The organism is Streptomyces sp. Sge12 (assembly GCF_002080455.1).
Lineage (GTDB): Bacteria > Actinomycetota > Actinomycetes > Streptomycetales > Streptomycetaceae > Streptomyces.
The window spans coordinates 1-907,360 of record NZ_CP020555.1 but is presented as its reverse complement, the minus strand read 5'-3'; the positions used below and the strand labels follow the sequence as shown (position 1 = coordinate 907,360).

Here is a 907,360-nt window from a genome sequence, read left to right as displayed (position 1 = left end):
GCGCCTTCCGGTTCTGCCGGTGGACGGCCTGGAACGCGGCCGCGCACGCCAGGGCCACATTCAGCGTGGCACTCACGTTCTGCGAGGACTGCACCATGGTCGGCGTCGATATCAGGAACCGGGGAACGGCCGCCCCCGAGGGAACGCAGACCGCGCTGCCCACCGGCATGGCCCCGGCGAACCGATCGCGGATCGCCCGCTGCACGCGCACCTGGATGCCGGAACCGAGATAGCGCTTGATGACGGCGTCGACCCCACCGTCCATCCGGCCCCGGGAGTTCGTCGGGGTGACCCAGGCATCGACGTCCTCGTCGAGGATCGAGCCCCGGCGGATCTCGATGCCGGGGGTGTCCGCGAACGCGGCCCGCCACGCCTGCACCACGTGCTCGTTGACGTCTGTCAGCACCACCCTGAGCGCAGTCGGAGCACTGCTCTCGGTCATCGTCCACTCCTGTCGGAAAACGGCTCGTTCAACACCTCGAACGTAACCGCCACCACTGACAGTTGCGGCCGAGCCTGATGCGGGCGAACCGGGGTGCACGGGCGGCGGCAGGCGTGTCGTGGCCGGTGCCGGCGGGGACTGTGCGCAAGCTGGGAGCTGCCCGGACCGTCCGGGCGGCCGTCCTCGGCCGGGCCGCATGTCCGGTCGGTTCGAGGGCACTCGGCAGGGCGGGGGACGATCGAGCAGGAGGGAACAGAGCGATGCCATCCGCCGCCTCTTCGCCGGAGGACTCCGTGCCGGCCACCACGGGCACGGTCACCACGGCCGTACCGGCCCGTCTCGACCGGCTGCCGTGGTCCCGATGGCACTGGATGATCGTGATCGGCCTCGGCACCGTCTGGATCCTCGACGGGCTCGAGGTCACCATCGTCGGCAATGTCGCCGGCCGTCTCGCCGAGGAGGGCAGCGGCCTCGACATCACCGCCGCCCAGGTCACCGGTGTCGCCGCCGCCCTCTACGTGGCGGGTGCCTGCTCCGGGGCACTGTTCTTCGGCTGGCTGACCGACCGCTACGGCCGCAAGAAGCTCTTCATGGTGACCCTGGTCGTCTATCTGGGTGCGACCGCCATGACCGCGCTGTCTTTCGAGTCCTGGTGGTTCTTCCTCTTCCGCTTCCTCACCGGCTTCGGTATCGGCGGCGAGTACGCGGCCATCAACTCGGCGATCGACGAGCTGATTCCGTCCCTCTACCGGGGCCGGGTCGACCTCATCATCAACGGCAGCTACTGGCTGGGCGCGATCGGCGGGGCCCTGCTGTCCGTGGTGATGCTCGACACCGACATCTTTCCCCAGAACCTCGGCTGGCGGCTCAGCTTCGCTCTCGGGGTCGTCCTCGGCCTGGTGATCCTGCTCGTCCGCCGGCACGTTCCGGAGAGTCCACGCTGGCAGTTCATCCACGGCAGGGCGGAGGACGCCGAGGAGCTGGTGTCGTCCGTGGAGCAGCAGATCGAGGAGGAGAAGGGCGAGCACCTCCCGCCGCCGGCCGGTGAGATCACCATCCACCAGCGCAAGAGCGTCGGCTTCGGCCTGATCGCCAGGACGGTCTTCGGCCGCTACCCGCGCCGCGCGATCCTCGGCCTGTCGCTCTTCATCGGTCAGGCGTTCCTCTACAACGCCATCACCTTCGGATTCGGCACGATCCTCACGACGTTCTTCGACGTGCCGACGGGTGTTACCGGCTACTACTTCGCCGTGATCGCAGCGGGCAACTTCCTCGGCCCCCTGCTGCTCGGGAAGCTGTTCGACACGGTCGGGCGCCGGATCATGATCTCCTCCACGTACCTGCTCTCGGGTGTGCTCCTGTTCGGGACGGCCTGGCTGTTCGACCGGGGTTCGCTCACGGCGACGACGATGACGGCCTGCTGGTGCGTGGTGCTGTTCTTCGCGTCGGCGGGCGCCTCCAGCGCGTACCTGACCGTCTCGGAGGTGTTCCCCATGGAGACCCGGGCCATGGCCATCGCCTTCTTCTACGCCCTCGGTACCGCGGCGGGCGGCATCAGCGGCCCGCTGATCTTCGCCGACCTCACCGAGTCGGGCGTGGTCGGCGACACGGCGCTCGCCTTCCGGATCGGTGCCGCACTGATGTGCGCCGCCGGCCTCGTGGCCGTCTTCCTCGCGGTCAAGGCCGAGCGGCGCTCGCTGGAGGACATCGCCGAGCCCCTGTCGGTGGCGAAGCCGGCCGCGTCCTCCGGCTCCGGCTGATCGCCGTCCCCGCCCCCGACCGTCCCCGCCCCCGACCGTCCCCGTCCCCGACCGGCCGCGGGGGCGGCCGGTCGGGGACAGTCCGGGGGGTGCGCGGTGTGTCTGCGCGGCCGGTGGAGCCGTGGTCCCCTTCAATGGCGCGGCATGACCTTCTCCGCACTGCACCAGCCGTCGGCGCGCGCCGCGGCCCCGTACACCCGCCGGTCGATCCTCACGGGAGTCCTCGGCCTGGCCGCCGGCGCGGCACTGCCGCTCGCCGCGGCGGGGCGGGCGTACTCCGCGGCCACCCCGGACATCATCGGCTGCGCCGCCTGGGGAGCGCGGCCCGCGTCCGAACCCGTCGTCGTCCTGGACAACGGCCCGGAGCGGATCGTCGTCCACCACACGGCGACGGCGAACGTGACGGACTACTCCAAGCAGCGCGCCTTCGCCCTCGCCCGCGCGATCCAGACGTACCACATGGACGCGCAGGGCTGGATCGACACGGGGCAGCACTTCACCGTCAGCCGTGGGGCGTTCGTGCTGGAGGGACGCCACAGCAGCCTGGCGGAGCTGCGCACCGGCGCCCGACAGGTGCGGGCGGCGCACTGCGTCGGCCAGAACACGGTGTCGATCGGCATCGAGAACGAGGGCACCTACACCTCGGAGGTCCCGCCCGCGGCGCAGTACGCGGCGCTGGCCGATCTGTGCGCGCACATCTGCGACCAGTACGGCCTGCCCGCTTCGGAGATCTACGGCCACCGCGACTTCAACGCCACCTCCTGCCCCGGTGACCGCCTCTACGCCCTGCTCCCGACCCTCCGCAAGGATGTCGCCGCCCGCCTCGGCACGCCCGCCCCGGAGCCGGCGGAGGCCGCCGATCCCATCGGGGACCTGGTCCGCCAGGCCACCGGCCGGCCGGCCTCGGCGTACGCGGAGTACCTCCCGGCGCATCTCCTGCCCTGACGATCCGACGCCCGGGCCGCAGGCTGCCTGTCCGTCAAACGAACACGTGCGGTCCTTCGTTTCCGAGGCTGTGCGCCGCCCCGGGCCCCGATAGCCTCGGGCCCGGGTGGTCGCCGACGCAGGCCCACCCTTGGACCGACGGGAGGACCGAGATGAACCCGCTGGCCGACCGTGGTCCGCACACCGTCACGGTCGCCGCGCGCGTCGACTGCAGCGTGGTCACCGTCACCGGTGACCTCGACCTCGACCGTGTCGATACGTTGAACAGCGCACTCCTGGGGGCGTGCTCCGATCCCGGCGCACCGGACCGGGTGGTCATCGATCTCACACGGCTCGCGTTCTGCGACTCCGCGGGTCTCAACGCCCTGCTGCGCGCACGTCTGTTGTGCGAGTCGAACGGGCGCACCCTGATCCTCGCCAACCCGGGCCCGCAGGTCATGCGCCTGCTGTCCATCACGGGTGCCGATCTGCTGTTCAACCTCAGCTTCCCCGAGGCGGGCGAGGGGCCGGCGCACCGGGCATCCTGACCGCGGACGGTTCGTGTCAGCGGGTTCCGCCGGGTCTGTCGGTTCCGCCGGGTCTGCCGGTCCCGAGGGTGACCGAGGGCGCCACGCCGTACGCCTGGCGGTAGGCGGCGGCGAAACGCCCCTGGTGGGCGAAGCCCCACCGTCCGGCGACGGCGGCGACGGTCGTGGCGCCGGAGTGTTCGGCGGCGCGGAGTTCGTCGTGGGCGCGGGCCAGCCGGACGCGGCGGAGGTGGCCGAGCGGTGTGGTGCCGGCGTGGCGGGTGAAGGCGTACTGGACCGCACGCGGTGTGACCGGGACGGACGCGGCGATCTCGGCGAGGGTGATGTCCCGGTGGGCGTTGGCCTCGATGAACGCGACGGCGCGGCGCAGGGTGTCGCTGTGTGCGTCGCGGGTGTCCCGCCGGGCGGTCCTGTCGGTCCGGGCGGTGTGCGGCAGGGTCTTGAGCACGGTGGCCGCCAGGTGCTGGACGGCTGTGGACACCAGCAGTCCGTCGTCGTCGGTGCTCGCGGCGGATTCGTCGAGGACGTGGTCGCGGAGGTAGGCGATGGCGGCGCCGAGCCGCCTGTTCCCGTCCGGACCGACCGGGCGGGCCCCGGTGATCCGCACGTCCTTGCCGCTCGGCACGGAGGCGACGTGGTTCAGCAGGTGGGGGTCGAACATCGTGATCGTGTACCGGGCCGCGCGGACCTGCCCCTCGTAGGGCCGGTCGTGCGGGGCGAGGAGGAAGGTCTCACCCGGGCCGAAGACTTCCTCGCGGCCGTCGGTGGTGTCCACGATGCTGCCGCTGTGCATCGTGACCAGGCACACCTTGCCCAGGCAGTCCGCGTCGTAGCGCATCGTGTAGCCGAACGACAGACGGTCCACGCTGAGACCGCCCATCTCGGTACGGGAGATCTGCGCCCGGGTGTCGCCGGGGCGTCCGGTGATCTGCATGGGGGTGTAGGCCGCGGACAGGAACGCCTCCGTGGCTTCGAGGTCCCCGCTGTCGAAGAAGAGCTGCGCCATCCGAGGCCCCCTCACCGGTCTGCTCGGCGCGGCCCGCCGACGTCATCCGCTGCTCAGTATGCCGTGGCCCGGGCAGGAGGAGTGGGCGGGGCTACAACCGCCAGTACGTACCGGTGCGGGAATCGACGTGCACCACGTGGCGGCCGAGGCGCACCACGTGGTGGTCCGGGCCGGACCAGGAGCCGCAGGTGCCGTCCTCGTCGGTTCCGGGCAGCGGGGTCCAGATCTCCAGGAAGGTGGAACCGTCCGCGTTGGTGCCCCGCTCGACGAGGTTCCCACCCTCCCACCGGAAGGTGCCGGCGTCCTCGCCGGGCTCGCCCGTGAGGTGGTGGAAGTGCACCTGGGAGCCGTCGAAGGAGGTCGTGCCGGCGAAGCCCCGGCTGTCGGCGTAGTACGACCCGGCCTGCAGCCACACCACTTCGCGGTCCTCGACGAGGGGTCCGCCGTTGCGGCTGATGCCGCGCCGCAGCCAGGCGCCGCGCTCCGGCACCGGGACGCCGGGGCCGGCCCGGCCGGGCTCAGGCGAGGTCATCGGCGGCGGGCCCGTCCACGGCGAGGAGGGTCAGCGGTACGTTGCCGCGCACGGCCTGCGAGTACGGGCAGACCGCGTCCGCGCGGTGCAGCAGGGGTTGCAGGTCCGCCGCCCGCCACCCGGGCAGGCCGACGGTGAGCGTCACCGCGAGGCCGTAGCCCGCGGGCGTGTCCGTGGTGCCGAGCTGCACCTCGCAGGCCACGCGTGCGGCGGAGGCGTCCGCCCCGAACTCGGCGGCGACCTCCGCGAGGGCGGAGGTGAAGCAGGCGGCGAAACCGGCCGCGAACAGCTGCTCGGGGTTGGTGGTGCCGGGCACCTTCTTGCGGGGCGGGGCGAGGCGGACGTCCAGGCGTCCGTCGTCCGTGCGGACGGATCCGGTGCGGCCGCCGGCGGCGTGCGCGGTCGTCCGGTACAGGCTGCGGGTGAGTGGCACGGTCATGGCGGTCGGCCCATCTTGCTCGACGAGGGCGCTGCCCGGGTGCGGACAGCGGTCGGCGCTGCTCGTGCAGCACCTCGCGCGTCGTCGTGCATAACCGGGTACGGCGCATCTCGTCCGGGGCCGGGGACCGGCCGCCGGACAATCTAGCAACGCGATCCGTCGTCCGGGGACACCCCCGCGGTGAACTTCCTCACCCGTGACTTCCTCACCCGCAGCCGGGCCGGCCGGGCCGGTCGGGTCGTACGCGCGCCCGTACGTGCGCCCGCGCGCCTCCGCACGCCCCCGCACGAGGGATGACCGCGAGCCGCCGCCGCACGACCATGACCGTCATCACCACGATCCGGAACACCACACGTCACGGGGGAACGATGGGACGACGCTGGCTGGTCACGGGCTGCTCCTCCGGCCTCGGGCACGCGCTGGCCACGGCCGCGGCCCGGGCCGGGGACGAACTGGCGGTCACCGCCCGCAAGACCGCCGACCTGGAGGACCTCGCCGCCGCCTGGCCCGGCCGCATCGTGCCGATCCCGCTCGAACTGCGCGACGCCGCCTCCTGCGAGGAGGCCGTCCGCAGCGCCGCCGAGCGTCTCGGCGGCATCGACGTGCTCGTCAACAACGCGGGGATCGGGCTGTTCGGTGCGGTCGAGGAGGTCTCGGACGCCGAGCTGCGCGACCAGTTGGAGACCCTGGTCGTGGGCCCGTGGCGGCTCACCCGGCTCGTCCTGCCGCTGATGCGGGCCCAGGGGCACGGCCACATCGTCAACATCTCCTCCGTGGTCGGCCGGATCGCATTCCCGGGTCTGGCCGCCTACACCGCCGGCAAGCACGCCCTGGAGGGCATGAGCCAGGCGCTGGCCGTCGAGGCCGCCCCGCACGGCATCCGCGTCACGGTGGTGGAGCCGGGCATGTTCGCCACGCGCTACGGCACGTCCATGGCCCAGACGCAGCGCCGGATTCCGGCCTACGACGTGACCAACCGCGAGATGCTGGAGGGCGCCCGCGGGCTGGCGGAGAACCCCGAGACCGGGCGCCCCGAGGACTTCGCCGCGCGGGTCCTCGACATCGTGGCGGCCGAGGGCCCCACACCGCTGCGGATCCCGGTCGGCGAGGACGCGTACGGCTACCTGGACCTCGCCGAGCAGGCCTCCCGCGAGGAGCTGGCCGCGGCCAGGGTCCTCACGCAGGGCCCGCCCCCGCCGCCGGCCTGACGGCCGGGCGCGCAGCCGCGGTCCGCCCGGGGCGGCCGCGGCCGGCGCGGCCCGCGGTCACCGCGCGTGGTGCTGGATGCCCCGCTGGCCGGGAATCCCGGTCGACCGGGCAGCGCCCGAGCGGCGGTGGTCGGCTCGCTGCCGGCGGCCCGGGAAGGGGTTGCGCCGTACGCTGGCGCTGGGAGCCGCGATCAGCAGTCCGACGAGGACGAGGACCGCGACGAGGATGAGCACGGTAACGAGGGTCATGTTCCTGCCTTCCGTCCGGTATTGACTGCCTGTCACTACGTCTTGTTACCGAATTTCCGGCAGTTAAACACGGAGGGTGACCGCAGGTGTCGCCGGCGGCCGTCCGTGCCGCGCGAAGTGTTCGGCGCGGGCGCTCGGCGTCGCAGCTCATGGCAGGTTCAACTCGGCCTGTATCAAGTGGACTTACCCCCAGGCGGCCGCCGCGCGGGCAATATTGCGCGGAGTCCGCCCGGCGCCACCGAGTAGCATCCCGGGATGCTGAAGACGATCAAGTCGCTGACCCCGGAAGCCGGGCGGACCGACACCGCGGGCCTGCGCGGGTACGACGCCGACGCCCTCGCGACGTGCGTGGCCGACTCGGCGCAGCCGTGGTGGCGCCGCCGGGCCTGCGCGGAGGCGTTGGCCGGACGGGTGCCGGAGCGGCGCGTGGCCGAGCTGATCGCGCGTGTCCAGGACACCGGTGATGTGGGCGAAGTGCGCATCGCGCTGCTGAAACTGCTCGCGGACCGCCCCGAGCTGCTGCCCTGGCTGCGGCACGAGGACCGCCGGCAGGACAACGCGTACGGCATGGCCGAGGCGGTCCTGGGGGCCCGCGGCACGCTCGGCGACCTCACGGCGGCCGGGGACCTGGCGACGCTCGCCTTCGGCCCGTGGCGTCACCGGCGGGAGATCGGCGAGGCCGGACTCGACCGGCTGACCGCACGGTACGGGGCCGAAGCGGTGCTGGCCGAACTCGACGGGGCCCGGCCCGAACACCGCTCCACCGCCGTCCGCATGCGCCACCACTCCGGCGAGGACATCACCGATGCGCTCGCGGACCCCGACCCGGGAGTGGCGTACCGGGCCCAGGAGTTCCTGACCGACCCCGAGCGGCTGCGCGGCTACCTCGCCGGGGCGCCGACCGAAGAGGCCGCCACGTGGGCCGTGTACGCGCTGCACCGCCTGACCGATGACGTCGCCGAGACCCGGCGGCTGTACGAGCAGTGGGGACGGCCCCGCGTCGAGGTGACCGGCCTGGACGAGGAGGTGCGCGCGGCGATCGTCCACGAGTACGGGCGCGGGTGCGAGGAGCGCAGCGACCCGCGGTGGCGGATCGAGGCCCTGTGCGCGGAGCCGCCGCCGGCCTGCGACCCCGCCGAGCGGCTGCTGCGGGCCACCGCTGCGCTCACCGCGGCGGGCCTGGCGACGAAGCCGCCGGTCTCCTGCGGAGAGGCCCACCACCAGGGGGACGGCACGTACGACGTGATCGGCTACGGCGCGGTCGGCCGCGAGGTGCACATCAGCACGCTCGGCCCGTTCGCCGCCGACTGGAACGAGGATCCGGGCGTGCGCCGCGCCCTCGAATCGGCCGGCTTCCGCTGGATCGACGACGCCGTCGGCTCGATCCGGGTCACCGGCCTCGGGGTCTACTACTTCGGCAGCCGCGACCCGTTGGACGTCCGCACCCTGCTGTTCTACTGGCAGGACTAGGCCGTCGCCGGGTACGCGCCCTGCCGCAACGGTCGCGTTCCGCTCTATGATCGCTACTCCGCGTACGAGGGGGGCCGGTATGGGGGCAGGCGGGGCGGTATCGCAGCGGGCGCAGGACGCACGACGGCAGGAGCGGTTACTCCGGGAGCAGTGGCAGGCCGCCCGCCGGCAGGCCCTGCGGTGGGACACGGTCGGCGAGGGCGAGCGGCGGGTCCTCGCCCAGCTGTTGGTACTGACCGCGCGCGGGTGGCGGCTGCTCGTCGACCGGCAGTGGTCCGGGACCCGGACCGCCGACGCGGACATGCTCCTGGTGGGACCCGGCGGCGTCTTCGTCATCCACGTCACGGCCGGAGGCGGGCCGGGGGAAGGGCGGGCGACCGGGCTGCTCGCCGCCACGAAGGCGGCCGAGCGCGCGGTGGCGTCCCTCGGAATGTCGCCGGTGGCGGTCCAGCCGCTGATGGTGTTCGCAGGGCAGCGCCGCGACGCGAACCTCGGCCGGATACGGCTGCTGGGCGAACACGAGATCGGCCCCGTGCTGCTGTCGCAACGGCACAGGCTGCGGGTGGAGTCGGTCCGGGCGATCGCCGATCATCTGGAGCGGGTGCTCCCGGACCACGCGGGGGCCGCGGTCGACCTGCAGACGGTGGCGGCGGCGGCGTCGGCGACAGCGACAGCGACGGAGTGCGAGGGCCACCGACCGAGCCCCTCCGACGGGTTGTTCGACCTGGAAGGGCTGCGCGAGGCGGCTCTGAAGGGGGCCATGCAGGCGCCGATCGAGCAGTGGATGACCTTCCTCCACCCCGATCAAGTGGCACTGGTGCGCCGCAATTGGTCCGGCCCGGCACGCATCAGCGGCCCGGCGGGCACCGGCAAGACGGTCGTCGCCCTGCACCGCGCGGCCCACCTCGCCCGGCGGACGACCGGCCGCATCCTGTACGTCACCTTCGCCAACAACCTGCCCCGGGTGCAGAGCACCTTCCTCAGGACCATGGCCCCGGCCGTCGCCGACCGGGTGGACTTCCGCAGCCTCCACTCCTGGGCACAGGAATTCCTTCAGGAGCGCGGCATACCGGTACGGCTGCACGGGGACAAGGCCGAGACCGCCTTCAGCCTCGCGTGGAAGAACGTCGGCCGCGCGAGCCGACTGGCCGAGCTCGACCCCGCCCCCACCTACTGGCACGAAGAGATCGACTACGTCATCAAGGGGCGCGGCCTCACCCGCTTCGAGGAATACGCGACCCTCCCCAGGCGGCGCCGGAAAGCGAGCCTCCACCGTGCGCACCGGCAGTCGGTGTGGGCGCTGTACGAGGCGTACGAAGCACTGCGCGCCGAGCGCGGCGTCCACGACTTCAACGACGTCCTCTCCCTCGCCCTGGCCGAGGCGTCACGCCGGCGCGAGCAGCCTCCGTACGCGGCCGTCATCGTGGACGAGGTGCAGGACCTCACACTCGTCGGCGTGCGCCTCCTGCACGCGCTCGTCGGTGATGCGCCCAACGGTCTGCTGCTCGTCGGCGACGGCCAGCAGACCGTGTACCCGGGCGGCTTCCGCCTGACCGACGCGGGCATCGACATCCGCGGCGACCGCGGTCAGGTGCTGCGCACCAACTACCGCAACAGCAAGCAGATCCTGGACGCCGCCCTCACCGTCGTGGCCGACGACGCCTTCGAGGACCTCGACGGCGAGCGCACCCCGGGCCGCCGCGACGTCGACCTCACCTACCACGACGGGGACGTCGTGCGCGTCACCGGGCCCACGGTGGAGGCACACGACCGGCAGCTCCTGGACGCCCTGCGCGCCCTGCCCGAGGGCGCGCTCGCCGACACCGCGCTGCTGTGTCCCTCCATGCGGGCCATCGGTCACTACCAGCGGTTGCTCACCCAGGCGGGGCTCGCGGTGTGCCAGTTGGAGCACTACGACGGCCGTGCGGTCGACGCGGTGAAGCTCGGTACGTATCGCCGGGCCAAGGGGCTGGAGTTCAAGAACGTCTTCCTGCCCCAGCACGACACGGTGTTCGCCAACGGGACCCCGGCCGAGACGCCGGGTGGCACGAGGGGCGGTACGAGGGGTGGTACGGAGACGCCGCAGACGGCCCGGGAGCGTGAGGAACTGCGCCGCAGCCAGCTCTTCGTGGCGATGACCCGGGCCCGTGACCTGCTCTGGCTCGGCAGCGTCACCACCGGGCGGGGGACCGGGCAGGACGCCCCGTAGGGGGCGCGGCGGCGTGTTGCCAGGGTGTGCTGCGTCCTGGTTGGCCGGCCGCGGCCCGCGCAGACTCGGTCGGGCGGAGTCATCCGCTTCGAACGAGGAGCAGAGCAGGGTATGAGGAACGAAGCCAAGGTCGTGGCCATTACCGGAGCCAGCAGCGGGATCGGGGAGGAGACGGCTCGCCGGCTCGCTGCCGACGGTCACCGGTTGCTGCTGGGCGCGCGGCGCACCGATCGGCTCGAGGCGCTCGGCCGGGAGATCAACGCGGCAGGCGGTACCGCGGCCTTCCAGCGGCTGGACGTCACCGACGCCGCCGATGTACGGGCCTTCGTGGCCGCCGCCCGGGAGCACTACGGCCGCCTGGACGTGATGGTCAACAACGCCGGGGTGATGCCGCTCTCGCCGCTGGGCGCGCTGAAGGTCGACGAGTGGGACCGGATGATCGACGTGAACGTACGGGGCGTGCTGCACGGGATCGCCGCCGCCCTGCCCGTGATGCGTGCCCAGGGCGCCGGACACATCGTGAACGTGGCCTCGGTCGGCGCGTACGAGGTGTCGCCCACCGCGGCCGTCTACTGCGCCACCAAGTTCGCCGTCCGAGCCATCACCGAAGGACTGCGCCAGGAGTCGGACGGCTCCCTCCGGGTCACTCTGGTCTCGCCGGGTGTGACCGAGTCCGAACTGGCCGAAGGGATCTCCGATCCTGCGGCGCGAGAGGCCATGAAGGCGTACCGCGCCGTGGCACTGCCGGCGTCCGCCATCGCCGGGGCCGTTGCGTATGCCGTCGCCCAGCCCGCCGGGGTCGACGTCAACGAGATCGTCGTACGTCCTGCCGCGAGCGCGCAGTGACCGGCGCGACCGACGAGGACCTGCTGCGCCGCCTGCGGGTCCTGGAGGACAAGGAAGCACTGCGGCAGCTGATGATCCGCGGTTGGCGGGCACTGGACCGCAAGGACTGGCGGACCTGGATCGAGTGCTGGGCCGAGGACGCGGTGCTGGACTTCGGGCCGTGGGGAGAGATCCAGGGGAGGGACGCGGTCCGGGCGAAGGTGGAGGCGGCGGAGGCGCACTTCCCGAGCATGCAGCACCACATCCTGAACATGGACTTCCAGGTGGAGGGCGACCGGGCCACGGGCATCGGCTACATGTGGTTCGTCGCCGTGACCGGGAACGGGCAGACCTCTTCGCCCTACTCCATGGGCGGCCCGTACGACTGGGACTTCCGCCGGGGCCCCGAGGGCGGCTGGCGCCTGACCCGCCAGAGGCTGGGCGTCTGGTGGACCGACGGCGAGGACACGCCGCCGAGCCTCGGCCAGAGCCCGGCCTAGGGCAGCCCCGCCCCGCCCGCCCTGGCCCCACCGGAGGGAAGTCCGCCGGTGGGGCTCGGGGTGTCACGGCGTCAGGGTGTTGCCGATCGGGCGTTGCGGGCATCGCCGAAGTCCCACAGACAGACCACGGAACGGTCCCCGCCCGTGGACCGGACCGGGACGTTGACCCCGGACCGCGCGCCGAGGCGGCCCGGACCACCACCGGCCCGAGGCCGGCGCTCCCGTGAGCGCAGGGTCTGTGGTGAGTCCACCGTCACCGTGGTCGCCGGCGGCGGGGGCTGCGGTCCGCGGCGCTCCGCCGAGAGGGCGCAGCGGCGGGCTCGCGGCGCGCACGCATGACGGCCCGTCCCCGGGACAGACGCGTCCCGTGCTCAAGACAACACTGGTCGTCCTGTCCGCGTTCCTCGCAGCCGGCGCCGTCCTCGCCGCCCTGCTGCTGTCGCCCTGGTGGTGGGCCGCCGCCGGCCCGCTCCTGCTGCTCGCACTGACGGCCGTCCACGACCTCGCCCAGCGCCGCCACTCCCTCCTGCGGAACTACCCGCTCGCCGGGCACCTGCGCTACGCGCTCGAAGCGCTCCGGCCGGAGCTCCAGCAGTACTTCGTCGAGCGGAACACCGACGGCCGCCCCTTCGACCGCGACACCCGCAGCATCGTCTACGAACGGGCCAAGGGCACCGACTCCGCGGAGCCGTTCGGCACCGAACAGGACCTCTACCTGCCCGGGAGCGAGTACCTCACGCCCTCCATGTCCCCCCGCCCGGCGCCCAGCGACCCGCCCCGCGTCCGCATCGGCGGGCCGCACTGCTCGCAGCCGTACGACATGGCCCTGCTCAACGTCTCGGCGATGAGCTTCGGCTCCCTCTCCGGCAACGCCGTCCTCGCCCTCAACACCGGTGCCCGGCTCGGCGGTTTCGCCCACGACACGGGGGAGGGCGGCCTGTCCGAGTACCACCTGGGCCCCGGCGGGGACCTCGTCTGGGAGATAGGCACCGGATACTTCGGGTGCCGCACCGAGGACGGGGGCTTCGACGAGCGGCAGTTCGCCGAGAAGGCCGCTCTCCCGCAGGTCAAGTGCGTGTCCCTGAAGATCAGCCAGGGCGCCAAGCCCGGCATCGGCGGCGTGCTGCCGGGGGCCAAGGTCAACGCCGAGATCGCACAGGTGCGCGGGGTGCCACAGGGCGAGACGGTCGTGTCCCCGTCCCACCACCGCGTGTACTCCACACCGCGCGAGCTCGTCCGCTTCCTCGCCCGGCTGCGGGAGCTCTCGGCGGGCAAGCCCGTCGGGTTCAAGCTGTGCGTCGGTTCCCGACGCGAGTTCCTCGCCGTGTGCAAGGCCATGCTGGAGGAGGGCACCGCCCCCGACTTCATCGTGGTCGACGGTGCGGAGGGCGGTACCGGTGCGGCGCCGCTGGAGTTCGCCGACCTCGTCGGCCTCCCCCTGGGCGAGGGGCTCATGACCGTGCACAACGCGCTCGTCGGCACCGGGCTGCGCGAGCGCGTCACCATCGGGGCCTCCGGCAAGGTCGCCACCGGCGGAGACCTCGTACGGCGGCTCGTCCAGGGAGCGGACTTCACCAACTCGGCCCGCGCGATGATGTTCGCGCTCGGCTGCATCCAGGCCCAGCGCTGCCACACCAACACCTGCCCCGTCGGCGTCGCCACCCAGGACGCGCGCCGCGCCCGCGCCCTCGACGTCGGGGACAAGTCCCAGCGCGTCCGCCGCTACCAGGAGGCCACGGTCGCGAGCGCCCAGCAGATCATGGCGGCCATGGGCGTGGCGCACCCGGGCGAGCTGCGCCCCCACATGCTGCTCCAACGGGTGGACCCGCACACCGTCCGCTCCTACGCGCAGCTCCACGAATGGCTCGCTCCCGGAGAACTGCTCGCATCACCCCCCGAAGGCTGGGCAGGCGACTGGCAGGCGGCCGATCCCGACCGCTTCACCCGCTGAGACCGGACCGAGGGGTACTCCTGTGGCTCGCACCGTCGCCCATGTGATCGTCAACGCACTCGAGGAGCTGGGCGTCCAGCACGTCTTCGGTGTCGTCGGGGACGCCCTGAACCCGCTGACCGACGCCATCCGCACCTCGGCCACCCTGACCTGGGTGGGCTGCCGGCACGAGGAGGCCGCGGCCTTCGCGGCCGGCGCCCAGGCGCAGCTCTCCGGCACCCTCGGGGTGTGCATGGGCACGGTGGGCCCCGGTTCCGTGCACCTGCTCAACGGCCTCTACGACGCGGCCAAGACCCGTGCGCCGGTCCTCGCCGTCTGCGGCCAGGTCCCGCTCGCCGAGATCGGCAGCGACTACTTCCAGGAGGTCGACAACGACCTCCTCTTCCGCGACGTCGCCGTCCACCGGGCCACCGTCACCTCCCCGGACCAGATGCCGCGCATGATGGAGACCGCCGTACGGGCCGCCGTCACGCAGGGCGGGGTGGCCGTCCTGACCGTTCCCGGCGACCTCGGCGACCAGGAGCTGAGCGAGGACCGGCCCGCGCGCTTCGCGCTGGACCGTCCCGTAACCCGCCCCGACGACCCGGCCCTCGCCGATGCCGCCGCCCTGCTGAACACCGCCTCCCGGGTGACCCTGCTGGTCGGCGCCGGGGCCCGCGACGCCCGCACCGAGGTCATGCGGACCGCCGAACTGCTCGCCGCGCCCATGGTGCTCACGCTGAAGGCCAAGGAGGGCTTCGAGGACGACAACGCCTTCCAGGTCGGCCAGACCGGCCTCATCGGCAACCCCGCCGCGGCCCACGCACTGGACAGCGGGGACGTGCTCCTCATGCTCGGCACGGACTTCCCCTACCGGGAGTGGTACCCGAAGGACGTCAAGGTCGTCCAGATCGACAGCCGCGAGGACCACCTGGGCCGCCGGACCCCCGTGGACGTCGGCCTGGCCGGCGACGTCGGCGCCACCCTGCGCGCCCTGCTGCCGCTGCTGGAGCAGGTCCCCGACCGCGCGCACCTGGACGACGCCCGGGAACGGTTCATCCAGTGGCAGGAGGGCCAGCAGCGGCTGGCCGACCCCGCGCACGACCGGAGCGGTACGGGCCGGGTCCGGGCCGCCCTCGACAACCGCGACCACATGATCCGGCCCGAGGCGCTGGCCGCGGCCGTGGACGCCCACGCCGCCGACGACGCCGTGTTCACCTCCGACACAGGTATGGCCACCGTCTGGCTCTCCCGCCTCGTCACCATGCGCGGCACCCGCCGGCTGATCGGCTCGTACAACCTCGGGTCGATGGCCAACGCGATGCCCCAGGCCATCGGGGCCCAGCTGTGGTCCCCCGAACGCCAGACCGTCGCCTTCTGCGGCGACGGGGGACTGAGCATGCTGCTCGGCGACCTGATGACGATCAAGACGTACGACCTGCCGGTCAAGCTCGTCGTCTTCGACAACCAGCGCCTGGGCATGGTCAAGCTGGAACAGGAGCAGGTGGGCCTGCCCGAGTTCGGCACCGAACTCGACAACCCGGACTTCGCCGCCGTCGCCAGGGCCCTCGGTATCGAGGGCATCCGGGTCACCGACCCGGCGGATCTGGACGACGCCGTACGCCACGCCTTCGCGACACCGGGGCCGGTCCTGCTGGACGTGCTGACGAACCCCGAGGAGGTGGCCGTTCCCGGCAGGCCGACCCTCGCGCAGGGCTGGGGCTTCGCCGTCGCCAAGATCAAGGAGATGCTCTGACCGCGCGCCGCGCCTGTTCCGTGGACGCGGCCCGCGCCCCCTGTCCGTCACCCGTCCGCCACGTCCGGCGATGCACGGGGTGCGCACCCGTGGGACGGTGCGGTGGGAGCCGACGACGATGACGGACATCCCGTACACAGGACCCGGCCGGTGCCCGTAGTCACACCGGCCGGGTCCTGTCACGCGGGTCCGGGTCGGAGCGGTCCGCAAGCGTCCGCCCGACCTCACCCCCGGGAGCCCCGATGGCCAGAGCGATCACCTTCTCCGAGTACGGCGCGCCCGAGGTGCTGCGCCTGTCCGAGGTCACCCCGCCGGAGCCCGGACCGGGCCAGGTCCGGATCCGGGTGCGCGCCGCTTCCGTGAACCCGTTCGACATGAAGGTCCGTTCCGGTCGGATGGCCGATGCCGTCCCGGCCCGGTTTCCCATGATCCTCGGCCTGGACGCGGCCGGGGTGGTCGATGCCGTGGGCGGGACGGCCGGTGCGGCCGTCGGCGACGAGGTGCTCGGCGCCGCCGTCGGCGGCAGCTACAGCGAGTACGCGCTGCTCGACCGGCCGGTGGCCAAGCCCGGTGCCCTGTCGTGGGAGGCGGCGGCCTCGCTGGTCACGGTCGGCCGGACCGCGTTCCGTGTCCTGGCGGAGCTGGGAGTGCAGGCGGGGCAGACCCTGCTCGTCCACGGCGCCGCGGGCGGCGTGGGTACGGTCGCCGCCCAGCTGGCCGTCGCGAGGGGCATCACCGTCGTGGGAACGGCCGGCGAGCACGATCTCGAACGGGTGACCGCGCTGGGAGCCACGGCCGTCCGCTACGGCGACGGCTGGCCGGAGCGGGTGAGGGCCGCCGCCCCCCAGGGGGTGGACTTCGTCCTCGACACCTCCGGCGCCGGAGTGCTGGCCGAATCCGTCGCGCTGACCGGTGACAGCGCGCGCGTCCTGACCATCGCCGACATGTCGGCGGCGCAGCACGGTGTGGTCTTCAGCACCGGAAGCGCCGACCGGACCGGGGAGTCCCTGCCGGAGCTGGTACGGCTGGCCGCGGAGGGCAAGGTCTCGGTACCGGTCTGGCGGACCTATCCCCTGGCGGAAGCCGCGCAGGCCCACGCCGACCTGGAGGCCCGCCGCAACCGGGGCAAGGCCGTCCTGCTGCCCTGAGAGCCGGGCGTGGGGCCGCCTGCCGCCTGCCGCCTGCGCCGCCCCTGCCGCCTGCGCCGCCCCTGCCCGTCCACGGCGCGGGGCCGCGCCGTGGACGCCCCGGCTCGTGGCCCGTCCCTCACCCCGCGACCCGGTTCACGGCCTCCTGGTTGCGGCGGAGGGCATCGCGCAGCCGAGCGGCCTGGGTGACCAGCCGGGACCGGCCGGGGCGCATCGCGGTCTCGGCGAGCCCGGCGGGGTGCGGTGCGCAGGCCCCGGACTGCTCCGCGCACTCTGCGGCCGTCTCCAGCAGTTCCCCCGTACCGCGCGGGTCGGCGGACCCGGTGAGCAGCGCGGGCAGGACCGCGCCGAGGACGGCCCAGGTCGTGGCATGGGCGCCGGTCGCGGCCGCGGTGCGCAGCGAGTCTGCGAGCCGGCTGGGCTTGACCGTGCCCAGGCCCACCAGTTCGGTGAGGTCGGCGCCCAGGCGTCCGGTGTCCAGCTCGGCGCGGCCCGCGAGGATGAGCAGCGCGTCGACCGCCTGGAGCCGGTCTTCGGCGTGCCGGGCACCCAGCCCCGTCGCGACGGCGAGGTGGAGGGCCGGTCCGGCGGGGCCGCCGGCGGCGGCGAGCCCCGGCAGGAGGTCGGTTCCGCCGCGTTCGTCGTCGAGGGCACAGGAGGTGACGGCGGCCAGCGACCACGCGGCCAGGGTCTCCCGGTCCTCGGGCAGGAGCGCTATCAGGGTGTCGGTGTCCCCACCGTCCCAGCAGCGTCCGGACACCGCGCGGGCGCGGCCCAGGGCACGGAACCCCTCGGGGAACTCCGCGACCACGGTGGCCCGTTCACCGCTTTCCAGCACGAGACGGTCGGGGTTTCCTCCGTAGCGGTGGTACGCGGCCGGGGTGGTGCGGCGGGTGACGGCCGCCGGACGGCCGCCCTCGCCGAGCCAGGCCGCCAGCCGGGCCCCCTCGGGCGTGCCCAGAGCGGCCGCCTCCGGCAGGACACGGGCGTCGCGGCGGACACGGAGCAGGGCCTGCGCGAAGTCCGCCGGGGCGGGGCGCTCGCCGAGGCGGGCGTACTCGGCGAGCCGTGCGACGAGCGTGCGCGCGTCCACGGTGCCGGAGCTCAGGGTGGGCGTGGACAGGAGGAACGGCAGGGGCCGGGTCCTGACGGCCCGGGCGACCTCGGCCACGCGGGCGTGGCGCGCCGCGGCGGCGTCGGAGTGGTGGCAGTCGCTGCGCCAGCTCACGAGCGCCTGCGCGGGCCGCCCGGTGGGGCCGACGTCCAACACGGCGGCCGCCACGTGCTCCAGGCCGGGCAGGTCTCCCGTGTACAGGTGACGGCGTTCCGGGTCGAGCCAATAGCGGTCGGCGAGCGCCGGCCGCAGGGCCGCGGCCAGGGCGGCGCGGTCCTGGTGGGCGTGGCGGACCAGGCCGTCCAGGGCGCGTTCGTACTCCTCCACGTCCTCGGTACGGGAGTTCACGACGGCGGCGACCAGTTCCACGGTCTCCGCCACGGTCGCCGGGGCCGGGCCGAGCGCCAGGGGCAGCGGGGGCGGCGGCAGGAGCTCCCGGTAGGGTCCGCCGTCCTCCTCGGGGGCCGCGTCCGCGCCGAGGACCTCCACGGCACGGGCGCGGTGGACCGGGCTCAGCAGGTGGGCACGGTCGGCGAGTTCGGCGCGCAGGGCCTCGTCGTCGCCGAGGTGTGCGGCCGCCAGCTTCAGGGCCCGTCCCTGGATGTCGGTGTCCGTGTGGCCGAAGGCCTCGCCGAGCACCGGCAGCAGCTCGGGCGCGGCGGCCGGATCGCGGGTGAGGTGCCTGCCGAGCAGCACGAGCTGGGCCCGTACGAGCTTCTTCTCGGGGCGGAAGAGCACGGCGGCGGACATCTCGGCCAGCCGTTCGGCCGTGACATGGCCCGCGGCGGCGAGCTTCGCCAGCACCTGCTGCGCGTACCCGGCCACCGGGGAGGGCGCGTCGGCGGTGAGCGCGATCCAGTCGGCGGTCCGTTCCCGCTCTTCCTCCTCCGTGGGCCGAAGGGCCTCCAGGACGGCCCGGTACGGCTTCAGTTGGATGGCCGTACCGCCACGCAGCAGGCGGGCGGTGCAGCTGTCGAGGAGCGCGCCGCGGTCGAGTAGTCCCTCCCCGGCCAGGGTGGCCAGCGCGGCGGGCCAGTGGTGGGGATCGTCCGGCTCGCACTGCCAGGCGAGGGCGGCGACCGGTTCGGGGGTCTCGAACAGGCGCGGGACGAAAGCGGTGAGGTGGGGGTCGGCGCGCAGCGCCCCGGCGAGCGGGGCGCGGGCGGTCCGCACGGCCATCGCCCAGCCCTCGACGCAGCCGTCGCTGGTGGGCATCGGGCAGCCGGCCCGGTCGACGAGCGTGCGGATCAGCCCGTAGTCCTCCTGGGCGGTGGAGGGCCGCGCGGCCAGCCGGTGGGCGAGGTCGCCGAGCCATTTCGGTTCCCGGTCCGCGAGCACGTCGAGGAGGGCGCCCTCGGGCAGGCGCCGCCAGCGGCGCATGTCGCGGCCGCCGATCCAGGAGGCCGCGGCGGCGGCTCCGGTCTGGCAGGCGGCGCCGGCGACCAGCAGCGCCGGGCTCATGAGGTCCCGTTCCTCCCAACGGTCCCAGCCGGCTGCCCGCAGTTCGCCGCGCAGCTCCTTCAGCCCGGCCAGCAGGCCCCGGCGCCCGTCCCGGTCCAGCGGCTTCAACAGGTCGGGCAGCAGGCGGGTGTGGCCCGCCCGGACGGCGGCGAGGATGTCGAGCGGGGTGGTCATCGGACGTCTCCGGCGGTGGCGGTGGCGGTGGTTGCGTCGGCGTCGGCGTCGGCGGTCGGGGTGCCGGTCGCCGCGGAGCGGCGGGCCATGCGGGTCGCGAGGGCGTGCTTGCAGGGGCCGCGGCGGCCGCGGTAGTCGGCCCACCACTGGCAGGTGCAGCCGAGGGCGCCGCCTGAATCGCGCACCGTGTACCGGCGTTCGCCGGAGGCGACGAGCGCGGTGAGCGGGCCGTCGAGGGTGACGGCGCCCTGCTCCAGGAGGGTGCGGGCGGCGACGAGGCGCGGGTTGTGGCGCTCGGCGCGCCGGGCGTCGTAGGGCAGTTCGCGGTGGAAGTACGCGGCCTCGGCGAGGTCGTAGCCGACCCGGCCGGCCGTACCGAGGCGGGTGAGGGCGGCCCGGACCCGCTCCACCGGGAGGCCCGACTGCTCGGCGAGATCGGCCGGGTCGATGCGCGGCTCCCAGGCGAGCAGGACGGAGACCAACTCGGCGTCCCCGGCCGCCGTATCGGTGGCGAGGGACTCCAGGACGCTGCCCTCGCCGGAGAACCCGCGGTCGGCCTCGGGGGAGAGGGTGAGCGTGAGGCGCATGCCGGGCAGGGCGGCCTCCCAGGCGGAGGCGGTGGGGCCGGCGTGGTCGCCCGCCGGCCCGTACACGCGCAGGCCGGTCGCCTGTCGCAGGACGCGCTGGAAGGCGGCGAGCCGTTCGGGGCCGGGCAGGCAGACCGCGCCCGGCATGGGGCGGGTGGTGGGGCGCAGCGTCCGGCCCGCGGGCACCACCCACAGCGCGCGGCTCGCGGCTCCGCCGCCGGGGCCGCTGCGCGGGAGCGACCGCAGGAAGCGTACGGTCTCGGCGGCGGACAGCTCCGCGCGGAGGTCGAACCCGGCGGTGATCGCCTGGGACTCGGCGAAGCCGCGCAGCCAACGGTCGGGCAGCGGCACCTTCTTCTCGACGACCGGCCCGTCGAGGGTGGTCACCGCCATCTCGTCGGGGCCGACCCGCAGGTGCAGCGGGTCGTCGCCGGTGAGCCGCGACAGGGCCTCGCGCAGGGGGTTGTTGACGTCCACGTTGGTGGTGCCGTGGCCGGTGTCGGCCCCGCGCAGGCCCTCGGGCAGGACGTCGAGGCGGGCGTAGACCCCGCAGCAGCCGGAGAAGGACTCGAAGCGCAGCCGGTCGCCGTTGCCCGTGACCACGGGGTCGAGCGAAGCCCGCTGGGTCCGCCGGAAGTACCGGGCCGCGGCCACGTCCGCGACGGCCAGCAGGGCTCGGGCGGCGGCCTGGGGCTCGCTCAGGAAGCCCGCGAAGAACTGGGGGTGGGCCTCGGCCCCGGCCGGGGTCAGGCCGCCCGCCGTCTCCAGGCCGAGGGTGCGGTTCCTGCCGGTGCCGGTCAGCGCGGAGGGTCCCGCGTAGGCGAAGGTGTGTGCGGTTCGCGTCATGTGCAAAACGCTACGAGGAGCCACTGACAACGGCGTTCGCGGACGCCGTCGATCCGTGCACCGCCTCCCGGTAGGGTCCGGCCATGGCCACGCACGAACGTGAGATCGCCGCTCCCGTCGACCTGTGCCGTACCGACGGAAGGATCGACCCGGCCGCGATCGGCTGGTCGCGCAGGCCTCTGCACCGCTGCCGGATACCCGGCTGGGGGCGGACGAAGCGGTGGGAGTACTGGTGCGTGACCACACCGACCCACCTGGTGGCCCTGACCGTGAGCGACCTCGACTACCTGGCCCTCAACTCGATCTACGTCCTCGAATTCGGTCCGTCGGTGCGGGAGTTCGAGCGCACCGCGCTCGTGCCCGGCGGATTCGGCGTGCGCCTGCCCGACACGATCGCCGGAGCTCCGGAACCGGGGTCTGCTTCGCTCGTGGCCGGACCGCCCCGGCCGACCGGGGGCCGGATACGGATCGAGATCCACGGCGAGGGCTCCGCCACCCGCCTGCGGGCGCGCTGCAGGGGTCCGCAGGGCCTCCCCGTGGAGGTGGACCTGCTCGTCGGGATGCCCGCCGGGCACGAGACCCTCTCGGTGGTGGTGCCGTGGGACGCACGCCGCTTCCAGTACACCTCCAAGCACACGGCCCGGCCCGCGTCCGGCACGGTGCGCATCGGCGGCGACGTGCTGGCGTTCGGCGACGACGCCTGGGGCACCCTCGACCACGGACGGGGCCGCTGGCCCCGCTCGGTGGCGTGGAACTGGGGCGCCGCCTCCGGGCGTACGGACGGCCGCACCGTCGGGCTGCAGTTCGGCGGCCGCTGGACCCGGGGCACCGGCGCGACGGAGAACGCGGTGTGCGTGGACGGCCGGATCAGCAAGATCGGCCAGGAGCTGGAATGGCACTGGTCCCGCGCCGACCACATGGCGCCGTGGTCGATCCGCACCCCTGAATCGGTCGGCACCCCTGAATCGGACCGGGTGGACCTGGTGTTCACGCCGTTCCACAACCGGTCCACCCGCACGGACATCGGCCTCGTCGCCAACCGCACGGACCAGTGCTTCGGCCACTACACGGGATCGATCCGCACGGACGACGGCGAGCGGATCGTGGTGGACCGGCTGTTGGGCTGGGCCGAGGACGTCCGCATGCGCTGGTAGCCCCGTTCGCGCGCACCCACGGCACTCGGCCGTCCGACCGGAGCCGCGGACGCCCCCGTGATCTCGGCGGACCGGATGTCACGGGGCGTCATCGGACGGGCCGGCCGCTACCGGCTGAGCGACCTGAGGGCCGCCGCGTCGTACGGCTTCAGCTCGTCGAAGCGGTTGCCGAGGACCTTCGCCGCCCACTGCGGGTCCTGGAGCAGCGCCCGGCCGACCGCGACCATGTCGAACTCGTCGCGTTCCATGCGGTCCAGGAGGTTGTCGATGTCGCCCAGTGCCGCACCCTCGCCGGCGAAGGCGCGGATGAAGTCGCCGTCGAGGCCGACCGAGCCGACGGTGATGGCCGGCCGGCCGGTGAGCTTCTTGGTCCAGCCCGCGAGGTTCAGGTCCGAGCCCTCGAACTCCGGGATCCAGTAGCGCCGGGTGGAGGCGTGGAACGCGTCGACGCCCGCGGCCGCCAGCGGTGCCAGGATCGCCTCCAGTTCCTGCGGGGTCCGGGCGAGCCGTGCGTCGTAGGCCTCCTGCTTCCACTGCGAGTAGCGGAAGATCACCGGGAAGTCGGCCGGGACGCGCTCGCGGACCGCGGCCACGATCTCCGCGGCGAACTTCGTACGGGCCACCGCGTCGCCGCCGTAGGCGTCGGTGCGGCGGTTGGTCCGCTCCCACAGGAACTGGTCGAGCAGGTAGCCGTGGGCGCCGTGCAGCTCGACGCCGTCGAAGCCGATGCGCTCCGCCTCCGCGGCGGCGTCGGCGAACGCGCCGATGACGTCGTCGAGGTCGGCGCGGGTCATCACCCTGCCGGTCCCCTCGGTGCCGTCGACGCGGATGCCGGAGGGGCCGACGGCCGGGGCGTCGGCGTACGGTGCCTCGCCCTGCTTGCGCACCATGCCTATGTGCCAGAGCTGGGGCACGATCGTGCCGCCCGCCTCGTGCACGGCAGCGGCGACCTTCGCCCACCCCGCCAGCTGGTCCTCGCCGTGGAACCGCGGCACCCGGTCGCTCTGGCCGGCGGAGTCGTGACCGACGTAGGTGCCCTCGGTGACGATCAGGCCCACACCCGCGGCGGCCCGGCTCGCGTAGTACGCCTGCACGTCCTCGCCGGGCACGCCGCCGGGGGAGAACATCCGCGTCATCGGCGCCATCGCGATGCGGTTGGGGACGGTCAGGCCGTTCAGTTCGACGGGCCGGGACAGGATCTCGGCCGCGCGGGAGGCGGTGGACGTGGTGACGGTCATGCGGGTCCTCCGGATGGGGGCGGTGGCTCGTCGGACGGCAACGAGAAGTGCATAGTACACATGTTGTGTATCATGCATATTGCAGGTCTCCGGTGGTCGTGCGGCGCCGCCCGCGGGCCGAGCCGTACAGGGGTCCGCCGGTCCCCGGCTCCACGGGTCCGCGGGTCCGCGATAATGGAGCGCTGGAAGGATCGGGAGGCGCAGTGCTGGAGAAACTGGAGCGGGAGCTGATGCTGCTCTCGCGGCACCAGGTGCTGGCCCGGCGCGAGCGCGACCCCGAACGCCTGGAGCGGTCGGCGTACCTGCTGCTCAGCCGGATCGACACACAAGGCCCCATGTCCATCGGCCAGTTGGCGGGAGCCTTCGGACTCGATACCTCGACCGTGAACCGGCAGACGGCCGCGCTGCTGCGCTGCGGGCTGGCCGAGCGCGTCGCGGACCCGGACGGCGGCATGGCCCGCAAGCTGCGCATCACCGCCCAGGGCGGGCGCCGGCTCGCCGAGGACCGCGAGGTCAACCGGTCCTGCCTGGCCCGGGTGGTCGCCGACTGGTCCCCCGAGGAAGTGCGGGAGCTGGCGGACGTCCTGGTCCGGCTCAACCGCAGCGCCGAGGCCCTCGAAGGACGGTACTGGCCGCGCGCGGAGGACGACGACACCCCTGCCGGATGCCACCCGCCGGTCCCGCACGCATCCCCGACTCCCGCTCCGTAGGCACCTGCGGCCCTTGTCCGCCCGGCCCGGATCGGCGAGGCTGGGGTCGGTGATCTTCCCCCTCACCGTTGATCGGATCCTCGCCGACCGGTCCCGCGCCGAGTGCGGCCGCTCCGTCATCACCGTCCCGGCACCCGGCGGTGCGCACGTCGTCCTCGGCGGCCACGATTTCGCCGGCTCGGGGGACGGCCACCCGATCGGCCTCTACGCCGCCGCTCCGCTTCCGGAAGGCGAAACCGAAGCCCCGGACCCCTCCGCCGACGCCCCGGCCCTGTACTGGCTTCGAACCCGTTGGCCGCTTCGGGCCGCGGCCTTCCATCCCACCCGGCCGTTGCTCGCCCTCGGTACCGGTTCGTACGACGGCGGCTACTTCTTCGAGGGTGAACTCGTACTCGTCGACCTCGCCACGGGGGAGCACCGGTATCTCTTCGCGGACGACTGTCGGCGGGAGGTCCGCTCGCTGGAGTGGACGGACGCGCACACCCTGCGGCTGCTCCTCGCCCCGCCCGACGACTGGCAGGACCGGGCCGCCCGGTCCGAGGGACATCGCGTGGACCTCGTGCGCCCCGACTGGCGGACCGTCCCGGCGCGGTCCGTCCGGCACGCGGACCTGGCCGGTCCCCGCGTACCGGCACCCCTGCCCGAGCCCACCCCGCCCGTCGCCGGGCCGGACCGGGACGGGCCTCGCCCCGGCGAGATCCGCTCCCTGACGGTTCTGCCGGGCGGGGACATCCTCCTCACCGCGGACCACGCTCTGCTGGAGCGGTGGTCGGCGGAGGGCGACCGCCGCTGGTCACTGCCCGCCGGACCGGACCTGGGAGGGGGCCGGACCACGGCCGTCCTCGCCGACGGGGCCTCCGCCTGGGTGGAAGCCCTCGGCCCCCGGCACGGGGACGGCGGGGCGTTCCTTCGGATCGGCCTGGCCGGCGGAACCGAACTCGCACGGCACACCACCCCCGGCGCGGCCGCACTCGTCACGACCTCCGAAGGCCCCCTGCTGGTGCCGATGCCCGGGGGGTACGGAGAACGGGCCCGGAGCCGGTTCCGGCACGGCCCCCACGCGACCTTCCGGGACGTACCCCGGCCCCCCTGCACGTGTGACTGCCCCTGGGACGACGACGGGGACTGCGACTGCCACTGCACCTGCCCGGAGTGCGCCGTCGGCGGCGAGGAGGAGGAGGTGTGGCTGACGACGGTCGAGGCCTCTCCCGTCGGCGACGGGACGGATCTCGCGTTCCCCGCCGCGGAACGCTGCCGACGCCGCTTCCCCTGGTCCTGGGAGCCCGGCGAGACCCACTTCGGCGGCCCCGGCGTGTGGGTGGGGGAGACGGACCTCGTCATGGCCACCGTCCGCTACGACGGCCGGGTGGGCGTACCGAAGCAGGGCTTCGTGGTGCGCCGTCCGATCGGCGAGGCCGCCACCGGCACCCCTGCGTGGGTGTTCCCCGTCGACCGCACGCCGACCGCGCTCGATATCGACCCGTCGACCGACACCGTCCTCGTCGCCCTGAGCAGCGGCGAACTGATCGCCCTGGACGCGGCGACCGGCACGCCCCGCGCCCGGGGCCACGTTCACGTGCGTGGTGTCCCCGTCGTCCCCACCGCCCTCACCGTCACCGGCCCCGGCCGTCTCCTCCTGGGCACCGGAGACGCCCGCGTTCTGCTCTGCCGGCTGGCGGCCGGCTCGGAGCGGGACGGGGGTGCCTGATGGCCGGAGGCGGGCCGGGTGTGCGAGGATCGCGTTGCTGAACGCGTTCAAATGCCTTGGGGGTGGGGTGGCATGGGGTCGAGACTTCACCGCGGTCTGGCCGTCGGGATCGTACTCGCGTGGGCATCCGTCGCGTGTGCCGCGGGGGGTGACGAGGCGTCGATGGACCGGACGGCGCTCGTGGGCACCTGGACCAGCGAGACGGGCGCCCGGCTCACCCTCGGAGCCGACCGGCGAGCGACGGGAACCGATCTGCGCAAGGCCCTGCTGGGAGGTTCTACCTGCACGGATTCGGCAAGCGGGGAATGGAGCTTCTACACGGCCCCCGACAAGGCGGGTTCCATGTATGTCGACGACTCCCTGACGAGTGGTCAGCAGATCGCCATCGGAGGCGACGGCATGATCGGCAATTGCCTGCTGTCGGCACTTGTCCGGAAGGACGAGCGGGGATTCAATCTGTGTCTCGTCGTGGACCCCGATTCCGCCTGCTCGGCCAAAGAGCTGCTGCGCCGTGATCAGGAATCTGCGCGAAGCGAGTAGCCCGAGGCGGCAGGGGAGGGTGTCATGAGCGGCGCGGGGTCGGCCGACAGCGGGTGGAAGCTGAGCGACGCGGAGGGCGGGGCACCTTCGCTCGACATGCAGCACAACCGGTTCTACGCGAAGACCCCGCAGACCATGGTCGTGGCGAAGGCGACGGCCGACCTCAACGGCGTTCCGCTCCCGCTGCGGGAGTTCTCGGCACAGTTCCGCACCAGGTGGCTGACCCGCCGGTTCACCTGGGGAATCCGGGCGGCAGTAGCACCCCTGACGCCAGGCCAGTACGTGCTGGAGATCAAGGCGACAGCCCACAACGGCTTCTGCGTCGACACGACATACCACCTCGAGGCCACGGCGCCCTGACGGCTGTCCACGCTCTTGGTTCAGGGATCCTGCGCCTTCGTGGTTGCCCTGAGCCGGCTCAGCATCTGGTCGAGGAGGTGGAGTGCCCGGCCCGTGAGGGGTGCCGACCGTGCAGTCGGACTCCAGTTCCGGCTGGTGAGGGCCTCGACCGCGGCGAGGACGTTCTCCCGCGTGCCGAACGCGAGGGTCCCCGCCAGCCGCACGTAGTCCCCGGGCAGGCCCCGGCCCGGATACCGGCCCGCCAGTCCCCGCAGTCCGGGCAACAGGCCCTGGGAGGCGTCGGCCGACGGGAAAGCCGCCGCGATCGCCGCCAGGGCGATGCGGACGGTGACGCACTCCGTCTCCCACCGCGCCAGGAGCTGCGGAAGGACCGCCTCGACGGATGCCCGAGCGCGTTCCTCACCAGCCGGATTCGCTCGGGGATGCGCCTGGGGCCGGCATGCGGCCTCGTGCCGCTCGCTCATGCGCTGACGGCGCCCGCTCGGTGGTTCTTGGGCCTGGTGCGGCCGGAGCGGGTGGCGGGTGGTCCCGTCACCGCCCGCAACGGCAGTTGCCCACCGGCCGGAACTGCGCCGGCCCCCGGTCAGCGAGGGCTGAGGAGGCAGAACTCGTTGCCCTCCGGGTCGGCCAGAATCGTCCAGGAGATGGAGGACTGGTCGATACCGGGGTCGGTGGCACCCAGGGAGCGCAGCCGGGCCTCTTCGGCTTTCACGTCGTCGTCCGGGTAGGGGCAGACGTCGAGGTGGACGCGGTTCCATACGGTCTTGGTGTCGGGGGTGCGCAAGAACTCCAGGTAGGGGCCGACACCTTGGGCGGAACGCATGGACGCCTGCTCGTCGGTGACCCCGTGGAGCGTCCAGTCCATCGCCTCGTCCCAGAACCGGGCCATCGCTCGAGGGTCGGTACAGTCGACCACCACCGCGGCGATCGGCCCGGTGTCCCGGTAGATCGGACGGGGTTCCAGGACGCAGAACTCATTGCCCTCCGGATCGGCCATGACCGTCCACGGGACGTCGCCCTGACCCACGTCGGCGAGCGTCGCGCCCAGATCCATCAGGCGCGCGACCAACTGCGCCTGATGGGCGGTCGAGGTGGTGGCCAGATCGAGGTGCACCCGGTTCTTGACCGATTTGGGTTCCGGGCGGGCGATGATGTCGATGCAGACGGCGACGGGGTCCGGGTAGGCGAAGCCCACGGGTTCGAGGTTCGTCACGCCGGATCCCTCGCTGTCGACACCCCACCCGAGTGCCTCCGCCCAGAACCGCCCGAGCGCGGAGTCGTCCTTGGCCTTCATATTGATCTGTACGAGTCGTGTTGCCATGCCGGTGATCCTAGGAGCAGCCGTCCCGGGAACTGACGCCGGATCGGGGGCAGTCGCAGCAGGCGGGTATGCGACAACCGGCCGCTCAGGAGCCCTGGTGGAAGGGGATGGGGATGGCGTGGGCCTTCAGCGCCGTTGTGCAGCGAGCCAGTAGTCCATCGAGGCCGGCGAGGAGGAGGGCGGCCGCCTCGCGGGCCTCGCCGAGGTCGCCCCGGTCGCAGGATTCGACGATCTCGGCGACATCGGCACGGATGATCGAGAGGGAATCGCCCTGGATCAGCACGCCCGGGAAATCGCGCCGGGGCAGTCGGACGACCGCGTCGTTGCCCGGGTCCGTGAACAGCTCGGCCTCAATGCGCTCCATCCGGTCATTCAATCTCACGCGGCGCCTCCCACCCAGGCATTTCCATCACGGGGCAGCGCGGGCGCGATCCGGCGGACGCCCGGGGCATCGGTTGCGCCCTTCTATATCCAATCTGTGTTGTTCCTAGAATGGGCGGGTGAAGGATATCGATGCGATCGCGGTCTTGCAGGATCCGGTGCGGCGCCGCCTGTACGAGTACGTGGTGGCCCAGGCGCGTGAGGTCGGCCGCAATGAAGCCGCCGAGGCGGCCGGGGTGGCGCGCACGCTCGCCGCGCACCATCTGGACAAACTGACGCAGGTCGGGCTCTTGGAGAGCGGGAGCCGCCGCCTGACGGGCCGCTCCGGTCCGGGGGCCGGCCGTCCCGCCAAGGTGTACACGCGGGCCCGCGTCGAGCGGTCGGTGTCGCTGCCCGCCCGGGACTACCGGACCGCCGCCGAGCTGCTCGCCGAGGCCGCCGACGAGGCCGGGCTGGACGCCGTCCTGTGCGCCTCCGCACGCCGCCGCGGAGAGGCCCTGCGCGGCTCGGCGGCGCCCTGTGGCGGCCTTGCGGAGGCCATGGAGGTGCTGGCCGCCCGCGGCTACGAACCCCACCTGGAAGGCGCCGAGGGCGAAGGCGGCACCGAGGGCGGGGCCGCGCCCGTCGTCCGGATGCGCAACTGCCCGTTCCATGTCGTGGCCGAACGCTTCCCGCCGCTCGTCTGCGGCATGAATCTCGCACTGCTGGAGGGGCTGCTCGGTGCGGACGGCCCCGTCCGCGCCCGCATGGACGCCCGGCCCGGGGAGTGCTGCGTGGTGGTGGAGACTTCTAAAAACAATAATGATTGACATAGAAAACGGCGCTGTGCTGGGATGAGGCCATGACCGCATCCCCGCCTGCCACCCACCACCTCGCCCAGCTCAACGTCGCCACGCTCCGTCACCCCATCGACGACCCCCGCATCGCGCCGTTCGTCGAGATGCTCGATCCGGTCAACGCCACCGCCGACGGCGCGCCCGGCTTCGTATGGCGGCTCGTGGAGGACGGGGCGGCCGACGCCACCGGCCTGCGCCCGGCGGGCGAGGACGTCATCGTCAACCTTTCGGTCTGGGAGACCCGTGAGGCGCTGTGGGACTTCGCCTACCGCAGCGGGCACCTGGAGTCGATGCGACGGCGCCGCGAATGGTTCGAGCGGCATGTCCAGGCGCACCTGGTCCTCTGGTGGGTACCCGCCGGGCACCTCCCGACCGTCGCTGAGGCCCTGGAACGGCTGGCGGACCTGCGGACGCACGGGCCGACCCCGCGCGCCTTCACCTTCACCTCCTCCCACACCGCCGACGAGGCCCCGGACGCGGCGCCGGTGCATTAGGCCGTCTCGGCCGCAGTCCCCCCGGATGGTTTCCGTCGCGGCGATGAGTTTGCGGGCGCCCGCGGGTCTATCTCTTGACGGAGACACACACGACTCACCGGGAGTACGCCATGGGCCTCATCCACCTCGAGCTGTTCGCGACCCTCGACCTCGTCGGGCAGGCGCCCGGCGGCCCCGACGAGGACCCGGTGGGGTTCCCGTTCGGGGGCTGGCAGGCACCCCTGCTGGACGAGGTCTCCGGGGCACAGGTCGGTGCCGCGTACGAGGGCACGGACGCCCTCCTGCTCGGCCGGCGGACGTACGACATCTTCGCCGCGTTCTGGCCCCACCAGAAGGGCGGCGAGGACGCCGAGATCGCCACGCTCTTCAACGGCATTCCGAAGTACGTGGCCTCCCGCGGCCGGCCCGACCTCTCCTGGGCCGGGTCCACACAGCTCGGCCCGGACCTCGCCCACGCGGTCCGCGAGGTCCGAGAGCGGCACCAGAACGTGAAGGTCGTCGGGAGCCTGAACCTCGTGCAGACCCTCCTGCGCGAGAAGCTCTTCGACCGCATCGACCTCTGGCTGCACCCGGTCATGCTCGGCGTCGGGAAGAAGGTGTTCGACGACGGCGTGGTGCCCGCCAACCTCACGCTCCTCGCACCGCCGGAAGCCGGCCCGAAGGGCGCCGTCCACCTGCGCTACGGGCTCGCCGACGGCGTTCCCGCTACGGGAGACATGAGCGCCCCCGACCGCGGTCTCGGCAGCGACGGCTGAAGCCGCCCAGCCCGGCCCCACGGCCCGTGGCTTACCCCGCAAGCCGCCTGCTGCGGGGCACGGCGTCGGTCCGCTCGGCGGGACGGTGCCGTGGGCCCGGCATACGCTGGTTCGGGGGGCCGAGATCCGGGCGGCGACGCATGCCGGAAGGGACGCCCTGATGGACGAGTACCCGCTGATCGAGAACCACGGCCTGATAGGTGATCTGCAGACCGCGGCGCTGGTCACCTCCGACGGAGTGGTCGACTGGTTCTGCTGCCCGCGTTTCGATTCGCCCAGCGTGTTCGGGGCCCTGCTGGACAAGGGCAAGGGCGGCCACTGCACGGTCCGGCCGGCCCACGCGACGTACGCGACCAAACAGTTGTACCTGCCCGACACCGCGGTCCTGGTGACCCGCTTCATGACCGAGGCCGGTGCCGGCGAGGTGGTCGACTTCATGCCGCTGACCGGCACCACGGTCACGGACCGGCACCGGCTGGTCCGCATGGTCCGCTGCGTGCGCGGCAGCATGACCTTCGACGTCGACATCGCGCCCCGGTTCGACTACGGGCGCAAGACGCACGAGCTGCACCTCACCGAGAACGGGGCGGTGTTCACCGCCGACGGTACGAACGTGACCGTGCACACCATCCGGGAACCGGACGACGAGCGGCTGGGCCACCTCCTCACCGGCGGTGAGCGCGACGTGCACCTCACCCTGCGCCTCCAGGCGGGGCAGCAGCGCGGGCTGATGCTGGAGTCCGCCGCCGACGGCCCGCCCCGGCAGATCCGACTCGCCGAGTACGAGGAGATCTTCCGGGCCACCATCGGCTTCTGGCGGTCCTGGCTGAGCACCTCCCGCTACACCGGCCGCTGGCGCGAGGCGGTGGAGCGGTCCGCCGTGACCCTGAAGCTGATGACGTACGCCCCCACCGGCGCCGTGATCGCCGCCCCCACCACCGGGCTGCCCGAACAGCTCGGCGGCGAACGCAACTGGGACTACCGCTACACGTGGATCCGGGACGCCTCGTTCTCCGTGTACGCCCTGCTCGGCATGGGGTTCACGGAGGAGGCGAAGGCGTTCATCGGGTGGCTCGGCGACCGGATCGAGGAACGGGCGGGCGCGGAGGGGGACACCGGGCCGCTGAACATCATGTACGCGGTCGACGGCTCCTCCGAGCTGAAGGAGGAGACCCTGGACCACTGGGAGGGATACGAACGCTCGGCGCCCGTCCGCATCGGCAACGGAGCCGCCACCCAGCTCCAGATGGACATCTACGGCGAGGCGCTGGACAGCATCTCGTTCGCGCAGAGGCACGGCATCCACCTCGGGTACCGGGGATGGACCGGCCTGATCCACGTGTTGGAGTGGCTGGCTGACCACTGGGACTCGGCCGACGAAGGGCTGTGGGAGACCCGTGGCGGAGCCAAGGACTTCACCTACGGCCGGGTGATGTCCTGGGTGGCGTTCGACCGTGCGCTGCGGCACGCCGAATTCAGCGGCCGCCCCGCTCCGGTACAGCACTGGAGCGCCACCCGCGACCGGATCTTCGAACAGGTCATGGCCAAGGGGTGGAGCGCGGAGCGCGGCGCCTTCGTCCAGCACTACGGCAGCGGGGTCCTGGACTCGTCGCTGCTGCGCATGCCCACCGTCGGGTTCCTCACCCCCCAGGACCCGATGTGGGCCTCCACGCTCGACGCGATGGAGCAGGAACTCGTCAGCGACAGCCTGGTCTACCGCTACAACCCCGAGGCGTCACCGGACGGCCTGCGCGGCTCCGAGGGCACCTTCTCCCTGTGCACCTTCATGTACGTCGACGCACTCGCCCGGGCCGGGCGGATCGACCAGGCGCGGCTCGTCCTGGAGAAGATGCTGGGCTACGCCAACCATCTGGGCCTGTACTCCGAGGAGATCGACCTGACCGGACGCCAACTGGGCAACTTTCCGCAGGCGTTCACCCACCTCGCCCTCATCGACGCGGCGATCACCCTCGACGCTGCCCTGAACCGCGGCTCCGCGCCGTAGGGGAGTAGGGGATCCCCGCGTCCGGCCGGAGCCCGTCCCCGTCCTCACGGCCGGGGCGCGGCCTTCTCCAGGTCGTCGACGGTGCCCGCCATGACGGTCCGGATGTGTTCCGTCAGGTGGGCCGGCGGCCAGTCCCACCAGGCGATCGACAGCAGCCGCGCGATGTCCTCGTCGCTGTGGCGGGTGCGGATGAGCCGGGCCGGGTTGCCCCCGACGATGCCGTAGTCGGGGACGTCGTCGACCACGACGGCACCGGAGGCGATGACGGCGCCGTGCCCGATGCGCACTCCCGGCATGACCGTCGTGCTGTGGCCGAACCAGACGTCGTGGCCGACGACGGTGTCCCCCCTGGTCGGCAGGTCGGTGAGCAGGTCGAAGTGCTCGGCCCAGGAGCCTCCCATGATGGGGAAGGGGAACGTGGAGGGGCCGTCCATACGGTGGTTGGCGCCGTTCATGATGAACCGGACCCCGGTGCCCAGCGCGCAGAACTTCCCGATGACCAGCCTCTCCGGCCCGTAGTGGTAGAGGACGTTCCTGCTCTCGAACGCGGTCGGGTCATCCGGGTCGTCGTAGTACGAGTACTCCCCGGCCTCGATCAGCGGTGACGTCAGCAACGGCTTGAGCAGCACCACGCGCGGCTGGTCCGGAATGGGGTGGAGCACGGTCGGGTCCGCGGGAAGACGATCCATGGCAGTCCCCTTCGATACGGCGGCATTGATCGGCGAAAGCTCATTCTGCGCCTGCCGTACCGTGCTCCGGCGATCCGCCCCGGGGGCGCGGACCCGCGGCCCGTCAGCCCTCGGGCTCCGGGCCGCCGCGGCGCAGGTCGGCGTCGCCGAGGGGTTCCAGGTCGCCGCGGGTGTCGAGCCGGTACAGGAAGGCCACCGCGGGGAAGACCAGGATCGCGGCAACGAGCGTCACGATGAGCAGCCAGTGCAGCGTGCTGGGCGCCCCCGCCGCCTCGGCCACCGTCAGCCGGCCGGGGATGAGGTACGGGCGCTGCGCCACGCCCCATGCGATCACGGCCGAGGCCATGACACCGACGGCCGCCGGCCGGGACCAGGCCCCGGAGGTGCGCAGCAGCAGCCAGGCCGTGACGAGGGTGGACACCACGGCCACGATGAGGAAGAAGAGCCCCGCGCCGTGGGTGAGGCCGTGCCACAGGTGGGGCGCGTCGCTGTGGGCGACGGTCAGCGTGACCGCCCCCAGCACGGCGAAGACGGTGAGGGCGGCCAGCGCCCGCCGCCTGAAGTAGGCGTGCAGGTCGGGGGCTTCGTAGCGGACGGAGTCCGCAGCCAGGAAGACCGCCCCGAGCAGCGCCGTGCCGACGACGGCCAGCAGGCCGAAGAAGATGGAGGTCGGGTTGGACCAGGCGTGCGCGGTGGGCTCGATGCCCGGTGCCACCCGCCCCGAGGCGATCCCGCCCGCCGCGGCACCGAGGAAGAACGGGGTGAGCAGCGAGGAGATCGCGAACACGGCGCCGTAGACGCGCCGTCCGGCGATCCGCTGGGTGGGCTTGCGCAGTGCGAAGCCGGCGCCGCGCAGCACGATGCCGATGGCGGCCAGGGCCAGCGGCAGCCACATCGCGGAGAACACGGTCTGGAAGAACACCGGGAACCCGGTCCACATGATGACCAGGACGAAGATCAGCCAGACGTTGTTGACCTCCCAGACCGGGGCCATGGCGTGGTCGATGAGCCATCGGGGCCGCTTGCCGCGTTCCGCGCCGCCCGCGGTCAGGTCCCAGAAGCCCGCGCCGTAGTCGGTGCCGCCGGCGCAGGTGTAGGCGGCCACCGCGAGGAGCAGGACGGCGGCGACCACACCGGCGGCGGTCACGGCCTGCCGTCCTCGGTCGGTGCCGGGCCGTCGCCGCTTCCCGGGGCGGGGGCGTCGCCGGCGGCGACGGCGGCCCGGGGGCCGTAGGGGGTGCCGGTCTCCGGTGTCACCATCGTGCCTGCCTCAAGGCTTCGTTCGTCGTCCTGGCGCCATCGGGTGCGCATCTTCAGGAGCACGGCCAGGAAGGAGCCGAAAATCAGCACGTACACGACGACGACCAGCCCGAACATGGTCCACAAGGTGCTGGAGCGGGCCCCGGTCACCGCTTCGGCGACCCGCATGTTCTCGTAGACGATCCAGGGCTGGCGGCCGACCTCGGTGGTGATCCAGCCGCACTCGACGGCGATGACGCTCGCCACGCCGGCGCAGGCGGCGCTGCGGTAGAACCACGGCGAGGCGGGCAGCCGGCGGCGTCGCCACCAGACGAACGCGTACCAGATGACCAGCAGCAGGAGCACCGAGCCGATGCCCACCATGATGTCGAAGGTCCAGTGGATGAGGGTGGCCTGGGCCACGGTGGGCCGGTCCGCCGCGGGTACGTCCGACAGGCCGTGCACCTCGGTGTCGGGGCTGAAACCGGCGAGGATGGAGTCCAGTTGGGGGATCTTGATGCCGCCGGTGACGGTCCCGTCGGGGTGGAGGCGGCCGAAGAGGTACTCCGGGACGTGCGTGTCGGTGTTCCAGACGATCTCCATCGCCGCGAACTTCACCGGCTGCTTCTGGAACACCGCCCGGGCGATGGCGTCGCCCAGCATGAACTGGACGGGAGTGAACACGGCCGCGACGGTGAACGGGACGGTGAAGCCGAGCCGGTGGTAGCGGTCGCGGCGGCCGCGCAGCCAGCCGACGGCATAGACGCCGGCCACCACGAACCCGGCGGTGACCAGCATCGCCACGACGAAGTGCCAGTACTGCGGACCGAACATCGGCGTGAAGATCGCCTTGCGGACGTCCACGTCGACGGGGTTGCCCTCGGAGTCGAGGGAGAAGCCCTGCGGGGTGTTCATCCAGGAGTTGGCCGCCAGGATGCCGAAGGCGCCCAGCAGGGCCGTTGCCGGCAGGGGCAGTCCGAGCAGGAAGTGGGTACGGGCGGGCAGTCGGCGCCACCCGTAGAGGTAGATGGCGATGAGGACGGCCTCCAGGAAGAAGGCCCATGCCTCGACGCCGAAGCCGATCCCGAACACGTCGCCCCACCGGCCCATCAGCCCCGGCCACAGCAGACCGAACTCGAAGGACAGGACGGTGCCCGTGACGACACCGATGGCGAACTGCACCGCCATGACCGCCGACCAGCGGCGCGCCAGCAGCAGGGCGGTCGCGTCGCCGCGCCGCAGCCCGTAGCCGTGCATGATCAGGGTGATCAGCGGAAGCGCCACGCCCATGGGCACCAGGATGATGTGCGAGGCGAGGGTGAAGGCCATGAGCGAGCGGGCCGGCAGCATCTGAGGCGGTGCCTCCGCCAGCAGGTGGAGCGTGGTGTGCATGCGTCCCTCCCCGGGGCCGAAGCGGTTGGAGGTCAGCCGCCGGTGGCGAAGCCCGGGAAGAGGGTCATTCCGCCGTCCACGTACAGCGTGGCGCCCACGACGTAGTCCATGAGGTCGGAGGCGAGACCGACGGCCGCGTGCGCGATGTCGTCCGGGTCGCCGACCCGGCCGTACGGGATCAGCTTGAGCAGGTCCTGCTCGGCCTGCTCGGTGTCCCAGGCGCTGCGGTTGATGGGCGTCCGGATCGCGCCGGGGGCGATCGCGTTGACGCGGATCTTCTGCGGGGCGAGCTCCTGGGCGAGGGTCTCCATCATCATGTGCACGCCGCCCTTGGAGGAGGCATAGTTCACGTGCCCCGCCCAGGGGATGATCTGGTGCACGGAACTCATGCAGATGATCTTGCCCGCGGAGTTGGACACCTCCGGGACGACCCCGCGCCGCAGGAACTCCTTCGTCGCCTCACGGGCGCACAGGAACTGTCCGGTCAGGTTGACGTCGATGACCTTCTGCCACTGGGCGAGCGTCATCTCGGTGAAGGCGGAGTCCCGTTGGAGGCCGGCGTTGGCGACGAGGATGTCGATGGTCCCGAACTCCTCGACCATGCGGTTCGTCATGGCCACGACTTGGGCCTCGTCGGACACGTCCGCCTCGTACGCCGCCGCGCGCACCCCGAAGGAGGCGATCTCCTCGACGACCTTCTCGGCCTCCTCCCGTCCGGCCACGTAGTTCACGACCACGTCCGCCCCGGCCCGGCCCATGCCGATCGCCGTGGCCTTGCCGATCCCCGAGTTCGCACCCGTCACCAGTGCCTTCTGGCCCCGGAGCAGGTGCGCGGGGATCACACCCCGGGGTACGCCCTCGGTGGAACTCACGACGGACTGCCTCCTTCGCACCGCCACCCCGCGCCGTCGGGGTGACGGCGCCGCTGGCAGGTCCGGCGTCACCCAATCACCGCGCCCGAGGTGCCGCGGCCCGCCGCGATCCGCGTTGCGCCACCCGGCGCAGGATCTTCGCCCGGTCGGCGGTGTCGGTGTCGGCGTCCGACCGGACGGACAGGCGGCCGGACGGCTCAGCCCATCCGCTCCAGGAGGTGGTCGCCGACCCGCAGGGCGTTCGCGATGGCCGTCAGGGACGGGTTGACCGCGCCGATGCTCGGGAAGAAACTCGTGTCGACCACGTACAGGTTGTCCAGTTCGTGCGCCTTGCAGTCGAGGTCGAGGGCCGAGGACGCCGGGTCGGTGCCGAAGCGTACGGTGCCGGCCTGGTGCGCGGTGGCACCGATCGGCATGCCCTTGTGCAGGTAGAGGCTGTGGTCCAGCAGGTGGTGCTCGTGCATGCCGAGGCGGCCCAGCATGCTCTGGAGCTTGTGCCGCAGCCGCTTGAGCCCGGCCGTGTTGTGGTTCTCGTCGAGCGCGAGGTGGATGCGCCCGTCGCCGTCCAGGGTGACGCGGTTGTCGGCCAGCGGCAGGTCCTCCCCGCACAGCCAGAAGTCCACCGCATGGTGGGCCATCACCTCGAACGGCATGTCGGGGGTTACCGCGCCGGCCCAGCGGGGGGCCTCGCCGTGGATCTGCTCGGCATCCGACTTGCCGAGCATCTGGATCCCGCCGAGGGGGTAGTCCCAGTCGTCGGAGCCCAGGTACCAGTCGTGCAGGGCGAGGGTCTTCTGGAACTGCGTGTCGTTCGGCTCCCGGGAGACGGCCATCAGGGCCAGGTTGTTGTGGCGCATGTAGAACCGCCCGACGACGCCCGAACCGTTCGCGAGGCCCTGCGGGTGCCGGTCGTTCGCCGAAGCGAGCAGCAGGGCCGCGGAGTTGACGGCGCCACAGGCCACGACCACCAGATCGGCGGAGAACCGGGCCTCCTCGCCGCCGTCGAGACGGGCGACGACCGAGCTGACCGTGCGCCCCGTCGGGTCGGTCTCGAGCCGTAGCACGTGGGCGTGGGTGATCAGTTCGACGCCCGGATGCTCCAGCGCCGGCTCCACACAGATCACTTGCGCATCGGACTTCCCGCGTACCAGGCACGGGAAGCCGTCGACCCGGTTGCAGCGGATGCAGACGCTGGACGGGGTCGCCCGGCCGGCCGCGTCCTGGTCCAGGTCCACCCCGATGGGCAGGTGGAAGGGGTGCAGGCCCTGCTTCTCCAGATCGTCGCTCAACTGCTGGATCCGCGGCTCGTGTTCCACCGGCGGGTGCGCGTACTGGGCACTCGCCGGACCCTCCGTGGGGTCCTCGCCGTGCCGGCCGTGCACCCGGTAGAGGTGCTCCGCCTGGGTGTAGTACGGCTCCAGGTCCTCGTAACGGAGCGGCCAGGCGGGCGAGATCCCGTCGTGGTGGCGCAGCTCCCCGAAGTCCTCGGGGCGCAGCCGGAACAGCGCCGCGCCGTAGAACTTGGTGTTGCCGCCGACGTAGTAGTTGACCTCGGGAGGGAACTCGCGGCCGTGCCGGTCGAACCAGAACTCGGGCGCGCGGTACTTGCCCTTGACGAACACGGCCGTCGAATCCCAGTTGTCGCGTTCGCGGGGGAGGAAGCCGCCGCGTTCGAGGATCAGCACCCGCTTCCCGGACGGGGCGAGCCGGTGGGCGAGCGTACCGCCGCCCGCCCCCGTTCCGATGACGATGACATCGTAGTGCGGAGCGTCGTTCAACCGGATCACCGTCCTCGGGTTGCGGTGCCGCCGCCCGGCGGGCCCGGCGGGCGGCTCGCGGCAGGATCCCCCTTCGAACGTATACGCAGCCTGGCCGTGCGGCACCCGGGGGCGTACGGGGCCGCTGTCCGCCGTCGGCGGCGGGCGCGGGTCACAGGACCGCGATCGGGTTCACCGGGGAGCCGGTGGCCCCGGGCAGCCGCAGCGGCGCCACCGTGCACAGGAACCGCCAGCGCCCGAGCTCCGCGCACGCGTCGGCCAGTTCGTCCAGGTCCAGGTAGTCCATGAGGTGCATGCCCAGGGCGTGCAGGGCCAGGACGTGCACGGGGAAGGGCACGCCGGACACCGGGCTCGGGGCCGTGTCGTTGTTGCCGTCCGAGCCGAGGACGGCGACCTGCCGTTCGGCCAGCAGCCGCATGCACGCCGGATGCAGGCCCGCCCGGGAGTGCGCCGCGTCCCAGGCGCCGGTCTCCCGGCGCCGACGGCGGTGTCCGACCCGTACGAGCAGCAGGTCGCCCGGACCGATCCGGACGCCCTGGGCCTCCTCGGCCGCCGTCAGTTCCTCGACGGTCACGAAGTCCCCGGGCTCCAGCCAGGCGACCCCGCGCAGCCGCGGGACGTCCAGCAGGACCCCGGGGCCGACGATCCCGTCGCGCACCAGGTCGAGGGTGATCCGACGGGCGCCGCCCGCCGCCAGGCGGCTCTCCGGGACGCCGCCGTGGAGCTCGCCGTCGAACACGACGTGGCACAGCGCGTCGAGATGGCTGTGGGCGTCCCCGTGCACGTTCATCGCGAACCGGTCCAGGGCGAAATGCACCCCCGGGGTGCCGGTCTCCGGCCCGGTCGGCGCGGTCAGGCGGTAGACGGCGGGCTGCGGATCGTCCGGGCCCGGCTGCGTCTCGATGGGGGCCGCCAGCGACAGGGTGCGCCCGTGGCGCACGGCGGTCGCGGCCGCGACCACGCGCTCGGGGGTCAGGTGGGCGAGAGCTCCGTGCCGGTGCTCCGCGCCGGTGGGTGCCCGCCGGAGCAGCTCGGCGTGCAGGGAGCGGAACGCGTCCTCCGTCATGAAGGGCGAAGTCGTCGGGTGGGGTGTCGGTCTCGGTGTCGGGCCGTCGTCCATCACGTGGGTCCTCCCGGTCTGCCGCAGGCCCCGCCTCCACTGTCCGCCGCCGCCGCGTCCCGCGCATCCCGGCGGCGGTTTCGTCCGGGCGCCGCGCAACGGCCCGCCCGGGGCAGGATGGTCCCATGCAGATTCGGATCGAGGCCGTCGACCTTCCCGGGCGCCACTGTCCCCCCGCTCCCGACTTCCCCGGCCGGAGCAACATCCACGTCGCCGTCCAGCGCCGCGACCGTCCGGGCGAGTTGCTCGGGCTGTACCCCGGCGACGCCGCCTCGGCGACGTGGACCCTGGAATGCACGGCGACCCCGACCGATGCCGGGATCGACCTGAAGGGGCCGTACGTCCAGGGCCGGCCCGCCGGCCGGTTCGTCTATCTGTCGTGGGGGAGCGTGGACGACGCCGGCGGTTTCACCATGTTCCGCCGCGCCAAACTGATGCTCGACGCGGTCGCGCCGGAGACGGCGGCCGCCGCGCTGAGCTCCGGCCGGCTGGTGGGACGGCTCGGGCTCACCGATGCCAAGGGCCGGCCGCTCTGTGCCGCCGTACGGCCACCGCGCATCGACTGGTCGGCCGACGCCGCGCAGTGACGGCCGGGCACGCCGCCCCCCGCCTCCTCCGGCGTCCCGTCCGGGCCGCGGCGTACGGCATCCTCAGGGGCGGTGTCCAAGGACGGACCGGTACGCGACGGGGAAGTCGAAGTACGTGTCGGGGAACAGTTCGGGTTTGTACGTGAAGTGCCACCACTCCTCGGGCAGGTTGACGAACCCCTCGGCTGCCAGCGCCGACTTCAGCCGGTCCCGGTTCGCGCGCTGCACCCCCTGGATGCGCGGGTCGTCGGTGTGCGACAGCGTGTCGAAGCAGTCGAAACCCGTGCCCATGTCCACCGAGTTGTCCGGGTACCGCTCCGACCGGGGCGCGTAGCAGGGCACCGATTCCGGCCCCGGCCGCGGGCGGGGCACCGGAAGGGCCGGCAGCCGCACGATCGTCACGTCCATGGTGCTGCCCCGGCTGTGTCCCGACTTCTCGGCGATGTAGCCGTCCTCGAACAGCCGGGACTTCTCGACGCGCGGATAGAACTCCGCCTTGCGCCGCTCGTCGCCGAGGTCCTTCGCCCACCGTACGAAGTGGTCGACGGCCCGCTGCGGCCGGTAGCAGTCGTACACCTTGAGCGAGTACCCCTGGCGCAGCAGGCGGACCTGGGCCCGGTGCAGGGCCTCGGCGGCCGGGCGGGTCAGGATGCAGACGGGCTGGCGGTAGCCGTCGACCGGCTCGCCGACGAAGTTGTGCGGACGTACGTACCGCATCTCCTGGAGGATCGTCGGGTCGACCGAGCCCAGTGCCGTGAATGCGGCCGGAGCCTTCGCCTCCGGTGGCGGTGCGCTCGCCGCGGCGGGGACGGCCCCGGTCAGCGTGAGAGCGGTGACGGCGGCCGTCAGGGCCACGGCGAGGCGTGCCCTCATCGGCGGCAAGGACGCGGAACCGGTCATCCAATCCTCCATCGGCGGTGTTGCGGGGGACGTGATCGGGCCCCATGCTGCCCGACACCGGGCCCGCCCCGTCCGGGACCGGCCGAAATCGGCCACCCCTGCCACACCGGTCCGCCGGCCGGACGCCCGGACTGCGCCCACCGCGACGCGGACCTACGCTGATCAGGTGACCGGCTGCCCCCGAGGAGCGGTGCTGCACGCGCCGTCCGGAAGCAGCCCGAGGGAGGTAATGCCCGATGACCGCATACCGGGCCACCGCGGTCCGCTGCGCGACCGCCGGAGCCGCCTGCCTGCTGGTCCTCGCTGGCGGGGGCGCCGCCGGGGCCGACGACAACGGCATCGCCGACGAGAGCGCCCAGGCCATCGCCCAGGCCTCGCGCGAGGCCATGGCCGGCGTCACCTCGATGCGACTGGTGGGCAAGGTGACCAATACGTCGGGCACCACCGCCCTCGATCTCCGCTTCGACGAGCAGGGCAACTGCGTCGGTAGCGTCACGCCGGCCGGCGACATGGGCCGGGCCGACATCATCAAACGCGGCAACGATGTCTGGATGAAGCTCGACGACGCCCTGCTGAAGGCCCAGGTACCGGGTGCCGGGGGTGACGACACGGTCGCGCTGGTCAACGGCCGATACCTGCACGGCACCACGAACAGCCCGATGTTGAGCGAATTCGCCCAGATCTGCGACCTGGACTTCTTCAAGAAGGAATTCTCCTCGAAGCCGGCGAGCGAACAGCTGGTCAAGGGCGCCCGGAGCACCGTCGACGGTCGGCCCGCGATCACGGTCGACAGCCGGAGCGAGGGCAGGACCGGCACCTACCAGGTCTCCACCGAGGGCGAGCCGTACCTGCTCCGGGTCCAGGGCACCGAGAAGTCCGGTGACGCGGTGACAGCGACCTTCTCCGCCTTCGACGAGCCCGTCGAGGCCCGGCCCCCGGCGCCGGCCGACTCGGTCGACCTGTCCCGGCTCCAGTAGCGGGACCGTGCCCCGGGGGAGGGGATCCCCGGGGCACGGTGGTCAGTGCTGTGATCAGCGCCGAGCGGTCAGCGGTCGGTCTCGGAGCCGTCCAGGGCGCTGTCGGGGATCCAGGAGCCGTGGATGCCGGCGGTGACGCGGCGCGGCAGGTGGACGGTGGCCACCCGGCCGAGGTCGGAGGCGTCCAGGACCAGGAGCTGCGAGGCGTCCTGCTTGAGGTCGGAGACGACGGTGAGCAGGTAGCCGTCGTCCTCTCGGGTGGCGCCGGCGGCGGGGACGAACACGGCCTCGCCGGGCAGGCGGGCGTCGCCTACCTCCTTGATGTCACGGGAGCCGGTGGTGCGGTCGTACTTGACGATGCCGTAGCCGCCCTGGCCGTCCTGGTCGGGGAAGGAGATCGCGTACTGGTAGCGGTGCTCGGACCCGAGGAACTCCTCGTTGAGCGTGGGGAATTCGATCGCGAGATCGTCGGTGGTCTGCTCGTCGACGCTGCCCGCGGCCAGGTCGATGACCCATCGGCGGTTGTAGGAAAGGGCATTGGGCTCGGTGCCGCGGCCCGGGGCGCCGACCCACCAGTTCCACGAGAGCCGGAAGCCCTCCCGGTCGACGGTCGGGCCCTCCAGCACGATGCGGCCGGCGGCGTCCTCGTACGCGTTGGCGGCGTGCAGCATGCTGCCCGGCTCGATGGGGAACCAGCGGATCAGCCCGGCGCCCCGGGGCCCGCGGGGCATGACGCCGATCCTGGCCGGCTGCGCGTCGTTCCAGCCGTAGGGGATACCGGAGTGCTCGGCGGGATCGAAGGTGACGGTGCCCTCGATGAAGACCACGTAGTGGCGGGTGATGGCGAAGTCGTGCTTGAGGGCGGCGCTCGCCCCCGGGACCTCGGCGCTGTGGGTGATGTGGCCGTTGGCGTCGGCGACGTAGTACATGAGGTGGGGCGGGAAGGGCGAGGAGCCGAAGAAGTGCAGCTCGCCGGTGACCGGGTCCGTCTTGGGGTGCGCGGTCATGGCGCTGCGCAGCTTGCCGCCGAAGTCGTGGGCGCCGACCGTCTCCAGCTCGGGGGTGAGTTCGAAGGGGAGGTTCGCCTCGCACAGGGCGAGGAGGCGTCCGGCGTGTTCGATGACGTGGGTGCCGGCGGTGCTGGCGGCCAGGTCGGGGCCGTGCTCGGTCATGTAGGGGGCGCCGTCCAGGGCGGGGGTGTGCACCCAGCGGTTGCGGTACCACTCGGCGCGGCCCTCGCGCAGCCGGATCCCGTGGACCATGCCGCTGCCCTTGAACCAGTGGGCGGGGGTGACGCCGGCCTTGGGGTTGTGGCTGTTGCGGATCAGCCGCCCGGTCAGCTCCGGCGGCAGGGAGCCCTCGACGGTCAGTTCGGTGGCGGTGGTCTCGTCGACGGCCGGGGCGTAGTGGCCGGTCAGGTAGGGCTTGTCGGCGGTCATGGCAGGAACCTCGCTCAGTGTGTGGGTACGTGGAGGGTGGGTGTGCGGGCGGTGCGTGCGGGCGGTAGATGCGGGGGTGGCCGCGGAGCTACCGGTACGGGGCCTCAGCAGGCCTGCTCGGCACGGGCCTTGAGGCCGCTGAGCCAGGCGGTCAGCGAGTCGTGCAGGGCCGCTTTGAGCTCGTCGGCCGCGGCGTCGACGGGGGCGCCGCTCCACGACTCCTCGGTACGGACCCGCACCCGGCTCCCGGCCCGCTCGAAGGTCCACACGTGGACCCCGTCGATACCGCCGGCCGGGCCGCCCCAGACCACCCGCTCACCGGGGACGACCTCCAGGACGGTGGAGGTGATGTCCAGGCCGTGCGCCTTCCAGCCGAAGGAGCTGCCCGGTGCCAGCGGGCCGTCGAGCACGGCCCGGTCGATGTCGGCGTTCCAGCTCGGCCAGTCGTCGATCCGGGTGTGCAGCTCCCAGACCCGCTCCAGCGGGGCGTCGATCATGAGGGACAGGCGGACGATGACGGGTGCGGTCTCGTCGATGGTGAACATGCGCGTTCTTCCTCTCGGTCGGGTGGACGTGCGGTGGTTACGGGCGCGGGGCCGCGGCGGCAGGAACGGCCGCGGGGCGACGGGTGCCCGTACGGATGAGGAGCAGGGTGAGGACGGCGGTGGCCGCGAGGACGGCGGAGGAGATGCCGAAGGCGGTGCGGTAGCCGGCGGTGAGCGCTTCGAGGTGCGGCTGGTGCGCCGCCGCGTGGGCGGTGGTCGTACCGGCGAGGGTGGCCAGGACGGCGAGTCCGATCGCGCCGCCGACCTGCCGGGTGGTGTTCACCAGGCCGCCGGCGAGCCCGGCGTCCTGCCCGGGGACGCCCTCCACGGACAGGGCGGTGAGCTGGACGAAGGCGATGCTCAGGCCCAGGCCGATCAGGGTGCTCGGGCCGAGTACGTCGGTGAGGTAGCTGCCGTGGGCGCTGATCCGGGTCAGCCACAGCAGCCCGGCCGCCTCGGTCAGCAGGGCGGTGGTCACCGTCGCGGTGGCGCCGATCCGGCGGGAGATCCGCGGAGCGAGGGTGGAGCCCAGCATGTTGGCCGCGGCCAGCGGGAGTTGGCCCAGTCCTGCGGCCAGCGGGCTGGAGCCGAGGACCTGCTGCTGGTAGAGCGGAAGGAAGAAGAACAGGGCGATCCACACCGAGCCCAGCAGGGCCATCAGCAGATTGCCGGCGGTGACGCGACCGGTGCGGAACAGGCGTGGCGGCAGCAGCGGGTTCGGGTGGTGGCGTTCGACCAGGACGAACGCGCCCGCCAGCACCGCGGTGAGGGCGAAGGCTCCGAGGACGGAGGTGTCCGTCCAGCCCGACCGGCGGGCCGTGGTCAGGCCCCACACCAGGGAGGTCAGCGCGAGGGTGACCGTGATGCTGCCGGGCAGGTCGAACCGGCCGCCGCCGGTGACGGGGGTCCGCGGCACGCTCACGGCGACGCCGGCCAGGACCGGGAGGGTGCCGATGGCGACGGCGTGGAAGATCCACTGCCAGCCCCACGCCTCGGTGAGGACGCCGCCGAGGAGGACTCCGGCCGCGCCGCCCGCGCCGGACACGGCGCCCCACACTCCCAGGGCCCTGCCCCGTCCGGGGCCCGGCGGGAACAGGTCCATCACCAGGGCCAGCGCTGCGGGGGCGATCGCCGCCGCGCCCAGTCCCTGGACCGCGCGGGCCGCGATCAGGACCGGGGAGGAGGTGGCCAGCCCCGCCGCCAGGGACGCGGCGCCGAACAGCGCGATCCCCGCGAGCAGCACCCGGCGCCGGCCGATGAGGTCGGCCGCCCTGCCACCGGCCAGCAGCAGCGCGCCGAAGGCCAGGCCGTAGGCGTTGACCACCCACGTGGTGCCGTTGTCCGACAGCCCGACGCCGTCGCGGATCTGCGGCAGGGCCACGTTCACGATCGAGGTGGCGAGCATGACGGTGAACTGCGCTCCCGCCAGGGCGGCGAGTGCCGCTCCGGGGCGGCGGGTGGGGGCGGTGTGCACGGCAAATCCTCTCTGAGTGGTTGACCACTCACTCTTTATGTCGAAGAAAAGGCGGAGCCGTGTGCCCCGCCGCCGGTCGGACGTCGGTCGTGCCCCGTCAGACGTGCTTGATGCCCGCGGACAGGGTCCGGGTCCAGGGCGCGTCGACCTCGTCGGCCCCCATCGAGACGATGAGGTGGCACAGCATGCCCCGCGCGAAGAACTCCTGGACCTGCCCCTCGGTGCCGCCCGAGGCGCCGCGGACGTACTCCACCAGCCGGGCGTAGCCCTGCCGGACCGCCTCGCGGACGGCCGGCTCGGAGACGGCCGCGGCCTGGGCGTGCAGCTGGATCAGCATCAGGTCGTTATCGCTGATCAGCAGTGCGTACTCGTCTCCCATGGCCCCCAGTACCGCCTCGGGGGAGCTGCCCTTCACCTCGGTCGCCGCCCGCTCCAGGCTGGCCCGCACCTGGACGAAGCAGTGCTCGACCACGGCCGTGAACAGCAGTTCCTTGTTCGGGAACAGGCGGTAGACGTACGCCTGCGAGATGCCGGCCGCCTTGGCCACCTCGGACGTGGTGGTGCCCCAGTAGCCGCGCGCCGCGAAGGCGCCGATGGCGGTGCGCAGCACCGTCTCGCGGCGCTCCTCGGCGGTGGACAGCTGGCGGGGTCGTTCGCTCTTCATGTGAGTACTCAACCACTCACACTTTCGTCTGTCAACGCAGTTGCCGTCGGACCAAGCCGTGGAAGAGGCCCGTCGCGTCGGCGAGCAGCTCGGCCGGCGGCCCCTGCTGCACGATCCGGCCGTCCGCCATGACGATCACGCGATCGGCGTCCATGACGGTGGACAGGCGGTGGGCGATCACGAGGCGGGTGGTCCGCAGGGCGCGGGTGGATTCGATGACCACCCGCTGGGCCTCGTTGTCCAGCGCGCTGGTGGCCTCGTCGAGGAACAGGACGCGTGGCTTGCGGATGAGTGCCTGGGCGATCATCAGCCGCTGGCGCTGACCGCCCGAGACCGTGCCGCCGCCGTCGGACAGGATGGTGTGCATGCCCATCGGCATGGCCTTGATGTCCTGCGCCAGACCCGCCATGGCCGCCGCCTCCCACGCCTCCTCGAGCGAGAACGTCCCGGCGCCGCAGATGCAGTCGAGGATCGACCCGGAGAGGGGCTGGGCGTTCTGCAGCACGACGCCGCACTGGCGGCGTACGGCAGCCCGGTCGAGCGCCGCCAGGTCCTGGCCGTCGTAGAGCACGCTCCCCGCGAGGGGTTTGTCGAAACCGATGAGCATCCGCAGCAGGGTCGACTTGCCGCAGCCGCTGGCCCCGACGATCGCGACGAACTCGCCCGGTCCGACCCGCAGGTCGATGCCGTCGAGTACGAGCGGGCCGTCCTCGGTGTAGCGGTAGGACAGGTTCCTGGCCTCGATGGCACCGGTCAGCTCCCCCGGGCGGGTACTGGAGCGGTCCACTTCGGGCGTCTCCCGCAGGAGCGGCCGGATCTGCTCGAACATCGGCAGTACCGCCGCCGCCGAGACGAGCGCCCCGGTCACCTGCGTGACCGACGACAGCAGCATCGTCAGCGCCGTGCTGAAGGTGAGGAACTCACTGGCCGACAGGGTGCCGCGGGCCGGGCCGGCCAGCAGCACGAACATCACGAGCGTGCACAGCGGCAGGTGGACGGCGCCGAGGACCGTGCTGACGTTCTGGGTCCGGCCGATGCGCTGCTGGAGGTCCCGGGTACGGGCGAACTCCCTCGCCCAGGCGGCGTACGCGAAGCTCTCGGCCGCCGCGACCCGCAGCTTGGGCAGGCCGCGCAGGGTCTGGAAGGCCTGGTTGCCCAGCCGGTGGCCGAGCGTGTTCAGCCGGCGCTCGTACCGCAGCTGCCACAGCCCCAGGCACAGGAACACCCCCGCGACGAGGACCAGCATGGCCAGCGCCGCCATCGCCAGCGGCACGCTGTGGACGAGCAGCAGCACGAAGCTGACCGAGCCGACCGCGCCCGCCTGTACGCAGACCGGGCCGATACCGGACAGCACCCGGCGGATGGTGCTGATGCCCATCGCCGCGCCGGCCAGTTCGCCGGTCGAGCGACCGGTGAAGAACGTCGCCGGCAGCCGCAGCAGCCGGTCCCACACGGCCGGTTGCAGCGTGGCCTCGATGCGGCCCTCCATGCGCAGCAGCGAGGTGTTCTGGAGCAGCATGAAGACGGCCGAGACCACGGCGGTCGCGATCAGCGCCACCCCGGTCTGCACGATGAGGCCGGTCTCGCCCTGCGGCACGTACCGGCCGAGGACCTGGCCGGTGGCGATCGGCACCAGGGCGCCCAGGACCACCGCGACCAGCCCGCCCAGCATCAGGCTGCGCAGCTCGGGCAGGGTGCCGCGGACGCTGAAGCGGAGCAGCGCCGGCAGGCTCACCCGCCCGTCGGGCAGGGGGCGGTACAGCATGACGGCGCGCGGTTCCAAGGCGGCCCCGTCGGCCCTCCCCACGCGCTCGCGCGTGCCGGTGGCGGGATCGACCGCCTCGTAGCCGCCGCGCCGCCACAGCAGGGCGACCGGTGCGCCGTCCTTCTCGCGCCGGCCCACCAGCGGACCGCTGTTCTCCCGCCACCAGCGCCCGTCGAGCCTGACCACACGGGTGCGGATCCGCGAGGCGAGCGCGATGCGTTCGACGGGATCCAGCTGCTCGGACGCGGCGTCGGCCCCGACGGGCGCGGTCAGGGAGATGCGGGCCGCGTCGGCGACGACACGGCACGCGGCGAGGGTCGCATCGACGCCCGCACTCCGGTGGGGATGCCGGCCGCCGGCCCGGACGATGGACGCCAGCAGCGTCCGGTCCGCCTGGGTACGCGCTGCCCGGCCCGCCTCGATCCCCGCCGCCGTACGGTCCTCGTGCGCACGCTCCAGCTGCTCGATCCAGTCGTCCAGGGCGTACAGCAGTCGGTACTGCTGGTCGACCATGCCCTGCCACATCGCCGCGTCGACGAGGAGGGTGCCCACCGCCTCCGCCTCGTACACGGCGCCGTACTGCACGCTGCCCGGGCTGATCCGCATCCACAGGATGTCCTCGTCGGCGCCGCCCTGCCCGGTGGTGGCGGTGCCGTCCAGCGGTGCCTGGTAGAGCACGCGCAGACCGCGGCCGATGCCGCGCGCGAAGGCGTCCTCGAGGGGGCTCGGCAGCGCCGCGGCCGCGGCGCCGTACGGCCCTTCGTCGGCGTACCCCGTGTACTGCGGGTATTCCGGGTACTGCGGGCATTCCGGCCGGTACAGCTCCCGCAGTGCGATCCGGCGCAGCCGGCACCCCGGCAGGGGCCGGCCGACCAGGGTGTGGTCGGGGCCCTCGGCGGGGCCGAGCAGCAGCGTGCCCGCCTCCAGCCGGCCCAGGAAGTGCCAGTGCCCGCCCTGCGCGGCGTCCACCGCGAACAGGTCCAGCTCGCCCTCGACGACCAGCCACAGGACGAGCGGGCCTTCCAGGGACAGGCTGCGCATCCCCGCGCAGTCCACCGGCGCACCCAGCGCACCCAGAGCCGCGACGACCGGGTCGGGGACCCCGCCCGTCGGGACCGCGCCGACGCCGGCGCCGGCGGCCGTGTGCTGTGCGTACGTCACCTCAGTGCTCCTTGACCAGTGCGGCGTACGGGCCCTGCGCGGCGACCAGTTGTTCGTGGCGCCCGCGTTCCACGACCGTGCCCCGGTCGAGCACGACGATCTCGTCGCTGTCGCGCACGGTGCTCAGCCGGTGGGCGATGACCACACAGGCGCAACCCCGACGGCGCAGGTTCTCGATGATGACCTGCTCGGTGACGGCGTCCAGGGCGCTGGTGACCTCGTCGAGCACCATGACGCTGGGGCGGCGCACCAGCGCCCGCGCGATCTCCAGGCGCTGGCGCTGGCCGCCGGAGAAGTTGCGTCCGTCCTGCTCGACGCGGCTGTGGATGCCGCCGGGCCGGCGGGCGACCACCTCGTGCACGGCGGCGTCCTCCAGGGCGGCGATCACGGCCTCGTCGGTGATGGAGGGGTCCCACAGGGTGACGTTGTCGCGGACGGTGCCCTCGAAGAGGAAGACGTCCTGGTCGACGAAGGAGACGGAAGCGGCCAGCGCGCCGCGCGGGATGTCCTCCAGCCGCATGCCGTCGATGCGGATGGCCCCGGCCCAGGGGACGTGGAGGCCGGAGACCAGCCGGGAGACGGTGGACTTGCCGCTGCCGGAGCCGCCGACGAGCGCGACCTGCTGCCCGGGCCCGACCGTGAGCGAGAAGTCCTTGAGCAGCGGGGCGTCCAGCGGGTTGTAGCCGAAGGTGATGCCGTCCAGCTCCACGTGGCCCTTGAGGCGCCGGGTGGAGGCGGCGGGTTCGCGCCGTGAGTACACCCGGTCGACCGGGAAGTTCTCGACGTCCCTCAGCCGGGCGACGTCGGCCGCGAAGTCCTGGATCCGGCCGGCGACCCCGCCCAGCCGGGAGATCGGGGCGGTGAAGCTGGTCACCAGGGCCTGGAAGGCGACGAGCAGGCCCACGGTGAGGTGGCCCTCCACCGCCCGCAGGCCGCCGATCGTCAGGATCAGCGCGCTGTTGAACGCCGCCAGGGTGGGCGCGACGATCGCCAGCCACGCGCTGGGCACGCCGAGCCGCTGCTGCACGTCGAGGGTGACCGCGTGCTGTCCGGCCCAGCGGCGGAAGAAGCCGTTCTCGCCGCCCGTGGCCTTCATCGTCTCGATGAGCTGGAGGCCGCTGTACGAGGTGTTGGTCAGCCGGGCGCTCTCGGCGCGCAGCTTGTGGGTACCGGTGGCCCTCAGCCGGATCGCGATCCGCAGGGCGACCACGTTGAGCAGCGCCACGGCCACCCCGACGAGGGTGAGCTGCGGATCGTAGGTCCACAGCAGCACCGCGTAGAGCAGGACCACCACGGCGTCCACACCGGCGGCGGACAGGTCCCGGGCGAGGGTCTCGGCGACCGCGTCGTTGGACTGCAGCCGCTGGACCAGGTCGGCCGGGTTGCGCTGGGAGAAGAAGGTGACCGGGAGCCTGAGCAGGTGCCGGAAGAAGCGGGCACTGCCCAGGGTCGAGGAGATGATCCGCCCGCGCAGCAGGTTGGCCTGCAGCAGGGCGGTGAGGGCCGCGGTGAGGACGAGGGCGACGGCCATCGCGGCGAACAGCACTCCCAGCAGGGAGGTCTGCTCGCCGATGAGGAACATGTCGATGTACGTACGGCTCAGGGCCGGTACCGCCGCACCGACGACCACCAGGAGGAGGCTGGCGGCCACGGCGGCGGCCATGGTGCCCGACGTGCCCCGCAGCCGGGCCGGAACCGTCCCCAGGACGCCGGGCCGGCGGCCGCCGCGGTGGAAGTCGTCGCCGGGTTCGAAAGTGAGGACGACGCCGGTGAAGCTGGTGTCGAACTCCTCCATGGGGACGAACCGGCGGCCCTTGGCGGGGTCGTTGACGTACACGCCCCGGCGGCCCAGCCGCCGCGCCGTGCCGTCGTAGACCACGTAGTGGTTGAACTCCCAGAAGAGGACGGCCGGGGCGCTCACTTCGGCGAGCGCGGCCAGGTCCATCTGCATGCCCCTGGCCTTCAGCCCGTACCCACGGGCGGCCTTGAGGAGGTTGCTGGCGCGGGAGCCGTCGCGCGAGACGCCGCACGCGATGCGCAGTTCCTCGAGCGGGACGAAGCGGCCGTAGTGGCCGAGCACCATGGCCAGGGCGGCGGCGCCGCACTCCACCGCCTCCATCTGCAGCACGGTGGGGGTGCGTACGGGGCGGGGCGTCCTGCCCCGGGGTGCGGGTGGGGCCGCGGCCCTGCGTCGGGCGCCGCCCTTGGCATCGGGGCGGTGGCGCCGGCGCCCGGCGGGCGGCAGGTGCCGCGTCGGCGCGGTCACGGCAGCAGCCAGTCGACCGGGCGCCGCGCGGAGAGGTGGACGGCGCCGGTGACGGGCGTCCTGGAGTCGACGGCGTACGGGGGACCGCCCGGGGAGGACCAGCGGTAGCCGGACGGGGTGGAGGAGGAGCGTTCGAGCGCGACGACCACGGCCACCGGGTTGCCGCGGCGCGAGAACTCCTCGGCGAGCGCACCGTCCCCGAGGAAACCGCCGATCTGCGCCTGCGTCAGGGGTGCGCGGCCGACCGCCTCGACGCGGCCGCGCAGCATGCCGAACTGCTGCCGCGGGACGGACTGGAGGCTCAGGTCGACCGGGGCGCCCACGGGGATCGCCGAACCGCTGCCGCCGGGCACGTACAGCACGGCCACCAGCGGGTCCTGCGGATCCTTCACGCGTTCCACGGTCGCCACGTCCGCACCGGTCGCGATGACCGCGCCCACCTTGGCCACGAGCGTCGTCACGCGGCCGCCGGTCACCAGGCGCACGGGGCGTTCCCCCTGCTCCGTACGGACGTTGAGCAGGGGCGCACCGGCGGCGAGGAGCTGGCCCTCCTCGGCGAGGACCTCCGTCACCTGGCCCGCGATCGGGGTCTGCAACACGTAGCTGCCCTCGGCCCGGGTGAGGATTCCGGCTGCGCTCAGCCTGGACGACACGGTGCCGGTGAAGGCCCAGTACGTCGCGGCCGCCATGACGACGAGGGTGACGGCCAGCACGAGCCGCCCCTGTGGGCGGGCGAAGCGAACGGGCAGATCGAGTTCTTCGGGCGATTGCAGCTTGGAAAGAGCCTTTTGGCGAAACTGCACGGACTGTTCCTTCAACTGCATTCGTATCTGCGGGCGGGCACGCGGACGGCCGAGAACCCCGGAGCCGTGGGGGACGCTCCGGGGTTCACGGAATTTCCGATCAGAGACCGGCGCGACCGGCGTTCACCGAAACGCCGGTGAGGCCCGTGACGAGGCCGGGGACGTGAGACACGATGCCCTGCGCGGCCTGGACGGTGTGGAGCGAGCCCACGACGCCCACGACGTTGCTGACATCGCTGGTCACGGCGCCGCCCAGGCCGCCGGACACGCTGATGATGCCGCCGGAGACGGCGTCCAGCTCGGTGTCGTCGATCTCACGGGTCTCAAGGTCGTTACGCATGGCGCGCACCTTTCATTGGGGGGAGGAATTCACCGCTGCGCGGCCGGCGGCACACAACTCTGCCGCCGTTCCTGACTGCTGCGATGGGCAAGATGAAAGCACGCGAACGGGCCGCCCACCCAATTCCGTTGACTTCCCGTCACGGGCGGAAGTCCACCTCTGTAGACGGACGTGCAGCTTGATTCACGAAATGGTGGCCACTTCTTCACAGGATCGAGTAACAGATTGAGGCTACGCGCTGCTTACATGGAACGGAACATGGTAAATCGTCTTAAATCGGACGGGACATATCCGGCAAATCGCCGCGTGGGGGAGGGTGGCTGTCGAGATCGCGAACGCGATGTGCAGGTTTCCGGAGGGTGCAGGGGGTGACGAGCGTGTTACGCCGGGTGCGCTCTCGCGGGCGTGCGGGCCACCCCCTGCCCCACGGCTACGGGAGCAGGCCGTCCACGAGTTCCGCCAGCGCCGCCGCCAGCGCGACGAGCCCCGGCCCGGCCGGACCGCCCGGCTCGGACATGTAGACGTCCCGGCGTATCTCGACCATCAGGGCGCCGACCCGCCGGTCCTTGCCGTAGTACTCCAGCGGCACGTACGTACCGGCGAAGGGGCTGTCGAGCCCCGTGCCGCCGAAGCCCGTGAAGGCCTTCTCGGCCGCTGCGAGGAGGCCGGGGGAGGTGTGGAAGGGGTCCGTGCCCAGGCAGATCGGCGGCCGGCGGCCGGCGCCGTGCAGTTCGTACGGGAGCGGCTGCGTCGGGTACGAGTGCACGTCGATGATCACGGCTCGTCCTACGGCATCCAGGCGCTCGCCCACGGCCCGCGCCATCGCGTCCGCGTACGGGTGGAAGTACCGGTCGACCAGCGGACGGCCGTCGAAGCCGTCCGCGCGCAGGCGCTTCCGGTGGCTGGTGCGCGTGTACACCGCTCCCATCCCCACGGCCAGCATCTCCTCGCGCTCGTCGGGGAAGCGCTCGGGGTCGATGACGAGACGCGAGAGCCCGTTGACGAACTGCCACGGTGTGACGGCGGACGCGGCGGCGGCCGCCGCCGCGATCTCCGCGGTGTGGGAGTCGGTGATGTGGTCCAACTCCTGCTCCAGCTCCCGGTCGTCCAGCACGATGCCGCCGCGGACGGACTCCGGTACGGCGCGCGAGGAGTGCGGTACGTGCAGGATCACCGGCGACCCGCCGGCGCCGGGCAGGAGCCGGAAGGACTCGGGCTCATGGTTCATGTGGATCCCTCGGTGGGCGGGTCCCGCGCGCAGGCGGGCACCCGTGGGGGCAGGACGGACCCATCCTCCCCGCACGGACCCGGACGCCACCGCGCACATGCTGCGCACATCCCGCGCACATCCCGCACCGCGCGGCACCGGGTCACCGGGTGTCGGGCACCGGCTCCAGGGCCTTCTTGAGGTTGTGCAGGGTGGTGGCGATGTTCCTGCGCTGGAAGTCGGCGAAGGTGTGTCCCCGCGTCGCGATCCGGTCGAAGGCGTGGGCCACGAAGTCCGGCCACGAGCGGCGGTCATCGGTCCACGTCTCGGTCACCCGGGTGCCCTCGGGGACCGGCTCGAACCGGTACTCCCAGGTGGCGATGGGGCCGGGCACCCGCGGACGCCGGACGCCGATGGCGTGCACCCGGAACCGGAACAGCCGGTCCTGCTCGACCGCCGTCACGGTGCACCGGGTGGTCCAGCGGAAGGACCCGCGCTTGTTCCGCCCGTCGAAGACCGTCCCGACGCGGGTCTCCCCGGAGTCCCCGTGCACGGTGGCGCCGAGGTTCTCCGGGCTCCAGTCGCCCATCCGGGCGGGATCGGAAACGTGCCGGTAGACATCGGCGGGACTGACGTGGACGACGATGCTGTCGGACACCGTGAACGTACGAGGCATGGCTCTCCCCTCCAGGTGGCCGACGCTACCGTCCCACCCGACCCCGTGGCTACCCCTCGGTAACTTCGGGGACGGGGAGCGGCCCGCAGCGGCTACTGCCAGTCGTCGTCCCAGGGCGGCGGAGCCATCTCGTCCGGGTCGAACGGCGGCTCGTCGGCGTCCGGCGCCGCCGGGCGCGCCGCAGTGACGGGCCCGGACCCGGACCCGGCCGCGGGCGTGGGCGTGGGCGTGGCGGCCGCAGGGGGCGAATCCGGTGCACCGCACTCCGCCAGGGTGGCGAGGACGCCCTCGGCGTACTTCGCGAGCTTGGCCTCGCCGACGCCGCCGATGGTGCCCAGCTCCTCCGTCGTGGTGGGCAGCTGCGTCGCGATCTCCCGCAGCGTCGCGTCGTGGAAGACGACGTACGCCGGTACGCCCTGCTCCCGCGCCGTCTCGGCGCGCCAGGCGCGCAGGGCCAGGAAGACCGGTTCGGCGGCGGCCGGCAGGTCGACGGGCACGCGGGCGCCCTTGCCCGAGCGCGATCCGGACTCCTTGTGGGCCGGTCCCGCGGGCGCCTTCTCCTTCCGCATCGAGACGCTGCGGCGCCCGCCCAGCACCTCGCCGCTGTCCTCGGTCAGCACCAGCGTCCCGTAGTCGCCCTCCACCGCCAGCAGCCGCTGGGCCAGCAGCTGGCGTACGACGCCGCGCCACTCCGCGGTGCCCAGGTCCGCCCCGACACCGAACACCGAGAGCGCGTCGTGGTCGAACTGGATGACCTTGGCCGTCTTCTTGCCCTGGAGGATGTCGATGACCTGGCCGGCGCCGAACTTCTGCCGCCGTTCGTTCGCGAGCCGCCACACGGTCGACAGCAGCTTCTGCGAGGCGACCGTCGCGTCCCAGGACTCGGCCGGCGTCAGGCACGTGTCGCAGTTGCCGCACGGGGCGCCCGACTGCCCGAAGTACTCCAGCAGCCGCACCCGGCGGCAGTCGACCGTCTCGCACAGCGCGAGCATGGCGTCCAGGTGCATGCCCAGGGACCGGCGGTGCGTCTCGTCGCCCTCGGAACCCTCGATGAGCTTGCGCTGCTGCACCACGTCCTGGAGGCCGTACGCCAGCCACGCCGTGGCCGGCTCGCCGTCGCGCCCGGCCCGGCCGGTCTCCTGGTAGTAGCCCTCGACCGACTTCGGGAGGTCGAGGTGCGCCACGAACCGCACGTCCGGCTTGTCGATGCCCATGCCGAACGCGATCGTGGCCACCACCACGACCCCCTCGTCCCGCAGGAAACGCGCCTGGTTCGCCGCGCGCGTCCGGGCGTCCATGCCGGCGTGGTACGCCACGGCGTCGATGCCCTGCTCCACCAGGAAGGCCGCGGTCTTCTCCACCGAGGCCCGGGAGAGGCAGTAGACGACTCCGGCGTCACCGGCGTGCTCGGTCCGGATCAGCTCCAGCACCTGCTTGAGCGGGTTGTTCTTCGGGGCGATCCGGTACTGGATGTTCGGCCGGTCGAAGCTGGCGACGAAGTGCCGGGCGTCCTCCAGGCCGAGCCTCGCCACGATCTCGGCATGGGTGGCCTCGGTGGCCGTCGCGGTCAGCGCGATCCGCGGCACCTTCGGCCAGCGCTCGTGGAGCATCGACAGCGCGAGGTAGTCGGGCCGGAAGTCGTGGCCCCACTGGGCGACGCAGTGCGCCTCGTCGATCGCGAAGAGGGAGACGGTGCCGCGGTCGAGCAGCCGCTGGGTGCTCTCGCTGCGCAGGCGCTCGGGGGCCAGGTAGAGCAGGTCCAGCTCACCCGCGAGGAACGCCTGCTCGACGGCCTGCCGCTCGTACGGGTCCTGCGTCGAATTCAGGAATCCGGCCCGCACCCCGAGGGCGGTCAGCGCATTCACCTGGTCCTGCATCAGCGCGATCAGCGGGGAGATCACGATGCCCGTGCCCGCTCTGACCAGCGCCGGGATCTGGTAGCAGAGCGACTTGCCGCCGCCGGTCGGCATCAGTACGAGGGCGTCGCCGCCGCCGACGACCTGCTCGATGATCTCCCCCTGCTCGCCGCGGAAGGAGCTGTATCCGAACACGCGGTGCAGTACCTGCAGAGCGTCGGAGGTCTCGGGGGAAGTGTCCGGAAGTGCCATCCGTGAAGCCTATCGGCCCCCACCGACACGCGGTCCCGGTCCACCCGAACCGGGACCGCGGAGGCAGCGGCCCGGCAGGATCCGAACGGGCCGGCCCGGGCGCGGCATCGCGGTGCAGGGCGACAATGGTCACGTCGGCAAACCGATCCCTGACCCCGGCCACCTGCTCATCGGCGGTGCCGGCGCAGAAGTGGGGAGAGAGACCATGCCGCTCTACCTGTCCAGGTTCAGCTACACGCCGCAGACGTGGGCCCGGCTCATCAGCCACCCCGAGGACCGCGCGAAGGCCGCCCAGGCGTACATCGAGTCCGTCGGCGGGCGGCTCCACGGCTTCTGGTACGCCTTCGGCACGCACGACGGCTACAACCTGTGGGAGGCGCCGGACAACGTCTCCATGGCGGCCGTGGCGCTGGCGATCAGCGGGGGCGGCGCGCTCAGCTCCTTCGAGACGACCGTTCTCCTGACCGTCGACGAAACGCTGGACGCCCTGCGCAGGGTCGAGCAGGTCCAGTACCGGGCTCCCGGCGTGACGCAGTGAGCCGCGCCCGCGCGGGCCGCGGACAGGAGACGAGCCGGCCGCCGGCGTCGGCCTCCTAGCGCATTTCCGTCCGCGACACCACTTCCGCACGGCGCGATACGGCCATCCGCGACGCCGGCACGCGTACGGGTTTCTCCGCCCGGCACCGGGTGGCAAGCCGTTCACCTGTGCTTACGTCGGCCCGTGCCGCGGACGCGCGCCCAGGATCGCCGGAATTCGCCCCCGGTGATGGCGCATAACTGTTCCTTCGGTCCGATGAACTCCAACGAAAGCGCCCGTGCGGGCAGTTGGGCGTAGTTATGCTCCCGCCCACCGGTCCAAAGGTCGCCCTTTTCGATAATTCGAGGACACAGATGGAGCAAAAAGACATTCCTCCCGAGTCGGTCCGCTCGGAGGAGGGGAGAGGTACCGTGCTCGCCACGCTCGGCGCCGTCGCCGCCGCCTGTCTGGTCGGGGCGCTCCTCACCTCCTCGGAACCGGTCGGCACCGCCCTGATCACCGTGGGCGCCGCCTGCACCACCGCGGTGTTCGTCGAAGCCCTGCGGCGCGGCCGCTCGCTCACCGCGGAGCGCGCCCAGGTGGCGGCACTGCGGCACGCCCTGTCCCGGCAGGAGGCCGAGGCGATCCGCCTGTCCGCCGTGGTGCTGCCCGAGGCCATCGACCGCCTGCGCAGGGGCGAGCTGCCCGAGGAGGTGCTGAAGTCCCTGGGCGGGCGCGGCGGAGGCGGGAACCGCTGGGGCAACGACGCCGCCCTGACCCCGCGCTTCAGAGCCGCCCTGCAAGCCGTACTGGCCCATTCCGTCGACGCGGTCGACAACGAGGAGAGCCTTCGCGACTCGGCCCAGCGGGCCTTCGTGAACGTGGCCCGCCGCGTGCAGGCGATCGTCCACCAGCAGGCCCACGAGATGCGCGAGATGGAGGACCGGCACGGCACCAACCCGGACGTCTTCGGCGACCTCCTGCGGCTCGACCACGGCACCGCCCTGATCGGCAGGCTCGCCGACTCCATCTCGGTCCTCGGCGGCGCGCGCCCCGGCCGGCAGTGGAGCAGGGCCGTCACGCTCTACAGCGTGATGCGCGGCGCGATGTCGCGGATCATCGACTACCAGCGGGTGGAACTCCACTCGGTCACCGAGGTCGCCGTCATCGGCCCGATCGTGGAACCACTGATCCACACCCTCGCGGAGCTGCTGGACAACGCCACCCGGTACTCGCCCCCGCACACCCGGGTCCACCTCACCGCCGTCGAGGTGCAGTCGGGCATCGCCGTGGAGATCGAGGACGGCGGCCTGAGCATGAGCGAGGAGGCGCGCGCACGCGCCGAGAAGATGCTCGCACAGGCGCAGTCCGGCATCGACCTCAACGACCTGGGCGAGACGCCCCGGCTGGGCCTGGCGGTGGTGGGCCGGCTGGCGCAGGCGTACGGCTTCCAGGTCTCCCTGCGCTCGTCCGCGTACGGGGGCGTCCGCGCCGTGGTCATCGTGCCGCAGCACCTGATCACCACGGCCTCCGCGGCCACCGGCCTCGCCCACGGCATCGGCTCCTCCTCGGGACCCAGGGCCGTGGCCGCCACACCGCGCGAGCACCCCGCCCACCACCCGTCGGCCGGCGTGTCCGCGCCGCGGCCGGCCCGCGTTCCGGCGCCCGGGCCGGCGCCTGTCAGCGGCGGGCCGACCGCCGACCGTACCGCGACCGGTCTGCCGCAGCGACGCCGGAAGGACCGTGTCACCACCTACGACACCCGGCCGGCCGCGAGGCCGCAGCAGGCGGACGACAACGGCCCCGGAATGTGGCTGGAGGCGTTCCACAGCGGACTGTCCGGTGAGCCCGGCCAGGACGCGCAGGGCGCCGAGGACGCGTCGGGTTCAGCGACCAAAGGGGCGTAAGCAGTGATGACTCAGCGAAGCAGTATGGACTGGATGCTCAAGGACCTGGCTGCCGGAGTCCCGCAGACGCGGCACGTGATCGTGCTGTCCGCGGACGGGCTCTGCGTGGCGCAGTACGGGGCCGAGACGGACACGGCCGACCGCCTGGCGGCCGCGTGCGCGGGTCTGCAGAGCCTCGCCGGAGCGGTGGCCGCGGAACTGCCCAACTCCCAGGGCAGGATGCGGCTGGTCGTGATCGAGATGGACGGCGGGTTCTTCTACCTGATGGCCGCCGGAGACGGCTCCTACCTCGCGGTGCTGGCCGACGAGGGTGTCGACGCGGGCCTGATGGGCGCGCAGATGCGCGCCCTGGTGTCCCGGATGGGGGACCACCTGAGCAGCCCGCCGCGGCACGACGGGCAGCCCGCGTGAAAGAGCCGCCCTCAAGCTGGGAGGAGAGCAGTCCCGAAAGGCTCTACGTCATCACCGGCGGACGCAGTGGACCCTCCACCGCCGTCCACCTGGACCTTGTGACCTTAGTGGTGGCCAAAGGGCCTCCCCGGCCCGAGATGCAGCCCGAGCAGGCCGACATCCTGCGGATGTGCCAGGCGCCGCTCTCGGTCGCCGAGATCGCCGCGTACGTCGGCCTGCCCGTGAGCGTCGTCACCGTGCTGGTCGGAGACCTGATGGCCGCCAAGCGCGTGCGCGTCCGCCCGCCCGTTCCCGCCGCGCAGCTACCCGACCTTGTTCTGATCGAGGCAGTGATCGATGGACTCCAGAAGCTCTGACGCGCCTGTCGGGCCGCTCCCCGCGGACATACTCCCGGAGACGGCCGCGGCCGCAGTGAAAGTCGTCATCGTCGGCGGCTTCGGCGTGGGCAAGACGACGATGGTCGGTGCGGTCAGCGAGATCAAGCCGCTGACGACCGAGGAGACGATGACCCGGGCAGGCGTCGGTGTCGACGACACCTGGGGCGTCTCCCGCAAGATCACCACCACCGTGGCCATGGACTTCGGCCGCATCAGCATCAATGACGAACTCGTGCTGTACCTGTTCGGCACCCCCGGCCAGGAGCGCTTCTGGTTCCTGTGGCGGGGGCTCTTCGAGGGCGCCCTCGGCGCGGTCGTCATCCTCGACACCCGCCGGCTGGAGATCAGCTTCGACGTGATCGGACGGCTGGAGGAGCGCGGCGTCCCCTTCGTCGTGGCCGTCAACTCCTTCCCCGGCGCGCCCGACCACCCGCTGGAGGAACTGCGCGAGGCCCTCGACCTGCCCGACACCGTCCCGATCCTCGTCTGCGATGCCAGACGGCGGGACTCGTCCCGCGATGTCCTGCTGACCCTCATGCGCTACCTGCACTCCCAGGCAGCCACCCAGGAGGCAATGTGAGCACCACCCCCACCCCACCCCCCGGGTGCCCCGCCCACGCGGCGGCCACCGCAGGGGGTCTGTACCGGCTCCACGGAGCGGAGGCCCAGGCCGATCCCCTCGCACTGTACGAGAAGCTGCGGGCCGAACACGGCCCGGTGGCCCCCGTCCTGGTGAGCGGCGACCTCCCGGCCTGGCTGGTCCTCGGCCACCGGGAGAACCTGGACGTGGCGCGCACGTCCTCGCGCTTCGCCCGCGACCCCCGCGGATGGCGCGACATGCGAGAGGGCCGCGTACCGGCCGACACCCCGCTCGGCCCCATGGTGTCCTGGGTGCCGGTGTGCAACTTCACCGACGGTCCCGTCCACGAGCGGCTGCGCGGGGCCGTGGTGGAGTCCCTGGAGCGCTTCGACAAGCGCGGTATCCGGCGCTATGTGACGCGCTTCGCGAACCAGCTCGTCGACCAGATCGCGGGCGAGGGCTACGCCGACCTGGTGTCCGCCTTCTCCGACCAGCTCCCGATGCTGGTGATGACCCAACTCCTCGGGGCGCCCGACGAACACGGCCCGCTGCTCGTCAACGCGGCGCGCGACATGCTCCAGGGGACCGAGACCGCCCTCCAGAGCGACCGCTACGTCACCACCACGCTGGAGAACCTGGTGGCGGAGCGCAAGGTCGAACCCGCCCGCGACCTCGCCTCCTGGCTGATCGAGCACCCCGCGAACCTGACGGACACCGAGGTGCTCATGCACCTGCGCGTCGTGCTGATCGCCGCCTACGAGACCACCGCCAACCTGATCGCCAACACCCTGCGGACGGTGCTGACCGACCCGCGTTTTCGCGCGAGCCTCTCCGGCGGCCACATGACCCTGCCCGACGCGCTGGAGCAGGTCCTGTGGGACGACCCGCCGATCAACACGATCATCGGACGCTGGGCCACCGGGGACACCCTGCTGGGCGGGCAGCCGGTCAAGGCCGGCGACATGATCCTGCTCGGCCTGGCCGCCGGGAACGCCGACCCGCAGATCCGCCCGGATCCCAACGTCTCCGTCCACGGAAACCGTTCCCACCTCGCCTTCAGCAGCGGACCGCACGAGTGCCCGGGCCAGGACATCGGACGCGCCATCGCCGACACCGGCATCGAGGTCCTGCTGGACCGGCTGCCCGACCTCCAGCTGGCGGTCGACGCGAGCGAACTCCGGTGGCGCGGCACCCTCATGTCCCGCCACCTGCTGTCCCTGCCGGTACGGTTCGCCCCGCGCTCGGCGCCGGTCCCGCAGCTCGAACCGGAGCAGCCGGCCGGGCACCCCGTGCACGCGGTGATCCCGCCGCAGCCGACGGCGCCACCGGCGCCACCGGCGCGGCCGGCGGCCGGCGGTCGCCGCCGGCGCGGCGTCAGCTGGTGGCGCCGCCTGCTCGGCCGCACCTGACGGCTCTCCGCGGCGAGGGGCCCCGTATACCGAAGCCCCGTACCGACGGCCTGTACCGACGGCCTGTACCGACGGCCTGTACCGACGGCCTGTACCGACGGCCCGTACCGACGGCCCGTACCGAAGGCCCCGGCCGCACCGGCCGGGGCCTTCGGCGCGCCGTTCAGCCGCGGACCAGCCGCCACCAGGACGCGAGCGCCGGCAGGTCCGGCGCTCCGGTTCCCGTGACGCTGGGCGCGTCGGCGAACCGGATCGCGAACACCGCGTCCGCCCGCGGCAGTTCGTACCGGTTGCGCGGACTGGCGTACCGGGGCGCGCGGGTCTGCCACCCGATGGAGCCGGCCACGTAGTGCCCCAACGCCGCCAGATGGCTGTGCAGTTCCTCGTCGGCGCCGTCCTCCAGCTGCGCCCGCAGCCGGAGGAAGAGGACCATCACCCGGTCGCGCAGCGCCACCGCGAGCGGCACCGCCTCGGCCGGTGAGCAGTCCTCCTGATGGGCCAGGACGTTGACGAGATTCACCTCGCGCGGCTCCAGGTGGTCGTCCTTGTCGTAGGAGAACAGGTCGTTGTCCGCGCTGACGATGAAGCCGGCCGCGTCCGTCAGCGCCGTCAGGGCGGGGGAGTACAGGACGTCCGCCGGCAGCCGGACCCCGCGCGCGACGTCCGACCAGGTCAGTGAGAACCGCGTACCGTTCGCGAGCGGCCCCATGGCGACGAAGTCGTTCAGGCCCGGCATGGTCCGGGCCTCGGCCCGGGCGGCCCGCCAGGCCGCACCGAGCAGCCAGTCCCGTGTCCCCTCGGCGAACCTGCGGAGCTCGTGGGGCGAGAGCATGGCGTGCGTACGGCTCACCAGGTCCGTCAGCGCCGCGGTCATCGTGCCCGCGGGCAGTACGGACGCTCCCGGGTCCTCGATGGTCCGCAGCAGCCGTGCCCCGTGCTCGATCACGGCGGCCGTTCCCACCTCCTCGGAACCGGAGTCCTGCCAGTCGTCGACGGCGTTGGCCCAGTAGTTCCACTGGGTGAACAGGAGGACGGCCTCCACGTTCCCGTCGGGGACGATGCGACAGGAGAAGTCGGCGCTGTGGGTGGCCAGACCCCACGCGCGCTCGACGGGATCGGGGTACAGGCCGAAGGCGTCCAGCCACTCGACGGCCCGGGCCTCCACCTGCTTCGCCTCGGGGTGGACGAGGTCGCGGGGGAGGGGGCAGTAGAAGGGCGGCAGGAGCGGACCGAGGAGGGAGGGGCGCGGCGACGCGGTCATCTGCCGCCTCCCATCCGGAAGCGCAGCAGCCGGGTCTGCACCGCGTGGTCGCGCCAGAGGCGGAAGAACCTGCTGTGCGCGATCGTCGACTGTTCGAGCCGTTCGCCGGTCCACGCCCCGGGGGCACCGCCGGCGCCCGTTCGGAGCCGGTCGAGTTCGGCGGTGTTCCACGCCATGGACTGCACCCAGAACTCCGTCACCGCGTCCGTCACGTCCTCGTCCTGCACCAGTTCGAAGCCGGCCGCCTCGGCCGCGGCCAGGTACTCCCCGCGGCGTCCGAGCCGGGTTCTGTAGTAGCCGTCGATGAACTCGCGCCAGTCGGACGGGCCGACGAAGTGCTCCTGGATCCCGAACCACCCACCAGGCACCAGTGCCTTGGCCACGACCTCGAAGAGGCGGGTCCGGTCGGTGTACCCGCTGCTCTCGTTGGCGTAGACGGCGTCGTACGCCCGGGTCTCGTCGAGCTGGTGCACATCCGCCAGGCGCGGATCCACCTGTTCGTCGACCCCGGCGAGACGGGCGAACTGCCGCACGATCGGCACGTGTTCGCGGGCGACAGTGAGGCTGGTGACCGATGCCCCGTGCTCCTGCGCCCAGTAGAGCGAGGTGCCGCCAAGGCCGCAGCCGATGTCCAGCAGCCGCCGCGGAGGCTGCTCGTACGCGCCCCAGGACCGGGCCGCGTGCTCGACTATCCGCTCCTGTGCGTCGAGCAGGCGCTGCTTGAGGGTGTGTTGGGGGACCGTGGTGTCCGGTGGCCCGTCGGGATACAGCCCCACGTGGAAGTGGACGCGGGGCCCCGGGCCGTACTTCTGGAGTATTTCCTTGGTCTTGCGGCTGTAGTAGAGCCGTACGGGATCGTCCGCGGCCGAGCCCTGGTCGCTGCCTAAGGACGATACGGGAGGTGTCACGCGCATGGATGTCCGCCCTTTCGTGGGGTAGGGCCGTTCTTTCGGGACGCACTGCGGCCGCCTTCACCGCGTCCCGACCGTGCACTGGCGAAGCACGGATCATCGTGGCACTCCGGGAGCCGCACGTCAGCCCACCGGGCCATGTCGAACCCCATTGATTCCCCTACGCACAGGGCGGGTTGACGACCGCTTTCGCGGTCGTCCCCGGATGTCCGGCGGGGCGCTACGAGGTGCCGGCGCCGGCCACGTCCTGCGCGGCCGCGGTCCGCGCCGCGGTGGCACCTTCCCACGGAGGCGGTGTCCGCGACTCGGTCCACGCGGCCAGGTCGTCGCCGTCGATGCAGACGATGTCGCAGGCGGCGGCGTACTCCGCGGCCGGTGCGGTGAAGGCGCTGGTGGTCACGACGACGGCCACGTCGGCCTCGTGGACGGCGAAGCAGGTCCCGCCGAAGCGCTGGAGATCCTGCGAGCCGACCCGGTTGCCCTCGCCGTAGTGCTTGCACTGGATGACCACGCGCAGGCCGTCCGCCGTGGTGGCAATGACATCCGCTCCCAAGTCGCCCGCGCCGCCCACCACTTCCACCTGGGGGCAGCCGTCCCGCGCACACAGCGCGGCCACCGCGTGTTCAAAACCGTCGGCGTCCACCGCGGAGTGGTCCAGTGCGTCGGCTCCCACCTCGTGCACCACCGCAGCCTCCGGGAGTCCGACGGGCTGTGCGGCGACCGCGTACGGGTCCGGCGGGCCGAGCAGGGCCGGCCCGCGTACGGGCGAGCGGTCCGGGCGCGCCGTGACGCACCACCGCATGAGCGCCGCTCCGGCCACCAGGACGAGCACGATGGCGATCGGCGTCACGGGTATCCCACCGCCGGTCGTGGAAGCGGCCGTTCGGACGAAGACCACCGCCCCGCCGAGGCAGATCCCCACCAACCCCACCGCCAGCACGACGTCACGTCCCACCGATGCGCGGCCTTCGTCCCCACCGCGCCGACGTCCTCCCGATGCCGTCACACGGGCCCCCTCTCACTCGCCGGCCTCCTACGGCCGATCCTCCCGCCGGGTACGACGGACCCGGCACACCTCTCTCCGTCTGATCCGGATCATGAGATTCAAACCGGCCCGGAGCGCGGGGACTTCGCTGCTCAGCGGTGGCGGACGGCCGCCGTCGCCGTGCACCGAAACGTTTCTGGTGTGAAGTGCGGCGGCCGGACGGGTGAGCGGGGCGGTCATCGGGCCGGACGCGGTACTACGAACCGCTACAAACGGCCCATGCACGCGTACCTGCTCCGCCTCGTCCCGGCCGTGGCCGTGGCCCTGGCCGTCTGCGCGGCCCCGGCCGCCGCCCGTCCCCTCGCGGCCCCCCATGCACCTGCCGAACCCGACCCCGTGGTCTTCGTACACGGCTGGAACAGCAACGGTTCGGTCTGGAACACCTTCGCCGAGCGGCTCCGGGCGGACGGCCGCCCCGCCGACCACCTCTACCGGTGGACGTACCCCACCTCCCAGTCCAACGCCACGACCGCCTCGCAACTCGCCTCCGCCGTCGACGGCGTCCTGGCGGCGACCGGAGCGGCCAAGGTGGACCTCGTCACCCACTCCATGGGCGCCCTGCCGTCGCGCTACTACCTCAAGAACCTCGGCGGCGACGCCAAGGTCGACGCATGGGTCTCCTTGGCGGGCCCCAACCACGGCACGGACACCGCCCACCTCTGCGGGCAGGCCTCGTGCGTCGAGATGCGCCCCGGCTCCGCCTTCCTCCACGCACTCAACGCGGTCGACGAAACGCCCGGCTCCACGCGCTACGCCACCTGGTGGTCCCCCTGCGACCTGCTCATCAACCCCGACAGCACGGTGGCCCTCTCCGGCGCGGTGAACACCCGGACCCCGTGCCTGCTGCATTCCGCCTTCCTCACCGATGCAGGGGTCTACGCGCAGGTACGGGACCACATCGGCTGACCGCCGCCCCCGCCGTGCGATCGCGGCCGCCCGCCGAACCCGACCCGCCCCGGCACGCATCATCGGGCCGGGACGGGTCAGACGGCCCCCATGAAGAGAAGACGCGGCCCCGCCGCTCGCGGGGCCCGGCCGCTGCTGCTCCTGCTCCTGCCCGTCCAGGCGGCCCTGATGATCGGCGTGGGCCGGCTGGTCACCGGGCCGGCCGCGCACCACTGGCCGCTCGAGGCGGAGGACGGGGCCCCGCGCGCCCTGGCGGAACACCGCGATGCGCCCGTCCTCACCGCCGTGTCCGAGTGGCTCTCCGCGCTCGGGAGCACGCAGGTCGTCGTCGGCCTGACCATCGTCGCGCTGCTCGCCCTGCTCGGGCTTCCCCGGATCGGGCTGCTCGGGCTCCCCCGGACCGCGCTGCGCCGCGAGGCGCTCTTCCTCGCCGTCGCGGTCGCCGCGCAGTCGGCGGTGTTCGTACTGGTCACGGCGTTCGTGGAACGGCCGCGCCCGGACCTGCCCCGGCTCGACGCCGCCCCGCCCACCTCCAGCTTCCCCTCCGGCCACGTCGGAGCCTCGTTGGCGCTCTACGGAGGACTCGCCGTCATCGCGGCCCTGCGACTGCGCGGCCCCTGGCGCCCCGCCGTGACGGCCGCCCTCCTGCTGGTACCGCCCGCGGTCGGCCTGGCCCGGGTCTACCGCGGCATGCACTTTCCCAGCGACGTCGCCGGCGGCCTCCTCAACGGCGCAGCCACCCTCCTGATCGTGTCGGCGGTCTTCCTCCACGGCCACCGCTCCGCGCCGCGGCCGGACCGGGGCCGCCTTCCCGACGGCCCCCACCTGCCCGCCCCCGCCCCGGCGCCGGCCGCCGATTCCCCCGGCGGGCGGACGGTGCTCGTCGTGCGGCACCCGTTCGGCTGCCCGGACGACCTCGCCGAGCGGCTGCGCACCGTGCTCGACGGCCACGGCCACACCCACCGCGAGCAGCGCTGGATCCGCACCACCGCCGAGCGGCCCGCGGGCGCCCTCGCCGAGGAGCTCGCCGCGCGCCGCCCCGCCCTGGTGGTGGCCTGCGGCGGCGACGGCACCCTGCGCGCCTGCGCCGAGGTGCTGGCCGGCACCGGGATCCCGCTGGCCGTGGTGCCCTGCGGCACCGGCAACCTCCTCGCCCGCAACCTGGGCCTCCCGCTGGACCCGGAAGCCGCCCTCGAAGCGTCCCTGGCCGGCGACAGCCACCCGATCGACGTCGGCCGGGTCCGGGGCGACGGCCTCGCGCCCACCCGGTTCACCGTCATGGCCGGCATCGGGTTCGACGCCGCGATGGTCAAGGACGCCTCACCCCGCCTCAAGTCCCGGCTGGGCTGGGCTGCGTACGTCCTGTCGGCCCTGCGCCACCTGCGCGATCCGAGCGTACGGCTGACGATCCGCATGGACGGGGTCCGTCCGCGGCGGCGCCGGGCCCGCATGGTCGTCATCGGGAACGTGGGCACCCTCCAGGGCGGGCTGCCGCTGCTGCCGGGCGCCCGGCCCGACAGCGGACACCTGGACGTGGTGCTGTTCGACCCCCGCGGCCCGGGCGGATGGCTCGCGGCCGCCGCACACCTCCTCTCCCGCGTCATGCGCCGCCACCCGACCACCCCGGCCGGCGCCGCGGGAACGGAGGCCGGGGGAGCACTGGAGTACTTCACCGCCACCCGCGTCGACGTCCGCTGCGCCCGACCCCAGCCCCGCGAACTCGACGGGGACCCGGCCGCCGACGGCACCCGCCTCACCGCCTGGGTGGAACCGGGCGCACTGCGCGTCCAGCTGCCCCGGACCACCGCCGTACGAGAGGGAGAGGAGGAGGAACAGCATGGGAACAGCCCGACGCGTACCGCCGCGCCACAGCGTGCACGGTGACGAACTCTCCGGTGACGAGGCGTGGACCGCGCTGCGCCGCTACGGAAGCTGGCGCCTGGCCCGCGACTCCTTCGTCCGCTTCCGCTACGCCGACGGGTTCAGCCACGCCCGCGCACTCGCGCTGCAGACCGTCCTGTGCCTGGTCCCGCTCGCCATCGCCGCCGTCGGCCTGTCCAGTGTCCTGCACACCGAGGACGCCGGCCGGGTGATCGAGCTGACCATCCGCGGCCTCACCCCCAGCGGCCCCGGCCAGGCCATGGTGGACGACGTGCTCAGCGGCAGCCGCCGCCGGGCCGGCGACGGCGGCCAACTCGCCCTCTGGCTGGGCCTGCTGTTCGCCGTTTCCAACGTCACCACGGCCCTCTGCCAGGTCGAGCGCGGCGCCAACCGCATATACGGCAACGAACGCGACCGGCCGTTCCTCGCCAAGTACGCCCGCGGCCTGGCGATGGCGGCCCTCGCCGGCTTCCCGCTCGGCCTCAGCTTCGTCCTCACCGTGCTCGGCGCCGACCTCACCCGCGCCCTCGCCGAGGTGTACGAGCTGGCCCCCGGCACCGTGCGGGCCTGGGAGATCCTGCGCTGGCCCGTGGGCGTCCTGCTGGCCGTCCTCGCCACCAGCGCGATCTTCCGGCTCTCCCCGCGGCGCCGGCAACCCGGCTACACGTGGCTGGCCTTCGGCGCCGTCGTGTACCTGGCACTGTGGAACCTCGCCACCTGGGGCCTCAGCCTGTACGTCGGCGCCAGCGGCTCGTTCACCAGCGTCTACGGGCCGCTCAGCGCGATCGTGTCCCTGCTGCTGTGGTCGTACCTCACCTCGATGGCCCTGTTCCTCGGACTGTCCTTCGCCGCCCAGCTGGAAGCCGTACGCGCCGGGGTCCGCGAGCCGGTGCTCCCCGACCCCGGCGTCTGACCGCCACCGACCGCCACCGACCGCCACCGACCGCCACCGACCGCCGCGACCGCCACCGACCGCCGCGACCGCCACCGACCGCCGCGACCGCCACCGACCGCCGCGACCGCCACCGACCGCCGCACACGAGAGGACGCCGCAGGCATGGCACCACCCACCGGAAGCTCCCCCCGCCGCGCGGCCCTGCGCGACCGGCTGCGCCGCCCGCTGCGGCACGCGCAGCGACACCTGCCGGCGCGGTACGGCGGCCCCGACGCCACCTTCGCCGCCCGGCTGCTCCTCACCACGGCCGCCACCGCCGTGGTGTCCGTCCCCTTCGCCGTCGCCCTGGTCCTCGTCGAGTCCGGGTGGCCGCCCCTGCTCCGCCTGGACCGGGCCACGGCCGAACGGCTGCACGCCACGGCCCTGGAACACCCCGGCTGGGTGCGCGTCCTCGACGTCCTCACCGGGGTGGTGTGGGACCCGGTGACCCTGCGCCTCCTGGTGGCCCTGCTGGTCGTCTGGCTGGCCGTGCGCGGGGCCCGGCGGCTGGCGGTCTGGGCCGCCGTCACGGCGGCCGGCGGCGCCCTGATCGGCTACCTCGCCAAGATCGCCGTCGAGCGGGCCCGGCCCCACCTGCCCGACCCGGTCGCCCACGCGCCCGGCTACTCCTTCCCCTCCGGGCACGCCATGACGGCCTTCACGTCCTGCGCGGTGCTGCTCCTGGTCCTGCTGCCGCTCGTCCCGCGCGCCTGGCGCCCGCTGCCCTGGGCGCTGGCCGTGCTCACCGTGGTGGGCGTCAGCTACACCCGGGTGGCGCTGGGCGTGCACTGGGTCAGCGACGTCGTCGGCGGCTGGCTCCTGGGGCTGGCCACGGTCACCGCGACGACCCTGGTCTTCGAGGCCTGGCGGGCGGACACCGGACGGCCCCGGGCCGCCGTCACCGACGGCCTGGAACCCGAGCTCACCGACCCCGACCCCGAGGCCGTGCCTCCGGCCGGGGCACCCACCCGCCACCGATGAGCTCGACCGAACGGACCAGCCGGACGGCCGGACCGTTTTGTCGGAGGCACAGCGGGTAGGCGACCTTTCATCGATACATATCCCGATATGAATGGAGACGTTGTGTCCGTCGTCAAGAACGCCCTCCCGGAAGCCGACCTCAAGGTCGTCGGTGAAGCGCTGCAGGGCGCTCTGGTGGACCTGGTCGACCTCTCGCTCGTGGCCAAGCAGGTGCACTGGAACGTCGTGGGACCCCGCTTCCGGTCCGTGCACCTCCAGCTCGACGAGGTCGTCACCACGGCGCGCACCCACTCGGACGTGGTCGCCGAACGGGCCTCCGCCCTCGGGATCACCCCGGACGGCCGGGCCGCGACGGTGGCCTCGGCCACCGCGATCACCGGCGTGCCGGAGGGGTGGATCAAGGACGCCGAGGCCGTCCGCATCCTCGTCGAGGCCCTCAGCACCGTGATCACCCGCATGCGCGAGCGCATCCGGTCCACGGACGAGCCGGACCCGGTCACCCAGGACCTCCTGATCGCCCTGACCGGCGAACTGGAGAAGCACCACTGGATGTTCGCGGCCGAGCACGCCTGACCGCGCCGGACCGCGCGGCCCCGGACGGTGACAGCCGGCCGGGGCCGCGGTCGGTCAGGGCAGGATCTCGACGTACCCGTCGGTGCCGTGCACACGGATCCGCTGACCGTCCCGGATCAGCCGGGTGGCCCGCTCCACGCCGACGACGGCCGGCAGGCCGTACTCCCGGGCGATCACCGCGCCATGGGTCATCAGGCCGCCCACCTCGGTCACCAGACCCGCGATCCCGACGAACAGCGGCGACCAGCTGGGGTCGGTGAAGGCCGTGACCAGGATGTCGCCCGCTTCGAGATCGGCCTCCGCCATGTCGAGGACGACCCGGGCCCGTCCCTCGACCGTCCCGGCCGAGACCGGTACGCCGACCAGGGCGCCGGCCGGCACGTCGTCGCGCCGGTACGCCCCGGTGAGGGCCTCGCCGTCCGAGGTGAGCACCCGGGGCGGGGTGAGAGCGTGGTACGCCCGGAACGCCTCCTTGCGCTGCGCGAGGAGCGCCCGGTCCTCCAGCCGGTTGGCGCGCACGACCTCGTGGAGTTCCTGGAAGGTGAGGTGGAAGACGTCCTCGGGTTCGGTGATCACGCCCGCCCGGACGAGGCGCCCGGCCTCCTCCATCAGAGCCTGCTTGTAGACGGAGTAGCGGCTGATGATGCCGTACTTCGGGTACTCCCGGTATCCGATGAAGGTGCGGACCCGGTCGATCATCCGCCGGGTCTCGTCGGCCTTGCGGTCCCCGTCCGGCAGGGCGCGCAAGCGGGACAGCACCTCCTGTTCCTTCTGCTGCGCCCTCAGCCGCCCCTCCTCGAAGCGCCGCTCGGCGGCGCCCGGCCCGAAGTTCCGCACGTTGTCGAGGATCACGGGCACCAGCGTGCTCGGGCGCTCGCGCCAACGCGGCCTGGTGATGTCGATCTCGCCGACGCAGCGCATGCCGTACCGGTCGAGGTAGGCCTCGATGGCGTCGCGCGCCTCGGCCCCGCCCGGGAGCTTCGCCAGCCCGTCCAGGAAGCCGTCGTCCTGCACGCCCCGGAGGTGGGCCACCACCTCCGGCAGCGGGCGGATGACGTCCGCGACGTCGAGCAGGGCCAGCCCCATCTCCGACGTGATGTTGTCGGGTGCGGACAGCGTCAGCGTGTCGGCCGCGTTCTTCTCGCCCAGCCACTCCTGCAGCTTGTCGTTCAGCCACCAGGTGGCCTCCATGCCCGCCATGATCGCCTGAATGCTCAGCGGATCGCTGAGCACCCGCTTGTGCTCCTCGAAGGCCTCCAGCAGGAAGTCGAACAGCTCCGGTCCGCTCTTCGTCCGGATGTCGCGCTCCAGGGCGGCGATGGACACCCGGCTGCGCTCGATCAGCGCCGTGACGACGGCCGGATCGGTCTCGATCGGGGCGGGCGCACCCCCGGGCGGCGGCCCGGCGGGAGCCGTCTCCGGGAGCGACGGGACGAAGTCCCCGCGGTCGAGGACGGTCTCCAGAGCGTCCCTGACCAGCGGATCGCCCTTCCCCAGGGCGTCCAGGAGGCCGGCACGGCTCGCGGGCGAGGCCAGCCGCGCCGTGACGTCCACGAACAGCCTTCCGCCGGCCTCGTGCATCGGCACCATGGCCGTCAGCTGCCACATGGAGAACCCCAGCGGCTTCATGGGGTCGGTCATCATCTGCCCGTGGCCGACGGACACGTAGACGTGGTTCTCACGGTCGCCGCTCTCCGGGACGGGGAACAGCGTCGTGATCGGCCGGCTCTGCACGATCCGGAAGCCGTCGTCCACCAGACACCACTCGATGTCCTGCGGGCTGCCGAAGTGCGCCTCGATCCGCCGTCCGAGCTCCACCAGCCGGACGACCTGCGCATCCGTCAGGGCCGGCTGCTCCTGCTGCTGCGCGTCGATCGCCACTTCCCGCGTACCGCCGGCGGGCAGGGCGGTCACGGCACGCTGTTTGGCGGCGATCGCCCGGGTGACGACCTCGCCGTCCCGCACCGCGAAGACGTCCGGGTTCACCAGGCCGGACACCAGCGCCTCGCCGAGGCCGAAGCCGGCGTCCACGGTGGCGACCTTCCGGTTGCCCGTCACGGGGTCGGCCGTGAAGAGGATGCCGGACGCGTGCGGGAAGGCCATCTGCTGCACGACCACGGCCATGTGGACGCTGCGGTCGTCGATGCCGTTGCGCCGTCGGTAGATCACGGCGCGCTCGGTGAAGAGGGAGGCCCAGCACCGGCTGATGTGCCGGAGGACCGCCGCCGGCCCGATGACGTTCAGATACGTGTCCTGCTGGCCGGCGAAGGAGGCCGTCGGCAGGTCCTCCGCCGTCGCGCTGGACCGGACCGCATAGGCGGCCCGCTCGCCGGACCGGGCGAGTGCGCCGGTGATCGCCGCCGCGAGATCGTCCGGGACGGCGATCTCTTCGACGGCGCGGCGGATCTGCGCGCTGAGGGTGCGGATCGCCTCCCGGTCGTCCGCGTCCACGCGCGACAGACGATCGAGCAGACCGTCGACCGGCGGTGCTTGCGCGACGACCCGCCGGAAGGCCTCCGTCGTCACGCAGAATCCCCCCGGCACGCGGACGCCTTCGATCCGCGACAGCGCGCCCAGGTGCGCGCCCTTGCCGCCGACGAGCGCGACCTGCGTCGCGTCCACGTCCTGAAGGTCCCACACGTACTGCTGGTTCACTGCTGTACCTCCGAGGCGGTTGTGGCTTCGGTGGAGGATTCTGCGCCCTGACGGGGGCCTTGCGGCAAGCCCCCCGTCGCGCTATAACTTGAGAGTGGCAAGGAGAGCGTTCTCCTTGCCTTTGTCGTTTTCCGGCCATGCCGGGAGTGGTGACCGACGAGATATCGCCACTCCAACCGTGTGTGCGAACGGTTCGGGTTAGGTTCGGACCATGTCTGTCGAGTTGCCCCTCGCTGCCGTGACCGTGACCGTCCTGACCGAAGGCGTCAGGTTCCTCTACGAGCAGGCGGGCGCGCTGCTCGCGCGCCGCCGCGAGCGCGCCGCCGAGGTCGGCGCCGCCGAGGAGGGCGCCGCCGGGGAGAGTTCGCCCACCCCGCCGGCCGTCGCCGAGCCGCGCGAACTCCCCGCGGCCGACCCGGTCCTGGTGGAGCGCTTCGAAGCGGAACTGCGCGGCCTGCGGGCCGACCTCCACGAATACGCCTCCGGAGTCGATCCCGTGACCACCACCGACCGGGAACTCCTGGGCCGCGTCGACGCCCTGCGCCGGGTCCTGGAGGCCATCCACGGCACGCCGTTGCTCTTCACCGGCGAACCGGCAGCACCGCAGGCACCGACGGTGGTGCGCGGCCGGGTCGACACCGACGAGGTGGCGGGCTACGTCGCCGCCGTACGGGCCGAACGGCCCACCGGCACCATCGAGGGACACGTGCGGGCGAGGCGGGTGGAACAGGGCGGCGAAGCCGTCGGGGTGGACCTCGGCCCCGGCCCGCGGGCACGGTCGTAGCGCCACCATGGACCGTGTCGACCGCTCCTTCGACGACCTCGTCCGCGCCCGGACCGGACCGCACTTCATCGAGCGGCGCTGGCTCCACGAACGGATCGAGCAGGCGCACGGCAGCCATGTCCTGGTGACGGGCGAGCCCGGCGCGGGCAAGACGAGCCTGCTCGCGGGCCTCGCCCGCGCCCACCCCGACTGGCTGCGCTACTTCGCGCGGCGGGACAGCCGCACCGCACTCGCCGGCGGGGACGTGCAGTCCTTCCTCCTGGAGATCGGGCACCAGCTCGCCCGCCGCCGCCCCGGGCTCTTCGAACCGCAGCGCCTTGAAGTGGTGGTCCGCCAGCACATCGACACGGTCCTGCCCGACGGCAGCGTGGTCGGGATCCGGATCGAGGACCTGTCCGTCTCGCCGTTCCACCGGACCGCGAGCCTCTACGTGGACCAGCAGCTCGGCGAGGTCGCCGGAACCGTCCGCGGGATCGAGATCGGCAGCGCGGGTCTGGAACCGCGGCTCCTGGAGCCCGCCAACCTGGCCCACCTGGCGCTGATCGGACCGGCCGAGGTCCTGCTCGCCGAGGATCCCGCGGCGAGGATCGTGATCCTGCTCGACGCCTTGGACGAGTTCGCCGACGGCTCGGCCTCCACCAGCCTGCTGCGGTGGCTGGCCCAGGGGCCCGAACTGCCCCCCAACGTGACGCTGGTCATGACCTCCCGGCCGCACGCCGCCCTGGCGCCCTTGCGTCACCGGACCGCCGAACTGTCGATCGACCCGGACTCCGCGCAGGTCACCGGAGACCTGCTCGCCTACGCGACGCGGGTCCTGGCGACCGCGCCCCTCAGGGCCGCCGCCGAAGCCGCCGGCCTCTACCCGGACGTCCTGCACCGCGACGTCGTACGGCACGCCGCCGGCAACTTCCTCTACCTGTCCACCTACGCCCGCGCCCTGGCCGGGGCCGTCGGGGCCGCGGACGGCCCGCTCACCGCCCGGCTGCTCGACCTGGCCGAACTCCCGCACGGACTGACCGGCCTGTACGCCTTCTTCATCGACACCGCGCGCAGCGACCTCGGCAGTCTCGGCATGCTCGACGTCCGCGAACCCACCGGACCCGCCGACCACTTGACACCCGCCTGGGAGGGCGCCGGCCAGCCCCTCCTCGGGGTCCTCGCCGTCGCCCGCGAGCCGCTGACCGTCGAGCAGCTGACCGTGCTCGCCGGCCTGCGGGTGTGGCCCCGCGCCGTACGCAACCTGCTGACGCGCCTGCGCTGGCTCCTCGACGAACGGGACGGCCGGATCGCGCTGTACCACACGTCGATCGGCGAGTTCCTCACCGCGGACCGGACCTACCGGACACACCCCGACAGCTGGGTCGACGCACTCGAATGGCACGAGCGGATCGTCCGCCACTACCGGGGCGACGCCGCCACATGGGCCGAAGTGCCCTGGAACGACATGGACCGCTACGGGCTGCTCCATGTCGCCGACCACGCGCTGTGCGCCGGGGACGAGATCGCCGCCGAGGCCGTCGGCGGGATCGCCTGCCCCGGACTGCTCCGGGCCCACCGGCAGACCTTCGGCAACCACCGCCACTTCCAGCGCCTGACCGCTCTCCTCGACGACCACGCCGTCGACCGCCTCGCCCCGGAAGCCGCCCTGCCCACCCTGCTCCACCTGGGAGTCGTCCGACGCCAGCTCCTCGTCATCAGCCGCACCGTCGCCCCGCCGGTCCTCGGGCTGCTCGCGCGGCTGGGCCGCACTGATGAGGCACTGGAACACGTAGCGGCCATGGAGCCCTCCTACCAGCAGTTCCGCGGGGCACTGGCGATCCGGGAGCACCTACCGCCCGGTGACGGTGCGCCCGACCGGCGCGACCTGCTGGAGCTGCTGATCCAGGTGGCCTTCACCATCCCGGCGACGACGGATCGTTACGGCAGGGTCTGGCGGTCGACCGCGCCGTTCCGGCAGGCCGCGGTGCTGCTGGCCCCGTACGACCTCGACCGGGCCCTGCGGCTGTGGCAGCACGCATGGGACATCGAATGCGACGACCGGGGCGCGGACGCGCCCGAGTTCCTGAAGCCGCCGGACGCGGTCTACTCCGCGGCCGCGGCGGCCGAGGAGGACACGGCCCGGGCGGCCGCCCTCATCGGCCTGATCGGCGCCGACGCGGCCGGGACCCTCCCGTCGCACGTCGGTACCGCCAACGACCGGCCGAGCGCCTACCTGGACCTGGCGGCCCGTGCCGCGGCCACCGAGGTGCCCGGTCTGCTCCGGCTGGCCGAGCAGGCGCTGGCCTCCGCCCGGCAGACCACCCGGCTGCTCGCCCTCGGCCGGCTGGCGGCTGCCTGGGCCCCGTACGACCTGACGGAGGCGGAGCGGATCCTCACCGCCCTGAGGGACGAGTCGGGCCCGGAGCACCTGACGTCCTTCGGCTTCGCCGGAGGGCTGGTCGACGCGGTGGCCGAGATCGCGGGGCCCTTCCCGGCGACGGCCCGCCACCTGCTGGAACGCATCCTGCGGGATCCCGTGAACGAGGAAACCAGCCGGGTGCGCCTGCACCTGGCCAGGCTGATGGCCGCCTACGGCGATACGGAACGGGCGCGCGACCTCATCGACAGCGTACAAGTGCTCTGGTACGAGGGCGCACGTGCCAGCGCCGCCCTCGCCACCTTCGACCGGGACGGCGCACTGCGGCTGCTGGAGCGCGCCTACGACCGTCTCCCGCCCGCCGACGACCCCGACCAGCACAGCCTGCGCCAGGCCCATCTCCGGAATGTGGTCCTGGAGATGATCGAGCACGACCGGCACCGGGCGGCCCGACTGGCACGCGAACTGACCGACGTCACCTGGGGCGGCTTCGAATACGACCGGTACTCGACCCTGGTCCGCATCGCCCACGCATCCCTGGACCACGGTGACTCCGAGCACGCGCAGGAGCTGCTGGCCGAGTGCCTGCACGCCGTCGAGACCCCCCCGCCGCTGGCCGGCGGCAAGCCGTTCGGCTTCTACCGGCCCGCCACCGGCGCCCCCGCCATGCCGATCGGGGAGACCTACCTCCGCGCGCTGAGTGCCAACTACAACAGCTCCCACGAATGGGCCGCGCGCGCCAACTCCTACTTCCACCGGAATCCCGCCGACGTGCTGCGCGCGGTCTCACTGGGCCCCTACAACTGGGGCCGCACCGCCCGGATCCTCGCCGAGGCCCTCGCCGACCGCGACCTGCCCCGCGCCGTCGCCGTCGTCGACGGACTCACCGATCAGGACGAGCACACGATCGGCCTGGCCGGCCTCCTGCGCTGCGCCGCCCTGGGGGAGCGGCCGGAGGCACAGGCGCTCTCGCTCCGGCTCGACGAGGCACTCGCCGCCCTCCCCGCCTACGAGTGGCTGGCCCCCGGCGACCACGACGACAAGGCCTGGGCCTACGGGCGGCCCGACCACCGCGTACGGTTCGAGGCCGCCGTGCGGATCGCTCCGTTCCGGCCGGAGGCGGCAAAGCTCGTCGAGGGCACCCCGTTCCTGTCGCTCATCCTCCAGCTGACCCACACCACGTGGGCCTCGCAGACCTACGCGGACGGCGTGCTCGGCAGGGGCCGCCACCTGCCCGAGGCCCAGGCCGTCCACGAGCAGACGATCGGTCCCGCCTGGCTGCCGGACAACCACCACCTCCTGATCGACCTGACCCGGGCGGCCGCCGCCTTCCACGAGCACCGGGCCGCCGCCGGCCGGCCCGCCCGCCCCCGCCCTGCACAGCCTCCGATGGTGCTCCAGCAGTCGATCTACGCCGCCGCCGCGGAAGCGGTGACACCGGCCGGCTGCCAGAGTCCGACCCCGGCCGCCTGCGCCAGGATCCGCGACCTGCTCACCGAGGGGCTGGTGGTCGCCGCCGCCCAGCTGACGGCATTCGCCGCGGAGGTCCACCCCGACGCCGGCGGCCAACTGCGCTCCCTGGCCGCGGAAGTGATCGCCGCGACGGCGCGGACCACGCCCATGACCCGCGTCGACGCACTCGCCCGCCTCGCGCTCTCACCGGCCCTCGCCGACCTGGTGGATCCCGCGGACGTGCTCCGCGAGACCACCCGACCCGGCGTGCGGACCACCGGACAGCCGTGGGTGCACGGCCAGGTCCGGCTCCTGTTGTTCCCCGCCCTCCTGACCCGGTCTCCCGCGGTCGCGCTGCGCCAGTTCCATGACGCCCTCGCCGACAGCTGGGAGGACGCCATGGCGCTGCTGGAACACGCCGCCGACGAAATCCTCGACGCCCTCGGCCCCGACGCCGTCACGATCCTGCACACCGCGATCAGGCGGGCCCTGAGCTGCACCTCGCCCGACGGCGCGGCACCCGAGAGCGTGGACGGCCTCCGTCTGGCGACGCGGTGAGCGGCTTACACAGCGGCTGACCGCCGAGCGGCCGCCGCTCAGATGCCGGCCACCGCTCGCCGGGGAAGCGGGGCCGGCCGGTCCTGCTCGAAGGTGCGGAGCAGGTCGGCCGCGACGCTCACCGCGATCGTGGCGGGTTCCTTGCCGGTGATCCCGGCCACCCCGATCGGGGTCTTGATCCGGTCGATGGTCTCGTCGCCGTGGCCGCCCTCGACGGCCAGGCGCTGCCGGAACCGCGCCCATTTCGCGGACGAGCCGATCAGGCCGATCGAGCCCAGGTCCTCGGTTCGCAGGGCGGCGTCGCACAGCGCGGCGTCCTCGGCGTGATCGTGGGTCATGATCAGGACGTGGGCGCCGGGCGGCAGCTCGGCGAGCACCTCCTCCGGAAGCAGCGGCGTGTGGTGCACGTGGATCTGGGCCACGGAGTCCGCGAGGACGCCCAGCCGTTCGTCGGTGAGCATGTCGGGGCGGCTGTCGGTCAGGTGCAGGTCGAGGTTGTGCCGGGCCAGGATGCGGGCCAGCTCCAGTCCGACGTGCCCGACGCCGAAGATCGCCACCGCTTGGACCACCGGGAGCGGTTCGAGCAGCACGGTGACGGCTCCGCCGCAGCACTGCACGCCGTGCCGGCCGGTGACCTTGTCGTTCAGCGCGAAGTCCATCAGTTCCGGCTCGGGATCGGGCGTCGCGGTCAGCTCGCGCGCCCGATCGATGGCGACGGCCTCGATGTTGCCACCGCCGATCGACCCCCACGTCTCGGTGCGACCCACGACGAGTTTGGCACCGGCCCGGCGGGGCGCATGGCCGCGCACGGTCGCGACGGTCACGAGCACCCCGGGTTCCCGGCGTGCCCGCAACCGTGCGACCGCGGCCACCCAGCTCATGTCAGGCATGGCTCAAGGTACTTGCGTCGGCGGGGACCGCGCTGCCGGCGGGCGCCTGCCCGTCGTCCCCGCCCCCACGAGCTGCTTCGATCGCCCAGTACACCGCCTCGGGCGTCGCGGGGGAGGCGAGTTCCACGCCGACCCCGCCGGGCCCGAACGCCGCGGCGGCCTGCCGCAAGGCCTCCCGCACCGAGAAGGCCAGCATCAGCGGAGGCTCACCGACCGCCTTGGAGCCGTAGACCGCGCCCTCCTCCGTGGCGTTCTCCAGCAGCCTGACGTTGAACTCCTCGGGCATCTCCGAGAAGCTCGGCAGCTTGTAGGTGCTCGCCGCCTGGGTCAGCAGCCGGCCCCGGTTCGGCCCGTCACCGGCGTCCCACCGCAGGTCCTCGAGCGTCAACCAGCCCGCGCCCTGCACGAAACCGCCCTCGACCTGACCGATGTCGATCATCGGGGAGAGGCTGTCGCCGACGTCGTGCACGATGTCCACCCGGCGGATCCGGTACGCGCCGGTGAAACCGTCGACCTCCACCTCGGCCGCGGCGGCCCCGTAGGAGAAGTACTTGAACGGCGAGCCCCGGAACACCTTCGCGTCCCAGTGCAGGCCCTCGGTCCGGTAGAAACCGGCGGCGGACAGCTGGACCCGCTGGAAGTACGCGGTGCGCACCAGGTCGTTCCAGGCCAGCTCCTTGTCGCTGCCGAGGACGCGCGCGACGCCGTCGACGATGCGCACGTCCGAGGCGTTCGCACCCAGCTGGGTGCCGGCCACCCCGAGCAGCCGCTCGCGGATCTGCTCGCAGGCGTTCTTGACCGCGGCGCCGTTGAGGTCCGCTCCCGCACTGGCCGCGGTGGCGGAGGTGTTGGGCACCTTGTCCGTGCGGGTCGGGGCCAGCCGCACCTTGTGCAGCGGAATGCCCAGCGTGGTCGCGGCCACCTGGAGCATCTTGGTGTGCAGGCCCTGCCCCATCTCGGTGCCGCCGTGGTTGATCAGGACCGAGCCGTCCTTGTAGACCAGGACCAGGGCGCCGGCCTGGTTGAAGGCGGTCAGGTTGAAGGAGATCCCGAACTTGATCCCGGTGACCGCGAGCGCCCGCTTGGTGTGCGGGTGCGCGGCGTTGAAGGCCTCGATGGCGAGTCTGCGATCGGCGACGGCGGCGTCGTCGTGGACCTGCCGCCAGACGGTCGAGATCCGCTCGGGGTGCAGGACCGGCTGCCCGTACGGCGTGGACTGGCCCTGCCGGTAGAAGTTGCGTTCGCGCAGCTCCGACGGATCCAGGCCGAGCAGCGGCGCGCACCGGCCCAGGATGTCCTCGATGACCAGCATGCCCTGCGGTCCGCCGAAGCCGCGGAAGGCGGTGTTGGAGACCTTGTTGGTCCTGGCGATGCGGCCGGCGATGCGGGCGTTGGGAATCCAGTAGGTGTTGTCGATGTGGCACATCGCCCGCGCCACCACCGGCTCGGACAGGTCCAGGCTCCAGCCGCCGTCCGCGGTCAGGGTCGCGTCCAGGGCCCGGATCCGGCCCTCGGCGTCGAAGCCGATCTTCCAGGTGGCGTGGAACCCGTGGCGCTTGCCGGACATGGTCAGGTCCTGGGTCCGGTTGAGCCGGACCCGCACCGGCCTGCCGGTCAGCCGGGCGCCGAGCGCGGCGACGGCCGCGAACCCGTGCGGCTGCATCTCCTTGCCGCCGAAGCCGCCGCCCATCCTCAGGCACTGCACGGTCACCTCGTGGCTGTGCAGGCCGAGGACGTGCGCGACGATCTCCTGGGTCTCCGACGGATGCTGGGTGCTGCTCTGGACGAACATCTGCCCGTTCTCGTCGACGTGGGCCAGCGCCGCGTGCGTCTCGAGGTAGAAGTGCTCCTGGTCGGAGAACTGGAACTCGCCGGTGAACACGTGCGCGGACTCGCCGAAGCCGGCGTCGACGTCGCCGGTCAGCATCACGGGCCGGGCGCCGTGGAAACTGCCGGCCGCGATGGCTTCCCGCAATGTGATCAGGGAGGGCTTCTCGTCGAGGTCCACCTCGACGGCCGCCGCGCCGAGCCGGGCCGCCTCCAGGGTCTCGCCGAGCACCCAGGCCACGGCGTGGCCGTGGAACATGACCTCGTCGGGGAAGAGCGGCTCGTCGTGCTTCATCCCGGCGTCGTTGACGCCGGGCACGTCGGCACCGGTCAGTACGCGGACCACACCGGGTACGGCGTACGCGGGCCCGGTGCGCAGCGCGGTGATCCTGCCGTGCGCCTTCATGACCTGCACCGGGTGCGCGTGCAGCACGTCCTTGGTGCGGTGGACCAGGTCGTCGGTGTAGAGCGCGGCCCCGGTGACGTGCAGGGTGGCACTCTCGTGCGGCATCGAGACGCCGACGACGGGCTTCTCGGGACGGTCGGACAGGTGGCTCATGCCGATACCGCCTCAGTGGTCCGTGCGTACAGCTTGAGCAGGCTCTGCCCCAGCATCGCGGAGCGGTATCCGGCGCTCGCCCGGTGATCGTCCATCGGGGTGCCTTCGGCCCGGAGCACCCGGGCCGCGGCCGCGGCGGTCTCCGCCGTCCACGGCCGGCCCTCCAGGGCCGCCTCGGCGGCGAGGGCGCGGACGGGGGTGGCGGCCACGCCGCCCAGGCCGATGCGTGCCTTGCGGACGGTCCCGTCCTCGATGTCGAGGGCGAAGGCGACGGCCACGCTGGAGATGTCGTCGAAGCGCCGCTTGGCGATCTTGTGGAAGGCGGTGACCGGCGACAGCGGCAGCGGGATGCGCACCGAGCGGATCAGCTCGCCGGGACGGCGCACGCTCTGCCGGTAGCCGGTGAAGTAGTCGGCGAGGGGGACCTCGCGCTCGCCGTCGGCGTCGGCGAGCACCACCGACGCCTCCAGTGCGAGCAGGACCGGTGGGCTGTCACCGATGGGGGAGCCGGTCCCCAGGTTGCCGCCGAGGGTCGCACTGTTGCGGATGAGCCGGGACGCGAACTGCGGGAAGAGCTCAGCGAGCAGCGGGACCCGGCCGTCGAGCCGGCGTTCGATCTCCGTGAGCGTCTGCGCCGCCCCGATCTCGATGTGGTCGGACTCGACGTGCAGCGCCCGGAGTTCGGGCAGGCGGTCGACCGCGACCACGTACTTCTCGCGGCGCGCGCGGATGTTCACCTCCACACCCCAGTCGGTGCTTCCGGCCACCACTGTCGCGCCGGGTCGCTCGCGCAGCAGGTGCAGCGCTTCGGCGAGGGTGCCCGGCCGCAGGAACGTGCTGTCGCCGTGGGTGTAGGCGGTGGCGACCGGTTCGGGCGGGGACTGCTCGCGCCGCAGCGCCAGGGCGTCGTCCCCGGTGGGCGTACCGACGGCGAAGGCGGCGTCGCGGATCGGGCGGTAGCCGGTGCAGCGGCACAGGTTCCCGCTCAGCGCGTGGAGGTCGAAACCGTTCGGACCGTGCTCGGGATCGGCGCCGTCGGCCGGGTCGGCGTGGGCGCAGCGGTCGGGCCGGTAGTACTCGGCGGCCATGCTGCAGATGAATCCCGGTGTGCAGTACCCGCATTGGGAGCCGCCGCGGACGGCCATCTCCTCCTGTACGGGGTGCAGGGTGGCGGGCGTGCCGGACTCGCCGCCGGTGGCGAGTCCCTCCGAGGTGATGACCTCCTGGCCGTCGAGCGCGGCGACGGGGACCAGGCAGGCGTTGACCGCCACCCAGTCGGTGGGCCTGTTCACTCCGGGGCGGGCGACCATGACCGAGCAGGCGCCGCATTCACCCTCGGCGCAGCCCTCCTTGGTGCCGGTCAGGCCGCGTTCACGGAGGAAGTCCAGCACCGTGGTGTGGGTCGGGGCCGGTGCGATCGGTGTTTCTTTCCCGTTGACCGTGATCCGCGCCGCTACCACGGCAGGTCCTCATTTCGGCGCGCGATCGACATGACTATCCTGGTCGCCATTTCAGGTGCTTTCTCTTACGGCGGTCGCGGCTCGGGATGTCGGAGCGCGACGCAGCGGCACGCCGAGGCGTGCTGCGGGTGGTGACAGGGACGAGAAGGTGCCGGGGCCGCGGACGGGCACGCCGGAAAGGGGCTGCTCAGCAGCCGTGCGCTATACGACCCGGAGCCCAGGCGATCCGGTGTGCGGGGCGAAGCAGTTCGGAGACGGTCGACATCCGGCTTCGCCTCCTTCCGGCAGCTCACGAGTGGGTGCGGTCGAAGTTACGTTGCACCGGGTTCTCCGGTCAAGCGATCGTGGGTGGATTCCACGAAGGCCGGAGGTGCCCCGGGGCCGGTTTTCGTACGGTGCACCAGTGGTGCCCGGGTGCCCCCGCCCGATCCGGGGAGCGGTCCGTCGACGCGGGCACCGCCCTGCCTTGCCCCGTCGATAAGGTCTGGGGCCGGACACGAGGGCCGGGGAGTGGTGGGGTGGGCATGAGGATTCATCGTCCGGGTCGGCCGGAGGACCTTCCGGAGGTGGGTGTGCTGTGGGCACGCTGGGCAGCGCTCGCCGTGGCCACCTGGGATGCCGAGGAGGAGAAGGAGCGCTTCCGGTCGGGGTATTGGGTCGGCGACACCGGCACGGGCACGGGCACGGAGGCGGGGGCGGGCACCGGTACGGGCGCCGATATCGACGGCGACCTGCGCTACGACGACGGGGCGTGCAGCCGGTGGGCGCTGATCCGGTCGGGCGGGGGCCGCGCCGTTCTCTTCGGCCAGGACGACTCCGCCGAGGTCGGGCGGTACCGGCCGCCGATCGATCTTCTCGCCGGGGCGCCCGGCTGGGTGAACCACGAGCTCCTGCGCGACCGTATGGAGCAGGGCAGGGTGGAGTGCGTCTACTGGTTCGAGAACGGTTCCTGGCACCGTGCGCCGTACCCCGACGACCTGCACGACGACGGGCTCGACTGCGGCATCGGGCATCTGACCTCGCGCGACCACGCCGTCGAGGCGATCTGTGCGCTGTTCGAGTTCGACGAGGACTGCGAAGGCGCGGTGGAGGCCTGCGAGCGGTTCTTCGAGCACGCGGAGCGGGGCACCGTCACCGAGCGGGTCGTGCGTTCCTTCGCCGATGAGGTCTTCCGGATCCAGACCGCGTACGAACTGCTCTGGCCGAGACTGCCGGTCGCCCGGTCGCAGGCGGACCTTGCCGCGATGACCGCCCTGGTCCACTGGGGGTGACGCCGTCGGGTGCGGCGCCGAGGTGACCGGGACTGCCGCCCCCCATGCGATGACCGTACGGTCCACCGGTCCACCGGTCCGCCGTGCGCAGGGCGGGGGTCAGGACCTGTCGGCCCCGGCGTGATCTGCCGTCAGGCGCCCCGCGCCGTCGGCGGCCGCCGGACCTCGGCCCGTGCTGTGCGCCTGCGGTCCCGACTGCCTGAGTTCGGCGAGGAGTTCGCTCTGACCCACCAGGAGTTCGGTCAGGATGCGGCGGGCCGCGCGCAGCAGGTCGGCCACGTCGCCGCCGGCCAGTGCGTAACTGACGGTCGCTCCGTCGCGGATGGACACGACGATGCCGGAGCGGCGCAGGACCGCCAGCTGCTGAGAGAGGTTGGACGCCTCGACATCGATCGCGGCGAGGAGGTCGCGTACGGGTACGGGGCCGTTCTGCAGGAGTTCCAGGACGCGGATGCGGACGGGGTGTCCGAGCATGCGGAAGAACTCGGCCTTCGCCTGGTAGAGGGGTACCTGCATTCCCATGAGTGCTCCTGCTGTTGCTTCAAACCGTGTTGGGGGCGCGGGGCTTCCGGTCGGCCGACCTCCCATACGTTCGTACGGACGGGCCCACGCACGCCCGGGTATGACCTGTTTCAGATGTGCCGGATTGAAGAATTCTTCAACTCGTGGGCATGCGTGGGCGCGGAATTTCCGGTGTCAGAGATCCAGGTCGGACTCGATGCGCTTGAGCTGGTGCCGCGCCATGGCCAGGTTCGACTTGGCCTTGTCCAGGACGAGGTACAGGAAGAGGCCGCCGTTCCCGCGGCCCTTGAGGAGCCGGATCAGGTGGTAGTGGCCGCCGAGGGTGATCAGGATGTCCTCGATCTCGTCCTGCAGGCCCAGCATCTCCATGGTGCGCAACTTCGCGCGGATCACATCGGTATTGCCCGCGGCGGCGACCGTGAGGTCGAGGTCCTTCCCACCGCCGAGGGTACCCAGTGCCATACCGCTGGTGTAGTCCACCAGGGCGGCCCCCACCGCGCCTTCGATCGAGGTCATCGTCTCCTTCAAAGAGACCTCAACGTTCGCCATCGTCACTCGCTCCCTTGCCTTTTGCGGTCCCCGTCCGGTGCTCGGTGCTCGCAGGCGCCGGACAGCTGGTGATCCCGAAGCTACCGAGCGTGCGCGGCGATGTGGGGGGAACGGGGGATTGCGTGGAATGTCCATGCAGTCCCGACGGGTGCGGGTCAGCACCCGCGGCGAGGGGTGCGGTGCGGGGCGCACCCACCTGCGAAGTGTGCGTTCACACGCATCTCATTGCAACAGCGGACCTCGGTCGGTCGTTGCGTTCAGCTGCATTTTCATTGCAACGGAGCGCTAGTACCCCTTGTTTTGTAGGCTCAATTGACCTTCTTGATCTTTGGCTGTTCCGTGAACGCAATGTACTGTCGCTGACGTTCAGCAATTGCTGAACGTCATGACGGTGCACAGGGGGTTCGTGATGGGACAGGGACGCGACGGCTTCTCCGAAGCGGGACTGCGCAGGCTGCGCGAGATGCTGACACGGCACGTCGAATCGGGGAGGATCCCCGGGCTCGTCGCCCTCGTCGGCCGGGGCGAAGAGACGCACGTCGAAGCGATCGGGACGATGCGCCACGACGGCGGTGGCGGACCGATGCGCCGGGACACGATCTTCCGCATGGCGTCCACCTCCAAGCCGGTCACGATGGCGGCGGCGATGGTCCTGCTCGACGAGTGCAGGCTGCGCCTCGACGATCCGGTGGACCCGTGGCTGCCCGAACTCGCCGACCGCCGGGTGCTGAAGCGGATCGACGGCCCGCTGGACGACACCGTGCCCGCACGGCGGCCGATCACCGTCCGGGACCTGGTGACCTCCACCTTCGGGCTCGGCATCGACCTGACGGCACTGGGCTCTCCCCTCATGAACGCGATCTTCGAGGGGGGCGTCTTCAGCCAGGGCGCCAAGCCGCTGCCCGAGCCGGATGCGTGGATGCGTGACCTCGGCGCGCTGCCCCTGATGCGGCAGCCGGGCGAGCACTGGCAGTACCACCTCAGCCACGACGTGCTCGGCGTGCTCGTCGCACGGGTCACGGGCCGGCCGTTCGAGACGTTCCTGCGCGAGCGCGTACTCGAACCGCTGGGGATGAAGGACACCGGCTTCCACGTGCCCGCCGACAAGATCGACCGGCTGCCGCCCAGTTACGCGCCCCACCCGCAGACCGGGGAGTTCACCGTGTGGGACGAGGCGGTGGGCGGGCAGTACAGCGCACCTCCGGCGTTCCAGGCGGGCGGCGGCGGACTGGTCTCCACCGCCGACGACTACCACGCCTACTTCCGCATGCTGCTGAACCGGGGCATGCACGGCACGGAACGGATCCTGTCCCGGCCCGCCGTCGAGCTGATGACCACCAACCGCCTCACGCCCGAGCAGGAGGCCCACCGATCCGCCCTTGCCCGCAACGCCGTTCACATCTCGTTCGGCCAGGGGCAGCAGGGCGGCTGGGGGTTGGGGATGGCGGTGCGCACCTACCGCGGGGACTACGCGCCCGTGGGCCAGTTCGGCTGGGACGGTGGAACCGGTACCTCGGCCTACGCCGACCCGGAGAACCGGCTCACCGGAATCCTGCTCACCCAGGTCGGACTGTCCGTCCCGGATCCGGCGCGGCTCGTCCACGACTTCTGGACCACGCTCTACCAGGCGATCGACGACTGATACCGAACCACTCCGCGGCGCCCCTCACCCCCGGTGCGGCGGCACGGGCCTCACCGTCGTGCCCCGCCACCGACCTGTCACCGGGCAGGCGGCACCGCGGGGCGTTCCGTCGGCCGTTCGGCGCCCGCCGGGTCGTACGTGTCCTCCCGCCCGGCCCGGGGCCGGGCCATCAGCCGGGCCAGACGGCTGCGGGCCTCCAGGTCGGCACAGAACTCCGCGGCGCCGGTCGAGGGCGTCCTCATCGTGATGTCGACCTTGCCCGCCATGTCCACCAGACAGGTCGGCTGGCGCCGCAGCCCCATGACCAACAGCGCCGTCCGGCTGCGGCGGCTGCGCGCACGCAGCGAGGAGATGAAGTGGAGAGCGGCCGTGTCCATGAAGCTGACACCGCCCATGTCCACGACGACCGCCGAGTCGGGCGGCAGGGTGTGCAGCAGCAGACTCAGGTCCCGCCGCACCGTCACGTCGATCTCGCCGGCCAGTGTGACGAGGAGGGTGCCGCCACCGAGCGGTACCACGGTCGCCTCGAAGGATTCCATGGCGTCCTCCCTGGGCCGAGTGGCTCGCGCCGCCCCTTTTCCCGGGCACTGCACGCACGGCGACGGAGCCGTGCCGAACGGACAGGGCAGCCGGCCCCGTCCATGTACCTATGTGATAGACCCGGGACCCCGCCGAGCGCAAGCGCACCCGCAGGCCGCTGCCGCGGGTCCCGAGGAGTGAGCGCAGGGGTGGCGGGTAGCCGCCGGGTAGTCGTGCTTGCGCCTGCGCGCCGGGCCGGTCGGCCCGGCGCTTCGGCAGGCGTGGCGGCTTCGAGGAGGTGCGCACCATGTCCGCAGCCAACCCGGCGTCCGCAGCCAACCCGGCTCCCCGCCCGGCGCCCGATCCGGATCCGCGCCGGCGGACCGTACCCGGCAGTCCGGCCGGACGCGCGGTCCCGCCGGGCGAAACCCCGCCCGGGGAGTCGAGCACCGGCTCCGGGGCGGGCCCGTACCGGCCCCTCTCACGCGGCTGGGCCATGGGCCCCCTCGTGCTGATCTGCCTGCTCGCCCTGGTGTGCGCCCTGTTCTTCCTCGCCTACGCCATCGTGCTGGACCTCTGACGGTCCCGGCCGCCCGGCCCGGGCCGGGCGGCCGCAGCGGTGACGCGGGCGGGAGGCGCTGCCGCCCAGGCCGCCGCCTAGGCCGCCGTCTCGGCCGTCGCCGACAGGGCGGCCACGGCCACGGAGGTGGTGGGGTGTACGTCCGGGCTCTGGGTGCCGTCGCCGATTCCGAGGGCGCGGAGGGCTTCCGTGCTCCGAGTGACCACGGCCGCCGTCGTGCCCGCGTCGCGGCAGATGCGGATCGCCCGTGAGACGGTGCTCACCGCCGAGGGGCTCAGTGCGCCGTCGGTCAGTTCGAGCACGACCGGTGAGGACCGGTGGGAGGACAGAAGGCGGTCGATCGCCGACGCGGTCGTGGCGCGCCGGTCTATGTCGAGATCGGCCTGCAGTCGGATGATCAGCACACCTCGGTCGGTCACCTTGACGGGCAGCACGGACACTCCTTCGCTACGTGACGCACACCTGCTGGGTACCGTTCGCCTGCCCGGCCCCGGCGGTTGTATGCGGACGGATGGCGAGGGCGGGCCGGGGGTAATGTGGATCTCGTACCTCTGGGGACAGGGGGATCGCCCCGTCACCCGCCGTGGGTGCGGACGGGGTCCCGCCGATCCGTGTGAGCGCCGTATTTCCGGGGAGTGGCCAGGAGAGCACACGGTGTGAAGGAGGACAGGCCCATGAGCGAGACCAGTGCCCGCGGCGACGACGTCTACCAGCCGCAGCCGGAGGACGAGCCCTCCGAACTGCAGCCCGACATGGACGACAGCCTCGGCGAGCCCGGTACGGACGCCCTGCTCGACCAGGGGTACTCGCCGCCCGAGCGGCCCCACGCGAGGGAACGGGACGACACCACCTGTGAGGGGCAACGGCGGGGGGAGAGCCTCGACGATCGCCTGGCCAGGGAACTGCCCGAGCAGGAAGCCATCACGGGGGACGGCATCGGGGACCTGGCCGACGGCGAGGGCGAACCGGTGGACGCGCAGGCGGGCGGCCCGCGCGCCGGCCGGCTGGCCCCGGTCGCCTCCTCGCCGCACGGGAGCTCCGTCCTCGCCCACGACGTGGGGATCGACGCGGGAGCCGCCTCGGCCGAGGAAGCCGCCATGCACGTCATCGAGGACGTGGAGGAGGACGATTCCTGGGATGTACGTTGACCCGGAATCGAAGAGGGGCGGGCAGATACATGGGCAGTGACCTGCGGCGTGCCGCTGTGGCGGCGCTCGGCGAACTCGGGCGGAGCGACGACTGGCGCGACCGGGCGGATGCCGGTCACGGGCCGGCCGCTTTCGCCGAGATGCCGGAGGCCGTCGGGCCCCTGCTGGAGCTCGTGCTCGGCCCCGGCGACACCTTCGTCACCCGGCGCACCGCCGAGAGCCTGCTCCGGCGGGTGGACCGGTCAGGGCTGTCGATCGTCGCGTCCGCGATGGCGGTGGCCGATGCGAACTGCAGCGATGGGATCCACACCGCGGTCCTCGACGTCTTCGGCATCTTCGCCACCGACCTGGACGAGGCGCTGCGGCTCTGCGAGGAGCTGGCGCAGGACGGCGACGACCGCATCGCCCGGGGGGCCCGTGAGTTGCACGAGGACCTGACGGCGATCGATCCCGTCCTGCGCCCCGTACAGCCCGACCGGGCCGTTTCCCCCTGACGGCTTCCTCCTGACGGCGCCGAGGGCTCGGCTCAGGGGTTGGGATGGCCCTGGTTCGGGTCGTCCTCGGGGGTCTGCCAGGAGCCGCTGCGCGGTTGCGGGGTCGGGCCGACCGGGGAACGGCGGCGGGCGGCGCGTCGGCTGCCCCACCAGAAGGCGGCGACGAGCAGGGCCGCGATCACCACGCCGACGAGGATGAGCAGCAGGGACGGGGTTCCTTCGGCGGCCAGCACAGTTGCGAGGTTCATGGTCGGCGCCTACCCCGGATCGTCCTCTCCGTGCATCGGGAGGGGGCCGGGAATTCCTGCGCATACCAGGGGGGCGTATCCGGCTGTTCTCCTGGCTTCGTCGGCGAAGAACGGCAGGTCGACGTGCGTTGCGGCTCGACTACGCTGGCGGAGCCGTCACACGTGAACGAAGGACGCATATGGCTCGCCCCTACGCCCCCGGACCCAAACAGTTCGTCTTCGCCGTCGGTGATGGCAACGACCAACAGGTCTCCGTGGGCGACCCTCAGGAAGCCTACGTGGCGTTCTCCGCGTTCTTCCGTGGTCGGGAATCCGACACCTACACCATCAATGACGAACCGTCGGGGCAGAGTTTGGTCCTCATGCCCGGGCAAGGTGTGATCTCCCGGATCAAAACCGCGGACCAACCCCGGTCGGAATACCTCCAGGTCGGCAGGGGCAATCGCTATCTTCCGAGCGCGATGCTGTTCTTCGAGAACGGATACGCCGGACTCGACCGCTTCGGCCAGTGGTTCTCCGACCTTGCCGACCTCGACGCGTCACCGGAGACTCGCGGTGCCGCCCGCGCCGCCACGATCACGACGGAAAGAGCGGCGATCGAAGAGGTCGCCCGGATCTGGGCGGATTCGGGATACGTGGACCCGAGCGACCAGTACTACGTCTTCTTCGACTCGCACGGTGCCGACGACGACCGAGCCGAACGGGCCGCACTGCTCAAGCTGATCGAGTTCCTCGGTCTCGAACGAGTCGACGCCCCGGCCGGGGCCGCCGGGGGCGAAGTGTGGGTGCGCACTGACACCCGCCTCGACACCGAATTCGCACGGTGGTCGTGAACGGATGAACGACGTCGTCTTCACGCGCACGAGCGGCTGGATTCCGAGCGTGGTCCGCGAGGACGGCGAGCTGAGGCTGATGCTCGGTGCCGGGGCCGACGCCAACCACGAGCCCCGCACGTTCACGTTCTCGATCAGCGAAGCCCATCTTGCGGTGATCCGGGGGGACCTGGCCAGACACCTGCTGCTGTGGAGTGCGGTCCTGTCGCTGTGCGACGCCGCCGGAACCCGGGGCCGGCTCGACGAGAACGCTGCCGTCGCGCTCCTGGACCCGGCCCTCCTTGCCGCGCCCGCGGACGTCGACGCGCTCTTCCGGCGCATCCGGTGGGACAGGAGCCGGCTCATCGCCCACGGGGCCGACATCGGCCTGCTCGAGCGCGGTCAGGTGTGTGCGGCGATGCGCACGGCGACAGAGACGCCGGACGGGAAACGGGCTCAGGAGTACCGCGCGGACCGCCGTCGCGCCGAGCGCGGAGCGGTACTCGGTCCACTCGACGCCGCAATTCTGAGGTACACGGGCCAGTACCTGCACGGCGCGACCGTTCCGAGGCGGATGCCCGACGCCGTCGACCCCGCGCTGCTGCCCCGGGTCATGCGGGTGATCGCCACTGCGGAGCAGGCGTCCGCCGGGATGCGGATCGGCCGCGATCCGCGAAGGGGGAAGCGCGCCACGGACCGGCGCGACTGGGATCGGATGACGACGGCGGTCGAAGCGGCCGTGCGCCGTGCACACCCCGAGCTCGCCGATGACGCGGTGCGTACCGTGAGCGTCCTGATGTGCTCGGAGGCCGCGGACCGCTCCAGGAACACACCCATGGAGGACGACGAGGAGGCTGCCGGCCACCGCGCCGACCTCGGCGGGAGTGCGCGGAAGACGGCCCTGTCGTTCACCGACGACAAGGGCGTCGAGAAGAAGTGGCTGCGGGACGGTCCCCGCACTGCCGCCGCGGAGTTCTGGGAGTTCGTCGCCGATCGCTCTGCCGGGGACAACGAAGTGTTCACCATCGAGGACGAGGAGATGGGCGAAGGGATCCAGCTCCACTTCTACGCGGACTCCATCGCCCGGGTCACGACGCTGCGCGAGGGTGTGGGCGGGGCGGATCCCGAGTACCGGGTCGAGTACAGCCTGGTCGACGGAATCGGCGGCTACCGGAACCTGGTGAGCGCCTTCGTCCGCGGCGGCTGCGCGGCACTCGAACAGTACGGTCCCTGGATGCCGGATGTCGCCGAGTTCGAGCGCGCGCGCCGCCGACGCAACGCCCGGTAGCACCCCATCGAGCCCCGCGCACGGCGCACCGCACGTGAGCGAGGGCGTTCAGTGGCGGTGCAGGGTGTGCAGGGCTTCGAGGAGGACCTTGGGGTCGTGTGCGCCCTTGTGGACCGGCGGTGGCTGCCGGTCCAGGTGGAGCAGGCGTGCCACGGCGGTCCAGGCGGTCCGTACCGAGTACTCGACGGTGAACACCACGTCGTCGGGGACTTCGGCGTACTGGCCGATGAAGGCCAGGTTGGTGGATCCCGCCGGCACCACCTCGGGGCGGTCTCCGGCCTTGCGGACCAGGAACTGGCTGGTGATGTACGGCATCAGGGCCGGCCGTACGATCGCGGACTCGAGGATCTGCTCGCTCTGCGCGAGCCGCAGGTGTCCGAGCACCTCGGTCAGGATCTCCCGGCCCGTGCACTCGGCCATGGCCTTGCCCACGTGGTCGCCCGTCCGGTCGGGGAACAGGGCGTAGCCCCACCAGACGTAGGTGTCCTCGGGCTGCTCGCGGAAGTGCGGCTGGTGGTTGAGGACGATGGTGAGCAGCCAGCGGGAGTCCTTGAAGGTGATCAGCCCGCCCTTGCCTGCCTCGCTGCCGGAGAACTCCTCCATGGCCTTGAAGAAGGTCGGGTCCTTGGTGGTGACGGTGAAGGATCCCCAGGTGGAGTCCTCCGCGGAGGAGTCGAACACCGAAGGGTTGCCCAACCGGGGGTGCTTGGCCGCCAGGGTGTGCCACAGGCGCCACGAGGCGTCGGGGGCGGAGGTGTCCCGTACGGGGGCCGCGTCGGTCGATCCGAGGGTCGAGTTCGCGGTCATCGAACCGTTGGTGACGAACACCAGGTCCTCGGGCGCGACGGGGATCCGTTCGGTCGCGCCGTCGCGCGTACAGGTGAGGGCGGTCACGGTGATCGCGTCGCCGTCGGCCAACTCGGCGTCCGTGACCGTGGTGTTCAGCTCGAAGGTGACGCCGTTGCCCCGGAGCCAGGCCTGGAGCGGGCGCACGATCGAGTCGTACTGGTTGAAACGCGTCCGGTAGATGCCCGACATGGTGTCGAAGGTCTTGAACAGGTGGACGAACCGGTTGAGGTAGCGCCGGAACTCGATCGCCGAATGCCAGGGCTCGAAGGCGAAGGTCGTGCACCACATGTACCAGAAGTTGGTGGTGAAGAACTCCGGAGCGAAGCAGTCCGAGATGCGCTTGCCGTCCAGCCGGGATTCGGGGGTGGCGACGCACGCGACCAGGTCGAGCCGGTCGCGCTCCGAGAACCCCATGGAACGGGTGTCGACGCGGCGGCCCGACGCGTCGACGAGGCGGGCCTTGTCGTTCCAGGCGAAGTCCTCGTGGAAGGCGAACGTGTCCTGCGTCACCGAAATGTCCGGCGAGTCGAGGGAGGGGACGGAGCGCAGCAGGTCGTAGGTGCACTCGAAGTGCAGCTCGAACATCCGCCCGCCGCGCATGGTGTAGCCGGCCTCCGGGTCGCCCTCCGCGTCCAGGCTCCCGCCGGTGCGGTTCTGGGCTTCCAGGATCCTGATGTCCGCGCCGGCGTACCCGCCCTCCCGGATCAGCAGCGCCGCCGCCGACAGGGAAGCGATGCCCGCACCCACGAGATAGGCCTTGGCCACGATGCGTCTCCGCTCGCCGGGAGCCCCGTCGACCCCGGTCGGCCGCGCGATCACCCCGGCCAGCCCACCACCCCCGGCGGGGCGGCCGCAATCGGGGTGGGCCATTGGGTGCGGCCGGCGGTCGCCCCCTTGACCTTGACACGGTGACAAGGTCTTCACTGCCGTCCAGGAGGTGGTGGCGATGACCACGGCAGAACAGGGCGCCCATCCGGTGCGAGCACTCCGCGAACTGGAGGACAGCCGCGCGTCGGTGCGGCTCCGGGCAGCGATGGCGATCGGTTCGACCCCGGACCCCCGGTCCGTCGAGAAGCTCGTCGAACGGTGCGCGACCGAGACCGATTTCTCCGTACGCGAGATGCTGACATGGGCGCTCACCCGTCACTCGGCGTCCGTCACGGTCCCGCGGCTGATCGACGAGCTGGTGTCCGAGCGGCCGCAGGCACGGAGCCAGGCACTGCACACGTTGTCCAAGATCGGGGAACGGCGGGCGTGGCCGGCGATCACCCGGGCGCTCCTGTCCGACGCCGACGACGAGGTGGCGCGCAGCGCCTGGCGGGCGGCGGTCGTGCTCGTCCCCGAGGGCGAGGAGTCCGCACTGGCCGGAGCCTTGGCGACACAGCTCGGGCGGGGCGGGCGCGAGACGCAGCTGAGCCTCAGCCGGGCGCTGATGGCCCTCGGTGGCACCGCGTCTGCGACCCTGCGGGAGGCGGTGACGGATCTCGATCCCCGTGTGCGTCATCATGCGCTCGCGACGGAACGGCTGATGCGCGACCCGGACATCGGGTTCGAGTTCGCGATCGAGGAGGCGAAGCGCGTCGCGGTCCTGCAGGACGGGCCAGGAGGAGGAGCGTAGGCAGTGTTGATCGGTGATGTGGCCAGGCGGTCCGGGGTCAGCGCCCGCATGCTCCGGCACTACGACTCGCTGGGCCTGGTGCGGCCCACGGGACGCACCGGGTCCGGCTATCGGGAGTACTCCGGCGAGGACATCCGGCGGATCTTCCACGTCGAGAGCCTGCGGTCACTGGGGCTGTCACTGCGTGAGGTGGCGCGCGCCCTGGACGACCCGGGCTTCAGGCCCTCGGAACTCGTCGACGACCTCGTCCGCCAGACACAGGAACGCATCGCCGTCGAGACGGCCCTGCTGACACGGCTGCGCCGGATCGGCGCCGCGGAACCGGCCGAGTGGGAGGACGTACTCCAGATCGTCGCGCTCCTGCACGCGCTGGGCTCGGAGAACCCCGCAAGCCGGCAGCGCGCCGCGCTGTCCTCGGCGGAGGAGGCGGCGGTACCCGTGGAGGCACTGGTCGAGGCGGCGTTGCACGAGGAGGATCCGAACGTTGCCGGCGCCCTCCGGTGGGCCGTGGCGCAGTCGGGCGAGGCCGCGCTGGAACTGCTGGCGGAGGGCCTGGCCTCACCGGTGGCCGAGGTACGGGAGCGGGCCGTCCGGTCCATCGCCGAGATTCCGCACGAGCGCGCGGTCGCCCTGCTGGAGGGAGCGCTGCGGAGCCCCGACAGCATGGTCCGCGGGCATGCGGCCCTCACGCTCGGAGCACAAGCAGCACAAGCAACGGAGGGGGAGTGCGAAGAGCGGGGAGCGGCCGATGTGGTCCCCGCACTGGTCGAGATGATCGTCGAGGGCAGGAACGACGTCGACGCGGCCGACGCGTTGAGCGCCCTGGCGAGGCGCCCCGCGTCGGCCGATCGGATCGCCACCGCACTCGTGGGCCGCCTCGCCGACGGCCCCGACGACCTGCCCGCCCGGCGGCGGCTGACGCAGGCGCTCGCGGACGTCCCCGGCGTCACGGCGGCCCGCGCCCTCGCCGAGCTGGCGCACGACGAGGATCCCGCCGTCGCGCTGACCGCGGCGTACCTTCTCACGCTGCGCGAGGCGCGCGACCCCGACTGAACGTCCTTGCGCTCCGAGGCGGTTGCAGGACGGTGGAGTGGTTGATTCCGAAAGGGTCGGGGGCCCGGCACCGCTGCGATCCGGTCACCCTGGTGGGCCGTTCGGTGAACCGGGCATGGCCGCGACCTGGGCAGCAGGTGGGGGAGCGCCCGTCAGACCGGCCCCCGCACCGCACAGTCGCGCGATGTGATCGTATGAATACCCGGCGTGAGCTGCACGAACACCCGTCTGATCGTCGATATCCGAACCAACTGTCCGTAAAACGACCGCCAATGTGCGGTACACCTTCATCCCTGGCAGGCTCAGCCTCGCATCGGCGCTGCATAAAAGCCGCAGCGCCTCAAACAACCTTTGAATCGAAAGCGAGCCCTGTCATGCGTCACCGCTTAGCCGCCGTCTCCGCCGCCACCCTTCTCTGCCTCGCCGGCGCCACGGGCCTTGCGGAGGCGAGCCCCTCGAGCCCCACGAGCCTGTACGCCCCCTCCGCCATGGTCTTCACCATCACCCAGGGGGACAACGCAGCCACGGGCACCGTCCTGCGGGCGGCCGTCCTGAGCTGTGCCTACACCGCCGAGGGCACGCACCCCGCCCCCCGGGCCGCCTGCGACGCCCTCAACGCCACCGGCGGCGAGTTCAACCGCCTGCTGGCCGCCCCGGACCAGAACCGCGTGTGCCCGCGGCACTACAACCCCGTCACCGTCACCGCGGACGGCGTGTGGCAGGGCAGCCGCGTCGCGTGGAAGCACACCTTCTCCAACGCGTGCATGATGTCCGCGACCCTGGGCAACAACGCCCTCTACGCGTTCTGACGCCGCGCCGCCGGATTCCAGCAGCTCTCAGCGGGTGCCGGCGCGGTCCGCGACCAGTCGGATCGCCGCGATCGTGAGGTCCGGGTCGTGGAGCTGGACGTAGTGGTCGCTGCCGGTCGCCAGCAGGTGCGGGGTCTGCGGACGCAGCCCCACCAGCGCCTGTTGAGCCTTCGGCCAGGCCCGCTCCAGCTCGGCGAGCAGCTCCCTGGACATGGTGGGCGGCGCCGCGAAGGGCGCGGTCTTGCTGAGCACGGCCACCGGGACCGCCGGGAGCGGCCCGCCGCCGTCGATCGCGGTCACCCCGCCGTTGATGTCGACCTGTTCGAAGTCCGGGTCGGCGTCGAAGGGGGTCCCGGGGTGCCGGAGCGCTTCGACGTACTCCGCCCAGCGCGCTCCCATCGCTGGCCGCAGTCCGGGCCCGAGCGCATCGACCAGGACCAGCCCGCGCACCTGCTCCGGGTGCGTCTGCGCGTACCGCAGGGCGAGCATCCCGCCGAAGGAATGCCCCACCAGGAGGTAGGGCCCCGGTACGTGCCCGGCGGACAGCAGCCGCTCCAGGTCCTCGACCATCGCGGTCAGCGGCCGGGTGCCGCTCACGGGGGTGCTGCGCGTGGTGAGCGTCGGCGGCTGCGTGTAGCGGATGGTGCCGGGCCGGTCGTAGGTGCACACCCGGGTGAACGCGGCCACGCCGGGCAGCACCGCCGGGCTCCTCGGCACCGGCGGGGTGGTGTCGGTGAGCGACCACGGGTCGGAGGACTCGTGCAGCCCGGCCAGCAGGACGACGGTGGGGCTGCCGGATCCCGCGCAGTGCAGGTACAGGCTCCGCCCGCCGCCGATCTCCACCTGCCGGCCCGGGTCCCCGGACCCGCCGATCTCCACCTGCCGCCCCGGGTCCCCGGACCCGCCGGGGTCCCCGGCACCCGGGCCCGCGGCGGCCACCAGCAGGACGGCGGCCACCGCGGCTGCCAGCCTGCCGGGCACACGCCAACGCATACCCCCACCCTCCCGCTCCTCCCGCCGCCCCGCCAACCGGCCCCACCGCTCCGACTGCCTGCCCGGGGCCGCGGACCCCGACGGCCTCACCCCGCGCGCCGGCCTCATGCCGCACGGCGGCCTCACGCCGGGCGCCGGTCGTCGCCCGCGGGGTGCCAGGGGATCTCCGCCCACACCTGCTTGCCGCCGCTGAGCGGCACCGAGCCCCAGGCCGTCGCCGTCGCCTCGACGATGAGCAGCCCACGACCGCCCGTCGACTCCCAGCTCACCCAGATCGGTTTGACGGGGCTACGCGGCGAGGCGTCGTTCACGGCGATCCGCAGCCGGTCCGCCGACAGGGTCAGATCCATCCCCACCTCGCCCTGCGTGTGCGCGATCGCATTGGTGACCAGCTCGGACACGACCAGCAGGGCTTCGTCGAGGGCGTCCACCACGCCCCAGGACCGCAGCGTGCGCGCGGTGAACCGGCGTGCGTGCAGGACCGCGTTGGGAAGCCGCCACACCGTCCAGTGGCTCCGCATCGGCCGGCCGCCCGTGCCGTCGTAGCGCAGCAGCAGCAGGGCCACGTCGTCGTCGCGCCGGCCCCCGCCGACGAGCAACTCGTCGGCGACCCCTCCGGCATCGGCCGGGTCGGCCGCGGCGAGCACCTCGCACACCCGCCGCATGCCTTCCTCCATCGGCAGCCTGGCGGACTCGACCAGGCCGTCCGTCAGCAGGAGGAGCAGGGTGCCGGGGAGCAGCCCCACCTCGGTCATGGGGAACTCGGCCTCCGCGAGCACGCCCAAGGGAGGCCCACCCTCGACCACCATCTCCTCGGCGACACCGTCCGGATGGCGCAGGATCGGCGGGAGGTGGCCCGCCCGTACGACTCTGGCGATGCCCTCCTCCATGTCCAGGTCCACATACCCGCAGGTGGCGAACAGATCGGTCTCCATGCCGACGAGCAGGCGGTTGGCGCGCGCGACCACCACATCGGGCGGGTGCCCCTCCACCGCGTACGCCCGCACCGCCGTCCGCATCTGGCCCATGATGGTCGCGGCCCCCGCGCTGTGCCCCTGGACGTCCCCGATCACGAACGCGACATGACCGTCGCGCAGCGGAATGACGTCGTACCAGTCGCCGCCGACCTCCAGACCGGCGGTCGCGGGCAGGTAGCGGGCGACGGCGATCCCGCCCGGGAGCTCCGGGAGCTTCCGGGGCAGCAGGCTGCGCTGGAGCATGGTGGCGAGTTCGTGGCCTGCGTCCAGGGCGTGGGCGCGTACCAGCGCCTGCCCCACCAGCCCCGCCGTCGCGGTCAGCAGCGACCGCTCCTCCGGCCCGAACCGGTGCTCCGCGTCCCACCCCACCAGACACACCCCGACCATCCGGCCGTCGGCGGGCAGCGGTACCACCGCGAGACCACCGGGCCCGACGCCCAGAAGCCCCGGTTCGAGGGCCGCGCCCGGCGGCCACAGACTCAAATGGCCCCCGCGCAGGGCGCTCTGGAGGGTCGGGAGGTCGCTGAGTGACACGTCGGGCCACTCGGAGCGCCACTCCGAGCGCCACACCTCGGGCCAGGCGTCGGGCTCCGGAGGGGCGAGGGCGGTGACGATGAGCCGCTCGCTCTCCAGTTCGCCGACCGCGACCCGGGAGGCGCCCAGCGGTTCGCGCAGCGCGGCGACCGCCAGCCGGCTGACCTCGCGCGTCGTCGCCGCGCCCGCCAGCGTGGCGGACAGCCGCTGGACGAGGGAGACCTCGTCGGCGCTGGGGCGCAGATAGGTGGCATCGGCCACCACGCCCAGGACCCGCCGAGGTGTTCCGCCGGAGTCCACCTCCACGCGGCAGCGCAGCCCCAGCCAGCGCAGCTCGCCGTTCGGGCGGCGGATACGGAACGCCAGCTGCTGTCCGGTGGCTGCCAGCCGGTCCGGCTCCACGATCGCCATCAGCGCGGGCATGTCGTCGGGGACGGCGCAGGCCAGCAGGGTTTCCACCTGCCCGTCGAACTGCTCGGGAGGCAGCCCGATCAGTTCCAGCACGTGCGCGTGGGCCTCCATCCGACCGGTGCCCAGCTCCAGGATGAACGCGCCGCCCTGATCGGGTACGAGGGACTGGCTCAGATGTGCCTGCGGGGCCGGGGGCCTGCGTCCGGTGAAGCGCGCGGCGACCGATTCGAGCCCGGCGGCCACCTGGTCGGCGTAGAGCTCCAGCAGGCTGCGGTCGTCGGCGCTGAAGCCGTCCCCGGCCTGCCCGGCGACGACCAGGCAGCCGAGCTCCTGCGCGCCGTGTCCCAGGGGCAGCGCGCCCAGCGAGATACGGGCCGGCGACTCGGGGGCACCGTCCCGGACCCGGGTGGGGATGTGGTGGGGGTCCTCCTCGATGAACGAGGCGAGCTCCTTGGGGGTCAGCCACAGCGGGCGGCCCGAGCGGAAGGCGTTGGCGGCGGGCGAATGCCCGGCCAGGGCGAGGATCGCGGGCAGCCCGTAGAGGATGCCGCGGTTGCCGGTCAGCTCGGCGAGGTGGAGTTCCCTGCCCTGGTCGGCGACCACGTAGACAGCCGCGAGCTCAGCCCCGCAGAACGCAAAGCGATGACTGGTCACCTTCCGTATCACATCCTCCAGGGCATCCCGCCCGCCTTCCCTCCATGCTGTCGCCCTCGGGGCCGTTCGGGCGACTCGGAACACGCCCTCAGGCCGGACCGCCCGCCTCCCCGCGGTCCTCGTCCTCGTCCTCGTCCTCGCAGCGGTCGACCAGTACGACCGCCACGTCGTCCGCCAGGCGGCTGCCGGTGTGGCGGAGCAAGGCCCGGTGCAGGTCTTCCAGGAACGATGCCCGGGCGTGGCCGCGCATGGCGGCCATGGCCTCGGCCAGGTCGAAGAAGGTGCCGTGCCCGTCGCGGGCCTCGATGACACCGTCGGTGTACAGCAGCAGCCGGTCCCCGGGCGCGAACGGATAGCGCTCCGGCCGCTCGGGAGGACCGCTGATGAACTCCTCCAGACCCAGCGGTGGCAGCGGGGCGGTGGGCGTCAGGGGCCGCACCGTGCCGTCGTGCAGCAGCAGCGGTGGCGGATGCCCCCGGTTGACCACCTCGACGTGCGGGCCGTCCGGGACCTGGGCCACGAGCGCGGTGACGAACCCCTCCAGGAGGAGGGCGTCGTCCCCGCCGGTGGCGCCCGCGGCGACGGCGTCCCGGTGCAGGGCCGCCCCGCACCGGTCGATGACCTCCACCAGGTCCTCCTCGTAGTGCACGGCCTCCCGGAACGCTCGCAGGACGATCGCGGCCGCCCGTACGGCGGGCAGGCCCTTGCCCCGGACGTCACCGACGATCATGCGGACGCCGTAGCGGGTCTGGACCACGTCGTAGAGGTCGCCGCCGATCTGCGCGCCGGTCTCGGCCGCCAGGTACATGCTGGCGGCCCGTACGGGGCCCAGCCGGTCCGGTACCGGCCGCAGCAGGACCTCCTGGGCGGTGGTGGCGATCCGGCGGACCTGGTTGAGCTCGTTCTCCCGGCGCGTGCGTGCGGTGCGGCTCGTCAGGAAGCCCGCGACCGAGACCAGGAAGAGGGCGAGGAAGTTCGTGTAGACCTGCTGGCTGCCCCACGCCCCGTTGTAGGTGGCGGTGGCCACGCTGACCGCGACGGCCGCCCCCGCTGCCGCGAGCACGCCCTTGGGCCCCATCGTCACCGCCGCCAGGGCCGGCGTCGCCACCAGCAGGGGGCCGGTGTACAGGACGTGCAGGGGCGTGAACTCGACGAGGAGCACGAACAGGGCGATCGCGAAGGGCACGCACTCCGCGAACACGAAGAGGGCCTGGTGGTGACCGTCGGCTCGCGGTCCGGGGGGCGAGCGCAAGGGCGCTCTCATGAATCCAGCCTGCCTCGCCGGTGCCCGTGGCCGCCACTGCGGGGCCCGCGGGGCAGAATCGGTGCATGAGCAGGACAGACCGTGGCAGTCGGGTGATCGCGGCTCCACCGGCGGCCGTCTACGCCGCCCTCCTCGACCGGGAGTCCCTGGAGACCTGGCTGCCGCCGGACGGGATGCGCGGGAGCATCGAGCGCTGGGGCCCCCGGCCCGGCGGAGGATTCCGCATGGTCCTGACCCACCTCGATCCGGCCGAGGGCCTGGGCAAGACGTCGGACACGACGGACGTCGTCGAGGTCGTCCTCGCGGACCTGGTGCCCTCGGAACGCGTCGTGCAGCGGGCGGTCTTCGAAGCCGACGACCCCCGCTACGCCGGGACCATGACCATGACCTGGCACCTCGCCGCTGTCGGCGGGGGGACCGGGGTGAGCGTCACGGCCGAGGACGTGCCGCCCGGTATCGACCCGGCCGTGCACGAGGCCGGGATCGCCTCCTCGCTGGCCCACCTGGCCTCCTACGTCGAAGCCGCCGGGCGGGGGACGCAGCCGCCCGGCCGGTGAGCCGCGGCGCCTGCGCCGCCGAGCGCCGGCCTCACCCCTGGTCCGGCGCGACCGGTACCGCGGCGCCTTCGACCGTGGAGACGACCCGCACCAGCGCGGGCGTTGCGGGCGCCGACGCGAATCCGAACCGCACGGGCGGGACCACCGGCGCCAGCGCACCGAGGTCGGTCCCCGCGAAGGACGCGACGGCCGAGGTGATCACCTGGAGGTCGCGGGCCGCGTACCACTGGCGCCACCCGGGCCGCGAGCTGCCCCGGGTCCGTACGCCGACCAGCAGCCGCGCGGGCCCGCTGACCAGCGCGGCCCAACCCGGACGGCGGGCGAGCGGTCGCGGCACGGCCCGCAGCGCGAGGCCGAGCACTCCGCGGCGGCCCACGGTGAAGCGCAGGCGCAGGCTTTCGGCGGCGACGTCCCAGACCGGCCCCCGGCTGTGCACGGCCACCGGTTCCGTCCGCACCTCGTCGAAGTGGTAGACGCCCGCGATGTACTGCGCCGTACGGGCGGTCGGAGCCAGCAGGATGCGGTGCCCGTCGGCGCGCTCCAGCATGACGTCGCTGAACGGGCCGAAGGGCGAACGGGGCCAGTGGCCCACCACCACACGGGTGCCGGACTCCGTTCCGACGGCGGCGATCCAGCCGTCGAAGACCAGGCGTTCGCGCCCCCTTGCGGGGAGCGCCGCGGCTCCCTCGGCGCTCACGGACCCTCCGCCGGAGCCACGACCTGCTCGGTCCAGATGGTCTTCCCGGAAGCGGTGTAGCGCGTCCCCCACCGGTAGGCCATCTGGGCGATCAGGAAGAGGCCGCGGCCGCCCTCCTCGTCGGTGGCGGCGTGGCGCAGGTGCGGTGAGGTGTGGCCGGTGTCGGAGACCTCGCACACGAGGTTCTCGTCACGGATCAGCCGGACCTGGACGGGACCGTCGGTGTAGCGGATGGCGTTGGTGACCAGCTCACTGACGATCAGTTCGGTGACGAACGACAGCTCCTCCAGCCCCCAGGCCTCCAGTTGCCCGGTGACGGCGGCGCGGGCGACCGAGACCATCGCCGGGTCGGACGCCAGCTCCCACTGCGCCACCCGGCGCTCGTCGAGCACCCGGGTACGGACCAGCAGCACGGCCACGTCGTCGTCCACGGGACCGGGCAGCAGTCTCGCCAGCGTGAGGTCGCACAGCTGCTCCAGGGGCCGCCGGTGCTGGGCGAGGGTTTCGGCGAGGCGGCCGAGGGCCACATCGGGGTCATGGCCGACGGCATGGGTCAGACCGTCCGTGAACAGGGCGATGAGGCTGCCGGGCGGCAGCTGGAGTTCGAGGTTCTGGAAGGTCTGGCCCCCCAGGCCCAGGGGCGGGCCCGACGGCAGGTCCGGGAAGGAGACCGCACCGGTGTCCGCCTCGACCACCGCGGGCGGCCAGCCGCCCGCCCGCGCCATGGTGCACCGCCCCGACACCGGGTCGTAGACCACGTACAGGCAGGTCACCGCAGCGACGTCGGGGCCGGTGTCACCGTCGGACCGTGTGCCGTCCCCGTCCGGACCGCCGCCCCCGTCCGGTCGGCCGTTCCTGCCGTTCCTGCCGAGCTCGCGTGCCCACTCCGAAGAGGTCTGCCGGGCCACGTCGTCCAGATGGGACAGGAGCTCGTCCGGAGGAAGGTCCATCCGGGCCAGCACGCGCACGCTGGTACGCAGGAGGCCCATCGCGGCGGCGGCGTGCAGCCCGTGCCCCCGCACATTGCCGACCACCAGGGCGACGCGCGTACTCGACAGCGGAACGAGGTCGAACCAGTCGCCCCCCACTCCGGAGCGGCTGTCGGCCGGCACGTAGCGGCTCGCCGCCTCGACGGCCGTCTGCGGCTCCAGCTTGCGCGGCAGCAGGCTCCGCTGGAGCTTCAGGGCCGCGGTGTGCTCCCGGGTCACGAACAGCATGAGCACGACCCCGATCAGCAGGGCCCCCAGCCCCACCACGGCCACCCCGCCCGTCGGCCCGATCAGCGGCAGGTCGATGGAGGTCGCACCGTAGCGCGGGTCGGCGTAGACGTGGAAACCCGCGTAGCAGAACACCGAGAGCATCGTCAGGCCGCCCAGGCCCGGCAGCAGGCCCTTGCACACGAAGTCCTTCGTGCTGCGCGTGAGCACCCTGCGGTAGTACCAGACGCAGGCGAAGCCGGTCAGGCCGTAGTAGAAGGCGATCGCGAGGCCGACCGACTCGATCGAGTCGGCCAGCACGTCGTGGCTGATCAGCGTCAGCAGGACGTAGAAGGCGATCGAGACCAGACCCATCCCGACCGTCGACCAGGTCGGGGTGAGGTACTTGCGGTGCACCCGGGCGAAACGGGCGGGAACGGCCTTGTGCGCGGCCATCGAGAAGACGGTCCGGGCCAGCGGCAGGATCGTGGTCTGGGTGGAGGCCGCCGCGGAGGTGACCACCATGAAGATCAGCAGCCCGGTCAGGAACACGCCGACGCCCTGATCACCGAAGACCGCCGTCCCCAGATCGGAGAGCACGTCGTCGGCGTTCTCCTGGTTGGCCAGGCCGATGCCCTCGGTCCCGACACCCGCGAAGGCCTGCGCCGAGGTGGCGACCGCGACGTAGATGACCAGCAGCAGGACGGTCGAGATGACCGCGGCGCGCCCGGGGATGTGCGTGCTGTCGGCGGTCTCCTCGTTGACCGTGACGGCGGTGTCCCAGCCCCAGTAGATGAAGACGGCCGCCAGGAGCCCCGCGGTCAACGCCTCGGCGCTCGGCACGTTCAGGGGGTTGAACCAGGAGGCCGACACCGGGATCGCCGTCGCCGGGGGATCCATGTAGACCTTGGCCATGGCGGTGACGGCGAAGACGATCAGTACGACCACCTCGACCGTCAGGAGCCCGCGCTGCAGGGCGGCGGAGATCTCGATGCCCACGTACGAGACGGCGGTCATCACGGCGATCCACAGGACCCCCGCGACGGTCGTCCACAGCCTGCTCTCCGCCAGCGACTCGTATCCGAACAACCGGTAGGTGTAGACACCGGCGATCTCCGCGAGGTTCGCCATGACGATGACGTCGGCGACGATGATCCCCCAGCCGCCCATCCACCCGATGCGCGGGCCGAAGGCCCGGGTCGCCCAGGTGAAGGTGGTCCCGCAGTCCGCGTCGCCGGCGTTGAGCTCCCGGTAGGCGTAGGCGATCAGCAGCATCGGGATGAAGGCGAGCATCGTGATGACCGGGGCCTGCGGGCCGACCCGCGTCACGATGAGGCCGAGCGTGGCCGCGAGGCTATAGGCGGGAGCGGTGGACGCCACGCCGATGGCCACGGAGGAGGCCAGACCCAGGGCACCCGCCTTGAGGCCCTTCTCCCCGGCTCCGGGACCCGCGGCGACCGGAGCCACTTCCCCCACGTCACCACTGGGCGGCGTCACAACCGATTCACCGACTTCCTGAGCGGTCCAGGGTCCCGACACGGCATCTTCCCTCAGCGTGCTGCCGGATCCGACGTGCCGCGCGGCGCGTCCTCGCCGCCGGTCGAGTGGACCTGGCGTCCGATCACGCCGTACGCGCACCGGACCCGCCATAGTGGGTGGTCCGCGTACATACCGGACTCCAAGGATCCCCCGTCGAGGAGCGCTGCTGTGGCACCTGTCGGAGCGGACCGGCCCGGCGGACTCGGCGGGAACCGCGACACGGCGATCCTCGCGCTGCTCTCCTTCGCCATGCTCACGGTCTCCCTCGACCAGTACATCGTCGTCGTCGCACTGCCCGACATCGCCCGCGACCTCGGCTACTCCGCGCAGACCCTGCAGTCCGTGATCAGCGCCTACGCCGTCGCCTCCGCGGGCTTCCTGCTGTTCGGCGGGCGGGCCGCGGACCTCCTCGGCCGGCGCCGGATCCTCGCCGCCGGCCTCGCCCTCTACGCGGCCGCGGCGCTCGTCGGCGGACTGGCGACCGGCCCCGGGACACTGCTGGTGGCGCGCGCGGTCCAGGGGCTCGGCGGCGCGCTCGTCTTCCCCACCACGCTGGCCCTCATCAACGTCACCTTCCGCGAAGGCCGCGCGCGCAACCGGGCGTTGGGGATCTGGGGAGGTGCGGGCGCCGCCGGACTGGTGATCGGCGTACTCCTCGGCGGCCTGCTGACCCACGCCTTCGGCTGGGAGGCCGTGTTCCTCGTCAACGTGGCCCTCGCCGTCCCCGCACTGCTCCTGGCCTTCGTGCTGATCCCCGCGGACCCGCCGCGCGACCGGACCCGCCGATTCGACCTGCCCGGTGCGCTCAGCGTCACCCTCGGGGTCACCCTGATCGTGTTCGCGCTGGTCCAGGGGCCCGGGTCGGGCTGGCTCTCGCCCGCCATCCTGCTCACCGCGGCGGCCGGCCTCCTCCTGCTGGGCACCTTCGCGCTGGTCGAACGGCGCAGCGCCGACCCGCTCGTACCACCGCGGCTGCTGGCCAACCCCAGCCTGGTCACGAGCGTCGTCATCGCGTTCATGTTCATGGCGACCTTCGGCTCGGTGCTGTACTTCCTCTCGCTCCACTTCCAGCAGATCCTCGGCTACGACGCACTGGAGACCGGCGTCGGCTTCATCCTCCCGACCGCCGTGGTCGTCGCGGGGTCGACGACCGCGGGGCAGCTCGCGACGCGGTTCGGCCTGTGGCGCACCCTGCTCGGCGCTCTCGCCGTCGGCGCGCTCGGTGCCGCCCTGCTGGGCACGGCGGCGACCCCCGACGGCTCGTACGCAGCACTCGTACCGGGGCTCGTCGCGCTCAGCGCCGGGGACGGCATCGTCTTCACCGGCATGTTCATCGCCGCCGGAACCGGGGTGCCCGACCGGGACCAGGGCATCGCCTCGGGGATCGCCTCCACCGGCTCCGGCATGGGCGCCGCCGTGGGCCTCGCCCTCCTGGTGCTGGTGGAGACCGCGGGCCTCCACGGACTCACGGGGGAGGAACTGCGCGACGCCACCGCGCAGGGCATCGGCAACGCCCTGTTCGCGGTGGCCGCGGGCATCGCCCTGACCTTCTTCTTCGTCCTGTTCCGGCCCGAGGCGAGGTCCGCGGCACAGCCGGGGCCGCTGCCGCCCTGCCGTGGCCGCCGCTGCTGAGGCCCGCCCTCACTCCCGGCGCCGGTCCGCGCGCCGCCCGGCCCGGGCCGTTCGCGGGCCCGGGTGCTGGCCCGGTCCCGTGGGCGGGCCCAGGGGCGTGGGTGAGAGGTCCGCCGGTTCCTCGCCCGCTTCGAGCAGGGTGTCGGCGGCGCCCACGATCAGCGGGTCGGGCCGGCCGACGGCCGCCTCGTCCTTGCTGGCGTAGTCCACCCGGCACAGCAGGCTGCGTATCGCCTCCAGCCGTCCGCGCCGCTTGTCGTTGCTCTTGACCACCGTCCACGGTGCGTGGTCGGTGTCGGTGGCCCGGAACATCTCGACCTTGGCGGTGGTGTAGGCGTCCCACAGGTCCAGGGAGGCGACATCGGTGGGTGAGAGCTTCCACTGGCGGACCGGGTCGACCTGGCGGATCGCGAAGCGGGTGCGCTGTTCGGCGCGGGAGACCGAGAACCAGAACTTGACCAGCAGGACGCCGTCGTCGACGAGCATCGCCTCGAAGGCCGGACACTGGCCGAGGAACCGCTGGTACTCCTCCTCGGTGCAGAAACCCATGACCTTCTCGACACCGGCGCGGTTGTACCAGGAGCGGTCGAAGAAGACGATCTCCCCGCGGTCGGGCAGGTGCGCGATGTAGCGCTGGAAGTACCACTGGCCGACCTCCCGCTCGGTGGGCCTGTCCAGTGCCACGATGCGAGCGCCGCGTGGGTTGAGCCGTTCGGTGAACCGCTGGATCGTGCCCCCCTTGCCCGCCGCGTCCCGGCCCTCGCAGATCACCACCACCCGGGCCCCGGTGTCCTTCACCCAGCGCTGCAGCTTCAGCAGCTCGATCTGCAGGATCCGCTTCGTCCGCTCGTACTCCGCCCGCCGGATCTTCCGGGTGTAGGGGTAGTTCTGCTGCCAGGTCCGGATCGGTGCTCCGGAGCCGTCCAGCAGCACCGGCTGCTCCGGCCGGGTGGCGTCCACGCTCAGACCCGCGAGCAGTGTCTCCTCGGCCGGCGCCCCGCGCTGTTCTTCATCCATGCCCTGCGTGTACCCCGCACACGGTCTTGATGCGCACGAGGGGCAGGACACCTCTACGGGTGCCACTCGGCCCTACGGGTGCCACTCGGCCAGGAGGATCGTCGCGTCGTCCGTGAGGCGGCCGTGCTGGTGGTCCAGGATGTCGCGGATCAGCCGGCGCAGGGCCTCGGGCGCCGCCTCGCCCGCGGCGGTGGCCCGTACGACGGTGTCGATCAGGCGCTCCTCGCCGAACAGCTCGCCGACGGGGGAGCGGGCATCGGTGACGCCGTCCGTGTGGATGAGGATGCGGTCACCGCGTTCCAGCTGCGCCCGGTGGATGACGCTCGGCGTGTGCGGGGTGTCGCGGCGGCCGATGCCCAGGGGGAGCTGTGCGGGGCGCTGCAGCGCATCGGGTACGACGTGCTGGTGGCGGATGACCAGGGGAGCGGGGTGGCCGCGGTTGACCCAGGTGAGGACGCCCGAGACGAGGTCGAGGTCGGCGAAGACGGCGGTGAGCAGGCGTCCGGGCAGCCAGGTGCCGAGCGCTTCGTCGACGGCCGCGGTGATGTCGGCGAGGTTCCCGCCGTCGCGGCGGGTGGAGCGGCAGCCGGCCAGCGCCACGGCCGCACAGAGGCCGGAGGCCAGGTCGTGCCCCATGGCGTCGATGACCGCCACGTGCAGGGTGTCGGCGGTCAGGGTGTGGTCGAAGGCGTCGCCGCCGATGCGGTAGGCGGGCTCCAGGGCCGCACTGGACGTGGCCTCCCGGGAGCCGATCGTGCGCGGCGGCATGAACGCCCACGCGAGCTCGCCCTGCAGGCTCATCGGCCGGATGCGGGTGCCGCGCAGGATCGTGTCGCTGAAGCCGGACACGGACGCGAGGAACTGACCGGTCAGCGAGGCGAGCGCCTCGCACTGCTCCAGGGCGGCGGGGTCCAGCGCCCGGGCGGCCAGCCGCAGCACTCCGAGCCGCTCCACCCCGTGGGCCAGCGGCAGCCAGACCCCGGGCTCGCTGCCGGTGGTCAGCCGCGGCGACCCGGTCCGGTACGCCCAGCCGGCGAGGGTCCCCTCCACCGGCAGACCGGGCTCGCGGCCGTCGGGCGCCCGGGTCGGCGCAGGCGGCGGCAGCGGGATCAGCCGGGTCTGCTGCACGTCGGCCAGGAAGATCTCCGCGCCGAGCAGCTCCATGGAACGTGCCGCCGCGTCGATCAGCGCCGGCAGGCCGTCCGGGCCGACCCGGTGGGAATCACGGAGCAGTGTGCGCATCAGACGGCCGAAGTCCGCGTCGTCCATGTCGCTCACCGCCCGTCCGCGCAGGGGACCGGAGCGGGACCGCACGCGTCACGGCTGCCTGCTGCCCGCCTGCTGACTCAAGCGTGACACCTTTCCTGCTTCAGGCGCCGTCCGGCGGGGTGTCCGCGGACTCCATGGCCTCCCGGCCCCGCTTCTCCATCTCCTCCGGGGAGACGTCCTCCACGTGGGTGGCGACGTTCCAGCGGTGGCCGTAGGGGTCCTCGAACTGGCCGGTGCGGTCGCCGTAGAACTGGTCCTTGACCGCCGACAGCTCCGTGGCGCCGAGCGAGAGGGCCGTGGCGAAGACGGCGTCGACGTCCTCGACGTACACGTGCAGGGTGACGGGCGTGCCGCCCACCGCCTTCGGCGACCGGAACCCGATCTCCGGGGCCTCGTCGGCGATCATGACGACCGAGTTGCCCAGTTCCAGCTCGGCGTGGCCGATCCTGCCGTCGGGTGCGGGCATCCTCATCCGCTCGGCCGCGCCGAGCACGGCCACGTAGAAGTCGATCGCGGCCGCGGCCCCGTCCACGCAGAGGTAGGGCGTGACGCGCTGGTATCCCTCGGGGATCGGTTGGACGGTCACCGGCTTCGGACCCTTCCGCACAGGGCGATCGCCGCCGATCGCCGTAGGGGTCCACTGATATCCCCACCGCGGGGGAAACCTCCGGGCGCCGCGCGGAACCCGGCGACGGATGCCCCGAAGGGCCCCCTGGCCGGGCGCGGCAGGGCGGGGCGCGACGACACCACTCGTCGCGCCCCGCCCGTTCCTCAGCTGCCGGGGCACCCTCAGCCCGGGCGGCGGACCGGGACCCTCAGTCCCGGCCGTACATGTGGAACCCGCGGCCGGTCTTGCGGCCGAGCAGCCCCGCCTGGACCATCCGCTGAAGCAGCGGGGGCGGGGCGTAGAGGGGTTCCTTGAACTCGTCGTAGAGCGAATCCGCAATGGCCGCGACCGTGTCGAGGCCGATGAGGTCGGCGAGCTTCAGCGGGCCCATGGGGTGGGCGCAGCCGAGCACCATGCCGTCGTCGATGTCGGTGGCCGTGGCGAACCCGGATTCGGCCATCCGGACGGCCGACAGCAGGTAGGGGACGAGCAGGGCGTTGACGACGAAGCCGGCCCGGTCCTGCGAGTGGATGGCGGTCTTGCCGAGCGTGTCCCGTACGAACTCCTGCGCCAGGGACGTGACCTCGGCAGAGGTGTGCAGCGACGTCACGATCTCCACCAGGGGCAGGACCGGTACCGGATTGAAGAAGTGCAGGCCCAGCACCCGGTCGGCGCGGCCGGTGGCCATGCCCAGGCGCATGACGGGGATGGCGGACGTGTTGGTGGCCAGGACGGCCTCGTGGTCCTCGACGATCTTGTCGAGCGCGGTGAAGATCCCGATCTTAGCCTCGGCGTTCTCGACGACGGCCTCGATCACGAGCTGCCGGTCGGCGAGGTCCTCCAGGTCGCCCGTGAACAGGAGCCGGGCCTGCGCGTCCTCGGCGGAGAGCCGGTCCAGCTTGCCGCGCTGGACGGCGCGTTCCAGTGAGACGGCGACGCGTTCGCGGGCGGCTCGGGCAGTGGCGGCGTCCGCCTCGCAGACCACGGTGTCGAGTCCGGCGCGGGCGCACACCTCTGCGATACCGGCGCCCATCTGGCCTCCCCCCACAATGCCGATGCGGCGGATGGACGTGCTCATGAGCGGGTCTCCGTCCGGTGGACGAGGTGGCGGGTGTAGGCGTCGGGGGTGAAGAAGGCGGGCAGGCGCGGCGTGAGCGCGGTGTCCACGAAGAGGTCCCGGGCCTCGGTGGCCAGGGCCTGCGGATCCTCCTCCGCCAGGGCTTCGCACTCGGCGTCGAGGAGCGTGAGCACCGTGGAGCGCTCCACCCGGTCGTGGCGCAGCCACTGCCAGATCTGGACGCGGGCGATCTCGGCGGTCGCGGCGTCCTCCATCAGCCCGTTCAGGGCGACGGCCCCGCGGCCGCGCAGCCAGGCGTCGAAGTAGCGCACGGCCACGGCCACATTGGAGCGGACGCCCTCGGAGGTCGGCGGGGCGGCGATCCGGCGGACCGACAGCAGGTCGGCGGCGGCGACTTCGACGTCCTCGCGCGTGCGCTCGAGCTGGTTCGGCCGTTCTCCCAGGACCCCGTCGAAGACGTCGCGGCAGACGGGGACGAGGCCGGGATGGGCGACCCACGAGCCGTCGAAGCCGTCCTCGGCCTCCCGTTCCTTGTCGAGGCGCACCTTCGCCAGGGCGGCGGTGTTTGCCTCCGCGTCCTTGCTGGGGACGTGGGCGGCCATGCCGCCGATGGCGTGGGTGCCGCGCTTGTGGCAGGTGCGGACGAGGAGTTCGGTGTAGGCCCGCATGAAGGGCGCGGTCATGGTGACCGCGGCCCGGTCGGGCAGCTGGAAGTCGGTGCGGTGGCCGAAGGTCTTGATCAGGCTGAACAGGTAGTCCCAGCGGCCCGCGTTGAGGCCGGCGGAGTGCTCGCGCAGCTCGTAGAGGATCTCCTCCATCTCGAACGCGGCGGTGATGGTCTCGATGAGGACGGTCGCCCGGACGGTGCCCCGCGGAATGCCGAGCAGTTCCTGGGCGAGGCGGAAGATGTCGTTCCACAGGCGTGCCTCGTACCGGTTCTCCAGCTTGGGGAGGTAGAAGTACGGGCCGTGTCCGGCGTCGATCTGGCGCTGGGCGCAGTGGAAGAAGTACAGGCCGAAGTCGACGAGGGACGCGGAGACGGGGCGGCCGTCGATCTCCAGGTGCTCTTCGAGGAGGTGCCAGCCGCGGGGGCGGACCATGATGGTCGCGAGGTCCGGCCCGAGCCGGTACTCCTTGCCCTCCGGGGTGGTGAAGTCGATCCGCCGCTCGATCACGTCGAGCAGGGTCAGCTGGCCGCCGATGACGTTGTCCCAGGTGGGCGAGGTGGCGTCTTCGAGGTCCGCCATCCACACCCGGGCACCCGAGTTGAGGGCGTTCACCGCCATCCGGCGGTCCGGCGGGCCGGTGATCTCCACGCGCCGGTCGGTGAGGCCCGGAGCCGGCGGCGCGACCCGCCAGTCGGGGTCCTGCCGGACGGCGCGGGTGGCGAGGGGGAAGTCGAGGGGGGTGCCGCCGGCCAGGTGGCCCGAGCGGCGGGTCCGTTCCTTGAGGACTTCCAGGCGCCGGGCGGCGAAGGCGTCGTCGAGCCGGGCGATGAAGTCCAGGGCCTCGGGGGTGAGGATCTCTTCGTGGCGGTCGCCCGGTGTCCCGAGGACCTCGACGCGGCGGGTCGGTGCGTGGATGGACATGCGGGTCTCCTCCAGGAGAGGGGAGGGCCGGAGGGAGGTGGTTCTCCGGCCCTCGGGTACACGGGGCGACGGCGGGCGACGGTGCCGGCGGGGTGGTGCGCCGGGCGTCGTGGGCCCGGCAGGATCGGGAAGAGACGGCCTAGTGGAACTGCTCTTCCTCGGTGGAGCCGGACAGCGCGGTGGTGGAGGAGGCCGGGTTCACCGCGGTGGAGACGAGGTCGAAGTAGCCCGTGCCGACCTCGCGCTGGTGCTTGACGGCGGTGAACCCCTGGGCCTGGGCGGCGAACTCCCGCTCCTGGAGGTCGACGTAGGCGGTCATGCCGTGCTCGGCGTAGCCGCGGGCGAGGTCGAACATGCCGTGGTTGAGGGAGTGGAAGCCGGCCAGGGTGATGAACTGGAAGCGGTAGCCCATCGCACCCAGCTCGCGCTGGAACTTGGCGATCTGGTCGTCGTCCAGCGCGGCCTTCCAGTTGAAGGACGGCGAGCAGTTGTAGGCCAGCATCTGGTCGGGGTACTGCGCGTGGATCGCCTCGGCGAACGCGCGGGCCTGCTCCAGGTCCGGGGTGCCGGTCTCCACCCAGATGAGGTCGGCGTACGGGGCGTAGGCGAGGCCGCGGGCGATGACCGGGGCCATGCCGCCCCGGACGTGGTAGAAGCCCTCGGAGGTGCGCTCCCCCGTGCAGAACTCGGCGTCGCGCTCGTCGACGTCACTGGTCAGCAGGGTGGCGGCCAGGGCGTCCGTACGGGCGATGATCAGGGTCGGGGTGTCGGCGATGTCGGCCGCGAGGCGGGCCGCGTTCAGGGTGCGGACGTGCTGGGCGGTCGGCACGAGGACCTTGCCGCCGAGGTGGCCGCACTTCTTCTCGGAGGCCAGCTGGTCCTCGTAGTGGATGCCGGCCGCGCCCGCCGCGATCATCGCCTTGGTCAGCTCGAAGGCGTTCAGCGGGCCGCCGAAGCCGGCCTCGGCGTCCGCGACGATCGGGGCCAGCCAGTCCGTCGTGTCCGTGCCGCCCTCGGCGGTGGCGATCTGGTCGGCCCGCAGCAGCGCGTTGTTGATGCGGCGCACCACCTGCGGCACCGAGTTGACCGGGTACAGGCTCTGGTCGGGGTAGGTGTGCCCGGCCTGGTTCGCGTCGGCGGCCACCTGCCAGCCGGAGAGGTAGATCGCCTGGAGGCCGGCCCGTACCTGCTGGACCGCCTGGCCGCCGGTGAGCGCGCCGAGTGCGTGGATGTAGTCCTGCTCGTGGAGCTGGCGCCACAGCCGCTCGGCGCCCCGTCGGGCCAGCGTGTGCTCCTCGCGGACGCTGCCCGAGAGCCGGACGACGTCCTCGGCGGTGTAGGTGCGCTCGATGCCCGCCCACCGGGGATCCGTCGACCAGCGCTCGGCGAGGGCCGCTGCCGTCGTCTTCGTCGTGTCTGCCATGACCGTCACCGTCTCCATGAGTGCGAAGGGATGGCACGAGGTGCCATCAAGTTGGATCGCGGCCCGCCGTACCGGTGTGGAACGAGCTGAGCAATGTTGCCGAACCACTCGCCAGGACCTGCCGGATCGCCGATATCAGGGCATGATTCGAGCCCGGTTGGTCCTGCCGCTGCCGCCTGTTCCGGCGGGCCGCAGGACGACTCTCGCAGTGACACCCAGTGCCATCAATCGTGGACGCCTGCTAAGTTCTGCGAATCTTTTCGCGCCCGTTTGCCAAGTTTGCGAATCCCTCGGGACCCGGATGTGTGCGTAGGGTTGGGCGCTGGGCGAGTGCGTGGGGGAGTGAGGCGATGGGCAAGACGTACGCGGGCGCGCGGCTGCGGCGGCTGCGCGAGGAGCGCCGGATGAGCCAGGCCGACCTGGCCCGGGTCCTGGCGATCTCGCCGAGCTACCTGAACCAGATGGAGCACGACTCCCGTCCGCTGACCGTGCCCGTCCTGCTGCGGCTCACCGAGGCCTTCGGCGTCGACCCGGGCTTCTTCTCGGAACGCGACACCAGCCGCCTGGTCGCGGACCTGCGCGAGGCGCTGGCCGGCGAGGTCGCCGAGGCCCGGGTCTCGGCCTCGGACCTGGCGGAGCTGGCGTCCCGGATGCCCGCCGTCGCCCGGGTGCTCCTCGACCTCGGCCGGCGCAGCCAGCTCCTCGCCGAGCGGCTGGCCGGAGCGGACGGCGACCGGGAAGGGCTGCCGGGGGCCGGCGGGCCGCGCTCCGCGCACGAGGAGATCCGGGAGTTCTTCTACCGCCGCCAGAACTACCTCCACGAGATCGATCTCGCCGCCGAGGAGTTGGCCCGCGCCATCCGGATCCGGCCCGGGGAGGTCGTCCGCGCCCTGTCGGCGCGCCTGGCCGACCGGCACGGCGTCCGCGTGGCCGCCGACTCCGAGCGGCTCCACCACTACGACGACTCCGCCCGCGTGCTGCACCTGTCGGCCGGGCTGCGGCCGGGCCAGCAGGCGTTCCGGATGGCGACCCAACTCGCGCTCCTGGAGCACGCCGACGAGCTGGACCGGCTCGCGTCGGAGGATTTCGCAGCCGGATCCACCGCCCACGGGCTGGCCCGGATCGGTATCGCCAACTACTTCGCCGCCGCGCTGATCCTCCCGTACACGGCGTTCCACGCTGCCGCGGAGGAATTCCGCTACGACATCGAACGGCTCACCGACCGGTTCGGCCTGGGCTACGAGACGGTCTGCCACCGCCTCAGCACCCTGCAACGTCCCAGGCTGCGCGGGGTCCCCTTCTCGTTCGTCCGGGTGGACCGGGCGGGCAACATGTCCAAGCGGCAGTCCGCCACCGGATTCCACTTCTCGCGTGCCGGTGGCACCTGCCCGCTGTGGAACGTCTATGAGGCGTTCGCCGCCCCCGGCCGCATCCACGTCCAGGTCGCCGCCATGCCCGACGGGCAGCGCCACCTGTGGACCGCCCGCGCCGTCACCCGCCACCGCGGCGGCTGGGGAGCCCCCGGCAAGACCTTCGCCATCGGCCTGGGCTGCGAGATCCGGCACGCCTCCCGGCTCGTCTACTCGGACGGCCTCGACCTGGACAACACGGCGGCCGCCACTCCCATCGGCATGGGCTGCCGCCTCTGCGAACGCCTCGACTGCCCCCAGCGGGCCGTCCCGCCCCTCGGACGCCCGCTGGCCGTGGACGAGAACACCAGCACCTTCGTCCCGTACCAGGTCGCCGACCGCGCACCGTGACCCGATCGGCCGCGCGGCACACCGCGGCCCGCTCTCCTCAACCGAGCCGGAGGGCCTCCGCCGTGGTCACCGGCTCGTCGGCCCGGACCCCGTGCAGGACGTGGGCCAGGACCTCCGCGCCGCGCACGACGCGGGGGCCCGGGCGGTTGAAGTAGGCGGGACCGTCCAGCACCCACACCTCACCGGACCGCACCGCGGGCACGTCCTGCCACCCGGGCAGGGACGTCAGCAGTTCCCGCTCGCGCAGGGTGCGCTCCGGGCCGAACCCGCAGGGCATGACCAGCAGGACGTCCGGGCGGGCGGCCCGGACCGCCTCCCAGTCCATCGGCCGGGTGTGCTCGCCCGGGGCGGCGATCAGCGGCTCACCGCCCGCGCACCCGATCTGCTCCGGCACCCAGTGCCCGGCCGGCCAGAGCGGATCCAGCCACTCGATCGCCACCACGCGCGGTCGCGGCCGCCCCGCGGTGAGCGTGCGTACGGTGTCCAGCCGGGCGGCGAGCGCCTCCCGGCGGGCCCGCGCGTGATCCCGTACGCCGAGCAGCTCGCCCACCGTGACCAGGCAGTCCAGTACGTCGCCCAGGGTCCGCGGCTCCAGGCTGAGCACGCGGGGCCCGCCGTCCAGGACGCGCACCGCCCGGCTGACCCCCGCATAGGAGACGGCGCAGACGTCGCACAGGTCCTGGGTCAGGACGACCTCGGGAGCCAGGGCGCCGAGGGCGTCGGTGTCGAGGGTGTAGAGCGAGGAGCCGCTGTGCGCGGCGCCGCCGACCGCGTCGGAGATCTCCCGGCTGCTCAGGGTGTCCGACGAGAACTCGGCGGAGGTCACCACGGGCACACCGGCCACGTGCTCCGGGGGCCAGTCGCACTCGTGCGTGCGGCCCACCAGGTCGGCGGCCAGGCCGAGCTCCGCCACGATGTCGGTGGCCGCGGGAAGCAGCGAAACGATGCGCATTCCTCGACTGTAGGCCCTGGTCCGGGGGCTTTTCACACGTCCGCGCCACGGCGGGGGTGGACTTACTAGGACGTCCAACTATATCTTCGTCGCAAGCCCGCGGTGCAGGGAAGCCGGTGTGAATCCGGCGCGGTCCCGCCACTGTGACCGGGAAGTGCGTTCTTCAGCAGTACAGGCCACTGACGGAAACCATCCGCCGGGAAGGCCGGAGAGCGCGCGATGATCCGGGAGTCAGGATACCGGCCGTGGGGTGTTCCGTGTTGTCCACGAGGATGGAGCAGACACGCATGGCACCGGTACGTGACCACGGCCCGGGTGATCCGGCGGAGTACCCGAACGGCGGCGCCCTGTCCCCGCGTTCGTGACTCGACGAGGGCGCCCCCAGCCCTCCCCTGTCCCGCGGCCGAGCCCGCGGTGCGCACCCCGATCGGTGCCGCACCGCTCCTGCGCCGCGCCTTCCTCGGATCTCACCTGACGAGAGCAGGCTTCGATGGTCCGCGAACTCACCCATTTCATCGGCGGAAAGCACACGACCGGCACGTCCGGGCTCTTCACCGACGTGTACGACCCCAACACCGGTACGGTCCAGGCCCGGGTCCCCCTGGCGGGCCGCGCCGACACCGAGGCGGCGATCGCCGACGCCGAGGAGGCCCAGCAGGAATGGGGCCAGTGGAACCCGCAGCGGCGCGCCCGCGTCATGCTGCGCTTCCTCCAGCTCGTCGAGGGCGAACGCGACGCTTTGGCCCGGCTGTTGTCCTCCGAGCACGGCAAGACCATCGCCGATGCCCACGGCGACCTGCAACGCGGCCTGGAGGTCGTGGAGTTCGCCGCCGGTGTCCCGCACCTGCTGAAGGGCGAGTTCACCGACAACGCGGGCACCGGGATCGATGTGCACTCGCTGCGCTCGCCGCTGGGCGTGGTCGCCGGGATCACCCCCTTCAACTTCCCCGCGATGATCCCCCTGTGGCAGGCCGCGCCCGCGCTGGCCTGCGGCAACTCCTTCATCCTGAAGCCCTCCGAACGCGACCCCTCCGTACCGCTGCGCCTCGCCGAGCTGTTCCTGGAGGCCGGCCTGCCGCCGGGCGTGCTCAACGTGGTCAACGGGGGCAAGGAGGCCGTCGACACCCTCCTGGAGGACCCGCGCGTGCAGGCCCTCGGTTTCGTCGGATCCACCCCGATCGCCGCGCACATCTACGCCACCGCCGCCGCCCACGGCAAGCGCGCCCAGTGCTTCGGCGGCGCCAAGAACCACATGATCGTGATGCCCGACGCCGACCTCGACCAGGCCGTGGAGGCCCTCATCGGCGCCGGCTACGGCTCCGCGGGCGAGCGCTGCATGGCCATCGCCGTCGCCGTCCCCGTCGGCGAGGAGACCGCGAACGCCCTGGTGGCCAAGTTGACGGCGCGCATCGCCACCCTGCGCGTGGGGCGCTCCGACGACCCCGAGGCCGAGTTCGGGCCGCTGGTCAGCCGGGACGCACTCGACCGGGTGAACCGCTACGTCGGCATCGGAGCCACCGAGGGCGCCGAACTCGTCGTCGACGGGCGCGGGTTCACCCTGCCCGGGCACGAGAACGGCTATTTCGCCGGAGCCACCCTCTTCGACCGGGTGACCCCGCAGATGCGGATCTACCGCGAGGAGATCTTCGGCCCGGTGCTCTGCGTCGTACGGGCCGCCGACTACGAGGAGGCCCTGCGGCTGCCCACCGAGCACCCGTACGGCAACGGCGTGGCCATCTTCACCCGCGACGGGGACACCGCCCGCGACTTCACCCGCCGGGTGGGTGCCGGCATGGTCGGCGTCAACGTGCCGATCCCCGTGCCCGTCGCCTACCACACCTTCGGCGGCTGGAAGCGGTCCGGCTTCGGCGACCTGAACCAGCACGGCCCCGACTCCATCCGCTTCTTCACCCGCACCAAGACCGTCACCTCGCGCTGGCCCTCCGGGGCCAAGGAGGGCGCGAGCTTCACCATCCCGACGATGGGATGAGCGCCGTGACCACCCTCACCGAGGACCAGCTCGCCCTCGCCGAGGTCACCCTCGACTTCGCCCAGGAACACCTCGCACCCCACGCCGTCGCCTGGGACCGCGACAAGCACTTCCCCGTCGACGTGATCCGGCGGGCCGCCGCCCTCGGCCTCGGCGGGGTCTACGTCCGCGAGGAGCACGGAGGTTCCGGACTCGGCCGGGCCGACGGCGTCCTCGTCTTCGAGACCCTCGCCACCGGATGCCCGTCCATTGCCGGGTACCTCTCCATCCACAACATGGTCGCCTGGATGGTCGACCGGTACGGGGACCCGGCCCAGCGCCGCCGCTGGCTGCCCGGCCTGTGCACGGCCGACACGCTCGGCAGCTACTGCCTCACCGAGCCCGGCGCCGGCTCCGACGCGGGCGCCCTGCGCACGCGCGCCGAACGGGATGGCGACCACTACGTCCTGACCGGCGTCAAGCAGTTCATCTCCGGCGCCGGGGCCGCGGGCGTGTACGTCGTCATGGCCCGCACCGCGGAGGTGGGCCCCCGGGGGATCTCCGCGTTCGTCGTCGAGCGGGACGACCCCGGGGTCTCCTTCGGCGCCAACGAGCGGAAGATGGGCTGGAACGCCCAGCCCACCCGCCAGGTCGTCCTCGACGGGGTGCGCCTGCCCGCCGACCGGCGGCTCGGCGCCGAGGGCGACGGCTTCCGCATCGCCATGAACGGCCTCAACGGCGGCCGGCTCGGTATCGCCGCCTGCTCGCTCGGCGGTGCGCGCAGCGCCCTGGACCGCAGCCTCGCGTACCTCGCCGACCGGGAGGCCTTCGGCGCCCGGCTGCTGGACGCCCAGGCCCTGCAATTCCGGCTCGCGGACATGGCCACCGAACTGGCCGCCGCCCGCGCCCTGGTCCGTACGGCCGCCGAGGCCCTCGACGCGGACGGGCCGAAGGCGGCGGAGCTGTGCGCGATGGCCAAGCGGTTCGCCACCGACACCGGTTTCTCCGTGGCCAACGAGGCACTCCAACTCCACGGCGGCTACGGCTATTTGAGCGAATACGGCATCGAGAAGATCGTCCGCGACCTTCGGGTGCACCAGATCCTGGAAGGGACCAACGAGATCATGCGCGTCATCGTCGCCCGCGGCCTGACGGAGGCTCTGCGATGAGCGGGGAAGAGGAGGTCCTCGTCCGTGTCGAGGGCCGGACCGGGCGGCTGGTCCTCAACCGCCCCAAAGCCCTGAACGCCCTCAGCCATCCCATGGTGCTGCGGATCGAGGAAGCCCTGACGGCCTGGCGCGACGACCCGGCGGTGCAGACGGTGGTGATCTCCGGAGCGGGCGAGCGCGGGCTCTGCGCGGGCGGCGACATCCGCGCCATTTACGAGGACGCCCGCACGGGCGGCACCGCCTCGGCGGACTTCTGGCGCGACGAGTACCGCCTCAACGCGCTGATCGCCCGCTATCCGAAGCCGTACGCGGCCCTCATGGACGGCATCGTCATGGGCGGCGGCGTCGGCATCTCGGCGCACGGCTCGGTCCGTATCGTCACCGAGCGCTCCCGGGTCGCCATGCCCGAGACCGGCATCGGGTTCGTCCCCGATGTCGGCGGTACCTACCTCCTCGCCCTGGCCCCCGGCGAACTCGGCACCCACCTGGCCCTGACGGGAGCGCCCGTCGGCGCCGCCGACGCGCTGCTCTGCGGCCTCGCCGACCACTTCGTACCCGCAGAACGGCTCGCAGCGCTGGTCGCGGACCTCGCCCGGGGCCCCGTGCACGACGCCGTCGCCGCCCACGTGGGCCCGGCCCCCGCCGGTGAACTCGCCGCCCAGCGCGCGTGGATCGACCACTGCTACGGGGCCGACACCGTGGAGGAGGTCATCACCCGGCTCCTCGCCGCCGGCGTCCCGGCGGCGAAGGAGGCCGCGGCCACCCTGGCCGCCAAGTCGCCCACCGCCCTGAAGGTCACCCTGGCGGCGCTGCGCCGGGCCCGCGCGCTCGGGCCGCTGGAGCGGGTGTTGGAGCAGGAGTACCGGGTGTCCTGTGCGGCACTGGCCTCGCACGACCTCGTCGAGGGCATCCGGGCCCAGGTCATCGACAAGGACCGCAACCCCCGCTGGTCGCCCGACCGGCTCTCCGAGGTGACGGACGCCGACACGGCCCGCTACTTCGCCCCGCTCGGCGACGACCGCGAACTGGCCCTCACCACCGCCGATTCCCCCCAGGAGGTGCCCTGGTGACCACGGTCATCGCTTTCGTCGGCCTCGGCCGCATGGGCGGCCCGATGGCCGCCCACCTCGTCGCCGCCGGCCACCGCGTCCTCGGCTTCGACCTCGTCCCCGACGCCCTGGCCGCGGCCTCGGCCGCCGGGGTGGAGATCGTGGACTCGGCCCCGGAGGCCGCCGCCCCGGCGGACGTCGTGATCACCATGCTGCCCGCCGGCCGGCACGTCCTGGCCCTCTACCGCGACGAGGGGTTGCTGGCGGCCGCCAGGCCCGGCACCCTCTTCGTCGACTGCTCGACCATCGACGTCGCCGACGCCCGCGCAGCGCATGAACTGGCCGTCGCCGCCGGGCACCGGGCGCTCGACGCGCCCGTCTCGGGCGGAGTGGTCGGCGCCGAGGCGGCGACCCTCACCTTCATGGCGGGCGGCGGCGCGGCGGAGTTCGCCCGGGCCGAACCGCTGCTGGCGGCCATGGGCAGGAAGACGGTGCACTGCGGGGGAGCGGGAGCCGGCCAGGCCGCGAAGATCTGCAACAACATGATCCTCGGCATCTCGATGATCGCCGTCAGCGAGGCCTTCGTCCTCGGCGAGAGCCTGGGCCTCTCCCACCAGGCGCTGTACGACGTCGCCTCCACCGCCTCCGGCCAGTGCTGGGCGCTCACCACCAACTGCCCCGTCCCCGGACCGGTCCCGGCCAGTCCCGCCAACCGCGACTACCGGCCCGGATTCGCGGCCCCGCTCATGGCCAAGGACCTCGGCCTCGCCGCCAACGCCCTGCGGGCCGGCGGGATCGAAGCCGGCCTCGGCCTGCGCGCGGCCGACATGTACGCGGCGTTCGCCGAAGCGAACGGCGCCGCACAGGACTTCTCCGGCATCGTCCACGTCCTGCGGGACGCGGCGGCCGAAGCACCGAAGGGAACCACCACCCCGTGACCGAGACCACCGCCTACGAGACGATCCTCGTCGAGCGCAAGGGCCGTACCGCCCTCCTCACCCTCAACCGGCCGAGGGCGCTCAACGCGCTCAACCTCCGGGTGATGAACGAGGTCGTGGCCGCGACCGAGGCCCTCGACCGCGACCCGGACATCGGCTGCATCGTCCTCACCGGCTCCGCGAAGGCCTTCGCGGCGGGCGCCGACATCAAGGAGATGCAGCCGCAGGGGTACATGGACATGTACCTCACCGACTGGTTCACCGCCTGGGACCGCCTCGGCAACCTGCGCACCCCCACCGTCGCCGCCGTGTCCGGCTACGCGCTGGGCGGCGGCTGTGAACTGGCGATGCTCTGCGACATCACCCTCGCCGCCGACACCGCCGTCTTCGGCCAGCCCGAGATCAAGCTCGGTGTGATCCCCGGCATCGGCGGCTCGCAGCGGCTCACCCGGGCCGTCGGCAAGGCCAAGGCCATGGAACTCTGCCTCACCGGCCGGACCATGGACGCCGTCGAGGCGGAGCGGGCCGGGCTCGTCTCCCGCATCGTCCCGGCGGCCGAGCTGATGGCCGAGGCCCTGGCCGTCGCCGAAACGGTCGCGGGCATGTCGGCGCCCGTTGCGATGATGGCCAAGGAGGCGGTGAACCGTGCCTTCGAGACCACCCTCGCCGAAGGCGTCCGCTTCGAACGCCGCCTCTTCCACGCCGTGTTCGCCACCGCCGACCAGAAGGAGGGCATGAGCGCCTTCGTGGACAAGAGGTCCCCGGACTTCACCCACCGCTGATGCCGCCCCCGAGAGGCTCCTCGTCCCTCCCGGCGCGAGGAGCCGCTCGGGCCTTCGCCGCGCGGACGCATGTGGTGCGTGGCCGCATGCCCGGCCCGAGCCGATGCCGCCGCCGGGTCAGGCCCGGTGGGCGACCGTCGCCAGAGTGTCCTTGACCTCCCGCACCACACGGGCCGCGTCCTCGGGGTTGTGCACGACATCGGTGTGGTTCATGTCGATGACAAGGACCTCGCTGGCCGAGTAGTGCTTGTGCACCCAGTCGTCGTAGCCGGACCACAGGATCCGGTAGTACTCGACGAGGCTCTCGTCCTGTTCGAAGTCACGGCCCCGCAGCCCGATGCGGTGCAGCACCGTCTCGAAGTCCGCCTTCAGATAGACCATGAGATCGGGCGCCTTGCGGTACGGCAGGCCGTCGATCTCGCGCATCATCTCGTTCAGCAGCCCCTCGTACACCTGCATTTCGAGGGAGCTGATCCGCCCCAGGTCGTGATTGACCTTGGCGAAGTACCAGTCCTCGTAGATGGACCGGTCCAGGACGTTGTCGCCCTGCTTGTACGCCTCCTTGATCGCGGCGAACCGCGTCTGCAGGAAGTAGAGCTGGAGCAGGAAGGGGTAGCGCTTGGCCTGGATCTCCTCGGCGCTCGCCTTGTAGAAGAGCGGAAGGATCGGGTTGTCCTCCACGCTCTCGTAGAAGACCTCGCTGCCCAGCTCCTTGGCGATCAGCTCGGCCACACTCGTCTTGCCGATGCCGATCATGCCTCCGACGCAGATCACTGGCATACCTCACTTCTCCCTGGGGGTCTTCTGTTCGCGGGCGGTGGGCCTGGCGCCCCGCACCACTGAGACGCACGCCGGTGGTCAGGCGATTCCCCGGGATCTTCATGATCAGCGTCATTCCGCAGCCGCCGCGCACGGCGGCGGGCCGCAGCCCTGCGGCCGCCTTGAATCTTAAATGACGATCCACCCCCCGCAGGCCAGAGCGCGGGCGGTCACCTCACCCCCGCCCGCGCCCGCGCCCGCGCCCGCGCCCCCGCCACCGCGTCCGCGACCCGGACGGCGTCCGCCGTCGCCCGTACGTCGTGCACCCTGACGGCCCAGGCACCCTGGTGGGCGGCGATGGCCGACAGGGCGGCCGTGGCGCCGTCCCGCCGCTCCGCAGCGGGCGGTGTGCCGCCGGCACCGGCCAGGACCCGGCCGAGGAACCGCTTGCGGGAGCCCGCCACCAGGACGGGCCGCCCCAGCGCACGCAGATCGGCCAGCCCGGCCACCAGGCTCAGGTCGTGCTGCGCCAGCTTGGCGAACCCCAGGCCCGGGTCGATCACGAGCCGCTCGGGCGGGACGCCGGCACTCACCACGGCGTCCATCCGGGCGCGCAGCTCCGCGACGACCTCGCCGACGACGTCCCCGTACACCGCACGGCTGTCCATGGCGTCGCTGAAGCCGCGCCAGTGCATGACGACGAAGGGGACGCCGCCGGCCGCGACGGCCGTCAGCATGTCCGGGTCCGCCAGGCCGCCGCTGACGTCGTTGACGAGGACCGCGCCCGCGTCGATCGCCTGCTCGGCGACGCGGGCGCGCATCGTGTCGACGGACACGAGGACCCCCTCGGCGGCCAGGCCCCGGACGACGGGAATGACGCGCCGCAATTCCTCCTCCTCGTCGACGCGGGCGGCGCCGGGCCGGGTGGACTCGCCGCCGACGTCGACCAGGTCGGCGCCCTCGGCCGCGAGGTTTACGCCGTGCTTGAGGGCGGCGGCCGGATCGAACCAGTGACCGCCGTCGGAGAAGGAATCGGGAGTCACGTTCAGCACTCCCATGACCGCACACCGGCCCCAGTCCGGCAGGCCGGCGACCACGCCGCGCCGGTCGGGGCGGTCCCCGTCGGCTCCGAGGACCCTGACGCGGCCGGCCAGTGGGTGGATGGGCATGGGGTCATCTCCAGGAGAGGCGGGTTCGACGCTTCGACGCTGCGAGTGCAGTCGCGTGCGGCGGGGCCGGGACGGGACACCTCAGGGGCGTCCGTCCCGGCCCCGCCACGGGGTCAGGAGCTGTCGCTCGTGAGGTCCGCGCGGACCTCGTGCGCGGCCGCGACGAGGTTCTCCAGGGAGGCGCGGGTCTCGGTCCAGCCGCGGGTCTTCAGACCGCAGTCCGGGTTGACCCACAGCCGTTCGGCCGGGATGGCCCGGAGCCCCTTGCGCAGCAGCGCGGCCGCCTCCTCGGCACTGGGGACGCGCGGGGAGTGGATGTCCCAGACGCCGGGACCGGCCTCACGCGGGTAGCCGTGCGCGGCGAGCTCGTCCGCGACCTGCATGTGGGACCGGGCGGCCTCCAGGCTGATGACGTCGGCGTCGAGGTCGTCGATGGCCTGGACGATGTCGCCGAACTCCGCGTAGCACATGTGGGTGTGGATCTGGGTGTCCGGCCGGACACCGCCGGTGGTGAGCCGGAAGGACTCGGTGGCCCAGGCGAGGTACTCGGCGTGGTCGGCGGCCCGCAGCGGGAGGGTTTCCCGCAGGGCCGGCTCGTCGACCTGGATGACCGAGGTGCCGGCCGCCTCCAGGTCGCCCACCTCGTCGCGCAGGGCGAGCGCGACCTGTCGGGCGGTGTCTCCGAGGGGCTGGTCGTCGCGTACGAAGGACCAGGCGAGCATCGTGACGGGGCCGGTCAGCATGCCCTTGACCGGCTTGGCCGTCTGCGACTGGGCGTACGAGGTCCAGCGCACGGTCATCGGCTCGGGGCGGGAGATGTCCCCGGCCAGCACCGGCGGGCGGACGTAGCGGGTGCCGTAGGACTGCACCCAGCCGTGCTGGGTGGCGAGGTACCCCGTCAGCTGCTCGGCGAAGTACTGCACCATGTCGTTGCGTTCGGGCTCGCCGTGCACCAGGACGTCGATCCCGGTCTTCTCCTGGAAGGCGAGCACCTCGCGGATCTCGTCCTTGATCCGCTCCTCGTACCCGGCGGAGTCGATGCGACCGGCGCGCAGATCGGCGCGCGCGGTGCGCAGCTCGTTCGTCTGCGGGAACGAGCCGATGGTGGTGGTGGGCAGCAGGGGGAGGCCCAGGTGCGCGCGCTGGGTGACGGTCCGCCGATCGTACGGCTGGGAGCGGCGTCCGTCCGCGTCGGTGACGGCCGCGGTGCGGGCGCGGACGGCCGGGTCGTGGGTGATGGCGGAGCCGGCGCGGGAGGCGAGGTCGGCGCGGTTGGCGGCGAGTTCGGCGGTGATGGCGTCCGTGCCCTGGGCGAGGCCACGGGCGAGGGTGGTGATCTCGGTGGTCTTCTGGCGGGCGAAGGCGAGCCAGCGGCGGATCTGCGGGTCGATGTCGCGTTCGGCGTTGGCGTCCAGCGGGACGTGCAGCAGGGAGCAGGACGCGGCGACGTCCACCCGGTCGGCGAGGCCGAGGAGGGTGCCGAGGGTGGTCAGCGACTTCTGGTAGTCGTTGATCCAGACGTTGCGGCCGTTGACCACTCCGGCGACGAGGCGCTTGCCGGGCAGGCCGCCGACGGCGGCGAGGTCGGCGAGGTTCGCTGAGGCGCCGTCGGTGAAGTCCAGGGCGAGGCCCTCGACGGGGGCGGCGGCGAGCACGTGGAGGGCCTCCCCGAGCCGGTCGAAGTAGGAGGCGACGAGCAGCTTGGGCCGGTCGGTCGCCGCACCGAGCTCCCGGTAGGCGCGGGCGGCGGCCCCCAGGTCGGCCGGGGTACGGTCCTGGACCAGGGCGGGCTCGTCCAGCTGCACCCACTCGGCGCCGGCGGCGCGCAGGTCGGCCAGCACCCGGGCGTAGACGGGCAGCAGCCGGTCGAGCAGGGTCAGCGGCTGGAAGTCGGCGGCCACGCCGGGGGCGGGCTTGGCCAGCAGCAGGTACGTGACGGGCCCGACGAGGACCGGGCGGGCCGTGTGGCCCAGCGCGAGGGCCTCCGTCAGCTCGGCGACCTGCTTGGTGGAGTCGGCGCTGAAGACGGTGTCCGGGCCGAGTTCGGGGACCAGGTAGTGGTAGTTGGTGTCGAACCACTTGGTCATCTCCAGCGGGGCGACGTCCTGGGTGCCCCGGGCCATCGCGAAGAGGCCGTCGAGCGCGTCGGCCCCGACGGCCGCGCGGTGCCGCTCGGGAACAGCGCCGACCATGACACTGGTGTCCAGAACGTGGTCGTAGTACGAGAAGTCACCGGTCGGCACCTCGGTGATGCCGGCGTCGGCCAGCTGCTGCCAGTTCGAACGGCGGAGGTCGGCCGCGGCCCGGCGGAGGGCGTCGGCGGTGACCCGGCCCTTCCAGTAGCCCTCGATGGCCTTCTTCAGTTCGCGGTTCCGGCCCTGGCGGGGGTAGCCGTACACGGTGGCTCGTGCTGCCGCGGCTGCGGGCTTCGCTGTCACGGAACTCTCCTTCGCGAGATGTGTCCTGAACATCCCGGGGACGGGACGCGGACGCGAAGGGAACGACAGAACGGGCGGCCCACGTCGCGGAAGGTGCCGCACGTGCCGCTCGCTGTGTACGCCGACCCGCCCACGAGGTCACCGAAATGGCCGCATGCGAACGGTCGCGTGCGGGCAACGGGCAGGTCTTCGGACTCGCGGGCACGCCTGCCGGTCTCCCGGCGGGCACCTACTGGCCGTCGCTTCCCAGGACCGTTGTCCGGTCCCAGTGCGTATGACGGCGGTCGTGCCCGCTCACCGCTGCGGGGCAGTCCCGGATTCCCACCGGGTTCCCTCTTGCGACGCATCCCGCCTGGCGGACGGGGCGAACCAGCTGCGGAAACCACACTAAGTGGATCGACTTGAGCGTGAGTAAAGCGGTCCACATGCCGGACCACGAAAATGAGACAGCCGACCCCGCCTGATCGGGCCCGTTACGCGCACAGCGCCTTGCGGAGGTGCTCGCCGAACCCGGCGGGGTGGGTCGTCAGGCCCGTGTGTCCGCCGGGGAAGTGCAGGAGCTCCGTGGCGAACCGCTCGGCCAGTGAAGCGGCCGGGCGGTACGGCAGTTCGCCGCGGGAGTCCTCGCCGCAGACCAGCACGAGCCGGTCCGACAGCGCCGCCAGGCGGTCGACGTCGGGGACGTAGGACATGAACGCGGGCACGATCCGCCCGACGAAGTACGGGAGGCCGGCCATCGTCCGCTCGGCCCGTGCCGCGGCCTGCGGCGGCAGCCCTGCCGGGGCCCGGGGCCCGGCGGTTTCGCCGTCCTTCCGCAGGCCGGCGGCGAACTCGGCCATCGCCGGCATGAGTCCCCGGGAGTGCAGCGTCTCCTGCACGCGTGTGAGCAGCTTCCGGTGGGCGGCGGCGTCCGGCAGCACCTCCACCACCGGCGGCTCGTGCGCCACGACACGTTCGATGCGTTCGGGGTGAGCGGCGAGCAGGTGCAGAGCGACGATCGCGCCCGAGCTGGTCCCGAACACCCGGGCGGGTGCATGCGGCGAGAGCAGGTCCAGTATCCGTAGCGCGTCGTCGGCGTGTTCGGCCACGGACTGTGCGGCCCCGGGGTCGTCGAGCGTGCTCGCGGACATGCCACGCGGATCGTAGGTGGCGACGGTGTACTCGGCGGCCAGGTCGTCGGCGATGCCGTCGAACGACGCCGCGCCGCCCGTCCCGCCGGGGATCAGCAGCAGGAGCGGGCCCCGGCCGCGTACCTCGTAGTGCAGGGTCGCGCCGGGCACGCGCAGGCTGCCGGTGGTCGGTTCGGTCATGAGGAGTCTCCGTCTCGATGCGGGGGCCAGTGCTCCAGGAGTGTGTGCAGGGCGTCGAGGGCGCGGCCCCAGGACTCCTCGGGTGAACGCGCGTGCGCGAACCCGCCCGCGGCCTCCAGCGCGACGAACCCGTGGAACGTGCTGCGCAACAACCGGACCGCGTCGGTCAGGTCGGGCTCCGCCAGGCCGTAGCCGCGCAGCATGCCGTAGGTCAGCTCGACCGCGCGCCGCGGTCCGGCCGCCTGCGCGGCCAGTTCGGGGCCGATCCGGATCGCCGTCTGGGTCGCCGCGTAGCGGCCCGGATGCTCATGGGCGTACTCCCGCCAGGCGTCGGCGAACGCGACCAGCGCGTCCCTGCCCGCCCGCCCGGCGGTGGCCTGCGCGATCCGCAGCGTCTTCTCGTCCGCCGCCAGCAGCGCGATCCGTCCGCGCAGGTCTTCCAGGCTGCGCACGTGCGCGTAGAGGCTCGCGTCCTTCACCCCGAGCCGGCGCGCCACCTGCGCCATGGACAGCCGCTCGAGCCCGACCTCGTCCGCCAGTTCGGCGCCCGCGACCGTAACCCGCTCCGCCGTCAGTCCTGCCCGTGCCATGGCCCCTCCCTTCCCCTAGGGGTTCTAGTTTTAACCTAGGGCCCCTAGGTGTGCAAGGTGCGGCGGCCGCTCGGCCCACCGGGAAGCACTGGGCGAACACGCGCCGCGCAGTGACGTCCGCGCCCCGTTCGTGCGCCCGTCCATTGGGCGGCCCATGGCACCCCGTGCAGGTGACTCGTCGGAATGGTGTGCGGATGTCCGTGATGGGGCGTGCGAGGTTCTTCCCCGCACAGGCCGGTCCTCCGGGTGACGGAGGCGGGCACGCACTCGACGGAAGGATGGATATGAGGAAGTTCGCCTGGGCTGCGCGGGGTGTCGCGGCCGCGTCCGGAGCCATGCTCCTGGGGGCACTGGCGGCGCCGGCATCGGCGGCCGCTCAGGGACCGGAACCCGTGGGCAACAAGTGCTCGTCGGTGCGGCAGGTCGCCTCGACCGTGGTCGACTTCCGGCTCAGCGGTCTCTTCGGGACCGTGTTCCGCTCGGCGACCGACCGCCAGGGCCACGCGTTCCTCAACGACAGCCGCAACCCCGGAGTCTGGATCAACCTCGCTCTGCTCCCGGGCGCGCCCACCTGTGTCCACGACACCGCCGTCTCGGTCACCGAGGAGAACCCCGGCCAGCTCTTCATCACGCTGCTCGCGAGCGACGGGGCCCTCCACCAGGCGCAGTGCGCCACCGCCGGCGGGGCGCCGTTCACCCCGTCGACCCTCCCCGCGGCGTGCGGCACCGGCTTCACGGCCATCCCGGGCACCCCGGTATAAGCACCCGGCATGACATCGCGGCCGGTCGCCCGTGCGACCGGCCGCGACGCGCGTTCGACCGCGCGGCTTCGTGAGGGCGGGGTCAGACGATGTCCTCGGCGATCTCCGCCTGCTCGCGGGCGTTGCCGTAGGCCGCCGGGGTGCCGTACGAGCGACGGGCGACGTACCACCAGACGCTGGCCAGGACCAGGACCACCGCCAGGGCGATCACGGCGTAGTTCATCGAGTCGATGGTGACCGGGGACTTCTGCGGCAGGCAGAACAGGACGGTGACCAGCGCCACCCAGACGACGGCGATCCAGCCGATCGGCTTGCTCCAGCGGCCCAGGCTCCAGGGGCCGGGCTCGAAGCGGTTGCCGGCGCGCAGGCGCAGGTAGATCGGGATGGCGTAGGCCGGGGTGATGCCGATGACGTTGATGGCGGTCACGGCCCCGTAGGCGGTGGCCGAGTAAAGCGACGGGAGGGCCAGTACGCCGGCGACGGCGACCGCGAGCCAGACGGCCGGCACCGGCGTCTGGGTCCGGCTGCTGACCTTGCGCCACAGGGCGGAGCCGGGCAGCGCGTTGTCACGGCTGAACGCGAAGACCATCCGGCTCGCGGCGGCGACCTCGGCGTTGCCGCAGAAGAGCTGCGCGACGATGACGACGAGGAGCAGGGCGGTGGCGCCGCCCGAGCCCAGCGCGTCGATGAAGATCTGGGCGGGCGGGACGCCGGTGGCGCTGCCCTGGACGGCCGCGTAGTCCTGGATGGCGAAGGTCAGGCCGGCGAGCAGGGCGAAGCCGGCGACCCAGGAGACCCAGATGGCCCGGACGATGCCCTTGGCGGCGGAGACGGAGGCGTTGGAGGTCTCCTCCGACAGGTGCGCGGAGGCGTCGTAGCCGGAGAAGGTGTACTGGGCGAGCAGGAGTCCGACGGCCGCCACGTAGAACGGGTTGGCCCAGCCGGTGTCATTGACGAACTCGGTGAAGACGAACGAGGCCGACTGGTGGTTGTCGGGTACGAAGGCCAGGGCGCCGACGATCACGGCAACACCGCCCAGGTGCCACCAGACGCTGATGGAGTTGAGCACGCTGACGAGGCGGACGCCGAAGAGGTTGAGCGCGGCGTGCAGCAGCAGGATGCACAGGAAGATCAGGAACGTCGAGCCGGGGGTGGGCACGAACCCGAAGCGGAGGTTGAGGAAGGCGCCGGTGAACAGGGCGGCGCCGTAGTCGATTCCGGCGATGGCGCCGAGCAGGCCGAGGAGGTTCAGCCAGCCGGTGTACCAGCCCCAGCGGCGTCCGCCGAGCCGGTCGGCCATGTAGTAGAGCGCCCCGGAGGTGGGGTAGGCGCTGGTCACCTCGGCCAGGGCGAGGCCCACGCAGAGCACGAAGAGGCCGACGCCGACCCAGCCCCACAGCATCACGGCCGGGCCGCCGGAGCCCATGCCGAAGCCGTAGAGGGTCATGCAGCCGGACAGGACGGATATGACCGAGAAGCTGATGGCGAAGTTGCCGAAGCCGCCCATCCGGCGGGCGAGTACGGGCTGGTAGCCGAGTTCCCTGAGCCGTCTTTCCTCGTCCTGCTGGGGTGGGGCCTTGCGGTCCTGGCGGGCTGCCCATTCGGTTCTGGACACGGCGGTACCTCCGGGGGTCTGTGGAGCACGGGGGACGGTGGAGCCTGGTGGTGCGGTGGAGCGAGCGGCCATGCCGTGGGGAAGGGAGGCGGGGGTCAGTTCCGGCCGGCCAGGCTGCGGGACCTGGCCTGCAGGAACACCTCCTCGGCGAGGGCGCGGTCGGCCGGGTCACGGGTCCGCTGGGCCCATGGCACGGTGGTCCAGTACGGCCCGATGGTGTCGAAGACCCGGGCCGCCTCCTTGAACTGGAGGGCTCCCCACAGGGCGTGGGCGAGCTGGTTCAGATCGAGCGGGGAGGCGCGCGGCAGGTCGGCGTGGTGGAACCAGGCGTCCAGGGCGTCCAGGGCGTGCAGGGCGTCGCGGACGGCGTCCTCGGCGACCCAGTGCAGGTCGAGGGCCCGCTCCTGGCCCCGTTCGCGCCGGTAGCGTTCGACCCGTACGTACAGCGGCAGGACGTGCAGGGCGGAGCCCGGGGGTGCCGAACCGGCCGCCCAGTGCACGAAGTTGGCGGCCTCGGAGAGCGGTCCGGGCGTGCCCGCGTACACGAACTGGAGCATGCGGTGGTAGGCCTCGCGGTTGTGCGGGTCGCGCTTGTCGGCCTCCGCGAGGATGCCCCAGGGGCCGGGGGGCAGCATCGGGCCGGGCGGCGCGATCCGGTGCTCGGCCATCTGCCGGTGCTCGTCGAGGAGCGCGAGGGCGAGCAGGCAGACCCAGGGCACGGGGTCGGCGGGGCTGATGCCGGCGGCTTCCCGGCAGGTCTCCCAGGCCTCCTGCCACAGCTCGCCGGTGCGGGGGTGCCCGGCGCGGTGGGCGCGGACGGCCCGCTCGACGGTGACGCGCGTGTGCATCACGAGTGCGGCGACGCTGTTCGGTTCCTCGGCCCGCCAGGCCTGGACCACGTCGGATCCGGCGGAGATGGCGGCGAGGACCTGGGTGCGCTGGGTCCACAGCCCCCAGCCGTCGGTGCGTTCGAGTAAGCGCGCCATCGACACCCAGCGGCCGGTGCGCAGGTCCTGGGCGGCGGACCGCAGCTCGTTGTCGTGGCCGGCCGGATGGTAGACGGGCCGGAAATCGCTGCCCGCCATCACCTCGTCCCGGTCAACGGGCGGCGACGGCGGCGGCCCGGGCGGGCGTGTGCTGCGGCGGTCGTGATCATCAGTCCTCGGATCGCATGGAAGGTGGGTCGATCCGGTGCTCGGCTGCCGCGCTGCAGCCTTGCCCGGTGCCAGGGATGCGTGAACCATGCGAGAACTGTTCGGCGAACCCCCGCCGTTGACCCACGGTCGATGTCGCTGCCCGTTGATCGGCGATCACTATAGAGCGATCGGGAGCGTTCACAGCCAGAATCTTGTTCGAACGCAAGTATCAAGCCAGAAGCGAGATGTGATTATGCGTCAGTGTCATGGGGTGGTCGTGGGCGGATCTTGACGGGCGACGTCCGCTGGTGAAGGCTTCCGACCGATGTTCGATCACGGTGACACCAGGGACGGAGCGGTGATGACGGGCCCGGTGCTCGCTGTCGATCAAGGTACTTCCGGGACCAAGGCGCTCGTCGTCTGCCCGGTACGCGGGGTCATCGGCTCCGGATCCGCCCCCGTCCGGCCCCGCTACCTGCCGGGCGGCCGGGTCGAGGTCACCCCCGGCGAACTGCTGGACTCGGTCGTCGACGCCGGACGCGCCGCGCTGGCGGCGGCCGGCGAACCCGTGGTGGCGGTCGGCCTCGCCAACCAGGGCGAGACCGTACTCGCCTGGGACCCGGCGACCGGCGAACCGCTGACCGACGCGATCGTCTGGCAGGACCGGCGCGCCGAACACCTCTGCACCGAACTGGCGCCGCGCGCAGCGGCGTTGCTGGAGACCACCGGCCTGCCGCTCGATCCGTACTTCGCCGCCCCCAAGATGGCCTGGATACGCCGCCACCTGACCCGGCGCGGCGTCGTGACGACCAGCGACGTATGGCTCGTGCACCGTCTCACCGGTGCCTTCGTCACCGACGCGGCGACCGCCGGCCGCACCCAGCTGCTCGACCTCGACACCACCCGCTGGTCGGACACGGCACTCGACGCCTACGGCCTCACGGGCGAACGGCTGCCGGAGGTCGTCGACGCGGACACCCGCGTCGGCACCACCACCGCCTTCGGGCCCGAACTGCCCCTGACCGGACTGCTCGTCGACCAGCAGGCCGCCCTGCTCGCCCAGAGCGTCACCGAGCCCGGCACCGCCAAGTGCACCTACGGCACCGGCGCGTTCCTGCTCGCGCAGACCGGCCCGCGCCCCCTGCGCAGCACCTCCGGCCTGGTCGGCTGCGTCGCCTGGCGGCTCGCCGGCCGCACCAGCTACTGCCTGGACGGGCAGGTGTACACGGCCGCCTCCGCCGTGCGCTGGCTCACCGATCTCGGGGTGATCTCCGGCGCCGCGGACATCGACACCGTGGGCGGGAGCGTCCCGGACGCGGGCGGCGTCACCTTCGTCCCCGCGCTCGCCGGGCTCGCCGCTCCGTGGTGGCGCGGCGACCTGCGGGGCTCGGTCACCGGTCTGGGCCTCGACACCACCGCCGGGCACCTGGTGCGCGCCCTGTGCGACGGAGTCGCCGCCCAGGTGGCGGAGCTCGCGGACGCCGTCGCCGCCGACCTCGCCGCCCCGCTCGCCGTCCTGCGCGTCGACGGCGGGCTGACCCGCTCCGCGCTGCTCATGCAGGCCCAGGCCGACCTCCTCGGGATCCCCGTCGAGGTGTCGGCGCTGCCCGACGCCACCGCGCTCGGCGTCGCCGCCGTCGCCCGGCTCGGGCTCGATCCCTCGCTCACCCTCGCCGAGGCCGTCCCGCAGTGGAAGCCGTCCGCCGTCTACGAGCCGCGCGCCGACCCGGCGGACGCGGCCGAGCGCCGTACGCGGTTCCGCGCGGCCGTGTCGGCCCTGCTCGCGGAAGCACCCGCGTGAGCCGTACCGCCACCGCTTCCACCAGCGCCGCCGCCTCCACCACCACCGTCACCACCGGCGGCGCGCTGCCCGGCCGGGAGTACGACGTCACCGTCGTCGGCGCCGGTGTGGTGGGCTCGGCGATCGCCCGCGAACTGTCCCGGCTGCCCCTGCGGATCGCCCTGGTCGACGCTTCCGACGACGTCGGGAACGGCACCTCCAAGGCCAACACCGCCATCCTGCACACCGGTTTCGACGCGGTGCCCGGCTCCCTGGAGTCCCGGCTCGTCCGCGAGGGGCACCGGCTGCTCTCCGCCTACGCCGCCGACAGCGGCATCCCGGTGGAACCGCTCGGCGCGCTCCTCGTCGCCTGGGACGAGGAGCAGCGGGCCGCGCTGCCGGCCCTCGCCGACAAGGCCGTCCGCAACGGGTACCGTGCGGCGCGCATCGCCCCGGCCGAGGAGGTCCGGGCCCGCGAGCCGGAGCTCGGCCCCGGCGTGCTGGGCGCGCTCGACGTACCGGGCGAGTCCATCATCTGCCCCTGGACGACCACCCTCGCGTACGCGACGCAGGCCGTCCGCGCCGGCGTCGCCCTCCACCTCAACTGCCGCGTACAGCACATCACTTCGGGCGACGTGCACACGCTGGGCACGAGCCGCGGCCCGCTGCGCACCCGGTACCTGGTCAATGCGGCCGGCCTGTACGCCGACGAGATCGACCGGCTCCTCGGCCACGCGGACTTCGACGTGACGCCCCGCCGCGGCCAGCTGATCGTCTTCGACGAGCTCGCCCGCGGCCTGGTCCGGCACATCCTGCTCCCCGTACCCGGCGCCCTCGGGAAGGGGGTGCTCGTGTCGCCGACGGTGTACGGGAACGTCATGCTCGGGCCGACCGCCGAGGACCTCGACGACAAGACGGCCACCGGATCGAGTGCCGAAGGGCTCGCGCTGCTGCGGGAGAAGGGCCGGCGGATCCTGCCGGCCCTCCTGGACGAGGAGGTCACCGCCGTGTACGCCGGACTGCGCGCCGCGACCGGCAGTGACGACTACGCCATCCGGGCCCGTCCCGCCCAGCGGTACGTCACCGTGGGCGGGATCCGCTCGACCGGGCTGACGGCCTCCATGGCGATCGCCGCCCACGTGGTGGAACTGCTCGCCGACGCAGGCCTGCCGGTGTCCGGGGCACGGGAGCCGGAGCCGGTCCGGATGCCGAACCTGGGCGAGGCGTTCCCCCGGCCCTACCGCGACGCGGAACTGATCGCGCGGGACCCGGAGTACGGCCGGATCGTCTGCCACTGCGAGCGCGTGACCCGCGGCGAGATCCGCGACGCGCTGGCCCAGGCCGTCCCGCCCGGTTCGATGGACGGCCTGCGCCGGCGCACCCGCGCACGGGGCGGCCGCTGTCAGGGCTTCCACTGCGGGGCGGCCGTCCGCGCGCTGTTCGAGGAGGCCCGCCGGTGAACCGCGACCGCAAGGTCGACGTCCTCGTCGTCGGCGCCGGCCCCGCCGGGCTGGCCCTGGCCGCCCGCCTCGCCACCGCGGGCGCCGGGCACGTGGAGGTCCTGGAGCGCGAGCAGGACGCGGGCGGGGTGCCCCGCCACTGCCACCACGGCGGCTTCGGGGGACCCGTACGCCCCTGGCTCACGGGACCGGTGTACGCACGGCGGGCCGTACGGGCCGCGGTGACGGCCGGGGCCCACGTCCGTACCGGTGTCAGCGCCACCGGCTGGGCCGGCCCGCTGTCCCTGGAGACCACCGGCCCGGCGGGCCTCGAACGGATCACGGCCCGGGCCGTCGTCCTCGCCACGGGGGCCCGGGAGCGCCCCCGCAGCGCCCGCTTGGTGCCGGGCTCCCGGCCGGCCGGTGTGCTGACCACCGGGGAACTCCAGCAGGCGGTGCACCTGTACGGCCAGGACGTCGGCCGGCGGGCGGTGGTGGTGGGCGCCGAGCCGGTGGCCCGCCACGCCGTACGCACGCTGCGCCGGGCGGGAGCGGAGGTGGTGGCCGTGGTCACGGAGCGCCCCCGCGGTGCCGCCGTACCGGGGGTCCCGCTGCTCACGGCCACGACGGTGGCCGAACTGCGCGGCCGCGGCCGCCTGTCGGGCGTGGCCGTGCGGCACGAGGACGGCCGCTCGGGGGTCCTCGCCTGCGACACGGTGGTCTTCACCGGCGACTGGATCCCCGACCACGAGCTGGCGCGCCGCGGCGGCGTCGCCCTGGACCCGGGCACGCGCGGTCCCGCCGTGGACGCGTCCTTCCGTACGCCGGTGCCGGGGGTCTTCGCGGTCGGCAACGCCCTGCACGGAGTCGAACCCGCCGCCACGGCCGCGGCCGCCGGCGCCGCCGCCGCGGTCCCGGTCCTGGCCCGCCTCTCGGGTGCGCCGTGGCCGGAGCCGGGTCCGCCGCTGGCCGTCCGGGCGCCGCTGCTGTGGGTGGCCCCGAACCGGCTCACGGACCTCGCGGGGCGGCCGCTGCTGCTGCGATCGAGGGAGACGCTGACCCACCCGGTGGTGACGGCCGCCCAGGACGGCCGGCTGCTGTGGAGACGGCGCCACCCGGGCCGGGTGCCGCCGTGGCGGTCGCTGCGGCTCGCACCGGGATGGACGTACCGGGTCGACCCGGCGGGCGGTCCGGTCGTGCTGGGCCTCGGCTGAACGGCGGCCCGCCCGGTACGCCCGCCACGCGGCGACGGCCGAGGGGGCAGATGATGGGTGGTGTTCCGACACCGATCACCGATCACCGACACCGCACGCCGGAACCGCACGCCGGAACCGACCGCCGGGACCGAGGTGGGTTGCCGATGCCCCGCAGCACCCCCGACGACGCCGGGCAGCGACGCCGGCGGCCGTTCCTCCTGCGACGACCGCTCGGCACCCGGACGGCCGTGGCGGTCACGGTGGCCGTCCTCGTCGCCGCCAATGCGGCCGTGCACCTCTGGTCGGGCCTGTGGGGCGTACTGACGGCCCTGCTTGTCAGCGGCCTGCTGCTCGGTGTGCTCCGCGCCGCCGGCGGGACCCTCGCCGACGCGGGCCTGGCCCCCGGCACGTACGCCCGCGGTGCCCGGTGGGCGCTGGCCCTGATCGCCCTGGTCGGTGCCGTCTACCTGGCCGGGGCCCTGCTGCCGGCCACCAGGGGGCTGTTCGAGGACCAGCGGTACGCCGGGATGGACGGGGGCGAGGTGTTGCTGCGCGCCTTCGTGCTGGTGCCCCTCGGCACGGTCCTGGTCGAGGAGGTCGCCTTCCGCGGCGTGCTGTACGGGCTGGTGCGCCGCGCCCGCGGGGCGGTGTGGGCGACCGCCGTGTCGAGCCTGCTGTTCGGGTTGTGGCACGTGCTTCCGTCGCTGCACCTGGCGGCCGCGAAGCCGGCCGTGGGCACCGTCGTCGGCCAGTCGGCGACCGGGGCCGTTCTGGCGGTCCTGGGGGCCGTGCTCTTCACCGCGGCCGCGGGCGTCCTCTTCTGCGAACTGCGCCGCCGCAGCGACAGTCTGCTGGCTCCCATGGGCCTGCACTGGGCGGTCAACGCACTCGGCTACCTCGTCGGCTTCCTGCTGCGCTGACCGGCCTGGACTGACCGGGTTCACCGCGGCGGCGAGACGATGTTCCGCAGCCGGTCCAGGTCCTGCGCCGTGAACCCGTCGGGCCGCATCACGGCGTTCCACGCGTCGACGTACGCGGCCTTGTACGTGTGGCCGTGGCCGTCCGGCACGCCCGTGGAGAACGGCAGGTCGGCGGTGACCTGCCAGAAGGTCACGAACGGGATCCACACCATCGCGCCGAGCACGTCCGAGCCGGGCCCCTCCCCGATCCAGTCGGGCTCGGAGAGCGCCAGCCGCGGGCTCCACCAGACGATCGGGTCGGACGGGTGCATGAGGTAGAGGACCCGCGTGCCGTCCCACGGCCGGTCCGCCGGAGGCATCCCGGCGGCCGGGTCATCGGTGAACCGGACGGTCCGGCCGTCCCGGAAGACGGGCTCGATCTCGGGAGAGCCCGCGTCGCGGTGGTCGCTGAACTCGCGGAACAGGGTGTTGAAGTTGGGCGGGCCGGCGAACAGGGTGCCGGCGGTGCGGTTGCGCAGGTCGTACTCCCCGCTGAAGGCCGTCTCGCCGCCGAACGACCCCAGGCTCTCGCCCGCCACGAACAGCCGCGGGCGCCGCTCCTGGGGCAGCTTGGACCACTTGTCGTAGACCGCGTCGAAGAGGTCCCGGCCGGCCTCGCGCGCCTTGGACTGGTCGACGAGGTACGACATCCAGGAGGGCAGGTACGAGTACTGGATCGCCACGCTGGCGGAGTCGCCGTTGCCGAGGTACTCGAACGAGTCCACGGCGGCGGGATCCACCCAGCCGCTGCCCGTGGTGGTCATCACGAGCAGGTTCTCGCGCGCGAAGCCGCCCGCCCGTTCGAGGTCCGCGACGGCCCGGGCGGCCCGGGTCTCCGTACTGTCGGAGGTCTCCAGTCCCGCGTAGGCCCGGACGGGCTCCTGCGCCGTGCGGTGGGTGAAGGCGCCGATCTCCTGGGCCGTCGGACCCTGGCCGGTGAACGCCCGGCCCTCCCTGCCCAGCGAGTCCCACGGCACCAGCGAGCCGGGCCCGCCCGACCGCAGGGACGAGGTGGGCCGGTGCACGCCTTCCGGGGTTTCCGTGTCGCGCAGCGAGAAGGCCTCGTTGGCGGCGTTCACGAACCCGTTCAGCAACAGCCCGGAGAACGCGGCCCACGCCAGCCCCGCCACCAGGAGCCAGCCGACGACCCGCGCCGCCCGCCGGCCGATCCGGCGCCCGAGGAGCTCGGCCGCCCGGCGGTACAGGGCCCGCAGCCCCCGCCCGGCCAGGAGCAGGAGCAGGAACACGAGAGCCGCGACGAACGGGCAGGCGACGGCCGTGAGGACGTTGTGGTCGGTGACCCCCATCAGGCGGCGGATCTCGTGCTGCCAGTACTGGCCGAGCCCGAACGCGACGCCGAAGAGCACGACCGCGCAGACCGCCAGGACCAGCCAGGAACGGCGCGAGGGCGTGCGCGCGTCCCGGTCGGCGAAGGCGCGCCACACGACGGCGGCGACCACGCCCAGCCCGTAGCCGATGGCCGCGCTGATGCCGCACACCAGACCCTGGAGCACACCGCCGCGGGGGAGCAGTGACGGGGTGAAGGACAGGCACGCCAGCAGGAGCGCGCCCCAACAGCCGGGCAGTGTCAGGCGGGGCAACCAGCGGTGCGTGCGCGGAGCCGGCCCGTCCGACGGAGGAACCGGCTGGTCATCGGTCATGGCGGGCCTCCGTGGCCATGGTCCCCCCGCGCGGTCGCCACTGCCATCCGGAGCCGGCGGCCCGGCCGCTCACTCCTCGCCGCCGTCGCGCCGTTCAGGCGGCGCAGCGGGGGAGGACCACTGCGCTCCGGTGCGCTGCCGGAACGCGGAGACGGCTGCCTCCACGGTCGGGAAGAAGTGCCGGGGATCGATGGTCCGGGTGAGTTCGTACCGCTCGATCTTCTGCCGTACCGGGTCCTTGAGCTCGGCGAACACGAGGTGCACCTCCTTCTCGTTGAGCGCCTCGTCGAGTTCCTCCAGGACGTCGGCGGCGGTGGTGTCCACATCGGTCATCGGCTCGGCGGCGACCACGATCCAGCTCGGCGGCGGATCGGCGGCCGCCAGCCGCCGGACCTGGTCCCGGAAGTTCTTGGCGTTGGCGAAGAAGAGCGGGGCGTCGAACCGGTAGATCACCAGGCCCGGCAGCCGCTCGGCCCGCGGGTACGAACGGACGTCGTGGTAGCCCTCCAGCCCCGGCACCCGCCCGAGCACGGTGGCGTAGGGCCACCAGGCGCGCCGGAAGACGTTGAGGACGGACAGGGCCACGGCGATGGCGATCCCGGGCAGTACGCCGAGCAGGGCCACCCCGGCGAAGGCGGCGAAGCACAGCAGGAACTCCGCCCGGCGCTGGTGCCACAGCCGCACGGCCCCCGGGATGTCGGCCAGCGACAGCGACGCGGTGATGACCACGGCGGCCAGGGCCGGCTGGGGGAGATTGCGGAACAGGCCCGGGGCCAGCACGAGCATGAGGACGATGAGCGCCGCCCCCACGACGCCGGTGAGCTGGCTCCTGGCCCCGGCCCGCTCCGCCACCGCCGTCCGGGAGCCGCTGGTGCTGACGGGGAAGCCCTGGAAGAGCGCGGCCGCCAGGTTGGCCGCGCCGACGCCCGCCATCTCCTGGTTGCCGCGGACCTCCTGTCCCGTGCGCGCCGCGAAGGCGGACGCGTTGGAGATCGTGTCGGCCAGGGACACGAGCGCGATGCCCAGCGCACCGCCGAGCAGCGGCACGAGATCGGCCGCCCGTACGTCGGGGATCGTGAACGGCGGGAAGCCCTCGGGCAGTACGCCGACCAGGCCGACGCCGTGCGCGCCGAGGTCGAGGACCGTGGTCGCGGCGATCGCCAGGACCACCATCGCGAGCACCGCGGGGATCTTCGGCAGGAAGCGCTGCAGGACCAGGATCAGGGCGATCCCGCCGAGGCCCACGGCGGCAGCGGCCGGTACCGCAGCCCCGTCGGCGAGTTGCCGCACCAGGCCGACGCACTCGCCGATCAGGCTGTCCGCCTCGACCTTGAAGCCGAGCAGCTTGGGCAGCTGGCCGACGAGAATGGTCAGGGCCAGCCCGTTCATGTAGCCGATCATCGTGGGTTTGGAGATCAGGTCGGCGATGAAGCCGAGCTTCGCCACCGAGGCCAGGATCATGATGGCCGCCACCATGAGCGCGAGCATCGACGCCAGCGCGACGGCCCGGTCGGGATCCCCGTCGGCGGCCACGAGCGGCAGCACGGTCGCGGCGATCATCGGCCCGAGCGAGGAGTCCGGGCCCAGCACCAGGATCCGGGACGGCCCGAACACGGCGTATCCCAGCAGGCACAGGATCGTCGTGTACAGGCCGGTGATCGCCGGCAGGCCCGCCAGCTCCGCGTAGGCCATGCCCTGCGGCACCAGCAGCGTGGTCAGGACGATCCCCGCGACCAGGTCCTTGGGCAGCCACGCGCGCCGGTACGAGGCCGCCGCACGGATCCCCGGAACGGAGCGCAGGCGGGCGAGTGCTCCGCGGCCGTCGGGCCGCCCGGTCCCGAGCCTGGTCACCGACCGGCCCTCCTCAGGCGGCCTTCGACCGGCGGGCCACGAGCTTGCCCAGTTCCCACAGGAGCAGGAGCGCGAGGGCGGCCAGCAGCGCCCAGCCGAACTGCCGCGCGTCGATGTCGGTCGTCCCCAGGATGCGCTGGAAGCCGTCCATCTGGGTCACCAGCACGGCCAGCACCAACTGGGCCAGGGCGACCCAGTTCATCTGCTTGCTGTCGAACGTCGACGTCGTCAGCACGGAATCCGTCTCGCTGCGGCACTCGAAGGCGGCGACGATCAGGCAGAGCGCGAAGGCGGTGAAGGCGATGGAGCGGCCCGTACCGGTGCTGTCGTAGAGGCCCTCGCCGAGCTGGATCAGCCCGAGCAGGAGGATGGTGACCGCCAGTCCGCCCAGCCCGACCGTGACGAGAACGGGCCGCGTCAGCACCGATTCCCCGCGCGGACGCGGTGTGCGCCGCATGAGTCCGGCGCTCTCCCGGTCGAAGCCGAGCGCGAAGCCGAAGGAGGCGTTGACGACGAAGTGGATCCACAGCACCTGCGGCGGGGTGAAGGGCTCACCCGCGGCGATGTTGAAGACGGTGGCGCCGAGGAACGTCAGCACGAAGGTGACCAGCAGGAGCAGCACGAACCGGATGTACTTGGTGAGGTTGTCGTAGATCGTCCGGCCCTGCTCCACGGCGTAGACGATGGTCGCGAAGTTGTCGTCGGAGAGGATCATGCGGCCGGCGTTCTTCGCCACGTCCGTGCCGCTGCCCATGGCGATACCGATGTCGGCGGCCTTGATGGCGGGCGCGTCGTTGACCCCGTCGCCCGTCATCGCCACGACCTCGCCCTTCTTCTTCAGCGTGTTCGCGAGCAGCACCTTGTGCTCCGGGGCGACCCTCCCCACCACCCCGATCCCCTCGATGCGGGCCAGCTGCTCCTCCTCGCTCATGGCGGCGAAGTCCGAACCGAGCACCGCCTCGCCGGGGATGCCGATCTGCCGGGCGATCGCCGCCCCGGTCGTGACGTCGTCACCGGTCACCAGGCGGACCCGGATGTGCGCCGCCTGCGCGTCGGCCACCGCGGCCCGTGCCTCCTCGCGGGGCGGATCGACCATGCCGACGATACTGGTCATCCGCAGCCCGGTGACGTGCGCGAGCAGATCGCCGTCCGGATCGAAGTCCTCCGGGTCCAGGTCGCGCATGGCCGCGGCCATCACCCGGCGCCCCTCGCCACCCATCCGCTCGCTCTCCTCCTCGGCCCGGCGGAGCAGACCGGCGTCCCACGGGACGCTCTCGCCCGCCGCGAGCGCCGTGGTGGCCCGCGCCATCACCGCCGGGCCCGCCCCCTTGACGAAGCAGCGCACGACCGGCCGTCCGGAGGCGTCGACGGCCGAGTGGAAGGTGGCCATCAGCTTGTACTCGGGGTCGAACGGGAGGGTGGCGAGCCGGGGCAGCGCGTTCCTCGTGGCATCGGTGTCCAGGCCGGCCTTGTGCGCGAGCACCAGCAGCGCGCCCTCGGTGGGATCGCCCACCACCGCGCCGTCCACCAGTTTGGCGTCGCTGGCCACCACGTACGGCAGGATCGCGTCCTCGATCCCCGCGGCGGACCCGGCGGCGTGGTGGACCTTGCCCTCCAATCCGTAGCCCGTGCCCGAGACGGTGTACCGGTCGGTCGGGCTGAGCACCTCGACGGCGGTCATCTGGTTCATCGTCAGGGTGCCGGTCTTGTCCGAGTTGATCGCCGAGGTGAACGCCAGGGTCTCCACCGACGGCAGCTCCTTGACGATGGCGTTGCGCTTCGCCAGGTTCAGGCTCCCGACGGACAGGATCGCCTGGGTCACCGTCGGCAGGGCCTCGGGGATCGCCGCGATGGCCAGCGAGACCGCACTGACGAACAGCACGTCCCAGGCCTGGTCCCGCTGGCGCCCCAGGGCGAACATCACGATCATGGTGAGGCCCGCCGCCGCCGTGATCCACAGCGTCAGCCTGTCGAGCTCCCGGGTCAGCGGCGGCACCTCCTTCTCGGTGGCCGACAGCATTCCGGAGATCTTGCCGAGCTCCGTGTCCGCACCGGTCGCGGTGACCACCATGACACCGCTGCCGTGGGTGACCGGGGTGTTCATGAAGGCCGTGTTGGTCCGGTCACCGGGCGACAGCCCCCTGCCCGCCAGGGAGCCGGTCCCCTTCGCGGCCGGCACGCTCTCACCGGTGAGCGCCGACTCGTCGATCTGCAGGGCGCTGGCCTCGACCAGACGTCCGTCCGCCGGCACCTGGTCCCCGGCGGAGACGAGCACGACATCGCCCCCGACGAGCTGTTCGGCGGGGATCTCGGCCTCCGTGCCGTCCCTGCGCACCCGCGCCGTCGCCTTCAGCATCGACTTCAGCGCGTTCATGGCGCTCTCGGCCCTGCCCTCCTGGCGCAGACCCACGACCGCGTTGAGCAGCGTCAGCACGATCAGCAGGATCGCGGTGGTCCACTCCTGGATCACCAGCGAGACGATCGCCGCGGCCACGAGGACGAGCTGCATGTAACTGCGGTACTGCGCGAGGAACCGGCGCCAGGCCGGGGTCCGTTGCTCCTCGGGCAGGGCGTTCGGGCCGTGCGCGGCCAGGAGTTCGGCGGCCCGCGCGGCGGACAGGCCGACCGCGGGATCGACACCGAACGCCGCCAGGACCTCCTCGGGGGAGCGCGCGTACCAGGTGTCCCCGGCAGGCCGGGGCCGGTCCGCCACGGAATCCGACCGCACCGTCATGGTTGTGCCTCCGATCCGGGGCCGCGGACGCATCCGGGCCGGCCGTACGCCGTCCGAGGGCCGTCAGCGACGCTTCTTCCCCGCCCGGCCGCGGCCACTGCGACTGCCACTGCCGTTGCCCTTGGCCCTGCTCTCGTCCCCGTGTCCGCCGGCCCGGGCCCCCGACGGATGCCGGGCGGCGTACGGATCGGCCGGCGCCCCGGCCGGGGCCTCCCGCTCCAGGCCCCGTTTCACGACGAGGAGGTCCTTGCGCGCCTCCTCCGCCACCTCCGGGTACTGCGGATCGATCTCCATCAGGGTGTGCGCGAGGATCGCCGCCGCGGAGATGCGCGCGAACCACTTCCGGTCCGCGGGTACGACGTACCAGGGCGCCCACTTGGTACTCGTGGCCGACAGCATCTCGGAGAAGGCGTCCTGGTAGTCGTCCCACCGGCGCCGCTCCCGGACATCGGCGGCGGAGAACTTCCAGTTCTTCTCCGGCAGGTCGATCCGCTTCAGGAAGCGGGTGCGCTGCTCCTCCTTGGACAGGTTCAGGATGATCTTGACCACTTTGAACCCGTTGTCCGTGAGGTAGTGCTCCCAGCGGTTGATCTCCCGGTAGCGGCGGTCCCAGATGCCCTCCCCGAGTGCGCGCTCCGGCAGCTTCTGGCGCAGGAGGACCTCGGGGTGGACCCGTACGACGAGGACCTCCTCGTAGTGCGAGCGGTTGAAGATGGCGATCTCGCCGCGCGAGGGCAGCCGCCGTGCGTAGCGCCACAGGTAGTCGTGGTCGAGTTCCTCGGCGGAGGGCACCTTGAAGCTGCTGACCCGCACGCCCTGCGGGTTTACGCCGCTCATCACGTGGCGGATCGTCCCGTCCTTGCCGCCCGCGTCGAGCGCCTGGAGGCAGAGCACCACGCCGTACGTGTCCTGGGCGGCCAGCCGCTCCTGGTACTCGGCGAGCAGCGACACCCCGGTCCGCAACAGCTCGACGCCGTCCCGCTTCTTCATGCCGGCCTTGTAGCGGGGGTCGAAGTCCCGGGCCAGCTGCACCTCGGACCCCGGTGGTACCCGCAGCGGCTCGATGAAGTCCGCGATGCGCTCGGCCCTGTGGTCCGACATCAGCCCTCGGCCTCCCCCTCGTGCTCCGGGCCGGGAGCGGCGCGGAAGGCGGCGGAGAGCGCCTTCCGGGACCGGCGTTCGGCGAGGATGGCGACGTAGTTCCTGACCCTGGCCCCTCGGAAGGAGTCGTAGGCGGCCGTGACGGCGGCCTCGACGGCGGCCGGCTCGGCCGAGGGATAGGCCGTCCTCAGCCGCAGGACGGTGTCCCGGACGGACGCGAGTTCCTCCGCGGTGGGCTCCACCTCGGCCGGCGCCGGTTCCGGTGCCGGCTGCGGCACTCCGGGGGCGTCGCGGACCCGCCCGGTACCGGACCGGTCCACGCCCTGGAGCGCTTCAGATGCCATGTCCCACGACCTTCGGGCCGCCGATCCGCACATTCCCGCCGTCGGATGTGTCTCGTGGACATTCTCTGCTCAACCGGACAAGATCGCCCCCTGCCGGACCGGCGGCGGACTCAGCGCGCGGCGAGCCGCTCCATCAGGGCGGCGCTGCGCGCCAGCACCTCGCGCTCCTCGCCGGTGAGCTCGAGCTCGATGGCCTGGGCGAGCCAGCCCGCCCGGCGCCCGCGCTCCGCCTCGAGAGCGGCGTGGCCCGCGGGGGAGAGCTCGACCAGGGACTTGCGGCCGTCGGTGGGGTGCGCCCGGCGGACGACGAGTCCCTGTTCCATGAGCAGGCCGACCGAGCGGGCCATGGACTGGGGCCGGACGCGCTGGTCCGCGGCCAGATCGCTGGTGGTCATGGCCCCGTTGCGGTCGAGGGTGCCGAGCACGGAGGCCTGGCCGAGCGGGATCCGGTCCTCGTGCTTCACGCGCCGCGTGAGCTTGCCCATCGCGGTACGCAGTTCGGTGGCGACGGCGGCGGGTTCCGGGATGGGCGTGGGCATACGGCACTTTAACCGGTGATCAGCAGCGAATCTGTGCAGCCCACCTGCACAGCAGAACTGTGCAGCACAACTGAACAGCGCAACTGAACAGCAGAACTGTGCAGCATTGCTGTAGAGTCGCTCATGTCGCGGCACGCGCCAACGGTGTCGCAGCAGGCCGCGGCGTGCGTCAACGCGAAGGACCTCCCATGGCTTCCCCGGCAGTCGAGCCCACCGTCATCCAGTCCGTCACCGCCCGCAGGGTCCTCGACAGCCGGGGCAACCCGACCGTCGAGGCCGATGTCCGCCTCGCCGACGGCTCCCTCGGCCGCGCCGCCGTCCCCTCCGGTGCCTCCACCGGCGCGCGGGAGGCCGTGGAGCTGCGCGACGGGGACCCCGGGCGCTGGCACGGCCGGGGCGTCGACCGTGCGGTCGCCCACGTCAACGGCGACATCGCGGCCGCGGTCGTCGGGCGTGACGCCGCCGACCAGGCGGGACTCGACGCGGCGCTCGTCGCGCTCGACGGCACGGCCGACAAGTCCCGGCTCGGCGCCAACGCGCTCCTCGGCGTCTCGCTGGCCGCCGCGAAGGCCGCCGCCGCGGCCCACCGCCAGCCGCTCTACCGCTACCTCGGCGGAGCGGACGCCCGCCTCCTCCCGTTGCCGATGATGAACATCGTCAACGGCGGCGCCCATGCCGACAACCCGCTGGACTTCCAGGAGTTCATGATCGCTCCGATCGGTGCGCAGAGCTTCGCGGAGGCCGTCCGGATGGGCTCCGAGGTCTTCCACACGCTCCGCCGCGATCTACTGGCCGCCGGGCATGCCACGGGCGTCGGCGACGAGGGCGGCTTCGCGCCGGAGCTCCGTACCGCCGAGGAGGCGCTCGACTTCGTCATGTCGGCCATCGAGCGCACCGGCTACCGGCCCGGCAGGGACATCGGCCTGGTCATGGACCCGGCCTCCTCGGAGTTCTTCCGGGACGGCCTGTACGTGTACGCGGGCGAGGGGGTGCGCCGTACGCCGACCGAGCACGCCGACTACCTGGCCGAGCTGATCGACGCGTACCCGGTCGTCTCCATCGAGGACCCGATGGCCGAGGACGACCTGGACGGCTGGCGGGAGCTGACCGCCCGCGTCGGCGACCGCTGCCAGCTCACCGGCGACGACGTGTTCTGCACCAACGAGAAGCTGCTGCGCGAGGGCATCCGGACCGGAGTCGGCAACTCCGTCCTGGTCAAGGTCAACCAGATCGGCACCCTGACCGAAGCCCTCGCCACGGTCGCCACCGCCCATCGCGCCGGCTGGACGGTCGTCATGTCGCACCGTTCGGGCGAGACGGAGGACACCACCATCGCGGACCTGGCGGTCGCGACGGGCTGCGGCCAGATCAAGACCGGCTCGCTGTCGCGGTCCGACCGCACGGCCAAGTACAACCAGCTCATCAGGATCGAGGAGGAGCTCGGCGCCGGCGCGCAGTACGCGGGCGGAGCGGTGCTGGTCCGTTCCTGACGAACCGCGTCGGTCACTCCACCCCGTCGGCGGCGTCGCACTCCGCGGCGCCGCCACGGATGGCCTCCGTGCACAGGGAGGCCTCGACCTTGCCCAGGAGGCGGGTCAGCTCGGCGCGTTCGGTGGCGTCCAGGCCGTCCAGGGTCTGGCGTTCCAGCTCGCCCCAGGCCCTGCGGACCTCCACGAGCAGCCCGCAACTGGCATCCGTCGCCTCGACCAGCGAGGCCCGCCGGTCCGCGGGGTCCGGGCGGCGTCGCACGTGGCCGGACTGCTCCAGGCGCTGGAGCATCTTGGTCACCGTCGACGGATCCAGGCCGACCGCCTTGATCAGCTCGGACTGGCGCACGGCGCCGCTGTCCCAGAGGTGCATCATCAGGAACTCCTGCCCCGGGTGCAGTCCCAGGTCCCGCAGGACCCGGCCCGCCGCGATCCGGTGGAGCCGGGCGACCCGGCTGATCGCATGACTCACCGGCCCGTCCAGCACCGAGCCGGGCGCCGCCGCGCACTGCGGGACGGTGCGCGGCTCCTGTACGGATTCCGCGGTCATGGGGGCGCTCCTCCTGGTCGGTCCGTCCGGCAGGTCCGGAGGGGGGTTCTCGATGTGATTCTACCTACCCCGCACATTTAATGTTGGTCGGCCAAGTAATGGGGTACGCTGCACCCCGAAGCCAATCATTGGCCGACCAACTACCTATGTGAGGCAGATATGACCAGCGCTTTCGAACCGGTTCACGTGGCGGGCGCCACCCTCTCCAACCGGATCGCCCTGGCGCCCATGACCCGCAGCCGCGCGGGTGCGGGCGGCATCGCGACCCCTCTCGTCGCCGAGTACTACACCCAGCGCGCGTCCGCCGGTCTGATCATCAGCGAGGGGATCCAGCCCTCCGTCGTCGGACAGGGCTACCCGTTCACCCCCGGCCTGCACAACGCCGAGCAGGTCGCGGCCTGGCGCGAGGTCACCGACTCCGTGCACGCGGCGGGCGGCCGGATCTTCGCCCAGCTGATGCACTCCGGCCGCATCGGCCACCCGACGCTGCTGCCCGACGGCCTCGTCCCCGTGGCCCCCTCCGCGGTGGCCGCCCAGGGACAGCTCTTCACCGGCGACGGCATGAAGGACTTCGTGACCCCCCGCGAACTGACCGGCGCCGAGGTGCGGCAGACCATCGCCGACTTCGCCGAGGCCGCCCGCAACGCCGTGGAGGCCGGCTTCGACGGGGTCGAGCTGCACGGCGCCAACGGATACCTGATCCACCAGTTCCTGGCCCCCGGTTCGAACCTGCGCACCGACGAGTGGGGCGGCCCGGTGGAGAACCGGATCCGCTTCGCCGTGGAGGCGGTCAAGGCGGTGGCCGCGGCGATCGGCGCCGAGCGCACCGCGCTGCGCGTCTCGCCCGGCAACCCGTACAACGACATCTCCGAGCCCGACCCGCAGCCCGCCTACGAGGCGCTGGTCAAGGAGCTCGACGGACTCGGCCTGGCTTACCTCCACGTCCTGGAGTACGGTGCCGACGCGCGCGCGGCCACCCTCGCCCTGCGCAAGCAGTTCTCCGGACCGTTCGTCCTGAACCCGGCCACCGAAGGCCCCACCGACCACCGCGCCCTCACCCTGATCGAGGACGGCGTCGCCGACCTGCTCGCCTTCGGCGCGCTCTTCCTGGCCAACCCCGACCTGCCCGAGCGCCTGCGCACCGAGGGCCCCTACAACACCCCCGACCCCACCACCTTCTTCGGGGGCGACGCCCGCGGCTACACCGACTACCCGACCCGCTAGGCCATTTCCAGGGGGTCCGGCAGGATGACCCCGTGAAGCGCGTACCGGCAGAGCCCGACCGCAGCGTCCTCGTCCGGCCGGCAGCCGCCGCGGCCGCGCTGGTGACCGTGGGCGCGGGCTTGGGTCTGCGGGCCGTGGCCGCGGGGAGCGTGGCGAAGTACGGCGGGGACGCGCTCTACACCGTCCTGCTGCTGACCCTCGTCGTCCTCGCCGCGCCCCGGCTGACGCCCCTGCGGGCGGCCGCGACGGCGCTGGCCGCCAGCTGGGCCGTCGAGTTCCTCCAGCTCACCGGCCTCCCGGCGGACCTTTCCCGGCAGAGCACCTTGGCCCGCCTGGTGCTCGGTTCCACCTTCAACGCACCCGACCTGTTCTGGTACGCCGTCGGCGCGGCGGCGGGCTGGCTCCTCCTTGCGGCACTGCGCCCCTCAGGAGCGCGCGAAGAGCCGGCCGGCGGGCGGGTGGCGGTCGCCGAGGAGGCCGGTTCCGCCTGATTTCCCCGGTGACGCCGTCAGCGGGACAGGAGGGCGTTGAGACGGGCGGCCTGGCGCGTCAGGTGATCGCGCTCGGCCAGGTCGGCAGCCTTCCGGGCCGCTTCCACGTACAGCCGTGCCGCCGTCACGGGGTCGCCGTCGCGCTCGTGGAGGTACGCCGCCACCGCGGCGTGGCGCGGCACGGCCTCGTCCAGCGCCGCGAGCGCCGCCAGCCCGGCGCGCGGGCCGTCCGCCTCCCCGACGGCCACCGCCCGGTTGAGCCGGACGACCGGGCTGTCGGTCAGCCGCGCGAGCTCGTCGTACCACTCGACGATCTGCACCCAGTCGGTCCGGTCGGCACCGGGCGCGTCGGCGTGGAGCGCCGCGATGGCGGCCTGCGCCTGGAACTCGCCCAACCGGTCGCGGGCCAGGGCCCGCTGCAGGATTGCGATCCCCTCGGCGATCGACGCCCTGTCCCACCGGCCGCGGTCCTGCTCGGCCAGCGGCACCAGGCTGCCGTCGGGCGCCGTCCGGGAGGCCCGCCGGGCGTGGTGGAGGAGCATCAGGGCGAGCAGCCCCGCCACCTCGGGGTGGTCGATCGAGGCCGCGAGCTGCCGGGTGAGCCGGATGGCCTCGGCGGCGAGGTCGACGTCGCCGGAGTAGCCCTCGTTGAAGACCAGGTAGAGGACGCGCAGCACGGTGGCGACATCACCGGGCCGGTCGAAGCGCACACCGGAGACGGTGCGCTTGGCCCGGCTGATGCGCTGCGCCATGGTCGCCTCGGGCACCAGGTAGGCCCGGGCGATCTGACGCGTGGTGAGCCCGCCGACGGCGCGCAGCGTGAGCGCGACCGCCGCCGACGGCGTCAGCGACGGATGGGCGCACAGGAAGTAGAGCTGGAGGGTGTCGTCCACCGCGGGCGCGGGCCCGCGCGGCGGTTCCTCCTCGACGAGGTCCTCGCGCCGGCGGCGGGCCGTGTCCGACCGGGTCGCGTCGAGGAACTTGCGCCAGGCCGCGGTGACCAGCCAGCCCTTCGGATCCCGCGGCGGGTCGGCGGGCCAGGTCCGGACCGCCTCGATCAGCGCCTCCTGGAGGGCGTCCTCGGCCGCCGCGAAGTCGGCTCCGCGGCGGACGAGGACGGCGAGGACGCCGGGCGTGAGGCTCCGGAGCAGCGCCTCGTCCATGGACGAGGTCACTCGGTGATGGTGGGATGCGAGCCCAGGAACGGACGCAGTTCGAGCCACTCGTGGATCGGCTTCCCGCCCGCGCCCGGCGCGGCCGACAGCTCCCCGGCCAGCTCGAGCGCGCGGTCGTAGCTGTCCACGTCGATCACCATCCAGCCGGCGATCAGGTCCTTGGTCTCCGCGAAGGGGCCGTCGGTGACCGGCGGGCGCCCCTCGCCGTCGTACCGGACGAAGGTCCCCTCCGGGGAGAGGGCCTGACTGTCGACGTACTCGCCGGTCTCCTCGAGCCGGGCCGCGAAGTCGTTCATGTACTGCACGTGGGCCGAGATCTCCTCGGGCGTCCACTTCTCCATCGGCACGTCGTTGACGGAGGCCGGGGCGCCGCGGTAGTGCTTGAGCATCAGGTACTTGGCCATGATGGTTCTCCTCGGTGCTGGTGCGGCCATTGTGGCCGCCTTCACCCCGGGGACGAAGCCGGCCACGGCTTCTCGACATCCCGCCCGAAGTTTTTCTCCCGTCGGCTCCCGGCTCAGCCGCCGATGTCCCGGCTGTGGAAGTCGGCCAGGGTCTCGCGCCGCATCAGGAGGCGGGCCCGGCCGGCGTCGACCGCGACGACCGGCGGGCGGCCGACCATGTTGTAGCCGGAGGCCATGGACACCTGGTACGCGCCCGCCACCGGTACGGCGAGCAGGTCGCCGGGGTGGACGTCCCCGGGCAGTTCCACGTCGGCGGCCAGGATGTCGCCCGCCTCGCAGTGCCTGCCGACCACCGTCGCCAGGCACGGCTCGGCGGGGGAGCGGCGGCCGACGAGGCGGGGCGCGTAGCGCACCCCGTACAGGGCCGGCCGCGGGTTGTCGCTCATGCCCCCGTCCACGGCGACGAACACGCGGTCGCCGGTGCGCTTCACGGCGAGGACGCGGTACAGGGCGACCCCCGCCGGGCCGGCGACCGCCCGGCCGGGTTCGATCGCGAGCCGCGGGACGGCCAGCCCCGCCGCCGCACAGCTCTCGACCAGCTCGCCGCGGAGCCTGCGGGCCAGCGCGGCGCGGTCCAGCGACGGGTCGCCCGGGCGGTAGGCGATGCCGTGGCCGCCGCCCATGTCCAGCTCGGGCAGGACGATGCCGTGGGCGTCGCGGACGCGCGCCATCAGCCCCACCATGCGGCGCACGGCGGCGGCGTACGGTTTGACCTCGGTGATCTGGGAGCCGATGTGGCAGTGCAGCCCGGTCAGTTCGAGCTGCGGCTGGCCCAGGATCCGGGCGATGGCGTGCTGGGCGGACCCGTCGGACAGGGCCAGGCCGAACTTCTGGCCGTCGGTACCGGTACGGATCTTCTCGTGGCCGCCGGCCATGATGCCCGGCACCACCCGGACCATCACCTTCTGTGAACCGCCCGTGCCCACCGCCGCGGCCAGCCGGGCGATCTCGGACGGGCTGTCGATGACGATCCGGCCCACACCGAGCCGCAGCGCCGCCTCGATGTCGTGCGGGGACTTGGCGTTCCCGTGCAGGACGATGCGGTCGGCCGGGAAGCCCGCGGTGACGGCGAGTTCGAGTTCGCCCGCCGAGCAGACGTCCAGGCCGAGGCCCTCCTCGTCGATCCAGCGGACCATGGCCCGGGACAGGAACGCCTTGGCGGCGTACAGCACGTCGGCGTCCGGGAAGGCGTCCCGGTAGCCGCGGCAGCGGGCCCGTACCTCGCCCTCGTCCAGCACGTACACGGGGGTGTCGAAGCGGTCGGCGATCTCGGCGAGCGACACCCCGCCGACGGCGAGCCCGCCGTGCGGCAGGCAGTGCGCGGAGGCGGGCCAGACGGACAGGTCGTCCGCGCCCGCGGTGACCTCGGACAGAGCTGCAGTGGTCATGGAGTCCCCCTCAGGCGGTGCGGACCGGGAAGCGGTCCGGCCGGTGGTTCGTCGCGGTCGCCGCGGGAGCCGACAGCGTCGGATCGACGGTGATCAGCTCCGCGCCGAGCGGCTCGCACAGCTCGCGCAGCAGGGACTCGGACAGCCGGATGTACCTCTGGCCCCCGCCGAGGGTCGCGGCCAGCCGCTCCGGACGGGTGAAACCGACGGCCGTGCGCACCCCCATCGGGGTACGGAACAGCCGGACCACCGCCCCGGCACCGATTCCCGGCCGGACGGGCACGTACAGCAGCCCGGCCGGGGTCCGTTCTTCGGGCTCGGGGTCGTCTTCGTACTGGAACAGGCACATGGGGCTCTCCCTGGGAAACCGCGGACGATGGGTGAGCCCCGGGCGCGGGGAGGCGGTCCGGGGCACGTGATCGAAGCTATCCCCGCTCACGAGCCCTGCGCGTGGCCTCCTGACGCCACCTTGACGGACATCGGCCGACTCCATACACATCGCTGACGCGGCCGGGCCGCCCGGCCCGCTCCGGTTCCGTCCGGCCCGGGGCGGCCCGCCCGGCCCGCTCCGGGCGATCCGGACGCCGGGACATGCCGAGGGGACGCCCGGTCCGGGCGTCCCCTCGTACGCGGCACCGTCCCCTAGAAGCGGCTCGCCCGGTGGCGCGCGCGGCGGTTGCCGCCGCGGTGGACGAGCAGCAGGGCCAGCAGCATGGGTGCGATCAGGAGGGCCATCGTGGTCATGGAAGTGCACTCCTCTCCTCGTGGTCCGTTGCTCCTACGCGTCTGGCCGCTGAGGGGTGTCCGAAACCCCCGGACCACTCGGATGCGTGCGGAATCAGCCCATCCGGATATCGGCGTCCCGCCGCGTTCCACGGCGCTTCCCGGACACCTGCCGAGGTGGGAGGGCCGCAGGCGCCCCCGGGGTGGCACGGCCGGAGCACCCGGGTCAGGCCACGCGCCCCCGCACGCCTCCCGCGGAGACGTTCCCTCACGGTGGTAGCTGGGCAGCCGCTTGATGCTGATCGATCGTCACGTGAGGGGAAGCCGATGACCAAGGTCCTGGTGCTGCACAACGTGTGCCTGGTGAGGTCCGCACTGGCTGCGTTGCTGAGATCCGAAGGCGACTTCGAAGTCACCTCCTCCGGCTGGCGGGCCGCCGCGCGCCAGGCGGAGTTCTTACGACCCGATGTGGCGGTCGTCGACCTCGACTGTCCGGGGGTCTCGGCCGCCCTCCTCGAGGACGCCGGGGCCACGCGCCTCTTACCCGACTCGGCCGCGCCCCTGCTCGTGCTCGCCCGGGCCGATACGCCCGGCTCGCTGGGGCGCGCCTTCCGCACCCAGGCGCTCGGCTACGTCGACAAGGACGGCTCGCCCGAGCGGCTGGTCCGGGCCATCGGCAAGGTCGCGGCGGGCGAACGCTTCATCGACGCCACACTCGCCTCGGCCTTCATGGAGGCCGACCCCATGCCGCTCAGCCCCCGCGAGCTGAGCGTTCTGGCGCGGGCCGCCGAGGGCGACTCGATCGCGGAGATCGCCCACGCCCTGCACCTCGCCAGTGGGACCGTACGCAACTACATGGCCGCCGTGACCCGCAAGACCGGCGCCCGCAACCGGATCGACGCCATCCGGATATCCCGGCGGGCTGGCTGGGTCTGAGCCCCCGGACCGGGTTCCCCGGATCCTGCCTCACTCCTGCGCGTTCCACACACCCACCAGATCCCGGTACAGGGGCGACCTGGCCGGGAGTTCCGCATGCGTGCCGCACACCGCCCGGGTCCCGTCGAGTACGAGGACCCGGTCGGCCCTGGCGGCGGAGGAGATGCGGTGGGCGACCACCACGAGGGTGCCGGGGCGCTCGGCGAGCGCCCGCTCGGCGCGTTCCTCGGCCCGGGGGTCGAGGTGGCAGGTGGCCTCGTCCAGCAGCAGCAGGGGGGCGGGGGAGAGGTAGGCGGCGGTGAGGGCGAGCTGCTGGCGCTCGCCCAGGGAGAGCCGGCCCGGGTCGAGGGGCGCGTCCAGCCCGCCGAGCCGGGCCACGAGCGCGTCGGCGCCGAGGGCCGCCACCGCCCGCCGCACCTCGCCCCCGGCCACCGGGCCCGGGGACAGGTGGGTCAGGTTCTCGCGGACCGTGCCGGTGAAGACGTACGCCTGCTGGGGCAGCAGCGTCCGGCGGACGTCCGGGCCGCCCCCCGGGGCGCCGAGGGCGGGGGCACCCGCGACCCGTACGGTGCCCCGGCCGGGCGGCAACAGGCCGGCGATCAGCGCCGTGAGGGTGGACTTGCCGATCCCGCTCGGCCCCACCACGGCCAGGTGCTCGCCCGGCCCGACCACCAGGTCGAGGCCGTCGATCACCGGGTGGGCGCGGGGGCCGTAGGCGAAGCGGACCCGATGCAGTTCGACGGCGGGCGCGGGCCGCGCCGGCTGCGCGGGGACCGGGTCCGTTCGCGCAGCTGCCGGACCCGGACCACGCTCCGGCTCCCGTGCCGGCTCCGGGTGCGGCGTCGTCCCCGCGGCCGACAGCGGGGCCGGCTTCGCCGGTTGCGGATCGCAGAACCGGTCCAGCACCACCACCAGCCGGGTGCCCGCCGCGCCCACCGCCGTCATCAGCGCGTCCAGGGCGGGCAGCAGCGACTGCACGAGGTAGGTGAGGGCTCCGGCCACCGCCCCCGTGCTCACCCCGCGCCCGAGCAGCCAGGGCGTGGCAGCCAGCAGCACGACGACCGGCAACCGGCCCGCGACGCCCAGGGCCAGGGTGCGCAGGGCCGTCCACCGAGCGAGGCGCCCGGTCAGCCGTTCCTGCTCGGCGATCAGCACGTCCACCCGGGCACCGGCGCTCGCCCCGCCGCCGCACGCGACGACGTCGCGCAGTCCGGCCGCCAGTTCGCCGGTGCGCGCGGCGAGCGCCTCGTCGGCGTCCAGCGCCGCGCGCTGCACGCGTGCCATCGGGCGCAGCGTGGCCAGGAAGGCGACCGTGCCCAGGAGCAGGGCAGGCACCACGAGGACCAGCAGGACGGGATCCAGCGCGGCCAGCCCCAGCAGCGCGCCCAGGGCGGTGAAGACGAACGACCGGGCGATCAGGACCAGTCCGGCGAAGGAGTCCCGGGCCATCTCGGTCTGTTGCGTGAGCCGGGAGACGGCTCCCGAATCGCCCGCCCGCCCGGGATCGGCGACGGCCCGCCCGATCGCCTGGCGCACGGAGCGCCGCACCAGGCCGTCCCGCAGCGGTTCGACCAGGTCCGCGAGCCCGCCGAACACCCCGCGCAGGGCGAGGGCGCCCAGCAGTGCTCCCGCACCGGCCACGGCCAGCCAGCCGATGCCGGTCGCGGTACGGCCGGCCAGGAAACCGTCGTCGAGGGCGCGGGCCACCGCGTAGCCGCCGAGGAAGGTGTGCGCGGATTCCAGCAGGGACCAGAGCGCGAGCCGGCGCAGCGGCCGGGAGCGCCCGCCGAGGAAACGGCGGCCCTCGCGGGAGACCCGGCGCCAGGCGCCGTCCCCGCTCATCGGACCGCCTCCCGGCCGGGCGGCTCCGTCACCGGCTCGGCCGCCGGCCCGGCGACCGGCCCCGCGGCCGGTTCCGCGGCGGGCTCCCCGGCCGACTCCGGTACGTCACCGAACACGGCCCGGTAGCCAGGGTCCTGCCACAGCTCCGCATGCGTACCGGTCGCCCGCACCCGCCCCGCGTCGAGCCACACGACGAGGTCTGCACGGGCGGCCGAGGAGACACGGTGGGCGACGACGAGACGGGTGCCCGGCCGGACGTCCCGAGCCAGCGCCAGCTCCACCTCCCGGGCGGTGACGGTGTCCAGGCTCGACGTCGCGTCGTCCAGCACGAGCAGCCGCCCGGCACGGCAGAACGCCCTGGCCAGGCCCAGGCGTTGCAGCTCCCCACCGGACATCGGGGCGTTCGCGAGCGCGGTGTCGTACCCCTCGGGCAGGCGGCGGACGAAGGCGTCGGCCCCGGCCGCCCGAGCGGCGGCGCGCACCGCCTCCGGGCCCGGCGCCGCGCCGCCTCCGAAGGCGATGGCGTCGGCGACGCGCTCCCCGAACAGGGCGGGTCGTTCGAAGGCGTGGCCGACCTCGCGGCGCAGCTCCTCCCCCGACAGCTCGTCCAGCGGCACGCCGTCGAGCAGCACGCGGCCCTCGTCGCACGCGGTGAGCCGCCCCGCGACGGCAGCCAGCGTCGACTTGCCGGAGCCGGAGCCGCCCACGACCGCGGCGGTCACCCCGCCGGGGATCCGCAGGTCCACGTCGCGCAGCAGCACCGTGCCCGCGCGGACGACCCGTACCCCGCACAGCTCCAGCGTCCCCGGCCCGGCCTCGGGCAACCGGCCTTCTCCCTGCGGCAGTTCGGGCAGCTCGAAGAGGGCCGCCGTCCGGCGGGCGGCGGCCCGGCCGCGCACCACGGCCGCGAGCCGCCCGGTCACGGCGCCGACGCCGGCCGCGAGGCTCGCGTAGCGGACCGCGGCGAGGAGCCCTCCTACGCCGAGGGCCCCCTCCACGAGGCGGACCCCGCCCACGCCGAGGACGACGTAGAGCAAGAGCGGCATGAGGGCACTGGTCCGGGCCATGGTCGCCCCGTAGATCCGCCACGTCCGGCGCCCTTCGGCGCCGAGCTCCGGCAACCGGTCCAGTACGCGGGCCTGTTCGCGCGCGGCGGTGCCGGCGGCGGCGATGGTACGGGCGCCCCCGAGGGCCTCCACGAGGCGCCCGGCCATGGCGAGCTGCACCTCCTGGTAGCGGCTGACACTGGCGCCCGAGTCGCGGGCGAACGCCCTCAACAGCAGGGCGAGCAGGGGGACTCCGGCGAGGAAGGCCACGGCGGTCCACACGTCGACCAGGATCAGTGCCACGAGTCCGCCGAGCGGGGCGAGCAGGGCCACGGCCGCGCTCACGACGGCCGCCGGTACGGCGCCCGCGGCGGTGGCCTGCGCGGTCAGCCGGGCGGAGGTGTCACCGGGGGAGTGGCGGGCGGCGTGGTGCGGTGCGCTGCGCAGCAGCCGGGCCACTCCCAGCCGCCGCAGCCAGGCGGTGGAGCGGGCGTCGACACCGCCCGCGAGCCGGGCCGTCGCCGCGTCGAACAGCACCTCGGCGGTGATCACCGCCGCGCACCACACGGTCCAGCGGGCGCCGGCGGGGTCCTGCCGCAGGAGCAGGTCGAGGGTGTGGCCGAGGACCGCCGGTTCGGCCAGGGCCGCGCCGGAGGCGGCCACCGAGCAGACGGACGCGGCGGTGAGGCGACCCGCGCTGTGCCGCGCGGCCGCCCGCAGAGCCCGGTCGGCGCCGCGGGCGGCCGCCGCCTCGCCGGTGGGATCGGGCGCAGTCATGGGCGCAGGCTCCAGGGGTGTGGTGCGGGCCCGGGCGGCGAACCGCCCGGGCCCGGGGGACCCGACTAGTTACAGGTCGTGATGCTCAGGCTGCTGTCACCGCAGAGGAGCAGGCTGGCGCGGCTACCGCCACCGCCACCGTGCGCGGCCTCGGTGGTCTCTTCCTTCGGGGTGTCCATCGACTGCAGGTCGAGAAGCGTCATGTCCGTTTCCTCTTCACTGTTGTGTGTTCCGATGGGTCACGGCCCCCACGAGGGGGACCGGCTCTGGGGCCGCCGCGGCCGACCGCGGCGGCGGGAGGAACGGCAGGTGCGCGCGCCCGCCGGGCGCGGCGCTGCCGAGGGCGAGGAGAGCGCCGGCCGTGCCCGTGGACAGGTCCATGGACAGGCGCATCATCTGCTCGCCGGGGAAGGCCAGGAAGCCCCGGTACGGGACCGCGTGGCGGGCCAGGGCCTCCACCTGCCGGGCGATGTCCTCGGGGGCGGAGCCCGGGCCCGGCGTCGTGGTCCGCGCCAGGTGGAGGATCATGCCGGCCGCGCCGCGGAACAGGCCGGGCTGCGCGTAGAAGGTCGCCTGGGCGGCGCGGACGATCTCCGGCCGGGCCCGTTCGAAACGGTCGTCCCGTGCGTGCTCCAGCCAGTCGTCCAGCACCATGCCGATCCCGACGCTGCCGCCGCCGAGGTAGGGCATCGTGCGCCAGCCCTCGTCGACCTGAAGGGTGCCGAAGACGCTGGTCACGCAGCGGTCGAGATCGCGGTGCAGTGCCCGTCCGGCCCGGAGCAGGAACTCCTCTTCGCCGGTGCGTTCGTAGAGCCGCAGGTGGAGCAGCGCGGGTCCGCTGTGCCCGTGCAGCAGACCGGCCCGTTTCGCCCCGGCGGAGCCGGAGCCGGAGGCGGGGGTCGAGGTCGGCGCCGCGGCCTCCGCGAGGAGCTCGGCGCAGCGCCGGGCCGCAGTGTGCAGTTCCCCCTCGCCGGTGGTCTGCCCCAGGGAGTTAAGGGCCAGCCCGATGCCGGCGAGTCCGCCGTGCAGGTCGGGTCCGGCCGACTCCCACGGCTGGGACAGCAGTTGCTCGACGAGGGCGAGCGCCCGGTCCCGGTGCCCCAGCCGCTCCAGGGTCCACGCGAGACCGGCGAGGCCGTCGTAGAAGCCCAGCGGCATACCGGAGGCCGGCTCCTTCGTCCGGGCCAGCAGCCATTCCTCGGCCTCCGGCCACGGGTCGGCGCCGGTCTCGGCGAGCGCGTACAGCACACCGGCCGCTCCGTGGCCGAAACAGGCTCCGCCGCCCGCCGCCGCGAACTGGGCGGGGTCCCCGGGGAAGAGGCGGTCCTCGCGGTCGAAGGTGGCGCTCGCCCGCAGTGCGGCCGTCATCGAGGCACGGGCTGCTTCCCCGTCGCCCGGCTCGACGGGCAGGTAGGGGCGGCGGGCCGCCGGCGTCGCCCGACCTCCGGCACCGGCCCCGGAAAGGGCCCCGGCCCCGGTACCTGCCCCTGCCCCGGAAGCGTCGTCGGCACCGGCGAGGATCTCCCGTACCGCCTCGTCGAGGAACTCACGGGGTACGGGGAACTGCTGGGCGGCGATGTCGGCGAGGTGCGCCGCCTTCGCGCGGTCCATCACCAGCAGGCTGGTCAGCGGCAGGAACAGGGCCAGGCGCAGACAGGCCAGGGCGTACCGGTCGACGGCGAATCCGCGCCGGTCGGCCGGGGCGACGAACGCCGGGTTGGCGACGGTCTGGCGGAGGTTCTCGTCGGCGTGGGCGGCGGCCTCGAAGTCGAGCAGCGCGACCGACGGTTCGCCGGTCTCCTCGTCCTCCGCGACCATGATGTTGAACAGGTGCAGGTCGTTGAAGACGATGCCGCGGGCGTGCACCGCCGCCACGGCCTCCGTCACCCGCCGGTGGACGTCGAGCGCCCACCGCGTGTACTCGGCGAGTTCCGCCGGGTCCGGGTCCGCCTCGATCAACGGGTGCCGGCGTGCGAAGTAGGTGTTGAGGGGCTTGCCCTCCAAGTGCTGCATCACCAGGAAGTGGTGGTCCCCGACGGTGAAGGTGCCGTGCACCGAGGGCACGCAGTCCAGCCCGGCCAGTTGCTCCAGGGCCCTGCGTTCGCGGTGCAGCCGGGTGACGGCGTCCGCCCCGTCGGCGGCCAGCCCCGCGAAGGGGCGCCCCTCCTTGAGGACGACCGGTTCGCCGGTGCGGACGTCCCGGCCGGCGTAGACACCGCCCCCGTTGGAGAAGTGCAGGGCCCGTTCGACCGTGTACGGAAGGCCTTCGAGGGTGACCGCGGCCCGCCGGGCCAGATGGGGGGCCAGGAACGCCGGCAACTCGACCCACTCCGGCGGCTGGAACACCGGGCCGCGCGCGTCCGGCACCAGCCGGCCGCCCGGGGCCTCGATCGCCGGGACCAGTTCGCCGCGGTCGTCGTAGCAGTGCCGCAGGGTGAAGCTGCCGTAACGCAGGTGCACGGGACCGTCGTTCCAGCGAAGGTCGCTCAGGATGTACGGGCCGGGCTCCCCGGCGAGCAGCGCGTCGAGCTCCTCGGCGATCACCCGGCACTGCGCCTCGTCCGCCGGGTACACGGTGAGGAACTTGCCGCTCGCCGCCCGGTCGGCGTATTTCGCGTTGCGCAGGTGCAGCAGGTACCGGCTCGGCACGAACTTGAACGCGATCCGGCGGTCCACGCAGTAGCGGTGGACCCGTTCGAGGACGGACTCGGCGTTGTCCAGGCAGGCCGAGACGTGGATCTTCCAGCCCTGGGAGGGCAGCCGGGCGTCCACGGGCCGCAGCGCCAGCCAGTCCCCGCTGCGGTGTGTCTGCCACCCCGCCGGTACGGGGGCGAGCGCGGCCGGGTAGCTCTGCTCGGCCCGCCGGTACGGCGCGTCGTAGAACCAGCGGTCGGCGTCGCAGAAGGCGGCGTACCCCTTGTTCACTCCTGCTCCCTCGGTCGGTGACGTGACCACGCTGTCACGCGGTGCGAGGGCCGCGACAGTCACGGCTGTCACCGATGGGGTGTGCAGTACGCACGAGTCAACAAGTCCCGTACGGGGGTCGGAGGGTCAGTCCTTGCTCGCCGGCTGCCAGCCCATTCCCCAGCCGTACTCGAGGTCGGCGGCCTGCTGCTTGAGGACGCCGGGCGCCAGCAGGAGGTACTTGGCCTCGCGCCGGACGATCAGCTCCCCGCGCACGTTCTCGATCAGGGCGATCGCGGCCACCGGCGAGGGAACGGTGCACTCGTCGAGGAGCACCTCGATCGGCGGGCCGACGGGCGGGTACAGGGTGGCGACGCCGCGCAGGCCCGCGAAGCTGGTGGCCCCGGAGTAGATGACCACGAACACCAGGAGCCGCTTGATCCTCGCCGCGTGGTCGAGGTTGATCATGAGGTTCTCGCCGGCCTCGCTCGCGCCGGTCCGGTCGTCGTGGTCCAGCTGGACGTACGGCGGCCGGTCGAACGAGCCGAACTGGTTGTTGATGGGGTGGACGATCCCCTTCGTCCCGTCCTGGAGCTCCCAGAGGCAGGAGAGGTCGAGGTCGACGTCCTCCAGCCGGACGGCGTCCCGTCCCTTCCTCATCCAGCCGCGCGGCGGCTGGGCGGCGCTCCACGTGAGGTTGACCCGCATCCGCCCGGTGGTGGCCCCCTGTTTGGTCAGCGAGACCGCGGGCGCCGCCTTCGTCAAAGTGATCTTCGAGAGCTGCACGGGCCGGGACGGGGCGGGCACCACGGGCGCGGGTGCGGCCACCACGGGTGCGGGCGCGGGTGGGGTCACCACGGGTGCGGGTGCGGCCACCACGGGTGCGGGCGGGGCGGGGTCGTCGACCGTGATCCCGAAATCGGTGGCGAGCCCCGCAAGGCCGGAGGCGTATCCCTGACCCACCGCCCGGAACTTCCACGCGCCGCCCCGCCGGTACAGCTCCCCGAGCACCAGCGCGGTCTCCGTGGTGGCACCCGTTGCGTCGAACCGCGCCGTCTCGGCGCCGCTCTGCGCGTCCAGCACGCGTACGAAGAGGCCGGACACCCGGGCGAACGTGCCGTCGGTGGAAGCCGCGAGCACCACGGTCCCGATCTCCTGCTCCACCGCGGTCAGCACCACCCCGATCGTCTCGACCGCTCCGGCGCCGTCCTGGCGCCTCCCCTCGTGGCGCACGGCGCCACTGCGGTGAACGGGCTGGTTGTAGAACACGAAGTCGTCGTCCGACCGCACCTTGCCGGCCGCCGTCAGCAGCAGCGCCGACACGTCCACATCGGGCGCCCCGGGACCGCCCCGCCACCCCAGTTCCACCCGGACCGTGTCACTCGGCACCGGTACGTTGGCGCCCTTCTGCAAGGACATGAGGTTCCCCCTTCCGAGACGTCTCCCACTCCCCGCAGCGTACGAGGGTCGGGCGCGCCCGCCACCGCGAAGGCGGCGATTGGCTCTGTTCCGGGGGAAGTTGCGGGCTCCCGGTCGGGTGCCCCGGGCCGTCGGGCGCCTCAGGCCTCGCGGTCCATGACGCGCCGGGCGGCCTCGGCCTCCGCCGCCGGCGGAGACAGCTCGTCGAGCGTGTCGAGCTCGTCGTCCGAGGCCAGCTCCTGCTCCCAGGCCGCCGCGAGCCGTTCCTGCTCCTCCTGCGGCCGGCCCGTCACGGCCTCCCGCCGGTGCGGCTCCAACGCCGCGAGGAAACGCCCGACCGGATCTGTCGGCATGCCGTACTCCTTCTCGCTGTGGGGAGGGGCAGCGGCGGTGGCGATGCCGTGCCCGGCCCAGGATGGCGAACGGCGCCGGCGGCGGCGGCCCGACACGGCGGGCCGCCTCCCGGACTTCACTCACCCGCCCCCGGTACCGCTGCGCGACCGGGTGGACGGCGGCCCCCGGCTCAGCCCCGGCCGATGAAGGCGAGGCCGGCCGCCCCGGGGCGCAGGTCCGGCGGGAGCGCCAGGTGGGCCTGGCGCAGGGCCTGGGGCAGGGGCACGCCCCGGCGCAGGTGCCGGTCGTAGGTGTCGGCCAGCAGCCGTCCGGCCAGTTCGTCGTCGATGGCCCAGAGCCCGCCGACGACCTGCGAGGCTCCCGCCACCAGGCAGGACAGGGCGGCGGCCGTGGTGTCGGCGCGCTCGGTGGACTTGGCCGACCAGCAGCAGCCGAGGACGACCACCCGGGGCAGCCCGAGCCGCAGCAGCGCGGCCGGCGAGGAGGGGCCGTCGGGAAGCAGCATCCGGTACTCGAAGCCGTCGCTCTGCGTGCCGTGCACGCTGACGGTGAGGATGTCGTACGGGGCCGCCTCCAGCGCGCCGTGGAGCTCGGCCAGCGAGTGCACCCGGGTGAAGCGGATGTGCCCCTGGGCGGCGAGCTGTTCCAGGGCCCGTGCTTCGAGGCGGGAGCCTTCGAGCTCGACCTCGTCGAAGATCCCGATCACCCGGGGCACGACGACCGCCGGGGCGGGCCGGGTCCGCAGCGCCGCGCCCGCGGACATGCTGATCGTCAGTTCGGCGGCGCCCGGCGGCGCGAGTTCGTTCCAGGGCATCGCCCAGGTGACCGAGTCGGGGACCACCAGGATGCGTGCGCCCGTGGCATCGGGATCCACGTCGGCGAAGAACAGGCCGGAGACCCTCCGGACGGCCTCGGCGGGGGCGTCCTCGGAGTCCTCGCCCACGCATTGGGCCAGGGCTTTGCCGTCGGCCGCCGAGACGTGGGTGCGCCGCACGAGCGGCACCGGGTGCGAGGGGCGGAGCGTCACCACGGTGAGGTAGTGCTCGCCGACCTCCGCCCCGGTGACGTTCACCCAGACGAGGTGGCGCCCCGGGAGGCCCTGCACGATCTCGGCCGGGGTCACCGGCGCCGTGGTCCGCGCCAGGAAGTCCACGAGCGTCATGTCCGCGCGGGCGTCGGTGTCGTAGGCGCCGCTGTCCTGGGGGCGGCCGACGGCGGTGCCGCCACGGAACTCGCCGAGGAAGTCGGCGATTTCGGCGACGATTTCCGCTTCGTCGCCCGCCTCGTGGAGGTCGACGGCCCTCATCAGCAGAGCCGTGAGGAGCAGCTCGACGTCGGTGACGGTGCGGGCGGCGAAGAGGTCGTCGGAGCAGAGCCGGGCCAGGCTCTCCCGCAGGGCGGTCGCCGAGGGCAGCAGGCCGCCGTTCACCCGTGCCGCTTCGGCGAACAGCCGCATCGCCGACCTCAGGGGGCTGGCGGGCAGCTCTTCGGCGCTCTGCCCGTACCATCCCGACGCCCCCACGTGGTCGCCCCGGAGGGCGGCCTCGGACGCGCGCGCCATGGCACCGGACCGGGACGCGGTGCTCTCCAGGAGGTGGGCCACCAGCTGATGGGCGTGGTCCTTCGGGCCGATTCCGGCCGCCGCGCGCGTGAACTCCCGCTCCGCGGCCAGCCCCTCCTCGATGCGGCTCCCGGCGATCAGCAGGCGGGACCGGTAGTAGGTGACGAGGGCCCGGTAGCCTGGTGTGTCGGCGGCCACCGACAGCGCCTCCACCGCGCCCCGCAGGCGTTCGACGTTGCCCGTCGAGTGCGCGGCGTAGGCGACGACGCCCAGGATCCGCGCGCGGCGGATCCGCCGGCCGCTGCGGCCGACCTCGTGGAGCAGCGCGCGCAGCACGGCGTCCACGGTGAGGGACCCGAGGACGTACAGCTGCTGCTGGCTGGAGATCGCGGACACCAGGTACAGGATCGTCCGGTCCGGCCCTCCCGGCGCCAGCTCGGCGGCGATCCGGCGGCATTGCTCCGCCTCCTGCGCACGACCCAGCTCCTCGAAGTGCCCACCGGTCTCGTGCAGGAGCGACGCGAGGAGGCGGCGGGTCAGCGGTTTGGGCGAGGCGCGGGCGTAGTGCTGGTCGACGGTCTGCACGACGTGGTCGAGTCCGGCCGAGTAGACCGGCCGTCGGTCCAGCATCTGGTAGAGCCTGGTGACGGCGCGGACATCGGTCGCGTCGACGGCTTCCAGGTCGGTCACCAGGTCCACTTCCAGGTGGCGTCGGACCGCGGTCACGACCAGAGACTCGAAGCGGCTGCGCCAAGTACCCATGGCGAGGCGGTCAGACGGTGTCGGTGTCGGTGGAGGGGTCGCGGACGGGGGTCCGGTCGACGCCCTGCGCGGGAAGGATCGTCCGCTGGAGCAGTCGCTCGATCTCCTCCACGGTGGCCTCCCCGTCGAAGCGGATCTGGCCGTGCGGGCCGATGGCCTCGACGTACATCCGGGCGCGGTCGTCGGGGCGGCCGGCCCGCCGCCGGGACGCGAACGAGCGGATGGCTCCGGCCAGATAGGCGATGGTCTGCGGAGCCTGCAACAGGGCGATGACCGTCGCGGTCCCACCGATGAAGTCCCCGTCGAGCCCCCACTGGGAGCTGCGCCGGCCGCGGGTCTGCGTGGCGTGTCCCTCGGCGACCAGGAGCTCCGCGAGCTCGCCGGGAACGCTCAGCTTGATGGTGTCGCTCATGTACGCCCCTTCATCGAGCGGGCCGTCCGCACCGATCGAGGTCCGGGGCGGATCCGTCGACCGGCTGGTTCCCCGTGCAGTATGGCCCGCCTGCCGTCATGCCATCCGGCGTTCCGGAATTCTCCTTCCGCTCGCCCGGCCCGGCCGCTGCCCGCACCGCACGCGCCGCAGGAGAAAACAGCCTAGGGAGCGGACTTCCAGCCCTTCTCGTGGAGCCGTTCGAATCCGTCGAGCAGGAGGTCCAGCGCGAACTCGAACTCGAACGCGTCGTCGCAGCCCGGGCCGATGACGGACCCGCGGTCGTGGGCCACCGACCGGGCCAGTTCGGTGACGTGGGGGTAGCGCCGGGCCATCTCCTCGTACGCGGCCGCCCGGGCCCGTTCGTCCTGCGGTGCGGTGCTCGCGGGGTCGTCGAACAGCTCCTCGGTGAAGCCCAGCACGCGGCTGCCGAGGGCGTGCATCACGTGATGGGTGAGGTCGAGCGAGAAGCCGCCGGCCCGGAACAGCGCGATCACGGAGTCCAGGTACGCGAGTACGGCCGGGGTGGGGCCGGTCCGCGAACGGATCACCTGGGCGGCCCAGGTGTGCGCGAGGAGGGCGCCGCGCGCGCCGAGGATCCGCCCGCGGACCGCGCTCTTCCAGTCGGATCCGGGCACTTGGCCCCCGATCTCGCCGACGACGGCCTCCACCATGCCGTCCAGCAGCTCTTCCTTGTTGGCCACGTGCTTGTACAGGGCCATCGGCACGACACCCAGCTCCTGGGCGAGCCGGCGCATGCTCAGCGCCTCGATGCCGGAGCCGTCGGCGAAGGCGACGGCGGCGCGCAGCACCCGGTCCCGGCTCAGGGGTGTCCGGCGTGCTTCCTGCGGTTGCTCGGGCATGGGGGCTTCTCCCTCGATCCGTTCCCGGGGCGGTGGCGCGGGCGGGTACCCCGCCTTGACGAGTGTACGGCGTACACCTAGGGTGAGCGCCAACTAGCAGGTGTACGCCGTACACCTTTCGATGGGGGTCTGTTCCGCATGAGCTCAACCAGGAGAACCGCGGTCGTCGCGGGTGTGCTGTTCCTCGTCACCGAAGTCGCCGCGATCGCCGGCCTCGCGCTCTACCGCCCCGTCCTGCACGACGCCGCGTACGTCGTCGGACCCGGCGCCGACACCCGGGTGTTCCTGGGGGCGTTGTGCGAGTTCGTCCTGGTCCTGGCGGTCACGGGCACCGGGGCCGTGTTGTACCCGGTCCTGCGCAGGCGGAACGAGGGGGCCGCCGTCGGCTACGTCTGCGGCCGCCTCCTGGAGGCCGCCGTGATCCTCGTCGGCATCGTCGGCGTGCTGTCGGTCGTGACCCTCAGGAGGCAGGCCGAGGGCGCGGCGGGCGCCGACGGGGCTTCCCTGATCACGGCCGGCAGGGCGCTGGTGGCCGTCCACGACTGGACGTTCCTGTTCGGGCCGAACTTCGTGCTGGGGGCCAACACCCTGGTGCTGGCTGCCCTGATGTACACCGCGCGGCTCGTGCCGCGGCCCGTCGCGGTCCTCGGCCTGGTCGGCGGGGCGATGATCTGCGCCTCGGCGACGGCCGTGCTGTTCGGCATCTACGAGCAGGTCTCGGTGGCCGGGTCGCTGGCCGCACTGCCCGTGTTCGCCTGGGAGGTGACGCTGGCCGTCCGGCTGCTCGGCAAGGGCTTCGACGAGCCCGCTGACGAACGCGTCGGCGAAGGCGATCGCGTCGGCGTCGTCGGCGGCGGCGTCGAGTGAGCGTTCTCAGGACATCCGGTGCACGTTCCACAGCGGCAGGCTCCGGAAGAACCCCACCGCCTCCGCACGCCAGTACGGCGCCCACGACGCGGCCTCGGCGGACGCCTCCTGCGCGTACCGCCGGATCTCCGCCTTGAGCCGCCGGTCCACCCCGGCGCCGCGGGCGATCTCCGCGATCCGGCCGAGGGTGTCGTCCGAGCAGCCGGGATCGCCGAGCGCGGCCTCGACGAGGGCCGCCTCGGGCCCGGTCACGGCGGCCAGCAGCGCGCGGACCGCGTAGGTGCGGCGGCCCGAGCGGATGTCGGCCCCGGTGGACTTCGCCCCGTCCGCCGGATCGTCGTCCGACGGGCCGAAGAGGTCGAGGAAGTCGTCGCGCATCTGCTCGCCGATGCCCACCAGCCTGGCGTACCGGTGCAGTCGGGCACGGTGCGGCGCGGGGTCCTCGCCCGCGGCCAGCAGGCCCATCGTCAGCGGCGCGAGGATCGAGTAGCGCGCGCTCTTGAAGTCGGTGACGGTGTGCAGGAACTCCTCGTCGGGCAGCGCGTGCGCGTCCCGCTCCAGGTCGACGAGCTGCCCGGCGACCGTCTCCGCCGCCGTACGGGTGTGCACGGCGAGCAGTGCCTGGCGCAGCTCGGCGGGAGCCTCGGCCTCCAGCAGGACCTGGGTGGACAGGAAGGCGGCGAGGTCCCCGGCGAGTATCGCGAGCCCGAGGGCCGTGGCGTCGTGGTCGGGGAACTCCCGGCGGTAGGCGTAGTAGGTCGAGGGGCCGCCGCGGCGCAGCGGCGCGTCGTCGATGATGTCGTCGTGGACGAGCCCGTGCGTCTGGAGCAGTTCGATGCTCAGCGCTGCCTCCGCGAGCCCCGGCACCTCGTCGGTGGTGACCAGCCGGGCCGCCTCGTACAGCAGGACGACCCGCAGCCGCTTGCCGCCGCGCATCGAGAACTCCCGCAGCAGCTCCAGGCACCGGGGTACGTACCGGCTCGGCACCGGGACGTCGAAGCGCCCGGCGAGGCCGTCGAAGTACTGCTCGAACCGGGAGTCGAAACGCGTCCGGTGCAGGGCGGCGCGTTCGAGGGCGGCGGTGACGTCGGCATCCATGAAGATCAGTATCCCTACGGCTTCGGGCGGCCGGTCACCGCGGGGACGCGGCGGCCGCGCCCCCGGGCCGTACCGGACCGTCCGGCCACTGCCTGACGGGCCGTAAGCTGCGCCGATGCATGCTGGATTCGGATTACTCGACCGGCTCGGGGGACGGCGGCCGCTGGTCGTCGACTCGCTGCTCGCGCTGGGCTACGTCGGCGCCGGACTGCTGCTCGGGCAGGAGCAGCCGCCGGCGGGCTGGCGGTCCATGGACATGACGGGGGCCGTCCTGACGGCTCTCGTGGGCCTGGTCCTGCTGGCCCGCCGCATCGCGCCCGTCGAGGTGTTCGCCGCCAGCAGCACGCTGTGGGTCGTCTTCATCGCCTGCGGGTACTGGCCGGTGGTCAACTCGATGCCCCCGCTTCTGGGCCTGTACACGGTGGCGGCCACCCGCCGCCGACGGACGTCCTTCTTGTGCACGGGCGTGGTGACCGGAATCTGGGTGTACGCCGGGATCGGCAACATCGACAACAGCTCCATGCCGACCGTCATCGCCCAGGCCGTCCTGTTCCCGGCCGTCGTCCTCGTCGTCGGCCGCGGCTCGGGCGCCCTCGCCGAACGGAACAGGCAGCTCGCCGAACTGACCCTCCGGCTGCGCGAACAGCAGGAGGAGAACGCCCTCCGGGCCCTCACGGAGGAACGCGTGCGCATCGCCCGGGAACTGCACGACGTGGTCGCGCACCACATGTCCGTGGTCGCGCTCCAGGCGGGCATGGCCTCGTACGTGTTCCCCACCGACCCGGCGGCCAGCCGGCGGGCCCTGGACACCATCGCCGAAACCAGCAGGGAAGCACTGGAGGAGATGCGCCGCATGCTCGTCCTGCTGCGCGTCGGCCAGGAAGGACAAGGGGATGCCCCGGCGGCACCGGACAGCGGGCACGACACGGACAGCGGGCACGACACGGACGGCGGGCAGGACACGGGCGGCGCCGCCTACGCCCCGGCCCCCGGGCTCGCTCTGCTCGACGGGCTGCTGGAACGCGTGCGGGGTGCGGGGGTCGAGGTCACCATGGACGTCGCCGGCCCCCCCGCCCGGCTTCCGCAGGGCACGGCCCTGTGCGTGTACCGGGTGGTCCAGGAAGCGCTGACGAACGTGCTCAAGCACGCGGGACCGACCAGGGCGAGCGTGGCCATCCACTACGCACCCCACAGCCTCGTGGTGTGCGTCACGAACGAGCAGGGCGCCGAGTCGGCTCCGGACAAGGGCCTTTCACCCGGTCTCGGCCTGATCGGCATGAGGGAGCGCGCGAAGATATACGGCGGTTCGGTCACCGCCGGCCCCCGAGCGCTCGGCGGGTTCGAGGTCCGGCTCACCCTTCCGGCGCCGACCACGGTGTGAGGCGACCGGCCGGGCACCACAATGGAGGCCGGTGAGCGGGAGGGGTGCGCAATGGCGGACGAGCAGGCCTCGGTGCGGGTGGAGCGGGACGGCCCCGTGTACACGGTGATCCTGAGCAGGCCGGGAGTGCGCAATGCCGTGGACGGTCCGACGGCCGCGCAACTGGCCGACGCGTTTCGGGCGTTCGAGGAGGACGACGACGCGGCCGTCGCCGTCCTCTGGGGCGAAGGAGGCACGTTCTGCGCGGGCGCCGACCTCAAGGCCATCGGCACCGAGCGCGGCAACCGGGTCCGCGCCACCGGCGACGGACCCATGGGGCCGACCCGGATGCGGCTCGGCAAACCGGTGATCGCGGCCGTCGCGGGGCACGCGGTGGCCGGCGGCCTGGAACTGGCGCTCTGGTGCGATCTGCGCGTGGTGGAGGAGGACGCGGTGTTCGGCGTGTTCTGCCGCCGCTGGGGCGTTCCCCTGATCGACGGCGGTACGGTCCGGCTGCCCCGGCTGATCGGCGAGAGCCGCGCCATGGACCTGATCCTGACGGGCCGTCCGGTCGCCGCGGCCGAGGCGCACGCGATCGGGCTGGCCAACCGCCTGGTCCCCACGGGCGGATCGAGGGCGGCGGCGGAGGAACTGGCCCGCGAGATCGCCGGGTTCCCCCGGATCTGCCTGCGCCACGACCGGTTGTCCGTCCTGGAGCAGCACGGCCTGCCCGAGGAACAGGCGCTGGCGGGGGAGTACCGGCACGGCCTGGTACCGCTGGAGGCGGGCGAAACGCAGGCGGGCGCAGGCCGGTTCGCCTCCGGTGCAGGTCGGCACGGCGCGTTCGGAACGTGAGCGGGGCGGCCGCGGCGCCACCCGACATGTGACCCGGATCACCTCCCGGGCAAAACCTGCGGCCCCGGCCCCGCGTCTAGCAGGTGTGAAACGGGTTGGGGCGGCAGCGCCGCAGGAACTGGACGAGGAACGTCTCCTACGACGGGTGGCCCGGGGAGACCGGGCCGCCTTCGAGGAGCTGTACCGGCGCACGTCCCCGTGGCTGGCGGTGCGGCTGCGCCGCCGCTGCGCCGACCAGCAGATCGTCGCCGAGGTCATGCAGGAGACGTACCTCGCGGTGTGGCGGGCCGCCGGCTCCTTCACCGGGACCGGGACCGGGACCGGGGCCGGGACCGGCGGAACGGCCGTCGGCTGGCTGTGGACCATCGCAGCCCGCCGCCTCGTCGACGCGTTCCGGCGCAGGGCCCACCATGCGGAGCCGCCGCCCGCGGCCGCCCCGTACCCCGTCGCGCCCGCGGCCGAGGAGGAGGCGCTGGTGGCCACCGTCGGAGGCGACGTCGGGGACGCGCTGCGGCGCCTCGCGCCGGAGCTCAGGGACGTACTGCAGGCCATGGTGCTCGACGGACTCTCCGTCCGTGAGACCGCGGTCCTGCTCGGACTGCCCGAGGGAACGGTCAAGACCCGCGCCCGCCGGGCCCGGACGGCTATGCGGGAGGCGCTGGCATGAACGTGGAACACGCGTCGGCACGGCTGATCGACGGGTACGCGAGCGGCGGGACGGATCTCGCCGCCGACGAGGTATGGGCCCTGGAGGCCCATCTGGAGGCGTGCCGGATCTGCCGTGACCGGCTCTCGGACGCCGTCACGGCCGGGGCGCCCGCCGTGGCCGCACTGACCGAGGCCGTCTGGTCCGACCTCGAACAGCGCATCGCCGCGACCGCCCCGGCGCCGCCGCGGCGGCTGCGGGCCCGGCTGTCCGCCTGGACGACGCCCGCCATGACCCCGTGGCTGGCCATGGTCCTGGCCGTGACCCTGCTCGCCCTGCTGCTCGATCTGACGGGACGCGGCTCCGGCTCCGGCTCCGGCTCCGGCTCCGGGTTCCGCTTCGGCTCCGGCTCCGGCCAGGTGTCCCTGATGCTGCTGCTCGCCCCGGTCCTGCCCGTGTGCGGAGTGGCGGCCTCGTGGTCGCGCGGCCTGGACCCGGCGTTCGAGCTGACCTCCTCCACACCGAGGGCGGGGCTGCAACTCGTGCTGCGGCGCACCGCCTCCGTACTCGCCGTGGTGATCCCCACGCTGCTGACGGGGGGATGGGCGACGGGCCTGACGGCCGCTCAGTGGCTGGTGCCCTGCCTGGCCTTCACCGCGATGACGCTGGCGCTCGGTGGGGTCATCGGCGTGACCCGCGCCGCCGCCGTACTGGTGGCCGCATGGGCCGCGGTGGTGGTGGCGCCGACCCTGGCCACCAGCCGTACGGCCGTCGCCCTCGGAACGGACGGCCTGCCGGTGTGGGGGCTGCTCCTCGCGCTCGGCGCCGCCGTCGTGATCGTCCGCAGGGGCGCCTACACCGCGCCGGGAGCCCACCGTTGAACCCCTCGAAGACAAGGAACCGCATGAAGCCCACCGTCAGCAGGGCCGACCTCGCACCCACGGCCTACGCCTGGCAGATCCGGGCCACCGGACTGAAGGTCAGAGCCGGCAGGAAGCGGCTGGCCGTCGACGGGCTCGACCTGTCACTGGGCACCGGAGTACACGGTCTGCTCGGCCCCAACGGCGCGGGCAAGACCACCCTGATCCGGGCGCTGGCCACCGTGCTGCGCCCCGCCGCAGGCGAGCTGGAGCTGCTCGGCGAAGCCGTGGGCCCACTCGGCGAGCACCGTGCGCTGCGCCGCAGGATCGGGTACCTGCCGCAGGAGTTCGGCTACTACAAGCGCTTCACCGTACGGGAGTTCATCGAGTACATGGCATGGCTGAAGGAGGTCCCCACGGCCGACATCCCGGGTGCGGTGCAGCGCGCCGTCGAGCGGGTCGGCCTGGCCGACCGGGCCGACGAGCGGATGAAGACCCTGTCGGGCGGGATGGTGCGGCGAGCCGGCATCGCCCAGGCCATCGTCAACGACCCGGCAATCCTGCTCCTCGACGAACCCACGGTCGGCCTGGACCCGGCACAACGCCTGCGGCTGCGCGAACTGCTCCAGGAACTGGGGACGGACACCTGCGTGGTCGTCTCCACCCACCTGGTGGAGGACGTGGCCGCCGCCTGCACCGATGTGGTGCTCTTCGCCGAGGGGCGGCTGGTCTTCCAGGGCTCCCCGGGCGAGCTGGCCGCGGCGGGCGGCCCGGAACACCAGGGCGACAGCCCGCTGGAACGCGGCTACTCGGCGCTGCTGGTCGACCCCGCACGGACGAGGGGCGCCTGGTGAACCTCCGTATCCTCGGCATCGAACTGCGGCGGTCGGTCGCACCCTGGGCCGCCGTCGTGGTCCTCGCGGCCGCGCTCGCCCTCCTGCACCTCGTGTCCGGCCCATGGGCGAAGGGCACCGCGCTGTGGACGGCCCAATGGACCTCCATGGCCCTCTGGACCCGCTACCCGCTGATCTTCCTGTGGCCGCTCGCCGTGGGCCTCGGAGGACTCCAGGGGCTGCGCGACCACCGCTCGAACACGGCCGAACTGCTGATCAGCACCCCGCGGCCGGCCCGGCACCGCGCCGCCGCCCTCGCGGGTACGACGGCCCTCGCCCTGGTCTCGTCGTTCGCCCTCCTGGTCCTGCTGGGCGCGGTGCGGGTGCTCGCCGGCGACGCCACGTACACCCACCTCGGCTGGCTGCCCGTCTCCCTGGTCGGCGCGCTCGCACTGACCGCGGGGTCCGTCCTCGGCATGGGGATCGCGCGGACGGTGCCCTCCGCCCTCACCCCGCCCGCTCTGGCGGTGGGCGCCTTCCTGCTCACCAACCTCCTGCGGCAGACCTCGGACGCCGCGACGCCGACCTCCGCCGTACCGAACCGCCTGTCGCTGCTGTCACCGGCGGTCGCGGAGGTCCGCGAAACGCTGCTCACGCTCTCCGCCCCCGTACACCTCGGGCAGACGATCTGGCTGCTCGGCATGGCCGTGACGGGCTTCGTACTGCTGGCCGCCGCCACCCCGCGCGCCCGGCTGCTCGCCCTCACGCCCCTGCTGGCGGGCGCGGGCGTCGCCCTGCTCCAGTTCCCGGCCGACCCCCGCGCCACGTACGTCCTCGACCGGGAGGCGGCGACGCCCGTGTGCGACGGCCCGGTGTGCGTGACGACGGCCCGGCGGGCGCGGATCGAGGACCTGGCGGCTCCCGGCGCGGAGGCGCTGCGCCTGCTGCACGAGGCACTGGGCGACCGGGCGCCCGCGGGTGTGCGCGAGACCACCGTCCCGCGGGCGCTCGGCGACACCCCGGAACGCTCCCGCGCGTACGTGCTCGTCGATTTCGACGACGCGGTGATCGGCGAGGCCAGGGGCGAGGAACTGACCCGGGCCCTGGTCGCCCAGGGCATCGCCCCGCTGTGCCGCCCGCGCAGCGACACCGAGAGCGGCACGCTGGAGGAGGCCGCCGCCCAGAGCATCGCGGCCGCCTGGGTCCTCGGGGAGCTCCGGCCGCTCGAGAGGACCATGCACGACACGGGCCGACAGGCCGCCGTGGCCGACCCCGTGTGGAAGACGTTCATGGCGCGCACCAGGGCGGAGCAGCGGCAGGGGATCAACGCGCTGCACGACGCCGCCGTCGCCTGCTCGGGCGACCCGCTCGGCGCGCTGACCGGCGGGGCGACCCGGTGAGATGGCTGACGCTGTACGCCCGCTCGCGCCGGGTCCCCGCGTCGCTCGCCGCGGTGCTGATCAGTGCGGTGGCCGTAGCGGCCCTCGGCCGGATCGGCGGTGCCGGCGGGCCGGTGGATCCCCGGCTGTGCACGCTGGCCCTCGCCGCGGGCGCGACGGCCCTCGCGGTCGGACTCGGCGGGCAGGACCTCGCGTTGGACCGCACGGCCGCGATCCGCTGGATGCCCCGCAGGGCGGTGCACGTGCTGCTCTGCGGGGTACTGATCGGCGCGGTGCTGCCGGGGGTGCTGGCGCTGGGCGGGCAGCCGGCCTCCCTCGCCCTCGTCGTGCGCAACAGCGCGGGGCTGATGGGGCTGGTCGCAGTGGGAGCGGCCTGGTGCGGGGGGCCGTACGCGTGGCTCCCGCCGTTCGCGTCGCTGTCGCTCGCCCTCGTCGTCCCGCCGGCGCCGGACCCGGCGACGCAGGTGCTCACCTGGATGCTGCTCCCGCCCGGCACGACGGCCGGCACCTGGACGGCCCTCGTCCTGGCCGTCGCGGGCACCGCGGTCTACGCGGTCGGGGGCCCGAGGCGCTAGGTGTGTTGTCCGGGGTCCACTGAGGGCGAGGTGTGGTGGCTGCCACGGACCGGCCCGGGAACCCGGCCTCCCGCGGCCCCGACTCCTGTACCGGAACGGCAAACGGCCCAAGGGAATCGGAAAGGACCATCGAATGAACCGCAGGAACGTGCTCCGCGCCCCGGTCGTGGTGGGCGCCGCGGCCACCCTGGCGGGGGTGGCCGGGGTGGCGGCCGCGGCGGAACCCCGGACCGCCGCGAGGCCGGCGGGGCCGTTGCAGGTGCACGTCGTGATGTACGAAGGGGTGGAGGAGCTCGACTTCGCCGCGCCCTACGAGGTGTTCTGCGCGGCCCGGTTCTTCACGGACCGGGAGGTCGACGTCCGCTACGTCACGGCCGGCGCCCCGGGTACCGTCCGCGCCGCCTACGGGACGCGGGTGGCCGTCGACGGCGCCTGGGACCCCCGCGCGGCCGACATCCTCCTCGTTCCCGGCGGCGGTTACGCCCGCCCCGACACCCCCGGGGTCCGGGCCGAGATACGCAGCGGCGTCCTGCCCCGGAAGCTGGGCGCCGCGCCCCGCCCGGGGCTCGCGGTCGCCGGCGTCTGTACGGGCACCATGCTGCTGGCCGCCGCCGGGCTGACCGCGAACCGGCCTTGCACCACCCACCACAAGGCCCGCCCCGATCTGGAGAAGCAGGGCGGGCTGCTGAAGAACGCCCGGGTGGTCGACGACGGCGACCTGGTCACCGCCGGCGGCATCACCTCCGGGCTGGACCTCGCGCTGTGGCTCGTACGCCGCGAACTGGGCGCCGACACGGCGACGGGCGTGGAGGCCATGCTCGAGTACGAGGCCCGCGGCACGGTGTGGACCCCGTCCCCGGTTCCTGGGCGGTAGCGCCGGCGCTAGCGGGTGGCCGCTGCTCAGCGGTGCAGTCGCCGGGTCCAGTCCTCGGGGACCCGGTCGGCCGGGCCCGGTGCCGGCTGGTCCGCCGGGTGGTCGCTCGGCGGGGCCAGCCGGGGGCCGGAGTCGTACAGGGCGTCGGTGTCGTAGTTCCAGAACCACTCCTCGCCCGGCTCGAAGCTCTGCACCAGCGGGTGGCCGGTGGACTTCCAGTGGGCGGTGGCGTGCTGGGCGGGGGAGGAGTCGCAGCAGCCGATGTGACCGCACTGGGCGCAGCGCCGCAGGTGGAACCACCATCCGCCGAGTTCGTCGCACTCGACGCAGCCGGTGCCCGTGGGCGGGGTGGTCGGGTCGATTCCGGTGATGTCGGTCATGCGGGCTCCTCGGCGGTCTCGGTCGCGTTTGCGGTCTCGGTCTCGGGGTCGGGGGCGCTCAGCGGCAGCAGGACCTGGAAACGGGTGTCACCCGGGGCGGACTCGACCTGGAGGCTGCCGTGGTGCTTGTTGACGACGATCCGCCAGGAGATGTCGAGGCCGAGCCCGGTGCCCTCGCCGACCGGTTTGGTGGTGAAGAAGGGGTCGAAGATGCGGCTGCGGATGTCCGCCGGGATGCCGGGACCGGTGTCGCGGAACTCGACCAGCAGACGGTCGCCCTCCCGCGCCGTGCGGACCGTCAGCGTGCCCTCGCCGCCCGTGCTCCCGATGGCGAAGACGGCGTTGTCGATGAGGTTGGTCCACACCTGGTTGAGCTCCGCCGGGTAGGCGGGCACGTCCGGCAGGGAGCGGTCGTAGTCCTTGACCACCCGCACCCGGGAGCCGATCTTTCCGGACAGCATCAGCAGGGTGCTGTCGAGGAGTTCGTGGACGTCGACGACCCGGTACGGGGCGCGGTCGAGCTGCGAGTACTGCTTGGCCGCGTCCACCAGGTGCGAGATGCGGGTGGTGGAATCGTCGATCTCGTCCATCAACAGCTCGGTCTCGACCGTGTAGTTGAGCCAGCCGATGGCCGACGGCAGGATCTCCTCGGCCACGGTCGCCGCGACCTGGTCCAGCCAGTCGGTGTCCAGCCCGGCCTGCACGAAGACCGGCGCGATCCGCCAGCCCTCCGCGATGTCGTGGTCGTCGAGCCAGTCGGCCAGCTCGTCCTCCCGGTCGGACGCCTCCAGGGGGCTGAGCGCCGTCGCCTTCGCGACGCGTTCGACGGTGCGCTCCTGGATCTCGATGAGGTCGGCGATCACCTCGCGCGAGTACTGGCCCTGGGAGATGTGGGCCAGCTTGTGCCGCATCTTGCCGACGCGTTCCCGCAGGGTCGCCGTGGCCCGGACGGCCGCCGCCGCCGGGTTGTTGAGCTCGTGCGTCAGACCGGCGGACAGCGATCCGAGCGCCAGCAGCCGCTCACGCTGCCCGATCGCCCGCTGGGTGTTCTTGGAGCCGAAGAACAGTCCCTCCAGCAGGTGCGCCGCCATCGGGAACCACTCCTGCATGATGTCCGCGAACGACTGCGCGGGCAGCACGAAGAACCGGGTCGGCTCGGTGACCCGCATCGAGTTCGTGTACGTCTGCGGCACCTGGTCGCCCAGGTACGCCTGCATGGCTCCCGCGTACACGCCGCGCTGCGAGGTGCGGCTCACCTCGACGTCGTCGCCGCCGACCCGGCGGAACAGGACGACGGTGCCCTCGATCATCACGTAGAAGCAGGTGGCCGGGGAGCCCTCGGTGTAGACGGGGCCGGCCTCGAACCGCTCCACCCGCCCCTCGGCGCACAACCGTCCCAGCTGTTCCGGGGTGAGCTTCTCGAACAGGAACAGCGAGGCGATCTCCTGCGGGCTGCACGGCATGGCCTGCCCGCTCATGACTGCTCCAGATACCGGTGGACGAGCATCACGGCCATGGCTCCCTCTCCGACGGCGGACGCGACGCGCTTGGCGGACTGGGCGCGCGCGTCGCCCGCCACGAACACGCCGGGGATATTGGTCTCCAGGTGGTAGGGGGGCCGGTCCAGTTCCCACTCGGCCGGCGGCCGCCCGTCCGGGGTGAGGTCCGGTCCGGCCAGGATGAATCCGTGCGGGTCGCGCAGGACCGTACCGTCCAGCCAGTCGGTCAGCGGGGCGGCGCCGATGAACACGAACATCCACTGCGCGTCGACGAGTTCGGTGGCACCGCTGCCCACGTCCCGCAGCGTCAGCTGCTCCAGGTGACCGTCGCCGTGCGCGGCCTCGACGACCGTCCCGGTGCGCACCGTGATGTTCGGCATCTCCTGGATCTGCTGGATCAGGTAGTACGACATGGAGGCCGTCAGGGACTCCCCGCGCACCAGCAGCGTCACCGACTTGGCGCCCCGCGCCAGGTACATCGCCGCCTGCCCGGCCGAGTTGGCGCCGCCCACGATGTACACGTCCTGGCCCTGGCAGGAGGCCGCCTCGGTGAGCGAGGAGCCGTAGTACACACCGCAGCCGGTCAGTTGGTCGCAGCCCGGCGCGTGGAGCTGCCGGTACGACACCCCGGTCGCCAGGATGACGCTGTGGGCGGCGATCGTCGAACCGTCCGAGAAGTGGACGATGCGGGCCGCGCCGTTGACCTCCAGCCCGGTGACCTCGCGCGCCGTGAGGATCTCGGCGCCGAACCGGCCGGCCTGCCGGCGGGCGCGCTCGGTGAGCTGGGCGCCCGACACGCCGTCCGGGAAGCCGAGGTAGTTCTCGATGCGGGAGCTCTGGCCGGCCTGACCGCCGGTCGCGGACCGCTCGACCAGTACGGTACGCAGCCCCTCCGAGGCCCCGTACACCGCCGAGCCGAGCCCGGCCGGGCCGCCGCCGATGACCACGAGGTCGTAGAACTCGGCCGTCGGGGTCGTCGCGAGCCCCACGTGGGCGGCCAGCTCGGGCGCCTCCGGCTCGATCAGCGCGGTGCCCTCCGGCGTGATCACCAGGGGCAGCCGCTGCCCGTCCGCCCCGGCAGCCTCCAGCAGCCGCTGCCCCTCCGGTTCGTCGGAGGAGTACCAGCGGTACGGCACCTGGTTGCGGGCCAGGAACTCCCGTACGTCCGAGGAGCGCGCCGACCAGCGGTGCCCGACCACCTTGGTCGCGGGTACCGGCCGGTAGTCGCTGGTGCGCCAGGCCGTGATCAGGTCGTCGAGGACCGGGTAGAGCTTCTCCTCCGGCGGGTCCCACGGCTTGAGCAGGTAGTGGTCGAGGTCGACGACGTTGATCGCGTCGATGGCCGCGTTGGTGTCGGCGTAGGCGGTCAGCAGCACGCGACGCGCACCCGGGTACACCTGGAGGGCCTGTTCGAGGAACTCGATGCCGTTCATCTGCGGCATGCGGTAGTCGGCCAGGATCACCGCCACCAGGTCGCCCCGCAGTTTCAGCTCGCGCAGCGCCTCCATCGCGGAGTCGCCGGACTCGGCGCGCACGATCCGGTACTCGGCGCCGTAGCGGCGCCGCAGGTCACGGGCGATGGCCCGGGAGACTCCCGGGTCGTCGTCCACGGTCAGGATGACGGTCCGCGCCGTGTCGGCGGCCTGTGCCATACGTCGTCTCCACCCCGAGTGCTCTGGGCGGGCGGCACGGCGAGCCGCCCGCGCCGGTTCCCGCCCATCGTATGGTCGATCCCGCGGGACCGCTCCGGGACGACACCGGTGGTGCGCTCCCGGTGCACACCCGGTCGCTCCCGGTCAACGGCCCGCGGCGGCCGGCCGCCGGCTCACGCCCTCATGACCTCATGCCCTCGTGCCGTCGTGCCCGCGCGCCCTCACGCGTCGGGGGTGTCGACGATGCGGCCGTCGCGCAGCTCCACGACCCGGTCGGCGAGTTCGATCAGGTTCGGGTCGTGGGTGGCGACCAGGATGGTGACCGCCTCGCTGCGCACCACCGCGCGCAGCAGTTCCATGACCGAGCGGCCGGTCTCCGAGTCCAGCTGGCCCGTGGGCTCGTCCGCGATGATCAGGTCGGGGTCGTTGGCGAGGGCCCGGGCCACCGCGACGCGCTGCTGCTGGCCGCCGGAGAGCTCACCGGGGCGCTGGTCGGCGTGGTCCGCGAGCCCGACCAGGGCGAGCAGGGTCCGGGCGCGCTCCTCGCGGATCCTGGCGGGGACGCGGCGCAGCCGCATCGGCACGCCGACGTTCTCGGCGGCGGTGAGCACGGGTATCAGGCCGAAGGACTGGAAGACGAAGCCGATGCGGTCGCGGCGCAGGGCGAGCAGGCCCGGCTCGTCGAGGTCGGCCAGGTCGGTGCCGTCGAGGGTGATCCGGCCGCCGGTCGGGGTGTCGAGGCCACCGACGAGGTTCAGCAGGGTGGTCTTGCCGGAGCCCGACCGGCCCCGGAGGGCGGTGAGCTCGCCGCGGCGGACCTCGAAGGACACGCCGCGCAGGGCGTGGACGGCCTGCGGCCCGCTGCCGAAGCTGTGGTGCACGTCGTCCACCACCACGATCGGCGAGCCGCCGCCCTCCCGGACTGCCGTCGCGAGCGTGGCCGGTTCCTGATCCTGGTGGTCCCTCATCGCGTGTGTTCCCCCGTCGCGTTGTCGATGTGGGGCGCCCGGCCCCTCGTCCGGCACACCCTGCCGTTGCAACTTTCTGATCGCATTTGCGCATCTGTCGCACCAATCACGCAAGCCCCTTCCCTCGATCGCTCATTTCTGAAAACATCGTCCGCTATCCGGTACCGAGGGTCCGGACGGGGGAGGAATTCAAGACGTGCTCGGCTTCGTCGTGCGCCGACTGCGCGGGCGATGGCCGCTCGCCGTCGCCGTACTGCTCACCGTACTGATCACCGCGACCACACTGACCGCGCTCACGGCATTCACCCGGGGCGTGGGCGAGGAGGGGCTCCGGCGGGCCCTCACCGGCACCGAACAGCCCCGGACCACGGTCGTGATCACCAGCGGCCATCCCGCCTCCTCCCGCGCCAAGGACGACGAGGCCGTACGGACCTACGCCGACGAGGTGTTCGGCCGGCTGCCGGTGGCCTCCGAGAACGTGGCCCGCAGCCGGTCCTACGGACTGCCCGGCGCCGCCGGCTCCGGGCGCGATGCCGACCTGACCGTACTCGCCGCCTTCGCCCGGGACCACGTACAACTGCTCGCCGGCCAGTGGCCCGGACCGGTCGCCGCACCCACCGGCACCGGCGCCCCCGCGGCACCGACCCAAGTGGCCGTGCCGCGCGCGGCGCTCACCCGGCTCGGCCTCGCCGAATCCGCCCTGCCCGCACCGGTCCGCCTCGACGACCGGTTCGGCGGGCCGCCGCTGACCGTGCTGGTCACCGGCGTGTACCGGGCCGCCGACCCGGACGCCGCGTACTGGCGGCTCGACCCGCTCGGAGGCCGTGAGGTCCAGGCCGACACCTTCGCCATCTACGGCCCGCTCCTGGTGGACGACACCGCCTTCACCACGGGCGGCCTCCTGCAGAACCACCGCCTCACACTGCTGACCCCGGACCTGCGCACGGTCGGCGCCGACGAGGCGGAGGCCGTCCGGGCCGCGACCGAACCCGCCGGCACCGCTCTGGAACGCACCACATCCCTGCGGACCGCCACCGAACTGCCCGCACTGCTGGCCGAACTGCGCGCCGGTACGGTCGTCGCCCGCTCCACCCTGCTGATGGGCGCCCTCCAGCTCGCCGTCCTGTCCACGGCCGCCCTGCTGCTCGTCGCCCACATCCTGACCGTCCGGCAGGAACCGGAACGGGTCCTGCTCACCGCGCGCGGCGCCTCCCGCCGCCGCCTCGGCGCGCTGACCGCGACCGAGTCACTGCTGCTCGCCCTGCCCGCCGCCGTGCTGGCCCCGCTGCTCACCCCGCCCCTGCTGCGGCTGTTCGGCCGGTTCGGCCCGCTCGGACGCGTCCACCTGGAGATACCGGACACCTGGCTGGTCTGGCCGGTCGCCATCGGCTGCGCCCTGGCCTGCGTGCTGCTGACCACCCTGCCCTCCGTCCTGCGCGGCGCCTCCGCCGCCGTACTGCGCCGCGTCGGCAGCCGGCAGGCCCTGGTGACCGGCGCCGCCCGCTCCGGCGTCGACCTGGCCGTCGTCGTCCTCGCCGTCCTCGGCTACCAGCAGCTGACGCAGTACGGCGGTACGGACACCCCCGCACCCGACGACTCCGGCCTCGGCGTCGACCCGGTCCTGGTCGTCGCCCCGGCGCTGGCCCTGTGCGCGGGCACCCTGCTGGTCCTGCGCCTGCTGCCCTTCGCCGCGCGGGCCGGAGGACGGCTGGCGGCGCGCGGCCGGAGCCTGGCCCCCGCCCTGTTCGGCTGGCAGCTCGCCCGACGGCCCGGCCGGGCCACCGGGCCCGTGCTGCTGCTCGTACTCGCCGTCTCCAGCGGGATCCTGGCCCTCGGCCAGCACGCCGCCTGGTCCGCCTCCCAGCGCGACCAGGCCGACTTCGCGACCGCGGGCGGCCTGCGGATCTCCGGCAGCAGCATGTCCCCGATGGGCCAGGGCGGACGCTACGCGGCCCTGCCCGGCGGCGACCGCCTCGTCCCGGTGGTCCGCCGCGAGCAGAAGCTGCCGGACGGCCACTCCGCCGACATCGTCGCGCTGGACGCCGCCGAAGTGGGCGAACGGGTGCCCCTGCGCGCGGACCTGCGCGAAGGGCACACGATGCGCGAGCTCTTCACACCGCTCGCCGCGGGTACGGACAGCGCCCCCGCCGGCCCCGGCGTCGCCCTGCCCGGTTCACCGCGCCGCATCGACCTCGCCGTGTCCGTACGGTCCTCCGGCATCAGTTGGGCGGCCGTCAGCCTGCTGCTGCGCGACCGGTTCGGGGCCACCTACGGGACGGCCTCGGTCACCCTGCCCGCAACCGGCAACACCACCCTGCCCTTCCTCCTGGACGCGCTCACCGGCGCCCCCGTCGGATCCGCCGCCACCCCGCTGACCCTGGCGGGAGTGCGCCTCTCGTACGCCGGGGACGGCGACCACCCGGGCGACGGCAGCCAACTGACCCTGCGCGGGATCGCCGTCTCCGACACCGCGGACGGCGCGGCCGCGAACGTCGCCGCACCCGCGGCCGCCGGCGGCTGGAGCTCCTCGCCCCTCCAGGGGCCGGGCTCCCCCCGCGCCCCCGAACCGACCCCGGTCCCGGCCGGCTCCACCGACGTGCTGCGCCTGCGCTACTGGGGCGGCTTCGGCACCTTGCAGGGCGTCAACACCGTGCTGTTCCCGGCGCCGGCCGCGCCGCCCGCCGCCACCGTCCCGGCCGTCGCCACCACCCGCTACCTGCGCTCCCTGGGCGCCTCCGTGGGTGATACGGTTCCCGTCACGCTGGACGGCACCGACGTCCCGATGCGGATCACCGCCTCCGTGGACTCCCTCCCCGTGGCCGGCCGCTCGGCGCTCGCCGTCGACCTGCACGTACTCGGCCGGTTCCTGCTGGAGTCCACCGGCCGGCAGCCCGCCTCGCCCACCGAATGGTGGCTGCCCGCGGCCTCGGCCGCCGACCCGGTACCGGCCCGCGCCGCGGACCGGCTGCGCGAAGGCGCCCGTATCGAACGGGTGCAACTGCGCGAGGAGATCACCGAGCGGCTGCTCGACGACCCGCTGAGCGCCGGCCCGCAGAGCGCGCTGGCCGCCCTCGCCGCCGCCTGCGCCGTCCTGGCGGCCATCGGCTTCGCGACCTCCACCGCCGCCGAACGGCGGGTGCGCGGCCGGGAGTTCTCGGTCCTGCTCGCCCTCGGCACGCCGCGCCGCTCGCTGGCCCTGGCGTCCGCCGCCGAGGGCGGGGTGCTGATCGCCATCGGGACCGCGGTCGGCACCGGGCTGGGGATCGCCCTCATCCATCTGATGGCGCCTCTGGTCATCCTGACCCCCGCCGCCGGGCGGCCCTTCCCGCCCGTACAGGTGGACATGCCGTTCTGGCAGACCGTGCTGACGGTCGCCGCCATCGCAGCCGTTCCCCTGCTCTCGGCCGCGCTCAGCGGCCCCCGGGGCCGCGACATCGCCGCCCGGCTGCGTCCCGTGGAGGAGATGTGACGACCCCGCCGCCCGCCGGCCCGCCGCCCGTCGGCCCGCCGCGCGTCGGCCCGCCGTCGTCGGCCGCCGCCCCGCCGGTCGCCGCACCGCGGCCCGCGCCCTGGGTCCGGACCCGGCTGCGCGCGGCGCCGCTGGGCACCGTGCTCGGCGCCGCGCTGGCCTTCGTGGCCGTCCTGCTCGCCGCCGCGCTGCCGAGGGCCCAGGACCGGGGCGCCGACCAGGCCCTGCGATCCTTCCTGGAACGCAGCGGCTCGACGAAGACCAGCCTCCAGGTGACCGCACCCGCTCCCGAGACCGGACAGAACGCCCAGGCCCTGGACGCCACCCTGGAGAAGCTCCTCACCCCCACGGGGCCCGGCTCCACCTTCCGCGTGGACCCAGACGAGACCGTCCACGGCACGCGCACCACCAAGCGGCAGCCGCTGGAGAACCCGGAACTGTCCCGCCCGTCCGGCATCCCGCCCGCCATGGACCTCCTGCACGTCCGCCAGGCCGAATCGCACGTCAGGCTCGCCGAGGGGCGCTGGCCGGACAGCACACCCACGACCCCGCCCCCGGGCGCCACCGGGGCCACGGCTCCCCTGCACGTGGCCCTCTCGCAGAAGGCCGCCGCGACCCTCGGCGCCCGCGTCGGATCCGTACTGACCACCGCGCCCCGCGTCGACGGCACACCGTCCGTCGAGGTCGTCGGCCTCTTCACGGTCCTCGACGAGAGCGACGACTTCTGGGTGGACAACCTCGGATGCATCGCCCGCGCCTGCGAGCACTACAGCGGGGAGAGCCTCTCCTGGCACGTCGACGCCCTCGTCGGAACCGGGGACCTCGACCGGATGAGCACCTGGAGCCGCACCGCCGAGGACTTCTGGCGGCTTCCGGTGGACGTCGGCCGGCTGCGGGCCGACCGGCTCGACACCACGCGCAAGGAGGTCGCCTCCTACATCGCCGGGCCCACCGCCGCCGCCCTCGTCCGCGAGACCGGCCGTACCCGGCTCCACACCACCTCGTGGCTGCCCGAGCTGTTCGAACAGGCCCGCGTCCGCACCCAGGCCGCCGCACCGCTCGCCGCCATCGGACCCGCCGGGGTCGGCGGCGTCGCCTTCGTCGTCCTGTGCCTGGCCGGCGCACTCGCCGCCGACCGCCGCGACGCCGAACTGCGGCTGCTGCTCGCCCGCGGCGGCTCACGCGCCGCCATCGTCGGCCGCCTCCTCGGCGAGGGCGCCGTCACCGTGCTCCCGGCAGCCGCGGCCGCCACCGCGCTCGCCGTCCTGCTGCTGCCCACACCCCGGCTCGCCCCCGCCCTGCTCGCGGCCTCGGCCGTCGCCCTGCTCGCACTGCTGGCCTTCCCCGTACGGGCGGCCGTACTGCTGTCCCCGGCCCGCCCGGCCGGGCGCTGGCGCAGGCCCGTGGCCGAACTGCTCGTCCTCGCCGCCACCGCCGCCGCCGTACTGGAGGTCCGCCGCCGCGGCGTCGCCCCGCCCGGCAGCGACCTCGACCCGCTGCTGATCGCGTCCCCCCTGCTGCTCGCCCTGTGCGGGGGACTGCTGCTCGCCCGGATCCAGCCCGTAGTGACCGGCTGGCTCGCCCGCGCCGCCGGCCGCCGCTCCGGACTGGTCGGCTTCCTGGGACTCGCACGGGCCGCCCGCGGCCCGGCATCGACCGGCACCCACGCCCGCGGCCGTACCGGCCCCTCCGTCCTGCCGATGGTCGCGCTGCTCCTCGCCATCACCACCGGGGGATTCGGAGCCGCCGTCCTGGAGTCCGTGGACTCCTCCCGGCTGGGAGTGGCCCGGCTGACCGTCGGGGCCGACGCGGCGATCTCCGCCTACGGGAAGTCCCCGCTCCCGCAGGGGCTCGCGAAGGCCGCGGGCGAGCTGCCAGGCGTACGGACCTCCGTACCGGTGTGGATCGACCACGACTCGTCCGTCCTCGGCACCACCCAGCGGTCCAGCCAGGTCACCGTCGTCCTCGCCGAACCGGGCGCGTACGCGGAGCTGTCCCGGGTCCTCGGCTGCGGCTCCTTCGACCCCGCCCTGCTGGCCACCGGAGGCACCCGGACCGCAGACGCCCCGGTGCCCGCCCTGTTCAGCGCGGGCCTCGCCGGGCAGGCCGTACAGGGCGGCACGTACACGGTGCTGCCCGGCGAGGGCGGCCAGCTCCGGGCACAGGTCGTGGGCGTGATCGACTGCACCCCGGCCCGTCCGGCCCGGGACGCCGCGACCGTGATCCTGCCGGCGGACGCCGCGACGACCGCCCTCATGGGCGGCGCCGACCGCCCCAACCGGTGGTTCGGCCTCGGCCCCGTCGACGGGGACCGGCTGCGCGCCCTGGTCCGCTCCAAGCTCCCGGCGGCGTCCGCGACCCCCGCCCCGCCCCCGGCCCCCATCCCCGGCTCCGGTTCCGCCGCGGGCCCGGCCCCGCTCCCGGCCGACGAGGTGTACCCCGTCAGCACCAGCGCCGAGGCGGTCACCGAGCTCGGTGCCGACCCGCTCCAGCGCTCGGCACAGCGCCTCTTCTGGGCCGCCGTGGCCGGGGCGGCGGGCTTCGCCCTGCTCGCCGTACTCCTGACGCTCATGCGGACCGTCCCGGAACGCGCGGCACTCCTGGCCCGGCTGCGCACCATGGGGCTGCGCCGCAGGCAGGGCGTGGCGCTGATCCTCGCCGAAACCCTGCCGCAGACCCTGGCCGCGACACTGGGCGGAGCGCTGGTGGCGGCGGCCGCGGTGGCCCTGCTGGGTCCGGCGATGGACCTGTCCACGCTGGTCGGCGCGCAGGTGCCGAACGGAGTACGGCTCACGGCGGGGCCCGTGCTGACCCAGGCCCTGGGCCTGGCCGCCCTGGTCGCCGCGGCCGTGTTCGTCGAGGCGGCGACATCCGGGCGACGGCAGATCACCACCGAGTTGAGAGCGGGAGACCAGCGTTGAACACCGACCAGCCGACGTACGAGGAGCTCCGCCGCCGTGCGACGGCCGCCGCGGAGCCCCGCACCCCGGCGGCCGACGCGGCGATCGCCTGCGACCGCCTGGTCCGCATCTTCAGCCAGGACGGCATCGAGGTGCAGGCCCTCCAGGGGCTGGAGCTGACGGTCGACCAGGGCGACCTGATGGCCCTCGTCGGCGCCTCCGGCAGCGGCAAGTCCACCCTGCTGAACATCCTGGCGGGCCTGGACGTCCCGACGGCGGGCAGCGCGGCGGTCGCCGGCTACGACCTGCTGGAACTGTCGGCGCGGGACCGGCTGCGCTACCGGCGCGAGGCGGTCGGCTTCGTCTTCCAGCAGACGGCACGCAACCTGCTGCCCTTCCTGACGGCCGCCCAGAACGTGGCCCTGCCGATGCAGTTGAAGGGCGAGCGGCCCCGCCGCGGCGCGGGCGCCCGCCGGGCCGCCCGGGTCGCGGAGATCCTGGAAGCCCTGGGGATCGGCGACCTCGCCCACCGGCGGCCGGCGGAACTGTCCGGCGGCCAGCAGCAGCGCGTCGCGATCGCCGTGGCCATGGCGAACGACCCCAAGGTGCTGCTCGCCGACGAACCCACCGGCGAACTGGACTCGGAGACGGCCGCGGCGGTCTTCGAGACCTTCCGCACGGTGAACAAGGAACTCGGCGTGACCGTGGTCATCGTGACGCACGACCCGATGGTGGCGGGGGAGGTCCGCCGCACCGTCGCCATCCGCGACGGCCGTACCAGCAGCGAGGTCCTGCGCCGGCTCGTCACCGACGAACACGGCGAGGAATCGATCAGCGAACGGGAGTACGTCGTCCTGGACCGCTCGGGGCGCGTCCAGCTCCCGCCGAAGTTCCTCGAGGCCCTGGGCATGGAGCACCGCGTGGCGGTCGACCTGGCCCCGGACCACATCGAACTGCGCCCGGACCGGAGCCAGTAGGCCGCCTCCGGATCATTGCGGACGGCGGCGGACGGCCCGTGCGATCAGGTCGTGGATCAGGAACTCCCCGGGCCGCCGGTTCTCCTTGAGGCGGTCGAGGTCCTCGGGGCCGAACCAGCCGTGGTCCGAGTGCTTGGACCGTTCCAGCGCGGGACGGCCCAAGTCGCCCTCGACCTCGACGAGGTAGTCGGCCTCGTGGCGGAGTCCGGCGCCGTCGTCCCCCGTCCAGGTGGTGGTGCCGAGGGAGCGCCGCACGTGGCGCAGGCGCCAGCCGGTCTCCTCCTCGACCTCTCGCGCGAGCGCCTCCAGGAGCGTCTCGCCGGCCTCGACATGGCCGCCCACGATGTCCCAGGAGTCGGGAAAGAGGCGGCGGTTCGGACTCCGCTTCTGGGCGAAGGCCTTGCCGTCGGCGTTGAGGATGACGGCGCCGACGGTCCAGACCTCGCCGGGTGCGGGAACGGGCAGCACGATGCGGGGGTCCACGGTGAACGGCGGCTGAGGGATCGGCACGGTCGGCAAGCCTAGGACTTGTTCGGGGGTTGGCCGGGTCCGCGGGGTCCGCCGGGTCCGCCGGGTCCGCTGGGCTCGCGGTGGACACCGGTGGTGGACGGCCGGGTTTCGAGGGCCCAGGTGTGGTGCCGGACGGTGTCGGGCTCCGCGCGGCCGGCGAGGATGTCGCAGAGCAGTTCCGCGCAGGCCCGCCCGTACGCTGCGGGGCGCAGGTCGACCGCCGTCACGGGCGGGTTCGCGCCCCGGTTCGCGACGCCGTCGACGCACGACGCGACCAGCAGGTCGACGCCGACCGTACGGCCGAGGGCGGCCGCGGCGCGCAGGGCTCCGGGGGCCGCACCGTCGGGCGCGCAGAGCACGGCGTCGATTCCGGGGTCGGCCGACAGCAATCGGCGGGTGGCGTGCTCCGCGTCGGCGGCGGTCGCCGCGAACGGCACCGTGCGCAGGGCGACTTCGGTTCCGTACGAGGCCCCCCAGGCGGCCGCCGTCCCGCGCAGGGCCGCCGCCCAGGCGGAGGCGCCCTCGGGGGCCAGGAGGGCGGGGCGGCGGGCGCCGCGGTCGCGGACGTGGTCCAGGAGGGCGGTCAGCGAGGCGGCGTTGTCGCAGACGACCGCGCCGGCGGGGGCGGGGGAGGGGCCGAGGTAGCGCTCACCGGTGACCACCGGGACGCCCGCCTCGAGCAGCCCGGGGACCGCGCTGTCGCCGACCTCCGGGTCGATCACGAGCAACCCGTCGACGCGCGAGGCGAGCGGTCCCGATGCGGCGCCGGCGGGGGCGAGCAGGACCACGTCCAGACCGCCCTCCTGGGCGCGCTCGACGGCCCCGAAGGCCAGGTTCATGTAGTAGTCCAGCCGGGTCGCGGTCTGCGGCAGGTGCAGGCCGATGGCTCCGGTGCTGGCGCGGCGCAGCCGGCGGGCGGCGCTGTTGGGCCGGTAGCCCAGCTCCTGCGCGATCTCGCGGACCCGGTCCCGGGTCGCTTCCGCGACCCGCCCGGAGCCCTGGAGCGCGTCGGAGACGGTGCTCTTGGAGACGCCGGCGGCGCGGGCGACGTCGAGCAGGGTCACGGCAGGCGGGGTCACGCGCCGCATTCTAGACGGTCGCCCCGACCTTGCCGGAACGTTCCGGCAAGGTCTACATTCCTGTCCTGCCGGAACGTTCCGGCAGAGCCCCCTTGACTGATCCTTTCGTCATCCCGCATGCTGACTGAAAATTCAGTCAGCACATGGAGCGGGGCGGTGCGGCCACCGAACCCGCCGCCCCAGCTTCCGCCCGGCTCCCCCTCCTCCTCCCCTCCTCCCCCTCCTCCCCTCCGACTCCCGAAAGCGGCCCGCCCGTGACCTCGTACGCGCTCCTCACCTCCTTCGGATCACCGCTCGGCTCCCCGGGCCGCACTCAGCCCGGCGAACGCGAGCCCCTGCGCGTCGGCCTCGTCCAGATGCGCTGGTACGCCGACCCCGCCGAGCACGACAACCGGCTCCGGGAGGGCGTCGCCCTCGCCGCCGGGCAGGGCGCCACCGTCGTCTGCCTCCCCGAGCTGACCCGCAGCCCCTACTTCTGCAACACCGACGACCCCATGGCCGACGGCGCCGCCCGCCACCTGGAGGACGTGGGGAGCGGCCCCACCGTCGCTCTCGCGGCGGAACTCGCCACCGAGCTCGGCATCACCGTCCACGCCTCCCTCTACGAACGCGCCGAGGACGGCGGCCTCGGCTACAACACCGCCGTGTGCGTGGACTCCGACGGCAAGCTCATCGCCCGGACCCGCAAGAACCACATCCCCGCCTTCCCCGGCTACCGCGAGGACCTGTGCTTCCGCCCCGGCGACAGCGGCTTCCCCGTCGTCGCCCACGAGGGGGCCCGCTTCGGCTTCCCCACGTGCTGGGACGAGTGGTTCCCCGAGCTGGCGCGCGCCTATGCGCTGGCCGGCGCCGAGATCCTCGTCCACCCCACCGCCATCGGCTCCGAGGTGGACCTGCCGGACTTCGACACCCGGCCCATGTGGGAGCACGCCATCAGCGCCAACGGCCTGGCCAACGCCCTCTTCATGATCGTGCCCAACCGTGTCGGCACCGAGGGCCGTTCCACCTTCTACGGCTCCTCCTTCATCTCCGACCCGTACGGCCGCGTCATGCTGCGGGCTCCGCGCGACCGTGAGGCCGTGCTCGTCGCCGACCTCGACCTCGACCAGCGCCGGGACTGGCTGGAGTTCGGCCTCATGCGCACCCGCCGCCCCGAGTTGTACGGCCGCCTCACCGAACGCCTCGACGCCTCCTAGCACCGGCCGCCCCCAAGACGTCCGAAGGCCCCCCGGGCGCGGGGCGGGGAGGGACCTTCGGACCCCGATGGAGTGATCACCGGGGTGTCCGCGTGTCAGGACGCCCCGGCATCGCCAGGATGCGGGGCATGCCTCGCTCCCGCTCCTTCTCCCGCCGCGCCCTGCTCCCGGTCGTCGCCGCCGTCGCCCTGCTGACCACCGCCTCGGCCTCGTTGGCCGATGCGGCCGAGGCGTGCGGATCGGTCATCACCGCGCCGCTCGCCCGCCCCGTCCCCGCCGACGACCCGTGCCCGAGCGCCGACCCCGTCGTCTGCCGCATCCGCGTCCTGCCGATGGACGAGAAGGTCGAGGCCCAGCGGACCCGGATGCGCTACCACGGGCTCCTGGAGGACATGCACCGTACGGAAGCCGCCATGCGCGCGGCGGGGGCCACGGACGAGGAGATCGCCCGGGAATTGGTCGACATGCGCAACCAGGCCAAGGAGATCACCCGGGCGGGCATGACCCCGCAGGAGGTCCGCGTCCTGGAGGAGCGGAACATCGCCAAGTACGGCAACCCGCTCGGCCCCACCGCGGACCAGCTCTACGTCAAGTACGGCTCCTGGCAGCAGGTCACGGCCGCCTCGATGCGCACCAGCTATGCCGTCGACCGCGAACTCAGCCTCGAGTACCGGCCCTGCCCCGTATAGGCCGTCTCGTTCGGGTCAGGACCGTTGGTCCGGGTGCGCCGTTGAGTGGCGTCGCAAGACTCCGGGCGGCGGTCGCACGCCGCGTAGCCCAGTCGCCGGTACAGCGCATGCGCCCGGGGGGTTGCTTTCCTCCACAGCCGGCTCGGCCTGCCGCAGGCCGCGGTTCCTGATCCGCAGTTCTGCGGCTTCGACAAGGAACGTGCCGATCCCGCACGACTGCAACGCGGGGTGGACCGCCAGCTGCCACAACGTGCCGACGCCCTCGTTGACCCGGTGGTTGACGCCGATCATCACACGGCGGCGCGAAGCCGTTCCCTCAGTACCTCCATCGCCCACCCTGTGAGCGCAGGCCGGGATGCCGTGCCCGCACCGGTCGGGCCGGGTCGGGGGCTCACTGGGGTGCGGCGGCTCCGGAGTCCGGTGACTGCTGGAGTCCGGACGCGTCGACCGCCTCGAAGTCCGAGCCCTTGAAGTTCTTGAGTCCGTCGAGCTGGGTGTTGTCCCAACGGGGATTCTCCTCGCCGGTGATGTACCAGGGCGATCCGTTGTCCGCGACGATGGCCCCGTACTTCTTGAGGGCCTCGGCCACCGCCCTGGCCTGCGGGGCCAGCTGCGAGGTGTCCACCGAGCTCTTGAGACGCAGCCGCAGCCCCATCGGGGGCAGCGAGCTGTCCGCCGCCGCGCCCGCCTGGTGCCGTGCGGGCCAGAGGTAGCTCTGGTCGGAACGGGGGACGGTGATGCGGATCGCGTGGTCGATCCGCCCGTCGGCGGCCTCGTCGTAGCGCACCAGGCCGGGGAGGATGGCCAGGCCCGCGGCGTCGGCCGAGGTCCACCCGTCGGGCCGCAGGGCGTTCGACCGCAGGTCGAAGATGGCGCCCGAGCCGGCGTGCCAGGCGTTGCCGCCCTGCCGCTCGGCGTCGAAGAGCTCGTAGGACGTGCACCGGTCCCGGTCCCATACGACGACGTGCCGGTCCCCGTCGCTCGCCGGGCCGTTCTCGATCCTGGCGTTCGGCGGGATCCGGTACCCGGACCTGTCGCTCTCCTCGGGGTAGTCGAAGGTCACCTCGGACTCCGGCGCCGTCGTGTCCGGGACGGTGATGGGGATGCCGAAGGGCTGCCCCTCCACGAGCCCCGATCCGAAGTCCGGGTGGAGGGGCTCTGCGGCGCCGATCGAGGCGACGTACCGGTCGGAGCCCGGGTGCACGGGAAGGCCGTCCACGGGTGCGTGCCAGAAGCTGTCGGCGGGGGCCGTGGGGCACGAGGCCGCCTGCCTGCCCGGATCGGAGGCCCCCGACAGCAGACAGCCGGCGGTCGCCGCCGCGACCGCGGTGATCGCGGGGATGCGGCGGCGCGAGCGCCAGGCCCTGGTGCTGGTGCGCTTCATCGGCATCGATCGTCCTCACGCCGGTCGCGACTCGGTCCACCCGAGTGGGATGCCGATATCCGGAGAAATAGGAGAATCCACCCATTCGGGCTGTTCAGTCCATGCTACGGCTGGGGCGGTCCGGCCGCCCCGGCGTCGCCCCTGCCCCTTCGGCCGCCTCCCGGCGGCGACGGGCCGGTCGGGGGCGTCGAGGTCATCTCGAGCGGTGTGCGATGCGCCACTTGCGGGGGTGGCGGTGCCGGCGGCCGGCGTGGCCGCCGACCCGTCGATGTCGCCCGAACCGGCCGGTGGCCAGCGCAAACGCCCATTCCGGCCGGATTGCCGGGTGTATCCAGCAAACGCGAAAAATAGGGCAGTCTCTGTGCATTTAGAGCACAACTGGCCTTCCAGCCATAAGCGACTTGATGGTGTGTCAGCCGTCAACGTGCGGGACATAATCGGCCCCGGTCGTCTCCGGAAGCAGTGGAGCCATCGGGGCACCGACTGACCCCCTGGCGGAATTCCCGCACCGGACCGACCACCCCCGAGGCGCCGTACATGTCCCTGGCCAGCCGCACCCGACTCGCGGCCCTGCTCGCCGCGTTCTCCGTCGGCGTCGCCGGCGTGACGACCTGGGCCTACGGACAGGGGACCGAGCGGCACCCGGCGGCCCCCGAGGTGGTGCTCAGCCCGAGCGTGACCGAGGGCTCCGCCCTCCAGGTCGTCGCGCACCCCGACGACGACCTGTTCTTCATGAACCCCGACCTGAGCCGCTCCATAGCGACGGGCATCAAGGTCACCACCGTCTATCTGACCTCCGGCGAGTCCGACGGCCGCAACGAGGCCCACAGCCCGCACCTGCAGGACGCCGCCGGCCCCGCCGACCGCGCCGCCTACGCCGAGGCCCGGCAGAACGGCATACGCGCCGCCTACGCGCAGATGGCCACCGGGGACCGCGCGAGCGCCTGGCAGCGCAAGTCCGTACCCACCGCCGGGGGCGGCAGCGCCGAGGTGGACGTCCTGGTCTCCCGGCCCCAGGTCAACCTCGTCTGGATGGAGCTCCGCGAGGCCCGCAGCATCTCCGGGGACAACCCGGACAGCCTGCGCGGCCTGTGGGACGGCCGCATACCCGCCCTGGGCGCCCAGCTCACCTCCGGAACCCCCGTCAAGGACCCGTTCGCGTACACGAAGGACCAGGCCGTGGCGGCCATAGCGGGCGTGTTCGAGGCGTACCGGCCGACGACCATACGCACGCAGGACCCGACCCCCGGCCGGGCCGAGGGCGGCGGCGCCTTCCTCGACCACCAGGACCACATGTACGGGGCCCGTTTCGTGCAGGCTGCCGTCGAGCGCTACGCGAAGACGACGACGGCGGACCGGCCGCACTTCTCGGTGCAGAACTACGTGAGCTACCCGAACAGCTCGCTCCCCCCGACGCTCGACCCGCAGACGGCCGAGGAGAAGCTCGGCTACCTCAAGACCTACGCCTGGATGGACCACCAGGACTGGTGCGGCAGCCCCGCCGGCTGCGGCGACCGCAAGACCGCGACCCGGCCCGCCGGAGCCGGCTGGAGCCAGACCATCCGCTACAGCCGCGGCGACGGCACCTCCTGGATGACCGAGGGGGTCTCCGGACGGCTGTGGGCCTTCGCCGCCCTCGACGGCCGGATGGCGTACTGGTCGCGCAGCGGCCCGCAGGCCCCCTGGCAGGGCCCCGAGTTCCTGACCGGCGACGGCATCGACTCCGGAGCCTCGGCCGTCCGGCTCTGGGACGGCAGGATCGCGGTGTTCGCCACCCGCACCACCCTGGGCGCCACGCCCCAGGACTACGGCCGGGAGATCGTGTACGCCGTCCAGAGCGGGGTCGACGGCGGATTCGGCGCGTGGCAGTCGCTGGGCACCCCGGACACCGTCGACCGGTCCGTTACCTCGGCGATCAGCGGGCCGTCCGTCGCCGTCGATCCGGAGGGCCGGATGACGGTGTACGTACGCGACTCGCGGCGTACGCTTCGCGCCCGCGAGCAGGCGACCCCGGGCGGAGCGTTCGGTGCGTGGCAGGCCCTGGGCGGCGCGGGCCTCCAGGGCGACCCGGTCACCGCGACCGACGCGTCGGGCCGGCGCCACGTGTACGCGGCGACGGCGGGTTCCGTGCTGGCGTGGGTCCGGCCGACGCCGGGCGCCCCGTACGGCGGCCCCTTCGCGACCGGTCTGCCCCAGAGCACGGGGGCGCTCTCGGTGCGTCCGGAGGGTGACGGCGTCCGGTTGTTCTTCCGCCGGCCCGGCCTCGGTACCGTCGCCACGAGCCTGGCCCGCGCGGACGGGGCGGCCGCGCCGGAGTTCTCGCCGGTCGCCGAGGCCGGCGGCCTGGGCGGCTACGGAGCGGTGGGCATCGCGGGCGACCTGCTCGCGGGCCGCGCGGGCGCGGGGACGGTCGGCGTGGCGGGGATCGGCGGTCCGCAGGGCTGGCAGGAGTCCCAGATGCTGTACACGGGCGCCCCGGCGGGCGTCGCCGAGGGGGCCGGAACGGCCGTCGCGGCGGCCCTCGGCCTGGACGCCGATCTGCACGTCATCACGACCGGTGCGGCGGGCGGCTCCGTGCCGCTCGGCACCCGTACCCCCGACCCGTGGCACCGGGCCGTCCAGCCCCGCACGCTCGCCCAGGCCGGACGTCCCGGCTCGGCCGTCGCCGGGGGCCAGCCCCCGCGGTGACCTGCGCCGCCCGGTGGCAGGGCGGATTGGGGCAGGCGAGGATGGCGGTCGGACCACCTCGCGGATCCGGGCCGTACGCACCCGGGTCGACGGACGATCGGGCTTCCATGACCCTTCCCCGCCTTCCGTGCCGTTGCGTGCGCGGGAGATCCACAAGGAACCGTTCCGTGGCCGCCCTGACCTGCGTGGCCGCCCTCGGCGCCCTCACGGCCGGGTGCCGCAACGACACGGCGCCCGCCTGGGAGTACCCGGAGCTCGGCGCGACCCTCAGCTCGCTCTCCCGTGATCTCGACGAGCGCTGCGGCCCCACGGCGACCGCGGCTGGCTGCGCGGAGCATCTCGACGGGCTGACCGCGCCGACGGAGCGGGCCTTCGCCGAGGTCCTGGACCACAAACTGCTCGATGTCCGCACCGTGGCCGCGATGAACGAGCTGGACCGGGCGAGGGAGCAGCGCTCCACCGCCGCGCGCGAGGCCCGGTCCCGGCAGGAGCCGCGCCACCTCACCTTCCGGCGCGCCGTAGCGGCGGAAGAGCTCGCGTACCGGCGCCTGATCACCGAGCTGGAGCGGCTGCGCACCGCTCCGCCGCCGGGCGACGGAACGGATCCGGTCTGAGGGACGCCCCCTGGGGGGTGTCTACGGCGTCGACGGCGGAGCGGGGAGCCGCCAGCCGTCGAGTGCCACCAGGGACAGGACGACGATCGAGTCCGTCCAGGCCAGCGGTGCGACCGACGAGGGCAGGCCCGCCCGGTTCACCTTCTCGGGCAGCTCCCCGAGCGCGTTCCGCTTGGAGAGGACCCAGTCCAGTACGCGTCCGGCCTTCGCCGGCTGCCCCGTGCCGGCCCACGCGAGGGCGAAGAACGCCGTACTGGGCGTCCAGGCGTACTCGCCCCAGGGTGCCGTCGGATCGTTGCCCGGGGTGAGGCCGCCGCTCGGCAGGAGCAGCGCCGCGTACGTGCTGTCGAGCGCCCGGGGCAGATCGGCCGGGGCCGTGTTGAAGGGCGGCGCCATGAAGGCCACCGCGCTGTCCCGCCCGTGCTGTCCGTCGACCGTGCGCTGGTAGCCCAGCGGGGCGAACCTCTTGGAGATCCCGGCCGAGAGGCGCCCGGCGGCGCGGCTCCAGCGGGCCGCTTCCCCCGGCCGGTTCAGCTCGCGGGCGAGGTCCGCGGCGGCGTTGAGCCCGGCCAGCAGGGGCGCGGCCGTACCGATGTTGGTGGTGGTCGTCGTGATCTCCCAGTAGTCCGGGGAGGCCGGAGGCAGACCGTCGGCCCCCAGCGAGGCCGCGGCACGGTCGGCCGCCTTGCGGATCATCGGGTAGAGGCCGGCCAGCCGGGCACCGCGGGTGGGGACGGGCGCCGTGCGGTACCACTGCCAGGTCGCCCACGGGACCCAGCCGTTGGCGTCGAGCTGCCACTTCCGCGCGTCCGGCGGGCCCGATCCGTCGAGCTTCGTCCGGGCCTCCCAGGTGCCGTCCGCGCGCTGGGTCGCGGCGCTGTGGCGCAGGATCCGGTAGGCCTCGGCGTCGTGGCCGGTGTGTGCGAACGCCGCGGAGACGAAGCTGGCGTCGCGCGGCCAGGAGTACATCCAGCCCTGGGACCAGCCCGCCGCCACGGCCCCGTTCGGCCGGAGCAGTCCGCGCATGGCCAGCAGGGCGCGCTCGGCCGCCGCACGCTGCCCGGGCGAGCGGCCCGGTACCCGGCCCGCGGCCAGCCAGGCACGGCTCTCCGCGATCTGCAGCCGGGCGGTCGGATCCTCCGGGGCCGTCACGGTCGACGCCGTCCGGCCGGCGGGGAGGTACATCCACCGGCCGGAGAGCAGCCGCAGTACGTGGCTCCGCTCGACGTACCGCGCGCCCTCGGCGACGGCCGGCGGGACCCCCTCGGCGGCGGTGGCGTTGGCCAGGAGGCCGACGGTGGGGGCGACGAGCATCGACAGCGGCGCGTAGTTCCCCTCCGCCTCGCCAAGGCTGTGGTGTCCGAGGGGCCGGACGAGGAACACCGGCCGCTCCGCGTCCCCGTGGCGGCCGACCGGGCTGCCCGCGACGCACACCGGGAGGGCGACGCTCGCGACGGACGCCGTGACGGCCGCCCATCGCACGAGCCGGGCAGCAGGCATCGCCACTCCTTCTGTCGGGCTTGCGCGCGCACGGGCCCCGGGCTCCCATCGTGGGACAGCGCTGCGGAGCCCGCCATGACACGCCCGCCGCCCGAGTGACCGAGTGACCGAGTGACTGAGTGACCGGGTGACCGAGAGACCGAGAGTGACCGGGCCACCGGGTCGCCGGTGGCCCGGGGGCCGCGGCACGAGCCCGCGTTCCCGCACGGAGTAGTGGAGCAACGGCCCCGGCCGCGGCGAACACCCCGGTGGCGCAGGGACCGAGACGCCGGGGACCCGTTCGGGCGGGGCCCGCGCGGATGCCGACGGACGGCCGGACGTGCACATTGGGGTGACCGGAACGGCCGCGCCTCGCTGCGAAGGACGGGTGAATGAGCACAGCTTCGACCGAGGGCGATCGCCGGCTGCACCGCCGGCTCCTGCCGGTCGCGGGCGGCTGCCTCGCGGCGGCGGCCGGGGCGCTGATCGCCGTCGGCTGCTTCCTCGGGCTCTACGTACGGCCCACCTCGGACGACTGGTGCGCCGCCTGGAAGTCTCGCGACCTGGGCGTCCTCGGCATCACGCACGACTTCTACACGACCCAGAACGGCCGGATCACCAACGCCTTCCTGAGCGGCATCGTCTACGGAGACGGATTCGCCGGGGTGAAGGTCCTGCCGACCGTCATCGTCGTCGCCTTCACCGCCGGTCTGGTCCTGCTCGGGATCCAGCTCTTCCGGCAACTCGGTCGCACGCCCCGCGTGCTGCTCCTCGTCGCCGGCGCGCTGGCCGTGCAGGCGCTCGTCTACTTCGGCGGAACCCGCACCTACCAGGTCCTGCTGTGGGCGCCGGCCACCATCTCCCACACCCTGCCGAGCGTCATCGGGGTGTGGGCGCTCCTGCTGGCCGTGTGGACCGTCCGCCAACCCCGGGCCGGCATACGCGCGTGCGGTTTCGCCGCGGCCTTCCTCATCGGGTTCGCGATCGGCACCCTGAGCGAGTCCTTCGCCCTCGTCAGCGGACTCCTCGCGGGTGTGCTCGCCCTGCTGACCCTGCCCCCCTTCAAACTGGCGCGGACCTGGCACCCGTTCACCTGGTGCCTGCTGTGGTGCGCCGGGCTCGTCTGCGGTCTGACCGTGCTCTACACGTCCCCCGGCGCCCGGTGGCGCCGCGCCCAGCAGCCCGCCCGGGAGTCCATGCTCTCCGCGGGCGAACTCCGCGGCACCTACGAGGACTGGCTGCGCATGTGGGACTCCGTCACCGGCCAGGGGGCCTACCTCGGAGCCGCGGCCGTCGGGATCCTGCTGGGCCTCGCGGCGGGGATCGGCGCGGCCGCGCCCGGGAAGCGGGAGGCGGGCCGCGCCGCCCCGCGGGGGATGCTCGTCGCCCTGCTGCTGCTCCCGGTGCCGGTGGTCGTGCTGGGGTCGTTCGCGGTGGTGCTCGGCCTGCGCAGCGGCTACGGACCGACCGGATGGACGTACGCCCGTACCTGGACGAACTACCTCGTGCCGATGGAACTCGCACTGTGCGCCTACGGGGTCCTGCTGGGCGTGTGGGCGCGGCGGTTCCTGGCGCGCCGGGGCACTGCGGCCGCGGCCGTGCCGGCGGGCGTCGTGGCCGCGACCGCCCTGGCGCTGGCCTCGCTCGCCGTGCTCGTCCCGAACGTCAAACAGCTCACGACGGCCACGGTCACCCGGGCGGTGGCCTGGGACGCCCAGAACTCCCGCATCCGGACCGAGGCCGCGGCCGGTGCCACCGACCTCGGCTACCGGCCCATGCACATCGGAAACCTGGCCGAGCCCTTCTACACCTCCGACTACCGGCGGGACTGGGTCGCGGCCTGCATCTCCGACTGGTACGGCATCGAGCGGATCCACCGCCTCTGAGCGGGACCGCGCGGCGCGCGGGTTCCCCTCGGCGAGCAGGGGCGCGGCCCGCGGGTGGACGGCCGGCCAGGAACAGCCGCCGGGATCGGCCGGCGTCCCCCTCCACGTCGAACGCCGCTAGCGGTCCGCCGAACCATGCGCTGCTCTTGAGCAGGTGATGTTGGAGGTGGCGACAATGCGCATGCGCCGGCGCGGGGGCATGCGCATACTCGGAGGCACCCTGAGGCGCATCCCGGGCCGAACCGGGCCCCGCGCCCCCTACGACGGAGGGATGCCCTCGTGACGGTCGGGACGACGGACGCTGCGGAGGACCGGCGCGTCCACGGGCTGGTGGCGGCGCAGGAGAAGGCCATCGCACTGTTCGCCGAAGTGGAGGCGCGCGGGCTCGTGGTGCCGGGGCGCGGGGAGCGCGAGGTCAGCGACCTGATCCGCGATCTGGCCAACGAGATGTTCGGCACCACCAAGCACTGGCACAAGCGGATCATCCGCTCCGGCCCCAACACCCTGCTGCCGTACCGGGAGACCCCGCCGGACCGGCTCATCGCCCCCGACGACATCGCCTTCGCCGACTTCGGCCCCATCTTCGAGGAGTACGAGGCGGACTTCGGCCGCACCTACGTCTTCGGCGACGACCCGCACAAGCACCGGCTGCTCGCGGACCTGCCGCGCATCTTCGACGCCGGACGGGCCCACTTCGCCGCCCACCCCGGCATCACCGGCCGGCAGCTGTACGCCGAGGTCGAGCGGCTGGCCGCCGAGGCGGGCTGGACCGTCGGCATCTGGCACGCCGGCCACCTCGTCGGCGAGTTCCCCCACGAGACCAACGACGGCGCCAAGGCCGACTCCTACATCACCCCCGAGAACGACACCCCGCTGCGCGGCACCGACCGCGCCGGCCGGACCTGCCACTGGATCCTCGAACTCCATCTCGTGGACCGCGGGCGGGGCTTCGGCGGATTCTACGAGCAACTCCTCGACCTCGCCTGACGATCCCGCACGCGCCTGCCCGGGGCCGCGGGTGGCTCAGCAGCTCACGGCACGGAGGTGCCGGTAGAGCTCCCGGTGGCCCTCGGGGGTGGGGTGCAGCCCGTCGACGAGCAGCCCGCCGTTCCCGCGCAGCGGCTCCCACATGTCGAGGTAGTCGATGTGGTTCGCCTCGCACCAGCTCCGGAGGGACGCGCGCAGGGCCAGTGCGCGCGCCCGGGTGAAGCGCAGGCCCTCGTGTCGCGGGTGCGGTCCGCGTCGAGCCAGGCGGGTCCGGCGACGACGAGGCGAGCGCCGTGCCGCAGGGCGGTGGCGGCCAGCGAGTCGAGGCCGGCGTCGACGTGCGCGGGGTCCGGCCGCACATCGCCGTCGTCGGCGCCGACCGGTACGGCGGAATCGTTGATACCGGCGGCGACCAGCAGGGTGTCGGGCCGGCGGGCGGGCAGCAGCGCGGGGGTCTGCTCGCTGACGTCGGCGAGGGTGCTGCCGGGGATCGCCAGGTTGAACACCCGGCGCCGGACCTCGTTCCCGGCGATGTGTCGGTCAGGTGCAGGACGGCGCCTTCCACCGAGGCGCCGAGCCGGCGCTCCAGGATCAGGTGCACGTCGAGCCCGCTGGCGGCGATCACGGCCGGATCGGTGATCTGCAGGGGCCGGGTGGTGTAACCGGCCAGCGACGCGGGGGAGGTGGGCACGGCCCGGCCGAACAGGGCGGTCTGCACCCGCTCGTCCATCAGTGTGCCGAAGGAGAACAGGGTGTGCGCGGGTGATTCGGTCACAGCGAGCCGCAGGGCCTTTCGTCACGGAGGGTCGCGTTCACCCTGACGGCCGGCGGGGCCGCCTGCCGGAGCACCCGCGCCCGTCAGGACGTCCGGCCGAGTGCGGCCCCCGCCTCCGAGTCCACCCGGCGGACCTGACCGGCACTCAGCCGGCTGAGCTCCCTGATGAGAACGGCCGCGTCGGGCCCGGCGGAGTGCAGGACCGGGACCGGATCGCTCAGCCGGCGACCGCCCTCTGCGACGGGTCCGGCCATGGCGGTCAGATCGCCGACGGGAATCCCCAGCACGATCGCGAAGTCGGCCAGCAGGTGGTGCGTGAGCTCCACGGTTCCGCGCCCGACCCCACCGATCGTGGCCGCGCTCACGTACAGGCCGGCCAGCGTGTGCAAGACCCGGACGGATCCGTTCCAGTTCAGGTTCCGGTTGGCGAGCATCCGAAGGAGCACGCCGCCGAAACCCGGCGGGTACTCCTCGTAGGGCCGTGGGACCGGAACGGGTGCGGTGCGTTCCTCCTGCGGCAACGACCGTACGAGACACAGCACTTCGTCCCTCGCCTCCGGCGGCAGCGACACGAACCGGCGCACCAGGCAGGGGATCGACCGCCCCGCCGCGGCGTCCAGCGGCGCCAGGTCCTCCGGCACCGGCGCTCCGGCAAGGACGAAGAGGTCCCCGGCATGGAGCCCGAGCACGGGCGCGAGCCGCCGCAGCACGTCCGGTTCCCTGCTCGAGCCGCGCAACACGGCCCGCACCTCGTTCTCCTCGGCCTCCGCACGCCGGGCGAGCCCGCCGGGGTCGAGCTCTCGGTGCGCGGCGAGCCGCCCTACCGGCCCGAGGGGGTCCTGTTGTGTCGTCATGAGGGGAACGGTAACTCCCGTCCGCCCGGGCGGCCTCGGGTCATCGGATCCACTCGTCGCAGTACTCGATGCGGATCTCCCGCGCGTTGCCGAGCACGCCTGCGTTGGAGTGGATCTGGGTGTAGTAGCGGGTGTGGTGAGGATGGACGGGGACGTATCCGGGGCCGTTGCGGGCGACCTCGGTGAAATACCGGGCGGTGTCCCGGAACACCCTCGCGCTGCCCGTCATGAACAGGGTCTCGGCGTGGACGTGCTCGTGGAACAGGTCCCGGTTCTCCCGGTGGTGCCGTGAATCCAGGTAGGCCGCGGATTGATCGGAGAGGTCCGGCGCGGGCAGCGGCACCGTTCGGCGCCGCCCCGCGTCGAGGCGGGCGCGGACGTCCTTCCAGCGGGACGGTGCGAACTGCAGCGAGTGGTGCAGGAGCACGAGGTCCAGCTGCCGCGTGCCGGCTTCCGGCGGTTCGTGCGCCGGGGCGGCGTTCCCGCGCACCGGCAAGTGGATCAGCGAGCGCGGGGACGAGGCGGCGAGCGTCCACAGGCCGCCGAGCAGCTTCGCCGCCTGCTGGTCGAGGTAGAGGTCCACATGGCTGTCGTGGTCGACGAGTACGGCGCCGTTCAGGGGCCGGGCCGGTCGGACGACCTTGAACTCCACCGGGCCGAGCCGCGCCCGGTGGAGGGTGACCGGCAGCTTCACGCGCCACGCCGCGTCTTGTTGCTGATCCGGAACCGCCTGCGCGCCCGGTCCACGCCCCTGCCGGCCACTGCGTTCATTGCACCCATTCGAGGATGCTGGCAGATCCGGCCGCCGGGACCCATCGATTTACCGCCCGGTCCGGGTCCGGCTGCCTCCCGGTGTGTCTGCGGCGCTCCCCTCCGGGCGGGCGGTATGGATGGTGGGGCCGGTGTCGGGGACGAGAGTGGGGAGTGGCGCATGGCGGCCATGGTCGGACTGTTCTGGGTCACTCCGGACGCGGTGTACGTGGGCTCGCCGCCCAACGCCATCGGGGTCGGCGTCCGGCTGACCGCCGACGGGCTCGAAGCCCTGGACCCCGATGGATCCCGGGCCTGGGCCTGGGAGGAGCTGAGTTCCGCGGTGGTCCGGGACGTGCCCAGCGAGAGCCCGGCGAGCCGCACGTCGAAGCTCCTCGGGTCGGTGGTCTCGGCCGCGATCGGCACCTTCCTCGGCGAGGGACCCCCTGAGATGAGGCTGCGGATGGAGACGGGCGACAGCACGCAGGAGGTCACCGTGTACTCGGCGGCGGCCGGAGGCTATATCGCCGAGGAGGTCCGGCTCTCGCAGGACCTCCTCGACCGCTTCGTGGCGGGCACCGCCGACCCGCAGGCCGTCGAGGAGTGGGGCAGGAAGTACGCCCTGGACGGCACGCCCGAGCCGAGTGCGCGCCGGGCCCTGCTGCACACCTGGGCACAGGTGTAGCCACGGCCCCTCCTAGGGTGGCGGGGTGACCCGACTGCACGATCCCGACCGGCTGTCCTGGACCTGCTCGACGCCCGGCTGGAGGCGTTGGGGGACGGCGCGAGGTTCCCGTTCCCGCTCCGCGCGCCCGCGGGAGCCGGCGAGCTCGTCCACCGGACCCTGGAGCGGCTGCACCGCATCCCCCGCGAGCCGGCGCACGTCTTCGAGCTCCAGGTGGGCGGCCTGCGCCAGGAGTTCCGCAGCGACCGCTGCCCTCGGAACGCCGCGGCGATACGCCTCCTCGACGACGTCTACGCCTTCGCGGCCACGGGGCCGCGCCGCCACGAGGACCGGGTGCGGCGCGCTCGCCGTCATGACGGAGGAATGGCAGTCGGAGCCCCGCCCGGTGCGCGGCAGGCCGGACCGCGACGCCGTAGAGGTGGGCGTCTTCTGGTCGATCGGGGCGTGCTGACGCGCCTCACCGGGCGGACGAGGACTCCTGGAGGTAGGCGGCTATCAGGGCCAGGTCGTTGGCGATGGACAGCACCTCGGTGGGGTTCGCGCCCGGCGTGGAGGCGCCGTTGACGCCCGCGTAGAAGGTGTCGAAGCGGCCGCCGCCCTTGTCCAGGTAGCCCGCGATCGTGATGGCGCCGACGGCCAGCCGGTCGTTGAGCGCGTCACCGCCGACGGCAGCGCCGGTCTTCGCGAACACCTTCCCCCGGGCCGGACAGCTGCGGCAGTTCTCGGCCAGCAGGCCGTCGACACCCAGCACGGGCAGGGCCTCGCGGAACATCCGCGCCTGCGGGCCGTGCTGCCAGTACGTCAGCATCTGCACCAGCACCTGTGGTGTGGCCCGGTCGGCGGGGTTGCCGCCCCGGCCGTCCATGAGCTGCGCCTGCTCGCGGTCGACGCCCGCCCGGTCGAGGAAGCCGGCGAGCACCGGGAAGCCGGCCGGGCACTGGTCGCTGTCCGCCGTGACGGCCAGCAGGCAGATGCCGAGGTTGGCGCCCAGGTTGTGGCTGACCTTCAGGATCAGCTTGGCGTACTGGGCGTACGGCGGGGAGGTGTACGCGGCCACCCGCGGCTGCCCCTCGTAGTCGCGCGGCAGCCGCGCGACCGGGTTGGGGCCCGAGGGATCGGCCGTGACGTGCACTCCGGCGCGTTCGAGCGCCTCGATCAGAGCGACGCGTCCGAAGGCGGCCGGATCGCCGATGGGGGAGGTGCGCAGCAGCGGCTCGGCGTCCGCCGCGATCGTTCCCGTCAGCCGGATCCGGGTCCCGCCGTCGGTGGCCGTCACAGTGATCGCCGTGGGCTTGCCGGCCGCCACGGTCCGCACCGCCGAGGTCACCTGGTACGGGGCCACCTTCGGCCGCCAGTCCAGCCGGGCGGCGGCGCCGGCCCGGTCCCCGGGGGTGGTCAGGAGGTCGATCAGGTTGTCGTTGACGATCAGGGGCGTCGGGGTGGGGACGAGCTCCGGGTCGGGCCGGAACAGCCTGCTGTCGACGATCACGTCGCCCTCGACGCGGGTGATGCCGGCGGCGCGCACCTGCCGGGCCAGCTGGTCGATCCCGGCGAGGGGGTTCTCCGGGGTGAGGGTCGCGCCGGGGAAGTCGTTGGCGTAGGTGTGGTCGAGGTCGGTGTACGCGACGGTGCCGTCGGGGCGCGTCCGGCCGCCCATGGTGAGGTCGCCCTGGGCGACCAGGTCCAGGTCGCCGGTCAGCGTGGCGCCGTCGCGCTCGCCGACCGCGTGGACGGGGGTCACGAAGCGGTGGTCGGCGCCGAGCGTCGCCCACGGGCCCGAGACACTGAGCAGTTTGGCCGTGGATCCGGGGATGAAGAACTGCTCGGGGAACAGGCTGTGCACCACACGGCCGGTGTCCGGGTCGGTCTGCAACAGCCCCCACTGGGCGTTGCGGTATTCCGGCTTCCGCATGATGGCCGTGATGCGCGGGTCGAGCCCGCCGATGCCCGTGTCGCCGGACGCGGAGGGCGGGGACGGCGGCGTCGCGGAGAACGGGGTCGGGGAGGACGGCGTCGTCGTCGGCGAGGGCGGGTCCGTGCCGGCCGCCGTACCTTGGGCGAGGGCCACGAACAGCAGGCCGGCGCAGGCCGCGGCCGCGGCACGCCGCAGCCGCGCGGGATGGATCGGTCCGCTCACAGCGCGCTCCGTTCGTCGCGGCTGTCTACTCCCGAGGCCAAGGAACAGGGTGGCACGGCCGGAGCGCCGCGGCGCGTCGGGCGGGGTTCACTCCTCGGTGGGCAGCCAGCTGCCGTGCAGACCGAGCGGGACGCGGACGGGGATGCGGGCGCGGGCCACCGGGCCGGAGGCGGGGTCCTCGGCGGGGAGGACCAGGAACCAGCTCGACCCGTCGGTACGGTCGGTGGCGAAGGTCAGCCAGTAGCCGCGCTCCTCGGCCCCGGCGCCGAAGGAGCCGGGCTCGGGGGCGAAGACGGGCTCGCCGACCGAGAGGTTCCCGGCCGACCAGACGCGGGAGGTGCCGGTCTCGTTGTCGTACCAGCGCACGGCGTCGTACTCGCCCGGCAGCAGGTCCGTCCGCCCGGTGTCGGTGGCCAGCGCCGTGTACCGGTGGCGCCGGCCGATGCGCCGGTCGTCGACCCGCGGGAACTCCACCCGGGAGTCGTCCAGCAGGGTGCGCGCCATGCTCCCCGCGACGGGGTCGATGCGCGCCCGTACCAGGCCGCCGCTGAGGGGATCGGTGTCCTCCTGGGGCCCGCCGACCGTCAGCCGGCTCCACTGCACGTAGTCGAGGACCACCGGGGCGTCCGCGCCGGGGCCGTCGTCGTACGCGTTCACCGTGTGCCACACCCAGAACGCCTCGTCGGAAGCCCAGCGCAGCGGCCCGCCGTCGCGCGGGATCAGTGCCACGCGGGTGCCGCGCTCGGGGCGCCAGGACAGGAAGGAACCGCCGGTCATCGCCGCGGCCAGGTCGAAGAAGGCCGGGGCGAGGACGAGGACGGCGTAGCGGTCGGTCAGCGCCATGTCGTGGATCATGATCGGCTCGTCCACCCCGTCGACGGGGGTGGGCCCGCGGCCGACCGTGCCGTGGCGGTCGATGACGGACCAGGTCAGGTAGGGCGGCTCCAGGCCGTAGCAGAAGACGACCATCTCGCCCGTGACCGGGTCGATCTTGGGGTGGGCGGTGATGCCCGCGGGCAGGGCTCCGCCGAACTCCTCGCGGCCGAGCGTCGCCAGCCCGCCGTCCACGCGGAAGGGGCAGGCCGACTCGGCGAGGGCCAGCAGGCGGCCGGCGTGCCGGACCACATTGATGTCGGGCATGTCCCGGAAGGTGCCGGCGAGCTCCGGCCCCACCTCGTCGGCGTCCGGCATGATCATCGATGCGAGACCGCCCCACAGGGCGCGGCCGGCCCGTTCCTCGGCCACCAGCGCGGGGGTGCGTACGAAGCGGTTGCGGTAGCGGGCCCGACCGCCGGAGAGCCACACGCCGTGCAGCATGCCGTCGCCGTCGATCGGGTACAGGTACGAGCCGATCGGGGTGAAGCGCGGATTGGGGCCGTTGCGCAGGTACAGGCCGTCCAGCGTGTCCGGCAGCTCGCCCGTCACCTCCAGGTCCGCGACGTCGACCTCCTCGGACACGGGCGCGAAGCTCCCGAGGAGGTGGGGAACGCGGGTGGGGTCGAAGCGGGGTGGCACGTACGTGTTCACGGGGCCTCCCGGGGTCCGCGGTCCGTCCGTCGGTGTGCTTGCAGGCCACCTCCCAGTGAAACGCGCGCCGGGTGGGCCTGCCAGGCGGCCCGGAGCGGTCCGGAGCGGTCCGGCCGCCGGTTCCGTACCCGACCCGGCGCCCTCCCCGTGCCCCGCCGCGCGCCCGTCCCTGGACGCGTCCCGGAATGCGGCCGGTGGCGGGCGCTCGCAGGATGGGGAACGAGGCGGGTGCCGACCCCGGTACGCAGGTCGCCCCGATCCGTACCGTTGTGGAGGCCCGATGGCTGCTGGGGACCGTACCGATGGCAAGGCCCCGAGCGCCGGCCGCTCCGGCATCTTCCTGGGGTTCGCGCCGTGGATCATCTTCGACGTGGTGGCGGGCCCCAGTACCTGGAAACTGGCCGCACTCACGGCGCTGATCGCCTCACTGGTGCTGAACCTGCCCGACATGCGGCGGGGGAGCCTCAAGGTGCTGGAGATCACCGGGATGCTGTTCTTCGCCGTCATCTCGGTCCTGGCGCTGGTGCTCGACCGGCAGGACCTGCTCTGGCTGGAGACGTACGCCCAGACCCTGGCGAGCACGGTGATCGCGGTCGTGGCGCTCGGGTCGCTGGCCTTCACGCCCTTCACCGAGCAGTACGCCCGCGAATCGGTGCCGCGCGAGCACTGGGACTCGCCGCTGTTCCGCCGGACGAACCGGGTGCTGACGGCCGTGTGGGGCGGGGTGTTCGTGCTCATCGCGCTGTTCGGCCTGTTCGCCGCGCGGACCGGGCACCACGGGGACTGGCTGAACTGGGTCGTCCCCGTCGTCCTACTGGTGCTGGCCGTGAAGTTCACCGCCTGGTACCCCGAACACGTCCGCGCGGGCGCCCGGGACACGGGCCGGGTGGCCTGAACTCCTGGTTCGGGTTCACGTTCAGGCGGGCGTGAACAGCTCCGCGTGCGCGCCGTCCAGGACGAATCCGTTGTCGAAGCGGACGCGGACGGTCACGCGCAGCCCCTGCTGCTGGTGGGCGATCCACGCGGGTTCCAGGGCGGCCACGTTCTCCTGGAGCTGCTTCCTGCTCCCCTCCGGCATCTGATGCCCGAAGGAGTCGAGGAGCGACCTGAGCCGCTCGTACTCGAGGACGTCCTTGCTGCTCTGCTGCTGGTGCTCGTCCACCCGTTCGACGGTGCCCTCGGTGCCGGCCGCGAGGGCCAGGAAGCCGGCGACGGCCTCCCCCTCCGGCGTGACCGGACCGGCCGACAGCATGAGGTCGGCGGCGAGCCGCACCCGGATGCCCACCCGGAGGCCTTCGTTCAGTGTCATCGGTCCTTCATCTCCCCGGTCGGGGCACGAGCCTATCGGTGACCTGTCAGCCGCGGACCGCAAGGTGGTCGGCGACGGCCTCGTGGGTCAGGTGGAGACCCGCCCGCAGGACGGCGTCGTGCCGGGTCGGGTGGGCCGCGCGGTGGGCGAGGTCCAGGCCGCGGGCCCGGTCGAGGTCCGCGGCCACGGCGGCGCTGTCCTCGCCGCGCAGGGCGGCGTCCACGGTCCGGGCGGTGGCCCGGACCAGCGGGGCGAGTTCGCGCAGGGAGGTGTCCGAAACGGGCGGCGCTGCCGCGCCGTCGGTCCGGGCGCGCTCCCGCAGTTCCTGGGTGAAGTACTGGAGGGTGAGGGCGGTCCGCGCGGCGAACCTCAGCCGCTCCTCCAGCCCGTCCGGCGGCCGGCTCGGCGTACGCAGGTACAGCCGGGGGAGCCGGGTGCGTCGAGCGGCCCGCTCGTAGGCCGCGAGTCCGGTCCGCGGCCGCAGCCACAGCTCCGCGTCCCCGGCGGGCCCGCGGGGGGTGGGCGGTCCGCCGGCGCCGAGCCGGGCGGCGACCGCGCCGAGGAGGCCGTCGAGTTCGCCCCGGTACGTGTCGAGCCCGGCCGCGGCCGACCGGTACGGGTCCGGCGGCCACAGCAGCGGCCCCAGCAGGACGACGGTGGCGATGCCGACGGCGCTCTCCGCCAGCCGGGCCCGGGCGTAGCCGGGGAGGGCGGTCGCGTAGATCACCAGCGCGCTGACCAGGACCTGCTGGTTGGGGGCGCCGCCCCGGTACATCAGGTACATGCCGGCGCAGCCGCAGGCCAGTACGACGAGGAAGGACAGCGAGGCGGCCCAGGACACCGAGGTCACCGAGGAGGCCGTGGGCGGCGGCAGCCAGTGCAGCACGAGCGTCGTCAGCGCCACGCCCACGACGACGCCCACGAGCCGGTCCCACCCCCGTCGCGGGGCGTCGTAGACGTCGTCGCGGAGGATCAGTACGGCCGGCAGGGCGGCCGGCACCGGGACCGTGCTCGTACCCCACCACAGGCACAGGAACCAGGGCACGGCGGCGCACACGGCCAGGCGGGTGGCGGAGCGCAGTCGTGCGCGGGGCGGCGGGTCGGGCGGGACGGAGACCGTACCGGGCATGGCGGACATCGTAGGCCTGTGCGGCCGGCCGCGGCCCCATCGACGGGACGGGCGGGCCCGCCTATGATTCCGACGCGCCAAGCACCTCGAACATGCATACCCACAACGGGCGATGGCGGCCTCCGGGACCCGTACCGGAAGCGCCGTCCCGGCCCGACGAGTTCGGAGGTCCTGTTGAGCACATCCACACGCACCCCGCGTACCCCGCGTACCCCGCGCAGACTGGCGGTGCTGGCCGTCGGCCTGACCGCTGTCCTGGCAGCGTCGGTGGGCCCGGCCTTCGCCGCGCCGCACAACTCGACCGGCCCGGCGGCCACGCACACGGCCGCCCCCGCGGCCCCGGCCGTGGTCAACCCGGGCAACCAGGTGTCCCTCCAGTACGACTCCGCGTACTTACCGCTGACCGCCACCGGCGGCGTGGCCCCCTACACCTGGTCGGCGGTCAACCTGCCCGTCGGCGCCTCGATCAACGCCTCGACCGGCCTGATCTCGGGGCTCCTGCGCGGCAGCGGCATCCGTACGGTGACCGTCACCGCCCGGGACGCCACCGGCGCGGCCGCCTCCGCCACCTTCACCTGGCGCGTGATCCGCGACGCCTGCCCCCGCTGCTGATCCGTCGCCCGGCCCCCCTGCCCCGATCGCGGGCGGGGGGCGCCGGGCGGTGTTCCTCGGGCAGGATGGGCGGATGGGTACGAGGGAACCGGTGACGAGGGCGCAGGCGCTGGCCGCCCCGGGCGAGCGGCGCATCCTGGGCATCGCCGGGCCCCCCGGGGCCGGAAAGTCGACCCTGGCCGCCCGGATCGCCGACGCGCTCGGACCGGACCGGGCCGTGGTGGTCCCGATGGACGGCTTCCACCTCGCGCAGGCCGTGCTGGACGACCTGGGCCGCGCCGACCGCAAGGGCGCCCCGGACACCTTCGACGCCGCCGGCTACGTCGCCCTGCTGCGGCGGCTGCGCGCACCGCAGGGGCCCACGGTGTACGCGCCTGCCTTCGACCGCTCCCTGGAGGAGCCGATCGCGGGCAGCATCCCCGTCGCCCCGGACGTACCGCTGGTGATCACCGAGGGGAACTACCTGCTGCACGACGCGGGGGAGTGGTCCGCGGTGCGGCCGCTGCTGGACGAGGTCTGGTACCTCGCCCCCGCCGAGGACCTGCGCCTGGACCGGCTGATCGACCGTCATGTGCGGCACGGCAAGGACCCCGCGCACGCGCGTGCCTGGGTGGCCCGCTCGGACGAGGCCAACGCCCGGCTCGTCGCCCTCGGCCGGCACCGCGCCGACCTCGTCCTCGACACCGGCTGACACCGCCCGGCCGGCCGCACACCCCTTCTCCCTCGACGCCGCGCTCGGCAGCACCCCGTACCCAGTGTGGTGGACGGCCGCCGACCGCGGCTGAGCCTCCGTCACACGGACCGGGCCGGCCGGGCCGCGCTCGGGCCTCAGGGGCTGCGCCACATGTTGGCGTACGCCGCGTTCTCGATGGTCCGCCGCTGGCGCACGGCCTCCAGTTCCATCACCGCGTCGTTGACGACGGCCAGGACGGTCGTCACCGCCTCGTCGCCCGGGCGGGGTTCGGCCTCGGGGTCGTCGCTGCGGAGGCCCACGACCGAGGCGAGGGCGGCGAGGACGGGCTCGTCCTCCTCCTGACGGCCCAGCGCCCGCCGGCGGGCGGGCGTATCGGCCACCTCCATGCGGTCGCTCCCGAAGGGCAGCAGGCCGCGCCGTCCCCGCGTCAGCTCACCGGCCTCCTCCAGGGCGGCCTGGTACGCCGCGGACAGATCGCGGCCGCGGCGCCACAGCCATTCGTCGACCCGCTCGTACGGAGTGTGGCGGGTGAGCGCCGACGCGGCCTCGGACAGCAGCGGGTCGTGCAGCTCCGACGGCTCGCCGGGCACGATGCGGTCGCCGTCCAGGGCGGCGGCCTGCGCGTCGAGGAGGTCGATCAGCTCGGCTCCGGCGAGGGCGAGCGACAGGTCGCCCTGCCCGACGGGACGGTCCGGCGGCGGGTCCATCGCGATGATGAACAGGTCTTTCGCCGTACTCATGAACGGCTCCCCTCGGAGTCATCGGAAGGCGCGGGTAGCGGCGGGGGCCAGCCGGCCGGTGGGACCGGCTGATCACCTTCCCTATGGTCGCACCAACGCCCGCGAGGGCCCCGTGGTTCCCCGATGCACCCGGTAGGCCTACTCCTCGAACAGCGACGAGGCCGGGTGAGCCGCGTCTCACCTGAGCACTGCCGCTTGTCTATGCAACGAGTTGCATAGAAAGATCGGGGCATGGCGCTCGACCACGCGATCCTCGTCTCCCTGCTGGAGAAGCCGGGCTCCGGCTACGAGCTGGCCCGCCGGTTCGACCGGTCCATCGGCTACTTCTGGACCGCCACCCACCAGCAGATCTACCGCGTGCTGGGGCGGATGGAGGGCGACGGGCTGCTCGCCGTCCGCGAGGTGCCGCAGCAGGGCCGGCCGGACAAGAAGGAGTACTCCGTCGCCGGTCCCGGCCGCGCCGCACTCGCCGGGTGGCTGCACGAGCCGATCGAACCCGAGAGCCTGCGCCACGACCTCGCCGTCAAGATCCGCGGCGTGGCCTTCGACGACCCGGCCGCGCTCATCCAGGAGGTCGAGCGGCACCACCGGGCGCACAGCGACCGGCTGGCCCGCTATCTCGCCGGTGAACTGCGCGACTTCACCGGGCCGGACGCCCCCGCGCCGCTCGACGCCGGTCAGGAGCTCCAGCACGTCGTGCTGCGCGGCGGCATCGCGTACGAGCGGATGACGATCGCCTGGCTCGACGACGTCCTCGCCACGCTGCACCGGCTCGGCGGGACCGCATCGACCGCCGCCACCACTGCCACCACTGCCACCACCGCCGCCACCGCCTGAACCGCACGGCCGCACCGCCGTGCGCGCCGCCGCACCCGCCGCCGCGCCCCTCCACGCGCCCGACCCCAACCCCTCGGAAGGTGAACCTCCATGGCAGACGCCCTGCTCTTCAACCCGCACACCTACGACCCGGCGCACTTCGACCCCGAGACCCGCAGGCTGCTGCGCGCCACCGTCGACTGGTTCGAGAGCCGCGGCAAGCGCCGGCTGATCGAGGACTACCGCTCCCGCGCGTGGCTGGCGGACTTCCTCGCGTTCTCCGCGAAGGAGGGGCTCTTCGCGACCTTCCTGACCCCGGCCGCCGCCGCGGGCGAGGGGGAGTCGGACAAGCGCTGGGACACCGCCCGGATCGCGGCCCTGAACGAGATCTTCGGCTTCTACGGCCTCGACTACTGGTACGCCTGGCAGGTCACCATCCTCGGCCTGGGCCCGGTCTGGCAGAGCGACAACGCCGAGGCCCGCGAGCGCGCCGCGCAACTCCTCTCCGAGGGCGAGGTGTTCGCCTTCGGCCTCTCCGAGAAGAGCCACGGCGCCGACATCTACTCCACCGACATGCTGCTGCAGCCCGACAGCGACGGTGCCGGCGGATTCCGCGCGAGCGGCTCCAAGTACTACATCGGCAACGGCAACGCCGCCGGCCTCGTCTCGGTCTTCGGCCGCCGCACCGACATCGAGGGCCCCGACGGCTACGTCTTCTTCGCCGCCGACAGCCGCCACGCGGCGTACCACCTCGTGAAGAACGTCGTCGACTCCTCCAAGTACGTCAGCGAGTTCCGCCTCGACGACTACCCGGTCCGCGCCGAGGACGTCCTGCACACCGGCCGGGCCGCCTTCGACGCCGCCCTGAACACTGTCAACGTCGGCAAGTTCAACCTCTGCACCGCCTCCATCGGCATCTGCGAGCACGCGATGTACGAGGCCGTCACCCACGCGCACAACCGCGTCCTGTACGGCCGCCCCGTCACCGCCTTCCCGCACGTGCGCCGGGAGCTGGCCGACGCGTACGTCCGCCTGGTCGGCATGAAGCTCTTCAGCGACCGCGCCGTCGACTACTTCCGCACCGCCGGCCCGGACGACCGCCGTTACCTGCTCTTCAACCCGATGACGAAGATGAAGGTGACCACCGAGGGCGAGAAGGTCATCGACCTGATGTGGGACGTCATCGCCGCCAAGGGCTTCGAGAAGGACAACTACTTCGCGCAGGCGGCCATCGAGATCCGCGGCCTCCCCAAGCTGGAGGGCACGGTCCACGTCAACCTGGCCCTGATCCTCAAGTTCATGCACAACCACCTGCTGAACCCGGCCGAGTACCCCGAGGTGCCCACCCGTCTCGACGCGGCCGACGACGCCTTCCTGTTCCAGCAGGGACCGGCCCGGGGCCTGGGCTCCGTACGCTTCCACGACTGGCGGACCGCCTACGACGCGTACGCCGCCGTGCCGAACGTGGCGCGGTTCCGCGAGCAGGCCGACGCCCTCTGCGCGTTCGTGGCCACCGTCGCGCCGGACGAGGAGCAGAGCCGTGACCTCGACTTCCTCCTCTCCGTGGGCCAGCTGTTCGCGCTGGTCGTCTACGGGCAGCTGGTCCTGGAGCAGGCCCGCCTGACGGACCTGGACGAGTCCGTGCTCGACGAGCTGTTCTCCGTGCTCGTGCGCGACTTCTCCGGCCACGCCGTCGAGCTGTACGGCAAGGACTCGGCCACCGCTGCCCAGCAGGACTGGGCGCTCGGCGCGGTCCGGCGTCCGGTCGTGGACGAGGCGCGCGCGGCGCGCGTCTGGGCCCGGGTCGAGGCGCTGTCCGGCACGTACGAGATGGCCCCGTAGGCAGCGGCGCGCGGGGGACCGGCACACCGCCGCCGGCGCTGTGCCGGTCCCCCGGCGGTTTTCCGTTCGCCGTCCGCCGTCAGGCCTGTGCTGTGGGGCGAACGACGATGTCACCCACGTCGACACCGTCCGGCTGCTCGATGGCGAAGGCGATGGCGCGGGCCACCGCGTCCGGCGACAGCGCGGTCTCCATCATGCGGTCGATCCGGTCCCGGGCCTCCGGTCCCATGCGCTCCGTGAAGTCCGTACGGACGGCGCCGGGCGACACGACGGTCACGCGCAGGCTGTCCCCGGCCTCCTGGCGCAGGCCCTCGGAGATCGTGCGCACGGCGTTCTTGGTGCCCGCGTACACGGACTGGAGCGGCACGACCCGCAGTCCGGCGGTGGACACGACGTTGACGAAGTGGCCGGAGCCCTGTTCCCGGAAGACGGGGAGCGCCGCGGCGATCCCGTAGAGGACGCCCTTCAAGTTGACGTCGATCATCTCCTCCCAGTCGTCGACGCGCAGTTCGTCGAGCGGGGAGATCAATCCGACCCCGGCATTGCCGACGAGCACGTCGAGCCTGCCGTACCGCTCTCGCGCCAGGTCGACGAGGCCCACCAGGTCGGTGCGCCGCGTCACGTCCGTACGGATCCAGGCGGCCTCGCCGCCGGCCTTCTCGATCCGGGCGGCCAGAGCCTCCAGGCGCTCCGTGCGGCGTGCGCCGAGGACCACCTTCGCGCCCCGCTCGGCGAGCAGGAGGGCGGTGGCCTCGCCGATGCCGCTGCCCGCGCCGGTGACGGCCACGATTTTGCCTTCGATTCCCGACATGGCGGGAGTCCCTTCCGAAGAGGAATGGGGCAGGCCGAGGCCATGCCCTAGAGTGAAAGTGGAGGCGCCGCCACTTCAGCCAGGCTAAGTGGAGGCCCCTCCACTTAGCAAGCGGGTGTCGATGAGGAAGCAGGGGAGGGCCGTTGATGGCCGCAGACGCAGAACGCCCGCTGAGGGCCGACGCACAGCGCAACCGGGACAAGATCCTGGCTGCCGCGGTGCGCGTGTTCACCGAGCAGGGCCTGGAGGCGCACTTCGAGCGCATCGCCAAGGAGGCCGGCGTGGGAACCGGCACCCTCTACCGCAACTTCCCCACCCGCGAAGCCCTGATCGAGGCGGCCTACCGGAACGAGGTCGCCCGCCTGTGCGACTCCGTCCCCACCCTCCTGGCGGCCATGCCGCCGTACGAGGCCCTGCGCGACTGGACGCGCCGCTTCATCGACTACGCCACAGCCAAGATGGGCATGGCCGACGCGATGCGCGCCGTCCTCGCGGCGGGGACCAACCCCTACGCCGACAGCCGCCGGTTGATCCAGGACGCGCTCACCTCCCTGATGGAGGCCTGCACCGCCGCGGATGCGATCAGGTCCGACATCACCTCGACCGACATGTTCGCCGCCCTCGCCGGCATCGCCCTCACCTCGGCCGGCCCCGAACAACGGGCCCAGGCCGAACGCCTCCTCGACCTCACCCTGGACGGCCTCCGAGCCCGACGTGAGTAACCCGGTTGCGGCTGCTCCGGTCGCCTGGACGAAGATGCCTGTATGAGCAGAGAGACCGACGAGGTGGGCGCAGCGATCGCGGGTGAGCTGCGTCTGATGGACCCCGGCGTGCGCACGTCGCAGTCGCTGGTCCGGCAGCTCCTCGACCCGCACTTCGTGGAGGTGGGCGCCTCGGGCCGGCGGTGGACGTATGAGGAAATGCTCGCCGTGCTGCCGGAGATGGACGGTTCTGCGGAGGGCGGCCCGCGCTATGAGCCCTCGGAGATGACCGGTGTCCTGCTGGCACCCGGGCTGGTGCACCTCACCTACGAGACCGTGATCGACGGAAATCGGGCCCGGCGGAGCTCGCTCTGGCGCCGGCACGGCGCGGGAGCCGAGTGGCAGATGTACTACCACCAGGCCACCCCCTGTCCGAGGACTTAGGGCCCCGCCGGGGCCGACGGGCGCCGGCGGTTCAGCGGGGGCGGCGGCGGGCTCGGGGGGCTCGGCGGGCCGCGCGGTCGCGCCAGTGGCAGAAGGTTTCTGCCGGGTCGGTCCAGTACTTCCACGGGAGGGCGCCCACGTAGCCGTCGACCAGACGGAACTGCGCCAGCGCCGCGTCGTACCGCTTCTGCCGGGTCAGGAAGTAGGCCAGCAGGTGACGCACCTCGGCGGCGTTCGGATGGTTCGAGGGGGCCGCGGCGAGGTCGGCCAGAGCGGCATCGACCAGCGAGACCAGGTGCGGTGAGCGGAAGTCGGCGGAACGCGCGTCCGAGTGACGGTGCTCGAACCAGGCGATCAGCGGCAGCACGGTGAGCAGGCTGCCGACCGGCGCCTCGGCCGCCGCCCGCTGCGCGAAGGACATGGCGCGCTCCTCCGAGCCGCGCCACTTCGCGCACCAGTACTGGAGCGCCGCGTAGTGCGCGTCGAAGTGGTACGGGTCGCGGGTGGTGATCTCCTTCCAGATCCGCAGCATGTCCTCTTCGGGGTGGCCGAGGCCCAGCGCCGCCCATATCCCGCAGACATACGGAATCGGGTCGGCCGGGTTCAACTCGGCCGCGCGGGCGCTCTCTTGCGGTACCCGGGCCAGTGTGGCGTGGAATCCGGCGAACTGCTCCGCGCTGGTGTGCTTCGCCCGGGCGCCGCCACGCTGCTGCCAGGCCAGGTTGACCAGCGCCTTCGCCCGTACCACTGCGAGGTCGGCGTCGTCCGGCCCGGCAGCGGCCTCCCACGCGTGCAACCAGCTGTCGGGGCGCGCGGCTCGGTGGGAGCCGAGGGCGGCGGCGCAGGCGGAGCGGCGTGCCCAGTCGCCGCGCTCCCTGGTCTCGGCCATCAACCGTGCGGCCGGCTCCCAACTGCCCCGGGCGGCCGCGGCGGCCGCCCGCTCCAGCTCGGGATCGGGCGCGGCCCGGCCGGTGTGCTGCCTGGACTGCGGAAGGAGCCCCGACTTCCGGGAGGCGCGGGCCGAAGCCCGGTCCGGGACATCGACGGTGGTGCGGCGGTAGTGGACGACCGCCAGGGCGATGACGAGCCCGATGACGACGATGCGTGTGACTTCCACGGTGGGAGCCCCTGGGGGAGGAGTGATCGAAAAGTGGGGACCCGGGAGTATGACGTGGTGGTGCGATCCTCCGCAAATACGTTTCCGCTGGTGGGGCGGCATCATGGCGCCCGCCCCGCAAGGTCTGCCGGTACCTGCCCGGGGCTACCTCCGCTGCCGTTCGGCCCGCGGCGTGCCGTACGCCCCGGCCCGCCGGGGACCCCGCTCCGCCTCGACGAGGCCGAGCGGGGTCCCCGGGCGGCCGTACGGGCCGCCGTCAGGCGAGCGCGTCCGCCAGCAGCTTCGCGGTGCGGGCGATCAGCGTGTTGTCGCGCGGCGCCGTCGGCTCCGGCAGGGTCGAGAGGATGGACAGGACCAGCGGCGGGCGTCCCGGCGGCCAGGCGATGCCCACGTTGTTGTTCGTCCCGTACGATCCGGCGCCCGTCTTGTCCGCGACGGCCCAGTCCTTCGGCAGGCCGGCCCGCAGGCGGTCGGCACTGGTGGTGTTGGACAGCAGCCACCGGTTCAGCTGCTCACGGTCCCCGGAGTCCAGCGCGTCGCCGAGCGCGAGGCGGGCGTACGTCCGCCCGATCGCGCGGGGGCTCGTGGTGTCCGTCACCCGCGAGGGCTCCGCCGAGTTCAGCGCGGGCTCCCACCGGTCGAGCCGGGTCGTACGGTCGCCCAGCGAGCGGCAGAAGCGGGTGACCGCGGTGGGGCCGCCGAGCTCGCGCAGCAGCAGGTTGCCCGCCAAGTTGTCGCTCTGGGCGATGGCGGCGGAGCAGAGTTGCGCCACGGTGAGGCCGCCCGCGATGTTCTCGGGCCGTTCCGTGACCGAGCCGCCGCCCGCGTCGGTGACGTCCTGGAGGGTGTAGTGGATGCGCTTGGCGAGGTGGGCGCCGTCGTGGTCGAGGTCACGCAGCACGGCGGCCACTGCGAGCGTCTTGAACACCGAGCACATGGGGAACAGTTCGTCGGCCCGGTGCGCCACGGTGCGTCCGGTGGCCGTGTCCCGCGCGTACACACCCAGCCGCGCCCCGTACTCGCGCTCCAGTTCGCGCAGTCGCGCCACGACCTCCCCCTCGCCGTGCCGGGACACGGACACGGACGCGGATGCGGATGCGGACGCGGCACGGGCCGCGCCCACCGGCAGCGCGGCGGCCAGAGCCACCCCCGCCCCCGCGGTCAGCAGTGCGCGACGGGACGTTGATGCGCCCTGGGTCTTCACGTCGGGTTCTCCTCTTCCTGGCCGGTCATGTGAGAGCGAAGACATCAAACGTGATCATTTCGGTTCCGCGTGCAAGCGGTCCACGGAGCGTGCGACGCACGCTTTTCAGCCGCTTTTGGGCCGTGTTCGTGAACAAGGCCGAATATCATCCATAACCCCGGCAAACCACCTGCCGGACGAGATCACTGCATCGAGCTAATGCCAACGGTTTTCAGGCTCAAGTGGGCGTACCGGGACGTTACTGTTCCCCCGGATCTGGACGGATTCCCTGATATTCGCCCCCTTTTTCCTCGTTCTCTGGTGACGCGCGTACCCGCGGACCACCGCCCTTACGAAGGAGAGCTCGCCCGATGACCGTTGACACCAGCCCGGAAGCGCAGTTGGAGCCGCCGCGGCAGTCCAGCCTGAGCACGGCCGCCGCCCGCAACCTTGCCAGCACGACCAAGTCCGCCCCGCAGATGCAGGAGATCACCTCCCGCTGGCTGCTGCGGATGCTCCCCTGGGTGGAGACCAAGGGCGGGACCTACCGGGTCAACCGCCGACTGACGTACACCGTCGGCGACGGGACCATCGAGTTCGTCCAGGACGGCGCGAACGTCCGCGTGATCCCGCGCGAGCTCGGCGAACTGGCCCTGCTGCGCGGCTTCGAGGACGACGACGTGCTGACCGCACTCGCCGGCCGCTGCGTCCAGCGCGACTTCCGTGCCGGTGAGGTGATCGTCGAGCGCGGTACCCCCGCCGAGCAGATCCACCTGATCGCCCACGGCCGGATCAGCCAGACCTCCGTCGGCAAGTACGGTGACGACGTCGCCGTCGCCGTCCTCGCGGACGGCGACCGGTTCGGCGAGAACGCCCTGCTGGACGCCGACGCCACCTGGGACTACACGGCCACCGCCGAGACCCCCGGCATCCTGCTCACCCTCTCCCGCGGCGACTTCGCCTCCGTGCTCGCCGCGGCGCCGCAGCTCCAGGCCCACATCGACCGGTTCAGCATGCTCCCGCAGCAGCGCCAGAACAAGCACGGCGAGGCCGAGATCGCGATGTCGGCCGGCCACACCGGCGAGGCGGAGCTGCCCGGCGCCTTCGTGGACTACGAGCTCAAGCCGCGCGAGTACGAACTCTCCATCGCCCAGACCGTGCTGCGCATCCACACCAGGGTCGCCGACCTGTACAACGGGCCGCACAACCAGACCGAGGAGCAGCTCAGGCTGACCATCGAGGCGCTGCGCGAGCGCCAGGAGCACGAGCTGATCAACAACCGGGACTTCGGTCTGCTCCACAACGCCGCCTTCAAGCAGCGGATCCAGACCCACTCCGGCCCGCCCACCCCGGACGACCTCGACGAGCTCCTGTGCCGCCGCCGCGGCTCCAAGTTCTTCCTCGCGCACCCCCGGACGATCGCCGCGATCGGGCGCGAGTTCAACGCCCGCGGGCTCTACCCGGACCACGTCGACGTCGGCGGGCAGCAGGTCCCGGCCTGGCGCGGGGTCCCGATCCTGCCCTGCAACAAGATCCCGATCAGCAAGGAGAACACCAGCTCGGTGCTCGTCATGCGAACGGGCGAGGACAACCAGGGCGTCATCGGCCTGCGCCAGACCGGACTCCCCGAGGAGTACGAGCCGGGCCTGTCGGTCCGCTTCATGGGGATCAGCGAACAGGCGATCATCTCCTACCTGGTCACCACCTACTTCTCCGCCGCCATCCTGGTGCCCGACGCGCTCGGTGTGCTGGAGAACGTGCAGATCGCCCGCAGGCGGGACTAAGAGGACCTGCCCGACGGCCGCGACAGCCAGGACCCGTGCCTGTCCTGGCCCGCCGAGCACGCCCGGGATCCGGGACAAACCACTTACGTCACCAAGGAGTTACGGATGCCCGATCCTGGGCCTTCCCCTCTGCAGTCGAGCCTGCCTGCCGCCGCGGCCTCCTTCGGGGCCCACATCCTCGCCAACGCCCTGGCCGCCGGTGTCGAACCCGCCGCCGGCGCCGGGCCCGTCCGGCCCTCGCCGCCGTCGCCGCCCGCCCTGCCCACCGGTCCCCCCGTACTGACGCCCGCGCCCGCATCCCTACCCGTGGTCGACGAGAGCGCGGCCCCCGCTGCTGCCGCCGCCGCGCCGCGGCCGAACGCCGCCGCCCTGGACCGGATCCTGCGCGGGCCCAGTGGCCTGGGCACGGAGAGCCTGCACTGGGCCCGCAGCGAGGAGGTGGCCGCGGCGGGCGCCGCGACCGGCGCCGCGACCGCCGAGCCGGCGCCGGTCGCGGGCCGTCCGATCCCGGGCCTCTACCACCACCCGGTGCCGGAGCCCGATCCGGTGCGGGTGGAGGAGCTCAGCCGCAGGATCAAGGCCTGGGCGCTGGACGAGGTCTCGTTGTATCCGGACGACTGGGAGGACCAGTTCGACGGATTCTCCGTCGGGCGCTACATGGTCGCCTGCCATCCGGACGCCCCCAGCATCGAGCACCTGATGCTCGCCACCCGCCTGATGGTCGCCGAGAACGCGGTCGACGACTGCTACTGCGAGGACCACGGCGGTTCGCCCATCGGCCTCGGCGGACGGCTGCTGCTGGCCCATACCGCCCTCGATCCGCTCCACACGACGAAGGAGTACGCGCCGCAGTGGGAGGCGTCGCTGCTCTCGGACGCGCCCCGGCGCGCCTACCGCTCCGCCATGGAGTACTTCGTCCAGGCGAGCACCGCCTCCCAGGCCGACCGGTTCCGCCACGACATGGCCCGACTGCACATGGGCTATCTCGCCGAAGGGGCCTGGGCGCAGACGGAGTACGTCCCGGAGGTGTGGGAGTACCTGGCGATGCGGCAGTTCAACAACTTCCGCCCCTGCCCCACCATCACCGACTCGGTCGGCGGGTACGAACTGCCCGCGGACCTCCACGCGCAGCCCGCCATGCAGCGCGTGATCGCGCTCGCCGGGAACGCCACCACGATCGTCAACGACCTGTACTCCTACACCAAGGAACTGGCCAGTCCCGGACGCCACCTGAACCTGCCGGTGGTGATCGCCGAACGCGAGAGGTGCTCCGACCAGGAGGCCTATCTGAAGGCGGTGGAGGTCCACAACGACCTCATGCGCGACTTCGAGGCCGCGGCCGCCGAGCTGGCCCTCGCCTGCCCCGTCCCGAGCGTGCAGCGCTTCCTGCGGGGCGTGGCCGTATGGGTCGACGGCAACCACTACTGGCACCAGACCAACACCTATCGCTACAGCCTGCCCGATTTCTGGTAAAGATGGGAATTGTCCATGACTAGCACCGATCTCACCGCCGCTGCCGGTACCTCCTCCGTGTTCATCCCCGGCCCGGCGACCCCTTATCAGGGTGACATCGCCCGTTACTGGGACCACGAGGCCAGGCCCGTGAACCTCCGGCTCGGCGACGTCGACGGCCTTTACCACCACCACTACGGCATCGGCGACATCGACCACGCCGCTCTCGGTGACCCCGCCGACAGCGCCTATGAGAAGAAGCTGATCGCCGAGCTCCACCGCTTGGAGTCGGCGCAGGCCGAACTGCTCCTCCAGCACCTCGGCGCCATCGAGCGCGACGACACCCTCGTCGACGCCGGCTGCGGCCGCGGCGGCTCCATGGTCATGGCCCACCAGCGCTTCGGGTGCAAGGTGGAGGGTGTCACCCTGTCGGCCAAGCAGGCCGACTTCGCCAACCGGCGCGCCGAGGAACTCGGCATCGAGGACCACGTCCGGGCCCGCGTCTGCAACATGCTCAGCACCCCCTTCGAGACCGGGCAGGCCGCGGGCTCGTGGAACAACGAGTCGAGCATGTACGTGGACCTCCACGACCTGTTCGCCGAGCACTCCCGCGTCCTCGCGGTCGGCGGCCGCTACGTGACCATCACCGGCTGCTGGAACCCGCGGTACGGCCAGCCCTCGAAGTGGGTCTCCCAGATCAACGCGCACTTCGAGTGCAACATCCACTCCCGCCGCGAGTACCTGCGGGCGATGGCCGACAACCGCCTCGTGCCGCAGGCCGTGATCGACCTGACCCCCGAGACGCTGCCGTACTGGGAGCTGCGGGCCACGTCCTCCCTGGTCACCGGCATCGAGGAGGCGTTCATCGAGTCCTACAAGGACGGCTCCTTCCAGTACGTCCTGATCGCGGCCGACCGCGTCTGAGCGGACGCTCACCGAACGCCGGCCGAAGGGGCCGGGGCCGTCGTCCGACGGCCCCGGCCCCTTCGGGGTGCTTCGGGTGCTCCGGGGGGCGGCCCGGCCCCGATCAGCCCACCAGCACCCCGGGGTTGAGGATGCCCCGCGGATCGAGCGCCCCCTTCGCGGCCCGCAGGGCGAGGGCGAAGGGCTCGGGGCGCTGGCGGTCGTAGTCCGGGCGGTGGTCCCGGCCGACGGCGTGGTGGTGGGTGATGGTGGCCCGGTGGCGGTGCAGGACCTCGCTCGCGACGGCTTTCAGTTCGTCCCAGACGGCCACCTCGTCACCGGCCCGGCCGGCCGCGAGGACGGTGAAGTAGGGCGCAGCGCCGTCCGGATACACGTGTGTCAGACGGCAGTTGACGGTCGCGGGGTGTCCGGTGGCCTTGACCGCCGCCGCGCCGACCTCCCTGCGTACCTCGTCGATCAGTGCGGGGATCCGGTCCCAGGTGGCCGCCGTTTCGAAGGTCTCCGCCACCGCCCCCATCCTGACCAGACCGTCACGGAGGTAGGGCATCCGCAGGAAGGCCGAGCGCCACGCTCCGACGGCTGCGTCGCCGCCGGGGGCCCCCTCCCGGTCGCCGTCGGCCCCGTCCGCCGCGTCGTACCGGGCGCCGTGCGAGCGGGCCAGCGCGACGGCCCGTTCGAGGCGGGCGCCCACCGGTTCGTCCGCCGACTCGAATCCCAGCACCAGTACGGAGCTGCCGTCGTGCGCCGCACCCGACAGTGCGGCCTCACCGGAGTCCAGCAGCCGGCAGTTGGCGGGGGAGAGGTCGGACTGTGCGAGGGCGCGCACCGCCCGGAGCGCGTCCTGGAAGTCCGTGAAGGAGACCGCGGCGGAGGCCTTGTGGCGGGGGCGTTCCTGGAGGCGGACCCAGGCTTCGGTGATGACGCCGAGGGCTCCCTCGGAGCCGAGGAACAGGCGGTCGGGGGAGGGCCCGGCCCCGGAGGCGGGCAGCCGCCACGAACTGCTGGTGCCGGCCGGGGTGACGACGCGCAGCGACTGTACGAAGTCGTCGATGTGGGTCCGGCCGGTGGCGTAGTGGCCGCCGGCCCGGGTGGCGAGCCAGCCGCCGAGGGTGGAGAACTCGAAGCTCTGCGGGAAGTGCCGCAGGGTGAGGCCGTGCGGGCGCAGCTGGTCCTCCAGGCTCGGCCCGAGGGTGCCGGCCTGGATGCGGGCCGCCCGGCCCTCGGTGTCGACCTCCAGCACGCGGCCCATCGTGGTCAGGTCGAGGGACATCACGGCCCGGTGGGCGTCGCCGCGGTACTCGACGCCCCCGGTGACCGAGGATCCCCCGCCGTAGGGGACGACGGCGACCTGTCGTTCCCCGGCCCAGTCCAGCAGGTCGGCCACGTCCCGGTCGTCCGTGGGCCGGGCCACGAGGTCGGGGATCCGGCCGGGGCGGCCGCGCAGGGCGCGCGCCACGTCGCGGTAGGCCTTGCCCATGGAGTGGGCGGCGCGGTCCCCGCGATCGGTGCTGACCAGGTGGGCGAGGCTCTGCGGGGGTTCGGCGGCCGGGCCGGCGATCTCCAGGTCGCTCACGCGGGGCACGGGGAGCGGGCGGCCGAGGGTGCCGGGGAGCAGGGCGCCCATCGCGGTGCATTCCGCGTCGTCGGGATGGGCGTCCGTCCAGCCCCAGCCCCACCAGGAGCGGGTGCGGGACGTGGACTGCGGGGTGGTGCCGGCCATGGCGGCGCTCCAGGGGTCGAGGTAATTTACCTAGCGGTAAATTACCTACTGATAATATCGGCTCATGGCAACCCCTTCCTCGAAAGCCGGCACCAAGGGAGTCCCGCGGGAGCACCGCCGCCGGCAGATGCTGGAGGCGGCCACGGAGGAGTTCGGCACCCATGGCTACGCCGCCGCCTCGCTCCCCGCGATCGCCGCACGGGTGGGCGTCACCAAGACGCTGCTGCACCAGTACCTCGGCAGCAAGGAGGACCTGTACGTCGCCTGCCTGGTGCCCGTCGGGGACCGGCTGCTGGAGGCCGTCCGCGAGGCGATGGCCGAGGGCGGGGCCGCGCCGCACACCCCGCTGCGCGTGCTCCACGGCATCTTCACCGCCCTGGAGGGCCGGCGGGAGGCGTGGTTCGTGCTCTACGACACCAGCTTGCCGCCCGGTGGTGAGGCGGCCCGCCGGGCCTCGGAGTACTGGGCGGCCATCGACGGTCTGGCCGCGGGCGGTACCGCGGAACTGCTGCGCGCGGCCGGCTCCACGGACCCGCTGGACGCCGACGCGCTCAAGTACGTCTGGCGGGACCTCGTCGCCACCCTCGTCCGCTGGTGGGTCAAGCACCCGGAGCAGACGCCGGAGGCCATGACCCGCCGCTGCGCCCGCCTCTTCGCGGCCGCCGCCACCATCGCCCCCGACGGCCGGCCCGGCTGAACGGGGGCCCGCGGCGGGCCGGCGGGGTCGGTGAGGTCTACCGGGTGCGCTCCTGTTCGGCCTGTTCGGCCTTCGCGGCCTTGAGCTTGCGCCATACGGTGCCCAGCGCCTCCAGGTCCTGCTCGTCGAGGAGCTCGGTGAAGACCGGGGCCAGGGCCTCCCGCCGGGTCGCGTCGGCCTCGGCGAACACCGTACGTCCCGCCTCCGTGAGGGCCACCTCCACCGACCGCGCGTCGCGCGCCGAGGGCGTACGGGTGACCAGGCCCCGGGTCTGCAGGGCGTCCACCACGCGGGAGACCTGGCTGCGGCTGAGCAGGGTGCTGTTGCCGAGGACGGAAGCGGGCACCGGCTCCGGGCTGGAGGCCAGCCACAGCATGACCTCGAACCAGGACACGGGCAGGTCGTGCGCCTTGACCAGGGCCCGGTCGACGCGGTCGGTCATGACGGTCCCGGCCCACACCAGCCCGTAGAAGGCGTAGTCGGCCGTCGGCATCTCGGCTTCGGTGAGCTTCTTCGGCATGTCGGCAGTCTAGAGCTTGCGTGCGCACGCACATAATTTTATGGTGTGTGTGCACGCACATAAATCACCCCTCATGAAAGGCCCCGCCATGTCCACCCTCCCCACCGCTCCCGGCAGCTCCACCCGCACCGTCCTGATCACCGGCACCTCCTCCGGCATCGGCCTGGCCGCCGCGATCGCCGCCGCTCGCGCCGGCTGGCGGACGGTCGCCACCCTGCGTGACACCGGCCGAGCCGACGCCCTGCGCAAGGCCGCCGTCGAGGCGGGCGTGGAGCTCGACATCCGACAGCTCGACGTCGTCGACGAGGCCTCCGTCGCCGCCGCCGTGGAGGGCGTGATCGCCGACTACGGCCGGCTCGATGCCGTCGTGAACAACGCCGGCGCCGGGCACGTGGGCACTCTGGAGCTGGAAACCGTCGCCGACGTCCGTGAGGTCATGGAGGTCAACTTCTTCGGCGTGCTGAACGTCTCCAAGGCGGCCCTGCCGCACCTGCGGGCCACCGGCGGCCGCCTGATCACGGTCACCAGCGTCGGCGGCGTCGTCGGCCAGCCCTTCAACGAGGCCTACTGCGCCGCCAAGTTCGCCGTCGAGGGGTACATGGAGAGCCTGGCACCCGTCGCGGGCGCCGTCGGGGTGAGCGTCACCGTCATCGAGCCGGGCGCCGTGGCGACCGAGTTCGTGAACAACATCGACCTCGACCTCGAAGCCCGCATCGCCGCGGCCGGCCCCTACTCCGACGCGCTGCGCCACTACGTCGAGCGCACCGTCGGCCAGTTCCTGAACGGCGCGCAGACGCCCGAGGGCGCCGCCGAGTCGGTCATGGAGGCTCTGACCGTGGAGCACCCCGCGTTCCGCATCCAGACCTCCGACTGGGCCCGCGACTTCACCGGGAACAAGCTGGTCGACCAGGACGGCTCGGCGGTCATCGGCATGACCTCGACCTGGGTGGCCTAGAGACGGCCCGGCAGGGGCGGCGCGCCGACCTGTGCCGCGCGCGGAACCGGGTCATCATGGCCGAAGGCGGACGAGTCGCCCGTGCGGTCCCCTCCGGGGCCGCGCGCGGCGGGCCCGTACCGCCCGAGCCGGGAGGTGACTCGTACGCATGGACGAATCGCGCAAGGCCTGGATCATGATCGGCGCCGTCGTCGCCGTCATCCTCCTCGACCTCATGGCCATCATCCTGATGAACGTCCTCTGACGATGACCGTGTGACACACCGCCGCCGCCCCCGGTCGTACCCCGGCCGGCGGCGGTGTTCGTCCATCCGCCCGTCCCTCCGTCCGCGCCATCGCCCCGCCCATCCCTGACATTGCGCCAACTTCCCTTGCGTACACGGCCTTTCCGGCCCAATCGGCATGCAGGGAACGGAGTCCGCCCAGCCCCTTGCCGCGCCACACCGGTTCGCGAATGATGCTCCCGGCGTGTCGGTCGACGGTGCCCCGTCGCGATGCGTCCGCCACCCCTCGCACCCGGTCGGCCAGGAGGCCCGTTTTGCGGACGAAACGTCACATACGGAGATCATTAGTGGTTCTCGGCGCCGCCCTCACGGTGGTCGTCGCCGTCCCCCAGGTGGCCTTCGCGGCGCCGCCCCCGGCGCTCCCGGGCAAGGCCGAGACGATCGAGCTGACCTACCAGCCGGCCTACGACTACGACACCGACGGCTGCTACCCGACACCCGCCATAGGCCCGACCGGAGTGCTGAACAGCGGCCTCAAGCCCACCGGAGCCCTCAACGGCAGCTGCCGGGACGCCTCGGACCTCGCCAACACCAACGGCTACTCCCGCTGGAAGTGCAACAACGGCTGGTGCGCCGTCATCTACGCGCTGTACTTCGAGAAGGACCAGGCCCTGCCCGGCATCGAGCTCGGCGGCCACCGCCACGACTGGGAGCACGTGGTCGTCTGGATCCAGGGCAACGAGGCCAAGTACGTCGCGACCTCGGCCCACGGGGACTTCAACATCCACTCCCGGGACCAGATCCGCTGGGACGGCAACCACCCCAAGATCGTCTACCACAAGGACGGCATCGGCACGCACTGCTTCCGGGCGGCCAACACCAACGACGAGCCGCCCGAGAACCACCGCGGCACCTGGCAGTTCCCCACGCTCGTCGGCTGGTCGGGCTATCCGGCGACCCTGCGGGACAAGCTCACCCAGGCCGACTTCGGCAGCGCGCACTTCGGCCTGAAGGACGGCTCCTTCGCCTCCCACCTGGCGGAGGCCAAGCCGGCGGGCATCGCCTTCGACCCCAACCAGTAGGACGGGCCGCCGGGCACCGGCCCCGCACCGCGCGGGACCGGTGCCCGTACTGCCGTGCCGTCAGCCGGCCCAGATCCTGAGGTACCCCTCGCGGTATCCGGACGGGTCCCAGGACGTGGCGCCGTCGCTGTTCTGCGCGGTGGCGATGTGCACGGGCGCCACGTAGCCGCTGGCGGGCTGCTCGGCGAAGGCGCGGTTGAACTCGTCGACGATCTGCCAGCCCTGCTGGTTGAGCGGCTCGGGGACGGTGGCGGCCTGGAACTGCTCGCTGTTGATCCGCTGGAAGGCGGAGGGGTCCCCGTCACCCGCACCGATGTTGAAGGGCGGCCCGGCCCCCGGTTTCCCGGCCGCCCGCAGGGCCGGAGCCGCGTCGGCGAAGTAGAGGTCGTTGATGGCGACCGAGTACGTCCACTCGTCCTGGAAGCGTGAGAGCAGCGAGGAGACGGCCTGCGCGGTGCGGCTCGCGGCGTCCGGGATGGGGATGTTCTCGTACGAGAGCAGGCGTACGCCGGGACAGGTGGCGAGCTGCTTGCGGATCAGCTGTGACTTGTTCCGGGCGAAGGGGATCGAGTCGTCGGTGAACAGGACGACACCGGCACCGCCCTCGGACCGGGCGATGATCCAATCCGCGCTGATCTTCGCCACGTCCTCCACCTTCGTGGTGACGTTGGTGAACAGCCTGGGGCGCTCGCTCGGGCCGGGGGAGCCCACCGCGTGCCAGCCGATGACCGGGATCCGCGCCGCCTCGGCCCGTGCCATCTGCTGCGAGGTCAGCTGGGGGTCGAAGCCGCCGATGACGATGCCCGAGGGCGCCAGGGTGATGGCCTGGCTGAGCGCCGCCTGGATCCCGGCGGGCGTGCCTTCCCCGTCGATCACCCGGACCTGCCAGCCGATGGCCTTCGCGGCCTCCTCGACGCCCTTCGCGACGCCCGCGACGCCGGGGTTGGTCATGGTCTGCGCGACGTAGACGATCGACTTGCCGGGCACCGCCGCGGGGCCGGTGGTCGGGCCGTGCCAGGAGGTGTCGGCCTTCTCGGCCTGCGCCACGGCCGCCCCGGCGCTCGCCAGGACGGTGGGGCAGCCCGCCGTGGGCGGCGCGGCGCCGGTGGAGGGGCCGCCGCCCCCGCAGCCGGCGACGAGGGCGGCGCTCGCGGTCAGCAGGGCGGCGGTCGTGCGGGTGCTCCGGCGGCCGGTTCTGCGGTGCGGGTCCTTCGGGTACACGGTGCTCCTGACGCGGTGCGCGTACGGACTTTTCTAGGAGGTGCGCAGTCGGCGGCGGGCGGAGTAGCCGGCCAGGCCGACGGCGATGAGCAGGGTGGCGCCGTTGAACAGCGGTGTGGCCCAGAAGTCGGCGCCGAGCTGGCCGATGCCGGCGAGGCCGACGGCGAGGACGGCGACGGCCACGACGGTGCCGAGGGCGTTGACGCGGCCGGGTTTGATCGTGGTGGACCCCAGGAGGGCGCCGACGAAGGCGGGCAGCAGGTAGTCCAGCCCGACGCTCGGGTTCCCGGTCTGCTGCTGGGCGGCGAGGAGGACCCCGGCGAGGCCGGTGACCAGGCCCGATCCGGCGAAGGCGTAGACGGAGTACCGGTGGCTGGGGATGCCGATGATGTCGGCGGTGCGCCGGCTGGAGCCGATGACGTACATGTACCGGCCGAGGGGCAGCCGCTCCAGGACCACCCAGAGCGCGGCCGCGAGGGCGATGACGTAGTAGGCGGGCAGGGGCAGGCCGAGGAACCGGGAGTCGTAGAGGCCGGTGAAGGCGGCGGGCAGGCCGTCCGGGCCGGGGACGATCCGGGAGCCGTCGGTGATCCAGCCGGTGGTGGCGTACATCATGCTGCCGGTGCCGAGGGTGGCGATGAAGGAGTCGATCCGCACGTACTCGACGATGACGCCGTTGAGGACGCCGACCAGTGCCCCGCCGACGATGACGGTCAGACAGGCGAGCGGCCAGGGCCAGCCCGCGTTGACGATCAGCTGGAGCACCATCACGTGGGCCAGGCCGAGGCCGTAGCCCATCGACAGGTCGAACTTTCCGGTGGCGATGGGGATCGTCGCGCCGAGCGCGAGGATGGCGGGGATGGACTGGTTGGAGAGGATCGAGGAGACGTTGTCCCGGGTGGGGAAGGTGTCCGGCAGGACGAGGGAGAAGACCAGGAACAGCAGGGCGGCGAGGATCACCAGGCCGTAGGTGCCCAGGTGGTGGCCACGCAGGTGGTCCAGCAGGGATCGCCGCGAGGACGGGGAAGGGGACGGGGAAGGGGACGGGGGCGAGGGTGAGGGCGGGGGTGAGGTGGTCATCGGTCGGTCGCGGTCCCGGTGATCGCGGGCATCGCCGAGGCGGTGCGGGTGAGTTCGGTGACGGTGAGGGACGCACCGCTCAGCTCGGCGCTCACGCTCCCGCGGACGAACACCAGCGCGCGATGGCACACGGCCGCGACCTCTTCGAAATCGGTGGAGATGAGCAGGACGCCGAGGCCGGAGTCGAGTGCGTCGTCGAGCAGCCGGTGGATGGTGGCCTTGGCGCCGACGTCCACCCCGGCCGTCGGCTCCTCGAGGACGAGCAGGCGCAGGTGCCCCCGGAGCCATCGGCCGACCATCACCTTCTGCTGGTTCCCGCCGGACAGGGTGGCGATCGGCACCTCGCTCCTGCGGGGATGCACCGAGAACCGGTCGATGAGGGCGAGGGCCTCGGCGCGCTCGCGACGGGGGCTGATCCAGTGCGCGGCCGGGGCGCCGGACGCCCGCGGGTTCGCCAGGAAGTTCTCCCGCACGGTCAGGTCGGCGGCGCAGCCCTCCTCCTGACGGTTGGCCGCCACGAAGCCGACACCGGCGTCGAGCGCGGCGTGCACCGAACGCGGCCGGTAGGGCCGCCCGTCCAGCAGCACCCGGCCCTCCAGGATCGGCCGGGCGCCGGCCAGGGCGCGGCCCAGCTCCATGTGACCGGCGCCGGTCAGGCCCACCATGCCGAGGATCTCCCCGGCCCGCAGCTCCAGCCCGACCCGCCCGGTGGACGCGGTCCGCACCCCGTCGAGGCGCAGCCGGGGCGCGGCCGCGGCGGGCGGTGCGGGCGGTGCGGCGGGTACCCGGCCGGCCTGAGCGGAGCCGGCCGGTACGTGGCCCACGATCGCCCGCACCAGACGGTCCGGGCTGTGGCCGGCCAGGGGACCCCGGTCGACCAGCCGGCCGTCGCGCAGGACGGCGAAGGTGTCGGCGACCTCGTACACCTCGTCGAGGCGGTGGCTGACGTAGAGGATGCCGTGCCCGCGGTCGCGCAGGGCGTGCAGGACGTCGAAGAGCCGTGCGCAGTCGGCGGCGGGGAGGGTGGCGGTCGGCTCGTCGAGGACGATGAGCCCGGCCCGGGTGGCGAGGGCGCGGGCGATGGCGACGAGCGAGCGTTCGGCGGGGCCGAGGTCGCGGATCCGGGCGTCGGGGTCCAGGTGGCCGGCGACGATCCGCAGGGCCTCGTCGCAGCGCTGCCGGGTCCGCCGCCAGGAGATCAGTCCGCGGTGGCGGGGATAGCCCGTGCCCAGGGCGATGTTCTCGGCCACCGTCATCCACGGGACCAGGCCGAGGTCCTGGTGGATGAAGGACATGCTGCGGGCCGCGGCGTGGCTGCCGAGCGGATGCCCGTCCACCGTGACGTGGCCCTCGTCGGCGTGGTGGACCCCGGCGAGCACCTTGATGAGGGTGGACTTTCCCGCTCCGTTGGGGCCGAGCAGGGCGAGGACACTGCCGCGGTGGATGTCGAGGTCGACCGAGGCCAGCGCGAGCGTGCCGCCGAACCGCTTGCTCAGGCCGCGCATCCGGACGAGGGGCGCGGCACCGGAGCGCGGGGGTGGGCCCGCCCAGGTGTCGGGAGCGTCATGCACAGACTTCTCCGGGGGTCGGCCTCCGAGTTCTTCCCGACGGTACGGGGCACTCTACGGGGACCTGACGGTCCGTCCCCGGCATGTCGCCGCACCCTGTGACCCCAATGGCGCAGCGGCCGGGGGGTCATGCCGCCGCCAGGGTGCACTCGGCCCAGATGACCTTGCCGTCGGTCGTGTAGCGGGTGCCCCAGGCCTGGGCCAGCTGCGCGACGAGGAACAGGCCGCGCCCGCCCTCGTCGGTGGTGGCCGACTGCCGCATGCGGGGGGCGCTGCTGCTGGCGTCGTGCACCTCGCAGATCAGGTTGCGGTCGTGGATGAGACGGACCCGGATGGGCGCGCTGCCGTACCGGACGGCGTTCGTGACCAGCTCGCTGAGCAGCAGCTCCGTCGCGAAGGCGGACTCCTCCAGCCCCCACCGCTCCAACTGTCTGACGGAGGCGGCGCGGATCTCGGAGACGAGGGCCGGATCGGCGGCCACGTCCCAGGTGGCGATCCGGTCCGCGGGCAGGGCATTGGTGCGGGCGACGAGGAGCGCGATGTCGTCGGCGGGGTGCTCGGGCGCCACGGCGTCCAGGACCGCCCGGCAGGTGTCCTCGGGCGCGCGGTCCGGGTGGGCCAGGGCCCGGTTCAGGGCGTCGAGGGCCACGTCGACGTCGCGGTGGCGGTCCTCGATCAGCCCGTCGGTGTAGAGGACGAGCTGGCTGTGCTCGGGCAGCCGGATCTCGACCGACTCGAAGGGCAGGCCGCCCAGACCGAGCGGGGGACCGGCGGGCAGTTCCAGCAGGGACACGCTGCCGTCGGGCCGGACGAGCGCGGGCGGAGGGTGGCCGGCGCGGGCCATCGTGCACTGCTGGGAGGTGGGGTCGTAGATGGCGTAGAGGCAGGTGGCGCCGACGATGCCGGTGCTTGCGGAGTCGGGGCCGTCGCCGCCCTCCTCCCGGTCGAGGCGCACCATCAGGTTGTCCAGATGGGTGAGGAGCTCGTCGGGGGCCAGTTCCAGCTCGGCGAAGTTGCGGGCGGCGGTGCGCAGCCGGCCCATGGTCGCGGCGGCGTGCAGCCCGTGGCCGACGACGTCGCCTACGAGGAGGGCGACCCGGGTGCCGGACAGCTGGATGACGTCGAACCAGTCACCGCCGACTCCCGACTCGGCGGGCAGGTAGCGGTGGGCCACTTCGACGGCGCTCTGCTCGGGGAGGTCGCGGGGGAGCAGGCTGTGCTGGAGGGACAGGGCGAGGGTGTGTTCGCGGGTGTAGCGGCGGGCGTTGTCGATGCAGAGGGAGGCACGGGCGGCGAGCTCCTGGGCCAGCGAGCGGTCGTCGTCGCCGTAGGGGGCCGGGTCCGTCGAACGGTAGAAGCTCGCCACGCCCAGGATGGCGCCCCGGGCGAGCAGGGGGACGGTGATGAGGGAGTGGATGTTGTGCGCGAGCAGTCTTTCGGCGTGCGCGGGGTCCTGGGCGAGCCAGCCGAAGGCGGCCCTGAGATCGGGTTCCAGCACCGGCTGCCCGGTGGCGATGCAGCGCATGTGGGGCGTGGTGGGCCGCAGGCTGATCTGTGCACCCACCGGATAGAAGGGGCAGTCCTCGCGGATGCCGTGGACCACCGTCCGGTGCATCTCGGTGGTGGGGCGGGGGGACTCCTCGCCCCGCAGCACGGCCTCGGGCAGGTCGATGGTGACGAAATCGGCCAGCCTGGGGACCGCCGTCTCGGCGAGCTCCCGGGCGGTGCGGCTCACGTCGAGGGTGGTGCCGATCCGGTTGCTGGCCTCGGCCAGCAGCTCCAGGCGGCGCCGCGCGGCGACCGCGTACTTGCCCACCTCGGGCTCGCCCACCAGCACCAGCCCCCTGACCCCGCCGCGGGCGCCCGCATCGCCGGCCGGCGCGGGAGCGAGGCCGGTACGGATCCCGGGCGGCGGGGCGGGCGACGCGGGCGACGGGTGGGGCGTGGGGGCGGGGGCGTGCCGTTCCGAATCCTCGGGGAGCAGTGCCTCGACCACGACGCCCTCCACCCCGGAGGCGCTGGTCACGGGGTGGCTGACGAGGGTGACCCACCGGCCGCGGGACAGGGGCACCTCGGCGACGGCCCGGCGGTCCGCGGACATCAGCTCGGTGGCCTTCTCCTTGAGGGTCGTCTGATCGCTCTGCTCCAGCTCGCTCCGGAGGAACTCGGCCATGCCGACCGGGTGCCCGTCGACGCCGTGCTCGCCGGTCCGGGCCAGGCTCGCGGCGTCCAGATAGGCCTGGAGCAGACCGCGCTCGCGCGCCGAACTCTGCTCCATCAGCCGCCGTTCGATGGCCTCGGCGGCCTTGCGCACCACGGGGATCAGCGCCGGGTCGGCCTCGGTGTACGGATACCCGAGGCACAGGACTCCCTCGATGTGCCCGCTGAGCTGGTCGCGCAGCGGGATCGCGGTGCAGGCGCTCGACTGGGACCGCTCGGCGAAGTGCTCGGCGCCGTACACCTGGCACAGGCGGCGCTCCGCGAGGGTGAGACCGATTCCGTTCGTCCCGGCGAACTGCTCGGCGAAGACGAACCCGGGCAGGATCTGGATCGGGGGGAGCTGTTTGACCATGGACTTCTCGCCGAAGCGGCGCGCGAGCACCATGCCGTGGCCGTCGGCGAGGGAGATGTTGGTCCGGCTGCCGGCGAAGATGACCTCGAGCCGGTCGAGCACGGGCACCGCGGCGCGCAGCAGCGCGGCGTCCGGGTCGAAGTCCCCCTTGAAGGGGAGCTCGGACTGGTCGGGCGACAGCCCCAGCAGCCGGCTGCGCTGCCAGGAGCTCAGGATCGGACTTCTCACGCTCCCCTCGACGGACTCGCCCTGCAGGAATCGGTCACGGGAACGCACGGGGCCGATGCGGTCTCCGACGACCCCCATGTGCATCACTTCCCCTCACCGGAGCACCCTCGGTCGCCAGATTTGAGTATATTCCTCACATTTCGGCGATGAGCAGGTGAGTAGAGGTGGGATGAACCGATCAACGGGCCGGGCCGTCACAGGACCGCGACGGGATTGACGGGCGAGCCCGTACCGCCGGGGACGTTCAGCGGAGTCACGACGAGCAGGAACGCGTACCGGCCCGCTTCGGCGCAGGCCGCGGACAGCGGTTCGAGGTCGAGGTTGTCCAGCAGCGGCACCCCCATCGCCGCCACGGCGAGCGTGTGGACGGGGGAGTGCAGCCCCTCGACCGGAGAGGGCCGTACGTCGCTGTCCCCGTCGCCGCCGAGCAGTGCGACGGCGCGCCCGGCCAGCAGCGGCAGGGCGTCCACGTGCCAGCCCGCACTGGCCGCGTCGGGGTTCCAGGGGCCCCGTACCCGGCGCCGGCGGAAGGCGCCGGAGCGCAGCAGCACCGCGTCTCCGTCGCCGACCGTCACACCGAGTGCCTCCTCGGCGGCGAGGAGGTCCAGCGCGTGCACCGCACGGCCCGGTTCGAGCCATTCGATCCCGAGGACGGCGGGCAGGTCGATCAGCACGCCCCGGGTGACCAGGGGGCCGAGCGCCGACACGGCGCCGAAGCGGGCCCCCGCCGCACCGACGGCCTCGCGCGCCGGGCGGCCGTCGTACAGTCGCCCCTCGTAGGCGATGTGTGACAGCGCGTCGAGATGGGTCACCGCCTTGCCGTGGTAGTCCGCGCCGAGGAAGTCCTTGTGCACCGAAGGTTCCGGAGCCTGTACGTCGCCGAGGTCGGACATGAAGTGGAGCGCGGGCCTGGCGTTGTCCGGGCCCGGGCGGGTGTCCCAGGGGCGCCCCATCGGTACGGTCGTCCCCGAGCGGACCGTGGCGGTGGCCCGGCGCACGTGCTCCGCCGTCACCCGGTTCCAGGCGCCGCGGTCGGCCGCGGCCCACCGGTCCCACGTACGGACCGACTCGAACAGCGCGTCGAACTCCTGGCGGGAGACGGCGGGCCCGTTGTCGGGAGCGCCGGTGGGTTGGTTGCCCATGGGGACAGTGTCCGGCCGATCGCGTATCCGCGCTGGCCGGTAGGCGATCACCCGGGCCGGGGGTGTCGGTCGCTCGCGCTAGTGTGCGTGCGTGAGCTTTCAAGTCGTCATAGGTTTTGGACCTGCGGGCGCCGCCACTGCCCGGCTCCTCGCCGAACAGGGCCAGAGCGTACGGGTCGTCACCAGATCGGGCCGAAGCCCGGAAACCGGAATCGAACATATCGCGCTGGACGCGACGGATGCGGCGCGGCTGACGGAGGTCGTGCGGGGCGCGACCGCCCTGTACAGCTGCGCCGCACCGCCCTACCACCGATGGGCGAGCGACTGGCCGCCGCTGGCCGCGTCGCTGTGCGCCGCGGCCGAGGCGACCGGAGCGGCCCTGGTCATGCTCGGGAACCTCTACGCCTACGGCCCGGTGGACGGCCCCCTGACCGAGGAGCTGCCGCTCGCCGCGACCGGCGTCAAGGGGCGGGTGCGCGCCGAGGTCTGGGAACAGGCCCGGATCCTGCACGAGCAGGGCCGCATCAGAGCCGTCGAGGTGCGCGCCTCGGACTTCTTCGGACCCGGCGTCACCGACGGCGGACATCTGGCCGGCCGGGTCCTGCCGCCGCTGCTGCGCGGCAAGCCGGTCACCACACTGGGGGACCCGGACGCCCCGCACAGCTGGACGTACCTCCCCGATGTGGCCCGGACGTTGACCGAGGCCGCGGGCGACGAGCGGGCCTGGGGGCGGGCCTGGCACGTCCCGACGCAGGAAGCGCTTTCGGTCAGGGAGATGGTCGACCGGCTGGCCGCGCAGGCGGGAACGGGGCCGGTCGCCGTGCGCCGGCTCCCGTCGGCCGTGGTCGGCGCGGCCGCCCTCTTCTCCCCGCTGCTCCGCGAACTGAAGGAAGTCCGCTACCAGTTCGACCGCCCGTTCGTCGTCGATTCGAGCGCCTACGAGACCGCCTTCGCGGCGCGGCCCACCCCGGTCGACGAACAGGTCGAGGCGACCGTGGACTGGTGGCGCGACCGACTGGCGATCGACGCATGACCATGGGTGACAGGACGGGGATGGACCACATGGAGGACCCGAGGGGAACGCGGCGCGCGGACATCGCCATCGTGGGCATGGCGTGCCGGTTCCCGGGGGCGCGCGATGTGAACCAGTACTGGCGGCTCCTGACGGCCCCGCAACCGCAGTTCTCGAGGATTCCGGACTCCCGGTGGCGCGCCGCGTCCTTCCTCAGCGACGACTTCCGGGACACCTCCGCGGCCTACACGGACACCATGGCGCTGCTGCCGGACGTGGGTCACTTCGACGCCGCCCACTACGGCATCCCGCCCCGCCGGGCCCGGGCGATGGACCCGCAGGCCCGGCTGCTGATCGACCTCGCCCGTGAAGCGATCCAGGACGCGGGGTGGGAGGCCGACGGCTTCGACCGCGAGGAGACCTCGGTGATCACGGCGCTCACCGAGGGCGGCTACCGCGAACTCAGCACCATGCAGGTCCGCATGCGCCAGCTGGCCGGGGGCGAGTTCGGGGCGCGGGCCGCCCACCCCCGCCTCCTGGAGACGGTCCGGGCGATCGACGGGCTCAACGGCACCTCGGTGGCCGGGCTCCTGCTCAACATGGGGCCGAACACGATCAGTTCCGTCTTCGACCTGCACGGCGAGAGCTACGCCCTGGACTCGGCCTGCTCGGGCGGACTCATGGCCGTGGCCAACGCCGTGCACGCGCTGCGTGCGGGCCGCTCCCGCATCGCCCTCGCGGGCGGCGCCCAACTCGTCCTCACCCCCGACCTGCTGGTGGGACTGTGCCGGATCGGCGCCATCTCGCGCAGCGGCCGCTGCCTGCCCTTCGGGGCGCAGGCCGACGGGTTCGTCCTCGGCGAGGGCGCCGGGGTCCTGGTGCTGCGGCCCCTGGCCGACGCCCTGGCGGCCGGCGACCGGGTCTACGCGGTCATCCGGGGCGTGGGAACGGCCAACGACGGGACCGTGCAGGGCGGGATGCACCCCCAGGCGGCCGGCCAGCTCCGCACGCTGCGCCGGGCCTACCGCGACGCGGGACTGGCCCCGGACTCGGTGGGCTACCTGGAGGCGCACGGCACCGGGACCACGGTCGGCGACCCCGTCGAGCTCGCGGTCCTGCGCGAACTGCGCGGTCACGCGGCGGAACCCGCCCACCTCGGCGCCGTGAAGGCGGTGGTCGGCCACTCGCTGAACTCCGCGGGGATCGCCGGACTCATCAAATCGGTCCTGGCCGTGCAACGGGGCGTGATACCCCCGCAGCCGGAGAGCGAGGGCGGCCCGGCCGATCGCGCCGCACTCGACGCCGCCCGGCTGACCGTCCCGACGGCTCCGACCCCCTGGCCGGAGGGCGCCGGGCCCCGCCGCGCGGGCGTGAGCGCCTTCGGCTTCGGCGGCACCGGTGTCCACCTGGTGGTGGAGCAGTGCACCACCGCCCCCGCGGCCCCCCTGGTACCCGAGGACGGGCCGCACGTACTCGTCCTCAGCGCGCGCGACCGCAACGGGCTGGCCCGCTACGCCCGGGAGCTGGCGCAGACGCTCGCCGCGGACCGGCCCCCGCTGGCCACGGTGGCCGACACGCTCGCCCGCCGCGCGCCCCTCACGGAACACCTCCGTGTGGTGGCGCGGGACACGCCCGACGCCATCGCCCGGCTGACCGAGGCGGGCCGTGCCGAAGGGCTCGCGGAACACCCCGCCACCGGGCCGGCGCCCCGGCCCACGACGGTACGGACGCCCCCGTGCACCCTGCCGCCGAGTCCGCTGGCCCCACGCCGCCACTGGGTCGTGGACGACTCGGCGCGCGACGTGAGCGACCACCCGGCCGGCGCCGCACCCGACGCACGTGTCGCCCGTGTCGCCCGTGTCGCCCGTGTCGCCCGTGTCGCACCCGCCGTGCCGCGGCAGGGCGGCGCGCCCGCGCCCGCCGCTTCCGCCGCAGCAGCCGTGTCCGTGGCCGCCGTGTCCGTAGCCTCCGTCGTGCTCGAAGAGGTCTCCCGGACCGGTGTCTTCCCGCTCTCCGAGCTGCGCGAGCAGATGCTCCTGGTGGACGATCTCGGCTTCGACTCCCTGATGCTCCAGGAGCTCGAGGTCAACATAGGCAAGCGGATACCGGGCGCACGGGCCGAGGAACTGTTCTCCCGCGAACTCACCCTCGGCCGGCTGATCGAAGCCCTCGATCCGGACCACCCGCGGACGGCGGCGGCCCCCGCCGAACCGGCCGTCCGCCCGCCGACCACCGACTGGGACCCCCGGACGGTCGCCGTCGACGCCTTCCCGGAAGTGGGCGAGCTGGAGCAGCGCCTCGGCTGGATCACCGACAGCGGCGCGCAGAACCCGTACTTCCGGGTCCACGAGGGCACCATCCGCGACACGACCGTCATCGGCGGCCGCGCCTGCCTGTCCTTCGGCAGCTACAACTACTTGGGGCTCTCCGGGCATCCGGCGGTCAACGAAGCCGTCCACCGCGCGGTGGACCGGTACGGCACCTCGGTCTCGGCCAGCCGCGTGCTCTCCGGCGAACGGGACCTGACCGTCGCACTGGAACGGGCGCTGGCACAGTTCCTCGGCGTGGGCGACTGCCTGACCCTGGTGAGCGGCCATGCCACCAACGTCACCGCGATCGGACACCTCGTCGGCCCGGGAGACCTGGTCCTGCACGACTCCCTGGCCCACGACAGCATCCTCCAGGGCTGCGCCCTGTCCGGCGCGGCCCGACGCCCCTTCGCCCACAACGACATGGGGCAGCTGGAGCACATGCTGCGGATCAACAGGTCCCGGTTCCGCCGGGTACTGATCGCCGTCGAGGGCGCCTACAGCATGGACGGGGACCTCACCGAGCTGCCCGCCGTGATCGAGCTGAAGAAGCGCTACGGCGCCCTGCTGCTGGTCGACGAGGCGCACAGCATCGGCACCGTGGGCGAACGGGGCCGGGGCGTCGGCGAGTTCTTCGGCGTCGACCGGTCCGACGTGGACCTGTGGATGGGAACCCTGTCCAAGGCCTTCGCCAGCTGCGGCGGTTACCTCGGGGGCTCGGCACGGATGGTGCGCTGGCTGCGCCACACGCTGCCCGGTTTCGTCTACAGCGTCGGTCTGACCCCGGCCAACGCGGCCGCGGCACTGGCCGCCACCGAGCTGATCACCGCGGAGCCGCAGCGGGTGCGCGCGCTCAGGCACAACTCCGAGCTCTTCCTCGGCCTCGCCGCCGAGGCCGGTCTCGCGACGGGCGCCAGCGCCGACACCCCGATCATTCCGTGCATCCTGGGCGACTCGTCGAAGACCCTGCGCGTCGCGGACGAACTCTTCGCCCGGGGCGTGATCGCCGACCCCATCTTCCACCCCGCCGTGGCGGAGGATCTGACGAGGCTGCGCTTCTTCGTCACCAGCGAGCACCACGAGGACGACATCCGACGGGCCGTGTCGATCCTGGCCGAGGAGGTGGCCGCCGCCGGGCGCTAAGAGGTCCACGTCAGATCAGGGTGCGTTCGATGCGGCTGAGCGTGGCGCTCCGGGCGGGATTGCCGTCCTTGCCGGGCTCGGCGGCCGGCTCCGTACCGTGCCGCTGCTCGGCGTCACCCATCCGCTGGGACAGGAGGTAGGCGATGATCTCCGCCTCCTGCTCCTGGACGTCGTCGTAGGTCGCGCGCAGGAGCATGTCGCGTACGAGCTCGGGGTCGAGGTTGGGGAAGAGCAGGCGCGCGGCCGCCTCGTCCAGCCCGCCTGCGCCGCGGTGGCAGCAGATGATGTGGCCCAGCTCGTGCAAGATGATGTGCTCCTGATGCGCGCCGGTGGTGTTGGCGTCGTAGAAGATGAGGTCCTCGTCGCGGGCGGCGACCCACATGCCGCACGGATGCGACGAGGGCATCTGCATCGGGACCAGCGTGATCGGACGGTCGCGCACCTCGCCGAGGTGGCGGCACAGTTCGGCCACGTCGGTCACCTGCGGCAGGTCGAGCTCGGCGATCCGCCGCGCGCCGGCCTTGCGGAGCTTCTTGAGCTGGCTGCGGCGGTCGTGGTCGGCCGACCGCTCCTTGCGGGCGCCCCTCATCCCGACTCGGAGGGGTCGGCGACGGGCGGCAGGCCCTGCATCTGCCGGTACTGGTCCATGATGGCCGTGATGGCCTGGAGGTTCTCCTTCTTCATCCCGGCCGCCCGCATCGCCACGGCGCGGACCCCGGACTGCCGCAACGCCTCGATGGCGGCGAGCTCGCCGAGCACGGACTCGGCGACCTTGTCGTCGAAGAAGTAGGCGACCGAGACGCCGAAGAAGCGGGCCAGGGCCGAGAGCAGGTCCGGCGACGGGTTGGCGCGCTTGCCCGTGCGCAGCTGCGACAGGTACACACCCCCGACCTTGAGCTCGGGGTTGACGCGCTTCAGCTCGTCGGCGACCTCGGCGTTGGTCCAGTGCTTGCCCTTGGGGCGGACCGTCTTGAACAGGTCGTCGAGGCGCTTCGCGAGCAGGGGACGTTCGTCACTCCCGCTCTCGGTGCCGTTGTCGGTCCCGGTCATGGTGAACCTTCCTCCCGTCCCCTCCTCGGTATAGCTCTCAGCTATACGCCAGTTTCACAGATTAGCGGCCAGTTGACAATTGACCAGGACTCGGCGAACGTGGGGTCCGGCCGATAGCTGGCAGCTAACTTGGCTCACGGGGGATGCCAAGTTGGCTGCCGGTGACATCGGACTGGCCCGGCCCTCGGGGGATGGGCCGGGCCAGTCCGGGCGGGAGCCACCCGTCCGGCCGCATGCAACAGCGGGGGAAACGGGGATACCCGCCCGGTTTGACGGGGGATGCAAACCGGGCGGGAGTTCTCAACTCGCCTTGCCGAGCTTACTGTAGGCGGCTGCCACTTGGGTGAGCCATGCGAGCTCTGCCGCGAAGTTGTTCGTATCGCGGTCGTCGAAATCGCCGGCGTCCTTGTTGTCCCGAGGGACGGTGCCGGTCAGTTTTGCCTGCAAGGCCTGCTTGATCTGCGCCGCTTCGGTGAACGCCTGCCGCAGTTCCGCGCTCGCGTCCTTGTCCGGATCGCACCCCCCGTGGGTGGTGCGGTCGATGTACGGACGCAAGTCCCGCCAGCCGTCCCGTATTTCGACCACCCTGCGGTGCAGCCGGTAGTCGAGGTCGGAGACGGAGGCACCCGGCGGCTCCAGGGCGATGTCCGGGGAGGACTCGTACAGGTCCCGCCAGAGCGGGTAGAGCGCCCGGTACGACCGGTAGGTGCGCGCCCACTCCAGGAGCCGGGTCGCCCCGGGCCCCCACGAGGAGTTGGTCAGGCTCAGCGAGAGCATGACGATCCCCGCGGCGCTGAAGACCGAGGCGGCGACCTTCCAGGCGCCGATGTCCACCCCGCTCGCCGCCGTGAGGATGTTGACCGTCCTGGCCAGGCAGTAGAGGAAGAGGACCACCGCGGTCACCGAGAGCAGCCGCAGGGCCTGGCGCAGCGAGGCGTTGTCGGTCATCCGCGCGTACGGGCCGCACTGGAGGTAGATCGTGACGCACGGAATCGCCTGCGACACGATGAAGGCCAGCAGATAGGTGAGGAGCAGCGGCTCGCTGGTGCCGTCGAAGTCCGAGGCCGGCCGGGCGGTGCCGTCGGCGAGGAAGAACAGGGCCGCCAGCAGCACGTCGAGGGTGATGCCGGTGATCAGCCAGTAGCGGGTCTTGCGCACGGCCACCTCGTCCGCCGCGGCCCACCGCAGCAGGATGATCTGCGCGCTGACGCAGAACGCGACCGCCGACAGGTGCATGAGGAGGACGGCGAGGTTGCCGACCCCCAGCAGGGGCCCGCCCCCCATGGCCAGGGCGCCCATGGTGAAGGTGAGGCACTGGAGCAACAGGGTGGCTATGAGCGTGCGGTACGCGCCGTCCCTCCAGCTGCGCCGCGCCTGGCACAACCGGTAGACGAGCGCCGCGTACGAGGAGAGCGCCGCGATGACGAAGCAAAGGGTTCTGGTGGTGTTCACGTCCTGGATTTCTGCCGGTGCCGCGTGGGGGCGGACGGTTCAGTCGGTGTGCTCGGTGAGGGGGACCTCGAGCCCGATGCTCTCGGCCGCCACGGCGATGGCGTAGTCGAAGAACGCGACCTCGTCCCGGACGCTGTCGTGGGTACGGCTGAAGACCTGGAAGACCAGCAGGCCGATCAGGTTGCTCCAGAGCACGATGCCGCGCTCGATGATGTCCGAGAACGGAGCCTCGGGCACGCCGCCGAAGAGCAGCGTGGCCTCCGGCAGGAGCAACGGGGGACCGGGCACCGCCCGCCGCGGCGGCGCGAGTTCGCCGGCCTCCAGCGCCGAGCGCACGATGCCGGCGAGGACCGCGGGGGTGCGCGAGGCCGACGGGACCGTCTCCTGCGGAGCGTGGTAGTCCGGCACGGGCGAACCGTAGATCAGGGTGAACTCGGCGGTGTTGTCGAAGGACCACTGCCGCAGCGCCCGGGTCACCGCGAGGAGCCGGGCACCGCCGGACGCGCCCGCCCCGGCGGCGGCCGCGTCGGCCTGCTCCATCGCCTCGCCCGACGCGTCGTAGGCGTCGATGACCAGGGCGGTCAGCAGGTCGTCGCGGTGCGGGAAGACGGCTTCGACATCGGCGACGGGGATACCGCTGTCACGGGACACGGCCTCCAGGGAGAGCCCCGAGGCACCCAGCTTCACCAGCTGCTGACGGGCGATGTCCTTGATCACCACCGCGGGCGTGATGTCTTCTTCGTCGTTCGAACTGATTGCGGAAACGTCCATGCCGGAACCGTACCCGCCGGCAACTGGGGCCGGGCGTGCGGTCTCTGGAACCCCCGGGTCGGGCGCAGGGATCCGGCCACCGGGCGGGTACGGAACGTTCCGGGCGAATGCGGTCGACGCGAATGCGGTCGACCGGGCGGCGTCAGGTGTCGGACAGCGCGCTGGGCCCTCCCGCGAGCGCGATGTGCAGCCCGTCCGGCCGGACTTCCGCGGAGGTGGCGGCGAGCCCCAGCGGGTACTCCTTCGGCGCGCCCGCCTGCGGTCCCAGACCGCCCTCGCCGATGCCGAGCCGGTCGGTGGGGACGGAGCGGCCGAACAGGGTGAGCCCGTCGACGGCGAGGGTGACCTTGCCGTCGGCGAGTACGGGACGCAGTGCCAGGCGTCCCACACCGCCGGGGCCGACCTCCGCGAGGACCTTGCCCTGAGCCGGGTCGGTGGTGACCCGGCCCACCGCCACGGACGGTACGGCTTCGCGGATCGCGGCGGCGAGGGACTGCGTCGAGACGGCCACCTGCACCCGGGATCCGCCGACCGTGGTCGTGTCGCCGGGACGGACGTCGTCCAGCCGGGCCCGGACGCGGACGTGCGAGAGCCGGCCCACCCGGGCCTCGTCGCTGCTGATGTCCAGCCGGGGGATGCTCCCCTGCGCCAGGTCCCACAGGGCCCAGCCGCCGGCGACGCCGACCGCCACGTCGTCGCCGAGCCCGGGGGCCGCCTTCACGACGCGGTTCTGGATGACGCCGCGCACCGTGTATTCGGCCACGCCCGTACCGACGACCGCCAGCAGGAGCACGGTGGCGGTGACCGTCAGAAGGAGGTGCCGGCGCAGGGCCGCCGCCCAGCTCCACGGCAGGTTGCCCTTCATCGCCGTTCTCCTCTGGCCTCTGCGGGGGCGGGATCCGAAGCCGGCTCCGGTGCGGGACCCGCTGCGGCAGCGGCGTCCGGTCCGGGGGCGGCGGGTCCTTCCGGGTCGAGGTGCGGGAGCAGCCGGTCCAGCCGGCGGGGGAGCCACCAATTGGCGCGCCCGAAGAGGTACATGGACGCCGGTACGAGCAGCAGGCGGACCACGGTGGCGTCGATGATGACGCTGACGCCGAGGCCCAGCGCGAGCATCTTCACGGCGACGTTCGTGGACAGCAGGAAGGCGAGGAAGACGCTCGTCATGATCAGCGCCGCGCAGGTGATGACGCGCGCGGTGGCGGCGAGGCCGGTGGCGACGGCCCGGTGGTTGTCCTCGTACTGCAACCAGGTCTCGCGGATCCGGGAGAGCAGGAAGACCTCGTAGTCCATGGAGAGTCCGAAGACGATCGCGAACATCATCATCGGTACGTAGGACTCGACGGGCACCTTCTCGGTGACGCCGAACAGCGCCCCGCCCCAGCCCCATTGGAAGACCGCGACGACCACGCCGTAGGCGGCGGCGATGGAGAAGAGGTTGAGCACGGCGGCCTTGAGCGCCACCAGCAGGCTGCGGAAGACGGTGAGCAGCAGCAGGAACGCGGCGGCGACCACCACGGCGATGATCAGGGGCAGTTTGGCCGTCAGGGTGTCGGTGAAGGTCTGCGCGGCGGCGGCCGTGCCGGTGAGGTACCCGGTGGCGCCGGTGCCCGACAGGGCCCGCGGCAGCGTCTCGTCCTGCAGCGTGTGGATCAGGTCGGCGGTGGCTCGCTCCTGCGGACCGGTGGCGGGTATCACCGTGGTGACGAGCAGGGCGTGGTCCGGGCTGGGGACCGGGGGAGTGACGGAGGCGACGCCCGGTACGGCGGCCAGTTCCCGGTGGAGCGAGCCGGCGAGTTCCGTGCGCAGGCTCTCGCTCGCGATCCGGCTGCTGTCGAGATGGGTGACGACGGTGAGCGGGCCGTTGGCTCCGGGACCGAATCCCTCGGTGACCAGGTCGTAGGCGCGGCGGTCGGTCCTGGTGGTGGACTGGGCCCCGGCATCGACGTGACCGAGCTGCATGGACGCGACCGGGACCGCGAGGACGCCGAGCACCAGCAGACCGCTGACCAGGAAGAGCCACGGCCGGCGGCTGACCCGGACGGCCCATCGGTGCCAGACGTCCGCCTCGCCCGTGGGCTCGGCGACCGGCTTGCGTACGTGGAGGCGGTCGATCCGGCTGCCGAGCAGACCCAGCAGGGCGGGCGTCAGCGTCACGGACGCGGCGGCGGCCACGACGACCCCGATCCCGGCGGCGACCCCCAGCGCGCCGATGAAGCCCACGCCGGACGCGCAGAGCCCGCCCAGGGCCATGGCCACGGTGGCGGCGGCGACCAGGACGGCGCGGCCGCTGGTGGCGACCGTACGGCCGACCGCCTCGGAGGGATCCGCCCCGGCGTGCAGCAGGGCCCGGTAGCGGGTGGCCAGGAAGAGGGCGTAGTCGATGCCGACCCCGAGGCCCATCATGGCGGCCAGGGTCGGGGCGGCCTGCGCGAAGCCGAAGTGCCCGGCGAGCAGCCCGAGTCCGGCGAGGGTGACGGTCAGGCCGATCACCGCCGTCAGGAGCGGCAGGCCGGTGGCGGCGACGCTGCCGAAGCCGATCAGCAGCACGAGCACGGCGACGGCCAGCCCGATGGCCTCCGAGGCGCGGTCGGCGGACTTGGGCGTGGCCAGCTGCCCGAGCGGGGCCCCGTACTCGACGGTGAGGTCGTCGGCGCGCAGCGGCTCGACGGCGGTGTCGACGCCGGTGAGGTAGGAGGGGTCGAAGCTCGCCGGGTTGCCGTCGAAGCGGACGGTCACCTGGGCGGTCCGCCCGTCCGCCGAGATCGCCCCGGGTGTGCTGAACGGGTCGGCGACCGACAGGACGTCCGGCAGCCTGCCCAGGGTGGCGATGGCCGTGTCGACGGCCGCCCGGTGATCGGTGACCGCGCCCTCGTCGGAGGCGATCACGATGGCGGAGGCCGTGCCGCCGGAGCCGGTGGTGTGGGCCGCCAGCAGGTCGGCACCGGTCTGGGTGCTGGTGCCGGGCAGGGAGAAGCTGTCCGCGAAGGTGCCGCCCCAGGTGTGGTTGGCCAGCCCGAGGCCGACCAGGGCCAGTACCCACAGCGCGACGACCCGCCAGGCGTGCCGGGCGCACCAGCGCCCGCTCCGGTGGAGGAGCCCCGGCCCCTCGGCCGATTCAGTGTTCATGGGGCCAATGTGGTCGGTGGGTGTAAGGGCGGTGTGGGCACATTGTTTGGGGAATGTACGGGCGGGGTCGGCTCGGCCGGCGTGGCTGGCGTGGCCGGGCTGGGATCGACCCGCGTTCCTCAGCCGGCGGCGGGCGCCGGGGGGAGGGTGACGGTGAAACTGGCGCCGCCTTCCGGACCGTGGCCCTCGACGTGTATGACGGCGCCCAGCCGTCCGGTCAGCCGGTGCGCGATGGCCAGCCCGAGGCCGCTGCCGACCGGGCGGGTGCCGCGGTAGCGCTCGTGCAGGGCGCCGTGCTCGAAGGCGATCCGTACGTCGTCCTCGGTGAGGCCGGGCCCGCCGTCGCGGACCTGCAACTCGGCGCCGCCGCCCGGGCCGGCCGCGCGGACCGCGAGGACCAGGGGCGCGCCCTCGGGTGCGACCCGCAGCGCGTTCTGCACCAGGCCGTCGATCAGCTGGCGGACCCGGAAGGCGTCGGTCGCGACGACCACGGGTCCGTCGGGCCGTTCGAGCCGCAGATCGATGCCGTGGCGGGCGCACAGGCCGGTCCAGAACGCGGCGGCCTCCGAGAGGAGCGCCCGCAGATCGGCCGGGGCCACGTCGAGGCGGAAGTCGTCGGCCTCCAGCCGCGCGAGGTCCAGGAGGTCCCCGAGGAAGCGGTCCAGCCGCCGGGTCTCGTCGGCCAGGATGCCGCCGACCTCGGGCACCCGCTCAGGCTCGATCAGGCCGTCCGCGAGCGCCTCGGCGTACCCCTGGAGCGCGGTCAGCGGGGTGCGCAGGTCGTGGGAGACGGACAGCAGGAACTCCCGCTGCCGGTTCTCGCTGCGAGCGAGCGCCTCGTCCAGCACGTTGAGGGCGCGCCCGATGTCCGCGGTCTCGCGGGGGCCGTCGACCGGGGCCGGTACCCCGCGTTCGCCGTCGGCGAGCCGGTGCGCGATCTGCGCGGCCGTCACGAGCGGGCGGGCGATGCGGCGGGCGAGGAGGGCGCCGGCCAGGGCCGCACCGAGCATGCCGAAGACCAGCGGTGCGATCACGTTGCGGCGGATCTGGTTCGTGTTCTCGGTGACCACCGTGTACGGCTCGGTGAGGACGACCGCGCCGCCGCGCACGCCGGGCTGCCCGACGAGCAGGACGTCCCGGCCGCCCAGGATGCCGGTGGTGGAGACCGGCTCCCCCGTCAGCAGAGCCGATTTGGACACCCGGTCGACGGCCGGGCTGGCGGTTCCGCTCACCGTGCCGTCCGGGGCGATGACCGCGAGCTGCACCCCGTTCGGCCCGGCCAGGGCCTGGGCGCCGTTGAAGAGCGCCTCGGACAGGACCGGCAGGCGGCTGAGGACCGTCGCCTGACGCGTCAGCTGGTCGCGCTCGCGCTGCTCGGCGCCGTGTGCGGCGGTCTGCCAGGCGATCAGCCCGGTCAGGGCCACCGCGAGCGCCGCGACCGCCGTGGTCAGCACCACGATCTTGCGTACGAGGGAGCTGCGGCGCGGGCCGTTCGCGGGCCGGGGCGGGTTGATGGTCCGGGACACGTTCACGGGCCGGGGTTCGTGGCGCTGTACCCGACGCCGCGGACCGTACGGATCGGGCTCGCGTCGCCGAGTTTGGCGCGCACCTGCGAGACGAAGACGTCGACCATGCGGGTGTCGCGGTAACCGGCGTACCCCCACACCTGGGAGAGCAGCTGCTCGCGGGTGAAGACCTGCCCCGCGTGCCGCAGCAGGTGGGCGAGCAGGTTGAACTCGGTGGCGGTGAGCTCGACCGGCTCCCCGTCGCGGTGCACCGTGCGGCTGACGGGGTCCACGCTGAGCCGGCCCGTGCTCCCGGGCGGCGGGCCGGGCGGGCCGGCCGCCCGGCGCAGTACGGTCTTGACCCGGGCGACCAGCTCGCGCGGCGAGAAGGGCTTGGTCAGGTAGTCGTCCGCGCCGAGTTCGAGGCCGAGGATCCGGTCGGCCTCCTCGCCCCGCGCGGTGACGAGCAGGACGGGTGTCCAGTCGCCGGCGTCCCGCAGGGCGCGGCAGAAGGCGATGCCGTCCATGCCGGGCAGGCCGATGTCCAGGACGATCGCGACCGGGCGCATGCGCTGCGCGGCGGCGAGTCCCGCGGCCCCGTCGGCTTCGACGTGGACGCCGAAGCCGTCCCGCGACAAGTACAGCCGCTGCACGTCGGAGATGTGGCGCTCGTCCTCGACGATCAGCACGAGGCCCTTGGGCTGCGTCATCACTGCCTCTCACGCGCGGTTGCAGCACCGATGCTAACCGGGCCGGGCGGCCCCTTGGACGGGCGCGCCGCCATCCGTACACGGCCCGAACAATCCGGCCTCGCGGTGTCGGATCACAGGGATTCGCCCGAAGTGTGACCTTGGCCGGTTCTCGCTCTTGCGATCGACCCCTCGCAAGTGCTTGCCACATGCTGAGGGTAGGCTAACCTAACCAGCGTGCAAGCAGCTGAAAAGACCTCCGCGGACACCCGTCCCCACGGTCATGAACTCTCCGCCCGGAACGTCACCGTGGCGTACGACGGCGTCGACGTCGTCCACGACGCCTCCATGACGCTCCGGCCCGGCGAAGTGACCGTCCTGGTGGGGCCGAACGGCAGCGGCAAGTCCACGATGCTGCGCACCGTGGCCCGGCTGCAGCGGCCCCGGACCGGCACCCTCGTCATCGACGGGGACGCCGACGGATTCTCGCTGAGCCCCCGTGAATTCTCCCGCCGCGTCGCCCTCCTGACACAGGGCCGCCCCACGCCGAGCGGGCTGACGGTACGGGACCTCGTCGAATTCGGCCGGTACCCCTACCGCGGACGCTGGGGCAGGGAGGATCCGGGCGGCCGGGCCGCCGTCAACCGCGCGCTCGCGCTCACGGGCGTCGAGGAACTCGCCGACCGCGGCGCCGAGCACCTGTCCGGCGGACAGCTCCAGCGCGTCTGGCTGGCCGGCTGCCTCGCCCAGGAGACGGGCGTGCTGCTCCTCGACGAACCGACGACCTACCTCGACCTGCGCTACCAGGTCGAACTCCTCGACCTCATGCGCGACCTGGCGGACGACCACGGGATCGCCGTGGGCGCCGTCCTGCACGACCTCGACCAGGCAGCCGCCGTGGCCGACCGGATCGTCCTGCTCCACGCCGGACGGGTCATCGCCGACGGCGCGCCCGAGGACGTACTGACCCCCGAGCGGCTGACCGACACCTACGGCATCCGCATCGACGTCGAAACCGACCCCCTCACGGGCCAGTTGCGCACCCGCGCGATAGGCCGACACCACTTGCGTACCGAAAGGCTCAGTACCACCTCATGAGACGATTCCTCCTCACCGCGGCGGCCGCCACCGTCGCGGCCCTCACCCTGACCGCCTGCGGGACCACCGAGCCCGCCGCCGACGACGCGAAGAAGACCGCCGAGCCCATCACCCTCACCGGCGCCTCGGGCGCGAAGGTGGAGCTCGCCGGACCCGCCAAGAAGGTCGTCGGGACCGAGTGGAACGTCGTCGAGAGCCTGATCTCGCTGGGTGTCGAGCCGATCGGCGTCGCCGACGTCAAGGGCTACCAGACCTGGAACACCGCCGTCCCGCTCAAGGGCGAGCCCAAGGACATCGGCACGCGCGGCGAGCCGAGCATGGACACCATCGCCTCGCTCAAGCCCGACCTCGTCATCGCCACCTCCGACCTGCCGCCGGCCGCCCTCCAGCAGCTGCGCAAGGTCGCCCCGGTCCTGGAGGTGCGCCCCGGCGACGCCGCCGACCCGATCGGCCAGATGACCAAGAACCTGGACCTCATCGCCCGGGCCACCGGCACCACCGCGCAGTCCGACAAGCTCAAGCAGGACTTCCAGGCCAAGCTGGACCAGGGCAAGAAGGCGCTCGCCGACGCGGGCAAGGCCGGCGCCCCCTACGCCTTCGCCGACGGCTACGTCGTCTCCAACCAGGTCTCGATCCGGCCCTACACGAGCGGATCGCTCATCGGCGGGGTCAACGAGAAGCTCGGCCTGAAGAACGCCTGGACCGTCCAGGGCGACGAGGCCTACGGCCTGGCCACCAGCGACGTCGAGGGCCTCACCAAGCTCGGTGACGTGGAGTTCGCCTACATCGGCAACGACGGCGACAAGGACAGCAACCCGTTCGCCGGCGTCCTGGCCCAGGACAAGGTGTGGACCTCCCTGCCGTTCGTGCAGAAGGGCAACGTCAACCGGCTGCCCGACGGCATCTGGATGTTCGGCGGCCCCCAGTCCATGAACAAGTACGTCGACTCCGTCGTCGCCGCCCTGACGAAGTAGCACCATGGCCGTCACCGCAACCACCGCCGCCACCCGTCCGTCGTCCCTCACGTCCCGGACGGGCGCGGCCGCGGTGACGGCCGTACTCGTCCTCCTCGTCGCCGCCCTCGCGGCCGTGGACATCACCCAGGGCACCGCCGCCGTCGGCCCGCCGGAGGTGTGGCGGGCGCTCACCGGCCGGGCCGAGCCGGGCGACGCGTCCGTCGTCATCGCCTCCCGGCTGCCGAGGATGGCCGCCGGACTGTTCGTGGGCGCCGTACTGGGCATGGCGGGCGCCGCCCTCCAGGCCGTCAGCCGCAACGTCCTCGCCTCGCCCGACACCCTCGCCGTCAATGCCGGTTCCTACTTCGGCCTCGGCATCCTCGCCGTCTCCGGCCTCTCGCTGCCGCTGCTGGCCTCCTCCGGCGTCGCCTTCGTCGGCGGCCTCGCCGCGGCGGCCGTCGTCCTCGGACTCTCCGGCCTCGGCGCCGGCACCGTCCGGCTCGTCCTCGCCGGCAGCGCCCTCACCCTCGGCCTCTCCGCCGTCACCGAGGGCCTGCTCCTGCTCTTCCCGCAGCAGACCGACGGCATCTTCCGGTGGAACCAGGGCAGCATCGCCCAGCACGGCTTCGGCGGTCTCCTCCAGATGGCACCGATCGGCCTCGTCGCTCTCGTCGGACTGCTGCTCCTCGCGCGTCGCGTCGACGCCCTGGCCCTCGGCGACGACGCCGCCCGCGGCCTCGGCGTCCCCGTCCGGTCCACCCGGGTCACCGCCGTCGTGCTCGCCGCCCTGCTCTCCACGGCCGCCGTCACCCTCGCCGGACCCGTCGGCTTCGTCGGCATGTGCGCCCCCGCCCTCGTGCGTCCGCTCGCCCGCCGATTCCGCGGGTTCACCCGCAACCGTGCGAGCCTGCCGCTCGCCGGGCTCACCGGTGCGGCGCTGGTCCTCGGCTCCGACGTCCTGCTGCGGTCGTTCGTACCGGCGGACGTGGCGGTCGCCGTACCCACCGGTGTCGTCACCAGCCTCGTCGGCGCCGTCTTCCTGATCGTCATGGCCATCCGGGTCAAGGACGCCGCCGGAGCCAATGCCGTCGACCGGCTGCGCATCAGGAGCCGGGGCGTCTTCCTCACCACCACGGCCGTCCTGGTGGCCGCCCTCGTCGGCGTCGTCATCGCCGGTGTGCTGCTCGGGGACAGCAAGCTGCTGCTCGGCGACGTCATGAACTGGACGCAGGGCCGGGCCGGTCGCACCATCACCTTCGTCCTCGACACCCGCGTGCCGCGCGTCCTGGCCGCCCTCCTCGCCGGCGCGGCCCTCGCCCTGGCGGGAACCCTGGTCCAGGCCGTGACCCGCAACCCCCTCGCCGAACCGGGCGTCCTCGGCGTCTCCGGCGGCGCGGCGCTGGGTGCCGTCCTCCTCGTGACGACGGTGCCGATGGCCGGGTCCTGGAGCGTGGCGGCCGCCGCGTTCGCGGGCGCCGCCCTCAGCTCCGTCATCGTCTTCGGGCTCGCCGCCCGCGGCGGGTTCCAGCAGAACCGGCTGGTCCTCGTCGGTTTCGGCGTGGCCACCGCGGCGGCCGCCCTCGTCAGCCTCCTCATCATCCTCACCGACCCGTTCAACGCGACGAAGGCGCTCACCTGGCTGTCCGGCTCCACCTACGGCAGGACCCTGCCGGACGTCGTGCCCCTCGCGATCGTCCTCGTCGTCGGCCTGGTCGTCGCGGTGGACCGGCGCACCGAACTGGACCTCGTGTCCCTCGACGAGGACACCCCGAGGCTCCTCGGACTGGGCCTGGGCCGCGGCCGCTTCGGCTTCCTCCTGGTGGCCGTGCTGCTCAGCGCCACCGCCGTGGCCGCCGCCGGCACGATCGGATTCGTGGGACTCGTGGCCCCGCACGCGGCCCGCGCCCTCGTGGGCCGCCGGCACACCCGGGTGGTTCCGGTCGCGGTGCTGCTGGGCGCCGTCCTCGTCTGCACCGCGGACCTGGTGGGCCGCACCGTGATCGCACCGGCCCAGCTCGGCGCCGGCCTCATGACCGCGGTCATCGGCACGCCGTACTTCCTCCACCTGCTCGTACGCAGCCGGCGCTAGGCCGTCCCTGTCGGGGGACGGTGCGGCCCGCGCGGCTCAGGCGGGCCGCGCCAGTACCTGGGCGAGGCGGTCGGCGAACTGCGTGATCGCCTCGAGCAGCGGGCCGTCGCGCGCCACCCGGAAACCGTGCCGCCGGGCCCGGAACGCGGCCTGCACAGCGTGCAGTTGGGCCCAGCGCCGGACGCGTTCGCGATCCAGTTCCGCGGCCTCGGTGAAGACGTCCAGCATACGGTCGACCGCCCACCCGATCGGCGCCACCCTCCCCGCCACCGTGACCAGGACCGTTCCGTTCGGGGTGGTCGTACGGCTCGCACCGGGCGTCGAGGGCCTGGTCCACCGCAGCGAGCTGCGCGAGGGCACCCTTCGAGAGCGGGGACGAGGTACGGGCCACCCTGCTCGGCATGGACCTCCGGCGCCGCCGCATCAGCCTCGGCCTGGACGGCTGAGCGGCCCGCGCCCCGGGCCGCCGGGCGCCCGCGCCTCCCCCGGACCGGGTGACACGAGTGGTGATCACCACCGATCACCGGTTCAGTGGGGCCTGTGGGCCGATCATCACAGTCCGTGTCCGTACTGCCGCGTGAGCCCCGGTGACCTCCATGGCCCACCGGGCGCCCACCGGTGACCCCATGCTCACGGCCAGGTTCACGCCCCCCGCCGTACCCGAGCTGCTGGTCCACCGGCCCGAGCTGCTGGGGCGCCTGGCGGCCGGGGCGCGCGGACCGCTCACCCTCGTCAACGGACCGGCCGGATCGGGCAAGACGGTGCTCGCCGCCCACTGGGCCGCCGACCGCCGCGCACCGCGTCCCCCCATGTGGCTCACCGTCGAACCCGACGACGCCCCCGGGGCCTTCTGGGCGTACGTCCTGGAGGCCCTGCACCGCGGCGGGGTGACCCTGCCCCCCGAGGTGGGCATGCCCGCCCGGGCCGAGGGGGTCACCCGGTCGTTCCTGGTGCGCCTGGCGGACGGGCTGGCCGCGTCCCCGCAGCCCGCGGTCCTCGTCCTCGACCAGTTCGACACCGCCCGGCCGCCCGCGACGGCCGAGGCGCTGGACTTCGTACTCCGGCACGCGGCCGGGGGCCTGCGCATCGTGCTCACCAGCCGATCGGACCCCCTGCTGCCCCTGCACCGCTACCGGGCGGCGGGCGAGATCGTGGAGATCCGGCACGCCGACCTCAGATTCACCCACGAGGACGCCGAGGCGCTGCTGGGCGAGCACCGGCTCGACATCTCACAGCCCGGAATCCGACGGCTGATGGAGCGCACCGAGGGATGGGCGGCAGGGGTGCGCCTGTGCGCGCTGGCGATGCAGCGCAGCGCCGACCCGGAGGCGTTCCTCCGCCAGTTCGCGGCCGACCGCACGACGATCGCCGGGTATCTGCTGGCCGAGGTGCTCGACGCCCAGCCGCCGCCCACCCAGGACCTGCTGCTGCGGGTCTGCGTGACCGACCGGATCCACCCGGACCTCGCGGATGCGCTGACCGGCCGGGACGACGGGGCACGCACCCTGGCCGGGCTGGCCCGCGACAACGCGTTCCTGGAGCAGGTCGACGCCTCGGCCTGGTACCGGCTGCACCCGCTGTTCGCCGAGGTCCTGCGCGCGCACCTGCGCCAGCGCTGCCCCGGTCTCGAACCCCGGCTGCACGGGCGGGCGGCGCGCTGGCTCGCCGGGACCGGGCGGCTCACGGAGGCCGTGCTGCAGGGCGCGGCCGCCGGGGACTGGCCGTTCGCGGCCGCGCAGCTCGTCGACAACCTGGCCCTCGGCCGTCTCCTCACCGGCATGGAGGCCGACCGGCTGGGCCGGGCGTTCGACGGGATGCCGCCGGGGACGGCGGGGGCGGCGCCCGCACTGGTCGCGGCGGCCTGCCGGACGGCCGCACAGGACCCCGCGGGGTGCGAGGACGCGCTGCGGCGGGCCGACGCCGCCCTGACGGACTCCTCCGGCCCCGCGGCGCGGCTCGGCCGGGCCTTCCTCGGCGTTCTCGCCGGGCGCGCGGCCGGCGACCTTGCGGCCGCCGAACGGGCGGCCGTGGACGCCGACCGGCTGCTGGGGGAGCTGCCGCCGGCCCTGCTCGCCGCGCGCCCCGAACTCCGCGCGCTGCTGTCGGCACATCTGGGCGCCGCCGAGCTCGGCGCCGGACACCTGGAGCGGGCCGGGGCCACGCTGACGGCAGCCGTGGCCGCGTGCGGGCCGCAGGGGGCGCAGCACCCGGGAACGGAGCACCCCGGTACCGAGCACCCCGGTACCGAGCACCCCGGAACCGAGCACCCGCTGTGCGAGGCGCTCGGCTCGCTGGCCCTGGTCGAACTGCTACGGGGCCGGTTGCGGCGGGCTGCCGAGCACGCCCGCGCCTGCCTCGCCGTCGCCGAGCGGTCCGCCCTTCCGCCGGAGCGGCGGGCCGGCGTCGACCACCTCGTCCTCGCGGGTGTGGCCGTCGAGCAGGACGACCTGCCGGCCGCGCGCCACCACCTCGACCTGGCGGCCGCGGCGACGGGCGTGCGCCCGGACCCCGCGACCGCCGCCCGCGCCGCCGTCATCGGCGCCCGGATCGCGCTGGCGGAGGGCGACGCGGACGCGGCCCTCGCCGCACTGCACGCGGTGGCCGTCGCACGCCTGTCCGACCGGGTGGCGGCGGAGCTGGCCGTGGCCGAGTCGGCCGTGCACCTGGGGCGGGGCGACGCCGAGGCGGCCCTCAAGGTCCTGGACGCCGCGGCCGCGGACGGGCCCGAGCGCGCGGTGGCCCGGGCGCGCGCCCTGCTGGCGCTCGGCCGCGGGGCGTGCGCGGCGCAGGCACTGGAAGCCGTACCGGCGGCCGGGGACGACGGCGACGCGCCCGCGACGACGGTACGGGCCCACGCGAGCCTGCTCCGCGCGCAACTGGCCGAGGAGGACGGCGACGCCGAGGAGGCGCGGCGGCGGCTGGCCGAGGCGCTGGCGCTCGCCCGCCCCGAGGAGCTGCGCCGGATGTTCGTCGAGACCGGGCCCTGGATGCGCCGGGTCCTGGACCGGGACCCGGCATCGGCCCGCCTGCACGGCTGGCTGACCCCCGGCGCCCCGGTCCGAACGGCGCGCGCGGCGCGGGCCGACGGGCGGCCGCCGGTGGTGGAGCCGCTGAGTGCGCGCGAGGTCGAGGTGCTGCGCAAGGCCGCGGAGATGCTGTCCACCGAGGAGATGGCGGCCGAGCTGTTCGTCTCGGCCAACACGGTCAAGACCCACCTGAAGAGCATCTACCGCAAGCTCTGCGTCACCCGGCGCAGCGACGCCGTCCACCGGGCGCAGGACCTCGGGATGCTCTGAACCGCGCGCACGGGCGGAAGGCGGGTGGGAGCGTTCTTTCGCCCGTACCGGGCGATGCCGGGCGTCCGGCGGGGACCGACGATGGCGGGTGAAGGCAGCAAGCGGGCCGGGCCCCTTAGCAGCCCGGGCACCCGACGCCTTCGTTCCGAGAGGAGTGAGGGCCCTCATGCGCTACGAATTCCGCATCGCGGGGATCGTGCCGGACACGCTCGCCGCCGGCTTTCCCGAGCTCGACCGGATCCCCGTACCGGAGCAGACGCTCCTGTTCGGCAGCGTGACGGACGAGGCCCACCTGTACGGCCTCCTCACGCGCTTCCAGTCCCTGGGCCTGCGGGTACTGGAAATGCGCCGGCTGCCCGCATGAGGCCGCGACCCGGGTGCGGGCCGGGCCGTACGAAGACCACCCGCTCCGGGTGATCACAGGGACCGGGCCGCCGGACGACACTGCGATGCGGGCGCCGAAGCCTGTGACCGACGAGCCGGAGCAGGACGGTCCTGCGCTGTACCGCCAACTGTGAGGTGAATTCCATGGGCCAGCCGACACCGACCGGGGGAAACTGGAACACCGGCCCTGCGCCGGGCAACACCCCGAGGGTCTCGGGCGACGACAGCGGGAGCACGGGGAACGTGGGCACGATGTTCGCCGCGGTCCTCCTCCTGGTGGTCGGGTGCCTCGCGATCTTCCAGGGCATCGCGGCCATCGCCAAGGACGACGTCTACGCCCGGATCGGAAGCTACGTCTTCGAATTCGACCTGACGGCGTGGGGATGGATCCATCTCATCGTCGGAATCATCGTCGTCCTGACCGGAGTGGGCCTGTTCGCCGGATCGAACGTGGCGAGGGGCGCGGGTATCGCACTCGCCGCGATCAGCGTGATCCTCAACTTCATGTGGCTGCCGTACCAGCCCTGGTGGTCGATCATCATCATCGCGATCGACGTGTGGATCATCTGGGCGCTGTGCACGAGCTGGACGCCCTCCACCGCAGACTGACGCGGGGCAGCGGCCGCGGCACCCGACCCGGCAACGGGTCGGGTGCCGCGGCGCGTCCGATCACCGCCCGGTGCCGGTGCCGGGACCGGTGCCGAGACCGGGACCGCCGGCTCCGGGGCGGGACCTGAATGCTGGCGCTCCTCAACGCCTGCCGCTAGGCTGCGTGTTGCTCATTCGAGAGCCACAAGCACTGGCGACGTGTCCGATGGGGGACAGTGCTTCCATCTCGAGAGGCAATGAGCACGATGAGTCTCTGATCGTCGCAGAGCCTCAGCAGGCCATCCGCAAGCGGTGGTCGAGCTGAGGCTGCCCGCCGACTGGTCGATCACCTTCGTGAAGGGATCGACCGGTGAGGCTCACTTTTCCCGTTCAGGTGCTTCTCGCACTGCTGTCCTTCGTATCGTCGCTGCTGGTAGCGGTCGTGGCGGGAGTGCTTTCGCACGAGGCCGGGGCGCCGGCGGCCGGTGCGGTGCTGTACGGCGGCGGCGCGTTCATGGGCTGGATGACACTCTGCATCGCCGTACTGACGGCACTCGGCCTGCTCGGGCAGCACGGCCGCCCCCGTGAATGAGGGCCACCCGGAAAGATCCGAAAGAGACGGCCTAGTCCTGGATCAGGGCGTGCAGGTGCTGGTCGTGCCAGCCGTCGGCGTGCAGCAGGGCGCTGCGCATGGTGCCTTCGAGGGCGTACCCGGCCTTGTCGGCGACCCGGCAGGAGGCGGTGTTGGTCACCGCGTGGCACAACCGCAGGCGGTGCAGGCCGAGATCGTCGAGCGCCCACCGGGTGACCCGCTCGGTCGCCCCGAGGGCAACGCCCGCGCCGCGGGCCGCGGGCAGCAGCCAGTAGACGATCTCGGCGCTGCCTCCGGCCAGGTCGATGTCGCCCCAGCCGATCAGGCCCGCCGCCTCGCCGCCCGGCCGGGCGATGGCCCACATCGCGCTGAGCTCGGCCCGCCACCGGTGCTGCATGCGCTCGATCCGCTCGGCCGCTTCGGCCGCCGAGTTCACCACCAGGCGGTTCCACAGCCGGATCGCCGGGTCCTGGCTCGCGGCCAGCAGGGCGCCGGCGTCGCCGGGCTGCCAGGGGCGCAGCTCCCATCCGCCGGGCAGTGCGAGTACGGGCTGTTCCGCCCCGGCCATGCGGCCTGCGGGAACGACGGGCGGTATCGGCGCGGGAGTGATCATCTCGGCATCGTGCCACACCCCCGCTCACCCTGCGCCCCGACCCGGCCGCGCACCGGCACTATCCGTGGACCGGGAAGGACGCCTGGTGGGCGAGCCGGCCGTCGGCCCCGCCGCCGATCCGCGCGAGCAGATCGTCGAGCGCGAGGTACGCCTCCCAGCTTTTCGCGCCCGTGGCTTGCGCCAGGCGCGAGCTCAGCAGGTCCTCCAGCTCCGGGACGCGTTTGTTCTTCCAGACCTTGTCGGCCGTGCTCACCAGCAGCTCTTCGAGCGTCGTACCGGGAGCCGACCACGAGCCGTGGGTCCCGGCGAAGCGGGCCAGGTCCGGAACGAACCCGTGGGCCAGCAGCAACTCCCGGCCCGCCTCCTCGTGCAGGGACCCGGGCTCCGACAACTCGGCGGTGTGCACGGTCTTGCCGATGTCGTGGGTCGCCGCACCGAAGAGAACGGCCTCGCGGTCGACGACGATCTCCGGATGCCGGTGCTCCAGCCACTCGACCAGCTGCACCGCCACGTCATGAACGGACCGCAGGTGGGCGGCCAGTCGTGGCGGTGCGTCGAGGGATTCGAGGAGTTCCACCACCGGCGGCGGGAGCGGCCGCAGCGGTGGATCGGCCGGAGCGTGCAGGGCCCGGGACAGGGCGTTCGACGGGGTCACCGGTTCAGACTACCGAGGTGGGGTGACCAGGCCCCGGGGTCAGGACCAGCCCAGCTCCGTATAGCGGCGGCCGCCGCGAATGCCCTCGATCGCCGCCCTGGCGTACGGCACGATCGGCTGCGGCAATGCGTCCGCCGGCCACCAGGCCCAGCCGACGCACTTGTCCGGCTCGCGGACCTCCGCCGTTCCCTCCCATCGGTGTGCGCGGAAGACCAGTTGCATGCGCGGCCGGGAGCCCGGCGGGTCCACCACGTGCACGGTGTGCACGAGTTCGAGGTCCGCCGCCGCGATCCGCAGACCTGCCTCCTCCCGGGCTTCGCGGATCAGGCAGGCGATGGCGGACTCCCGCTCGCAGTGCCCGGCGAGGAAGTGGTGGTGCGACGCGCCGAAGGGCGAGTCGGGATGCCGGAGCCCGAGCAGGACCCGGCCCTCGCGTTCCAGGTAGAGGTGGACCCCGATGACATTGGGGCAGGCCCGGCTGCCGGCGACCGCGGCGGGCGCCGATGTCCCGGCCCGGTGCAGGTCGATGACCTCTTGCGTCCACGAACACATCGTCAGGTGCGCGGTCGTTGCCGCGTCGAACCAGCGCAGCATGATCCCTTCGCCGAGCGGGAGGCCGTCGGCGTCGCCGTCCCAGGCGCCGAGGTACACCTGGATCTGCCCCTTCTCCCTCCCGTCGGGACTGGTGCAGTCGACCACGGTGAACGGCTCCAGCGGCACCGTCAGGCCCGTCTCCTCCTTCAGCTCCCGCACGATCGCCTCGTGCGCGCTCTCGTTCCCCTCGCGGCCGCCGCCCGGGATGCTCCACGTCCCCGGGTCGCAGATCTCCGGCTTGTTCGCGTCGCGCAGGTGCAGCAGGTACTGGCCGCGCGGGTTGACCAGCAGTGCGGCGGTGCCCTTCGGTTCGGTGGAATCGGTGGAATCGGTGGAATTGATGGACATGGGCGGGCTCCCCCTCGTCGCGGCTTGCATACGGGCACATCACGGATATGCATGCCCAAAGAACGCGGTTCTCGCGACCTTGACGGCCGGGATACGGCTTCGTAGGGTCGGCGCGCCCCACACGGCCTGCCCCGCCCCGCGCTGCCGCCCGCTGCCCGCCGCCCGCCGCCGCAAGGAGGAGCCCCCGGATGTCCCTTCGCCGCCCGCGGATCCTGCTCGCGATGTCGCCGGAGCTGCGGCCCCGGCTGCTGGACGCCGCCACCGCCCGTCGACTGTGCGAAGTGGCTTCGCTCGACACGGAGTTGGTCCTCGACGATTTCGAGCGGCCGGGGGGAGCGGTGGTTACCGCCCTGGCGGAGGCTGAGGTTCTGCTCACCTGCTGGGGCGCGCCGGCCGTCGACGCCCGGGTGCTCGCCGCCGCGCCCCGGCTTCGGGCCGTCGTCCATGCCGCCGGATCCGTCAAGCAGCTGATCACCGCTGCCTGTTGGGAGCGCGGCATCGTCGTCTCCTCCGCCGCGGCGGCCAACTCCGCGCCCGTGGCCGAGTACACCGTGGCCATGGTCCTGCTCTCCAACAAGCGGGTGATGCAACTGCGCGAGGAGTACCGCGGCGTGCGCGGCCGCCCGCACGACTGGCACCTGCGCTACGCGCACGCGGGGAACTACCGCCGCACCGTCGGTGTCGTCGGCGCGTCCCGGATCGGCCGCCGGGTGATCGAGCTCCTGCGCCCGTACGATCTCGAACCCGTCCTTTACGACCCGTACGTGAGCGCGGAGGAGGCCGCGGGCCTCGGCGTCCGCGCCGTCGGGCTCGACGAGCTCTGCCGGGTGTCCGACGTCGTCAGCCTCCACGCGCCGGAGCTGCCCCGGACCCGGTCGATGATCGACCGCCGGCGGCTGGGGCTGATGCGCGACGGCGCCACGCTCATCAACACGGCCCGCGGCTCCCTCGTGGACACGGCCGCGCTCACGGACGAGGTGGCCTCCGGCCGGTTGCACGCCGTCATCGACGTCACGGAGCCGGAGGTGCTGCCCGCCGGATCCCCGCTGTACGACCTGCCGAACGTACTGCTCACCCCGCACATCGCGGGCTCCCTCGGCAACGAACTCCGCCGGCTGGCCGATTCCGCGATCCAGGAGATCGCCCGCTACGCCGCCGGCCTGCCCTTCGCGCACCCGGTGCACCGCGAGGACCTCGACCGGACCGCCTGAACGACGCAGTACCGGTCCCGGGGACGGACCGGTCGAACGGGCTGACGCGGATACGTCCATACGGAGCCCGCCGGGCCACCTCTTCGAGCGAACCGGGCGGCTCGACCCAGGCCGAGAGGCCGTCAGCTGCCGAAGAAAGGGCGACGGCCCCGCTCGGGGCCGTGCGGTGCTCCGGCATCGCTGTGCGGTTACAAGGAGAAGTCACGTGTCGCGTGTTCTGAAGAGTGCGGGTCTCGCTCTGGTGCTGGGCCTGGCGGTCATCGGAGGTGCGTCGTCGGCGTCGGCGGACGCCACCGCCGAGGGCATCGCGGCCGGCTCGCCCGGCGTGCTTTCGGGCAACCTGATCCAGATCCCGGTTCACGTCCCGATCAACCTGTGCGGCAACAGCATCAACGTGATCGGCGCGCTGAACCCGGCCGCCGGCAACACCTGCATCAACGCCTGAGTCTCGTGAACCGCGGCTCGTCCCGGCCGGAGGCTCGGCCGGGACGAGCCCGCACGCATCACCGTCCTCGGCGGGCAGCGTGCCGGGCGGCGAGTCGCCGGGTCGCGGCCTGTGCGCCCGATGCCATGAGCGCGGCTTCCGCGCCGAGCGCCGCCTCTCCCGCGCCGGTCAGGCGGTAGTACCGGCGGAGCCGGCCCCGATGGGCCTCCTCGCGGTCCGGCTCGATGACTCCCTCGGCCGCCAGCCGCTCCAGCACTCCGTAGAGCGTCCCGATGCGCAGCTGCACCTGCCCCTCGGACAGGGCCGCGGTCTCCTGGACGATGCCGTAGCCGTGCCGTGGGCCGCCGGCCAGAGCGGTCAGTACGTAGAAGGCCGTACGCGTCATCTCTCGCGGAGCCACGACTCCATCATATCTTGATATTCATCATATATCGGACACAATTCGGTAGGCTGGCCGACCGGTCAAGCTGCCTGCGCCTGCAGAGCCGGGTACCAGACGGCCTGTACCGACTTTCCGGTCCGGTGGGGCCGCACGGTCACGGACGAGGCCAGCTGCTGCACGATGCCCCAGCCGAACCCGCCCCCGTTTTCGGGGTCGCCGGGCCGCGGCGCCGGGAGCGTGCGACTGCTGTCGTGGACCTCCACAACGAGGCCCTCACGCCGGCAGGACATCCGCAGCAGCCAGGCGCCCTCCGTGTGGCGGACCGCATTGCCCAGCAGCTCGCTCACCACGAGCAGCACGTCGTTCACGTCGGCCCACGGACAGCTGGCCTGCAGGAAGCGCCGGGCGGCGCGGCGCGCCAGCGCGGTGTTCGTGCGGGAGGAGTCGAGGACGAGCATGGCAAGGGGCTCCTGCTCAGGAGGGAACGGTGGATGTCGGCCGACGGGCAGTACCACCACCTTCCCAGCCACCGGCCCGTCGGACCATCGGCATTTCGGCTGACCCCGACCCGCGTGCGAGGCTGATCCCCAAACCCGGGAGGAGACCACACAATGCACGCGCCGAGCCGGCCCGAAGACCTCGAACACCCCGAACTGCTGTGGGCCAGGGCGGTGACCATGGCCCTGGTGGACACCGCGTGTTCGACCAGTACCGAGTTCGCCCTCGACGACGACGGCCTGTGGTGCCACTCCACCGGCGCCGGCGGCTGGTGGCGCCTGACCGTACTGGACGCGGGACACGCGGTGTTCTGCGGGCAGGACCCCGACGGCAGCCACACCCACGTCGACGGCAAGCAGATCGACTTCCTCGCGGGCGGCCCCGACTGGCTGCCCTGGGAACTCCTGCGCGACGACGCCGCCGGCAACCTCTTCGGCTTCGTCTACTGGTGGGAGGGCGGCGCCTGGCACCGGATCCCCTACCCGGACGAGGTGCGGGAGGACGGACTGGACGGCGCCGCCGCCTGGGTCGGCGCGGACGAGGAGGAGTACCTCGGACTGACCGTGTCCTCGTTCGACGTTCCGGGCTCGGTGGAACGCAGCCTGACCGAAGCCGTCGCCCGGTTCGGGGCGCTCGCGCGGGAACGCAAGGCCGACGCGGCCGCCGTGGCGGCCCTGCTCGCGGCGGGCCACACCGAAGGCCGGCCGGCACCCCGGCTCGAAGCGGCCCTCGACTTCGCGGCGCGCGCCGGCATCCTCGCGTAGGTACGGCGCCGGGCTGCTGCCGTCGGGACCCGTTGCCCGGGGACGGCGGTACGAGCGCCGGCGCCGAGGGCCCACCGGACGCCCCCGGTGCCCGGCCGGGGGAGGGGCCGGGACACGGGGGGCCGGATGCCGTACGGATCCGGGCGGCAGCCCGTCGTGCGGGCGGGCCTGCCGCATGACGCCGGGGGGAACGACAGCCATGCGGCGGGGCCCGCTCCGGAAGCGCCACCGTGAGGTGCTCGCTTCCGTATTCACGCGTCTGACCCGGTTCCCGTCCCGTAAACGCCTTTTCCCGCACGGAGTTCGGAGAGTCTGAGAAGACGTCAGGCAGAACGCGCTGCGGGCGGTCGGCGGTCGGCGGTCGGCGGTCGGCGGTCGGCGGTAGGCGGTAGGCCGTCGACCGGCCGACGGCCTTCCATCGGGTCTACTGTGGCGAACATGGTCGAACACGATGTCCTCAGCGCCACCCGCGCGGCCTACGACGCCGCTGCCGCCACCTATGCGGAGCTGTTCCGCGACAGCCTGCGGGACAGCCCCCTGGACCGTGCCGTCCTGGGTGTCTTCGCCGAGGCCGTACGCACCGGTGGGGGCGGCCGGGTCGCGGACCTGGGGTGCGGGCCCGGCCATATCACCGCCCATCTGGACGGGCTGGGGCTGGCGGCGTACGGAGTCGACGTCTCTCCCACGATGATCGAGCTGGCTCGACAGGCCTATCCGGGCCTGCAGTTCGACGTGGGCTCCATGGCCGCGTTGAACATCGACGACGGCGGGCTCGGCGGCGTGCTGTCACGCTGGTCCATCATCCACACTCCACCGGAGGAACTCCCCGCCGTCCTCGCCGAGTTCCATCGTGTGCTGGCGCCCGGCGGCCACCTTCTGATCGGCTTCTCGGCGAGCGAGGGCCCCACTCGCCCGACGCAGGTCTACGATCACGCGGTCGCACCCGCCTATCGATGGGCGCCCGACCACCTCGCCGCGATGCTGCGCGCATGCGGGTTGGCCGAGGTGGCCCGGACGATTCGCGCGCCGCAGCCCACCGACCGACGGCAGTTCCAGGAAGTCCAGCTGCTCGCACGCAAAACCCCGGGACAGCCCACCTGAGCCCCCGCCGCGTCCTACTTCTCCTCCGGCTCCCAGGCGCGGAGCAGGTCGAGCAGCCCTGCGTCCCCGTCGACGTGCAACGAGTCGGCCCGGATACGGTCGTACAAGTAGAGGACCAACTCACTGGCCGTGCCGTGGACGGAGGCGCCGGCCGCGTCCGAGGCCTCGCCGGTCGCGGCAGTGGGCGCGGGGATGCGGGTGGAGCGTGCGCCGTCGCCGTCGACCGTGAGACGCCAGGAGCGGCCCTCGGAGGCGTGGAAGTCGAAGGCCGTGGGCTTGTGCGGCCAGGCACTCGGCGTTCCGCAGACGGTGAACAGGAACTCCTCCACACCGTCGAGTGCCAGCTCGACCGGCAGCGGCTGCGGGGCGCCCCCGGTGAGCCGGACGTCGTACGTGTGCACCGCGGTCTCCTGGGCCCGGTGCCGGGCGACAGCGCCGGAGGTCTGCGGTGACTGCGACGCAGGCCACCACGTCCAGCAACCGCCCTCCGAGCCTGCCTCGCGCAGGGCGCTCAGCAGAAGCTGCGTGGACGCGGCCAGCCAGGCCAGCAGGGCCTCACGCTCCCGCGGCACTTCCAGAGCGGCGCGCGCAGCGGCGGCCTCGGCCGGGGGAGCGTCGGCAGGCCCCGCGCCGACGATGGCGGCCCAGAAACGGTCTCCCCCACCCAGGTGCTTCACCAGATCGAACAGCGTCCACTCGGGGCAGGTCGGTACCTGTGCGTCGAGACTGGGCGCGGCGGCGACCGCGGCGCGGAAGGCGATCGACCGTTCATCGATCAGTCGCAGCAGGTCGGGGAACTCAAGATTCTTTTCCACGCCGGATGTCTATCACCATCTTCCGATCATCGGACAGTGATTTTGGCGGTGGGTCGGCCGTCGTGCCCGTGGCCGCTCCGGCTTCGCCGCGCGGCCGGCACCTCGGCGACGCGACGTCCACCCGGTACGCGCGGCCGTGCTGACGCTCTGTGTGATCGACCGCAGGCAAATGCCCCACCGCTCGCCCGAAGCACGGGCATTGGCGCATGCGGCCCGGGGACCCGGGTAGGCGAGGCGCACGTTCACCGAGCGAAGAAGGTGCCATGAGCCCCGATCGACGACCCGACCTGCCGGCCCCCGTCCCGGAGAGCGAGGACCCGGTCACCCCCGACCTGCCCCCGATCGGCGACGGCGCGCCCGATCTGCCCGGGAGCGGCGGCCCGGACGACGCGGACTCCGAAAGCCCCCGCCGGGCGCAGGACGCACCGGAGTCCGCGGATCCGGACGACGACGCCGCCGAGGGCTCGTCCGAGCCCCCGGACTGAGCGGGGCCGTACCGCCGTGAGGTGGGGGTGGCAGGCGGGTTCACCCGGCAGGACGGCCGCGGTTGTCAGCCGACCCGGCCTTCGAGGCCCTTGATCTCCTTGGGGTCGCGGATCATGAGGGGGAGGGTGCCGTCGTCGACGAGGGAGGTGGCGCGATCGATGATCGACTGGTTCGAGGTGTGGAGGTGGAAGCCGAATTTGCCCCACGCGAAGACGCCCGCCGAGTGGACGTGGACCTGGTAGGGAACGGGTGCGAGGCCGCGTCGCAGGAGTTCGCAGTTGAGGGCCTCCTGACCCTCGTTCGCCGCGAACTGGCTCGTGCGGACCCAGCCGATCGGCCGGTCGTTGGGGCCGGGCTGCGGGGCGGCGGCGGTGCTCAGGGAGTCCAGCTGGTCCCGGATCGAGGGGAAGTGGCGGAGCGTCACCGCTTCCGGCAGGGCCGTGTCGAGGCGGGTGGTGAGCTTGTCGAAGTGGTCGGCCCCGAAGAGGAACACGATCGACCGGCCCTTCTGCCCGGCGGGCAGCCGGTTCAGGTGCTCGACGAGCTGCGCAATCACCGTGTCGTCGCGCTTGGTGTCGCCGGAGGCCAGGCCTGCGGTGGATTCCACCACCATGTTGGGCGCGGGCGGGATGGGGCTGATGTCCCGTTCGAGGACGAGCGTGACCTTGGGGTGCGAGGACAGCCGCCGGACGATCTCGTCGCGCCGGTCACTGTCGTACCGCGTGTTGTGGTGGGTCTCCGTCACGAACACCACGAGCCGCTCACCGGCGGGTGCACCGTGCAGGGCGAGCGCGCTCACGTCCTCGATGTCCACCTGGATGATCCAGTTGGTGGGGTGGTCGATCCTCTGCTGGATGGGCATGCCCCTGGGCTCCTGTTCCTCGGATCCGGTGCGTTGCACATGACGCGCCGGGGCCGAGCGGCGCCGCCCCCGTACCCGCCGCCCTCACTGTGCTCCGGCCGGGCCCGTCGTACAAGTGCGGCCGGGGCGGCGGCAGTTGCGCGGAGGGGGCGTGCGGGAACCAAACGATCGGTCGGCAGGGCGAGACGCGCCGCCCTCATGCCCCCGCGCGATCGGACTGGCTCCGCAGGACACAGAACTCGTTGCCCTCGGGGTCGGCGAGGACCGCCCAGCCGGCGCCGCCGGGTTCCCGCCGATCGGCGACCAGGGTGGCTCCGAGACGCAGCAGCCGTTCGACCTCCTCCTCGCGCGAGGTCGTCGGACGCAGGCACAAGTGGATCCGGTTCTTCACGGTCTTCGGCTCCGGCACTTGGTTGAAGTACAGCAGCGGGCCCTCGGGAAGCATCACCTGGGTCTCCCGGTCGCCCGGGCGGGACTCCGGATGAAGCGGGCAACCGGTCGCTTCGCTCCAGAAGCGGGCCAGCCCATAGGCATCCGAACAGTCGATCGCTACGTTCTGCACCACCGAAACCATGCGGCCCAGCCTGCCCCAGCCCCCGCTCGTTGCACCACCGGAAATTCCCTCCGGCCCCCTCCGGCCCCCACCGGCGCGCCCGGCGTGCCGGTGGGGGCCGGGGTGCGGCTACTTGAGCGCCGAGAACGCCCTGGTGAAGGCCAAGGGCTGCTGGAGGATCGAACTGCACGTCGCGTCGGCGTGGTTGACGGCGCCCGCCGCGCACTGCTTGTCGCGCGTGGAGGACCACATGGCCAGTCGGCCGATCCCCTTCGACGCCGCGAACTCCACGAGCTGCGTCGCGTCCGCCACCGTGAAGATCTCGCTCGTGACATCGTTCACACCGATCATCGGTGTGACGGCCACGGCCTTCCACGCCGCCGCGTCGGAGAGCCCGAGCACGCCCTTGATCTGCGCCTGCGTGGCCGTCGCCGCCTGGACGGCGTACTGGCCCATGTCCCCGCTGTACGCCGGGCCGTAGTCCATCGCCATGATGTTGACGGCGTCGACCCGTACGCCGTTCTTCTTGGCGTCGGCCAGCAGCGCCACGCCCGGCTGGGTGAGGCCCTCGGGCATCACGGGCAGGGTGAAGGCGACGTCCAGGCCCGGGTGGGACTTCTGGAGCCGGGCGATGGCCTGTGCGCGGCGGGCGTTGGCCGCGGTGTCCGGCAGGGCGGCGCCCTCGATGTCGAAGTCGACCTTCGTGAGCCGGTACTGGTCGACGACCTTGCCGTACGCGGCGGCGAGCTCGTCCACGGTGGCGCAGTTCAGGGCCAGTTCGTGTCCGGCGGCCCCGCCGAACGACACCCGCACGTCGCCGCCCTTGGCGCGCAGCGCACCGATCTGGGCGGCGACCTTGTCGCTCGCGAGGTCGGTCACGCCGCCCCACAGCGGTGCGCAGCTGCCGCCGGAGGTGATGAAGGCGAGGTGGAACTCCTTCACGCCGGTCTTCGTCGCGGTGTCGAGCAGGTCGTACGCGGGGTACAGCGAGGTGTCCACGTACGGGGCGAAGCGCGCGCCTCCGCCCCCGGGAGCGGGGGTGGGGACCGTGGCCGTGGGGGAGGGCGACGTGGTGCCGGTGGGCGCGGCCGACGTCACGGGCGCGGTCGGCGCCGGGCTCGCGGTGACGGTGGGCCGGGCGGTGGGGCGCCCACTGGGCTGAGCGGTGGCGCCCTGGTCGACCGAGCACTTCACCCCGTCGATCAGGCACCCGGTCGGGTCGCCGAGCGTACCGGTGCCACTTGCGACGAAGCCGACGGTGACGGAAGCCCCGGCGGCCAGCTGCGCGTTCCAGGCGGCGGGCTTGACGGTGACGCGACGCCCGGAAACCGTGTGGGTGCCGTTCCAGAGAGAGTCGATCTTCGTGCCGGCCGGCAGGTCGAACTGGAGGGTCCAGTCCGACCGGGCCTGCCCCGTGCTGTTGGTGATGACGTACTGGCCGGTGTAACCGCCGCTCCACGAGCTGGACTTCGTGTACACGGCGCCGACGGAGGTCGCCTGGGCGGTTCCGGTGAGGGCGAAGGCCGCTCCACCGATCACCGCCGCGGCCACGATCGCGCCCGTGACCTTCGCCGTACGACTCGTCCTGCGCCGGTGCCCGACTGTGCTGCCCATCGCGTGCCTGCCTCTGTGTTACTGGGGAGTTGGGGATCCGGCAGCACGGTATCCGCACCGAAACGGACATTCGTTCGTTTCGGTGCGCCCCCAATGAGTCTTAGGTTCCGCTTAAGGCAGGGGTAAGCAGGGGCTGAGGAAGCGGCGTTGCGGACCCCCGGCTCTCAGCCGTGCGCGGCGTCGATGACGCAGAAGCGGTTGCCCTCGGGGTCGGCCAGCACCACGAAGTCGGGGTCCTGCGGATACGAGTCCCAGTCGACGTGGCGCGCACCGAGCGCCACCAGCCGCGCCACCTCGGCCTCCTGCTCGGCCGCGTCCGCCGCGTACAGGTCGAGGTGAACGCGCGGACGCTCCTGTACGGGCGTGACGCTGCGGCCGAGCGCCAGACCCGGGCCGGCCCCGTCCGCCGGGACCAGGACGGTCCAGTCCTCGTCCACCTCCCCGTCCCGCGGTACGTACCCGAGCGCCCGGCTCCAGAAGTCCGCGGCCCGCCGTACGTCCTCGGCACCCATGACGATCGTTCCTATGGTCAGCATGATCCGATTCTGGCAAACCCCCGGCCCCGGCCGCGGCTACGGACGCACGGGTCGCTCGATCGCCACCATCGCCGCGTCGTCGTCCAGGGTGTTGCCGGCCGCGTGCGCGAGCAGGTCCGCGCACACCCGGTCCAGCAGCGCCTGCGGAGGCAGGCCCGACCACGCGCTCACCCGCTCCGCCAGCGGGTAGAAGGCGCCCGCCCCGTCGCGCGCCTCCAGGACACCGTCCGTGTACAGCAGCAGGAGGTCACCCTCGGCGAACGCGAAGGTCTGCGCGGTGACGGCCGAGGTCACGAGCCCGGCGAGGCCCAGCGGCGGCGACGGCCGGGACACCTCCAGCCGGACGGCGCCGCCGGACCGCCGCACGAGCAGCGGCGGGGGATGGCCGCAGCTGACGAGGTGCACGACCGGCTCGGTGTCGGGGATCTCCAGCACGGCCGCGGTCACGAAGCTTTCGCCCTGGTCCCCGGCGCCGTCCAGGTCCGTGGTGACCGCCGCCTCCAGGTAGTTCACCAGACCCGGCAGCCCGGCCTCCTGGTGCGCGGAGGCCCGGAAGGCGCCGAGTACGAGCGCCGCGTCCCCGACCGCCTCCAGCCCCTTGCCCCGGACGTCACCGATGATCAGCCGGGTGCCCCTGCCCGCGCCCCCGCCCGTACTCCTGCCCGGCCCCGTGCGTGCGGCGGCGTACAGGTCGCCGCCGATCTGGGCCTCGGCCGCGGCGGCCAGGTACACGGAGGCGACGCGCAGCGGTCCGATCCGGTCGGGCAGCGGCCGCAGGACCACCTCCTGGGCGGTCTCCGCCACCGAGCGCAGCTGGATCACTTTCTTCTCGTGCACCTCGCGCAGGTGGGCGAAGAAGGTCACGAACACCGAGATCATCACGAGCGCGATGATCTGGAAGGTGTGGTTCAGGTCGGTCAGGCTGGTGCGCGCCATCGCGACCACCACCTGCGCCAGTACGGCGACCAGCCCGACGAAGCCCGTCATCCACGGCCCCGCGAACGAAGCGGTCACGGCCGGAGCGGCGACGAGGAACGGCCCGAGGTGCACGTCGGGAGGAGCGAGCACGTCGACCAGGGTCACGACGGCGATCAGCGCGAACGGGACCGCCAGCTGTGCGTGGCTCACCTTCGAGGACCGGCGGTGAGGTGGGTGCGACGGCCGGAGTTCCATCCCTCCTGCATACACCGCGCGGCGATCCGGAGCCCGAAGCCAGGCCGTCGGCACCCTGCCGTTGTCGGCCCGGGCGCCCGTTACGGACGGCGGCGGGGCTTGCCGCCCTTGGCGCCCTTGGGGGCGCCGGAACCACCGCGGGCGTTCTTGCCCGCCGGCTTTCCGGACGTCGACCTGCCGGATCCCGCTCTGCCGGATCCCGCCTTGCCGCCCGCTCCCGCACCCGTTTCGGGGCGCTTGCGCTTCGCCTTCGGCTGCGGCGGGGTCGGTGCGCGGCCCCGCGTGCTGTTCACGGTCCGGCCGCGAACGATCCCGATGAACTCCTCCACCAGGTCGGTGGTCTCCTCCTGCGGCCACGACAGCGCGACCCGCGAGGCGGGCGCGTCCGCGACGGGCCGGTACGTCAGGTCCTTGCGGTGGTGCAGACGGGCGAGCGACTGCGGGACGACCAGCACGCCCACCCCGGCGGCCACCAGCTCGATCGCGTCCGCCGTCGTCGCGGGACGCTCGATCGCCGGCTTGCCCGGCAGCTGCTCCCACTCCAGGGTGTCGTCGAGGGGATGGAACACGATCTCGTCGGCGAGATCCTCGAGGGACACCTCTTCCGCCGCGGCCACGAGGTGGTCCTTGGGGACCACCACCACCGTGGTCTCGGTGTAGAGGGGGATCGCGCTGAGGTCCGTACGGTCCACCGGCAGCCGCACGAATCCGGCGTCGGCACCGCCCGCCCGCAGTACGCCGAACGCCTCGGTCGGGGACACCGCGACCAGGGTCAGCGGGACGTCGGGCAGCCGCTCGTTCCAGATACGCACCCACTTGCTGGGTGTCACCCCGGGGACATAAGCGAGCCGGAACGAATGGGGTACTTCCGAGCCTGTCACCCCGCAAGGTTACCGGTCGTGGTCGGAGGTAGCGCACACGCTCGATACTCTTGACACCATGACGTCGCACCAGAACACCCAGACGATGAAGCCCGCGACCGCGGCGAAGAAGCTGGGCGTGTACCTCGAGGCCACCCCCGCAGAGTTCCAGGAGGGTGTCGTCTCGCGCAGCGAATTGAGTGCGCTCCAGGCCGATCCGCCCCAGTGGCTGAAGGATCTGCGCGCCAACGGTCCGCACCCCCGACCGGTGGTGGCGGCCAAGCTCGGCGTGTCCATCGCGGGCCTCGCCCGCGGCGGGGTCACCGAGCCCCTCACCACGGAGCAGATCGAAGCGCTCAAGCAGGAGGCCCCCGAGTGGCTGACGCGTGAGCGCACCACCCAGGCCGAGGTCCGCAAGGAGACCGTCCGCATCAAGGAGAAGAACGCGGAGCGGGCCGAGAAGGCCCGTGGACAGCAGGCCTGACCTGCGGCTTCCACCTCCCGCCAGGCCCGGTTTCCCGATGGGGAGCCGGGCCTGACGCCGTTCCCGCGCCGGTGCGCCGTGCGGGCTGCGCCAATGCCCCGCGCCCGATGCCCCGTGCGCCCGATGGCTCGCGCCCGATGCACGCTGCGACCGATGGCCCGTGCGACCGGTGGCCCGCCGGGTCAGTCGGCGTTCCCGCCGTCCGTCCGGAGCAGCCGCACCGCCCGGTCGAGCCGGGCCCGCCTGGCCTGCGGCGTGAGCGCCTGGAGCAACGGCAGGATCACCTGGTAGCGCCCGGTCCGATCGAGCGCCTCGAACGCCTCCCGGGCCTCCGGGTGCGCATCGAAGGCCGCCGCGAGATCGGGCGGCACCGCCGCGGTCCGCTGCGATTCGTAGGCGTGTGTCCACCGCCCGTCCGCCTGCGCCCTGCGCACCTCGGCGAGCCCGGGCTCGCGCATGCGCCCCGCGGCCGTCAGCTCCGCGACCTTGTCCACGTTCACCTGTGACCACAGGCTCTTGGGCCGGCGCGGCACGTACTTCTGCAGGTAGTACCGCTCGTCCAGGGCGCGCCGCTGTCCGGAGATCCACCCGTAGCACAGCCCGATGTCGACCAGCTCGTCATCGGTGACCGACGCGATGCCCGACTTCTTCTTGGCCAGCTTGATCCACACGCCCTCGTGGCGCGTGTGGTGCTCGGCCAGCCAGCTCTCGAACGCCTCGGCGTCCGCGAAGCCGATGATCTCCACCCCGCCCAGTTCCTCCATACGCGCACGCTACCGCCCGCCGGCCGGGGCGTACTCGGCCGACACGGCCCGGGAAGGGGCCCGGAGTTCACCCGGCGCCCCTCCAACGTGGGCCATCGGCAGCCGAGTTCGAGGGCGCCACCGTCCCGTGTTCGGGACCGTACGCCCGCCCCCGCGGCGGAAGGCGCGGGGGCGGGCGGTTCCGCGGGTGTGCGGGCCGGGGGTGTCGGCACCCATCACCTTCGAGGGTGACTGCCACGTCCACGGGCGCTGCCGAACCGATTCCTCAGGCGGTCACGGTCTCCGGGCGGCTCTCGTCCCGGCGCCCGGGGGAGGCGGCGGAGCGCGAGGAGAACAGCCCGTCCACGGCAAGGGCGCCGGGGCCGGTGAAGACCAGCAGGAGGAAGGCCCAGCAGAACATCGCCGAGGCCTCGCCACCGTTCTGGAGCGGCCACAGGGCTCCGGGCTGGTGCACGGTGAAGTACGCGTACGCCATGGAACCGGAGGCGACGAAGGCGGCCGCCCGCGTGCCGAGGCCCAGCAGGATCAGGGCGCCGGCGACGAGCTGGATGGCGGCGGCGTACCAGCCGGGCCAGGTGCCGGCCGCGACGGTGCCACCGCCGTGCGCACCGCCGAGGACACCGAAGAGGGACGCGGCTCCGTGCGAGGCGAACAGCAGTCCGGTGACGATCCGGAACAGGCCGACGGCGTAGGGCTGGGCATGGTCGAGACGTGCGTTCATGGGGGGAGGCTCCTTCGGTTGGGGACGGGTCCCGAAGTCGTGCCGAGGCCCTCAGCGAGGGCGAGCCATAGGTTAGGTAGCCCTAATCGGACTGACAAGTGCGACTTCAGGCCACCCGCCCGCCCGCTCACCCACTCGCCCGCCCAGCCCCCACCCGTCGAGGGGGCCGTGCCGAGGGCGCGCGCGGAGCCCGGCCGTGCAGTTCGCGCGCCGGTCGGCCCAGTCCGCTGGCGTCCCGCGGACCGGTGGGGTCCGCTGGAGGCGTGAGCATCCTTCCCGGCCGTGACTGGTGGACCGGACTCCCGCCCGCGGCGGGAGCCGCCGTCATGGCGACCGGCATCATCTCCGTGGGCCTGCACCTGACCGGGTACGAGTCGGTGTCACTGGTCGCGCTGGTCGTCGCCGGGGTGCTGTGGCTCGTACTCGCCGCCGACTTCACCTCCCGGCTGCTGAGCGACCGCGGGCGGTTCCGCGCCGAGGCCGACACCCCGGCCGCGCTGACGGCCGTCGCCGCCACCACCGTCATCGGGACCCGGCTCTCGCAGCAGGGCTGGCAGACGGTGGCCGCCGTGCTGCTCGCCGTGGCCGCGCTCCTGTGGCCCGGCCTGCTGTTCAACGTCGTGGGGCACTGGCGGCGGCGCATGCCGGGAGGCGCCTTCCTCGGCTGCGTGGCCACCCAGGGGCTCTCCGTCCTCGCCGCGACCCTCGCCGCCGTCGACCAGCAGGACTGGCTGGCCATGGCTGCGCTGGCCACCTTCTGCCTCGGCCTGCTGCTCTACCTGGCGGCCCTCTTCCACTTCGACCTGCGCGAGGTGGTGGGCGGGGCGGGCGACCACTGGGTGGCGGGCGGTGCGCTCTCCATCTCCGCCCTGGCCGGATCCAAGCTCACGGCATCACCCGTATGGACCGGTTCGGCGCACACCGCCCTGCGTGCTGTCACCCTGGCCCTCCTCGCCCTGTCCCTCGTCTGGTACGTCGTCCTCCTCACCGCCGAACTGCGCCACCCCCGGCCGCGCTACGACATCCGGCGCTGGGCCACCGTCTTCCCGCTCGGCATGACCGCCACCGCCTGCCTCTCGGTGGCGGAGCCGGCCGGGATCGCCTGGCTGCGCCCGCTGGGCGAGGTACTGCTCTGGATCGCCGTGGGCGCCTGGCTGCTGACCTTCGCCGCACTGGTCGCCTCGCACGTCACCGCCGGGCGCGCGGCGCCGGGCCGCTGACCGCACCCCGCGCGCCCGCTGCCCCGCGCCGTGTGGCGGGGGCTCCGACACCTCAGTAGGGTCCCGACATGGCGTACACATTCCAGGTGACCATCGACTCGGCCGACCCGCACACGCTCGCCGACTGGTGGGCGGACGCCCTCGGCTGGGAGGTGGAGCCGAGCGACGAACCGTTCATCCGCGGCCTGATCGAGGCGGGACACGCGACCGAGGACGACACCACCACCCACCGCGGCACCCTCGTCTGGAAGGTGGGCGCCGCGATCCGCCACCCGGAGGGCCTGGAGGGCGCGCCCCGCGTCCTCTTCCAGCTGGTCCCCGAACCCAAGACGGTCAAGAACCGGGTCCACCTCGACGTCCGTACGGGAACCGACGACCCGCAGGCCCTGGTCCAGCGCCTCCTCGCCAAGGGCGCCGAACACCTCCACGAGGGCCGCCAGGGCCCGAGCGTGTGGACGACACTCGCCGACCCCGAGGGCAACGAGCTCTGCGTCTCGCACTAGGGGGTGTGGCCCGCTGCCCGCAGGCCCTAACGTGGGTCCATGATCAAGATGCCTTCACGGGTCGAACTGTGCCCGCTCACCCTCGCCGACCAGGACGAATTCTGCGCACTCGTGCGGGCCAGCGCCGAGTTGCACCGGCCGTGGATGCAGCTCCCCGCGAGCGAGCCGGAGTTCGGGGACTGGATGCGCCGTTTCGACGACGGCGCCAACCAGGGTTTCCTCGTCCGCGTCCGCGAGACCGGCGCAGCCGCCGGCATGGTCAACATCAATTCGATCATCCGGGGCCGGTACCAGGGCGCGTCCCTCGGATATGCGGCCTTCGCCCCGTCCGCGGGGCACGGTTACATGACGGAGGGCCTCACCGCCACCCTCGGGTACGCCTTCACCGACCTGCGGCTCCACCGGCTGGAGGCCAACATCCAGCCGGCCAACAAGGCGTCCCTGGCCCTGGTCCGGCGGCTGGGCTTCCGCTACGAAGGGCTTTCGCCCGAGTACCTCTACATCGACGGCGGCTGGCGCGACCACGAACGCTGGGCCGTCACCGCACCGACCCCGTGGACACCCGATCCGTCCCTTCCCCCTCGGTAGCACCCGGCAGGGGGACCGCGACCGCGGCCCCGGGTGCGACGAGCGGACCGGGGGACCGGGGGACCGGCACCGCACCGGACACCGCCGGCCCCACCTACCGGCCCGATCCGAAGGAAACGGCCTAGGCTGCCCCCGTGAACGTCATCCTCTTCGGCGCGACCGGCATGCTCGGCCGGACCGTCCTGCGCGAGTGCCTGCGCGACGACTCGGTCGAGAGCGTCCTCGCCATCGGCCGCACCCCGCTCGGCGTCAGCCATCCGAAACTGCGCGAGTGCGTCCAGGGCGATCCGGCCGACCTGGTCGCCGCCGGGGTCGACCCGGCCGCGTACGACGCCTGCTTCTTCTGCCTCGGAGTCTCCTCCGTCGGCATGAAGGAGGAGGCGTACCGGCGCGTCACCCACGACCTGACGCTCGCCGTCGCCCGGCCCCTGGCCGCCGCCAATCCCGGTATGACCTTCGTCTACGTGTCCGGCGAGGGCACCGACAGCACCGAGCACGGCCGTTCCATGTGGGCCCGCGTCAAGGGGAAGACCGAGAACGACCTGCTCGAACTCCCCTTCCGCGCCTACATGTTCCGCCCCGGCATCGTCCAGCCGCTGCGCGGCGTGCCCTCCAAGGCCCGGATCTCCCGGATGGCCTACGCGGTCCTCGGCCCCCTCGTTCCGCTCGTGCGGCGGGTCGCGCCGAATCTCGTCATCACCTCCGAGGCCTTCGGCCGCGCCATGATCGCCGTCGCCACCCCCGGTACCGAGGTCCCCGGCCACATCCTGCGGCCCGCCGACATCAACCGCCTGGGTGGTGCCCCGACCAGGCATAATTGACTACCGGGCACACCCTCCCGCGCGCGAGAATGAGCCATCTCAAACCGGGAGGACCCCATGAGCCAGGAGACCCTGACTCTGCATGACCTGCTGCCCGCACAGGCGCTGGCGGACTCGATCGACGCCGGGTACGTGACCCGCAAGTCGCACCCCGAACTGCCGCTGTCCATCTACACCTACACGCGGACGGCCCAGTACGAACGCGTCTGGGACGAGGTCACCACCCGCTGCCGGGGTCTCGTCGCCGATGACAGCACCGGCGCGATCGTCGCGCTGCCGCTGCCCAAGTTCTTCAACGTCGGCGAGCACGAATCGGGTCAGCCGTACGCCCCCGCCCTCCCGGACGAGCCGTTCGAGGTGTACGACAAGGTCGACGGCAGCCTCGCCGTCGTCTTCCACTACGCGGGCCGCTGGCGGGTCGCGTCCAAGGGGTCCTTCATCAGCGCCCAGGCGACCTGGGCGCAGCGCCGGCTCGACGGCCGGGACACCGCGGCCCTGCGCCCCGGTACCACCTACCTCGCGGAGATCCTGTACCCGCAGAACCGCATCGTCGTCGACTACGGCGAGCGCCGGGACCTCGTCCTGCTCGCCGCCTTCGGCCAGGACGGCACGGAGGTGCCGCTCGCCGAGGCCGCGTCGCACTGGGAGGCGATCGGTTCCGTCGTCACGGTGTGGCCCGCCATGCCCATCGACGAGCTGATCGCGCTGACCGAGTCCAACACCCTGCCCGGCGGCGCCACCGCGACCGGCACCCAGGCGGAGGGTTTCGTGCTGCGGTTCGCCTCCGGCGTGCGCGCGAAGGCCAAGCTGTCCGAGTACGTACGCCTCCACCGGGTGCTCACCAAGGTCACCGAACGGGACATCTGGCGCGCCCACGGCATCCAGCGGTTCGCCGGCCTGCCCGCCAAGCAGGTCGCCCAGGGCCTCGGTTCGACGGTCGCGGAGATCGAGGCCTCGGGCGGCAAGCCGCTCGACGCGCTGCTCGACCAGGTGCCCGACGAGTTCGACACGTGGGTGCGCGAGGTCATCGAGCGGATCGAGGCGGAGGCCGCGCTGCGCGAGCGTGCCATCGACGAGGCGTACGCGGGACTCGCGCACCTGGGCGAGGACCGGGGCGCCTTCGCCCGCGCGGTGCAGGCACTGCCCGACCGGGAGGTCCGGGCCGCGATGTTCCTGCGCCTGGACGGCCGGTCCACGGAACTGGTCGTATGGCGCAACGTGCGGCCGGAGACGTCCGACCCCTTCACGAACGACGAGGAGAACTGACCCGTGTCCGAAGAGACACCCACCCACACGGACACGACCGAGGACGCAACCGCAAGGGGAGAAGCGACCGCGACGGCCGCTGTGGCGTCCGCGACCGGGGACGCGGACGCCGCAGCGGCCGTGGCCGCCGCCGAGGAGGCCCCGCTGCCCGTCGTCCACGTGATGACGGGCCTGCCCGCCTCCGGCAAGACCACGGCCGCGCGCGCCCTGCAGGCCGAGGCCGGAGGCCGGATGCGCCGCGTCAACCTCGACGACCTGCGCCTCATGCTCGACCTGCCGGACCCGGAACGCGGCCGCAGCTTCGCGCACGAGCAGACGGTGCTGGCCGTCCAGGACGCTGCGGTCCGCGCCGCGGTCGACGGCGGTTTCGACGTGGTCGTCGACAACACCCATCTGACCAAGCACATCCCCAAGCGGCTCAAGGCGGCCGTCGGCGGTCTCGCGACCTTTGTCGTGCACGACTTCACCGACGTCCCGCTGGAGGAATGCCTGCGCCGGGACGCCGCACGGGAGCGCCAGGTCGGCGAGGAGATCATCCGTATCCTGGCCGACAAGCACCAGAAGGCGCGCAAGGGCGGCTGGCGGCTGACGGCGGAGTGGATGAACGGCGGGGCGAGCGGCGTGGCCGCGCCGCCCGTGACCCAGTACGTGCCCGACCCGGCGCTGCCGGCGGCGGTGATGTGCGACATCGACGGCACGCTGGCGCTGACCGGCGACCGGGGCCCGTACGACTTCTCGCGCTGCGAACGCGACCTGCTCAACGAGTCGGTACGGCACGCGCTCGACGCCTTCCGGCGCGCCGACGGGGACGTGATCGTGCTGCTGTCCGGCCGCGGCGAGGAACACCGCCCGCAGACCGAGGCCTGGCTGCGGCGCCACGAGGTGCCCTACGACGAGCTGTGGATGCGCGCGGCGGGCGACACCCGCCGCGACGACGTGGTGAAGGCGGAACTCTTCGACACGCACGTGCGCCACCGGTACGCGGTCCGGATCTCGCTCGACGACCGGGACCGTGTGGTGGCGATCTGGCGCCGGATGGGCCTGCCCACCTGGCAGGTCAACTACGGCGACTTCTGAGGGGCCGGCGCCGTGGCGAGCGTGCTGATCGTGGATGCCGCGAACGTCGTCGGCTCGGTGCCGGACGGCTGGTGGCGGGACCGGCGGGGCGCGGCCGTCCGGCTGCGCGATCTGCTCGCGGGCCGGGACGGGGACGAGGAGATCATCCTCGTCGTCGAAGGAGCGGCCCGGGGCGTCGAGTCCGTCCCCGGCGTACGGGTGGACCCGGCGCCGGGGAGCGGCGACGACCGGATCGTGGAGCTGGCCGCGGCGTATGCGGAGCGCGGCTGCGTCGTGGTCACGGCCGATCGTGAACTGCGGGAACGGGTCCGGGCGTACGGCGCGGAGTGCGTGGGGCCGCGTGCCGTACGCCCGGTGGACTGACCTCCCGATCAGGTGATCAGCAGGCCTGCTGGCCTGCTGACCCGATCGGGTCAGCGGCAGTACCTCACCTCGGAGAGGTTCTTCACGTAGCGGGCGGCGACCCAGCGCTCCTTGTCGTACGCGACCTTGGGCTGGGCGTCCTGGTTCCAGTCGCTGTTCCGCTCGGCCAGGCGGTACCAGAGGCTGTTGCCGTCGACCTTGTCACCGTGCTTCTTGCAGGAGATCTCGACCCGGCTGTTCGGGTACACGTGGCCGAGGGCCTGCGCGCGGGTGCTCGGCCGGCTGCGGACCGTCAGCGGACCCTTCGACACGACCCGGCCGGTGGCGCGCTCGCCCGGGTACACGACGCCCGGCTGCGACCCGCCGACGACGATCTCACGCGGCGGCTGGTTGTCCGTCGGGCCGTCGTCCGCGACGGCGGCGCCCGCTCCGACCAGACCGAGAACCAGGCTTCCGGTGGCGAGAGCGAGGGTGGTTCTGGTGGGCTTCAGCATGAGCCGGCTCCTCTACGAAGACATCCGCCCGGCCACGACGCGCGGCGCGGGGTGGCAACCGGGTGGTCGCCAGGGACGACTATGACGAGGCCGGGCCGCACAGCCCCGGTGACGCACCGTCGTTTAACCCGATATGACCAATTTGGCCACCTGGAGTGCGCCAGAAGAGTGCGGGGGAGGGGAGAAGGGGCGTCGACCCGTTCAGGGGAGGTCGGAGCCTGTGGCGGCGCCGGCGCCCGCCAGCCGTGCTCCGGCCGCGGCTCGTACCTCGGAGGTCTCCATCGGGTCGTCGCGCAGCACGGCGATGCGTTCCACGACGTGCGGTCGATGGGGTGCCGAGGCGATGCCGAGCAACCGTGCCCGCTCCTCACAGTCCCAGAGCGACTCGGTGTACGCGTCGTCCAGCCCGGTCGGGTCGATCGCGGCAAGTGCGTGCAGGTAGTCGGCCCGTTCGTAGGAATGCGGGGTGTGCAGCCAGTAGGCCCGCAGGAGCGGAACGGCGCCGGCGGCTTCGGCTCCGAAGCGGGCCAGCCGTTTCGCCGTCTCGTCGGGGCCGCACCAGGCGCGCGCCTCCCACTGGTCGGCGAGTTCGGCCACGAGTCCCGGGAGCGCCTCGGGGCCGGGGTGGTCGGCCAGGACGTCCGTGCCCAGCCGGGCCAGCCACTCCCGCTCGTCCTCGGCCCACCCGCGGGCCGCCGGTACGGCGAGAGCTCCCAGACGGCCGACCGCCCGCCTGAGCAGGGGCAGGGGCCTGCGGCCGTCCGCGGTTCCGAGCAGGGGGACGAGCGGCACCAGCGCCTCGGCCGGTTCCCGGCCGGCCAGCGCACGCAATGCGTCGATCTTCGTGTTGAACTCCGTGCCGCCGGCGGCCAGCAGGGCGAGCAGCTCCTCGTCACCCAGCTCGCCGAGCGACGGCCGCGGCGGGAACCGGCGGCCCGGCACCTCGATCCCGAACCGGCTCCACGGCTCGAAGGACCACGGAAGCTCCTCCTCCGCGCCGATCCGGGCACGCGCGACGTCGCCCAGGTCCTCCCACCACTCGGCCGGCCAGCGGTCCGCGACCGACTCCAGTACGCGGGCCCAGCGCTCGCCCTCCCGGACGTATGCCCGAAGCCCCTCCCGGGCCTCTTCCGAACCGGCGACGGCAAGCAGTTCCAGCACGTCGACGGCCCGCGACCACTCCTCCTCGCCCCCTGCCAGCTGCTCGACGACCGGCGTCGGCGACAGCTCCAGGTCCCGGATCAGCCGTGCCTGGTAGAGGTCGCGGGTGTCGGTCTGGCCGTCCCACTTCCAGTCCCGGCGAATCCCGTCGTACACGAACGCGGCGGCCCCGTACGGATCCTGGCCCGCCCGTATCGCGCCCAGGCCGCGCCCCCGCTGCAGCAGGCCCTCGAGGCAGTCGTGGGAGGCGTAGGAAAGGGTGCCGGATGTTTCGTCGTCATGGCTCATCACCCCGCACCCTGCCGGACGGGCGAGCCGGTTGCCATGCAATATCGGGGCCCGGCCGACGCGTTGCCGGCTGCCGACCCCGCCCAGGGCGTGGCCGTTTACGCGATGAGCAGGCGGAGGCCGAGATCTGCCGCGTCAAGGCCGGCGAGGCCGCTGTTGCGCTCGGCCCACCGGCCGGACTCGAGGTCGTCGCCGAGGCTCCGTACCGCCCGCTGCTCGGCCTGCGGCCCGACCCTCGTCCACACCGACATCGCGCGGCGCACGTGGTCCTCCAGATACGCCGCCGGCCGGCGCCAGTACGCCTCGAACAGGCCGTCGGCGCAGTCCCACGGGACGGGCACCGGTTCGGCGCGGGCGCCGATCGCCTCGGCCATCCCGGCCAGCGAGGGGAAGTCCGCGAGGACGGCGGCGAACTCGGGCAGGTAGTCGCGGGTCAGCCAGAACCGGCCCTGCCATCCGGGCTCGTCGGTGTCGAACGTGAGCACCACCACCCGGCGGGCCACTCGCCGCATCTCGCGCAGCCCCGCTATCGGGTCGCCCCAGTGGTGAACGGTGGAGACGGCCATCGCGACGTCGAAGGAGCGGTCCTCGAACGGCAGGCTCTCCGCCGCGGCGGCCACGCACGGCGCCGAGCCGGGAGGCCGCTGCCCTCGCATGACCGCCGATGGCTCCACCGCTGTCACGTCGCGATCGGCGGGCTCGTAGGAGCCGGTGCCGGCCCCGACGTTCAACACCGTCCGCGCGTCCCCGAGCGCACCCCGGATCTGCGCGGCGATCCGCGGATCGGTACTCCGTGTCGCGGTGTAGGCGCCGCCGATCTCGTCGTACAGCCGGGCACCGAGCATCTGCAGTTGCTCCTCCGGTGTCACCCTCAATCCCCTTGCGCGCGCCTCGAGTTCCCTGTCGATGGCCGCCATCATGGCGTCGGCGCGATCACGCTGCTCCAGCAGCAGACCGCGTAGTCGGCGCAGGTGCGCGAGCGCGTCGGTGGAGGGGCCGCCGACCAGTTCGGCAATTTCCCGCAGCCCGAAGCCCAACCGCCGATAGGCCAACACCTCCCGCAGCCGCTCCACGTCGCCCGCGGAATAGGCCCGGTACCCGGCCGGGGTCCGCGCCGACGGCCGGACGAGCCCGATCTCGTCGTAGTGATGCAGCGTGCGAACGCTCACCCCGGCCAGCCCGGCCACGCGCCCCACGGTCCAGTGATCCTCCACGGCACCCACTGTGCGGCCTGACGCCACGTGAGGGTCAAGAGGTCAAGAGGCCCTGCTCACGGACCGCCCTGCGCTCGTCGGCTCGCGCCTGGCAGGTACGGAGGCGTAGGCATTTCAGGTTCGCGGTGCCAGGTAGTGCCGTGCGCCGAACGGTCACGTGATCGGCTGCGAGGTGCCGTCGGGCAGTGCGCAGGTGTAGCCGGCGTAGGGGCGCGAGGTGACCTGTCCGCCCGCGGCCGTGCACTCGTCCCTGGTGATGTTCGGAGACGAGGCGGCCTCCGCACTGACAGCGCCGAGGGCGCTCGTACCGGCAAGGGTCGCCGCGGCCAGGGCGAGGCCCAGGATTCTTCGTATGCGCATGACTCCTCCTCCGCTCAGGCGCCTCCGTTCGGCCTTCGGGAAGGGCACATCTCAGGACGACGGCGCCCTACTACTCAGCATGGGCGCTCCCCATCAGGCCCGCGAGGCGAGGCCGTGCGCGGGGAGCCGCGCCCGGGGGGCCGAACGCGGACGGTGACCAACCCGCCCCGCAGAGGCATACGTCCGGGCCGCGGCCGGGCCGACGGGGACGATCTCCGGCCCGCGGGGCGCGGCTGCGAGGCGAGGGCGGAGCGGGAACCGTCCGGCGGCGTACGCCGCTGGTGACGGCGTGTGCCCGAATCGAGCGCAGAGTGCTGGTCGCGAAGGGGAACCGGCGCTGGCCCCCCGCCCGGGGCGCGAACGGTCCGGTGCGACGGGCGAGCCGGGGCAGCCCGCGCGGTGGCCGCTCACAGGGGTCGGCGGCGGCAGCGCTCAGCCCGGTAGGCGCACCGTCATCTGCACGGTCACTTCGTCGCCCGCCGCCAGCCCCAGCGGCGTTCGGACGGCGTTCTTGACGGGCAGCAGGTAGCCGCCCTCCCTCGGGAAGAGCGACGTCTCGAAGGTGACTTCGCCGATACCCGCCTCGACGGGGACGACCCCCCAGCCGTAGGTGGCCGCCGAGGCCACCTGCCGTACGTCGGCGCACTGTTCTTCGGGTACGGGGACGAAATAGAACGGCGCGGGCCCGCGCCACTCGATCACCTCACTGGTGAAGACCATGCGCATGGGGGCGGCTCTCTCCTGGGAACGGCAGCGGGAAGCGTGGCACTTCCGCTCACCCTATGCGGCCCCGACCGGCGGCGTCGTGGGCCTCGTTCACCATGACGGTCCGTTCGAACCTGTTCCTGAGGGGCAGGGGTGCCGAGTCTGCACGAGGGCCCTCGCGCGGAACCCGTTCCCCCTCGCACACACGTGCGTGACCTGCGTTAGTCTCTCCGGGCGCAGGAACGGACCGTAGACGTCGACGGGGGAGCAGTGTCCTACTCGGAACGCTGGCAGGAGCTGTTCGGACCGGCCGACGGCGGGCCCGCGATGAGGCTCGCCTCGGCAGCCCCCGACCCCGGGACCGGCGGCGGCGGAACCGACGGCCTCACGCACAGCAAAGGCCCCTGGACCAGCGCCTCCGGCACCGCCGGCGACCTGCGCACCAGCACGGAAAAGAGCCGCGCGGCGCTCGGCCCCGGCCACGAGGGCATCGACACGGGAGCCGCCGGCCTGAGCTCCGTCGCCGCCCTCAAGAGCGTGCTGACGTCCTGGGAGGAACGCCTCCGGGCGGTGCGGGACGAGTGCGAGCACCTCAAGGGCAGTCTGCTGACGGTCGCCAAGGAGATGGGCGAGACGGACGCCGCCATCGAGACGTCCTTCAAGGGCGTCGACGGCGCCGCCAAGGCGGACGAGAAGCGATGACCGGAACCCTCACCTGGCAGCGGCTGCGCGACCTCAAGACCTCCGAGTTCACGGAGGCGGGCGACAAGTGGCACGAGGTCTCGGACCGCTCGGACTCCGACCGCGTACGGGTCGACCGCGCGATGTCCGCGAAGCTCCGCGAGACCCAGGACAGCGAGTCGGCCGAGGCGGCCCTCGGCAAGCTCCAGCGCCTCAGCCGCAACTTCCAGTACCTGCACACCGAGTGCGGGCTCGTCCGTACCGCGCTCAACGGGCTCGCCAGCGACCTCGCCGAGCCGCAGAGCCAGTTGAAGCAGGCCCTCGCGGACGCCGCCGCACTGAACTTCACCGTCCACGAGGACGGCTCCGTCAGCTACCCGGCCACCGAGGTCGAGGACCTGACCGGCGCGAAGAAGCCGGCGCCGGGCAGTACGGTCCAGGGCAGCTCCCGCCTCCCCCTGGAACCACCCGGCCTCGGCTCCCACGCCCAGTCACCGCTCTATCCCGGCTACACGGGCTTCAAGCCGCTGAACCCGAACGCGGCCAAGGCGCAGGACGTGGCCGACCGTATCGCCCGTGCCCTGCGGTCCGCGCAGGAGATAGACACCCGCTACGCGAAGACGCTGAGCGGACTGAAGGCGGAGAAGGGCCTCGATGTCACCGAGGCCACGCTGAGGGACGTCTTCCAGGACACCTCCGCCGTCCGTACCACCGCCGGCGGCTACCTCGGCGAGGGCGTCCCCCAGGACAAGAACCCCGCCGAACGCAAGCAGTGGTGGGACGGCCTGACCGACGAGCAGCGCCAGGAGTACCTGGAGATCGCACCCGACCTGATCGGCGGCCTGGACGGCATCCCGGCGGCCTCCCGCGACGAGGCGAACCGGAACTACCTGCCGGTCCTCATCGACGACCTGGCGCGCCGAGGCGGCGACGACGCGGAGACCAAGCTCAACGCCCTCCGCATGATCCAGGACAAGCTGAACGAGCCGAGCCGCCCGCCCATGTTCCTTCTGGGCATCGGAGACGAGGGCAACGGCCGCGCGATCGTCTCGTACGGCAACCCCGACACCGCCAAGAACGTCTCGGCGTACGTCCCCGGCCTCAGCACCAAGCTCAACGACGAGTTCGTCACGGACACGATGAAGCGGGCCCAGGACACGGCCAAGGGCGCCCAGCGCCTGGACCCGTCCAGCGCCTCGATCGTCTGGCTGGGCTACGACGCCCCGCAGAACGTGGACGTGATGTCGAAGGGCGACGCGCAGCGGGGCGCCCCGGCCTACAACCAGTTCATGGCAGGCATCTCGGCAACGAACGAGAACCCCGACCCCCACGTGACGGCCATCGGGCACTCCTACGGCTCGCTCACCGTGGGCACCGCCGCCAAACAGGCCGGCGGGATCCCGGGCGTCGACGATGTCATCCTGCTCGGCAGCCCCGGCGTGGACGCGCAGAAGGCGACGGAGCTCGGCGTGGGCAAGGAACACGTGTTCGTCGGCGCCGCCGACAACGACCCGGTCACCCACCTGCCCACGAAGGGCGAGTCGGCGCTCGGCTGGATGCTCGCGGGCCCGGCGGGGGTCGCGGTCGGACGTGACCTCTTCGACATCGACAACGACGACGTGTACTTCGGCAAGGACCCGGCGAGCAAGGCCTTCGGGGCACAGCGCTTCCTGGTCGACGACGGACCCAGAATGATCCGCGACGGCGGAGGGTTCGACGCCCACTCCCAGTACTTCACTCCGGAGAAGGACCAGACGTCGGCGAACAACATCGCCAGGATCGTCGCCGGGCACTCTGAGAAAATCGTGAGGGAAGAATACCGATGAAGCGCATCACTCGGACCGTTCGCCTGGCCTGCGCGACGGCCCTGGCCGGCGCGCTGCTCGCCGGGTGCGGGCCGTCGGGCGGCACGAAGAACGAACAAGGGGCAGTGGCAGGCATGGACATGCAGGGAGCGGCGGAGCGCGCCGACGCGATGTTCTACGACACGGTCGGGGCGATCAAGCCGGACATCGAATGGGTCCACGACACGACGACGACCGGTAGCTGCGACGTGACGCGCTACTGGACCGTGATGACGGTCGTCTCCCCCGAGCGCCGCGGCAACTTCCTGGGCGTGGTCGAGAAGTTCTGGAAGGCGAACGGCTATCGGATCACCACGGTGAATCCGGACAAGGACATGCCCGAGATCGTCGCCACGTCGCCCGACGGCTTCGGCATCACCGTCCTGTTCGGCTACCAGGGGCAGGCCTTCTTCGAGGTCACCAGTCCCTGCGTGAAGAATTCGAAGGTGGCACCGCCCTCGAAGCCGGCGAACGGCCGCACGTACGAAGGCGAAACCGCCGTTCCCACCCCCAACGTCCGCTCCGACTTCTGGTCCGCCGGAACCCCGGCCCCGGGCCCCACCCCCTCGTCCTGACCACAGGCGCACGGCCCCTGCTCGACGGCGACCCGGACGACACGGGGCGCGGGTCGCGGGGCGCAGGGTGAGCGCCGCGCGGAACGAGACGAGGGCCATGACCCACCCGGCAGCACCCCAGGAGCGCATCGCACCGGATGGGTCGCGGGGTCGGCCACTGTGCCATGCACCGGCGATCACTGCCCGGGGGCGGAAAATTCCGGCCGGTGGGCGCAGCCGGCGGCCGCGCGGAGCGGCGGAAGATCGACTTACCTGACGAGGGCCGTGTCGCGAGACTGGGCAGCAGGAGATTTCCCTTGAGGAAGGCGAGGCGCGTGATGCCGGAATCGGAGGATGCTCTTGCCATCCGCCACGTCACCTAGCGGCTGATGGAGGCGCACCCCCAGCTGGACGTGATGCTGGTGCAGAGCGCGGTACGGACGGCGTACGAGGAGCTCAGGTACGCGCGTGTGCGTACCTGCCTGCCGGTCGAGAACCCCCGGCCTGGAGGGGCTGAGCCGTCTGCGACGTCCCGGCGACGAGGCCTCGCAGCCCGAGCGGGTCGTCGAGCGGCATGCCATGCGTGACTGGATCTGGGACGCGGTGGAGGAACCTCCTCAGCAGATGAGGCTGGTGGTGATGCTGCGCCCGGGCGCGCCCGCTACACGGTCCGGCCGCCGTGCAGGTGGGCCAGGAGGAGGTTGGGGTCCTTCGCCGTGACGTACGCGGCGCTCAGGACGTAGGCGGTATCGCCGCGCAGGGCGATGGAGGTGGGGTTCTGCAGGCCGTCCGCGGCGGTCAGTACGACGGAGTGGGTGCCGTCGGGCTGGACGAGGGCGACCTCGCCGGGGCCGTTGAGGGCGGCCAGGATCTGATCGCCGTGGCCGGTGAAGGCGAAGTCGTCGATCCCGGCCAGGCCGGTGGCCCGGGTCTGGACCGGGCCGGCGCGACCGTCCCGCCGTACGGGTATGCGCAGCACGGTGCCCCGGTCGAGGTTGGTGACCCACAGCGCCCCGTTGCGGATCTTCAGCCCGTTGGCGCCGAGGAATCCGCTGGAGGCCAGTTCGGGCGCGGCGGACCAAGTGCGGGGAGCGCCGCCGGTGGTGGGCACGCTCGTGATGGTGCCGAGGACGGAGTCCGTGACGTAGAGGGTCCGGGTGCGCGGGTCCAGGGCGAGGCCGTTGGGCAGGCCCGCCGCGGGCAGCGCGGCGATGCGCTGCGGCGTGCCGCCGGGGCGCAGGCGCCACAGGCCGGTCAGGTCGTCGGTGCCGGTGGCGTAGAGGAAGTACAGGGTGCCGTCGTGCGCGCGGACGATGCCGGTGGTCAGCGCGAATCCCAGGACCGGGGTGTGGATACCGCCGTCGGCCGGGGCGGGCAGGGTGGCCAGGACCCGGGTGGATCCACCGGGGATGATACGGGCGACCTGGCGGGCGGCGGCGAAAGTGACGTACGCGCTGCCGTCGGGAGCCAGCGCGACGTTCTCGGGGGTCTGGTGCCGGGCCAGGTCGAAGTGCGCGGTGATGCGCGCACAGCTCAGCGGGGCGGAGACGGCCGATGCGATGCCGGGGGTGGCCGCGACGACCGCTGCCGCGGTCAGTACGGCGGCTGCCGCGGCGGTCTTGGACAACGTGTTCCTGAACATGGTTCCTTCACCGTTTTCGGACATGCGGCAGCGGTACGCCGACGCGCGGGGGTTGGGGATGGGGTTGGGGGATGCGATGGGACGGGATGGCTTCGGTCGGAGGCCGCGTGCGTACGGGCGCTCGCGGGCCGGTGATGTGGGCCGGGTCAGCCGAAGCCGGAGCCGGCCCGGATTCCGGGCCGCGCCGGGTCGTGCTGCGGGGTGACCTGGGCGAGCAGGGCCAACGTGGTCCGCGCGGGCGAGTCGGCCTCGGCGGTGGCGACCACGATGTTCTGCCCCTGCCCCTGCCCCTGCCCCTGGCTCAGGGTCTGCTGGGTGACGGTCAGCGGACCGACCAGCGGATGCCGCATCTCGTAGGTCGCGACGGCGCAGGCCGTGACGCGGTGGTCGGCCCACATCGAGGCGAAGTCCGCGCTCTTCGCGCTCAGTTCACCCACCAGCGCGTGGAGCGCGGTGTCGTCCGGATGCAGGCCCGCCACCAGGCGCAGATTCCCCACCACGGCCCTGGCCTTGGCCGGCCAGTCGGCGTACAGGTCACGGGTGTGCGCGTCGAGGAACACCAGCCGGGCCATGTTGGGCCGCCCCGCGGGCCGGTCCGGGGCGCCCGGGTCCAGGTGCCCGGCGAACAGCGCATGGCCCAGCCGGTTCCATGCCAGGACGTCACTGCGGCGGCCGGTCACGATCGCCGGAACGTGGGCCAGCGCCTCCAGCAACTGGCCGGTCGCGTCCGTCACCCGCTCCGGGGCGGGCCGGCGGCCTCGTCCTGGGCCCGTGGCCGACGACCGGGCCAGGTTGTGCAGGTGCAGCCGCTCGGCCTCCTCCAGCCGCAGGGCCCGGGCGATCGCGTCGAGCACCTGCGGTGAGGCGTTCAGGGACTGCCCCTGTTCCAGCCGGGTGTAGTAGGAGACGCTGACACCCGCCAGCGAGGCCAGCTCCTCGCGTCGCAGCCCCGGCACGCGGCGCCGCTCTCCGTAGCCGGGTATTCCGAGATCCTCCGGCTGCAGCTGGGAGCGCCGCGTCTGCAGGAACTCCCCGAGCCGCACTTTTCCGTTCATGGATCCGAGTATGGGACGGGCCCCGGGCCGCAGCCTGCCCCTGACGGGGATAGGCACCAGCGGGTCTGGCTCCCCGGCGGGACCGGTGGTGATGTGGGCGTCGCCGACACGGCACCGACCCATTTGTCCAGGAGGACGCCTTGAACGCCAACACCACCACTGCTACCCCTGTCATTGCCACCGCCGGCGAACACGACCCCTTCGAGGTCGTGGACGCATCGGACTTCACCTTCTCCCGGCGCGCCTGGGTCGATGCCGCGCCCGACCGGGTCTACGACCTGATCAGTGACGTGTCCGCCATCGGGCGCTGGAGCCCCAACGCGAGCGACGTCACCTTCGACCGGGGCGCCGGTCCCCGGGTCGGAGCCTGGTTCAGCGGCCGCAACCACAAGGACGGCAGGCAGTGGACCACCCGCTCCCAGGTCGTACGGGCCGACCCCGGTACCGCCTTCGCCTTCGTGGTCGGCGGCGCCGAGGACGGCATCGTGCAATGGAGCTGGAGCTGCCACCCCCGGGGACGAGGCACCGTCGTCGAGCAGTCCTGGCAACTCCTGCGCCTCGACAGCGTGCTGGGCACCACCCGCGGCGATCTCGACGCGCTGCGCGACTACATGACGGACAGCGTCGAAACCACCCTGCTCTGCCTTGCTCAATGGATCGCCGAACATCCGGCCGTCACCGGGCGGTCCGGTCGCTGAGGGGCTGTTGCGAGGCAGTCGGTGGCGCGAACAGTGCCCGGACGGTTTCGGTGGCAAGGTCGCGCAGCCAGGTATGGGCGCGGTCGTTGTCGTAGCGCCCGTGCCACAGCAGATACAGGGGGACGTCCGGCAGCGGGAGCGGCGGCGCCAGCGTGGCCAGGCCGAGCTGTTCCCGGGCGGTACGGGTGACCGCGTCGGGGACGGTGACGATCAGGTCGGTGTCGAGGGCGACTTGCAGCGCGAAGGCGGCGGTGGGCCCGGCGGCCACGACGCGTCGCTCGAGGCCGCGTGTGGTCAGGGCGTCGTCGATCGGGTCGCGCAGGCTTCCGCGCCGCGAAACGGTGAGGTGTTGGGCGGCTGCGTAGCCCTCGAGGCTCAGCGGGCCTTCGGCGAGCGGGTGGTCCGGCCGGACGGCGACGACCAGCCGGTCCCTGCCGACGAGGCGATGGCGGATGTCGGGGAGCGTCGGAGCGCTGGAGCTCGATGCGAGGTCGACCTCACCCCGGCGCAACTCGGCGTCGTCCGTCCCGGGTTCGGCGGACAGGCGCAGCCGGACGCCGGGCGCCCGATGGTGGACGGCGGTGATCAGGGCGGTGCCGCAGGCCGCGGTCAGGGCATCGTGCCAGCGCACGGTGAACACCCGGTCCAGAGTCGCCAGGTCGAGTTCCTGCTGGGCGGACAGCAGGTGGTGGGCCTGCTGCACGAGGGCATGGACCTCGGCGCGCATGGCCAGCGCCCGGGTGGTGGGGACCATGCTGCGGCCGGTGCGGACCAGGATCTGGTCACCGGTGGCCCTGCGGATGCGGCCCAGGGAGCGGCTCATCGCCGGTGCGGTGACGTGGAGGCGTGCTGCCGCGCCGGCGACGCTGCCCTCCTCCAGCAGTGCGTCCAGGGCGGTGAGCAGATTCAGATCCAATTGCATGGCAGTAACTCTACAAGTGACAAGCATGCACTTGTTGTTAATGATCGGGCGGCCTACCTTCGAAGTGCGGGGGCGAGGCAACCACCCCCCGCTTCCACCACCGATTCGATTCCCCAGGGAGCCCGCCATGAGCACAGCCATGCCTATCGCCATGCCGTTCGACGCCGGTACGACGCTCCTCGCCGACGTGACCGCCGCGGTGAAGACCGCCGGTGCCGTACTGCGCGACCGCTACACCTCGCACGCCCGGGGCGTGAGTCTCGACGAGGTCGTCGGCGAGATCCACGCCAACGACGACGCCGTCCTCGAGGTGCTGCGGGAGCCGCTGCTGCGGGCCCGGCAGGGGTCGCAGTGGGCCGAGGACGAGCTGGCCGGCGGCGCGCTCCCGCCGGGGGAGTGGTGGGTCGTCGACCCCGCCGAGGGCAACATCAACCACGTCCACGGCATGGACGACTGGGCCGTCACCGCGACCCTGGTCCGCGACAACCAGCCGGTACTCACCGTCGTCCACCTGCCGCTGACCGGCGACACCTACACCGCCGTCGCCGGCGGCGGCGCCCGCCTCAACGACCAGCGGCTGAAGGTGTCCGCCAAGACCGACCTGGGCGCCGCCCTCATCGGCACCGGCCAGGCCAAGCCCGGCGAGGACGAGCTCACCTTCCGGCGGATCGGTGACTCCGTCACCGCCATGCTCATCAACGGTCTGGTCGTACGGGTGTCCGTTCCCGCCACCATGCAGCTCATCCACGTTGCCGCAGGACGCATGGACGCGTTCTGGCAGTTCTCCGACGTCCGCTCAGGCCTGGTCGCCGGCGCCCTCCTGGTCTCCGAGGCCGGGGGCACCGTCACCGACCTGGCGGGCGAACCCTGGAACACCGGCAGCCGCGACTTCCTGGCCGGCGCGCCCGGCGTCCACGCCGCCGCCCTCAAGGTCCTCTCGCCGATCGCCTGACCGGCCGTCACCGTTCACCGCTCACCGATCACCCATCACCGCCCAACCACCCTTTACCGCAAGGAGCATCACCGCATGAGCAGCATCGGCATCCTGGGCGCCGGCCGCGTCGGGACCAACCTCGCCGGCAAGCTCGCCGCAGCCGGACACCATGTCACCCTCGGCACCCGCGGCCCCGAAGAGAACGGCCCCCTCGCCACCGGGCCCGCCCCGCGGATCACCTTCGCCGACCAACGGACCACCGCCCGCACCACGGACATCGTGATCAACGCGACGCCGGGTGACAGCTCCCTGGACCGCCTCACCGGCCTGCGCGCCGAACTCGCCGGCAAGATCCTCATCGACGTCTCCAACGCCACCCGCGACGCCCCTGACGGCCTGCCCGGCGACCTGTGCTACCCCGGCAGCAGCCTCGCCGAGAAGCTCCAGGCCGCACTCCCGGACACCCATGTGGTCAAGACCCTCAACACCATGCTGTTCATGGTCATGACCGCCCCCGAAACCCTGGCCACCCCACCGACCGCCTATCTCTCGGGCGACGACGAGACCGCGAAGAAGACCGTCACCGGCCTGCTCGGAGACCTGGGCTGGCAGCCCGAACGCATCGAGGACCTCGGCGACATCAGCACAGCCCGCGCCACCGAGGCCATGATTCTGGTCGTGCCCCACGTCCTGCGCCGACACGGCTTCCGGCCCTTCGCCGTCTCCCTCGCCCGCTGACCCACCACGAGCCCGGCCTCCACCGCCTCCCGTACCGCGGCGTCGGGGTCGGGGTCGGGGTCGGGGTCGTCGAGCAGGGCCTCCGGGACCGGGAGTCGGTTCGAGCGATCCGGTCGTGTGGGCGGGCGGGCGGCTCAGCGCGTGAGGATGACGCGCCGGCGGACCCAGCGCTCGCCGGTTGCAGCGGAAAGCAGGAAGTCGGCCACGTCGGCACGGTTGATCCTCCCGCCGACGCGTCCGCGGGTTCCGTCGAGCGGGATCGTCCTGTAGCCGGCCGTGGTCGGGCCGTTGGCGAACATCACGGGCAGGGCGATGGTCCAGTCGCGGTCGCTGCGGGCGATGGTCTCATCGGCGATGCCCTTGTCGGCCATGAGCGCGCCCATCACGAGCTTCGCCGCCCAGGTCTGGAAGTGGGACTGGCGCCGGGCGGTGTCGCCCGAGCCGAGAGCCGAGAGCCAGACGAGACGTTCCAGTCCGGCGGCGGCCATGGCCTCCAGGACGGGACCGGCGGTGCGGGTGGCGAGAGTGGACTTGTAGTCCTTGCCCGGTCCCAGGGCGCAGATGAGGGCCTGGCTGCCCCGAGCCGCCTCTTCGACGTCCGCGGCGGAGGCGGCGTCGCCGATGACGACGGTGACGCGCTCGTCATCGCGTTGCGGCAGCCGGGCCGCGTCACGGACCAGTGCGGTGACCCGGTGTCCGGCGGTGAGGGCCTGCTGGAGCACTTGCTGGCCGATGGGGCCCGTGGCGCCGAGGACGGTGAGTTGCGTGAGCAGGCCTCTTTTCTCTGTGTACGGGCCGGCTTCCTGGCGGGCGAGGCGTGGCGGGCGTGCCCGATGTCGAACAACACATGCAAATCGTGACTCACTAGCCTGTACCAGGCTGTACCAGGGTGTACCAGGAGGGAACGGTCACGAGAGTAGCCGCGCAGCACTCCGTACATCCATGCGCCCCGCTGCTGTCGGATGTCAGCGTGATGCCTCACCGGCGTGTGCGAAGAGGTTGAGTTCGGCACCGGGGAAGGGCGTCTGCCTGCTTTCCGACAGCAGTCTGCGATGGAAGCCGTCCAGGACGACGCTGGCCGGGGCATGCCGTTCCAGGATCGCGGCGATCTCACGCGGAACGGTTCTGGGCCTCCGACCTGCGATCCACTCCTGGAGGAACGCGTCTGCTTCCATGCCGCCCCGGACGCGGTCGACGAGGTGGTGGATCAGACGACTCGCGGTGTAGTCGCGGTCGTACCCGACATGGTCAGCGAGAAACTGCTGCTCGGTTGCTGACAGCTCGAAACCTGAGCTCAGAGCCAGTCCGAAGTCCGCGAAGTAGATCAACCGGCCGTCGGTCAGGATGTTGTGGAAGTGGGCATCGAAGTGCACGAGTCCGTGAGAGCTCATGAACGCGGTGCCCCGCGCCAGAGCATCCTCCGCCCAGGCAGGAGCGCCGCCGCCAGGGGTCTGCGCGGTCGCCCGATGCTCCTGCAGTAACGCGGCGAGCGTCTGCGGCACGTGTTCCAGGAACAGCACCAGGCTGCGGGAGGACCGGCCGATGGCCTCCAGGCGCTTACGTACCGGCTGAGAGCCTTCCCAGTAGGCGACTGCCTTGTCGATGCCCCCGAACTCGTCGGCGAAGCCGGCAGGAGCGGAGTCGGGCAGGATCCGCCAGTGATACATCAGGGGAAACCCCTCGTACTCCCCTCCAAGAACCCAGTTGGTGGTCATGGCGTGGACGGCCAGCTCGCGCCAGGCCCCGAACCCGGCCGAGCCCACTCCGTACTGGTAGAACATCGGCAGACCGAAGAGGTTGGCCGTGGACCTGACGTTCCCCGGGCGGGCCTCGAGGTCCGTCAGCGGCACCCTTTTGACGAAGACCCTCGTCCCGTCGATTTCCAGCTCCGCCGACCTGCCGCCGATGCCGGATCCGAGCGGAGGAGCGGACGCCACCATCTCGCCGAGGCGTCGGTCGCTCAGCAGGGACAGGCGAGTGGCGACAGTCCCGTACACGGCCAGGCGCGCGTCGTGCTGGGACTCGAAGTGGCGCATCGACGGCTCCTCGTGCCCCCGGAAGAGGGCGTCGGTGATCACTGCACCATCCAGAGTGTTTCCGCCCTCGTCGGTTCCGGCCACGCCGGTTGTTGATGGCGATGCGGGAGAGCGCGATGGCGTGGGTGGGGAATGCACGGCTGACGGCAGGGCCGGAGGACGCCGGCTTCCTGGGGTCGGCCTTCGTACCCGGCGCCCGTGCGACTCCCGATACTTTTCCTCAGGCTGTTCCTCCCAGCGAAGTCGGGCAGCCACGTCCGGCTGCGCGACTTGCAGGACAGGGAGAGGCGGCAGCGATGTCATGCTTTCGCATCGGGCATGCCGCTGGTGACGACGATCGCCGCCACGTGGCCGGTCTTCGTGCGGCCCAACCAGACGACGCCGCCCGACTCGGCCCCGAACGTGACCAGATCGGCTTGCTGCGACTCATCGCGTACCCGTTCGCACCCGTCGGCCAGCTGCTCAGAATCGCGTGGGGCTGGGACCCCGTCTATGAACGTGCGAAACGGTGCGGACAAGGTCGTCCACGCGCCTGCATCGGCGAAGCAGCCGACATTGGCATCGGAGAAGAAGCGGGGCTCCTCGCCCGGCTGAAGCCGGGCGATGTCGTCCTCGACGCTCAGGCCCATCTCCCATCCGACGACAGGGTCGTCGCTGATGCACAGGCGCGTCGCGGCGCACTCAACACCGTCGACGTGCTCGCCCATGAACTCGTACGGGCCTGCCGTCCACGCGGTCTCCACCCGGTAGACGCCCGGGGGAATGCGCACCGCCAGCTCCCGCGGGGGCCTGGTCGGCAGCCCCCTCTGGTACTCCCAGACCTGGTCGTCGTGCCATGGCGCATCGACGACAAGCCGGCCGCTCGGTACGCGGATCGTCGTCAGCTCCTCGATGCCCGTCACGACTACCGGCGTCATCGGATCGTCGTACACCGTCCCAAGGTGAGCGCCGGGCGTGAAAGCCGCCTCCAAGTACCAGGTGGCCTCAGGCCCGGCTGCCAGCCGGGCGTCCCTGACCCACTCCATGTCTCACTCCCTCCTCGCCACCCGGCCGGGCGGTCAACCGAAAGCTACGTGGGCCCGCTGACATCGGCCCTTCTTGCATCGTCGCAATCCGTGATCGCTCCCCAAGATCTGTCCATGGTCCGGCCACTCGTGGAGGGCCAAGGCCCATGCCCGGAAGGCGTAGGCGACAGGCCCCGGGGGCAGTTGGTGTCGCGCCTCGAACTGCGCGATTCGTTCAGCAGCCGGTCGTAGATCCGCTTGACGGTGTGTCGCTGCTTCCGAGGTGCGGTCAGATGCGCCGTGAGTATGGCGTCGATCGCGGGCCTGTAGGGGGCCAGCCGCGTTTCCCGCGGACGCATCTACTTCCGCGGCTCCGGCACCGCCGGGACCAGAGCCCGCTGCACGGTCGCGAAGCCGACGCCGTGCTTCGAAAGGCGCATACGACCTGGTCGCCGCGGATCCCGTACAAGGCGCGGCGGACCGGCTTTGCTTGGCCCGGGTGGGGTGCATGGGCCCGCCCGCTGGCAGGCGTTGCCCCGCTAGTCCGTGCTGCGCGGCGGCAGCCGGCGTGTGATTCGGTCGAACAGCTCCGTCAACGGCTCGCCGACGTCCCGGCCGAACTCGGTCAGTCCGTAGGTGACCTGAGGCGGCGTCGTCGGCTCGACCTCCCGCCAGACCAGACCGTCTTGGACCAGTGCGCGCAGGGTCTGGGCGAGCATTTTCTCGCTGATGCCCTGGATGCTGTCGCGCAGCTCGTAGAACCGGAGGTCGTTGCTCCGCAGGGAGATCAGTACCCACACACCCCACCTGCTGGTCACATGGTCGACCACATCGCGCGCGGCGCACTCGGTGTGAAGCACGTCATACCGCTTCTGCGGGTCGGCCTGGTTGAGCTGCGCGCTTTCGGTCACGTGATGAGCTTACCCACAGGTATGTCCTTACCAGAAGTTAGCCCGGCTCCTAGCGTCAAGTCCACAGACAAGATCCGACAAAGGAGCTGATCATGATCGTGGTGACCGGGGCTACTGGGAACATCGGGCGGCCGCTGACGCAGGCACTGACCGAGGCGGGCCGGCACGTGACGGCTGTGTCACGGCATACGGCGGCGGTGCCGGACGGGGCCCGCCATGTGGTGGCCGACCTGGCCGAGCCGGCCGGCCTCAGGCCCGTACTGGCAGGGGCGGAGGCGCTGTTCCTGCTGCTGTCCGGCGACCTGCACGCCAATGGGGCCGGCTCTGTCGACATCATCGGCGAAGCCGCCGCCGGCGGGGTCCGCCGGGTCGTCCTGCTCTCCACGCTGGGCGTGGTGACCCGGCCCTTCGGCCCGACGCGGATCGCGATGCGCGCGCTGGAGGACACGCTGCGGGAGTCCGGCCTGGAGTGGTCCATCCTGCGGCCGGGCGGCTTCGCCTCCAACGCCCTGTGGTGGGCGGATTCCGTCCGCGCGCGACGGGTGGTCGCGGCCCCCTTCGGCGACGTCGGGGTGCCGATCATCGACCCGGCGGACATCGCCGCAGTCGCGGCGGCCTGCCTGCTGAGTGACCGGCACACCGGCGGCGTCTACGAGTTGACCGGCCCGGAGGTGATCACTCCGCGCCAGCAGGCGGAGGCCATCGCCGCCACGTTGGGCTCGCCGGTCGGATTTCGCGAGCTCAGCCGCGGGGAGGCGAAGGCTGCCATGACCCAGAGCATGCCGGCGGAGCTCGCCGACGACACCCTGGACATCCTTGGTTCCCCGAGCCCGGCCGAACTGCGTGTCAGCCCGGACGTCCAGCAGGTCCTCGGCCGCGCCCCGCGCCCCTTCGCCGACTGGGCCGCCCGTAACGCCGCCGCGTTCCGCTGACACGGATCAGCGCCGACCTCAGGAGCCGCCAGGAGCCGCTTCCGCGCCACGGCCGCCCCGACTTGCGCTGAGCCGGAGCCGGTTTTGGTCCTCGTGGACGACCCGACGGCTTTCGGCGGGGCCAAGTTGCGGGTGCAGGTCAGACGGTCCCCCGCCAGGGCACCGGTCGCTTACTGATCTGGGGCGGGGCGCCGGGTCTCCGGCGTGCGGGTACATTCCGTGCGGGAAGGGACTCTGTCCCCGGGCCCGACCTGTGCCTGTGCCTGTGCCCGTGGGGAGATCGTTCGGCTGAAGCCCTGCAGAGCCCTCGCCGCGAGGGGACCGCCCTTCCCGGCCCCACGCCCTGACCGCTCCGCCCGGCCCCCCCGCCTGTCGGGGCGCGGCCCCGACCAGGCCCTCCCCCCGGGGCCGGTCGGGGTCCTTTCTGCCTCTTGTGCGGGCGGGCGGTGGATGCCTCCCGTACCGCTTGGTGTCCCCTCGGCCGGGGGTGTTGTCAGACGTTGCCGAGGTCCGAACTCACCCACCGCTGCGGACGCATGTGGATCACGACCTGCTCCCCGTGGTCCTTCCAGGCGAAGTCGACATAACCCTCGACCTTCTCCGCCGGCAGGTAGCGGGAGGAGATCTCCACCAGCTGCTCGCGCGTGGCGGGAACCGTGGAGGTGACCGGCCCCTCGACCGACACGTACCGGATCGTGGGCTCCAGACGGTCCACCATCAGGGTGAACCGGCCTGCGGCCCGGATCAGATCGGCCTTGCGCGAGTCCCGTCCGGTCATGATCCAAATGTCGCCGCCGGGTGCGTACTGGTACCAGATGGGGACCGCGAGCGGCGCACGGTCACCTTCCGCTCCCGCGTTCACCGCGAACGCGGCGACGTGGGGCTCGGCGAGGAACTGCTCACGTTCGGTCCGGGACAGGGCCACGGCTCACTCCTTCGACAGACGAATCCCCCTCAAGGGGTCCCTTCCCCGAGAAGCCTGCCCCGCTGCGCGCCCATTCCCCGCCCGGCCCCAATTCGCCCGGCCGGCCCAGTGGGGCGGTCGGCACGTTCCGAACTCGGCGCCCGTCCCTCCTGTGGGCCCGCGCCGGCGCCGATGCGGCAGAGGGCCCGCCGTCAGGTCGCTGCCGAGTCGGGGTACGCCGGTCCGCGTGGCGGCGGCCGCAACCCGCTCCACCGCCACGGCCGGCTGAGCCGCCCAGCGGCAACAGCCGGTATGCGGACTGCCGGACCGGCGGACCGGTGGGCAGATCGGCTCGGCTCTGCGCAGGCGTCGGCTGGGTTGCGGACGCTCAGATGCGGGCTCGGATCTGTTTCACCGGATGGCCCAATCGGGCTCCCAGGGCCGTCAGCTCGTCCTCGCTGAACCAGAGCCGTTCGGGGTTCCAGATGGCGATCTCGAAACGGGCGAAACCGCATGGCCAGTCGTAGTCCAGCACGTCCAGCGTGGTCGATCCGCCACAGCAGGGGACCTTGACGTCGAGCGTGGTGAATGCGTTGTCGCGGCGGGCCTCGAGGTGGTCGCCCCACCACTCCGTGTCGATGGCTGCCTGGCACAGGGGGCAGCCGATTCTCTCCAGGTTTTCCCCGCAGTCGATGGCGGTCACCACGTCGTGCCATGTCACGTCGATCTCCACGTCCACGCCGTCGGCAACTCCGGGAGCCAGGTCCTCGATGAGCTCGACGACGCGATCGACCGCATCGGGATCCGGCTGCCACTGCGGATCGCTCGGAATGATCGACAGGACGTCATCGCTCATAACTTCCCCACCTCGTCAGGCCGCTGGCGCTGACCACTGAAATGTCGTGCCGCGATGTTATCGATCAAACGTTCTCATCCGGCGTCGTCCTGGACTCGACGCACTCGACGCGCTCGACGTACCGGGCGTACCCGACGCGGGCCAGCGGGTGCCCGGGAACCCCCAGCTCTCCGCCTAGGCCCCGTCAGTGCCCGTCCGAGCCGCTTCCGTTGGTCGCTGGCGGCGTCCCGGAAGGCCGCTTCTCGTCCCCTTGACGATATTGGCGAGGGTCGTTATCGTCGCACTGACGAAATAAAGGGGGTCCACCATGGCCGACATCACCCGGCGCCTCGGTTGGCGCCATCTGCGCTCCGCGCCCACCACCCACATCCGCCACCACAAGCGCGGCCGACTCGTCCACGACGGACGGGGGCTCAGTTTCTGGTACCGGTCGCTGTCGGCGGCGCTCTCCGAAGTGCCGGTCGACGACCGGGAGCTGGCCATGGCGTTCCACGCCCGTACGTCCGACTTCCAGGACGTCGCCGTGCAGGCCACCGTCACCTACCGGATCAACGACCCGGCCGAAGCCGCGAACCGGCTGGACTTCTCCGTCGACCCCGACACCGGGAGCTGGCGCGGCGCCCCCTTGGAGCAGATCGCCACCCTTCTCACCGAGACCGCGCAGCAGCACACGCTGGACGTCCTGGCCCGGACTCCGCTGGCCGTTGCCCTGGTGGACGGCGTCGCCTCCGTGCGGGGGAGCGTCGCCGCCGGGCTCGCCGCCGAGCCCAGGCTCCCGGCCACCGGCATCGAAGTGGTGACCGTACGGGTCGTGGCGATCCGCCCCGAGGCCGAGGTGGAGCGCGCGCTGCGCACCCCGGCCCGCGAGCAGATCCAGCAGGAAGCGGACCGGGCGACCTACGAGCGCCGGGCCGTCGCCGTCGAGCGGGAGCGCGCCATCGCCGAGAACGAGCTGGCCAGCCAGATCGAACTGGCCAGGCGCGAGGAACAGCTGATCGACCAGCGCGGCACCAACACCCGCCGCGAGGCCGAGGAGAAGGCGGCCGCGGACGGCATTCGGACCGAGACCGAGGCGGCCCGCAAGGTCCGCCTGGCCCGCGCCGACGCCGAGGCGGCGCGCGAGACGGGCGCGGCGCGCGCCGAGGCGCAGGCCGCCTGGCTGCGCGTGCACGACGAAGCCGACCAGGACACGCTGCACGCCCTGGCGGTGACCCGGCTGGCCGAGAACCTGCCGCGGATCGAGAGCATCACGCTCTCTCCTGACGTCCTCACCGGCCTCCTCGCCAGGCTCGGACGTCCGGAAGGAGACGCGGGCGCGTGAGCCTGGCCCCGCGGGCGGTGATCGTGCACCGCAGGACCGAGTACGAGGAGCTGCTCGCGCGGCACGGGACGCACGGGCAGGCCGCCTTCTTCCTGTCCAGCCGGGGCCGGTCGATCGATGAGGTGGTCCGCCGCCACGAGCGCACGCGGCAGGCGCTGCGGGAGGTGGCGGCGGCGGTACCGCTCACCTGGCGCAACTCCCGGGTGGAGCGGGCGGACCTGGACCGCTTCCTGTTCGCCCCGGAGGACGTGGTCGTCGTGGTCGGCCAGGACGGCCTGGTCGCCAACACCGCGAAGTATCTGCGCGGACAACCGGTGGTGGGCATCGACACCGACCCCGGGCGCAACCCGGGCGTCCTGGTCCGTCACCGCTGCGCCGACGCGGCCGCCCTGCTGCGTGCGGCGACCGCAGCCGGGAGCCGGGCGGAGGAGCTGACCATGGTCGAGGCCGTCGCCGACGACACCCAGCGCCTTCTCGCGCTGAACGAGATCTACCTGGGTTCACCCGGTCACCAGACGGCCCGCTACCGCCTGGGCTCCGACGGCGAGAACGGCCCGGGCGAGGCCCAGGCATCCTCCGGGGTGCTGGTGGGCACCGGCACGGGCGCCACCGGCTGGCTGCGCTCCCTGTGGCTGGAACGCGGCAGCCGCGCGGGTCTGCCCGCACCCTGCGACCGGCGGCTCCTGTGGTTCGTGCGCGAGGCCTGGCCCTCTCCCACGACCGGAACGACGAAGGTCGCCGGCGAGTTGGGGCAGGGGCAGGGGTTGCAGCTGACCGTGGAGTCGGACCGGATGGTGGTCTTCGGCGACGGAATGGAGAGCGACGCCCTGGAGCTGACCTGGGGCCAGAGCGTACGGCTGGGCATCGCGGGAACGTCGCTTCACCTCGTGACGTGACGTGACCGCCCTGCCCGACCGGCAGTTGCGGCCGCGGCCCCGCGGAAGGACGGCGCGAGCCGGTCGCCCGTAGGTACGTCAACGGCTACTCCCGCCACTCCCGAGGGGCGCCCCGGAACGGCCTGCCGCACGGGGGACCGGCGTGCAGCCTCCGGTCATCCCTATCCCTTCGGGTGTCCACGCCCCTGCCGGCCCGGGTGGCTGGGGTGGGTCGCGGCCTCGATGTCGGCGAGTTGAGCGGCGAGGATCTCCTCGAACGCGGCGCGGCGATCCGCCCCGAGCGGGCGGACCTCGCGGGCGAAGTGGGCCAGGGCCGGGAAGCGTTCGGGGTCGGCGCCCAGTACCGCGACGCGGAACAGCTCCATGCCCTGTTCGTGCTCCTCGGGAGTGACGGTGCTGATTCCGGCCTCGGAGGCGATCAGGGCGGCGAGGAGGATCGCGATCCGGTGGTAGCGCCCCGGGATCTCCTCGTCGGGCAGGCCCGACGCGCGCAGGGCCTGGAGGACCTCTTCCATGACCAGCCGGGAGCCGGTGCCGCTCGATGCGTAGCGCCCCCAGATCGCGGCGAGCTGCGGCTGCTGCCCGAAGGCTTCCCGCACGCGCCAGGCCAGTGCGGTGATGCGCTGCTTCCAGTCGCCCTCGGGGCGGTAGCCGTCCATCGCGGCCAGGAGGATCCGGTCGGCGACCGCGCGCAGCAGTTCGGTCTTGCTGCGGAAGTGCCGGTAGAGGCTGGAGGAATCGGTCCCGAGGACCGTGGCCAGCTTGCGCACGCTGAACGAATCCGCGCTGCTCGTACGCAGCAGCTCCGCCGCCGCATCCAGGATCTCTTCGGTCGTCCAGCGCCTTCGGCCTGCCATCTTGCTCCTCTCGCCGGATCTCAGACTACCGGTGCACCCAGTGATGCACGCACCGCGTGCATAATGAGGACATGAGCGTGCCGGGCGGGCCGGCACGCCACTCGTGCCCTGTTGTCCGGGTCGGGCGACCCGCTGCGGAGCTCGCCCCGGGGAAGACGAAAGGACGCATGACGTGAAGAACCCACTGGATTTCGCGGCGCTGGACGCGGCCATCGAAAACGTGCACCGCGCCGGGATGCCGGGCCTGTTCGCCGAGGTGCGCGACGGCGACCGGGTCTGGCGCGGCGCCGCGGGGGTCGCCGATGTCGCCACCGGCCGCCCCGTCTGCGCCGACATGCGCCACCGCGTCGGCAGCATCACCAAGACGTTCACTGCCGCGGCGGTCCTGCAGCAGGTCGAGAGCGGCCGGATCGGCCTCGACGTACCGATCGGCCGGTACCTTCCGAAGCTGGTGCCCGGCGAACGCGGTGCCGCGATCACGGTCCGGATGCTGCTCGACCACACCAGCGGCCTCGCCGAGTACCTCCCGTACGCCTACCCCTCCCTCAAGGCGTTCCCCGCCCTCGCGGACACCGGACCCCAGAGCCTGGACGACCACCGGTTCACGCGGTTCGACCCCACCGAACTGATCGGGATGGGCGTCGCCGCACCTGCCGTCGGCACCCCGGGCGGTCGGCCGGGGGTGTACTCCAACACCAACTACCTGCTCCTCGTCGAACTCCTGGAACAGGTGACCGGCACTACGGCCGAGCAGTACATCACCCGGAACGTCATCGAGCGCGCCGGGCTCCGGGACACCCGACTCCCCGCCGGACCGTACGTCGACGGGCCGCACTCGCAGCTCTACGAGGCGTGGTTCGGCATGATCGACCCGCCGCGCGACTACAGCGTCTACGACATGTCGTGGGTGGGGCCGTCGGCCTCACTGATATCGACCGTCGCGGACCTCAACCGCTTCTACGGCCTGCTGCTGGCCGGGGAGATCGTCGGCCCGTCGTCGCTGGCGCAGATGCAACGCACGGTCCCGGTCGTCTCCCAAGAGGGGAGGACGATCGACTACGGCCTCGGCCTGCACCCGATGGAAGGCCCGGGCCGGAGCACCTACTGGGGGCACGGCGGCACGGTCTGGGGCGGGGGAGCGCTGGCCATGACCCGTGCCGACGGCGCGCGGCAGATGGCAGTCGCGGTGAACCTGCAGAGGTGGAACAGCCTCGACTCTTCCGGTACGCCGCAGCCCCACCCCATCGACGACGCGCTTGCGACGCTGTACCGCCTGGCCATGGACGACTGACGCCGTGTCCGGCTCCGGGGGCGGCGTGGGACCATCGTGACGTCCGGGGGGACGCGCGGCTCTGCACGGCAGACCGCTCCCGGGGCGATCGGGGTCGAGGGGGAGCGGTGTCACGGACGGTCTGGTGGTGGGCGGGGGCGGGCTGGTTGGCGCTCGTGTTGGCATGTGGCGCAGCCACTCTCCACCTCGACGCATCGGGGGATCCCGGTTCGGGGCCGACCCACTGGGAGCGGGCTCCCGCCCCGAGCGGCACGCCGTCAAGCTGCCCCGACCCGACCACAGCGGCCGGGGACATCCCGCGCTCCTGCGCCTACTGGGAACGCGGCTGAAGCCCATGGGCCCTGTCCCCCTGAGCAACGAGGGGCCTGTGCGGTGGAACCGGGGCGGCGTACCTGGATGGGAGTCGGTCCGGACGGCCGCCCCATGGGGCATGCGTTGCTACGGTGCCTCACGCCACCGACGCCCGGAAGGGATCACTGGGAACGATCTCCGCCTCGTCGAAGAGCTGTTCCAACGCTTCATGGCCCTCACGCCTGCGGAACTCGATTTCGGCAGCCGTCACAGGCAAGGCCCACAGGATGCGGGCATGCCCCCCAGGCAGTGGACAGTGTTCGAGGTCGGGCCCGTGAAGATAGGGCAGGCTGATCAGCAGGTGGTCGCAGGCCGAGCCCGGCACCCATGGTTCACCGATCGGCATGCTGTGCTCCAGATCCAGCTGATGCCCTCCGCAGTGGTAGTAGGCGATCATGGCCATGAGGTCGATGAACCGCTGGTCCCGGCAGCGGGCCGTCATGACGAACTCAAGCCCGTGGCCTTCCTCCTCCATCGCGGCCCAGCACCCTGCCGTCACATAGGCCCAACTGTCGCTGCGCGGACCAGGGCTCACCACGAGAATCCGGAGGTCGGGCACGGCCTCGCGCCGGCCCGCGCCCAGATCGCGGACAACGACCTCCACGGAATGTCCTTCGAAATACGCCCGGACATGTGACTCAACGGACTCCGCAGCCGGCACCTTCGCATCGCTCACCGCGCGGTCATGCCAGACCTCGATCATCCGGCCCGGCCCGACCGCTTACCGGCACCAGGACAAGCTGCGCGGTCGCGTACGTCAGCAGCCGAAGCACCGCACGTCATCCGCCGAGGGTGCCGGGGCGGCGTGCGGCGGCCGTGCCCGCCCCCGAACGGGCACGGCCGCGGCGCGGGGCCCCGGGGGGACAGGGCCGGTGCCGGCCGGTGGACCGGCGCAGGAGAATCTACGGGCGTACCGCTCCCGGCCGCGCCCATCCACGGGTTGAGACCGGCCTACCACCCTGGGTGGCGACGCTATACAACCTGGGGGGTACTCAAGGGGGTTGACATGCACGTTGGTACACGTCCCGCAGCGGTCCCGATCCGCACCGGGCTTCCGGTCGCCGGCGGGAACGCGTATGCATCCGGACCGCTGCGGATCCCCGTCGGCATGCTTGCCGACCGGTCGGACCGCACTGCGATCCGGCGAGGTCCGCACGCCGGAACCGCCGGTCAGGGGTTGATCGACATGCGTGAGCGGGCGACGATCTATCAGGCGCCGTCCGTGCCGCGAGGGGGAGGGGATGACGGGAATGCCGTCCGTACTCGTCGTCGATGACCAGTTCCTGATCCGGTCCGGACTGACCGCGCTGCTGAACGCCGCACCGGGCTACGAGGTGGCAGGCGAGGCCGGCGACGGCGAGGAGGCGGTCCGGCTCGCCGCCGAGACCCGCCCGGACGTCGTCCTCATGGACATCCGGATGCCCGGCACGGACGGCATCACCGCCACCGAGCGGATCCTGGCCGCGCACGGCGGACGCGACGAACAGGGTGAGTACTCCGGCGGCGGGCCCAAGGTGCTCGTCCTGACCACCTTCGACTCCGACGAGTACGTCCTGCGCGCCCTGCGGGTCGGCGCCAGCGGCTTCCTCGTCAAGGACACCCCGCCCGAGCGCCTGCTCGCCGCCATCGCCACCGTCCACGCCGGCGAGATGCTGTTCAGCCCCCGGGCCCTGCGGGGACTGATCGACTCCTACGCCGCCCCCGTCGCCCGGACCCCGCACCCGGGACTGGCCGCCCTGACCCCGCGCGAGCGCGAAGTGCTCGCGCTGGTCGGGGCCGGACTGTCCAACGCCGACATCGCCGGGCGGCTCGTCCTCAGCGCCGCCACCGTCAAGACCCACGTCCACCGCTGCATGAGCAAACTGGCCCTGTCCAGCCGCGCCCAGGCCGTGGTCCTCGCATACGAGTTCGGCCTGGCGGCCCGGATGCCCTGATCGCGCGATTCGGGGTGCGCCGGGCGGCGGCGCGCGCCAGAGTGGGTGCCATGGGTATCGATGACTACGGCGGCGGCGCCGGCGCGCACGAGAGCGGCGTCCTCGTCGTGACGACCAACGACGTTCCCGGCTACCGGGTCGAGCGGGTGATCGGAGAGGTCTTCGGCCTCACCGTCCGCTCCCGCCACCTGGGCAGCCAGATCGGCGCGGGACTGAAGTCGATGATCGGCGGCGAGCTGAAGGGGCTCACCAAGACCTTGGTGGAGACCCGCAACCAGGCCATGGACCGCCTCATCGAACAGGCGAAGGCGCGCGGCGGCAACGCCGTGCTCATGATGCGCTTCGACGTCACCGACGCCTCCGACGTGGGCACCGAAGTGTGCGCGTACGGGACGGCCGTGGTCCTCGTCCCGGCCTCCACCTGATCCCCGCCGGGGCGTCTCCGCTCCCCGGGCCGGATGCTGCGCGGCCCGGGGATCCGGCCGGTACGGTGGTGCCCCGGCGACGACGGAGGGGTGGCTCGATGAGTCAACGCAAGTCCGCGGCAGAGGTGTTCGACGAGATGGGCGAGCGCTACGAGGAGGTGTTCGGGCGCGTTCCGGGCCAACTGGCTGCACTGGACTGGCTCACCGCCCGACTGCCCGCCGGAGCAAGGGTCCTGGACGTGGGCAGCGGCACCGGCCGGCCCACCGCGGAGACGCTGGCCCGGGCCGGCTGCGCCGTCACCGGCATCGACGTCTCGGCCGCCATGGTCGAACTGGCCCGCGCCAGAGTCCCGCAGGCCCGTTTCGAGCAGGCCGACGTACGCACCTACACGCCGGAGCGGGCCGATTTCGACGCGGTGTGCTCCTTCTTCCCGCTGCTGGTGATGGACCAGCCGGAGGTCGCCGGGGCACTGGACCGGATGGCGTCCTGGGTCGCGCCCGGCGGGTACTTCGTGATGGCCACGGTGCCGGGGGACATCCGGGGACTGGACATCGAGTGGATGGGCCACGAGGTCACCGTCAGCAGCCTTTCCACCGCGGACCACCTGGCCCGCCTCGCCGACCGGGGCCTGGAGGTGCTGCACCACCACACCGCGCACTTCCAGCCCGCCGACGACCGGGCGGTCCCCGAGGAGCACCTCTTCTGCTACGCCCGCCGGAGCGCGTGACCCGCCGCGGCGTGTGACGGGCCCGGGCGTGTGCTCCGCCGGAGCCCGTGACCGGCCGGATCGGCCGACCGGGACAAGGCCGGTTCACGGGGACACGGGACGCGGCTGCCCGGTCGCTGCGCTGCGACCGCACGCCCGACCGCGGCGTGCGGTCCGGCCAGGCCCCGCCGGGCGGCCGTACCGAGTGGCTGGCGGGCCGGCTCCGCACCGCCACCGCCGACGGCACCCTCCCCGTCGGCAGCAGGCTCCCCGGCACCCGCATCCTCGCCGCCGAACTGCGGGTCTCCCGGGGGCTCGTCACCGAGGCCTACCAGCGACTCGCGGAGACCGGCCAAGTCAGCGGCCGGGTCCGCGGCGGCACGGTGGTCGTCGCCGCCCCGCCCCCGGCGGCCGCGCCGACAGCGGCACCCTCACCGGCAGCGGCGCGCGGCGGCCTCGTCGCCGCCCTGCGCGCCGTACCGTGCCGGATCGACCCCTCGCGCGGCGTCCCCGACCTGACCGCCTTCCCGCGCACGGCCTGGCTGCAGGCCGAGCGCCAAGTGCTCGCGGCGCTCACCCCGCAGGGCGCGCCCGCCCTGCGGGAGGCGGTCGTCGGCCGGCCGGCCCGGAACCGGGGGATCCGCGCCGCCCCCGACGAGGTGGTTCGTCGCGGGCGTCGCCCAGGGGACGGGCTGCCGGAAACCGGTCCGAAAGTTTTTCCGGAACGGCGGCAACCTCCCGGGGGGTCGCGCGTCGTGCGGGGGTGAAGGGCGTGGTCCCGCGCCCTCGACCCGACCGTGGAGATCCACCGTGAAGAACCTGAAGCGTGTCCCCCCGGCCTTCCGACGTACGGCCGTCACCGCTGCCGCCGCCGGGGTGGCCGTCGCCCTCGCCGGTCCCGCCTTCGCCGCGAGCGGCGGCTCGGCCGCGCCTTCCCCGTCGGTCAGCGTGCCCTCCAGCGCCTCGCCCTCCGCGGGCGCGGTCAAGCCCTCCCCGTCGGTGAGCACCCCGCCGAGTGCGGGATCGGACACGAGGAGCGCGTCCCCGAGCGCTGCGCCCAGCGCCAGTCCGTCGGCCCCGGGGTCCGAGGTCAGGCCCAGCGCGTCCCCCTCCGGCCCGGCCGCCGCCCCCGGCGCGCCGGAGCTCGCGCATACTGGCTCCTCGGCGACCACCATCGCCATGGGTGCGGGGGCCACCGGGCTGGTCCTCGCCGGCGCCGGAGCCCTGTACGCCGTGCGGCGCCGCGCGAACAGCTGAGGAATCCCGTGCTCCAACTCGCACCACCCGTCGGCCCCCTCACGCCCGGCTTCGGCCGGGCGTGGCGGGGCCTTTGGTCGTTGCTGCGCCGCGAGCGCCCGGCCCCGCCCACCTTCCCGCGGTCGCACCCGGACCCGTACCGATCCCCGTACGGGTCCTCGTACGGGGACTCGTCCACGTACGACCACACCGGCCACGGTGCGGCACGGCCGCCCACCGTCAGCGAGCTCTACCACGCGCACCGGCTGCGGATGGTCCGGCTGGCGGTGCTGCTCGTCGACGACCTGGCCACCGCCGAGGACGTGGTCCAGGACGCCTTCACCGCCCTGTACCGGCGGCACGGGGAGCAGATCACCGAGGTCGACAACGCGCTGGGCTACCTCCGCACCGCGGTGGTCAACACCTCGCGCTCCGTGCTGCGACGCAGGCGCACCGTCCGCGCCTGGACCCCGCCGGCGGCGGCCGACATCCCGTCCGCCGAGGACCACGTGGTCCTGGACGAGGCGCACCGCGAGGTGCTCGCCGCGCTCGGCCGGCTCACGCCGCGCCGCCGCCAGGTCCTGGTGCTGCGGTACTGGGCCGATCTCAGCGAGGCGGAGATCGCGGCCACCCTCGGGATCAGCCGGGGAGCGGTGAAGTCCAACGCGAGCCGCGGCCTGGACGCCCTGGAGAGGATTCTGGAGGGACGGATATGACGCGTGACGGTGAACACCTCGCCGAACTCGCCGAGCGCCCCGTCGAGCGGCGGCTGCGGCAGGCCCTCGACGCACGCGCGGAGAGCATCGACGTCCGCCGGCTGCGGCCCGCGGACCCGCCGGGTCCGCAGACCGGACGGCTGCGGGCGGTAGCGCTGCGGCGGTTCGCGCTGCCGCTGGCGGGCCTGGCAGCGGCAGCCGCCGCCGGTATCGGCTACCTGGTACTGGCTCCGGATCCGTCGACCGGTCCCGTGCCGCCGGCCACCCCGCCGAGGATCACCGCCCCCGGCCCGTCCTCGGAGCATCCGGCGTCGCCCACACCGCAGCCGTCCCCTTCCGGGGAGCGGAGTCCGGGCGCGGACTCCGCGGGGAGCCCGTCGGCGTCCACGCCCGCCGGCCGGTCGGTGAGCCCCTCGGCCCCGGTCTCGCCCCGGCCGTCGGGCGGCGGGATGTCCCCGTCGGCGACTCCGTCGGCGAGCCCGTCCGGCGCGCGCGGAAGCGTCGTGACCTCCTCGCCGCCGCGCTAGCGAGCGCTCGCCACCGCACTGGCGAGCGCTCAGCGCCGCAGGTTCTCCACCGTCGCGACCAGCGGGGCGAGTTCCGGGTTGAGCGAGGCCTCGTCCAGGGCCTCGCGCAGGGCGGTGTCGTTGGTGGGGCGGGCCGCGGCCAGCAGGGCCAGGCCCGCCTCGCTGACGTCCGTGTAGATGCCGCGCCGGTCGGTGTCGCAGATGTAGCGGTTCAGCAGGCCGCGGTCCTCCAGCCTGCTGACCAGCCGGGTCGTCGCACTCTGGCTGAGCACCACAGAGTCGGCGACCTGGTGCATCCGCAGGTGCCCGCCCGGTCCGCTGTGCTGGCGGCTGAGCACGTCGAGCAGCGAGTACTCGCGCACGCTGAGGCCGTGGCCCGACTGCAGCGCCCGTTCGATGTGCGCCTCGATCCGCCCGTGCAGGAGGGAGAGGGCGCACCAGCCCTGGGAGAGGGCGGTGAGCGCGCTGTCCGTGGCCGTCATGGGCTCCTCCATCGAAGCGTCCCGGGCTGGGATGTGTGACCCCCAGGATAGTCCACACGCGCAATAGCCCGCGCTTGCAAATATCCCGCGTCTGCAATTAATGTGGACGCATGCAATCGGCGGCCGCAATCGGCGTCGCTCCGTCGTGATCCTGTCGCCGTCGCACTCGCTCTCGCCGTCGCAGTCGCCCTTGCATCCGGCACCACCCCCTCCCCTGAAGGACACCTTCCGCCATGCCTCTCGCACTCCTCGCCCTCGCCGTCGGGGCCTTCGGGATCGGCACCACCGAATTCGTCATCATGGGCCTGCTCCCCGAGGTCGCCGGCACGTACGGGGTCTCGATCCCCCTCGCCGGCTTCCTGGTCACCGGCTACGCGCTCGGCGTCGTACTCGGGGCGCCGCTCATGACCGTGCTCGGCACCCGCATTCCCCGCAAGCGCATGCTGATGCTGCTCATGGGCCTCTTCATCGTCGGCAACGTGCTCTCCGCCCTCGCCCCCGCCTTCGGCATCATGCTCGCCGGCCGCGTCGTCGCCTCCCTCGCCCACGGCGCCTTCTTCGGCATCGGCGCGGTCGTCGCCGCCGAACTCGTCGCCCCCGAGAAGAAGGCCGGCGCGATCGCCATGATGTTCACCGGACTGACGGTCGCCAACGTGGTCGGCGTCCCGCTCGGCACCCTCGTCGGGCAGACCGTCGGCTGGCGCGTCACTTTCCTGATCGTCGCCTCGCTCGGCGTCGTGGGCCTGCTGGGCATCGCCCGGCTGGTACCCGAGCTGCCCCGCCCCGAGGGCGGCGTACGGATCCGCCGCGAGCTCGCCGCCTTCCGCAACGTCCAGGTGCTGCTCGCGATGGCGATGACCGTCCTCGGCTTCGGCGGCGTCTTCGCCGCGATCACCTACATCACCCCGATGATGACCAACGTCGCCGGCTTCGCCGACTCCTCCGTCACCTGGCTGCTCGTCCTCTTCGGCCTGGGCATGGTCGCCGGCAACCTCATCGGCGGCCGGTACGCCGACCGCGCCCTCATGCCGATGCTGTACGTGGCCCTGGGCGCCCTGGCCGTCACGCTCGCCGTCTTCACCCTCACCGCCCACACCAAGGCCGGCGCGGCCGTGACCGTCGTGCTGATCGGCGCCCTCGGCTTCGCCACCGTGCCGCCGCTCCAGAAGCGCGTCCTGGACCAGGCCGCCGGGGCGCCCACCCTGGCCTCGGCCGTCAACATCGGCGCCTTCAACCTCGGCAACGCACTCGCCGCCTGGCTCGGCGGGCTCGTGATCGCCGCCGGCCTCGGCTGGACCGCCCCCAACTGGGTCGGCGCGGCACTTGCCGCCTCCGCCCTGGTGCTCGCCCTCGTCTCCGGCGCACTGGAGCGCCGTACGGCGGGACGCGCGGCCCACGGCGACCGGGACGCCGACGCCCTCGCCCCGACCGGAACGGCCGGAGCGCCCCGGGCCTCCGCGGCCGTCCCCGCCCACCACTGACCACTCCCTCCTCCCCGTACGCAGCCTCCGCAGGCACCCCGTACCCCGTACGCAACCCCCGCAAGGAGAACCACCGCATGTCCACCCCCACCCACGCCCCCACCCGCCCCCGCACCGCCGTCGCCCCCCTGACCACGCAGGACGCCGAGCTGCTCGTCGCCACCGCCGCGGCCGCCGCCGAGGCGGCCGGGGTCACGGTCAGCGTCACCGTCCTCGACGCCGGGGGCCACCTGCTCGCCTTCCGCCGCGACGACCGGGCCGTGCTGATCTCCGGCGAGACCAGCACCCGCAAGGCCTTCACGGCGCTCCAGCTGAACGCGCCCACCGCCGACCTGGTCGAGGCCGTCCGGCCCGACGGCCCCTTCCACACGCTGCCCACGGCCCTCGACCGTCCGCTGCTGTTCATCGCGGGCGGGCTGCCCGTCCACCGCGACGGCCGTCTCATCGGCGCCATCGGCGTCGGCGGCGGCGCCCCCGAGCAGGACCACGGCTTCGCCGCGTCCGCCCGGGACGCCCTGCTCTGAACCCGCCGGGTCGCGCGCCCGTGTCCCCCGTGCCACGTTGGTACGGGGGACACGGGCACATGATGACGACACCCAGGCGGCACAAGAGGGTCCACACCATCGCGACGGCCACGGTCGCCGCGCTGGTCACCCTTGCCCTCCCGGGCTGTACGGCCGCCTCGGACGAGGCGCGCGCCCCCGGCGCCCCGGACTCCTCCAGCGCCCCCTCCGCGACGACGGCACGCCCGGCCGAGGCCGCCCCCACCCCCACGCCGACCCCGTCCTACCCGCTGTCCACCGCCCCGCGCACCATCCCGGCCGTACGGGAGCACGAGCCCGCCCGCGGCCCCGGCTGGAAGCCCACTCCCGACGCCCGGGTGGTCGTCGCGCCGGACGACAAGGCCGCGCTGTCCGACGAGGCGAAACTGCTGGCCGGGGAACTGAACATCGGATACGGGGAGTCGGCGGCGCCGCGCGCCGGGGACGTCGAGCTCTCGATGGACGCCGCAGCCGCGGGCGGACCCGAGTCGTACACCCTCGACGTCAAGGACGGCCGCGTCCGCATCAACGGCCCCGACCAGGCCGGAGTGTTCTACGGCACCCGCACCCTCAAACAGGCGGTCAAGAGCGGCGGTTCGGCCCCCGAGGGAACGGTGCGCGACGCCCCCGCCAAACCGCAGCGCGGCCTCAACCTGGACATAGCCCGCAAGTTCTACACCCCGGACTGGATAGAGGACCGGCTGCGCGAGATGGCCGACCTCAAGCTGAACCAGCTGGGCCTGCACTTCTCCGACGACCAGGCCTTCCGCATCCAGTCCGACTCCCATCCCGAGATCGTCTCGACCCCGCACCTCACGAAGGCCCAGGTCCGCGAGATCAACGCGCTCGCCGCCCGGCTGCACATCACGGTCGTTCCCGAGATCGACTCGCCCGGCCACCTCGGCGCGGTCCTGCGGGCCCACCCCGACCTCCAGCTCCGCGACACGCAGGGGCGGGCGGTCAAGGGCGCCGTGGACATATCGAACCCGGCGTCCGCCAAGCTCGTGGACGAGCTGCTGCGCGAGTACATTCCGCTCTTCCCCGGCGGTGCCTGGCACCTGGGCGCCGACGAGTACCAGGCGCTGGTCTACCGCGACCCGCAGGCCTCCTTCCCCCAGCTCGCACGGGCCGCCCAGCAGCGGTACGGGCCCTCGGCGCGGGTCCAGGACCTGGCGACGGGCTGGCTGAACGACCGCGCGGACGTGGTCCGGCCGTCGGGGAAGGCGCTCAAGGCGTGGAACGACGGGTTCTTCGCGGGCGGGGTGACGAGCGCCGCCAAGGACATCCAGGTCGAGTACTGGACCGGCAAGGAGACCGGCGCCCGACCGCCGCTGGAGTACCTGCGCGAGGGCCGCAAGGTCGTCAACCTCAACGACGAGTTCCTCTACTACGTGCTGGGACAGCCCAACCAGTTCACGTACCCCACCGGGCAGCGGATCTACGAACAGTGGACCCCGCTCGTGCTGCGCGGCACCACCCCCGTCCCGGCCTCGTACGGGCCGCAGATCCTGGGCGGGCGCCTCGCCATCTGGAGCGACCTGGCCGGCGCCCAGACCCAGGCCCAGGTGGCCGCGGGCATCCAGGCCCCGCTGGCCGCGCTCTCGCAGAAGGTGTGGGACTCCCGCGCGCCCCAGCTGCCCTGGTCCGACTTCAAGGCCCTCGCCGACCGCCTCTGATGCCGACCGCCTCTGATACCGACCGCCTCTGACCCGCCCGGCCCCCGACCCCGTCCCGCCTCCGACCCCGTCCGGGCGATTCTGCCGGGAACGGGGTCGGAGGCGGTCGGTATCAGAGGCGCTCGGCGCGGCCGGGGCGCTGCCCGCGACGCCGCAGCCACTGGACGGCCGGCGGCAGCGCCAGGATCACCGTCACCGTCCAGACGGCGGCGAAGGCCCAGATCAGGAGCCGTGAGACGGTGACCGACGCCGCCACGAACAGCGTCGCCGCCACCGCACCGAGCAGCCAGGCCGCCACGATGCGGTGACGCCGGTGCGATGTGGACCGCAGGATGCGGTCGAGCGAGCGATCACCCTTGAGTTCGGCCTCGATCGCGGAGAGGGCGCGCTGCTCGCGATCCGAGAGTCCGGCTCCGTCCATCACGACGTACCTCCGCCGGCTGCTGCCGTCGGGCGCGGGTCGCAGCCTCTGGCCTGGGAATACCCGGCCTGACGCACTCCAACCCCGATGGGACGCGGTGATCGCGGGCCACGGTCACCAGATGGAGTTGACCCACTCCGGGTGGTCGATGAACGGGTTGCGGTTGTGCTGGTACACGTCGAATATCACCTGGTTGCGGCGCTGCTCGAAGGCGTCCGGCGGGTCCATCTGGTTCCACTGCTTCAGCAGGCTGATCCGGCCGAAGAGGGGCGCGGAGCCGTTGTTGACCTTGTCGTTCATCTCCAGGTTCGCGAAGCCGTCACCCCCGTCGTAGCGGACGGCCATGTAGAGCAGCATCCGCGCCACGTCGCCCTTGACCGCGTCGCGCGGCTCGAAGGAGTCGGCGTCGGTCAGGCTGCCCGGCGCCTCGCCGACCGGGCTGCCGCCCTTGTCGAAGTCCTTGTTGCCCCGGGTGCTGTTGACGGTGACGTCCTCGGGGCGCAGGTGGTGCAGGTCGGTGCCCGGGCCGGTGGCGGTGCCGAAGTCGCCGTGGCTCTTGGCCCAGACGTGCTCGCGGTTCCAGTCGTTGGCCCCGCCGCCGTTCGTCGACTTGGACTGGGAGCGGCCGGAGTAGATCAGGATGACGTTGTTGGGGTTCGCCGGGTCCTGGTCGGTCACCTTCAGGGCGTTCCACACGCCGTCGTAGGTCACCTTCGACTGGGTCTTGATGATGTTGTGCAGGGCCGTCTTCAGTGCGGCCCCGGTCTTGCCCTGGGCGCTCGCGTAGTAGTCCGCGTACGGGTCCACCGATGCGGCGGCCGTCGGGTTCTCGGGAGCGGTCGTGCGCTGCTGGCCGGCGGTCGCGGCCGCCGGTACGGCGAACAGGGCGGCGGCAGCGAGGGCGGCCGCCCAGGGGGTCAGGCGCGAGATTCTCATCGGGTGGGGGGTACCTCTCCATACGCACCGTCCCCGCCCGGGGAATTGGCGGAGTGTCAGTGGCAGAGCGAGGGTCACATTGTCATGTGCCGAACAGGTGAAAACCACGTGTCGGTAGTGGGGGATCTTCGTGTGTGCCGGCTGTCCGCCGCGGGCAGGGTAGCGGTGGCCCCGGGCGGGGCCGGACCGACCGTGACCAGCCCCATCGGGAGCAGCCCATGGCAGTGAAGATCCTCATCGTGACCGGCGACGCGGCCGAGTCCCTGGAGGTCCTGTATCCGTACCAGCGCCTGCGCGAGGAGGGGTACGAGGTCCACATCGCGGCGCCGCAGGTGAAGAAACTGCGGTTCGTGGTGCACGACTTCGAGGACGGGTTCGACACCTACACCGAGAAGCCCGGCTACACCTGGCCCGCCGATCTGGCCTTCGTGGACGTGGTCACCGAGGACTACGAGGCCCTGGTCGTCCCGGGCGGCCGGGCACCGGAGTACCTGCGCAATGACCCCGAGGTGCGCCGGATCCTGGCCGCCTTCGCGGAGGCCGACAAGCCGATCGCCCAGATCTGCCACGGGCCGCTGATCACCGCCGCGGCCGGCGGGCTGACCGGCCGCCGGGTGACCGCGTATCCCGCGCTCGAACTGGACATGAAGGCGGCCGGCGCCGAGTTCGAGGACTCCGAGACCGTGGTCGACGGCACGCTGGTCTCGGCCAGGGCCTGGCCCGACCACTCGAGCTGGATGCGGGAGTTCCTGACCGTGCTGCGGAGCAAGGCCCCGGTGGTCTGAGCGGCATCGCACCGACGGCCGTGACCCCCTGTGCCAGGGGGTCACGGCCGTCGGGTCGTGCGAGGCGGAGGACGATTTCAAGCCGGTCGGGGAGACCGGATCGCCCCGACCTCGGTGATCGTCAGCCGACGGGGGTGATCGGCGGCGCCGGCTCGTACTTGTAGTTCGAACCGAAGTTCTTCTTCACGGCCGTCTCCCAGGAGCCGTCCGCGACCATCTTCTTCAGCGCGTCGTTGATCTTGCGCTGGAGCTCCTTGTTGCCCTTCTTGACGCCGATGCCGTAGTTCTCGTTGCTCAGGTTCTGGCCGAGCAGCTTGAACTTGTTCTCGTTGCCCTTGCGTGCGGCGTAGCCGGCCAGGATGGCGTTGTCCGTGGTCATGGCGTCGACCCGGCTGTCCTGGAGTGCGACGACGCAGTCCGAGTAGCCGCCGAGCTCCAGCAGGCCGGCCTTGGGGGCGAGGTTCTTGCGGAGGTTCTCGGCCGAGGTGGAGCCGGTGACGGAGCACAGGCTCTTCGAGTTGAGGTCCTCGGGCTTGTTGATCGAGGCGTCATCGGCACGCGTCAGCAGGTCCTGGTGCGCGACGAAGTACGGGCCGGCGAAATCGACCTTCTCCTTGCGCTTCTCGTTTATCGAGTAGCTCGCGACGACGAACTTGACCTCGTTGTACTGGATCAGCAGTTCGCGGTCGTTGCTGTAGACCTGCTTGAATTCGATCTTGTTGGCCTTGTAGCCGAGCTCCTTGGCCACATAGGTGGCGACGTCCACGTCGAAGCCGGTGAACGTGCCGTCGACCTCCCGCATTCCGATGCCGGGCTGGTCGAACTTGATGCCGATGGCGAGGGTTCCGTCCCCCTGGTCCCCGTCGTCACCGATGCACCCGGAGGCGGTCAGTGCGATCGCGATCACTGCGGCGACCGCACCGGCCTGGGGAACCTTCATGCTGCACTCTTTCCTGAGGAACGCGGGGCGCGTCACCGGGATCGCCGGGGGCGTGTGGAACCGCGCGAAAACGGGGAACGTCGGAACGCGTGTACGAGGAAGCTAGGAAGCGGACGGGCGCAGCGTCACTACATTTGAGGAAAACTTGAGGATAACAATCCGGTTCTGTGGCGCATTCTGCGGCTGACCTGGGGCGGAGCGGGAAAAAGGGGGGGCAGGTCGCCTTTTGTTCGCCCCTTGCGCCTGCCCGAATTCGGTACTCGTATATTTGCACCCGGTTTGGGTGATATCCCCTGTGGCGGCCCATTGGGTCGAATCGGCTGGTTTCGCCGAATCGGCCAGTCCTGCCGAACTGGCCGGGAACGAACGGTCGTCCGGAGCGGGCCGGGGGCTCGTGGGATCATGGACGGGCAATGCCCGTGAACGAAGGGGGAGTTCGGTGACCGGTGTACGCAAGGGCCTGGCCAAGGTGGAGTTCGCGCTGCGGTGGGACCCCAGCCCGGCCGGCGCGCCCGCGAACGACCTCGACATAGTCGCCGGGGTCTACGGCGCCGCGGACCCGCACGGGACCCCCGTCCAGCTCGTGCACTTCGGAAGCCGGTCGCCCGACGGGACCATCGCGCTGAACCGGGACAGCCACACCGGTCAGGGCTTCGGCTTCGACGAGGTGATGACCATCGAGCTGAACCGGATGGCGCCGGAGGCGGGCCGGGTGGTGGTCGGCGTGGTCATCCAGAACTCCGACGCGGGCCCCGAGGGCCGTACGAAGACCTTCGCCGACATCGCCGGTACCGGATTCCGGATCCGCGAGGGCCACACGGACCTCGCGGAGGGGGACTTCGCGGCCGTGGCCGCCGCGACCGCCGCCACCGTCGCCGAGTTCACCCGTGACGCGTCCGGCGCCTGGAGCTTCGACCTGTGGGTGCGGGGCTCCGACGCGGACCCGGAGGAATTCGCCCGGACCATGGGCGCCCTCCGCTGAGGTCGCCCTCAGCCGGGGCGTCACTTCGCTGAGGCCGCACTCCGCTGAGGCCGCACTCCGCTGAGGCCGCGCTCCGCTGAGGCGGCGCTCCGCCGGGCCGCATGGATCGGGAGGCCGCACAGATCGGGCGGCGACCACTCCTGGGGTGAGTGGTCGCCGCCCGATCCGGGTGGCGCGCTGCCGCCGTCCCCACGAGGCAGCGCGGGCGGGTCGCCGTCAGGTCATCAGGACGGCGGCCCGCCGGTTCAGGGGGCCCGCTCGGCCGGAGGCCGGGCGGGGTGGGATGGCGCGAGGCCCAGGGACGGGAGCATGACGGCGTCGACGAACCGGACCAGGTAGTCGGCGTCCGCGTACCGCCCTTCCAGCACCGGCCGGATCCGGAGCACGCCCATCAGCTGGGCGGGCAGGAACTCCACCGCCGGGTGGTCCGCGGCGATCTCGCCGCGCGCCACGGCCCGTCCGACCATCTCGGCGAAGGCGGCCAGTTCCGGTTCGACCAGCGCCTCGCGCAGGGCGGCCTGGAGTTCCTCGTCGCTGAGCACGGCATGCCCGAGGGCCTGCGTCAGCCGGGTGTCCCTGCCGGAGGTGCCGGCCGCGATCCGCGCGGCCTCGCGCAGATCGCCCGCCAGCGAGCCCGTGTCCACGGCGACGAGGGTGCCCCGCCGGCCCGCGCGCAGGGCGGCGGCGACGAGCTGGGGCTTGGTCTTCCACTGCCGGTAGAGCGTGGATTTGCCGCAGCTGGCCCGGGCGGCGACGCCCTCCATGGTCAGGGCCTCGTAGCCGTGCTCGCGCAGCTGCTCCAGTACGGCGTCGTAGAACTCCTGCTCACGCTCCGGGGTGATCTTGGAGCGGCGCGCGGGGGTCGGTGGCGACGTCATGGATGCGGCTCTCCTCGGGGGCGCCTCGGCGGCAGGTTCCACTACGGAAGTGTACGGGAACGCAACCGTATCGGTACACCAGCGTATCGATACGCCAATGTATCGATACACTGGCGTGTCGCTGTGCGCGTTAACAGGAAGAGAGACCGGGGGATGAGCTCCCACACCACACCTGCCGAGCCGGCAGCCGCACCGAGAGCCGCGCGCCGCCGCCTCATACGCGAGCTGCTGCTCGTCGCGGGCTTCTTCGCCGCATACAAGGCGGGCCGGCTGCTCTCGACCGACCGCACCGAAGAGGCCTTCCGCAACGCCGGGCGAATATGGGACGCCGAGCGCGCCCTGCACCTACCGGGCGAAGGCCTCCTGCAGCGGTTGCTGCTCCACGGGGACGCCCTCGTCACCACCGCGAACACGTACTACGCGGGAGTCCACTTCCCCGCGACCGCGCTCTTCCTGATCTGGCTCTACGTGCGCCGCCCCGCCCACTACCTGTGGACGCGCCGGGTCCTCGCCGCACTCACCGCAGCCGCCCTCGCCCTGCACCTGGCCTACCCGCTCGCGCCCCCGCGCCTGCTCGGCGCCGCGCAGCTCATCGACACGGCGCAGGTCTACGGGCCCAGCGTCTACCGGGCCGCACCGGCCGAGGACACCCTGGCCAACCAGTTCGCCGCGATGCCCTCCCTGCACTTCGGCTGGGCGCTGATGCTCGCCGTCGGCGTGATCGCCGCCACCTCCTCGCGGTGGCGGTTCCTGTGGCTGCTGCACCCGCTGCTGACCCTGATCGTCATCGTCGGCACCGCCAACCACTACTGGCTCGACGCCGTCGTGGCCGCCGTCCTCCTCGGAGCGGCCCTGCTGCTGGTCCCGAAGCCGCGCGCGAACGGCGAACCCGACGACGAACGCGACGACGATGCGGACGCCGCCGGGCCCGACCCCGGGGCGACCCACGAGAACGACCCGGACGGGTCCGTACGAGGCCTGCCGCGCCCGAGGAGCGCGGACGCGGCCGTAGGAGCAGGACAATGAACGACACCACCCTCGCCGTCGGGCTCTGCCTCGCCTCGGCCGCGGCCTACGCGGCCGGCGCCGTCGCCCAGGAACGGCTCGCACGGGCCGCGGTCGCACGCACCGCCGGGGCCCTGATGGGCTCCGGCGCCTGGTGGTGGTCGGCCGGCCTGAACGCCGCCGCCGCCCTGCTGCACGCGGCGGCCCTGCGGTACGGCCCCCTCACCCTGGTGCAGCCGCTCGGCGCGCTCACCCTGGTCGCCGCCGTCCCGCTGGGTGCGCGCAGGTCCGGCCGCCGGGTGGTGGCCACCGAATGGCGGGGAACCCTGGCCACCGTCGCCGGGCTCGGCCTGCTGCTGCTCCCGGCCTCCGGGCCGGCCCCCGACGACACGCTCACCCTGGTCGAGGCGCTGGCCGTCTCCGGCGCGACCATGGCCGTGATCATGATGCTGACCGCGGACAAGGACCCTCGCTCGGGCCTGCGCCACGCCACCGCGTCGGGCCTGGCCTCCGCGGCCGCCTCCGCCCTGACCCAGACGGTGGCCGTGGCGGCCGGGCGCGGCGGAGCACTGCTCAGCGTCCGGGTCGTCTCCGTGGCCCTGCTCGTCATGGTGTTCGCGGTCGGCGGGATGCTGCTGTCGCAGCGGGCCTACCGCGGCGGACTCGGCGCCCCGCTCGCCGTGGTGAACCTGGCCAACCCGCTGGCCGCGGCCGTCATCGGCATGGTCCTGCTCGGCGAACGGCTGCAGGGCGGACTGGCGGGGGTGCTGCTGGCGGCCACCGGAGCCCTGCTCGCGGCGCGCGGAGTGGTCCTGCTCACCCGGACGCCCTCCGCCCCGGCGGGTCCGGGCGCCGGCGCCGTCGCGAGTGCCGTCGCGGGCGCCGAGCTGCCCGTACCGGTCGGCCGCGTGGCCGTCTGAGCTGCGGAGAACCGTTTCGGCCCAGGTCGCGTCCTCCGAGGAGAACGCCCGAACGACTGAACAACAGAACGACCGGACGACCGAAGCGGAGTGACTGGACATGGGGATCGTCAGCTGGATCATCCTGGGACTGCTGGCCGGAGGCATCGCCAAGGTCCTGCTGCCCGGCCGGGACCCCGGCGGCCTGATCGGCACCACCCTCATCGGTGTCGCCGGAGCCTTCATAGGCGGCTGGCTCTCGGCGAAGGTCCTGGACAAGCCGATCCAGACCGAGTTCTTCGACCTCGCCACTTGGGGCTCCGCCATCGCGGGCTCGCTGGTCCTGCTGATCGGTTACCGCATCCTCTTCGGCAACTCCCGCGACTGACCCGGCCCTCGGGGCCCCGCCCGGCCGAGGCCGCCGGACTCGCCTGCCCGGACATGCTCCTGCCGCCGGTCGCGGCCGGTGTCCCGGCCGCCAGCCCGACGCCGCCCCGGCGAGCGGCCGCCCGGCCGCCCGTCAGGTTCCGGCCGATGTCCGGCTCGCAGTTCCCGCTGCCGGCCGTCCCGGCAGCGGCCTCCCTGCCCTTCCTACTCGGCCCCGGGGATCCCCCCGGCAGCCACCCGGCCGCTCCGCGCGACCGGCCGACTACCCTGGCCGCACCACCGCGATGTACGAGCCCGAGTTCGAGTACGAGCAGCGAGGAAACCGGTACCCGATGAGCGTCACCCCCGTCCCCACCGCCGACCTGTACGACGAGTACGGCGAGTCCCTCGCCATCTGCACCACCGGGTTCCGCCAGTTCGGCGGACGCCGGCTCTTCGCGGGGCCCGTACGGACCGTCCGCTGCCACGAGGACAACGCGCTGCTGCGCACCCTCCTGCACACGCCGGGCGAGGGCGCGGTCCTCGTCGTGGACGGCGGCGGCTCGCCGCGCACCGCCCTCGTCGGCGACCTCATCGCGGGCGCGGCCGAGGCCAACGGCTGGGCCGGACTGATCATCAACGGTTCGGTCCGCGACAGCGTCGCCCTCGGCGGGCTCGACCTCGGCATCAAGGCGCTGGGCACGGTCCCCCGCAAGAGCGGAAAGACCGGCGACGGCGCAGTCGACGAGCCCGTCACCATCGGCGACATCACCTTCCGCGCGGGCGACACCGTCCACGCGGACGACGACGGCGTGGTCGTCCTGCCGCGCTGATCCGCCCCCCGCCGCGTACCGGCGTACCGGCGGACCGGGCGGATCAGAACCGGCCAGGGCCGAAGTCCCGGCCCTGGCACGGCCGTCGCGGGCCGGGTTTCACTGCGGGTCCATGAGACGACGACACCGGATCACCGGCCTGCTCGGCGCCATCGCGCTGACCGCCGCCACCCTGGCCGCCGCGGCACCCGCGCACGCGGCTGCCCCGGCCGCCGACCCGCCGCCCGCGGAGTTCGGGACCGACTGGCACGACCCCCTCACCGCGGCCCCGCCCGTCACCCGCCCCGCGACCCGCTCCTGCCAAGTGACCCTCGCGGAAGCCCGGTTCCGTGACTTCACCCCCTACCGGGCCAGTTACGCACCGCCCACCGGTTGCGGCGCCGACGGCTGGGCCAAGGTGGTCCTGCGCCTGGACGGCAAGGTCAAGGGCCGCCAGTACGACCGCCTCGGCCACCTCTCCCTCGGCGGGGTGGAGATCCTGCGCACCTCCACCCCGCAGCCCTCGCCCGACGGCATCACCTGGGCCGTCGAGAAGGACGTCACCCGCTACCGCGACACCCTCGCCCGCCCGCAGCCCGTCGAAATGCTCATCGGCAACGTCGTCGACGACACCTACACCGGCGTCATCGACGTCCGGGTGACCCTCACCTTCTACGCCGCCGAAGGCCGCACCCGGGCCCCCGACACCCCCGACCGCGTCCTGCCCCTCACCTCCCCGGCGGTCACCACCCCGCGCAACACGGAGCGCCTGCTCGCCGAGGTGTACGCCACCGGCTCGGGCGGCGGCTGCGAGGAGTACTGGTACATGACCACCCCCGACGCGGCCCCGTACTCCTGCAAGGCCGCCGACGGCCCCCACCGCGAGGTCCGCGTCTCCGTCGACGGACAACTCGCGGGCATCGCCGCGCCCTTCCCCACCGTCTGGACCGGCGGCTGGTCCAACCCCTTCCTCTGGTACGTCACCCCGGGTCCGCGCGCCTTCGACGTCCAGCCGATCCGCTACGACCTCACCCCCTACGCCGCGCTCCTCAACGACGGCCGCCCGCACCGGATCGAGGTCTCCGTCGCCGGGGTGCCGGCCGGACAGAGCGGCTGGAGCACACCCACCAATCTGCTGCTCTGGCAGGACGAGGCCCGGGAGGTCGTCACCGGCGCCCTGACCCGGCACGAGCAGAGCGATCCGAGCGGCCACTCCCGCTGGACAGCCGCGACGCCCGGCGCACCGCACCGGCTGGACACCGAGGGCGGACACCGGCTCACTGTCGCCGGACACCTGAACACCTCCCACGGCCGGGTGGCCACCACCGTCACCCGCACCGTGCGGAGCACCTCCGTGCACCGCTGGACCGACGGCGAGAACCAGGACGCGCTCGCCGCCACCTGGACCGACGAGGAGCGCGTGACGCACGGGCAGACCACCACCCGCACCGACCGCACCTACACGATGGACGGCGAGACCACCCTCGGGGACGGCGACCGGCTGCGCACCGTCATCGCCCTCGGCGACCGCGCGGACACCGTCACCGTGCGCGGCGGCCGCACCGTCGACAGCTCGCGGCTCGACGACCGGTACACGGGCGACGCCACCTACACCGCGAACGTCCCGCGCGACCAGCGGCACGCGGTCGCCACCACCTCCGCCCACTACCGCCTGTACGGGTCCGGAGCACCAGGCGGGTGTTACGACCGCACGGTGGCCACCGTCCAGGGAACGCTGACGGTGGACCGCCTGCGCTGCTGATCCCGCCGCCCCCTACGATGAGCGGCCATGGATACGAGTGAGGCCGGCAGACAGCTGATCGACGGCCGTTTCGAGCTGGTCGCACCCCTGGGCAGCGGGGGCATGGGTACGGTGTGGCGCGCCCGCGACATCGCCCTGCACCGCGAGGTCGCACTCAAGGAGGTGCGCCCGCCGGACCCGGCGACCGCCGCCGCCCAACCCGGCCTCACCGACCAGCTGCGCGAACGGGCCGTCCGCGAGGCCCGCGCCCTCGCCCGCCTCGCCCACCCGCACGTGGTGACGATCCACCACATCGTCGAACCGCCCGAGGGCGCGGACGGACACCCGTGGATCGTCATGGAGCTGGTCCAGGGCGGCTCCCTGCACGACCGGCTGGAGTCCGGGCCGATGCCGCCGGCGGACGTACTGCGGCTCGGCCTCGACGTGCTCTCCGCGCTGCGCGCCGCGCACGCCGAAGGGGTGCTCCACCGCGACGTGAAGCCGGCCAACGTGCTGCTGCGCCCCAGCGGGTCGGCGGTGCTCACCGACTTCGGCATCGCGGCCCTGCACGGATCGACCGGGCTCACCTCGACCGGCGTACTGATCGGCTCGCCCGAGTACATCGCGCCCGAACGCGTCCGCGGGGAGGAAGGGCTGGCCGCCTCGGACCTGTGGTCGCTGGGCATGCTGCTCTACGTGGCCGCGGAGGGGGTCCATCCGCTGCGCCGGGCCACCAGCCTGGCCACCGTCGTCGCCGTGCTCGACGAACCGATCCCGGCGCCCGTGCGCTCCGGCCCGCTGGCGCCCGTACTGGAACGGCTGCTCGTACGGGACCCGGCGGCGCGGCCCGACGGGGCGCAGCTGGAACAACTGCTCCGCGACGCGAGCACCGCTCTCGGATCCGGCTACGGGGCAGGTGTGCCCCCGGTCCTTCCCGCACCGCCGCTCACCCCGCCGCCGCCCGCCGCGGCCACGCCGGCCGGCGGCGCGCCGGCCGCCCCCGGCCAGTTCGGCCCGTACGGCGGCCCCTACGGATCGCCCACCCCGCCGCCGTACGGCTCCGGTGCCTCCCCCTACGGGTCCAGCACCACACCCGTCCCGCTGGCGTCCGTCCCGCGCCGGCGCCGCCCGGCCCTGATCGGCGCCGCGCTCACGGCGGTGCTGGCGGCCGCCGTCGTCGCCGTCGTCCAGCTGCTGCCCGACGGGAACGCCGGCGACGACGACGCCGTCGACGCGCGCGCCACCCGGCCCGTCGTCGCCACCCCCGGAGGCGCCGCCTCGACCCCGGCCCCGAAGGCGAGCACGTCCAAGGCCGGGACGGCGGTCCGCGGCAGCATGCTCACCCCGCAGAACATCCGGACCGCCCTGGAGGCGCTCAAGGAGAAGACCGGCACCACGACCTTCGTGGACCTCAAGGTCTACGACGGGTACGTGCTCGCCTCGATCCCCACCGCCCCCGGAGCCGAGACCGTCGACGCCTGGCAGTACCGGGACGGCTCGGCCAAGCGCACCGGGCCGGACGGCACGGTCGAGGAGGGTGAGCCGCTGATCGACATGTCGACCGTCAACTGGGACGCGCTGCCCGGCCTGCTGGAGCAGTCCAAGAAGGAGCTGGGCGTCGAGAAGCCGACCTCGACCTATGTGATCGTCGAGCCGTGGATGATGGACCAGGTCCCCTGCATGCGCCCCTACCTCAGCGACGAGTACGGCCGCGGCGGCTACGTGCTCGCCGGCATCGACGGCAAGGTCAAGAAGGTCGTCGGCTCCTGACATCCTGTAGCCGTACGCACGTACGGTCCGACAGGTCAGGGAGCAGGACCACCATGCCCAGCTGGCGCACCACCCTCACGGCGGCCGGTGTGTCCGGCTCCCGGCTGCGGGACGACTACACGCACGCCGCCCGCCGGGTGCTCCGCCGCGAGCCGGCCCCGTACCTGGCGCTGCGGATGCTCGCCGCGCCGCCGCTGGTGCCCTGCCTCGCCGCGGGGCTCGCCTTCATGAACCTCGTCGACGACGTCGCCGAGACCGGTACCCCGCAGCAACGGGCCGCCGGCCTCGCCGCGTTGTCCGAGCGGGTGGAGGCGGCCCTGAAGTCCGGGGACAGCCCCGACCCGCTGCTGCGGGCCTACGCGCACGCGGTGGACTCCCGCGGTCTGCCGCCGTACTGGGTCTCCCGCTTCCTGGCGGGCGCCGCCACCGCCGAGGCCGGATTCGACGGCTTCGAGGCGGAGGAGGACTTCCAGGCCTACCTGGACGCGTACGCGCTGCCGGGGGTGCTGGTCTTCACCGGGCTCCAGTACCGGGGCGGCCCCGACGAGCAACAGGCGGCGGGCTGGCGGCGGTTCGTCGACGCCGCCCAGCGCGTGGACTTCCTCGCCGACCTCTGCGGGGACCTCGCGGACGGCCGGCTCTGCATCCCCCGCGCCCGTCTCGCCGAACACGGGGTGACCCGCGCCGACCTCGAACAGGCCCGCGACACCCCGGCCGTACGGGCCCTCCTCGCCGCCGAGTGCCGGCGTGCCCGTACGGCTCTGGACGACACCCGCGGCATTCTCGACCTCGCCGAGCCCGGACTGCGTCCCGTGGTCTCGACCATGACGGAGCTGATGGCGCACCAGCTCACTGCCGTGGAGCGCGCGGGGGTCGCCGCCCTGCGCCGGGACATCGGGTACGGCCCGGCGGCGCCCCTGCGGATCCTCGTCCGCGCCGCCCGGCGTCGCCCGGTGTGAACCGGTGCAGGGAGTTTCCTAGTAGGGCCCGTTGACGTTGTCGATCGAGCCGTAGCGCGCCGCCGCGTAGTTGCAGGCGGCGGTGATGTTGGCGACCGGGTCGTAGGAGTCCTGCGAGGTGCCGGGCACGTGGTAGGCGCGGAAGGTGGGGTCGATGACCTGGAGCAGGCCCTTGGACGGGATCCCGTTCTGGGCGTTGATGTCCCAGTTGTTGATCGCCAGCGGGTTGCCGGAGGACTCGCGCATCACATTGCGGTGAATTCCGTTGTAGGAGCCGGGAATACCGTGCTTCGCCATGACGTCGAGGGACTCGCGGATCCACCCGTCGAGATTGTTCGGGTAGGCGGTCGCGGGCTTGGCGGCGGCAGCGGTCTTGGCCGCCGCGGCCGTCTTCGCCTGGGTGCCGATCGTCAGCTTGATGCCGGGCCGGATGACCGACGGGTTGTCACCCACGACGTTCCGGTTCGCCTCGTAGAGCTTCTGCCAGCCGCCGGTGAGGGAATGCTGCGCCGCGATCTGCGAAAGGGTGTCGCCCGCGACCACGGAATAGGTCGTGGGGGCGGCGGCCGTCTCCACCGCACCGGCGGTGGTCGCGCTGATCAGCGGGAGAGTGAGGGCCGCGCCACCTGTGCCGGCGAGGGCCAGCTTGCGGGTGATCCGGTAGTGCTTCGGCCGACGGTGCTTACCCTTTGCAGGCATGGCGGAATTCCTCACGTGGGGGGACGGGAGATCCCGGGCGGGGGCCGTATTCGGCAGCTGACCACCAGGAACGAGGTGACCGTAGGCGAGCGCGCCGCGCCGGAACAAGCCCCGAATTCCCCCGATAGATCGACATCTCGCTTTCGGTCGGGTAAATGACCTTGAAGGCGTCATGGCGCAATAGCCGATTCCCTTTCCGGGAAAAGGGAATCGGCTATTCGCGGGAAATGATGTTGAAGTGTCGGGTGTGGCTCACATCACGGTTTACCGGCCGGGTGGCCAATTCGGGCAAGTCCGCTGTCCGGGTGTCTCATTCGGGCGAGCGGCCCGTAGGTGGCGAATCGCCCATGGGGGACTCTTTCCGGCGGATTGTCGGTAGCTGCGCCGCCTGCTTGCGTCCGATTCGGCGCCGCCCTGTCGGCCCCTCGGGTCACATCGGCCCGTCCAGCCCGTCCAGCCCCTGCAGTGCGGTCGTCACCGCCTTCACCGCCCCCTCCGAGGCCGGCAGCAGGGGCAGCCGGACGTCCGGCGTCGGGATCCGCCCCTGCGCGTGCAGGACGCCCTTGAGCACCGCCGGATTCGGCTCGGCGAAGGCCGCCGCCGACATCCGGGCCAGCGCGTGCCCCAGCGGCCGCGCCCGCGCCACGTCACCGGCCCGCCAGGCCCCGGCGAGCTCGGCGAACCGGCCCGTCGCCAGATGCGCCGAGGCCAGGATCCCGCCCGCCGCACCCAGCGCCAGCAGCGGCGACAGGTACACGTCGTCACCCGCCAGCACCTCGAACCCGTCCGGCAGGTCACCGAGCAGTGCCACCGCGTCCTCGCCGATGCCGCCGCCCGCGTACTTCACCCCGACGACCCCCGGCAGCGATCCGAGCGCCCGCAGCGCGGCCGCGTCCAGCGGCTGCCCGGTGCGGTACGGGACGTGATAGACGATCAGCGGGACGGGGCTCGCAGCAGCCAGCCGCGCGAAGTGCGCCAGCACACCGGCGGCCGCCGGCCGGACGAAGGCCGGCACCGTCACCAGCGCCGCCCCCACCCCGGGCCACCGGGCCAGCCGGGCCAGCGAGGCCTCGGCGGCCCGGGTGCCGCTCGCCCCCGCACCCACGGTCAGCGGCGCGCCCCGCTCCCCGCAGACCCGGGCGCACACCGTGGTGACGAGGTCGCGCTCCGCCTCCTCGAGGCAGGCCGCCTCCGCGGTGGTGCCGAGCGCGACGATCCCGGTGGCGCCGGCGTCGAGCACCTCGTGGGCCAGCGCCTCCAGCGCCTCGGCGGCGACCTCCCCGGTACGGGTGAAGGGCGTGACGAGCGGTACGTGGATCCCCTGCAACGGCCGGGTCGGGAGGGCCGCCGCTGCTGCCGCTACCCCTGCGATGTCTGTGATGCCTGCGATGTCCTGTGCCATACCGACGAGCCTCGCCCGCGGAAAGGATCAAATCCAGTTCGCGTTTCTTACCCGAACCGTAAGCTGAGCCGATGCTCGACGTACGACGCCTGCGCCTGCTGCGCGAACTGGCCTGCCGCGGCACCATCGCCGCCGTCGGCGAGGCCCTCGCCTTCAGCCCTTCGGCGGTCTCCCAGCAACTCACCGTCCTCGAACGCGAAGCCGGCCTGCCGCTGCTGGAGCGCACCGGCCGCCGGGTCCGGCTCACCCCGGCGGGCCAGAACCTGGTCCGGCACGCCGAGGCCGTTCTTGAACGCCTCGAACAGGCCGAGGCCGACCTCGCCGAGGCGCGCGGCGGGCTCTCCGGAGTGCTGCGGATCGGCGCCTTCCCCACCGCGACCCGGGCCATCGTCCCGGCCGCCCTGATCGCCCTCGCCCGGCGGCACCCGGGGCTGGAGCCGATGGTCTCGGAGACCGACCCGGCCGCGGTGGCGCACGCCCTGCGCGCCGGGGACCTGGACGTGGCGCTGGTGCACGAGTACGACTTCGTACCCGCCGAGCCCGAGCCGGGACTGGCCACCGAACCGCTCTACGGCGAGGCGATGTACCTGGCCGCGCCCGCCGACCCGGCCGCCGTACCGCCCGCCGCCCCGCCCGCCGAGCCGGACCCCGGCGCGGCCGCCGCCCCGGACCCCGGCCGGCCCGCCGGCCCGGAACCCGACCAGGGGGCGGCCCTGCGGACGCACGCCCGGGCTCCCTGGATCACCGCCACCCCCGGCACCCTCTGCCACGCCATGACCGTCCGGGCCTGCCAGGCCGCCGGCTTCACCCCGCGCGTCCGCCACCGGGTCGACGAGTTCGCCACCGTGCTCGCGCTGGTCGCTGCGGGCCAGGGCGTGGCCGTCGTACCGCAGCTCGGAGTCACCGGCCCCGCCGATCCGGCCGTACACCTCACGCGCCTGCTCATGCAGCGCCGCACCAAGCTCGCCTTCCGCAGCGGGGCCGGCGCCCACCCCGCCGTGGCGGCCTTCGGCGCCGCACTTCGGGCCGCCGTACCGCCGGATCTGGCCGGGTCGCGCGCCGTGTCGTGACACAACTCCCGTACCGCGTGCCGTCCGTGTACGTTCGGTGATCCAGACCGATTCGATCAGAGCGGGGTACGACGTGACGCATCGCGTACGAGGGGTCATCGCCCGGAGCAAGGGCGCACCGGTGGAGACGACGACGATCCTCGTGCCCGACCCGGGACCCGGCGAGGCGCTCGTCCGGGTGCAGGCCTGCGGGGTCTGCCACACCGACCTGCACTACCGCGAGGGCGGCATCAACGACGAGTACCCCTTCCTGCTCGGCCACGAGGCCGCCGGAATCGTCGAGTCCGTCGGCCCGGACGTCACCTCGGTGGCTCCCGGCGACTTCGTGATCCTCAACTGGCGCGCGGTGTGCGGCACCTGTCGCGCCTGCCGACGCGGCCGCCCCTGGTACTGCTTCGCCACGCACAACGCCACCCAGCCCATGACCCTGGAGGACGGCACCCCGCTCTCCCCGGCCCTGGGGATCGGTGCGTTCGCCGAGAAGACCCTGGTCGCAGCCGGCCAGTGCACCAAGGTCGACCCCGCGGCCGCCCCGGCCGCCGCCGGCCTCCTCGGCTGCGGGGTGATGGCCGGCCTCGGCGCCGCCCTCAACACAGGCAACGTCGGGCGGGGCGACTCCGTCGCCGTCATCGGCTGCGGGGGAGTGGGCAACGCGGCCGTGGCCGGAGCCCGCCTGGCGGGCGCCTCGCGGATCATCGCCGTGGACCTGGACGACCGGAAGCTGGAATGGGCGCGGGGCCTGGGCGCCACGCACACCGTCAACGGACGCACCGACGACGTGGTCAAGGCCATCCAGGGCCTGACCGGGGGCAACGGCGCGGACGTGGTCATCGACGCCGTGGGCCGCCCCGAGACCTACCGTCAGGCCTTCTACGCGCGCGACCTCGCCGGGACGGTGGTCCTGGTGGGCGTGCCGACACCGGAGATGAAGCTCGAACTCCCGCTCCTCGACGTCTTCGGCCGCGGCGGCGCCCTGAAGTCCTCCTGGTACGGGGACTGCCTGCCCGAGCGCGATTTCCCCCTGCTGATCGACCTCTACCTCCAGGGCCGGCTCGACCTGGACGCTTTCGTCTCCGAGACCATCCCGCTCGACGGCGTCGAGGACGCCTTCGCGCGGATGGAACGCGGTGAGGTACTCCGCTCGGTCGTCGAGTTCTGACACCCCGTCCGGCCAGCCGCGGCCGGACCCGGCCCGCCTAGAATCGGGCCACCACCCCCGCGCCCCCGCCGCCACCCGGCCGGGGCGCGGTCCTTCATCACCTCGTACCCCTGGGGGCCGTCCGTGACCATCGCACACAGCTACCGCCAGCCCGGCACGGTCCTCACCGACCACCGGTTCTCCGTCCCCCTGGACCACGCGCGCCCGGACGGGGAGCGGATCGAGCTGTACGCCCGCGAGGTCGTGGCCGCCGGTAAGGACCCCGAGGCGCTGCCGTGGCTGCTCTACCTGGAGGGCGGTCCGGGCTTCGGGGCCCGCCGTTTCATCGGCCGCCAGGCCTGGCTGGAGCGCGCGCTGACCGAGTACCGGGTGCTGCTGCTCGACCAGCGCGGAACGGGCCGCTCCACCCCGGTGAACCGGCAGACCCTGCCCCTGCGGGGCACCCCCGCCCAGCAGGCCGAGTACCTCGGCCACTTCCGCGCCGACTCCATCGTGCGCGACGCCGAGGCCATCCGGCCCGGCCTGACCGGCGGCGCGCCCTGGACCGTGCTCGGCCAGAGCTTCGGCGGCTTCTGCGCGACCCGCTACCTCTCCACCGCGCCCGAGGGCCTCACCGCCGTCCTCATCACCGGTGGCCTGCCGTCCCTGACCGCCGGTGCCGACGAGGTGTACGAGGCCGCGTACCCCCGCATCGAGCGCAAGAACCTGGCCCACTACGCCCGCTACCCGATGGACGTCGAACGCGCCCGCCGGATCGCCGCCCACCTCGCCGAAGCACCGGCCGAACTCCCCGGCGGCCACCGCCTCACCGTCGAGGGCTTCCAGTCCCTCGGCATCCTCCTCGGCGGGGGCGACGGCAGCCACCAGCTCCACTACCTGCTGGAGGACGCCTTCGTCCCGACCCCCGCGGGACCCGCCCTCTCCGACGCCTTCCTGGAAGGCGCCCGCTCCCTGCTGTCCTTCGCCGGTCACCCCCTCTACGCACTGGTCCACGAGGCGATCTACGCCCAGGACCCCGCCACGCCCACCGCCTGGGCCGCCGAGCGCGTGCGTGCCCGCCACCCCCGCTTCGACGCGGACAAGGCCCTCGCGGGCGACGAGCCGATGCTCTTCACCGGCGAGACCATCCACCCCTGGCACTTCACCACCGACCCGGCCCTCGCCCCGCTGCGCGAGACCGCCGAGCTCCTGGCCGCCCGCACCGGCTGGCAGCCGCTCTACGACCCGGCCCGACTGGCCGCCAACGACGTGCCGGTGGCCGCCGCGGTCTACCACGACGACATGTACGTGGACACGGCGCACTCGCTGGAGACGGCCCGCTCCGTGCGGGGTCTGCGGACCTGGGTGACGGACGAGTTCGAGCACGACGGCCTCCGCGCCGGCGGCCCCCGCGTCCTGGACCGCCTGCTGTCCCTCGTCCGCGACGGGGCGTGACACGGGGTCGGTGCGTCTTCGTGCAGGTCATGGATGTGATGGAGGCCCCGATTAATCGTTCCCGAAGAAGTTGATCACACGGTTAGGGTGGGCGCTCGTACCCGAGAACCGACCGATGTGTGGAGCGTGCATGCTGAGAAGGATGTCGAGCGCCGTCTCGCTGGCCCTGGCTGGCGGACTGGCCGTGGCCGGCGTGGTGGCAGGACCGGCGACGGCCGCCGTCGCCGCGCCGGCCGTCAGCGCCGCGGGGGCGGGGGAGACCCCCGTCGGCGCGCAGGCCTGGACGCGCGTGTCCAAGAAGTACCCGAACCGCTCCTACTGGAACGCCGCCGGCGACCTGCGCGTCGGCAATGAGGCCGGCACCGAGGGGCTGTCCCGCGCGTACCTCCGCCTGGACACCACCGCGTTGGCGGGTGCCACGGTCTCCAAGGCGACCTTCCGGATCACCAACACGGGGGCCGCGTCCTGCACGGGCCGTCCGGTGGAGCTGTGGAGCGTCGGCGCCGTCTCGGCGAAGACCACGTGGAACAACCAGCCCGCCAAGGCCGTCCGGCTGGCGACGGTGACGGACGCCAAGGGCCGCGAGGGCTGTGCGGCCGGCGACCTCGAATTCGACGCCACCGCGTTGGTGAAGGAGGCCGCGGCCACGTCCCAGGCCTCCGTCACCGTCGGTCTGTTCGCGGCGAACGAGTCCGACGCCTCGGCCTGGAAGCGCTTCGCCCCGACGACCGCGAAACTGGAGACCACCATCGGCCGCCCCGCGCCGCCGGTGATCAGCTCACCCGAGTTCCCCGACGCCTCGAACGGCGCCCCCGCCGACACCGGCAAGGCCCGCACCCCGGGCACCTTCACGTTCGGCACCGGTGGCGCCACCAACATCGAGAAGATCGTGTACTGGTCGGACTTCGAGCCGCGGGAGGCCACCGTGGCTCCGGGCGGCAGTGCCGTGATCACGCCCACCGGCTCCGGTCCGCACATGATGTACGCGTACAGCGTGGACAAGGCCGGGCGGCGTTCGGACCAGGCCGTGTACCTCTTCTGGGCCCTCGGGAACGGCGGGGTCCGCGACGCCGCCGGTGACCTCAACGGCGACGGTCTGCGCGACCTGTGGACCCTGGACCCCGACGGCAGGCTCCGCTTCTCGGCCGGCCGGGCCGACGGCACCTTCGCCGCACCGGTCGACGGCGGGGCGTCCTTCGCCCCCGGCAGCCGGATCGCCGCCGGCGGGGACTGGGGCGAGGACGGATACAACGACCTGCTGGTGCTCGAGTGGGTCGAAGGGCTGGGAGCCAAGCAGCTCCGGCTCTTCAGCAACAACGGCCTCGGCGGCGTCCGTCCGCACGACGGCATCATCCTGAGTGTCTTCGAGGAGGACCCGGCGCAGGGCAACGATCACTGGTCGGACGCCCAGGACATCGCCGACGCGGGTGACTGGAACGGTGACGGGGAGCCCGACCTGCTGGTCAAGCAGGGTGCGAAGCTCTGGGCGTACACGGGCAGCCGCTCCGGCTACCTCGACATGAACGGCGCCCCGGTCCTCGTCGGTGACGGCGGCTGGGACATCGTCTCGGTCCTCGCCCCGGGCGACACCGACGGCGACGGCGCCGGCGACCTGTGGGTGCGCGACGACGCCTCCGGCGACCTCTTCGCCGTGAAGGGCGCCAAGGACGCCGCCGGGCAACTCGACCCCAGGAGCTGGGGCACGGCGCAGCGCGTGAGGATCGGCTCGGGCTTCGGCCGGACGGCCTACCCGACGCTGGTCTCCGCGGGCGACTTCGACCGCGACGGTCTGGTCGACCTGTCGGCCGTCGGCGCCGACGGCAAGGCCGTCTGGTTCCGGGCGACGGCCACCGGGATCGACGCGACCCCGCGGCCGATCGGCTGATCGGCTGATCCCACGTCGACCGGACGGGCCGGCGCCCCCGTTCAGGGGCGCCGGCCCGCTGTCGTCTCCGGGGGCGGCTCGATGAAGGCGCGGGTCAGGTGTGCGGTGGCGAGAAGGGCGCCGCGCTCCCTCGCCCGGTCCAGCAGGGCCCGGCGGGAGGCGCGGGCGGTGTCCCGGTCGCGCTCGTGGGAGTACGGCACCGCCGGGTCGCCCAGCTGCACCGCGTGGACCAGTACGTCCCCGGTGACCACCACGTCGCGGGCCCCGTCCCCCTGGTCCACCAGCACCGACTGGTGCCCCGGCGTGTGTCCGGGCGTCGGCAGCAGGGTGATGCCGGGCGCCAGCCGGTGGACACCGTCGACCTCGTGCAATCGGCCGCGCGCTCGCAGCGGCGCCACCGTCCAGTCCCACACCGGGTCCGCCCGGTCCAGCGCGGCCACCTCCGCGCGCTGCACCACGTACCGGGCCTCCGGGAAGAACGGTTCCCCGTCGTCCCCCGACGACCATCCCGCGTGGTCCTCGTGAAGGTGGGTCAGCACCACCGCCTCCACATCGGCCGGGGCGATACCGGTCACCGCGAGGGCGTCCGGCAGCCGCCCCGGCACCGGGGCCCAGGCGGCGGCCGGGGACCGGGCCGGCCCGACCCCGGCGTCCACCAGAATCCAGCGGCCGCCGGGCCGGGCGATCGCGAAGCACCGGAAATCCAGCGCCCACGCCCCGTCCGGTCCGAACGCGCCCGGGTCCAGCTCCGCGGCCCGCGCCCACGCCGCCTCGCCGGCCCCCGGAAAGGCGGCGCGGGCGGGCTCGAAGAAGATCCCGGTGGCGTCGAGCAGCGCCACCACCCGTCCCTGTCGATCCATTCGCCTATTGTGCGAGACATGACCGAACAACCTGACCAGCAGGACACTTTGCAGCCCATGCCCACCGACTGGACGCGCGCCCTCGCCGTGGTCGCGCACCCCGACGACCTGGAGTACGGGTGCGCCGCGGCCGTCGCGGACTGGACGGACGGGGGCCGGGAGGTCGTCTACCTCCTCGCCACGCGCGGCGAGGCGGGCATCGACAGCATCGCCCCCGCCGACTGCGGTCCGCTGCGCGAGGCGGAGCAGCGGGCGAGCGCCGCGGTCGTCGGGGTGTCCGAGGTGGAGTTCCTGGACTACCACGACGGGGTCATCGAGTACGGCCTCGGCCTGCGCCGGGACATCGCCGCGGCGATCCGGCGGCACCGCCCCGAGCTGCTCGTCACCCTCAACCACCGAGACACGTGGGGCGGTGCGCAGGGCGGCGGCTACTGGAACACCCCCGACCACAAGGCCGTCGGCCGGGCCGTGCTGGACGCGGCCGGTGACGCCGGCAACCGGTGGATCTTCCCCGAGCTCATCGAGCAGGGACTGCAGCCGTGGGACGGCGTGCGCTGGGTCGCGGTCGCCGGATCCAGCACGCCCACGCACGCGGCCGACGCCGGCCCGGGGCTGGAGCGCTCGGTGAAGTCCCTGATGGAGCACAAGGCGTACATCGAGGTGCTCACCGACCAGGACCCGGAGGAGTACGTACGCACCTTCCTCACCGGGAACGCCCAGCAGGCGGCGGCCCGGTTCGGCGGCCGTCCCGCCGTGCCGTTCGAGGTCTTCCCCCGCTGACCGGCCACCTCTAGTCTGACGACTCGTCAATTGATGAGTCGTCAGACGGCGGGCCGGGGGTGCGGGACACGGTGATCGACACCATCTCCACGGAGATCGCGGAGGGTGCGGAGCGCATCAGGCTGGAGGTCGCGGACGGTCTCGCGGTCCTGACCCTGTGCCGCCCGGAGAAACTCAACGGCTGGAGCTGGGAGTCCACCCGTCAGCTCGGCCTGCTCGCGGACCGGATCCGCTTCGACGCGGATGTCCGGGCGGTGCTGCTGCGGGCCGAGGGCCGGGCCTTCTGCGCGGGCATCGACGTGACCGCCCCGGGCGGCGCCATCACCGGGGGATCCCCGGCGGAGCGCACCCGCAACTACTACGAGGGCATCCGCTGGGTGCACGAGCGGTTCGCGGTCCTCGCCCGACTCCCGCAGCCGGTGGTGGCCGCCGTCCAGGGCTACTGCCTCGGCTTCGGCTTCGAGCTGGCGCTGATGGCCGACGTCCGGGTGGCGGCCGAGGACGCCGTCTTCGCCCTGCCGGAGGCTGGGCTGGGGGTGGCGGTGGACGCGGGCGGTGACCTCCGTATCGCCCGCGAGGCGGGTGCGGGCTGGGCCAAGTACCTGGCCCTGACCGGCCGCCGGATCGACGCGGGGACGGCGCAGCGCCTCAACCTGGTCCAACTGGTCGTCCCCGGCGATGACCTGGACTCCACCGCGTACGCCGTGGCACGGGAGATCGCCGCGAACGCGCCCCTCGCGGTCCAGGGCATCAAGCGGGCGGTCGATGCCTACGCCGATGCCGCCCTGCCCGCGGCCCTGGACCGGGTGGCGATGACCGCGGCCCTGACCCTCACCTCGGAGGACTGCCGCGAGGGCTACGCGGCCAAGGCGGCCCGCCGGCCCCCGCACTTCAGCGGAGGCTGAGCACCGGCCGCGTCGAGAACTCCTCGTACATGCCCACGCCGTCCGGGCCGTACGTGAACTCGGCCGCGTACGGATTGCGGTTGGCGGTGGCCAGCGGCAGCCACCCGAGCAGGTCGCCGTATCCGCCGCAGACGGCCTCGCCGCCGTCACCGCCGTGCACGGCGGTCGGGTCGCCGCTCAGCTCCGTGCCGTAGCTGTCGTAGGCGATGTGCAGCCCGAAGGCGTTCGGTTCGTGCCGGGGGCCGTCGCCGCCCCCGTACGACGGCTGGTCCAGGGGGCACTCGTTCCCCCAGCGGAACAGGGTGCCCGCCCCGGCCCCGCAGGCGTGCTCCCACTCGTCGGCGCCCGGCATCCGCAGCCCGCGCGCCGCGAGGGCTGCCGGCATGTCGTCCGGGCATGCGGTCAGGGCCTCGTCCTCGACGGCCATGAGCACGGTGGCCAGGGTCGCGGTGCGCGGCGGGCTCAGCACATCGGCGAGATACGACGTCAGGTCGGGGCAGCCGTAGCCGTACCCCTCCTCCGCGCTCTCGGCGTAATCGGCGCTCTGCGCGGGCGTCGGGACGAAGGCGTCCGGGTCGAACCCCAGCCGCACCGTCCCGCCGGGTACGAGGGCGAACTCCTGCCCCTCGCGCTCGATGCGTACCCGGTGCAGGGGACCGCCCAGGTGCTCGACGGCGTCGAGCAGCACCACCCGGCCGCCCACCTGCGAGGCGGCCTCGTGTGCGATGCGTGCGGCGGTGGCCGGGTCGAGCGACCGCCAGCGGTCGAGGGTCAGTTCGGCGAGAGACATGCCCCGATCCTCGCACCGGCCACTGACATCGATCGGCCCGGGGGAGGCGGCCCGGGGAGGAGGTCCGGGGGAAGCCCCCGGGGCAGGCTGCTCAGGCCGCGAAGCGGCGGTTGCCGGTGAGCGACCACACGGCGGAGATCCGGCCGTCGGTGACGGCGAACATGTCGATGCCGCTCTTGACGGCGACCTCTCCGTCGCCGTCGGCGTGGCTCTCGGTCCACCGGCAGGCCATCTCGCCGCGCTCGGAGTCGACCAGCGGCGCGGATTCCGCGGCGAAGGTCAGGCCGGTGAGGGCCAGGCTGTTGGCCGAGATGAATGCCGTCAGTTCCTCCTGGCCGAAGGAGTAGGCGGAGCCGGTACCGTCGAAGTCGTCCGCGAAGTGCAGCCGGAAGCCGGGGGCGAGGATCTGTTCGGCGAGGGCGACGTCTCCGTTCCAGAGCGCCGTCCAGCCCTCCACCAGCCGGGTACCGGCCTCCCTGGTCAGCGCTTCGGAAACGAGGGCGGGGGTCGTCGTCACAGACATGGGTGAGGTGCCTTCCATGGTCGGTTCGTGGTCACCCAGACTCCGGGCCCGGGGCGACAGCCCCCTGTCGGTGTTTAGCCCTCCGGGAGGAGGCTCAAGCGAAACCATAGAGTTCGTCGAGTGGGACGAAATCCCGTCCGGCCGTGTCCAGTTCGGACAGGTCCACCGGACGCGGCTCCGCCGTTTCCTCCAGGGCCCGCGCCTCCTGGATGCGGTCGATGCGGAAGTCCCGTACGGCGTCGCGCAGCCGGCACCAGCCGATGAGGTACCAGTGGTCGCCCCCGAGGAGGCCCAGGGGCTCCACGGTGCTCTCGGTGACCTCGCCCCGGGCGTCGCCGTGGCGCAGGTGCAGCAGCCGGCGGTTCGAGAGCGCCACGCGCAGGGTGTGCGGGAGCGCGGACGGCAGAGCGGGATGCGCGGCGAGCCGTACCCGGGCGGCGAGTTCGCGCGCTGCCTGCCGGTCGCGCTGCGGCATGACGGCGAACACCTTGTGCAGCGCCGAGCGGGCATCCGCGGCGAACGGTGTCCCGGACAGCGCGTGCAGGGCGACGCCCAGGGCCGCCGCCTCGGCCGGGGTGATGGTCAGGGGCGGCAGGGTGTGGTCCTTGTCCACCGCGTACCCGCCGCTGCGGCCCGGTTCGGCGTAGAGCGGCACACCGGACTGCTGCAGGGCGCTGAGGTCGCGCTCGATGGTGCGGGTGCTGACGCCGAAGCGATCGGCGAGCCACCGGGCGCTGCGCGGCCGGGGCGAGACCGCGCGTAACTCCTCCACCAGGGCGTACAGACGCTCGGTACGGTTCACAGCCATGGACCGTAGCCGATGCCCGGCAGGATCCGGTAGCCACCCGCTAGGGGGCGAACGGGCCGCGGCCCAGCTGGGTGCGGACCGGGACCACCTCGGGGTTGACCACCGACCGGCGCTGCCAGTTCGCCCCGTCCACCACCAGCGTGTGCCCGGTGATGAACCGGGCGTACGGCGAGGCCAGGAAGGTGGCGGCCCAGCCCAGTTCGCGCGGCGCGCCGACCCGCAGCGCGGGCTGCCGGGCGTCCTTCGCGTCGGGCGCGGCGCGCTCCAGGCCGCCTCGGATGTCCTCGGTCATGTCCGCGTGCGGGAAGAGCCCGGGGACCAGCCCGTTGATCTGGATGCCGTACGGACCCCACTCGACCGCGAGCGTCTCCACCAGGTTCTTCACCCCGGCCTTCGCCGCGGAGCTGTGGGCGAACCCCGGCCCGCCCGTCCAGGCGTACGAGGCGCCGATGTTCACGATCGAGCCGGGGGTGCCCGCGGTGAGGTGCCGGCGGCCGAACTCGCGGGTCATGAACCACGTGCCCGTCAGGGTGATGTCGACCACCGCCCGCCAGGCGTTCGGCGAGAGGTCCTCCGCCGGTGCGGGGAAGTTCGCGGCCGCGTTGTTGACCAGCACGTCCGGCAGGCCGAAGGCCGCCTGCGCCGCGTCGAAGACCTCCGCGACCCGCTCGGGGTCCCGGATGTCGCAGACGGCGGCCGCCACCCGGCCCGCGCCGGGCACGGCCGCCAGCTCCTCGCGCGCCGCCTTGAGCTGCTCGGCGCGCCGGCTCGCTATCACCACGTCGGCGCCGAGCCGGGCGAATTCGGCCGCGATGGCCTTGCCCAGCCCGGTGCCGCCGCCGGTCACGAGGACCACCTGCCCGGTGTAGGTGCCGGGGGGCAGGGCGGCGGCGCCGAGCGCGGGTGGCGCGGGCAGCCCGCGCAGAGGGTTCTCCATGCGCCCATCGATAGCGTGTGGGCGCTCAGATCACCATGCCCGCACGGTGACCGGCCCCGGCGGGCCGGGACGTCCTAACTCCCCGGGTTGTACGCCTGCTTGGTCGCGCAGGTCCAGATCACCGGCTTGAGCTTGCCCTTCGCGTTCACGGCCGCCCCGCCGACCCGGTCGGCGTCGGAGGCCGCATCGGCCATGCTCGCCCCGCCCGCGGCCAGCCGCGGCAGGGCCTTGACCGGGCCGGAACCGGCCCGCAGCAGGGCCTGGTCCGGAACGGTCATCTCGTCCGGGTGGAACTTCGCCGTGCCGACGGCGAGGTTCGTCGTCGCGCTGATCGCCTCGAACGTGGCGTACGGGTGCGAGCCGAGACCCCCGGGAGAGGCGCCGGAACCGCCGACCGGGGGCTCCCAGACCCACGTCCGGTACTCGTGCCACGGTCCGGACCAGTCGTAGCCGACGATCCGGCCGCTCTCGTCGAGGTCTTGGACGTAGCTGTCGTTCATCGTGGGAGCCAGCAGCCGGGCGGCGCCGCCGTCCCCCGGCCACAGCACCGGGTGGGTGCCCTGCAGGTGCGCGCCGGTCTCGGGGACCTCGTAGTCCTGCGTGGCCATGCCGAGGATGTCACCGTGGTTGTTGATGCCGGTGACCATCGTGATGAGGGTCCCCGGGCCGGCGTCGGCCGGGACGGGCAGCTCGCGGACCTTCTGGCCGTCCTTCCAGACGGCACCGGGCCCGCTGTCCGAGCGGGCCACCACGTACCCGGCGTCATTGACGTCGGCCTCGTCGTCGTAGGCGTAGCTGTCCGGCAGCAACGTGATCGCCGCAGCGCCCGCCTGGTAGGTGAACAGGGAGTGGACGCCGGAGCCGTGGAGGACGCCCACCATCAGGCCGTGCGCGTTGACGGCGACCACCCGGCCCGACGCGTTCGGGTCGGTCAGCGGCACCCGGTGCACCGTGGTGCCGGTCCAGTAGGCGGGCTTGTAGCCGGAGGCGCCGACGGCGAGGTTGCCCGCACCGAGGTCGAAGACGCCCTGGCTGCGCTGCATGTCGCGGACGTACGACTCGTCCCCGAGCGTGCCGAGCACCTGGATCTTCGGCGTGCACTTCGCCTCGACGGCCGCGACGGCCCCGACCGCTTCGGCCGCCACGGCCGGGCCGGCCGCGGTGATCAGGCCGGCCAGAACGATTGCGGCTGCGGCCGCGGACATGCTTCTTCTCATGGAGTGGTCCCCCCTGGACAGGTGCTGTTCCCCGTTGAGTCATGACACGTGCACGCCACATATTGCCTGATCTTGAAACGGATGTGGCCTGAATGGCGCGTGTTGTTGCGCTACGGGGGCCCGGCACCCGGCGGATGGTTCCCAGGGAGGCAAGCGACTGCTTAGTATGCCCGCGGAGCGTGGTTCCCCGACGGCGGCTGGAGGCCCCGGATGCAGGCATGGCGAGTACATACCCCCGGCGAACCCCGAGAGGCCCTGCGCCTCGAAGAGATTCCCGAGCCGGTCCCGGGCGAGGGCGAGGTGCGGCTGCAGGTGCTCGCGGCGAACCTCAACTTCCCCGACGCGCTGCTCGTCCGCGGCCAGTACCAGATCCGCCCACCGCTGCCCTTCACCCCCGGCGTCGAGATCTGCGGCCTCACCGACGACGGCCGCCGCGTCATCGCCAACCCGAGCCTGCCCCACGGCGGCTTCGCCGAGTACGTGGTCGCGTCCGAGCGGTCCCTGCTCCCCGCCCCCGAGAGTCTGAACGACGCCGAGGCCGCGGCCCTGCACATCGGATACCAGACCGGCTGGTTCGGCCTGCACCGCCGGGCACGCCTCCAGCCGGGCGAGACCCTCCTCGTGCACGCCGCCGCCGGTGGGGTCGGCAGCGCCGCCGTCCAGCTCGGCAAGGCCGCCGGGGCCACCGTCATCGGGGTGGTCGGGGGCAAGGCCAAGGCGCGCACCGCCGAGGAACTCGGATGCGACCTGGTGATCGACCGTACGACGGAGGACGTCGTCGCCCGGGTCAAGGAGTTCACGGGCGGGCGCGGGGCCGACGTGGTCTACGACCCCGTCGGCGGTGCGTCGTACACCGCCTCCGCCAAGTGCGTGGCCTTCGAGGGCCGGATCGTCGTCGTCGGCTTCGCGAGCGGCGACATCCCCGCCCCCGCCCTCAACCACGCCCTCGTCAAGAACTACGCGATCCTCGGCCTCCACTGGGGCCTCTACGCGGCCAAGGACCCGGGCGCGATCGCCGCCTGCCACGCCGAACTGACCCGCCTCGCCACCGAAGGCACCATCAAGCCCCTGATCAGCGAACTCATCGCACTCCCCGCCGTCGCCGACGCCGTGCAGCGCCTCGCCGACGGCGCCACCACCGGCCGCGTCGTCCTGGCCATGCCCCGGCAGCCGGGTGTGTCCCGATGACCGCGATCACCGCCGAGCACCTGCGCACACGGGTCCGGGGCCTGCTCGCCGCCCACCCGCCCGCCGACACTGCCCGCGCCGACTTCCTGCGCGCCCGCTTCGACGCCGGACTCGCCTGGGTCCACTACCCCGAGGGCCTCGGCGGCCTCGGCGCACCCCGCTCCCTCCAGGCCGCCGTCGACGCCGAACTGGAAGCCGCGGGCGCGCCCGACAACGACCCGCGCCGCATCGGCATCGGCCTCGGCATGGCCGCGCCCACGATCCTCGCCTACGGCACCGAGGAGCAGAAGCAGCGCTTCCTGCGCCCCCTGTGGCTCGGCGAGGAGGTCTGGTGCCAGCTCTTCAGCGAGCCCGGCGCCGGTTCCGACCTCGCCGCGCTCGGCACCCGCGCGGTCCGCGAGACGGACTCCGGCGACTGGATCGTGGACGGCCAGAAGGTGTGGACCTCTAGCGCCCACACCGCCCGCTGGGCCATCCTGATCGCCCGCACCGACCCCGCACTCCCCAAGCACCAGGGCATCACCTACTTCCTCTGCGACATGCACGCCCCCGGCGTCGAGGTCCGGCCGCTGCGCCAGATCACCGGCGAGGCCGAGTTCAACGAGGTCTTCCTCACCGGCGTCCGCATCCCCGACACCCACCGGCTGGGCGCCGTCGGCGAGGGCTGGGCCGTGGCCCGCACCACCCTGATGAACGAGCGGGTCTCCATCGGCGGCATGCGCATCCCGCGCGAGGGCGGCATGATCGCCCCCGTCGCCGCAGCCTGGCGCGACCGCCCCGAGCTGCGCTCCCACGCCCTCCACCAGCGGCTGCTGGAACTGTGGGTCGAGGCCGAGGTCGCCCGCCTCACCGGCGAACGGCTGCGCCAGCAGCTGGTCGCCGGACAGCCCGGCCCCGAAGGATCCGGCATGAAGCTCACCTTCGCCCGGCTCAACCAGGAGATCAGCGCTCTGGAGGTCGAACTCCTCGCCGAGGAAGGCCTCCTGTACGACGACTGGACCATGCGCCGGCCCGACGGCGTCGACTTCACCGGCCGCGAGGCCGGCTACCGCTACCTGCGCGCCAAGGGCAACAGCATCGAGGGCGGCACCAGCGAAATCCTCCTCAACATCGTCGCCGAACGCGTCCTCGGCCTGCCCCCCGAGCCCCGCGACGACAAGGACCTCGCCTGGAAGGACCTGTCCCGATGACACAGCCGACACCGACGGCACCGCAGGCGGCGCCCGCGCCGACGGCAGCAACCGCGCCGACGACGCCGGTGGCCCCCGCGGCGCCGGCCGACCTGCTCTACTCCGGGACCGAGGAGGAGCTCCGCTCCGCCGTGCGCGCGCTCCTGACCGACCGCTGCGACGCGAAGAGCGTCCTCGCCCGGGTCGAGACCGACCGGCCGCACGACCCCGAGCTGTGGCGCACCCTCGCCGTCGGGATCGGCGCGGCCGGCCTCCTCGTACCCGAGAAGCTCGGCGGGCAGGGCGCGAGCCACCGGGAGGCGGCCGTGGTCCTGGAGGAGCTGGGCCGCTCCGTGGCGCCCGTCCCGTACCTGACGAGCGCCGTGCTCGCCACGGAGATCCTGCTCGGCTGCGACAGCGCCGAAGCCACCGCGCTGCTGCGGGAACTGGCCTCCGGCCGCACGGTGTGCGTACCGGCCGTGCCCCTGACCCTCGCCCCGGGCGCGCCCCTGCCGACCCCCGTCCGGGACCTCGGCGACGGGAGCCTGACCGGCACGGTCACCTCCGTGGCGGACGCCGTGGCCGCCGACGTCCTGCTGGTCCTGGCCGACACCGGGCTCTACGCCGTCCCGGCCGCCTCGGCGCGGCTGACCCCGCAGGTCCCGCTCGACCTGACGCGCCCCCTCGCCACCGTCACGCTGGAGGCGGCGGCGGGCACCCGCCTCGCCGATCCGGGAACGGCCCGGGCGGCGGTCGCCGGAGCCCTGCTCTCCGGGGCCGGACTGCTCGCCTCCGAGCAGCTCGGGCTCGCCGAGTGGTGCCTGACGGAGACCGTCGGCCACGTCCGCGGCCGCCACCAGTTCAACCGCCCCATCGGTTCCTTCCAGGCCCTCAAGCACCGCCTCGCCCGCCTCTGGCTCGACGTGGCCTCGGCGCGCGCGGCGGCCAGGGCCGCGGCCGACGCCCTGGCCACCGCGGCCCCCGACGCCCCGCTGACCGTCGCCGTGGCCCAGGCCTACTGTTCGGGCGTGGCCGTCCGCGCCGCCGAGGAGTGCGTACAGCTGCACGGGGGCATCGGCATGACCTGGGAACACCCGGCCCACCTGTACCTCAAGCGGGCCAAGGCCGACTCCCTGGCCCTCGGCACGGCGGGCCACCACCGCGGCCTGGTCGCGGACTTCGCGGAACTCCCCGCGCCGTAGCCCCGGCTCGCCCCCGCCCCGCCCCCGCACCGCCCGGGGCGGGGGCCGGCCGGGGAGACGGCCGAACGGCCGATGCGGGCGCGGCGCCCGGTGCGCCACCGTCGACGGGTCCCCGTACGCCCCGTGAAGGAGGCGTACGCCCCGCCCGTCCCCTGAAGGAGGCGCCGTGCTGCACGCCCTCTACCTCCTCGGCACAGCCGCCGTCGCCGTCTCCGCGGCCCTCGTTTTCGCGCTCCGGATGGCCGCGATCTTCGGCGACCTGCACCTGCCCCGCCTGCGGCGGACCGCCGGCCGATCCCTATCCTCGCCCCATGACGGCCATCATCACCGCGCTCTCGGCGACCGGACTGCGCGCCCACCGCGACGAACTCGCCTCCCTCCTGCTGGCCGTCGTCGACGGCGGCTCGTCCCTCGGCTTCCTCGCCGGCCTCGAGCACCGGGACGCCGCCGCCTGGTGGGACTCGCTGCTGCCCGCCGTCGAGGACGGCTCCCTGGCCCTGTGGGTCTCCCGCACCGGTGACGACGGCCGCATCGACGGCACCGTCAGCTGGTACCGGGAGACCAAGGCGAACGGCCGGCACCGCGCCGAGCTGCGCAAGCTGATGGTGCACCCGGCGGCCCGCGGCCGCGGCACCGCCCGCGCCCTGCTCGCCGAGGCCGAGTCGGCCGCGGCCCGCGCCGGGGTGGTGCTGCTGTTCCTGGACACCGAGACCGGCAGCGGCGCCGAGCGCATCTACCGCTCCGCCGGCTGGACCGAGGCCGGCACCATCCCCGACTACGCCAGCGACCCGGCGGGCCGGCTGCACCCCACCACCCTGTTCTACAAGCAGCTCCGCAGCGCCCACGGGTGACCTCGTCCGCCGCGCGGCGTTAGACCCCGTAGCCGCCGGCCACCGAGTGAGGGAGACCGTATGTCCGCCGCATCGCCCGCCGCACCCCTGACCCGCCGCGCGCTTCTCCGTACGGCGTTCACCGCGGCCGTGCTCGCCGGTACGGGTGCGGCCCTGGCCCCCGTGCTGCGCGCCCGGCGCCCCCGGCAGACCCTCACCCCGGCGCCGCTCGCCGAGGAGGAGACGTACCGCGGCCGCCACATCGCCGTCGACGTTGCCGGGGTCCGCATCGACGGGCGGCCGCTGCACGTCATGCGCCGGGCCGACGGCAGTTACCTCAGCGGGATCAACCACTTCCAGTCGTATCCGACCCCACTGGAACTGGCCAGGGCCGCCGTGGACGAGCTGGGCACGGCGCAACTCGCCCTCGCGGCACCGCACCACGGCTGACAGGCACACGGGAACGGGAGGAACCCCGCATTGCACACCCGGCAGAACCAGAAGAACCTCACCAGCGCCCAGAAGAAGCGCTTCACGGCGGCGGTGCTGGAGCTCAAGCGCAGCGGCGCCTACGACGCGCTGGTGCGTACCCACGACAAGTACTTCGTGCCGGACCGCGACCGCAAGCTGCGCGTCGGGCACATGTCCCCGTCCTTCTTCCCGTGGCACCGGCGCTATCTGCTGGAGTTCGAGCGGCAGTTGCAGGAGATCGACGCGGGCGTCAGCGTCCCGTACTGGGACTGGACCACCGACAGCAGCCCGGCCTCCTCCCTGTGGGCCGACGACTTCCTGGGCGGTACGGGCCGGACGGGCGACCGCAAGGTGATGACCGGGCCGTTCGCCTACGACAAGGGCAACTGGACGGTGACGGTGGGCATCACGGAGTCCGCCTTCCTCACCCGCAACCTCGGCCGGCCGCAGAACCCGATCACCCTGCCCACCGCGGCCGAGCTCCAGTGGGCGATCGACGATCCGACCTACGACGTCGCGCCCTGGGACTCCACGGCCACCGCGGGCGGTTTCCGCAACAAGCTGGAGGGCTGGGCGGCCCCCAAGAGCGAGCGCTGGCGCAACCACAACAAGGTCCACCAGTGGATCGGCGGCCACATGACGGGCGGCACGGCGCCCAACGACCCGGCGTTCTGGCTGCACCACGCCTTCGTCGACCTGATCTGGGACCGCTGGCAGCAGAAGCACCCCGGCTCCGGCTACCTGCCCGCCGCCCCCCTGGCCGTCGGCGACCTCCAGCGCGGCCGGGTGATCGCCCGCGACGAGCCGATGCCGCCGTGGAACATCACCCCTCGCGAGATGTCCGACCACCGGAGCCTGTACCGCTACGAATGACCGTGGCGGCGGGTACGGGAAAGGGCCCCCGCCGTCCGGCGGGGGCCCTTCCGTGGATCAGCCGATCACCCGATCAGGGGATCAGTGGCCGTAGTCGCCACCCTCGGTGTGGTGGTCGCTGCCGCCGCCGGAGGCGTTGACGCAGGTGTTGCCGAACGCCGGGTTCAGCAGAGCGATCACGTTCACGGTGTTGCCGCAGACGTTGACCGGGACGTGCACCGGAACCTGGAGCAGGTTGCCCGAGAGGACACCGGGGGAGCCGACCGCCGCACCGTGCGCTCCGGCATCGGCGACAGCCAGACCCGCACCGGCGACCACGGCGCTGCCGGTGACAGCGGTGATGGCGAATGCCTTCGCGATACGCGACATCAAGATCTCCTCATGAGATATGTGGGGCGCCACAGAATCTGTGGCATTTGACATGGCATACAACGCGGGGGCGGCCAAGGGGTCACGGCCGCTGCGCCTACCCGGTGACAGAAAACCGGACGGAGGCGAAGTACGGCCGCACCTGGCCGACCTCCCCGGGCCGCAGAACCCGCAGCACCCGGCCCGAACACCCGGGGCCCTCGAAGAGCGTCGCCGAGCCCCGGGTCCCGTTGGTGACGGCCCGGGCGCCGCCGCCCTCGGCCTCGACACACCCCTTCGGCGCGGTGAGGCCGTGGACCCGGTCGTCCTGGCCGACGTACTGGAAATCCGGGCCGGCGGCCACGGCCGGGCCGGACAGGAGCGTGGCGCCCGCGAGCAGCACGGCGACGGGCACGGCATGGTGGATACGCAGGAATCGCATGCCCGTCCAACCGGGCCGGACCGGGACCCGGTCACGCCTTGTCACCCCTGGGACGGCTGTGCGACCGTGCGACCGGCCCCGGCACCGCAGGAGGACCAGATGAGCGCAGAGCCCTACGGACACCGCCCGCGCGTCAGGACCGCGGGCGGTGTCGTGGAGGGCCGGACCGGCCCCGGCGGGACCGCCGCCTTCCTGGGCGTCCCGTACGCCGCCCCGCCCGTCGGCGCCCTGCGGTTCGCGGCGCCCGCGCCCCCGGCCGCCTGGGACGGCGTACGCGACGCCGCGGCCTACGGGCCGACCGCCCCCAAGGTGCCGTACCCGGACACGTTCGCCGCGCTGCTCCCCGACCCCGTGATCCCCGGCGACGACTGCCTGAACCTGAACGTGTGGACCCCCGACCCGGCCCCCGGCGCCCGGCTGCCCGTCATGGTGTGGATCCACGGCGGGGCGCACACCCGGGGCTCCTCGGCGGTCCCCGTGTACGACGGCTCCGCCTTCGCCCGCGACGGGGTCGTCCTCGTCTCCTTCAACTTCCGCCTCGGCGTCCTCGGCTACGGGCTCTTCCCCGACGCCCCCGTCAACCGCGGCCTGCTGGACCAGATCGCCGCCCTCACCTGGGTCCGCGACAACATCGGGGCCTTCGGCGGCGACCCCGACCGCGTCACCGTCTTCGGGGAGTCCGCCGGCGCCATCAGCATCGGCTCCCTCCTGGCCGCCCCGCGCGCGTCCGGGCTCTTCTCCCGCGCCGTGCTGCAGAGCGGAGCCCCCGAGGTCCTGCCGCGCGTCAGGGTCCGCGCCATGGTCCGCCGGATGGCCTCGCTGCTCAAGGTGGACGCCACCGCCGCGGCCTTCACGGCCACCGCACTGCCCGACCTGCTCGCCGCCCAGGGGGCCGTCCTGCGCCGATCGGGCCCGCTCCTCGGCGGACCCGCCTTCGGCCTGGTCACCGACCCGGACACGGTCCCCACCGACCCCCTCGACGCCCTCTGCGACCGCGCCGCCTCCACCGGGGTGCCACTGCTCCTGGGCTGGACGAGCGACGAGTACCGGCTGTGGCTCGCCCCCACCGGCGGGATGCGCCTGCTGGACCGGCTGGGCCCTCTCTCGGTGGCGCTGGCCCGGGCCCACGCGGGCAAGGACCGGGCGGCCGTACGGGCGCTGCGCACCGCCCTGCCCGCCGCGACCCCCGCCGAGCTGGCCGGGCAGCTGCTCACCGACCGGCTGCTGCGCGACCCGCTGCGCAGGCTCGCCGGGGCACGGCGGGCGGCGCCGAGCTTCCTGTACGAGTTCGGCTGGCCCTCCGGCCTGCCGGGGCTCGGCGCCTGCCACGCCCTGGAGCTGGGCTTCGTGTTCGACACCCTCGCGGCACCGGAGGCCGCCTGGCTGGCCGGGGCGCAGCCCCCGCAGGCGCTGGCCGACGAGATGCACGCGGCCTGGGTGCGGTTCGCGGTGGAGGGTGATCCGGGGTGGGCGGCCTGGAACGGCGACGGCCCGCCGAAGATGTTCGGCGGGCCGTCGCTCGATCCGGAGCAGGCGCCGGTGATTACTCGACCGGTCCTTCCATGACCTTGCTGATGTACTGGATCGGCCCCTCGCCCATGTTCGGGACGTAGGTCTTGGCGTTGTGCTGGCCGCCCTTGATGACCCTCAACTCGGTGTGGACCGGACCCTTGTTGCCGTAGGTCGCGATGAACTTCTGCACGTCCGGCAGGGTCTTCTTGTTGTTCTCGCTGTCACCGACCTGGAAGGCCAGGTACACGTCCGGCCCCTTGGTGTCGATGAGCTGCTTGGCCAGCAGCTCCGGGTTGTTCTCCGCCTTCTCCTTCTCGTGGCCCTTCCACAGGGAGGAGTCCGGGACGATGTCCGGACCGGAGGCGATCACGGCCTTGAACTTGTCCGGGTGCTTCAGCACGGCCTTCAGGCCCGCGAACCCGCCGGTGGAGGAGCCCATGAAGGCCCAGCCGTCACGGGACTTGACGGTCCGGAAGTTCGCCTTCACCAGGTCCGGCACGTCCTCGGTCAGCCAGGTGCCCATCTTGGGCTGGCCGGGGATGTCGGAGCCGTCCCAGTAGATGCCCTTGTCGTCCGGCGCCGGGTTGAGGACCGGCATGGCCAGGATGAAGGGCTTGCTCTTGCCCTCGGTGTACCACTTGCTGATGCTGGTCTGGAGGCCGAGGTCGGTGCCCATCCAGTAGTTGCTGGGGTAACCGGCACCGCCCGGCAGGGCGATCATGACCGGGAAGCCGCTCTTGGCGAACTTCGGGTCGTTGTACTCCTTGGGGGCCCAGACCCAGACCTTGCCCTTGAAGCCGGACTTCTTGCCGTCGAGCGTGGTGACGGCCACGTGCGTGCCGTCGGGGAGCGTCATCGAGTTCTTGAACTCGGCGGCCGGCCCGGTCGGCATGAGCATCTTGGAGTTGGCCGGCGGCGGAGCGTCGTCCTTCTTGCCGCCTCCCGCAGGCCCCTGCCCGAACGACACCGCGGAGCCCTTGTCCGTGAAGGGGGGTATCTCGTAGTGGTTCAGCACGAGCGCGGCCGTGCCGGCGAGCGCGAGGACGGCGGCGCCGGCTATGAGCCAGCGGCGTCCCTTGCGGCGGCGCGGCGGCTCCTCGGGGTAGAGGTCCTGCGGTCCGTACCGCGCCGTCTGTTCGTACGGGTCCTGCGGTGCGTACTGCGCCTGCTGCCCGTACCGGTCCTGCTGCCCCTGGGGCTGCCGGTGCGGCTGCTGTCCGTACGGCTGGGCGTACGGGTCGCCGTGGGGCGGCTGCGGTATCTGTCCTTCCGGCCGGTACGGCTGGTACTGCTGCCCGTCGGGTGCGTACGACATGTGCGGTGGCTCTCCGGCTGGTGCTGCCCCAGAGGGGCGGGGTGGTCTGACTGCTGGGTCCTTCCGTTCGAAGGATGAACGAAAGCATGTCAGGGTTCCGCACTTTTCCTTCTCTTGGGGTGCCCTGGGGGAGGCCATTGCCCGGCGCCCGCAGGGTCGGTGGAGTTCACGGTCCCGCCCCCGTCCATGCCTGGCCCTTGTGGATCCCGCTGGGTATGGTGCTCCCGCGCCGCCCCCGGAATCCCACCCCGCCCCGGAGTCCTCCCATGACGCTCCAGCGCCGGATCCTGATCCTGGCCACCGCCGTGGCCCTGCTCGCGGCGGTCTGCGTACTGGCCGTCGTACGGGCCTCCTCGCGCGCAGACGAGAAGGACCACGCCCGGGCCGGCGGCCCGCAGATCGCTCCGGGTGCGGTCTCGCTGGCACCGGGCGACGGCGGCCGGCGAATCGTGTTCCGCAACATGGCGTGGGGGCCGCACCGGGACGAGCTCGCCACCGTCGCGGCCGGCGCGCCCGGGGGGACCCGTACCGCGTCCGGGGTGAGCTGCCTGCGCTTCCACGCGGCCGGGGGCACCGGGATCTGCCTCCAGGCGGACCGGAACGGCGTCCAGGAGGGCTATCGGGCGCTCGTCCTCGACGCACGGCTGAAAGAGATCTCCGCACACCCACTGGGCGGGGTCCCCACCCGGGCGCGGGTCTCGCCCGGCGGGCACCTGGCCGCCTGGACCGTCTTCGTCGGCGGGGACTCGTACGCGGGTACGGACTTCTCCACGCGGACCTCGGTGCTCGACCTGCGCACGGGCCGTCTGGAGGCCTCGCTGGAGGAGTTCACGATCCTCAAGGACGGCAGGCCGTACCGCGCCGCCGACGTCAACTTCTGGGGGGTCACCTTCACGGCCGATGAGCGGACCTTCTACGCGACGCTCGCCACCGGCGGCCGCACCCACCTGGTCCGCGGCGACCTGGCCGAACGCAGCGTGACCACCCTGCGCGAGAACGTCGAGTGCCCGTCGCTGTCGCCCGACGGGACCCGGCTGGTCTTCAAGAAGCGGGTGCCGGGCCTGCCGGCCGAGGCGCCCTGGCGGCTGTACGCGCTGGACCTGGCCTCCGGCGCCGAGACCCCGCTGGGTGAGGAGCGGAGCGTGGACGACCAGGTGGTGTGGATCGACGAACGGACCGTCGTCTACGCCCTGCCGGGGGACTTCGGCGCCGACCTGTACGCCCTGCCGGCCGACGGGAGCGGCGCACCCGCCCGGCTCATGGACTCGGCCCTCGCCCCGGCCTTCCTCGGGTGAGGAGGCCGCGGCGAGGGCCGGGGCAGGACCGTTTTTCCGCTCGTGCGGCCGACCCGCCGCCCTACGCGGGGACGAGGGTCTTGCGGCGGCGCTTGCGCTGCGCGCCCGCCGACAGCCTCAGCTCGATGATCGACCGTACGGCCGGCCACTCCTCGTCGAGGATCGAGTAGAAGGCAGTACTGCGGACGGCGCCGTCGAGCCCGCGCGAATGGGCCCGGCGGACCCCCTCGCAGGTGAAGCCCAGACGTTCCATCGCGGCCCGTGACCGGCCGTTGCGCGCATCGGCACGCAGCGAGATGCGCCGCACCCCCCAGGTCTCGAAGGCATGGCGGAGCATGAGCAGCTTCGCCTCGGTGTTGATGCCGGTGCCCTGGGCGCCCGGGGACAGCCAGGTATTGCCGATCTCGGCGGCATCGGGGATCGCCGTCGCCGGATCGCCGAACGGGACGCCGGGCACGGCGGGCCAGACCAGAGGCCCTTGCCAGTAGTCGAGTTCCAGGAACCGGGTCGAACCGACGACCCGCCCGTCGGTGGCTCTGACCACCGCGAACGGGAGCGATCGACCCGCAGCCTGATCGGCGAGGGCACGGTCGATGTACTCGTGGGACGCCTGCACCCCGTGGGGTACGGGAGTGAAGGCGTAAGTCGTACGATCCTCGGCCCCGGCCACGGCCAGAGCCTCGGTGTGGTGGGGGGCGAGGGGCTCGAGCCGCACGGTGCGGCCCGCGAGGTGTACGGGTACGGGCACGGAGCCTTCGGTCCTTCTGGGCGGTGGGGTGGTTGCACAGTCTGCGTCCATGACGTCGCCCCCCGTGCAAAACACGAGTGAAAGGCAACCGGCTGTCAGGTGAACGCGAGTGGCTCAATGTAGCCCCTAAAAGTCCTCTCATGAACCCCCAATTTGGCAATGGCGTGACACCGATTTCCGATGACTTCGGTCCCCGCTTCCGAGCGCCCGTAATCCTGATCAACGGACATCCCTTCCACCGCACGACGCGGGCCCCCCGGACGGCCGCGCCGACCACCGCCGGGAACCGTGCGAGCACCTCTGACCTGCGGATATACAAGGAAAGCCCGAGGGTCCCGGGCAGGGCGCGGCGGGCGGATCCCACGGACGGTCCCGCCGCCACGCCGACCGGTCCGGGCGTCGAACACGTGGTCGTCGGTGGTGTGTCCGTGGACGGTCGGATCGCCGGGGAGGTACGACTGCGCCACCCGGGTCTGCTACGGGCCCCGGCGCCCTGCCACACCCCGCCCGATCCGGGCCCCGAGCCACTGGGATCATTGCGGCCATGGACGACGTACTGCGGCGACTGGCCGCCGTGGGGCCCTTCTTCACCGTCCCGTACGGGACGGAGCCGCCCGGCCCCGGCTTCCGGCCGCTCACGGCCCTCTACGGTGAGCAGCTCGCGCCGTACGTGGCCGAGGTGGGGAGGCGGATCGGCAGCGGCCCCGGCCGGGTGGCCGCCTCGACCGCGCAGTTCGGGATCGTCTCCCGGCTCTGGTCGCTCGGGCTCGGGTCCGCGGCGCTGGGGGGCCGGGTACCGGACCTGTCCGCCGACCGGGTGTGGTGGCGGATGCCGGACGCCGGGTCGCTCCAGCTGTGGCTGCCCGAGCCGGGACCCGGCCTCCTGGCCGAGGAGCTCGGGCGGAACGTCCTGGCCAACCTGGCCGTGCTGGACGCGGCCCTGCGCGAGCGCTACGGGGTCTCCGCGCAGGTCCTGCGCGGCAACGCGGCGTCCGGGCTGGTCGGGGCACTGCGGGTGCTGATCGACCGGGTTCCGGGCGGCGCGGCCGTGGAGCTGGCGGGCGCCCTGCTGGCCGACGGCGGGGCGCTGGCGGGCACCGGCACCTTCATCCACGAGGAGGGGCTCGGGGTGGCCTTCGAACGGCGCAGTTGCTGCCTCTACTACCAGGTGCCCGGCGGCGGGCTCTGCGGGGACTGCGTGCTGCGCACCCGGCGGCGGCCGGACCGGCGGCGGGCCTGACCGCACGGGCCACCGCAGCACGCGTCACCGCCGCACGCGGCCGTTCGGAGCAAGGGAGCGCGCGCCGCACCCCGACCCGCCACGGGCCCGGCGTACGGTCCGCTGCATGACCGCTCGCACCCCCCACCGGCCCGCCGCGCTCACCCGCCGTGCGGCCCTCGCCGGGCTCGCCGCGGGCGCCGGGGCGCTCGCCGCCGGCGGCACTGCCCGCACCGCCGCTGCCGCGCCCAGGCCGTCCACGAAGGCCGTCGATCCCACGCCCGGGGCGATGCAGCTCTTCGACGACCCCGGCTTCAACTTCGCGGGCCTGCTCGCACTCGGCGCCGCCGGGATGCGCGCCTCCGAGGTGGGCGAGGTACTGACCGCGGTCAACGCGATCAACGCGGCCGGCCTGTCCGAGCAGACCTTCAGCGACACCTTCCGTTCCTGGGGCGACCGGCTCGCCGCGCCCCCGGCCGCCGGCCGCCACGGCCACGAGGCCCCCTCCCAGACCCGCCGCTTCCGCTCCCTGCGGGCCGCCCAGTACTACGCGCAGGCGTTGTTCTACGTGCTCGGCACCGACCACCCCGGTGACGAGGAGGCCGTCTACCTGGCCGGGCGCAAGGCCTGGGACACCTTCACCCGGCTGTGCTCACCGGCCGCCGTCCGCGCGAAGGTCCCGTACGGCCGGACGCACCTGCCGGTCTGGTTCTTCCGCCCGGACGGTCCGGCCCGGCCGCGCCCCACCGTGATCCTCACCAACGGCAGCGACGGCCAGAACCTGGACATGTGGACCTACGGCGTGTCCGCCGCCCTCGACCGGGGCTGGAACGCCCTCGTCTACGACGGCCCCGGCCAGGGCCAGCTGCTGTTCGTGGAGGAGATCCCCTTCACCACCCGCTGGGAGAAGGTGGTCGCCCCGATCGTCGACTGGCTGGAGGCCCGACAGGACGTGGACAGCGGCCGGATCGCGATCACCGGCCTGAGCATGGGCGGGAACCTCGTCGCCCGCGCCGCCGCCTTCGAGCACCGGCTCGCGGCCGTCGCCTGCCAGCCGGGATGCGTCAGCCCCTGGCTGGGCTTCGACGCGGAGCTGCGCGCGATCATCACCCCCGACAAGGAGGAGACCAACCGGGTCTGGAACGAGGACGTCGTCCCGGAACTGACCCCGCAGCTCGCCTTCACCGTCAAGAAGCGCTTCGAGATCTTCGACCGGCAGGCACTGCGCCAGGCCCGCGAGGGCGTCGTGCTCACGGACGTCTGGACCCCGGCGCAGGTGGCCATGGGGCTCGACATCACCGAGGTGGTGGGCAGGATCAAGGCCCCGACGCTCGTCCTGGACTACGACTTCGAGCTGTTCTACCCGGGCCAGCCGCAGCAGATGTACGACCTGCTGCGCACGCGGCGCGAGTACGTGAAAATGACGGAGGCCACCGGGGCGCAGTTGCACTGCTCCCCGATGGCCCCGCAACAGCACTGCGACGTCGTCTTCGACTGGCTCGCCGACGTCCTCCGGCGCAGTTAGTACTCCGCCGGAACCTCTAGAAGGTCAGGTTCCAGGAGTCGATCCTGCCGGTGTCGCCGCCGGCGTTGTCGTTGACCCGCAGCTTCCAGGTGCCGTTCGCGACCTCGGAGGAGGCGTTCACGGTGTAGACCTGGTTGATGTTGTCGGTGCTGCCGCCGGCACGGTTGTGCACGGTGTAGACGGTGCCGTCCGGCGCGATCAGGTCGACCTTGAGGTCACCGATGTAGGTGTGCACGACGTTCACGCCCACCTTGAGGGTGGCCGGGGCGTTGCCCGTGACACCGCTGACGGTGATGGGGCTCTCCACGGTGGCGTTGTCGCCGATGGCGAAGTCGCCGGCGTTCTCGAAGTACTTGCCGGGCGGCGGGGTGCTGCCGACGGCCTTCAGCGCGTCGACCTGGCCCTCGCCGAAGAAGCCGTTCTTCGCCGTGGTGCCCTTGCAGCGGCCGTCCGACGGGCAGGCGACGTCGCTGGCCTGGGTGGCCAGCTTGTCGCGCAGCTGCGCCGGGGTGATGCCCGGGTTGGTGCTGGCCAGCAGGGCCGCCACACCGGCGACGTGCGGGGACGCCATCGACGTACCGCTCATGGAGCCGTACTTGCCGCCCGGCAGGGTGCTGTAGATGCCGGTCGCGTCACCGCCGGGCGCCGTCACGTCGACGACGTTCAGGCCGTAGTTGGAGTACGAGGCCTTCGCGGTGGTGCCCATCGCCGAGACCGTGACCACGCCCGGGAGCTCGGTCGGGATGTCCAGGCAGGCGTTGGTGATGGTGCGGGTGACCGGCGTCGAGTCGTTCGGGCTCTCGGTGTCGGTCGTCTTGTTGGCCAGGTCGATGTTGGAGTTGCCGGCCGCCGCGACCTGCAGCGAGCCCTTGCCCTCCGCGTATTCCTGGGCGCGCTTGACGCCCTCGATGATCGCGGCCTGGTCGGCGTTGTCCGGGCAGTTGAACTGCCACGGGTCCGTGTAGTAGCTGTTGTTGGTGACCTTGAAGCCGTGGTCACCGGCCCACATGAAGCCGCAGACCGTGTTCTCGGCGAAGAAGAGCGAGGAGGTCGGCTCGGCGATGCGCACCGAGGAGATCTTCACGCCCGGCGCGACGCCGATGACGCCCTTGCCGTTCTTGGCGGCGGCGACCGTACCGGCCACGTGCGTGCCGTGGGTGCCGACGTCCCGCCAGGCGCCGGAACGGGTGTCCGGCTTGCCGTAGGCGCAGGACGCGGAGTCCGCCGCGTTGAAGTTCGGGGCCAGGTCCTGGTGCTGGTCGTCCACACCGGTGTCCAGGATGCCGACCTTGACGGAGGCGGAACCGGTGGTCACGGCCCAGGCCTGGTCGGCCTTGATCTGGGTCATGTCCGCGCGGACCGGCTCGCCCGAAGGCGTCGTGGACTGCGCCGGGTTGGCGGGCAGCGCCGGGTTGTAGGCGTCCGCCGGCACGTCGGAGGTGCGGGTCGCGCCGACCTGCTGGACCCCGCTCACACCGCGCATGGTGGTGGCGAAGGTACCGGACGCGGAGTGGGCGATGATCACGCCGATCGCGTCGTAGTGGTTGAACACCGTGCCGCCGTTGGCGGTGACGGCGCTGCGCACCGCCGTGGTGTCACCGGGGGCGGTGATGACGAGGTAGGCACGGGTGCCGGCAACCCAGGTCGCACTCTGGGAAGTCGGGGCCGCAGCCTTGGGGGCCGCCGCGGGGGCGGGGGCCGAGGAGCCGTTCGGCGCGACGGGGGCGGTGCCGGCGAGTGCGGCGGGGGCCCCGAAGGCGAGTGCCGCGCCGAGTGTGGCGGCCAGCACGAGGGTACGTCGAGGTCGGCTGGATATGTGGGGTATCAATGCGTCCTCCGAAGACCCGGTGGTCAGGCCGGGTCGAACGAAACAAGTGGTGGACGCAAGATGTCATGCACACAGCCTGTTACGGAAGTACCTTTTACAGCCTGGGGGTTCGGTTATCGGTGGCCGAATACCGACTATGGGTGCAAGTGGGGAGAATGCGGCGGGCCGACCGGGCTGGGCACCGTGGGGGCGAGCCCTGCCCGGTCGGCCCGCGGGGGCGCACCGGCTAGACCGGTACCCCGTCCTTGGGGTTGATCGAGGGCTGCGGTACGGAATTCGGGGTTCCGTCGGATGCGTCGCTCCCGGTGGCCCCGGTGGCCCCGGTGGCCCCGGTGGCTCCGGTGGCTCCGGCGGGCTGCGAGGGTTCGCCCTTCTGCTGTGCCCCGTGCCCGTCGTCGACGAGCGTGCTCTCGTCGAAGGGCAGCCGTCCCGCGAGGACTTCGGAGGCCCGTGCGTGGTCGAACTCCTTCGTCCAGGTCCCGATCAGCACCGTCGCGACCGCGTTGCCCGCGAAGTTCGTCAGGGCCCGGGCCTCGCTCATGAACCGGTCGATGCCCACGATCAGGCCGACGCCGTCCACCAGTTCCGGCCGGTGCGACTGCAGCCCGCCGGCGAGGGTGGCCAGGCCCGCACCGGTCACCCCGGCCGCGCCCTTCGAAGCGATGATCATGAACAGCAGGAGCGAGATCTGCTCGCCCAGCGCGAGCGGCTTGCCCATCGCTTCGGCGACGAACAGCGAGGACATCGTCAGGTAGATGGCGGTCCCGTCCAGGTTGAAGGAGTAGCCCGTCGGCACGGTGATCCCGGTGACCGGCCGCGAGACCCCCAGGTGCTCCATCTTCGCGATCAGCCGCGGCAGCGCCGACTCCGAGGAGGAGGTCGAGAGGATCAGCAGGAACTCCCGGCCGAGATAGCGCAGCAGGGCGAAGACGCTGACCCCGGTGCACACCCTCAGCAGCGTGCCGAGGACCACGAACACGAACAGCAGACAGGTCGTGTAGAAGCCGATCATGATGACGGCGAGGGACTTCAGCGCGTCGATGCCGGTGGCCCCGACCACCGCCGCGATCGCCCCGAAGGCGCCCACCGGCGCCGCCCACATGATCATCGCGAGTACCCGGAACACCAGCTTCTGGATGTGCCCGATGCCCCGCAGCACCGGCTCGCCCGCCGCGCCCATGGCCTGGAGGGCGAACCCGCAGAGCAGTGCCACCAGCAGCGTCTGGAGCACCTCGCCCCCGGTGAACGCCGACACCATCGTGGTCGGGATGATCCCGAGCAGGAACTCCGGCGTGCTCTCCGCCCCGCCCGCCTTGGCCTGCGCCTCACCCGCACTGCGCGCCGCCTCGGTCAGGTGCAGCCCGCTGCCCGGCTCCAGCAGGTTGCCCACCAGCAGACCGATGGCCAGGGCCACCGTGGACATGACCATGAAGTAGCCGAGGGCGAGCCCGCCCACGGCGCCCACCTTGGCGGCCTTGCGCACGGATCCGATGCCCAGCACGATCGTGCAGAAGATCACCGGCGAGATCATCATCTTGATCAGGTTGACGAAGCCGGTGCCCAGCGGTTTGAGCTCCACGGCCACGCCGGGGGCGGCGAAGCCGACGGCGATGCCGAGCAGCACCGCGCCGATCACCGCGATGTAGAGATAGTGCGTTCTGTCGCGTCTGGCGGCCACGATGCCTCCCGGTGGTGATTGCGTTCGGGGAGACCATCGCCCAGGGCTGTGACCCCGGTCACCCTTGCGTTCATTGAGTTCACGACCCGGTGCACACTGAGCGCCATGTTCCGCTTCCCTCGACCCCCGCGCAGCCTCGCCGGCCAGCTCTTCGCCATGCAGGTGCTGCTGGTCGCCGTGGTCGTCGCGGGCTGCGCCGTCTTCGCGTATGCGACCGCCCGGAGCCAGGCCGAGGAAGCCGCCCGCCGCCAGGCCGGGGCGGTGGCCCTCGCGGTCGCCGACTCCCCGTCCGTGCGCGAAGCCGTACGGGCGGCCGTAGGCGGGACCGACCCGTCCGTCGCGCTCCAGCCCTACGCCGAGCAGGTCCGCGTGGACTCCGGCGTGAACTTCGTGACGATCATGTCCCCCGAGGGGCGGCGCTGGACCCACCCCGACCCCCGCCGGATCGGCGAGCCCTTCATGGGCAACACCGCCCGGGCGCTGCGCGGCGAGACCTTCAGCGAGACGTACACCGGCACCCTCGGCCCCTCCATCCGCGTGGTGACCCCGCTGCGGGACGAGGGCCGCACCGTCGGCCTGGTCAGTGCGGGGATCACCGTCCGCACCATCAGCGACCGGCTCGCCACCCAGCTCTCCGCCCTCGTCTGGGTCGCGGGCGGCGCCCTCGCCCTCGGCGGGGTGGGCACGTACGTCGTCAACGCGCGGCTGCGCCGCCACACTCACGGTATGAACGCGGCCGAGCTCAGCCGGATGTACGACTACCACCAGGCGGCCCTGCACGGAGTCCGCGAGGGGCTGCTCATGCTCGACGGGCAGCGCCGGATCACCCTGATCAACGACGCCGGACGCGAGCTGCTGGCCCTGCCGGGCGATGTCACCGGTACCGGGGTCGCCGACCTCGGTCTGCCGGCCCCGCTCACCGGGGCCCTGCTCGCCGACCGGCCCCGCGTGGACGAGGTGCACCTGACCGCCGACCGGGTGCTGGTGGTCAACAGCTCGCCGGTCGCGGGCGGCGGCCGCCGCGGCACCGTCGTCACCCTGCGCGACCACACCGAACTCCAGGCGCTGACCGGCGAGCTGGACCACGAACGGGGATTCACCCAGGCGCTGCGCTCCCAGGCCCACGAGGCCGCGAACCGGCTGCACACCGTGGTCTCGCTCATCGAACTCGGCCGCGCGGACGAGGCGGTGGACTTCGCCACCGCCGAGCTCGAACTCGCCCAGGCGCTCACCGACGAGGTGGTCACGGCGGTGGGCGAGCCGGTGCTGGTGGCGCTGCTGCTGGGCAAGGCCGCCCAGGCGCACGAGCGGGGCGTCGAGCTGGTGGTCACCGCCGACAGCCGCAGCCTCGCCGAAGGGGGCGGGCTGCCGCCGGCCCGGGACCTGGTGACCGTGCTGGGCAACCTCATCGACAACGCGGTCGACGCGCTCACCGCCGTACCGGGCGCGCGGATCGCGGTGACGCTGCGGCCGGAGCCGCAGGGGCTGCTGCTGCGGGTCGCGGACAACGGACCCGGGCTGCCCGAGGGCGTGGACGTCTTCCGCCGGGGCTGGTCCGGCAAGGGGGAGGGCCGCGGCCTCGGTCTCGCACTGGTCCGGCAGGTCGCGGAGCGCTACGGGGGAGCGGTGGTCGCCGCGCCGGGCCCGGGCGGCGGGGCGGAGTTCACCGTCCGCCTGCCGATGGCGCCCGCAGCCGGGGCGGACCCGCGGGACCCGGGCGACGTGGCCGATCCGGCGGACGCGGCCGATCCGACGGACCTGGCCGACCCGGCGGACGCGGCGGACCCGGTGGACGCGGCGGGCTCGCGGTGAGCGCGGGCGAGGTGCGCGTGCTGGTCGTCGAGGACGATCCGGTGGCGGCCGACGCGCACGCGCTGTACGTCGGCCGGGTGCCCGGCTTCACGGCCGTCGGCGCGGTCCACTCGCTCGCCGAGGCCACCCGCTTCCTGGAGCGGACCCGCGTCGACCTGCTCCTGCTCGACCTCGGCCTGCCCGACGGGCACGGCCTGCGCTTCGCGCGCGGGCTGCGGGCCGCAGGTCATCCCGTCGACGTGATCGTGGTGACCTCCGCGCGGGATCTGGCCGTGGTCCGCGAGAGCGTCTCGCTCGGCGTGGTCCAGTACGTACTGAAGCCGTTCGCCTTCCCCACCCTGCGCGAACGGCTGCTGCGCTACGCCGAGTTCCGCCAGGCGGCGGGCGAGGCAGCCGGCCAGGACGACGTGGACCGGGCGATGGCCGCCCTGCGCGCACCCCGCCCGGCCGAGCTCCCCAAGGGGTTGAGCGCGCCCACCCTGGACCGGGTCGCCGCCCTGCTGCGGGCGGCGCCCGAGGGACTGACGTCGGCGGGGACGGCCGAGGCGGCGGGGATCTCCCGGATCACCGCGCGCCGGTACCTGGAGCACCTGGTGGACACCGGCCGCGCGGACCGGACCCCCCGGTACGGCCAGGTCGGCCGCCCCGAACTGCACTACCGCTGGCTGGCCGCGGCCACCGGCTCGGTGTCGAAGGTGTAGAACTTCCGGTGGTCCAGCATGTCCGCCGGGGTCACGTTGTTCCAGGGCCGCATGGTGTCGTTCAGGTCGACGACGTTCTGCGTGCCCGCGCCCGGCAGGTACGTGGACTCGGGGTGCTTGGCCTGCCATTCGGCCCACAGCTTGTCGATGAAGGCGTGGTGCATCCAGAACACCGGGTCGTTGGGGGAGGCCCCGCTGGTCATCTGCCCGCCGACCCACACGTGCACCCGGTTGTGCAGGTTGGCGCCGCGCCAGCCCTCCAGGTGGTTGCGGAAGCCGTTGGAGGAGCTGTTCCAGGGCGCCATGTCGTAGACCGGCATGGCGAGGACGGCGTCCACCTCGGCCCTGGTCGGCAGCTGGGCGACGGAGGCGCCCAGATCGCGGCGCAGGTAGGCGCGCCCGTCCACCCGTACGTTTATGTTCCACTTGCCCGTCGCGTACGCGAACGGGCCGTCCATGACCTGGCCGTCACGGGCCCGGCCGGTGCCGCCGAGGAAGTCGGGGGCCCAGAGGGAGGAGCGGGAGGTGCGGTCCGCCGTCCAGTCCCAGTACGGCAGCGCGAGGCTCGCGTCCACTTTCTGCAGCGCCTCCTCGAACTCCAGGAGGAAGCGCCGGTGCCACGGCAGGAAGGAGGGGGAGCGGTGGCCGACCCGGTCGCCCGAGTCGGTGTCGCTCATGATGAAGCCGTTGTGGGTGGTGACGAAGCGGTCGTAGCTGCCGTTGCGCTTGAGCTCCTGCAGGGCCGAGGTGAAGGCGCGCTTCTCCGCGGGCGTCAGGGTGGCCTGGTTCTTGCGTACGGTCATGCCGCACCTCCGAAGGGAACGAGGGCGGCGCCCTGAAGATCGCGGACCGCGGCACGGGCGAGGAGCTTCGGCTCGGCGAAGGTCTCGTAGTGGTTGATCACGCTGATCCAGGTGCCATCGGCGTTGCGCATGATGTGCAGTTCTCTGCCGTCTATTCGGACGGTGGGTTGGCCCGGGGAGTGGTGGCCACCGTGATGGCCGCCACCGCCCGGGGTGATCTGGATACGACGGCCCTGGTAGACCTCGTCGACCGTGCCCGGGGTGGTGGGCTCGGCGGGGGTCGCGGCGGCGCTCGTGGCGCCCGCGGCGGCGGCGGTCAGACCAAGGGCGGTGAGAGCACCGGCAGTTGCCCCCAGGGCCTGACGGCGAGTGATCTTCTTCATGGCACGAAGAGGTATCAGGGCGGGGGAGGGGCTAGGCCGCTATCCGGACATGGATGGATAAGTTGCCGGTAGAACAAGTTGGATGATCTTCCCGTCCGGAGCGGCTCCGGGGGTCCGAACGGGAAGATCTGCGGGATGAACTCTACTCGACAGTAATTTCTTCTGGTCGAGCGGGGCGCTATGTGCAGGATCACACTACAGAGTCGGCCGGAAGCAGAGCGTCAGAATCAGCCCCGGGATGTGCTATGTGACGACGGGGTGGAGGGTGCCGGGACGTCCGGAAGATCCTTGATGAACACGACCCCGTCCATGGAGGCCAAGTGGGCCGGGTCGAGCGGGGCGTAGCCGAACCAGGGGGAGACCCGGGGCGCGGGCGGCGCACCGTCGAGGACGGCCGCCAGCTGTCGGGCGTCGACGACGCAGGGGTCGTCCGGGAGTGCGTAGAGGAGGCCTTCGACAGTGTCCTGCGGCGGCGCGTCCACGCCCCGGTGCCGGATGGTGCCGAGGGCCGTGGCCACGAAGGCGTACTCCGTGCCGAGCCGGGCGCTCACCAGCGCACCGGCGCTCCACCACTCCAGCAGCCGGCCGCCCATCCGCATCGAGCTCTTCTCCCGCTGGAGGTGGGCGTTGTGGGCGTGGACGAGGACCGGGCCCCGGGCGGCGAGGGCGAGGAGGTTGTCGGCCATCATCCGGCCCCGCAGGCCCACCAGCCGGGTCATGCGGGCCGGTGAGGTGTCGGCCATCCAGCGGTGGTAGCGCAGCAGGTCGGTGGCCGTGCGTCCGTACAGGCGGGCCCGGTCCAGGTCCTCCCGGGAGGTGGTCGCCAGCAAGTGCGGCGTGTGCTCCTCCAGCAGCGCCAGCAGGTCGTCGGCGAGCAGCCGCAGCTCCCGGGCCTCGGCGGAGCTCCCTGTGGACCGGGTCGGGTCCATCATCGCGGCGGGTTCGGTCCACCGGTCGTCGGCGCCGAGCAGGTGGTCGAGCGCATGCGCGGTGCAGGGGAGCAACTCGGCGTCCAGGTGGCGGGCGAGGTGGTCGTGGAGCGCGGTGAGGGCCTGCCGGGGGCTCGCGGCGCCCGCCATCTCCAACGGGCCGTCGATCCCGGCGAAGCGGAGCTGCTCGGGCGCGGGCCGGCCCTCGTTGAACGTCCGCATCCAGCGGACGAGTTCGCGGTTGGCGGCGGAGGCGCCGAACCCGTGGCTGAAGCCGCGCTCCATCACCTCGTCGAGGCTGCCGGTGCCCGAGGTGACGTACGCGTCGACCAGGAGGGCCGCCAGGCAGTCGCTCTCGATCGCGATCGTCCGGTAGCCGCCTTGCGCGACGAGCTGCCGGAAGAGCTCGTTGCGCACTTCGAGCAGGGTGTCCTCGCCGTGGGTGGGCTCACCGAGGGCGAGCAGTCGTGGCCGGGCCGCGAACGGTCCCCGCAGTGCGGCGGCGTCGAGGGCGTGGGCGGTGTCCTTGATGTCGATGGGCATGCCTTCAACGCTATCGCTGAAGCTCCGGTGTAAACTTTTCCGCTCTATCGTGGGATCTGTGAGCCGAAACCTTCAAAGCGGCCGACGGCTGCGGCCGGTCGACCTGGCGCGCGGGCACGGTCTGTCCACGCAGGCGATCAGGAACTACGAGGAGGCCGGCATCCTCCCGGCCGCGGACCGGACCCCCCACGGCTACCGCACCTACACGCTGCTGCACGCACGCGCCCTGGCCGCGTTCCTCGCCCTCGTGCAGGGCCACGGCCACCGGACGGCGGCATCGATCATGCGGGCCGTGAACGAGGGAGCGGCCGACGAGGCCTTCCGTCTCATCGACGGGACCCACGCCCAGCTCCTCGCCGACCGGCGGACCCTCGAAGCCGTGGAGAAGGCCCTGCGCGCGCTGGATCCCGCCGACGCGGCCCGCGAGCCCGACGCCGTGTCCGCCGCGCCGTCCGGTGGCACTTTCATCGGGCCGCTCGCCCGCGAACTCGGTCTGCGGCCCGCGACGCTGCGCGCATGGGAACGCGCCGGGCTGATCCGCCCGCGCCGCGACCCGCTCACCAAGTACCGCGTGTACGACGCGGCAGACGTCCGCGACGCCCGCCTGGCCCACCAACTCCGCCGCGGCGGACACCTACTGGAAGAGATCGCCCCGCTGCTCGCACAGGTCCGCGCGGCCGGCGGCCTGGTGCCCCTCGAGTCCGCCCTGACCGCCTGGCGCGCCCGCCTCTCCGCCCGCGGCCGCGCCCTGCTGGCGGGCGCGGCCGAACTGGACGCCTACCTCCGGGCCCGCGACTGACCGCCCCGACGCCGTGGGCTGCAGCCGGCGGGTCGTCCGTCGTCCGGCGCGAGGCGACCGACGGGCGCCCGCGCCGGGTGCTCCGTACCGACCGGAAAGCCACCGCACTGGACGCCGACGCGGCTACCGTCTACGTCGGGTACGACGACGGCGAGGTGGTCGCACTGGACCTGGGCGACGGCACCGTGCGCCGACGGCAGCGCCTCACCGTCGGCGCGGTCTCCGCCGTGCCGACCGCTCTCACCGTCACGGGCGACGGGCTCTTAAGATCTTCTTAGGGGCGCTTCCTAGTCTCGCCGTCCATGACGACCCGACGACTGTCCGCCGTGTTCGGCGTTCTCCTCGCTACGGCCCTCGCGCACACCGGCCTCGCGCCCGTGACCGCGGCGGCGCCCTCCGGCTCCGGCTGCGGGCACGGGGCCCGGCCCGCCGCCCCGGCCCAGTACCTCTACTCCTCGATCGGGGACTTCGATTCCGAAGTCAAGCCGCTGGCCGACCGGCCCGACATCGCGGGTGTGCAGGTGGTCGTGCCGTGGAAGGCTCTGGAGCCGCAGAAGGACCAGTACGACTTCTCCGCGGTCGAGGAGGCACTCGGCTACCTCCAGGCCCGCCACAAGAAGCTGTTCGTCCAGGTGCAGGACCGCTTCTTCAGCGCTCCGACACGGCTCCCGAACTATCTGCTCACGGACCCGGCGTACGCCGGTGGCGCCGCAGCGACCACGAACGAGAGCGGACTGGGGCCCGGAGAGCCCGGCGCCGTCGCAGCCCAGTGGAACCCCCAGGTGCGCGGACGCTTCCAACGCCTGCTCCAGGCGCTCGCCGACCGCTTCGACGGGCGCCTGGCGGGGGTGAACCTGCCGGAGACCGCCACCCAGGTGGATCTGGACAAGGACCGCAGCGGCTACACCGACGAGTCGTACTTCCGGGCCGAACTCGACAACATGGCCTTCGGCGCCAAGGTCTTCAAGCGGACGCAGTTCATCCAGTACGTGAACTTCTGGCCCGGTGAGTGGAACAACGACCACGGCTACATGGAGAAGACCTTCCAGTTCGCCGAGGCCCACGGTGTGGGCCTGGGCGGGCCCGACGTCCTGCCGAACCGCCAGGCGCAGATGGAGAACTCGTACCCCTTCTTCGAGCGGTACCGCGGGCGGCTCCCCATGGTGGCGATGGCGGTGCAGGAACCGGACTTCGAGTACATCAACCCCGCGACCGGCAAGCCGTACACCAAGGAGGAGTTCGTCGACTTCGGCGGCCGGCGCCTGGGCGCGGACGTGCTGTTCTGGGCGACCGCCGCGCCGTGGCTCCACCGGCCCGCGTCCTGACCGCCGGCTCCTACGGCTCCTGCGGCCCCCGCGGTTACGGGCGGCCCGGGCGGAAGGAACGGACGGCTCGGGCGACCAGGCCGAACCGGCGGGCCCACGTCGCCCCGCCCAGCTGGTCCACGTACCGTCCGGCCTGCGGGTCGACAGCGCGCCGGCCGGTCTCCAACTGGACGGTCAGCGCCAGTCGGTAGAGCTGCTCCAGCACCTGCGTCGCCGGCGCGGCGCCGTCGTCCGGCAGGGGCGCCGAGAGCTCGTACCGGCCCGACCCCCGGTCCAGGGCCAGACGTACGCCGCTTCCCGGATGTCCCACGGCGGTGCCGTCCGCCGGGGCGGCCGTCGGCCCCAGGATCTCGCGGGCCTGCCGCGAGATCCTGTCCCACGTGGCGAGGGCCGCGACCGGACCGGTCGGGGCGACGGACCCGTGGAAGTCGATCGCGTACCGTCCGGGCGGGCGAGCGCTGGCCGGTGCCCCGTCCGGGAGCGCGTCGTCCGACGCGTCGGGCTCGTCCCCGGTCGGGAAGCGACTGCGCAACCACCTTTCGGTGGCCGCCCAATCGCCCTCGTCGGCGCGGCCGACCCACCTCCGCAGCCGGTCCTCCGCCTCGACCAGCCCCTCCCCGGAGTCGACGGCCCGTTCGAGCCCGTCCTCGAGGGCGGCCAGGGCCGACAGGTCCGCCGGCTCCGCCGGATCGCCCGGCTCCGCGTTCGTCCCCGCTGCCGCTCCCGGGGGCGGCAGCAGCGCCGGCGCCCCCTCGGCGCGTACGACGTCCTCGGCCGGCCCGTCCGGTGCGCACCTTCGGGTCAGCACGAAGGAAGTGCTGCTCCCGATCTCCTGGGCCCGAACGGAGAGCACGTCCGGGCCGGGCCGCCAGGCCACGGCGCAGCGGAGGTAACCGTGGATCGGGTCGGCCAGGTGCTCGCGGGCCCCGGCTAGGTCCGCGAAGGTGTACAAGTACCGGTCCTCGATGTCGTCGGCGAACAGGAACACGGCATCGGCGCCTGCGCCTTCGCCCGTCCCGGGCACGTCGCCCGCGTGGGCCAGGGCGAACGCGGCGAGCTCGTCGAGCTGCCGGCCCGATGCCGGGCTGGGGGACATGACAGTGCTGCCTCTCCGCCGACCGGTCCGTCCGCTGGATTGTACGTGGATGTGAACGCTCCGGTCTGCTCCGGTTCGCGCCGTACGGTCCGGCTCCCGGGCAGCGTCCCCATCCGGCATGCCCGGGAATGTTGGCTTTTGCGCCTATAGTCCCGATATGGCTCTTCATGAGACGAAGGACGTACGCGCCCAGGACGCCGACACGGACGTGTTCGCGTCCACGCTGAGCGGCCAGATCCTCCCCAAGTACAAGATTCCTGAGGACCACTCACCCACCGAGGTCGTCTACGAGCTCCTCCGCAACGAGCTGCTCCTCGACGGGAACGCGGCCCAGAACCTGGCCACCTTCTGCACCACCTGGTCGGACGAGGGCGTGCACCGCCTGATGAACGTCTGCCTCGACAAGAACATGATCGACAAGGACGAGTACCCGCAGACCGCCGAGATCGAGTCCCGCTGCGTCAACATCCTGGCCGACCTGTGGAACGCCCCCGCCGGCACCACCGGCGCCGGCTGCTCCACCACCGGCTCCAGCGAGGCCGCCATGCTCGGCGGCCTCGCCCTCAAATGGCGGTGGCGCGAGCGCCGCCGCGCCGCGGGCCTGCCCACCGACCGCCCCAACCTGGTGTGCGGCCCGGTCCAGATCTGCTGGGAGAAGTTCGCCCGCTACTTCGACGTCGAACTGCGCCAGGTCCCGATCGAGGCCGGCGCCACCGGCCTGCAGGCCCATCAGCTCGCCGAGTACGTCGACGAGAACACCATCGGCGTCGTCGCCATCCTCGGCGTCACCTACACCTGCGACTACGAGCCCGTCGCCGAGATCGCCGCCGAGCTCGACCGGATCCAGGCCGAGCACGGCTGGGACATCCCCGTCCACGTGGACGGCGCGAGCGGCGGCTTCGTGGCGCCCTTCCTCCACCCCGACGTGGTGTGGGACTTCCGGCTGGAGCGCGTCGCCTCCATCAACACCTCCGGCCACAAGTACGGCCTCGCGCCCCTGGGAGTCGGCTGGATCGTCTGGCGCACCGCCGACCTCCTCCCGGCCGACCTCGTCTTCAACGTGGACTACCTGGGCGGCGACATGCCGACCTTCGCGCTCAACTTCTCCCGCCCCGGCGGCGAGATCATCGCGCAGTACTACCTCTTCCTGCGGCTGGGCCGGGCCGGCTACCGGCGCGTCCAGGAGGCCTGCGCCGACACCGCCCAGTACCTCGCCCGGCAGATCGCCGACATGGGCCCCTTCACCCTCCTCTACGACGGCCAGGGCGCCCTGCCCGCCGTCTCCTACAAGCTCGCCGACCCGGACACCGCCGGCTTCAGCCTCTACGACCTCTCCGACCGGCTGCGCATGCGCGGCTGGCAGGTGCCCTCGTACCCGCTGCCCGCCGACCGCGACGACACGGTCATCCAGCGCGTCCTCGTCCGGCACGGCGTGACCCGCGACCAGATGGCCCTGCTCGTCACCGACCTGCGCGCGGCCGTGGAGCACCTGAAGACCACCCCGCCGCCCGTCCCGGCCACCGAGCCGCGCTCCGGCTTCCACCACTAGGGCACGTCCCCCGGCATGGTGGAGGACCCGTCCGAGGTATGGGGGGAGGGGGACGCCTACGAGCGGTACATGGGGCGCTGGAGCCGTCGGGTCGCCGAGGTGTTCGCGGCGCGGCTCGCCGCCCGGGGAAGCCTGCGGTGGCTGGACGTGGGCTGCGGCACGGGAGCGCTGACCGCCGTGGTGGCCGCCCGCTGCCGGCCCAGCGTCGTGCTGGGGCTGGACCGGTCCCCCGGCTTCGTGCGCGCGGCCCGGGCCGGCGCCCCGGCGCCTGCCGGCTTCGCCGTGGCCGACGCCTGCGCTGCCGGTCGGTGACGCGGCGTTCGACGTGGTCGTCAGCGGGCTGGCCCTCAACTTCCTCGAACCGGCGCGGGCGACGGCCGAGGCCGTCCGGGTGGTCCGCCCGGGCGGGGTGGTCGCCGCGTACGTGTGGGACTACCCCGAGGGCATGGCCTTCCTGCGCCGCTTCTGGGACGCCGCGGCCGAGCTCGATCCGGCGGCCCGCGCACTGCACGAGGGCCGTCGGTTCGCGCAGTGCCGCCCCGATCCGCTGCACGCCCTCTGGACCGGGGCGGGGCTCGTCGACGTGATCGTCAACCCGATCGAGGTGCCCACCGTCTTCGCCGGTTTCGCGGACCTGTGGGAGCCCTTCCTCTCCGGCCAGGGACCGGCTCCCGGCTACGTCGCCACCCTCGCCCCGGCCGCCCGGGACCGGCTGCGCACGCGGCTCGAGGCTCTCCTCCCCACCGGCCCGGACGGCTCGGTCACCCTCTCCGCCCGCGCCTGGGCAGTCCGGGGCCGGCGCCCGTGACCCACGTGCGTACCGGCCGGGACCGCCCCGCGCCTCCTACCGCGCGCCGAAGTTCTGCGTCCACCAAGGGCCGCCCGAGCCCTGGTGGATGCCCACCCCGATGTCCTTGAAGGAGCAGTTGAGGATGTTCGCGCGGTGGCCCGGGCTCTTCATCCAGGAGTCCATGACCGACTGGGCCGTCTGCTGGCCCCGCGCGATGTTCTCCCCGTACGTCGACCAGCGGTACCCGGCCGCGGTGGTCCGGTCGCCCGGGTCCTTGCCGTCGGGGCTGGTGTGATCGAAGAAGTTGCGGGCCGCCATGTCGTCGGAGTGGCCCTGCGCGGCCGTGCGCAGCTGCGGGTCCTCCTTGAGGGGGCCGCAGCCGGCCGCCGCCCGCTCGCTGTTGACCAGGGCCACGACCTGGCCGGCCACGCCCGACGGCGGGGCGGGCGCGGGCTTGGCCGCGGAGGCCTTCGGGCTCGGGGACTTGCTCTTGGACTGCGTCGGGCTCGGGCTCACCGACGGGCTCGGGGAGGCGGACGCCGACGGGGAGGGCGAAGCGGACGCGGAGGGCGAGGCCGACTCCGAGGGCAGCCCGGCGGATTCCGTCGCCGAGAGCGCGGCCAGCGGGGTGGCGGGCGCGGCGGCGCCCTCCTTCGTGTCGCCCGAACCGGGCAGCCCGCCGAGGTACACGAGCCCGCCGCCCGCGACGCAGGCGGCGAGCACCGCACCGCCGACCACCCGGCGTCGGCTCTGGCGGCGCTTGCGCAGCACGCCGCGGCCACCTGCTCCGGTGTGGGCGACCGGAGTGAGCTGGGTCGCCGCGTCGGCGAAGCCCGCGTCGGCGAAGCCCGGGTCGAAGCCGTCGGCGAAAGCGGCGTTCTCGGCGGCGAAGCCGGCCGTCCCGGCCGCCTTGAACCCTGCCAGCAGGGCCGCCGAGACCGGCACCAGGGCCAGACCGGCCAGCAGTCCCTCCGCCGGAACCAGTCCGCTCCACAGGCCGGAGCAGCGTACGCACTCACGGGCGTGCCGGGCTATTCGCTTGCGCCACAGCGCCGAGGGCTGCCCGTCCCAGCCCGCCATGACGGTCCGCAGCTCCTGGCACGCCGGATGGGTGTCCAGGGCACGTTCCACCACGCGCGCCGACTCCAGCTGTGCCTTCATCCGCTGCACCCGGACCGCCGTGTGCTGCGGGGACAGTTCCAGTGCGCCGGCCACCTCCGCCCGGGTCAGCTCCCCGGCGCACTCCAGCCACCACAGCGACAGCAGCGCCCGGTCCTCGGGCTCCAGCCAGCGGGTCGCCCGGGCCGTCTCGCGCCGCTGGCCGGAGAGGTTGAGGCGGGCGACGGTCAGGTCGACGAAGTCGGCACCCGGGTCGGCGATGTCGCTCGCCGCCTCCAGCGTGCTCTCGCCGGAACCGCTCTGCCGGGCCTGCCAGTGCGCCCGCACCCGGTTCATCGCGATCGCGACCAGCCAGGACCGGAAGCTCTCGTCCACCCGCAGGCCGCCCAGCCCGTCGAGCGCCCGCAGCATCGTGTCCTGCACCACGTCGTCCACGTCGCACGACCCGCCCAGGGCCCGGCCGACGATGTTGTAGACGAGCGGGAGATGGGCGCCGACGAGCTCGTCCTGCGCGCGGGGGTCGCCCGCGCGGGCCGCTGCCACGAGCGCTGCGGTGTGCTGAGTAGTCATGTGATGTTCCCTGTCCGTACCGGCGGTCGATGATGCCCGATACCTGGGAGACCTGCGACCGGGGTGTCGATAACAGTTATCCGGAAGAATTTTCCCGAAGACCTGTTTCGGACCTCCATTCGGGGGTCACAACAGCGGGGCCAGGGCCTCCGCGGCCGCGCGCACGGCCGGTGCGTACGCCTCGATCTCCTCGCGGGAGACCAGGAACGTGACGGTGGTGACGCTGACCCCGCCCACCGGCCGGCCCGTCGGCCCGAGCACCGGCGCACCGATGCAGCGGATGGTGGGCTCGTTCTCCTCATCGTCCACGGCGAAGCCCCGGCTGCGGACCGCCGCCAGTTGGGTGTACAGGGCTCCCGCGGTGGTGAGCGTGTGCGGGGTCCGGCGCGGCAGGCCCGTGGCACCGATCAGCTCCCGTACCTCCTCGGCGGGCAGGTGGGCCAGTACGCTCTTGCCGATCGCGGTCGTGTGCAGCGGCATGCGCATGCCGACGCGGGACGCGGTACGGAAGGGCTGGTCCTCGCCACCCTCCAGCTTGCGGATGCAGGTGATGGTCTGCCCGCTGTGCAGGGCGAGATGGACCGTCTGGCCGGTGGCCCGCCGCAGTTCGCCCAGGATGCGCCCGATGCTCGCCGGTTCCCCGGCGCCGACCAGGGCGGACAGCCCGCGCAGCCGCGGTCCCACGCCGTACCGGCTGTCGGCCTCCTGGCGCACGAAGCCCTGGTCGACCAGCGAGGCCAGGATGCGGAACGTGCTCGACTTGGGCACTGCGGCCGCCGCCGTCAGATCGGCCAGCCGGTGCGGTCCACCGGGAGCGGCCACCGCCTCCAGGACGCGCAGGGACTTCTCCAGGGCGGAACCGGCCGCGGAGGTCCGCCCGGTGCGCGCCGAAGGTCCGTCCGCCGCCGTTCCGTCCATTGACACCGGCACTCCTGACATGGGTAGGGTCTAGACCACATGGTTCCGTCATACGGTACGCCGTTCCACTACGTGGAACAAAGGGGAGGGTCCGTTGCCCGAGCAGCCGTCCGAGCAGCCGTCCAATCGCCCGTCCGATCGTCCGGCCGATCGTCCGTCCGGTCATCTTCCCCGCCATCTGTACGCGGTGCTCGCCGAACAGCGCGTGCTGCCCGTGCTGCGCGACACCGAGGCCGACGGGGCCGTCCGCCGCACCACCGCCCTCCTCGCCGCTGGCTGCCGCGCGGTCGAACTCACCACCTCCACCCCCGGTTGGGCCGCGGCCGTCGCCCGCACCGCCCCGCTCGGCGACGTCCACGGCCGTCCCGCCCTCATCGGCGTCGGCACCGTCACCACCACCGCCCAGGCCGAGACCGCCCTGGACGCCGGCGCCGCCTTCCTGATCTCCCCGTACCCGGCCCCCGAGGTCCGTGCCGTCGCCGTACGCCGCGAAGCCGTCTTCATCGAGGGCGGGTTCACCCCGGGCGAGATCGCCGCCGCCGTCCGCGCCGCCGGAGCCGCCAAGGTGTTCCCGGCCCACGTGGGCGGCCCCGGGTTCCTCCGCTCCCTGCGGGCCGTCCTGCCCGAGGCGGTGATCATCCCGACCGGCGGAATCCGTCTGGCCGAGGTGCCCGAGTGGCTCGCCGCCGGCGCCACCGCCGTCGGCATCGGAGGCGGGCTGCCCTCCGACCCCGCCGAACTGGCCGCCGTCTTCGCGCCGGTGGCCGCCACGTGCCGTACGCGCCACCACGCCGCCCCGGACCGCGCGCCCCGCGGCGCCGCCGCGGAGCGCTGACCGTGCCCCGGCGAACCGCCCCCCACTACGACGTCCTCGTCCTCGGCGAGGTGCTGGTCGAGATCCACGCGGGCACCGCCCTGCACGAGGCCGCCGACGGCACCCCGGCCCGTATCTCCTACTCCGGGGACGCCCTCAACGCGGCAGCCGCCGCGGCCGCCGCAGGCGCCCGGACCGCCCTGCTCGCCGTGGTCGGCGACGACGAGCTCAGCATCCCGCTGCTGCGCCGGACCGCCGAGCTCGGCGTGGACGTCTCCCACGTCCGCCGCGCCCCGCACCCCAACGGCGCCTATCTGCTCTCCGCCGACACCGACGGCGGCCGGGAGTTCGTCTACTGGCGCACGCACAGCGCCGGATCCACCCTGGGACCCGGTCACATCGCCTCCTGGCGGGAGCTGCTGACCGGCTGCGGAGCACTCGTCACCAGCGGTATCACCGGCGCCCTGTCGCCGAGCAGCCGCGAGGCCGTACTGGCCGCGGCCCGCCTCGTGCACGGGGCGGGCGGACATGTGACGTACGACCCCAACTTCCGCGCCCGGCTGACCGGTCCGGCCGCCGCCCGGCAGCTGCTGGCCCGGATCGCGCCGCTGACCGGGCTCCTCAAGGCCTCCTGCCCGGCCGACGCACGGGCCCTCGTGGACACCGCCGACCCGCGCGTCGCCGCCGCCCGCTGCCGCGCGCTCGGCGCCCGTACGGTCGCGGTCACCGCGGGCGCCGACCGGCTGCTGCTGGACGACGGCACGGGGGCCGTGTACCTCCCCGTGCCCGTCAATCCCGATCCGGTGGACGCGACCGGTGCGGGCGACTGCTTCACCGGAACCACCACCGCCCGGCTGGCCCTCGGCGACCCCCTCGTGGACGCCGTGGCCCACGGCATGGCCGCCGCCTCCCTCTCGGTGTCCGGCCGCGGCGGCACCGGGCGGATACCCGCCTTCGAGGAGACGGCGGCCCTGGCCGCCGCCCACCGCCCCAACACCCTTTAGGGGGCCTCGGTCTCGGGCTCGGCGACCCACCCCGCCGCCAGTACCAGCCGCGAGGTCCGGTGGACGATCAGGAACCCGAACGGCCGGTCGAAGCACACCTCGGCCCGGCGCGCCCGGTACCGGGTCCGGGGCAGTGTCGGCGAGCAGCGGCCACACCCCGGCCGTGGCCAGGACCGTGCCCGGGGTCGAGGCAGGGGCCTGCGCGGCCCAGCGTGTCGTGAGGCGGTTGACCGCCCGTACCGTCGCGTTCCTCATGCGGTGGAGCGTAGGTGGAGAGGCGCCGCCGGGCCGGATGGTTTTCCGCGGCCCGGCGGCGCCGGTCGGAGGCGGCCGGGGTCAGCGGCCGCGCAGGCCCCGGTCGACGGCCGTCATCAACTCGCCGTCGGAGGTGTCCGCGTCGAGCGACCAGAACATCGCACCGCCGAGGCCGTGTTCGCGGATGTACCCGGTCTTGGTGCGCAGCACCTGCGGGTCGTCGTACGTCCACAGGGTGGTGCCGTCGAAGAGCCAGGCATGGCCGCCGCGCCGGTCCCGGTGGATCGTGTACGTGCCCGAGTCGGCCAGCTTCTTCAGCGCCTTGTAGTCCTCGTACCCGGCGGACCAGGTGGCCGGCGCCGGGCCCGTGGCCGGCTGGCCCATGCCGTCCCCGCCGCCGCTGACGCCGGTCCAGCCCTGGCCGTAGAAGGGCATGCCCATCACCAGCTTCTTCGCGGGCGCGCCGCGCCGTAGCCAGGCGTCCACCGTCCCGTCGACGCTGAAGTCGCCCCGGGCGCGGAGCGCGGACTGCTGGGCGGTCCTCGGTTCGCCGGAGACGTGGAAGTCGTAGCCCTGGAGAGTCACGAAGTCGAGGTCGCGCATGATCCGCCGGACGTCGAAGCCCGCGTCGATCTTGGCCGGGGCCGTCGGGACGAAGGCGGTCAGCTCGTACGCGGTCTTCTTCTTCTGGCTCCGCGCGTACGCGTCGAGCTGCGTGCGGAACTCCTTGACGAGCGCCGTGAAGTTCTGCTTGTCCTCGGGCCGGTACTTCGTGTCGGTGTCACCCGCCGAACCGGGCCACTCCCAGTCGAGGTCGATCCCGTCGAAGACACCGGCGGCCGCCCCGGCTCCGCCACGGGCGCCGTCCTGGGGAAGGTTGCCCTTGATGTAGAGGTCGATGCAGGACTCGACGAAGGCCTTGCGGGAGGCCGGGGTGAGCGCGGCGTCCGAGAAGTGGGTGGACCAGCTCCAGCCGCCCAGCGAGATCAGCACCTTGAGCCCGGGGTGCTTGGCCTTGAGCTCGCGCAGCTGGTTGAAGTTGCCGGCGAGCGGCTGCTCGCCGGTGTCGGCCACCCCGTCGACGGAGTTGGCGGCGTCGAGCGGGCGCACGTAGTCGGCCCAGGCGTCGGCTTCGCCGGGCACGTTGCCGGTGAAGCACTTGCCCTGCGGACTGACGTTGCCGAAGGCGTAGTTGATGTGGGTGAGCTTTCCGGCGGAGCCGTTCGCCTCCAGGTCCTGGACCTGGAAGTCCCGTCCGTAGACACCCCATTGGGTGAAGTAGCCGACCTTCTTGTACGGACGGTCGTGGCCGCCGTCGGCCTGTGCGGCGGCGGCGGGCGCGAAGGCGGTCAGCAGGGAGAGGGAGCAGGCGGCGACGGCCAGCCTGCCGAGCATGCTGCGGCGCATGGGCTTCCTTTGCGGATGCGGGGAGCGGGGCGTGTGCGCGTGCGCTGTGCATGCCGGAAACTATTGGTCTGGACCAGAGTGGTCAAGGGGGCGGCCGAAACTCACCCGTCACGGGAGCGGCAGGCTCCACTGGCCGACGTCGTCGGCCAGACCGGCGTCGAGGGCGAACTGGACCGCGGCGGGTTCGGCGTCGGCGGGGATCCGGAAGGTGACGAAGCCCTCCGCCGTGGCGCCGGGGTCGAGCGTGACGGCGGCGGGGAAGGCGGGTCCGGCCGTGGTGGGCAGGTCGATCCCGGTGAACCGCCGGCCGTCGGCGTCCAGCAGGTGTGTGGCCGGTGCGGGGGAGTCCCGGTAGACGGCGGTGCCGGTGTTCTCCAGGCGGAAGCGGGTCGCGACGAGCCGGTCGGGGCCGTCGGGGTCGTCCGGGCCCGTGGGGTTGTCCGGTCCGGCGGGGGTCGCGGGGTCGACCACCTGCGTCAACGTGACGTCGAGACGTGCGCCGGGCTCGCTCCCGGCGAGGGAGATCGTCTCGCCGGAGCCGCCCGGCGCGAAGCCCAGCAGGGTGGGGGCGAGGAGTGCGAGCGCCACGAGGAGTCGTCGGCTTCGGCGCATGACGGAACCTCCCGCTCCACGGGTCCCCCTGCCCACGATCCTCCGCGCCCCGGGCTCCCGCCACCCTTCACTGCCAGTAGCTCCTGGGGCGCGGCCCCACCACGACCTCGTTCGGCCATGTCTCGCGGACCCGGAGGTACCGCCGGCGCAGCTCCTCGACCCAGCCGTCGCCCACGTCCAGCCAAACGCGGACCGACGAGGCGGACGCCGCCTCGTCGGTGATCGTGACGACCGGCACGGGCACCGAGAACCGGCGGTCGACCTCGACGCGGATCTCGTTGCCGCGCAGCCACCGGACGTCGCGGCCGGCGCCGAGTTCGCCGAGCGCCGCGCCCCAGTCGTCCAGGTCCTCGGGCGAAAGCCGCAGCCGCAGCCGCCCGTTGGCGAAGCCGCTGGTGACGACGACCTCGGCGTCGAGATGATCGTGGTAGGCGCTCCTCCCGGGCCGATGCCGCCCCAGCACCCGCAACCGGACACCGCTGTCCCCGGCAACCAGCCGCATCAGATCCACCCCTACGTCCCCCCATCATGTCCCCCTGCCGAAAGAGACGCCCTAGTCGCCGGAGAAGCCGATCCGCAGACGCTCGTCCGCAGCGCAGCGCCGCCCCCAGGCCAGCAGTGTCGTCATGGCTTCCCGGTCGCGGCTTCGCAGCCGCGCCAGATCGGCACCTGCGAGTTCCCGCACCATCCGCTCCACCGCCTCTCCGCGGAGCCGGGTGTCACCGTACGGATCGACGTCGGCCAGGGTGGGCACCCGGTGGCGGCCCAGTCCTTCGACGGCCGCCCAGAACGCGTCGTCGTCGAAGACGATCCGCTCGAGCGTCCCCGCAGCCGGACGCGCCCCCGGCCTGCGCCCGGACCGGGAGGGCGAGCCCCCGCGCCGCAGTTCGACGACCAAGGTCATACCGACCCCCTCCGCACAGGAATGACAGGGGTGACAGTTAATCAGTGGAGCTCCGGGGGACCGGCATGTCATCGTTGGTCCACCGAAGGGGCGTAGCTCAGCTGGCCAGAGCACCGGTCTCCAAAACCGATGGTCGCAGGTTCGAGTCCTGCCGCCCCTGCACCGTGTTGAACAGCAGTTCCGGCCAAGCCCGGGTGGGAGCCTTTCTCCCACCCGGGCTTCGCCGCGTCCACCGTCCGGGCGCCGGGCATCAAGCATCAAGCATCAGGCCTCGGAGCCGGTGGCCTGGTGGTTTCTGGCAGACTGGGCGCGTCACCCAGGCGGTGCAGGACAGGAAACCGGTGCGATTCCGGTGCGGTCCCGCCACTGTGACCGGTCGTCCCCCGCGGGGAAGGGCCGGGAGTCAGACACTGACGCACCGCCTCTCCCGCAGTTTCACGTCGACCAGGGGACGCGGATCCCCCGGAGAGGCCCCGTCATGCTGTCGCGTTCCCGCGCCGCCGCCCTGCGCGCGCTCCTGCCCGTCGCACTCCTGATACCCCTGGCCGCCTGTGCCGGCTCCCCCGGGGCGGGGGAGGACAAGGCCGCGGGGGACTCCGCCGCCGCGCCCGGGTTCCCGTACACGCTCACCAACTGCGGTGTGAGCAGCACCTTCCAGGCTCCGCCGCAGCGCGCGGTCACCATGAACCAGCACGCCACCGAGCTGCTGCTGGCCCTCGGGCTGGGCGACCGGATCGCCGGGTCCGCCTACCTCGACGACGCCGTGCTCCCCGTGTACCGGCCCGCCTACGACAAGATCAAGGTGCTGGCCAAGGAGTACCCCTCCAAGGAGGTCCTGCTCGGCGCGGACCCCGACTTCGTCTACGGCGGGTACGCCAGCGCCTTCGACAAGGGACAGGGCCGCGACCGCGAGGGACTCGCCACGTCCGGCATCAACTCCCGGCTCAACGTGGAGTACTGCACCGAGGGCAAGGTCGGCCTCGACCAGCTGAAGACCGAGATCACCGAGGTCGCGCGGACCTTCGGCGTGCCGGAGCGCGGCGCGAGGCTCGTCGAGGAGGAGCAGCGCCGCATCGACGCCGTGACCGCCCGGGTGGGGGACCGGCCCCGGCCGGCCGTCTTCGTCTACGACTCCGGCGAGGCCTCCGCCGCGACCTCCGGCGGCAACGGCATCGGCAACGAGATCGTCTCGCTCGCCGGCGGCACCAACGTCTTCGCCGACCTCAAGGACACCTTCGGCGACGTGTCGTGGGAGCAGGTCATCGAGCGCCGGCCCGAGGTCGTCCTCATCTACGACTACGGCGGCACCACCGTCGAGGCCAAGAAGCAGCGCCTGTTGAACGACCCGGCCCTCGCCGACGTCCCCGCCGTCAAGAACCGGCGGTTCGTGGTGCTGCCGCTCTCCTCGGCCGTCCTCGGCGTGCGCGTCGCCGACGCCGTCGAGTCCCTGGGCAGCCAGCTCCACCCCGCCGCCCCGTGAGGCTGCGCACCGCCGCCGTCCTCCTCGTCCTGGCCGCCGCGCTCGTCGCCTCCGCGGTGGCCGGCCTGGCCCTGGGGGCGGTACGGATCGCGCCCGAGCGCGTGTTCGACATCGTCCTCGGCGGCCTCTCGGGGGAGCGGCGCCCCGGCGCCTTCGCCGCCATCATCTGGGACGTCCGGCTGCCGCGCGTCCTCCTCGGGGCCGTCGTCGGCGCCGGGCTCGCGGTCGCGGGCACCGTGCTGCAGGCCCTCGTACGCAACGAGCTCGCCGACCCCTTCCTGCTCGGCGCGTCCTCCGGCGCCTCGGCCGGAGCCGTCCTCGTGATCGTCTTCGGTACGGGGGCCCTCGCCTTCGGCATGGGCCTGCCGCTCGCCGCCTTCGCCGGCTCCATGGCCGCACTCGTCGCCGTCTACGCGATGGCCCGGCGCGGCGGCACCATGACCACCGGACGGCTCACCCTCGCCGGCGTCGCCGTGCAGTACGTCCTGTCCGCCCTCACCAGCCTCGTCCTCGTACTCTCCGCGCACCCCGACCAGATCCGCTCCGTCCTCTTCTGGACCCTCGGCGGCCTCGGCGGGGCCCGCTGGGACGAACTGGCCCTGCCCGCCGGCGCACTGCTCCTCGGCACCGGCCTGCTCATCGCCCTCGCCCGGCCGCTCGACCTGCTGCTGGCCGGAGAGGAAGGGGCGCGCACCCTCGGCCTGGACACCGCGCGCTTCCGCGCCGCCGCCTTCGTCCTCACCTCGCTCGTCATCGGCGTGCTCGTCGCCTACAGCGGGGCGATCGGCTTCGTCGGGCTGATGGTTCCGCACGCCGCACGGATGGTCGTCGGCGCCGGGCACCGGGCCCTGCTGCCCGTGGCCGCGCTGGGCGGGGCGGTGTTCCTGGTCCTGGCCGACCTGGTCGCCCGTACCGCCGCCGCGCCCGCGGAGATACCCGTCGGCGTGGTCACCGCCCTCGTCGGCGGGCCGTTCTTCCTGTGGATGCTGCGCCGCTCCACCCGCACCGAGGGGATCACCGGATGACCGGGACGCACGAAGCGGCGCCGGCGCCTGCGGTGGAACTCGCCGTCGAGGGGGTGCGCTACGAGATCGACGGGCACACGCTGCTGCACGGGATCGACCTCACCGCCCGTCCCGGCGAGACCGTGGGCGTGGTCGGCCCCAACGGCAGCGGCAAGACGACCCTGCTGCGCTGCGTGTACGGCGCCCTGCGCCCCACCGCGGGCCGGATCCGGCTGGACGGCGCGGACGCGCAGGGGCTCACCGTCAAGGAGCGGGCCCGGCGCGTCGCGGTCGTACCGCAGGACGCGAGCGGCACCCTCGGGCTGACCGTCCGCGAGGTCGTCGCGATGGGGCGCAGCCCGCACAAACGGTTCTGGGAACAGGACGGACCGGGCGACGCCCGGCGCGTCGCCGAGGCCCTGGAGACCGTCGACGCCGGCCGCTTCGCCGCCCGCCGCTTCGACGAGCTCTCCGGCGGCGAACGCCAGCGCGCCCTGGTGGCCCGCGCCCTCGTCCAGGACCCGGGCCTGCTGGCCCTCGACGAGCCGACCAACCACCTCGACATCCGCCACCAGCTGGAGATCCTGGCCCTGGTCCGCGCCCGGCCCGCCACCGCCCTGCTCGTCCTGCACGACCTCAACCTCGCCGCCGCCTACTGCGACCGGCTGTACGTCCTGTCGGGCGGCCGGGTCGCCGCCTCGGGCCCGCCGCGCGAGGTGCTCACCGAGGAACTGCTGGCCGAGGTGTACGGCGTACGGACCCGCATCGAGGTCCACCCGGACACCGGCGCTGCGCACATCGTCTACCTTCCCTTGGATGGGGACAGACGTACGCACGTGGGATGACAGCCGCCGGTGGGAGCAGGACCGGGGCCCGCAGGCGGAGCCACGGCTGCGCCGTGCCCGGCTCCAGGGGCTCTGCTTCAACGCCGCCCTCCCCGACCAGCTGCTGATCCGGCTGCTGGACCTGGACCTGGCCCCCACGTCCTGGCCCGCCGCGACGTGCCACCCGCCGTCGTCGACGCCGCGGTCGGCCACCCGGACCGGCGGGTGCGCGGCCGGCTCGCCGAATGGCCCGCGTCCCGGCTGCTGTCCGCCGCCCAGTGGTCGCGGCTGGTGCTCGGCGAAGCCGGCGGCGCCCGGCGCCAGCTGCTGCTCCAGGCCGCGGGCGAGAACCGGACCGGGCTGACGCAGGAGGCGTACGGCAGGCTCGCCGCGGACCCCTTCGGCCCGGTGCGCCAGGAGCTGGCCCGGATGCCCGAACTGCCCCTTCCGCTGCGCCTCGCCCTGTTGGCGGATCCGCTCCCGCAAGTGCGGGCCGCGGCCTGCGAGGCCGGCTGGCGCCACCTCGACGACGCGACCCGGGCCCGTACGGCGGCCGACCCCGCCCCCGCCGTGCGGGCTGCCGTCACCCTCGCCCGGCACGAGGAGGTACCGCTCACGGCCGCCTTCCTCGACGCCCTGCCGGGCAGGGGCCCACTCGTCGAGAGCCACCGCCTGGACCGGGACCTCGCCCGGCGGCTGTGCACGGACCCGGACCCCTGGCTGCGCCGGAACCTGGCCCGCAACCCCTACCTCGACCCCGACCTGGTCGACGTACTCGCCGCCGACCCGGACCACGGCGTACGCCTCGCCGTGTCCACCCGCCCGGAACTGACGGAGGAGCAGCGGGCCGCCGTGCGCGTGGACATCGACCCACGGGCGATGCGACGGCCCGTCGCATGGGTGGTGGCGCTGCACGAGGACGAGCGGGCCGTGCGCCGCCTCGCGGCCTCCGCGCACCTGCTGCTGCGCAGCAGCGTCGCGACCGCCCGGCGGCTGCCGCCGGACGTAGTGGAACGGCTGGCCCGGGACGAGGACCGGGTCGTACGGCTCTTCCTCGCCGAGAACTGCGACGACGCCCCGGCGGAGATGCTGGTGGAGGTGTGGCAGTGGTGGGACGGGAGCTACTCCAGCCCCGACCGGCCCTACGGGCACCCGAACTTCCCGCGGCGTGACCTGCTCCGCCACGCGGACGACCCGCACCCCCGGCTGCGGCAACTGGCACTCGACGACCCGGACTCGACACCCGCGCTGGTGGAGCGCTTCGGCACGGACGAGGACGCGGAGGTCCGGCTGCGCGCCGCCACCGACCCGAGGCTGTCGGCGGCCTTGGCGGTACGGATGCTCGACGACCCGGACAGCGCCGTACGGGCGATGGCGGCGCGGCACCCACGGCTGCCCGTTCCCGTTCTCGTCGCGCTGCTAGGCGACGAGGCGACGGCGGAAGCCGCGGCGCGGAACCCGGCGCTCCCGGTGGCCGTCATGGAAAGGATGACGGCCACCGGGCCGTGACAGGCCTACGCGGCGCCCGGTTCCTGGTAGCCGTACGGACGGGTGATGATCTCCATCCCGTGGCCGCTGGGGTCGGTGAAGTAGACTCCGCGGCCCCCGTCGTTGTGGTTGATCTCGCCGGGGTGCCTGCCGTGCGGGTCGGCGAAGTACGGGACCCCGGCCGACCGGATCTTCTCGAACGCCACGTCGAACTCCTCCTCGGAGAGGAGGAACGCGTAGTGCTGCACGGTGATGGACTCGGCCGGGATCGTCGCGAAGTCCAGGGTGACGCCGTTCGCGGTGCCGACGGGGATGAAGGGGCCCCACTCGGCCCCGACCTCGAGGTCGAGGATGTGGGCCAGGAAGGTGGCGGATTCCCGGTTGTTATGGGAGTGGACGATCGTGTGGTTCAGCTGGACTGACATGAGTGAATGCCTCCGAAAGGCACGTCACGGCGCCTCCATGCCTCACCCGGACGGTGACCGACACGCGATGCCGTGATCACGATCCTAGACACCCCGCTCGGGCGAAGTCCACCTCCGTCGCCCCGCACCGGAGCCCGGCCGCCTCATGAACTCCCGTACACCGTCTTGACGTTGTCCTGCGCCGGGTGCGTCCGGCCGGCCGGGCCCGCCGCGAACACCCGCAGGAGGTTCTCGGTGACCCGCGTGGTCAGTGCACCCGACCGCGCGTCCAGACCGTGGTTGCGTCCGCTCCGCCCGTCCCCGGTTGCGTCCAGCGCCTCCACCCACCGCATCGTCCCGGTCGCGAACACCCCCGCCCCGCTCGGCACCGTGTAGTAGGCCGTGTCCTGGTGGCTGGGCCGGCCCTCGCACACCACGGGGGAGTGGGCCAGGATCTCGATCGGCCGCGGCGTCGGGAAACCGGTGTTGACCTTGTCGTACTCGACGCCGACCAAGTGCTCGAAGCGGTCGCCCGCCTTCGCGCCGGTCCCCTCGAAGAGCCAGTGCCCCGGGTTGGTGACCACGTACGGGGCGTCCACCGGATAGCCGTCGTAGATCACGCCGAGCAGCGAGCTCTCCGGGTCGGCGCCGGGCGCCGAGCGGAAGTCCACCGTTGCCGGATGGCCCCGCTTGAAGCCCGGATCCTGCTGGTAGGAGGACTTGTAGCAGACCAGCGTGCGGTCCGGCCCCAGGTCGGAGGCCTCCAGCCGGATCCGGCGGAAGCAGCAGTTCGCGCCCAGGATCGCGATGTTGGTACCGGCGTCACGGGCGGCCGTGAAACGCTCCCGCTGCTCCGGCGACCAGTACTCGTCGTGCCCGAGGGAGAGCACCGCGGCGGCCCCTTCCAGCAGCCGCTTCTCCCGCGCGACGTCCGTGGTGGTCGCGTACGCGAGGGGTATGCCGAGCCGCTCGGCCAGCGCCACCAGCGGGGCCTCGTACACCAGGAACAGGCCCGCGCCGTCGTCGTACTCGTACGGCCGGTCGAAGCTCACGGCGAGGGAGCGGGAGGCGAAGCCGCCGCCCGGGCCGTCGTAGCTGCCGTAGCCGCCCCAGCGGTTGTACGCCTGCCAGGTGGCCACGGCGTTGACCACGACCGTCCGTCCGGCGGTCGTCGCCGAGCGGACGGTGAGCGGTACGAAGCGCTGGCCCTCACCGCCCTGCGCGTCCAGCCGCAGCAGGTAGCAGCCTTCCGGCCAGTCCTTCGTCTCGACCGTGGCGGTACGGGTCCACCGCGTGCGGACCATCCGGGTCCCGGCCTCCACCGAGTGCTCCGGCTGGCGGGCCCCGGGCAGGGCCTCGGAACGCCACACCAGCCGCGCGCGGGCGCCGCCGTACCAGCCCATCCGGTAGGCGGAGACGGTGAACCGCGGCGCGGTCGTCGACACGTGCAGCCCGAAGGACTCGCCGGGCAGCACGCTGACCCGGTCCGCGAACCCCTCGATCGCCCGCGCCGGGCCGGCCTTGGCCACCGGCCAGTCGGCGTTGCCCGGGCGGGCGTTCTCGGCCTTGACATCGAAGCCGTGCGCCCCTGCGGCCGGCGGCTTCCCGCCCTGCGCGGCGGACTCCGACTTCGACCCGGGACCCGAGCCGGATCCGCCGCTGCCGTCGGCGTCGCCGTCGCCGTTCGCGCACCCGCCCACGGCCCCGAGCCCCGCAGCCGTGGCCGCCCCCGTCGCGATCGCGAGGAACCGCCGCCTGCCTGCGCCTTCGCCGTCCGCGGCGGCCCCGGCCATGTACTTCTGATCCATGGAGGGCACGTTATGTGACGCTTGGGCCCGAGCTTCCACCGGCCTGGTCGCTGCGATCCGACCCCCGGTCCGGCATGATCCGGATCATGACGCACGCACCCCTGCCGACCACCGAGTCGGCCGTCGCCGCGATCCGGGCCATCGCGGCCGAGCACCGCCTGCCCATGACCGTCACCGACGACATCGGCGCCGACCGGACCTCGCGCAGGACCTCCGCGCCCGTGTTCACCGTCGTCGACCCCGACGGATCGCTGCCGCACGAGGCGTTCGTCGAACTGGGCGGCAGCCCGGCGGTCACCGTGCGCCTCTTCCCCGAGGACGACGCGCACATCACCGTGGACGGCGTGGAGTTCCTGGACGTCCCCCGCGACGCCGTCCCGCCGTTCCTGACGTCCGTCTACGGCCGACTGGCCTTCGTCAAGGGACGGTTCTTCCCGCCCGGCTACTCGCTCGTCGTGCCCCTGCCCGGTGACGAGACGTACAAGGAACGCATCGACGGCCCCTCCCTCACCCCCTGGCTCGCCGGCCGCATCCGCGACTAGTCTGCCCGCTGTTGGGCCGGGACGACCGACTTCGGGGGAACGCGGGATGACCTACAGCTGCTCGAACCGGTCCACGCCGTCGTCTATTTCGCGCCCGAGGCCCACGAGGAAGCCGGCGCGCTCGGGTACGCCACCGACGACCGGTGGCCGGTGTACTTCGCCCACCGGGCCGCGCCGCTCGGCCCGGTGGGCGCGGGGGAGCGTCACCACCGGCGGACGCCCCCTCGCCGCCGCCAACGCGGCCCTGCCCTGGCCCTGCGCACCGAGGTCGAGAAGCTCACCGACGAACTCGCCTCGGACCCGTGGTCGGCGCTGACCCCGCAGGAAGCGGACCGGCTCGCGGAGCTCCTGCTGCCGCCCGTCCTCGACATCGTCGCCGCCGGGATCCTCCCGACCCAAGGCACCCTCGGGATCGGAATGAAGTACGACTACGAGGCCTGGTCCGCCCGTCGCGAGGAACCTCCGTGAAGTACGCCTTCTCCACGCTCGGCCTGCCCGGCACCCCGCTCGACCGCGCGGCCGCCCTGGCGGCGCACCACGGCTTCCACGGCCTCGAACTGCGCGCCCACCCCGAGGAACCCCTGCACACGGCCACCCCGGCCGCCGAGCGCGCCGCCGCGCTGCGGACCCTCGCCGCCTCGGGGGTCGCCGTCCTCGCCGTCGCGGGCTACGCCCGGGTGGCCGCCCCGGGCCCGGACGCGCCGGTCCTCGCCGAACTGCGCGCCCTGGTCCGGCTCGCCGCCGACCTGGCGGCCCCCTACGTACGCGCCTTCCCCGGAGGCGGTGACCCGCCCGGGCCCGACGACGACGCCCGGGCCGTGCGCCGGCTGCTGGCCGCCGCGCCGTTCGCCGAGCGCCACGGGGTGCGGATCCTGCTCGAGACCCACGACTCGCACCGCACCGGCGCCGCGGTCGCCCGGGTGCTCGGCGGGGTCGGGCATCCGGGCGCCGGCGCCCTGTGGGACGTGCTGCACACCTGGCTCGGCGGTGAGCCGCCGGCCGCCTCGTGCCGGGCCCTCGCCGCGCACCTGGGCTACGTACAGGTGAAGGACGTCCGGTCGGCGCGGGACCTCACCCCCGTCGCGCTCGGCGCCGGAGTACTGCCCCTGCCCGAGGCGGTCTCCGCGGTACCGCGGGACGGCTGGCTCTGCTGGGAGTACGAAAAGCGCTGGTACCCCGCCGCCGCCGAGCTGCCCGGACTCCTCGCACGGGGCCGCGCGTACCTGCACGGACTGGCTGCGGACCGGCCGCGCGGCGCCCGGGGGCACGGGCAGGCGTAAGAACTCCCCGTCCGGGCAGGCTGACGGATCCGGCACGTTCGCACACCGGACGGCGCTCGTGCTGCGCGCCGTCACGACCACTCCCGGGAGCCAGGCAATGCTCAGCCACGACCAGGACGGATTCCGGCGCGCGGGCCGCCCCCACCGCATCGTCTCGGGCGCCCTGCACTACTTCCGGGTGCACCCCGACCTGTGGGAGGACCGCCTCGCCCGCCTGCGCGCCCTGGGCGTGAACACCGTGGACACCTACGTCCCCTGGAACTTCCACGAAACCGCCCCGGGGAAGGCCGACTTCACCGGTCCGCGCGACCTGGCCCGCTTCCTGTGCCTCGCCCAGGACCTCGGACTCGACGCCATCGTCCGCCCCGGCCCGTACATCTGCGCCGAATGGGACTTCGGCGGCCTGCCCGCCCGCCTCCTCGCCGTCGACGGCCTCCACCTGCGCTGTTCCGACCCGCGGTTCGAGGCCGAGGTGGACGGCTGGTTCGACCTCGTGGTCCCCGAGCTGCTGCCGCTGCTCGCCGGCCGCGGCGGGCCCGTGGTCGCCGTGCAGATCGAGAACGAGTACGGCTCGTACGGCAACGACACCCGCTACCGCAGGCACGTGGAGCAGGCCCTGGTCGCCCGCGGCGTGGACTGCCTGCTGTTCACCGCCGACGGCCCCGAGGACGCCATGCTCCAGGGCGGCACGGTCCCCGGACGGCTCGCCACCGCCACCTTCGGCGCCCGGCCCGCCGAACGCCTCGAAGCGCTGCGCCGCTACCAGCGGACCGGCCCGCTCGCCGCGATGGAATTCTGGATCGGCTGGTTCGACCACTGGGGCGAGGACCACCACGTCCGCGCCGTCGACGACGCGGCCCGCTCGCTCGACGAACTCCTCGCCACCGGCGCCTCCGTCAACCTGTACATGGCCCACGGCGGCACCAACTTCGGCTTCTGGGCCGGCGCCAACCACTCCGGATCCCGCCCCGGGGAAGCGGGCTACCAGCCCACCGTCACCAGCTACGACTACGACGCACCCATCGGCGAGGCCGGCGAACTCACCCCCAAGTTCCATGCGTTCCGCGAGGTCATCGGCACGTACGTGCCGCTCCCGGACACACCGCTGCCCGAACCGCTGCCCCGGATCACCCCCGCCCTCGCCACCCCCGCGGGCACCGCCGAGCTGCTCGGCCACCTCGACCTGCTCGGCGGCCCGCCGGTGCTGCGCCCCGCCCCCGAGTCCATGGAGCGGCTCGGGCAGAGCCACGGCCTGATCCACTACCGCACCACCGTCACCGGACCGCGGCCGGCCATGCCCGTCAGGATCGACGGGCTGGGCGACCGCGCGTACCTCTTCGCCGACGGGGTGCCCCTCGGCGTCCTCGACCGCAATGCCCCCGACGAAGGACCGGACCTGCCGGTCGGCGAGGAGGGCGTGGTGCTCGACGTACTCGTGCGGGCGCAGGGCAGGGTCAACTACGGGCCGCTGCTCGACGACCGCAAGGGCATCTGGCGCGGCGTCCGCCACGGCCATCAGCTGCTGTTCGAGTGGGAGATCCGGCCGCTGCCGCTCACCGACCCGACCGGGCTCGACTTCGCACCGGACCCCGCGGAGCCGGGTCGCCCCGCCTTCCACCGCTTCACCCACGACCTCACGACGCACGGGCCGGCCGACGCCTTCATCGACATGTCGGGATGGGGGACCGGCCTGGTCTGGCTGAACGGTTTCCTCCTCGGCCACTACGACTCACCCCGCGGCCCGCAGCGCACGCTCTACGCCCCCGGACCCCTCTGGCGCGGCGCAGGAGCAGGCACAGACACAGGCACAGGCACCGGGACCACGAACGAGATCATCGTGCTCGAACTGGAGCGCCCCGGCACCGAACTGCCCCTGCGCGACCGCCCCGACCTGGGCCGCACCACGGTCGTCACCCTCGAATGAGAGAATTCCCCACGTGAAGCGCACGAGCACCCGCCTCGCCGACGGCCGCGAGATCCTCTACTACGACACCGGCGACGGCGCCGCCCGGGCCTACCCCGACACCCGCCCGCTCGACGCGTCGGCCCCGGCCACCGGCTCCGAGGTACGGCGCGACCGGCTGCTGGGCGACCACGTCGTCATCGCCTCCCACCGGCAGGGCCGCACCTACCACCCGCCCGCCGACGCCTGCCCGCTGTGCCCCTCCACCGAGGCGCGCGCGAGCGAGATCCCGGCCCCCCACTACGAGGTGGCCGTCTTCGAGAACCGCTTCCCCTCCCTCGCCGGCGACACCGGCCGCTGCGAGGTCATCTGCTTCACCCCCGACCACCGGACCTCCTTCGCCGAGCTCGACGAGGAACGCGCCGGCCTCGTCCTCGCCGCCTGGAGCGACCGCACCGCCGAGCTCTCCGCCCGCGAGGGGATCCGGCAGGTCTACTGCTTCGAGAACCGGGGCGCCGAGATCGGCGTGACCCTCGCCCATCCGCACGGCCAGATCTACGCCTTCCCCTTCGTCACCCCGCGCACCACCCGCATGCTCGCCACCGTCGCCGGCCACCGCGCCCGGACCGGCGGCAACCTCTTCGAGGAGGTGCTCGCCGCCGAACGCGCCGAAGGCAGCCGGGTCGTCCTCGAAACGGAGCACTGGACCGCCTTCGTGCCCTACGCGGCGCGCTGGCCGTACGAGGTCCACCTCTACCCGCGCCACCGGGTCCCCGACCTCCCCGCCCTCGGTGACGCCGCCCGCGCCGAGTTCCCGCGGGTCTACCTGGAGCTGCTGCGCCGCTTCGACCGGCTCTTCGACCGGCCCGAGCCGACCCCGTACATCTCCGCCTGGCACCAGGCCCCCACGGGCGAGGGACGCGAGGACTTCGCACTCCACCTGGAGCTCTTCACGGTCCGCCGGACCGTCGACAAGCTGAAGTACCTGGCCGGTACCGAGTCCGGCATGGAGGCCTACATGAACGACGTGCTGCCCGAGGACGCGGCCGCGCGGCTGCGGGAGGTGGCGAGCGCGTGAGCGACGCGGCACAGGACGAGTTCCGGCGGCTGTACGGGTACCCGCCCGAGGGCGTCTGGGCGGCCCCCGGCCGGGTCAACCTGATCGGCGAACACACCGACTACAACGACGGCTTCGCCCTGCCCTTCGCCCTCCCGCAGCGCACCGAGGTGGCTGCCGCCCGGCGCACCGACAGGATCCTGCGGGTCCACTCCGCCGACACCTCCTCCGGTGCCGTCACCCTCGACCTCGCCGGTCTCGATCCGGCGAGCCCTCCGCAGGGCGCCGCGCACTGGGCCGCGTACCCGGCCGGGGTCGTGTGGGCGCTGCTGGACGCGGGACTTCCGGTCGGCGGCGCCGACCTGCACGTCCGCTCCGACGTACCGACCGGCGCCGGCCTGTCCTCCTCCGCCGCCCTGGAAGTGGCCACCGCGCTGGCCCTCACCGACCTCTACGGGATCGCCCTGACCCGTCCCGAACTGGCCGTACTCGCCCGGCGCGCCGAGAACGCGTACGTCGGTGTCCCCTGCGGGATCATGGACCAGATGGCCTCGGCGTGCGCCACCGAGGGACACGCCCTCCACCTGGACACCCGCACCCTCGAACAGCGCCGCATCCCCTTCGACTGCGCCTCGGCCGGCCTGCGCCTCCTCGTCATCGACACCCGGGTCAAGCACGCACTGGCCGACGGGGCCTACGCCCAGCGCCGGGCCTCCTGCCACCGGGCGGCCGAGGCCCTCGGCCTGGCCGCCCTGCGCGACATCCCGTACGAGGGGCTGGAGCGGGCGCTGGCCCGCCTCGACGACCCGGTGCGCCGCAAGCGGGTCCGGCACGTCGTGACCGAGAACGAACGGGTTCTGCGGATCGAGGAGTTGCTGCGCGCCGGCCGGCTGCGCGAAGCGGGCCCGCTGCTCACCGAGGGACACCTCTCGCTGCGCGACGACTACGAGGTGTCGTGCCCGGAGCTCGACCTCGCGGTGGCAACGGCCGGTGCGGCGGGCGCGTACGGCTCCCGGATGACGGGCGGCGGCTTCGGCGGGTCCGCACTGGCCCTGATCGACGCGGAGGCCGAGCAGGCGGTGACGCGCGCGGTGACGGAAGCCTTCCGCCGCACGGACTTCGCGCCGCCCCGCATCACGGCGGCCGCCCCGTCCCCGGGCGCCACCCGACTCGCCTAGTGTCGGGGGAGGGGTCAGGAGGACGGGGCCGGCTGCGTGGCGCCGGGCACCGGGGCGACGAACCTCGGGTTGTCCTGCCAGGCGGGTTCCATGGGCTGGACGGCGACCACGCTCACGCCGGTGCCGGGCCGCTGCTCACCGATCAGTTCGCCGCGGTGCTGGATGACGAACCGCACGGCGAGGGGTTCGGCGTGGACGGCGTCGTTGACGTAGACGTCCTCGGTGTACTCGTAGCGGGCGGAGGACCAGCACCCCTCGCATCCGGCCTCGGGCTTGCCCTCGTACGTCCACCGCAGGGTGACGCGGTAGGTGATGGGGTCGTTGCTGTCGGACCAGGAGGTGAAGACGAGCTTGCCGCGGCCGGTGCGGTGGTCGGTCGCGCACATGTCGACGGTGACGCTGCCGTACGCGGGGACGTCCTCGGGGGTGGGCAGCTGGGGCACGGTGCGCGGGCAACCGGGTGCGGGGGTCTCGCCGCCGCCCCCGGGGTTGCCGGTGGGGGTCCTGCTGGGCTGCGGGGCGACGGTGGGGTTCGGGGTGACGCCGGGGCCGGGTGCGGTGGTGGGACCCTGGGTGGGAGTGTGGCCGGGGACGGGGGTGCCCGACGGCATGACCGACGGCACGGCCGTGGGGCGGGCGGTCGGCGAGGCGGGTCTGGTGGGCTGGGCGCTGGCGGAGGGTACGGGGCCGGGGGTGTCGTCCGCGTTGACGGGACCGGCGAATAAGGCGAGCACGGCGGCCGCACAGGTGGCGACGGCAGCGGCCGGTATCAGTTTGCGGTTCACGGTTCTCCTTCGGGTGGCGACCCCCGCCCCGGGCGGGGCGGCGAGGTCATGATCCATACGGTCAAATTACCGGCGGTGGGCCGGGCGGCCGGCAGGGTCGTGGAGCCCGCGCGCGTCACACGGTGTTCACGGCCCGCTGCCCGCATTCCGGTCCGTCGATCGGTCCGGCCGCCTAGACTGAACGTTCAGTTGATCATGTAATCGTCGAGTCGGAGGAAAGAACCGCATGCGCTATCTCCCCCTGGGCAGTTCAGGACTGCAGGTCTCCGCGGTCGGCCTCGGCTGCAACAACTTCGGCGGCCGACTGGACGCCCAGGCCACCCGCGCCGTCGTCGACGCCGCCCTGGACGCGGGCATCACCCTCCTGGACACCGCCGACATCTACGGTGGCGCCGGCGGCTCCGAGGTCCACCTCGGGCAGGCCCTCAAGGGCCGTCGCGACCAGGTCGTCCTCGCCACCAAGTTCGGCTACGACGGCGTGGACATGAAGTACGGGCCCGCCGCCGGATCCCGCGGTGGCCGCGCCTACATCCGGCGGGCCGTCGAGGAGTCCCTGCGCCGCCTCGACACCGACCACATCGACCTCCTCCAGCTGCACAGCCCCGACCCGGCCACCCCGATAGCCGAGACCCTGGCCGCTCTCACCGAGCTCGTCGCCGAGGGCAAGGTCCGCTACATCGGCCACTCCAACCTCTCCGGCTGGCAGCTCGCCGAAGCCGCCCACGTCGCCCGCGAGACCGGCTCGGTCCCCTTCGTGTCGGCGCAGAACGAGTGGTCGCTGCTGGAGCGGTCCGTCGAGCGCGAGCTGGTCCCGGCGGCCCTCCACTACGGCGTCGGCGTGCTCCCGTACTTCCCGCTCGCCAACGGCCTGCTGACCGGCAAGATCCGCCGCGGTGCACCCGTACCGGCCGGCTCCCGCCTCGAGGGCCGCGACTCGTACGTCACCGAGGAGCGCCTCGACGTCGTCGAAGCACTCGCGGCGCTCGCCGAGAAGCACGACCGGACCGTCCTCGAACTCGCCATCGGCTGGCTCTCCGCCCAGCCCGGCTGCGCCTCCGTCATCGCGGGAGCCACCTCCCCCGAGCAGGTACGGGCCAACGCGGCCGTCGCCGACCGCCCGCTGGACGCGGAGCTGCTGGCCGCGATCGACGCGATCCCGGGGGCGCAGAAGCCCGAGTGACACCCCGGCAGGATCCGGAAGGGACGGCCCGGCCGGGTGCGCCGCTCTCGGATGCGGCCGCATGGCCACGGACGGCCCACGGGAACGGCCCACGGCCCCGGCTGTGTGCCGGGGCCGTGGGCCGTCCGTGTGTCCCCGTTTCCTGTCGTCCCTGCGGACTCAGGACACGATGTCCTTGCGGGAGAACCCGCGGAAGGCGAGGGCGAACAGCACCAGCGCGTACGACACCGACACCACCGCCCCCTTGACCATCCCGCCCCACTCCAGCTGGGGCTGCAGGGCGTCGGCCCACGCGAACTGCCAGTGCGCCGGGAGGAACTCCCGCCACGAGCCGAGCGCCGTCACCGCGTCCAGGACGTTGCCGACGATCGTCAGCCCGACCGCCCCGCCCACCGCGCCCAGCGGCGCGTCCGTCCGCGTCGACAGCCAGAACGCCAGGCCCGCCGTCACCAGCTGCGACACGAAGATGAAGGCCACCGCCAGCGCGAGCCGCGGCACGGTGTCCCCGGCCGCCAGTGCCCCGCCCGCCGGGAGCTTCAGCGGCCCCCAGCCGTACGCGGCCGTGCCCGCTGCCAGTGCCACCACGGGCAGCAGCACCATCGCCGCCAGGCTGAAGCCCAGCGCCACCACCAGCTTGCTCCACAGCAGCCGAGCCCGCGGCACCGGCGAGGCCAGCAGGTAGCGCAGCGAGGACCAGCTCGCCTCCGAGGCCACGGTGTCCCCGCAGAACAGTGCCACCGGCACCACCAGCAGGAAGCCGGCCGACACGAACAGGCAGGTCGCGGCGAAGTTCGCGCCCGAGGCCGTCGCCGTGTCGATCAGCGTGATCCGGTTGTTCCCGCCGCGCCCGCCGTCGGGCCCGCCGCCCACCGCGAACGCGATGATCATGATGAAGGGCAGTGCGGCCAGCACCCCGCCCATCACCAGCGTCCGCCGCCGGCGCCACTGCCGCAGCGCCTCCACGCGCAGCGGCAGCGTGCGGCTCGCCCGGTAGCCCGGGGCCACCTCCTGCACCGTCGTCGCCGTGCTCATGCCGCACCTCCGATCAGGGTGAGGAACGCGTCCTCCAGTCGCCGGTGCGGTCCCACTCCGCTCACCGGCACCTCCAGCCGTACGAGTTCGGCGATCAGCCCCGCGGCCGTCGCGCCTTCGAGCCGTACCAGCAGCCCGTCGTCGGCGACCACCACCGAACCCACTCCCTCCAGCGCCGCGACCTTCTCGACGCTCACCTCGTCCGCCGGTTCCGCCAGCGTCACCAGCAGCGTGTCCCCGCCGCCGGTGATCTCGGCGACCTCGCCCGCCGCGACCCGCTGCCCGCGGTCCATGACCACCAGGTGCGTGCAGGACTGCTCCACCTCCGACAGCAGGTGGCTGGAGACGATGACCGTCCGCCCGCCCGCCGCGTAGCGGATCATCACGTCCCGCATCTCCCGGATCTGCGGCGGGTCCAGCCCGTTCGTCGGCTCGTCGAGGATCAGCAGGTCCGGCATCCCGAGCATGGCCTGCGCGATCGCCAGCCGCTGGCGCATGCCCTGCGAGTACGTGCGTACCGCGCGCTCCAGCGCGTCGCCGAGCCCGGCGATCTCCAGGGCCTCGGCCATGTGCGAGTCCTCGGCCGGCCGGCCGGTGGCCTGCCAGTACAGCTCCAGATTGGCGCGGCCCGTCAGGTGCGGCAGGAATCCGGCGCCCTCGACGAAGGCCCCGACCCGCGAGAGCACGGGCGCGCCGGCCCGTACCGGATGGCCGAACACCCGGATCTCCCCGGCGTCCGGCGAGATCAGTCCCATCAGCATCCGCAGGGTGGTGGTCTTCCCGGCTCCGTTGGGCCCGAGCAGCCCCAGCACCTGCCCCTTCTCCACGCGGAAGGACAGGTCCTGCACCGCGTACCGGTCCTGCGCCTTCGCGTAGCGCTTCGTCAGACCGCTGATCTCCAGCGGTACGTCGGCCAGTGCGGGATCCGGCTGCGCCGCGCCGGACCGCGGCCCGCCGGAGCCCCGGCCGGTCCGCCGCAGCCCCAGCAGCGCCGCGGCCAGCGCGAGCGCGCCCAGCGGCAGCCACCAGGTCCAGGCGGGCAGCCCGGCCGAGGCCGTCCGTACCTCCGGGGCGACGGGCACGGCCAGCGGACCCTGTGCCGCGACGGTGTAGGTGGCCGGCGCCGCCGGGGTCGCGTAGCCGAGGTCGGTCGCGGCGACCACCAGCCGCAGCCGGTGCCCGGCCGGGACCTCGTGGTCGATCGCGGGCAGTGTCAGCCGCACGGTCGTGCCCTCTTGGGCGTTCTCCACCCGCACGGGGGCGACCAGCTGGCTCGGCAGCACCTGCTGCCGGCCGTCCGGCCCCACGTCGTACACCTTGCCGAACAGAACGGCCGCACCGTCCGCAGCCGTCGACCTCACCTTCAGGGTGAGGGTCGGGGTGCCGGTGATGCGCAGGTCCTCGCCGAGCGGCGCCGTCTCGAACCGGGCGTTCTGCCCGGGGAAGTCCAGCGAGAACCCGGCGCCGAAGGCGGCGAGCTGCCCGCCGATGCCCGGCAGCGCGGACAGTGCGGGCGGTGCACCGCCCGCCGGATTGGCGAAGGTCTGCTCCGGACCGGTCAGGGCGAACTCGCGCGGGCCGGACACCAGACCGGGGTAGCGCTCGCCGCTCGCGCCGCGCAGCGTGACCTCGCCGTCGGTGGAGTCGATACCGCCGGAGCGCGTGACGCGGAACGCCGGGCCGGTGTCGGCGCCGTCGTCCCCCTTGAGGTGGCGGTCGAACCAGGAGGCCACCCGGGCCTCGACCCGCTCGGCCTCGCGCATGCCCCCGTCGTGACCGCCGGCCGCCCAGTCCACGGAGACGGGCGCGCCGTTCGCCGCGATGGCGGCAGCCATGGCATCGGCCTGACCCAGCGGGAAGAGGGAGTCGTCCTGTCCCTGCACGATCAGGGTCGGCACCTTGATCCGGTCCCCGACGGCCGACGGACTGCGCTGCTCCAGCAGGGCGCGGGCCTCGGCATCGGGCCGGCCCGACACCGCGACGCGTTCGTACATCGCGCAGAGCTCGGGCTGGAAGCGTCCGCAGCCGGGCGCGGCCGGTGCCGTACCGGGCCGCCGACCCGGAACGGCCTGCTGCATCCCGTCGGTCGAGCCGCTCGTGAAGAAGATCCCGGACCACAGCTTCTTGAACACGCCGTTCGGGAAGAGGGCGTCCGCGAGGTTCCAGTAGGTGATCTCCGGGGCGATCGCGTCCACCCGCCGGTCGTGGCCGGCCGCCAGCAGCGAGATCGCGCCGCCGTACGAGGCCCCGGAGACGCCGACGCGCGGATCACCGGCCGCATCGAGCCTCACCTCGGGCCGGGCCGCGAGCCAGTCGATCAGCCGGGAGACGTCCTTGACCTCGTACTCGGGGTCGTTCAGGCCGATCCGGCCCTCGGAACGGCCGAAGCCGCGCGCCGACCAGGTCATCACGGCGTACCCGTCCCGGGCGAGGCGCTCGGCCTGCTCGCGGACATCGTCCTTGCTGCCGCCGAAACCGTGCCCGAGGAGCACGGCGGGACGCTTCTCCGCGCCGCCGCCCGCAGTGAAGTAGGAGGTGTCGATCCCGGCACCGGGCATGGACAGGACCTGGTCCTCGCGGTGCACGGGCGGCGCGTCGTCGGACGCGAACGCGGCCGTCCACGTACCGGCGCCCGCCACGACGGCGAGCGCGGCGGCGCCCGCGAGGAGGCGGTCGCGGCGGCGCCGGGGCATTCGGAGCTTCATATGGGAACCCTAAACGGCCGGTACCCGGGCGCCGAGCACCCACAGGCGGAACCCCAGACCTTCTCAAGGACCACGCAAAGCCACGGGCGTACCGCACCTGCGGTATGCGCCGCCGACCTGCGCGGTACGAACCGGGGCGGGAGGATGGCCGCATGCTGCTGGCCGACGTCGCACGCGTGTCCCGGGAGGTCGCCGAGACCTCCGCGCGGTCCCGCAAGACCGCCCTGCTCGCGGAGCTCTTCGCAGCCGCGCCGCCCGAGGAGGCCGGCCTGGTCATCTCCTACCTCTCCGGGCGCCTCCCGCAGGGCCGCCCGGGCATCGGCTGGCGCACGCTCGGCCAGGAGGTCGAACCGGCGGCCGACCCCGCCCTGACCGTCCGGGACGTCGACACCGCGGTCGGTGAACTGGCGACGGTGTCGGGCGCCGGCTCCGTGGAGCGGCGCAGCCGGATCCTCGCCGACCTGCTGGGCCGGGCCACTGCGGCCGAGCAGGCGTTCCTGCGCAGCCTGCTGTCCGGCGAGGTGCGCCAGGGCGCGCTCGACGCGGTGGCGCTGGAAGGCGTGGCCGCGGCTGCCGGCGTGCCGGCCGCGGCCCTGCGCCGGGCGGTGATGCTGGACGGCTCGCTGCCCCGGGTGGCGGTGGCCGTACTGGCCGAGGGCGAGGAGGCCCTGCGCACGGTCACGCTGCGCGTCGGGCAGCCCGTACAGCCGATGCTGGCGGGCACGGCGAAATCGGTCGCCGAGGCGCTGGCGGTGCTCGGGCCGTGCGCGGTCGAGGAGAAGCTGGACGGGATCCGGGTCCAGGTCCACCGCGAGGGCGACGACGTACGGATCTACACGCGCTCCCTGGACGAGATCACCGGGCGGCTGCCGGAGGTGGCGGAGCTCGCCCGGTCGCTGCCGGGAGAGCGGTTCATCCTCGACGGTGAGGTGATCGGACGGGCGGCGGACGGCCGGCCCGTCCCCTTCCAGGAGATCGCGAGCCGCGTCGGATCCCGGGTCGACGTCGAGGCCGCCCGCCGTACGCTCCCGGTCGCCCCCTACTTCTTCGACGTCCTGGCCGTGGGCGAGGACGTCCTCCTCGACCTGCCGGTGCGCGAGCGGTACGCGGCCCTCACCGCGCTCGTCCCCGAGGCCGCCCGGGTCCGCCGGCTCGCCGTCGAGGACCCGGGGGAGCAGGGGGCCGAGGCCGAGGAGTTCTGGGCCGAGACGCTGCGCCGCGGCCACGAGGGGGTCGTCGTCAAGGCGCTGGAATCGGCCTACGCGGCCGGCCGGCGCGGCAGGCACTGGCTCAAGGTGAAGCCGGTGCACACCCTGGACCTCGTGGTCCTCGCCGCCGAATGGGGCCACGGCAGGCGCACCGGCCTGCTGTCGAACCTGCACCTGGGGGCGCGTACCGCCGACGGGACGTACGCCATGCTCGGCAAGACCTTCAAGGGACTCACCGACGAGATGCTGCGCTGGCAGACGGAGCGGCTGCGCGAGCTGGCGGTCGACGACGACGGCTTCACCGTCCGGGTCCGTCCGGAACTGGTCGTCGAGATCGCCTACGACGGCCTCCAGCGCTCCTCCCGCTACCCGGCCGGAGTGGCCCTGCGCTTCGCGCGCGTCCTGCGCCACCGCCCGGACAAGACCCCGACCGAGGCGGACACGGTGGACACGGTCCTGGGGTCCCACACGACCTAGGTGTCCTGCCGGGCTCGCGGGGTCCGGCACTGCGCCTCGCCGCGTTGTCCTCGGTCGTCGATGCTCCGCATCGACTCCCTCGTCCGCCTTGCGATCCCCTCGGCCCTGGCGGGCCCGGGGAGACCCCATGGCGCCGGACCCCGTTCCCTGATCCGGGCCTGATCAGCAGGACTCCCCGTAGGGGGATCGCCGGGTTACTCGTCGTCGAGGTCGCTGTCGTCCTCGCGGAGTCTGCGCCATAGGCGGGTGCGGTGGAGTACGTAGAGGGCCGCGAGCAGGAAGGCCACCTGAAGGCCCACGGCCAGCAGCCAGAAGACGGCCCTGCTCTCCAGCTCGTCCGTCAGGTAGGCGAAGTTCATGCCGAAGAACCCCGTCAGGAAGGTCAGCGGCAGGAAGATCGTCGATACCACCGCCAGGCGGTTGATCACGCCGTTCTGGTCGCCCGACACCAGGGAGGAGTAGCTGCCGAAGGCCCGTCGGGCGGTCTCCTGGAGGGACTCGATGTCCGTGAGCACCAGATTCGCGGTGCGCCGGTACTCGCGGACGAGCTGCTCGCGCTCTTCCTGGAAGCCGCGGTTCATCACCCGGCGGGTGACGGTCTCCTCCGCCACCCGGTGGTAGGGGAGGAGGGTGTGGTGCAGCAGGGCCGCGGTACGCCTGAGTCGTGCCAGGCGGTAGATCTGCTCGGGCTCGCGCCGGCGGAACATCTCGTCCTCCAGGTCCTCCACCTCCAGCAGGGCGCGGACGGCGGCCCGGCGGTAGGTCTCCATGGCCTCGTCCAGCAGCAGGAACAGCATGGCCACGGAGTCCCGCGGGCCTTCGAGCGGGAACCGGGCGGTGACGTCCGCGATCAGGGCGGCCGGCCCCCGGTGCACCGTGAGGAGGTACCGCTCGGTCACCAGGGCGTGGACCTGGACGACCCGGTCCGCGTCGACCGCCGGTACGACGAACGCGCCGCTGTCCCCGACGATGTCCGCCCGGGCGGACTCCCCCTTGCGCCCGAGCCATCCCACGCCCTCGGCCTCCAGGCCGAGCAGGTGGACGAGCGGGGGTTCGTCGGGTGCGCCGTCCTCGGGGAGTTCCACGTCCACGAACAGGAAGGGGGACGTGGCGAGACGCGCGCGTGCCTGCGACACGTGGCCGCGGGTCAGGGTGCCCTCCGGCATGGACATCATCGATACGATCATCGTCCCTCGCCGTGGGTCGTGCCGTGGGTCGTGCCGCGGGTCGTGCCGCGGGTCGTGCCATGGGTCATTCGGAGCCGTGGCTCCAGCCTGTACGGAGCGGGACCCCGTGCAACCGCGGTGACGCATTCGCCCGGCAACGGGCCTCGATCAGGTGAGGGCCGGACCTGCGACGCCGGCGCTTTGCCTCAGAGGCAAAGTGGTTTGCCAGGCAGGCAAGAGTCTGGCTCAATCGGGGTATGACACCCGGATCCGACACCGGCCCCGAAGGCGCGGCCGGTACCGACGAACCGGCGGACGAGCTGACCGCCGTCGCCCCGCAACTGCGGGACCTGCGCCGCCGCGCCGGACTCACCCTGGAGGCCGCCGCCGCACGGGCCCGGCTCTCGCCCGCCCACCTGTCCCGCCTGGAGACCGGCCGGCGCCAGCCCTCGCTGCCGCTCCTGCTCGGACTCGCCCGCACCTACGGCACGACCGTCTCCGAGCTGCTCGGCGAGACCCCCGCCGTCGCGGATCCCATCGTACGGGCCGGCGGCCCCGGTGCCCGCGAGGCCGACGGCTGGACGTACTGGCAGGCGGGCGGCTCCGGCCGGGGCATGCAGGCGCTGCGCGTGCACGTGCCGCGCGGCCGCAGCCAGGGCGAGCTGGTCCGCGTACACCCCGGCGAGGAATGGCTGTACGTCCTGGACGGGCGGCTGCGGTTGCACCTGGGCGAGGCCGAGCACCTCCTGGAGCCGGGGGACAGCGCCCACTTCGACTCGCTCACACCGCACCGGATCGGAGCGGCCTCCTCGGGCGGGGCCGACCTGCTCTTCGTCCACACACTGCTGCAGAGCAGTCTCGCCGGGCTGTGCCTCGGCGGCGCCACCACGACGGCGCCGACCACGCCCTCGACCACGCACCACCGATAGCGGAGGAGCCGTACCCATGTCCGGAGCCGAGAAGCCCACGACCGCGACCGCGACGACGTCCGCGACCGCGACGACGTCCACGTCCACGACCGCGACGACGTCCACGACCATACGGGCCCGCTTCGAATCCAAGTTCCCGCGCGGCCTGATCATCCGGCTGATCGCCTACCTGTTCGTCGGCCACCTCTTCGCCTTCTTCGTCTACCTCCTCTTCGTCCTGGGTGGCCAGAACCAGTAACCCGCCGGGGCGGACGAGTTCGGCCCGCGCGACTCTGGCAACGTGAGGGACCTGTGGCTACCCTCCGCGCATGATTTCCACGGTTGTCTGGGGTACCGGCAACGTGGGCCGTCTGGCGATCCGTGCCGTCGAGGCCCATCCCGCGCTCCAACTCTGCGCAGTCATCGTCCACAATCCAGCCAAGGTCGGCCGCGACGCGGGCGAACTCGGCGAACTCGACCGCCTGTTGGGCGTCGAGGCCACCGACGACATCGAAGCCGTCCTGGCCGCCCGCCCCCGCGCCGTCGTGTACGCCGCGTCCGGGGACGTCCGGCCCGACGAGGCCCTGGCCGACATCACCCGCGCCGTCCGGTCCGGGGCGGTCGTCGTCAGCCCCGCCCTGTACCCGCTGTACGACCACCGCAATGCCCCGCCCGAGTTCCGTGACCCGGTGCTCGCCGCCGTCACGGAGGGCGGCGGCTCGCTCTTCGCCTCCGGTGTCGATCCCGGGTGGGGCAACGACGTCCTCCCGCTCCTGCTCAGCGGACTCGGCACCACCATCGACGTCATCCGCTGCCAGGAGATCTTCGACTACTCCACCTACGACCAGCCCGACTCCGTCCGTCACCTCGTGGGCATGGGCCAGCCCTTGGACTACGAGCCGATGATGCTCATGCCCTCCATCCCGACCATGGTGTGGGGCGGGCAGATACGGATGATGGCCCGCGCGCTCGGGGTCGAACTCGACGAGATCCGCGAGACGTCGGACCGCCGGGCCCTCGACACCACGGTGACCACCCGGACCATGGGCGAGTTCGAGGCCGGCACCCAGGGCGCGATCCGCTTCGAGGTGCAGGGCATCGTCGAGGGCGAGCCGCGCATCGTCATCGAGCACGTCACCCGCATCCACCCCTCGTGCGCACCGGACTGGCCCGTGCCGCCCGACGGCGGCGACGGCGCCCACCGGGTGGTCATCGAGGGCCGGCCGCGCATCGAGGTCACCATCGAGGCCACCGACGAGGGCGAGAACCGCTCGGCGGGGGGCAACGCCACCGCCGTGGGCCGCCTCGTCGGCGCCATCGACTGGCTCGTCGAGGCGGAACCCGGACTCTACGACGCCCTCGACATCCCGTTGCGCCCCGCCATCGGCAGACTCGGAAGGAAACAGTCATGAGGATCGACATCCCCGAAGGCCAGCACCCGATCGAGTACGTGTGGGGCGACATGGTCCCCGGCATCGGCATGGCCGCCGCCAACTTCTCCCTGTCGGTGTACGCCCACACCACCCTGGGCCTGCGCGAGTTCGAGGCGGCCCGGCTGCGCGTCGCGCAGATCAACGGGTGCGTCTTCTGCCTGGACTGGCGCACCGAGCGGGACGGGGAGAAGGTCGAGGAGGAGTTCTCCGACGCGGTCACCGACTGGCGCACGACGGACGCGTTCGACGAGCGGACCCGGCTGGCGGCGGAGTACGCCGAGCGGTACACCCTGGACCACCACGGGCTCGACGAGGAGTTCTGGGACCGGATGACCGCGCACTACAGCCAGCTCGAGATCGTGGAGCTGACGATGAGCATCGGGTCCTGGCTGGCCTTCGGCCGCCTCAACCACGTGCTGGGCCTGGACAGCGTCTGCGTGCTGCCCGGGCACTGAGCGGCGGGCGCGCGAAGGCGGTACGCAAGGGCCGCGGGCAAGCAGGGCCGCGGGCACGCATGGGGCGCGGGCAAGCAAAAGGGGCCGTTCGGGAGGTCCGAACGGCCCCGGCCGCTGGGGGGAGGACGCGGCCCTACGGAAGGTCGGTGGCGATGATCTTCTCTATGTTGCGTTCGGCGAGTGCCGTGATGGTGACGAAGGGATTCACGCTCGCGTTGCCGGGGATGAGCGCGCCGTCGATCACGTACAGGCCGGTGTAGCCGTGCAGGCGCCCGTAGTTGTCGGTGGCCCGGTTCAGGACCGCGCCGCCGAGCGGGTGGTAGGTGAGGGTGTCGTTCCAGATCTTGTTGCCACCGAACAGGTCGGTCCGGTAGATCGTGCCCTCCTTCGAGTTGATCTTGTCGAAGATCGTCTTGGCCATGGAGATGGACGGTTGCTTCCAGGCGGTCTGCCAGCTCAGCTCGGCCTTGCCCGTCGCCGCGTTCCAGGTGAACTCGGCGCGGTTCGGGTTCTTGGTGATCGACAGGTAGAACGAGGCGTACGTCTCGATCCCGGTGGGGAGCGGCGCGACCTCGGCGAAGGCACCGCCCGCGTCCCAGTTGTCGATGCCGGAACAGGGGATGGTGGACTGGAGCTTGCCGGTCGGGTCCCACAGGTGGTTGGCGCGGCCGCACATGACGTTGCCGTTCTCGCCCCAGCCCTTGCCCACCTCACCGTTGAGGTTCGGCAGTGCTCCGGTGGCCTTCAGCTTGACCAGCAGCTTGCTGGTGCCGACGCTGCCGGCCGCGAAGAAGACCCGGTCCGCGGTCACGGTCTTGGTGGCCACGGTGTCACCGGTGGTGTTGATCTGGTCGATGGCCACCGTGTAGCCGCCCGCGGCAGTGGGGGAGACCGAGGTGACCTTGTGCAGGGCCGAGATGGCGACCTTGCCGGTGGCCTTCGCCTGGGCGAGGTACGTCTGCACCAGCGACTTCTTGCCGTGGTTGTTGCCGTAGAGGATCTCGCCGGCCAGGGCCGACTTGGTGGCGGTGCCGGCGGCCTCCCGCTCCATGTAGTCCCAGTCGTACACGTCGGGCACGAAGGTCCAGGCGAAGCCGGAGCGCTGGGCGTGCTTGCGGCCGACGCGGGAGAACTGGTAGCAGTCGGCGGTGTCGAACCAGGCCGGGTCGATCATGCCGACCCCGAGGCCGGCATTGGCCCTCGGGTAGTAGGTGTCGTACATCTCGTCGGCGTTCACCGAGGGGAGGACGGCGGCGAAGTTCGCGCGCTTGGGCGTGACCGCCATGCCGCCGTTCACCAGGGAACCGCCGCCGACACCGCGGCCCTGGTAGACCGTGATGCCGGCGAAGTCCTCGGCGTCCAGGATGCCCGTGTACTTCGGGACGTCCTTGTCGATGGGGAAGCCGAGGAAGTTGCTGAGCGGCGCCTTGGTCCGGGTGCGCAGCCAGAAGGAGCGGTAGTCCGGGGTGGTCACCTTCGGGAAGATCTTGCCGTCCGAGCCCGGGGTGTCCCAGGACATGCCCATCTCGATCATCTGCACGTCCACACCCGCCTGCGCCAGTCGCAGGGCCGCGACGGATCCGCCGTAGCCGGTGCCGATGACCAGGACCGGTACGCGGGCGCCGTCGGTGATCGGGCCGGGTGGGGCGGCCGCGTGCGCCGGGGTGATGTGACCCGCCAACGCCACCGCGCCAATAATGGAACCTGTTCTACCGAGGAAACCGCGACGGGAAAGCCCGTTCGAGCCGGTTTTGGGTAGGGATCTTTCGCTCATGTGACGTTCCTCACTCGTGGTGGAATGGGAACGAGTTCTACTGCCGCCCGCGTGTGAAGTCACTACATACGTCTAGGTAACTTTCGGTCGATCACGTGACAGGGGAAGCGGCCGGAGGGCGCCGGACCCGGCCCAGGACCAGCAGCGACGCGACGGCCGCGAAGGCGCACCAGGTGGAGGCGAATTCCAGCCGCCACAGCGCTGAGCAGGCCAGCGCCCCCACTGCCAGCACCACGCCGAGGATCCGCAGCCGCCGGTCACCAGCGAGCAGCAAGGAGCCCAGCGTGGCGAACAGGTAGCCCGCCAGGACCAGCGGCATCCACGGAACATTCACGCCGTAGCCGATGGTGTGGCCCCGGATCTCGGCGGTCACCGTCCGGGTCGCGAGGCAGTACGAGAGCACCGCGGCCGTGGCCAGACCGGCGGCCAGCGGCCCCCACAGGCGCCACCGGACCTCGGGCGCGGCCGCCAGCAGGACCCCGGCCGGCACCCAGAGCGCCAGCAGCGGCAGGGCGATCACGGCCCAGGCGGTGGCGGCCGGCGAGCAGCCGTCGCCCGCCCGCCACACGGCGGCCTCCACCAGCTGGTGCGCACCCAGCAGCAGGGGCAGCGCGGCGATCGGCAGATCACGGGCCCGCCGCACCCGCGCCACGCACACGATCCCGGCGGCGCAGATCGCCGTGCCCGCCACCAGGTCGGCCGTCGCGCTCCAGCACACGGGATCAGCCGCGCCGCTCGGGGGGTTCGAGCGGGGGAGAGACCAGTGCGCAGTGCATCTGGCACTGCGGGTGGCACGCCGCTTCGGGCGCGGGGGAGCGTACGGTCGTCCACGCCACGACCGCGCCGACCAGCAGCGCCCCGGCGCACCAGGGCATGGCCCGGCCGAACGCCGCGTCGAACTGGGTCGCCGAGCGGTACGACTCCGGGCCCATCCCGGCCAGCAGCGGCAGAGCCGCCACCGCGAGCAGTCCGGCGGCCCGCGCCGCGGCGTTGTTGATGCCGCTGGCCAGACCTGCCCGGCCGGGGTCCACCGAGGACAGCACGGTCGCCGTCAGCGGAGCCACCAGGGTCACCATGCCCATGCCCAGTACCACCATCGCGGGCAGCACGTCGGCCACGTACGAGGCCTGCGGCCCGATCCGCAGCATGAGCAGCATTCCGGCCGCGCACAGCATCGGCCCCACCGTGAGCGGGATCCGGGGACCGATCCGCTCACCGAACTCGCCCGAGCGGGCCGACAGCAGGAGCATCAGCACGGTCGTCGGCAGCAGTGCGGCCCCGGCCCCCAGTGCCGAGTATCCGGCCACCACCTGGAGCTGGAGCACGATGAGGAAGAAGAACCCGCCGAAGGCCGCGTACACGCACAGCGTCACCAGATTGACGGCCGTGAACTGCCGGGACGCGAAGATGCCCGGCGGCACCATCGGATCGGCCCGCCGCCGTTCCACGAGGACGAAGGCGACGCCCAGCAGGATCCCGCCCACCGCCGCGACGATCACCGAGGGCGACCCCGTGGGGGCCTCGATCAGCGCGTAGGTGATCAGGGCGAGGGAGCCCGCGCCGAGCGCCGCCCCGGCCACGTCGAAGCGTCCGTGCGCCTGCGGGTCCCGCGATTCCGGTACGTGCCGCAGCGCCACCGGCACGCACAGCGCGGCCACGGGCACGTTCAGCAGGAACACCCACCGCCAGCCCGGTCCGTCCACCAGCCAGCCGCCGAGGAAGGGCCCCACCGCCGCGCCCACCCCGCCCAGGCCCGACCACAGGCCCACCGCCCGGCCCCGGTCCGCGGCCCGGATCGAGCCCTGGATCAGGGCCAGGGAGCCGGGTGTCAGCAGCGCCCCGCCGACGCCCTGCAGGGCCCGGGCGGCCACCAGTACCCCGGCGTTCGGTGCGAGCCCGCAGAGCAGCGAACCCACCGCGAACCACACGACGCCCAGCACGAAGATCCGGCGCCGCCCGAAGCGGTCGCCCAGCGCCCCGCCGACCAGGATCAGCCCGGCCAGGGTGAGCAGGTAGGCGTTCACCGTCCACTGGAGCACGGCCAGGTCGGCGTCGAGGTCCTCCCCGATGCGGGGCAGCGCCACGTTGACCACGGTCGAGTCGAGCATGGCCATGGTCGACCCGAGCACGGTGGTCAGCAGGATCCACCGGCCGCGGGCGGACGCCAGCCGGACATCGGGGACATAGGGCTCGGCGGCGGCGGTCATGACTTCAGGCTGGCCCGCCCGGCCGGTACGGGCCACCGGGGGCGCGCCGGAGGACGGCTGAAAAGCCCCCCTTGTAATGAGCATGACGCCTCGTTCACCATGACCCGCGCACGTCACGCGCACCCTTCCCGCACAACCCGCACACGGCGTACGAGGAGACAACACGTGGCCCAACGCAACAACCGGTCCTCACGGTCCTCAGGATCCACGGGACCGTCACGGCCTTCCCGGTCCTTACGCACGGCGCTCGCCGCCCTCACCTCGGTCCTGCTCCTGCCGATCGGCGCGGGCGTCGCCGCGGCCGCGCCGGACCCGGTCCCCGGACCGAGCGCCGCCGAGCTCAAGATCGAACCCAAGCTCCGCACCCAGCTCGACGAATCCGCCAAGGCCGCCTTCTGGGTCTACCTCGACAGCGCCGCCGACCTCACCGCCGCGGGGAAGCAGCAGACCCGCGCCGCCAAGGCCGAAACGGTTCTGCGGATCAAGAAGGACCACGCCGCGCGCAGCCAGGCCGAGGTCGTGAAGGCCTTGCAGGGCGCCGGCGCCGAGTACACCTCGTACTGGATCGTGAACGCCGTCCGCGTCGTCGGCAGCCAGAAGCTCGCCGGGACCCTCGCCCAGCGCCCCGAGGTCGCCCGGATCGACGCCGACGACAAGGTCGACCTCCCCGAGCCCACCGGGGGCAAGCGGGAGAAGGCCGTCGCCGACGCCATCGAGTGGAACATCGACCGGATCAAGGCCCCGCAGGTCTGGGACCAGGTCGGTGTGCGCGGTGAGGGCATCGTCGTCGCCAACATCGACAGCGGCGTGGACTACACGCACCCGGCCGTGAACAACCAGTACCGCGGCAAGAAGGCGGACGGCACCTACGACCACGCCTACAACTGGTTCGACCCGGCGGGCGTGTGCACCACCGCGGCCCCCTGCGACAACAACGACCACGGCACCCACACCATGGGCACGATGGTCGGCGACGACGGCGGCGCCAACAAGATCGGCGTGGCCCCCGGCGCCAAGTGGATCGCGGCCAAGGGCTGCGAGTCGAACTCCTGCTCCGAGGCCTCCCTCCTCGCCTCCGGCCAGTGGATCGTCGCCCCGACCGACTTGAACGGCCAGAACCCGCGCCCGGACCTGGCCCCGCACATCGTCAACAACTCCTGGGGCGGGAGCGGCGGCGACACCTGGTACCAGCAGATCGTCGACACCTGGCGGGCCGCCGGCATCTTCCCGGCCTTCTCCAACGGGAACTCCGGCCCGAGCTGCAACACCGCCGGCTCGCCCGGCGACTACGCCAGCTCCTACAGCTCCGGCGCCTTCGACATCAACAACGCCATCGCCTCGTTCTCCTCGCGCGGCGCGGGCCCCGGCGGCATCGTCAAGCCCAACATCGCCGCCCCCGGCGTGAACGTGCGCTCCTCCGTCCCCGGCGGCGGGTACGAGGCCTTCTCCGGCACCTCGATGGCCTCGCCGCACACCGCGGCCGCCGTGGCCCTGCTCTGGTCCGCCGCGCCCGCCCTGGAGGGCGACCTCGCGCAGACCGAGTCGCTCCTGGACGGCACCGCCCTGGACACCGACAGCAGCCAGTGCGGTGGCAACGCCGCCGACAACAACGTCTTCGGTGAGGGCCGCCTCGACATCCTCGCCGCCGTGAACGCCGCCCCGCGCGGCGCCATCGGCTCGCTCGGCGGCACCGTACGCTCCGGCGACCAGCCCGTCGCCGGCGTGAAGATCACCGCCGACGGCCCGATCGACCGTACGACCACCACCGCGGCCGACGGCACCTACCGCTTCGCCTCCCTCTCGGTCGGCGACTACACCCTGACCGCCGCCAAGTTCGGCTACGGCCAGCAGACCGCCACGGCCACGGTGACCGAGAACGGCACCGCCACGGGCGACTTCACCCTCACCCAGGCCGCCTCCGGCAAGCTCACCGGCACGGTCTCCTCGGCCGCCGGCCCCGCCGCCGGCGCCTCCGTCACCGTCGCGGACACCCCCGTGACCGCGACCACCGACGCCCAGGGCCGCTTCGAGGTCACCCTGCCGCACGGCACGTACGACGTGAACGCCACCCACGCCTCCCGCTGCCTCACCGGCGGCACGGCGAAGGTCACCGTCGCCGGCGACGCCACCGTCGCGGTGAACCTGCCCGAACGCACCGACGGCTACGGCTACGCCTGCGCCGCCGCCGGCGACCGCCCGTACGCCGAGGGCACCCGCCAGCTCGCGCTCACCGGTGACAACACCACCGAGCGCGTCGACCTGCCCTTCCCGCTCCCCCTGTACGGCAAGACGTACGGCCAGGCGTGGATCGGCACCAACGGCACCGTCAGCTTCGGCGGCAACAACACCGGCGACATCAACGGGGACCTCCCGAGCACGGCCACGCCCAACGCGGCCCTGTACCCGTTCTGGGACGATCTGGTCGTCGGTGCCCCGGGCAGCGGCTCCGGTGTCTTCACCGCCGTCACCGGCACCGCCCCGCACCGCAGCTACGTGATCGAGTGGCGCCAGGTGTCCCACTGGTCGGCCCAGGCCGACAAGTTCTCCTTCTCGGCCACGGTCGGCGAGGACGGCACCGTCTCCTACTCCTACAAGGGGACCGGCGGCACCGGCATCAAGGGCGGCTCCACGGCCACGGTCGGCGTGGAGAACGCGACCGGCACCGACGCCTTCAAGTACTCCTACAACACCGCGGCCATCACGGACGGCCTGTCCATCGCCTTCCGCACCACCAAGAGCGGCGTGGTGGCGGGCCGGGTCCTCGACGCCAACGACGGCAACGGCGTCGCGGGCGCCACGGTGACCGTCGGCACGGGTGACTCGGCGGTCTCCGCGACCACCGCGGCGGACGGCGGATACGTCGTCCAGAGCCCGTCGGGCTCGCTGCCCGTCTCGCTGGCGGCACCCCAGTACGAGTCCGCCACGGCGACGGTGAACATCAAGGCCGCCGACGTGACGTCCGTGACGCAGTCCCTGCGCACCGGAAAGGTGACGGCGTCCAAGCCGTCCGTGGAGGTCGTCCTCCCGGCGAACCAGCAGCGGACGCGGACCCTGGACCTGACCAACCCGGGCCTCGGCACCGCGTTCACGGTGTCCGAGGACGCGACCTGGCTGACCGCCACACCGGCCACCGGCAACCTGGCGACCGGCGCGAAGGTCCCGGTCACCCTCTCGGTGGACACCACCGGACTGACCCCGGGAGCGGTCCTGACCGCCGACCTGAAGATCACCTCGGCGAGCGGCCGGACCCCGGTCCTCTCCGTCCCGGTGAAGGTCGTCGTTCCGCGCTACCAGGTCGGCCTGGACGCCGGATCCGGCTACGCCACGACGGACAGCCTGGGTGACACCTGGTCCCCGGACCGCAAGTACACGGCCGGCTCGTACGGCTACCAGGGCAACGGCACCGTCCAGTCCACCGGCCGCACCATCGCCGGCACGGACGACCAGCGGCTGTTCCGCAACGCCCGTGAAGGCATGTACGAGTACCGCTTCGACAACGTGCCGAACGGTACTTACACGGTGGAGCTGGGCTTCGCGGAGCTCTCCTCCACCAAGCCGAACAAGCGCGTCTTCGACGTCCTGGCCGAGGGCACGCAGGTCTTGCCCTCCCTGGACATCTCCCTGGAGGCGGGCACCTACAAGGCCCTGACCCGCACGTACACGGTCACGGTCACGGACGGGGTGCTCAACGTCCGCTTCGTCACGCACAGCGGATTCGGCAAGCCCCTGCTGAACACCCTGCGGGTGACGGACCGCCCTGACAAGAGCTAGTCCGCCGACAGGAGGGGGCGGGGTGCCGGCGGGCACCCCGCCCCTTCCGCGTGCGCGGGGGCATGCGGGTGGGGGCATTCGGGTGGCCGGACCGCGGACCGGGCCGCGACCTGCCGCAAGGCCGCCCTCCGGCTCGTTACCGTGGGCGACCATGACCTCCTTGTGCGACCGGGACACCGCCGTCCGTGCCCTCGTGGAGAGCGCCGACCCCGGGGCGGTGTGGGCCGTCGGCGGACCCGAGGGACCACAGGCGGGTTCGGAGGCCGGACATCCCGCCGGCGCCTCCTTCGACGTAGGAGGCCTGGCCGATGTGATCGCGCTCTGGCCGGCCCTCGGCGCCCTCGTCGACGAGGGCGCCCTGCGGCTGCACACGCCGCTCGCCGCGTACGGGGAGGCTGCCGCCGCGGACACCCCCGCCGGGACCACCGCCCACCACCTCCTCACACATCCGGGTGGGACCCCCGCCCTCACCCGCCTCGCCGAGCACCTCTCCGGCAGCCCGCTCGCCGACCTCGCGGCCACCCGGGTGTGGCACCCCCTGGGCATGACCGGAACCGGCTTCGCCGACGGCACCCTGCGCGCACCCCTCACCGACCTGGTCCGCTTCCTGTGCCACCTCCTGGCTCCGGCGGACCCGGCGGGCGCGGTCGGCGCGGCGGGCGCGGAGGGGATCAGCCGCGCCTGGACGGCCGAGTCGCTCCGCATCCGCACCGGCGAACTCACCCCCGCCCGCGGCCTGCTCTGGCACCCCGCCCCGCACGGCGTCTGGACCCACCACGCCCCGCACGACGGCGGCCCGGCCCTGTGGGTCTCCCCCCGCCACCACCGCTGGGCGGTCCTCCTCCCGTCGGACGGGCAGGGCCCGCTGCGCACGGCCTTCCGGGAGGCCGTCTTCGCCCCCACCCACGCTGCATGAGGGCCTGCGCCCGGGCCGCCCCCGCCGCAGGACGAGATCGCAGCGGGCCTGTGCGAGGCCATCACCCGCGCTCCCCGTGGGCCCTGCGCAACGCGGTCCTCGGGGCGCGGAATGCGCAGGTGGGACGTACGGTGATGCCGTTGTCGCCGAGCGTTGTCGCTCCCGCCGCGGAGGTACACGGATGCGTACGGTCCAAGGGGCCGCCCTCGACGGGCTCCGAGCCCGGGTACGGGCCCTCGCCGCCCGGCGGCGTCCCGAGCGAGTCGGTCGGTCACCCCGCAGTGAGGCACTGCTCGCGGACCGCGGGCCCGCCCTGCCGGGGCCGGGCGCGGGAGGCCCCGACCGGCGGACCTTCGTAGGGCCGTCGTTCCGGTACGCGGCCGCGGCCCCCCGAAGCACCGGCCGCGCCCCCCTCGCCCCCCTCGCCGACCTCGGCGAGCTGCTGCGCGGCCTCGCCCGGTCCCGCCCCGGCGAGGTACGTGCCTCCGCCGCCGCGCTGCGCGCCCTGCGCGCCCGTCACGGGGACGCGCCCGCCCTCCTGCGCACCCGGTCCGGGCGGACCGTGCTCGTGCTCCTCGACCCGCAGGACCTGCGCCGGTTCTACGCCGAGCCCGTCAGCGTCCTCGCCGCCGCCCTGCCCGGCAAGTGCCGGGGCTCCCTCCCCGAGGAGAGCGCCGACTCCGACTCCGGCTGCGCGCGCAGCGAACCCGGTGCCGGGCGGCGGCAGGTCAGCGCCGAGGTGCTGGCCGCGGACCTGCCCGTGCACCCCTCCTGCGGGCCCTTCCTGGCGGCCCTCGCCGAGGAGGCCCGGCACCTGGCAGCCGCCCCCACCCTCGACCTCGCCCGCACCCGGTACACCGTGCACCGGGCCGCCCGGCGGATCGTGCTCGGCGACGCGGCCGCCGGTGACGAGGAACTCACCGGATGGCTCACCCAGCTGCGCGCCGAGGGCGGCGGCCCGCGCGGCGGCCGGGTCCGGGCCGCCCGCTCCGCGCGCTCCGTCCAGGACAAGGCCCGCGCCCGCATCGAGGAGTACGCCGCCCGCGCCGGCGAGGACACCCTGGCCGGCCGGGCCGCCCGCCACGCCGACCCCACCGGGAGCCTCGACCCCGTCGGCCAGGCCCAGCACTGGTTGCTGGCCATGGACGCCGTCCCGGAGACCCTGCTGCGCACGCTGCTCCTGCTCGGGGCGCACCCCGCGGAGCAGGACCTGGCCGCGGCCGAGGCGGTCGCGGAGGTCGCCGCCGGCGCCGACCGGGGCCGGCTGCCCCGGCTGCGGGCCTGCGTACGGGAGTCCCTGCGGCTGTACCCGGTGGTCCCCGACCTGATCCGCGTCACCCGGGCCGAGACCGAATGGCGGGGAGTGCGCTACCCGGCCGGCACCTCGGTGCTGCTGCCCGTCGCGTTCCACCAGCGCGACCCCGAACGGGTGCCGGCCGCGCACGTGTTCGTGCCCGGCCGCTGGAAGAACCCGGGCGCGGACCAGGACATGCGGATGGCGCCCTTCAGTCACGGCGCCGGCCGCTGCCCGGGCGACCAACTCGGGCTGATGATGACGGCCGCGCTCTGCGCCGCGGTGCTGCGGAGCCGCCGTGTCGCGGGCACCCGCCCGGTGCTGGACCCGGTGGGACCGCTGCCCGCGACGCTCGACCCGCACGGGATCCGGCTCACGCTCACCCGCCGCTGACGCCCCCGGACCGCTGGACCGCCGGAACTGCTGGACCGCCGGATTGCCGGATTGACGGACTGCTGGACCCGACCGCCCCCGAACCCCTGCCGACCCCCACGAGGATGACATGCCCGACGCCGCGACCTCCGCGTCCACCGCCGCGGACATCGACCTGCTCGACGCCCCGTGCCGCGCCCTCGCCGAGGCCGCCGACGCGGTCGGCGAGGCCGCCCGCTACGCCTCCGGCCTGGCCTTCGGCGCCCGGTTGCCCGCGGCCGCCCTCGCCCGGGGCGGCCGGACCAGGCTCGGCTGGCGCACCCTGCTGCGTACGCTCACCGACCCGGCCGGCCTCGGCTGGGCGCCGCGCGGCCGGGGCGTGGCGCGGGCCGGCCGGCTCGCCGGAATCATCGCGGGCCGGGAGAGCCTCGCCATCAGCATCGCGGTCTGCGGACTCAAGGCCCGGATCCGGGCCGCGAGCGCGGGCCGCCCCGAGCTCCTCGAGGACCCCGGCGCGGCCGCCGTCCTCGGCGCCGTCGGGGCGGGCCGCCAGGCGGAGGCCGCCCGGCTGTTCCGCGCCATCATGCGGGAGCGGGGAGCCGAGCACGCCTTCTCGCTGCTGGCCCCGTCCTTCGCCGACATCATCGCCTGGAACGCCCTGACCGACACGAACCCCTTCAACGACCACGCCGGCTGGCAGGTTGCCACCGGCCGGGCCGAGACCGCCGAACCCGTCCTCGGGCTCGGCGCCGCCTTCTGGGCCTTCTGCGACCGCGGCCCGGGCCTGCCCGAACGGCCCCCGACGGGGCCCGCGTCCACCGGCCGTCCGGCCCGCCGCCGCATCGCCCAGGTGGCGGCGCGGCCGGCGCCCCGACCGCCGGACGGCGGCCTGAGCGGCCGCGCCGCCGCGTTGCGCACCCATGCGTTCCGGCTGCACGGGGTGTCGGGGACGCCGGAGTGGCACGGCCCGGAGACGGAGGCGCTGCGCGCCGAGGTCGCCAGGCTCGCGACCCGCTGCGCGACGGCCGCGGGGGGCCTCGCCCTGGCCGCCGCCCAGTTGCAGGACCGGCGGGAGAACAGGCGCGAGAAGCTGCGCGAGAATCGGCGGCAGGACCGCGGGCAGGGACGGCTACAGGACCAGTGACAGCAGCAGGACGAAGCCCAGGCCGACCACCGAGATGATGGTCTCCATCACCGACCAGGTCTTCAGGGTCTGACCGACGGTCATCCCGAAGTACTCCTTGACCAGCCAGAAACCGGCGTCGTTGACGTGGCTGAAGAACAGGGAGCCGGACCCGATGGCCAGGACCAGCAACGCGGTCCCGGTGGTGGACATGTCCGCCGCGAGCGGGGCGACGAGCCCGGCCGCCGAGATGGTGGCCACCGTCGCCGAGCCGGTGGCCAGGCGGATGGCCACGGCGATCAGCCAGGCCAGCAACAGGGTGGGAACGGCCCAGTCCTTCGACACGTCCAGGATCATCTGGCCCACGCCCACGTCGATCAGCGTCTGCTTGAAGCCGCCGCCCGCGCCCACGATCAGCAGGATGCCCGCGATCGGCGCCAGTGACTTCTCCACCGTGGTCGAAATGCGTGCCCGGGTGAAGCCGGCCGCCCGGCCGAGGGTGACCATGCCCACCAGTACTGCCGTGAGGAGGGCGATCATCGGGGAGCCCGCGACATCGGTCACGCGCTGCACCGGGTCGGCCGGATCGTCGACCACGATGTCGACCAGGGCCTTGACGAGCATCAGGGCCACCGGCAGCAGCACGGTGAACACCGTGGCGCCGAACCGGGGTCGGCGCTCCAGCTCCGCCGAGGGGCGCGGCGCGATCATGTGCTCCGGCGCCGGGACGTCCACCCAACGGGCCGCGTACCGGGAGAACAGCGGCCCGGCGATGACCACGGTCGGGATCGCCACGAGCACACCGAGCGCGAGGGTGACCCCGAGGTTCGCGTCGAGCGCGTCGATGGCGACGAGGGGTCCGGGGTGCGGCGGGACCAGTCCGTGCATCACCGACAGGCCGGCCAGCGCCGGTATGCCGATCCGCATCAGGGAGTAGTTCCCCCGCTTGGCCACCAGCAGCACCACCGGTATCAGCAGCACGATGCCGACCTCGAAGAAGAGCGGCAGCCCGATCACCGAGGCGATGACGACCATCGCCCACGGCATGGCCCGGCCCTTGGCCCGGGCGAGGATCGTGTCCACGATCTCGTCCGCCCCGCCCGAGTCGGCGAGCAGCTTGCCGAGGATCGCGCCGAGCGCGATCAGTACGCCTACACCGGCGACCGTGGCGCCGAGTCCCGTGGTGAAGCTGGCGATCGTCTTGGCCAACGGCGCGCCCGCGAAGACCCCGAGGGCCAGTGACCCGATCGTCAGGGCCAGGAAGGCGTGCATCTTGAGACGGGTGATGAGCAGGACGATGACGGCTATGCCCGCCAGGACGGATATCCCGAGCCGGACGTTCCCGGCCGAGGTGATCGGTCCGGTGGCGGCCGCTGCCAGAGTCTCGACGCTGAGACCGGTCACGGTGGTGGTTCCTCAGTTCTCGTGTGGGGTGAGTGCGTGCAGGGCGGACAGCGCCCGCCCGGCGACGTCCTCGGAGGTGCCGGACACGTCGACGGCGACGCCGGGTTCGTCCTCCTGGAGCGGCTCCAGCGTGGCGAACTGAGAATCCAGCAGAGTGGTGGGCATGAAGTGGCCCCTGCGCTCCGCCATGCGCTTCTCGATCAGCGGCCGGTCGCCGGTGAGGTGGACGAAGACGACCCCCGGGGCTGCGGCACGCAGCCGGTCACGGTAGGCGCGCTTGAGGGCGGAGGCGGCGATGACGCCGCCGCGCAGGCCGCCGCGGTTGCGGATCCACTCGCCGATGGCGTCCAGCCAGGGTCCGCGATCGGCGTCGTCCAGCGGGATGCCGGCCGACATCTTGGCGACGTTGGCGGCCGGATGGAAGGCGTCGCCCTCCGCGTACGGAACGCCGACGGCCTCGGCGAGCAGCCGGCCCACGGTCGTCTTGCCGGTACCGGCCACGCCCATCACCACAATGACGCGCTGGGGGCTCACGTCTACCTCGCTGTCCTCGTCGACATCGTTCGTGTGGCATCACTGAAGCGCATTAAGTACTACGTATTCAAGTGTCAGGTCGGAAACATCACATCTTTTGTTGGTGGAGGCGTCACCGTACGCTTACGCCATGACCACCGAAGGCAGTCCTGGACAGGGGCAGGGGCTCCACACCCACGTGCTGGACACCCTCGGGCTCGCGATCACGGCGGGGGAGTACCCGCCCGGCAGCGTCCTGCGCACGGACGAGATCGCCGAACGCTTCGACGCCTCCCGCACCGTCGTGCGGGAGGTCGTCCGCGTCCTGGAGTCGATGCACCTGGTCGAGTCTCGCCGCCGGGTCGGCGTCACGGTGCGGCCCACCGAGGAGTGGAACGTCTACGACCCGCGCGTGATCCGCTGGCGGCTGGCCGGCACCGACCGGCCCCGGCAGCTGCGTTCCCTCACCGTGCTGCGCTCCGCGATCGAACCGGTGGCGGCCGGGCTCGCCGCGCGGCTGGCCACGCCGCAGCAGTGCGCGGAACTCACCGAGGCAGCCCTCGGCATGGTCCGCACCTCCCGCGGCCACCAGCTGGAGGGCTACCTGCGGCACGACATCGCCTTCCACCGCGTCGTACTCAACGCCTCCGGAAACGAGATGTTCGCCCGCCTCGGCGACGTGGTCGCCGAGGTCCTGACCGGCCGCACCGAACACGCGGTGATGTTCCACGATCCCGACCCCGCCGCCGTCACCCTGCACGTCCAGGTGGCCGAGGCGGTGCGCGAGGGGGACGCGGCGCGCGCCGAGGCGCTGACCCGCCGCATCGCGGTGGGCGCGCTGGAGGAACTGGACGTACTCGCGCCCTGAACCCCCGCGCGCCCGGTGCGGGGGCACGGGGTCAGCCGCAGCCCCCGCAGCCGCCGCATCCCCCTCCGCAGCCCCCGCCCGAGGAGGAGTCGGAGCTGCGCGACTCCTCCCGTTCCCGGGCCCGTTCGCGCCTGCGCTCCTCCTCCCGGCGCGCCTGCTCCCGTACTGACTCCCGGTACGAGCCGCCCGCCGGCTTCCACCCGCCCAGCCCGTGGCGCCGGCGGGGGAGCAGCGGGGCGGCCGTGACCAGCGGGACGAGCCGGATGCCCTGCTCGTACGTGGCGCTCTCCACGACGACCTCCGCCCCCTCGTGCACCGGTCCGTACAGGACGGCCTGGAAGGGCTCCCGTCCCGGGTCGATGTCGTGGTGGGCCGTGCGCAGGGTCTGTTCGGAGCCGCCGAGCAGCACCCGACGCCCCGTCACGGTGTCCCGGACCCGGGGGAAGAGGGCGATCAGGGGCGGCCCGTCGGTGGAGACGGCGTCCGGGTACAGCCAGTGGTGGCCGGACGCGGCGGCCCGTACGCCGACCAGGAGCACGGGCTGCGGCCCTGCCCGCAGGCGGCGAGCCGCCCGGCTCGCCGCCAGGCCCCGGCCGAGCATCGTGCTGCCGGCGACCAGCAGGATCGCGGCGGGCAACCGCCCGTCGAAGGGACCGTGGGAACCGCTGAGGGCCTGGGCGGCCGCCAGGCAGCACACGCACCCCAGGACGATGCCCGGCAGCCCGCGGCGCAGGTGCCCGACGGGCAGCGTGGCGGGCAGCGGGAAACGGGCGGACCCGGCCGCGGCCAGGGCCAGTTCGCGCTGGCGGCGGCGGGCGCGCAGGCGCAGTACTGCCCCGGTGAACGCCCACGCGGCGAGGACGAGGGCCAGGCCGTGACCGGCCCGGACCGCGGTGTCGGAGGTACCGGGCAGGGCGCGGGCGGCATCGGCCGCGAGGGCGAGTGAGGCGAGCAGGGTGGCCACCGGAAGGTGCCGGAACCAGAGCGGCAGCGCGGCCAGCAGGACGGCGGCCGCGTAGGCCCGTCCTTCACCTCCCTGCCGGACCGTCAGCAGGATCGAGACGACGACGGGGCCCACGAGGAGCCGGCTGCCGGCGACGGGCGCGAACACCGCCGGAACACCGGCCCGGAGCCAGCGCCGCGCGTGGTCGACACCCCACACCGCGACCGGGCCCTCCGGTATCGCCGCTGTGGGCAGGTGCTTGACGTAGTCGGTCACGGCGCCAGTATGTGAGCCCCGTGCCGCGGCCAGAAGGGGCGGCCGCGGCACGGAATCGCTACGGCCGCTTCCGGCCGTCAGGTGTTCAGGTGTTCAGGTGGGCGGGTGTTCAGGTGGATCAGACGTCGAGCGCGGCGAGTTCGAGTGCGCCGAGCCGCTCCGGCTCCGCCACGATGTCGATTTCGGTGATCAGCCCGTCCTCGATCGTGAAGCCGAGGACCAGGAACAGCCGTCCCAGCGGCGCCATGGCCAGGCCGACCGTCCCGTCGACGAGGGCCGGCGCGGTGGCCCGCGCCCGCTGCATGGCGGCCATCGCACTCGTGGCGACGGTGACGGCGCCGCGCAGCAGGATGGGGGCCGGGGTGGGAACGACGGCCGTGTCGGCGCGGAGCACCACATCGGGATGCAGCAGGGTGACGAGCGCGTCGAAGTTCCCGCCGCGGGTGGCGGAGAGGAAGGCCTCCACCACGTGGCGCCGGCGGGTCAGGTCGGCCTCGGGCACCAGTGGCGCCCCCTTGACCCGGCGGCGGGCACGGCTCGCGAGCTGACGGGTCGCCGCCGGGGTCTTCTCGATCATCGGGGCGATCTCGTCGAAGGGCACGGCGAACAGGTCGTGCAGTACGAACGCGAGCCGTTCGGCGGGCGCCAGCCGGTCGAGCACCACGAGCAGCGCCAGCCCGACCGAGTCGGCCATCACGGCCTCCTGCTCGGGGTCCACCGTGTCCTCGGGGCTGCCGGCGGGGTCGGTGGGGTACGCGTCCATGGAGTCCTCGCGCCGGGACGCGCGCGAGCGGAGCATGTTCAGGCACACGCGCGAGACGACGGTCGTCAGCCATCCGCCGAGGTTCTCCACCTCGCTGATGTCGGACCGGCTCAGCCGCAGCCAGGTCTCCTGAACCGCGTCATCGGCCTCGGCGAGCGAACCGAGCATGCGGTAGGACACTGCTCTCAGATGAGAGCGGTGCTCTTCGAAACGCTCCGTCAGCCACGCGTTCCCGTCCACGGATCCCCCCACGTCGATTGCCTGCGGTGATCATCAAAACAGATCACGGGGCTACTGGATAATGGTTCCCGAACAGCTCAAGCGAGTGGAGACGCCGGAGCCACACCGTGGTCCGGCAGGAGAGGGAGCGCCCGATGGACGTGCAGCACTTCGAGCGGATCACCGCATTCATCGAGGCGCGGCTCACCCCGCTGTTCGACGAGGCGACGGGCAGCGAGCACGGCTTCGCCATGGACGACACCTCCCGCGCCCTGCGTGCCCTGCGCAACTCCGTCCTGGAGGCCTCGGCGATCAGGGGCCTCATCGAGAAGCGCGAATCGGCCGACCCGGCCATGCGTCGTGTCATCGACCAGTCCGTGGAGCACAACTGGGACGTGCTGCGCGGAATCGCCCGCCAGTGGGAGGACCACGCGGACTTCCGCCACGAGTTCAAGCACCACGCGTGGGAGCTCGACCACCACCACGCGGCCGCGGAGGCCTGAGCCCACCGCCGAGCACGCCCCCGGGTACGCCTGTGTTCAGCCGTCGACGCGGTGCTTGCCGAGCCGGGCGACCATCTCGGGGTCGCGGTGGTCGAAGAACAGCGACGCGCCGGTGTCGAGGCCGGCGATCTGCGCCATCTGCTCGTCGGTGAGTTCGAAGTCGAAGACGTCGAAGTTCTGCGCCATCCGCTCGGGGCTGACCGACTTCGGGATCGTGACGATGTCCCGCTGGATCAGCCAGCGCAGGACCACCTGGGCGGCGGACTTGTCGTGCGCCTTGCCGATCCCGCTGAGGACGGGGTGGGTGAACAGGTCGTTCCTGCCCTCGGCGAATCCGCCCCAGGACTGGTGCTGGACGCCGTGCTCGCGCATCAGGTCGTGGTCGGTGGTGCGCTGGAAGAAGGGGTGGGTCTCGATCTGGTTGACCGCCGGGGCGATCTCGTTGTTGAGGACGAGGTCCACGAGCCGGTCGGGGTAGAAGTTGGCGACCCCGATCGCCTTGGCCAGCCCCTCGCGGTTGGCGGCCTCCATCGCGCGCCACTGCCCGTAGACGTCCCCGTAGGGCTGGTGCATCAGGTACAGGTCGACGTGGTCCAGGCCCAGTCTGGTCAGGGAGGTCTCCAGGGCGCGGCGGGTGTTGTCCTGCGCGGGTGCGTCCTGGACCCACAGTTTGGTGGTGACGAACAGTTCCCCGCGCGGGATACCGGCGGCATGGATGGCGCGGCCGACGGCTTCCTCGTTGCCGTAGGCGGCCGCGGTGTCGAGGAGCCGGTAGCCGGCGGCGAGGGCGTCGGCGACGGCCTGCTCGGTCCGGTCCGGCGGGATCTGGTAGACGCCGAAGCCGAGGATGGGCATCTGGATGCGGTTGTTCAGGGTGACGGTCTGCACGGGTCGCTTCCTTGTCGTCCGGGTGGTGGGGGAGGGGAGTGGCCGTACTGGTTTCGCTTCAGCCTCCGGCGGGGACACGGCCGGGCCGGCGACCGCGGTCGGTGCGGGCGGCGTGGGTGGCGTGCAGGAGGCGGGTGGTCACGGGCGCACCAGCACCTTCAGGCGGCTGCGGTCGTCCATCGCCCGGTAGGCGTCGGCGACCCGGTCCAGACCGACCTCGGCGTCGAACACCCGGCCCGGGTCGATACGGCCCTCCAGCACGTCGGGGATGGCCTGCTCGATGTACGCGCGTACCGGAGCCGGCCCGCCGGTCAGGCCCGCGTTCTTGCCGAACAGCGACCCGAAGCCGACCGGTGCCTCCTCGTACTGCGGGACGCCGACGCGGGAGATGATCCCGCCGGGGCGCACGATGCCGTACGACTGCTCGTAGGCCGGCATCAGCCCGACCGCCTCCAGCACCACGTGCGAGCCCTCGCCGCCGGTCAGGTCCATCACCCTGGCGATGCCCTCCTTGCCGCGCTCCGCGACCACATCGGTCGCGCCCCACTCCTTGCCGAGGTCGGTGCGGGAGGTGTGGCGGCCCATGAGGATGATCTTCTCGGCGCCCATGCGGCGGGAGGCGAGCACAGCGGACAGCCCGACGGCGCCGTCGCCGATCACGGTCACGGTCTTGCCTGCCTCGACGCGGCCCATGTGGGCGGCGTGGTAGCCGGTCAGGTAGACGTCGCTCAGGGTGAGCAGTGAGGGCAGCAGTGCGGGGTCCACGTCCGCGGGGAGCTTCACCAGGGTGCCGTCGGCCTGGGGGACGCGGACGGCCTCCGCCTGGCCTCCGCCGACCCCGTTGACCCCGTACCAGCCGCCGTGGGGGCAGGCGGTGTGGAAGCCGTCCCGGCAGATCGGGCAGGTGTTGTCGGCGTACGCGAACGGGGAGACGACGAAGTCGCCGCGCTTCAGACCGCGCACCTGGGAGCCGGTCTCCTCGACGACGCCGAGGAACTCGTGTCCCATCGGCACACCCCGGTCGGTCTTGTTCATGGAGTGGTAGGGGTGCAGGTCGGAGCCGCAGACACAGGCCAGGGTGATGCGGACGATCGCGTCCGTCGGCTCGACGATCTCGGGGTCGGGGACGTTCTCGACGCGGACGTCGCCGGGGCCGTACATGAGAGTGGCACGCATGAGCGATCCTGCCTTTCGTGGGGGCGGGGTCCGAGCCGGTCAGCGGGGTTCGAGGCGCAGGCTGCCGTTGGGCCGTTCGGATGCACGGTCCGGCTCCTCGGCCGCGGCGATCCTCTCCGGCGCGGTGCCGTGCCAGTCCGTCATCGCCGTTCCCTTCCGCTGCGCCGGGCCAGGTGCCGGGACTCCGACCTGCCGTGTCGGCGTTCACCATGTCCACCGTTCCCCGCACGCCGGGAGCCCGCCATCGGAGAGGAGCCGGGGCGCCCCGGGTCGCGACGGGCCGGCAGGGCCCGGCCGGGGCCCTTCACCCGCCGGACGGGACCTGCGGGAGGCGGCCGGTCACCACCACGTTGCCGTCCGGGGTGCGCCGTGCGAGGTCGCCGGTGCGGAAGTAGCCGTCGGAGGTGAAGGAGTGCGCGGTGTGGTCGGGCGCCCGGTAGTAGCCGCGCGGGGTGCCGGGACCGCGGGCGAGGAGTTCGCCGGGCTCCCCGTCGGGCACGTCCCTGCCGTCCGCGTCGACCACGCGGATCTCGTCGTCGGGCGAGAGCGGACGGCCCTGCGTGCCGAGCACCGTCTCCTGCGGGTCGGCGGGCCGGGTGAGCGTGAGCAGGCCCTCGGCCCGGCCGGACACCTGCTGCAGACGGCAGCCCAGTTCGGGGCCCACGCGCGCCGCGGTCGCCCGCGGCAACGGGGCACCGCCGACCTGTACGAGGCGCAGACTGCGCAGGTCGGCCCCGACCGTGGCGGCCGCGTCGAGCCACAGCCGTGCGGAGGCGGGCAGCAGCGAGGTGACGGTGACCCGCTCCCGTTCGACGACGGGCAGGCACGCGGCGGGTTCCGGACCTTCGGCGAGGACGACGGTGCCGCCGGCCGAGAGGGTGCCGACGATGCCGGGGCAGCCGAGGGCGAAGTTGGACTCGGCGGGCAGCGCGGCCAGGTACACGTCGTTCTCGGTGAGAGCCACGAGCTCGGCGGCGGCCCGCACCTGGTAGGCGTAGTCGTTGTGGGTGCGCGGTACGAGCGCGGGCTCCGCGCCGCTCCCCGCGTCCCCGGCGAGCAGGAAGAACGCCACCTGATCGGCACTCTGCGCGAGCGGCCGCCCGGGCGGGGAGTCCACGGAGGCGAGGGGGTAGTAGTGGCAGCCCGCCGCATCGATCGTGAACCCGCCGTACGGAGACGCTTCGCCCGGGGCCTCCAGGGTGAACACGCGCCGCAGGAAGGGCCCTCGGGCCGCGATGTCCGCCGCCATCGCCGTGAGGTCGAAACCCCGGTGGGTTGCGGGACCGACGTGGCCGACGGCTTGGCTGACCCGCACGAGGTGGGACACCAGCTCCGTCCGGTGCGTCACCGGGCAGAGCACGGGGACCGCGCCGATGCGCATCAGCGCGAAGACGGTGACGACGAACTCGGGCACGTTCGGCAGTTGGACGACGACCCGCTGCCCGGGCCGCAGGCCGCGCAGCCGGAACCCCGCGGCCATCCGGTCCACCCGCCGGTTCAGGTTCGCGTACGTGATGCGGCCGCCGCCGTGGACGAGCGCGGTCCGCGGCCCGTGGTGCCGGGCCCAGTCGCGGAGCAGGTTGTCCAGCGTGTTGCCACGCCAGTGACCGGCCGCCCAGTAGCGGTCGACGAACGCCTCGGGCCAGGGCGTACAGCCGTCGAGCATGGGTGTCATTCGCTTCCTCTGGACCGACCTCGCCGTGTTGACCTCGGCAAGCCAAGCCCTCAACACGCCGCCGCGCAATGCGCGTTCCGGACCATGGGCGCGCCGGGCGCTCGGTGGAAAGTCCAACGACCACCACCGTGGCCCCGGCCGCCGACGTGCTGTGGTCCGGCCCATGGGGCGACCGACCGGGCACGGGCGGGGGCGGCCCGGCGGAATCCGCCGGACCGCCCGGACCCGGCCGGGGAAGCGGCCGGGAAGGACGTCAGGTGAGACGGCCGGTGATCAGGAGGATTCCGGCGTCTTGCGCGGGGTGGTCTGCTGGACCGCCCAGCCGTTGCCGTCGGGGTCGGAGAAGTAGACGAACGAGCCCCAGGGCAGGTCCTGGATCTCCGTCACCTCGACCCCGCGGCCGCGCAGATCCTCGTACGCCTCCTCGATGTCGGTGACGACCACCTGCATGTTGTCCAGCGACCCCGGGGTCATCCGGGTCAGCCCCTTGCCGATGGCGATCGAGCACGCCGAGCCCGGCGGGGTCAGCTGGACGAAGCGGATGTCCTCGCTGACGGTGACGTCGTGGTCGGCGTTGAAGCCGAGCTTCTCGTAGAACGCCTTGGCCCGGTCGATGTCGGTGACGGGAACGGCGACGAGTTCCAGTTTGATGTCCATCACAGCATCATGCGCCCGACACCGGCGCCTCGCCGTCCGACACCGCGAACTGCGTGCGGTACAGCTCCTCGTACCGCCCGCCGGCCGCCAGCAGCTCGGTGTGCGTGCCCCGTTCCACGATCCGGCCCTCCTCCACCACGAGGATCTGGTCCGCCGCCTGCACGGTCGACAGCCGGTGCGCGATCACCACCGCGGTCCGGCCCGCCAGGGCCTCGCCCAGCGCTTCCTGCACCGCGGCCTCCGAGGTCGAGTCCAGGTGCGCCGTCGCCTCGTCGAGGATCACCACCCGCTGCCGGGCCAACAGCAGCCGCGCGATGGTCAGCCGCTGCCGCTCCCCGCCCGACAGCCGGTAACCGCGCTCCCCGACCACCGTGTCCAGCCCGTCGGGCAGCGAGGCGACGAGCCCGTCCAGCCGCGAGCGCCGCAGGGCCTCCCAGATCTCCTCCTCGGAGGCCTCCGGGCGGGCCAGCAGCAGGTTGGCCCGTACCGACTCGTGGAAGAGGTGCCCGTCCTGGGTGACCATGCCGAGCGTCTCGCGGATCGATTCGGCCGTGAGGTCCCGTACGTCGATCCCGCCGATGCGGACCGCGCCCGCGTCGGCGTCGTACAGCCGCGGCAGCAGCTGCGCGATCGTCGACTTGCCGGCGCCGGACGAGCCGACCAGGGCGATCATCCGACCCGGCTCGGCGCGGAAGGACACCTCGTGCAGCACCTGCGTACCGCCCCGGGTGTCGAGGGTCGCGACCTCCTCCAGGGAGGCGAGCGAGACCTTTTCGGCGGCCGGGTAGCCGAAGGAGACGCGGTCGAACTCCACGGCCACCGGCCCCTGCGGGACCCGGCGGGCGTCCGGCTTCTGCGCGATGAGCGGCTTCAGGTCGAGGATCTCGAAGACCCGCTCGAAGCTCACCAGGGCGCTCATCACCTCGACGCGGGCCCCGGCGAGCGCGGTCAGCGGGGCGTACAGCCGGGTCAGGAGAAGGGCGAGGGCGACGACGGAGCCGGCGTCCAGGGAGCCGCGCAGGGCGTAGAACCCGCCGAGCCCGTAGACGAGCGCGAGGGCCAGCGCCGAGACCAGGGTGAGGGCCGTGATGAACACCGACTGGGCCATGGCCGTACGGATGCCGATGTCGCGCACCCGCGCCGCCCGGGCCGCGAACTCGGCGGACTCGTCGGCGGGCCGTCCGAACAGCTTGACCAGCGTCGCGCCGGGAGCCGAGAACCGCTCGGTCATCTGGGTGCTCATCGCGGAGTTCAGCGCGGCGGCCTCGCGCTGCATCCCGGCCATCCGCGCGCCCATCCGGCGGGCCGGCAGGACGAACACCGGCAGCAGCACCAGCGCCAGCAGGGTGATCTGCCAGGAGATGCTGAGCATGACGACGAGGGTCAGCACCAGGGTGACGGTGTTGGCGACCACCCCCGACAGGGTGTCGCTGAAGGCCCGCTGGGCGCCGATCACATCGTTGTTGAGCCTGCTGACCAGGGCCCCCGTCCGGGTCCGGGTGAAGAAGGCGACCGGCATCCGCTGCACGTGGTCGAAGACCGCGGTCCGCAGGTCCAGGATCAGCCCCTCGCCGAGGGTGGCGGAGAGCTTGCGGGTGAGCAGTCCGAGTCCGGCCTCCGCGACCGCGATCAGCGCGATGAGCACGGCGAGCCGGGTGACGGCCGCGCTGTCGCGGCCGTCGACGACGGCGGTGACGACCCGGCTGGCGAGCACCGGTGTGGCCACCGCGAGCAGCGCGGTCACCACGCTCAGCAGCAGGAAGAGGGTGAGCCCGCGACGGTGCGGGCGGGCGAAGGCGGCGACGCGGCGCAGGCCGGCCCGGGAGAACGGGCGGCGGTCCTGCTCGGCGTTCATCGCGCTGTGGAGCGACATCCAGGCGGTGACTTCCATGTCCATGGCCGAAACGCTAGGACCTCAACCAAAGTCGAGGTCAAGTGCTTTGTTCGGGACCGGCCCCTGCCGGGTGCCAATTGCCGTCGCATAAATGGATGTTCGCGACCCCCACCCGTTGTCGGTGCCCGGTGGCATCATCGGTTCATGACGCAGGGATCCGAGTCCGTACGCTTCGGCAAGCGCACCACCGACACCGTCCTGCACCGCTTCGAGCAGTGGGCCCGGGACACCCCCGGGGCCACGGCACTCATCGCAGGCACGGACAACCTCACCTACGGGGAACTGGACGTGCGGGCCGACCGGCTGGCGCACCGCCTGCTCGACCGCGACCTGCCGCCCGGCGGAGTCGTCGCCGTCGGCACCGCCCGGCAGAGCGAACTGGTCGTCGCCCTCCTCGCCGTCCTCAAGGCCGGCGCGGCCTACACCGTCATCGACGTCGCTACCCCGCAGGCCGGGCGCCGGCAGCTCACCGCCGCCGAACCGGTGCTCCTGCTCACCGACACCGCCCACCGCGCCGCCCTCGACAACGGCAGCGGCCTGCCCGTGATCCGGCTCGACGAGCGGGTCCCGATCGCCGGTCCCCGCGCCGCCGAACAGCCCTCCGACCGACCCCCCGGCCGGCCCGCCGGGCACACCGTCGTCCCGCCCGGCCGCACCGCGGCCCTGCTCTTCACCGGGTCGGCCGAGCCCCGCACGGTCACCGTCGGTCACGGCCTGCTCCTCGCCGCCCACGAGAGCTGGGCCGAAGTGGCCCGGCCGACACCGCAGGACCGGCACCTGATCACGGCCGGACCGGACGTCACCGCCTTCGCCGCGGGCTGGACCCGCGCCCTGTGCTCGGGCGGCGCCCTCGTGCTGTCCCCGCGCGCGCCCTGGAAGCCGGAGGACATCCGTGCGGCCGTCCGGACCGACCGCGTCACCGTCCTGCACACCGACCCGGCCGTTGCCACCCGGCTGCTCATCCAGGACGCCGAACCGGGAGCCGCCGCCCCGTCAGGCGGCCGCGCCGCCGACCCCGCCTGCCGCTCGCTGCGGCTGCTCGCGGTCTCGGGCGACCGGCTCTACCTCGACGAGCAGGCGACGCTCCAGGCCGGGCTCCGCCCCGGCGCACGCGTGCTCAACGTCTACGGGCTCGCCGAGTGCGCGGGCATCGGCACCTGGTTCGAACTGCCGCAACTGCCGCACCCGTTGGACGACCCGGAAGAGATCTCCCTGCTCGGCACCCCGTTCCCCGGCTGCCGCGTCGAGGTGAGCGGCGGCGAGATCCGCCTCACTCCGCCGGACGGCGGCGACGCCGTACCCACCGGCGACCTGGGCCTGCTCCGCGAGGACGGGCTGCTGGAGTTCGCCGGCCGGATCCGGGACCGCATCACCCTGCCCGACGGCCGCCGGCTCGACCCGTACCCCGTCGAGTCCGCCCTCCGCAGCCATGCCGGCATCGGCTCCGCCATCGTCAAGGGGGTCGACGGCCCCCGCGGCCCGCGGCGGATGGTCGCCTACGTGGCCCCGCCGCCCGAAGCACAGACATGGCCCGCCAGGGCCGCGCTGCCGGACATCGAGGAGGTACGCGCCCACCTGGCGGGCAAGGTGCTCCGGGAGGACTCCCCGCGCACCGTGATCCGGCTGCGCGCGCTGCCCCGCAACGCGGCGGGCCGGGAGGACCGGGACGCCCTGCCCCTGCCCATCCTGCCCGCCGCGGCGGCCCGGGGCGCCGCGAGCGGGTCCGGCAAGTACGGGGCGGGCGCCGCGAACCCGGGAGAAATGCCGGCCTCCTGCGCGGTCGGCTGCGGAGGAGTCCTGGGCTTCGTAGCCCTGATCCTCACCGATTTCCTCTGGCCCGGATCGACCGACCTGGCGCGAGTGCCGCAGCCCTGGGCGTTCCTGTTCTCCGTCCTCTACCTCTTCGAGGTCCTCGCCTTCGGCATCGGTGTGGTCTTCCTGTTCGGGGGGCGCGCCCGGATGCGGCGTCAGCGCCGCAAACCCTCCCTCACGGTGGCCGCCCATCTGGCGGTTTCCTACCTGCTGTTGGCCTGGTGGCCGCAGGACAACCTCTACCGGCTGGCGGCCAAACAGGACTGGCCGCAGCAGGCCGCGCTCGTCTACACCTTCAACGTACCGCTGATGATCGCGGGCGCGGTCGTCGCGGTCTACGTCGTCGCCAGGCCCGCCGACCCCTTCGACTTCCACGACCCCGCGGACGACCGGACCGACCGCTGAGCGGACCGACACCGAGCGGGTCGGGCGTGCGGCGGTTCGGCCGTACAGCGGGTCGGGCGTGCGGCGGGCCCGGTTCGGGTGGCTACGGCGGGCCGAACATCGCCCCGACGGCCAGCGCCTCGGCCCGCACCCGTGCCTCGGCCGCGTCCAGCACCTCCCTGCTGCGCGCGGCCACCAGCACACCCAGCCAGGGCGCCGGTTCGAAGGCCCCGGTGGGGATCGCGGGGACGAACACCGCCCCGAGCTCCGCGCAGCTCCGCACCAGGGCCGCACACAACTCGTCCAGCTGCGCCTCGGGCAGCCGCGCCCCCAGCTCCACCCGGTCGGCGATCCGTACGAGGTGCCCCGCTCCCCGCAGCACATCGAGCCGGGCCGCCACCATGAAGGCGATCGACGGCCCGGTCAGCCGCAGGTTCGTCTCGGTCGGCGCGAGGCGCCCCTGCCCGTCGGCGACGAAGTCCACGTCGAACCAGCCGCGGTAGCCGCAGTCCGCCAGCTCCCGCCCCACCGCTGCCCCGAAGGCCGCAAGGGACGTGCCGGCCCACTCGGGCACCACCCCGGGCCCCACCGTGGCGCCCCGGTAACAGCCGTCCGTCACGTCCATCACCGCCCCGCCCACCTCGTGCACGCGGCCCGCGTCGTCGACGAAGCCGTCGTACGTCAGGTCCCGCGGGCCGCCGCCCCGGCCCCCGCCCCCGCCCTCGCCCCGGCCCCCGGTCGCCTCCGTCCCGTCCGCCGGGCCGCCGACGTACTCCTCCAGCAGCAGCGGCCCGCGCGGCAGCCGGCGCAGCACCGCCCGCGCCCCGCCCGCCGCGCGGACGCGTGCGGGGGTGAGCACCGTGGTGCCCGAACCCCCGACACCGTGCTCCGATTTCAGAACGGTGCTCTCGCCCGCCCTGGTCCGGGCCGCCAGCATCCGGGCCGCCGCCCACCGCCCGTCGGCCCGCCACTGCCGCGGGAGCACGATCCCCGGATGGCCGCCGTCCGCCAGGATCCGCGCGAAGAGCCCGTGCGCCGCGGACTTCGACTCGTAGCGGAGCTCCCCGGCCCGCCACGGCCGGCCCGCCAGCCGCCCGAACGGCCGGGTGCGCCCCCAGGGTACGAGGGGCAGCCCGCCCCCGGTCAGCAGCGCGGCCAGCGCCGGCCGGGCCCGTACGGCATCGGCGAGGCCGGGATCCCTGCCCCTGCCCCTGTCCCTGTCCCCGGTCCCGTCCCCGTCCAGCAGGCCGTCGTACACCTCGACCCCGGTCCAGCCCAACTGGCGGCAGACCAGCTCGGTCCAGCCCCGCGGCACCGCACGCGGCAGCACCAGCGCGGCCGGGTACGGGCTGTAGAAGGCGGCCAGGCAGGCGTAGTGGTGGGCGGGCCGCTGCGCACGGTCCAGGGTGGCGTCGCCGAACTGCACGTTGAACTCACCGACATTGCCCAGGTGCACGGCCCGTCCGCCGCCGGTCCACGCCCGCGCCCAGTCGGCGAGCGGGGTGGGCGCCACCTCGAACCGGACCAGGGCCGACCCGCCTTCGGGGCCGCCGCCCGGCCCGCCCGCGCCGCCCGGCCCGCTCGCGACCGCCCCCATCGCCCGGTAGAACCCGGTCGCGTGGGGATCGGAGTCGATCACCAGCCGGCGCACCCCGAGCTCCGCCGCCCGCCGCAGCACGTCCCGGTACAGGAGCCGGCCCACGCCCCGCCCGATCGCCGACGGCTCCACGAAGAGCAGCCCGAGGACCGCCAGCGGGGGAGCACCCTCCAGGGAGGCGACCCCGAGCACTTCGCCCAGGTCGCTTTCGGCCACGACGATGCGGCGGTCCGTCATGTCGCCGGCCCGGATCCGCAGCTCCTGCGCGCACGCGGCCAGGAAGCCGGCGTCGTACCCCCAGTGGGCCTTGGACCGCATCACCAGCCCGGTCAGGTCCTGCGCCTCGGCCGGTCGCGCGGCCCTGACCTTTACCATCTGCTGACCTCCCCATGGTCTGCGTCAAGGCCGTGCGATAGATTCGGCCTCCCCACGGCACATCCTTTCCCACCCACGCGGAGACAGGCTTCTCAATGAGCGACATCATCAATGGACTTGGCCGCACCAGCGCCTACGGCGCCCTGGGCCTGGTCCTGCTGATCCTCGGCATCGTCCTCGTGGACGTGCTGACGCCCGGGAAGCTTCCCAAGCAGATCTGGGAAGAGCGCAACCGCAATGCGGCCCTCTTCCTCAGCTCCGCGCTCCTCGGCATCGGCGGCATCGTCTTCACCTCGATCTGGACGACGTACTCGGACTTCGGCAAGGGCCTGCTGTCCACCGCGGCCTTCGGCGTCCTCGGCCTGATCCTGATGGCGGTGGCCTTCCTCGTCCTCGACCTGGTGACCCCGGGCAAGCTCGGCGCCATCGTCGTCGACCCGCAGCCCCACCCGGCGGTCTGGGTCTCGGCGGCCTGCAACCTCGCCGTCGCGGCGATCGTCGCCGCCTCGATCGCCTGACGCGCAGCGCCCGTACGTGACGAGAGCGCCGCTCCCACAAGGGAGCGGCGCTCTCGCCGTTCGCGCGGACCCAGGGCTCTCAGGCCAGTCCCAGCGCGAACACCGCGAACCCCGCAGCCAGCAGCCCGGCCACGGTCCGGCGCAGCGCACTCGCCCCGCGCCCCTCCCGCGGCGGGCTCTCGAACCGCCGGGCATACCGGGCGATCCCGACGAACAGCACCGCGAACACCGGCATCCAGGCCAGCCGCGCCGCGATCCAGGCCGGGCCGTCCGGCGCCGTCGTGAGCCCGGCCAGTTCACCCGCGAACGAGCCGGGCACGGCCGCCGCCAGCATGGCGCTCTGGTGCCAGCACAGGATCGTCATGGCGGACAGGTTGATCACGACCACGGGAGCCCACAGGGCCGGCCGGGCCAGCAGCTTCGCCAGCCGTTCGCGCAGCAGGATCGCCGCACCCGACTGCGCCGAGGCCAGGGCCAGTACCAGGAGCGACGGCGGGTGGGAGTTGGTCCGTGCCGCACCCGGTACGCCCACCATCGACGCCGGATAGTGGAAGACCGCCAGCAGCGCCGCGAACAGCAGCGCCCCGCCCGCCAGCAGCAGCCAGGCCCCGCGCCGCCCGATCCGCCGCTCGCCCCAGCAGACGCCGAGCTGGTACGCGAACAGCCAGCCCGGCAGGATGTTCACCAGCGCGAGCCAGGAGGGTACGGAGTCGGCGAACGGCCCGTAGCGCAGGAAGTCCACGACGGCGACCGTGCCGATCAGCGGGGCGGCGGACAGACCGCCGAGGCGCCGCGCCGCCCGCACGCAGTACGGGGTCAGTGCGGTCACCACCACGTACACCCCCACGAACCACAGCGGTTGGATCACCAGCGTCGCCCCGGTCCGCAGCGTTGCCTCCGGCACCCCGGCCGCGTACAGCACGGGCGCGGCCAGCGCCCACACCGCGGTGACCCCCAGCACCGGCCGCCCCAGCCGCACGACGCGGCCCTTCAGCCAGGCGCGCACCGGCCCGGTGCGGCGCCCGAAGGAGAGCGCCGAGGCGTAACCGCCGACGAGGAAGAAGATGCCGAGCATCTGGAGCACCCAGCTGGCGGGTGCCAGCCCGCCGAGGGCCGACAGCGGGCTGGCGTTGTGCAGGCCGCCGTCGGCGTCGAGGGTGAAACCGCCCAGCAGCCAGTGGCCGGTGGGTACGGCCAGCAGCGCCAGGGCGCGCAGACCGTCGATCGCCCGGTCGCGGTGGGCAGGGGTGTGGCGGTCGATGCGGGAGGCAGCCTTGCGCAGCGGGGCCAGGGCCATGGCGGTGGCACTCATCGGGCCGCTCCCTCCGCGATCGCGGCGAAGGCCGCCAAGGACTGGGTGCCGGGCGCGAAGTAGCCGGTGTGGCCCTGGACGTCGGCGGCGGGCACCCGGCGGGCACCGAAGGCCGCGGACGTCGGGTCGGCGCCGTGGCCGACCCCGGCGAACTCGACGTTCGGGACGTCGGCGATCCAGTCGGAGGGGCCCCGGGCGGCCCAGACGCGGGCGTCGGTGTGCAGGGCGGCCGCGGTGCCGGCGCGCATCCCGGGGGAGCCGAGGGCCACGATGTCGGTGGCGTCGGTGTGCCGGGCGGCGAGCCCGCACACCACCGAGCCGTAGCTGTGGCAGAACAGCACCGGGTCGGGTGCGCCGACGGCGTCGAGACCCGCGGTGAAGCGGGCGAGCCGGGCCGCACCGGCGCGGGCGAGGCGGCCGTCGGCGGCGTCCAGGCCGACGCCGACCGGGGTGGTGTAGCCGATCCAGGCGACGACGGCGGTGGAGCCGCCGGTGGCCCCGCCGGCCGCCCCGCCGGTGGCCTCGCGCAGGGCCCGGGCCATCCCGGCCGGGCCGGTGGCGGGCTTGCGCCGGGCGTCGTGGGTGGCCGCGTCGTTGTCGGAACCCGGCACGATCACCGAGACGTGCCGTGCGTGTTCCAGATCCCCGAACACCTCGGCGACCTGGCCCCGGCCGCGCGGGTCGAAGGCCAGGATCTGCCGGTCCGGCGCGGCGAGGGAGGCGTACCGCGCCTCGCCCGTGGCGGTGACGGCGATCCGGTTGGCCTCGTACCGCAGGGGGAGCGGAGCCCCGTCCAGGTTGCCCACCACCAGCGGGTGGGACCGTACGAGGTCCCGGCGCGCGGCGTCGTCCAGCCCGGCGAAGAACGCGGCCACCTCGAGCGGTGTCGCGGTCGCGGGATCGGGAAGCGGCCGGCCGGCCGCCGTGTCGGCGCGCCAGGCGGCGGTGCCGGGCGGCGGCCCGGTGACCGCCGCCTGGCTGTCGCCCGAAGCCCAACCGGCACTCCCCCCGACGACGGTCACCGCCAGTGCGGCGGTGACCAGTGTCCTTCCGAAGCGGCGCATGCCCCTTCTCCTCTCCTCGTGACGAGGGGGAAGGTAAGGACGCGGTACCGGCGGCCACGTCGGACCGTGGAGCCAAGTCGCCTGTCATACCCCAGTAGGGGGTGGAGGAGAGAGATCGCCGGCGGACTGCGCTTCTCCCGGCCGGCGCATCGTGGACGTACGCCTTCGGCGTCGCGGGGCAACGCCTGCCGGATCAGCCGGAGTCGCCCGGCCGCACCAGCCCCGCCTCGTACGCGAAGATCACCGCCTGGGCCCGGTCCCGCAGGTCGAGCTTGGCCAGCACCCGGCCGATGTGCGTCTTCACCGTCTGCTCCGCCAGCACCAGGTGGCCCGCAATCTCCTGGTTCGACAGGCCGCGCGCGATGAGCTCCAGCACCTCGGTCTCGCGCGGCGTGAGCCCCTTCAGCCGCAGCGCGGGATCCTTGCGCGGCGCCGGCCGCTGCTGGACGAAGTCCGCGATCAGCCGCCGCGTCACCGAGGGCGCCAGCAGGGCCTCACCCGAGGCGACGACCCGGACCGCCGCGATCAGATCGGCCGGCGGGGCGTCCTTGAGGAGGAAACCGGAGGCCCCCGCGCGCAGCGCCTCGTACACGTAGTCGTCGATGTCGAAGGTGGTCAGCATCAGCACCTTCGGCCGGTGCACCACCCCGGGCGGGGGATCGAGGATCTCGCGGGCGGCCGTCAGCCCGTCCATCTCCGGCATCCGCACGTCCATCAGCACCACGTCGGGGTGCGTGGAGCGGGACACCTGCACCCCTTGGCGCCCGTCGGGGGCCTCGCCCACCACATCGATGTCGGCCTGCGCCGACAGCAGCGCGGCGAACCCGGCCCGCACCATGGCCTGGTCGTCGACGATGATCACGCGGATGGTCAACTGAGGTCCTCGGTCGGGTCGTTCAACGGAAGCCGGGCGGCGACCCGGAAGCCGCCGTCGGGCAGCGGGCCGGTGTCGAGCGTCCCGCCGGTCAACCGTACGCGCTCCCGCATCCCCACCAGACCGTGCCCCGTGCCCGAACTCTCCAGCTCCACCACGGCACCCCGGGCCGGGCCGTTGACCACGAGCACGAGGACCTCGTCCTCGTCCACCGTCACCGAGACCCGGGTCGGCGCACCCGGTGCGTGGCGCACCACATTGGCCAGGGCCTCCTGCACGATCCGGTACGCCGACAGGTCCACCGCCGGGGGCGCCGCCCCGGCGGCACCGGCCGCCAGCGACAACTCCACCGGCTGCCCGGCCCGTACGGTCGCCTCCACCAGCTGCTGGAGCCGGTCGATCCCCGGCTGCGGGGCCCGCTCGCCGTCGGCGCCGTCCGCCCCGCCGGCCCCGTCGCCCCGCAGCACGGTCAGCAGCCGCCGCATCTCGCCCAGCGACTCCCGCGCGCTCGCCGCGATGGCCGCGAACTCCTCCCGTACCGGCTCCGACATCCCCGGCACCCGGTACGGCGCCGAATCGGCCTGCACGGTGATCACCGACATGTGGTGGGCCACCACATCGTGCAATTCGCGCGCGATCCGGGCCCGTTCCTCCAGCAGGGTCCGCCGGGACCGCTCGGCCTCGCTGATGCTCTCCTGCTCGACGATCCGCTGCTGTGCGTCGCCGAGCCCCCGCAGCGCGCCCGTCAGCACCAGTACCACCCCGCTGAGCACGAAGAGGAGCGCGGTGGTGTTCGTGATGTCCGCGGGCGGGGAGAAGCCCAGCACCGTACCTACGGCGCCGGTCACCAGCCACACCGCGACCAGGGGCCGGACGGACTCGCGCAGTCCCAGGCAGGCCATCAGCACCAGATAGCCGACGATGGTCATCGGCGGCCACGGCCAGGATTGCCCGGCCACCTTGTCGGCACCGATCAGCAGCACCGCGGCGACGGTGTCGGCGATCAGGACGACGGCCCAGGCCGACCGCGGCCGGGTCACCGCGAGGAGCAGCGGCACGGTCTGCGCCACGCCCAGCGCGCCCGCCCAGCCGCCGGCCATCCCGTAGTCGTTGGTCAGCACCGTGATCGTCACCGGCAGCAGGGTGACGACGAAGAGGCCGACGACGACGAACGGCAGCGCCCGCTGCCACCGCTGGGGCGACTGCGCGAACAGGGGCTGCGCCGTCCCGGCGGGCGTGCGCAGCAATACGGCGAGCTGCGCCAGCGCACCGGGCATGCGGGCCCCGGCCGCCGAGGAGGTACGGATGCGGGCTTTGTCGCTCATGATCGCACCAGCCTATGCGCCGCTGGGCCGTGAGAGGGGGAGAGCTACGCTGCTTGCCTTGTCGATCATGGGGGATACGGGCATGGGCACCGCGGCGGCGTTGGAGAAACTGGTGCCGGTGCTGCTGGCCTTCGGCGGCGGGGTGCTGCTCGCCCGCCGGAAGATCGTCCCGGCCGAAGCGTCGAAGGTCTTCTCCGACTACGCGTTCCTCTTCGCCGTCCCCTGCTACCTGTTCGGCAACATCTACGCGAGCGACCTCGGAGCCCTGTTCAACTGGCGGGCGATCGGCGGGTACGCCGGAGCCGCGGCCCTCGCCGTGGTGGTGGTGGCCGTGGCGGCCGTCGCCCACGGTCTGCGCGAGCCGCGCGACGTGGCGCTGCGCGTGATGGCCGGTGTCCAGGTGAACACCGCCTACTTCGCCGTCCCCGTCTTCATCACGGTGTTCGGGACGGCGGCGCCGATCTTCCCGATCCTGCTGTTCCAGGTCTGCGTGCTGTCCCTGGTCGTCATCGCCCTCATGGAGCTCGGCCGGGCCGGTCCCGCGGCCGGCGGCCCGGGCCGCCGCCTCGCCCGGGCCGTCGGCGCCTCGCTCGCCACCCCGCTGGTCCTCGCCTGCAACGCGGGGATCCTGCTCAACCTGCTCTCGGTACGGGTCCCGGCCGTGGTGCTGGACGGCGCCGCGTTCGTCGGGGACAGCGCCTCCCCGGTGGCCCTGTTCGCCCTCGGCCTCCACCTGGGCGGCCTCGGCCTCCACCTGCGGGGCACCACGCGCGAGGAATTCGCCCTCATCGCCTTCAAGTGCCTGGCGTTCCCGCTGCTCACCTGGGCGGTGTGCGGACTGCTCGTCGACGTGCGGGGCGAGTGGCTGGCGTACCTGGTGCTGATCGCCGCGATGCCGACCCCGCAGAACCTCTTCATCTTCGCCCAGCGCTACGACGTGGGCGTCGACCTCTCCGCCTCGATCGTGATCAAGAGCTCGCTCGTGTCGCTTCTGCTGCTGCCCCTGTGGCTGCAAACTGTTGCGCCATGAACGCATCGACCTCCCGTTCCGCCTCCGCCCCGGCCGCAGGCCCCGCGATATCGCGCGGGGCCGTCACCTTGGGACTGCTCGCCGCCTGGACCGTGCACGACCTCGAAGAGGTCGCCACCATGGCGCGCTGGACCCGTACCAGGATCCCCGTCCTGCGCGAGCGCCACCCCCGCGTCCCCGACCGGATCTGGCGCCGTCTGGAAGCCGTCGACGGGCGCGAGTTCGCCACCGCCGTCGGCGTGATGGGGCTGGTGGTCGCGGCCGCCTCCGCCGACGGCTACCGCACCGGCGGACGCTCCGCCTTCTACCAGGCCTCCCTGAACGGCTTCGGCCTGCACGGGCTCGTCCACGTCGCGCAGGCCGCCGCCACCCGGGGCTACACCCCCGGCGTGGTCACCTCGCCGCTGCTCGTGGTCCCCTTCACCCTGTGGGCGCGCGGCCGGCTGCGCCGGGCCGGGGTGCTGCGGCCCGCGCGGGCCCGCGACATCGTCTCGGGCCTGGCGCTCGCGGGTGCGGCCACCGCCGCCTCGCACGCCGTCGCCCGCCGGATCCGCCGGGCCGGAGCCTGAGGGCAGCGGCCCCCTGCTCGTACCCCGGGCGGCATCGGCTCGTTGACCCGGCATGGAACTGCCGACCATCGCGGCGCCGGGTGTCGGGGAACGGGCCGACGCCGTGGCCGATGCCGCCTGCCACCTCTACGACACCATCGCCCCCTGGGGCGCCGGTCCGCCCGGCGGATGGAGCCGGAGCGCCGCGGAGGACGCCGCCGAGGCGATCGAGACCACCGCGCACGCCCTCGCGTCCATCGCTCCGGGCGCCGAGGTCGTCCTCGCGCCCGTCCACGCGGCCCTCGCCGACCTGCGCCGCCGTCTCGGCCTCGCGCCCGCCGACGCGCTGAGCGGCGACGGGCTCGTGGCCACGCCGCGCACGGTCGGCAACCCGCGCCGCACCCGCCGGATGCGGGTGCTCACCGCGACGCCTTCGCCCCGGCAACCGCCTTCTCGTACAACTTCCTGATGTCCGCGCCGAAGTAGGAGCTGTAGGAGGTGTCGCTCTTGTCCCCGCCCGTCTTCCAGCCGCCGATCACCCCCACCACGTCACCGGTCCCGGTGCGGGCGTTGTAGCGGTTCAGGAACGGGCCGCCGCTGGTCCCGCCGGGGTAGCCGGTGCAGTTGATCCGCAGGAACGACCCGGGGATCCGCGCGTCGGCGCTCGTGAACTTCGTGGTCCGGTTGGCGCACAGGCGCGGCCGGGCGGCGGAGGAGGGGTAGCCGATCAGCGTGACCTTGGCGTGTGCGTAACCCGCGCCGGTCACCAGCCGGTTCCCGCCGACCACGCTCTCCACGGGGACGCCGCGGGCGTTCGGGCCCACCTGGGCGAAGGCCACGTCGAGGGTGGCCGCTCGGTCGACGCCCTGGGACCGGTAGCGGGGGTCGATCCAGATCCGGGAGCGTCCGCCCGCGTCCCGCAGGACCGGGAACATGCCGTACGGCTGCGGTTTGGCCTTCGTGTACTTCGGTACGAAGGCCACCTGCTGGGTGTCGGAGCCGGTCAGGCAGTGCGCGGCGCTGATCACGAGGTTGCGGCCGGGGGAGGAGACCACGCTCGCGGTGCAGAAGTAGGACCCGCCGCCCTTGACGAGGAACATCCGGCCGGCGACCGGGACGCCGTCGAAGTTCTGCCCGACGCCGGGGGTGAGGGCCGGCAGCCGCGGGACGACGGCCGGGGCCGGGGCCGGAGCCGACGGTGTGCGGGTCCGTGTGGGTGCGGGGGTCGGGGTCGGGGAGGGCGTGGGGGTGGCGGCCGGGGGCGTGGACGGCACGGGCAGCTCCGTCCCGACCGGGGTGGGCGTGGCGGGTGTGGCACCCGGGACCGGCTCGGACGGCACCGGAACGACCGGGTTCACCGGGTCCACCGGGGTCGCCGGGTCCACCGGGGTCACCGGGTCCTCCGGGGTCGCAGGGGTCGCCGGATCCACGGAATCCACCGGGGTCGCCGGGTCCACCGGGTCCACCGGGTCCACCGGATCCACCGGGTCCACCGGATCCACCGGATCCACCGGTGTCGCCGGACCCACTGGGGTCGCCGGATCCACCGGATCCACGGGCGGCACCGGATCCATCGGCTCTGCTGCTTCGGACAGTTCGGCCGATTCGGGCGGCACGGGCAGTACGGGCGGCAACGGAATCGCGGAGGCCATCCGTTCCGCGGTCCAGAAGGCCCCGGCCTCGCGCGCCGACCAGCGGCCCGCGGCCGCCGGGGCGACGACGCTCCCGGCCTCGGCCCGGGCCACGGGCAGCGGCCCGCCCGGCACCGCCACGAGCAGGGCGGCCGCCGCCACCGCGGCCATCGTCAACGTACGTCGCATGCCGGACACTCCCTAAACGGCCTGGGGGAAACGGAAGAGCCGGTCCGGGTCGTAGGCACGCCGGACCTCCTGCAGGCGGGCGAGGTTCGCGCCGTAGTAGGCCTCGCGCCAGTCGGTGAGCTTCGGGTCGATGTAGTTCTGGTACGCGTGCCCGCTCGCCCAGGGGCGCAGGGCCTGCCAGAGCCCGTCGAGCCAGCCCTGGTGCCGGGCCACCTCGGCGGCGGGCGCGGACTCGGGCCAGTAGGCGAGGTACTGGGCGAGGAAGGCGCTGTCGCGGTGCACGAAGGCGGTGCCGCCGGCCGGGACCCGGTTCACCGCACCCCCGCAGACCCCGTCGAACTGCACCACGCCCCGCCCGCCCGCCGGGACGCCCGCCCCGTACCGCCGGACACCGTCGAGGACCGCGCCGATCGCCGCGTCCGGCAGGCCGCCGCCCGCCCAGAAGTCGGAGCGGGCGGCGTAGGAGTCCCGGCCGAGCCGCCCCTGCGGGTCCCGGCCGGGCAGGGTTCCCGGCAGCCGGCACTGGGCGGGGCTCAGCTCCAGGCAGCCGGACAGGGCGCGGACCGTGTCCTCGTGGCTGCGTACGACGATCCAGCTGTCCCGCGGCGCCCCGCCGACCAGGTCCGCCAGCCGGGTCAACTGCCGTTCCAGCTCGTGGCGTCCGTCGAGGCAGACCACCCGCACCGCGGGCGGCCCCGCAGCCCCGGCCCCGGTCCCGGTCCCGGACTCGACGGTGAATTCCACCTGGCTCCAGAACGGGTCCGCCAGCGCGGCCAGCCAGCGCTGCCAGCCGCGCAGCACGGCCGCGGACTCCGCGGCGGGCCAGTGCAGTTCGGCGAAGGCGCAGGATCCCACCGGGTGCGACCGGAAGCGGAACTCGGTGACCACCCCGAAGTTGCCGCCCCCACCGCCGCGCAGCGCCCAGAACAACTCCGGATCCCGGTCGGCGGAGACCTTGCGGACGGTCCCGTCGGGTGTGACCACTTGGGCTCCGGTCAGCCGGTCGGCCGTGGTGCCGTACGCCCGCGAGGCCAGGCCGAGGCCGCCGCCGAGGGTGAGGCCGGCGATGCCGACGGAGGGGCACAGCCCGGTGGGGACGGACCGTCCCCGCCCGGCGAGGGCCGCGTGGACGTCTCCGAGCCGGGCCCCCGCGCCGATCCGGACGCCGTCCCCGTCGACCGACACCGCCGCCATGGCTCCGGTGTCGACGACCAGGCCGCCGGCGCGGGTGGACCAGCCGGCGTAGCTGTGCCCGCCGCCGCGCGGTACCACGGGTGCGCCGGAGCGCCGGGCGAAGTCCAGGCAGCCGGCCACGTCCCCGGCGTGCGCGGGATAGGCCACCGCGGCCGGGGCGACGGAGTCGTACCGGGGCTGGAACAGCCGGCGGGCCTCGGGGTGGTCCGGGTCCCCGGGGAGCACCACGCGCCCGTCGATCCCGCGTGCCAGGGCACCGTAGTCCGGGGTCCGGGCCGCCGCGCCGACGGTGGCGAGGACGGCCGCGGCCGCGCTGCCCAGGACTTGGCGGCGATGGAGGCTCATACCTCCTTCCTGCCACCGCCCGGGGCGATAGCCGTGCAGGCGGGTCCCACACGCACCGGGGTGCCCCCTGAACGGCGCACAGCCGAAACGGTTCGGCGCGGTCGGCCTGTCCTATTGACGGACCGGGAAAGGCCGCCCTGCGACCGGTGAACGACCGCCGTACGCCGCACTTCCGAGTGCCGGCGCCCCCCGAGTGCCGGTGCAGCACGGGGTGCCGCCGCACCACGGGGTCTCGGCGCACCGCAGGGTGTTGCCGCGCTACCGGGTCCCGGCCCGCCCGGCCGGCTCCGCCGCCTTGCGGGCCAGCAGGAAGCCCTGCTGCGTGCTCTCGTCGGCGGTCGCCTCCCGGACCAGCCGGGCCACCTCGGTCAGTCCGGCCCCGGTCAGCAGGTCGGCGATCAGCCCGGGCGGCGTCCGGTACACGTCGAGGTCGACCGGATGCCCGTACGCCCGGTCCAGCCGGCTCCGCCCCCCGGCCCCGTCCGGGGCGACCCCCGTGCCACCCGCCTCGAACGCGATCAGCAGATGGCCGCCCGGCGCCAGGACCCGGGCGAACTCGGCGAACAGCGACGGCAGCTCGGAGGGCGGCGTGTGCACGGTGGAGTACCAGGCCAGCACCCCGCCGAGGACCCCGTCGGCCACGTCCAGGGCGGCCATCGAGCCCACCTCGAACCGCAGCCCCGGATAGGTCCGCCGGGCCACCGCCACCATCGCCGGGGACAGGTCGACGCCGAAGGCCCGTACACCCAGCCCGTCCAGATGCGCCGTCACCCGGCCCGGGCCGCAGCCCAGGTCGGCCACCGCCCGGCCCCCGCCGCCCGCGTCGTCGCGCACGTACTCGGCGAAGGCGGCCAGCATGGCCCGGTCCAGCGGCTTTGAGGCCAGTTCGGCACTGACCAGCCGCGCGTAGTCGACGGCGACGGCGTCGTAGGACGCCCGTACGGAGCTCAGGTACGAGGTCTCTGTCATGCCCCTGAACAGTAGCCTCCGGAGCCCCTCGCAGGGGAAACCGAGCAGGTGCTCCCGATCACCCCCCGGCCAGCGGATTGGGCAGTTCCGCCCATTGGTCGCCCGGCACACCGGGGCTCAGCCGCATCAGGGTGAGCGCCTTGGTGGGCAGCGGCCCGGTCAGCAGCGCCTCGGTGTCCGGGCCGGTTGGCAGGTGGGCCGCCTCGGCGAGGGCCTCGGCGAAGGCCCCGGCCGAGCCCGCCGTGGCGCCGAGGGCTCCCGTCAGCAGGGACCCGAACAGCTTGCGCCGCAGGACCGTCACGTCGTCGGTGACCAGCCTGCCCGACAGGGGCGGCACCGGCAGGCCGTGCCGGGCCAGCCGGGCCGGGCTGATCCGGATGTCGGCGAGGTCGCGGTAGACCAGCCGCAGCGGGGCGCCGGTGGGGGAGAGGACGACGAGGAGGTTCTGGCCGTGGGCCTCCAGGGCCACGCCGAGGTCCAGTACCCGCATGCACACCGAAAGCGCGAGCCGGGCGAACTCGGCCCGCCACGCGGCCGATCGGGCCGGGGCGAAGGAGGTCAGGGAGGCCACCGGGAGCACCCGTTCACCGGCGGCGGCGTCCGCGTACGCCTCGGGCGGCTCGCGCAGCACGGCCGCCAGGTCCGGGCTGTGCGCGGTCGTGGCACCCAGCGTGCGCGTGATGTGCAGCCGGCCGTCGAGCCGCTCGGTCAGTCCCTGGGCGAAGGCGGAGACCGCCGCCGCCGTCTCGATGGAGTAGACGGAGATGTCCCGCACGGACGAGGTCAGCCGGGCGCTCAGCGCCGTCTTCACGTGCGCCCCGCCGTCGGCCGGGGCGAGGGTGCGCAGGGCCATCAGCGGGTGCGCCGCGAAGCCGGGGCGCACCCGCTCGTGCCCCAGGACGTGCGCCGCCTGCCACGGGTGCACGGGCACCAGGATCCGTCCCGCGTCCCGCAGCTCCGCCGGCCAGTCGCCGGTGACCAGGCACTCCTCGGCCGGTACGGCGACCAGCCCGAGCTTCACCACCGGCCGGTGCTCGGGAGCGTAGGACAGCTGCTCGGCCACCGAGAAACCGGGCCGGGAACGGCAGTTCGGGTGGTAGGGATGCCCGTCGACCACGCGCTGCTCCCACTCCCAGGTGGTGCGCGGGGCGGGATCGCCGGCGGCGGGCGGCTGCCCGGCCCGGGAGAGCGCGAGGGAGGCCGTACAGGCGTCGAGCTCGGCGGCGAACTGCTCCCCGTGCGGCACCCCGAGCGCCCGCACCAGGCGTGCGGCCTGCCGGTGGGGCCGGCCGTCGAGCAGCAGCTCGCTCACGTAGGGCCCGGTCGCGTACGGATCGGGGAGCGGGCCCTCCAGCCGGGCGCCCCCGGCCAGCAGCAGCGCGAGTCCGTCCGGCGCCCGCTCGCGTCCCACGACCCAGGGCAGCGGTTCGAAGGCCAGGGCCCGCCAGAGCCGGGTCAGCACGGCCGCCCGGGCGCCGGCCTGCGCGGCCGCGTACGAGGGTCCGAGCGACGGTCGCACATCGGCCAGTTCGCCGGCGACGGCCTCTTCGGCCGGGGAGGGGGGAAGATGCATGCTGAGGCTCCGGCATCGGAATATCGCTTTACGGGAAGATCAAGTAATGATTGCGGATACCGAAGATCACGGCTGGCGGTTGCGTTCTGCGAACCTCCGGCGCACCGGATGGACCGAATGGAATCAGTGGACCTCAACACCGTCGCCGACGCGTACGCCGCCACCCCGCTCCTGAACTGCCTGCTCAGGGAGGCGGCCGAACCCGCCGAGGGGTGCGACGCGGGCACGGGGACAGATGTGCGCGTCCACCGGCTGCGCGGCAGCGGTCGGCTGCTCCGGGTGCGCGGCGGGCGCCGGCCCGTACGCCCCGAACTGCGCGCGGCGGACGGCTGGCACCCGCTCAGCCACACCGAACTGGTCAAACTCGTCTCCGACGAACTGGCCCGCTTCACGGGCCTTCCCAACGACGAGCTCCCCGTCGAGATCGCCGACAGCCGGGACGCGATCGCCGCGCTGCTGGCCGCCCGGGCCGCCGCCGAGCCCCCGGCGGACCCGTACCTCCGCTCCGAACAGTCCCTGGTGATGGGCCACCCGCACCACCCCGCACCCAAGGCCCGGGGCGGAGCCCCGGCCGGGAGCTGGCTGCCGTACGCGCCCGAGGCGTACGCCCGGTTTCCCCTGGTCCTGCTGGGGCTGCGCGAGGACCAGGTCGCCGAGGAGGGCGGTCCGGCCGCCTCGGACGCGATCGACTCGCTCGCCGACGCCCTCGACGGGCCGCACGCTCCCGCCGGATACCGGCTGCTGCCCGCCCACCCCTGGCAGCTCGACCTGGTCGCCGACCGGCCCGCGGTGCGCGAGGCCTTCGCGGACGGGCGGCTGCTGCGACTGGGTGAGACCCGGCGGCCGGTCTGGCCGACCGCCTCGATCCGGACCCTGTACGCACCGGACCCGGCGGCCGACCTCTTCGTGAAGTTCAGCCTCGACGTCCGGATCACCAACGACGTGCGCCGGCTGTGGCGCCACGACCTGCTGAAGCTGCGCCGCACCGACGCGGCCGTCGAGGCCGGTTTCGCCGCCCTGCGCCGGACCGGCTCGGCGGCGGCCTGGCTGGCCGACCGCGGCTACCGCACCGCGGCCTTCGCCTTCGAGCAACTCGCCGTCCTGGTCCGCGACGGCCTGCACGCCCGGACCGCGCCCGGGTCCACGCCCCTGCTGGCCGCCGCGCTCGCCGAGGGGTACCCCGGCAGCCCGCCCACCGGGGACACCGACCCGGTCCGGTGGTGGCGGGCGTACCTGCGGCAGGTGGTGCCCCCGGTGCTGGAACTGTTCGCCCGGCACGGCATCGTGCTCGAGGCCCACCTCCAGAACACCGTGGTCGCCGTCGATGCGGCCGGCCTGCCGGTGCAGGCCCTCTTCCGGGACGCGGAGGGGGTCAAACTGCTGCCGGACCTGCCGCGGGCCGATGCCTGGCAGCGCCTGGTCTACTGCCTGGTCGTCAACAACCTGATGGAGATCGCCGGGGCGCTGGCCGGACGGCATCCCGAGATCACGCGGCCCCTGTGGCAGGCCGCACGGGAGGAGTTCGAGCGCTACGACAGCACCCGCGGGCTCCCCGAGATCGCCGGGCTGCTCGCCGCCGCGACCGTGCCGGGCAAGACCAACCTGCTGCTGCGCTGGACGCGCGCGGACGGGGCGGACGCCCGCTACCTCCCGCTGCCGAACCCGCTGCGCGACTAGGCCGTCTCTAGGCCCTCTCTTCCCGGCCGCGGAAGTGGTCGAGGTGCTCGTGGAGGAAGGCGTCGAGGGTGCGGGGCGGGCGGCCGAGGATGTCGCCGACGGCCGTGGTGGGGGTTTCGGGCCGGGTGACGGCGAGTTGCTGGATCTCCGTCACGTGGTCGGCGAGCCAGCCGGGCATGCGGGCCTGGTGGATGAGGTCGGCGCGCAGTTCGTCCGGGGTGAGGTGGACGTAGCGGATCCGATGGCCGGTCAAGGTGGTCAGTCGTGCGGCCAGTTCGGGGTACGAGACGGCTTCGGGACCGGTCAGCCTGTAGGTGCCGCCGGCCGTGTCCGGCCCGGTGAGGGCGGCGGCTGCGACGTCGCCGATGTCGCGGCAGTCGATGTGGTTGAGGGGCGCGTCGCCCGTGGTGCCGAGGATGACGCCCCGGGCGACCGCGGGAGCCAGGCGCAGCAGGTTCTGCATGAAGGCGTAGGGGCGCAGGACGGTGTGGGTGAGGCCGCTGGCGCGCAGGTGTTCCTCGATGGCGTGGTGGCCGCGGGAGACGGCGACCGGGGAGTCGGGCTCGGCGGCCGGTGCGGAGATCTTGACGATGTGTCCGATGCCGGACTGCGCGGCGATGTCGATGGCGCGGGTTTCGAGTTCGACCTGTGCGGGGCTGTTGGCCATGGCGAGGAAGAGCCGGTCGGCGCCCTTGAAGGCGGTGCGCAGGGACTGGGGGTCGGAGGCGTCGGCGTACTGGACCTCGACGGGCGGCCGGTGTGTGCCGGTCGTGAGGGGGATCGGCCTGTGCGGGGTGCGGGTCAGTGCGCGAACGGGTGCGCCGGAGGTGGCGAGGCTGTGGAGCAGGGCGTTCCCGGTCGCTCCGGACGCTCCCATGACAACGATCATCGTGTGCTCATTCCTTGGTGACTTCCCGGCGACGGACGTCGCCGGGGCGTGCTGGGGGGCGAGAGACGCCGCCCTCTACGTCGTCGGTGTGGTGGTGGTGCTGCGCCAGCGCAGGGTGACGATGGTGGTGGCGAGGGCCGCGGAGACGGGCAGGTCGATGCGCAGGCGTTCCAGCCACGGGGCGGTGGGGATCGGGGTGTGGGCGGGCAGCCACTGGGCGGCGAACCATCCCAGCAGGGCCGCTGCGCCCACGGTGGTGATGAGGAGTACGAGCGTCAGGACGCCGCGCGGCGTGGTGACCGTCCACCGCCGGGGCCGCCCGCCGTGCCGCAGCCAGGCGCCGACCAGGAACGCCACCACGGCGGAGGTGCCCGCTATGGAGGTGCAGGCGGCCAGGGCCAGGTCCTGCTGCCCGGTGGCCGTCCCGGCGGCGCCGGCCGTCAGGGCGGGGGCGGCGTAGGCGGTGAGGACCTCACGCCACAGGGTGAACGGCCGGGACCGCCGGGAGCGCCGGGACGGCCGGGAGGCTGCTCGGTCTCGGCCGGTTCTGTGCTGGGTCGCGGGCATGCTGGCCTCTTTCTCGTCCGTGCACGGGGGAAAATAATTAGGCGGCTAACTATCGGTGCGAAAAAAGGGGCCCTGCTCGAAGAGCGGGGCCGGAACGGCTGGGGGTCGGGTCAGTCCGCGGCGAGGGCCGCACTGCCGCGCACGACGCGGGCGAGCAGATCCAGGAACACCGCGCGCTCCTCGACGGACAGCCCGCCCACCATCGCCTCGAGCCGTCCGAAGTGCTCGGGCGCCATGTCGCGCAGGCGCTGCGCCCCGCGCGCGGTCAGGACGGCCACGGTCCCCCGGCCGTCCTCCGCGGAGGGGCGGCGGGCGATCAGGCCCTCGCGCTCGAGGCCGTCCAGCAGGCCGGTGACCGTGGCCCTGGAGACGCCGAGGTCGACCGCGAGGCGCGAGGGGGACTTCTCCCCGCCGTGGTCCTCCAGGTCGGCGAGCAGGCGGTAGCGCCCCGTCGACAGGCCGAACCGTGCGAAGTGCGCCTCGGCCGCCCGGCCGACCCTCGCACCGGCCGAGATCAGTCGCACCGCGACCAGTACCGCCTGCGGATCGACCTCCAGGCCGTAATGCTCGACCTGTTGCCTGGCCTGGTCCAGCGTGGGCGCCTCGGCCTCGATGTCGTCCCTCGTCATGCATTTAATATGGTGGCTAACTACTTTCCCTGTCAAGGAGTTCGGATCCGCGGTCCCGGTGTCGGCGGGCTCCCGTGTGCGGGTGTGGAATCGGCCAAGCCGGGGCGCGCGCCCGATCTGCTCTCACGGAAAGGTATAGACCAATGCTACGTTGGTCGGGCAGACCGCGCAGTCCTTGACCACCCGTCAGAGGAGAAGCCATGCCCTCCCCTTCGCGGGGCGGCGGCCAGGCCGCCATGCCCAAGTATCAGCGGATCGCCGCAGCGCTGCGCCGCGATCTCGACCGCGCCGCACACACCCCCGGCGGCAGGCTGCCGTCCGAACGCAGCCTCGCCGCCCGCTACCAGGTCAACCGGCAGACCATCAGGGCGGCGCTCCAGTACCTGCGCGAGGACGGCCTCGTCGTCACCGGGCGCCGCGGCACCCGCCCGGCCGTGCCGGCGGTCCCCGCCGTCCCCGCGCTCCCGGCCGCGATGCCCTCCGCCGCTGCCGCGGCGACCCGCGGCTGGGTCGCCTTCGTCACCGTGCCGCCCTCGCTCGCCGCCCTCCTCGGCATGGCCGGCGGAGACCGCACCCTGGTCCATCACCACCGCGAACGCGGCCCGGCCGGCGAGACCCTCCGCGATGCCGTCACCTACTTCGGCCCCGGGGTCGTCGCGCGCAGTCCCGAGCTGGCGGCCCTGCGCAACCGGACCGCGAGTGCCGGCGAGCAGGACCTGGCCCCCCTGCACCGCTGGCTCGACCGGGCCGCCGCGGGCGGCAGGGTCGCCGAGACCCTCACCATGACCCGCGTCACCCACCCGCAGGCCACCGCCCCCACCTGCGGCCTCACCGTGCGCCGCACCCTGCACGACAGCTCCGGCCGCCTGCTCGCCGTCACCGACCTGGCCTTCCCCACCTGGGACCGCCTCACCTTCCACCGGGACCGCCGCGACCACGCGACCACCGGCTTCCGCATCACGTAGGCCGCCGGACCCGGGTGTGGCCTCGGGCACACCCGGGTCCGACGGGGCCGGTGCCCCGCCGGCCGGATCGCCCGGCGGGGCACCGGCCCAACTCGCCGACGGAGCACCGGCGTACGGCTCGGGGACCGCCGGGCGGCTCCCGGCCCCGGGCGCGAATCCGCGTACGGGGCCCCCGGACTCGGCACGTGAGGAGGATCACCCCTGCGTTTGCTGGGGTGAATGCCGGGAAGTGGCGCTGCTGGAGCGGAACCACGTCCTCCGGCCACTCGCGCCGGGGGACGTGGCGCACACGGGCCGATCCCGTCCCGCTCCACGGCCCCGCCGCTCCGCCGGCGCGCGCCGTACTTGGTACGACCCGTGAGGTGTATGTGTCCACGCTCCAGGCCGAGCACGTCTACAAGGTGTTCGGGAGGCGCCCCGCCGACAGCGCAGCCGCCGTCCGCGCGCTCCAGAACGGCGCAGGCCGCGACGAGTTGCGCGCCGACGGGACCACTGCTGCCGTGATCGACGCCTCCTTCGACGTGCAGCCCGGCCAGATCTTCGTGGTCATGGGCCTCTCGGGATCGGGCAAGTCCACTCTGCTGCGCATGCTGAACGGCCTCCTCGAACCCACCTCGGGCCGCATCCTCTTCGGTGGCCAGGACCTCACCGGGCTGAGCGCGAGCGAGCTGCGCCACGTACGGTCCACCAAGATCTCCATGGTCTTCCAGCACTTCGCCCTGTTCCCGCACCGCAACGTGCTGGAGAACGCCGGCTACGGACTCGAGGTACAGGGCGTGCCGCGCCCCGAGCGCGAGCGGCGCGCCGCCGAGGCCCTGGCCCTGTGCGGGCTCGAAGGCTGGGAGAAGTCCTGGCCCGACGAGCTCTCCGGCGGCATGCAGCAGCGGGTCGGCCTCGCCCGGGCGCTGGCCACCGACGCCGACCTCCTGCTGATGGACGAGTCCTTCAGCGCGCTGGACCCGCTGATCCGCCGCGACATGCAGGACCAGCTGCTGGAGCTCCAGAAGCGCCTGAAGAAGACCATCGTCTTCATCACCCACGACCTCAACGAGGCCATGCGCCTCGGCGACGGCATCGCCGTCATGCGCGACGGCCGCATCGTCCAGCAGGGCACCGCCGAGGACATCCTCACCCGCCCCGCCGACGACTACGTCGCCTCCTTCATCCAGGACGTGGACCGCTCCCGGGTCCTGACGGCCGACGCCGTCATGGACGATCCGGAGCCGGCCGCCGATGCCTGCGACTGCCCCACCGTCACCGCGCAGACCCCGCTCGCCGACCTGTGCGCCGTCAGCGCCCGCGTCCCGCACGCGGTCGCCGTCACCGACGAGGACGGCTCCGTCATCGGCTCCGTGCCCCAGGACCGGCTCATCGCCTTCATCGGCGACGAACAACGGCCCCCGATGTACTGCGCGGAGGTGGCCGCCTGATGCCCCGCCTTCATCTCGGCGCCTGGGTCGACAGCGGAGTCGACTTCCTCCAGAGCCACCTCTCCTGGTTGTTCGAGGCCATCAGCGCTCTCGTCAACGGCCTCTACGACGGCATCGACGCCGTGCTGGCCGCCCCCGCCCCGCTGCTCTTCGCGGGCATCCTCGCCGTCGCCGCCTGGTGGCTGCGCGGTCTGCTGGCGGGCCTGCTCGCCTTCGCGGGCTTCGCGCTGGTCGACTCCCTCGGCCTGTGGGAGGACGCCATGTCCACCCTGTCCCTGGTCCTGGTCGCCACGCTCGTCACCCTGGCGTTCGCGATCCCGCTCGGCATCGTGGCCTCCAGATCGGACCGGGTCAGCGCCCTCCTGCGGCCGGTCCTGGACTTCATGCAGACCATGCCGGCCATGGTCTACCTGATCCCCGGCATCATCTTCTTCGGGGTCGGTGTGGTGCCCGGCATCATCGCGACCATCATCTTCTCGCTGCCGCCGGGCGTTCGGATGACCGAGCTCGGCATCCGCCAGGTCGACGGAGAACTGGTCGAGGCCGCCGAGGCCTTCGGCACCAGCCCGCGCGACACCCTCGTACGCGTCCAGCTCCCGCTGGCCCTGCCCACCGTCATGGCGGGCGTCAACCAGGTCATCATGCTGGGCCTGTCCATGGTCGTCATCGCCGGCATGGTCGGCGGCGGCGGACTCGGCGGCGCCGTCTACAAGGCCATCGGCAACGTCGACATCGGCCTCGGTTTCGAGGCGGGCGTCTCCATCGTCATCCTCGCCATGTACCTGGACCGGATGACCGGTGCGCTCGGCCGCCACGTCTCCCCGATCGGCCGCCGTACGCTCGCCAAGGCGCGGGCCGCCGCGACCGGCGCCGCCAAGCTGTGGAACCACCGCCCGCAGCCCGCGTACGCGATCAGCGGCGCCGTCGTCCTGGCGCTCGTCGCGGGCGGCCTGAACACCTTCGGCGGCTCCGCCGCCGAGGAGGGTCCGGCCGGCGCCGCGAACATCGGCAAGGGCCGCACCCTGTCCGTCGGCTACATCCCGTGGGACGAGGGCATCGCCTCCACCTTCCTGTGGAAGGAGCTCCTGGAGCGCCGCGGCTACAAGGTAGACGCCCGCCAGCTGGAGGCCGGGGCGCTGTACACGGGCCTGGCCGGCGGCCAGCTCGACTTCCAGACCGACGCCTGGCTGCCCGTCACCCACGCCCAGTACTGGGAGAAGTACGGGAACAAGCTGGAGGACCTCGGCTCCTGGTACGGCCCCACCTCGCTGGAGCTGTCCGTGCCCTCCTACATGAAGGACGTGCGCTCGCTCGCCGACCTCAAGGGCAAGGCGGACCGGTTCAAGGGCCGGATCATCGGCATCGAGCCGAGCGCCGGCGAGATGTCGATCCTCAAGGACAAGGTCCTCAAGGAGTACGGCCTCGACGGCGAGTACAAGGTCGTCGACGGCTCCACGCCCGGCATGCTCGCCGAGCTGAAGCGGGCGTACGAGAAGAAGGAGCCCGTCGCGGTCGTCCTGTGGTCCCCGCACTGGGCCTACTCCTCCTACGAGCTGACCAAGCTCGAGGACCCGCAGGGCGCCTGGGGCAAGGGCGACGGCATCCACACCCTGGCCCGCAAGGGCTTCGCGGAGGACGAGCCGAAGGTCGCCGAATGGCTGAAGTCCTTCAAGCTCACCGAGGAGCAGCTGACCGGCCTGGAGGCGAAGATCCAGGAGACCGGCAAGGGCAAGGAGCAGCAGGCCGTCCGCGCCTGGCTCCAGGACCACCCCGAGGTCGACCGGCTCGCCTGACGTCCGAGGCAGCCGAACCGCGAAGGCGCCGCCGCACGCAGGGCCCCGTACGTCGTACGGTCCCGCGCGCGGCGGCGCCTTCGCCCTGTCCGGGGCGGCCTGCGCCTAGGCGACCGGCACCCGGTCCGGGAACCGCTGCCGGTCCGTGTCGTGGGTGTCGCGGGTGTCGTCGGTGTCCGCGCCGGACCGGCGCGGACGGACCGGCCACCACATTGCGCGGCCCAGGAGGGTGGCCAGCGCGGGCACCAGCACGATCGACAGGACGAAGGCGGAGAGCATGATCCCGAGGGCCGTCGCGAATCCGATCTGCTGGGTGGACGCGGCGGGGGTCACCGCCAGGCTCCCGAAGGAGGCGGCCAGCACCAGGCCGGCCGTGGCGATGGCGGGCGCCGTGTGCCGGACGGCACGGGCGACCGCGGCGCGGGCCGGACCCGGCCGGGCCATCTCCTCCCGGATCCGGTCGCTCATCAGGATGTTGTAGTCGGTGCCCAGCGCGACCACGAACAGGAACAGCACGAGCGGCAGGGTGAAGTCCACTCCGGGCCGGTCCAGTGCGTGCTGGAACAGCAGGGTCGAAGCGCCGAGCGTGGCCGCGAAGCCGAGGCCGACCGCGGCCAGCAGGATCACCGGCGCCGGCAGACTGCGCAGCAGCGCGAGCAGGATGAGCGCGATGAGCGCCGCGGCCACCGGGAAGACCACCTTCAGGTCCTTGTCCACCGCGGTCGCGATGTCCGCGAAGATCGCCGCCGTGCCGCCCACGTGGGCCTCCGTACCGGCCGGGGTGTGTACCGCCACCGCTGCCCGGACCGGGCCCGTGACCAGGTCGCGCGCTTGCTGGCGCTGCGGGTCGGCGGTCAGGAACAGATCGATCCGCGCGGCCTGCCGGTCCCCGGTCAGGACCGTGTCCGCGACCTGGCCCACGCCATTGACCCGGGCGAGCGCCTTGGACAGCCCGTCGAGGCGTTCGGCGCTCAGGGCGGTGCCGTCGGAGGCGGTGACGTAGACGCTCGTCGGGTCCGACACCCCGGCGGGCAGGGCGCGGGAGATCTCGGCCGCGGTGGCCATGGCGGCGGTGCGCTCCCCGCCGCCACCGCCCTGGCCGTAGTCCATGCGGATGCCCACGACCCCGGCGGCCAGCGCGCCGAGCAGGGCCACCGAGGCCAGGACCAGAGCGAACGGCCGCCGGGCGATCCGGTCGCCCATCCGGGCGGCGGCCCCCGCGCGCGGCTCGCGCTTCAGGCCTCGGGAGGGCCAGAACATCTTGCGGCCGGTGACCGCCAGCAGGGCGGGCATCAGCGTCAGGCTGCCCAGCAGCATCACCAGTACGGACAGTGCGATGGCCGGCCCGAGGACGCGGAACTGGCCGAAGGAGGCCACCCCGAGCGTGGCGAACGCCGCGACGATGGTCAGGGCCGCCGAGGTGATGGCCGTACCCACCCGCCCGGCGACCTGGGCGGCCGCCTCACGCCCGGACTGGTCGGGGTGGGAGCGCAGCTGCTCCCGGAAACGGAAGAGGAGGAACAGGAAGTAGTCGATGCCGATGCCCATCAGCACCACACTGATCAGACTGGGGGTGGACTCGGCCAGCCCGGTCCCGGTCAGCAGCGCGGCGCCGACCACCACGCCCGCCGCCGCGCCGCCGATGACGGTGACCGCGAGCAGGGGCAGCAGGGCCGCCAGGACGCTGCGGAAGACGAAGACGTGCAGCAGGACGATGACCAGGAGCATGGCGATGCCGACGACCATCGACCGGGTCTTCTCGGCGTCCATGGTGTCCACCCGGTCGGCGATCCCTCCGGTGAAGCCGGTGCGCAGGCCCTCCCGGGCGAGCCCGTCGCGCACCGAGTCCCGGAAGGCCCGGTAGGTCTCCTGCACGCCGGGATCGGCGGGGTTGCCGGTCAGTTCGACGGACAGCAGCCGGAAGGAGCGGTCGGGCGCCGTCATGGCCGGAGCCACCCGGGGGACCTGCGAGTGGTCCTGCGCGAGGGGCATCGTGTCCTCGGTGCGGGGCATGACGACCCGCTGCCGCGACAACTGCGCGGCCTGTGCGTCGATGCGCTGCTCGTCGGCGGCGGTGAGCGGGGCGCCGTCCGAGCGGGCCACCAGCACGGTGAGCGCATTGGCGTCCGGATCGACCCCGAACCGCTCCTCGGCGATCTGCAGGGCGGCCGCCGAGTCGTAGTGCGCGGGCAGGAACCCGCCGCTGCCGGTCTGGATGGCGCGGAAGACGAACGCCTGGCCCAGGACGGCCGCCGCCAGTCCCAGGACCACCCACAGGGCGATCACCTTCCACGGACTTCTCGTCGAGAATCCGGTCAGGGCGCGGATCACTGTTGTTCCTCCGGTCTGTGCGGTGCCGGCCGGGTGTTCCCGGCACGACTCCAGACCATCAGGGGAGGGCGGACGAAACGTCAGGTCGGGGGAGGATCCGAAGCCCGGGACCAGGGTCCGGCCACCCCCGCCGACCAGGACTGCGGTCCTGGTCCGAACCCGACCGTGGTCGGGTGGCAGGGCGGACGCCCGGTGCCAGAATGAGTCCGGGCCGCAGGGGAAGGACCGGCGGCTCGGGGGCGGGCACGGACGCGAGCGCGGACGTGCGCATGAACATGGGTGTGGGTGCGGGTGTGAACGTCGGTGTCGGTGGGGTCTTGGGCGGGGTCATGAGTACGCATGCGGGGACGAGCGCGGACACCGAGGGGGACCGGGGGCCGTGGACGCGCAACGACGCGCTCGTCGCGGTGGCGGCCGGCGCCGCCGACCTCGTCGGCTTCTCCCTGGGAACCCTCACGGAGGGCGGCAGCCTCAGCGTCACCGCGGCCGCCCTGCTGGTGGTCTCGTCGATGACCCTGCTGGCCCGGCGCGTCCGCCCGTTGCTCGTCCTGGGCGCGGTGCTGGCCCTCGGCGCCCTGGTGAACCTGGCGGCCCCGCTGTCCCCGCACTTCACCCTCAGCCTGACGATCGCCCTCTACACGGTGGCCAGGACGCACCGTCCCGCCGTGGTCGCGGCGGCCGCGGCGGCGGCCGCACCGCTCGCCGCCGCGGGCCAGAGCGGCTGGCCGCTGCCCTTCGGCTGGTGGGGACTGGCCGGAAACGCCACCGCCGCCCTCATCACCGTCACCGCGGCCTGGGTGGTCAACCACCGGCAGCGGGAGGCGGCGGCCCAGCGGTTGCTGCTCGCCGACCGGGCGGTGGCCGAGGAGCGCCGCCGGATCGCCCGCGAACTGCACGACATCGTCGCCCACCACATCACCACCATGCAGCTGATGGCCGGCGGGGCCCGGGCCAACCTCGCGTACGACCCGGAGGCGTCCCGGGAGGCCCTGGTCACCCTGGAGGACTCCGGGCGGATGGCGCTGCGCGAGATGCGCCAACTCCTCGACGTGCTGCGGGCGGGGGAGGAACCGGAACACACCCCGCCGGCGCCGCAGCCCGGGGCCGACGACCTCGCCCGGATCATCACCGAGTCGCGGCTGGCCGGGACGGAGACCGAGTTCACCGTGGACGGCCCGGTCCGCCCGCTGCCGCCGAGCGTGGGCCTCACCGTCTTCCGCATCGTCCAGGAGGCGCTGACCAACACCCGCAAGCACGCGGGCCGGGCGCGGGCCCACGTACGACTCACGTACGGGCGGGACGAGGTGGGCGTGGAGGTGCGCGACGACGGAGCGGGAGCGCCGACACCGCCCGCACGCAGCACCGTACGCTCCGGGTACGGTCTGATCGGTATGCATGAGCGGGTCGCCCTGCAGGGCGGAACCCTGGAGGCCGCCGCCCTCACCGGCGGCGGGTTCCGGGTGGCGGCCCGCATCCCGGTCCCGGCAGCCCTTCCGGGCACGGGAGCGGGCGAGAGAGAGGAACGGCACGGATGATCCGTGTGCTCATCGCCGACGACCAGCCGCTGGTACGGCGCGGCCTGGCCCTGATCCTGGGACCCGACCCGGAGTTCGAGGTCGTGGGTGAGGCCGAGGACGGTGCCCGGGCCGTGGCGCTCGCCCAGCAGCTCCGCCCCGACGTGGTCGTCATGGACATCCGCATGCCGGTCCTCGACGGAGTCCAGGCCACCGAGGAACTCGCGCGCACGCTCCCCGAGACCCGGGTCCTGGCCCTCAGCACCTTCGACATGGACGAGTACGTGGTCGCCGCCCTGCGCGCCGGCGCGTACGGCTTCCTGCCGAAGGACATATCCCCGGAGGAGCTGATCGCCGCGGTCCGCATCGTCCACACCGGCGAGGCCGCCGTGGCGCCGCGGCTCCTCAGCCGCCTCCTCTCCGCCTACGTACGGACCTCCGCGCGGCCGCGGTCGTGGGCGGCGCCGGCCCCGCTCGAACTCACCCCGCGCGAGCTGGAGATCTGGCGGCTCATGGCCACCGGACGGGGCAACGCCGAGATCGCCGCGGAACTGGACATCAGCGTCTCCACGGTCAAGAACCACATCACCGGCATCTTCGGCAAGCTGGGCGTCCGCGACCGCGCGCAGGCGGTGATCGCGGCGTACGAATCGGGCCTGGTGGAGGCCGGCGGCGCGAGCGGTTGATCACCAAGTGCCCGTAAGAGGACCGGATTCCTCCTGCTGTACGCACCTCTGACCAGCCAAAACACTGGACGATTCGCCCGTGCGCACAGGGGTCCGTCCATGGCACAGTGCGATCAGCCCAACCGCACGACGAGGGAGCCTCCATGCGCGATCAGCACGCCACGCCGCTCACGGCCGCCCCCGAGTGCCTGCCGGAGCCCCGCCCGCTGCCCTGCTGTCCGGTCTGCGCGGACGCCCCGGAACGCATCTCGTGGCGCCAGCGCCCGGGCCGGCCCGTGACCCTGGTCTTCGACCCCTGCGGCCACCGCTGGTCCTCCCCGGCCCCACCGGTCCTCGCGGTCACCCCACCGCGCCCGGCCGGCGACTAGGGGGCTGGCGGCCGGGGTCCGGCGACCGCCTCGGCGAGCAGGCGGCGGCCGGCCGCGGTGGTGAGGGCGCCGCGCACCGCCGTGTCCCGTACGGCCCGGGCGGGCGCCGAGCGCAGGGTCCAGGCGCGGGTGGCGAGGTCGGTGCGGGCGAGGACGCCCAGCGCGTCGGCGCGGCGGGCGCGGCGCCAGGCTGCCAGCCCCTCGTACGACGGGCCGCCGCGGGCGGTGGCGGCGGGCAGTACCGCCGCGAGCGAGACGGCGTCCCGCAGACCGAGGTTGAGCCCCTGCCCGCCGATCGGGCTGCACACATGGGCGGCGTCGCCGATCAGCAGCACGCGCCGCCGCCCGTCGCGCGCGGCGAGGCGCCGGTGGGTGCGGAAGGTGCTCGTCCAACGGCAGGCGCGGACGTCCGCCGTCCACCCCCGGGCCGCCGCCTCGGCGACGAGCGCCGCCGAGCCGTCCCGGCCGTCCGGCCCGTCCGTTCCCTCCGGCCCGTTCGCGGCGGCCCGCACGCGGCCCTGCGGCAGGTGCAGCACGACCCGGGTCCAGCCGTCGAGGTGCATCGGCAGCACCACGAGCAGGCCGCGCGGGCCGCCCACCATGTGCACCCGCGCCGGATCCAGTGAGGGGCCGTCCACCCTCAGGTCGGCGAGCTGCCACGCGCCGGCGTACGTCCCGCCGCGGAACGCCGTACCGGCCAGCGCCCGCAGGGTGCTCGACGCGCCGTCGGCCGCCACGACCCAGCGGGCGCGCAGCGGTTCGAGGGCGTCCGACCGTACGGTGACCCCGTCGGCGTCCTCCTCGACCGACCGCACGGCCGTCGCGCGGTGCACGCGCACACCCGCGCGCTCGGCCTCCGCGGCGAGCTGCCCCTCCGTCGCGCACTGCGGGACGGTGAGGATGTACGGGTACGGGGAGCGCAACCGCGCCAGGTCGAACCCGCCGAGCCGGCGCCGCCCCGACCACATCTCGACCGTGTCCACGCGCCGTCCGAGCGGCAGTAGGGACCGGGCCAGTCCGCTCGGGGTCAGGGCTTCCAGGGTCCGTGCGTGCAGGTCCGTCGCGCGGGATTCGGTGACCGGCCCGGGACGGCGTTCCAGTACCACCACATCGAGCCCGGCCCGGGCGAGCAGCAGTGCCGCGCTCAGCCCGACCGGTCCTGCCCCCACCACCGCCACGTCGACGTCGCCCACCATGCCCGCACTCTATCCGCGCGGACAGACACACCCTCTGACGGATGCTCAAATGTGCGTGAGCAGAGTCGATTTCGAGCATCATCTTTCATCCGGAGCCGTCGGAGCGCTATCTTGCCCGGAGCATGCCAAGGAGCTGTGTCCGTGTTCAGGACCGCACGAGGAGCTGCCCCATGAGACTGCCCAGCATCCGAAGGAGCCAGGGTCGGCGAGGCCCGCAGGGCCCGTTAGGCAGCCGGGTCCACCCGGCGAAGCGGCGGCGCCGGCGGCGCACCCCGGCCGCCGCCCTGCTCGCCGCCGCCCTCACCGTCACGGGACTGGCCGCCGCCGGCCCCCTCGTCGCCCCCGCCTCCGCCGCCCCGGCCGCGGCCCCCGCCTCTGCCGCACTGGCCGCCGCCGCTCCCTCCGGGGCCGCGGGTGCCGCCGGCGCCACGGCCACCGCGGGCAACGTCACCGGGTTCACCCGCTCCGGGAACACCTTCACCGTCACGGCCTCCGGCGGTGCCAAGGCCCGCGTGGTCGTCGCCCGCGCCGACATCTTCCGCCTCTGGCTCTCGCCCGACGGCTCCTTCACCGACGACCCGGCCGGCTCCGACCTCGCCCCCACCACCGACTTCGGCCCCGTGGGCGCGAGTTACTCGGACGCCGGCGCCTACTACCGGATCACCACCGGATCCCTCTCCATCCGGGTCAACAAGAAGCCGCTCCAGTTCTCCGTCTACCGCGCCGACAACACCACCCTCGTCTGGCAGGAGACGCAGCCCACCAGCTGGACCGGAGGCAGGACCACCCAGTACCTGGCCCGCGGCGCGGACGAGCAGTTCTACGGCACCGGCCTGCGACTGGGCGAGTGGGCGCTGCGCGGCAGGACCGTCCCGATCGCCGTCGACAACAAGTGGCGCGAGAACGACAACGCCAGCCCCGCCCCCTTCTACATGTCCACCAACGGCTACGGCGTCATGCGCAACACCTGGGCCCCTGGCTCCTACGGCTTCAACGCGCCCACCACCCTCACCCACGACGAGAAGCGGTTCGACGCCTGGTACTTCACCGGCGATTCGCTCAAGTCCGTGCTCGACGCCTACACCGACGTCAGCGGAAAGCCCTTCATGGCGCCGACGTGGGGCTTCGAGCTCGGCAACGCCGACTGTTTCAACGCCTCCAACCCGGACTACCAGGGCGACCACAACCGCCTGCGGCACCGGACCACGCCCGACGTCGTCGGCTACGCGACGGACGCCCGCGCCGCCGACATGCCCTCGGGCTGGTTCCTGCCCAACGACGGCTACGGCTGCGGCTACACCGCACCCCTCAAGTCGACGGTGGACGCCCTGAAGGCCAAGGGCTTCCAGACGGGCCTGTGGACCTCCACCGGCCTCGGCTCCATCGCCGACGAGGTGGGCACGGCCGGCAGCCGCGCGGTGAAGACCGACGTGGCGTGGATCGGCAGCGGCTACAAGTACGCCTTCAACGGCGTGCAGCAGGCCGTGGACGGGATCGAGAAGAACTCCGACGCCCGCCGCTTCGTCTGGACCGTCGACGGCTGGGCGGGCACCCAGCGCAACGCCGTCGTCTGGACCGGCGACACCCACGGAACCTGGGACGACATGCGCTGGCACGTCCCCGCGATCACCGGGGCGGGCCTCTCCGGCCTCAACTACGCGGCCGGCGACATCGACGGCATCTTCGGCGGCAGCCCGCAGACGTACACCCGGGACCTCCAGTGGAAGGCCTTCACCCCGGCCTTCATGACCATGTCCGGCTGGGGCGCGACCAACCCGTCCGCCGGCTACCAGGACAAGCAGCCCTGGCGCTTCGCCGAGCCCTACCTCTCCATCAACCGCAAGTACCTCCAGCTCAAGATGCGGCTGATGCCCTACCTGTACACGATGAGCCGCGTCGCCCACGAGAGCGGCGTGCCCAGCACCCGCGCCATGGTCCTGGAGTACCCCGACGACCCGGTGGCCCGCGGCAACCTCACCAGCGGCCAGTTCATGGCCGGCGACTCCTTCCTCGTCGCGCCCGTCGTCTCCGACACCTCGGTCCGCGACGGCATCTACCTCCCCGCCGGGACCTGGACCGACTACTGGACGGGCCGGACGTATGCGGGGCCGGGGTGGCTGAACGGCTACCGGGCGCCGCTCGACACGCTGCCCCTGTTCGTCAAGGGCGGCGCCGTCGTGCCCATGTGGCCGCAGATGAACCACACCGGCGAGAAGCCCCTCTCCACCCTCACCTACGACATCCACCCGCGCGGCAACTCCACCTTCAGCCTCTACGAGGACGACGGCCGCACCCGCGCCCACCAGTCGGGCGCCTACGCCCGCCAGCAGGTCGGCGTCACCGCCCCGACGAGCGGCTCCGGAGCGGTCACCGTCTCCGTGGGCACCCCCACGGGCAGCTACACCGGCAAACCGGCCTCCCGAGGCTACGAGTTCACCCTGCACGTGGCCACCGCGCCCGCCACCGTCACGGTGGACGGCGCCCCCGTGACGGGCCTGACCTCCAAGGCCGCCTACGACGCGGCCGGGTCCGGCTGGTTCTTCGACCCGGCGGACCGCTCCGGAGTGCTCTGGATCAAGACCGGTACCAAGGCGGGCGCCTTCACCGTCTCGGCCGCCGGCACCAGCCTCCCCGCGGCCGAAGCCCTGCCCGCCGCATCCCCGATCGACCGCTCGGCCTGGTCCCTGGTCCACGCCGACAGCCAGGAGACCGCCGCCGAGAACGGCGCCGCCACGGGCGCCTTCGACGGGAACCCGGCCACCCACTGGCACACCGCCTGGTCCTCCGGCACGCCCGCCGCGCTCCCGCACGAGATCCGGATCGACCTCGGCGCCCGCTACGCGGTGGACGGCCTCGGCCACCTGCCCCGCCAGGACGGCGGCGTCAACGGCCGGATCGGCGGCTACGAGGTCTACGTGTCCGACACCGCCACCGACTGGGGCCCACCGGTGGCGACCGGCACCTTCGCCGACACCGCGGCCGCCAAAACCGTCGCCCTTCCCCCGAAGAACGGCCGTTACCTGCGCCTGAGAGCGCTGACCGAGGCGGGCGGCCGGGGCCCGTGGACCAGCGCCGCCGAGATCACCCTCACCGGCCGCCCCGCCCCCTGACCGCCCGTCGCCTCAGCCGCCGAGTACGGCCCGGCACTCCCGCCGGGCCGGCTCGCTCAGCAGTGCGCGCCACCGCGTGAACAGGGCGAGGAGTCCGGCTCCGTGCGCCGCGCGGAAGGCCGGGTCGATCCGCGCGAGATCCAGTTCGTTGGCCGCCGACAGCTCGGCGAGATCCCGCCGCAGCTGCACCGCGGGGGAGTGGACCAGGCCCGTGAACCGGTCGCGGAAGGCCGGCTCCTCGCGGGCGAGCGTCGCGTACGAGGCAGCCCGGTCGCAGGCGGCGTACGCGTACACGATCTCCTCGGCCTCCTCGCCGATCGCCGCGGCCAGCTCGGCCCGCCGGGTGAGCGGCAGCAGGGCGGTGGCGAACCCGTCCGTACCGTAGAAGGCGTGGCACAGGCCCGCCCGTTGGAGCGCGGGCCGCGCACCCCAGGACGCGAGGAGGTCCCGTACGCGCTCCAGGTGGGCGAGGAGCGTGCCGCCCGGGTGGGCGACCTCCTGCGCCCCGAGCTCGCGCAGCCATGCGACGGCGTGGTCCGACACCGGCGGGTCCCTCCGGTCGGGGGTGGACGGGGTGGTCGAGGCGGTGCGGTTGAAGGGGATGCATCAGGTGGGCCGGGTGGGCCGGGTGGGCCGGGTGGGCCGGGTGGGTCGACACCCGTCTCCGCCCGCACCTGGGTTCCGGACCCCGCGGCACCGACAGGGACGGGTTGCCGCCCGGGCCCTGCATCGATCTTGATCCCATCCAAAACCCAAGTCAATCCTCTGATTTGCTCTCCAACCCCAAGCGATACCTTGGATCTCGTGACCCTCGATGATCTTCGTGTGTTCGTTGCCGTCTGCCGTGCCGGCAGCCTCAGCGCCGTGGCCCGCGACCTCGGCTGCACCCAGTCGGCCGTCAGCCAGCACGTCCGCCGCCTGGAGAAGCAGACCGGCACCGGCCTCCTGGAGCGCCACGCCCGTGGCGTCGTACCCACCGAGGCCGGCCGCATCCTCCAGGCGGCCGCGGCCGACGGCATCGCCGGACTGGACGGCGCGCTTCGCCGCGTCGACGAGCTCGTCCACGGCGGCGGCGGCACGGTCCGCGTCACCACCGGTGCGACGACGGTGCGGCACTTCATGTCCGAGGCCGTCGTCACCTTCCGGCGCAACCACCCTGAGGTGAGCCTGGAGTTCCAGACCGAGAACTCCAGCCGCAGCTGCTTCGACGCCCTCGCCGCCGACGACCTCGACCTCGCCTGGATCACCATCGGCGGCCCGGTCCGCGGCATCGAGCAGCGCCCCGTCATGCGACTGCCCTGGGTGCTCGCCGTCGGCGCCGACGACCCCCTCGCCGCCCGGGCCCGCCTGGACCCCGCCGACCTCGCCGGCATCCGCCACATCCGGCTGCCCGAGAACTCCGCCTCCCGCGCCCACCTCGACGCCGCCTTCGCCGAAGCCGGCATCCGGGTGAGCTCCGACACCAGCGTCGCCGACTGGGACACCGCCCTGCTGCTCGCCGAACTAGGCCTCGGGCACGCCGTCGTGCCGGCGCTGCCCGGCTGGCAGGTCCCCGGCTCCGACGGCCCGCTGCGCCTCGTGCCGATCCCCGCGCTGCCGCCCCTCGCGGTCGGCTGGGCCGTCCGCCGCTGGGCCGCCCTCGCCCCGCCCGCCCTCGTCTTCGCCGACGAGGTCGCCCGCAGCTGCCGGGCGCGCGCCGCCGGGCAGCAGTGACGCCGCCACCAGGCCCACGGCGGCCAGCGCGGCCAGGGCCACCAGCGACGAGCCGTGCAGCCCGGAGCCCGCGGCCACCGCGATCCCGAGGGCCGGACCGACGTTCATGGCCGTCTGCTTGAGCCCGCCGACGACGCCTGCGTACCCGGCGGGGGCCTCGCCGACCACGGCCCCGGTGGCGGTGACCATGACGGTGGTGAACCCGGCGCCGAGCACCCCGAAGGCCACCGGGGACGCCGAGCCCAGCCCGGCGATCCCGGCGACCACCAGCCCCGCGCCGGCCAGCGCGGTCCGGCGCGGCCCGAACCGGCGCAGCGCTATGCCCGCCACCGGCGCCCCCACGACCATCGCCGCGGTCAGCGGCAGCACCCGCACACCGGTGGCGAGCGGATCCAGCCCCTCGACGTCCTGGAGGTGGAACGTGGCCGTGAACAGCGCCCCGAACATGCCCGCGGAGACGACCAGCAGCAGCCCCATCGCGGCCGTCACCGCCGTGGACCGGGCCACGGCATGCGGTACGAACGGCTGCGCGGCCCGCCGCTCACGGCGTACGAACAGGGCCGCGAGCCCGGCGGCGGCCCCGAACCCGATGACGGTGGGCGCGGCGCTCCACCCGTACTCGGGCACGCCGACCAGCGCGTGCACGAACACGGCGACGGCCGTCGCGAGCAGGGCCGCACCGGTCAGCTCCAGCCGCCCGCGCTCCGCCCGGGTCGGCGCGGGGGCCCGTACCGCCAGCGTCAGCGCGGCGATCACCAGGGCTGCCGGCACATTGATCACGAACACGGCCCGCCAGCCCCAGTGCGCGACCAGCAGGCCGCCGAGCAGCGGGCCGGCCGCCGCGGCCGCCCCGATCGCGCTCGTCCGCACGGCCACCGGGGTGGCGAGCCGGTCGGGCGGGTACGCGAGCCGCAGCAGCGCCAGCGTCGCGGGCTGGAGCAGCGCGCCGAACACCCCTTGCGCGCCGCGCAGGGCGATCACCCAGCCGACGCCGGGCGCGAACACGATGCCGGCCGAGGCGGCGGCGAAGCCCAGCACGCCGACGAGGAGCAGCCGCGAGTGCCCGTACCGGTCGCCCAGCCGCCCGGCGACGACCAGGAACGCGGCCACCGCGAGCAGGTAGGCGGTACTGGTCCACTGGACCTGTGCCAGGCTCGCCCCGAGGTCCCGCCGAAGGCTCGGCTGGGCCACGGTCAGCACGGTGCCGTCCAGGGCGACGAGCATGGCCCCCGTCACGCTGACGAGGAGCGAGATCCGCTGCCTCATACCGGCTCCGGACCGAGGTGCGCGTCGACGGCGGCGTCGACGAGGCGTTCGATGCCGTCGGCGGGCGGGGCGCCGCCGAGCATCAGCGGCAGACTGCCCCAGCGCCACAACTGGGCCACGCCGTGCAGGTTGGCCCACAACGCGGCGGCGGTGACGGAGGGTTCGGCGGCCCCGCAGCGGCAGACGAGCGCGACGAGCAGATCGAACATCGACAGGGTCGACTCCCGCAGCCGCGGCCCCTCGGCGGGGGCCCGGCCCGCGCTGTCCAGCAGGTCGTGGCGGAACATCAGCTCGAACATCCCCGGGTGCTCCAGCGCGTAGCCGACGTACGCGCGTCCGATCGCCCGCACCCGCTCCCGCGGGGAGGACTCCCGCACGCCGGCCGCGGCGGCCGAGAAGCGCACGCCGAGATCCGCGAACCCGCGCCGGGCGATCGCCGACAGCAGGGACTGGTGGGTGGGGAAGTACCGGCGCGGCGCCCCGTGCGAGACGCCCGCGCGACGGGCGATCTCCCGCAGCCCGAGTGCGGCGGAGCCCTCGCTCATGACGAGCTCCACACCTGCGTCGATCAGCCGCTCCCGGAGCGGTCGTTCCTGGTCCATGGACACTGTTTACCAGGGCGGGTAGACAGTGTCTACTCCGTCCGGAGGCCCTGCTCCGCGGTGCGGGGGATGATGGGGAGTGCGGCCGCGCGGCCCGGTGGAGGAGGTGTACGTGCCATGACGGAGCACGACGGCGGTCCGGCGGCGCGGAAGCTGGAGGAGGGCCGACTGCTCAAGGAGCTGGAGGCCATTCACCGCACGCGCCACGAGACCCTTCTGCACGGGTCCGACGACGCCCTGGTCACCCACACGAAGCGGATGAACGAGCTGGAGCACGAGTACGTGCGCCGCCACCCCCAACGGGCCCAGACCCCCGGCCGCACCCGCTCGGGCGCCCGCGCCCGCACCGCCGAAGACAGCTGACGCCCGCGCGTCCGGCAGGAGCCGGGGGCGCGCGGGCCGCGGCGAGCCCCATCTCTGCAGGTCGTTCCTTACTCGAGCAGCCTTTGCATCGAATGAGACAATCTTGTATCGTTCGAGGCGAAGGAGGCTCAGTCATGGTGAACGAAGAAGAACTGCTGGACGGCGCCGCGCGCGTCCTCGCCGGCGATCACAGCGCCTCGATGGTGCAGATCGCCGCCGGCATCGGTACCAGCCGCGCCACGCTGAGCCGCCGCTACGCAACCCGCGAGGCCCTGCTCAAGGCCGTTGCCGTCCGGGCGATCGAGGTGGTCGACGGGTGCCTGGCCCCGCTCGACCTCGCGCCGAGCGCCGACGCGGCCGCCTTCGACGCCGCCCTCGAGGAACTGGTCATCGCCCTGATGCCCGCCGCACACCTCTACGGCTTCACCTCGCGGGACGCCACCGTCCTCGCGGACCCGGAGTTCCGGGCCGGAGTCGACCGGCAGGACCAGCGGGCCCTGGCCTTCCTCGCCCTCGGCCAGCGGCTGGGGCGGCTGCGCGCGGACCTGCCGCCGTACTGGATCTGGTACTCGCTCTGGGGTCTGCTCGACGCGGCCGCCGAGGGCGTACGCGACGGGCACCTCGCCCCGCGCCAGATCGGCCACCTGGTCCTGACCTCCTTCCTCAGCGGGACGCGGCCGCTCGCACGGCCCCCCGCCGGCGCTCCCGCGCCCTGAAACTCCTCACCGCCGTGCGCGCCGTGCGCACCTCTGAACGGAATCCCATGCACACCCCCGCGCTGGACCCCCGTAGGTGGATCGTCCTGGCGATCCTCTCCGGCAGCCTCCTGCTCATCTCCATGGACACCACGATCCTCAACGTGGCCTTCCCCTCGCTGGTCGGAGACCTCCGGCCGGGCGCCGTGCAGCAGCTGTGGATCATCGACGTCTACGCGCTCGCCCTGTCCGGACTCCTGGTCACCGCGGGTGCGCTCGGCGACCGCTGGGGGCGCAAGCGGCTGCTCATGGCGGGCTTCGGCATCTTCTCGCTCGCCTCGCTCATAGCCGTGTTCTCCACCGAGGCCTGGCACGTGATCGCGGCCCGCGCACTGCTCGGCATCGGCGGCGCGGCCATCATGCCGTCCACCGTGTCGATCCTGCGGACCGTCTTCACCGATGCCAAGGAGCGCGCCTTCGCGCTCGCCGTCTGGGCGGCCGTCTTCGGCGGCGGCATGGCCTTCGGGCCGGTCGTCGGCGGACTCCTGGTCCAGGACTACGGCTGGCACTCCGCCTTCCTCCTCAACCTGCCCGTCGCCGCCGTCATCGTCGCGGCAGGCCTGCGCTACCTGCCCGAATCGCGTTCCCCGCGCAGCGCCGGCCGCTGGGACTGGTGGGGCGTCGGCCAGTCGATCGTCGGCATGCTCGCCCTCGCCGGCGGTATCAAGCAGCTCGGCAAGAGCGGCGTCGCCGACCCGATGCCCTGGGCCCTGCTGCTGCTCGCCGCGGTCGCGCTGACCGTCTTCGTACGCCGCCAGCTGCGCCTGGACAACCCCCTGCTGCAGGTACGGCTGTTCGCCAAGCCGGCGTTCAGCGTCGCGGCCACCGCGATCTTCCTGCCGATGGTGGGAATGGGCGCGATCCTGTTCCTGGTCACCCAGTGGTTCCAGTACGGCGAGGGCTACACGCCGCTGGAGGCCGGAGTGCGGCTGCTGCCGGCCCCGCTCGCGCTGATCGCCGCCTCGATGGTGGCCCCCTCGCTCATGCAGCGCTTCGCGATCCGCCACGTGCTCGGCGCCGGGCTGGTCGTCCTGGCGGTCGGCATGGCCCTGCCCTGGACCTTCCAGCAGTTCACCGACCTCGGCTACCCGGCCTTCGCGGCCGCCCTGACCGTCATGGGCCTCGGCGCCGGTCTCGCCACCACCGTGGCCTCGGTGACGCTGGTCTCCGCCGCACCCGCGGCCGAGGTCTCCAGCGCCGCCGCCATCGAGGAGACCTGCTACGAACTCGGCTCGGCCATGGGCGTCGCCGTCCTCGGCTCCACCGCGGCCGTGCTCTACCGGGGCAACCTGCCCGCCCTGGACCTGGACGGCCCGAGCGCCGCAGCCGTACGGGACTCCGTCGGCGAGGCCGCGCACACTGCCGAACGACTCGGCGGCACCGTCGGCCAGGCACTGCTGGACACCGCCTCGCACGCCTACACCCTGGCGATCACCCCGGCGTTCCTGCTGGCCGCCGTACTCGCGGTCGCCGCGGCGGCGACGACCTGGGGCCTCATTCCGCGGGACCTGCGGCCCACCGAGAACCACTGACGCGGGCGGGCCGCAGCGCGGGTGCGGCAGGCGCCGGGCCCAAGGTGGTGGTGCCGGGCGCCGCCCGGTGGCCCAGACCCGTGCGGTACGCGTCCATGGCGGCCTCGACCCGGCCCGTGCGCCGCAGCAGATCGCCCAGCAGCCGGCACAGGTCCGCGAGATCACCCGTCGCCCCACTGCGCTCCAGCAGCGCCAGCGCCTGTACGTAGTGCTCCTCGGCGGACTCCGACTCACCGCGCTCCTCGGCCATCAGGCCGAGGAGCCGGTGCGCTCCGCCCGCGTGCACGGCGCCGTGACTGTCCCCCAGCTCCAGCAGCGCCGAGAGCAGCCCGGCGGCCTCCTCGTACCGCCCGAGCTGGCGCAGTACGTCGGCCAGCTCCACCTCCACCTGCGCCGTGTATAGCCCGGCGCGGCGGGCCGACAGCATGTCCCGGGCCGTCCGCAACTCACGCTCCGCCGAAGCCAGTTCGCCGTTCTGTGCCTGGACGTAGCCGCGCATCCAGTGGCAGTGCGCCAGATCGGTCCGCAGCCGCAGCTGCCCGTAGATCTCCTGGGCCTTGCCCAGTGAGGCGTCGGCCTCGGCCACCCGCCCCCCGGCGAGGAAGGTCCGGGCCACCTGCCGGTGCATGCCGGCCACCAGCGCCGGGTCGCCGACCTGCGGAGCCAGCGACAGCGCGAGCTCGGCGGCGCGGGCGGCCCGGGCGTGGGCGCCCATGTCGAGGTACGGCCCGATGATCGCGGCATTGAGCAGCACCAGCGCCTCGGGGTCGGACAACCCGCTCGCACCCAGCTCGTCGATGGTGGATTCGAGCAGGTAGCAGGCGTAGCGCAGCTCGCCGGCGAGCAGGTGCGCCACGGCGCGGCCGCGGATCGGCCGGGCGCGCCGGGTCAGCGGCTCGTCGGCCAGGAGGCGCTCGGCCGCCTCGAAGTGACCGATCGCGTCCGGCAGTTCCCCGGACTCCAGCGCGCAGTCGCCGAGGCCGAGCCGCGCCTCCGCCTGCTCGCGGACCAGCCCGAGCTGCTCCGCCTCCGCGAGCAGCCGCCGGTAGCGCGCCGCGGCCTCGTCGGCCGCGCCGGTGGCCAGCGTCTGCTGCGCGTCGGTGAGGGCGAGCCGCAGTTCGGTCGCCAGGTGGGCGGGGCGGCCGGTGGTCAGCTCCTCGTACGAGGTGCCCAGGCGGGTGGCGAGGAAGCGCAGGGCGGTCTCGGAGGGCCGGACCTTGCCCGACTCCAGCGTGGAGATATAGGCCGAGGTGTAGGATGGCTCGGCCAATTGCCTCTGGGTCAGACCGAGTTCACTGCGCATGCGCTGAACCCTGCGGCCGATCCGGGCCGGTTCGTCCATGGAATCCCCCTGGTTGCTCGAACTCCCCAGTATTCAGGCGGAGCAGGCATTGCGCACCTCCCGCGCGCCACCTAGTTTAAGCAACCGATTCACTGGACTTAACAAACGGCTTAACTTCCGTTCCCCGGGGAGGACTTCATGCATCGAGTCAGACGTGCGGCCGGACGTTCGCCATGGCGCGGCGCGCTCGCCGCGATCTGCGCGACCGCCGCGCTGGTGGCCGTCGGCCCCGTGGGCCCCGCCGATGCCGCCGCAGATGCCGCGGGCCCCCGGGTGGAGGTCGAGATACCGGGGCCGGAGCACGGCGGTGACGCCGGATCGGGCCACGCCCGGGTACCGGCCGCCGGCAGCCCCGCCAAGGCCTCGGGCCGGCTTTCACCGGCCGAGCGGCAGGCCGACGGCGGGGTCACCAAGATGATCGACAACGGGTCCACCGCCGACCGCCTCGACGTCGTCGTCATCGGGGACGGATACACCGCCGCCGAGCTGGGACGCTTCCACACCGACGCCGAGCAGAAGTGGGCCGAGGTGACCGCCGTCGAGCCCTACACCACGTACCGGAACCTCTTCAACGTCTGGACGGTCGACGCGGTCTCGCGCGAATCCGGCGTCTCCGGCGATCCCGACCCGGCGACCGTCCGGGACACGGCCCTCGGCTCGTACTTCTGGTGCGAGAGCATCGAGCGGCTGCTCTGCATCGACCAGCCCAAGGTCGACGCGTACGTGGCGAAGGCGCCCGCCGCGGACCTCGTCATCGTCCTGGCCAACAGTGCCAAGTACGGCGGAGCGGGCTACAACGAGCCCAGCGCCACCCTCGGATACGAGGGCATATCGACGGCTTCCGCGGGCCACCCGAAGTCCGGCCAGGTCGCCATCCATGAGACCGGCCACTCCCTCGGCAAGCTCGCCGACGAGTACTTCTACCCCGGAGTCCCGGACTACGAGAAGTACACCGGTCCCGAGGCCGCCGAATCCAACAGCTCGGTCCTCTCCGCCGACCGGATGGCCGCGCAGCGGGCCAAGTGGTACCGCTGGCTCGGCGAGGAGTCACCGGACGGCGGCACGGTCGGCGCGTACGAGGGCGGCAACTACTTCGTGACCGGGCTCCACCGGCCCACCGACAACTCGCTCATGCGGGTCCTCGGCAAGCCCTTCAACCTGCCGGGCGTCGAGTCGATGATCGGCGGGTTCTACCAGCACGCCCGCATCGTCACCCCGCTCACCCCGACCGACCGCACCCTGCGGCTGCGCCACACGGCGAAGGCGTCCGTACCGAAGCTCGCCGGTGCGGACGGCCGCCAGCCCGTCGTCCGCTGGTACCTCGACGGACGCGAGCTGAAGCGCTTCCAGGGCCGCACCGAGGTCCCGGTGGCGGAGCTGTGGCTCTTCGACCTGCGCACGCACCGCCTGTCGGTCACCGCCGAGGACCGCACCCCGTCGGTGCGCGATCCGAAGATCGCCCGCACCCTGCGCTCCACGGCCGAATGGAACGTCCGGCTCTAGCACCGGGCCGGCTCCCGCCCCGGCCTCCGCCCCGGCCTCCGCCCCGGCCGGGGCTCCGCCACCGGGACCGCACGCCGGCCGGTGTCCGGGGCGACGGGGGTCGCGGCGGACACCGGCCGGAGCGAGCGGTTCGGGTGGGGGAGGGGATCCGTAGGCGTACGGGCTACATGGGGTCCATGCCCCGGTCGTCCATACGGCCCTCCTGCTCGCTCTGCTCCTGGAGACGGCGGGCCTTCTCCTTCAGCCGACGGCGCTCCTCCGGGTCGGTCGAACGCTCGGCCGCGTCGTTCAGCTCCTGGGCCTTGGCGCGCATCTGCTGGGACCGGCCACGGGACTCGCCTGAAACGCTCATGATCGCTCCTCGGATCGGTGGGAGAGCGGGCGGATTCAGCGAACCAGCACTGCCGTGCGGCCGCATCTCGAAGCGTCACCGAGTGTGAGTCGGCCGCGCGGACACCGCGGACGACGCGGGGGCCGGGGCCGGTCAGTCCGCGTCCGACCCGAGGGCCGTGGTGAGGGTGAACAGGGCCCCGTCCGGGTCGCGGAGCGTCACCCACCGCTCGGTGGTGTTCGAGGTGATGTCCGAGACGGGCCGCCCGCCCAGGGAGAGGGCGGCCTCCACCGCCGGCCGGAGCTTCGGCACCCGGAAGTGGACGTGCCAGCGGGGCCTGGTGTGCGGGGAGTACGAGGCGATCTCCACGGGCCCGCTGTTCAGGCGGGCGACGGGTTCGCCGTCCTGCCGCAGCACGACCTGGTCCTCCTCGTAGGAGACCTCGCAGCAGCCGGCGCGGCCGGTGGCCCACTCCAGCACCGCACCGTAGAAGATCGCCGCGTCGAAGGCGTTCCGGGTGCGCAGTTCCAGCCAGGCGGGCGAGGGGCCCCGGCCCACCCGCCAGTCCGCCTCCACATTGCCCTCCCAGATCCCGAAGACGGCGCCGTCCGGGTCGGCGACGAGCGCGGCGCGGCCGCCGGAGGCGAAGGAGACCGGGCCGACCGCGATCGTGCCCGTCCGCTCCCGGATCCGGTCCACCGCCACATCGGCGTCGTCGACGGCGAAGTACGGGGTCCATGCCGCGGCCACCCCCAGGTCCGCCGCCAGCGCCCCGATGCCCGCGACCGGCACCCGGCCCTGGAACGCCACCGAGAACGCCTCGCCGAGACGGGTCGGGCGGAACCTCCAGCCCACGACCGCGCCGTAGAAGTGCTGGGCCGTGCCGAGGTCGCGCGTCATCAGGCTCACCCAGCAGGGGGCCCCGAAGACCTCCTTCGTCGAAATCTCCACCGTTCGCTCCGTCCCTGGTCAGCCACCACTGCCCCTCCTATTCTGGTGCTTATCGTGACGATCTTCTCGATCCACGGCCGCACATGCACACAGAAGGTGTCCGAGAATCACGCTCCGTGGCGATCCGCTCCGGCGGTGCTCGGCGATAGCCTCGGTCCCGGACGCGCCCCGCAGCCCCGGAAGGCAGGTCTCCCATGACCGCATCCCAGATTCCCGTGATCGACCTCGGGCCGTGGCGGTCCGGCGGACCCGAGGTCCGCGCCCGCACGGCCGCCCGCGTCGACGAGGCCCTGCGCGCGGCCGGCTTCCTGCTGGTGGCCGGGCACGGCGTGGACCCCGCACTGCCCGCGCGGATCCGGGAGGCGGCGGGCCGGTTCTTCCGGCTGCCCGCGAGCGCGAAGGCCCCGTACGCCGTACCGGTCGGCGGCCGAGGATGGCTCGGCCCCGGCGCGGAGGCCAACAGCTATGCGGAGGGGGCGGCCTCGCCGCCCGACCTCAAGGAGTCCTGGTCCTTCGCGGCCGAGGACCCCACCGGGAACCCCTCCGTGGACGCCGAATGGTTCGTGCCCAACGTCTGGCCCGCCGAAGCGCCGCAGCTCCGGCCGCTGGTGACGGAGTACCTGCGCCTGATGCGGTCCCTCTCCGACGAGCTGCTGGAGCTCCTGGCCGTCGCCCTGGGCCTGGCCGAGGACCACTTCACCCGCCACACCTCACACCCCACCTGGGGGTTCAATCTCAACTGGTACCCGGGCACCGAGGTCGTCGGCCCGCCCCTGCCCGGCCAGTTCCGCATCGGAGCCCACACGGACTTCGGCACCGTCACCGTCCTCGACCGGGAGCCGGGTGCGGGCGGGCTCCAGATCCACACCGATGCCGACGGCTGGCAGGACGCGCCCTACGACCCGGCGGCGCTCACCGTCAACATCGGCGACCTGATGGCCCGCTGGACCGGCGACCGCTGGCGCGCGGGCCGCCACCGCGTACTGCCCCCGCCCGCCGACGCTCCGGCCGAGGAACTGATCTCCCTCGTCTACTTCTACGAGTGCGACGCCCACACCCGCGTGGAGTCACTGCCCGCCCCGGTCGGCCGGATCGTGCACGAACCCGTCGACTCCCACACGTACCTGCGGGGCAAGCTCGACGCCATCGATGTGGCTACGACTCAGGAGTGACCCGGGGCCGCCGCCTCCCTCCGCGGGTTGACGGAGCGTCCGCCCCGGAGGCTGACGATCCGCCAGAACCAGCCGCATAGCGTGCAGTTCATGAAGACGCGCGCAGTTGCCGCCCTGACCCTGGCCGCCATACTCCTGCCCCTCCCGCTCGCCACCGCCACCGTCTCGGTCGCCGCGGACACCTCCGTCGGCGCCGGGCCGGTGGCGACCGACGACCGCCGCACGACGGTGGAACTCCCGCGCCCCACCGGCCGTTTCGCCGTCGGCCGCGAGGACCTGCACCTGGTGGACCACAGCCGCACCGACCCCTGGGCCGGGTCCGGGCCGCGCGAGCTGATGGTCACCCTGCGCTACCCGGCGCGCCACGACAGCGGCCGGACCACCCGCTACCTCACCCCCGAGGAGGCCCGGCTGCTGCTGGTCTCCCGCGGGCTGGACCAGGTGATCCCGGTCGAGACCCTGACCGGCACCCGGACCCACGGCCGGACGGGCGCCCGCCCCGCCGACGGCCGGTACCCGCTGATCGTCCTCTCCCCGGGCTTCAGCGTCCACCGGTCCACGCTCACCGCGCTCGCCGAGGACCTGGCCTCGCGCGGCTACGTCGTCGCCTCCGTGGACCACGCGTACGAGAGCGTGGGCACCGCCTTCCCGGGCGGGCGCGTCCTCACCTGCCTGGCCTGCGAGAAGGCCCAGGACGAGGCCGGTTACCGGACCGTCGGCGAGACCCGCGCCCGCGACGTGTCCTACCTCCTGGACCGCCTCACCGGACGCAACCCCGTCTGGCGCCACTCCCACCTCATCGACAAGAGCCGCATCGCGATGGCCGGCCACTCCATCGGCGGTTCCTCGACCGCGGCCGCGATGGCCGGCGACCGCAGGATCCGGGCCGGGATCAACATGGACGGCGGATTCTCCACGCCGGTCCCCGCCACCGGACTCGGCGGGCGCCCCTTCATGCTGCTCGGCGCGCAGCAGCGCGGACCCGGCGGCAACGACAGCTGGGACCGGGACTGGCCGCTGCTCGACGGCTGGAAGCGCTGGATCACCTTCGCCGGCTCCGGCCACTTCACCTTCAGCGACTTCCCGGCCATCGGCGAACAGCTGGGCCTGCCCGACGAGGAGGCTCCGCTGCCCGGAGCCCGCTCCGTCGAACTGACCCGGCGCTACGTCGCCGCCTTCTTCGACCAGCACCTGCGAGGCCGCCCGCAGCCCGTGCTCGACGGCCCGTCCCCGGACGCGCCGGAGGTCGCCTTCCACGCCCCCTGAGCGTCCCCGGTCACACCACCGTCACCGGATGGCGGACCACCGCGTCGAAGAGGTACCCCTGCGTGTTGTGGACCGACCGATCGGGCTGCGTCCGCCCGGTCGCGTCGGTCGCCCGCGCGAGCAGCGCCGTCGCCCCCCTCGCGCGCGGGGTCCACGGCACCGACCACCGCACCCAGCCGCCCCGGCGCGGGGTGTCGTGCAGCCGGGCGCGCCGCCAGTGGCCGCCGCCGTCCGTGCTCACGTCGATCCGGGTCACCGGGGCCGCGCCCGACCAGGAACGCCCGGTCAGCAGCCGGGGCCGGTGCACAGGAACGGTGGCCCCCAGCTCCAGCTCGAAGGCGCTCTTGAGCGTCTGCCGGGTCAGCGGCGCACTGCCCTGAGCCGGGTGCTCGGGCCCGAACAGCCGGTACAGGTCGGTGTTCCACGGCGAGTACAGCGGCTCGGCGCTCACCTCGATGTCCCCGACCCACTTGATCGAGGAGATCCCCACCCAGTCCGGTACGACGAGGCGGACCGGCCCGCCGTGGTCCGGCGGCAGCGGCTGCCCGTTCATCTCGTAGGCCAGCAGTACGTCGTCCAGCGCCTTGGTGACGGGCAGCGGGCGCCGCACCCGGCCCAGGTTCACCCCGTTCGCGACCACCTCGTCGTCCAACCCGCTCGGCAGCACGTCCACGGCGCCGCGGGTCACGCCCGCCAGGCGCAGGACGTCGGACAGCCGCGCGCCGCGCCAGCGCGCGACGCCGATCGCGCCCAGGGTCCAGGCGGTGCCGGTGACCGACTGGCCCTGCTGCGTCGTGTAGAAGCTCCGGCCGTTGCCCGCGCACTCGATGAACAGGGTCCGCTCCACCGGGCGCAGGGCGCGCAGCCGCTCGTACGACAGCTCCAGCGGGCCGCCCGCCAGCCCGTCGCCCCACACCTTCAGCCGCCACCCCTCCGCGTCGATCCGCGGGGTCGAGGTGTGGTTGCGGACGAAGAACCGGTCGATCGGGGTGAGCGTGCCCGTGCCGCGCAGCGCCGCGAAGTTCGTCTCCGCGTTCGTACCGCGGAGGGTGAAGAGCTCGGGCGGCAGCGCCTTGACGGTGCGGGGCACCGGGTCGGCGAGGGGTCCGGCCGGTCCGGCCGGCGCCGCCGAGGCCGTGGCGCCGCCCGCTGCCACGCCGAGTGATCCGGCGGCGGCGCCCACCGCGAACAGCCTCAGCAGATCACGGCGGTCCACCCCGGCGGAGCGGGCGCGGCCGCGCGCCCACTGCCGCAGGCGCGTGCGGTCGTACCGGCTCTCGTCCGACAGATCGAAGGGCATGGCAGGAGCACTCCTTGGTCGCGGTTGCCACGGACCGTAGAGGTCCGGGGCGAGCCGGGGGAACCTTCCCGCGGTGCCCGCCACGAACCCGCAACACCACCGCAACGGCCGATTACCGCTGGTCGGCGGAGATTCGGCAGGATGTGGGGCATGACCGAGATCCGTACCCCCCGACTCCTCCTCCGCCTCTGGACCGACGACGACCTCGTCCCCCTGTCGGAGATCAACGCCGACCCGGAGGTGATGCGCTGGATCGGCGAGGGCTCCACCCTCGACCTGGACGAGACGGCCGAGGAGATCGAGCGCTGGGACGAGGAGTGGGACGACGAGGGCTTCGGGATCTTCGCCGTCGAGCTCCTCGGCTCCGGCGAGCTCATCGGTGCCGTCGGCCTCTCGGTCCTCGAGAACCTGCCGGACGCCAGGGCGGACGTACAGATCAGCTGGCGGCTCGGCCGCCAGTACTGGGGCCAGGGCTACGCCTCCGAGGCCGCCCACGCCACCTTGGAGTTCGCGCTCCAGGACCGCGGCCTGGACCGGGTCGTCGCGGTCAACCGGATGAGCAACACCGATTCCGAGAACGTGATCCGCAAACTGGGCATGGTGATGGAACGCGACACCACCGACCCCCGCTACGGGACCTCCGTGCGGATCCACGGCATCGACCTCACCGAGTACGAGGCCTGATCCGCGCGGCCGCATCAGCCGATCGGCCGACCCCGGGGTCCGCCGGACCGCCCGCACGCTCCGTCCACCGGTCGGACCCGGCGCGGGCGGCGGCGCGGCGAGCATGGACGGGAGAGCGGGAGGACGTACCCGGCCCTCCCCGCCCGGAGCCGAGAGGGACACCATGAACGCGCACGACCGACTCCTCCTCGACGGGGCCCGCCGCGGCGACGCGGCGGCGGTGGGCACGGCGCTCGCCGCGGGCGCCGCCGTGGAGGTCCGTGACGAGGAGCTGCGCACGCCCCTGCTGCTGGCCGCGCTCGGCGACCACGTGGCCGCGGCCGAACTGCTGGTCGCCGCCGGAGCCGACCCGAACGCCCCCGACTCCCGGGAGGACAGCCCCTGGCTGGTCACCGGGGTCACCGGCAGCGTCCGGATGATGCGCCTGCTGCTGCCCGCCGGGCCCGACCTGAAGCAGCGCAACCGCTTCGGCGGGATCTCCCTCATCCCGGCCGCCGAGCGCGGGCACATCGCGTACGTGCGCGCCGTGCTCGACGAGACGGACATCGACGTCGACCACGTCAACCGGCTCGGCTGGACCGCCCTGCTGGAGGCGGTGATCCTCGGCGACGGCGGCCCGCGCCACGAGGAGGTCGTCGCGGCGCTCCTCGCGGCGGGCGCCGATCCCCGGCTGCCCGACCACGACGGGGTGGCGCCCTACGAGCACGCCGCGCGCCGGGGCTTCGACGGCATGGCGCGGATCCTGAAGGCGGCGCTCGACCGGGCGGAAGCCGGGCCGGGCCGATGAACCACCGCACGCCGGGCGTCCGTACCCGTACGCGCGTCCGTACCCGTACCCGTACCCGAGCCCGCGCCCGTACGTGCCGGCGGGGCGCCCTCGCGGCCCTCGCCGCGGTCCTGCTGCTCGGCTCCTGCACCCGCACCGCGGCGCCCGCGCCGCCGGCTCCGGCGCCCTCCGCCACCGCACCGCTGCCCGCCACCGCGCCCACCCCGCAGGGGCTGCTCCTGACGGCCGACTTCGGGGCCGACACCGTGACCTTCGTGGACCCGCAGCGCGGCGCCGTCGCCTCGGTCACCGTGGGCAGGGCCCCGTACGGACTGGCCGTGGGCGCGGACGGCCGCGCCTGGGTGGCCACCGCCGAGGGCGTCGCCGTCGTCGACACCCGCACCCGGGTACGGGTGGCCCTCATCCCGTACCGCACGGCCACCGGCCCCGTCACCGACGGCGAGTACCGCGGAGGCGGCATGGGCATCGCGCTCTCGCCCGACGGCGTCCACGCCTACGCCGGGGTCAACGTGCCCGGCACCACTGGGGTCCTGGAAGTCCTCGACACGGCGCGGCGCGAGGTCACCGCCGTGGTGCCGGTGGGCCGCCGCCCTTTCGACGTGGACGTGTCGCCGGACGGCGCCGAGGTCTACGTCACCGGCCACGACTCCTTCGACGTGACCGTCGTGGCGGCCGACTCGACGAGGACCCGCCGGATCGAGGTGGCCCCCTACGGCACCGAGGGCGGGCTCGGCTCCTGGCTGAAGCCGCACTACGCCGTCGTCCGCCCGTCCGACGGGAAACTGCTGCTCCCCTTCGAGGGCGAGCGGCTCGCGGTGGTCGACCCGCGGACCGGGCGGACCGCCATCGAGCCGATGACCGCCGACACCCACCAGCACGGCGCCGCGCTCACGCCCGACGGCCGGCTCCTGGTGGTCGGCACGGGCGCCGTGCAGCCGGGCGACGGCAAGGGCCCGTCCCTGACGGTCCGCTCCCCGGACGGCGCCGAGCGGGTGTACCCGCTCCGGGGGCCGCACGAGGACGTGGCCGTCTCCCGGGACGGCCGCACCGCCTACGTCACCGGCGGATACACCCGCGACGGCTACTGGAACGGCATCACCGTCGTCGACCTGGACACCGGAGCCACCCGCCGGCTCGCGGCGGGCGCCCGGCCGCTGGGCATCGCCGTCCTCTGACCCGGCGGCCGCGAGCCGGCCGCCGAGCCGACCCCGAACCGACCTCCGGGCCGACCCCGCAGCAGGCAGCTCAGCCGGGGGCCTGCGCCCCGCCGCCCGCCCGGATCGCCGCCAGGGCGGCGGCGTGCAGGGCGGCCGGGTCGCCGTGGTGGGCCCGGGGGCTCCCCGTGAGCGTGTACCACTCGTCGGCGTCCTGGTACTGGACGTCGAACCGGACCAGGCCCCCGGCCGCCTCCGTGCTGCGCAGCGTCAGCGGGCCGGTGATCACACCGACCTCGTCGGTCATGGCGCCGCCCGGCCCGGCGAGCACCCCGTCCTGCCACTGGTGTTGCCGCGTCATCAGGCGCAGGTGTCCAGCATCGTGGTGAGCATCTTCTTCTCCGCTTCGGTGACGGTCAGTTCGTACTCGGACTTCACGGTGGTCCACGCCCGCCCGTACTGGCACCAGGCGGCCTTGTCCGGCGGCTGCCACAGGTCGGGGCTCTGGTCGCCCTTGGAGCGGTTGGAGGCCGCGGTCACCGCCAGCAGCTGAGGACGGGTCAGATCATTGGCGAAGGCCTTGCGCCGGGCTGAGTCCCAGCCGGCCGCGCCGGAACGCCAGCCCTCGGCGAGCGGCACCATGTGGTCGATGTCCATCTTCCCCGCCTCCGTGACGGCCACCCCGTCGTAGAGGCTCTTCCAGTTGCCGGACACCGCCTTGCACTCGGCGTCCTGGGTGACCTCGGTGCCGTCGCGCTTGAGGACGACCTCGCGGGTGTCGCACTTGTTGCCCTGCTGCGCCCAGTGCGTGAACTTGTCCCTGCTGTAGCCGGCCATCGTGCCGACCGGGGCCACCTTGAGCGCCGCCAACCGGGTCCGCGCCACGGCGGCGCTGACCATACCCGGCAGTACGTCCCCGCCGGCCGGTTTGGCGTCGCCGTCCGGGGACTTCGACGACTTCGGCGCCGTCGCGGAGGGCGAGCCCGCGGGCGCGGACGCCTTCGGATCCCCGCCGCCCGGAGCGACCGGATCGGAGCACCCGGCCGCGGCCGCCAGCAGCAGCGCCATCAGCGCCGCACCGGACACACGTATCTGACGTCCCATAACCCCACCCCGAGCCGGTACCGCTGTGCACGCTGTCCCGGAAACACTACCCAGAACCGGACATTCAACCTAGCGAGGGCCCTCGGGTCGGCGTTGTCAGTGGCTCTCGCTAGTCTCCCGGCATACCGCAGCTCAGGGGGGTCGGCTCCCCCCTGTCAGGGCTGCGCGGAACCGGACGGGACAGGCGGAGGGGCACGGTCTGATGGCTTGGCTGGCAGCGGGCGAGGGGTACGAGATCGCCCTGGTGGAGGGACGGGTGGCGGCGAGGTCCGCCACCGGGCGGACAGCGGGACGGCAGTTGAAGACACTGCCCAAGGCGCTCAAGGACCATCCCGAGGTGGACCGGCTGCGCAGGCTGGCCGAATGGCTCGACCGGCACGAGGCGGCGTGCGTCGCGCAGGTCGACACCTGGATGGTGTCCTCGCTGCCGGTGCCGACCGAACTGCTCGCCCGGGTCTGGCCGGACGAGGCCTGGCAGGGCGCCCTGCGCGATGTGGCCGTCGTCGGCGACGACCCGGACGAGGTGGGCTTCCTGCGGGACGCCACCGCCTCCGGCGAACTGAAGGTGGTCAACCTCGACGGCGAGACCGTACGGCTCTCCCCGCGCACGGTGACCCTCCCGCACCCCGTGCTGCTGCCCGACCTGGACGACGTACGGGACTTCGCGGCCGAGCTGGGCATCGAGCAGCGCGTCGAGCAGATCCACCGGGCCACCTGGGTCAAGCCCGCAGAGGTCGCCGCCACCGCCACCGAGGTCCGCGACTACGCGGGCGGGGTCTTCCCCACCCGCTTCAGCCTCACCGCCCGGGCCACCGGCCTGGGCTACCGGGTCTCCGGCGGCTACGCCACCTGCAAGGTCCGGGACTCCGGGACCGGCACCGAGGCCGCCGTGTGGATCGGCGAACCCTATTACGACGAAGAGACCACCACCGGCGCACTGAGCTGGCACGACGAGGACGGCCGGGCGGTACGCCTGGCCCAGGTCGGACCGGTCGCCTGGTCCGAAGGCATGCGGATGGCTGCCGCGCTGTACGCCGGGCGCAAGATCGAGGAGGGCGGGGACGCATGAGCAACCACCAGGAAAACACCGACATGAACCAGGCCGAACTGCTGCTCAAGGCCGGCGCCGTACTGCCGCGGGACACCACCGGCGCCGGTGCCGACGTCGTGGAACTGACCGCGCGCGCCTACCGCCACCCCGGCCTCGGCGACGACCGCGTCGTCGTCCGGCTCTCTCCCGGCGAACTGGGCGCCGCCGAGGACCTCGCCGCCGGCTTCCTGGGACTCGTACGGGACGAGGGCGAGCCGCCCGTCGTCGGACTGAGCAAGCGCCAGGCACTCGGCTTCCCCGAATGGGTCCTGGTCCACCACCCCGAGGACGGCCACCACGCCCTCGCCGTCGTCCCCGAGCTCGACCGGATCGCCCGACAGGCCAAGACCAAGCCCAAGGCCGCCCTCGACGCCTGCCTCGAACTCGCCGGACGCCTCGCCGCGGCCGTCCCGCACTTCCTGCCGCTCTTCCACGAGCAGGCCGCGCGCCTCTTCCTCGCCGTCGAGAACACCACCTACGCCGCCCAGCTGTTCGGGCGGGCCCGCGCGGCCGAGGCCCAGTACGGCCTGGCCATCGACGAGGACCGCCTCGACGCCGTCTTCCTCGAATTCGCCCTGGTCGGCGCCCTCCCGGTGAAGGTGCTCACCGGCTACGGCAAGGCCCTGGCCGGCCGCGTCACCCCCGCCGAGGCCTACGAGCGCTTCCGCCGCCTGTGCGTACGCCGCACCGCCGGCGGGCTGCCGCCCTCCGCCCAGGCCGCCGCCGAACTGCGCCGCCTCGCCCGCGCCGCGGGCCTGACCGGAACCGAACCCGAGCAGGACTACCTCGCCGAACTGCTGCCCCTGCCCGCCACGCTGCGCGCCGCGCACGGCTGGTGGAAGGCCCACCGCGCAGCCCTCGTCGCGCTGGCCCGCCGGGTACCCGCCGCCCGCGGCACGCTCCTCGGGCTGACGCCGCCCAGCGGAGACGGCGGCGAGTTCACCGCCCTGTGGCTGGAGATCCTGGAGGAGTCCGGCGCCACCGCCGGACTCGCCGACGGACACCTGCCCGCCGAACAGCGCTGCGCCGACGGCACGGCCGGCTGGCTGGAGCGCTTCCACGCCGCCCGCCACTCCGGCTGGGGCCGGCGCCCCACGCTCCCGCTCCTCCTCGACCTCGTGGAGCGGTGCGCCGAGCAACTGCGCACCGAACTCGCCCGGCCCGAACGGGAGGCGGGCCTGCGGGTCGGCGTCGAGGACACCGACCTTCTCGACCTGCTGCTCGCCCTGGACGTCCCGGTCGCCGACCCCGAGGCCGACACCGAGAACCGCCGCCACCGGTACGACCACCTGAACCTGTCCGAGTGGGCCGACGGCGACCGGCCCCGCGACCTGCTCGCCCTCGCCGCCGACCAGCGCTTCCACCCCGCCTTCCGCCGTGCACTGAGCAGCCTCGGCGACGGCAGCGCCGACGTCGTGCGGCGCGTCGCCGCCTCGCCCGGCGGCCGCCCGCTGCTGGCCACCTGGATGCGCGACGTCGCCCTCGCCTCCACCGCCGCCGGCCTGCCCGGCGTCCCCGAGGCCATCGCACGCCTGAGCTGGCTGCCCACCGAAGCCCTGGAACTCGCCCCCGAGGAAGTGGCGGCCGCCGCGGCGGCGGACCTCGCCGAGACCCTCGCCCGTACCCTGCGCGGCGGACTCTTCGAGGAGCTGTCCTGGCCCTCCTGGGAGCAGGCCGTCGCCGAACTGGGCCCCGGCCGGGGCCGGGACTCCCTGAACGTGGTCGAGGCCTGGCCGTACCTGATCGTCGCCAACCAGACCCAGGTCCGGGTCATCGACGCCGACTCCACCGTCCTCACGCACGACCTGAGGGTGCCGACCGGCACCTCCTACAACCACGGCTTCCACTACGTCGACGGTGAACTCCTCGTCTTCTGGTCCTCCTGGAGCAGCAACGGCACGCAGGGCTACTGGCACCACTCGCCCGGCACCGTCTTCACCCTGGAAACCGACCGCAACCACTGGTCGCTGCGCAGCGACCACCTCTCCCTGCCCCTCCCGGGCGGCGGGCGCGCCACCGGCGGCGGAGTACTGCACCGGGGCGACACGAAGCTGCCGGACGAGCGGCCCCTGCTGTCCGACGGCACCTCGTACTGGGTGTGGCACCGCCGCGACCAGCAGAGCGACACCGGCTGGCTCGAGTACGACCCCGCCGGCGGGACCCACGGCCGGCCCTCCCTGCCCGCCTTCTTCGCCGACGCGCAGCGCGCCGACGCCGACACCGGCCGCCGCGGCGGGTACTCCAACCGGCTGCGGCCCACGCCCACCGTGGCCGGCTCGGTGCTCGGCGAGCCCACCGACGGCCTGCTCGGCTGGCGCACCGTACGCGTGCCCGACCACGGCTGGGAGGGCACCGACACCGCCGGCCGCAGGGTCACCGTGCCCGAGGGTCGCGACATGCCCGTCGCCGCCCTCGCCTTCCCCGGCGACGACCGGCCCCGCGCGCTGTCCCAGCACTGGCAGGAGCTGAGCATCACCGACCCGGACGGGGTGCTCACCGCCCGGTCGCGCGACAGCAACCGCCGCCGCGCCGCCTTCGGCACGGGCAGCGTGGACCTTCCGCCGCTGTCGCACTGGTACGCCCTGCGCCCCCGCGACACCGAGGGCTCGGCCGCCCTGCGCGCCGCCGACCGGGAGACCGTGGCCGCCTTGCTCAAGTCCGCCGCCGCGGCCGAGAAGGCCGCGGACCTGCCCGACCTGGTGAGCGCCGCCCTGCCGCGGATCACCGCCCCGGAGATCATCGGGGGCGTCGTCGAGGTCCTGCGCTTCACCCTCACCCAGCAGAAGTCCCTGGACGCGATCGCGGCCCGGCTCCACCCGGACACCAACCCCGTCGAGGAGCGCGAACAGGGCCCCGGCGACCGGCTGATCGCCGACGGGCTCAGCGGCCTCATCGGCCCCGGCTACTACCGCTGGAACGGCGAGAGCGACGCCGCCCACTACACGCTGACCGAACTCGCCGCCGCCCGCACGCGGACCGACGCCACCCCGGTACCCGGACTGCTGCACTTCGACATGCCCGCACTGCCGTACTGGTCCTTCACGTGGACGCCGCTGCTCGACCAGCCCGCGGCCGTCGCCTACCGCGCCGTCACCGTCGCCCCCACCGACGAGGAACGCGAGGCACTGCTCACCCTGCTCGCCGCCGTCGACCACCTCGGCCTGGACTCGGCCGAAGGTTCCGCCGCCCACTGGCGCCGGGTCCTGCTCCGCCTCGACCGGCCGCACCTGCTCACCCCCGACGGCGAACGCAACGTCCACCACCGCAGCCTGCTGCCGCTGGGCGGCGGAGCCGTCCTCGCACTCACCGAACACAGCGAATCCGTGCCCGAGGGCCACGAGTTCGGCGCCCTGCTGTACGACCCCAGCGGCCGCTTCACCGTCCCCGGCCCCTACACCGTGCGCGGCGACGCCCCGCTCGGCGACCGCGAACGCGGCGCCGGCTGGCTGACCGCCCTCCTCGCCGCGGCCGCCGAGCACGGCCCGGTGCCCTTCCGCCCCGAGGACGCGGAGGAGTTCTCCCGGCTCACCGGAGTCTCCGGCGCCCTCGCCCGCCTGCTGCTCGCCGGATGCCCGGCCGTCGACAGCTACGAACGCAACTTCCTGGAACCCGAACTGCGCACCGCCCTCGGGGTCAAGGCCGCCGACGCCGCGTACGCCCGGGACGAGCTCAAGGGCCTCGACACCGAACTGCGGCGAGCCCTCGTCGCCGCGCTGCTCCCCGCCGATCCGGCGAAGCTGTGGAGCGAGGGACCCGACGTCGCCGCCGCCGCGGAGCTCTGGAACCGGCGCGTGGGCCGGCGTACCCCCGTGCCCGACTGGCTGGCCACGGAAGCCGCGCGCGCCGTGGGCGGCAGCTGGCCCGCGCACCGCGCCCTGGCCGCACTGCTCGACCCGGCCGCCGCCGGCGAGCTGTCCGTCGACGTGGCCTGGACCGTGAAGGGCGACCACGTGGAGCCCCGCGAACCGGCCACCCGGCCCTTCACCGCGTCCGTCCTGACCGGAACCATGGCCATGGCGGCCTGGCTGGCCCACCGGCTGCCCGCGGGCGATGCCGTACGCGCGGTCCTGCCGCCCGTACTGACCGCCGTACGCCAGCGACTCGCCGCGCCCGAACTGCTCCTGGAGATCGGGCACTACACCAGCCTGCCCGCCTTCCGCTCGGCGGCCGGCACCCCGACCGAGACCGGGGAGGGCTTCGAGCGGTACGGCGCCGTGGTCATGGCCACCTACGACGACCAGCCCAAGCCCGCCCTGCGGCCGGCCCTGCTGGACTCCACCGGCTCCGACCCGTACCTGCCGGCGCTGCGCGGGGACGACCAGCGCCCCTCCGCCGCCGAGAGGGCGCTGCGCACCGCCCACGACCCGCGCTTCGCCGCGCTGCTCGCCGACCCGGGCGCCCCGGCGGCCGGGGCGGCGGGCGCGGACGGCACCTGGTGGCCGCAGGACCCGAGCCGCTCCGTCCCCGAACTGGTGGAGGAGGTGAGCGAGCGGTACGGCCTGGGCGCCGACGCGGCCACCCTCTACCTCACGCTGCTCGCCATGCCCGACCCCACCGACCGCAACACCGCGCGGTGGACCGGCTGGAAGCCGGCCCGCCTCAAGGCCGCCCGCGCCGAACTGGCCGCCACCGACCTGGTGGTCACGGCCGGCCGCAGCCGGGCCGGGCGCTCGCTGTTCCTGCCGGGAGGCTGGGCGGACATGCCCTCCCCGACGCTGCCGGTGGAGCAGTGGAAGCTCCCCATGTACGGCCTGGGCGCCGGTGACCGGCCGGCGCTGGGCGTGCTGGTCCCGGCCGAACCGGCCGCGGAGCTGTTCCGCCGGGCCTGGCAGCGGGTCCGGGAGGGCGACCTGCCGCGCTTCGAGGAACTCAAGGTGAAGCGCACCCGCGCCCGCCGCCGCTGAGACCGGCCCCGTCCGGTCGTGCTGAGGGCGCGGCGCACCTGCCCGCTGGAGCGCCGCGCCCTTCGTACCGCCCCTTTGCCACCCCCTCGCACCGACACCGGAGTACCCCGATGACCGTCACCGAAGAACCCACCGCAGAACGCCCGGCAGCCACGGCAGAAGCCACGGGCAAAGCCACGGCAGAAGCCACGGGCAAGGCCACGGCAGAAACCGCACCCGCTGCCCGGCAGGTGCTTCCCGCCGAGGAACGCCACGCCGCCGAGCTCGCCTTCCTCGCCGCCCAGGACCCCGGCCCCCGCCCGCCCGGCTGGGCCCTGACCCCGCGCGCCGTCGTCACCTTCGTCTGCGGCAGCGACGGGGCCGAGCTGGCCCTGCCCAAGCGGCGCGCCGGACTTCCCACGAAGCTGGCCATCGCCCCCAAGTTCGTCGGCGAACGCGCCCTCGTGGAACGCTGCGTCGTCACCCTCGCCGGTGAGCGCGGCCTCCTCCTGACCGGCGAACCCGGTACCGCCAAGTCGATGCTGTCCGAGCTGCTGGCGGCCGCCGTCAGCGGTACCAGCGCCCTCACGGTGCAGGGCACGGCCGGTACCACCGAGGACGCCTTCCGCTACGGCTGGAACTACGCGCTGCTGCTGGCCCAGGGGCCCACCTCGCAGGCCCTGGTCGACTCCCCGGTGCTCTCCGCCATGCGCACCGGACGCGTCGTGCGCGTCGAGGAGATCACCCGCTGCCTCCCCGAGGTACAGGACGCACTCGTGTCGATCCTGTCCGACCGGCGGATCAGCGTGCCCGAACTGACCGCCACCGAGGACGCGGTGGTCTCGGCGGCCCCCGGCTTCACCGTCATCGCCACCGCCAACCTGCGCGACCGCGGCGTCTCCGAGATGTCCGCCGCCCTCAAGCGGCGCTTCAACTTCGAGACGGTCGCCCCGATCGCCGACGCGGACGCGGAGGCCACGCTGATCCGCCGCCAGGCCGTCGCCGCCGTCCAGCGGGCCGGAGCCGCCTTCGGCGTGGACGATGCCGTGCTCGACGCGCTCGTCACCGTCTTCCGCGACCTGCGCTCCGGACGTTCCGCCGAGGGCTGGGACGTGGAACGCCCCGGTACGGTCATGTCCACCGCCGAAGCGGTCCAGGTGGCGGCCTCGCTCGGGGTCGCCGCCGCGTACCTGCCGGGCGGGGACGTCTTGGACCTGCTGCCGGGGCACCTGCTGGGCGTCGTGCGCAAGGACGACCCGGCCGACCACGGACGGCTGCTGGGGTACTGGGACGGCCCGGTCCGGCGCCGCGCCGAGGACGGTTCACCGATGTGGCGCCGCCTCTGGGACCTGCGCGGGAGCCTGCGTTGACGCACACCGCTCCGCACACCGATCCGCGGGCCGTGGTCGACGCGCTCGCCGCGGCCCGTGAGCCGTACCTCATCGGCGTGCGCCACCACAGCCCCGCGCTGGCCGCGGTGGTGCCGGCCCTGCTGGACGCCTCGGGCGCCGACGCGGTGTGCGTCGAGCTCCCGGCGGAGTTCCAGCCCTGGCTGGAGCACCTCGCCGACCCGGAGACGCACGCCCCGGTCGCGCTGGCCGGCACCGGGGAGGACGGCCGCCTGGCGTTCTACCCGTTCGCGGACTTCTCCCCGGAGCTGGCCGCGATCCGCTGGGCCCACCGGTCCGGCGCGGCCGTCATCTGCTGCGACCTCCCCCTGGCGGACCGCGGCTGGACCGACCCGGCCCCGGCCGGTGCGACGGCCCCGACCGAGCGCCAGGTCCCGCCTCCCGGCCCGGCCGGTGCTGCGTCACGGGGCCCGGACCCGGCGCGGGACGTGGCCTCGGCCACCGCCCCGGACCCGGTCGTGGTCCCGCCCCCCGGCATGGCCCTGAACTCCGCCTCGGGCCCGGCCCTGGACGCGGGCCCGGCCACGGACCCGGCCGACGCGTCCTTGGCCGCGCCGCGGCCCGGGGGGTCCTTCGCGGACGCCCTGACAGCGGCCGGTACGGGGCGCGACGGTGACGACCTGTGGGACCGGGCCGTCGAGGTCCTCGCACCGGGATGCTCCCCGGAGGCCGTACGGCGCGCGGCGCTCGGCGTCGGCTGGGCGCTGCGCGCGGACACCAGCTCGGTCGCGGCGACCGACCTGGCCCGCGAGGCCCACATGCGGAGCGTGATCGCCGGCGCGGCCGCCGCGGGCCACCGCGTGGCCGCGGTGATCGGCGCGTTCCACGCCCCGGCCCTCCCGGTCCCGGCCGCCCACGGCCACAAGCCGTGCTCCGGCCACGGCCAGGGCTCCGACTCGTTCGACGACTCCGGTCGGGTCTCCGGCGACGGCTCGACCGACGACCCCGGTCGGGTGTCCGATCCCAGCTCCGGCTCGGTCGACGGCCTCGGTCGGGTCTCCGGCGACGGCTCGACCGACGGCCTCGGTCGGGGTTCCAGCGACAGCGGCGGCTGCGGTGACGGGGCGGGTGGCGACCTCGGCTCCGGCCGCGGCAAAAACGCGTCCGGGGCCGGGGCGAGCCCGGCCGTGCCGGGGCCGCGGGGTGGGGGGACCGCCGTTACCTCCTTCGTGCCGTACTCCTTCGACCTGCTCGACTCCCGCTCCGGATACCCCGCCGGGATTCGGGATCCCCGCTGGCAGCAGGCCGTCCTGGAAGCCGGCGGCGACCCCGCCCGGGTGCGCGACGCCGCGTCCGTCGCCGTCACCGGGATCTGCCGGGAGCTGCGCCGCGCAGGGCACACCGCGGGTACCGGCGAGGCCGCCGAGACCCTGCGGCTCGCCTGCGACCTCGCCGCCCTGCGGGAGCTGCCAGCGCCCGGCCGAGGCGAACTCCTCGAAGCCGTCACCACCGTCCTCGGGCAGGGCGAACCCCTCGGCCGGGGCCGGGCGCTGGCCCGCGCCCTCGAGGCCGTGCTCGTCGGCACCGCCCGCGGGCGGATCAGCCCGCACGCCCCCCGCTCCGGCCTCGGCCCCTCCGTCGAGGCCGAACTCGCCGCGCTGCGGCTGCCGGCGCCCGAGGAGCCCGCGCCCCGCGAGATCCGCCTCGACCCGCTCCGCTCCGCCCTCGACGGCCGCCGTGAGGTGCTGCTGCAACGGCTCCTCGTGTGCGGCGCCTCCTACGGTGAGCCCCTCACCGTCGCCGCCACCGGCGACGGCACCGCCCTCGGCACCAAGTGGCGGCTGTCCTGGACGCCTTCCGTCCCGGCCCGGCTGGATCTCGCCGGGGTGCGCGGGGTGACCGCCGCGCAGGCGGCCGCCGGAACGCTGCGCGACACCGCCCGCCGGGCCGCCGCCGAGGGCGGGCCGACCCCGGCCCAGATCCTCGCCGGGCTGGCCGCCGCCGCGCGGTGCAATCTGCCCGAACTGGTCGACGTACGCCTCCACGAGGCGGCCACCGCCCTGCCGCAGACGGCGACCCTGCCCGAACTGCTCGACGCCCTCGACCTCCTGGAGGCTCTCCACCGCGGCCATCTGCCCGGTACCTCCGCCGCGTCCCGGGAGGCCGCCGCGGCTCTCGCCGGTGACCTCCTCGAAGCGGCCGTGCGCTGCCTGCCCGGCCTCGCCGGGAGCGAGGACCCCGCCGACGCTGCCGCCCTCGTGGCCCTCGCCGACCGGGCCGCCGCCCACCACCTGGGCCTGCGCACGGACGACGCCCTCGCCGACCTGGCCGCCACCGCGTCGCCGATGATGCAGGGCGCCGCCCTGGCCGTACGGGTCCTGCTCGACCTCGACCCGGCCGCCGAGCTCGGCGGCCGCGCCGCCGGTTGGATCGACAGCGCGGGCACCGCCGACAGCCGGCGCACCCTGAACCGGCGGCTCGGGGGACTCCTGACCGCGGCCGGCCCCCTGCTGCAGTCGTCGCCGGCCGCTCTCACCCCGCTGCTCGACCGCATCGAGCATCTCGCCGACCAGGAGTTCCTCGACCGACTCCCCGCCCTGCGCGGGGGCTTCGACGCCCTCTCGCCCGCAGCGCGCGACCGGCTGCTGGCCACCGTCACCGAACGGCTCGGCGACCGCATCGACCTCGCGCTCGATGCGTCACCCGCGCTGCTCGCCCTCTGGGCCGCGGCCGACGCGGCCGGACTCGCCGCCCTCAAGGCCCTCCCGCTGCCGGGCACCCCGCCCGGACCGGACCTGCCGACCCCGACCCTGGCTCCCGCCCCGACCCCGACCCCGACCCCGACTCCGGCCGCGGCCGACGGCCCGCGGCTCGCCCCCGCCGACCGCTGGCGGCTGCTCCTCGGCCGCGAACGCGACCGGCTCCCCGCGGGCGCCCGCCGCTACGCCCACGCCCTGGACGAGCTGTACGGCGCCGGGCGCGGCGAAGGCGCCTCGGACCTCGACCTCGGCCGGGGCGGGGGGCAGGGCGGCGGCCAGGAGGCCTCTTTCCCCACCGCCCGGGAGTGGTCGCAGGAGCTGGAGGCGCTGTTCGGCGCCGACGTACGGGAGGAGGTGCTGGCGGGAGCGGCCGAAGCGGGCCGTACCGACGTGCTCACCCAGCTCGATCCGGAGGCCGTACGGCCCTCGGTGGAACTGCTGAGCTCCGTACTGTCCCTCGCCGGCGGCATGCCGGAGGCCCAACTGGCCCGGCTGCGCCCCCTCGTGCGCAGGCTCGTGGACGAACTCGCCAAGGAACTCGCCACCCGGCTGCGCCCGGCCCTGTCCGGACTCGCCACCCCGCGCCCCACCCGCCGCCCCGGCGGCAGGCTCGACCTGGCCCGCACCCTGCGCGCCAACCTCGCGCACACCCGGCGCCGGGCCGACGGCAGCGTGGTCGTGGTCCCGGAGCGGCCCGTCTTCAGCACCCGGGCGAGCCGCGAGGCCGACTGGCGGCTGATCCTGGTCGTCGACGTCTCCGGCTCCATGGAGGCCTCCGTCATCTGGTCGGCCCTGACCGCGGCCGTGCTGGGCGGCGTACCGACCCTGTCCACCCACTTCCTCGCCTTCTCCACCCAAGTCGTGGACCTGACCGACCGGGTCGAGGACCCGCTCTCCCTGCTGCTGGAGGTCCGCGTGGGCGGCGGCACGCACATCGCCGCCGGCCTCGCGCACGCCCGCTCCCTGATCACCGTCCCGAGCCGCACCCTGGTCGTGGTGGTCAGCGACTTCGAGGAGGGCGCCCCGATCGGCGGGCTCCTCGGCGAGGTCCGCGCGCTGGCCGCCTCCGGCGCCCACCTGCTGGGCTGCGCCGCGCTCGACGACGAGGGGACGCCCCGGTACTCGGTCCCGGTCGCGCGGCAACTCGTGGCGGCCGGTATGCCCGTGGCCGCCCTCAGTCCCCTCGACCTCGCCCGCTGGGTGGGCGACCGCCTCCGTGGAGAGTCCCGTTGAGTACCGAGAGCACCGAGAGCACCGAACTGCCGCCCGTCGCACCCGAGGTGCTCGCCGAAGCCGTCGAGAACCTCACCCCCCGCCTGCGCAAGAAGCTGGACGCGGCCACCGAGGGCTGCGCGGCGGGTGCCACCCTCGCGGCCGACGGCGCCGTCACCCTCCGCTTCGGCGAGGACGCGCTCGTCACCCTGCGCCCCGGCCCGGCGGGCACGATCACCACGGCGGAACAGGCCACGTGCAGTTGTCTGCTGGCGCCGCGTTGCCTGCACCGGGCCGCAGCCCTGGGCGCTGCCCCGCTCGCGGAAGCCCCGCCGGAGCCGGTCGCGGCGGCCGGGTCCCACGAGCCGGCCGACCCCGCGGGGCCCGGCGACTCCGCCGGGACCACCGGGGCCACCGGGGCCACCGGGTCCACCGGGTCCGCCGGGTCCACGGAACCGGCCGCGGCCGTCGAGCCCGCGGCTCGCGTCGGACCCGCGGAACCCGCCGAGCCCGCCCCGGCCCTGACCGCCGCCCAGCTGCGCGCCGCCGGCGCCCTCTGGCAGGTCGCCGCCGAAGCCCTCGGCGCCGGAGTCACCGCCGGCGGAGCGGTGGTCCAGGCCGAGTTGCTGCGCGCCGCGCACACCGCCCGCCTCGCCGGGCTGCCGCGCGCCGAAGCGGCCGCGCTCCGGGTCGTACGCGGCCTGCGCGCCGCCCGCGAGCGCCGGGCCGGCCAGCGGCTCGGCGACCTCACCAGCGCCTTCCGTGAACTCCTTCACACCGCGGGACTGCTGGCCTCCGGCTCGGCCGACCCCGCGCTGACCGGGACCGCCCGTCGTGCCTACGCGCCGGGCGGCAGCCTCCAGGTGCACGGCCTGTGCCGGGAACCGGTGCTCTCCGCGACCGGGTACGGCGGCGTGGTCACCCACGTGCTGGGCCCGGACGGCAGCCGCTACTCGGTGTCCGACGTCCGGCCCGGCGGCCTGGCCCGCGCCCGCGGCGCCGGTTCTGCGTCCGTCGCCCTCGGCGGCGCCACCCTCGACCACGCCGGCCTCGCCCGCGGAGGCCTGCGCATCGTCGGCGCTACGGTCTCTGCGGAGGGCCGGCTCGGCGCCGGACGGGGCGTCAAGGCCACCCCGCTGCCCGGAATCGCCTGGACCGAGCGACCCGCGGCGGCGCTCTTCGCCCGCCCGGCGGCCGAGGCCGTCGCCGAGCTGTCGGCCGACCCGGAAGCCGCCGAGACCGCGCTGCTCGGGTGCGACGTCACGGTCGTCGGCGCGGCCGGCGAACACCTCCTCGTCCGCGAGACGCGCCCGGACGCGCCCCTGCTGCGGCTGCTGCCCGCACATCCGCACCCGGAGCTCGCGCACACGCAGAACCTGCGCCGCATCGCCGCGTACCCCGGGGTCCGGCTGCGCGTCCTGGGCCGGCCCGACCTGGACCGCACCGCCACGCTCCGCCCGCTGGCCGTCGGCCCCGTGCCGGGAGCGGAGTACACGCTGCGGCTGCCCGAGGAGTGGCTCGGCCGGGCCGACCTCGGCTACGACCGCCTCCAGGGCATGCACTTCCCGACGGGAGCGGCCGACCCCGTACCGCTCCCGGCGGCCGAGGGCCCGGACCCGCTGGCCGACTCCCCGCTGTGGCGGGTGCGCCGCCTCCTGGAGACCGGGGTCGCGGGGGGCCGCCGCGCCCTCGCCGAGGCCGCACGGGGTACGTCCTCCCTCGCGGCGGCCTCGTACGGGCCGCTGCGCAGGGCCGGGCTCACCGCGGCGGCGGACCTGGCCGCCGCCCTGGCGGCCGAGGCCGACCGCCGCCCCCGCGACGTCTTCGGCCGGCTGGCCGATCCCTCGCCGGACGGTTACGCCTGGGCCTGGCTGGCCGCGGCCACCCACCTGGCGGCGGCGGAACGTTCCCTGATCGCCGCGTCCTGGGCGGCCGACCCGAGCGCGGTGATGACGGCGGCCCGCTGAGGCCCGCCCCGGCCCGGCCCGGGCGGCGCAGCGACCGTGCCAGTGCCGCGGTGACCCCGCGGACCGTCCCGGGGCCCGGGACGGGGCCGCCGGGCTCCGCGTCGACGGGCCCGCCTGCTCCCACCGGGCCACGGACGGGGGTGTACCTGGCTCCCGGGCAAGCCGGTCCGGGCGGCGGTTCCGCTGCCGGTGGTCCCGGCGTGGGAGACGAGGCCGGCGCCGATGGCCGGGTTCGGCATGGGCGCTGCGACCCGCCTCCAGGTGCTCGCCCGTCACCCGGGCCTGCTGTGCACGCTCGTCGCCGATGCGACGGCCGTCCAGGAGGCGCCCGGGGGCCTGAGGGCGCAGTTCCGGCGATCGTCCCGGAGACCGGGTGGAGGATCCGTCCGATGGCCCACACCTGCCGCTGCGCCCGGGCGCCGGGGCGGCGAACCCGGCGGTGGCTATCCCGAACGCAGCCACGCCCGCAGCACATCGAGATCGGCCCCCGTCAGCCCCCGTCCCGGGTCGACCCGGTGCAGGAGTGCCCGGCCCGGGTGCCGGTCGGCCACGAGGGCCCGGTCGGCGCCGGTGATCTCGTCATCGACCCAGATGAAGGGGCGCCCGGCCGCGTGGTCGAGGAGGGCGGGGGTCTTCCAGTGGATCCCGCCGCGCCCGTCCTCGTCGGACGGCTCCGGCCAGGCCACCACGGGAAGCTCCGGCAGGCCGAGCCGGGGCGCCACGCACTCGTTGGCCTCCGCCATCCAGGTCGTGGCCCAGACCAGCTCGCACGGCAGCGCCGACAATCGGGGGCCGAGCGCGGGATCGATCCGGGCGAGCAGGGGATGTGCCGCGTCGCCCGGCGGGTACGGGCCGGCGCCGAAGGGGATCAGGGGGCCGTCGACGTCCAGGTAGAGAAGGGGGCGGGGCGTGGAACCGGTCATGCGGCCACCCCAGTCCTCACGGGTATGGCAAACGATCTTGGTGTGGTGGGCGTGATCGAGCGGTTGTGGCGGTACCCGATCAAATCGACCGGCGGTGAACGGCTGCGCAGCGCGGAGGTCGACGCGCGCGGCCTCGTGGGCGATCGGCTGTACGCCGTGCGCGACGCGGAGGGCAGGTTCGGCTCGGGCAAGACCACCCGGCGCTTCCGGCGGATGGACGGTCTGCTGCACCTGAGCTCCCGCTACCCCGGCTACCCCGGCCACCCCCGCAACAGCCCGGAGCCGGGCCCGCCCGAACTGCTCGACCCGCACGGGAGAGTGGTGGCGGACCCCACGGCGTACCTCCGTACCTTCCTCGGCCGTGACGACCTCGAGCTGGCCCGCGAGGGGGAGGTCTCGCACTTCGACCAGCTGCCGCTCAGCGTCCTCTCCACGGCCACCCTCGATCGGATCCGGCAGGAGGTCCCGGACGTGCCGGTGGACGAGCGCCGGTTCCGGCCGAACATCCTCGTGCGCACCCCGCCCGGCACCCCGCCGTTCGTGGAGGACGCGTGGATCGGGCGCACGGCTCGGGTGGGGGACACCCTCCGTGTCGAGTTCCTGCGCTCCAGCGAGCGGTGCGTGATGACGAACCAGGCCCAGCAGGACCTTCCGCACTCGCCGCTGATCCTGCGGGCGATCGCCGCGGCGCACGACAACCGGCTGGACGCGCTCGCCGGGATCGTCACACCGGGTACGGCCCGGATCGGCGACGTCCTCGAACTCCTCTGAGGACCGACCGGCCGGGAGGTGGAACCCCTGACGCCGCGATCGCCTCTTGATGGCCGAGGGGGATGTACATGACGAAGACAGCAAGGTCCGCGACGGGGCGGGTGATGGCGGCGGGGCTCCTGTGCGCCGCCCTGGCGGCGTGCGGGACCACCCACGCGGGCCGGCAGGCCGCGCCGCCCGCGGGCGTGCCCACCGTTGCTCCGGCCGACTGCGACCTCGACGTGCCGACGGACGAGGAGACGGGCGGTTACGCGGGTCCGCCCACGGACGAGGAGACCGGCGGGTACGCCGGCCCGCCGACCGATGAGGAGACCGGCGGGTACGCCGGCCCGCCGACCGACGAGGAGACGGGCGGGTACGCGGGTCCGCCCACGGACGAGGAGACCGGCGGCTACGCGGGTCCCCCCACGGACGAGGAGACCGGCGGCTACGCCGGCCCGCCGACCGACGGCGAGATGGCCAACGGCGGAGGACCCTGCGGCCCGGCGGACTGGTTCGACATGACCCGCGACTTCACCGCCTACTACCTCAAGCACCGCAGGAACTCCGAGACCGGGTACACGTACCCCGAGGTGGTCAAGGAGGCCCGCGTCCGCAAGGTGCGCACGGTCGGCGAGGCGCGGATCACCTTCACCACCAGGGAAGTGGGCAAGGGCCGCGCCGAGGCCGCCCGCCGGATCGCCGCGGTGTTCACCGCCTGGCGGCACGAGGTCTACGGCGACACGGGCACGGTGACGCTCCAGGTGCCGCAGGACGGGGTGATCATCACCGAGTCCTGGTGACCTGCGGCCACCACGCGTCCCAGAGCGCGCAGTGGTGCTCGGCCCGCGCGTCCACGGTACGGATCCCGCCGGCCCCGGGCGCCAGTGACAGCGCCGAGGTCGCACTCGGGTCGCGCGGCCACGCCGGGGCTCCCGGCGCCTGCGGAACACCGGTACGGGCGAAGGCGGTCCAGTAGTCCGCCATCCGGTCCGCGAGCCCGCGCTGCGGCCCGGTCAGCGCCGCGATCGTGAACAGGTAGGGGAGTTCGAAGCCGTGGCTCGCGCCGAACGGCAGGTCGGGCGGCACCGGCTGCCCGGTGAAGTCGGGCGCGCCCCGGTCGCTGAACCGGTACGTGTACACCGGCACGTACCGCCCGAGCGCCGCGCCGTCGCGCAACGTGGGGCAGATGAACGACGCGTCGGTCAGTACGGTGGCCCACGCCACCGCCGGGGTCGGGAAGGCCGACACCGGATAGGCCGCCTCCACCGCGCGGGCGGTCGGCGCGTCGAAGGACCGCTCCGTGCGGGCCCGGTAGGCGGCCTGGTCGGGAATCGGGTACGCCGCCAGGGTCAGGGCGAGCAAGAGGCGCACCTCGTCCCGGGTGGCGCCCTGGACCACCGGCACCCGGTGGAACCGGCCTGCCTCCAGCGCCCGCCGCGGCTCCATCGGCAGCACCTCGTTGCCGTAGGAGACCAGCGAGAAGCGCTGCATCAGCTCGGCGGTGGCCAGCGTGCCCGTGTCCAGCCGGCGCAGGCACTCCAGCGCCCCGCCCGGCCGGTCGCAGCCGAGCCGGGCCGCCGCCAGGACGCCGTCCGCGACGGTGCGCGGCTCCGGCACGAAGGGCTCGTACCTGCCGAGGCCGGGGAGCAGGGCCCGCGCGGGTGTGGTGGTGGAGCACGATCCGCTCTGCACGATCGCCCGCTGGAACAGGCCCGCCGAGGCCGGCGAGGCGAGGTGCGCGCACACGCTGAGGGCGCCCGCCGATTCACCGAAGACGGTCACGTTGTGCGGGTCCGCGCCGAAGGTCCGTGCGTTCGCCCGCACCCAGCGCAGCGCGGCCTGCTGGTCCGCGAGGGCGAAATCGGGGGCACCGCCGAGCTCCGGATGGCCGAACAGGCCGAAGACGCCCAGCCGGTAGTTCACCGTGACCACCACGGCGTCCCCCCGTACGGCGAGCCGGTCGGGCCGGTAGGCGTCGCCGGCGCCGCTGAAGAAGCCGCCGCCGTGGAACCACACCATGACGGGCCGCGGCCGGCCCCAGGCGGTACGGCCCGCCGGAGCGGTGACGTTCAGGTACAGGCAGTCCTCGGAGCCCGTCGGCCCGCCCGGCCCCACCGCCGGCAGCTGGACGCAGCGCGCACCGGGGGCACCGGCGTCGCGTACGCCCTCCCACCGGGACGCCGGCTCCGGCGGCCGCCAGCGCAGCGGGCCGGTCGGGGGAGCGGCGAACGGGATGCCCTCGAAGGTGTCGTACGCACCGTGGGCGAGGCCCCGTACCGGCCCCCGGTCGGTCTCCACGACCGGCCGGCCCGGCCCGGGCGCGGCGCCCAGCAGCAGCAACACCACGGGCAGCAGCACCGCGGGCAGCAGGAGCGCGCAGCGGCGGCGGACCTGGCCGAAGTCGGGCACGGTCGACGCCCTTTCCCCTGGGGCCCGGCTGGAGACCCCCGTTTGCCCGCCCCGAATGGCGCAGTGAGCGGAATTGGCACTCAATGTAACAAAGCGTGCGCTTCCCATGACGCACGATGACCGGCGCGCGATTGCGTAGACCCGCGCGTCGGCGAACGGAGCTTTCCATGAATGACCCCATCACCCTCGCGGCGAAACACGACGAAGACCGCCAGGGGACCCCCGACCCCATAGCCCCGGACGAGCCGGCCACGCCGCCCATGCGGACCCTGCTGGAGACGGCGGCCACCTGCCGTCCCGTCGAGGAGGTCACCGCACTCGTGAGCCTCCTCAAGGAGGACGGCCCGCTGCCCGACGCCGGGCACGACGCCCTGCGCACGGCCGCGGTGACCCGGCCCGTGCAGGACGTGCGCCGCATGGTCGCCCTGCTGGGCGAGTCGCCCAAGGAGGTGGCCGAGGCGGACCTCACGCTGCGCGCCGCCGCCGTCGGACGATCCATCGAGGACGTCGCCCTGCTCGTGACCATCCTCGGCAAGGAGGACGAGGCGCTGGCCGAGCGGCAGCGCGTCGGGGAGCCCGCCGTACCGGTCTCCCCGCACGCGGCCGCGCGCACCGAGCCGCCCGAAGAGCCCCGGGAGGAGCCGTACACGCCCCCGTACGCGGAGCTGTACGACGCCCCCTACCAGGAGCCGCCGCGGCGCACCGCCGCCGTCGACCCGCCCGCCGTCCCGGCCTCCCGTGACGGCGCGCTGCGGCACGTCCTGCGCTGGCCCGTGGCGGCCGCCCTGCTGGTGAGCGGTGCGCTGCACCTGCCGAACGACCTGACGGCCCTGCAGTCCGCGGCGCCCGTCGACTACCTGCCCCTCCTCGTCACCGTGCTCTGCCTGGTGAGCGGCGCCCTGGTCGCGCTCCGGGACACCGCCGCGGTGTGGCGGGCGGGCGCGGCCACGGCGCTCGGCGTCGTCGCCCTGCACGTGCTCGGCGGGTCGCTGAAGTACGACCCGCTGGCGGGTGCGGTGGGCGGCACCCTGGCCTGGGCGGGCGTCGCCGTCATGCTGTGCGCGGCGGGCGGCGCGGTGCTGGCCGGCCTGGCCCTCCGGAACCACCGGGAGAGCTCGGCCTGACCGGTCGTACGGTCCCACGTCAGCGGCACCCCGCGCCCCGTGCGCGGGGTGCCGCTGCGTGCGCGGTCCCGGCGCGGTCCGTGCGTTCACGCGAGCAGGTTCACCGCCCGCGTGAAAGTGCGGGGGAGCCGGGCGGCCGCCGGGACGATCCGTGGTGCGAGCCGCGGCTGGTGACGGGCCCACAGGAGGGACGCGGTCAGGGTGCGGTAGCTGCGCGTCAGGTCCCGCCAGGCCTGCTCGTAGTCCTGCGGGCGCCCGGCCCGTACGCACCGCACCAGCTCGCCCGCCGCCGTCACGGCGAGGGTGAGCCCCTCACCGGTCAGCGCGTCCACGTACCCGGCCGCGTCGCCCACGAACAGCACGCGCCCCGCCACGCGCACCCGGGCCCCCTGGCGCAGCGGCCCGGCCCCGCGCACCGCCGTCGGCGCGCCCGGCGCGCCCGTCGCGCTCGTCGCCCCCGCCGGGGTCAGGCGCGCCGACAGCAGCGGGAAGCGGGCCAGTTGTACGTCGAAGGGCGCCTGGTCGCAGGTCAGGACGGCCACGCCGATCCGGTCGGGCGCGAGCGGGGTGACGTAGGCCTCGCACCGCGCCGACCAGTGCACCTCGACGAGGTCGCTCCACGGCTCGACGGCGTAGTGGCGGCGCAGCCCGTAGCGGGCCCGGCGGCGGGGTGCGGGCTGCGCCGACAGGCCCAGCCTGCGCCGGACGGGGGAGTGCAGGCCGTCCGCCGCGACGAGGTAGCGGGCGGTGAGCCCGGCGGCGGTGACCCGGTCGACGTCCTGGCGTACCTGGTCGATGCGCCCGGGGAGGACGCGTACGCCGAGCTGCGCGGCGCGTTCGGCCAGCGCGGCCTGGAGCTCCGTGCGCCGGGCGCCGAGGCCCGGGCCGGACCGGAAGAGCCCTTCGGCGTGGCGGCCGGTCACGGCGTCGACGTAGCGGATCCCGTGGAACGGCTGCCCGGCCACGGGGATCCCGAGGTCGCGGAGGTGGCGTACGCCTCCCGGCATCAGGCCCTCGCCGCAGGCCTTGTCGATGGGCGTGGGCCGCGGCTCGACGACGACCGCCTCCAGGCCGGCGAGCGCGCCGTGGATGGCGGTGGCCAGCCCGGCGGGACCGCCGCCCGCGATCAGCAGATCGATCACGAGGCGGCGCCGGCCGAGTGGACGGAGGTGGGTGCCCGCAGTCGGCCGCCGTCGGTCAGGGCGGCGTCCTCGCAGCCGATCCGTACGCGCAACAGCATCAGGTTGAGCACGGTGAAGCCGAGCGCCGTCAGCCACGCGCTGTGCACCAGCGGCAGCGCGACGCCTTCCGCCACCACCGCCACGTAGTTGGGGTGGCGCAGCAGCCGGTACGGTCCCGCCGCGACCAGCGGCAGTCCGGGAACGACGAGCACCCGGGTGTTCCAGCGCTGCCCCAGGGTGGCGATGCACCACCAGCGCAGGCCCTGGGCGGCCACGACCACGGCGAGGGCGGACCAGCCGAGCGGCGCGAGGAACGGCCGCCCGGCCGCCCAGGGTTCCACGACGCAGCCCACCAGCAGCGCGGTGTGCAGGGCGACCATCGCGGGGTAGTGGCCGCGCCCGTACTCGCGGCCGCCGCGGGCCAGGCTCCAGGCGGTGTGGCGGCGGGCGGTGATCAGCTCGGCGAGCCGCTCGACGGCGACGAGGCCGATGAGCAGCAGGTACAGGCTCAGGCTCGGGGGCAGGGTCATGGAGGTCATCGTGGTCACCAGCGCAGGAGGGCGAGTTCGGAGGCGAAGCCCGGACCGAAGGCGAGCATCAGCCCGACCGATCCGGGCGGGGGCGGTCCCGCGCTCTGGACGCCGTCCAGGATGTGCAGGACCGAGGCGGAGGAGAGGTTTCCGACGGCGGCGAGCGAACGCCGGCTCGCGGCGAAGGCCGCCTCCGGCAGCCCCAGCGCGTCCGAGAGCGCGTCGAGGATCTTCGGGCCGCCGGGATGGCAGATCCACGCGCCGACGTCCGCGGGCTTGAGGTCGTGCGCGGCGAGGAAGGACTCCACCTCCTCGGCCACGTGCAGCCTGACCAGGTCAGGGAGTTCACGGCCGAGCACCATGCGCATCCCCCAGTGGCCGATGTCCCAGCCCAGCAGGTGCTCGGTGCCCGGGTACAGGCGGCTGCGGGAGGCCACCACCTCGGGGCCGGCTCCGGTGGCGTGCAGGGGATGGTCGCGGCCCACCGCCACCAGGGCACCGGCACCGTCGCCGAACAGGGCCCCGGCCACCAGGTTCGCCATCGAGGCGTCCGTCGACTGGAGGGTGAGCGAGCAGAGCTCGGTGGACAGCAGGAGGGCCGCGTGGCCCGAGTGCCCCGTCAGGTGGTCGTGGACGTGGCCCACACCGGCGGCGCCGGCCGCGCAGCCCAGGCCGAACAGCGGCACTCGCCGCACGTCGGGGCGCAGGCCCGCCCGGGTGGCGAGGCGGGCCTCCAACGAGGGCGTCGCGAGCCCGGTCACCGTGGTCGACATGACCAGATCGAGCTCCCCGGCCGTCAGACCGGCGTCGGCGAGGGCCAGTTCCAGGGCCCGGGCGCCGAGCTCCAGGGCCGTCTCGATGAAGAGGGCGTTCGTCGCGCCGAAGTCGTTCGCCGGGCCGTACCGCTCCAGCGGGAGCGCCAGATGGCGGCTGTCCACGCGCACCGAACGGTGGACGCGGTGCAGCAGGGCGGTGTCGGAGCCCGGCGGCAGGAAGCGGGCGAGCGCCTCCGCGATCTCGGACTGGGCGTGACGATGGGGCGGGAACACGCTGCGCACTGCCAGAACACGTGTCATTCGGTCACCATAGAAAACAACTGACACATCGTAAGGAATCAGGCGAACCGGGCGCGGCGCCGCATAGCGTGGCGCCGTGCCCGCGCGAACCACGCAGAACCCCGAGACCGCCCGGACCACCGGGAGCACGGCGGCGCCCGGTGGCATTGCCCCCGCAGGCGGTCTGCTGGCGGCATGCCACCCCCTGCCCGCCGCCGCCGTGACCCTCTTCGCCGCGGCCCTGACGGCCGCCGCCGGGCACGGCCCGGCGCGCGCGGCCGTCACCGTGGGCGCGGTGGCCGCCGGACAGCTGTCGGTGGGCTGGTGCAACGACCGGGCCGACCTGCGCCGCGACCTGGCCACGGGCCGACGGGACAAGCCGCTGGCCGCCGGTACGGTGTCGGCCGCGGCCGTGACGTGGGCGGCGGGGCTCGCGCTGCTGCTCTGCGTCCCGCTCTCGCTGGCCTGCGGGCTGCTCGCCGGCGCCGTGCACCTCGTCGGTGTGGCGGCCGCCTGGGCCTACAACCTGCGGCTCAAACGCACGGCCGTCTCCTGGCTCCCGTACGCCCTGGCCTTCGGCCTGCTGCCCGCTTTCGTCACCCTCGGCCTGCCCGGCTCGCCCTGGCCGCCGCCGTGGCTCACGGCTGCTGCGGCCCTCCTCGGCGCGGGCGCGCACTTCGCCAACGTACTGCCCGACATCGAGGACGACCTGGCCACCGGGGTGGTGGGGCTGCCGCATCGGCTCGGCGCCCGGGCCTCGGCGGCGCTGGCCGGGCTGCTCGTCCTCGGCTCGACCGCCACCCTGGTCGTGGGACCACCGGGGCGGGTGACGGCGTACGGCTGGATGCTGCTGGCCGGGACCGCGGCGGGACTGGTCCTCGCGGCCCGCCGACCCGCCGGAAAGCTCCCGTTCCTGACCACGATGGCGGTGGCCGGAGCGGACGTGATCCTGCTGGTCGCCGAACTCCGCCCCTGAACCGCGGCGGCGCCACCGCCCAGGCGCCACGCCTGCCCGCGCTCCCGCTCGGCGCCGCGGTCCCCGCCGAGCGCATCGCCCCCTATGGCGCTTTCCGGGTGCGGGTCCAGTTCAGGAGTTCGTCCGCCGGCCAGGTGTTGATGACGCGCCCCGGTGGGACCTCGCACTCCACGGCCCGTTCGCAGCCGACGATCTGCCAGTCCAGCTGGCCCGGGGCGTGCGCGTCCGTGTCGATCGCGAAGAAGGTCCCGGCCGCCACGGCCAGGCGCAGCAGCCGCCGGGGCGGATCCAGTCGCTCGGGGCGGCTGTTGATCTCCACGGCGGTACCGCTCTGCGCACAGGCCGCGAAGACCGCATCGGCGTCGAACTGCGACTCCGGCCGGGTGCGGCCGGTCACCAGCCGGCCCGTGCAGTGGCCGAGCACGTCCATCAGCGGGTTGCCGACGGCCGCCAGCAGCCGCCGTGTCATTGCCGGCGCGTCCATCCGCAGCTTCGAGTGCACCGAGCCGACGACCAGGTCGAGCTGTTCCAGGAGCTCCGGCTCCTGGTCCAGGGACCCGTCGTCGAGGATGTCGCACTCGATCCCGGTGAGCAGCCGGAAGGGCGCCCAGGTGTCGTTGAGCTCGGCCACCACCCGCAGTTGTTCGCGCAGCCGCTCGGGGGAGAGCCCGCGGGCGACGGTCAGCCGGGGCGAGTGGTCGGTCAGTACCGCCCATTCGTGGCCCAGCGAGGCCGCCGCCCGGCCCATCGCCTCGATCGGACTGCCGCCGTCGGACCAGTCCGAGTGCACGTGGCAGTCCCCGCGGAGCGCCGCCCGCAGTGCGGTGGCGGCGGGCGTGGCCGGCGGGCCTTCGGGGAGCGCGGCGATCTCGTCCTCCAGCGCCTGCAAGTAGGCCGGGACGGCGCCGCCGACCGCCTCCCGTACGACCTGGGCCGTCTTCGGGCCGAGGCCCTTCACGGCCTCCAGCGAGCCGGCCGCGACCCGCTCGGCGACCTCGCGCTCGCCCATCCGCGTGACCGCGGCCGCCGCGGACCGGAAGGCCCGGACCCGGTAGGTGGGGGCCTGCGCGCGCTCCAGCAGGAAGGCGATCCGGTCCAGCGCCGCAACCGGGTCCATCGCGCACCTCCTGCCCTGCCTGCCGTGTCCAGGACCCAGTGTCCGGCGCGGGAGGCGGCTACGCCTCTTCGGCCTCCCGGGGTACTGCGGCGTCGAGGGCGGCGGTGAGGCGGTTCAGGCGGGCCTGGAGGTCGAGGACCTCGGTGAGCTCGAAGCCGGTCGCGGCCGCGATCCGGCGGGGCACTTCCACCGCGCGGGCGCGCAGTGCGGCACCCTCCTCGGTCAGCCCGGCGCGCACGGACCGCTCGTCCTCGGCGCTGCGCTCGCGGCGGACCAGCCCGGCCGCCTCCAGCCGCTTGAGCAGCGGGGACAGCGTCCCGGAGTCCAGCCGCAGGTGCCGGCCGATCTCCTTGACCGGCATCTCGCCGTGCTCCCACAGCACCAGCATCACCAGGTACTGGGGGTAGGTGAGCCCCAGGTCCTTGAGGACCACCCGGTAGAGGCCTCCGAAGGCACGGCTCGCGGCGTTCAGTGCGAAGCAGATCTGCCCGTCGAGGCGAAGGAAGTCCTGGTCGGGGTGGGTCACGGTGGGCTGCTCGGTCATGGCGCCCAGTGTACCCGGGGTGGGCTTGCGAGGCATTGAATTGTGCACAACTGAATTGTGTGCTCTAGTAGTGGAGCGCGGCCGACCACCGGCCGCCACCACGGTTCATTTCTGCGAGAGGACCTCTCATGGACGCGCTCTACACCGCTGTCGCCACCGCCAACGGCCGCGAGGGCCGCACCGTCAGCTCCGACGGCCAGCTCGACCTCGCCCTCGCCATGCCCCCGGCGCTCGGCGGCAACGGTCAGGGCACCAACCCGGAGCAGCTCTTCGCGGCCGGCTACGCCGCCTGCTTCGCCAGCGCCCTCGGCCTGGTCGGCCGCCAGGCCAAGGCCGACACCAGCGAGGTCTCCGTCACCGCCGAGGTCTCCATCGGCAAGGACGGCGCCGGCTTCGGCCTCGCCGTCACCCTGCGCGTCGAGCTCCCCGAGTCCCTGGCCGGCGAGACGGGCACGCTGCTGGTCAAGCAGGCGCACGAGGTCTGCCCGTACTCCCGCGCCACCCGCGGCAACATCGACGTGGACCTCGTGATCGAGTAAAGATGCCGGACGCCCGGCGCGCGGCCACCATGGAGGGACATCCCTCCCCGGGGGCCGCACGCCAGGAGGCGCCGGTGGCGCACACCTACGCAACAGACGTACTGGTGGCCGGCGCGGGCCCGGTCGGGCTGACGGCCGCCGTGGAACTGCGCCGACGCGGTGTCTCCGTCCGGATCGTCGACCGGCTGCCCGCCAGGCTGCCCTTCGCGAAGGCCGTGGGCATCCAGCCGCGCACCCTGGAGGTCTGGGACCGCATGGGACTGGCCCGCGCCGCACTGGAGGCGGCCGTCCCGATGCGGGGCCAGTACCTGTACGTCAACGGCGCCGAGCAGCCCCGGATCGACCTCTCCGTGCCGCCCGACGTGCCGTACGGATTCGCGGCGCTGCCGCAGTACGAGACCGAGCGCATCCTCGACGACCACCTGGGCCGCTTCGGCACCACGGTCGAACGCGGCACCGAGCTGGTGTCGTTCGGGCAGGACGCCCACGGGGTGACCTGCCGGCTGCGCACCCCGTCCGGGGCGGAGGAAGAGGTACGGACGCGCTTCCTGTTGGGATGCGACGGCGCCCACAGCATCGTGCGCAAGGGACTCGGCCTCGGCTTCGAGGGCGGGGCCTTCGCCGAGGAGTACATGCTCGCCGACGTGCGCGTCGACTGGGACCTGCCCCCCGGATACGCCCTGCGCGCCCTCCACACGGACGCGGCCGGGGCGGTCGACGACGTGCTGGTCTGCATCCCCCTGCCCGGCCGGGGCCGGTACCGCATGTCGATGATGGTGCCGCCCGAACTCTCCACCGCGGCAGGGGCCGGGGGCGCCTCCGACGGCGTCACCCACGGCCTGCAGAGCGGCCGCGGCCCCGAACTCGCCGACATCCAGACCGTCCTGGACCGGCTCTCACCGAAACCCACCACCGCCTTCGGCATCCGCTGGACCTCGGTGTTCCGCATCAGCCACCGGATCGTGGACCGCTACGGCCACGGCCGGGTCTTCGTCGCCGGGGACGCGGCCCACATCCACCCGCCGACCGGCGCCCAGGGCATGAACACCGGAATCCAGGACGCCTGGAACCTGGCCTGGAAGATCGCCCTCGCCGTCGAGGACGGCGCAGCCCACCCGGGCCTGCTCGCCAGCTACGACGCCGAGCGGCGCCCCGTCGGCGAAGAGGTCGTCGGCCGCACCGTACGGCACGCCGTCGAAGGCATGGAGAACGACCCGGACGACCCGGCGACGCTGATGCTGCGCGAGGCCCAACTCCTCGTCGGCTACCGGGGAAGCCCGATCGTCGACCCGGCCGGCGAGGGCCGCGGCCCGCGGCCGGGCGACCGCGCACCCGACTGCGGAGGCCTCGAAGCCGCCGTCTCCACCTACCCGATGCGCCTGTACGACGTCCTGCGCGAGCGGGAACACGTCCTGCTGCTCTACGAAGCCGGAGCCGGAATCGCAACCGGTGCCGGAACCGGGCTCGACCGCCTCGTCCGGACGGCACGGGACTCCTCCGGCGGCCGGCTCGAGGTCTGCGTGCTGCTCGCGCCCGATGCGGACGCGCAGGCGGACGCGGGCGCCGGCATCGAGGCCGACGCCGGCCTGCTCCCGGTGTACATCGACAGCCGCGGCGAGTTCGCCCGCCTGTACGCGGCCGAAGCGCCGACGGCCTTCGTGATCCGCCCGGACGGATACCTCGGTGCCCGGCTCTCCCCGCCCGACCCCCGGGCGCTGGCCGCCCACCTCGCGGCCGTCTTCGCGCCCGGCGCCCCCGACGCCTGACGCGGCGGCTCCTGAGCTGCGGAGAGCGTTGCTCTGCGTGGTCTCCGTGCCGACCCCTGAGGTCAGAACGCGCACGGGCTCATTGGCTGGTGCGGATATCGTCGATGCGCCGCGCCAGGGCCTCCGTCTCCGCGATCAGCCGCGCATGCGCCTTCTTCTGCTCCTCATCGCCCCGGGCCTTGAACGCCACGCTGAAGTGGGGTTGGAGCTGGGTCCACCAGCCGTAGTCCAGCATCGCCCACGCCTGGGGGCAGAGGGGGGCGCGGGTCTTGGGGAGATACCCGCTGTCGACCAGGGACTTCTGGTACTTCTTCGGGTCGCTGCCCTCCAGGTAGCACAGGAAGTTGAAGGCCCGTTGCTGGGTGACGGGATGGTCGCTCGACATGCCCTCCAGGGTCGGCGTGCCTTCCTTGCGGGCGATCTCGTCGAAGAGGACCGCGGCGGCCAGCGATGGGCCCGGGCCGACCTCGTTGACGGTGTAGAAGGACGCGAAGCCGTCAGCAGCGTCCTCTTCGAGGCCGAGGTTGGCCAGGAGGAGCTGGCGTTGCAGCGCGTGGCCCATCTCGTGGCCGAAGATGAACTCGGTCGACAGCACGGTCAGATCGTCGGTGTTGTACTCGGACGCGGGGATCGGGGCGGGCCGTTCGACGGTCTTCACGACGTCGGCGAGGGACTGCTCGATGGCCGTCAGGAACGACGGCGGGACGAAGATCGTCCTGCCGTCGGGTTGGGTGACGGCGTCGGTGACGCCGGGCGGCACGGCGGCGGTGACCTTCACGACCATGTCGTGCGGGAGGGCCAGAGCTCTGTTCACCCAGTCGGCCGTCCGCTCCAGCACGCGGGACTTCCGGATCAGCGCCACGGCCTGCCGGTCCTCCGGTTCGACCGTTTGGGCCTCGTAGACGACGGTGACCCTGCCGGAGCGCGGCGCCTGGGGGCGGGGCCCTGCTCCGGGCCCCTGCCCGGTGTCGCGGGCCTCGCCGCCGCACGCGGTCACGACGACCCCGGTGAGGACCAGGAGGCCCGACAGGACGATGCGCGCCCGCCTCGGGCGACCAGCGGTGTTCGGCATCTTTGGTCGGCTCCCGTCGCGTGTTCCCGTACTGATCCTCCGGCCGTCCGGCGGCGGGCGCCCGTCGAGCCGCCCGTACGGGGGACCGCCCGCCACGGCGCCGACGAGGACGAGGCCCCGAACACGCGGGCCGGCGGCCCGGGCATGTCCGGAGTGGCGAGCGGACCTGCCGCCTCCCTGAACAGGCTCCAGCACGTCCCCGCCGAGCCGCGACCGTGCTCGGCCCAAGGACGACCGTTCCTCCTGGCGAGGGCCCGGCTGCCCGGTATGCCGTTGACCGGCACCCGCAGGACAGGAGCAGCCGCGACGTTGGGAGGGAGCGGCGGCGGCGCTGTCCGGCTCGGCCGTGCTCGGCCATCGCCGCGTCGACCACCTCCCGGACCCCCGGGGCGAACGCCGGGTTCCGATCCGTCAGCCGCGGGCCGCCTCCCGGCGCTGCCGCTTGCCCAGCGGAGCCAGCGACATGTCCTGGGCCTGCGACTTCAGCTGCTTGAAGCCGTACCCGCGCTCGGTCAGCCAGCTCTCCGCCACCAGTTCCGCGCGGGCCGTCGCGTCGAGGATGTCCTCCTCGGCCTCACCCGAGTCCAGGAAACGGAAGGTGAAGAAGGGACGGGCCGCCAAGTCGTACGTGAGGTGCCCCTCGGCGGTGAACTCCGCGCGCAGCATGTCGTGCTCGGGCGCGGCGGCGAGCAGCTCGGTGCGCTGCTCGTCGGTCAGGCCGTCGAAGGAGCCGCGGACGGTGATACGGAAGGTACGGGTAGCACTCATCCCCCGAGCCTAGATCGGGCGGTCCGCCCCATGCACCCGGATATCCGCCGGTCCGCCCCCGCCCGCCGGCACCGACCGCCCCCGGCCGCCGCCAAGCGGCTCCCCGGCCACCCCGCAGCCGCCCGCCGCAGGGCCGCGCACACCGTACGCGCACCCCGAAGGACCGCCCCGGCAGCCCGTTTTGGATTGCCGGACGATCCTCAATACGATCCGGCGATGATCACTAGAAAACGGCTTGCGGTCGGGGCGTGCGGCCTGCTCGCCGCCCTGGCCGTCGGGCTCTTCCCGGCGAGCGCCGCCGCCGCCGACGGACCGACGGCGAAGGAACCCCCCAAGGTCGACCTCGTCCTCGACGTCAGCGGCTCCATGCGGGCCAACGACATCGACGGACAGTCCCGCATGGCCGCGGCCAAGCAGGCGTTCAACGAGGTCATCGACGCGGTCCCCGCCGAGGTGCGCCTCGGCATACGGACCCTGGGCGCCACCTACCCCGGCGACGACAGGGCGCTCGGCTGCAAGGACACCAAGCAGCTCTACCCGGTCGGACCCCTCGACCGGACCGAGGCGAAGACCGCCGTGGCGACCCTGGCCCCCACCGGCTGGACGCCCATCGGACCGGCCCTGCTCGGTGCGGCCCAGGACCTCGAGGGCGGCAACGCCACCAAGCGGATCGTGCTCATCACGGACGGCGAGGACACCTGCGCCCCGCTCGACCCGTGCGAAGTGGCCCGCGACATCGCCGCCAAGGGCATCCACCTGGTCATCGACACCCTCGGACTGGTCCCCGACGCCAAGACCCGGGCCCAGCTGACCTGCATCGCCGAGGCCACCGGAGGCACCTACACCTCGGTGCAGCACAAGGCGGACCTCTCCAGCAGAGTGAAGCAACTCGTCGACCGGGCCGCGGACCCGGTCGTCAACCCGGTTGCCACCGAGGGCGCCAAGCAGTGCGCGGGCGCACCCCAGCTGAAGGCCGGCCTCTACAGCGACCGCGAGACCTTCGGGGAGCACCGCTGGTACCGCGTCGACGTCCTGCCGGGCCAGGAACTGCGCGCCTCGGTCAGCATCGGCGCCGACCGGGCCGTCAACAACGACTACGGCGTCCTGCTGCGCGCCACCACCGTCCACGGGCGCGAGATCGTACGCGGCTCGGAGGCGGGTGACGGGCGCACCGACGTCCTGTCCACCGGCCTGCGCTACCCGAAGGCCGAGATCGACGGAGCGGACTCGGACGACAAGCCCGTGCCCGAAACCGTCTGCCTCCAGGTCAGCAACTCCTTCTCCGCTCCCGCCTCCGTCAAGACGACCCCGGGCATGCCCGTCGAGCTGACCGTCGACCTGGTGGACGGACCCGACGAGGCCTCCGACGTCGCCGCCTTCGGCCTCGGGCGGGGTTGGTGGCTGCTGGCCGTGCTGGCGCTCGCCGGGCTGCTGGCCGGTCTGGTGTGGGGATGGATCTCCCGCTGGCGCATCTCCGTCTGGAGGACCAACTGATGCGTAGAGTAGGCACACTGACCGCGTCCCTGCTGGCCGCGGCCGCCGCCCTCACGGTGGCGGGTACGGCTGTCGGCACGGCCGTCGCGGACACGCCCTCGCCGAGCGCCACCGCCTCCGCGAGCCCCGGCGGGGCCAAGGCCACCGAGTCCGCTCCGACCGAGGCGGGCACCAGCTTCCGTACCGCCGCCGCGTTCCGCCCCGGCCAGAAGGCCACGGCCGGCGCGTCCAGCGGCGACTACCTCTACTGGGTGCTGCCGATCGACGCGCAGCAGCGCGCCACGGTGAAGGCCGCCGTCACCCTGCCCGAGTCCAAGGCCCGCCACGGTGCCTCGACCTGGCAGCTCGACGTGTACGACGGGCTGCGCCGCCGGCAGGCGTGCACCTACGGCACGCAGACCGCGGCCGCCGCCAAGGACGCCGCCACGGTCGAACTGTCCTGCACCCTGCGCACCGTACGCGCCGGCGCCGATCAGTGGGCCAACGATCCGCTGCCGGGCAGCTACTACGTGCGCCTGACCGTCGTCGACCTGCCGGAGGAGGACCTGGGCCTCCCGGTACGGGCCTCCGTCGAGGCCGAGGTCAAGGAGACCGGCGGCATCCAGGCCGTGGACGCCTCCCTCTCCACCCCGCTGGTCGCGGGCACCGTGACGGCCACCCTGCGCGAGCCGGAGGACGGCTGGTCCGGCGGCTGGTGGTCGGACCGCTGGATCTGGACCGCCGCGGGCGGAGTGCTCGCCGCCCTCGCGGGGGTCTTCGGGTACTCCCTGACACGCGGCTCCGGCCGCCCGTCCCGGACCGCCTGAACGAAGGGGAGGCCGCGGCCCGCGGGCCGCGGCCTCCCCTCACCCGTCCGCGATTCAACGGCCGTGGGTCAGCGGCCGCGGGTCAGCCGGGTCCCGAACGAGGGCTCGACCAGAGCCCCCTTGACCGCGACGGGCACGCTCTTGGCGCCCTCGCCGCTGCCGACCGTCAGCACGCCCACCTCGGCGCCGTCCTTCGCAGCGTGCGGCAGCGGTCCGCCGCCGGCGGCGGGGCCGAGGGACAGCTTCACCTGCTGGCCCGGTACGCCGATCACGTTCAGGTCCTTGGCCGCCACCAGCGGCGTACGGCCGCCCAGCCCGTCGTCCACGTGCCCGACGACATCGCCCTTGCGGATCACGGGGACCGACGCGAGCGCCGTCCGTACCGCCTCGATGATCGTCTTGCTGTTCGCCAGCACCAGCTTCAGGCTGTCCCCGCCGTCCTCGTCCGGCCCCTCCGCCCGCTGGTCCATCAACGTCCCAAGGATCAACGGCGTCTCGTCACCGATCGACTTGTACGCCGCCCACATCAGGGTTCCGCCGGCCGGGGTGCTGGAACCGGTCTTGATGCCCCGGATGCTGAGCCCCTGGGTGTTGAGCAGGATGTTGTTGTTCTCGAGACGCTGGGACAGCCCCTTGATCGTGGCGTTCGGGAGGGCGACGATCGACCGGAACGTCTCGTCCTTCATGACGGCCTCGGCGAGCTTCAGCTGATCGGCGGCGGTGCTGACGGTGCCCGCGTCCAGACCGCTGGGGTCCGAGTACGTGGTGCTCGTCATCCCGAGCTCCTTGGCGGCCGCGTTCATCTTCGCGACGAACGCGGCCTCGGAGTCGGTGCCGGAGTCCCAGCGCGCCAGCAGCCGGGCGACGTTGTTCCCCGAGGGGATCATGAGCATCTTGAGCATGTCCTGCTGGCTGAACTTCGTACCGGCGGTCAGCCCGGAGATACGGGACTCGTGCTCGGAGTTTCCGTCCGCGACCGTCTTCGCGTCGATGGTGATGTCGGGACCGGGCTCCGACTTGCGCAGCGGATGGCCCTTGAGGATCACGTAGGCCGTCATCACCTTGGCCACACTGGCCGTGGGGACCGGCTTCTGCTCACCGAAGGTGCCGAGGTCGCCGGAGCCGGAGACGCGGACGGCGCCCTGGCCCTTGGCGGGCCAGGGGATGGAGAACTTCCCGTCGACGGTGTGGTCGCTCTTGGCGGCGACGAGCTGCGCGGCGGGCAGTGGGCGCAGCAACTGGGCGCCGGCGCCCGCGCCCACGAGGAGGAGCAGGATCGGCGTCCATATCTTGACGCGGCGCAGCGCGGTCCGGCGCGGGGTCTCCGCCGGGGGAGGGGTGTTGGTGAGGTCGGCCAGCAGCTCCAACGGCGGCTGCGGCGCGGCCGGGGCCGCGGGCGCGGGCGGCGCCGGGCGGGGCGCGACGGGCGCGGGCGCCGGCGCGGGCGTGTCGAGGTCCTTGAGCGCGACGAACTGGCTCGTCCGCTCGGCATCGGGCTCCACGTCCCGCGCCCAGGACGGCCCGGTGCGCGGGCGGGCCCCGGGCCGAGCGATGACCTGCGTCTCGTCCCCCCCGGCCCCAGCCGCACCCCCGCCCCGGCCCTCGCCCGACTCGGCGTCAGAGCCCGCCGCGTCCCCGAGTTCGCCTCCGCCGCCGGACCGTGCGCCGGCCCCGCCGGCCTTCGGCCCACGCGGATCAGCGACCCCGGGCCGGGTGCCGGCCTGAGCCTCGGCCCCGCCGGCGTGAGCCTCGGCCTCGGCGTCAGCCTTCGGCGCGTCGGCGCCGGTCTTGGCCTCGGCCCGTCCGGCCTTCGGCCCACTGGGGTCCGCGACGCCGGACCGGTTCTCGGCCCGGGCGTGCGGTCCGGCGGGGGTTCGGGGGCCGGCCTGCGCCTCGGCCCCGGTGCGGCTCTTCGGCGCGTCGGCGCCGGCCTCAGCCTCGGCCTGCCCGTCCTTCGGCCCACGCGGGTCCGCGACCCCGGTTCGGTCCTCGGCCCGGGCCTTCGGTCCGGCGGGGGTTCCAGAGTCGGCCTGAGCCTTCGGCGCGTCGGCGCCAGCCTCAGCTTCGGCCTGCCCGGCCTTCGGTGCGGCGTCCGTAGCCGGCTTGGTGTCGGAGTCTGCCTCGTCCGCGAGTTCGGCTTCGCCGCTGCGTTCGGCCGTGCCCCCGGACCGGGGTTCGCCCTGAGCCTCGGCCCCGGTGCGGCTCTTCGGCGCGTCAGCGCCAGTGTCCGCCCCCGGCCGACCGGCCTTCGGCCCGCGCGTGCCTGCAGCACCGTCTTCGACCTGCGCCTTGGGTTCGGCGGGAGCGTCTTCTGCTTGGGCGTCGGGGCGCGCCGCGTCTTCCGGCCGGGGGGCGCCCTGCGCCTTGGGCTCGGCGCCCGTCCCCTGCTCGGCCTTGGGACCGCGCGTGCCCGCGTCCCCGGACCGGTTCTCGGTCTGGGCCTTCGGTCCGGCGGGGGTTCGGGGGTCCGCCTGGGCCTCGGCCCCGGTGTGGCTCTTTGGCGCGTCGGCGCCAGTGTCCGCCCCCGGCCGACCGGCCCTCGGCCCGCTCGTGCCTGCGGCACTGGCTTCGGCCTGTGCCTTGGGCTCGGAGGGAGCGTTCTCTGCCTGGGCGTTCGGTCCGGTGGGGGTTCGGGGGTCGCCCTGGGCCCCGGCGTCGGTCTCGGCTTCGGGCCGACCGGCCTTCGGTCCGCGCGTGCCTGCGGCACCGGCTTCGGCCTGCGCCTCGGGCTCGGCTCCCGTTCCCGGCTCGGCCTTGGGCACGGGCGTGCCCGCGATCCCGGACCGGTTCTCGGACTGGGCGTTCGGTCCGGCGGGGGTTTGGGGGTCGCCCGTAGCCTCGGTCCCGGCCTCGTCCTCGAGTTCGGCTTCGCCGCTGAGTTCCGGCTCGCCCCCGGGCATGGGGTCGGTCTGGGCTTCAGACCCGGCGTGGGTCTTCGGCCCGCGCGTGTCCGCGTCCCCGGCGGGGTTCTCGGCCTGTGCCTTCGGCTCGGCGGGAGTGTCCTCCGCCTCGACGTCGGGTTCCGTCACGGTCCCGCGTGCCGGCTCGGCCTTGGCACCGCGCGCGCCCGCGTCCGTGGGGGTCGTCGGTTCGGGTTCCGTCTGCTGGACGGTGGTCTCCGACTCGATCTCCGGGTCGTCCGAGGAACCGCCCGCCACCGTTACCGCCTTCATCCCAGCCCCGCCTTGCTGCTCACACCGTGCCGATACGTGCGGCGAGGCCCGACGGGGCCTCGCCGCACTGGTAGATGCCCCCGCTGCGCCACCCGTTCCGTGCGCCGGATCTTGTGACCGTTCGGTCATATTCGCTGAGTACGCCTACTCATGACCCCGCCGTCCCCACCGGCCGACCATGGGCCACAACGCACCACTCCATCCGAACGGGGCCGTCCATGCTCAGCCGAATCGCCGCCGCCCTCGTACCCGCCTTCGGGCGGCTCACCGTCACCGCCGACGCCGGGGCGCAGGCCGCCCCCGGCGCCATCCTGGTCGCCAACCACACCTCCCTCGCCGACCCGGCCGTCGTGGTCGCCGCCCTGCGCCGGTACGGGATCGAGCCGGTCATCCTGGCCACCAGCGGCCTGTGGCGCGTACCGCTGCTCGGCCCCGCCCTGCGCCGCGAGGGGCATATCGCCGTGCACCGCGGCACCGCCCGCGCGGCCGACTCCCTCGACGCCGCCGCGGTCGCCCTCGCCTCGGGGCGCAGCGTCCTGCTCTACGGCGAAGGCGGCCTGCCCGTACGCCGCGACGCCGGCGAGACGCCCCCCGGCCCCTTCCGCAGCGGCCTGGCCCGGCTCGCCGCCGCGACGGGAGCCCCCGTCGTTCCCGTCGGGCAGGCAGGTGCCCGCCGCCTCTGCTCCGGAAGCGGCGCCAAGCAGCTCGCCGGAGTCGTCACGGCCCCGCTGCGCAGGCCCTGCTTCCACGTCCACATCGGCTCGCCGCTGCATCTGCCCGACCGCGTGCCGGAGGCGACGGACCGGGCCCGCCGGGCGGTCACCGCCGCCTGGCTGACCGCCGCGTCCGCGCTCGGGGAGGCGGATGCGGGCACGGTCTGAGGCCCGTCCGGCAGCCGATCGGACCCCAGGAACGTGTCGCCGAGGCCGACACCGGCCACGGCGTGCGACCGTCTCCGCATGACCGAAGGCTCGGCACCTCACATGTCCCAGGCGCGGATCACCGTCCTGGGGGTGCAACCCGCAATCCCGCCCTTCCGCATCGTGGAGGTCGACGGCGAGTTCGTCGGCAGGGCGATGTCGATGACGGACGTGCTGCTGATCGCCGCGGAGGCGGGGATCGTGATCCACGACCTCGACGACCTGGACGTGGTCCGGTGGGTCGGTGGCGGCAAGTTCACCTGGACCGTCCCTTAGCCGGTGGTGTGACCGAGGACCACGTGGGCCGCGACCTCGCGGTCGGCGTCCGTGTCGATGAAGGACACCACCACGGGGCTGCTGCCCGTGGGTCCGCCGGCCGTCGCGCGCAGCCGGTAGCGCTCGACGCGGACGGCCTCGCGGGCGAGCGCGCTGCCGCCGCTGAACAGCGACGGCGGTTTGGCGTCATTGGCGATACGGAAGTCGGCCGGGCGCCAGCCGCCCGAGCCCGTCGGGTCGAGGCGCTCCAGCAGGAAACCCGGCCCGCTGCCCTGCGGGTTGCCGGGCTCGCCCACTAGGATCTCCATCTGGAGGGCGACGAGCAGGTGCCGGTACTCCGCGGTGTTGCCGTTGCGCAGGGTGACGGTGAACTCCTGCGGGGCGCCGCCCCGTACGAGGGCGAGCCGGCCGCCCCGGGTGTCGACCGCGACCGTGAGCCGCGTCGGTGCAGGGGGCGGTGTCACGGCCCGGGTCGGGGCCGGCGAGGAGGCAGCGGCCGACGGCGAGGCGGAGGCGGGCACCGAGGCGGCGGCCGAAACCGAAACCGAAACCGAGGCCGAGGCGGCGGCCGAAACCGAGGCCGACGCATCGGCGGACGCGGGCACGGAGGCAGCGGCCGGTTCCTTCCCCGACTCGTCCCCGCACCCGGTGGCGCCCGCCAGCAGGACGGCGGCAACGGCGGCCGCGCTCAGGGCCCTGCGGGGGCCGCGGCTTGCGGGCATGGGATCGGTCCTCCGGGGTCGGCGTCGGCAGGACGCTAGCAACGCAACGCCGCCGCGACGAGGTCGATCACGCCTCGACGCGGCGACGGTTCGGTCACGGCACCCGCCCCCGCAATCACCCCGCAATCACCCCGCAGTCACCCCCCTAATCACCCCTCACCCCCGACCCGGTCAGACCAGCAGGACCGCCTCCAGGACGGTGACCGCGCGCCCGGTGAGGCGCACCCGGTCGCCCCGGAGCGCCGTCCGGACCAGGCCGGGGCGCGCCGAGGCCTGGAGCCCGGTCAGGGCGTCGGTGCGGCCCAGCCGCGCCGCCCAGTAGGGGGCCAGCGCGGTGTGGGCGCTCCCGGTGACCGGATCCTCGGGGATGCCTCGCGCGGGGGCGAAGAACCGGGACACGAAGTCGTGGGCGCGCTCCGCCGGAGCGGCGGCCGCGGTGACGATGACCCCGCGCAGTCCCTCGCGCAGGCTCAGCGCGGCGATCGCCGCGAGGTCGGGCCGCAGCCCCCGTACGGCAGCCTCGTCGGGCAGCACCGCGAGCAGGTCGCCCAGGGGGCCCGTACGCAGGACGGCCTCGGGCCGGGTCCCCAGGGCGTCGGCGAGGCCCGCCGGCGGCGGCACCTCCGTTCCCGGGGCGGCCGGGAAGTCCAGGGTGATGTCCCCGCTCTCCTCGACCCACGCCGTGAGCAGGCCGCTGGACCGGCTCAGGAACCGCACCGCTCCTCCCGCCAGCAGCCCCTCCCGGCGCAGTGTGTGCACCGTGGCCAAGGTGGCATGGCCGCACAGGTTGGCCTCGACGAGCGGGGTGAACCAGCGGATCTCCCAGTCGGCCCCGCCCCCGGCCGGGAGTGGCAGGGCGAAGGCGGTCTCGGGGTGGTTCAGCTCGGCGGCTGTCCGTCCCAGCCACTCGTCATCCGGCCAGGGACCGGCCGGGAGCAGGCAGACACCGGCGGGGTTTCCGGTGAAGGGGCGGCTGGTGAAGGCGTCTACGATCCGGATGCGCATGCCCGGGAACGTACCGACACCGATCGCCCGCGCGGCCCGGCCAATGCCGGCACAGTGGCCTGCCCGCCCCGCCCGCTAGTGGGGGAGCGGCTTCTCGAAGCCGAAGGTGGTCACGGCCATTCGCTCGCGGAAGTAGAAGCGGTGCGCGTCGGTCCGACCGGTGCCGGATTCCAGGGTGAGGGCGGTGCAGCCGGCGGCCAGGGCGTGTTGCTCCAGGTGCGTGAGCAGCGTGTGCCCCACCCCGGTGGAACGGGCGGCGGCCGTCGTGACCAGGTCGTCGACGTAGAGCGAGCGGACACTGGCGGTGTTGACGACGATCCGCCAGCCCGCCGCACCCACGCACACGCCGTCGGCGTCGTACGCCGCGGTGAAGCGCAGCCCCTGGCCGTGTGCCTCCGTGAGGATCCGGAGGAAGAGCTCCTCGGTGAGGTGGGGGCGGAGCTCGAGCAGTACGGGCAGCAGGTCGGCGGTGAGCCGCGCGTCGCCGGGCTCAAGGTCGATGATCTTCATGCCGCGAGCGTACCGGGCGGTACGGGAGTGGCTCCGGGGAGGCTCCCGGGTGATGGCTCCGGGTGAAGGCATCGCGCGGTCGCGGCCGTCGTGCCGAAAGGGGAAGGACGGCTCCGACACCCTCAGCCTTCCGGAGCGCCGATACCTCCGGTTCCGGGCCGCCCGCCTCGCGCAATGACCGGCGACGGCCCCGGTCCAGGCGTCCGCATGACGGACATGGTCCACCGTTGTCGTACCTGCCCCCTACTCTTGATCACGTGAACCCGACCCCTGACGACCGCGCGGTCCCCGAACGTTCCCTCGCCGAGATCAACGCCGACATTCGCTGCCTCTTCGCGCGCGCCGAGGGCCGCCTCTCCGACGCGGAGCGGATCCGCCACGCGACCCTGCTGGGCGAGTGGGCCTCGGCGATACGCGCGTCGGTGGTACCGGCGGCGTAGCGGGCCCGGCCCCCGGCCTGGATGCCCGGCCCGGCAGTCCGCCCCGGCCGCCCGGCCCGGACCGGATCTCCAGCCGGGTCGTGGTCGCGTCGCACCGATGAATTCCGCGGCCGGCGGCAGTCTTCCCCTCGAGCATCCGCGCGGAGGAGAAGGTGGACCATGAGCGACCTGCACAGCCTGCTGGAGACCCATGTCGGTGCCGGATCACTGGCCGGCGCCGTGGCCCTGGTGGCCCACGGCGCGGAGGTGGAGGTCGCCGCCGTCGGCTCCCTCGACCCGGCCGGCACCGCACCCGTGGCCCGCGACTCCCTCTTCCGGGTCGCCTCCGTCACCAAGCCCGTGACTGCTGCGGCGACCATGATGCTCGTCGAGGACGGCCTGCTCGCCCTCGACGTCCCCGTGGCCCGCTGGCTGCCGGAACTCGCCGAGCCGAAGGTCGCCCGTACGCCGTCCGCACCGCTCGACGACGTGGTCCCCGCCGACCGCCCGATCACCGTCGCCGATCTCCTCACCTTCCGCGCGGGATACGGCTTCCCCGCCGATTTCTCACTGCCCGCCGTGGCGCCGCTGTTCGCAGAGCTGAAGCAGGGGCCGCCGCGGCCCCGGGACGTGGCGGAGCCGGACGCGTGGATGGCCGCCCTCGGCCGGATCCCGCTCCTGCACCAGCCCGGCGAGGCCTGGCTCTACAACACCTGCTCCGACATCCTCGGGGTCCTGATCGCCCGAGCGAGCGGACAGCCCTTCCAGGACGTGCTCGCCGAGCGCGTCTTCGCGCCGCTCGGCATGCGCGACACCGCGTTCGCCGTACCGCCTGCGCAGCTCCACCGCTTCACCAGCTACTACCGGGCCGCCCCCGACGGCGCCGCCCCGGAACTCGTCGACGCGCCCGACGGCCAGTGGAGCACCCTCCCCGCCTTCCCGTCCGGAGCGGGCGGCCTGGTCTCCACCGTCGACGACCTGCACGCCTTCTACCGGATGCTGCTCGCGGGAGGCGCGTACGGGGGTGGGCGGCTGCTCTCGGCGGACTCGGTACGGCAGATGACCACCGATCACCTCACCGCGCCGCAGCGCGCGGCGGGCGACCTGTTCCTGGAAGGACAGGGCTGGGGCTTCGGCGGTTCGGTCGACGTGGACCGCCTCGACCCCTGGAACGTCCCGGGCCGGTACGGCTGGATCGGCGGCACCGGCACCGCCGCGCACATCGTGCCCGCCACCGGGACGGTCACCCTGCTCCTCACCCAGCGGGAACTGGCCGGCCCGTCCGCGCCCGAGGTGATGCGGGAGTTCTGGACCTACGCCGCCGCCCGCCCGGCCCCCTAGGCCGTCTCTTTCGGATCTTGTCGGGCCCGGCCCGCCCGGCACGGCACCTCGCCGCGTTGTCGGGGCGCCCGAGTACGTCCAGTACACGGGCGCCCCTCCGCCTTGCGATGTACCGCACCGGACGACCCGGGCTCACCCGACAAGATCCGAAAGAGATGTCCTGGGGCCTATCTGGGCGTGTCCGCAATGTCGATCGGCCGCGCGCCGCGAGGCGTTCCAGGATCCGATCGAAGCGGCCGAGATCATTCAGTTCGTCGACCTGCTGCTGCGCCAAATCGACGACCGGGCCGGGAGCCGGTGGACGCCTTGGCTTCAGGTTGATGCGGTGAACTGGCCGGTGCCGACCACCTGCAGGAGGGCGAGGCGTTCGGCGGTGTCACTGCCGACGGGCGGGGTGTAAAGGACCACGCGTTGGTCCCCCTCCGGGGCGAGCAGCACCTGGCAGTCCAGTTCGATCGGGCCGATCAGCGGGTGCAGGACGCGCATGCGCGATGCCCGGCGTACGGAGACCTCGTGCAGCTCCCACAGGGCGGTGAACTCCTCCCCGAGCCCCCGCAGCCGCTCCACCAGGCGCGTCGCGGCCGGGTCGCCGGCGCGCCGGCCCACGGCCGCCCGCAGGTCGGCCACGTGCAGCCGGCTGTAGTACGCGTGCTCCTGCGCCGGGTACGCGGCGCGCTGGGCCGGGTCGGCGAACCAGCGCCACACCACGTTGCGGCCGTGCTCGGACACCGAGCACACCCCGCCCAGCAGGGCCTCGGCCATCGCGTTCTGGGCCAGGACATCGCCGAGGTCGCTGATCACCTGGACCGGGGTGGAGGGCAGCTGGTCCAGCAGGTGCAGCAGCCCCGGGCCGACGTGGTCGCCCGAGGTCCGGGCGGCGGGCGGGCGCCGGCCGGCCAGGAGATGGAGGTGGTCGCGTTCGTCGTCGGACAGGCGCAGGGCGCGGGCCAGGGCGGCGAGCATCTCCGGCGAGGGCTGCGGGCCGCGGGCCTGTTCGAGACGGATGTAGTAGTCGGCCGACATGCCGGCGAGCTGGGCGACCTCCTCGCGGCGCAGGCCCGGCGTGCGCCGCCGGGGGCCGACCGGCAGGCCGGCGTCCTGGGGTTTTACCCGATCGCGGGAGCGGCGCAAGAAATCGGCGAGGGCCTCACGGTCGATCTTCATACCGTCATCCTGCCGGACGGTCCGCGGCCCAACCAGGGACTGCCGGTCCCAGGGTCAGGAGGTCTCTCCCGATCCCCGCCCGGCGGCGGCACCTTGGGTCGAGCCGGAGCACCAACGCCCCGGTCACACCCGAACGAACTGGGAGCACCCCATGGCCACCGTCACCGTCAACGGCGCACAGGTCCACTACGAGAAGACCGGCTCGGGCGCAGCCCTGGTCCTGGTCCACGGCACCGGATCGGCGGGCGCCGCCGTCAACTGGGGGCAGACCGCGCCCCGGTTCACTCCGCACCACACGGTGATCACCCCCGACCTGTCCGGCACCGAGGCCACCGTCGACGACGGCGCCCCGCTCACCGCCGAAGGGCTCGCCGCGCAGGTCATCGCCGTCATCGAGGACGCGGCGGACGGGCCGGTCGACCTGCTGGGCTTCTCCATGGGCGCCACCGTCGCCGCCACCGTCGCCGCCCTGCGCCCCGACCTGGTGCGGCGCCTGATTCTGGTTGCCGGCTGGGCCCACACCGACAGCGACGAGTACCTGCGCAGCCTGTTCACCCTCTGGCAGGACCTCGGCACCTCCGACCCCGCCTCCTTCGGCCGCGCGGTGGCGATGACCGGCTTCAGCCGCGGATTCCTGAACTCCATCGGCCGCGAGGCGTTCGAGGCCCTCATCCCCAACATGCCGCCCACCACCGGCACCCTGCGCCACATCGCCTACGACCTGCGGGTGGACATCCGGTCGCTGCTGCCCCGCATCGAGGCCCCCACCCTCGTCATCGGGGGCACCCAGGACATCACGGTCCCGGTCGAGCACAGCCGCGCCCTGCACGCCGCGATCCCGGGCAGCTCCTACGCGGAGATCGACGCGGGCCACGTCATGTTCTTCGAGCAGGAGGACGCCTTCACCAAGCTCGTGAGCGACTTCATCCAAGCCCCCTCCATCCGATGAAGGACTCGGGGAGGACGAACGCGGATGTCGAAGTGCGTGACGCCGCCGGCGTGGCGCCGGGCCTTGGAGCACCGCGCCCGCTCCCGTGCCTCGGCGCACGTGACACCACCTGTCCCGGGCCCCGGAAGCGAGGCGAATCCATCCACCCTGGGATGCGCCTGCCCCCTTCCGGCCGGGTTCGGCCAAGCCCCTGCCGGGAAGCCCTCCCGCGGAATCGGGGACCCTGCTTGAGGACGGGCGGGATCCGATCAGACGTGCGTGCGGGCAGTTCAGCGGGCACTCGGTCCCCTGACACCCGTACCGTGTCGGCCGGCGCTGCCCCGGCCGTCATCGTCCGGCGACGCAACCGCAGTGCGGCGACGCCGGCCACCACGCCCGCAAGCACCGCCCCGCCCCCGGCGGGAAGGGCCGACCGCAGGCCGACGACCAATGGGTCGTCCTCTCCGATGAGCTCGCCCTTCACCGCCGGCAGGGGCGCGGTGCCGCCCTCCGACACCTCGAACCGGTAGCGGGAGTCGGCCGAGTTGCCGCGAGTGTCACCCAACAGGAACAGCCTGCCCTCGGGCACCTTCACGTCGAGGGCGCCGGGCGTCCAGGCCACGGGGTCGCCGTTCAGGACGTACGGCTCGTCGAGCGGCTTCCCGTTCAAGGTCAGCTTCCGGTCGCCCGGGATGTGAGCGATGCGGTCGCCGCCCACCGCGATCACCCGTTCCACGGAAAGGTGCCGTCCACCCCAGGCTCGCGGCCTCACCACCGAAGCGGCAGCCCTCGGCCCCGCCGAAGAACGCACCGGCGCCGGCCCTCATGACGACCACTGAACGCCGCGCCCGCGCCTGGACCGACACAGCCCGCATGTGGCACGCCCTCGGCAACGGACCACGGGCGTTCGCCGCACTGCGCCGCGTCGAGCAAGAGGCTGCTCGAGAAGTCCGGCGCCCGGCGCTGCGGGCGCCGACGTCGAGCCTGCCTGTGGGGTCGTGACCGCGGCCCCGCCACATCGCGCATATCCCCTTGGAGGACGGGGCGGGGGTGCTGGTAGCGTCCGTCTGCTGATCGCCAGTCGGCGACACAGCGGTTTACAAGGGGGGAAACAATGGCAACTCGTCGTGCCCTGCTGGCCTGTGCCGCAGCGCTGGCCACCGGGAGTCTCGTACTGGGCGGCACCACGGCCGCGCACGCGGACAGCGGAGTCACCGGCATCACCGTCCAGGAAGCCCGCAACGACTGGACCAACAACGGCAAGATCGTCCTGTCCTTGACCGCGCCGAGCGCCGTCAAGAACGTCAAGGTCAGCCTGTACTCGATGGAAACCCAGCAGACCGTGGCCACGGTGGGGAACTTCGATCTGACTTCCGGCACCGCCGAGAACGGTACGTGGAAGAATCGCGGGCGCATCCAGTTGCCGGACCTGGGCAGTTACCGCATCGACGTGTCAGCCTCCGACGAGGGCGGCGACACGCTTTCCGCCGCCGGCGTGGGCTATTTCTACTACGCCGTGCAGACGAACCTGAAGGACACGAAGGTCGACCGCACCACGGTCGACTACCAGCACCGCAGCGTCACCATCAGCGGTCACCTGATGGGCCAGTGGCCGGGTTCCGGCGCCATCACCCCGATGGGCGGGCTGACCGTGGCGGTCAACTCGTACATGGAGTACGCGGAGGTGACGACCGCGGCGGACGGCAGCTTCTCCGCCACGCTCCCGGTCACCGACCAGTACCAGAACCGCATCGAGGCGGCCTTCCAGTACGACCCGAACCACGTCTTCTACAACCAGTCCTCCTCGAAGACCTTCCCGATCACGGTGAAGAAGACCGCCACCAAGATCGTCGAGACCCCGAGCGAGCGGAAGGTCCCGTTCAAGGGCACGGTGAACTCGACCAGCGCCACCCTGCTCTGGAACTCGCCCACCGGCTGGCAGCCGCTGGCCGGCAAGACGATGGCATCCAACTCCTTCGGCGACTTCGTCCAGCGCACCACGGACGCCGGCGGCAACGCGCTCTTCCCGGCGACCGAGCCGCTCTGGGGCAACTCCTCGATCGCGGTCGGCTGGCGCAGCGACGACCTGTTCCTGGCCGACGCCCAGGCGAGCGTCGACATCATGGTCGTGCAGCCCGCCGCGTTCCGGTCCCTCACCGCGACCCGCTCCGATGCCGCGACCGTGGAGGTCGGCGGCAGCATGGCGTTCGAAGGCGGCTTGACGCCGGGCACGATCCCGGTGAACATCCAGTACTCCGCCACCGGCAAGGGCGGCTGGACCACCGTTGCCACCGTGCCGGACGCCAGGTGGAACGGTGAGGGCTTCGCCTTCTCCACCACCGCCCCGCAGGCAGGGGCGGGTTACTGGCGTGCGACCTACACCGGCGCGCCGCAGTTCGAGAACGCCGTGAGCCAGGTCATCTACGTCGCCGCTCCCTGACAGGCCGGCGGCTTCGGCGAGTTGTTCCTGGGTCGCTGCGGGGGCAGGTGCGTGAGCGGCCCCAGAATGCCAGGGGACATCCCCGCCCTTGCCGGGATGCGCTCACCCGATCGGACGGAGGAGTCGGCCGGAACGCTGCCGCAGCCTTCGACGGCACGCGATCAAGGTTCGCTGACACAGGACAAAGACATTTCGCAGGTCGGAGTCTCAATCGGCGCCTTTCGGCCGACCTGCCCCATGGCTGGGCGTGAAGGGAGCCCTTCTACCCTGGCCCGATGATGGATGTGGATGCGCGTGAGATCCGGGTCGGGGACGTGTTGTCGGTCGCCTGCCCCTTCACGCCGGCCAGAGTTGAGCAGGGCGTTACCTGGGACTACGTGTCCGTGTACTGGCCTTGGTGGGAGATCGACAGCGACAGCGACTTCTTCCACTGGAACGGCGTCGTTGCCCTGGGCGTGGACACGGGCGAGTGCGTCGCGCCTGAAGTGCAGCCGGAGCTGTTCCGAACCGAGCCGCCCCCCGATCATCTGAAAGCAGGAGACATCTGCCGGGTGGGAGTGCCGCCGACCGTGGTGCATGTGACGGCCGTCGATCACCATGACCCGCCCCTTGAGACGGGCTGGCTCCCCCGCCCGCGACAGACGGTGACGGTGCTGCGCCGCGGGCTGTCCTACCGGGAGTTTCCCGACGGGAGCCATCTCGACGGCTCGGGGTACTCCATTCATCCCGACGACGGAATCCCCTTCACATTCGAACTGCTGATGCGGCCGTACGCCCACCTCGAGCTGGGCGACGAGGTCGCCGACGCCGCCGGCCGGGCATGGCGGTTCGACGGGCCCTGGGAGTGGACGCCCTTCGATGGGGAACCAGTCGGCACGGGACCCGCGTGGCCACTGGTCCTGCTCACCCGCGGCGGAGCACCGTGCTCCATGGAGCAAGCCGAGGCAGTGGCCGCGAGTACGGCGAACGGTTCGCACCAGGAGTCGGTCCGAGACTGGATGTCACTCGCGGAAGCCTCCCCGACGCCCTGAGCCGGCGCCTGGCCAACTGCGGCGCCAAGTCACACACCGGTGGCTGAGTGTTCCACTTGGTCCCTGATCGTGTACGTGGCCCGGCTGAGCGTGACGGTCGGCCCAGACCGCCGTTCTCTCGCGTGGATGTGGGCCTCCGGCCCTCCGATGTACGGGTTTCTGGTTTCTCCGCCGCGCGTCCGATGAGTTTGTGGCTCCCGGCCGGTCCAAGCTCGTGACACCTCAGGAAAGGACACCGCCATGTCGGAGCTTCTCGTCGACTTCATCACGTCCCTCGACGGCCACGCCTCGGGAGAGGGATGGCCCGGGTTCTGGGGCCTCGAGGGCCCGGAGTACCTCGCATGGCTCGGCGAGCAGCCCGAGGCCACCTATCTGATGGGAGCGAACACCTACCGCCTGATGTCGGGCTTCGCCGCAGGCGAGGTCCCCAACGGCCAGGACGAGTTCAGGCCCGAAGAAGAAGCGTCCGTCGACGAACTCACACAGGCGTCCAAGGTGGTGTTCTCCTCCTCACTCGAAGCGCCACTGACGTGGGCCAACGCCACGCTCGTCCGCGACGACGCCGTCGAGGCGGTCCGTGCCATGAAGTCGAGTGGCTCGGGGCTCCTCAGCACGATCGGCAGCCTCAGCCTGTCCCGGTCCCTGCTACGAGCCGGACTCGTCGACCGCTTCCGGGTCGTGATGTTCCCGGTGATCACCGGGGCCACGGGCGAAGAACGCATCTACGACGGCTATCCGGACGTTGCCCTCGAGATGATCGAGCACCGCACCTTCGACGGCCGCATCCAGCTGGTCGAGTACAAGCCCCGCGTGCTCGAGCACCCGCCGCTCGGCGTACCTGCGTGACGTCGGCGGGGCACTGAGCAGGTCCTAGGGCGCGGTGCGCGCCGCCCGCTCCCGCAGGCGGCGCTTGTCCGGCTTGCCCCGGGCGGTCAGCGGGATCGCCCGTTCCCAGAACACCGTCGTGGGCCGGTGGGCCGGGGCCAGGTCCTTCTCCACCAGGTCACAGGCCTGGGCGGCCGGCTCGGCGCCCGGCGCGCAGCCCGCCGCCGGCACCAGGAAGGCACACACCTCCTCGCCGGTGAGGTCGCTGTGCCGGCCCACCACAACGGCCTGCGCGACGGCGGGATGCCGGGCGAGCGCGGCCTCCACGGGCACGCAGTACACGTTGTCCCCGTTGACCATCACCACGTCGTGGACCCGGTCGTCCAGGTACAGGTAGCCGTCCGCACCGAGGTGCCCCAGGTCCCCCGTCCGCAGCCAGCCGTCCCGCAGCACCTCGGCCGTCAGCCGGGGCCGGCCCCAGTACCCGGTCATCATCGCCGCCGACCGCATCCACACCTCGCCCGTGCGGCCGCTCGCCAGCGCCGCGCCCCGCCCGTCGCGGACCTCGACCTCCACCCCCGCGACCGGCCTGCCCACCGACGCCAGCAGCTCCGGGCGCCCGGACACCGCCGCATCGTGGTCCTCGGGAGTGAGCCGGGAGATCACCGCCGCCTCGTTCGTGGCGTAGCCCTGCCGCCAGCGGCCGCCCCAGCGGGTCACCGCCTCCCGCAGCCGCTCGGGGTGGACGGGTGAATCGCCGTAGGAGACCGCCTCGAGCCCGGGAACCCCGTGGGCGGTCGCCGGGTCGTCCAGCAGCCGGTACACCATCGAGGTCGTCAGGTACGTCGCCACCGGCGCCAGCCGCCGGCAGGCCGCCGCGAACGCGCCGGGCGCGAAGGGTTCGAGGATCTCGACCCGGCCCCCGGCCCGCCACTGCTCCAGGCACCGCCCGCCGGACCGCTGCGCCAGGGACGTGACCGACAGGTACACCGACCCGGTCCAGGCCTGTGGCCGTACGGAGTTGCGCGCGGCCATCGCGCCGAAGGTGGAGGCCACCCCCTTGGGCCGGCCCGTGGTCCCGCCCGTGTACGTCACCCGTGCCACGTCGTCCTCCCGGGCCCGCACGCAGACCTCCCCGGGCGGATGGCCGGCGGCCCGGCGGAGCAGCAGGTCCAGGTCGAGGCGGGGCGTACCGGTGTCCGGCACCGGCACATCGTGCACGACCAGGTCCGGCCGGCAGTCCCGCAGCACGAACTCCAGCCCGTACAGGGCCGGTCCGGCCAGTACCTGGGTCAGCCGGGCGCCCAGCAGGTGCGCGGCGATCCGTACCGGCAGCACCTCCGGCCGGTTCGAGCCCGTGACACAGGCCAGTCCCGAGCCGCGCCCGATCCCCGCCCCGCCGAGCACGCCGGCCAGCCGCCGGGCCCCGTCGAGTACCTGCCGGTGGTCCAGGACGACCGGACCGGCCCCGAGCGCGGGCCGATCGGCGTAGCGTTCCAACGCCCCCACCAGGGACGTGACATATCGCGCGGCCACCATGTGCGACTGCCTCTCCGCGCCGCTCCGGGACACCGGCATCATGGACGCCATGACGAACGAATCCCGTGCTCGTTCCTTCAGTTCCGCGGCCGCACGCTACGCCGCCCACCGCCCCGCGTACCCGCCCACGCTCTTCGACACGCTGGCGGAGATGGCAGGCTTTGCGCTGGCCGGGGCACGGGTCGCCGATGTCGGCGCCGGAACGGGAATCGCCACCGCCCTCCTGGAGGCGCGGGGGGCCCGGGTGGTCGGGGTGGAGCCGGGCGAGGGCATGGCGCAGGAGTTCCGGCGCCGCAACCCGCACACCCCGCTGGTCCGTGCGGACGGCAACAGGCTGCCGCTGGCCTCCGGCTGCCTGGACCTGTTGACGTACGCGCAGTCCTGGCACTGGACCGACCCGGCCCACGCCGTCCCGGAGGCCCTGCGCGTGCTGCGCCCCGGCGGGGCGCTCGCGGTCTGGCAGAACGACCCGGACGTGGAGGTCGGCTGGATCGCGGACCAGCAGAACCGGATCGAGGAACGGTTCGGCCCGGGCTGGTACATCAACGAGCGGGCCCTCTCGCAGGAGGGGCTGCGCTTCACCGACCGCCGCCTGCCGTGGTCGCGCCGCGTCCCCGTCGACACGCATCTGGCCAAGCTGTCGACCCACTCCCTCTTCCTCATCGGCGAGCCCGGCACGGACGACTTCCTGGAGGACGAACGCGCCCTTCTCATACGCCGGTTCCCCGACGGGTGGGTGGAGGAGCACTACGTGGTCGAGTTGAGCGTGGCCGTTCGGGACCGCGGGAGCAGATAGGGGGCTGTTCGGGTGAAGCAGCGCAACCTGGGATCGCCCGGGCCGTTGATCAAGGTGCTTATCACCGTGCACTCGTGCGACAGAAGGACCACTGATGATCAAGAAGTTCATGGCCACCGCCGCCGTCACCGCGTCGATCGTCGGCGCGGGCGCGGCCATGGCCGCCCCGGCCATGGCCATCGGCAACGACAACGGGATCAACACCGTCAATGGCAATGGTGCTGTGCAGGCCTACGGCAACCAGAAGACCGCCGGTGACCTGAGCCCGCAGCTCGGCCTGGTCCAGGGCACCCTGAACAAGCCCTGCATCGGCCTGCCGGCGAAGGTCAACGTTCAGTCGGTCCTCGCCCTGCTCAATGTCGGTGTCCAGGACATCCAGGTCCTGTCCAACCCGCAGAACCAGCAGTGCACCGAGAACTCCACCCAGGCCAAGGGCGACGAGCCGCTCTCGCACATCCTCTCCAACATCCCGGTGCTGTCGGGCAACCTCTCGGCCGGCAGCTGACGCAGTCCCCTTGTGCGAGCCGGGGCCTCCGACGCCTGCGCGAGTGCCCACGGGGCCCCGGCTTGTTCCATCCGGATCCACGGTTGCGCGGATCCAGTACCTCCACCGGCGCGCGGCGGCCCGAGCGGCCGCCGCAGTGGGCACCGACCGCCGTACGCCGCAGAGCCTCCTCGCCCGACCGGGCCAGGAGGCTCTGTGCGTTCCGCGCGGTCCTGTCAAGACACGAATGTTCGAGTCATGACGCGCGGTGGTTCGATCATGCCCACTTGAACCTCCTGCTTCCCCCGGACGGGGCGAGGCCCATCAGGTCCAGGAGGCGAGTGGAGATGAACGCGGAATTCGCAGAGGTGGACCGCTGGGCGGCCTCCGGGCACGTGCACGGCGCGCTGGACGGCCTCCACCTGGCCCGCACCGTCACGGACGAGGTACGGCGCACCGGAAAGCACTTCCTTCCGCAGCCCCTCCTCCACCGGCTAGGCGACATCCAGCACCGCCATGCCGTGGACCGGCGGCCCCTTCTCCAGGCCTTCCTCGATTGCATGCTCGACAAGCACGAGGGGCGCTACTGGAACCGGACCTACCTGTCCCTGCCGCTGCTGGAGCTCCTCCTGGAGGCATCGGACGATCCGGAGGGCGTGCCGGATCCGAACCGGATGGCCACGCTGCTCATAGCCGACGTCATACGCTTCGAGACCCGGACGGCAGCCCTGTCCCGGGAGTCCGAGGGGGCCGTGGACCGGGACCCGCCGGACCCGGTGACCCTGCGCAAGCGTTTGCGCCACGCCCTGCGGTTCGTCGCGGACGATGTCGGTGGAGCGGACGCGGAGGACCTGTGGTCCCGGGCGGACCACGTGCCGGACTCCCGCTGGGCGGAGGTCGCCGACCGGCTTCCCCGGCCCACGGGCACGGAGGCAGCCCACTGGTTCGACGTGACGGTTCAGCCCGTGTACGTGCTGCACGACGAGTACTTCTTCATCAGGGCCCTCCAAGCCCACGAAATGATCTTCACGGCGATCGCGGCCGAGGTACGGGCGGCGATCGGGGCGCTGCGCGACGGCCGTCTGGAGGCGGCGGCCGACCACGTGGACCGTGCGGCGGGCCTCTTCGACCGCGCCTCCGCGCTGTTCCGGATGGTCGCCACCATGCGACCCGGGCATTTCTCCGCCTTCCGGGAGTTCACCCAGGGCGCCAGCGCCATCCAGTCGGAGCAGTACAAGCGCTTCGAGATCCTGTGCGGTCTTCCGACCGCCCCGCGGCTGCGGTCGGAGGCCTTCACCCACGTTCCCTCCGTACGGGCCGAGGCCGAGGGCGAGGGCCATGACACGGTGGTCCGTGCCTACCTCGACCTCCGCCGCTCGGTTGGTTTCACCGAAGCCGAGTGGAACCGGTTCCGCTCCGCACTCGGCGGGCTGGAGGACAGGCACCAGCGCTGGAAGTCCACCCATCGGAGCCTGGCCGCGCGCATGCTCGGCGACGCGCACGGATCGGGCTACACCGCGGGTGTTCCCTACCTGGCCGAATGCCTGGACAACCGGCTCTTCTGGCAGCTCGGCGAGCAGCGCGGCGCGGGATGCCCGATGGGTGCGACCGGGACGGGCGGGTGAGACCGGGGAAGGTCAGAAGGGGCGCGTCGGGAGGTACTTGCCGTCCAGGGTGATGACGGCGCGCTCACCGCCCTCGGGGTCGGCGACCTTCCTGACGTCCAGCTTGAAGTTGATCGCGCTGATGATGCCGTCCCCGAACCGCTCGTGGACCAGTGCCTTCAGGGTGGTCCCGTAGACCTGAAGCATCTCGTGGAAGCGGTAGATCGTCGGATCGGTCGGGATGCCGCCCGGGATGGATCCGCGGGTGGGGATCGTCTGCAGGAGGCGTACCGCGTCCTCGTCCAGGTCCAGGAGCTCGGCGACGGCCTTCGCGGCGGGCTCGGGCAGGGCGTGCTGACCCAGCAGGGCGGCGGTGACGAAGGCGACCGAAAGGCCGGCCGCGTCGGCGAGCTGCTGCCAGGAGAGGTCCTTGCGGGTCTTGGCGTCGACGGCGGTGACGGCCAGGGCCTGGCGGGCGGTGGGGTCGAACTGGGCGTGCAGCATGAAGGTGTCCTTCGGGAGAGGGGAGGGGGAGGGAAAAGGAAAAGAGGGGGGCCGGGAGCGGGTCAGGCGGCCGCGGTGGGGCCGACCTCCGTGACGCCCCCGGAGCGGATGTCGTAGACCCAGCCGTGCAGGGTGAGGGTTCCCGCGGCCCGCGCGCGGGCGACCGAGGGGTGGGTGGCCAGATTCGCGAGCTGGGCGCGGACGTTCTCGCGCACCAGCGCGGACAACCGTTCGGGGCCCGCGCCGCCCGCCGTACGGGCCACCGAGGCGTCCGCGTGGCGCAGCCAGCCCGCGACGGAGGCGGCGCCGCTCAGGTCGGCGCCCTCGGCCAGGGCGGTCATCGCGCCGCAGCCGGAGTGCCCGCACACGACGATGTCCGTGATGCCGAGCACGGCGACGGCGTATTCGATACTGGCCGCCACCCCGTCCACGCCCGGTGCGTGGGCGGGGACGAGATTGCCTGCGGTGCGGACGACGAACAGCTCGCCCGGCTCGCTCTGGGTGATCAGTTCCGGCACCACGCGGGCGTCCGAACACCCGATGAACAGGGTCGACGGGCGGTGCACCTCGGCCAGTCGGTCGAAGAGCTCCGCCTTGGCCGGAAACACCTCGCGCTGGAAACGTGCGACGCGGTCCGCGAGATCGTGCCGTCCGGGCAAGGTCTGCATGGTCTGCATGGTCACTCCCTCCTGGGATGCGCCCCGTACGGGGCTTGACGTGTTCCACCATGCATGACCTGCATCTATTGTGTCCAAGACGCAAAATCCATGCCTGTCATCGATGTCATCTATAGTCGAATCCATGGCCCTGGAACTGCGTCATCTGCGCTATCTGATCGCCGTCGCCGAACACGGCAGCTTCACCCGCGCCGCCGAAGAGCTGCGGATCTCCCAGCCCACCCTGTCGCAGCAGGTGAAGCAGCTCGAACGCACCGTCGGCGTCCAGCTGTTGGACCGTACCGGCCGCGCCGTGCGGCTCACCGACGCCGGCGCGACGTACGTCCACTACGCGCGCGGCGCCCTACGGGACCTGGCCGCCGCCGAGCGCGCCGTGCTGGACCTGGCCGATCTCTCCCGCGGCCATCTGCGCCTCGCGCTGACCCCCACCTTCACCGCGTACCTCGTCGGCCCGCTCGTCGCGGGGCTGCACAGCGCGCATCCCGGCATCACCCTGGAGGTCCGGGAGATGCCGCAGGACCGGATCGAAGCCGGTCTGCTCGCCGACGACCACGACCTCGGCCTCGCCTTCGAGGGGCCGCACCTGCCGGGGATCGCGGCGACCGCGCTGTTCACCGAGGCCCTCGCCCTGGTCACCGCCGTGGACGCGGATCCCGGCCCGCTGCCCGTACGTGACCTCGCGATGCGCCGACTCGCCCTGCTCAGCGGGGACTTCGCCACCCGCGAGCACGTCGACGGCTATCTCGCCGCCCACGGCGTGAGGCCGCACATCGCGGTCGAGGCCAATTCCGTGCACGCCCTCACCGAGATCGTCCGGCGCACCCCACTGGCCACCGTGCTGCCGGACGCCGTTACGCACGACCACCCGTACCTGCGGCCCGTACCGCTGGACCCGGCCCTCCCGTCCCGAACGGTCACGCTGCTGCGCCGGGAGAGCGCGTACGAGAGCGCCGCGGCCCGTGCCTTCACCGAGCTCACCGCCCGCCTGGTCCGGGAGCGCGGGTACCGCCCCCCGCTGCGCGGGCACGCGCAGGGGGAGGCGGCCGGGGCGGATCACTTGCCGGGGCACTCCTTCCAGGCCAGGTGATAGATCGTGTTGATGCTGCCGTCGGTGGAGTCCATCGTCATGTAGCTGGTGGACGAGGGGGACGAGGTGCCTCTGGTGACGCGCAGCTCGGTGTTGATGTTGAAGTTCCGCTGCACCCCGCACGGCGCCCAGACCAGTTGCGCCCAGTCGGTCACGTCGGTGGCCTGCCAGTTGTCCTCCTGCGGCCCGTTGAAGTTGTGGGTGCGTGCGGCGGTGTCGGGCGAGCCCTGGAAGTAGTACGAGGCCTTCTCGGTGGCCTTCGCGCCGGGCGCGAGCGAGGCGTAGCCGCGGTAGTCCGCGCTGGCGACCGCGTAGGTGAAGCCGTGGGGCACGTGCACGATCAGGCTGAGCTGGCAGTTCTTGCGCGCCGCGGTGGGCGGGGCGCCGCCGCCGACCTGTGCGAGGTACTGGCTGTAGGTCACGGTGAAGGCGGTGTTGTCCTGGGACACGGCGACCTCCGCGGTGTCCTTGGGACACCCGGATCCGTTGACCGTCGCGACTTCGATGACGATGCGGTCGGGCGGCGGGTCCACGATGGTGGAGGGGGTGGTGTGCGTGGGGAGGGTGGCGGTGAGCAGCGCGCCGATCGCGCCGCTCACGAGGAATCCACCGGACATGGTTCTCCAATCCACTGCTTCGGTACCGGGCGGCGCGCAGGCGGGCATGCCTGTGTGCCGGAGGGTGGGGGGTGCGGCCGGCCAGAGCGGGGCCGGGTCGTCACAGACCGGTGTGCAGGGTGGAACGGGCAGGCCCAGGAAGGGGAATCTGGGCATGTCCCTGACAACTCCCGGTCGGTGAAGACCGGGTGCCCGAATCGTAGGAACCCGGGGCGGCCCCGACCAGGGGATGTCCGGCCAATCGCAGTCCCCGCCCCGGACCGGCCGGATCCCGACGACCGGCCGCGGGTCGAAGAGCGGAATCAGGCCGTGGTAGGACGGGCCAGTCGCTCGACGCGCGCCATGAACTCGGCGGGATGGAACGGCTTCGCCAGGCAGTCGCTCACACCGGCCTCCAGGGCGCGCACCGTGCACTCAGGATCCGCGGGCGGCAGCGCGAGGATCGGCACCCGCCCGTGATCGGGGTCCCGCCGGATCTCCTCGAACAGCGCCACCTCGTCCAGGCCCGGCCCGGTGCGCTCGCAGATCACCAGGTCGATCGGGCCGGCGCTGCCCAGCAGCGAGACGGTCTCCCGCCCGCCCCCGCCGTCGACCACGACGAACCCCCGGGCCACCAGAAGGCGCTCCAGCAGGCCCCGCAGGGTGGTCTCCTTCGCCACGAGGAGGATCCTGCTCGGGGTGTCGCCGCTCATGTCGTGCCTCTTCATCCGTGTGGGGGGGGTCCCGCAGAGCCTACGAGGCGGGGCGTGTGCACGCCCGCTCCGGGGCACCTCATCCGGTAGCGTCGATCCATGAGCACAGAGCCGCAGAGCTTCGAGATCCTGCTGGTGCCCGACCACATCCAGAACCTGCGCGGCGAGTCCGCGGCGGACCGGGCCCTGCGGTCGGCCGTGGTCGAGGCGACCGGCGAGCAGGGTGCCACGGGTTACCCCCGCTACCGCGGGCAGGGCGTGGAGGCCGACATCGACCCGAGCACGCGCACCGTCGAGGCCCTCCTCGTCGACGGCGCGGAACTCGACTACGGGCTGGTCGCCATGATCGCTCCCGAGCGGGGCCGCGGGGGCCGCTGAGCGGGCGCCCGGGGTGGGGGCGCCCGGGGTGCGCGACCGGAGGATCCGGCCGTCCTCGATGTTGGCCGGGAGCGGGCCAGCGCTGCCGCGGGCACGCGTCATAGCGTCGTCCTCGTCGGGAAGCCGCGAATCACTCGCACCGAGGAGACCGTGATGGCCAAGTCCGTTCCCCAGAGCATGAGTTCGCGTACGGCCGTGCAGAAGGCCCTGGACCGGGCGGTGAGCGGGGGAGAGGGCGGCGGGCTCCCCGGCGCCGCAGCCGAGGTCCTGGACCTCCGGGGGCGGTGGTTCGGCGCCGCGGGGGTGGCCGACACCACGACCGGCCGGGAGCGGCTGCCGGAGGAGGAGTTCCGGATCGGCAGCACCACCAAGACGTTCACGGCCGCCCTCGTACTCCAGCTGGCGGCCGAGGGCGTGCTCACGCTGGACGACACCGTCGAGCAGTGGTTACCCGGACTGCTCCGGGGCAACGGCAACGACCCGGACCGGATCACCCTGCGGCACCTGCTGAGCATGACCGGCGGCGTCTTCAACTACGCCGTGGACGAGAAGCTCGCGTCCCAGCACTACGGAGCCGCCTTCCTGGAGCACCGCTACGACCGCTACCGCCCCGAGCAACTGGTGGAGGTCGCACAGTCGCACGCCCCGGACTTCGCGCCGGGCGAGGGCTGGACCTACAGCAACACCGGCTACATCCTGGCCGGACTCGTCATCGAGAAGGCGACCGGCAGGAGCTTCGCCGACCAGGTCGAGGAGCGCATCGCCCGCCCCCTCGCGTTGGGCGGAACGTATGTGCCGGGCGACGACGAGCACGCCCTGCGCGGCCCGCACACCCGTCTGTACAGCAAGAACAACCTGCCCGATGCCGATGCCGAGATCCATGACGTGACCGAGCTGAACACCACCTTCGCCTGGGCGGCCGGCGGCATGGTCTCGACCACCCGGGACCTCAACCGGTTCTTCGGCGAGCTGCTCGGCGGCCGGCTGCTGCCGCCCGCCGAGCAGCGCGAGATGTTCGCCGTCCGCCCCACTCCCGAGGGCAAGTAAATCCCCCACACCTCCTACGGCCTCGGCATCTCCTCGATCGAGGTGGTACCGGGCGTGACGGTCTGGGGCATGGGCGGAGCCTTCCACGGCTCCTTCTGCTACACCTACGGCACCCGCGACGGCCTGCACATCGTCTCCCAGAGCATCAACGCCGACTGGAACAACCCGATCGGCGTCTTCACCGAGGTCCTCCGGGCCGAGTTCGCACCGGAGGAGTCCGCACCGGCCGACTCCGCCCGATGAGCCCATGACCCGATCATCGAACGGGCCCGGCCCGGTCCCCTTGGTACGGGGGCCGGGCCGGGCTCGTTTGCGGTCGGGGGCTCAGGTGGGCGTCAGCTCACCTGGAGGGTGACGTCGTCCACGACGAAGGAGGTCTGGAGGGACTGGTCCTCCGTGCCGCTGAACTTCAGGGTGACGCTCTGACCGGCGAACTGCGAGAGGTCGTAGGACTTCTCCGCGTAGCCGGAGTTCGCGTTCAGGTTGGACAGGGTCTCCAGCGTCTGGCCGCCCACCGAGACGGTGAAGCGGTCGTAGACGACGTTCTCGGTCTCGTCCGTGTCGATGTGGAGGAAGAAGCCGAGCCGGTACGTGGAGCAGCCCGACGGGACGGCCAGCGTCTGGGAGGCGCTGTCCGTGTGGGTGGACCCGTAACCGTTCAGCCAGGCCTTGTAGCTGCCGCCGTGCGGGGTCTGGCCGGACTGGTTGGTGATGACGCCCGCGGTCGCGCTCCACGGGGTGGCGCCGTTCTCGAAGCCGCCGTTGACCACCAGCTGGCGCGGGGTGCACGTGCCGCCGCCGGTGACGGTGAGCGTGTAGGTGGTGGTGTGGCTGACGGTGCCGGAGCCGGTGATCGTCAGGGTGTAGGTGCCGGGCGCGGTGCTCGCACCGACCTGGACGGACAGCGCCGAGGAGCTGCCGGACTGGACCGACGTCGGGCTGAGCGTCGCGGTCACCCCGGCCGGCGCGCCGGAGACGGAGAGGGCGACGGTCTGGGCGGCGCCGCTCACGGTCGAGGTGTTCACCGTGGCGGAGGCGGAACCGCCGGGGGCCGCGCTGCCCGCGGACGGGCTGACGCCGATGGAGAAGTCCTGCGCGGGCGTCTCACCGCCGACGGCCTGCTTCCAGACGGCGTAGGCGACACCGTCGGCGCTGCGGTTGAGCACCGTGGCGTTGATGTTGTTCGTCGTGTCGCAGGAGCTGTGGTAGCAGGGGTCGTAGGCGGCATTGGCGGTGCCGCCCCACTTGGCGGCCTGCGCCGAGGTCTTGCGGGCGCTCGCGCCGGCCGCGTAGCCGGACGTGGGGATGCCCGCCTGCTGGAAGGAGTAGTCGTCGCTGCGGCCCTGGCCCTCCGTGTTCTCCTCGGGCGCCAGGTTCAGCGAGGTCCAGTACGCCTTGAGCGGGGCGGCGGTGGTGGAGTTGACGTTGTTGATGAAGTAGCCGCCGTTGGTGGAGCCGACCATGTCGAAGTTGTAGTAGCCCTTGATGGCGCTGCGCTGCGCGCTGGTCAGCTGGTTGACGTAGAAACGGGAGCCGTTGAGGCCCTGCTCCTCGTCGGTCCACCAGGCGAAGCGCACGTGCTTGGTCATCGTCGGGTTCTTCTGGGCGAGGACGAGGGCGTTCTCCAGCAGGGTCGCGGAGCCCGAGCCGTTGTCGTTGATGCCGGGGCCGGCCGAGACGCCGTCGAGGTGGGCGCCGAACATCACGGTCTGGTCGGCGGGACCGCCCGGCCAGTCGGCGATCAGGTTGTTCGACGGGTAGGTGCAGGAGGAGCAGTTCTGCTCGGTGACGGTGTAACCGGCCGCCTGCAGCTTGCCCTTCACATAGGCCAGCGACTGCGTGTAGCCGGCGCTGCCCGCACGGCGGTGGCCGCCGTTCTGGCTCGCGATGGTGCCGAACTGGGCCAGGTGCGCCTGCACGTTGGCGACGTCGATGTCCGGCGGGTCGTTGCCGGGCTGGGTTCCGCCGACGTTCAGTGCGTAGTCGACCGTGTGGGAGAGGGTCGTGCCCTGGCCCTTGACGACGACGGTGGACGCGCCGGGCGCCGCGTTGGCGGTGGCGGTCAGGGTCAGCACCGAGGACTGGCCGGACTGCACGGTGGCCGGGTTGAAGGAGGCGCTCACACCGGCCGGCAGACCGGACGCGGTCAGCGTCACCGACTGGGCGTTACCGGTGGTGACCGCGGTACCGACCGTGGTGGTGACCGAACCGCCCTGCTGGACGGTGCCCGACGACGGGTTCAGCGACATCGAGAAGTCGTTGTTCTGACCGCTCGGGGTGCAGGTCGGGTCGGCGGACTGGGCGGGCACGCTGATGCCGTCCCAGGCGGCCTTGGTCTTGTTGAAGAGGTCGCAGGTGGCGTCCAGTGACTTGGCGGAACTCAGCGTCGCCGTACGGTACTTCTTGTAGGACATGCTGCTGGTCTTGAGCAGCATGCCGCCGTAGAAGATCTTGCCGGCGTTCTGTACGCCCACACCGGTCAGCGTGCTCCCGTTGCAGGTGCTGCTGTTGGGCTTCCCGCCGCCCGGGCTGGTGCCCTCGGCCAGCAGGTAGAACCAGTGGTTCAGCGGCCCGGCCGCCGCGTGCACCTCGGTGCCGGGTATCGCGGAGCTGTAGCAGGCCGGGTCGTTGTTCACGGCCGGCGGGTTGTACATGTTGCGGATCGGCCCCCGGCCCTGGAGGTTGATGACCTCGCCGACCGTGTAGTCCGGAGTGTCGTACGGGGCCGGCTCGTTGGCGAAGGCCTCGGTCAGAGCCCCGAAGATGTCACCGGTGGCCTCGCCGAGCCCCGACTCCTGGCCGCTGGTGCCGCCCGGTGTGTTGGAGTCGATGGCGTGCCCGTACTCGTGGGCCACCACGTCGATGCCGGCGATCCACTCGTTGGCGCTGTTGCGCCCGATGGTGACCGAGCTGCCGTCCCAGTAGGCGTTGAGATCGCTCAGGCCCACCTTGGCCGGGAAGCTGCGCCCGTTGCCGCTGACACCGTTGCGGCCCAGCCACTGCGAGAGCATGTCCCACTGCTTCTGCGCGGCGAACATCAGGTCCACGCAGCCGGTCTCCTTGCTCGTGGGGTTGCCGGTGCCCCAGGAGTCGGAGGACTTCGTGAAGACCGTGCCCGTGCTGTAGTCCGCACAGCTCAGGCCGGTCCGGTTCGGGTCGCGCAGCGTGTACGTGGAGCCCGAGTTGGTGGTGTCGATGCTGACGGGACCCGGCCCGTTCCACTTGCTGTTGCCGGTGCCCGCGACCACCTCGTCGTAGCTGTCGACGAAGGCGCCGGTCCGCGCGTCCACGAAGACGTGCAGCCTGCTGGGCGCGGTCTTCGTACGGCCGCTCAGCACGGTCTCCCACGCCAGTACCGGCTTGTCGTCCTTGAGGCGGACGACGAGCCGGCTGCTCTCGACCTTGTCGACCGAGACCAGCCTGGCCCGCGAGGTGGACTCGGCGTCCTTCGCGGAGACCGACGCCCTGGTGGACACGTCGATGCGCACGGAGGAGGCGGACTGGAGCGCACGCACCTTGCCGCTGCCGTCCGCGAGGACGACCGCGTCGCCGCCGACGACCGGCAGGCCGCGGTAGCTGCGCTCGTACGAGACGGAATACAGGTCCTTCACCCAGGGGGTGACGAGGCGTCGTTCGTACTGTTCCTGGGCGGAGTTGACCAGGGAGTCGAGACCGCTGTCGACGGCCCGGTCGGCGGCCGCGACCGCGCGTGCGGCCGGTGTGTCCTTCTGGGACGGGGAGGGCTGCGCCTGCTGCGCCGCCGATGCCGTCCCGGCGAGGGCGCCGGCGAGGCTCGCGGTCAGCGCCATCGCTGCCACGGCCGCCGTCCATCTGCTGGGATGCAACGTCCACTCCGATCGTGGGGGGTGGGGGGTGGGGATGAGTGCTCGTTCGCGGCCGAGTATGAGCGTGAACATGACGAGATTGGGACATCCCGGCAGGCATAAGGTCCGCGTTATGGTGCCGCGGCGGCCCGACTCGTACGCTGCCCGGATGCAGCTGGAGTTGAGGCATCTGCAAGCCGTCTGCCGGATTGCGGAGGCGGGCAGCCTGGGGGGTGCGGCGCGGCGGCTCGGGGTGTCCCAGCCCGCACTCTCCGCCCAGCTGCGCCGCATCGAACGGGTCACCGGGGGCGAGCTGTTCTTCCGCGGCCGCAGCGGCGTGGAACCCACGGCGCTCGGCCAGTTCGTGCTGGCCAAGGCCCGTCGCGTGCTCAGCGAGATGGACGCGCTGGGCGCGGAGGCGCGCGCCATAGCGGCCGGCAGTCCGCTGCGGCTGGGCTGCATCATGCTCGTGCTGCTCGACGGCCTCCTCGCCCAGACCGACCTGTCCATGTCGGGCCGGGAGATCGCCGTCGACCTGGAGGACTCCGTCACCGTGCTGGCGCGGATGCTCGGCGCCGGGCGCTACGACGCCATCGTGTACGGGGAGGTCAACGACCACGAGGTCCCGCTGCCGGAAGGAACGCTGGCCCGGACCCTGATCCCCAAGGAACCGTTCTGCATCCGGCTGTCCGCGCGGCACCCCCTCGCGGACCTGGACCGGATAGAACTGGCCGACCTGGCCGGGGAGTCGTGGATGACCCTGGTCGAGGACGACGACGGCGGCCCCGAGGCCCTCGTCACCGCCTGCGCGAAGGCCGGATTCAGCCCCTCACTGCGCTACCGGATCACCGACCGCAAGATGCAGCACGACCTGATCGCAGCGGGCCGCGCGGTCGCGCTCACCCAGCCGACGGCCCCGCCGGGGGAGGGGACGGTGATGCGCCCGCTCGTCGGCACCCCCATCATGGGCCGCATCCGGCTCGCCTGGAGCCGTGCGGCGCTCTCCGCCGGGCAGGCGGAACTGCTGTACCGGGCCGCGGCCCGCGCCTACCTGGCCAACGTGGACAACAACCCCTTCCACAAGGAGTGGTGGGACGCCCACCCGGAGGTGCACCCGGCCCTGGACTGACCGGTGGCACGTCCCGGGCCCGGACGACCGGCAACTGCCGCGACGCCCCGTCAGAAGCGGGGCAGCGCGTCGGCCACGGCCGTCTGGGAGGGGTCGATGGCGGTCCGGCCGTCCTCGATGTCCCACAGCGTGTTCTGCAGCAGCCGGGCCAAGGTCCAGCCGGCCGCGCGTCGGCGGTCCAGCCCGAGCGCCTCGGTCAGCAGGTCGAAGCGGCGCCGCACGATGCGGGGAGCATCGCCGGTGGCGTGCAGTTCCTCCCAGCCGGTGTCCAGCGCCGGCCACAGGTCGAAGCCCGGGTCGCCGATCAGGGGTTCGGGGTCGATGGCGAGCCACGGCTCGCGCTCGGCGGCGAGCACGTTGCCGTAGTGCAGGTCCCAGTGCAGCATCCGGTCGCCGGGATCGCCGACCAGCTCGGTGACCGCCGAGGCCCAGCCGTGCAGCCGCCGACGGTCCACGGGGTCCGGCAGAGCGGCGCCGGCCGCCGGCACGGACGCCAGCATGTCCCGGGCGATGTCACCGAGGTTGCGCAGGCCCTCGGGCGCCGGGACGGAGTGCAGCCGGGCCATGAGCCCGGCCAGGATGCGCATGGCCAGGTCGTCGTCCTCGACGCAGGCCAGGGTGCGTGCGCCGTCCAGGCGCTCCAGCAGCACGGCGCCGCTCTCCGGGTCGTGGTCGAGGAGCCGCACGATGCCGTCGCCGTTCCATGCCCGCAGCCCGATCAGCGCGGCGGTCGTCTCCTCGCGGGGCATCTGGAGTTTGAGCGCGGCGCAGCTGCCGTCCGTGCGCCGCACCGGCACCACCAGCGAGGCCTCACCGGAGCCGATGCCGCCGTCGCGCTCCAGTTCCCACCGGCCGAGCAGCTCCGCCACCAGGGCGGGCAGCCGGGCGATCCAGGCCCGTTCTGCTTCGCCGCCGTTCCTCGTGTACGACGCGACCAGGGAGGCAGGGACGCGGACGCCCTGCGGCGAACTCATGAGGAGCCTTCGGGAGTGCGGGTCATCCCGTCGAGGGTAGCGGCGCGCCGCGGGAGGCGACGCGGCCGTGGATCAGCCGCGGCGGTGGGCCGTCAGCAGCAGGTACTCCCACTCCATGACCCCGTCCACGGTGTGCTCGGCGGCGAGGGCGTCGAGCGCCGCGTCCAGCTCGGCGACCAGGTCCGGATCGGCGGCGACGGCGCGGTAGACGGCGACGGTGGGCCCGTAGCAGGCCTTGAAGAACTCCCGGAAGTCCGTGGGTCCCGTGAAGCGGTCCACGCGGACCGTCCGGCGGCGGGTCTCCACATCGGTCACCGCGTCACCGAGCAGCTCGTGCACGTGTTCCTCGTCCCCCCAGAGCGGGGGCGGCTGGGCGCCGGGGGGCGGCGCGGGAGCGTACGGCTTCATGGTGGCGAACATCTGGCCCACGAAACCCTGCGGGGTCCAGCTGATCAGCCCCACCGTGCCGCCCGAACGGCAGACGCGCAGCATCTCCTCGGCGGCAGCCCGGTGGTGCGGGGCGAACATGATGCCGACGCAGGACATCACCACGTCGAACTCGCCGTCCGCGAAGGGCAGGTGCTCGGCGTCCGCCTCCCGCCACTCCAGGCGGGCGTCGCGTACGGCGGCCAGGTTCCGGCCGATCTCCAGCAGTTCGGGGGTGAGGTCGGACGCGATGACGTCGGCCCCGGCCAGGGCGGCCGGAATGGCGGCGTTGCCCGAACCCGCCGCGATGTCGAGCACCCGGTCACCGCGCCGGACGCCGCACTCCTCCACGAGCACGGCACCGAGGTCCGGAATGACGTGCGAGGCCACCGACTGGTAGTCGCCCAGCGCCCACATCGCGCGGTGCCGGGCCTTCAGGGTGCGGTCCGCCTGGGCCGCGTCGCTCGCCTCGGTCATGACAGCCGTCCTCCAGGGCTCGGGGCAACCCCTTCTCCGAGCATAGGGACGATTCGTGGTCCCGGCCCCTCGGAGGGGTCAGTCGCGGGGCGCGGGGCCGCCGAAGTCGCGCGCGAAGCCCTCGCGGAAGCCGGGCCGCTCCAGGGCCCGCTCGAAAGCCAGTGCGGCGCGTGCGCGTGCGGCCTCGTTCTCCTGGGTGGTGGCGAGTTCGGCGAGGTACGCGCGCAGGCTCAGGCCGCGGTCCGCGGCGAGCACGGCGAGACGGTCGTGCACATCGGTGTCGACCTCGACGGTGGTGGTGTCGGCCATGCTCCGAGTATGGCCGCCCGCCGGCCGGGCGGGGGCCCGTTCGGGAGCCGGGCCGGGAGAAGGGCCGTCACTTCTTCCCCATCAGGGAGTTCTCGGGCGCCAGGACCTGCGCGATGCGCCCGGCGATGGTCTGTGCGGTGTTGTCGCCGGGAGCCTTGGGCCCGACGGTGGTGGAGACCGCGATGGCCAGGCGCTCGCTCGGGAGGTAGGCCTGGATGGCCGCGTACCCCGCGAACGACGGGTTCGACTGGATCCAGCCGTTCTGGACGATCACGCCGTAGCCGAAGTGCAGGGCCGGAAGCTGCCGGAAGCAGTCCCTGGCCGGGCAGCCGGGGGTGTTGCCGCCGAGGCCCACGGTGCCCGGGTCGAGCTGGACCTTGTAGCTCTGCGGGGAGAGGAGCTCGCCGCTGCCCACGGCCTCGGCCGAGCGCGCCAGGTCGCAGATGTGGGTGGTGAGGACCGCGCCGGGGGCGGTGGTCCAGGAGGGGTTCCAGAAGGTGGACTCCTCGTATTTGCCGCGCTCCGCGTCGAAGGAGTGCAGGACGGGCGCCTCGATCTGGGGCGTGAAGCTGTTGACCGTGTTGTCCAGCCCGGCGGGCCCCGTGATCTGCTGCTCGATCACCTTGGCCAGCGGCATGCCGGCGATCTTCTCCAGGGCCTGCCCGAGGAGTACGAAGTTCGCGTGCGAGTAGCTCCAGCTCGACCCCGGCTCGTACCAGAGGGGGTGGGCGGCGGAGATGCCCACCAGCTCGTCGGGCGTCCACTGGCGGAACGGGTCGGCGTACAGGGCGGCGAGGAACTTCGGATCCGGTACGTAGTCGCGCAGGCCCGACGTGGAGGCGCCGAGCATGCGCAGGGTGATCTTGTCGGCGTGCGGGGCGTCGGGAAGCCAGCGCGAGATCGGGTCGTCGAGGGCGGCCTTGCCGTCCTCGACCAGTTGCAGCGCGGCGATGCCCATGTAGACGATGGCGACCGAACCGGCCCGGAAGTGCATGTCCGCCGTGGCCGGGACCCCCGTCATCGACTCGCCGAGCGCGCCCGTGACGACCTCCTGCCCGTCGCGCGTGACCCGCAGCACGACGGCGTTCAGGTCCAGCTCCTTCTGCGCCGCCCGGGCGATGTCCATGATCTGCTTCGCCTCGCCGCCCGAGGGCGCGGGGGAGGCAGTGCACGATGCGGGCGCGGACCCTGCACTGGTTCCTGCACTGGTTCCTGCACTGGTCCCCGGGTCGGTCGCCGCCCAGGCGCCGCCCGCCGGCAGGACCGCGGCGAGCAGCGCGGTGGTGCAGAGCAGCGCCGTCCGGGCGCGGCCCGGGTGCGGGGTCCTGACTGCGGTCATGGCGATCTCCTGCCGCGAAGAGCCCCTCGGGACAAGGCCCACTCTTCGATGGAACGCCCGGCGGGCGCTACGGGCCAGCCGGACCCGCCCGGAGCCGCTCGGGCTCGCCGGTCTAGCCGGCCCAGCGGCCCGTCAGGAAGGTGATCGCGACGACCGCGGAAAGCGGACCCACGACGTACAGGTAGGCGGTCTGGATCCGGGGGCGCCGCAGGCTCCAGGAGGCCAGGGCGATCCACAGCGGCCACCACAGCAGGGTGGAGCGGGGCACGGAGGTGTACCAGTAGGAGGTGCCCAGGGCCCACAGGGTGAGGGCGATGTACAGGGCCTCGGGCCAGCGGCGGCCCCGTACCAGCAGGACCAGCAGTACGACGCCGACCACCATGGCCAGGAGTTCGGCCTGCCACATGAACGCGTACCCGGTGGCCTGGGTGTGGTGGAAGCCGGCCTCCCAGGTGTTGGCCCATGCCTCCCACGGCGCGTGGAAGTCCCGGTACCAGCCACGTTCCTGCGCGTGCTTCCAGGCCATCCAGTCCCCGGTCCGCGTGTGGAGGAACCAGCTGTAGAGGAGCGGCGCGAGGGCGGGCAGGAACAGCCACGGGGCCGCCCGCCAGGCGCGGCGGGTGCGGGCGGTCAGGACGAAGTGCAGGACGAGGGCGGCCGCGAGGAACAGACCGGTGATGCGGACCGAGCAGGCCAGGCAGGCCAGTACCGCGGCCGCCGGCCAGTTCCGGCGCTGCGCCGCCAGCCAGGCGGGCAGCGCCAGGGCGAGGAAGAGCGCCTCGGTGTAGCCCGCGGCGAGGAACACGGCGCACGGCGAGAGCAGCAGGAACGCCACCGCGCGGCGGCCCGCGTCGAGGTCGGGCAGGTGGTGGCGGGCGATGCGGGCGAGGGCCAGCACGGCGACGCCGCCCGCGAGGAAGGAGATCAGCGCTCCGGCCGCGGCCCAGTCGGGGACCACGGTGTGGACGGCGCGCAGGGCGAGGGGGAAGCCGGGCAGAAAGGCCTCCCGGTTGTCCCAGCCCGCCGTCCATGGTCCGGCCCCGTAGGGGAAGTACCCGTCCTGGGCTATGTGCAGGTAGTGCCACCAGTCCCATTGCTGCCAGGCCGCGAGCGGTGAGGCGGCCCGGCGGGTCTCGCTGTTGCTCGGGAACAGCCACCCCACGGCGCCTGCGGTGGCCCAGATGCCGACGCGGGTCAGCAGGTAGAGCCACAGCACCTCGCGGTCGCCCGGGTCCAGCCGCGGGAACGCCGCGCGGGTGCGGCCGGGGCGGCTGACGGTGTCGTGCACGGCCGGCCGGCCGGTGGACGCGTCGGGCAGCTCGGCCGGCTGGGCCGGCTCGGCCGGCCGACTGGGTGTGGAAACGGGCATATCGGGATCTCCTGGCCGTCTGAGGGCGTGCGGAGCCGCCGGCTGTGGTTCGAGCCGGTGTCCGCGGGCGGTGTGCTGAGGGGAGAGACGAAGAAGGGGAGGGAGAGGGGGAGGGGAGGGCGCGGCGCTAGCGGGGCGGAGTGGGGGACATGCTCGGCTCCACGCTTCCGGTGGGCTGGAACGGCGGCGTGGTGCTGCGCGGCGGGGTCATGCTGCTGCTCGGCGGCGTCGTGGCGGTGCTCGCCGTCGTCGTGGTGCTGCTCGGCGGTGCCACGGTGTTCTGCGGCGGCGGCGCGGACGTGGGCGACGGGGCCACGGGAGGGGGTGTGGTCGCCGGCAGGGTCGGGCCCGCGTCCCCCGGGAGGAACGTGGACAGGGCCGCACCGGATCCGGCGAGGACGAACAGGCAGGCGGCAGCGATTCCGACGATCCGGCGCCGCCGGTGCCGTTCGCCGCGCCGCTCGATGATGGAGACGGGCGGGCTCATGGCGGCGGACTGTCCGGCGGAGGCGGCTTCCTGGAACAGGGACCGCAGCGGGTCGTGGCGGTCAGGCATCGGGAGCCTCCTCAATGCGCGGGTCCTGCAGATGACGGGAGAGCGTGACCCGGCCCCGGGAGAGGTGGGTCTTGACCGTGCTCGCGGACAGCGAGGTCTCGGCGGCGATCTGCTCGACGCTCAGATCGCACACGTAGTGCAGCGCCATGGTCCGGCGCTGCTTCAGGGGGAGTTGCCGCAGCGCCTCGACGAGCGCCACCGCCTCCGGACCCGGGCCCTCCACGTGGCCGGCGGGGGCCGTGCGCTGCCAGGCGTCGGCGGTGCGCCGCCGCCCGCGCCAGCGGCTCACGGCGAGCCGCCACGCGACGGTGCGGATCCATGCCTCGGGCCGGCCGTCGCGGTCCAGCTGCCGCCGACGGCCCCATCCGCGGACGAAGGCCTCCTGCACCACGTCCTGCGCCTCGTGGTGGTCACCGAGCATCACGTAGAGCTGTCCTGTGAGCCGTCCCGCCGCTTGCGCGTAGAACTCCTCGAACTCCTCGATGGTCAAAAATCGCTCCCGAATCCATGTGTCCCTCTCACCGGGCATACGCCCGCCGCACCGCATCCGGTCGACACCGGACGACGATTCGTTGTGTGAGTGCCGTCACACGGCAACGGAGGTACTCATCGTGGCGGCGGATCCGGCGAGGGACGGCGGCGGCGCCACCGCCCATCGGGTGGTGCGGATCCGGGCCGGGAGTCGGCTCCGCACCGGACGGTTGCGTCGCGTCCGGCGGGTGCGCGGGGGTCGCGGGGGGTCCGGAACGCCGAAAAAGGGGCCCGCACAGCAGAAGGGCCCGGATCCATGAGGATCCGGGCCCTTCCGAGCAGTAGCGGGGACAGGATTTGAACCTGCGACCTCTGGGTTATGAGCCCAGCGAGCTACCGAGCTGCTCCACCCCGCGTCGGTAGACCTCACAGTACGGCATCGCGGGGGCGGTACTCGACGCATTTACCGGGGGCCGCGCCCGGAGTGTGGGCGAAAGGGCTGAATCTCGCCGCCACGGCGAGATCATTCCCCCTGGTGACAGTGCGTGCAGGCGTGTACCTTCACGGGTAGCTGTCGTGGTTCCAAGTGCCTTGCCCGTGCCCTTTGGTGTGGGCAGTTTTGCTGTGTTGTGCCGTAGGACCAGGGCGATCACCTCCGTCTTCCACGCCGTGTGGAAGACGTACGTCAACGGGAAGGCATGAACATGGCTACGGGAACTGTGAAGTGGTTCAACTCGGAGAAGGGCTTCGGCTTCATCGCCCAGGACGGCGGCGGCCCGGACGTCTTCGCCCACTACTCGGCGATCAACGCGTCGGGCTACCGTGAGCTCCAGGAGGGTCAGGCCGTGACCTTCGACATCACGCAGGGCCAGAAGGGCCCGCAGGCGGAGAACATCACCCCCGCCTGATTCCCGGACGACAGCCCGGCCTGACCGCCGGGCTCCGGAGAACCGTTTCCCTGCCCCGTCCTCGCACGGGCCGCGGAAATGCTCAGGGCCGCGTGGCCACGCCGCGCGGCCCTGAGCCGTTCTCCGCCCGTTTCCTCACCCTGCCGCGGGGGTCTTGACGCGCTGCTGTCCCCATACCCGGATCGCGGCCCCGACCGCGGCGAGGACGACCGTCGCGATCCCGGACGCCGCCAGCACCTGCCGCGGGCCGAGGAGGGCGATCAGCGGGCCGCCGAGAGCGGTGCCCACCGGTCCGGCGGTGAGGAGGGCGGCGCTGCGCGCGGCGAGGACGGTGGTCAGCCAGGCGGCCGGGGTGCGTTCCTGGAAGAGCGTGTAGGACAGCGCGGTGAAGGGGCCGTAGATCAGGCCGCCGAGCGTGAAGCAGGCCAGGGTGACGGGCGCCGACGCGCCGAGGCCGAAGGGCACCAGGGCCAGCCCCCAGCCGGCGACGATCACCAGGGTCACCGGCCAGAGCGGGAACCGCCGCAGGGCCCCGGCGGCCAGCCCGCCCAGCACGGCGCCCGCACCGAACAGCGCCCAGTACAGCCCGAGCAGGCCCGCGCCCGCGTGCAGGTCATCGGTGACGTGCAACGGGAGCGCGACCTCCGCCGGTCCGTAGAGGAAGTTGAAGAACCAGGTCAGGGCGAGGACCCCGAGGAGCTCGGGCTGTCTGCGCAACAGCCGCAGACCGGCGGCGGAACGATCCGCCCCGACCGGCCCGGCCGCACCCTCCCCGTCCCCGCCTTGCTCCCCGTCCTTTCCCGACGGCGCGTCCCGCAGCCGCCCGACCTGGGCGGCGAGCACGGCGAACGACAGGGCGTCGAGGCCGATCAGCCAGGCGGGACTGATCACCGCCGCCAGGAACCCGGCGAGGGCGGGGCCGATGACGATGGAGGCCGAGACGCTCGAGCTGACCAGCGCGTTGGCGGCCAGCCGCTGCTCGGGGGGAAGGAGCTGGGCGAGCAGCGAGTACTTCCCCGCGTTTCCCCAGGCGTGCAGGACGGACGAACCCGCCAGCAGAGCCACGTACAGCACCGGGTGCAGCACCCCCGCCGCCCAGGCCAGCGGCACACAGCCCAGGAGCACCGCGCGGATCCGGCTGTCGGCCACCAGCAGCCGGCCGGGAGGGAGCCGGCGCAGCCAGCGCCCGAAGAGCAGGGCGCCGGCCGCGCCGGGAAGCGCGTACGCGGCGAGCGCGGCCCCCAGGAGCATCCCGGACCCGCCCGGGGGCGCGATCTCGATGGCCAGCCACGCCACCGCGACCACGCTCATCCCGTCGCCGAGATCGGAGGCCGCCAGCGCCGGCAGCAGCCGGCGGATGTCGGGATGGGCGAACAGCGGCCGATAGGCCTGGGGCAGGAGGCGAGTTGTCCGAGCGGGAGTCACCGGGTCAGACTCATGGTTCAAGCGCACTTGAGGTCAAGGGGGAGTGACGGGTGCGACAGCTGGGAATCGGTGAACTCGCGCGGCAGGTCGGGATGAGGCCCTCGGCGCTGCGCTATTACGAGAGCGTCGGCCTGCTGCCCGCCGCCGAACGGACCGCGGGCCGGCGGGTCTACCCGGCCGGCATCGTGCGACGGATCGCGCTGATCAAGATGGCCCAGCGGGCCGGATTCACCCTCGCCGAGATCCGCGACCTGCTCGACGCGGACGCCGAGCGCGGCGCCACCCGGCAGTGGCGGGCCCTCGCCGAGAGCAAGCTCCCCGAACTGGACCGGTTCATCCGGCAGACGCAGATGCTGCGCGACGCCGTCGCCGACTGCCTGGCCTGCGGCTGCATGAACTTCGAGAAGTGCGAGCTGCTTTCCGCCGACGGTCCCGGCTCCTGACCGGCGGGGCCGGCCGGCCGCGCTCAAGGCTCGGCGCAACGTCCCGCTCAGCGCCCCGGTCAGGGCCTCAACGCTCCGCTCAAGGCTCAGCTCAACGCCCCGTGCGGCGCTCCCGTTCGGCCAGCCCGGCCTCGTACGCGGCGATCGCCGCCTCCACCCGGTTGCGTACGCCGAGCTTGCCCAGGATCGCGCTCACGTGGGCCTTCACCGTGCCCTCGACCAGGTGCAGGCGAGCGGCGATCTCGGCGTTGGACAGACCGGCGCCGAGCAGTGCCAGGACGTCGTTCTCCCGTTCCGTCAGCCCCTCCAGAGCGTTGCGCGCGGGCACACCGCCCGCCATCCGCCCGCTGCGCAGTCCGGCGACGACCCGGGCGGCGACCTTCGGCGAGAGGTACGCGCCGCCCGCGGCCACCGCGTGCACACCCGCGAGCAGTTCCCGGGGATCGTCCGCCTTGAGCAGGAACCCGCTGGCCCCCTCACGCAGGGCACGGGCGATGAACTCGTCCTCGCCGAAGGTGGTCAGCATGATCACCGCAGTGCCGGGCAGCTCCCGGTGGATCCGTGCGGCCGCCGCGATCCCGTCGAGCCGGGGCATCTGGATGTCGAGCAGGGCCACGGCGGGCCGGAGCCTGCGCACGGCGTCGACGGCCTCGGCCCCGTCGGCTGCCTCGGCGACGACCTCGATGCCCGGATCCCGCGCCAGGATGGCGCGTACACCGGCCCGGACCATCGCCTCGTCGTCTGCCAGCAGCACCTGAACCACCGGCGCAGTCTAACGGCGCGCTCCGGTCGGGCCGTTCGTCGGGGACCCCCGACGAAAGTAGGGGATCCGATCGCCGACCTGCGAGCGATGCGTGCCGGCCCGGCCGGTTCCTACGGTCGTCACAGCACCGACGACACCGGAGGGACACCCGTGATCACCCTGCGAGGCCTGACCAAACGCCACGGCGACACCGTCGCCGTGGACGGACTGACCCTGGACATCGAGGAGGGACAGGTGACCGGCTTCCTGGGCCCCAACGGCGCCGGGAAATCGACCACGATGCGGATGATCCTCGGCCTGGACCGGCCCACCGCCGGCCGGGCGCTCATCGACGGGAAGCCGTACGCCTCGATGCGCCACCCGATCCGCGAGGTCGGATCCCTCCTCGACGCGAAGGCCCTGCACCCGGGCCGCCCGGCGCGCAGCCACCTGGTCGCACAGGCCCGCAGCAACGGCATCCCCGTGCGCAGGGTCGACGAGGTCCTGGAGACGGTGGGGCTGGCCAAGGTGGCACGCCGAAGGGCCGGGGCGTTCTCGCTGGGCATGTACCAGCGGCTCGGCATCGCGGGCGCCCTCCTTGGGGATCCGAAGGTGCTGATCCTCGACGAGCCGGTCAACGGCCTCGACCCGGACGGCGTGCGCTGGGTGCGCGAGCTCGTCCGGGCCCAGGCCGCCCAGGGCCGTACGGTCTTCCTCTCCAGCCACCTGATGAGCGAGATGCAGCTGACCGCCGACCGGCTCGTCGTCATCGGCAGGGGCCGGCTGCTGGCCGACACCCCCATGGCGGAGCTGCTCGCCGCGAGCGCCTCGGCCTCGGTACGGGTGCGCACCGCCGACCCCGCCGACCTGCGAAGCCTCGCCGACCGGCTGTGCGCCCACGACGGGGTGTCCGTCGAGCCGGCCCGGTCGCCCGGCGGCGGCGAGCAGAACGAGATCGTGGTCAGGGGCAGGACCGCCGGGGAGATCGGCGACCTCGCCCACCGCCTCGGCATCCGCCTCCACCAACTGCACGGCGTCTCGGCCTCGCTGGAACAGGCCTACATGGAACTGACCGAACACAGCGTCGAGTACGCGACCCGGACGGCGAAGGCGTGACCGAGATGACCATCGACAGCCGCACCCACTCCGAGACCCTGACCGGCCCGGACGGCGCAGCCGCCGCTCCGGCTCCCGCGGGCGGCGGCTTCGCCGGCGCGGTCGGCGCCGAGTGGACCAAACTGTGGTCCATCCGCACGCCGTACGCCTGCCTGCTCGTCGGCGTCCTCCTGACGGCGGTCTTCACCTTCTACTACGGCTCGATCGCCCGGATCAACGACAAACCCGTCCAGCCGCTCGGCAACGCCCCGGTCTCCTCCGTCATCCTCGGCCAGTTCGTCGTCGTCGTACTCGCGATGACCGTGGTCACCAGTGAGTACGCGACCGGCAGTGTCCGCACCTCGCTCCAGTGGGTGCCGGTCAGGCACCGCCTGCACCTGGCCAAGGCGGTCGTGGCCGCAGCGGTGTCCTTCGCCGCCGGAGTCCTGTTCGCCGTCCTCGGCATGGCCGTCGCCCGGGCCCCCTTCCGCGGCCACGCGACCTTCGAGCCCGCCAAGGCGCTCTCCCAGACCCTGGCGATGGGCCTGTACTGCGCCCTGATCGCGGTGCTCACCGTGGGGGTGGCCTTCGCCGTGCGGACCGCGGTGGGCACCTTGTCGGCGGTCTTCGGCCTGAGCTCCGCCCTCCCGACCATCTGTACCGGACTGGGCGGCCCCGTCCTCCTGGCCGTGAACGACCTCCTCCCGCAGACCGCGGGCGGTCACTTCATGCTGGCCGACGGCGACGCCCCCTACCCGCCCGCGGCCGCGCTCCTGATCGTGCTGGCCTGGGTGGCCGCCGCCCATCTGACGGGCCGGTTCGTCCTGCGGCGACGCGACGGGTGACAGGCTTGCCCCCCGGTCAGGCGACGCGGCCGGTGACACGGCCCGTGCCCTGACGGCGGCACGGAGGGACCGGACCGGAGCGGGTGGGATGTACGAGGAGGGGGAAGCGCGGGTGGGCGTGAGGATGCGGGGTGCCCGGTGGACGGCCGCGGGCCGGGGGCCGGCCGTGCGTGACGCGGCGCTGTGGGCGGCGATGGCCGGCGCCGGGGTCTACGCCCACCGCGAGGAGGCACAGCCCTCCCCGGTCCTCGGTCTGGTGCTGCCCCTCCTGGTCCTGGCGGTGGCGGTGCCCGTCGGCCGGACCAGGCCCGCGGCGGCCGTGTTCCTCGCCAACCTGGTGGTCGCCTCGGGCCTGGCCCACCCGGCCGCTACGGCGAGCCCCTACCTGCTGGCCCTGGCCGTACTGGCCTACCTCCTCGGCCTCCGGGCGGATCGTGCGGGACCGGCGCTGGTGCTGTTCGGGGCCTGCGCCGCCCTCGACCTCGCGCTGTGCGCCGTCCTCGGCGTCGGCGCCGTCCACTGGTTCTACGCGCTGTCGTTGATCCCCGCGGCCCTCCTCCTGCCCTGGCTGGCCGGTCGCTACCGGCAGGCCAGGCTGGCCCTGGTGCACGAGGGCTGGGAGCGGGCGCGCAGCCTCGAGGAGCGGCAGCGGTCCGTGGCCGAGCAGGCCCGCCTGCGGGAACGGACCCGGATCGCCTCCGACATGCACGACTCGCTGGGCCACGAACTGAGCCTCATCGCCCTGCGCGCCGGCGCCCTGGAACTCTCGCCCACACTGACCGGGCAGGACCGGGCGGACCTCGCCGTACTGCGCGCGGCCGTCTCCGACGCCGTCGGCCACCTCAGGGACACCATCGGAGTCCTGCGCGAGGACACCGAGGGGGAGGAGCCGACGGCCCCGGCCGTGGAGCCGGTGGAGGAACTCGTCGCCCGGACACGGGAGTCCGGGGTCACCGTGCACCTGCGACGGGAGGGACCGGCCCGGGCCCTGCCGCCGCTGGTCGACCGCGGCGCGTACCGCGTGGTCCAGGAGTCCCTGACCAACGCGATCAAGCACGCGCCCGGCAGTACGGTCGACGTCGGCATCGTCCGACGGGCGGACCGGACCGAGATACGGGTGACCAACTCCGCGCCGCCCAGCGGCTCACCGCCCGCGGGCCCGCCGCCGCCCGCCGCGGGGCGGGCCCCCGGGCACCGCGGGCTCACCGGCCTGCGCGAGCGGGTCCTGCTCATCGGCGGAACGCTGCACGCCGCACCCCGCGAAGGCGGCTTCGAGGTCCTCACCCTGCCCGACCAGGTGAACCCGGAGCGCGCGAGAGCCACCGGAGAGCCCCGGGAGGAGAGCGGTTCGCCGGCGTCGCGGCGGCTCGCCGTCGCCCGGAGCGGCGCCCGGCGCCGGTTCGTCGCCGCGTTCGCCGCCCCGGGCGGGTTCGGCCTCGTGGCCCTCGTCTCCTGCGCCTACCTGGCCCACCAGCTGACCGGCTGTGTCCTGCGCCCCGCGGACTTCGCGGCGGCCCGGGTCGGCCAGGACCGGGCAGAGGTGGCCCGGCTCCTTCCGGAACAGCAGTTCCGCTATGTACCGGACGCCGTCCGCGCGCTGCCCGTACCCGCCGGAACCGTGTGCGCGTACTACCGGTCGAACGGCAACCTCCTCGACCGGGTCGACGTCTACCGGCTCTGCTACGCGGGCTCCCGCCTGGCGGCCAAGGACGTGCTGCCGGGCTGAGCGGGCGGGAGCTCCGGCGGATGAGGCATGATCGGGGGATGTCTGATCGCATCATCGCCGCCTGTGACGGAGCGGCCAAAGGTAATCCCGGGCCGGCCGGCTGGGGTTGGGTCATCGCCGACGCCCAGGGACGCCCCGAGCGCTGGGAGGCCGGTCCGCTGGGGCGCGCGACCAACAACATCGGGGAGCTGACCGCCCTTCAGCGGCTGCTGGAGGCGGTGGATCCGGGGACGCCCGTCGAGGTGCGGATGGACTCCCAGTACGCGATGAAGGCCGTCACCCAGTGGTTGCCGGGCTGGAAGCGCAACGGGTGGAAGACGGCCTCCGGGCAGCCGGTCGCCAACCGGGAACTCGTCGAGGCGATCGACCGGCTGCTCGCCGGCCGTGATGTCACCTTCCAGTACGTTCCCGCGCACCGCGAGGACGGCGACCACCTGAACGCGATCGCCGACCAGGCCGCCAGCGACGCGGCCGTCAGCCAGGCCGCCGCGGGTACCGCCCTCGGCAGCACGGACATGCCGGTCCCGGATCCGGCTGCGGCTGCGCCCGCGCGCCGCAAGTCGGCCGCGCCGAGGAAGCGTACGCCCGGATCCGCCGCCACGGGTGGCGGATCCCGGGCCATCAAGGCGAAGTTCCCCGGCAGTTGCCCGTGCGGGAAGCCCTACGCCGCCGGGGACATGATCACCAAGAACGGCAGCCGCTGGGGTCACCAGGCCTGCGGTTCCCTAGGGTCGGTGGACGCGTAGGTACTCCACCTCGTAGGACATCTGCGACACGGCCGGGTCGGGCGCCGGGTGGTAGCGCCCGGCGCACACGGACAGATTGACGATGAGGTACGCCCGCCAGTTGCGCCCGACCCCCCGGCGGTCGGCGAAGACCCGCGTGCCGTTGACCCACCACACGACCGAACGCGTTCCGAACTCGACCTTGAGGTCCACCCAGCCGCCGGGGGCGATCGACCGGTCCCGGTGGTAGCGCGAGCCGCCCTTGACGTGGTTGGAGAGTTCGAGCAGGTCGGGGTTGTCCGGGTGGTACTCGAACACGTCGATCTCGTTGCCGCCGTCGCGCCAGGTCCAGATCGCCGGCCAGGCCCCGATCTCGGCGGGCAGGCGCACCCGGGATTCGAGTACGTCACCGGTCCGCACCATGAACCCGTCGTCGCTGCCCTCGGTGGTCAGCAGTCCCGCGTTCCACTTGCCGTCCGGGCGGCGGGTGGCCCGGAAGGTTCCGGTGCGGCTGTAGGAGGGGTCGGACACCAGGTGGTCGAGTTTGTTGTCACCGGGATTGGTGGGGCCGCCGTTCGGATACGCCCAGGACCGGCCGGCCACCCACTGGGTGACCGACTCGAAGTCCGCGGTGAACACCGGGGCCCGGGCGCTCGCCGGGGCGGCCCGGTCGGGTGCGCCGGAGAAGCGTCCCGTGAGCCGTCGGAACCAAGTGAGAACCTGAGTGAGCACGACGGCTCCTTCCCCTGAGTGGACGCTCCTGGAGCATGCCCGGCCGCGGTGCAGTACATACCGGTGGACCGGTTTGTCTTTTTGCCCGTTCCCGCGCCGGCGGGGCGGGGCGCCCCGGGGCCCCGGATCAGGGCCGTCAACATCCCTTTTCCGTAAGCCAGTTATGCGCCTGCGCAGCGGGGTACGATCCGTGCCGTGGGGGGACAGGTAGATCGCAGCAGAGGGAACGCCGTCCTGCGCGCATGCGGTTGCGCAGCAGCGGGCCTGTTCCTCATCGCCGGATGTACGGCCGACGGCAGCCCGAAGGACGGGGCGGCGAGCCGCACCCCGGCCGCGTCGGGCACACCGTCGGGCCCGAGCGGCGCCGGGGCCGGCACCGCGGCCGCCCCGTCCGGCGGTTCCGGCTCCGAACTGGTGCCCGAACTCGACGAGTCCAAGCAGCCGAAGACGGTCGCCGAGGCCCGCGACCTGCTCGGCCGGATCATCGTCGCCGAGCAGGCCATCGGGCCCGACGTCGTGCGCAGCACGCCGTTCGAGAGCGATCCCGGCCACTGGCCCGTGCTCGACGAGGGCTGCGTCTGGCAGACCGCGAGCCTGCCGCCCGACGTGCTCGCCACGAGCACCCGCTCCTTCCACATCCCGGCCAAGGACGGCCGCGGCCGCGTGCGCATCAATGCCACGGTCACCGTCCACCACAACCGCGAGGAATCCGGCTGGGAGACGGCCCGCGCCATGGAGGAAGTCCTGCGGTGCCCGGGCCAGAAGCTGCGCGAGGGCGAGGAGCTCAAGAACCTGTGGGGCGGCGCCTTCTACCAGGGCGAGCAGATGAACGGCTGGACCGAGGACGCCTTCACCGAAACCGGCGAGTACGTCAGCGCCCGGGACGGCGGCCCCCACCTCTACACCTGGTCCCAGGCCCAGTTCGGACCCGTCACCGTGGCCATCTCCGCCAAGGGCGCGACGGGCATCACCCGGGAAGCCATGAACGCCTTCGTGGTCCAGGGCACCAGCCGGATGATGGTGCAGGCCAAGCAGGAGCTCGGAAAGGCGGCGGGCTGATGGAGCCGCTCCACCCCTCGGACCCCTCCCGGATCGGCGGCCACCGGCTCCTCGGACGGCTCGGCGCGGGCGGCATGGGCGTCGTCTACCTCGGCCGCACCGACGACGGCGCGCTCGCCGCCGTCAAGGTGATCCGCGCGGAGTACGCCGAGGAAGCCGACTTCCGGGCCCGCTTCCGGCGCGAGGCCGACATCGCCGCCGAAGTGGACAGCCCGTGGGCCGTCCGGATCACCGGCGCCGACCCGGACGCCCCCGAACCATGGCTCGCCACCTCCTTCGTCGCAGGCCCCTCGCTCGCCGAGGCCGTCTCGGCCCACGGCCCGCTCCCGCTGCGCGCCGTACGGATCCTCGGCAAGGCCCTGGCCAAGGCCCTCGGGGTGATGCACGAACAGGGCCTCGTGCACCGCGACGTCAAACCCGGCAACGTCCTCCTCGGCATGGACCGGCCCCGGCTCATCGACTTCGGCATCGCCCGCGGCGGTGAGCACACCGTCCTGACCTCCGCGGACGCCGTACTGGGCACCCCCGGGTTCCTCCCGCCCGAGCAGGCCGAGGGGCGCCCCGCCGAACCTGCCGGCGACGTCTTCTCGCTCGGCTGTCTCCTCGCCTACGCCGCCACCGGCCGGCTGCCCTTCGGCACCGGCACCGTGGACGCGGTGCTCTACCGCACCGTCCACGACGATCCCGACCTCGGCCCGCAGGTCCTCGCCGACCCCGAACTCACCGCGCTGCTGCGGACCTGCCTCGCCAAACACCCCGACATCCGCCCCACCGCGCGCGAGCTGGACGAGGCCCTCACCGAGGACACCCCGGGGGAAGGCACCGACTGGCTGCCCGACCCGGTCGTCGCCACCATCGCCGAGCGCGCCGCCGCACTGCTCGCGCTGCCGGGCATCGACGAAACCGTCGCCGACCCGGACGCCGCCCCCGCGCCCGGCACGGCCGCGCCCACCCGCAGACGGTTCCTCGCCCTCACCTCCGGCGGCGCCGTACTCGCCGTCGGCGGCGGCCTGGCCGCCTGGCTGGCCCTGCGCGAACGGGACAAGCCCAAGGGCCCGGCCGCGGACGCCCCGCGGCAGTGGACGATCGGTGTGCACGCCGACCTCTCCGGCCCGCAGAAGGCCGCGGGCCAGGCCCAGGAACGCGGGGTGCGCCTCGCCGTCGACGCCTTCAACGCCCGCAAGGACAAGCCCTTCACGCTCACCGTCGCCGCCGCCGACGACGCGGGGAAGGCCGACCGGTCGGTGGCCGCCGCCACCGAACTCATCCGCAACCGCGACCTGTTCGCAGTGATCGGCCCCACCGGCAACGACTCCGTGATCCCGTGCCTCGAACTGTACGGCGAGGCCTCCGTACCCCTGGTGACCGTCTCCGCACTGGCGACCACCTTCAGCGTCACCGACCGGCGCAGCTTCTTCCAGAGCTGCCCGATCTCCTCCGGCCAGGCCGGCGCGCTCAACCTGCAATTCGCCGGGAAACAGGGCGTCCGCCGGATGGGCATCCTCAGCGACCGCGCCGGCGACACCGACGCCTGGCAGGCGTCCCTGCTGGTGGGCCGCACCATCAACTTCTTCGCGCCCGAAGCCACCTACTACGGGCGGGTCGTCCCGCGCGGTGTGCAGGACCTGGCCCCGGTGGTCACCGACATGCTCGCGCACGGCGTCGACGGCTTCTTCTACACGGGCACCCCGGCCGGCGGCGCCAAGGTGGCCGGACTGCTGGCCGCCGCCGGCTTCAAGGGCCCCCGGGCGGCCGACTACACCATCGCCGGCCCCGAGTTCCTCGCCGCCGCCGGCCCGGCGGCCGAGGGCTGGCAGTTCTTCACCCCGTACACCGGCCCGGAGGCCCCCGAGGTCGCGGAGGTGACCCGCGCCCACCGGGCGGCGTACGGATCGGCCCCCGACATCTGGACGGCGGAGGCCTTCGACGCGACCCGACTGGTCATCGACCGGCTGGTCACCGCCGCGGCGGGCGGTGCCCGCCCGACCCGCGCCGCCCTGCTCACCGCGCTCGCCCAGGGCGCCTACAGCGGCCTGACCAAGGAGTACACCTTCGACGAGAGCCGCCAGGTCAAGGGCAACATCTACTTCATGCACCAGGTGGAGGGCGGCCGGATGCGCTACATGGGCCCGGCCAACCCGCGCACGGCGGGATAACCCGCCGTGCGCCCCCTCACCCCCGCCGATCCGGCCGCGATCGGCGGCAACCGGCTGCTGGGACGCCTCGGCTCGGGCGGCATGGGCACCGTGTACCTCGCCCGGTCCGCCGCGGGCACCCTGGTCGCCGTCAAGGTCATCCGCGCCGACCATGCCGCGAACCCGGACTTCCGCGCCCGCTTCCGCCGCGAGGTGGCGGCCGCCGGGCAGCTGACCGGGCGCTGGGTCGTCCCGGTCGTCGCCGCCGACCCGCACGCGCGCGAGCCCTGGCTCGCCACGCCCTTCGTCCCCGGCCCCTCCTTGTCCGAGGCCGTCGCGGGGTACGGTCCGCTGCCGGTCCGGGCCGTACGGATCCTGGGCGCGCGCCTCGCCGAGGCGCTGGCGCAGGTCCACTCCGCCGGGCTGGTCCACCGCGACGTCAAGCCCGGGAACATCCTGCTCGCGCCGGACGGGCCCCGGCTGATCGACTTCGGGATCGCGCGGGCCGAGGGAGCGGCCACCCTGACCGCCGTCGACGCGGTCCTCGGCACCCCCGGCTACCTGGCGCCGGAGCAGGCCCGGACGGACGGCGCCGTCGCGGGCGCCCCCAGCGACGTGTTCTCCCTCGGCTGCGTCCTCGCGTACGCGGCGACCGGGCACGGCCCGTTCGGCAGCGGGCACGCGGCCGCCGTGGTCTACCGTACGGTGCACGACGAGCCCGAACTCGACGGGCTCCCGGCGCAGTTGCTCGCCCCGGTGCTGGCCTGCCTGGCGAAGGACCCGGCGGCCCGGCCGACCCCGGACGAGCTGCGCACCGTACTCGGCGACGGCCTGCCCGGCGGTGCGGACACCGAGGACTGGCTGCCGCCGCCGCTGCCCCGCCTCATCGCCGAGCGCTCCACCCGGGCCCTGGACCTGCCCGCCCCGGAGCCGACCCGCATCGACGCGCCGCAGCCGCCCGTACGGGGCCTCACACGCAGACGGCTGCTCGCCGCCGGCGCGGGGCTGGCCGCCGTCGGCGCACCGGTCGCCTGGTTCACCACCCGCGGGCGGGGCCGCGGCACGACCGCTTCCCCGGACCGCGAACTCGCCACGCTCACCGTCGCCCTGCAAGCAGATCTGACCGGACCCGGCAAGGAGACCGGCCAGGCGCACGAGCGCGGTATGAAACTGGCCGTGGAGCGGCACAACGCCCGGCCGGACGCGGCGTTCCGGCTGGCCCTGCGCGTCGCCGACGACGCCGGGGACCCCGTCCGCGCCGCGCAGGCGGTCAAGGAGCTGGCCGCCGACCCCGCGGTGGTGGCCCTGGCCGGCCCCACCTGGGACGCGGCCCTGTCCGAGGTGGCCACCGCCTGCGGCGCGGCCGATCTCGCCCTGCTGCTGGTGTCCGCCGACAGCACGGAGACCGCGCAGTCGCAGTGGCGCACCCTGGTCGCCACCCGCCCGGCGGCCGACCAGCTGGCCCTCCCGGTGATCGACTACCTCAGCCGGATCCGGCCCGTCCACCGCACGGGCCTGGTGGAGGACCTCGACGGCGGCGAGCCCGCCTACCCCCTCGTCCGCACCCTCCAGCAGAGCCCGCCCTCGCAGGGCACGGTCAGCGTCCACCGGATCCCGGTGGGCGGCTCCGACTTCGCCGCCACCGCACGTGCGCTGACCGAAGCCCGGGCCGAGGCCGTCGTCTACGCGGGCACCTCACCGCAGCGGGCGGCCGCGATGGCGCGCGCCCTGACCGGGGCCGGATTCCAGGGCCCGCGGATGGGCATCCAGCACGCCATGGAACCGGCCTTCCTCACGGCCGCCGGACCGGACGCCGAGGGCTGGCTGTTCAGCGCCCTCTTCGCCGACCCGCTGGCCGTGCCCGCCGCCGCGGAGTTCGTCACCGCCCACCGCACCGCGTACGGGCAGCCACCCGCCCGCTGGGCCACCGAGGCCTACGACGCCGTGGGCCTGGTGGCCGAGGCCCTGACCGGCCTGGGGGAGGACGGGCGGAGCCGTGCGGGCGTGACCCGCCGGATCTTCCGGACGGTCCACCCGGGCCTGGCCAAGCCGCTGTCCTTCGACTCCAACACCCACGTGCTGACCAGACAGGGCTCCGCCCACCTCTACCAGGTCGTATCCGGCACGTACCGGTACCTGGGCCGCTACACGGAGGTGAAGCCGGCGTCCGCGCCGTGACCGACCGCCGAGCGTTACTCGAACCGGGAGGTGTCGCCCGCCCCGCGGCGCACGATCTCGACGTCACCACCGGAGAAGTCGATGACGGTGGTCGGCTCGGTGCCGCAGTCGCCCGAGTCGAGCACGGCGTCCACCTCGTGGTCGAGCCGCTCCTTGATCTCCCAGCCCTGCGTCAGCGGCTCGGCCTCGTCGGGCAGCAGCAGGGTGCTGGAGAGCAGCGGCTCGCCGAGCTCGGCGAGCAGGGCCTGGGTGACGACGTGGTCGGGAATCCGGACCCCGACCGTCTTCTTCTTCGGGTGCAGCAGCTGGCGCGGCACCTCCGACGTCGCGGGGAGGATGAACGTGTAACTGCCCGGGGTCGCCGCCTTGATGGCGCGGAACACGTCGTTGTCGATCTGAACGAACTGACCCAGCTGCGCGAAGTTCTGACACACCAGGGTGAAGTGGTGACGGTCGTCCAGGTTCCGGATCGACCGGATCCGGCTGATGCCGTCACGATTGCCGAGCTGGCAGCCCAGTGCGAAGCAGGAGTCCGTGGGGTACGCGACGAGCTTCCCGCCGCGGATCATGTCGACCACGCTGTCGATGGTGCGCCGCTGGGGGTTCTCGGGATGAACATCGAAGTATTTCGCCATCCGCCGAGCGTACGCGCTCACGGCCCCGCCTCCTCGACGACGGCCGGCCGCCCGACCTCCGCGGCCCGGCGGCCGACCGCTCCCCCCGGCGTCCGCCGAGGGCGGCCGAGGGTGGACTTTCGGCAGTGTCGCGGCACCGGGGGAGTTCCGTAGGGTCGCGTGCGTGAGATCAGTGATCATGAAGATCCGGGTGCCGGAACCGGTCGTCTCCGCCGGGCTGTTCGCCGGCGCCGTCACCGCCGTGGGTGCGAGCGTGGCCGGCCCGTGGTGGGGTGCACCGGCGGCGGCCTGCGCCTTCCTCGCCGGGCGGGGGCCGGGATCGGGCCGCAGCGCCGCCCTCGCCCTGGCCCTCGTGCCCGTGGCCGCCGTACCGGCCGTGTTCCTCGTACCCGCGTGGCTGGGATGGGCCGGCCGGTTCGTGATGATGCTGTTCGCGGCGGCGATGCTTCCCTGGTTCGCGGGCCGGTTCCTGCGCCAGTACCGCGAACTGGTGCGCGCCGGGTGGGAACGGGCGGCACGGCTGGAGCGGGAACAGCGCCTGCTCGCCGAACAGGCCCGCCTGCGCGAACGGACCAGGATCGCCCAGGACATGCACGACCTCCTGGGCCACGAACTCAGCCTCATCGCCCTGTCCGCCGGAGCGCTGAAGCTGGCCCCCGGCCTCCCCGAGGCCCACCGCACCGCCGCCCAGGACATCCGGGCCCGGGCGGGAGCGGCCGTGGAGCGCCTCGGGGAGGTGATCGGAGTGCTGCGCGAGCCCTCGGACCCGGCTCCGGAGCCCGGATCCGGCCCGGCACCCGGACTCGCGGGGATCGAGCACCTCGTCGAGCGGGCCGCCGCGGCGGGACTCGACGTCCGGCTGCACCTGCCGGGCGAAGCGGAGCGGGCCGAGCTGCCGCGCACCGTCGACCGGGCCCTGCACCGCGTGGTCCAGGAGGCGCTGACGAACGTGGCCAAGCACGCGCCGGCCGACAGGGCCACCGTCGTCCTGCACCACGCGGAGGGACGGACCGAGGTCGCGGTGACGAACGGTCCGGTCGGACTGCGGCCCTGCGAGCGCACCGCGGCCCCCGCCCGATCGGCAGGCTCCTCCCTGGGCCTCATCGGCCTCGACGAACGGGTCCGGATGGCCGGCGGATCCTTCGCCGCGGGCCCCGAGGGCGACGGCTTCGCCGTGCGCGCCGTGCTCCCGCACCGGCCCGGCGCGGCCCCGCCGCGCCCCGCCGACGTACTGCCTCCCGAGCACCGCACCGCCCGCCGCAGACTGCACCGCACCGCCGTCACGGCCGTGCTGGTGCCCCTGTGCACCACGGCCCTGCTCTTCCTCGGCGTGCGGGCCTGGGACACCGTCTTCGCGCGGCAGTCCGTCCTGGCCCCGCAGGACCACGCCCGGATGAGCCTCGGACAGCCCCGCGACGAGATGGCGCCGTACCTGCCGACGCGGCAGACCAGCCGCCGGCCGGCCGTCCCGGCCCCCGAACCACCCGGCGCCGCGTGCGAGTTCTACGTTCAGACCGCAGACCCCTTCGACGACCGCTCGGGGGACATCTACCGCCTCTGCTTCCGCGCGGGCCGCCTGGTCTCCATCGACACCTACACCGGGAGCGAAGTCCGATGATCCGGATCCTGATCGCCGACGACGAACCGATGATCCGCGCGGGTGTCCGCGCCGTCCTCGCCACCGACCCCGGCATCACGGTCGTCGCCGAGGCGGCCGACGGCCACGAGGCGGTACGCCTCGCGCAGAGCCACCGGCCGGACGTGGCCGTCCTGGACATCCGGATGCCGGGGACGGACGGCATCGAGGCCGCCGCCGAGATACGCAGGACCGTACCCGCGACGGGAGTCGTGATGTTGACGACCTTCGGCGAGGACGCGTACATCCTGCGCGCGCTCGGCGAGGGCGCCACCGGCTTCCTGATCAAGTCCGGCGAGCCGGAAGAACTGGTGGCCGGCGTGCGGGCGGTCGCAGACGGCGCCGCCTACCTGTCACCGAAGGTCGCGGCCCGGGTCGTCGCCCATCTCGCGGCCGACGGCACGGGCGCCCGGGCGGCCCGCCGCGCGACGGCCCGCGCCCGGGTCGACGCCCTGACCGACCGCGAACGGGACGTGCTCGGCCTCCTCGGCAGCGGGATGTCCAACGGCCGGATCGCGCGCCGCCTGCACCTGGCCGAGGGGACGGTGAAGGCCCACGTCAGCTCCATCCTCGCCCGCCTGGGCGTCGACAACCGGGCCGCCGCGGCGGTGCTCGCGTACGAGGCCGGGGCGGAAGCGGGGGAGGCGTCCGGCGAGGAGCGCTGACACCGGACGTACGGCGAGGGGCAGCAGGAGGATCCAGCAGGCCACCACCGCGGTCGCACCGAGCGCCGCGCCCGCGAGGACGTCGTGCGGATAGTGCACCCCCACCAGCACCCGCAGCAGGGCGGCGGCCGTGGCCACCGGCAGGGCCGCAGCGGCGAGCCGGGGCCGTACGAGCGTCACGCCGACCGCCAGCGCGACGGCGAGCGTGGCGTGATTGCTCGGGAACGACCAGTCCCCGGCGGCGGGGCACGCCGCGACCGCCGACGCCCGGGCCAGGACCCGGCACGGCCGCTCCTCGTCCACGACGAGCTTCAGCGCCTCACTGAGCGCGTAGGCGGCCACGGTCCCGGCCGCTGCCAGGCCCGTACCGGCCAGGCCCGGCACGTCACGGCGCCGCAGGGCGCCCCACCCCGCCCAGGCCAGGAGCAGGGCCAGGAGCAGCAGGGTCGCCTCACTCGCCGCCTCCAGCACGGGCCCGGCCCAGGCGGGCCAGTCGTTCGCAACGCTCCGGGCGATCGACCGGTAGGCCGTCGCCGAAGCGCCCTGCGTGACCTGGACCGGCTCGTTCGTGCCCAGTGCGCCGCCGGGCGCGGCCCAGGCCACGGCCGCGGCGCCGGCGCCGGCCGTCGCGGCGGCGAGCGCCGTCCGGCGGCCCCATCCGTATCGCGTGTTCGTTTCCATGGGGCCCGACCGTAGAAATCCGGGCGACCCGCCCGCCCCGGCCGAACGGCTGCCCCGGACCCCGACGAACGTCGGGGTTGCGCTGGCCGGCTCGCCGTGCCCGGCGGTACGCGGGCGAGCGCTCCGGGCGCTGACCGGCGGGTTCCGGGGCACGATGAGAGATAGCCGCGCGCACCGGGCCGCCCGGGGCGGGCGATGGCGGGCGGCGTCGGGCCGACGATGCCGGAAGGAGCGTCGCCGATGAGTGCGATCGACGGGTCCGGGACCGGTGGGATCAGGCCCGGCATGGCCGGGGTGTCCCCGCCGAGCGGGTTGCTCGACGTACTGAACGTCGCGGCGGTCGTCCTCGACGCCGAGGGGCGGGTCGCACTGTGGAGCCCGCAGGCCGAGCAGCTGTTCGGGTGGACGGCGGCGGAGGCGCTCGGCCGCCCGGCTGCCGGGCTGCTGGCCGCCAAGGAGCACGTGGGCCTGGTCACGGAGCTGTTCGCGCGCGTCATGGGCGGCGCCGGGGACTGGGCGGGGGCCTTCCCGGTACGGCGCAGGGACGGCACCACCCGCCTCGTCGAATTCCGCAACATGCGGCTGCTCGACGAGCACGGGGACATGTACGCCCTCGGCATCGCCACCGACCGTACGAGGCTGCGCCAGCTGGAGCGGGACCTCGCGCTCTCCGCGCGGCTGGTGGCCCAGTCGCCGATCGGGCTCGCGGTCCTGGACACCGAACTGCGGTACGTACTGGTCAACCCGACGCTGGAGCGGATCAACGGGCTGCCCGCCGAGGATCACATCGGCCGCGGCGTGCGGGAGGCCCTGGCCTTCCTCGACGACACGGAGGCCGCCGAGTCGGCCATGCGCCAGGTCCTCGCCACCGGAAGGCCGCTGCTCGAACAGTTCACGGCCGGCCGTACCCATGGCGGGGAGCGCACCGAGCACGCCTGGTCGGTGTCGTACTACCGGCTGGAGGACGCCACCGGCCGGGTCCTGGGCCTGGCCACCTCCGTGGTGGACGTCACGCAGAGTCACCAGGCGGCCCTCGAGATCGCGCGCAGTCGCCGCCGACTCGCCCTCATCGCGGACGCCACCGTGCGCATCGGCACCACCCTCGACCTCGACCAGACGGCGCGCGAGCTCGCCGACGTCGTCGTGCCCGAGCTCGCGGACATCGCCGCCGTCGACATCCTCGACTCCGTCCTCGAAGGCCGGCCGACCCTGAGGTCCTCCGCCCACGAGCCCGCGGTGTTCCGCGCGCTGGCCCTCGCCGCCGCCTACCCCAGCGACGCCGTCCGCGCCGCCGACCCGCCGGGCGACATCGCCCGCTACGCCGCCGACCGGCTCGTCACCCAGTCCGTCACGACCGGCCACCCGGTCCTCGTCGCCCACGTACAGGCCCGGGACATCTCCCGCATCGCCCGCGACAGCACCGCCGCCAACCTGCTGACCCGCGCGGGACTGCGCTCCTACCTGGCCGTGCCGCTCATCGCCCGCGGCGAGGTCCTCGGCGCCCTCGACCTCAAACGCACGCGCAACCCGCTGCCGTTCAACGACGACGACATCGTGCTCGCCGGCGAGCTCGCGGCCCGCGCCGCCGTCTGCATCGACAACGCCCGCTGGTACCGCAACGCACACCACACCGCCCTCGCCCTCCAGCACCACCTCCTCCCGCACCACCCGCCGCCCACCCCCGGCCTGGAAGTCGCCTACCGGTACCGGCCCGCCGCGGCCAGCAGCGAGATCGGCGGCGACTGGTTCGACGCCATCGCCGGACCGGACGACACCACCGTCCTCGTGGTCGGCGACGTCATGGGCAGCGGCATCAACGCCGCCGCCAGCATGGGACAACTGCGCACGGCGACCCGCACCCTCGCCGAACTCGCACTCGACCCGACCCAGGTGCTCCAGCAGCTCGACCGCACCACCGCCGCGCTGGAGGAGACCATCGCCACCTGCGTCTACGTCGTCTACGACCCGCACGCCGCCGAATGCCGGGTCGCCGTCGCCGGCCACCTGCCCCCCGTCCTCATCCGCGCCGGGCACAGCCCCCGCCTGCTCGACCTGCCCACCGGCGCCCCGCTGGGTGTGGGCGGCATCCCCTTCGAGTCGACCGCCATCGCCATGGACCCCGGGGACCAGCTGGTCCTGTACACCGACGGCCTGGTCGAGACCCGTGACCAGCCCATCGACGAGCGCCTCGACCTCCTGCTGGACCTGCTCGCGGACACCGGGCGCCCGCTGGAGGAGACCTGCGACCGTCTCCTGGACTCCCTGCGCCGCACGGACGACCATGACGACGTCGCCCTGGTCATCGCCCGCGCGAGAACGCTGCCGACAGGCTCGGCGTAGGCGGCGTGGGCGGCGTTGCAGGAGTACGGCGGCTGTTATCGTCCGAGGTATGCCCGAGCTCATAGCCCCCACCTCCCGCCTGCACGCCTCCTGGCTCGCCGCGCAGCTGGAATGGGGACCCGAGGCCCACATGGACGGCGCCGGGCTCGGCTCCGACGACGACGTGGACACCCCGGAGGGCTTCGCGGCCTGGGTGGAGCGACTGGGCCGCTACGCGGACCGCACCGCGCCGGTCGACCACGGCCGGGTCCACGCCTCGTACTGGTGGATCGCCGAGGGCGACACCTACCTGGGCGCGATCGACCTGCGGCACTACCTGAACGGTTTCCTCCTCGACGCGGGCGGCCACATCGGCTACAGCATCAGGCCCTCGGCCCGTCGCCGCGGCCTGGCCACCTGGGCCCTGTCCGCCGTCCTGCACGAGGCCCGCGTCCTGGGCATGGACCGGGTCCTGGTGACCTGCGATCCCGACAACGAGGCGTCGATCCGCACGATCGAGGGCAACGGCGGGTCCCTGGAGGACGTCCGCGAAACCCTGATCGGCCCCAAGCGCCGCTACTGGATCGACCTCTAGGGCTTGTTGCGAAAATAGATCTTGATCGTTGATGATCATGTGTCCTGGGACGCGGTGATCTGACGAACGGCCAGTGGGCCCGGCTTGAGCCGCTGCTGCCGCGGGGCATAAAGCCGGGCCGGCCGCAGGTCTGGACTCGGCGGCAGCTGATAGACGGCATACGGTGGCGGACCCGCACGGGTGCTCCCTGGCGGGATGTTCCGGAACGCTATGGTCCGTGGGACCGCGTCTATGACCTTTTCCGTCGCTGGCAGCGGGACGGGACCTGGGCACGGATTCTCACCCGGCTCCAGGTCGAAGCCGACGCGAAGGGCTTGATCACCTGGGACGTGAATGTCGACTCGACCGTCTGCCGGGCCCACCAGCACGCCGCCGGCGCGGCGAAAAGGGGGATCTCCAGAAGGAGCCGCCCGGCGGCGTCTTCGTCGAACCGGCCGACCACGGCCTCGGACGGTCCCGCGGCGGGCTGACCAGCAAGATCCACCTCGCCGTCGAACAGGGGCAGAAGCCCTTGTCGATGGTGATCACTGCCGGGCAGCGGGGTGATTCCCCGCAATTCGCGCAGGTTCTGGAAGCGATCCGGGTGCCCCGGGTCGGGCTCGGCAGGCCGCGCAAGCGGCCGGACCGGGTCCGGGCCGACAAGGCGTACGACTCCCGTAGCAACCGCTCCTACCTGCGCAGACGCGGAATCAAGGCCACCATCCCAGTACCCGCGGACCGGGTCCGTAACCGACAGAAGCGCGGTTCGCGCGGTGGCCGGCCGCCGAAGTTTGACAGAGACGACTACAAGCAGCGGCACGCGGTCGAGTGCGGGATCAACCGCCTCAAGCGCCACCGGGCCGTCGCCACCAGGTACGTCAAACTCGCCGTCCGCTACGAAGCGACAGTGCTGGTCGCAGCCATGAACGAATGGCTGTGACCAGCACTGTCGCAACAGCCCCTTGCCGGGAACCGGCTCGCAGCCGGCATCCTGGGCGCGGGGAGTAGTGGGACCAGGCGGTCGATTTCTTGGTGGCTCAGGCTTCGATCTGTATCCAGGTGTCGCCGCCGCGGATCCAGAGAACACCATCGCGGCCCTGGACGCAGCGCTTGGTCACCGGCTCCGTTAGTCGCAGTTGTTCCCGGGAGGTGATCACCCAGGCATCGTCGATGAGTTCGGCGCGGTTCAGTTCGACGCCGGGACGGTTGTGGAACTGGTGGCTGAGGAGCATCCGGGTGCCGCGGACCGCGATGCCGTCGGTGTTTCTCAAGGGGTGCTGGTAGCTGGTGATGCCGCCGGTGGCGGGATCGACCCGGGACAGGAAGGAACCTTCGTGGCTGTACCAGCCGAGCCAGGCCACGTCCTCCTCAGTGGCGCCAGCGATCCCGCCGAGGGGCAGTACAGGGAGCCGTCCCCGTCCCAGAGGGCCCCAGGTCTGAGTGCCGTCGGTGTCCCAGCGGGCCAAGCCCTCAGTGGAGGCAGGGTGGCTTCCATGGATGCCTTCGTCACCGTGCGAGGTCCAGATGCCGCTGGCACGGTCTGTGATGATGTAGTCGATGTCGTCGCCGATACAGATGTGACTCATCGGGTATCCCCCGGGAGAGTACACAATCGCGTTACTCTCCCAGGTCCCGGTCCCGTCCCGGCGTGTACGGTATGACGCCAGCAAGAACCGTGACCACGAGAGTAGGGCCAGGTGGCCGGTGCTCGCGGTTATACCGGTTACCGGGGTGCGGTGTTCAACCCCGTCCGAGACCACAACCAATACGCCGTCGCACGGCGCCACCACGCGCCATCCGACCCATCCCTTGATGTACGGGGAGCGGTGGAGGTTACGGTTGTGGACCAGCATCACCGCGAGTTCGTTGCTCGGTCCGACGGTCCACCACAGAGCCCGCCATCCGGCTCGGGCGTCCTTGGGGGGCAGGCTCCACACGACAGGCAGTTCGCCAGGCGTCATTGGCACACCTTCTGGACTCCAGGCCCCAACGGCGCCCGAAGAAACGTACTTTACCGAACGGCAGCTGCAGTACTCGACCAGCCCTGTGCCGGGCACTCACCAGGCCGACGCGCCACTTGCTGACGGCCCGGCTCGATGTCTGCGGCTCACGCCGGGCCACTGGCCATTCGTCAGGTCTCACGTCCCGCAGGACGTGATCCTCAACGAAAAGGATCTATTTTCGCAACAGGCCCTAGCGCACCGACCGGCCGACGGCCGAAGGCCGGTGGGCGGTTTTTGACGATCCCCGTGTCGCTCCACCTCCGCACGGCCGGGGTGGGCCGATAGTGGGCCCGTGAGCGACGGACCGCAGGGACCCGGGCAGAGCGGCGCCGACGGCGGGACCGCCTGGTCCGGACGCGCGGGGGCGCAGGCGTTCGCGGCGGTCGACGCCGCCACGGACTGGCTGCTCGGCTACCCCTTCGTCTTCCGGGCCCTGTCCCGCCGGATCGGCGCCGGCCAGGTCCTGGTGGACTACGGATGCGGTCCGGGCAAGGTGGCCGACCAGGCGGCCCGCCGCCTCGGGGCACGGGTGCTGGGGGTGGACACCTCCCCGGAGATGCTGGCGCTGGCCCGCGGCGCGACGAGCGCGGTCGACGGGTTCCACCTCGTCGAGAACGGACGGGTGACCGACCTGCCGGACGGCTGCGCGGACGCGGTGATGTGCAATCACGTGCTGGCGTCGCTGCCGACCCGGGAAGTGCTGCTCGGCGTGTTCACCGAGATCCGCCGCCTGCTGCGGCCGGGTGCCCCGTTCGTGCTCCTGACCACCGACCCCGCCTGCAGCGGCACGGAGTACGCCTCGTTGCGGATCGGCGAGCCGGGCGCGGTGTACGCGCCGGGCGAGGAGCTGACCGTACGACTGCGGCGCACGGACGGATCCTGGCAGGAGGTGCGCAACCACGCGTGGCCCGTCGGCCTCTTCCCGGCCCTGCTGGAACGCGCGGGCTTCCGGGACGCCGCCCAGCACCGGCCCACCGTGGCCGAGGCCCTGACCGTGGCCGACGCGGGCCTCGCGGCCGGCCGCCCCTGGGCGGCGGAGCGGGCGAGACCGCCGCTGGTGGTCACGACGGCGTCGGCCGTCTGAAGCGCGGTGCTACTGTCGCGCCCATGTCGTCCAAGGCCGAAATAGACGTGGTGACCGCCGAGTTCTTCGGCGCCTTCGACAACCGGGGCGGCGCGACCGCCGATCTGGACCGGATCCGCCGGCTGGTGCTGCCGGGCGGCGTGATCACCATGACCGGCCCGCAGTTCACGGTCTACACTGTGGACGGGTTCATCGAGCCGCGCCGGCGCCTGCTGGCCGAAGGCCGGCTGGTCGAGTTCTCCGAGTGGGAGACCTCCGAACGCACCGAGATCGCGGGGGACGTCGCCTCGCGGTTCGGCGAGTACCGCAAGTCCGGAGTCCTCGACGGCGAGCCGTTCGAGGGCGGCGGGACCAAGACCATCCAGTTCGTCCGCACCCCGGAGGGCTGGCGGATCACCGCCTTCGCCTGGTACGACCGGCCCTGACCACCGGTGCCCGGGCGGCCGCGCCGGCGGGATGTCCGCCGGCCCGGCAAGATCCGAAAGAGACGGCCTGGCCCTGCGGGGTGCAGCAGCCGTCGCGCAGCATCTGGTCCAGCACCGCGCGCCAGTGCGCCGGGTCCGCGGCCGACGGCTCGGGGGACGGGGCGAAGGCGCGCTCCAGGGCGGGGCGGTCGTGGACGTTCCCGCCGCGGACGGTCGCCCGTACGCGGACCACGGCAACGGCACCGCACGGGTCGGAGGGGAAAAGGGTTTGACCCGGTGCGCCGTCGGCGGTCGGATGGCGGTCCATGAGCACCGCACAGATGCACCCCGGCGCGCATCCCGTCGACGAGGACCTCGTACGCCGTCTGATCGCCCGGCAGTTCCGGCAGTGGGCCGGGCTGCCCGTGGCGCGGATCCCGTCCGGCGGCACGGTCAACCACATGTACCGGCTCGGCGACGCCATGGTCGTACGGCTGCCGATGCTGGCGGGCGGGTCCGAGGACGTGTCGACGGAGCAGGAGTGGCTGCCCCGCCTCGGGCCCCGGCTGCCCACGGCCGTCCCCGAGGTGCTGGGGGCCGGGGAGCCCGCGCAGGGGTATCCGTGGGCGTGGTCGGTGTACCGGTGGCTGCCGGGGGAGAACCCGCGGGCCGGGGCGCTGAGCGAGCCCGAGGCGCTGGCCGGGGACCTGGCGGGGTTCGTGGCGGCGATGCGGGGCGTCACCCTCCAGGGGGCCCCGCGGGCCTACCGGGGCGGGCCGCTCGCCGCGCTGGACGCCGCGACCCGGGCGGGGATCCGGCAACTCCGGGGGCTCCCGGAGGAGGGCGTCGACTGCGCTGCCGTGACCGCCGTCTGGGAGGACGCGCTGGGCGCCCCCGCCCCGGACGGGCCGCCGGTGTGGCTGCACGCCGATCTGATGCCGGGCAACCTGCTGGTCAGCGAGGGCAGGCTGAGCTCGGTCATCGACTTCGGGTGCATGGGGGTGGGCGATCCGGCCTGCGATCTGTTCCCCGCGTGGAACCTGCTGCCGGCCGGCGCGCGGACCGTCTTCCGCCAAACGCTCGGAGTGGACGACGCGACCTGGCGCCGCGGCCGGGGGAGGGCGCTGTCCCAGGCCGTGATCGCCCTGCCCTACTACCGCACGAGCAACCCGGCGATGGCGGACAACGCCCGTCACGTGATCGGAGCGGTGCTGGGAGAGCACTGACCGGGCAGCTCGCAGCAGCACGGCGGGGGCGGGGGCGCGCCGATGGCGGCGCCCCCGCCGGCCGGCCGGGCGCCGCTCAGGAACTGGCCGCGGAGGTGCAGGCCGCGCTGCCCCCGCAGAAGGTGACGTCCCAGTGGTTGCTCTCCCGGGCATAGACGTTCCCGGCGGCCGACCGGTAACGGGCGGCGCCGTCACCGCGGTTGGCGATCCGGGTGAAGCTGCCGGTGACGTAGTTGCTGACACAGCTGGTCGGGCTGAAGTCGATCTTGTAGCCGTTCCAGTGGCTGTAGGTGCCCGAGGCGTGCCCCACCTCGGTCCCGCCCGTGATCGTGAGGGTGCAGTTGCTGGCCTTGCGCAGGGTGATGACATCGCTGATGCTCGCGGCGTTGACCTGTTCCAGCGAGGTGCAGGTGCTGTTGTTGCGGTTGCTGCAACCGCCGCTGGAGGACAGGCCGATGCCGCCCGTCGCGTTCAGCTTGCTCACGGCCGACGCGTGGCTGAGCTTCGCCGGGGCGGCGTGGGCGGTGCCGGGCACGAGCAGGGCGACGAGGGCCGCGGTGGTGCCGACGAGGCTGGTGGCGAGGGTGCTGCGGACTCGGCTGCGCATGAGGATCTTCCCCTTGTCCGGATCGGTGTGCTGGCAACACACAGTTCAGCAGCCGCAGTCGATCCTGCCCAGGCCGAACAGGACACCTGTCCGGTGCCGGACAGGCGCCGGTTCCGGACCGCGGACGGGTTCAGCGGCCGGCGGGCAGCCAGCCGATCCTGATGGCGGCCAGGGCCAGCGTGAACCGGTTGCTCGCTCCGGTTCGCCGGGCCAGGGACTCCACCTGGCGGCGTACGGAGCGCTCGCTCAGGTTCAGCCGACGGGCGATCGCCCCGTCCTTGGCCCCGCCGGCCATCAGGACCAGGACCTGCCGCTGGACCGGCGACAGCGGAGGCGGGCTGTCCCCCGGGGCGTCGGGACCGGCCGGTGCCGCTGTCGACCGGGCGCACAGCAGGTCGATCTGTTCCAACAGGGCGTTCTGCTCCGCCAGCAGCCGGTGGTGCGCCTCGATCAGCCGCTCCCGATCCGCCAGCAGGTCGTGATAGAGGCGCAGCACCGGTGGGGTGCGCCCGTCATCACCGGCACCGGCACCGGCACCGGCCGGTGCCGCAGCACCGGCGCCGGTCGTCGTCATGGTGGTCATCGTGTTCCTCCCGCACCTGCCGCCGGGCTCAGCCGTCGGCTCCGGTGCCCGTACGGTCCCAGGCGATCACGCCGTCGCAGTTGGCCTCGGTGAACTGCCGGGCCAGGGAGGGATCACCGGCCCGGGCCCTGGAGGCGGCCTCACGGGCGTACCGCCGGCCGTCCGGGTTCTGGGGCCCGTAGCCGGGAAGCACCTCCTCCAGCACCGTGAGCGCCTCCTCGGCGGAGGAGTGGTCGGCACGGCCCCGCGCGTCGTCCCAGGACTTGTACCAGGCACATGAGTTGGCGATCTCGAGAATGATCCTTTCGCTCCCGGCGAGCGCCGCCTCGCCGCTGCCCGGCGCGCTGCTCCCGGAGAGCCGGTCGAGGTCGGGCCGGTAGTCGGCGGGCCAGCGGTAGTCCCCGGAACTCTGCCGCAACGCGGCGTCGTATCCCTGACGGTCCAGCAGTTCCGTCGCGACGACGGACCGCGGTTCGCCGCCGCAGCCCGTGAGCAGGGTGGCCAGGCCCATGACCAAGGCGCCGACAGCGACAAATGACTTCACGGGTGACTTCATGCTGGAGTGCCCTTCTCCTCGAATTCCGGCGGGGCGCCTCGATCAGTCCCAGATCAAGCCGAAGAAGAACAGGAACATGGGATCACCTCATTTCCGGAACGGTGTGGATGCGGTGAACAGCGGGGACGTCCGGGATATCCGGCAGGGAAATTCCGGTGGTGGGCCGGGTCGGCCGGGTCCGCGGTGTTCCTGTTGAACAGCTTTCCGCCCCGCGCGTTCCGTAGGAAGCCGGAAGACCTGAGAGCAAGTACTCCCGAGAGCTTGCTCTCACGACTCGGCACGCGTCTGCGGGGCGAGGGCCCGGGCAGGACCGGTTATCGGCCAATTGCCTGCCTGCCGGGCAGTTTGCCGAGACCCGACTGTGGATCGCGGCCGGGCTGATGCATTCTGGTGCCCGGCCACACCGCACACGCCCGTACGGGGGTAGGCATGGACTCGACCGTTCGCCCTCCGGAGCCGGCCGCCGCAGGGGCCGAGAGCATCAGGACGCCACCGGGCCCCGCCCTGCGGGGGCTGATCCTCGCCTACCACGGCTACCGGCTGCCGGAAGGCCGTCCCCGGTCCCGGCTGGAGATCCCCGACGGCGTGGTCACGGTGGTCATCGCCCTCGCCGGGGGCTTGCGCCTCACGGCCGACGGATCCCCGCGGGGCGCCTCGTCCTTCCTCTCCGGACTGCGCACCACCGCGACGCGCGGCGAGCACACCGGGGGCCTGCACGGCATCGAAGTGACGTTCTCGCCGCTCGGCGCCTACCGGACCTTCGGGATCCCGATGCGCCACTTCACCGAAGCCTTCACCGACCTCTCGGACCTCTCCGACCTGCTCGGACGGACCGCCGGTTGCCTGGTCGACCAACTGCGGCAGACCGATTCCTGGGCCGAGCGGTTCGCCCTCCTCGACGCCGTCTTCGCCTCCTGCGCCGACCGGGGCGGCGCCGTCTCCCCCGAAGTACGGGAGGCGCTCGGCATGTTGCGGGCGGACAGCCGGCCGGAAGCCCTCACCGCCATCTCCAGACAGGTCGGCTGGAGCGACCGCCATCTGCGGGCCCGCTTCGGGCAGCAGGTGGGCCTGGCGCCCAAGGCCGTCGCCCGCGTGGCCAGACTCCAGCGCGCGCTGCGTCTGCAGGCCCTCGGACTGGACGGGGCCGCCGTGGCCGCCTGCGGCGGTTTCCACGACCAGGCCCACTGCATCCGCGAGTTCAGGGCGATGACGGGGCTCACGCCCTCGCAGTTCGCGGCCCGCCGGGGCGGACTGCCGCCCGGCTCACCGCTGGACCGGGTGGCGGGCCGTGTCACGAGTCTGCTGCTGCCCGACACGGCCACGGGCACGGGCACGGGCACGGGCACGGGCACGGGCACGGACAGGGGGGCGGCCGGGGCCGCGCGCTGAACCCCGGTTCTCCGATTCGTACAAGACCGCGGGCCCTGCCTCCCCCCATGCTGCTGCGCCGGGAAGAGAAGCTGTCGACGTGGGGAGGGGAGCGCCGGGATGCTGTCCGCACTGGGACTCGACACACCGACCGAGGCCGTCTACCGGTTGCTGGCCGCGCGGCCCGAGGGCTGGGGCGTGGGACAGATGGCCGAGCGGCTCGGACTCGGGGAACAGCAGGTGCGGAACGCGCTGGACAGACTCGCCGAACTCGAGCTGCTCCGCAGGTCGGCGGACCGGCCCGGAGGCTGGCGGGCGATCCACCCCGAAGTCGGGTTGCAACTGCTGCTGCGCCGCCAGCAGGAGGATCTCGAACGGCGCCGGCAGGAGCTCGACCGGACGCACGTCGCGGTCACCCGCATGATCGCGGATTTCGCCGAGCCCGCCGGCGGCGGCACCGAACCCGACAGCGAACGCCTGATCGGCATGGACGCGATCCGGAGCCGGCTGGAGCAGATCGCCAACAAGGCCACCGGCTCGGTCTGTACGTTCATGCCGGGCGGGGGACACTCCCCGGCATCGATCGAGGCGGCACGGCACAACGACGCGCAGATCCTGCTGCGCGGTGTGGAGGTCCGAACGGTCTGCCTGGACAGCGTCCGCAACAGCGCCCCCACCCTCGAATACGCCCGCTGGCTGACCGGGAACGGCGGCGAGGTGCGTACGGTCCCCACCCTGCCGCTGCGGATGATCCTCATCGACGGGACCAGCGCCCTGGTCCCGCTCGACCCCTCGGACACCCGGCGCGGCGCCGTACTCCTCCACGCGGCCGGGGCGATGACCGCGCTGACGACGCTCTTCGAGCAGGTGTGGGCGGTGGCCCTGCCGCTCGGCGCACCACAGCCCCGGAACGAGGACACCGGCCTGACCGCGCAGGAGCGCGAGCTGCTCACCCTGCTGGCCAAGGGGCTCACCGACGAGACGGCCGCGGGACGGCTCGGCGTGTCCTTGAGCACCGTCCGCCGCAGCATGGCGTCGATCATGGAGCGGCTCGGTGCCCGCAGCCGCTTCGAGGCCGGCCTGCGGGCCGCACAGGCCGGCTGGTTGTAGGAGGCGCGAACGGGGGCGGTGCCCCACCCCGGCGGCGTACGTCGCCGGAGCGGGGCACCGTCGTACGGCCCCGTACTCAGGAGAAGACGTTCCAGTTGAGGGTTCCGCTCCACGAGATCTTGTTCGGGCTGACGACGTCCGCCGCCGCGCCGAGGCAGTAGACCGTACCGGCCTTGAAACCGGAGCCGAGGCGCTGGCGCGTGCCCGAACCGACCTCGCGGTCCGCGCCCCGGGTGCTGCGGTCGCTGCACTTGTACCAGAACGCCTTCATGGCGATGCCGCCGCTGTCGGCCTTCAGGTAGATGTGCGAGCCCTCGGCCGTGACGGTGCGGGCGGTCCCGTAGTAGGTGTGGCTGCCGCCGACCTGGCCCCCGACGTTGGCCGTGGTCGCCTGAGCCGGGCCGGTCGCCAGGACGAGCGTGCCGGCGAGCGCGGCGCCGGTGACGAGGAGCCTTCGCCCGGGGTGGCCGGGCCCGGGGAGGCCGGGCCCCTTCGTCCGGGTGGGCTCCGCTGCCCGCCGGCCCATCAGTAGTCCCCGGTGCACGCGGTGTTGGTGCCACCGAACTCGGAGGGCCAGATGCCGCAGGCCCAGGCCTTCACGTCCTTGTCGTTGATCATGACGCTGTAGAACTTGCCGCTGCCGTTGGTCGTGTACTTCTTGCCCTGACTGTTCTTGATCTCTATGCGGGCTCCGGACGGTGCGTTGATCTTGAACCGTCCCCAGGCGGCCCGGCAGGACGGGCTGTAGCGCAGCTCCATGGCGCCCATCGGGTCGCTGGACTCGGCGACCGTACGGGCGTCGTTCTGGCAGGTGGTGTTGGCCGGGTTCTTGCCGTTGCACGCCGATCCGACACAACTCGGAGCAGCCGCGGCGGCCGACGCGGGGGGCGCGGCCAGCAGCCCGGTGGCCAGCAGGGCACCGGCGCTCAACGAGGCGGCGAGGATTCGAGCCTTCATGACATGCCTTTCGGAAGGAGGAAGGGGCACGTCGGAAGCATCGGTCCGGCAGCAGTGGCGGAGGAAGGCGAAAGGGGTGGCAGCAACCGCTCCTGAGTGCTTGCTCCCAGGCTCCCCGGCCGGGGGTCAGCTCCCGTTCGGCGGCCGGGAAGCCTCCAGCCGGTCGCGTTGCAGCTGGTGGGCGAGGGTGCGGCGGACCGAGGCCGAGGCCGCGGAGGAAACCGGGGCCGTCGCGGCGGCCGGAGCCTTCGGCGGGACGTCGAAGCCCCGGCCGATCTCGTCGTACGCGGCCCGGAAGCCGTCGGGCAGCTCCGCCCGACGGAGCCTCAGGTCCTCCTCCAGCAGGCGCCGCAGCTCGTCGACGCCGCGGGGCGTGAAACGCTTCCGGCCCCGGGCGAGGGCATCGACGTACCGGGCGCAGAGCGCGCCGTCGAGCGTCTCGGCGACCGCCTCCGCGAGGCCCCACAGGCGCCCTTCGAGCCACGGGCCGTCGTACTGGTCGAGCGCGAGCGCCATCGGGGGCGCGGGGTCGTCGACCGCGTACTTCGCCACCTGCTTGGACACGGCGGGCTGACTCATGTCGGCGATGCGCGCGATCCGCTCCTGGGTCCAGCCGAAGCCGGCGAACAGCTTGATCATTTCGGCGCGGAGCCTGCGCATCTCCTCGCCCGCGCGGATGACCTCACCCGACGGAACCCGGCTCGCCTACCGCATCCACGGGGACGGCGAGCCCCTCCTCTGCGTCCCCGGAGGTCCCGCGGACTCCGCCTACCTCGGCGACCTGGGCGGTCTGTCCGCGCACCGCCGCCTGATCGTCCTGGACCTCCGGGGCACCGGCCGGTCCGCGATCCCCGCGGACACCTCCAGCTACCGCTGCGACCGCCTCGTCGAGGACATCGAGGCCCTCCGCAGCCACCTCGGGCTCGCCCGGACCGATCTGCTCGCCCACTCGGCCGGCGCGAACCCCGCGGCGCAGTACCTGGCCCGCCACCCGGACCGCGTCCGCAGGCTCGCGCTGATCACCCCCGGCTCCCGGGCCGTCGGCATCGCCGTCACCGGGGAGGACCGGCGTGCAGTCGCGCGGCTGCGGACGGACGAGCCGTGGTTCCCGACGGCGTTCGCCGCGCTGGAGGCGATCACCGCGGGCACCGGCACCGGCAACGACTGGGAGGCCGTCAGCCCCTTCTTCCACGGCCGGTGGGACGCCGCGCCGCGTCGGCACCAGGAGGCGTCGAGGCCGGACAATGAGGAGGCCGTCACCTTCTTCGCGGCCGAGGGCGCCTTCGACCCGCCGGCCACGCGTGCGGCGCTCGCCGGGTGCGGGACGGCCGTCCTGCTGCTGGCGGGGGAGTTCGACGTGAACAGCCCGCCCCGGGCGGTGGCCGAGTCCGCCGAGCTGTTCCCCGGCGCCACGTACGTCGTACAGCGGGGTGCGGGGCACTACCCCTGGCTCGATGACGCCGGGCGGTTCGTGGAGACCGTCGCGGCGTTCCTGGCGTAGCCACTCGTACGGAACCGCCGTACGCGACCGGGCCGGTCGGGGCAGGGCGATGGCCCCGGCCGGATTCCCCTCGGCCGGGGCCATCATCGGCCGGGCACGCCGCCGCGCGCCGACACGATCACCAGAGCACGGGCAGGCGCTCCGGCAGGCGCTTCATGAAGCGGGTGCGCCACACCAGCTGGTCGACGGGCACGGCCAGCGCGAGGTTGGGCATCTTCTCCAGCAGCACCTCGATGGCGATCTCGGTGTGCCGCTTGCCGAGGGCGGTGGCCGGGCAGTAGTGCTGCCCGCCGCCGAAGGAGAGGTGCGTGCCGGCGTTCGGCCGGTCGATGTCCGCGACGTGCGGGTCCGGGTAGACGTCCGGGTCGGTGTTCGCGGCCTCGACCAGGACGAGCATGAGCTCGCCCTTCTTCACCTCGACGTCGCCGAGGGTGAGGTCCTCCAGGGCGAGTCGGGGCAGGCCGTCGGCGATCGACAGGTTGATGCGCAGGAGTTCGTCCACGGCGGCCGGGATCTTCTCCGGCTCCTTGCGCAACCGTTCCCACATCTCGGGGTGCTGGAGGAGCGAGACGATCGCCATGGTCAGGAACCCCATGGTGGAGATGACTCCCGCACCGAACAGCGTGACCCCGACCGTGGCGAGCATCTCGTCCGTCAGGTGGTCGTAGGCGGGGTCGTTGCGCAGGGCGGCGAGCTCGGCGATGAGACCGGTGGTGGTCGGGTCGTCGAGGCGCTCCACCATGTAGGCGATGTCCCGGTCCCAGTTGAGCTTGGCGCCGGTGACGGGGCACGCCGAGTTCATGAACGCGATGTCGAGGCTGGCGGCCAGGCGCGGCGCGTCGGACTCGGGGATGCCGAGGATGCGGCAGTGCAGGTTCTCGGCGTACGGGTTGGTGAACTGTCCGCGCAGATCGACCGGCGCCCCGTGGCTCAGCAGGCTGTCGACCAGCGTGGTGGCATGGGCGCGCATCCAGTCGGTGAGGCCGTCGGTCTTGGGGTTGATCGCCTTCAGGACGGCCTTGCGCAGTCCCGCGCCGGTGATGTTGCCCATGTTGTTGACGACTTCGGGCGGGATCGTCAGCGCGTACTGCCGGGGCACACCGGGGGCCGAGGTGTCCTTCAGGCTGAACCTGGGGTCCTCGAGGACCTGCTTGGCCAGCGGATAGGAGGAGACGAGCCAGGCTTCGTCCCCGGCTATCGTGCGGACGCGCTTCACCGGCTCGCTGCGCAGCTCCTCGATCTCGGGCGGGAGCTGGTCGCCGCGAGCGGAGAACGGGAAGTCGAGAAGGGTGTCAGTGGACATCGGGAACTCCTTCGGCGGGGGTGATGATCGCGTGACCCTGGTTGCGCGAGGCGCGCAGGCCCGAGCCGCGTGAGTAGAGCAGTTCCGCCATGGGCAGGAGCTGGTGGTAGCAGTTGAGGGAGGAGGGCACGCCGAGGATGGCCGGCGTGTCGAGGAAGAGCGGCGCTTCGGCGCAGACGTACTCCAGGCAGACGTCGCGCTGCCGGGTGGTGGCGGCCTCGCCGCCCAGCACCTTGGAGGAGAGGAACACGTCGACCAGGGAGTTGCAGGTCTCGCGGAACTCCGGGTCGATGTCGAGCAGGTTGGTCAGATGGTTGTGGAGCGTGCGGTACGCCGGGATGTCGGTGAGGGACGACATCGGGCGGGCACGGAGGCGGGCGCCGGTGGGGTCGGCTTCGGCAGCGGCGTTGTTGACCTTTGCGCGGACACCGCGCAGGTTCTTCACCGCTTTGCGTCGGGCTTCGTCCTCGCCGTATCCGAGGGCCTCGTACATCTCGGCCACGTGCAGGTCGGTGTAGATGAGGTCGACCTGCTCGAAGTTGCGCATGCCCCAATGGGCGAGGTCAATGACACGTTGGGCCGAGAAGTAACTGTTCCCCGGAGAAATTCCTATCACGGCATGATCGCCTTCGGTGCTGATCACCTGGCAATGCGGGGTGTACGGCCGGACTGTGAAGACTTCGGTTGCTGTCGTCAACAGGGGTCGGGTCCTTTGTGCCGCAAGTCCCATGGGGCCCTGTGCCCCGGGTGTGGCGGCGACGTGATGGAAAGTTACCCGAACTGTGTGCGACCTTCCATGTCTTCTGTGTAATAACTCACCTGTCGGACAACACAGTTGACCCGGGCATCCTTCGGCGGGGTCGATCGGGCCCCGATCGGCCCTCGACCGGGGGCCGACGGCCGCGTTTTGTCGCCTGTTTCCCGGAATAGGGCGCCCTCTCAAGATCGGTCGGCCGACCGGAATTCATCGCGCCCGGTCCGCCGTCCGCCGGGGGAGCGGGCGCCGCCGTCATCCGGTCCTGGGTACGACCGGCTTGTGGCCGGGGTAGACGTGATCGGGCGTCACGATCTCGGTGACCGCTTCTCCGAACAGCGTGCTGGGCTCCTGGCCCTTGTACGGGCTGTCGGTGTTGAGGAGGATCACCATCGTCGCGTCGGCCGCCGGCAGGTGGACGGGAAGCACCTCGTACCCGGGGATCGAGCCGTTGTGGCCGATCCAGCCCTGGACGTCGAAGATGCCGAGCCCGTAACCGGCACCCGGAATGTCCATCGGCGTCGTCTTCAGGCGCTCGGCCTGGGTCGCCGGCTTCAGCAGCGTGCCGACGGCGAGGGTGCGGGCCCAACTGCGCAGGTCCTGGAGGTCGGAGATCATCGCCCCGGCGGCCCAGGCCCAGGACGGGTTCCAGTGCGTCGAGTCCTCGACCTTGCCCGAGGCCGTCTGGTCGGTGTAGCCGTGCGCGTACGGAACCGGCAGGGCCGCGTTCGTGGGGAAGACCGTACTGCGCAGCCCGGCCGGTTCCACCACGTCATCGGCGATGACCTCGTGCAGCGGCCGACCGGTGATCTTCTCCACCACCAGGCCGAGCAGGATCAGGTTGGTGTTGCTGTAGTCGAACTTCGCGCCCGGCTCGAAGAGGACGGGGTGCCGGAAGGAGTAGTCCAGCAACTGCTGAGGTGACATGGGCTGTTCGGGATCCTTCTCGAGCCGCGTGATGAAGTCCCCGTCCATGCTGTAGTTGAACAGCCCGCTGCGCATCCCGGCCAGTTGGCGCAGGGTGATGCGGTCACCGTTCGGAACCCCTGTGATGTAGTCGCCGATGGGGTCGTCCAGGGCGACCTTCCCCCGGTCGACGAGCTGGAGCAGGGCGGTGACGGTGAACGTCTTGGTCTCACTGCCGATGCGCACGTGGAGGTCGGGCTTCATGGGCGCGCCGGTCGCCTTGTCGGCCACGCCGAAGGAGCGGACGTAGCTCCCCTTGCCGGGGGCCCACAGGCCGACCGTGACGCCCGGCACCTGAGCCTCGCGCATGACCTGGCGCACGGCCGCGTCCAGTTGCGCCGCGACCGCGGGTGTGAGCTGCCGGAACACCTGGCCGCTGTCGGGAGAAGGGGTGGAGGTGGAGGTCGTCGCGGGGGACGGGGTCGGGGTCGGGGTCGGGGCGGCGGAGACGGGAGCGGACCGCCCTGCCGCGGGCGCCGCGTAGGCGGATCCCGCGATCGCCGGGGCGATGAGGACTCCTGCCGCGGCAGCGGCCGCGCAGGCCCGGCGCAGCCGGATGTGGGTTGGCTTCACGGCATGGTCTCCTGCCGTCCGAGGGACCCGGGCAACACACTCAGCGTAGGTCCGGGCCACCCCGGTCGCGAGGCGGGCCGTGGTGGGGCGAGACGGGCGGGCCGCGCGCCTCCATCGGCTGCTGCGCGCCGCAGGACGGGCTCGGGCGGGCCGGCTCGGGCGGGGCGGGCTCGGGCGGGCCGGCTCAGGCGGGCGGGAGCGCGTGCAGGCGTCCCTCCGCGACGAGGGCCACGCCGCCGCCGACGCGTACCGAGTGGATGTTCTGGCCGTCCCCGTCGGCGCTGACGGTCATCTCGCCGGTCCGCCCGGTGAAGCGGCCCTGGCGGAGCAGTCCCGGCTCACCGGCGCCGATCCGGCCGTGGCTGCGCAGATAGGCGGCCGCGCAGCCCGCACCGCTGCCGGTCGCCACGTCCTCCAGGATCCCGTCGTTGTTCCAGTGCCGCCCTTCCATGGCCGCGGCGTCCAGCAGGTACGCGTACTCGGCGCCCAGGCGGGCCAGCGGCTCGTCCAGCGGCGCCGTGACGCGGGCGCGGGCGAGCGCGTCACCGCGTACGGGGAGCACCAGGTAGCGCAGGCCCGTGGAGACCACCTCCGGGGGCAGACCGGGATCCAGGTCGCCCGGTTCGAGGGCGAACAGCGCGGCTGTTCCGTGCGGGTCGGGGCGGCCCAGGAAGGCGGCGGAGCCCTGGTCGAGGAGGCTCCCGTACTGTCCCGGGCCGCGGCGGTCGGTGGTGACCTCGACCGAACGGGCCGGCAGGCGCAGGGTCCAGACCGCGTGGTCCGCGGCGCCGTGCAGGGCGTGCAGGACCGCGGCCGCGCCGAGCAGGGGATGCCCGGCGAAGTCCAGCTCCCCCGCGAGGTCGAAGACCCGCGCGCGCCGGGTGCGCGGTCCGCCCGCGTCGTCGCCCCTCAAGAACACGGACTCGAAGTGCCGCAGTTCCCGGGTGATGGCGAGCATCTGGGTGCCGGTCAGCGACTCGGCGTCGGGGAACACCGCGAGGCTGTTGCCGTTGAAGGGGCGGTCGGTGAAGACGTCGACGTGGTGGTAGCGCATGGCGGCGACGCTACCGGGGCCCGGCGCGGCGCGGCCGCGGGTCAGTGGGCGAAGGGCGGTTCGAAGCAACCGCTCTCCATGAACGGCCCGTTCGTCTTCACCTCGTAGTTGGTCTTCTGCACGAACGCCGTGACACACGCGTCGTCCTGGACCTGAAGTCCGACCCGGGCACCCTCGGGCGTGACGGAGCCGCTGCCCTGAGGGCGCGGTTCCATCTCGCGCACGTCGAGCCGCCCTTCCTCGTAGCCGAGCGGGCGCAGGGCCGTACGGACACTGGCCGGGTCCCACTTGCCCTGTTCCCAGAGCTGCTTGAGGAGGGGTTCGATGCGGTCCGCCTCCTTCTTCGCTTCCGTGGCGCTCGCGGGGGACATCTCGCCGGCACGGCGGTGGCCGTTGTTCTCCCCGTGGTGCGGGGCGCCGTCGCCCGCGCCGGGCTCGACGTACGGGGAGGCGCCCGGGGAGGTCGGGCTCGCGCTCGCGCTCGGGCCGGTGCTCGTACTCGTACTTGTAGCTGGGCTCGGCGTCGAGACGGTCGCGCCGGGCGCCGCATCCGTGGCGCGCCGCTCGCCGCAGCCGGTCAGGGCCAGTGCCACGACCGTCGTCAGGAGCAGTGCGGCCGCGACCCGTTGCGTGCGCGGGCCGGGGGCAGTCGAAGTCAGCATGAGGACGACTCTGCCATGCGCCGGTCCGCGAAGCGGCGGGGTTCAGCGGCCGTGCGGGTGCCCGTCGGTCGCAGTGGGGGCTCTACGACCGACGGGCATACCTACGGCCCGGCCGTTCCGGCTACGCGGCGCCCGTCATACGGGCGAACACCACCACATTGCTGTCGTAGTAGTGCTTGGCGGGATCGAAGCTGCCGCCGCAGGTGACCAGGCGAAGGCCCGCGTGGTCGAGGTTCTTGTAGACCTCCAGCGTGGGGAACTCGGCCTTCGGGTACTCGGAGACCCGGTCCACCGTGAAGGTGACCGTCTTGCCGTCCCGCCGGGTCACCTTGATGGTGTCACCGCCCTTCATCGTCTTCAGCTTCTCGAACACGGCGGCGGCGCCGTTCCAGGTGACGTGTCCCGCGATCACGGCCGGTCCCTGGGAGCCGGGGGTCGGCCCCGGCTCGTACCAGCCCGCCAGCGCGGGGTCCTTCGGGGTCTGCATGGTGCCGTCCGCGTTCTGCCCCAGCGTCTCCAGGGAGCTGGACAGGTTGAGGGACGGGATCGTGATCTTCTGCGGCTCCGACCGGGCCAGGGCGGGCGCGGCCTTACCGGCGTCGGCGCCCGTACCCTTCTGGGATGAGTCCGCGGGCGCCTTCGCGGTCGGAGCGGCGCCAGCGGCCGGCGCCCCGGCCGGCTGGTTCTGCCCCGCCGGGGCGGGGGGCTGCGCCGCGTTCTGGCCGGAGCACCCCGCGAGGAGCAGCCCGGCGAGGGCGGCGGCGGCCGCCAGGGGAGCCGCGGTCCGGCGGCGGGACCACCGCCGCCGGGGCGACGTGGCGGTTGCGGCGAGCACGGGGGTCTGCCTCACGCGCCGCCTCCGGTGATCTCCTTGCGGCCGGGACCGCCGGCAGCCCGCTTCCGCCCGATGATCACCGCACCGGCCACGGCCGCGAGTACGCTCATGGCCACACCGTCGCGCACCGTCACCGGCACCGCCGTGTGCTCCGGGGCACCGCCTCCGGTCTCGATGCCGCCGACGGGAACGGACCCCACGGCCGCGCCCTTGACCTCTCCGCAGTTGGTCGGAGCCGTGGCTTCCTGGGGCAGCTTCGGGTCCAGTTCGCTCTTGCCCGCGCCCTCGAAGTCGTACTTCTTGTTCTTGTTGCGGTCGATGCCGTGCTGCACGACGTGCAGGTCCTTGATGTGGTCGACCACGTCCTGGCCGACGGCGATCGTCCGCTTGTAGCGGATCGTGCCCTGCTTGTCGGCGACGGGCATGCGCTGCACGTCGAGGCCGCTGGTGGCCTTGGTGTCCCCGCCCACGGTGAGCGAGATGTTGATGTCGCCGTAGTCGTGCGTGGCCTCGGTGTTGCTGAGGACCCCGTCGCCGTCCGTGTCGTCGGTCTTGTCCGGGCAGTGGAAGTCGTGCCCCTTCGTCGAGCCGTGGAGGTGCTGGGCCGACGGCTGTCCCGGCACCATGCCCTGGGACTCGATCTGCACGGTCAGTTGATTGCCCTTCAGGGTGAGCATGACCGTGCCGCTGGAGCCCGAATCGTTCAGCTGCGCCAGGTCGATCTGGTACGCCTTTCCGCCCTGGGCGAGAGCTGGTCCGGAAAGGCCGAGCGTCAGGAACACGGCGGCGGGTATGGCGGCGACAACCACGAGGCGACCGGCGCGCTTGACTATCACATTCGCTCCTGTTCCGTGGATCCCCGGGACGGGAATCGCAGTTCGTACGGGATGGAAACGAGCCCTGGAGAGGCCCTCGTTCCTCCTTCGGTGCCGCAACGCCTGCGGATGGGTGCCCATTTGAAGAAATTCAGGCGACTGCTGCGCCATGGGGCCAATACTGGGCCATTACACGTGTGAGCACGCGAGGGATCCCCGAACATCGCACGTCAGCGGCCTTCTCCGAGCCAGAGCTCGATGCGGAGTGCGATGAACAGACCTCGCAGATGAACACGCACGGGGAGGTCGGGAAAGACCGCAATCAATTCGATCCGGCCGCGCCAACGCACGTGCATACACCGCCTTCGACATCGTTCTCATCGTCGACGGGTGGCATCATCCCCATCGCCGGGTCCGGTTCGGTCCCGACCTTTCTAGTCGTCCCGGCGGTGACCGGGCGAATAGTTGGCCTCCGATGCTAAGAAATGCCCGCGGCCGCGACAGCCCTGCGCTTCGGCGGCGGGGTGGGGGTGGAGGTCCGGGCGGCCGGAAGCGGCAGTCGGCCGACGCCGGTGGTGTCAGTGGCACCTCTTAGGGTGCGCGGGAAGCGACGAGGAGGTTCCATGGGCTTTTCCGGTCATCTGGTCTTTGCGCGCAGCGAGCGCCCACTGCTGGAAGCACCCCCGTTCGGCAGCACCGGCCCAGGGCTGAGGGGCGACGTGCACGCGTGGCAGCCGCGACCGGGCGGCTGGCAGACCCTGCAGTTGGAACAAGGCGTCTGGGAGAACGAGCACCTGTCCACCGTGGTCGAATGGACCGGAGCGCCGGCCTGCGTCGCCGACGTCTCCGACAGCAGCATCGCCCTCGTGACGGGCCTGGACACCAACGGGCACCGCTGGCAGGCATGGCTCAACCTGGACCACGCGGCTGCCCTCCTCGTCGAGGAACCCGAGGACGTGGACGACGTGAGCCTGTGGCTGGGCACCCCGGAGTTCGAAGCGGCCGTCGGACGCAAGCGTGCAGAGCTCGATGCGGAGGTGCCGGCCGATGCCGAAGGCGCTCTCCTGTGGGCGTCAGCAGCTGGTGTCCACGCCGCGGCGCAGCAGCCTCGGATCGAGGAACTGCTGCGCGCACAGGAGACCTTCGTGGAAGAGCTGTTCGACGCGCTGCTGGACGAGCTGGGCTTCCCCGGAGCCGTCCACTCCGCACCGCAGCCATAGGAAGCGGCGTCTAAGCCGCCCCGGAGGGGTTGATCGAGGGGGTGGGTCTGGAGAGTCGGTGGTTGTGGCGGTGGCGCATGATCTCCCAGGGGAGCAATGCCGCCGCGCAGTAGATCGTCAGGCCCGGCCACACCGGCAGTGCGAGACAGAGCAGTGCCCCGCTCGCCGACCAGACCGGGCAGCAGACCAGGTCGACCCGGAGTGGAATGTTCGGGATGCGGTGGAGGAACGGGATGTGCTGATCCCGGTTCACGGTCGAGGCGTAGTGGATGTAGGCGAGGCTGGTACAGGCCGCGGTGCAAACGGCGGCAATGATGGTCGCGATATGCATCGATCTTTCCTTTCCCGCGTGCGGATTCCCTCCCGCGGCCAGGAAAACCGGCCGGAATGCCGCGCGTCACGCCCCGTGATGTCGTGGCTTGACATTCCCGATGTCCGGATCTCTTTCGTGTATCCGCTGGTCGGGCCGGTTCGGACGGTCCCGGCGTCAGGTCGGCCGGCATGCGTCAAGCCACGCGTCCTCGTGCTACGGCATTCCGTGGCAGGTGCGTACGGAGAGTTCGGGGGCTAATGGAATACGGCTCACCCGGGCCGCGTGAATTGCGGGCCACCTTTTCCGTGCCCCGCGCGAGACAAAGGACGTGACCGTGATGATTTCCGATGCCCCGGGCGCTCCGTACGCCCCGTATTCCCCGCACGCCCTGCGCGTCCGAGCGGTCCTGGATCCAGCGCTCACCCGCTGGATGTGGCTGGTGAAGTGGCTCCTCGCCATACCGCACTACTTCGCCCTGATCCTCCTGCACATCGCATTCGTTCTGGTGACCGTTGTCGCCTTCTTCGGCGTCCTCATCACCGGCAGATACCCACGACCCCTCTTCGACTTCAATGTCGGCGTCATGCGCTGGTCCACACGGGTCAGTTACTACTCCTCCGTCGTGCTCGGCACGGACGCCTACCCGCCGTTCACCCTCAAGGACGTGCCCGACTATCCGATCCGCGTCGACGTCACCTACCCCGAGCGACTGTCCCGCGGGCTGGTCCTGGTCAAGTGGCTGCTGATCGTTCCGCAGCTGCTGGTGATCACCCTGCTGGTCACCAGTGGCTGGAGTGCGTACCAGTACCTGGCCGACTACAGTCCCTTCTCCTCCGGGCTCATCGGTGTGCTCTCCCTCGTCGCCGTGATGACCCTGCTGTGCACCGGCACGTATCCGCGGGGCCTGTTCGACCTGCTCATGGGGCTGATGCGGTGGATGCTGCGGGTACTGGTCTACGCGGCCCTCATGACCGACGAGTACCCGCCGTTCCGGTTGGACATGGGAGGGAGCGAGCCCGCGGCCGGCGCGTTGCGGCCGGCCCCCGCCGGATGAGCGGACGGTCTAGGCTTCCGCTGTGACCAGCGCGGAAGTGACCCGGCGACGGGCGATGGGTGCCGGCCTCGGCGCCCTGGCGGGGGCGCTGGCCGGCTGTTCGGGGGCGTCCGGTCCGGTACGCAGGCTGCGGCTCGCGACGGGACCGGAGGGCGGCCCGTACAACGCGTTCGGGAAGGCCCTGGCGCAGGCCGTCGCCGCGAGCGGCCACCGGATCGAGATCGTCCCGGTGAGTACCGCGGCCAGCGTGAACAACCTGCGGAAGCTCGACGACGGCTCCGTCGAGCTGGCGCTGGCCATGGCGGACGCGGCCGAGGACGCCGTGCTGGGGCGGGAGCCGTTCCCTCGGCCCACCCCCGTGACGGCACTGGCCCGGGTCTACGTGAACTACACGCACCTGGTCGTCGCGGCGGACGGGCCGGTGCGCTCGGTGAAGGATCTCGCGGGGCGCCCGGTCGCGGCGGGTGCGGCGGGCTCCGGGGTACAGGTGGTGACGGAACGGGTCCTGCGCGCGGCCGGCCTGAGCGGCGCACCCGCACCCGCACCCGCACCCGCACCCGTATCCACACCAGCCCCCACGTCCACACCAGCCCCCACGTCCACACCCGCACCCGCGGCGGACGAGCGCTCCCTGGGCCTCGCCGCATCGGTGAGCGCCCTGCGCGAGGGCTCGGTCGACGCGCTGTTCTGGTCCGGAGGGGTGCCGACGCCGGCGCTGGCCGCACTGGCCCGCGAACTGCCGCTGCGGTTCCTGCCGCTCGACGACTACGTGGGCCCGCTGCGCGAGCGCTACGCCCCCGTCTACACGGCGGTCACCCTGCCGGCCGGGGTGTACGGGCTGACGGAGCCGGTCGGGACCATCGGGGTCGGCAACTACCTGATGGCGCGGGCGGACGTACCGCAGGACGCGGTACGCGACCTTCTCCGGGTGGTGTTCGACCGGTGGCGCGACCTGCTGCGGGAGGTGACGGCGGGGGCGCGGCTGGAGCCCCGGTTCGCCATCTCCACCGGCGAGGTACCGCTCCACCCCGGAGCGGTCGCGCACTACCGGTCGGTCTACGGGTAGCCGCGCCCCGGGTCGGCTCCGGCTCGGCTCCGGGCCGGCTCAGGGGGGCGGGAGGCGGAGCTCGACCACCAGGCCGTGCGGCTCGTTGCCGCTGACCGCGAGCCGCCCGCCGCTGATCCGGGCGATCTCTTCGGCGATGGCCAGCCCCAGACCGCTGCCGGGGACGTTCTGGTGTTGCGGGGCGCGGGCGAAACGCCTTAGCAGCAGCGCCAGTTGCTCCGCCGGCACGCCCGGGCCGTCGTCCGCGACCCGGACCACCGCGCAGCCGTCCGGCGCGTACGCGGTGTGCACCTCGACGCGGCGCCCGTGCGGGACGAACTTGGCGGCGTTGTCGAGGAGCGCGTCGAGGATGCGGCCCGCCGCGTCGGGCAGGGCGCGCGCCCGCAGGCCCTCCGCGAGGCCGGTGGCCACCAGTTCCACCCCCGCGGCGCCGAAGACCGGTTCCCAGGCCGTGACCCGGTCCCGTACGGCCCGTGCGACGTCCTGATCGCCGAGCTCCGCCGTGCCCGACTCCACGCGGGCCAGTGCCAGCAGGCCGTCGAGCAGTTCCTCCAGCCGTTCCGCCTCGTCCAGCGCGCGGCTGTGCTCGGTCAGCCCGGGCCCGGGTGCGATGTGCGGTTCGACGTTCTCCAGCTGGAGCACCAAAGTGGCCAGCGGGTTGCGGAGCTGGTGCGAGGCATCGGCGACGAAGTCGCGCTGACGGCCGATGGAATCCGCCATGGCCTGCGCCATGGTGTTGAAGTGCTGGCGCAGATGACGCAGCTCCGGCGGACCGGTGTCGGACACCGCCCGGGCCTGGAGGCTGCCGGCTGTGAGCCGCTCGACCGTCCGGTCCAGGTCCAGCACCGGCCGCAGCAGCCAGCGGGCGATCCCGGCCGCGACCAGGGCCGCCGCGGCGAAGGCGGCGAGCGCCCCGGCGGCGATGAACGACCAGCGGACCGCCACGTCCCGGCGGGCGGCATCGGTCGGCACGGCCATCAGGACCGCCCCGCTCACCCGCTCGTCGCGCCCCACCGGTTCGGCCAGCACGACCGTGCGCGGTCCCCAGGGGCGAAGGGTGGGCAGTCGGTCGGTGGAGCGGCCGGTGAGGGCGCGGCGACGGGCGTCCGCGCCGTCGGAGGCGCCGCCCGCGGCGGTATCGGAGTCGGTGGCCGCGTCCGTGGCGGCCGCTGCGGCCGGTCCGGTCCCGGCCCGGGCCACCGTCGCTCCCGCGGTGTCGACCACGACCACCCCGGCGCCGTACAGCTGGGCGTACCGGCTGATCTCGGCCGAGAGCTCCGCCCGGTCGGCGGCGGTACGCATCCGGTCGGCGAGATCGGCGAAGCGGACGGCCTCGGAACGCCGTTGCAGCAGCAGGTGCTCGGTGCGCCCGCGCGCGTAGGCATCGGCCAGGGGGACGCAGAGCAGCAGCGCCGCCGCTCCCATAAGCACCATCAGTACCGCGAGGAGCCGGCGCCTCACCGCTCCCCGCCCTGACCCTCGCCCTCGCCCTGACCTTCGCCCACCCTCTTGCCCTCGCTCCCGGCCGCCCCGTCGGGCGCGGTCGGGCGGCCGAGCCGGTAGCCGAAGCCGCGGACGGTGCGGATCAGGCCGGACCGGCCGGTCTTGGCGCGGATGCCCGCCACGTGGACGTCCAGCGAGCGGGAGGTCGCGAGGAAGGCGTCACCCCAGATCCGGTCCAGGATCTCCTCGCGGGAATGCACCTCGTCCGGGCGGGCGGCCAGGAAGGCGAGCACGTCGAACTCGCGCCGTGTCAGGCGTACTTCGTCGCCCGCCACCGTGACCGTTCGTCCTGCCGGATCCACCTCCACATCGCCGGTGCGCACGGGCCGGGCGCTGCTCGCGGTGGGGTCCGGTCCGCGGCCCGCCTGCGGGCCGGTCCGGCGCCGTACGGAGTCGATGCGGGCCATCAGTTCGGCCATCCGGAACGGCTTGACCACGTAGTCGTCGGCGCCCGCGCGCAGCCCCTGCACGATGTCGCGCTCCTCGCAGCGCGCGGTCACCACGATCAGTGGCGCGGCGCATACGGTACGCAGCCGCCGCAACAGCTCCAGTCCGTCCAGGTCGGGGAGCCCGAGGTCGAGGAGGACGAACTCGGCCTCGCGTACGTGCCGCAGTGCGTCCAGGGCGCGGCCGACGCGGCGGACGGTGTGCCCGCGCTGGGCGAGCGCCGTGCCGAGTGCCTGGGCCATGCGGTCGTCGTCCTCGACGAGCAGTGCGTGCATAGACGGTTTCCTCGCGACCTGTGACCGGACCCGCATCACCACCGGATCCCGGTGACCCGGCGCAGCAGCTTACGGGAGCCGCCGCGCCGGGTCACCGGGACGGGTCAGTGTGCGGCCTCGGCGGGAGCGGCCGCCGACCGGCCCTGATCGCCCTTGCCGCCGCCCTTGCCGCCGTCCATGTCGTCGCCCTCGCCGTCGGCCTCGGCCTCGGCGCGGCTGAGCGCGGCATTGCGGGTGTCCGGCATGAGGACGTAGGTCACGAGGGAGATCAGCGCGCACCCGGAGACGTACCAGAAGAACATGGTCTCGTGCCCACTGTTCTTGAACCAGAGCGCCACGTACTCGGCCGTGCCGCCGAAGAGCGCGTTGGCGATCGCGTACGGCAGTGCCACGCCCAGCGCGCGCACCCGCGTCGGGAACAGCTCGGCCTTGACCGCCGCGTTGATCGAGGTGTAGCCGGTGACGATGACCAGGGCCAGCAGGGACAGGCCGAGCGCCGACCAGTACGAGGACGCCGATCCGAGCGCGGTCATGATCGGGTAGGTGCCGACGGTGCAGCCCACCGCGAAGGTGATCAGCAGGGGCCGGCGGCCGATCCGGTCGGACAGCATCCCGGCGAAGGGCTGGAGTACGGCGAACAGGGTCAGCGCGGTGAAGCTGACGAGCGTGGCGGTGGTCTTCTCCATGCCCGCGCTGCCGACGAGGTACTTGGTGAGGTACGTGGTGTAGGTGTAGTAGGCGACGGTGCCGCCCAGGGTGAGCGCCATGACCAGGCCCGCCTGCCGGCGGTACTGCCACAGGGCCTTGAGCGTGCCGCGCGTGCTGTCGTCGTGGGCCTCCCCGCCCGCCTCCGCCGACGCCGACTCCTCCTTGAACGCGTCGGTCTCCTGGAGCCGTCGTCGCAGCCAGAAGACGATCACCGCGAACAACGCCCCGAGGACGAAGGGCAGTCGCCAGCCCCAGCTCTCCAACTGGGCGGTCGTCAGGGTGTGCTGGAGGGTGATCAGGATGCCCAGGCCGAGCAGCTGGCCGCAGGTCATCGACACGTACTGGAAGGACGAGCCCAGGCCGCGCCTGTTGCGGGCGGACGCCTCCGTCAGGTAGGTGGCGCTGGCCGCGTACTCGCCGCCGATGCTCATTCCCTGGAGCAGTCGGGCCAGCAGCAGCACCAGGGCGCCGAAGTAGCCGGCCTGGCCGTAGGTCGGGGCGACGGCGATCAGCAGGGCGGCCACCGACATCATGGTGACGGTGAGGGTGAGGGCGCTCTTGCGTCCGTGCCGGTCGGCGGCGCGGCCCAGGATCCAGCCGCCGACGGGGCGCATCAGGAAGCCGACGGCGAAGATCCCCGCCGTGTTCATGAGCTGCGTGGTCGGGTTGTCCCCGGGGAAGAACGAGTCGGCGAAGTAGATTGCGAAGCTGGCGTAGACGAACCAGTCGTACCACTCGACGAGATTGCCGAGCGATCCGCCGACCAGGGCGAGGCGGCGCTTCCGGCGCTCGTCCGCGGGCGGCTGTGCGGGCATGACGACGGACGAGGACATGGCGGCTCCAGAGGGAAGTCCCTGGTGAGAGACGGTAGAACGGCCCCGGCGGTGGGGGAGTGTCCAGAGCATGGGGCGGCCGTCGTACCCGGACAAGGTCCGCCACGCAGATCTAACGTTCCGCTAAGAAAGCCCGCGGAAGGGCACCCGGACAGGCTCCCGGAGAAACGCCCGGGAAGGCCCTGGGGGAAGCCCCGAGGGACGCTCCGGGGCCGCCCGATTTCACCACTCCGTCATGTGCACGTCATTCCTGCTCCATGGTTGTCACCCGAACGTGGCCCACGGTGGGGTCGGCCCGTCGCGGGGCGCCGGACGACCCCGGCCGCCACGCGGCCGGCCGCCCGACCTCGTACCCCTCAGCAGGAGGCAAGATGCGCGTGATCTCGAGCAGGCGGACCCCGGCCGTGGCCGCAGCAGCCATGGTGGCTCTGGGCGTGATCGCCGGACCGGCGCACGCCCGCGGAGACCAGGACGCGTCACAGCCGCTGCCCCGGGTGTCGGCCTCGGTCGAGACGCCCTCCCTCTTCGACGACGAGGCCGGCGGCAACGCCAACGCCGACGACCCGGCGATCTGGCGCAACGCGAAGGACCCCGACCGCAGCCTGGTGATCGCCACCGCCAAGGAGGGCGGCCTGCGCGTGTACGACCTCGACGGACGCCAGGTGCAGTCCCTGCCGGCGCCCGCGCCGACCGCCGACGGCGACATGCCGGGCCGCTTCAACAACGTCGACCTGATCACCGGACTCCGCTTCCCCGACGGCCGTCACGACGTGGCCGTGGTATCCGACCGCGGCCGCGACCAGCTGCGCATCTACCGGATCGACCCGAAGCGGCCTACCGCCCCGCTGGTCGACGTCACCGACGAGTCAGCCGCCCCGCTGGTCTTCTCCACCGGTCAGGAAGAGGTCAACGAGCAGCGGACGGCCTACGGCCTGGCCGCCTACACCGACCGCCGCAGCGGCCGCTCCTACGCGGTCACCAGCCGGCGCCACGCCACCGCCCTCGCCCTGGCCGAACTCCTCCCGAACGCCCGGGGGAAGGTCGGCTACCGCACCGTCCGCACCACCTCGCTGCCCTCCTCCTTCACCCTGCCGAACGGCAAGAGCTGGGCGCCGTGCGGCGAACCGGGCGAGGAGCCGCAGGTCGAGGGCATGGTCGTCGATCCCGACACCGGTGACCTCTACGCCGGCCAGGAGGACATCGGCATCTGGAAGCTCGACGCCGACCTGCGTTCCCCCGCGCGCCTCATCGAGAAGGTCCGCTCCTTCGGCGTGCCCGGCACCTGGAACGCCGAGACCGAGGAGTGCGACGCGGGCGCGGACCCCGGCTTCGGCGGCCGGCACATCTCCGCCGACGTGGAGGGCCTGACCATCTGGCGCGACCCCGCGCAGCCCGGCCGCCGCGGCTACCTGCTCGCCTCCAGCCAGGGCGACGACACCTTCGCCGTCTTCGACCGCGAGCACGGGAACGCGTACGTCCGCGGCTTCCGCGTCGGCGACGGCACGGGCCCGGGATCCCCGGACGGCTCGCAGGAGTGCGACGGCGCCGCGGTCACGACCGCGCCGCTGGGCCGGAAGTTCCCGAACGGCCTGCTCGTCGTCCAGGACGGCCACAACACCCCCGCCACCACGGGACCCGACGGGGAGGCCCGCACGGACACCGACTTCAAGTTCGTGGACCTGGGCCGGCTCAAGCGCGCAACCGGTCTCTGAGCCCGCCTCCTGACCTGGGCGGCGCCGCGTTCGCCCAGGTCGGTAGGATCGCCACCGCATACGACGGAAGGCGATCATGGCGGACAGTCCCCTCAGGCCCAGCTCGTTGATCAACACGGTCTACGGGGCGTTCCTGCGACGCCTCGGAGGCTGGATCTCCGTCGCCGACCTGATCACCCTGATGTCCGAGCTGGACGTGGACGGCCCGGCCGCGCGCTCGGCGATCTCCCGGCTCAAGAAGAAGGGCGTCCTCGAACCGGAACGCCGGGGCGCCACCGGCTACCGGCTCAGCCCGGCCGTACGGACCGTCTTCGACGAGGGCGACCGGCGCATCTTCGGCAGCCTCGAACCGGCGCGGCTGAGCGACGGCTGGGCCATGGCCGTCTTCTCCGTACCGGAGTCCGAGCGCTCGTACCGCTACCAGCTGCGCACCCGGCTGACCTGGCTGGGCTTCGGGAACATCGCCCCGGGTGTGTGGCTGGCGCCCGGCCGCCTCCTCGGCGACGCCCGTGACATGCTCGTACGGCTCGGGCTCAGCGAGTACGTGCACCTCTTCGCCGCCGAGTACGCGGCCTTCAGCGACCTGCCCGGCACCGTCAGCTCGTGGTGGGACTTCCCGGCGATCGAGGAGCAGTACGCCGGCTTCACCGAGACCTACGGCCCCGTCGCCGCGGGACTGACCCGGCAGCCCCGCATCGACGGCGCCGAGGCCTTCCGCCACTACGTTCCGATGCTCACCCAGTGGCGCCGCCTGCCCTACCTCGACCCGGGCCTGCCCGCCGAGTTGCTTCCCGCGGACTGGAACGCGGTCGCCGCGCGGCAGATCTTCCAGCAGCTGAACGACGTGCTCGCCCCGCCCAGCCTGCGCCACGTACAGCAGGTCACCGGCCTGTCCGAGCAGACGCCCGAGCCGTAGACCTAGCGCGCCGCCGGGCGGTGCAGGCGCCGCCAGTAGCCGGCGAGGTCGTCGACGGAGCCGGTGACAGCGTCCAGGCTCATCGTGGTCCGGGAACCGCGTTCGTAGCGCGCCCAGTTCGGCATGGGTCCGTGGTTGGGGTCGCCGGTACGGATGAAGGAGATCCACGAGGCGTGCACGGCGCCGGCGAGGCCGTCACGGATCCGCGGGTTCAGTCCCGCCAGGAACGGTGCCTGTGACCACTTGTCGAAGTTGTTGAAGACGAACGGCAGCTCCAGGCAGTGCGCCGCCCCCAGTTGACCGCCGTGTGCGGGCGTCGGCAGGTCGAACTGGTACGCCCAGACCGGCCGGCCGCGGGCCGCCCGCTTCTCGGCCAGGTCGATGCCGGGGATGCGGAACAGGTCGTCGCCGATCAGGTCCACGAGCACGTCCACCGGGCGGGCGCCCGGCCGGGCCTGCTCGTACGCGGTGCAGGCCTCGGCCGCCCGGGCCCCGAAGGTGTCCCTGGCCCGGGCGAGCACCTGCTCCTTGGTGGCGGCTACGTACGGCTCGTTCAGCGCGAAGGCGAAGGCGGCCTCCTCCCTGGTCCACCCGATCAGGAGGTCGATGTCCGCCCCCGGGCCGCTGAGCAGCAGGTCGGCCGGGCTGCGGGTCAGCGTCGCCTCGTCGAGCACGGGCAGGAACGGGGTCGACCAGTACCCCCACTGGCCGGTGCGGCGGAACATCTCGATCGTGGCGCCGATCAACTGCGGCCAGGGGAGGGCCCGTAGCTCCGCCACGTTCTTGACCCCGAGGATGTCGAGGTAGGTGGCGGAGCGCCGCAGCGACTCCGCGCGGCCGGGGATCTGCAGCCCGAGCGGCGGGCTCTGCAGGATGGCGCGCCGGAACAGCGGGCGGCCGGCGGGGCGGGCGCCGGCCAGCGCTGCGACCGACAGCGCTCCCCCGGACTGACCGGCGAGGGTGATGTTGTCCGGGTCGCCGCCGAACGCGGCGATGTTGTCCCGTACCCAGCGCAGCGCAGCGAGTTGGTCGGTGAACCAGAAGTTCCCGTCGGCTCCGTCCTCGCCGAAGTAGAGGTATCCCAGTGGACCGAGACGGTAGTTGAGGGTCACGACGACGAGATCGCCGTTGCGGGCGAAGGTCTCGCCGGAGTAGTTGGGCAGGGAGCCCGATCCGGAGATGAAGCCGCCTCCGTGGATCCAGACCATGACCGGCCGCCGGGCGGCGTCGGCCCCGGGCGTCCACACGTTGAGCGTGAGGCAGTCCTCGCTGAAGGGGGGCGACCCGTGGGTGCCGAGCACCGCGTCCCCGCCCTCCCGGTAGAGCTGCGGGGCGCTCGGCCCGAAGGCGGTCGCGTCGCGCGTTCCCTGCCATCCGGGGTGCGGCTGGGCGGGCCGCCACCGCAGCGCGCCGACCGGGGGAGCCGCGTAGGGCACACCCTTGAACACGGCGAGCCCCCCTTCGACGCTGCCGCGCAGCCGGCCCGCGGGCAGCTCCACGACGGGCGGGGTCCCACCCGCCGCGGGGGCGGCCTGCGCCGTGCCGGCCGGTCCGCCGGGGATGCCGGTGAGCAGGGCGGCGCCGGTCAGCGCCCCGGTGTTCCGCAGGATCGTGCGCCGTGATGGATCGTCGGTCATGGTGCTTCGCTCCCTGACTGATCATGGCTTCGCCCACCGCAGTGGTATGGCGCGAATTTGACGAGGGTTAGTGCTACGGCATACGCGTGGCGCGGGTCAAGGGGTGGAGCGACCCCCGGGCGGCTATCTTGCGAAGGCTTGACGGGCGTCGCAATTACGCGATAGACACGTGTCACCTCAGGAGAAACAACCGGTCCCGAGCGGGCCGGCTGACGACGTACGGAGTCTCCATGGCAGGTCGGTTTCGCCCCCTGGTTCTGATCACCGTCACCACTGGCCTCCTCCTGGCCACGGGATGCGGCGGTGCGAGCCTGGGCACAGGCGACAAAAGCAAGCAGACCGGGCCCGTGAAGATCGGGCTCCTCGTTCCGCAGTCCGGGACCTACAAGGCACTCGGCGACGACATGAAGGCGGGCTTCGAGCTCTACGTCCAACAGCACGGCGGCAGGCTCGGCGGCCGCGAGGTGCAGATCGTGGTCACGGACGAGGGCGAGACCGCCGACTCGGGCAAGGCGGCGGCCGAGAAGCTCGTCAAGCAGGACCGGGTCCTGGCGGTCAGCGGAGTGGTGAGCTCGGCCACCGTCAACGGCGTCAAGGACCTGTTCGAGACCAGCCGGATCCCGCTCGTCGGCTCGAACGCCTCCCCGACCACCCTGACCGGCGCCAAGTACATCTGGCGCACCTCCTACGTCAACGACGAGCCGGGCAAGGCCCTCGGCAAGCACGTCGCCGAGCGGGCCGGGGGACCGGTCTTCCTCATCGCCGCCGGCTACCAGGCGGGCAAGGACGAGATCGAGGGCTTCAAGTCCACCTTCCTGCCCGCCGGCGGCAGCATCGCGGGGGAGGAGGTCTACACGCCGTTCCCGGGCACCAAGAACTTCCAGCCCTACCTCTCCCAGATCGAGAACTCCGGTGCGAAGGCGGTCTTCTGCTTCTACGCGGGCGGCGCGGCCGTCGACTTCGTCAAGCAGTACCGGGACTTCGGGCTGGCCGGCAGGATCCCGCTCTACGCACCCGGCTTCCTCACCGAGGGCGGCGTGCTCAAGGGACAGGGCGACGCGGCCAACGGCGTGCTCACGGCCCTCAACTACAGCGCAGACCTGGACAACGCCGCCAACCGGACGTTCGCGCCCGCCTACAAGGCCGCCCACGGCACGGACCCGACGACCTACGCGATGGCCTCATGGGACGCGGCACAGGTGCTCGACAAGGCGATCGCGGCGGCCGGCGGCAACGTGACACCGGAAACGGTCAACGCCGCCATCTCCACGATCGGGGACATCGACAGCCCGCGGGGCACCTGGCGGTTCAACAGCGGCGGCACGCCGATCCAGCCCTGGTACCTGCGCGAGGTGAAGCTGGGCGCCAACACCCTCGCCGGCGACCTCGGCAGACTGGGCGGCTGACATGGCCGGATGGCTGGACGGCAACCTCGTCAGCGTCGTCGACGGGATCGCCTTCGGACTGCTGCTGTTCACGATCGCGGTCGGCCTCTCCCTGGTCTTCGGCATGATGGACGTGCTCAACCTGGCGCACGGCACCCTCTACCTCGCCGGGGCCTACACCGCCTACGCCCTCTCCGACGGCACCCTGCCGGGCCTGCTCCTCGCCCTCGCGGCCGGCGCCCTGGTGGGCGCCCTCGGCGGAGCGGCGCTGACCCTGCTCACACAGCCGCTGGCCCGGCGCGGCCACCTCGACCAGGCCGTGCTCACCCTGGGCATCACCTTCATCGTCGCCGACCTCCTCGCGGCCGTCTTCGGCGGCGAGGTACTTCCCACGGACCCCCCGGCGTCGCTGCGCGGGACGGTGGACCTGCTCGGCCACACGTATCCGGTGTACCGGCTGGTGTTCATCGCCGTCGCGGCCGCCCTCGCGCTCCTCGTGCACCTCGTCTTCGAGCGCAGCTCGCTCGGAGCGCTCGTCCGGGCCACCGTCGCGGACCGGGACATGGTCCGCGCCCAGGGCGTCGACATCCGCAAGGTGCTCTACGGGGTCTTCGCCTTCGGCGCCGCCCTGGCGGCCGTGGGCGGGGTGCTCGGCGCGCCGATCCTGGGCCCCGGCCCGGGCGTCGACGAGAGCGTGCTCGTGCTCTCCCTCGTCGTCGTGGTCGTCGGCGGTCTCGGGTCCGTGCGCGGCGCCCTCGCCGGGGCGCTGCTCATCGGCCAGGTCCAGACCCTCGGGGTGGCGCTGCTCCCGCAGTACGCGCCCTTCCTCCTCTTCGGCACCATGCTGCTCGTGCTCGTGGTCCGCCCCCACGGCCTGATCCCCTCGGCGGTGCGCACATGAGCACGACCACGTCCACGTCCACGCCCCCGTCCGCGTCCCCGAGCGCGTCACCGAGCACGTCCACGGGCAGGTTCATGAGGTCCCGGGCGACCGTCGCCGCCGTACTCCTCGGCCTCACCCTGGCCCCCTTCCTGCTCGGCCCGTACGCCGTCGCCACCCTGTCGCGGATCCTGGTGTTCGCCCTGCTCGCCCTGAGCGTGAACCTGCTCACCGGACTGACCGGGCTGCCGACCCTCGGCCAGTCCGCCTACTTCGGCGTCGGCGCCTACACCGCCGCCGTCGTCGCGAAGAACCTCACGGACATCGGCCCGCTCCAGCTCCTCCTCGCGGCGGGCGTCTCCGCCCTGGTGGCCGTGCCCACCGGGTGGCTCGCCGTCCGGGCCCGCGGCGTGGTGTTCCTCATGCTGACGCTCGCCATCGGCGAGATCGTCTACAGCGCCGCCGTCAACTGGAAGTCGGTGACGGGCGGCACCGACGGGATATCCGGTGTCCCGCCCGTCGTGCCACTGCCCGGAACTCCCGCGCTGGAGCTCGACGGGCTGGTCTACTTCTACGTACTGGCCGTGTTCCTGCTGCTGTTCGCGGCCGTCACCCGCCTGGGCTCGACGCCCTTCGCCCTCGCCCTGCGCGGGATCCGCGACAACGAGCCGCGCATGAAGGCGATCGGCTACCCCACCCGGCGGTACGCCCTGACCGTCTACTGCGGCGCCGCGGCGCTGGCGGGTGCCGCCGGTTCGCTGTGGGTCTCGGTCCAGCGGTTCGTCTCGCCCGGCGACGCCGGCTTCGAGATCGCCGCCCTCGCGCTGCTGGCCGTCGTCATCGGCGGCACGGGCTCGATGTGGGGGGCGTGCGCCGCGGCCGCGCTCATCTGGCTGACCCGCGACTACCTCGGGAACCTCGAAGTCGTCGCCGGACGCGGCCCGTTGCTGCTCGGACTGCTCTTTGTCATCGCCGTGTACACACTGCCCCGCGGAGTGGCCGGCGTACGGCTCCCGCACAGGCCGAGCCGGAAGAGGACGGCGTGAGCGACCTCGATCCACTGGAACTGCGCCGGGTGTCCAAGCACTTCGGCTCCTTCACCGCCGTCGACGAGGTGTCCCTCACCGTACGGTCCGGTGCCCGGCACGCGATTATCGGCCCCAACGGTGCCGGGAAGTCAACGCTGTTCGGGCTCATCTCCGGAACCCTGTCCACCAGCACGGGTACCGTCCTGCTGGACGGGCGGGACGCGACCCGGCTGCCCGTGCACCGCCGGGTCGGCCTCGGAACGGCCGCGACCTTCCAGCATTCCAGCCTCTTCATGCGGGAGACCGTACTGGAGAACGTCCTGCTCGCCGTGCTGCTCCGGACGGGGGCGGGGCTCGGCGGATGGCGGAGGGTGAGCGCCGCCTCCGCGGAGCTCGCGCGAGCCCGCACACTCCTCGAACAGGTGGGCCTGCCCGACCGGCACGACCTGACCGTGGGCGCCCTCTCGCACGGCGAACGCCGGCAACTGGAGGTCGCCGTCGCGCTGGCCACCGAACCGCGGCTGCTGCTCCTGGACGAGCCGGCCGCCGGCATGTCGCCGGCGGAGACGGAGCGCCTCACGAAGCTGATCGCCGCCCTGCCCCGAGAGGTGACCGTGCTCCTCGTCGAACACGACCTCGACATGGTCTTCGAGCTCGCCGACACCGTCACCGTCATGCACCTCGGCCGGCACCTCACCACCGGCACACCGGACCACGTACGGGCCTCCGCCGAGGTCCAGCAGGCCTATCTGGGCACCACGGAGGTCTCCTCGTGAAGACGTACTTCCGCATGCGCGGCCTGCGCTCCGGATACGCCGGTGGCGTGGTCCTGACCGGCGTCGACCTCGAAGCCGAACCCGGCGGGATCGTCGCCGTACTCGGGCGCAACGGGGTCGGCAAGACCACCCTCATCTCCACCGTCATGGGATTCGTCAGACCCTACGAGGGCAGCATCACCCTCGACGGCCGGGAGATCGCCGGAGCCCGGGTCGATGTGATCGCCCGGGCCGGAGTGGGCGTCGTACCCCAAGGACGCAGGGTGTTCGCGCCGCTGACCGTGGCGGAGCACCTCGCCGTCGCCGCACGGAGACGCCGAGGTGCTCCGGGGCCGTGGACCCGGGCACGCATCCTCGACCTGCTGCCGAGGCTCGGGGAGCGGCTCGGACACCGGGGCGACGAACTCTCCGGAGGGGAACAGCAGATGCTCGCGATCGCCCGGGCCCTCCTGGGCAATCCGCGGCTGCTGCTCCTCGACGAGCCGTCCGACGGTCTGGCTCCCGCGATCGTCGCCCAGGTGGGGGAGGTGATCCGCGAGGTGGCGGCGCAGGGCATGACGGTCGTCCTGGTCGAGCAGAACCTGGGGCTGGCCCTCTCCGTCGCCGAGCACGTGGCCGTCATGCAGAAGGGGAGCATCGTGCACCGGGCGACCTGCGCGGAGTTCGCCGCCCGCCCCGACGACCGCCGTCGCCTGCTGGGAGTCGACTGACCGCCACCTCCGTCACTCTTCGGGGTCACCAGGGTCACCAGGGTCACCAGGGTCACCAGGGCCGCCGGGGTCGGCGGGGTCGGCATCGGGCAGGAGGAGCGTGGCCACGGCCCCGCCGTCCGGGGCATTGGCGAACTCCAGCTCGGCCCCGACCACCAGGGCCTGCCCCAGGGCGATCGTCAGGCCCAGACCGTGTCCGCGCCCCCGCTCGGCCGCACCGGTACGGAACCGCTGCGGCCCCTGCGCGAGCAGCTCGTCCGGATACCCGGGCCCGTGGTCCCGTACGTCGACCCGGCGCGCGCCGACGGTGACGACCACGGGACCCGCGCCGTGCCGGTGGGCGTTCGCGATCAGGTTGGCGAGGATACGGTCGACCCTGCGCGGGTCCGTGCCCACCGCCGGGCCCGTCCCCTCCTCCTCCCGCAGCTCCACCGCCAGCCCCGTGCGCCGCACGCAGTCGGCGACCAGGGGACCGAGCGCACAGGGCAGGAGATCGGCCACCTCCACCCCGGCGTCCAGCCGCGAGACGTCCAGCAGGTCCTCCACGAGCCCGCCCAGCACCTTGACCCGGTCCCGTACGTAGTCGGCCGCCAGCTCCTGCGACAGCAGCTCGGCGGCGGTCGCCAGCCCCATCAGCGGGGTGCGCAGCTCGTGCGCGACATCGGCGGTGAACCGCTGCTCGCCCTGCAGGCGGGCCTGCAGGGCCGCCGGCCGACACCGGTCGGGGTTGCGCGCCCCCGCGGGGTCGGGGCGCGAGGATGCTGCCATGGCCGACACCTTCGCTACACGAACGATCGACGTGACGACCGGGGACCGGGAGACCGTCCATGACCTGACCGATGCCTGCGCCGCCTTCCTCAGGGAGGTGGCGCAGGGGCGGAGCGGGCTGCTGAACATCTTCACCCCGCACGCGACGGCCGGGCTCGCCGTCATCGAGACGGGAGCGGGCAGCGACGACGACCTCCTGAAGGCCCTGGAGTCCCTCCTGCCCGCCGATGACCGCTGGCGGCACCGGCACGGATCCCCCGGCCACGGGCGGGACCACGTCCTGCCCGCGATCGTCCCGCCCCACGCGACGCTACCGGTGGTCGACGGGATGCTGGAGCTCGGAACCTGGCAGTCCGTCACCCTCGTGGACACCAACCGGGACAACCCCCGGCGCCAGGTCCGGCTCTCGTTCCTGGGCGCTGCTCACGCGCAGGGGTGATGACGTATCAATCATGACAGGTCAGAGGCCGTTTTCGTAGGACCAAGGGCACAGCGAATTGCCCTTGTTCGGACCCCTGTGCGGCTTTGAGAATCACCGTCATGACTTTCTCAGCGCACGCCCATCACGACGCGGTACTTCGAGCCCGAGTAGCCCTCCTGGGATCACAGACCCTGCCGGCGCGGCAGCAGGTCGCCGCCTACCGCGTGCTCGCCCAGGTGAGCCCGCTGGCGTATCTGCCGCTGCTGACGGTCGCGTTGTACGAGTACAGCCTTCAGGACTTCGCCCACCTGCCGGAGACCGCGCTCGCCCTGCGGGCCGAGGCGGTCGGGGCCGCGCGCCGCATGTACGCCGCGGAGCCGGCCAGGGGACTCCTGCTCCTCACCGCGCTGGGCCGCTACCGGGAGCAGCTGGAGCTCATGGGACGGGAGGAGGAACTCGCCGCCGTGGAGCGGGAGACGGCCCACGTCGCATCGGGGCGGCCGCTGCCCCTTTAGGGTGGATGACCGGATCGCCTTCCCCGCAGAGGAGTTATCGGTGGCACGCTCGCTCGACGGCCTCGTCTTCGTCCCCGTGGCCGACCAGGCACCCGGCCAGGTCGGCCGGCAGACCCGGTTCGCCTACCACGAGCAGGACGGTCGGATCTGGGCGGAATACCACGGAGGGGACGTGGTCAGGGGGTACCTCGTCGGTACCCGGGACGCCGACACGATCGACTTCCGCTACGTGCAGCTCCGCCTCGACGGTACGACCGCCTCCGGGCACTGCACCTCGGTGGTGACCGAACCGGCCGACGGCCGCCTCCGGTTGGAGGAGACCTGGACATGGGAGTCGCAGGAGGGCAAGGGCACCAGCGTGGTCGAGCAGCTGCCGGGCTGAGGGGCGCGGCTCCTTCGGGAGCCGCGCCCCTACGGGTGCCCGCCGGGCCGGCCGGTGCGGGCCGGCCCGGACTTCATGTCACTGTCCGGCGAGGTCGAACCGGTCCAGGTTCATCACCTTGTCCCACGCCGCGACGAAGTCCTTCACGAACTTCTCCTTGGCGTCGTCGCTCGCGTAGACCTCCGCGAGCGCACGCAGCTCCGAGTTCGAGCCGAAGACGAGGTCGGCCCGGCTGCCGGTCCACTTGACCCGGCCGGTGGCGGAGTCGCGGCCCTCGAACGCGTTCGCGTCCTCGGACGTCGCCGTCCACGTCGTACCCAGGTCGAGCAGGTTGACGAAGAAGTCGTTCGTCAGGGACCCGGGAGTCGTGGTGAAGACGCCGAGCGGCGTCTGCTGGTGGTTCGCGCCCAGTACGCGCAGGCCACCGACCAGGACCGTCAGCTCGGGGGCGCTCAGGGTCAGCAGGTTCGCCCGGTCGAGCAGCAGGTACTCGGCCGGCAGCCGGTTGCCCTTGCCGAGGTAGTTGCGGAACCCGTCGGCGGCCGGTTCCAGCGCCGCGAACGACTCCACGTCCGTCTGCTCCTGCGTCGCGTCCGCGCGGCCCGGGGTGAAGGGGACCTGGACGGCGAACCCGGCGTCCAAGGCGGCCTGTTCGACGGCGGCCGCACCGGCCAGCACGATCAGGTCCGCGAGCGAGATCCGCTTGTCGCCGCTCTGGGCGGAGTTGAAGGACTCCTGGATCCCGGTCAGGGTGCGCAGCACCCCTGCCAGCTGGTCCGGCTCGTTGACCTCCCAACCGCTCTGCGGCTGGAGGCGGATGCGGCCGCCGTTGGCGCCGCCGCGCTTGTCGCTGCCGCGGAAGGACGAGGCCGAGGCCCAGGCGACGGAGACGAGCTGGGACACCGACAGGTCGGAGGCGAGGACCTGACGCTTGAGTGCGGCGATGTCACCGGCGTCGACGAGCGTGTGCGTGACCGCGGGGAGCGGGTCCTGCCACAGCAGCGTCTCGGTCGGGACCTCCGGGCCGAGGTAGCGCACGATCGGGCCCATGTCGCGGTGCGTCAGCTTGAACCATGCGCGTGCGAAGGCATCGGCGAACTCGGCGGGGTTCTCGAGGAAGCGGCGCGAGATCTGCTCGTACGCCGGGTCGAACCGCAGCGAGAGGTCGGTCGTGAGCATCGTCGGCGCGTGGGTCCTGGACCCGTCATGGGCGTCGGGCACGGTGCCGGCGCCGGCGCCGTCCTTCGGCCGCCACTGGTGCGCTCCGGCGGGGCTCTTGAACAGCTCCCACTCGTAGCCGAACAGGATCTCGAAGAAGCTGTTGTCCCAGGTGATCGGGGTGTTGGTCCAGATGCCCTCGAGACCGCTGGTGATGGCGTCGCCGCCCTTGCCGGTTCCGAAGGAGTTGCTCCAGCCCAGACCCTGCGCCTCCAGCGGGGCGGCCTCGGGGTCGGGGCCGACGCTCTCCGCCGGGCCGGCGCCGTGGGTCTTGCCGAAGGTGTGGCCGCCCGCGATCAGGGCGACGGTCTCCTCGTCGTTCATCGCCATCCGGCGGAACGTCTCCCGGATGTCGCGTGCCGCGGCGATCGGGTCGGGATTGCCGTTCGGGCCCTCCGGGTTGACGTAGATGAGGCCCATCTGGACCGCGCCGAGCGGGTTCTCCAGCTCGCGGTCGCCGGTGTACCGCTCGTCGTCGAGCCAGGTGGTCTCGGGACCCCAGTACACGTCCTCGTCCGGCTCCCAGACGTCCGGACGGCCGCCGCCGAAGCCGAAGGTCTCGAAGCCCATCGACTCCAGCGCCACGTTCCCGGTGAGGATCATCAGGTCGGCCCACGAAAGGCTCTTGCCGTACTTCTTCTTCACCGGCCACAGCAGGCGACGGGCCTTGTCGAGGTTGCCGTTGTCCGGCCAGCTGTTGAGCGGGGCGAAGCGCTGCTGGCCGGCCCCGGCTCCGCCGCGGCCGTCGCTGATCCGGTAGGTGCCCGCGCTGTGCCAGGCCATGCGGATCATGAAGGGGCCGTAGTGGCCGAAGTCGGCGGGCCACCAGTCCTGGGAGCTGGTCAGCACCTCCGCGATGTCCCGCTTCACGGCGGGGAGATCAAGGGTCTTGAACGCCGCGGCGTAGTCGAACTCCTCGCCGAGGGGGTTGGCCACGGCGGGGTTCTTGGCGAGGATCTTCAGGTTGAGCCGTTCCGGCCACCACTGGCGGTTTCCGCCACCTTGGGTCGGGTGCGGGGCACGCGTGTGGGCGACGGGACAGCCCTCCCCACCCCCCGACTTGGAGTCGGTGACGATTGCATCGTGGTTCTCGGACATGGGAATCCTTCCGTACCAGGCGGATCACGGTGTTCAGGAACTGAATGCGGGATAAGTGCGACTGGATGCGATGGAACAGCCGGGGCACAGGCCCCGGGTGCACGTGCTCGGCCTCGTCGAACGCCACGACGCCGAGCGGTCACCGTCCCGGACGGTTGTGAGCAGGGGGGCGCCGACGGCCGGTGCGCGTGCGTCTGCACCGCGCACTTCGCGGGCGGTGGTCCGTCACGTCTTCGTCACCTGCCGCCCTGGAGCCTTCCTGTCTCTTGGCTATCTACGAATCCGATCCTACGATGGACAGAATCCAAGTCAAGAAGGACACCAGATCCACATGCGATCGGATTCCGGATGTCCCTCGGCATACTTCGGGGCACCCCGTCGAACCTGAATAGGTGGGCCGATATGAGTGACCTGCTGGAGCGTTTGCGCGGGCGTGGCTGGCGGATGACGTCCCAGCGGAGGGTGGTCGCGGAGGTCCTCGACGGCGATCACGTGCACCTCACGGCGGACGAGGTCCACGCCCGTGCGGCGCAGCGGTTGCCGGAGATCTCCCGGGCGACCGTCTACAACGCCCTGGGCGAACTGGTCGCTCTCGGCGAGGTCGCGGAGGTCACCACCGACGGCCGGGCGAAGCGCTACGACCCCAACGCGCACCACCCGCACCAGCACCTGGTGTGCTCCGCCTGCGGGGTCATCCGCGACGTCCACCCGACCGGCGACCCGCTGGCGGGCCTCCCGGCGCAGGAGCGCTTCGGCTTCACGGTGTCCGGGGTCGAGGTCACCTACCGCGGCCTGTGCCCGGACTGCGCGTAGGCGCGTCTCTTCCGGGCGCCCGCACCTCCCGCGTTCTATTCGTCGGCCGGTTCCTCGGCCTGCTCCTCGTCCGGCCATTCCATCGGCCGGGCGCCGAGCCAGTTCCTCTCGAACTCGTCCTGGCCGATTTCCATGCCCACGAGTTCGGGGTCGAAGAGGTCCACGACGGGCGGGTTGAAGGGCCAGTCGTCGGGTCCGCTGCGCACCCCCGTGCCGTCCGGGGTCAGCTCGACCTGGCGCGTGCGCCGGCCGTCGGCCCCGACTTCCATCAGGTAGAGCGTCCGGTCCTCGTCGTTCCCGTCGTCCCAGCGCCGCCGCAGCCACACCACCTCCCGGTCGGCGAGCGCGCCGAAGCCGTCCAGGCCGCGCTGCGCCTCGCGCTTGGCGCGCAGTTCGTCCAGCCCTTCCGGCGTGGTCGCTGCGTCGACCCGGGCCTCGTCCAGGCCCCAGCCCTCGGCCCGCTCCAGGGTCTCCGCCGTGTCGATCACCTCGACGTCCGCGAACGTCTCGCGCACCTCCCGCACCGACCGTGCGTGGACCCACCACCACGATCCGCCCATGCCGTAGTCGTGCAGGACGAGGAAGCGCGACGTGGGCGCAGCATGATCGGTCATGTCGGCCGACGATATGCGATCGGCCGCTCACGCTCCGCGCGGCCCCCGATCGCCGCATCAGCCGCCCCGATCGCCCCCATCGCCCCCGCCATCCCCCGCCTGACCACCGTCTTTTCCCGGCCACGCGCGAGGCTTCAACAAGAAAACCCTTGATGGCGCACTAGACTGGTGGGTTGTTTGGCGCCGAGCCGGAACAACCTGGGCAGACCCGGGCTCCGCCGGCGACCCGGACATTGCCGGGAACGAGACGTGAGGGCCGATGGCAGTCACACCTGAGCGCAGTGAACTCACTCTGCTCGACGGCGGGGAGATGCCCGAGGAGTCCGGCAAGTCGGCCCGCTTCACGGCAGGGTCGGCCGCCCCCACCCGCACCCTCGTCGACATCTTCGAGGCCACCGTACGGGCGTACCCCGACGAGCTCGCCCTCGACGACGGAACCACCCGACTGACCTACCGGGCACTGGCCGCCGAGGTCGAGCGCCGGCGCCGCGCCCTCGCGGCCGCCGGAGTGGGACTCGGCGACCGGGTCGGCGTCCGCGTGCCCTCCGGAACCAGCGAGCTGTACGTGGCCATCCTGGCCGTACTCGCCGCCGGCGCCGCCTACGTACCCGTCGACGCCGAGGACCCGGACGAGCGCGCCGACCTGGTCTTCGGCGAGGCGGGGGTCCGCGCGGTCCTCGGCGGCGGACAGCGCATCCACTCCGGCCGGGCCGCGGAGCCCGGAGCCCACGCCGCGGCCTCGCGCCCCGGCCCCGAGCACGACGCCTGGATCATCTTCACCTCCGGCTCCACCGGCAAGCCCAAGGGCGTCGCCGTCAGCCACCGCAGCGCCGCCGCCTTCGTCGACGCCGAGGCCGCGCTCTTCCTCACCGAGGAGCCGATCGGCCCCGGCGACCGCGTCATGGCCGGACTGTCCGTCGCCTTCGACGCCTCCTGCGAGGAGATGTGGCTGGCCTGGCGCTACGGCGCCTGCCTCGTGCCCGTACCCCGCTCCCAGGTGCGCAGCGGCGCCGACCTCGGCCCCTGGCTCGTGGACCAGGAGATCACCGTCGTCTCCACCGTGCCGACGCTGGCCGCCCTCTGGGAGCCCGAGGCGCTCAACGAGGTCCGGCTCCTGATCTTCGGCGGCGAGGCCTGCCCGCCGGAGCTCACCCAGCGCCTGGTCACCGAAGGCCGCGAGGTCTGGAACACCTACGGCCCCACCGAGGCCACCGTCGTCGCCTGCGCCGCCCTCCTGACCGGAGAGGAGCCGATCCGGATCGGCCTCCCGCTGAACGGATGGGAACTGGCCGTCGTCGACGAGTCCGGGGAGCCGGTGCCCATGGGCGGCAGCGGAGAACTCGTGATCGGCGGCGTGGGCCTCGCCCGCTACCTCGACACCGACAAGGACGCCGAGAAGTACGCCCCGCTCGAATCCCTCGGCTGGCAGCGCGCCTACCGCAGCGGCGACCTCGTACGCGCCGAACCCGAAGGCCTGATCTTCCTCGGCCGCGCCGACGAGCAGATCAAGCTCGGCGGTCGCCGGATCGAGCTGGGCGAGGTCGACGCGGCGCTCCAGGCCCTGCCCGGTGTCGCGGGAGCGGCCGCCGCCGTCCGCACCGCCCGCAGCGGCAACCAGCTGCTCGTCGGCTACCTCGTCACCCAGGACGGCTGGGACCACGCGGCGGCCGTGACCCGGCTGCGCGCCGAGCTGCCCGCCGCCCTCGTCCCCCTCCTCGCGCCCGTCGCCGAGCTCCCCACCCGGACCTCAGGCAAGGTCGACCGGAACGCGCTGCCCTGGCCGCTGCCCGACCTGGAGACCTCCGGCCCCACCGAGCAGCTCTACGGCACCGAGGCCTGGCTCGCCGAGCAGTGGAGCGAGACCCTCGGCGTGACCGTCACCAGCGCCGCCGACGACTTCTTCGCGATCGGCGGCGGCAGCCTCGCCGCCGCCCAGCTCACCACCCGGCTGCGCACCCGCTACCCGAGCGCCGCCGTCCTCGACGTCTACCAGCAGCCCACCCTGCGCAAGCTGGCCCGGCACCTGGAGAAGTCCGCACAGGACGACGGAGCGGCCCGGACCATCACCCCGGTACCGCTGCGCTCCCAGCTGGTCCAGTCCCTGCTGCTGCTCCCGCTGTTCACCCTGGTCGGCCTGCGCTGGACGGTCGCCGTACTGGCCCTGGGCAACGTACTGCACCGGTTCGGGCCCTACCCGTGGGCGCCGACCGCCTCGTGGTGGCTCGTCGCCGCCGGCGCGCTGCTCCTCTACAGCCCGCCGGGCCGGCTCGCCATCGCGGCCGGCGGAGCCCGCCTCCTGATGCGGGGCGTGAAGGCCGGACGCCACCCGCGCGGCGGAAGCGTGCACCTGCGGCTGTGGACGGCCGAGCAGCTCGCCGAGTACGTCGGCGCCACCTCCCTCACCGGGTCCTGGCTGGAGCGCTACGGGCGGGCCCTCGGCGCCAAGATCGGCCCCGAGGTCGACCTGCACTCCCTGCCCCCGGTCACCGGCATGCTGAAACTCGGCCGCGGCTGCGCCGTGGAGTCCGAGGTCGACCTCTGCGGCCACTGGCTGGACGGCGACCACTTGGAGATCGGCGCGATCAAGGTCGGCGCGGGCGCGGTCGTCGGCACCCGCAGCATCCTCTTCCCCGGCGCGCGCGTCGGAAAGCGCGCCGAGGTGGCCCCCGGCTCCGCGGTGGTCGGACAGATCCCCACCGGCCAGCGCTGGGCCGGCGCACCCGCCGGCAAGCTCGGCAAGGCCAAGCACAACTGGCCCAAGGAGCGCCCGCCCCGCGGCCTCCCCTGGCGGGCCGCGTACGGGGCCGCCGGCTTCTGCCTCACCGCCCTGCCCGTCCTCGCCGCCCTGCCCGCCCTGCTCGTGGTGAGCCGGTTCGTGCCCGCCGACGCCGGATTCGCCGCAGCACTGCGCGGAGCGCTCCTCGCCGTGGTGCCGGGCGCGCTGGCCTTCGGATTCGCCTACGCGGTGCTGCTGCTGGTCTCCGTACGCCTGCTCAGCCTCGGGCTGCGGACGGGAACCCATCCGACGCACAGCAGGGTCGGCTGGCAGGCCTGGACGGTCACCCAGCTGATGGACCTGTCCCGCGAAACGCTCTTCCCGCTGTACGCCGGGCTGATCACACCGGTGTGGCTGCGGCTGCTCGGCATGAAGATCGGCCGGGGCGCCGAGGTGTCCACCGTGCTCGCCCTCCCGAGCCTGACCACCGTCGGCGAGGGAGCCTTCCTCGCCGACGACACCCTGACCGCCCCCTTCGAGCTGGGCGGCGGCTGGGTCCGGATCGGACACTCCGAGATCGGCCGCCGCGCCTTCCTGGGGAACTCCGGCATGACCGCCCCGGGCCGCTCCGTGCCGGACGACGGGCTGGTCGGCGTCCTGTCCGCCACCCCGAAGAAGGCCAAGAAGGGCAGCTCCTACCTGGGACTTCCGCCGGTCAAACTGCCCCGGTCCACCTCCGACTCCGACCAGAGCCGGACCTACGAGCCGCCCGCACGGCTGCTGTGGGCGCGCGGCCTGGTGGAGCTGTGCCGGCTCGCCCCGGTGTTCTGCTCGGCCGCCCTAGCCGTGCTGACCGTGGCCGCCCTGTGCGCGCTCGTCACCCGCAGCGGCCTGGGCGTATGGGGCGCCGCGCTGCTCTCCGGAGTGGTCCTGCTGGTCGCCGGACTGGCCGCCTGCACGGTCGCGGTGAGCGCCAAATGGCTGCTCGTCGGTCGGCACCGCACGGGCGAGCACCCGCTGTGGAGCGGCTTCGTCTGGCGCAACGAGCTGGCCGACACCTTCGTCGAGGTCCTTGCCGTGCCGTGGCTGACCGGATCGGTGCCCGGTACACCCGTGCTGGCCCTGTGGCTGCGCGCGCTCGGCGGCCGGATCGGCCGGGGCGTGTGGTGCGAGAGCTACTGGCTGCCCGAGACGGACCTGGTGGTGCTGGGCGACGGGGTCAGCGTGAACCGGGGCTGTGTGTTGCAGACGCACCTCTTCCACGACCGGATCTTGAGGACGGATACTGTGGTGCTCCATGAGGGCGCCACCCTGGGCCCGGGCGGAATCGTCCTGCCCGGGAGCACGGTGGGGGCCCGCAGCACCTTGGGCCCCGCCTCCCTCGTGATGGCCGGGGAATCCGTCCCCGCCGACACCCGCTGGCTGGGCAATCCGATCGAGGCGTGGCGGTCCTGACCGGGCCGTTCGCGCCCCGGCCGGCACCGGCGGGAGCACCGGCACAACCGGTACACCAGCACGTCGTACGAGCACAGCGCAGGGAGCGGAAGCGGCAGTGAGCGGCCAGAAAACAGAGCCATCGGACCCGTACTTCCCGGCCAACGGCGACTCCCGTTACCGAGTGCACCGGTACGAACTCGCTCTGGACTACCGTCCCGGCCCCAACCGGCTCGCCGGGACGGCCCGGATCAGCGCGATCGCCGGGCGGGCACCGCTCGCCGAGTTCCACCTGAACCTGGCCGAGTTCAAAATAGGGCGGATCCTGGTGAACGGGCGCGCCCCGCACTACACCCACCGCGCCGGAAAACTCCGGGTGCGCCCCACCAAGCCGCTGCCCGGCGGCTCCGCCTTCACCGTGGAGGTGCACTGGGCGGGCAACCCCAAGCCCGTGCGCAGCCCCTGGGGCGGCCTCGGCTGGGAAGAGCTCACCGACGGGGCGCTCGTCGCCAGCCAGCCCGTCGGCGCGCCGTCCTGGTACCCGTGCAACGACCGGCCCGCCGACAAGGCCTCGTACCAGATCTCGGTCAACACGCCCTCCGCCTACACGGTCGTGGCCGGCGGCCGCCTGCTCACCCGTACGACGAAGGCCAGCACGACCACCTGGGTCTACGAGCAGGCCGCGCCGACCTCCAGCTACCTGGTCGGCCTGTCCATCGGCATGTACCAGACGGTCCTCCTCGGCGACCCCGGGCTCGGCGGCATCCCGCAGAGCGCCCACGTGCCGGCGCACCTGCTGCCGCAGTTCTCACGCGACTTCGCCCGGCAGCCCGCCATGATGCGGCTGTTCGAGGAGCTGTTCGGGCCCTACCCCTTCGGGGAGTACGCGGTGGTCGTCGCCGACGAGGAGCTCGACGTCCCCGTGGAGGCGCAGGGCCTGTCCACCTTCGGGGCCAACCACGTGGACGGCGTGCGCGGTTCGGAACGCCTCATCGCGCACGAGCTCGCGCACCAGTGGTTCGGCAACAGCGTGACCATCGCCGACTGGCGGCACATCTGGCTGAACGAGGGCTTCGCGAAGTACGCCGAATGGCTCTGGTCGGAGCGCTCCGGCGGCCGCACCGCGCACGAGCACGCGGTCAACGCACACCGGCTGCTGGCCGCGCAACCGCAGGACATGCGACTGGCCGACCCCGGCCGCAAGCTGATGTTCGACGACCGCCTCTACCAGCGCGGGGGGCTCGCGGTGCACGCGATCCGCTGCGCGCTGGGCGACAGCGCGTTCTTCCGCATGCTGCGCGACTGGCCCACGGTCCACCGGCACGCCGTCGTGACCACCACCGGCTTCACCCACCACGTGGCCCGCTACGCGGCCGAGCCGCTGGACGACCTGTTCACGGCCTGGCTGTACGAGCCGGCGCTCCCGCCGCTGCCGGTGCCGTCACCGGGGACGGGGCCGTCGATACCGGCGCGGCCCGGATACCCGCCGACGAACGGCGGCCCCAAGGGCCGGGGCAAGGCCTCGGCGTAGGGGTCCGCAGAACGGCGCCCACCGCCGGCCGGCCCGGGAGACCCCCTCACCGGCCGACGGCGGAACCGCTCCCCGACCGCTCCCTCCACCTCCGCAGGAGACGCGGCAGGCGTGAGCCACGCGGAGTCTCCCCGGGCCGCGGCGGCCCTTCCAGCTCGAACCGGACCACCGGATGCGGAGACCAGGTGATGTCACGGACGCAGTCGGCCGGGATGCCCAGGATCTCGACGAGCAGGGCGAGGGCGGCCTCGTCGTCGGTGTGCCGGCGGTCGAGCCAGACGGTGACCCCCGTGTCCGCCCCGTCGGCGAACGCGCTCAGGACGAAGAAGCGCCGGCCGAGGCGGAAGGTGGCGACGTCCACGTGGCCCAGGTCCTCCCAGCTCCGCTCCACCGCCAGCACGAGCCTGTCCGCGTACGCCTTCATGGGCGGTGGAAGCACACCGATCGGCCGGTGGGAAAGGGCCAGCGAATCCCACATCCCGTACTGCATCGCAGGATTGGGGTTCTGCTGATAGTCCGGGGCAGGGCGCCAGTCCGGTTCCGGTCCGGGGACCGCAACGGGCTGCCATCTCGGCTGCTGAGGGCCGGCTGGTTTCCCGCGGATGCGGGCCTGTTCATCTCTGCTCTCCCTGTGGCCTAGGCCGTCTCGTTTGGATCATCGCGCCGAGCCGGAGTCCGCTGCGGTGCCTGCGTCAGACGTTGCCGAACGGTTCTGGGTAGATGAATTCACCTCGTACGGACGGATCGTAGGCGGCCAGGGTGCGGATCTGGAACGGGTGCTCCCAGGCCAGTTCCTCGCCGACGATTCCGAAGTCAGTGCTCGGTCGGAAGCCGAAGCGCCCATAGAAGTCGGGGTCACCGAGGACAACGACCATCGGGGCGTCGAGGGCGTCTGCCGCAGCGAGAGTGGCGTGGACCAGGGCGGTTCCGCAGCCGCGCCGGCGATGCTCGCCGTGCACACCGAGCAGGCTGAGATTGGGGACTCGGACGGTACCGATTCGGCCCCAGGTGCACAGAGCGTGGCCGATGATCGCACCGTCCACGCCCTCAGCCACCAGCGAGAGCGCTGGGATCCAGTCTTCACCCCTCCACAATGCGTCCTGCAGCATCACCTCCACCGGTTCCTCCTCATACGGCTTGTGGGAGGAAGCGATGGTCACCGCACGGACAGCGGCCAGGTCGGCGGGGGCTTCTCGTCTGATCAGCATCTAGGCAGTGTGCCCTCCGGTCGGCCTGGCGTGTGTGCGGGGGGCCTCAGAGATATGGCCTCACCTCGCGGACCAGAGGAAGATGCCCGCGATGTGGAGCCCGGCGAGGTAGGCAGTGGCGGTCTTCTCGTAGCGGGTGGCGATGCCGCGCCACTGCTTCAGGCGGTTGATGCACCGTTCGACGGTGTTGCGCTGCTTGTAGGTCTCGCGGTCAAAGGCCGGGGGCCTGCCTCCCCGGCTGCCCCGACGCAGGCGGTGGCCCCGCTGGTCCGCCGGGATGGGGATCACCGCCCGGATGCCGCGCTTGCGCAGGTAGTCGCGAATGGCGCGTGAGGAGTAGGCCTTGTCGGCCAGGAGTACGTCCGGCCTGGTGCGCGGCCGCCCACAGCGGCGTGGGACGCGCAGGCGGGCCATCACGTGCGTGAAGGCGGGCGCATCACCGGCCTGTCCGGCGATGAGAACGAAGGCTAAGGGCTGTCCCGTAAGTGATCTTGCCCTGCGATGATCTCGACCGTGTCATGCGTGATCACAGCGTCCGAGCCGTCCTGGATAGCCCCGTTCACTGGTGTGGCTCCGCGCCAGTTCAACCGGGTGGTGCGTGCGCTGCGGCGCGGAGGCGCCGACATCGCTCGGCGGGGCCGGCCGTGGGGGATTCCACTGGAGGACCGGGTGCTTCTGGTGGCTGCGTACTGGCGTACTAACCTCACGCTGCGCCAGCTCGCTCCGCTCTTCGGTGTCTCGAAGTCCGCAGCAGGCCGCATCGTCAGGCAGGTCGGGCCTCTTCTCGCGTTCGGGCCCCGTAAGCAGTTTCGCAAGGACGCCGTGCTCATCGTGGACGGCACTCTGGTTCCCACCCGCGACCACGCGGTGGCGGAGCGGTCCAAGAACTACCGCTACTCGAGGAATCACCAGGTGGTCGTCGACGCCGACACCCAACTGGTGGTTCTGGTCGGCCGACCGTTGCCAGGCAACCGCAATGACTGCAAGGCATGGGGGCTATCCGGGGCGAAGGCCGCCGTCGGGAACACCGTAGTGATCGCCGACGGTGGCTATCGGGGTACCGGACTTGTCATCCCGCACCGCCGCGCCCCTGGGCAGAGCGAACTGCCCGCCTGGAAGGAAGATCACAACGCCTCTCACCGCATGGTCCGCGCTCGGGTCGAGCATGCTCTTGCCCGGATGAAGAACTGGAAGATCCTGCGTGACTGCCGCCTCAAGGGCGATGGCGTGCACCACGCGATGCTCGGCATTGCTCATCTGCACAACCTTGCGCGCCGCGGCTGACCGCACCGAGCCAGAAGTACTGTCCGTTCAGGATTCAGCGGGCAGGAGCTGGACCAGGCCGACCCAGTTCTCCTCGTCCACCTCGGCCTGCGTGGCGCGGACCCTCCAGCGGCCGGCGGGCAGTGAGACCGGCGCCTCGGCGGGCATCCCACCATCGGGGTACTCGATGCCCAGGTCGGAACCCGCTTCGGCGGAGTCCATGAGCACCGCCGGACCGTCCGAGGCCCAGGTGCCGCACTCCTCCCACATCGTGGCCGGGTCTGCAAGGACCGTGTCCGCCGCGGCTCTCAGTCCGGCCTCGGAGTCGGCAGCGCGCCACCGCAGGAATGCTCGGTGCTGGGGCAGATAGCAGCTGGTCGCCGGCTCATCCGCCAGCACCAGTGCCTGCGCACCGTTCTCGTCGATGGGGATCACACCGGCCAGATCGTCCACCGCACAGGCCCGGTCGTAGTCGTCTGGGGCGGTGGCGTCTCCCGCCATAAGACCATCCTCCGTGCACCCGCCCCAGGAAGCCAGGGCGGAGACGGGGACGACGATCAGAGGGCCGCCCATCGACTCCACCCAGATAGGGGAGGGGTGGGAGGCATCGTCGGCGGTGGATGAAGAGGTGATCATGCAGTCAGTGTGCCCTCGCCCACTGACACCCTCCCCGGGCTCGTTGGAACCCAGCACGGGGAAAGGCTCAGCCCCTGTGGCAAGCAGCAGTTACGGGACAGCCCTTAGGGGCCGGCATTGCGCTTCGGCTGCGAGATGAATCTTCGTGGTCAGCCCGCCGCGGGACCGGCCGATGGCATGGTCGTCAGGCTAGCCTGTCGGAGCCCCTCTTTTACGGGCCCCGGCCGCGTGCTGGTGAGCACGCACGATCGTGGAGTCCACCGAAACGGCCCAGTTCAGGTCCTCATCCGCGTCGGCCTGTGCCATGAGCGCGGTCAACACCCGCTCCCAGGTGCCGTCGGCGGCCCACATCCGCAGCCGGTTGTAGACACCCCTCCAGTTGCCGTACCTCTCCGGCAGGTGGACCCACTGCGATCCGCTCTGGAACTTGAAAGCGATCCCATCGATCACCTCGCGGTGATCCCTCCATCGACCACCTCGTTTCGGCGTCCGGTCCGGAAGCAACGGCTCGATCCGCGCCCACTGCGCGTCACTCAATGGCACACCCGAACCAACGATCAGATGATCCGAACGAAACGGCCTAGTTCTGCCGCGTCCAGCGCTGCGATGCTTCGCCGCCGCAGGACTTGGTGACCAGGCCGCTGCTCATGCCCAGGTCGAGGCAGCCTCCGTTGTAGTCGTTGCGGAGGCTGCCGCCCGACCCGGTGCGCCACAGGCGGGCCGTGTCCTGGGCGCAGTCGCCGACGAAGACCGCCTGGCCGAGCATGTTGGCGTACAGGCAGCTGCCGCTCTGCTGGTTGACGAGCTTGAAGCTGCCGTCCGGTCGGCCCTGGACCGTCCACCGGGCGCTCCCGTCCGCGCAGTCGCCGAAGTCCGAGGATCCGAAGACCTGCGTGATGCACTTGCTGTTGTTGCCGTTGCTGAAGCGGAAGGTGCCGGAGGCGGGCGGTGCGGGGGGTGCCGGGGCGGTGGGGGCCGTGGACGTACCGCCGTTGGAGGGGCGCGTGCCGCCGGCGCCACCGGCGTTCGCGGGGTTGCCGGAGTTGCCGGCGTTGCCCGAGCCGGGTTGCGCCCCGCCGCCGGGGCCGGTGCCGACCGCGGCCGGGGGGCTGCCCGTACCGGCCTGCGCCGGGTCCTGTGCGGGCGGCTGCGCGGGTGACGCCGTACCCGAGGGGCTGCCTGCTGCCGCCGCCGGCGCCGTCGGGCCGACCGGCGCGGTGACCTGGGTGGAGGGGGTGCTTCCGGCTCCGGCCCGCGGCGCGGAGGTGTACGGGAGGTGCTGGATGGCGAGGGTCGTACCGCCCGCGACCACGACCACGGGCACGACGGCGAGGAGCACGCGGGTCCGGCGCCGGCGCTCGGCCCGCTCCGGCCGGGCCGTGGCCGGGGGAGCGAGGGCGACGGGCCCCGGGGTCGCAGCAGAGTCCGGTTCCGCTTCCGCTTCCGGCTTTTCCCCGGCGAGCGGGATCGTCGGTACGTCGATCTCCGGCACCTTCGCGGCGAAGGCGGCCCGCTCGGCCAGGCGCTCGGCGATGGCCCGCGGCCACAGGGGGGCGGCGAACGGACCGTGTGCGCAGGCGCGTTCGAGCAGCTCCGCGGCGGTGGGCCGGCCTTCCGGGTCCTTGTCGAGGCAGGCCGCGACCAGGTCGGCGAGGTCCGGCTCCAGCTCCCGCAGGGGGTCCAGGTCGGGTTCCTCGTGGACGATGCGGTACAGCACGCCGTGCCCGGACTCGTCGCCGAAGGGCGGCTGACCGCACGCCGCGTACGCGAGTACGGAGCCCAGTGCGAACACATCGGTGGCGCCGCTCAACCGCCGCCGCCCCGAAGCCTGTTCGGGCGCCATGTATGCGGGCGTGCCCACGACCATGCCGGTCCGGGTCAGCTGGCTCTGCTCCGCGGCCCGGGCCACGCCGAAGTCGATGAGGGTGAGGCCGTCGAGCGTCAGCATCACGTTGGACGGCTTGAGGTCCCGGTGCACCATGTCCAGCGCGTGCACCGCCGCCAGCCCCGCCGCGGCCTCCCTCAGCAGCAGCCACAGCGCCTGGGCGGGCAGCGGGCCGCCGTGCAGGGCGATCGCCTCCCGCAGGGTGAGCCCGGGGATGTACGCGGTGGCGAACCACGGGGGAGCGGCGGTGCGGTCGCTGTCCAGCAAGGGCGCGGTGGCGTCCGCGGGCAGCCGGGCGAGGTTGTCCAGTTCGTGTCCGAAGCGGCGCAGGAAGTCCTGGTCCTCGCCGACGACGGAGGGCAGCAGTTGCTTGACGGCGACGTACCGGCCCTCGCGGATCCCGAGGTACACCCGCCCCATGCCTCCGGCGCCGAGCCGGCCCGCCAGCGGGATCGACCCGATCCGGCGCGGGTCTCCCGCCTGCAGCGGTTCGGCTCCGCTCCCCGTCAGCTCTAACACGTCAGCCCCGCTCGAATTGGAAAGAGTTTCCAGAAATCTAGCCCCGATGATCCCGGGACGGCAACGCGGGTCCCCCTGCGCCGAGTTGATCCGGATTTCAGCCCGGCGGCCCCTGTACATGCGGGCGCAGGAGGCCCGGACAGTGCGGACGGTGAGCGGGGGTGCGCAGGGGGTGAGAATCGTGAGAACCATTACATTCAGCCCAAAATCGGGCGCTCAGCAAGGATCATTATGTGCGGTAATTGTCGTATATGGCTGCCGTTGCGGCCCGCGTCGTCCGGGAGACCGGCCGGCGCCACGGGAGAGATATGGGACGCGTGCGCAGCTGGGCCGGCAACCGACGGATCACTCTGCCCCTGGTGGCCGGAGGAGCCGTCGTACTGGGGCTGGGCGGCCTCTACGGGACGGCCTTCGCGGTCGGTGGCGACATCGACCAGGGCACGCACGTCCTGGGCGTGGACATCGGCGGCATGAGCCGCGCCGAGGCCCGCCGGGCGCTGACCCGCGAGCTCGGGCCCACCGCGGCCGCACCGATCGCCGTGAAGATCGGCGACCGCGTGGAGAAGGCCGACCCCGCCGCGCTGGGGCTCTCGCTCGACACCGATGCGACCCTCGACAGCGCCGTACGCACCGGATACGGCCCGGTCACCGTGATCGGCAGTCTCTTCACCTCGGCCGACCGCGACGTGGCACCCGTGATCCGCATGAACGAGCAGACCGCCCGGGCCGCGGTCGACCGCCTCGGCAAGGCCGCCGAGCAGCAGGTCCGCGACGGGGTGATCGGCTTCGAGAAGGGCGCGGCGAAGGCCGTCGCCCCGCTGACCGGCGTCTCCCTCGTCGAGGACAAGGCCCTCGACACCCTCCGTGACGCCTATCTGCGGCCGGCCGCAGATCCGGTCGTCCTGCCCGTGAAGCGCACCGAGCCCCGGGTCGACGCGCAGGAGACCGAACGGGCCATGCGCCAGTTCGCCCAGCCGGCGATGTCCGGGCCCGTCAACCTCACCGTCGCCGGGAAGAGCCTGTCCATACCCCCCGCCGTCCTCGGCGAGCACCTGAAGATGCGGGCCGACGCACAGGGCCGCCTCGTACCCGACCTCGACTCCAAGGGCCTGCTCGCCGACCCGGCCGTGGCCCGGCCGATCGACGAGGTCACCCACCCGCCGCGCGATGCCGCGCCCCGCCTCGGCGCGGACGGCCGCGTGGTGATCGCCGACCTCGGCCGTGAGGGGCGACAGGTCACGCAGGAGGCGCTCGGCCGGGCCGTGCTGCCGCTGCTGACCCGCACGGGCGCGGCCCGCAGCGCCGAGGTCGCCACCGTCGCCGTCGAACCGGACTTCACCGGCGAGGAGGCGCGGCGCCTCGGGATCAAGGAGAAGGTCTCCTCCTTCACCGTGAACTTCCCGGCCGCCCCCTACCGCACCACCAACATCGGCCGCGCCGTGGAGCTCATCAACGGCTCCGTCGTCATGCCGGGGGAGGAGTGGAGCTTCAACCGCACGGTCGGTGAGCGCACCCCCGAGAACGGCTTCGTCGACGGCATCATGATCAATGACGGCCAGTACGTGAAATCGCCCGGCGGCGGTGTCTCGGCGGTCGCCACGACCATGTACAACGCCGCGTTCTTCGCGGGCGTCAAGACCGTCGAGCACGGGGCCCACTCCTTCTACATCGAGCGGTACCCCGAGGGCCGGGAGGCGACCGTCGCCTGGGGCACCCTCGACCTGCGGTGGGTCAACGACACCGGTCACCCCCTGTACATCCAGGCACAGTCCACCGACACCTCGCTGACGATCTCCCTCCTCGGTACGAAGAAGTACGACGAGATACGCGCGACCAAGGGGCCGCGCACCAACGTCACCCCGCCCGGCAAGCGCACCGGCAGCGGCGAGACGTGCGAGGCCCAGACTCCGCTGGAGGGCTTCGACGTCGCCGTCGGCCGGGTCTTCGTCCAGGGCGGCGAGGAAGTCCGGCGCGAGGACTTCACGACCCACTACACGCCGCGCGACGAGGTCACCTGCACCCCGGAGGGGGCTCCTGAGGGCTCCCCGGACGCGACCGCGGGCGCCACCCCCGGCGCCACCCCGGGCGCCACACCTGGCTCCACGCCCGGTGCCACCCCGCAGCCCCCGAACCCGTCCGGCGCCCCCGCGAACGGCGTCCAGGCCGTGGACGAGCGTCACGCCGACTGACGCAATCAGCGGACAAGGGGTGACAATCCGGGCGCGTATCGTGCATGCCGGGCGCCTTGGAGGCCCGGAAGTGCTACAACTGGGTTCGTGACCATTCCTCGCCACCCGTGCCGGGCACGTCGGTGCGGTCACTGCTAGGCAACCGGAAGAAGAGCGTCGCCGGACAGGTATTCGTCCTCCAGGTGGCGATCGTGGTGTTGCTCGCGGCCGGGGCCCTGCTGGCCCTGGTCCTCCAGTCGAAGCACGACACCGAACGCGAGGCCCGCAACCGGTCGGTGTCCGTGGCCCAGACCTTCGCCCACTCCCTGGGCCTCCAGGACACCCTCAAGACGTCCGACCCGTCCGCGGTCCTCCAGCCCCTCGCCGAGACCACGCGCAAGGCCGCCGGGGTGGACTTCGTCGTGGTCATGGACACCAAGGGCATCCGGTACAGCCACCCCCAGCCCGACCGCATCGGGAAACGCTTCGTCGGCACCATCGAGCCCTCGCTGAAGGGCCAGGTCCACACCGAGAGCGTCGACGGCCCGCTCGGCAAGGAGATCCAGGCCGTGGTGCCGGTCACCGGGCCCGACGGCAAGGTCGTCGGCCTCGTGTCCGCAGGCCTCACGGTCAAGAACGTCACCGGCGTCGTCGACCGCCAGCTCCCGGTCATCCTCCTCGCCATCGCCACCGGCCTGGCCCTGGCCACCGTCGGCACGGCCCTGATCAGCAGGCGCCTGCGCCGCCAGACCCACGGGCTCGGCACGCAGGAGATGACCCGCATGTACGAGCACCACGACGCGGTGCTCCACGCCGTCCGCGAGGGGGTGCTGATCACCGACGGCGAGGGGCGGCTCCTGCTGGCCAACGACGAGGCCAAACGCCTGCTCGGACTGCCGGAGGACGCCGACGGACGCCACATCGCGGACGTACCCGGCCTGGACCGCCGGATGGCGGACCTGCTGCTCTCCGGCCGGGAGGCCACCGACGAGGTCCTGGAGAGCGGCGACCGGCTGCTCGTCGTCAACCAGCGGCCCACCCACCCCGGGGGCCGCCCCGAGGGCGCCGCCATCACCATCCGCGACTCCACCGAGATGCAGGTCCTGACCACCCGGGCGGAAACGGCCCGCAGACGCCTGAAGCTGCTCTACGACGCGGGCGGCGACATCGGCACCAGCCTCGACGTGGTGCGCACGGCCGAGGAACTCGCCGCCGTGGCCGTCCCCCGCTTCGCAGACTTCGTCACCGTCGACCTGGCCGACCAGGTCATCGACGGCGAGGAGCCCCGCGCCGGGTCCGACATGCGGCGCACCGCGGTCTACGGCATCCGCTCCGACCACCCCCTCTACCCCGTCGGCCGACTGATCGACTTCCTGCCGTCCACCCCCCAGGCCCGCGGCTACGGCACCGGCCGGGCCGAGCTCGTACCCGACCTGGCCGAGGCACCGGGCTGGCAGGCCCAGGACCCGCCGCGGGCCCGAGCCATCGTCGAGTACGGCATCCATTCGCTCATCGCCGCCCCGCTGATGGCCCGGGGCGTCGTACTCGGCGTGGTCAACTTCTGGCGGTCGGAGAAGCAGGAGCCCTTCGACGAGGACGAGCTGTCACTGGCCGAGGAACTCGTCGCCCGCGCGGCCGTCAGCATGGACAACGCCCGCCGCTACACCCGGGAACACGCCCTCGCCGTGACCCTCCAGCGCAGCCTGCTGCCGCGCGCCCTGCCCGAGCAGAGCGCCATGGACGTGGCGCACTTCTACCTGCCCGCGCAGTCCGGGGTCGGCGGCGACTGGTTCGACGTCATCCCGCTGGCGGGCTGCCGCGTGGCCCTGGTCGTCGGGGACGTCGTCGGGCACGGCCTGCACGCCGCCGCCACCATGGGGCGCCTGCGCACCGCCGTGCACAACTTCTCCTCCCTCGACCTGCCCCCCGACGAGATCCTGGCCCGCCTGGACGACCTCGTACAGCGCATCGACCACGACGGGGAGGGCGACGACGTGAACGGCGGCGTACTCGGCGCCACCTGCCTGTACGCGATCTACGACCCGGTGTCCCAGCGCTGCACGATGGCCCGGGCCGGCCACCTGCCCCCGCTGGTCGTCGCCCCCGACGGCACCACGGAGATCGTGGAGCTGCCGGCCGGACCCCCGCTCGGGCTGGGCGGCATGCCCTTCGAGACCGCGGAGCTGGACCTCGCGGAAGGCAGCCAGCTCGTCCTGTACACGGACGGGCTGATCGAGGAGCGGACCCGGGACATCAGCGAGGGCCTGGAACTGCTGCGGGTGGCGCTCAGCCACCCGGACCGGGACCCGCACGAAAGCTGCCGGGCGGTGCTCGACATGCTGCTGCCGCCCCGCCCCACCGACGACGTGGCCCTGCTCATCGCCCGGACCAAGACGCTCGGCCCGGACCGGGTCGCCCAATGGGACGTACCGTTCCGGCCGAGCGCCGTCGGAGCCATGCGCAACGCCGCCGCCAAGAAGCTCGACGAGTGGGGCCTGACCGACCTCGGCTTCGCCACGGAACTGATCCTCAGCGAGCTGATCACCAACGCCCTGCGGCACGGCAGGGGGCCCGTACGGGTACGCCTGCTCCACGACCACAACCTGACCTGCGAGGTGTGGGACGCCAGCAGCACGGCCCCCCACCTGCGCTACGCCGCCACCACGGACGAGGGCGGCCGGGGCCTGTTCCTCGTCGCGCAGCTCAGCGAGCACTGGGGCACCCGCTACACACCCGAGGGCAAGGTCATCTGGGCGGAACTTGCGCTGCCCGGGGGCACGGGCGACACCGAGGCCGCCTTCGCCGCCTTCCTGGACGTGGACCCCCTCTGACGGACGCGGACCCCACTGACCCGGCGGGCGCCCGGGCGAGTCGGTCAGAGGCCGGTCCGCAGGGCCTTCAGCGCCGCCTCCAGAGCCTGCTCCGCGGGGACCCGGACGTCGGGCAGCACGCCCGTGCCCTCCCAGTTGCCACCCGTGACGGTGTTGATCGACCGGGCCACGGGCACGGTCACGAGCACGTGCTCGGAGACCGGGTACCGGGCCGTCGGATGGGCGCCGCCCCGGGTCGTCTCACCCACCACCACGGCCCGCCCCTGCGCCTGCAGGGTGTACGACACGTCCTCGCCCCCGGAGAAGGTGATCCCGCTGGTCAGGATGTGCACCGGCCGGTCCAGATAGCGCGGCCCGGACAGGTGCCCGGTCGTCCAGAACTGGCGGGTCGTGTCCGAGGTCCGGTCGTAGATGTCGTTCAGGTGCACCTGGTCGTCGGGGAAGAAGTAGCTGCACCACAGTGCCGCCCCCTCCGGCAGGCCGCCGAGGCAGCCGCGCAGGTCCAGCACCAGGGCGGAGCTGTGGGCGACCAGCTGCATCGCCGCGCCGATCGCGCTCGCTCCCTCGGTGGCGCTCGCGATCCGCCCGATCTCGATCAGCCCGATGTTGCCCTCCAGCCGCTCGACGCGCCGGATCCCCTGGTTCTCGGCGCGGAGCAGTGCCAGGAACGCGGCCTGCCCGCCGTCCTCGTCCACCGGATCCAGCGACTGCGGCTCGTCCGTCCACAGCAGACGCAAGTGCTTGTCCGGGCAGACCTCCTGGAGGTGCGCCGTCACCGCCGCGCAGAGCGCCGGCCCGTCCAGGCCCTCGTAGGCACCCGCGGCGAGACGGCCGCGTATCGCGGCGTCGACGGCGACCGCCTTCTCGGGAAAGACGTACCCCGCGCCGATCCGGGCCAGGGCACTCTCGATGATCACTTCAGTGGTAGGCATGAGGCGACATGCTAGAGGCCAAAACTGCGCAGGCCAAAGGCCTTTACCGCAGGGCCGGAGCGGTCGCCACCCCCGCACGAGCCTCACGGACGAGCTCGCTAGGATCATGCGGTGCACCCGCAACCCCACCCCTGGACCCCCTATCCGAAGATCCCTGCGAACACCCGGCTGGGAGAGGCCCGCGGGCGCAACTGGGTGGCCCACGAGAAGATCCACGGCGCCAACTTCGCCGTCGTGTGCGACGCGACGGGCGCACATCCCGCCAAACGGCGCGAACTGCTCGCGGACGCCGGCCTGGACGACTTCTTCGGCGTCGGCCGGATCTGGCCCGCCCTGGCCGTCGCCGCGACCCGCTGCGCCCGGACCCTGCGCGAGGACACCGGAGCCCCGGCCTCCGCGACCGTCACCGTCTACGGCGAACTCGCGGGCGGCCGCTACCCCCACCCCGACGTACCCGCCACCCCCGGGGCCGAGCCCGTACAGACCGGCGTCTGGTACGCGCCCGACCTGCTCTGGCTGCCCTTCGACGCCACCGTCGCCGGTGAGGACGGCCTGCGCTGGGTCGGCGACCGGACCCTGCGCGCCGCGGCGGCCGCGGCCGGGCTGCTCTGCGTCCCGCTGCTGGCCGAAGGCCCGCTCGCGCGCCTCCAGGAGCTGCCGGCGGTCTTCCCCACCCGGCTGCCCGGCCTGCTGGGCCTGCCCGCGCTGCCCGACAACCTCGCCGAGGGCCTCGTCGTCAAGCCCGCCGACGCATCCCACGACTCGGGGCGGCCCATGGCCAAGTTCAAGCAGCCGGCCTTCGCCGAGGACGAGCGGTTCGACGGTTCACGCCCCTACGCGGCCCCGGCCGACGGCGCGGCCGGAGTCCCCGGCTGGCTGCTCGCCCACGGAACGGGCCTGCTCACCCCGGCCCGGGCCGCGTCGGCGGTCAGCAAGCTGGGGCCTCGTACCCCGCAGGCAGACCTGGCCGCCGAGATAGCCCGTGACGCCACCGAGGAGGTCGCGCAGGCGCTGGGCGGCCTGGACGGGGCGACGCACCGCGCGCTGGAGGGCTCCCTGCACGCCGGAGCCCTCGCCCTGGCCCGCTTCGACGCGGCCGACCGCCGGGCCTGACGCACTGTGCATACTGCTGACATGAAGTCCCGGCCCGCCGCGCGCATCCATCTGATGATCAGCTTCGTGCTGGTGACGTGCGGTGCGGTCGCCGGCGCCTGCCTCGGCCTGCTCCTGTCCGGCCGGCTGATGGCCGTGATCCTCGGGGGCGCCGCCGCCCTCGGCGCGGGGCTGGGCTCGTTCCTCTCCCGCCGGCAGGTCCTCGCGCTCTTCGAGCCCGACCCCGACCCCGAGGCCGCTCCGGGCGACGGCTACGCCGAGGGGCTCGCCGACGCCGCGCTCGTCTGCATCGCGACCTATCAGGCGGCCGTCTTCCCCCTGACCCCCGACGGGGTGAGCGAGGCCGAGCGGGAGGCCCGCCGGAAGATGGCCTACCGGATCTCCGCCTACGAGGGCCTGCCGTACCCGGTACAGACCTCGGCGGCCGCCGCCCTCGAGGCCATCGACCACGGCGCGGACCCCAGGCGGGCGGAAACCGCCATGAGGGCGCTCTGCCTCACCGTCTACGACAACCGCCGGGGCCGGTAGCCGACCCGTTCGTGCGGTCGGTTCACCGCATTGTGTGATCGGCTGGTCGGCAACGGTTGGGCCTCGGTCCTGCCGTCGGCAGTGGCCTGATGCGGATCATGGCGTTGTCCGGTTATGGAATCTGACGGGATGCTGTTCGCTCGGGCGCCGCTCGACGGTGTCGTCTGGCTCGACACACTGGTCCACGATCCGGCCTGCGGGTCCTGCCCGCGTCCGCGGGAGGCGGAGGACGACTCGGAGGAGGACGACGCCGACGGGATCCCGGTGCTGTCGGGCCGGGCCCGGAACTGGATGGTGGCCGCGTCCGCGGTCACCGTCGTCTCGGCCGTCCTCACCGTCGTCGCGAACTGAGCGCCCCCGGCCGGGGGCACTCATCCGGTCGGGCGCAGGGCGAGCGTCCAGGTCCGGAAGGTGTACTCGTCGGCCGTGCCGGGCCGGTCGGGGTGCCGTTCGGTGAGCGTCACGGTGAGTTCGCCGCCGGTGCGGTGGAGCGCGCCGTGGTAGCGCCAGGCCTCCTCGGGGTCGATGGGCAACAGCTCGGCGAGGATCGTGTCCTCGAGCCGGCGGTCGACGGCGCGCAGCACACCGGCGTCGAGAACCAGGATCGTGCCGTCCGCCAGTACCAGCGGCGACGGAGTCTGCGGATCGGTGAGCAACGGTCCGCGTTCGACGGCGCCGCCGGGCAGCAGCCGGACCACCCGGCTGCCGGTGGGCAGCCTGCGGTCGGTCTCGACGACGCGGACGCCGGTCCCGACGACGTAGTGCCCGTAGCTGCGCCAGGAGTCGTACAGGGTGCCGTCGCGGTCGTACGCCCACGTGTCGAAGGCGTCGTAGCCGGCCAGACCGAGTACGAACCGGCCGCCGCCGAGGGCCGCGCCGCGTTCGCCGCGCAGTTCGGTGATCAGGCTGCCGTCCGCCAGGTCCAGCAGGAGGGCCGGGCCGAGGTTGCCCCACGGTGTGTACGCGAGGGAGTCCGTGGTGACCAGGACCCGGCCGCCGGATATGTGCGCGGCGTTGGGGCGCCCGGAACAGGATGCGGTCCAGCGGGTGCGGCCGGAGTCGTCGACGCAGCTGATCTTTCCGGTGGTGCCGTGGATCCGCAGGTCCTGCCGCCGGGCGAGCGGCCGGCCCACGGCGCGGGCCGGCCCGCGCGGCGGCCGACCGGACCGTTGCTCGTGCTCCTGCACGGTGGCGTGCCACGCGCCGGTACGGTCGCTGTCCTCGGATCTCCCCATGGATCGAGATGGTAGGGCGCGGCGACCCCGACCGTGTTCGAGTCGGCAACACACCGTCACCAAGTCGTGAAGGTTCTGCGGGACGCTGGTGCTCACCCAGCTCGGCCCAGCCCGGCGCGTTCCGCGCTTCTCCCCAGGGGGACCACCATCATGAGCACTGCACTCAAGGCCGCCATCGCCCTCGCCGCCGTATCCGCACTGGCCCTGACGGCCTGTGGGCCCACCGAGGACGGCGCGGCGGGTCCGTCCGCGAGCGCGACCGCGTCCGTCTCCGCCTCCGTGTCCGCGAGCCCGAGTACGAGCGCGAGCGCGTCGGCGAGCCCCTCGAAGTCCGCCTCGGCGGGGCCGTCGAAGTCCGCGTCCCCGGCCAAGTCCCCGACGCCCGGTTCGACCGACCCGGACCACGACGTCTTCCCGTGCAGCACCTTCGACGTGACGTTCACCGCGAGCCTTGCCGAGCCCACGACCAGCAGCTACCTGCTGAAGATCACCAACAAGGGCACCAAGGCGTGCAGGGCCCTGGGACACCCGATCATCACCTTCGGCGATCTGGACGGTCAGGCCACCGAGCGCGGCGCCGCCCCCGGCATCGAGGACGCGATCAGGCTGGAGCCCGGCCAGTCGGCCTACGCCGGGCTCATGGGCGGCGCCAAGGACGGCAAGGGCAAGACCGTGGGCTCGATCGCCCTGACCATGAACACCGAGTCCGACCTGAAGCAGACACCGCTGGGGGCCTCGACCCCGGGCCTGTACGTCTCGCCCGACAAAAACTCCGTGACCGCCTGGATGACCAACGCGGAGGACGCCCTGAGCCTGTAGGGAGCTGTAGGGACCTGTAGGGGGTCTGTGGGGGTGCCGGGGGTGTGTTCATCCGGTCGGCGGAGCAGCGCAGGCCACCTGCGCCCCGCCGGGTCAGGCTGTGGACAAGGACCGTCACCACCGCACAGACGAGGACCGAGCCCATGTCCCACAGCCGACGTATCAGCATCATCGTGGGCACAGCAGCACTGCTGCTGACCTCCACCGCCTGCTCGGGCCTGGGCCGGAGCACCGTCGGCATGCTGAGCTTCCGCGGACACGACTCGCCGGTCGAGGTGACCTACTCCAACACGCTCGTCGTCGGCTGCCACCGGATCGCCATCCCGGAAGGAGCCACGCACGTCGAGAACAACACGCTCGTCGACGTCGTCCTGTACCGGACGCCCGACTGCCAGAAGACCGACAAGGCCGACGGGATCTACGTGGCGACGACCCTCAGCAACGTAACGGCCCCGGTGAGCCTGCCCTGGCGCAGCTTCAGCGTCATCCACTGACCGCTTGCGGGCGGGCGGCACCTGCCCCATAGTCCGAGGTATGGACGAGCGCGAGGCGGCGCTCCGACAGGCGCACGGCCATGCCGTCCGCTGGCTGGCCAGCCTGTCCGACCGCCCGGTTCCCGCCCGCGCCCCGGTCGACGAGATCGTGCGCGCGCTCGGCGCCGAGCTGCCCGACGCGCCGAGCGCGCCCGCCGACGTCGTCGACCTGCTGGCCACGGCCTGCGAGCCGGGACTCACCGCGTTCCCCGGCGGCCGCTTCTACGGATTCGTGGTCGGCGGCACCGAACCGGCCGCGCTCGCCGCGGACTGGCTGGTCAGCGCCTGGGACCAGAACTGCGTGATGCGCGCCGTGTCACCCGCGTACACGGCGGTGGAGGAGATCGCCGGCGCCTGGCTCCTCGACCTGCTCGGCCTGCCGCCCGCCTGCGCCGTCGGCTTCACCACCGGCGCCACCATGGCCAACTTCACCTGCCTCACCGCCGCGCGCGACACGGTGCTGCGGAGCGCCGGCTGGAACGTCGCCCACGACGGACTCACCGGTGGGCCGCCCGTACGCGTCATCGCGGGCCAGGACCGCCACATGGCCATCGACCTGGCCCTGCGCTACCTCGGGCTGGGCCGCCCCGAACTCGTGCCGGCGGACGGGCAGGGACGCATCGACCCCGAGGCCCTGCGGCGCACCCTGACGGGCTCCGCCCCCGGCACCGGCGAGGGCCCCGGTCCCACGATCGTGATCCTCCAGGCCGGCGACATCCACTCCGGAGCCTTCGACTCCTTCCCCGAGACGGTCCGGGCGGCGCGCGAGGCCGACGCCTGGGTGCACGTGGACGGCGCCTTCGGCCTGTGGGCGGCCGCCTCCCCGGCCCACGCCCACCTCACCGAGGGCTGCGCACAGGCCGACTCCTGGGCCACGGACGCCCACAAAACCCTGAACGTCCCCTACGACTGCGGCCTCGCCATCGTCCGCGACCCCTCCGCGCTCCGCTCCGCGATGGGCCTGCGCGGCGAATACCTCATCCAGCACGAACACGGCGACCCCGTCGACAAGGTCCCCGAACTCTCCCGCCGCGGCCGGGCCTTCACCGTGTGGGCCGCCCTCAGGTCCCTCGGCCGCTCCGGTGTGGCCGACCTCGTCGACCGGCTGTGCCGCCACGCCCGAACCTTCGCCACCGGCATCCGCGCCATCGACGGCGCGACCGTCCTCAACGACGTGGTCTTCACCCAGGTCTGCGCCGAGTTCGGCGACGACGAGCGCACCGACCGGGTCCTGGACCGGCTCCTCGCCGAGGGCACGGCATGGATCAGCGGCTCCACCTGGCACGGCCGCCGCGTCATGCGCATCTCGGTGAGCAACTGGTCGACCACCGACGAGGACGTGGCCCGCACCCTGTCCGCGATCCGCCGCGCCGCCTCCTGACCACGGCCCGCCTCAGGCCGTGAGGGTGACGGGAGTCGGGCCGTCGGGGCGGACCGTGATGCTGTACGCCGCCCCGCTGGGGACGGACCGGAAGACCGGGACGTGCGCCGGCAGCAGCTGTTCGAGGAGGGCTACCGACTCGCGCAGGGCGAACTGCTGCCCCAGACAGGCGCGCGGGCCGATCCCGAACGGCAGATACGCCCCGGGCTGCGTCGGCCGGCCGCCGGGAGCGGTGAAGCGCCGGGGGTCGAAGCGCTCCGGGTCCGGCCACAGTTCGCGATCGCGGTGGGTGAGGTACGGGCAGACCAGCACGTCCGTGTCGGCCTCGACGCGGTAGCCCGCAATGACGTCGGCCTCGGCCGTGTACCGGGGCAGGATCCAGGCGGACGGGTAGAGCCGCAGCGTCTCGCCGACCAGTGCCTGGAGCGCCGCGCGCCGTTCCGGTGACCCCTCGGCACCCGCCGCGAGAGCCTCCTCGCGCGCCGCGGGGTGGCGGTCGAGCAGCAGGTACAGCCAGGTCATGGTGGTCGCGGTGGTCTCGTGGCCGGCGACCAGCAGGGTGACGAGCTCGTCGCGCAGCAACCGGTCGGTGTACTCCGGGCGTTCGGCGGAGGCGTCGACCAGCACCTGGAGCAGCCCCGGCCCGTCGGGGCCGGGCGCCCCCGCCCGGGCGGCGGCCACCGCCCGCCGGGCGACCTCGTCGATCCTGGCCAGGTCGTCGGCGACGGCGTCCCGGGCTTCGGCACCGTCGGCCGGCAGGCTCGGCAGTGCGGCCACCACCGTCGCCACGGCTGTCAGTTCGTGCGCGGTGGTGTCGTCGAGCGGGTGGCCGGTGAGCGCCCGCCAGATGGTGTCCAGCGCGAAACGGCGCATCTCCTCACCCAGGTCGAAGGTCTCCCCGCTGCGTGCGCGGTCGGCCCACCGGCCGGCCGTGGTCCGGGCGGCCCCGGTGATCCGCTGCTCGTAGCGGCGCATCCCCTTCCCGGTGAACTGCGACTGGAGCAGCCTGCGTTGCCGCTTCCAGGCCTCGCCGGTCGCGGCGAGCACCCCGTCCCCGATGAGCAGCCGGGCGCGGTGGGAGCGCTTGACGTACCGGTCGGGGTGCAGGGCCAGCACGTGCTGTACCGCCTCGGGCCCGGTGACCAGCACCGTCGGCCGCGGCCCGAGGCGGAACGCGGCGACGCCGCCGAGCCGCTCCCGTACCTGCGCCAACAGGTCGACCGGATCACCGCGGTGGGTGCGCCACCGCTCCACGCACTCCGCGTCGGCCTCCGGGAGCGGCCGCCCCGCTCCGGACCGCTGCGGGGCGTGCGGCTGCGGGGCGATCGGCCTGCTGCTGGCGTCGGTGGCCACGGCTGACTCCTGTCCGGCTGGCGGGGCGCGACCCGGGGGCGCGTCGACATCACGGACTGTACGGGGCCGGGAGTGTGCGGTGACAGTTCGGTGGGGCCGATGGCCCGATTCACTCGGCCGGCCGGCGGGCGGGCGCGCCGATGCGGGCCGCGAGGAGGGCGATGTCGTCGTCGGCGGAGGCGGGGACCAGGTGGGCGATCAGGGAGTCGCAGAGGTGGTCCAGCGACGGCTGGGGTCCGGACAGCAGGCCGGTGAGCTCGGCCAGGCGTTCGTCGATGTCGCGGCTGCGCGCCTCGATGAGCCCGTCGGTGTACAGGACGAGCAGGCTGCCCGGCGGCAGCGCGATCTCGGTGGTGGTGAAGGCGACGCCGCCGACACCCAGCGGAACGCCCGGCGGGGTGTTCACGAGGTAGACGGTGCCGTCGGGTTGGGCCACCGCCGGCGGCGGGTGCCCGGCGCGCGTGACCGTGCAGTGGCCGGTCGCGGGATCGCAGACCACGTACAGGAACGTCGCGAGCATCGGGTCGGACAGGTCGGCGAGGGTGGCTTCGAGGTGGTGGAGCAGGGCGGTCGGCGGCATGTCGAGCCGGCCGAGCGCGCGGACGGTCGCGGAGAGGCGCCCCATGACGGCGGCGGCCGCGATGCCGTGGCCCATGACGTCGCCGATGATCAGGGCGGCCCTGCCGCCGGTCAGCGGGAGGACGTCGTACCAGTCACCGCCGACCTCGTTGACGTCGCTGGCCGGCAGGTAGCGGTGGGCGATCTCGATACCGGGCGGCGGGGTGACGTGCTGGGGGAGCATGCTGCGCTGGAGGACCACCGCGGTTTCGTGCTCGTGGTGGTAGAGCCGCGCGTTGTCGATGCCGATGGCGGCGCGGGAGGCGAGTTCACCGGCGAGGGTGACGTCGTCGGACCCGAACGGGCCGACGTTCCCGGCGCGGTAGAAGGTGGCGACGCCGAGCACCATGTCGCGGGCGATCAGCGGGATCATCATGAACGAGTGCACGCCGATGCGCAGGAGCTGCGCGGGTTTGGGGGAGTGGCGGGCGGCCGGGGCGACGGCCGGCTCGTCGAGGTGGGCGATCAGGAACGGCTGACGGGCCGAGAGGGCCTGGGTGTAGGGGGCGTTCGACGGGAAGGTCAGCGTTCTGCCCAGGGGCGCCAGGACCTGTGTGACGGCGGACCCGGTCAACGGGGCCTTGCCCAGCCGGCGCAGGGCGACGCCCCCGGCCAGTCCCGTGCCCGGTTCGATGCCGCGCGCCAGCGAGTCGAGCACGTCGACGGTGACGGCGCCGGCGAGGTGCGGGACGGCGAGGTCGGCGAGCTCCTGCGCCGTGCGCTCCAGATCGAGACTGGCGCCGATACGGGAGCTCGCCTCGCTCAGCAGGGCCAGCCGGCGGCGGCCCGCCTCGGCCTCGGTGTGGTCGCGCTGCTGCGCGGTGATGTCGAGGAGGGAGGCGATCACGCCGATCGGCCGGCCGCCGGGGTCCTCGACGCGCACGTACGAGCACGACCACACGTGATCGTGCTCCGGATCGGCCGGCGTCCGGCCGGTACGGCGCCGGTCGAGTACCGGTTCGCCGGTGTCCAGGACGAGGCGCATCGCCGCCTCCATCTCACCGGCGTTCACCTCGGGCAGCACCTCGGCCAGCCGCCGCCCCACATGGGCGGATTCCGCGAGGCCGTTCATCGCTTCGAGGGCAGGGTTGACCTGGAGGAAGCGCAGCTGCGTGTCGAGGACCCCGATCCCGACCGGCGAGCGCGCGAACAACCCGTCCCAGACGGCCGAGGACCCCCGGATCCGGCGGGCCGCGTGGGCGTCCGCCGCGAAGACCAGCACCGCCGACGCGCCGTGGCGGCGGTCGGGGACCGGGCAGGCCCAGATCTCCAGCTCCAGCGGGTGACCCTCGCGGTGCCAGGCGGTGACCGTCCCCATGACCCCGCGGCCGGTGGCGGCCGTCTCCCACAACGACCGGCCCAGGCTGCGGTCGGCCCCCGGGTGGAGGAGGTCGGAGATGTGCCGCCCCAGCACCTGCGGTGGGGTATAGCCGAGGAGCTGCTGGGCGCCGTGGTTCCAGCGCACGACCATCCCGTCGCTGCTGGTGGCCACCAGTGCCACCGGCAGGGCGCCCAGCCACCCGCCGGCGTCCTGGGCGGCGCTGCTGATCAGCTCCTCGAGTGGGGTGTCCTCATGCATCCTGCTGCACCCGCTCCTCCGGGACGGCCCCGGCCCCCGGCCGCGGTCCGCGCCCTTGAGGGCGCGCCCCGTGCGGCCTGTGACCGTGCGTCGTCGACACCTCTCATCGTCGCCCGGTCGGCCCCGCGGCGCCCGCCGGCCGCGCCGCACCGGCCGCCGCGGGGGCGACGGGGGGCTCGGCGCAGCGCACGCGGTCGGCGGTCACGGGGGCGCCGTCGGCCACGTTGCGGTCGTAGGTGACGGTGTCGACCCGCACGGGCCGGCTGCCGACGGCCACCTCGACGACCGCCTCGAGATCCGGGTCCGCCTGCAGACGGGAGCCGGGCAGGGCGGCCGCGACGGTTGCCGCGTTCTCCTCCTGGCCGGTGGCGTAGCGGATGACCGGCGGCCCGGACGGGCGTACCGCCGGCGCGGTCGCAGAGGTGTCGGTGACGGCGAACCCGTTGCCGCGCAGGGCGGCGGCGACGTCGGCGTCGTCCACGCGGACCTTGATCCTGGCCGGGTCGGTGGGGGCCGGATGCTCCGCGACGGGCTGGATACGGGTGTCGCCCGTGATCGGTCGGTCCGCGCCCAGCGCGTCCCACAACGCGGCGGAGCGGGCCTCGTCCCACACCAGGGTGGAACCCGCACCGGGCACCCGGTGGTCGAAGAGCCGGATCGGGACGGTCGCGAACTCCGTCCGGTCCGTGCGGAGGTGACCGAGCGCCCAGCCGATGCGGACCAGATCGTCGACCCCCGTGCGCGCGTCGGTGCGTACGGTCTTCAGCAGGGTGCGCACGGTCCGCGCCGCGCTGATGGGCCCGTTCAGCGAGCCCTCCGCGGTGAGGCGGTCCAGCAGGTCGTTGACCACGCGCTGCTGGCGGCGGACCCGGCCGAGGTCGCCGGGCCGCAGGTTGACGTGCCGGGCCCGGACGTAGCGCAGCGTCTTGTTCCCGTCGGTGAGGTGGCGGCCGGCGCCGATGTCGAGTCCGGAGTTCTCGTCCTTCAGCGGCCGGTCCGTGCACACGATGGCGCCGCCGAGGTTGTTCACCGTCTGCTCGAAGCCCTTGAAATCGGCCTCCAGGTAGTGGTCGACGTGCAGACCGGTGGCCTTCTCGACGGTGGCCACGGTGAGCGGGCCGCCGCCGAGCGCGTACGCGCCGTTGATCTTGCCGCTGCGGGCCGGGGTGGTGCCCGCGTACTCGACGTAGGAGTCGCGGGGGATGGAGACGATGCTCGCGCGCCGCCGGTTCTGGGACAGGTGGACGAGCATCATCACATCGGTGCAGTTGCACCCCTTGCCGCCCACGTGCAGGCGCCGCTTCTCGGCCGCGGAGAGCCCGGCCCGGCTGTCGATGCCGACGACCAGGATGTTGGTGCCCCGGCCACCGCCTCCGCCGCCGGCGCCCGCCGGTGCGCCCGCGGCGGAGACGGCCTGCGAGCCCACGGCACCGCAGGAGAGGGCGGTCAACAGGGTCAGAGCGACAGCCGTACGACGCAAGGCACATCCCCAAAATAGTACGAACCGGATGAAATGGGGAATGTACTGGTCCTACAGTCGTATGAGCGGGCGGCCGGGCCGTACGCGCCTGGATTTCTCCCCGCAGGGGGGCCGCTTGGCGCATCCAGGGCCTGATCCAAGAGACAGGCCCTAGCGCTCGGACAGCTCCGAGGGGGCCTCCTGGACGACCCAGCTGTTGCCGTCGGGGTCGTCGAAGGTGAGGAAGGAGTTCCAGGTGTCGCCCTTCCCCTCCTCCCAGCCCTTCTCGCCGATGTGCCGGACGGGCGAGGCCTCCACGCCCCGGGCGATCAGCTCCTCGCGGGCCGCTTCGATGTCCGTGACGCACAGCTGCAGGCCGTGCAGGGTGCCCGGCGCCATGGTCCGGCCGCCGGGGACCTCGGGCATCCCCTGGAGCATGGCGATGGAGCACCGGGAACCGGGCGGGGTCATCTGGATGATGCGCACGCCGGGGGAGACCTCGTCGTCGAGGTCGACGCCGAAGCCGACCCGGTCGGCGTAGAAGCTCTTCGCGCGGTCCATGTCGGTGACCGGGACGGGGACCACTTCGAGCGTCCAGTTCATGGGTGTCTCCTCGGGGATCAGGGGATCAGGGGATCAGTGGATCGGTGGGGCGCACAGCGGATCGCACGGTGGGGCGGGTCCACCGTTTCCCATGGAGTCCGGTGGTGCACGTCGCAACGCCGGGTCAGTCGTCGGGGAGGACGCGGCCGTCCTCGTCCAGCCGGAGGTGGATGCGCGCGGGGTCCTGGCTGTTGACGTCGGAGGGCCGCGGGCCCTCCGGCCCGTCGGGTCCCCAGCGCAGCAGACGGCGGGTGCGGACGATCTGGTACACGGCGTCCTGGAACTCCAGCCGGTTGACGCGCCCGACCCGGAGCGTGTCGGCGGCCCCGGCGTACGCGGCCAGCTGCGCGGCCCGCAGGTCGGCGGCTCTCCTGCCGTCCCCGCCGTCCGGGGGCACCCAGGTACGGGCGTCGGTGCGCGGGTCGGCGTCCTCGGGGATGTGGCCGCGCATCCGCGGCCACATCCACGTCAGGGCGAAGTCCAGCGACTTGCGGGCCGAATGCGCAGTGGCGTGCGGGCCGCTGACCGGCCGCCAGCCGCCGCCGGTCTGCTCGACGACGGTGAACGTCGGCGGCATCACCAGCACGTCCGGATGGGTGTCCAGCGCCCGCCGCGAGTCGGTGCGCACGTCCTCGGGGAACCGCTCGCCCGTGTAGCACAGGCCGCGCAGCGCCAGCTGCTCGTAGGCCCGGGTCGGGGTGACCGGCGCGTCCGGGTCCATGACCAGGCCGTCGTCGATCGCGGGCTCTCTGACGGCGCGGTCCCAGTCGGGTACGAGGGGCTCCGGGTCGGTGGGGCGCGGCGGTTCCATGCCGCCCGGGCCCGAGGCCGCGTACTCCTCGGCGCGCACGACCCGGTACCGGGTCCCGGACACCTCAAGCTCGTCGACCCGCTCGCCCTCCAGCCGGGCGACCGCCGCCAGCAGCGCGCGCCGCTCGGCCCGGTCCTGCGCCCGGTCCTTGGCGTGGAACCAGAGCCGCGAGTTCAGCCCGTCGCGCGCCTGCTGCGGGCAGCCGGCCGTCACTTCGAGGACCACCCGCCACCGCGGGCCGTCCTCGGGGGACTGCGCCGCCACCCCGAACAGCGGGCCGCGCACGACCACATCGCCCGCACGCGCCACGGCGTCGAGCGCGTCGGCCTCCACTGCGGCCTCCACCGGCTCCACCGGCACCCGCACCACCACCGGCCGCGACCCGCGCGGCCTCATGTCCCCACGGTCCATGTCCCCATCCTGGCGAACACGGCAGGGGGCCGCCCCCGATTCGGCCGTTCCCCGGATTTCGGGGTGCTCCGGGCGGTACGGTTCGCGCACCTGCGCCCCATTGCGGCACACCCCTGACATTCGTCACTGTTCCCTCCGCCGGACGCGCGTGAGCCTGGGGGCAGCAAGGAAGCAACGAAGAGGCGGAAGAGGCAGGGGGCGGGTGGCCGTGCCGGTGACAGGACCGACGGCGGGGGCCGTGACAGTACGGCCGACCCGGGCCGGGATCGTGCGGATCTGGGCCCGGTCGCTGACGGCGACGGTACGCAGGCGCCCGCCGGTACCGGGGCTGCGGCACTCGGCCGGGATGCGGCAGGTGGTGCTCGTCCTGGCGGCGATGTGGCCGTGCATCTGGACCCGCCCGTGCGCCTCGACCTGGGTCCGGCCGGAACGGTGGACGCGTCGACCGTGTATGCCTCGGCGGATTCCCGGGCCGCCCTCGAGCAGGCCCTGCGGGGTGCCGTCCCGCCGCACCGCGCGCGGTAGGACCGGTATCCGCGACCCGGCCGGGGCCGCGCTCCGCCCCACCGGGCGCTGTCCCCCGAGGGGGTCCGGTGGGGCGGGATCGTGCAGCGAGGCAGCCCGCCTCAACCCTTGGATGGGGATGCTCCGACTGTAGGGGCGGGCACTGACAATCCGGGGTTGCCAGGGCTTCCGGATCGAACGCATGTGCGGGTTAAGGGCTCGGAGTGCCGGGGGGACCCGTCCGGCGCACCCTGGGTATGCGGGACCGTACCCGATGCGTGGGGAGGCTGGACCGATGCCCAAGTCCGACGGACCACAGCCCTGGGGGCCGTCCATGGAACCGCCCCCGGACCTGCTCTACTCGCCCACCGGCGGTCCGCTCGACGACGCGCGGCGCACAGCGATCCTCGACTGGACCGTGAACCAGTACGTCAGCCAGGGGTGGCGCGTCGAATCACGCTCCCCGACCCAGGCGGTGCTGGTGCGTGGCGGCGACGTCAACCACGTCCTGCACGCCATCCTGACCATCTTCACGTGCCTGCTGTGGGGCGTCGTCTGGATCGTGCTGGCCCTGGGGAACAAGAAGGAGCGCGTGGCCCTCACCGTCGACCCGAACGGCTACGTCCAGACCGTGCACGGTCCGAGCTGACGCCGGCGGGCCGTCCCGGGGCGGCCCCGGGCGCCCCGTCAGATGTCCGGGAACTCCGGGGCGATGCCCAGCGCCGGCGCGATCGTCCGCCAGATCGTCGACCGGGCCGTCGCCAGGTCAACCCGCGGATCGTCGATCATCAGGCGGATGCCGAGGCCGTCGCACAGGGCCAGTACCAGGGTGGCCAGGGCCGCGACGTCGCAGTCGGTGAACTCCCCTGAGCGGATACCCCGTTCCACGGCCCCGCCGACCCACGCGTGCAGCTGGTCGTACAGGTCGACGGCCAAGTGCCGGGCCGCCGTGTCGCGCTGGGACCGCACCCACAACTCCTGCCAGAGCTTCCAGTCCTGGCGCAGCTCGGCATCGCTCGGCAGCATGCTCCGCAGGATGCGGGCCAGTACGACGGACGCGGGCACCGAGTCGGCGACGCCCTCGGTGTCCGTACCCGTCTGCGCGAAGGAGTGCGTCATCGCCTCCGCGAAGAGCTTCTCCCGGGTGTCGAAGTGGTAGTGCAGCAGGGCCTTCGACACCCCGGCGTGCTCGGCGACCTTGCGCATGCTGACGTTCTCGAAGCCGATGTCGGCGATGACCTCGCACGCGGCCGTGAGGATTCGCTCACGCGTCTCGAGTGCGCGCTCGGCCTTGGTCACGTTGGCTGCTCCCCGTCTCGACGCCCGATCACCGGGCGGGTGGGCCCGGCTGCCGTGGCCACCCCGCCCCCATCCTCGCGCATCGCACCGGCCCCGCGGGCGCCGTAGACGTGGAAGCCCCGGCCCGTCTTGCGGCCCAGCCGCCCCGCGTCGACCATCCGGGCCAGCAGCGGCGGCGGGGCGTACAACGGCTCCCGGTACTCCGCGTACATCGACCGGGCGATGGCCTGCACCGTGTCCAGGCCGATCAGGTCGGCCAGGGCGAGCGGACCCAGCGGGTGCGCACAGCCCAGTGTCATGCCCCGGTCGATGTCCTCGGCGGACGCGGTGCCGCACTCGGCCATGCGTACGGCGGCCAGCAGGTACGGCACGAGCAGCGCGTTCACGACGAACCCCGCCCGGTCCTGGGCGCGGACCACCTCCTTGCCGAGGACCTCGGTGGCGAACGCGCGCGCCCGCCGGACGGTCTCCTCGCCGGTGAGCAGGGACGGTACCAGCTCGACCAGCGGGAGCACCGGTACGGGGTTGAAGAAGTGCAGGCCGATGACCTGCGCCGGCCGCGAGACGGCGGCGGCCAGCCGGATGACGGGGATGGAGGAGGTGTTCGTCGCGAGGACGGCGTCCCGGCGCTCCACCACCCGGTCGAGCAGGTGGAAGACCTCCAGTTTCGCCCGTTCGTCCTCCGCCACCGCCTCGACGACCAGGTCCCGGTCGGCGAGCCGCGCCGGGTCCGTGGTCACCGCGATCCGGCCGACGGCGGCGTCCCGTTCGGCGGCGGTCAGCCGGCCGGACGCCGCCGCGCGTTCCAGGGAGCGGGTGATCCGCTCCAGGCCGGCCGCCGCGGCCGCGGGGGCCGTCTCCACCACCACGACGTCCCGTCCGGCGCGGGCGCAGACCTCGGCGATGCCGGACCCCATCAACCCGCAGCCCACGACCCCGACCCGTTCGACATCGGTCATCGATCCGTCCTCCCTCCTTCGTGTGCGTGTGCGTGTGCGTGTGCGTGCGTGCGTGTCTGTTCCGTGGTCCGGGGCGGCACCCGCGGGCGCCGCCCCGGACCGCGGGGCGAGGATCACCCGGCGGACGGCATCCGCAGAACGCCCGTGCCCCGCTTGACCAGTTCGCCCGCGATGATCAGGCGCTGGATCTCGGAGGTGCCCTCCCAGATCCGGTCGACGCGCAGCTCGCGGTAGAGGCGCTCGACCGGGTACGAGCGGTCGTACCCGCGACCGCCGAAGATCTGCAGGCACCGGTCGACGACGCGGCCCGACGCCTCGCTCGCCGCCAGCTTCGCGATGGCCGCCTTCGCGTGCAGCGTCTTGCGGTCGAGCACGCCCTCGTCGACCTCCCAGGCGACCTGGTGGGTGTAGGCGCGGTTGACGGCTATGTCGACGGCGCAGTCGGCGAGCATGCCCTGGATCAGCTGGAAGTCGGCGATGCGCGAGCCGAACTGGCGGCGCTCCACCGCCCAGTCCCGGGCCAGTTCCAGGGCCCGCTCCGCCGCCCCGATCGTCCGGGCGGCGATCATCAGCCGCTCCTCGGTGAACCAGGAGCGCGTGATGTCGTAGCCCTGGCCCACCTCGCCGAGCACCGCGTCCTCCGGCACGAACACCTCGGTGAAGGTGAACTCGGGGTGCTCGTAGACGAAGGTGTGCATCCAGCGCGGCACCCGGGTCATCTCGATGCCCGTGGTGTCCTTGTCGACGAGGAACAGGGTCGGCGCGCGCTCCTCCCCGGCGGCGGCCAGCACGATCATGAAGTCGGCGTGGTCGCCGACGGTCACGAACCACTTCTCGCCGTTCAGCACCCAGCCGCCGTCGGTCCGCGTCGCCGTGGTCCGCAGGCTCTGCGGGTCGGAGCCGGCCTCGGGCTCGGTCACCGCGTAGCAGTCGCGGCGCTGACCGCGGATCACCGGGACGAGGTAGCGCTCGCGCTGCTCGGGCGTGCAGTAGGACAGGGCGTTGGCCGGACGCCACACCATGTCCCACAGCGCTCCGGTGAGCCGGCCGAGTTCCGCCTGGACCGTGACCTGCTCCAGGATGGTCAGGCCCGCGCCGCCCCACTCCTTCGGCATGTTGACGGCCTGCAGCCCGCTGTCGAGGACCGCGTCGCGGATCTCGGTGTGGGCCTGCGGGGGCAGCCCGTTGTTCTCCTCGCAGTCGAGCTCGTACTTCGTGATGAAGTCGGTGAGTGCGCGCGCCGTGCCCCGGAGCTCTTCCTGACGGGCGGTGAGGCGGAAGTCCATGTCTGTCTGTCCTCTGGGTCGTGGTGGGGGAGCGGTCGTCAGGAGGTGGGAAGGTCGACGGGGAGGTCGACGGGAAGGTCGACGGGGAGGGCGAGGGACCGGGTACCGCGCTTGATCAGCTCGTTGGCGATGATCAGGCGCTGGATCTCGGAGGTGCCCTCCCAGATCCGGTCGACGCGCAGTTCGCGGTACATGCGCTCGACGGGGTACGTACGGTCGTAGCCGCGGCCGCCGAAGATCTGCACGCACCGGTCGACGACCCGCCCCGCGGCCTCGCTCGCCGCGAGCTTCGCCGTCGAGGCCTTCGCGTGCAGCGTCTTGCGGTCGGTCTCCGGCCGGTCCGCCTCCCAGGCGACCTGGTGGGTGTAGGCGCGGTTGACGGCTATGTCGACGGCGCAGTCGGCGAGCATGCCCTGGATCAGCTGGAAGTCGGCGATGGGCGAGCCGAACTGGCGGCGCTCCACCGCCCAGTCCCGGGCCAGTTCCAGGGCGCGCTCGGCGGCGCCGACCGTCCGGGCGGCGATCATCAGCCGCTCGTCGGTGAACCACTCCTTCGTCAGCTCGTAGCCCTTGCCGACACCGCCGAGCACGTCCTCGTCGGGGACGAACACGTCGGTGAAGGTGAATTCGGGGTGCCCGTTCACCGCGGAGTGCATGAAGCGGGGGACCCGGGTCATCTCGACCCCGGGCGCCTGCTTGTCAACGAAGAACAGGGTCGCCGCCCGCTCGGGTCCCGCGTCCGCCTGCACCAGCAGGAAGTCCGCGATGTCGCCGCAGGTCACGAACCACTTCTCGCCGTTCAGCAGCCAGCCGCCGTCGGTCCGGGTCGCGGTGCTGGTGCCCGAGCCGGGATCGGATCCCGCACCGGGCTCGGTCACCGCGAACGCGTCGAACCGCTCGCCGCGGATCACCGGCAGCAGGTACTTCTCGCGCTGCGCCTCGGTCCCGTACGCGAGGACGTTCGCCGGCCGCCACGGGATGTCCCAGAGGCAGTTGGTGACCTTGCCGAACTCCTCCTCGACGATGACCTGGTCCAGCAGCGAGAGGCCGGCCCCGCCCCATTCGGCGGGCATGTTGATGGCGTAGACGCCGGCCTCGACGGCGGCGCGGGTCAGTGCGCGGACCGTGTCCACGGGCAGCGGGCCGCCCGCCTCCTCCGACCGGTCCTCGTACTGCATCAGCAGGCGGGCGTAGGCGGCGGCGCGGGCCTTGAGGTCGGCCTGCTCGGGTGTGTAGCGGAAGTCCATGGGGCGTCAGTCCTCCAGAGCACGGGTGGTGGGGGTGGAACGATCGGCGCAGGGCGGTCAGCGCAGGACGGCCCGCGCATCCAGGGCGAGGGCGCCGTCCGGGCGCACCAGCAGCGGGTTGACCTCCAGTTCGGCGATTTCCGGGTGCGCCGCGGCGACAGTGGTGATGCGCTCGATGACCGCCGCTGCCGCGGCCACGTCGAGGGCCGGCCGGCCGCGTACGCCGTCCAGCAGCGCCGCACTGCGCAGTCCGCGCAGCAGGGCCTCGGCCCGCCGGGCCGGTACGGGGGCCGGGGCGAAGGCCACGTCGCGGAGCGTCTCGGTGAGGACGCCGCCGAGCCCGACCAGGGCGATGGGCCCGAACCGGGGGTCCTGGTTCACGCCCACGATCAGCTCGACGCCGTCCGTGAGGTCGGCCATCGCCTCGACCGAGTACGCGGGCGCGCCGAGCCGGGCGTGCATGTCCCGGTACGCGGCGAGGAGCGCGGCCCGGTCGGCCAGGCGCAGCGCCACACCGCCGGCGTCGGACTTGTGCAGGACGTGCAGGGCCTTGAGCACGTACGGGCCGTCGAACGCGTCCGCCGCATCGAGCAGCCCGGCCTCGTCCGTGATCTCGCGCGCCGCCGGGAACGGCACACCGGCGCCGCCGAGCAGCGCCCGCACCCCGTGGTACCCCGGATCCTCCAGCGCCGCCGCGGCGGGCGGCAGCGGAGGCACACCGCAGGCGTCCGCCGCCCCCCGGCCGGTCATCGCCGCCAGCGCACGGGCGGCGTCCTCGGTGGCGGCGAACACCGGCACCCCGGACTCGGCCAGCACCCGGCAGCTCGGCGAGTGCGGGTACATCGACTGCACGACCAGCGGCTTCGGCCGCGCGGCGAGGTGCGCGACGATCTCCTTGGCGGCCGCGGCCTCGCCGTCGGCGAGTACGGAGCCCCCCGCCGGGCCGCCGCCCAGACCGCCCTCGGCGGCGGCGTACCCGCCGAAGTACCCGGTCATCAGGACGGCGTCGACCTCGTCGGAGGCGAGGAGCTCCCCGACGGTGTCCGCGTACGACCGGGGCCGCTGCTCGCCCATCCCGGCCAGGTCGACGGGGTTGCCGACCGAGGACTGTTCCCACAGCACCCTCCGCAGCCGGTCCTGCGTCGGCGCGCCGAACTCCGGTACGTCGAGCCCCGCGTCCTCGGCGGCGTCGGCGGCGATCGCGCCGTGCCCGCCGCCGTCGGTGAAGACCGCGGTCCGCCGGCCGTCCGTCCGCACCCCGGCGGCCAGCGCGGCCAGTACGACGGTCATTTCCCGCGGTGTCCGGACGAGTTCGACCCCCGCGTCACGGCAGGCGGCGGCCACCACGTCGGCCGAGGTGGTGAGCGCCCCGGTGTGGGACTGGGCGCTGCGCGCGGAGGCCGTGCCCCGGCCGGCGGTGAGGAGCACCACCGGCTTGCCCGCCGCGGCGGCGGCCGCCGCGAAGGCCCGGCCGTCGCCGAAGTCCTCGGCGTACACGGCGATGGCGGAGGTGGCGTCGTGGCGGGCGCAGTCCTCGACGAGGTCGACCAGGGTGACGTCCGCCTGGTTGCCGAGGGAGACGAAGCGGGAGTAGCCGAGGCCGTGCCGTTCACCGCGGAGCTGGAGTTCGAGGGCGAGGTTGCCGCTCTGGCTGAGCAGGGCCACGCCGCCGGGGGCGAAGCGGTCCGAGGCGAGGTACAGCTCGGTGGTGTTGTCGGCGATGCCCAGGCAGTTGGGGCCCACGAGGACGGCTCCGGCGGCCCGTACCCGTTCGGTGATCGCCCGCTGCCGGGCCAGTCCCGCGGGGCCGGCCTCGGCGAAGCCCGCGGTGATGGCGACGATCGCCTTCGCCCCGCAGGCCAGGGCCTCGTCGACGGCCGCCTCGAAGCCGGCGCCGGGTACGGAGATCACCACCAGGTCGACCGGTTCGCCGATGGCGGAGAGGGAGGGGGCCGCCGTCCGGCCGAGTACGGCGCCGCCGCGCCGGTTGACCAGGTGCACGGGCCGCCGGTCGGGGGCGCGCAATGCCTGGGCCGCCACCGCGTGGCCGTACTTCGCCGGGTCGTCGCTGGCGCCGACGACGGCGACCGAGCGGGGGTCGAAGAGTGCGCTCAGATCACGTCCCATCTCATCCCTCCACGCGGAGTGCGGAGTTGGGGCAGCTTTCGGCGCAGGCACGGGCGGCGTCCTCGGTGCCGGCCGGGACGACGACGGCGATGACGTTCGCATAGCCCCATTCGTCGAGTTCGACCAGCTCGGGTGCCGGTTCCTGGCACAGGCCGTAGCCCTGGCAGCGGGTGGAGTCCAGCAGGAGTTTCACGGCGTTCCTTTCAGCGCGGGCAGCGGGAGGGCGGTGGGGGAGGGGGAAGGGGACGGGGCGGGCGCGGGGGAGCGGGCCGGTGGCGGCGTGGGCACGCGGGCCGGGCGCGGCGCTCCGGCGACCTCCGGCACGGGCACGGTGAGGCGCCGGCGCCCGGCCGCCGGTGCGGCGTCCGCGCACACCGGGCACGGCGCGGCGAGATGGGACCGGACGTGTCCGGGGAAGGACCGGAGCAGGCTGCCGGCGATGCCCGCAGCGGCGTCGAGCAGCCCGCAGGCGCCGCGCCCGGGCAGCCCTTGCGACCAGCGGAGCAGATGGTCCGCGGTGTCCGGGCCCGCGGTGCCGGCGGCGAGGCCGGACAGGGCCCCGCCCACGGCCGCGGTGCCCGAGACGCAGACCCCGCACTGCCGGGCGCTCTCGGCCGCGAGGTGGGCGGCCGCGTCGGCGGCGGTCGTCACCGGGCAGCTGCCGGGGGCGAGGAAGCGGATCGCCCCGCACCCCAGGGCGGTGCCCGCGGCGCCGAGCGCGCCGGGTTCGAGGGGGAGGTCCAGGGCGTCGGCGGCGACGAGCCCGCCGAACAGTCCGCCCATCAGCGCGCCGGTCGCGTCGGCGTTCCCGTACCGCGCCGCGAGTGCGCGCAGCGGGACGCCGTACGGGACCTCGGTGAGCACGGGCGCGTCCGGGCCGCCGGACAGCGTCACCAGGGTGTGGCGGGCGATGGCGCGCCGCAGGTCGGGGCGGGCGGCGGTGAGTGCGATCCGGGCGAGGGTCTCGACGTTGGAGACGAGGGTCGGGGCGCCGCCCACCCCCTGCTCGAACGGGCGGGGCGGCTTGGCGGTGGGCAGCGCCGGGCCGCCGTCGATCCGGCGGACCACCGCCGTCTCCTCCCCGGCGACGTAGGTGTGGTCGGTCTCGACGACCTCGACGGGCAGCGGCGGAGGATGTTCGGCGAGGGCCCGGCGTACGCTCGCGCCCGCCGCCGGGTCCGAGAGGTACACGAAGCCGCGTACGGCGCCGGTGACCGCGGCGGCCCGGGCGAGGCCGTCGAGGACGAGGTGGGGCCGGGCCCGCAGCAGCCAGCGGTCCTTGGCCGAGCCGGGTTCCCCCTCCTCGCCGTTCGCCACGACGACCGGGGAGCCGCCGCCGCCGCGCACGGAGCGCAGTTTGACGGCGGCGGGGAAACCGGCCCCGCCGCGGCCGCGCAGCCCGGAGGCGGCGAGGTGGGCGAGCAGTTCCTCCGGGTCCGTGGTGGCGGCGTAGCCGCCGGTGGCCCGGTAGGCCTCGGCGCCCTCGAACACGGCCGGGGCCGTCCCGAGGACCGTGCCCGGCGGCTGCGCCGTCGGGAGGCGGATCGTGGTCATCTGCCGGCTCCTGTCGTGGTGTGGGTGCGCAGGCTCCGTACGGCGCTCTCCAGCGCGGCGCGGTCCCGTGCGGTGCGGCCGTATCCCGGTCCCGGGAGGCCGATGAGCATGCGGTGGTGGTCGAGGACGACCTCGCCCGCGAGGAGGGCGGCGGCGGGATCGCCCGCCCGGGAGCCGGCGGCCACGCCGGTCACCAGGTCGGTGACCTCGGCGAGGTAGCGGAGCCAGCTGTGCCGGCTGCCGCGCAGGATCAGGTGCTCGACGCGGCGCCGCTCGGTGGCGGCCAGGTCCTGCGGTGGCCCGGCGGGCGCGCTGCGTGACGAGGCGCGCAGGGCGGCGACCGCCGTGGGTAGTTCGCGCTCGGGTTCGGGGGTGAGCCCGAGCCAGTCCAGGCGCCGACGACCGCTCATGCGTGCCTCCGGGGAGATCAGGGAGATCGAGGAGATCAGGGAGATCGGGAGAGCCGGGGTGCGGGCCCGGGAGGGGCCGGGCGGGCCGCACGGCCGGGTCCGCCCCGGTGAACAGGGCGAATGGGGAAACAGGGCCGGTGCGGCGACAGGAAAGCACGTTTGCTGACCGATCGGTCAGGCAAGAATTACGCTAGCTGACCGATCGGTCAGTGAACAAGTCTTGACCCGGTGGAAATGAGCCAGCAATGTGGCTGTCCAATCGGTCAGCACGGTTCCGGCTTCCGGCCCCGACCGCCTGCCCGCCCCGGGTTGCGCTGCCCCGGCCCGTTCCGCCCCGCCCTGCCCTGCTTGCCCTGCATTGCCTCGCCATCGAACGCCGACACCGATCGCCGCACGCCGGCACGGAGGAGTCACCGATGCACTCAAGAGCTGCCGAATCGCCGACGGGCCGCGCCGGCCGAGCCGAGCGCACCGCTCGCACCGATCGGACCGGCCCACCGGGCCACGCCGAGGCCCCCACGGGGCCCGGCGCCCGCGCCGCCGCCCCCTCCGAAACCCCCGGGGCCGCTGCCACCGACACCCCCGGGCCCGCCCTCCCCGGGCGCTACTACACCGACCCCGAGACCGCCGCTGCGGAGACCCGCCACGTCTTCGGCAGGTCGTGGCAGCTCGTCTGCCACGAGTCCGACCTGCCGAACCCGGGCGCACGGCTCGCCGCCACGGTCGCCGACCGGGAGGTCCTGGTCGTCCGCACGGAGGACGGCGGCCTCGCCGCGCACCTCAATGTCTGCCGCCACCGCGGAACGCGCCTGGTCACCGCCCCCGAACCGGACGGCAAGGCGATCCGCTGCCCGTACCACGGCTGGACGTACCGTCTCGACGGAAGCCTGGTCGGCGCCCCGGAGGCACGCCAGATCCCCTGCCTCGACAAGCCGAAGCTCGGCCTGTTCCCGGCCCGCGTCGAGTCCTTCCTCGGCTTCGTGTTCGTCAACCTCGACCCCGGCGCCGTACCGCTCGCCGAGAGCTGCGCGGGCCTCGCGGAAGCGGTCGGCCACTACGCCGGCGCCGATCTGATGCCGATCGGCCGCGCCCGCATCCACGACCTGGCCTCCGCCGAAGTGCAGCAGGCCAACTGGAAGGTGGCGGTCGACAACTACCTGGAGGGCTACCACGTCCCGGTCGCCCACCCCGGCCTGATGCGGCTGCTCGACTACCAGGGCTACACCTGCGAGATCGAGGAGTCCTACGCGCTCTTCGCCTCACCCCTGCGCGACAAGCCGTCCTCGAACTGGGCCGAACGCCTCTACCAGCGCATCGCGGCACCCATGCCCGGCCTCGCCGAGGCCGACCGCCGGATCTGGCGGTACGCGGTCATCTACCCGAACACCCTCATCGACTTCTACCCCGACCACGTACTGGCCTGGACCGCGATCCCGACGGCGGTGGACCGCGTGGCCGTACCCGGCGCGTTCTACACCCGGCGCGGCACCAGTCTGCGCACCCGCCTCGCCCGGCGCCTGAACATCCACATCGGCTGGATCACCAACGACGAGGACGCCGAACTGGTCGCCCGCGTACAGAAGGGGCTCTCCACCCCCGGCTTCGAGCCCGGACCGCTGTCGCGCCGCGAATCGGCGGTCGGCTGGTTCGCCGGCCGCATCCGCGCCGACCTCGACACCCCGTAACCCGACCCCGCCCCGCGACCCGCACGACCCGCCACCTGCACGACCCGCACGACCGCACGACCCGCACGACCCGCACGACCGCATCACCCGCACGACCGCACGTGCGCCACGCCGCGCCCGATCGCGCCGCTCCCCCCGCACAGACCGAGCTCCCCCCGCACCGCTCGTTCCCGCCGTCCCCCTGCGGCCCCTACGGAGAGGACCCCATGTCCCCCGAGGCACTCCCCCCGACCAGACGCTCGTTCCTGCGCGCCGGCACCGCCGCCGCCCTCGCCCTGACCGCCACCGGCTGCGGCTTCGCCTCCGCCGACGACCCGGCCGGCAGGGCGACCGCGGAAGCACCCATCGACGTCAAGGTCGACGGCGACCTCGTCTACTTCAACTGGGCGGACTTCGTCGACCCCGCGGTCTTCGAGGGCTTCCAGAAGGAGTACGGCGTCAAGGTCGTCCAGTCGAACTACGACTCCATGGAGGGCATGGCCGCCAAGCTCAACGCCGGCAACCGCTACGACATCATCTTCCCCACCGCGAAATGGGCCGAGCGCCTCACCGCCGGCGGCCGGCTGCGCACCATCGACCACTCCAGGCTGCGGGGCGCCGAGGCCGTGTTCGGCGGCTACGGCTACTTCGCCGACCCCTGGTACGACCCCCGCTCCGCGCACACCGTCCCCTTCACCATGTACAAGACGGGCATCGGCTGGCGGCGCGATCGGCTCGGCGACCTGACCGGCTCCTGGAACGACCTGTGGAACGAACAGGCCAAGGGCAAGGTCTTCGTCCTCGACGACCGCGACGAGGTACTGGGCCTCGGCGCCCTCAAACTCGGCCTCGGTCTCACCACCGGCGACCACGGCGACCTCGCCCGCGTCACCGACACCCTGCGCTCCCTCCGCCCCCGCCTGCGCGGCTTCTCCAGCGACAGCTACAACAACCTCCTCAACGGCAACGCCGACATGACCCAGGCCTGGAGCGGGGACATGGCCGCCATGCTCGCCCAGGCCGAGGACCCGACGGTCTTCGGCTTCGAGGTCGCCCGCGAGGGCGCCCCCGTCAACTCCGACTGTTACGCCATCCCCGCCAACGCGGAGCACCCCGGCACCGCGATGCTCTTCATCGACTACATGCTCCGCCCGGAGAACGTGAAGAAGAACATCGAGTACATCGGCTACCCGATGCCGGTCCGCGGCACCGAGGACACCTACGCCGCGCTCGTCGAGCCGTTCCCCCAGTGCGTGGTGACCGCCGACGACCTCGGGGCCGACCTCTTCTTCCGCAACGGCGACGCACGGGTCGAACAGGCCCGCGACGCCGCCTGGACCGATGTGAAGGCCGGCTGACATGGCGCGCACCCAACAGACTGGCACCGAGATCCCACCGCCCCGGGACCCGGCCGCACCGCACACACCGCCCCCGGCCCGCACCCGCCCCCGCAACCGCCCGCAGCCACGCCTGTGGACCTGGCTGCTGCTCCCCGGCACCCTCTGGATGACCGGCTTCCTCGTCGCCTCCCTCCTCCTCGTGGCCACCCTCGCGCTCGGCACCACCGACCCGCTCGGCAATCCGCGCTTCGGCCTCAACTTCGCCAACCTCACCGCTCTGGCCGACCCCGCCTACCGCACCGTCCTGCTGCGCTCCCTCGGCTACGCGCTGATCACCTGCCTCATAAGCCTGGCCGTGGCCTACCCCGTCGCCTACGCCATCGCCCTGCGCGGCGGCCGCTTCAAGAACCTGCTGATCGCCGCGATCGTCGTGCCGTTCTTCGCCAACTACCTGGTGCGCATGTACGGCTGGTCCGTCGTCCTCTCCGACGACGGGCCGCTGCTGCGGACCCTGCGCGCGATCGGCCTCGCCGATGACGGCACCCAGATCCTCCAGACGGGCGTGGGAGTGATCGCCGGACTCGTCTACGGCTTCGTCGTCTTCATGATCATCCCGCTGTACGCGGCGATGGAGCGCATGGACACCTCGCTCATCGAGGCCGGCCGCGACCTCTACGGCGGCCCGCTGCGCACCTTCCTCTTCGTCACCGTCCCCGCCACCCGGCAGGGAGCGGCCGCCGGCTGCGTCCTCGTCTTCCTGCCCGCCATGGGCGACTTCGTCAGCGCCCAGCTCATGGGAGGACCCGACCAGATCATGATCGGCAACCTGATCCAGGACAAGTTCTTCCAGGGCCAGAACTGGCCGCTCGGCTCGGCCCTCACCATGCTGCTGATGGCCGTCCTGTTCCTCGGGATGCTCGGCTACCTGCGGCGCACCCGCAAGGACGAGGCGGAGGCGACCCGATGAGCACCCCGCAACGCCGCCGGCGCGGAGCCGAGCGCCGCCCCCGCTTCGCCATCGCCGTCACCGCCCTCTTCTTCGCCCTCCTCTACCTCCCCGTCGGCGTCGTCGTCCTGTTCTCCTTCAACTCCCAGAAATCCCTCACCGTCCTCGACGGCGTCAGCCTCCGCTGGTACTCGGCGCTCCTCCACGACGAGGTGCTCCTCGACTCGCTCGGCATGAGCCTGCGGGTGTCCCTGGTCGCCATGGCCGGCTCGCTCGTCCTCGGCGTGGCGCTGGCCCTGGGGCTCGTACGCAGCCGCAGCCGCCTCGGCTCCTTCGCCGGCCTGATCATGCTGGTCCCGCTGATCACCCCGGAGATCGTCACCGGCGTCGCGGCGATGCTCCTCTTCAAGGGCCTCGGCATCACCCTCTCCACCACCACCGTCATGCTCGCCGAGATCACCTTCTCCATCTCCTACGTGACGGTCATCCTCCGCTCCCGCATCGCCGCCCTCAACCCGGAGGTCGAGGAGGCCGCCATGGACCTCGGCGCCACCCGCAGGCAGGCCCTGCGCCTGGTGACCCTGCCCGCACTGCTCCCCAGCATCCTCGCCTCGGCAGTGCTGATCTTCGCCCTCGTCTTCGACGACTTCGTCCTCGCCTACTTCACCACCGGCGTCGACCCGCAGCCGCTGTCCGTCCGCATCTACTCGGCGATCCGGTTCGGCGTCCAGCCCACCATCAACGCGGTCGGCACCCTGATGCTGGCCGGATCCATCGCCCTCATCGTCCTCGCCCTCGCCATCCCGCGCCTGTTCGGGCGCCGCGGCGGACTCGACCTGCTCTCCGGGAAGTGACACCCATGCCCGCGACACCCGAGCACCCGACCACCACCACCGCCAAGACCGCGCTGACCCCCACACCCGTCTTCCCGACCCCCGCCGTCCGGCTCGACCGGGTCAGCAAGCAGTACCCCGCGGCCGGCGGCGCCCACGCCGTCCGCGACGTCGAACTCGACATCGCACCGGGCGAGTTCTTCTCCCTCCTCGGCCCCTCCGGCTGCGGCAAGACCACCCTCCTGCGGATGATCGGCGGCTTCTCCGACCCCACCGCCGGCAGCATCCTCCTCGACGGCCAGGACGTCACCGGCCTGCCGCCCAACAAGCGCAACGTCAACACCGTCTTCCAGAGCTACGCCCTCTTCGACCACCTCTCCCTCGCGGACAACGTGGCCTTCGGCCTCAAGCGCAAGGGCGTCGGCCGCGCCGAGATCCGCGAGCGGGTCGGCAGCATGCTCGACCTCGTCCAGCTCGCCCACCTGGCGAACCGCAAGCCGCCCACCCTCTCCGGCGGCCAGAAACAACGCGTCGCACTCGCCCGCGCCCTCGTCAACCGGCCGCAGGTCCTGCTCCTCGACGAACCGCTGGCCGCACTCGACCTCAAACTGCGCCGCCACATGCAGGTCGAGCTCAAGCAGATCCAGCGCGAGGTCGGCATCACCTTCGTCTTCGTCACCCACGACCAGGACGAGGCACTGACCATGTCGGACCGCCTCGCCGTCATGAACGAGGGCCGCGTCGAGCAGTGCGGCACTCCCGAGGACGTGTACGAGCGCCCCACGAGCACCTTCACCGCCTCCTTCATGGGCACCTCCAACCTCGTCCCCGGCACCTACCGGTCCGGCCGGGTCGTCCTCGACGACGGACCGGAACTGCCCGTCGGCCACCGGCCGGCCGTAGCCGAGGGCAGCCGGGTCAACCTGTCGATCCGCCCCGAGAAGATCTGGCTGTCCGACCTGGAGCCGGACATGGCCAGGGCCGAGGGAGTCGTCCGCGAGACCGTCTACTGCGGCCCGACCACCACGTACCTGATCGAGCTGGCCCCCGGTGTCACCGTGTCCGTACTGGAGCAGAACACCGTCCGCTCGCGCAGGGAGGACCGCTGGAGCGGCGGCGAGCGCGTCGAGATCGGCTGGAAGCCCGAACACTGCCTCGTCCTGGACTGAAGCCGCCCCGACCGAAGGACACCCCATGAACCACGACGTCATCGTGCTCGGTGCCGGCCTGGCCGGCCTCGCCGCCGCACGCGACCTCGCCGCCGGCGGAGCCGACGTCCTCGTCGTCGAGGCCCGGGACCGGGTCGGTGGACGCGTCGAACAGACCGAACTCCCCGACGGCCGCCTGGTCCAGCTCGGCGGCGAGGTCGTCGGCCGCGCCCACACCGCCTACCTGGCCCTCGCCGCGGAACTCGGCCTCACCCTGGTCCCCAGCTACGTCGCCGAGCCCGGCGCCCTGACCCGCGCCACGCCCGAAGGGGTCTCCGCGGGCGAGGCGCCCCACTGGTTCGGCCCCGGCGACGACACCTGCCACGAGAAGGTCACCGCCGCCTTCTGCGCACTCGCCCGCACCGTCGATCCGGACGACCCCTGGTCCCACCCCGACGCGACGGCCCTCGACCGCGCCCCGGTCGGCGACTGGCTGCGTACCCAGGGAGCCACCCCGGCCGTCATACGCCTGTGGGAGATCGGCCAACTCGCCCTCGCCGACGGCTCGTACGAGCGTACGTCGCTGCTCGCCGCCCTGCGCAAGCACGCCGCCGTACCCGGCCCCGACCACTACGACTACGAGGCCTGGGAGGGGCTGCGGGTCGCCGAGGGCTCCGCGACGGTCGCCCTGCGCATGGCCGCCGCCCTCACCGGGCGCATCCGCACCGGCTCGCCCGTCGAGGCCGTCACGGTCCGCCGGCCCGGCCACTGCTCCGTACGCCTGGCCGGAGGCGAGACGCTCACCGCCGGCGCCGTCGTCAGCGCCCTGCCCGTCGGCCCGCTCCGCCAGGTGTCCGTCACCGGCGTCTGCGAGGAGCGCCTCGCCTCCCTGCACCGGCAACGCCATGCGCTCGCCGCCAAGTTCGTCGCCGCGTACCAGCGGCCCTTCTGGCAGGACCTCGGCCGCAACGGCCTCTCCGAATGCGAAGGGGTCCTCGGCAGCACCTGGCCGCAGAGCGACGGCATCCTCTCCGCCCTCGTACCTCCCGAAAGGCTCGGCGTCCTGCTCGGCATACCCGCCCCGCTGCGCACCCGCGAACTGCTCGCCGACATCGCCCGCCTCTACGGCGACGAGGCGTACCGGCCGCTCGCCACCCACGTCCGGATGTGGGGCACCGACCCGTGGACCCAGGGGTACGTCACCCAGTGGGCCCCCGGCGACGTCACGGCCGTCGGCCCCCGCCACGGCACCCACGAACCCCCCTTCTACGTCTGCGGATCCGACCAGTGGGTCGCCGGCTACATGGAGGGCGCGGTACGCACCGGCCGCGACACCGCCCGGGAGGTGCTGCGCCGTGGCTGACACCGGGACCGGCACCGCGATCGACACCGTCCTCAACCACATCGCGGGCGCCGACCGGCCCGCCGCCTCGGGCGCGACCATGAAGCTGGTCGACCCCGCGACCGGCGCCGTGCACGGCCTCGCCCCGCGTTCCGGCCGGGCCGACACGGACGCCGCCTGCGCGGCGGCCGCGGCCGCGTACGGGCACTGGTCCACGACCACCCCGGCCGAACGACAGCGCGCCCTGCTCGGCATCGCCGACGCCATCGAGGAGCACGCGGACGCCCTCGTGGCCGCCGAGAGCGGCGACACCGGAAAGCCCGCCCGCCAGTTCCGGACCGAGGAACTGCCCGCGATCGTCGACACCGTCCGCTTCTTCGCCGGAGCCGCGCGCAACCTGCCGGGCCTCGCCGCGGCCGAGTACACCGAAGGCCGTACCTCGCTGCTGCGGCGCGAACCGGTCGGCGTCTGCGCCCAGATCACCCCCTGGAACTACCCGCTGATGATGGCGGTGTGGAAGATCGCCCCGGCGATCGCCGCGGGCAACACGACCGTGCTCAAGCCCGCCGACACCACCCCCTCGTCCTCCGCGCTGCTGGCCCGCATCGCAGCCGGCCACCTGCCGCCGGGCGTACTCAATGTGGTCTGCGGCGACCGGGACACGGGGCGCGCGCTCACCGCCCACCCCGAGGTCGCCCTCATCGCGGTCACGGGCAGCGTGCGCGCCGGCCGGCAGATCGCCGCCGCCGCGGCCGCCGACCTCAAACGGGTCCACCTGGAGCTCGGGGGCAACGCCCCGGTCCTCGTCCACGACGACGTGGACGTCGAGGCGACCGCCGCCGCCCTCGCCGCGGTCGCGTACTACAACGCGGGCCAGGACTGCACCGCACCCACCCGGCTCCTGGTGGACCACCGGGTGCACGACGCGTTCCTCGCCGCCTTCGCGGCCGAGGCGGGCAAACTGCGGACGGGTGCCCCGGACGAGCCGGACGCCGACTTCGGTCCGCTCAACAACGCGACCCAGCTCGCGTCGGTACGGGCACTGCTCGACCGGCTGCCGCGGCACGCCGAGATCGTCACCGGCGGCGCACGCCTCGCGCGGCCCGGCTTCTTCCACGAACCGACCGTCGTGGCGGGCGTGCGCCAGGGCGACGAGATCGTGCAGGAGGAGATCTTCGGCCCCGTCGTGACCGTGCAGTCCTTCGCGGACGAGGCGCAGGCCCTGCACCTGGCCAACGACGTCCGCCACGGTCTCGCCGCCAGCGTCTGGACCACGGACCACGACCGCGCGATGCGGGCCACCCGGGCCCTGCACACCGGCATCGTCTGGGTGAACACGCACGGCACCACCGTCTCCGAGATGCCCCACGGCGGTGTCGGGCACTCGGGTTACGGCAGCGACCTGTCGATGGCGGGCCTGCTGGACTACACCCAGGTCAAGCACGTCATGCTGTGAACCCGTCCGGACCGGCCGGACCATCCGGGTCGCTCGGGTTGCCGGGGTTGCCGGGGTTGCCGGGGTTGCCCGGGTTGCCCGGGTTGTCCGGTCTGTCCGTGACGTCCGGGTGGGTCGCGGACACCTCCGTCAGCAGCTCGGGCAGCGAGCCGGGGTAGTGCCGCAGCCGGGAGCGGAGCGCGACCCACCGCTCGGCGGACACGCCACCGCCTGCCCAGCGGGCCAGCAGGGCCGCCGTCTCGACGTGGAGGGCCGCACGGCCGCTCCACGCGGCGTGCGAGAGCGACCCCCAGCCGGAACCCTGGCCCACCCAGGAGGTCAGCAGGCTCGCCGGACGCACCAGTGGAGCCGCCTCGAACGCCGACAGCAGCCCGCGCTCGATCACCGCGGCGAGGTGGCCGAGGGTGGCGGCGGCCGGGTCGGTGCGGGCGTCGAAGGCGAGGGCCCTGGTCCGCAGGGCGTGGCGCGCCGACTCGGCGCTCTCCCCGAGCGGGCCGGTGTCGCCGGGCGGCCTCCACTCGGGTACCCAGGCGGACCGCGGCGGGAGGTACCGCTGCGGGGCGGCCGGCTCGGGGGCCGGTGGCGGCAGCCGGCGCCCGGGACGGGCCGGCTGCCCGGTCCGCAGGACGACCGCCACCTCCGGCGGGCAGTCGGGGCGCCCGGCCAGCACCTCCGCGGCCGTGCGCGGCAGCCGGCGGCCGAGCCGCGCCGCCGCGATCAGTGCCCAGTCGATCCGGTAGGGCTCCTTCAGGACGCGTGCCATGGTGCGCCGGACCACCCAGGGCGCCCGGTCCCCGCGGTGCGCCGCGCGCAGGGCCCGCAGCAGTGCACCGGTGCCGAGCCGGCGTTCGGCGGCCGTGTCGAGGAAGGGCTCCGGATCCGCCTCGGCGCAGGCCAGCGCGATATCGGCGTCGGTCGGGTCGTCGTGGTCGTCGGGGTCGTCAAGGCCGTCGGGACCGTCATGGCCGCCGAGCGCGGCCACCACCTCCCGCACCCGGGCGGTTCCGCCGTGGGCGCGTACCGTCGCCCAGGCGGTGGCGCGCGTGGTCGACCGGTGCTCGCCCCGCCGGTCGAGGAGGGCGGCCACCACGAGGTCCGGCTCGCCGGACAGGAGCGCGCGCTCGTGGTGGCCCGGGTGGTAGCCGCGCCCGAGGGCGGAGGTTGCCGGGTTCCGCAGCCGCAGCAGGCGCGTGGTCCCGTAGTCCACCTGGTGGTTGTCCCGCAGTGCGGCGTCGACCTCGGGGAGGTCCAGGGTGCACAGGGCCCGCTGGGTGTCCCCGCTGCGGACGGCGGCCGCGAGGGCGGCCTGCAACCGGGCGCCGCCCAGGCGCAGGACCGCCTCGGCGACGGGGGCGGGCGGGTCGGACCCCATGTGGAAGAGGGCGGCATCGACGCCCAGCCAGGCCTCCAGGGCGGCGGGGCGCTGGTGGTACGGCAGCAGGGTGGCCAGGCACATGAGGTGGAAGCGCACCGTCGTCCGCTCGCTGTGGGAAAGCCCGTCCGCCGCCCCCGCCATCGCCTGCCCCGTCCGTCCCCGCGGTGCCGCCCCCCGGCCCGGCTTCCGCACCCTAACAAGATCAGCCGTTCAGGGAGGCCATCAGCTCGGGTGCGTAGCGGTCGCCGGAGGCCACGCCGTGCGGCGCCACGGCGTCGATGGCGGCCAGCTCCGCGGGGGTGATCGTCACGGCGGTGGCGGCGACGTTCTCCTCCAGGTAGCGGCGGCGCTTGGTGCCCGGGATGGGCACCGCGCCCTGCTGGAGGGTCCAGGCCAGGGCGAGCTGCGAGGGGGTGACGCCCTTCTCGGCGGCGAGCCGGCGCACCTGGTCCACGACGGCGAGGTTGCGGTGGAAGTTCTCGCCCTGGAACCGGGGGTCGGTGCGGCGGAAGTCGTCGGCGGCGAAGTCGTCCGGGCTGGTGATGGCGCCGGAGAGAAATCCGCGGCCGAGCGGGGAGTAGGCGACGAGCCCGATGCCGAGTTCCCGGAGGGTGTCGAGGACACCGTCGTGCTCGATGCCGCGTTCGAAGAGGCTGTACTCGGTCTGTACGGCGGCCAGCGGGTGCACGGCGTGGGCGCGGGCGATCGTGGTGGGGGAGACCTCGCACAGGCCGATGTGGCGGACCTTGCCGGCCTCGACCAGCTCGGCCAGGGCGCCCACGCTCTCCTCGATCGGGACGTTCGGGTCGACGCGGTGCAGGTAGTAGAGGTCGATGTGGTCGGTGCCCAGGTGGCGCAGGGAACGGTCGGCCGAGCGGCGGATGTACTCGGGGGACGCGTTGTGGCCGAGGAAGGCGCCCTCGTCGGAGAACTCGACGCCGGTCTTCGTGGCGACCACGGCGGCGTCGCGGCGGCCGGTCAGGGCCTTGCCGAGGAGCTGCTCGTTGTGGAAGGGCCCGTAGCCCTCGGCGGTGTCGAGGAGGGTGACGCCGAGTTCCAGGGCGCGGTCGATGGTGGCGAGCGACTCGGTCTCGTCGGTGGCGCCGTAGTGGGCGCTCATGCCCATCAGGCCGAGGCCCTCGGCGCCGACCTTCAGGCCCTGACTGCCCAGTGCGCGGATCTCCATGGTGTGCTCCTCAGCGGTTTCAGCAGATGTAACTAACTGGATAGATAGAGTCTGCGACGCGTCGGCTCCGTTTGTCAATAACCGGATAGTTACTTGCTAGGCTGCGGACCATGGCACGGGATTCCCAAGCGACCAGAGCGCGTCTGCTCGACGCCGCATTCACCGAGTTCGCGACGTACGGCATCGCGGGGGCGCGCGTCGACCGCATCGCCGAGGCCGCGCAGGCGAACAAGAGGCTGATCTACGTCTACTACGGGAACAAGGAGCAGCTCTTCGACGCCGTGCTCCAGCAGGCCCTGGCGACGGGCTCGGAGTCCGTTCCGTTCGATGTCGACGACCTGCCCGGCTACGCGGGTGCGGTCTTCGACCACCTCGTCGAGCGCCCGGCGCTGATGCGCCTCGTGCTGTGGAAGCAGCTGGAGCGCCCCGGATCCACGGACGCGGAGTCCGCCTCCTACGCGGGCAAGATCGAGGCGGTGCGCCAGGCCCAGGAGGCCGGTCGCATCGATGCCCGGCTGGATGCGGCCGATGTGCTCACGCTGGTCATGGGCCTGTCCCAGGCCTGGTTCGGTGCGGTGGGCGGCCCGGCGGCCGGGGGAGGGGCGGACGCCGACTGGGCCGTGGAGCGGCTCACCGCGCACCGGGCGGCGGTGGTGGAGTCCGTACGCCGCCTCACCGCGCCCGGCGCCTGACCCGCCTCAGGCCCGCACGGCCGCGAACGCGTCGTCCCAGGCGGCGCAGCCGCAGTAGTCGCCGTCGCACGGGGCGCCGGCCTCGGCGCCATAGGGTCCGAGGCCCGCCATCAGCGCGAGCACCGCCGCTCGATCCGCCGCCGTCAGAGCGGGCAGGGCCTTACGGGGGTGCAACCCCCAGGCCCCCGGGGGGTCCTCCACATCGGCGACCGGCCGCGCGTCGGCGAACAGGGTGTAGAGGGGATGGTCGGGGAAGCCGTTGAGTCGCAGGACCAGCCAACGTCCCCCGACCCGGGCCGCGTAGGGGAAGACGTGCGAAGCCGCGTCGTGCCACGGCACCCTCGCGGACCCTTCCGGCAGGAACTCCATCACCCCATTGTCCCTGCCGTCGCCGCCGCGGGTCGGCCATCGGCGCGCTCCGTCAAATCCGTGGACGGACCGACATTGATCAAGTAACGTCTGGCTCCGGACCACGCCACGTGAGACGAACGGAAGGAGGCGAGTGCCGTGCAGTTCCCAACCACCCAGCGCTCCCTTCCCGTTACCCCGGTGTGGTACGCCTGATCCGACCGGGAGCGCTCCTGCCGTACACATCCCGGAGGAACCCGTGACCGATCTGGTCATCCGCGCGCTCGACGAGAGCGACGCCCACCTGTTCGACGCACACCCCGACCCGCTGAACGCCCGCGCCGCGCACGAGCGGACCACGCACCGCCCCCAGTGGAAGCGCGTGGCGCTGCGCGACGGCACCGTCGTCGCCCGCGGCGCCTGGTGGGGCGGCCCCGACGACGAGCAACCCGTCAACCTCAACTGGTTCGACGTCGCCGAGGGAGAGGCGGAGGCCGGCGCCGAACTCCTGCGCTCCGCCCCGTGGCAGGTCGAACTCGAACTCAACCTGCCCGGCGACTGGCGCGAGCACCCCGACCTGGCCGCCGCCGCCGAAACCCGCTTCGCCGCCGCCCGGGCGGCCGGGTACGAGCTCCTGGTGGAACGCTTCCTGTACCGCTGGACCCCCGAGCGCGGACTGCCCGACCGGCCCGGGCGCCTGCGCTTCACCCCCGAGCCCGACGACGCGGTCTTCTTCGACGCGCTGCGCCGCATCCACGCGGCCACGCTGGACGCCCACTCACTGAAGGCCATCGGTGAGGGCGGCCTCGACCAGGCCGCGCGCGAGGAACTCGAATTCTTCCACTGGTGCCCGTCCCCGCGTGAGTGGTGGCAACTCGCCCACACCCCCGAGGGCGAACTGGCCGGCATCCACATCCCGGCCCACAACCCCTCCGGACCGACCATCGGCTTCATCGGCGTCCTGCCCGAACACCGCGGCCGCGGCTACGCCTACGACCTCCTCGCGGAGTGCACCCACTTCCTGGTGGAACACGGCGCCGAGGCCGTCACCGGAGCCACGGACCGGGGGAACTTCCCGATGGCCGCCAACTTCACCAAGGCCGGCTTCCCCGTGGTGCGCGAGCGCATCAACTTCCACCCCACCGCCGAGGCCGTCTCCTAGCGGGTGTCCTGCCGGTCATGAGTGGGCGGACCGCTCGCTCCGGATCCGTCCCTGGCGTACTCAGCCGCGGGGGCGGGGAGCGAGCTGTTCGCGCACCCATGCCGGATCGGGGTTGGTGTGCGGCCGACCGTCCACCACGACGGTCGGCACCGTCTCGTTGCCGTCGTTGACCGCCCTGACCGCCGCAGCCCCGGCCGGGTCGCGCCAGATGTCGACCCAGTGCAACCGACCGGCGTCGCGACCCAAGCGGGTTCGCAGCCGGAGGCAGTACGGGCAGCCCGCACGCCAGTAGACGACCGGCCGGCCGTCGAGCGCGCTGCGGCGCTGCGCCTCTGCCGCGCCGATCGACCGCGGGAACGCCAGCGGCGAGTGCACGCCCGCGACGAGGACGAACAGCAGCAGCAGGGGAACGGCGGCTGCGGACTCACCCCTTGCGGCCAGTGCGGCCGCAAGGAGCGAACCGCACACCACGAGCAACACCGGCAGGATCCACGCGCGCATCATGATGACGAAGGCTATCCGGGCCCTCGTCGCGGCAGCACGCGCAGGATGCTCGCGGTTCGCCGCCTGCCTCAGATCCTTCGGAGCGTCATCTCGGCCGTGGCCTCCCGCAGTTGCGGGGTCTGAGCCTGGATCAGGTGGAACATGGCCTCCCGGGCGAGGCGGCCCGCCGTGTTCCCGTACTGGACGGCGCGCCCCCCGGTCGCCGCCACACAGGCGGTGGCGGCCCGCACCCCCAGGTCCAGCGCCGCGGCCCGGTTCTCGATCCGGGCCGGCACCTCCTCCTCGGGGGCCAGCTCGTCGCGCAGGGCGTACGCCTCGGTGCGCAGCCGGGCCCCCTCCTGCGCCAGCCGGTGGGCCAGGTCCTCGTACGCGGCTCCGGCCCGGGGTGCGGCGGCCAGCAGCAGGTCGACGGCCGCGCGCAGATGGCCGAAGACGGCCGGGTTGGTGTTGGCGTTCTCCAGATCGTAGGACCGGGCCCACTCGGACCTGGGCCCCGACGAGATCACGTCGTCCGGCGGTACGACGACGTCCCGCAGCTCCACGGCCGCCGTATGGGTCGCGCCCATCGCCCACAGCGGTGGCGACTCCACGGCGAACAGACCCCGGCCCGGCCCCGGCCCCGCCCCCCGTCCCGGCGCGCAGTCGACGCGCACGAACAGGGCCCGGTCGTCGGCGGTGACGGCGCCGAGGACCGCCACGTCCGTGATGCCCCAGCCGGTCATCCAGGGCACCCGGCCGCGCAGCCGCCAGCCCTCCTCGCACGGCTCCGCGGACACGGGCGGCCGCGGATGGCGCAGGTACGCGAAACCGGCCGTGGCCTGCTTCGCGCCCGACGCCAGGTCGGGCAGCCAGCGCTCGCGCAGCGCGGCGTTGGGACTCTTGGACAGTGCCTTCACGAGGCCGAAGTGCTGGGTGTAGACGAACCAGGTGGACGGATCGACGGCGGCGAGGATCTCGTGGACCTCGCGGACCACCTGCTTCCTGGTGCAACCGCCGGCCGGCGAGGGCTCGTACCCGAGGATCCCGTGCGCGCCGCTGCGGGCCAGTTCGTCCAGATGGGCACGCGAAACGCCCTCCACGGCGGTGCGCTCGGCCTCGGGCCGCAGTACGGCGCTCGCGACGTGGGCCACCGCCCCGACCAGTGGATCGGCCGCCAGGCCCGCCGGCGTCCCCAACTGCGTCCCGTCGCCCGGTAACCCTCGCAACTGCGCTCACCTCACCCTGGATTCGTCCCGTACGCACGGTCGGCGCACCGTCCACGACAGACCCTACGCATGCGCACGCGGGGGCTTCGCACGGGTCCGGTCCGGCCGTCGACACAGTGCGCGCCGGCCCGGTGCGCGTCGGCCCGGTGCGCGTCGGCTCAGTTCGTGTCGGGAAGATGCCAGCGGTAGGGGGCGACCAGCGCGTCGATCCGCTCGGGACCCCAGCTTCCCGGAGCGTACGGTTCCACGGGCGCGGGCGATTCCAGCAGCGGGGCCGACACCTCCCAGAGGCGCTCGATCCCGTCGGACCGCGTGAAGAAGGACTGGTCGCCGAGCATGGCCTCCAGCAGGAGGTGCTCGTAGCCCTCCAGGGAGTTGTCGGCGGTGAAGGAGCCGCGGTAGCCGAAGGCCATTTCGGCCTCGGCGAGCTGCATGGACGGGCCGGGCTCCTTGACGAGGAAGCGGGCGGCGACGGAGCCGGGATCGGCGAAGTCGATGACGAGTTGGTTCCCCCGGCCGAAGGCCGCCGCACGCGCGTCCAGCGGGAACATGCCGAGGACGGGCTCGCGCAGGCCCAGGGTGACGACGTGCCGCCCCTGGGCGAGCGCCTTGCCGGAGCGCAGGTGGAAGGGGACCCCGGCCCAGCGCCAGTTGTCGATCTCGACGCGCAGGGCCGCGAAGGTCTCGGTGTCCGAGGCCGGATCGACGCCGGGCTCGGCGCGGTAGCCGGTGTACTGCCCGCGGACGACGTGCGCCGGGTCCAGCGGCCGCATGCTCCGGAAGACCTTCACCTGCTCGTCCCGCAGCGACTGGGCGTCGAAGGTCACCGGCGGCTCCATCGCGACGAAGCCCAGCAGCTGGAACAGGTGGGTGACGATCATGTCGCGGAAGGTTCCGGTGCCCTCGAAGAAGTGCGCGCGGCCCTGGATGTCGATCTGCTCGGGCACGTCGATCTGCACGTGGCTGATGTGTTCGCGGTTCCAGAGCGGTTCGAACAGACCGTTGGCGAACCGCAGGGCGAGGATATTGTCCACTGCCTCCTTGCCGAGGAAGTGGTCGATGCGGAACACCCGGGACTCGTCGAAGACGGCGTGGATGGCCGCGTTGAGCGCGCGGGCGGACGCGAGGTCGGTGCCGAAGGGCTTCTCGACGATGACCCGGGCCCCTTGGGCGAGTCCCGTGGCGCCGAGGAGCTCGACCATGGAGGTGAAGGCGACCGGGGGGACGGCGAGGTGGAAGAGCCGTCGCGGAGTGCCTCCGAGCGCCCGCTCGGCCTCGCGCACCGCGGTCACCAGGGGCTCGGACGCGCCCGGGCCGGCCGCACCGAAGGACAGGGCGGACTCGAACTCCTGCCAGGCGGGACCCTCGGGACGGGAGCGGCCGAACTCGGCGACGGCCTCCCGCGCGTGCGCGCGGAACGCGTCGTCGCTGAGGGCCTCGGCCGCCGGGGCGGAGCCCACGATGCGGTAGCGCCGCGGCATCAGCCCCGCCTTGGCGAGATGGAACAGCCCGGGCAGCAGTTTGCGGCGGGCCAGGTCGCCGGTGGCGCCGAAGACCACGATGACGTGGTCCGCCGGGCTCGGCGCGGGGGACGGGGCGGGCTGGGTCATGGGGCCGTACTCCCGTTCCGGGCGGTCGCATCGCCCTCAGGCCCCCACTGTGCAAGCCCGCCCCCGATCCGGCACCCGGAGGTCCACCACCCGGGTCACGCACACCGGCACACCGGCGCCCCGCACCCGTGCGGGATGCGGGCCGACGGGGCCACCGGATCAGTGCGAGCCGGGGCGGGTGGTCCGGGCGTGGACGCCCTCGAAGCGCTGGAAGGCCGCCTCCTGCCGCCACTCGACCTGCGCCTTCGGGCTGGACTTCAGGAAACGGGCACACCGCTCGCCCGGACGCTCGGCGCCCTGGCGCTCGCCGGCGCACGCGCCGATCGGCCGGTAGCCGGTGCGCACGTCACGGTTCCACAGGCCCCGGCCGGGCAGGAACGAGTGCTCCAGGGAGGCCCGGGCCAGGTCCCTCAGCTCCGGGTAGCCGAGCCCGTACATCTCGGCGGCCCGGCGGTACTCGTCGGTGATCTCGATCCGCGACACCCCCGGGTCGTCGGTGGCGAGGACGACCGGTACGCCGTGACGGCGGTACGTGGCGAAGGGGTGCGCGTCGCCGGAGACGCGCAGGATCTGCTCATTGCTGTGGAACGGGACCTCGACCGCGATCCGCCGCTCGGCCATGTAGCGCATGAGCGACTCCCACCGGTCCTCGTGCAGGACGGACACCCCGTGTCCGATCCGCTCGGCGCGGCCCGTCTGGGCGGCCTCCCGGATGTGGAAGGTGAGGTCCTCCGGCTTGACCAGCCCGGGTACCAGCTCGCCCGCGTGCAGCGTGATGTGCGCCTTCGGGTACTGGGTCTTCAAGTAGTTCAGCATCCGCATGTGCAGGCGGTAGTCGCGCAGGGCGACCGGGTCGTCCTCCGGCTGCACCAGGTTGACGGCGACGAAGCGCGGGTCGCGCTCGGCCAGCCGCATGCCGAGGGCCATCTGGGTGAACACCCGCTCCGGGGTACCGGCGCGGGCGACCTGGGAGATCCAGCGGTACGGCAGGGAGCACGCCGCTTCGGGCCGCGGGGTGTCGCAGTGCGCGGCCGCGCGGAACTCCACGTCGGTGCTGTCGGCGTCGGCGCGGGCCTGCCGGACGACGGCGTCCAGGGCGCCCGCGGCCAGCAGCTTGTCGTGCATGCGGTCGAGGTCGGCGTCGTATCCGACCCGGTCGGCGAGTGTCCGGGCCTGGCCGGAGGCCGGGGAGATCATGGTCTCCAGGTAGAACTGGTTCTGCCGGGCGGCGGAGCCCGCGACCTCCGCGAGCATCCGGCCCGGGTGCCGCCAGGTCACCTCCCCGAACTTGCCGAAGGTCGCGAAGAAGTGGTCGTGGCCGTTGCCGTCGGCCGGGAAGTCCTGCATCGACCAGGCTCGGATGACCTGCTGGCGGAACGCCGCATCGGTGACGGCATCGCCGGCGGGCCGGGTGCCCGCCCCGCACGGCGGGGGCACGGCGGTGGTGGTGTCGGTGGTGATGCACAGGCCGTCCCCGGCGGCGAGTTCGATCAGGAACTCGGTGGTGACCGCGCCGGACAGATGGTTGTGCAGGTCACCGCCCTTGGGGAGGTCGGCGAAGAAGTCCCCCGGCCGGTCGGGGCCGGAAGCCGGGGCCACGGCGGGGGCGGAGGCCGCGTAGGCGGAGGGGGGTGCGAGCAGGGCGAGGGCGGAAAGCGCACCGATCAAGTGGGATGGGATCACGCGCACATGGTGGGGAAGCGGACGGCCGCATCCCGGTATCCCGGGCCGGGAGCCTCCCGGTGTCACCCGGGAGGCCCCGCGGAGGATCGTTCCTCCGGAACCGAACCGCAGCGAACCCCACCGCATCGCACCGGCCCGCGGGTCAGGCCGGTCGGCCGATCAGGCGCGGCAGCGCAGCATTTCCAGTGGCGGGCTCGCGAGGAGGTCCGCCCAGAAGTCCTGGCCGAACTCACGGACACCGGCTTCGGACACCTGGATCGGAACCCACTTCAGCTCGCTGAACCCGGCCGCCCGCAGGGAGTCCTCGTAGACCTCGCGGCGCAGGGCCGTGCCGAGGATGCTGATCGGCTGCGGGTCGAGCAGCGCCGTGACCTGCACCCGTGGACCCAGCTCGGTCTCCTCGCCGGTCGGCTCGCAGAGGAAGCCGTACGTGTCGAGGGACGCGCAGTCGAAGCGGTAGTCCGGCTTCTGGGCGAACACGAAGAACTCCCCGCCCGGTACCAGGCTCCGGTGGACGTTGCGGCACATCCGCTCCAACCCCGCGATGTCCTCCGCGTAGTTGAGGCACTGCACGCCCAGCGCGATGTCGAATCGCCGTTCGAGAGGCCGCAGCTCGGCCACATCGCCGACCTCGTACCGCACGCCCAGCGGGTCGCGCTGCTCGATGTCCTGGGCGGCGGCGATCATCTCGACGGAGATGTCGACACCGAAGACATCCGTGGCGCCGCGGCGCTTGAACTCCCGGCTGTAGAAACCGGTACCGCAGGCCAGGTCGAGAATCGACTTTCCGCGCACGTCACCGACCATGCCCAGGAAGCTCGGTACCTCCCCGAAGCGCGTCAGCGGCAGAGCCTTGAACCCCTCGAACGCCTCGCCGATCGCGTCGTACTGTTGCACGCTCACGTTCTTCCCCCTTGTCGATTCGTCCCGTACGCGACCACACGGGCTCCCCGGATCCAGCGGCTCACCGGGGGCGTGGTCGTGGCAGAAAGTCTGCTCCGGACGCGTCGGAGCGCCGTACTGGCAGATGACACAAAGAAGTTGGTGGGGTGATCCTCCTATCGCCCAACGTTCCCGTGGGGCCGGCCGAGCCACAGGGGGCCGCGCATGGCCTCGGCGCCTCACGCCGGACCTCGGCACACATCCGACGGGGCGATCCCGACCGATTGCGCTCGACGGCGGTGATCCGGGGAGCCTCCTCGGTCTCCAGGCGGGCCGGCGCCCGGCCGCGACCCGCCTGCGCAACGTCCTCCACCGCCCCCGCCCGGCCGTACCGGGCTCCGACGCTGCTGCGCGTGCGAGGAACATCCACATGGGGGAAGCTGGTGAATGCCTGCCGTGCCGACGGCGGGAATGACGGGCGAGGAGGGCCTCGTGGACAGATCAGCAGACGGCCGGCTCGTGCGTGCACTGCGGTCCAGGGCGCGAAACATCACCCTGTTGTGTGCAGCGGCGGCCCTGGCCACGGCCACCGTCCCTGCCTCCGCGCAGACCCGGACCGTGGCGGCTCCCGTGACGGAGCCGCTCGTGGTCGTCGACTGCTTCCAGCAGGCTCAGGTACGCCCCGAGGAGTACTTGCTGGCCTGCGGAGACGGCAACAACCGCCTCGTCGGGCTCAAGTGGGACACGTGGGGGCCGAAGGCCGCGACGGCCAAGGGCACCGACATGGTCAACGACTGCAAGCCCTACTGCGCGGCGGGCCGTTTCCGGTCGTACCCGGTGACGGTGACCCTGAGCAGCCCGGAGCCCTGGCCGGACCACCCGGACGTGCAGCGCTTCACGTCGATCCGACTCGTCTACACGGACACCGCGCCGGATCCGGTACCGAAGGACGTCACCTACAAGCTGGTGTTCTGACAGGACACCGGCGGGTTCGGCCCGCAGGGACGTGCACGTGGACGTGGATGCGGTGGTCCTCGAGCTGTACGGGCTGAGGCCCGCGGACTTCACCGCGGCCCGCGACGCCCGTGCGGCCCGGGCCCGCCGGGAGAAGGACACCGCTGCCGCAGCCGCCATCGCCGCCCTGCGCAAACCGACCCTGGCCGTATGGGCGGCCAACCTGCTGGCGCGCACCCACCCGGACCGTGCCGAGGCGCTGCTGCACCTCGGCACGGAGTTGCGCCGGGCCTACCGGGAGCTCGACGGCGCGCAGCTGCGTGCGCTGTCCCACGAACAGCACCGGGTGATCGCCGCGCTGGCCGCCGAGGCCGGACACGTGGCGGCCGGGGCGGGGGAGCAGCTTCGGGAATCCGTGGTGCGTGAGGTCGAAGGGATCTTCCACGGCCTGCTGGCCGACGAGGAAACCGCCCGCCAGTGGGCGGCCGGCTGCCTGCGGAAGGCGCCCACCGCGGCGGTGGGTTTCGAAGGCCTGGAGCCGGCCCCGGACGCCGTACCCCGCCCTGCGGCCGCCCCTCGCCGCACGGCCGAAGTCCCGGCTCCGCCGGCCGCGAAAACGGCCAGGCCGGCCGCGGACAAGGACACGACGGTCGTCGACAAGGACACGACGGCGGCAGGCAAGGACGCGATGGCGGCCGCCAGGGAACGAGCCGCGCAGGCATCGGCGGCCTTGCAGACGGCCGAGGAGCACCTCAGCGAGGCCGCGGCCGCCCGGGACCGGGCCGAGGCCGACGCGGCCGAGCTGCGGGGCGAACTGGCCGCGCTGAAGGAACGGGTCGAGACCGCCCAGCGGGCGGCCCGGGAGGCGAAGCGCCGCCAACGGCAGGCCGAGCAGGCCCGTGCCAAGGCAGAACGGACGGCGCAGCAGGCTGCGCGCCGACTGGCGGAAGCGGACCGGGGCGGGGGCTGAGGCCGGGCCCCGTCGGCCGCGGCGCGGGCCGGGGCCGGGCAGCAGCCCGGGTACGGGCGCCCCGGTCAGGGGCGGTCGAGGCCCCAGGTCTGAAGCACGTACGAGCGGCCCTTCTCCTCGCCCGTGATCAACGGGACGTCGAGGAGTCGGAATCCGGCACGGGTGGCGACCCCGACGCTGGCCGCGTTCTCGGCCTCCAGCTCCAGGATCACCCGGTCCACGTCCAGCTGCTCGAAGGCATACGCAGCCATCACCCGCACCGCCCGGGCGGCCAGCCCCCGGCCCCGGTGTGCCGGGCCGAGCGCGTAGCCGAGCTCGGTGCCCTCGGGGGCGCGCTTCAGCATCACCTCGCCGAGCGGGGCGCCGCCGTCGACGGTGATGGCGAGCAGCAGGGCCGTGCCCTCCGTACGCAGCTTCCGGGCCCGGTCCAGGCGAGTACGGGCCGCCTCGTCGTCGAAGGGGGAGACGATCGGCGTCCAGTAGGCGACGTCGGGGTGGTCGAACAGCGCGGGCATCGCGGCCAGGTCCGTCTCCGTCCAGTCGCGCAGGACCAGGCCCTCGCCCGTCAGCTCGATCCGGTCGGGAAACGACGGCGCGGTGCTGCTCATGCTGGGGGACCTCCGTGACGGGTGCGGGACCACGCAGGATATCCGGGGCCCGCTCATCGGCTCACCCGATTATCCTTCGGTGGCGAAAGCGCAGGTCATGGCCCGATCGCGGGGACCGTGCCATGCTCGAAGGGTGCAGAAGGATCCTGCGGCGTCGAGCGATGAGGGTGCATCGGCCGAGGTGCTCGCCCTGGCCAAGGTCGTGGCCAGGCTCCGGGCCGAGGTGGCGGACCTGGAAGGCCTCGGCTCCCTCACCGCCGTGCTCGAACGCGCCAAGGGCGTCCTGATGGCCCGGGAGGGCCTGTCGGCCGACGAGGCGTACGAGGCGCTGGTCGAACGGGCCGGGCACCGGGGCGGCACCCTGATGGAAGAATGCTGGATCACCCTCGGCGGAATCCGATCGAGGCCGTCGGGACCGGCAGGGACAGCAGGGACGGCAGGGACGGCAGGGACGGCAGAGGCATCGTGGCCGGCGGGGCCCACCGCACCGGATCCGAAGGCCCCCGGGCCCGTAACGAGCGGCCGCGGTCCGGCCCCGGACGGCGCCCGGTCGGTATTCGACCCGGACCGCTACCTCACCGTCGGTCACGGCGACAAGGGCACCCGCGCGCTCCTCGCCGGCCTGGCCGTCTCCCTGGCCGACGCCCGGACCACCGCGGATGCCGCGGCGCTGCTGCACGAGGCGCTGCGCCGCCCCGTGGGCGTGGACGGCGTGATGATCTACACGCTGGACGGGGCCGGGCGGCTCAAGCTCATCGGCCATTCCGGGATCGACGAGGTACTCGCCGCGCAGTGGCAGGACGTCCCCCCGCTTGTCGGTGTCGCCGCCCTGGAGGTGATCAACTCCGGCGAGCCGCGATGGCTGGAGGATCCGGCCCGGGACGCCGTCACGTACCAGCTCATCGGGCCGCCGGAGCGGTGGCCCACCCGTGCGTGGATCCCCGTAGCGGGCGAGGAGCGGGTCACCGGCGCCGTCGGATTCTTCCGGAAGCTCCGCGCCCCGTTCGGCGAGGGCGAGCGGGCCCTGCTCCAGCAGGCCGTGCGGCTGTGCGGCGGCTCCCTGCGGGTCTTCGAAAGACGCACCACCTCACCGGCGGACCCGGAGGTGGCCGCGGTCCAGAGGATCTTCGACACCGTCTCCGGCGCGGCCATCCTCCTCGCACCCGTGCGTTCGCCGCGCGGCGAGGTGGAGGACTACCGCATCGAGGCGGCCGCCCCGGACTCGGTGGACGTGGCGGGCCGCCGCGGCAAGGAGCTGGTGGGCCGGCGGGTCCTGGAGACCTATCCGACCGTGGCGGGCACCCCGTTGTGGCAGGGCTACCTCGACGCCCTGGAAACCGGAACCACCTATGACGGCGAGCCGTTCTCGTACCGCGAAGTGATCGCGGGGGTTCCCGAGACCTCCGTGTACTCGGTCCGGGCCGCGCGGCTCGGCGGCCGGCTGATCGTCTCGTGGGTGCGCCACGACACCGCAGCCCGCGAGATCCGCCGGCTGACCACCATGCAGCGGCTGGGCAACCTCGGCTGGGCCGACTGGAATCTGGCCACGGACACCATCGAGTGGTCCGACCAGGTGTACGCCATCTTCGACCGCGCGACCGACCGGGGGCCCATGCGGCTGGAGGAACTCCCGAAGCACCTCGTACCGGACGACCTGCCGAAACTCGCCGGCGCCGTCCAACGGCTGCTGGGCGAGGGGTCCCCGATCGACCACACCTTCCGCATCGGCACCGCGAGCGGGATCCGGCACGTACGCATCGTCGCCGAAGCCGAGACGGACGCCTACGGTGCCCCCGTCGAAGTGCACGGATTCTTCCAGGACCTCACCCCCCAGCGGGACACCGAGCTGGCCCTGCGGGAGAGCGAGCGGGCCGTCCTCGTCCAGCGGGGCGTGCTCCAGGCCGAACGGGCCATCGCTGCACGCCTCCAGCACGCGCTGCTGCCGATCCCCGAGCAGTCGATCGAGCTGGTCGGGCTGTGCGTCGACATCGCCTACATGCCCCAGGACACCGGAGTGAACGTCGGCGGCGACTGGTACAGCGCCATCGAACTCCCCGACAAGAGCGCCCTCTTCGTCGTCGGAGACGTCGCGGGCCATGGCCTCGACGCGGTCGGGGCCATGGCCCAGCTGCGATTCACCGCCAAAGGCATGATCATCACCGGCTCGGCGCTCCCCGATGCCATGAGACGGCTCAACACCCTCCTCCTGCACACGGCCGCCGACCAGACCGCCACCACGGCCACCATGATCATGGCGCGTTACCGGCCGGCGGAGCGGCGCCTGGCCTGGGTGCGGGCCGGGCATCTGCCGCCCCTGTTGATCCGCGGCGGCGAGGCGCGCTTCCTGCCCCTGCCGGAGGGCAACCTCCTCGGCGCGTCCTTCGACTCGGTGTACGTGGAGGAGACGCTCCAGCTGGAGCCCGGCGACCACCTTCTCCTCTACACCGACGGCCTCATCGAGGTACCGGGGGAGACGGTGGACCGCGGGCTCGCCCGGCTCGCCGAGGCCGCCGCCACGGCCATGGGCGGGGGATTCACCGAACCGCTGGCGCAGCTCCTGGCCTCCCTCCACCCCGCCGGCCGCGACGACGTGTGCGTCCTGGACATCAAGTTGCCGTCGGACGCCGAATGACCCGGGGCCCCGGGGGAGGGGCGGCGCCCCAGGCCCCGGGGCGACCACGGTTCAGGAGTTCCGGGTTCAGGCGTCCTTTCCGCGTCCGCTCATCGCGTCGCGGAGGCGGTCGACGAGGCCGACCCCGGGCGCGAGGAGCTTGTTGGCCGGGGGCTTGTCCGGGGCGGACGGATGGGGCCGGGTGGGCGCGGTCTTCTTGGCCGAGCGCACCTTGTCCCCGAGTCCGGCCAGCGTGTCGGCCGAGCACGCGGCGCGGAGCCGGGGGAAGAGGCTGCCCTCCTCGTCGGCCACATGCGCCCGGATCTCGGTCATGAGCGTGTCGACCAGACCGTCGAACCGGGGGTCGTCGGCCTTGCACCCCTCGAGGTCCTTCATGATCCGCTCCGCCGCCGCGTGGTCCTCCAACTCCTTGTCCGCGATGGCGTCCCCGTCGGGCAGATGCTCACGTACGGCCGGGTACAGGTACTCCTCCTCGGCCACGGAGTGCCGGACCAGCTCGATGGTCAGCTTGTCCGCGTAGCGCTTCCTGCGGGGATCCCCGGAGGGCAGCTCCTGGATGTGCTTGAAGAAATCCTCGACCTCTTGGTGGTCGAAGGTCAGCTCTGCGATGACGTCACCGCCGTGTCCCATGATGTCCTCCTCGGTCAGGGGTCGTATGGGTCGTATGTGGTGTGTGGGCCGGTTGTCTTCGGTGTGTCACCCGGCGACGGCCACGGAGACGTGGATGCGCTTTCCGCCGGTGGACGTGGGCATGACGCTGACGTCATGTGCGATGTGCCGGACGAGGATCCAGCCCCAGCCGCCGCTCCCGTTGAGGTGCGGCAGCCGGGTCACGGGCGACACCGAGCTGGTGTCGGTCACATCGATGTCGAGCAGCCCCTCGTGCACGGCGAGATCGAGACTGCAGGGGCCGTCGGTGTGCCGGACCGCGTTTGTGACGAGCTCGGTCACGATCAGGGCCGCGGCGTCCACGGCGGCCGGGTGCACCGGGTGCTCCCGGTCGCCGATGCCGGACAGGAACCGGTAGGTCGCGTCACGGGCCCTGCCGGCGGCGCTGACGTCCGCCGGCAGGTCGAGATGACGCTGCGGTTGTCGGTTCGTGGGCGTCATCGCGGGCTCCCGGGACGTGCTTGAGGCGTTCTCTCCTTCTGCTGCGCAGGGGTGCCGGACCGGCACCGGCGAGCTGTCGTCTCAGGTGTTGAGCAGCCGATTGAAGAAGGACCGGTACTGCTGGAGTGCCAGCCTCAGATCCTCCGTGGCGACCTGCTCGCCCTGGTCCCACTGGCCCTCCAGGCCCTGCTTGCGCGTGGAGAAGGTCTGCGCGAGCGCCTGCATCACCTCGGCGACCAAGGCGTCCGCCGACGTCACCGCCTCCTGCGGGTCATCCACGAACCGGCCCTGGATCTCGCTCCAGGTCTTGCGGTAGCCCTCGGCGTCCTCGGCGCCGAGCAGCGGCTCGTCCACCCCTGTCGGTGTCCGCTCGTCCTCGTAACCGCCGACCGCCGCCTCCTCCTCGGCCCGGCCGTTGCCCCGCGGGTCCGCGGTGGCCTCACCCGGGTACGTGGGCACCTGCCCCGCCTCGTCCGTCCGGGCGTCCGGCGCGGCACTCGCCGCTCCGGTGGTCGCCCCGGGGTTCGCTATGTCCTCGGTCGTCAGCTCGCCGCCGAAGGTCCGATCGTCCCTGTCCGCATGGTTGTGCATGTTCTGCATGGTCACCGGCTCCTCTGGTCGCTGAGCAACTCCTCGAAGAGCGCGCGGTAATGAACCATCGCTCCGCGGAGTTCCTCCGTCGTCGTCTGCCCCGCACCGCTGCGCACCTTCACGTCGTGCGCGGCGCGGTAGTGCTCCAAGGTCTGTCCGTGCTCCACCGAGAGATCGCGCACCTGCCGGTTGAACCCCTCCGTGGGGTAGCCCCGCTCGCGCATCAGTCGCGTCACCAGCTCGTCGGCCTCACCGACGGAGCCCTCGGGCCGGTCCACGAACCGCTCCTGGACCTCGCTCCACTCCTGCGTGTACTGCAGGCGCCGCTCCGACGGCAGCTCCTTCAGCTCGAATTCGGCGTGGCGCTCCTCGCGGGCCCGGAGCTCGCGCTCCGCGGCCATCCGGCCGCCCTCGGCCTCGACGGTGCGTTCGTATTCGGGCCCGAACCTCTGCTGCAGGTGGCGTCGGCGGGACATCATCCACAGCCCGACGCAGAGCGCGACGACCACGACCGCCGCTATGACGATCACGGTAATGAGCATGCTGTTCGACATGGCTCGCCTCCATCCGGGCCTCATCGGCCTCTGCCACGCGGCTGCCCCTCGCGCCCCTTGTCAAACGCGGGTACGGCCTCCCGCCCCGGGGAGCGCCGCCTCCCACGGCTCGTCGCGCGACCGGAACAGGGCGCCCTCGGCGGCCCGTTCGCGTCCGCCGGTCGCCTCCCAGTTCCCCGATCGCCGAGCGAGGTGCGCGACGGATCGGATCCGCGTACCGGATCGAGCCGCCCTGCCCGGTTTGAAGGCGCACAGGCTGGTCAGATGCCTCACGGGGCGTCCCGCCGACCGCGGGGCACCCTCCGGAGCCACCCATTGCCCCACGTGAGCACCACGGGTCGAGGGCGGGCGTACGGCCTGCGACCCCCGTGTCGGCAGCCGGTACGTCGACGTCCAAGCGATCGGAACAGCGCCATGAATGCTCGCCCCGTCGGATCCCCGTCCCGCTCTCCCTCTCCCACCCATGCGCAGCGCCTCCTCGCGATCTACCTCAACGACCATCTGGCGGGGGCCAGCAGCGGTGTCTCGCTCATCCGCCGCATGGCCCGGACCCACCGCGGTACGCCGGCCGGGCCGCCCCTGGCCGAGCTCGCCGAGCAGATCGCCGAGGACCGGGAGAGCCTGCGCGAGATCATGACCGCCCTCGACGTCCCCGCCCAGTGGCCCCGGGTCGTCGTGGGGCGCCTGGCCGAGAAGGCGGGCAGGTTGAAGCTCAACGGACACCTGGTGAGCCGCTCGCCCCTCAGCGACGTCCTCGAACTGGAAGCCATGCGGATCGGCGTGCAGGGCAAGGCGGAGTTGTGGCAGTCGCTCGGCATCCTCGCCGAAACCGCCGACCATCTCGACCGGGCCGCCGTCGACCGGCTCCTGACCCGCGCGCGGCAGCAGGCGGCGGTCCTGGACGGACTGCACGACGAGGCGGCCCGACGATCCCTCACATCCGCATCCCCGTCCGCACCCGCATCCACGTCCGCGTCCTCGTCCGGGTCCCCGTCCGCGCCCGCCCGCCGCGACCGCGGCCCGTCCCGAAGGACCAGGTGGGCCTGATGAGGGTCGTCGTCACCGGCGCCACCGGCAACGCCGGCACGAGCGTGGTACGGGCCCTCGCGGCCGACCGCACGATCACCGATGTGCTCGGCATCGCCCGCCGCCGCCCCGGCCTCCGCATCCCCGGGGTGCGCTGGGCCGAAGCGGACATCGACCCGGGACGCTCCGATATGACCGAGCTCTTCGCGGGCGCCGACGCGGTCGTCCACCTCGCCTGGAGGTTCCAGCCGACCCACGACCCCGTGGCCACCTGGCGGACGAACGTCCTCGGAAGCATCGGGGTCTTCGACGCCTGCTCCCGGGCCCGCGTGCACACCCTGGTCCACGCCTCGTCGGTCGGCGCGTACTCGCCCGGCCCCGACGACGGACGCCCGGTCGACGAGTCCTGGCCCACCCACGGCTGGCCGGGCGCCGCCTACCCGCGCGAGAAGGCCTACCTGGAGCGCTACCTCGACGCCTTCCAGCTCACCCACCCCCACATGCGGGTGGTCCGGATGCGGCCGGCGTTCCTCTTCAAGAAGGGCGCGGCCAGTGAGCAGCGCCGGATCTTCGCCGGGCCGCTCCTGCCCTGGCGCCTGGTCCGGCCCGGCCTCCTGCCCGCCCTGCCCGCGGTGTCCGGCCTGCGCTTCCAGGCCCTGCACACCGACGACGCGGCCGAGGCCTACCGGGCAGCGGTCGTAAGACCCGTGCGCGGCCCCTTCAACCTGGTGGCCGACCCGGTGCTGGACATGGCCACCGTGGCCGGCCTCCTGCGCGCCCGGACGGTGCCGCTCCCGGCGGGCGCGGCCCGCGCCGTACTGGCCGCGGCCTGGCGCATGCACCTCGTACCGGCCACCCCCGGGCTGCTGGACACCGTCCTCCGGCTGCCCCTGCTCGACGCCGGCCGGGCCCGCGACAAGCTGGGCTGGACACCGTCCGTCACCGCCACACAGGCCGTCGAGGCCTTCATCGAAGGCCTCCACCTGGGAGCCGGCCTCGACACCCCGCCCCTGGCCCCCGCAGGGGCGCCCCGCGCATGAGGCGCGGCCCGTGGGGCAGGCGGTGTGCGAACCGGCCGAGCGCCGAGCCGGGGGACCGGCGGATTCGACGACCGATGCGAGGAGTGGTTGATCATGCACGACGACATGTGGGCCTACCGGTCCGGAATCGTCCACCCGACCGGGGATGAGGACCTCACCGGATTCACGGTGGAAGCGGCCGACGGACGGATCGGCAAGGTCGACAAGCACTCGGCGGAGGTAGCGGACGCGTACCTGGTCGTCGACACAGGAGTCTGGATCTTCGGCAAGGAGGTGCTGATCCCGGCCGGCACCGTCACCCGCATCGACCGGGAGGCGCACACCGTGCACGTGGACCGCACGAAGGAGCAGATCAAGGCGGCCCCGGAATTCCACCGGGACAACCACCTGGCCGATCCGGACTACCGCGTCGAGATCTCCAAGTACTACGGGGCCATCGGCCGGCTCGGAGGCCCCCTCGTGTAGCGGCGGCCGGGAGCTCCGCACTCCGTCGCGACGAGGAGGTTTCAGCCGGCCCGATCGGGCTAGCCGCTGCATATGGTGAGCATCGGATACACGATGATGACCGAGCAGGCGGGCCCGAAGGAGCTGGTGTCCCACATCGTCGGGGCGGAGCGCGCCGGGTTCGACTTCTCCGTCATCTCGGACCACTCCTTCCCATGGCTGGACTCCCAGGGCCACGCCCCGTACGCGTGGAGCGTCCTGGGCGCGGCCGCCCAGGCCACCTCCCGGATCCCGCTCATGACGTACGTGACCTGCCCGACCTTCCGCTACCACCCGGCGGTGGTCGCGCAGAAGGCGGCGACGATGCAGCTCCTCTCCGACGGCAGGTTCCGCCTCGGCCTGGGCTCCGGCGAGAACCTGAACGAGCACATCGTCGGAGCCGGCTGGCCCGCCGCGCACGTGCGCCTCGAGATGCTGGAAGAGGCCGTCGACATCATCCGGAGACTGTTCGCGGGCGGATATGTGAGCCACCACGGCGCGCACTTCGACGTCGAGAACGCCCGGCTGTGGGACCTGCCGGAGGAGCTGCCCGCGATCGGCATCGCGGTGTCGGGACCCCGCTCGTGCGAGGTCGCGGGCCGGCACGCCGACCTGGTGATCGCCACGGAGCCCGAGGCGGAGCTGCTGAGGGCGTTCGACGCGCACGGGGGAGCGGGCAAACCCCGCGTCGGCCAGCTGCCCGTCTGCTACGACCCCGACCGCGGCGCCGCGGTGGCCCGCGCACACGACCAGTTCCGCTGGGCGCTCGGCGGTTGGCGGGTCAATGCCGAACTCCCCGGTCCGGTCGGCTTCGACCAGGCCGCGCAGTACACCCGGCCCGAGGACGTGGCCGGGGCCATCCCCTGCGGCGACGACGTGGACGCCTTCGTCGACGCCGTACGCCCCTACGCGGAGGCCGGATTCACCGAGGTCGCCCTGGTCCAGATCGGCGGCGACCACCAGGAACCCTTCCTGGACTGGGCCACGTCCGACCTGCTGCCGGCCCTGCGGAGCCTGTGAGACCGGCCCCGGCCGCCCGCTGTCTCTATCCGGGAGCGCCCGCCCCGACCTGCCCCGGCATGCCGGTGATCATGTGCTCAACCGATGAACGCCCGCGGAACGGGAGCCGCAGGCGCGGGTGGTCGGCCTGATGTGTGCATGCGGCCAATCCGGGGAACCATGATCACGAAACTGGTAACAGTCGGTAGCCGTCTGTTACGTTGCGTGCGCATCCATTCGGACTGCGAACTCTCGTTCGTCCCGTTACCCCGGAAGGGGCATGTTCGGCATGCGCAGATTCCCCCGTATCCCCATCGCCGCGTCCATCGCGGCCCTCGCCCTCGTCTGCGGGCTTTCCCCCGCGGCGGCCTCCCCACTCCTGCCCGCCTCACCCGTCCACTTCCACCGAACCGCTCTCGTCCTGGCGCCCCTTGACGATGAGGAGCCGTGCCCCGGTGGAGAGGCCAAGCCGTGCTCGGCCTCTCCCGAGGAGCGCGGGGCCGTCGACGGGGACCGCGCCGCGGCCAAGCAGGACGCCGCCGCGGCCAAGCAGGACATCGGAGCCGCCAAGCAGGCGGCCCAGAAGTGCACGGCGGAGTCCAAAGCGTGCATGACCGAGCTGATCGGCGGCGGCACGACGCAGGAAACCGACATGGCACAGGCCCGCGACGAGCTGGGCACCATGAAGCCGGCACCCTCCGCCAACGCCGAGACCGCCCTCGACGGCACCTGCGCCTCCTTCTCCGCCGACCTCCCGGCCGGCCTGTCCGATGCCCCCGAAATGGGCGCTCTGTGCGGGGAGATGAACCGATGAAGACCACCATCGGCATGCGAGGCCGGCGCGCGGCCCTGGCCGCGACCGCCACCCTCCTCGCCCTGACCTGCACCACCGGCTCCTCGTACGCGGCCGCGCCGCCCGAGGTACCGGTGCCGGTCGCCTACGAGGGCAACACCGAGCTCGCCACGACGCAGAAGGTCACCGAGTACTGCGCCTCGCACCCCGGAGGCTGCCGCTTCCAGATCAACCGGGCTGCGTCCGGCGACTACTACAGCGCCGTCAAGTCGCTGGGCAATGCGGTCGTGAACTGCACCAAGGACGAGATCACCGTCGCGCGGGAGATCACCCTGCGCACCGCGAGCAGCGACAACCTCGGCGGGGAGATCACCGGGAAGATCGCGATCGAGGGCACGATCAACACCTCCGGCGAGGTGACCGCCGGTGTCGATGCGAAGGCCAAGGGCGAGTTCTCAACCCCGGACAAGTCGAAGGGCCCGACCGCCACCGTCGGCGCCGAGGCCGGAGCCTCGGGCAGCGGGAAGATCGCCGGTTCCCTCGGCGTCAAGGGAGCCTTCGAGGGCGCCTTCAAGCTCGCCTACCAGCGCACCTGGACGACCGAGCAGACCGAGAAGACCACTTACAGCACCAAGGTCCGCCCCGGTGACGCACTCGTCTTCGGTGCGAGCTCCGCCATGCAGCGCATCGCCGGAGAGATCACCACCGGGACGGGTCTCGGCATTCGCAGGGTCGTCGTCGACGGACCCTCCACGGTGAACACCAGCACCTTCGTCGCGGACACGTTCACCGTGCCCGGCAATACCTGCGACCGCCTGCGACCGGAAGGCAAGACCGGCACCGAGGACACCACCACCCCCGCTCCGCCCCGGGGCCTGATGCCCGTGAACCTGCCCGAGGGTTCCCGATTCAAGGACCGTGACGTGCTCGTCCCCGCCACGTCCTGACCACCCGCGAGAACCACTGTGGAGAACCCCATGGCATCCCGCCCGCGCTCTGCCGCCCCCGCCGGCACCCGTACCCGTACCGCGCCGGTCATCGGCGTGTGCCTGTCCCTCGGCCTGCTCGCCGCAACGCCCCTCGCCCACGCGGCCGTCCCGCCCGCCCGGGCCGCGGCCCCCGTACCGGTCACCGTCCTGAACGGCGACTTCGCCCAACCTGCCTTCACCGGTGTCAATACCAGTGCCAACCCGCATGCCTGGTCGGTCGGTTCCACCGCGGGCACCGGCACGACCGGCGGCGTCTGGCGCTGGGATGCCACCACCGGCGGCCACCCCGGCGGTCTGACCGCCGCCATGCTCCGCCTTCCCGGCGAAGCCGCCTACGGCCTCAAGCAGCGGCTGCGTGGAGTGCGCAGCGGGGCACGGGTCACCGTCACCTACGACGAAAGCCCCAGTGTCTCCAACTACTGCACGGCGGCCGCACTCGAACAGGGCCAGACGTACACCGTCCAGGGCGAGGGCGGCACCCTGGCGGACCGGACCACCCTGCCCACCACCGAGAAATTGCCCAGCAACTACTGGAAGCCGGCCTGGCGGACGGGGGTCACCCTCACCTTCACCGCCGGAGCCGACGAGCCGCTCCTGACCTTCACCTCCACGGTCCCCGCGGCGCAGAACAACTCCGGCTACTGCGGCCCGCTCATCACCAACGTCCGCGCCACCCACGAGCCGCCGCCGGTCGACAAGACCATCCCGGCCGGCGCCCTGCCCGCCTCCGAAGCCTTCCTGGGCAACGACCGCCGTACCACCGCGGACGCGGTCAGCTACTGCAACGGCGCCGCGAACCGCTGCACGTTCACCACCGAAGAGGCGTACTCGTTCAGCTATTACGCCCCCGCCCGCGTCGCTGCCGAGACCTACCTCAACTGCACCCGCAACACCCTCAACCGCCTTCGCCCCGTCTCCACCGCCAACCGCTCCTTCGGAGATCTCCCCGCGGCCGCCGGCCTCCCCGGCAGCGGCACCGGAACCCCGAGCAACATGGCTCAGCAGTACACGCAGGGCACCGGTCTCGCCCCGGCCTGGAACACCAGCCAGGAACGCTCGGTCACCGAGGTCGTCCAGCCGGCCGAGGCCTCCTGGATCGAGACGCAGGGCGCACGTCGGCGCACGGACGGATGGTTCACCGCCACCACCCAGGCCGCCGACCCCAACAACGACTGGCGCCTGCACACCGTCATCGACCACCCCTCCACCGACCTCTCCGACCGCATCTACCAGCGCACCGGCCCCCTGACCGCCTCGGAGAAGCAGCGCTGCCAGTCCGACCGCCCCAACGCCCCCACCCCGCTGGGCGCCACGTCACCGGCCGGCGCCGAGCGCTAACCCCCCGGACGCTGCACTCACGTTGTCGACCCGGCCGCAGGGCGGTTCCACCGCCACCGCGGCCGGGTCACGGCGCCTGTTGCGTGCGGAACGTACGGCGGTAGGCGTGCGGGCTGGTGCCGGTGAGGCGTTTGAAGCGGTCGCGGAACGCGGTGGGGGAGCCGAAGCCGACCTGCGCGGCGATCCGTTCGACGGGGTGGGCGGTGGTCTCCAGCAGATACTGGGCCTGGCGGATCCGGGCCCGGTGCAGCCACTGGAGCGGTGACGTGCCGGTCTGTTCGCGAAAGCGCCGGTTCAGGGTCCGTACGCTCATGCCGCTGCGCCGTGCGAGTTCGTCGAGGGTGAGCTCGCGCCGGGCGTTGTCCTCCATCCACTGCATGAGCGGCTCCAGCACCGACCCGCGGGGCGCCGGAGGCTGGTCGTGGACGATGAACTGGGCCTGCCCGCCGTCGCGTTCCAGCGGCATGACGGACAGCCGGGCGGCATCCGCCGCCACCGCGGAGCCGAGGTCGCGCCGGATCATGTGCAGGCACAGATCGAGCCCGGCGGCGGCCCCCGCCGAGGTGAGCAGGTCGCCGTTGTCCACGTACAGCACCCCGGGGTCCACCTCGACGGCCGGATGGAGCGCGGCCAGCAGATCGGCGGCCGACCAGTGCGTGGTGGCGCGCAGCCCGTCCAGCAGGCCCGTGGCGGCCAGCACGAAGGCGCCCACGCAGATGGAGGCGATCCGGGTGCCCCGCCCGGCCGCCTCCCGCAGCGCGTCGAGGACCTCCTCGGGTACCGGCGCCGTCGGATCGGCCGTACCCGGCACGATGATCGTGTCCGCCTCGGCCAGCGCCGCCAGCGGCCACGGCGCGCGCAGCGCGAACGCCCCGGCGTCGACCTCGGGGGAGGCCGCGCAGACACGGACCCGGTAGGCCGCGCGGCCGCCGGGCAGCCGGGTGCGCGAGAACACCTCGATGGGGGTCGACAGGTCGAACGGGATCACGCCGTCCAGGGCGATCACAGCCACGGTATGCATGGCCCAACGATAGCCCTGCGCGGCCCACCCCCTCCGGGATCCTGGGCTCCACGGTCACTGTTCCAGCAGGTCAGAGGCATATTGATGGCCGCACTCCTCGTTGGCCGGAATCCGTTGGAAGGTGGCATTCCAGCCTCTTTCCGGTGTCGGGCACCGTGACTAGCGTCGGTGTCGGCGCAGCATCCGTGCGCCGACCCCCAAGACAAGGAACCCCGTCCGATGCTGTGTCAGATCGTGCTGTTCGACGGCTTCGACCCCCTGGACGTCATCGCCCCCTACGAGGTCCTGCACGCCGGATCGATGGCGGCACCGGGCGCACTGCGGGTGGAACTGGTCTCCGCCGAGGGCCCGCGGGACGTACCCAGCGGCGCGGGACCGATCTCGCTGCGGGCCGCCGCCCGGCTCGACCCGCGGAGCGCGGACCTGGTCCTCGTACCGGGCGCCGTGGGCCCCTTGGGCGACCTCTCCGATCCGGACGCCCCGGTGAACGCCGACTCCATTCCCGTGCTCCTCGGCCGCACGCTCGAAACCGGCCTGCCCGCACTGCTGAAGGACGCCCTGGACCGGCCGGGGCTGACCGTCGCCACCGTCTGCGGGGGCTCCCTGGTACTCGCCATGGCCGGTCTGATCGAGGGCCGGCACGTCACCACTCACCACCTCGGGACGGACCTGCTCGACGCCACCGGCGCCGTGGCGATCGACGCCCGCGTCGTCGACGACGGCGACCTGGTCACCGGCGCGGGGGTCACCTCCGGCCTGGACCTCGCGCTGTACCTGCTGGAGCGCGAGATCGGCCCGCGCATCGCACACGCCGTGGAGCAGCTGTTCGCCCACGAGCGCCGCGGCACCGTCTGGCACGCCACCGGCCCGGTCCCCGCGGCCTTCTGACCCCTGACCCCGACCCTGCCGCCGGCCCCGCCGCAGCGACCGCCCCCCACCGAGAAAGCGCACCACATGTCTGTCGAAGGCACCTGGAACCTCGACCTCGCCACCCCCATCGGGAGGCAGCGGGCCGTGCTCCGCCTGTTCACGCACCATGGTGAACTCCACGGAGTCGCCACGGGAGACGCGGAGGAGGTACCCCTGACCGAACTGACAGTCCACGGCGACCGCCTGACGTGGCGCCAGTCCATCACCAAGCCCCTGCGTCTGCACCTCGTCTTCGACGTCACCGTGACGGAGGACGAACTGACCGGCACCGCCCGGGCAGGCCGGCTGCCCGCCACCAAGGTCACCGGCCACCGGACCGGATCAGCCGCGTGACGAAATTCCTCCTCGCCGTCCACGTCCTGGCGGCGATCATCACGATCGGCCCCGTCACCGTCGCCGCCAGCATGTTCCCGGCCGCCGCGCGCCGCGCCCTGGCCGCGCCCGGCGGTGCGGGCGCCCTCACCGAGGTCCGTACCCTGCACCGCATCTGCCGGGTCTACGCCGTGATCGCGGTCGTCGTACCGGTCTTCGGCCTGGCCACCGCCCGCAGCCTCCGGGTGCTGACCAGCCCCTGGCTCCTCACCTCGATCGCACTGACCGCTACCGCCGCCGCGGTGCTCGCCGCACTCGTACTGCCCCGCCAGGCAGCCGCCCTGGCCGGCCTGGCCGGGCTGCACGGCGACACCGACGCACGGGCGACCCCGGCCGTACAGCGGGCGATCCGACAACTGGGCATGTACACAGGAGTGTTCAACCTGCTGTGGGCCACGGTGACCGTCCTGATGATCGTCCGCCCCGGATCCACCACAGGAGCCTGACATGCACGACCGCGCAAGCCGGCTCCTGCGGATCTCCGCCCCCGTCGAACTCGTCACCCTGGCCGTCCTGCTGGTCAACCTCGGCGTGCTGCACCTTCCCGCGCTCGCCTCGGCCGTCGGCCCGGTCCACGGCTGCGCCTACCTGATCGTCATCATCGCGGCCGCCCGCGAGCGCAGCCCGGACCGAACGGCCCTCGCGCTGGCGGCCGTCCCGGGCATCGGGGGCGTACTCGCCCAGCGCCGACTCGACGCGCTCCGGGCGGCGGGGGCTCCGGCCGCCCGGATCAGCGGGGGAGCAGCGACTCCAGGGGGACCTGCGGGTCGGCGAGGCGCACCGGGTCGATGGGCGCGCGGGAGCGGATCAGGGCCTGGATCGGCTCGGTGACGTCCCAGACGTTGACGTTCATCCCGGCCAGGACGCGGTCGCCGGCCAGCCAGAACGCGATGAACTCCCTGGTCTCGGCGCTGCCCCGGAAGACGACCCGGTCGTAGCCGCCGGGCTCCACGTACCCCGTGTACTCCATGCCCAGGTCGTACTGGTCGGTGAAGAAGTACGGCAGCCGGTCGTACGCGACGTCCTGGCCGAGCATGGCCCGGGCCGCGGTCTGCGGCTGGTTCAGGGCGTTGGCCCAGTGCTCGACCCGGATGCGCCGCCCCAGGAAGGGGTGATGGGCGTTGGCCACGTCACCCGCCGCGAACACGTCGGGTACGGAGGTGCGCAGGTGGTCGTCGGTGACGATGCCGTTGTCGACCTCCAGCCCCGCCTCCTCGGCCAGTGCGGCGTTGGGGGTGATGCCCACACCCACGACGACGGCGTCCGCCGCGAAGCGGGTGCCGTCGTCGAGCAGGACACCGTCCGCGGTGTCCCCGTCGCCGGTGATCTCGCTGATCCGTACGCCGAACCGGAGGTCCACACCGTGATCCCGGTGCAGGTCGGCGAAGACCTGGGCCACCTCCCGGCCCAGCACCCGCAGCAACGGCAGCTCGGCGCTCTCCAGCACCACCACCCGGGCACCGGCCGCCCGGGCGGCGGCAGCGGTCTCCAGCCCGATCCAGCCCGCGCCGATCACGACGACCGACGCGCCGGGGCGGAACGCCCGCTTGAGCCGGTCGCTGTCCTCCAGCCGCCTCAGGTACAGCACCCCGTCCAGGTCCGCGCCGGGAACGGGCAGCCGACGCGGGGAGGAACCGGTGGTCAGCAGCAGCCTCGAGTAGTCGACCCGGCGCCCGTCGGCGAGCGTCACCCGGTGGGCCGCGGTGTCGAGGGCGGTGACCGTCGCGCCCCGCCGCAGGTCGACCTCGTGCTCGGCGTACCACTGCTCCGGATGCACGTAGACCTGCTCGCGCTCCTTCGCACCCATCAGGTAGCCCTTGGAGAGCGGCGGCCGCTCGTACGGGCGCTCGTGTTCCGCCCCGATGAGGACGACCGGGCCGTCGAACCCCTCCTCGCGCAGGGTCTGCGCGGCTCTGGCCCCGCCCAGACCTGCTCCGACGATGACGTACGCGCTGTTCGAGGTCATGGCGGTGGCTTCCTTCACTCGGTGGTCCGCGCAGCGGTGGACAGTCCGGAGTGATCCAGATTTCCACGACGCGGCCCCGCGCGCGCGGCTACGCCCCGCCGCCCCGGCGCGTGTCGCACCCCGCGCCCGCCACCCCGACCCACCACCGGAAGGCTCCGGCTCGGCTTCGATGTCGGGGCCGATCGGGTCGTCCTCCTGGCTGAGCCACTCGCCGCGTGACCGCGACCGTCGGCCGGGAGTCGTAGCGGGCCCGACTGCGCACGAGCGGACCCCCTCCCCGGACGGCTCGTCAGGAGGGCTGCGAGACTGAGACGATGAGCACTGCGCGCCGCCCGCTCGGGCAAGGACCCGCCCCCGCTGTCGACCCCCAGGAGCAGCCGGCCGCCCGCGGCCGCACGGCTGCTGAGCGAGCCATCGAGCACACACCCCCGCCCACCCGGCCCGCCCCGGCAGACGAGGAACCCCCAACGCCCCGGCGCACACTCGGAAACGGCTCCCGCCCCTGACACGGAACGCCGCCCGGACCACGACACCGGCACACCCGCCGTGTGCGGCCTGGGCCGTGTCGGACGAGTCGCGCTTGAAGGGTCGGAGTGGTCGCCGTCCGCCTCGGAGCGGTTGAATGCTGCCGTGGTGAACTGGGAACGCATGTACGACTGCCATGGGGATGCCCATCGGGTCCCCGAGCTCTTGGAGCGGGTGGAGCACGACGACGCGGAAGCGTGGGACGAGCTGGGTCACCGCTTGGTCCTTGAGCGTGAGTTGGTGTTCCCCGCCGGCTTCGCTGCACTGCCGTGCCTGGTACGTCTCGCGTCGCGGAGCGACCGGGCGCGTGGACTGGCCGGGACGATCATGCGGTGTGCGGCAGGGCAACACGGCTGCGACGATCTGCTCGCGGACTGCGCCGACGCCATCGCGGAACTCCGTGAGCTGCTGGATCGCCATCTGCGGTCCCGCCCGGCGGACTACCTCGCGACGTACCTGGACTTGCTCGCGGTCGAGGAGCAGTACCACTGGAGCGCGGTCATGGGGGACTTCTCGGACGACTTCTACGTGATCGCCTGCCCGCACTGTGGTGCAGAGGTGACGATCGCTATCGGCGGCCACGGGCGCTATTCGGCGATCAGGGATTGGCACCTGGGCGACGTTGACCGACGAGACCTGAAGCCGGCGTCCCCCGAGGACCTCTCCGGCATCGGTGGATGGATGCATGCGACTGCCGTCCGCGATGGCCAAGGCTTTCTGGCCGAAGGGATCACCTATCTCTTCGGCAAGGCGGAATGCCCGGCCTGTGCCAGCGTCTTCAACATCGCGGACGAATACTCGTCCTCCAACCGCCCCGTCATGTGAGCGGCGACGGACGGACGGGCTCGCTTGCCGTAGCGGGTCGCCACAGCACGGACGCTGCCGCTTCCGCCTGAGCTTCCGGGTGGTCGGGAGCCGGCGCCTGCCCCACCGGACACCGACTAGCTCGCGCTCAGGACCGCGTCGAGGTGGGGCAGGACGTGGTCGGTCCAGCCCTTATCGTGGCGTGCGGCGGCGGCCCGGTCGTAGAAGCCTCGGTGGGTCAGCCGGAGCCGGGTCCCGCCGGGTGGGGAGGGTTCCAGCTCGACGGTCACGACCGTTTCGGCGCCGTCGGTGCCCATGGCGCCCGTGACCCAGGTCAGCCGCACCAGCCTGTTCGGATCCAGCGCCAGGAACCGCCCGTAATGCGGATGGACCCGGCTCTCGTGCCGCGTGACGAACACGAACGGCTCGTCCACCACGGCCCGCATCCGCACCGCGCCCGGCTCCGCGAACCAGGTGTCGAACCCCTCGGTCCACGCCCGGTACACCGCCTCGGGCGGAGCCTTCATCACACGCTCCGCCGTCAGACCGTGCGGCCGCGCGACGAGGTCGGGTTCGGGCAGACGGCCGGGTTCCGGCATCGGGCTCTCCTCACATCACGTGTGCTTCCGTCCCCCACCCCAGGATGGCCCTTACGCCCCGCCGGTCGCCGCCGCCCCGACGCCCCGACCGGGGAAGTCGACACGAAGGGCGGCGGCGGGGGCCGGTCCGGGTACTACACCGCGTACCGGTCCGGCGCGAACAGCGACGGGTTCGCCGCGATCCAGTCCGATGTGCGGCGCAGCCCCTCCTCCAGGCCGACCCGCGGCCGCCAGCCGGCCCACTCGCGGGCCCGCGAGTTGTCCGACAGCAGGCGCTGGACCTCACTGCCCGACGGGCGGAGCCGCGTCGGGTCCACCACCACCTCCGCATTCCGGCCCGAGGCGGCGATCAGGGCCTCGGCCAGGGCCCCCACGGAGATCTCCTCGCCGGTGCCGAGGTTGACCACCTCGCCCAGCGCCCGGTCGCATTCCGCCACCGCCAGGAATCCCTCGGCCGTGTCCGTCACGTACGTGAAGTCCCGGGTCGGTGCGAGCGAGCCGAGGCGGATCTCCCGCGAGCCCGCGTGCAGCTGGGCCAGGATCGTCGGGATCACCGCGCGCGCCGACTGGCGCGGCCCGTACGTGTTGAAGGGGCGCACCACCGTCACCGGCAGCTCGAAGGCGTGGTGGAAGGAGAGCGCCATCATGTCCGCGCCGATCTTCGACGCCGAGTACGGGGACTGCGGCTGCAGCGGGTGGCTCTCGGAGATCGGTGCCGTCATTGCCGTCCCGTAGACCTCGCTGGTCGAGGTGTGCACCAGGCGGCGCACGCCGTGCCGCCGGCAGGCCTCCGCCACGTTCTGCGTGCCGGTCACGTTCGTCTGCACGTACGCGCCCGGCGAGGCGTAGCTGTACGGGATCCCGATCAGCGCCGCCAGATGGAAGACCGTGTCGCAGCCGGCCACCGCATCGCTGACCCGGCCCGCATCACGGACGTCGCCCGCCCACATCTCCACCCGGCCGTCCGGGTCGGCCAGGTAACGCGCCAGGTGGCCCTTCTCGGCGTACGGCTTGTAGTGGACGAAGGCGCGCACCCGCGCGCCCCGCGACACCAGCAGGTCCACCAGCGTCGAGCCGATGAAGCCCTCCGCGCCGGTGACGAGGACGGTGCGGTCGGTCCAGCTGTTCATATGCGCTCCAGGTGAGGGGTGGGGACGAGGCCGGCGACGCGGAGGACTTCCGCGGCCAGCAGTTCGGCGGCCCGCGCGTGCGGGCCGGGATCGGCGGCGCCGGCCATCGCCGCCAGCCGGGCCGGATCGGCCAGCAGCGGGCCGAGAAGGCCGGCGAGGCGCTCGGCGGTGGTCTCGGCGTCGGGCAGCAACAGCCCCGCGCCCGCGTCGGACAGCACCCGCGCGTTGTGGGTCTGGTGGTCGCCGGGGGCGTACGGGTAGGGCACCAGCACCGACGGGACACCGGTCGCCGCCAGCTCGGCGACGGTCGCCGAGCCCGCCCGGCACACCACCAGGTCGGCGGCCGCGTAGACGAGGTCCATCCGGTCCAGGTACGCCACCGCCCGCGCGATCCGCTGCCCGCCGGACGCGGCGAGGTCGGCCACCGCACCGGGCAGCGCCGCCGGCCCCGTCTTGACCAGCAGCTGTACGTCGTCCCGCCCCTGCCAGAGCCCGGCCAGCGCGACGGCTGCCCCGGTCAGCCGCACGGCGCCCAGACTGCCGCCGTTGAAGACGACCAGTCGCCGCCCGAACGGGACCCCGAGGGCGCGCCGGGCCTCGGCGCGCAGGGCCGCCCGGTCCGGCCGGGGCAGCTGCGCGAGACCGGCGAGCGCCGCGGAGATCGGCATCCCCGTGGTCAGCGCCCGGTCACCGCCCGACAGGTGCCCCCGGCTGCGGTCGAAGGCCACCGCGACGTGCGGAGTGAGCCGGGCCGCGAACTGGTTGGCACGGCCGGGCACGGCATTCGACTCGTGGATCACGGCGGGCAGCCCGGCCAGCCGCGCGCCGAGCACGGCGGGCGCGCTCGGATAGCCGCCCATGCCGACGACGACGTGCGCGCCCTGGGCCCGGAGCACCGAGCGGGCCTGGTGCGCCGAGCGCAGCAGCGCCGCGGGCAGCAGGTACCGCTTCGCGCCGAGGGCCGGGTCGAAGGGGATCATGTCGACGGTGTGCAGGCGGTAGCCGGCGCCGGGGATCAGCTCGGTCTCCAGGCCCCGCTCGGTCCCGATGAACGAGACCACGGCTGCGGGCACGGCGGCGCGCAGTGCCTCCGCGAGCGCGAGGCCGGGATAGATGTGCCCGCCGGTGCCGCCCGCACCGATCACGACGGAGAGGGCCGCGGGAGTGTGAGGTGGTGTGGTCATGGGCGGCACACTCCCGGTGCGCCCTAAGAAGGTTCTAAGAGGTTCTCTCAGAAGCGTTTGGCAGGCTTTGCGCCATGAGCTCCATGGACAGCACGGGAACGGACAGCACGGGCAGTGCACCAGGCACGGGCGGGCGGCGCATCCTCGTCGTCGACGACGAGCCCGAGGTCCGGGCCGCCGTCGAGGACGGACTGACGGTCGAGGGGTACGAGGTCCGGGGCGCGGCCGACGGCCTGGCGGCGCTCTCGCAGGTGGCGGCCTGGGAGCCCGACGCGGTCGTCCTGGACGTGATGATGCCGGTCCTCGACGGGCTCGCCGTCTGCCGGCAGCTGCGCGCCGTGGGCGACCGTACGCCCGTCCTCGTACTGACCGCCCTCGACTCCGTCAGCGAACGCGTCGACGGCCTCGAGGCGGGCGCCGACGACTACCTCGTCAAGCCGTTCGCCCTGGACGAGCTGTGCGCCCGCGTCCGGGCGCTGCTCCGGCGGGCCGCGCCCGCACCCGCCGGAGCGGCCGCGCTCGGCTTCGCCGACCTCGTCCTCGACCCCGCCACCCGCACGGGGCGCCGGGGCGGACGACCGCTGGAGTTCAGCCGTACCGAAGCAGCCCTGCTCGAGCTGCTCCTGCGCCACCGCGGGCAGGTGCTCCCGCGCGAGCTGATCCTGGAGCTGGTGTGGGGACGCGACTTCGGGCCGGACTCCAACTCTCTCGCCGTCTACGTCGGCTACCTGCGCCGGAAACTGGAAGCGGGTGGCGAACCCCGCCTGGTCCACACCGTCCACGGGGTCGGCTACCGGCTGGATGCGGCATGAGCGGCGGCCGTCGGCGGCTCGGACGCGCCTGGCGCAGGCGCCGCCCGCTGCGGACCCGCCTCGCACTGTCCGTCACCGCCGCCGTCGCCGTCGTGGCCGTCGGGGTGTGCGCAGCGGCGTTCCTCGTGGTCCGCTCCGCGCTCTACGAGCAGCTCGACCTCTCCCTGACCCAGTCCGCGCGGCTCGCCGTCCAGCGGAACCCGGGGGACCCGCCGGGCACCCTGGCGGGGGAGTGCCGGTTCCTGGCGGCTCCCGCGTGCGCGGAGGTCGTGCCCGCCGACCCGGCCAAAGACCCCGCGAGCCCGGGACTGCTGCCCGTGGACCCGGCCGCACGGCAGGTCGCCGCGGGCCGGAAGGCCCCCTACTACACGAACATCACGGTGTCCGGATTCCCCGCCCGGATGCTCACCACCGACTACGCCAAGGGCCGGGCGCTCCAGGTCGCCCTGCGGGCCGACACGGTCGAGGACGGCATCGAGGAGGCCGCCGGCTGGCTCGTACTGACGGCGGCCGCCGGGGTCCTGCTGGCCGCCGTCCTCGGGTACTGGGTCTCGCGGACCGGCCTGGCCCCCGTCACCCGGCTCACCGCGACGGCCGAGCGGATCGCCGCCACCCGCGATCCGCGGCACCGTATCGAACTGCCGCCGCCGGGCCGGGAGGACGAGATCACCCGGCTGGCCGGGAGCTTCAACACCATGCTCGGGGAGCTGGAGCAGTCGGTCACCGCACAGCGCCGGCTCGTCGCGGACGCCTCCCACGAACTGCGCACCCCGCTGACCGCGCTGCGCACCAACGCCGAACTGCTGGCCCGGGCCGACCGGCTCACACCGGACCAGCGAGAACGCGCCTCGGCCGCGCTCGGCAGGCAGCTGCGGGAGGTGACGGGGCTGGTCAACGACCTGATCGAGCTGGCGCGCGACGAGGAGCCGCAGCCGCTGGTGGAACAGGTCCGCCTCGGCGCACTGGTGGAGCACTGCGCGCAGGCCGCGCGGACGCACTGGCCGGCCGTGCCCTTCCAGGTGCGGGTCCCGGACGAGCCGGTCGTGGTGCCCGGGGTGCCGGCCCGGCTGAGCCGACTGCTCGGGAACCTGCTGGACAACGCCGCCAAGTTCAGCCGGGGCGGGCTGCCGGTGGAGGTGGAACTGGTGCCGGGCATCCCGGGCGTCCCGGGCAGCGGGCCGGAGCTCACGGTGCGCGACCACGGGCCGGGCATCGCGGCGGAGGACCTGCCGCACGTCTTCGACCGCTTCTACCGGGCGGGGGCGGCCCGCGCCCTGCCCGGTTCGGGGCTGGGCCTGGCGATGGCCCGGCAGATCGCGCGGGCGCACGACGCCGAGCTGACGGCGGAGGCCGCCCCGGGTGGGGGCGCGCTCTTCCGGTTGACGTTCTGAGCATCCGCGCCCCTGAGCATCCGCGCCCCTGAGCATCCGCGCCTCCGAGCATCCGCGCCTCCGAGCATCCGCGTACGCGTGTATCCGCGGGCCTCTGCGCACCTGAGCATCGCCTCCACGGATGCCCGCGCTGCGGGACACCAATATCTGTGGCGGCGCGATGAGAATTGGACGAACCGCGCCGTGAGGCTTTTTCCCGCAACGAACGAGGCGACATTCCTCACGGCACACCGGGTACCGATGCGTGCTACTGTCGATCTCAGTTGCAGTTGTGGTTCCCAAAACTTCAAGTACCCCAGCAGGTCTCCGGACCGTGGGTGTGCTTTTACTTTTCCGGTCATTTCCGGACGGGGCAATCATCGCGGCGACACGGGATCGACACAGTGTGGATCCCGATTCACTGCCCCAAAGGAGATATGACATGGCTACTGGAACCGTGAAGTGGTTCAACGCGGAAAAGGGCTTCGGCTTCATCGAGCAGGACGGTGGCGGCGCTGACGTGTTCGCCCACTACTCGAACATCGCCGCCCAGGGCTTCCGTGAGCTGCTCGAGGGCCAGAAGGTCAGCTTCGACATCGCGCAGGGCCAGAAGGGCCCGACGGCCGAGAACATCGTTCCCGCCTGACGCTGACGCGCACTTCGTAGCTGGGGCCCGCATCCTTCGGGGTGCGGGCCCCAGCTGCACGCGTTTTCGTGCCTCCCCGCACCGGCCGCGGGGAGCGCCGAGGAGCCCGCAGTCCTTCGTACGCGGCTCCTCCGCCGGCCGACGCGCCGGCCGACACGCCCACCGGGTTTTCCGCACCCGCTGCCCGGCCCGGTTCCACCGCACCGTCCGACCCCGGTTTCACACCCGGTCGGCGCCCCTGTTTTCAGCACCTGCACCCGCCCGGATCTCCGGCCGACCAGGTCTGTCGTATTTCCATTCGGCCCGTTCTTGCAATTCTCCGCGCAGTGCACGACGGCGGCGAGAATTCCTTGATATGTGCCGTATCGAGGAAGGTTCCGCATGAACCGCACACGCACGAACGATCGATTTTCCCGCAGCCGCAACAGCGGTTCCGGTTCTGGCTCTGGTTCCGGTTCCGGTTCGGGATTCGGATACGGCAAGAGCGGCGGCCGCTTCGGCGGTTCGGGCGCCGGCCGTTCCGGCGGCCCGAGCCGCTCGGGCGGGTACGGCCGTAGGCCGGCCGCCGTCCAGGGCGAATTCGCCCTGCCCAAGACGATCACCCCCGCGCTGCCCGCCGTCGAGGCCTTCGCCGACCTCGACATGCCCGATGAACTGCTCGCCGCACTCACCGTGCAGGGCGTCACCGTGCCGTTCCCGATCCAGGGCGCGACCCTGCCGAACTCTCTGGCGGGCCGCGACGTGCTCGGCCGCGGCCGGACCGGCTCCGGAAAGACCCTGGCCTTCGGACTCGCCCTGCTGGCCCGTACGACGGGACAGCGCGCCGAGCCCCGTCAGCCGCTCGCCCTGGTCCTCGTACCGACCCGCGAGCTGGCCCAGCAGGTCACCGACGCCCTCACCCCCTACGCCCGCTCGCTCAAGCTGCGGCTGGCCACGGTCGTCGGCGGCATGCCCATCGGCCGGCAGGCCGGCGCGCTGCGGGGCGGTGCCGAGGTCGTCGTCGCCACCCCGGGCCGGCTCAAGGACCTGATCGACCGCGGGGACTGCAGGCTGAACCAGGTGGCCATCACCGTTCTGGACGAGGCCGACCAGATGGCCGACATGGGCTTCATGCCGCAGGTCACCGCCCTGCTCGACCAGGTGCGCCCCGAGGGGCAGCGCATGCTCTTCTCCGCCACCCTCGACCGCAACGTCGACCTGCTGGTGCGCCGCTACCTCACCGACCCGGTCGTGCACTCCGTCGACCCCTCGCAGGGCGCGGTCACCACGATGGAGCACCACGTGCTCCACGTGCACGGCGGTGACAAGCACGCGGCCACGACGGAGATCGCTGCGCGCGACGGCCGCGTCATCATGTTCCTGGACACCAAGCACGCGGTGGACCAGCTCACCAGCCACCTGCTCAACAGCGGGGTGCGGGCCGCGGCACTGCACGGCGGCAAGTCGCAGCCGCAGCGCACGCGCACCCTCGCACAGTTCAAGACCGGGCACGTCAGCGTGCTCGTCGCCACGAACGTCGCCGCCCGCGGCATCCACGTCGACAACCTCGACCTCGTCGTCAACGTGGACCCGCCCACCGACCACAAGGACTACCTGCACCGCGGCGGCCGCACCGCCCGTGCCGGCGAGTCCGGCAGCGTCGTCACCCTGGTCACCCCCAACCAGCGCCGCGACATGGCGCGCCTGATGGCCGCGGCCGGCATCACCCCGCAGACCACCCAGGTCCGCTCCGGCGAAGAGGCCCTGAGCCGGATCACCGGCGCCCAGGCCCCCTCGGGCATCCCCGTCGTCATCACCGCCCCGGTGGCCGAGCGGCGCGAGCGCACCGGCTCCGCCTCGCGCAACCGCCGCCGCCCCGCGGCCGCGGCCCGGCGCCGGCCCGTACGGCAGTCCGCCGCCGACACGGCCGCGTGAAACCCGTCCCCTCCGCGCCCCCCTTCTCCTTCTCTCCCTGCGAGGCATCATGCGCTGCGTCATCGCCCGATTCCCGTTCGACCTGACCAAGTCGGGTGTGCTGGAGTCGATGAAGGGCGTGAAGCCCGAGCCCGTCGTCGGTGAGTCCGTGACCATCGGACGGCGGGTCTACCCGGTCAAGCAGGTCGGCCAGGTCGTCACGCGCCAGGACCGCCGGGACTTCAGCGCCGGGGAGGTCGTACGGGCCATGACCATGCTCGGATTCACCTGCCACGGCCTGCCGCAGGCGCCCGCCGCGCCCGCGCCGGCCCTCACCCCCTTCCAGCGCGCCTCGGTGATGCTCGGCGCGCCCGCGCCCGAATCGGTTTCCGTCTGACCGCACCGCAGCCGCACGACACCGAGGGCCCGACCGCCACACGCGGTCGGGCCCTCGCTGTTGTCCCGTTCGAGCGAAGATCCCTCCCTGTCGAACACGAGAAAATCTATCGCGGTGAGAGTAGACATCCGGCTGTGACGTGCCTATGGTTTCTTCCATAGCCAAGATCGAAGGAACGGAGGAAGCAGGCGCCATCAGGATCGCCCGGGCAGTCGGTTCACGTCCGGGTACCGCACGACCCCCGAACGGAAGGTGGTCCCCGGTCAGGCATTCCCGATCCCTGCTCTCCCGCCCTTCTCCGGGGCGCGAAGCGGAAACAGAGAGCCGGCGCAGCGCTGAGGCCGGTAGATGGTGTTGAATTTCCTTCAGGGCCTTGGTGCCGTACGGCACCAAGGCCCTTCGACGCGTCCCAAGAAGAGGTGCAGATGACAGTGGATGACTCGCTCGGCGGCCGACTGGACGACGATGACTACCCCGCCTACACGATGGGCCGGGCTGCCGAACTCCTCGGCACGACCCCGGGGTTCCTGCGCGCCATCGGCGAGGCCCGGCTGATCACGCCGTTGCGTTCCACGGGCGGGCATCGCCGGTACTCCCGCTACCAGCTGCGGATCGCGGCCCGCGCCCGGGAACTCGTCGATCAGGGCACCCCGGTCGAAGCCGCCTGCCGCATCGTCATCCTGGAGGACCAGCTCGAAGAGGCGCAGCGCATCAACGCCGAGTTCCGCCGCGCCGCGACCGCCCCGAGCGACGACTCCCGCTGAGCGCGAGCCGCGAGCCCTGGGCACCGGCTCAAGGCCACCGGCTCACGGCCACCGTCCGGCCGTTGCGGCCAGGCCGCCCCCGATCGACTGACCGGCGCTCTGTCAGGCCGTCGAACCGCCGGGTGCGTGAAGAGTCCGGCGAACGGCGTTGCGCAGCCAGCGATGGCCCCCGTCGGCGGCGTGGCGGGGGTGCCATGCCATGCCGATGGTCAGCGGCGGCAGGGGCAGGGGGATGTCGAGGAGGCGAAGACCCAGCGCGGTGGCGGCGTCGGTGAGCGGGGAGGGAACCCCGCCGGCGGGCGCGGTCGGGACGAGGCAGACGATGTCACTGCGGGCGGCGAGCGTCATTGCCGCCATGTGGCCGGGCAGGACGACCGTGACGCGCCGGCGGAGGTTCCGTTCGGCCAGAGCGGTGTCCAGGGGTCCGGTGAACCCGCCGCGGCGACTCACCACCACGTGATCGGCAGCAGCGAGCCGATCCGGGGTCAGGGTCCCCTCGGTGAGGGGGTGGCCGGGGCGGACGCCCGCCGCCATCCGAAGGGTGACCAGTTCCTCGACCCGGGTCTCGGGATCCACGTGATCGATGGCCCCGATCTCCAGGTCGATACGACCGTCGCGCAGGGCCGAACCGGCCTCCAGTTCCTCGGCCCGGAACCGCAGCGAGATCCCCGGCGCCTCCTGCCGGGCCAGCCCCAGCATCCCCGGGGCCAGCGCCGCACAGACCAGGTCGGCCGCCTGCAGGGTGAAGGTACTGCGCAGGACGGCGGGGTCCACGCCGGCGCCCGGACCCAGCAACGCCCCCAGCCGGCGCACCACCGCGGCCGTCTCCTCGCGCAGGTCCTGGGCGCGGGGAGTGGGGACCATCGCCTGGCCCGCCCGGACCAGCAGGGGGTCCTGGAGGATGCGCCGCAGCCGGGCGAGGGTACGGCTCATCGCGGCCGGCGACGTGTGCAGCCGGGCAGCGGCGCGAGTGACGCTCTGCTCCGTCAGCAAAGCGTCCAGCGCGACGGCGAGATTGGCGTCGATAACAGGCTCTGCACTGCTGCTCATACGCGTTATTCCATTTCAGGCAATGATCCCGTGCTCAGGTTCCCATTGTGGCAACACCCTGGCGCTCCCCAGGATGAGGGTCGTCCCGATCCGGCACGACCCTGAGGTTTCCATGATCGTCATCACTGCTCCCACCGGGAACATCGGCAGCCACCTGCTGTCCCTGCTCCTGGAATCCGCACCGGCCCACGAGGAACTGCGCGTGGTCGTACGTGACCCCGCCCGGCTGTCCGACGCGGTGCGCGACCGCGTCGAGGTGATCACCGGCTCGCACGGCGACGCCGAGGTCGCAGGCCGCGCCTTCGAAGGCGCCGACGCCGTGTTCTGGCTCGTCCCGCCGGATGCGTCCCTGACGCCCGAGGACGCCTACTGCGGCTTCACCCGGCCCGCCGCGAAGGCCCTCGTCTCCCACGGCGTCGGCCACGTCGTCGGCGTCTCCGCGCTCGGCCGCGGCACCCCGGTCGCCCACCGCGCCGGACTCGTCACCGCTTCCCTCGCCATGGACGACCTCATCGCCGGCACCGGCGTGGCCTACCGTGCCCTGGCCTGCCCGTCCTTCTTCGAGAACCTTCTCGAGGACGCGGCGGCGATCCGGGAGACGGGCGTCTTCACCGACGCCGTCGACGCCGACCACAAGGCCCCCCGCGCCGCCGTCGCCGACATCGCGGCCGTCGCCGCCGGCCTGCTGCTGAACCGCTCATGGTCGGGCATCGACAGCGTTCCCGTCCTCGGCCCCCAGGACCTCTCGCCGAACGACCTGGCCCGCATCATGACCGAGCAGCTCGGTCGCCCCGTCCGCTACGAACAGCAGCCGCTCGACGCGCTGTACATCGACCTCCTCGGCCACCGTATCGACGAGGCGTTCGCCCGGGCCGTCGTCGACATGAAGAGGGCCAAGAGCGAGGGCCTCGACGCGGGCGTCACCCGCACCCCGGCCACCGGCTCCCCGACCACCTTCCGGCAGTGGTGCGCCCGGACCCTGGGGCCCGCGGTCCTCACGGAAGGCACCCGTCATGCCCGTTGAGAAGACCACACCGCCGGTCACGGCGTTCATGCTCATCAAGACCACACCCGAGTGGCTCGCCATGACCCCTCAGGAGCGCATGGACGCGTTCACCACCCAGGTCGTCCCCGCCGTCAAGGCCGGGACCACCGGCGTCCGTTCGCGCTTCTACGACACGGAGTTCTACTCCACCCGCGTCACCGACGTCTGGGTCTGGGAGGCCGACGACCACGACGCTTACCGGCTCCTCATCGACGCACTGCGCGAAACCCCCTTCTGGGACCGCTACTTCACGGTCGTCGACCTGCTCGTCGGCACCGAGAACGGCTACGCCCGCACCTACGGCGTCGATGCCGTCGCCACCATCGCCACCTGACGCGTCACCCGACCCGCCAACGTCGAATGTCCCCGGGCCCCGATCGGGCCGGGGGCATTCGGCGTTGCAGGGCGGAGACCCCACCAGCAAACCGGATTGGATATCCGGATCCGTGTTACGGTCAGGCCAATCGGATGAAGTATCCGTATCTGGGTGGGGGAGTGCGAGAGCCATGAAGAAGACAGCTGTCGTGACGGCCGGAACGGCCGGCATCGGCCTGGAGACGGCGTTGGGCCTGGCGGCAGCCGGCTTCGCCGTCACCGTCGTCGGGCGCACTGCGCAACGGGGCGGCCGCGCCGTCGAACGGATCAACGCGACGGGACCGGCGCACCCGGCCCGCTTCCTCCGGGCGGACCTCGCCTCGCTCGGCGAAGTGCGCGCGCTCGCCGAGCGGATCGCCTCCGACCATGCCGCCTCCGGCGAACCGCTGACCGCGCTCGTCAACAACGTCGGGGCGATGTTCGCCGATCGACGGGAGGTGGGCGGTGTCGAGGCGTCGTTCCTCGTCAACCACCTCTCGCCGTACCTGCTGACCGAATTGCTGCTGCCCACCCTGACGGCCGGCGCGCCGAGCAGGATCGTGAACGTGACCTCCGGCGCGGTCGGTCTCGCGAAGCGGGTGTTCGACGCCGTCGAGCCGCCCGGCGGCTACTACGGCTTCCACTGGTACGGCCGCGCCAAGCTCGCCAACCTCGCCTACACCCTGGACCTGGCCGCCCGGCTGGACGGTACGGGAGTATCGGTCTTCGCCGCCGACCCCGGTGGCGCCGCCACCGACATGACCAACGGCACCATGACCGACCCGAAGATCGTCTCTCCCGCCCTGCGGCTGCTGTGGCCGCTGGTGCGCCGCAGGTTCGAACGCTCGACCTCCGGTCCGGCGTCCGTGGCGGCCGGGCCGTCGATCCTCGCCGCCACCGACGACACCCTGACGGGACGGACGGGCATCGTCATCGGGGCCCGGGCGACCCCCGTGCCGCCCTTCCGTGCGGCGACCGACCCCGGCATCGCCGCGGCAGTACGCCGCCTCAGCGAGCAGCACGCGCCGCTCACCGTCACCTGACCTGCCGTCCGAGGTGACGGCGCGGGCGAGTGGGAGGGGAGGGCGAGGGCGGAGGGGCCCGGGGCCATACGGATGAGCCATCCGATTAGCCTGTCCCCATGACGACGACACCCTTGCGCAAGGACGCGGCCCGCAACTGGGACCGGATCGTCGCCGTCGCCCGCACCCTGGTCGACGAAGACATTCCGTTGCAGCTCAATGATGTCGCCCGCCGTGCCGGACTCGGAGTGGGCACCGTCTACCGTCACTTCGCCACGCCCGAGGCTCTGCTGGAGGCCGTCGCCACTCCGTGCCTGGAGGCCCTCGCCGCCCACGGCGAGCGGGCGCTGGCCGACGCCGACCCGTGGCGGGCTCTGGAAACCTTCCTGACCCGCACCGTCGAGGCGCAGGTCACCGATGCCTCACTGGCTCCGGTCACTGCCGCGGCCGCCGACACGGTGCCGCGCACCACGGAACTCAAGAACGCGGTGTGGGAGGCCGGCGCCGCCCTCCTCGACCGGGCCCGCCGGTCCGGGGCGGTCCGCCCCGACCTGGCCTCGGCGGACCTGGTCCCGCTCATGTGCGGGATCGCGTACGCCGTGCAGGTCCGCGGTGGCGCTCCGGCCGACCGGATCGAGACCGCGCACCGCTACCTGGCCACCCTGCTGGAGGGCCTGCGCGCCGCGCCGCCGGCCCGGTAGGACGCTCAGGGGAGGACGCGGCTGTGGCTCTCCGGGCGGCCGGCGGCGGCTTCCCGGTCGAACCAGTAGTCGCCGGCCGCGAGGTAGCGGAAGGAGTGATCGCCGGCCCGGGCCGGCGGAGCGCCGGAGGCGGTCGCGTCGCCGGCGGGCGAGTGCTCGGACGCGCGGGCCCGGACGTGCCGGTCGGTGGCCGGGACCTCGGCCGGCCGTACGAACCTGACCTCGATCTCGGTCTGATCCTTGAGACGCTTGCTTTCGAGCACGGCGGAAACTCCAGTCCGGAACGGGAGACAAGGGGTCGCATCAGCATGGCCCAGAGACGCGCCCCGCGCAGGTCGATCATCCCCCCACCCTCATCGCCGTCGTCCCCGGCGTCGTGGGTCAGCGCCGGAAGCGCGCTCAGTCCGGGCACTGGATCCTGTGGAGGAATCCGTCGACGTCCCAGGACTCCGACCCGCGCGACACCAACCGGTAGGACTCGTCCAGGAAGTCGCTCACCTGGGCGGAGTCCGTGATCAGCACCGCGGACTCGTAGCCGACCCGGGTGTCCCCCCACAGCTCCATGACCAGCGTCTCCCGTCCGCCGGTCCACCGGGGGCGGAGACTGACGTCGCCTTCCCCCACGGGGCGCCGCACCCCCTCGGCCAGCATGTCCCGTTCGAAGTGCCAGCGAATGGGAGGGCAGCCGTCGAGCGTGAAGTCGAACCGGACCGCGTAGGGGTCGGATATGTCGTAGACGGCCCGGGTCTGCACCGGCAAGAGGCTGCCGGCCACGGCCAGGTGCGTCGAGATCGTGTCGGAGAGAGCGGACGGCAAGATGACCTCCACGTGGCAAACAGGTGACCGGCCTCGCGTACCCGTCGAAGGCACCCGGCATTCTGGATCACCCATGTGAATCTTGACGTCGTCAGGTGAGGTGTCCCTGATCCGGGGATCCGTACCGGCCCGCCGGTGGGGGAGCGTTGACCACTCCGAACGGGATGTGAACGCTGGGCGTACCCTGCGCCGTGCCGTTCAGATGGGCGACCTGGTCGTCGAAGAAGATGTGCGGGTCGAGGGCCTTCATGACCGCGGCCTTCTCGATACCCCCGAGGAAGAAGGCGTCGTTGACCCGCAGGCCCCACTCCTTGAGGCTGAGCAGGGCGCGTTCGTGTGCGGGGGCGTCGCGAGCGGTGACCAGCGATACGCGAAGCCGGGGCCGATACGTCGGATCCGTACGGTGCTTGTCGTTCTCGAGGCGCTGGACACGGTTGATGCCGGCGAGGAAGTCCCGTAGCGGGCCCGGGTCGTGGGGCGCGGCGGCGTTGCGGACCTCGTGGGCGCGGAACTCGTCGATCCCGCCGCTCTGGTAGATCCGCTCGGAGGTGTCGCTCGCCACCACTCCGTCGAAGTCGAAGGCCATGCGGAGTTCGGGATCGCTCTCGTCGTCGATGCGTGCGGTGCTGAGCACATGGCCCGCAGGCAGCCCGTCGGCGACCGCGTCACGGACATCGGGTCCGTTGGCCGACAGGAACAGCGACATGTTCAGCGCGGGCATGAAGTGGTGGGAGGGACGCCCCTGCCGAAAGACGGCCCGGCTGATCGGCAGGTCGTACGCCTTGATCGAACGCATGACGCGCAGCCCGGTGTCCGGGTCGTTGCGCGAGAGGATGATGACCTCGATCAGCGGATCGGACGGTTCCGACAGGTCGTTCAGCGACAGGAGCCGCCTGACGAAGGGGAAGGCGACCCCTTTGCCGAGGACGTCGTCCGCATGAGTCGCCTGGTAGGTCCGGTAGGTGTCCTCTCCCTGCTCCCGGAACACCGTGTCGCAGTCGGTGAGATCGAACAGGGCGCTGGAGGCGATCCCGACGACCAGGCGATGGGACAGGTCGTACCTCATGACGCCCCCGGTTGGCACACGTGCACGGTTGGGATCCTTATCTCCCCTCGGCGGGCGGCGAAAACGTGCCCGGCCGCGAGGTCGATCGGGGTCCGTCGGCTGTGCGCAGTCCATTGACATAAGTTGAACGCAGCCCGAGGCTGAGAGCGCTCTCAGATGTCAATGTGTGGCGCCTGGGAGCGCAGCACCTGTCCCCTCCCCCCACCTTCAGGTGTCCCCCCACAAGGAGGAAGAGCGTGTTCCGCTTAACGAGGATATGTGTCTCCGGCGTCGCGGCGATGGCCGTCGCCGCCGGACTGATGGTCTTCGGTCCGTCGACATCCGCGGAAGCCGTACCGGCGACCATCCCCCTCACGATCAAGAACAGCTCGGGACGCAGCGAGCCGGTGTACATCTACAACCTCGGCACCCTGCTGACCACCGGCCAGCAGGGCTGGGCCGACGCCAACGGCACGTTCCACCCCTGGCCCGTGGGAGGCAATCCCCCCACGCCCGCGCCCGACGCATCGATCACGGGCCCTGCCAACGGCCAGACGAAGACGATCCGAATGCCCAAGTTCTCCGGCCGGGTCTACTTCTCCATCGGCCAGAAGATCGTCTTCAAGCTCACCACGGGCGGCCTGGTGCAGCCTGCCGTGCAGAACCCCTCCGACCCGAACCGCAACATCCTCTTCAACTGGTCCGAGTACACGCTCAACGACGCGGGCCTGTGGATCAACAGCACCCAGGTCGACATGTTCTCCGCACCGTACGCGGTGGGCGTGAAAGCGGCGGGCGGCGCGGTCAGCACCACGGGCCGGCTGAAGCCGGGCGGCTACAACGCGGTCTTCGCTCAGCTGCGTGCGGCCGGCTGGGGCGGATTGATCCACAACCGCCCCGACGGCACCCCACTGCGCGCGCTCTCGCCCGGCCACGGCATCGAGGCGGGCGGCATATCGGCGGGTGTCATGAACGACTACATCAACCGGGTGTGGAGCAAGTACGGCTCCGGCTCCACGCTCACCGTGACGCCGTTCGCGAACCAGCCGAACACCAAGTACTACGGCCGGGTCTCGGGCAACGTCATGAACTTCACCAACGGGTCGGGAGCGGTGGTCACCAGCTTCCAGAAGCCGGACTCCGACAGCGTCTTCGGCTGCTACAAGCTCCTGGACGCCCCCAACGACCAGGTCCGCGGCCCGATCTCCCGCACCCTGTGCGCGGGCTACAACCGGTCGACACTGCTGGCCAATCCCAGTCAACCCGACCCGGACAACGCCAACTTCTACCGTGACGCCGTCACCAACCACTACTCCCGGATCATCCACGGGCAGATGGCCGACGGCAAGGCGTACGGCTTCGCCTTCGACGACGTCGGCGCCCACGAGTCCCTGGTGCACGACGGCAACCCGCAGGAAGCCTTCATGACGCTCGAACCGTTCAACTAGATGAAGGATGCGAGGGCGTGAGCGGTGGTCGAGACGGCCGCCACGACGGGTGAAGCCCGGCCGGGGGGAGCTACTGGAGACCTGTCGCAGTCCGGACGAGGTCGGCGACGGCTCTGGAACGGCTGTGCGGTGGCCAGGCGATCACGGTGGTGACCGTAGGCGCGTCCAGCACGGGCACGGCGGCGAGGTCACCGTGCAGTTGGGGCCGGCACGACTCCGGTGAGACCGCACAGGCACGGCCGAGCGCGACGAGCTGCAACAACTGCGCATGGTCGCGGACCTGCGGGCCGGGGCCGGGCGGGTAGCTGCCGTCGGGGCCGGGCCAGCGCGGGAGGGGCAGGCCCGGCAGCCCGGTGATGTCGCCCATGTGCACATGGGCCCGGGCGGTGAGCGGATGCCCGGCCGGCAGGACCGCCACCTGACTCTCCGTGCTGAGCTCTTCGGTGTGGAATCCGGCCGTCGAGTCGAACGGCCGGTGCAGCAGCGCCACATCGGCCCGGCCCTCGCGCAGGAAGCGCTCCTGCTCGGCCGGCCCGCACAGGATGACCTCGACGGGGACCGCGCCGGGTTCGGCGGCGTACGCGTCGAGCAGTCTCGCCAGCAGTTCCCGGGATGCGCTGGCCTTCGTGACCAGGACCAGGCCGGGGCGGCCGGTCACGGAGAGGGCGGCGCGGCGGGTCCGGCGCTCGGCGGCCTCGACCGCGTCGAGGGCCGCCCGGCCCTCGACCAACAGCACCGAGCCGGCCTCGGTCAGCTTGACAGCACGACTGGTCCGATCCAACAGCAGGGCCCCGAGCCGGCGTTCGAGCCGCTGGATCGCCCGCGACAACGGTGGCTGCGCGATCCCGAGCCGCTGCGCGGCCCGCCCGAAGTGCAGCTCTTCAGCGACAGCGACGAAATACCGCAGTTCCCGGGTCTCCATCCGGCCACGCTATCCCGGATCAATACCCTGGCGGTATCGTTGCGCACCCGATCGGTCTTGGACCCCCGCCGAGGCCCGAAGGCACCATCGTCCCTATGACTGAACGGACGATCGCGCTGGTCACCGGCGCGAACAAGGGAATCGGCTACGAGATCGCCGCGGGCCTGGGAGCCCTCGGCTGGAGCGTCGGCGTCGGCGCCCGCGACGACCGGCGCCGAAGTGCCGCGGTGGAGAAACTGCGCGCCGCCGGCATCGACGCGTTCGGCGTACCGCTGGACGTGACCGACGACGCGAGCGCGACCGCCGCCGCACGGCTGATCGACGAACGGGCCGGACGCCTCGACGTGCTCGTCAACAACGCCGCCATCACAGGCGACATGCCACAGGAACCCACCCGGATCGACCCCGCCACCATCCACGCGGTCGTGGACACCAATGTGATCGGCGTCATCCGCGTCACCAACGCGATGCTGCCGCTGCTGCGCCGCTCCGCCGCACCACGGATCGTGAACATGTCCAGCAGCGTCGGCTCCCTCACCCGGCAGTCAGGGCCCGCCGCCGAGCAGACGGCAGGCCCGGTGTCCGCGGCGTACGCGCCGTCGAAGACGTTCCTGAACGCCGTCACCCTCCAGTACGTCCGGGAGCTGAGCGGCACGAACATCCTGATCAATACCGGCTGCCCCGGCTACGTCGCCACCGACCTCAACGGCTTCCGCGGCGTCCGCACCCCCGCACAGGGCGCGGCGATCGCCATCGAACTCGCGACCCTGCCCGACGACGGCCCCACCGGCCAGTTCTTCGACGACGCCGGCGCACTGCCCTGGTGACCCGGAGCGGAGGGTTATTCGCTGGTCGCCGGCTATTGACGGTGGTCATACTGCCGCGATGGATCCAGTGACCCTTGAGACCGACCGTCTGGTGCTGCGGGCCTTCGCACCTGCAGACGTGGATGCGGTGTACGAAGCCTGCCAGGACGGGGACATCCAGTTCTACACCCCGGTGCCGGTGCCGTACCGGCGTGCGGACGCGGAGAAGCTCGTCGGTGAGACGCTGCCCGCTCAGTGGGCCGAGGACAGGGACTACACCCTCGGCGCGTTCCGCAAGGACACCGGCGCCCTGGTCGGCTCGTACTGCCTGACCCTCATCAGCCGCGGCGTCTGGGAGCTCGGCTACTGGGCGGTCAAGGAGCAGCGCGGACGCGGGTACACGGTCGAGGCCGCTCGGGCCCTGTGCGACTGGGGCTGGGCCACTCTCGACGTGCACCGCATCGAGTGGTGGGCCATGGTCGGGAACACCGGCTCGCGTGCCGTCGCCGAGAGACTCGGCTTCGCCGTCGAAGGGACACTGCGCCATCGCAGCATCGCCAACGACGGCAAGCCGCACGACTGGTGGGTGGGCGGACTGCTGAGGACCTGATGCTCGGCCCGGTGCCGCCGGATGCGTCTGATCTCTGCAGGGGCGTTCCCGGCTCGGCCAGTTCCCGCAGAGGAGGCTCCCACGCCGAGGCCGCGGGGATCCGGTTGCGGCTCGACAGCGCCGCGACCCGGGTTCGCCGCCCCAAGGCGGCCCGGCCATCACCATCAGCGACGGTCGCCTGCTGATCGACCACCAGCCGTTCCGGCAGCGCGGGCATGCGCGCACGGGCGGGGCGGTGCAGAGCGGCGCCCGACCCCGGCGCCGACCCGACGGTCACCTTCCGTGGCCGTCGGATCACCCGCCCCGGTTCGCCTTGGGTGCAGCCCCGCAGGCGGCGTAATCTGGCCGAACCGCCACAGAACGCGCGCGGAGCCGGAGACACGATGCGCGCGCCGTGTACCCCGCCGCGCACGATCCAGGGAGGCGGCGCGTGACCGATCCGTTCGGCTTCCTCAGGATCCCCCGCGAGGCCGTGCCCGCCCGCCCGGTCGAGGAGAGACTCGGCGACTGGCGCGAGGTCCACGCGGGCCAGTCGCTGCTGCCTCTCGTCTCCCGGCAGGCCGACCGCTGCATGGACTGCGGCATCCCCTTCTGCCACACCGGCTGCCCGCTGGGAAACCTCATACCCGAGTGGAACGCCTACGCCGCCCACGGCGACTGGCGTGCCGCGTACGAGCGCCTCCACGCGACCAACAACTTCCCGGAGGTCACGGGCAGGCTCTGCCCCGCCCCCTGCGAGGACGCCTGCGTCCTCGCGATCAACGCCGACCCGGTGACCATCAAGAACGTCGAGCAGGCCATCGCGGACGAAGGACTGAGGCGCGGCTACATGGCGCCCAGGCCCCCCGAGCGGCACAGCGGCAAGACGGTGGCCGTCATAGGCTCCGGCCCGGCCGGACTGGCCGCGGCGCAGCAGCTGACCCGCGCCGGGCACCGTGTCACGGTCCACGAGCGGGCCGACCGCATCGGTGGACTGCTGCGCTACGGCATCCCCGAGTTCAAGATGGAGAAGGTGCATCTGAACCGCCGGATCGAGCAGATGCGGGCCGAGGGCACGGTCTTCGCCACGGGTACGGACGTCGGCGGCGCGACCGGCGCCGGAGCCGACGAGGTACGCAGCGGATACGACGCCGTCATCGTCGCGATCGGTGCCGGCGAGCGCCGGGAGCTGCCGGTCCCCGGCCGCTCGCTGTCCGGCATCCACCAGGCCATGGACTACCTGACCTGCGCCAACCGGGTGCGCGAAGGCGACTACCCGGTGTCCCCGCTGACCGCAGAAGGCCGGCCCGTGGTCATCGTGGGCGGCGGGGACACCGGCTCCGACTGCCTCGGGACGGCCTTGCGGCAGGGCGCGACCTCCGTGCTCCAGCTCGACATCAACCCTGAGCCCGACGCCGGCCGGACCGACGACGAACCGTGGCCCGTGTACCCGAGGACGTACCGGATCTCCCACGCCCACGAAGAGGCCCGCGGACGCGCGGGCCGGGACCCCCGGCTGTTCGCCTGCGCCACCCTGCGCTTCGAGGGGGACGCCGCGGGCCGGGTACGGGCCCTGCACCTGACCGCCGTCGAGCCGGTGGGCCGCAGCCCGCTGGCCGGAACCGAGCAGGTCATCCCCGTCGGCCTGGTCCTGCTGGCCCTCGGCTTCTCAGGGCCCGAGCGGGCCGGAGGACTGCGCGAGCAGCTGGGCCTGGACCTCGACGAGCGCGGCAACTTCGCGCGCGACGCCGGCTTCGCGGCCAACGGCGGCCGGGCACCGGGCGTGTTCGTCGCGGGCGACGCGGGCCGGGGGCAGTCCCTCGTGGTGTGGGCCATCGCCGAGGGCCGCGCCGCGGCCGCCGCAGTGGACCGCTACCTCACCGGCTCCACCTGCCTCCCGGCTCCGGTCGCCGCGCACGACCGGCCGATGACGGCCCTGGGGCGCATGCGCTACGGGCTCTGAGGGGTCCGTGTGAGGGTGGGGCGATCAGCACTCGCCATCAGCACTCGCCGTCAGTGTTCGCGTCCGGGGCGGCGTTCTTCGCGCGGGGACCCGCTGTCCTCGCCCGGCCGGTCCAGGCGGCTGGCCTCGTCCGTGTCCGCCTTCCGCACGGTCCGGTCGTCCTTGCGGGACGCCGTGGAGCGCGGCGCGACATGGGGTGCCCTGCGCCTGCTCTGCTCGTCGTCGTGGTCGTGGAGCGGGGCGCCGCCGGCGCCTCCCTGGTCTTCCATGACGGATCCTTCCGGTATGCCGGTATCCCCCAGTCGGCCCGTGCCCGGAGTCCGGCCGCGGAAACCCGCGGATCAGTAGAAACCATGACAAACAGGGGGGATGCCCGTGCCCTTGTCGGCCCCGCTACGACGCCGCGCGCACCACCTTGTCCGTGCCGCCGGGATCCGTCCCGCCGGGCTCCGTGCGGTCGGCGTACGCGATGTGCGCGCCGAGAGCCCCACTGACCGCCATCGCGCCCAGTCCGGCCAACGACCAGAGGCGGCCGCGCGCGCCCCGGCCCCGCAGCCGGTCGGACAGCGAGATCGCGTAACAGCCGACCGCGGCTGCGTTGGCCAGCGCGTGGGCGACACCCACCCGGGCCTGCCGCGGCGGCAGCTCCGCCCAGTCCGCCCAGCCGGCTACGGCCGCCGGTGCGGCACCGGCGAGTCCCACCGCGGTCAGGATCGTGGCGTGCCGGTGTGCTCCGGGCACGGCGTCCAGCACGGCGGCCGACAGCCAGCAGCCCATCGGCACCTCCACCAGCATGGGATGTGCGGGGTGCCCCAGCGGTTCACCGCGCAGCAGTCCGCGCAGTGACCCGAGTGGAAGCGCGCGGATGCCCCGTTGGAGGGCGCGGATGGCCGGATCCACCGCCGTGGACTCCTCGAGGGTGGTTACCGCGCCGAGCCAGCGCTCCGAAGCCTTCTCCAGGGCGGCCACCTGCCCGGAGGGCGGCTGCGGCTGCGAGTGTGGAGTCGGCGTCCTGTCGTCCATGTGTGTGTTCATGCAGGGCGGCTACCCCTGTACCGATGGCCCACCCCCCGGCGCGCTGTTCTCTGTTCGGAGCAAGGAGGGTAGGTCGCCGACAGGTGCCGAGCGGCTCGTGCGGTCGCCGTAGGCTGGCCGGGTTGTTTCTGCTCGTTGCTGATCGGAGCTGCCGTCATGCTGACCGCCCTGACGGGTGTTTTCGGGGATCGCGCGGACGCCGTGAGCGTCGCGGGTCGTACCGCTTCCTACGAGGAACTGCTCGGCGCAGCCGGGGCCGTGGCCGCCGACCTCGCCGCCCTCGGCCCGGCGCGGGCGTTCGCGGTGACCGCGACCCCTTCGCTCGAAACCGTCGCGGCGGTGGTCGGGGGACTGCTGGCCGGTGTGCCGTGCGTGCCGCTGCCTCCCGATGCAGGGCCCGCCGAACGCGATCACATCCTGCGTGATTCCGGTGCCCGCCCCATCGACGTGGACTTCGCCCGCCGTGCACCCGCCGCATCGGCCGTACCTGCCGCGCCGACGGCGGTGTCCGAGGATCCTGCGTTGATCCTCTACACCTCCGGGACCACGGGCGCCCCCAAGGGAGTCGTCCTCAGCACTGCCGCGATCACCGCCGACCTCGATGCGCTCGCCGATGCCTGGGAGTGGAGTGCGCAGGACACGCTCGTCCACGGGCTGCCGCTGTTCCACGTCCATGGGCTGGTCCTGGGTGTTCTGGGGGCGCTGCGGACGGGGAGCCGCCTGGTCCACACGGGCCGGCCGACGCCGGAGGCGTATGCGCAGGCTGCGGCGGCCGGGGGGAGTCTGTATTTCGGGGTGCCGACGGTGTGGTCGCGCATCGCGGCCGCTCCGCAGGCGGCGGCCGCGTTGGCGGGGGCCCGGTTGTTGGTGTCGGGGAGCGCGGCCCTGCCCACGCCGGTCTTCCGCGATCTGGAACGGCTGACCGGGCACCGGCCGGTGGAGCGGTACGGGATGACGGAGACCCTGATCACGGTGAGCGGGCGGGCGGGCGGTGAGGTCCGGCCCGGCGCGGTCGGTACCCCGCTCACGGGGATCCGTACGCGTATCGCCGCCGAGCCGGGTGCCGAGATCGGTGAACTCCAGCTCGTGGGACCGACGTTGTTCTCGGGGTATCTGGGACGACCGGAGGCCACGGCTGCGGCCTTCACGGAGGACGGGTGGTTCCGTACGGGTGACATCGCGGCCGTCGACGGGGACGGTGTGCACCGGATCGTGGGCCGCGCGTCCACGGACATGATCAAGTCGGGTGGGTACCGGATCGGGGCGGGTGAGATCGAGAACGCGCTGTTGGACCATCCGCGGGTGCAGGAGGCGGCGGTGATCGGTGTGCCGGATGCCGACCTGGGGGAGCGGATCGTCGCGTTCGTCGTCGCCGAGGGTGTGACGGGCGCCGAGCTGACCGATTTCGTTGCCACGCACCTGTCGGTGCACAAGCGGCCGCGGGAGGTGCGTTTCATTGCCGCGGTCCCGCGCAACGCGATGGGCAAACCGCAGAAGCGGCTCCTGCTGGACGGGCTGTAGCGGCGGGAGCGAGGGCGGCAGCGGGTTCGGCCGAGCCGCCGGCCGGCCGGGCATGCGCAGCACCCCGACGGGGCAGGTGAGAGCCATGACTGCTTCTGGTTCCTCACCCGCCGACGATCCGGCGTCCTACACGGGGCTCGACGCCGCCGAGGCGAAACGCCGGGCACTGACGCACGGCTGGACGACGGTGCGCATGGTCCCGCCCGGCACCATGCTGACCATGGAATACCTCGAAGGCAGGCTGAACTTCGAGGTCGAGGACGGCAGGGTGCGCCGGGCCTGGACCGGCTGACCCGGAGCCGCCGTCGCGGCCCGCCCTGCCGAGGGGCGGCGGGCCGCGGTACGGTCCGTCGGGGCCGCCGGCCGCGGCCCGGACGCCTCGCAGGACGACCTACGCGGTGGCGGGCAGGACGTGGTCGCCGACCCTGTCGGTACTCAGGCACAGCGAGCAGACGACCGCGGCGTGGGTGATGCAGGCGGTGACGTCGGGGCGCTCGTACGACTGGCCGCAGACGTGGCAGTCGAGGGTGACCGCGCTGGGGTTGCCGTCGGCGTCGAGGAGGGGTTCGGCGATGCCGTCGTCGGTGCGGCGCAGGTAGTAGCGGCCCTTGGTGACCACGGCCATCAGGGGGGTGAGGACGAAGGCGATGACGGCCGCGGCGACGGGCGAGTACGGCTGGAGGGTGTCGCCGAGGAGGTGGAAGTACATGGCGATCGACAGGCCGGAGGCGGCGGTGAAGGCCACGACGCCGACGGGGTTGACCGCGTGGAGCATGCCCCGGCGGAACTCCGGCTGGAGCGGGGACAGCTTCAACAGGTACTTGTTGATGCCGATGTCGGTGGCCACGGTGACCACCCAGGCGATCGCGCAGTTCGAGTAGAAGCCGAGGATGCTGCCGAGGAAGCTGAACATGTCGGCTTCCATCAGGATCAGCGCGAAGGCCAGGTTGACCAGGACGAAGACCATGCGGCCGGGGTAGTGCCGGGTGATGCGGGTGAAGGAGTTCGTCCAGGCCAGTGAGCCGGAGTACGCGTTCGTCACGTTGATCTTGATCTGGCTGATGACGACCAGGGCCACGGCCAGCGGGACGACCAGCCAGGACGGCATCATGGCGTCGAAGGCGCTGCGGAACTGCTGGATGGGCTCGGGCGCGGCGGCCGGTCCGACCTCGGCGATGATGTAGACGGCGAGGAAGACGCCGATGGCCTGCTTGAGCGCCCCGAGCACGACCCAGCCGGGGCCGGCCATGACCACGGCGGCCCACCAGGCGCGCTTGTTGGCCTCGGTCTTGGGCGGCATGAAGCGCAGGTAGTCGATCTGCTCGCCGATCTGCGCGATCAGGGACAGGCAGACGCCCGCTCCGAGCATGACGGAGGCGGTGTTGACGGCGCCGTCGCCGGTGGTGCCGGGGTAGGCGAGGAAGCGGTCGACGGTGCCGGGGTCGTTGGCGATCAGGTAGACCAGCGGGCCGACCATGAGCAGGAGCCAGATCGGGGTGGTCCACACCTGGAGCGTGCTGAGTGCCTTCATGCCGTAGACGACCAGCGGGATCACCATGAGGGTGGAGACGGCGTAGCCCAGCCACAGGGGCAGTCCGAGGCCGAGTTTGAGGCCCTGGGCCATGATCGCGCCTTCGAGGGCGAAGAAGATGAAGGTGAAGCTGGCGAAGATGACGCTGGTGACGACCGAGCCGAAGTAGCCGAAGCCGGAGCCGCGGGTGATCAGGTCGAGGTCGAGGTTGTAGCGGGCGCCGTAGTAGGCCAGCGGGAAGCCGGTGAGGAAGATGACGACCGCGGCGACGGCGATGGCCACGAGCGCGTTGCCCGTGCCGTGGGCCAGGCCGATGCCGGCGCCGATGGAGAAGTCGGCCATGTAGGCGATACCGCCGAGGGCCGTGGTGGCCACCACCATGGGCGTCCAGCGGCGGTAACTGCGCGGCGCGAAACGGAGGGTGTAGTCCTCCAGCGTCTCCCGGGTCCCCTTGGCCGCCCGGTCGGCGGCGGGCTTCGTCGTGTCCGTCGTGTCCGTCGTGTCCGTCGTGTCCGTCGTGTCCGTGGTGTCCGTCGTGATCTGCGGTGACTCGGTGGTGCTCATGCCACGCCTCCCGGTGGGGCTGGGTGCCGGTGAAGGTGCGGCGCCGCCGGTACGGAAGGACGGGGGAGCGAGGGACCGTCATGGGGGTGCTCGGGCGCCGCTGTTCATGCCTGGGGTCCCACGTCGGTCACGCTAGAAAGCGGTTGTTACCCCGGGTGCGCGATGTGGTGAACACCATGTTGCTGCGGGCGCCCTCGCCGCGCGGGCACGCCACGCGCGCGGGTGCCGGCCGGCCGCCGACCCGGCGGGGTCAGGCGTCGCCGGCCGCGGCCTCCTCCGCCAGCAGGCGGGTCGCCGTCGCCCGCATCTCGATCTTGCGGATCTTCCCGGTGACGGTCATCGGGAACTCCTCCACGACGTGGACGTAACGCGGGATCTTGAAGTGGGCGAGCCGTCCCGCGCAGTACGCGCGCACGGCCTGCGCGGTCAGCGGCGCGGCCCCCTCACGCATCCGCACACACGCCATCAGCTCCTCCCCGTACTTCGGGTCGGGCACCCCGATGACCTGCACGTCCATGACGTCGGGGTGGGCGTGGAGGAACTCCTCGATCTCGCGCGGGTAGACGTTCTCACCTCCCCGGATCACCATGTCCTTGATCCGGCCGGTGATGCTCAGGTAGCCGTCACCGTCCATCACCGCCAGGTCGCCGGTGTGCATCCAGCCCTCCGGGTCGACGGCCTCGGCCGTCTTCTCGGGCTCGCCCCAGTAACCGAGCATCACCGAATAGCCCCGGGTGCACAGTTCGCCCGGGGTGCCGCGCGGCACGGTCCGGCCGGACTGCGGATCGACCACCTTGACCTCCAGGTGCGGGCCGACCCGGCCCACCGTGGAGACCCGGCGTTCGATCGAGTCGTCCACCCGGGTCTGCGTGGACACGGGCGAGGTCTCCGTCATGCCGTAACAGATGGAGACCTCGGTCATCCCCATCCGCTCGATGACCTCGGTCATGACCTCCACCGGGCAGGGCGAACCCGCCATGATCCCGGTACGCAGGCTCGACAGGTCGTACCCGTCGAAGCCGGGGTCGGCCAGCTCCGCGATGAACATCGTCGGAACCCCGTACAGGGAGGTGCAGGTTTCCGCCTCCACCGCCGCCAGCGTCGCCGCCGGGTCGAAGGCGGGCGCCGGGACCACCATCGCCGCGCCATGGCTGGTACAGGCGAGGTTGCCCATCACCATCCCGAAGCAGTGGTAGAAGGGAACCGGGATGCACACCCGGTCGCGCTCGTCGTACCCGCACAACTCGCCGACGAAGAAACCGTTGTTGAGGATGTTGTGGTGCGAGAGGGTGGCTCCCTTGGGGAACCCCGTGGTGCCCGAGGTGTACTGGATGTTGATCGGGTCGTCCGGGCTCAGTGCGGCCTGCGCCCGCGCCAGTACGGCCGGATCGGCCCCGCGCCCGCGTGCCAGCAGCGCGTCCCACTGCGGCCCGTCGAACAGGACGGTGAACTCCAGCCCCGGACAGCGCGGCCGGACCTCCTCGATCATCGCCGCGTAGTCGGAGGTCTTGAAGCGCTCCGCCGCGACCAGCAGCCGGATTCCGGACTGCCCGAGCACGTACTCCAACTCGTGCGAGCGGTACGCCGGGTTGACGGTGACCAGGATCGCCCCGATCTTCGCGGTGGCGTACTGCACCAGCGTCCACTCGGCGCGGTTGGGCGCCCAGATGCCGACCCGGTCGCCCCGGACGATCCCGAGGTCCAGCAGCCCCAGGGCGAGGCCGTCCACCTCGGCGGCCAGCTCCGCGTACGTCCACCGGCGGCCGGAGGCCACGTCCACGAGCGCGTCCCGGTCGGGGAAGCGGCGGACGGTCCGGTCGAGGTTGTCCCCGATCGTCTCGCGGAGCAGCGGGACCCCGGAACTCCCGGACGCACGACTCGACGCTACGGACACACGTACCTCCAGCACTCGCTGCGGCGATGACGGCCAACGCGCAGCGCCCATGATCCCCTCCCGACCGCCCGCCGCACCAGAGGCGGGGGAGCACGACCCGACGGCCGGGCCGCGGACCGGGGAATCCCTGGTCGGGGCGTCGGAGCAGCTGAGAATTGGCTGTGAGTCGGGACGGCGGCACTCACGGCTCTTGCGTGAAAAGCGAACAACAGCAAAAGTGAGCGTGAACGAGGTATCCACCGTTGCCGTTGAGCGAGCCGCTCCTGCCCGGGACGCTCGGCCGACCGGCTGCCGCGCACCGGCACCGCACACCGAGGTCGTACATGCAGGGTGTCCACCGCCTACTCCTGCCCGCCGGGCTGCGCAGACTCGCCCGGACGCTGCGTCGGCCCGGAGGCGTTCCGCCGCAGCCCGGTCCCGCCGGACGGGAGCGCACCGGCGGCAGGACCGCAGCGCCCAGCGGGCTCACCGACCGCGAGGAGCAGCTGCTGGCGACCGTGCCGGGCCTGATCCGCCACCGTGGCCGGCTGGCGACCGTACGCGACGACCTGCTCCCCGCCGATGCCCGTACCGCCAGCCTCCGGGCGGTCGCCGAGGCCCTGGAGGCGGCGGCCGTCCCCTACGGCCTGGTCCCCGACGGGGAACTCGTCCACCGGGTGGCCATCGCGCCCGGCGACCGGGCCGCGGCCCTGAAGGCCTGCGCCGCCGCCTGTACCGGGCTCCCCCTCTACGCCCGCCTGCTCACCGCCGACGGCGAGGCCGGGGACGTACTCGCCGAGGACCTCCCGGCGGCGGTCGAGGCCGCCGAGAACGGCCCGCCGGACGGGACGGCAGCCGCAGAGGGCCGCGGGACGGACGGTACGCAGAGTGCTCGCGTGCGGGCCGTACGCATCCACCGGCCGGTCGTCACCTCCGGCCGGACCCTGACGTACGGCCCCGAGACCGGCTGCGACCTGGAGTTCTGGGAGGTCCCCGACTCCGGCGAGGGCGCCCTCGCCGTGCTGCGCGAGACCCCGTACGGCTGGTGGGTGCCATCCCTGGCCGCCTCCACCACCCGCCGCATCGACGACCGGGAGTACCCCGTCGTCGACTGCTTCTCGAGCCGCTTCCCCGACGACATCGACTTCCCGATCGACGCGGTGATCACCTGGGTGGACGCCGCCGACCCGGCCTGGCGCCACCGCCGGGACCGGGCCGCCGAGGCGGAGGCCGGTTCGGGTCGCCCCCATCGCCCCGCCGGGGCCGGCGCGATCGACGACATGGCAGAGATCGCGGAGGCCGCGGAGGCGGAGGCCGCGGAGACCGCCGGGATCGACCTCGCCGAGAACCGCTACCGCGACCGCGGCGAGCTCCGCTACTGCCTGCGCTCCATCGCCGCCTACGCACCCTGGGTCCGGCGCGTCTTCCTCGTCACCGACGACCAGGCTCCCGCCTGGCTCACGGCCGACCATCCCCGCATCACGGTCATCGACCACCGCGAGCTGTCCACGGAACCGGCGGCCCCCGAGGTGTTCAACTCCCACGCCATCGAGAGCCGGCTCCACCACATCCCCGGTCTGGCCGAGCACTTCCTCTACTTCAACGACGACATCTTCCTCGGCCGCCCCCAGCGCCCGCAGAACTACTTCCTGCCCTCCGGCCTGCCCCAGGTCTTCCACGACTGGCGGGCGGTGGATCCGGGCAGCCGGGCCGGTGACGACGTGTTCACCTCGTCCCAGAAGGTCACCCGGCAGGCCGTCGAGGAGGCCGTCGGCCGCACTTATCCGCACATCCTGGCGCACACCCCGTACCCCCTCACCCGTTCCGCCTTCGCCCGGGTCGAGGAGCTGCTGCCGGGTCGGCTCGCCGCGACCGCCCGCTCCGTCTTCCGCAGCGCCGACGACCTCGCGCCCGTCACCCTCGCCGCCCACGTCGCGCTCGCCGAGGGACATGCCGTCGAGGGGCACCTCACGCACACCTACGTCAGCACCGCGCGCCGCGACGAGATCGAACGGCTGCCGCAGCTGGCCGCCGAGCGCGGCCACGACGCCTTCTGCCTCGCGGACGACGAGGACCCGGCCGGACACGAGGAGGGCGGACTGTCGGCGACGCAGCAGCACAACGTCGTCGCGGCCTTCCTGGAGGCCTACTTCCCGGTGTCCTCGCCGTTCGAGAAGGCCCAACCGGCCCCGTCCGGGAGCGAGCCCTCGCGCCCCTGCGACTGACCGCCTCCCGCACGGGCCGCCTCCTGCGCGTGCTGCCTCCCGCGCCGCACTGCGCCCTGGGCCCCCGTACACCGCCTCGGGGTGACATGTCGTGCACACGTGCCCGTGGGGGCCGTGGCGGTCGCCGACCTATAGTTACGCGCTGCCGCCCCCCGGCAGCGGTGGGTGGCGGGTCCGCGGTTCGGTTCGGCGTCGAGGGAGGCCGCTCATGGCCAGCACGTTTCAGGAGCGCAAGCTCAGGGGGATGTTCGCCGCGTTCGACGCGGACGGCGACGGCTACCTGCGCGAGGAGGACTTCACGGCGCTGGTCGGCCGCTGGGGCCGGCTGCCGGGCGTGGAGCCCGGTACGGAGCTGCGGGCGCGGGTCGAGACGCTGCTGATGGGCTGGTGGGCGGCGCTGCTGGAGGCCGGGGACACGAACGGCGACGGCGCGGTCGACATGGGCGAACTGCTCGCCCTCGTCGACCGCCTGCCCGCCATGGTCGCGGACGTCACCGCCACCGCCGACACCGTCTTCGACGCCGTGGACAGCAACGGCGACGGTGTCATCTCGCCGGAGGAGCACCGCCGGCTCGTGGAGACCTGGAACGGCCGCCCGGCAGACCTGGACGGCGTCTTCGAGCTGCTCGACCCGGACGGCGACGGCCACCTCAGCCGTGAGCGGTTCGCCCTCCTGTGGCGCCAGTTCTGGATCAGTGACGACCCGGCGGACCCGGGCAACGTGCTCTGCGGCCGAATCCCCGGTCCCCGCTGAGGAACACCCTTGCGAGTCCGTCGCCGTCGCGGTCACCGTCGCGGTCGCCGTTGTCCGGCCGCGCCTCGCCCCCGAGCCCCCCGCCACCTGCTGTTCTGTAGACCCGCGGCCCGTCGGGTCCGTTCCGCATATCCCCGGCGGGCCCGGGCAGACGGTGACAACCGATCGGTGAACAGGACGACGAAGTGATGGGCGATCGCATGCGAAGCGTGGGCGTGGAGGAAGAGCTGCTGCTGGCGGACGCGGACAGCGGGGAGCCGCTGGCCGTGTCGGGAGCCGTGCTCGCCGCAGCCGACCGCGCCGCAACCGCCGCCGGTGCGGCGGACGGAAAGGAGTCCGGCCACACGTTCGAGGCGGAGCTCCAGGAGGAGCAGGTCGAGTTCGGCACGAGGCCGGTGACGGAGATGGGCGAGCTGCAGGAGGAGATCCTGCGCTGGCGCGCCGAGGCCGCCCGGCACGCCGCGGCGGCCGGCGCCGTCGTGGCGGCGATCGGCACCTCACCGCTGGCCGTCCGCCCCTCGATGTCCCCCGGACACCGCTACGAATGGGTGTCGCGCCAGTTCGGCATGACCGCGCAGGAGCAGCTGACCTGCGGCTGCCACGTCCACGTGTCGGTGGAGTCGGACGAGGAGGGCGTGGCCGTACTGGACCGCATCCGGCCCTGGCTGCCCGTACTGACCGCGATGAGCGCGAACTCCCCGTTCTGGCAGGGGGAGGACACCCGGTACGGCAGCTATCGCAGCCGGGTCTGGAACCGGCTGCCCACGGCCGGGCCGGTGGACGTCTTCGGCTCCGCGGACCGCTACCACGCGGAGGTCCGGGCCATGGTCGAGTCGGGCGTGCTGCGCGACAAGGGGATGATCTGGTTCGACGCGCGGCTGTCCGCCACCTATCCGACGGTGGAGGTCAGGGTGGCGGACGTGTGTCTCGACGCGTCGACCCCCGTCCTGCTGGCCGCCCTCGTACGCGGCCTGGTGGACACCGCGGCCCGGCAGTGGCGGGCCGGTGAGCCCCCGGCCAGGGTCAGCACCGGGCTGCTCCGGCTCGCGTCCTGGCAGGCGGGCCGCTCGGGACTCGACGGGCCGCTGTTGCACCCCGAGACGCTGCGGGAGACCGCGCCCGAGGCCGCCGTGGACGCGCTGTACCGGCACGTCGGCGAGGCCCTGGCCGACTCCGGCGACGAGGAGCTCGTACGGGCCGGAATCGCCGGCCTGCTCGAGCACGGCAACGGCGCGCGCGTCCAGCGGAGCCTGTTGCGGTCGCACGGGGACCTGGCCTCGGTCGTCCGGCACTGCGCGAGCCGCACCGCATAGCGGACGGAATGGTTGCTTCCGCAGGAGCGTGATCACGGATGTGCGTTTTCGGTCAGGATCGAACCCGTTACTCAGGGTAAGGAGGGCCGGTCGGCCCCTCACCGGGCCCGCCGCCCTCCCTTGTCCCGTCTGCCCCACGACGCGGGTGCCGCCGACGGCAATTCACGCGGCTGTACCCCGGGTAGCACGAAAGATTTCCCGATCTGTGTCCGCAGCGCCGCAAAACAAGTCCGAAACTGGCAGGTTTGCTTTGACTCTTGAGCGACCGATCGATGAGGGTCGTTCACATGTCCGACACAAATCGAGCCGCCGCCGGTGGCCCTATGCGCTTGCGCGACTTCCGACTGTTACTCGCGGGAGCTGCCACCGGACAGCTCGGTGCCCAGGTGACCCTGGTGGCGCTGCCCCTCGTGGCCGTCCTCGAACTCGAAGCACCCGCCTTCCAGGTGGGCCTCCTGACCGCCGCGGAGACAGCCGCCTTCCTGCTCGTCGGGCTGCCCGCCGGGGCACTCACCGACCGCATGCGCAAGCGGCCCCTGATGATCCGCGCGGACCTGGTGCGCGCCGTGGCCATGGCGAGCATCCCCGTCGCGGCGCTCGCCGACGTCCTGACCATGGCCCAGCTCTATGTCGTCGCGCTCGTCACCGGCGTGGCGACGGTGTTCTTCGACGTCGCCCATCAGAGCTACCTGCCGCAGATCCTGCCCCGTGAGCAGCTCGTGGCCGGCAACGGCGCCCTGGAGACCGTCCGTTCCACCGCCCACGTGACCGGCCCCGGCATCGGCGGCGGACTGGTCCAGCTCGTCGGGGCGCAGTTCGCGGTCATCGTCGACGCCATCGGCTACGTGCTCTCCGCCCTCTTCCTGCTGCGCGTCAAGCAGCCGGAGCAGGCGCCCGAGCCCGCCGCGGCCGGCGGCTCACTGCGCAAGGAGATCGGCGAGGGCGTCCGCTTCGTCTTCGGTCATCCGCTGCTCCGCGTCATCGCCCTCACCACCGGGCTCGCCAACTTCAGTACGGCCGTCCTCATGGCGACGCAGACCGTGCACCTCGTCCGTGTCGTCGGACTGGAGGCCGGAGGCCTCGGACTCGTGCTGTCCGCGTCGGCCGTAGGAGGACTCCTGGGCGCCCTGTGCGCCGGGCGGCTCGCCGCCGGGCTGGGGCAGGCCCGCGTCATGCTCCTGTCCGTCGTCGTGACCGGCCCGTTCGCGCTTCTGTGGCCCCTGTCGGGGCACGGCGTCCCCGGGGCGGCCCTCTTCGCCGCCGGATCGGCCGTCGTCTCCTTCGGCGCCGTCGTCTACAACGTCGCCCAGGTCAGCTTCCGCCAGGGGATGTGCCCACCCCGGCTGCTCGGCCGGATGAACGCCACACTGCGCTTCCTCATGTGGGGCACCCTGCCGCTCGGCGCGCTCCTCGGCGGAGCCCTCGCCCAGTCCTACGGGTCGCGTACGGCACTCGCCTGGTGCGCCGTCGGCATCCTCACCGTACCGCTGCCGCTGCTGCTCTCCCCGCTGCGCCGGATGCGGGACCTGCCCGGTCCGCACGACGACGACGGCGCCGACGCAGAAGCCGCCCACGGGACTCCGGACAAGGCCGCCGCCGAGAGCGGCGAACGGCCGGCCCCCGCACCCACCGCCTGACCACCGCACGCCGCCCGGGAACGACCCTGCGCGGGCGCCGCCCGCCGCCACACCGTTCCGCGCGACCGCGGCCACGACGAAGAGGACCACGTGCTCAGCATCACGAGTCAGTACCTGGCCCGCTACCGGCGCCTCACCAGTGACCGGTCCGACACCCTGCTGCCGGTCACCGGAGCGCAGCGCCGCTTCCTGCTGGTGCGCTCCCTCGACCCGGCGGGACGCCCCGACGTGGTGCCCATGTTCTTCGCGTTCCCGACCGGAACCATCGACCCCGAACGCCTGCGGGCGGCGGCATCCCGCCTCGCCGCACGGCACACCGCCCTGCGCTCACGGCCCACCGTCCTCCGCGGCACTCCCGTCCTGAGCGTCGCCGACCCGGACGTCCCCGTGACCCGGCCGGCCCTCGCACCGGGGGAGTCGCCGACCGACGCGCTCCGCCGCGCGGTGGACACCTGGGACGCACAGGGACCCCCCTTGCGGCTCTTCCTCGTACCCGATGAGGAGCGGCAGGAGGAGCTCCTCGCCGTCGTCCTGGACCACGCCGTGTGCGACGGCCGTTCGCTGGCGCGGATCGTCGACGAACTCGGCACCGCCTACGGCGAGGAGGCCACCGAGGCCACCGAACCCCACGCCGCAGCAGCGGAGACGGAAACGGAACTCACCGCCTACCGGGACGCGGTCCTGCGCCAACTCGACTCCGAGGAAAGGGCGGAGACCCCCGAGGCGGCCGCGTACTGGGCACAGCGGCTGCACGCGCTGCACGCCCACGCTCCGGCACCCCGGCCGGCACGCGTACCCGAAGGCGCCCGGCCCAGCGGCGCCGCCCAGGCCCGGCTGCCCGCGCACGACGGCGGGGTGTCCTTCCCCGGACTGCTCGACGCCTGCCGCTCCGCGGCCCGCGAGCTGTACGGTCCCGACCGCGCGGTCCCGCTCGGCTACCCGTGGGGCGGCCGTCCCGCGGGAGCGGAACCGGTCGTCGGCTGCTTCCTCAACACCCTCGTCTTCCCGGCCGACACCGGCCGGGGAACCGGACACGCACCCGGCGGGGGAGCGGGCCCGGAGGCGACCGCCGACGCGTGGTGGGACGACCTCGACCGGGCCGACGTACCGTTCGACGCCGTCGTGACCGCCGCCCGGGCCGCCGGCTCGGCCTGGACCGGAGGGCTCGACGGACTGCTCACCGTGGACGACGACAGCCGCCGCCCGCCCCTGGTGCTCGCCGGTGTCGAAGGCCGCGAGGTCCACATCGACGGCAGGCCGGTCCGCGGCCCCTTCGCCGTCTCCGTCACCCAGGGAGCGGAGATCCGCCTGCGGATGGTGTGGGACCGGGCGGTACTCGACGACGAGAGCGCGCACCGGGCGTTCGACGCGCTCACCGACGCGCTGCGCCCCCCGGAGCACACCGTGCGGTGACCCCGCCACCCGGACGTCCCGCCACCCGGTACCACCCGCACGCCCCGGGAACGACGCGCACGCGTGCGCTCCCGGCACCCGATACGACCGCAACGCCCACCGCGGCGCCCCACCCGGGCGCCTCGCCGACCCGCGGCCACCACCACGCCCCGAGGCCCACGCGTACCCCGCACCGCCCGGCACCCGGTACCGCGGCGCAGCCCACGCCGCTGCGCACCCAGAGCTTCCCCCACGGCATCCCCCCCCACGCAGCAAGCGGCACCGCGAGACCCGCGAAGCCGTCCGCACGACGGCCGGACACGACCGTGACCGGCACCGGAGATCGACCCGACAACCTCAGGGATCGCCCATGCTTCCCCTCTCCTCCTCGCAGGAGATCGTCTGGCTGCACGAGCAGATGCAGCCCGGCAGTCGCGCCTACAACTTCACCGCCTCACTGGACCTGTGGGGCACGCTCGACACCGAGGCACTGCGCCGGGGACTCGACGCCACCCTGGCGCGACACCCCGGACTGCGGCTCGAACTCGTCGCCTCCACCGGATCCGTACCGGCCCAGCGGGTCGCACAGCACTGTGCGCCGCGGCTGCGCACGGTCGACCTCAGCACGGCGGAGAACCCCGAGTCGGCCTTCGCCCGCCTGCTGCGCACCGAGGCCGAGACACCGCTCGACACCTTCGAGGCACCACTGATCCGCTGGACGCTCGTGCGGCTGGCCGAGCGCCACCACCGGCTGGTCCACGTCGAGCACCACCTGATCCACGACGGGCACTCCTTCGCGATCCTGCTCGACGACGTCTTCCGCGTCTACCGCGCCCACGTCCTCGGCGAGACCCTCGAGCTCCCGCCCGCCTCCTCGTACGCGGACCACGTCCGGGAGCGGGCCGCGGCCGCGTACGCCCCCGAATCGCTCGACTTCTGGCGGACCGAACTGCGCGACCGGCAGCACGACCTGCCGCTGCCGGGCCTGACCCGCCCCGGTGCCCGCCGCAACCACCACGGCGGACAGCTGCGCCAGACGATCGGCGCCGACCTCGCCGAACGCCTGCGCGGACACGCCCGTTCACGCGGTCTCACCCCCTTCTCCACGCTCCTGGGGCTGTTCGCCGAACTCCTGCGCCGGCACAGCGGCCGCTCCCGGATGGTCATCGGCACCGCCGTCGGCAACCGGCCCCTCGGCTACGAGGACGCCGTGGGCATGTTCGTCAACACCATCCCGCTGCCCCTCACCCTGGACGGCGCCGCCCCCGCCCAGGACACCATGGACGAGGTCACCGACACCCTCATCCGGGCCCTGCCGCACCAGGACGTGCCGGTCCAGGAGCTGACCCGGGCGCTCGGCATGCACACCTCCGGCGCCGACAACCCGCTCTTCTCCGTCATGTTCAGCGCCCACGACGCCCCGCTGCCCGAGATCGACGTACCCGGCCTCGACATCACCCTCTTCGAAGGCTTCAACACCGGCACCACCCGCTTCGACCTCGACGTGGTCCTGCTCCCGGACGACCGCCGCGGCGTCACCCCGCGCCACGGCTCGCCCGGCATGACGCTGGTCTGGGACTACGACATGGACCTCTTCGGCGAAGACGTAGCCCGGCTGCTCTCCGGCCGCTTCCTGGACCTGCTGCGCGCCTATCTCGACAGCCCCGGGACCCCGCTCGCCGACCTGGAGCCGACCGCCGTCGAGCCGGCCGCCGACCCCGTGTCCGTCCCTGCCGACCGCGATCCGCTGGACCCCGTGGCCGCGCACCACCCGTCGCTGCCGGCCCTGTTGTGCGGCGCCCGCCGCCTCACCTACGGCGAGCTCGACGACCGCGTCGGCTCGCTCGCCGAGCGGCTGAAGACCGCCGGTGTGACGCCCGGCCGGCCGGTGGCCGTGGTCCTGCCCCGGGGGACCGACTCGCTCGTCGCCCTGCTCGCGTGCCTGCGGACCGGCGCCGTCTACTGCCCGCTGTCCCCGTCCGACCCGCCGGCCCGGCTCGGCCTGCTGCTGGAGCGGCTCGCCCCGGCGCTGGTCCTCACCGGTGACAGCACGCCGGCCCTGCCGGAAGCCCTGCCGACCGCACGGATCGACGCCCCCGAACTGCCTCCCGCGCGCGGAACGGCCGAACTTCCCGGCACCGCCTACGTCATCCACACCTCCGGCTCCACCGGGACGCCGAAGCCGGTCGCGGTCGGCCACGCGGCGCTCGCGCACCATATGACGGCGGCCGCCGACCGGTTCGGCCTCACCACCTCGGACCGGGTGCTGATGTTCGCCCAGCCGTCCTTCGACGTGGCCCTCGAAGAGGTCCTGCCGACCCTGCACGCCGGCGCCTGCCTGGTCCTGCCCGAGTACGAGGTGCCCACGGGCGCGGAGCTCGCCGAACTGCTGGTGTCCGCCCGGGTCACCGTCGCCAACCTCCCCACCAGCTACTTCCTCGCCACCCGCGAAGACCTGCGTCCCGCCCTGCGGGACGGGAGCTGGGCCCCCGGGCTCTTGGTCCTGGGCGGCGAGCGCCTTCCCGTGGAGGCACTGCGCGGCGTCCTCGCCGACACCGACGCCACCGTGCTCAACGTGTACGGCGTCACGGAGGCCGCCATCAGCTCGACCGTCCACGAGGTCTCCCGCGACGCCCTCGCCGAGGGCGCCGAGATCCCCCTGGGCACCGAGCTCCCGGGCGAGCGCATCCACGTACTGGACGCCCACCACCGCCCGCTGCCCTCCGGCGCGGTCGGTGAACTCGCCGTCGCCGGGCCCGGTCTCGCCGAGGGCTACGCGGGCAACGAGGAGGCGACGGCCGCCCGGTTCGTGACCGTCGACGCACTCGGCGGGCAGCGCGTCTACCTCACCGGCGACCTCGGCTACCGCGGACTGGACGGTCTGCTGTACTTCCTCGGGCGGCGCGACAACCAGATCAAGCTGCGCGGCCACCGCATCGAGCTGGAGGAGATCGAGGCGGCGGCGTCCGCCGTGCTGGGCGGCCGGTCCTGCGCCGTCGTACTGGACCGGGAGAACCCGGGCGGGCCCCGGCTCGTCGGCTTCCTCGAGGACGGGGCCGACAACGCGTCCTTCGACGAGAAGGCGCTGCACGCCGAGTTGAGCCGCCGACTGCCCGGCCCCCTCGTGCCCGCCCGGTGGGCACGGCTGGAGAGCATGCCGACCCTCGCCGGAGGCAAGCCCGACCGTACGGCACTGTCCCGCCGAGCGGCGGCCCTCGACCCCGACGACGCCGACCACGCCGCGGCCATCGAGCCCGGAACGGGCTCTGAGCCCGGGCCCACGGCCACCGCCGGGCCTGCCGGGTCCGACGGATCCGCCGGGTCCGACGATCCGATGACGACTCTGCTCACGGAAGGCTGGCGCAAGGTCCTCGGCCACCACCGATTCGACGCCCGCTCCCACTTCTTCCACATCGGGGGCCATTCCCTGCTGGCCGCCGAGCTGGCCGCCTGGCTGGAGCCCCGGCTGGGCACGCGCCCGCCGCTGAGGGTGCTCTTCCGCAACCCCGTGCTCGCCGACCAGGCCGAAGCCCTCGCCGCCGCCACCACCCTTTCCACGGAGTCGTGATGATGCAGTCCCCGACCGCGCCCGTCCTCGCCGCCCCTCGCGCCGCCGCCCCTCGTGCCACCGGCCACCTCGCCACCGGCCCCGCGCCGAGCATCGCCCATGGCCCCGCCGCCGAACCGACCAGTGTGCTCGCCCGCTTCGAGGACTGGGCCGGACGCACCCCGCACGCCCCGGCGGTCATCGACGGCACACAGATCTGGACCTACCGGGACCTCGACGCGGCGGCCGCGCTGGTCGCCGCCGACCTGGCCGACCGCGTACGGCCCGGTGACCTGGTCGGCGTCTGCCTCGACCGGTCCACCGCCCTCGTGGTGACCGCCGTCGCGCTCGCCCGGCTCGGCGCCGTCTACCTGCCGCTCGGCCCCCGCCCCGGCGAACGCCGCATCCGGGCCGTCACCGAGGACCTCGACGTCGCCTGCCTCATCGGCGACCCCGATGTCCTGCCCGCGGAACACCGCAGCGGGGAGCACTGCCCGCTGCTGCTGCCCACCGAAGGTGTCAACGCCCCCGCCGCCGCGGTGGCGGCCTTCGCCGACTCCGTCCGCGGTACCCGGCGCGCGCCCGAAGGGGCCCTGTACGCCGTCCTCACCTCCGGTTCCACCGGCCGCCCCAAGGCGGTCGCCGTGGCCGAGTCCTCGCTCTCCGTCGCCCTCGACTGGTACCGGGCCGAGACCGGCCTCGCACCGGGCGACCGCCAGTCCCTGCTCATCGGTGTCGCGTTCGACCCGCACCTGCTGGAACTGTGGTCCGCCCTGACCTCCGGCGCCGCCCTCGTCCCGGCCCCGGACGACACCCGCTGGGATTCGCACGTCCTCACCGACTGGTGGCGCGACACCGGCCTCACCCACGCCGTGGCGGCCACGCCCACCGTCGAACCGCTCCTGGACCGGCCGTGGCCGCAGGACCTGAAGCTGCGGCACCTCGTCGTCGGCGGCGACCGCATGCGCCGGCGCCCCGGCGCCGACGTCACCGCCACCGTCCACAACGCCTACGGCCCCGCGGAAGCCACCGTCGTCACCACCACCCACACCATGCGCGGCACCGACCCGCAGGCCGGTGACCAGGCCCCGCCCCCCATCGGCACCGCCCTGCCGGGCGTCACCCTCGTCGTCACGGACGACGAGGGCCGCCCCGTCGCCCGCGGACAGGAGGGCGAACTGCGCGTCGGCGGCCACTGCCTGGCGCTCGGGTACCTCGACCCCGAACTCACCGCACGCCGGTTCACCCCGCCGCCGGCAGGACCGGTGCTGCCCGCGATCGACCGCCTCTACCGCACCGGCGACCGGGTACGGATGGATGCCGACGGCAGCCTGGACTTCCTCGGCCGTCTCGACGACCAGGTGAAGATCAGCGGCGTTCGGATCGAACCGGCCGAGGTGGAAGCCGCCTTCGAACAGGACCCCCGCGTGCGCACGGCCGTCGTCACCGTGCTGCGCGACAGCTCCGGCCACGGCCGCCTCGTCGCGCACGTACGGCCCGCCGCCGGTGCCGCGCCCGAGGCCGCGGATCTCCTCGCCGCGGTCCGCGCCTGGCTCCCCGAGCAGGCCGTCCCCACGACCGTACGGATCGTCGACGGCTTCCCGCTCGACGCCAACGGCAAGGTGGACCGGCCCGCCCTCGCAGCCCTGGCCCACACCCCGGACCCGGCCCTCGTGCCGCCCCGGACCGCCACCACGGACGACCTCGCCGACGCCGCCACCACCGCCACCGAGCGACTCGTACTGACGACCGTGCGCGAGCTCCTCGGCCGGCCCGGCACCGGCCTCGGCGACCACTTCACCGACGCCGGCGGCACCTCCCTCGTCGCCGCACGACTGCTGGAAACCGTCGAACGCGAGACCGGAGTACGCCTGCGCGCCCCCGAACTGCTGCGCAGCACCGACCTGCGCGCCTTCGCCACCCTCCTCGACCAGCGCCGGACCCCGCGCCCGGAAGGAGCCTGACATGACACCCGCAACCGCCCTGCTCACCACCGCCCTGCCCGCCACCGCGCAGCCCGCCACCCCGGCGACCGCCCTGCCGGCCCTCGTCGCGCGGCACGCCGAACTCACCCCCGACGCCCTCGCCGTCGTGGACGGCGACACCACCCTCACCTACGGCCGACTCCAGCGGGCCGGCCGCGCCCTCGCGGCCCACCTGCGCGAACACGGGGTCGCCCGCGGCGACCGGGTCGCGCTCCTGACCGCGCGGTCGTCCCGCACGATCGTGGCGCAGCTCGGGCTGTGGCTGGCCGGAGCCGTGTGCGTGCCGCTCGACCCCGCCCAGCCCCGGCCGCGCACCGAGGCGATGATCGCCGACGCCGAGGTGACGCTCACCGTCGGCGACGCGAAGCTCCTGGACGCGGCCACCCTCCCCGGCCCCGTCCTCGCCCTGCCCGAGGAGCCGCTCACGAGCGGACGGCCGGTCGACGAGTCGGACCCGGACAGCCCGGCATTCATCATGTTCACCTCCGGTTCCACCGGCCGCCCCAAGGGCGTCCTCGTGCCGCACCGGGCCATCGCCGAGCTGGTCACCGCACCGGACTACGTCACCCTCACCGGCCGCGACCGCGTCCTGTTCCACTCACCCATGACCTTCGACGCCTCGACGTTCGAGGTCTGGGCCGCGCTCGCCAACGGCGCCGCAGTCGTCGTCTGCACCGAGCAGCGCCCCTCCCTGGAGGACCTGGCCCGGCACGTCGAACGGCACGGCGTGACGGTGGCGTTCTTCACCACGGCCCTCTTCCACCAGCTCGCCGCACGCCGCTCCCGCGTCTTCGCCCAGCTCCGCTCGGTGGTCGTGGGCGGCGAGGCGATGGCCGCCGCACAGGCCCGCGAGGTGCTCACCGCCTTCCCCTGGCTGGAGCTCGTCAACGGCTACGGGCCGACCGAGACGACCACCTTCGCCACCGCCCACCGGGTCACCGGGCAGGACTGCGAAGGGCCGATACCGATCGGCCGGCCCATCTGCGGGGCCACGGCGCACATCCTGGACGTCGACGGCCATCCGGTGGCCGACGGCGACCGGGGCGAACTGTGGATCGGCGGCAGCAGGCTCGCCCACGGGTACACGGGCCTGCCCGCACTCACCGCCGAACGGTTCGTCGAGCATCCCGCCGCCGGCCGGCGGCTCTACCGCACGGGCGACATCGTGTCCCTCCGGCCCGACGGCATCCTCCAGTTCCACGGCCGCAACGACGACCAGGTGAAGGTCCGCGGCTTCCGCATCGAACCCGCCGAGGTCGAACACGCCCTGCGCGAGCAGCCGGACGTGGACGACGCCGCCGTCACCGTCGACGGCGCCGGCACCCCCGAGGCGCGCCTCGTCGCGTTCGCCGTCGCCGCGCCCGGCCCCGTACCGCAGGGCGCAGCGCTGCGCGAGCGGCTCACCGCGGTCCTGCCCGCCCACCTGGTTCCCGACACGGTCACCGTGCTGGAGCGGCTTCCCCTCACCCCGGCCGGCAAGGTCGACCGGCGCGCGCTCACCGCACGTGCGCACGCCACGCGCGCGGATGCCGCCGAGCACCCGCCCGCCGACGGGCCGGCGGCGCGGCTGACACCCCTGGAACAGGCCGTCGCCGAGGTGTGGAGCCAGGCGCTGGGCATCGAGGTCACACGCGCCGACGACGAGTTCCTCCTCCTCGGCGGCCATTCCCTCCTCGCCCTCGCCGTCACCGACGACCTGCGCGAGGAGCTCGGTGTGGAGCTCTCCCTCGCCGAGTTCTTCGCCGCCCCGACCGTCGCCGCGCAGGCCGCGCTCGTCGAACGCGCCCTCCTGGCCGCCCACGCAGACCTCCACCCCGAGTCCCCGGAGCACAGCGATGCCCACTGACGCCGACTCCGCGGCCCGCAACCGCCGCCGGCAACTCCAGCAGGAGCTGCTGCGCCGGGCCCGCGCCGGAACCGCCCGGCGCGCGCCGGCCGAGCCGGCCCGCGGTGCGAGCGCCGGCGCGGACGGGCCGGCACCGCAGGACACCGCCCCCTCCGGTACGACCGACACCGCCGCGCGGGCCGGGGGCGTTCCGCTGTCCCGCGCCCAGCGCCGCATGTGGCTGATGGAGCGGCTCGGCGGCGCGGGGGACTCGTACCACGTCCCGTTCGCCACCCGTGTGCGCGGTCCGTTCGACGTGGCCGCGTTCGCCACCGCCCTCACCCGGCTGGTGGCCCGGCACGCCATCCTGCGGACCCGCTACACGGAGCGCGCGGGCGAGCCCTGCCAGGAGGTGCTGCCGACGCCGCGGACGGTCCCCGTGCACGTCGTCGACACCGACGCGGCGGACGCCCCGGGGCTGCTGCGGCGCGAGACGGCCCGGCCGTTCGACCTCGCGGCCGGCGACGCCGTACGGGCGCTGGTCCTGCGCCACGGCCCGCAGGACCACACCGTGCTGCTGACGTTCCACCACATCGCGGTGGACGGCGCCTCGCTGGAGACCGTGGCCGCCGAACTCGCCGTTCTCTACTCGGCGGCCGTCGACGGATCGGGCGGGCACGCACTCGCCGCACCGCCTCAGTACGCCGAGCACGCGCGCCGCGAGCACGAGGCCCTGCCCGGCGTCGAGGCGGAACTGGAGCGCTGGAGCGACCTGCTGGCCGACGCCGCCCCACCGCGCCTGCCCCGGCCTGTGTCGGTCGCGCCGCAGAGCGCCGTGCGTCCCGGAGCCGTGCGCACGGCCCCGCTGGAGCCCGCCGTGCCCGAGGCCCTGCGGGCGCTGGGTGCCCAGCGGCAGGCCACGCTCTTCGCGGTGTCGCTCACCGCGGCCTTCGCGGCACTGCACCGCGTCACCGGCGACGACGACCTCGTCATCGGCGTGGCGGGCACCCATCGCAGCGGTACCGCCATGCGCGGCCTGGTCGGCCTGTGCGTCAACACCCTGCCGGTGCGGGTGGACGTCTCCGGCGACCCGTCCTTCGCCCAACTGCTGCGGCGGGTGAGCGACGCGCTCCTCGAGGCCCAGCGCCACCGGCACATCCCCTTCGACCTGGTCCTCGAACGCCTCGGCGCCGGGGCCCGCGGCGCCGACGGCACCGCACTGGTCCGCGTCACCTGCGACGTCCTGGGGGAGCCGACGGTACTGCGGCTGCGGGGGACGTCGGCCGAGTACGTCGACGTCCCCTCCGACGGCGCGAAGTTCACCCTGTCCTACGGCCTGGTGCCGGGCGACGACGCCGGACAGCCCCGGGCGCTCGTCCAGTACGACCCGAACGCGCTGGACGACACCGTGGCGGAGGCGGCCGTAGGGGACTACGCGGCCCTGCTCCACGCGGCCGCGGCCGACCCGGAACTGGCCCTGAGCAAGCTGCCCCTTCCCGGCCCGAACGAAGGCTCCGGCTCCGGCTCCGGTACGGGTGACGGGGCCGACCGGGAGGGCGACCGCCACCCGGCCGCGCAGGCCCTGCTCGCCCACCCGGGCGTCGCCGACGCCACGGTGGTCCGCCCCGCGCAGGGGCCGGCCGTGGCCTACGCGGTCCTGCACGACAGCGTCGGCCCGTCGGGGCACGAACTGCTGGGCCTGCTGCGCCGGTCGCTCGCGCCCGAGGCCGTACCGGCCACGGTCACGCTGCTCGACGCGCTGCCGCGCTCGGCAGCCGGCCCCCTCGAACCCGCCCGGCTGCCCGGGCCGCCCACACCGAACGCCCCGTCCGGGCCCCGGGCCGAAGCGGTCAGGGACACCTTCACCGCTGTGCTCGGCGTCCCCCCGTCGCCGGACGACGACTTCTTCGCCCTCGGCGGCCACTCCCTGAAGGCCGTACAGCTCGCCGAACGGCTGCGTACGGACCTCGGACTGCCGCTCACGGGTCTCGACGTGCTCCAGGCCCGCACGCCCCGGGCCCTGACCGCGCTCCTCGACGAACGGGCGGCACAGCAGAGCGCCGCGAAGGCCGCGAGCAGGCCGGCTCCCCGCTCCCGGGACATCCGGCCGGGCACGGTGCTGGTCACCGGCGCGACCGGAGGCGTGGGCGCGTTCGTCGTACGTGAACTCGCCGCGCGGGGCCGCCCCGTACTGGCCCTGGCCCGGCCCGAGTCCGCCCATCTGATCGACACCGAGGGCGTCGACGTCATCGAGGGCGACCTCTCCGACCTGGCCGGGCTGCGGGACGCCGTCGCCCAGGCGGACGCGGTCGTCCACGCCGCCTGCACCTTCACCCGGCACGACGTGGACCTGGCGGCGATGGAGACGATGGTCGGTGCCTGGCGGCGCGGACCGTTCGTCTTCGTCAGCAGCGTCGACGCCTACGGGCACCCCGGGACGGACCGGGTCGCCGAGGAGTCGCCGCCCCACGAGCCCGTCAGCCCGTACGGGAGGGCCAAGCTCGACTGCGAGGCCATGGTGCTGCGCGCCGCGGGGACCGAGGGACGCGGGGGCGCGAGCGCCGTGCGGTCACCGATCGTCTGGGGCGGGCACGACCGGCTGCGCGAACAGCTGCGCTGGGGCGCCATCGGCACGCTCTACCAGTCGGCCCGCCAGGGCCGGCCGATCGACCTGCCGCGTCCCGGTACCGGCGGACACGGCTGGTACGGAGTCGCCTGGGTGCACGCCGCCGCCTTGGCCCGTGCGGTGGCCGAGTGCCTGGACCGGCCCGTGCACGGGGTCGCCAACGCGTGCAGCGGCCACGTGTCCTGGCAGGACCTGGCCCTGGACCTCACGGAGCTGCTCGGCACCCGTGCGGACGTGTGCACGACCGAAGCGGTGCCCCGGGACCTCGATCACCGCTGGCACTACGACAGCGACCGGCTGGCCCGTCCCCTGCGCGCACGCCCGGGGGAGGACCGGCGGAGCGTGCTGGCCCAGATGATCGGTGCCATGCCGAAGACCGACAACGCCTGACCCGCCCGCGCCCGCGCCCCCGCCGCCTGCGTCCGGAGCCCTGTGAGGTGCTCCGGGCGCGGGCGGCCGGCACTGCGCGCTCGCCCGCCACTCGTTCGACCCGGTTGATCGCCCCGCGGTCGGGTAGCGGAGCGGCATGGACCAAGAGAAGGCTTCTTCCACCCCTGCGACCGGTTACGTGCAGCCCGAGATCGACGTCTCTGCGCTGGCCGAGGTGCTCGACGGCGAGTACGCCGGGATCCGCGACCTCGTCCGCACCAACCTGGTGACGTACGCCTCCGTTCTCGAAGAGGCCGACGAACTCGGCTTCGACGCGTTTCGCGAGCGGGTGCGCGAGATCGTCGTCAAGATGGCCGCGACGGGCCAGACCGGCATGGGCTTTCCCACCGCATACGGCGGGGGCGGCGACGTCGGTGCCTCGATCGCCGCGTTCGAGACGCTGGCCTTCGGCGATCTGTCGGTCCTGGTGAAGGTCGGCGTGCAGTTCGGACTCTTCGGCGGCGCGATCCTGCACCTGGGCACCGAACGCCACCACGACGCCCACCTCCCGGGTCTGATCACGGGGGAGCTCATGGGCTGCTTCGCGATGACCGAGACCGGGCACGGCTCCAACGTCCAGGCGCTCGGCACCGTCGCGAGGTACGACAGCGCGAGTCGGGAGTTCGTCATCACCACCCCCGACGACCGGGCGCGCAAGGACTACATCGGCAATGCGGCCCGCCATGCCGAACTGGCCGTCGTCTTCGCCCAGCTGGAGGTGGACGGCCGGTCCCGGGGAGTGCACGCCTTCGTCGTCCCCGTCCGGATCGGCGGCGAGCCGGCGCCCGGCGTCCGCATCGAGGACGACGGCCGCAAGATGGGGCTCAACGGGGTGGACAACGGCCGCATTTGGTTCGACGACGTGCGGGTGCCGCGCGAGGCCCTGCTCAACCGGTTCGCCGACGTCACCCCCGAGGGCGTCTACGAGAGTGCGATCGACAACCCCAATCGGCGCTTCTTCACCATGCTCGGCACCCTCGTCCAGGGCCGGGTCAGCGTCGCCGGCGCCGGGATCAACGTCGCCAAGGTGGCGCTGGCGATCGCCACCAAGTACGCCGTGCGGCGCCGGCAGTTCGACGCGGCCCCGGACACCGAGGAGCAGCTGCTCCTCGATTACGGTCTGCACCAGCGCCGCCTGCTGCCGCTCATCGCCCGCACGTACGCCCTGCACGTGGCGCAGGACGTGCTGCGCACGCAGTTGCACGAGGTCTTCTCCGGCATCGAGGAGGACGCGCAGGCCCGGCGCCGGCTCGAATCACGGGCCGCGGGCATGAAGGCGCTCGGCACCTGGCACGCGACCCGGGTCGTCCAGGAGTGCCGGGAGGCGTGCGGCGGCGCCGGATACCTGGCCGTCAACCGGTTCGCCGCCCTGAAGAACGACAGTGACGTCTTCACCACCTTCGAGGGCGACAACCACGTCCTGCTGCAGCTCGTGGCCAAGGGGCTGCTCACCGACTACGCGAGCGAGTTCGAGGACCTCGACCAGCTCGGCATGGTCCGCCACGTCACCGGCCTCGCCGTCGATACGGTCATCGAGCGGACCTCGGCCCACAAGCTCCTGGAACGGGTGCGCGACCTGCTGCCCGGCGGCGAGGAGTGGGACCGGGAGGCGGGCCTGCTCGACTCGGAGTACCAGCTCGCCATGGTCCGCTTCCGTGAGGAGCACATGCTCGCCGGCCTGGCCCGGCGGATCAAACGCGGGATCGACCGCAAGGGCGCTCCCGGCACCGTCTTCTCGCAGGTGCAGGACCACGTCATCGCTCTCGCGCGGGCGCACGTCGAGCGGCTGGTGACGGAGGCCTTCGTCGACAAGGTGCGCTCCCTGCCCGAAGGCGGCGAGAAGGCGGCGCTCGCCCTCCTCTGCGACCTGTTCGCCCTGTCGACGATCGAGGCGGACCGGGCCTGGTTCATGGAGCACGGGCGGCTGACGGTTCAGCGTTCCAAGGCGATCAGCCGTGAGGTGAACGACCTCTGCCGCAAGGTGCGTCCTGTCGCGGTCGACCTCGTCGACGCCTGGGGCATTCCGTCCGCCGTGCTGCGGGCGCCGGATCTCGTGGGCTGACCCGCGCGACTCCTCGTCCTCTACGGGTGTAGAGTGCGGCTCGTCCGCGCCTCTACATCTGTAGAGGCGCATGCGGTCCGGCCTCAGGAGTCACCATGAGCACACCCGTCCCCTCTGTACTCCGGCCTGATCTCCGGCGCAGGCCCGAGGCGTTGCGGCCCTTCAAGGTGGGGGCCGGCGGCTTCGTGCTGCTGGGTACGGGCCACCTCGCCCTTGCCGGCGCCGCCGCGTGGGGCGAACCGACCCCGCAGCAGGAAGCCACCTCGGCGGCCATGCGGGAGACGAGCATGACGCTGCTGGGGCTGGAACGCAGCACCCTCGACGTCGTCAACGGCATGAGCGCGGCCATGGCCCTGTTCGTCATCTCCTGTGCTCTCCTCGCCCTGTTCGCCGCCCGGCACTCCCCGGCCCTGGTCGAGCGCCGCACCGCCTTCGGATGGACACTCCTCGCCGCCTCGCTCGCCGGCCTGGCCGTATCCGCCGTCTTCCTGCCCCTTCCGCCGATCGTCGTCCTCACCGTCACCAGCTGCGCCTTCGCGCTCTCCCTGCGGCGCGCGGCTCCCTGATGCTCGCGTCACGTCCTCCCGCGCGGGCGCGGGCGACTTGCCTCCGGGCAGACGACACTGGACCCATGAGCGATCACCGTTTCACCCTCGAAGATGCCGGCGCCGGCCTCGCCCCGGACACCGTCCGCCCACCCCACTACCTGCACAACCTCCGCTACAAGAGGCCGACGGAGGCGCCCCGCACCCACCCCGAGGAGCACCCCCCGAGCGCTCTGTCCGACCTCTTGGTGGTGACCTGTGCCTGCGGCCTCACGACCCCCGCTCTCCCGAACCACGACGCGCGACTCGCCTACGAGGAACACCGCAACGCGATCCGCGACGAAACGGCCTGAGCGGCAGGTTCACGGCGTTGCGCCCTCCGGCGCTGTGCCCTCCGGCGCTGTGCCCTCCGGCGCTGTGCCCTCCGGCGCTCCGGGGTCCCGGCGTCCCGGGGTCTCAGGCGACGGTGACGAACACGCTGTGCCGGCCGCTCGCGCCGTCGGGGGCGGTCCGGGCGCGCTGCTCGGTCTGCACCGCTGCGGTGCCGTCGGTGGCCCGGACGGTGATCGTGTGTCCGCCGGGGGCGGCGTTCCAGCGGTAGGACCACTGGCGCCAGGTGTCGACGGTGTCCTGGGCGGCGAGGTCGGCGTCCTGCCAGGGGCCGTCGTCGATGCGGACCTCGACGCGGGTGATGCCGCGGCGCTGCGCCCACGCGACGCCGGCGACCACGACCGTGCCCGCCGCGGGACGCGCGAAGGGCCTGGGGGTGTCGATGCGGGACTGGGTCTTGATCGGCGCCCGGCGGGCCCACTTGCGTGTGACCCAGTAGGGGTCGTAGGCGTCGAAGGTGGTGAGTTCGATGTCCTCGATCCATTTGCACGCCGACACGTACCCGTACAGTCCCGGGACGACCATGCGGACGGGGAAGCCGTGGTCGAACGGCAGGGGTTCGCCGTTCATCCCGAGCGCGAGGATCGCGTCGCGCCCGTCCATGAGGTCCTCGACGGGTGAGCCGAGCGTCATACCGTCCACGGAGCGGGCGACCAGCTGGTCGGCCGTGCCGCCCCGGGACGGTGCCCGGACGCCGGCCTCGCGCAGGAGGTCCGCCAAAGGGACGCCGAGCCAGCGGGCGTTGCCGAGGTAGGAACCGCCGACCTCGTTCGAGACGCACGTCAGCGTGATGTCGCGTTCGATGAGCGGTCGGGCGAGAAGGTCGTCGAGGGTGTAGGTGCGGGGCCGGGCGACGTCCTTGCCGTGGATGCGCAGCCGCCAGGTTCCGGCGTCGATCCTGGGGACGGCGAGGGCGGTGTCGACGCGGTAGAAGTCCCGGACGGGCGTGGTGAACGGGCGGATCCCGGCCACCTCCAGCTGGGCGCCGGCCGGAACCGCGGGAGCGGGCGAGGCGGGGGCGGGCAGGGTCAGGGCGTTGCGCGAGGCGACGGCTCCTCGCCCCCGCTGGCCGGACAGGGACCGGCCCAGCGCCCCGGCCCCGGTGGCAGCCGCGGCCGTCGCAGCCGCGGCGGTGAGGAACCCCCGGCGACTCCAGCCGCCCCCGCTGCCCCCGATCCCTGAGGGGGAGTCGGGGCGTGCGGCCTTCCCCGCCAGGAAGCAGAGCACCGCAGCGCCCGCGACCGCGCCGGCCAGCGAAGGCAGGGCGTCGCCTGCACCGGCGGAGTCGGGCCGGCTCAGGGCGGAGGCCGCACCAGCGACCCCGAACAGCAGGACACCGGCCGCACCCGCGCGCCGGTGGTGAAGTGCGAGGACCCCCAGGGCGACGGCGAACAGGGCCAGCAGGACGAGGATGCCGAGCTGGAGGACGAGCTTGTCGTTCTCCCCGAAGGCGCGGATCGCGAAGTCCTTCACCGGGGCGGGGGTGCGGTCGATGACCGAGCCCCCGACCACCGTCACCGGCCCGGCGGCGGGCCGCACCAGGGCAGCGACCGGTTCGGCCACGGCCAGGGCCGTGAACGCGGCCAACAGGCCGGTCGGCGCGCCCTTGGCGGCTCGGGAGAGGGTGCTGCGGAAGTTGCTCACATCCCGCATTCGGCAGCCTGGCGGCAGGAGGATTGGTCACTGCCCGAACGAGTGAATCCGGGATGCGTCCCCACGCGAAGACGTATCGGGCAATTTTGACGGATTTCCAATCCTTCATGCCTTTCGCGGCGAATCTGCGATGACGCTCCTGCATTTCTGGGGAGCGGATCAATCCGACCGCCCGATGAAGGAAGGAGGTGAGTGCGATGACCGCTTCGCTGTACGTGCGACGGCTGGTGGCCACCGCCGCATCGGCCGGGCTGCTGGCCGCAGGGTCGATCCTGGGACTGTCCGGCACGGCGAACGCCGCCCCGGCCGCGCCGTCGACGGTGGGCTCGGCACTCACCGGCGACCGCGACCGCCACGACCGCTGGGACCGCCACGAGCGGTGCACCTGGAGCAAGGGCCACTGGGCCGCCACATGGGTCAAGGGCCACTGGGAAGGGAAGTGGCACCCGGGCACCTGGCACCAGGGCCACCGCGACCACCACGGCAAGTGGCACGACGGCTGGTGGGGCAAGGGCTACTCGAAGCAGCACTGGGTACCCGGCCACTGGGCCAAGCACTGGGTTCCGGCTCACTGGAACTGCCACCACAAGTGGTGACCCCGAACGGCAGGGAGCAGGGGTTCTCGGGTCACCGACCCGGAGCCCCTGCCCTCGTTCCCCTCGTATCAAGTGGCCGGGACCGCACCGACCATGAGGAACCGACATGAACACCGCACTCGAACCCTCCATACGGTCGGCAACCGTCCACTGCCCGCTTCCCGCGGGTCCGCAGGCTGCCCGAGCAGCCCGCCATTCGGCCGCCCGGATACTCACGTCGCGGCCTGCGCAGTGCCCGCACGGCACTGCCGAGGACATCCTTCTCATCGTCTCCGAGCTGGCCACCAACGCCGTCCGGCATGCCAGGCCCCCCTACGCCCTCACCCTCAGCCTGGAGCCGGGCCGAGCCGGCATCGCCCTCAGCGACGCCTCACCCGGACTGCCCCGCCGGCGCGACCCCGGGACGACGGTCCTCACGACGCGGGGCCGGGGACTGCAGATCATCCACGCCCTCGGCGCCGAACTCTTCGTCAGCACCTCACCGCACGGCAAGCAGGTCATCGCGGTGATCACCTGGCCGGCACACTGACCGCCATCCGGCTCCGCGACTGTATGGGGGTGACCACATGAGCCACCGGCGCACCGACCTCCACACCCTCACCGCCGCCTACGCCCTGGACGCCCTCGAACCCGCCGAGCGCGAGGCATTCACCCCCCACCTCGCAGCATGCGAGGCATGCCGCCGGGAGACCGCGGAGTTCCGGGCCACCGCCGCGCGCATGGCCGCCGCCGTGGCCGAGGCCCCGCCGAACGCCATGAGACAGCGAACGATGGCCGCAGTCGACGCGGTGCGCCAACTCCCTCCCCGTGTCGCCGCGGGCGCCCCCGCACCCGCCCTGGGAGGAAGCCTCAGGCGCAGGTCCGTACCCCTCGCGCTGGTGGCCGGCCTGGCCGCCGCCGTGGCGTTCGCCGGCCTCACTGCCCGGCAGCACCAGGAAGGCGATGACATCGCGCACCGGGCCCGGCAGGCCGAGCAACGCCTCGACGCCGTCAGCGCCGTCCTCGCTGCGCCCGACGCCCGCACCGTCCACGGACGCGCCGGCAACGGGGCCCTCGGCACCGTCATCGCCTCCGACCAGCTGGACACGGCCGTCTTCGCCGCCGCCGGCCTACCCGCACCGGCCGCCGGCAAGACCTACCAGCTGTGGCTCGCCCACGACGGGGCCATGCGCCCGGCCGGGTTCATCCATGGTGACGGCGCCGTCCTCATGGACGGCAGTCCGTCCGGCGCCACCGCGGTCGGGCTCACCCTCGAACCCGCCGAAGGATCCGCACAGCCCACCACGACCCCGCTCCTCCTGATGCCACTGACCACCTGACGGCTCGACCGGCGTGCGCGGAGAAGGGGTCGTGTCCTTCCCGCTACCCTGCCGGGGTACGCGAGAAGGCCCGGGCCCAGTGCCCGGTGGGATGGAGGTGGCCGGATGGCCCTGCGGTATGACTGCTCGACGGCATCGGGTCGGAGCGACGGATTGCGTGACGCCGGCCTGGCGGTGCGCCGGGGCGAGCTCGTGGTGCTCCCGACGGACACCGTCTACGGCATCGGTGCGGACGCCTTCGACCCCGACGCGGTGGACCGGCTGCTGGCCGCCAAGGGCCGCGACCGTGCGATGCCCTCGCCGGTGCTGGTCGCCTCCCCGGACGCCCTGCACGACCTGGTCGACGAGTTCCCCAAGCAGGGGTGGGCCCTCGTGGAGGCGTTCTGGCCCGGCGGGCTGACCCTGGTCGCCCGCCATCTCCCTTCGCTCAGCTGGGACCTCGGGGAGACCAACGGCACGGTCGCGGTCCGGATGCCGTCCCACCCCGTGGCACTGGAACTGCTCGCCGAAACCGGGCCCATGGCAGTCTCCAGCGCCAACCTGACCGGCCGGCCCTCGCCCCAGGACTGCGACGCCGCACAGGGCATGCTCGGCGACTCGGTCGCCGTGTACCTCGACGGCGGGCCGACCGAAGCGGCCGTCGCCTCCTCGATCGTGGACCTCACCGGGCCGGTACCGGTCCTGAGGCGGGCCGGCGCGATCAGCGCCGAGGCCCTGCGCAGCGTCGTGCCCGACCTGCTCGAAGGGTGACGTGACCGGTCGGCCGCTCCGGCCGGCTACTCCACCGGCAGCAGCGGCAGGGGAGTGAGCCGGCCGGGCGTCGGGAGGGGCGGGAGCGTCGGCGTCGGAAGCGTCAGCGGCGGGAGCGACGCCTGCGGCCCGACATCCCGCGTGACGGGCGGTGGGGGGAACGGCGGCGGATCGGTGCGGGGCGGGTGAATGACGGTGTGGACGAAGACGCTCGCCGCCAGGATCAGGAACATCCCGATGAGGGCTGTCTTGAATCGGAACCGCAGGAAGGCCCTGTTGCGCCGAGGGGGTTCCATGGACACGGTGGCGCCGGCCCGGCCGGCGGTCGTATCCCCGTCCGGGCGCAGGGTGTCCTGCAAGGACTCGACCAGCTCGGGCAGGTCCCGCAGCAGACCTGCGGCAGGAGTGCAGGCGCCCGCGCCCGCGGCCGGCCGCTGGGCGCCGTCCGGTTCGCCGTCGGGCCACAGGGCCGCCAGCCGGACCTCCAGGGGCGGGTGACTGCCGAGCCCGTCCGCGGAGACGACGTTCAGGGCCGAGGCCCGTCCGCCGTCGGCGAAGGGCCGGCCCACCGGGTGGGCGAGCCGGTCCGCGAAGTCCCGGAACACCCCGTCGGGCAGCAGCAGCCGGGGCAGCGGCCCGTCACCGCCCCTCCCCGCAGAGGGCGCCGATGCCCCCTGCGACCCGGCCGGGTGAGAGGTGAACCCGTCCCAGAGCGGTGCCAGGGCGTGCACGGTCCGTAGCGCCTGCGCGAAGGTGTGTGCCCCGGTGATCCGGGCCGCGGCGGCATCCGCTTCGAGCTCCTGAGAGCGCCGCACGGCCAGGGTCAGGCGCAGGTACATGCCGTTGTACGCCTTGGTGAGCCGCAGGAGAAGCCTCACCGGCGGCTTGAAGCTGGTCTGGTCCGTCTCCAGGATCTCCAGGTGGCGGACGGTGCGTTCCAGCGCGACGCTGCCGCGGTGGCTGACGGCGGCCAGTCGGGTGTGCCGCCCCGCGTAGTGCCCGAGTTCGTGGCACACGACGGCGCGCAGCTCGTCCCCGGTGAGCCCCAGGAGCAGGGGGAGCCCCAGGTCCAGGGTGCGTGGGCCGCCCACCAGGCCCAGCAGCCTGCCGCGTTCGCCGGCGTAGGCATTGAAGCTGTCGGCCAGGCGGATCGTCGCGGGTGGGGCAGTACCCAGCTCGGCGGCGAGCTGCACGGTCAGGGCCCACAGTTCGGGCTGCTCCTGAGGGGTCAGCTCGATCCGGGGGCCCTCGGGCACGACGGCGGACGTACCGGCGAGCAGCCCGTAGGCCAGGGTGGAGACGGGGAAAACGGTGAGGGCACCCAGCGCGGCGATCTGCCAGGTATCCGCGCTGAGGATGGCGATGAGCAGCAGCAGTTGGGTGGTCAGGACGGCAACGGCGAGCAGGTGGACCCCGGCCATCAGGGCGCATCCGAGCAGGGCACGCGACGTGATCGCCGCAGGTTTGGTCCCTGTCACTTCCGCTGCGCCTGTTCGTCTTCCTCGAAGGCCGAGCAGAGCCAGGAGTCCGTGGCGCTCAGGGCCTCGGTGAGCCGGTCCCCGGGCGCCGGGCCACCCGTTCCCACCAGCGGCACCTCACCCAGGGGAGTGGTGTCCGGGTCCAGACCGAGCATGCGCCGGAGGTTCTCGCGCCCCTTGCGGAGGTTCCCCCGTGCCGTGGAGGGCGCGATGTTCAGGTCATCGGCGATCTCCTCATGGGTCATGGCGTAGAGGCTGTACATGACCAGCACCATCCGCTGGCGCGGCGGCAGCGCGGCCATCGCGGTCAGCACCCGTCGCGCCTGCGCCGTCTCGTCCGGCAGCGCCTGGCGGGGCACGGACACGTCCAGCGCCGCGCGCTTGGCCTTGAGGCGCAGACGCAGCACGCGCCACAGTTTTCTCCGCATCACCAGATTCACCCACGCGTTCGGCTGCTCGTAGCCGCTGATCCGGTCCCAGTTCTCCAGCGCGGCGAGGAAGGCGTCCTGAACGGCGTCCTCCGCGTCCTGACGGTTGCCGCACAACATCACCGCCCGGGCCAGCAGGGCCGGGCGGTGAGTCGTGAAGAACTCGTCGAAGCCGGTGGGAGTACGTCCGCCCGCCGGCGGCTCGGCGCCACCCTCCCGGGCCGGTTCATGCGCACCGGCCCGGGCACGGCCCGTCCCACCACTCATCGTGCTTCCCCCTCCTGACCGGCCGACGCGCCCAGGCCGTCGCCCCGCACGATCAGGACGTCTCCGTCCGAGCGGCGGTCCTCCATCCGGACACCGTGACCCGCCAGGCGCAGCGCTTCGAGCACCAGCCGGCCCCGTTCACGCTCACGGGCCAACTCCCGCCGCCACGCCACCACCTGGAGGGCGATCCTCACCGTAGCGGCGAGTACTGCCAACACCACCGATTCCCACATACCCGACCACATCCCCTGCCGACCGCGTAACGTCGGCAGATGCCCCGCCGACTGCAACACGGCTGAACACCCGCGGCAGGCCTCCGCGTTTACCGCCTTCAAGGAAAACTTTCGGAGCCGGCCGGCGGCGCTAGTCGTCTGCCGTCGGGGGTGGGGCATCATCCTGGTGGGCACACGGGGCGGTCTGATTGACCATGCAGGTACGCCGTGCGCTCACCCGGCGTGAGGTCGCGGTCGACAGCTCCGCAGATCTTCTTGATGGCTGCGGCAGGTGCGGGGAGGACCACACTCCACAGCCGGGCCGTCTTGTCGAGGCTGCTGGTGGCCAGGGTGAGGCCGTCCGGACTGAAGGCCATCCGGTGGATCTCGTCCATATGCCCGGTCAGAATGATGCGCGTCGTACTGGTGGCTACGTCCCACAGCCGCGCCGTCTTGTCGTAACTGCCGGTGGCGATCGTGCGGCCGTCGGGACTGAACGCCACCGCGAACACGTCTTTTGTATGGCCGATCAGGGTGGTGCGGGTCGTTCGGGTGGCCACGTCCCACAACCGCACGGTCCAGTCCCCGCTGCCGGTGGCGATCGTGCGGCCGTCGGGGCTGAACGCCACGGAGAACACCTCGTCGGTGTGTCCTTCCAGGATGGCGCGGGTGGCCCCGGTGGCCATGTTCCACAGCCTTACGGTCTTGTCGTAGCTGCCGCTTGCCAGGGTGCGGCCGTCGGGGCTGAAGGCCACCCCGATCACACGGGCGGTGTGGCCGTTCAGAATGCTGCGGACCTTGCCCGTACCGGTGTCCCATAGCCGCACGGTGCTGTCGTCGCTGCCGGTGGCGATCGTGCGGCCGTCGGGGCTGAACGCCACCCCGTTCACCAGGTCCGTGTGCCCTTGCAGGGTAGTGCGGACTTTGCGAGAAGCTACATCCCATAGCCGCACGGTGCTGTCGGCGCTGCCGGTGGCCAGGGTGCGTCCGTCGGGGCTGAACGCCACCGCGTACACGGAGTCCGTGTGCCCGGCCAGAGTGGAGCGGAACGTGCCGGTGGCCACGTCCCACAGCCGCACGGTCTGGTCGCGGCCACCGGTGGCCAGGGTGCGTCCGTCGGGGCTGAACGCCACCGCGTATACGGCGTCCGTGTGCCCGGCCAGAGTGGAGCGGATCGTGTCTGCCACGTCCCACAGCCGCACGATGCCGTCGGCGCCGCCGGTGGCGAGTGTGTGGCCGTCGGGGCTGAACGCCACGGAGAACACCTCATCGGTGTGCCCTTCCAGGACGGTGCGGGTGGCACCGGTGACTACATCCCACAGCCGAACCGTGTTGTCGCTGCTGCCGGTGGCGAGGGTGCGGCCGTCAGGGCTGAACTTCACCCCATTCACAAACTCGGTGTGCCCGAGCAGGGTGGTTCGGATCGTGCCGGTGGCCACGTCCCAGATTCGGGCCGTGTCGTCGTCACTCCCGACGGCCAGGGTGCGGCCATCAGGGCTGAACGCCACGGAGGCCACCGTGTCGCCGTGCCCCTCCAAGGTGCGGCTCCTGCCGGTGGCCACGTCCCACAGCCGCACGGTCCAGTCGTAGCTGCCGCTTGCCACGGTGCGGCCGTCAGGGCTGAAGGCCACTGAGAACACCAGGGCTGTGTGCCCGGTCAGGGTGGTGCGGCTTTTGCCCGTGGCGAGGTCCCAGAGTCGCACGGTGTTGTCGTGGCTGCCGGTGGCGAGGGTGCGTCCGTCGGGGCTGAACGCCACCGCGTTCACACGGTCTGTGTGCCCGGTCAGGGTGGTGCGGCTTTTGCCCGTGGCGAGGTCCCAGAGTCGCACCGTGTTGTCGCCGCTGCCGGTGGCGAGGGTGCGTCCGTCGGGGCTGAACGCCACCGAGAACACAACGTCTGTGTGCCCGGTCAGGGTGGCGCGGATCTTGCCGGTGGCCACGTCCCACACGAGTGCGGTGGTGTCGGCACTCCCGGTGGCGAAGGTGCGGCCGTCAGGGCTGAACGCCACCGCGACGACCTCTGCCGTATGGCCGGACAAGCGCCGGTGGCGCGGGAGGGCTGCGGCGGTCTGCAGGCCGGCCAAGGATTCCGGAGTGGGGCTGGTGCGGTATGCATGGACAGCCAGCAGGGAAGCGAGTTCGGAGTCCGTTCCGGTGAGCGTGCCGGACTGGGCGGCGAGCTGTCTCGACAACGCGCCTTGTCGTTGGGCCAGGGCTGCTCGCCCTTGGGACACAGCCGTCCGCCACTGCCAGAGGGTGCCTCCCGCGGCGACGAGCGCGATGGCGAGCAGTGCGGCCAGGATGGTGTTGAGGCGTCTGCTGCGTTGGGCGACGGCTTGCTGGCGCTGCTTGCTCGCGCTGATGAAGGCTGCGATCTCGGCGGGCAGATGGCGCTGCAGTGACCATTCGAGTGCTTCCGCGAGCGCTGCTCCTCCGAGCAAGTCTCCCGGGTCGTCGTCTGCCGCCCAGTGAGTGGCGCGTGGGCGGATGCGGTCGAGCCAGACCTGGAATCGACGGTCCTGGTTGGCCCAGTCGCGTAGAGTGCCCCAGTCGCGGATCAGAGCGTCGTGGATCAGTTCGGCCACCGGTAGTCCGGGAGTGGCATCGGGGCGCTTGGGGTTGCGGAGCGTTTGGGTCGTGATGATCCGGTGGTATGTGAGGACGGCGATGACCTCGTCAACGGCAGGGTCGCCGTCGGGAGCGCCGTCGGGGCTGGCTGCCAGGTCACGCAACTCGTCGAGGGGGACCTGGGCGCGGATGGCGGGAATACCGCGGCTCGGATCCGCAGGGCGTACGAGGGAGGTCAGGATGCGCCGAGCGACGGGTCGTTGGTCGGCCGGCAGCTGGTTCAGGGCGGTGTCGCACCAGGTGGTCAGGCTTCCGGTGACTCCTCCGGCGCGCTGGTAGGCCTCGTGGGTAAGGTATCCGTCGTGGCGACGGTGCCACAGCTGACTGAGCGCCAGTTCCAGCAGCGGTAGCACCGTGACGGGGGCTTGGCGTGTTGCGGAGCCCTTGGGGGTGGTGGCCAGGACATCGGAGATGATCTGCTCCGGCAGCCCGGCCTGGAAGTGGAGCCCCACGTCCTGGGCGGGCAGAGTGATGATGTCGTGCAAGTCCTGCCGGTCGAGATAGCCCGGCACATTGAGGAGTCCCGGCATGGCTGCTTCCAACAGCCGGGGTGCAAGGGCGGCCAGCTGCGGGTAGAAATCGTCCCGCATGATCAGGACCACGTAGAGCTCGGCGTTCGAGTTGACCGCCGTGGCGATCTGGTCCGCGAGGGCCAGGCCAGTGGGAGACTGAGTGAGAAGCTCCTCGAACTGGTCGATGACCAGTACGACGCGCTGATGGCCGGGCTTGGCCGCGAGCCTGCGGGTGACGGCTGCGGCGATCCCGTCCGTGGCGGCACCGGCCAGGCCGGCGCGCTCGAGTTCGGCCGGCAGGTCCTGCCTGGGCCGGGCGAGGACGGGGAGCCACCGGTCACTGTCCGGGAGTTCGCCGGCCGCGAGTGCGTGCAGGACGCCTGCCTGGATCAGGGACGACTTGCCTGAGCCGGAAGGTCCGAGGATCAGGGTCAGCTGCTGCTGGGTGAGGTTGGCCAGCACCTGCTCCACCGCGTTCTTGCGGCCTTCGAACCATCGGGCGTGCTCCGTAGTGAATGTCTCCAGTCCCCGGTAGGGGCACAGGTCCTGTGCGGCCAGGTCCGGCCAGATCTCCCGCAGCACGCCGGTGGGAGTGACGTAGGCGACGCCCTGCCCCCGTTCGTGCTCGTCGGGAGCCGTGATCTCGGTCAGCATGCCGATGACCAGTCCGGTCACCTCGTCGAGGACCGGACCACCGCTGAACCCGGTCGTGAGGTCATTGGCGGCGGTCAGCTGCAGGCGTGCGCCCCTGTTCTCGGTGGCCGGCAGCAGATCGCCGGCGACACCGAAACCGAAGTGCCCGTCCGGTGGGGCCTGCGCGGGAAACCCGAACGAACGCACCTGATGACCGCGGCAGCCTGCGGCGGATCCGAGCGGAAGCGGGGTTACGCCCGCCGGGGCATCCTGCAGATGGACGAGAGCCACGTCCTCGCCCTCAGGTGCGCGCCACGGGCCGTCCAGGACCTGTCCGTCGACGCGAGGTGCACCGGCCGCGTGGGGGAACAACAGACAGACACTTCCGCCGGGCCCGGATTCGGCTCCACGTACGACATGTGCGCAGGTGACCAGCAGTCTCTCAGCCACCATGAAACCAGCCCCCACGACCTCCCCTTCCGGACCCAGTACCTGGGCCACGGCTGAGGGCAGCCCCGACGTCCCATCGTCGTACATGGGATCAGTCCGTTCTCTCCTGGGAAGGAGGTTGGTCGAAGGCGTTGCGCTTCCACTTGACCGTCACCTTCAGGTGGCAGTGGGCGCCGGTCCTGGTGATCACGGCCCCTGCCTCGACCGCGAGGTCGACGCCGAACTCGACCGTGACCTCGTCCGGAGCGGCTTTGCGCACCTGTTCGAGCGTGGCGTGCGCAGCCGCGGTGACCGGCTTCAGAGCCTCTTGAAGGCTTCCCGGCATGTCGCGGATGGCATCGCTGAGTCGTCCGGCCTTCACAGGCCCGTCCGGCCCGGCCGGAGCCTCGATCAGAACGTAGCCCCCGCCGTCCAACGGAATTCGAGCCAGATCTGCCACGATTCCTCCTCGGCCCGTCTGGCCGTGCCTGGTAGTCGGCGATGAGAAGGGCACCGTAGGTCCTTGGTGCCGCCTCTGCCCCTCTCCGCCGCCACGGGCGACCTCTGACGGCTGATGGGGGGTTCAGGTCCCCGCGCGCCGGTGACGGTGCCACGCCACCCGCCCAGGAGGGCGCGTAGCCGGATGGGGATCGAGAACCGGGATGGCGACGGATTGATCATCAGTGTTGGGGACGGGCCCACGCGGGGGTCTCAGCCAGCGTGCTCAACCCCGGCAGGTGCCGCATCCCGGACTAGGCCGTATGGATCCGGTCTGCGCTGTGCGCCTAAGGGGGGAGAGCGGCTCGGGCTGGTTCCGCTGCCTTCGCCCTAACCCTGGACTGCCGCCGGGGCGATGGCTCCGGATGCTCCGCTGTGCGCCCGCGCGGCGTGCCTGACAACGCCCTCCTGGGCGAGTCGATGGCGCGGCGGACCGGCCGCAGTTGGCCCGCCGGCTGGTGCGCCGCGCCACGTAGATGTCCGCGCCACGATCGCCGCGTCCCAGGTGTGGACGTCGGACAGACCGTGGCCGACGCGCACCGGCAACCGCACGTGCATGGCTGGGTGTCGACCGAGACGTCACCGCCGTCACCACCGCCCAGCCCGCGCCGAAGCCGGCCCCGCACCTCGCCCTACGACCGGATCCGGGCCATGGTGACAGACGCTCTCGACGAGCGAGGCGTGTGCCCACTGTTGCTGGAGGCCCGACGGACCGCGGACCCTGGATGCTCACTGAACTTCCAGGGCCCTTGTCCTTCCGGGCTGCAGCCCGGCTCTCTGCCCTGCCTGCGGAGCCGCCGAGCCTTCTGCGCAAACGACAGCGCTGGCCTCGGCCATTCAGCGGCCGACTCGCTCCGCAATGCCGGAACGCGCTGGTTCTGACGTGATGCTGCGCTGGCGAGAAGGAATCCCGGATGGTGCCGGAATTTCGATGTGATCCTGAGGCGGGCTCGTTCGTTGTGCCCAACACCTCTGGAATGATGACCGTGTGATAATAGCGGGCGACCGCTCCGAACTACAGCCGTCCCCCAGTCATCCATATGCGTGACATCGCATCGGCCAGGGCGGGGTATCGGGCGGCCTCGCAGAGCATTTCCGACAGCACGAGCATTCCGTGGGCAGTGCTCCGCGGATTGCGGTTCGCGTGCAGCCGGACGACCGCGTCGGTCAGGGGCCGGCGCCCCAGCAGGATCCCCGCGCGCCGGACGGCGGCGGCCGTCTCCAGGTCGGCACGGCCTCCGCCGAACGGGAGAGTTTCCGTTCGGGGGATGCCCGGCGGGGCGACCGAGTCCCGCACGTGACGTACGTACGCCTCCGGTGGGGCCTGGCCGTTCTCGAAGATGTTCCGGAATCCGGCGAGACGCAGGCTCGTATTACGCGGGCGGAGCTCGATGTACAGCTCGATGAACAGACCCCGCAGTTGGATATGAAGGGGAAGGTAGGGCAGCATTTCGCCCTCCTTTCGCCCGGCTCCGCCGAAGAATCCCTGCGCATCCGCCACCTTCGACCGAATGGTCGATGTCAGGGATCGGTACTCGTCGGCCGAGGCGAGAGCCGGGGAAAACAGTATCGGTATCAGCATCGCGGCCGCCCTGTCAGGGGAGATGTCCAGAAATCGGAGTTCCCGTTGGTAATCTGACCGCAATCTCATGGATCCTGCTGCACTCGCGCATGCACATCACCACCTTCGCCATCATTCCGACCGCTGACGGGTTCGGTTCGATGCGTTCCTTTGTAGTCGTCCGGGTGGCGGCCAGGAGAATTGTTGGCCTCTGATGCTAAGAAAACACCGCCCGATCGCGGAAGGGACTTCCGCTGTTCGGCAGCGGCTGGCGGCGGGCGTTCGCCGGGGAGTGGCACGCTCCCGACCCGGGGGATGCGACGTGTCAAGGGGGGTGGCCGCCTTCTCGTCCGGGGGCCCGGCGCAATGATCTTGCGTCGGCATCCTGGCAGAGTCGTCGGCAAGTGACCGATCGGCCCCACGCGGGCCGGACCACGACCAGGGGGAAGCCTCGTGCACCGCAAGCGCATCGCCACCACCGTTCTCCTCGCCGCAACGACCATCGGGGCGTTCGTCCCCGCGGCGGCGGCCAGGCCACTCGACCCGGTACAGCGGCAGTTGGATCTGCTCGTCAACAGCGACGGGGTCCCGGGTGCCCTGGCGTACGACGGCAGGACGACGCGTACCGCCGGTGTCGCGGACGAGGAGTCGGGCCGTCCCATGGTCGATGCGCGCGGGCGCATCCGACTGGCCAGCAACACCAAGGCGTTCACCGCGGCAGCCGTGATGCGCCTGGTGGCGGACGGGCGGATACGGCTCGACGACCGCGCCGGCCGCTACGTACCGCAACTCGCCGAACGTGCCATCACCATCCGGCAGTTGCTCAAGCAGACCAGCGGATTGCCGGAGTACGCCACGCTGGCCGACTGGAGTCGGCCCGGCACCCCCGAGGACTACCTGGCCCTCGCGCTCAAGGAGAAGCCCGCCTTCGAGCCCGGCACGGACTGGGGCTACTCCAACACCAACTACCTGGCGCTCGGCATGGTGATCGACCAGGCGTCGGGTGTCGGCTTCCGGACGTACATCGAGCGCACGATTCTGCGCCCGCTGCGCCTGGACGACACCTACTGGCCCGCGCCGGGCGAGCTGTCCCTGCGCGGACCGCACGCCCGCAACTACGGCATCCACCCGGCTGCCCCGGAAGCCGGCCGGGTGGACGTCACCGAGCTTCCCGGATACGAATTCGGCGCATCCGGCGGCCTTGTCTCCACGCCCAAGGACCTCAACGCCTTCTGGGACGGGCTGTTGGGCGGCCGCCTCCTGCCCGACTGGGCGGTGCGCCAGATGACCCAGGACACCACCGCTGTCGGCGGGCGCGACGTCTACCCGGCTGGCAGCCGCTACGGCTACGGCATCGCCTCGACCCCGCTCAGCTGCGGCGGCGTCTACTGGGGCCACGGCGGCGATCTGCCCGGCAACTCGGTGGGCGGCGGCCGGGCCACGGGAGGCCGCGGCACCGTGACCGTCTACACGACGACCTGGGCGGCCGAGGGCGAAAGCCTCCGTCACCTCCAAGGCGCAGTGGACGCGGCCCTCTGCACCAAGCGCCGCTAGGCCGTCTCTTCCGGATCTTGTCGGGCCCGGGTCGCCCGGCACGGCGCCGCGCCGCGTCGTCGGGGCGCCCGAGTACGTCCAGTACTCGGGCGCCCCTCCGCCTTGCGTTGTACCGCACCGGACGCCCCGGGCTGATCCGACAAGATCCGAAAGAGACGGCCTAGGTGTGTTGTCCCGGGACGTTGGTGACACGCGTGTCGGGTTCTTGAAATGGGTGAGGGCCTCCGGGTTCGGTGTGGATTGCGACATCTGCACCGATCCGAGGAGGCCCTCGTGGTCCACCGTAATGCCCCGTTGACCGAGACCGGACGACTCCGTCTGGCCCGTTGTGTCGTGGACGACGGCTGGCCCGTGCGGCGGGCAGCCGAGCGTTTCCAGGTCAGCCACACCACCGCGGCCCGCTGGGCCGGCCGCTACCGCGCGCTGGGCGTCGCCGGAAAGAGTGACCGGACCAGCCGCCCGCACCACGAGCCGCTGCGGACCCGGGCCGAGATCGAGGAACACGTCCTGCGGCTGCGCCGCGAGCACCGGATCGGGCCGTTGAGGCCGACTGCCCGCTGCGGGATCGCACCTTCGACCGCGCACCGCATCCTGATTCGCCACGGCCAGCCGCCACTGGCCGCCCTGGACCGCGCCACCGGCGAACCGGTCCGCCGCTACGAACGGCAGCGGCCCGGCGAACTGGTACACATCGACGTCAAGAAACTCGGCCGGATCCCCGACGGCGGCGGCCACCATCCCTCGGCCGGGCCCAGGGCCGCCGCAACAAGACCGGCGCGGACTGGGCCTACCTCCACACCGCACTGGACGACCACACCCCCTCGCCTACACCGAAGACCTGCCCGACGAGACCGCCCCCACCTGCGCCGCGTTCCTCACCCGGGCCACCGCCTGGTTCGCGTCCCTCGGGATCACCGTCGAACGCGTCCTGACCGACAACGCCTGGGCCTACAGCAGAAACACCTGGCGCCAGACCTGCCATGACCTGGGCATCCAACCCCGCTGGACCCGCCCCTGGCGCCCCCGGACCAACGGCAAGGTCGAACGCTTCCACCGCACCCTGCTCGAGGAATGGGCCTACCAGCAGCCCTACACCTCAGACCGGCAACGCCAGGAAGCATTCACCGACTGGATCGACTGGTACAACCACCACCGACCCCACACCGGCATCCAAGGCCAAACCCCAGCCAGCCGCGTCACCAACCTCCCCGGACAACACACCTAGGGACTGTCTCTCAGATCCGCCCGTGAGATCGTCGTGCTCGTGATCGAGTCTTGGGTGATCAATGACGACAGCCCTATCCCTGTGTCGTCCGAGGTGGTGCCGGAGGCTCTTCGGTCGAGGATCGACAGAGGTGAGCTTGAGACGTGGCTGACCAGTTCGTCCGGACGGTCGCTGGCCTTCGTGACGAACACCGAGCGCGCGATGGTGATGCTGCTCGAAGACGAGGGCGATCCCGGCGAGCATGCCGTGGAGCCCAGGGCTCAGGGGTCGAGCGGCGGGTTCGTCCTCTCCAACGGGCAGGACGACGAGTATCCGGATCAGGACACCGTCCCCATCCGTGAGGCGTTCAGGCTCGTGAAGCAGATCGTTGCCACAGGGTCCTGGCCGACGGACGCGCGCTGGGTGGCCGATCGCTGAGTGGGCTATCGCCGGGCCCAGATGAGGATGGCGGCGAGGTGGAGTGCGGCCTGGTGGGCGATGGCGAGCTTGTCCGTCCGCATGGCCAGGCCGCGCCACTGCTTGAGCCGGTTGATGCACCGTTCGACCGCGTTGCGCTGCTTGTACGCCTCCGCGTCGAAAGTGGGCGGTCGGCCGCCCGCACGGCCTCGCCGCAGGCGGTGGCCGACCTGGTCGGACGGCTGGGGGGATGACCGCGCGGATTCCGCGTCGGCGGAGGTGGTTCCGGATCGCGCGGGATGAGTACGCGCGGTCCGCCAGGACGGCATCGGGTCGGGTCCTCGGTCTTCCCGGTCCGCTCCGCGGAACACGGATTGCGGCCATGACGGTCTCGAAGGCCGGGGCGTCGCCCGCCTGGCCTGCGGTGACGCGGACGGCTAAGGGCCGTGCACGGCTGTCGCTGGCGAGGTGGACCTTCATGCTCAGGCCGCCTCGGGAGCGTCCGAGTGCGTGGTCGTCGGGTTCGGCCCGGCCTGGAGCCCCTTTTTCCTGGCGCCGGCGGCGTGCTGGTGAGCTCGGCAGACAGTGGAGTCCACCGACACGGTCCAGCCGATGTCGTCAGCACCCTCGACCGCTGCCAGGACCGCGGCAAGGATGCGTTCCCAGGTGCCGTCCACGGCCCACCTGATCAGGCGTTTGAGAGCAGTCCGGAACGAGCCGAGCTCGTCCGGCAGATCGCGCCAGCGTGAGCATGTGCGGTACTTCCACGCGATGGCCTCCAGGGTTCGGCGGTGATCGGCCCACCGCCGACCGCGGACCGCATCGGCCGGCACCAGCGGCTCGATCCGGCCCCACATCACATCAGTGATCACTAACCGGACGGACACATCCGATCAACTGACCAACCGATCAACGAGACACGCTCTAGGCGCGGGCGCTCTCCTTCTCGATTCCCGAGGGCCGCCTCCGGGCCGGCCACTGGACTCACGCCCGCGGACTGGCGGACGCCTGAACCCTGGTACCGGTGGAGATGGTGTAGCGATGACTGGCGATCCAGTGAGCACTGGCGCGGTCGCCTATCTGCAACGCAACCGCTTGGTCCCTCAACTGCACGGCGGCCCGATGTGCCGTGCGGATCCGGGGAGTCGGCCGGTCGACGCCGCTGCTTCTTCAGGTCCCGCCGACGGAGAACGCACTGGCCCGCTTGTCACGCCGGCACCGATTCGCTGGCTGGCACGACCGACCTCGGGTGCGCCGCCCAGCGCCTCGTGGAGCAGTTCACCGCAACAAGACGGTGCGGCTCGACCACCTCCGGGCACGGCACGGCCGCGGGGACGAGGCGATCGAGGATGGAGATTCTCCGGGCTCACTCCGAGAAGCAGTACCTGGCACGCGGCGTCGTACGTTGCCCAGCTGCTGACCGGTGCCGAACACACGGTTCGAGGAGGCTGTCGCGGTCCTTCGACCCCACACCCCTGCCCATAGCCACGACCTGGCCGGGTACCTCATTCGTCTCGGCCGCATCGAAGTCGGGTGTGTGGGTGGGGGTCAGTGGGTGGTCCAGCCGCCGTCGATGGAGAGGGTGGTGCCGTGGATGTAGGAGGCGCGGTTGCTGGAGAGCCAGGCGGCGGCTTCGGCGATTTCGTTGGGGTGGGCGTGGCGGGGGAGGGGGGTGTGGTTGAGGAGGGTGGTTTCGATGGTGGGGTTTTGTTGGAGCCAGTTGGTGATCATTTCGGTTTGGGTGGTGCCGGGGGCGATGGCGTTGATGCGGATGTTGTGGGTGGCGTATTCGTAGGCGGCGGCTTTGGTGAGGCCGATGACGGCGTGTTTGGAGGCGATGTAGGGGGCGGTGACGGGGGTTGCGACGAGGCCTGCGGTGCTGCTGTTGTTGATGATGGTGCCGTGGCCGTGGGTGAGCATGGCGGGTATTTCGTGGCGCATGCTGTTCCAGATTCCGCGGACGTTGGTGTCCATGATGGTGTCGTAGATGTTTTCGTGGAGGAGGTGGAGGGGGGCGGGGGTGGCGCCGATGCCGGCGTTGTTGAAGGCGGTGTCGAGGTGGCCGTAGGTGGTGATGGCTTGTTGGACGGCGTGGGCGATTTGTTCGGTGTGGGTGACGTCGGCGATGACGTATTGGGCGTGGTGGCCTTGGGTTTGTAGTTCGTCGGTGAGGTCGGCGAGTTGTTTTTCGCGGCGGGCGACGAGGGTGACGGCGGCGCCTTCGCGGCAGAAGATGCGGGCGGCGGCGGCTCCGATGCCGGAGCTTGCGCCGGTGATGAGTGCGGATCTGCCTTCGAGGAGCTTGGGTTGGGTTCCGGCGGTCATCGCGTGACGGTAACACGGTGGATTGGGGGGTTGTGGTGTTCGGTGGGGGTGGGTTGGTGTTGGTGACGGGGGGTGCGGGGTTTGTGGGTTCTGTGGTGGTGGAGAGGTTGGTGGGGTGGGGTGTTGGGGTGAGGGTGTTGGTGCATCGGGCGGGGGTGTCGCGGGTGGGGGTGGAGGTGGTGCGGGGGATTTGGTGCGGCCGGGTTCGTTGCGTGGGGTGTGTGAGGGGGTGTCGTCGGTGTTGCATTTGGCGTCGCGGATCGGGGGGTCGGTGGGGGAGTTGGAGGCGGTGAATGTGGAGGGGACGCGGGCGTTGTTGGGGAGGCGGCGCGGGCGGGGGTGGAGCGGGTGGTGCAGTTGGGGACGGCGGGGGTGTATGGGGATGGGGTGCATCGGGGGTGGTGGAGGGGGAGTTGGTGGAGTGTCCGGGGTCGGTGACGAGTGTGACGCGGTTGGCGGGGGAGCGGTTGGTGTTGGCGGCGGGTGGGACGGTGGTGCGGCCGCATTTGGTTTTCGGGCGGGGGGATCGGTGGGTGGTGCCGGGGTTGGTGGAGTTGTTGGGGCGTGTGCCGGTGTGGGTGGAGGGTGGGCGGGCGCGTTTGTCGTTGGTTTCGGTGGATGTGTTGGCGGGGGTGTTGGCGGAGTTGGCGGTGGGGGTGGGCGGGTGGGGGTGGGGTGTTGCATGCGGGGCATCCGGAGCCGGTGAGTGTGCGGGTGTTGGTGGAGACGGTTGCGGGTGCGTTGGGGTTGGGGTTGCCGGTGGGGGAGGTTGATCTGGCGGGGCGTTGGAGTGGGTGGGGGGTGCGCAGGGTGGGGTGTTGGCGCGGCGGGTGCGGTTGGTGGGCGTTGATCGCTGGTATGACAGTGGGCGGTTGTGGTCGCAGGTGAGGGTTTCGCCGGGGCCTGGGTTCGTGGAGGCGTTCGCGGAGTGTGCTCCGTGGTACCGGTCGGTGCTGTCGGGCGGGAACCCTGCCTGACGGCCCCGATGCTCTCCCCCTCCTGGGCCGGCCCATGCGCCCTGGGCGCCGCCACGGGTTTGGCAGGGCGTGAACATCGTGTGTCACGCAGTGTGTTGTCCGCCGGAGAGCCGGGCTGGGTCTTCCTTGTGTCCGGTGTCTTGGGCCCCGGGTGGTGGGGTGGTGGCTTGGTGTGGGCGCGGGCTGGTGGCGTACCGGTGAAGGGGTTCGACTCGGTACAGGTGAATGTGCTCGGTCGATGGTGCGCCGACCGTGGGTCACGTTCGTCCCGGCTCTGCCTCGGGAGGTTGTCGTTCTTGGCGGTCCGCCTTGGCCGGTTGACGTTGTCGGGTGGCCGGGTGTTTCTTATGTCACCTTGATGACGGTCTTGCCGGTGGTGTGGCCGTTCTCGACGGCGGCGAGGGCGGCCGGGGCTTCGGAGAGCGGATGGACTGCGGTGATTGCGGGTGTGAGGAGTCCGTCGAGGGCGAGTCGGGCTGATCGCTCCAGGTTCTTGCGGTCGAGGCGGCGCTCGACGAAGCGCCCGCCGAGATCGGGCACGGATGTGTCGCTGACGGCAATGATGTTGCGGGGGTCGCGGGCCAGGGGAGCGATGGTTCGCAGTGAGGTGCCTGCGACCAGGTCGACGATCGCGTCGAAGCCGTCCGGAACGAGCTTGCGTGCCGCGGCGGCGACGTCCTGGGTGGTGTAGTCGATGAAGAGCGCCCCCAGGCTCTCGGCGTGTTCGCGTTTGGCGGTGCTCCCGGTGCCGATCACGTGCAGCCGGCGTCCGATGGCCAGCCGGGTGACGGCGAGGCCGACTCCGCCTCCGACTCCGTTGACCAGGACCGTGGCGCCGGCGGGGAGTCCGAGTTGGTCGAGGACGTCCACCGCGGTCGTCCCGGCCACCGGCAGTGTTGCCGCCACGGTTGCGGACAGGCCCGCCGGGATGCGCGCGGTGTTCGCCGCGGACAGCACCGTGGTCTGGGCGTAGGTGCCGCCACCGGTCAGCGCGAAGCCGAAGACTGCGTCGCCCACCTCGAGCCCGGTGACGTCCTGGCCCCGGGCGAGAACGGTTCCGGCTGCCTCCATGCCCAGCACGCGGGGAAAGGGACGCCCGCCGTCGAGCCCGTCGACCGGGCCCGAGCGCAGCAGGTGGTCGAGGGGATTGACGCCGGCGACGTCGACCCGGATCAGTACCTCACCGCGACCGGGTACGGGATCGGGGCGATCGAAGAACGCCTGCACCTCGGGCCCGCCGTGCCTGTCGAAACCCCATGCCTGTCCCATCTTCCGCCGCCTCTCGTACGACCGGCCCGCTGAATGCGGGCGCTGTCGCCACCCTCACCCCTGCCACTGATGTCAGGGGCAACACGATGAGATGCAGGTCACAGCATCAGGTCGGCTGCGCCGCCGGTTGTCGGGGCCGTGGACAGCTGCGCCCGGTGCCGGCTGTTGGCCCTGATCAGTGCGTCGAGTGCATCCCGGGTCTCGATCAGGTGCGCGATATCGGCGTCGATCCGGTCGCGCTCGCGCATCATCGCCGTGAACGTCTCCTCGGCGACGCCCGGGTCACCGGGGATGTCCACACACGGCAGCACGGTCGCGATCACCCGGCTGGACAGCCCCGCGTCGAACAACTGCCTGATGAGCGCCACGCGCTGGACCGCAGCATCGGCGTAGTGACGCTGCCCCGCGTCGGAGCGTGAGCTGGTCAGCAGCCCCTGGTCCTCGTAGTACCGCAGTGAGCGCGGGCTCACGCCCGTGCGCCGGGCAAGCTCGCCTATCCGCATCCCGCAGAGCCTACGCCCGCGACCTGCGGGTGCGGAGCGCCGATGCGTCATGGTCGCCTGCGGACACCCCCTACCGCGGCAGGGTTGCCGTGCCCGCCGCCCCACGGCTGAGCACGTTCGCCCGTACACGGCTGAGCCCTTGTCGCCGTATGCCGGCACGGGCTGCCGCCAGGGGGCTCGGTGCGGCGCCCGGGGACGGGGGCACGCCCGGCTTCGGCGCCCCGCGGCCCATGACGCCGCCACATCCCACTCGGTGGGCGTGAACTTCTGCTGCCGCCGGGGGTGTTGCCAGGCCGGGGGCAGCCGGGTCGGGTCGTCCTTGTGTCCGGTGTCTGCGTCCCCTGGTTCCGGGGCGGGGGGCCTGGTATGGATGCGGGCTGCCGTCAGGGGGTGGCCGGTCGGAGGTCCTGGGCCGGGTGACCCTGCTGTCCGGGGACCGGTGGCCCGGGTCCCGGGTCCTGGGTCGTGGCCGTGCGTGAACACCGGATGGGCGCGGGTGCTGTCGGGTCGGTCGCCCGGGTCGGGCGGCCCCTGGTTTCGTGCCTGAACTTTCGTGCCGGGTTGCGGCCCCGGCGTGGACATCGGCTGCCGCAGGGGCGTGTCTGTCCCGATGCCCGGGGCGGGATCCCGTCCCGTGCCCGCACGCCCCTGGTTTACCGGCAGGGCCTGGGCGTGCGCATCGTGCGCTTGGGCGGGTGTGGTGCGGTCGGTGTCCGGGCCGGGTCGCCCCTGCGTTCCGTTGCGTGCCGTTGCGTTTCGTTGCCTGCGCCCCTCCGGGCCCTCGTTACGGGCCCTGGCGTGAACGGGGCTGCCGTGCGGGGCTGTCGGGCTGCTCGCCCGGCACCGGACACCCCCGTTTCGGTGTGGTGCAGGTGCGCAGGGCGGCGGCTCCGGCATGAACATGGGCGGTGGTGGGGGAGGTTGTCGGGGCGGCCGTCCGCGGATGAGCCTCCTCCGCTTCGGGGACTGCGCCCCCACGTGCCGTGCCGTGCCGTGCCGGGGCGTTGGTGTGGACTGCGGTTGCTGCAGGGGGTCCGACCGATCCCGTCCGGGCGGCCGCACCGTGTTCGGCCGCTGCGTGCCGGGTTTCCCGGGCGGCGGCTGGGGTGCGGGGCCGCTCCGAGGTCCCGGCCGGACACTCTGGTGCGGCGTGCCTGCCCGCGCCGTGGTGCGGGGCGATGGTCCTGGCGTGAACCACGGGCTGCTGCGGGGGCCCGGCGTGGACAGCGGCTGATGCGAGGGGGCCGGCACGACGCCCCGGACCGGAGCCCCGGCTGCGCTGGGCGCGCTCTTGGCGCCGTCATGGCTCCGGCTGGCGTGAACGTCGTTGTCGGTAAAGGGTGCTGTCCCCGGGCAGCCGATGCGAGTCCATCCCGGTGCCCCCGGTGTTCGCGCCCCCTGGTTCAGGGACGGGGGCCCGGTGTGGACGCGGGCTGCTGCGGGGGAGGTGTCCGGTCGGTTGCCCGGGTCGGCTCCCCCCTTTGTTGGGCGTGCTGCGCCCCGTGGTGGGGGGCGTTCGGTGCCGCTGGGAGTGGTCCCCGCCGGTGTTCCGGCCGGGGGTTCCTGCGGCGCCGACTGGGCCGGTGGTGTGCGGGGGCATGGGGCGGGACCCCCGGTGTGAACGGTGTCGCGTGGTGGGGGGTGTTGTCCGGTCGGGGGTGGCGAGGCCGTTGCCGGGGGAGGTGTTTCCCCTTTTGTGCGGGCGGGTGTGCGCCTGCCTGTCCGCCCCCGGCCCCCGGTGTGAACGGTGTTGCGTGCTGGGGGTGTTGCCCGGTCGCGGTGGTGAAGCCGCCCTCCGGGGAAGGTGTGCCCGCTCTTGTGCGGGCGGGGTGTGTGCCTGTCGGCTCGCCCCGCCCCGGCTCCCGATGTCCGCGCTGCCCCCGCCGTTCCCGCGGCACCCCCGACCCCGACGCCCGCGGCCCGACCCCGACGTCGGACGCCGGACAGCGGTGGTCAGGTGGTGGTTGCGGTGACGGTGGAGCGGAAGATGGTGCGGTTTTCCTGGTGGCCGGTGATGGCGACGTGGCCGGGGGCGGTGAGGGTGGCGTCGATCCAGCAGGGGGCGTCGAGTTCGGCGTAGTGGTGGAATTCGGTGGCGATGGCGGCGGGCGTGAAGGTGGCGGGGGCGTGGAGGGCGCTGGCGGCCTGGCGGGCGGCTTCGACGAGGACCATGCCGGGGTGGTGGTCGTTGGCGTGTTCGAAGAGGATGGGGTGGTCGAGGTCGGGGTTGAGTTGCCAGCGGCCGGGGTGGTCGGTGGGGGCGAGGACGACGTCGAAGGGCAGGAGCCGGCCGGTGGTGTGGGCGGGGACGGGGGTGCGGCGGGGCAGGGGGCGGGTCAGGGCCAGGCGGCCGCGGTCGCCGCGCAGGCGGCGGTAGGTGGCGGGGGCGACGCAGGAGAAGCGGGCGGTGCCGCGGGCGGCGAGTTCGCCGTTGCGGTGGATGTCGACGCTGAGGTAGCCGGAGAACCGGTTGCCCTTCCAGCCGAAGTCGGTGCACAGGGCGTTCATGGTGAGGTCGCTGGGGCCGCGGCCGATGCGCAGGTGTTCGGGGCGGGTGGTGAAGTCCAGGCTCCACAGCAGGACGTTGTGGCCGAGGGGGACTCCGTAGACGGCGTGGCAGAGGTAGAGGCCGACCTGGCGGACGGTCTCGCCGGCCTGGACGGGGTCGTGGCCGGTGCCGTCGGCGCTGGTGAAGAAGGTGTGGGCGCGGGGCCACTGCCCGGTCAGGGTGAAGGTGTCCTGGCCGGTGCGTTCGCAGCCGGTCAGGAAGACCTCGGCCAGTGAGCTGCGGTGGACGTATTCCCGGGGCACGGTGGTGGTCAGCTGGCGGGCGTCGTTGCAGCGCATCCATGGCTGCTCCGTCCCGGGCAGGGGCAGGACGGGCGCGTGCTTTCCGATCGTCAGCATGGTCATGACTTCTCCCGCAGAGCCGTTCGACGGATGGGACGGGTTGCGCTCGCGAGACGCAAGATACGTACTCTCCGGTTTTGTTTGCAAGGAGCTCAGCCGGGCAGGATGCGGCCCGCACGTCGCCCCGGCGGCCCGCCGGGCGCCCTCCGGGAGGGCTGTCAGGACCTGGACCAGCGGATATCCGACAGGGTGCGGCCGCAGGGGACGCGCACACCACCGCCCCAAGTGGGAACCGTGGTTCCGGTCATATGCGCCGGTCGGACAGGGTGCGGGCGCCGTCCGTTCAACCAGGCCCCCGCCAGGGCGACTTCGGGGGACCGGATGCGGCGGGCCGGGTCCCGAAAACCATTGGCATGCGGGTCGGGTCGTGTCAGACTCGGGGCCGCCGCCGGTGAAACAGAAACCGGATGGGCGGTTTTGGAATACGGGGTGTGGACACGCCGCTGCACCCTGTCGCCGATCTGCCGCCGTCCATCCTGGAGAGTTGTGAGATGAACCGTCAGTGCCCTTTTGCGATCGACGCCCTGGGCGGGGACGTGCACGCCGAGGCCGCGCGCGTGCGTGAACAGGGGCCCGCGACACGGGTCCTGCTGCCGGGCGGGGTCAGTGCCTGGGCCGTGGGCCGCGCGGCCGACATGCGCCGGCTCCTGGTGGACCCGCGGGTCTCCAAGGACGCCTACCGCCACTGGCCGGCCTGGATCAGCGGCGAGGTGGGGGAGCAGTGGCCGCTGGCGATCTGGGTCTCGGTGCAGAACATGATCACCGCCTACGGCAGCGAGCACGCCCGGCTGCGCAGACCGGCGGCGGCCGCGTTCACCGCCCGACGGGCGGCCGGCCTGCGCCCCCGGATCGAGGAGGTGGTCGGTGAACTCCTGGAGGACCTGGCCGCCTCGGCGCCCGGTGGCGCGGTGGACCTGCGCACGCGGTTCGCCCACGAGCTGCCGACCCGGATCGTCTTCGAGCTGTTCGGGATACCGGAGCACTCCTGGGGCCCGCTGCACAAAATCATCAACGCGTTCTTCGACACCGGTATCACCGCCGAGGAGGCGCAGCGCAACGCGGCCGATCTGGACGTGGTGATGGCGGACCTGGTCGCCCACCGCCGCCGCCACCCCGGCGACGACATGACCAGCGCACTCATCGCCGCCCGCGACACCGCCACCGACCCCCGCACCGCCACCGACCCCCGCACCGCCACCGACGCCCGTACCGCCACCGACGCCCGTACCGCTACCGCTACCGCCGCCGATGCGGGTGCGGGTGCGGGTGCGGAGGGGGCGGGGTTGAGCGAGAAGGAGCTCGTCGACAGCCTGATCCTGCTCTTCACGGCCGGTTACGAGACCTCCGTCAACCTGATCTGCACGGCCCTGCACGAACTGCTGCGCAATCCGGCGCAGTTGGCGCTGGTGCGGGCGGGGTTGGCTTCGTGGGAGGACGTGGTGGAGGAGGCGCTGCGGATCGAGCCGCCGGCCTTCTACGGGCTGCTGCGTTTCGCGGTGGAGGACATCGACATGGGGGAGGGGGTGGTGATCGGGCAGGGTGATCCGATCCTGATCTCCTTCGGTTCGGCGGGGCGTGATCCCGAGGTGCACGGCGCGGACGCCGACCGCTTCGACGTGCTGCGGGCGACGCGGGGGCAGCATCTGTCGTTCGGGTTCGGCACGCATCACTGCCTGGGTGCGACGCTGGCGCGGCTGGAGTGCGCGGTGGCGGTGCGGCGGTTCTTCGAGACGTTCCCGGCGGCGGCTCTGGCGGGGGCGGGGGAGTTGGGGCGGGTGGAGTCGTTCATCTCCAACGGGCTGCGGGAGTTGCCCGTGGTGCTGGGTCCCAGGGCGCCCGTGGCCGATTGACCGCGTCGGGGCGACGCCTGGCCTGCTTGAAAAGAATCGGACCTTCTGGTTGGTTTTAATGGGGCGGTGGATCCGCGCGGTGGATCCGGCCGTATTGGACCATGGACAACGGAGGCACCGGTGGCACGGCAGGAGCGTGCGGTACGTACGCGTCGCGCGATCTTGGAAGCGGCGGCGGCGGTCTTCGACGAGCGCGGTTACGACGCGGCCACCATCGCGGACATCCTCGCGCGGGCGGGCGTCACCAAGGGCGCCCTGTATTTCCATTTCTCCTCCAAGCAGGAGCTGGCGCAGGGCGTCCTGGACGAGCAGTTCGCCGAGGGCGGGGTGCCCCACCGGGAGAGCAAGCTGCAGGAACTGGTGGACGTCGCGATGGTGCTGGCGTACCGGATGAAGCGCGAGCCCATGCTCAGCGCGGGTGCCCGGCTCTCTCTGGGGCCGGGCATGCGCGACATCTTCGGCGGGGGTTCGGTGCCGGGCTGGATCGAGTTCACGCGGACCCTGCTGGTGCGGGCGAAGGAGCAGGGTGAGCTGCTGCCGCACGTGGATCCCGCCGAGACGGCCTGGATCCTGTCCGCCTGCTGGACGGGCGCGCAGATCTACTCGCAGACCCTGAGCGACCGCAGCGACATCGAGCAGCGGGTGGCCGCCGTCTACCAGCACATCTGCCCGAGCATCGCGACGCCCGCGATGCTCGCCAGGCTCGACATCGCCGGCGACCGGGGGGAGCGGGTGAGCGCGGAGATGCGGCGCGGGCCCGGCCGGGGGGCGGCGCAGGAGAGCGAACCGGCCCTGTCCTGAGGCCCGCCCGCCCCCTGCCCGCCCGAGGGCGGCCCCCGGTGGGGCGGGTGGGGCCGGTGGGGCCGGCCGGCTCCAGCGGGACGCGAGCGGGGCTCCGGTGGCGGCGCGGACCGTGACCGGAACGATCTTTACACCCCCTTGGGCAAACCGCGTTGGCGGTTTGTGGAGACTCCATGGTCAAGCAGGAACGTGCGGCCCGTACGCGGGAGGCGCTGGTGCGTGCGGCCGCGGAGGTGTTCGCCGAGGAGGGGTTCACCGCCGCGTCGATCGCGGTGATCAGCCGCCGGGCCCGGGTCAGCGCCGGGGGACTGCACTTCCACTTCGCCGGCAAGACCGTCCTGGCCCGCGCCGTCCAGGACCGGGCCGCGCAGGCCCTGTCGCGCATCACGGCCGGCCCGGCCGTACCACCGACCGCCCCCGCCTCCGCCCCGACCACCCCCGGACCGGGTCCGACTACCGCCCGGACCACCACCGCCCGGACCACCACCGCCCGGACCACCACCGCCCGGACCACCACCGCCCGGACCACCCCCGCGCCGGGTCCGGCCTCCGCGCCGGGTCCGGCTCCCGCATCCGCGCCGACCGCCCCCGCCTCCGCCCCGGGCCCCGCCCCGGGCCCCGCCCAGGGCCCCGCCCCCGCCTCCGCCCCGGGTTCCGCCCCCGCCTCCGCCCCGGGCCCCGCCTCCGCCCCGTCCGCCCCCGCACCGGGCCCTGCCTCCGCAGCGACCACCCCGGCCCCCGTCCCGGGCCCGGACGGGAGCGCGGGCACCGGCGCAGACCCGGGCGGGAACGCAGGCGGGAGTGCGGGCGCCGGTTCGGGCGGGGGTTCGTTGCAGGTGCTGGTGGACTCCACGCACCGGCTGATGGCCCTCCTTGCGCACGACGCGGTGGTGCGGGCCGGGTTCGCGCTGTGCGCGGACCCCTCCTTCGACGGGACGGCGGACCTGCGCCGGCAGTGGCGGCTGTGGGTCGAGGCGGCCGTGGCGGCCGCGGCCCGGGAGGGCCTGCTCGCCGAGGGGCTCCTGCCCGAGGACGCGGCGCGCGGGGTGGTGGCCGCGACGGTGGGGCTGGAGGTCCTGGGCGCCTACGACCGGCAGTGGCTCGCACCGCACACCCTGACCCGGTTCTGGACGCTGATGCTGCCGCGGCTCGCCTCGCCCCCGGCCCTGGACGCCCTGCTGCCGCAGGGATCGCCCGGCAGTGCCGCCCCACCCCCCGACCCGGACACCGAATCAGACTGAACGGTCTCTTTCAGGTGGGGTCCGCCACCCTCCTGTGACCCTCGTCGAGGGGGTGATCGAGGCGTCCTGAAGCCGCCCCACCGCACCCGAACCCACCCGAAATTCCAGGCCAGCAAAGGTTTCTGACGTTCCGTCGGACATGATCGACCATCAAAACAGCACGACCGGTTTGATATTGACAAACCGCCGGTCCTGTTTTCTACTGGCTGTGCGACTCATCCAAGGACAGGGGAGTACGGCGTGGACATCGATGTACTGGGCGCGTTGGCGGTGCGGGAGAACGGAATCTCCATCACGCCGACCGCCCCCAAGCCCCGGCAGGTCCTGGCCCTCCTGGCCCTCCATGCCGATCAGGTGGTACCCGTATCGGCACTGATAGAGGAACTGTGGGCGGGCGAACCGCCGCGCAGTGCCCGCACCACACTGCAGACCTACGTCCTGCAGTTACGCGCCCTCATCGCCGGCGCCCTCGAACGCGGCACCGCCACCGCCACCGGCCCCGACGCCGGGGCCGACGACGACACCCCCACCGGTACGGGTGCGGGTGCGGGTGCGGGGCGGGTGGTGCGGACCGCCAAGGACATCCTGGTCACCCTGCCCGGCGGATACCTCCTCAGCAGCGGCGGCGGAACCCTCGACGTCCGCGAGTTCGACCGCCTCGCCGGCACCGGCTACCGCGCCATGGACGCCGGCGACTTCCCCGGCGCCGCCCGCCTGCTGCGCGAGGCCCTGGCCCTGTGGTCCGGACCCGCCTTCGCCGACGTACAGGGCGGAATCCAGCTCGACATGGAGACCAGACGCCTGGAAGAGACCCGGCTGTGCGCCCTGGACCAGCGGATCGAGGCCGACCTGCGACTGGGACGCCACCGCGAACTCCTGGCCGAACTGACCGTCCTGGTCACCCGCTACCGCACCCACGAGAACCTCCACGGACAGTTCATGCTCGCCCTGCACCGCTCCGGCCGCCGCGGCGAGGCACTGGACGTCTACCAGCGACTGCGCGCCACCCTCGTGCGCGAACTGGGACTGGAACCCTCCATCGCCCTGCGCCGCCTGCAGCGCTCGATCCTGATGGCCGGACCCGAGAGCCCGGCCGAGGCCCACGCGGAGCCCGGCGGCGAAAGGCTCGTACGGGTCTGACGCCCGACCACCCCCGCCCGCCGGGGGCGGCCGAAAAAGGGGCACGACCCGGCCCGGCCCCGGGACACACCACAGGTCCCCGCGGCCGGGAACACGAGGACCTCCACGGGGCGAGAGGAGACGACGCGGTGCAGGAGAGGTCGGAACGGACCCGCAGGCGCCTGGTCCACGCCGGGGCCGAAATGTTCCACCGCAACGGCTACGCCAACGCCACACTCGGCGAGATCGCGGCCGCCGCCGGGGTCACCAAGGGAGCCCTCTACTTCCACTTCGCCTCCAAGGACGAACTCGCCGAAGCCGTCCAGCAACGCGGCTGCGCCCTGCTCCACGACGCCGTGCGCACCCTGCGCCAGGACGGCGTCTCACCCCTGCAGGCCCTGATCGACATCACCCACTGGCTGGCCTGGACCCTCCACGAGGAACCCGCCATCCCCGCCAGCTTCCGCATCACCAAGGAATGCGGCCAACCCGCCCCGCGGGGATGCACCCCGACCCGGCCCGCCGTCGTCGACTTCCACCGGGCCTGGATCTCGGCCGTCTCCACACTGCTGCGCCTGGCCCGCGACGCGGGCGAGCTCCCCGCGGCCGGCCGCCGCTGGGAGAGCGCCCAGGCCCTGGTCGCAGCCGCCGCCTGCGGCATCGAAACCATGTCCGCCACCGGCATGTCCTACGCCGAACTCCAGGGCAAGGTCGCAGCCCTGTGGGCCCTGCTGCTGCCCAGCCTCGTGGCCGTCGGACGCGAACGCGAATACCAGACCGAGGCCGAGTTCACCGGCGCCCAGGCCGTCCGCATCGGATGGTGAGCACCACCGCGACCCGCCCACCGCACACGCCCCGCCCCGCAGGAACCGGGGCCGGCAGACCGTGAGGATCCAGCTCCTGGGCCCGCTCGGCGCCGAGATCAACGGGAACTCCGTCCTGCCCACCGCCCGCAAACCCCGCCAACTCCTCGCCCTCCTCGCCCTGCACCCCGGACGGCTGCTGCCCGCCGGCACCCTCATCGAGGAGATCTGGGGAACCGACCCGCCCCCCGGCGCACCGGCCACCCTGCAGACCTACATCCTCCAACTGCGCCGCCACCTGCACACCGCCCTCACCACCAACACAGGTACGGGTACGGGTACGGGTACGGGTGCCGGTACGGGAGGGGGCCGACCCCGCGGCGCCAAGGACGTCCTCACCGGCCGCCACGGCGGCTACCTGCTGCGGATCCCCGCCCCGTCCGTGGACGTCCACACCTACGAGAGCCTCCTCGCTCACGGCCACCGCAGCTACGAGCAGGGCGACGACCACAGCGCCGCCACCGCCCTGCGCACCGCACTCGCCCTGTGGCAGGGCCCCGCACTGGTCGACGTCACAACGGGACCGATCCTGCGGATCGAGGTACTGCGCCTGCAGGAAAGCCGCCTGGGCACCACGGAACGACGCATCGACATGGACCTGCGACTGGGACGCCACACCCAGCTCCTGGCCGAACTCACCGAACTCACCGCCCGCCACCCCCGCCACGAGCCCCTGCACGCACAGGCGATGGTCGCCCTCTACCGCTCCGGCCGCCAGGCCCGAGCCCTCGACGTCTACCGCAGACTGCGCACCCGCCTCATCGAGGACCTCGCCGTCGAACCCTCACCACCCCTGCAACGCCTGCACCAGGCCGTGCTGAACGTCGACCCCGCCCTCACCGTCCGGGCCGGACCCCGACGCGCCTCCACCTTCGACCTCTACGCCCGCTGACCCCCACACCCGCCCCGCGCCCCGGCCCCCTCGCGCGAACCACGACCGCACACCACAACGAACCCCGGCGCGGACACGGGCCGCGCCGCGTACCCCGGCTGCGCCGCGTACCCGCGTACCCGCGTACCCGCGTACCCGCGTACCCGTACGCCCGAATCACCGCGCCCGCCGGCCCGCGGCCGCCGCGCGGCACCGCACCCGTCCGCGCCCCCGCGCCCGGCGCCGTGCCCGAGGCCCTACCGGCCGACGGGGACGGCCCGTTGCGCCGCCCCGGCCCCGGCGTCGACCCCGGTCCCGGTCCGGGTGCCTGTGCGGGTTACCGCTTCGGCCAGCCGATGTCGTCGTCCGGCTGCTCCTGTCGCCGTGCCCCGGTGGTCCGCGCAGCGGCCGCCGGGGCCGCGGTGTGTGCGGCGGGCGTCGAGGACGCGCTGGATGCGCACACCGAAGGCCTCATCGTCGACTCCAAGGCGCTGGATACGGGAGGAACAGGGCGCCGGCCCGGTACCGGGCCGGATTCTGGAGAGTCTGCCTCGGCCGGGTCGAGGACCGCTCGAGGAACACAGGAAGCCCGCACGAGATGCGCACGAGAAGGGCCCGGAACCGGTGGCAAAGGTTTGCCCGGCTGTTGCCGCGGACCCTACGCTCGGTGCCGGTTCCCGACAGATTCCTTGCCCGCGACCCCAAGGACACGGCCCATGCTGCGACAGCCCGCTTTCGGACACCGCCTCAAGAAGCTCCGGCTGGCCCAGGGCCTGTCGCAGACGGCGCTGGCCGGCGAGGGCATGTCCACCGGCTACCTCTCCCGCCTGGAATCCGGCGCACGCCAGCCCACCGACCGGGCCGTGGGCTACCTCGCCGACCGACTCGGCCTGCACAGCAGCGACTTCGAGGAGCCCGCCACCGGCTCCCTGGCCCACGCCCTCACCCTGGCCTCCTCCACCGGCTCCCCGGACGCCGTCGTCGCCCTGCGCCGCGCCCTGGCCGCCGAGGCCCACGAGAGCCCCGTACTGCGCTGGCAGGCCCTGTGGCTCCTGGCCCGCGCCGCCCGCCTCCAGGGCGACCACACCACCGAACGCGACTGCCTCACCCACCTGGTGGCCCTCGGCGACGAGGTGGGAGTCAGCGAACTGCGCGTGCGCGGCCTGACCCGCCTGGCCCGCTGCCTGCGCTCCATCGGCGAGATCACCCCCGCCGTGGACGCCGCCGTCCAGGCCCACCGCATCGCCCTGCACGAGGACCTCGGCGTGGAGGACCGCGCCGCCGCCCTGCTGGCCCTGGTCTCCGTCCAGGCCGAGGCCGGCCGCACCGGCGAGGCCCGCGTCCACGCCGACGAACTGACCGCCCTGGTCCAGGGCCGCTCGGACGCACTGTTCGCCGAAGCCATGTGGACCGCCGCCGCCGTCCGCATGCGCCAGGGCGACTACCCCGGCGCCCAGGCCTGCCTGGACGACGCCCTCGAACGCTTCACCAGCCAGGAGGACCTGATCCTGTGGATCCGGCTGCGCCTGGCCGCCGGCCGGCTCCACCTGCAGAAGATGCCCGCCGACCCCGCCCGCGCACAACACCGCGCCGAGGAGGCCGAAGCCGCCCTCGCCCTGGTCGGCACCCCCGCCCTGCGCCAGGACCTGACCGCCCTGAAGGCCGACCTCGCCTTCGCCACCGGCCGCCACGACGACGCCCGCGCCCTGCTCGGCGAACTCGCCGCCGACCGGCCCAGGATGACCTACCGCGGCCAGGTCCGCCTGGAGATCCTGCGCCACCAGCTCCTGATCCTCGCCGGCGACCCGGCCGGCGTCCCGGGACTGCGCGCCCTGGCCCAACAGGCCCAGCAGGACGCCAACATCGACCTCGCCGCCGAGATCTGGCGCGTCCTGGCCGACGCCCTCACCCCACCCACCCCCACCCCCACCGCCCCGACCGCCGCGACCGCCGCGACCGCCCCGACCGCCGCGACCGCCGCGACCGCCCCGACCGCCGCGGCTGCCGCGGCTGCGGCCGTGGGGGGTTGAGGAAGCCTCGAGTCCCCTCGGGCAGGCTGGGCGCACCCGCACACACGATCAGGGGAGGTGGCCCGCCATGCCCTCGCAGCGCGTACGCACGAGCGAGCACACGGCACGCATCGCCGCCCCCGCCGGCGTGGTCTACGGACTGCTCGCCGACGCCGTGCGCTGGCCCCTCCTGCTGCCCGCGCCCGTCCACGTCGAGCGCATCGACTTCGACGGCGTCCGCGAACGCCTGCGCCTGTGGGACGTCGACGGCGAACGGGTCCGCTCCTTCCACCTGAACCGCATCCTGCACCCCCACGCGCGGACCGTCGTCTTCGAACAGGAGGACACCGCCCGCCCCGGCGCACCCACCACCGGCACCTGGACGATCGAGACCGACGGCGACACCCACTGCCGGGTGACCCTGCGCCAGGACCGCACCCCCGAGCGGCTGACCGCCACCACCACCGCGCGCAGCCACCGCGAACAGGACGGCGAAAGCGCCGACCGGATCGCCGACCTGAGAGCCGTCGCCGAGCGCTGGGAGCGCCTGGACCAACTCCTGCTGTCCTTCGAGGACAGCGTCCACCTCCAGGGCCCCGCCGAACTCGTCTACGACTTCCTCCACCGCATCCAGGACTGGCCCGAACGCCTCCCGCACATCGACGCCGTCGACGTCCGGGAGGACGCCCCCGGCGTGCAGATCACCGCCGTCGACACCAGCGCCGCCCCCGACGGACTCACCCGCACCACCCGCGGGGTCCGCCTGTGCTTCCCCGCCGCCGCCCGCATCGTCTTCAAGGAACTCCTCACCCCCGCACCGATCGCCGCCCACACCGGCGAATGGTCCCTGACCCCCGACGGGGACGGCGTACGGGTCGTCTGCGCCCAACAGGTCCTGCTCCACGACCCCCACACCCCCCACAACCGGCAGGACCGGCAGGACCGGTGGGATCCGGGAGCCGCGGGCGGCCTCGCCGAGACCCGCCGCCAGGTACGGACCCGGCTGGGACACGCGAGCACCCGGACGCTGCACCTGGCCGGCTGGCGGGCCCGGACCGCCGTGCGCCGCCTGCGATGAGCACGCCAAGGAGAGCGCCGATGGCACCGGCCCACCCCGCCGCACACGCCCCCGCCCCGCCGCTGTACCTCCAGGGCCCCGAGGGTGTGGAGGGCCCCTGGGACGAGGCGGGGGACCGGCTGGAGGACACCGGCCGCGCGGTCGTCTGCACCACCTGGGGACAGTGGCTGACCGCCGTCCTGCTCGACCCGGGCCTGCGCCCGCTGCTCGGGGACGACTGGCCGCGCTTTCGCCGGACCCCGGCCGCAGCCGGCCGCATCCGCTTCGCCGTCTCGCGCTACGTCATGAAGTACGCCGCCGCCACCGCCCTCGACGTGCCCGTGCACACCGTGGAACTGGGCGTCGGGCCGGACGGGCACCCCGTGCTGCGCGGGCCCGGCACGGGCGTGGAGATCGCCCTGGCCCACACCGGCGAGCTGATCGTGGTCGGCGTCAGCCGCACCGGACGCATACGCCTCCACGCCCAGCCCGCCGACCTCGACCCCCACCGCCTCCTGCCGCGCGGCCACCTGCCCGCGCAGGAGGCCGCCGCCCTCGACGCGCTCCCCGCCACCGAACGCCGCACGCACCTGCTGCGCCTGCTGACCCTGCCGACGGCCCCGACCACGGCGGCCCCGACCACGGCGGCCCCGACCACGGCGGCCCCGACCACGACGGCCCCGACCACGACGGCCCCGACCACGACGGTCCCGACCACGGCGGCGCAGGACGGGGCGACGCAGGACGGCGCGGCCCGGGACCGGGCCGCGCGGGACGGGGCGGTGTTCGCGCAGGAGGCGGCGGGGGAGTGGAGCTTCACCGCCCACCTCGTCCAGGACCGCTACCTGGTCGGCGAGGCGCACCGACCGCGCCCCCGCCCCTGACCGCCCCCGACCCCCGGCCCCCGACCCCCGGGCTCCCCGTCCGGCTCCGGTCCGGCGGTGGCGGGAGCGCTCTCAGGCGGCGAACAGGTCGAAGGTGGAGGTGTGCCGCGGTCCGGCGATCACATCGAGCTGCGGGTCGACGGCCAGCATGGCCTGGTGCAGGCGCTGCAGTTGCGGCGAGGGCTCCACGCCGAGGTCCTCGATCAGACGGGCCCGCAGCCTGCGGTACACGTCCAGGGCGGTCGCCTGCCGCCCCGACCGGTACAGCGCCACCATGACCTGCGAGTGGAGCCCCTCGTGCTGGGGGTGGCGGGCGGTCAGGTCGGTGAGCTCGGCGATCAGTTCGGAGTGCCGGCCCAGCCTCAGGTCGGCGTCGATCCGCCGCTCCACCGTCACCAGACGGCTCTCCTCCAGCCGCAGCACCTCGATGTCGAGGATCGGGCCGACCCGTACGTCGACCAGCGCGGGGCCCCGCCACAGCTGGAGCGCGGCCCGCAGGCGGTCGGCGGAGGTACGGTCGTCGCCCTGCTCGAAGGCGCTGTGGCCCTCGCGGGAGAGGCGTTCGTAGTCGTGCACGTCGACGCTCTCCTCGGGCACCTGGAGCAGGTAGCCGCCGTGCCGGGTGGCCAGGACGTCCTTGGCGCCGCCCGGGGCGTCGGGGCCCATCGCGGTGCCCAGGCGCCGGCGTAATTGCAGGATGTACGTCTGCAGGGTGGTCAGCGCGCTCTGCGGCGGCTGGGTCCCCCAGATCTCCTCCATGAGGGTGGGCACGGGTATCACGCGCCCGGGATACAGCGAGAGCAGCGACAGGACCTGTCTCGGCTTTCCCGCGGACGGAACGATGGATCCCCCGTTGACCTCGGCACTCAACGGACCCAGAACCTGAATCCTCACGGTCTCCCCTCCGTAACTCGTCGAGTTCCCCGGCGATTTTCTGCCACCGGTGGCGGAGGTACTGCCCCCGTGTCGCGCACGCTAGCCGCGGTGGATGTTTTCCATCCCTTTCCTCCAGCGGCTTTCGAGCCGTCTTCGGTTACGGCCAGTCGATCGCGGAGCGGGCCGGGCCGGCGGCCGCACCCGGCGCCACGGGCCAGTCGATCGGGCCGGCCTGGGCCGGGACCACGGGCCAGTCGATCGGGTCGGCCTGGGCGGCCGCGCCCGCGCCGAGCACGGCGGCGCAGACCAGAGCGGCGGTGGCGGCGACGCGGGCGATGTTCCTCATGATGACTCCTCCATGGCAATTGTTTGATTCTTCTTGGCAACTCTTCTGCCAAGAAGCTTGGCAATGCCCGCTCGGGACTCGCTCGGACATCACTCGAGACACGGTGGAGAGCCCCACAAAAAACATGATGACCTGCACGGAAAACCACGATCAACAGCCCGGCAGGACATCGCCGTTCATGGCCCGCCGGGAACGCGGGGAGAAACTCGAGCCTCGCCGGAGCGCCCGCATTCCTGCATTGCCAAAACTGCCAACCGATGGGCAATGTATTGCCAAGCCTATTGGCAATGCCTGTTGAGCGAGGGCCGTGGACAACCGGCGGCCCCACGGCGGGGGGAGGCCCCTGAAATGAACACGCCGACGCAATCCGGGGAACGAACGGCCCACCTGAACACCGCCGGCACCGCCCGGATGCCCGACGCCGTGCACGCCGTACTCGCCCGGGCCACGGCCCTGGAGGACCGCTACGGGCCGGCCGCACTGCGCGGCAGCCCCCCCGGCGCACCGCACCGCCGCGTCCACGCACGCCTCGCCGACCTGCTCGGCGTCCCCGCCGGCCGCACCGTCCTGACCACCGGCGCGGCACAGGCCTTCGAGGCGTTCACGCGCACCACCGTCCTTCGCCCGAGCGACCGGATCTGGACCACACCCCACGAGGGCGTCGCCCACCTGCACGCCCTGCACGCCCTGCGCGAGCGCACCCGCTGCCGGCTGGAGGTGGTCCCGCTGCGCCCGGACGGGGACCTCGACCTGGACTGGATGCGCACCCACCTCGACGAGGACGTCGCCCTGGTCTCCGTCGTCCACCTCTCCGCGGCCTGCGGAACCGTCAACCCCGTCGAGGAGATCGGCCGGCTGCTGGCCCCCCACCGCGCCCAGTACACGCTCGACGCCTCCCACTCGGTGGGCCTGCTGCCCGTCGACGCCCGGCGCATCGGCTGCCGGCTGCTCACCGCGGACGGCTGGCGGTTCCTGCGCGGCCCGCAGGACATCGGATTCGCCTACCTCGCCCCCCACCCCCACGACGACCCGCCGGGCGCCCCGGCCGCGGCGGGGCCCCCGCCCGCCCCCGCCCCCGTCCCGACCGCGGCCGCGGTCGTCGCGCTGGGCACCGCCCTCGCCCACCACGCCCGCGCCGCCCGCTCCCCGCAACCCGACCTCCTGCCCCTGCTGCGCGCCGCCGTGCACCACACCCCGGGGATGGAACTGCTCGCCGCGGGAGGCCGGCAGGCCGGCGTCCTGGCCTTCCGGCACGCCGAGATCCCCGCCGCGGCCATCCGCCGCGGCCTGGCCCGGCGCGGCGTCGTCCTGGCCAAGACCGTCGCGCACGAGCACCCCCTGCACCCGGCCGGCCGGGTCGCCGCTCCCGCACTGCGCGCCAGCGTCCACCACGACAACACCCCGCACGACATCGACCGGTTGCGCCGGGCGCTCGCCGAGGTCCTGCTGGAGGAACGACACGCCGCCGCCGTCCCCGCCCGCGCCGCCGCCGGACCCACCGCCGTACCGGCCGCCGTCCCCGCCCGCGCCGCCGCCGGACCCACCGCCGCACCGGCGCCCGGACCTGCCGGCCGCGCCGCCGCCGTACCCACCGCCGCACCGGCGCCCGGACCTGCCGGCCGCGCCGCCGCGGGACCTGCCGCCGTAGCGGCGCCCGTACCGGCCGGTCCGGGCCCGCAGCCGTTCCCGTACCGCACCGCCCGCCCGGCCCGCCGCCGCGGCCACCTCACCCTGCACCGGACGAACTGAGCCACCGACCCGCCACCGCCCCACCAGGAGGAGCCACATGACCATCACCGACGCGCCACCCGCACCCGCCCCCGACCGCACGGCCGAACTCGCCGCCCTCAAGGCCCAGGCGGTGGCCGGCCCCGACGAACGGGCCACCGAACGCCAGCACGCCAAGGGCAAACTCACCGCCCGCGAGCGGATCGGCCTGCTCCTGGACGAAGGGTCCTTCCACGAGATCGAGGCCCTGCGCCGCCACCGCGCCACCGGCTTCGGCCTGGAGAACAAGAAGCCCTACACCGACGGCGTGGTCACCGGCTGGGGCACCGTGGACGGGCGGACCGTCTTCGTCTTCGCCCACGACTTCCGCATCTTCGGCGGCGCACTGGGCGAGGCCCACGCCGAGAAGATCCACAAGGTGATGGACCTGGCACTGGCCGCCGGCGCGCCCCTGGTCTCCCTCAACGACGGCGCCGGCGCCCGTATCCAGGAGGGCGTCTCGGCGCTCGCCGGCTACGGCGGCATCTTCCAGCGCAACACCCGGGCCTCGGGCGTCATCCCGCAGATCAGCGTGATGCTCGGCCCCTGCGCCGGCGGCGCCGCCTACTCCCCGGCCCTGACCGACTTCGTGTTCATGGTCCGCGACACCTCGCAGATGTTCATCACCGGCCCCGACGTGGTCCGCGCCGTGACCGGCGAGGAGATCACCCAGAACGGGCTCGGCGGCGCCGACGTGCACGCCGCGCTCTCCGGAGTCGCCGCCTTCGCCCACGAGGACGAACCCACCTGCCTGGAGGACGTACGCCACCTGCTGTCGCTGCTGCCCGCCAACAACCGCGAGACACCGCCGCGCGAACCCACCGGCGATCCGGCCGCCCGCCGCACCGACGCCCTCAGCACGATCGTCCCCGCCAACCCGCAGCAGGCCTACGACATCCGCAAGGTCATCGAGGAAGTCGTCGACGACGGAGACTACTTCGAGGTCCACCCCGCCTGGGCCACCAACGTCGTGTGCGCGCTCGCCCGGATCGACGGACACGTCACCGCCTTCGTCGCCAACCAGCCCGCCAGCCTCGCCGGGGTCCTCGACATCCACGCCAGCGAAAAAGCCGCCCGCTTCGTGCAGTTCTGCGACGCCTTCAACATCCCCCTGGTCACCCTCGTCGACGTACCCGGCTTCCTGCCCGGCGTCGACCAGGAACACGGCGGGATCATCCGCCACGGAGCCAAACTCCTCTACGCCTACTGCAACGCCACCGTCCCGCGGATCTCCCTGGTCCTGCGCAAGGCCTACGGCGGCGCCTACATCGTCATGGACTCCCGCTCCATCGGCGCCGACCTCGCCCTGGCCTGGCCCACCAACGAGATCGCCGTCATGGGCGCCGAGGGCGCGGCCAACGTCATCTTCCGCCGCGAGATCGCCGCCGCGGCCGACCCCGACGCCATGCGCGCACAGAAGATCAAGGAGTACACGACCGAACTCATGCACCCCTACTACGCCGCCGAACGCGGCCTCGTCGACGACGTCATCGACCCGGGCGAGACCCGCTCGGTCCTCGCCGACGCCCTCGCCATGCTCCGCCCCAAGTACGCCGACCTGCCGTCGCGCAAGCACGGCAACCCGCCCGTATGACCGCCCCCGAAGCGGCCGGCCCCCGCGCCCCGCAGACCTGGCGGATCCACCGCGGACACCCCGACGCGGATGAGACCGCCGCCGTCCTCGCCGTCCTGACCGCCCTCCTGCTCGGCCGCGCCGAACCCCCCGCACCACCCCCGCCGCCCCCCGCCCCCGCCGCCTGGGACCGCCACCCGCCCGGCCGCCCCCACCGCGCCGGCAGCTGGCGGCCCCACTGAACACGCCACCCCCGCCCGCCCGACCACCCCCCGCCCGGGGGGCCGGGGGCCGCCTCCATCCCCCTTCCGCCGCGCCACGAGTTCCCTGCGCCACGCTGCAACCGGCAGAGTCGAGTGACGGAGGGACGAGAATGACGGCGAAGGCGATGGACAAGGCCCCCGAACGGCCCGTGGCCCTGGTCACCGGAGCCACCAGCGGCATCGGACTGGCCGTCGCCCGGGACCTGGCCGCCCGCGGACACCGCGTGTTCGTCTGCGCCCGCACCGAGGTCAAGGTCAAACAGACCGTCGCCGACCTCCAGGCCGAAGGACTGTCCGTCCAGGGCACCGCCGCCGACGTCCGCGACCGCACGGCCGTCCAGGACCTGGTCGCCGCGGCCGTCGCCGCCTACGGCGCACCCGTCAGCATCCTGGTCAACAACGCGGGCCGCAGCGGCGGCGGCGCCACCGCCCACATCACCGACGAACTGTGGCACGACGTCATCGACACCAACCTCAACAGCGTCTTCCTCCTCACCCGTGAGGTCCTCACCAGCGGCGGCCTCGGCGCCGAACCCTGGGGCCGCATCATCAACATCGCCTCCACCGCGGGCAAACAGGGCGTCCTCCTCGGCGCCCCCTACTCCGCCTCCAAACACGCCGTCGTCGGCTTCACCAAAGCCCTCGGCAAAGAACTCGCCCCCACCGGCACCACCGTCAACGCGGTCTGCCCCGGCTACGTGGAAACCCCCATGGCCGCCCGCGTCCGCACCGGCTACGCCCAGGTCTGGGACACCACCGAGGACTACGTCCAGGAACAACTCGAGTCGAAGATCCCCCTCGGCCGCTACTCCACCCCCCAGGAAGTCGCCGGCCTGGTCGGCTACCTGACCACCGACCTGGCCGCCTCCATCACCGCCCAGGCCCTCAACGTGTGCGGCGGACTGGGCAACTTCTGACCCACCCCCCACCTGACCCACCCCCCACCTGACCCACCCCCACCCCCACACGCACGGCAGGGCCCCCGGACGGTCACCGTCCGGGGGCCCTGCCACGACCACTTGGGCCGCCTCACAACACCTTCGGCGACCCCGACACGTCCCAGGTCATCGCGTGCGGGGCGATCCCCGCCGACCGCCAGGCCGCCGGCACGCCCATGTCCACCGGCTCGTCCGACAGCAGTACGTGCCGCAGCGCCGGCAGCACCGTCCCGCGGGCCGCCGCACCCAGGCGCGCCAGCGCCGACGGCAACTGCGCCACCACCGTCACCTCCTGACGGGCCAGCAGCCGGGCGAACGCCCGCGGGTCGCACGCCGTGTCCCCGTCCACGACCACCGCACGGCCCCCCGACAGCAGCGGCCCCCACATCTCCCGCATCCCCAGGTCCAGGCTCAGCGAGTGGAACCAGGTCCACACATCGTCCAGCCCCGCCCCCAGCATCGGGACACAACCGTCCACCCACGCCAGGACATCCGCGTGAGGCAGCGGCCGCACCGCCAGGGCCCGCCCCGGATCCCCGCCCGCCGGCAGCGCCATGAACGCCGTCCCCGGCGCCACCTCCCGGCGCACCGCAAGCGGAGGCCGCACCGCGATGACGAACCGGCCCGTCTTGACCACCGGGATCTCACCGCCCAGCAGCCCGCAGTCCGAGACCACCACCCACACCCCGGCGTCACGCATCAAGAACTCCTGCAGACCCGCACTGTGCCCGGGCTCCAGCGGCAGCACCGCCGCCCCCGCCCGCAGCACACCCACCACGGCGCCCGCCGTCAGACACGAACGCCGGGCCCGCACCGCCACGGCCGACCCCGGGCCCGCACGCCCCGACAGCCGCCGCGCGATCTCGTCCGCCAGCCACTCCAGTTCCAGATACGTCGCCTGCGCCTGCCCGTCCCGCACGGCCACACGGCCCGGATGACGAGCGGCCATCGCCGCGAAACGGACGTCGATGCGGTCCCGGCGCACCGGCCGCCCGCCCGACGGATCGAGCCCGACCCGTCCGAGCAGCCCGGCCACATCGGCGGACAACCGGTCGAGCTCCGGATGATCCGGAACGGCGTTCATGCGGCCTCCCAGCAGCGGGGTCCAATCAACACCGCAGATGCTGCCCGCCGCCGCATGAGAACCGCTCAAGTCCCGCCGCACACCACCGGCCCCCGGCCCCGCCCAGGACCGCTCGAGACCCGCTCGAAGAAGGCTCCACAACCCGTCCACAACCACTCGGGCCGCCCTGGCCCGCCCCCCGCGGCCATGCCTACGATTCTCGCGCTCATGCCGAAGCCGCCCGCTCACCACCGCGCCCCGGGCCACCACCCGTAGACGCACGCATATGGAACTGAGCTTTGCGGCTATGGCCCGTCTCGCGAGACTGGACTTGACTGTACTCATGACTCAGAACGCGCAGAACACGCAGATCACCCTCGTCATCGGCGGTCACGGCAAGACCGGCCGACGCGTCGCCGAGAAGCTCACCGCCCAGGGCCGCCAGGTCCGTATCGGCTCCCGCAGCGGCACGCCCGCCTTCGACTGGCACGAGCCCGCCACCTGGGTACCGGCCCTCGAAGGCGTCGACCGGGTTTACGTCACCTACTACCCCGACCTCGCCTTCCCCGGCGCCGCCGAACAGGTCGCCGAATTCTCCAAGGTCGCCGTCGCCCACGGCGCCCGCCGCCTGGTGCTCCTGTCCGGCCGCGGGGAGGAGGCCGCCGAGGTCAGCGAGAACAACCTCAAGGCCTCCGGCGCCGACTGGACCATCGTCCGCTCCAGCTGGTTCAACCAGAACTTCAACGAGAGCTTCTTCCTCGAGCCCGTCCTGGCCGGCGAGATCGCCCTGCCCACCGGCGACGCCGTCGAGGCCTTCGTCGACGCCGACGACATCGCCGACGTCGTGGTCGCCGCCCTCACCGACGACAAGCACATCGGCAAGACCTACGAACTGTCCGGCCCGCGCCTGCTCAGCTACAGCGACGTCGCCGCCGAACTGTCCAAGGCCACCGGCCGCGACATCAAGTACATCTCCGTCACCAACGAGGAATACCGCGCCGTCCTGCGCGAGAACGGCCTCCCCGAGGAGTTCGCCGACCTCTTCACCATGATCCTCGACGGCCGCAACGCCCACCTGGTGCACGGCGTCGAAGAAGCCCTGGGCCGGCCGCCCAAGGACTTCGCCGACTTCGCCCGCGAGGCCGCGGCCACCGGAGTCTGGAACGCCTGACCCCACCGGCACACCACTCACCACCGGCTCCATCCCTTTCGCTCCTTGACCGGGCGGCGACTCTGGTACGGCCGCCGCCCGGTACTCGGGGCACAGGAGGTTCCCTTGCCCACGCCCCGGACGTACTCCAGCGAAAACGGACTCGACACCCTCCCCCCGTACTTCCACGGATTCGCCCTGATGCACATCGCCATGCGCCGCGACGCAGGGCGCCTGCGCACCGCCGCCCCGGCGTGGAACGGCGCCGGAACCCCCTGGTGGCAGCAACTGCGCGAAACCATCGAATGGCACCACACCAGCGAGGACGACGTCCTGTGGCCCGGACTGCGCCACCGCGACCCCGACTTCGACGCCCAGGCCCGCGAACTCCACGACGACCACGAGGAACTCGACGCCGCGATGCACGCCGTCTCCACCGCCATCGCCCACCGCGGCGACGGCCTCGTCCGCGCCGCCCAGACCTTCGAAGGCGTCCTGCGCGACCACCTCCGCGACGAGGAACGCATCGTCTTCCCCGTCTTCGAACGCCTCGGAGAGCGCGCCTACCTGGCCGAGGAACGCAAAGTCGTCTCCAGCGCCCCGATGCGCGTCATGACCCACCTGCAGCCCTGGATGTTCGACCAGGCCCCCCGCCGCTCCGTCGCCCACGTCGCCGCGACCATCCCGCCACCGGTCCGCCTGATCGGCTCCACCCTCCTGCAACGGCGCTACACCCGCACCCTGAAGGGGATCCTGAAGTGACCGGCACGAGCACCCAATCGGTGACCCTGGTCGCCGCGACCGTGGGCACCGGCCTCATGGCCGGCCTCTACTTCGCCTTCGACATCTCGGTGATGCCCGGCCTCGGCCGCGGCGACGACCACACCTACGTCACCGCCATGCGCAACATCAACGACGCCATCGACAACGGCCTGTTCGGCCTGCTCTTCCTCGGCGCGTTCCTCGCCACCGGCCTCGCCGCCACCCAGCAGCAGCGCGGCGGCCGCCCCGACGCCGCCCGCTGGGGCTGGATCGCCTTCGCCCTCTACGGACTGTCGCTGGCCGTCACCGCCCTCGTCAACATCCCCCTCAACAACCAGCTCGCCCGCGCCGGCGCCGACGCCGGCACCGCCCGCACCCGCTTCGGCGGCCGCTGGAGCACCGGCAACCTCGTCCGCACCCTCGCCTGCACCGCAGCCCTCGCCGCCCTCGGCCGCGCACTGACCCTGCACGGCCGCGCCTCCGCCACCTAGAACACCCCCGGCCCACCACCGGCCCGTCCGTCCGCCACCGCCCCACCCCCCACCCCGCGAACGGCGCCCGCTCTCTTTCCGTCCCCCGCGGGAGAGCGGGCGCTTCGCCACGCCGTCCGAAAGGATGAGGACATGGACACGCTCACCGGCCTCCTCGAAGGCCCCAAAGCCCGCGGGGCCTTCCTCCTCAAGTCCGTCCTCAACCCGCCCTGGTCCCTGCGCGTCGAGGACCGCGCCCCCCTCTCCGTCGTCACCATGGTCCACGGCGACGCCTGGCTGCTCCCCGACCACGCCACCCCCGTCCTCATCCGCCCCGGAGACGTCGCCGTCGTACGCGGCCCCGACCCCTACACCGTCGCCGACGCCCCCGACACCCCCGTCCAGATCACCGTCGGCCCCGAACAGCGCTGCAACACCACCGAGGGCGAGGACGTCACCGACACCATGGCCCTGGGCGTGCGCACCTGGGGCGAGGCCTTCCAGGACGACGGCTCCGCCATCATGCTCAGCGGCACCTACCAGGCACCCAGCGAGATCGGCCGCCGCCTGCTGACCGCACTGCCGACCATCCTGGTCCGCCCCGCCGAAGCCGCCGACAACACCCTGGTCACCCTCCTCACCGCGGAGATCTCCAAGGACGAACCCGGCCAGGAGATCGTCCTGGACCGGCTCCTGGACCTGCTGCTCATCGGCGTCCTGCGGACCTGGCTCGCCGCCCCCCACAGCGGCGCCCCCGCCTGGTACCGCGCACAGGGCGACCCCGTCGTCGGCCCCGCCCTGCGGCTGCTCCACGAGAACCCCTTCCACGGCTGGACCGTGGAAGAACTCGCCCTCAAGGTCGGCGTCTCACGGGCCTCCCTGGCCCGCCGGTTCACCGACGTCGTCGGCGAGCCCCCGGTCGCCTACCTGACCGGCTGGCGCCTGGCCCTGGCCGCCGACCTGCTGCGCGAACCGGACGCCACCGTCACGGGCGTCGCCCGCCGCGTCGGCTACAGCTCCGCCTTCGCCCTCTCCACGGCCTTCAAAAGGGTCCGCGGCATCAGCCCCCAGGAGTACCGCACCGGCGCAGCCCCCGCCACCGCCCCCCAGGCCGCACAACCGCCCCGCACCGTCGTCCTCCCCGCCCCCTGAACCACCCGCACCCCTGAACCACCCGCACCCCTGAACCACCCGCACCCGCAACGACCCGGCCACCCCCGCCCGGTGGAGGCCGGCCGGCCCCCGGGGAGTCCCCGGTCAGACCCGGGCGCCGGCGTGCACCGGACGCGCCACCGCCGTCACCACCAGACCCCGCCCCGCCAGCCACCGCCCCCCGTACACCGGATCCACCGACGCCGCACCCGCCGGCGGATGCAGCGTCGCCGTGAACGTACCGGCGGGGGAGAGGACCAAGGCCGCATCCCGGAAACCCAGCCAGATGCCCGTCGCCGGATACCACGCCTTGTACGCAGCCTCCTTCGCGGAGAACAGCACCCGCTCCCAGGGCACCGAGTTGTCGGCGGCGGCCAGGTCGGCCAGATGGGCGCGCTCGGCCGGCGAGGTGATCAGGGCGAGGACCCCCCGCGGGAGCGGCCCGGCCGGCTCCGCATCGATGCCCAGGGCCGCCACCACCGCCCGCGGCGCCGCGACCGCCGCCCGGTACCCCTCGCAGTGGGTGATGCTGCCGACCACCCCGGACGGCCACTGCGGGGCCCCGCCCGGGCCCGGCAGCAGGGCCACCGGCTGCCGGCCGAGGTCGGCCAGAGCCCGCCGGGCACACGCCCGCGCCGTCGCGAACTGACGCCGCCGCCGCTCCCGGCGGCCCACCATCAGCGCCGCCTCGGCCGGAAAAAGCGGAGCGGGCGCCGCGTCGTCGAAGGCTTCCGAAGACGTGACGCCCGAAGGCAGGAGTTCCTCGATCATCGCGAGGCGAGCTCCATCGCCGCGGAGACCGCCAGCAGCGGCCGCTCCAGCGGCAGCATGTGCCCCGCACCCGCGACCTGCTCGAACCGGGCACCGGGCATCACCTGCGCCAGAGCCCGCGCCAACTCGATGTCGATCACCTTGTCGGCCTCCCCGTGCAGGACCACCGCCGCCACCGAGCAACCCCCAAGCGCCTCACGCACGTCCCAGCCACGGGTGCAGCGGAAGAACTCCGCCCGCACCCGGGGCACCGCCGCCGAGAACAACTGCCGGTTCACGTCCCGCACCACCGGATCCACGTCCTTGCCCATCGTGGAAGCCAGCAGCTTGCGGCCCAGCCACGGCCGGCGCAGCGCCGCGGAGAAGACGGCACTGCCCATCATCTTCACCTCGCTGTCCGGGGTGTCCTGCCCGTGCCCCGCCGTACCCAGCAGCACCAGCCCGCGCAGCCGGCCCGCCGACGGCGACGTCGCCGCGTAGGACAGCGCCGCGAACCCGCCGCCCGAATGCCCGACGACCACCGCCTCCCGCGCGTCCGTCTCACCCAGGACCGCCGACAGGTCCGCGGCCAGCCGCTCCACCGACACCGGCGTGCGGCCCAGCGTGGACGCGCCGTGCCCGCGCTGGTCGTACAACACCACCCGGTGCCCGGCCCGGATCAGCCGGTCCGCGACCGTGCCCCACACCCGGCGGGTGTGCGCCCAGCCGTGCACCAGGACCACGTCCGCGGCCGCGGGCGTGCCCGCCAGCGGCGCCAGCACCGTCACCTCCAGCGCCGCACCGTCGTCGGTGCGCACCGTCAGCTCGCGCGAGAGGACCGCCGCCACGCTCACCGCGGCACCGCCGACAGCTGCCGGCCCAACGACTCGAACGCGGCCAGCGTCCCCCTGGAATGCTCCGCACCCAGGTCCGCGACCTTCGCCAGCACCTTCAGCCAGCCGTGCGGGCTGCCCGTGAAATGCATCGAGATACGGGTACGGCCGTCCGCCAACGGCTCCAGCCGGAAGCTGCTCGGACCGCGGAACACCCCTTCCACGTACTCGATGTCCAGCCGGCGCCCCGGCTCCACCGCCACCGTCCGCGAGGTGAAGCGCAGCTTCAGCCCCCCGTTGTCGGAACCCTTGGTGTGCACCGTCACGCCCACCAGGCCGCCGACCTCGTCGGGGGCACCGGAGACCGCGGTGAACGTGTTGGCCGGCACCCACCACTTGCGGGCCCCGCGGAACTCCGCGACGAGCGCGTCCCAGACGGCATCCGCCGGGGCGTCGATCACCGCCTCGTCGATCAGGTCGTACGTCGTCATGCCGAAGCCTCCACTGGATACGGGAAAACAAGGAAGCGGCGGGGGCGGGGTCCCTCTCCCCGCCCCCGCCGCCGGGACTTCACAACCGGTCCGGCTCCCGCTGTCAGGCGAAGAAGCCCTGACCGGGGGTGAAGATGTTGTTGGGGTCGAACTTCTTCTTCGCGTTCACGAAACCGGCCCACCGGTTGCCGAAGTGCTTCTTCCAGTCGGCGTTCGACATCGGGATCGAACCCACCAGATAGCGCTTCGCCCCCAGACCCACCGCGATGTCGTACAGCCGCCGGTTCTGGTCGATCATGGCCTGGATGCCGGTCTCACCCGGGTTCGGGAAGCGCAGCAGGTCGAACAGGTAGACCACCGACTCGTTGGGCATCATCGCCAGCGGACGCTTGATCTTCGAGGTGAAGAACGGGTAGAAGAGCAGGAACCCGCCACCGAGCGAGTTCGCGTCCAGCTCCTGCTCCACCCGCTTCATGAACTGCTTGGTCTTCGACGCCGGCAGGAACATGCTCAGCCACGGCTTGGGCGTGTACCAGTGACCGCCCTCCTTCAGCACCGCCTCGTACGCGTCGAGCCGGAACATGTAGTCCCGGAACGCCACGTCCTCGATGATCGCGTCCGCCCGCACGTCCTGCAGACCGCACAGCAACGTCTCCCGGTTGGGCGGCGTCGTGTTGTAGGTGGCGCCGACCTCCAGCTTGTACCGCCAGCCACTGCCGTCCGGCTTCTGCAGCATCTCGCCCGCGTGGACCTGGAACCGGCCGTCGGCCAGCACCTTCTCCGAGTCCGCCAGGTACGTCTCCACGTTCGCGTAGAACAGGCTGAAGATCACCGACCGCTTCGGCGCCGGGACCAGCTTGACCTTGACCCGGACGATGATGCCGACCTGACCGCCGCCCGACAGCGCCGCGTTGAACAACTCCGTGCGCTGCGTCGCCGTCGCGGTGACCAGCTTGCCGTCACCGGTGATGATGTCGATGGACTGCACGGTGTCGCACAGCAGACCGTACCGCTGCACGGTGCCGCCGATACCGCCGATGGAAATGGTCCCGCCCACCGAGATGTACAGGTAGTCCGGCAGCGCCGGCGGGGTCTTGCCCACCTGCAGCGCCGCATCCGTCAGCTGACCCCAGGTCACACCGGCCTCGACCACCGCGTGGTCGCCGCCGATCGACAGGATCTTCGACATCCCCTTCGCATCGATGGAGATACCGCCGGGCACACGCGCCTGCCCGTACACCGAGTGCGACTCGATGTCGTTCCCGGTACCGCCCTGACCGTTGACGGCGACCTTGATGTTGTTCGCCCGGGCATAATTGACGATCTTGACGATGTCGTCCACACCGCCGGGCCGCAGCACGGCCCACGGCTTGCTCGGCGCACCGTCGAAGAGGTGACCGAAGTCGTTGGCGAAGGCGTCGACCACGCCCGGGGTCGTCTCCAGGGTCCCGACCAGCCCCGGCACCGGGACCACATCCGAGTTCCCGGCCGCCTCGGCGGCCGTCGCCCAGGTCTGGGACACCGCATTCCAGCCGACGACCGCGACGGCCGTGGTCGCGATCCCGCCCAGGACCCGGCGGCGGGAGGGCTCGGCGGCGGTGCCCGCGGCAGTTCTGTGGGTGCTGCTCATCTTCGTACGTCTCCTACTGGTGAGGTACCGGCTTGGTGCTGCGTACCTGGGAAGCGAGCTGGTACTCGCTCAGGTCGAGGCGCTTGGTGCCCCGGCGGAAGCGCCAGGTGTACGTCGGGAAGATCGAGGTGTTGCGGCCGTTCGCGTCGAGGTACCAGCTCTTGCAGCCGCCCGACATCCAGACCGTGCCCTCCAGATGCCGATCGAGCCTGCGGTTGTAGGCGTCCTGCGCCTCCTGCCGGACCTCGATACTGGCCAGGCCCCGCTTCTCGACCTGCTTGAGGGAGTCCACGACGTACTGGACCTGCGCCTCGATCATCACCGTCTGCGAGGAGTGACCCAGCGCCGTGTTCGGACCCAGCAGCATGAACAGGTTCGGGAACCCGGCCACCGTCGTACCGCGGTGCGCGGACATCCCGTCCTTCCACACCTCACGCAGCTGCGCCCCGCCCCTACCCCAGATCCGCCGCGCCACCGGACGGTCGGTGGCCTGGAAACCGGTACCCAGGATGATGGTGTCGACCTCGCGCTCGACCCCGTCCGACCCCACGATCGACTTCGCCCGGACCTCGGCGATCTGGTCCGTGACGATCTCCACATTGGGCTGCTGGATCGCCGGGTACCACGTGTTGGAGAACAGCAGCCGCTTGCACGCCACCAGGTAGTCGGGCGTCAGCCGCTTGCGCAGCGCCTCGTCCGCCACCGACTTCTCCAAGTGGTCGCTGGCCATCTTCTGGACCTTCTCGGCCAGCTTGGGCCGCTTCCAGAAGAACGCCAGGATCTCCCGGCCCCACATGTTGAAACCCCGCCGGAACTGCTGGTAGCCCGGCAGCGAACGCAGCATCGCGGTGTGCCGCGCACTGTTGACCTTGTCCGGCTTGGGCCCGATCCAGGCCGGCGTGCGCTGGTACAGGTCCAGGTGCCCGACCTCGGGCTGGATCGCCGGCACGAACTGGATCGCCGAGGCCCCCGTACCGATCACGGCGACCCGGCGGCCGGCCAGGTCGTGGTCGTGGTCCCAGTTCGAGGAGTGGAAGACCTTCCCCTCGAAGTCCGCGAGCCCCTTGATGTCCGGTACGGCCGCCTCACTGAGGTAGCCGGTACCGGTCACCAGGAACTGCGCGGTGTACTGGCCCTGGGAGGTCTCGATCCTCCAGTGCCGCTCGCCCTCGTCCCAGCGGGCGGCCTCCAGCTCGTGCCCGAACCGGATGTGCGGACGCACCCCGAAACGGTCGGCCGTGTCCCGCAGATACGCGAACAGCTCGTCCCGCGAGGCGAACGTCGACTTCCAGTTCGGGTTCCGGGCGAAGGAGAACGAGTAGAGGTGGGACATGACGTCGCACGCACAACCCGGATAGCTGTTGTCGCGCCAGGTGCCGCCGACCTCGTCGGCCCGCTCGAACACCAGGAAGTCGTCGATGCCCGACTGCAGCAGCCGGATGGCGGTGCCCAGACCCGAGAAGCCGGTGCCGATGACCGCGACCCGCAGATGCCGGGTCGGGCCACCGCCGCCGGGACGCTCCTCGGTGCCCGTACGTGCCCCGCCGTCCTTGGCCGGTTCGAGAATGCTCGTCACGTCAACCTCCTTAACGGCGCGTGATGGTGACGCGGAAGTTGTTGAAGAACTTGTCCTCGAGCGTGTACGCGAAGATGTCGAGGTAGCGCTCGAACCGCGAGACGACCTCCTCGCCCTCCAGGGCCACGGCCTCGTCCCGGCGCTCGGCCAGCAGCACCAGCCAGGCACGGCAGGCCATCGCGAACGACTCCCGCTCGTTGACGATCTCGTCGATCTCGAAGAGACCCTCCGCGGCGGCGGACAGCTCGCTCAGGTGCGGAATGTGGCAGCCCTCGAACTCCGAGCGCTGCAGGAACTTCAGGTCGTCCAGCAGCGCCCGGTTCATCGGCAGCGCCTCGGCGGTCATGGTGTGCAGCACGAACTTCGCACCCGGGTTCAGGGCGTTCGCGACCTGCTGGAAGAAGTACCGGTAGCGCTTGGTGCGCTCCTTGGGCGGCAGGTTGGAGGACACGAAGTGCTCCAGCGCGTTGATGCAGAACGCGGCGTCGTACTTCTCGCTGTCGTCCGCGACCTTGTAGTCGGCCCAGCTCTGCACCAGCGTGGTGATCCGCGGGTTGTCCAGGCCGGCGATGAACGCCTCCTGCGTGCGCGACAGGGTCAGACCGACGGCCTGCTCCGCACCGTGCACCGTCGTCAGGCGGTTGAGCATCGTGCCCCAGCCGCAGCCGATGTCCAGGACACGCCCGGTACGGCCGGCGGCGACGCCCGCCAGCTCGGCGAACTTGTCGAGCTTGCGCTCCTGGGCCTCGTCGAGAGTGGCGACCAGGTCCTCGCCGTCTTCCCAGTAGCCGCCGGAGTACATCATCGTGGGGCCCAGCAGGAGCCGGTAGAAATCGTTGCTGACCTCGTAGTGGTGCCTGATCGCATCGACCTCGGGGTCCACCGACTTGGGGGCGACCGTTGTCATCCTGATCCTCTTTCCTGCGTGTCCGGCGGGCCTTGATTTCCGAATTCGCGTCGAGAAAACCGGATCCCCCGCAAGGTGCGCGCAAGACGGTCCGCCCACACGGACCACGACCGTGTTGCGGCTTCCTTGCGGGGGCCCGGATTTCATCACTCTCGAAAACCAGACACGCACTGCCGAGTTGCATTGCCGAGAGAGGACCGACCCCATGTCGCTGCCCACCATCGAAGAACTGGCGAGCCAGCTCGAGGCCGTCTCGGGTGCCGCGGAGGTCAGCCCCGACGCCCCGCTCCAGCACATCGCGGACGTCGACTCGCTGGACCTGATGGAGTGGCTGTACGGATTCCAGAACCAGTACCCGCACATTCCGGCCGACGAGTCGCTCTTCGCCGACCTCGACGACACGACCACCCTGCGTGACGTGTACGCGAAGATCGTCGATCTCGTCCCGGCTCAGGCGTAGCGAGGGGTGACGTGACCGGCTTCGACATCACCGGGTGGGGCATGTCCGTACCCGAACGCATCGTCACCAGTGCAGCCCTCGCCGAACGTTTCGGCGTCGACGAGCACTGGGTCGTCAGCCGCTGCGGCATCCGTGAGCGGCGGGCGGTCGACCCGGGGCAGACCACCGCCTCCCTGGCCGTCGAGGCCGGCCGGCGCGCGCTGGACAAAGCGGGCCTGACCGGCGCCGACATCGCCCACCTCATCGTCGCGACCGCCACGCCCGAGCAGCCGTCCCCGGCGACCTCCGCGTTCGTCCACCACGAACTCGGCATCGCCGGCAGCGCGCACGACGTCAACTCCGAGTGCGCGGGCTTCGTCTACGGGCTCGTGTCCGCCATGGCACTGATCGCCATCGACCCCCGGCCGATCCTGCTGATCGGCTCCGACACCCACACCCTGACGGCCAACCCGGCCGACCGGGACCTGTCCATCCTCGTCGGCGACGGCGCGGGCGCCATCGTCCTGCAGCCGGGCCCGGAGAACCGCGTCAAGGCGTGGAACCTGGGCGCCGACGGGGCCTGCACCGGCTCCCTCAAGGTCCTCGCCGGCGGCAGCCGCATGCCCACCACCCAGGAAACCCTGGACGCGGGCCTGCACTACGCCCAGATCAACGGCAACGAGATCTACCTCAACGCGGTCCGCTACACCGTCCGCACCGTCCGCGAGACGCTGGAGAGCGCCAAGGTGGACGCCGCGGACATCGACCACGTCGTACCCCACCAGGCCAACATCCGGATCATCAACTCGATCCTCTCCCACACCGGCCTGCGCCCCGAGGCGCTGATCACCAACCTCCAGAAGTACGGCAACACCGCCTCGGCATCGATCCCGATCGCCCTGACCGAGGCACTGGAGGAAGGCCGGATCAAGTCCGGGGACAAGGTCCTGCTGGCCGGCTTCGGAGCCGGCATGACCTGGGGTTCGATCCTGATGGAGTGGGGCGGTGTCGCGGCATGAGCAAGAACGGTGCGGGCGTACGGCCCGCCTCCCCGGTCGCGCTGGTGACCGGCGCCTCGGGCGGCCTCGGCCAGGCCCTGGCACTGGAACTGGACGCGCTGGGCTGCCGGGTCGCCGTCCACTACAACAGCTCCCGGCAGGGAGCCGAGGCCGTCCGGGAGAAGCTGACCAACCCGTCCGTCCTGGTCACCGGCGACGTCGGCTCGTGGGAGGCCACCCAGGCCCTCCACGCGCAGATCTCGGCCGAACTCGGCCCGGTGGACGTCCTCGTCAACAACGGGGCCATCCGCAAGGACAGCCTCATGGCGATGCAGAACCCGGCCGACTGGGCCCAGGTCATCCAGACCAACCTGATCGGCTCCTTCCACACCGCCCGGGCCTCGGTCCCGTACATGCTGCGCCAGCGCTGGGGCCGGGTGATCAACATCGTGTCACCGTCGGGCATCATCGCCACCGCCGGCCAGACCGCCTACTCGGCCTCCAAGGCCGGACTGATCGGCTTCACCCGCACCCTCGCCTCGGAGTGCGGCCGCCGCGGGGTGACGGTGAACGCACTCTCACCCGGCTTCATGATCACCGGCATGACCAACACCCTGCCCGACCGGGTCATCGAGGGCATGGAGGACAAGGCCCCCATCCCGCGGTTCGTCACCGTCGAGGAAGTCGCCCGCAGCGTCGGCCTCTTCCTCGACCAGGACTGCATGACGGGCCAGGTCATCAGCATCGACAGTGGCGTGTCCATCACCTGATCCCCCCGCCGCTCCCCTCCGGCCCCGGCCTCCTCCTCCCCCCGGAGGAGGCCGGGGCCGCCCCCCGTCCCCCCCGACACACCCGCACACCCGCACCCCCGCACGCCTGCGTGCGGGGGTGCGCGCGTCCGTACGCGCCCAAGCGTGCGGGCACACGGAGCCGCCGCCGCGCACCTGCGCGACGGCGGCTCCCGCACACCCGGGGTCAGGCAGCGGGGGAGGACGACATCCGGTGCGTGACACACCCGTGGTCGGCCAACGAGCACGGACGCGGCACCGGCATCCGGTGATCCACCTCGAACACCCCCATCAACACCGGGTCCAGACACGTCTGCTGACGCACCGCCGGCCGCGGCTCGGGCGTCCGAAGAAGCTCCAGGTACGCCGCCTCCGTCTCGGGCGCCGGATCGATCCCCAACTCCTCCGCCAGCACCTCCCGCAACTGCTGATAACTGCGCAGCGCCTCCGCCCGGTTGCCGGCCCGGGTATGGGCCGCCATCCGGCACCGGTACGCACTCTCCCGAAACGGAGCCCGGCGCACCGCCTCCTCCGCGTACCGCAGCGCATGATGCTCGTCACCCAGCGCCGACGACGACAGACTCGCCGTCTCCAGCGCCTTCAACCGCAGCTCCTCCAACTGCTCGCGCATCGCATTCACCCACTCGCCCTCGTGCGAGGGCAGGAACGAGCCGCGCAGGTTCGACACCGCGCCGGCCGCCAACTGCTGGGCCACCGCGTACGCCCCCTCCGCGTACGCCTCCGCGGCCTCGGCCAGCGCGGTCTCCGCGACCTCCACGTCCACGGCCGCATCATCGGGCACCCGCAGCAGGTAGCGGCCGCCCTGCGAGACCAGGGGAGTGGCCCCCGGAGCATCCTGCGGCGTCGTGACGAACGTACGCACCCGGCTCACCAGGCTGCGCAGCGCCGACGCCCAGGTGTCCGGCAGCCCCTCGGGCCATACGGTCTCGGCCAGTTGGTCACGGTCGGTACCGCCCGCCCGCTCCAGGAGCAGCCGGGCGAACGCGACCTGCGCCTGTGCGCTCGAGAGGTGTTGAGGCGGTGCTCCGTCCGGCTCGATCGTGACAAGACCTATGAGTCTGATCAGCACTATGCACACTCCGAAACGGTCGGCTTCCGGCCGTGTCCCCCAAGTCCGTGCGATTCAGAGGATACCGGCGGGCCTTCTCGGCATGTCAACAGCGGCCGATGAACATTCCCATCCGAATGAAACCCGAGGTCCGAGCATTCCCTTTCGCTTTTCGAGCACCACTGCGGTCCGGGTGCAGTACCGGTGCAGTCCCGCTGCAGTCCGCCTCTTGCGCTGCTATTGCGCCCCCCGAGTCTTAATGGAATTCCACTAGAGCCCGGCCGGAGAAACGGCAGGGGCATCGATGGAGTTCCGGGTCCGCCGGACGATCGCGACGAGGAGAAGCACGTGAACGCATCCGCTGCCTGGGACCGCCTCGAGCCGAAGCTGGCCTACTTCCGCGACCGGGTCCGCTCCCTGGAGTACGAACCCAACCGCAAGAACAGCTTCGTGGCCTACACCGCCGAACGGGACTCCGCCTACGCGGACCAGGACGGCCGGCGCCTGCTGATGATGTCCGGCTACTCCTACCTCGGACTCGCCGGCGACGAGCGCGTCGTCTCCGCCGCCAAGGCCGCCGTCGACCGCTACGGCACCGGCAACCACGGCGTACGCGCGCTGGCCGGCACGACCCCCCTCCACGAGGAACTGGAGGCCGAGGTCGCCAAGGTCGCCGGCCGCGAACGGGCCCTGGTCTTCGGCTCCGGCTACGCCGCCAACGTCGGCACCGTCGGCGCCATCGTCGGCCCCGGCGACACCGTCTTCATCGACAAGTACGACCACGCCAGCATCGTCGACGGCTGCAAGCTCTCCGGCGCCACCGTCACCCGCTTCCGCCACAACGACGTCACCCACCTCGAGCGCCGCCTCGCCGCCGCCCCCGACACCGGCGTCCGCCTCGTCATCGTCGACAGCGTCTACTCCATGGACGGCGACATCGCCCCCCTGGTCGACCTGCGCAAGGTCTGCGACGCCCACAACGCCCTCCTGATGGTCGACGAGGCCCACGCCCTGGGCGTCATCGGCGCCACCGGCAAGGGCATCGAGGAGCACTTCCACTACGAGGCGAAGGTCGACATCAAGCTCGGCACCCTCTCCAAGGCCATCCCCTCCATGGGCGGCTGGGTCGCCGGCTCCGCCGAACTCGTCCACCACCTGCGCTACGCCGCCCGCCCCTTCCTCTTCTCCGCCGCCCTCGGCGGAGCCCAGACCGGAGCCGCCCTGGAATCCCTGCGGATCATGCAGCGCGAACCGCAGCGCGTGGAGTTCATCCAGCGCGAGTCCGCACGCTTCCGCAGCATCCTCAACCAGGCCGGCATCAGCACCGTCGACAGCGAGACCGCCGTCGTCCCGGTCATCGCCGGATCCGACGAATCCGCCTACGACCTGGCCACCGCCTACCGCAAGAACGGCGCGATCGGCCTCCCGGTGGTCACCCCCGCCGTCCCCAACGACCTGGCCCGGCTGCGCATCGCCATCACCGCCGCCCACACCACCTCCGACATCGACTTCGCCGCCGATGCCCTCATCACCTCGGCCCGCGAGTGCCGCATCATCTGACCGCCCCGCCGGCCACCCCCCGCGCACCGCGCCCACCGCGCACCCCTCCATACGACTTCGTCCGCCTCAGGGAGCAGACATGCCTTCACCGTCCAGGGGCAGTACGGCCAGGCCGCCCGTAGCCATCACCGGCATGGGCGTGGTCACCCCCGGCGGGTGCACCCCGGACGAGCTGTGGCACACACTGCGCGCCGGCCGCTCCACCGCCGCCCACCTCACCCACATCGACCTCAGCCGCCACCGCGTCCGCATCGGCTGCCGGGTCCGCGGCCTGGACGGCCTCGCCGGGCTCGTCCCCGCCAAGGAAGCCCGCCGGATGGACCCCTTCGCCCACTACGGCACCGCCGCCGCCCTCGCCGCCCACCGCGACGCCGGAGCGCCCACCGCCGAAGCCGGCCGCACCGCCATCGTCGTCGGCAACGCCGTCGGCGGCCGCGCCACCAGCGACCTGGAGTCCGCCCACTTCACCGAAGGCGGCCCGGCCCGCGTCAACCCGCTGATGCCGCTGATGACGATGCCCAACGCGGCCGCCGCCCAGATCGCCATCCGGCTCGGCTGGACCGGACCGGCCCTGACCGTCGCCAACACCTGCGCCAGCGGCGCCGACGCCATCGGCCACGCCCTGATGCTCCTGCAGACCCACCGCGCCGACCTCGTCATCGCCGGCGGCACCGAACACACCCTCACCCCCGTCACCCTGGCCGGCTTCGGCAACCTCAGCGCCGTCTCCTTCCGCAACGACGACCCCGAGCACGCCTCGCGCCCCTTCGACAAGGACCGCGACGGATTCGTGATGGGCGAGGGAGCCGGATTCGTCGTCCTGGAACGCCTGGACGACGCCAGGGCCCGCGGCGCGAAGACCTACGGCCTGGTCGCCGGATACGCCGCCACCGCCGACGCCCACCACCTCGCGATGCCGCTGCCCGACGGCGCCGGCGCCGCCGCCGCCATGGCCGGAGCCATCGCCGACGCCGGCCTCGACCCCACCGACATCGTCCACGTCAACGCCCACGGCACCTCCACCCCCTACAACGACCGGTCCGAAGCCGCCGCCCTCACCAAGGTGTTCGGCACCGCCCAGCCACCGGTCACCGCACCCAAGTCGGTCATCGGCCACCTCATCGGCGCCGCCGGCGCCGTCGAACTCATCGCCACCGTGCAGGCCATGCACCACTGCGAGGTGCCACCCACCGCCAACCACGAACAGCAGGAGCCAGGAATGGACATCGACGTCGTCCACGGCGCACCCCGCGCCGTGCGCCCCGGACCCGCGATCACGAACTCCTTCGGATTCGGCGGCCACAACTCCTCCGTGGTGGTGACGCCGGTATGACGACCCTCTCCCTGCCCTCCCCGGTCCGCACGCTCACCGTCACCGAACCCGAGATCACCGACTACCGCGGCGCCGCCCGCCGCTCCCTGCCCACCGCCCGCCCCGGCCAGGCATCCCCCGTCCACACCTTCGTCCTCGCCCACACCGTGGCCGAACAGACCGTCGCCGCACTGACCGCGGCCGAACCGGGCCCCGTATCCGTCGTCCACCTCGGCCAGGACATCCGCACCCTGCGCCCGGTCCGCCCCGGCGAGCAGGTCACCGTGACCCTGGACGTCCTCGGCATCCGCAAGGAGGCCCGCGGCGCCCGCATCGCCCTGCACATCCGCCTGACCGGCGAGGACGGCCCCGACCCCTTCGCGGAACTGGTTATCTCCGCCCTGCTGGTCGGCGCGACCCTCCTGGAGCCCTTCGGCGACATCTCGGGCGGCCCCGCCGCCCCCGCCCCGCTCGGGACCGGCGAGCCGCAGAGCGCGGTCCACGCCCTGACCACCGACTGGATCACCACCTACGCCCACGCCTCCGGCGACCTCAACCCCATCCACCTCGACGAGGACGCCGCCCGCGCCGCCGGCTTCGACACCGTCATCGCCCACGGCATGAGCGTGGTCGCCCTCGCCGTCGAGGAGGCCACCGACCGCTTCGCCGCCGGCGACTCCGCCCGCGTCCGCGGCCTGGGCTGCCGCTTCTCCGCCCCCGTACCCCCCGGCATCCCGCTGGAGATCACCCTCCAGCCCGACGCCGAGGCCCGCGTCGTCCGCTTCACCTGCAAGACCCCCAAGGGGGCCGCCGTGAAGTCCGGCTGGATCGAGTTCGCCGACCCCGCACCGGGAGGCCCCCGATGACCGCACCCCGCACCCCCCGCACCACCCCCGCAGCCCCCGGCCGCACCGCCCCCACCGTCGAACTCGGCCTCCTCGGCGGCTTCCTGACCCAGGTCCGCGACCGCCCCCATGCCACCGCCCTGCTGTTCAACGGCCAGGAGACCACCTACCGCGAGCTGTACGAGCTCGCCGGCCGCGAACGCGACCGGCTCGCACACCTGGACCTCGCCCCCGGCGAACCGGTCGGCATCCTCGCCGACAAGTCACCCGCCGCCCTCGCCCTCGTCCTGGCCTGCCTGCTCGCCCGACGCCCCCTGCTGCTCCCCTCCCCGGCCCTCGCCGACACCCTCCTGGCCGACCTCTTCGCCCAGGCCGGCTGCGCCACCGTCCTGGCCCCCGACGGGCAGAGCGCCCGCGTCACCCCCAACCCCGAGGTCACCGCCCGGCCGCTGCCCGCCGCCGAGGCCGCCGAAGTGGCCTTCATGCTCACCACCTCCGGATCCACCAGCCTCCCCAAGATCGTCCCGCTGGGCCTGGACGCCGTCGACCGGTTCACCCGCTGGGCCGGCCACACCTTCCAGATCACAGCAGGCCGCACCGTCCTGAACTACGCCCCCCTCAACTTCGACCTCTGCCTCCTCGACGTGTGGACCACCCTCGCCCGCGGCGGACGCGTGGTCCTCGTCGACCCCGCCCTGGCCGCCCACGGCCGCCACCTGCGCGACCTGGTCCTGCACCACAAGGTCGACATCGTCCAGGCCGTCCCCATGGCCTTCGGACTCCTCCAGGACGCGGCCGCCAAGACCGGCGACACCTTCCCCGGCGTCGAACACGTCATGTTCACCGGCGACGCCATACCCGAGCGCACCCTCGCCGCCCTGCCCCAGCTCTTCCCCCACGCCCGCATCCACAACATCTACGGATGCACCGAGACCAACGACAGCTTCATCCACGAGGTCGACACCGCACCGGCCGCCCACCCCACGACACCCGTCCCCATCGGCCGCCCACTGCCCGGCGTACGCGCCCTGATCATCGACCCCGACACCCACACCCCCGTCCAGGGAGCCGGCAGCGGAGAACTCTTCGTCTCCACGCCCTTCCAGACCCGCGGCTACCTCGACCGCACCCGCCACACCGACAAGTTCACCGGCCACCCCCTGGGCCTGGACGACCGCCGCTGGTTCCGCACCGGCGACCTCGTACGACGCGACGACGCCGGCACCCTGCACCTGACCGGACGCACCGACTTCCAGGTCAAGGTCCGCGGCGTCGCCGTCAACACCGCCGAGATCGAACGGATCCTGCAAGAACACCCCGACGTCCTGGAAGCCGGCGTCGCGGCCCTGCCCGACCCCATCGCCGGCAAACGACTGGTCGCCGCGGTCCAGCGCGCCCCCGGCACCACCCTGACCGGCCTGCAACTGCGCACCCACTGCGCCCGCCACCTGCCCAGGGCCGCCGTCCCGCACCAACTCACCGTCACCGAACAGCCCCTGCCCAAGACCGCCACCGGAAAAGTCGACCGCAAGCAACTCGACCGACTCGACCGGCCGGCCCCCACCACCGGCAGCACCACCGGCACCACCCGATCCACGCCCGCACCCGTCGCCACACCTCTCGCCGAAGGAATCCCGTCATGAGCAACATCGACACCATCAAGAACTTCGTCATCACCGAGTTCCTCCCGGGCACCACCCCCGCCGAACTCGCCACCGACCACGACCTCCTCAACGACGGGGTCATCGACAGCCTGGGCGTCCTCAAGCTCATCGCCTGGGTCGAGGACCGCTTCGAACTCGCCATCGGCGACGCCGACCTGGACCCCAACAACTTCCGCAGCGTCGAGGCCATCGACACCTTCATCACCGCCTCCCGGCGCACCGCGGCCGCCTGACCCGCCCACCACCGACCGACCCCGACCCGACGCAGACGAGACGGAGACCGACCGTGCACGACGCACTCACCGGCCTGCTGGAACAGCGAGCCCCGGTCGGCCGCGAGACCTGGCGGTCCTGGTGGGACCAGCTCGGCGACGGCGGCCTGGACCAGGCCCAGGTCGTCGCCCTGCTGGCCTCCCTGACCAGCCGGCTCCCCGACCACCAGACCCTGCGCCACCTGCTGGACTCGCTCGCCGAGCGCCGCCCGGCAGCCCCCGCGACGACCACCGCCTGGGAAGGCACCGTGAACGTCGTCGGCACCGGCGGCGGCCCCAGGACCTTCAACATCTCCACCGCCTCGGCCTTCGTCGCCGCCGCAGCCGGAGTCAAGGTCGTCAAAACCGGCTCCCGCGCCTACACCAGCTCACTGGGCTCCGTCGACCTGCTGGAGCGGCTCGGCGTCCGTCTCACCTCCTCCCACGCCCAGACCGAGGACACCCTCGCCACCCACGGCATCGCCTTCGCCGGCCCGTTCGTCTACCCCACCCAACTGACCCGGCTGGCACGGACCGTGGCCCCCCACAGCATGAAACCCTTCGGCCGGTTCCTGAACGCCCTGGGCCCCTTCCTCGCCGACCTCCCGGTGACCGCCCAGGTCACCGGAGTCTCGGCGGCCGCCCCCCTCGACACCCTGCGCCACCTCGCCCGGACCACCACCACCCGCCGCATCTGGCTCACCTCCAACGACACCGGCGCGGACGAACTCCTGCCCTTCGCCACCAACACCATCCACGGCGAGAACTCCCTGACCCGCATCATCCGACCCGGCGAACTCACCCCCGGCGACGGCTCCTTCGCCGACCTGCGGCCGGCCACCGACCCCACCGCCGCCGTCGCCCACTTCCTCACCGTCCTGGCCGGCGACGCCGGCCGCGTCGCCACCCGCACCGTCTGCCTCGGCGCCGCCGCCCTGGTCGTGGCCTCCGGCACCCGCCGCGACTGGCTCTCGGCCGTCTCCGTCGCCGAGGACGCCATCCGCTCCGGCGCCGCCCACGCCCTCGCACAACGCCTCGCCACCGCCCCGGCCCCCACCCGCACCCTGGCGGTGACCGGTGCCTAGCCCCACAGCGCCGGCCCCCACGGCGGGGACGGACACCGCCCCGACCACCACACCGGCCCCCGCCCCCTTCTTCACCCGCCGCACCCCCGACGGACCCCCCGCACTCGCCCTCTTCCTCAACGCCGGCGACCCGCCCCTGCCCGTCCTGCGCGACCTGGTCCTCATGCTCGACGAAGAGGGCGTGGCCTGCCTCGAACTGGCCGTCCCCTTCCCCGACTCGGTCACCGACGGCCCCGTCATCCGCCGCTCCGCCCGCCGGGCACTGCAAGCCGGCGGAGCCGACCTGGACGACGTACTCGCCTTCATCGCCGACGTACGGCCCCACCTGAAGCACCTGCGCATCGCCCTGCTCGCCGACTGGAGCCACTCCCTCAAACACCGGGACCTGGCCACCACCACCCGCGAGATCGCCGCCGCCGGCGCCGACGGACTCCTCCTGCACGCCCTGCCCCCACGGCTGCGCACCACCCACCTGGAAACAGCCGCCGCCGCCGGCCTGCCCGTCGTCACCACCTGCTACACCCAAAGCCCGCCCGCCACCCAGGCCCAGGCCGCCGCACAGGCCTCCGCCTACCTCTACCTCGTCGCCCACTACGGACGCAGCGGAACCGCACCCGCCACCGGCCACGCCGCACTGGCCCAAACGGTCACCGCCCTACGGGCCCACACCACGTCCCCGATCGCCGTCGGCTTCGGGGTCAGCACACGGCAGGACGTCCAGGCCGTCGGCGCCGCCGGCGCCGACGCCGCGATCATCGGCTCCGCCGCGGTCGCCGCCGTCGAACGAGCCCTGGAAACCGGCACCGACACGGTCGCCGCCTTCCGCACCTTCGTCCGGCAGATCCTGCCCGAACCACCGCACCGAACCGCCTGACCGGCGGGAACACGATCTCCACCCCTCATCCGAACCATCCCGTGCACCACCCTCACACCAGGAGACTGCCATGATCGTTCGCGACATCGAGTCCGTGAAGACCGTCGAGTGGGGCAACGGCCTCAGCCGCCGCTTCCTCCTCGCCGAGGACGGCCTGGGCTACTCGCTCACCGACACCACCGTCCTGGCCGGCACCAAGTCCCGCCTGGAGTACGTCAACCACCTCGAGGCCTGCTACTGCATCGAGGGCTCCGGCGAGGTCATCGAACTCGACGGCACCTCCCACGAGATCGTCCCGGGCCGCATGTACGCACTCGACCAGCACGACGCCCACTACCTCGTCGCCAGCCCGCACGAGGACCTGCGCCTGGTCTGCGTCTTCTCACCCGCCCTGCGCGGCGACGAGGTCCACAGCCTAGACGCCCACAGCTCCTCCGCCTACTGAGGCACCCGATGCAGCACCCATCCTCACCATCACCGAATCAAAGGGGTCCCTCGTGATCCGTTGGAACGCCGACCAGGCAGAACTGCGCGACGGCCTGGAGCGGTGGGGAGACGCACTCAGCGCAGACCACATCGAACTCGACGAGCAGTCCGCCTTCTCCGAGGACAAGTGGAAGCTCGTCCAGAAGACCGGCATCCTCTCACTGCCCTTCGACGAGGACCACGGAGGCCTCGGACAGTCACTCCTGACCACCATGTACGTACTGGAGGGCCTCGGCGAGTACAACCGCGACGCGGGCCTCAGCTTCTGCATCACCACCTCCATCTGCTCCACCGGCATCCCCCTCCAGCACTTCGGCACCACCGAGCAGAAGGACCGCTACCTGCACCGCATCTGCTCGGGCGAGGCGATCGGCGCCCACGCCATCACCGAGGCCGAAGGCGGCTCCGACGCCATGGCCATGGCCACCAGGGCCGTACGCGACGGCGACGACTTCGTCATCAACGGCAGCAAGGTCTTCGTCAGCAACGGCCCCATCGCCGACGTGATCGTCGTCTACGCCCGCACCCACCCGGACGGCGGCCCGCTCGGCACCACCGCCTTCCTCGTCGACCGCAACACCCCCGGCCTGAGCGCCGGCAAACCCATCAAGAAGATGGGCCTGCGCACCTCACCGCTCAGCGAGCTGTTCTTCGACGACGTACGGGTACCGAAAACCGCGGTCCTCGGCCGCGTCGGAGGAGGCTTCCTGGTCCTGGACCACGTGATGAAACGGGAAATCCTCTTCTCCTTCATCGTCAACGTGGGGGAGATGCAGCACCGGCTGGAACGCTGCGTCGAATACGCCAGGACACGCAAGTCGTTCGGAAAGGCGATCGGTTCGTACCAGACGATCGCCAACAAGATCGTCGACACGAAGATCCAGCTGGAGACCGCCCGCAAGTGGCTCTACGACACCGGCGAAAAACTGGAGGCCGGCGAGAACGTCACCACCGACCTCGCCATCTCCAAAATCGTCACCAGCGAGTCCAACCTCGCCACCAGCCTCACCGCCGTACAGATCTTCGGCGGCCACGGCTACATGGCCGAGTTCGGCCTGGAGCAGGACGTGCGCAACGCGGTCGGCGGCACGATCTACTCCGGCACCAACGAAATCCAGTACAACCGCATCGCCTCGATGCTGGGACTGGGCAAGTGAGCACCACCCGCCCCCTGTCCCGGACCCTGCTGAAGGTCTGCGGAGCCACCACCCCGCAGGACATCGAGGCCGCGGCGGCCGCCGGGGCCGACTGCGTCGGCCTCTGGCACGGCGTACCCGGCGGCCCCAGCGAACTGGACCGGAACGGGCTCGCCGCCCTCGCGGCGGCGGCCCGCTCCACCGGCCTCCTGCCGGTCCTGGTGACGTTCCTGTCCGACGCCGGTGAACTCGCCGCGATCGCGGCGCACACCGGCATCGGCTGGATCCAACTCCACGCCTACCAGCCCCCCGCCCTCGTCCGGGCCCTGCGCCAGGCACTCCCCGCCGACGTCGGCATCGTCAAGGTGCTGCACGTCCAGGAGAACGGCGGCTGCGTGGAACGCCCCCTGATCGGCGCCTACGACCGGGCCGGCACCGACCTCTTCCTCCTCGACACCGCCACCGGCGACGGCCGCATCGGCAGCACCGGCGCCGCCCTGGACCCCGACCGCGTCACCGCCCTGCTGCCCCGCCTGACCCGCCCCTTCCTCCTCGCCGGCGGCCTGACCCCCACCAACCGACCCGCCTACGAGGACGTCGTCCACCACCCCGGATTCCGCGGCATCGACGTCGACACCGCCGCCCGCACCACCACCGGCGGCTTCGGCGTCCCGCAGATCGCCGCCCTGGCCCGCGCCTGGCGCACCGACACCCACCACACCCACCACACCCCCCGCCCCGACCACCCCCGACTGGAGCTGTCGCGATGACGAAGGACAACCGGACCGCCTTCCCTTTTCTCGAGGCCCTCCTGACCTCCCCGACCCCCGTGGTGATGGAGGTGAAACGACGCGACGCCCACGGCTACGACATGCTCGGCGGCAGAACCCCCGCCGCCATCGTCGCCGCCTACGAGAGCGCGGGCGCACCCTGCGTCTCGGTCGTCACGGGCCGCTGGTTCGGCGGCTCACCCGCCCTGCTGCGCGACGTGGCCGCACTGACCGCACTGCCGATCCTCCAGAAGGACTTCATCACCCGCAAGGACCAGATCCGCACCGCCAAGGAGCTCGGCGCCTCCGCAGTCCTGCTCACCGCGGCACTGCTGCCGGCGTCGAGCATGCGGACCCTGGTCACCGAATGCCTGCTCTCCGGCCTCACCCCCTTCGTCGAGATCACCCAGGAAAGCGAACTCGCCTCGGTCCACCACCCCGAGGACTGCGTCATCGCCGTCAACAACAAGGACATCAAGACCCGCGAACGCGGCGCCGGAGACCTCGGCCGCTCCCTGGACCTGCTGCCCGCCGTCACCGCCACCGGCGCCGCCTGCCCCGTCAGCGCCAGCGGCATCGACAGCCCCCAGAACGCCGCCGCACTCCTGGACGCCGGCTTCGGCGGCCTCCTCGTGGGCACCTCACTGCTGCGCACCGGATCGCCCGCGGCCTGGGTGGACGCCATGGCGGGCACCCGGAAGGGGCTGGCCCTGCGATGACGACGACACAGACGACGACACAGGTGACGACCCAGCACCCCACCCCCCGGCCCCACACCCTCAACGCGGGCGGCATCACCCTCTCCGCCCTCCTGAGCCTGCCCCCCGACGGCACACCGGTCCGCTCCACGATCCTGGCCATCCACGGCCGCGGCATGCGCGCCGCCTACTGGAACTCCTTCGCCCCCCTCGCCACCGCCCTGGGCCACGCCGTCCTGGCCGTCGACCGCCCCGGCTACGGCGACTCCACCGACCAGCTGCCCGACGGCCAGAGCCTCGCCGAGCAGGCCGAAACCCTCCACGCCGCCCTCAAGGAACACGCCGCCGAGTACGACATCGGCGCCGGGATCCTCCTGCTGGGCCACTCCGACGGCGGCAAGGTCGCCCTCCACACCGCGGCCGCCGACGGCGGCGGCACCCCCCTGCTGGGCCTGGACGCCTCCGGCGTCGGCCACCACTACAACCCCCGGGCCCTGCACTTCCCCTCCACCCTGGGCGCCGGCGCCACCAAACTCAACTGGGGCCCCCTGAACCTCTACCCGCAAGGCACCTTCCGGGCCAGCCGCACCCTGCTCGCCCCCACACCACCGCGCGAGTCCGCGGAAACCCTGCGCTGGCCCGGCCAGTACGAAGCCCTGGCCCCGCACGTCCGCATCCCCGTCCGCCTCACCTTCGCCGAACACGAGGCCTGGTGGCACCTGGACGCCCCCACCCTCACCGCGATGACCTCCCGCCTGACGGCCGCCCCCAGCGTCACCGTCGACCACCTGGCCGCCTCCGGCCACAACATCAGCCTCGGCCACACCGCCCCCGCCTACCACCTGCGCGTCCTGACCTTCCTCGAGGACTGCCTGCGCACCGCCCCGCACTGAGCCGCCCCCGCCCCACCCGCCCCACAGACCGCCCGACCGACCGCCCGACAGACCGAGGCCCCGGTGGCAGACGCCACCGGGGCCACAGCCGTGCACCGGCCGCCTCAGACGGCCACCACCCGGCTCACCAACTGGTCACGGATCCGCGACGGCAGATCCGGCGCGAAACGCTGCAAATAGTGGTCCATGTGCGCGTCGTCGCCCACCAGGAACGGCAGATCGAACACCAGCAGCTTGCGCACCGCCAGCAACGGCACCGGAGAGCGCAGCGGCCTGAACGCCTCGTTGTACAGGCCCGGCTCCTCGCACACCGGATGGAACTGACCGATCATCAGCCCCTCCGCCACGAACTCGTCCTTCGCCTTGCGCTGCAACTCGTCCAGCTCCACCGAATCCGTCGGATCGAACCCCGGCAGCACCAGCAGGATCGTCAACAGCTCACGGTCCTCCGGCGTCAGCCGCTGCGACAGCACCGCATGACGGGTACGCAGCGAGTCCACCGCCGAGGCCAGGTCCTCGCACCCCGCCGCCGGCACCGCCAGATGGAACAGCTCCTTGCGCAGCGAGGGCTGCGTGTACGGGCACACCGGACCGGTGCGCCCCAGCTCGGGATGGCTGGAGACCAGGAACTCCCGGCTCCACATCAGCACCTGGAGCAACGGCCCGAGGTGCTCCGCAGGAGCCTCACCGCGGGCTATCTCGCCGGCGGTCCACGACTGGATCAGATCGTCTCCCCTCATCGGGGGTCCCTCCACATGGGTCGCAGTACAGGTCCTCCGCCGGGCAGCGCGATGTCCGTGCCCAGCAGTCCGAAACCGACACGCCGGCTGGTGGCCTCACCGCCGGGGGAGCTGGCCTCCACATAGGCGCCGACCCCCTCGGCGTCCGCACGGGCCGCCACCCGGCCCAGCAGGGCGGACATCAGCCCGCTCTGCTGCCGGCCGGGGCGCACCGCCCCGAAGGAGACGTAGTAGTGCGGCGCGCCGTGCGGATGGGCCTCCTCCTGGAGGCCCGCGATGGTGCGCATCGCATCCGCGTACTCGCCCAGGACATCGGCGAACGCCGCGTCCAGGGCCTTCTCGTCCGGCTCGGCGCCGGGCGGCAGGAACAGCAGCACCGCGTCGCCGTCCGGGCTGGTGAGCACCCCGTCGAAGGCGGCGGACAGTTCCACGAACACCCGGAAGAACCCGGGCAGCAGCTCGGCGCGCCGCTGCTCGCCGGGGATCATCCAGCGGGTCAGGGCGTCCTGCTGGAAGCAGGTGGCGAGAAGGTCGGACAGATCGGTGACGGCCGATGGGCTCAGCCGGTTCACGGGCAGGGCAGACAAGGCAAGGCCTCCGGTCAGGTGACGGGATGGAGGAACGGCGGAACAGGGAACGGCGGAAGAAGCAAGGCAGAAGAAGCAACGGGGGAGCGGGGGAGCGGGGGAGCGGGGTCAGGGTGTGGCCCGGGCGTCGGCCGCGAGTTCCGCCACACGGGCGTGCAGGGTCGGCAGGTAGTGCTCGGACTCCGGTTTGATCAGGACGCTGCGGATCACCCGCGCCGCCTGCGCGTCCCGCACCACGCGCGGATGACGCCGTGCGAACGCGTCCGCGTCCGCACGCAGCACGCTCAGGAACACCGGGTCCGCCTCCGCCGTCATGCCCGCCCGCAGCAGCCGCTCCGACGCCGCGTCGATCGAGGACAGGGACCGCTCGGCGGTCGCCGGGAAGTACGTGACGATGTCGAGGTCCGGGCGCTGGTACAGCTCCAGCTCCTCGGAAGCCTCCAGCAGCTCCGCCCAGCGCAGCGCGGCCCGCCGGTTCGCCGCCAGGATCCGCCCGAAACCCTGCGGGGTCAGCGGCAGCAGCTGCAGCGTCAGCCACAGCGCGGCGGCCGCGGCCCCCGCCCGCGAGCACTCCAGGCTGATCTCGCCCAGGTGCAGGTCGGCATCGGTGAAATAGGTGTACGGCGAATCGTGCGCGAAGTGCCGCCCGGCCCGCGGATCGGGGAAGAGCACCGCCCCGCACCCGTACGGCTGCAGCCCCTGCTTGTGCGGGTCCACCACCACCGAGTCGCAGCCTGCGATCGCCCGCCAGGGCGCCGCCTCGACACCCTCGGCCCCCGCACGGCCCAGGACCGCGTAGAACCCGCCGTAGGCGGCGTCCACGTGCACCCGCACCCCGTACCGGCGCGCCAGCGCCAGCACCTCGTGCACCGGGTCGACCGCCCCCAGCCCGGTCGTGCCGGTGGTGACGACGACGGTGCCGATCCGCCCGCCGCGCAGCGCACCCTCCAGCGCGTCGAGATCGATCCGGCCGAACCCGTCGACGGGAATGCGGTGGCCCTCCACGCCCAGCACGTGGCACATCCGCTCGTGCGTGTAGTGGCACTCGGAGCTGTAGGCGATCCCACGGTCCGGGTGCACCTGCCGGGCCACGTACAGGGCCTCCAGGTTGGCCATCGTGCCACTGGTGGTCAGGTGACCGACGTGCGCGTCGAACCCGAACATGCCCGCCAGCGCGGCGACCGCCTCGCGTTCCATCTCGGTGGTCGCCGGACCGCCCTCGGCGGCATGGTTGTTGGGATTGAACAGCATCGCCGTCAGATAGCCGGTGACGGCCGCCGGATGCGGCGGCTTGACCATCTGTCCGGCGTAACGCGGGTGGAAGAACGGATAGTTGTGGTCCATCCGCTTGGCCAGCCGCTCGAACGCCTCCCCGAACGCCTCGGGTGGCACCCGGTGCGCGTCATGGCCCTCGTACGGGCCGAACTGGCCGCCCCACCGCTCCGCCACGCCCAGCGCGCGCGGCAGCCAGTCGCGTAAGTCGTGCAGGTCCCTCAGGTCCACGGGTGCCTCCCCCCAGCGGCCGCCCCGATCGGCGGCACAGTCGCGCGTACGCGGTCATACGTACGCACGAGGAGCCTTGCCCAGCCCCCGCAAGGCCCGCGCAACGCCGAACCCCCGCACACCATCCGGGCTCGAGCGGTGCGCAAGCCGCATCTGGTGCACTCGCGGCGCGCCACCTGCGCGGCACCACCCTGCGCCGGCCCCGGCAGCGCGCACGCCCCCTCTCGCGGACGGCCCGCGCACCCACCCCTTTCCAGGAGGACATCCCATGGTCACCAGACGCAGCCTGCTCGGCGGAGCCGTCGCCGCGACCGGCGCCGGCCTGCTCACCGCCGGCGGGCTGACGCCCCTGCTCGGCTCCGGATCCGCCCGGGCCACCACCGCCGCGGGCCCGGTCACCGTCCCACCGCCGTTCACCGTGCGGATGCCGACCCTGCCGGTCCTGGCACCGATATCGGGGCCCGGCGGCCAGGACACCTACGCCGTCACCATCAAGGAAGCCGCACGGGAGATCATCCCCGGGGTGCGCACCAAGGTCCTCACCTACGACGGACACTTCCCCGGACCCGTCCTGCGGGCCCGCACCGGACGCAAAGTCGTCATCCGCCACCGCAACACCCTCACCATGCCCGTCGCGGTCCACCTCCACGGCGGCAGCGTCTCCCCGGAGAACGACGGCGGCCCCATGGACACCTTCGCCCCGGGCACCTCACGCACCTACACCTACCCCAACCAGCAGCCGGGCGCCGGCCTCTGGTTCCACGACCACGCCCACCACATGGAGTCCGAGCACGTCTTCCGCGGCCTGTCCGCGACCTACCTGCTCTCCGACGAGACCGAACGCTCCCTGCCGCTGCCCGCCGGCCAGTACGAGGTCCCCATCGCCCTGCGCGACGCCCGCTTCGACGAGGCCGGACAGCTCGTCTACGTCATGGACGACGTCTTCGGCCGCACCACCATCCTCGCCAACGGCCGCCCCACCCCCTACTTCGAGGTCGCCGCCCGCAAGTACCGCTTCCGGCTGCTGAACTCCTCCAACATGCGCTTCTTCCAGCTGCGCCTGTCCGACGGCGGCCAGATGATCCAGATCGGCTCGGACGGCGGACTGCTGGAGCGGCCCTTCACCACCGACACCGTCGCACTGTCCCCGGCGGAACGCGCCGACGTGGTCATCGACTTCTCCCGCTACCCCGTGGGCACCAGGATCGTCCTGGAGAACACCCTCGGCCCCGGCACCCCCGACCAGGTCGGCAAGGTCCTGCGCTTCGACGTCGTGCGCACCGCCCCCGACCCCAGCCGCGTCCCGAACGTGCTGCGCACCCTGCCGGCCCTGGCGCCCGCCACCGTCTCGCGCACCGTCGTCCTCAGCATGGACGAGGACGGCCGCCAGGAACCGCGGGCCTTCATGGACGGCCAGACCTGGGACCACCACCGCATCGACCAGACCATCACGCACGGCACCTCGGAGATCTGGACCGTCACCAACGCCAACAAGCTCGTCCCGCACAACTTCCACATGCACCTGGTCCAGTTCCGGCTCCTGGAACGAAACGGCGCCCCGGTCGCTCCGGCCGAGGCCGGCCTCAAGGACACCGTCCGCCTCTTCCCCGGCGAGACCGTCAAACTCCACGCCACCTTCGACACGTACAGGGGCACCTACGTCTACCACTGCCACCTGCTGGACCACTCGGCGATGGGAATGATGGCCAACTTCCGGATCCGCTGAGGGATCCGGACTCGATGCGCGCTCAAGGACGGGCCGAGGACCGGGCGCAAGAATCCTCGACAACAGACCATGTCCGGCCGTGTCCCCCACGAGTCCCTCATGCGTCCGAAACCGAAAGGGAAGAGGAGGGAAGCCGATGGCCCGCACCGTGGCCATGACCGTGGTGCTCACACCCGGCCCTCCCACCTCCCTCGACCTCCACGGCAGCCTCACCCCTGCCGCGCTCACCGCCGCCCTCGCGTCGCTGCCACCGTGCACCCCGACGCTCCACCGGCACACCGACCACCACCACACCCTCACCCTGCCCCCGCCGCCGTTCCCCGCGGGCCGGCTGTCGGACCTGCTGACCGGGGCCGCGGCGGCGGGCGCGGAGCACCGCCCCGCCCGGGAACCGGCCGGCACCCCCTGCACCCGGCACCCCGAATGCGCCCGCCACCACGGACGCGCCACCCACCCCGCATGCGCCCACCACCCCGCATGCGCCACCCACGCCGGCTGCGCCACCCATCCCGGATGTGCCACCGCGGAACCGGAAAGGCCCCCACCGACCACACCCCTGCAACGCGAGATCCTCCTCGACGCCATGACCCACCCCGGCGCCGGCCTGCACGTCGAACAACTGCACTGGCGCTGGTACGGGCCGCTGGACGCCCGCCGGTTCACCGCCGCCTGGCAGACCCTCCACGCCGGCGAGGCAGTGCTGCGCACCGCCCTCGCCCGGCCCGCAGCACCCGGCACCGGCCCCTTGATCGCCGTACACCCGCACGCCGCCGCGGAACTGGAACGCCACCCCCGCGGCAGCGAGGACTGGCACGCGCTGCTGCTCAGCGAGCGGATGCGGGAATTCGACCTCCACCGGCCCGGCACGGCCCTGCGCATCGCCCTGCTGGAGGAGCCCGGCCAGGTGTTCCGCATCCTGCTGACCTACCACCAGGCCTTCCTCGACGGGTGGAGCGCACGGCTGCTCCAACGCACCCTGCACCGCGCCTACCTCGCCGACGGCCGCCCCCTCGGCAGCGAACGACGCCCCGACATCCGCGACCACATGCACTGGCTCGCCCGCCGCAACCAGGCACCCGCCCGCGTCTTCTGGACCCGCTCCGGCGCCCCCGCGGGCGCCGCCGGCCTCCCCGGCCGACCCGACCCGACCCGACCCGACCGGCAGCCCACCGCCGGCCCCCGCCGGCGCGGCCACGGCCGCACCCGCGGGCGCCTCACCCCCCACGAGGCCCTGCGCCTGCGCCACTGGGCGGCCGACCGCGGCGCCACCGAAAGCACCGCCCTGCACACCGTCTGGGCCCTCCAGCTCCACCGCGCCAACCCCACCGCCCCCGCGGTCGCCTTCGCCGCCGCCGTCTCCGGCCGCGGCATCGCCCTGCCCGGCGCCGACCGCCTCCCCGGCCCCCTGCGCGGCGCCCTCCCGCTGCACGCCCGCATCGACCCGGCCACCCCCCTGACCCGCCTGCTCACCACCCTGGCCGGCCAGGCCCTCGAAGCGGCCTCCCACGAATGGGTCTCCCCGGGCCAGGCCGCCCGGTGGTCCCCGCCGGCCACGGACCACCCCGGCCCCGCCCCCCACCCGGTCCCCGACTCGCTCATCGCCTTCGAAGCCACCCCACCCCCCGGACCCGCCGACGACCCCGCCCACACCGAACTCGCCACCGAGGGCGTACGCGTCGGCCCCGCCGAAACCATCGCAGCGCACACCGCACACCCCCTCACCGTCACCGCACACCACGACGCCGCCGGCGGCCTCGTCCTGACCTGCGTCCACGACCGCACCCGCATCACCGACCCCGACGCCGCCGAGACCCTCGCCCAGACCGCCCTGCTGCTGCGCGAACTGCCCCGCGTCCCCGGCACGGCCGCCACCGTCGCCGACGCCCTGGCCCTGCTCGACGGCAGCCCCGTACCCCGCGTCGCGGCCCCCACCGCCCGCACCCTGCGGATCCTGCGCGCGGCCTCCCGTACCGGCGCCGGCACCATCTGCCTGGTCCCCCCGCCCGACGCACCACCGGGCTGCTACGACGCACTCGCCACCGCCTACGCGGGCCCCCAGGCACTGACCACCGTGCCACCGCCCGCCGACGCCAAAACCGTCCTCGCAGCCCTGCGCCCCGCCCTCGCCCGCGGCGAACCCCTGCTGCTCGGCGGCTTCTCCGGCGCCGGCTCCCTCGCCTGCGCGGTCGCCGAACGCATCGCCTCGCACGGCTGGCACCCGCCCCTCGTCGCGATCGGCGGCGCCCTCACCGCCCCCACCACCGACGGCGACGGCGACGACGGCCCCGACCCCGACCCGGTCCGGGCCCTCGCCCGAACCCTGGAAACGGCCGCAGCCACCACCGTCCGGCCCTGACCACCCTCCCCGCCCGACCCGACCCCGTCCCACACCACCAGGAGTGACATGTCCCGTCGTCTGTTCACCTCGGAATCCGTGACCGAGGGACACCCCGACAAGATCGCCGACCAGATCAGCGACACGATCCTCGACGCGCTGCTCGCCCAGGACCCGACCTCGCGCGTCGCGGTCGAAACACTGATCACCACCGGTCTTGTGCACATCGCGGGCGAGGTGACGACGCAGGCCTACGCACCGATAGCGCAGCTCGTACGCGAGAAGATCCTGGAGATCGGCTACGACTCCTCCGTCAAGGGCTTCGACGGCGCCTCCTGCGGCGTGTCCGTCTCGATCGGCGCCCAGTCCCCGGACATCGCCCAGGGCGTCGACACCGCCTACGAGAACCGGGTGGAGGGCGACGAGGACGAACTCGACAAGCAGGGCGCCGGCGACCAGGGCCTGATGTTCGGCTACGCCACCGACGAGACCCCGAACCTGATGCCGCTGCCGATCGACGTGGCACACCGCCTCTCGCGCCGGCTCACCGAGGTCCGCAAGAACGGCACCCTCCCCTACCTGCGCCCCGACGGAAAGACCCAGGTCACCATCGAGTACGACGGCGACAAGGCCGTCCGCCTCGACACCGTCGTCGTCTCCTCCCAGCACGCCTCCGACATCGACCTGGAAGCCCTGCTGGCCCCCGACATCAAGGCCCACGTGGTCGAGCACGTCCTCGCGCAACTCGCCGACGACGGCATCAAACTGGAGACCGCCGGCTACCGCCTCCTGGTCAACCCGACCGGCCGCTTCGAGATCGGCGGCCCGATGGGCGACGCCGGCCTCACCGGCCGCAAGATCATCATCGACACCTACGGCGGCATGGCCCGCCACGGCGGCGGCGCCTTCTCCGGCAAGGACCCCTCCAAGGTCGACCGCTCCGCCGCCTACGCCATGCGCTGGGTCGCCAAGAACGTGGTCGCCGCCGGCCTCGCCTCCCGCTGCGAGGTCCAGGTCGCCTACGCCATCGGCAAAGCCGAGCCCGTCGGCCTGTTCGTCGAGACCTTCGGCACCGAGAAGACCGACATCACCCGGATCCAGGACGCCATCACCGAGGTCTTCGACCTCCGCCCGGCCGCCATCATCCGCGACCTCGACCTGCTGCGCCCCATCTACGCCCGGACCGCCGCCTACGGCCACTTCGGCCGTGAACTGCCGGACTTCACCTGGGAGCGCACCGACCGCGCCGAGCAGCTGAAGGCCGCCGCCGGCGCCTGACCCCCCCAGAGGGTGCGGGCGGGCGGCGCCGAGCGCCGACGGCCGCCGCCCGCCCGCACCCCCACCCGCAACACCCCGCGCCCCCTGCCCCGCCCCCCAGCCCACCACCCCGCCCCGCCGGCAACAGACCAGCTCACAGGAGTCCACGTGCGTATCGCGGTGACCGGATCCATCGCCACAGATCACCTCATGGCCTTCCCGGGCCGGTTCGTAGACCAGCTGCTCCCCGACCAGCTGCACCACATCTCCCTGTCCTTCCTCGTCGACACCCTCGAAGTGCGGCGCGGGGGAGTGGCCGCCAACATCGCCTACGGCCTCGGCGGCCTGCGCCTGACCCCCCTCCTCGCGGGCGCCGTCGGCTCCGACTTCGCCGAGTACGAGGTCTGGCTCAAGGAACACGGAGTCGACACCGGCGCGGTGCACGTCTCCGCCGAGCACCAGACCGCCCGCTTCATGTGCATGACCGACCAGGACTCCAACCAGATCGCCTCCTTCTACGCGGGCGCGATGGCCGAGTCCGCCCGCATCGACCTGCACGCCCTGCACGCCCGCACCCCCCTCGACCTGATCCTCGTCTCACCCAACGACCCCGCAGCGATGGTCCGCCACACCGAACAGGCCCGGGAACTGGGCATCGCCTTCGCCGCCGACCCCTCGCAGCAGCTCGCCCGTCTGACCGGCGCCGAAGTATGCACCCTCGTCACCGGAGCACGCTGGCTCTTCACCAACGAGTACGAGTCCGCGCTGCTGCGCGAACGCGCCGGGTGGAGCCACGAGGAGGTCCTCGACCGCGTCGGCACCTGGATCACCACCCTCGGCGCACACGGCGTCCGCATCGACACCAAGGGCGCGCCCACCCTCACCGTCCCCGCCGTCCCCGACGTCCGCGCCGAGGACCCCACCGGCGTCGGAGACGCCTTCCGCTCCGGCTTCCTGGCCGCCGTCGGCTGGGGACTGCCACTGGAGACCGCCGCCCAACTCGGCTGCACGATGTCCGCCCTGGCCCTCCAGGCCGTGGGCTCGCAGTCCTACGAGGTCCGGCCCGCACCGCTCCTGGCCACCGTCCGCACGGTGTACGGGGAGCAGGCGGCCGGACTGCTGGGACCGAAGCTGGAGCAGCCGGCATGACGACGACGCACGCGCCGAACGCGCACGAACGGGTGACCGCCCTGAAGCAGGCGCTCGCGACCCGTGTGGTCGTGGCCGACGGGGCCATGGGGACGATGCTCCAGGCGCAGGACCCCAGCATGGAGGACTTCCAGCAGCTGGAGGGCTGCAACGAGGTCCTGAACGTGACCCGCCCCGACATCGTGCGCTCGGTGCACGAGGCGTACTTCTCGGTGGGTGTGGACTGCGTCGAGACGAACACCTTCGGTACGAACTATGCGGCGCTGGCGGAGTACGACATCGCCGACCGCAATTTCGAGCTGTCCGAGGCGGGTGCCCGGATCGCCCGTGAGGTGGCCGACGAGTTCACCGCGAGCACGGGGCAGCAGCGGTGGGTGCTGGGCTCGATGGGCCCGGGCACCAAGCTGCCGACGCTGGGCCACATCTCCTACGGCCAGATCCGTGACGCCTACCAGATCAACGCGGAGGGCCTGATCTCCGGCGGCGCCGACGCGCTGCTCGTCGAGACCACCCAGGACCTCCTCCAGACCAAGTCCTCCATCATCGGCGCCCGCCGCGCCATGGAGGCCCTCGGAATCACCGTCCCGCTGATCTGTTCGGTGACCGTCGAGACCACCGGCACGATGCTCCTCGGCTCCGAGATCGGCGCCGCCCTGACGGCACTCGAACCCCTCGGCATCGACATGATCGGCCTGAACTGCGCGACCGGCCCCGCCGAGATGAGCGAGCACCTGCGCTACCTCGCCCGCACCGCCCGCATCCCGATCTCCTGCATGCCCAACGCCGGCCTGCCCGTCCTCACCAAGGACGGAGCGCACTACCCGCTCTCCGCCAGCGAGCTGGCCGACGCCCAGGAGACCTTCGTCCGCGACTACGGGCTCTCCCTGGTCGGCGGCTGCTGCGGCACCACCCCCGAGCACCTGCGCCAGGTCGTCGAGCGGGTCCGCGGACTCACCCCGACCGTGCGCGATCCGCACCCCGAGCCGGGCGCGGCCTCCCTCTACCAGACGGTTCCGTTCCGCCAGGACACCTCGTACATGGCGATCGGCGAGCGGACGAACGCCAACGGGTCGAAGAAGTTCCGTGAGGCCATGCTCGAGGCCCGCTGGGACGACTGCGTGGAGATGGCCCGCGACCAGATCCGCGAGGGCGCGCACATGCTCGACCTGTGCGTGGACTACGTCGGCCGCGACGGCGTCGCCGACATGGAGGAACTCGCCGGTCGTTTTGCCACCGCCTCCACACTGCCGATCGTCCTGGACTCGACCGAGGTCCCCGTCATCCGGGCGGGCCTGGAGAAGCTGGGCGGCCGCGCCGTCATCAACTCGGTCAACTACGAGGACGGCGACGGCCCGGAGTCCCGCTTCGCCCAGGTCACCCGCCTCGCACAGGAACACGGCGCCGCCCTCATCGCACTGACCATCGACGAAGAGGGCCAGGCCCGCACCGTCGAGCACAAGGTCGCCATCGCCGAGCGGCTGATCGAGGACCTGACGGGCAACTGGGGCATCCGCGAGTCCGACATCCTCATCGACACCCTCACCTTCACCATCTGCACCGGCCAGGAGGAGTCCCGGGGCGACGGCATCGCCACCATCGAAGCCATCCGCGAACTCAAGCGCCGCCACCCCGACGTCCAGACCACGCTCGGCCTCTCCAACATCTCCTTCGGCCTGAACCCGGCCGCCCGCGTCCTGCTGAACTCCGTCTTCCTCGACGAGTGCGTCAAAGCCGGCCTGGACTCCGCCATCGTCCACGCCAGCAAGATCCTCCCCATCGCCCGGTTCGACGACGAACAGGTCACCACCGCCCTCGACCTGATCCACGACCGGCGCGAGGGCGACTACGACCCCCTGCAGAAACTCATGGCGCTCTTCGAGGGCGTCAACACCAAGTCCCTGAAGGCCGGCCGCGCCGAGGAACTCCTCGCCCTGCCCCTGGACGAACGGCTCCAGCGGCGCATCATCGACGGCGAGAAGAACGGACTGGAGACCGACCTCGACGAGGCCCTCCAGACCCGCCCGGCCCTCGACATCGTCAACGACACCCTGCTGGAGGGCATGAAGGTCGTCGGTGAGCTGTTCGGCTCCGGCCAGATGCAGCTGCCGTTCGTCCTCCAGTCCGCCGAGGTCATGAAGACGGCGGTGGCGTATCTGGAGCCGCACATGGAGAAGACCGACGACGAGGGCAAGGGCACCATCGTCCTGGCGACCGTTCGCGGCGACGTCCACGACATCGGCAAGAACCTCGTCGACATCATCCTCACCAACAACGGCTACAACGTCGTCAACATCGGCATCAAACAGCCGGTCTCCGCGATCCTGGAAGCCGCCCAGGAACACAAGGCCGACGTCATCGGCATGTCCGGCCTCCTCGTGAAATCCACCGTGATCATGAAGGAGAACCTGGAGGAGCTCAACCAGCGCAAGCTGGCCGCCGACTACCCGGTCATCCTCGGCGGCGCCGCCCTCACCCGCGCCTACGTCGAACAGGACCTCCACGAGATCTACCAGGGCGAGGTCCGCTACGCCCGCGACGCCTTCGAGGGCCTGCGCCTCATGGACGCCCTCATGGGCGTCAAACGCGGCGTCCCCGGCGCCCAACTCCCGCCCCTCAAACAGCGCCGCGTCCCCAAACGCGCCACACCCCTGCCGGCCGCCGGGCAACCGGTCGACGCCGGCCGCTCCGACGTCGCCGCCGACAACCCCGTCCCCACCCCGCCGTTCTGGGGCACCCGCGTCGTCAAGGGCATCCCGCTCAAGGACTACGCCTCCTGGCTCGACGAGACCGCCCTGTTCAAGGGCCAATGGGGCCTCAAGGACGCCGACACCATCGCCACCGACGGCCGGCCCCGCCTGCGCGGCTGGCTGGACAAACTCCACACCGACGGCCTCCTCGAAGCCGCCGTCGTCCACGGCTACTTCCCCTGCGTCTCCAAGGGCGACGACCTCATCATCCTGGGCGAGAACGGCTCGGAACGCACCCGCTTCACCTTCCCCCGCCAGCAGCGCGGCCGCCGCCTGTGCCTCGCCGACTTCTTCCGCCCCGAGGAGTCCGGCGAGAGCGACGTCGTCGGCCTCCAGGTCGTCACCGTGGGAAACCGCATCGGCGAGGAGACCGCACGGCTCTTCGCCGCCGACGCCTACCGCGAGTACATGGAACTCCACGGCCTGTCCGTGCAGTTGGCCGAGGCCCTCGCCGAGTACTGGCACGCCCGCGTCCGCGCCGACCTCGGCATCGGCGGATCCGACCCGCAGTCCATGGCCGGCATGTTCCGCACCGAGTACCAGGGCTGCCGCTACTCCCTGGGCTACCCCGCCTGCCCCGACCTGGAGGACCGCGCCAAGATCGCCGACCTCCTCCAGCCGGAACGCATCGGCGTCCAGCTCTCCGAGGAGTTCCAGCTCCACCCCGAGCAGTCCACCGACGCCATCGTCATCCACCACCCCGAAGCCAACTACTTCAACGCGCGCTGACCCCCGCCAGCCGGAAAGGAGTCCGACATGCCCGCTGCCCCGGCCGCCACCGCCGAACGCCCCCGCACGTCCCGCGCCCCCACCCCCGCACCGACCCCCGCCCGCACCCCCGCCCCGCCCGGCGTCCGGGAACTGCTGGCCCAGGGCCGGCGGACCTTCTCCTTCGAGTTCTTCCCCCCCAAGACGGACGCGGGAGAGCGCACCCTGTGGGCGGCCATCCGCCGCATCGAGGCCCTCGCCCCCTCCTTCGTCTCCGTCACCTACGGCGCCGGCGGCTCCTCCCGCAGCCGCACCGTCGAGGTCACCAAGCGCATCGCCGCCGAGACCACCCTGCGCCCGGTCGCACACCTGACCGCGGTCGGGCACTCCACCGCCGAACTGCGCCACATCATCGGCCAGTACGCCGACGCCGGCATCCGCGACATCCTCGCCCTGCGCGGCGACCCGCCCGGCGACCCGAAGGGGGAGTGGATGCGCCACGCGGACGGCCTGACCCACGCCCACGAACTGGTCTCGCTCATCCGCCGGCTGGGCGACTTCACCGTGGGCGTCGCCGCGTTCCCCGAGCGGCATCCCCGCTCACCCTCCTGGACCGAGGACATCCGCCACTTCGCCGCCAAGTGCCACGCCGGCGCCGACTACGCCATCACCCAGATGTTCTTCCACGCCGAGGACTACCTGCGGCTGCGGGACCGGCTCCTGGCCGTCGGCTGCCTGACCCCGATCATCCCCGAGATCATGCCGGCGACCGATTTCCGCCAGATCCGGCGCTTCGCCGAGCTCAGCGACGCCCGCTTCCCCGACGCCCTCGCCCAGCGGCTGGAAGCCGCCAAGGACGACCCGGCGGCCGGGCACCGCATCGGCGTCGACTACGCCACGCACATGTCCGAGCGCCTCCTCGCCGAGGGCGCACCCGGCCTGCACTACATCACCCTCAACAAGTCCACCGCGACGCTAGAGATCCACCAGAACCTGAACCCCAGCCACGACCCAGCCACCACCATCACGGAGTAGAACCCATGGACTTCAAGGTCGCAGACCTCTCTCTCGCCGCGTTCGGCCGCAAGGAGATCACCCTGGCCGAGCACGAGATGCCGGGCCTGATGGCGATCCGCAAGCAGTACGCCCAGACGCAGCCCCTGGCCGGCGCCCGCATCACCGGCTCGCTGCACATGACCGTGCAGACGGCCGTGCTCATCGAGACCCTCGTCGCGCTCGGCGCCGAGGTCCGCTGGGTGTCCTGCAACATCTACTCCACCCAGGACCATGCCGCCGCCGCGATAGCCGCCGCCGGCATCCCGGTCTTCGCCTGGAAGGGCGAGACGCTGGAGGAGTACTGGTGGTGCACCGAGCAGGCGCTGACCTGGCCCGGACACGCAGGCCCCAACATGATCCTCGACGACGGCGGCGACGCCACCCTCCTGGTCCACAAGGGCGTCGAGTACCAGAAGGCCGGCCGCGTCCCGGACCCCTCCACCGCCGACAACGAGGAAATGGCGCTGGTCCTCGACCTGCTGGGCCGGACGAGCATCGACTGGACGACCCTGGCCGCCGGAATCCGCGGAGTGACCGAGGAGACCACCACCGGCGTCCACCGCCTCTACGAGATGCACCGCGAGGGCGCCCTCCTCTTCCCCGCGATCAACGTGAACGACGCCGTCACCAAGTCCAAGTTCGACAACAAGTACGGCTGCCGCCACTCCCTCATCGACGGCATCAACCGCGCCACCGACGTCCTCATCGGCGGCAAGACCGCCGTCGTCTTCGGCTACGGCGACGTCGGCAAGGGCAGCGCGGAATCCCTGCGCGGCCAGGGCGCCCGCGTCATCGTCACCGAGATCGACCCGATCTGCGCGCTCCAGGCGGCGATGGACGGCTACCAGGTCGCCACCCTCGACGATGTCGTCGAGACGGCCGACATCTTCATCACCACGACCGGCAACAAGGACATCATCATGGCCTCGGACATGGCCAGGATGAAGCACCAGGCGATCGTCGGGAACATCGGCCACTTCGACAACGAGATCGACATGGCCGGTCTCGCGAAGATCGAGGGCATCGTCAAGGACGAGGTCAAGCCGCAGGTCCACACCTGGAAGTTCCCCGACGGCAAGGTCCTGATCGTCCTGTCCGAGGGCCGCCTGCTCAACCTCGGCAACGCGACCGGCCACCCCTCCTTCGTCATGTCGAACTCCTTCGCCGACCAGACCCTCGCCCAGATCGAGCTCTTCACCAAGCCCGAGGAGTACCCGACCGACGTCTACGTCCTGCCCAAGCACCTCGACGAGAAGGTCGCCCGCCTCCACCTCGACGCCCTCGGCGTCAAGCTGACCACCCTGCGCCCGGAACAGGCCGCCTACATCGGCGTCGACATCGACGGCCCCTACAAGCCGGACCACTACCGCTACTGACCGAACGAATCACGCCACCGGCTCTCGAGCACCGCTCGAGAGCCGGTGGAAACCCCATGGCCGGGCACCCCGGGGAATGCCACGATCAAAATGTCCGTGCCGAGGGCGAGCACAACTCCCACCACCGCAGATGAGGATGACCCATGAACCCCAATCCGCCCGGTAGCCCCCAGCAGCACCCCGCCGGCGGCCCGAGTCCCTACGCGGCCCCGCCCGGCGCCTGGGCGCAGCCCGGCCCGCCGGCATCCGTGCCGCAGGCCGCCGGGCGCGGCAAGGCGGCCACCGTCCTCCTCCTGGTCTCCACGGTCTTCGTGGGCCTGATGGCAGGACTCTTCTTCGCCTTCGACGTCTCGGTCATGCCGGGGCTTGCGGCCGGCGACGAGCGCACTTACGTCACGGCGATGCAGAACTTCAACGCCGCCATCGACGGCAACGGGCTCTTCGGCATGGTGTTCGTCCTCGCCCTGCTGATCGCCGCCGCCTCCGCGATCGTCGAGTTCCGGGCCGGCCGCCGCAACGTCGCCGTCTGGGTCGCCGTCGCCACCGTGGCCTACCTCGTCGTCCTGATGATCACCTTCTCCGTGAACATCCCCCTCAACAACGAACTCGCCGACGCGGGCGACGCCACGAAGCTGACCGACTTCTCCATCGTCGAGAAGTTCAAGAGCACCTGGGTCTCCACCAACATCATCCGCACCCTGCTGTGCACGGTGGCCCTCACCGCCCTCTCCCGCGCCCTGGTCCTCTACGGGCGCGCCACCCGCTGAACGGCGAGTCCCGCGCCCCGCAGTCCCCCGGCCGCCCCGGCCGGGGGACTCCCGTACGTCTTCAGCCGCTCTGCCCGTGCAGGTACAGGGCCCAGGCCAGGAAACCGACCGCGGCCGTGCACAGCAGCGTCCGCCAGACGTTGGCCCGCGTCCACGGCCCCTCGAAGGCGCGGCGCACCGCGGCCGGGTCCCCGATCCGGGCGACCGGACCGGCCTTCTCCAGCGCGTTGTTCAACGGGATGTTCACCTTGTTGGTGAGGCCCATCGACAGGATGTAGCAGACCAGGGCCGCGATCAGCGCCGGCAGCACGTCACGGCCGTCCGAGGGAATGTGCAGCGCCAGCGCCAGAGCCGTGAACAGGAACGCACCGATGTAGCCCAGCACGAACCAGCCGTTGAGAATGGCCTTGTTGATGTGCTGCATGACCTCGATGACCGTCCGGTCGTCCGTGCGCTTCAACCCCGGCATCACGGACACGGAGAAGCCGTAGAACAGGCCACTGACCAACCCCATCGTGACCGTGGCGGCGATGAGCGAGGCCAGGCGTGCGGTCTCCATCGTGTGTCCCCCTGCTCGCCCGTCCACGGAGCTTCTCGGTCATCGATTCTTCGGGAACGGGTCATCGAATCGTCAAGTCATGGCGACTATACGGGCGGGGGCGGCCCGCGTCGCGGGGGAATCGAGCGACCCTCCAGCATGTCTTGAGCGACGGGCGGAGCCGGAGCCGCGAGGGGGGCTCGCGGCTCCGGCGGCCGGCCCGCGGCAGGGGATTCCGCGGGCCGGCAGTGGTGGACGCACCCGGGGCAGCCGCGAGCACGTCCACGATCGGCGTCAGCCCGCGGAACCCTCCAGCCGGCTGTCGGGGATCCAGGAGCCGTGCAGCCCGGCGCCCACCCGGTGCGGCAGGTGCACGGTGGCGACCCGCTCCAGATCGGAGGCGTCCAGCACCAGCAGCTGCGAGGCATCCTGCTTGAGGTCCGAGACGACGGTCAGCAGATAGCCGTCGTCCTCGCCCGTGGCGTCGGCGGCCGGAACGAACACGGCCTCGCTCGGCAGCCGCGCATCACCCACCCGGTGGACCCGCCGGGCACCGGTGGTCCGGTCGTACTTGACCACGCCGTAGCCGCCCAGACCGTTCTCGTCGGGGAAGGAGATCGCGTACTGGTAGCGGTTCTCGGCGCCCAGGTACTCCTCGTTCAGCGTCGGGAACTCCACCGGCAGGTCGTCGATGATCTGCTCGTCGACCGTGCCGGCCGCCATGTCCAGCACCCAACGGCGGGTGTAGGAGCGGGAGACGGGCTCACTGCCGCGCCCCGGCGCGCCGACCCACCAGTTCCACGACAGCCGGAACCCCTCGCGGTCCACGGTGGGACCCTCCAGGACGATACGGCCCTGCCCGTCCTCGTAGGCGTTGGAGACGTGCAGCATGTTGCCCGGCTCGATGGAGAACCAGCGCACCCGCCCGGCGCCGTCCTCCCCGCGCGGCATCACCCCGATACGGGACGGCTGGTGGTCGTTCCAGCTGTAGGGGATACCGGATGCCTCCGCATGGTCGAAGGTCACATTGCCCTCGACGAACACCACGTGGCGGCGGGTGAGGGCGAAGTCGTGCTTGAGCGCGGCGGTCGCCCCGGGAACCTCGGCGTCGTGGACGATGTGCCCCTTGGCATCGGACACGTAGTACGTCAGGAACGGCGGGAACGGCGAGGACCCGAAGAAGTGCAGCTCCCCGGTGACCGGGTCCTCCTTGGGGTGCGCGGTCATCGCCCCGCGCAGCTTGCCCCCGAAGTCGTAGGCGCCGACCGTGTCCAGCTCCGCGGTCAGCTCGAACGGCAGGTTCGCCTCGCACAGCGCCAGCAGACGTCCGGCGTGCTCGATGATGTGGGTACCGGCCGCACTCGCGGTCAGGTCGGGCCCCCGCTCGGTCATGTACGGAGCCCCCTCCAGCGCGGGGGTGTACACCCAGCGGTTGCGGTACCACTCCGCGCGCCCCTCACGCAGCCGGATCCCGTGGACCATGCCGCTGCCCTTGAACCAGTGCGTCGGGGTCACCCCGGGCTTGGGGTTGTGCCCGTTGCGGACCAGCCGGCCGTTCAACTCGGGGGGCAGAGTGCCCTCGACGATCAGGCCGGTGGCGGTGACCTCCTCGGCGACGGGTGTGAAATGGCCGGTCAGGTACGGCTTCGAAGTCGTCATGGCAGGAATCCTTCTCATTGGTGTGACACAAAGTCAGACAGCCCGTGGAGAACGTCACCCCAGGCGCACGGACCGGGGAAGCCCCCGCCCCGGGGGCCGGGGGTGGCCGCACCACCGACCGCCCCCGGCCCCCGCACCGCACCCGCCGCGGCCGACACCCGGCGCACCGCCCGGCCCGTCCGCGTACCTGCGTGCAACGTTCACGGCACACAGACTCGGCGCGGACGCTGTCCACTATCCAGACCCGGCAGCGCCACGCACTGTCCACTGCTGTCCGCACCTGTCCACCCGCACCACCACCCCTACCGCGGGTCGTGCAACTCCCGCTCCCACAACGCCTCGCAGAGCAGGTCCAGGCCCTGGCGCAGATGACGCCGGTAGGTGCCGTAGGGAAGGCCCAGCCGGCGGGCAGCGGCCTCCTGGGTGGGCGCCCCCGACAGATAGCCCGCCGCCAGCGCATCCCGCGCCCGCACCCCCCGCGGGTCACCCGCGAGCTCGTCGACCGCCCCCCGCAGCAGGGCACGCAACTCCCCGACCGGCTCACCGAGGTCGGCCGCCAGCCGGGTACGCAGCAGCGCACACGCCGCGAACGCGACCGCGTCCCGCCAGTGCGCCAACGCCTCGCGCACCGCCTGGTCGAACGCCGCACGCGACAGCGGCGACGGCCCCGCCGGGGCAGCCGGCATCTCCGTCGCCGATATGAAGTGCATCAGCCACGCCTCCACCGGCAGCCGGCGCCAGTCCACACCGAACAGCCCGTAGGTGTACTCACCCACCCGCGGCCGCGCCCCCGTGTCCTGAAGGGTGCCCCGCACGCGCTCCGCCCACGTCTCGGCGTCCCGGAACACCGCGAACCCGTACGCCCGCCCGCGCGCCCGCGCCGCCTCCGCCTGGGCCCGGGAACTGCTCAGGTCGATCACCCGCGAAGGAACCTGGTACTGCTCGGGATAGACCGAGAACCGGCTGACGCCGATGTGCTCACCGGGGCTCACCGGCGCGGTGGCCCGCGTGTACTCCCACGCGGCGGCCACCACCGGATCGGTGGCCACGTCCCGGGGGTCGGGAGGCGACGGCAGGACCAGCCGCGCCGTGAACGCCACGATCCGGCCCGTGCTCACCAGCCGGTAGACACTGAACGCCTCCGGCTGGGCCTGCGCCCAGTAGCGGACCAGCTCCGCCGAGGCCGGCCCCTCCGTCTCGGCCGCCATGCGCAGCACGACATCGATGTCCTCCGGGTGCAGCGGACGGTCGTGGACCTCGTCCTCACGGGACCAGGACCGCAGCCGGGCCAGCCTCTCTCCCTCCCGGAACAGGTAGAACAGATCGTCGGTGACCGTCCACACCCGCTCCTCGGGCGCCTCGCGCAGGATGCGCAGGTACTCGTCCGCCAGGCGCTGGCGCATCGACTCGAAGGCGTTGGGCGCCCGCCACCGCAGGTCGGCGGCGAGCGTCTCGCGTGCCGCGTCGTGCGGGTGGAGCCCCCGCAGGGTGGACTCCATGAACGGCAGCTCCCGCAGCCACGCGAACAGCGGATGGGCGTCCTCCCCGGGCAGCACCGCGGCCAGCAGCTCCTCCGACGTCGAGTGAGCCTGCGCCGCCACCTCCAGGGCACGGCGGTGGGCCGCCGTGGGCACCTCCCCGATCAGCCCCGCCAGCAGCGTGCGCAGCACGTCCGCCGTGGGCGCCCAGATCTCCTCCCGGCCGCACCCCGCCGACCCGGCCGCCGCCGCCAGCGACAGCGCCAGCGGATTGCCCCCGGCGAAGCGCAGCACCCGGTCCCGCAGCTCGGGCCGGATCTCGGCCGCCACCAGCAGGCTGCGGGCCTGCTCCGAGGAGAACGGCCCCAGCTCGCTCACGTCCAGGAGCCGGGACCAGGCGGGATCGGCGGCCCACTGCGGCTGCGGAGCGCGCCGCCCGCCCAGCACGACCAGGGTGTCGTCCGCGGCCCGCGGCAGGAAGTGGTGCCACAGCCAGCTCTCCAGCCACTGGCAGTGCTCGAAGGAGTCCACGAACAGGACCGTCCCCGGCACGTCCAGGAACGGCCCGGCGGCACGCTCGAAATCGGCCGGGTCCCGGCTGACGAACCGCCCGTCGAGCTCGACGAGCAACCGCCCGGCCGCCCGCGCGTGGTCCGCGAGACGCCGCAGCAGCGTCGACTTGCCGATACCGCCCGGCCCGTACACGTAGAACGCGAACGGCGCCTGCGGATCACCGGCCAACGCCGCCGCGAAGCGCCCGAGTTCCTCGTCGCGGCCCACGAACGCCTGCACGCGCGCCCTGCTCAGTCTTTCCCCCACGGACCCCATGGCGGCTCCCTTCCCTCTCGCTGCGGAGCTTGTCAATTGATCAGTCCGAGCTGAGAGTCGTCGCCCTCGCCGGTGACCAGCAAGGTGGTCTCCTCCACGCACCGGAAGCGGCCGTCGGGAGCCATCCGGGCGAAGAGGTAGACCTCGGTGCGCGAGACGTGGCCGTCGTGGTGGGTGAGGGTGACGGTGTGACGGTCGGCGTAGGACAGCCCGTCGCGCAGTTCGTCCTGGACCTCGACCTGCCCGTCGCGGATCAGGGAGCGCAGGCGCGTCATGTGCCGGGCGAAGGAAGTCCGGTCGCTCCACACGCCGTTGGTGCGCTGGCGGTAGTCGGGGGCGAAGTGCCGGTCGATGGCCTCGGTGAGGTCGAGGCCCGGGGTGAACAGCAGGTCGTTGATGGCGCGGCTGATGTCGGTGGAAGTCATCGTCATGTCCTGAACGCAGTGGGGGGTGTACGAGGGGTGCGGGGGCGCGCCGGGCACAGGGCGCGGGGCGCCGCGGTCTCAGCGGACGGGGGTGAAGTCCAGCGACAGCGAGAGCGGCCCACGGGTGTACAGGCCGGCCTCCCGGTAGCGGAAACCGGGGCTGTAGCGCACCTCGTCGAACAGCGGCAGGAGCATGGCCGCCACCGTCTCGATCTCGGCGCGCGCGAAGGCCGTACCGACGCACTGGTGGAGGCCGCTGCCGAAGGACAGGTGCTCGGCCGCCGCGGTGAAGGAGCGGGCGGTGCCCAGGTCCGCACGGTGGATGTCGAAGGCGTCCGGGTCGGTGAACGCGCCGGGGTCGCGGTTGGCCGCCCCGATCATGCAGAAGACGGTGGCCCCGGCCGGGACGACGGTGCCGGCGAAGACGGCGTCGTGCTCCGCCTGGCGGGGGATGAGCTGCACCGGCGGGGTGCAGCGCAGCGTCTCGGCGATCGCGGCGCCCAGCAGCTGCGGGTCGCGGCGGACCTGCGCCAGCTGCTCGGGATGGTCGATCAGGTGCTTGAAGAGCAGGGCGAGCGTCTTGTCGGCGGGCTCCGCCGAAGCCAGCAGCACATTGATGACCAGGGCGGTGACATCGCGGTTGCTCATGGCCGCGCCACCGAATTCGGTGCTGCACAGCGCCGATATCAGGTCCTCGCCGGGACGGCGGCGACGCTCCTCGATGATCGGAGCGAGATACGCCTCCAACTGCTCGGCGCACTCCAGGCAGTGCCGGCGACGCTCGGGTGTGAGGGTCAGGCTGGTGATGAACTCGGTGACCCCGCCGTACCAGGCCGCCACCTGCGGCCAGTCCTTCCTCTCCAGGCCGAGGACGTCGAGCGTCACCTGCACGGCGAACGGCTTGCCGAAGTCGTTGACCAGGTCCACCCGCCCCGCGGGGAGGAACGGAGCCATCAGCTCGGCGGCGTTGGCGCGGATGGCGTGCACCTGTCTCTCCAGGGCCCGGCCGGTGAAGGACCGTACGACGACCGCCCGCTTGGCGGTGTGCTCGGCTCCCGACATCTGGGCCAGGACCGGCCCGCGCATCACCGGCTCCGCGCGCGCCTGGAACGTCTCGGTGGTGAAGGCATCATGGTCGGTCAGGACCCGCTTCACGTCCTCGTGGCGGGAGAGGAAGTAACTGTCGATCTCCGGCTCGTAGTGCACCGGAAGCTGCTCCCGCAGCTGTGCGAAGTAGCGGTAGGGGTCAGCGGCGAAGTCCTCGGACAGGACGCTGAACGGGGCAGGGGACACGTGCATGGTGGAACCTCTCGAAAGACGCTGTGCGTGGACGGAGCCACCACGCGCCCCGTGCGGTCGCGAGAACGCCGGGCAGCCCCAACCGGGCTGCTAGACGAGCGAACGGCCGTTCGGGTTCCGCCGGTTGGAGGCCACTTCACCACCCGGCGGCACACCACGACCGGGCCGCCGCTCCACGTGGCCGGCCCCGGACAGCGCGTGGCGTCACAGCCACCCCTCGACCGTACGGATGCGGTGGCCCAGGACCCGGGCGAACCCCGCGACGAACTCCGGGCGGAGCCGGGCCGCGTTCCACACCTCGAATCCCAGATGGGCCAGAGCGAAACGGTCCTCCTGCCACCCCCACTCGGGCAGCGCCTGCGCATCCCCGCACCCCGGACAGCGCAGCACGGCCACGCCGGTCCGGTACCAGTCGTCCACCGCCTGCGGCCACGGCGCGGTGGGCGCGGGCGCCGCGCAGCCCGGGCACAGCGGAGCACCGTCGCACCCCGGGGAACCCCAGAAGACGGTACGGCCGGTCACGACGGCGAGCCCGTCACAGCCGTCCCCCGCCGGCCACTGCGCCACCTCGTCCCACCGCGGCCCCGGCGAGTACACCGGCCTGCCGAGCATCTCGTACCGCTGCTCGGCGCAGACGACCCCCTCGGCGACCAGCCACGCCACCACCCGCGCCCCGAGCTCCTGCGCCTGCCCCGGAGCCGCATCGATATCGACGATCGTCTGGAAGTGGTCGCCCATCAGCCCTCGCCCCGGCGGTCGTTGCGGACGGGGACACCCCCTGTCCCGGCCAACCCTGCCAGGAGGCACCGACAAAGCCCCGCCCGCCCCCGGGGCCGCCGCCCCGCCGCGCCACTGCCGCGGCCGCGCTGCGCCCCGCAGCCGGCCGCCCCACAATGGGAGAACGGCATGCGTGCGGCCCCTGCCCCGGTGGCGGCGGCCGCCCCGCGGTGTCCTGACTGCGTCGGCCGAGAGGAACACCCTCATGCGCGCGGAGTCCTCACCCGCCGCGCGGAGAACGGGGGCCTTCGCCGCGGTCGCCGTCGCCCTGTTCTGCATCCAGCTCGACTTCTTCGCCCTCAACCTCGCCATCCCCGGCATCGCCGCCGAGCTCGGCGTCACCGTCTCGGCCGCGCAGTGGACCCTGTCCGCGTACATGCTCGCCATCGGCTGCTTCTTCATCGTCGGCGGCCGGGTCGGCGACGTCTTCGGACGGCGCGCCACCCTGCTGGCCGGCATCGCCCTGTTCACCGCCGGCTCCGTGGGCTGCGCACTGGCACCCGCCCTCGGCCCGCTCGTCCTGGCCCGCATCGCGCAGGGAATCGGCGCGGCCTTCGTCTTCCCGGTCTCGGTGGCCGTGATCACCAACACCTTCCCCGAACAGAGCCGGGCCAAGGCCCTGGGCGCCGCATTCGGCATCGCCAACATCGGCACCGCGATCGGCCCCTTCGTCGGCGGAGGCTTCACCGAGGGACCCGGCTGGCGCTGGATCTTCTGGCTGATGGCCCCGCTCGGCCTGCTCTCCCTGCTCATCGCCCTGGCCCGCGTACCCGACTCGCGCGACACCTCCGCGCCCCGCCAGCTCGACCTCCTGGGCTGCGCCCTGATCGTGTGCGCGCTGGCCGCACTGACCCTGGCCGTGGAGCGCGGGGACGCCTGGGGCTGGGGGAGCGCCCGCACCCTGGGCTGCTTCGCCGCGGCCGTCACGGCCGGCGCCCTGTTCCTGGTGCGCGAGCGCCGCGCCCGGCACCCGCTGGTCGACCTGCGGCTGTTCCGCAACGTCCCCTACGTCCTGGTGACAGGGATGGGCTCGCTCTCGAACATGGGCTACGGCGTCACCGTCTTCCTCGCCACCCTCTACCTCCAGGGCGTACGCGGCCTCTCGCCGCTCCTGGCGGGCACGGTGTTCCTGGCCCCGGCCGTGCTGGTGGCGCTCAGCGGGCCGCTCGGCGCGCGGCTGGGCCGGCACATGCGGCCGACCGCGGTGATGGCGCTGGCCGGGGCCGTCGCCGGCACGGGGATGTACGCCCTGGCCGGGGTCGGGGCGTGGTGGCTGTACGTGCCGGTGTTCGCGTGGTGCGGCCTGGGCCTCGGGCTGGGCTGGACGTACTCCGGCGTGGCGACCCAGCAGGTCGTCGCACCGGCCCGGGCGGGGGAGGCGTCGGGCGTGCTGCTGACGTTCCTGGTCACGCTGGGCGCGATCGCCCTGGCCGGGACGGCGGCGGCGATCTCCGCGATGACCCCGCAGCGGCCGCCCGAGGAGGCCTACGACGCGATCCTGCGCCTCGGCGGGCTGGTCATCGTCGCGACGGCGGTGGTGGTCATGGCCGTACGCCACCGGCTCGTGACGCTCGGACGGGTCCCGCCCCTGTCCCTGCGGGCGGACGACGCCGCCGCCCGGGAGCCGGGCCCCCGCAGCCCCTGAGGCCCCTGACCCCCGCTCCTTCCGGAGCCGGGCCCCGCCCCGCCCGTTCCCTTCGATCCCGAGGCGATTCCGGCATCCCACCACACCTCTCAAAGGTGTACATAGAGGGACATTCAGTGACATTCGGGCGCTGTGAGGGTGAGCCGCCCCATAGGGCCCACGTCACATACGAGCCGGGATAGTAGCCTGCGAAGGCCCCGCCGCAGCTGCCCCGAACCGACTCCCACCAGCACGGACCCCTCCACGCCCGCCCGGGGGCCGCAGGTCCCCCACTCCGAGGCCCCCTAGTAAGAGGGGCCGTTGCCAGGGGGTCGGGGCGTCTGTAGAACTGGATGAGTCGCCGGGCGGCACGGGTGCTTCACCCCGCCGCCGACGAACCCCTCTCCAGCGCGTGAGTGGCTCACGCATGCCTCCGGCATGCCGCGACCGCCCTTGTTCCCTGTGGAAGGTTTCCCCCGTGTCCCACTCCGTCATCCGCCGCATCGCCGCCTCGAAGAAGGCCCTCGCGGGCACCGTCGTCGCCCTCGGTGTCGCCGGCTCCATGCTCGCCACGGTTCCCGCCCAGGCGGCCCCGACGAGCGCCAAGGCGATCGCCCAGCAGATGATCAAGGACCCGGCGCAGTTCGCGGCGTTCAACAACATCGTTTCCCGCGAGAGCGGCTGGAACCACACCGCCACGAACGCCTCCTCCGGCGCCTACGGCCTGGTCCAGGCCCTGCCGGCCTCGAAGATGGCCTCCGCCGGCGCGGACTGGAAGACCAACCCCGCCACCCAGATCAAGTGGGGCCTGGACTACATGAACGACCGCTACGGCAGCCCGGTCGGCGCCTGGAACTTCTGGCAGTCCCACCACTGGTACTGAGCCACCAGCGGACAGCAGACGCACCGAAACGCTCGGCCGGACCCCCGGCCGGGCGTTTTCGCGTACCCGGCCCCCGGCCCCCGGCCCCGGCCCCCGCTCGGAGAGGCGGCTAGCGGCCGCCGCGGCCCTCCCGGAAGTGCAGCGCGAGCCCGGCCGCGGCACTCGCGGCGACGACACCGGCCGCCATGAAACCGCCGCGTGCGCGCCAGGACAGCACCGACCAGCGGGACTGCGCGGACAGCACCGAGCCCGTGCTGAGCCAGGAGGCCGCCGACAGCGCCGACAGCGAGGATCCGATGGAGGCGGCGGACAGGGCGCAGCCCACGGACCCGATCGACAGCACCGAGCCCACCGAACCGATCGACAGGACCGAGCCCACCGAGCCGATGGACAGCACCGAGTCCTTCGACCAGAGCGAGAGGCAGGACCGGTTGCTGCCGTGCCACGGGCCCGCCGACGCATCACGTGTGATCACGGCACCATCCTGACAGGCGGTCGGCACTGCGGGCGGTAGTCCGGGCCGCCCCAGTGGTCCCGGGGCGGCCGCAGGCGTCCACGCCGACCCGGTCGCCGGGCCGACGACGGCCCCCACCGCAGGCCCTCGTCCCCCTCCCCGGCCGGGGAGGAAAACCCCTGGGGGCGCTCCCGCCCCGGCCCGTACGCTCGCCCGTATGCCCCGCTCCCCGAAGAAGGCCCGCCGGCTCGTCGCCGACGGGCGCACCTACCTGTGGACGATCCGCCACGGCCACCGCGTGCTCGACGACGACGGCTGCCGCAAGACCCTCACCCTGCGCTCCCACCCGTCGGGCACCGGCGGCCTGCTGCGCTTCGTCTTCGACGAGGGGCCCGGCCGGTACGTCTCGGGATTCACCACGGGCTCGGGCGAGGTGGGGGAGAGCGGCGTCGGCGCGCTGAACCTGCACGAACCGGGCACGGTACGGGTCCTGCTCGACGCGGCGCTGGCCCGCGGTTGGCAGCCGGGGGAGAGGCGGGAGGTGAAGGTCGACGGCTGGACCTTCCTCGGCGCGGCGGTCGCCGCACGGGAGGACCGGTGACCGCAACACCCCTCCGGCCACGCTGACCTGCGAGGCGTCCGCAAGAATGCGGTCGCATGAGCACGCACTCCTCCGGCGATCCGACCACCGCCGCCCCCGCTGCCGCCGCCCCCTCCCGCTCCGCCTCCGCCGCCTTCGCCCGCCTCGGCGGTGAGGACGACCAGCAGGTCTGGAGCGACCTCTGGAGCGACCTGTGCCATCAGGAATCCGTCGACGAGGACAGCTTCCTCGCCCTCCCGCACCTGACGGCGATCGCGACCGGCCGCGCCCCGGGCGAACCGCAGGAGGCCGTCCTGATGGCGGGCCTGATCGCCTCGGCGGCGGACGAGGAGCACACAGCGCGCTACGCCGGGGAGGTGTCCGCGCTGCTGCCGGTCGCCCGCCGCCTCCTGGACGAGGCCACCGACCATCCGCCGACCTTCGTGTACCTCCTCCAGTGCGTGCTGGCCTTCGAGGGCGAGCGGGTGTGGAGCGCCGGGCGGCTGGAGGGCCTGTTCGTGCAGGAGTACGAGATCGAGTGCCCGCACTGCACGTCGGAGCTGTTCATCGCCTTCGGCGACCACGGGACCTTCGCCGCGGCCGGTGACTACGTGACGGCCGACCCCGCCCGGGCGGAGCTCCTGCCCGCCGATCCCGCCACGCTCGGCCCGCTCCCCGCCCGCCTGCACCGCGCGGCGTCGCGGGCGGGCCACGCGCAGGTCGCGCTCGGGCTGACGTACCTCTTCGGCCGGGCGACCTGCCCGGACTGCGGGGCCGCCTTCGCCGTCGCCGAACAGGTCGAGGAGCGGTAGCGGGCTGCGCCGTACGGATGGACTCGGGCCGTACGGCGGCCGGTACGGGCCCTCGCCGCACGAAGCGGCCTACGTTCGCACTGCTCCCCACCCCTCACGAAAGGCAGTACTCGTGCGATCGATCCGTTGCGCCCTGACCGCTCTCGCCGCCGGTGGCATCCTCCTGGCGGGCGCCTCCGCCGCCTCCGCCGACGACGCCTTCACCGTCTACGCACCGATCAGCAACACGTACTCGATCGTCTTCGGCGACCTGAGCCAGGTGGCCGGCGACGACGTCTTCAACGCCGGCCACGACAACACGGTCGGCTCCCACAACGGCGCGGCGCCGGCCGGTGACATCGGCATGGCGACCCTGCCCGCGACCCACATCATGAGCAACGAGGCCCTCAAGGGTGCCGCCGGCCAGTGGACCGGCAACATCTTCCGCAAGTAGGCGGCTTCCGGTCCACGGGAATGGGCCGCCACCCCCGCACGGGGGTGGCGGCCCATTCCCGTGGACCGGGCCCGTCGGCCGGACACCGGGCGTCCCAGAACGTCTGATTATCGACCCCCCGAAGGGAACACAACGCGCATTCCCGTCAGTTCACCGAACGGCACCGGGGGCGCGCCCGCACGACTCGCCCCCGACCGGCAGACCATGAGCAAGGAGAGACCGTGCGCATACTCTTCACCGGCCCGCCCGCGGCCGGCCACCTCTTCCCGATGATCCCGACCGCGCAGGCCTTACGGGCCGCGGGCCACGAGGTGCTGTTCGCGGGCTCGCAGCCGCTGGACCAGCTCCGCGAGGCCGGTTTCCCGATCGTCGAGATCGGCGACGGCCGCAGCATCCGGGAGGTGTTCGAGCAGTCCACCGGTGAGGAAATACGCTACGTCGCCCCGGACATGACCCCGGAGCAGATCCTCGGCAGGGCCGCCCACGGCTTCGCGCTCGTCTCCCGCTCCACCGTCGAGGGACTGCTGGAGATAGCCGACAGCTGGCGCCCCGACCTTCTGATCCACGACTCCTTCCAGGCCGCGGCCCCGCTGGTCGCCGCCAAGCTGAAGATCCCCTCGGTGGTCCACAACTTCGGCGTCACCTCCGGCCTCGACATGATCGGCCGGCTCGCCGCCCACTTCACCGAGGCCTACGAGACGTACGGGGTCGCCGGACCGGCCGAGCCCACCGCCCTGAACGTCGTCCCCGCCTCCCTCGGCGGCGACCCGGCCGGCCTGCGCATGCGCTACCTGCCCTACAACGGCGGCGGCATCGTCCCCGCCGGGCTCCTGCGGCGCGGCGGCCGCCCGCGCGTCGCCGTCACCCTGGGCACCGTCCTGGCCGAGCTGGACGGCGTCCGCGCCATCGTCCGCCTGATCGAGGCCGCCGCATCGGTGGACGCCGAGTTCCTGCTCGCCGTCGGCGGAGCCGACCTCGGCCCGCTGGGCACCCTCCCGGACAATGTCCGCCCGCTGCCCTGGGTGCCGCTCGCCGAACTGCTGACCGCCTCCGACGCGCTGATCCACCACGGCGGATCCGGCACCCTGCTCACCGCCCTGCAGGCCGGCCTGCCCCAGCTGCTGCTTCCCCAGGGCGCCGACCACTTCACCAACGCCGACGCCCTCACCGCCACCGGCGCCGCCCTGCGCTCCGCCTCCGACGACGTCGACGCCCCGCTGTTGACCCGGCTCATCACCGACCCGGCCCTGCGCGAGGCGGCCGCCCGCCTCCGGGAGCAGAACACGGCCCTGCCCACCCCGGCCGAGACGGTTCCCGCCCTGGAGGCCCTGGCCGCCTCCTGAACACGGCAGCCCGCACGGAACCTGCCCGGCCCCTGCCCCGGCCCCGCCCCCGGGCGGGTTCCGTGCGCGGACCGGGGCGGGGGAGAGGGGCTCAGGAGGCGGGCGCGGCCCCGGTCCGGCGGGTCTGCCCGATCAGCACGGCCGTCGCCCGGTCCAGGAGTTCACCGAGCGCCGCGTGCTCGGAGGGCGTGAAGGCGTCGGCGAGCGCCCGCTCCAGGACGGCCACCTCCTGGTAGGCGCGGTCCAGGAGCTCCCGGCCCTCCTCGCTCAGGCTCGCGATCTGCACCTTGGCGTGCACCGGGGACGCCTCGCGGCGGATCAGTCGCTTGGCCTCCATGTTGGCCAGCACGCTGCTCATGCTCTGCTGCGTCACCCCGCAGGAACGGGCCAGTTGGGCGCCCGACATGCCGCCCTCGCGGGAGAGGGCCAGCAGCACCGTGTACTGCGTCATGGTCAGCCCGTAGCCGCGCAGCACCGCCTCGTGATGCGCCATCAGCGCCTGCTCCGAGCGCCTGATCCGGGTGCAGAGGGACTCATCGACCGGGGCTTCCATCACGCACTCCCACTCAACTAACAGGTTCATGGGTTGACTCAGGAACCTTATATACCTACTGTCCTCGACTATAAGGATACTGAGTCAGCACAAGGGGCTGTAACGATGAAGGCTGTCCTCCTCGACGCCGAGAACCACTACCGCGTCACCGAACTCGACGAGCCCACCCCCGGCCCCGGTCAGGTGGCGATCCGCGTCGCCTACGCCGGGATCCAGTGGGGCGACACCATGGCCCGCGACGGCCGCTTCCCCCTCCCGCGCCCCTTCGTCCCGGGCTTCGAGGCCTCCGGGCACATCACCGCGGTCGGCGACGGCGTCGACCCGGCCCGCATCGGCAGGCCCGTCACCGCACTGACGGCGGCGGGCGCCTGCGCCGAAGTGGCCCTGGCGCCCGCCGCGCTCACCCTGGAAACCGGCGACCTGCCGCTGCGCACCGCCGCCGGCCTCGGCTGGGGCGCCCCGACCGCCTACGACCTGATCCACACCACCACCCGCGTGCGCCCCGGCGAGAGCGTCCTCATCCATGCCGCGGCCGGCTCGGTCGGCACCCTCGCCGCCCAGTTCGCCCGCCTCGCCGGAGCCGGCCGCATCGTCGGCGTCGCCGGCAGCGCCGCCAGGGCCGACTACGCCGCCGCCTTCGGCTACGACCGGGTCCTGCTGCGCGAACAATTCCCGGGCGCTCTCCACGCCGAACGCTTCGACGTGATCCTCGACCCGGTCGGCGGCCCGACCCGCCGGGCCGGTCTGCACCTGCTGGCCGAGCACGGACGACTCGCGGCCTTCGGCAACCTCGGCCCCCACGAGTCCGCCCCCGCCGACCCGAACGACCTGCTCATGCACGGCACATCGCTCCTGACCTACAACAGCAACCTGCTCAGCCGCACCCACCCCGAACGCCTCGCCGACAGCGCCCGCCACGCGCTCCGCCTCGTCGCGGACGGCAGCGTACGGATCGACATCACCGCCGAGTACGGGCTCGCGGACCTGGCCACCGCCGTGCAGCGGCTCGCCGAGGGCGCCACCCACGGCAAGAGCGTGATCCGCATCGCCTGACCGCACGCAGTGCGCCGAACCGCCCGGCGCGGGCCGGGCGGGCTGCGTGGGCTGCGCGGGCTGGGCGGTCAGGGCGGGCGGAGCCGACCGGAGTCGAACCGGCGTCCTCGCGATTTTGGAGACCGCGCGCGTCGACCTCTGCGCTACGGCTCCGCCCGTCCGGCATCGTACGGGCGCCGCCCCGCGGACGGCCCGGCCGGGGGTGGCCGGAACTCGATCGACGCGGGTGAACAGCGGGCTACTTCTTGGTAACTTGCGCGAGTTGATCAAGGTCGGGGTGTGGCCGGCCACGCTCCCGGCCGGAGCCACCCCCCAGTTCAAGGAACCACATTGGCACGCACCGTCCGCACGACGGCCCTCGTCTCCACCACGGCCCTCGCCCTGGGCCTCTCCCTCCTGGCTTCCGCCGCCCCCGCGGCCGCCGCCGACGCCGCACCCACGCCGCACCTGGACTCGGTCGAGCAGACCCTGCGCCAGGTCTCGCCGGGCCTGGAGGGCTCGGTGTGGGAGCGCACCGCCGGGAACCGCCTCGGCTCCTCCGCCCCCGGCGCCGCCGACTGGCTGCTCCAGACCCCCGGTTGCTGGGGCGACGCCGCCTGCACCGACCGGCCCGGCACCCGCCGCCTCCTGGACAAGATCCGCCAGGACATCGCCGCCGCCCGCGAAACGGTGGACATATCGACGCTGGCGCCCTTCCCCGACGGCGGCTACCAGGACGCGATCGTCGCGGGCCTGAAGGAATCCGCCCACAGGGGCAACCGGCTGAAGGTGCGCATCCTGGTGGGCGCCGCGCCCGTCTACCACTCCACGGTCATCCCCTCGTCCTACCGCAACGAGCTCCTCACGAAGCTCGGCCCGGACGCAGCCGCCGGCATCACCCTCAACGTGGCCTCGATGACCACCTCGAAGACCGCGTTCTCCTGGAACCACTCCAAGCTGGTCGTCGTCGACGGCAGTTCGGTGATCACCGGCGGCATCAACAGCTGGAAGGGCGACTACCTGGAGACCTCGCACCCGGTGAGCGACGTCGACCTCGCGCTGAGCGGGCCCGCCGCCGGCTCCGCGGGCCGCTACCTGGACTCCCTGTGGGACTGGACCTGCCGCAACAGGAACAGCTGGAGCTCGGTCTGGTTCGCCGCCTCGCCCGGCGCGGACTGCATGCCCTCCCTGCCCCGGCCCGCCGCCCCCCTGGGCGGGGGCGACACGCCCGCGCTCGCCGTCGGCGGCCTCGGCGTCGGGATCCGCCGCAGCGACCCCGCCTCCTCCTTCAACCCCGTCCTGCCCACGGCCGCCGACACCAAGTGCGGCATCGGGCTCCACGACAACACCAACGCCGACCGGGACTACGACACCGTCAACCCCGAGGAGAGCGCCCTGCGCGCCCTGGTCTCCAGCGCGACCTCGCACATCGAGATCTCCCAGCAGGACGTCCACGCCACCTGCCCGCCGCTGCCCCGCTACGACGTACGCCTCTACGACGCCCTCGCCGCGAAGCTCGCCTCCGGCGTGAAGGTCCGCATCGTCGTGAGCGACCCGGCGAACCGCGGCACGATCGGCAGCGGCGGCTACTCCCAGATCAAGTCGCTCTCCGAGGTGGCCGACGCCCTGCGCGGCCGCCTGGCGGCCCTGACCGGCGACGGCGCCCGCGCGCGCACGGCGATGTGCGAGAACCTCCAGCTGGCCACCTTCCGCTCCTCCGACCGGCCGACCTGGGCGGACGGCAAGCCGTACGCCCAGCACCACAAGCTGGTCTCGGTCGACGGGGCGGCCTTCTACATCGGCTCCAAGAACCTGTACCCGTCCTGGCTCCAGGACTTCGGGTACATCGTCGAGAGCCCGGCCGCGGCCGGACAGCTGAAGAGCGACCTGCTCGACCCGCAGTGGCGGTACTCGCAGGCCACCGCGACCTACGACCACGCCCGCGGCCTCTGCCAGGGCTGACGGCCCCCACCCCGCTCCCGCCCCCGCTCCGCCCGGCCCGGCGGGGCGGGGGCGTCCCCGTGCCGCCTCCCTTGCCCCTCCCTCCTTCCCCCCTCCCCGGCCCTCGGGAATATCCCGTGAGCACCCCCCGTTCCGAGGTATAGTTGAACAGTCAACAATCTTGGAAGGGGAGCCATGCAGTTCGGGATCTTCACCGTCGGCGACGTCACGGCCGATCCGACGACCGGACGCGTGCCCAGCGAGCACGAACGCATCAAGGCGATGCTCGCCATCGCACAGAAGGCCGAGGAGGTCGGCCTCGACGTCTTCGCCACCGGCGAGCACCACAACCCGCCGTTCGTCCCCTCCTCACCGACGACGCTGCTCGCCCACATCGCCGCACGCACCGAGAACCTCATCCTGTCCACGTCGACGACGCTGATCACCACCAACGACCCGGTGAAGATCGCCGAGGACTTCGCGATGCTCCAGCACGTCGCGGACGGCCGCGTCGACCTCATGATGGGCCGCGGCAACACCGGACCGGTCTACCCCTGGTTCGGCAAGGACATCCGCGACGGCATCGACCTCGCCATCGAGAACTACGCCCTGCTGCGCCGCCTGTGGGACGAGGACACCGTCACCTGGAAGGGCAAGTTCCGCACCCCGCTGCAGTCCTTCACCTCCACCCCCCGCCCGCTCGACGGCGTCGCACCCTTCGTCTGGCACGGCTCCATCCGCTCGCCGGAGATCGCCGAACAGGCCGCCTACTACGGCGACGGCTTCTTCCACAACAACATCTTCTGGCCCGCCTCCCACACCGAGCAGATGGTCAACCTCTACCGGCAGCGCTACGCCCACTACGGGCACGGCACCCCCGAACAGGCCATCGTCGGCCTCGGCGGCCAGGTCTTCATGCGCAAGAACTCCCAGGACGCGATCCGCGAGTTCCGCCCCTACTTCGACAACGCCCCGGTCTACGGCCACGGCCCGTCCCTGGAGGAGTTCACCTCCCAGACACCCCTGACCGTCGGCTCGCCCCAGCAGGTCATCGAACGCACCCTGTCCTTCCGGGACTACGCCGGCGACTACCAGCGCCAGCTGTTCCTGATGGACCACGCCGGCCTGCCCCTGAAGACCGTCCTGGAACAGCTCGACCTCCTCGGCGAAGAGGTCGTACCGGTCCTGCGCAAGGAGTTCGCCAACCTGCGCCCGGCCGGCGTACCCGACGCCCCCACCCACCCGGCCCGCGTCGCCGCGGCCCACCGCACCCCGAAGGAGGAGACGCAGGCATGAAACTCGTCGTCGTATCGGCGGGGCTGAGCTCCCCCTCCTCCACCCGGCTGCTCGCCGACCGGCTCACGGCCGCGACACTGGAGCACGTGGACGCCGAACCCCAGGTGATAGAGGTGAGGGAGCTGGCGGCGGAGATCGCCCAGCACTTCGTCACCGGGTTCCCGCCCGCCCGCCTGGCCGCCGCACTCGACACGGTGGCGGCCGCGGACGGCCTCATCGCCGTCACACCGGTCTTCGCGGGCTCCTACAGCGGCCTGTTCAAGTCGTTCTTCGACCTCATCGACAAGGACGCCCTCACCGGCACACCGGTCCTCCTCGCAGCCACCGGCGGCACCGCCCGCCACAGCCTGGTCACCGAACACGCCCTGCGCCCGCTGTTCACCTACCTGCGCGCCCTCGCCCTGCCGACCGCCGTGTACGCGGCCTCGGAGGACTGGGGCGAGCAGGGACTGGACCGGCGGATCACCCGCGCGGCCGCCGAACTGGCACGTTTCATGGCACCCGCCGCCCACCCGGCCGCCTCCCGGGACACCGCCCCGGACGTCGACACCGCCGCCGCGATCGCACCCCGTTCCACGACGGGCGCGATCACCTCCACGGATCCGGCGAACGGCTTCACCATCGTGCCCTTCGCACAACGGCTGGCCGCACTGCAGGCCGAGTAGCGGCGGGGGAGGGCGGCCGCAACCGTCCGCCACCGGCACGCTCTTTGCCGAACCGGCAACAGGACTCGCCGCTCCCGCACCGCCCTTCGCATGATCGGGGCAGCGATCCTGGCACACGGCAGGTCGGCACCCCCGGAGGACTCATGTCGCAGCAGACCACGCACGCCACACACCGCCTGGTCCCCTCGCCCGCGGGCCGGACCCACGTGGTGGAACAGGGCACCGGACCACTGGTACTGCTCGTGCACGGCTTCCCGGAATCCTGGTACTCCTGGCGCCACCAGCTGCCGGCCCTGGCCGCCGCCGGATACCGCGCGGCCGCCATCGACGTCCGCGGCTACGGCCGCTCCTCCAGGCCCGAAGACCCGACGGCGTACCGGATGCCGGAACTGGTCGCGGACAACGCCGCCGTGGTGCACGCCCTGGGCGAACGGTCCGCGGTGATCGTCGGCCACGACTGGGGCTCGGTCATCGCCGCCGATTCCGCCCTGCTCAGGCCGGACGTCTTCCGCGCCGTGGGAATGCTCAGCGTCCCCTACGCCCCGCGCGGCGGCCCGCGGCCCAGCACGGTCTTCACCCGGCTGGGCGCGGACCGGGACGAGGAGTTCTACGTCTCCTACTTCCAGGAGCCCGGCCGGGCCGAGGCCGAGATCGAGCCCGACGTGCGCGGCTGGCTCGCCGGCTTCTACGCCGCCTTCTCCGCCGACACCATGCCCGCCCCCGACGCACCCGCCCCGCACTTCCTCGGCCGGGGCGCACGCCTGCGCGACCGCTTCCCCACCGGCCCGCTGCCCGGCTGGCTCGGCGAGCAGGACCTGGACGTCTACGCCGGGGAGTTCGAGCGGACCGGCCTGAGCGGCGCCCTGGGCCGCTACCGGAACATGGACCGGGACTGGGAGGACCTCGCCCACCTCGACGGCGCCCCCCTCACCCAGCCGTCCCTGTTCGCCGGCGGCGCCCTGGACGCCTCCACCACATGGATGGCCGATGCGATCAAGGCCTACCCCACCACCCTGCCCGGCCTGCTCTCCTCCCGGATCCTCGACGGCTGCGGCCACTGGATCCAGCAGGAACGCCCCGACGAGGTCAACCGGCTCCTCATCGACTGGCTCGCCGCCCTGCCCGCCTGAAACCCCTCCCGCCGCCCGTACCCCGGCGCGCCCGGCCGCTCAACTCCCGTGACCGCCCCGCGCCGACATCCCCCGCCCCAGGCACTCGCACAGGCGGGCGGCCAGGGTCCCGCCGGGATCCAGCCGCGGGTTGAAGATCGTGACGTCGAGTCCGACGGCGCGTTCGTCGGCCAGCGCGATCCGCAGCACGCTCTCCAGCTCCGCCCACGTCAGCCCGCCGGGGATGCGGTAGTCCACGGCCGGCATGAGCTCGTCGTCCAGGACGTCGACGTCGAGGTGGACCCAGAAACCGGCGCTCCCGCCCTCCCCGAGACGCCCGAGCGCCCACCGCGCCGCCGCACCGGCACCGACCGCACGCACACCCTCCAGATCGACGCGATGCAGCCCGGGAGGCAGGGGCTGCATTCCGGCCCCGGCCGACTCGAGGGCGTCACGGAAGCCGAAGGCGACGACATCCTCGTCGCGCACCAGGGGCCCGCGGCCCTCCAGGTCGGCGAGCAGCCCGGGCCCGCGGCCCGTGGCCAGAGCGAGCTCCATCGAGGCCGCCTCACCGGTCGGCTCGGCGGCCGGCTGGTAGAAGTCGGTGTGGCCGTCGAGGAACAGCAGCCCGTACCGCCCGCGGCGGCGCAGACACAGGAGGTTGCCCAGCAGGATGCTGCAGTCGCCGCCGAGGACCACGGGGAAGAAACCACCGTCCACCACGCCGGCGACGGCGTCGGCCAGGGCGACGGCATGGCGCGCGATACCGAGCGGATTGAGGATCCCCGTACGCTCGTCCCGCCTCGCGTCGTACGCCGCCGCCTCGACCCGGCCGGCCCGCACGGCCCCCAGCCGCTCGGCCAGACCGGCTCCCAGGAGGGCCGCCGGCAGGTCCTGGACCCCCGAGGGCCGCAGCCCCAGCACGGACGGCGCCTCGATGACCGCCGGTTTCCGCACGCCTGCACCCCTGTCGCCGTCGCCCGCATGGACCCTTGCACCGAAAACCCGTACAAACCGCCCGTATTCTCGCAAAGAGGCCGGCCGGATCAGGGGAACGCGAGCGCGTGCGTCAGCGGGTGGCCGCGTCGCGCAGGGCCAGGACGGTCCGGGCGGCACCGGCGAGGCCGGTCTCCCGGACCAGCCGTACCCCGGCGAAGTCGGCGGCGCCGCTCCACGCGCAGCCCTGGCGGCGGCGAAGCAGGTGCGGAACTCCTGCGGGAGCGCACCCCGGCCGGCCGACGAGCCGGCCGGCGCTGCGCGTGCCCTACCGGAACAGGCGGTCACCCGCGACGGCCATGCGATGCGTGCCGCCGTGGCGGTTCACCCAGTCGCGGATCAGCCCGATGGAGTTGGCGCACTGCCAGCTGTCGTCGTACTCGCGCACGCCGGTGAAGGCCCCGTAGCCCGCGATGATGCCGTCCACGCGCCCCTCGCCCAGCAGTTTGTCGACGTACCACGGGTCGTTGTAGGTGGTCGTCCAGGACAGGGTGGCCGCGAGCCGCCCCGCGTCACGGTCCCCGGCGCCCTTCTTCAGTTCCGCGCACGTGTAGTACGTGGACTCCGTGCAGTTGCCGAACCCCTTGGTGATGTCGCTGTCGCCGTAGTCCATCACCCGCCGACCGGCCGGGAATCCGGAACCGGACCGGTCGAACGCCTCCCGGACCCGGTCGCGGGTCCCGGTCGTCGTGACGCCCTCCAGGCCGCCGAGCCGGCCCTCCAGACTCTTCCAGCCCCTGCCGCCGACATCCGGGGTGCTGCCGCCGTGGTACTCGTAGAACCCGTAGAGCACCTGGATCCCGGCAGCCGTCAACCGCTGCGCCTTGTCGCGCAGTCCGGCGACGCTGCACCCGCGGTTCTCCCGTTCCCCGCAGTAGTTCGGGTCCTTGATGTCCAGCCAGACCAGCGCGAGGCGGCGCCCCGAGGCGGCGTGGGACAGAATGCGGTCGACCATGCTGTCGAAGCCGGGGCCCAGCCGGTTGTCGCCGGCCGAGGAACAGTCGTGATAGGCCCGCCATTCGTTCGGGTTCCACCAGGCGCACACGTCTATCTCGATGCTGTTGGCGCCGTGCTCGAGCGCGGCGTCCACGCCGTCCAGGGTGTCGACGCGGTGCGCGACGGCGTAGACGGGGCGACGCTGATCGGCTGCTGCCGCCGCCCCCGTGCCGAGCGAGGTGGCGCCGATGACCGTGCACAGGGCCGCGATCAGCGCCAGGAACATCCGTGGGCCGGCGCCGGGCCCGAGGTGAGTGGTCAAGAAGATACTCCGTCATATCGTTGTCGGAATCGGACGATTGAACTCGGCGGCCGCATGCCGCCATCCAATAAATGCATGATGAATGAAATCCGATCGGCGGGCGGACCCCGAGTGGCGAGAAATCGATTCCACTGCCTCCGCGCTGTGACGGAAAAGCGACCGCAGAAAGCAGAACGAAAATCCCGGTACGGCCGAACCATCGTCCCGTGACCGGACGTCCACCCGGCCGCTTCGGACCGTGGACCACCGCTTTTCGGTCCGCCGGGCGTCGCCGGCCCGCCCCCGGCGTACACCGTCCGGCCCGGCACCACCCCCCACCTCGCAATTTCCGCACCCCCACCGAAAAATGCGGCCGCTTACGCTCCGGCGGGCCTCGAGGGACCCCGGGGAATACTGAGGAGCGGCCGGAACACCGGCCGGCACACCCCCTTACGGCCGGTTTCGGCCGACAGCAACGTGACGGAGTCGAACCGGACTTGCCCAGATAGCGGGCGGAAGTCCCACGTGCTTGCCGCCCTCCGGACGACCTCGCCATGCTTTCGAACGATCCGGCCGACCGACGTTCAGTGCACTTTCGGCTTTCCACTTCCACATCCCGGGAGACATATATGTCCGACGCCGCACGTACCCCCGGGGTCGAACTCCACGACCTGGAGCTCGACCTCGGCGACCTCACCGTCACCTCGATGCGGGACACCGCCGCACTGCCCGAGGGCGGCGCGTCCTGGGGCTCCTGCTCCTGCCAGGGCTCCTCGTCGTGCGCCCAGCCGCACGACGCGGTCGCCCTCCAGGCCTGACCCGCCCCCCACACGAGAGGAAACCCATGAACGACATCACCCGGTCATCCGGTTTCGACCTCGACGACCTCGACCTCGGTGAACTCACCGTGACCTCCATGCGGGACACCGTCGCGCTGCCCGAGGGCGGCGCGTCCAACGGAGGCAGCTCCTGTTCCTGCGGCTCGTCCTCCTGCGCCCACCCGCAACTGCCGGACCTCCCCGTATAACGCAAACCACCGGCGCACCACGGCATGACGGCACGACCGCACGACGGCGTGACCCGCACCACGGCATGACGGCATGACCGCATGACGGCGTGACCGCATGACGGCGTGACCCGCACCACGGCATGACGGCACCACCGCACCACCGCACGACCGCACCACCGCACAGCCGCATCACGGCATGACCGCATGACCCGCACCACGGCATGACGGCACCACCGCACGACCGCACCACCGCTCGGCAGACGCTTCCCGCCGCGCCCCCGTGCCCGGCGGGAAGCCCGCGCGCCGCACCCCACCCACAGGACGGGAACCCATGCCGCACCCGCAGCCGCAGCCGCAGCCGCACCCCATCCCCGGCGCCGACGGCTACCGGGTACGGTCCGCGCCCTACGCGCTGGCCCGGGTCACCGTGCTCGCCCACCCGGCCCAGGACCCGGCCCCGGCCGCCTTCCGGGACTTGCTGGCCCGCCTCCACCGGCTCGACACCGAACTGGCCCTGACCGCCGCCCCGCTCTGCGACGACCTGTACGCCGCCCGCGACGGCCACCCCGCCGACTTCCACCGCGACGTCGTCCTGCCCCTGCGGCGGGCCCTGCACAACGGCCGCGAACCCCGCCCCGCCGTCCTCGCCCGCCTCGGCGACCTCCCGGCCCGCCTGCCCCGGCTCGCCGCCTGGCTGACCCTGCGCGCCGACCGCCACACCCTCCTCACCGCCCTCGACGCCGCCACGGGCCCCGCCCTCGACGCCGAACGCGCCGCGCTCGCCGCCCTGTGCCGCCAACCCGCCCTCGCCAAAGCCACCGCCCTGACCAGCGCCGACCTGCTGCGCGCCGTGAACCGCGCCGCCACCGCAGCCGACGACCGCCGGGCCCGCAAGGAGGAGCCCACCGTGCTGCGCTACGCCCTGCGCGCCAGCACCAAGACCAGTCCGCTGTCGTGGTTCACCGCGGTCGGCTGGGGCCCACTGACCCGCGACCCCGCCCCCGGCCCTGCCTCCGACCCCGCCCCCGGCCCTGCCTCCGACCCCGCCCCCGACCCCGCCCCCGGCCCCGTCCTTGCCTCCGGCCCTGCCTCCGGCTTCGGCCCTGTCCTTGCCTCCGGCCCTGCCTCCGGCTTCGGCCCTGTCCTTGCCTCCGGTCCCGCCTCCGGCCCCGCCCCTGCCTCCGGCCCCGCCCCTGCCTCCGGCCCCGCCCCTGCCCCCGGCTCCGGCCCCGGTCCCGCCTCCGGTGGCGGCCCGGCCCACCCGGTGACCTCCTGGGGTACCGCACCCCTCCTCGACGGCCCCCTGCGCTCCGTCGTGGAAACCAACCGCACCCTGACGACCGCCCTGACCCTCGCCCTCCTCGACGCCCCGCACCGCCGCACCACCCTGCCCCACCGCATCACCAGCACCGCACGGACCGCCGGCGGACGGGCCGCGTACTCCCGCGACCGGCCCTCCTTCGCCGGCGGCCGCTACCTCGTACCCGGCGAGGACGAGGCGGAGGTGGCCTTCGGCGCGGCACTGCGCCTGCTCACCGGCCTCGCCGAGGACCCCGTACCGCTCACGGAGTTGACCCGGCAGCTTGCCGCGGCGCTCCGCCCCGCCGCCGCCGACGCCGCCGAAGCCGCCGACGCCGCCGACGCCGCCGAAGCCGCCGACGCCGCCGAAGCCGACGCCGACGCCGAAGCCGACGCCGACGCCGACGCCGACGCCGACGCCGACGCCGACGCCGACGCCGACGCCGACGCCGACGCCGACGCCGACGACGCCGACGACGCCGACGACGCCGACGCCGACGGCGACGGCGGAGCCGGCCCGGCCGCGGCCGCAGCCTTCCTCGACCGGCTCGCCCACGCCGGCCTGCTGGTCCCGCAGGACCCCGTCCCCCCACAGGACCCCGACCCCCTGCAACACCTCGCCGCCTGGCTGCGGACCTTCGCACCCGGCCACCCCCAGGACGCGGAGCGCGCCCACCGGATCACCGAACTCGGCTCGCTGACCGCCCGGTTCGCCGCCGCCCCGGCCGCGGAACGCCCCGACCGGCTCACCGACCTCACCCGGCGCTGGACCGCCGAACTCGCCGCCGCCGGACGGCCCGTCCCCACCGCCTCCGCCCCGCTGACCGTCCTGTCCGAGGACGTGGTCGCCCCGTACCCGCTGGCCCTCGACGGCTTCCTCGGCGCCGCCGACCACGAGGCGCTCGGCGAGGTCACCGCCCTCGCCGAACTCTTCGACCTCGGCCACCTCGTCCGCCGCGCCGTCCGCGACCGCTTCGTCGAACGCTACGGAGCCGGCGGACGCTGCACGCACCCCTGGGAGTTCGGCGCCGACGTCACCGCCGCCTGGGAATCCGCCGGACGCATCGCCCTCCTCGACCCCGCCGACCGCGACGCGTTCCCCAGCGCGACCGAACCCCTGGCCCGGCTGCGCGCCGAGCTCGCCGACGCCCTGCGCGACCGCAACGATCCCGCCGAGGCCCGCGACGAGGCGACGCTGCCCGCGGACATCCTCAAGACCCTCGGGGAGCGACTGCCCGCCCCGACCGTCGAACGACCCCTCAGCTACGCCTACTTCCTCCAGCGCGACCCCGCCCGCGGACTCCTCGCCGTCAACCACGTCTACGGCGGCTGGGGCCGCTTCGCCAGCCGCTTCCTGGACTCCCTGGACCCCCGCGCCACCGCCGAGGTGTCCCGGCAGATCCGCCGCGGCCTCGGCCGCGGCGCCCGCCCCGCCCAGATCCGCCCCGTCGGCGGGTTCAACGCCAACCTCCACCCCCTCCTCGTCCCCGACGAGATCGGCCCCGACCGGCACCGCACCCCGATCGCCGAGGCCGACCTCGAACTCGTCCACGACGAAGCCACCGACCAGGTCCGCATCCGCCTGCGCGCCACCGGCGAACCGCTCGACGTGCTCTACCCCGGCTTCCTCGCCCCCGTACTGCTGCCGGCCCGCATCGCCCCCCACCTCGGCGACCACCCGGGCGGGGTCGTCGACTTCCGCCCCCTGGCCCCCCGCCGCGCCCTGCCCGCCCCCGGCGGCACCGTCACCGTCGGCTCCCGGCTCCGCCACCGGCACCTGGTGCTCCAGCGCCGCCGCTGGCTGCTGCCGCCCGGCGTCGTGGCCCGCCTGCGCGCCGACCTCGCCGCCGACACCGGCCCCGGGCGGGTCCCCGCGGCCGCCACCGCCCACTGGCGCGCCCTGCTCGGCCTGCCCGAGCAGGTCTTCCTGCACCCGCTGGCCGGCGCCCCCACCGGCCGGGCCACCGAGGACTTCCTGAGCCGGCTGGCCCGCCCCAAACCGCACCTGGCCGACCTCGGTAACGCCCTGCACCTGCGCTGCCTGGCCAAATGGCTGTCCCGGCACCCCGAAGGCGTCGTCCTCGAAGAGGCCCTGCCCGCCCCCGGCGGCCTGGACGAGCCCGCCCGGACCGTCGAACTCGTCCTCGAGGTCTACCGCGACGGACGCCCACGATGACCCGCCCGCCCGGCCCGCAGCACCAGGAGAGGAGCACACCGGACATGCCCACCCCCGACCCCGAAGCCCCCGCGGCAGGCGAGGCCCCGTACGACCGCAACGCGCTGGACGTCGTCGCCCACTACCACCACCCGGTCAAGGCCCCACTGCTGCGCGAGGTGATGCTGCCACTCGCCACCGCCACCGCCACCGCCACCTCCGCCTCCGCCGACGGGATCGTCGCCCACGTCGAGCGGCACTGGCTGCACGGCCCGCACCTGCGGCTGCGCCTGCAGGGCACCGACCCCGCCCGGGTCGCCCACACCGCCGAGGCCGCGGCCGCACACATCCGGACCTGGCTGCACGCCCACCCCTCCCACAGCGACCTCACCGATGCCCAACTCCTCGAACGGGCCGCCGAGTCCGGACGCGCCGAACTCCTCCCCCCGCCCTACGGTCCGGTCCACCCCGACAACACCGTCCGGATCGAGCCCGTCGACCGCTCCCCGGTACGGGACCTGCTCGGCGCGGACGGGACCCGACTGCGGGAGGACCTGCTGCACGCGGGCCTGGACGCGCTGCGCTCCGGCGCCGACTTCCTCGGCCGGCACGGCGACACCGACCGGGCCCGGCTGCGCCTCGCGGTGACCGCCCTCGCGGCCCACGCCTGCGCCCACCCCGGCGGCCTGACCGGCGGGCACTGGTCCTACGTCTCCCACCTGGAGGACTTCCTGCTCCACGACGACCCGGACGGACGGCTCCGCGCCACCTTCGAACGGCACGCGGAACGCGCCGGGGACACCGTGACCGCCCTCGTCGGACGGATCGCCGACGGGCACGCGGACGACTGGGAACAGGCCTGGGCCGGCTTCTCGCAGGGCGCCTGGCGGCTCACGCAGCAACGCCACGACGCCGGCGCCGACCTCCACGGCAACCCCCTCGCCTACCGGGCCCGCGCAGCCGCCACCGGGGACGCCGCCGCGTACGAGCGCTGGAACCAGGACATCCGCACCCGCTACAGCGAGTTCCACCGACTGCTGCGCCGCGCCGACCCGCAGGGCGCGATGTGGAGCCGGCCCGACTACCTCATCCACCGGGCCTGCACGAACGCCCTGTACCGGCTGCTGACCGTCTGCGACGTCCGCCCGCTGGAGCGCTACCTCGCCGCGCACCTGGTCGTCCGCGCCGTGCCCGCCCTGACCGGCTGCGACTGGCGCACCGAGATCGACGCCGTCATCAACGCGACGGAGACACAAACATGACCCCCCCACCCCCCGCCCCGACCACGGGCGCAACCCCCGCCCCGAGCGCGGGCCCGATCACGGGCCCGAACGCCGAGCCGAGCACGGGCCCGAACACTGGGCTGAGCACCGGCCTGAGCACTGGCTTGAGTACCGCCCCGACCACCGGCCCGAGCATGGGCCCGAGTACCGGGTCGAGCATGGGCCCGAGTACCGGGTCGAGTACGGGCCCGAGTACGGGCGCCGGCACGGGCGGCCGCGCGAGCGGCGGCGACTGGCTGGACCCCGTTGACCGGCTGGACTCCGGTGACCGGCTGCGGCCCGGCACCGCCGTCACACCGCTGCGTGCCGGTCTGCACCTGCGGGGCCGGCGCGGCAGCGTCACCCTGGAGGGCAGCACCGCCGTCCCGGTGGTGTGGGGCCTGCTGGAGGAACCCCTGCGCACCGGGGGCCTCGCACGGTTCCGGGCGGGCCTGGAGCCGGGCTCGTCCGTCCGTACCGCCGTCGACACCCTCGTGGGCCGGCTCGCCGACCACGACCTCCTCCTCCCCGCCCCGGCCCCCACCGGCCCGGCCGACCCCGCCGTCGCACGGTGGATCGACGCCACGGCCGGGCACCCCGCCGACGCGGCCGCCGCCCTCGCCACCGCCCGGGCCGAGGTCCTGGCCCGCGACCCGGCCTCCCCGCCCGCCACCGCCGCCGTACGCGCCCTGGAGGCCGGCGGCCTGCCCGTCACCGCCGCCACCGACCCCGCACTGCCCCCGGACCGGGTCCTGCTGACCGTCCGCACGGCCGGCCCGGCCCGGACCGTCGCCGCCGGACGGAGCGGCACCACCGGATACGTGACCGCCCCCGGCAGCCCCGCCCAGGCACGCGCCGACGCCACGGCCCTGGAGGCCCGACTCACCCGCACCACCCGCACCGCCGACATCGCCCGGGCACGCACCGAGGGGGAGGGCGGGCAGGGAGGTGCACCGCAACCCCACGAGATCCCGGGCGCGTTCACCGCGCTGCTGACCGGCGCCGCCGCGCACCGGCTGCTGTGCGCGGCCGCCGGACTGCCCGACCCGGCCGCCGAGGGGGACGACCCCCGGCTGCTCCCCGGGATCCCCGCCGTCCTCCTCGCCGACGCCCGCCCCCCGCGCGCCGACCACCACAGCTGGCTCGGCCCGCGGCGCATCGACGCCGACCGCCACGTCCGCCTGGCGCCCCCGGCCGATCTCGCCGAGGCGCTGCGGCGCATCGCCGCCCTCGGGGAGCGCCGCTGCGGCCCCCTGCCCGCACCCCTGCCGGGGGACCTGCCCCAACTCCCGGTGCCCCTCGCCACCTGCACCCTGCCCGACCCCGACCCCGACCCCGACGCCGACCCGCGGAACACCGGGGCACCCCGCACCCTGACCGGCGGCGCCCCCCGGCTGGACCTGGCCCGACTGGAACTGTTCTGCCGCGCCGCCGAACTCCTGCTCGGGGACGACACGTTCACCGTCGGGGCCGACCCGGGGCACGCCCGCGGCCGCGCCCTGCGCCACGCCACCGCACTCCGCCTCGCCGCGGCCGCCCCCGACCGGCGCACCGCCGTGGACCCCGCCCGATGGTCCGGCCACCCGCAGCTCCGCCACTGGTGGACGACCCTGACCGACCGGCTCGCCGTCACCGCGCGACTGGAGGTGCACCGGGCGGCCCCCGGCGCCCAGGCGTACCGGGCCGTGGTCCGCCGCACCCCGACCGGCCCGGGGCCCGGGCCGGGCTTGGTGCTCGGCGAGGCCGTCGAGGCCACCCCCGGCGACGCCGCCGCCTTCGCCGCCCTGGCCGCCGTCACCGCCGTCTGCACCGCCGCGGCCGAACCGTCCGCCGCCCGCCCCCGGCCCTGCGGCGGCGCGATCGCCCCGCTGGCGGCCGCCGGTGCACGCACCGCCGCCTGGGAGGACCTCGGCTGGAGCGGGGGCTGGCTCGCCGACCTGGCCGGCCGCGAGGAAGCCCTCCAGGACACCCTGCACCGGGTGTCCGGAGCCGGCCCCACCCCGAACCCCCCGAACCCCCCGGACCCCACCCCCGAACTTGTCGGCCTGCTGCGCTCCTTCGGCTTCACCGTGCTGCGTACCGCCGAGGAGGCCCGATGACCGCCCCCGCCCCTGCGACCGCCCCCGCCCGTGCAGCCGTCCCCGTACTGGACGCCGCCGCAGCCCTGGCGGCCACCAGCGGCCGGGCCGCGGTCCTGCTGACCCACTGGACGCTCGGCCTCGCCGAGGAACTGAGCCGCCACGCCCTGAGCCGGCCCCTGACCCTGGTCCCGGTCCGCCACGACGGAGCCCTCGCCGTGATCGGCCCGGTCCTGCGGCCGGGCGGCGCGGCCTGCCTCGTCTGCACCGAGTACCAGCGTCTGGCGACCGCGGGCGGCCGGGTCCCGTGGCAGAGCCCGAAGCTGACCCTGGCCGGAGTGCCCTCGCCCGCCCTGACCCCGGCCGCCCTGGCCCTCGTCCAGGAACTCCTCGAACCCCCACCCCCGCACGCCGGGGAGGACGACTCGGCCGTCGTCCACATCGTCCACCAGGGCCGCGCCACCTGGTCCACCCACCGGCTCCGCCCCGTCGGCGGCTGCGCCGTGTGCCACCCCCTGCCCCCCGACACACCGGACCGGCTCCACCCGCTGCCCTCACGGCCGCGCCCGCTGCCCGACCCGGCCCTGCTGCGCGCACCCAACCCCCGTACGACCGGCGCCGCACTGCGAGAGGCCCTCCACGACGAACGGTTCGGGCCCGTAAGGCTGTTGCACCGCTTCGAGGACTCGGCGTTCAGCCTCACCAGCGCGATCGTCACCGACGGCCGGTCCGTCGACGACGGCGGCCACGGCCGGGCCCGCACCTACCCCGACAGCGAGCGCATCGCCCTCTTCGAGGCCGTCGAACGCCACGCCGGCATGCGCCCGGCCGGCCGCCGCACCGCCCTGCGGGCGTCCTTCGCCGAACTGGGCCCCGAACGGGCCCTGGACCCCGAACGGCTCGGCCTGCCCGACCCCGCCCACCACGGCCACCCAGGCTCGCCCACCGTCCCGTACACCCCGGACCTGCCGCTCCACTGGGTGCACGGCTGGTCCCTCACCCACCGAAGGCCCACCGCGGTCCCCGAACACGTCGCGTACTGGGACGTGCCCGGCCCGGACCGCCCGCGCGTCGTGTACGAGTCCTCCAACGGCTGCGGCCTCGGCAACAGCCCCGAAGAAGCCGCCCTGTACGGGCTGTTCGAGGTCGCCGAACGCGACGCCTTCCTCATGGCCTGGTACGCCGCCACCCCGCTGCGCCGCATCCACCTGCCGGCCGACGACACCGACACCGACACCCTGCTCCTCGCGGACCGGGCCGCGGCCGCCGGCTACCGGCTCCTCCTCCTCGACGCCACCAACGACTTCGCCGTCCCGGCCGTCCTGGCGGTCTGCCGCTACGAGGGCGGCCATCGGCAGGCACCGCGGATGTTCCTCGCGGCCGGCGCCCACCACGATCCGCGCGCCGCCATCCGCTCCGCCGTCGCCGAGGTCGTCACCAACGTCCTGGAGGCACCGCACCGTTCCTTCGCCCAGGGAGGACCGCGCGATGCCGAGAGGCTGCGGCCCATGCTGGAGCACCCGGAACTCGTCCTCACCCTCGACGACCACGTCGGGCTGGGCACCCTGCCCGAGGCCGCCCCCCGCCTGGAGTTCCTCTTCGCCGACACCCCGGCCGTGCCGGTCGCCGAGGCCTGGCCCGGCGCCCCCGAGCCGGTGCCCGACCTCAGCGACCTCCTGACCGGGACCGTCGAGCGGCTGGCCCGCGCCGGACTGGAGGTCATCACCGTCGACCAGAGCGAACCGGGACTGCGCGACAGGTTCGGCCTGCACTGCGTGAAGGCCGTCGTCCCCGGCGCGCTCCCGATGACCTTCGGGCACGTCAACCGGCGCACCCTCGGCCTGACCCGGCTGCTGGACGTGCCCCACCGTCTGGGCCGCACCCCCCGGCCCGCGCGCCACGAGGAACTGCCCCTGCACCCCCACCCCTTCCCCTGACCCGACCTGCGACGACGAGGACCGGACGACGTGACGACGACAGACACCGACACCGACACGGGCACCGACACCGGTACCGACACGGACACCGACACGGGCACCTGGCAGAGCCACCACCTCTTCCTGCACGCCACCACCGAGGACACCGACCACTTCCTGGTCCGTGACGCGGCCCCGCTCCTCGACGGCCTCGTCGCCGCCGGCGAAGCCACCGACTGGTTCTACATCCGCTACGGGCAGGACGGCCCCCACCTGCGGATCCGCGTCCGTACCACCGCACAGCACCCCGAACTCCCCGAACTCCTCGAACTGCCCGGCCTGCTGGCCCACAGGGCGCGCCGGGTGCCCGCCGTGCCCGGCCCCTGGCCCTCCCGGCACGGCGAGATCCGCGCCGTGCCCTACGCACCCGAAACCCGGCGCTACGGCGGCCCGCGGGCGCTGCCCGTCGCCGAGGCCGTCTTCGCGACCTCCACACGCACCGCCCTCGACGTACTGCGGGCCCTGCCCGCCGGGTCCGCGGCCGCCTCCCGGCTCACCGCGGCCGCGGACCTCGCCCACACCACCGCCCACGCACTCGGCATGGACCGGCTCGCCGCCGCACGCTGGCTGCGCGCGCACGCGGCGGGCTGGCGCTGGGTCACCGAGGTACCGCTGCTGCCCGCCGCCGCGATCCACACCCGGGTCAACACCGTCCATGCGGCGCAGCGCACGACCCTCGGCGCACGCGCCGCCGACCTGCGCGACCGTCTGCGGCACGGCACGGCGGCGCCCTGGCTGGAGCACTGGGCCGCACACGTCCGGGAGGCCGACGCACGGCTCGAGGGCCTGGGGGAGCGGACCCGGGCCGGCGTGTGGGGCTCGCAGCTGCACATGCTGTTCAACCGGCTGGGCGTGAGCCCCGACGAGGAACGCGCCGTGTGCCGGCTGGCCGCACGCACCCTGCTGGAAACCGGCGACGCACCGGCCGGGTTCTTCCCACCCGGCCACACCGCCCCCGACCTGCAGTACCTGGAACGCAGCAAGTTCCAGATCGGCCGCGGCGAGGACTCGGCTCTGCGCCCGCACGCCCCGGCCGCCGACAGCGGCCCCGCCACGGTCACGGCCACAGCCACAGCCACAGCCACAGCCACGGCCACGGCGCCGGACACCGAAGTTCCTCTGCCCGCCGCCCCGTTGCCCGAGGTGTCGCTGACCGCCGTCCTCGCCGCCCGCTCCTGCCTCCGAGGCGCCCTCACCGGCCCCCTGGACGCGGGCACGCTCGGCGCCCTGCTGTGGCACTCCCTCGCCGACAGCGGCCGCAGCGAACAGCACCTCGCCGACGGTACGACCCGTACCCTGACCCACCGCCCCTACCCCAGCGCGGGCGCCCTCCACACGGCACGCGTCCGCCTCCTCGTCCTCGACGTGGACGGGCTCGCGGCCGGCACCTACGACTGCGTCCCCGAGCGCCGGACCCTGCGCCGCATCGGCCCGGTGGCACCGCAGGCGGACATCACCGCCCTGTCGACCTACCTCTCGCGCTCCTCGGCCGACCCGGACTGGATCGGCATCGCGCAGGCACCAGTACTCCTCGCCCTCTACGCCGACCTCGGCCTGCTGCGCCGCCGCTACGGACTGCGCGCACTGCGCCTGGCCCTCCTGGAGACCGGCCACCTGGCCCAGACCCTGCTGCTCACGGCGACGGCCCTGGGCCTGGGCGGGACCCCGCTGGGCGGTTTCCACGACGACCTGGCCCACGAGCTCCTCGGCCTCCACGACCCGGACCAGCCCCTCCAGTACCTCCTGCCCCTCGGCCGCCGCACCACGGTCCCCGGGGGGTAGCGTCACCGGGACACCACACCGGCGGGGGAGCGGAAGCCACATCGTGGACCTGGGCATCCTCGGGCAGGCAGCAGGGCTGTTCGCCGTCACCAACATCGACGACATCCTGATCCTGGCGCTGTTCTTCGCCCGGGGCGCCGGGCACCCCGGCTCCACGCGCCGCATCGTGCTCGGCCAGTACCTGGGCTTCACCGCGATCCTCGCCGTCGCGGTGGCCGCGGCGTTCGGCGCCACCTTCCTGCCCGAATCCGCCGTCCCCTACCTCGGCCTGCTCCCGCTCGCCCTGGGTCTCAAAGCCGCCCGGCAGGCCTGGAAGAGCCACCGCAACGGCGCCGGGGACCAGGAGGACACGGGGGCCGAGCCGGGCGGCGGCCCCGGCGCACTGGAGGTCGCCGCCGTCACCTTCGCCAACGGCGGCGACAACATCGGCGTCTACGTGCCCGTGTTCGCCACCGCCGGCATCGGCGGCATGACCGCCTACGCGGTCGTCTTCCTCGCCCTGGTGGCGGTGTGGTGCTTCGCCGGCCGGTTCTTCGCCACCCGCCCGGTCGTCGCCCGGGCCCTTGCCCGCTGGGGCCATGTCCTGCTGCCGCTCGTCCTCATCGGCATCGGCCTGCTCATCCTCGTCGAGGGCGGCGCCTTCGGTCTGTGACCGATCGCCCGCCGTTCTCCGGCGACCTCCTGTCGATCACAAACCGCACAGCCGGTAAAGCATGGACCCCTAAGGAGTGAACGGCGCCGCAAGCCCGTGACCCTTGGCCGGAACCTTCCATACGGTGGCCACTCTTCGCTCATCACCACAACTGGGGGGCCGGTGCGCAACCACCGACTCGTAATGACCGCTGCCCTCGTGGCCGCCGGTCTCGGCATCATCCCGGGCACCGCGCAGGCGGCGGATCCCGTACCTGTCGCGGCCGGCGTGGCCGAGGCCATAGCCAAGGCATCCACCTCCGAGGGCTTCCACAGCCCGGCCGACCGCACGATCCGTACCGCCCTGCCCACCGCCGCCGGGAGCGGCAGGGCGAACGCCAAGACCGCCGCACCACAGACCGCACCGGCCGAACAGACCGCACCGGCCGAACAGACCGCACCGGCCGAACAGGCCGCGCAGGCCGCACCGGCCGCACCGGCGGCCGCACTGGACGCGGGAGCCAACCCGACCCTCGCGGTCGACGTCAGCGGCACCAGCTACACCGCCCACGGCATCGAGCTCACCACCCTGATCACGAGCGCCGACTTCGCCCTCGGCGTCGTCATCGACTGGGGCGACGGGAAGACCGAGACGGCCACCGCCCAGGGCCCCGCCGAACTGCACCACTCCCACACGTACGACAAGTCCGGCGAATACCAGGTGAAGGTGACGGTCACCGACACCGCCAACGCCGTCCAGGCCACCAACGGAGGCGCCTTCCTCACCCCCGGCTCCGACTTCACCCCGCACACCCCGACCCGGCTCCTCGACACCCGCAACGGCACCGGCGCACCCGCGGCCAAGGTCCCCGGAGCGGGCACCGCCCGGGTGAAGGTCGCCGGCAACGCCGCCGTCCCGGCCGGAGTCACCGCCGTCGCCCTCAACGTCACGGTCACCGAGACCGTCGACAGCGGCTACGTGACCGCGTGGCCCGGCGCCGGCTACGACCGCCCCGGCACCTCGAACCTGAACTACACGGCCGGCCGCTCCATCCCGAACCTGGTGATCGTGCCGGTCGGCGAGGACGGGTACGTGGAGCTCTACAACGGAGGCCAGCAGCCGGTCGACCTGATCGCCGACGTCACCGGCTACTTCACCCGGGCCTCCGCGGGCGGCTACACCTCGATGACACCCGCCCGGTTCGTGGACACCCGCGAGGGCCTCGGCACCGCCCGCGGCAAACTCGCCGCCCGCAGCGCGTTCAGCACCCGCATCGGCGGCCTGCACGGAGTGCCCCAGGGCATCACGGCCGTGGCGCTGAACGTCACGGTGACCGAACCCGGGGGACTGGGCCACCTGACCGCCTTCTCCGGCGCCGGCCCGGTCCCGACGGCATCGAACCTCAACTTCCAGGCCGGCCAGACCATCGCCAACGCGGTGATCGTGCCGGTCGCCGAGGACGGCACGATCAAGATCTTCAACGGGGCCTATCTGCCGGCCCACGTGGTGGTCGACGTCGTCGGCTACTACAGCAAGGACAGCAAGGCCGCCTTCCTGCCCTTCGCCCCCTTGCGCACCCTCGACACCCGCGAGGAGGCCTACGGCTGGCCCGGCGGCAGGTTCCGGGCCCGCGAGTACATCACGCAGGGCTTCACCCCCGATAACGCGACCGCCACCGGCGTCGAGGCCTACGTCCTGAACACCACCGTCACCGAGACCGGCGGCGACGGATACCTCTCGGTGGCACCGGGCCCCTACGCACTGCCGGCACCGGGCGAGCCCGCCGCACCCGCCGGCCCGCGCCCCGGCTCCTCCACCCTGAACTGGACGACCGGCACGACCGTCCCGAACCTGGTGCAGGCGAGCGACGGCGACCACGGCGTCATCACCTTCTGGAACCAGGGCTACCAGGACGCCGACCTGGTACTCGACGTCTTCGGCGTCTACCAGTCCAAGTGACCGGGTGTGACCGGGTGACCGAGTGACCCGCGGGGGGCGGCGCGCACCCGCGCACCGCCCCCCGCCCCACCACGCACCGAACCGCGGCCTCAGGGCCTGCACAGCCGTACGGCGAGGGCGGCGATGTCGTCGTCGAGGCGCCCCCTGCTGTAGCGCAGGAGGTCGCGGTGAAGAGCCGTCAGCAGGTCGCCGGGCGGGGTCGGAGGCTGCCTGCCCATCCACGCCGCCAACGGGAAGAACTCACCGTCGCGAGCGCGGGCCTCGGCGATCCCGTCGGTGTAGAGCAGCAGCAGGTCGTCGGGGGCGAACTCGAAGAAGTCGACGCTGTAACGGTCGCCGATCAGGTCCGCGAGGCTGAGCAGCGGCGAGGGAGTGGTCGGGTCGAGGGCGCGCAGCTCCCGGCCGTGCAGGAGAAGTGGCGGGGGATGCCCGCAGTTGAGGATGCCGATCTGCCGGCCCTCGTGCGGGATCTCCACCAGCAGGGCGGTGGCGAAACGCTCCATCGGCCCCTCGGGTGGAAAGGCGGCGTTGTAGCGGGTGCTGCTGGCGTCCATACGGCGCGCGACGTCCACCATGTCGCTCTCGCCGTAGGCGGCCTCCCGGAAGGCGTTGACGATCGCCGCGGCCGCCCCCACCGCCGGCAGGCCCTTGCCCCGCACGTCACCGATGAGCAGCCTGACCCCGTACGGAGTGTCGACCACCTCGTAGAAGTCCCCGCCGATACGGGCCTCGGCCGCGGCCGCCAGGTACAGCGACTCGATCTCGATGTTGCCGAAGCGGCGCGGCATCGGGCTGAGCACCACCTGCTGCGCCGCGTCGGCGACGAGCCTCACCTGGAAGAGGGTGCGCTCCCGCTGGAGCCGGGCGTGGCTTCCGTACGCGGCGGCCACGGTGACCGCGATGATCCCCGCGGCCGTCCACCACGTCCCCAGGTCGGGGAAGACGAGACCGAGACCGATCATCAGGAGAAGGCAGACCGTGCCGAGCAGGACGGTGGGCAGGACCGGCCACATGGCAGCTGCGAGGGCCGGCGCCGCGGGCAGCAGGCGGCTGAAGGCCATTTCCGGCGGAGTGGCGTAAGCCAGGCTGGCGATGACGACGGTCAGGATGACCGGCGACAGCCGCACAAGTCTTCCCGGGCCTTGGCGCCGGCGGTGCCGCGGCCTTCCGGACTCGATCACACTTCACAGAATATCTACGTAATGAGGGCATAGCGCTCTGACGATCAGAGCCGGCCGCCCCACCAGGCCCGGAACCCCGGCGCATCGGCGGGTCGAACCACAGACGAAACGTCCCGTCTCTTTGCGGACGCTACTCGTCCGCAAAGGGGGAGTGCTCCGGGGTGGCCGGCACCCCCGGACCCCGGTAGGCGCGACCCCCGCCCGGCTCGCCGCCCGCTTCGGCCGCGCCTGCGACCGGACGGACGGCGGACACCACGAAGGCCCCGGCATCGACACCGGGGCCCTCGTGCACTTCGCTGACCTGCCGGTTCAACGACCCGGACGGCCGAACGTCACGCCCACCGCGACCCCGATCCCGATCCGGCGGCGCCCGACAGGGCCGGACGAGGCCGTGCGGGGCCGGGCCGCGCCTGACGACGTCCGACCGGGCCGGGCGGGGTCGTGCGGGGCGGGCGGTCAGGCGGCCGGCACGTCCGGCGCGGTATCCGTGCCGCGGTGCTCCGCCAGGGCGGCACGCAGGACCGCGACCTCACGCTCGACGTCGTAGCCGTGGTCGTCCAGATTCCGGAGCAGCTTGCGCCGGCCGTTCGTCGGGTAGACGTACGCGATCATGCGGGGCGCGATGCCCCCGTCGGACCCCCGCAGGGGCTGGGCCCTGATCTCCCGGACCTCCTCCCAGGCCACCCGTCGCGTGCGGGTCAGGCCGCGGATGCGTATCCCGGTGCTGTCGACCAGGGTGGCGGACCGCGGCGTGCGGACGACGAAGACGATCAGGAGCAGTGCCATGAGCACGCTCAGGCCGATCTGGAACCAGAGGGGCGGGATGTCCTCGGTCCACACCATGAACATCAGCAAGGCCGCCTTGGCGGCCAGGAGGGCCATGAGCACCCTCCGCCTGCCCCGGTCCATCCGGTACTCGCGCGGCAGGCCCCCGGCGCCCGGGACCGGCCCGCCCTCCCCGGCCGGCGGCCGCGCCGGCGGCTCGTCGAACAGGTCGTAGCCCTCCCCGCCGCCGCGGAGCGCGGCGACGGCCGAGGCCGTCATCGTGGCGAGCAGGACCAGCGCGAGCGGCCCCCAGACCGCCCAGATCACCCACAGCGGCCAGCCGTTGTTGGCCTGCGCCCACAGCGTCAGCAGGGCGGTGACGCCCACGGCAGCGCCGTGCCAGCGCACCATGGCCGCCGCACGGCCGTGCCGCCGGTCGCCTCGCTTGACGACGGCCCACAGGGAACCGGCGAGGGCGATCAGGCCGAAGGAGAGGAAGGCGAGCGCGCCCCCGAGCCGGTCCGCCGGCCACCCCACCGGGCCGAAGGCCGTCTGCTGCCGCCGCGCGCCGGAGTCCCGTACCTCCACGATGCGCCCGTGCCACACCACGCCGACGACCGGGGCGCCCGGCCGCATCCCGGACGCCACCGGCTCGCTGTCGCGGAACTCCACCTTCCACGGCGTGCCGTCCGGGAGCAGCAACGTCGCCGACGGCACCTCCCCGCGTTCGCCCGTGTGGAGGTCGCTCTCGCGGACGGTGAACCCCTGCTCCCACACACAGGCCGATGCCGTCACCGGCACGGAGGCGCAGGCCGGGGAAGCCAGGTACTCCCGCTCCCGCCCCAGCGCCCCGCGGACCTCCAGCGCCGACATCACCCCCGCCAGCAGGCTCACGAGCGCGATCGCCAACCAGAGCGCCACCCGTCCCGTTCTCCCCATGACCCCCGCCTCCCCCTCATTCCCCGCGGGCCCCGATCCCGCCCGCACAGTGGAGCACAGGCGATGATCAAGAAACACGGCGGAACCGACGCCCCGTCACGACTGTTACGCAACGGTCGACCCACCCGTACGGAACGAAGAACCGGCACAGCCTGTTTTCGTAGTTAGCCAATATGCTAAATTCCCCGGCATGAGCACAGAACACGAGGACGAAACGGGCGCATTCCGCGCACTCGCCGACCCGACGCGACGTCAGATCCTCGAAGACCTGCGCGACGGCGAGCTCGCGGCCGGAGAGATCGCGAGCCGCTTCGCCATCAGCGCCCCCTCCATCTCCCGCCACCTGGGAGTGCTCAAGGGAGCCGGACTCGTCACCGAACGCCGGGACGGCAACCGCATCCTGTACACGCTGGCCGAGGAACGACTGGCCATGCACATCGGACGCTTCCTCAGCGCCGTCTGCCCCGAGCAGGTCGTGCTGCGCCACACCAAGTGGCGCAAGACCGAGGGCAACCAGCCCGCCTGACCACCGCACCGCACACCGGCCCGGCCCCGCACACCGGCGTCCCGGGCACCGGCCCGCCCCCACACCCGGCCCGGCCCCCACACGCCGACGCCCCGCACGGCCGCACACCGGCGCCCGGCCCGACCGGGCCCGGCCCGACCGGGGCCCACGCGCCCCACCGCACCACCCCACCACCTCGCCGCACCCCACACCGCCCCCGGCGGCGGTCCCGCGCGCCCACGACCCGACAGCCCCACCGGTCGGTCGACCGCACCCAGGCCCGCACCCGGCGCGACCGCCCGAAGGACCGACTCATGAGGCACCTCCTGCAACGCCATCCCCTGCCGATGCAGACCTCGTTCGCGCATTCCCTCGTACTCACCTACGCACTGCCTCCCCAACTGCTCACCCCCCTGATCCCTCCCGGCCTCACCCTCGACACCTACCGCGACACCCAGGGCGTCGAGCACGGCTTCGTCGCCGCCGCGGTCGTCGACACCCGGGCCCTGCGCCCGTCGTTCCTCCCCGAGCGCCTCGGCCGGGACTTCATCCTCACCGGCTACCGGATCTTCACCCGCTTCCCCACCCCCGGCGGACGCACCATGCGCGGCCTGCGCATCCTGCGCAGCGACACCGACCACCGCATGATGGTCCACGGCGGCAACCTCTTCTCCCGCTACAACTACCACCTCGCCCGAATCGCCACCCGGACCGTGGACCGGACCCTCGAGTTCAAGGTGGTCAGCGCCGACGGCCGCGCCGACCTCCACGTCCGCGCCGACCTCGCCGACACCCCCGCCCCGCTTCCCCCGGGGAGCCCCTTCGCCAACGCCAAGGACGCCCGCCGCTACGCCGGCCCCCTCCCGTACACCTTCGAGTACGAGCCGCAGACCCGGTCGGTGATCGTGGTCAAGGCCACCCGCACGCACTGGGACCCGGTCCCCGTCACCGTCGACGTCCCCACCCTCACGTTCTTCGCATCCGGAGCGTTCGCAGGATGCGAGCCCGTCCTCGCCAACGCCTTCCACGTCAGCGACCTCCGCTACGGCTGGGAGCGCGGCCACCGCAGAGCCCTGGACGGGAGAGCCCTGTGAGCACACCCACCGCCCCACCGCCCCCGCGCCCCTCCGGCGTCCGCGAGGTCATCGGCTACAACTGGCCCCTGTACGCGGCCGGGCTCGGCGCGACAGCCGCCGGCCTCGCCCTCGCACCGCACCTTCCCCGCATCCCGGCCGCCCTCGCCCGCACCGGCGCGCTCACGGCCGCCGCCCTGCTCGCCGGCAGCACCGCCGCAAGCTGGTGGGTCTACGACCGCTCCGCGCTCCACTCCCTCGACTGGCTCGGCGACCTGCTCCCCGACGGCCCCGGCGACCACCTCGTCATAGCGACCGGACTCGACGAGACCAGCCGGACCCTGAGCGAGCGGCACCCCCGCACCCGCCAGCAGATCGTCGACCTCTACGACCCGGCCCTCACCACCGAAGGATCCATCCGCCGCGCCCGCCGCCGCGTACCCCCACGCCCCGGAACCCTGCCCGGCCACCCCTCCCGACTCCCCGTCGCCACCGCCTCCCAGCACACCGTGTTCGCGGTCTTCGCCGCCCACGAACTGCGCCTGGCACCCGACCGGGAGGCACTGTTCGCAGAAATCACCCGCACCCTGCGCCCCGGCGGCACCCTCGTCCTCGTGGAACACCTGCGCGACGGCCCGAACACCGCCGCCTTCGGCCCCGGGGCCTGGCACTTCATGCCCCGCCGCGAATGGCTCCGCCTCGCCCGCGGCGCCGGCCTGCACGCCGTCGCCGAAACGAAGATCGCCACCCTCGTCACGGCCTTCACCTTCCGACGGAGCTCCGCATGAACCACCTCTTCACCCTGGAGGGCCAACTCCGGCTCGTCGGGCTCGCCCTGGTCGCCATGGGCGTCTTCCACATCGTCCTGCCCCGCCTGGTCGACTGGCCCGCCGACCTCGCCGCCACCAGCCTGCTGACCCGCCAGGTCTCCTACGCCCACCTCTTCTTCATCGGCCTGACCTGCGTCCTGCTCGGCCTGCTGCCGCTGTGCCACGCCCCCGCACTCCTGGCCCGTACCTCACTCGGTACGGCGCTCCTGGCGGGCCAGACCCTGTTCTGGGGCGCCCGCTGGGCATTCCAGTTCCTCTACTTCTCACCCGCCCTGTGGCGCGGAGACCGCTTCCGTACCGCCGGACACGTCGCCCTCTCCGTCCTGTGGACCTGGGTGACGGCCGTGTTCGGCCACGCCCTGCTGACCAGCCTGGCCTGAGCCGCCCCCGGGTCCGCGGGTGGACGGAAACCGGATCGCTGCCCGTCCCGGCGTGCGCTGCACCCGGGTGTTCCGGCACGCGGCCGCCCACGAGGAGCCGCCGGCGCTCAGAGCGACGGGGGAGCCTGTCCTCCGGCTGCCGGGGAAGCCGGTTCCGCAACGGCGGACGGCCCGGTGGCGCGGACCCGCTGCCGCCGGAAACCGGGGACGGCCAACAGCCCGAAGCCGAGGACCGCCGCCGTGAGATGGCCGACCGTGGTGAAGTCCGGCAGCGGCCCGGTCGTCCACTCGGCACCGCCGAGAGGCCATCCGAGGACGAAGACGGCCCACGGCAGGCGGCCCCGGCGCGGCAGGGCGAGCGTGCCGACCGCCAGCACGGTCTGGGCGCCGTAACTGACCCCGTAGTCCAGGGCCTGCCGCACGGCCGCCGGATACCAGTCGTGCTGCAGCGCGACGGCGATGACGGCAGCGGTGATCAGGGTGGCAGCGACATGCCCGCCGAGGAACACGGCCACGGCACGCCGCTTACCCCACCGGCGCTCCGCCCGGGCCAGGAAGCAGCAGACGCCGAGACCCAGGGTGATGAAGGTGCCCACGAACTCGGTCGAGGCGACATCGGTGAGCGTGCCGTCGAAGAACAGCACGCTGCCGACCAGCGAGGACAGCGGATGGTCCTGCAGGTTGTCCAGGTTGGTGCTGACGTGGCCCAGCACGGCGGCCGAACGATCGGCGGACAACCCGTAGAGGACCCAGGCATGGCTGACCAGGAGCAGGCAGACATAGGCGGCGGTCAGCGGCGCACGGCGCGGATACTGCCGCACGGTGCGCAGCAGTCTGTGCCAAGGGCCCTGCGGTGAAGGGGAGTTCATACCGTGACATTCTCCAGGTCGACCCGAGGACGATGATCGGCGGGTGACGGAAGCCACTCCGGGGGGACGGCGGAGTTCGCCGGATCTGGCCGAACGGCATGAAAGAACGGAAGCGGAATCCAGGGCCCCGGCAGGCGGTTCGACGGTGTTTCCCGGGCGGCCCTGCGGCCCTGCGGTACGGCGGCCCTGCGGTACGCCGGTCGTGTCCGGGGGAGGGGCCACCGACTCCGCAGGCGCATAGGCCGTGAGCGGGCCGCCCGTACCCCTCCTCGTGGACCGTTTCCCGGGAGCCGCTCGCGGGAGGCGGGCAGGGGCCCAGCGGCAGCACTCAGTGGCGGCGTACCCACGCCGGTGCGGGCCGGTAGCCCGCCGGCATGCTCCTACCGGGCCTTCGGCGCAGTGCGGGCAAGGGGCGGCGGGGGATCCGCCCGGCGGCCTTCAGGAGCCGGGGCGGCGGCATGTCCTGGCCGTGGCCGGCGCGGGAAGCGCGGTGGCGGGCCGGCCGGTCTGCGGCGGTGCGGCGCGCGGAGGCCGCCCGCGGACTGCCGTGCGGGCCGGGCCGTTCGCGGGGCGCGGGAACGTGCGGGCGCGCGGGAGCCCGCCCTGTCGGCCGTGGGAGGCCGCGGGCAGGGCTGTGCTGCGTGCGTACCGCTTCTCCTCGCAGGACGACGCGGGACAGGGGCCGTGCAGGCGGCGGATACCGGTGCGCGGCCCTGTGCGGGCGCTCGGGAGGGACTTCAGCAGGATGCGCGGACCGGCTATGGCCGGGGAGGGCGCTGCCGGGGCCCGCTGCCGGGGTGCAGCTGTGCGGCCCATTTCCGGCGTTGCCGTCCTGGTCCTGCCCAGCTGGATGCCGGTGCCGGCCGTCGTGCCGTCCGGGACCTGGAGAGCACGGACACGGTCAGCGGGCGCGGCTGCACGGCGCAGGCGGCGCATACCACGAGCGCCAACAGAAGCGCTGATGGCTCCAGTTGTGTCATCGCTGTCCCTTTCCGTCGTGCCGTCTTCGGTCTCCGGCGTTCGTGCCGGCCGGATCACTGCTGTCGAGCGGCTGTTCCTTCACGTCGGGGCGGCACGCAAGAGGCTGCGCACCGCGACCGTGGCCAGGGCATTTGGCCAGGTTGGGCGGCGCCTGTCCGGGTCAAAGCAAGGCGCCTGAGAGACCGGACGTCCGGGTGCCCCCATCAGTCCGAGGCCACAACCTTCGCGGACCGGGTCCTCCCACAGCAAGCGCAGCCGCCTCATCCGCCCAGAGCCGAACAACGCGAAAAAAGACTGCGGGAGGAAGCCTTCCACCTGCATTTTTCACATTGTTCCAGGTTTCTTTTTGCATGGAAAAAAGCGCGTGTCGGCGTCTTCGGAGCGTCTCCGATTTGTCGGGGATTTTCGCCCCCTCGCCGGGTGGATCCGGAAGGCGGTGGCGGGTCCGGCAGGAATGCGGCAGCGATTATCGCAAGGAAGGGTCGCCTTGCTTACCTAAGCCTTATCCCGCACCTTTCGATCACATCGAACGCTACTTTATCGCCGGTAAATATCCGGAGCCCCTTCCTCTCTCGATCGTGCCCACATGGTGCCTCTGAGCTGCATAAATAGCTCTCCGCAATTAGTTGATTACTCTCAGAAATTCCTTTTGAACGAACGTCAAGAAAAAAGGGAAGCGTTGGCCATTGCTGTGCGGAGCATCGGGCCTTTCTAGATCGACTTTGCCTTTATTGCGCACCCACTGGATCAGGAACTTGTAGACCTGTATGTGCTCGTGCGATTCTCGTGTTTGTGCAGAGAGGGCATCTCGGCACACGCAAGGAAAGCGGGCGGTAAACGTCCGGGTCGTCAGAAGTGAGAGCGCCTGAGAGGAAAGCTCATGATGAAGATCAACTGGATCGGAAACCTTCCGGTTTCCGCGTCCGGCGCGGGGTGCGTCATCGGCACCCCGAGCCGCGGGGGCTTCGGCTTCCGCCGCCTGCGCGCGGCGGGCAAGGGCATCGCCGTCAAGATCGGCGTCACCCTCGGCGCGGTCGCCCTCGCCGGTACCGCCACGCTCGGCATGATCGAGCTGGGCTACGAGGAGCACACGGCGGCCGCCGTCACGGCGGCCGCCGGGAAGGTCGGCGCCGCCACGGTCACGGCCCTGCTCCTCGCCGACCGCCGCAAGAAGCGGAAGGCGAAGTCCTGCGCGGCCGAGTCCTCCGCGGTCGAGCCGTCCGCGGTCGAGCCCGAGCGCCGCGTTCCCCCGTCCACCACGGCCCCGGCCGACGAGCAGCCCGGCCGGGCGAACTGAGAAGTGTCCATCAGGGGAGGAGCACCTCGGTGCTCCTCCCCTTCGGACGCTCCCGGTTCAAGGGGAGGACGACCATGGGACGACCCCGTCGCGACATCAGCGCCGACACCGGCAAGCACGCTCGCCTCGCCCGGCAGCTCTCCGAGCTCCGGCCCCGGAACACCACCCTCGCCGACCTGGCGAAGCTCACCGGCATCTCTGCGTCGACGCTCTCCAGGGCCACCAAGGCCACGGAGTGCCCGTCCTGGAAGACGATGCTGGAGTACCTGACCGCCTTCGGCGAGGACCCCGACGACTGGCGCCCGCAGTGGGACATGTGCGCCACCGAGCGGCAGCGCAGCCAGGCCGGCGTTCCCGCCGATCCCGCCCAGCGCGCCCCGTACCAGCGCATGATGCCGACGTCCGTCCTCGACAAGCACACCTGCGCGGTCGGTCTGCGCGAACTGCGCATCTGGAGGGGCAGCCCGACCTATGCGGCAATGTCCCACCACGCCAGCAAGCAGGACCAGCCCGTTGCCAAGACCACGATCTCCGACGTCCTGAACGCCAAGATCGTGCCGAGCGTGAACGCGCTGAAGGGGATCCTCGCCGGCCTCGGCATGGGCCCCGATGACCCCGAGTACGACCAGTGGCTGCAGGCCCGTCGGGTCCTGGAGGCCACCGAGATGCGGCAGAAGATCGCCACCAAGGCCCTCCAGCACGCGACCAACAGGCGCGTCCACCGCGCCCGTCCGATGCTCTCCCCCGTCCGCCGAGAGGACTGACACCCACCTCCCCCCCCGTCCCCGAAGGCCCCCCGCCGTGCGACACGGCGGGGGGCCTTCGGCCGTCCCCACCCCCCGGCGCGCCGCACCGGCTTGTTACACGCGCCTCGCCGGCGACCGCCGGGACAGGGTCCCGATGACCGCCCGCAACGACACGCCGGACGCATGGCACGTGCCGGACGGAGGGAACGCCTCCGCGGCCGTCCGCCTCTTCCCGGACGAAGACCGCCCCCGGCGGTCGCGACCGGCCGTCCGACAGGAGAACCACCGTGCCGCCCCCGTCCCGTCGCACCCGCACCTTCGCCCTCCTCGCCGTCCTCGTGGTGCTGCTGTCGGCCGGGGCCGTGGTCGCGGTCCGGGAGGGCCGCGCGCCCGGGCTCCTGCCCGAACGCAGCTGGGGCCCCTGGACCGACGGGGGCATCGAGGGCTGGTCGGCGCACGTACGGGTCAACACCTGGGGCGACGCGGCCCAGGCCGACATCCACTTCGGGAAGGCCGAGGACCTCACCCTGCACGCCTACGGGAAGACGGCCCGCACGACCAGCACGATGCAGCCCACCGTCTTCACCCTCACCCCCGACGGCAGACTCACCGCCCGCCGCCTGCCCGCACCCTGAACGGCGTGCGCCACGCGCCGCATCCCACCGGGCCCGGCTGCCGACACGGCTCAGGAGAGCACCCATCGGGGCGTGTGCCGGGGATCTGCCGGGCAGGTGAAGACGTGCAGGTCCCGGTCACGGCTGGGCGAGCCCCACGAACGGCACCGGCCCGTCCGGCGCATACCCTTCGCTCCCGCGGCGGTGGGGCTCGCGGCAGATCGGCCACGGCTCGCCGTACGGCCACAGCATCGGCCCGCCGACATGGCTGTCGTGCCTGCCGGGCCGTCCCGGCCGGGGGTGCAGACGGGTCGTGCGACCCCGGTAGGGGGCCGGCTCCGGGAACACGGCCGCCACGGACACCGGTCTACGGGGCGTGGTCCTGGTCATGCGCAGACCGTACGGTGTCGGCCGGGCGCCGGGCGAACGCGATACCGCGGCCCGATCCGGTGACGGCCCGACAGCGCCCGGTCGCACCGGGCGGCTTCACCACGCGCCGTCGGGCGGCCGGGGCGGCTCGCACCGCCGGGGAAGCGCCACGGTCCCGGGCCGGTGCTCGAAGGTGTCCATGACGAGCCACTCGTCCAGCTCGGGGTCGTAGAGGTTCTGGACACCGAACTGCAGCACCTGCCAGAAGGTGCCCCGGTTGTCCTCGTCGACGTAGATGTCGCCGAGCGCGAGCGGCAGACGCGGGTGGTTCCCGGGAGGCAGCTGGGGGAGTACCACCCCCACCCTCCAGTGGTTCACGCGCCGCTGCGGGGTGCTCCGCAGGGTCTCGGGCCCGACGAACCGGGCGTTCTCGAACCCCTCGTTCAGCGCCTCCAGGTTGAAGCCCGGGATGCGTGAGCAGGGATGCTCGTCCAGACCGGGCCATTTGTACGTCAGCGTGTAGAGCGTGTCGCGGTAGATCAGGTTGGTGAACCAGATCGGGTACTGCGGCCCCCCGGCGGTCATCTGGCTGTCGCCGTCCCTCCCCTCCCAGGTGAACGGCACCGTGATGTCCAGGTCCCGGACGATCCACTTGCCCTTGCCGCGGAAGTCGCGGGGGAGCCGGGGCACGGGCGGCGTCGGTGAGGCGTCCGAGGCACCCTGCCGCGCGCCCGCGCCCGCGCCCGCGCCCGCGGCCGCCGGCGACGGCGCGGTCCCGGTCCCGGTTCCGGTCCGGGGCCCGGCGCCGGCCGAGGGCGCAGCCGCCAGCACCAGGGCGGCCACTGCGACCAGTGCGGCCGGCGCGGTCGTCCGGCGTCTGCTCTTCCCACCCATGGTTCTTCCTCGGCTGTCGCGTCAGGCGCCGTCATGGCGCGGGAACAATCACGCAGATGCTGGGACACCGTCCCCGGAATCGGAGATTCCGAAACCGGTGCTCTCCCCGCCACGCTGCCGGCCCACGGCCTCCACTCCGCCGTGACACCCACGCCGCAACGCAACCGGCAGCACATGGTCCGGCCCGCACGGGGCACATGGTCGGCACCGACCGAAAGGAGCCCGACCATGCTGGGCATAGCCGCCGCAGTCCTGTTCTTCATCGCCTTCCTCATCAACGCGGCCGACATCGCCACCAACGACGTCCTGAGCTCCACCAACTTCATGCTGATCGGTCTCGCGGTACTCGCCCTGCACGTCGCCGGCATCGGCGGCGCGCGCCCCGCCCGCGGATGGGGCCGCAGACGCTGACGGGCAACCGGCCCGCACGCCGCGGGTTTACGGGCAGCGATCGCGAGCAGGAGAGCGTTCACGACCAATCCGGTACATCACGAGGAGGTCCCCATGTCGGGCACGGAGAAGAGCAAGGCCCACGCCGAGCAGGCCAAGGGCAAGGCGAAGAAGACCCTCGGCCGCGCCGTCGGAAACGAGCGCATGACCGCCGAAGGCCACGCGGACCAGGCCAAGGGCAACGCCCGCCAGGCCAAGGAAGACATCAAGGACACCTTCCGCCACTGAGCCGCGCCCCCGGCTCGCCACTGCCCCCGGGCCCCGACCGCCTCCACCGGGTCGGGGCCCGGCCACGTCCGCCGGGCCCGCGAGATGCCGAGCACAGGCGCAACTCCAACTGCTGCCGTTGTTGCGGCCGTTCAGGTGTGGGGGCCTGCGCCGCCGGGGCAGGGTCGCAGACGGATCCCCTCCGGCCCGTCGGCGGGGACCTGCGAGAGGGGCGGTGATGCCGGTGGACTGGGACTGGTGGACGGTGGATTTCGGGGACGCGCACGCGGGCGCGGTAGGCGTACTGGTCGGCGGCAGCGAGCCGGGCCCGGTGTACTTCGACGTCGGCAGCGGTCCGGACGTGCCGTCGACCACCCACTGGTCGGCCTACGACGGCCGGGCCCGCCGCCCGCGCGCCGAGGCCCTCCGGGCGGTGTGCGCCTGCGGATGGCGCGGCCCGGCCCAGTACCCCCTGCACTGGAACACGATCGGCGACCAACCCCTCTACGACGCGGACGTCGACCTCACCGGACCGCTCGCCGACTGGACTGCGCACCTGTCCGTCGTCCGCGACAACGCGGTACCGCTGCCCGAACCGCTGACCGCCCTCCTGGCCCGGACCGCCGAGCAACTGACCGCCACCGCCGCGGACTCACCCCTCGCCGCGCTGCGCGCCGCCGGCATGCTGGAGCGGATCGCCACCCTGGTGGGCCGCGAGGCCGCCGGCGCCCTGCGCGACGACGACACCTCCGCCCAAACACTGGCCACCGCCCTCGGCACCACCCGCTCCAAAGCCCAGATCATGCTCCTGACCGCGCAGGACGGATAACGCCACCGCCCCACAGCGCCCCGCCCGCCGGAGCAGAGCCCAGCCGCGCCCGCCCGGGGCCGGAGTCGGTGGAACGCTTTCGCCCCGGTACCTCTCTAGCCTGATGCGCACCGGTTGGCGGTGCTCTGGACCGGTGCGTCCAGACCGAGACGTCGCAGAGGGTTCCGCTGTTCCATGGGTCTGACAAGTAGTGAGCTCCTCGTGTGCGCCGTGCTGTGCACGGCACTGGCTTTCACGGTCACCGTGTGGCTCTGGCCGAGGCTGGCACGGAGGAGCCGGACACGGGTGCTCGGGCGCATGGGGCTGATCGTCCTCGTGCAGGCGTTCCTGTTCGCCTCGGTCGCCCTCGCGGCCAACCGCAGCCTGCTGATCTACGGGTCCTGGGCCGACCTGGCCGGACGTGCACGCCAGGAGGCCGTGCGCGGCGGGGTGGCCGTGGAGGTGCTGGGACGGCAGGCTCCCAACGTGCCCGGCGGCGGCAACCCCCTGGTGAGCGGCGTGATCGAGAAGGTCACCCTGCACGGGGAGCGTTCCGGGAGCGCTGCCCAGGCCTACGTCTACCTGCCGCCGGAGTACTTCCACAAGGGCAACGAGCAGCGGAGGTTCCCCGCGGCCGTGGTCCTGACGGGCTACCCGGGCACGGCGGAGAACCTGCTGAAGGGGCTGCGCTACCCGAAGACGGCCTGGACCCTGGCCAAGGAGAAGAAGGCGCAGCCGATGATCCTGGTGATGATGCGGCCCACCGTCTCGGCCGAGAACACCCAGTGCATCGACGTCCGCGGCGGCGGCCCGCAGAGCGAGACCTTCTTCGGTACGGACGTCCCCCGGGCCATATCGAGCACGTACCGCGCCGGCACCCCGGCGCGGAGCTGGGGCATCATCGGCGATTCGACCGGCGGCTACTGCGCCCTGAAGATGACGGTGCAGCACCCGGAGACCTACGCGGCCGGCGTGGGCCTTTCGGCGGACTACAAGCCGGAGATCGACCAGGACTCCGGCGACCTCTTCCACGGCGACAAGGACGAGGAGAAACGATCCGACCTGCTGTGGCATCTCGCCAACCGGCCACAGGCCGCATCCTCGTTCCTCGTGACGACCTCGCTGCAGGGCGAGGAGAACTACAAACCGACCCAGCAGTTCATCAAGGCGGTCAAGGCCCCGGCCCGCGTCTCGTCGATCACGCTCGACCGCGGAGGACACAGCTTCAACACCTGGAACCGCGAGATCCCGCCGGCCCTCGAATGGATCAGCGGCCGACTCAGCGCCGAGTGACAAGCCCCGGTGCACAACATCTCCACCGAGCCTCCCGTACCGCCGCGGCCACCCGGACGCGCAGACCGACGGCCGCCGGGACCGGGACAGGGACCGCGGAACTTCACGGCGTGTTCGCTGCGTCAGTCAAGGACCTCAGTCGGTACTACGCCCACTGACGGTCTGCGGGGGAGTGCCGGCGGAGTTGAGCCGTATGCCCGGTCGGCTGTCCGGTTCCTTCCGGGCGTTGCGGACACGCTCTGGCGCCGGACCCGCCCCACCCCCCACCCCCAGGCACCGGCGGGCTTCACCCAGGGCAGAAGGCCACTCCCTTCCCCCCGCGCCCCGGATCCCTAGGGTGAGGGGGGTGAGCACTCATGCGCCGAACGAGTCCCGCGTCATCCCCCTGCGCCCGCAAGCCCCGGCGCCCGGTTCCGGCGGGCCGGCCGGCGCCCCGCGACGACCCGTGGGGGGTCCACCGCCGAGGGAGCCCCTGTGGCGTCACCTCGTCGGCGACGTGCTGCGGCGCGAGCGGCTCGCCCAGGAACGCACGCTGAAGGACGTCTCGGAGGCGGCCCGGATCTCGATGCCGTACCTGTCGGAGGTGGAGCGCGGACGCAAGGAGGCATCCTCCGAGGTGCTCGCGGCCGCCGCCCAGGCCCTCGGACTCGGCCTCGCCGACCTGCTCCTGCGCGCCGGTGACGAGCTGGCCCTCCACGCCCGGAGCCGGATGGTCCGGGGCCGCACGTCACCCACGGCGCAGTACGACGGCCTCTGCCTCGCCGCCTGACCGGACCGGACTGCTCCGGACCGGGCCGCCGGCCGGTACGACGGGGGCGCGCCCCCGCCGTACCGGCCGCCCCGCCGCCCCGCCGGCCACGGCCGAGCGGGCTCAGACGAACGCGAACCGTCGGCTCAGCACCTCGTCGGCGAGCCCGTAGGCCACGGCCTCCTCGGCGGTGAACACCTTCTCCCGGTCCATGTCCGCGCGCAGCGTCGCCACGTCGTGGTGCGTGTGCCGGGACAGGACCTCCTCCACCTGCGAGCGGATACGGACCATCTCCTTGGCCGCGAGGCTGAGATCGGAGACCGTCCCCTGCCGGCCGCCGCTGGCTGGCTGGCCGAGCAGCACCCGCGCGTGCCGGAGCACGAACCGTCGCCCGGGATCTCCGCCCGCCAGCAGCACCGCCGCCGTCGACGCCGCCTGACCGACGCAGAAGGTGGAGATCGGCGCCTGCACGAACGTCATCGTGTCGTAGATCGCCATCAGCGAAGTGAACGATCCACCCGGCGAGTTGAGATAGATCGAGATCTCCTGCTCCGGGCTCGCCGACTCCAGGTGCAGGAGCTGCGCGATGACCACGTTGGCGACCCCGTCGTCGATCTCGGTGCCGAGGAAGATGATCCGCTCGTTCAGCAGCCGGCTGAACACGTCGTAGGACCGCTCGCCCTGCGCGGTCCGCTCGATCACGTAGGGAACCGTGTACGACCCCATGTCACAGCCCCGTCCGTCGGCGCGGCGTGGCCGGGCGGATGTCGGCGAGCGACTCCACCACCCGGTCCACCATCCCGTACTCCCTGGCCTGTTCGGCCGTGAACCAGCGGTCCCGGTCGCCGTCCCGCGCGATCGTCTCCACGCTCTGCCCGGTGTGCTGGGCGGTGATCCGCTCGACGGCCTTCTTGGTGAACTGGAGGTTCTCCGCCTGGATCTCGATGTCCGCGGCGGTGCCGCCGATGCCCGCCGAGGGCTGATGCATCATGATCCGCGCGTTCGGCAGCGCGAACCGCTTTCCGGGCGCCCCCACGGTGAGCAGGAACTGGCCCATGCTGGCGGCGAAGCCCATCGCCAGCGTCGAGACGTCGTTCGGGATGAGCCGCATCGTGTCGTAGATGGCGAGACCCGCGGTGACCGACCCGCCGGGGCTGTTGACGTACAGGCCGATGTCGGAACGCGGGTCCTGCGCCGACAGCAGCAGCAGCTGCGCGCACACCCGGTTGGCCGACACCTCGTCGACCTGGGTGCCGAGGAGAACGATCCGCTGGTCGAGCAGCCGTGCCGCGAGGTGGTCGTCGAAGCGGCCGGGCTGTTTGTCGCCCTCCTCCGCGCGGGGCGCGAACATGGTGAGGGGAGTCATCTCTTCTCCTTGTCGAGGGGGGATGCCGTCGACTCCACTCTTGACCCGGGGAACCCCCCGAACGCCGTTCCTCTGCCCCCGGCAGATCCGCCACGGGCGGACACGACGTCACGCCCCTGATGGTCGAACCCGATCAGCTCCCTACCAGCACCGGATCAACGGCGGACGGGCGAGCCCGGCTCAGCGCTTCCTGACCCGATGCGGTCGAGCCACCTCATCGCGCTGGGGCTGTTCACCGTGCGGCGTTCCTGGACGCCCCGGTCCGGGTACGCAGCTCCCGGCCGGTTGCGCCGACCGACACCCGCCCGCTCTCGCCCGCCTGACGGGGTACGTGCTCGAGGGCTGTGACGGCACCGGGCAAAGGACACAGCGATCGGTGCTGCGGTGCTCTCACGCCGGTGGTGGGGGCCTGCGCGGATCGAACCCCGCTTCGCGAAGAGCGGTGCGCACCGCGTCCAGGAGCTCCGTCCTGTGATCCACAGCCGCACTGGAGAGGACGGGGGACGGGGCGTGCGGGGAGTCCGTGGCGCCATCCGGTTCCGGTGGCGGGACCCGGCCGTGACCGCTTCAGCCGGTCGGAACCCGCGCTGCGCGCCGGGCACGGGGGAGGTTGTGCCGGGCGGGCGACACGCTCACGCCTGCGGCTGCACCGGGGCGCAGGGGCCGGCTGTGCTGTTCCGCTGCCACACCCGGTCGCCGGGCTGAGCGAGTCGGTTGGGCCGGGGGCGTTGTAGTCGGTCCAGGCCGGTACGCCGGGTGCCGCGGGGGGTACTGGTCACGGCGCCAACTCGCAGCGGCGTCGCAACGCCGGGATGAAAGGAAAGCGTGTGAGTCGCGTCTTGATCGTCGAAAGTCATGACCGGTCCGGCCTGCGGCCGGTACTGGAAGCCGTCGATGCGATGGTGGTGGTGGGTGAAGCAGCTGATGCGGTGGAGGCCGTCAAAGCCGCCAAGGAGTACCGGCCCGATGTCGTGATCATGGACGTGTCCCTTCCCGGCCAGGGGGCGGTCGAGGCCACCGGTCAGCTGTTGGGGCTCGGCTTCCCCCCGAAGGTTCTCGCGGTGACCACCTCCAGCCCGGACGGGAGGGTCCTTGAGGTGCTCCGCGCCGGAGCCTCGGGCTTCGTCGTGCAGGACTGCGGCCCTGACGAGCTGGCTCACGCAGTGCGGATCGTGGCTGCCGGCGGCATCGTCCTGGACCCGAGGATCATGCAGACGCTGACTCGAGGCCGTCCTTCCACGGGCTCCCATGATCTGCTGGGGAGGATCGGCGACCTCACGGACGAGGAGCGGCAGATGCTGGCCCTCATCGGTGGCGGGCACACCAACCAGCGGATCGCCGATGAGTGCCGTCTGTCCATCACCCGTGTGAAGACACACGTCTCGCGCCTGGTCCAACGACTTGGACTGGAGTATCGGATCCAGGCCGCGGTCCTCGCCTGGGAAGCCGGGATCGTCGGACGGGACTGATGCCCGCAGGCGGCCGGACGGGCCCCTGCGCCGCTCACGGATCCCCGGCCGCCGCTGCCGCTCGGCCGTCCCCGCGGGCCCGGTCCGCGCGGCGGCGAGGGCGGAGGCGACCCGGGGACGCAACCGTCCGGCGCGACGCGACGCGGCGAGCGCCCCGGCGGGTGGTACCGGCTACCGCCCGCCGGGGTCCCGGAACTCCGTCTGCCGCTTCGGCCGGTGGCCCACCGTCCTCCACGAGTTCGCCGTGGAGCAGCGACCGGCGTTCGCCCGCATCTCCGGCGCCCTGCGCACGTGGGCGACTTCGAGGTCAGCGTGTGCGGGCTGTTCCGGCCCGGTCCGCCGCGCTCCTGTCGTGGGTGTTGTCGGTGGCGGCGGTGGCCATGGGGAGGAGATGAGCGCCGGTGTCGCGCCCGAGGGCCCGTATGCGGGTGTCGACGGGTGGTGCGAGTGCATCCGGGGTGCCCTCGGAGGGTGGGTGCCCGGGATGCTCGGCGGCGTCCATGCCCACCGGTCGGTGTCCGGGCCGGCCGAGGTGGCCCGGCTGGTCGGCGCGGTCGCTGAAGCTGCCGAACTGCACACGGCAGCCGCCAGGGCCTTCGGCGGCCGCCGGTGAGGTGTCGGGGACGGAGGTGCGGGCCGAGCCGGCCGCCGTCCGTGCGGGATGCCGGCGTGCGGCTGTCGCCGTCGGCCTGCGCGTTCCCGTCGCCCGACCCGGGTGCGGGCCTTCAGCGGCCGTTGCCTTCCCGATGCCGGATTTCGCCGGCCCGCCGCGGCCCCCGGGGAGTGGGGAGTGTGCGCCACCGGCGCGGTGTCCGCAGTGTCCCGCGGTGTGGGCCCGCGGTGTCGGCCCGCGGGGTGGTCAGCCGAGGGCGGCGGCCAGCAGGGCGAAGGCGGCGATGATCACGGCGACACGGACGTAGTGGTAGCGGTCCCAGCGGTTCGTCTGCTGCTTCCAGTCGGCGGGCCGGTTCTCGGGGGTCCACGTCTTGCTCCGGTTGTTGATCGGAACGAGCAGCAGGATCGACATGATCACGCTGAGGATCAGCAGCGCGCCGGCGGTGACGACGAGGCCGGTGCCGTGGTGGTGCCGTCCGACGATGGCCCAGACCGCGACGAGGACGAGCGAGCCGATGTACCAGACCGGCATCACGGCGCCGAGCATCCGGCCCCCGTGGGCGCGGCCGAGTTGGCCACTGTCCTCGGGGAGGGCGTTGAGGATCGGGTTGATGACGAAGGCGACGGCGAACTCCACCCCCACCATCACGCCGACGACCACGGTGGTGAAGACCTGGAGTGCGTGGAGCATGATGACCCCTCCTGGGATCTAGCGCCGCTAGATGATGAGGCAACGCTAGTACTGCTGCCGCTCGATTGTCTAGCGATGCTAGGGTCGAATCATGTCGGTACAGGAACGCAAGGAACGCGAACGGGCGGACCGTGAGCGCCTCATCGTGGCGACGGCCCGCGAACTCGCCGAGCAGCACGGCTGGGACGCGGTCACCACCCGCCGGCTCGCCGAGCGCATCGAATACAGCCAGCCGGTCCTCTACAGCCACTTCCGCGGCAAACGCGAGATCATCGGCGCCGTCGCCCTCGAAGGGGCCGCCGAGATGGCCGCCGCGGTGCGCGCTGCGGCCTCCGCCGTACCCGGCCCCCGCGCCCGGGTCGCCGCCCTCGCCCGCGCCTACCTCGACTTCGCCACACGCAACCCGGCGGTCTACGACGCCATGTTCCAACTCGACGGCGGCTTGGCGTTCGCGCACGAGGACACCCCCGAGCCGCTGAAGGACGCCTTCGCCGCGCTACTGGAGAGCCTGGGCGAGGTCGCCGGGGACGGCATTCACCCGGGGCTGTTCACCGAGGTGTTCTGGGCGGCCCTGCACGGACTGGCGACCCTGACCCGGGCGGGACGGCTGCCGCCGGGGGACACCGAGCAGAGGGTGGAGCTGCTGGTGGACCGGCTCGCCATCATCTGACCCACCGTCGCAGCGCGCAGACAGCCGGCGCCCTCAAGCCCCCTGCCTGGCGGCGACTCATCAAGGTCGCATCGCCTGCTGCGCACCAGCGGTGGCCACATGGCGCCGGGGCGATCGCTCCCGGGGCGATCGCTCCCGGGCGGGAGCGCGGCCCGCTGCTCCTTCGACCGACTTCGCTCACCGGCGGCGGGGATCCGCTGCACCGACCTGTCCCGTGGAAGCCGGCCGCCGCACAGCCGAGCTGCAGCGCTGAAGACGGCCAGACCGCAACGTGGAACAGCCGGCGCAGCACCACCCCACCACCTCGTACGCGCCCGCGCCCAGGGTGCGGCCGAACTCCTCGCCCGGCTCCGGCCGATCGGCGGGCGCAGCGGTGGGCACCGGCGTTCGAGAAGGAGTGGGCGGCGGCGCTGGAGGAGACCCGGCGGACGCTCTCCTTGAACACCTTGTACGAGGTCGTCCACGCCCGGCAGACCCGCCTCGCCCCCGCCCCGCGGTCAACGCGTTCATGGCCTCCCGCCGCGACCGGGCCGGGTTCATGGACACGGCCGAGCTCCGTGGCCGGAGGCGCCGGTGAGCCTGCAGCCGTACGCGGCCCGCCTTTCGCCGTCGGCCGCGAAGAGCCTCCCGACGCCCCCCGAGCACGGCGGAAGGGATGGCGTGGGGAAACGGCGGCGGCTGTCACCAGCACGGTGACCGCCGCCGCTCGTCCCCTGGAAATGCGGCAAACCCGACAGATGTCACCGGTGAGGGGCGCTGATCCGCGTCTTTGTGTCAGGTACAGCAAGGCAGTTGTCACTGGACTTGCGGTACCTGTCATCGGCGAGGGGCCAGGCAGGCTTACCGCCACCGGACACGTCGCAGCTGGCGAGGCGTATGAGCCGGATCGTTCAAGGGCTCAAAGCCGGCCGATCTGTCATCGCCACATAGGGGCTGCCCGACACCACTTCACAGCTGGTACGGGTCGGTGAGGCCGGTCACCGGGACACCGGAACGCCGGGAGATCAGTCCGGCGAGCCCACCTACGTCGCTGTACGTGGTGTTGAACCTCCACACAGCTTCGCGGCCGGTCACCCGCGCCGTGAACGCCACCTCGTAGGCGAAAGCACTGCCCGCCGGAAGCGAGCCAATGGCGAACTGCGTCTTCTCGCCCTCTATCGACCGGATTTCCGACCACGCCACGCTGACCACGCGTCTACCGGCGGCGTCGACGAAACCCTCCGAGAACAGGTAGAGCCCACCACGCATGCGCTGAAACCAGACATAACCCCATGTGATGACGATCAGCAGGCCGACCACCACAACGCCCCGGCCCCAGACGTTCTCCGGCCCGTTGACCAGGAAGTTCATGACGACGACGAGGATCACCAGACACGCCGCCGCCCCGCCGAGGCCGGGGCGGCGGCGCACCCGGTGCTCGAACTCGCCGAGGTTCGCACCGGCGGCGCGCGCCAGAACGCGAAGCGCTGGCGTGTCGCTCGGCTTGCTCGTCCCGGCCATCGGGCCATGGTAGCGAGCCAGCCCTTTCGACCGCCGGGCCCGCGTCCATCAACGAACTGACACGACCGCCGCGAATGCACCCCATCGGCCCACTCCCTGCCGCACCCACCGCCAGAACACCGCCGGGCATCCAGGGCGCGCCGCCCAGCCTGTGACACCAAGTGCTCCGGGTGGACGTGACTGCCTGGGAACGGCACGTCGATGCAGTCGATGTCGGTGAATTCGACTCCGAGCCGGTCGGCACGGGTGCCGCCGTCCTTGAACAGGTCCCTTGGAGTCCTTGGGCGACGATCGCCCGCAGTTCCGCATCGCCGGCGCCCTGCTGCTGGACGCCGAAGAGGCGTTGCGCGTAGGCGGGGCGAACGGAGAGCCGGCGCATCCGGCCGTCGCCGATGGTGCCGATGGGTTCGGTGTGCCCGGACCGGGCGCGGGTCTCGACCGTGATCCCGGTGCGGGTGGCGGCTTCCTTGCGGCGCCGGTCACGGACCTCGGGCCGCCGGCGCGCCCGCACGGCAGCGACGATCCGGTCGGTGATCGCCCCGGGCGGCGTCTTGCCTTCCCCGGTGCGATACCGCCTTGGCCGTCTCCAGCTTGCCCATCAGGAAGTTGATGCGCGCCTTCAGCCCCTTGGCCGTCTCCCGCATGAAGAACTCCCGGTCCGCGCGCTCCAAGGCGTCGTCGATGTCCCCCATGGCCTCCATTCCTCCTCCCTGCGATCGACGGCCGAGGCGGCATCCAACGGCGTCGGTTGTTGGCGGGATCCGGCTGGCGGTGGCGGCGGGGATGTGGGAAAGGAGGGTGTGCAGGTCGCCGGCACTGAGCCGGGTCCGGTGTACTTCGACGTCGGCAGTGGTCCGGACATGCCGTCGACCACGCACTGGTCGGCGTACGACGGCCGGTCCCGCCGCCCGCGCGCCGAGGCCCTCCGGGCGGTATGCGCATGCGGATGGCGCGGCCCGGCCCAGGCGGACGTCGACCTCACCGGACCGCTCGCGGACTGGACCGCGCACCTGTCCGTCGTCCGCGCCGCCGCAGTACCGCCCTCCTGCCAGGACCGCCGAGCAACTGACCGCCACCGCCACGGACTCACCCCGCGCCGCGCTGCGCGCCGCCGGCATGCCCGCTGAAGTGGTGGCTACCGCGCTCGGCACGACCCGCCCCCAGGCCCAGATCATGCTCCTGACCGCGCAGGACAGACAACGCCACGCCCCCCACAGCGTCCGCCTCGCCGAAGGGCAGTCCTGCGCCCCCTACGGCGGTGTGAGGAGTGTGAAGTCGGCGAAGTCGAACCCGGGTGTCACCAGGCAGCTCACCAGGACCTCTTCGTCACTGGCGGGGCAGGCACTTTGCCAGTGGCCGGCGGGCACACACACCTCCAGCTCGGTGCCGGGGGAGCGGTGGGATCCCAGGCGGTACTCGGTGACCGTGGTCGGTGTCGGGCCGGGCGGGCTGATGTACAGGGCGAGGGGGCCGCCGTCGCGCCAGAGCCAGATCTCGTCGCTGGCCACCGTGTGCCACTGGGACCGTTCCTCCGGTGCCAGCAGGAAGTGGATGAGGGTGGCCGACGGCCGCCGACCGCGGCCGGTCGGATGCGGGACGGTGAGTGGAGAGGTGTAGATCCTGCGGTACCAGCCGCCTTCGGGGTGGGGTTCCAGGTCGAGGGTGCGGGCGGTCTCGGGACGGGAAGTCATCGGTGGCAGCCTCCGGCCGGGACGGCGGTTTCTGGGGTGGTGGACGGAGCGTAGCGCTCGTACTAGCCCTGGAGTCCTGACTCCTCCGGCCGCCCGCATGCAGAAGATCGGCGAGAGCGACGGCACACACCGTCGTCCGGCACCTGAACCGCCTGACGGCCCCGGGCACGGCCAGGCCGAGGCGGGCCGCCTCGTGGACGCGACCCTCCACGCCCTGACCACGCCGCCGTCCACGCCGCCGTTTGCGCCGCCCGCGCCCACGTCCCGGCAAACCCCCCTGGAACGCCGTACCACCCGCGCCCGGTCCTGACACCGCGGCCGTCCTCGCCGCCGTCCTGCGGGCGTGTGGGGCCTTCTTCACGCCGAGTTCGCCGAGCCGGGAAGCACCCCGCCGGCGCCGCCGCCTACCTTCAGGGTGTGGTTCTCGTGTCGTCGAGCCGATTGACGCGCGCCACGTTCTCTCGGTCCTCGGCGTCCGCGCTCGCCTCGGCGGCGAACCAGGCGTCGAGGATCTCCTTGAGGAGTGGTTCCGAGGTCAGACGCAGGCTGAGTGCGAGCACGTTGGCGTCATTCCAGCGGCGCGCACCGTCCGCTGTGTAGGCGTCCGTACACAGGGCTGCACGTACACCGGGAACCTTGTTCGCCGCGATCGACGCGCCCGTACCCGTCCAGCAGCAGACGACCGCCTGGTCGGCGTTCCCCGCGGCCACCTCGCGGGCCGCCGCCTCCGAGCAGGATGCCCACTGCGGATCATCGCCGGGGCTGAGCGCCCCGTACGTCATCACCTCGTGTCCGCGGTCGCGTAGTTGCCCGAGGAGCGCGCGAGCCACGGGTTCGTCCATGTCCGAGGAAACAGAGATCCGCATGCCCCGAGACTAACCAGCCGTGGCAGGACGGTCGCCGCAAAACGAGCACGATCACCTCGACTTGCGGCGTGGACGAAGCCCGGTGGCCAGAGCGCTCCGGAGGCAGCACCACCACCGGACGTCATCTTCTCCTCGGTGTACAACGAGACGCCGACCTCGCCGAGCACCACCCTGGTCTGCTCCTTGCCCCAGACCTTGGTGTTGCCGCAGACGGAGACCGGCCGCAGGGTGTGGCCCTCGTGGAACCGGGGAGGAATCCCCCCGTGGACGGCCTCCAGGAGCTGCCGCATGGTCAGCAGGTCCTGGAGGTGAGTCTCCTCGGGACTTCCGTCGCCGTAGACGCCGGCGGACGACACGAACACCATCCGCCGGACGCGGTCGCTGGCCGCCGCCGCGTCCAGGACGGTCCGAGTGCCCGCGACGTTGACGTCGATCGCCGCCAGCGGCTCGCGAGTGCAGGCGGCGACATCCGCGAGTGCCGCGGCGGAGTTTCATGGGCCGCACCTTGTGGTTTCGGCCGCCTGCGGCGCGGTGTCGGTCGTCCCGGGGTCTTCACGCTCCGCTCCTTCGTGGGTACGCTCCGTGCGTCATAGGAGCCCGGACTCGGGGGGATGCTTCGTGATCGAGCAGGCGTACGTTCAGGCCGGCGACAAGCCCACGCCGACGCTCAAGGACATCAGGGACCGGATCGCGAAGGCGGTGGACGCGACGGAGGGCAGCACCGGTCTCAAGCGCCTCGCGTGCTGGCTGCAGATGCCGGTCGATTCCGCGTTCGGGAAGATGATGGACAGCAACTGCCAGGGGCGCGCCAAGGAGGTCGGCGCTCTGCTGAGCCCCGGGAAGGACGGGCTCTTCACGCCCGCCGACCTCGGGTCGGTGCGCAGTGCCTCGGCCGCGTGGACCGGCATCGACACGGCCCTGAAGGCCGAGCGCGCCGTGTACGTCAACGGTCCGGCCGAGCACGTGGGCGGGGCCAAGAGCAAGTTCACCACCGGATTCCACGTAATCGTCTTCCTGGCCGTCGGGAAGGACGCCGACGACCGCGTCTACTACCTGGGCCTCGACCCGGACGTCAGCGCCACGGCGGAGTCCCGGGCGGGGTGGAAGGCACTGGTCGCGGGGGAGCCCGAGACGAAGCCGGAGGAGTTCACCGCGGCGAAGAGCCTGGGCGTCGTCAAGTCGATGATCCTCGGGGACGAGGAGGACGGCTTCGGCCCCCTGGTCCGCAAGTACTACGTCGACACCACCGCGAAGTTCCCCAAAATCAACCGCTTCGGCTGAGCGCGTCCCGCGCCGTCGCACACGACCGAACACGACCTGACCGGGACGGGGTGCGAGCTCGGCGGAGTCCGCACCCCCAGGCCGACATGCACGGTCAGCGTGGCCACGGCGATGAGCTCGGGCAGAGCGAGCGCGAAGGTGCCCTCCACGATCACCGGCGGAGCTGCGGCGTGCTCGGCGAGCACGCCCTGACGGCCCCGTGGACGCCGTGCCCGCAGACGACGGACCTGGCCAAGGCGCGCGAGCGACGGCCTGTCCGCCGAGAAGGTCGCCGACGGGTTCGGCACCGCCTACTCCCATGCCCTGTCCGTGCACCTCGCCGCACAGGACCGGTGATGACCGGCTTCGCAACATCGGCTCTGTTGGGGTTCCCGGGCGTCTCTTCCCGTCCTCGCACGCCGCCACGAACTCGAAGACCGACCGGCGCGGAACAGCGCCGTCCCTCTCCGTCGACGTAGGGCCCGCTCCCGATGGGCGGGCGCTACTGCACGGCTTCGCCGACGCGAGCTCGGTCACGGCGGGGCTGGGCAGCACGATGACCGTGAAGGCGGCGCTGATCAGCAGGCCGTTACTGTTCCCACCTCACCCTGTGCAGCAGGGCGGTGCGAAGCAGGCCCTTCCGTGCCCCGGTCGCCGCGCCGTCAGGCGTATCGGCGGCTGCTCCGCCCAGCATCCCGCCGGGCCGCGCGTGCCCGTGTGTCGGCAGAGTGCCGCATCGTCACACCGGACCGAGGCGGCGGAATTCATGCGTGGCCAGGGGGAACAAGGAGGAGAGGATGTTCGACTGCAACTCTCCGGTAAGGACGGACGCGAGGAATTCCGTGCACGATACGGGATAATGTTCCCATCGGTCGCTCACCTCGTTCGCCATGACGGTCCATTCGTTCGGCTCAACGCCCGGAAGAACGAGCCAGTACAGGCATTCTCCGTTGTCCGTGGTCGCCCACGCGATGAGCACGGATCCCTCGGCCTCCAGTTCTGTCGGCTTCTTCTCGACCGTCCACAGGTCCTGCAGGTCCTCGAACTGGTACTTGGCCCATATGAGGAGGTCGTAGTGCTTGTTGGGACAGTCGGGCTCCAGGACGTAGAGGTAGTCGTCCCAGTTACTTCCTCCATAGACGTCGATGAACTCCTTGTATTCATCTGGGAGTTCCACTGAGAGGGCGCGTTCGACCCCACCCCAATCCTTGTCGCGGGACCGGCTCGGCGCCGGGACGATTTCGAGGAGACGTGCAAGGGCGTTGCTCACGGCGGGGGTCCTGTTCCTAAGACGTCGTTTCTTTTGGCTTGATCGTTCATTGAACCGTGCATGACCGATCTGGTTGAGCGGCCCGGCGCCGGACGAATTGTGGGTGCGGTTCCAGCGGGTGGTGCCGTCGACGGAGGCCATACGCCCGCAGGGCGGCGGCCGGCGTCGAGCGGGTGACCGTGAAGCCTTGGCCGCGACCATCTTCGTGACTACCTCTGGCTGCACTTGGCGGCAGCTGCCGCCAGCGTTCGGCCCGAGCCGGCAGACGGTCTACCGACGTTCGGCCCAGTGGAGCCAGGCCCGGGTCTGGACCGGGCTCCACCGCGTAGTCCGGACGAACTCGGCGCCCACGGCGAGCTGGACTGGTCGCGATGCGCGATCGACTCGGTCAGCCTGCGACGCGCCCTGCTGTCTACCGCCCCCGCTTCCGGTGGCGGGGCGCTGATCCAGACCCACCGCGGCGCCCTGGTGCACGACCGGTTCCCCGACCTGGCCACGGCCGCCGAGCAACTGCCCCAGAGCCCGGTCCGCGCGCTCGTCGTCCGGGACACCGCAGCCGACCGGCTGCCCTTCGAGGCCCTCCAGCGCTCCAGCGCCGGGCAGCCAGCCGCCCGCGGCCGCACCGCCACCGCGCTCGCCGCCAAGAACCCCGCGTTCTTCATCGCCTTTGACACCCCTGCAGATCGACGGCATCGAGAGGGGGCGACGTAGCCACGGAGGTCGCCCGACGCGGTGGGGCCTGGTGGGTCTGCCTCAACGGGCACTCCGGTTGCATGGCCGGATGTACGTCCGGGCAGAGAGTCGACGCCAGGCGCCGATCACGGCCCACACGTCGGCAGGCTGGCTGATAATGCTTCAGAACCCCTGGTCACGACGGGTGACCGCCCCTTGGGGGTGTGGTGGGGGTGTGGCCTGGCAGCCGTGCGAAGCGGCTTCCCCGACGTACCGGAAAGGCGATCGCGTGAGTCCCAAGCACCCCCGTCCGACGCAGAAGACCGACGACCAATTGCTGCAGACCACCCGCCGTACCGCGGCCCCGCAGCAGGGGGCCGCGGCATCCGCGGAGCTGATGGGGCTCCAGGCGAGTGCGGGCAACGCCGCGGTCGTGCAGATGCTCCGGCGGGCCGGTCACGGGCGGGACCAGGAGCAGCACCAGCACACGGACGGATGCGGACACCAGCAGTCCGAACAGCACGAGGTGCAGCGGGTCGCCGTTCACGACGTACTGCGCGCCCCCGGACGCCCCATGGACGCCGCCACCCGCAGCGACATGGAAGCCCGCCTCGGTGCGGACTTCTCCGACGTCCGCATCCATGACAACAGCGCCGCCAAGGCCTCCGCCGCCGAGGTGGGGGCGCGCGCCTACACCTCGGGCAGCCATGTCGTCATCGGCGCCGGCGGTAGCGACAAGCACACCCTCGCCCACGAACTCACCCACGTCATCCAGCAGCGCCAAGGGCCGGTCGCGGGGACCGACAACGGATCGGGGCTGAAGGTCTCCGACCCGTCGGACCGGTTCGAGCGGGAGGCGGAGGCGAACGCCAGCCGGGTCATGGCACCCGGCCACCAGGCTGCCACCGCGGAGGTGCAGCGTCATGCGGCACCGTCGGCCGTGTCCGGTTCTCACGGTTCTCACCACTCGGTGCAGCGCGTCGCGAGCCCTCAGGACCGGTTGACGGTCGAGTACTGGGAGGAGCAGGCGGGACTGGGCGGATCGAGCAGCTCCGCCGCCAAGGCCAAGTCCACGCAGATCGCCGCTTCCAAGAAGAGCGCGAAGGGCTTCAAAGCCAGCAAGCCTCCGCGCAGGATCGATGAAATCATCACGTCCGTCGGCCCCCGGCTTCTGGCCGATCTGGCGCAGATGCCGGAGACCTCCGGGCGGATGGAGCTGTACCGCTCCATGAGTTTCGAAGAGGCTTACAGCACCCTCACCTACTGGGGCGACGAAGCCGCACGAAAGGAAATGACGGACTACGTAGCGGGCGGCCAGGGAACGGCAAAGGGATTCAGGGAGAACGGGTACTCCGGCATGACGATCGGTGCCCATCTCGGCGACCAGGGCCAGGCCGACGGGTACTACGACACCCAGGGTCCCCCCTACGCAGTCCAGCTGAAGTTCACCCTGAAACCCGGCGCCCATGAACTCCTCTTCAACCAGGACCATATGGCACTCGGTCCGGGCTACAAGAACGACCTGATCCGCAAGGCGAACGGCGGCGGCTACCAGAACGCGAACGCGAACGAGGGCACGCTCGGTGGGTACATCGGCGTGAAGGCCGAGGACAAGGAGCCCTACAGCCTCGGCATCGCGCAGGGCAACAATGGCAAGAACGGCCGTGAGCTCGGCGCGAGCCAGCTGCTCTTCCAGCTGTTCGTCGAGAACGTCGAACTCGTGAAGAACAGGTCGGGCCAAGACCTGCCCGCCCCCGCAGCAGCCCAGCAGGAACTGGCCGTGTAGTCACAGATCGCCGTGGACGCCCGACCGGGCATCCACGGGCCCCGGCGGACCAGGCCCCGTCCTCGAAATGATCTTGCCTGGATCGGCATGGCTGCGAGTACGACCGCTGCTTCGTCGGAAGTGGCGGTCTTCTCATAACGACTGGCGATGCCGAGCAAGCGTCCGAGTTGGCCGAAGCAGCGTTCGACGGTCTTGCGGCAGCAGTAGGTCGCGCGGTCGAAGCCTGTGGACCGGCCGCCGCGCCGGGAGGCGGTGCTGCTTCTGGACGTTCTTCTCCAGGTCGTGCGCCCGATGCCGCATCGTCGCAGGTAAGCGCGGAACCAGCCTCGGTGAGTGACCGCCTCCGCGATGATGATCAAGTCCGGTCTCGCGCCCCTGCTCGCGGCCCGCATGGCCGACACCACCCGAAGCTCCGAAGGCGAGCAGGGGCTCCCCGGCCGGTGGAAAGCCGGGCCGATGGACAACACCGCCTGGCACCAGCAGTCGTCCTGCGAACTCGCGGGCCGCATGGTCGACCGGACCCTGCGCGCCCTGCCTCCCGGTACCCGCCGGCCCCCGCGCCTCTCGGGCGCCGGCCCGCTTTCGCTCCATCACCACCCCCACTACAGCGTGGCCCGGCCGGACCCGGCCGCGGTGCCGTCCTCGCCCACCGGCAGCAGCCGCACCGGCCAGGGGAGCGGAAACAGCAGCTCAGAAAGTGTCGCCCCCCCGTGCTCGCGGGGATGGTCCCGAAGGCGGCGGAGCGCGCCGAGGGTGCCGTGGAGCTCGTGGTACGCCCTGCGCTGCGCGAGGTACTGCTCGAACCCGTGGTCGACGGGGTCCAGTCCCGGCGCGGAAAGCCGGCCGCTGAGCAACTGGCGTCGCGTCCGCCTTGTTTCTACGGCCGGGCCGTCCGAGCCGTATGGCTGCGCCGACGTGGCCGTCTGTAGCCCGTTCGCCGGGCGCAGTCGCGCGAGCCCCTGGATGGTGCCGCCCGCTGACCGGGCATCGGCTGGAGTCCTCTGGGAATTGGCTGGCAGGTGCATGACCGGTTGGTGGAGTTCGGGGCTACCTTCTTAGGGCTCCGGAGAGGCGGCTGGCCGAACCCGCGTGCCACAGGCGGGAGGTGGCGGCATCTCCAGTGCCCCGGCTCCGCCGAGGGGCCGGCCCCCCCACGCATGAAGGAAGACGACCATGTCTCTGGGCACCTGGCTGAAAGTCGGCACCTCCGCCGCCGCGCTGGTCCTCGCGGCGGCAACCGCCGCGACCGCGGCACCCGCACCCGCACCCATACCCGACGCCACCGCAGCAGTAGTGACACTCCGTTACGACGACAGTCGGGCCGGCGGCTGGGAAGCGGCCATCGCGGCCGGCGTCGCTTCCTGGAACGCCAACGTCAGCAACGTACGGCTGGTGGAGGCCGCGCCCGGGGCCCGGGCCGAGATCGTCATCGTCGCCACCACCGGCTGGCCACAGGCCACCCTCGGCCCGGTCCGTCCGGGACGGCAGGTCCGAGTCGAACTCGGCGCGCAGGCCGTGAGCCAGGGGTACGACAAGACGCGCATCGCCGCGCACGAGCTGGGCCACAGCCTGGGCCTCCCGGACACCAAGCCGGGGCCGTGCTCTCAGCTGATGTCCGGGTCCAGCGCCGGAACGGCCTGCACCAACGCCGTACCCAACGCGACGGAGCGCTCCCGCGTGCAGAACGCGTACGCGAACGGGCTCGCGGCAACGGTGCCGACCGACGGCCGAGTACTCATCGACGCCCCCTGACCGGCGAGTCGACGGGTGGGCCGGTGCGGGGCCCTGGCCGCGCCGGTCCACTGCCGCGCCTTCATCGGCCAGCAGCTTCGGGCGCGGCCACTGCTCAGGTGGTGAACTTCGTGGTCATCGCTTGTATCGCTGTAACAGGTGCAGCGGGGGAGGGCATGTCGGATACGCGGCGCTGCCCCCGCTGACGGCCTGGCAGAGTGCCGTGTACTCGCCGGGGCCGATCACGCCGCCGCCGAGCTCGGCGTCAGCCAGCGCTCGGTCGAGCGCTACCGCAAGATCCCGCCCTAGCCGGTCGCGGACCGCATCGACACAGACGTACGCGCCCACTGGCAGCCAGTAGTACGCGGCCGCCGCCGGGAGGCCGCCACCAGCACCGGCATCACGGTGGAGACCCGGGCCCGCTCCGGCTACACCGCACTTCACCGACATCGACTCTTCGACGTCTCCTTCCGACCCCACCCGCCGCCGGTGGAGCGGACCCGGCAGCTGAGCCGAGGTGGTCGTTACAAGGGTGCACTTGCTGTCACCGTGCTGGCGAACACCACCGGAAGGCGCACGGATCGAGTGGATTGGCACAATGCCCGTGCACCTCTCTCCGACGCGGGCGGGTGGGCCGGCGGGGTGTTCTTCGACAGGCAGCCGTCTTATCCTCGCGGGCATGCCTTACGAGGAGGAAGGACAGTGTCCGGCCGACGTACTGCGCGCGGCCTACGGTGCCTTCGACGCCGTCGTCACGACCATCACGGATGAGCGCTCGTGGCTGTCGACCGGCTGCGCCGGATGGTCGGTGCGCGACCTGGTCTTCCACTGCCTGAGCGACGCGCAGCGCGGCCTGGTGGCGCTGCACACGCCTGCCGGACGGACGCCGGACCGTGACGCGGTCACCTACTGGGAGGATTGGCGCCCGGACGCCGTGGGCGCGGCCAACGGCCGGAGGTTCACTCGGGTCGTCGCCAGCATGTTCTTGCACGTCGACCAGCTGTGCGAGCTGTATTCGCAGACGGTAGCCGCAGTGGTTGACGCCGCGGCCGGTGCCGCGCCCGACCAGTACGTCGCCACCCAGGGCCACGTACTGAGTGCCGGTGATCTGATCCGCACGCTGGCCGTCGAGGCGACGATCCACCACCTTGACCTCGTCGTGTCGCTTCCCGATGCACCAGGACCCTCGGCAGAAGGGCTCGGTCAAACGCGCCGCACGCTGGACGGGCTACTCGGCCACCCGGCGCCGGTGCCGTGGGACGACGCGCAGTACGCGCGCGTGGCGACCGGACGCGCGTCGTTGTCCGGTAGCGACCGACAGCGCTTGGGTGCGGACGCCGCCCGATTTCCCCTGTTCGCATAACCACCTGCCCGCAACCGGAGAGGTCACCGCCGTGATCGGTGGCCGGGACGAAAGAAGGCAAAGAAGGCTGATGTGACAGGCCGCGTGCCTCGTCGGTGACAACCAGCTTGCTCCACACGCCCCAACGGCCGGCTCACCCCACCCCGAGGGTGACAACTCTCGCGCTTCGGCTCAGCAGCGCCACGCCTGGATGCGAGCTGTCCAGGTGGGACCCCGCCTCGTCCCAGCGCGTCAACGGCAGACCCTACTGGGAAGAGGGGTGCAATATGGACTGCGGGGAGCCGCCTTCGGACAGGCTGCCCATGCACATTGCCGCCCGCGCCTTCGAAGCCCGCTGGGGCCTCACCCCGATGTCTCCCCCGGACCGGACCGGAAAGGAGGCCTCGGGTGCCGCTACGGCCAGCCCAGTCCACACCGAGCTGCGCGAGGGCGGCGAGCTGGTCGGCGGTGAGTTTGTCGCGCCGGGTCTTGGTGTTGGACACCCAAGCGCTGCGCCGCGTCGTCGACGACCTCGCCGACGGCAGCCACGAGATCGGGGAGCTGATGCTCGAAGTCGCCCCGGCCACCTCTCAGTGCGACCAGATCGTCGAACCCCTCGAACACGGCCTCGCAGCCCGTCGCTACGCGATGTCCGGCGATCGCCGGACGCCCAGGCTGTCCCCAGCCCCCAGAAGCAACTACATGCGAACAGCAACCCTGTTGGACCGCTCTCGACACTCCTTCAGGATGCGCCATCGCCATGAGCGCCGAACCCCGGCCCGCTGTGATCCACGGGGCGGAAATCACCTGCGTACGCCGTCCCTTCGGTCTGTAGGGTGGCGGGCGACCAGTACATGAGAGCTCGCCTCGGGCGGCTCTGCCCACAGGGGGATCCACCACCATGCGCACGTTCGCAGCCGCTGCCGCGGTCTCGTCCGCGATCATTCTCGGCCTCTCCACCGCCGCGCCCGTCCACGCCGCCGAACCCGATGGGCTGGCGGACACGGGCTTCGTCTCCGAGGACCTCACGCCCGCCGACCTTTCCGAGGAGGGGGCCATCTTCGGCGAAGAGGGCCCTGACTCCGCCGCGGTCTCGCAGCCGCAGGGCGCTCCGAGCGCCGGCGTCTTCTACACCAACGGCGACAACGTCCACATATCCAGCACGGCCCCGGCCGCCGCGTCCGGGCACGGTTGGTGGGTCAAGATCAGCGGTCCCGGCACCAAGGCCAAGGTCACCATCGAGCTCCAGGCACTGGACTACCGCGACAACAAGTGGAAGACCGTCGCCACCGGCAGCAAGACGGTGTACTCCGGTACCGGCAGCGCCAACCGCGCCGCCGCCCGCAAGGTCTGCACGAACCGCATCATGCAGGTGCAGTGGCGCAGCCGGATCGACGTGGACATCATCGGTGTCAACGACTCGCCGGAGAAGGCCGTCACCAAGACCCAGAAGCTGTGGTGCGGCGCGTTCTGACGCCCTGACATGTCGTTCTGACGCAACCTCGGTGTCCTGCCCCTGCGATCGGGGGCAGGACACCGCCCGATCGAGCCCGAGGAGAGCGCCGTGCCGGAAGCCTCCATTCCCGCGCCCATGATCATGGGGGTCCACGGCGTACTCGCCCTGCACCCGTGGGTGGACGCCGAGACCCAGGACGTCTTCGCCCTCGCGGTCAGGCGTGCGGTCGCCTACGGCTGGAGCTCCTTCCACGCCGCAGGGCCGCACGGCGTGCGCTGGGGCCACAACGACGCTGGTGGCGACTGGGGACAGGAGGGGCGCGACCGTCGGACGGGCGAGGACGAGAGGGTGCGCCAACTCGCCTGGCTCCAGGTCGATGTCGCCGACGCACCGCCGGGGCAGCGCCTGCCCGTGCTCCCGATGGCCACAGTGCTCGGCGACGCCCTCCACCGCGTCGGCGGCTTCCGCCTCACCGGCCTGCACACCGTAGCCCCCTTGTACGAGGCACCGGACGCCCGCGCCGACCTGGCCGTGGCCGCCGAGTGGTTCGCCCTCGCCGATCCCGTCGGCTCGGCCGGGTTCACCGTCTCGGTCGCCGGCACGAAGACCGCCGACCTCCCAGGTCGAATGCCCGAGATCCTCGCGGCCGCCCGTGAGAGCTCGTACGGGCAACTCACCATCGAGCCGGAGCCGTCCGATGACGCCACCCCGGAGTCCGGGCTGGCGCTGCCCCTGGCCGGGGAGACGGAAACGGGCCACCTCCGGTACGGGCAGTCCTTCCGCTGCACCGCCCGCGAGTGGTCGCTGGACTGCGCCACCTGGGTCACTGAGATCCTCATCGACGCTCTCCGCGCGACAGGCGTCACCCAGCCGGCGCTCATCAAGGTATCGAGGACCCCGCGCGTCGGCGGCGCCCAGGACCTGTCCGGCGGATCAGGGCGGTAGCTGTAGTCGTTCCATCTCCACTCCAGCCGCAGTGAGCAACGGTGACGGCCGGCATGCCGACTACACGCCCGGCTCCCCGGACCTCCCGCAGGTCGCCGAGACCTTGTCCCGGCCGTCGCAGCTCACGGCCCCCCGCCGGGGTGACCGTGCGGACCATGCCGGACCGCATGTGGGAGCACACACCCAACCCGGCCCTGTTCGACGGCGACGCGCTGCTGCACACGGACTGGTTCCCCACGAACGTCCTGGTCCCCGGCGACGGCGTCCGCATCGTGGACTGGGCGTGAGCTTCCCGGGGCGCAGCCCGGAGCAGGCCACCCGGAGACTCGGCGTCCGACGGGTCGACTTCGACGAGGTGGTGCGCCTGGGGTGGATCACCCTCGGTCGGCTCCGTGGACATCGACTACAAGCGCCACGGTGGGGTGACCACGGTCCCCCTGCACGACGCCCAGGAAATCGCACTTCTGGAGGTGGTCCGCCCCTTCGCTGGCTGGCCGTGCACACCGTCATGGCCGGCTGCCGCTCCCCGCCAGCCGGCTTCACCCCAGTCGCCCCGGGCCCAGGGGAGCAGGACGTGCACCCGTGAGCAGCTGCCACGGGCGGCGATGACGGCGTGGTCCGGTTGGGGGAAGCGAAGACTTGGCACCGGGGGCACCCAGCTCCTGCGCTGACCTCGGATTGCGGTCGGCGGGGCGATAGCGTGGTGCCGCGCCGCTCCGCCGATAAAAGATTGTCAACTTGTACTGGCAGGTCTCCTCCGCCGCGAAGCAACTGAATGGGAACAGCCACCCGGGCTGATGAAACAGCAGCTCAGGAAGCGTTGTCGACCCCGCGCCCGCGGGGGATGGCCCAAGCAGGGGCCATGTAATGGCCTCACGGCTTGAACTTGACGAACTTGACGTCAACCCACCGTGATCGTCTGCTGACTTCCGTCAGGCAACACGCAGGTGGAGGCCCTGTACGGGTTCTCCTTGACCTGTCCACCCGCGGCCGCGCATTCTTCCCCGGTGATGGTCGGAGACACGGCGGCCTGAGCGCTGACAGCACCGACCGCGCTCGCGCCGGCCAGGGTGACTGCGGCCAGGGCGAGTCCCAGCATTCTTCTCATGCGCATGACTTCCTCCTCTCAGGCGCTCCTGGCCCCTTCAAGGACAAGTCTCGGGCCGACAGCGCCCTGCTCCTCAGCATGGGCGATGTCCAGGAGGCCCGCGAGGCGAGTCGCGCGCCGCAACAGGGATCCGGTCGAGGGCCAGTGCGGGAGCCTCTGACCTACGCAGCCACCCGCACCGCCGACTCAGAAGATGCCGATGCTGCCGCCGCCCGCGGGCCCCCACAGCATGCCGGTCCTCCGGTCCACGGCCAGCAAGCCGACGATGCGGGATCTGGTCGCCGAGACGGGCGCCGATCTGGACGCGGCGGCGATGTTCCGGGCCCTGGCCTGGAGGAGGAGGCCACCCCGCGCGCCGAGGCTGAGGCCGCAGCGGCGCGCTGCTGGACGAGCTGCTGCCGCCCGGGGACGACGAGGCGGAGGCGCAGGTGCGCCGCGCGCCGGCCGGCCGATACAACACGGTGCGACTGTTCCTGTCCCTGCTCGGCGAGTCGTCCGCGCTGGGGGCGGTCTCGGGCGGGCGGCGGGTGCCGGAGGCGGTGAAGCGGCTGCCCGCGCCGGCGCGGCGCAAGGCGAAGCCGCTGCTGCCGCGCGAGGTGGTCCAGAAACTGGTGCCGTCGGCGTGGAAGAAGGCGGTGTTCTCCAACCCCCACCTGCCGCCGGGCGCGGTGGACCGCGACGCCTACGTGGTGTGCGTGCTGGAGCAGCTCTACCGGGCGCTCGGGCGCCGCGAATGCTGGACGGCGAAGCCACCGTCAAGCGGCTGCGCCGCGAGAACGGCCGGGTCTGGCTCATTCCGCACAACGCGGCGCATCAGCCGAATCCCCGGCGACGACGCCGTTATCCTCGGCACGGTAGTCGCCGTCCTGCGCGCGCTCTGATCAGAGCGCCCCGCGCCGCCCATGGGACGTTCTCCCTCGGCACGGCGTCCCCCTGCACGAGCCGGCAGAACGTCGGCACGTATCAGCCCAACGACGGGACCCCGACTTGACCCTGATGCCCGGAGCACGCGTGCCGGGGCGGACCTGGACGGTCCGCCTCACCGGCCACCACGATCACACCGTGTCCGTCACCTGCAGCACCGCCGCGTGCCGGATGCCGCCCCGCTCCAAGGACGCCGCAGGCATGCGCCGCTTCGCCGCCGAGCACATCAAGGCCCACGGACGCCTCGCCGGCACCCGCCCCAACGCCGCCTGCAGTTGCGGCAGCGCGCAGTGCGCCCTCCACGAGAACCCCGTCCACTGTGCGGGAACCAGCCTGCGGGTCCTCGTCCACAACCCGGCCGTCGGCCAGGTCTGGACACTGGCCGAGGTCTGCCAGACCTGCGCCCGGAACATCCCGCACATCACCATCCTGGCCACGGCCAAGCCGGCCGTCCCCACCCCGGCGGCCCCTTCCGTGGAGCAGCCGGCGCAGCGCACCGCGGTACCGGGCGGGTTCTCCTCACCGCAGGCCGCCCCCGACCCCTCACCGGGCAGGCGCCGGCCCCACCGGCCCCACCGTCCGCACCGCCCGAACCGGCCGCGCGGCTGAGACCGGAGCGGCGCCACCGCCGGGCCCCCGAAGCGGCGCCTGCTCCGCGGCCACTGGGTGAGCACGCCCTGGGTCAGCGTCGGGTGACGCCGTAGCCCGTGTCGTTGAGGGCGGACGTCCAGACCTCCCGGTTGAACCACTTCGTGATGTCGGGCTGCATGGCGCTGATGGTGTCCGTCCGGGCCTGCCAGTCGGTGCCGGTGGGCCGCTTGTCCTGGCAGCCGGTGCAGCCGTCCTCGCCGTGGAAGTGGCCGGCCATCCAGGCGTTGACGTCAACGTTGACGATGACGCCGCCGCTCAGCGTCACCACGCCCCGGGGCTGACCGCGGCGTGTCCGGGCGGTCCAACCAAAGGCGTTGTGGGGTTGTGCGCCGTGGGGTGGGCCGGTGCCTGGGCGGGGCAGGGTGGCCGAGCTGGTGGAGTGGGACGGCCCCAGCGGGTGCACCCGTCAGCCAAGCCCCGCTGCGCCTGCCGGAGCGTCCCCCGGTGCCAGCTGTCGGCGCATGAAAAGGGCGGCAAGGGACACACGTATGGCAACCGGCCTTGAATTCAGGCAGTTCGGGCCGCCACTGCGTCTACGAGGGAGATAGGGTCGTGCCCCTGACATTCCGCAAGAGCTTCAGGATCCTGCCCGGCGTCCGGCTCAATATCAACCGCAAGTCGTGGTCGATCACCACCGGCGGCAAGCACGGACCCCGCCGCACCCGCAGCAGTAACGGGTCCCGCACCACGTCTATGAACCTTCCCGGCCCCTTCGGCTGGCGCAAGACCCGCCGCAGCTGAAGAAGGCCGTCCACTGGCTTTAACGCCTTGTTCCGGCCCCACTTTTCCGGTCTGAGGTGGCTCCATTGATGGCGTGCGGGCGCTGTCGGGACGGTTTGCGGTGGCTCCGGGTTCCGGTCTGTTCTGGCCCCGCTCGTGGGTTCTATCGGTCGAGGAAGCGTGGGTCGGCCGTCTGGATGTAGTGGCTGAGGAGTTCGCGGTTGTGGAAGGCGGCATGCAGGAGGACGGCCAGGTCCGCGAGGGCCTTGAGGTCGGGGCTTGTGACGACGAAGGTGCCGGCCTCTGATCCGAAGAATTGGATTTTGTCGCCGTTGTCGGGCATGTGGGAGTGGGCCAGTGACCGGGCGAGGCCGTCCCAGCCGTAGCCGTGGCTTTCGGCGTTGTGCCGTTCGAAGACGTCGGCGACCTGCTCCATGTCGCCGTCGAAAAGGTAGAGGCAGTGGGAGCCGTCGGCTTCGCTGTCTTCGTCCAGGTGGAACGGGGCCAGGGCTGATGCGTCGGTCATGCGGTGATGGTAGAGACGGCCGTGATCCGATGCTGGTGCGGGTAGCCCTTCAGGCTGAGCGGGTGTGCGTCCTCTCCAGCTTGGCCTTGGTCTGGGCGAGACGGTAGGACTCGGTGCCGGTCTCGATGATCGCGCCGTTGAAGGTGAGCCTGTCGACGATGGCGGCGCATAGACGAGGGTCGGTGAACGTCTTCGTCCAGCCTCCAAAGGATTCGTTGGAGGCGATGGCGACACTGTTCTTTTCCTCCCTCTCGGTCAAAACCTGGAACAGCATCTCGGCTCCTCGCCGGTCGAGTTCGAGATAGCCCAGTTCGTCGATGCAGAGAAGGTCGACGCGGCCGTAGCGGGCGATCGTTTTCGATCCCCGCTTCCAGTCCGGGTCGATCGCAGGCAGGGCCGCGGCCCGTATATGGGCGTGAGCTCCGTCCCACCCGTCACCGTGATCCAGGCGCTGATGGTTCTTTTGTCCTAAGAGTGGGTGAGGGGTGGGGCCTGGTACGAGGCCTCACCCCTCACTGTGTCGGTACCGGTCAGAGGATGATGTCGTAGCCGTTCAGGCCGTTACTGATCAGGGTGCGGTTCGGCGCGTAGTTGTAGAGCTCTCCGGTGCGGGTCACGCCGGCTTGTTCGGAGGTGCCGTCGTTGTTGAGGTCGGTGGTGTAGGGGGTCCATTCGCTCGTCCACCAGCCCTTGCCGAAGACGCCGCTCGGGGTGCCGAAGGTCATGGATCCGTTGTTGGTGGTGTTCGGGTAGAGGTAGAGGTTGCTGTCGGTGTTGTGGGCCAGGATGTCGATCTTGTTGTCGTTGTTGAGGTCGGCCAGTCGGAAGGTGGGCCAGTCGGCCGGCCACCAGCCGTTGCCCAGGAGGGTCCGGGGGTTGAGGGCCTGGGCGCCGTCGCCGCCGTTGCCTGCGTAGCCCCACAGGAGGCCGCCGGTGTCGCGGCCGATGACGTCGGTGCGGCCGTCGCCGTTGACGTCGCCGAAGCCGAGGTCGACGTAGGTGTTCCAGCCGGTGCCGATCAGGATGGGATTGCCGAGGGTCTCGGTTCCGGTTCGGCCGGTGCCCGGGTACACGTACAGGTTCCCGTCACGGGTCCGTCCGATGATGTCGGTGTATCCGTCGTTGGTGAAGTCGGTGCTGTGCACGTTCACCCAGTCGTCGCGCCACCAGCCGTTGCCGGCGAGGTACCGGTTGCCGAAGGTGCTGGTTCCGGTGCCGCCGGTGCCGGGATAGATCCACAGGTCACCGTGGGCATCGCGCAGCGCCATGTCGGTGTAGCCGTCGCCGTTGTAGTCGGGCCGGTTCTGGCTGCCGCTGGTCCACAGGCTCTGCCCGGAGGGGCTGTAGAGGACGAGTACGCCGCGGGGGTGCAGCACCGCGTACGAGCCCGGGATGCTGGTCTTGCTGTGCCACTTGACGGTCTTGCCATCGGCCGTGATGACGGCGAGGTCGCCGTCGCTCTGCATGCGGGCCGTGGCGCCCGGGTTTCCGGCTGTTCCGGTGGCCCAGAGCTGCTTGTTGTCCTTGCTGAGCAGCACGAGGTTGCCGTCGGCCTGCATCCGCAGTTTGGAGTTGCCGCTGGAGAACTCCTGCCCGGACGCCAGGGTGGTGCCGGTGGGGATGCGTGCGCCCGGGACGCCCTCGATCTCGAACCGCGCGCCGAAGGAGCCCACGGTCTTGCCGTCGGCGTCGAGCTTGCCCGGCCAGCCGACCATGGTGTTGTCGGCCGCGCGGGCCCACAGGTCGGGGACGCCGTCACCATTGAGGTCCCCGGACGAGCCGACCTGCGGATAGCCCGCCAGGGTGACGCCGGAGCCCACCTTGGTGCGAGTCTGGGCGCCCCAGGTGGCCAGGTCGACCGCCTGCCCCTCGTCCAGGCTCTTCTTACCCTGGGTACGCAGGATGTCGCCGGTGGCGTTGTCCCGCAGCCACAGGTCGGGGACACCGTCCTTGTTGAGGTCACCAGGGGCGATGACCGTGTACTTGTCCCAGTCCGTGCCGCCGACGAGCGCGGGGTCAACGTCATCCAAGTTGGCGTAGGTGGAGTTGAAGTACGCCCAGAGCTTGTTGCCCTGTTTGACGAGGATGTCCGGGAGTTCGTCGCTGTCGAGCCGACCGGGGGCGATGATCTGCTCGGCGTCGGCCCAGTGGTTGTTCTCCGAGGGCCGGTTGACTGTCGTCTCAACGGCGTTGTCGACGGTCCCCTGGCCGTTGTTGCGGTAGATCGACAGCATTTTGGTGGACGAGCCGGACGGCTTCTCGAGGGCGAGCATGTCATTGTAGCCGTCGTCGTCCCAGTCGCCCAGGTCGGCGACCTGGGCGCCGGAGAAGGAGGCGGGGGAGCTGACCATGGCGGAGAACTTGTTGTTGCCCTGGCCGCTGTAGGTGAGGAGTGTGCCGAAGAGGTCGTTGTTCCAGATGTCGCGGTGGCCGTCGCCGTTGAGGTCGTGGGGCCCGTCCTTCGTTGCCGTGCGGGCCGCGTAGAAGCGGTAGACGGCGGTGTCGGAGCGGTTTCCGGCGGCGTCCTGGGTGAAGGCGTAGACGAAGTGCGGTCCTGCGCTGGGCGGGGTGATCTTCGCCGTGAAGGATGCACCTGCGGAGACCGAGGTGCTCTTCACCTGCGAGTCCCAGTCGGTGAAGTAGCCGTACCAGACGACATCCTTGTCATCGTTGGCGGAGAGGGTGAAGTCGCCTTCCTGGCGGGCTTTCCCGGTTCCTGTCGGCCAGCCGTTGGTGCCGTCGGGGAAGAGCGTCGAGGTGATCTTCGGCGCGTCGGCCGGCCGGGCGCGGTCCACGGTGAACTTGCACGTCTGGGACCAACCGGACTGCGCACCGTCCTGGTCGGTCGTGCGCGCCCGCCAGGTGTAGCTGCCGTCGGGGAGGGATGAGTCCGGGACGCTCCAGGTGGTGACCTGGCCGTTGTTTCCCGCGATCTTCTGGCTGGCCCAGGCAGTGCTTTGGCCGGCCTTGAAGATCTGGAACTCGGTGTTCAGGTTCCCGGAGTCACGGTCGGCGATCGTCGCGTAGAGACCGATGTTGGTGTTGCCGACCGAGCCGCCCTGCTCGCAGGGCAGCCATGGTGAGGTTCCGGGGTCGGACGGCGTGTTGGGCGGGTTGTTGTACTCGATCTCCAGGGTGACGGTCTTGGGGTCGAAGCGCTTCCAGTGGTACTCGTCGCTCTCGTTGGAGGCGTAGAGGCCGACGGTCGTGTTGGTCCAGCCGTTGGCTGCGGCTTCCTGGACGGCGGCGGTGGTGTTGAATTCCAGGTTGCCGGCGGCGCACTCGGGCCGGCCCTTGGCGGCATTGACGGTGTCGAGTTTGTTGCGCTTGCCGGGCTGGTTCTTCCAGGTGGTCTGCGGTGAGATGGGTCCGGTGGTCCACAGCTCCACGGGCTTGGGAGTGCAGGACCAGGACCAGGTCTCCTTGATCCGGAACGTCGCCTTCGAGACCTGAGCGCCCTTGACGGCAGAGGTGTCGAGCTGGAAGAAGGTCCGCGAGAGCCCGTTGGTCTGGCTCTCGTAGCCGACCCGCACGTCCTCCTGGGTGTTCCAGTAGGAGTTGTTCTCCCACGTGCGGTAGGCCCATGCCCAGTTCTGCCGTGCGCCCCAGGTCACCGACGGATCGATGTAGACCGGGTACTTGGTCGCGGCATTTGCCAGGAGGGCCTGGTCGGGCTTGATCTCGAGATTGCCGCCCGTGATGGTGGTGGGCATCTGGGCGTTCTTCGCCCCGGACGGTGTCACGAAGACATCACCGGGGGCGCCGCTCGCCCTCGAGCCGCTGTCGGCGGTAGCCGCACGCGCGGGCGCCGGGGTCGCGGATCCGGCGATGGCCGTGGAGTCCCACATCACCGGGTTCGGCGACGTGAAGACCACCTCGCCGGCCGGCGTGACCGCGGTCAGCAGTCCGGTCGCTCCGTCCTTGGTGACGTCCAGGCCCACCGTGTCGAGCTTGAACTTCATCGTCGCGAGGTCGGGGTGCTTGGCCGCCGCGGCGGTCTTGACGACCAGCAGCTGGGAGAACCCCTCGACCTCGGCCTTCACCTGCAGGTCCACGTCCGGAAGCACATCGGCGTACGTCGCCACGTTCGCGGCGAGCGTCGGCTTGGGAAGCGCCTTCGGCCAGGTCAGCGACAGGGTCCGCCCGTTCTTCACCCCGCTCAACAGTGGACCGGTACCCCCGCCCGAGAAGGCGATCGCCACGGCCGAGGCCTTCGGCTGCACCTTTCCGTCCGCCGAGAACTCCAGCGTCGGATCGGTCGCAACCCAGCCACCGCCGCGTCGAACGCGCACCGTCGTCCCGTGACGATTCACCGACCACTTGCCGGTCGGCAGCGCCCACGTGTCCGACGTCTCGGTCCGCGCGGACATCAACTCGTAGGGTTGACCAGTTTCCTTGGCCTTGGCGAGCGCGAAGTCCGCCGCACTCATCGAGCCCTCGGCGACAGGATCGGTGGCGGCCACCGCAATCGCAGAGGGATGTATTACAGCCAATCCGGTAGCTGCTATTCCGCTTATCAGGGCCATCGCAATTACTCGTGAAATCGCCCGCCCACCCGGTACGCCGAGCTGGGCCTCTCTTTGTCTCACGCAAACTCCATCTGTCCGATATCCGCGGAGACTCTACCTGGGATCCGCGCGCCGGATGTCTCCATACGTCTGCAATGTTTGCGGCGATTAATCCGCACTGTCTGATTGATCCAAAACGGTCTACTTCGCGGTAACAACAGCTGGAGAGAGTGGACTTCAGACAGCTGACTGAATGCCAGACAGAAGGTTTCAGGCTGTTAGCCTGCGCCGGTAATTCGTTCTGAAGCATGGGGTGGGGTGTGAGAAAATTTCGCATGAGAGGGCTTTCCGTGGCGCTGGCCACAGCCGTTCTCTCGGGCATATTGCCTGGCTCGGTTGCCGTAGCCGACAGCAAATCCAAGCCGTCGCTGCCGGAGCTCAAGCAGCCCAAGGCGGTAGCGGTCAAGCCGGTCCGCTCGGGCGGCGCGCCGAAGGCCGACGACGCCGCGGCGCCGTGGAAGGCACCGAAGGTCTCCTGGCCGGCGGCCGGTTCGGCAGAGCTGGACCTGACGCCCAACACGGGTCCGGTTTCGAAGTCGTTCCTGTCCGGATCCGCTCAGGGGCCGACCATCGGCTCGGGTCCGCAACAGGCGGGCAAGCTCCCGGTCGCGGTCCACGCCGCGCCGGGCAAGGCGGCCGAAGCGCCGTCGAAGGTGAAGGTCTCCGTCGCAGGCAAGGACGCCGCCCGCAAGGCAGGCGTCGACGGCGTCCTGCTCTCGGTAGGCCGATCCGACGGCGCCGTGCAAGCCGGTTCGGCGAAGGTCGAGGTGGACTACAACTCCTTCCGAGGCGCCTACGGCGGCGACTACGCCACCCGACTGCGCCTGGTCGAGCTCCCGGCCTGCGCTCTGACAACTCCGGAGCGCGCGGAGTGCCGTACGCAGAAGCCGCTGCAGACGCATAACGACACGCGCACGGGCAAGCTCTCGGCTCAGGTGACCACACCTGCAACGGCTTCCGGCGCCTCGCCGAAGTCCGCTGGTGCGCCGGCAGCCAAGTCGGCTGCCGCGACCTCGGGCGGTGCGACCGTTGTTGCTGCGACGGCGGGTGACGCGGGAGCGACGGGTGACTACAAGGCGACCTCGCTGCAGGCTTCCGGCTCCTGGAGCGCGGGCGGCTCCACGGGCGCGTTCTCCTGGTCCTACCCAATCGGGACACCCTCCGTGCCCGGCGGGCTGGCGCCGCAGATCTCCCTGGGCTACAACTCGCAGTCCGTCGACGGCCGCACCGGCATGTCGAACAGCCAGGGCTCGTGGATCGGTGACGGCTGGGGCTGGGAGCCCGGTTTCATCGAACGCAGGTACAAATCCTGCAACGACGACAAGACCGGTGGCACCAACACCACCAAGGTCGGCGACCAGTGCTGGTTCAACGACAACGCCACGTTGTCGCTGGGCGGCAAGTCGACCGAGCTGGTCTACGAGCAGGGCAAGGGCTGGCACCCGGCCTCGGACTCGGGCGAGAAGGTCGAGAAGCTCACCGGCGCCGTCAACGGCGACAACGACGGTGAGCACTGGAAGATCACCACGACCGACGGAACCCAGTACTTCTTCGGTCTGAACCGCCTGCCGGGCTGGAAGGACGCGTCGACTCCGACGACGAACTCGGCTTGGACCGCCCCCGTCTTCGGCAACCAGGCCGGTGAGCCCTGCTACAACGCCTCGTTCGCGAGCGCCTGGTGCAAGCAGGCCTGGCGCTGGCAGCTCGACTACGTCGTCACACCCGGTGGCGACGCGATGGCGTACTACTGGAAGACCGAGACCAACAACTACGGCCGCAATGTCTCGGACACCACCGGAAAGGCCACCGTCACCCAGTACATCCGAGGCGGCTGGCTCGACCACATCGACTACGGCCTGCGCTCCGACACCATCTACACCGCCAAGGCCATGGCCCAGGTGCAGTTCGGCGTCAGCGAGCGCTGCCTGGCCAACTGCGGCACCTTCGACGAGGCCAACGCGAAGAACTGGCCGGACTCCCCGTACGACCTGTTCTGCAAGGACGGCTCCACCGAGTGCAAGGGCCAGTACTCGCCGACGTTCTGGTCACGCATGCGCCTCACCGGGATCCACACCAAGGTGCTCACCGGCGGCGCGCACCAGGACGTCGACTCCTGGACCCTGGACCAGAACTTCCCGCCGGCGGGCGACGGCATCTCCACCCCGATGTGGCTGAAGTCCATCACCCGCACCGCCAAAGCCGGCGCCGCGGAGGACATCACGCTCCCGCCCGTCACCTTCGCGGGAGAGCAGCGCCCCAACCGGGTGGACAAGACCGGCGACGGCCTCGCCCCCTACATCCGGCTGCGTATGTCGCAGGTCAACACCGAGACCGGTGGCACCATCGGTGTCACCTACTCCCAGCCCGACTGCACCCCCACCACGCTCCCGGCCGCTGACGCGACGAACACCAAGCGCTGCTACCCGGTCAAGTGGGCCTGGGAGGGCGACACCTCCAAGCTCGACTGGTTCAACACCTACGATGTCACCCAGATCGTGGAGGGCGACAACCTCGCCTCGACGCCCGACAAGGTGACCTCATACACCTACCTCGGCGGCGCGGCCTGGGACAAGGACACCGGCGAGTTCACCAAGGCCGACGACCGCGTCCACTCCGTCGCACGCGGCTACGGACTCGTCCAGACCCGCACCGGCGCCGCCAGCGACCCCCGCACGCTGTCCGAGACCCGCTACTTCCGCGGCCTCGACGGCAAGGAAGTCAAGGACGGCACGGGTGCCGCCGTTATCGACCGGCCCGAGTTCGCCGGCATGGTCCGAGAGTCCGCCACCTACGACGGCGACGACACCAGCAAACTCGTCAGCGCGACGTCCAGCACCCCGTGGCGCTCGGGTGAGGTGGCCAAGCGGACCCGTCCCGGCCTGCCCAACCTCGTCTCCTACAAAACGGGCACCGAGAAGGAGTCGACCCGCACCACCATCACCGGGGGCACCCGCACGACCGAGACCAGCCGTCACTTCGACGACTACGGCATGGTCGACTGGGAGTCGAACACCGGCGACACCGCCAAACCCGGCGACGAGACCTGCACCACCACCAGCTACGCACGCAACACCACCAGCTGGATCCTGGACAGGCGCAGCCGCGTCGAGACCGTCGCCACGCCGTGCGGAACGCCGGCCAGTGGCCCGGCCGACATCGTCAGCGACACCCGGACCTACTACGACAACAGCACGCTCGGCACCGTCCCGGCCCGCGGCCTGCCGACCAAGACCGAAACCATCAACGGCAACGGCGACGGTTACGACACCCTGTCATCCGTCCCCAGCACCTGCGGAACGGCCCAGAACGAGCTCTGCTACGACCTCTACGGCCGCGCACTCGCATCCGCCGACCCCTACGGGAAGGTAACCAGCACCGCCTACACGCCTGCAACGGGCGAGACCGTCACTGCGATGACGACGACGAACCCCCTGGGCCACGCCGTGAGCAACCAGATAGACCCGCTCCGCGGTCAGCCTACGAAGATCACCGACGTCAACGGCAAGATCACCACGACCGCCTACGACGCGCTCGGCCGGGTGACGAGAGTCTGGGCCCCGAACTGGACGGCCGAGGCCCACCCGGACCAGCCGAGCCGCGTCTTCGAGTACACCGTCCGCAATGACGGACCCAACGTCGTCACCTCCAAGACGCTCACCCACGATAAGAAGTACTCCGTCGTCCACTCCATCCAGGACGGACTGCTCCGCCAGCGCCAGACACAAACCCAGACACAAACCCCTGAGGAGGGCGGCCGTCTGGTCACGGAGACCTTCTACGACACCCGCGGCCTGGCCTGGCGCAACTCCGGCATCTACTACGCCGACGGGGCACCGTCACCCGGCCTGGTGACGGGACAGGAACTCACCTACCCGGCCTCCACCGACACCCTCTTCGACGGCGCCGGCCGCCCCACGACGGTGATCGCCAAGCACCTCGGCAAGGAGACCAAGCGCACCACCACCAGCTACACCGGCGACACCACCACGGTCGTCCCGCCGCAGGGCGGCACCACGACCACCACCGTCGTCGACGCACTGGGCCGCACGGTGGAGACCAAGCAGTACACCGACGCGGCGCGGACAACCTCGCAGTCGACCACCTACACCTACAACAAGCGCGGACAGCTGGCCCAGGTCACCGACCCCGGCAACGCCAAGTGGACGTACACCTACGACGTCCGCGCCCGCCAGACCGAGGTGAACGACCCGGACAAGGGCGTCACCAAAACCGCCTACGACGCCGGCGGCCGCGTGAGCGATGTCACCGACGCCCGCGGCGTCACCCTGCACACCGACTACGACGACCTCGGCCGTCCCATCGCCACCAAGCAGGGCGCGACGACGCTCACCTCGTCCCTCTACGACACCGTCGTCAAGGGCCAACTGTCCAAGTCCACACGCTACGTCGACGGCAAGGCCTACACCTCCGAAGTCCTCGAGTACAACGACCTCTACCAGCCGCTGGAGACCCAGGTCACCATCCCGTCCACCCCCGACACCGGCGCCTTGGCCGGCACCTACAAGTGGACGATCTACTACAACATCGCAGGCCAGGTCCTGAGGACCGTCCAACCCGCCATGGGCGGACTTCCGGCCGAAACCGTCGGCAGCACCTACCAAACGGTCTCCGGACTGCTCAACAGCATGGCCGCCGGAAGCACCCGTCTCGTGTCGGCGATGACCTACGACCCCTACGGCCGCACCATCAACCAGCGACTCGGCTCGTCCGGGCAGAATCTCTACCGCAGCAACGAGTACGACCCCCACACAGGCGCTCTCACCCGCACCGTCATCGACCGTGACGTCGCACCGACAAGGGTCGAAGACACCAAGTACACCAACGACTCCGTAGGCAACCTGACCGCGATCGCCACCGCATACGGCATGGACGCGGCCCGGACGACCGACACCCAGTGCGTCAACCTCGACGCCCTGCGCCGCATCACCCAAGCATGGACCAACAAGGGCGAGACCTGCGCGGCCGCGCCGTCGGCTTCGGTCATTGGTGGTGAGGACCCGTACTGGACGACGTACACCTACGACGCGGTCGGAAACCGTAAGACCGAGACCAAGCACACGACCGCCTCGGGCCCCACTGCCGACACGACCCGCACCTACGCGCCGCCGACGGCTGGGAAGCATGACCTGCCCAAGGTCACTCAGATCGGCACCAGTCCGCACGAGGAAACCTTCACCTACGACGCCTCCGGCAACACCAAGACCCGCAAGAGCGGCACCGGTGAAACCCAATACCTCGACTGGGACGCCGAAGGACACCTCAAGTCCCTCGCCCAGGGCACAACCAGCAACTCGTTCGTCTACGACACCGCCGGCAACCGCCTCCTGCGCAAGGAGAAAGACGCCACCACGCTCTACCTGCCCGCCGGCAACGAACTGAAGCTTGACAAGACGGGCGCAGTCACCGGGACCCGCTACTACGGCGACGTCGCGATGCGCACAGGCGGCAAGCTCACCTTCACCCTCGCTGACCACCACAACACCAGCACCACCCAGATCACCGCCGACGCCACCCAGGCCGTCACCCGCCGCAAGACCGGGCTCTTCGGAGAAACCCGCGGCACCCAGCCCACGACCTGGACCGGCGAGAAGACCTTCGTCGGAGGCACCAAGGACAACGACAGCGGACTCACCCACATCGGCGCCCGCGAATACGACCCCCTGACCGGCCGATTCATATCCGTCGACCCAATCATGGACCTCAAGGACTCCCAACAGCTCCACGGATACACCTACTCCGCCAACAACCCCTTCACCTTCTCCGACCCGGACGGCCTCAAGTACTACGAAGGCAACAATAGCGACGGCGGCTTCGAGTCGAGCCCTCAGAGCGTTGTCGAAGCTGCGACCAGGTACACCAAGGGATACGGAACGCCTGTTTGTCGCAAGAACTGTGGGAATCCCAAGTCGCCGAAGAAAAAGGATATGAGTTGCGTCGGCGTGCGTTTCTGCCCTCCCAAGGGTATTGATGGGGAGCCGGTTGTTAATGTAGTGACTTCATTCGTAAGTGGAACCATTCACGGTTTTAGCAATCTCGCCAAAGTGACTATTTCTGGTGAGTGTTTCGGCAGTAGTGCACCCGAATGCAACGAGGGTGAGGTATTCGATACATGGGCGATGGAACAGGGGGTCTACCCCGAAGGAGGATCAGCCGTTGCGGGCGGCATTGCAGCAATGGTCGTACCGATTCCAGGTCCTAGGGGGCTGAAGTCAGGTTTTCTGAGCGGCGCAAAATGGACCGTTAAGGGTAGAATGCGTGCGGCGGGTCCGGGAAGTGAGTTCGGCCTGCCTAGTCAGGGTCGAATTCGGTACGTTCCGCCGAGAGGGTACAACCCTGCTAGCCCTCTACCTCGCGGCCGTAGCGGAGGATACGTGGATCGCTTCGGTAATGAATGGACAGTGGGCCCCTCTCGCACGCAAGGACACCCATTCGAGTGGGATGTGCAACTGTCGAAGACAGGGAAGGATAATATTGGATGGCTTTCGCGCGACGATAAGCATGTAAACGTAGATCCCTTTGGCGAGGTGACTCACAAGTGACAGAGATGGACTTCGATGAAGTCGTGTTCGTGCTGGAAACCAGCCATGCCGTAGAGCTTGGAGTCGGTGGCTCTACCGGTGTAGTCTTGGGTAAGAGTAGGGATGTGGATGGAATTATTTATGCTGTCCTCGTGGGAGGGGAGACGTTCATGATTCCCGAGAGTGGATTGGTGTCTGCCGGTCATTGGGTGGCATCTGAAGAATCTAGCAGCGTTGAATCCGTCAAGGTTCAAGCGGAGCGTTACTCGGGCGAGTGAATTGCTTGGCGTGAAAAGTTTCGCCTGATGGTTCATGTCGGGTGCTTTGAAGGGTTAAGAAGCCGATCCCGAGCGCGGGTTGCTCTTTCGGTTAATTGGTGAATCTGTTTATCTCGTCAGGTGCTCGATAGTCTGGTTCGCCAAAAAATCGGCAATAGAATCCTGGGCTCTGTGCCGCTCAGGGCCGGCGAGGTTGAGGCTGTGGCCCCTGTCTCCTCGTGGTCATGTGGACCATGAGGAGAAATCGGGGCCGCAGCCTCAAGGGTGTCGATCTCTGCAATGTGCCGGGTGCGGGCGGCCGCCCCGCGGGCGCCGCAGACGGGTCGGGCACCTCGGTCATAGGCGGAGCGTCGGGGGAGAGCACTCTGTGCCGGCACCACCCAGGTCGACAGCATGCAGCTACTTGTGACCCTCCTCGCGGCCGCGCTGCAGGAAGGAAGGTGGCAGGCAGCCCCGCCATCGATCCGGAAGGACCGCGATCGCCGCACGGGGGAGTGACCGGCTGTGACCCCGCTTCCGTGAATTACGGCTGGATGGTGTCCGGCACCTGCTGTTGGATGACCCGATGGAACTCATTGAGGCTGAGCTGTTCACGGATCCGGGCAACGACGCGGTGGTACGCCTGCCCCCACGCCGCTTCCCGGGAGTGCTGATTCAGGGCGACTCGCTGTCGATCATCCGCAGCGACGTTGCCGAAATCGTGGAGGCGTGCGCTCAGGGCGACGTCGACGACGCCCACGAGGCAGCAACCCTCCTCCTGGCCAACGTCGACGAACTTATGGACCGCTACGAGAGCGCGTTGAAGGCTCACGGCATCGAGCGCCCCTACGCACCCCGCACGTAGGAGACAGCCTGCCGGATCGTTCACCGCGGCAGGACACAGCCGGCCTGGGCAACACGGACCGCCGGCCGCATGCCCCGTGCCGGGCGCGCGCTGCGCCCCCGGGGCCAGCGGCCCCACTCGTCCGAGGGGCGCCCTCGGCACGGCCACCCCCCGCAGGGCGGCATGCGCGTACCGGCCGCGGAGTCGGAGATGCGCCCCGCTGCCCGTCCGGCGCGGGGCGAACGTCCAAGAGGGTGCTGCCCGCTCGGCCTTGCGCCCCGCCCAGCCTCGTGGGAGCCGCCCGGGGCGGCCAAGGGGCAGCTGCGCCCGGTCAGCGCTGCTGGACCCACCAGATGATCCAGCCCATGAGGGACGTGCCGAGGGCGGTTGCCGCTCCCCGGACGATGCCGTGTCCGGCGGTCCGGGCCAGGGATCGCGGCGTCCGGCGCCGCCGACGGCGCTGCCGGGTGGTGTCCTGCCGGGTCGACGCCGGCTTCTGCCAGCACCGTTAACAACGCTCGTGATCAATACACCGGGAGATGGTCCGCGACGTCCTGGACATCGCGGTGCGTTCCCCGTGGGGCTGGCCCCAGTGGAACGCCGGTGATCCCGAGGGCGAAGGCGTCCGTGCCGCGTCCGTGGGCCAGCTGTCCGTCGTCTACGTGGTCAACCGGCTCACTCGGAAGCTGTCCGTCCTGGGCATCGTCTGGCTCGGCTGAGGTAGAGCAGCAGCGGTTTCATGGCGGGCGCCCGCCCGCCGGCCCCTGCGGCCTGTCGTGTGGATCAGGAAGTGGTGCTGCGGTGGGCGCGGAGCCGGCGGACACCCTTGACGGCGTAGACGGCGGCCATGAGCGTGAAGCCGACGGCAGCGATCCAGAACCAGGATTCCGCGACCGTGAGACTCAGCAGCAGCCCGCCCATGAGCAGCAGGGTGCCGACGGTCTCCAGCAGTTCGAGACGCGCCTGGGAGCGCAGCGCGAGGTCGGGTCCGCGCAGCCGGCGGACGATGGGGACGAGGCCAAGGGCTTGCAGGACGGCCAGACCGAGAGCGATCCAGACGTACCAGTCGGGTATATCCACAGCGCGCACTGTACTGCTCCGCCGCGACCAAGATCCGAATGGAGTGGGCCCAAGGCGCCTGCGCACCAAGGACGGTCGCGCGGCGGGGTCAGCTGGGGCGTTCAGTGTGGTCGTCGGGCTGCAGCAGGTCTTTGGCTCTGCGTTCCATCAGGACCGGCAGGTAGGTACGCACCCGCGCGTACCTGAGCTCCTCATACGCCGTCTGTACCGAGCGTTGCACCAGCCCCGCGTCCAGTTCAGGGTGCGCCTTCATCAGCCGCTCGGTGACGTGGCGGATGGCAACGGCATCCTCCGATTCCGCCATCCCGCGCCTCACCTTCCTCACAGGGATCGCCAGTCCTCAGTTTCCCGGAACGGCCCGCAGCAGATAAGTCGATCTTCCGCCGCTGTGCGCGGCGGTCGTCGGCGCCCACCGGCTGGAATCTGCCGCGCCCGTACCGGCGGGCAGCGGCGACGGAGTAGTTTCGGCAGTGGCCGGCTGCATGGTGCTGCCCAGGCGGCTGGACGGCCGCAGGTGGTCTTCACCGTGCCCGTCGGCGGCGGGCGCAAGGCGGTCGCCGCACACTCACGGGGCCTCGGATGTGTGGGCGGGGGCTGGTGATCACCGAAAGCAGGGATGGGTCGATGCACGGGTTCACCGCCTGGCTGTTGCAGCATGTGACGGACCACGACGCCCTCGGCGAGCTCGCCAGGAGGGCCGCAGCCGATCCGGACTGGCCCGAGGAACCGGACCGGCTGGAGACGTTCACCGAGCATCTGGAGAGCGGCCATGCCACTCCAGCGGCGCTCCAGGACCTCACGGATGCCTGGGTCCGCTACGCCTCCCGCTGAGCCCTTTCAGCGTGCTCCGCACCTCATGTGGCGGGCTGCTGCCGTCGGGTCCGTTGCCCGGGGGCCGGTGGTCTGAGCGCCGGTGCCGGGGGTTCGCCGGACACCCCCGGGTCCCGGCCGGGGAGGAGGCCGGGATGCGGGGTGTCCGGGTGCCGTACGGATCCGGGCGGCAGCCCGTCGTGCGGGCGGGCCTGCCCCATGACGCCGGGGGGAAGGGGCGTCACAGGGGCGGGGCCTGCTCCGGAAGGCCCACCCCCAAGGTGTGCGCTTCCGACACCAACGCGTGTGACCCGGCCCCTCGCCCTCAAACGCCCGTCCTCTCAGCAGTTCTGAGAGGACGTCACGCCCTGCTCTCTCGGGGATCGCGCGCGGAGCCACCTCATTGCTGTTCAGCGCGCGAAAGCGGGCTGCGGATGCCACTACGCCGTCCCCCACTGGCGCCTCAACATCTTCGTCTCCCTGCTCGCTGCCCGGCTCGGCGACGAGACCACAGCCGTCGCCGCCCAGGACGCAGCCCGCGCGGAGCTCCCCGCGACCCTGCCCCGGTTCGCCACCCACCTGGAAATGCACCGCGGCCTGATGCTTACCCGCTCCGGCGACACCGCCGCCGGCACCGCCCACGCCCGCGCCGCGCTGGACGCCCTCCCACTGGAAAAGCACCCCCTGACCCTCCGCCTCCTCGTGACGGGAGTGGAACAGTCCTAACCCCTCCTGCTCACGCCGTGCCGGTCCGACGGCGTACAGGCGTGACCCCGCCGCGTTGGGCATGGCATGGAGATTGTGGAGCAACTGCCGTTGGGGATACGGACCCCCGTCACGGTGACGTACGTCCGGTGCGCACAGTGCGGAGCGATGGGAGAGCTCGTCCTTGAGGACGAGCGGCTGGACCGGGCGATGTCCCGGGCCGGGGACCACGTCCGCGAGATGCACCCAGGCGTGAACGTCCCCGGGGCGCTCCGGCTCGGGCCTGACGTCGCCTACCCGCCCGCGGACTGTTCCGACGTCGCCGAGTGGGTCACGCAGTACAACGCCCGGAACGGGATGGAGGCCTGGGCCCCGCGATAGCGCCGGAGCCGTGCCGCGTCCGGGCGCAGGGACGCCGAGGTGCTTCGGCGTTCGCCGTCGTACGTCGCCGCCGGCGGTCAGTGACGCCCGAACCATGATCACCCTGCAAGCATCACCTCTTTATGCATGCTGTATGCGAAATCAGTATCTACCATGCTAGAGTTGCATCATGATGGGTGTTGAGGATCTCCTCAGGCTCACGGTTGCAGCGCTGATGACGCGCACCGGTGAGCGCCAGAACGACCTCGCCGACGGCCTCGGCCTGTCCCAAGCGCAGGTCTCACGCAAACAGGCGGGCCGTCAGCACTGGTCGTTGGAGGACGTTGACCGGCTCGCCGAGCACTTCGGTCTGCACTTCCTGGACCTGCTGGCCGGCCCCACGCACGCGGTCGGCGTGCTCCACGGCTCGATCCCCGCCCTGCGCCCCGCGGACGCCGTGGCTCCTGCGGCCATCGCGCAGCCGGCCGCCGCCGCCCTGTTCCCCGCCGAGCCGGCCGCCGCCGCGGCACCGGTGGGGCTGTGTGTGCTGTGCGGGCAGCCGACGGGTGATGAACTCGAAGGGTTCCCGCAGCACCTGAGCGCCGAGGAGTGCGCGGCCGCCGTCGCCGCCGTACCCCCGGCCCCGGGCCCGGCGTCGGCCCCGGCAGCACCCGTACCGGCCCCCGTCCCGCAGCAGCTCCCCGCCGAGCCGCCGGCCCCGAAGCCCGTCACCCCGGAGCCTGCACCCGAGGTCGAGGTCGAGGTCGAGCCCGCGCCGGAGCTGGCCAGGACGGGGCCGGCCGTGGTGCGGGGGCCCCGGGCCTACGCCTCCGGGACGCTCGTCGACGAGATCACGGGCCGGGTGCACGAGGTGCTGGAGGAGTGCACGGGGGACCTGGCCGCCGCCCAGGCCGCGCTCATCAAGTCCGCGATCCCGGACGTGATGGCCTTGTTCAAGGCTTCGCGGGTGGGTGGCCGGTACGAGCACTCGGAGTTCCCGCCGACCGCCGACGTGCTGCGCAAGCGCTCGCAGAAGGGCGCGGACGAGATTTGGGAGGGCCGCCCGAAGTGGCGCAACCCCCATGTTTTCCAGGCGGCCAGGAAGGGCGAGACCTTCGAGGTGACGGCCCTGGACATGAACGCCGCCTACCTGTCGGCGTTCAAGTGCTGGTTGCCGATCGGACAGCTCCGCGAGGACACCAGCGGCGTCCACGACCGGAAGAAGTCCGGGATCCACCTGCTCACTCCGGCCGAGTGGGAGCACACCGACCTGCCCAACCCGCTGGGCAACCGGATGGAGCCGGGGGAGTTGTGGGTCAGCGAATCCACCCTCCGACTGCTCCTCGACTGCGCCCGCGAAGGCCTCACCGACGCCCCGGTAATTCACCGCTCGCTCGTCTCCGGCGGCACAGAAGTCCTGCTGGAAAAACTCCGACGCGCCCTGGCGGAAGTTCGTAAAACCGCTCTTGCCGAGGGCGACGAACTGACCGTCAACTACGTGAAATCCATGTATTCTAAGCTGGTCTCGACCCTGGGCGAGTCCACCGCGAATCGTGATATGCGGCGCCCGGACTGGATGCACATTATGCGAGCGAAAGCATTCGCGAATCTGTGGATGAAGGCCAACAAAATCCACAAGGCGGGACTCCAGGTCGTGGAAATCTCCGGCACGGACGAGCTGCACGTCATCGGCGATTGGCGGACAGTTTTCGCCGAGGGCCGTGACCTGAATCAGGTGAAGGAAAAGCAGACTTACACGCTGGGGGGTAAGCGCTGATGGCAGGATCCGAGAATCTGTGGGCTCGCTGGGGTGACTGGGGTAAGCACGACGCCCGCGGGATGAAGGGCGGTGAGGCCCTGATCCTGGAGCTCAACCGGATCGTCCACTCCTCGGGTATCACCTCGCCCGTCACCTCCCGCCGCGGCCTGGCCGCCCGCCTGCGGTACCTCGACAGCGCGGCCGGCCGCGAGGCCCTGGCCGAACAGGGCATCAGCACCCGCACGCTGCGCTCCTGGACGCGCGGCAAGGCCACGCCGTCCCCGGCGAGCAGGGAGCGGATCGACGCGGCGTACTGGTGGCGCCGGCGGGAGAACCTGATCCGCTCCGGCTGGCTCGTCCGCCACCTCGACAATGATGGCCGCGGCAGCCGCATGGAGATCTACCCCATCGACCAGAGCCACGTCGATTCCAAGTACAGCCGGCCCCTCAGCGACCGGTCCATCACGGTCCGGTACATCTGGCCCGACCTCGTGAGTGCTTGGGCCGCCCGTGACGAGGCGATGGTGGATGAGATCTGGGACGACGTCATCACCGACCTCGACTCCGACTACGCCGCCTACGCCTACGTCTCCTCCGTCGGCATCGGCGCCTGACCCAGGCCGCCATATCCGAGCTGCGCGCCCCGCCTCACAGGCCGGGGGGCGCAGCTATGCGCGGAAACTGTTTGCGGTGCCTTTGGCCAGCGGTGAGTTGCCCGCGTTCGGAAATCCCGTGTCCTGTGATCCGGCACGTTGACATCATTGACGGATGCTTGTCACACCCGTACCCGGCGCGCACCGGGACAACGTGCTGAAGACCCTGCAGTCCGTACACATGGCCGCCGGGAACATCGACGGGCGAGGACCGGAGAACGCGTACGGGAGGCTGCTCACCTACTTGGTGTGGGCGAACGACTCCGTGCGGCTGCTCACCTCCCAGATCAGCGGCCGTGACATCGATCGCCTGGTCCGCACACGGACACACCAGACACTGCTGGACGGGGTCGGCCACCTGGCCGGCAGCAGCCAACAGCGACTGGTGAACGGGCTCGTCAGCCTGGAGATCGAGCAGCGTATCGCCGCCCTCGGCGACGCCATCGACGCCCTCCAGGACCAGATGGCGAGGTGGCCGGGCGGGGTCTCGCTCCTCGTGCCGGACACCAGCTTCTACATCAAGCACCCCACGAAGCTCCTGGACACCGACTTCGCGGCGCTCGCCAATACCACCGGTCCCGTCCGCGTGCTCTTCCCCATGGTCGTCGTGGATGAACTGGACCGGCTGAAGGAAAGCAGGGACAAGCACGTGCGATGGCGCGCCGGCTACACCCTCGCCATCCTCGACAAGCTCCTCGACGACCGCACGGGCGCGCCGCACGAGGTCGAGGTCCTGCTCGACCCGCCCGGGCACACCCGCCTGCCGCTCGCCGACGACGAGATCATCGACCGAGCCCTGGCCGCCCGCGCCATCGCAGCCGGCCCGGCCCAACTCGTCACCTACGACACGGGCCAGGCCATGCGCGCCAAAGCGGCAGACATGCCGGTCCTCAAGCTGCGCACCGACGCGGGAACAGGCGACGAGCCAAACAAGTAGAGGCGCATCTGCCGTGTGGCGTCTAACCCCGGTCTCGGAGTCCAGGAGGCGCGTGCTCGCGGAGTGCTTGCAGGATGTTGGCCTGGTGCTCGTCAGCGGGGCTGATGCTGCTCTGGGCCTGCAGTAGATGCTCCAGGCGTGCGTAGAGGTCGTCGAGACCGAACATTGCGTCGAGGCTGGTCAGGACGCTCTCATCGATTAGAAGCCGCGAGCGTGACCCAGAGGGGAGGAGCTTACCCAGCAGGGGTAGGGCTTCCCATCCGTTGTCGAGGCGTTGGCGTAGCCAGGGACGCAGATTGTCGGGATGCGTGTGGCGCCACATCCAGATCAGGTCGGTCTCGGACTCGGTGAGTTCCTCGGCGGGTCTGGTGGTGGTGGGTGCGAGGTGCTGGGCGATCCGTTCGGCCACGGTGTCGCGGGCTTGGAGAGACCAGTCTTCGGTGGTCTGTACTTCCTCGGAGTCGTTGTCGCCGGGGTTGGTCGCGCGATGCAGGATCCGTGTGGCCAGGACCGCTCCGTCGGGAGTGGAGGCCATCGCGGCCAGTGCAGGAGCCCGCTGATCCTGTGGGAGGTCGGTCAGGAGATCCCGGGCCAGGAATTGCAAGCTCATGTCGCCGCTGACCAGGCCCATCCTTTCCGGTTCGGCGGTCAGCTGCCCGTAGCTGTCCGCAATGGCATTGAGCAGCGCGGCAGTAGGGAGAGAGACTCCCGCACTGCGGCGCTGTTCGATTCGGCGGGTGATGCGGTGGGTGTCGTCACGGAGGCGGAGCAGCAGTTCGGCTGCCTCATCGCCAGGAGCATCGGTAGACAGTTGGGCCAGGGCCTCGTCGAAGGCGGCTTCGGTCAGGTCGTCGTCTGGGACGCCGAAGACCATGTACCGGTCGAAGTAGTCGGGGCTGCCGATCCCGCGGCGCTGGGCGACGGCTTTCGTGTCGTTGCCGTTACCGAGGTCTGTCTGGACTGCCGGGAACAACTGGGCGAGCAGACTCAGTACGCCCTTGACGTGCTGTTCGGCCACACCGGCTTCGCGTAGACGGATGTGCCAGCGCTCGGCTCGTTCCCCGGGCCGCTGTGCGCTGTGTCGCTGGGCCCATTCGAAGCTGGTACCGGTCAGTTCGGCACGGTATCGCTTCAGAAGCCGGTAGACCCCCGGCTCAGTGGTCCGCAGAAAGGTGACGATGAGGAAATCGACGAGGTCCACGTTTCCGACGAGGGAGCCGAGGGAGGCGTCAGCCTGACCGAAGTAGCGTTTGACAGCCCGGGGCGTTTGAAGCCTCTCCTGCAGGTGCCGGAAGTAGGCTTCGGAGAAGCGTTGCTGCTCGCCCGACGCCATGGACAAGCCGTGCGAGTCCAGAAGGGCGTCGAGCGCGCGGTTGCTCATGGCGGCAGCGTCGCGTTCGCGAAACGCGGGTAGGTCGAGCCGCACCTGGATGATCTTCTCCAGGAACTCCCGGGCCCTGGTCTCGCTGTTTCCTACAAGGTCGCTGCGCTGCAGGACGTCCATCAGCGTCTGCTCGTCAAAGCTGATCAGGTAGTAGACGTTCGGAAGGTGGCCTACCAGGCGTACCAGCTTGAAGACCAGGAGCAGCTCGTCGGGGGTGAGGCGGTCCAGGTCGTCCATGATGACCAGGACGGGCTGGTCTGCCTTCCGCAAGGCGTCTTCGGCCTTCCGTTTGGCGGCAGAGGCGCTGGTGTCTCTGCTGATGCGGTCGCTGACGGCTTTGACCAGGCCTTCCGAGTCCAAGCCGGCTAGCGCGGTCAGCTTCCCCAAGGGGCTGATGGCCTGTCCAAAGCGCCCGATGTTCTGCCAGGCTTCCGACCAGCGTTCTTCCTTGGGCAGGGCTGCGCGGATCTCGCTGAACAGCGCAGCGGTCAGCGATTCCAGGTCGGAGTACAGCCATGGATTGAGTTCGGCAACCAGCCAGGCATCGCTGCCGTTCCTGCTCTGCAGGAGACGTATCACCTTGCCCAGGACGGACGATTTGCCGGAACCCCAGGGACCGATCAAGGCCAGAACACCGGTCTCGGTCTGGGCGCGGACACGTCCCAGCAGTTCCACGGCGTGCCCGGCGTACTGTGCACGCCCCAGCAGGTCGGTCCCCTCGTCGTCGAGGAAGGGCTCATCGTTGAAGAAGCGCGCGTCGTTCATCGGCATATGGTGCCCGACCCCACTACCGCCGTGCCCCAGGTTGACGGCGATTAGTTAGGAGCCCGGGTGGACCTGGTTTGCTATTGGCTTGGCTGCTCAAGGCGATGCACTGGTGGGCGAGATCTGGGACGACGTCATCACCGACCTCGACTCCGACTACGCCGCCTACGCCTACGTCTCCTCCGTCCGTATCGCGCCGGACCCCCGCCCGCCGTACCCCAGCTGCGCCCCCGTCCGACAGGGGCGCAGCTGGTGCGTGGGCTGGGATCTCCGAATTCGATGGAGTCGCGGTCAGGCGCTCAGGAAGATGGGGACCATGCCCGTGATGTTGACCGATTTGCCGCTGGACCGGCTGGACGCGCTGATCAAGCATCCCTTTCACCGGGAGACCGGTGAGCGGCTGGTCAGTCTCATCCGCGATTTGCGCCAATGCCATGTCCCTGAGGACTTCGTCGCCTTCCAGGAGCAACTACTCGTCGCCACTCTCGCAGCCAGTGAGGCACGGGCACAGCGGTCCCGGGTGATCAAGCGGCTGAGGAAGGGCGAACGGCTTCCGGCCGACGCTCCCGAACTCGCCGTCGGCGATCAGCATGACATCGAGGACTGGCGCCTGGAGTCAGATGTCCTTGAGCGCGTCGGCCGACAGCTGAGGTCCATCGGCGACGCCATGGCCTGGCGCGCGTTCGCCTACGACCGCCGCTACATCCTCGCGCTGCGCCGCAACGAGTCGCCGGGCCCGATGACCATCAGCAAGGAGGGAACGCGCCACGAGATCCAGTTCGCGCAGGAGCAGTGGAGCGAACACCGCCGTTTCGCGATGCTCCACGACCTCACCGACTGCCTGCGCATCGGCGACGCGACCGTGTTCGATCACCGAGGCGAGGACGGCAAGCGCGAGATCCTGCTGTACGAGCTCAAGACGAACCCGCGGAGGCGGGAAAGCGCGCAGCTCATCCGCACACGTATGGCGGCCGATGCCCTCCACACGAACGGGCCTCTGCCCGGGCACGAGAAGGCCCACCTCTTTGACACCGGCGTTCCGTACAAGGCACACCTCGACGTCCTCCGTGACGCCTTCGCATTCGCTCACCAGGACGGCCTGAAGACGATGCGAGTGCCGGGGCAGCGCGGCCTGGTCGCCATGGACATCGCAGCCGCGGACAAGAGGTGGGACATGCCCAAAGCAACCCGGCAGTTCAAATCGGCCTACGCGGCGTTGCTCCGCCGTACCAGGCTGACCGGACAGCGGGTCTGCTTCAGCAGCGGGGACCAGGCTTCTCGCAACACACTGCTGCCGCCCTGGGGCATCTACCCGCTCCAACCAGCAGAGTGCGCCGGCCTCATCGCCGATGTCCTGGTCTTCACCGTCACAACATCCTCCGACGGTTTCATCGAGGAGGCATGCAAAGCCGGGCTCGACGCGCGCTGGGTCCTGCCGGAAGGCCGCGAGATGGGCCCGGACGAGGCCGTCGTGGAGATCGAGGGGTACGGGCACCGCACCACGATGACCAGATGGGAGATCGAACGGCTGCTCCTGGAGCTGACCGACCTGCCGACCTGGGCAGAAGGCATCAAACAGCTCCTCCGCCGAGGCCCGGCCGGCTGGCAGCCGTGGCCGCACTTCCCCGACGAGCACCTGATATGGGACTGACGCCGATTCCTGCGCCATGCCATCGCTGGTGAGGAAAACCCACAGGCCAGCGCGAGCGCGCCGTGGCTACGCTCCCGGTCATGAGGACTCTCGCCGACTACGGCTGGCTACCAGACCACCAGCTCCACGTAGTGCCCACCCTTGCCCATGTGGACCAGCTGATCGCCGACATTACGCGGATCGTCCACGACTACACCGACCAAGATCCGCTGACCCTCACTGAGGTTGTGCAAGGCGATCGGTCCCAAGTCAAGGTGACCGCCATCGCACCGATACCCGAGGTGATGCCCCGCCTTGTAGCGGATGCCCTCACCCAACTCCGCGCCGCGCTGGAGCACGCCCTGTACGCAGAGGTCGAGCACCTCCTGCAGCGCCCGCTCACCGACCAGGAAGCGCGGACCATCGAGATGCCCGCCTGCCCCGACCAGGCCCGCTTCGAGGAGTGGCTCGCACACGGGCGCCGGCGCAAGCTACCCCCACTTGCCGCCGGTGGTGTGCTCGCCGAGCGCATTCGAACGCTCCAGCCTTTCCAGCGCCGAGACGTCGACGACCATCCACTTCGCCTCTTGGCCGAGCACACCAACCTGGCCAAGCACCGCACTCCCGCCGTGGCGGCCACACGCCTCGGCGCTGTCTACCCCGACCGCCAGCACCCCGATCTCACTGTCGCCCTACCTCTGGAGCGCAACCCCCAGCCCGGATATGGCCTCGCTCTCCAACCCGGAGACATCCTGGCCAGCGGTCCCCGCGGTGCCCGAATCGAGCTGTCGATCCTCCCGCCCGTCTGCTTGCAGCGTCCTCATACCGGGGTGTGGAACATCGCGCTGAAGGAACTCGGCTACCTCGAAGACTGGGTCCGGACCACGGCCATCCCGATCCTCATCACCGGGTCTCGCCAGAACACCCCGATCCCGCCCCAGCTCGACATCACGATCGGACACAGCGACCTTCGGCGCGCGCTCCTGTCGGCAGGCACCATGCCTGCCGTAGAACGGGGCAATCTGAGCATTCAAGCCACAGTGGCACGGCGTAGTCTGCCCGAGATTCTTTCCATGCCGCAGTGGGTGCC

The 907,360-nt window shown here is 72.8% G+C and carries 820 protein-coding genes, 3 tRNA genes, 17 pseudogenes and 4 riboswitches (1 of these 844 cut by a window edge); of the genes and pseudogenes, 453 read left to right on the top strand and 387 right to left on the bottom strand.

The features are described 5' to 3' along the window. On the bottom strand, positions 1-442 hold the 5' portion of the coding sequence (locus B6R96_RS04200; protein ID WP_237291314.1) for an ADP-ribosyltransferase domain-containing protein. The gene continues 1,877 nt to the left of window position 1, outside the view; only the first 442 of its 2,319 coding nucleotides appear in the window; its start codon is at positions 440-442; its stop codon lies beyond the left edge, outside the window. A 260-nt stretch (positions 443-702) separates the two neighbouring features. Between B6R96_RS04200 and B6R96_RS04190 the strand changes: the two genes are divergently transcribed. From B6R96_RS04190 to B6R96_RS04180, 3 genes are all read left to right on the top strand, one after another. After that, entirely contained in the window at positions 703-2,202 is a 1,500-nt protein-coding gene (locus B6R96_RS04190; RefSeq protein ID WP_081521619.1) for an MFS transporter, read from the top strand. A 144-nt stretch (positions 2,203-2,346) separates the two neighbouring features. Next, on the top strand, positions 2,347-3,147 hold the full coding sequence (locus B6R96_RS04185; RefSeq protein ID WP_063785613.1) for a peptidoglycan recognition protein family protein: 801 nt from the start codon (positions 2,347-2,349) through the stop codon (positions 3,145-3,147). A gap of 152 nt (positions 3,148-3,299) precedes the next feature. After that, positions 3,300-3,674, top strand: coding sequence for an STAS domain-containing protein (locus tag B6R96_RS04180; protein WP_081521618.1), 375 nt, complete (start codon positions 3,300-3,302; stop codon positions 3,672-3,674). Positions 3,675-3,690: 16 nt separating this feature from the next. Here B6R96_RS04180 and B6R96_RS04175 read toward each other — a convergent pair whose 3' ends face one another. The 3 genes from B6R96_RS04175 to B6R96_RS04165 form a co-directional block, all read right to left on the bottom strand. Beyond that, entirely contained in the window at positions 3,691-4,680 is a 990-nt protein-coding gene (locus B6R96_RS04175; RefSeq protein WP_081521617.1) for a helix-turn-helix transcriptional regulator, read from the bottom strand. 91 nt (positions 4,681-4,771) lie between these two features. Continuing rightward, positions 4,772-5,212: a hypothetical protein gene (locus B6R96_RS04170; protein WP_081521616.1), complete on the bottom strand. Its 441-nt coding sequence runs from the start codon at positions 5,210-5,212 to the stop codon at positions 4,772-4,774. Then, positions 5,199-5,651, bottom strand: coding sequence for an Ohr family peroxiredoxin (locus tag B6R96_RS04165; protein ID WP_030385325.1), 453 nt, complete (start codon positions 5,649-5,651; stop codon positions 5,199-5,201). Before B6R96_RS04165 ends, B6R96_RS04170 begins: the two co-directional genes overlap by 14 nt. Before the next feature lie 75 nt (positions 5,652-5,726). Beyond that, positions 5,727-5,789: riboswitch (guanidine-III (ykkC-III) riboswitch) on the bottom strand. A gap of 230 nt (positions 5,790-6,019) precedes the next feature. Between B6R96_RS04165 and B6R96_RS04160 the strand changes: the two genes are divergently transcribed. Continuing rightward, entirely contained in the window at positions 6,020-6,859 is an 840-nt protein-coding gene (locus tag B6R96_RS04160) for an SDR family oxidoreductase (protein WP_081524969.1), read from the top strand. Between the two features lie 57 nt (positions 6,860-6,916). On the opposite strand, the gene B6R96_RS04155 is transcribed toward B6R96_RS04160, so the two are convergent. After that, the gene (locus B6R96_RS04155; RefSeq protein WP_030385327.1) at positions 6,917-7,108 is read right to left on the bottom strand and encodes a hypothetical protein; all 192 of its coding nucleotides are present in this window, start codon (positions 7,106-7,108) and stop codon (positions 6,917-6,919) included. Between the two features lie 255 nt (positions 7,109-7,363). Between B6R96_RS04155 and B6R96_RS04150 the strand changes: the two genes are divergently transcribed. The 7 genes from B6R96_RS04150 to B6R96_RS04120 all read left to right on the top strand — a co-directional run bounded on the left by B6R96_RS04150 (position 7,364) and on the right by B6R96_RS04120 (position 16,946). Continuing rightward, positions 7,364-8,578, top strand: coding sequence for a hypothetical protein (locus B6R96_RS04150; protein WP_081521615.1), 1,215 nt, complete (start codon positions 7,364-7,366; stop codon positions 8,576-8,578). Between the two features lie 79 nt (positions 8,579-8,657). Further along, a complete protein-coding gene (locus B6R96_RS04145; RefSeq protein ID WP_081521614.1) occupies positions 8,658-10,787 on the top strand; it encodes a nuclease-related domain-containing DEAD/DEAH box helicase in 2,130 nt (709 codons plus the stop codon). Positions 10,788-10,898: 111 nt separating this feature from the next. After that, complete coding sequence (locus B6R96_RS04140; RefSeq protein WP_053702309.1) at positions 10,899-11,633, top strand: SDR family oxidoreductase; 735 nt, start codon at positions 10,899-10,901, stop codon at positions 11,631-11,633. Next, positions 11,630-12,112, top strand: a complete 483-nt coding sequence (locus B6R96_RS04135; RefSeq protein WP_030385331.1) for a nuclear transport factor 2 family protein — start codon at positions 11,630-11,632, stop codon at positions 12,110-12,112. The genes B6R96_RS04140 and B6R96_RS04135 overlap by 4 nt, the downstream gene beginning before the upstream one ends. A 367-nt stretch (positions 12,113-12,479) precedes the next feature. Next, positions 12,480-14,063: an FMN-binding glutamate synthase family protein gene (locus B6R96_RS04130; protein WP_081521613.1), complete on the top strand. Its 1,584-nt coding sequence runs from the start codon at positions 12,480-12,482 to the stop codon at positions 14,061-14,063. Between the two features lie 22 nt (positions 14,064-14,085). After that, positions 14,086-15,798 (top strand): thiamine pyrophosphate-dependent enzyme, encoded by a 1,713-nt coding sequence (locus B6R96_RS04125; protein ID WP_081521612.1) that lies wholly within the window; start codon positions 14,086-14,088, stop codon positions 15,796-15,798. 242 nt (positions 15,799-16,040) lie between these two features. After that, the gene (locus B6R96_RS04120; protein ID WP_030385336.1) at positions 16,041-16,946 is read left to right on the top strand and encodes a quinone oxidoreductase family protein; all 906 of its coding nucleotides are present in this window, start codon (positions 16,041-16,043) and stop codon (positions 16,944-16,946) included. Between the two features lie 118 nt (positions 16,947-17,064). On the opposite strand, the gene B6R96_RS04115 is transcribed toward B6R96_RS04120, so the two are convergent. Next, on the bottom strand, positions 17,065-19,695 hold the full coding sequence (locus tag B6R96_RS04115; RefSeq protein WP_081521611.1) for a DUF7824 domain-containing protein: 2,631 nt from the start codon (positions 19,693-19,695) through the stop codon (positions 17,065-17,067). Then, positions 19,692-21,128, bottom strand: a complete 1,437-nt coding sequence (locus B6R96_RS04110; protein ID WP_237291313.1) for an SWIM zinc finger family protein — start codon at positions 21,126-21,128, stop codon at positions 19,692-19,694. Before B6R96_RS04110 ends, B6R96_RS04115 begins: the two co-directional genes overlap by 4 nt. A gap of 83 nt (positions 21,129-21,211) precedes the next feature. Here B6R96_RS04110 and B6R96_RS04105 point away from each other — a divergent pair, with 83 nt between their 5' ends. Beyond that, the gene (locus B6R96_RS04105; protein WP_081521610.1) at positions 21,212-22,282 is read left to right on the top strand and encodes a DUF2804 domain-containing protein; all 1,071 of its coding nucleotides are present in this window, start codon (positions 21,212-21,214) and stop codon (positions 22,280-22,282) included. 107 nt (positions 22,283-22,389) lie between these two features. Here the strand turns inward: B6R96_RS04105 and B6R96_RS04100 are convergent, their stop codons facing one another. After that, a complete protein-coding gene (locus tag B6R96_RS04100; protein ID WP_081521609.1) occupies positions 22,390-23,520 on the bottom strand; it encodes an NADH:flavin oxidoreductase in 1,131 nt (376 codons plus the stop codon). Between the two features lie 230 nt (positions 23,521-23,750). Between B6R96_RS04100 and B6R96_RS04095 the strand changes: the two genes are divergently transcribed. The 4 genes from B6R96_RS04095 (at position 23,751) to B6R96_RS04080 (ending at position 26,838) form a co-directional block, all read left to right on the top strand. Then, positions 23,751-24,230: a MarR family winged helix-turn-helix transcriptional regulator gene (locus B6R96_RS04095; RefSeq protein WP_237291634.1), complete on the top strand. Its 480-nt coding sequence runs from the start codon at positions 23,751-23,753 to the stop codon at positions 24,228-24,230. A gap of 49 nt (positions 24,231-24,279) precedes the next feature. Then, positions 24,280-25,938 carry a hypothetical protein gene (locus tag B6R96_RS04090; RefSeq protein ID WP_081521608.1) on the top strand — a complete coding sequence of 553 codons (1,659 nt, stop codon included), beginning with the start codon at positions 24,280-24,282 and terminating at the stop codon, positions 25,936-25,938. 162 nt (positions 25,939-26,100) lie between these two features. Then, positions 26,101-26,478 (top strand): hypothetical protein, encoded by a 378-nt coding sequence (locus tag B6R96_RS04085; protein WP_159396273.1) that lies wholly within the window; start codon positions 26,101-26,103, stop codon positions 26,476-26,478. 24 nt (positions 26,479-26,502) lie between these two features. Next, positions 26,503-26,838: a hypothetical protein gene (locus B6R96_RS04080; RefSeq protein ID WP_081521606.1), complete on the top strand. Its 336-nt coding sequence runs from the start codon at positions 26,503-26,505 to the stop codon at positions 26,836-26,838. A gap of 20 nt (positions 26,839-26,858) precedes the next feature. Here the strand turns inward: B6R96_RS04080 and B6R96_RS04075 are convergent, their stop codons facing one another. From B6R96_RS04075 to B6R96_RS04065, 3 genes are all read right to left on the bottom strand, one after another. Next, entirely contained in the window at positions 26,859-27,302 is a 444-nt protein-coding gene (locus tag B6R96_RS04075; RefSeq protein WP_081521605.1) for a hypothetical protein, read from the bottom strand. 119 nt (positions 27,303-27,421) lie between these two features. Then, a complete protein-coding gene (locus tag B6R96_RS04070) occupies positions 27,422-28,159 on the bottom strand; it encodes a VOC family protein (RefSeq protein ID WP_081521604.1) in 738 nt (245 codons plus the stop codon). An 85-nt stretch (positions 28,160-28,244) separates the two neighbouring features. After that, entirely contained in the window at positions 28,245-28,523 is a 279-nt protein-coding gene (locus tag B6R96_RS04065; RefSeq protein ID WP_081521603.1) for a DUF6959 family protein, read from the bottom strand. A 136-nt stretch (positions 28,524-28,659) separates the two neighbouring features. On the opposite strand from B6R96_RS04065, the gene B6R96_RS04060 reads away from it, so the two are divergent. The 4 genes from B6R96_RS04060 to B6R96_RS04045 all read left to right on the top strand — a co-directional run bounded on the left by B6R96_RS04060 (position 28,660) and on the right by B6R96_RS04045 (position 32,630). Further along, positions 28,660-29,349: a helix-turn-helix transcriptional regulator gene (locus tag B6R96_RS04060; RefSeq protein WP_081521602.1), complete on the top strand. Its 690-nt coding sequence runs from the start codon at positions 28,660-28,662 to the stop codon at positions 29,347-29,349. Between the two features lie 32 nt (positions 29,350-29,381). Continuing rightward, on the top strand, positions 29,382-29,870 hold the full coding sequence (locus B6R96_RS04055) for a DUF3291 domain-containing protein (protein WP_081521601.1): 489 nt from the start codon (positions 29,382-29,384) through the stop codon (positions 29,868-29,870). A gap of 110 nt (positions 29,871-29,980) precedes the next feature. Continuing rightward, positions 29,981-30,625 (top strand): dihydrofolate reductase family protein, encoded by a 645-nt coding sequence (locus B6R96_RS04050; protein WP_081521600.1) that lies wholly within the window; start codon positions 29,981-29,983, stop codon positions 30,623-30,625. A gap of 160 nt (positions 30,626-30,785) precedes the next feature. After that, entirely contained in the window at positions 30,786-32,630 is a 1,845-nt protein-coding gene (locus tag B6R96_RS04045; protein WP_081521599.1) for a glycoside hydrolase family 15 protein, read from the top strand. A 44-nt stretch (positions 32,631-32,674) separates the two neighbouring features. Here the strand turns inward: B6R96_RS04045 and B6R96_RS04040 are convergent, their stop codons facing one another. The 6 genes from B6R96_RS04040 to B6R96_RS04015 all read right to left on the bottom strand — a co-directional run bounded on the left by B6R96_RS04040 (position 32,675) and on the right by B6R96_RS04015 (position 39,666). Then, positions 32,675-33,319: a CatB-related O-acetyltransferase gene (locus B6R96_RS04040; RefSeq protein WP_081521598.1), complete on the bottom strand. Its 645-nt coding sequence runs from the start codon at positions 33,317-33,319 to the stop codon at positions 32,675-32,677. A gap of 103 nt (positions 33,320-33,422) precedes the next feature. Continuing rightward, positions 33,423-34,466, bottom strand: coding sequence for a cytochrome d ubiquinol oxidase subunit II (locus B6R96_RS04035; protein ID WP_081521597.1), 1,044 nt, complete (start codon positions 34,464-34,466; stop codon positions 33,423-33,425). Further along, entirely contained in the window at positions 34,463-35,950 is a 1,488-nt protein-coding gene (locus B6R96_RS04030) for a cytochrome ubiquinol oxidase subunit I (protein WP_030385354.1), read from the bottom strand. Before B6R96_RS04030 ends, B6R96_RS04035 begins: the two co-directional genes overlap by 4 nt. Positions 35,951-35,982: 32 nt before the next feature. Beyond that, positions 35,983-36,777, bottom strand: a complete 795-nt coding sequence (locus tag B6R96_RS04025; RefSeq protein ID WP_081524967.1) for an SDR family oxidoreductase — start codon at positions 36,775-36,777, stop codon at positions 35,983-35,985. Between the two features lie 242 nt (positions 36,778-37,019). Next, on the bottom strand, positions 37,020-38,600 hold the full coding sequence (locus B6R96_RS04020; RefSeq protein WP_081521596.1) for a GMC oxidoreductase: 1,581 nt from the start codon (positions 38,598-38,600) through the stop codon (positions 37,020-37,022). A gap of 151 nt (positions 38,601-38,751) precedes the next feature. Beyond that, positions 38,752-39,666: a cyclase family protein gene (locus tag B6R96_RS04015; RefSeq protein WP_030385357.1), complete on the bottom strand. Its 915-nt coding sequence runs from the start codon at positions 39,664-39,666 to the stop codon at positions 38,752-38,754. Positions 39,667-39,845: 179 nt separating this feature from the next. On the opposite strand from B6R96_RS04015, the gene B6R96_RS04010 reads away from it, so the two are divergent. Continuing rightward, a complete protein-coding gene (locus tag B6R96_RS04010; protein ID WP_030385358.1) occupies positions 39,846-40,307 on the top strand; it encodes a DUF5990 family protein in 462 nt (153 codons plus the stop codon). Between the two features lie 63 nt (positions 40,308-40,370). Here B6R96_RS04010 and B6R96_RS04005 read toward each other — a convergent pair whose 3' ends face one another. Beyond that, positions 40,371-41,207: a M15 family metallopeptidase gene (locus tag B6R96_RS04005; protein ID WP_081521595.1), complete on the bottom strand. Its 837-nt coding sequence runs from the start codon at positions 41,205-41,207 to the stop codon at positions 40,371-40,373. Positions 41,208-41,443: 236 nt separating this feature from the next. Between B6R96_RS04005 and B6R96_RS04000 the strand changes: the two genes are divergently transcribed. Continuing rightward, positions 41,444-42,184 carry a hypothetical protein gene (locus B6R96_RS04000; RefSeq protein ID WP_081521594.1) on the top strand — a complete coding sequence of 247 codons (741 nt, stop codon included), beginning with the start codon at positions 41,444-41,446 and terminating at the stop codon, positions 42,182-42,184. A 68-nt stretch (positions 42,185-42,252) separates the two neighbouring features. On the opposite strand, the gene B6R96_RS03995 is transcribed toward B6R96_RS04000, so the two are convergent. From B6R96_RS03995 to recQ, 11 genes are all read right to left on the bottom strand, one after another. Then, complete coding sequence (locus B6R96_RS03995) at positions 42,253-43,623, bottom strand: carotenoid oxygenase family protein (protein WP_081521593.1); 1,371 nt, start codon at positions 43,621-43,623, stop codon at positions 42,253-42,255. Between the two features lie 104 nt (positions 43,624-43,727). Beyond that, positions 43,728-44,168, bottom strand: a complete 441-nt coding sequence (locus B6R96_RS03990; RefSeq protein WP_081521592.1) for an SRPBCC family protein — start codon at positions 44,166-44,168, stop codon at positions 43,728-43,730. A gap of 37 nt (positions 44,169-44,205) precedes the next feature. Beyond that, on the bottom strand, positions 44,206-45,642 hold the full coding sequence (locus tag B6R96_RS03985) for an MFS transporter (RefSeq protein WP_237291311.1): 1,437 nt from the start codon (positions 45,640-45,642) through the stop codon (positions 44,206-44,208). Positions 45,643-45,739: 97 nt separating this feature from the next. Further along, positions 45,740-46,306, bottom strand: a complete 567-nt coding sequence (locus B6R96_RS03980) for a TetR/AcrR family transcriptional regulator (RefSeq protein WP_030385364.1) — start codon at positions 46,304-46,306, stop codon at positions 45,740-45,742. Positions 46,307-46,337: 31 nt separating this feature from the next. Next, the gene (locus tag B6R96_RS03975) at positions 46,338-49,232 is read right to left on the bottom strand and encodes an NHLP bacteriocin export ABC transporter permease/ATPase subunit (protein ID WP_081521591.1); all 2,895 of its coding nucleotides are present in this window, start codon (positions 49,230-49,232) and stop codon (positions 46,338-46,340) included. A gap of 1 nt (position 49,233) precedes the next feature. Next, on the bottom strand, positions 49,234-51,498 hold the full coding sequence (locus B6R96_RS03970) for an NHLP family bacteriocin export ABC transporter peptidase/permease/ATPase subunit (RefSeq protein ID WP_081521590.1): 2,265 nt from the start codon (positions 51,496-51,498) through the stop codon (positions 49,234-49,236). Beyond that, the gene (locus B6R96_RS03965; RefSeq protein ID WP_081521589.1) at positions 51,495-52,301 is read right to left on the bottom strand and encodes an HlyD family efflux transporter periplasmic adaptor subunit; all 807 of its coding nucleotides are present in this window, start codon (positions 52,299-52,301) and stop codon (positions 51,495-51,497) included. Before B6R96_RS03965 ends, B6R96_RS03970 begins: the two co-directional genes overlap by 4 nt. Positions 52,302-52,401: 100 nt before the next feature. After that, positions 52,402-52,641, bottom strand: a complete 240-nt coding sequence (locus tag B6R96_RS03960; RefSeq protein ID WP_030385368.1) for a hypothetical protein — start codon at positions 52,639-52,641, stop codon at positions 52,402-52,404. Between the two features lie 430 nt (positions 52,642-53,071). Continuing rightward, positions 53,072-53,869, bottom strand: a complete 798-nt coding sequence (locus tag B6R96_RS03955; protein ID WP_081521588.1) for an N-formylglutamate amidohydrolase — start codon at positions 53,867-53,869, stop codon at positions 53,072-53,074. 142 nt (positions 53,870-54,011) lie between these two features. After that, positions 54,012-54,524 (bottom strand): SRPBCC family protein, encoded by a 513-nt coding sequence (locus B6R96_RS03950; RefSeq protein WP_081521587.1) that lies wholly within the window; start codon positions 54,522-54,524, stop codon positions 54,012-54,014. A gap of 92 nt (positions 54,525-54,616) precedes the next feature. Beyond that, positions 54,617-56,632, bottom strand: coding sequence for a DNA helicase RecQ (recQ, locus tag B6R96_RS03945; RefSeq protein ID WP_081521586.1), 2,016 nt, complete (start codon positions 56,630-56,632; stop codon positions 54,617-54,619). Positions 56,633-56,837: 205 nt separating this feature from the next. On the opposite strand from recQ, the gene B6R96_RS03940 reads away from it, so the two are divergent. From B6R96_RS03940 to B6R96_RS03915, 6 genes are all read left to right on the top strand, one after another. Then, the gene (locus B6R96_RS03940; protein ID WP_030385372.1) at positions 56,838-57,170 is read left to right on the top strand and encodes a GYD domain-containing protein; all 333 of its coding nucleotides are present in this window, start codon (positions 56,838-56,840) and stop codon (positions 57,168-57,170) included. Positions 57,171-57,523: 353 nt separating this feature from the next. Further along, positions 57,524-59,056: a sensor histidine kinase gene (locus B6R96_RS03935; RefSeq protein WP_030385373.1), complete on the top strand. Its 1,533-nt coding sequence runs from the start codon at positions 57,524-57,526 to the stop codon at positions 59,054-59,056. Between the two features lie 6 nt (positions 59,057-59,062). Then, positions 59,063-59,467, top strand: coding sequence for a roadblock/LC7 domain-containing protein (locus B6R96_RS03930; RefSeq protein WP_030385374.1), 405 nt, complete (start codon positions 59,063-59,065; stop codon positions 59,465-59,467). After that, complete coding sequence (locus tag B6R96_RS03925) at positions 59,464-59,823, top strand: DUF742 domain-containing protein (RefSeq protein WP_081521585.1); 360 nt, start codon at positions 59,464-59,466, stop codon at positions 59,821-59,823. Before B6R96_RS03930 ends, B6R96_RS03925 begins: the two co-directional genes overlap by 4 nt. Further along, the gene (locus B6R96_RS03920; protein ID WP_053172162.1) at positions 59,804-60,424 is read left to right on the top strand and encodes a GTP-binding protein; all 621 of its coding nucleotides are present in this window, start codon (positions 59,804-59,806) and stop codon (positions 60,422-60,424) included. Before B6R96_RS03925 ends, B6R96_RS03920 begins: the two co-directional genes overlap by 20 nt. Further along, positions 60,421-61,833, top strand: a complete 1,413-nt coding sequence (locus B6R96_RS03915) for a cytochrome P450 (RefSeq protein WP_030385377.1) — start codon at positions 60,421-60,423, stop codon at positions 61,831-61,833. Before B6R96_RS03920 ends, B6R96_RS03915 begins: the two co-directional genes overlap by 4 nt. A 163-nt stretch (positions 61,834-61,996) precedes the next feature. On the opposite strand, the gene B6R96_RS03910 is transcribed toward B6R96_RS03915, so the two are convergent. The 3 genes from B6R96_RS03910 to B6R96_RS03900 form a co-directional block, all read right to left on the bottom strand. After that, positions 61,997-63,094, bottom strand: coding sequence for a terpene synthase family protein (locus B6R96_RS03910; protein WP_237291310.1), 1,098 nt, complete (start codon positions 63,092-63,094; stop codon positions 61,997-61,999). Further along, positions 63,091-64,008, bottom strand: a complete 918-nt coding sequence (locus tag B6R96_RS03905) for an SAM-dependent methyltransferase (RefSeq protein WP_081521584.1) — start codon at positions 64,006-64,008, stop codon at positions 63,091-63,093. The genes B6R96_RS03910 and B6R96_RS03905 overlap by 4 nt, the downstream gene beginning before the upstream one ends. Before the next feature lie 217 nt (positions 64,009-64,225). After that, a complete protein-coding gene (locus B6R96_RS03900) occupies positions 64,226-64,960 on the bottom strand; it encodes a restriction endonuclease (protein WP_237291309.1) in 735 nt (244 codons plus the stop codon). Between the two features lie 309 nt (positions 64,961-65,269). On the opposite strand from B6R96_RS03900, the gene B6R96_RS03895 reads away from it, so the two are divergent. From B6R96_RS03895 to B6R96_RS03875, 5 genes are all read left to right on the top strand, one after another. After that, positions 65,270-65,956 carry an esterase/lipase family protein gene (locus B6R96_RS03895; RefSeq protein WP_081521583.1) on the top strand — a complete coding sequence of 229 codons (687 nt, stop codon included), beginning with the start codon at positions 65,270-65,272 and terminating at the stop codon, positions 65,954-65,956. Positions 65,957-66,046: 90 nt separating this feature from the next. Next, positions 66,047-67,840: a diacylglycerol kinase family protein gene (locus B6R96_RS03890; RefSeq protein ID WP_081521582.1), complete on the top strand. Its 1,794-nt coding sequence runs from the start codon at positions 66,047-66,049 to the stop codon at positions 67,838-67,840. After that, complete coding sequence (locus B6R96_RS03885) at positions 67,794-68,750, top strand: YihY/virulence factor BrkB family protein (protein WP_081521581.1); 957 nt, start codon at positions 67,794-67,796, stop codon at positions 68,748-68,750. Before B6R96_RS03890 ends, B6R96_RS03885 begins: the two co-directional genes overlap by 47 nt. A 144-nt stretch (positions 68,751-68,894) precedes the next feature. Further along, complete coding sequence (locus B6R96_RS03880; protein ID WP_081521580.1) at positions 68,895-69,752, top strand: phosphatase PAP2 family protein; 858 nt, start codon at positions 68,895-68,897, stop codon at positions 69,750-69,752. A 102-nt stretch (positions 69,753-69,854) separates the two neighbouring features. Next, positions 69,855-70,325 (top strand): Dps family protein, encoded by a 471-nt coding sequence (locus B6R96_RS03875; protein ID WP_030385386.1) that lies wholly within the window; start codon positions 69,855-69,857, stop codon positions 70,323-70,325. A 54-nt stretch (positions 70,326-70,379) separates the two neighbouring features. On the opposite strand, the gene rph is transcribed toward B6R96_RS03875, so the two are convergent. Then, positions 70,380-72,980 carry a rifamycin-inactivating phosphotransferase gene (gene rph / locus B6R96_RS03870; RefSeq protein WP_081521579.1) on the bottom strand — a complete coding sequence of 867 codons (2,601 nt, stop codon included), beginning with the start codon at positions 72,978-72,980 and terminating at the stop codon, positions 70,380-70,382. Positions 72,981-73,191: 211 nt separating this feature from the next. On the opposite strand from rph, the gene B6R96_RS03865 reads away from it, so the two are divergent. Both B6R96_RS03865 and B6R96_RS03860 read left to right on the top strand, forming a co-directional pair. Next, complete coding sequence (locus B6R96_RS03865; RefSeq protein ID WP_159396272.1) at positions 73,192-73,764, top strand: hypothetical protein; 573 nt, start codon at positions 73,192-73,194, stop codon at positions 73,762-73,764. Between the two features lie 7 nt (positions 73,765-73,771). Next, positions 73,772-78,130, top strand: a complete 4,359-nt coding sequence (locus B6R96_RS03860) for an AAA family ATPase (RefSeq protein ID WP_081521577.1) — start codon at positions 73,772-73,774, stop codon at positions 78,128-78,130. Positions 78,131-78,168: 38 nt separating this feature from the next. Here the strand turns inward: B6R96_RS03860 and xdhC are convergent, their stop codons facing one another. From xdhC to B6R96_RS03845, 3 genes are read right to left on the bottom strand one after another with little or no spacing between them, the layout of a single operon-like run. Further along, positions 78,169-79,011 carry a xanthine dehydrogenase accessory protein XdhC gene (gene xdhC / locus B6R96_RS03855; RefSeq protein ID WP_107475456.1) on the bottom strand — a complete coding sequence of 281 codons (843 nt, stop codon included), beginning with the start codon at positions 79,009-79,011 and terminating at the stop codon, positions 78,169-78,171. Between the two features lies 1 nt (position 79,012). Next, complete coding sequence (gene xdhB, locus B6R96_RS03850; RefSeq protein ID WP_081521575.1) at positions 79,013-81,406, bottom strand: xanthine dehydrogenase molybdopterin binding subunit; 2,394 nt, start codon at positions 81,404-81,406, stop codon at positions 79,013-79,015. Next, a complete protein-coding gene (locus tag B6R96_RS03845) occupies positions 81,403-82,866 on the bottom strand; it encodes a xanthine dehydrogenase small subunit (RefSeq protein ID WP_081521574.1) in 1,464 nt (487 codons plus the stop codon). Before B6R96_RS03845 ends, xdhB begins: the two co-directional genes overlap by 4 nt. 524 nt (positions 82,867-83,390) lie before the next feature. Here B6R96_RS03845 and B6R96_RS03840 point away from each other — a divergent pair. Further along, on the top strand, positions 83,391-84,137 hold the full coding sequence (locus tag B6R96_RS03840; RefSeq protein WP_159396271.1) for a hypothetical protein: 747 nt from the start codon (positions 83,391-83,393) through the stop codon (positions 84,135-84,137). A 99-nt stretch (positions 84,138-84,236) separates the two neighbouring features. On the opposite strand, the gene B6R96_RS03835 is transcribed toward B6R96_RS03840, so the two are convergent. Both B6R96_RS03835 and B6R96_RS03830 read right to left on the bottom strand, forming a co-directional pair. Continuing rightward, on the bottom strand, positions 84,237-84,653 hold the full coding sequence (locus tag B6R96_RS03835) for an ArsR/SmtB family transcription factor (RefSeq protein ID WP_081521572.1): 417 nt from the start codon (positions 84,651-84,653) through the stop codon (positions 84,237-84,239). Positions 84,654-84,833: 180 nt separating this feature from the next. Next, on the bottom strand, positions 84,834-85,208 hold the full coding sequence (locus B6R96_RS03830; protein ID WP_081521571.1) for a hypothetical protein: 375 nt from the start codon (positions 85,206-85,208) through the stop codon (positions 84,834-84,836). Positions 85,209-85,617: 409 nt separating this feature from the next. Here B6R96_RS03830 and B6R96_RS03825 point away from each other — a divergent pair, with 409 nt between their 5' ends. Next, complete coding sequence (locus B6R96_RS03825; RefSeq protein ID WP_081524963.1) at positions 85,618-86,850, top strand: serine hydrolase domain-containing protein; 1,233 nt, start codon at positions 85,618-85,620, stop codon at positions 86,848-86,850. A gap of 77 nt (positions 86,851-86,927) precedes the next feature. Here B6R96_RS03825 and B6R96_RS03820 read toward each other — a convergent pair whose 3' ends face one another. After that, positions 86,928-87,389 carry an STAS domain-containing protein gene (locus tag B6R96_RS03820; protein ID WP_030385397.1) on the bottom strand — a complete coding sequence of 154 codons (462 nt, stop codon included), beginning with the start codon at positions 87,387-87,389 and terminating at the stop codon, positions 86,928-86,930. Positions 87,390-87,676: 287 nt separating this feature from the next. Between B6R96_RS03820 and B6R96_RS03815 the strand changes: the two genes are divergently transcribed. Next, positions 87,677-87,949, top strand: a complete 273-nt coding sequence (locus tag B6R96_RS03815) for a DUF6480 family protein (RefSeq protein WP_081521570.1) — start codon at positions 87,677-87,679, stop codon at positions 87,947-87,949. Positions 87,950-88,026: 77 nt separating this feature from the next. On the opposite strand, the gene B6R96_RS03810 is transcribed toward B6R96_RS03815, so the two are convergent. Beyond that, a complete protein-coding gene (locus tag B6R96_RS03810; protein WP_081521569.1) occupies positions 88,027-88,383 on the bottom strand; it encodes a hypothetical protein in 357 nt (118 codons plus the stop codon). A 240-nt stretch (positions 88,384-88,623) separates the two neighbouring features. Between B6R96_RS03810 and B6R96_RS03805 the strand changes: the two genes are divergently transcribed. Together B6R96_RS03805 and B6R96_RS03800 are read left to right on the top strand one after the other, a co-directional pair. Next, positions 88,624-89,097 (top strand): DUF5709 domain-containing protein, encoded by a 474-nt coding sequence (locus B6R96_RS03805; protein WP_081521568.1) that lies wholly within the window; start codon positions 88,624-88,626, stop codon positions 89,095-89,097. Positions 89,098-89,126: 29 nt separating this feature from the next. Next, complete coding sequence (locus B6R96_RS03800; RefSeq protein WP_081521567.1) at positions 89,127-89,591, top strand: hypothetical protein; 465 nt, start codon at positions 89,127-89,129, stop codon at positions 89,589-89,591. Positions 89,592-89,623: 32 nt separating this feature from the next. Here the strand turns inward: B6R96_RS03800 and B6R96_RS03795 are convergent, their stop codons facing one another. Then, a complete protein-coding gene (locus tag B6R96_RS03795) occupies positions 89,624-89,839 on the bottom strand; it encodes a DUF6479 family protein (protein ID WP_030385402.1) in 216 nt (71 codons plus the stop codon). Between the two features lie 179 nt (positions 89,840-90,018). Here B6R96_RS03795 and B6R96_RS03790 point away from each other — a divergent pair, with 179 nt between their 5' ends. Then, a complete protein-coding gene (locus B6R96_RS03790) occupies positions 90,019-90,672 on the top strand; it encodes a hypothetical protein (protein ID WP_081521566.1) in 654 nt (217 codons plus the stop codon). Positions 90,673-90,676: 4 nt separating this feature from the next. Beyond that, complete coding sequence (locus B6R96_RS03785) at positions 90,677-91,939, top strand: DUF6357 family protein (RefSeq protein ID WP_081521565.1); 1,263 nt, start codon at positions 90,677-90,679, stop codon at positions 91,937-91,939. 48 nt (positions 91,940-91,987) lie between these two features. On the opposite strand, the gene B6R96_RS03780 is transcribed toward B6R96_RS03785, so the two are convergent. Further along, positions 91,988-93,553 carry an oleate hydratase gene (locus B6R96_RS03780; RefSeq protein WP_081524962.1) on the bottom strand — a complete coding sequence of 522 codons (1,566 nt, stop codon included), beginning with the start codon at positions 93,551-93,553 and terminating at the stop codon, positions 91,988-91,990. Between the two features lie 181 nt (positions 93,554-93,734). On the opposite strand from B6R96_RS03780, the gene B6R96_RS03775 reads away from it, so the two are divergent. The 3 genes from B6R96_RS03775 to B6R96_RS03765 all read left to right on the top strand — a co-directional run bounded on the left by B6R96_RS03775 (position 93,735) and on the right by B6R96_RS03765 (position 96,268). Next, a complete protein-coding gene (locus tag B6R96_RS03775) occupies positions 93,735-94,406 on the top strand; it encodes a HEAT repeat domain-containing protein (protein WP_081521564.1) in 672 nt (223 codons plus the stop codon). Between the two features lie 3 nt (positions 94,407-94,409). Next, positions 94,410-95,459, top strand: a complete 1,050-nt coding sequence (locus B6R96_RS03770) for a MerR family transcriptional regulator (protein ID WP_081521563.1) — start codon at positions 94,410-94,412, stop codon at positions 95,457-95,459. A 374-nt stretch (positions 95,460-95,833) separates the two neighbouring features. After that, the gene (locus B6R96_RS03765; protein WP_053172203.1) at positions 95,834-96,268 is read left to right on the top strand and encodes a subtilase-type protease inhibitor; all 435 of its coding nucleotides are present in this window, start codon (positions 95,834-95,836) and stop codon (positions 96,266-96,268) included. 27 nt (positions 96,269-96,295) lie between these two features. On the opposite strand, the gene B6R96_RS03760 is transcribed toward B6R96_RS03765, so the two are convergent. From B6R96_RS03760 to B6R96_RS03750, 3 genes are all read right to left on the bottom strand, one after another. After that, the gene (locus tag B6R96_RS03760; protein WP_159396270.1) at positions 96,296-97,261 is read right to left on the bottom strand and encodes an alpha/beta fold hydrolase; all 966 of its coding nucleotides are present in this window, start codon (positions 97,259-97,261) and stop codon (positions 96,296-96,298) included. 122 nt (positions 97,262-97,383) lie between these two features. Continuing rightward, positions 97,384-99,837, bottom strand: a complete 2,454-nt coding sequence (locus B6R96_RS03755; RefSeq protein WP_237291308.1) for a SpoIIE family protein phosphatase — start codon at positions 99,835-99,837, stop codon at positions 97,384-97,386. Between the two features lie 88 nt (positions 99,838-99,925). Next, positions 99,926-101,101 carry a PP2C family protein-serine/threonine phosphatase gene (locus tag B6R96_RS03750; RefSeq protein ID WP_081521561.1) on the bottom strand — a complete coding sequence of 392 codons (1,176 nt, stop codon included), beginning with the start codon at positions 101,099-101,101 and terminating at the stop codon, positions 99,926-99,928. Between the two features lie 65 nt (positions 101,102-101,166). On the opposite strand from B6R96_RS03750, the gene B6R96_RS03745 reads away from it, so the two are divergent. Next, positions 101,167-101,658, top strand: coding sequence for an SRPBCC domain-containing protein (locus tag B6R96_RS03745; protein WP_081521560.1), 492 nt, complete (start codon positions 101,167-101,169; stop codon positions 101,656-101,658). A gap of 31 nt (positions 101,659-101,689) precedes the next feature. Here B6R96_RS03745 and B6R96_RS03740 read toward each other — a convergent pair whose 3' ends face one another. Together B6R96_RS03740 and B6R96_RS03735 are read right to left on the bottom strand one after the other, a co-directional pair. After that, positions 101,690-102,355 carry a hypothetical protein gene (locus B6R96_RS03740; RefSeq protein WP_237291307.1) on the bottom strand — a complete coding sequence of 222 codons (666 nt, stop codon included), beginning with the start codon at positions 102,353-102,355 and terminating at the stop codon, positions 101,690-101,692. After that, positions 102,352-105,027 (bottom strand): SpoIIE family protein phosphatase, encoded by a 2,676-nt coding sequence (locus B6R96_RS03735; RefSeq protein ID WP_237291306.1) that lies wholly within the window; start codon positions 105,025-105,027, stop codon positions 102,352-102,354. The genes B6R96_RS03740 and B6R96_RS03735 overlap by 4 nt, the downstream gene beginning before the upstream one ends. A gap of 231 nt (positions 105,028-105,258) precedes the next feature. Here B6R96_RS03735 and B6R96_RS03730 point away from each other — a divergent pair, with 231 nt between their 5' ends. Continuing rightward, a complete protein-coding gene (locus B6R96_RS03730; protein ID WP_237291305.1) occupies positions 105,259-106,722 on the top strand; it encodes an MFS transporter in 1,464 nt (487 codons plus the stop codon). Positions 106,723-106,731: 9 nt separating this feature from the next. Here B6R96_RS03730 and ppk2 read toward each other — a convergent pair whose 3' ends face one another. The 6 genes from ppk2 to aceA form a co-directional block, all read right to left on the bottom strand. After that, a complete protein-coding gene (gene ppk2 / locus B6R96_RS03725; RefSeq protein WP_081521558.1) occupies positions 106,732-107,739 on the bottom strand; it encodes a polyphosphate kinase 2 in 1,008 nt (335 codons plus the stop codon). Positions 107,740-107,811: 72 nt separating this feature from the next. After that, on the bottom strand, positions 107,812-109,008 hold the full coding sequence (locus tag B6R96_RS03720) for a PP2C family protein-serine/threonine phosphatase (protein ID WP_107475669.1): 1,197 nt from the start codon (positions 109,006-109,008) through the stop codon (positions 107,812-107,814). A gap of 100 nt (positions 109,009-109,108) precedes the next feature. Next, positions 109,109-109,594 carry a VOC family protein gene (locus B6R96_RS03715; protein ID WP_030385419.1) on the bottom strand — a complete coding sequence of 162 codons (486 nt, stop codon included), beginning with the start codon at positions 109,592-109,594 and terminating at the stop codon, positions 109,109-109,111. A 229-nt stretch (positions 109,595-109,823) separates the two neighbouring features. Then, on the bottom strand, positions 109,824-110,693 hold the full coding sequence (locus B6R96_RS03710) for a 3-hydroxybutyryl-CoA dehydrogenase (protein WP_081521557.1): 870 nt from the start codon (positions 110,691-110,693) through the stop codon (positions 109,824-109,826). After that, entirely contained in the window at positions 110,690-112,282 is a 1,593-nt protein-coding gene (gene aceB, locus B6R96_RS03705) for a malate synthase A (RefSeq protein ID WP_081521556.1), read from the bottom strand. Before aceB ends, B6R96_RS03710 begins: the two co-directional genes overlap by 4 nt. A gap of 139 nt (positions 112,283-112,421) precedes the next feature. After that, entirely contained in the window at positions 112,422-113,705 is a 1,284-nt protein-coding gene (aceA, locus tag B6R96_RS03700) for an isocitrate lyase (protein WP_081524958.1), read from the bottom strand. Positions 113,706-114,055: 350 nt separating this feature from the next. On the opposite strand from aceA, the gene B6R96_RS03695 reads away from it, so the two are divergent. Next, positions 114,056-115,465 (top strand): short-chain fatty acyl-CoA regulator family protein, encoded by a 1,410-nt coding sequence (locus B6R96_RS03695; RefSeq protein WP_081521555.1) that lies wholly within the window; start codon positions 114,056-114,058, stop codon positions 115,463-115,465. Positions 115,466-115,502: 37 nt separating this feature from the next. Here the strand turns inward: B6R96_RS03695 and B6R96_RS03690 are convergent, their stop codons facing one another. Continuing rightward, positions 115,503-116,417 carry a cobalamin-binding protein gene (locus tag B6R96_RS03690; protein ID WP_081521554.1) on the bottom strand — a complete coding sequence of 305 codons (915 nt, stop codon included), beginning with the start codon at positions 116,415-116,417 and terminating at the stop codon, positions 115,503-115,505. A gap of 83 nt (positions 116,418-116,500) precedes the next feature. Next, a riboswitch (cobalamin riboswitch) is annotated at positions 116,501-116,679 on the top strand. A 228-nt stretch (positions 116,680-116,907) separates the two neighbouring features. Here B6R96_RS03690 and B6R96_RS03685 point away from each other — a divergent pair. The 5 genes from B6R96_RS03685 to B6R96_RS03665 are packed head-to-tail and all read left to right on the top strand — an operon-like array spanning position 116,908 to position 122,324. Next, positions 116,908-118,407 carry a CoA-acylating methylmalonate-semialdehyde dehydrogenase gene (locus tag B6R96_RS03685; RefSeq protein WP_081521553.1) on the top strand — a complete coding sequence of 500 codons (1,500 nt, stop codon included), beginning with the start codon at positions 116,908-116,910 and terminating at the stop codon, positions 118,405-118,407. Further along, positions 118,404-119,555, top strand: a complete 1,152-nt coding sequence (locus B6R96_RS03680) for an acyl-CoA dehydrogenase family protein (protein ID WP_081521552.1) — start codon at positions 118,404-118,406, stop codon at positions 119,553-119,555. The genes B6R96_RS03685 and B6R96_RS03680 overlap by 4 nt, the downstream gene beginning before the upstream one ends. Continuing rightward, positions 119,552-120,625: an enoyl-CoA hydratase/isomerase family protein gene (locus B6R96_RS03675; RefSeq protein ID WP_107475455.1), complete on the top strand. Its 1,074-nt coding sequence runs from the start codon at positions 119,552-119,554 to the stop codon at positions 120,623-120,625. Before B6R96_RS03680 ends, B6R96_RS03675 begins: the two co-directional genes overlap by 4 nt. Continuing rightward, a complete protein-coding gene (gene mmsB / locus B6R96_RS03670; RefSeq protein WP_081521551.1) occupies positions 120,622-121,542 on the top strand; it encodes a 3-hydroxyisobutyrate dehydrogenase in 921 nt (306 codons plus the stop codon). Before B6R96_RS03675 ends, mmsB begins: the two co-directional genes overlap by 4 nt. Continuing rightward, positions 121,539-122,324: an enoyl-CoA hydratase gene (locus B6R96_RS03665; protein ID WP_081521550.1), complete on the top strand. Its 786-nt coding sequence runs from the start codon at positions 121,539-121,541 to the stop codon at positions 122,322-122,324. Before mmsB ends, B6R96_RS03665 begins: the two co-directional genes overlap by 4 nt. A 117-nt stretch (positions 122,325-122,441) precedes the next feature. Here the strand turns inward: B6R96_RS03665 and B6R96_RS03660 are convergent, their stop codons facing one another. From B6R96_RS03660 to B6R96_RS03640, 5 genes are all read right to left on the bottom strand, one after another. Next, entirely contained in the window at positions 122,442-123,104 is a 663-nt protein-coding gene (locus tag B6R96_RS03660) for a deoxynucleoside kinase (protein ID WP_081521549.1), read from the bottom strand. A gap of 209 nt (positions 123,105-123,313) precedes the next feature. Further along, positions 123,314-124,141 (bottom strand): dihydropteroate synthase, encoded by an 828-nt coding sequence (folP, locus tag B6R96_RS03655; RefSeq protein ID WP_237291632.1) that lies wholly within the window; start codon positions 124,139-124,141, stop codon positions 123,314-123,316. Between the two features lie 224 nt (positions 124,142-124,365). Beyond that, positions 124,366-126,690 (bottom strand): 5-methyltetrahydropteroyltriglutamate--homocysteine S-methyltransferase, encoded by a 2,325-nt coding sequence (gene metE / locus B6R96_RS03650; RefSeq protein ID WP_081521547.1) that lies wholly within the window; start codon positions 126,688-126,690, stop codon positions 124,366-124,368. Positions 126,691-126,853: 163 nt separating this feature from the next. Beyond that, positions 126,854-127,079, bottom strand: a riboswitch (cobalamin riboswitch). Positions 127,080-127,163: 84 nt separating this feature from the next. After that, positions 127,164-128,000 carry an alpha/beta fold hydrolase gene (locus B6R96_RS03645; protein ID WP_081521546.1) on the bottom strand — a complete coding sequence of 279 codons (837 nt, stop codon included), beginning with the start codon at positions 127,998-128,000 and terminating at the stop codon, positions 127,164-127,166. Continuing rightward, positions 127,997-128,590 (bottom strand): TetR/AcrR family transcriptional regulator, encoded by a 594-nt coding sequence (locus tag B6R96_RS03640; protein ID WP_081521545.1) that lies wholly within the window; start codon positions 128,588-128,590, stop codon positions 127,997-127,999. The genes B6R96_RS03645 and B6R96_RS03640 overlap by 4 nt, the downstream gene beginning before the upstream one ends. Positions 128,591-128,874: 284 nt before the next feature. Here B6R96_RS03640 and B6R96_RS03635 point away from each other — a divergent pair, with 284 nt between their 5' ends. After that, the gene (locus B6R96_RS03635; RefSeq protein WP_081521544.1) at positions 128,875-129,351 is read left to right on the top strand and encodes a hypothetical protein; all 477 of its coding nucleotides are present in this window, start codon (positions 128,875-128,877) and stop codon (positions 129,349-129,351) included. A gap of 82 nt (positions 129,352-129,433) precedes the next feature. Here the strand turns inward: B6R96_RS03635 and B6R96_RS03630 are convergent, their stop codons facing one another. Both B6R96_RS03630 and B6R96_RS03625 read right to left on the bottom strand, forming a co-directional pair. Then, positions 129,434-130,858: an amino acid permease gene (locus tag B6R96_RS03630; RefSeq protein ID WP_384505739.1), complete on the bottom strand. Its 1,425-nt coding sequence runs from the start codon at positions 130,856-130,858 to the stop codon at positions 129,434-129,436. Between the two features lie 203 nt (positions 130,859-131,061). After that, positions 131,062-132,051, bottom strand: coding sequence for a hypothetical protein (locus B6R96_RS03625; protein WP_081521543.1), 990 nt, complete (start codon positions 132,049-132,051; stop codon positions 131,062-131,064). Between the two features lie 412 nt (positions 132,052-132,463). Here B6R96_RS03625 and B6R96_RS03620 point away from each other — a divergent pair, with 412 nt between their 5' ends. The 4 genes from B6R96_RS03620 to B6R96_RS03605 all read left to right on the top strand — a co-directional run bounded on the left by B6R96_RS03620 (position 132,464) and on the right by B6R96_RS03605 (position 137,437). Continuing rightward, positions 132,464-133,903, top strand: coding sequence for an FGGY family carbohydrate kinase (locus B6R96_RS03620; RefSeq protein WP_081524956.1), 1,440 nt, complete (start codon positions 132,464-132,466; stop codon positions 133,901-133,903). After that, positions 133,900-135,342: an FAD-dependent oxidoreductase gene (locus B6R96_RS03615; RefSeq protein WP_081521542.1), complete on the top strand. Its 1,443-nt coding sequence runs from the start codon at positions 133,900-133,902 to the stop codon at positions 135,340-135,342. Before B6R96_RS03620 ends, B6R96_RS03615 begins: the two co-directional genes overlap by 4 nt. Beyond that, the gene (locus B6R96_RS03610; protein WP_081521541.1) at positions 135,339-136,535 is read left to right on the top strand and encodes an NAD(P)/FAD-dependent oxidoreductase; all 1,197 of its coding nucleotides are present in this window, start codon (positions 135,339-135,341) and stop codon (positions 136,533-136,535) included. Before B6R96_RS03615 ends, B6R96_RS03610 begins: the two co-directional genes overlap by 4 nt. A gap of 146 nt (positions 136,536-136,681) precedes the next feature. Beyond that, positions 136,682-137,437 carry a CPBP family intramembrane glutamic endopeptidase gene (locus B6R96_RS03605; protein WP_081521540.1) on the top strand — a complete coding sequence of 252 codons (756 nt, stop codon included), beginning with the start codon at positions 136,682-136,684 and terminating at the stop codon, positions 137,435-137,437. Between the two features lie 20 nt (positions 137,438-137,457). Here B6R96_RS03605 and B6R96_RS03600 read toward each other — a convergent pair whose 3' ends face one another. The 6 genes from B6R96_RS03600 to B6R96_RS03575 form a co-directional block, all read right to left on the bottom strand. Beyond that, positions 137,458-139,137: an alpha/beta hydrolase gene (locus B6R96_RS03600; RefSeq protein ID WP_081521539.1), complete on the bottom strand. Its 1,680-nt coding sequence runs from the start codon at positions 139,135-139,137 to the stop codon at positions 137,458-137,460. Between the two features lie 69 nt (positions 139,138-139,206). Further along, complete coding sequence (locus tag B6R96_RS03595; protein ID WP_237291631.1) at positions 139,207-140,937, bottom strand: SulP family inorganic anion transporter; 1,731 nt, start codon at positions 140,935-140,937, stop codon at positions 139,207-139,209. Between the two features lie 64 nt (positions 140,938-141,001). Next, positions 141,002-143,722 (bottom strand): cation-translocating P-type ATPase, encoded by a 2,721-nt coding sequence (locus tag B6R96_RS03590; protein ID WP_081521537.1) that lies wholly within the window; start codon positions 143,720-143,722, stop codon positions 141,002-141,004. 63 nt (positions 143,723-143,785) lie between these two features. Beyond that, on the bottom strand, positions 143,786-144,823 hold the full coding sequence (locus B6R96_RS03585) for a polyphosphate kinase 2 family protein (RefSeq protein ID WP_081521536.1): 1,038 nt from the start codon (positions 144,821-144,823) through the stop codon (positions 143,786-143,788). Further along, a complete protein-coding gene (locus B6R96_RS03580) occupies positions 144,823-145,167 on the bottom strand; it encodes a three-helix bundle dimerization domain-containing protein (protein WP_159396269.1) in 345 nt (114 codons plus the stop codon). Before B6R96_RS03580 ends, B6R96_RS03585 begins: the two co-directional genes overlap by 1 nt. Positions 145,168-145,277: 110 nt before the next feature. Further along, a complete protein-coding gene (locus B6R96_RS03575) occupies positions 145,278-145,706 on the bottom strand; it encodes a MarR family winged helix-turn-helix transcriptional regulator (RefSeq protein WP_030385453.1) in 429 nt (142 codons plus the stop codon). A 188-nt stretch (positions 145,707-145,894) separates the two neighbouring features. On the opposite strand from B6R96_RS03575, the gene eno reads away from it, so the two are divergent. Continuing rightward, entirely contained in the window at positions 145,895-147,196 is a 1,302-nt protein-coding gene (gene eno / locus B6R96_RS03570) for a phosphopyruvate hydratase (protein ID WP_081521534.1), read from the top strand. A 13-nt stretch (positions 147,197-147,209) separates the two neighbouring features. Here eno and B6R96_RS03565 read toward each other — a convergent pair whose 3' ends face one another. Then, the gene (locus B6R96_RS03565; protein ID WP_081521533.1) at positions 147,210-147,743 is read right to left on the bottom strand and encodes a MarR family winged helix-turn-helix transcriptional regulator; all 534 of its coding nucleotides are present in this window, start codon (positions 147,741-147,743) and stop codon (positions 147,210-147,212) included. A 159-nt stretch (positions 147,744-147,902) separates the two neighbouring features. Between B6R96_RS03565 and B6R96_RS03560 the strand changes: the two genes are divergently transcribed. Both B6R96_RS03560 and B6R96_RS03555 read left to right on the top strand, forming a co-directional pair. After that, on the top strand, positions 147,903-148,967 hold the full coding sequence (locus B6R96_RS03560; RefSeq protein WP_081521532.1) for an alkene reductase: 1,065 nt from the start codon (positions 147,903-147,905) through the stop codon (positions 148,965-148,967). A 32-nt stretch (positions 148,968-148,999) separates the two neighbouring features. Beyond that, positions 149,000-149,458 carry a ribosomal maturation YjgA family protein gene (locus tag B6R96_RS03555; RefSeq protein WP_081521531.1) on the top strand — a complete coding sequence of 153 codons (459 nt, stop codon included), beginning with the start codon at positions 149,000-149,002 and terminating at the stop codon, positions 149,456-149,458. A 17-nt stretch (positions 149,459-149,475) separates the two neighbouring features. On the opposite strand, the gene B6R96_RS03550 is transcribed toward B6R96_RS03555, so the two are convergent. From B6R96_RS03550 to B6R96_RS03535, 4 genes are all read right to left on the bottom strand, one after another. After that, positions 149,476-150,621, bottom strand: a complete 1,146-nt coding sequence (locus B6R96_RS03550; protein ID WP_081521530.1) for an RNA polymerase sigma factor — start codon at positions 150,619-150,621, stop codon at positions 149,476-149,478. A gap of 8 nt (positions 150,622-150,629) precedes the next feature. Continuing rightward, a complete protein-coding gene (locus B6R96_RS03545; protein ID WP_030389878.1) occupies positions 150,630-151,037 on the bottom strand; it encodes a YciI family protein in 408 nt (135 codons plus the stop codon). A gap of 113 nt (positions 151,038-151,150) precedes the next feature. Further along, on the bottom strand, positions 151,151-152,485 hold the full coding sequence (gene lysA, locus B6R96_RS03540) for a diaminopimelate decarboxylase (protein WP_081521529.1): 1,335 nt from the start codon (positions 152,483-152,485) through the stop codon (positions 151,151-151,153). 10 nt (positions 152,486-152,495) lie between these two features. Next, positions 152,496-152,834 (bottom strand): SAV_915 family protein, encoded by a 339-nt coding sequence (locus B6R96_RS03535; RefSeq protein WP_081521528.1) that lies wholly within the window; start codon positions 152,832-152,834, stop codon positions 152,496-152,498. Between the two features lie 701 nt (positions 152,835-153,535). Here B6R96_RS03535 and B6R96_RS03530 point away from each other — a divergent pair. Next, positions 153,536-154,144 carry a response regulator transcription factor gene (locus B6R96_RS03530; protein WP_030389875.1) on the top strand — a complete coding sequence of 203 codons (609 nt, stop codon included), beginning with the start codon at positions 153,536-153,538 and terminating at the stop codon, positions 154,142-154,144. Positions 154,145-154,174: 30 nt separating this feature from the next. Here the strand turns inward: B6R96_RS03530 and B6R96_RS03525 are convergent, their stop codons facing one another. From B6R96_RS03525 to B6R96_RS03480, 9 genes are all read right to left on the bottom strand, one after another. After that, entirely contained in the window at positions 154,175-155,986 is a 1,812-nt protein-coding gene (locus B6R96_RS03525) for an ATP-binding cassette domain-containing protein (RefSeq protein ID WP_081521527.1), read from the bottom strand. Further along, entirely contained in the window at positions 155,983-157,809 is a 1,827-nt protein-coding gene (locus tag B6R96_RS03520) for an ATP-binding cassette domain-containing protein (protein WP_081521526.1), read from the bottom strand. The genes B6R96_RS03525 and B6R96_RS03520 overlap by 4 nt, the downstream gene beginning before the upstream one ends. A 65-nt stretch (positions 157,810-157,874) precedes the next feature. Beyond that, positions 157,875-158,012 carry a SapB/AmfS family lanthipeptide gene (locus B6R96_RS03515; RefSeq protein ID WP_030389872.1) on the bottom strand — a complete coding sequence of 46 codons (138 nt, stop codon included), beginning with the start codon at positions 158,010-158,012 and terminating at the stop codon, positions 157,875-157,877. A 13-nt stretch (positions 158,013-158,025) separates the two neighbouring features. Continuing rightward, positions 158,026-160,734: a class III lanthionine synthetase LanKC gene (gene lanKC / locus B6R96_RS03510; protein WP_081521525.1), complete on the bottom strand. Its 2,709-nt coding sequence runs from the start codon at positions 160,732-160,734 to the stop codon at positions 158,026-158,028. A gap of 126 nt (positions 160,735-160,860) precedes the next feature. Continuing rightward, a complete protein-coding gene (locus tag B6R96_RS03505; RefSeq protein ID WP_081521524.1) occupies positions 160,861-162,132 on the bottom strand; it encodes a TerD family protein in 1,272 nt (423 codons plus the stop codon). 140 nt (positions 162,133-162,272) lie between these two features. After that, positions 162,273-162,485, bottom strand: coding sequence for a hypothetical protein (locus B6R96_RS03500; protein WP_081521523.1), 213 nt, complete (start codon positions 162,483-162,485; stop codon positions 162,273-162,275). 170 nt (positions 162,486-162,655) lie between these two features. After that, positions 162,656-164,773: a CHAT domain-containing protein gene (locus B6R96_RS03490; RefSeq protein ID WP_159396268.1), complete on the bottom strand. Its 2,118-nt coding sequence runs from the start codon at positions 164,771-164,773 to the stop codon at positions 162,656-162,658. Between the two features lie 46 nt (positions 164,774-164,819). Next, positions 164,820-165,221, bottom strand: coding sequence for a hypothetical protein (locus B6R96_RS03485; RefSeq protein WP_081521521.1), 402 nt, complete (start codon positions 165,219-165,221; stop codon positions 164,820-164,822). Positions 165,222-165,403: 182 nt separating this feature from the next. Then, positions 165,404-166,102 carry a TetR/AcrR family transcriptional regulator C-terminal domain-containing protein gene (locus B6R96_RS03480; protein ID WP_053702381.1) on the bottom strand — a complete coding sequence of 233 codons (699 nt, stop codon included), beginning with the start codon at positions 166,100-166,102 and terminating at the stop codon, positions 165,404-165,406. A 138-nt stretch (positions 166,103-166,240) separates the two neighbouring features. On the opposite strand from B6R96_RS03480, the gene B6R96_RS03475 reads away from it, so the two are divergent. After that, on the top strand, positions 166,241-166,969 hold the full coding sequence (locus B6R96_RS03475; RefSeq protein WP_081521520.1) for a DUF4386 domain-containing protein: 729 nt from the start codon (positions 166,241-166,243) through the stop codon (positions 166,967-166,969). Between the two features lie 6 nt (positions 166,970-166,975). Here B6R96_RS03475 and B6R96_RS03470 read toward each other — a convergent pair whose 3' ends face one another. After that, positions 166,976-168,067: a polyprenyl synthetase family protein gene (locus tag B6R96_RS03470; RefSeq protein ID WP_081521519.1), complete on the bottom strand. Its 1,092-nt coding sequence runs from the start codon at positions 168,065-168,067 to the stop codon at positions 166,976-166,978. A gap of 115 nt (positions 168,068-168,182) precedes the next feature. On the opposite strand from B6R96_RS03470, the gene B6R96_RS03465 reads away from it, so the two are divergent. From B6R96_RS03465 to B6R96_RS03430, 8 genes are all read left to right on the top strand, one after another. Further along, positions 168,183-169,448 carry a sensor histidine kinase gene (locus B6R96_RS03465; protein ID WP_081521518.1) on the top strand — a complete coding sequence of 422 codons (1,266 nt, stop codon included), beginning with the start codon at positions 168,183-168,185 and terminating at the stop codon, positions 169,446-169,448. A 51-nt stretch (positions 169,449-169,499) separates the two neighbouring features. After that, on the top strand, positions 169,500-170,282 hold the full coding sequence (locus tag B6R96_RS03460) for a crotonase/enoyl-CoA hydratase family protein (RefSeq protein ID WP_081521517.1): 783 nt from the start codon (positions 169,500-169,502) through the stop codon (positions 170,280-170,282). Between the two features lie 145 nt (positions 170,283-170,427). Beyond that, a complete protein-coding gene (locus tag B6R96_RS03455) occupies positions 170,428-170,949 on the top strand; it encodes an RNA polymerase sigma factor (protein ID WP_203351586.1) in 522 nt (173 codons plus the stop codon). Further along, entirely contained in the window at positions 170,946-171,809 is an 864-nt protein-coding gene (locus B6R96_RS03450; protein WP_081521515.1) for a zf-HC2 domain-containing protein, read from the top strand. The genes B6R96_RS03455 and B6R96_RS03450 overlap by 4 nt, the downstream gene beginning before the upstream one ends. Before the next feature lie 23 nt (positions 171,810-171,832). After that, positions 171,833-172,642, top strand: a complete 810-nt coding sequence (locus B6R96_RS03445; RefSeq protein WP_081521514.1) for an ATP-binding cassette domain-containing protein — start codon at positions 171,833-171,835, stop codon at positions 172,640-172,642. Then, complete coding sequence (locus tag B6R96_RS03440) at positions 172,639-174,021, top strand: hypothetical protein (RefSeq protein WP_081521513.1); 1,383 nt, start codon at positions 172,639-172,641, stop codon at positions 174,019-174,021. The genes B6R96_RS03445 and B6R96_RS03440 overlap by 4 nt, the downstream gene beginning before the upstream one ends. Continuing rightward, positions 174,018-174,596, top strand: coding sequence for a hypothetical protein (locus B6R96_RS03435; protein WP_081521512.1), 579 nt, complete (start codon positions 174,018-174,020; stop codon positions 174,594-174,596). Before B6R96_RS03440 ends, B6R96_RS03435 begins: the two co-directional genes overlap by 4 nt. Before the next feature lie 133 nt (positions 174,597-174,729). Continuing rightward, a complete protein-coding gene (locus tag B6R96_RS03430) occupies positions 174,730-175,470 on the top strand; it encodes a DJ-1/PfpI family protein (RefSeq protein WP_081521511.1) in 741 nt (246 codons plus the stop codon). A 26-nt stretch (positions 175,471-175,496) separates the two neighbouring features. Here the strand turns inward: B6R96_RS03430 and B6R96_RS03425 are convergent, their stop codons facing one another. The 4 genes from B6R96_RS03425 to B6R96_RS03410 form a co-directional block, all read right to left on the bottom strand. Then, a complete protein-coding gene (locus B6R96_RS03425; RefSeq protein WP_053702389.1) occupies positions 175,497-175,850 on the bottom strand; it encodes a UBP-type zinc finger domain-containing protein in 354 nt (117 codons plus the stop codon). Continuing rightward, the gene (locus B6R96_RS03420; protein WP_081521510.1) at positions 175,847-177,328 is read right to left on the bottom strand and encodes an ATP-binding protein; all 1,482 of its coding nucleotides are present in this window, start codon (positions 177,326-177,328) and stop codon (positions 175,847-175,849) included. The genes B6R96_RS03425 and B6R96_RS03420 overlap by 4 nt, the downstream gene beginning before the upstream one ends. After that, on the bottom strand, positions 177,325-179,001 hold the full coding sequence (locus B6R96_RS03415; protein WP_081521509.1) for an FAD-dependent oxidoreductase: 1,677 nt from the start codon (positions 178,999-179,001) through the stop codon (positions 177,325-177,327). The genes B6R96_RS03420 and B6R96_RS03415 overlap by 4 nt, the downstream gene beginning before the upstream one ends. 221 nt (positions 179,002-179,222) lie before the next feature. Continuing rightward, positions 179,223-179,969, bottom strand: coding sequence for an ABC transporter ATP-binding protein (locus tag B6R96_RS03410; RefSeq protein WP_081521508.1), 747 nt, complete (start codon positions 179,967-179,969; stop codon positions 179,223-179,225). A gap of 196 nt (positions 179,970-180,165) precedes the next feature. On the opposite strand from B6R96_RS03410, the gene B6R96_RS03405 reads away from it, so the two are divergent. From B6R96_RS03405 to B6R96_RS03395, 3 genes are read left to right on the top strand one after another with little or no spacing between them, the layout of a single operon-like run. Continuing rightward, positions 180,166-183,438 carry an ABC transporter permease gene (locus tag B6R96_RS03405; protein WP_081521507.1) on the top strand — a complete coding sequence of 1,091 codons (3,273 nt, stop codon included), beginning with the start codon at positions 180,166-180,168 and terminating at the stop codon, positions 183,436-183,438. Next, positions 183,435-186,359, top strand: a complete 2,925-nt coding sequence (locus B6R96_RS03400) for a hypothetical protein (protein ID WP_081521506.1) — start codon at positions 183,435-183,437, stop codon at positions 186,357-186,359. Before B6R96_RS03405 ends, B6R96_RS03400 begins: the two co-directional genes overlap by 4 nt. After that, complete coding sequence (locus B6R96_RS03395) at positions 186,356-187,315, top strand: ABC transporter ATP-binding protein (protein ID WP_030389849.1); 960 nt, start codon at positions 186,356-186,358, stop codon at positions 187,313-187,315. The genes B6R96_RS03400 and B6R96_RS03395 overlap by 4 nt, the downstream gene beginning before the upstream one ends. Before the next feature lie 12 nt (positions 187,316-187,327). Here the strand turns inward: B6R96_RS03395 and B6R96_RS03390 are convergent, their stop codons facing one another. Both B6R96_RS03390 and B6R96_RS03385 read right to left on the bottom strand, forming a co-directional pair. Beyond that, complete coding sequence (locus tag B6R96_RS03390) at positions 187,328-187,825, bottom strand: NUDIX hydrolase (protein WP_237291304.1); 498 nt, start codon at positions 187,823-187,825, stop codon at positions 187,328-187,330. 11 nt (positions 187,826-187,836) lie between these two features. Continuing rightward, positions 187,837-188,904 (bottom strand): LacI family DNA-binding transcriptional regulator, encoded by a 1,068-nt coding sequence (locus tag B6R96_RS03385; protein ID WP_081524954.1) that lies wholly within the window; start codon positions 188,902-188,904, stop codon positions 187,837-187,839. Positions 188,905-189,158: 254 nt separating this feature from the next. Between B6R96_RS03385 and B6R96_RS03380 the strand changes: the two genes are divergently transcribed. Next, positions 189,159-190,100 carry a nitrilase-related carbon-nitrogen hydrolase gene (locus tag B6R96_RS03380; protein WP_237291303.1) on the top strand — a complete coding sequence of 314 codons (942 nt, stop codon included), beginning with the start codon at positions 189,159-189,161 and terminating at the stop codon, positions 190,098-190,100. Between the two features lie 128 nt (positions 190,101-190,228). After that, positions 190,229-190,789 (top strand): hypothetical protein, encoded by a 561-nt coding sequence (locus B6R96_RS03375; protein WP_203351585.1) that lies wholly within the window; start codon positions 190,229-190,231, stop codon positions 190,787-190,789. Here B6R96_RS03375 and B6R96_RS03370 read toward each other — a convergent pair. Next, positions 190,738-191,074: pseudogene (locus tag B6R96_RS03370) on the bottom strand (GNAT family N-acetyltransferase); the annotation flags it as partial. The gene B6R96_RS03375 and the pseudogene B6R96_RS03370 overlap by 52 nt on opposite strands. Before the next feature lie 106 nt (positions 191,075-191,180). Next, on the bottom strand, positions 191,181-192,173 hold the full coding sequence (locus B6R96_RS03365; RefSeq protein WP_107475665.1) for a hypothetical protein: 993 nt from the start codon (positions 192,171-192,173) through the stop codon (positions 191,181-191,183). A 537-nt stretch (positions 192,174-192,710) separates the two neighbouring features. Between B6R96_RS03365 and B6R96_RS03360 the strand changes: the two genes are divergently transcribed. Both B6R96_RS03360 and B6R96_RS03355 read left to right on the top strand, forming a co-directional pair. Further along, positions 192,711-194,861 carry a PIG-L family deacetylase gene (locus B6R96_RS03360; protein WP_081521502.1) on the top strand — a complete coding sequence of 717 codons (2,151 nt, stop codon included), beginning with the start codon at positions 192,711-192,713 and terminating at the stop codon, positions 194,859-194,861. A gap of 167 nt (positions 194,862-195,028) precedes the next feature. Then, positions 195,029-195,475, top strand: a complete 447-nt coding sequence (locus B6R96_RS03355; RefSeq protein ID WP_081521501.1) for a hypothetical protein — start codon at positions 195,029-195,031, stop codon at positions 195,473-195,475. Between the two features lie 21 nt (positions 195,476-195,496). Here B6R96_RS03355 and B6R96_RS03350 read toward each other — a convergent pair whose 3' ends face one another. Beyond that, on the bottom strand, positions 195,497-196,975 hold the full coding sequence (locus B6R96_RS03350; RefSeq protein WP_159396267.1) for a glycoside hydrolase family 15: 1,479 nt from the start codon (positions 196,973-196,975) through the stop codon (positions 195,497-195,499). 371 nt (positions 196,976-197,346) lie between these two features. On the opposite strand from B6R96_RS03350, the gene B6R96_RS03345 reads away from it, so the two are divergent. Both B6R96_RS03345 and B6R96_RS03340 read left to right on the top strand, forming a co-directional pair. Next, entirely contained in the window at positions 197,347-198,840 is a 1,494-nt protein-coding gene (locus B6R96_RS03345; protein ID WP_081521499.1) for a hypothetical protein, read from the top strand. A 279-nt stretch (positions 198,841-199,119) separates the two neighbouring features. Next, a complete protein-coding gene (locus tag B6R96_RS03340) occupies positions 199,120-199,827 on the top strand; it encodes a M24 family metallopeptidase (RefSeq protein ID WP_081521498.1) in 708 nt (235 codons plus the stop codon). 36 nt (positions 199,828-199,863) lie between these two features. Here B6R96_RS03340 and B6R96_RS38730 read toward each other — a convergent pair whose 3' ends face one another. The 3 genes from B6R96_RS38730 to B6R96_RS03325 form a co-directional block, all read right to left on the bottom strand. Then, a complete protein-coding gene (locus B6R96_RS38730; RefSeq protein WP_335755565.1) occupies positions 199,864-200,025 on the bottom strand; it encodes a hypothetical protein in 162 nt (53 codons plus the stop codon). A 660-nt stretch (positions 200,026-200,685) separates the two neighbouring features. Further along, a complete protein-coding gene (locus B6R96_RS03330) occupies positions 200,686-201,456 on the bottom strand; it encodes a hypothetical protein (RefSeq protein ID WP_081521497.1) in 771 nt (256 codons plus the stop codon). A 40-nt stretch (positions 201,457-201,496) separates the two neighbouring features. After that, complete coding sequence (locus tag B6R96_RS03325; RefSeq protein ID WP_081521496.1) at positions 201,497-202,150, bottom strand: hypothetical protein; 654 nt, start codon at positions 202,148-202,150, stop codon at positions 201,497-201,499. Between the two features lie 237 nt (positions 202,151-202,387). Between B6R96_RS03325 and B6R96_RS03320 the strand changes: the two genes are divergently transcribed. Continuing rightward, the gene (locus tag B6R96_RS03320) at positions 202,388-202,891 is read left to right on the top strand and encodes a hypothetical protein (RefSeq protein WP_053704921.1); all 504 of its coding nucleotides are present in this window, start codon (positions 202,388-202,390) and stop codon (positions 202,889-202,891) included. A 12-nt stretch (positions 202,892-202,903) separates the two neighbouring features. Here the strand turns inward: B6R96_RS03320 and B6R96_RS37550 are convergent, their stop codons facing one another. From B6R96_RS37550 to B6R96_RS03305, 3 genes are all read right to left on the bottom strand, one after another. Continuing rightward, a complete protein-coding gene (locus B6R96_RS37550) occupies positions 202,904-203,245 on the bottom strand; it encodes a hypothetical protein (RefSeq protein WP_162498478.1) in 342 nt (113 codons plus the stop codon). Between the two features lie 103 nt (positions 203,246-203,348). Next, positions 203,349-205,028 carry a D-alanyl-D-alanine carboxypeptidase/D-alanyl-D-alanine endopeptidase gene (dacB, locus tag B6R96_RS03310; protein ID WP_237291301.1) on the bottom strand — a complete coding sequence of 560 codons (1,680 nt, stop codon included), beginning with the start codon at positions 205,026-205,028 and terminating at the stop codon, positions 203,349-203,351. Positions 205,029-205,115: 87 nt separating this feature from the next. Beyond that, positions 205,116-206,555 (bottom strand): carotenoid oxygenase family protein, encoded by a 1,440-nt coding sequence (locus B6R96_RS03305; protein ID WP_237291300.1) that lies wholly within the window; start codon positions 206,553-206,555, stop codon positions 205,116-205,118. Positions 206,556-206,835: 280 nt separating this feature from the next. Here B6R96_RS03305 and B6R96_RS03300 point away from each other — a divergent pair, with 280 nt between their 5' ends. Beyond that, positions 206,836-207,450, top strand: a complete 615-nt coding sequence (locus tag B6R96_RS03300; RefSeq protein ID WP_081524951.1) for a hypothetical protein — start codon at positions 206,836-206,838, stop codon at positions 207,448-207,450. 21 nt (positions 207,451-207,471) lie between these two features. On the opposite strand, the gene B6R96_RS03295 is transcribed toward B6R96_RS03300, so the two are convergent. Next, positions 207,472-207,864, bottom strand: a complete 393-nt coding sequence (locus tag B6R96_RS03295; protein WP_081521494.1) for a hypothetical protein — start codon at positions 207,862-207,864, stop codon at positions 207,472-207,474. A 46-nt stretch (positions 207,865-207,910) separates the two neighbouring features. After that, positions 207,911-208,993, bottom strand: a complete 1,083-nt coding sequence (locus B6R96_RS03290) for a hypothetical protein (protein ID WP_081521493.1) — start codon at positions 208,991-208,993, stop codon at positions 207,911-207,913. Positions 208,994-209,167: 174 nt separating this feature from the next. Between B6R96_RS03290 and B6R96_RS03285 the strand changes: the two genes are divergently transcribed. Both B6R96_RS03285 and B6R96_RS03280 read left to right on the top strand, forming a co-directional pair. Beyond that, on the top strand, positions 209,168-209,605 hold the full coding sequence (locus tag B6R96_RS03285; RefSeq protein WP_159396266.1) for an Ig domain-containing protein: 438 nt from the start codon (positions 209,168-209,170) through the stop codon (positions 209,603-209,605). A gap of 73 nt (positions 209,606-209,678) precedes the next feature. Next, positions 209,679-210,296, top strand: coding sequence for a nucleoside/nucleotide kinase family protein (locus B6R96_RS03280; RefSeq protein WP_081521491.1), 618 nt, complete (start codon positions 209,679-209,681; stop codon positions 210,294-210,296). Positions 210,297-210,433: 137 nt separating this feature from the next. Here the strand turns inward: B6R96_RS03280 and B6R96_RS03275 are convergent, their stop codons facing one another. Continuing rightward, positions 210,434-211,039, bottom strand: coding sequence for a GOLPH3/VPS74 family protein (locus B6R96_RS03275; protein ID WP_081521490.1), 606 nt, complete (start codon positions 211,037-211,039; stop codon positions 210,434-210,436). Between the two features lie 231 nt (positions 211,040-211,270). Here B6R96_RS03275 and B6R96_RS03270 point away from each other — a divergent pair, with 231 nt between their 5' ends. Continuing rightward, positions 211,271-211,876, top strand: coding sequence for a PadR family transcriptional regulator (locus B6R96_RS03270; RefSeq protein ID WP_081521489.1), 606 nt, complete (start codon positions 211,271-211,273; stop codon positions 211,874-211,876). A 90-nt stretch (positions 211,877-211,966) separates the two neighbouring features. Further along, positions 211,967-213,697 carry an acyl-CoA dehydrogenase family protein gene (locus B6R96_RS03265; protein ID WP_081521488.1) on the top strand — a complete coding sequence of 577 codons (1,731 nt, stop codon included), beginning with the start codon at positions 211,967-211,969 and terminating at the stop codon, positions 213,695-213,697. Between the two features lie 79 nt (positions 213,698-213,776). Here the strand turns inward: B6R96_RS03265 and B6R96_RS03260 are convergent, their stop codons facing one another. Beyond that, on the bottom strand, positions 213,777-214,508 hold the full coding sequence (locus B6R96_RS03260; protein WP_081521487.1) for an SDR family oxidoreductase: 732 nt from the start codon (positions 214,506-214,508) through the stop codon (positions 213,777-213,779). 146 nt (positions 214,509-214,654) lie between these two features. Between B6R96_RS03260 and B6R96_RS03255 the strand changes: the two genes are divergently transcribed. Beyond that, a complete protein-coding gene (locus B6R96_RS03255) occupies positions 214,655-215,230 on the top strand; it encodes a TetR/AcrR family transcriptional regulator (protein ID WP_030389804.1) in 576 nt (191 codons plus the stop codon). Between the two features lie 42 nt (positions 215,231-215,272). Further along, positions 215,273-215,653 carry a nuclear transport factor 2 family protein gene (locus B6R96_RS03250; RefSeq protein ID WP_081521486.1) on the top strand — a complete coding sequence of 127 codons (381 nt, stop codon included), beginning with the start codon at positions 215,273-215,275 and terminating at the stop codon, positions 215,651-215,653. 31 nt (positions 215,654-215,684) lie between these two features. Here B6R96_RS03250 and B6R96_RS03245 read toward each other — a convergent pair whose 3' ends face one another. Next, positions 215,685-216,770 carry a hypothetical protein gene (locus tag B6R96_RS03245; RefSeq protein ID WP_081521485.1) on the bottom strand — a complete coding sequence of 362 codons (1,086 nt, stop codon included), beginning with the start codon at positions 216,768-216,770 and terminating at the stop codon, positions 215,685-215,687. Between the two features lie 256 nt (positions 216,771-217,026). Then, positions 217,027-217,974 (bottom strand): class A beta-lactamase, encoded by a 948-nt coding sequence (bla, locus tag B6R96_RS03240; protein WP_237291299.1) that lies wholly within the window; start codon positions 217,972-217,974, stop codon positions 217,027-217,029. 350 nt (positions 217,975-218,324) lie between these two features. Between bla and B6R96_RS03235 the strand changes: the two genes are divergently transcribed. The 3 genes from B6R96_RS03235 to B6R96_RS03225 all read left to right on the top strand — a co-directional run bounded on the left by B6R96_RS03235 (position 218,325) and on the right by B6R96_RS03225 (position 222,113). Further along, positions 218,325-219,737, top strand: a complete 1,413-nt coding sequence (locus B6R96_RS03235; RefSeq protein ID WP_030389809.1) for a family 2B encapsulin nanocompartment shell protein — start codon at positions 218,325-218,327, stop codon at positions 219,735-219,737. A gap of 105 nt (positions 219,738-219,842) precedes the next feature. Beyond that, on the top strand, positions 219,843-221,210 hold the full coding sequence (locus B6R96_RS03230) for a family 2 encapsulin nanocompartment cargo protein terpene cyclase (RefSeq protein ID WP_081521483.1): 1,368 nt from the start codon (positions 219,843-219,845) through the stop codon (positions 221,208-221,210). Positions 221,211-221,225: 15 nt separating this feature from the next. After that, entirely contained in the window at positions 221,226-222,113 is an 888-nt protein-coding gene (locus B6R96_RS03225; protein ID WP_053174965.1) for a geranyl diphosphate 2-C-methyltransferase, read from the top strand. A gap of 103 nt (positions 222,114-222,216) precedes the next feature. On the opposite strand, the gene B6R96_RS03220 is transcribed toward B6R96_RS03225, so the two are convergent. After that, positions 222,217-223,833 (bottom strand): FAD-binding oxidoreductase, encoded by a 1,617-nt coding sequence (locus B6R96_RS03220; protein WP_081521482.1) that lies wholly within the window; start codon positions 223,831-223,833, stop codon positions 222,217-222,219. Positions 223,834-223,897: 64 nt separating this feature from the next. Between B6R96_RS03220 and B6R96_RS03215 the strand changes: the two genes are divergently transcribed. Next, positions 223,898-224,530: a TetR/AcrR family transcriptional regulator gene (locus B6R96_RS03215; RefSeq protein ID WP_081521481.1), complete on the top strand. Its 633-nt coding sequence runs from the start codon at positions 223,898-223,900 to the stop codon at positions 224,528-224,530. 37 nt (positions 224,531-224,567) lie between these two features. Here B6R96_RS03215 and B6R96_RS03210 read toward each other — a convergent pair whose 3' ends face one another. Next, a complete protein-coding gene (locus B6R96_RS03210; protein ID WP_053174972.1) occupies positions 224,568-225,050 on the bottom strand; it encodes a MarR family winged helix-turn-helix transcriptional regulator in 483 nt (160 codons plus the stop codon). Positions 225,051-225,138: 88 nt separating this feature from the next. Between B6R96_RS03210 and B6R96_RS03205 the strand changes: the two genes are divergently transcribed. Together B6R96_RS03205 and B6R96_RS03200 are read left to right on the top strand one after the other, a co-directional pair. Then, positions 225,139-226,005, top strand: a complete 867-nt coding sequence (locus tag B6R96_RS03205) for an SDR family oxidoreductase (RefSeq protein WP_053704937.1) — start codon at positions 225,139-225,141, stop codon at positions 226,003-226,005. A 453-nt stretch (positions 226,006-226,458) separates the two neighbouring features. Then, positions 226,459-227,310, top strand: coding sequence for an NPP1 family protein (locus B6R96_RS03200; protein WP_443070010.1), 852 nt, complete (start codon positions 226,459-226,461; stop codon positions 227,308-227,310). 60 nt (positions 227,311-227,370) lie between these two features. On the opposite strand, the gene B6R96_RS03195 is transcribed toward B6R96_RS03200, so the two are convergent. The 5 genes from B6R96_RS03195 to B6R96_RS03175 all read right to left on the bottom strand — a co-directional run bounded on the left by B6R96_RS03195 (position 227,371) and on the right by B6R96_RS03175 (position 235,121). Then, entirely contained in the window at positions 227,371-228,531 is a 1,161-nt protein-coding gene (locus B6R96_RS03195) for a substrate-binding domain-containing protein (RefSeq protein WP_081521480.1), read from the bottom strand. A 33-nt stretch (positions 228,532-228,564) separates the two neighbouring features. Next, positions 228,565-229,611, bottom strand: coding sequence for an ABC transporter permease (locus B6R96_RS03190; RefSeq protein ID WP_081521479.1), 1,047 nt, complete (start codon positions 229,609-229,611; stop codon positions 228,565-228,567). Then, positions 229,608-231,182 carry a sugar ABC transporter ATP-binding protein gene (locus B6R96_RS03185; protein ID WP_081521478.1) on the bottom strand — a complete coding sequence of 525 codons (1,575 nt, stop codon included), beginning with the start codon at positions 231,180-231,182 and terminating at the stop codon, positions 229,608-229,610. The genes B6R96_RS03190 and B6R96_RS03185 overlap by 4 nt, the downstream gene beginning before the upstream one ends. A gap of 124 nt (positions 231,183-231,306) precedes the next feature. After that, a complete protein-coding gene (locus B6R96_RS03180; protein WP_081521477.1) occupies positions 231,307-234,057 on the bottom strand; it encodes a SpoIIE family protein phosphatase in 2,751 nt (916 codons plus the stop codon). A gap of 116 nt (positions 234,058-234,173) precedes the next feature. Continuing rightward, positions 234,174-235,121, bottom strand: a complete 948-nt coding sequence (locus B6R96_RS03175; protein WP_081521476.1) for a cyclase family protein — start codon at positions 235,119-235,121, stop codon at positions 234,174-234,176. Between the two features lie 91 nt (positions 235,122-235,212). Here B6R96_RS03175 and B6R96_RS03170 point away from each other — a divergent pair, with 91 nt between their 5' ends. Both B6R96_RS03170 and B6R96_RS03165 read left to right on the top strand, forming a co-directional pair. Next, positions 235,213-236,154: an NAD-dependent epimerase/dehydratase family protein gene (locus B6R96_RS03170; protein WP_081521475.1), complete on the top strand. Its 942-nt coding sequence runs from the start codon at positions 235,213-235,215 to the stop codon at positions 236,152-236,154. A gap of 29 nt (positions 236,155-236,183) precedes the next feature. Then, positions 236,184-239,585, top strand: coding sequence for an aminotransferase class I/II-fold pyridoxal phosphate-dependent enzyme (locus tag B6R96_RS03165; protein WP_237291297.1), 3,402 nt, complete (start codon positions 236,184-236,186; stop codon positions 239,583-239,585). A 10-nt stretch (positions 239,586-239,595) separates the two neighbouring features. Here the strand turns inward: B6R96_RS03165 and B6R96_RS03160 are convergent, their stop codons facing one another. From B6R96_RS03160 to B6R96_RS03125, 8 genes are all read right to left on the bottom strand, one after another. Further along, positions 239,596-240,174 carry a hypothetical protein gene (locus tag B6R96_RS03160; protein WP_030389824.1) on the bottom strand — a complete coding sequence of 193 codons (579 nt, stop codon included), beginning with the start codon at positions 240,172-240,174 and terminating at the stop codon, positions 239,596-239,598. Continuing rightward, positions 240,171-240,635, bottom strand: a complete 465-nt coding sequence (locus B6R96_RS03155) for a helix-turn-helix domain-containing protein (protein WP_052870825.1) — start codon at positions 240,633-240,635, stop codon at positions 240,171-240,173. The genes B6R96_RS03160 and B6R96_RS03155 overlap by 4 nt, the downstream gene beginning before the upstream one ends. A gap of 300 nt (positions 240,636-240,935) precedes the next feature. Then, positions 240,936-242,087 carry an MAB_1171c family putative transporter gene (locus B6R96_RS03150; protein WP_081521473.1) on the bottom strand — a complete coding sequence of 384 codons (1,152 nt, stop codon included), beginning with the start codon at positions 242,085-242,087 and terminating at the stop codon, positions 240,936-240,938. Positions 242,088-242,126: 39 nt separating this feature from the next. Continuing rightward, a complete protein-coding gene (locus B6R96_RS03145; RefSeq protein WP_107089579.1) occupies positions 242,127-242,858 on the bottom strand; it encodes a TetR-like C-terminal domain-containing protein in 732 nt (243 codons plus the stop codon). 142 nt (positions 242,859-243,000) lie between these two features. After that, positions 243,001-243,723 carry an LmeA family phospholipid-binding protein gene (locus B6R96_RS03140; RefSeq protein WP_081521472.1) on the bottom strand — a complete coding sequence of 241 codons (723 nt, stop codon included), beginning with the start codon at positions 243,721-243,723 and terminating at the stop codon, positions 243,001-243,003. Then, on the bottom strand, positions 243,720-245,984 hold the full coding sequence (locus B6R96_RS03135; RefSeq protein WP_081521471.1) for an MMPL family transporter: 2,265 nt from the start codon (positions 245,982-245,984) through the stop codon (positions 243,720-243,722). The genes B6R96_RS03140 and B6R96_RS03135 overlap by 4 nt, the downstream gene beginning before the upstream one ends. Positions 245,985-246,103: 119 nt before the next feature. Further along, on the bottom strand, positions 246,104-247,516 hold the full coding sequence (locus B6R96_RS03130) for a HAMP domain-containing sensor histidine kinase (RefSeq protein WP_081521470.1): 1,413 nt from the start codon (positions 247,514-247,516) through the stop codon (positions 246,104-246,106). After that, positions 247,513-248,199 (bottom strand): response regulator transcription factor, encoded by a 687-nt coding sequence (locus B6R96_RS03125; protein ID WP_081521469.1) that lies wholly within the window; start codon positions 248,197-248,199, stop codon positions 247,513-247,515. The genes B6R96_RS03130 and B6R96_RS03125 overlap by 4 nt, the downstream gene beginning before the upstream one ends. 216 nt (positions 248,200-248,415) lie before the next feature. Here B6R96_RS03125 and B6R96_RS03120 point away from each other — a divergent pair, with 216 nt between their 5' ends. The 3 genes from B6R96_RS03120 to B6R96_RS03110 are packed head-to-tail and all read left to right on the top strand — an operon-like array spanning position 248,416 to position 252,321. Further along, positions 248,416-249,276 carry an ABC transporter ATP-binding protein gene (locus B6R96_RS03120; RefSeq protein WP_081521468.1) on the top strand — a complete coding sequence of 287 codons (861 nt, stop codon included), beginning with the start codon at positions 248,416-248,418 and terminating at the stop codon, positions 249,274-249,276. Beyond that, a complete protein-coding gene (locus B6R96_RS03115) occupies positions 249,273-250,250 on the top strand; it encodes an ABC transporter substrate-binding protein (RefSeq protein WP_081521467.1) in 978 nt (325 codons plus the stop codon). The genes B6R96_RS03120 and B6R96_RS03115 overlap by 4 nt, the downstream gene beginning before the upstream one ends. Before the next feature lie 4 nt (positions 250,251-250,254). Beyond that, the gene (locus B6R96_RS03110; RefSeq protein WP_081521466.1) at positions 250,255-252,321 is read left to right on the top strand and encodes an iron ABC transporter permease; all 2,067 of its coding nucleotides are present in this window, start codon (positions 250,255-250,257) and stop codon (positions 252,319-252,321) included. 36 nt (positions 252,322-252,357) lie between these two features. On the opposite strand, the pseudogene B6R96_RS36595 reads toward B6R96_RS03110, so the two are convergent. Beyond that, positions 252,358-252,570: pseudogene (locus tag B6R96_RS36595) on the bottom strand (aminoglycoside phosphotransferase family protein); the annotation flags it as partial. Between B6R96_RS36595 and B6R96_RS38940 the strand changes: the two are divergent. The 5 genes from B6R96_RS38940 to B6R96_RS03085 all read left to right on the top strand — a co-directional run bounded on the left by B6R96_RS38940 (position 252,533) and on the right by B6R96_RS03085 (position 257,181). After that, the gene (locus B6R96_RS38940) at positions 252,533-252,943 is read left to right on the top strand and encodes a S1 RNA-binding domain-containing protein (RefSeq protein ID WP_107475452.1); all 411 of its coding nucleotides are present in this window, start codon (positions 252,533-252,535) and stop codon (positions 252,941-252,943) included. The pseudogene B6R96_RS36595 and the gene B6R96_RS38940 sit on opposite strands and share 38 nt — an antisense overlap. A 4-nt stretch (positions 252,944-252,947) precedes the next feature. Beyond that, entirely contained in the window at positions 252,948-255,617 is a 2,670-nt protein-coding gene (locus B6R96_RS03100) for a LuxR C-terminal-related transcriptional regulator (protein ID WP_237291296.1), read from the top strand. 166 nt (positions 255,618-255,783) lie between these two features. Then, positions 255,784-255,981 (top strand): hypothetical protein, encoded by a 198-nt coding sequence (locus B6R96_RS03095; RefSeq protein WP_030389301.1) that lies wholly within the window; start codon positions 255,784-255,786, stop codon positions 255,979-255,981. 164 nt (positions 255,982-256,145) lie between these two features. Continuing rightward, complete coding sequence (locus B6R96_RS03090; protein ID WP_081521464.1) at positions 256,146-256,610, top strand: DUF7144 family membrane protein; 465 nt, start codon at positions 256,146-256,148, stop codon at positions 256,608-256,610. 349 nt (positions 256,611-256,959) lie between these two features. After that, entirely contained in the window at positions 256,960-257,181 is a 222-nt protein-coding gene (locus B6R96_RS03085) for a hypothetical protein (RefSeq protein WP_030389299.1), read from the top strand. Between the two features lie 31 nt (positions 257,182-257,212). On the opposite strand, the gene B6R96_RS03080 is transcribed toward B6R96_RS03085, so the two are convergent. From B6R96_RS03080 to B6R96_RS03070, 3 genes are read right to left on the bottom strand one after another with little or no spacing between them, the layout of a single operon-like run. Further along, on the bottom strand, positions 257,213-257,794 hold the full coding sequence (locus B6R96_RS03080; RefSeq protein WP_081524947.1) for a GNAT family N-acetyltransferase: 582 nt from the start codon (positions 257,792-257,794) through the stop codon (positions 257,213-257,215). A 58-nt stretch (positions 257,795-257,852) separates the two neighbouring features. Next, entirely contained in the window at positions 257,853-258,449 is a 597-nt protein-coding gene (locus tag B6R96_RS03075) for an HD domain-containing protein (protein ID WP_237291295.1), read from the bottom strand. A gap of 39 nt (positions 258,450-258,488) precedes the next feature. Then, positions 258,489-259,391 carry an NUDIX hydrolase gene (locus B6R96_RS03070; RefSeq protein ID WP_081521463.1) on the bottom strand — a complete coding sequence of 301 codons (903 nt, stop codon included), beginning with the start codon at positions 259,389-259,391 and terminating at the stop codon, positions 258,489-258,491. A 188-nt stretch (positions 259,392-259,579) separates the two neighbouring features. Here B6R96_RS03070 and B6R96_RS03065 point away from each other — a divergent pair, with 188 nt between their 5' ends. Both B6R96_RS03065 and B6R96_RS03060 read left to right on the top strand, forming a co-directional pair. Further along, positions 259,580-260,602: a hydroxyacid dehydrogenase gene (locus B6R96_RS03065; protein ID WP_237291294.1), complete on the top strand. Its 1,023-nt coding sequence runs from the start codon at positions 259,580-259,582 to the stop codon at positions 260,600-260,602. Positions 260,603-260,807: 205 nt separating this feature from the next. Next, positions 260,808-261,047, top strand: a complete 240-nt coding sequence (locus B6R96_RS03060) for a chaplin (protein WP_053704367.1) — start codon at positions 260,808-260,810, stop codon at positions 261,045-261,047. A 58-nt stretch (positions 261,048-261,105) separates the two neighbouring features. On the opposite strand, the gene B6R96_RS03055 is transcribed toward B6R96_RS03060, so the two are convergent. Both B6R96_RS03055 and B6R96_RS03050 read right to left on the bottom strand, forming a co-directional pair. After that, positions 261,106-261,432 (bottom strand): PadR family transcriptional regulator, encoded by a 327-nt coding sequence (locus tag B6R96_RS03055; protein ID WP_081521462.1) that lies wholly within the window; start codon positions 261,430-261,432, stop codon positions 261,106-261,108. Positions 261,433-261,509: 77 nt separating this feature from the next. Next, positions 261,510-261,887: an ATP-binding protein gene (locus tag B6R96_RS03050; protein ID WP_081521461.1), complete on the bottom strand. Its 378-nt coding sequence runs from the start codon at positions 261,885-261,887 to the stop codon at positions 261,510-261,512. Positions 261,888-262,040: 153 nt separating this feature from the next. Here B6R96_RS03050 and B6R96_RS03045 point away from each other — a divergent pair, with 153 nt between their 5' ends. Both B6R96_RS03045 and B6R96_RS03040 read left to right on the top strand, forming a co-directional pair. Further along, positions 262,041-262,691: a hypothetical protein gene (locus tag B6R96_RS03045; RefSeq protein ID WP_079407197.1), complete on the top strand. Its 651-nt coding sequence runs from the start codon at positions 262,041-262,043 to the stop codon at positions 262,689-262,691. Positions 262,692-263,129: 438 nt separating this feature from the next. Continuing rightward, positions 263,130-263,792, top strand: a complete 663-nt coding sequence (locus tag B6R96_RS03040) for a class I SAM-dependent methyltransferase (protein ID WP_081521460.1) — start codon at positions 263,130-263,132, stop codon at positions 263,790-263,792. Positions 263,793-263,806: 14 nt separating this feature from the next. Here B6R96_RS03040 and B6R96_RS03035 read toward each other — a convergent pair whose 3' ends face one another. After that, positions 263,807-264,607: a maleylpyruvate isomerase family mycothiol-dependent enzyme gene (locus tag B6R96_RS03035; RefSeq protein ID WP_081521459.1), complete on the bottom strand. Its 801-nt coding sequence runs from the start codon at positions 264,605-264,607 to the stop codon at positions 263,807-263,809. 263 nt (positions 264,608-264,870) lie between these two features. Here B6R96_RS03035 and B6R96_RS03030 point away from each other — a divergent pair, with 263 nt between their 5' ends. Beyond that, positions 264,871-265,092, top strand: a complete 222-nt coding sequence (locus B6R96_RS03030) for a hypothetical protein (RefSeq protein WP_081521458.1) — start codon at positions 264,871-264,873, stop codon at positions 265,090-265,092. 65 nt (positions 265,093-265,157) lie between these two features. Here the strand turns inward: B6R96_RS03030 and B6R96_RS03025 are convergent, their stop codons facing one another. The 6 genes from B6R96_RS03025 to B6R96_RS03000 form a co-directional block, all read right to left on the bottom strand. Beyond that, positions 265,158-265,955, bottom strand: a complete 798-nt coding sequence (locus B6R96_RS03025; RefSeq protein ID WP_053704361.1) for a hypothetical protein — start codon at positions 265,953-265,955, stop codon at positions 265,158-265,160. A gap of 196 nt (positions 265,956-266,151) precedes the next feature. After that, on the bottom strand, positions 266,152-266,529 hold the full coding sequence (locus B6R96_RS37160) for a VOC family protein (protein ID WP_081521457.1): 378 nt from the start codon (positions 266,527-266,529) through the stop codon (positions 266,152-266,154). 108 nt (positions 266,530-266,637) lie between these two features. Then, positions 266,638-268,122, bottom strand: coding sequence for a cellulose binding domain-containing protein (locus B6R96_RS03015; RefSeq protein WP_081521456.1), 1,485 nt, complete (start codon positions 268,120-268,122; stop codon positions 266,638-266,640). 164 nt (positions 268,123-268,286) lie between these two features. Further along, positions 268,287-268,658 carry a VOC family protein gene (locus tag B6R96_RS03010; RefSeq protein ID WP_081521455.1) on the bottom strand — a complete coding sequence of 124 codons (372 nt, stop codon included), beginning with the start codon at positions 268,656-268,658 and terminating at the stop codon, positions 268,287-268,289. A gap of 36 nt (positions 268,659-268,694) precedes the next feature. Then, positions 268,695-269,831, bottom strand: coding sequence for a PP2C family protein-serine/threonine phosphatase (locus B6R96_RS03005; protein WP_081521454.1), 1,137 nt, complete (start codon positions 269,829-269,831; stop codon positions 268,695-268,697). A gap of 80 nt (positions 269,832-269,911) precedes the next feature. Continuing rightward, positions 269,912-270,712, bottom strand: a complete 801-nt coding sequence (locus B6R96_RS03000; RefSeq protein ID WP_081521453.1) for a LysR substrate-binding domain-containing protein — start codon at positions 270,710-270,712, stop codon at positions 269,912-269,914. Positions 270,713-270,770: 58 nt separating this feature from the next. Between B6R96_RS03000 and B6R96_RS02995 the strand changes: the two genes are divergently transcribed. Next, a complete protein-coding gene (locus B6R96_RS02995; RefSeq protein WP_030389282.1) occupies positions 270,771-271,175 on the top strand; it encodes a DUF5997 family protein in 405 nt (134 codons plus the stop codon). A 182-nt stretch (positions 271,176-271,357) separates the two neighbouring features. Here the strand turns inward: B6R96_RS02995 and B6R96_RS02990 are convergent, their stop codons facing one another. Together B6R96_RS02990 and B6R96_RS02985 are read right to left on the bottom strand one after the other, a co-directional pair. Beyond that, complete coding sequence (locus B6R96_RS02990; RefSeq protein ID WP_081521452.1) at positions 271,358-271,939, bottom strand: YdeI/OmpD-associated family protein; 582 nt, start codon at positions 271,937-271,939, stop codon at positions 271,358-271,360. A gap of 265 nt (positions 271,940-272,204) precedes the next feature. Then, complete coding sequence (locus tag B6R96_RS02985; RefSeq protein ID WP_053172437.1) at positions 272,205-272,660, bottom strand: DoxX family protein; 456 nt, start codon at positions 272,658-272,660, stop codon at positions 272,205-272,207. Positions 272,661-272,923: 263 nt separating this feature from the next. Between B6R96_RS02985 and B6R96_RS02980 the strand changes: the two genes are divergently transcribed. From B6R96_RS02980 to B6R96_RS02950, 7 genes are all read left to right on the top strand, one after another. Continuing rightward, a complete protein-coding gene (locus B6R96_RS02980) occupies positions 272,924-273,880 on the top strand; it encodes a tellurite resistance/C4-dicarboxylate transporter family protein (protein ID WP_257789482.1) in 957 nt (318 codons plus the stop codon). Between the two features lie 68 nt (positions 273,881-273,948). Next, positions 273,949-274,383 carry a VOC family protein gene (locus B6R96_RS02975; protein WP_081521450.1) on the top strand — a complete coding sequence of 145 codons (435 nt, stop codon included), beginning with the start codon at positions 273,949-273,951 and terminating at the stop codon, positions 274,381-274,383. A 39-nt stretch (positions 274,384-274,422) separates the two neighbouring features. After that, the gene (locus B6R96_RS02970; protein ID WP_081521449.1) at positions 274,423-274,971 is read left to right on the top strand and encodes a GNAT family N-acetyltransferase; all 549 of its coding nucleotides are present in this window, start codon (positions 274,423-274,425) and stop codon (positions 274,969-274,971) included. A 134-nt stretch (positions 274,972-275,105) separates the two neighbouring features. Continuing rightward, positions 275,106-275,792: an epimerase gene (locus B6R96_RS02965; protein WP_081521448.1), complete on the top strand. Its 687-nt coding sequence runs from the start codon at positions 275,106-275,108 to the stop codon at positions 275,790-275,792. A gap of 57 nt (positions 275,793-275,849) precedes the next feature. After that, complete coding sequence (locus B6R96_RS02960) at positions 275,850-277,058, top strand: RNA ligase (protein ID WP_081521447.1); 1,209 nt, start codon at positions 275,850-275,852, stop codon at positions 277,056-277,058. A 3-nt stretch (positions 277,059-277,061) separates the two neighbouring features. Further along, positions 277,062-278,135, top strand: a complete 1,074-nt coding sequence (locus tag B6R96_RS02955; protein WP_237291293.1) for a phosphatase domain-containing protein — start codon at positions 277,062-277,064, stop codon at positions 278,133-278,135. A 12-nt stretch (positions 278,136-278,147) separates the two neighbouring features. Further along, positions 278,148-278,498: a hypothetical protein gene (locus B6R96_RS02950; RefSeq protein WP_030389273.1), complete on the top strand. Its 351-nt coding sequence runs from the start codon at positions 278,148-278,150 to the stop codon at positions 278,496-278,498. 50 nt (positions 278,499-278,548) lie between these two features. On the opposite strand, the gene B6R96_RS02945 is transcribed toward B6R96_RS02950, so the two are convergent. From B6R96_RS02945 to B6R96_RS02925, 5 genes are all read right to left on the bottom strand, one after another. Continuing rightward, a complete protein-coding gene (locus B6R96_RS02945; protein ID WP_030389272.1) occupies positions 278,549-278,992 on the bottom strand; it encodes an SH3 domain-containing protein in 444 nt (147 codons plus the stop codon). Positions 278,993-279,193: 201 nt separating this feature from the next. After that, positions 279,194-280,441, bottom strand: a complete 1,248-nt coding sequence (locus B6R96_RS02940; RefSeq protein ID WP_081521446.1) for a hypothetical protein — start codon at positions 280,439-280,441, stop codon at positions 279,194-279,196. 98 nt (positions 280,442-280,539) lie between these two features. Further along, complete coding sequence (locus tag B6R96_RS02935; protein ID WP_081524944.1) at positions 280,540-281,637, bottom strand: MerR family transcriptional regulator; 1,098 nt, start codon at positions 281,635-281,637, stop codon at positions 280,540-280,542. Positions 281,638-281,808: 171 nt separating this feature from the next. Next, complete coding sequence (locus B6R96_RS02930) at positions 281,809-282,015, bottom strand: hypothetical protein (protein ID WP_030389269.1); 207 nt, start codon at positions 282,013-282,015, stop codon at positions 281,809-281,811. Between the two features lie 432 nt (positions 282,016-282,447). After that, positions 282,448-282,741, bottom strand: coding sequence for a DUF1905 domain-containing protein (locus tag B6R96_RS02925; protein WP_030389268.1), 294 nt, complete (start codon positions 282,739-282,741; stop codon positions 282,448-282,450). 249 nt (positions 282,742-282,990) lie between these two features. Here B6R96_RS02925 and B6R96_RS02920 point away from each other — a divergent pair, with 249 nt between their 5' ends. From B6R96_RS02920 to B6R96_RS38935, 4 genes are all read left to right on the top strand, one after another. Continuing rightward, a complete protein-coding gene (locus tag B6R96_RS02920; protein WP_081521445.1) occupies positions 282,991-283,422 on the top strand; it encodes a hypothetical protein in 432 nt (143 codons plus the stop codon). Next, the gene (locus tag B6R96_RS02915; RefSeq protein ID WP_081521444.1) at positions 283,419-285,227 is read left to right on the top strand and encodes an alpha/beta hydrolase; all 1,809 of its coding nucleotides are present in this window, start codon (positions 283,419-283,421) and stop codon (positions 285,225-285,227) included. Before B6R96_RS02920 ends, B6R96_RS02915 begins: the two co-directional genes overlap by 4 nt. Continuing rightward, positions 285,224-285,820: a hypothetical protein gene (locus B6R96_RS02910; protein WP_078971991.1), complete on the top strand. Its 597-nt coding sequence runs from the start codon at positions 285,224-285,226 to the stop codon at positions 285,818-285,820. The genes B6R96_RS02915 and B6R96_RS02910 overlap by 4 nt, the downstream gene beginning before the upstream one ends. A gap of 368 nt (positions 285,821-286,188) precedes the next feature. Further along, positions 286,189-286,386, top strand: coding sequence for a hypothetical protein (locus B6R96_RS38935; RefSeq protein ID WP_443069881.1), 198 nt, complete (start codon positions 286,189-286,191; stop codon positions 286,384-286,386). Between the two features lie 74 nt (positions 286,387-286,460). Here B6R96_RS38935 and B6R96_RS02900 read toward each other — a convergent pair whose 3' ends face one another. Beyond that, a complete protein-coding gene (locus B6R96_RS02900) occupies positions 286,461-287,441 on the bottom strand; it encodes a hypothetical protein (RefSeq protein ID WP_081521442.1) in 981 nt (326 codons plus the stop codon). A 146-nt stretch (positions 287,442-287,587) separates the two neighbouring features. After that, the gene (locus B6R96_RS02895) at positions 287,588-288,496 is read right to left on the bottom strand and encodes a helix-turn-helix domain-containing protein (RefSeq protein ID WP_081521441.1); all 909 of its coding nucleotides are present in this window, start codon (positions 288,494-288,496) and stop codon (positions 287,588-287,590) included. Positions 288,497-288,636: 140 nt separating this feature from the next. Between B6R96_RS02895 and B6R96_RS02890 the strand changes: the two genes are divergently transcribed. Next, positions 288,637-289,194 carry an SRPBCC family protein gene (locus tag B6R96_RS02890; RefSeq protein WP_237291292.1) on the top strand — a complete coding sequence of 186 codons (558 nt, stop codon included), beginning with the start codon at positions 288,637-288,639 and terminating at the stop codon, positions 289,192-289,194. On the opposite strand, the gene B6R96_RS02885 is transcribed toward B6R96_RS02890, so the two are convergent. Next, positions 289,172-290,116 carry a LysR family transcriptional regulator gene (locus B6R96_RS02885; RefSeq protein WP_081521440.1) on the bottom strand — a complete coding sequence of 315 codons (945 nt, stop codon included), beginning with the start codon at positions 290,114-290,116 and terminating at the stop codon, positions 289,172-289,174. The two genes, B6R96_RS02890 and B6R96_RS02885, sit on opposite strands and share 23 nt — an antisense overlap. Before the next feature lie 139 nt (positions 290,117-290,255). Between B6R96_RS02885 and B6R96_RS02880 the strand changes: the two genes are divergently transcribed. Both B6R96_RS02880 and B6R96_RS02875 read left to right on the top strand, forming a co-directional pair. Then, positions 290,256-291,068, top strand: a complete 813-nt coding sequence (locus B6R96_RS02880) for an inositol monophosphatase family protein (protein ID WP_081521439.1) — start codon at positions 290,256-290,258, stop codon at positions 291,066-291,068. A gap of 75 nt (positions 291,069-291,143) precedes the next feature. Next, complete coding sequence (locus B6R96_RS02875) at positions 291,144-291,788, top strand: NADPH-dependent F420 reductase (RefSeq protein WP_081521438.1); 645 nt, start codon at positions 291,144-291,146, stop codon at positions 291,786-291,788. 134 nt (positions 291,789-291,922) lie between these two features. On the opposite strand, the gene B6R96_RS02870 is transcribed toward B6R96_RS02875, so the two are convergent. From B6R96_RS02870 to B6R96_RS02850, 4 genes are all read right to left on the bottom strand, one after another. Continuing rightward, positions 291,923-292,561 (bottom strand): NAD(P)-dependent oxidoreductase, encoded by a 639-nt coding sequence (locus tag B6R96_RS02870; RefSeq protein WP_257789517.1) that lies wholly within the window; start codon positions 292,559-292,561, stop codon positions 291,923-291,925. 192 nt (positions 292,562-292,753) lie between these two features. After that, positions 292,754-293,824, bottom strand: coding sequence for a hypothetical protein (locus B6R96_RS02865; protein WP_081524942.1), 1,071 nt, complete (start codon positions 293,822-293,824; stop codon positions 292,754-292,756). A 299-nt stretch (positions 293,825-294,123) separates the two neighbouring features. Continuing rightward, positions 294,124-294,849: a DUF4241 domain-containing protein gene (locus B6R96_RS02860; protein WP_081521436.1), complete on the bottom strand. Its 726-nt coding sequence runs from the start codon at positions 294,847-294,849 to the stop codon at positions 294,124-294,126. Positions 294,850-295,367: 518 nt separating this feature from the next. Next, complete coding sequence (locus B6R96_RS02850; protein ID WP_081521435.1) at positions 295,368-295,739, bottom strand: winged helix-turn-helix transcriptional regulator; 372 nt, start codon at positions 295,737-295,739, stop codon at positions 295,368-295,370. Positions 295,740-295,831: 92 nt separating this feature from the next. On the opposite strand from B6R96_RS02850, the gene B6R96_RS02845 reads away from it, so the two are divergent. Further along, on the top strand, positions 295,832-296,671 hold the full coding sequence (locus B6R96_RS02845) for an SDR family oxidoreductase (protein WP_081521434.1): 840 nt from the start codon (positions 295,832-295,834) through the stop codon (positions 296,669-296,671). Positions 296,672-297,164: 493 nt separating this feature from the next. On the opposite strand, the gene B6R96_RS02840 is transcribed toward B6R96_RS02845, so the two are convergent. After that, positions 297,165-297,596: a pyridoxamine 5'-phosphate oxidase family protein gene (locus tag B6R96_RS02840; RefSeq protein WP_053172381.1), complete on the bottom strand. Its 432-nt coding sequence runs from the start codon at positions 297,594-297,596 to the stop codon at positions 297,165-297,167. A gap of 367 nt (positions 297,597-297,963) precedes the next feature. Then, positions 297,964-298,431, bottom strand: coding sequence for a hypothetical protein (locus B6R96_RS02835; protein ID WP_081521433.1), 468 nt, complete (start codon positions 298,429-298,431; stop codon positions 297,964-297,966). Positions 298,432-298,738: 307 nt separating this feature from the next. On the opposite strand from B6R96_RS02835, the gene B6R96_RS02830 reads away from it, so the two are divergent. Both B6R96_RS02830 and B6R96_RS02825 read left to right on the top strand, forming a co-directional pair. Next, a complete protein-coding gene (locus B6R96_RS02830) occupies positions 298,739-299,752 on the top strand; it encodes an SPFH domain-containing protein (RefSeq protein ID WP_081521432.1) in 1,014 nt (337 codons plus the stop codon). Further along, positions 299,749-300,648 carry a hypothetical protein gene (locus B6R96_RS02825; RefSeq protein ID WP_081521431.1) on the top strand — a complete coding sequence of 300 codons (900 nt, stop codon included), beginning with the start codon at positions 299,749-299,751 and terminating at the stop codon, positions 300,646-300,648. The genes B6R96_RS02830 and B6R96_RS02825 overlap by 4 nt, the downstream gene beginning before the upstream one ends. 161 nt (positions 300,649-300,809) lie before the next feature. Here the strand turns inward: B6R96_RS02825 and B6R96_RS02820 are convergent, their stop codons facing one another. After that, positions 300,810-301,505 carry a TetR/AcrR family transcriptional regulator gene (locus B6R96_RS02820; protein WP_053172373.1) on the bottom strand — a complete coding sequence of 232 codons (696 nt, stop codon included), beginning with the start codon at positions 301,503-301,505 and terminating at the stop codon, positions 300,810-300,812. A gap of 172 nt (positions 301,506-301,677) precedes the next feature. On the opposite strand from B6R96_RS02820, the gene B6R96_RS02815 reads away from it, so the two are divergent. Beyond that, positions 301,678-302,796: a serine hydrolase domain-containing protein gene (locus B6R96_RS02815; protein ID WP_081521430.1), complete on the top strand. Its 1,119-nt coding sequence runs from the start codon at positions 301,678-301,680 to the stop codon at positions 302,794-302,796. Between the two features lie 448 nt (positions 302,797-303,244). On the opposite strand, the gene B6R96_RS02810 is transcribed toward B6R96_RS02815, so the two are convergent. After that, a complete protein-coding gene (locus B6R96_RS02810; protein WP_237291291.1) occupies positions 303,245-303,850 on the bottom strand; it encodes a suppressor of fused domain protein in 606 nt (201 codons plus the stop codon). Between the two features lie 547 nt (positions 303,851-304,397). Between B6R96_RS02810 and B6R96_RS02805 the strand changes: the two genes are divergently transcribed. The 7 genes and pseudogenes from B6R96_RS02805 to B6R96_RS02775 all read left to right on the top strand — a co-directional run bounded on the left by B6R96_RS02805 (position 304,398) and on the right by B6R96_RS02775 (position 308,692). Beyond that, positions 304,398-305,081 carry a response regulator gene (locus tag B6R96_RS02805; RefSeq protein WP_081521429.1) on the top strand — a complete coding sequence of 228 codons (684 nt, stop codon included), beginning with the start codon at positions 304,398-304,400 and terminating at the stop codon, positions 305,079-305,081. A 50-nt stretch (positions 305,082-305,131) separates the two neighbouring features. Next, complete coding sequence (locus B6R96_RS02800; RefSeq protein ID WP_030389243.1) at positions 305,132-305,506, top strand: YbjQ family protein; 375 nt, start codon at positions 305,132-305,134, stop codon at positions 305,504-305,506. Between the two features lie 98 nt (positions 305,507-305,604). Next, positions 305,605-306,234 (top strand): class I SAM-dependent methyltransferase, encoded by a 630-nt coding sequence (locus B6R96_RS02795; RefSeq protein ID WP_030389242.1) that lies wholly within the window; start codon positions 305,605-305,607, stop codon positions 306,232-306,234. Between the two features lie 146 nt (positions 306,235-306,380). Further along, positions 306,381-306,921: pseudogene (locus B6R96_RS37615) on the top strand (GntR family transcriptional regulator); the annotation flags it as partial. Positions 306,922-307,023: 102 nt separating this feature from the next. Continuing rightward, positions 307,024-307,470 carry an LPXTG cell wall anchor domain-containing protein gene (locus B6R96_RS37610; protein WP_051779698.1) on the top strand — a complete coding sequence of 149 codons (447 nt, stop codon included), beginning with the start codon at positions 307,024-307,026 and terminating at the stop codon, positions 307,468-307,470. A gap of 8 nt (positions 307,471-307,478) precedes the next feature. Continuing rightward, a complete protein-coding gene (locus tag B6R96_RS02780) occupies positions 307,479-308,165 on the top strand; it encodes an RNA polymerase sigma factor (protein WP_237291290.1) in 687 nt (228 codons plus the stop codon). After that, on the top strand, positions 308,162-308,692 hold the full coding sequence (locus tag B6R96_RS02775; RefSeq protein ID WP_081521428.1) for a hypothetical protein: 531 nt from the start codon (positions 308,162-308,164) through the stop codon (positions 308,690-308,692). The genes B6R96_RS02780 and B6R96_RS02775 overlap by 4 nt, the downstream gene beginning before the upstream one ends. A gap of 29 nt (positions 308,693-308,721) precedes the next feature. Here the strand turns inward: B6R96_RS02775 and B6R96_RS02770 are convergent, their stop codons facing one another. Next, complete coding sequence (locus tag B6R96_RS02770) at positions 308,722-309,174, bottom strand: MarR family winged helix-turn-helix transcriptional regulator (RefSeq protein WP_081521427.1); 453 nt, start codon at positions 309,172-309,174, stop codon at positions 308,722-308,724. 233 nt (positions 309,175-309,407) lie between these two features. Between B6R96_RS02770 and B6R96_RS02765 the strand changes: the two genes are divergently transcribed. The 3 genes from B6R96_RS02765 to B6R96_RS02755 all read left to right on the top strand — a co-directional run bounded on the left by B6R96_RS02765 (position 309,408) and on the right by B6R96_RS02755 (position 312,873). Continuing rightward, a complete protein-coding gene (locus tag B6R96_RS02765; protein WP_081521426.1) occupies positions 309,408-310,655 on the top strand; it encodes an MFS transporter in 1,248 nt (415 codons plus the stop codon). A 77-nt stretch (positions 310,656-310,732) separates the two neighbouring features. Beyond that, complete coding sequence (locus B6R96_RS02760; RefSeq protein ID WP_081521425.1) at positions 310,733-311,179, top strand: GlcG/HbpS family heme-binding protein; 447 nt, start codon at positions 310,733-310,735, stop codon at positions 311,177-311,179. A 62-nt stretch (positions 311,180-311,241) separates the two neighbouring features. Then, entirely contained in the window at positions 311,242-312,873 is a 1,632-nt protein-coding gene (locus tag B6R96_RS02755) for a beta-N-acetylhexosaminidase (protein ID WP_081524940.1), read from the top strand. A gap of 112 nt (positions 312,874-312,985) precedes the next feature. On the opposite strand, the gene B6R96_RS02750 is transcribed toward B6R96_RS02755, so the two are convergent. Together B6R96_RS02750 and B6R96_RS02745 are read right to left on the bottom strand one after the other, a co-directional pair. Further along, entirely contained in the window at positions 312,986-313,294 is a 309-nt protein-coding gene (locus B6R96_RS02750; protein WP_051779906.1) for a DUF3040 domain-containing protein, read from the bottom strand. 114 nt (positions 313,295-313,408) lie between these two features. Next, a complete protein-coding gene (locus B6R96_RS02745) occupies positions 313,409-314,230 on the bottom strand; it encodes an endonuclease I family protein (RefSeq protein ID WP_081521424.1) in 822 nt (273 codons plus the stop codon). 218 nt (positions 314,231-314,448) lie between these two features. Here B6R96_RS02745 and B6R96_RS02740 point away from each other — a divergent pair, with 218 nt between their 5' ends. Continuing rightward, on the top strand, positions 314,449-315,015 hold the full coding sequence (locus B6R96_RS02740) for a DJ-1/PfpI family protein (RefSeq protein ID WP_081521423.1): 567 nt from the start codon (positions 314,449-314,451) through the stop codon (positions 315,013-315,015). A gap of 121 nt (positions 315,016-315,136) precedes the next feature. On the opposite strand, the gene B6R96_RS02735 is transcribed toward B6R96_RS02740, so the two are convergent. After that, the gene (locus B6R96_RS02735) at positions 315,137-315,955 is read right to left on the bottom strand and encodes a glutamate ABC transporter substrate-binding protein (protein WP_081521422.1); all 819 of its coding nucleotides are present in this window, start codon (positions 315,953-315,955) and stop codon (positions 315,137-315,139) included. A 439-nt stretch (positions 315,956-316,394) separates the two neighbouring features. Between B6R96_RS02735 and B6R96_RS02730 the strand changes: the two genes are divergently transcribed. Beyond that, entirely contained in the window at positions 316,395-316,937 is a 543-nt protein-coding gene (locus B6R96_RS02730) for a TerD family protein (RefSeq protein ID WP_030390540.1), read from the top strand. Positions 316,938-317,182: 245 nt separating this feature from the next. Here B6R96_RS02730 and B6R96_RS02725 read toward each other — a convergent pair whose 3' ends face one another. Further along, on the bottom strand, positions 317,183-317,815 hold the full coding sequence (locus tag B6R96_RS02725; RefSeq protein ID WP_051779905.1) for a TetR/AcrR family transcriptional regulator: 633 nt from the start codon (positions 317,813-317,815) through the stop codon (positions 317,183-317,185). A gap of 153 nt (positions 317,816-317,968) precedes the next feature. Between B6R96_RS02725 and B6R96_RS02720 the strand changes: the two genes are divergently transcribed. The 7 genes from B6R96_RS02720 (at position 317,969) to B6R96_RS02690 (ending at position 325,367) form a co-directional block, all read left to right on the top strand. Then, complete coding sequence (locus B6R96_RS02720; protein WP_081521421.1) at positions 317,969-318,841, top strand: phosphatase PAP2 family protein; 873 nt, start codon at positions 317,969-317,971, stop codon at positions 318,839-318,841. After that, positions 318,838-319,740, top strand: a complete 903-nt coding sequence (locus B6R96_RS02715; protein ID WP_081521420.1) for a DMT family transporter — start codon at positions 318,838-318,840, stop codon at positions 319,738-319,740. The genes B6R96_RS02720 and B6R96_RS02715 overlap by 4 nt, the downstream gene beginning before the upstream one ends. A 100-nt stretch (positions 319,741-319,840) precedes the next feature. Beyond that, positions 319,841-320,107: a GlsB/YeaQ/YmgE family stress response membrane protein gene (locus B6R96_RS02710; RefSeq protein WP_030390536.1), complete on the top strand. Its 267-nt coding sequence runs from the start codon at positions 319,841-319,843 to the stop codon at positions 320,105-320,107. 331 nt (positions 320,108-320,438) lie between these two features. Continuing rightward, the gene (gene rraA / locus B6R96_RS02705; RefSeq protein WP_030390535.1) at positions 320,439-320,918 is read left to right on the top strand and encodes a ribonuclease E activity regulator RraA; all 480 of its coding nucleotides are present in this window, start codon (positions 320,439-320,441) and stop codon (positions 320,916-320,918) included. A 112-nt stretch (positions 320,919-321,030) separates the two neighbouring features. Then, positions 321,031-322,659 carry a peptide-N4-asparagine amidase gene (locus B6R96_RS02700; RefSeq protein WP_081521419.1) on the top strand — a complete coding sequence of 543 codons (1,629 nt, stop codon included), beginning with the start codon at positions 321,031-321,033 and terminating at the stop codon, positions 322,657-322,659. A gap of 27 nt (positions 322,660-322,686) precedes the next feature. Next, a complete protein-coding gene (locus B6R96_RS02695) occupies positions 322,687-324,408 on the top strand; it encodes a serine/threonine-protein kinase (RefSeq protein ID WP_081521418.1) in 1,722 nt (573 codons plus the stop codon). Between the two features lie 53 nt (positions 324,409-324,461). After that, positions 324,462-325,367 carry a squalene/phytoene synthase family protein gene (locus tag B6R96_RS02690; RefSeq protein ID WP_081521417.1) on the top strand — a complete coding sequence of 302 codons (906 nt, stop codon included), beginning with the start codon at positions 324,462-324,464 and terminating at the stop codon, positions 325,365-325,367. 18 nt (positions 325,368-325,385) lie between these two features. On the opposite strand, the gene B6R96_RS02685 is transcribed toward B6R96_RS02690, so the two are convergent. Beyond that, positions 325,386-326,066, bottom strand: coding sequence for a transglycosylase SLT domain-containing protein (locus tag B6R96_RS02685; protein WP_030390531.1), 681 nt, complete (start codon positions 326,064-326,066; stop codon positions 325,386-325,388). Positions 326,067-326,496: 430 nt separating this feature from the next. Continuing rightward, positions 326,497-327,468 carry a dihydrodipicolinate synthase family protein gene (locus B6R96_RS02680; RefSeq protein WP_081521416.1) on the bottom strand — a complete coding sequence of 324 codons (972 nt, stop codon included), beginning with the start codon at positions 327,466-327,468 and terminating at the stop codon, positions 326,497-326,499. A gap of 71 nt (positions 327,469-327,539) precedes the next feature. Between B6R96_RS02680 and B6R96_RS02675 the strand changes: the two genes are divergently transcribed. From B6R96_RS02675 to B6R96_RS02660, 4 genes are all read left to right on the top strand, one after another. Then, the gene (locus tag B6R96_RS02675) at positions 327,540-328,538 is read left to right on the top strand and encodes a LysR substrate-binding domain-containing protein (protein ID WP_081521415.1); all 999 of its coding nucleotides are present in this window, start codon (positions 327,540-327,542) and stop codon (positions 328,536-328,538) included. A gap of 73 nt (positions 328,539-328,611) precedes the next feature. Continuing rightward, positions 328,612-329,697, top strand: a complete 1,086-nt coding sequence (locus B6R96_RS02670) for an S-(hydroxymethyl)mycothiol dehydrogenase (RefSeq protein WP_053702744.1) — start codon at positions 328,612-328,614, stop codon at positions 329,695-329,697. A gap of 129 nt (positions 329,698-329,826) precedes the next feature. Continuing rightward, positions 329,827-331,131 carry an alpha/beta fold hydrolase gene (locus B6R96_RS02665; protein ID WP_081524939.1) on the top strand — a complete coding sequence of 435 codons (1,305 nt, stop codon included), beginning with the start codon at positions 329,827-329,829 and terminating at the stop codon, positions 331,129-331,131. Positions 331,132-331,273: 142 nt separating this feature from the next. After that, a complete protein-coding gene (locus B6R96_RS02660) occupies positions 331,274-333,016 on the top strand; it encodes a DNRLRE domain-containing protein (RefSeq protein WP_081521414.1) in 1,743 nt (580 codons plus the stop codon). Between the two features lie 41 nt (positions 333,017-333,057). Here the strand turns inward: B6R96_RS02660 and B6R96_RS02655 are convergent, their stop codons facing one another. Next, entirely contained in the window at positions 333,058-333,876 is an 819-nt protein-coding gene (locus tag B6R96_RS02655; RefSeq protein ID WP_081521413.1) for an MBL fold metallo-hydrolase, read from the bottom strand. A gap of 18 nt (positions 333,877-333,894) precedes the next feature. Here B6R96_RS02655 and B6R96_RS02650 point away from each other — a divergent pair, with 18 nt between their 5' ends. Then, positions 333,895-334,656, top strand: a complete 762-nt coding sequence (locus B6R96_RS02650) for a PIG-L deacetylase family protein (RefSeq protein ID WP_030390525.1) — start codon at positions 333,895-333,897, stop codon at positions 334,654-334,656. A gap of 71 nt (positions 334,657-334,727) precedes the next feature. Continuing rightward, the gene (locus tag B6R96_RS02645) at positions 334,728-335,561 is read left to right on the top strand and encodes an enoyl-CoA hydratase/isomerase family protein (RefSeq protein WP_081524938.1); all 834 of its coding nucleotides are present in this window, start codon (positions 334,728-334,730) and stop codon (positions 335,559-335,561) included. On the opposite strand, the gene B6R96_RS02640 is transcribed toward B6R96_RS02645, so the two are convergent. From B6R96_RS02640 to B6R96_RS02620, 5 genes are all read right to left on the bottom strand, one after another. Continuing rightward, a complete protein-coding gene (locus B6R96_RS02640; RefSeq protein ID WP_081521412.1) occupies positions 335,548-336,351 on the bottom strand; it encodes a hypothetical protein in 804 nt (267 codons plus the stop codon). The two genes, B6R96_RS02645 and B6R96_RS02640, sit on opposite strands and share 14 nt — an antisense overlap. Positions 336,352-336,442: 91 nt before the next feature. Next, on the bottom strand, positions 336,443-336,874 hold the full coding sequence (locus B6R96_RS02635; protein ID WP_158721410.1) for a hypothetical protein: 432 nt from the start codon (positions 336,872-336,874) through the stop codon (positions 336,443-336,445). Between the two features lie 94 nt (positions 336,875-336,968). Continuing rightward, positions 336,969-337,682, bottom strand: a complete 714-nt coding sequence (locus tag B6R96_RS02630) for a helix-turn-helix transcriptional regulator (protein WP_107475448.1) — start codon at positions 337,680-337,682, stop codon at positions 336,969-336,971. A 40-nt stretch (positions 337,683-337,722) separates the two neighbouring features. Next, complete coding sequence (locus tag B6R96_RS02625; protein WP_030390520.1) at positions 337,723-338,619, bottom strand: SDR family oxidoreductase; 897 nt, start codon at positions 338,617-338,619, stop codon at positions 337,723-337,725. 74 nt (positions 338,620-338,693) lie between these two features. After that, a complete protein-coding gene (locus tag B6R96_RS02620) occupies positions 338,694-339,824 on the bottom strand; it encodes a hypothetical protein (RefSeq protein WP_081521410.1) in 1,131 nt (376 codons plus the stop codon). Between the two features lie 222 nt (positions 339,825-340,046). Between B6R96_RS02620 and B6R96_RS02615 the strand changes: the two genes are divergently transcribed. From B6R96_RS02615 to B6R96_RS02590, 6 genes are all read left to right on the top strand, one after another. Continuing rightward, positions 340,047-341,024: an NADPH:quinone oxidoreductase family protein gene (locus B6R96_RS02615; RefSeq protein WP_079407261.1), complete on the top strand. Its 978-nt coding sequence runs from the start codon at positions 340,047-340,049 to the stop codon at positions 341,022-341,024. Next, positions 341,021-342,214 (top strand): acyl-CoA dehydrogenase family protein, encoded by a 1,194-nt coding sequence (locus B6R96_RS02610; protein WP_081521409.1) that lies wholly within the window; start codon positions 341,021-341,023, stop codon positions 342,212-342,214. Before B6R96_RS02615 ends, B6R96_RS02610 begins: the two co-directional genes overlap by 4 nt. Then, positions 342,211-343,395, top strand: coding sequence for an acyl-CoA dehydrogenase family protein (locus B6R96_RS02605; protein WP_081521408.1), 1,185 nt, complete (start codon positions 342,211-342,213; stop codon positions 343,393-343,395). Before B6R96_RS02610 ends, B6R96_RS02605 begins: the two co-directional genes overlap by 4 nt. 311 nt (positions 343,396-343,706) lie before the next feature. Further along, entirely contained in the window at positions 343,707-344,246 is a 540-nt protein-coding gene (locus B6R96_RS02600; RefSeq protein WP_053702694.1) for a GNAT family N-acetyltransferase, read from the top strand. Between the two features lie 60 nt (positions 344,247-344,306). After that, a complete protein-coding gene (locus B6R96_RS02595; RefSeq protein WP_030384795.1) occupies positions 344,307-344,675 on the top strand; it encodes a tyrosinase family oxidase copper chaperone in 369 nt (122 codons plus the stop codon). A gap of 30 nt (positions 344,676-344,705) precedes the next feature. Beyond that, the gene (locus tag B6R96_RS02590) at positions 344,706-345,569 is read left to right on the top strand and encodes a tyrosinase family protein (protein WP_081521407.1); all 864 of its coding nucleotides are present in this window, start codon (positions 344,706-344,708) and stop codon (positions 345,567-345,569) included. 81 nt (positions 345,570-345,650) lie between these two features. Here B6R96_RS02590 and B6R96_RS02585 read toward each other — a convergent pair whose 3' ends face one another. Both B6R96_RS02585 and B6R96_RS02580 read right to left on the bottom strand, forming a co-directional pair. Next, positions 345,651-345,938: a chaplin gene (locus tag B6R96_RS02585; RefSeq protein WP_030384797.1), complete on the bottom strand. Its 288-nt coding sequence runs from the start codon at positions 345,936-345,938 to the stop codon at positions 345,651-345,653. 97 nt (positions 345,939-346,035) lie between these two features. After that, on the bottom strand, positions 346,036-346,359 hold the full coding sequence (locus B6R96_RS02580) for a hypothetical protein (RefSeq protein WP_081521406.1): 324 nt from the start codon (positions 346,357-346,359) through the stop codon (positions 346,036-346,038). Between the two features lie 99 nt (positions 346,360-346,458). Here B6R96_RS02580 and B6R96_RS02575 point away from each other — a divergent pair, with 99 nt between their 5' ends. Next, on the top strand, positions 346,459-347,925 hold the full coding sequence (locus B6R96_RS02575) for a carboxylesterase/lipase family protein (RefSeq protein ID WP_081521405.1): 1,467 nt from the start codon (positions 346,459-346,461) through the stop codon (positions 347,923-347,925). Here B6R96_RS02575 and B6R96_RS02570 read toward each other — a convergent pair. After that, the gene (locus B6R96_RS02570; protein WP_081521404.1) at positions 347,903-349,186 is read right to left on the bottom strand and encodes an alpha/beta hydrolase-fold protein; all 1,284 of its coding nucleotides are present in this window, start codon (positions 349,184-349,186) and stop codon (positions 347,903-347,905) included. The genes B6R96_RS02575 and B6R96_RS02570 overlap by 23 nt on opposite strands. Before the next feature lie 266 nt (positions 349,187-349,452). On the opposite strand from B6R96_RS02570, the gene B6R96_RS02565 reads away from it, so the two are divergent. After that, entirely contained in the window at positions 349,453-350,481 is a 1,029-nt protein-coding gene (locus B6R96_RS02565; RefSeq protein WP_081521403.1) for a hypothetical protein, read from the top strand. A gap of 61 nt (positions 350,482-350,542) precedes the next feature. Here B6R96_RS02565 and B6R96_RS02560 read toward each other — a convergent pair whose 3' ends face one another. After that, positions 350,543-351,229: a GNAT family N-acetyltransferase gene (locus B6R96_RS02560; protein WP_030384802.1), complete on the bottom strand. Its 687-nt coding sequence runs from the start codon at positions 351,227-351,229 to the stop codon at positions 350,543-350,545. A gap of 544 nt (positions 351,230-351,773) precedes the next feature. Between B6R96_RS02560 and B6R96_RS02555 the strand changes: the two genes are divergently transcribed. Together B6R96_RS02555 and B6R96_RS02550 are read left to right on the top strand one after the other, a co-directional pair. Beyond that, entirely contained in the window at positions 351,774-352,469 is a 696-nt protein-coding gene (locus B6R96_RS02555; protein ID WP_081521402.1) for a (2Fe-2S)-binding protein, read from the top strand. Between the two features lie 106 nt (positions 352,470-352,575). Then, positions 352,576-353,973 carry an alpha/beta hydrolase family protein gene (locus B6R96_RS02550; RefSeq protein ID WP_081521401.1) on the top strand — a complete coding sequence of 466 codons (1,398 nt, stop codon included), beginning with the start codon at positions 352,576-352,578 and terminating at the stop codon, positions 353,971-353,973. A 16-nt stretch (positions 353,974-353,989) separates the two neighbouring features. Here the strand turns inward: B6R96_RS02550 and B6R96_RS02545 are convergent, their stop codons facing one another. Both B6R96_RS02545 and B6R96_RS02540 read right to left on the bottom strand, forming a co-directional pair. Beyond that, positions 353,990-355,762: a S8 family peptidase gene (locus B6R96_RS02545; RefSeq protein ID WP_081521400.1), complete on the bottom strand. Its 1,773-nt coding sequence runs from the start codon at positions 355,760-355,762 to the stop codon at positions 353,990-353,992. Between the two features lie 265 nt (positions 355,763-356,027). Next, positions 356,028-357,479 (bottom strand): cation:dicarboxylate symporter family transporter, encoded by a 1,452-nt coding sequence (locus B6R96_RS02540; protein ID WP_081521399.1) that lies wholly within the window; start codon positions 357,477-357,479, stop codon positions 356,028-356,030. A 156-nt stretch (positions 357,480-357,635) separates the two neighbouring features. Between B6R96_RS02540 and B6R96_RS02535 the strand changes: the two genes are divergently transcribed. Together B6R96_RS02535 and B6R96_RS02530 are read left to right on the top strand one after the other, a co-directional pair. After that, positions 357,636-359,291, top strand: a complete 1,656-nt coding sequence (locus B6R96_RS02535; protein ID WP_081524937.1) for a sensor histidine kinase — start codon at positions 357,636-357,638, stop codon at positions 359,289-359,291. Then, positions 359,288-359,992, top strand: a complete 705-nt coding sequence (locus B6R96_RS02530; protein WP_030384808.1) for a response regulator — start codon at positions 359,288-359,290, stop codon at positions 359,990-359,992. The genes B6R96_RS02535 and B6R96_RS02530 overlap by 4 nt, the downstream gene beginning before the upstream one ends. Here the strand turns inward: B6R96_RS02530 and melC2 are convergent. The 3 genes from melC2 to B6R96_RS02515 form a co-directional block, all read right to left on the bottom strand. Next, positions 359,947-360,795 (bottom strand): tyrosinase MelC2, encoded by an 849-nt coding sequence (gene melC2 / locus B6R96_RS02525; protein WP_053176590.1) that lies wholly within the window; start codon positions 360,793-360,795, stop codon positions 359,947-359,949. The genes B6R96_RS02530 and melC2 overlap by 46 nt on opposite strands. After that, positions 360,792-361,178, bottom strand: a complete 387-nt coding sequence (gene melC1, locus B6R96_RS02520) for an apotyrosinase chaperone MelC1 (protein ID WP_081521398.1) — start codon at positions 361,176-361,178, stop codon at positions 360,792-360,794. Before melC1 ends, melC2 begins: the two co-directional genes overlap by 4 nt. A 227-nt stretch (positions 361,179-361,405) precedes the next feature. After that, positions 361,406-362,650 carry an erythromycin esterase family protein gene (locus tag B6R96_RS02515; protein WP_081521397.1) on the bottom strand — a complete coding sequence of 415 codons (1,245 nt, stop codon included), beginning with the start codon at positions 362,648-362,650 and terminating at the stop codon, positions 361,406-361,408. A gap of 58 nt (positions 362,651-362,708) precedes the next feature. Between B6R96_RS02515 and B6R96_RS02510 the strand changes: the two genes are divergently transcribed. From B6R96_RS02510 to B6R96_RS02500, 3 genes are all read left to right on the top strand, one after another. Continuing rightward, positions 362,709-363,449, top strand: coding sequence for a MerR family DNA-binding transcriptional regulator (locus B6R96_RS02510; protein ID WP_081521396.1), 741 nt, complete (start codon positions 362,709-362,711; stop codon positions 363,447-363,449). 77 nt (positions 363,450-363,526) lie between these two features. Beyond that, entirely contained in the window at positions 363,527-363,727 is a 201-nt protein-coding gene (locus tag B6R96_RS02505; protein ID WP_081521395.1) for a hypothetical protein, read from the top strand. Positions 363,728-363,751: 24 nt separating this feature from the next. Then, positions 363,752-364,774, top strand: coding sequence for a hypothetical protein (locus tag B6R96_RS02500; protein ID WP_081521394.1), 1,023 nt, complete (start codon positions 363,752-363,754; stop codon positions 364,772-364,774). Between the two features lie 34 nt (positions 364,775-364,808). Here B6R96_RS02500 and B6R96_RS02495 read toward each other — a convergent pair whose 3' ends face one another. Continuing rightward, entirely contained in the window at positions 364,809-365,870 is a 1,062-nt protein-coding gene (locus tag B6R96_RS02495) for a hypothetical protein (RefSeq protein WP_081521393.1), read from the bottom strand. Positions 365,871-366,027: 157 nt separating this feature from the next. On the opposite strand from B6R96_RS02495, the gene B6R96_RS02490 reads away from it, so the two are divergent. From B6R96_RS02490 to B6R96_RS02485, 3 genes are read left to right on the top strand one after another with little or no spacing between them, the layout of a single operon-like run. Then, positions 366,028-367,419, top strand: coding sequence for a glutamate decarboxylase (locus B6R96_RS02490; RefSeq protein ID WP_053703324.1), 1,392 nt, complete (start codon positions 366,028-366,030; stop codon positions 367,417-367,419). Between the two features lie 15 nt (positions 367,420-367,434). Continuing rightward, the gene (locus B6R96_RS38485; RefSeq protein ID WP_250647432.1) at positions 367,435-367,731 is read left to right on the top strand and encodes a class I SAM-dependent methyltransferase; all 297 of its coding nucleotides are present in this window, start codon (positions 367,435-367,437) and stop codon (positions 367,729-367,731) included. A gap of 13 nt (positions 367,732-367,744) precedes the next feature. Next, a complete protein-coding gene (locus B6R96_RS02485) occupies positions 367,745-368,227 on the top strand; it encodes a hypothetical protein (protein ID WP_250647431.1) in 483 nt (160 codons plus the stop codon). A 36-nt stretch (positions 368,228-368,263) separates the two neighbouring features. Here the strand turns inward: B6R96_RS02485 and B6R96_RS02480 are convergent, their stop codons facing one another. Together B6R96_RS02480 and B6R96_RS02475 are read right to left on the bottom strand one after the other, a co-directional pair. Next, positions 368,264-369,898 (bottom strand): sigma-70 family RNA polymerase sigma factor, encoded by a 1,635-nt coding sequence (locus B6R96_RS02480; protein WP_081521392.1) that lies wholly within the window; start codon positions 369,896-369,898, stop codon positions 368,264-368,266. A gap of 126 nt (positions 369,899-370,024) precedes the next feature. Continuing rightward, complete coding sequence (locus B6R96_RS02475) at positions 370,025-370,816, bottom strand: IclR family transcriptional regulator (protein WP_159396264.1); 792 nt, start codon at positions 370,814-370,816, stop codon at positions 370,025-370,027. 187 nt (positions 370,817-371,003) lie between these two features. Here B6R96_RS02475 and B6R96_RS02470 point away from each other — a divergent pair, with 187 nt between their 5' ends. Then, a complete protein-coding gene (locus B6R96_RS02470) occupies positions 371,004-371,651 on the top strand; it encodes a bifunctional 4-hydroxy-2-oxoglutarate aldolase/2-dehydro-3-deoxy-phosphogluconate aldolase (RefSeq protein WP_107475446.1) in 648 nt (215 codons plus the stop codon). A 2-nt stretch (positions 371,652-371,653) separates the two neighbouring features. After that, positions 371,654-372,634, top strand: a complete 981-nt coding sequence (locus tag B6R96_RS02465) for a sugar kinase (protein ID WP_081521390.1) — start codon at positions 371,654-371,656, stop codon at positions 372,632-372,634. Positions 372,635-372,970: 336 nt separating this feature from the next. Here B6R96_RS02465 and B6R96_RS02460 read toward each other — a convergent pair whose 3' ends face one another. From B6R96_RS02460 to B6R96_RS02445, 4 genes are all read right to left on the bottom strand, one after another. Further along, entirely contained in the window at positions 372,971-374,296 is a 1,326-nt protein-coding gene (locus B6R96_RS02460; protein WP_081521389.1) for a glycoside hydrolase family 18 protein, read from the bottom strand. Between the two features lie 108 nt (positions 374,297-374,404). Next, entirely contained in the window at positions 374,405-374,908 is a 504-nt protein-coding gene (locus B6R96_RS02455) for a hypothetical protein (protein WP_159396263.1), read from the bottom strand. Between the two features lie 67 nt (positions 374,909-374,975). After that, a complete protein-coding gene (locus tag B6R96_RS02450; protein WP_159396262.1) occupies positions 374,976-375,410 on the bottom strand; it encodes a DUF5959 family protein in 435 nt (144 codons plus the stop codon). Positions 375,411-375,461: 51 nt separating this feature from the next. Continuing rightward, positions 375,462-375,812 (bottom strand): hypothetical protein, encoded by a 351-nt coding sequence (locus B6R96_RS02445; protein ID WP_081521386.1) that lies wholly within the window; start codon positions 375,810-375,812, stop codon positions 375,462-375,464. A gap of 86 nt (positions 375,813-375,898) precedes the next feature. On the opposite strand from B6R96_RS02445, the gene B6R96_RS02440 reads away from it, so the two are divergent. The 5 genes from B6R96_RS02440 to B6R96_RS02420 all read left to right on the top strand — a co-directional run bounded on the left by B6R96_RS02440 (position 375,899) and on the right by B6R96_RS02420 (position 380,629). Continuing rightward, positions 375,899-375,972 (top strand) — tRNA-Trp (locus tag B6R96_RS02440). Positions 375,973-376,104: 132 nt separating this feature from the next. Further along, positions 376,105-376,245: riboswitch (cobalamin riboswitch) on the top strand. A 45-nt stretch (positions 376,246-376,290) separates the two neighbouring features. Further along, a complete protein-coding gene (locus B6R96_RS02435) occupies positions 376,291-377,292 on the top strand; it encodes an ABC transporter substrate-binding protein (RefSeq protein WP_203351583.1) in 1,002 nt (333 codons plus the stop codon). Beyond that, positions 377,289-378,317: a FecCD family ABC transporter permease gene (locus tag B6R96_RS02430; RefSeq protein WP_079407296.1), complete on the top strand. Its 1,029-nt coding sequence runs from the start codon at positions 377,289-377,291 to the stop codon at positions 378,315-378,317. Before B6R96_RS02435 ends, B6R96_RS02430 begins: the two co-directional genes overlap by 4 nt. Continuing rightward, a complete protein-coding gene (locus tag B6R96_RS02425; protein WP_081521385.1) occupies positions 378,314-379,141 on the top strand; it encodes an ABC transporter ATP-binding protein in 828 nt (275 codons plus the stop codon). The genes B6R96_RS02430 and B6R96_RS02425 overlap by 4 nt, the downstream gene beginning before the upstream one ends. Before the next feature lie 156 nt (positions 379,142-379,297). Further along, on the top strand, positions 379,298-380,629 hold the full coding sequence (locus B6R96_RS02420; RefSeq protein WP_081521384.1) for a hypothetical protein: 1,332 nt from the start codon (positions 379,298-379,300) through the stop codon (positions 380,627-380,629). Between the two features lie 5 nt (positions 380,630-380,634). Here B6R96_RS02420 and B6R96_RS02415 read toward each other — a convergent pair whose 3' ends face one another. Together B6R96_RS02415 and B6R96_RS02410 are read right to left on the bottom strand one after the other, a co-directional pair. Further along, entirely contained in the window at positions 380,635-381,033 is a 399-nt protein-coding gene (locus B6R96_RS02415; RefSeq protein ID WP_081521383.1) for a VOC family protein, read from the bottom strand. Between the two features lie 143 nt (positions 381,034-381,176). Then, complete coding sequence (locus B6R96_RS02410; RefSeq protein ID WP_237291289.1) at positions 381,177-382,820, bottom strand: N,N-dimethylformamidase beta subunit family domain-containing protein; 1,644 nt, start codon at positions 382,818-382,820, stop codon at positions 381,177-381,179. A gap of 86 nt (positions 382,821-382,906) precedes the next feature. Here B6R96_RS02410 and B6R96_RS02405 point away from each other — a divergent pair, with 86 nt between their 5' ends. The 6 genes from B6R96_RS02405 to galK all read left to right on the top strand — a co-directional run bounded on the left by B6R96_RS02405 (position 382,907) and on the right by galK (position 388,780). Next, a complete protein-coding gene (locus B6R96_RS02405) occupies positions 382,907-383,362 on the top strand; it encodes a hypothetical protein (RefSeq protein WP_081521382.1) in 456 nt (151 codons plus the stop codon). Positions 383,363-383,419: 57 nt separating this feature from the next. Beyond that, positions 383,420-383,830: a helix-turn-helix domain-containing protein gene (locus B6R96_RS02400; RefSeq protein ID WP_107475445.1), complete on the top strand. Its 411-nt coding sequence runs from the start codon at positions 383,420-383,422 to the stop codon at positions 383,828-383,830. After that, positions 383,827-384,642, top strand: coding sequence for a sugar phosphate isomerase/epimerase family protein (locus tag B6R96_RS02395; protein ID WP_081521381.1), 816 nt, complete (start codon positions 383,827-383,829; stop codon positions 384,640-384,642). The genes B6R96_RS02400 and B6R96_RS02395 overlap by 4 nt, the downstream gene beginning before the upstream one ends. A gap of 97 nt (positions 384,643-384,739) precedes the next feature. Beyond that, positions 384,740-386,566, top strand: a complete 1,827-nt coding sequence (locus tag B6R96_RS02390) for a glycoside hydrolase family 35 protein (protein WP_081521380.1) — start codon at positions 384,740-384,742, stop codon at positions 386,564-386,566. A gap of 13 nt (positions 386,567-386,579) precedes the next feature. Next, positions 386,580-387,623, top strand: a complete 1,044-nt coding sequence (gene galT, locus B6R96_RS02385; protein WP_081521379.1) for a galactose-1-phosphate uridylyltransferase — start codon at positions 386,580-386,582, stop codon at positions 387,621-387,623. Beyond that, the gene (gene galK, locus B6R96_RS02380) at positions 387,620-388,780 is read left to right on the top strand and encodes a galactokinase (RefSeq protein WP_081521378.1); all 1,161 of its coding nucleotides are present in this window, start codon (positions 387,620-387,622) and stop codon (positions 388,778-388,780) included. Before galT ends, galK begins: the two co-directional genes overlap by 4 nt. Before the next feature lie 14 nt (positions 388,781-388,794). Here galK and B6R96_RS02375 read toward each other — a convergent pair whose 3' ends face one another. Further along, on the bottom strand, positions 388,795-389,514 hold the full coding sequence (locus B6R96_RS02375) for a hypothetical protein (protein ID WP_159396261.1): 720 nt from the start codon (positions 389,512-389,514) through the stop codon (positions 388,795-388,797). Between the two features lie 277 nt (positions 389,515-389,791). Between B6R96_RS02375 and B6R96_RS02370 the strand changes: the two genes are divergently transcribed. Beyond that, positions 389,792-390,745, top strand: coding sequence for an aldo/keto reductase (locus B6R96_RS02370; protein WP_081521376.1), 954 nt, complete (start codon positions 389,792-389,794; stop codon positions 390,743-390,745). Positions 390,746-390,904: 159 nt separating this feature from the next. Here B6R96_RS02370 and B6R96_RS02365 read toward each other — a convergent pair whose 3' ends face one another. Beyond that, positions 390,905-391,777, bottom strand: coding sequence for an ABC transporter permease (locus B6R96_RS02365; protein ID WP_030384840.1), 873 nt, complete (start codon positions 391,775-391,777; stop codon positions 390,905-390,907). Next, positions 391,774-394,482: an alpha/beta fold hydrolase gene (locus B6R96_RS02360; RefSeq protein ID WP_081521375.1), complete on the bottom strand. Its 2,709-nt coding sequence runs from the start codon at positions 394,480-394,482 to the stop codon at positions 391,774-391,776. The genes B6R96_RS02365 and B6R96_RS02360 overlap by 4 nt, the downstream gene beginning before the upstream one ends. Before the next feature lie 152 nt (positions 394,483-394,634). Between B6R96_RS02360 and B6R96_RS02355 the strand changes: the two genes are divergently transcribed. Further along, on the top strand, positions 394,635-396,167 hold the full coding sequence (locus B6R96_RS02355) for an ATP-dependent DNA ligase (RefSeq protein ID WP_081521374.1): 1,533 nt from the start codon (positions 394,635-394,637) through the stop codon (positions 396,165-396,167). 194 nt (positions 396,168-396,361) lie between these two features. Here B6R96_RS02355 and B6R96_RS02350 read toward each other — a convergent pair whose 3' ends face one another. Beyond that, positions 396,362-397,342: a magnesium transporter CorA family protein gene (locus tag B6R96_RS02350; protein WP_237291288.1), complete on the bottom strand. Its 981-nt coding sequence runs from the start codon at positions 397,340-397,342 to the stop codon at positions 396,362-396,364. Positions 397,343-397,590: 248 nt separating this feature from the next. Here B6R96_RS02350 and B6R96_RS02345 point away from each other — a divergent pair, with 248 nt between their 5' ends. The 4 genes from B6R96_RS02345 to B6R96_RS02330 all read left to right on the top strand — a co-directional run bounded on the left by B6R96_RS02345 (position 397,591) and on the right by B6R96_RS02330 (position 400,129). Then, a complete protein-coding gene (locus tag B6R96_RS02345; RefSeq protein ID WP_081521373.1) occupies positions 397,591-398,262 on the top strand; it encodes a helix-turn-helix domain-containing protein in 672 nt (223 codons plus the stop codon). A 16-nt stretch (positions 398,263-398,278) separates the two neighbouring features. Continuing rightward, positions 398,279-398,500, top strand: coding sequence for a DUF6126 family protein (locus B6R96_RS38930; RefSeq protein ID WP_443069880.1), 222 nt, complete (start codon positions 398,279-398,281; stop codon positions 398,498-398,500). Between the two features lie 70 nt (positions 398,501-398,570). Then, entirely contained in the window at positions 398,571-399,653 is a 1,083-nt protein-coding gene (locus B6R96_RS02335) for an NAD(P)H-dependent amine dehydrogenase family protein (protein WP_081521372.1), read from the top strand. Next, the gene (locus tag B6R96_RS02330) at positions 399,650-400,129 is read left to right on the top strand and encodes a carboxymuconolactone decarboxylase family protein (RefSeq protein ID WP_030384846.1); all 480 of its coding nucleotides are present in this window, start codon (positions 399,650-399,652) and stop codon (positions 400,127-400,129) included. The genes B6R96_RS02335 and B6R96_RS02330 overlap by 4 nt, the downstream gene beginning before the upstream one ends. A gap of 133 nt (positions 400,130-400,262) precedes the next feature. Here the strand turns inward: B6R96_RS02330 and B6R96_RS02325 are convergent, their stop codons facing one another. From B6R96_RS02325 to B6R96_RS02315, 3 genes are all read right to left on the bottom strand, one after another. Continuing rightward, positions 400,263-401,903 carry a GMC oxidoreductase gene (locus tag B6R96_RS02325; protein WP_081521371.1) on the bottom strand — a complete coding sequence of 547 codons (1,641 nt, stop codon included), beginning with the start codon at positions 401,901-401,903 and terminating at the stop codon, positions 400,263-400,265. Between the two features lie 91 nt (positions 401,904-401,994). Next, positions 401,995-402,621 carry a DUF6629 family protein gene (locus B6R96_RS02320; protein WP_081521370.1) on the bottom strand — a complete coding sequence of 209 codons (627 nt, stop codon included), beginning with the start codon at positions 402,619-402,621 and terminating at the stop codon, positions 401,995-401,997. Positions 402,622-402,625: 4 nt separating this feature from the next. Further along, a complete protein-coding gene (locus B6R96_RS02315; RefSeq protein WP_081521369.1) occupies positions 402,626-404,110 on the bottom strand; it encodes a DHA2 family efflux MFS transporter permease subunit in 1,485 nt (494 codons plus the stop codon). A gap of 165 nt (positions 404,111-404,275) precedes the next feature. Here B6R96_RS02315 and B6R96_RS02310 point away from each other — a divergent pair, with 165 nt between their 5' ends. The 4 genes from B6R96_RS02310 to B6R96_RS02295 all read left to right on the top strand — a co-directional run bounded on the left by B6R96_RS02310 (position 404,276) and on the right by B6R96_RS02295 (position 411,607). Further along, complete coding sequence (locus tag B6R96_RS02310) at positions 404,276-407,881, top strand: S8 family serine peptidase (protein ID WP_237291287.1); 3,606 nt, start codon at positions 404,276-404,278, stop codon at positions 407,879-407,881. 151 nt (positions 407,882-408,032) lie between these two features. Then, positions 408,033-408,797 (top strand): hypothetical protein, encoded by a 765-nt coding sequence (locus tag B6R96_RS02305; RefSeq protein WP_159396260.1) that lies wholly within the window; start codon positions 408,033-408,035, stop codon positions 408,795-408,797. A 181-nt stretch (positions 408,798-408,978) separates the two neighbouring features. Further along, complete coding sequence (locus tag B6R96_RS02300; RefSeq protein WP_081521366.1) at positions 408,979-410,484, top strand: cytochrome P450; 1,506 nt, start codon at positions 408,979-408,981, stop codon at positions 410,482-410,484. A 109-nt stretch (positions 410,485-410,593) separates the two neighbouring features. Then, the gene (locus B6R96_RS02295; RefSeq protein WP_081521365.1) at positions 410,594-411,607 is read left to right on the top strand and encodes a hypothetical protein; all 1,014 of its coding nucleotides are present in this window, start codon (positions 410,594-410,596) and stop codon (positions 411,605-411,607) included. Here B6R96_RS02295 and B6R96_RS02290 read toward each other — a convergent pair. Together B6R96_RS02290 and B6R96_RS02285 are read right to left on the bottom strand one after the other, a co-directional pair. Then, the gene (locus tag B6R96_RS02290) at positions 411,593-412,990 is read right to left on the bottom strand and encodes a GntT/GntP/DsdX family permease (RefSeq protein ID WP_081521364.1); all 1,398 of its coding nucleotides are present in this window, start codon (positions 412,988-412,990) and stop codon (positions 411,593-411,595) included. The genes B6R96_RS02295 and B6R96_RS02290 overlap by 15 nt on opposite strands. 12 nt (positions 412,991-413,002) lie before the next feature. Then, positions 413,003-413,497, bottom strand: coding sequence for a gluconokinase (locus tag B6R96_RS02285; protein WP_443070008.1), 495 nt, complete (start codon positions 413,495-413,497; stop codon positions 413,003-413,005). Positions 413,498-413,654: 157 nt separating this feature from the next. On the opposite strand from B6R96_RS02285, the gene B6R96_RS02280 reads away from it, so the two are divergent. Beyond that, entirely contained in the window at positions 413,655-414,371 is a 717-nt protein-coding gene (locus B6R96_RS02280; protein WP_030384856.1) for a FadR/GntR family transcriptional regulator, read from the top strand. A 31-nt stretch (positions 414,372-414,402) separates the two neighbouring features. Here B6R96_RS02280 and B6R96_RS02275 read toward each other — a convergent pair whose 3' ends face one another. Together B6R96_RS02275 and B6R96_RS02270 are read right to left on the bottom strand one after the other, a co-directional pair. Then, positions 414,403-415,590, bottom strand: coding sequence for a hypothetical protein (locus B6R96_RS02275; protein ID WP_081521362.1), 1,188 nt, complete (start codon positions 415,588-415,590; stop codon positions 414,403-414,405). Between the two features lie 118 nt (positions 415,591-415,708). After that, on the bottom strand, positions 415,709-416,593 hold the full coding sequence (locus B6R96_RS02270; protein ID WP_081521361.1) for a sigma-70 family RNA polymerase sigma factor: 885 nt from the start codon (positions 416,591-416,593) through the stop codon (positions 415,709-415,711). Positions 416,594-416,727: 134 nt separating this feature from the next. On the opposite strand from B6R96_RS02270, the gene B6R96_RS02265 reads away from it, so the two are divergent. Further along, complete coding sequence (locus B6R96_RS02265) at positions 416,728-417,075, top strand: hypothetical protein (RefSeq protein WP_053703282.1); 348 nt, start codon at positions 416,728-416,730, stop codon at positions 417,073-417,075. A gap of 36 nt (positions 417,076-417,111) precedes the next feature. Here B6R96_RS02265 and B6R96_RS02260 read toward each other — a convergent pair whose 3' ends face one another. The 5 genes from B6R96_RS02260 to B6R96_RS02240 form a co-directional block, all read right to left on the bottom strand. Then, entirely contained in the window at positions 417,112-417,963 is an 852-nt protein-coding gene (locus tag B6R96_RS02260; RefSeq protein WP_081521360.1) for an aldo/keto reductase, read from the bottom strand. A gap of 138 nt (positions 417,964-418,101) precedes the next feature. Beyond that, complete coding sequence (locus B6R96_RS02255; protein ID WP_203351582.1) at positions 418,102-419,139, bottom strand: alcohol dehydrogenase catalytic domain-containing protein; 1,038 nt, start codon at positions 419,137-419,139, stop codon at positions 418,102-418,104. Positions 419,140-419,443: 304 nt separating this feature from the next. Beyond that, the gene (locus B6R96_RS02250; RefSeq protein WP_237291286.1) at positions 419,444-420,814 is read right to left on the bottom strand and encodes a (2,3-dihydroxybenzoyl)adenylate synthase; all 1,371 of its coding nucleotides are present in this window, start codon (positions 420,812-420,814) and stop codon (positions 419,444-419,446) included. A 273-nt stretch (positions 420,815-421,087) separates the two neighbouring features. Then, positions 421,088-421,471 carry a VOC family protein gene (locus B6R96_RS02245; protein ID WP_053175867.1) on the bottom strand — a complete coding sequence of 128 codons (384 nt, stop codon included), beginning with the start codon at positions 421,469-421,471 and terminating at the stop codon, positions 421,088-421,090. Between the two features lie 7 nt (positions 421,472-421,478). After that, on the bottom strand, positions 421,479-423,368 hold the full coding sequence (locus tag B6R96_RS02240) for an ABC transporter ATP-binding protein (protein ID WP_081521358.1): 1,890 nt from the start codon (positions 423,366-423,368) through the stop codon (positions 421,479-421,481). Positions 423,369-423,509: 141 nt separating this feature from the next. Between B6R96_RS02240 and B6R96_RS02235 the strand changes: the two genes are divergently transcribed. Next, entirely contained in the window at positions 423,510-425,582 is a 2,073-nt protein-coding gene (locus B6R96_RS02235) for an AMP-binding protein (RefSeq protein ID WP_081521357.1), read from the top strand. 82 nt (positions 425,583-425,664) lie between these two features. On the opposite strand, the gene B6R96_RS02230 is transcribed toward B6R96_RS02235, so the two are convergent. Continuing rightward, on the bottom strand, positions 425,665-427,533 hold the full coding sequence (locus B6R96_RS02230) for a GNAT family N-acetyltransferase (protein WP_081521356.1): 1,869 nt from the start codon (positions 427,531-427,533) through the stop codon (positions 425,665-425,667). 95 nt (positions 427,534-427,628) lie between these two features. Between B6R96_RS02230 and B6R96_RS02225 the strand changes: the two genes are divergently transcribed. Continuing rightward, positions 427,629-428,051 (top strand): DUF350 domain-containing protein, encoded by a 423-nt coding sequence (locus B6R96_RS02225; protein WP_030384867.1) that lies wholly within the window; start codon positions 427,629-427,631, stop codon positions 428,049-428,051. A gap of 79 nt (positions 428,052-428,130) precedes the next feature. Here B6R96_RS02225 and B6R96_RS02220 read toward each other — a convergent pair whose 3' ends face one another. The 4 genes from B6R96_RS02220 to B6R96_RS02205 all read right to left on the bottom strand — a co-directional run bounded on the left by B6R96_RS02220 (position 428,131) and on the right by B6R96_RS02205 (position 432,626). Further along, complete coding sequence (locus tag B6R96_RS02220) at positions 428,131-429,363, bottom strand: acyltransferase family protein (protein ID WP_030384868.1); 1,233 nt, start codon at positions 429,361-429,363, stop codon at positions 428,131-428,133. Further along, a complete protein-coding gene (locus tag B6R96_RS02215) occupies positions 429,360-430,427 on the bottom strand; it encodes an alpha/beta hydrolase (RefSeq protein WP_081521355.1) in 1,068 nt (355 codons plus the stop codon). Before B6R96_RS02215 ends, B6R96_RS02220 begins: the two co-directional genes overlap by 4 nt. Positions 430,428-430,620: 193 nt before the next feature. After that, the gene (locus tag B6R96_RS02210; RefSeq protein ID WP_030384870.1) at positions 430,621-431,301 is read right to left on the bottom strand and encodes a response regulator; all 681 of its coding nucleotides are present in this window, start codon (positions 431,299-431,301) and stop codon (positions 430,621-430,623) included. After that, a complete protein-coding gene (locus B6R96_RS02205; protein ID WP_081521354.1) occupies positions 431,298-432,626 on the bottom strand; it encodes a sensor histidine kinase in 1,329 nt (442 codons plus the stop codon). The genes B6R96_RS02210 and B6R96_RS02205 overlap by 4 nt, the downstream gene beginning before the upstream one ends. Positions 432,627-432,693: 67 nt before the next feature. Between B6R96_RS02205 and B6R96_RS02200 the strand changes: the two genes are divergently transcribed. From B6R96_RS02200 to B6R96_RS02190, 3 genes are read left to right on the top strand one after another with little or no spacing between them, the layout of a single operon-like run. Continuing rightward, positions 432,694-433,656: an AEC family transporter gene (locus B6R96_RS02200; RefSeq protein WP_237291629.1), complete on the top strand. Its 963-nt coding sequence runs from the start codon at positions 432,694-432,696 to the stop codon at positions 433,654-433,656. Beyond that, positions 433,653-434,225, top strand: a complete 573-nt coding sequence (locus B6R96_RS02195; protein WP_053175878.1) for an HXXEE domain-containing protein — start codon at positions 433,653-433,655, stop codon at positions 434,223-434,225. Before B6R96_RS02200 ends, B6R96_RS02195 begins: the two co-directional genes overlap by 4 nt. Before the next feature lie 52 nt (positions 434,226-434,277). After that, positions 434,278-434,673: a hypothetical protein gene (locus B6R96_RS02190; RefSeq protein ID WP_107475444.1), complete on the top strand. Its 396-nt coding sequence runs from the start codon at positions 434,278-434,280 to the stop codon at positions 434,671-434,673. Here the strand turns inward: B6R96_RS02190 and B6R96_RS38620 are convergent. From B6R96_RS38620 to B6R96_RS02170, 4 genes are all read right to left on the bottom strand, one after another. Continuing rightward, entirely contained in the window at positions 434,624-436,024 is a 1,401-nt protein-coding gene (locus B6R96_RS38620; RefSeq protein ID WP_261341243.1) for a S1 family peptidase, read from the bottom strand. The genes B6R96_RS02190 and B6R96_RS38620 overlap by 50 nt on opposite strands. A gap of 12 nt (positions 436,025-436,036) precedes the next feature. Then, positions 436,037-437,563, bottom strand: coding sequence for an FAD-binding oxidoreductase (locus B6R96_RS02180; protein ID WP_081521352.1), 1,527 nt, complete (start codon positions 437,561-437,563; stop codon positions 436,037-436,039). A 258-nt stretch (positions 437,564-437,821) separates the two neighbouring features. Next, positions 437,822-438,532 carry a class I SAM-dependent methyltransferase gene (locus B6R96_RS02175; RefSeq protein ID WP_081521351.1) on the bottom strand — a complete coding sequence of 237 codons (711 nt, stop codon included), beginning with the start codon at positions 438,530-438,532 and terminating at the stop codon, positions 437,822-437,824. A 58-nt stretch (positions 438,533-438,590) separates the two neighbouring features. Beyond that, complete coding sequence (locus tag B6R96_RS02170) at positions 438,591-440,105, bottom strand: IucA/IucC family protein (RefSeq protein ID WP_081521350.1); 1,515 nt, start codon at positions 440,103-440,105, stop codon at positions 438,591-438,593. 108 nt (positions 440,106-440,213) lie between these two features. On the opposite strand from B6R96_RS02170, the gene B6R96_RS02165 reads away from it, so the two are divergent. Next, positions 440,214-441,782, top strand: coding sequence for an IucA/IucC family protein (locus B6R96_RS02165; protein ID WP_081521349.1), 1,569 nt, complete (start codon positions 440,214-440,216; stop codon positions 441,780-441,782). Between the two features lie 7 nt (positions 441,783-441,789). Here the strand turns inward: B6R96_RS02165 and B6R96_RS02160 are convergent, their stop codons facing one another. The 3 genes from B6R96_RS02160 to B6R96_RS02150 all read right to left on the bottom strand — a co-directional run bounded on the left by B6R96_RS02160 (position 441,790) and on the right by B6R96_RS02150 (position 443,867). Further along, positions 441,790-442,671: an SDR family oxidoreductase gene (locus B6R96_RS02160; RefSeq protein WP_081521348.1), complete on the bottom strand. Its 882-nt coding sequence runs from the start codon at positions 442,669-442,671 to the stop codon at positions 441,790-441,792. A 75-nt stretch (positions 442,672-442,746) separates the two neighbouring features. Then, on the bottom strand, positions 442,747-443,238 hold the full coding sequence (locus B6R96_RS02155) for a hypothetical protein (RefSeq protein ID WP_081521347.1): 492 nt from the start codon (positions 443,236-443,238) through the stop codon (positions 442,747-442,749). A gap of 110 nt (positions 443,239-443,348) precedes the next feature. Then, positions 443,349-443,867 carry a MarR family winged helix-turn-helix transcriptional regulator gene (locus B6R96_RS02150; protein WP_081521346.1) on the bottom strand — a complete coding sequence of 173 codons (519 nt, stop codon included), beginning with the start codon at positions 443,865-443,867 and terminating at the stop codon, positions 443,349-443,351. A gap of 200 nt (positions 443,868-444,067) precedes the next feature. Here B6R96_RS02150 and B6R96_RS02145 point away from each other — a divergent pair, with 200 nt between their 5' ends. From B6R96_RS02145 to B6R96_RS02135, 3 genes are all read left to right on the top strand, one after another. Then, the gene (locus tag B6R96_RS02145) at positions 444,068-444,832 is read left to right on the top strand and encodes a GntR family transcriptional regulator (RefSeq protein WP_081521345.1); all 765 of its coding nucleotides are present in this window, start codon (positions 444,068-444,070) and stop codon (positions 444,830-444,832) included. Positions 444,833-445,200: 368 nt separating this feature from the next. Beyond that, positions 445,201-446,262 (top strand): quaternary amine ABC transporter ATP-binding protein, encoded by a 1,062-nt coding sequence (locus tag B6R96_RS02140; RefSeq protein WP_053702065.1) that lies wholly within the window; start codon positions 445,201-445,203, stop codon positions 446,260-446,262. Beyond that, complete coding sequence (locus tag B6R96_RS02135) at positions 446,262-448,055, top strand: ABC transporter permease/substrate binding protein (protein WP_053702064.1); 1,794 nt, start codon at positions 446,262-446,264, stop codon at positions 448,053-448,055. The genes B6R96_RS02140 and B6R96_RS02135 overlap by 1 nt, the downstream gene beginning before the upstream one ends. A 105-nt stretch (positions 448,056-448,160) precedes the next feature. Here the strand turns inward: B6R96_RS02135 and B6R96_RS02130 are convergent, their stop codons facing one another. Next, positions 448,161-450,386 carry an MMPL family transporter gene (locus B6R96_RS02130; protein ID WP_107475442.1) on the bottom strand — a complete coding sequence of 742 codons (2,226 nt, stop codon included), beginning with the start codon at positions 450,384-450,386 and terminating at the stop codon, positions 448,161-448,163. A gap of 329 nt (positions 450,387-450,715) precedes the next feature. Here B6R96_RS02130 and B6R96_RS02125 point away from each other — a divergent pair, with 329 nt between their 5' ends. The 3 genes from B6R96_RS02125 (at position 450,716) to B6R96_RS02115 (ending at position 452,954) form a co-directional block, all read left to right on the top strand. Further along, positions 450,716-451,921: a sensor histidine kinase gene (locus B6R96_RS02125; RefSeq protein ID WP_107475657.1), complete on the top strand. Its 1,206-nt coding sequence runs from the start codon at positions 450,716-450,718 to the stop codon at positions 451,919-451,921. Beyond that, entirely contained in the window at positions 451,918-452,586 is a 669-nt protein-coding gene (locus B6R96_RS02120) for a response regulator (RefSeq protein ID WP_030384889.1), read from the top strand. Before B6R96_RS02125 ends, B6R96_RS02120 begins: the two co-directional genes overlap by 4 nt. A 143-nt stretch (positions 452,587-452,729) precedes the next feature. Beyond that, positions 452,730-452,954: a hypothetical protein gene (locus B6R96_RS02115; RefSeq protein ID WP_081521344.1), complete on the top strand. Its 225-nt coding sequence runs from the start codon at positions 452,730-452,732 to the stop codon at positions 452,952-452,954. On the opposite strand, the gene B6R96_RS02110 is transcribed toward B6R96_RS02115, so the two are convergent. After that, positions 452,951-454,150 (bottom strand): FAD-dependent oxidoreductase, encoded by a 1,200-nt coding sequence (locus B6R96_RS02110; RefSeq protein WP_081521343.1) that lies wholly within the window; start codon positions 454,148-454,150, stop codon positions 452,951-452,953. The genes B6R96_RS02115 and B6R96_RS02110 overlap by 4 nt on opposite strands. Positions 454,151-454,320: 170 nt before the next feature. Between B6R96_RS02110 and B6R96_RS02105 the strand changes: the two genes are divergently transcribed. Then, positions 454,321-457,260, top strand: coding sequence for a TIM-barrel domain-containing protein (locus tag B6R96_RS02105; RefSeq protein WP_081521342.1), 2,940 nt, complete (start codon positions 454,321-454,323; stop codon positions 457,258-457,260). 12 nt (positions 457,261-457,272) lie between these two features. Here B6R96_RS02105 and B6R96_RS02100 read toward each other — a convergent pair whose 3' ends face one another. Continuing rightward, positions 457,273-457,803 carry a DUF6817 domain-containing protein gene (locus B6R96_RS02100; RefSeq protein ID WP_081521341.1) on the bottom strand — a complete coding sequence of 177 codons (531 nt, stop codon included), beginning with the start codon at positions 457,801-457,803 and terminating at the stop codon, positions 457,273-457,275. Positions 457,804-458,064: 261 nt separating this feature from the next. Here B6R96_RS02100 and B6R96_RS02095 point away from each other — a divergent pair, with 261 nt between their 5' ends. Continuing rightward, positions 458,065-458,973 carry a LysR family transcriptional regulator gene (locus B6R96_RS02095; RefSeq protein ID WP_081521340.1) on the top strand — a complete coding sequence of 303 codons (909 nt, stop codon included), beginning with the start codon at positions 458,065-458,067 and terminating at the stop codon, positions 458,971-458,973. Here B6R96_RS02095 and B6R96_RS02090 read toward each other — a convergent pair. Beyond that, positions 458,944-460,239 (bottom strand): annotated as a pseudogene (locus B6R96_RS02090) (MFS transporter); the annotation flags it as partial. The gene B6R96_RS02095 and the pseudogene B6R96_RS02090 sit on opposite strands and share 30 nt — an antisense overlap. After that, positions 460,236-460,841, bottom strand: coding sequence for a TetR/AcrR family transcriptional regulator (locus tag B6R96_RS02085; protein WP_081524930.1), 606 nt, complete (start codon positions 460,839-460,841; stop codon positions 460,236-460,238). The pseudogene B6R96_RS02090 and the gene B6R96_RS02085, both read right to left, overlap by 4 nt. 117 nt (positions 460,842-460,958) lie before the next feature. On the opposite strand from B6R96_RS02085, the gene B6R96_RS02080 reads away from it, so the two are divergent. The 3 genes from B6R96_RS02080 to B6R96_RS02070 all read left to right on the top strand — a co-directional run bounded on the left by B6R96_RS02080 (position 460,959) and on the right by B6R96_RS02070 (position 463,491). Beyond that, entirely contained in the window at positions 460,959-461,204 is a 246-nt protein-coding gene (locus B6R96_RS02080; RefSeq protein WP_081521339.1) for a DUF6158 family protein, read from the top strand. Between the two features lie 134 nt (positions 461,205-461,338). Then, a complete protein-coding gene (locus B6R96_RS02075; protein WP_159396259.1) occupies positions 461,339-461,920 on the top strand; it encodes a TetR/AcrR family transcriptional regulator in 582 nt (193 codons plus the stop codon). 47 nt (positions 461,921-461,967) lie between these two features. After that, on the top strand, positions 461,968-463,491 hold the full coding sequence (locus B6R96_RS02070) for an MFS transporter (protein WP_053175919.1): 1,524 nt from the start codon (positions 461,968-461,970) through the stop codon (positions 463,489-463,491). Here B6R96_RS02070 and B6R96_RS02065 read toward each other — a convergent pair. Continuing rightward, positions 463,454-464,833 (bottom strand): helix-turn-helix transcriptional regulator, encoded by a 1,380-nt coding sequence (locus tag B6R96_RS02065; protein WP_081521337.1) that lies wholly within the window; start codon positions 464,831-464,833, stop codon positions 463,454-463,456. The two genes, B6R96_RS02070 and B6R96_RS02065, sit on opposite strands and share 38 nt — an antisense overlap. Positions 464,834-464,971: 138 nt before the next feature. Between B6R96_RS02065 and B6R96_RS02060 the strand changes: the two genes are divergently transcribed. Continuing rightward, positions 464,972-466,336 carry a M64 family metallopeptidase gene (locus B6R96_RS02060; RefSeq protein ID WP_081521336.1) on the top strand — a complete coding sequence of 455 codons (1,365 nt, stop codon included), beginning with the start codon at positions 464,972-464,974 and terminating at the stop codon, positions 466,334-466,336. A 163-nt stretch (positions 466,337-466,499) separates the two neighbouring features. On the opposite strand, the gene B6R96_RS02055 is transcribed toward B6R96_RS02060, so the two are convergent. Continuing rightward, complete coding sequence (locus B6R96_RS02055; RefSeq protein WP_030384902.1) at positions 466,500-466,688, bottom strand: DUF6381 family protein; 189 nt, start codon at positions 466,686-466,688, stop codon at positions 466,500-466,502. Positions 466,689-466,820: 132 nt separating this feature from the next. Further along, on the bottom strand, positions 466,821-467,567 hold the full coding sequence (locus B6R96_RS02050; RefSeq protein WP_030384903.1) for a VOC family protein: 747 nt from the start codon (positions 467,565-467,567) through the stop codon (positions 466,821-466,823). A gap of 245 nt (positions 467,568-467,812) precedes the next feature. On the opposite strand from B6R96_RS02050, the gene B6R96_RS02045 reads away from it, so the two are divergent. Both B6R96_RS02045 and B6R96_RS02040 read left to right on the top strand, forming a co-directional pair. After that, on the top strand, positions 467,813-468,790 hold the full coding sequence (locus B6R96_RS02045; RefSeq protein WP_081521335.1) for an isopenicillin N synthase family dioxygenase: 978 nt from the start codon (positions 467,813-467,815) through the stop codon (positions 468,788-468,790). Between the two features lie 90 nt (positions 468,791-468,880). After that, a complete protein-coding gene (locus B6R96_RS02040; protein ID WP_081524929.1) occupies positions 468,881-470,056 on the top strand; it encodes an alpha/beta hydrolase family protein in 1,176 nt (391 codons plus the stop codon). 10 nt (positions 470,057-470,066) lie between these two features. Here B6R96_RS02040 and B6R96_RS02035 read toward each other — a convergent pair whose 3' ends face one another. Continuing rightward, the gene (locus B6R96_RS02035; protein ID WP_081521334.1) at positions 470,067-471,356 is read right to left on the bottom strand and encodes a sulfite oxidase; all 1,290 of its coding nucleotides are present in this window, start codon (positions 471,354-471,356) and stop codon (positions 470,067-470,069) included. A 150-nt stretch (positions 471,357-471,506) separates the two neighbouring features. Between B6R96_RS02035 and B6R96_RS02030 the strand changes: the two genes are divergently transcribed. The 3 genes from B6R96_RS02030 (at position 471,507) to B6R96_RS02020 (ending at position 474,002) form a co-directional block, all read left to right on the top strand. After that, the gene (locus B6R96_RS02030) at positions 471,507-472,040 is read left to right on the top strand and encodes a GNAT family N-acetyltransferase (RefSeq protein ID WP_030384907.1); all 534 of its coding nucleotides are present in this window, start codon (positions 471,507-471,509) and stop codon (positions 472,038-472,040) included. Positions 472,041-472,203: 163 nt separating this feature from the next. Further along, a complete protein-coding gene (locus B6R96_RS02025; protein ID WP_081521333.1) occupies positions 472,204-472,827 on the top strand; it encodes an ankyrin repeat domain-containing protein in 624 nt (207 codons plus the stop codon). Further along, positions 472,824-474,002: a YncE family protein gene (locus tag B6R96_RS02020; RefSeq protein ID WP_237291285.1), complete on the top strand. Its 1,179-nt coding sequence runs from the start codon at positions 472,824-472,826 to the stop codon at positions 474,000-474,002. Before B6R96_RS02025 ends, B6R96_RS02020 begins: the two co-directional genes overlap by 4 nt. 70 nt (positions 474,003-474,072) lie before the next feature. Here the strand turns inward: B6R96_RS02020 and B6R96_RS02015 are convergent, their stop codons facing one another. Together B6R96_RS02015 and B6R96_RS02010 are read right to left on the bottom strand one after the other, a co-directional pair. Further along, complete coding sequence (locus tag B6R96_RS02015; protein WP_053175928.1) at positions 474,073-474,342, bottom strand: hypothetical protein; 270 nt, start codon at positions 474,340-474,342, stop codon at positions 474,073-474,075. After that, positions 474,342-475,085 carry an HNH endonuclease family protein gene (locus B6R96_RS02010; RefSeq protein WP_237291284.1) on the bottom strand — a complete coding sequence of 248 codons (744 nt, stop codon included), beginning with the start codon at positions 475,083-475,085 and terminating at the stop codon, positions 474,342-474,344. Before B6R96_RS02010 ends, B6R96_RS02015 begins: the two co-directional genes overlap by 1 nt. 202 nt (positions 475,086-475,287) lie before the next feature. On the opposite strand from B6R96_RS02010, the gene B6R96_RS02005 reads away from it, so the two are divergent. The 5 genes from B6R96_RS02005 (at position 475,288) to B6R96_RS01985 (ending at position 488,345) form a co-directional block, all read left to right on the top strand. Continuing rightward, positions 475,288-476,154 (top strand): DUF4132 domain-containing protein, encoded by an 867-nt coding sequence (locus tag B6R96_RS02005; RefSeq protein WP_081521332.1) that lies wholly within the window; start codon positions 475,288-475,290, stop codon positions 476,152-476,154. Further along, positions 476,151-481,079, top strand: coding sequence for a DNA-binding protein (locus B6R96_RS02000; protein ID WP_237291283.1), 4,929 nt, complete (start codon positions 476,151-476,153; stop codon positions 481,077-481,079). The genes B6R96_RS02005 and B6R96_RS02000 overlap by 4 nt, the downstream gene beginning before the upstream one ends. Before the next feature lie 110 nt (positions 481,080-481,189). After that, positions 481,190-482,428, top strand: a complete 1,239-nt coding sequence (locus tag B6R96_RS01995; protein WP_237291282.1) for an ATP-binding protein — start codon at positions 481,190-481,192, stop codon at positions 482,426-482,428. Next, positions 482,425-486,399 (top strand): vWA domain-containing protein, encoded by a 3,975-nt coding sequence (locus B6R96_RS01990; protein ID WP_237291281.1) that lies wholly within the window; start codon positions 482,425-482,427, stop codon positions 486,397-486,399. Before B6R96_RS01995 ends, B6R96_RS01990 begins: the two co-directional genes overlap by 4 nt. Continuing rightward, complete coding sequence (locus B6R96_RS01985; protein WP_081521331.1) at positions 486,396-488,345, top strand: SWIM zinc finger family protein; 1,950 nt, start codon at positions 486,396-486,398, stop codon at positions 488,343-488,345. Before B6R96_RS01990 ends, B6R96_RS01985 begins: the two co-directional genes overlap by 4 nt. A 443-nt stretch (positions 488,346-488,788) precedes the next feature. On the opposite strand, the gene B6R96_RS01980 is transcribed toward B6R96_RS01985, so the two are convergent. After that, positions 488,789-489,268, bottom strand: coding sequence for an HAD domain-containing protein (locus B6R96_RS01980; protein WP_081521330.1), 480 nt, complete (start codon positions 489,266-489,268; stop codon positions 488,789-488,791). A 24-nt stretch (positions 489,269-489,292) separates the two neighbouring features. Here B6R96_RS01980 and B6R96_RS01975 point away from each other — a divergent pair, with 24 nt between their 5' ends. Next, positions 489,293-490,039, top strand: coding sequence for an MOSC domain-containing protein (locus B6R96_RS01975; protein WP_081521329.1), 747 nt, complete (start codon positions 489,293-489,295; stop codon positions 490,037-490,039). A 68-nt stretch (positions 490,040-490,107) separates the two neighbouring features. After that, positions 490,108-490,821: a hypothetical protein gene (locus B6R96_RS01970; protein WP_159396258.1), complete on the top strand. Its 714-nt coding sequence runs from the start codon at positions 490,108-490,110 to the stop codon at positions 490,819-490,821. Here B6R96_RS01970 and B6R96_RS01965 read toward each other — a convergent pair. After that, positions 490,805-492,430, bottom strand: a complete 1,626-nt coding sequence (locus B6R96_RS01965) for a carboxylesterase/lipase family protein (RefSeq protein ID WP_237291280.1) — start codon at positions 492,428-492,430, stop codon at positions 490,805-490,807. The genes B6R96_RS01970 and B6R96_RS01965 overlap by 17 nt on opposite strands. 167 nt (positions 492,431-492,597) lie before the next feature. Between B6R96_RS01965 and B6R96_RS01960 the strand changes: the two genes are divergently transcribed. Next, entirely contained in the window at positions 492,598-493,554 is a 957-nt protein-coding gene (locus B6R96_RS01960; protein WP_081521326.1) for a hypothetical protein, read from the top strand. A gap of 86 nt (positions 493,555-493,640) precedes the next feature. Here the strand turns inward: B6R96_RS01960 and B6R96_RS01955 are convergent, their stop codons facing one another. From B6R96_RS01955 to B6R96_RS01945, 3 genes are read right to left on the bottom strand one after another with little or no spacing between them, the layout of a single operon-like run. Beyond that, complete coding sequence (locus tag B6R96_RS01955; protein WP_081521325.1) at positions 493,641-494,696, bottom strand: NAD(P)/FAD-dependent oxidoreductase; 1,056 nt, start codon at positions 494,694-494,696, stop codon at positions 493,641-493,643. Further along, on the bottom strand, positions 494,693-495,265 hold the full coding sequence (locus B6R96_RS01950) for an isoprenylcysteine carboxyl methyltransferase family protein (RefSeq protein WP_081524923.1): 573 nt from the start codon (positions 495,263-495,265) through the stop codon (positions 494,693-494,695). Before B6R96_RS01950 ends, B6R96_RS01955 begins: the two co-directional genes overlap by 4 nt. Positions 495,266-495,279: 14 nt before the next feature. After that, on the bottom strand, positions 495,280-496,341 hold the full coding sequence (locus B6R96_RS01945) for a type III polyketide synthase (RefSeq protein ID WP_081521324.1): 1,062 nt from the start codon (positions 496,339-496,341) through the stop codon (positions 495,280-495,282). Positions 496,342-496,417: 76 nt separating this feature from the next. Here B6R96_RS01945 and B6R96_RS01940 point away from each other — a divergent pair, with 76 nt between their 5' ends. Beyond that, positions 496,418-497,296, top strand: coding sequence for a UbiA family prenyltransferase (locus tag B6R96_RS01940; RefSeq protein ID WP_237291279.1), 879 nt, complete (start codon positions 496,418-496,420; stop codon positions 497,294-497,296). An 82-nt stretch (positions 497,297-497,378) separates the two neighbouring features. Here B6R96_RS01940 and B6R96_RS01935 read toward each other — a convergent pair whose 3' ends face one another. Together B6R96_RS01935 and B6R96_RS01930 are read right to left on the bottom strand one after the other, a co-directional pair. Next, positions 497,379-498,413, bottom strand: coding sequence for a PHP domain-containing protein (locus tag B6R96_RS01935; protein ID WP_081521323.1), 1,035 nt, complete (start codon positions 498,411-498,413; stop codon positions 497,379-497,381). Between the two features lie 58 nt (positions 498,414-498,471). Continuing rightward, entirely contained in the window at positions 498,472-498,957 is a 486-nt protein-coding gene (locus tag B6R96_RS01930; protein WP_030384928.1) for a MarR family winged helix-turn-helix transcriptional regulator, read from the bottom strand. A 128-nt stretch (positions 498,958-499,085) separates the two neighbouring features. Between B6R96_RS01930 and B6R96_RS01925 the strand changes: the two genes are divergently transcribed. Together B6R96_RS01925 and B6R96_RS01920 are read left to right on the top strand one after the other, a co-directional pair. Then, positions 499,086-499,496: an organic hydroperoxide resistance protein gene (locus tag B6R96_RS01925; RefSeq protein ID WP_030384929.1), complete on the top strand. Its 411-nt coding sequence runs from the start codon at positions 499,086-499,088 to the stop codon at positions 499,494-499,496. Between the two features lie 74 nt (positions 499,497-499,570). Then, positions 499,571-501,262, top strand: coding sequence for an FAD-dependent monooxygenase (locus B6R96_RS01920; RefSeq protein ID WP_081524921.1), 1,692 nt, complete (start codon positions 499,571-499,573; stop codon positions 501,260-501,262). A gap of 79 nt (positions 501,263-501,341) precedes the next feature. Here B6R96_RS01920 and B6R96_RS01915 read toward each other — a convergent pair whose 3' ends face one another. Then, positions 501,342-502,334: a DUF4344 domain-containing metallopeptidase gene (locus tag B6R96_RS01915; RefSeq protein WP_081521322.1), complete on the bottom strand. Its 993-nt coding sequence runs from the start codon at positions 502,332-502,334 to the stop codon at positions 501,342-501,344. A 411-nt stretch (positions 502,335-502,745) separates the two neighbouring features. After that, the gene (locus tag B6R96_RS01910) at positions 502,746-503,102 is read right to left on the bottom strand and encodes a DUF6204 family protein (RefSeq protein WP_081521321.1); all 357 of its coding nucleotides are present in this window, start codon (positions 503,100-503,102) and stop codon (positions 502,746-502,748) included. Positions 503,103-503,318: 216 nt separating this feature from the next. On the opposite strand from B6R96_RS01910, the gene B6R96_RS01905 reads away from it, so the two are divergent. Next, entirely contained in the window at positions 503,319-504,596 is a 1,278-nt protein-coding gene (locus B6R96_RS01905; protein ID WP_030384933.1) for a VWA domain-containing protein, read from the top strand. Next, on the top strand, positions 504,596-505,402 hold the full coding sequence (locus B6R96_RS01900; protein ID WP_053175955.1) for a hypothetical protein: 807 nt from the start codon (positions 504,596-504,598) through the stop codon (positions 505,400-505,402). The genes B6R96_RS01905 and B6R96_RS01900 overlap by 1 nt, the downstream gene beginning before the upstream one ends. Before the next feature lie 68 nt (positions 505,403-505,470). On the opposite strand, the gene B6R96_RS37895 is transcribed toward B6R96_RS01900, so the two are convergent. Next, positions 505,471-508,575, bottom strand: coding sequence for a D-alanyl-D-alanine carboxypeptidase (locus tag B6R96_RS37895; RefSeq protein WP_237291278.1), 3,105 nt, complete (start codon positions 508,573-508,575; stop codon positions 505,471-505,473). 218 nt (positions 508,576-508,793) lie between these two features. On the opposite strand from B6R96_RS37895, the gene B6R96_RS01890 reads away from it, so the two are divergent. Next, positions 508,794-509,456 carry a lysophospholipid acyltransferase family protein gene (locus B6R96_RS01890; protein WP_081521320.1) on the top strand — a complete coding sequence of 221 codons (663 nt, stop codon included), beginning with the start codon at positions 508,794-508,796 and terminating at the stop codon, positions 509,454-509,456. Positions 509,457-509,534: 78 nt separating this feature from the next. Beyond that, entirely contained in the window at positions 509,535-509,771 is a 237-nt protein-coding gene (locus B6R96_RS01885; RefSeq protein WP_030384937.1) for a hypothetical protein, read from the top strand. Here the strand turns inward: B6R96_RS01885 and B6R96_RS01880 are convergent. From B6R96_RS01880 to B6R96_RS01870, 3 genes are all read right to left on the bottom strand, one after another. Continuing rightward, the gene (locus B6R96_RS01880) at positions 509,768-510,493 is read right to left on the bottom strand and encodes a hypothetical protein (protein ID WP_081521319.1); all 726 of its coding nucleotides are present in this window, start codon (positions 510,491-510,493) and stop codon (positions 509,768-509,770) included. The genes B6R96_RS01885 and B6R96_RS01880 overlap by 4 nt on opposite strands. Before the next feature lie 171 nt (positions 510,494-510,664). Further along, positions 510,665-511,498: a PhzF family phenazine biosynthesis protein gene (locus B6R96_RS01875; protein WP_081521318.1), complete on the bottom strand. Its 834-nt coding sequence runs from the start codon at positions 511,496-511,498 to the stop codon at positions 510,665-510,667. 75 nt (positions 511,499-511,573) lie between these two features. Continuing rightward, on the bottom strand, positions 511,574-512,008 hold the full coding sequence (locus B6R96_RS01870; RefSeq protein WP_081521317.1) for a GNAT family N-acetyltransferase: 435 nt from the start codon (positions 512,006-512,008) through the stop codon (positions 511,574-511,576). A gap of 257 nt (positions 512,009-512,265) precedes the next feature. Here B6R96_RS01870 and B6R96_RS01865 point away from each other — a divergent pair, with 257 nt between their 5' ends. Further along, the gene (locus tag B6R96_RS01865; protein ID WP_030384941.1) at positions 512,266-512,448 is read left to right on the top strand and encodes a hypothetical protein; all 183 of its coding nucleotides are present in this window, start codon (positions 512,266-512,268) and stop codon (positions 512,446-512,448) included. Positions 512,449-512,607: 159 nt separating this feature from the next. Further along, complete coding sequence (locus B6R96_RS01860; protein WP_081521316.1) at positions 512,608-513,768, top strand: serine hydrolase domain-containing protein; 1,161 nt, start codon at positions 512,608-512,610, stop codon at positions 513,766-513,768. A 312-nt stretch (positions 513,769-514,080) separates the two neighbouring features. On the opposite strand, the gene B6R96_RS01855 is transcribed toward B6R96_RS01860, so the two are convergent. After that, on the bottom strand, positions 514,081-514,932 hold the full coding sequence (locus tag B6R96_RS01855; RefSeq protein ID WP_081521315.1) for a helix-turn-helix transcriptional regulator: 852 nt from the start codon (positions 514,930-514,932) through the stop codon (positions 514,081-514,083). Between the two features lie 151 nt (positions 514,933-515,083). Between B6R96_RS01855 and B6R96_RS01850 the strand changes: the two genes are divergently transcribed. Next, entirely contained in the window at positions 515,084-515,881 is a 798-nt protein-coding gene (locus tag B6R96_RS01850; protein WP_081521314.1) for an alpha/beta fold hydrolase, read from the top strand. On the opposite strand, the gene B6R96_RS37890 is transcribed toward B6R96_RS01850, so the two are convergent. After that, on the bottom strand, positions 515,856-516,587 hold the full coding sequence (locus tag B6R96_RS37890; protein ID WP_257789515.1) for a S26 family signal peptidase: 732 nt from the start codon (positions 516,585-516,587) through the stop codon (positions 515,856-515,858). The two genes, B6R96_RS01850 and B6R96_RS37890, sit on opposite strands and share 26 nt — an antisense overlap. Before the next feature lie 387 nt (positions 516,588-516,974). Here B6R96_RS37890 and B6R96_RS01840 point away from each other — a divergent pair, with 387 nt between their 5' ends. The 3 genes from B6R96_RS01840 to B6R96_RS01830 all read left to right on the top strand — a co-directional run bounded on the left by B6R96_RS01840 (position 516,975) and on the right by B6R96_RS01830 (position 520,177). Continuing rightward, positions 516,975-518,300, top strand: coding sequence for a hypothetical protein (locus B6R96_RS01840; RefSeq protein ID WP_081521312.1), 1,326 nt, complete (start codon positions 516,975-516,977; stop codon positions 518,298-518,300). Positions 518,301-518,575: 275 nt separating this feature from the next. Further along, positions 518,576-519,331, top strand: a complete 756-nt coding sequence (locus tag B6R96_RS01835) for a hypothetical protein (RefSeq protein WP_237291277.1) — start codon at positions 518,576-518,578, stop codon at positions 519,329-519,331. A 240-nt stretch (positions 519,332-519,571) separates the two neighbouring features. Then, entirely contained in the window at positions 519,572-520,177 is a 606-nt protein-coding gene (locus B6R96_RS01830) for a dihydrofolate reductase family protein (RefSeq protein ID WP_053702029.1), read from the top strand. A gap of 24 nt (positions 520,178-520,201) precedes the next feature. On the opposite strand, the gene B6R96_RS01825 is transcribed toward B6R96_RS01830, so the two are convergent. Then, entirely contained in the window at positions 520,202-521,746 is a 1,545-nt protein-coding gene (locus B6R96_RS01825; protein ID WP_081521311.1) for an AMP-binding protein, read from the bottom strand. Between B6R96_RS01825 and B6R96_RS01820 the strand changes: the two genes are divergently transcribed. The 3 genes from B6R96_RS01820 (at position 521,745) to B6R96_RS01810 (ending at position 524,600) form a co-directional block, all read left to right on the top strand. Then, positions 521,745-522,491, top strand: a complete 747-nt coding sequence (locus B6R96_RS01820) for a class I SAM-dependent methyltransferase (RefSeq protein ID WP_081524918.1) — start codon at positions 521,745-521,747, stop codon at positions 522,489-522,491. The genes B6R96_RS01825 and B6R96_RS01820 overlap by 2 nt on opposite strands. Positions 522,492-522,585: 94 nt before the next feature. Next, a complete protein-coding gene (locus tag B6R96_RS01815) occupies positions 522,586-522,996 on the top strand; it encodes a rodlin (RefSeq protein WP_030384951.1) in 411 nt (136 codons plus the stop codon). Positions 522,997-523,322: 326 nt separating this feature from the next. After that, positions 523,323-524,600, top strand: coding sequence for a tryptophan 2,3-dioxygenase family protein (locus B6R96_RS01810; protein ID WP_159396256.1), 1,278 nt, complete (start codon positions 523,323-523,325; stop codon positions 524,598-524,600). A 12-nt stretch (positions 524,601-524,612) separates the two neighbouring features. On the opposite strand, the gene cynS is transcribed toward B6R96_RS01810, so the two are convergent. Both cynS and B6R96_RS01800 read right to left on the bottom strand, forming a co-directional pair. After that, the gene (cynS, locus tag B6R96_RS01805; RefSeq protein ID WP_081521309.1) at positions 524,613-525,083 is read right to left on the bottom strand and encodes a cyanase; all 471 of its coding nucleotides are present in this window, start codon (positions 525,081-525,083) and stop codon (positions 524,613-524,615) included. 62 nt (positions 525,084-525,145) lie between these two features. Continuing rightward, positions 525,146-525,760 (bottom strand): carbonic anhydrase, encoded by a 615-nt coding sequence (locus B6R96_RS01800; protein ID WP_269467346.1) that lies wholly within the window; start codon positions 525,758-525,760, stop codon positions 525,146-525,148. Positions 525,761-525,884: 124 nt separating this feature from the next. On the opposite strand from B6R96_RS01800, the gene cynR reads away from it, so the two are divergent. Further along, positions 525,885-526,847 (top strand): transcriptional regulator CynR, encoded by a 963-nt coding sequence (gene cynR / locus B6R96_RS01795; RefSeq protein ID WP_081521308.1) that lies wholly within the window; start codon positions 525,885-525,887, stop codon positions 526,845-526,847. Here cynR and B6R96_RS01790 read toward each other — a convergent pair. Both B6R96_RS01790 and B6R96_RS01785 read right to left on the bottom strand, forming a co-directional pair. Continuing rightward, positions 526,814-527,464, bottom strand: coding sequence for a DUF4360 domain-containing protein (locus B6R96_RS01790; protein WP_081521307.1), 651 nt, complete (start codon positions 527,462-527,464; stop codon positions 526,814-526,816). The two genes, cynR and B6R96_RS01790, sit on opposite strands and share 34 nt — an antisense overlap. A 302-nt stretch (positions 527,465-527,766) precedes the next feature. After that, on the bottom strand, positions 527,767-528,156 hold the full coding sequence (locus B6R96_RS01785; protein WP_159396255.1) for a response regulator: 390 nt from the start codon (positions 528,154-528,156) through the stop codon (positions 527,767-527,769). Positions 528,157-528,255: 99 nt separating this feature from the next. Here B6R96_RS01785 and B6R96_RS01780 point away from each other — a divergent pair, with 99 nt between their 5' ends. The 3 genes from B6R96_RS01780 to B6R96_RS37600 all read left to right on the top strand — a co-directional run bounded on the left by B6R96_RS01780 (position 528,256) and on the right by B6R96_RS37600 (position 529,824). Further along, positions 528,256-528,534, top strand: a complete 279-nt coding sequence (locus tag B6R96_RS01780) for a hypothetical protein (RefSeq protein WP_030384958.1) — start codon at positions 528,256-528,258, stop codon at positions 528,532-528,534. Positions 528,535-528,687: 153 nt separating this feature from the next. After that, complete coding sequence (locus tag B6R96_RS01775; protein ID WP_203351581.1) at positions 528,688-529,581, top strand: serine hydrolase domain-containing protein; 894 nt, start codon at positions 528,688-528,690, stop codon at positions 529,579-529,581. 54 nt (positions 529,582-529,635) lie between these two features. Continuing rightward, the gene (locus B6R96_RS37600; RefSeq protein ID WP_203351580.1) at positions 529,636-529,824 is read left to right on the top strand and encodes a hypothetical protein; all 189 of its coding nucleotides are present in this window, start codon (positions 529,636-529,638) and stop codon (positions 529,822-529,824) included. Positions 529,825-529,916: 92 nt separating this feature from the next. On the opposite strand, the gene B6R96_RS01770 is transcribed toward B6R96_RS37600, so the two are convergent. Beyond that, the gene (locus B6R96_RS01770; RefSeq protein ID WP_081521305.1) at positions 529,917-533,390 is read right to left on the bottom strand and encodes a M28 family peptidase; all 3,474 of its coding nucleotides are present in this window, start codon (positions 533,388-533,390) and stop codon (positions 529,917-529,919) included. A 184-nt stretch (positions 533,391-533,574) separates the two neighbouring features. Between B6R96_RS01770 and B6R96_RS01765 the strand changes: the two genes are divergently transcribed. Beyond that, the gene (locus B6R96_RS01765; protein ID WP_030384962.1) at positions 533,575-534,534 is read left to right on the top strand and encodes a LysR family transcriptional regulator; all 960 of its coding nucleotides are present in this window, start codon (positions 533,575-533,577) and stop codon (positions 534,532-534,534) included. 50 nt (positions 534,535-534,584) lie between these two features. On the opposite strand, the gene B6R96_RS01760 is transcribed toward B6R96_RS01765, so the two are convergent. The 8 genes from B6R96_RS01760 to B6R96_RS01725 all read right to left on the bottom strand — a co-directional run bounded on the left by B6R96_RS01760 (position 534,585) and on the right by B6R96_RS01725 (position 540,871). After that, positions 534,585-535,508, bottom strand: coding sequence for an aminoglycoside phosphotransferase family protein (locus B6R96_RS01760; protein WP_081521304.1), 924 nt, complete (start codon positions 535,506-535,508; stop codon positions 534,585-534,587). Between the two features lie 72 nt (positions 535,509-535,580). Further along, positions 535,581-536,411 carry a class I SAM-dependent methyltransferase gene (locus B6R96_RS01755; protein WP_081521303.1) on the bottom strand — a complete coding sequence of 277 codons (831 nt, stop codon included), beginning with the start codon at positions 536,409-536,411 and terminating at the stop codon, positions 535,581-535,583. A gap of 78 nt (positions 536,412-536,489) precedes the next feature. Further along, on the bottom strand, positions 536,490-536,720 hold the full coding sequence (locus B6R96_RS01750; RefSeq protein ID WP_030384965.1) for a hypothetical protein: 231 nt from the start codon (positions 536,718-536,720) through the stop codon (positions 536,490-536,492). A 67-nt stretch (positions 536,721-536,787) separates the two neighbouring features. Beyond that, entirely contained in the window at positions 536,788-538,059 is a 1,272-nt protein-coding gene (locus B6R96_RS01745; RefSeq protein WP_081521302.1) for a serine hydrolase domain-containing protein, read from the bottom strand. 112 nt (positions 538,060-538,171) lie between these two features. Continuing rightward, positions 538,172-539,428 carry a mannosyltransferase family protein gene (locus B6R96_RS01740; protein WP_081521301.1) on the bottom strand — a complete coding sequence of 419 codons (1,257 nt, stop codon included), beginning with the start codon at positions 539,426-539,428 and terminating at the stop codon, positions 538,172-538,174. A 127-nt stretch (positions 539,429-539,555) separates the two neighbouring features. Then, positions 539,556-539,984 (bottom strand): hypothetical protein, encoded by a 429-nt coding sequence (locus B6R96_RS01735; protein ID WP_081521300.1) that lies wholly within the window; start codon positions 539,982-539,984, stop codon positions 539,556-539,558. Next, entirely contained in the window at positions 539,977-540,513 is a 537-nt protein-coding gene (locus B6R96_RS01730) for a SigE family RNA polymerase sigma factor (RefSeq protein ID WP_078937704.1), read from the bottom strand. The genes B6R96_RS01735 and B6R96_RS01730 overlap by 8 nt, the downstream gene beginning before the upstream one ends. 284 nt (positions 540,514-540,797) lie before the next feature. Beyond that, positions 540,798-540,871 (bottom strand) — tRNA-Met (locus B6R96_RS01725). A 288-nt stretch (positions 540,872-541,159) separates the two neighbouring features. Here B6R96_RS01725 and B6R96_RS01720 point away from each other — a divergent pair. Further along, positions 541,160-541,363, top strand: coding sequence for a cold-shock protein (locus tag B6R96_RS01720; RefSeq protein WP_030384970.1), 204 nt, complete (start codon positions 541,160-541,162; stop codon positions 541,361-541,363). 135 nt (positions 541,364-541,498) lie between these two features. Here B6R96_RS01720 and B6R96_RS01715 read toward each other — a convergent pair whose 3' ends face one another. Then, positions 541,499-542,788: an MFS transporter gene (locus tag B6R96_RS01715; RefSeq protein ID WP_081521299.1), complete on the bottom strand. Its 1,290-nt coding sequence runs from the start codon at positions 542,786-542,788 to the stop codon at positions 541,499-541,501. 50 nt (positions 542,789-542,838) lie between these two features. On the opposite strand from B6R96_RS01715, the gene B6R96_RS01710 reads away from it, so the two are divergent. Further along, positions 542,839-543,231 carry a MerR family transcriptional regulator gene (locus B6R96_RS01710; RefSeq protein WP_079407509.1) on the top strand — a complete coding sequence of 131 codons (393 nt, stop codon included), beginning with the start codon at positions 542,839-542,841 and terminating at the stop codon, positions 543,229-543,231. Between the two features lie 91 nt (positions 543,232-543,322). Here the strand turns inward: B6R96_RS01710 and B6R96_RS01705 are convergent, their stop codons facing one another. Further along, entirely contained in the window at positions 543,323-543,985 is a 663-nt protein-coding gene (locus B6R96_RS01705; RefSeq protein WP_081521298.1) for a response regulator, read from the bottom strand. 159 nt (positions 543,986-544,144) lie between these two features. Here B6R96_RS01705 and B6R96_RS01700 point away from each other — a divergent pair, with 159 nt between their 5' ends. The 4 genes from B6R96_RS01700 to B6R96_RS01685 all read left to right on the top strand — a co-directional run bounded on the left by B6R96_RS01700 (position 544,145) and on the right by B6R96_RS01685 (position 548,385). Then, positions 544,145-545,089, top strand: a complete 945-nt coding sequence (locus tag B6R96_RS01700) for an ABC transporter ATP-binding protein (protein WP_081524915.1) — start codon at positions 544,145-544,147, stop codon at positions 545,087-545,089. 5 nt (positions 545,090-545,094) lie between these two features. Then, positions 545,095-545,913 carry an ABC transporter permease gene (locus B6R96_RS01695; protein WP_081524916.1) on the top strand — a complete coding sequence of 273 codons (819 nt, stop codon included), beginning with the start codon at positions 545,095-545,097 and terminating at the stop codon, positions 545,911-545,913. 166 nt (positions 545,914-546,079) lie between these two features. Continuing rightward, positions 546,080-547,639, top strand: a complete 1,560-nt coding sequence (locus B6R96_RS01690) for a sensor histidine kinase (RefSeq protein WP_335755472.1) — start codon at positions 546,080-546,082, stop codon at positions 547,637-547,639. 38 nt (positions 547,640-547,677) lie between these two features. Continuing rightward, positions 547,678-548,385: a ribonuclease H family protein gene (locus B6R96_RS01685; protein WP_081521297.1), complete on the top strand. Its 708-nt coding sequence runs from the start codon at positions 547,678-547,680 to the stop codon at positions 548,383-548,385. On the opposite strand, the gene B6R96_RS01680 is transcribed toward B6R96_RS01685, so the two are convergent. Then, positions 548,365-549,003: a family 16 glycosylhydrolase gene (locus B6R96_RS01680; protein ID WP_053703757.1), complete on the bottom strand. Its 639-nt coding sequence runs from the start codon at positions 549,001-549,003 to the stop codon at positions 548,365-548,367. The two genes, B6R96_RS01685 and B6R96_RS01680, sit on opposite strands and share 21 nt — an antisense overlap. Positions 549,004-549,291: 288 nt before the next feature. Between B6R96_RS01680 and B6R96_RS01675 the strand changes: the two genes are divergently transcribed. The 3 genes from B6R96_RS01675 to B6R96_RS01665 are packed head-to-tail and all read left to right on the top strand — an operon-like array spanning position 549,292 to position 554,468. Then, positions 549,292-550,155 (top strand): hypothetical protein, encoded by an 864-nt coding sequence (locus tag B6R96_RS01675; protein WP_081521296.1) that lies wholly within the window; start codon positions 549,292-549,294, stop codon positions 550,153-550,155. Beyond that, positions 550,155-552,311: a bifunctional serine/threonine-protein kinase/ABC transporter substrate-binding protein gene (locus tag B6R96_RS01670; protein ID WP_081521295.1), complete on the top strand. Its 2,157-nt coding sequence runs from the start codon at positions 550,155-550,157 to the stop codon at positions 552,309-552,311. The genes B6R96_RS01675 and B6R96_RS01670 overlap by 1 nt, the downstream gene beginning before the upstream one ends. A gap of 6 nt (positions 552,312-552,317) precedes the next feature. Beyond that, positions 552,318-554,468 (top strand): bifunctional serine/threonine-protein kinase/ABC transporter substrate-binding protein, encoded by a 2,151-nt coding sequence (locus tag B6R96_RS01665; protein WP_081521294.1) that lies wholly within the window; start codon positions 552,318-552,320, stop codon positions 554,466-554,468. Between the two features lie 14 nt (positions 554,469-554,482). Here B6R96_RS01665 and B6R96_RS01660 read toward each other — a convergent pair whose 3' ends face one another. Further along, positions 554,483-555,103 carry an L-threonylcarbamoyladenylate synthase gene (locus B6R96_RS01660; protein WP_030384982.1) on the bottom strand — a complete coding sequence of 207 codons (621 nt, stop codon included), beginning with the start codon at positions 555,101-555,103 and terminating at the stop codon, positions 554,483-554,485. A gap of 163 nt (positions 555,104-555,266) precedes the next feature. Here B6R96_RS01660 and B6R96_RS01655 point away from each other — a divergent pair, with 163 nt between their 5' ends. Together B6R96_RS01655 and B6R96_RS37885 are read left to right on the top strand one after the other, a co-directional pair. Further along, the gene (locus tag B6R96_RS01655) at positions 555,267-556,721 is read left to right on the top strand and encodes a sensor histidine kinase (RefSeq protein WP_237291276.1); all 1,455 of its coding nucleotides are present in this window, start codon (positions 555,267-555,269) and stop codon (positions 556,719-556,721) included. After that, the gene (locus B6R96_RS37885; RefSeq protein ID WP_081521293.1) at positions 556,718-557,404 is read left to right on the top strand and encodes a response regulator; all 687 of its coding nucleotides are present in this window, start codon (positions 556,718-556,720) and stop codon (positions 557,402-557,404) included. Before B6R96_RS01655 ends, B6R96_RS37885 begins: the two co-directional genes overlap by 4 nt. Here the strand turns inward: B6R96_RS37885 and B6R96_RS38615 are convergent. Further along, positions 557,396-558,085, bottom strand: a pseudogene (locus tag B6R96_RS38615) (phosphatase PAP2 family protein); the annotation flags it as partial. The gene B6R96_RS37885 and the pseudogene B6R96_RS38615 overlap by 9 nt on opposite strands. Positions 558,086-558,325: 240 nt before the next feature. Here B6R96_RS38615 and B6R96_RS01640 point away from each other — a divergent pair. The 3 genes from B6R96_RS01640 to B6R96_RS01630 all read left to right on the top strand — a co-directional run bounded on the left by B6R96_RS01640 (position 558,326) and on the right by B6R96_RS01630 (position 561,918). After that, the gene (locus B6R96_RS01640; RefSeq protein ID WP_053703740.1) at positions 558,326-560,425 is read left to right on the top strand and encodes a SpoIIE family protein phosphatase; all 2,100 of its coding nucleotides are present in this window, start codon (positions 558,326-558,328) and stop codon (positions 560,423-560,425) included. 49 nt (positions 560,426-560,474) lie between these two features. Continuing rightward, positions 560,475-560,999, top strand: a complete 525-nt coding sequence (locus tag B6R96_RS01635; protein ID WP_030384986.1) for a GNAT family N-acetyltransferase — start codon at positions 560,475-560,477, stop codon at positions 560,997-560,999. A 44-nt stretch (positions 561,000-561,043) separates the two neighbouring features. Further along, a protein-coding gene (locus tag B6R96_RS01630) for an IS5 family transposase (RefSeq protein ID WP_237291627.1) occupies positions 561,044-561,918 on the top strand; the annotation gives its coding sequence in 2 pieces (ribosomal slippage) (positions 561,044-561,437 and positions 561,437-561,918; 876 coding nt in all). A 97-nt stretch (positions 561,919-562,015) separates the two neighbouring features. Here the strand turns inward: B6R96_RS01630 and B6R96_RS37875 are convergent. After that, positions 562,016-562,564: a hypothetical protein gene (locus tag B6R96_RS37875; RefSeq protein WP_237291275.1), complete on the bottom strand. Its 549-nt coding sequence runs from the start codon at positions 562,562-562,564 to the stop codon at positions 562,016-562,018. 709 nt (positions 562,565-563,273) lie between these two features. Here B6R96_RS37875 and B6R96_RS01620 point away from each other — a divergent pair. Together B6R96_RS01620 and B6R96_RS01615 are read left to right on the top strand one after the other, a co-directional pair. After that, positions 563,274-564,065 (top strand): class I SAM-dependent methyltransferase, encoded by a 792-nt coding sequence (locus B6R96_RS01620; protein ID WP_081521291.1) that lies wholly within the window; start codon positions 563,274-563,276, stop codon positions 564,063-564,065. A 23-nt stretch (positions 564,066-564,088) separates the two neighbouring features. Then, positions 564,089-564,490, top strand: a complete 402-nt coding sequence (locus tag B6R96_RS01615; protein WP_081521290.1) for a DUF4440 domain-containing protein — start codon at positions 564,089-564,091, stop codon at positions 564,488-564,490. Here B6R96_RS01615 and B6R96_RS01610 read toward each other — a convergent pair. Then, positions 564,459-564,722, bottom strand: coding sequence for a hypothetical protein (locus tag B6R96_RS01610; protein ID WP_081521289.1), 264 nt, complete (start codon positions 564,720-564,722; stop codon positions 564,459-564,461). The genes B6R96_RS01615 and B6R96_RS01610 overlap by 32 nt on opposite strands. A 73-nt stretch (positions 564,723-564,795) precedes the next feature. On the opposite strand from B6R96_RS01610, the gene B6R96_RS01605 reads away from it, so the two are divergent. Continuing rightward, positions 564,796-565,695 carry an aminoglycoside phosphotransferase family protein gene (locus B6R96_RS01605; protein ID WP_107475439.1) on the top strand — a complete coding sequence of 300 codons (900 nt, stop codon included), beginning with the start codon at positions 564,796-564,798 and terminating at the stop codon, positions 565,693-565,695. A 76-nt stretch (positions 565,696-565,771) separates the two neighbouring features. Here the strand turns inward: B6R96_RS01605 and B6R96_RS01600 are convergent, their stop codons facing one another. From B6R96_RS01600 to B6R96_RS01590, 3 genes are all read right to left on the bottom strand, one after another. After that, entirely contained in the window at positions 565,772-566,302 is a 531-nt protein-coding gene (locus tag B6R96_RS01600; RefSeq protein ID WP_106977444.1) for a hypothetical protein, read from the bottom strand. A 130-nt stretch (positions 566,303-566,432) separates the two neighbouring features. Next, entirely contained in the window at positions 566,433-566,885 is a 453-nt protein-coding gene (locus B6R96_RS01595) for a LuxR C-terminal-related transcriptional regulator (RefSeq protein WP_081521287.1), read from the bottom strand. 28 nt (positions 566,886-566,913) lie between these two features. Beyond that, complete coding sequence (locus B6R96_RS01590; RefSeq protein ID WP_159396254.1) at positions 566,914-567,429, bottom strand: hypothetical protein; 516 nt, start codon at positions 567,427-567,429, stop codon at positions 566,914-566,916. Positions 567,430-567,870: 441 nt separating this feature from the next. Between B6R96_RS01590 and B6R96_RS01585 the strand changes: the two genes are divergently transcribed. Together B6R96_RS01585 and B6R96_RS01580 are read left to right on the top strand one after the other, a co-directional pair. Beyond that, complete coding sequence (locus tag B6R96_RS01585) at positions 567,871-568,830, top strand: AraC family transcriptional regulator (protein WP_081521285.1); 960 nt, start codon at positions 567,871-567,873, stop codon at positions 568,828-568,830. A gap of 99 nt (positions 568,831-568,929) precedes the next feature. After that, a complete protein-coding gene (locus tag B6R96_RS01580) occupies positions 568,930-569,919 on the top strand; it encodes a helix-turn-helix transcriptional regulator (protein WP_081521284.1) in 990 nt (329 codons plus the stop codon). Positions 569,920-569,995: 76 nt separating this feature from the next. Here B6R96_RS01580 and B6R96_RS01575 read toward each other — a convergent pair whose 3' ends face one another. From B6R96_RS01575 to B6R96_RS01565, 3 genes are all read right to left on the bottom strand, one after another. Further along, the gene (locus B6R96_RS01575; protein WP_081521283.1) at positions 569,996-570,445 is read right to left on the bottom strand and encodes a hypothetical protein; all 450 of its coding nucleotides are present in this window, start codon (positions 570,443-570,445) and stop codon (positions 569,996-569,998) included. Continuing rightward, positions 570,445-570,876, bottom strand: coding sequence for a DUF2690 domain-containing protein (locus B6R96_RS01570; protein ID WP_030384997.1), 432 nt, complete (start codon positions 570,874-570,876; stop codon positions 570,445-570,447). The genes B6R96_RS01575 and B6R96_RS01570 overlap by 1 nt, the downstream gene beginning before the upstream one ends. A gap of 126 nt (positions 570,877-571,002) precedes the next feature. Then, positions 571,003-571,536: a sigma-70 family RNA polymerase sigma factor gene (locus tag B6R96_RS01565; RefSeq protein WP_237291274.1), complete on the bottom strand. Its 534-nt coding sequence runs from the start codon at positions 571,534-571,536 to the stop codon at positions 571,003-571,005. Positions 571,537-571,552: 16 nt separating this feature from the next. On the opposite strand from B6R96_RS01565, the gene B6R96_RS01560 reads away from it, so the two are divergent. After that, positions 571,553-572,377, top strand: coding sequence for an alpha/beta fold hydrolase (locus B6R96_RS01560; RefSeq protein WP_081521282.1), 825 nt, complete (start codon positions 571,553-571,555; stop codon positions 572,375-572,377). A 118-nt stretch (positions 572,378-572,495) separates the two neighbouring features. Here B6R96_RS01560 and B6R96_RS01555 read toward each other — a convergent pair whose 3' ends face one another. From B6R96_RS01555 to B6R96_RS01520, 7 genes are all read right to left on the bottom strand, one after another. Then, positions 572,496-573,680, bottom strand: coding sequence for a cytochrome P450 (locus tag B6R96_RS01555; protein WP_053703728.1), 1,185 nt, complete (start codon positions 573,678-573,680; stop codon positions 572,496-572,498). After that, positions 573,670-574,410: a tRNA-dependent cyclodipeptide synthase gene (locus B6R96_RS01550; RefSeq protein WP_078626157.1), complete on the bottom strand. Its 741-nt coding sequence runs from the start codon at positions 574,408-574,410 to the stop codon at positions 573,670-573,672. The genes B6R96_RS01555 and B6R96_RS01550 overlap by 11 nt, the downstream gene beginning before the upstream one ends. Positions 574,411-574,689: 279 nt before the next feature. Continuing rightward, positions 574,690-575,973, bottom strand: coding sequence for a serine hydrolase domain-containing protein (locus tag B6R96_RS01540; RefSeq protein ID WP_081521280.1), 1,284 nt, complete (start codon positions 575,971-575,973; stop codon positions 574,690-574,692). A gap of 184 nt (positions 575,974-576,157) precedes the next feature. Beyond that, entirely contained in the window at positions 576,158-577,027 is an 870-nt protein-coding gene (locus tag B6R96_RS01535) for a PhzF family phenazine biosynthesis protein (RefSeq protein WP_081521279.1), read from the bottom strand. A 41-nt stretch (positions 577,028-577,068) separates the two neighbouring features. Further along, complete coding sequence (locus B6R96_RS01530; protein ID WP_081521278.1) at positions 577,069-577,689, bottom strand: hypothetical protein; 621 nt, start codon at positions 577,687-577,689, stop codon at positions 577,069-577,071. 121 nt (positions 577,690-577,810) lie between these two features. Continuing rightward, positions 577,811-578,539 (bottom strand): class F sortase, encoded by a 729-nt coding sequence (locus B6R96_RS01525; protein WP_234437867.1) that lies wholly within the window; start codon positions 578,537-578,539, stop codon positions 577,811-577,813. Continuing rightward, positions 578,536-579,360, bottom strand: coding sequence for a hypothetical protein (locus B6R96_RS01520; RefSeq protein WP_051779023.1), 825 nt, complete (start codon positions 579,358-579,360; stop codon positions 578,536-578,538). The genes B6R96_RS01525 and B6R96_RS01520 overlap by 4 nt, the downstream gene beginning before the upstream one ends. A 602-nt stretch (positions 579,361-579,962) precedes the next feature. On the opposite strand from B6R96_RS01520, the gene B6R96_RS01515 reads away from it, so the two are divergent. Then, on the top strand, positions 579,963-580,559 hold the full coding sequence (locus tag B6R96_RS01515; protein ID WP_081521277.1) for a hypothetical protein: 597 nt from the start codon (positions 579,963-579,965) through the stop codon (positions 580,557-580,559). 10 nt (positions 580,560-580,569) lie between these two features. On the opposite strand, the gene B6R96_RS01510 is transcribed toward B6R96_RS01515, so the two are convergent. Continuing rightward, positions 580,570-580,890: a hypothetical protein gene (locus B6R96_RS01510; protein WP_079407532.1), complete on the bottom strand. Its 321-nt coding sequence runs from the start codon at positions 580,888-580,890 to the stop codon at positions 580,570-580,572. Positions 580,891-581,209: 319 nt separating this feature from the next. Here B6R96_RS01510 and B6R96_RS01505 point away from each other — a divergent pair, with 319 nt between their 5' ends. Together B6R96_RS01505 and B6R96_RS01500 are read left to right on the top strand one after the other, a co-directional pair. Next, positions 581,210-581,926 (top strand): DUF4389 domain-containing protein, encoded by a 717-nt coding sequence (locus tag B6R96_RS01505; RefSeq protein ID WP_081521276.1) that lies wholly within the window; start codon positions 581,210-581,212, stop codon positions 581,924-581,926. Positions 581,927-581,948: 22 nt separating this feature from the next. Next, positions 581,949-582,992, top strand: coding sequence for a TAXI family TRAP transporter solute-binding subunit (locus tag B6R96_RS01500; protein ID WP_237291273.1), 1,044 nt, complete (start codon positions 581,949-581,951; stop codon positions 582,990-582,992). A 39-nt stretch (positions 582,993-583,031) separates the two neighbouring features. Here the strand turns inward: B6R96_RS01500 and B6R96_RS01495 are convergent, their stop codons facing one another. From B6R96_RS01495 to B6R96_RS01485, 3 genes are all read right to left on the bottom strand, one after another. Next, the gene (locus B6R96_RS01495) at positions 583,032-584,453 is read right to left on the bottom strand and encodes a sensor histidine kinase (protein ID WP_203351579.1); all 1,422 of its coding nucleotides are present in this window, start codon (positions 584,451-584,453) and stop codon (positions 583,032-583,034) included. Next, positions 584,450-585,217, bottom strand: a complete 768-nt coding sequence (locus tag B6R96_RS01490; protein WP_081521274.1) for a response regulator transcription factor — start codon at positions 585,215-585,217, stop codon at positions 584,450-584,452. Before B6R96_RS01490 ends, B6R96_RS01495 begins: the two co-directional genes overlap by 4 nt. A gap of 104 nt (positions 585,218-585,321) precedes the next feature. After that, entirely contained in the window at positions 585,322-586,740 is a 1,419-nt protein-coding gene (locus B6R96_RS01485) for an MFS transporter (protein WP_081524911.1), read from the bottom strand. Positions 586,741-587,129: 389 nt separating this feature from the next. Between B6R96_RS01485 and B6R96_RS01480 the strand changes: the two genes are divergently transcribed. Next, positions 587,130-588,470 (top strand): phytase, encoded by a 1,341-nt coding sequence (locus B6R96_RS01480; RefSeq protein ID WP_081521273.1) that lies wholly within the window; start codon positions 587,130-587,132, stop codon positions 588,468-588,470. Positions 588,471-588,546: 76 nt separating this feature from the next. Then, positions 588,547-589,386 (top strand): PaaX family transcriptional regulator, encoded by an 840-nt coding sequence (locus B6R96_RS01475; RefSeq protein ID WP_081521272.1) that lies wholly within the window; start codon positions 588,547-588,549, stop codon positions 589,384-589,386. Positions 589,387-589,388: 2 nt separating this feature from the next. On the opposite strand, the gene B6R96_RS01470 is transcribed toward B6R96_RS01475, so the two are convergent. Beyond that, positions 589,389-591,023, bottom strand: a complete 1,635-nt coding sequence (locus B6R96_RS01470) for a carboxylesterase/lipase family protein (RefSeq protein WP_081521271.1) — start codon at positions 591,021-591,023, stop codon at positions 589,389-589,391. Positions 591,024-591,253: 230 nt separating this feature from the next. Here B6R96_RS01470 and B6R96_RS01465 point away from each other — a divergent pair, with 230 nt between their 5' ends. Genes B6R96_RS01465 through B6R96_RS01445 form a run of 5 tightly spaced genes read left to right on the top strand, consistent with a single transcriptional unit; the run spans position 591,254 to position 595,802 of the window. Continuing rightward, the gene (locus tag B6R96_RS01465; RefSeq protein WP_081521270.1) at positions 591,254-592,429 is read left to right on the top strand and encodes an ABC transporter substrate-binding protein; all 1,176 of its coding nucleotides are present in this window, start codon (positions 591,254-591,256) and stop codon (positions 592,427-592,429) included. A gap of 1 nt (position 592,430) precedes the next feature. Further along, complete coding sequence (locus B6R96_RS01460; RefSeq protein WP_081521269.1) at positions 592,431-593,309, top strand: branched-chain amino acid ABC transporter permease; 879 nt, start codon at positions 592,431-592,433, stop codon at positions 593,307-593,309. Beyond that, positions 593,306-594,334, top strand: coding sequence for a branched-chain amino acid ABC transporter permease (locus B6R96_RS01455; protein WP_081521268.1), 1,029 nt, complete (start codon positions 593,306-593,308; stop codon positions 594,332-594,334). The genes B6R96_RS01460 and B6R96_RS01455 overlap by 4 nt, the downstream gene beginning before the upstream one ends. Further along, positions 594,331-595,092, top strand: a complete 762-nt coding sequence (locus tag B6R96_RS01450) for an ABC transporter ATP-binding protein (protein ID WP_081521267.1) — start codon at positions 594,331-594,333, stop codon at positions 595,090-595,092. Before B6R96_RS01455 ends, B6R96_RS01450 begins: the two co-directional genes overlap by 4 nt. Beyond that, entirely contained in the window at positions 595,089-595,802 is a 714-nt protein-coding gene (locus tag B6R96_RS01445; RefSeq protein ID WP_237291272.1) for an ABC transporter ATP-binding protein, read from the top strand. The genes B6R96_RS01450 and B6R96_RS01445 overlap by 4 nt, the downstream gene beginning before the upstream one ends. A gap of 12 nt (positions 595,803-595,814) precedes the next feature. Here B6R96_RS01445 and B6R96_RS01440 read toward each other — a convergent pair. Then, a pseudogene (locus B6R96_RS01440) lies at positions 595,815-596,507 on the bottom strand (sensor histidine kinase); the annotation flags it as partial. A gap of 61 nt (positions 596,508-596,568) precedes the next feature. Here B6R96_RS01440 and B6R96_RS01435 point away from each other — a divergent pair. The 3 genes from B6R96_RS01435 (at position 596,569) to B6R96_RS01425 (ending at position 597,888) form a co-directional block, all read left to right on the top strand. Then, positions 596,569-597,009, top strand: a complete 441-nt coding sequence (locus tag B6R96_RS01435; protein ID WP_053168384.1) for a secondary thiamine-phosphate synthase enzyme YjbQ — start codon at positions 596,569-596,571, stop codon at positions 597,007-597,009. A 101-nt stretch (positions 597,010-597,110) separates the two neighbouring features. Next, entirely contained in the window at positions 597,111-597,506 is a 396-nt protein-coding gene (locus B6R96_RS01430; protein WP_081521265.1) for a hypothetical protein, read from the top strand. A gap of 40 nt (positions 597,507-597,546) precedes the next feature. Continuing rightward, on the top strand, positions 597,547-597,888 hold the full coding sequence (locus B6R96_RS01425; RefSeq protein WP_053168388.1) for a hypothetical protein: 342 nt from the start codon (positions 597,547-597,549) through the stop codon (positions 597,886-597,888). 78 nt (positions 597,889-597,966) lie between these two features. Here the strand turns inward: B6R96_RS01425 and katG are convergent, their stop codons facing one another. Further along, complete coding sequence (gene katG, locus B6R96_RS01420) at positions 597,967-600,204, bottom strand: catalase/peroxidase HPI (RefSeq protein ID WP_030385027.1); 2,238 nt, start codon at positions 600,202-600,204, stop codon at positions 597,967-597,969. Positions 600,205-600,606: 402 nt separating this feature from the next. Here katG and B6R96_RS01415 point away from each other — a divergent pair, with 402 nt between their 5' ends. Then, positions 600,607-601,017, top strand: a complete 411-nt coding sequence (locus B6R96_RS01415; RefSeq protein ID WP_030385028.1) for a Fur family transcriptional regulator — start codon at positions 600,607-600,609, stop codon at positions 601,015-601,017. 35 nt (positions 601,018-601,052) lie between these two features. Here the strand turns inward: B6R96_RS01415 and B6R96_RS01410 are convergent, their stop codons facing one another. Next, on the bottom strand, positions 601,053-601,631 hold the full coding sequence (locus B6R96_RS01410) for a hypothetical protein (protein ID WP_203351578.1): 579 nt from the start codon (positions 601,629-601,631) through the stop codon (positions 601,053-601,055). A 259-nt stretch (positions 601,632-601,890) separates the two neighbouring features. Between B6R96_RS01410 and B6R96_RS01405 the strand changes: the two genes are divergently transcribed. Beyond that, complete coding sequence (locus B6R96_RS01405) at positions 601,891-605,802, top strand: Pls/PosA family non-ribosomal peptide synthetase (protein WP_081521264.1); 3,912 nt, start codon at positions 601,891-601,893, stop codon at positions 605,800-605,802. A gap of 97 nt (positions 605,803-605,899) precedes the next feature. Next, complete coding sequence (locus tag B6R96_RS01400; RefSeq protein ID WP_081521263.1) at positions 605,900-607,312, top strand: M1 family metallopeptidase; 1,413 nt, start codon at positions 605,900-605,902, stop codon at positions 607,310-607,312. Positions 607,313-607,358: 46 nt separating this feature from the next. Here B6R96_RS01400 and B6R96_RS01395 read toward each other — a convergent pair whose 3' ends face one another. From B6R96_RS01395 to B6R96_RS01385, 3 genes and pseudogenes are all read right to left on the bottom strand, one after another. Continuing rightward, positions 607,359-607,736: a hypothetical protein gene (locus B6R96_RS01395; protein WP_159396253.1), complete on the bottom strand. Its 378-nt coding sequence runs from the start codon at positions 607,734-607,736 to the stop codon at positions 607,359-607,361. A 268-nt stretch (positions 607,737-608,004) separates the two neighbouring features. Then, positions 608,005-608,520, bottom strand: a complete 516-nt coding sequence (locus B6R96_RS01390; protein ID WP_081521261.1) for a GNAT family N-acetyltransferase — start codon at positions 608,518-608,520, stop codon at positions 608,005-608,007. 60 nt (positions 608,521-608,580) lie between these two features. Beyond that, positions 608,581-609,000: pseudogene (locus tag B6R96_RS01385) on the bottom strand (IS5 family transposase); the annotation flags it as partial. Positions 609,001-609,033: 33 nt separating this feature from the next. Between B6R96_RS01385 and B6R96_RS01380 the strand changes: the two are divergent. After that, positions 609,034-609,804, top strand: coding sequence for a transposase (locus B6R96_RS01380; protein ID WP_081524908.1), 771 nt, complete (start codon positions 609,034-609,036; stop codon positions 609,802-609,804). Positions 609,805-609,831: 27 nt separating this feature from the next. Here B6R96_RS01380 and B6R96_RS01375 read toward each other — a convergent pair whose 3' ends face one another. The 3 genes from B6R96_RS01375 to B6R96_RS01365 form a co-directional block, all read right to left on the bottom strand. After that, complete coding sequence (locus tag B6R96_RS01375; protein ID WP_081521260.1) at positions 609,832-610,419, bottom strand: Imm21 family immunity protein; 588 nt, start codon at positions 610,417-610,419, stop codon at positions 609,832-609,834. Positions 610,420-610,608: 189 nt separating this feature from the next. Further along, entirely contained in the window at positions 610,609-610,962 is a 354-nt protein-coding gene (locus B6R96_RS01370; protein WP_237291271.1) for an IS5 family transposase, read from the bottom strand. A 37-nt stretch (positions 610,963-610,999) separates the two neighbouring features. Continuing rightward, a complete protein-coding gene (locus B6R96_RS01365; protein ID WP_081521258.1) occupies positions 611,000-612,823 on the bottom strand; it encodes a serine/threonine protein kinase in 1,824 nt (607 codons plus the stop codon). Between the two features lie 308 nt (positions 612,824-613,131). Between B6R96_RS01365 and B6R96_RS01360 the strand changes: the two genes are divergently transcribed. Continuing rightward, positions 613,132-615,012, top strand: a complete 1,881-nt coding sequence (locus B6R96_RS01360) for a VanW family protein (RefSeq protein WP_081521257.1) — start codon at positions 613,132-613,134, stop codon at positions 615,010-615,012. A 182-nt stretch (positions 615,013-615,194) separates the two neighbouring features. After that, entirely contained in the window at positions 615,195-617,822 is a 2,628-nt protein-coding gene (locus B6R96_RS01355) for a SpoIIE family protein phosphatase (protein WP_384504902.1), read from the top strand. Between the two features lie 44 nt (positions 617,823-617,866). Here the strand turns inward: B6R96_RS01355 and B6R96_RS01350 are convergent, their stop codons facing one another. Continuing rightward, positions 617,867-618,754, bottom strand: coding sequence for a S41 family peptidase (locus tag B6R96_RS01350; protein WP_053703806.1), 888 nt, complete (start codon positions 618,752-618,754; stop codon positions 617,867-617,869). A 111-nt stretch (positions 618,755-618,865) separates the two neighbouring features. On the opposite strand from B6R96_RS01350, the gene B6R96_RS01345 reads away from it, so the two are divergent. The 3 genes from B6R96_RS01345 (at position 618,866) to B6R96_RS01335 (ending at position 620,746) form a co-directional block, all read left to right on the top strand. Continuing rightward, the gene (locus B6R96_RS01345; protein ID WP_053703807.1) at positions 618,866-619,867 is read left to right on the top strand and encodes an RNA ligase family protein; all 1,002 of its coding nucleotides are present in this window, start codon (positions 618,866-618,868) and stop codon (positions 619,865-619,867) included. 21 nt (positions 619,868-619,888) lie between these two features. After that, positions 619,889-620,395, top strand: coding sequence for a hypothetical protein (locus tag B6R96_RS01340; RefSeq protein ID WP_030385038.1), 507 nt, complete (start codon positions 619,889-619,891; stop codon positions 620,393-620,395). A 129-nt stretch (positions 620,396-620,524) separates the two neighbouring features. Beyond that, positions 620,525-620,746 (top strand): hypothetical protein, encoded by a 222-nt coding sequence (locus tag B6R96_RS01335; protein ID WP_030385039.1) that lies wholly within the window; start codon positions 620,525-620,527, stop codon positions 620,744-620,746. Positions 620,747-620,766: 20 nt separating this feature from the next. Here B6R96_RS01335 and B6R96_RS01330 read toward each other — a convergent pair whose 3' ends face one another. Then, complete coding sequence (locus B6R96_RS01330; RefSeq protein ID WP_081521256.1) at positions 620,767-621,630, bottom strand: hypothetical protein; 864 nt, start codon at positions 621,628-621,630, stop codon at positions 620,767-620,769. A 150-nt stretch (positions 621,631-621,780) separates the two neighbouring features. On the opposite strand from B6R96_RS01330, the gene B6R96_RS01325 reads away from it, so the two are divergent. From B6R96_RS01325 to B6R96_RS01315, 3 genes are all read left to right on the top strand, one after another. Further along, positions 621,781-622,449 (top strand): DUF4232 domain-containing protein, encoded by a 669-nt coding sequence (locus B6R96_RS01325; RefSeq protein WP_081521255.1) that lies wholly within the window; start codon positions 621,781-621,783, stop codon positions 622,447-622,449. Between the two features lie 143 nt (positions 622,450-622,592). Continuing rightward, complete coding sequence (locus B6R96_RS01320; RefSeq protein WP_030385042.1) at positions 622,593-622,943, top strand: hypothetical protein; 351 nt, start codon at positions 622,593-622,595, stop codon at positions 622,941-622,943. Positions 622,944-622,983: 40 nt separating this feature from the next. After that, positions 622,984-624,363, top strand: a complete 1,380-nt coding sequence (locus B6R96_RS01315) for a pyridoxal phosphate-dependent decarboxylase family protein (protein ID WP_081521254.1) — start codon at positions 622,984-622,986, stop codon at positions 624,361-624,363. Between the two features lie 12 nt (positions 624,364-624,375). On the opposite strand, the gene B6R96_RS01310 is transcribed toward B6R96_RS01315, so the two are convergent. From B6R96_RS01310 to B6R96_RS01290, 5 genes are all read right to left on the bottom strand, one after another. Then, positions 624,376-625,716, bottom strand: a complete 1,341-nt coding sequence (locus B6R96_RS01310) for a cytochrome P450 (RefSeq protein WP_237291270.1) — start codon at positions 625,714-625,716, stop codon at positions 624,376-624,378. 109 nt (positions 625,717-625,825) lie between these two features. Beyond that, complete coding sequence (locus tag B6R96_RS01305) at positions 625,826-627,913, bottom strand: SpoIIE family protein phosphatase (RefSeq protein WP_081521253.1); 2,088 nt, start codon at positions 627,911-627,913, stop codon at positions 625,826-625,828. Positions 627,914-628,016: 103 nt separating this feature from the next. Beyond that, the gene (locus B6R96_RS01300; protein ID WP_081521252.1) at positions 628,017-629,393 is read right to left on the bottom strand and encodes an LCP family protein; all 1,377 of its coding nucleotides are present in this window, start codon (positions 629,391-629,393) and stop codon (positions 628,017-628,019) included. A gap of 150 nt (positions 629,394-629,543) precedes the next feature. Then, positions 629,544-629,975: a VOC family protein gene (locus B6R96_RS01295; protein ID WP_053703815.1), complete on the bottom strand. Its 432-nt coding sequence runs from the start codon at positions 629,973-629,975 to the stop codon at positions 629,544-629,546. Between the two features lie 124 nt (positions 629,976-630,099). Further along, complete coding sequence (locus tag B6R96_RS01290; protein WP_234437871.1) at positions 630,100-631,197, bottom strand: DUF5954 family protein; 1,098 nt, start codon at positions 631,195-631,197, stop codon at positions 630,100-630,102. 799 nt (positions 631,198-631,996) lie between these two features. Here B6R96_RS01290 and B6R96_RS01285 point away from each other — a divergent pair. Then, positions 631,997-632,350, top strand: coding sequence for a hypothetical protein (locus B6R96_RS01285; RefSeq protein WP_051779032.1), 354 nt, complete (start codon positions 631,997-631,999; stop codon positions 632,348-632,350). 38 nt (positions 632,351-632,388) lie between these two features. Here the strand turns inward: B6R96_RS01285 and B6R96_RS01280 are convergent, their stop codons facing one another. The 8 genes from B6R96_RS01280 to B6R96_RS01245 form a co-directional block, all read right to left on the bottom strand. Continuing rightward, positions 632,389-633,000, bottom strand: coding sequence for a TetR/AcrR family transcriptional regulator (locus B6R96_RS01280; RefSeq protein ID WP_079407558.1), 612 nt, complete (start codon positions 632,998-633,000; stop codon positions 632,389-632,391). Continuing rightward, on the bottom strand, positions 632,997-633,959 hold the full coding sequence (locus tag B6R96_RS01275; protein WP_081521251.1) for a 3-hydroxybutyryl-CoA dehydrogenase: 963 nt from the start codon (positions 633,957-633,959) through the stop codon (positions 632,997-632,999). The genes B6R96_RS01280 and B6R96_RS01275 overlap by 4 nt, the downstream gene beginning before the upstream one ends. 113 nt (positions 633,960-634,072) lie before the next feature. After that, a complete protein-coding gene (locus B6R96_RS01270) occupies positions 634,073-635,245 on the bottom strand; it encodes an acyl-CoA dehydrogenase family protein (protein ID WP_030385053.1) in 1,173 nt (390 codons plus the stop codon). A gap of 38 nt (positions 635,246-635,283) precedes the next feature. Continuing rightward, positions 635,284-636,492 carry an acyl-CoA dehydrogenase family protein gene (locus B6R96_RS01265; protein ID WP_081521250.1) on the bottom strand — a complete coding sequence of 403 codons (1,209 nt, stop codon included), beginning with the start codon at positions 636,490-636,492 and terminating at the stop codon, positions 635,284-635,286. A 57-nt stretch (positions 636,493-636,549) separates the two neighbouring features. After that, positions 636,550-638,619 carry an acetate--CoA ligase family protein gene (locus B6R96_RS01260; protein ID WP_081521249.1) on the bottom strand — a complete coding sequence of 690 codons (2,070 nt, stop codon included), beginning with the start codon at positions 638,617-638,619 and terminating at the stop codon, positions 636,550-636,552. A 1-nt stretch (position 638,620) separates the two neighbouring features. Then, positions 638,621-638,812, bottom strand: coding sequence for a ferredoxin (locus tag B6R96_RS01255; RefSeq protein ID WP_030385056.1), 192 nt, complete (start codon positions 638,810-638,812; stop codon positions 638,621-638,623). Then, a complete protein-coding gene (locus tag B6R96_RS01250; protein WP_081521248.1) occupies positions 638,809-640,173 on the bottom strand; it encodes an NADH-ubiquinone oxidoreductase-F iron-sulfur binding region domain-containing protein in 1,365 nt (454 codons plus the stop codon). The genes B6R96_RS01255 and B6R96_RS01250 overlap by 4 nt, the downstream gene beginning before the upstream one ends. Continuing rightward, entirely contained in the window at positions 640,170-640,583 is a 414-nt protein-coding gene (locus B6R96_RS01245) for a hypothetical protein (protein WP_081521247.1), read from the bottom strand. Before B6R96_RS01245 ends, B6R96_RS01250 begins: the two co-directional genes overlap by 4 nt. A 416-nt stretch (positions 640,584-640,999) precedes the next feature. Between B6R96_RS01245 and B6R96_RS01240 the strand changes: the two genes are divergently transcribed. The 7 genes from B6R96_RS01240 (at position 641,000) to B6R96_RS01210 (ending at position 649,312) form a co-directional block, all read left to right on the top strand. Then, positions 641,000-642,268 (top strand): aromatic ring-hydroxylating oxygenase subunit alpha, encoded by a 1,269-nt coding sequence (locus B6R96_RS01240; protein WP_081521246.1) that lies wholly within the window; start codon positions 641,000-641,002, stop codon positions 642,266-642,268. A 206-nt stretch (positions 642,269-642,474) separates the two neighbouring features. Next, positions 642,475-643,605 (top strand): polyamine ABC transporter substrate-binding protein, encoded by a 1,131-nt coding sequence (locus B6R96_RS01235; protein ID WP_081521245.1) that lies wholly within the window; start codon positions 642,475-642,477, stop codon positions 643,603-643,605. 1 nt (position 643,606) lies between these two features. Beyond that, positions 643,607-644,554: an ABC transporter permease gene (locus B6R96_RS01230; RefSeq protein WP_081521244.1), complete on the top strand. Its 948-nt coding sequence runs from the start codon at positions 643,607-643,609 to the stop codon at positions 644,552-644,554. Beyond that, entirely contained in the window at positions 644,551-645,387 is an 837-nt protein-coding gene (locus tag B6R96_RS01225) for an ABC transporter permease (protein WP_051779035.1), read from the top strand. Before B6R96_RS01230 ends, B6R96_RS01225 begins: the two co-directional genes overlap by 4 nt. Positions 645,388-645,392: 5 nt before the next feature. Continuing rightward, complete coding sequence (locus tag B6R96_RS01220; RefSeq protein ID WP_107089465.1) at positions 645,393-646,535, top strand: ABC transporter ATP-binding protein; 1,143 nt, start codon at positions 645,393-645,395, stop codon at positions 646,533-646,535. A gap of 25 nt (positions 646,536-646,560) precedes the next feature. After that, positions 646,561-647,877: a flavin monoamine oxidase family protein gene (locus tag B6R96_RS01215; protein ID WP_081521243.1), complete on the top strand. Its 1,317-nt coding sequence runs from the start codon at positions 646,561-646,563 to the stop codon at positions 647,875-647,877. A gap of 79 nt (positions 647,878-647,956) precedes the next feature. Then, positions 647,957-649,312: an aminobutyraldehyde dehydrogenase gene (locus B6R96_RS01210; protein ID WP_237291626.1), complete on the top strand. Its 1,356-nt coding sequence runs from the start codon at positions 647,957-647,959 to the stop codon at positions 649,310-649,312. Here B6R96_RS01210 and B6R96_RS37150 read toward each other — a convergent pair. Continuing rightward, complete coding sequence (locus tag B6R96_RS37150) at positions 649,302-650,828, bottom strand: hypothetical protein (protein ID WP_081521241.1); 1,527 nt, start codon at positions 650,826-650,828, stop codon at positions 649,302-649,304. The two genes, B6R96_RS01210 and B6R96_RS37150, sit on opposite strands and share 11 nt — an antisense overlap. Before the next feature lie 61 nt (positions 650,829-650,889). After that, a complete protein-coding gene (locus tag B6R96_RS01200) occupies positions 650,890-651,873 on the bottom strand; it encodes an aldo/keto reductase (protein ID WP_081521240.1) in 984 nt (327 codons plus the stop codon). 110 nt (positions 651,874-651,983) lie between these two features. Between B6R96_RS01200 and B6R96_RS01195 the strand changes: the two genes are divergently transcribed. After that, positions 651,984-652,565 (top strand): TetR family transcriptional regulator, encoded by a 582-nt coding sequence (locus B6R96_RS01195; protein ID WP_081521239.1) that lies wholly within the window; start codon positions 651,984-651,986, stop codon positions 652,563-652,565. 6 nt (positions 652,566-652,571) lie between these two features. Here the strand turns inward: B6R96_RS01195 and B6R96_RS37595 are convergent, their stop codons facing one another. Next, on the bottom strand, positions 652,572-652,934 hold the full coding sequence (locus B6R96_RS37595; RefSeq protein ID WP_203351577.1) for a hypothetical protein: 363 nt from the start codon (positions 652,932-652,934) through the stop codon (positions 652,572-652,574). Positions 652,935-653,172: 238 nt separating this feature from the next. On the opposite strand from B6R96_RS37595, the gene B6R96_RS01185 reads away from it, so the two are divergent. Then, positions 653,173-654,075 (top strand): GNAT family N-acetyltransferase, encoded by a 903-nt coding sequence (locus B6R96_RS01185; RefSeq protein ID WP_081521238.1) that lies wholly within the window; start codon positions 653,173-653,175, stop codon positions 654,073-654,075. Positions 654,076-654,135: 60 nt separating this feature from the next. Here B6R96_RS01185 and B6R96_RS01180 read toward each other — a convergent pair whose 3' ends face one another. From B6R96_RS01180 to B6R96_RS01160, 5 genes are all read right to left on the bottom strand, one after another. Continuing rightward, complete coding sequence (locus tag B6R96_RS01180) at positions 654,136-654,579, bottom strand: glutaredoxin domain-containing protein (protein WP_081521237.1); 444 nt, start codon at positions 654,577-654,579, stop codon at positions 654,136-654,138. A gap of 68 nt (positions 654,580-654,647) precedes the next feature. Beyond that, positions 654,648-655,784 (bottom strand): acyl-CoA dehydrogenase family protein, encoded by a 1,137-nt coding sequence (locus tag B6R96_RS01175; protein WP_159396251.1) that lies wholly within the window; start codon positions 655,782-655,784, stop codon positions 654,648-654,650. 158 nt (positions 655,785-655,942) lie between these two features. Next, complete coding sequence (gene zwf / locus B6R96_RS01170) at positions 655,943-657,394, bottom strand: glucose-6-phosphate dehydrogenase (protein WP_081521235.1); 1,452 nt, start codon at positions 657,392-657,394, stop codon at positions 655,943-655,945. Positions 657,395-657,553: 159 nt separating this feature from the next. Then, entirely contained in the window at positions 657,554-659,077 is a 1,524-nt protein-coding gene (locus tag B6R96_RS01165; RefSeq protein ID WP_237291269.1) for an adenosine deaminase family protein, read from the bottom strand. A 159-nt stretch (positions 659,078-659,236) separates the two neighbouring features. After that, on the bottom strand, positions 659,237-659,980 hold the full coding sequence (locus tag B6R96_RS01160) for a class I SAM-dependent methyltransferase (protein ID WP_081521233.1): 744 nt from the start codon (positions 659,978-659,980) through the stop codon (positions 659,237-659,239). 471 nt (positions 659,981-660,451) lie between these two features. Between B6R96_RS01160 and B6R96_RS01155 the strand changes: the two genes are divergently transcribed. Further along, positions 660,452-660,934 (top strand): hypothetical protein, encoded by a 483-nt coding sequence (locus B6R96_RS01155; RefSeq protein WP_237291268.1) that lies wholly within the window; start codon positions 660,452-660,454, stop codon positions 660,932-660,934. 37 nt (positions 660,935-660,971) lie between these two features. Continuing rightward, entirely contained in the window at positions 660,972-661,883 is a 912-nt protein-coding gene (locus tag B6R96_RS01150) for a hypothetical protein (RefSeq protein WP_159396250.1), read from the top strand. Positions 661,884-661,948: 65 nt separating this feature from the next. Here the strand turns inward: B6R96_RS01150 and B6R96_RS01145 are convergent, their stop codons facing one another. Beyond that, positions 661,949-662,491 carry a GNAT family N-acetyltransferase gene (locus tag B6R96_RS01145; protein ID WP_081521231.1) on the bottom strand — a complete coding sequence of 181 codons (543 nt, stop codon included), beginning with the start codon at positions 662,489-662,491 and terminating at the stop codon, positions 661,949-661,951. A 133-nt stretch (positions 662,492-662,624) separates the two neighbouring features. On the opposite strand from B6R96_RS01145, the gene B6R96_RS01140 reads away from it, so the two are divergent. Continuing rightward, complete coding sequence (locus B6R96_RS01140; protein ID WP_335755471.1) at positions 662,625-665,123, top strand: SpoIIE family protein phosphatase; 2,499 nt, start codon at positions 662,625-662,627, stop codon at positions 665,121-665,123. A gap of 66 nt (positions 665,124-665,189) precedes the next feature. Here the strand turns inward: B6R96_RS01140 and B6R96_RS01135 are convergent, their stop codons facing one another. The 4 genes from B6R96_RS01135 to B6R96_RS01120 form a co-directional block, all read right to left on the bottom strand. Then, entirely contained in the window at positions 665,190-665,753 is a 564-nt protein-coding gene (locus B6R96_RS01135; RefSeq protein WP_081521230.1) for a hemerythrin domain-containing protein, read from the bottom strand. Between the two features lie 66 nt (positions 665,754-665,819). Continuing rightward, the gene (locus B6R96_RS01130; protein WP_081521229.1) at positions 665,820-666,233 is read right to left on the bottom strand and encodes an ATP-binding protein; all 414 of its coding nucleotides are present in this window, start codon (positions 666,231-666,233) and stop codon (positions 665,820-665,822) included. A gap of 81 nt (positions 666,234-666,314) precedes the next feature. Continuing rightward, a complete protein-coding gene (locus B6R96_RS01125; RefSeq protein WP_237291267.1) occupies positions 666,315-666,833 on the bottom strand; it encodes a hypothetical protein in 519 nt (172 codons plus the stop codon). A gap of 2 nt (positions 666,834-666,835) precedes the next feature. Continuing rightward, the gene (locus tag B6R96_RS01120) at positions 666,836-667,378 is read right to left on the bottom strand and encodes a hypothetical protein (RefSeq protein ID WP_053702447.1); all 543 of its coding nucleotides are present in this window, start codon (positions 667,376-667,378) and stop codon (positions 666,836-666,838) included. 414 nt (positions 667,379-667,792) lie between these two features. Here B6R96_RS01120 and B6R96_RS01115 point away from each other — a divergent pair, with 414 nt between their 5' ends. The 7 genes from B6R96_RS01115 (at position 667,793) to B6R96_RS01085 (ending at position 674,046) form a co-directional block, all read left to right on the top strand. Then, entirely contained in the window at positions 667,793-668,425 is a 633-nt protein-coding gene (locus B6R96_RS01115) for a hypothetical protein (RefSeq protein ID WP_081521228.1), read from the top strand. Further along, positions 668,425-669,444, top strand: coding sequence for an NAD-dependent epimerase/dehydratase family protein (locus tag B6R96_RS01110; protein ID WP_081524904.1), 1,020 nt, complete (start codon positions 668,425-668,427; stop codon positions 669,442-669,444). Before B6R96_RS01115 ends, B6R96_RS01110 begins: the two co-directional genes overlap by 1 nt. Before the next feature lie 93 nt (positions 669,445-669,537). After that, on the top strand, positions 669,538-669,909 hold the full coding sequence (locus B6R96_RS01105; RefSeq protein WP_081521227.1) for a PRC-barrel domain-containing protein: 372 nt from the start codon (positions 669,538-669,540) through the stop codon (positions 669,907-669,909). Positions 669,910-669,981: 72 nt separating this feature from the next. Continuing rightward, positions 669,982-670,947, top strand: a complete 966-nt coding sequence (locus B6R96_RS01100; RefSeq protein ID WP_053702444.1) for an LLM class F420-dependent oxidoreductase — start codon at positions 669,982-669,984, stop codon at positions 670,945-670,947. Between the two features lie 268 nt (positions 670,948-671,215). After that, positions 671,216-671,740, top strand: a complete 525-nt coding sequence (locus B6R96_RS38500; RefSeq protein WP_159396249.1) for a hypothetical protein — start codon at positions 671,216-671,218, stop codon at positions 671,738-671,740. Continuing rightward, the gene (locus B6R96_RS01090) at positions 671,737-672,666 is read left to right on the top strand and encodes a hypothetical protein (RefSeq protein ID WP_081521225.1); all 930 of its coding nucleotides are present in this window, start codon (positions 671,737-671,739) and stop codon (positions 672,664-672,666) included. The genes B6R96_RS38500 and B6R96_RS01090 overlap by 4 nt, the downstream gene beginning before the upstream one ends. A gap of 30 nt (positions 672,667-672,696) precedes the next feature. After that, positions 672,697-674,046, top strand: coding sequence for a hypothetical protein (locus B6R96_RS01085; protein ID WP_081521224.1), 1,350 nt, complete (start codon positions 672,697-672,699; stop codon positions 674,044-674,046). A gap of 67 nt (positions 674,047-674,113) precedes the next feature. On the opposite strand, the gene B6R96_RS01080 is transcribed toward B6R96_RS01085, so the two are convergent. Beyond that, positions 674,114-675,067, bottom strand: coding sequence for a GlxA family transcriptional regulator (locus tag B6R96_RS01080; protein WP_053702440.1), 954 nt, complete (start codon positions 675,065-675,067; stop codon positions 674,114-674,116). 219 nt (positions 675,068-675,286) lie between these two features. Here B6R96_RS01080 and B6R96_RS01075 point away from each other — a divergent pair, with 219 nt between their 5' ends. The 4 genes from B6R96_RS01075 (at position 675,287) to B6R96_RS37590 (ending at position 677,200) form a co-directional block, all read left to right on the top strand. Then, complete coding sequence (locus tag B6R96_RS01075) at positions 675,287-675,955, top strand: DJ-1/PfpI family protein (RefSeq protein ID WP_081521223.1); 669 nt, start codon at positions 675,287-675,289, stop codon at positions 675,953-675,955. Positions 675,956-676,021: 66 nt separating this feature from the next. Next, on the top strand, positions 676,022-676,330 hold the full coding sequence (locus B6R96_RS01070; RefSeq protein WP_081521222.1) for a hypothetical protein: 309 nt from the start codon (positions 676,022-676,024) through the stop codon (positions 676,328-676,330). Next, positions 676,327-676,815 carry a DUF2269 family protein gene (locus B6R96_RS01065; RefSeq protein WP_081521221.1) on the top strand — a complete coding sequence of 163 codons (489 nt, stop codon included), beginning with the start codon at positions 676,327-676,329 and terminating at the stop codon, positions 676,813-676,815. Before B6R96_RS01070 ends, B6R96_RS01065 begins: the two co-directional genes overlap by 4 nt. A 1-nt stretch (position 676,816) precedes the next feature. Continuing rightward, positions 676,817-677,200: a DUF3817 domain-containing protein gene (locus B6R96_RS37590; RefSeq protein WP_203351576.1), complete on the top strand. Its 384-nt coding sequence runs from the start codon at positions 676,817-676,819 to the stop codon at positions 677,198-677,200. On the opposite strand, the gene B6R96_RS01055 is transcribed toward B6R96_RS37590, so the two are convergent. Continuing rightward, positions 677,100-678,335 carry an NAD(P)/FAD-dependent oxidoreductase gene (locus tag B6R96_RS01055; protein WP_081521220.1) on the bottom strand — a complete coding sequence of 412 codons (1,236 nt, stop codon included), beginning with the start codon at positions 678,333-678,335 and terminating at the stop codon, positions 677,100-677,102. The two genes, B6R96_RS37590 and B6R96_RS01055, sit on opposite strands and share 101 nt — an antisense overlap. Before the next feature lie 630 nt (positions 678,336-678,965). On the opposite strand from B6R96_RS01055, the gene B6R96_RS01050 reads away from it, so the two are divergent. Next, positions 678,966-679,685 (top strand): hypothetical protein, encoded by a 720-nt coding sequence (locus B6R96_RS01050; protein ID WP_081521219.1) that lies wholly within the window; start codon positions 678,966-678,968, stop codon positions 679,683-679,685. Positions 679,686-679,801: 116 nt separating this feature from the next. Here the strand turns inward: B6R96_RS01050 and B6R96_RS01045 are convergent, their stop codons facing one another. The 3 genes from B6R96_RS01045 to B6R96_RS01035 form a co-directional block, all read right to left on the bottom strand. Continuing rightward, positions 679,802-680,263 carry an SRPBCC family protein gene (locus B6R96_RS01045; protein WP_081521218.1) on the bottom strand — a complete coding sequence of 154 codons (462 nt, stop codon included), beginning with the start codon at positions 680,261-680,263 and terminating at the stop codon, positions 679,802-679,804. Between the two features lie 134 nt (positions 680,264-680,397). Then, the gene (locus B6R96_RS01040) at positions 680,398-681,393 is read right to left on the bottom strand and encodes an SDR family NAD(P)-dependent oxidoreductase (protein WP_081521217.1); all 996 of its coding nucleotides are present in this window, start codon (positions 681,391-681,393) and stop codon (positions 680,398-680,400) included. Next, a complete protein-coding gene (locus B6R96_RS01035) occupies positions 681,390-682,577 on the bottom strand; it encodes a UDP-N-acetylglucosamine--N-acetylmuramyl-(pentapeptide) pyrophosphoryl-undecaprenol N-acetylglucosamine transferase (RefSeq protein WP_030389310.1) in 1,188 nt (395 codons plus the stop codon). Before B6R96_RS01035 ends, B6R96_RS01040 begins: the two co-directional genes overlap by 4 nt. A gap of 83 nt (positions 682,578-682,660) precedes the next feature. Here B6R96_RS01035 and B6R96_RS01030 point away from each other — a divergent pair, with 83 nt between their 5' ends. The 6 genes from B6R96_RS01030 (at position 682,661) to B6R96_RS01005 (ending at position 688,459) form a co-directional block, all read left to right on the top strand. Next, positions 682,661-683,389 (top strand): response regulator transcription factor, encoded by a 729-nt coding sequence (locus B6R96_RS01030; protein ID WP_203351702.1) that lies wholly within the window; start codon positions 682,661-682,663, stop codon positions 683,387-683,389. Next, on the top strand, positions 683,386-684,780 hold the full coding sequence (locus B6R96_RS01025) for a sensor histidine kinase (protein ID WP_081521216.1): 1,395 nt from the start codon (positions 683,386-683,388) through the stop codon (positions 684,778-684,780). The genes B6R96_RS01030 and B6R96_RS01025 overlap by 4 nt, the downstream gene beginning before the upstream one ends. Before the next feature lie 421 nt (positions 684,781-685,201). Beyond that, positions 685,202-685,405: a cold-shock protein gene (locus B6R96_RS01020; RefSeq protein WP_004986771.1), complete on the top strand. Its 204-nt coding sequence runs from the start codon at positions 685,202-685,204 to the stop codon at positions 685,403-685,405. A 381-nt stretch (positions 685,406-685,786) separates the two neighbouring features. Continuing rightward, positions 685,787-687,319 carry a DEAD/DEAH box helicase gene (locus B6R96_RS01015; protein ID WP_081521215.1) on the top strand — a complete coding sequence of 511 codons (1,533 nt, stop codon included), beginning with the start codon at positions 685,787-685,789 and terminating at the stop codon, positions 687,317-687,319. Between the two features lie 49 nt (positions 687,320-687,368). Further along, positions 687,369-687,695, top strand: coding sequence for an SCO5918 family protein (locus tag B6R96_RS01010; RefSeq protein WP_030389314.1), 327 nt, complete (start codon positions 687,369-687,371; stop codon positions 687,693-687,695). 425 nt (positions 687,696-688,120) lie between these two features. Continuing rightward, positions 688,121-688,459 carry a MerR family transcriptional regulator gene (locus B6R96_RS01005; protein ID WP_030389315.1) on the top strand — a complete coding sequence of 113 codons (339 nt, stop codon included), beginning with the start codon at positions 688,121-688,123 and terminating at the stop codon, positions 688,457-688,459. 102 nt (positions 688,460-688,561) lie between these two features. On the opposite strand, the gene B6R96_RS01000 is transcribed toward B6R96_RS01005, so the two are convergent. After that, entirely contained in the window at positions 688,562-689,509 is a 948-nt protein-coding gene (locus B6R96_RS01000) for a LysR family transcriptional regulator (RefSeq protein ID WP_081521214.1), read from the bottom strand. 112 nt (positions 689,510-689,621) lie between these two features. On the opposite strand from B6R96_RS01000, the gene B6R96_RS00995 reads away from it, so the two are divergent. The 4 genes from B6R96_RS00995 to B6R96_RS00980 all read left to right on the top strand — a co-directional run bounded on the left by B6R96_RS00995 (position 689,622) and on the right by B6R96_RS00980 (position 692,631). After that, positions 689,622-690,533 (top strand): NAD(P)H-binding protein, encoded by a 912-nt coding sequence (locus tag B6R96_RS00995; protein WP_081521213.1) that lies wholly within the window; start codon positions 689,622-689,624, stop codon positions 690,531-690,533. Continuing rightward, positions 690,523-690,888, top strand: coding sequence for a darcynin family protein (locus B6R96_RS00990; RefSeq protein WP_053702428.1), 366 nt, complete (start codon positions 690,523-690,525; stop codon positions 690,886-690,888). Before B6R96_RS00995 ends, B6R96_RS00990 begins: the two co-directional genes overlap by 11 nt. 172 nt (positions 690,889-691,060) lie before the next feature. Then, a complete protein-coding gene (locus B6R96_RS00985) occupies positions 691,061-691,951 on the top strand; it encodes an SDR family NAD(P)-dependent oxidoreductase (RefSeq protein WP_081521212.1) in 891 nt (296 codons plus the stop codon). 98 nt (positions 691,952-692,049) lie between these two features. Beyond that, positions 692,050-692,631 (top strand): TetR/AcrR family transcriptional regulator, encoded by a 582-nt coding sequence (locus B6R96_RS00980; RefSeq protein WP_081521211.1) that lies wholly within the window; start codon positions 692,050-692,052, stop codon positions 692,629-692,631. Positions 692,632-692,636: 5 nt separating this feature from the next. Here the strand turns inward: B6R96_RS00980 and B6R96_RS00975 are convergent, their stop codons facing one another. From B6R96_RS00975 to B6R96_RS00965, 3 genes are all read right to left on the bottom strand, one after another. Continuing rightward, a complete protein-coding gene (locus tag B6R96_RS00975) occupies positions 692,637-692,894 on the bottom strand; it encodes a hypothetical protein (protein WP_081521210.1) in 258 nt (85 codons plus the stop codon). A 136-nt stretch (positions 692,895-693,030) separates the two neighbouring features. Continuing rightward, entirely contained in the window at positions 693,031-693,447 is a 417-nt protein-coding gene (locus B6R96_RS00970) for an SsgA family sporulation/cell division regulator (protein ID WP_159396248.1), read from the bottom strand. A 91-nt stretch (positions 693,448-693,538) separates the two neighbouring features. Further along, positions 693,539-694,513 (bottom strand): 5'-nucleotidase, encoded by a 975-nt coding sequence (locus B6R96_RS00965; protein ID WP_081521208.1) that lies wholly within the window; start codon positions 694,511-694,513, stop codon positions 693,539-693,541. Positions 694,514-694,791: 278 nt separating this feature from the next. Between B6R96_RS00965 and B6R96_RS00960 the strand changes: the two genes are divergently transcribed. Beyond that, positions 694,792-695,940, top strand: coding sequence for a glycoside hydrolase family 64 protein (locus B6R96_RS00960; protein ID WP_081521207.1), 1,149 nt, complete (start codon positions 694,792-694,794; stop codon positions 695,938-695,940). A 70-nt stretch (positions 695,941-696,010) separates the two neighbouring features. On the opposite strand, the gene B6R96_RS00955 is transcribed toward B6R96_RS00960, so the two are convergent. Further along, positions 696,011-696,862 (bottom strand): LysR family transcriptional regulator, encoded by an 852-nt coding sequence (locus B6R96_RS00955; RefSeq protein ID WP_081521206.1) that lies wholly within the window; start codon positions 696,860-696,862, stop codon positions 696,011-696,013. 95 nt (positions 696,863-696,957) lie between these two features. On the opposite strand from B6R96_RS00955, the gene B6R96_RS00950 reads away from it, so the two are divergent. The 3 genes from B6R96_RS00950 (at position 696,958) to B6R96_RS00940 (ending at position 700,220) form a co-directional block, all read left to right on the top strand. Then, on the top strand, positions 696,958-697,689 hold the full coding sequence (locus B6R96_RS00950) for an SDR family NAD(P)-dependent oxidoreductase (protein ID WP_081521205.1): 732 nt from the start codon (positions 696,958-696,960) through the stop codon (positions 697,687-697,689). Between the two features lie 58 nt (positions 697,690-697,747). Further along, positions 697,748-698,278, top strand: a complete 531-nt coding sequence (locus tag B6R96_RS00945; RefSeq protein ID WP_081521204.1) for a GNAT family N-acetyltransferase — start codon at positions 697,748-697,750, stop codon at positions 698,276-698,278. A gap of 430 nt (positions 698,279-698,708) precedes the next feature. Beyond that, entirely contained in the window at positions 698,709-700,220 is a 1,512-nt protein-coding gene (locus B6R96_RS00940) for a glutamate synthase subunit beta (RefSeq protein ID WP_081521203.1), read from the top strand. A 50-nt stretch (positions 700,221-700,270) separates the two neighbouring features. Here B6R96_RS00940 and B6R96_RS00935 read toward each other — a convergent pair whose 3' ends face one another. Beyond that, on the bottom strand, positions 700,271-700,489 hold the full coding sequence (locus tag B6R96_RS00935) for a hypothetical protein (RefSeq protein WP_081521202.1): 219 nt from the start codon (positions 700,487-700,489) through the stop codon (positions 700,271-700,273). Between the two features lie 124 nt (positions 700,490-700,613). Then, entirely contained in the window at positions 700,614-701,255 is a 642-nt protein-coding gene (locus B6R96_RS00930; RefSeq protein ID WP_159396247.1) for a DUF2231 domain-containing protein, read from the bottom strand. A 156-nt stretch (positions 701,256-701,411) separates the two neighbouring features. On the opposite strand from B6R96_RS00930, the gene B6R96_RS00925 reads away from it, so the two are divergent. Both B6R96_RS00925 and B6R96_RS00920 read left to right on the top strand, forming a co-directional pair. Then, positions 701,412-702,776, top strand: a complete 1,365-nt coding sequence (locus tag B6R96_RS00925) for an AMP-binding protein (protein ID WP_081521200.1) — start codon at positions 701,412-701,414, stop codon at positions 702,774-702,776. A gap of 85 nt (positions 702,777-702,861) precedes the next feature. Beyond that, complete coding sequence (locus B6R96_RS00920) at positions 702,862-703,068, top strand: I78 family peptidase inhibitor (protein WP_081521199.1); 207 nt, start codon at positions 702,862-702,864, stop codon at positions 703,066-703,068. Between the two features lie 99 nt (positions 703,069-703,167). On the opposite strand, the gene B6R96_RS00915 is transcribed toward B6R96_RS00920, so the two are convergent. Continuing rightward, positions 703,168-704,871 carry a purine-cytosine permease family protein gene (locus tag B6R96_RS00915; protein ID WP_081521198.1) on the bottom strand — a complete coding sequence of 568 codons (1,704 nt, stop codon included), beginning with the start codon at positions 704,869-704,871 and terminating at the stop codon, positions 703,168-703,170. A 250-nt stretch (positions 704,872-705,121) separates the two neighbouring features. Then, positions 705,122-706,816, bottom strand: a complete 1,695-nt coding sequence (locus B6R96_RS00910) for an AMP-binding protein (RefSeq protein ID WP_081521197.1) — start codon at positions 706,814-706,816, stop codon at positions 705,122-705,124. Positions 706,817-707,088: 272 nt separating this feature from the next. Between B6R96_RS00910 and B6R96_RS00905 the strand changes: the two genes are divergently transcribed. From B6R96_RS00905 to B6R96_RS00850, 12 genes are all read left to right on the top strand, one after another. Next, positions 707,089-708,969, top strand: coding sequence for a stealth family protein (locus B6R96_RS00905; protein ID WP_081521196.1), 1,881 nt, complete (start codon positions 707,089-707,091; stop codon positions 708,967-708,969). Positions 708,970-709,177: 208 nt separating this feature from the next. Continuing rightward, positions 709,178-709,723, top strand: a complete 546-nt coding sequence (locus tag B6R96_RS00900) for an EF-hand domain-containing protein (RefSeq protein ID WP_053173862.1) — start codon at positions 709,178-709,180, stop codon at positions 709,721-709,723. Positions 709,724-709,923: 200 nt separating this feature from the next. Continuing rightward, the gene (locus B6R96_RS00895; protein WP_081524902.1) at positions 709,924-711,036 is read left to right on the top strand and encodes a glutamate--cysteine ligase; all 1,113 of its coding nucleotides are present in this window, start codon (positions 709,924-709,926) and stop codon (positions 711,034-711,036) included. 323 nt (positions 711,037-711,359) lie between these two features. Further along, positions 711,360-712,673, top strand: a complete 1,314-nt coding sequence (locus tag B6R96_RS00890) for an MFS transporter (RefSeq protein WP_237291265.1) — start codon at positions 711,360-711,362, stop codon at positions 712,671-712,673. Positions 712,674-712,763: 90 nt separating this feature from the next. Continuing rightward, positions 712,764-714,086: a condensation domain-containing protein gene (locus tag B6R96_RS00885; protein WP_081521194.1), complete on the top strand. Its 1,323-nt coding sequence runs from the start codon at positions 712,764-712,766 to the stop codon at positions 714,084-714,086. 349 nt (positions 714,087-714,435) lie between these two features. After that, on the top strand, positions 714,436-717,633 hold the full coding sequence (locus tag B6R96_RS00880) for a non-ribosomal peptide synthetase (protein WP_081521193.1): 3,198 nt from the start codon (positions 714,436-714,438) through the stop codon (positions 717,631-717,633). After that, positions 717,633-719,576, top strand: a complete 1,944-nt coding sequence (locus tag B6R96_RS00875; protein ID WP_237291264.1) for a non-ribosomal peptide synthetase — start codon at positions 717,633-717,635, stop codon at positions 719,574-719,576. The genes B6R96_RS00880 and B6R96_RS00875 overlap by 1 nt, the downstream gene beginning before the upstream one ends. Position 719,577: 1 nt before the next feature. Continuing rightward, complete coding sequence (locus tag B6R96_RS00870) at positions 719,578-721,443, top strand: non-ribosomal peptide synthetase (protein ID WP_081521192.1); 1,866 nt, start codon at positions 719,578-719,580, stop codon at positions 721,441-721,443. Further along, positions 721,433-724,438, top strand: coding sequence for a condensation domain-containing protein (locus tag B6R96_RS00865; protein WP_081521191.1), 3,006 nt, complete (start codon positions 721,433-721,435; stop codon positions 724,436-724,438). Before B6R96_RS00870 ends, B6R96_RS00865 begins: the two co-directional genes overlap by 11 nt. Before the next feature lie 136 nt (positions 724,439-724,574). Then, complete coding sequence (locus B6R96_RS00860) at positions 724,575-726,539, top strand: acyl-CoA dehydrogenase family protein (protein WP_081521190.1); 1,965 nt, start codon at positions 724,575-724,577, stop codon at positions 726,537-726,539. Positions 726,540-726,634: 95 nt separating this feature from the next. Next, entirely contained in the window at positions 726,635-727,105 is a 471-nt protein-coding gene (locus B6R96_RS00855) for an LIC_13387 family protein (RefSeq protein ID WP_081521189.1), read from the top strand. Between the two features lie 65 nt (positions 727,106-727,170). Continuing rightward, positions 727,171-727,437: a hypothetical protein gene (locus tag B6R96_RS00850; RefSeq protein WP_053702406.1), complete on the top strand. Its 267-nt coding sequence runs from the start codon at positions 727,171-727,173 to the stop codon at positions 727,435-727,437. 103 nt (positions 727,438-727,540) lie between these two features. Here B6R96_RS00850 and B6R96_RS00845 read toward each other — a convergent pair whose 3' ends face one another. Further along, the gene (locus B6R96_RS00845; RefSeq protein WP_081521188.1) at positions 727,541-729,127 is read right to left on the bottom strand and encodes a sulfite oxidase; all 1,587 of its coding nucleotides are present in this window, start codon (positions 729,125-729,127) and stop codon (positions 727,541-727,543) included. 197 nt (positions 729,128-729,324) lie between these two features. On the opposite strand from B6R96_RS00845, the gene B6R96_RS00840 reads away from it, so the two are divergent. From B6R96_RS00840 to B6R96_RS00825, 4 genes are all read left to right on the top strand, one after another. After that, complete coding sequence (locus tag B6R96_RS00840) at positions 729,325-729,723, top strand: hypothetical protein (RefSeq protein ID WP_063782842.1); 399 nt, start codon at positions 729,325-729,327, stop codon at positions 729,721-729,723. Between the two features lie 106 nt (positions 729,724-729,829). Then, positions 729,830-730,252: an ATP-binding protein gene (locus B6R96_RS00835; protein WP_081521187.1), complete on the top strand. Its 423-nt coding sequence runs from the start codon at positions 729,830-729,832 to the stop codon at positions 730,250-730,252. Between the two features lie 37 nt (positions 730,253-730,289). After that, positions 730,290-731,042, top strand: coding sequence for an anti-sigma factor (locus B6R96_RS00830; protein WP_081521186.1), 753 nt, complete (start codon positions 730,290-730,292; stop codon positions 731,040-731,042). Positions 731,043-731,147: 105 nt separating this feature from the next. Continuing rightward, positions 731,148-731,792 carry an L-threonylcarbamoyladenylate synthase gene (locus tag B6R96_RS00825; protein WP_053173832.1) on the top strand — a complete coding sequence of 215 codons (645 nt, stop codon included), beginning with the start codon at positions 731,148-731,150 and terminating at the stop codon, positions 731,790-731,792. Between the two features lie 26 nt (positions 731,793-731,818). Here the strand turns inward: B6R96_RS00825 and B6R96_RS00820 are convergent, their stop codons facing one another. From B6R96_RS00820 to B6R96_RS00795, 6 genes are all read right to left on the bottom strand, one after another. Then, entirely contained in the window at positions 731,819-733,270 is a 1,452-nt protein-coding gene (locus B6R96_RS00820) for a M48 family metallopeptidase (RefSeq protein ID WP_159396246.1), read from the bottom strand. Then, positions 733,267-733,965: an RNA polymerase sigma factor gene (locus tag B6R96_RS00815; RefSeq protein WP_081521184.1), complete on the bottom strand. Its 699-nt coding sequence runs from the start codon at positions 733,963-733,965 to the stop codon at positions 733,267-733,269. Before B6R96_RS00815 ends, B6R96_RS00820 begins: the two co-directional genes overlap by 4 nt. Next, positions 733,962-734,183 (bottom strand): hypothetical protein, encoded by a 222-nt coding sequence (locus tag B6R96_RS00810; RefSeq protein ID WP_159396245.1) that lies wholly within the window; start codon positions 734,181-734,183, stop codon positions 733,962-733,964. The genes B6R96_RS00815 and B6R96_RS00810 overlap by 4 nt, the downstream gene beginning before the upstream one ends. A 173-nt stretch (positions 734,184-734,356) precedes the next feature. Then, entirely contained in the window at positions 734,357-738,487 is a 4,131-nt protein-coding gene (locus B6R96_RS00805; protein ID WP_081521182.1) for an nSTAND1 domain-containing NTPase, read from the bottom strand. A 4-nt stretch (positions 738,488-738,491) separates the two neighbouring features. Further along, positions 738,492-738,839: a CU044_2847 family protein gene (locus B6R96_RS00800; RefSeq protein WP_107475437.1), complete on the bottom strand. Its 348-nt coding sequence runs from the start codon at positions 738,837-738,839 to the stop codon at positions 738,492-738,494. A 1,053-nt stretch (positions 738,840-739,892) separates the two neighbouring features. Further along, positions 739,893-740,459, bottom strand: coding sequence for a ribosome-inactivating family protein (locus B6R96_RS00795; RefSeq protein ID WP_234431946.1), 567 nt, complete (start codon positions 740,457-740,459; stop codon positions 739,893-739,895). Between the two features lie 432 nt (positions 740,460-740,891). Here B6R96_RS00795 and B6R96_RS00790 point away from each other — a divergent pair, with 432 nt between their 5' ends. The 3 genes and pseudogenes from B6R96_RS00790 (at position 740,892) to B6R96_RS00780 (ending at position 743,634) form a co-directional block, all read left to right on the top strand. Further along, positions 740,892-741,992, top strand: a complete 1,101-nt coding sequence (locus B6R96_RS00790) for a serine hydrolase domain-containing protein (RefSeq protein ID WP_081521181.1) — start codon at positions 740,892-740,894, stop codon at positions 741,990-741,992. A gap of 273 nt (positions 741,993-742,265) precedes the next feature. Beyond that, positions 742,266-743,217: pseudogene (locus tag B6R96_RS00785) on the top strand (IS481 family transposase). 33 nt (positions 743,218-743,250) lie between these two features. Further along, entirely contained in the window at positions 743,251-743,634 is a 384-nt protein-coding gene (locus B6R96_RS00780) for a hypothetical protein (protein WP_203351575.1), read from the top strand. A gap of 5 nt (positions 743,635-743,639) precedes the next feature. Here the strand turns inward: B6R96_RS00780 and B6R96_RS38925 are convergent, their stop codons facing one another. The 7 genes and pseudogenes from B6R96_RS38925 to B6R96_RS00755 all read right to left on the bottom strand — a co-directional run bounded on the left by B6R96_RS38925 (position 743,640) and on the right by B6R96_RS00755 (position 751,600). Beyond that, positions 743,640-743,942, bottom strand: coding sequence for a transposase (locus tag B6R96_RS38925; protein ID WP_384512739.1), 303 nt, complete (start codon positions 743,940-743,942; stop codon positions 743,640-743,642). Then, positions 743,848-744,093 (bottom strand): annotated as a pseudogene (locus B6R96_RS38920) (transposase); the annotation flags it as partial. The pseudogene B6R96_RS38920 and the gene B6R96_RS38925, both read right to left, overlap by 95 nt. A 2-nt stretch (positions 744,094-744,095) precedes the next feature. After that, on the bottom strand, positions 744,096-744,485 hold the full coding sequence (locus B6R96_RS38915; RefSeq protein ID WP_443069876.1) for a transposase: 390 nt from the start codon (positions 744,483-744,485) through the stop codon (positions 744,096-744,098). A gap of 676 nt (positions 744,486-745,161) precedes the next feature. Further along, entirely contained in the window at positions 745,162-745,938 is a 777-nt protein-coding gene (locus B6R96_RS00770; protein ID WP_081521180.1) for an SDR family NAD(P)-dependent oxidoreductase, read from the bottom strand. A 1,322-nt stretch (positions 745,939-747,260) separates the two neighbouring features. Beyond that, on the bottom strand, positions 747,261-748,184 hold the full coding sequence (locus B6R96_RS00765; protein WP_107475436.1) for an NADP-dependent oxidoreductase: 924 nt from the start codon (positions 748,182-748,184) through the stop codon (positions 747,261-747,263). A gap of 98 nt (positions 748,185-748,282) precedes the next feature. Then, positions 748,283-748,687 (bottom strand): MerR family transcriptional regulator, encoded by a 405-nt coding sequence (locus tag B6R96_RS00760; protein WP_081521179.1) that lies wholly within the window; start codon positions 748,685-748,687, stop codon positions 748,283-748,285. Positions 748,688-750,640: 1,953 nt separating this feature from the next. Beyond that, positions 750,641-751,600: a ScbA/BarX family gamma-butyrolactone biosynthesis protein gene (locus tag B6R96_RS00755; protein WP_237291262.1), complete on the bottom strand. Its 960-nt coding sequence runs from the start codon at positions 751,598-751,600 to the stop codon at positions 750,641-750,643. Between the two features lie 488 nt (positions 751,601-752,088). Between B6R96_RS00755 and B6R96_RS00750 the strand changes: the two genes are divergently transcribed. The 9 genes from B6R96_RS00750 (at position 752,089) to B6R96_RS00705 (ending at position 762,292) form a co-directional block, all read left to right on the top strand. Then, a complete protein-coding gene (locus B6R96_RS00750; RefSeq protein WP_081521178.1) occupies positions 752,089-753,447 on the top strand; it encodes a cytochrome P450 family protein in 1,359 nt (452 codons plus the stop codon). 120 nt (positions 753,448-753,567) lie between these two features. Next, on the top strand, positions 753,568-754,248 hold the full coding sequence (locus tag B6R96_RS00745) for a ScbR family autoregulator-binding transcription factor (RefSeq protein ID WP_030390789.1): 681 nt from the start codon (positions 753,568-753,570) through the stop codon (positions 754,246-754,248). 173 nt (positions 754,249-754,421) lie between these two features. Further along, a complete protein-coding gene (locus B6R96_RS38725; protein WP_162498483.1) occupies positions 754,422-755,489 on the top strand; it encodes a TetR family transcriptional regulator in 1,068 nt (355 codons plus the stop codon). Positions 755,490-755,729: 240 nt separating this feature from the next. Further along, complete coding sequence (locus B6R96_RS00730) at positions 755,730-756,629, top strand: AfsR/SARP family transcriptional regulator (RefSeq protein WP_081521177.1); 900 nt, start codon at positions 755,730-755,732, stop codon at positions 756,627-756,629. 128 nt (positions 756,630-756,757) lie between these two features. After that, entirely contained in the window at positions 756,758-757,432 is a 675-nt protein-coding gene (locus tag B6R96_RS00725) for a ScbR family autoregulator-binding transcription factor (protein WP_037861905.1), read from the top strand. A gap of 61 nt (positions 757,433-757,493) precedes the next feature. After that, positions 757,494-758,363: an AfsR/SARP family transcriptional regulator gene (locus B6R96_RS00720; RefSeq protein WP_081521176.1), complete on the top strand. Its 870-nt coding sequence runs from the start codon at positions 757,494-757,496 to the stop codon at positions 758,361-758,363. Positions 758,364-759,058: 695 nt separating this feature from the next. After that, the gene (locus B6R96_RS00715; protein WP_081521175.1) at positions 759,059-760,372 is read left to right on the top strand and encodes a helix-turn-helix domain-containing protein; all 1,314 of its coding nucleotides are present in this window, start codon (positions 759,059-759,061) and stop codon (positions 760,370-760,372) included. 67 nt (positions 760,373-760,439) lie between these two features. Continuing rightward, a complete protein-coding gene (locus B6R96_RS00710) occupies positions 760,440-761,429 on the top strand; it encodes an aromatase/cyclase (protein WP_081521174.1) in 990 nt (329 codons plus the stop codon). A gap of 20 nt (positions 761,430-761,449) precedes the next feature. Next, positions 761,450-762,292 (top strand): hypothetical protein, encoded by an 843-nt coding sequence (locus tag B6R96_RS00705; RefSeq protein WP_081521173.1) that lies wholly within the window; start codon positions 761,450-761,452, stop codon positions 762,290-762,292. Positions 762,293-762,364: 72 nt separating this feature from the next. On the opposite strand, the gene B6R96_RS00700 is transcribed toward B6R96_RS00705, so the two are convergent. Then, positions 762,365-763,186, bottom strand: a complete 822-nt coding sequence (locus B6R96_RS00700; protein ID WP_030390795.1) for an AfsR/SARP family transcriptional regulator — start codon at positions 763,184-763,186, stop codon at positions 762,365-762,367. Between the two features lie 139 nt (positions 763,187-763,325). Continuing rightward, the gene (locus tag B6R96_RS00695) at positions 763,326-763,514 is read right to left on the bottom strand and encodes a hypothetical protein (RefSeq protein ID WP_081521172.1); all 189 of its coding nucleotides are present in this window, start codon (positions 763,512-763,514) and stop codon (positions 763,326-763,328) included. 348 nt (positions 763,515-763,862) lie between these two features. Here B6R96_RS00695 and B6R96_RS00690 point away from each other — a divergent pair, with 348 nt between their 5' ends. The 4 genes from B6R96_RS00690 to B6R96_RS00675 all read left to right on the top strand — a co-directional run bounded on the left by B6R96_RS00690 (position 763,863) and on the right by B6R96_RS00675 (position 768,034). After that, positions 763,863-765,263, top strand: coding sequence for an aminotransferase class V-fold PLP-dependent enzyme (locus B6R96_RS00690; RefSeq protein ID WP_081521171.1), 1,401 nt, complete (start codon positions 763,863-763,865; stop codon positions 765,261-765,263). Between the two features lie 37 nt (positions 765,264-765,300). Then, complete coding sequence (locus B6R96_RS00685; RefSeq protein ID WP_081521170.1) at positions 765,301-766,875, top strand: acyl-CoA carboxylase subunit beta; 1,575 nt, start codon at positions 765,301-765,303, stop codon at positions 766,873-766,875. Further along, on the top strand, positions 766,872-767,096 hold the full coding sequence (locus tag B6R96_RS00680) for an acyl-CoA carboxylase epsilon subunit (protein WP_081521169.1): 225 nt from the start codon (positions 766,872-766,874) through the stop codon (positions 767,094-767,096). Before B6R96_RS00685 ends, B6R96_RS00680 begins: the two co-directional genes overlap by 4 nt. Before the next feature lie 131 nt (positions 767,097-767,227). Further along, positions 767,228-768,034, top strand: a complete 807-nt coding sequence (locus B6R96_RS00675; RefSeq protein WP_081521168.1) for an SDR family NAD(P)-dependent oxidoreductase — start codon at positions 767,228-767,230, stop codon at positions 768,032-768,034. A gap of 112 nt (positions 768,035-768,146) precedes the next feature. Here B6R96_RS00675 and B6R96_RS00670 read toward each other — a convergent pair whose 3' ends face one another. After that, positions 768,147-769,139 (bottom strand): AMP-binding protein, encoded by a 993-nt coding sequence (locus B6R96_RS00670; RefSeq protein ID WP_159396243.1) that lies wholly within the window; start codon positions 769,137-769,139, stop codon positions 768,147-768,149. A 322-nt stretch (positions 769,140-769,461) separates the two neighbouring features. Here B6R96_RS00670 and B6R96_RS00665 point away from each other — a divergent pair, with 322 nt between their 5' ends. The 4 genes from B6R96_RS00665 to B6R96_RS00650 all read left to right on the top strand — a co-directional run bounded on the left by B6R96_RS00665 (position 769,462) and on the right by B6R96_RS00650 (position 772,652). Next, complete coding sequence (locus B6R96_RS00665; protein WP_030390254.1) at positions 769,462-770,289, top strand: NmrA family NAD(P)-binding protein; 828 nt, start codon at positions 769,462-769,464, stop codon at positions 770,287-770,289. A 105-nt stretch (positions 770,290-770,394) separates the two neighbouring features. Then, positions 770,395-771,030 carry a hemerythrin domain-containing protein gene (locus B6R96_RS00660; RefSeq protein ID WP_237291261.1) on the top strand — a complete coding sequence of 212 codons (636 nt, stop codon included), beginning with the start codon at positions 770,395-770,397 and terminating at the stop codon, positions 771,028-771,030. Next, positions 771,027-771,521, top strand: a complete 495-nt coding sequence (locus B6R96_RS00655; protein WP_237291260.1) for an anthrone oxygenase family protein — start codon at positions 771,027-771,029, stop codon at positions 771,519-771,521. The genes B6R96_RS00660 and B6R96_RS00655 overlap by 4 nt, the downstream gene beginning before the upstream one ends. Before the next feature lie 132 nt (positions 771,522-771,653). Next, on the top strand, positions 771,654-772,652 hold the full coding sequence (locus B6R96_RS00650) for an AraC family transcriptional regulator (protein ID WP_081521166.1): 999 nt from the start codon (positions 771,654-771,656) through the stop codon (positions 772,650-772,652). 105 nt (positions 772,653-772,757) lie between these two features. On the opposite strand, the gene B6R96_RS00645 is transcribed toward B6R96_RS00650, so the two are convergent. From B6R96_RS00645 to B6R96_RS00620, 6 genes are all read right to left on the bottom strand, one after another. Then, a complete protein-coding gene (locus tag B6R96_RS00645) occupies positions 772,758-773,423 on the bottom strand; it encodes a 4'-phosphopantetheinyl transferase family protein (RefSeq protein ID WP_081521165.1) in 666 nt (221 codons plus the stop codon). Continuing rightward, entirely contained in the window at positions 773,420-774,256 is an 837-nt protein-coding gene (locus tag B6R96_RS00640) for an alpha/beta fold hydrolase (protein WP_107475433.1), read from the bottom strand. The genes B6R96_RS00645 and B6R96_RS00640 overlap by 4 nt, the downstream gene beginning before the upstream one ends. After that, the gene (locus tag B6R96_RS00635; protein ID WP_053168537.1) at positions 774,253-774,726 is read right to left on the bottom strand and encodes an SRPBCC family protein; all 474 of its coding nucleotides are present in this window, start codon (positions 774,724-774,726) and stop codon (positions 774,253-774,255) included. The genes B6R96_RS00640 and B6R96_RS00635 overlap by 4 nt, the downstream gene beginning before the upstream one ends. Before the next feature lie 103 nt (positions 774,727-774,829). Further along, the gene (locus B6R96_RS00630; protein ID WP_081521164.1) at positions 774,830-776,356 is read right to left on the bottom strand and encodes an FAD-binding protein; all 1,527 of its coding nucleotides are present in this window, start codon (positions 776,354-776,356) and stop codon (positions 774,830-774,832) included. Positions 776,357-776,369: 13 nt separating this feature from the next. Next, positions 776,370-777,932 carry a flavin-containing monooxygenase gene (locus tag B6R96_RS00625; RefSeq protein ID WP_081521163.1) on the bottom strand — a complete coding sequence of 521 codons (1,563 nt, stop codon included), beginning with the start codon at positions 777,930-777,932 and terminating at the stop codon, positions 776,370-776,372. A gap of 10 nt (positions 777,933-777,942) precedes the next feature. After that, positions 777,943-778,839 carry a class I SAM-dependent methyltransferase gene (locus B6R96_RS00620; RefSeq protein WP_030390263.1) on the bottom strand — a complete coding sequence of 299 codons (897 nt, stop codon included), beginning with the start codon at positions 778,837-778,839 and terminating at the stop codon, positions 777,943-777,945. A 205-nt stretch (positions 778,840-779,044) separates the two neighbouring features. Between B6R96_RS00620 and B6R96_RS00615 the strand changes: the two genes are divergently transcribed. The 3 genes from B6R96_RS00615 to B6R96_RS00605 are packed head-to-tail and all read left to right on the top strand — an operon-like array spanning position 779,045 to position 781,046. Beyond that, on the top strand, positions 779,045-779,299 hold the full coding sequence (locus B6R96_RS00615; RefSeq protein ID WP_030390264.1) for a hypothetical protein: 255 nt from the start codon (positions 779,045-779,047) through the stop codon (positions 779,297-779,299). Between the two features lie 11 nt (positions 779,300-779,310). Continuing rightward, positions 779,311-780,297 carry a 3-oxoacyl-ACP synthase III family protein gene (locus B6R96_RS00610; protein ID WP_030390265.1) on the top strand — a complete coding sequence of 329 codons (987 nt, stop codon included), beginning with the start codon at positions 779,311-779,313 and terminating at the stop codon, positions 780,295-780,297. Beyond that, entirely contained in the window at positions 780,294-781,046 is a 753-nt protein-coding gene (locus B6R96_RS00605; protein ID WP_030390266.1) for an SDR family NAD(P)-dependent oxidoreductase, read from the top strand. Before B6R96_RS00610 ends, B6R96_RS00605 begins: the two co-directional genes overlap by 4 nt. 205 nt (positions 781,047-781,251) lie before the next feature. On the opposite strand, the gene B6R96_RS00600 is transcribed toward B6R96_RS00605, so the two are convergent. Then, on the bottom strand, positions 781,252-782,154 hold the full coding sequence (locus B6R96_RS00600) for an AfsR/SARP family transcriptional regulator (RefSeq protein ID WP_063760539.1): 903 nt from the start codon (positions 782,152-782,154) through the stop codon (positions 781,252-781,254). Positions 782,155-782,481: 327 nt separating this feature from the next. Here B6R96_RS00600 and B6R96_RS00595 point away from each other — a divergent pair, with 327 nt between their 5' ends. The 12 genes from B6R96_RS00595 to B6R96_RS00540 all read left to right on the top strand — a co-directional run bounded on the left by B6R96_RS00595 (position 782,482) and on the right by B6R96_RS00540 (position 793,707). Continuing rightward, positions 782,482-783,693 carry an aminotransferase class I/II-fold pyridoxal phosphate-dependent enzyme gene (locus B6R96_RS00595; RefSeq protein WP_030390268.1) on the top strand — a complete coding sequence of 404 codons (1,212 nt, stop codon included), beginning with the start codon at positions 782,482-782,484 and terminating at the stop codon, positions 783,691-783,693. Positions 783,694-783,772: 79 nt separating this feature from the next. Then, positions 783,773-785,026 carry a beta-ketoacyl-[acyl-carrier-protein] synthase family protein gene (locus B6R96_RS00590; protein ID WP_053705371.1) on the top strand — a complete coding sequence of 418 codons (1,254 nt, stop codon included), beginning with the start codon at positions 783,773-783,775 and terminating at the stop codon, positions 785,024-785,026. After that, entirely contained in the window at positions 785,023-785,871 is an 849-nt protein-coding gene (locus B6R96_RS00585; RefSeq protein WP_051779855.1) for a MaoC/PaaZ C-terminal domain-containing protein, read from the top strand. The genes B6R96_RS00590 and B6R96_RS00585 overlap by 4 nt, the downstream gene beginning before the upstream one ends. Beyond that, positions 785,868-787,493 carry an AMP-binding protein gene (locus B6R96_RS00580; RefSeq protein WP_081521162.1) on the top strand — a complete coding sequence of 542 codons (1,626 nt, stop codon included), beginning with the start codon at positions 785,868-785,870 and terminating at the stop codon, positions 787,491-787,493. The genes B6R96_RS00585 and B6R96_RS00580 overlap by 4 nt, the downstream gene beginning before the upstream one ends. Continuing rightward, complete coding sequence (locus B6R96_RS00575; RefSeq protein WP_030390272.1) at positions 787,490-787,747, top strand: acyl carrier protein; 258 nt, start codon at positions 787,490-787,492, stop codon at positions 787,745-787,747. The genes B6R96_RS00580 and B6R96_RS00575 overlap by 4 nt, the downstream gene beginning before the upstream one ends. A 53-nt stretch (positions 787,748-787,800) precedes the next feature. Next, positions 787,801-788,850 (top strand): hypothetical protein, encoded by a 1,050-nt coding sequence (locus tag B6R96_RS00570; protein WP_081521161.1) that lies wholly within the window; start codon positions 787,801-787,803, stop codon positions 788,848-788,850. Continuing rightward, positions 788,843-789,724 (top strand): tryptophan synthase subunit alpha, encoded by an 882-nt coding sequence (trpA, locus tag B6R96_RS00565; protein WP_081521160.1) that lies wholly within the window; start codon positions 788,843-788,845, stop codon positions 789,722-789,724. Before B6R96_RS00570 ends, trpA begins: the two co-directional genes overlap by 8 nt. 70 nt (positions 789,725-789,794) lie before the next feature. Next, positions 789,795-790,169: an ectoine synthase gene (locus B6R96_RS00560; protein WP_030390275.1), complete on the top strand. Its 375-nt coding sequence runs from the start codon at positions 789,795-789,797 to the stop codon at positions 790,167-790,169. 52 nt (positions 790,170-790,221) lie between these two features. Continuing rightward, on the top strand, positions 790,222-791,367 hold the full coding sequence (locus B6R96_RS00555; protein WP_081521159.1) for an acyl-CoA dehydrogenase family protein: 1,146 nt from the start codon (positions 790,222-790,224) through the stop codon (positions 791,365-791,367). After that, positions 791,364-792,116: a phosphoribosylanthranilate isomerase gene (locus B6R96_RS00550; RefSeq protein ID WP_257789481.1), complete on the top strand. Its 753-nt coding sequence runs from the start codon at positions 791,364-791,366 to the stop codon at positions 792,114-792,116. The genes B6R96_RS00555 and B6R96_RS00550 overlap by 4 nt, the downstream gene beginning before the upstream one ends. After that, positions 792,113-792,835, top strand: a complete 723-nt coding sequence (locus B6R96_RS00545) for an indole-3-glycerol phosphate synthase (RefSeq protein WP_081521158.1) — start codon at positions 792,113-792,115, stop codon at positions 792,833-792,835. Before B6R96_RS00550 ends, B6R96_RS00545 begins: the two co-directional genes overlap by 4 nt. Then, positions 792,832-793,707, top strand: coding sequence for an alpha/beta hydrolase (locus B6R96_RS00540; protein WP_081521157.1), 876 nt, complete (start codon positions 792,832-792,834; stop codon positions 793,705-793,707). The genes B6R96_RS00545 and B6R96_RS00540 overlap by 4 nt, the downstream gene beginning before the upstream one ends. A gap of 104 nt (positions 793,708-793,811) precedes the next feature. On the opposite strand, the gene B6R96_RS00535 is transcribed toward B6R96_RS00540, so the two are convergent. The 3 genes from B6R96_RS00535 to B6R96_RS00525 all read right to left on the bottom strand — a co-directional run bounded on the left by B6R96_RS00535 (position 793,812) and on the right by B6R96_RS00525 (position 796,537). Further along, on the bottom strand, positions 793,812-794,447 hold the full coding sequence (locus tag B6R96_RS00535; RefSeq protein WP_030390281.1) for a DUF6875 domain-containing protein: 636 nt from the start codon (positions 794,445-794,447) through the stop codon (positions 793,812-793,814). Beyond that, positions 794,444-795,034: a hypothetical protein gene (locus B6R96_RS00530; protein WP_107084824.1), complete on the bottom strand. Its 591-nt coding sequence runs from the start codon at positions 795,032-795,034 to the stop codon at positions 794,444-794,446. The genes B6R96_RS00535 and B6R96_RS00530 overlap by 4 nt, the downstream gene beginning before the upstream one ends. A 108-nt stretch (positions 795,035-795,142) precedes the next feature. Next, on the bottom strand, positions 795,143-796,537 hold the full coding sequence (locus B6R96_RS00525) for a pyridoxal phosphate-dependent decarboxylase family protein (protein WP_384512012.1): 1,395 nt from the start codon (positions 796,535-796,537) through the stop codon (positions 795,143-795,145). Positions 796,538-796,805: 268 nt separating this feature from the next. Between B6R96_RS00525 and B6R96_RS00520 the strand changes: the two genes are divergently transcribed. From B6R96_RS00520 to B6R96_RS00485, 8 genes are all read left to right on the top strand, one after another. Continuing rightward, the gene (locus B6R96_RS00520; protein ID WP_053169686.1) at positions 796,806-798,263 is read left to right on the top strand and encodes a multicopper oxidase family protein; all 1,458 of its coding nucleotides are present in this window, start codon (positions 796,806-796,808) and stop codon (positions 798,261-798,263) included. 136 nt (positions 798,264-798,399) lie between these two features. Continuing rightward, the gene (locus B6R96_RS00515) at positions 798,400-800,619 is read left to right on the top strand and encodes a condensation domain-containing protein (protein WP_081521156.1); all 2,220 of its coding nucleotides are present in this window, start codon (positions 798,400-798,402) and stop codon (positions 800,617-800,619) included. A 48-nt stretch (positions 800,620-800,667) separates the two neighbouring features. Then, a complete protein-coding gene (gene metK / locus B6R96_RS00510; protein WP_079403251.1) occupies positions 800,668-801,876 on the top strand; it encodes a methionine adenosyltransferase in 1,209 nt (402 codons plus the stop codon). A 147-nt stretch (positions 801,877-802,023) separates the two neighbouring features. After that, positions 802,024-803,004 (top strand): carbohydrate kinase family protein, encoded by a 981-nt coding sequence (locus tag B6R96_RS00505; RefSeq protein WP_081521155.1) that lies wholly within the window; start codon positions 802,024-802,026, stop codon positions 803,002-803,004. Continuing rightward, entirely contained in the window at positions 803,001-806,480 is a 3,480-nt protein-coding gene (metH, locus tag B6R96_RS00500) for a methionine synthase (RefSeq protein WP_081521154.1), read from the top strand. The genes B6R96_RS00505 and metH overlap by 4 nt, the downstream gene beginning before the upstream one ends. 27 nt (positions 806,481-806,507) lie before the next feature. Next, entirely contained in the window at positions 806,508-807,494 is a 987-nt protein-coding gene (metF, locus tag B6R96_RS00495) for a methylenetetrahydrofolate reductase [NAD(P)H] (RefSeq protein WP_078626762.1), read from the top strand. Positions 807,495-807,499: 5 nt separating this feature from the next. Further along, the gene (ahcY, locus tag B6R96_RS00490; protein WP_081521153.1) at positions 807,500-808,891 is read left to right on the top strand and encodes an adenosylhomocysteinase; all 1,392 of its coding nucleotides are present in this window, start codon (positions 807,500-807,502) and stop codon (positions 808,889-808,891) included. Positions 808,892-809,034: 143 nt separating this feature from the next. Continuing rightward, positions 809,035-809,658 (top strand): anthrone oxygenase family protein, encoded by a 624-nt coding sequence (locus tag B6R96_RS00485; RefSeq protein ID WP_030390494.1) that lies wholly within the window; start codon positions 809,035-809,037, stop codon positions 809,656-809,658. 61 nt (positions 809,659-809,719) lie between these two features. Here B6R96_RS00485 and B6R96_RS00480 read toward each other — a convergent pair whose 3' ends face one another. The 6 genes from B6R96_RS00480 to B6R96_RS00455 all read right to left on the bottom strand — a co-directional run bounded on the left by B6R96_RS00480 (position 809,720) and on the right by B6R96_RS00455 (position 816,623). Then, the gene (locus B6R96_RS00480) at positions 809,720-810,217 is read right to left on the bottom strand and encodes an anthrone oxygenase family protein (RefSeq protein WP_030390495.1); all 498 of its coding nucleotides are present in this window, start codon (positions 810,215-810,217) and stop codon (positions 809,720-809,722) included. 273 nt (positions 810,218-810,490) lie between these two features. Next, positions 810,491-811,855, bottom strand: a complete 1,365-nt coding sequence (locus tag B6R96_RS00475; protein WP_081521152.1) for a carotenoid oxygenase family protein — start codon at positions 811,853-811,855, stop codon at positions 810,491-810,493. Positions 811,856-812,157: 302 nt separating this feature from the next. Then, positions 812,158-814,161, bottom strand: a complete 2,004-nt coding sequence (locus B6R96_RS00470) for an ATP-binding protein (protein ID WP_081521151.1) — start codon at positions 814,159-814,161, stop codon at positions 812,158-812,160. A gap of 32 nt (positions 814,162-814,193) precedes the next feature. Next, positions 814,194-814,592: a nuclear transport factor 2 family protein gene (locus tag B6R96_RS00465; RefSeq protein ID WP_078937672.1), complete on the bottom strand. Its 399-nt coding sequence runs from the start codon at positions 814,590-814,592 to the stop codon at positions 814,194-814,196. A 72-nt stretch (positions 814,593-814,664) separates the two neighbouring features. Then, positions 814,665-815,885 carry a cytochrome P450, cyclodipeptide synthase-associated gene (locus B6R96_RS00460; protein ID WP_081521150.1) on the bottom strand — a complete coding sequence of 407 codons (1,221 nt, stop codon included), beginning with the start codon at positions 815,883-815,885 and terminating at the stop codon, positions 814,665-814,667. Positions 815,886-816,089: 204 nt separating this feature from the next. Then, positions 816,090-816,623 (bottom strand): hypothetical protein, encoded by a 534-nt coding sequence (locus B6R96_RS00455; RefSeq protein WP_081521149.1) that lies wholly within the window; start codon positions 816,621-816,623, stop codon positions 816,090-816,092. 244 nt (positions 816,624-816,867) lie between these two features. On the opposite strand from B6R96_RS00455, the gene B6R96_RS00450 reads away from it, so the two are divergent. Together B6R96_RS00450 and B6R96_RS00445 are read left to right on the top strand one after the other, a co-directional pair. Then, positions 816,868-818,307, top strand: a complete 1,440-nt coding sequence (locus tag B6R96_RS00450) for an MFS transporter (protein ID WP_081521148.1) — start codon at positions 816,868-816,870, stop codon at positions 818,305-818,307. A 406-nt stretch (positions 818,308-818,713) separates the two neighbouring features. Then, the gene (locus B6R96_RS00445; protein WP_051779897.1) at positions 818,714-819,169 is read left to right on the top strand and encodes a transglycosylase SLT domain-containing protein; all 456 of its coding nucleotides are present in this window, start codon (positions 818,714-818,716) and stop codon (positions 819,167-819,169) included. A gap of 109 nt (positions 819,170-819,278) precedes the next feature. Here the strand turns inward: B6R96_RS00445 and B6R96_RS00440 are convergent, their stop codons facing one another. Continuing rightward, positions 819,279-819,641 carry a hypothetical protein gene (locus B6R96_RS00440; RefSeq protein WP_053168052.1) on the bottom strand — a complete coding sequence of 121 codons (363 nt, stop codon included), beginning with the start codon at positions 819,639-819,641 and terminating at the stop codon, positions 819,279-819,281. A 199-nt stretch (positions 819,642-819,840) separates the two neighbouring features. On the opposite strand from B6R96_RS00440, the gene B6R96_RS00435 reads away from it, so the two are divergent. From B6R96_RS00435 to B6R96_RS00420, 4 genes are all read left to right on the top strand, one after another. Beyond that, positions 819,841-820,224: a hypothetical protein gene (locus tag B6R96_RS00435; protein ID WP_081521147.1), complete on the top strand. Its 384-nt coding sequence runs from the start codon at positions 819,841-819,843 to the stop codon at positions 820,222-820,224. 56 nt (positions 820,225-820,280) lie between these two features. Continuing rightward, positions 820,281-821,015 (top strand): hypothetical protein, encoded by a 735-nt coding sequence (locus tag B6R96_RS37145; protein WP_081521146.1) that lies wholly within the window; start codon positions 820,281-820,283, stop codon positions 821,013-821,015. 112 nt (positions 821,016-821,127) lie between these two features. Next, positions 821,128-821,448 carry a hypothetical protein gene (locus tag B6R96_RS00425; protein WP_030390506.1) on the top strand — a complete coding sequence of 107 codons (321 nt, stop codon included), beginning with the start codon at positions 821,128-821,130 and terminating at the stop codon, positions 821,446-821,448. A 221-nt stretch (positions 821,449-821,669) separates the two neighbouring features. Beyond that, positions 821,670-822,791 carry a nucleotide disphospho-sugar-binding domain-containing protein gene (locus tag B6R96_RS00420; protein WP_081521145.1) on the top strand — a complete coding sequence of 374 codons (1,122 nt, stop codon included), beginning with the start codon at positions 821,670-821,672 and terminating at the stop codon, positions 822,789-822,791. Between the two features lie 91 nt (positions 822,792-822,882). On the opposite strand, the gene B6R96_RS00415 is transcribed toward B6R96_RS00420, so the two are convergent. Next, on the bottom strand, positions 822,883-823,374 hold the full coding sequence (locus B6R96_RS00415; RefSeq protein WP_203351574.1) for a MarR family winged helix-turn-helix transcriptional regulator: 492 nt from the start codon (positions 823,372-823,374) through the stop codon (positions 822,883-822,885). Between the two features lie 75 nt (positions 823,375-823,449). On the opposite strand from B6R96_RS00415, the gene B6R96_RS00410 reads away from it, so the two are divergent. After that, a complete protein-coding gene (locus B6R96_RS00410; protein ID WP_081521143.1) occupies positions 823,450-824,397 on the top strand; it encodes a quinone oxidoreductase family protein in 948 nt (315 codons plus the stop codon). A gap of 78 nt (positions 824,398-824,475) precedes the next feature. Here the strand turns inward: B6R96_RS00410 and B6R96_RS00405 are convergent. Further along, a tRNA-Trp gene (locus B6R96_RS00405) sits at positions 824,476-824,550 on the bottom strand. A 177-nt stretch (positions 824,551-824,727) separates the two neighbouring features. On the opposite strand from B6R96_RS00405, the gene B6R96_RS00400 reads away from it, so the two are divergent. The 4 genes from B6R96_RS00400 (at position 824,728) to B6R96_RS00385 (ending at position 829,408) form a co-directional block, all read left to right on the top strand. After that, positions 824,728-826,338: a phospholipase D-like domain-containing protein gene (locus B6R96_RS00400; protein WP_081521142.1), complete on the top strand. Its 1,611-nt coding sequence runs from the start codon at positions 824,728-824,730 to the stop codon at positions 826,336-826,338. Between the two features lie 174 nt (positions 826,339-826,512). Then, on the top strand, positions 826,513-827,613 hold the full coding sequence (locus B6R96_RS00395; protein ID WP_030390511.1) for an LLM class flavin-dependent oxidoreductase: 1,101 nt from the start codon (positions 826,513-826,515) through the stop codon (positions 827,611-827,613). Then, a complete protein-coding gene (locus tag B6R96_RS00390) occupies positions 827,610-828,278 on the top strand; it encodes a CE1759 family FMN reductase (protein WP_081521141.1) in 669 nt (222 codons plus the stop codon). Before B6R96_RS00395 ends, B6R96_RS00390 begins: the two co-directional genes overlap by 4 nt. Before the next feature lie 143 nt (positions 828,279-828,421). Next, complete coding sequence (locus B6R96_RS00385) at positions 828,422-829,408, top strand: alpha/beta fold hydrolase (protein ID WP_107475432.1); 987 nt, start codon at positions 828,422-828,424, stop codon at positions 829,406-829,408. 39 nt (positions 829,409-829,447) lie between these two features. On the opposite strand, the gene B6R96_RS00380 is transcribed toward B6R96_RS00385, so the two are convergent. Together B6R96_RS00380 and B6R96_RS00375 are read right to left on the bottom strand one after the other, a co-directional pair. Further along, the gene (locus tag B6R96_RS00380) at positions 829,448-830,344 is read right to left on the bottom strand and encodes an arginase family protein (protein ID WP_081521139.1); all 897 of its coding nucleotides are present in this window, start codon (positions 830,342-830,344) and stop codon (positions 829,448-829,450) included. Between the two features lie 307 nt (positions 830,345-830,651). Then, the gene (locus B6R96_RS00375; RefSeq protein WP_237291259.1) at positions 830,652-831,641 is read right to left on the bottom strand and encodes a phospholipase; all 990 of its coding nucleotides are present in this window, start codon (positions 831,639-831,641) and stop codon (positions 830,652-830,654) included. Between the two features lie 608 nt (positions 831,642-832,249). On the opposite strand from B6R96_RS00375, the gene B6R96_RS00370 reads away from it, so the two are divergent. From B6R96_RS00370 to B6R96_RS00325, 9 genes are all read left to right on the top strand, one after another. Continuing rightward, positions 832,250-832,438 (top strand): thiazolylpeptide-type bacteriocin, encoded by a 189-nt coding sequence (locus B6R96_RS00370; protein ID WP_030390516.1) that lies wholly within the window; start codon positions 832,250-832,252, stop codon positions 832,436-832,438. A 26-nt stretch (positions 832,439-832,464) separates the two neighbouring features. Further along, a complete protein-coding gene (locus B6R96_RS00365) occupies positions 832,465-832,647 on the top strand; it encodes a thiazolylpeptide-type bacteriocin (protein ID WP_030390517.1) in 183 nt (60 codons plus the stop codon). A 313-nt stretch (positions 832,648-832,960) separates the two neighbouring features. Continuing rightward, on the top strand, positions 832,961-836,104 hold the full coding sequence (locus B6R96_RS38610; RefSeq protein WP_107475431.1) for a lantibiotic dehydratase: 3,144 nt from the start codon (positions 832,961-832,963) through the stop codon (positions 836,102-836,104). A gap of 44 nt (positions 836,105-836,148) precedes the next feature. After that, positions 836,149-837,345, top strand: a complete 1,197-nt coding sequence (locus B6R96_RS00350) for a lantibiotic dehydratase C-terminal domain-containing protein (RefSeq protein ID WP_159396242.1) — start codon at positions 836,149-836,151, stop codon at positions 837,343-837,345. 179 nt (positions 837,346-837,524) lie between these two features. Beyond that, positions 837,525-839,444: a hypothetical protein gene (locus B6R96_RS00345; RefSeq protein ID WP_081521136.1), complete on the top strand. Its 1,920-nt coding sequence runs from the start codon at positions 837,525-837,527 to the stop codon at positions 839,442-839,444. Beyond that, entirely contained in the window at positions 839,441-841,360 is a 1,920-nt protein-coding gene (locus tag B6R96_RS00340) for a TOMM precursor leader peptide-binding protein (protein WP_081521135.1), read from the top strand. Before B6R96_RS00345 ends, B6R96_RS00340 begins: the two co-directional genes overlap by 4 nt. A gap of 30 nt (positions 841,361-841,390) precedes the next feature. Continuing rightward, the gene (locus B6R96_RS00335; RefSeq protein WP_081521134.1) at positions 841,391-843,181 is read left to right on the top strand and encodes a thiopeptide-type bacteriocin biosynthesis protein; all 1,791 of its coding nucleotides are present in this window, start codon (positions 841,391-841,393) and stop codon (positions 843,179-843,181) included. Between the two features lie 43 nt (positions 843,182-843,224). Continuing rightward, positions 843,225-843,833 (top strand): cadmium resistance transporter, encoded by a 609-nt coding sequence (locus B6R96_RS00330; protein WP_081521133.1) that lies wholly within the window; start codon positions 843,225-843,227, stop codon positions 843,831-843,833. A gap of 183 nt (positions 843,834-844,016) precedes the next feature. Next, on the top strand, positions 844,017-845,771 hold the full coding sequence (locus tag B6R96_RS00325; protein ID WP_159396241.1) for a PKD domain-containing protein: 1,755 nt from the start codon (positions 844,017-844,019) through the stop codon (positions 845,769-845,771). A gap of 89 nt (positions 845,772-845,860) precedes the next feature. On the opposite strand, the gene B6R96_RS00320 is transcribed toward B6R96_RS00325, so the two are convergent. Together B6R96_RS00320 and B6R96_RS36530 are read right to left on the bottom strand one after the other, a co-directional pair. Continuing rightward, the gene (locus tag B6R96_RS00320; RefSeq protein ID WP_037861687.1) at positions 845,861-846,898 is read right to left on the bottom strand and encodes a PP2C family protein-serine/threonine phosphatase; all 1,038 of its coding nucleotides are present in this window, start codon (positions 846,896-846,898) and stop codon (positions 845,861-845,863) included. 510 nt (positions 846,899-847,408) lie between these two features. Beyond that, on the bottom strand, positions 847,409-848,656 hold the full coding sequence (locus tag B6R96_RS36530; protein WP_107475430.1) for a PH domain-containing protein: 1,248 nt from the start codon (positions 848,654-848,656) through the stop codon (positions 847,409-847,411). A gap of 190 nt (positions 848,657-848,846) precedes the next feature. On the opposite strand from B6R96_RS36530, the gene B6R96_RS00310 reads away from it, so the two are divergent. From B6R96_RS00310 to B6R96_RS00295, 4 genes and pseudogenes are all read left to right on the top strand, one after another. After that, complete coding sequence (locus tag B6R96_RS00310; RefSeq protein ID WP_081521131.1) at positions 848,847-849,182, top strand: metalloregulator ArsR/SmtB family transcription factor; 336 nt, start codon at positions 848,847-848,849, stop codon at positions 849,180-849,182. Between the two features lie 293 nt (positions 849,183-849,475). Continuing rightward, a pseudogene (locus tag B6R96_RS00305) lies at positions 849,476-850,144 on the top strand (DUF2071 domain-containing protein); the annotation flags it as partial. A 107-nt stretch (positions 850,145-850,251) separates the two neighbouring features. Continuing rightward, positions 850,252-851,022 (top strand): class I SAM-dependent methyltransferase, encoded by a 771-nt coding sequence (locus B6R96_RS00300; RefSeq protein ID WP_159396240.1) that lies wholly within the window; start codon positions 850,252-850,254, stop codon positions 851,020-851,022. Further along, positions 851,019-851,444, top strand: coding sequence for a hypothetical protein (locus B6R96_RS00295; protein ID WP_053177354.1), 426 nt, complete (start codon positions 851,019-851,021; stop codon positions 851,442-851,444). Before B6R96_RS00300 ends, B6R96_RS00295 begins: the two co-directional genes overlap by 4 nt. A gap of 107 nt (positions 851,445-851,551) precedes the next feature. On the opposite strand, the gene B6R96_RS00290 is transcribed toward B6R96_RS00295, so the two are convergent. Further along, entirely contained in the window at positions 851,552-852,313 is a 762-nt protein-coding gene (locus B6R96_RS00290) for a rhomboid-like protein (RefSeq protein ID WP_203351573.1), read from the bottom strand. Positions 852,314-854,174: 1,861 nt separating this feature from the next. Between B6R96_RS00290 and B6R96_RS00285 the strand changes: the two genes are divergently transcribed. From B6R96_RS00285 to B6R96_RS00275, 3 genes are all read left to right on the top strand, one after another. Next, positions 854,175-854,591: a hypothetical protein gene (locus tag B6R96_RS00285; RefSeq protein ID WP_081521128.1), complete on the top strand. Its 417-nt coding sequence runs from the start codon at positions 854,175-854,177 to the stop codon at positions 854,589-854,591. Positions 854,592-854,665: 74 nt separating this feature from the next. Next, positions 854,666-855,355 (top strand): helix-turn-helix domain-containing protein, encoded by a 690-nt coding sequence (locus B6R96_RS00280; protein WP_159062018.1) that lies wholly within the window; start codon positions 854,666-854,668, stop codon positions 855,353-855,355. Between the two features lie 269 nt (positions 855,356-855,624). Further along, the gene (locus B6R96_RS00275) at positions 855,625-855,972 is read left to right on the top strand and encodes a hypothetical protein (RefSeq protein ID WP_053177356.1); all 348 of its coding nucleotides are present in this window, start codon (positions 855,625-855,627) and stop codon (positions 855,970-855,972) included. A gap of 123 nt (positions 855,973-856,095) precedes the next feature. On the opposite strand, the pseudogene B6R96_RS37845 reads toward B6R96_RS00275, so the two are convergent. Both B6R96_RS37845 and B6R96_RS00265 read right to left on the bottom strand, forming a co-directional pair. Continuing rightward, positions 856,096-856,341 (bottom strand): annotated as a pseudogene (locus tag B6R96_RS37845) (hypothetical protein); the annotation flags it as partial. 96 nt (positions 856,342-856,437) lie between these two features. Beyond that, entirely contained in the window at positions 856,438-857,214 is a 777-nt protein-coding gene (locus B6R96_RS00265; protein ID WP_081521127.1) for a hypothetical protein, read from the bottom strand. 228 nt (positions 857,215-857,442) lie between these two features. On the opposite strand from B6R96_RS00265, the gene B6R96_RS00260 reads away from it, so the two are divergent. From B6R96_RS00260 to B6R96_RS00240, 5 genes are all read left to right on the top strand, one after another. Then, positions 857,443-857,625: a hypothetical protein gene (locus B6R96_RS00260; protein WP_030390112.1), complete on the top strand. Its 183-nt coding sequence runs from the start codon at positions 857,443-857,445 to the stop codon at positions 857,623-857,625. A 93-nt stretch (positions 857,626-857,718) separates the two neighbouring features. Continuing rightward, a complete protein-coding gene (locus B6R96_RS00255) occupies positions 857,719-857,892 on the top strand; it encodes a CsbD family protein (protein ID WP_078626721.1) in 174 nt (57 codons plus the stop codon). Positions 857,893-858,109: 217 nt separating this feature from the next. Continuing rightward, a complete protein-coding gene (locus B6R96_RS00250) occupies positions 858,110-858,700 on the top strand; it encodes a hypothetical protein (protein WP_081521126.1) in 591 nt (196 codons plus the stop codon). A gap of 174 nt (positions 858,701-858,874) precedes the next feature. Beyond that, a complete protein-coding gene (locus tag B6R96_RS00245; RefSeq protein ID WP_081521125.1) occupies positions 858,875-859,972 on the top strand; it encodes an alpha/beta hydrolase in 1,098 nt (365 codons plus the stop codon). Positions 859,973-860,318: 346 nt separating this feature from the next. Continuing rightward, complete coding sequence (locus B6R96_RS00240) at positions 860,319-860,741, top strand: helix-turn-helix domain-containing protein (protein WP_081521124.1); 423 nt, start codon at positions 860,319-860,321, stop codon at positions 860,739-860,741. 102 nt (positions 860,742-860,843) lie between these two features. Here the strand turns inward: B6R96_RS00240 and B6R96_RS00235 are convergent, their stop codons facing one another. Beyond that, positions 860,844-861,446 carry a ClpP family protease gene (locus B6R96_RS00235; protein WP_030390118.1) on the bottom strand — a complete coding sequence of 201 codons (603 nt, stop codon included), beginning with the start codon at positions 861,444-861,446 and terminating at the stop codon, positions 860,844-860,846. Between the two features lies 1 nt (position 861,447). Next, positions 861,448-862,086 (bottom strand): ClpP family protease, encoded by a 639-nt coding sequence (locus B6R96_RS00230; RefSeq protein ID WP_081521123.1) that lies wholly within the window; start codon positions 862,084-862,086, stop codon positions 861,448-861,450. An 827-nt stretch (positions 862,087-862,913) separates the two neighbouring features. Between B6R96_RS00230 and B6R96_RS00225 the strand changes: the two genes are divergently transcribed. Further along, positions 862,914-863,555, top strand: coding sequence for a response regulator (locus tag B6R96_RS00225; protein WP_159396239.1), 642 nt, complete (start codon positions 862,914-862,916; stop codon positions 863,553-863,555). Positions 863,556-863,862: 307 nt separating this feature from the next. On the opposite strand, the gene B6R96_RS00220 is transcribed toward B6R96_RS00225, so the two are convergent. Beyond that, positions 863,863-864,132, bottom strand: a complete 270-nt coding sequence (locus B6R96_RS00220) for a hypothetical protein (protein ID WP_081521121.1) — start codon at positions 864,130-864,132, stop codon at positions 863,863-863,865. A gap of 282 nt (positions 864,133-864,414) precedes the next feature. Further along, positions 864,415-864,861, bottom strand: coding sequence for a DUF1772 domain-containing protein (locus B6R96_RS00215; RefSeq protein ID WP_081521120.1), 447 nt, complete (start codon positions 864,859-864,861; stop codon positions 864,415-864,417). A 91-nt stretch (positions 864,862-864,952) separates the two neighbouring features. On the opposite strand from B6R96_RS00215, the gene B6R96_RS00210 reads away from it, so the two are divergent. After that, on the top strand, positions 864,953-865,531 hold the full coding sequence (locus tag B6R96_RS00210; RefSeq protein WP_053177368.1) for a TetR/AcrR family transcriptional regulator: 579 nt from the start codon (positions 864,953-864,955) through the stop codon (positions 865,529-865,531). Between the two features lie 948 nt (positions 865,532-866,479). Here B6R96_RS00210 and B6R96_RS00200 read toward each other — a convergent pair. The 3 genes and pseudogenes from B6R96_RS00200 to B6R96_RS38720 all read right to left on the bottom strand — a co-directional run bounded on the left by B6R96_RS00200 (position 866,480) and on the right by B6R96_RS38720 (position 867,723). Then, entirely contained in the window at positions 866,480-867,031 is a 552-nt protein-coding gene (locus B6R96_RS00200; RefSeq protein ID WP_030390123.1) for a hypothetical protein, read from the bottom strand. Positions 867,032-867,359: 328 nt separating this feature from the next. Beyond that, positions 867,360-867,566, bottom strand: a pseudogene (locus B6R96_RS38910) (telomere-protecting terminal protein Tpg); the annotation flags it as partial. Then, the gene (locus B6R96_RS38720) at positions 867,511-867,723 is read right to left on the bottom strand and encodes a hypothetical protein (protein ID WP_335755470.1); all 213 of its coding nucleotides are present in this window, start codon (positions 867,721-867,723) and stop codon (positions 867,511-867,513) included. The pseudogene B6R96_RS38910 and the gene B6R96_RS38720, both read right to left, overlap by 56 nt. Before the next feature lie 108 nt (positions 867,724-867,831). Here B6R96_RS38720 and B6R96_RS00190 point away from each other — a divergent pair, with 108 nt between their 5' ends. Next, the gene (locus B6R96_RS00190) at positions 867,832-868,158 is read left to right on the top strand and encodes a hypothetical protein (protein WP_081521119.1); all 327 of its coding nucleotides are present in this window, start codon (positions 867,832-867,834) and stop codon (positions 868,156-868,158) included. 123 nt (positions 868,159-868,281) lie between these two features. On the opposite strand, the gene B6R96_RS00185 is transcribed toward B6R96_RS00190, so the two are convergent. The 3 genes and pseudogenes from B6R96_RS00185 to B6R96_RS00175 all read right to left on the bottom strand — a co-directional run. Continuing rightward, positions 868,282-868,722, bottom strand: a complete 441-nt coding sequence (locus B6R96_RS00185) for a cupin domain-containing protein (RefSeq protein WP_081521118.1) — start codon at positions 868,720-868,722, stop codon at positions 868,282-868,284. Between the two features lie 410 nt (positions 868,723-869,132). Next, positions 869,133-869,588 (bottom strand): RpiB/LacA/LacB family sugar-phosphate isomerase, encoded by a 456-nt coding sequence (locus tag B6R96_RS00180; protein WP_081521117.1) that lies wholly within the window; start codon positions 869,586-869,588, stop codon positions 869,133-869,135. After that, positions 869,504-870,061 (bottom strand): annotated as a pseudogene (locus tag B6R96_RS00175) (NAD-dependent epimerase/dehydratase family protein); the annotation flags it as partial. The pseudogene B6R96_RS00175 and the gene B6R96_RS00180, both read right to left, overlap by 85 nt. A gap of 145 nt (positions 870,062-870,206) precedes the next feature. Here B6R96_RS00175 and B6R96_RS00170 point away from each other — a divergent pair. Next, positions 870,207-870,869 (top strand): hypothetical protein, encoded by a 663-nt coding sequence (locus tag B6R96_RS00170; RefSeq protein ID WP_081521115.1) that lies wholly within the window; start codon positions 870,207-870,209, stop codon positions 870,867-870,869. Positions 870,870-871,587: 718 nt separating this feature from the next. On the opposite strand, the gene B6R96_RS00165 is transcribed toward B6R96_RS00170, so the two are convergent. Continuing rightward, a complete protein-coding gene (locus B6R96_RS00165; protein ID WP_081521114.1) occupies positions 871,588-872,118 on the bottom strand; it encodes an SMI1/KNR4 family protein in 531 nt (176 codons plus the stop codon). 103 nt (positions 872,119-872,221) lie between these two features. Here B6R96_RS00165 and B6R96_RS38905 point away from each other — a divergent pair. The 3 genes and pseudogenes from B6R96_RS38905 to B6R96_RS37840 form a co-directional block, all read left to right on the top strand. Next, positions 872,222-872,380: pseudogene (locus tag B6R96_RS38905) on the top strand (transposase); the annotation flags it as partial. Positions 872,381-872,406: 26 nt separating this feature from the next. Further along, positions 872,407-872,829, top strand: a complete 423-nt coding sequence (locus B6R96_RS38900) for a hypothetical protein (RefSeq protein WP_443070026.1) — start codon at positions 872,407-872,409, stop codon at positions 872,827-872,829. A 250-nt stretch (positions 872,830-873,079) separates the two neighbouring features. Beyond that, positions 873,080-874,576, top strand: coding sequence for an eCIS core domain-containing protein (locus B6R96_RS37840; protein ID WP_443069873.1), 1,497 nt, complete (start codon positions 873,080-873,082; stop codon positions 874,574-874,576). Positions 874,577-875,178: 602 nt separating this feature from the next. Here the strand turns inward: B6R96_RS37840 and B6R96_RS00145 are convergent. Continuing rightward, positions 875,179-875,430, bottom strand: coding sequence for a hypothetical protein (locus B6R96_RS00145; RefSeq protein WP_081521112.1), 252 nt, complete (start codon positions 875,428-875,430; stop codon positions 875,179-875,181). Between the two features lie 319 nt (positions 875,431-875,749). On the opposite strand from B6R96_RS00145, the gene B6R96_RS00140 reads away from it, so the two are divergent. From B6R96_RS00140 to B6R96_RS38495, 6 genes and pseudogenes are all read left to right on the top strand, one after another. Then, entirely contained in the window at positions 875,750-876,328 is a 579-nt protein-coding gene (locus tag B6R96_RS00140) for a snapalysin family zinc-dependent metalloprotease (protein ID WP_081521111.1), read from the top strand. A 162-nt stretch (positions 876,329-876,490) separates the two neighbouring features. Next, positions 876,491-876,745: pseudogene (locus B6R96_RS37835) on the top strand (telomere-protecting terminal protein Tpg); the annotation flags it as partial. Between the two features lie 241 nt (positions 876,746-876,986). Continuing rightward, positions 876,987-877,670, top strand: coding sequence for a maleylpyruvate isomerase N-terminal domain-containing protein (locus tag B6R96_RS00130; RefSeq protein WP_081521110.1), 684 nt, complete (start codon positions 876,987-876,989; stop codon positions 877,668-877,670). Positions 877,671-878,550: 880 nt separating this feature from the next. Further along, complete coding sequence (locus B6R96_RS00120; RefSeq protein WP_081521109.1) at positions 878,551-879,123, top strand: hypothetical protein; 573 nt, start codon at positions 878,551-878,553, stop codon at positions 879,121-879,123. Positions 879,124-879,213: 90 nt separating this feature from the next. Next, complete coding sequence (locus tag B6R96_RS00115; RefSeq protein WP_203351572.1) at positions 879,214-880,050, top strand: hypothetical protein; 837 nt, start codon at positions 879,214-879,216, stop codon at positions 880,048-880,050. 155 nt (positions 880,051-880,205) lie between these two features. Beyond that, positions 880,206-880,337: a hypothetical protein gene (locus B6R96_RS38495; RefSeq protein WP_257789480.1), complete on the top strand. Its 132-nt coding sequence runs from the start codon at positions 880,206-880,208 to the stop codon at positions 880,335-880,337. Positions 880,338-880,951: 614 nt separating this feature from the next. On the opposite strand, the gene B6R96_RS00110 is transcribed toward B6R96_RS38495, so the two are convergent. Continuing rightward, the gene (locus B6R96_RS00110; RefSeq protein ID WP_030390945.1) at positions 880,952-881,164 is read right to left on the bottom strand and encodes a hypothetical protein; all 213 of its coding nucleotides are present in this window, start codon (positions 881,162-881,164) and stop codon (positions 880,952-880,954) included. A 727-nt stretch (positions 881,165-881,891) separates the two neighbouring features. Here B6R96_RS00110 and B6R96_RS00105 point away from each other — a divergent pair. Beyond that, a pseudogene (locus B6R96_RS00105) lies at positions 881,892-882,039 on the top strand (LexA family protein); the annotation flags it as partial. A 115-nt stretch (positions 882,040-882,154) separates the two neighbouring features. Then, positions 882,155-882,691 carry a hypothetical protein gene (locus B6R96_RS00100; RefSeq protein WP_159396237.1) on the top strand — a complete coding sequence of 179 codons (537 nt, stop codon included), beginning with the start codon at positions 882,155-882,157 and terminating at the stop codon, positions 882,689-882,691. A gap of 73 nt (positions 882,692-882,764) precedes the next feature. Here the strand turns inward: B6R96_RS00100 and B6R96_RS00095 are convergent, their stop codons facing one another. Then, the gene (locus B6R96_RS00095) at positions 882,765-883,001 is read right to left on the bottom strand and encodes a hypothetical protein (RefSeq protein ID WP_203351571.1); all 237 of its coding nucleotides are present in this window, start codon (positions 882,999-883,001) and stop codon (positions 882,765-882,767) included. Positions 883,002-883,285: 284 nt separating this feature from the next. Here B6R96_RS00095 and B6R96_RS00090 point away from each other — a divergent pair, with 284 nt between their 5' ends. After that, positions 883,286-883,474 carry a DUF4236 domain-containing protein gene (locus B6R96_RS00090; RefSeq protein ID WP_030390221.1) on the top strand — a complete coding sequence of 63 codons (189 nt, stop codon included), beginning with the start codon at positions 883,286-883,288 and terminating at the stop codon, positions 883,472-883,474. 142 nt (positions 883,475-883,616) lie between these two features. Here B6R96_RS00090 and B6R96_RS00085 read toward each other — a convergent pair whose 3' ends face one another. From B6R96_RS00085 to B6R96_RS00075, 3 genes and pseudogenes are all read right to left on the bottom strand, one after another. Then, positions 883,617-883,979, bottom strand: coding sequence for an Imm51 family immunity protein (locus tag B6R96_RS00085; RefSeq protein WP_081521106.1), 363 nt, complete (start codon positions 883,977-883,979; stop codon positions 883,617-883,619). 49 nt (positions 883,980-884,028) lie between these two features. After that, positions 884,029-884,340, bottom strand: a pseudogene (locus tag B6R96_RS00080) (ATP-binding protein); the annotation flags it as partial. 169 nt (positions 884,341-884,509) lie between these two features. Then, entirely contained in the window at positions 884,510-888,442 is a 3,933-nt protein-coding gene (locus tag B6R96_RS00075) for an FG-GAP-like repeat-containing protein (RefSeq protein WP_159396236.1), read from the bottom strand. A gap of 395 nt (positions 888,443-888,837) precedes the next feature. On the opposite strand from B6R96_RS00075, the gene B6R96_RS00070 reads away from it, so the two are divergent. The 4 genes from B6R96_RS00070 (at position 888,838) to B6R96_RS00060 (ending at position 896,906) form a co-directional block, all read left to right on the top strand. Beyond that, entirely contained in the window at positions 888,838-895,107 is a 6,270-nt protein-coding gene (locus tag B6R96_RS00070) for a polymorphic toxin type 17 domain-containing protein (RefSeq protein ID WP_237291258.1), read from the top strand. Then, a complete protein-coding gene (locus B6R96_RS37140) occupies positions 895,104-895,364 on the top strand; it encodes a hypothetical protein (RefSeq protein WP_159396235.1) in 261 nt (86 codons plus the stop codon). Before B6R96_RS00070 ends, B6R96_RS37140 begins: the two co-directional genes overlap by 4 nt. A 565-nt stretch (positions 895,365-895,929) precedes the next feature. Continuing rightward, positions 895,930-896,208, top strand: a complete 279-nt coding sequence (locus tag B6R96_RS00065; protein ID WP_081521102.1) for a DUF6959 family protein — start codon at positions 895,930-895,932, stop codon at positions 896,206-896,208. 518 nt (positions 896,209-896,726) lie between these two features. Continuing rightward, the gene (locus tag B6R96_RS00060) at positions 896,727-896,906 is read left to right on the top strand and encodes a hypothetical protein (protein ID WP_081521101.1); all 180 of its coding nucleotides are present in this window, start codon (positions 896,727-896,729) and stop codon (positions 896,904-896,906) included. A 64-nt stretch (positions 896,907-896,970) separates the two neighbouring features. Here the strand turns inward: B6R96_RS00060 and B6R96_RS00055 are convergent, their stop codons facing one another. Together B6R96_RS00055 and B6R96_RS00050 are read right to left on the bottom strand one after the other, a co-directional pair. Continuing rightward, positions 896,971-897,267: a hypothetical protein gene (locus B6R96_RS00055; protein ID WP_081521100.1), complete on the bottom strand. Its 297-nt coding sequence runs from the start codon at positions 897,265-897,267 to the stop codon at positions 896,971-896,973. 88 nt (positions 897,268-897,355) lie between these two features. Continuing rightward, on the bottom strand, positions 897,356-897,571 hold the full coding sequence (locus B6R96_RS00050; protein WP_081521099.1) for a three-helix bundle dimerization domain-containing protein: 216 nt from the start codon (positions 897,569-897,571) through the stop codon (positions 897,356-897,358). Between the two features lie 320 nt (positions 897,572-897,891). On the opposite strand from B6R96_RS00050, the gene B6R96_RS00045 reads away from it, so the two are divergent. The 6 genes from B6R96_RS00045 to B6R96_RS00020 all read left to right on the top strand — a co-directional run bounded on the left by B6R96_RS00045 (position 897,892) and on the right by B6R96_RS00020 (position 902,491). Beyond that, a complete protein-coding gene (locus B6R96_RS00045; RefSeq protein WP_081524891.1) occupies positions 897,892-898,098 on the top strand; it encodes a YozE family protein in 207 nt (68 codons plus the stop codon). Positions 898,099-898,677: 579 nt separating this feature from the next. Further along, a complete protein-coding gene (locus B6R96_RS38895; RefSeq protein ID WP_272482427.1) occupies positions 898,678-898,803 on the top strand; it encodes a hypothetical protein in 126 nt (41 codons plus the stop codon). A 147-nt stretch (positions 898,804-898,950) separates the two neighbouring features. Beyond that, positions 898,951-899,163: a hypothetical protein gene (locus tag B6R96_RS00035; protein WP_159396234.1), complete on the top strand. Its 213-nt coding sequence runs from the start codon at positions 898,951-898,953 to the stop codon at positions 899,161-899,163. Positions 899,164-899,332: 169 nt separating this feature from the next. After that, positions 899,333-900,919, top strand: a complete 1,587-nt coding sequence (locus tag B6R96_RS00030; protein WP_081521097.1) for a helix-turn-helix domain-containing protein — start codon at positions 899,333-899,335, stop codon at positions 900,917-900,919. Further along, positions 900,919-901,515 (top strand): hypothetical protein, encoded by a 597-nt coding sequence (locus tag B6R96_RS00025; protein ID WP_081521096.1) that lies wholly within the window; start codon positions 900,919-900,921, stop codon positions 901,513-901,515. The genes B6R96_RS00030 and B6R96_RS00025 overlap by 1 nt, the downstream gene beginning before the upstream one ends. Positions 901,516-901,669: 154 nt before the next feature. Then, a complete protein-coding gene (locus B6R96_RS00020; RefSeq protein WP_081521095.1) occupies positions 901,670-902,491 on the top strand; it encodes a PIN domain-containing protein in 822 nt (273 codons plus the stop codon). 22 nt (positions 902,492-902,513) lie between these two features. Here B6R96_RS00020 and B6R96_RS00015 read toward each other — a convergent pair whose 3' ends face one another. Next, the gene (locus tag B6R96_RS00015; protein ID WP_237291257.1) at positions 902,514-904,640 is read right to left on the bottom strand and encodes a P-loop NTPase fold protein; all 2,127 of its coding nucleotides are present in this window, start codon (positions 904,638-904,640) and stop codon (positions 902,514-902,516) included. A gap of 316 nt (positions 904,641-904,956) precedes the next feature. Here B6R96_RS00015 and B6R96_RS00010 point away from each other — a divergent pair, with 316 nt between their 5' ends. Together B6R96_RS00010 and B6R96_RS00005 are read left to right on the top strand one after the other, a co-directional pair. Continuing rightward, positions 904,957-906,291 (top strand): hypothetical protein, encoded by a 1,335-nt coding sequence (locus B6R96_RS00010; protein ID WP_203351570.1) that lies wholly within the window; start codon positions 904,957-904,959, stop codon positions 906,289-906,291. An 80-nt stretch (positions 906,292-906,371) separates the two neighbouring features. Then, positions 906,372-907,360: hypothetical protein (locus B6R96_RS00005; protein WP_107475651.1), on the top strand; the 989-nt coding region annotated here is incomplete at its 3' end.

Excerpts from the sequence above, each read along its gene's own strand:
- B6R96_RS04190 (WP_081521619.1), top strand. The coding sequence starts at position 703 with ATGCCATCCGCCGCCTCTTCGCCGGAGGACTCCGTGCCGGCCACCACG.
- B6R96_RS04185 (WP_063785613.1), top strand. The coding sequence starts at position 2,347 with ATGACCTTCTCCGCACTGCACCAGCCGTCGGCGCGCGCCGCGGCCCCG.
- B6R96_RS04180 (WP_081521618.1), top strand. The coding sequence starts at position 3,300 with ATGAACCCGCTGGCCGACCGTGGTCCGCACACCGTCACGGTCGCCGCG.
- B6R96_RS04175 (WP_081521617.1), bottom strand. The coding sequence starts at position 4,680 with ATGGCGCAGCTCTTCTTCGACAGCGGGGACCTCGAAGCCACGGAGGCG.
- B6R96_RS04170 (WP_081521616.1), bottom strand. The coding sequence starts at position 5,212 with ATGACCTCGCCTGAGCCCGGCCGGGCCGGCCCCGGCGTCCCGGTGCCG.
- B6R96_RS04165 (WP_030385325.1), bottom strand. The coding sequence starts at position 5,651 with ATGACCGTGCCACTCACCCGCAGCCTGTACCGGACGACCGCGCACGCC.
- B6R96_RS04160 (WP_081524969.1), top strand. The coding sequence starts at position 6,020 with ATGGGACGACGCTGGCTGGTCACGGGCTGCTCCTCCGGCCTCGGGCAC.
- B6R96_RS04155 (WP_030385327.1), bottom strand. The coding sequence starts at position 7,108 with ATGACCCTCGTTACCGTGCTCATCCTCGTCGCGGTCCTCGTCCTCGTC.
- B6R96_RS04150 (WP_081521615.1), top strand. The coding sequence starts at position 7,364 with ATGCTGAAGACGATCAAGTCGCTGACCCCGGAAGCCGGGCGGACCGAC.
- B6R96_RS04145 (WP_081521614.1), top strand. The coding sequence starts at position 8,658 with ATGGGGGCAGGCGGGGCGGTATCGCAGCGGGCGCAGGACGCACGACGG.
- B6R96_RS04140 (WP_053702309.1), top strand. The coding sequence starts at position 10,899 with ATGAGGAACGAAGCCAAGGTCGTGGCCATTACCGGAGCCAGCAGCGGG.
- B6R96_RS04120 (WP_030385336.1), top strand. The coding sequence starts at position 16,041 with ATGGCCAGAGCGATCACCTTCTCCGAGTACGGCGCGCCCGAGGTGCTG.
- B6R96_RS04115 (WP_081521611.1), bottom strand. The coding sequence starts at position 19,695 with ATGACCACCCCGCTCGACATCCTCGCCGCCGTCCGGGCGGGCCACACC.
- B6R96_RS04110 (WP_237291313.1), bottom strand. The coding sequence starts at position 21,128 with ATGACGCGAACCGCACACACCTTCGCCTACGCGGGACCCTCCGCGCTG.
- B6R96_RS04105 (WP_081521610.1), top strand. The coding sequence starts at position 21,212 with ATGGCCACGCACGAACGTGAGATCGCCGCTCCCGTCGACCTGTGCCGT.
- B6R96_RS04100 (WP_081521609.1), bottom strand. The coding sequence starts at position 23,520 with ATGACCGTCACCACGTCCACCGCCTCCCGCGCGGCCGAGATCCTGTCC.
- B6R96_RS04095 (WP_237291634.1), top strand. The coding sequence starts at position 23,751 with ATGCTGCTCTCGCGGCACCAGGTGCTGGCCCGGCGCGAGCGCGACCCC.
- B6R96_RS04085 (WP_159396273.1), top strand. The coding sequence starts at position 26,101 with ATGGACCGGACGGCGCTCGTGGGCACCTGGACCAGCGAGACGGGCGCC.
- B6R96_RS04080 (WP_081521606.1), top strand. The coding sequence starts at position 26,503 with ATGAGCGGCGCGGGGTCGGCCGACAGCGGGTGGAAGCTGAGCGACGCG.
- B6R96_RS04075 (WP_081521605.1), bottom strand. The coding sequence starts at position 27,302 with ATGAGCGAGCGGCACGAGGCCGCATGCCGGCCCCAGGCGCATCCCCGA.
- B6R96_RS04070 (WP_081521604.1), bottom strand. The coding sequence starts at position 28,159 with ATGGCAACACGACTCGTACAGATCAATATGAAGGCCAAGGACGACTCC.
- B6R96_RS04065 (WP_081521603.1), bottom strand. The coding sequence starts at position 28,523 with ATGGAGCGCATTGAGGCCGAGCTGTTCACGGACCCGGGCAACGACGCG.
- B6R96_RS04055 (WP_081521601.1), top strand. The coding sequence starts at position 29,382 with ATGACCGCATCCCCGCCTGCCACCCACCACCTCGCCCAGCTCAACGTC.
- B6R96_RS04050 (WP_081521600.1), top strand. The coding sequence starts at position 29,981 with ATGGGCCTCATCCACCTCGAGCTGTTCGCGACCCTCGACCTCGTCGGG.
- B6R96_RS04045 (WP_081521599.1), top strand. The coding sequence starts at position 30,786 with ATGGACGAGTACCCGCTGATCGAGAACCACGGCCTGATAGGTGATCTG.
- B6R96_RS04040 (WP_081521598.1), bottom strand. The coding sequence starts at position 33,319 with ATGGATCGTCTTCCCGCGGACCCGACCGTGCTCCACCCCATTCCGGAC.
- B6R96_RS04030 (WP_030385354.1), bottom strand. The coding sequence starts at position 35,950 with ATGCACACCACGCTCCACCTGCTGGCGGAGGCACCGCCTCAGATGCTG.
- B6R96_RS04015 (WP_030385357.1), bottom strand. The coding sequence starts at position 39,666 with ATGACGGAGGACGCGTTCCGCTCCCTGCACGCCGAGCTGCTCCGGCGG.
- B6R96_RS04010 (WP_030385358.1), top strand. The coding sequence starts at position 39,846 with ATGCAGATTCGGATCGAGGCCGTCGACCTTCCCGGGCGCCACTGTCCC.
- B6R96_RS04005 (WP_081521595.1), bottom strand. The coding sequence starts at position 41,207 with ATGACCGGTTCCGCGTCCTTGCCGCCGATGAGGGCACGCCTCGCCGTG.
- B6R96_RS04000 (WP_081521594.1), top strand. The coding sequence starts at position 41,444 with ATGACCGCATACCGGGCCACCGCGGTCCGCTGCGCGACCGCCGGAGCC.
- B6R96_RS03995 (WP_081521593.1), bottom strand. The coding sequence starts at position 43,623 with ATGACCGCCGACAAGCCCTACCTGACCGGCCACTACGCCCCGGCCGTC.
- B6R96_RS03990 (WP_081521592.1), bottom strand. The coding sequence starts at position 44,168 with ATGTTCACCATCGACGAGACCGCACCCGTCATCGTCCGCCTGTCCCTC.
- B6R96_RS03980 (WP_030385364.1), bottom strand. The coding sequence starts at position 46,306 with ATGAAGAGCGAACGACCCCGCCAGCTGTCCACCGCCGAGGAGCGCCGC.
- B6R96_RS03960 (WP_030385368.1), bottom strand. The coding sequence starts at position 52,641 with ATGCGTAACGACCTTGAGACCCGTGAGATCGACGACACCGAGCTGGAC.
- B6R96_RS03955 (WP_081521588.1), bottom strand. The coding sequence starts at position 53,869 with ATGAACCATGAGCCCGAGTCCTTCCGGCTCCTGCCCGGCGCCGGCGGG.
- B6R96_RS03950 (WP_081521587.1), bottom strand. The coding sequence starts at position 54,524 with ATGCCTCGTACGTTCACGGTGTCCGACAGCATCGTCGTCCACGTCAGT.
- recQ (WP_081521586.1), bottom strand. The coding sequence starts at position 56,632 with ATGGCACTTCCGGACACTTCCCCCGAGACCTCCGACGCTCTGCAGGTA.
- B6R96_RS03940 (WP_030385372.1), top strand. The coding sequence starts at position 56,838 with ATGCCGCTCTACCTGTCCAGGTTCAGCTACACGCCGCAGACGTGGGCC.
- B6R96_RS03935 (WP_030385373.1), top strand. The coding sequence starts at position 57,524 with ATGGAGCAAAAAGACATTCCTCCCGAGTCGGTCCGCTCGGAGGAGGGG.
- B6R96_RS03930 (WP_030385374.1), top strand. The coding sequence starts at position 59,063 with ATGACTCAGCGAAGCAGTATGGACTGGATGCTCAAGGACCTGGCTGCC.
- B6R96_RS03920 (WP_053172162.1), top strand. The coding sequence starts at position 59,804 with ATGGACTCCAGAAGCTCTGACGCGCCTGTCGGGCCGCTCCCCGCGGAC.
- B6R96_RS03910 (WP_237291310.1), bottom strand. The coding sequence starts at position 63,094 with ATGACCGCGTCGCCGCGCCCCTCCCTCCTCGGTCCGCTCCTGCCGCCC.
- B6R96_RS03905 (WP_081521584.1), bottom strand. The coding sequence starts at position 64,008 with ATGCGCGTGACACCTCCCGTATCGTCCTTAGGCAGCGACCAGGGCTCG.
- B6R96_RS03895 (WP_081521583.1), top strand. The coding sequence starts at position 65,270 with ATGCACGCGTACCTGCTCCGCCTCGTCCCGGCCGTGGCCGTGGCCCTG.
- B6R96_RS03890 (WP_081521582.1), top strand. The coding sequence starts at position 66,047 with ATGAAGAGAAGACGCGGCCCCGCCGCTCGCGGGGCCCGGCCGCTGCTG.
- B6R96_RS03885 (WP_081521581.1), top strand. The coding sequence starts at position 67,794 with ATGGGAACAGCCCGACGCGTACCGCCGCGCCACAGCGTGCACGGTGAC.
- B6R96_RS03880 (WP_081521580.1), top strand. The coding sequence starts at position 68,895 with ATGGCACCACCCACCGGAAGCTCCCCCCGCCGCGCGGCCCTGCGCGAC.
- B6R96_RS03865 (WP_159396272.1), top strand. The coding sequence starts at position 73,192 with ATGTCTGTCGAGTTGCCCCTCGCTGCCGTGACCGTGACCGTCCTGACC.
- B6R96_RS03860 (WP_081521577.1), top strand. The coding sequence starts at position 73,772 with ATGGACCGTGTCGACCGCTCCTTCGACGACCTCGTCCGCGCCCGGACC.
- xdhC (WP_107475456.1), bottom strand. The coding sequence starts at position 79,011 with ATGAGCTGGGTGGCCGCGGTCGCACGGTTGCGGGCACGCCGGGAACCC.
- xdhB (WP_081521575.1), bottom strand. The coding sequence starts at position 81,406 with ATGAGCCACCTGTCCGACCGTCCCGAGAAGCCCGTCGTCGGCGTCTCG.
- B6R96_RS03840 (WP_159396271.1), top strand. The coding sequence starts at position 83,391 with ATGAGGATTCATCGTCCGGGTCGGCCGGAGGACCTTCCGGAGGTGGGT.
- B6R96_RS03835 (WP_081521572.1), bottom strand. The coding sequence starts at position 84,653 with ATGCAGGTACCCCTCTACCAGGCGAAGGCCGAGTTCTTCCGCATGCTC.
- B6R96_RS03830 (WP_081521571.1), bottom strand. The coding sequence starts at position 85,208 with ATGGCGAACGTTGAGGTCTCTTTGAAGGAGACGATGACCTCGATCGAA.
- B6R96_RS03825 (WP_081524963.1), top strand. The coding sequence starts at position 85,618 with ATGGGACAGGGACGCGACGGCTTCTCCGAAGCGGGACTGCGCAGGCTG.
- B6R96_RS03820 (WP_030385397.1), bottom strand. The coding sequence starts at position 87,389 with ATGGAATCCTTCGAGGCGACCGTGGTACCGCTCGGTGGCGGCACCCTC.
- B6R96_RS03815 (WP_081521570.1), top strand. The coding sequence starts at position 87,677 with ATGTCCGCAGCCAACCCGGCGTCCGCAGCCAACCCGGCTCCCCGCCCG.
- B6R96_RS03805 (WP_081521568.1), top strand. The coding sequence starts at position 88,624 with ATGAGCGAGACCAGTGCCCGCGGCGACGACGTCTACCAGCCGCAGCCG.
- B6R96_RS03800 (WP_081521567.1), top strand. The coding sequence starts at position 89,127 with ATGGGCAGTGACCTGCGGCGTGCCGCTGTGGCGGCGCTCGGCGAACTC.
- B6R96_RS03795 (WP_030385402.1), bottom strand. The coding sequence starts at position 89,839 with ATGAACCTCGCAACTGTGCTGGCCGCCGAAGGAACCCCGTCCCTGCTG.
- B6R96_RS03790 (WP_081521566.1), top strand. The coding sequence starts at position 90,019 with ATGGCTCGCCCCTACGCCCCCGGACCCAAACAGTTCGTCTTCGCCGTC.
- B6R96_RS03785 (WP_081521565.1), top strand. The coding sequence starts at position 90,677 with ATGAACGACGTCGTCTTCACGCGCACGAGCGGCTGGATTCCGAGCGTG.
- B6R96_RS03775 (WP_081521564.1), top strand. The coding sequence starts at position 93,735 with ATGACCACGGCAGAACAGGGCGCCCATCCGGTGCGAGCACTCCGCGAA.
- B6R96_RS03765 (WP_053172203.1), top strand. The coding sequence starts at position 95,834 with ATGCGTCACCGCTTAGCCGCCGTCTCCGCCGCCACCCTTCTCTGCCTC.
- B6R96_RS03760 (WP_159396270.1), bottom strand. The coding sequence starts at position 97,261 with ATGCGTTGGCGTGTGCCCGGCAGGCTGGCAGCCGCGGTGGCCGCCGTC.
- B6R96_RS03750 (WP_081521561.1), bottom strand. The coding sequence starts at position 101,101 with ATGAGAGCGCCCTTGCGCTCGCCCCCCGGACCGCGAGCCGACGGTCAC.
- B6R96_RS03745 (WP_081521560.1), top strand. The coding sequence starts at position 101,167 with ATGAGCAGGACAGACCGTGGCAGTCGGGTGATCGCGGCTCCACCGGCG.
- ppk2 (WP_081521558.1), bottom strand. The coding sequence starts at position 107,739 with ATGGATGAAGAACAGCGCGGGGCGCCGGCCGAGGAGACACTGCTCGCG.
- B6R96_RS03720 (WP_107475669.1), bottom strand. The coding sequence starts at position 109,008 with ATGGACGACGCGGACTTCGGCCGTCTGATGCGCACACTGCTCCGTGAT.
- B6R96_RS03710 (WP_081521557.1), bottom strand. The coding sequence starts at position 110,693 with ATGAGCACGTCCATCCGCCGCATCGGCATTGTGGGGGGAGGCCAGATG.
- aceB (WP_081521556.1), bottom strand. The coding sequence starts at position 112,282 with ATGTCCATCCACGCACCGACCCGCCGCGTCGAGGTCCTCGGGACACCG.
- aceA (WP_081524958.1), bottom strand. The coding sequence starts at position 113,705 with ATGGCAGACACGACGAAGACGACGGCAGCGGCCCTCGCCGAGCGCTGG.
- B6R96_RS03695 (WP_081521555.1), top strand. The coding sequence starts at position 114,056 with ATGGGCAAGACGTACGCGGGCGCGCGGCTGCGGCGGCTGCGCGAGGAG.
- B6R96_RS03690 (WP_081521554.1), bottom strand. The coding sequence starts at position 116,417 with ATGCGCATCGTTTCGCTGCTTCCCGCGGCCACCGACATCGTGGCGGAG.
- B6R96_RS03685 (WP_081521553.1), top strand. The coding sequence starts at position 116,908 with ATGGTCCGCGAACTCACCCATTTCATCGGCGGAAAGCACACGACCGGC.
- B6R96_RS03680 (WP_081521552.1), top strand. The coding sequence starts at position 118,404 with ATGAGCGCCGTGACCACCCTCACCGAGGACCAGCTCGCCCTCGCCGAG.
- B6R96_RS03675 (WP_107475455.1), top strand. The coding sequence starts at position 119,552 with ATGAGCGGGGAAGAGGAGGTCCTCGTCCGTGTCGAGGGCCGGACCGGG.
- B6R96_RS03660 (WP_081521549.1), bottom strand. The coding sequence starts at position 123,104 with ATGCCAGTGATCTGCGTCGGAGGCATGATCGGCATCGGCAAGACGAGT.
- folP (WP_237291632.1), bottom strand. The coding sequence starts at position 124,141 with ATGGGAGTGCTGAACGTGACTCCCGATTCCTTCTCCGACGGCGGTCAC.
- B6R96_RS03645 (WP_081521546.1), bottom strand. The coding sequence starts at position 128,000 with ATGACCGAACCGACCACCGGCAGCCTGCGCGTGCCCGGCGCGACCCTG.
- B6R96_RS03640 (WP_081521545.1), bottom strand. The coding sequence starts at position 128,590 with ATGGCACGGGCAGGACTGACGGCGGAGCGGGTTACGGTCGCGGGCGCC.
- B6R96_RS03635 (WP_081521544.1), top strand. The coding sequence starts at position 128,875 with ATGAGGAAGTTCGCCTGGGCTGCGCGGGGTGTCGCGGCCGCGTCCGGA.
- B6R96_RS03630 (WP_384505739.1), bottom strand. The coding sequence starts at position 130,858 with ATGGGCGGCTTCGGCAACTTCGCCATCAGCTTCTCGGTCATATCCGTC.
- B6R96_RS03625 (WP_081521543.1), bottom strand. The coding sequence starts at position 132,051 with ATGGCGGGCAGCGATTTCCGGCCCGTCTACCATCCGGCCGGCCACGAC.
- B6R96_RS03620 (WP_081524956.1), top strand. The coding sequence starts at position 132,464 with ATGACGGGCCCGGTGCTCGCTGTCGATCAAGGTACTTCCGGGACCAAG.
- B6R96_RS03605 (WP_081521540.1), top strand. The coding sequence starts at position 136,682 with ATGCCCCGCAGCACCCCCGACGACGCCGGGCAGCGACGCCGGCGGCCG.
- B6R96_RS03600 (WP_081521539.1), bottom strand. The coding sequence starts at position 139,137 with ATGACCGATGACCAGCCGGTTCCTCCGTCGGACGGGCCGGCTCCGCGC.
- B6R96_RS03590 (WP_081521537.1), bottom strand. The coding sequence starts at position 143,722 with ATGACGGTGCGGTCGGATTCCGTGGCGGACCGGCCCCGGCCTGCCGGG.
- B6R96_RS03585 (WP_081521536.1), bottom strand. The coding sequence starts at position 144,823 with ATGTCGGACCACAGGGCCGAGCGCATCGCGGACTTCATCGAGCCGCTG.
- B6R96_RS03580 (WP_159396269.1), bottom strand. The coding sequence starts at position 145,167 with ATGGCATCTGAAGCGCTCCAGGGCGTGGACCGGTCCGGTACCGGGCGG.
- B6R96_RS03575 (WP_030385453.1), bottom strand. The coding sequence starts at position 145,706 with ATGCCCACGCCCATCCCGGAACCCGCCGCCGTCGCCACCGAACTGCGT.
- eno (WP_081521534.1), top strand. The coding sequence starts at position 145,895 with ATGGCTTCCCCGGCAGTCGAGCCCACCGTCATCCAGTCCGTCACCGCC.
- B6R96_RS03565 (WP_081521533.1), bottom strand. The coding sequence starts at position 147,743 with ATGACCGCGGAATCCGTACAGGAGCCGCGCACCGTCCCGCAGTGCGCG.
- B6R96_RS03560 (WP_081521532.1), top strand. The coding sequence starts at position 147,903 with ATGACCAGCGCTTTCGAACCGGTTCACGTGGCGGGCGCCACCCTCTCC.
- B6R96_RS03550 (WP_081521530.1), bottom strand. The coding sequence starts at position 150,621 with ATGGACGAGGCGCTGCTCCGGAGCCTCACGCCCGGCGTCCTCGCCGTC.
- B6R96_RS03545 (WP_030389878.1), bottom strand. The coding sequence starts at position 151,037 with ATGGCCAAGTACCTGATGCTCAAGCACTACCGCGGCGCCCCGGCCTCC.
- lysA (WP_081521529.1), bottom strand. The coding sequence starts at position 152,485 with ATGACCACTGCAGCTCTGTCCGAGGTCACCGCGGGCGCGGACGACCTG.
- B6R96_RS03535 (WP_081521528.1), bottom strand. The coding sequence starts at position 152,834 with ATGTGCCTGTTCCAGTACGAAGACGACCCCGAGCCCGAAGAACGGACC.
- B6R96_RS03530 (WP_030389875.1), top strand. The coding sequence starts at position 153,536 with ATGACCAAGGTCCTGGTGCTGCACAACGTGTGCCTGGTGAGGTCCGCA.
- B6R96_RS03525 (WP_081521527.1), bottom strand. The coding sequence starts at position 155,986 with ATGAGCGGGGACGGCGCCTGGCGCCGGGTCTCCCGCGAGGGCCGCCGT.
- B6R96_RS03520 (WP_081521526.1), bottom strand. The coding sequence starts at position 157,809 with ATGACTGCGCCCGATCCCACCGGCGAGGCGGCGGCCGCCCGCGGCGCC.
- B6R96_RS03515 (WP_030389872.1), bottom strand. The coding sequence starts at position 158,012 with ATGACGCTTCTCGACCTGCAGTCGATGGACACCCCGAAGGAAGAGACC.
- B6R96_RS03505 (WP_081521524.1), bottom strand. The coding sequence starts at position 162,132 with ATGTCCTTGCAGAAGGGCGCCAACGTACCGGTGCCGAGTGACACGGTC.
- B6R96_RS03500 (WP_081521523.1), bottom strand. The coding sequence starts at position 162,485 with ATGCCGACAGATCCGGTCGGGCGTTTCCTCGCGGCGTTGGAGCCGCAC.
- B6R96_RS03485 (WP_081521521.1), bottom strand. The coding sequence starts at position 165,221 with ATGAGCGACACCATCAAGCTGAGCGTTCCCGGCGAGCTCGCGGAGCTC.
- B6R96_RS03480 (WP_053702381.1), bottom strand. The coding sequence starts at position 166,102 with ATGCCCGAGCAACCGCAGGAAGCACGCCGGACACCCCTGAGCCGGGAC.
- B6R96_RS03475 (WP_081521520.1), top strand. The coding sequence starts at position 166,241 with ATGAGCTCAACCAGGAGAACCGCGGTCGTCGCGGGTGTGCTGTTCCTC.
- B6R96_RS03470 (WP_081521519.1), bottom strand. The coding sequence starts at position 168,067 with ATGGATGCCGACGTCACCGCCGCCCTCGAACGCGCCGCCCTGCACCGG.
- B6R96_RS03465 (WP_081521518.1), top strand. The coding sequence starts at position 168,183 with ATGCATGCTGGATTCGGATTACTCGACCGGCTCGGGGGACGGCGGCCG.
- B6R96_RS03460 (WP_081521517.1), top strand. The coding sequence starts at position 169,500 with ATGGCGGACGAGCAGGCCTCGGTGCGGGTGGAGCGGGACGGCCCCGTG.
- B6R96_RS03450 (WP_081521515.1), top strand. The coding sequence starts at position 170,946 with ATGAACGTGGAACACGCGTCGGCACGGCTGATCGACGGGTACGCGAGC.
- B6R96_RS03445 (WP_081521514.1), top strand. The coding sequence starts at position 171,833 with ATGAAGCCCACCGTCAGCAGGGCCGACCTCGCACCCACGGCCTACGCC.
- B6R96_RS03430 (WP_081521511.1), top strand. The coding sequence starts at position 174,730 with ATGAACCGCAGGAACGTGCTCCGCGCCCCGGTCGTGGTGGGCGCCGCG.
- B6R96_RS03425 (WP_053702389.1), bottom strand. The coding sequence starts at position 175,850 with ATGACCGACATCACCGGAATCGACCCGACCACCCCGCCCACGGGCACC.
- B6R96_RS03420 (WP_081521510.1), bottom strand. The coding sequence starts at position 177,328 with ATGAGCGGGCAGGCCATGCCGTGCAGCCCGCAGGAGATCGCCTCGCTG.
- B6R96_RS03415 (WP_081521509.1), bottom strand. The coding sequence starts at position 179,001 with ATGGCACAGGCCGCCGACACGGCGCGGACCGTCATCCTGACCGTGGAC.
- B6R96_RS03410 (WP_081521508.1), bottom strand. The coding sequence starts at position 179,969 with ATGAGGGACCACCAGGATCAGGAACCGGCCACGCTCGCGACGGCAGTC.
- B6R96_RS03375 (WP_203351585.1), top strand. The coding sequence starts at position 190,229 with ATGCCTCGCTCCCGCTCCTTCTCCCGCCGCGCCCTGCTCCCGGTCGTC.
- B6R96_RS03365 (WP_107475665.1), bottom strand. The coding sequence starts at position 192,173 with ATGAAGCGCACCAGCACCAGGGCCTGGCGCTCGCGCCGCCGCATCCCC.
- B6R96_RS03360 (WP_081521502.1), top strand. The coding sequence starts at position 192,711 with ATGTCCCTGGCCAGCCGCACCCGACTCGCGGCCCTGCTCGCCGCGTTC.
- B6R96_RS03350 (WP_159396267.1), bottom strand. The coding sequence starts at position 196,975 with ATGCCTGCTGCCCGGCTCGTGCGATGGGCGGCCGTCACGGCGTCCGTC.
- B6R96_RS03345 (WP_081521499.1), top strand. The coding sequence starts at position 197,347 with ATGAGCACAGCTTCGACCGAGGGCGATCGCCGGCTGCACCGCCGGCTC.
- B6R96_RS03330 (WP_081521497.1), bottom strand. The coding sequence starts at position 201,456 with ATGACGACACAACAGGACCCCCTCGGGCCGGTAGGGCGGCTCGCCGCG.
- B6R96_RS03320 (WP_053704921.1), top strand. The coding sequence starts at position 202,388 with ATGGCGGCCATGGTCGGACTGTTCTGGGTCACTCCGGACGCGGTGTAC.
- B6R96_RS37550 (WP_162498478.1), bottom strand. The coding sequence starts at position 203,245 with ATGACGGCGAGCGCGCCGCACCCGGTCCTCGTGGCGGCGCGGCCCCGT.
- B6R96_RS03300 (WP_081524951.1), top strand. The coding sequence starts at position 206,836 with ATGGCTGCTGGGGACCGTACCGATGGCAAGGCCCCGAGCGCCGGCCGC.
- B6R96_RS03295 (WP_081521494.1), bottom strand. The coding sequence starts at position 207,864 with ATGACACTGAACGAAGGCCTCCGGGTGGGCATCCGGGTGCGGCTCGCC.
- B6R96_RS03290 (WP_081521493.1), bottom strand. The coding sequence starts at position 208,993 with ATGCCCGGTACGGTCTCCGTCCCGCCCGACCCGCCGCCCCGCGCACGA.
- B6R96_RS03280 (WP_081521491.1), top strand. The coding sequence starts at position 209,679 with ATGGGTACGAGGGAACCGGTGACGAGGGCGCAGGCGCTGGCCGCCCCG.
- B6R96_RS03275 (WP_081521490.1), bottom strand. The coding sequence starts at position 211,039 with ATGAGTACGGCGAAAGACCTGTTCATCATCGCGATGGACCCGCCGCCG.
- B6R96_RS03270 (WP_081521489.1), top strand. The coding sequence starts at position 211,271 with ATGGCGCTCGACCACGCGATCCTCGTCTCCCTGCTGGAGAAGCCGGGC.
- B6R96_RS03265 (WP_081521488.1), top strand. The coding sequence starts at position 211,967 with ATGGCAGACGCCCTGCTCTTCAACCCGCACACCTACGACCCGGCGCAC.
- B6R96_RS03260 (WP_081521487.1), bottom strand. The coding sequence starts at position 214,508 with ATGTCGGGAATCGAAGGCAAAATCGTGGCCGTCACCGGCGCGGGCAGC.
- B6R96_RS03255 (WP_030389804.1), top strand. The coding sequence starts at position 214,655 with ATGGCCGCAGACGCAGAACGCCCGCTGAGGGCCGACGCACAGCGCAAC.
- B6R96_RS03250 (WP_081521486.1), top strand. The coding sequence starts at position 215,273 with ATGAGCAGAGAGACCGACGAGGTGGGCGCAGCGATCGCGGGTGAGCTG.
- B6R96_RS03235 (WP_030389809.1), top strand. The coding sequence starts at position 218,325 with ATGACCGTTGACACCAGCCCGGAAGCGCAGTTGGAGCCGCCGCGGCAG.
- B6R96_RS03230 (WP_081521483.1), top strand. The coding sequence starts at position 219,843 with ATGCCCGATCCTGGGCCTTCCCCTCTGCAGTCGAGCCTGCCTGCCGCC.
- B6R96_RS03225 (WP_053174965.1), top strand. The coding sequence starts at position 221,226 with ATGACTAGCACCGATCTCACCGCCGCTGCCGGTACCTCCTCCGTGTTC.
- B6R96_RS03220 (WP_081521482.1), bottom strand. The coding sequence starts at position 223,833 with ATGGCCGGCACCACCCCGCAGTCCACGTCCCGCACCCGCTCCTGGTGG.
- B6R96_RS03215 (WP_081521481.1), top strand. The coding sequence starts at position 223,898 with ATGGCAACCCCTTCCTCGAAAGCCGGCACCAAGGGAGTCCCGCGGGAG.
- B6R96_RS03210 (WP_053174972.1), bottom strand. The coding sequence starts at position 225,050 with ATGCCGAAGAAGCTCACCGAAGCCGAGATGCCGACGGCCGACTACGCC.
- B6R96_RS03205 (WP_053704937.1), top strand. The coding sequence starts at position 225,139 with ATGTCCACCCTCCCCACCGCTCCCGGCAGCTCCACCCGCACCGTCCTG.
- B6R96_RS03200 (WP_443070010.1), top strand. The coding sequence starts at position 226,459 with ATGATGCTCCCGGCGTGTCGGTCGACGGTGCCCCGTCGCGATGCGTCC.
- B6R96_RS03190 (WP_081521479.1), bottom strand. The coding sequence starts at position 229,611 with ATGACCACCTCACCCCCGCCCTCACCCTCGCCCCCGTCCCCTTCCCCG.
- B6R96_RS03180 (WP_081521477.1), bottom strand. The coding sequence starts at position 234,057 with ATGGGGGTCGTCGGAGACCGCATCGGCCCCGTGCGTTCCCGTGACCGA.
- B6R96_RS03175 (WP_081521476.1), bottom strand. The coding sequence starts at position 235,121 with ATGGGCAACCAACCCACCGGCGCTCCCGACAACGGGCCCGCCGTCTCC.
- B6R96_RS03165 (WP_237291297.1), top strand. The coding sequence starts at position 236,184 with ATGGAGGACCCGAGGGGAACGCGGCGCGCGGACATCGCCATCGTGGGC.
- B6R96_RS03160 (WP_030389824.1), bottom strand. The coding sequence starts at position 240,174 with ATGAGGGGCGCCCGCAAGGAGCGGTCGGCCGACCACGACCGCCGCAGC.
- B6R96_RS03155 (WP_052870825.1), bottom strand. The coding sequence starts at position 240,635 with ATGACCGGGACCGACAACGGCACCGAGAGCGGGAGTGACGAACGTCCC.
- B6R96_RS03145 (WP_107089579.1), bottom strand. The coding sequence starts at position 242,858 with ATGGACGTTTCCGCAATCAGTTCGAACGACGAAGAAGACATCACGCCC.
- B6R96_RS03140 (WP_081521472.1), bottom strand. The coding sequence starts at position 243,723 with ATGAAGGGCAACCTGCCGTGGAGCTGGGCGGCGGCCCTGCGCCGGCAC.
- B6R96_RS03135 (WP_081521471.1), bottom strand. The coding sequence starts at position 245,984 with ATGAACACTGAATCGGCCGAGGGGCCGGGGCTCCTCCACCGGAGCGGG.
- B6R96_RS03125 (WP_081521469.1), bottom strand. The coding sequence starts at position 248,199 with ATGACGCAGCCCAAGGGCCTCGTGCTGATCGTCGAGGACGAGCGCCAC.
- B6R96_RS03115 (WP_081521467.1), top strand. The coding sequence starts at position 249,273 with ATGAGACGATTCCTCCTCACCGCGGCGGCCGCCACCGTCGCGGCCCTC.
- B6R96_RS03110 (WP_081521466.1), top strand. The coding sequence starts at position 250,255 with ATGGCCGTCACCGCAACCACCGCCGCCACCCGTCCGTCGTCCCTCACG.
- B6R96_RS03100 (WP_237291296.1), top strand. The coding sequence starts at position 252,948 with ATGCTCACGGCCAGGTTCACGCCCCCCGCCGTACCCGAGCTGCTGGTC.
- B6R96_RS03095 (WP_030389301.1), top strand. The coding sequence starts at position 255,784 with ATGCGCTACGAATTCCGCATCGCGGGGATCGTGCCGGACACGCTCGCC.
- B6R96_RS03090 (WP_081521464.1), top strand. The coding sequence starts at position 256,146 with ATGGGCCAGCCGACACCGACCGGGGGAAACTGGAACACCGGCCCTGCG.
- B6R96_RS03080 (WP_081524947.1), bottom strand. The coding sequence starts at position 257,794 with ATGATCACTCCCGCGCCGATACCGCCCGTCGTTCCCGCAGGCCGCATG.
- B6R96_RS03070 (WP_081521463.1), bottom strand. The coding sequence starts at position 259,391 with ATGTCCATCAATTCCACCGATTCCACCGATTCCACCGAACCGAAGGGC.
- B6R96_RS03065 (WP_237291294.1), top strand. The coding sequence starts at position 259,580 with ATGTCCCTTCGCCGCCCGCGGATCCTGCTCGCGATGTCGCCGGAGCTG.
- B6R96_RS03055 (WP_081521462.1), bottom strand. The coding sequence starts at position 261,432 with ATGACGCGTACGGCCTTCTACGTACTGACCGCTCTGGCCGGCGGCCCA.
- B6R96_RS03050 (WP_081521461.1), bottom strand. The coding sequence starts at position 261,887 with ATGCTCGTCCTCGACTCCTCCCGCACGAACACCGCGCTGGCGCGCCGC.
- B6R96_RS03045 (WP_079407197.1), top strand. The coding sequence starts at position 262,041 with ATGCACGCGCCGAGCCGGCCCGAAGACCTCGAACACCCCGAACTGCTG.
- B6R96_RS03040 (WP_081521460.1), top strand. The coding sequence starts at position 263,130 with ATGGTCGAACACGATGTCCTCAGCGCCACCCGCGCGGCCTACGACGCC.
- B6R96_RS03030 (WP_081521458.1), top strand. The coding sequence starts at position 264,871 with ATGAGCCCCGATCGACGACCCGACCTGCCGGCCCCCGTCCCGGAGAGC.
- B6R96_RS03025 (WP_053704361.1), bottom strand. The coding sequence starts at position 265,955 with ATGCCCATCCAGCAGAGGATCGACCACCCCACCAACTGGATCATCCAG.
- B6R96_RS37160 (WP_081521457.1), bottom strand. The coding sequence starts at position 266,529 with ATGGTTTCGGTGGTGCAGAACGTAGCGATCGACTGTTCGGATGCCTAT.
- B6R96_RS03015 (WP_081521456.1), bottom strand. The coding sequence starts at position 268,122 with ATGGGCAGCACAGTCGGGCACCGGCGCAGGACGAGTCGTACGGCGAAG.
- B6R96_RS03010 (WP_081521455.1), bottom strand. The coding sequence starts at position 268,658 with ATGCTGACCATAGGAACGATCGTCATGGGTGCCGAGGACGTACGGCGG.
- B6R96_RS03005 (WP_081521454.1), bottom strand. The coding sequence starts at position 269,831 with ATGGAACTCCGGCCGTCGCACCCACCTCACCGCCGGTCCTCGAAGGTG.
- B6R96_RS02995 (WP_030389282.1), top strand. The coding sequence starts at position 270,771 with ATGACGTCGCACCAGAACACCCAGACGATGAAGCCCGCGACCGCGGCG.
- B6R96_RS02990 (WP_081521452.1), bottom strand. The coding sequence starts at position 271,939 with ATGGAGGAACTGGGCGGGGTGGAGATCATCGGCTTCGCGGACGCCGAG.
- B6R96_RS02985 (WP_053172437.1), bottom strand. The coding sequence starts at position 272,660 with ATGAACGCACGTCTCGACCATGCCCAGCCCTACGCCGTCGGCCTGTTC.
- B6R96_RS02975 (WP_081521450.1), top strand. The coding sequence starts at position 273,949 with ATGGCGTACACATTCCAGGTGACCATCGACTCGGCCGACCCGCACACG.
- B6R96_RS02970 (WP_081521449.1), top strand. The coding sequence starts at position 274,423 with ATGATCAAGATGCCTTCACGGGTCGAACTGTGCCCGCTCACCCTCGCC.
- B6R96_RS02960 (WP_081521447.1), top strand. The coding sequence starts at position 275,850 with ATGAGCCAGGAGACCCTGACTCTGCATGACCTGCTGCCCGCACAGGCG.
- B6R96_RS02945 (WP_030389272.1), bottom strand. The coding sequence starts at position 278,992 with ATGCTGAAGCCCACCAGAACCACCCTCGCTCTCGCCACCGGAAGCCTG.
- B6R96_RS02940 (WP_081521446.1), bottom strand. The coding sequence starts at position 280,441 with ATGAGCCATGACGACGAAACATCCGGCACCCTTTCCTACGCCTCCCAC.
- B6R96_RS02930 (WP_030389269.1), bottom strand. The coding sequence starts at position 282,015 with ATGCGCATACGAAGAATCCTGGGCCTCGCCCTGGCCGCGGCGACCCTT.
- B6R96_RS02925 (WP_030389268.1), bottom strand. The coding sequence starts at position 282,741 with ATGCGCATGGTCTTCACCAGTGAGGTGATCGAGTGGCGCGGGCCCGCG.
- B6R96_RS02915 (WP_081521444.1), top strand. The coding sequence starts at position 283,419 with ATGACCGGAACCCTCACCTGGCAGCGGCTGCGCGACCTCAAGACCTCC.
- B6R96_RS02910 (WP_078971991.1), top strand. The coding sequence starts at position 285,224 with ATGAAGCGCATCACTCGGACCGTTCGCCTGGCCTGCGCGACGGCCCTG.
- B6R96_RS38935 (WP_443069881.1), top strand. The coding sequence starts at position 286,189 with ATGGAGGCGCACCCCCAGCTGGACGTGATGCTGGTGCAGAGCGCGGTA.
- B6R96_RS02900 (WP_081521442.1), bottom strand. The coding sequence starts at position 287,441 with ATGTTCAGGAACACGTTGTCCAAGACCGCCGCGGCAGCCGCCGTACTG.
- B6R96_RS02895 (WP_081521441.1), bottom strand. The coding sequence starts at position 288,496 with ATGAACGGAAAAGTGCGGCTCGGGGAGTTCCTGCAGACGCGGCGCTCC.
- B6R96_RS02885 (WP_081521440.1), bottom strand. The coding sequence starts at position 290,116 with ATGCAATTGGATCTGAATCTGCTCACCGCCCTGGACGCACTGCTGGAG.
- B6R96_RS02880 (WP_081521439.1), top strand. The coding sequence starts at position 290,256 with ATGCCTATCGCCATGCCGTTCGACGCCGGTACGACGCTCCTCGCCGAC.
- B6R96_RS02875 (WP_081521438.1), top strand. The coding sequence starts at position 291,144 with ATGAGCAGCATCGGCATCCTGGGCGCCGGCCGCGTCGGGACCAACCTC.
- B6R96_RS02865 (WP_081524942.1), bottom strand. The coding sequence starts at position 293,824 with ATGCGCCACTTCGAGTCCCAGCACGACGCGCGCCTGGCCGTGTACGGG.
- B6R96_RS02860 (WP_081521436.1), bottom strand. The coding sequence starts at position 294,849 with ATGGAGTGGGTCAGGGACGCCCGGCTGGCAGCCGGGCCTGAGGCCACC.
- B6R96_RS02845 (WP_081521434.1), top strand. The coding sequence starts at position 295,832 with ATGATCGTGGTGACCGGGGCTACTGGGAACATCGGGCGGCCGCTGACG.
- B6R96_RS02835 (WP_081521433.1), bottom strand. The coding sequence starts at position 298,431 with ATGAGCGATGACGTCCTGTCGATCATTCCGAGCGATCCGCAGTGGCAG.
- B6R96_RS02830 (WP_081521432.1), top strand. The coding sequence starts at position 298,739 with ATGGCCGACATCACCCGGCGCCTCGGTTGGCGCCATCTGCGCTCCGCG.
- B6R96_RS02820 (WP_053172373.1), bottom strand. The coding sequence starts at position 301,505 with ATGGCAGGCCGAAGGCGCTGGACGACCGAAGAGATCCTGGATGCGGCG.
- B6R96_RS02810 (WP_237291291.1), bottom strand. The coding sequence starts at position 303,850 with ATGATCGAGGTCTGGCATGACCGCGCGGTGAGCGATGCGAAGGTGCCG.
- B6R96_RS02805 (WP_081521429.1), top strand. The coding sequence starts at position 304,398 with ATGCCGTCCGTACTCGTCGTCGATGACCAGTTCCTGATCCGGTCCGGA.
- B6R96_RS02800 (WP_030389243.1), top strand. The coding sequence starts at position 305,132 with ATGGGTATCGATGACTACGGCGGCGGCGCCGGCGCGCACGAGAGCGGC.
- B6R96_RS02795 (WP_030389242.1), top strand. The coding sequence starts at position 305,605 with ATGAGTCAACGCAAGTCCGCGGCAGAGGTGTTCGACGAGATGGGCGAG.
- B6R96_RS02775 (WP_081521428.1), top strand. The coding sequence starts at position 308,162 with ATGACGCGTGACGGTGAACACCTCGCCGAACTCGCCGAGCGCCCCGTC.
- B6R96_RS02770 (WP_081521427.1), bottom strand. The coding sequence starts at position 309,174 with ATGACGGCCACGGACAGCGCGCTCACCGCCCTCTCCCAGGGCTGGTGC.
- B6R96_RS02765 (WP_081521426.1), top strand. The coding sequence starts at position 309,408 with ATGCCTCTCGCACTCCTCGCCCTCGCCGTCGGGGCCTTCGGGATCGGC.
- B6R96_RS02760 (WP_081521425.1), top strand. The coding sequence starts at position 310,733 with ATGTCCACCCCCACCCACGCCCCCACCCGCCCCCGCACCGCCGTCGCC.
- B6R96_RS02755 (WP_081524940.1), top strand. The coding sequence starts at position 311,242 with ATGACGACACCCAGGCGGCACAAGAGGGTCCACACCATCGCGACGGCC.
- B6R96_RS02750 (WP_051779906.1), bottom strand. The coding sequence starts at position 313,294 with ATGGACGGAGCCGGACTCTCGGATCGCGAGCAGCGCGCCCTCTCCGCG.
- B6R96_RS02745 (WP_081521424.1), bottom strand. The coding sequence starts at position 314,230 with ATGAGAATCTCGCGCCTGACCCCCTGGGCGGCCGCCCTCGCTGCCGCC.
- B6R96_RS02740 (WP_081521423.1), top strand. The coding sequence starts at position 314,449 with ATGGCAGTGAAGATCCTCATCGTGACCGGCGACGCGGCCGAGTCCCTG.
- B6R96_RS02735 (WP_081521422.1), bottom strand. The coding sequence starts at position 315,955 with ATGAAGGTTCCCCAGGCCGGTGCGGTCGCCGCAGTGATCGCGATCGCA.
- B6R96_RS02725 (WP_051779905.1), bottom strand. The coding sequence starts at position 317,815 with ATGACGTCGCCACCGACCCCCGCGCGCCGCTCCAAGATCACCCCGGAG.
- B6R96_RS02720 (WP_081521421.1), top strand. The coding sequence starts at position 317,969 with ATGAGCTCCCACACCACACCTGCCGAGCCGGCAGCCGCACCGAGAGCC.
- B6R96_RS02715 (WP_081521420.1), top strand. The coding sequence starts at position 318,838 with ATGAACGACACCACCCTCGCCGTCGGGCTCTGCCTCGCCTCGGCCGCG.
- B6R96_RS02710 (WP_030390536.1), top strand. The coding sequence starts at position 319,841 with ATGGGGATCGTCAGCTGGATCATCCTGGGACTGCTGGCCGGAGGCATC.
- rraA (WP_030390535.1), top strand. The coding sequence starts at position 320,439 with ATGAGCGTCACCCCCGTCCCCACCGCCGACCTGTACGACGAGTACGGC.
- B6R96_RS02700 (WP_081521419.1), top strand. The coding sequence starts at position 321,031 with ATGAGACGACGACACCGGATCACCGGCCTGCTCGGCGCCATCGCGCTG.
- B6R96_RS02695 (WP_081521418.1), top strand. The coding sequence starts at position 322,687 with ATGGATACGAGTGAGGCCGGCAGACAGCTGATCGACGGCCGTTTCGAG.
- B6R96_RS02690 (WP_081521417.1), top strand. The coding sequence starts at position 324,462 with ATGCCCAGCTGGCGCACCACCCTCACGGCGGCCGGTGTGTCCGGCTCC.
- B6R96_RS02685 (WP_030390531.1), bottom strand. The coding sequence starts at position 326,066 with ATGCCTGCAAAGGGTAAGCACCGTCGGCCGAAGCACTACCGGATCACC.
- B6R96_RS02680 (WP_081521416.1), bottom strand. The coding sequence starts at position 327,468 with ATGGCACAGGACATCGCAGGCATCACAGACATCGCAGGGGTAGCGGCA.
- B6R96_RS02675 (WP_081521415.1), top strand. The coding sequence starts at position 327,540 with ATGCTCGACGTACGACGCCTGCGCCTGCTGCGCGAACTGGCCTGCCGC.
- B6R96_RS02660 (WP_081521414.1), top strand. The coding sequence starts at position 331,274 with ATGTCGAGCGCCGTCTCGCTGGCCCTGGCTGGCGGACTGGCCGTGGCC.
- B6R96_RS02655 (WP_081521413.1), bottom strand. The coding sequence starts at position 333,876 with ATGGATCGACAGGGACGGGTGGTGGCGCTGCTCGACGCCACCGGGATC.
- B6R96_RS02650 (WP_030390525.1), top strand. The coding sequence starts at position 333,895 with ATGACCGAACAACCTGACCAGCAGGACACTTTGCAGCCCATGCCCACC.
- B6R96_RS02640 (WP_081521412.1), bottom strand. The coding sequence starts at position 336,351 with ATGTCTCTCGCCGAACTGACCCTCGACCGCTGGCGGTCGCTCGACCCG.
- B6R96_RS02635 (WP_158721410.1), bottom strand. The coding sequence starts at position 336,874 with ATGTCTGTGACGACGACCCCCGCCCTCGTTTCCGAAGCGCTGACCAGG.
- B6R96_RS02630 (WP_107475448.1), bottom strand. The coding sequence starts at position 337,682 with ATGGCTGTGAACCGTACCGAGCGTCTGTACGCCCTGGTGGAGGAGTTA.
- B6R96_RS02625 (WP_030390520.1), bottom strand. The coding sequence starts at position 338,619 with ATGGAGAACCCTCTGCGCGGGCTGCCCGCGCCACCCGCGCTCGGCGCC.
- B6R96_RS02620 (WP_081521410.1), bottom strand. The coding sequence starts at position 339,824 with ATGTCCGCGGCCGCAGCCGCAATCGTTCTGGCCGGCCTGATCACCGCG.
- B6R96_RS02615 (WP_079407261.1), top strand. The coding sequence starts at position 340,047 with ATGCAGGCATGGCGAGTACATACCCCCGGCGAACCCCGAGAGGCCCTG.
- B6R96_RS02610 (WP_081521409.1), top strand. The coding sequence starts at position 341,021 with ATGACCGCGATCACCGCCGAGCACCTGCGCACACGGGTCCGGGGCCTG.
- B6R96_RS02605 (WP_081521408.1), top strand. The coding sequence starts at position 342,211 with ATGACACAGCCGACACCGACGGCACCGCAGGCGGCGCCCGCGCCGACG.
- B6R96_RS02600 (WP_053702694.1), top strand. The coding sequence starts at position 343,707 with ATGACGGCCATCATCACCGCGCTCTCGGCGACCGGACTGCGCGCCCAC.
- B6R96_RS02595 (WP_030384795.1), top strand. The coding sequence starts at position 344,307 with ATGTCCGCCGCATCGCCCGCCGCACCCCTGACCCGCCGCGCGCTTCTC.
- B6R96_RS02585 (WP_030384797.1), bottom strand. The coding sequence starts at position 345,938 with ATGTCGCGTATCGCGAAGGCATTCGCCATCACCGCTGTCACCGGCAGC.
- B6R96_RS02580 (WP_081521406.1), bottom strand. The coding sequence starts at position 346,359 with ATGCGATTCCTGCGTATCCACCATGCCGTGCCCGTCGCCGTGCTGCTC.
- B6R96_RS02575 (WP_081521405.1), top strand. The coding sequence starts at position 346,459 with ATGAGCGCAGAGCCCTACGGACACCGCCCGCGCGTCAGGACCGCGGGC.
- B6R96_RS02570 (WP_081521404.1), bottom strand. The coding sequence starts at position 349,186 with ATGTCGTACGCACCCGACGGGCAGCAGTACCAGCCGTACCGGCCGGAA.
- B6R96_RS02565 (WP_081521403.1), top strand. The coding sequence starts at position 349,453 with ATGACGCTCCAGCGCCGGATCCTGATCCTGGCCACCGCCGTGGCCCTG.
- B6R96_RS02555 (WP_081521402.1), top strand. The coding sequence starts at position 351,774 with ATGGACGACGTACTGCGGCGACTGGCCGCCGTGGGGCCCTTCTTCACC.
- B6R96_RS02550 (WP_081521401.1), top strand. The coding sequence starts at position 352,576 with ATGACCGCTCGCACCCCCCACCGGCCCGCCGCGCTCACCCGCCGTGCG.
- B6R96_RS02535 (WP_081524937.1), top strand. The coding sequence starts at position 357,636 with ATGCAGGTGCTGCTGGTCGCCGTGGTCGTCGCGGGCTGCGCCGTCTTC.
- melC2 (WP_053176590.1), bottom strand. The coding sequence starts at position 360,795 with ATGACCGTACGCAAGAACCAGGCCACCCTGACGCCCGCGGAGAAGCGC.
- melC1 (WP_081521398.1), bottom strand. The coding sequence starts at position 361,178 with ATGAAGAAGATCACTCGCCGTCAGGCCCTGGGGGCAACTGCCGGTGCT.
- B6R96_RS02515 (WP_081521397.1), bottom strand. The coding sequence starts at position 362,650 with ATGCCCATCGACATCAAGGACACCGCCCACGCCCTCGACGCCGCCGCA.
- B6R96_RS02500 (WP_081521394.1), top strand. The coding sequence starts at position 363,752 with ATGACGACCCGACGACTGTCCGCCGTGTTCGGCGTTCTCCTCGCTACG.
- B6R96_RS02495 (WP_081521393.1), bottom strand. The coding sequence starts at position 365,870 with ATGTCCCCCAGCCCGGCATCGGGCCGGCAGCTCGACGAGCTCGCCGCG.
- B6R96_RS02490 (WP_053703324.1), top strand. The coding sequence starts at position 366,028 with ATGGCTCTTCATGAGACGAAGGACGTACGCGCCCAGGACGCCGACACG.
- B6R96_RS38485 (WP_250647432.1), top strand. The coding sequence starts at position 367,435 with ATGGTGGAGGACCCGTCCGAGGTATGGGGGGAGGGGGACGCCTACGAG.
- B6R96_RS02480 (WP_081521392.1), bottom strand. The coding sequence starts at position 369,898 with ATGACTACTCAGCACACCGCAGCGCTCGTGGCAGCGGCCCGCGCGGGC.
- B6R96_RS02475 (WP_159396264.1), bottom strand. The coding sequence starts at position 370,816 with ATGGACGGAACGGCGGCGGACGGACCTTCGGCGCGCACCGGGCGGACC.
- B6R96_RS02460 (WP_081521389.1), bottom strand. The coding sequence starts at position 374,296 with ATGCGCCGCAGCATGCTCGGCAGGCTGGCCGTCGCCGCCTGCTCCCTC.
- B6R96_RS02455 (WP_159396263.1), bottom strand. The coding sequence starts at position 374,908 with ATGCGCCGAAGCCGACGACTCCTCGTGGCGCTCGCACTCCTCGCCCCC.
- B6R96_RS02450 (WP_159396262.1), bottom strand. The coding sequence starts at position 375,410 with ATGCGGCTGGTTGCCGGGGACAGCGGTGTCCGGTTGCGGGTGCTGGGG.
- B6R96_RS02445 (WP_081521386.1), bottom strand. The coding sequence starts at position 375,812 with ATGACCTTGGTCGTCGAACTGCGGCGCGGGGGCTCGCCCTCCCGGTCC.
- B6R96_RS02435 (WP_203351583.1), top strand. The coding sequence starts at position 376,291 with ATGCTGTCGCGTTCCCGCGCCGCCGCCCTGCGCGCGCTCCTGCCCGTC.
- B6R96_RS02425 (WP_081521385.1), top strand. The coding sequence starts at position 378,314 with ATGACCGGGACGCACGAAGCGGCGCCGGCGCCTGCGGTGGAACTCGCC.
- B6R96_RS02415 (WP_081521383.1), bottom strand. The coding sequence starts at position 381,033 with ATGTCAGTCCAGCTGAACCACACGATCGTCCACTCCCATAACAACCGG.
- B6R96_RS02410 (WP_237291289.1), bottom strand. The coding sequence starts at position 382,820 with ATGGATCAGAAGTACATGGCCGGGGCCGCCGCGGACGGCGAAGGCGCA.
- B6R96_RS02405 (WP_081521382.1), top strand. The coding sequence starts at position 382,907 with ATGACGCACGCACCCCTGCCGACCACCGAGTCGGCCGTCGCCGCGATC.
- B6R96_RS02390 (WP_081521380.1), top strand. The coding sequence starts at position 384,740 with ATGCTCAGCCACGACCAGGACGGATTCCGGCGCGCGGGCCGCCCCCAC.
- B6R96_RS02370 (WP_081521376.1), top strand. The coding sequence starts at position 389,792 with ATGCGCTATCTCCCCCTGGGCAGTTCAGGACTGCAGGTCTCCGCGGTC.
- B6R96_RS02365 (WP_030384840.1), bottom strand. The coding sequence starts at position 391,777 with ATGAGCACGGCGACGACGGTGCAGGAGGTGGCCCCGGGCTACCGGGCG.
- B6R96_RS02360 (WP_081521375.1), bottom strand. The coding sequence starts at position 394,482 with ATGAAGCTCCGAATGCCCCGGCGCCGCCGCGACCGCCTCCTCGCGGGC.
- B6R96_RS02355 (WP_081521374.1), top strand. The coding sequence starts at position 394,635 with ATGCTGCTGGCCGACGTCGCACGCGTGTCCCGGGAGGTCGCCGAGACC.
- B6R96_RS02350 (WP_237291288.1), bottom strand. The coding sequence starts at position 397,342 with ATGATGTCCATGCCGGAGGGCACCCTGACCCGCGGCCACGTGTCGCAG.
- B6R96_RS02345 (WP_081521373.1), top strand. The coding sequence starts at position 397,591 with ATGACACCCGGATCCGACACCGGCCCCGAAGGCGCGGCCGGTACCGAC.
- B6R96_RS38930 (WP_443069880.1), top strand. The coding sequence starts at position 398,279 with ATGTCCGGAGCCGAGAAGCCCACGACCGCGACCGCGACGACGTCCGCG.
- B6R96_RS02335 (WP_081521372.1), top strand. The coding sequence starts at position 398,571 with ATGATTTCCACGGTTGTCTGGGGTACCGGCAACGTGGGCCGTCTGGCG.
- B6R96_RS02330 (WP_030384846.1), top strand. The coding sequence starts at position 399,650 with ATGAGGATCGACATCCCCGAAGGCCAGCACCCGATCGAGTACGTGTGG.
- B6R96_RS02325 (WP_081521371.1), bottom strand. The coding sequence starts at position 401,903 with ATGAGCGAAAGATCCCTACCCAAAACCGGCTCGAACGGGCTTTCCCGT.
- B6R96_RS02315 (WP_081521369.1), bottom strand. The coding sequence starts at position 404,110 with ATGACCGCCGCCGCCGAGCCCTATGTCCCCGATGTCCGGCTGGCGTCC.
- B6R96_RS02305 (WP_159396260.1), top strand. The coding sequence starts at position 408,033 with ATGACCTCCTTGTGCGACCGGGACACCGCCGTCCGTGCCCTCGTGGAG.
- B6R96_RS02300 (WP_081521366.1), top strand. The coding sequence starts at position 408,979 with ATGCGTACGGTCCAAGGGGCCGCCCTCGACGGGCTCCGAGCCCGGGTA.
- B6R96_RS02295 (WP_081521365.1), top strand. The coding sequence starts at position 410,594 with ATGCCCGACGCCGCGACCTCCGCGTCCACCGCCGCGGACATCGACCTG.
- B6R96_RS02285 (WP_443070008.1), bottom strand. The coding sequence starts at position 413,497 with ATGGGCGTGGCCGGTACCGGCAAGACGACCGTGGGCCGGCTGCTCGCC.
- B6R96_RS02280 (WP_030384856.1), top strand. The coding sequence starts at position 413,655 with ATGACCACCGAAGGCAGTCCTGGACAGGGGCAGGGGCTCCACACCCAC.
- B6R96_RS02265 (WP_053703282.1), top strand. The coding sequence starts at position 416,728 with ATGGACGTGCAGCACTTCGAGCGGATCACCGCATTCATCGAGGCGCGG.
- B6R96_RS02255 (WP_203351582.1), bottom strand. The coding sequence starts at position 419,139 with ATGCGTGCCACTCTCATGTACGGCCCCGGCGACGTCCGCGTCGAGAAC.
- B6R96_RS02250 (WP_237291286.1), bottom strand. The coding sequence starts at position 420,814 with ATGACACCCATGCTCGACGGCTGTACGCCCTGGCCCGAGGCGTTCGTC.
- B6R96_RS02245 (WP_053175867.1), bottom strand. The coding sequence starts at position 421,471 with ATGGACATCAAACTGGAACTCGTCGCCGTTCCCGTCACCGACATCGAC.
- B6R96_RS02240 (WP_081521358.1), bottom strand. The coding sequence starts at position 423,368 with ATGGACATGGAAGTCACCGCCTGGATGTCGCTCCACAGCGCGATGAAC.
- B6R96_RS02235 (WP_081521357.1), top strand. The coding sequence starts at position 423,510 with ATGACGCAGGGATCCGAGTCCGTACGCTTCGGCAAGCGCACCACCGAC.
- B6R96_RS02230 (WP_081521356.1), bottom strand. The coding sequence starts at position 427,533 with ATGGTAAAGGTCAGGGCCGCGCGACCGGCCGAGGCGCAGGACCTGACC.
- B6R96_RS02225 (WP_030384867.1), top strand. The coding sequence starts at position 427,629 with ATGAGCGACATCATCAATGGACTTGGCCGCACCAGCGCCTACGGCGCC.
- B6R96_RS02220 (WP_030384868.1), bottom strand. The coding sequence starts at position 429,363 with ATGAGTGCCACCGCCATGGCCCTGGCCCCGCTGCGCAAGGCTGCCTCC.
- B6R96_RS02215 (WP_081521355.1), bottom strand. The coding sequence starts at position 430,427 with ATGCGCCGCTTCGGAAGGACACTGGTCACCGCCGCACTGGCGGTGACC.
- B6R96_RS02205 (WP_081521354.1), bottom strand. The coding sequence starts at position 432,626 with ATGAGCGACAAAGCCCGCATCCGTACCTCCTCGGCGGCCGGGGCCCGC.
- B6R96_RS02200 (WP_237291629.1), top strand. The coding sequence starts at position 432,694 with ATGGGGGATACGGGCATGGGCACCGCGGCGGCGTTGGAGAAACTGGTG.
- B6R96_RS02195 (WP_053175878.1), top strand. The coding sequence starts at position 433,653 with ATGAACGCATCGACCTCCCGTTCCGCCTCCGCCCCGGCCGCAGGCCCC.
- B6R96_RS02190 (WP_107475444.1), top strand. The coding sequence starts at position 434,278 with ATGGAACTGCCGACCATCGCGGCGCCGGGTGTCGGGGAACGGGCCGAC.
- B6R96_RS38620 (WP_261341243.1), bottom strand. The coding sequence starts at position 436,024 with ATGCGACGTACGTTGACGATGGCCGCGGTGGCGGCGGCCGCCCTGCTC.
- B6R96_RS02180 (WP_081521352.1), bottom strand. The coding sequence starts at position 437,563 with ATGAGCCTCCATCGCCGCCAAGTCCTGGGCAGCGCGGCCGCGGCCGTC.
- B6R96_RS02175 (WP_081521351.1), bottom strand. The coding sequence starts at position 438,532 with ATGACAGAGACCTCGTACCTGAGCTCCGTACGGGCGTCCTACGACGCC.
- B6R96_RS02170 (WP_081521350.1), bottom strand. The coding sequence starts at position 440,105 with ATGCATCTTCCCCCCTCCCCGGCCGAAGAGGCCGTCGCCGGCGAACTG.
- B6R96_RS02165 (WP_081521349.1), top strand. The coding sequence starts at position 440,214 with ATGGACCGAATGGAATCAGTGGACCTCAACACCGTCGCCGACGCGTAC.
- B6R96_RS02160 (WP_081521348.1), bottom strand. The coding sequence starts at position 442,671 with ATGATCGTTGTCATGGGAGCGTCCGGAGCGACCGGGAACGCCCTGCTC.
- B6R96_RS02155 (WP_081521347.1), bottom strand. The coding sequence starts at position 443,238 with ATGCCCGCGACCCAGCACAGAACCGGCCGAGACCGAGCAGCCTCCCGG.
- B6R96_RS02150 (WP_081521346.1), bottom strand. The coding sequence starts at position 443,867 with ATGACGAGGGACGACATCGAGGCCGAGGCGCCCACGCTGGACCAGGCC.
- B6R96_RS02145 (WP_081521345.1), top strand. The coding sequence starts at position 444,068 with ATGCCCTCCCCTTCGCGGGGCGGCGGCCAGGCCGCCATGCCCAAGTAT.
- B6R96_RS02135 (WP_053702064.1), top strand. The coding sequence starts at position 446,262 with ATGCCCCGCCTTCATCTCGGCGCCTGGGTCGACAGCGGAGTCGACTTC.
- B6R96_RS02125 (WP_107475657.1), top strand. The coding sequence starts at position 450,716 with ATGAGTACGCATGCGGGGACGAGCGCGGACACCGAGGGGGACCGGGGG.
- B6R96_RS02120 (WP_030384889.1), top strand. The coding sequence starts at position 451,918 with ATGATCCGTGTGCTCATCGCCGACGACCAGCCGCTGGTACGGCGCGGC.
- B6R96_RS02115 (WP_081521344.1), top strand. The coding sequence starts at position 452,730 with ATGCGCGATCAGCACGCCACGCCGCTCACGGCCGCCCCCGAGTGCCTG.
- B6R96_RS02110 (WP_081521343.1), bottom strand. The coding sequence starts at position 454,150 with ATGGTGGGCGACGTCGACGTGGCGGTGGTGGGGGCAGGACCGGTCGGG.
- B6R96_RS02105 (WP_081521342.1), top strand. The coding sequence starts at position 454,321 with ATGAGACTGCCCAGCATCCGAAGGAGCCAGGGTCGGCGAGGCCCGCAG.
- B6R96_RS02085 (WP_081524930.1), bottom strand. The coding sequence starts at position 460,841 with ATGGACCAGGAACGACCGCTCCGGGAGCGGCTGATCGACGCAGGTGTG.
- B6R96_RS02080 (WP_081521339.1), top strand. The coding sequence starts at position 460,959 with ATGACGGAGCACGACGGCGGTCCGGCGGCGCGGAAGCTGGAGGAGGGC.
- B6R96_RS02075 (WP_159396259.1), top strand. The coding sequence starts at position 461,339 with ATGGTGAACGAAGAAGAACTGCTGGACGGCGCCGCGCGCGTCCTCGCC.
- B6R96_RS02070 (WP_053175919.1), top strand. The coding sequence starts at position 461,968 with ATGCACACCCCCGCGCTGGACCCCCGTAGGTGGATCGTCCTGGCGATC.
- B6R96_RS02065 (WP_081521337.1), bottom strand. The coding sequence starts at position 464,833 with ATGGACGAACCGGCCCGGATCGGCCGCAGGGTTCAGCGCATGCGCAGT.
- B6R96_RS02060 (WP_081521336.1), top strand. The coding sequence starts at position 464,972 with ATGCATCGAGTCAGACGTGCGGCCGGACGTTCGCCATGGCGCGGCGCG.
- B6R96_RS02055 (WP_030384902.1), bottom strand. The coding sequence starts at position 466,688 with ATGAGCGTTTCAGGCGAGTCCCGTGGCCGGTCCCAGCAGATGCGCGCC.
- B6R96_RS02050 (WP_030384903.1), bottom strand. The coding sequence starts at position 467,567 with ATGACGCGCGACCTCGGCACGGCCCAGCACTTCTACGGCGCGGTCGTG.
- B6R96_RS02045 (WP_081521335.1), top strand. The coding sequence starts at position 467,813 with ATGACCGCATCCCAGATTCCCGTGATCGACCTCGGGCCGTGGCGGTCC.
- B6R96_RS02040 (WP_081524929.1), top strand. The coding sequence starts at position 468,881 with ATGAAGACGCGCGCAGTTGCCGCCCTGACCCTGGCCGCCATACTCCTG.
- B6R96_RS02035 (WP_081521334.1), bottom strand. The coding sequence starts at position 471,356 with ATGCCCTTCGATCTGTCGGACGAGAGCCGGTACGACCGCACGCGCCTG.
- B6R96_RS02030 (WP_030384907.1), top strand. The coding sequence starts at position 471,507 with ATGACCGAGATCCGTACCCCCCGACTCCTCCTCCGCCTCTGGACCGAC.
- B6R96_RS02025 (WP_081521333.1), top strand. The coding sequence starts at position 472,204 with ATGAACGCGCACGACCGACTCCTCCTCGACGGGGCCCGCCGCGGCGAC.
- B6R96_RS02020 (WP_237291285.1), top strand. The coding sequence starts at position 472,824 with ATGAACCACCGCACGCCGGGCGTCCGTACCCGTACGCGCGTCCGTACC.
- B6R96_RS02015 (WP_053175928.1), bottom strand. The coding sequence starts at position 474,342 with ATGACGCGGCAACACCAGTGGCAGGACGGGGTGCTCGCCGGGCCGGGC.
- B6R96_RS02010 (WP_237291284.1), bottom strand. The coding sequence starts at position 475,085 with ATGGGACGTCAGATACGTGTGTCCGGTGCGGCGCTGATGGCGCTGCTG.
- B6R96_RS02005 (WP_081521332.1), top strand. The coding sequence starts at position 475,288 with ATGGCTTGGCTGGCAGCGGGCGAGGGGTACGAGATCGCCCTGGTGGAG.
- B6R96_RS02000 (WP_237291283.1), top strand. The coding sequence starts at position 476,151 with ATGAGCAACCACCAGGAAAACACCGACATGAACCAGGCCGAACTGCTG.
- B6R96_RS01995 (WP_237291282.1), top strand. The coding sequence starts at position 481,190 with ATGACCGTCACCGAAGAACCCACCGCAGAACGCCCGGCAGCCACGGCA.
- B6R96_RS01980 (WP_081521330.1), bottom strand. The coding sequence starts at position 489,268 with ATGACCGGTTCCACGCCCCGCCCCCTTCTCTACCTGGACGTCGACGGC.
- B6R96_RS01975 (WP_081521329.1), top strand. The coding sequence starts at position 489,293 with ATGGCAAACGATCTTGGTGTGGTGGGCGTGATCGAGCGGTTGTGGCGG.
- B6R96_RS01970 (WP_159396258.1), top strand. The coding sequence starts at position 490,108 with ATGACGAAGACAGCAAGGTCCGCGACGGGGCGGGTGATGGCGGCGGGG.
- B6R96_RS01960 (WP_081521326.1), top strand. The coding sequence starts at position 492,598 with ATGAATGACCCCATCACCCTCGCGGCGAAACACGACGAAGACCGCCAG.
- B6R96_RS01950 (WP_081524923.1), bottom strand. The coding sequence starts at position 495,265 with ATGACCCTGCCCCCGAGCCTGAGCCTGTACCTGCTGCTCATCGGCCTC.
- B6R96_RS01945 (WP_081521324.1), bottom strand. The coding sequence starts at position 496,341 with ATGACACGTGTTCTGGCAGTGCGCAGCGTGTTCCCGCCCCATCGTCAC.
- B6R96_RS01935 (WP_081521323.1), bottom strand. The coding sequence starts at position 498,413 with ATGGACCCGGTTGCGGCGCTGGACCGGATCGCCTTCCTGCTGGAGCGC.
- B6R96_RS01930 (WP_030384928.1), bottom strand. The coding sequence starts at position 498,957 with ATGACCGAGCAGCCCACCGTGACCCACCCCGACCAGGACTTCCTTCGC.
- B6R96_RS01925 (WP_030384929.1), top strand. The coding sequence starts at position 499,086 with ATGGACGCGCTCTACACCGCTGTCGCCACCGCCAACGGCCGCGAGGGC.
- B6R96_RS01915 (WP_081521322.1), bottom strand. The coding sequence starts at position 502,334 with ATGCCGAACACCGCTGGTCGCCCGAGGCGGGCGCGCATCGTCCTGTCG.
- B6R96_RS01910 (WP_081521321.1), bottom strand. The coding sequence starts at position 503,102 with ATGAGTGCTACCCGTACCTTCCGTATCACCGTCCGCGGCTCCTTCGAC.
- B6R96_RS01905 (WP_030384933.1), top strand. The coding sequence starts at position 503,319 with ATGATCACTAGAAAACGGCTTGCGGTCGGGGCGTGCGGCCTGCTCGCC.
- B6R96_RS01900 (WP_053175955.1), top strand. The coding sequence starts at position 504,596 with ATGCGTAGAGTAGGCACACTGACCGCGTCCCTGCTGGCCGCGGCCGCC.
- B6R96_RS37895 (WP_237291278.1), bottom strand. The coding sequence starts at position 508,575 with ATGAAGGCGGTAACGGTGGCGGGCGGTTCCTCGGACGACCCGGAGATC.
- B6R96_RS01890 (WP_081521320.1), top strand. The coding sequence starts at position 508,794 with ATGCTCAGCCGAATCGCCGCCGCCCTCGTACCCGCCTTCGGGCGGCTC.
- B6R96_RS01885 (WP_030384937.1), top strand. The coding sequence starts at position 509,535 with ATGACCGAAGGCTCGGCACCTCACATGTCCCAGGCGCGGATCACCGTC.
- B6R96_RS01880 (WP_081521319.1), bottom strand. The coding sequence starts at position 510,493 with ATGCCCGCAAGCCGCGGCCCCCGCAGGGCCCTGAGCGCGGCCGCCGTT.
- B6R96_RS01875 (WP_081521318.1), bottom strand. The coding sequence starts at position 511,498 with ATGCGCATCCGGATCGTAGACGCCTTCACCAGCCGCCCCTTCACCGGA.
- B6R96_RS01870 (WP_081521317.1), bottom strand. The coding sequence starts at position 512,008 with ATGAAGATCATCGACCTTGAGCCCGGCGACGCGCGGCTCACCGCCGAC.
- B6R96_RS01860 (WP_081521316.1), top strand. The coding sequence starts at position 512,608 with ATGAGCGACCTGCACAGCCTGCTGGAGACCCATGTCGGTGCCGGATCA.
- B6R96_RS01855 (WP_081521315.1), bottom strand. The coding sequence starts at position 514,932 with ATGAAGATCGACCGTGAGGCCCTCGCCGATTTCTTGCGCCGCTCCCGC.
- B6R96_RS01850 (WP_081521314.1), top strand. The coding sequence starts at position 515,084 with ATGGCCACCGTCACCGTCAACGGCGCACAGGTCCACTACGAGAAGACC.
- B6R96_RS01840 (WP_081521312.1), top strand. The coding sequence starts at position 516,975 with ATGGCAACTCGTCGTGCCCTGCTGGCCTGTGCCGCAGCGCTGGCCACC.
- B6R96_RS01835 (WP_237291277.1), top strand. The coding sequence starts at position 518,576 with ATGATGGATGTGGATGCGCGTGAGATCCGGGTCGGGGACGTGTTGTCG.
- B6R96_RS01830 (WP_053702029.1), top strand. The coding sequence starts at position 519,572 with ATGTCGGAGCTTCTCGTCGACTTCATCACGTCCCTCGACGGCCACGCC.
- B6R96_RS01820 (WP_081524918.1), top strand. The coding sequence starts at position 521,745 with ATGACGAACGAATCCCGTGCTCGTTCCTTCAGTTCCGCGGCCGCACGC.
- B6R96_RS01825 (WP_081521311.1), bottom strand. The coding sequence starts at position 521,746 with ATGGCGTCCATGATGCCGGTGTCCCGGAGCGGCGCGGAGAGGCAGTCG.
- B6R96_RS01815 (WP_030384951.1), top strand. The coding sequence starts at position 522,586 with ATGATCAAGAAGTTCATGGCCACCGCCGCCGTCACCGCGTCGATCGTC.
- B6R96_RS01810 (WP_159396256.1), top strand. The coding sequence starts at position 523,323 with ATGAACGCGGAATTCGCAGAGGTGGACCGCTGGGCGGCCTCCGGGCAC.
- cynS (WP_081521309.1), bottom strand. The coding sequence starts at position 525,083 with ATGCTGCACGCCCAGTTCGACCCCACCGCCCGCCAGGCCCTGGCCGTC.
- B6R96_RS01800 (WP_269467346.1), bottom strand. The coding sequence starts at position 525,760 with ATGCAGACCATGCAGACCTTGCCCGGACGGCACGATCTCGCGGACCGC.
- cynR (WP_081521308.1), top strand. The coding sequence starts at position 525,885 with ATGGCCCTGGAACTGCGTCATCTGCGCTATCTGATCGCCGTCGCCGAA.
- B6R96_RS01790 (WP_081521307.1), bottom strand. The coding sequence starts at position 527,464 with ATGTCCGGTGGATTCCTCGTGAGCGGCGCGATCGGCGCGCTGCTCACC.
- B6R96_RS01785 (WP_159396255.1), bottom strand. The coding sequence starts at position 528,156 with ATGAGCGGCGACACCCCGAGCAGGATCCTCCTCGTGGCGAAGGAGACC.
- B6R96_RS01780 (WP_030384958.1), top strand. The coding sequence starts at position 528,256 with ATGAGCACAGAGCCGCAGAGCTTCGAGATCCTGCTGGTGCCCGACCAC.
- B6R96_RS01775 (WP_203351581.1), top strand. The coding sequence starts at position 528,688 with ATGGCCAAGTCCGTTCCCCAGAGCATGAGTTCGCGTACGGCCGTGCAG.
- B6R96_RS01770 (WP_081521305.1), bottom strand. The coding sequence starts at position 533,390 with ATGGCGCTGACCGCGAGCCTCGCCGGCGCCCTCGCCGGGACGGCATCG.
- B6R96_RS01765 (WP_030384962.1), top strand. The coding sequence starts at position 533,575 with ATGCAGCTGGAGTTGAGGCATCTGCAAGCCGTCTGCCGGATTGCGGAG.
- B6R96_RS01760 (WP_081521304.1), bottom strand. The coding sequence starts at position 535,508 with ATGAGTTCGCCGCAGGGCGTCCGCGTCCCTGCCTCCCTGGTCGCGTCG.
- B6R96_RS01755 (WP_081521303.1), bottom strand. The coding sequence starts at position 536,411 with ATGACCGAGGCGAGCGACGCGGCCCAGGCGGACCGCACCCTGAAGGCC.
- B6R96_RS01750 (WP_030384965.1), bottom strand. The coding sequence starts at position 536,720 with ATGGCCGACACCACCACCGTCGAGGTCGACACCGATGTGCACGACCGT.
- B6R96_RS01745 (WP_081521302.1), bottom strand. The coding sequence starts at position 538,059 with ATGACCGCAGTCAGGACCCCGCACCCGGGCCGCGCCCGGACGGCGCTG.
- B6R96_RS01740 (WP_081521301.1), bottom strand. The coding sequence starts at position 539,428 with ATGCCCGTTTCCACACCCAGTCGGCCGGCCGAGCCGGCCCAGCCGGCC.
- B6R96_RS01735 (WP_081521300.1), bottom strand. The coding sequence starts at position 539,984 with ATGCCTGACCGCCACGACCCGCTGCGGTCCCTGTTCCAGGAAGCCGCC.
- B6R96_RS01730 (WP_078937704.1), bottom strand. The coding sequence starts at position 540,513 with ATGCCCGGTGAGAGGGACACATGGATTCGGGAGCGATTTTTGACCATC.
- B6R96_RS01720 (WP_030384970.1), top strand. The coding sequence starts at position 541,160 with ATGGCTACGGGAACTGTGAAGTGGTTCAACTCGGAGAAGGGCTTCGGC.
- B6R96_RS01695 (WP_081524916.1), top strand. The coding sequence starts at position 545,095 with ATGACCATCGACAGCCGCACCCACTCCGAGACCCTGACCGGCCCGGAC.
- B6R96_RS01685 (WP_081521297.1), top strand. The coding sequence starts at position 547,678 with ATGTCTGATCGCATCATCGCCGCCTGTGACGGAGCGGCCAAAGGTAAT.
- B6R96_RS01670 (WP_081521295.1), top strand. The coding sequence starts at position 550,155 with ATGGAGCCGCTCCACCCCTCGGACCCCTCCCGGATCGGCGGCCACCGG.
- B6R96_RS01660 (WP_030384982.1), bottom strand. The coding sequence starts at position 555,103 with ATGGCGAAATACTTCGATGTTCATCCCGAGAACCCCCAGCGGCGCACC.
- B6R96_RS37885 (WP_081521293.1), top strand. The coding sequence starts at position 556,718 with ATGATCCGGATCCTGATCGCCGACGACGAACCGATGATCCGCGCGGGT.
- B6R96_RS01640 (WP_053703740.1), top strand. The coding sequence starts at position 558,326 with ATGAGTGCGATCGACGGGTCCGGGACCGGTGGGATCAGGCCCGGCATG.
- B6R96_RS01635 (WP_030384986.1), top strand. The coding sequence starts at position 560,475 with ATGCCCGAGCTCATAGCCCCCACCTCCCGCCTGCACGCCTCCTGGCTC.
- B6R96_RS37875 (WP_237291275.1), bottom strand. The coding sequence starts at position 562,564 with ATGAGTCACATCTGTATCGGCGACGACATCGACTACATCATCACAGAC.
- B6R96_RS01615 (WP_081521290.1), top strand. The coding sequence starts at position 564,089 with ATGTCGTCCAAGGCCGAAATAGACGTGGTGACCGCCGAGTTCTTCGGC.
- B6R96_RS01605 (WP_107475439.1), top strand. The coding sequence starts at position 564,796 with ATGAGCACCGCACAGATGCACCCCGGCGCGCATCCCGTCGACGAGGAC.
- B6R96_RS01600 (WP_106977444.1), bottom strand. The coding sequence starts at position 566,302 with ATGCGCAGCCGAGTCCGCAGCACCCTCGCCACCAGCCTCGTCGGCACC.
- B6R96_RS01595 (WP_081521287.1), bottom strand. The coding sequence starts at position 566,885 with ATGACCACCATGACGACGACCGGCGCCGGTGCTGCGGCACCGGCCGGT.
- B6R96_RS01585 (WP_081521285.1), top strand. The coding sequence starts at position 567,871 with ATGGACTCGACCGTTCGCCCTCCGGAGCCGGCCGCCGCAGGGGCCGAG.
- B6R96_RS01580 (WP_081521284.1), top strand. The coding sequence starts at position 568,930 with ATGCTGTCCGCACTGGGACTCGACACACCGACCGAGGCCGTCTACCGG.
- B6R96_RS01575 (WP_081521283.1), bottom strand. The coding sequence starts at position 570,445 with ATGGGCCGGCGGGCAGCGGAGCCCACCCGGACGAAGGGGCCCGGCCTC.
- B6R96_RS01570 (WP_030384997.1), bottom strand. The coding sequence starts at position 570,876 with ATGAAGGCTCGAATCCTCGCCGCCTCGTTGAGCGCCGGTGCCCTGCTG.
- B6R96_RS01565 (WP_237291274.1), bottom strand. The coding sequence starts at position 571,536 with ATGCGCAGGCTCCGCGCCGAAATGATCAAGCTGTTCGCCGGCTTCGGC.
- B6R96_RS01560 (WP_081521282.1), top strand. The coding sequence starts at position 571,553 with ATGACCTCACCCGACGGAACCCGGCTCGCCTACCGCATCCACGGGGAC.
- B6R96_RS01555 (WP_053703728.1), bottom strand. The coding sequence starts at position 573,680 with ATGTCCACTGACACCCTTCTCGACTTCCCGTTCTCCGCTCGCGGCGAC.
- B6R96_RS01550 (WP_078626157.1), bottom strand. The coding sequence starts at position 574,410 with ATGGGACTTGCGGCACAAAGGACCCGACCCCTGTTGACGACAGCAACC.
- B6R96_RS01535 (WP_081521279.1), bottom strand. The coding sequence starts at position 577,027 with ATGCGCTACCACCACGTCGACGTCTTCACCGACCGCCCCTTCAACGGC.
- B6R96_RS01530 (WP_081521278.1), bottom strand. The coding sequence starts at position 577,689 with ATGCTGACTTCGACTGCCCCCGGCCCGCGCACGCAACGGGTCGCGGCC.
- B6R96_RS01515 (WP_081521277.1), top strand. The coding sequence starts at position 579,963 with ATGGGCTTTTCCGGTCATCTGGTCTTTGCGCGCAGCGAGCGCCCACTG.
- B6R96_RS01510 (WP_079407532.1), bottom strand. The coding sequence starts at position 580,890 with ATGCATATCGCGACCATCATTGCCGCCGTTTGCACCGCGGCCTGTACC.
- B6R96_RS01505 (WP_081521276.1), top strand. The coding sequence starts at position 581,210 with ATGATTTCCGATGCCCCGGGCGCTCCGTACGCCCCGTATTCCCCGCAC.
- B6R96_RS01490 (WP_081521274.1), bottom strand. The coding sequence starts at position 585,217 with ATGCACGCACTGCTCGTCGAGGACGACGACCGCATGGCCCAGGCACTC.
- B6R96_RS01485 (WP_081524911.1), bottom strand. The coding sequence starts at position 586,740 with ATGCCCGCACAGCCGCCCGCGGACGAGCGCCGGAAGCGCCGCCTCGCC.
- B6R96_RS01480 (WP_081521273.1), top strand. The coding sequence starts at position 587,130 with ATGCGCGTGATCTCGAGCAGGCGGACCCCGGCCGTGGCCGCAGCAGCC.
- B6R96_RS01475 (WP_081521272.1), top strand. The coding sequence starts at position 588,547 with ATGGCGGACAGTCCCCTCAGGCCCAGCTCGTTGATCAACACGGTCTAC.
- B6R96_RS01470 (WP_081521271.1), bottom strand. The coding sequence starts at position 591,023 with ATGACCGACGATCCATCACGGCGCACGATCCTGCGGAACACCGGGGCG.
- B6R96_RS01465 (WP_081521270.1), top strand. The coding sequence starts at position 591,254 with ATGGCAGGTCGGTTTCGCCCCCTGGTTCTGATCACCGTCACCACTGGC.
- B6R96_RS01460 (WP_081521269.1), top strand. The coding sequence starts at position 592,431 with ATGGCCGGATGGCTGGACGGCAACCTCGTCAGCGTCGTCGACGGGATC.
- B6R96_RS01455 (WP_081521268.1), top strand. The coding sequence starts at position 593,306 with ATGAGCACGACCACGTCCACGTCCACGCCCCCGTCCGCGTCCCCGAGC.
- B6R96_RS01435 (WP_053168384.1), top strand. The coding sequence starts at position 596,569 with ATGGCCGACACCTTCGCTACACGAACGATCGACGTGACGACCGGGGAC.
- B6R96_RS01430 (WP_081521265.1), top strand. The coding sequence starts at position 597,111 with ATGACTTTCTCAGCGCACGCCCATCACGACGCGGTACTTCGAGCCCGA.
- katG (WP_030385027.1), bottom strand. The coding sequence starts at position 600,204 with ATGTCCGAGAACCACGATGCAATCGTCACCGACTCCAAGTCGGGGGGT.
- B6R96_RS01415 (WP_030385028.1), top strand. The coding sequence starts at position 600,607 with ATGAGTGACCTGCTGGAGCGTTTGCGCGGGCGTGGCTGGCGGATGACG.
- B6R96_RS01410 (WP_203351578.1), bottom strand. The coding sequence starts at position 601,631 with ATGACCGATCATGCTGCGCCCACGTCGCGCTTCCTCGTCCTGCACGAC.
- B6R96_RS01405 (WP_081521264.1), top strand. The coding sequence starts at position 601,891 with ATGGCAGTCACACCTGAGCGCAGTGAACTCACTCTGCTCGACGGCGGG.
- B6R96_RS01395 (WP_159396253.1), bottom strand. The coding sequence starts at position 607,736 with ATGAAGGCGTACGCGGACAGGCTCGTGCTGGCGGTGGAGCGGAGCTGG.
- B6R96_RS01390 (WP_081521261.1), bottom strand. The coding sequence starts at position 608,520 with ATGCTGATCAGACGAGAAGCCCCCGCCGACCTGGCCGCTGTCCGTGCG.
- B6R96_RS01375 (WP_081521260.1), bottom strand. The coding sequence starts at position 610,419 with ATGATCACCTCTTCATCCACCGCCGACGATGCCTCCCACCCCTCCCCT.
- B6R96_RS01360 (WP_081521257.1), top strand. The coding sequence starts at position 613,132 with ATGGGACGCGTGCGCAGCTGGGCCGGCAACCGACGGATCACTCTGCCC.
- B6R96_RS01350 (WP_053703806.1), bottom strand. The coding sequence starts at position 618,754 with ATGCCTACCACTGAAGTGATCATCGAGAGTGCCCTGGCCCGGATCGGC.
- B6R96_RS01340 (WP_030385038.1), top strand. The coding sequence starts at position 619,889 with ATGAAGTCCCGGCCCGCCGCGCGCATCCATCTGATGATCAGCTTCGTG.
- B6R96_RS01335 (WP_030385039.1), top strand. The coding sequence starts at position 620,525 with ATGCTGTTCGCTCGGGCGCCGCTCGACGGTGTCGTCTGGCTCGACACA.
- B6R96_RS01330 (WP_081521256.1), bottom strand. The coding sequence starts at position 621,630 with ATGGGGAGATCCGAGGACAGCGACCGTACCGGCGCGTGGCACGCCACC.
- B6R96_RS01325 (WP_081521255.1), top strand. The coding sequence starts at position 621,781 with ATGAGCACTGCACTCAAGGCCGCCATCGCCCTCGCCGCCGTATCCGCA.
- B6R96_RS01320 (WP_030385042.1), top strand. The coding sequence starts at position 622,593 with ATGTCCCACAGCCGACGTATCAGCATCATCGTGGGCACAGCAGCACTG.
- B6R96_RS01315 (WP_081521254.1), top strand. The coding sequence starts at position 622,984 with ATGGACGAGCGCGAGGCGGCGCTCCGACAGGCGCACGGCCATGCCGTC.
- B6R96_RS01305 (WP_081521253.1), bottom strand. The coding sequence starts at position 627,913 with ATGCATGAGGACACCCCACTCGAGGAGCTGATCAGCAGCGCCGCCCAG.
- B6R96_RS01295 (WP_053703815.1), bottom strand. The coding sequence starts at position 629,975 with ATGAACTGGACGCTCGAAGTGGTCCCCGTCCCGGTCACCGACATGGAC.
- B6R96_RS01290 (WP_234437871.1), bottom strand. The coding sequence starts at position 631,197 with ATGGACCGTGGGGACATGAGGCCGCGCGGGTCGCGGCCGGTGGTGGTG.
- B6R96_RS01285 (WP_051779032.1), top strand. The coding sequence starts at position 631,997 with ATGCCCAAGTCCGACGGACCACAGCCCTGGGGGCCGTCCATGGAACCG.
- B6R96_RS01275 (WP_081521251.1), bottom strand. The coding sequence starts at position 633,959 with ATGACCGATGTCGAACGGGTCGGGGTCGTGGGCTGCGGGTTGATGGGG.
- B6R96_RS01270 (WP_030385053.1), bottom strand. The coding sequence starts at position 635,245 with ATGGACTTCCGCCTCACCGCCCGTCAGGAAGAGCTCCGGGGCACGGCG.
- B6R96_RS01265 (WP_081521250.1), bottom strand. The coding sequence starts at position 636,492 with ATGGACTTCCGCTACACACCCGAGCAGGCCGACCTCAAGGCCCGCGCC.
- B6R96_RS01260 (WP_081521249.1), bottom strand. The coding sequence starts at position 638,619 with ATGGGACGTGATCTGAGCGCACTCTTCGACCCCCGCTCGGTCGCCGTC.
- B6R96_RS01250 (WP_081521248.1), bottom strand. The coding sequence starts at position 640,173 with ATGACCACGATCCGCCTCCCGACGGCGCAGCCGCCGGGCACGGTCCTC.
- B6R96_RS01245 (WP_081521247.1), bottom strand. The coding sequence starts at position 640,583 with ATGAGCGGTCGTCGGCGCCTGGACTGGCTCGGGCTCACCCCCGAACCC.
- B6R96_RS01240 (WP_081521246.1), top strand. The coding sequence starts at position 641,000 with ATGCACTCAAGAGCTGCCGAATCGCCGACGGGCCGCGCCGGCCGAGCC.
- B6R96_RS01235 (WP_081521245.1), top strand. The coding sequence starts at position 642,475 with ATGTCCCCCGAGGCACTCCCCCCGACCAGACGCTCGTTCCTGCGCGCC.
- B6R96_RS01230 (WP_081521244.1), top strand. The coding sequence starts at position 643,607 with ATGGCGCGCACCCAACAGACTGGCACCGAGATCCCACCGCCCCGGGAC.
- B6R96_RS01225 (WP_051779035.1), top strand. The coding sequence starts at position 644,551 with ATGAGCACCCCGCAACGCCGCCGGCGCGGAGCCGAGCGCCGCCCCCGC.
- B6R96_RS01220 (WP_107089465.1), top strand. The coding sequence starts at position 645,393 with ATGCCCGCGACACCCGAGCACCCGACCACCACCACCGCCAAGACCGCG.
- B6R96_RS01215 (WP_081521243.1), top strand. The coding sequence starts at position 646,561 with ATGAACCACGACGTCATCGTGCTCGGTGCCGGCCTGGCCGGCCTCGCC.
- B6R96_RS01210 (WP_237291626.1), top strand. The coding sequence starts at position 647,957 with ATGAAGCTGGTCGACCCCGCGACCGGCGCCGTGCACGGCCTCGCCCCG.
- B6R96_RS37150 (WP_081521241.1), bottom strand. The coding sequence starts at position 650,828 with ATGGCGGGGGCGGCGGACGGGCTTTCCCACAGCGAGCGGACGACGGTG.
- B6R96_RS01200 (WP_081521240.1), bottom strand. The coding sequence starts at position 651,873 with ATGGAGATCCGCGCACTGGGCAGTCAGGGCCTGAAGGTCGGCGCCGAG.
- B6R96_RS01195 (WP_081521239.1), top strand. The coding sequence starts at position 651,984 with ATGGCACGGGATTCCCAAGCGACCAGAGCGCGTCTGCTCGACGCCGCA.
- B6R96_RS37595 (WP_203351577.1), bottom strand. The coding sequence starts at position 652,934 with ATGGAGTTCCTGCCGGAAGGGTCCGCGAGGGTGCCGTGGCACGACGCG.
- B6R96_RS01180 (WP_081521237.1), bottom strand. The coding sequence starts at position 654,579 with ATGATGCGCGCGTGGATCCTGCCGGTGTTGCTCGTGGTGTGCGGTTCG.
- zwf (WP_081521235.1), bottom strand. The coding sequence starts at position 657,394 with ATGACCCAGCCCGCCCCGTCCCCCGCGCCGAGCCCGGCGGACCACGTC.
- B6R96_RS01145 (WP_081521231.1), bottom strand. The coding sequence starts at position 662,491 with ATGAGCAGCACCGCGCCGTCGTTTCCCGACCGGATCGAGCTGACGGGC.
- B6R96_RS01135 (WP_081521230.1), bottom strand. The coding sequence starts at position 665,753 with ATGGGACACGGCGGTGACGTCATCGCAGAGCTGACCTTCGACCACCAA.
- B6R96_RS01130 (WP_081521229.1), bottom strand. The coding sequence starts at position 666,233 with ATGACGCCCACGAACCGACAACCGCAGCGTCATCTCGACCTGCCGGCG.
- B6R96_RS01125 (WP_237291267.1), bottom strand. The coding sequence starts at position 666,833 with ATGCAGAACATGCACAACCATGCGGACAGGGACGATCGGACCTTCGGC.
- B6R96_RS01120 (WP_053702447.1), bottom strand. The coding sequence starts at position 667,378 with ATGTCGAACAGCATGCTCATTACCGTGATCGTCATAGCGGCGGTCGTG.
- B6R96_RS01115 (WP_081521228.1), top strand. The coding sequence starts at position 667,793 with ATGAATGCTCGCCCCGTCGGATCCCCGTCCCGCTCTCCCTCTCCCACC.
- B6R96_RS01110 (WP_081524904.1), top strand. The coding sequence starts at position 668,425 with ATGAGGGTCGTCGTCACCGGCGCCACCGGCAACGCCGGCACGAGCGTG.
- B6R96_RS01105 (WP_081521227.1), top strand. The coding sequence starts at position 669,538 with ATGCACGACGACATGTGGGCCTACCGGTCCGGAATCGTCCACCCGACC.
- B6R96_RS01100 (WP_053702444.1), top strand. The coding sequence starts at position 669,982 with ATGGTGAGCATCGGATACACGATGATGACCGAGCAGGCGGGCCCGAAG.
- B6R96_RS38500 (WP_159396249.1), top strand. The coding sequence starts at position 671,216 with ATGCGCAGATTCCCCCGTATCCCCATCGCCGCGTCCATCGCGGCCCTC.
- B6R96_RS01090 (WP_081521225.1), top strand. The coding sequence starts at position 671,737 with ATGAAGACCACCATCGGCATGCGAGGCCGGCGCGCGGCCCTGGCCGCG.
- B6R96_RS01085 (WP_081521224.1), top strand. The coding sequence starts at position 672,697 with ATGGCATCCCGCCCGCGCTCTGCCGCCCCCGCCGGCACCCGTACCCGT.
- B6R96_RS01080 (WP_053702440.1), bottom strand. The coding sequence starts at position 675,067 with ATGCATACCGTGGCTGTGATCGCCCTGGACGGCGTGATCCCGTTCGAC.
- B6R96_RS01075 (WP_081521223.1), top strand. The coding sequence starts at position 675,287 with ATGCTGTGTCAGATCGTGCTGTTCGACGGCTTCGACCCCCTGGACGTC.
- B6R96_RS01070 (WP_081521222.1), top strand. The coding sequence starts at position 676,022 with ATGTCTGTCGAAGGCACCTGGAACCTCGACCTCGCCACCCCCATCGGG.
- B6R96_RS37590 (WP_203351576.1), top strand. The coding sequence starts at position 676,817 with ATGCACGACCGCGCAAGCCGGCTCCTGCGGATCTCCGCCCCCGTCGAA.
- B6R96_RS01055 (WP_081521220.1), bottom strand. The coding sequence starts at position 678,335 with ATGACCTCGAACAGCGCGTACGTCATCGTCGGAGCAGGTCTGGGCGGG.
- B6R96_RS01045 (WP_081521218.1), bottom strand. The coding sequence starts at position 680,263 with ATGCCGGAACCCGGCCGTCTGCCCGAACCCGACCTCGTCGCGCGGCCG.
- B6R96_RS01040 (WP_081521217.1), bottom strand. The coding sequence starts at position 681,393 with ATGAACAGCTGGACCGACCGCACCGTCCTCGTCACCGGCGCGGAGGGC.
- B6R96_RS01035 (WP_030389310.1), bottom strand. The coding sequence starts at position 682,577 with ATGACCACACCACCTCACACTCCCGCGGCCCTCTCCGTCGTGATCGGT.
- B6R96_RS01030 (WP_203351702.1), top strand. The coding sequence starts at position 682,661 with ATGGACAGCACGGGAACGGACAGCACGGGCAGTGCACCAGGCACGGGC.
- B6R96_RS01025 (WP_081521216.1), top strand. The coding sequence starts at position 683,386 with ATGAGCGGCGGCCGTCGGCGGCTCGGACGCGCCTGGCGCAGGCGCCGC.
- B6R96_RS01020 (WP_004986771.1), top strand. The coding sequence starts at position 685,202 with ATGGCTACTGGAACCGTGAAGTGGTTCAACGCGGAAAAGGGCTTCGGC.
- B6R96_RS01015 (WP_081521215.1), top strand. The coding sequence starts at position 685,787 with ATGAACCGCACACGCACGAACGATCGATTTTCCCGCAGCCGCAACAGC.
- B6R96_RS01010 (WP_030389314.1), top strand. The coding sequence starts at position 687,369 with ATGCGCTGCGTCATCGCCCGATTCCCGTTCGACCTGACCAAGTCGGGT.
- B6R96_RS01005 (WP_030389315.1), top strand. The coding sequence starts at position 688,121 with ATGACAGTGGATGACTCGCTCGGCGGCCGACTGGACGACGATGACTAC.
- B6R96_RS01000 (WP_081521214.1), bottom strand. The coding sequence starts at position 689,509 with ATGAGCAGCAGTGCAGAGCCTGTTATCGACGCCAATCTCGCCGTCGCG.
- B6R96_RS00995 (WP_081521213.1), top strand. The coding sequence starts at position 689,622 with ATGATCGTCATCACTGCTCCCACCGGGAACATCGGCAGCCACCTGCTG.
- B6R96_RS00990 (WP_053702428.1), top strand. The coding sequence starts at position 690,523 with ATGCCCGTTGAGAAGACCACACCGCCGGTCACGGCGTTCATGCTCATC.
- B6R96_RS00985 (WP_081521212.1), top strand. The coding sequence starts at position 691,061 with ATGAAGAAGACAGCTGTCGTGACGGCCGGAACGGCCGGCATCGGCCTG.
- B6R96_RS00980 (WP_081521211.1), top strand. The coding sequence starts at position 692,050 with ATGACGACGACACCCTTGCGCAAGGACGCGGCCCGCAACTGGGACCGG.
- B6R96_RS00965 (WP_081521208.1), bottom strand. The coding sequence starts at position 694,513 with ATGAGGTACGACCTGTCCCATCGCCTGGTCGTCGGGATCGCCTCCAGC.
- B6R96_RS00960 (WP_081521207.1), top strand. The coding sequence starts at position 694,792 with ATGGCCGTCGCCGCCGGACTGATGGTCTTCGGTCCGTCGACATCCGCG.
- B6R96_RS00955 (WP_081521206.1), bottom strand. The coding sequence starts at position 696,862 with ATGGAGACCCGGGAACTGCGGTATTTCGTCGCTGTCGCTGAAGAGCTG.
- B6R96_RS00950 (WP_081521205.1), top strand. The coding sequence starts at position 696,958 with ATGACTGAACGGACGATCGCGCTGGTCACCGGCGCGAACAAGGGAATC.
- B6R96_RS00945 (WP_081521204.1), top strand. The coding sequence starts at position 697,748 with ATGGATCCAGTGACCCTTGAGACCGACCGTCTGGTGCTGCGGGCCTTC.
- B6R96_RS00935 (WP_081521202.1), bottom strand. The coding sequence starts at position 700,489 with ATGGAAGACCAGGGAGGCGCCGGCGGCGCCCCGCTCCACGACCACGAC.
- B6R96_RS00930 (WP_159396247.1), bottom strand. The coding sequence starts at position 701,255 with ATGAACACACACATGGACGACAGGACGCCGACTCCACACTCGCAGCCG.
- B6R96_RS00925 (WP_081521200.1), top strand. The coding sequence starts at position 701,412 with ATGCTGACCGCCCTGACGGGTGTTTTCGGGGATCGCGCGGACGCCGTG.
- B6R96_RS00920 (WP_081521199.1), top strand. The coding sequence starts at position 702,862 with ATGACTGCTTCTGGTTCCTCACCCGCCGACGATCCGGCGTCCTACACG.
- B6R96_RS00915 (WP_081521198.1), bottom strand. The coding sequence starts at position 704,871 with ATGAGCACCACCGAGTCACCGCAGATCACGACGGACACCACGGACACG.
- B6R96_RS00910 (WP_081521197.1), bottom strand. The coding sequence starts at position 706,816 with ATGGGCGCTGCGCGTTGGCCGTCATCGCCGCAGCGAGTGCTGGAGGTA.
- B6R96_RS00905 (WP_081521196.1), top strand. The coding sequence starts at position 707,089 with ATGCAGGGTGTCCACCGCCTACTCCTGCCCGCCGGGCTGCGCAGACTC.
- B6R96_RS00900 (WP_053173862.1), top strand. The coding sequence starts at position 709,178 with ATGGCCAGCACGTTTCAGGAGCGCAAGCTCAGGGGGATGTTCGCCGCG.
- B6R96_RS00895 (WP_081524902.1), top strand. The coding sequence starts at position 709,924 with ATGCGAAGCGTGGGCGTGGAGGAAGAGCTGCTGCTGGCGGACGCGGAC.
- B6R96_RS00890 (WP_237291265.1), top strand. The coding sequence starts at position 711,360 with ATGCGCTTGCGCGACTTCCGACTGTTACTCGCGGGAGCTGCCACCGGA.
- B6R96_RS00880 (WP_081521193.1), top strand. The coding sequence starts at position 714,436 with ATGCTTCCCCTCTCCTCCTCGCAGGAGATCGTCTGGCTGCACGAGCAG.
- B6R96_RS00875 (WP_237291264.1), top strand. The coding sequence starts at position 717,633 with ATGATGCAGTCCCCGACCGCGCCCGTCCTCGCCGCCCCTCGCGCCGCC.
- B6R96_RS00870 (WP_081521192.1), top strand. The coding sequence starts at position 719,578 with ATGACACCCGCAACCGCCCTGCTCACCACCGCCCTGCCCGCCACCGCG.
- B6R96_RS00865 (WP_081521191.1), top strand. The coding sequence starts at position 721,433 with ATGCCCACTGACGCCGACTCCGCGGCCCGCAACCGCCGCCGGCAACTC.
- B6R96_RS00860 (WP_081521190.1), top strand. The coding sequence starts at position 724,575 with ATGGACCAAGAGAAGGCTTCTTCCACCCCTGCGACCGGTTACGTGCAG.
- B6R96_RS00855 (WP_081521189.1), top strand. The coding sequence starts at position 726,635 with ATGAGCACACCCGTCCCCTCTGTACTCCGGCCTGATCTCCGGCGCAGG.
- B6R96_RS00850 (WP_053702406.1), top strand. The coding sequence starts at position 727,171 with ATGAGCGATCACCGTTTCACCCTCGAAGATGCCGGCGCCGGCCTCGCC.
- B6R96_RS00845 (WP_081521188.1), bottom strand. The coding sequence starts at position 729,127 with ATGCGGGATGTGAGCAACTTCCGCAGCACCCTCTCCCGAGCCGCCAAG.
- B6R96_RS00840 (WP_063782842.1), top strand. The coding sequence starts at position 729,325 with ATGACCGCTTCGCTGTACGTGCGACGGCTGGTGGCCACCGCCGCATCG.
- B6R96_RS00835 (WP_081521187.1), top strand. The coding sequence starts at position 729,830 with ATGAACACCGCACTCGAACCCTCCATACGGTCGGCAACCGTCCACTGC.
- B6R96_RS00830 (WP_081521186.1), top strand. The coding sequence starts at position 730,290 with ATGAGCCACCGGCGCACCGACCTCCACACCCTCACCGCCGCCTACGCC.
- B6R96_RS00825 (WP_053173832.1), top strand. The coding sequence starts at position 731,148 with ATGGCCCTGCGGTATGACTGCTCGACGGCATCGGGTCGGAGCGACGGA.
- B6R96_RS00815 (WP_081521184.1), bottom strand. The coding sequence starts at position 733,965 with ATGAGTGGTGGGACGGGCCGTGCCCGGGCCGGTGCGCATGAACCGGCC.
- B6R96_RS00805 (WP_081521182.1), bottom strand. The coding sequence starts at position 738,487 with ATGTACGACGATGGGACGTCGGGGCTGCCCTCAGCCGTGGCCCAGGTA.
- B6R96_RS00795 (WP_234431946.1), bottom strand. The coding sequence starts at position 740,459 with ATGCTGATACCGATACTGTTTTCCCCGGCTCTCGCCTCGGCCGACGAG.
- B6R96_RS38925 (WP_384512739.1), bottom strand. The coding sequence starts at position 743,942 with ATGCCGTCCTGGCGGACCGCGCGTACTCATCCCGCGCGATCCGGAACC.
- B6R96_RS00770 (WP_081521180.1), bottom strand. The coding sequence starts at position 745,938 with ATGACCGCCGGAACCCAACCCAAGCTCCTCGAAGGCAGATCCGCACTC.
- B6R96_RS00765 (WP_107475436.1), bottom strand. The coding sequence starts at position 748,184 with ATGGGACAGGCATGGGGTTTCGACAGGCACGGCGGGCCCGAGGTGCAG.
- B6R96_RS00760 (WP_081521179.1), bottom strand. The coding sequence starts at position 748,687 with ATGCGGATAGGCGAGCTTGCCCGGCGCACGGGCGTGAGCCCGCGCTCA.
- B6R96_RS00755 (WP_237291262.1), bottom strand. The coding sequence starts at position 751,600 with ATGACCATGCTGACGATCGGAAAGCACGCGCCCGTCCTGCCCCTGCCC.
- B6R96_RS00750 (WP_081521178.1), top strand. The coding sequence starts at position 752,089 with ATGAACCGTCAGTGCCCTTTTGCGATCGACGCCCTGGGCGGGGACGTG.
- B6R96_RS38725 (WP_162498483.1), top strand. The coding sequence starts at position 754,422 with ATGGTCAAGCAGGAACGTGCGGCCCGTACGCGGGAGGCGCTGGTGCGT.
- B6R96_RS00715 (WP_081521175.1), top strand. The coding sequence starts at position 759,059 with ATGCTGCGACAGCCCGCTTTCGGACACCGCCTCAAGAAGCTCCGGCTG.
- B6R96_RS00710 (WP_081521174.1), top strand. The coding sequence starts at position 760,440 with ATGCCCTCGCAGCGCGTACGCACGAGCGAGCACACGGCACGCATCGCC.
- B6R96_RS00705 (WP_081521173.1), top strand. The coding sequence starts at position 761,450 with ATGGCACCGGCCCACCCCGCCGCACACGCCCCCGCCCCGCCGCTGTAC.
- B6R96_RS00695 (WP_081521172.1), bottom strand. The coding sequence starts at position 763,514 with ATGAGGAACATCGCCCGCGTCGCCGCCACCGCCGCTCTGGTCTGCGCC.
- B6R96_RS00690 (WP_081521171.1), top strand. The coding sequence starts at position 763,863 with ATGAACACGCCGACGCAATCCGGGGAACGAACGGCCCACCTGAACACC.
- B6R96_RS00685 (WP_081521170.1), top strand. The coding sequence starts at position 765,301 with ATGACCATCACCGACGCGCCACCCGCACCCGCCCCCGACCGCACGGCC.
- B6R96_RS00680 (WP_081521169.1), top strand. The coding sequence starts at position 766,872 with ATGACCGCCCCCGAAGCGGCCGGCCCCCGCGCCCCGCAGACCTGGCGG.
- B6R96_RS00675 (WP_081521168.1), top strand. The coding sequence starts at position 767,228 with ATGACGGCGAAGGCGATGGACAAGGCCCCCGAACGGCCCGTGGCCCTG.
- B6R96_RS00670 (WP_159396243.1), bottom strand. The coding sequence starts at position 769,139 with ATGAACGCCGTTCCGGATCATCCGGAGCTCGACCGGTTGTCCGCCGAT.
- B6R96_RS00665 (WP_030390254.1), top strand. The coding sequence starts at position 769,462 with ATGACTCAGAACGCGCAGAACACGCAGATCACCCTCGTCATCGGCGGT.
- B6R96_RS00650 (WP_081521166.1), top strand. The coding sequence starts at position 771,654 with ATGGACACGCTCACCGGCCTCCTCGAAGGCCCCAAAGCCCGCGGGGCC.
- B6R96_RS00645 (WP_081521165.1), bottom strand. The coding sequence starts at position 773,423 with ATGATCGAGGAACTCCTGCCTTCGGGCGTCACGTCTTCGGAAGCCTTC.
- B6R96_RS00635 (WP_053168537.1), bottom strand. The coding sequence starts at position 774,726 with ATGACGACGTACGACCTGATCGACGAGGCGGTGATCGACGCCCCGGCG.
- B6R96_RS00630 (WP_081521164.1), bottom strand. The coding sequence starts at position 776,356 with ATGAGCAGCACCCACAGAACTGCCGCGGGCACCGCCGCCGAGCCCTCC.
- B6R96_RS00620 (WP_030390263.1), bottom strand. The coding sequence starts at position 778,839 with ATGACAACGGTCGCCCCCAAGTCGGTGGACCCCGAGGTCGATGCGATC.
- B6R96_RS00615 (WP_030390264.1), top strand. The coding sequence starts at position 779,045 with ATGTCGCTGCCCACCATCGAAGAACTGGCGAGCCAGCTCGAGGCCGTC.
- B6R96_RS00605 (WP_030390266.1), top strand. The coding sequence starts at position 780,294 with ATGAGCAAGAACGGTGCGGGCGTACGGCCCGCCTCCCCGGTCGCGCTG.
- B6R96_RS00590 (WP_053705371.1), top strand. The coding sequence starts at position 783,773 with ATGCCTTCACCGTCCAGGGGCAGTACGGCCAGGCCGCCCGTAGCCATC.
- B6R96_RS00585 (WP_051779855.1), top strand. The coding sequence starts at position 785,023 with ATGACGACCCTCTCCCTGCCCTCCCCGGTCCGCACGCTCACCGTCACC.
- B6R96_RS00580 (WP_081521162.1), top strand. The coding sequence starts at position 785,868 with ATGACCGCACCCCGCACCCCCCGCACCACCCCCGCAGCCCCCGGCCGC.
- B6R96_RS00575 (WP_030390272.1), top strand. The coding sequence starts at position 787,490 with ATGAGCAACATCGACACCATCAAGAACTTCGTCATCACCGAGTTCCTC.
- B6R96_RS00560 (WP_030390275.1), top strand. The coding sequence starts at position 789,795 with ATGATCGTTCGCGACATCGAGTCCGTGAAGACCGTCGAGTGGGGCAAC.
- B6R96_RS00545 (WP_081521158.1), top strand. The coding sequence starts at position 792,113 with ATGACGAAGGACAACCGGACCGCCTTCCCTTTTCTCGAGGCCCTCCTG.
- B6R96_RS00540 (WP_081521157.1), top strand. The coding sequence starts at position 792,832 with ATGACGACGACACAGACGACGACACAGGTGACGACCCAGCACCCCACC.
- B6R96_RS00535 (WP_030390281.1), bottom strand. The coding sequence starts at position 794,447 with ATGAGGGGAGACGATCTGATCCAGTCGTGGACCGCCGGCGAGATAGCC.
- B6R96_RS00520 (WP_053169686.1), top strand. The coding sequence starts at position 796,806 with ATGGTCACCAGACGCAGCCTGCTCGGCGGAGCCGTCGCCGCGACCGGC.
- B6R96_RS00515 (WP_081521156.1), top strand. The coding sequence starts at position 798,400 with ATGGCCCGCACCGTGGCCATGACCGTGGTGCTCACACCCGGCCCTCCC.
- metK (WP_079403251.1), top strand. The coding sequence starts at position 800,668 with ATGTCCCGTCGTCTGTTCACCTCGGAATCCGTGACCGAGGGACACCCC.
- metH (WP_081521154.1), top strand. The coding sequence starts at position 803,001 with ATGACGACGACGCACGCGCCGAACGCGCACGAACGGGTGACCGCCCTG.
- metF (WP_078626762.1), top strand. The coding sequence starts at position 806,508 with ATGCCCGCTGCCCCGGCCGCCACCGCCGAACGCCCCCGCACGTCCCGC.
- ahcY (WP_081521153.1), top strand. The coding sequence starts at position 807,500 with ATGGACTTCAAGGTCGCAGACCTCTCTCTCGCCGCGTTCGGCCGCAAG.
- B6R96_RS00485 (WP_030390494.1), top strand. The coding sequence starts at position 809,035 with ATGAACCCCAATCCGCCCGGTAGCCCCCAGCAGCACCCCGCCGGCGGC.
- B6R96_RS00480 (WP_030390495.1), bottom strand. The coding sequence starts at position 810,217 with ATGGAGACCGCACGCCTGGCCTCGCTCATCGCCGCCACGGTCACGATG.
- B6R96_RS00475 (WP_081521152.1), bottom strand. The coding sequence starts at position 811,855 with ATGACGACTTCGAAGCCGTACCTGACCGGCCATTTCACACCCGTCGCC.
- B6R96_RS00470 (WP_081521151.1), bottom strand. The coding sequence starts at position 814,161 with ATGGGGTCCGTGGGGGAAAGACTGAGCAGGGCGCGCGTGCAGGCGTTC.
- B6R96_RS00465 (WP_078937672.1), bottom strand. The coding sequence starts at position 814,592 with ATGACGATGACTTCCACCGACATCAGCCGCGCCATCAACGACCTGCTG.
- B6R96_RS00460 (WP_081521150.1), bottom strand. The coding sequence starts at position 815,885 with ATGCACGTGTCCCCTGCCCCGTTCAGCGTCCTGTCCGAGGACTTCGCC.
- B6R96_RS00455 (WP_081521149.1), bottom strand. The coding sequence starts at position 816,623 with ATGGGCGACCACTTCCAGACGATCGTCGATATCGATGCGGCTCCGGGG.
- B6R96_RS00450 (WP_081521148.1), top strand. The coding sequence starts at position 816,868 with ATGCGCGCGGAGTCCTCACCCGCCGCGCGGAGAACGGGGGCCTTCGCC.
- B6R96_RS00445 (WP_051779897.1), top strand. The coding sequence starts at position 818,714 with ATGCCTCCGGCATGCCGCGACCGCCCTTGTTCCCTGTGGAAGGTTTCC.
- B6R96_RS00435 (WP_081521147.1), top strand. The coding sequence starts at position 819,841 with ATGCCCCGCTCCCCGAAGAAGGCCCGCCGGCTCGTCGCCGACGGGCGC.
- B6R96_RS37145 (WP_081521146.1), top strand. The coding sequence starts at position 820,281 with ATGAGCACGCACTCCTCCGGCGATCCGACCACCGCCGCCCCCGCTGCC.
- B6R96_RS00415 (WP_203351574.1), bottom strand. The coding sequence starts at position 823,374 with ATGAACCTGTTAGTTGAGTGGGAGTGCGTGATGGAAGCCCCGGTCGAT.
- B6R96_RS00410 (WP_081521143.1), top strand. The coding sequence starts at position 823,450 with ATGAAGGCTGTCCTCCTCGACGCCGAGAACCACTACCGCGTCACCGAA.
- B6R96_RS00395 (WP_030390511.1), top strand. The coding sequence starts at position 826,513 with ATGCAGTTCGGGATCTTCACCGTCGGCGACGTCACGGCCGATCCGACG.
- B6R96_RS00390 (WP_081521141.1), top strand. The coding sequence starts at position 827,610 with ATGAAACTCGTCGTCGTATCGGCGGGGCTGAGCTCCCCCTCCTCCACC.
- B6R96_RS00385 (WP_107475432.1), top strand. The coding sequence starts at position 828,422 with ATGTCGCAGCAGACCACGCACGCCACACACCGCCTGGTCCCCTCGCCC.
- B6R96_RS00370 (WP_030390516.1), top strand. The coding sequence starts at position 832,250 with ATGTCCGACGCCGCACGTACCCCCGGGGTCGAACTCCACGACCTGGAG.
- B6R96_RS00365 (WP_030390517.1), top strand. The coding sequence starts at position 832,465 with ATGAACGACATCACCCGGTCATCCGGTTTCGACCTCGACGACCTCGAC.
- B6R96_RS38610 (WP_107475431.1), top strand. The coding sequence starts at position 832,961 with ATGCCGCACCCGCAGCCGCAGCCGCAGCCGCACCCCATCCCCGGCGCC.
- B6R96_RS00350 (WP_159396242.1), top strand. The coding sequence starts at position 836,149 with ATGCCCACCCCCGACCCCGAAGCCCCCGCGGCAGGCGAGGCCCCGTAC.
- B6R96_RS00345 (WP_081521136.1), top strand. The coding sequence starts at position 837,525 with ATGGGCCCGAGTACCGGGTCGAGTACGGGCCCGAGTACGGGCGCCGGC.
- B6R96_RS00340 (WP_081521135.1), top strand. The coding sequence starts at position 839,441 with ATGACCGCCCCCGCCCCTGCGACCGCCCCCGCCCGTGCAGCCGTCCCC.
- B6R96_RS00325 (WP_159396241.1), top strand. The coding sequence starts at position 844,017 with ATGACCGCTGCCCTCGTGGCCGCCGGTCTCGGCATCATCCCGGGCACC.
- B6R96_RS36530 (WP_107475430.1), bottom strand. The coding sequence starts at position 848,656 with ATGGGGAGAACGGGACGGGTGGCGCTCTGGTTGGCGATCGCGCTCGTG.
- B6R96_RS00310 (WP_081521131.1), top strand. The coding sequence starts at position 848,847 with ATGAGCACAGAACACGAGGACGAAACGGGCGCATTCCGCGCACTCGCC.
- B6R96_RS00295 (WP_053177354.1), top strand. The coding sequence starts at position 851,019 with ATGAACCACCTCTTCACCCTGGAGGGCCAACTCCGGCTCGTCGGGCTC.
- B6R96_RS00290 (WP_203351573.1), bottom strand. The coding sequence starts at position 852,313 with ATGAACTCCCCTTCACCGCAGGGCCCTTGGCACAGACTGCTGCGCACC.
- B6R96_RS00285 (WP_081521128.1), top strand. The coding sequence starts at position 854,175 with ATGATGAAGATCAACTGGATCGGAAACCTTCCGGTTTCCGCGTCCGGC.
- B6R96_RS00280 (WP_159062018.1), top strand. The coding sequence starts at position 854,666 with ATGGGACGACCCCGTCGCGACATCAGCGCCGACACCGGCAAGCACGCT.
- B6R96_RS00265 (WP_081521127.1), bottom strand. The coding sequence starts at position 857,214 with ATGGGTGGGAAGAGCAGACGCCGGACGACCGCGCCGGCCGCACTGGTC.
- B6R96_RS00260 (WP_030390112.1), top strand. The coding sequence starts at position 857,443 with ATGCTGGGCATAGCCGCCGCAGTCCTGTTCTTCATCGCCTTCCTCATC.
- B6R96_RS00255 (WP_078626721.1), top strand. The coding sequence starts at position 857,719 with ATGTCGGGCACGGAGAAGAGCAAGGCCCACGCCGAGCAGGCCAAGGGC.
- B6R96_RS00250 (WP_081521126.1), top strand. The coding sequence starts at position 858,110 with ATGCCGGTGGACTGGGACTGGTGGACGGTGGATTTCGGGGACGCGCAC.
- B6R96_RS00245 (WP_081521125.1), top strand. The coding sequence starts at position 858,875 with ATGGGTCTGACAAGTAGTGAGCTCCTCGTGTGCGCCGTGCTGTGCACG.
- B6R96_RS00235 (WP_030390118.1), bottom strand. The coding sequence starts at position 861,446 with ATGGGGTCGTACACGGTTCCCTACGTGATCGAGCGGACCGCGCAGGGC.
- B6R96_RS00230 (WP_081521123.1), bottom strand. The coding sequence starts at position 862,086 with ATGACTCCCCTCACCATGTTCGCGCCCCGCGCGGAGGAGGGCGACAAA.
- B6R96_RS00215 (WP_081521120.1), bottom strand. The coding sequence starts at position 864,861 with ATGCTCCACGCACTCCAGGTCTTCACCACCGTGGTCGTCGGCGTGATG.
- B6R96_RS00210 (WP_053177368.1), top strand. The coding sequence starts at position 864,953 with ATGTCGGTACAGGAACGCAAGGAACGCGAACGGGCGGACCGTGAGCGC.
- B6R96_RS00200 (WP_030390123.1), bottom strand. The coding sequence starts at position 867,031 with ATGGCCGGGACGAGCAAGCCGAGCGACACGCCAGCGCTTCGCGTTCTG.
- B6R96_RS38720 (WP_335755470.1), bottom strand. The coding sequence starts at position 867,723 with ATGGGGGACATCGACGACGCCTTGGAGCGCGCGGACCGGGAGTTCTTC.
- B6R96_RS00185 (WP_081521118.1), bottom strand. The coding sequence starts at position 868,722 with ATGACTTCCCGTCCCGAGACCGCCCGCACCCTCGACCTGGAACCCCAC.
- B6R96_RS00180 (WP_081521117.1), bottom strand. The coding sequence starts at position 869,588 with ATGCGGATCTCTGTTTCCTCGGACATGGACGAACCCGTGGCTCGCGCG.
- B6R96_RS00140 (WP_081521111.1), top strand. The coding sequence starts at position 875,750 with ATGTCTCTGGGCACCTGGCTGAAAGTCGGCACCTCCGCCGCCGCGCTG.
- B6R96_RS00130 (WP_081521110.1), top strand. The coding sequence starts at position 876,987 with ATGCCTTACGAGGAGGAAGGACAGTGTCCGGCCGACGTACTGCGCGCG.
- B6R96_RS00120 (WP_081521109.1), top strand. The coding sequence starts at position 878,551 with ATGCGCACGTTCGCAGCCGCTGCCGCGGTCTCGTCCGCGATCATTCTC.
- B6R96_RS38495 (WP_257789480.1), top strand. The coding sequence starts at position 880,206 with ATGCCGGACCGCATGTGGGAGCACACACCCAACCCGGCCCTGTTCGAC.
- B6R96_RS00110 (WP_030390945.1), bottom strand. The coding sequence starts at position 881,164 with ATGCGCATGAGAAGAATGCTGGGACTCGCCCTGGCCGCAGTCACCCTG.
- B6R96_RS00100 (WP_159396237.1), top strand. The coding sequence starts at position 882,155 with ATGCCCGGAGCACGCGTGCCGGGGCGGACCTGGACGGTCCGCCTCACC.
- B6R96_RS00085 (WP_081521106.1), bottom strand. The coding sequence starts at position 883,979 with ATGACCGACGCATCAGCCCTGGCCCCGTTCCACCTGGACGAAGACAGC.
- B6R96_RS00065 (WP_081521102.1), top strand. The coding sequence starts at position 895,930 with ATGGAACTCATTGAGGCTGAGCTGTTCACGGATCCGGGCAACGACGCG.
- B6R96_RS00060 (WP_081521101.1), top strand. The coding sequence starts at position 896,727 with ATGGTCCGCGACGTCCTGGACATCGCGGTGCGTTCCCCGTGGGGCTGG.
- B6R96_RS00050 (WP_081521099.1), bottom strand. The coding sequence starts at position 897,571 with ATGGCGGAATCGGAGGATGCCGTTGCCATCCGCCACGTCACCGAGCGG.
- B6R96_RS00045 (WP_081524891.1), top strand. The coding sequence starts at position 897,892 with ATGCACGGGTTCACCGCCTGGCTGTTGCAGCATGTGACGGACCACGAC.
- B6R96_RS38895 (WP_272482427.1), top strand. The coding sequence starts at position 898,678 with ATGCTTACCCGCTCCGGCGACACCGCCGCCGGCACCGCCCACGCCCGC.
- B6R96_RS00035 (WP_159396234.1), top strand. The coding sequence starts at position 898,951 with ATGGGAGAGCTCGTCCTTGAGGACGAGCGGCTGGACCGGGCGATGTCC.
- B6R96_RS00030 (WP_081521097.1), top strand. The coding sequence starts at position 899,333 with ATGATGGGTGTTGAGGATCTCCTCAGGCTCACGGTTGCAGCGCTGATG.
- B6R96_RS00025 (WP_081521096.1), top strand. The coding sequence starts at position 900,919 with ATGGCAGGATCCGAGAATCTGTGGGCTCGCTGGGGTGACTGGGGTAAG.
- B6R96_RS00020 (WP_081521095.1), top strand. The coding sequence starts at position 901,670 with ATGCTTGTCACACCCGTACCCGGCGCGCACCGGGACAACGTGCTGAAG.
- B6R96_RS00015 (WP_237291257.1), bottom strand. The coding sequence starts at position 904,640 with ATGAACGACGCGCGCTTCTTCAACGATGAGCCCTTCCTCGACGACGAG.
- B6R96_RS00010 (WP_203351570.1), top strand. The coding sequence starts at position 904,957 with ATGCCCGTGATGTTGACCGATTTGCCGCTGGACCGGCTGGACGCGCTG.